Source organism: Arthrobacter sp. StoSoilB13 (genome assembly GCF_019977255.1).
Classification (GTDB): domain Bacteria; phylum Actinomycetota; class Actinomycetes; order Actinomycetales; family Micrococcaceae; genus Arthrobacter.
Genome location: NZ_AP024647.1, coordinates 1,665,605 through 2,588,350 on the forward strand (window position 1 = coordinate 1,665,605; position 922,746 = coordinate 2,588,350).

The following is a 922,746-nucleotide window of genomic DNA, read 5'->3' on the forward strand; positions in this document are numbered from 1 at the left end:
TGAGAGTGTTCTCTTCCAGGGAAACCTCGATCGGGCTGGCTACAGTGTGGCTCAGCTCTCCCTTGGAACCCTTGACGCTGATGACGGAGCCATCGAGCTTGACCTCAACTCCGGCAGGAACGGTGATGGGGAGACGTCCAATACGTGACATTATTCTCTTCCTTTCCCGTTACCAGACGTACGCGAGGACTTCGCCGCCCACGCCCTTCTTGCCGGCCTGCTTGTCAGTCAGGAGGCCGGAAGAGGTGGACAGGATAGCGATACCCAGGCCACCCAGCACGTGAGGCAGGTTGGTGGACTTCGCGTATACGCGGAGGCCGGGCTTGGAGATGCGGCGGACGCCAGCGATGGAACGCTCGCGGTTCGGACCGAACTTCAGGTCGATGGTCAGCTTCTTGCCAACCTCGGCGTCTTCTTCCTTCCAGCCGGCAATGTAGCCTTCTGCCTTCAGGATGTCAGCAACGCGTGCCTTCAGCTTGCTGTACGGCATGGTCACGGTGTCGTGGTATGCCGAGTTTGCATTGCGCAGACGCGTGAGCATGTCTGCGACAGGATCTGTCATAGTCATTTGGGCTATAGCCCTTCCTCATAACGGTTTCCGCAGCGCCCGCTCTTGCGAGCCACGCTGCCGGACCTGTTACGTAGTTAGTTTTCGGTCTTGAACGGGAAACCAAGCGCCTTGAGCAGCGCGCGGCCTTCGTCGTCGGTCTTGGCAGTGGTGACGACCGTGATGTCCATACCGCGAACGCGGTCGATGGAGTCCTGGTCGATTTCGTGGAACATAACCTGCTCGGTCAGACCGAAGGTGTAGTTGCCGTTGCCATCGAACTGCTTGCCGTTGAGGCCGCGGAAGTCACGGATACGCGGCAGAGCCAGCGATACCAGACGGTCCACGAATTCCCACATGCGGTCTCCACGCAGAGTTGCGTGTGCACCGATCGGCATGCCTTCGCGCAGCTTGAACTGTGCGATCGACTTGCGGGCCCTTGGTTACCTGCGGCTTCTGGCCGGTGATCAGGGTGAGGTCGCGGACAGCGCCGTCGATCAGCTTGGAGTCCTTGGCGGCATCTCCAACACCCATGTTCACAACAACCTTCACCAGGCGGGGAACCTGGTTCACGTTCGCGTAGCTGAACTCGTCCTGCAGGGACTTCTTGATGGTCTCTGCATACTTCGTCTTCAGACGAGGAACGATCTTCGTTTCGACGGTGGTCTCAGACAGTGTCTCACTCATCAGATGTCCTTCCCGGTGGCCTTGGACACGCGGATCCGGACGGTCTTGGTAGCGCCATCCTTCTCAACGGTGTCGAGACGGAAACCAACACGGGTCGGCTTCTTGGTCGACGGGTCAACCAGAGCAACGTTGGAAACGTGGATCGGGGCCTCAACAACCTCGATGCCACCGGTCTTGGTGCCGCGCTGCGACTGACCGACCTTGGTGTGCTTGGTGACGCGGTTGATTCCCTCTACCAGCACGCGGTTGGTGTCCGGGAATACGCGCAGGACCTTGCCCTGCTTGCCGCGGTCGCCGCCACGTTCCTGCTTGGCGCCGGTGATGACCTGAACGAGGTCACCCTTTTTGATCTTAGCCATGGACTAAAGCACCTCCGGGGCCAGCGAAACGATCTTCATGAACTTCTTGTCGCGAAGTTCACGACCAACCGGGCCGAAGATACGGGTACCGCGGGGGTCACCGTCGTTCTTCAGGATCACAGCTGCGTTTTCGTCAAACTTGATGTAGGAACCATCCGCACGGCGGCGTTCCTTCTTGGTACGGACGATGACCGCCTTGACGACGTCGCCCTTCTTTACGTTTCCGCCGGGAATAGCGTCCTTGACGGTAGCGACGATGACGTCGCCAATGCCTGCGTAGCGACGACCGGATCCACCGAGAACGCGAATGGTAAGGATTTCCTTAGCACCCGTGTTGTCGGCGACCTTGAGTCGCGACTCCTGCTGAATCAATTTTTACTCCTTGCGTCGCGCCGGTTCTCAGACCGAAATCATGCATACGGAATGAGCCTTGCGGAACGGTTGATCGGGGTGTCTCTTGACCTGCCTGGATTTTGCCAGAACAGGCCTAAACGCCCGTGCCACGAGCATCAGCTTCCCTTGCAGAAAACTCTGCGCGGGGCAGTATGCAGCGGCACGATTGTTTACGAGGTAGTCGATGACGCACAAATGGCGCCATACAAACTCAATATCCTAGCATGTTTCGCTGGTCTTTCCGAAACGTGCCGGGAACGCGGAAGGGCCCCGCGTTCCATGCAGAACGCGGACCCTTCCAGCGAATCCAAACCGGGCAAGCCCGGCGTCGGATTTACTTGGCCTTTTCGAGGATCTCCACCAGGCGCCACCGCTTGGTAGCGGACAGCGGGCGGGTCTCAGAGATGAGAACGAGGTCGCCGATGCCGGCGGTGTTCTCTTCGTCGTGAGCCTTGACCTTCGAAGTGCGGCGAATAACCTTGCCGTACAGAGCGTGCTTCACGCGGTCTTCAACCTGAACAACGATGGTCTTTTCCATCTTGTCAGAGACAACGTAGCCGCGACGCGTCTTACGGTAACCGCGCTGTTCAGCGCTGGCTGCTGCTTCCGTCACAGTTTCCTTCTCGCTCACTTGGCGTCCTCTCCAGCTTCAGCTTCGGCAGTTTCAGCCTTGGCAGCCTTCTTGGACTTCTTTTCTTCCTTGGCTTCCACAACCGGTGCGGCAACCTCGGCACGAATGCCCAGCTCGCGCTCACGCAGAACGGTGTAGATGCGTGCGATGTCCTTCTTTACCGCGCGCAGGCGACCGTGGTTCTCCAGCTGACCGGTGGCGGACTGGAAACGCAGGTTGAACAGCTCTTCCTTGGACTTGCGGAGTTCTTCAACGAGACGCTCGTTGTCGAAACCGTCCAGCTGTGCGGGTGCGAGATCCTTCGACCCTACTGCCATTTCTATTCACCACCTTCGCGACGCACAATGCGTGCCTTCAACGGGAGCTTGTGGATTGCCAGGCGCAGGGCCTCGCGAGCTACCTCTTCATTGACACCGGAGAGTTCAAAGAGAACCCGGCCCGGCTTGACGTTTGCGACCCACCATTCCGGAGAACCCTTACCGGAACCCATACGGGTTTCAGCAGGCTTCTTCGTCAGCGGACGGTCCGGGTAGATGTTGATCCAGACCTTACCGCCACGCTTGATGTGGCGGGTCATCGCGATACGGGCGGACTCGATCTGACGGTTCGTCACGTATGCCGGGCTCAGGGCCTGGATACCGTACTCACCGAAGCTGACCTTGGTGCCACCCGTTGCAGCGCCGGAACGACCCGGGTGGTGCTGCTTACGGTGCTTGACTCGACGTGGGATAAGCATTTAAGCCTCTCCTCCTTCTGCTGCAGGAGCAGCAGCTTCAGCGGCCGGTGCTTCAACGGCAGCGGGTGCTGCCTCAGCTGCCGGACGGTCGTTACGACGACGGCGGTCGCCACCCGGGCGGCCCGGACGGTCTCCTGCGCGGCCACGGGACGGAGCAGCAGCTGCCTGCTGAGCCAGTTCCTTGGCGGTTACGTCACCCTTGTAGATCCAAACCTTCACACCGATGCGGCCGAAGGTGGTCTTGGCTTCGTAGAAGCCGTAGTCGATGTTCGCGCGGAGCGTGTGCAGGGGCACACGGCCTTCGCGGTAGAACTCCGAGCGGGACATTTCTGCGCCACCCAGACGACCCGAGCAAGCAACACGGATACCCTTGGCACCCGCACGCTGTGCGGACTGCATGGCCTTCTTCATCGCACGGCGGAAAGCCACGCGGGAAGTCAGCTGCTCAGCGATGCCCTGGGCAACAAGCTGTGCTTCCATCTCGGGGTTCTTGACCTCGAGGATGTTCAGCTGAACCTGCTTGCCAGTGAGCTTTTCGAGCTCGCCGCGGATGCGGTCTGCCTCGGCGCCACGGCGACCGATGACGATACCCGGGCGTGCCGTGTGGATATCCACGCGGACACGGTCACGGGTGCGCTCGATCTCAACCTTGGCGATGCCGGCGCGCTCCATGCCCGTGGACATGAGCTGACGGATCTTGATGTCCTCGCGGACGAAGTCCTTGTAGCGCTGTCCGGCCTTGTTGCTGTCAGCAAACCAGTGCGAAACGTGGTCGGTGGTGATGCCGAGTCGGAACCCGTGCGGGTTTACTTTCTGTCCCACTTAGCGAGCCTCCTCTTTCTCCGGGGTTGCGACGACCACGGTGATGTGGCTGGTCCGCTTCCTAATGCGGTAGGCGCGGCCTTGGGCACGCGGCTGGAACCGCTTCATGGTCGGGCCTTCATCAACGAATGCTTCGCTGATGAACAGGTCGCTGTCGTCGAATGCAACGCCGTCACGGTCCGCGAGGACACGTGCGTTGGCCATTGCCGACTGAAGTACCTTGAATACCGGCTCCGAAGCTGCCTGGGGGGCAAACTTCAGAATTGCCAGAGCCTCATTCGCTTGCTTACCACGAACAAGGTTGACGACGCGCCGGGCCTTCATAGGCGTTACGCGGATGTGACGCGCAATAGCCTTGGCTTCCATTGCTTTCCTTCTCTCGTCTAAGACGTAAAGTCAGGCGCCTAGCGGCGCTTGCCCTTACGGTCGTCCTTAACATGGCCGCGGAATGTCCGCGTGGGAGCGAATTCGCCGAGCTTGTGCCCGACCATCGACTCAGTGACAAACACCGGGATGTGCTTGCGTCCGTCGTGTACGGCGATCGTGTGCCCGAGCATGTCGGGGATGATCATCGAACGGCGGGACCAGGTCTTGATGACGTTCTTGGTGCCCTTATCGTTTTCCCGTGCGACCTTCACAAAGAGGTGCTGGTCAACGAAAGGACCTTTTTTCAGGCTGCGTGGCATGTGTCCAGGCTCCTATCGCTTGTTCTTGCCAGTACGGCGGCGACGAACAATAAGCTTGTCGCTCTCTTTGTTCGGACGGCGGGTACGGCCCTCGGGCTTGCCGTTCGGGTTAACCGGGTGACGTCCACCGGAAGTCTTACCTTCACCACCACCGTGCGGGTGGTCAACCGGGTTCATGGCTACACCACGGACGGTCGGGCGAACGCCCTTCCAGCGCATACGGCCGGCCTTGCCCCAGTTGATGTTCGACTGCTCGGCGTTGCCGACCTCGCCGACGGTTGCGCGGCAGCGCACGTCAACGTTGCGGATTTCACCGGAGGGCAGACGCAGCTGGGCGAAACGGCCTTCCTTGGCAACGAGCTGTACCGAAGCACCTGCGGAACGTGCCATCTTGGCGCCGCCACCCGGACGCAGTTCAACTGCGTGGATTACGGTACCAACCGGGATGTTGCGCAGCGGCAGGTTGTTGCCCGGCTTGATGTCAGCGTCGGGACCAGCCTCGACGAAGTCACCCTGGGACAGCTTGTTGGGAGCGATGATGTAACGCTTGGTGCCATCAACGTAGTGCAGGAGTGCGATGCGAGCCGTGCGGTTCGGGTCGTACTCGATTTCGGCAACGCGGGCGTTGATGCCGTCCTTGTCGTGACGACGGAAGTCGATTAGACGGTACTGGCGCTTGTGCCCACCACCCTTGTGACGGGTGGTGATCTTACCGGAGTTGTTACGGCCGCCAGTCTTGTGCAGCGGACGCAGCAACGACTTTTCCGGAGTCGATCGCGTGATTTCAGCAAAGTCGGCTACGCTCGAGCCACGACGGCCCGGGGTAGTCGGCTTGTATTTACGGATTCCCATAATTTATTTCCTCGTTAAAGTGGTCTCCGCTACGCGAGCGGACCGCCGAAGATGTCGATTGTGCCTTCTTTGAGGGTGACAATTGCACGCTTGGTGCTCTTGCGCTGTCCCCAGCCGAATTTGGTGCGCTTGCGCTTACCGGCACGGTTGATGGTGTTGATCGAGTCAACTTTGACCGAGAAGATCTTCTCTACGGCCAATTTGATCTCGGTCTTGTTCGAGCGAGGGTCCACCAGGAAGGTGTACTTGCCTTCGTCGATCAGACCGTAGCTCTTTTCCGATACGACGGGTGCAAGCACGACGTCGCGCGGGTCCTTGATGGTGGTTACGCTCACTTGGAGGCCTCCTCGTTCTTGGCCTTGTCAGCGACGAACGCCTCGAAAGCAGCCTTGGTGAAGACCACGTCGTCGGAGATGAGAACGTCGTAGGTGTTCAGCTGGTCTGCGTACAGAACGTGAACATCTGCGAGGTTGCGCACGGAGAGTGCAGCGACGTCGTTGGCGCGCTCGATGACAACGAGCAGGTTCTTGCGCTCGGAGACTGCACGCAGCGAAGCCAGTGCTTCCTTGGCGGACGGCTTGGTGCCGGCAACCAGTTCAGCGATGACGTGGATGCGACCGTTGCGGGCGCGGTCAGACAGGGCGCCGCGGAGAGCAGCAGCCTTCATCTTCTTGGGGGTGCGCTGGCTGTAGTCACGAGGGGTCGGACCGTGGACAACGCCACCGCCGGTCATGTGAGGAGCACGGATGGAACCCTGACGGGCGCGGCCGGTGCCCTTCTGCTTGAACGGCTTGCGACCTGCACCGGAAACCTCGGCGCGGGTCTTCGTCTTGTGGGTACCCTGACGGGCAGCAGCGAGCTGTGCGACGACGACCTGGTGCAGCAGCGGCACGTTGGTCTGGACGTCGAAGATCTCTGCAGGCAGGTCTACCTTGACAGTGCTAGTCATCTAACTAGGCTCCCTTCACGGCGGTGCGTACGAGTACGACCTGGCCGCGGGCACCGGGGACGGCACCCTTGATAAGGAGCAGCGACTTCTCAACGTCAACAGCGTGAACCGTGAGGTTCAGCGTCGTGTGACGCTCGGCGCCCATGCGGCCGGCCATTTTCAGGCCCTTGAAGACGCGGCTCGGGGTGGATGCGCCACCGATGGAGCCAGGCTTACGGTGGTTCTTGTGGGCACCGTGGGAAGCGCCAACGCCGTGGAAGCCGTGACGCTTCATAACACCGGCAAAGCCCTTACCCTTGGAGGTTCCAACGACGTCGATCTTCTGGCCGGCTTCGAAGATCTCGACAGAGAGCTCCTGGCCCAGCTCGTAGGATGCGGCGTCTGCGGTACGCAGTTCGACAACGTGGCGGCGAGGAGTTACGCCTGCCTTTTCAAAGTGACCAGCCAGCGGCTTGGTGACCTTGCGGGGGTCGATCTGGCCGTAGCCGATCTGGACGGCGACGTAGCCATCTACCTCTGCGTTGCGCAGCTGGGTGATGACGTTGGAGTCAGCCTGGACGACAGTTACCGGGATGAGCTTGTTGTTCTCGTCCCAGACCTGGGTCATGCCGAGCTTCGTGCCCAGCAGGCCCTTTACGTTACGGGTTGCGGTCATAGTCTCTCAGCACCTCCCTAGAGCTTGATTTCGATGTTCACGTCTGCAGGCAGGTCGAGACGCATAAGCGAGTCAACAGCCTTCGGCGTGGGGTCGATGATGTCGATCAGACGCTTGTGAGTACGCATTTCGAAGTGCTCACGGCTGTCCTTGTACTTGTGCGGAGAGCGGATAACGCAGTACACGTTCTTCTCCGTCGGAAGCGGCACCGGGCCGACTACCGTTGCGCCTGCGCGCGTGACCGTCTCAACGATCTTCCGCGCTGAAACATCAATGACCTCGTGGTCATATGACTTCAGCCGGATGCGGATTTTTTGTCCCGCCATGTCGCCTGACTCTCTTTCAGCTAGTGCTGCTCTAGTTAGGGCTGCTCTGTTTACTTACCTGTTGGCGTGGCCGCCGAAGCGTTTGAGGTTTTACCACCACACGCCGCACAAGCTGAATCCGGATCATTCCGGGTTCCTCAACCTGCCGGCGCACCGACCCCCGCGGTCGGGCGTGTCGCGATTTTCACGCAAACTCGACCGCATTCCATGGGGTTCAGGGTTATGTTTGGGCTTCAGCCTGGACCCTGACACCCGGCATTATCCGGATCGGGACACGAAGAAGCGCTTGAACAACTCATCCAGTATGCCGGAAATAAAGGCCAAAGGCCAATCGGGGCCCGGGCGGGCATTGCCACAGCAGCCACCCGATAGGGATGATAGTGGAATGACCGCCCAGGATATGGGTTCCGTGGAAGATCTGGCCGCGCGCCTACGTCCCGGGTTCACGCTGGGGGTCGCGGCCGCCGCCTTCCAGATTGAAGGTTCCGTAACCGCTGATGGGCGGGGACCTTCGGGCTGGGATGCGTTCGCGCAGAAGCCGGGAGCAATCGTCGACGCCGACTCGCCCACCATAGCCTGCGATCACTACAACCGCGCCGACGAAGATATCAGCCTGATGCAGGAACTCGGTATCGATTCGTACCGTTTCTCCCTTTCCTGGCCCAGGATCCAACCCGGCGGCACGGGCACAATCAACCAGCGTGGGCTGGACTTCTACGATCGCCTGATCGACAAACTCCTTGCTGCCGGCATTTCCCCCATGGTCACCCTGTTCCACTGGGATACTCCTCTGGAACTTGAACACTCCGGCGGCTGGATCAATCGGGATACAGCGGAACGCTTTGCCGTCTATTGCAGCGCTGCAGCGGATCGCTTCGGGGACCGCGTGGAGCACTGGGTCACTATGAACGAACCAGTTTCCGTCACGCTCCAGGGCTATGCTTTGGGCGTCCACGCGCCCGGCCGCCAGTTGTTGTTCGACGCCTTGCCGGCCGCCCACCATCAACTGCTGGGCCATGGGTTGGCAGTGCGCGCCCTGCGTGACGCCGGAGTGAAGGGGCAGATCGGCATCTCCAACATGCACTCCCCCGTCCGCCCAGCGAGCAACAGCCTCTCGGACCGTTTGATGGCCCAGTCCTTCGATCTGCTCCTCAACCGCATCTATGCTGACGCGGTCCTGCTGGGGCAGTACCCCCGGCCACCCTTGCCCATGAAACCTTGGTTCCGGTCGCTGGGAACCATCAGGGATGGTGACCTTGAACTGATCAGCCAGCCACTGGACTTCTATGGGCTCAACTACTACTACCCGGTCAAGGTTGCTGCGGGGCGGGGGGCCGGCGGAGATCCCCACGGGCACGGCTGTCGAAATGACGAAAGTGCCATTTCACCTGGCCGCCTACCAGGAGTACGAAACGACTGGATTCGGCTGGCCGGTGGCGCCGGAGCATTTGGCAGTACTGCTCCGCGAGATGAAGGACCGCTACGGCGACGCCCTTCCACCGGTCTACATCACCGAAGGAGGGGCCAGTTTCCCCGAGCCTTCGCACGTGGATGGGCCTATACAGGACCATAACCGGATCAGTTACCTGGCGGAGCATCTTGGCCACGCACTGACAGCTACGGGACCCGGCGGGATCGCCGAGGACGTCGAACTCCGCGGTTACTACGTGTGGACGCTACTGGACAATTTTGAGTGGGCGGCAGGGTACTCGCAACGCTTCGGTTTGGTGCACGTGGACTTCGACACCTTGGAGCGCACACCCAAAGACTCGTTTTACTGGTACCGGGCACTGGGCCGTGCACGCCATCGGGAACACTAGCCCACGTGGGTTAACTCCCGATTGGGCTACTTGTTCTTGTTGGCGCGGTTGATGCGCTTGGCCCGCTCAATTTCATTGCGGAAGTACTTGCGACCCCACAGCACTCCGCCGCCGATCACCGCGATGATGGCAAGGAAAATCAGGAATTCCATGGTGCTCCTCTCATTGGGTTCAACGTTAGCGGATTCCATCCCGGCTGGATGCAGGTGAGGGTTCCGGTGTTGGATTGTTTCCGTCGGTTGCAGGCGGTTTTCGGTTCAGCCTCCATACCGCCAGGACGATGAGGGCCAAGGCGACGAGTGCCAGCATGGCGAATGCGTAACTGCGCAGCGCCCACATGATGCTGGCCGCCACACCAGCAGCGCCCCACCACACGAACATTCGCTCAGCCAGGAGGAGTCCGGCCACCAGGAGCACCACATGAGCTACGAGGACGTATATCTGCTGGGACGATGTTCCCACGAAACTTGTCCCCACGGCTGTCAAGGACAGCAGCCCTGCTGTGAGGGCAAGCCGCAATTGTCCCTCTGGGCGCTGGAAGCCCATGTAGCGCACCCCTGCCATAACCGCGCCCGCGACAACGTACCCTTGCGCGGCCCAGAACCAGTCAGGTGAGCCGCCATCCACAAAAAGCAGGGCCCGTTGGAACCCCGCAAGGGTTGCCAGTGCAGTGATTTCTCCGGCCAGCCGCTTGCCGTTCGGGACCTCGATGACCACCAACACTCCGGAAACCAGGATCAGGGCCGCACCCACCAGCGAGGTCTGGTCCCGTGCCAGGCCGGCGGCCGCAGCTGCGCCAAGCCCCGTGATCGAAGTTATCACCAGGGCGTTCCGCCGCCAGGGTTGTGAGGTGATGGAGGGTCCGCCCAGTCGTCGGACCACATACATGGCCGCCCCGGTTCCCATTGCGCCTATCAGCCATGGAAGGAAGGAGTCCCAGGCAGTCGGTTCGCGGCCACCCAGCAAACCGTCGACGGCGGTCACGGCACCAACCAGCGCGGCGGGCGCGGCCGCGGCATAGAGGGAAGGCATGCCCTCAAAGTGCGACGCAGCGAACAGCACCGACGCCAGAACCAGGACGGCAAAACCGCTCAGCGACAGGGACGTGGTCAGAGCCAACAAGCCGCCCGCCGTGGTGAAGGTGAGTGCCGAAATCAACCACAGCAATCGTTCGGCCACAGCGGCGGGTGAACCGTCGCCGGTCCTGACAGTCCCCGCGTTCACGGGCGGGAAAACTGCCCTGGCAACCACGGCAGCCACAGCCAGCGCAAGCAGTACCCAGGGCACTTGATACTTATCCAGCAACGGCTGATACAACCACGTGTCGGATGGGAAGCCCAGGGAGGGTCCAGCGGCAATCACTCCTGCCGTGACTGCAGCGATCCCAAAGTACTGCGCTCCCCGGGCACCAAAGGTGCGCCACGCGATCGCGGCCGTTACCGGAACGAATGCCAACTCCACGAGGAGCACCCAACGGCCACCGCCGTCGTAATCTGCTGAGAGGAAGTAGGCAAGTGGGAGAAATAGCTGTGCACTTGGAACGGCCCAAACCATTGCCCTCTGGAACGGGTCATCGGTGTGTCGCCCCTGGAGGAAGGACTGCAGAAGGAACTGCACCGGCAACTGCAGGATAAGGATCAGCGCGACGGTGACAGATGTAGCCGCAGCCGACTCCGTGAAGTCCGCCACCACCAGTGTGACCAAGGTTCCGGAGAGGATGCGCACAGCCAACAGGTAGCCACCGCGGGCGAGGCGTTGAGTGGTCACAGCAACCATGAAGCCGCTATATGCCGTAAAGATGCCCAGCAGGAGTTCCAGATCCCTGACATTTCCAAGCCGGAGGGCGAGCAGCAGAACCATTGCCGCAGGAGCGAACAACCATCCCGGTTTGTGCGCTCGAAGACCGGTACTCACGGCCACGGCCGCCAGTGCCGTCAGCGTGGCAGCGGCACCTGGTTGCCAGCCCCCGCGACCCCCCGGAACCCCATCCATGGTGAGGAACATACTGCACAGGACCATGGCGACAAGCACCACTCCAGCATCAATAATGGCCGGGCGCGGGAACTTCGCAACATAACCCGCACGCAGAGGCAGCATCAGCTGCAGGGCGAGAACGACTGTGACAGTCAGGCCGACGCCAACCTCTTCACCGGCAATCCGGAATCCGGCATCCTTCGCTGTGTCGTAGTAGGCCGAGGCAGCCAACAGGGTTCCTGCAGCGCGCGCCAACCACCAGTAGCTTTGCCTATGCAAGGAAGCGGGCAGGCGGAGGGCTGTGGCGCAGAAGTAGGTAACAGCCGCCAGGAGAACAACGTTACCCAGAGTCCGCGACACAGCAACCACAGCCACGATGCCTGCCACCGTAGCGGCGGTCGGAGCAAGGAACTCCCCCATGGTCGGACGCCAGGTCAGCACGCCACCATCACCTCCGGGGCCGGAACCACTGCTGCCCCTACCCTGGGGGAACGCGAACCAGCCGGACACCAAACCTGCGGCAACCACCACCCCCACAGCAACCGCCACGGTGGGCCGCCCGGGTGCGGCATCGAAAAGAGGCAAAGCAAGAAGTCCTGCCATCGCTGCACCTCCGAACCCCGCCGTAGACGCCTGCCCTCCCACGGTTCGAACACCGTTACCCTCAAGCAAGGCACTCACCAGCTGCTGTACAGCACACGCCGCCACGAAAACGAATAACGTGTAGGCAGACCTGTCCGGATGGTCGGTGAAGACGCCCGCAGCCGACGCCGTTACAGCCAGCGTCAAGGCGACCCGCCCGGCCAGGACGTAGACATGTCGAAGTGGCCCTGGCCTGATGGCTCCCAGAAGGAACCAATAGAGGCCGGCGACAGCGAGCAGAACGGTCACAGGCCACGCGCCCAGCAATCCAACGAACGGTATTGCAACAACAAGTACGGCGGCCGGTGCCAACTCTGCCCCCTGGCCCAGCTTCCACCCCACCACCATGGAGGTCGATATCGCGATGAAGAGCGGCAGGAAATCCGGCAGCTGGAAGTTTCCCACGCCAAGCATGACCATTAGCACAACCGAGGCAACAATTTGCAGCCCTAGGCACCAGACGGCGTCGTACCACCACGTGCGTGGAACCAGGCGCTTTCCGCCGAATGCGACTCCCACCGATTGGAGTCCCAGGCAGATGATTCCTGCCAGCAGTACGTGGCTTGAGTCCGCAGATACATCCCACACAAGACCCAACACAGCCAAGATGGAGGCGGCGCGGGCGCAATAGAAGTTGAGCAAACGGTGCTGGCCTGACCTCACAAGCAGCATCACCGCAAAGTACAGCGTGCACAGCCCCATGACCATGGGGTACTCCCCCTTGGCCAGGAAGCTGGGCGTCATGGTTACCGCGAGCCCCACGAACGGCACTACAAACGGATGCAGCAGCACCAAAGGACGCATATAAAGCGGAGGGATCCAACGGGGGTGAACCAGTGCAGCCAGCGTGAAGAGAATGGCAACGCCAATCAGCGCCGTAAAGTACCAGACAAGGGCCCCGCCAAGCACTGATACTCCGGACCACGCCGTGGAAACCACGAAGGTAAGTGACAGCAACGCCAGCACCTTGTTATCGAGGCGCAGAGCAGCGTAAACGTAGGCAGCAGTTCCCAGCAATGAAGTGATCAGCCATGCCAACGGGCCGTCATGGAGGGCAAAGTTGTACATGGCCAAACCTGTAACCGGGACCAGGGCCAGCCCTGTCCCCGTAAAGGCCATGGCTGCCGGGCGAAGCCGCGGCACCCTTCGCTGGATGATGAGTCCTGAAGCATAGAACAAGATAGTGATCGCCCAAATAGCCACAAACCGAAACACCCCAGGAAGACTGGTTCCAACAAACAGGGCGCCGGCGGCAACAAGCAACAGACTCGCGACGTACAGGGTGATGTTGATGTTTTGGCGGTCGCGTCTCTCCCTTCTCGCCGCTACCGTTTCCGGGCTCTCACGCGGGGGAAGCGTCGGCTGGAATTGCCGCTGTTGTGGCGTAGGAACAAAACTTCGCTGGGGCACAGGCCCGCGACTGTGGGACGGTTGAATCCCGGGCTGCGCCGCGATTCCCACGCTCTGCTGAACGGCAGGAGGCAGGATCACGGGCTGGAACGGCGTCGGCTGCAGTATTGCAGGCGGTTGCTGTACTCTCCCCGGTGTCTGTATTGTCCCTGGCTGCTGTACTGTCGCCGGTTGCTGCGATGCCGCCGGCTGCTGCCGCACTGCGGGCCGCCGGCTTTGCCCCCGCGCGTCCTCCCAACCTGCCAGATGGCCGGCGAGATACCCCGCACGGTAAGTGGCGGCGTCGTCGGCTCTGACAGTCGGCGTCGAACGGGCGGCCTCCCGTCGGCCCCGCACCAAACCCAGCGCATAACCAATGACACCAATAACGGCCAAAAGCAGCAGTACAAGGCCCGTCGTCAAGAATCCCAGCATGGAAGCTCCTACGGTGAAGCCGGGCGCAAGGCCTGCACGGCATTAATCCAATCGATAGATTAATCATAGCAAAGAAGAACCCCACCGCATAAGCGGTGGGGTTCTTCTTTGGCTAGCTACCGACCAGGCCGGAAGTTTGCCGATCTACAAGTAGAAACTACTTGATGATCTTGGTAACACGTCCCGAACCAACGGTGCGGCCGCCTTCGCGGATAGCGAAGCCGAGGCCCTCTTCCATAGCGATCGGCTGGATGAGCTCAACGGTCATCTCAGTGTTGTCGCCAGGCATAACCATTTCCGTGCCTTCCGGCAGGGTGATAACGCCGGTTACGTCCGTGGTACGGAAGTAGAACTGCGGGCGGTAGTTCGAGTAGAACGGGTTGTGACGTCCGCCTTCGTCCTTGGAAAGGATGTAGACGTTGGCCTCGAAGTCGGTGTGCGGGGTGATGGAACCCGGCTTGACGACAACCTGGCCACGCTCGACGTCGTCGCGCTTGAGACCGCGGAGCAGGAGGCCACAGTTCTCGCCGGCCCATGCTTCGTCGAGCTGCTTGTGGAACATCTCGATACCGGTAACCGTGGTCTTCTGGACCGGGCGGATACCGACGATCTCGACCTCGGAGTTGATGGCGAGGGTTCCACGCTCGGCGCGGCCCGTAACAACGGTGCCACGACCGGTGATGGTGAAGACGTCTTCGATCGGCATCAGGAACGGCTTGTCGCGGTCACGTACGGGGTCCGGAACGGACTCGTCGACAGCTGCCATCAGGTCCTGGACGGACTTGACCCAAACCGGGTCGCCTTCCAGAGCCTTCAGACCGGAAACGCGAACAACCGGAGCTTCATCGCCATCGAAGCCCTGCGAGCTGAGGAGCTCACGAACTTCCATTTCGACGAGGTCGAGGAGTTCTTCGTCATCAACCATGTCCGACTTGTTCAGTGCGACCAGCAGGTAGGGAACACCAACCTGGCGGGCGAGCAGAACGTGCTCACGGGTCTGGGCCATCGGACCATCGGTTGCGGCAACCACGAGGATTGCGCCGTCCATCTGGGCAGCACCGGTGATCATGTTCTTGATGTAGTCAGCGTGACCGGGGGCGTCAACGTGTGCGTAGTGACGCTTCTCGGTCTGGTACTCCACGTGGGAGATGTTGATGGTAATACCGCGCTGGCGCTCTTCCGGAGCAGAGTCGATGGACGCGAAGTCGCGCTGCTCGTTGATGTCCGGGTACTGGTCGTACAGCACCTTGGAAATGGCGGCAGTCAGCGTCGTCTTACCGTGGTCAACGTGACCAATGGTGCCGATGTTGACGTGCGGCTTAGTCCGCTCGAACTTTGCCTTTGCCACAGGTTCCTCCTAGAACGATTTCAAGTGAAGTGCTCCTCGGCCGCGCTTTTCGCGGCAGAAACTTTAGCAAGTCTACTTGGGGGCTTGGTTTTGGTGAAATTGCAGATTCAGGAACCAATACTAGTTCCTAGAGCCTGTTCGCGCAGGGGCCGGGCCACGGCTTCCGCCGCAGCCCCGCCTCACACGCTAAGATGCCCTCCCGGAACCGGAATAGCATCCGTTGCCGGGAGATTACTCTCCGCGGGTTTTCTGGATGATCTCGTCGGCTACAGCCTTCGGGACCTCCGCGTAGCTGTTGAACGTCATGGAGTACACGGCACGACCCTGCGTCTTGGAACGGAGGTCGCCAATGTAACCGAACATGCCGGACAGCGGAACGTGTGCACGGATAACCTTCACACCTGCTGCGTCCTCCATGGACTGCATCTGGCCACGGCGGGCGTTCAGGTCACCAATAACATCACCCATGTATTCCTCAGGTGTGCGGACCTCAACATCCATCAGCGGTTCGAGCAGAACAGGGTTCGCCTTGCGTGCAGCTTCCTTGAAAGCCATACGGCCGGCGATCTTGAACGCCATTTCCGAAGAGTCAACATCGTGGGACGCGCCATCAATCAGCGTGGCCTTGATGCCGACAACCGGGTAGCCGGCCAGGACGCCGTCGTTCAGTGCATCCTGGATACCAGCGTCAACGGACGGGATGTATTCGCGCGGAACGCGGCCACCGGTGACCTTGTTCTCGAACTCGTACAGCTCGCCGGAAGAGGTGTCCATCGGCTCGATCGCGATCTGGATCTTTGCGAACTGACCCGAACCACCGGTCTGCTTCTTGTGCGTGTAGTCGTGACGCTCTACAGCGCGCTTGATGGTTTCGCGGTAAGCAACCTGCGGCTTGCCAACGTTTGCCTCAACCTTGAATTCGCGGCGCATGCGGTCCACCAGGATGTCCAGGTGGAGCTCGCCCATGCCGGCGATGATGGTCTGGCCCGTGTCTTCGTTGAGGGAGACCTGGAAGGTCGGGTCCTCAGCGGAGAGCTTCTGGATGGCCGTGGAGAGCTTCTCCTGGTCACCCTTGGTGTTGGGCTCGATGGCAACCGAGATCACGGGCTCCGGGAAGCTCATGGACTCGAGGACGATCTGCTGGTTGGCATCACACAGGGTATCGCCCGTTGTGGTGTCCTTCAGACCGATGGCTGCGTAGATGTGGCCGGCGGTAGCGCCCTCAACGGGCATTTCCTTGTTGGCGTGCATCTGGAACAGCTTGCCGATGCGTTCCTTCTTGCCCTTGGTGGAGTTGACCACCTGGGCGCCGGCCTCGACGTGACCGGAGTACACGCGGATGAAGGTCAGCTGACCGAAGAACGGGTGCGCCGCAATCTTGAAGGCGAGGGCCGAGAACGGCTCGTCTGCAGAGGGCTTGCGGGTGAGTTCCTTCTCTTCGTCGCGGGGATCGTGACCGATCATCGCGGGGACGTCGAGCGGGTTCGGCAGGAAGTCGACAACAGCGTCAAGCATCGGCTGTACGCCGCGGTTCTTGAAGGCAGAGCCACAGAACACGGGGTAGAGCTCGGAGTTGATGGTCATCTTGCGGATGCCGGCCTTCAGTTCCTCAAGGGTGAGTTCTTCACCTTCGAGGTACTTCTCCATGAGCTCTTCGGATGCTTCCGCAACGGTCTCTACGAGCTGTGCACGGTACTCTTCAGCCTTGGCTTGGAGGTCCGCCGGAATTTCCTGCACTTCGTAGGAAGCGCCCATGGTGACGTCACCCTTTGCGTCGCCAGGCCAAACCAGGGCACGCATTTCGAGGAGGTCAACCACGCCGATGAAGTCGTTCTCAGCGCCGATCGGGAGCTGCATGACCAGCGGCTTGGCACCAAGGCGGGAAATGATGGTGTCAACGGTGAAGTAGAAGTCCGCACCCAGCTTGTCCATCTTGTTGACGAAGCAGATACGCGGAACGTTGTACTTGTCAGCCTGGCGCCAAACAGTCTCGGACTGCGGCTCCACGCCTTCCTTGCCGTCGAACACAGCAACAGCACCGTCGAGGACGCGCAGGGAGCGCTCAACCTCAACCGTGAAGTCCACGTGGCCCGGGGTGTCGATGATGTTGATCTGGTTCTGGTTCCAGAAGCAAGTCACGGCGGCAGACGTGATGGTGATGCCGCGTTCCTTTTCCTGTTCCATCCAGTCGGTCGTCGAGGCGCCGTCGTGCGTCTCGCCGATCTTGTGGTTCACACCCGTGTAGAACAGGATGCGCTCGGTAGTGGTGGTCTTGCCGGCATCGATGTGGGCCATGATGCCGATATTGCGGACCTTGTTAAGGTCGGTAAGCACGTCCTGTGCCACGGGGTCTCCCTTTCGGATGGACTACACGTTCGCCGCCGGCTCGGTTGAGCCGACGGCGCCCGGGAGGATTTACCAGCGGTAGTGTGCGAAGGCCTTGTTGGACTCGGCCATCTTGTGGGTGTCTTCGCGACGCTTGACAGCGGCACCGAGACCGTTCGAGGCATCCAGGATTTCGTTCTGGAGACGCTCGGTCATGGTCTTCTCGCGGCGGGCCTTGGAGTAGCCCACGAGCCAACGCAGGGCGAGGGCGGTGGAGCGACCCGGCTTGACCTCAACCGGAACCTGGTAGGTGGCGCCACCAACACGGCGTGAACGCACCTCGAGGGAAGGCTTGACGTTGTCCATGGCCTTCTTGAGGGCAGCAACGGGGTCGCCGCCGGACTTGGCACGTGCACCTTCGAGGGCGCCGTAAACGATGCGCTCTGCGGTGGACTTCTTGCCGTCAACCAGAACCTTGTTGATCAGCTGAGTGACCAACGGGGAGCCGTAAACGGGATCGGAAACTAGCGGCCGCTTCGGGGCCGGACCCTTGCGAGGCATATTACTTCTTCTCCATCTTTGCGCCGTAACGGCTGCGGGCCTGCTTGCGGTTCTTGACACCCTGGGTGTCGAGTGCGCCGCGGACGATCTTGTAGCGGACACCCGGAAGGTCCTTCACACGACCACCACGGACGAGCACGATGGAGTGCTCCTGGAGGTTGTGGCCAACGCCGGGGATGTAAGCGGTAACTTCAACGCCACCGTTGAGGCGCACACGTGCCACCTTACGAAGAGCCGAGTTCGGCTTCTTGGGGGTGGTGGTGTAGACGCGGGTGCAAACACCGCGGCGCATCGGGCTGCCCTTCAGCGCGGGAGCCTTGGTCTTGGAGACCTTAGGCGTGCGGCCCTTGCGGACCAGCTGGTTAATCGTAGGCACTTTCGTGTTCTCCGTTGTTTGATCTCTGCCCCCACACATAGGCGCCAGCCAGTGTAAACGTGGGAACTTTGGCGTTGCTCATGCGGCCGGCCGAAACATCCGGTAGGCGTGCAAAAGTGCGGCATTCGTTGCGCATGTTGCCCGCAACCCGGAAACAGGCTCCACCCAGCACCATGAGAACAAAACCAAAATGATGCTGCGGCGGCCTTCATCCACTGCCACACAGAACAATTACCAAAATTCTAGCACGGCTTGATCTGAGGCCTTAATCGGGTGTATGGCGTCCCGTTAACGGGATGGGCCCCGCACTCAAGAGTGCGGGGCCCATCCTTCAGCCATTAACTACTGCTGGTTTCAGCGGAAGTCGTTGCCGAGATCGTAGTCATCCAGCGGGATGGCGTGGAACTCGGGAGCACCGTCGCCGCCCAAGGCGTCATAGGAGAAGTCCGTGAAAGCGCTGGGGCCCGTGAACAGGCTTGCCTTGGCTTCCTCGGTCGGCTCAACCGTGACCTCCGTGTAACGGGGCAGGCCCGTACCGGCCGGGATGAGCTTACCGATGATGACGTTCTCCTTGAGGCCGAGCAGAGGATCGCTCTTGCCTTCCATGGCCGCCTGCGTCAGGACGCGGGTGGTTTCCTGGAAGGAAGCGGCCGACAGCCAGGACTCGGTTGCCAGGGACGCCTTGGTGATACCCATGAGTTCCGGACGACCCGAAGCCGGGGACTTGCCCTCGGACACGACGCGGCGGTTCTCGTCTTCGAAGCGGGAGCGCTCGGCAAGCTCACCAGGGAGCAGGTCGGAGTCGCCGGATTCGATGACGGTCACGCGGCGCAGCATCTGGCGGACGATAACCTCGACGTGCTTGTCGTGGATACCAATACCCTGGCTGCGGTAAACGCCCTGGACCTCGTCCACAAGGAACTTCTGTGCGGCACGGGGACCCATGATGCGCAGAACCTGCTTCGGGTCCACAGGACCGTTGATCAGCTTCTGGCCGACGCTGACGTGCTCGCCATCCTCGATGAGGAGACGGGAACGGCGCAGCACCGGGTAGGCAATCTCTTCGGAACCATCGTCCGGAGTGATGACCAGGCGCATCTGGCGCTCGGACTCTTCGATGGTGATGCGGCCGGCTGCTTCAGCAATCGGTGCGACACCCTTCGGAGTACGGGCTTCGAAGAGCTCCTGGATACGGGGCAGACCCTGGGTGATGTCGTCGCCACCACCGGCAGAAACGGCACCACCGGTGTGGAACGTACGCATGGTCAGCTGGGTACCGGGCTCACCGATGGACTGTGCGGCAATGATGCCCACGGCCTCACCGATGTCCACGGTCTTGCCCGTTGCCAGTGAACGGCCGTAGCAGAGTGCACAGGTGCCGACCTTGGACTCACAGGTGAGTACGGAACGGACCTTGACTTCAGTGATGCCTGCAGCCAGCAGCTGGTCGATAACGACGTCGCCGCAGTCGGTTCCACCGGCAGCCAGGACGTTGCCCTGGGCATCGACGACGTCGACGGCCAGCGTACGTGCGTAGGCGCTGTTCTCGACGTTCTCGTCCAGGACGAGCTCACCGTTGGAATCTGGCACGGCGATCGGCGTGAGCAGACCGCGTTCGGTACCGCAGTCCTCTTCGCGGACGATGACGTCCTGCGAAACGTCCACCAGACGACGGGTCAGGTAACCCGAGTTGGCGGTACGGAGAGCGGTATCGGCCAGACCCTTACGTGCACCGTGCGTGGCGATGAAGTATTCCAACACCGACAGGCCCTCGCGGTAGGAGGACTTGATCGGGCGAGGGATGATCTCACCCTTCGGGTTGGCCACAAGACCACGGATACCCGCGATCTGGCGAACCTGCATCCAGTTACCACGTGCACCGGAGGACACCATGCGGTTGATGGTGTTCATCGGGGACAGGCTGTCACGCATCGCCTGGGCGATCTCGTTGGTGGCCTTGTTCCAGATCTCGATCAGTTCCTGGCGACGCTCGTCGTCGTCGATCAGGCCCTTGTCGTACTGGCCCTGGATCTTGGCAGCCATGTTCTCGTAACCAGCCAGGATGGCGGGCTTGGAGGTCGGCACCTCGATGTCGGAGATAGCCACGGTGACGCCCGAGCGGGTTGCCCAGTAGAAACCGGCATCCTTCAGGTTGTCCAGCGTGGCAGCCGTGACAACCTTCGGGTAGCGCTCAGCGAGGTCGTTGACGATCCGGGACAGTTCGCCCTTGTCGGCAACAGCCTCAACCCACGGGTAATCCTCAGGCAGCGTCTGGTTGAAGATGACCTGGCCCAGTGAGGTCTGGACGAGAGCAGGCTGACCCGGCTCCCAACCTTCCGGAGCTTCCCAACCGGCGTAAGGCACGAAGTTGTCCAGACGGATCTTGACCTGGGAGTTCAGGTGCAGATCACGGGCGTCGTACGCCATGATGGCTTCCGAAACCGAGGAGAAGATGCGGCCTTCGCCGGCAGAGCCGACGCGCTTGGTGGTCAGGTGGTACAGGCCGATGATCATATCCTGCGAAGGCAGGGTAACCGGGCGGCCATCGGACGGCTTCAGGATGTTGTTCGAGGACAGCATCAGGATGCGGGCTTCGGCCTGGGCTTCCGGGCTCAGCGGCAGGTGCACTGCCATCTGGTCGCCGTCGAAGTCAGCGTTGAAGGCGCCACAAACCAGCGGGTGAAGCTGGATTGCCTTGCCTTCCACAAGCTGCGGTTCGAAGGCCTGGATGCCGAGGCGGTGAAGGGTAGGTGCACGGTTGAGCAGCACCGGGTGTTCGGTGATGATCTCTTCCAGCACGTCCCAAACCTGCGGGCGGTAACGCTCGACCATGCGCTTTGCCGACTTGATGTTCTGTGCGTGGTTGAGGTCAACCAGGCGCTTCATCACGAACGGCTTGAAGAGCTCCAGCGCCATCTGCTTGGGCAGACCACACTGGTGCAGCTTCAGCTGCGGGCCAACGACGATGACCGAACGGCCGGAGTAGTCGACGCGCTTGCCGAGCAGGTTCTGGCGGAAACGACCCTGCTTGCCCTTGAGCATGTCGCTCAGGGACTTCAGCGGACGGTTGCCCGGACCCGTAACGGGGCGGCCACGACGACCGTTGTCGAAGAGGCTGTCAACAGCTTCCTGAAGCATGCGCTTCTCGTTGTTGACGATGATCTCCGGAGCACCGAGGTCAAGCAGTCGCTTGAGTCGGTTGTTGCGGTTGATCACACGGCGGTAGAGGTCGTTGAGGTCGGAGGTCGCGAAGCGGCCACCATCCAGCTGGACCATCGGGCGCAGTTCCGGCGGGATCACCGGGACGGCGTCCAGAACCATGCCGAGGGGGCTGTTGTTGGTGGTCAGGAATGCGTTGACAACCTTCAGGCGCTTCAGGGCACGCGTCTTGCGCTGGCCCTTGCCGTTCTGGATGGTGTCGCGCAGCGACTCTGCTTCAGCCTGCATGTCAAAGGTCTCAAGGCGCTTCTTGATGGCCTCGGCACCCATGGAGCCTTCGAAGTACATGCCGTAGCGGTCACGCAGTTCGCGGTACAGGCCCCTCGTCACCCTCAAGGTCAGCGACCTTGAGGTTCTTGAAGCGGTCCCAGACCTGCTCAAGGCGCTCGATATCGGCGTCGGCACGCTTGCGGACGTTCGCCATCTGGCGGTCTGCGGAGTCGCGGGCCTTCTTCTTGTCGGCAGCCTTGGCACCTTCACCTTCAAGACGGGCAAGCTCGTCTTCAAGGTCGCGGGCGATCGTGGCGATGTCGCTGTCGCGGTTGTCCACGAGCTGCTTCTTCTCGAGGTCGTGCTCGACCTGGAGGTTCGGCAGTTCAGCGTGGCGGTTTTCCGTGTCAACGCTGGTGATCATGTAGGCAGCGAAGTAGATGACCTTCTCAAGGTCCTTCGGAGCCAGGTCCAACAGGTAGCCCAAGCGCGAGGGAACGCCCTTGAAGTACCAGATGTGGGTTACAGGCGCAGCCAGTTCGATGTGGCCCATGCGCTCACGGCGCACCTTGGCGCGGGTGACTTCAACGCCACAACGCTCACAGATGATGCCCTTGAAGCGGACGCGCTTGTACTTGCCGCAGTAGCATTCCCAGTCGCGGGAAGGACCGAAGATCTTCTCGCAGAAAAGACCGTCCTTCTCAGGCTTGAGGGTGCGGTAGTTGATGGTTTCCGGCTTCTTGACCTCACCGTAAGACCAGCCACGGATGTCTTCCGCGGTGGCGAGGCCGATCTGCATGAGGCCGAAGGAGGATTCGCTGGACATATGGTCCCTGTTCTCTCTTGTTCTCTAAATTCTGAAGTCTTGGTTACGGGAAGAGGGAGCTGTCCCGGTGGGCAGCTAAGTACTGCTGCCCACCGGAACGGCTACTAGACCTCTTCTACGGAACTGGGCTCTGCACGAGACAGATCGATGCCCAGTTCTTCCGCAGCCGTGAAGACTGCGTCATCAGAGTCACGCATTTCGATCGTGGTTCCGTCGGTGGAAAGAACTTCCACGTTCAGGCACAACGACTGCATTTCCTTGATCAAGACCTTGAAGGACTCGGGAACGCCAGGCTCAGGGATGTTCTCGCCCTTGACGATGGCTTCGTAGACCTTCACACGACCATGGATGTCATCGGACTTGATCGTGAGGAGTTCCTGAAGCGTGTAGGCAGCGCCGTAAGCTTCGAGCGCCCACACTTCCATTTCACCGAAGCGCTGGCCACCGAACTGTGCCTTACCACCCAGCGGCTGCTGCGTGATCATGGAGTACGGGCCGGTGGAACGCGCGTGGATCTTGTCGTCCACCAGGTGGTGGAGCTTCAGGATGTACATGTAACCGACGGAGATCGGGTCCGGGAACGGCTCGCCGGAGCGGCCATCGAACAGACGGGTCTTGCCGGAGGAGTCGATCAGGCGGTCGCCGTCGCGGGTCACGTTGGTGGAGTCAAGCAGGCCCGTGATTTCTTCTTCGCGGGCGCCATCGAACACCGGGGTGGCAACGGTGGTCTGGCCGGTTTCACGGGGCAGGTTGGGCAGGTTCTTGACCCACTCCGGCTCGCCTTCGATCTTCCAACCGGTCTTGGCAACCCAACCGAGGTGGGTTTCCAGGACCTGGCCAACGTTCATACGACCCGGAACACCAAGCGGGTTCAGGACGATGTCCACCGGGGTACCGTCTGCAAGGAAGGGCATGTCCTCGATCGGAAGGATCTTGGAGATAACACCCTTGTTGCCGTGACGGCCGGCGAGCTTGTCGCCGTCGGTGATCTTGCGCTTGGCTGCAACATAGACGCGGACCAGCTGGTTCACGCCCGGGGGCAGTTCGTCGTCGTTGTCGCGGTCGAAGACGCGGACGCCGATGACCGTACCGGACTCGCCGTGGGGAACCTTCAGGGAGGTGTCGCGGACTTCGCGGGACTTCTCACCGAAGATGGCGCGGAGAAGACGCTCTTCCGGAGTCAGTTCGGTTTCACCCTTGGGTGTGACCTTTCCGACCAGGATGTCTCCTGCTTCAACCTCTGCACCGATGTGGATGATGCCGCGCTCGTCCAGGCCTGCCAGGACTTCCTCGGACACGTTGGGGATGTCACGGGTGATTTCCTCGGCACCAAGCTTGGTGTCGCGGGCATCGATCTCGTGCTCCTCGATGTGGATGGAGGAAAGAACGTCCTCAGCAACAATGCGCTGGGACAGGATGATGGCATCCTCGAAGTTGTGACCTTCCCATGACATGAATGCCACGAGCAGGTTCTTACCGAGGGCGAGTTCACCCTGGTCCGTTGCGGGACCATCGGCGATGATGCCGCCGACTTCCAGGCGCTGGCCTTCGTTGACCAGGACACGGTGGTTGTAGCAGTTGCCCTGGTTGGAGCGGGCGAACTTGTTGATGCGGTAGTTGGTCTCCGTGCCGTCGTCGTTGATCATGACAACGAGCTCAGCGGAAACCTCGGTGACTACACCGGCCTTCTTCGCGATGACAACGTCACCGGCGTCGACTGCTGCTGCGCGCTCCATGCCGGTACCCACGAAAGGAGCCTCGGAACGGACCAGCGGCACAGCCTGGCGCTGCATGTTGGCACCCATGAGTGCACGGTTGGCATCGTCATGCTCGAGGAACGGGATCAGGGCGGTTGCCACGGACACCATCTGGCGCGGGGAAACGTCCATGAACTGAACTTCGGCAGCGGGAACCAGGACCGGCTCGCCTCCACCACCACGGGCACGGACAAGGACGGTCTCTTCCGAGAACTTCTTGTCAGCGTCCAGCGGAGCGTTGGCCTGTGCGATCAGGACTTCAGCTTCGTCGTCGGCGGTGAGGTACTGGACCTCGTCCGAGACCACGCCGTTGGAAACGAGGCGGTAAGGCGTCTCAATGAAACCGAACGGATTGATGCGGCCGTAGGAAGCCAGCGAACCGATCAGACCAATGTTCGGGCCTTCAGGGGTTTCGATGGGGCACATACGTCCGTAGTGGGACGGGTGAACGTCTCGAACTTCCATGCCTGCGCGGTCACGGGAAAGACCACCCGGGCCAAGAGCCGACAGGCGGCGCTTGTGGGTCAGACCCGAAAGCGGGTTGTTCTGGTCCATGAACTGCGACAGCTGGGAGGTTCCGAAGAACTCCTTGATGGCAGCGACAACCGGGCGGATGTTGATCAGCGTCTGCGGCGTGATGGCCTCGACGTCCTGCGTGGTCATGCGTTCGCGAACAACACGCTCCATGCGGGAAAGGCCGGTGCGGACCTGGTTTTCGATCAGTTCGCCAACGGCGCGGATGCGACGGTTGCCGAAGTGGTCGATGTCATCGATCTCGACGCGGAGCTCGTGGTCTTCGCCATCGCGCTTGCCCATGAGGGTCTTCTCGCCGGCGTGCAGCGCAACGAGGAACTTGATCATGGCGACGATGTCTTCGACGTGCAGTACCGAAGCTTCCTTGTCACCAAGGGAGCGGTCGATGCCGAGCTTGCGGTTGATCTTGTAACGGCCAACCTTGGCGAGGTCATAACGCTTGGCGTTGAAGTACAGGTTGTCCAGCAGGGACTGGGCAGCCTCGACGGTGGGCGGCTCGCCCGGACGCAGCTTGCGGTAGATGTCCAGAAGCGCGTCTTCGCGGGTTTCGGTGGCGTCCTTCTCCAGCGTTGCACGCATGGAGTCGTACTGGCCGAACTCTTCCAGGATCTGGCCTTCGGTCCAACCGAGGGCCTTCAGCAGAACGGTGACCGACTGCTTGCGCTTGCGGTCGAGGCGGACGCCGACCTGGTCGCGCTTGTCGATTTCGAGTTCGAACCATGCACCGCGGGACGGGATGATCTTCGCAGTGAAGATGTCCTTGTCACTGGTCTTGTCCGCAGTGCGCTCGAAGTAGGCGCCCGGCGAGCGGACCAGCTGGGAGACAACGACACGCTCGGTGCCGTTGACGACGAACGTTCCCTTTTCAGTCATGAGGGGGAAGTCGCCCATGAACACGGTCTGCTGCTTGATTTCGCCCGTGTTGTTGTTCATGAACTCGGCCTTGACATACAGCGGTGCCGAGTAAGTGGCGTCACGGTCTTTGCATTCGGCCATGGTGTACTTCGGATCAGCGAACTCCGGCTCGGAGAAGCTCAGGGACATAGTGCCCTGGAAGTCCTCGATGGGGGAGATCTCTTCGAAGATGTCGGCAAGTCCGGAGGTGGTGGCGACGCTGAGGTCGCCCTCCTCGACAGCCTTCGCTACCCGCGCCTGCCAGCGTTCGTTTCCGACGAGCCAGTCAAAGCTGTCCGTCTGCAGGGCGAGAAGATTCGGAACATCAAGGGGTTCGTGAATCTTTGCGAATGAGAGGCGGCGAGTGGCACCATCGGTGCTTGCCGTGTTAGCGGTTTCGTTATTAGAGGTGCTCGAGGCGACCAAGAGGGATCCTTCCACAGACCTTCAGGCGTTTTCAGATCTCCCCCGTTTGCATGATGCAGAGTGCTCCGCAGCATACTTATTCCGGTTCCGCTATATGACCCGGACCCAGTCCGCACATGGCAGTGCACGTTGTGAACGGCACGTCAATGTCGCAGCTGAGAGGTAAAGCCCACCGCTATATGAAGGCTGAAGGTTAACAGGGAAGACGCAAATATCTACGATACGGCAAAGTAGCCTTCCTGTCTACCCCAGATTGTCCGTGAATGCAAGCACTGTTGCCGCAGGCACCTATGCGCGGTCCACGGACCTTGCCCGGACCATCTGGCGGAGCAAGGCACCGGGCCCGTCGTGAAATCTCCCGGCATGGAATCCAGCGACAGGTAAGAGCGTTGAAAAGGATAGGCTGGCGCACGCAGCGCGATAGCCTTGGCTACACCACCACGGATCGGAAGAGAGACCATGAACAACTCCGCTGACGACAATGACGTTGTCATCCTTGCCGCTTCCCGTACCCCACAGGGTCGGCTGAATGGGCAGCTTGCCGGATTCACCGCCGTCGACCTCGGCGCCCACGCCATCAGCGCCGCACTGGCGGCCAGCGGCGTAAAGGCCGAACAAGTGGACGCCGTCATCATGGGACAGGTGCTGCAAGCGGGCGCTGGCCAGAATCCTGCACGGCAGAGCGCTATCGCGGCAGGCGTTGGCTGGAACATCCCTGCCGTCACCATCAACAAGGTTTGCCTCTCCGGCCTCACGGCTGTCATTGATGCCGCCCGGATGATCCGCAGCGGGGACGCCACCGTAGTTGTCGCCGGCGGCCAGGAATCGATGACGCGCGCCCCGCACCTGCTCCCCGGTTCCCGGCAGGGTTGGACCTACGGCGCGATCCAGGCGTTGGACGTTGCCGCCCATGATGGACTCACGGATGCATTCGATGGCCAGTCCATGGGCTTGTCCACAGAAACCAAGAACGTAACGCTGGGCATTGACCGCCGTGCGCAGGACGAAGTTGCGGCGGCTTCCCACCAGCGCGCTGCTGCCGCAATCGCGGAGGGAATTTTCGACGTCGAAATCGCTCCCGTGAGCGTGAAGCAGCGCAAGGGGGATCCGGTAACACTCACCTCGGACGAGGGCGTTCGTCCGAACACGACCCTGGAAACCCTTGCCCCTTTGAAGGCCGCATTCGCTACCGACGGCACCATTACCGCCGGCAACTCCTCTCCCCTGTCCGACGGCGCCTCCGCACTCGTGCTGACAAGTCGCCGCTTCGCCACGGACAACGGGCTGGAATACCTTGCGGTCGTAGGCAAACCCGGCCAAGTGGCCGGCCCGGACAACTCACTGCACTCCCAGCCGTCCAACGCTATTTCGCAAGCATTGAAGCGGGCCGGATGGACTGCCGAGGACCTGGACTTCATCGAGATTAACGAAGCCTTCGGCTCTGTGGCGGTCCAATCATTGAAGGACTTGAGCTACCCGCTGGAGAAGTGCAACATCCACGGCGGCGCAATCGCGCTCGGCCACCCGATCGGTGCTTCCGGGGCCCGGCTGGCCCTGCACGCGGCCCACGAACTCAAGCGCAGGGGAACCGGCAAGGCTGCTGTATCCCTCTGTGGCGGCGGTGGCCAGGGCGAAGCTCTCCTGCTGTACCGCGATTAATGGCACAGGACGTGGTGGAACCTCAAATGAACGGGGCCGAACGGTTCCTGTCCGACGCCGCCGCGCGCGGACTGGACGTGGACGTCGTCGAGCGCCCTGCCGCCAAAAGCCTTGAGGAGGCCGCAGGCATCCTCGGGATCAGTCCCGGGGACATCGTGAAGTCGCTCGTGGTCAAGCATCGCGACGGCACCTTCCTCTTCGCGCTGATCCCCGGCGACCGGCAGATCTCCTGGCCCAAGTTGCGGGCGTTGGTGGGCGTCAACAAGCTCTCGCTGCCGCACGCCGATGTTGCCCTGGCCGCAACCGGCTATGAGCGCGGGACCATCACTCCCCTGGGAAGCACCACGCCCTGGCCGGTGTATGCGGATGCCACCATCACCGGACGCCGCATCTCGATGGGTGCCGGAGCCCATGGCAGGAGTGCATTCGTGGACGCGGACGCCCTCACTTCCGCGCTCAATGCCATCGTTGCGGACATCAGCGAACCCGCTTAGCGCAACGCGGGGTCACTTACGGCCGGTAATTCCCCATGGGATGGGCCGTAAGTGACCCCGCGTTGCTTGTTTAAAGCAGGAAGCCCCGCCCGGCGAACCGGACGGGGCTTCCACAAGCAAGACGAGTTACTTGAGGGTAACCGTTGCGCCAGCTTCTTCGAGCTGAGCCTTTGCCTTCTCTGCGGCTTCCTTGGTGGCGCCTTCGAGAACAGCCTTCGGTGCGCTGTCAACCAGGTCCTTGGCTTCCTTGAGGCCGAGGGAGGTGATGGCGCGAACTTCCTTGATCACTGCGATCTTCTTGTCGCCAGCAGCTTCGAGGATGACGTCGAAGTCAGTCTTCTCTTCAGCAGCTTCAGCAGCACCGCCAGCGGCGGGGCCGGCAACTGCAACAGCAGCAGCCGTAACTTCGAAGGTCTCTTCGAAGAGCTTGACGAACTCGGAGAGCTCGATGATGGTCAGTTCCTTGAAAGCTTCAATGAGCTCTTCGTTGCTGAGCTTCGCCATGGTGGCGTCCTTCCATTAGTTGGTGCAGATCCGGGCAAAGCCGATCCATGCACCTGAGTTTGATTGGGGGGAGAACTTAGTTCTCTTCGGTTGCGGCTTCAGCGGCTTCGGCCGGAGCCGCAACCTCTTCAGCAGCAGCCTCTTCAGCCGGGGCTTCTTCAGCGGCCGGTGCAGGTGCGCCGCCCTCTTCTTCAAGCTTGAGGCGCAGAGCGTCAATGATGCGGGCAGCAGCGGAAGCAGGAGCCTTAAGGACACCAGCAACACGCGCAAGCTGCAGTTCGCGGGACTCGAGGGCTGCCAGTGCGGCAACACCCTGTGCATCCAATGCCTTGCCTTCGAAGTAACCGGTCTTGATAACCAGCTGCTTGTTGGCCTTGGCAAAGTCCGTCAGGCTCTTGGCAGCAGCAACAGCGTCACCCTTGATAAAGGCGATTGCAGTGGGGCCTGCAAGCTGGTCGTTGAATGCTTCAACTCCGGCTTCCTTGGCCGCAATGGCACTCAGGGTGTTCTTGACGACCGAGAACTTGGTGTCCTGGCCGAGTGCAACACGCAGTTCCTTGAGCTGTGCAACAGTGAGCCCGCGGTATTCGGTCAGGACAGCCGCGTTCGATTCCTTGAAATCGTTGGTGATCTCTGCAACTGCGGAGACCTTGCTAGGCGTTGTCATAACCCTCCTTCCGGGGAATAAAGCCGGTCTTCCGGGTCCCCGCTCACGAGAGCTAAAACTAAAAACGCCCCGCGCAGATGCACGGGGCTTGGCTCAACACAGTTTGCACTGCGGAGACTTGCTTCGTTCACCTGCGCCGGCCGCCCTATGTTCAGGGTCCTTCGTCAAGGAATGCACTTTGTTCTCAGGGGCGTCGCTGCAGAATTGAGCTGCGCTCGAAAGAGTGGATTCCCATCAACCGACGGTCTTTGGTACTTCAAGGTTACGGGAGACCGATCAGCAAACCAAATCGACGTCGCGCTCCCCCCGTGGGATGCCTGGCTGGCTACTCCGACGACGTGACCTTCGGTCCCCGATCGGGAAGCTCCTTTTGCCAGAGCCCGGTGACTCCCGCCGTCGTAAATCCCAATTGCTTGTTCACGGTCAGGAGGTACCGGTTTTCCGGTGCGTTCCAGGTGTAAATGACCCGGGCATCAGGAAATTGCTCGCTGAGCCTTTCCATGTTTGCCACCTTGATCAGCAGGCCCAACTTGTTGCCGCGGTGTTCCTGCAGGACCAAAGTATCGTCCTGGAAAACGACGTCCTGACGGTGCGCGAGGACGCTGATGGTGGTCAATCCGGCCAGCCGGCCGCTCTCAATATGCTCGACGGCGGTAACCACCGTGCGCCGGCCCTGCGCCAATGCGGCGTCTTCGGTTTCGCGTAAAACCGCGGCGTCGAAGACCATACCGGTAACCTCGACAGCGGAGTCTTCTTCCTCGCCGTCCTCACCGTGGACAACCTCCCCCGCGGCGTTTTCCAGCTCAGCCACGGCCTCCAACCAAGCCTCGGGGCACCGATCAGTCCAATGGTGCAGCCTGTAGCGGCCAGCGTTCGCTTCCTCGGCCTCTGCCTGAAGATCCGCAACCAGCTTGGAATCCAGCGGCAGCACGCAGGAACTGAATTGCTCGATGTGCTGAAGGGTGTAACCCGCCCGCTGGGCAAAGTCCACTTCCCTGCTGCTGACAGGCACGAAGCCCGGGCCGCTGCCGGGAATCAACTGGTCTTCAGGTATCTCTGTGAGCGAAGTTGCCGGGTGGTTCGTGTCCACCAAAACCATGGTGCGGCCCTCAGAACGTGCCAACTGCTCTGCGGCCTCCAGGAGCTGACGACCCACGCCCTGGCTCTGATACTCCGGGAGAATATCCAGGGTGAACTCCGCAAGGTCCATGTTGTCCGCGAGCGGCAGCGCAATGTCCACTGTTCCCACGATGACCCCGTCCACCTTGGCTACCAGGATGATCTGGCGCTCATAGGGGTCGGAGAACTCAAGCAGCTTCTCCAGGGGTGTGTAAGCCAGGTCATCGCTGCCCCAGGTCTGCATCCGGACCCGTCGCGCCACTTCCACGGCGTCCAGGAAATCCCTTGCCTTGGGGCTGTCCAGATTGTCCGGCACCCATAGCTGCTCGACAACAACGGTCTTCGCCTCGTGTACAGTCATCCCAGCCGTTTCTGCCATTCGCCTTCAAAACCGGAAGGCTTGAATCCAAGGGCGATATTTATGGCCAGCATATGCCGGTTTTCATTGGCGTTCCATGTCATGACGCCTGTGGCGTCCGGCCAAAGACTTTCCGCCCTCCGAAGATTGGCGATTTTGACCAGCATGCCAAGGCCGTGTCCCCGGTGGCCGGGAGCCACCAGCGTGTCTTCCTGGCTGACGACCGCCGGCAGCGCCTCACGGTGGGTCAGGACCGTATAGGCCGCCAGCTCCCCGCTCGGGCGGTGCCGGGCAGCAGCCACAACCGAGTCCATGCCGCTTGCCCGCCACGTGGATTCCTCACGCCGAACCCGCACGGCGTCCCACTCTTCGCCTTCCCACCCCAGACCGGCAATGGGCACCTCCGTGCTCATGAGGCTCTTGAGATTGGCAAAACTGTCCAGGAGTTCGTCCGGGCATTCGTTCATCCAACCGATGATGTCGTACTCCGTTGCCCGGCGCAGCGCCTCGACTTCGAGTTCAATCAGGTGCGCCTCATCAACCGGCAGTGTCAGGATGCTGCTGGTTTCGACCTGTTCCAGGGAATAGCCATGGTGCAGGGCAAAGCGGGTCGATGCCGCGTTCAGGGGCACGCCACCCGTGCCGGACTTTGCCTCCAGCAGCGCCTCGCCCGCAATGACAGGCCCGATTGGCTCGCCGCAGTATCCGTCAAGGGAAGTACGGTTCCGCTCCACAGCCGCCTTTTCGAGAACTTCAAGGATCATCGTCCCAATGCCGCGCCGCCGGAAAGCTGCGTCAACGACGACGTCCACACCCGCCGTCGTCGTGTTCTCGCTTAACGGCAGGGTCAGCGATCCGCTGCCCACCACAATGCCGTCCAAACGGGCCAGGTAGACGTGCCGCTCCTCATATTCGTTGCCCTGCCAGAACATGAACGACTCGGCCAATGTGGCCGAATGGTCCAGGTTTCCCCACAAAGCAAGCTCATGGGCGATGCGTAACGCATGGAAGGCTTTGAAGTCCGTTGAGGCAGTGGCCTCCGGACCGTGCGGAACAGGAAGCCTTTCTATGGTGAGCCCGCCGTTGGCGGAAAAGTTCGACGACGACGCCACGCCCCACAGCCTACGACCGCCTGGGGTGGCAAACAAGTCGCGGCCAGCCTGCACGAACCCATGAAAAAGGGACCGCCCGGCAATGCCGGACGGTCCCTCTCAGAGTTTGAACTCGCGAAGCTTACGCCTCGGTGAGAACCTTGGTGACGTTCGGGTCAACGGTGATGCCCGGACCGAACGTGGTTGCAACCGTAGCCTTCTGGATGTAGCGGCCCTTGGAAGCGGACGGCTTCAAACGAAGCACCTCTTCCAGTGCAGCTGCGTAGTTCTCAGCCAGCTTCTGGGCGTCGAAGGACACCTTGCCGATGATGAAGTGCAGGTTCGAGTGCTTGTCGACGCGGAAGTCGATCTTGCCGCCCTTGATGTCGTTGACAGCCTTGGTGACATCCGGGGTAACCGTACCGGTCTTCGGGTTCGGCATGAGGTTACGCGGGCCCAGGACCTTACCGAGGCGGCCAACCTTACCCATGAGGTCAGGGGTTGCCACGGCGGCGTCGAAGTCGGTCCAGCCGGCTGCGATCTTTTCGATCAGGTCATCGGAACCAACGAAGTCGGCGCCGGCAGCAATTGCTGCCTCAGCCTTGTCGCCGGTTGCGAAAACGAGGACGCGGGCGGTCTTACCGGTGCCGTGCGGCAGGTTGACGGTGCCACGGACCATCTGGTCGGCCTTACGCGGGTCAACGCCCAGACGGAAAGCGACCTCAACGGTTGCGTCGAACTTGGAAGGGTTGGTGTCCTTCGCGAGGGTGATTGCCTCGAACGGGGCGTAGACCTTGTCTGCCTCGATCTTGGCTACGGCTGCCTCATATGCTTTGCTGCGCTTTGCCATGCTGCTTATTTCTCCTTGTGCAGTTGTGGTCTGCGGACCGCGCTGGGCCCTGCCACAAGTCGTGGATCCGGCAAGGATCCTGCGACATTTTAATGTTTCAGATGCCGGTTGCCCGGCGGGTGAAGGCTGAAATTAGCCCTCTGCTGCGTCTATTTGTCGAAAGTCTCCGGGACTCACTTCCGGCGAGTGCTTCGTTCCTCAGCCCGCACCGTCCGTGCATTCCTCGACTATTCGACGGTGATACCCATGGAACGGGCGGTACCAGCGATGATCTTGGCAGCAGCCGCGATGTCGTTGGCGTTCAGGTCTTCCATCTTGGTGGAAGCAATCTCTTCGACCTGGGCCTGGGTCAGCTTGGCAACCTTGACGGTGTGCGGGGTAGCCGAACCCTTGGCAACGCCTGCAGCCTTCTTGATGAGCTCTGCAGCCGGCGGGGTCTTGGTGATGAAGGTGAAGGAACGGTCTTCGTAGACCGTGATTTCAACCGGGATAACGTTTCCGCGCTGGGATTCCGTTGCAGCGTTGTACGCCTTGCAGAATTCCATGATGTTGACACCGTGCTGGCCAAGCGCAGGACCGATCGGCGGAGCCGGGTTAGCGGCACCTGCCTGGATCTGCAGCTTGATGAGGCCGGTGACCTTCTTCTTGGGAGCCAATGTAGGGTCCTTCTCTCAATAGCTTCCTGGGACACAGGAGCGCGTCCCAGGTTTGTGGCCGCCATGGCAAGGCGGCCGGCCGCTTCCGAACCGCAAAGCAGGCGGAACGGGAGCGAAATCTTGGAATCAGCTAGATCTTGGTGACCTGGTTGAATGCGAGCGTAACCGGGGTTTCGCGCTCGAAGATCGAGACCAGGACCACGAGGGTCTGGGACTCGGGCTTGATCTCGGAGATCGTTGCCGGAAGGGTCTCGAACGGGGCCTTCCTTGACGATGACGGACTCGCCGACCTCGAAGTCGACAGCCACGGGAGCCTGGCTCTGCTTGTTGACCGGCTTGCCCTTCTCGGCCTGCTCTTCTTCGAAGACCGGGGCGAGCATGGAGAAGACCTCGTCAAGGCGCAGCGGGACCGGGTTGTGGGCGTTGCCAACGAAGCCAGTGACGCCGGGGGTGTGGCGAACGGCGCCCCAGGAAGCGTCGGTCAGGTCCATGCGGACCAGGACGTAACCGGGGATGCGGACGCGGTTGATTACCTTGCGCTGCGCGTTCTTGATCTCGACGACTTCTTCCATCGGGACCTGGATTTCGAAGATGTAATCTTCCATGTCCAGCGTCTGGATGCGGGTCTCGAGGTTGGCCTTCACGCGGTTTTCGTAACCGGCGTAGGAGTGGATGACGTACCAGTCACCCTCCTGGCGGCGAAGCTTGGCCTTGAATTCCTCAGCCGGATCCGCGGGCGCTGCAGCGGCAGCGGCTTCCAGCGAGACATCCGCAGCGTCGACGTCGGAGTCGTCGTCAGAGTCGGACTCGTCATCAGACTCAGCGTCTACGTCAGACTCGAAATCCTCTTCGGAATCATCGACGTCGGCAGATTCGGGCGCAGCAGAGTCAGCCTCCGACTCTTCCGCGGCCTCAGCCGCGGCGTCGTTTGTGCTTTCAGCGGGCCCATCCAGCTCAGCCTCGTTTACCTCAAGCTCCTGCTCAGACACTTGGTCTCCTGCTTCCTCATTGCCTAACATGCCTATTTAAATGGCTCAATTCCGCAAACCCCACAAAATTCCTGAGTTACCAAGGAATTTCGCGCGGTTTGCGGACAGATCCGCTTAGCGGTCCGTAGCGCCTGACCCACCGAAGACCCAGCTCACTCCCGTGCCGAAGGCAAGGTCCAGCAGGGTGACGATGAGCATCATGATGGCTACGAACACCAGCACCACGACCGTGTAATTGATCAGTTCCTTGCGGGTCGGGGCAACGACCTTCTTCAGTTCGCCGATAACCTGGCGGATGAAGAGTGCAATTCGGGCAAAGAAGCCGGCATCGGCTTTCTTGGCAGGACGGCCCTTTGAGCTGCTAGCAGCCGTTTCGGTCACCTGGTCCTCACTCACCTTGCAAAGTCGTTTGACCCGGCTCTGATCAGAGCCATGGTTGCTGCGCTTGCCCCGGCGTTTCCGCCGGAACAGCTTGCGCAGGGCAGACAGGACTCGAACCTGCAACCTGCGGTTTTGGAGACCGCTGCGCTACCAATTGCGCCACTACCCTATGGATCGAATCCATGTTTCAGGCCGCACTTCAGCCTGTGGTGCTTTTCAACACCGGTGAACCAGTCTACGCAAGAACTTCGCGATAGTCGAACCGGACTAATTCCGGGCCTTCCGGCCGCTTATGAATCAATGTGAGCAGCATTATCAGTCACATTGTCCAGCAGGCGCCCGGGAGCTCCGCAGAACAGCATAAGGTAGTTTACGTCGAATCCCATCATCCAGCCCACGAGCTGCCTGCGAAGAACGGTACATAGATGTCTGCCGGAACACCTGCCGCCCGCATTTCACAACGAATCTCCGCTATTGCCGAGTCCGCCACCCTTGCCGTTGACGCCAAGGCCAAGGCACTGAAGGCCGCGGGGCGCCCCGTGATCGGTTTCGGTGCCGGCGAACCCGATTTCCCCACCCCGGATTACATCGTCAAGGCAGCAATCGAGGCTGCTGCCCAGCCGAAGTACCACCGCTACTCCCCCGCTGCCGGGCTTCCCGAGCTGAAGAAGGCCATCGCCGATAAAACCCTCCGGGACTCCGGCTACAAAGTGGACCCGTCGCAGGTCCTGGTGACCAACGGCGGCAAGCAGGCTGTCTACAACACCTTCGCCACCTTGGTTGATCCGGGCGACGAAGTCATCATCCCCACGCCCTTCTGGACCACTTATCCGGAGGCCATCCGTCTCGCGGGGGGCGTTCCGGTGGAGGTATTCGCCGGACCCGAGCAGGGCTACCTCGTGACCATCGAGCAGCTTGAAGCCGCTGTCACGGACAAAACCAAGATCCTGCTGTTCGTGTCCCCGTCCAACCCGACCGGCGCTGTATACAGCCCGGAGCAGGTTGCGGAGATCGGCAAGTGGGCGGCTTCCAAGGGCCTGTGGGTTGTCACCGACGAAATCTACGAGCACCTGACCTATGACGGCGTGAAGTTCACCTCCATCGCCACCGCAGCACCGGAGCTTGGCGACAAAGTTGTCATCCTCAACGGCGTGGCCAAGACCTACGCCATGACAGGCTGGCGCGTGGGCTGGATGATCGGCCCGGCCGACGTCATCAAGGCTGCCACCAACCTGCAGTCGCACGCGACATCCAACGTTTCGAACATCATGCAGGTCGCGGCCGCCGCTGCCCTCACGGGTCCGTTGACCGCCGTCGACGAAATGAAGGTCGCGTTCGACCGCCGCCGCAAGGCGATCGTGGCCGGCCTGAACGCGATTGACGGCGTGGAATGCCCGACGCCGACCGGCGCCTTCTACGTGTACGCGGACGTCCGCGGTCTGCTGGGTAAGGAATTCGAAACTTCCAACGGCCCGGTCCGCCCTACGACATCCGCGGAACTCGCCACGTTGATCCTCGACGAGGTTGAAGTAGCGATCGTTCCCGGCGAGGCATTCGGCCCGTCCGGCTATGTTCGCCTGTCCTACGCACTTGGCGACGACGATCTCGCCGAGGGCGTCCGCCGGATCCAGGAATTCCTGGGCAAGGCGAAATAGCTTATGGCCCGGTAGCGCTTCGACGTTACCGGTTGAATGCTCCCGCACCAATGTTTGTTGGTGCGGGAGCATTTCCGTTTAAGCGGCGGGATCTGAGAGAGCATCCGTCAAAAGGGCGACGGATGTGAGAGAGCATCCGTCAAAAGGGCGGCGGATGTGGGAGAGGATCAGAGGAGGCGGCGCTCGGCGGCCCACTTGGTGAGTTCGTGGCGGCTGGAGAGCTGCAGTTTCCGGAGCACGGCGGACACGTGCGTCTCCACGGTCTTGATGGAAATGAACAGCTCCTTGGCCACTTCCTTGTAGCTGTATCCGCGCGCGATGAGCCGCATGACTTCCAGCTCACGCGCCGAGAGACGATCCAATTCGTCGTCCGCGATGTCTGCTGGTGCCGTACCGAAGGCGTCCAGGACGAAGCCAGCGAGGCGCGGCGAGAAGACGGCGTCGCCGTCCGCCACGCGGATCACGGCATCGGAAATACCGGCACCGGAAATCGTCTTGGTGACATAGCCGCGGGCACCGGCCCTGATCACTGCCACGACGTCCTCGGCTGCGTCTGAAACACTCAGTGCCAGGAAGCTGGTGGTGCCCAGGAGCGCGGCAGACCCTGCGATGACCTCGCGCCCTCCGCCGCCAAGGCCACCGGGAAGGTGCACGTCCAGCAGGACAACCTCAGGCCGGGTTTCCGCAATGACAGCAATGGCCTCCTCAACCGTGCCCGCCTCGCCCACGACGTCCATGCGGTGATCGAGATCCGCCTTCAGCCCGGAACGGAAGATCGTGTGGTCATCGACGATCACCACCCGTACACTGCGCGGCTCACCGCTTTGGGAGGTGTTGTTCATTACCGTGGTTCTCCATTCCGTACTTCGCCGCTGTGCACATCTCCGAAGCGCGTATCCCCGGATCGCACGTCTCCAGTGCGCACATCTCCAGTGCGCGTATCGCCACCATCGGCGTTTATCGAGGGGAGGGCCAGCCGGACTTCGGTTCCGTCCCTGCTGCTGTTGATCGTGGCCGTGCCTCCGTGACGCTTCATGCGGCCGATGATTGATTCCTTGACCCCCAGCCTGTCATCGGGGACGGACTCAACGTCAAATCCCGGGCCGCGGTCCTTGATGAAGACCTCGGTGTTTCCTGCTGTGCTCTCCATGTAGACGGAAACAGTTCCCCCGCCGTGCCGGGCAGCATTGAGCATGGCTTCCCTGGCTGCCTGGACCAGGGCCTCGTGCCTGTCAGTCATATCGGCGTCGCCCACGGTAACCACCTCCACGGCCTGGCCGTGGGCATCCTCCACTTCGGCGGCTACGGCTTTGATCCGCTCGGCCAGCAGTCCTGCATTCTTGGCGGCATCAGTGAAGAGCCAGGACCGAAGTTCACGTTCCTGGGCCCTCGCCAGCCGGACAACGTCTTGCTCAGAGCTTGCCCTGCGCTGGATCAGGGCAAGGGTCTGCAACACCGAATCGTGGAGGTGGGCCGCGATCTCCGCGCGCTCGGTTTCCCGTACACGCCCCGCCCGTTCAGTCTCGAGGTCCTTCCAGAACTTCAGTCCCCACGGCAGCAGGACCAGTGCAACCCCGCCCAGCACAGCAACGGATGCCAGGAGCGCAAGCCAGGTCTGCTCCCAGGATCCCGATCCGGACACCATAACCAGGACACCGGCAACTACCAATGCAAGGCCGGCGGCCAAGCGGACCCAGCCACCAGCCTGGTCGGCCTTGGTTTTGTCCACCAAACCGGCCCTGCGGGTCTCGTCGAGTTGCATCCATGCGATCGCAGCACCGCCCAGGATGGCAGCTGCCGGAATCAGTGTTCCCAAGGGCACATCGACGCCGAACTGGCGGGCAATCAGGATCACAGCGACCAGAAGCAGGGCCGGCTCCGAGCAGGATCTCCTTGCCATACTGGATTCTTCGAAAGTTGAACCGGGAGACCGGTGATGCGGAGCCTCCGGATTCGGCCCAGCCGCCGGCAGGAGCCGCCGTGCTGCCGCTGGTTGCCCCACCAGACAGTTGTTCACCAAGCGATGCGCTACCAAGCAATGGGCTACCTGGCGGTGGGCTGGCAAACTGTGGACCAAAGGCACCCGCACCATCGGGTGCCGGCAGGTTTCCACCCACCGCAGGAGCACCGATCACCGGCGGTGCGGGTCCGGCGTCGGGCGCTTTTGGTATGGACTCAGTGGCAGGCGGAAGGCTGACTGCGGGAGCAATAGGCGACGCCGGGCGCCGGGCATTGCGGCGCGCGGCCTCATCAGCGGTGGGAACCATGGTCCACAGCCAGGCGTAGAAGGCCAGCCCCGCTCCCCCGGCGAAGCAGGCAAGGATCATGCCCAGCCGGACATACTTCACGGGCCAGCCCAAATGGTCGGCAAGTCCGCTGCAGACGCCGGCGATCATGCGGTCGCTGCTGCGGACCAGCGGCGGGCGTTGTACAGCGGTTGTCATGTACCAATCCAAACACGGATCAGGGTTGCCCGGACCTGAAACCGGCCTGATTCGGGGGTCCCTCAGGGATCATTCAGGGTATCCCCCAGTAGAGGGCAGGGTACCCGGGACGGGAGGATCGAGGTATGAACGCGAACAGCATGAACCCAGAGGAATCCGGAACGCCTGGCAGCGCCGGCACACCCGATCCTGGCGACGCCGGCACATCCGGTCCTGACGCCAACGCTGGCACATCCGCCGGCGCCCCGGGGGAACCGTCCCCCCACGCCTATCCTTCACCCGAGACCGGTCCCGGTGCACCCCGCACTGCACCACAGCCCCGCACCGAACCCCAACCCCGCACTGCACCCCAGCAGAACTTCTTCGACTGGATCCGCAGCCAGGGCGTCCGCCGTGGGCCGGACCGCTGGATCGGTGGCGTCTCCAGCGGAGTGGCGCACCGGTTCGGCATCGACCCCCTGATTGTCCGGGGGATCTTCATCGTCCTGGCACTCTTTGCCGGCATTGGCGTCCTCCTTTACGGCCTGGCGTGGGCCTTGCTGCCTGAACCGGACGGCCGCATCCACGTTCAGGAAGCAGCCGCCGGGCGCTGGTCAGGTGGCATGACAGGAGCGTTAATCACCACGATCATCGGCCTGCCTGGCCTGGGCCGCGGGTTCTGGGGCTGGGGCTGGAACGGCCTTCCCGGCCTGTTGTGGACGCTGTTCTGGGTGGGCGGCGTCATCTACCTCATCTACTACCTGGTGCAGCGCAACAAGGGATCGAAGGTGGGCCAGCCCATGAACCAACAGGACTTTGCAAGCACTTCTTATGGAATGGCTACTGCCTACGGAGCGCCCACGGCATACGGAACGCCAACGGCAACCGGGACAAACACTGATACCGGCATGAACACAGCTGCCGGCACCAACACCGGTGTTCCGGTCTACGGCCAAGGCCAGCCAGGCACCAAACCGCAGGGTTATGGGGCTGGCCCCTACGAGCCATCAGGCCCGCGGCCGCCCTTCGGCCCCACTCCGCCCCAGGGCGGACAGCCTTTTGGCGGCCAGCCGCACAACGGTGAACCCAAGCCGCCCCGCGCCCGGCGCAGGGGTCCCGGGCCAGCGATAGTTGCCGTCACCGCGGGTGTGGCACTGCTGGTTGGGGGCACCTTGAAAGCGCTGGACGCCGGCAACATCATCGAGCTCGGCCACTCAGCCAACGCCGTGGTGTGGGCCGCGGGTGCAGCGGTCCTGGGTTTGGGCATCCTCATTGCGGGGTTGCGGGGACGGACCTCCGGTTTCCTCGGTTTCCTGGCGGTGGTGGCCTTGATCATCGGTGGAATCTTCAACGTCGTCCCAAGGAATGGCGATCGCTTCACGTTCCATGACGTGGACTGGGCACCACTGAGCATCGAGCAGGCCCGGCAGGGGGTCGACGTCACTGGCGGCAAGGGAACAGTGAACCTGGACGACCTGGCCCTGACGGCTCCGCTGACCACCGAAATCGTGGTCCCCGTGGACGCCACCTTCAGCAACGTCACCGTCATCATCCCGGACGACGTACCCGTTGAGGTGAGGGCCGATATGACCTTCGGCAACCTCAACGAACACGGCTCGGACCGCGGGGGCCGCCTCCAGGACGAGCGTTCGGTCTACAACGCCGATAAGCCCGGAGCCAACCTCGTGGTGGAGATCGATGGCACTTTCAGCAACGTGACCATCCAGGAAGGAAACTGACATGAGCACGAACGAGTCAAGCAACGCACGTGAAGCCGCGGAATCGAATGAGCCCGCACCCGCACCGCGGCTCCAGCCAATACCGCTCACGCCACCGCTTGAGCCCAGCTATCGGGTGGAACCGGACATCGACGACGACGAACCGCAGCACGCGCGGATCGGCACCGTGGTGTGGGGATTGATTGTGATTGCCCTGGCCGCTTTATTGGCAATCTCCACCCTTGGTTGGGTGGTGCTGGACGGCACGTATGTGCTGATCGGCCTCATGATCGGCGCAGGCGCAGCCTTGGTCATCGGAGGAGTCCTCGCCGCCCGCAAGAGTGCTGGTAAAACCAAGAGCCCCGCAAGGTAACTGCCAAGCCATCCGGACAGGTACCAACGTGACAGGTACCAACGTGACAGGTACCAACGTGACAAAGCAACCACAACAAGGAAGTCTGTAGCCATGGACAAGTTCTTCAGCATCGTCAGGGGCTTCGGCCTGAAGCGTGGACCCCAGCGCTGGTTGGGTGGTGTCTGCGGTGGGATCGCTGCGAAGCTCAGGGTGGACGTGGCATACGTTCGCGTCGCTTTCCTGCTCTTCTGCCTCTTGCCCGGGCCGGCTGCAGTGTTCTATATCCTCGCTTGGCTCATCCTGCCGGACCAGAAGAACAGGATCGTGCTGGAGTCGTTCATCAGCCAGCGTTCCCGTTAGGGTCACGACGATCAACGACTTCGACGCCAGCGACACAAAGCGCCCCGCCGCTGCGGGGCGCTTTCGTTGTTTTCAGAGAGATTTCCAATACCGCACGGCCGGGGTCGAAAGTAACCATTTGTGTCCCACCCCACATCCACGTCTACAATCGTTGGGAGCTCAGCGTGGCGCTCTACACGTATTCCTCCAAGCCATGAGTGAGCAAACATGAAAATTGGCATTCTTACCAGCGGTGGCGACTGCCCCGGACTCAACGCAGTAATCCGGGGAGCGGTCCTGAAGGGGATCGCAATCCACGGCCAGGAGTTCGTGGGTTTCAAGGACGGCTGGCGCGGCGTTGTGGAAGGTGATGTCATCGACATCCCCCGCACCTTGGTCCGCGGTATCGCCAAGCAGGGTGGCACCATCCTGGGCACCTCCCGCACCAACCCCTTCGAGAACGGCGGCGGACCGGACGTCATCAAGGCCCACATGGAACGCCTGGGCATTGACGCCATCATCGCTATTGGTGGCGAAGGCACGCTGGCGGCGGCAAAACGGCTCACCGACGCCGGACTGAAAATTGTTGGTGTTCCCAAGACCGTGGACAACGACCTCGACGCAACCGACTACACCTTCGGTTTCGATACAGCGGTTGAAATCGCCACCGAAGCAATCGACCGCCTCCGCACCACAGGTGAGTCCCACCACCGCTGCATGATCGCCGAGGTCATGGGCCGCCACGTAGGCTGGATCGCGCTGCACGCCGGAATGGCCGCTGGTGCACACGCCATCCTCATCCCGGAACAGACGGTCAGCATCGAGCAGATTACCGAGTGGGTCCAGGAGGCCCACGACCGCGGTCGCGCGCCCCTGGTGGTGGTAGCTGAGGGCTTCGTTCCGGACCACATGGAATCTCCCCACTCCGAGCGCGGACTGGACACTTTCGGCCGGCCCCGCCTGGGCGGAATCGCGGACCAGCTCGCCCCGGAAATCGAAGCACGCACGGGCATAGAGACCCGCGCCACCATTCTTGGCCACATCCAGCGTGGCGGCGTACCAACGGCCTATGACCGCGTTCTGGCAACCCGCCTGGGCATGGCAGCTATCGATTCGGTGGTGGAGGGACGTTGGGGCACCATGGTCGCCCTGAAGGGGACGGACATCTCCCACGTTGGTTTCGAAGAAGCACTGGGCAAGCTCAAGACCGTTCCGCAGCACCGCTACGACGAAGCGAGTGTGTTGTTCGGCTAGGCTGAATCCATGACTCTTGAGCCCACGTCCGCTGCCATTATCCAGCTGGCGTGGGCTCGGCATTTGGGGTTCGACGACGACGCTTTCGCCGCCGCTGCGGCCCGGGTCACCACTTCGGAGGTGGATCCAAGCGACCCCTCAAACCGCATCACCCTCGCCGACGAATCGGCGCAGGCAGTCGTTTTCCTCCGCCTTTTTGGTGCCTCAGCGCTGGTGGGACCCCAGTGGGTCCTCGACGCAGCCGCTGGAATTCCAGACACTGAGCTTGCCCAGCATGTCACGCTGTTGACCCTCACCCGGTCCCACGGTGGACACGGCCCTGGGGTCCTCCGCCTTGTTCTTTGCCGACGACCTCCCACTCAATCAACCATCCGAAGACCTCACGGTCTCACGGGGCAATCCAGAGGCGATCGCGCTGGAAGGGCTGTGCCCCCCGGATGACGTCAACGAAGTGGGCCTGCAAGCCCTTGAGCACCGCTTCACCATCATGCATCCCGAAGAAGAACAGCCCACCCCCGTGGCGTGCGGGGCCTACTCCGAGTGGGAGGGAATCCTGGCCAACATGGGCGTCCTGGTAGCTCCGCCCTGGCGTCGGCGTGGCCTGGGAACGCTCGCTGCATCGATTGCTGCCCACGAAGCCCTGGCCGCTGGTCTGACGCTCCAGTGGAAGGCCGATGTCAGCAACAGCAGCGCACTCGCGATGGCGCGAAGCTTGGGATTCGCCACTGGCGGACTCCATGCGAGCGTGCTGCTCGGCTGACAAGCGCCGAACCGGGCCAGCCTTGGTCCTGGATGGCACCGGTCTTGCCCCTGCGTCCGGGTCAGGACCAGCCAAAAGTGGGCTGGTCCCCGCCGTTTGCCACGCTACTTCCTGACCGTTTCCTGAGGAGCCCCGCTTGAAGCAGCAGCTCCCCAGCCTTCAACGGACTTCGGTTTGGCAAAGAACACGGCCACCACTGCCCCGACGAGGATCGCACAGGCGGGCAGCACGATCGACTGGCTCATCGCCGTCGAGTATCCTGCATGCAGTGCCTCGGGAAGGGCGCCGTTCATGGACGCTTCGTTCGCCGGAGCTCCCGCTGGCGCCGCGGGCAGCTCGGCCGCAAGCCGCGCCTGGATCAGCGCAGCAATGGCCGCCGATCCAAGGACTGCGCCGATCTGGCGGGTGGTGTTGAACACGCCCGAACCGGCGCCCGCTTGGCGCGGTTCGAGGTTCCGTGTTGTCGCATTGGATACCGGCCCCCAAATGAAGCCATTGGCAACACCCTGCAGGGCACTGGGAAGCAGGAACATCCAAATGGGAGTATCCGGCCGTAGAAGTGAAGCTGTCCAGAAGAGCGCTCCTGCCAGGCAAACCAGGCCAAAGGATGCGAACCAGCGCGGGTTGGCACGGTCGATCAGCTTACCCACGACGGGTGCCAGGCCACCGGAGATCACTGCCATGGGAATCATGAGCAACGCTGATTGGGTGGGGGTCAAGCCCCTCACAACCTGGTAGTAGAAGATGGTGGGCAGCGGGAACGCCGTCACTGTGAAGCCGACCACCATGATGGTGGTGTTGCCCAGCGAGAAATTGCGGTCCTTGAACAAAGCGAGCGGCAGCAGCGGTTCCCCGCCGCGCCGGCCCAGCAGCCACTGCCAGAGAACAAAGAGAACCAGGACCACGAGCCCTGCGATGATCAAGCCCCACACGGTAACGGCACCGGTGACCGTTCCCCACTTATAGGTTTGGCCTTCCTGGAGACCGAAGACCAAAAGAAACATGCCGACGGCGGAAAGCACCACGCCAGCGACGTCGAATGAATGGCTGTGCGTCGTCAGCTTCGGGACGAAACGGGTGACCATGGCGAAGGCGACAATTCCAATCGGGACGTTGACGAAGAAGATCCACTCCCATCCCAGTCCGTCCACCAGGACCCCGCCCAGAATGGGACCCACGAGGACAGCCATGCCGGCTGTCGCTCCCCAAAGCCCCATGGCGGCACCCCGGCGGTCCGGAGGAAAAATACGCGTGATGACAGCCATGGTCTGGGGCGTCATCATGGCCGCGCCGAGCCCTTGGACCGCGCGGGCGGCGATCAGCATGGTGATATCACTGGAGAAGCCGCACCACAGCGAAGCCAGGGTGAAGACCACCAGGCCGATCAAGTACAGATTCTTCGGCCCGAAACGGTCACCCAGCCTGCCCGTGATGAGGAGGGGTACCGCATATGCCAGGAGGTAGGCGCTGGTAACCCAGATGACGGCATTGATATCCGTCTTGAGGCCCTCCATGATTCGCGGATTCGCGACCGACACGATGGTGGTGTCGATAAGGATCATGAAGAAGCCTATGACGAGGGACCACAGCGCGGGCCACGGCTTGGCTACGTTTTCCAAGGGATTCCTTCGGCTGGTATGAAAGTTCTCTGATCCCGCACTCATCAGTACGGTTGTCGCAGCTGCCGGGCTTCCCGGAACCCCTCGCGCCTTAGCCCAGAAGGGCCAATATTTCGGCCCTGGCAAACATCCTGGCCGCTTCGCGCGCGGTGGGAGTTCCGGCGTCGGGGTCTGCTCCTGCGTCCAGCAGCGCCCGGGCGACGCCCGTGTATCCCTTGAATACCGCCCCGGCAAGCGGCGTCTGACCACGGTCATTGGGGGTATTCACATCGGCGCCGTGGTGCAGGATCAACTGCACGGTTTCCTCGTGCCCATGGTAGGCAGCAAGCATCAGCAGCGAATCTCCGGAGGCGTTGGTGAGCGTGGCCGGGGCACCGGCATTCAGGTAGCTCCGAAGCATCTCGGTGTTGCCTTCGCGGGCGGCATCGAAGAGGGTGTGGGCCAAGGCGACTGCTTCGTCGTCGGCGCCCGTATCGGTGGCGGCAGAGTCGGCTTCGGATCCGGTGCTGTGACTAGGTTGGCTCATCGATGGGGTCCCTTCAGGAATCCGGTTTGGCGCCCGACCACCTGGCCGGCGTCGGGGGCGACGATCACTTCCTGGGCTGCGATATAAGGCTCCTCGCCGTCCATGACTGTCAACGTTTCATCCGCCGGAACGGAGCGCTTGATGACAGCCAAAGCCACAGGGCCCATCTCGAAGTGCTGCGCCACAGATGTCAGAGTACCCACCTTGCGCTCCCCCGCAAATACAACACTGCCAACGGCCGGAAGAGTGTGTTGCGAGCCGTCCAGCTGCAGGAAGACGAGGCGCCGCGGCGGATGGCCGAGATTGTGAACGCGTGCGATGGTCTCCTGGCCCTTGTAGCAGCCCTTGCTCAGGTGAACGGAGGTGCGAATGAGGTCCAGCTCGTGCGGGATGGTCCTGTCATCGGTCTCCGCACCGAGACGTGGGCGCCACGCGGCAATCCGGAGGGCGTCGGCCGCCATGGCACCAGCCAGGGGCAGGCCTTCGACCACGGATTCCAGGTCTGCCGCAGGGACGAGGTATTCGAACCATGGGCGTTCGAGGCCAGGGTGCGACTCCTCCGGGACAGTGCTGTAGGAATAGCCGCCCGGGCCTACATGCGGCCACGGATCTTCCCAAACCAAGTAATCGCCAAGCTTCTCCACGGGCTTTGTGGAACCAAGGACAGCCCACTCCCCGGAGACATCCGTGACCTCCACGCGAAGCATGAACTTCATCTTGTTCAACCACTCGGCCAACGGCTCCGCTTCCGCGGCCTCGACGATCAGCCAAGTGGTTTCACCGTCGTCGATAACCCGCGCATCGAACTCGATGCGGCCCTGGACACTGAGCAGCAACAGTTCGCTGCCAACACGGGGCTGGAGGTTGGTCACCTGCTGGGATGAAAGCGTGTTGAGCCAGCTGAGGCGGTCCGGTCCGGACACCGTCACCACACCGCGGTGTGAAAGATCCACGACGGCCGTACCGGTTGCCAGAGCGCGTTGCTCCCGCAGCGGCTCGCCATAATGGGCCGCGACGCCGGCATCCAGACCAGTGTCTTCGACAGCGCCAGGGCGCGACAACAGGGGGCTCTTGTAAGTCATATGTAGTAGAAGTCCTTGCGGCTCAGTGGTATTCCGGAATCAGCGGTATTCCGGGTTCTCGAAATCGAATCGCGTGCCGGCTTTCCATTCTTCCGGAAGGTTGCCATAGGCAGGGATGCCGCCTGCATCCCTGAGCAGGCGGGCCATGTGCATCAGGTTCCAGGACATGAAGGTGGTGTTCCTGTTGGTAAAATCACTCTCCGGACCACCGGACCCTTCATCCAGATAGCTTGGCCCTGGGCCTACAGGGCCAATCCAGCCGGCATCAGCTTGCGGAGGAATAGTGAAGCCTATGTGCTGGAGGCTGTACAGCACGTTCATGGAACAGTGCTTGATGCCATCTTCATTTCCGGTGATGAGGCATCCACCCACTTTCGGGTAGAACGCCCACTGGCCCTTGTCGGTCAGTTCGCCGGAGTGGGCGTACAGACGCTCAATGAGCTTCTTCGTCTGGGAAGAGTTATCGCCCAACCAGATGGGACCGGCCACCACCACGATGTCGGCCTCAGCGACCAACGGATAGATCTCCGGCCATTCATCGGTTTTCCAGCCGTGCTCCCGCATGTCCGGATAGACACCGCTGGCGATATCGTGGTCGACAGTCCGGATGAGGCGGGTGGTGACGCCCTGCTTTTCCATGATGTCGCGGCTGATGCGGATCAGCCCATCGGTGTTGCTGACCTGAGGTGAAGGTTTCAACGTGCCGTTGAAGAACACGGCCTTGAGTCCCTCGTAGCCTCCCGGTTTGAGGTTGTTATTCACTAGCTGCTCCTTTTGCTGGTTGCGTGTGGAACGTTCAGTGACACCTCGCGCCGGGCGTCAGGAAACCCTGTGAAGGAACGCCGAGGCGTGTGGTTCCAATGCCTTGCCGTTGGCGGCAACATCCCAGCGCCAGAGGAGATTGCCATCCACCAGGCCAAAGATCCGTGTTGCGGCGGTGTACTCCTTTGAGTGGCTGCCGCGCATCACCATATCCGTGGTGAGCTGGATCTGTGGTCCCTTGATCTGGCCGTAGTAGAGCTCGGTGATTCCGCCAGGGTGGGCAATTGAAACGGAGATATCGAAGCCGCCTTCTTTGTTCCGGCGTTCTTCGACCTCATCGGCGGTCTTGAGCACGGGCACAATGTCCGCAGGGATCAGCCCGGGACCACCGTCGCCTTCCTGGAGCTTGCGTTCCAAGGCCCAAAAGCCGGTTTCAACGGTCAGTGGGCGCAACTTTGCGCCGGCGTCGTCGCTGATCCAGGTCTCGGCCCTGTACTGCAGGTACGGCAAACCGTTATGGGTGAAGGAAACGTGTTGGACGAAATGTTCCGAATCCTCATCACCACTGCCAAGCCGGCCGCGGCCTTCCCACTCACCAATGAGCCAGGAAAGCGGGACGAGTTCAGGCGTCAGGTCTGTTGGAATCTCAATAGGCACAACGACTACCTCTTTTGGACTGCAGGATCAGAAGGCTTTACTTCTGGCCCTTGAAAAGGCGGTAAACAACGAAACCCGCAAACCACGCCATGGCAATGCTTGCCAGGCCAAGGAGAACGAGGAAGAAGATTTCAAATGCGAGTACAGACATGATGCAATCCTAACCGTTAGTAGATGAGTAGTTTGTCTATGAAGTAGGCCAAGGCTCCTACAGCCCACACCGGTGCGACGCCCATTCCCAATGCTGCCGGAATATTGAGCCGCCCGCGCCTGAGAGTAGTCATCCGCCGGAAGCACACGAGGACCGACCCGACCACGACGCCCACCAAGGCAGCAGGCAGCACGGCGATATCGGAAAAAACAAGTCCGGCCAAGGGGCCCATGAGTCCGGCCATGACGATGCCCAGGGGAGCCACAATCCGGTCCGGCCAACGAATGACGCCTACCAGGAGTGCCACTGCGGCGCTCAACCCGGCCACCAGGACCATTTCCTTGACGCCGTTGAACCGGGCGCCGGCGATCCATCCTGCACCGAGGCAATTCAACAGGACTCCGGCACAACAGCCGAGCGTGGACTCCAGGCGCTGCGCCTGCCCCGTTCCCCGCACGAGCTGGATGATGAACACCGCCATGACGCCCAAGGCAATGAAGGCGGGGGTACCATCCAGGAATCCAGGAGCCGGCATGTAAGCTGCCGTCAATGCCGACCCGGCACCGGCCAGGGCAATGACCGAGGCCAGGGTTTTCTTGGCCGGGACCGCAAGGAAATGCGGCCAACCAAGCCCTACAGCCGCGGACGCCACAATGCCAATGCCCACCATGGCTTCCCGGGAAACGAAGGTGCTGGCCACGATGGCTGCGAGCGCCACGAGTCCGAATACCCCGATGCTCCAAGACTTCACTGTGTGCCCGACCTCAATTCGATGCGCCTTACGACCTCCCGACAATCCTGCCTTATGGCGGGCGAATATGTCGTAATTCCGGTGGCAGCCCGTCACGAATCCCTGACTGGCGGGGCTCGGGTGGGTATACTCGGACTTCAACGGCCCACACTGTTTGCCTTGATTCCGTTACAACGGGCCAAGGCTTGCCAGCTGCCGTGACCGGCCGGTGAAATTCCGGTTTCGACGCCCGATGATGCGCGTACAGCCCATTGGAGGAACTATGTCGCACATCCTGCTCCTGACGAACAGCACCGGCTCTTCGGTGGACATTCTGCCTGCCCTTGAGCTGCTCAACCACCGTGTTCACATCCTCCCGGCAGAACCGACTGCGCTGCTCGAAACCGACCCCACGGACATCGTCTTCCTGGATGCCCGCAAGGACCTGGTGGGGGCACGCTCCCTGACGCAACTCTTGAAGGCCACCGGACTCAGCGCCCCGCTCATGCTGATTCTTACCGAGGGCGGCATGGCAGCCGTTTCCTCTGCATGGTCAGTGGATGACATCGTGCTGGACTCCGCGGGCCCCAGCTGAGGTCGAGGCGAGAATCCGCCTGGCCATGGCCCGTGCTGTACCAGGCGAAGAGGAGACCCAGACGGAGATCCGCGCCGCCGGCGTCGTTATCGATGAAGCGAGCTACACCGCCCGGGTCAGCGGCCAACCCCTGAACCTGACGTTCAAGGAATTCGAGCTCCTCAAGTACCTCGCCCAGCACCCCGGACGCGTGTTTACCCGTCAGCAGCTGCTGACCGAAGTCTGGGGCTACGACTACTACGGTGGCACCCGGACGGTAGACGTGCACATCCGACGCCTCCGCGCCAAGCTCGGTGTTGACCACGAGAATCTCATCAGCACGGTCCGCAACGTCGGTTATCGCCTGACCTTGGTCAGGCTCCCGGATGACGAACTCTCCGAAGCGTAGACCGCCGTCGACTGCGAAACGAAAAGAGGCCAGGATTCACATGAATCCTGGCCTCTTCCCTTTCCGTGGAGGACATACGGGTCGAACGTATCGAGGCCACCCCACTGGTGGATCCCCCCTGTGTTGACTTCACGGTGGGCCACAGAGCCGCCGCAAAGCCGAACGAGATAACGAGCCTACAGCCGTTTCAAGGGGACTTCAAATTACAGTGCTTGCCCCGGACGTATAGCCTTGCATCATGAGTCAAGCGCACCCTGAGAACTGGCCAGTACTGCTCGTCACCGGCGCCCTCGATCCCGAACTCCTCAAGGACTTCAGGACACTCGCAGCGGCCGCCGAGGAATCCGACGGCAACCCTCCCCTGTCTGAACAGACACTGGTCATGTTGCGTGGGGCCGATGCCGGCGATCACTCCGTCCTGTCACTTGCGCTTTATGCCCCGGACGAGGATTCAGATCCGGCGACCGGAGAAGACCTGGCGGGAATCGCCGTCGTCGTTGAAGCGCCCGGCCCATCGGGAACAACGGGTGTCCTCGAATTGGCAGTCCACCCCACCTACCGCAATCAAGGCGTAGCGGGCCGCCTGCTGGAGGCGCTGGAAGGCAAACGCGGTTTTGACGGCTTGAGTGCCTGGTCCCATGGCAATCACGAGGCCGCGGCGGAACTGGCCACCCGTTTTGGCTACGGTCCCGTGCGTGAACTGTGGAAGATGCGGCTGATGTCCTCCACGTCCGCACTGCCCGACGTCGGCCTCCCGGACGGGGTCTCATTACGTCCCTTCGTGCCGGGACAGGACGAGGACGCTTGGCTTGCAGCCAACCGCGCGGCCTTCTCGCACCATCCCGAGCAGGGCTCCATGACGCGGGCCGATCTTGAGGCCCGCAAGGCCGAAGATTGGTTTGATCCCGCCGGCTTCCTCCTGGCCGTTAGTGACGCAGGCGAACTGCTGGGATTCCACTGGACCAAGGTTCACCCGCGGCAGGGACCCCATCCCGCGATCGGCGAGGTGTACGTAGTGGGTGTCACGCCCGGAGCGCAGGGCCTGGGGTTGGGCAAGGCACTCACCGTGGCCGGAATCAGGTACCTGCAGGACAAGGGCCTGCACGCCGTCATGCTTTACGTCGATGCCGACAACCGGGCCGCGGTATCCCTATACCAGAAGCTTGGCTTCATCCGTTGGGACACCGATGTGATGTATGGACCTTTAACCAAGAATTAACCTCAGCATCCCGCTGCAAGGAAAGCCCGGGACTTCTTGGATTCGGGCACCGGAATTGCTTGTAATGTGGGAGGAAACCCAGTCCTGAGCTTAGGAGAACCCCCATGCAGCCGGACCCCGTCGGCACCGCCGGATCCACTTCGAAGGGCGCCACACTGCCCCCACGCTTCGGATCATCGGAAGTGCCGGCTTCACGAGCCACCCAGGACCGCATTGACATCCCGGAATTTGCGCCGAGCCTGGAACCCGAAGGCGACATCACGCCGGACCGTTTCCTGGACCGTGAACTCAGCTGGCTCGCATTCAACTCCCGCGTTTTGGAGCTCGCGGAGGATCCGGACCTCTTTCTCCTGGAACGCGTGAATTTCCTGTCGATCTTTGCCTCCAACCTCGACGAGTTCTTCATGGTCCGCGTTGCCGGTTTGAAGCGGCGCATCGCCACCGGGCTTGCTGTTCCCTCCCCCGCCGGCCTGAGCCCCATCGAGGTGCTGGAGCAGATCGGCCAGGAGGCGCACAAGCTGCAGGAACGCCACGCGCGTGTCTTCGCCGAACAGATCCGTCCTGCCCTGGCTTACGAGCACATCCACATCATGCACTGGAATGAATTGGATGAAGATGCCCGTCACCGGATCAGCATCATGTTCCAGGAGAAGGTCTTCCCGATCCTGACGCCCCTGGCCGTGGATCCCGCACACCCCTTCCCCTACATTTCCGGCCTCTCGCTGAACCTTGCTGTGATTGTCAGCAACCCCATCAGCGACAAGGAACTCTTCGCCCGTGTAAAGGTTCCGGACCAGCTGCCGCGCCTGATCTCCGTGGACGGCCCCCGTGCAGGTGCCATTCCTGGCCGTGTTGCCCGCTTCATTGCGTTGGAAGAAGTCATCGCAGTCCACCTGGACAAGCTCTTCCCCGGCATGGAAGTCCTGGAGCACCACACCTTCCGCGTCACCCGCAACGAGGACCTTGAGGTAGAAGAAGACGACGCCGAGAACCTCCTCCAGGCCTTGGAGAAGGAACTCCTCCGCCGCCGCTTCGGCCCTCCTGTGCGTCTGGAAGTCACCACGGACATCAACCCGAACATCAAGGCTCTGCTCATCCGGGAACTCGGCGTTGAAGAGTCCGAGGTCTACTCGGTTCCGGCGCCCCTGGACCTCCGTGGCCTCTCTGCGATCAGCGCCATTGACCGCCCCGACCTCCACTACCCCAAGCATGTCCCGCACACGTCCCGGTATCTCAATGAATCCGAAACGTCCAAGGCGGCCAACGTGTTTGCCGCCATGCGCCGCCGGGACATCCTGCTCCACCACCCGTACGACTCGTTCTCCACTTCCGTTCAGGCATTCCTTGAACAGGCTGCCGCGGACCCCAAAGTCCAGGCCATCAAACAGACCCTGTACAGGACGTCCGGCGACTCCCCCATCGTTGACGCGTTGATCGATGCCGCAGAAGCCGGCAAACAGGTCCTTGCCCTGGTGGAGATCAAGGCCCGCTTTGACGAGCAGGCAAACATCTCCTGGGCCCGGAAGCTGGAACAGGCGGGCGTACACGTTGTGTACGGCATTGTGGGCCTGAAGACCCACTGCAAGTTGTCTTTGGTGGTCCGGCAGGAAGTGGATGGCCTGCGCCGCTATTGCCACATCGGTACCGGCAACTACCACCCGCGGACCGCCCGCTACTATGAGGACCTCGGCTTGCTCACGGCGAACGAGCAAGTGGGCGAAGACCTGTCCAAGCTGTTCAACCAGCTCTCCGGATACGCACCGAAGTCCACGTTCAAACGGCTGCTCGTGGCGCCGCGTTCCGTGCGTGCCGGCCTCATCGAGAGGATCGAAGCGGAAATCCGCAACGCCCGCGCCGGCGTTCCTGCCCGCGTCCAGATCAAGGTCAATTCCATGGTGGACGAAGCCATCATCGACGCCCTCTACCGCGCCTCGCAGGCCGGTGTGATGGTGGACGTGGTGGTCCGTGGCATCTGCTCCCTCCGGCCAGGCGTACCGGGCCTGAGCGAAAACATCACGGTCCGCTCCATCCTCGGCCGGTTCCTGGAACACTCCCGCGTCTTTGCTTTTGCGAACGGTGGGGACCCTGTGGTTTACATCGGATCCGCAGACATGATGCACCGCAACCTGGACCGGCGTGTTGAGGCACTCGTCCAGTTGGCCAGCAAGGAAGACACCGCCACGGTCGTGGACCTCATGAACCGTTATGTGGACGACGGAACCGCGAGTTGGCACTTGGACAACCAAGGTCATTGGACCAGGCACCACCTTGACGAGGATGGAAAGCCTCTGTTGGACATGCAGTCCTGGCTCCTTGCATCCCGGTCACGCCAGCGTGCAGCGGCCCGGCGGTAAGGGAACCTGTTGAAAAGCGATACCCCCGTGGCGGATCAGACGGACCACCCCGGTGAACGGGTGGCCGTTGTTGCGGCCGGTGCAATTCCTTGGCGGGTTCAGAAGGGCGCCCTTGAGGTGCTCCTGATCCACAGGCCCCGCTACGACGATTGGTCCTGGCCCAAAGGAAAGCTCGACGACGGCGAAACAGTTCCGCAGTGCGCCGTCCGTGAAGTGCATGAAGAGATCGGCCTCAACAGTTCGCTCGGCGTGCCGTTGCCACCCATTCATTACCATGTCAGTGCTGGCCTGAAAGTTGTGCACTACTGGGCTATGCGGGTCAACGGCGAACGGCTGCGGCCCGACGGCAAGGAAGTAGACAGCGTCATGTGGTGCAGCCCGGACAGGGCTGCGTCCTTCCTCAGCAACCCCACCGATGTGGAGCCCCTCGAGTACCTTGAGAAGGCCCACATCCGGGGCGAATTGGATACGTGGCCGCTCGTATTGATCCGCCACGCAAAGGCAAAGCCCAGGTCCTCATGGACCAAGGCTGAGGGGGAGCGTCCGCTGGCCGCCACTGGGCAACGCCAGGCGGCGGCCGTCCAGCGCCTGTTGGAAGTGTGGAAGCCACAACGGATAGTTACCAGCCCGTGGACCCGCTGCGTAGCAACCATTGCCCCCTACGCCAAGGCAAGCGGAGCGAAGGTAAAGCTGGCTGAAGCCCTTACCGAGCACAACCACAACCGGTCACCCAAGAAAACGGCCGCCACAGTGGAGGCCCTGTTCGATAAGCAGGTGCCAATCGCCGTGTGCACCCATCGCCCGGCGTTGCCCACCATCCTGAACCAACTGGGCCAGCACATGTCAGCCGCCTTGCGGGGGTTGCTGCCAACGTCCGATCCGTTCCTTTCTCCGGGCGAGGTCATCGTCTGCCAGGTTGCCCGTGGTTCCGAGCGGAAGATCGTGTCGGTGGAACAGGTCAAGCCTTTCGACGACTAGCCACGCCGCAGCCTGGCGGCAAATCCCGGGGTTGCCGCCGCGCGCGCCTACAAGGGTTTCGGTCTGCGGCGTCGGTGATGAGACACTCATCGATCCACTGAGGGCTGGCATGGTCCAAACCAGTAAGCTGGACTCGTGAGCATCCCCACCCCGTATGAAGACCTCCTGCGCGACGTCATGGCCAATGGCACGCATAAGTCGGACCGCACCGGAACCGGAACGCGCAGCGTCTTCGGGCGTCAATTGCGCTTCGACCTCGCCGAAAGCTTCCCGCTCATCACCACCAAGCGGGTCCACTTCAAATCCGTGGCAGTGGAGCTCCTGTGGTTCCTTCGCGGCGATTCGAACGTGAAGTGGATGCAGGACCAAGGCGTTTCCATTTGGGACGAATGGGCGGACGCCGACGGCGAACTCGGCCCCGTGTACGGTGTGCAGTGGCGCAGCTGGCCCACACCCGACGGTGGGCATATCGACCAAATCTCCGAGCTCATGGCCAACCTGGCTGCCAATCCGGATTCCCGGCGACACATCGTTTCCGCGTGGAACGTCGCCGAGCTCAAGGACATGGCGCTCCCGCCCTGCCATGCGTTCTTCCAGTTCTACGTGGCGGACGGAAAGTTGTCCTGCCAGCTGTACCAACGCTCCGCGGACACGTTCCTGGGCGTTCCCTTCAACATTGCCTCCTACGCCCTGCTGACGTGCATGGTCGCCCAGCAGTTGGGGCCTGGAGCCGGGCGAGTTCGTCTGGACAGGCGGTGACGTCCACATTTACGACAACCACGTGGAACAAGTCACCGAGCAGCTCACCCGTGAACCGTACGAGTATCCACAACTGAAAATCCTCCGCAAGCCGGACTCGATCTTCGACTACACCCTGGACGACTTCGAGGTTGTGGGCTACCGGCACCACCCCACCATCAAGGCGCCGATCGCCGTATGAGCACTCCCCCATCCGAGAATCCTTCCCAGCTTCCGGGCGTCATTTTCACCCAGGAAACCGCAGCCAAAATGACCGGTGTCGGCATGATCTGGGCCCAGACCAAAGCCGGTGTCATTGGCAATGATGGCTCCATGCCGTGGCACCTCCCCGAGGACCTCAAGCACTTTAGCCAGCTGACCACGGGACACCCCGTCATCATGGGCCGCAAGACCTGGGAATCGTTCCCGGACAAGTACCGTCCCCTGCCCGGGCGCACCAACATTGTGGTGACCCGCAACCCGGAGTGGGCTTCCACGCCTGAGGCCGAGGGCGCCGTCGTGGTTTCCTCCCTGGACGCAGCCCTGCTGGAATCCCAGTTCGCACCCGGTGGCCAAAAGGTTTGGATCATCGGCGGCGGCCAGATTTTTGAACAGTCGATGGGAATTGCCAACGTTGCCGTCATCACCATCATCGATGCAGACCTCGACGGCGATACCTTCGCGCCTGAACTCGGCGACGACTGGACTTTTGATACTGCCGCGCCGGACGAAGGCTGGCTGACGGCCAGGAACGGCACACAATACCGGTTCACCACGTGGCGCCGGACGGAAACCTAGAAACCAGGACATGCACCGAATGCTGAAGAAACCCGAAACATTGTTCGTACTGGGATACATGCTGCTGCCGCTTTTCGCGCTGATTTCAGCCATTGTTGGACTGACCATGATTCTTGGCGGCAACCGCATCGTCGGCATCATCGTGTTGATCGTCGTCACACAGGTCTTCACGTTCGGTGCGTTCTTCGCCTTGCGCAAGCGCAAAGACGTGCTGCTGCAAGGGCCCGACGCCGGGAACTAGCCGCGGCGGTCGGCCTGCCTACCGCTTGGGGCGAGTTCCGGCGTCGTGCGTTGCGTGCGTGACGTAACCAACAGCGGCTCTTCGCCGCAAAAGTTTAGACTGGGTAAATGACTACAGCAGCTAATCCGTCCGTTGGACTGGTCGGTTGGCGTGGCATGGTCGGCTCCGTCCTGATGCAGCGCATGCAGGACGAGAACGACTTCGCCAACATCAACCCGGTATTTTTCTCCACCTCGAACGCAGGAGGTGCCGCCCCTTCCTTTGCTGACGGGGCTGGCAAGCTCGAGGACGCGTTCGATATTGAGACGCTTGCCAAGCTGCCGATTATTGTTACCGCCCAGGGTGGCGACTACACCAAGCAGGTTCACGGCGAACTCCGCAGCCGTGGCTGGGATGGCCTCTGGATCGATGCTGCCTCCACCCTGCGCATGAACGACGACTCGATCATCGTGCTGGACCCCATCAACCGCGACGTCATCGACGCCGGCCCTGTCCGGCGGCGTGAAGGACTACATCGGCGGCAACTGTACCGTTTCCTGCATGCTCATGGGCCTTGGCGGGCTGTTCAAGAACAACCTGGTCGAATGGGGCACCTCCATGACGTACCAGGCTGCCTCCGGTGGCGGCGCCCGCCACATGCGCGAGCTCCTGAACCAGTTCGGCACCCTCAACAACGAGGTAAGCAGCGAACTTCAGGATCCGGCCTCGGCCATCCTGGAGATCGACCACAAGGTTCTCGCCGCTCAGCGCACTGGCGTTGACGCCACCCAGTTCGGCGTTCCGCTGGCCGGTTCGCTCATTCCCTGGATCGATGCCGACCTCGGCAACGGCCAGTCCAAGGAAGAGTGGAAAGCCGGGGTCGAGACCAACAAGATCCTCGGAACGGGCAAGGGCACCGCGGGCAAGGACCACATCGCCATGGATGGCCTGTGCATCCGCATCGGCGCCATGCGCTCCCACTCCCAGGCCCTCACGCTCAAGCTGCGCGAAGACCTGTCCGTCACGGAGATCGAGAACCTCCTGGCCAAGGACAACGAGTGGGCCAAGGTTGTTCCGAACACCAAGGAAGCCTCCATGGCGGACCTGACTCCTGTGGCTGCTTCCGGCACCCTGGACATTCCCGTTGGCCGTATCCGCAAGCTCGAAATGGGCCCGGAGTACATCAGCGCCTTTACCGTGGGCGACCAGCTCCTGTGGGGTGCAGCTGAGCCGCTGCGCCGCATGCTGAACATCGTTACGGGCAAGCTCTAGGCCCCGTCCGCGCTTTTTCGTCGTCAACCCGCTGTTCCGTTGCTGCCCAGCAACGGAACAGCGGGTTTTCCGCGTTCTACCCGCGATCCGCCCAACGCCTCCCTGAGCTTGCGGTCGACGTCCCATGGCCTGCTGAGATCGTCCCATTCGATGCGGACCACTTTCCACCCTTGGGCTTGGAGTGCCTTCTCCCGGCGTCGCTCCTGAAAGACCACTTCCTCCGTGGGTGCGTAATCGAAGTATTTGGCACGGCCGTCAAACTCCAGAATCACCTTGTTTTCCGGCCAGCCGAAGTCTCCCCGGTACCGGCCTATGGGTGTATCGACTTCGAGCTGAAGCACCGCTCCGTGGATCCCCAACTTGTCCAGAAGCACTCGTGTGCGGGTCTCCCCCACGGATTCCGAACGTGCATCCATTGCGTCCAGAACCCGACGCAAGCGTCGTGCACCTCTTGTGATTTTGCCAGTGTCCACATAGCCCTGCATCAAAAGCGGATCAGCGCCCCTGCGTACAGCTTGGTCTGCGATCACCAATGCCCGCTCAAAAGCCAGGGTCCGTGCACAGTCCACCACCGTGCGCTCAAGGCTCGTGACTTTGACGGGTCGTCGCCAGGCCGCCTGCAGCTCAACGATCTCCGCGGACTCCAGTGGACCACCGTGCGCCGATACATCTTCCCCGGAGCTCGCCTGTGCTGGCCAGAACGGCGTGGTGACATGCACCAGTGGGCCACCATCCCACGGTGAGCATCCATGAAGTCGCGCGGCACTCAAATGGCTGTAGATGTTGGCGACACGTGATCCGCTCTGATGCGCTTGGATCCTCAGCATGTCCTGCTCCCAAGGACTTCGCCGGCGCCAGTCCACGGCACGGGCGTACACGCCACGTCTTAGCCTGAGCAGCTTTCCCGATCGCACACCCGCCGTAAGCACCCGGTCGCCGAGACCATTCTCGGCGAGGTCCGCTGTCACAGCGATCATGTTATCCGGCCAGTTGCCGGCGATCAGGGCGTCAAGTTTCTGTGGCTTCATGGGGTCCATCGTGCGTCTGCCGTTGGCCTCGCGGACAGCCTTTCAGGGCCGTATGTGGACAACTACGGCCCGTCGGCCATGGATACTCCAATGCCCCACGTCGCTGGACCTCCATGCCCAGTCGCGGACCCGCTAACCCGTTGTTGGCCAACGACGCGGGAGCGGGCAAACCACGGGGAAGCGGGCAACCCACGGGGAAGCGGGCAACCCACGGGCTAGGCAGGTGCAGGGCAGGGCAAGCCCGGCCTCAGCCCGCCATGAACTTCAGGTAAGCCCGCCCCTGCGCCTGGAACGAACGCTCCGCGGCCGGGCCCAGCTGTCCTTCGAAGGGGTCAGGAACAACGCCGGGCGCCTTGCCGTTGCCGGTCCTGGCCCACGTGCCCACCACTTCTCCCCCGGCCACGATGATTCGTTTGAACACTCCGTTCCTGCCCGGCACCACCAATTCAGCATGCTCTGGTGCAAGGACCAGGCTTCGGTCCTGGTAACCGAGCAGGAATTCATCGAAGCCAGGAAGAGCCAGCAACGCGCGCGAGCCGGGGACGCCGTCGTCGAGCAGTGCTGCTGTTTCAGGCGAAAGCCAATAGCTGGTACCGCCAAACGGCAGCTCCACCAATCGATCCTGAACCGAGGCGAGGGCCTTGCGCGCTTCCGTGAGGGGCACTTGGCTCCACCAGGCGAAGTCCTTCACCGTCGCAGGCCCCGTGGCTGCGGATGTAACGGAAGAGAAGCTCGGCTATGCCTTCCTCGCGATCAAGGTCCCTGGAGTCCTTGATCCACTCGTCGAAGGGCACAAACAATTGTTGGACGCCCACTTTGCCGCGTGAACCAGCCATGGGGCCTTGAACAAGCCATGCACGCTGGCACAGGCTTCCAAGCAGATGGATGCCACGCTGGGCCTTGGTGATTTGGCCTGCTTCCTCGAAGGCGTCGAAGAGTTGCTCGCGCGTGGCCCCGCGTCCGCCGTCGGCCGTCCTGAGGGACTCCAACGTCTTCAGTGCGATGTCCCGGCAATGGCTGATGTCCTCGGCGGTGATGCCAAGCTCCCGGTGCCGCCCTGCCACCATGTTCATGAGTCGTGGGCTGGTGATTCGCAGGATCCAGCGGAGATCCTCCGGTGCCAGGAGATGCAGTGTTCCCCGCATTGGCCACGACCGGACTATGGTTCCGGAGTCAAGGGCTGCGCGGACGTCGGAAGCGGCAGATCCCGGGACACGCTGCCCCACCGCCCAGAGCGCGGACCCGAGATCCTGCGCCTGCATGGCTGTCATCCACCGAACCGCTTCCGGTACTGAGGCAAAACCACCATTCAGGAGTCCCTGGCCAGCCAGCCGCAGGCGGCCCATGATTCGCGGAGTGATAGTGGCAGGGCGCGCTTGGGGTGCAGGCATGCTCCATCCTAAAAGCGCCCACCCGGTACAGGGAACCTTGCAGGACCTCCCAGCAGCCTTCCAGCACAGTTTCCTAGGATGGCTGCATGCTCTTTGGTGATCTTGCTCCGCTTGTGCGGCCGCTCAGCCGGTGGTTGGCGGCGGCTGGCTGGTGCTGCACCGTCGTCGGGCTTGGAACGGGCCTCGTTGTGGCCGTTGGTACAGGAGTCAGCCTCACGCCTGCCATGCAGGTCATCCAGATGGCGGGGCTGGTGGCGACTGCCACTGCCGCGCTGCTCATCGGCACCGCAGCCGCCATCCAACCTGTTGCCGACCCCGGGGACGACACTCCGGAGCCCTGGTTCTACCCCGCGGCCGCAGCACAAGTACGCAGCTTCCTGCTGGGTGCCATCGTGATGCTCCTTGGCCTGGTGGGCTTCGCCATGGCAGGGCTCTTCATGCCCAGCGGCCCCTCACCCCAAAGCATTGCCTTCAGCCAGATCTTCTTGCTGGGATCGGTGAGTTGCGGGCTGACCTTCCTGCTGCTCAACAAAGTCCTGCCCATCGCCGCACGACGCACACGCTGAGCCCGCCACAGTCTGCTGTGTCGGGCTAGAGGGAAACGCCAATCAGCAACGGTTCCGGGTGCAGCTCAATGCCGAAGCGATTCACGACGCCGGCACGCACTTCGCGCGCGATAGCCACCATGTCCGACGCCGAGGCCGAGCCGCGGTTGGTGATCGCCAAGGTGTGCTTGGTGGACAGGGATGCCCTGCCACCGGACACACTGGTTGCATCGAGTCCGAAACCCTTGCCGAATCCCGCGTGATCGATGAGCCAGGCAGCGGAAAGTTTTACCAGTCCGTCTTCACCTGCCGGGTACTTCGGCGCGTTTTCCGGCAACCCTGCGGCGCGTTCGGCCGGGATGATCGGGTTGGTGAAGAACGAGCCCGTGGAGTAAGTGTCCCGGTCTGCGGCGTCCAAGACCATGCCTTTGGACGCGCGGAGCCGGAGGACTTCCCGGCGGACATCGTTGGAGTAGGCACGTTTGCCGGCTTCCACGCCCAGCAGACGGGCGAGTTCACCGTACCGGATGGGGGCGCTCATTCGCCCCAGCGGCAATTGGAATTCAACAGTCAGCACCACGTAGCGCGGGGAACCTTCCACGGTGGTCTGCTTCAGGATGGAATCGCGGTAGCCAAACTTGAGTTCTGAGTTGGTGAACGTCTGAACTGCGTTGCATTCCCGGTCCCAGGTCCGCACGGTGGCGATGGTTTGTGAGACATCCGCCCCATACGCGCCAACGTTCTGTACCGGCGTGGCACCTGTGGCCCCCGGGATGCCGGACAGGGCCTCAAGGCCGGACCAAGCATGCAGGACCGAGTACTCCACCAACGCGTCCCAATTATGGCCGGCCTGAACCACCACGGACACACCGCCGCAGCTGTCTTCCGAGTCCACGGTGAAGCCCTCGGACGCTATCTTCAGGACCGTGCCGGGGTAGCCTTCGTCCGAGATCAGGAGGTTGGAACCCCCGCCAATGATGAGGAGTTTCTCCCCCGCAGCGTCAGCCGACCGCACGGCGTCGATGATTTCAGCCTCATTGCGGGCCTCTACATAGTTTCCTGCCGGGCCACCGACGGCAGCCGTGGTCAGGTCGGAAAGCAGCGTCTGGGTCACCTATCAAGCCTAACGGGGAATGAAGTGCTCACATGATTCAAGAGACCTTCACCACTGCTTGGCTCTTCATGAGGACTTTCTGTCCGGCGGCTATAACAGTGAGGTCGATGCGCACGGTGCCTGCCTCGGCGTCGAGGGCTCCCACTACCCCGGTGACATCGATAACTGCACCGGCCTCGTCCGTTCCGGTGGTGTCAGCCACCAGGACCGGCTTGGTGAAGCGCGTCTGGTAATCAACGACGGCGGCGGGGTCCCCGGCCCAGTCGCTGACAAGCTGCACAGCCGAGCCCATGGTGAACATGCCATGGGCGATCACGCCGGGCAGCTCAACGGAGGTCGCAAATGCTTCGTTCCAGTGGATCGGGTTGAAGTCCCCCGACGCGCCGGCGTACTTGACCAGGTCCTGGCGGGTGACCTCAATGCTGCGTGTGCCAATTTCCTGGCCGACCGTCAGTTCTTCGAATTTCGGGCTCATGGTTACTGTCCCTCTCCGCGTACCAGGATGGACGAGGTGGTTGTGGCTACTTTTTCACGGTCATCGTTGCCGTCGAGGGCGAAAATCTCAGAACGCGTTGTGATCATCGCGCCGCCGCCCATGGCCCGCACTCCATCAACATGCAGTTCAGCCACGAGGCGGTCCCCAGCCACAATGGCGCGGTGATGCGTAAAGCGCTGGTCCGCGTGGACCACGCGGGAGAAGTCGATGCCGGACTCGGGGTCCTCCACAAGCTGGGCGTCGGCGCGCTGGGCAACAATGATGGCAAACGTGGGCGGGGCTACAAGATCGCTGTGCCCCATGGCCCGTGCAGTCTCAACGTCAAAGTGCGCAGGATTGCTGGCCTTCACGGCCTTCGCAAATTCGCGGATCTTCTCGCGGCCGACGTCATAAACTTCTGCGGCAGGGTAGCTTCGGCCCTGCAGGTCCGGATTGATACTCATGGTCCAACCCTATCGGGCCGAGGACCCCCGGGTGGTGTTGCGACTACTTCTTGTAGGTCTTGCGGATCTTCTGGCCGCGGACTACGAGCCCTGTGACGTGGAGCAGCAGCCCGACACCGATCACGGGCAGTGATGCAATGGCCAGTCCCTGGTTGCCGGTCGTGTTCCCGGCAATGGAAAGGATGAGTCCGACGGCGATGAGCCCCATGGCGCTGAAAACCAGCGTTTTGTAGGCGGTGGACGAGGTGGCCCAGAATTCGTTCAGCACCGTCCAAGTCTACCGGTGCCCGTTGCGAGGCCCGCTCTGCGCCCCAAAACCCACAAGTAACACGCAGACCAGGCCCACAAGGGGTTAGAACAAAGAATCCTGCAGCGCAGGGATTTCCGTGATGTGGGGGCCGAACTCGATCTTGCGTCCCTTCAGGGCGCCCAGGTCTGCCACGAAACTTCCCTGAACCAGGTTCCCGGAAGCATCAGGCAGACCGGCCAAGGCTATGGCACCGCAAAGTGAGTGGATCCGAAAACCATGCCCGCCGCCGTCGAACGCTGCCGGGTAGGGGTGGCGCGACGAACCGGCGGCACGAACGGTGCAGAGCCGGTCAGCCAATGCCGGCCGATCCCACTCTTCCTCCACAACGGCGAAGCCGGTCATGGCAAGTCCGCCCAGCAAGGCGCGCACCTGCGCGGCATGCCGGCGATTGATGGCAGCAAGCTCGACGTCGGGACGCGGCTCAACAAGCGACGCCGCCTTGGCAGCGGAACGGATCTGCTGGACGAGTCCAAGCTCGCGGGTCACGAGATCCTCAAGCACTCGAACAACCCGGCCGTCCTCGGCAAGGGCAACATAGGCAGCCTGCACGGCACCCTGCTCGGCCAACCGGTTCCACTTGCGCGGAGCCGAGGCAGTCCCGATCTTGGTTGCCCCATTGGCGAACGTTGCAACGTACAGCCAGTGTGGCTGCATGAGGTAAGCGCGAAGACCGGCGGGCACAGAGCTGCCCCGGTGGAAATCATGCATGAGCCGGGAATCGTCCCGGGCAAAGCAGGCCCCGCACTGCTTCCCACGCTCGGCTGGGGAACCGCTGCGGCAAGGAACATGGGTGCGCTTGCCCGGCCCGTGGACTTTCGTATGGCCAAGGCACCACACCCCGGGCATGACGCGCAGGCCCAGGGTTGAACCCGGGGCCAGCGCAACGTCGGTGAACTCCCCGTCGGGCTGCAATAACCTCAAAGCCGGTGAGGAAGAGTCCCAAGCTATGCCGTGGACCAGCATGGCTACAGGGAGGGCTGAACCCCGAAGGCAACTGCGAGCTTCATGATCTTCTCGGCCCGGCCAAGGCGTGGAAGGTCCGAACCGTCCCGGATCACCCTGCCGTTGGCTTCGAAGTCGCTCATGAAGTCGGTGGCCCACGCAACGTCCGACGGCGTGGGGCTGATGACCTCATTGATCACGGTGGTCTGGTCGATTGCCAGGCACAGCTTGCCGGTCATGCCCATGGTTACGGTGATGCCGGTCTGCTCGCGCAGGATGGGGTGGTTGGTGCCGACCGTCGGGCCATCAATGGGGCCGGGCAGGTTGCCGACACGGCTGGCAACGACGAGCTTGGCGCGCGGGTAGGCCATGGCCTCGGGGGTGGCGGCCATGCCGGTGTCGCGGCGGAAGTCACCTGAACCGAACGCCAGGCGGAACGCGCCCTGGGCGCGGGCAATGTGGTTGGCTTCCTCGATGCCGAGGGCGGACTCAACCAGTGCAATCACGGGGGTCTTGCCGTCCATGCGGTGGTAGGACTCCGTAACCTGGTCCGCGGACTCGGTCTTGGCGAGCATCACTCCGAGCAGGCCCGGGGTGCCGCGGAGGCCGGCGAGGTCGTCTGCCCAAAAGGGGCTGGTGGCGTCATTGATGCGAACCCAGGCCTGACCGCCGGACCTCAGCCAGTTCACGACATTCTCGCGGGCCGTGTCCTTCTGGGATGGGTCAACAGCGTCTTCGATGTCCAGGATAATGGCGTCTGCCCGTGAACCCGCGGATTCGTCAAAAAGTTCCGTCTTCATGGCGTTCACAAGGAGCCAGGAGCGGGCGATATCGGCGGGAATATTGCGGGTAGGCCGAATGGATTCGGCGGCGATGCTAGACGTCATGTATCTACCGTATCCGGCAAGCGGCCCGGAGGGCGAAGAAATCTGCCCGGTTGTGAGGATCAATACGAACTAAAGCCCTTATGACTGTGCCCTCCCCCAGTATGACTGTCCGACTGCGGCACGCGGCTTTCGTTTCCAGCGCACCCCGCGCGGTGGGTCATTGAACTCAGCAGTGTCGTCATTGGGCTCAACACAATCTTCATCCGGCTCAACGCTGCGACTTTGTTTCCGTCGATTGCATTTCATGGCTTCGCGTTGCGCCCGGTTGCCCGCTGTTTCAGAGCGTTTCCCGCTGTTTCCCGCGGTTTCCCGCGGTTTCCCGCGGTTTCCCACTATGAACGCTCCGCTTTCCACGGGCCACCCGGATGGGCTTACATCGTTCCCAAGCCCATCGTTCCCAAGCCGGTGAACATACGGCTCCCCAACCGAAACACAATCACTCGAAAGTAGCTCCCATGAAACTGCACTTGCCCCTGCTGAGCGTCGCGGCCGCCGTCGTACTAGCGCTGACGGTGTCCGGCTGCGGCGGTGCAGCCGAAGCCGGACAAGCCAACCAACCCGGCAACGAGGTCAAGGAACTCCGCTACCAAGGCTCGGCCAACAACGTGACCTTCCCTGAGCTTGCTGCGGACCTCGGATACCTGGGCGATCTGAAGCTGAACTGGGTGGGCAACACCACCAGCGGCCCGCAGGACATCCAGTCCGCGGCTACCAACCAGACGGACTTCGGCGGCGCATTCTCCGGAGCCGTGGTGAAGCTCATCGAAGCGGGCGCCCCTGTGAAGGCCGTGGTCAATTACTACGGCTCGGACGAGAAGACCTTCAACGGCTATTACGTGAAGGCGGACAGCTCCATCAAGGGACCCCGTGACCTGATTGGCAAGAAGATCGCAGTCAACACACTGGGCGCACACCACGAGGCGGTCATCAATACGTACCTGACGCAGAACGGTCTCAGCCCGGACGAGATCAAGCAGGTCCAGCTCGTCCCCTTGGCACCGAACGATACGGAGGAAGCCATCCGCCGAGGCCAGGTGGACGCGGGCACCCTTGGCGGAGTGCTGCAGGACAGGGCCGTTGAGGCCGGCGGACTACGTTCACTGTTCAGCGATGTGCAGTTGTTCGGCAACTTTGCAGGCGGCCAGATCGTGCTCCGGAACGACTTCATCGAAAAGAACCCAAACACCACCCGCACGTTCACTACCGGCGTTGCCAAAGCCATCAAATGGGCAGCGGAAACACCGCGCGACGAAGTCATTGCCCGCTTCACCAAGATCATCGAAAACCGCGGACGCAATGAGAGCACGGCCAACCTGAAGTTCTGGAAGAGCCCTGGGGTTCCGGACAGCGGTGTGATCAAGGACGAGGACTTTACCCGCTGGGAGGCGTGGCTGAACTCTGCCGGGATCGTGAAGGACAAGCTCACGCCGTCCAAGTACTACACCAACGAATTCAACGATCTCGCCGGTGCCACGAACGGCACAGCTACTGACGCAGCCAAGACTGACGCAGCCAGGAAGGGATAGCCATGACAGCCAAAATCAGCCTCCGCAACGTGACCAAGCAATTCACGGTCCGGGCTACGAAGTCCACTGCCGCAACGACGCTCACGGCCATCGATTCGCTGAGCCTGGACGTGCGCGACGGCGAGTTCCTCACCTTGGTAGGGCCAAGCGGTTCCGGCAAGACCACCCTGCTTGACTTGCTCGCGGGTCTCTCAACGCCCACGTCCGGGGAGGTTCTCGTTGACGGCAAGCCCGTGACGGGTCCCGGCAAGGACCGCGCCGTGGTGTTCCAGCAGTACGCACTGTTCCCTTGGCGGACAGCTTCGGCCAACGTGTCCATCGGCCTGGAAGGACCAGGGCCGGACGGCAGGAAATTGAACCGGCGCGAACGGGCAGCCAAGGCCAGGGAGTACTTGTCACTCGTCGGGCTGGCCGGGTTCGAGGACCGCTATCCCCATGAGCTCTCCGGGGGCATGAAGCAACGGGTCGCGATTGCCCGCAGCCTGGCTTACGAGCCCGACGTCCTGCTGATGGACGAGCCTTTCGCGGCATTGGACGCCCAAACCCGCGAGCAGTTGCAGGACGAACTGCTGCGCATCTGGAAGGCCACCGGCAAGACCATCGTGTTCATCACCCACGGCATTGACGAGGCCGTCTACCTCGGCGGGCGCGTGGCAGTTCTGAGCGCCCGTCCCGGCCGCCTGAAGGAAATTGTGAACATCAACATCCCCGATCGCGACGGGGAGGACGACATCCGCTCCCACCCGGCGTTCGTCGAGCACCGGCACGAGGTATGGACGCTCCTGCACGATGAGGTCCGTCGCGCGCAGGACGCCGGACACCGGAAGATCCTCCCGGACGGAAGCGCACCGGATGAACCGTCAACCCTGACCAAAGAGGGAACCGCCACCAATGAAAGGACTGCGGCCTGATGAGCACCACATTGACGCAGACAGAAACCGCGGCGGCAGCGCGCAAGGCAAGCATCACCACCGAGCCGGGCAACGCCGTCGGACCTTCCGGTACTGCAGCCGCGCCCACCCGGGACGTTAACGCGCAACGTTCGACGCCGGTCCTCACCACCGTGCGCAGGGTTACGGCAGCAGCCGGTTCAGGCGTGTGGAAGTCCGCCGGCATCCTGGCCTTCCTGGCACTGTGGGAATTCGGCCCGACGTATCTGGCCAGCCCGTCCACCAGGGTATTCCTGCCACCGTTGCACGACGTGCTGTTGGCATGGGGCAAGCTCTTTGAAGCCGGCACCATCCAAGGCCACATCGCGGCCAGCCTCACCAGGTCAGTCACCGGTTTCGGCGCGGCCCTCGTTGCAGGTGTGTTGCTGGGGCTACTGATCGCCTGGTACGGACGGCTCAACGCAGTCCTCAACCCCTTGCTGGAGCTCTTCCGCAACACGGCCGCACTGGCCCTGCTGCCTGTGTTCACTCTGCTGCTGGGAATCGGCGAGGAATCCAAGATCAGCATCGTGGCTTACGCAGCCTTCTTCCCGGTGCTGCTGAACACGATCGCCGGAGTGAAAACCGTGGATCCGCTGCTCATACGGGCTGCGCGCTCGCTGGGACTGAACAGTTTCCGACTCTTCCAGAAAGTCATCCTGCCATCCGCCGTACCCACGATCTTCACTGGTATCCGGATGGCCGGCACTGCGTCAATCCTGGTGCTGATTGCCGCCGAAATGGTCGGCGCCAAGGCCGGACTTGGCTACTTGATCGTGAACGCGCAGAGCAGCTTCCTGATCCCTGATATGTACGCGGGCATCCTGACAGTCTCGCTGCTGGGCCTTGGCGTGAACTTCCTGCTGGTCGCCCTGGAACGCCACTTCTCCCGCTGGCGGACGGCGGTAGGCGCGGACGCCCCCTGAAAACCACCCCCGTGGCACCCGCCACAACCCATCACAAAGTAAGGAAAGAACAATGACCCTCATTACCGAAACCAAGCTTGAATTTGCCAAGCTGGGCTCCCGCATCGGCGCGGAAATCCGGGGACTCGATATCAGTGGAGACCTCAGCGAGGACACGATCGCCCAGATCCGGGGCGCGTTGAACGAGCACAAGGCCCTGGTATTCCGGGAGGCCAACATCCTCACCGACGAAGCCCAGGTGAAGTTCGCCAGCCATTTCGGACCGCTTACCAAGGCACATCCCACGGTTGCGTCCGTGGAAGGTGAAGAGAACGTCTTGCCGGTTGACAGTGAGAACGGCTCCGCGAATAACTGGCATACGGACGTTACTTTCGTGGTCAATCCGCCGCAGGCCTCCACGCTGCGGAGCATCGACCTTCCTGCCTATGGCGGGGAGACGCTCATCGCTTCCTCCGCTGGCGCTTACCAGGACCTGCCGGAGGAACTGCGCAACTTCGCGGACACCCTCTGGGCCATCCACACCAATGATTACGACTACTCCGTGCCCAAGAACCTTGAGCACCAGAATGCCGAGGAGCGCCGAAAGGAGTTCACCCGCCTGAAGTTCGAAACCGCCCACCCCGTGGTGCGGGTCCACCCGTTGACCGGCGAGCGCGGATTGTTCATTGGGGGCTTCGCGCAGCGGCTTCGGATCGTGGGCTTGTCCAACACAGAATCCCGGGACATCATCAGGCTGCTGCAGGCTTATGTGACGCGCCCGGAGAATGTGGTGCGGGTGAATTGGGAGCCCAACCAGGTTGTCTTGTTCGACAACCGGATCACCCAGCACTACGCCCCGGACAACTACGATGGGCAGCCGCGCAAGCTCAATCGCGTCACCATTGCCGGCGACATTCCCGTGAGCATTGACGGCAAGGCAAGCCAGGCCATCCAGGGTGATTCAAGCACCTACTCGGTGGTGGCCCCGGTCGCTCGCGTTTCGTAGGGGCCCGTATGTGTTGCTGTTGTAGCCCATCTGAGTCGCAGTTAAGCGCGTTTTGAGACGTCCTAACGCGCACAACTGCGACTCAGTTGGGTAAAACGGGCTTTAGGGGATGTTGCTTCCCCGCGCCGCCACCCACAGGCCGTACCACTCCTCCCTGGACATGGCGGCAGCCGCGGAGGCGGCATCAGAGCAGGCAGCGATCCGCCCGGGGTTGGTGGTTCCCAGCACGGGAGAGATCCGCGCCGGATGCCGCATCAGCCACCCCAGCAGTACCGATTCAGGCGTGGTGCCTTTCTCCCGCGCGAGCCGCTGAAGCATTTCAGCCGTAGCGGACTCGGCCGGCGACATTTCCCCGGACGGCGCCCCTGTGTAGCGCCCTTGAGCCAAGGAGCCGTAGGCCTGGAGCTCAATCCCCTTGGCCATGCATAGCTCCAGGGTCCCATGCGGAAAGTTGAAGCCCAGCCCGTCCGCATGGTTGACCAGTACGGTGCTTTCCAGCCAGTCCCGCCGCAGCAGGCTCATCTCCAGTTGGTTGGCGATGATGGGCATCTCAAGGGAGTCCTGCAGGAACTCGATCTGCGCGCCGGACATGTTGGACACACCCAGCTGCCGCACCTTGCCTTCCGTAACAAGCTGCCCGACGGCGTCCGCCACCTCGCGGGGATCCATCAAGGGATCCGGGCGGTGCAGGAGAAGGACGTCTACGTAATCCGTTTGAAGGCGCTTCAGGCTTTCATTGACCCGTTCAAGGATGGCTTCCCGGCTGAGGTCGTAGTGCGTGTCCAGCCCGCGCTCCCCCAGCCTGATCCCGCATTTGGTTTGCAGCAGGATCTTCCCGCGCAGGCCCTGCGAACGGGCGAGGACTTCCCCGAAGACGGCTTCAGACTTGCCGCTGCGGTAGATGTCAGCATGATCGAACAATTCGATGCCGATACCTTGTGCTGCCTCGATGACTGCGGCAGCCTGTTCAATCTCCGCGGCACCATAGGACGTTCCGTCCCAAGGACCGCCAAGACCCATGCAGCCGTAGATCAGGCGCCCGCGCCCGTTCGCGTTATTCATCCCTGTATTCAATCAGTTGGCTGCCCGGCGCTTACGCGTCGCGGACCACCCAGGCTGTGGTGTCGGCCGGGAGCAGGCCGCCTTCCAGCGGTCCGCTGCTCACGACGACGGTGCCTGCCGGAAGCGCGAAGGGCTCGCTTCCGAAGTTGGTTACCGTTTCCCAACCGCCCGGACGGCTGAAGTGCAGAACGTCCTGGTTTCCGGTCTCAACCCATTCGAGTTCCTCGTCGGTCTGCAGTTCCCTGCGCAGGCGCAGTGCTTTGCGGTAGAGCTCCAGCGTTGAGCCTTCACGTCCTTCCTGCCCGGACACCGCGTACTTCGCGAACCATTCCGGCTGCGGCAGGTGTGCCTTGCCTTCTCCGAAGCCAAAGGAGGGTCCTTCTGCGGTCCACGGCAGCGGAACGCGGCAACCATCGCGGCCGATTTCCACGCCTGGGTTGCGGTAGAAGGACGGGTCCTGCCGCTCGGAGTCCGGAATTTCGGTTACTTCCTGCAGGCCAAGCTCTTCGCCTTGGTAAAGGTAGGCGGAGCCGGGTAGCGCGAGGAGCAGCAGCGTGGCGGCGCGGGCACGACGCAAGCCCAGTTCGACGTCGAGCTCTTCCGCCGGCGCGCCGGCCAGCAGCCAGCCTTTGCCGTCCTGGCCCTTTGGCTTGCCGGCCGAGACATCCTGGGCGGCGTTGGTTCCCTTGGCAACTGAACCGCCCTTGGGCAGTCCATAGCGGGTGGCGTGCCGAACGACGTCGTGGTTGGAGAACACCCAGGTGGAGGACGCCCCGGTTTCCTTGGCCGCGATCAGGTTTTCCGTGATGATGGTCCGGAAGGAAGGCGCATCGAAGTCGGCCTGCAGGAGGTCGAAGTTGAAGGCTTGGCCCAGTCCCTCAGGGCTGGCATAGCGGGCGCGACGCGATTCGTGGACCCAGGCCTCGGCTACTGCAGTGCGCGGCGGGTTGTACTCGTTGAAGAGCTTGCGCCACTCCGCGTAGACCTCGTGGACTTCGTCACGGTCCCAGAACGGGTGTGACCCGTCTACGAAACCGTCCGTGCCGTGGGCCCGGGCCTCGAGGTCTGCCTTCATCGGCATCGGCTCGGAGAGATCCTTGGCCATGCCGTGCGCGACGTCGATGCGGAAGCCGTCCACGCCGCGGTCGGACCAGAACCGCAGGGTCTTCAGGAAGTCCTCGCGAACCTCGGGGTTGTCCCAATTGAAGTCGGGCTGCTCCTTGGCAAAGATGTGCATGTACCACTGTCCGGGAGTGCCATCGGGCTCGGTGATGCGTTCCCAGACCGGTCCGCCAAACACGGAGTCCCAATCCGAGGGCGGAAGCTCGCCGTTTTTCCCCTTGCCGTCACGGAAGATGTAGCGTTCCCGCGCTGCAGAGCCCTTGGGCGATGCCAGGGCCTCCTTGAACCATTCATGGCGGTCCGAAGAGTGGTTGGGGACGATATCGGCCACCAGCTTAATGCCGGCGGCATGCAGTGCTGCCGCCATCTCATCGAAATCTTCAAGCGTCCCCAGCTTGGGGTCCACGTTGCGGTAGTCATCGACGTCGTAGCCACCGTCCGCAAGCGCCGACGGGTAGAACGGGCTCAGCCAAACGGCGTCGATCCCCAGTTCCTTCAGGTACGGGACCTTGGCGGTGATGCCCTTGAGGTCACCGATGCCGTCGCCGTTGGAATCGGAGAAGCTGCGCGGGTAGATCTGGTAAACAGCCGCCTGGCGCCACCAGTTCGGATCAGCCATTCGCTCTGCGTCGGTACGGTGTGCCTGAGTGGCGGAAGTGCTCACGAAACTCCTTTGATTTAGAATCTAAATTTATATCCCGGACCAGTATGAAACGCTGGGCACGGAAGGTCAACATCCACTAGCCCTTAACGGCGCCTTGTGTCACACCCGCCATGACCCACCTCTGCGTGAAGAGGTACGCGACGATCGCGGGCGCCATCGCCATCAGGTAGGAGGCGAAGGACACGTGGTAGTTGTTGCTGAACTGCGTTTGAAAAAGGTTTTGCCGTACCGGCAGGGTCTGCAGTGCCGGATCGGAAATGATCAACGACGGCATCATGAAGTCATTCCAGGCATAGAGGAAGGCGAAGATACCCACGGTGGCGCTCATCGGCGCCAACAGCGGGAAGATCAGCTTCCAGAACGTCTGCCAAGTCGTAGCGCCATCGATCCGGGCACTCTCTTCCAGTTCCATGGGTATGGAACGCAGGAATGCGGTGAAGAGCAGCACGCTGAAGCTCAGTTGGAACATGGTGGCCAGGAGGATAACGCCGAACGGGTTGTCCAGCCCAAGACGACCGGTGAGCTGGATCTGCGGCAATGCAACCACCGGGAACGGAATGAACATCGCTCCGAGAAGGTAGAAGAACGAGTACCTGAACAACCGGCGTTCCCAGTTGCGCACAATCGCATAGGAGGCGAATGCAGCAAGGACGATGGTGGCAAGGACGGTCCCTGCAGTCACCAGCAATGACATCGCGGCACCGACGGGAAAGTTCGTCAGGTTCCAGGCCTGGATGAAACCGTCGAGACTGAAGGGGGCGGGAAATGAGAAGGCGTTGCCATCCACAGCCTGCCCCTGGGTCTTGAAAGCCATGGACACCGTGACATAGAGGGGAAGCAGCACGGTTACTGCGCACAGGATGAGCACTGTGGTCGCCGGCCAGTTGACCCGCTCGATCGCCGGAGCCGACCGCCGTCGGCTGGTTGGAGCGGTGATGGTTTCAACGTGGGAGGAGTCCTCGATTGCGAGGGTGGTTTGTTTGGTCATCAGAGTGCATTCCGTCCGCGAGTCAGCGAAAGCTGCAGGAGTGAGATAAGGATGGCGACCACGAAGAAGATCGTCGCGTTGGCCATCTGGTAGGCGTAGTCGCCGCCATTGAAGCCGGCAATGACAGTCATCGCAATGCTCCGGGTGGAGGTCCCGGGGCCACCGTTCGTCAGCCCGACGATGATGTCGTAAGCATTCAGGAAGCCCTTGAACCCGAGAATGATGTTGATGACCACGTAACCGGCCACCAACGGAAGGGTGATCTTCAGCAGCTGCTGGAATTTGCCCGCGCCGTCGATTTCCGCGGCCTCATAAACGTCTCCGGGCACTGCAACAAGTCCCGCAATGTAGATGAGCAGTGCCCCGGGTACCGCCTGCCATGCTGTGACAACCACAATCGCAATCCACGCGAGGTCCGGGTTTGCCAGGAGGCTGCTCTCCAACCAGGGGATCCCTGCCGCAGTCCCCGCGGCAGGCAGGGAGTTCGAAAACAGGAAATTGAACACGTAGGCGATGATGATGCCGGAAACCACCATCGGGATGACGAAGATGGTCCGCAGTGCCGACTTCATCCGGATGCGCGCGGTAAGGCCGACGGCAAGGAGGAAGGCGATCACGTTGACGGCGATCACTGTAACGATGGAGAAACCGAAGGTGAACAGGTAACTCTGCAGGATAGCGGGGTCGCTGAAGATCGCTATGTAGTTTGTCAGGCCGATGAACTCCCAATCACCAATTCCGATGGAGTCCGTGAAGCTGAAGAAGATACCGATGATGCCCGGAATCGTGATGGCGAGCGTGAACAGGATGAGGCTGGGCACGAGGAAAAAGTAGAAAATCGGTTCCACGCGCCGCCTGCTGCGCTGCCCTTGGCGGCTCTGCCCGGATGTGGTTGAGGTGCTGATACTGGACATGATTCTGACTTCCTATGTTCTGCACTACTGGCGGAAGGCCAGGCGCGCCCAATCTGCGTCGAGTGTGCGGAGGGTGGATGCAGGGGACGCGCCGAACACGATTGCCTGCGTGTAGTTCATGATCGGTATGGTGCGCGGAACGAGTACCGAGGGGCCCTGGTAAACCTGCGATTTCTCGTAGTACTCCACCATTCCCTCGATACGGGGATCCGGAACATTTGCAGAGTCCTTGGTGGGTGTGAAGCCCAACTGCGACTTGTTGTAGGCATCGATCACCTCTGGACGGTACAGGTACTCGAGGAAGGTGCGCGCAGCGTCCTTGTGCTTGGACGCCTCGGGAATCCAGGCCGCGAGGTCCACGTTGACACGGACGCGCAGGTCCTTGGGGTCCTCGGTCATCGGGAGGGGAAAGGTTCCGAGCTTGAGGTCCGGGGCGGTCTTGGCGATCTCGCTGAATGCCCAGGGCCCCTGCAGATACATGGCCGCCTTGCCCTGCGAGAAAGCAAGATTGCCGTCACCGTAGGCGCGGCTTGCAGCATCCTTATTGACGTAGTTCTTCGCGAGCGTCAGCATCTTCTCAACCGGCTGGTTGAAGTCCTTCTGGAATGACACCGGGGATTCCGGACCAACCTTCGTGCCCTCGGCAGCAAGCTTCCTGAAGAAGTCAATGGTGTCCACCTGCCCGCCTACGGAGTAGTCAAACCACCCCTGGGCAATCGTCCAGTCGTCCTTCCATGTGGCATAGAACGGCGTCACGCCAGCGGCTTTCAGCGCTTCGCACGCCGCGATCATCTCGTTCCAGGTCTTCGGCACGGCGACGTTGTGCGCAGCGAAGATCTCCTTGTTGTAAATCACCGAGGACGCCATGACTGAGTAGGGCAGGGCACTGGTGCGCTCCGGGTAGGAACCGTACTGGTCCATCAGAGGCTGGAGGTCTTCGCGGACGCGGGAGGCGGCCTGGGTGCCTGACAAGTCGCTCAACGCTCCGCGCTGGACGAAGCGGGACGTCTCCATGTTGTAGTTTGCAAGCGCGATGTCCGGTGGATTGCCGCGGACGAAACTCGCGGACACGACGTCGACGCCCGAGGTGTCCAGGACCACCTCGGTTTCGTTCTGGGAAGCGTTGTAGTCGGCAACCAGCTTGGTCATGAATCCGATCGCCTCCCGCTTGCTGAAGGTGAAGCGGATGGTCTCTTTGCCCGGCTCCCCGGTGCAGCCCGAGAGAAGGCCGGCCAGCAGTGCCAGACCCAGGCCCATCGCTGCCATGCGTTTCTTGCGCGTAGCTTTCACAGACTCCATAGTCCTTTCGTCTTGCGGACCCCCAGTGGCCGCTATGCCGTGGGGGAGGTGGTCGTGTTCGACCTCCACCGGAGTTTTGATAGGAGGTAAATTTATGACCTATCGCTAGTATTTAGTGAGGAGCGCCACATGGTCAAGCTTTGGGGGAAATACGTCGTCATCTAAATTTATGTACTAAATTTAGAGAGACCGCTCTATCACTCCGGTAGGCGGCTGAAAAGGTGGGAGCGCCGAATGCTGACCGGGATTGCGCCGTCAACACAGCTGGTTCGCAGGGTCAATGCCAGCGCGATGCTCAAGGCCATGCGTGGTGCCGGTGTGGTAACAGGCACAGAACTCATGGCTTCCACCGGGCTCTCCCGCGCCACCGTCATTTCCATCTGCGACGAACTTGTCCGGCTCGGCTGGCTCCAGGAACTGGAAAACCAGCGGGGGGCCGGAGACTACATCAAGGGCAGGCCGGCACGCCGCTTTGTTTTCGACGACAACGCGGCCAGCGTGCTCGGAATCGACATCGGCGCCAATAAGATCACCGCCATAGTTGCCGACATGGCAGGAACACCTTTATCCCAGGTCACGATGCCCTTCCGCACGTACAACGTCTCTGCCAACGAGCGCGCGGATGTGCTGGACCGGATCGCAGCAGACGTCCTGAAAAAGGCCGGCGTACCTGCAGACTCGATCCTTGCAGTGTCTGTGGGAGTGGCTGCCCCGGTAAGCCGCGACGGCGAGGTCCTCACCGTCCAGGAATTCTGGAAATCCTTCGATGTCCGCGGGATTGTTGCAGAGCGGCATGGCTGGCAGGTACTCGTGGAAAACGACGCCAACCTCGCAGCCCTCGCGGAACGGTGGCAGGGCACCGCGCAGGGAGTCGACAACCTCGTGGTTATGCTGGCAGGCGACCGCCTGGGTTCCGGAATCCTCGAATCCGGCCGTTTGCTCCACGGGCAGCTTGGCGGCTTTGGGGAACTGGGATACCTGGACACCGTTGACGGCGTGGGCGACACGTACGGCATCGCCCACTACGCCGTGCTGTGGGGGCGGGAAGCGCTTGGCGATACCCCGACCACGAAGCTGCGGGAACTTTGCGGGGATGATCCTGCAGCGTTAACAGCGGAGATGGTCTTCAAGGCAGCCGCGGAAGGCGATCACGCCGCCCGTCAGGCCCCTGGACCGTGTGGCGCACCGCATGGCCCGCGTCATCGGCTCGATCAGTACCTTGGTCAACCCTGAGCTGGTGGTTATTGCGGGAGCCGTCGCCGCCTCTGCCCATGCACTGATCCCAGCCATTGAAAAGCAGTTGCCGGACTTCACCTTCACTCCCCCGCGGCTGGCAACCTCCACCCTCGGTGACCGCATTGTGTCCCTCGGCGCGATCCGCCACGCCCTGGACTACGTCGAGGAGCACGCGCTGGACCTGTCCCCCTCGTCATTGCCGAAGCGCGCGGACGCCTCCTGATCGTGTCCGGCGCCCGACTGCAACCCGGGCCTGCACGGTGCTATTCCGGCATTGACATGGTGCGCAAATCCAGCTGCCTCAGGACACGATCTGCCACTTCAGGATCAGTCCCGGGCTCATTACGTGCCTCCACCACTTCCTGACGGGCGGCATCCAGCGCGATCGTCTGCACGGCAATGGCAAGTTCACGGCCCCGCTTGCGTTTCTCCGCCGCTGACTCGTTGCGCAACGTCCCATCCAGCAGCTCTGCGTGGAGCCGGCGCATCTTTTCCTTGACCAGTGCCACTTTGTCCGCCGGGAGTTCCTTCATGAGCTCATGGTCCTTCAGCGCCGAGACCGCTGCCGACTGCGCACGTTTGGCCAGAACGCGTGCCGCGTCCTTTTCATGGGAACCGTCCTCCGTGGCTTTCAGGACCCGCATCAGCCAAGGAAGTGTCAGGCCCGGCAGTACCAACGTGGCCAGAAGCACGGCGCAAGCGATGACCAGGATTTCGTGCCGTGCGGGAAAGTCACTCCCATCAGGCAGGGTCACGGGGAGCGCCAAAGCGAGGGCCAGGGTGGCCAGCCCACGCATTCCACACCATGTCAGGATGAGTACTTCCTTGGGCGAGGTTGGCTGCAGCAGATTCCGCCGCCGGTGGGCCGTGAGCGCAAGCAGCCCGAGCCATAGGTAGCGGACAACGAACACCAGGATGCAAATCACCACGGCAACGCCAAGCATCCCGAAAATCGCCGTCCCCTCGTCACGGATGACGTGACGGATCTCCAAGCCCACCAGGCCGAAGGCCAGTCCGGTGGCCAGCAGCTCCACCACGTCCCAGAAAGCTGTCCGCGTAACGCGCTCAGCAGCGTCCTGCGGCCGCGCGTGGCGTTGCAGCTCCAGGGCAGTCACGACGACGGCAACCACACCTGATGCGTGCAGCTCTTCCGCCAGGATGTACGCAGCAAACGGAACCACAAGCGTGACCGCGCTGCGTGCCACCATGGACGTCACAAGCTTGGTGATGAACTTGGTCAGCCAGCCCATGGCAATGCCAATGACCACTGCCAAGGCAGCACCCACCACAAACTGCAGGATGACATTGGGGCCCACTTCGCTACCGGACACCGTGGCAGCGACTGCTGCCTGAAAGATCACGATTGCGGCGGCGTCATTGAAAAGGCCCTCGCTCTGCAGAACAGTAATGAGCCGCCTGGGCATGTGAACGCGGCCAGCCACTGACTCCACGGCAACCGGATCCGGCGGCGCCACCATGGCTCCCAAAGCAATCGCTGCCGGGATCCCGATACCAGGAATCATGAGCCACGCAGCACCAGCCACCACCGCGGTGGAAACCACCACCAAAGCGACAGCCATGAGTAGCAGCGTGCGCCACCGGACGCGGAAAACGGCCCAGGAACTCTTCTGCGCAGTGGCAAAGAGCAACGGCGGGAGGAAGATTGGCAGGATCAGCTCCGGCGAAATCTCAAACTCAGGAAAGCCGGGAATGAACGTCAGCGCAACAGCCAGGAGCAGCATCAGGACCGGATAAGGAAGCCGAAGCCTGTCCCCCAGGCCGACGGCCAGCACCGTGGCAAGCAGCAATCCGATAATGAGTGCCAGCTGATCCATGTTCCCGCTTCCCCAGAAGTTGTACGAGCTTCCCGCAGGCCTGGCCCACGGAAGCTACCTACCAACCTATCCCGGGGTCCGTAGATCCCTTGCCACGTCAATCCGTGGACCACGTCAATCCGTGGTCAGGGCATCCACCACGTCAACGGTTCCATCCTTGAAAGTGATGGTCCGGTGGATAGTGCCGGGAAGTTCCAGGACGGCAGCGGCCACCAAAGCAACGTTGGCACGGGACGTCCCGGTGCCGTTGCCAGGGTTGGCCGGGTTGACTTCGATCAACCCGGACGCCGGCTCCTCGGTCAAGGTTCCCGGTCCCAGCACCGTCCAGTCCAGGCCGCTACTGCGCAGGTAGTCATCGGCCACTGCTTTGGACTCTGCATAAGGGAAGAAGGGATGGTCCTGGGGAATGCCGTGATCCTTGGCACTGCCGATGTAGGACACCATCACGTAACGCTTAATGCCGGCTTCCTTGGCTGCGTCCATGGATCGGATGGCGGCGTCCCGGTCCACGGCATAGGTCCTGGCCGGGTTACCCCCACCGGCCCCTGCCGACCAGACCACGGCATCGTGGCCCTTGAGCGCCTGGGCGAGTTCCGCCGTCGTCGAGTTTTCCACGTCCAGCACTTGCGCAGTGGCTCCTGTCTCCGTGACATCTGCCACATGATCGGGATTCCGAATGAACGACGTGACATCGTGACCTTCGCCACTAAGAATCCGGGATAGATGAAGGGCCACTTTGCCGTGGCCGCCAATGATTGCGATTCGGCTCATGCACCCATTCTGTCCCAGATGGAAAGGTGGCGCGGTCGGGCAAATGAAAAGACCCCGCAGATGATACCTGCGGGGTCTTGCTCTGTAGCGGTGGGGAGGCTCGATCTCCCGACCTCACGATTATGAGTCGTGCGCTCTAACCAACTGAGCTACACCGCCACGAATGAGAAAAACCTGTGTCAAGCCGGTCAAAACCGCCTTGACACAGGCCCTCATTCAGAGCCCCCCACCGGAATCGATCCGGTGACCTCGTTCTTACCAAGAACGCGCTCTACCACTGAGCTAGGGGGGCAACGAGTAAATACTCTACCGGACGTTTTCAGAAGCTACAAATCGGCGAAAATCCGGGGAAAAACGGCGCCGACACAATTTGCGCAGACGCCGTTTTCCTGATCCAGATAACGCCCAAATCAGGGCAGCCGGAGCACCTGTCCGGGGTAGATGAGATCCGGGTTGGGCACTGTGTCAGCATTCGTTGCGATCAGGGCTCCGAGGTCCACCCCGAACTGCGCAGCGATGCCGCTCATCGTGTCGCCGGGCTCCACCACAACCTCCGTGACGCGCGGGGCGACTGGACCACGTTGTCCCGCCTCGGCAGCGGCCTCAGAGGCCGCCTGGCGGGCCACTGGCTGAACCTCAGGGGCTTCCGGCTCCAAGCCCGCCTGCTCGGCGATCCCAGCGCCTGCAGCGTTGGCCGCCGCCTGCTGTTCGGCGGCCTGGGCTGCGGCAGCTTCCGCGGCCGCCTTGCTCGAAGCAGAAGCATCGACGGCGGCAGCATCCTCTGCCGCCTGGTCCACGGCGGAGGGGTCGGCAGCGGAGCGGTCGGCAGCGGGTTGGTCGGCAGGATCAACTGAGGTGTCCGGCGCGGCGGCCGCACCCTGGTTCCTGTGATCCTTTTCACCGGCATCCACCACGCTGGCATACGGGCTTGGGTGATGTTTCTCACCAAGGCCCAGGTTCTTCTTCAAGTTGTCGAGCAATCCCATCGGAACCCTCCTACATTCAGCTTGCGACCTTCAGGCTCTTCGCAGCTACGCCACTCGTAGCACCTCGATCGTACGGCGGCACTCCGGGCGTTCCAAGGCCTCCAGGACCTCCAAGACCTGCAAGGCCTCCAGGGCCCCAAGGGGCGGTCAAGCACAGCTATGTCATGGGCAGGCCCTGTGCGCGGGTACAGAAACCCCGGTCTTGTTCGACATTCCCACCGTTCAAGGCCCCGTATATCGAACAAGGCCCGGAATTGACGGGTTAAACGCCACAGGGGGCCGGCCCGAAAGCCGACCCCCTGACGGGAACTACTTAGTGTTTACCACTTGACCAGTGTTTACCACTTGCCCTTGCGGTTGAAGTCGCGGTGTCCGCCTTCGCCACCGCTGCGGGGCTTGCGGGCGCCGTCGCCGTGTCCGCCGAAGCGGGAGCCGCTGGCCTGGCCGCGGTCACGATCGCCGAAGCTGCCTGCAGTGCGCTCGGAGCGGTCGCTGTACGTGCGGCCGCCGCGGTCGGCAGAAGAACGCTCGCCACCTTCGGACTTGCGGAAGTCCTTCTTGAACCCACCGCTGCCCTTGAAGTTGCCGCCACCACGGTTTTCGCGGTCGCCGTAGCCACCACGGCCACCGGCGCCACCACCGGCGTAGCTGCCACGGTCGCTGTTGGGCCTGCGTCCGTTGTCCAGCTCAAGGTGGATCAGTTCGCCACCAATGCGGGTGCGGGACAGTGCGCGCAACTGCTCGGGGCTGAGGTCTGCCGGGAGCTCCACCAGGGAGTGGTCCGAGCGGATGTCGATGCCACCGATTTGTGCGGAGGAGATGCCACCTTCGTTGGCAATGGCGCCCACGATGGAGCCCGGCATGACGCGCTGACGGCGTCCGACGGCGATCCGGTAGGTGGCGTTGCCCTCGGTGAGTGCACGGGTCGGGCCACGGGAGCCGAAGCCGTCCTTGGAGCGCTCGCGCTTCTGGTACTCAGGAGCTGCAGGCAGTTCCTTGACCAGCAGCGGCTGTCCGCCCTGTGCCATGACGGCCAGTGCAGCGGCGATCTCCGAGGCCGGTACGTTGTGCTCTTCCTCGTAGGAGGAGATGAGGTCGCGGAATGCTGCAACATCCTCGGACTCGAGGGTCTCGGTGATGCGTTCGGCGAACTTGCCCAGGCGCAGCGTGTTCACGGTCTCGGCCGTGGGCAGGTGCATCTGCTCTACCGGCTGGCGCGTAGCCTTCTCAATGGAACGCAGCAGGTACTTCTCCCGCGGCGTCATGAACAGGATCGCGTCACCGGAACGGCCTGCACGGCCGGTACGGCCGATGCGGTGGACGTAGGACTCGGTGTCGTGGGGGATGTCGTAGTTGATCACGTGGCTGATGCGCTCAACGTCAAGGCCACGGGCTGCGACGTCGGTAGCAACCAGGATGTCGATGCGGCCTTCCTTCAGAGCGTCAACAGTGCGTTCGCGCTGCTGCTGCGGGATGTCGCCGTTGATGGCGGCAGCCTGGAAACCACGGGCCTTCAGCTTGTCGGCGAGGTCCTCGGTTGCCATTTTGGTGCGCACGAAGGCGATGACGCCGTCGAAGTCTTCAACCTCGAGGATGCGGGTCAGGGCGTCCAGCTTGTGCGGGCCCATGACCTGGAGGTAACGCTGCTTGGTGTTGGCACCGGTGGTGGTCTTGGACTTCACCGAGATTTCAGCAGGGTTGTTCAGGTACTGCTTGGACATGCGGCGGATCTGGCCCGGCATGGTGGCAGAGAACAGTGCAACCTGGCGGGTTTCCGGAGTCTGCTGGAAGATCTGCTCCACGTCGTCGGCGAAGCCCATGCGCAGCATCTCGTCAGCTTCATCCAGCACCAGGTACTGGAGTTCGGAGAGGTCCAGGGAGCCCTTGGCAATGTGGTCGATCACACGGCCGGGGGTACCGACAACAACCTGTGCACCGCGGCGAAGGCCCGGCCAGCTGGGGACCGTAAGCGGAACCACCGTAAACCGGAAGCACGGTGAAGTCGTCAATGTGCTTGGCGTAGGAAGTGAACGCTTCAGCAACCTGGAGGGCGAGTTCACGCGTCGGCGCCAGGACCAATGCCTGGGTCTTGCGGGACGGGCCGTTGAGGTCGTGCAGCTCCGCCAGGCGGGACAGGGCAGGGACAGCGAAGGCTGCAGTCTTGCCGGTACCGGTCTGGGCCAGGCCGACGACGTCGCGGCCTTCGAGGAGCAGCGGGATGGTGGCTGCCTGGATGGGGGACGGCTTTTCGTACCCGACATCCTGCAGTGCGGCCAGAACGCGGCCATCGATGCCAAGATCGACGAAGCGGACGCCTTCTTCTTCCTCATCTTCTACCTTGGGGGCAGAAGCTTCGGTGAAGGTGGGGGCTGCAGACTCGGGTGCAGCGTTCTCGACGGGGGCAGCGGCGGCGGCCGGTGCTTCTACTGCGGTGCCTTCAGCGGCGGTCTCTGCTACGTCAGCAGACTCAGCGTTGGGGGCGTCGAAGTTTTCGTTGAGATTTTCGGTCATAGGGGGAAATTCCTCATCCATAGGGCAGTCGGCGCGGCCCGGTTGGGCTTGGCCGCATTACTCGTCGCGAAGAGCCAGGCAAAGGTGCCCTGCTTTCGCAAGAAGTCCGGCGCTATCGCAATCCCATGGCAGGACTTCCCGCTGCATCTCTTGGCTGCTATCCCAGCAGTCTGTACAGCGTTTTCTTTAGCCGGCTCTCCCTATGAAAATGCCCGCACACATTTGCGGGCCCCAACACTTACCAGTCCTGCCTCAAGAATTGGGCAGGATAAAGGGATTTCCGGAGTGGGGGATATTTCAAGTGTAGGGCACAGAGTGCCATCACCGCGAGTTGAGTGCTGATGAAGACCAGGTGAGCTTGAGCACACCCGGACTCCTCGGCTACTCCAGGCAGCCTCCATGCAGCACCCCAACAAGCCCGGCAGCCCGTTCAAGAAGGCTTAGAACCCGTTTCGCCGAAGGACTTTCTCGAACTTCCCGTGGTATTCGTCCTGAAGCCGGATCTCCCCGTCCGCCTCGGCATCGAGCAGGGTTTGCACCATGTCCGGTGTGGGCTCGCTGAACCACTGGCCAACAGTAATGCCGTGCTTCGGTACGAACAGCTGGTGAATGTGGTCTCCCGCGGACACCGTCCCCGTCTTGATCACACGCAGGTAGGTTCCAACCCGCCCGGCCTGCGTGAAGCGCTTCACCCATTGCGGCTCGTCCAGCAAGCGCTGGAAGGTGGCGCACGGGACGCGCGGTGACGTTACCTCCACCTCCACATCCAGCCCGATCTTCCAACGTTCACCAATGACGGCTCCCGTGGTCTCGATTCCCTCCACGCGCAGGTTCTCCCCGAAGACGCCGGCTGGAAGCTCACGATCCAGTGCGGCCGACCAGTAATCGGCATCCGCCTGGGAATAGGCATACAAGGCCTGGTCTTCACCGCCATGATCGAACCTGTTGGCCTGGACGTCGCCGTGTACGCCGAGCTTGTGGATCTTCACGGGGCCTTCCACAGGACGCTTATCTATCGCCGTGACGCCAACGCTTCCTTCCGGGTCCGGCAACAACTGGTGGACACGGCAGACAGCGAGGAGGGATGCGGTGTTCATGGACAACAGTTTACGGACGGGGAACCGGATTAAGGATCAAACCGGTAACCCATTCCCGCTTCAGTGTGCAGGTGCCGCGGCGCGGCCGGGTCCCGCTCCAGCTTTCGCCGCAACTGGGCAATATACACCCGCAGATATTGCGTCTCCTTGGCATAGGGCCTGACCCCAGACCTGGGTCAGGATCTGCTGCTGGCTCACCAGCTTCCCCTTGTTCCGGACCAACAACTCCAGGATGTTCCACTCGGTGGGCGTCAGCCTCACCTCTGACCCGTCCTTCACGATCTTCTTGCCCGCCAGGTCCACCATGAAGTCCGACGTCGCCAAGGTAGGTTCCTCCCGATCGGTAAGGACCCGGCGCGAGGCAACCCGAAGCCGCGCAAGCAGCTCATCCAGTCCGAAGGGCTTGGTAACGTAGTCGTCCGCACCGGCGTCGAGCGCTTCAACTTTGTCCTCCGAGGCATGCCGGGCGGACAGCACGATGATGGGCATGCTGCTCCACCCACGGATGCGGCGGATGATCTCCACCCCGTCCATGTCCGGCAATCCAAGATCCAGCACAACAATGTTCACGCTTTGTCTCGCCACGGCGTTCAAGGCATCGGCGCCGTTTCCAACGGTCATTGCCTGGTACCCATGGGCCTGCAGGGTGACCTGCATGGCCCGCGCGATCTGGGCTTCGTCCTCAACTATCAGCACACGGGTCATGCCCTGCCTCCCCCATGACCGGTCCACAGCGGCAACGTAACCACCATGGTCAAACCGCCACCTGGCGTCGGTTCCGCCATGAGCGTGCCGCCCATGGCCTCCGTGAAGCCTTTGGCCACCGCAAGTCCCAACCCTATTCCGCCGCCCGCGCCGCCTGCAGGGGCCGGCGAATCGCCCAGCCGCTGGAAGGGCTGGAACATCTCAAGCACCTCGTTGTGTCCCACCCCGCTGCCATGGTCCACGATCCTCAGTTCGCTGGCAGGCTTGTCCCCCACCGTTATCCCGGCACCCGCACGCGCTGTCAGGACAACGTCTGAACCGGGTGCGTACTTCACCGCGTTTTCAACGATGTTCGCCACGACGCTCTCCAACATGCCGGCGTCGGCTGTTACGGGCGGCAGGTTGGGTTGCAACTCGCTGCGTATCCGATCCTTCGGGATCCCTCGAAGTGCCTCGGGCAATATTTCGGTCCAGGTGGTGCCCGCGAGCAAAGGGTTCACGGCATCGGCGGTAATCCGGGACATATCCAGCAGGTTGTCCACCAAATGGTCAAGGCGGTCGGCATAATTCTCGATCGTCTCCAACAACTCCTTCTCCACGTCCGGAGGGAACTGGACCTCTTCCTGCCGCAGGCTGCTCACAGCCAGTTTGATTCCGGCCAACGGCGTCCTCAAATCATGGGAAACGGCGCGAAGGATAGACGTCCGCATCTTGTTTCCCTCGGCCAGGCGAAGGTTGTCCCGCCGGCTCTTGACCAGCTGCTGCCGCTCACGCACAGCCACCACAAACGCTCCGAAGGCCGCCAGCAGACGCTGGTGTTGGGAGGACAGCGCACCACCGCGCAACAACAGCGTGTAGTGGGGATCGACGACGGCGGCATGGTCCGCGGCAGCATGGGTCACCGGCGGATTGGGGCCGGCGCTCGCAAGAATCCGCCACTGCGGCGGTGCTCCCGGCACTGTGACGCTGTCCGGTCCCGGCGATCCCAAGAGCGTCACAGCCTCCATGCCGAGATTTCCGCGGACTTTCTCAAGGAAGGATTCAAGGCTGCCGTCGGAACTGAGGATGCGCAGGGCCAACTCGCTCAGGGCAGTGGCCTCGGCCTCGGACCTCGCAGCCTCCTGGGCCCTGCGGCTTGCCAGTCCCACCGCGAGCGCCACGCCGCAAGCCACGGCCAGGAAAACCACCAGGGTAAACAGGGTGGTTGGATCAGCGATGGACAGGGAGCCCACGGGTTCGGCGGAAAAATAGTTCAGCAGGAAACTACCCAGGACCGCCGCGACCACGGCGGGCCACAGGCCTCCGATTGCGGCAACGGCCACGGCCGCCGCCAGCTGAAGGAGCATGATCATGGCGAAGTTTCGGAAGCCCAAAACGGTGACCATGACTTCGACGCCCGGCGGCAACAGCAAGGCAAGGACAAGGCCCGTCACAACGCGTCCACGGCCGATGCCCCGAACAGCGGGAAGGCGCAGCAGAACGGCGTCGGAGTCGCTGCTTTGTGCTTCAGGAGCTGGCATGGCTACATCCTTCCACGGTTGGCAAGATGGGCAGTTCTGCCCACCTTCGGATGACAGCAGTGCCCCCGCCCCGCTCAAGGACTAGGCTTGCTTTCAGCATCTGGTCCGGCATGGCACCGGACAATCCAACGGTCTATCCAGGGGGATATACATGGACCCGAACGAAGGCGCCGCAGGCAGCGGCGCTTCAGGAAACGGCGCGTCAGGAAACGGCGCGTCAGGCAGCGGTGCTGCAGGTGGTGGCCAAGGCCCGGACGCGGGCAAGAATCCGCCCAAGCCACCGCCGTGGCAGGTGCCCAAACCCGAGCTCCATCCCGAGCTGATCCCTCCTGCCAATGACGACACGGACAAAGCTCCCGGCACATCCCAACCCGGCACATCCCAGCCAGGCTCTTCCCAGCCCGGCTCCTCCCAGCCCGGCCGTTCCAAGCCCGCGCCCGGCCATCCGCTCCCGATCCTTGACCCGTTCGCCAAGGAACGTGAACGCGAAGCAGCCCAAGCCGAGGCCCGGAAGAAGCGCTCCCGGCGCCGCACCGTCGTCGTGGGTCTGGGCGTGACGGCCCTTCTGGCCGGAACCATCACGGCCGTGGTCGCCAGCAGCGAACAAGAGGCCGACTACGCGCAGGTCTGTTTCAACGATGAAACCGGCGAGCGCGTGGACGATTCCCAGTGCAACAACAGCAGCTCCGATGGCCGCGGTTCCGCCATCTACGCCTGGTACTTCTACTCGCGGGGAGCCAGTGTGCCCGCTGTGGGACAGAACCGCAGCTCCTACCCGAGCTACACGAAGACAGTTCCACAAGGCGCCAAGACGTCAACGGGCTACAGCACCAAGGGCGGCACAGTCAGCCGTGGCGGCTTTGGCAGCAGCTCCAAAAGCGGCGGAAGCTCGGGAGGCTAGGCGTGCGGCGTTTGCCCTCCGAGCCCAGGCCGGACTGGAAAAAGAAGATCGAAGAACAGGGCCTGGTGTTTTCGACCACCACCATGCCCGATGGCCGCAAAATCGAGTACTGGAACGAGTCGGCGTACTACGAATTCACTATGGACGAGGTGGAGACGCTCGAGAAGACTGCCGAGGACATGCACCTCATGTGCCTGGAAGCGGCAAAGTTCCTCGCCACCGGGGCCATGGGAGATATTGGCATCGGCCAACAGGCGCTGGAGCTTGCCGGTGAGTCGTTGCAGGCCGGGGATATGGATATCTATGGGCGCTTCGACTTCATCTATGACGGCAAGGGTGGGCCGGCGAAGATGCTGGAGTACAACGCCGACACGCCCACAGGCCTTATTGAAGCCTCCGTTGCCCAGTGGTTCTGGCTGCAGGATGTGTTTCCGGAAAAGGACCAGTGGAACGGAATCCATGAGGCGCTGATCCGGCAATGGAAAAAGCTGCAGTTCCGCACCGGGATGAGCACACTGCATGTGGCTCATTCGGAGGCCGAAGAGTCCGGCGAGGACTGGATGACTGCCGCCTACATGCGGGATGTGGCGAGCCAGGGTGGGTGGACGACCATCGGCATCAATATGTCGGATATCGGTTGGGACCCGAACCTGAACCGCTTTGTGGACCTGGACAATTTCATGATCAGCACCATGTTCAAGCTGTACCCGTGGGAACTGATGATGAAGGAACCTTTCGGACACCGTCTGCTGACGCGGGCGCATAACCCCCGGTGGGTAGAGCCGGCGTGGAAGATGCTGCTCTCCAACAAAGCCCTGCTGGCTGCCCTGTGGCACCTCTACCCCGGACACGGGAACCTGCTGCCGGCCTACCTTGGCGATCCTGGCCCGCTCAAGGAATGGGTGGCCAAGCCCCTTCATGGCCGCGAGGGCGACAACATCCGTATCCATGCCCCCGGCATCGAACTGCAGCAGCCCGGCGGCTATGGCCGCGAAGGGTGGTGCTTCCAGGAGTACCACGCTCTCCCCGACTTCGACGGAAACCATCCGGTGCTTGGTCTGTGGGTGGTGGACGGCGAGTCCGTGGGCTGCGGCATCCGTGAATCGGATGGCCCCATCACGGACTATTTCTGCCGCTTCGTTCCCAACACCATTGATGCCCCGGCGCCTGCCGCGCCCACCACTACTTCTTATGGAGCTGCACTTTGAGCACTGAAATTTCGACGCCGGACGGCGGTTCAGCGGGCGGCGACCGTACCGTCGTCGTACCTTCCAAAGGCCTCCATGCAGGGATCCTGGACCTTGGCGACTCCGTCATGCTCGGTTTGGCATCCACGGCACCGGTGTATTCGCTGGCCGCTACGCTGGGACTTATAGTTGCCGTCAACGGCAACTACACGCCCCTGATCCTGGTCCTTGGCTTCATCCCGGTGCTGTTCATCGCCTACGCGTTCCGCGAGTTGAACAGTGCGCTCCCTGACTGTGGCACCACGTTCTTCTGGGCCCGCAAAGCCTTTGGGCCGTGGGCGGCCTGGCTGGGCGGCTGGGGAGTGGCCTTGGCCGGGATCGTGGTCCTCGCCAACCTGGCCCAAATTGCCGGGAAGTACCTGTGGTTGCTGGTCGGCGACGGCTCCCTGGCCGGGAACACGTGGTTGGTCACCGCCACCGGGGTCTTGTTCATCGCCTTCATGACCTACGTGAACCACCGCGGGATACGGCTTGGCGAGCACGTCCAGCGGACCCTGACTTACATCCAGTACATCTCCCTGGGCATCTTTGCGGTGGCCATTATTGTTGGGATCGCCGGTGGCGCGCCTGGAACAGCCGACAGCAGCCCCACCGTCCAGCCTTTCGACCTTGAATGGTTCAACCCCGCGGGTGCGTTCGCCGATCCCAGCGCCGTAGTTCATGGGGTCCTGCTGGCCCTGTTCATCTACTGGGGCTGGGACACCTGCCTGGCCCTGAACGAAGAGACGGAAAACCCTGCGAAGACTCCAGGCCGGGGTGCCGTTATCTCGGCGTTCGTCCTGGTGGCAATCTACGTCTCCGTGGCGCTGCTGGTCATGATGTATGCGAGTGTCGGGACCGAAGGCATTGGCCTGGGCAATGAAGCCAACCAGGATGACGTCTTCCTGGCCATGAAGGACGTAGTGCTGGGTCCCTGGGGTTGGCTGATCGTGGTGGCTGTGCTGGCATCGGTCCTGTCCTCAACGCAGACCACCATCCTCCCCACAGCCCGGGGAACGCTGTCCATGGGCGTGCACGGTGCCCTTCCGGCGCGGTTTGGCAAGGTCCACCCAAGGTTCCAGACACCGGGTTTCTCAACCCAGGTGATGGGTGTGGCTGCCGTGGCGTACTACGTGGCCATGAGCTTCCTCAGCGAGGACCTCCTGGCGGACTCCATCAGTGCCATCAGCCTGTTCATCGCGTTCTACTACGCCCTGACCGGTTTCGCGTGCGTGTGGTTCTTCCGCTCAACGCTTCGGGATTCTGCCCGCAACCTGTGGTTCCGCGGCATCCTGCCCTTCCTGGGAGCGGTGTCGCTGACTGTGGCGTTCTTCATTTCAGCGGTGCAAATGTGGGATCCGGAATACGGTGATACGCAGATCTTTGGGATCGGCGGAGCCTTTGTCAGCGGTGTCCTGCTTCTGCTCCTGGGTGTGGTGCTGGCCATCGTGTGCCGTTTCGCACCTGCCACGCGTGGCTTCTTCACCGGTGAACACACCGAGGTCGGGCTGGTGCGCGGCGAGTAGCCTGCGTTCAGCGCCGTGCCATGGCCCACCGGCGGAGCCGGGCAGGCACGCCATCCGGCAGGACCGCATCCCGCCGCAGCGCCACAAGCCAGCAGGCCAGGATTGCCACGGCGCAGAACACCCCTGCGCTCGATGCCATGATCCACAGCCCCGGCGTCTGGACGTTGAGATCAGCGGCACCCAGAGCCGTGCCAATGGTCTTTGGAGAATAAAAGAAGACCAGCGTGGAAACGGCCAGCACAGCGGTCATCAGAATTCTCTGCGCCCTGTACCGGCCCGGAGTTTCCTTGATGGTCCAGGCGAAGGCCGGCAGAACGATTGCCATCCAGACCCAGTGGTGGGACCACGAGACGGGGCTGATGAGCAGCATGGTCAGTGCCGTCGTCGATATTGCAATGACGCGGGCTCCTTGCAAGCTGGCCGCGCGGATCAGGAAGGCCGCGAGCACCACCGTGCCGAGGCTGAGCGCTAGCCAGGGAACCGTCACTGAATCCTGCGGCACGCCGAAGTGAAGCAACGCGCCCTTTATCGAGAGGTTGTCCACGTAGCCGGCGCCGCCGATCCGGGACGTGTCAGGGAGTATCTCCAGCCAGAACTGCAGCGACTCGGCTGGCCGAACCACCCACGCCACGAGGACGGTACCGGCGAAACCGATGGACATGTTGGCCAGTCCACGCCAGTCCTTACGCATCAGGAAGTACAGGCCAAAGACAAGGGGCGTGAGCTTGATACCCGCCGCTATGCCGACCAGGAAGCCGCTGCCACGGAACCCCCGACGCCCGGAGGCGCCCAGCAAGTCGACAGCCATCAAGCCCATGAGCAGGATGTTGATCTGGCCGAACGCCAGCGTCTCGCGCCACGGACCAAGGAACAGGACAGCCAGGAACAGCGCCCCGGCAATCCAGCGGGCACGGGCGGATGACAATGCAGTTCGCCAGTCGTGCTTGGAGGCCCAGTACTTCACTATGGTGGCGCCAACCCAGCCGGCAATCGCTACGCCGGCCACGTTGAACAGCATCAGCGCGGCGGGTTGCGGCCAGAGTGCCAACAAGCCAAAGATGAGCGCTGCGAACGGCGGATAGGTAAAGGGAAGATCCGGTCCTCCGGCGGCGGCAACACTTGGGCCGTACAAGTCCGAGGGCGAGGCACCGGCCTCGTTGAGGATGCTTCCGCCGAACCAGTAGACACTGAAGTCCAGGCCCTCCTTACTCCAGCCAGCAAGCATCAGCCACACGGGCCAGATCAAGAGCGCCCACGGGAGCCAACGGAGTGTTTGTGATGCGGTGGATGCAGACTTCCCGGCTTCCGCCTTAGCCTGTAAATCGACGCCGGGCAGTGCCATGTCTTTGTCCCCCAATATTTTCTTTGTGCAGTGGGGATCCCAGTGGCTCCCGGAATACATACTACTTAAACGCCCGACGGCGGCCCGACCCGGCTGGTGGCGCGGTGCGTCCGTCCACTGCGTGCATCCAGCCACTTAGGATGCTGGAATGAGCGATTCAACGACGAACACCTCGGATGTGCTGGCCCTTGATTCCCTGTTGACCAGCGAAGAGCTGGCCCTCCGCGAGAAAGTGCGGGATTACACCACGCAGCGGATCCGGCCGAACATCGCGCGCTGGTATGAGGACGCAGTCTTTCCTCGGGAGATCGTGCCGGAGTTGGGCGAGCTTGGCGTCCTGGGAATGCATCTGGAGGGTTACGGCTGCCCCGGACGCACCGCCGTCGAATATGGCCTGGCAGCCATGGAACTGGAGGCCGGTGATTCCGGGATCCGGACCTTTGTCTCAGTGCAGGGCTCACTCGCGATGACGGCCATTCACAAGTGGGGCTCGGAGGAGCAGAAAGAACAGTGGCTGCCGCGGATGGCCGCCGGTGAACTGATCGGCTGCTTTGCGTTGACGGAGCCGACGGCCGGTTCGGATCCATCATCGATGGCCACTTTCGCCCGGGAGACCTCCGACGGCTGGGTCCTCAACGGCGCCAAGCGCTGGATCGGACTCGCCTCAATTGCCGACGTCATGGTGGTGTGGGCCCAAACAGACGACGGCATCCGCGGCTTCCTGGTACCCGCGGGCACGCCGGGCGTAACGGCCACGCCGATCGAACCGAAGCTCTCCATGCGCGCATCAATCCAATGCGACATAAAGTTCGACGGCGTAAGGCTGGGTCCGGAGGCAATCCTCCCGGGTGCAGTCGGACTTCGTGGGCCGTTCTCCTGCCTGAACGAGGCCCGGTACGGCATCGCGTGGGGAGCGATGGGCGCAGCACGCGACTCATATGAGGCCGCCTTGGAGTATGCCGGCAGCCGGCTCCAGTTCGGGCGACCACTCGCTGGATACCAGTTGACGCAGGAGAAGCTGGTGAACATGCTCCTGGAGATCCAAAAGGGAACCATGCTCGCCCTGCACCTTGGCCGCCTGAAAGACGCCGGACACCTTCAGCCCCAGCAGATCTCCGTGGGCAAGCTCAACAACGTCCGCGAGGCCATCAAGATCGCCCGGGAGGCCCGGACTATCCTGGGCGGCAACGGAGTCACCCTGGATTATTCGCCGCTGCGGCATGCCAACAACCTCGAATCAGTGCGCACCTATGAGGGCACTGATGAGGTTCACACCCTCATCCTTGGGCAGCACATCACGGGAATCGGCGCCTTCCGCGGCTGAGCACCCAAGTAGGTAGCAGCTGATGCCGTTTTGGCGCCTCAAAACGGCATCAGCTGCGACCTAGTTGGTTGGGGCTGCAGGCGCGTCGGCGACGGCCACGGGTTGCTTCCGTGCCGCATCCTTGCGGATGGTTGCGCTGATCACTGCAGCCACCGTGCACATTGCGGCCGCGCCCAGCCACGCGTAGTTGTAGTGGCCGGTGGCATCGCGGATGAAACCAGCAGCCAGTGCGGCGGCAGCCGCTCCGAGTTGATGCGCCGCGAACACCCAGCCGAAAACCACTGAGCCATCGGCGCCGAACACCGAGCGGCAGATGGCCGCGGTCGGAGGCACCGTCGCCACCCAGTCCAAGCCGTAGACCACAACGAAGATGATCATGCTCGGTTCCACGGATGAGCCCAGCAGCAGAGGAAGCACCAGAAGCCCGATCCCCCGGAACTGGTAGTACACGGCCAACAGCACCTTGGGGTTGAAACGGTCCGTCAGCCAACCGGATGCGATGGTCCCCACGATGTCGAAGATCCCGACGACGGCCAGCAGACCCGCCGCTGTGGTTTCGGGCATCCCGTGATCGTGAGCTGAGGGAATGAAGTGTGTGCCGATGAGCCCGTTGGTTGTCGCTCCACAAATAGCGAAGCCCGCCGCCAACGCCCAGAACGTGCGGACTTTGCTGGCACGCTTAAGGACCTGCAATGCCCGGACAGCCGCGTTCGCCGAATCCGGCTTGGCTGCTGCGGAAGCCGTCGACGCAACTGCAACACCCGGCGTCGTGGTCTTTGAACCGGCGGGACTGGCGCCAGGTGCTTCCGCACCGTAAGGCAACACCCCGACGTCGGCGGGTGAGTTCCGCAGCCACCTCAGGACCAGTGGCACAACTGCGAGCGCCCCTGCGGCGATGAGCAGCGACGCGCCCCGCCAGCCCGGGTTCTGCGCCAGGGCGGCGAGGAAGGGCAGGAAGACAAGCTGGCCAGCGGCGCTGCCGGCGGTCAGGATGCCGATCACCAAGCCACGGCTCTTGGCGAACCAGGTGTTGGCGATGGTGGCTGCGAAGACGAGGGCCATGGATCCCGTTCCGAGGCCAATCAGCACGCCCCACGTGAGCAGGATCTGCCAGGACTGGTTCACCAACACAGTTAGCGCTGAGCCCAGGCCAATCAGGCAAAGCGCTAGCGCGGTGACTTTGCGTATGCCGAAGCGTTCCATCAAGGCCGCGGCGAAGGGGGCCGTCAGACCGAACAGGACGAGGTTGATGCTTACCGCAAGGGACAACACTGTGGTGGACCAGCCGAATTCCTGCTGCAGCGGGACCATCAGCACTCCGGGCGCGGCCCTGAAGCCGGCCGCACCAACCAGGGCGAGGAATGCTACGGCGGCCACGATCCAGGCAGGGTGCAGCCTGCGGCTGGGTCGACGGCCAGGTTTGGTGCCCGTGGGTCGCTTGCCGGTGGGGACACTTGCAGAGGTTGCCGGAGTTCCGGTGACGTCGGGAGCGGTCATGCGGAGATCTCCGTTTCGGGGGAAGTTGTTGATACGGGTGCTACGGCCAGGGGCAGTGGATGGTCGCTGCGTGTGAAGCTATGCCAGCTCGTGTTGGCAGCTGTCAGATGGACGCCACAGTGGGTGCAGGTGTCGGCCGAGGCTGTGACTTGTCCGCAGTCAGTGTGGACCACCCGCATATGGGACACCTCATTGGGGGCGTCCAGGTGTTTCTCTGCCCAGATGATGATGGCGTTGAGGACGGGAAGAGCGTCCTCGCCCTTGGGTGTCAGCACATATTCCTGACGGGTTCGGGCACCATCCTGGTAGGGGCGTTGCGCCAGCAGCCCCGCCTCGAGCAGCCATCCAAGACGTTTGCTGAGAACGTTGTCTGCGACTTCCAGGCGCTGCTTGATCGCGTCGAAGCGGCCGTTTCCGAAGAAGATCTCCCTCAGGACCAAGCTCCCCCATGGATCACCGAGGACATCCAGGCCGCGGGCCAGGCTGCACGCGCGGGCGGACCAGTCGGATCGTAAGGGCATGTGGACAAAAGTACATGACTTTTCTAAAGAAAGCTACGCTCGGCGCAGTTCTCCGCGGCAAAGAAGGTCAGGAAGCCAGGCGCCCAGCGGGCATCCCGGCTGGAACGAGGCCCGTGCGCGAAGGCCGGTAAGCCAGGGCCCAGTACACCAGCAGCGCGATTCCGCACACCACACCGAGGCTGGACACCATCAATTGCCACTGCGTCTGGGGGTCCTTGCCCCACTCGGCAGCACCGGCCCAGACGGCAAGGTTCTTCGGCGTCATATAGAAAGCAACCGTGGAACAGGCCACGATGATCCACCCTGCCGTCCGCATGCGCCCGCTGCGGGACGGCACCCGATGCATCGCGAAGGCCATGCTCGGCAGGGCTACTGCCACCCAGACCCAGTGGTGGGACCAGGAGACGGGACTGATCAGGAGCATCAGGATGGCCGTGGCCGAGACCGCGATGAAGTTCTCGTCAACATCCACGGCCCACTTAATGACCTTTGCTGCAAGGGCCGCCAGGACCAGGGAAAGAATCATCCACACCACGCTGGTGAGAGTGGAATCCGGCATGCCGAAGTGCAGGAGCAGCCCCTTGACGGACAGGTTGTCCACGTAGGCCGGACCGCCGATGCGCCCGGTATCGGGGAGGATCCGGGTCCAGAATGCCAGGGATGCTTGCGGGAGGATGGCCCACGCGATGGTGATGGACCCGAAGAATCCAGCGGCCATCCATCCAAGGGCCTTGAAGTCCCGGCGGACCAGGAAATACAGTCCGAATGCCAGCGGCGTGAGCTTCACGCCTGCGGCCAGGCCGATCAACAGTCCTGCAGGCCACCGGATCAGGCCCGCCCGCGCCTTACCGTAGAGCGCGAAGTCCGCCAGGATCACGCCCATGAGGATGATGTTGATCTGGCCGAAAACGAACGTGTCCCGCCACGGGCCCAGAAGCAGGATGGCTCCCGTTCCCACCAAAGCCGTGGTCCTGAAGCGATAGTCGGCGAATGCTGAACGCCACGTCTTCAGGCCGAAGTAGTGCCGTGCCAACCAGGCCGCCACCACTGCGGCGCCAGCCAAGGCCGCGATGATGAAGACCATGCTGCTGGCGAAGAAACCCATTGCTGCGAGGCCGGCAAAGAGCAGGGCCGCAAACGGCGGGTAAGTAAACGGAAGGCCATCGCGCACAGCGTAAAGATCCCCGCCTTCGAGAACCTTGCCGCCGCCGTAGAAATAGACCTCGAAGTCGTTCAGGAACGGCTGGTAGTCCGTGTAGAGGAACCAAACGGCGACGGCGAGGGTAAGCACGCCTGCGACGGTCAGGATCCAGCCTCGCTGGGCAGCCGAAACAACCGTGGGTGAAGAAGAAGCCACAGTGTCAGCCGTTGCTGATCTTGGCGAAGGCCTGCTCAAGGTCCGCGATGAGATCCTCGGACTCCTCGATGCCGCAGGAGAGGCGCAAGAGGTTCACGGGGACGGCCAGTTCGGTTCCCTTGACGGATGCGTGCGTCATCTCCGAGGGGTAGTTCATGAGGGATTCGATTCCGCCCAGCGATTCGGCCAGGGTGAAAATCGAGGTGGATTCGGCAACAGTACGCGCTGCCGCCTCACCGCCCTTGAACTGGACAGAGACCATGCCGCCGAACTTCTTCATCTGCTTGGCAGCGAGTTCGTGGCCGGGGTGGTCCGGGAGGCCCGGATAGAGCACCGCCTCAACTTCGGGACGCTGCAGCAGCCATTCGGCTACAGCTTGTCCATTCTCGCTGTGCCGGTCCATGCGCACGCCCAAGGTCTTCAGGCCACGCGTGGTGAGGAAAGCATCCATCGGTCCCGAAACGGCACCAACAGCGAACTGGATGAAACCGATCTTCCCGGCGAGCTCGGCATCGTTGACGACGATCGCGCCGCCCACCACGTCCGAGTGGCCACCGATGTACTTGGTGGTGGAATGGATAACGACGTCGGCACCCAGGTCCAGCGGGGTCTGCAAGTAGGGGGACGCGAAGGTGTTGTCGACCACCAGGAGGGCACCGGCGTCGTGCGCGACGGCGGCGAGCGCGGCAATATCGGTGATCTTCATCAAGGGGTTGGACGGGGTTTCCACCCACACCATGCGCGTCTTGTTCGCTGCGACAGCACGTGCCACAGCATCGAGATCGGACATGTCAACGGGAGTGTTGCCAATGCCCCAGTCGCCGAGCACACGGTCGATGAGGCGGTACGTGCCACCGTAGGCGTCGTTGCCCAGGACGATGTGGTCCCCGGGGCGGGCCGCAGCCCGGATCAGCGAGTCTTCGGCGGCAAGGCCGGAGCTGAACGAGAACGCGGCGGAACCACCCTCGAGTGCCGCCAGCTGTTCCTGCAGGGAGTCGCGGGTGGGGTTGCCGCCGCGGCCATATTCGTAGCCGGACCGCAGGCCGCCGATCCCGTCCTGGGCGTAGGTTGAACTGAAGTGCAGAGGCGGCACCACAGCGCCTGTCCGGGGTTCGAAGGCCTGGCCGGCGTGGACGGCCCTCGTGTTGAACCCGGCGTTGTTGTTGACGGACATGGAAGCTCCTCTTTCAGTGTTCAACAGTTGGAAGTGGGCGCGTGGCGCTCAGTTGCTCAGGTAAGCCAGAAGGTCGTGGCGAGTCAGGATGCCCACTGGCGCCCCAACGAACGTGACCATCACAGTATCGACGTCGGACAAGAGCTCGCGTGCCGCGGAAATGGTCTCCAGGGATCCGATAACGGGCAGGCGCTCCCCCATGTGTTCCGAGATCTTGTCCGTTAGTTTGGCTTCGCCACGGAACAGTTTGGTAGTGAGGCTGCGCTCATCAACGGCGCCCAGGACCTCGCCCATCACTACGGGCGGTTCCTGCGAGAGGACCGGGATGTGTGAGACGCCGAACTCGTTCATGATGTTGATGACGTCCCGAACAGTCTCGTTCGGGTGGATGTGGACCAGGTCCGGCATCTCTCCTGTCTTGGACTTCAGCACCTCGCCCACGGATGACTCTTCGCCGCCGGAAAGGAAGCCGTAGGAGCGCATCCATTGATCGTTGAAGATCTTGGCAAGATAGCCGCGGCCCCGAATCGGGGAGAATCACCACAACCACCGCGGACTCGTCCAGGTCCTTGGCGGCCTCCAGTGCAGCGACCACGGCCATGCCGGAGGAGCCACCCACCAGGAGGCCCTCCTCGCGTGCCAGGCGGCGGGTCATGGCGAACGAATCGGCATCCGAAACGGCGATGACCTGGTCCGGGACGGTTTTGTCGTAGTTGGCTGGCCACATGTCCTCGCCTACGCCTTCAACGAAGTACGGGCGCCCAGTGCCGCCCGAGTACACAGAGCCCTCGGGGTCCGCACCGATGACCTTGACCCGGCCGCCGTCGGACGCGGGACGGTCTGCCGAAACTTCTTTAAGGAAGCGGCCCGTGCCGGTGATGGTGCCGCCCGTTCCAGCGCCGATGACGACGTGCGTCACCCTGCCGTCGGTATCGCGCCAGATCTCCGGTCCTGTTGACTCGAAGTGGCTGTCCGGGGCTGCTGGATTGGAGAACTGGTCCGGCTTGAAGGCACCGGGAATTTCCTTGACCAGGCGGTCTGAGACACCGTAGTAGCTTTGCGGGCTGTCGGGGGCAACAGCTGTGGGCGTCACCACGACTTCCGCGCCGTATGCGGCCAGGACCGCCCGTTTGTCCTCGCCCACCTTGTCAGGCACCACGAAAACGCATTTGTAGCCCTTTTGCTGCGCTACGAGCGCCAAGCCGACTCCGGTGTTCCCCGACGTCGGCTCAACGATGGTTCCGCCCGGCTGCAGCCGCCCGTCCTTTTCCGCTTCTTCGATCATCTTCACGGCGATGCGGTCCTTGATGGATCCGCCGGGATTGACGTACTCGAGCTTGACCAGGACGGTGGCTTTGATCCCGTCCGTTACGTGGTTGAGCTTGATGAGCGGCGTATTGCCGATGAGGTCCAACACAGACTGGGCGTACTTCATAGGTACAAAGTTACCGCCTGCCCGTAGTCCGCCCCGCCGTGCCCCACGTGCGGAGCATCACTTCCCGGCAGAGGAGTCGGTTTGCCAGAGGCCCAGGATGTTGCCCTCGGTGTCTTTGAAGTACGCGTACCAGCCCATGCCGGGGACGGCGTCCTTACCTTGAACGATGGAGCCACCCGCGGATTCCACCTGGCCGAGGGCAGCATCCACATCATCCACGTCTATGGTGAGGATGGGATTTTTCAGGTTGTCCGTTCGGGGGAACAGGGCACCATTGATGGCTCCGGGTTCCTTGGGCCTGCCGGTCTGTTCATCGGACGGAGTAGTGATGGCGATCGTGTAATCCATTTCCTGCATAGGGCTGAGATTCCAGCCGAAAGCACTTTGGTAAAAAGTGTTCGCCCTGTCGTTGTCATCCGTGGGAATCTCGAAATGCACTATTCCGGCCATGGTTTGCGCTCCTGGATTTTGGGGGTCGGACGCGGCCCACCCGCGCCACATCAGGGAGTCTAGACCCGGGAAGCGGCCGCCGTAAGAGGCTTGCAGGAGTGAATTGTCAGCCAGCCGTGGGACCATGAAAACATGACCATTGCAGACGCCCCGCCCCTTGTTGCGGCCGCGGCAGACGCTTCCATACGATGGCACCCCGGCGCCTCCTACAGGCTCGACCAAACCATGTTTCCCCTGATGCGGGGCAATGCCGACCCCTCTTTCGCGGCCCATCCCAAGGGGTTCTGGATGGCCTTCACTACTCCTTCAGGAGCTGTCACCCTGCGGCTTTCCGCAGGCGGCCCGGGACCTGAATCATTTGTCGATGCGCAGGCCTGGGGGCCCGGCGCGGAGCACGCCATTGCCGGCGTACCACGGCTGCTCGGCGCGGACGATGATTGGTGCGCTTTTGACGAACCCGTCTTCCATGCGACTCTCCCGCGCCTGGTCACTGAAGCACGACGCCGGAACCTGGCTCTCCGGCTGCCCTCCACCGGGCGGCTGGTTGACTCGCTGGTGCCCACCATTCTGGAGCAAAAGGTCACCACCTTGGAGGCAAGGCGTGGCTACCGGTACTTGATGTACCGTTTCGGAACCAAAGCCCCCGGCAGTGCGGCTCCTCCCGGGCTCCTCGTACCTCCCACTGCCCGGCAATGGTTGGCCGTTCCGTCCTGGGAGTGGCATAAGGCGGGAGTTGGGCCACAACGCTCGGCGACGGTGATGCGGGCGCTGCAATCCGCCGTCGCGCTTGAACGTTTGGCCGGCCTGGACCCAGCCCGTGCCGGAGCCAAACTGCAGACCATTCCCGGAATCGGTGTTTGGACTGCCGCGGAAGTGGTCCAGCGGACCCACGGCTGCCCGGATTCTATCTCCGTGGGCGACTACCATCTTGCGTCGTTCGTGGGCTATGCGTTGCTGGGACGGAAGATCGACGACGCCGGCATGCTGGAGCTGCTGGAACCTTGGCGCGGACAAAGGCAGCGGCTGGTCCGCATGCTGTACTTGAGCGGCTTCCGGAAGCCCACCTTCGGCCCGCGGATGACCGTCCAGGACCACCGCGGCCACTGACCTTTTAAAGCAACGCGGGGTCACTTAGGGCCCATGTTTGCTCCTCCAAAGGGCCGTAAATGACCCCGCGTTGGGTCATACCCTCTTGATCCTGGAGATCACCCCGGCGAAGCCTTCGGCAAGGTCGTCTGCATTGACTTTGAAGTAGGACCACCCCGCTCTGAGAAATGCCTCGTCGCGCCGGTTGTCCCGGGACTGCTGTTCACGTGTCAGGTGATGGGCGCCGTCGTACTGCACTGCGATTCGAAACCGCCGGTACCCGAGGTCGGCCCTCGGTGACATCGGATCCAGCAGGTCCAACTGCAGCTGGAGTTCAGGTTCCGGAAGGCCGGCATCCCGCATGGCCAAACGAAGGAATGTTTCTGGATACGAGTCCGCACCCACCCTCATTTCGTCCAGCGCAAGGCGGGCTTTCTCCACGCCTTGGAGGTTGGGGTGTTGTCGAATTAACAGCCGCAGACCAGAGGGGTAAGCATAGGGTTCGGACCGTGATTCGAAGGCTGGTCGAGGGCGACGGATCAGCTGATCGCCCATCGCGATCACGTAGTTCAGCGGCAGGTCCTTGGCCAAGTCCAGCCAGGTGCGAGGACGAACTGAAACCGGTACTCCCTCGAAATCCATGACTTCACCGGGGTGGACGCGCACTCTGTGGCCCGTCACCCCGCCACGGCGGACCCTCGGGAGGATGTGCGGTTTGCTCAGGTGGATGGCGTCTCCCCCGCCCATCCAAGGGGGAAGCCCCAAACCCGTGAGAAGTGCGGCAGTTTCGTGGGATACCCAGGCCCCCGGGTGTTGCGGCGGCCAGAACCCGCGCCCGTTCCAGCAGTTCAATCTCACGTCCCGTTGGCAGATGAATCAGCCGTCCGCCGTCGGAAATGTCCTTTGCCCTGAGCCTTTTTGCTGGGATACCGAGCTCGCGGGACTCGTACGTCGTGAAAGCACGGTACTGGAGTTCGTCGGGCAGAGGGTTGATACGGACCATGCATTCCAGTGTGTCGGTTTGGCCCTGCCGGCACGGAGTTATCCACAGCCCGGATACCGATGACAGCAACGCGGGGTCACTTAAGGCCCATGAAGGTCGTCAACATGGGCCGTAAGTGACCCCGCGTTGCATCTAGAGGTGCAGGCGGGACACGGCTTCCTGGCGCATATCTACCTTCCGGACCTTGCCCGAGACGGTCATCGGGAAGCTCTCGCGGACATCCACATACCGGGGGATCTTGTAATGCGCCAGTTTGCCACGGCAGTACTCGGCGATGTCCTCTTCCGTGAGCGTCGAGACTCCGGGTTTGAGGATGATGCAAGCCATCAGTTCCTCCCCGTATTTGGCGTCCGGAACACCGATTACCTGCACGTCCTGAATGGAGGGATGCAGATACAGGAACTCCTCAATCTCCCGGGGATAGATGTTCTCGCCACCACGGATCACCATGTCCTTGATCCGGCCTTCAATCACCAGATACCCGTCCTCGTCCATTCGAGCGAGGTCGCCCGTGTGCATCCAGCCCTCAGCGTCAATGGCTTCGGCCGTCTTGTCCGGCTGGCCCCAGTAGCCCTGCATCACGGCGTAGCCGCGCGTGCACAGTTCTCCGATGACGCCGCGCTCCACCACTTCACCCGTACCCGGATCCACGATCCGGCTCTCAAGGTGCGGCATGGTCGTGCCCACTGTGGTGGTCCGATGCTCCAAAGTGTCCCCCGCCCGGGTCATGGTGGATACCGGCGAAGTCTCAGTCATGCCGTAGCAAATGGCCACGTCCACCATGTGCATTTCATCGATGACCCGGCGCATCACCTCGATGGGACACAGCGACCCCGCCATGACGCCCGTCCTGAGCGTGGAGAGATCGAACGTGGCGAAGTCGGGCAGCGCAAGTTCGGCAATGAACATAGTGGGAACGCCATAAAGCGACGTGCCACCAAAGTCCTGCACGGCTTCCAACGCCGCGGATGGGTTGAACCCCCTGCTTGGGATGATGGTTGCTGCCCCGAAGCTCAGGGCATTCAGGTTCCCGATCACCATTCCGAAGCAGTGGTAGAACGGGACCGGAATCACCACGCGGTCATGTTCCGTATATCCCAGGAGGCGGCCGATCGAGTGGCCGTTGTTGAGGATGTTGTGGTGCGTAAGGGTGGCACCTTTCGGGAAGCCCGTGGTGCCCGATGTGTATTGAAGGTTGATGGGATCGTGCGGATCCAGTTCGGCCATGCGGTCCCGGAGCGCAGAAGGCCCGACGCCGTCCGCCCGGGTCAGGAGTTGAGCGTACGTCAGTTCGTGGCCGGCCTCCGGGACACCGGCTGAGAGGCCAACTTCCGGATCTCCGGGGAGGAAAACGATCTCCCTGAGTTCAGGGCACGTACCCGCGGTCTCCCTGGCCATGCCCACATAATCGCTGTTCTTGTCGGAGGGCGCAGCCACGAGCATCCGCATGCCGTTCTGCTTGACCACGAACTCCAGCTCGTGCCTGCGGTAAGCCGGGTTGACGTTGACGAGCACGGCCCCGATCTTTGCCGTGGCGTACTGCAGGATGGTCCACTCGGCACAGTTCGGACTCCAGATGCCAATGCGCTCACCCTTCTCAAGGCCCAGGGCGAGGAGCGAGCGGGCGAGGTGATCGACGTCGTCGTTAAGCTTTTCGTAGCTCCAGCGACGGGCGTCCCCGCCGGGTGTGGCAGCTGCTTCGATCAGGGCGTCCCTGAGCGGGAACTGTGCTGCGATGCGTTCAAAATTGGCACCGATGGTCTCTTCAAGCAGCGGGACGTCAGTGTCTCCGGCGGTGTAGGACAACATGACCGAACGCTACCAAGACAGTCCGCGCAACAGAACCGTAAAGTGGACAATCGCCTCCGTGTCCTCCCGGTAGGGTTGGATCCATGAGTGCACCCATCGACCTGCAGGCCACGTTCATCCCCAACGACGGCGAGTTCTTCCGCGTGAAGCTCGCCTTGGAAATCGCGATCGACGAGGTCGTCAACGAGCCCGGCTGCATCCGTTATGAACTGACCGAAGCCACCGAGGAGAAGCTGGTGCTCACAGAGCGCTGGGAGTCTGAAGAGGCCTTGGAGAAGCACTCCAAGGGCATTGCCGTCCAGGACTTGAACGAATCCCTCAGTGCGCTGCTTGCCGAGCCGGTCCAGCTCGAACGGCTCTAGGCTCTTCACGTCGCGAAACCGCTGGAAGAACGCGGAAACGCCCGAAACGCATCGAGGTCGCCGGAATTTACCCGGCGACCTCAATGCGTTTCCGGCGATTTCGCCGCGTTTGGTCTAGCTTTCCTGGGCCTCGGCACGTGCCTTGGCCACGTGCGCGTGGACTTCTTCCATGTCCAGGCCCTTCACGGCCTCGATGACCTGCTCCAGCTGCTGGCCGTTGAGGGCACCCGGCTGGGAGAAGACAAGCACTTTCTCGCGGAAGGCCATGAGCGTCGGGATCGACGTAATTCCGGCTTCGGCGGCGAGCTGCTGCTCAGCCTCGGTGTCCACCTTCGCGAAGAACACATCGGGGTGTTTCTCCGAGGCTGCCCCGTAAGTGGGCGCAAACTGGCGGCACGGGCCGCACCAGGCAGCCCAGAAATCCACCAGGACAATGTCATTGCCTTCGATGGTCGATGCGAACTGTTCTCCAGTGATGTCAACTGTAGCCATGTTTCCACCGTACGCGACCCCGCCCGCTAAGTCCCGTGGAGAGGGGCGTTGTTCGCTTCCCGCGTCAACGGGAATAAACGGCTACTTGCCCAAGACGTATTTGAGCGCGGACGCGTAGAACGGGGCCACCTTGTTATGCCCGGTCTGGTTCATGTGCACATCATCCAGGTAGTTCCAGGTAGCCCCGGCGATAGTTGCTGTGCCGGACATCGAGATGCGGGGCCAGCCCCGGAGAGCGGCTTCGCGGGTCAAGAGCCCGTCCACCCATCGACGTTGGAAATGGCTGGCGTCATAGCGGGAAAGAACACCAGTGACAAGGATCGTACTGCGGGGATATTTGCGGCGCAGTTCATCCCACAACCGGTTGGCCTGGGACAGGATTGCGGCATCGGTGGCAAAAATCCGGGCGTCGTTTCCGCCAAGAGTCACCACCACCAGACCTGGGTTCCCTTGGGGCAAAAGGATCCTGTCCAGCACCAGGGCATCCGTCGCTGAGTTGCCACCAACCGCCGGGCTCCCCGAAACGTATCCCATCCCACCGATGCTCCGGACCACCTGGCGGGTATAGCCAGCGGCCCGGGCACCCTGTTCGCCCCATGAATCCAGGTCCAACTGCGAGTCGCCAAGGAACACCACAGTGGAGGCATCGACTGCTTCGGCTGAATACAACTCCTGCGTGGAATCGTTCCAGATGGTTTCCAACTTTTGGAAGGCGACGTGCGAGCCCCTTGCATCTGTCCAGGTGTCACGCAACGGCCAACCGAACTCACCCGGGTTGATGGACCACACTTTGTATGTGGAGTGCCCCACAATCCGCGCTCCAGTGGCCGGCCCCCAGACGAGCCAGCCGTTGACGAACTGCTGCACCAGGCCACCGGCCCGCGGAAGTTTGTCCGTGAGCGGCAAACCCAATTGGCCGGCAGCTCCACCCAGGGCCACATAGCGATTGTGGACATCGCCGTGCGTGGTGGAATGCGCACCCGTTGCCGCCGACCAGTAGACCGTGCCGCCCTGGAAGAGTTGGTAGACGAAGTCGTTTTGCCGGTTTTCCTCGCCGACCGGATATCCCAGGGCACCGTTCTGGCCGCCAGTCGCGGACCAGTAGCTCCTGATGGCTCCCGTCAGAGCCCTCGCGCCGGTCGAGGGCGACCAGATGATGGTTCCGTGCTGGTACTGCTGTGACGAGCCACCATTGCGCAGTCCCGTCGCTTCATCCGTGATGGGGTAGCCAAACTCGCCGCCTTCCAGCCCGGATTGGCGCCAGCGTTCACGGATGGCACCCATGGAGGGATGTGCCCCCGTCGCTGGCGACCACACAACAAAGCCGCGTTCGAAGACCTGGTAGGCACCGCCGTCGGGTAGTCCGGTGCGTTCGTTTCCGGCCGGGTACCCAAGGAAACCAGCCTCAAAACCCGCTCTGCCCCATGCCAAGTGGATGGATCCCGTTGTGCGTTGGGCGCCCGTTGCCGGCGAGAAACTGATCGCTCCGCGTTCGAAGACTTGCTTGGAACCTCCATTGCGCAAGCCGCTTGCAGTGTCTGTTGTGGGATAGCCGTGATAGCCGGCAGGACCGTTGGCCTCCCACCATGCGGTGCGCACTGGTCCATTGACCACTACGCGGGCCCCCGTGCGGGGCGACCACGCGATATCGCCGCCGACAAAGCGTTGCACGCAGCCTGTGCTTGAGCATTCCTCCGCTGCCGTGGGGCGGATCAGCACGCTGCGGGCCCAGGTGCTGGTGCTGTAAAGCTGGCCGATGGCGCCTGTGACGGGAGGCGTGGTGGCCTGAACCTGGATGCTCCCCGATGATGGCGCGGCTTGCACGGGTAGAGCGGTTCCGAGCAGGCCCAGGGTCACCAGCAGCGCCGCACATGACCCGGCAATTTTGCTTTTCTTCGACGATGAAGCCGACCCTGTACAACCCACTTCTCTACCCCTGCATCTTCGGGCGCCCAGGCGCCGTCACTGCTCCCCCACGAAGACAGTCAAGCCAGTATGTTCGACGGCGGCAGTTGAGGCAGCGGCGACGCAGCGTTTGGTGTCACATCGTTATGTTCCAGGCAGCCGCGAGCCTTTCAATCCCAGCCTCTTGATACGGATTGAACAGGTGTTTAGTGTATTAAACATGCGTTTAACCGCAGAAGATGTGACCACCCGGGCACGCATTCGCGATGCCGCCATTGGTCTGTTCGGCCGCGATGGTTTCGGTCCTGCCACCGTCCGGGCGGTGGCCTCTGCGGCGGGTGTCAGCCCCGGCTTGGTGATCCACCACTTCGGCAGCAAGGCCGGCCTGCGCGAAGCCTGCGACCAGCACGTCCTCGCGCAGACCGCCAGCCAGGGCAAGGAGAAAACCGACCCTGCCGCGGCACGTCAATTGATCCAGGACTACCTCAACCACCCGGACCAGTACGCGGATGAGATCGCCTACATTCGGCGCTCCCTGGGCGACGAATCCGAGGCCGGCGACGCATTCTTCGACGCCGTGGTGCGCCAGACGCAGGACATTATCGAGGCCGGCATCGCGGCCGGCACCATCCGCGAATTCGACGACGTCCGGTCCACCGCCGTCGTTATTGCATCCAACAGCCTCGCGATGCTCATGCTCGGCAGGCACCTCTCACGGGCGCTGGGAGCGGACGTAACAGAACCACATGGAATAGGACCGGAACTGCTGCGGCAACTGACCATCCCGGCGCTGGACATCTACACCAACGGCTTCTATGCGGATTCGCGGTTCCTGGAAGCGGCCCGCGACGCCCTGCAGCAAGACGCCAACAACCAAGGAAGGGAGCATGCCCTGTGACCCAGGCAATCGTCGTCGAAGGGTTGCGCAAGAAGTTCGGCCAGCGCGAGGTCCTCCACGGACTCGATTTCGCCGTTGAACCGGGAACGGTCTTCGGCGTTATTGGACCGAATGGAGCGGGCAAGACCACCACCATGCGCTGCCTTCTGGATATCATCCGGCCAAGCGCGGGAACGATTTCAGTGTTGGGGCAGGATCCACGTCGCGCCGGAACCGGGCTGCGCCGCAGGATCGGTTACCTCCCCGGGGAACTCCACTTGGAGAACCGAACCACGGGCCGGCGCATGCTTGAACACTTCGCGGCCATCAGCGGCCCGGTAGAGCCAAAATATGTCAACGAGTTGGCAGAGCGGCTGGATCTGGATTTGGACCGGCAAACCCGCAAGCTCTCCAAAGGGAACAAGCAAAAGCTCGGCCTCCTGCAGGCGTTCATGCACCGCCCCGAACTCCTGGTGCTCGATGAACCAACCAGCGGCCTGGATCCCCTGGTCCAACAGGAGTTCCATGCACTCGTCCGCGAAGTGGTTGACGACGGCGCAACGGTCTTCCTCAGCTCACACGTACTGAGCGAGGTCCAGCAGGCCGCCGACGCCGTAGCTATCCTCCGTGACGGTGGGATCGTGACGATCTCCACTGTTGAGGCGTTGAGGAACGCGGCCGTACGGCAGTTGCGGTTCAACGCCGCCGGCGCAGAAAAGAACGACGTCGGCGCGCTGCTGGCGCGGGTGCCGGGCGTCGCCAATGTTGTGCTGCGGGAGCTTGCTGGTGACGGCGCAGCGGAAGCCGCGATCGAAGCAACGGCGACACTTTCGGGTCAGGTCCAGCCACTGGTGCAGGAACTGGCCCGGCTGAACCTCACAGACCTCGTTTTGGAGGAGCCGGATTTGGAGGAAGCCGTGCTGACTCTCTACACGGGGAACTATGCGGGGACGGGGCATTACGTCGGCAACGGAAACGGACACAAATCCGTGAGCCACACGGAAGGAGCACACCATGCCTAAGTTCCTCCCTCTCTTCACCAAGGCCCTCACTGATTCGTGGCGGTCCACTCTCGCATGGGCCCTGGGACTGACGGCTGCGATCATGCTGTACCTGCCCCTCTATCCGTCCATCGGGGGCAGCGCGCAAATGCAGCAAATGATCGACGCACTCCCCCAGGAGATGACCAAGGCCCTGAACTATGACCAGATAGCCACTGGACCTGGCTACACACAGGCCACCCTGTTCGGTCTGATCGGTTTCCTGCTGATGTCCATGGCTTCCGTTGGCTGGGGCGCGGCTGCGGTGGGCGCGGACGAGGAGTCGGGGCTGCTGGAATTGACCTTGGCCCATAGCGTGACCCGGATCCAGGTGGTCCTTGAACGCGCCCTGGCCCTCGTGGTGCGCGTCGCGATCCTTTCGGCCGTGGTCTTCCTGTTGGTGCTGGTGCTGAACGGGCCCTCGAAACTGGATATCGACGTCGGGCATCTCTTCGGCGCGGTAGTGCTGTTTGCCGCTTTGGCATTGCTGAGCGGAACAGCGGCGCTGTGCGTAGGTGCGCTGACGGGACGGAAGGTTTATGCGATTGCCGCGGGTGCCGCCGTCGCCGTCCTCGGTTATGTCTTCAACGCGGTTGGCAGGCAAAGCCCCGACGTCGACTGGCTGCTGAACCTTTCGCCGTACCACTGGGCGTACGGCAATTCACCCGTGACGAACGGCGCTGATTGGGGAGCCGCAGCAGGCTTGCTTGGCATCTCTGCGGCGCTTATCGTCCTGGGCGCGGTTGCACTCCAGCGGCGGGACGTCGGTGTTTGAGTTCCCCTAGGCCCACACATGCGGAGCTGGCCGGCGCGCCCCTGGGAGCGCATTGTTTTCCCGCCACTCATGGATCCACTCCGGCAATTCCAGATCAGCCGGTGGCGCACCGAACTCAGCAATGATCTCTTCCTGCGTCACCGGCTTCCCTTTGTTTACCAGGCGGGTTGCGATGTGGGCGCGGGCGTAGATCTCTCCGTCCACCACCATGCGCTGCTCAAAGTAGATGGCTTTGGTGTCCAGTCCAATGATGCGCGTTTCGATGGAGTAGCGCTGCCACAGTTGCAATGACTTGCGGAAAGCGATGGTCTCTCCCGCTGCAACGGGACTCCAGCCGCGCCTGCGCATCTTTCTCCAAATACCGCTCCGAACCATGAGGTCGAAACGGCCAAGGTCCATCAAGGAGAAATACATTCCGTTGTTCACGTGCATCGCGATGTCGATGTCCGTCGGCAAAACCCGCAGGGGCAACGAGGACGTTTCCCAAGCACCCAAGGGCGAACGCCTGGATGAAGTGAACAGCAGCATGAGGGTGCGAAGAAGCAAATGCATGCAAGCAATGTTACCCGCGAGTAACTTCTGGGGGAAGGCCGGCCGCATGGTGGACACAGTCCCCATGCAGCGTTAGTACATCCAACGCTTTATGTCCAACGATTGCACAAACGTTTACCGCCAGTTCATCCATCCCGTGCACAATATCTGAAACCCGGAAACACCAACCCACCAGGGAGATCCCTTTGAGCACTCTGACTACCAAGCCGCACGCGGACGTCTGGCCCGACCTCGCACGGCACCAGGACGTGGTACTCCGGGACGCCCGGGGCAACCGCATCGAAGGAACCATCGACGGCATGACCGATGACCGCAGCACACTCTGGGTGCAGCTCAAGGGCGGTTTGGGCCGGCAACTGGTTCACCACATGGACGGATACTGGCTGGAGACTCCCACCGTCTGACCCGTTTCCCAGTGGCGTGCATTGGTGCTGTGGCTAGGATTCCCGTATGACTCAAGCGCGATACCGGGACCTCGTCGAATGGCCCCTCATGGCGACGGCACTGATTTTCCTCGCCGCCTATGCCTGGCAGGTCATAGGACGCGTGGACGGCGCGGCCGGCCTTCCCTTCGAAATAATCCTCTGGATTACCTGGGGGATCTTCGCGCTGGACTACTTCGCCAACCTCTGGCTGGCGGAGGATCGAAGGCGATGGTTCATCTGGAACCTGCATGAACTCCTCATCGTGGTGCTCCCCTTCTTTCGGCCGCTCCGGCTCCTTCGACTGGTCACCCTCCTATCCGTACTGCAACGCACAGTAGGGGAAACCCTGCGCGGACGCGTGGCCACATACGTTGCCGGCTCGGCCGCCATGTTGGTGCTCATCGGCGCCCTGGCAGTGCTTGATGTGGAGCAGAATGCGCCGGACGCCAAGATCCTGACGTTCGGCGACGCTGCATGGTGGGCCATCACCACCATCACCACAGTTGGCTACGGAGACCTCTACCCCGTCACCCCCATCGGCAGGATCGTGGCGGCAGCGCTCATGATGAGCGGGATTGCCGTCCTGGGTATCGTGACGGCCTCCATTGCCTCGTGGCTGGTGCAACGAATCGAGGAAAACGCGGAGGATGTCGCGGCGGCCGCGGAAACCAAAGCGGCAGCCGCCGAAGAACCAGTCCGCGCTGAATTGGCAGACCTTGTCACTGAAATTGCAGCACTAAGGAGTGAGATCGCGGAGCTTCGGAAGAGCACCGAACTTCGGAAGAGCACAGAGCCATAGCGCAAAAAAAATCCCCGGAACCTGATGGTTCCGGGGATTTCCCTTGGGTGGCAGATGAGGGATTCGAACCCCCGTAGGCGTTGCCAGCTGATTTACAGTCAGCCCCCTTTGGCCGCTCGGGTAATCTGCCGAACTTCAAAAGAAGATCACTTCCGGAGACCGTTTCTTTTCGATCCGGTAACCGAAGGCAGAGACAACCTTACAGAACTTCCGGCCAAGAATCTAATCGAGGGCGGACACGCCGGAATGGCCTGTATTTCAGGCTTCTCCGAGGATCCGGCCAGCCAGTTTCGCTTCAAACTTTTCTGCTTGCTCAGCCGTGATTTGGTTGAGCTCCACCGCACGCTGCAAATCCGCATGAACGCCGTCCATCCGCGAGGCCGCATCCGGCACCGGGCTCAGGACGATCGACGCCGCCACGGTCACCGCTGCCACCGCACTCGCCGCGGCTGCCGCTGCCGTACCGATCGAACCGGCTGCCGCCGATGCGGACTTCGTGACGTAGTGGACGGCTTTGTGGCTCATGCTTACCTCCGGGGATGGGCTCTTCCAACTGGTACAACTCTCAAAGATCCACCTCGGTTCCAACCAAGCATGTGCTGTGAGCGAACTGTGAAAGTTATCCACGGCCCCATCCCGCGCCTTCCGTACTAGGCTGGATGGCAGACAAACCGCCCTTACCGGGCCCCCCAACCTAAGGAGAGTCATGGCAGGCGAATCAACATTCGACGTCGTCAGCAAGGTAGACAAGCAAGAGGTCGCCAACGCGCTCAACCAGTCCCAGAAGGAAATCGCGCAGCGCTACGACTTCAAGGGAGTCGGCGCGGAAATTGACTTCAGCGGCGAAAAGATCCTGATGAAAGCCAACTCGGAGGACCGTGTCCTCGCCGTCCTGGACGTCTTCCAGTCCAAGCTCATCAAGCGTGGCATCTCCTTGAAGTCCCTGGACCAGGGCGAGCCCTACCCCTCCGGGAAGGAATTCCGGCTGGAGTGCACCATCAAGGAGGGCATCGCACAGGACATCGCCAAGAAGATCAACAAGATCATCCGCGACGAAGCGCCCAAGTCCGTCAAGTCCCAGATCCAGGGCGACGAGCTTCGCGTCACCTCCAAGTCCCGCGATGACCTGCAGGAGACCATGAACATCCTCAAGAAGTTCGAAGAGGCAGACCTGCAGTTCGTGAACTTCCGCAGCTAGGCTGCGGACGCTGCACCGCCAGCGTCATAAAAGCCGGGGTCCGGCGCCGCTCAGGGCGCTGGATCCCGGTTTTTTGTGGCATGACTACATCGATTGTCGTAATGACAGGGGACATTAGGGCACAAACTTTTTGCGTAATCGTACCGCGGCAGTATTCTTCATCATTAGGCGAGCCTAAGTATGGCTACCCTGAGTGAAAGAAACGCACATGACCGCCAACTTCCTGATAGGCCTGCGTGAAGGCCTCGAGGCCTCGCTCATCGTGGTCCTCCTGATGGCCTACCTCATCAAGAGCGGCAGGCAGTCGCTGCTCCCCCGGCTCTGGGCCGGCGTCGGGCTGGCCATTGCCATCTCCCTCGCTTTCGGCGCTCTTCTCACGTTCGGCCCACGGGGCCTCACCTTCGAGGCCCAGGAAGCGATCGGCGGAGGGCTGTCCATTGTTGCCGTCGGCCTCGTAACCTGGATGGTCTTCTGGATGGCGCGCACCGCCCGCAGCCTCGGAAGCGACCTCAGGTCCCACGTGGATAAAGCAGCCGACGGCGCCGCATGGGGCCTCGTGCTTGTTGCGGCACTGGCCGTTGGCCGCGAAGGACTTGAAACAGCGCTCTTCATTTGGGCCGCAGCGCAAGCCACCGGCGAAACCACCTTCCCCCTCCTCGGCGCCCTGCTTGGACTCCTGACAGCTGCCGGACTCGGATACCTGCTTCACCGCGGCGTCCTCAAAGTCAACCTGGGCCGCTTCTTCACCTGGACTGGAGTGGGACTCATAGTCATTGCCGGGGGCGTCCTTGCTTATGGCATCCACGACCTCCAGGAAGCCGGCATCCTTCCCGGCCTGCATAGCCTGGCCTTCGACCTCTCAGCTGCGGTTCCGCCGTCGTCGTGGTACGGAACCTTGCTGAAGGGCACGCTGAACTTCTCCCCGGCCACCACGTGGCTGGAAGCAGCAGCCTGGCTGCTTTACGTCATCCCGGTCCTGTCCCTGTACATCCGGGCCAACCGTTCCCATCCCCCGGCGGCGGCAGCGAAGACGACGGCCCCGAAGCCCGCAGTCGCCGTCCAGCAATAAGTACCGTTCAGCAGTAACTACGGTTCAGCAGTAAACACGGTTCAGCCGTAAACACTGTTCAGCCGTACGATCCCGCACCCCCCAACCCGCGCGCAGGCCTCGCACCCCGCTCGTTCCCACAACCCAAAGGACCCCCATGCTTGGCACGTTCCTGTCCCCCGCCACTTCCCCGAAGCTTCGCAGGACCCTCACCGTCATCGGTGTGGCTGCGGCCGTCCCCATGGTTCTGGTGGGCTGCACTGACAATGCAAAAACCACGGCGGCCACAGATGGGCCGATCCAGGTCAGCAGCACCGCGAATGAATGCAAGGTCTCCACAGGTACTGCTCCCAGCGGCAACCTGACGTTTGCCGTGAAGAACGAAGGCACCGAGGTCACCGAGTTCTACCTGCTGGCCGAGGACGGTTTGCGGATCATCGGCGAAGTGGAAAACATCGGGCCTGGAATTACCCGGAACCTGGTGGTCACCGCTCCTGCAGGCAAGTACAACACCGCCTGCAAGCCGGGTATGCAGGGCGATGGAATCCGGGCTTCGTTTGAGGTCACAGAGTCCGGAAACAAGCCGAGCGCGGACGCCGATTTCCAAAAACTTCTTGAGACCGGCTCCCAGCAGTATGCCGCCTACGTCAAGGACCAGACGGAGCAACTCGTTACGGGCACCAAGGCCTTTGCAGATGCCTTCGCAGCCGGCGATGCCGCAAAGGCCCGTGAACTGTATGCCGCAACCCGCATGCACTGGGAGCGGATCGAGCCCGTTGCAGAATCGTTTGGGGATCTCGATCCCAAGCTTGATGCACGCGAGGCCGATCTCGAGCCCGGCCAGGAATGGACCGGATGGCACCGCGCAGAGAAGGACTTGTTCCCGCCTGCGGACTACACCGCCATGACCCCGGCCGAACGTAGCGCGATATCGACCCAGCTGGTTGCAGATACTGCAGACCTCGCAACGCGTACCCGCACAGTGGAGTTGACGGCTGACAAGCTGGGCAACGGCGCCAAGGAGCTCCTCGATGAGGTTGCCACGGGTAAGGTGACGGGCGAGGAAGAGATCTGGTCGCACACCGACCTCTGGGATTTCCAGGCCAACGTGGACGGCGCCCGCATCGCTTTCGAGAGCCTGAAGCCGGCCCTGGAGCAAAAAGACGCCGAGCTCGCCAAGTCCTTGGACGAGAAGTTCGCAGCCCTCCAGGCCGAGCTCAAGAAGCACGCCAAGGGCGATGGCTTCTCCTACTACAACGAGCTGAGCCAGGATCAGATCCAGCAGCTCGCCGCCTTGGTCGATTCCTTGGGCGAGCCACTGTCCAAGCTCACCTCGGCTGTCGTGCTGTGACCGGCTGCCCCTACGGGCACACCGGCGAAGCCCCGGAGGCTCCAGGTGCCGGACAGCCACTGAATGTGAATCGTAGTGAGGCTGACGCTTCAGCCCGCGCCGGCGAGGCGACCGGCGTCGTACGCTCCACGGGGACGTCCGACGGCGGTGCGTCGGCAACCGCCGGCACCTCCCGGCTGTCCCGCCGTGGCCTTCTTTCCCTTGCCGGAGTGGGCGGCGCTGGCGCAGTCGCTGGCCTCGCCGCAGGTTTCCTGGGCCACGACCTGGTCACGGCCGGTGCTGCATCGGCTGCGGAATCCGACGCAGGGGATGCTGTTGTTCCCTTTTTCGGCGAGCATCAGGCCGGCATCACCACCCCGGCCCAGGACCGCCTTCACATGGCTGCGTTCGATGTCACCACGGAGGACCGGAAAGAGCTGATCAAGCTCCTGAAGGATTGGACTGCTGCGGCTGAGGCCATGACGGCGGGCCGCACGACGGGTGCGACCGGCGCCGTCGATGGCCCCTACGAGGCCCCGCCGGAAGACACCGGTGAGGCGCTGGACCTGGCCGCCGCGAAATTGACGTTGACCTTCGGTTTCGGCGCAGGGCTGTTCGAGAAGAACGGCAAGGTGCGCTTCGGTTTGGACGGTCGCCGGCCCGAAGCCTTGATCGACCTCCCGCATTTCCCCGGTGATGACCTTCAACCTGGCCGCACCGGAGGCGACATCGTGGTCCAGGCTTGCGCCGACGACCCCCAGGTAGCCGTTCACGCCATCCGCAACCTTGCGCGCATCGGTTTCGGAAAGGTGCGTGTCCGCTGGTCCCAATTGGGCTTTGGCCGCACGTCCTCCACGTCCCGTGCGCAGGTGACGCCCCGCAACCTCTTTGGGTTCAAGGACGGCACCAACAACCTCAAGGTTGAGGACAAAGCCCTCCTCGATGAGCATGTCTGGGTAGGTTCCCCGGCTTCGCCGAGTGAAGAGTGGATGAGGGGCGGCAGCTACCTTGTGGCGCGCAGGATCCAGATGCATATCGAGATCTGGGACCGGACGTCCCTGGGTGAACAGGAAGGCCTGATAGGGCGGACGAAGGGCGTGGGGGCGCCGTTGTCCGGTGGCGAAGAGTTCACGGCGCCCGATTTCAAGCTCGCGGGCCGCAACGGTGACCCGCTCATTCCCTTGGACTCGCACGTCCGCCTGGCCCACCCCGACCAGAACGGGGGTGTGCGGATGCTTCGCCGCGGCTACAACTTCACCGACGGCTCAGACGGACTCGGGCATCTGGACGCGGGGCTGTTTTTCATCGCGTTCGTCAAGGATCCGCGGACCCACTACGTTCCCATGCAGCTGGCTCTGGCCAAGGGCGATACGTTGTCCGTGGAATACCTGAAGCACACGGGCTCCGGCCTTTTTGCCGTGCCTCCGGGGATCCAGCAGGGCGGCTTCATCGGTGAAGGACTTTTCGCCTAGGCTGATTTCTCTATTACGTCGTGAACCCGCTATTCCGTTGTTGGCCGACCACGGAATAGCGGGTTCACGACGTTTTAGCCCTGGGAAAGCCGTGTCCTTAGGAAAGCGGCCGCCCAGCCATCCGCTCAAGCCTGGTGATGCGCTCCTTCATGGGCGGGTGCGTGGAGAACAAGCGCCGCATGCCACCGCCACGGAACGGATTGGCGATCATAAGATGCGAGGCATTCACGAGCCGCTGATCCTGTGGGAGCGGAAGCTGGGAGACGCCCGATTCGATCTTGCGCAGCGCCGAGGCGAGCGCCAGTGGGTCGCCGGTCAGCTCGGCACCGTCCTCGTCGGCGTCGTACTCCCGGGTGCGGGAGATCGCCATCTGAATGAGTGAGGGCCGCGAACGGCGCCAGGAGCGCCATGGCGATCATCGCGAGCGGGTTGGCATTGCGCCGGTCCCCGCCGCCGAAGAACAACAGCATCTGCCCCACGGACGTGATCACGCCCGCCACGGCAGCCGCCACGGACGACGTCAGGATGTCCCGGTTGTACACGTGCATGAGCTCGTGCCCCAGGACACCCCGGAGTTCGCGGGCATCAAGGACATGCAGGATTCCCTCGGTGCAGCAGACAGCGGCGTTCTTGGGACTGCGCCCGGTAGCGAAGGCGTTCGGCGTCATGGTGGGCGAGAGGTAAATCCGCGGCATGGGCTTGTTGGCCCGCACGGAAAGCTCCCGGACGATCTGGTACAGCTGCGGGGCTTGCGCTTCGCTGACCGGATAGGCCGCCATGGAGCGGATGGCGATCTTGTCGCTGTTCCAGTATCCGTAGGCGGTAGTGGCTACCCCGATCAGGGCAAAGATCCAGATGGGGGTGGTGCTGCGCGTACCGGCTCCGATAATGGCGCCCAAACCCAACAGCACCGCCCACAGCACACCGAAAAGCGCCGCGGTCTTGAGTCCATTGTTGTGTTTGTGCACGGTTGTTCTTCCACTCTCGTTGGCTCGCGAACAGTTCTGTACCGATTAACGCCGACGGCGGTCGCCGTGTTCCGCAGCCGGCAGGCCTGGGCTGCCCTGCCCCGCCCTGCCCTGCCCTGCCCTGCCCTGACAGAGGCTGCCGGCTAGGGCACCGGATGCTTCGCATCGTACGCGACGAAGCCCGGCTGCAGGCGCGATGCCAGCCAGGCCAGGAGAATGCAAACGATTCCGCCGATCAGCAGCACCCCGCCTTCGCTGAGGAATTGCGTGACACCGCCGGCCAGCATATCCCCCACTCGAGGCCCTCCTGCGACCACCACGATGAACACTCCCTGCAGGCGTCCGCGCAGGTGGTCTGGCGTGGCGGCCTGGAGGATGCTGGTGCGGAAGACCGCACTGACAGAGTCGGAAATCCCCGCCAGCGCACAACACAGGGCAGCCGGGAGGAGCCAGGGTGTTACGCCCTCGCGGCCCGAATCTCCAGCCAGCAACACCACCAGGCCAAAGCCTGCGATCGAGGCACCCCATCCGACCACCGACCACACCACGGCGCTGCCCTGGCGCCTCACCCTGCCAAGTGGACCGGAAAACAAGCCCGCCAGGAAGGCTCCCACGGCCGTGGATGCCAACAGCAGGCCCACGGTTGTTTCACCGCCGCCAATCATGACTGCACCAATTGCAGGCATCAGGGCACGGGGTTGGGCGCAGATCATGGCGATGAGGTCAATGATGAAGGTCATACGGACATTGGGCCGCGTGCCGAGGAACCGGAAGCCCTCCACCACGGAGCGAAGCCCCGGCCGGACGGCATCCTTGGACGGTGGCAGCGGCGGGAGTTTGGCAAGGCCCCACAGGGCAAAAGTGAAGCTGATGACATCAATCGTGTAAGTCCATCCGAAACCGATCGTGGCCACCAGCACGCCCGCCAGGAGTGGCCCGGCAGTCATGGACAGGCCGAACGTCAGCATGCTCAACGCATTCGCCGCCGGGAGCAGATCCTTGCGGACAAGCAGCGGAATGATGGCGCTGCGGGCTGGACCGTTGATGCCTTGTGCGCCGCTTTGGATGGCAACCAATGCGTAAAGCAACCAGATGTTGCCGATCTCCAGCCAGGCCTGCAGTGCGAGGCCAGCGGTGGTGACCCAAAGGACCAATGATGCGATCAGGGCAACTTTGCGTCGATCGTAGGCATCGGAGATGGAGCCGCCGTAAAGCCCTGCGATGATCAGCGGAACCAACGCGAAGATTCCCAGGAGGCCTACATAGAAACTCTCCTGGGTCAGTCGGTAAACCTCCAAGCTGACGGCCACCAACGTGAGCTGGGTACCGATGGCAGCCACCGAGGCTCCGAGCCAAAGCCGCCGGAATGCCGGGCTCTCCTTGATCGGGGTGATGTCTGCCAGTAGTTTCGCCACCTAGCCACCCTAGCGACCCCAGTGACGTCCTTGTCCGTTTGGCTTCCATGGTGCGTCTCCCACCGTAACGCACTGGTTGGTAGGCTCACCCGGGGGAAGGAGTCCACATGGTCTTGTCGCGACGATTGCTGTTCCGCTCGGGCATCTGGGAAATTGCCAGGCCGCGCCACCCTTTGACGACCGGGCACGTGCTGATCCGCCTCTCGGACCCTTCCACGGAATTTACTGAAACCTCGGCGGCCGACTGGTTGTTCTGCCACAACCTCCTCCGGGCAGCCTTGGACGAGGTCCTGGGAGCGAAGCGTTTCACCGTGATGTTCGCCCACCGGTGGCACCCCTTGGGTGCGGCCGTCGGCGAGCCGGTGGCTGAGTCGTCTACGCCCACGTTCCACCTCTTCGCTCGTTGGGGATCGGAAAGCACGACGCCGGGACGCCAACTCGCGCTGCCGGCCCACCATCGCGTTCCCGTGCCTGAGGACATCCTGGACATCGTGGATGCGCGGATCCGGGATTCTCTCCAGCTCAGTGCCGCCAACGTTGCGAAAGCACCCACCGGTCAGGCGGGGTCCGCGCATTCGGCCACGTCCGGCGTCGTACCCGTCCAAGTGCCGTTCCCGCGGGGGCCGTTACCGCTGGGGCCGTTACCGCCGGCGCCGTTCCCGCGGGTGGCGACAATTGATGCAGCCCGCCATCACAGTGTGATTGAGCCCGCCAGCGGTGCGGCCGCGATTTCCGCTGTCCTTCCAGCGGAGCTCGTTGCCATGGGGAGCGCCCTGGGTGCCCTGCCGCTGACCAGTGGGCTCACCGGCTTCAGCTGCGTAGCAATCGAAGGCGGGGATCCGGGCGAAGGCGGGAGTCCGGGCGAAGGCGGGAATCCGGGTTCAACCCTGCGGATCCATGCGGTGGGTCGATCTGCTGCGGAGGAAGCCAATCCGATGGTGGATTTGTTTAATTTGCCGGAAGTTAGCTTTGCCTTATTGTGAACTGATCAAAATAAGTGCTTCAATGGGTGCATGACCGATCACACAGCCGACCAGGAAGCATGGGCCAGTGCCCTGCATGCCCACGGCAGGCGTGTGACCAAACAGCGGCTGGCAGTGCTGGCCGCGGTCCAGCACCATCCGCACTCCCCGGCAGAAGGCATCCTTGCCGCTGCCCGCAAAGAGCTCCCTGAACTGACGGCGCAGTCCGTTTACGTTGTGCTCAGCGACCTCACGGATCTGCAGATGCTGCGCCGCTTTGAACCCCCGCACTCCCCGGCGCTCTACGAAACCCGGGTTGGCGACAACCACCACCACGCCGTCTGCATCAGTTGCGGCCGCGTGGAAGACGTGGACTGCGCCGTGGGACACGCACCGTGCCTCACACCGCACTGGGATGAAAATTCCAAGCCCATGACCATCCAGATCGCAGACGTCCTGTATCAGGGCATCTGCCAGGATTGCCAGGCTAAACAACAGCTCCCCAAACAAACGTCCGTAACTCAAAAATAAGAACAAGGAGAACAATGACTGCTATTTCAACAACCCAGTCAGGTGCCCCCGTTACTTCCGACGCGCACTCCAAGTCCGTCGGCGCCGACGGTGCCATCATCCTGACCGACCACTACCTGGTGGAGAAGCTTGCACAGTTCAACCGCGAGCGGGTCCCGGAGCGTGTAGTGCACGCCAAGGGTGGCGGCGCTTTCGGTACGTTCAAGACCACCTCTGACGTATCGGCCTACACCAAGGCAGCGTTCCTGCAGCCGGGCGTCGAGACGGACATGCTGATCCGTTTCTCCTCCGTTGCCGGCGAGAATGGCTCTCCTGACACCTGGCGCGACCCCCGCGGTTTCGCCGTGAAGTTCTACACCTCCGAGGGCAACTACGACCTCGTGGGCAACAACACCCCGGTGTTCTTCATCCGCGACGGCATCAAGTTCCCGGACTTCATCCACTCCCAGAAGCGCCTCCCGGGTACCCACCTGCGTGACGCTGACATGCAGTGGGACTTCTGGACCCTCTCCCCTGAATCCGCACACCAGGTCACCTGGCTCATGGGCGACCGTGGCCTCCCGGCTTCCTGGCGTGAAATGCAGGGCTACGGCTCGCACACCTACCAGTGGATCAACGCCGCCGGTGAGCGCTTCTGGGTCAAGTACCACTTCAAGTCCAACCAGGGCGTCAAGACCATCACTGGCGACCAGGCTGAGCAGCTGGCAGGCTCGGATGCAGACTTCTACATCCGCGACCTCTCCGAGAACATCGAAGCCGGCAACTTCCCCTCGTGGGAACTGCACGTCCAGGTCATGCCCTACGAGGACGCCAAGACGTACCGCTTCAACCCGTTCGACCTCACCAAGGTCTGGCCGCACGCGGACTACCCGCTGATCCACGTGGGCACCATGGAGCTGAACAAGAACCCGGAAAACTACTTCGCGCAGATCGAGCAGGCCACCTTCGCGCCGTCGAACTTCGTACCGGGCATCGCTGCCTCGCCGGACAAGATGCTGCAGGCCCGCATCTTCTCCTACGCCGATGCACACCGCTACCGCGTGGGCACCAACCACGCACAGATCCCGGTGAACCAGCCCAAGAACCAGGTCAACAACTACAGCCAGGACGGCGCCGGACGTTACCTGTTCAACGCCCCCTCCACCCCGGTCTACGCACCGAATTCCGTTGGTGGCCCGGCTGCTGTTGAGCCCGCTTCACCGGCAGGTGGCTGGGAGAACGACGGCGAGCTCACCCTCTCCGCCCACACCCTGCACTCCGAGGACAGCGACTTCGGCCAGGCCGGTACCCTGTACCGCGAGGTCTACGACGACGCCGCCAAGGCCCGCCTGCTGGACACCATCACCGGTGCCGTGGGTGGTGTGAAGAGCGCCGACATCAAGGAACGCGCCATCCAGTACTGGACCAACGTTGACGCCGAACTCGGCGCCAAGCTGCGCGCCAACCTCGGTGCAGGCCAGACCGCTTCCGACGCCGAAGCAGCCAACAAGCTCTAAGCATCAGAGCCGGTAAGTACCAGGTCGAACACCCCGTTGCGGATCGCCGCAGCGGGGTGTTCTTCTTTGTTTTTCCACATAGGCGGGCTGGGCTCTGGCTGCTCTGGTGCCGCGGTCCATAGGATCCTTCCATGAGCACATTCGAGGGAATTCCGTCCGCAGCCTTCCGCTTCTATGAAGAACTGGAAGAGAACAACAACCGCGAGTGGTGGTTGGAACACAAAGACACCTACGACGCCGCCGTCAAGGAGCCGCTGGCGGCCCTCCTTTCGGAGCTGGAGCCTGAGTTCGGGCCGGCGAAGATCTTCCGGCCAAACAGGGACATCAGGTTCTCCCAGGACAAGTCGCCCTACAAGACGGCCCAGGGCGCCTTCGCAGCGTCGCAGGAAGGCCTCGGGTTCTACCTCCAGGTAAGTGCCGACGGTCTGTTGATCGGCGGCGGCTGCCATTCATACACTCCCGCGCAATTGGCACGCTTCCGCGCGGCTGTGGACGCTCCCGACAGCGGAGGGGAACTGCAGCAGATTGTGGACTCAGTTGCCGCAGCGGGTTTCGCCATCCAGGGCGAGAAGCTCAAGACCGTTCCGCGGGGCTTCGACAAAGACCATCCACGGGCCGAGCTCCTTAAGCACAAGTCCTTGTCTGCCGGCATCGAGGTTGGTGAGCCGGAATGGCTCTCCAGGGCCGTCGGCAAAAAAGGAGATCGCTGACCGCTGGGAAGTGCTGAGGCCGCTGGTGGAGTGGGTTGGGAAGCACGCTGCACCCTAGGACTTGGTCCTCCCCGGAACAGCGCGCAATCCGCCGTCAGTCAGCGCCCGGGAACACCAAGGCGTCCGGAACACCAAGGCCCGCGGGAACACCAAAAGCGCCCGGGAATTGCAGTTCCCGAGCGCTTTCGATGGTGATTCCAGCCAGCTGTCTGACAAGCGGCTGTGATTGGTTTAGACCTTGGTAAAGGAGTCTTCGTCCTCGTCGCCCTTGACCGCGGGGGTTGCAGAACCGCCCTTAACGGCTGACCTGGCTGAGGCGAACTTCTCGTTGAGCCGCGAGTGGCGCTGCCCGTAGGAGAAGTAGATGAGCATGCCGATGACCAGCCAGATCGCAAAGAAGATCCAGGTTTCGACTGCCAGGTTGGTCATGAGGTAGATGCACAGAATGGCGGAAACCCATGGCAGGACCTTGCCGAACGGGACCCGGAACGCAGGCTTGAGGTCCGGACGCTTCTTGCGCAGCACCAGGATTCCCAGGCTGACCATAACGAACGCGGACAGCGTTCCAATGTTGATCATTTCCTCAAGGAGATCCACGTTGGTCAACCCGGCCACCAGTGCCACTGCTGCACCACAAATGATCTGCAGGCGTGCTGGCGTGGAGCGCTTCGCGCTGGTCTTTGACAGGGACCGCGGCAGCAGCCCGTCGCGGCTCATGGCCAAAACCACCCTGGAAAGGCCCATGAGCAGCACCATGATCACGGTGGTCAGGCCCACCAGGGATCCGAACGCAATGACCTTGGCGGCGTCGTTGTTGCCTACGGCCTCGAAAGCCGTGGTCAATGTGGGGTTCTTTTCCTCTGCCAGCTGGGTGTAGGAGACCATGCCGGTCAAAGCAAGGGAGACCAGGATGTAGAGCAGGGTGACCACAGCCAGGCCCCCGAAGATACCGCGGGGCAGAGTCTTCTGCGGGTTCTTGACCTCTTCCGCGGAGGTTGCAACAACGTCAAAGCCAATGAAGGCGAAGAACACCAGGGCAGCACCTGCGAAAATGCCCAAAGTACCGTACTGGGCAGGAGCAGCACCGGTCAGGAAGCCGAAGAAGGACTGCTTCATGACATCGGCGGCACCCGTTCCGGAAGTTGGCTCGGAAGCGGGAATGAAGGGGGTGTAGTTGGAGAACTTCACGTAGCTGAAGCCCACGACGATCACGAACAGCACTACGGCGATCTTGATCAAAGTGAAGATGTTGCCAACACGGGCGGACAACTTCGTCCCCAGCACCAGCAGCACCGTGAAGATCGCGACAATGAGGAAGGCGCCCCAATAGAGGTCGACGCCGCCCAGGCTGAGCGCCGGCGGGATGTCCAGGCCCATCAGGGCGAAGACTTTGCTGAGGTAGATGCCCCAGTACTTGGCGATCACCGCGGCCGCCGTGAAGAGTTCGAGGATGAGGTTCCATCCAATGATCCACGCGAGCACCTCGCCCATGGTGGCGTAAGTGAACACGTAGGCCGAGCCTGCTACGGGGATAGCCGTGGCGAATTCGGCATAGCACATGATGGCCAAGGCGCACGTGACGGCTGCGATGGCAAAGGAGATGGTGACGGCCGGGCCGGCAAAGTTTGCAGCAGCCTTGGCGCCAACGGAGAAGATACCGGCACCGACAGCGACGGCGACACCCATGATCATCAGGTCCCAGGTACTGAGGCTTCGCTTCAGCTTGCGCCCGGGCTCGTCGGCGTCGGCGATCGACTGCTCGATCGACTTGGTCCTGAAAATGTTCATAAAAATGCCACATTCTGGATGGGGGTGGTATAGGACTCATCAAGAATAGTGTCCGGTCAGTGGACGACCATATTTATCCCAGATAGTGAGACGGTCCCTGAGCCCGCGTTACTGATGTGACTGGTGTGACGGAGGCGAGTAGCCCCCGTCACACCACTAAACACCCTGTACGTCCCAGTCCATGATGGTGGAGCGGATCAGGAACCGCTTCCCCTCCGGGGACTCTACAGAGAAGCCGCTTCCCCGGCCCGGGACCACGTCGACAGTCAGATGGGTGTGGGACCAGTACGCGAACTGTTCCCTGGACATCCAGAACTCGAGGAGCTTGGGATCCTGGTCCGCTCCGGTTCCGAAGCCGGCACTGATATCGAACCGGCCCAGGAGCACATCTGAATCACCAGTGAGGAACTCTCCCGCCGGGTAGCACATGGGAGCGGAGCCGTCGCAGCAGCCACCGGATTGATGGAACATGAGCGGTCCATGCTGCTCCCAGAGCTTCCGCAACAGTTCGACAGAGGCCGCGGTGAGCGCCACCCGGGAGAAATCCTCCCCGGGCAGCGTCACCGCGGCTTCCAACACGGGGTGGTCCATCAGAACTTCAGAACCACTCGGCCATCGATCTTGGCGTGCTTCATCTCGTCAAAGACCGCGTTGACTTCGGAGAGTTCCCGGGTGGAGACCGTTGGCTTGATCTTGCCCTGGGCATAGAACTCCAGCGCTTCCTCAAGATCCTGGCGGGTACCCACAATCGATCCCCGGACGGTGAGTCCCTTGAGGACGATCTCGAAGATCGGCGCCGGGAAGTCGCCCGGCGGCAAACCATTGAACACGATGGTTCCGCCACGACGTGCCATGCCGATCGCTTGCCCGAAAGCAGAAGGGTGGACCGCCGTCACCAGGACACCGTGGCAGCCACCGGTCTCGCGCTGGATGACCTCCGCCGGATCCTCATGGAGTGCATTGACCGTTAGCTCGGCGCCGTGTTCACGAGCAAGCGCCAACTTGTCGTCGGCAATGTCCACTGCCGCGACCCGGAGCCCCATGGCCACCGCATACTGGACCGCGATGTGGCCCAGGCCCCCGATACCGGAGATCGTGACCCATTGACCGGGCCTGGGCCTCCGTCATCTTCAATCCCTTATAGACCGTAACCCCGGCACACAGAACCGGCGCGACTTCCACCGGGTCCGAGCCTTCCGGGATGCGGGCAGCAAAGCGCGTGTCCACCAGCATGTACTCGCCGAACGAGCCGTCCACGCTATAACCACCGTTCTGCTGGGACTCACACAAGGTTTCCCAGCCGGTGCGGCAGTACTGGCAGTCCCCACAGGCGGACCACAGCCAGGCGTTCCCCACGAGGTCGCCAACGGCAACGTCCGTGACACCCTCACCCAGAGCGACGACTTCACCCACGCCTTCATGCCCGGGAATGAACGGTGGGGTCGGCTTGACCGGCCAGTCGCCTTCGGCTGCGTGGAGGTCGGTGTGGCAAACTCCCGAGGCGATGAGGCGGACCAGCGCCTGGCCGGGACCCGGCGTCGGCCTTTCCACTTCCTTGACCGTAAGGTCGGTTCCGAATTCAGTGACTACTGCAGCTTGCATGGTTGCGGACATTGACGATCTCCTTTGATCGATGAACAGGACGGGTTTAGAAGAAGCCGAGTTTGTTCTCGTTGTAGCTGACCAGGAGGTTCTTGGTCTGCTGGTAGTGGTCCAGCATCATGGCGTGGTTTTCACGGCCGATGCCTGAGGACTTGTAGCCACCGAAGGCGGCACCGGCCGGGTAGGCGTGGTAGTTGTTCACCCACACGCGGCCGGCCTGGATTTCCCGGCCCGCGCGGTAGGCGACATTTCCGTTGCGCGACCACACGCCGGCACCAAGGCCATACAGGGTGTCATTGGCGATGCCGATTGCGTCGTTGTAGTCGCTGAACCTGGTCACGGAGACCACAGGGCCGAAGATCTCTTCCTGGAAGATCCTCATCCGGTTGTGGCCTTCGAAAATCGTGGGCTGGACGTAGTAGCCGCCGGCAAGGTCGCCGGACAGCTCGGCCCGCGCGCCGCCCGTGAGGACTTTGGCACCTTCCTGCTTTCCAATGTCGATGTAGGAGAGGATCTTTTCCAGCTGGTCGTTGGAAGCCTGGGCACCGATCTGGGTTTCCGTGTCCAGCGGGTTGCCCTGGATGATCTTGTTGGTGCGGGCTACGGCGTCAGCCATGAAGGAGTCGTATATCCCCTCCTGGACCAAGGCACGTGACGGGCAGGTGCAAACCTCGCCCTGGTTGAAGGCGAAGAGCGTAAAGCCCTCCTGTGCTTTGTCGTAGAACGCGTCATTTTGGGCTGCGACGTCGTCGAAGAAGATGTTGGGGCTCTTGCCGCCAAGTTCCAGGGTGACGGGGATGAGGTTGTTGGACGCGTACTGGCTGATAAGCCGGCCGGTGGTGGTCTCGCCCGTGAAGGCGATCTTGCGGATACGGGGGCTGGAAGCCAGTGGCTTTCCGGCTTCGACGCCGAAACCATTGACGACGTTCACTACGCCTGCGGGCAGTAGGTCAGCGATCAATTCCATCAGTACCAGGATCGACGTTGGCGTCTGCTCCGCTGGCTTAAGCACGACGGCGTTCCCGGCGGCGAGCGCGGGGGCCAGCTTCCACACGGCCATGAGGATGGGGAAGTTCCAGGGGATGATCTGGCCCACCACGCCCAGTGGTTCCTTGAAGTGATAGGCGGTGGTGTCGTCATCCAGTTGCGAAAGGTGGCCCTCTTGGGCGCGGACAGCCGAAGCGAAGTAGCGGAAGTGATCGGCAGCCAGGGGAATGTCCGCGTTGAGGGTCTCGCGGACGGGCTTGCCGTTGTCCCATGTCTCAGCAACGGCGAGCAGCTCCACGTTCTCGTCTATGCGATCTGCGATCTTGTTCAGAATCGCGGCGCGTTCTGTCGCTGACGTCTTGCCCCAGGATGGTGCGACCTTGTGCGCGGCGTCGAGTGCCAGTTCGATGTCCTCGGATGTGCCACGGGCAACTTCGCAGAAAGCCTTGCCTGTGACAGGCGTGATGTTTTCGAAGTAGCCGCCCTTGACGGGGGCAACCCATTCCCCGCCGATCCAGTTCTCGTACCGGTCCTTGAAGGTGACCTTCGAACCCTCGGCACCCGGCTGTGCATAAACGGTCATTGCTAGCTCCTTTGCTGCGAATCACGGTGGCTGTCGCCATTGATTCGAGCCTAGGAGCGGGCAGGTTGCAGCTACGTTGCAACCATGTGAGTCAGCTCACGCTTTGAGTTCCGTGTCGATCCGTTCAAGGTCGGCCACGACGGCGGCCCGCTTGGGTGAGCGCGGCGGCAGCAGCTTCAGGACGGCAAGGCGGAGTTCGACGTCGTACTTCGCCTCGGGCAGCTCAGCGTACTTCAGGAGCGAATCAACGCTGCCGTCGCTGAGGAGCGCTTCCCGCAGCAGATGCGAAACCCGCTCACGCAACTCCACGACGCCGGGCGCCTCCGAGCGCGGCAGGACTGCGCCTTTGTAGATCTCCAAGGCAATACGGTGGGCTCCCCGCTGCAGGCAACTGAGCACCTGGCCTGAATCGGGAAGCAACTCAACGGGCAAGCGGTAGGGTCGCGATTCGGGCACCGCGCCGGGGCTGAGCTCATGGAGAACTTTGCGCAGCCGCACCATTTCCGCCCGTAAAGTCACTCCCGAGCCATCTCCGGGGTAAAGCTGCGCGCAGAGGTCGTCCGCACTGAGGCCGGCCGGTTCGCTGCAGAGGATAGCCAGGATTTCGCTGTGGCGGGCGGACAAGGAAACTGTCCGGCCATCAATGCTGAGAAGGGCCTGGTCACGGCCCAACAACTGCAGGCTGTTGCGGTAAAGAGTGTGGCTGGAAGCAGAAGCTGAGCTCCGGCGTCGCGGTCCTTCCCGTACGGCAGCTGCCAGCTGGAGACGCTCGATGCGCAACTGCGCCTGTGCAGCCGCAACGGTTGCTTCCACCAGGGATACCGTGTGCGGGGCCACCGCGGTCTCGGTTCCAGTGATGTCCACGACGCCCAGCACGGCACCGGAATCGGGATCATGGAAGGGAACAGCAGTACAACTCCATGGGTGAACTGATCTCTTGAAATGCTCGGCCCCGGAGATCTGGATGCTGCGATCCAGGGCGAGCGCCGTCCCGGGAGCACTTGTACCCACTGAGGCTTCAGACCAATCGGCACCCGCAACGAACATCATTCCCTCGGCCCTGCGCTGCATGACTGGATCGCCATCCACCCACAGGAGCCGACCGACGTCGTCCCCCACCGCCACGAGCAACCCACTGTCATGGCTGGGCTGGACCAGCAACTTCCTGATCACCGGCATGATCGCTGCCAGCGGGTGTTGGCGGCGGTAGTCCTCCAGTTCGTCGCGGTCCATCGCAAGTGGCGCTTCAGGGATATCAGGATTGGCCAGCAGAGTGGCCGAACGCTGCCAGGACTCACGCACCAAACGCCGGAGGCCCGAGATTTCCTCGGGAGTCCCGTCCCGCAGCATATCCAATTGTTCATGGCTAGCCAGGGCGCGCTTCTGCAGCAGCCTTCCGGCTTCGGTGCCTGGAACAGGCGGATGGATTGGATTCCTCATCGAACTCCCCGGTAATTCGCAGCGACAGTGCGCTGCGTGCATGTGCTTGGCGGCACAGTACCCGAAAGTCTAGTTCCAGGAATGGAGTTTGTGTACAGCTGACGCCTTTTGCGAGGACGTTCGGTGTACACAAACCCAAGGGCTAGCCACGCGAGATCTGGATCATTTCCTCACGCGGGACTACCTTGATGCGTTCCCGGATCACACCGTTGCCGTTGCCGGATTCGGACTCCGACTTGGACCAGGCGGCACCGAGGGCGGCCTCGTGGGCATCCAGGCGGTTCCACCCCTCCCAGGTGGTGTATTCGATGCCGCGTTCTTCAAGGAGATCGATGATGGCCTGGGGGTCCGGGTTCTCTGCTGGCGGCAACGTGAGCCGGTCCTCGAGGAGACAGCCGATCGTCTCCAGTGCATCGCCCTTGGTATGACCGATCAGGCCTACAGGTCCACGCTTGATCCAGCCAGTGGCGTAGATTCCCGGCACGGGCTTGCCGTCGGCGTCCAGGACGCGACCGCCGTCGTTCGGTATGACACCGCGGCGGGCATCGTACGGAAGCTCCTGAAGCGGCGAGCCGTGGTAGCCGATCGCGCGGTAGACGGACTGCACCGGGTACTCCAGGAATTCACCGGTGCCCTTGACGTTGCCGGTTCCATCCAGTTGCATCCGCTCGAACTTGATGCCGGAAACCTTGCCGGGAGTTTCCGGCGAGTCCAGGATTTCCACCGGGCTGTGCAGGAAGTGCAAGTGCAGACGGCGCGAGGATGGCTGCTCGGATTCCGCGTGTTCTTCCACCAGCCAGTTGGTCATGGTGTTGACCATGGTCTTGATCTGGTTGTTGGTACGGATTGCCTCATCGGAGGCTTCATCAAACTCGAAGTCCTCCGGGTACAGGACAATGTCGACGTCGTTGCAGTGGGACAGCTCCCGCAATTCCAGCGGGGTGAATTTAACCTGCGCAGGACCGCGGCGCCCAAACACGTGGACGTCGGTAACAGGCGACTTCTTCAAGCCCTCGTAGACGTTTTCGGGGATCTCGGTGACCAGCAGCTCATCGGGGTGCTTGACCAGCATGCGAGCCACATCAAGGGCAACGTTGCCGTTGCCGATGACGGCAATCTCCTTGGCGTCCAGCGGCCAATCCCGGGGAACGTCCGGGTGCCCGTCGTACCAGGAAACAAAATCGGCTCCGCCGAAGGACCCTTCCAACCCGATGCCCGGGATGTTTAGGTCCGCGTCCTTGATGGCCCCCGTGGAGAAGATCACGGCGTCATAGAAAGCACGGAAATCGTGAAGCGTCAGATCCCTGCCGTAGGTGACGTTGCCCAGGAAACGAATGTCGCCCCTGTCCAGCACCTTGTGCAGGGCGTTGACGATGCCCTTGATACGGGGGTGGTCCGGCGCCACGCCGTAGCGGATCAGCCCATAAGGCGCAGGATACGCCTCAAAGAGATCGATGCTGACCTCCACGTCCCCGTCCTTGACCTCGTTGGACTTGGTCAGGATGTCGGCGGCATACACGCCGGCGGGACCGGCGCCCACGATGGCGACGCGAAGCGGACGTTTGGGGGTGGTTGCGGCTGAGTTGGACACCGTAAGCCCTTCCGAAGCAGTAAGCCACGCCGTTGTTGGGGCGCGCAGATTCCAATTCTAGATGTCCGCCCCGCACCCGGCCTCCTATATGGCAGGAGTCACAAGAAAACAGGCGATTGATGCCAACATTGCGGAATATTGCGTTCCCATTTGGTGTTGGCGACATTGTGTCGACACCCGAGCAGATCACCGCAAACTCGTCCATTTCCAGCCAACCCGCGACTGTGAGTGCGTCCAGTGAACTTAGCGGCGACACCTCTGGCGGCAGGACCCGCGGAGGAAAGCCGATCTGGAGCGAGTCGACGGCGGGAATCCTCTTTGGCATTGGTGCTTACAGTCTGTGGGGACTGCTTCCGCTGTACTTCCTCGCGCTTCAACCGGCGGGGGCAATCGAAATCGTTGCCAACCGCGTGGTTTGGTCGCTGCTCTTCTGCGCGTTGCTGATCACGGTCACGCGGGCGTGGAGGGTCTTCGGCGCCGCCGTGAAGGACCGCTCCGTCTTTGGCCCACTGGCGGTGGCAGCTGGATTGATAGCCATCAACTGGCTTACCTATACCTTCGGTGTCACCACAGGGCACGCAGTGGAAACATCCCTTGGATACTTCATCAACCCGTTGGTGTCGGTCCTGCTCGGTGTATTCGTGCTCAAGGAGAAGTTGCGGCCACTCCAATGGGCAGCAGTGGGCATCGGCTTTGTTGCCGTGGGCGTCCTGACCTTTTCCTACGGGCAGCTTCCCTGGATTGCTTTGATCCTGGCCTTCAGCTTCGGTCTCTATGGGTTCGTTAAGAAGCGGGTCGGTCCCAGGGTCGATGCGCTCACCAGCCTCTCCGTTGAAACAGTGGTCCTGGCTCCCCTGGCAGCCGCCACCATGGTTGTCCTGGGCGTAAGCGGCGTCGCGACACTCACCGCCCAGGGGCCCGGGCATTTCTGGTTGCTTCTGGCATCGGGCGTCATCACGGCTGTGCCGCTGCTCTTCTTCGGCGCCTCAGCCCGTCGCCTGCCCATGACCACCATCGGTCTGCTCCAATATTTCGCACCGATTCTTCAGTTCATCGTGGCGCTGGCCGTCTTCAACGAGACCATGACCACGGCCCGCTGGATCGGATTCTGCGTGGTGTGGCTCGCCCTGCTGGTGCTCACGGTGGACATGCTGCGCACGGCCAGGAAGAACTCGTCGATGAAGAAAAAGGCCCGGATCGCGGCCGCTGCGGGCGCCTAGCCCCCCGCCGTCGAGCGCTTCCTGCAACGAGGTCGCCGGAACGGTGCGTGAGAGCCCGGAAACCTCGGGCGGTCTCGACGCGTTCCCGCGTACTCGGTGTGTGAGCACTTTTGTTCATTTCTGTTGAGGGGTCCATCAAGCGGACATAAGGTGGCGGAAACTTTCGCCGCCACGTCCACCCCCAACTTGCCAATATCCAGAGGCACACCCAAGTACCTGGCATTCACGGGTCTTCCCAGATCGGGAACAACCACAGATGACAGTCACATGGATATGCCCGGCTTTGCTGGCAACAGTTTTGAACGGAGCCGTTTTGACCCTCAATGGACCCACACTGAGCCGTAGGACCCTCTTCCGCGCTGCTGGTGCCGCCGCACTGGCCGGAGCCCTGCTTTCCAGCTCTGCCCCGGCCTTTGCGGAACCGGCACCCGGGCTACAGGAACTCATAGGACGCCGCCGCATGGTCCTCACAGGCGGACAAAGTGCTGCGGGCATCCCGGAGCTTGCTGCCCAGCTGCAGGGAATGGGGAAAACCGCGGAAAATTGGTGGACTTCCCTGGATAAGACAGCCACCCGGACGTCCTTGTGGAATGACGTTCCCCTGACAGGCATTGGACAGTCGACGGCGGCCACAGGCAACATGGGCCTGCACTTCAACCGCCTCTATGACATGGCCTTGGGTTATGCGGTTCCAGGAAATCCTTATGCCGGCAACCCCCAATTGGCCTCGGATATAGTGGCTGGCCTGAAACTCCTGAATGACACCGCCTACAAATCCGGAATGCGGGCAGCGGGCAACTGGTGGTTCTGGGAGATAGGTGTGCCACGCAAAACGGTGGACATCCTCACATTGATGTACGCAGAGGTCCCCGAAGACCTGCGGACGTCATTGCTGGCAGCCGTCCGCTGGTTCGCGCCGAACCCTAATTGGCGTGGACGCGCCACATCCCTTGCAGAGACCGGGGCAAACCGCGTGGACAAGTCCCTGGCCTGCTGCATGCGGGGCATCCTGGACAACAATGTGGACGATATTGCCCTTGGCAGGGACGCCTTGAGTGACACCGTCCGCGGCGGGACCAACAGCGTTTTCACGTACGTAACCAGCGGCGATGGCTTCTACACAGACGGTTCGTTCGTGCAGCACGGTTATCTGCCCTATGCCGGCACCTACGGTGTGGTGGCTCTGGCTGGCATCGCCGAGATCATAGCGATGCTCGGTGGAAGCACGTGGGCAGTCAACGACCCCAAGCGCACAGTGCTCCTGGATGCAGTGGAGGACACCTATGCACCCTTCGTGTGGGACGGCCGCATCATGGACACCATCCGCGGCCGTGCCGTGTCCCGTCAGCGCGAGCCCGACTACGTCAGTGGCTTTGCCCTCATCTCCGCCGTCTTGCTGCTGGCACCCGGCTGCGATGAGCCCTACCGTTCAAGGTTCCTCGCCTTGGCCAAAGGCTGGCTGGAACGCTCTGCCGACCAGAAACTCGTGGGGCATCCAACACAGAGCCTGGCGAAGTCCTTGTTGTCGCTTGGCGTCCTGTCCGATTCCGCAGTGGTTTCAGCACCGGCACCGGTGTATAGCCGGATGTTCGCTGACCAGGACAGGCTGGTCCACCACCGCCCGCAGTGGGGCTGCACTGTAAACCTCTCATCAAAGAGGATCGGCCGCTACGAATGGGGAAACAGCGAGAACAACCTCGGCTGGTACCAAGGCGATGGCATGACTTTCGTTTATACGCGGCAAGACCCTTCGCAGTTCAGCGCCGACTTCTGGCCCACCGTGGACCCGTATGGCCTTCCCGGAACCACCGTCAACGATCAAGTGCGGGCTAGCGGAGCAGGCACTGCAGGAACCGGCATCCCACGCGCTTTTCAGGCGTTCGCCGGCGGACTCACCGTGGATGCCCGCTGGGGCGTCATCGGCATGGACCACCTGAACCACAACAAGACACTTTCCGGAAGGAAATCGTGGTTCTTCCTGGATGACGCGGTGGTCTGCCTGGGCGCCGGCATCTCGGGCACTGGTGGGGCTGCGGTACGGACCACCATCGAGAACAGGTCCTTTGCTCCGGGTTCAGTGCCTTCCGTGCGGACGGATTCCCGGAACCGTTCCCTGGCTCCCGGGGACGCCGCCGTGACGGTTCAGAGGTCGGTCCACATCGACGGTCATGGCGGCTACGTCTTCCTTGAAGCGCCGGGCGTCTCCGGTTCTCCGGAGGTGGCGGTGATCCACCGGACAGGAAGCTGGTTTGACGTCAACTCCGGAGCAGACACGGGAGGATCCCCTGATCCTGTCACCCGGGACTACGTGACCATCACGCATCACCACGGGGTGGATCCTGTGGGAGCTGGCTACGCATATATGGTGTTGCCTGCCGCAAGCCATGAAGTCACGTTCTCAGAGTCCGCAAACCACGGCGTGAAAGTGCTGGCCAACTCGGCGGACGTCCACATGGTGAAGGTCGCCAAGGACAACCTGGTGCTGGCCAACTTCTTCGCAGGTGGCGGCGTTGGGGATTACTCGGTCTCAGGGCCTTGCACCCTTGCTCTGCGCGAAACCGGGGACAGACTGGCCGTGTCCGTGGCAGATCCATCGCGGACGCAGTCCTCCGTGCGGATCACGCTCACCGGCTCTGCGTGGGGCACCCTTGTGGATTCGGATGCTGGCGTGGCCCTTGTCAGCGCCGATCCCCTGGTCATCGACGTCCAACTCGACGGACACGGCCACCAGAAAAACCTGACGCTGGGCACTTAGGCGGGCTCCGCCGTCGTGCGCTTCCTGCAACGAGGACGCCGAGGACGCGGGAAAGGTGCCAGACCGCCCGGAAACCTCCGGCGAACTCAGGGCTTTCCCGCGAACCCGGCGTTAAACGCACAAGGAGGGCCGGGGAAAACCCCGGCCCTCCTGCGTTACAGCGAGAAAATCTTACGCGTTGGCCTTGATGGCTGCAGCGAGGACCTCGAGGCCGTCGATGAGCAGCTCATCGCTGATGACCAGCGGCGGAAGGAGGCGGATCACGTTGCCGTAGGTGCCACAGGTCAGGATGATGACGCCTTCCTGGAGGCAAGCAGCGGCTACAGCCTTGGTGAGCTCGGCGTTCGGTTCCTTGGAGCCGGGCTGGACAAGTTCGATCGCCAGCATGGCGCCACGGCCGCGGACATCGCCAACCACGGAAACTTCTTCGGCCAGTTCGCGGAGCTTGCCCAGGGCGAGCTCTTCGATGTGGCGGGCGCGGCCGTTGAGGTCGTGCTGTTCCATGGTGTCGATGGCTGCAAGTGCTGCTGCGCAAGCAACCGGGTTGCCACCGTAGGTGCCGCCGAGGCCGCCCGGGTGTACGGCGTCGAGCAGGTCGGCGCGGCCGGTGATCGCGGACAGCGGGAGGCCGCCGGCGATGCCCTTGGCCATCGTGATGATGTCCGGGACAACACCTTCGTGGTCAACGGCGAACCATTCGCCGGTGCGGCAGAAGCCGGACTGGACCTCGTCGGCGATGAAGACGATGCCCTTTTCCTTGGCCCATGCGGACAGTGCCGGGAGGAAGCCTTCGGCCGGAACGATGAAGCCACCCTCGCCCTGGATGGGCTCGATGATGATCGCGGCAACCTGGTCGCCACCGATCTGCTTCTCGATCATGGTGATGGCGCGCTTGGCGGCCTCGGCACCTGTGATCTCCGGGTTCTCTTCACGGAACGGGTAGCTCATGGGCATGCGGTAGACCTCGGGCGCGAACGGGCCGAAGTTGGTCTTGTACGGCATGGCCTTGGCGGTAAGTGCCATGGTCAGGTTGGTGCGGCCGTGGTAGGCGTGGTCGAAGGCAACCACTGCGTCGCGGCCGGTAGCCAGGCGTGCAACCTTGACGGCGTTCTCCACGGCTTCAGCGCCGGAGTTGAACAGCACCGTGCGCTTGGCGTGGTCGCCCGGGGTGAGGCGGTTGAGCTGCTCGGCCACAGCTACGTAACCCTCGTACGGGGTCACCATGAAGCAGGTGTGCGTGAAGTGCGCAGCAGCTTCCTGGACAGCGGCGACGACGGCGGGATCGGACGCGCCGACGCTGGTCACGGCGATGCCGGAGCCGAGGTCGATGAAGGAGTTGCCGTCGACGTCGCGGATGATGCCGCCGTCGGCGTCTTCAACGTAAACGGGGACGCCGGAAGCGACGCCGGCAGCAACGACGGCGGAGCGACGCTCGGCCAGTGCCTGCGACTTGGGGCCGGGGAAGGCGCCGTTGATGTTGCGCTTCTGCTCGATGCGGTACGAGAGTTCGTTCGCGGTAGTGGTCATGGGGTGATTGCCTTTCTGGGAAGCCAGGTGTGGAGGGTTACGCGACTGCGTTATGCAAGTGGGTTATGCATCAAGTGCACTCATCACGTGCTTGATGCGCGTGTAGTCCTCAACGCCGTACATGGAGAGGTCCTTGCCGTAGCCGGACTGCTTGAAGCCGCCGTGGGGCATCTCTGCCGTCAGGAGGATGTGGGTGTTGATCCAGACAGCACCGAAGTCCAGGTCGCGGCTCATGCGCATGGCCGTGCCGTGGTCGGTGGTCCAGACGCTGGACGCCAGGGCGTATTCGACGTCGTTGGCCAACTCGAGCGCTTCGGCTTCCGTGCTGAACTTCTGGACGGTGATGACCGGACCGAAGGTTTCCTTCTGCACGATGTCATCGGTCTGCTTGGCACCGGAGATGATGGTGGGCTCGAAGAAGAAGCCCTTCTCACCTGCGCGGTGGCCACCGATCTCGATCTTGCAGTTTGCCGGGAGGTGCTCCACCACCGAGGTGACGGCGTTGAAGTGATTCACGTTGTTCAGCGGGCCGAAGTAGTTCTCTTCGTCGTTCTGCGAACCGGTGTGCAGGGTCTTGGTGTGCTCCACCATTGCTGCCACAACGTCATCGTGGACGGAGTCTTCCACCAGCACGCGGGTGATGGCAGTGCAGTCCTGGCCCGCGTTGAAGAAGGCGAACTCGGCGATGGCCGCTGCGCTCTTCTTGATGTCGGCGTCCTTGAAGACAATGGCCGGAGCCTTGCCGCCGAGTTCCAGGTGGGCACGCTTGAGGCCCTTGGCTGCGCCGCTGGCGACCGCGATGCCGGCGCGGACGGAACCGGTGATGGACACGAGGCCGGGGACCTTGTGGTCAACCATCATGGCGCCGGTTTCGCCGGTGCCGAGCACAACGTTGAGCACGCCGGCGGGGAAGATCTCTCCTGCGAGGCGAGCCAGGACCAAGGTGGATTCGGGGGTGGTGTCCGAGGGCTTGAGGACAACGGTGTTGCCGGCTGCAAGGGCGGGACCGATCTTCCAGATAGCCATCAGGAACGGGTAGTTCCACGGGGCAACCTGGGCTACGACGCCGATCGGTTCGCGGCGAACGTAGGAAGTGTGGCCCTCAAAGTACTCCCCGGCGGACTTGCCTTCCATGATGCGTGCTGCACCGGCGAAGAAGCGGAGCTGGTCTGCGCCGGCGGCAACTTCCTCGGAAGCGATCAGGGACCGGACCTGGCCGGTGTTGCGGTGCTGGGCGTCAACGAGTTCCTCGCTGTTGGCCTCCACGGCGTCGGCGAGCTTGAGCAGCATGAGCTGGCGCTGGCCCGGCGTAACGTGCTTCCACGTCTTGAAGGCTTCGCTGGCCGCGGTCATGGCGGCGTCAACATCGGCCTGCACCGAAATCGGCGACTTGGCAACGATCTCCCCGTTGGTAGGGTTCACGATGTCCAGGAGACCCGTACCTGCCGGCGTAACGAATTCGCCGTTGATGAAGTTCTGCAAGGTTTGAACCACGGTGTGCAACCCTCTTTCGGTGTCTGGGGCATGGGTTTTAGCTGATCAGAGCCTATGCCAGCGAAGGGGTCCAAGGAATAGTCAGCTGCACACACCGGCATACCCTCCTTAGTGCGCTTGACCAGCGCCGGGTTACGCTTGTAACCATGGCAATGTCCCTCTCTTCGCTCGTCGCTGTCCCATCCTTGAAGCTCCGTAAAACAGGCAGCGCCGAAACAACCTGGAACCAGGACATCAGTTGGGTTGCCGTGACGGAGCTGGAGGATCCACAACGCTTCCTCAGCGGCGGGGAATTGGTTCTCACGACGGGCCTGCGCCTGAAGAGCGCCGCCGACCAACGCCGATTCGTCCGGCAGGTCCAGCGCGCAGGTGCAGTGGGCATCGGCTTCGGCATCGGCCTCACCCACGAAGCCGTTCCGGAGGCGCTCATCGCCGAAGCGAACCGCTGGGGTTTGCCCTTGGTTGAAGTGCCTTACGAGATTCCCTTCATCGCGATCGGAAAGCTCGTGGCCGAGTCGCATTCAGCTGACCACTACTCAAACCTGGAACGGCTCCTGGCCGGACACCAGATCCTGGCCCGGTCGCTCCTCACCGGCGGCGGCCTGGGCGAGCTCCTGAAGCAGTTGGGCAGCATGCTGCGCACTGATGTTGTGCTCACCCAGTTCAGCGCGCAGCTCTACAACAGCGTTCCCGGAAAACCGGCCCCGACGGCGGATGGCTGGGCTTCGTACCCGATTCCCACCGGCCGCAGGGATGCCTGCACATTGTGGTTGCGCCAGCCGTTCGTGGACTCGGGGATTGTGAGCTACGCGCAGAACCTCATCAGTGTCGAGCTGAACAACATGGTCAAGCAGCGCCAGGCCCAGCGCGCCATGGCAGGGCAGGTTCTGGACGACGTCATCCACGGCACCTTGGAAACCATTGAGGCCGCCCGCCGTTTGGCAGGCGTTGGAATCAACAGCACCCGGAAGAACGTGGTGCTCGTGGCGGAGTCCACGGCACACCACAAGCAACTGGTGAGCATCTCGCTGCCCCAGGCGCTGGAAGCGGGCGTTAGCGCCGTCGTCGGGAAGGACCTGGTAACCGTCGTCACCGACGACGGCAGCTCCGCGACAGCCTTGGCCAAGAGCCTGAGCGACCACCTGCAGGAGGCCGGGATCCATGCTGTGATCGGAATCGGCGGCGCCTATACGAAGCCGAACGGCCTGCGCTGGAGCTACTTTGAAGCGCGCGACGCCGTGGCGCACGGCTTGCCCGTCAACGAACCCGAACGGCTGAGCCTGACCTCCCTCCTGCTGGCAAGCGAGGATGTTCCGTTGGCCGACATGGCCAGCGAGTCGCTCACTCCGCTGAGGAAGTTCGACGCCGCCCACGGTGCCGAACTCGTAGCCACGCTGGAAAGCTACCTGAACCACAACGGGTCCGTCGCCGCGGTCGCCGAAGCCCTGACGCTGCACCGCAATACCGTCCGGTACCGCCTGGCCCAGATCACTGAACTGACCGGCTATGACCCGTCGCAAACGCAGGACCGCGTGCAGCTTTGGCTTGCGTTGGCCGTCCAGCGGCTGGGCTCACGGAACCCACGGTAAGCGCCCATAGCCGGACCGCCGGAGAGATTCGCCACAAAAGTGTAGACATTAAACGTCAAACGTCTAACCTTTGGGTATGGCTGCGACGACCCCTCTTACCCCCACGACAGGAAACATCCCTACGATTGCCCCCGCCAACGTGGCAACAGCCCACACGGTCAAGGCAGTCCCCAAGACGCGCGTCGTCGCCGTCGTCGGCATCATTGCCGTGGTGCTCATCGGGCTGAACCTGCGCGCCGGAATCACCAGCGCAGCGGCGCTCTTCCATGAGCTGCAGCAAGTGTTGGGCTACGGCGCTTTGGTGGCCTCAATCCTGCCCTCGATTCCGCTGCTTTGCTTCGCGGTTGCAGGGCTTGGAACCTCGTGGCTGACCCGCCGCGTGGGTGTTGAGAAGGCTATCGCCATCGCCCTGGCCTTGCTGGCAGGGGGCTTGCTGGTTCGCGGCGTGCCGGCCACCGGTGCCCTGCTCGGCGGGACGGTTCTGGCGATGTCCGGACTTGCCGTCTGCAACGTGGCCATGCCGTCGTTCATCCGCGAGCACTACGCCGACCGCACGTCCATGATGACCGGCCTCTACACCTTCACGATGTCCGGCGGCGCCACCTTCGCAGCCGCCGTGAGCGTTCCCTTGGCACAGCAGCTGGGTTCGCCGTCGATGGGTCTTGCCGCCTGGGGAATCCTTGGTGTTGCAGCACTGCTCGGCTTCCTGCCGGTGGTCCTGCACTCGCACCGGAATTCCACCAAGACGGACCGTCCGCGCGTATCCATGTGGCCCCTGCTCCGCACCCGTCTGGGCATCCTGATAACGGCCATCTTCACCTTCCAGGCCTTCCTCGCCTACGCCGTGATGAGCTGGTTCGCCTACATCCTCACGTCCCAGGGCCTCAGTGCCTCCGCAAGCGGTCTGCAGTTCGGCGTCATGCAGCTGGTCTCCGTGGCCGCCGGCATGATCCTGCTTGCCTTCGGTTCCAGGCCCGGAATGCTGCGGCCTGCCCTCTACCTCGCAAGCAGTTCCACGCTGGTTGCCATTGCGGCCATGATCTGGTTGCCCACCTCCCTGGCGGTGGTCTCCGCAGTGCTCTTCGGCTTCGGGTTGGGCATCTTCCCGCTGGTCCTGGTAATCATCAGCCGAAGTGGACGGTCGACGGCGGAAACCACCGCGCTCTCCACGATCGCCCAATCGCTGGGATACTTGATTGCGGCAATTGGCCCCTTTGGCATGGGGCTGCTCCACAGCGCTACGGGCGGCTGGGCGCTGCCCTTGAGCTTGCTGTCCATCGTGGCGGTGGCGCTCATGGTTACCTGCCACATGCTCACGAGCAAGCGCACTGCCACCAAGACCGGACCGAGGACAGCATGACCCTTACCCCTTCGCATCGCCCGGCCCTTGCCGAGGAGATCACCGCCAAGCTGCGGGACATGATCAAATCAGGCGAATGGCCGCTCCAGGAACGCATCCCGGCAGAGCCTGAACTCATGGCAAGCCTGGGCGTTTCGCGGGGAACCCTCCGCGAGGCCATCAAGGCATTGGCGCACTCGGGCATGCTCGAAGTCCGCCGCGGTGACGGCACGTACGTGCGTGCCAACAGTGAAATGTCCGGCGCGGCCCAGCGCATGTACCTGGAGCACACGCAGGAACACATCGTGGAGGTCCGGCTCGGCCTGGACACCCAGGCGGCCCGCCTTGCCACCAAGCACGCAACGGTGGAAGACATCGCCGAGATGCGCCGCCTGCTTGCCCTGCGTCATGACGCCTGGCAGTCAGAGGACTACCCCACGTGGGCCCGCGCAGATTGGGAATTCCATGAACGTGTTGCACTGGCATCCGGTAATCCGCTGCTTCATCAGCTCTATGTCTCCTTTGGCGGGGTCTTCCACAACGACCTCCTCCGGCAGCAACGCAAGGAAGGCTTCAACGGCATTCCTCGCGAAGGCCACGACGAACTGGTCGACGCATTGGAAGCACACGATCCCGACGCCGCTGTCCAGAGCGTCTACCGGAACCTGGATTTCTGCGCAGACAAAACCCCTCATTAGCCCGTTGCCGGCCCGCTTGTCCGTTGTTGCCCAACGACGAAATAGCGGGCTCACAACGTCTATGGCACAGTCTCGATTCCCACCCCGGCAGCGTCCCTGAACCGCGCGTTGATTAGCACCACCTCACGCCCCGCCCGGTCCAGGAGGCTCGCTGCGACACTCGCCCGGTATCCCGTGGCACAGTGCACCCAGATCCTGGCGTCCGGCACCTCAGTAATCCTGCCGATCAACTCGTAAACCGGAATGTTCAGCGCACCCTTGACATGCGACGCCGCGAATTCATCCGGGCGGCGAACATCCAGGACCACGTCCTCCGGTGTCCTGTCCTTTGCGAGACCGGCCCAGTCCGAGTGCGGATACGACGCCCGTGGATGCCCAGGCGCCAGCGCAGCAACGTCCAGGGGCGTGGCGCCAGGCCCGACGGCGGCATCCGGACCATCGATGCCAATTCTCGCCAAATCGCGGATCGCCTTCTCCACCTCATCCAACGGGCCCAGCAAGGTAAGAGGTTGATTCCACGGGATCACCCACCCGAGGTAGCTGGTGAAGTTGTCGCCGCGCCCGTATTCGAAGCTCACGCTCCCTTGGAGATGGCTGTCCGCGAAGGCCACTCTGTGACGCAGATCCACCACCCACTCCCCTGACTCCAGGCGCCGGCCCAGCTCTGCGGCGTCCACGGAATCAGGCACCTGCAAGTTCGCTGCACCGGGGCCTGCGGCGTTGAGGGGGCTCATGTGCGCGTAGTAGGCCGGATAGGCTGTGATGTTCTCCAACAACTCGGCCACAAAATGGTCCTCGTCCGGATCAGTCAGGGCATGGTTGGCGGCGGTTTGTTCGCCAATGGTTGAGGCCTTGACCTTGCTGGAGGGCCCCACGGAGCAAAAGGATCCGAAGCCGTGTGTTGGATACAACGCTGCACCCGGCGAGGCCGAGGAAACAAGGCGCCGGACCGAAGAGTACTGATCGTGGGCCAACTTAGCTGTGTCATCGGGCGAAACGAGGTCCGTCCTCCCGACTGAACCGTAGAGCAAGCTGCCGCCGGAAAACACAGCCTCAGTGCCGCCGTCGTGCGTGTCATCCCTCACCACGTACGAGAGGTGCGTGTGCGTGTGTCCGGGCGTTGCGAGCACGTTTACTAGTAAGCGCCCCACACTGATGACCTGTCCGTCGGTGACCGGGACGCGATCGAACGCAACGTGGTCGGCGGCGTTGACGAGGTACTGGGCGCCATGTTTTTCAGCCAAAACCAGGCCGCCGGTGACGTAGTCGTTGTGCAGATGGGTTTCGGCCACATGCGTGATCCGGACGCCAGCGGCACGCGCGGCTTCTTCAACGCGGTCGGTGTCCCGCTGCGGGTCAATGACCAGAGCAACTTTGCCGTCATGCACCAGGTAACTCCGGTCCCCCAATGCCGTGGTTTCGATGACTACGACGTCCATACCTCAGGTTAAAGCAACGCGGGGTCACTTACAGCCCATCCGAAGACCCGGAATGGGCTGTAAGTGACCCCGCGTTGGTTTAGACCTGGGCGGAGACCCCGTCGCGGGAGATGTTGACCATGTCCTCGCGCGGCACAACCTTGATGCGCTCACGCGTGACCTCAACACCGTGGGAGCCGCCGGCCTCAGTGGCTGCTGCGCCGAGCGCGAGCTCGTGGGCGTCCAGAGCCAGCCAGCCTTCCCAGCTGGTGAACTGCACGCCGCGGGAGTCGAGCAGATCCACGACGGCGTCTGCCGCAGGAACCTCGGCGAACGGCAGGTTTTCGCGGTCCTCCAAGAGGTACGTCACCGTTTCAAGGGCATCACCCTTGGTGTGGCCGATGAGGCCCACCGGACCACGCTTGATCCAACCGGTCGCGTAGAGGCCCGGCACGTGCTGACCGTCGGCGTCAAGGACGCGGCCGCCGTCGTTGGTCACGACGCCCTTCTTGTGGTCGAACTCGACGTCCGGCAGGGCCGAACCGAAGTAGCCGATGGCGCGGTACACGGCCTGGACCGGGTAGTCGACGAACTCGCCGGTGCCGCGGGCGTTGCCCGTGCCGTCCAGCTCGGTGCGCTCGAACTTGATGCCGGCAACCTTGCCCGGGGTTTCCGGGGAGTCAACGATCTCGACCGGGCTGTGCAGGAAGTGCAGGTGCAGACGACGGGAGGCCTTGAGCTCGGAGAGGTCCTCGGGCTGCTCGGCGATCCAGTTGGTGAGCGTGCCAACCATGGTCTTGGTCTGGTTGTTCGTCTGGACCTGGCGGTCGGACTCTTCGTCGAATTCGAAGTCCTCGGCGTAGAGGATGATATCTACGTCCTTGGAGTGCGAGAGTTCGCGGAGTTCCAGCGGGGTGAACTTCACCTGCGCCGGGCCGCGGCGACCGAAGACGTGGACGTCTGTGACCGGGGAATTCTTCAGGCCTGCATAGACGTTATCCGGGATTTCGGTGACGAGCAGGTCGTCAGCGTGCTTGGAGAGGACGCGGGCCACGTCAAGGGCTACGTTGCCGTTGCCGAGGACGGCGATTTCCTTGGCATCCAGCGGCCATTCGCGGGGAACGTCCGGGTGTCCGTCGTACCAGGAGACGAAGTCGGCGCCGCCGAAGGAACCCTCAAGCTCGATGCCCGGTATGTTCAGGTCCGCGTCCTTGATGGCGCCCGTGGCGAAGATGACGGCGTCGTAGTGCTTGCGCAGGTCCTCGATGGAGATGTCCGTGCCGTAGTCAACGTTGCCGAAGAAGCGGATGTCGCCGCGGTCCAGGACCTTGTGCAGGGCGTTGACGATGCCCTTGATGCGGGGGTGGTCCGGAGCGACGCCGTAGCGGATCAGGCCATAGGGTGCCGGGTAGCGGTCAAAGAGGTCGATGCTGACGTTGAGTTCGCCACTCTTGACGGCCTCGCTCTTGGTCAGGATGTCTGCTGCGTACACGCCGGCAGGGCCGGAGCCGATCACGGCGACGCGAAGCGGACGGTCCGCAGAACCTACGGGGGTGCTAATTGACACGGCTGTGTTCCTTCTTCTTCTCAGTTGGTGCGGACGCGGGGTCGGTTGGGAGTAATCGTGCTGTAATCAGCGGTCTTGAAATGCTGTGGGGCGAAGGGGCTGACACGGACAACATCGCCGATCACGATCACCGCGGGATTGGCCACGCCGACGGCCTCAGCCTGGTCCGCGATGGATCCCAACGTGCCGATGGTGACGCGCTGATCCGGCAAATACCCGTTCTCAACGATACCTACTGGAGTGTCCAAAGGCAGACCCGAGCCAGCCAGGGCAGCCGCGGACTCGCGCAATTGGGCAACTCCCATGAGCAAAACCACAGTGTGGTCCGGCCGGGCAGGGACTTCGGAAAGTTCTTCGTGTCCGGTCACGACGCTGAAACCCTTGGCCAAGCCTCGGTGGGTCACGGGGATGCCAGCAGCGGCAGGAACCGAAATCGCCGATGTCACGCCGGACACCACTTCAACCTCGACGCCGTTCTGCCGGCAGAACTCTGCTTCCTCGCCACCGCGACCCAGGACATAGGGGTCGCCACCTTTGAGGCGGACCACGCGGTTGCCCTTGAGGGCTTCGTCCACGAGGATGCGGTTGATCTCAAGCTGCGGCACCGGGTGATGGCCCGGCGTCTTGCCGACCTCGATCACGCGGACGTCCGGAGCCAGTTCCTTGAGCAGCTCACGCGGGCCAAGACGGTCTGCAACCACGACGTCGGCCTGGCCGAGCAAGCGGCGGCCGCGGACTGTGATGAGTCCCGAGTCGCCAGGGCCGCCGCCAACGAGTGCTACAGAACCAGCAGGCGCTTTGCCAGCGGCGTCCGGCTTGCGGTGACGACGCAGCGGCAGGTCGCCGGTTTCCAAGGCAGTGGCAACAGCATCGCGGAGCGCCATGGCGCGGCGTGGGTCTCCCCCGGCATTGATGGCGATCTTGACGTCATCCACCACGGCCACTGCGGGCGTCCAGGCAGCTGATGATTCGTGGTCCGAGGCGTTGACGCACCAGATGCGCTGCGCTTCGGCGTCGGCTGCTACCTGGGTGTCCACAGCGGCAGTGCCCGTGGCGGTCTGAACGAACCAGACGCCTTCGAGGTCCGATGTGCGGTACTCGCGCGGCTCCCAGATGAGGAGTCCAGCGTTGGCGAGGCCGCGGAGGTTTTCGGAGGCAACGGGAGCGACAACGGTAACTTTCGCACCGGCGTCGAGCAGTCCCTTGGCACGGCGCTCCGCGACGGGCCCGCCGCCCACCACCAGCACCGGGCGGCCGAGCAGCCGCAGTGCCGTGGGGTAAATGTCCTGTATCGCCATAAAAAAACTGTAGGGCGGGCCCGTAATATGCTTCAAAGGCTCGGAAACACCCGGTAACGCTGGGTAATCCAGCGTCATATACGCTTCATCCCTTGTTTCCTTGGGCAAACGTCCGGAAACCAGTGCCTCTAGAAAACAGACCAGCCCGTGCGCGTCGTGAATTCGTCCAAGGCTGCAACCCCTGCCACCGAGTTGCCGGACCGCCCCAGGCCCGGGCTCCACACACTGATGGCGCACTTGTTGGGCACCACTGCCACGATTCCGCCCCCGACACCGCTCTTCCCCGGAAGCCCAACACGGTAAGCGAATTCGCCGGCGGCGTCGTACGTCCCGCAGGTGAGCATGACTGCATTGATTCGCTTGGTCTGCGCTGGAGACAGCAATCGTGTGCCGTCTGCTCCAACACCATTGGCGGCCAGGAACCGGGTTGCGAGCGCCAGGTCTTCGCAGGTCATGGCCAGGGCACACTGCTCCACATAGGACTCAAGGACGGCTTCCACGGGGTTCTCCAGGTTGCCGCAGCTGGCAAGGAAGTGGGCCAGTGAGGCGTTGCGGTGGCTGTTGCGGAGTTCCGACGCCGCTACGTAGTGGTCCGCGTCCACGGTGGAGTTGCCGGTTTCGCGGCGCATCAGGTCGCGGACAGCCAGGGCAGCGCTTCCCGTGACGCTGAGGAGCCGGTCACTGACGACGATCGCGCCGGCGTTGATGAAGGGGTTCCGGGGAATCCCTTCCTCGCTCTCCAACTGGATCAACGAGTTGAACGGGTTGCCCGAAGGTTCACGGAAGACGCGCTTCCAGATGCCGTCGCCGTCGAAGGCCAACACCAGGGCGAGGGCGAACACCTTGGAAATGCTTTGGATGGAGAAGGGCACATGCGCGTCCCCTGAAGAGTAGACGTCCCCGTCCCGGGTTGCGATGGAGATGCCGAACTGGTGGGGGTCTACTCCTCCCAGCTGCGGAATGTAGTCGGCAACATTGCCCTGCCCGACATGCGGCTGTACTGCCCCGACGATGTCGTCGAGGAGATTCTGGATGTCCAAGGTTCTAGCTCCTGGCCTCTGCGTAGGTCCAAAGTCGTATCTGGAGATGGGCAAGCAATCGTTCGTCCGCGGACTGCAGGTCCAGGCCAGCCTCTTCGCAGGCGCGTCGGAGCCGGTAGTGGACGGTGTTGCGGTGGATGGCCAGTTCCTCTGCGCAGCGGTTCACATCGCCAAAGAATTCGAGGTATGTGAGCAGTGTCAAAGCGAACTCCGGGTATCGGTCGCAGAGCTTCGCTATGCCTTGGTGCCGCAGCCCCTTCCGGGTTTCCAGCAGATCCAGCAATTCGTTGGTGAGGACCGTGGTTTCCACATCCCGGTAGGAAGCAACACGGATGGACGGGGTGCTCTGCAACACCTTGAGGACACTGCGGACGTGGTCAAGCGTGGCGTACAGGGCGTCCAGCCGCGGAACAATCGGGCCCACGGCGGCCTGGACCTGGAAATGAAGGTGGGTCGTGGCGTCGCGCACAATCGTGTTGACCAGCCGGTTGATGGCGGGCAAAGACTTCACCGGGTCCAGATCCGGCAGGATGATCGCCGTTTCTGTGCCCAAGGCCCCCACCACTGCTCCCGGACGGTACGCGGCCGCGTGGATGGAGGCGAGGTTGGAGAGTTCACCCCTTCTGAGCTGTTGGCCCGGGGCGCTCTGGTCCAGTCCGCCCGCCGAAATCAGCACCAAGGCAGCCGGTTTGGACGGGTCTATTCCTGCCGACTGGGCCTGCGAGTGAACCTGTGCCGTTCCGCTGAGCAGGCTGGACACCCTGTCTTCGCGCATCGACTGGGATTGCTGGTTCCGGTGGCGCACCAGTTCAATCGCGGCATGCCGGGCAGCACCGATCATCAGCCTGTCAGTGTTCGGCGCCAACGGCTCGGCACCTTCCTGCAGCCAGATGTAGCCCATCACCCGGCTCCCCGCATGGATGCCAATGGCCACGCGTTCCCGAAGGCCGGCATCAGGGTTGGCCTCCACATGGACGGGTTCTTCTGTGGCCTGAAGATGCTTGTAGACGCCTGATTCCTTGAGGAGTTTCTGGTACCGCTCCGGTCCGCGCCGCGCAAGGATGGACAGGCGCCGGAGTTCGTCAACATCGTTGGATGCCGGCGAGTAGGCAAGGACCCTGTTTCCCGGATCCTCGATGACTACATGGCCGTTGGTCAGGGTTGCGGTCGTTTGGGCGATGGCGAACAAGTCCCTGTGCACGGTGGTGGGGTTATCCCCGGACACACCGCGTTCCCGGATACGGTCCACAGCGACGCTTTCAAACTTGTCCCAGCGGAGGCCGGGAGCTACGGCTACCAATCCAATGCCGGTGGATTGCAGCAGTTCCGCCACGGCTTCGAGTTCACGTTCGTTTCCCTTAACGGCGACGGCCGTGGGCCTGCCGCTGATGATCCTACGGATTGCCGGCAGCGCCACACGTCCACGGGCACCGATGAGCATCACCAAGGACCCGGGGCGGGTGGCATCCTCGTCTTCTGCATCCACAATGACCGTTTCACGAACTGTCAGGTTGTCCGCGTCCGGGGCAAGCAATAACCGTGCGTTGTCCACGCCCAGGTCTTCAAGTACATCGCTCAGCAAGGTGACGACTCCGTCGTCGTCAATGTCCAGGGCCTTCAACGAAGCTATCGCTTCCTCTCGTATTCAATTCGGGTCAACCGGACATCCTTCGCCATTGAAGAAGTCCTGCCCATGCTCCTGCGCAATCGCGCACAGCCAGAAACATTACCGGGCCTTCAGGACACCAGTGTTGTCCAGCTGGCACAAGAGCCGGGGGCCGAATTTGGTTCGCCAGCCAATTTGCGCGATTCCCCTGAGATCTAGAGTTATTTACTGTCCCCAACGCCACAAACACTGTGTGTTCTGCCAGTGCACCCAGCAGGTTTGTGCCGTTCGGGACTGTTGAGCTGCCGACGGCGGCGCCGGAGTCAAAGGAGACCCCCCAGTGATACCCACGTCAGTTTCAGCGCATTCTGCTGCGCCCGACCGGTCCGACGAGGCCGGCACCCTGCTTGTTGCCCAGGAGCCAGGCCAGGATTTCTCAACCGAAGAATCGGGCTACCGGAAGACCCTCAAGCCCCGCCAGATCCAAATGATTGCCATAGGCGGCGCGATCGGCACGGGGCTTTTCATGGGAGCAGGCGGCCGCCTCAATGGTTCAGGCCCGGCCTTGATCCTGGTGTATGCGGTGTGCGGATTCTTTGCCTTCCTCATCCTGCGCGCCTTGGGCGAGCTGGTTCTCTACCGCCCGGCCTCAGGCTCGTTCGTTTCCTATGCCCGTGAGTTTTACGGCGAGAAAATGGCCTACACGGCTGGTTGGCTGTACTTCCTGAACTGGGCCATGACGTCCATTGTGGATGTGACCGCGGTGGCCCTGTACGTGAAGTTTTGGGGCCAGTTCTGGCAGCCGATCAATGACGTCCCCCAGTGGCTCATCGCCCTCATCGCACTGGTTGTAGTGCTGGCCTTGAACCTCGTGTCGGTAAAGATCTTCGGTGAGATGGAGTTCTGGTTCGCCCTCATCAAGGTTGGTGCGTTGGTAGCCTTCCTCGTCGTCGGAATCTGCTTCATCGTCCTTGGTGGCAGGACGGATGTGGGCGTCCCCGGCCTGTACGTCATTGCGGACAACGGGGGCCTCTTTCCCATGGGCGCGGTGGCGCCACTCCTGGCAATCAGCGGCGTCGTCTTCGCGTACGCAGCTGTTGAGTTGGTGGGAACGGCCGCGGGCGAAACTGCCAACCCGCACAAGGTCATGCCCAAAGCCGTCAACACGGTGGTTCTCCGTATCGGCATTTTCTACGTCGGCTCCGTCCTGTTGCTCTCCCTTCTGCTGCCTTTCACGTTCTACAAGTCCGGTGAGTCGCCGTTCGTGACCTTCTTCTCCCACCTTGGCGATCCCCAGGCCGGCGCGATCTCGGCCTCCGTGATGAACTTCGTGGTTCTGACCGCCGCTCTCTCTAGCCTCAACGCTGGCCTGTACTCCACCGGCCGGATCCTGCGTTCCATGGCAATCAGGGGCTCAGCGCCGCGCTTCACCGCCCGCATCAGCGCTTCCGGCGTCCCTTACGGCGGCATCCTGCTGACTGCTGTCATCACCTTGATGGGCGTGGGCCTGAATGCGATCGTTCCGTCGCAGGTCTTTGAAATCGTGCTCGAGGTCTCTGCGCTGGGCATCATCGGCGGTTGGGCCACCATCATGCTCTGCCACATCAAGCTGCAGGCCTGGGTGCGGAGCGGCAAAGTGATCAGGCCTGCGTTCCGGCTGTTCGGCGCCCCCTTTACCTCCTATCTCACCCTCGGATTCCTGGCCTTTGTCCTGATCACCATGGGCTTCTCGGAAACAGGCCGCTGGGTGCTCGCGTCCCTGCTGGTGCTGGCGCCGCTGCTGGTGGGTGGCTGGTACGCCCACAGGGGCCGAATCCGTAATGAACAGTCCGCTTTGAACCCGCCCTCAGTTTGAAAGAGAACACACTTCACATGAGCACCCTCTCCCCCCTTCCAAAAATTGGCACGCCCAGCCGCGCCTGGCGGTCGCGCGCCGATGCTTGGGAGTTCCTGGGATATGCCATCAAGCAGCTAGCCTTTGATCCTTACGCAGGATCCTCCGACTCAGGTTTGCACTCCCAGATCAGCCGGACCTTTGCGCTCCTGGAAGCCGTGGAGCCCTACTGGGCAGAGCCGGGCGTTGCGGCTGTGGCCCAGTTGCGCCACTTGGTGAACGACGGCGACCCCCACGCCGCGCTGGAACTTCTGGCCGGTTTGGCGCATCTTCCGTTGGCTTCCGGAGCGGAGCACGGTTCATCATCCGGGCTTGTCCAGGAGTCGCTGGAGGACGAGATTGCACCAGCCGAGCAGGCTGAACGACCCCGCTTTGAGGTCCTGCTGGTGGACAACATCACGGCCCAGGAAGCGGAGGCACTGAAGGGCAGCATGGCAGCCCAGCGACGCCCTTCCGATGCTTTCACGTACGAAATCAATGTGGTTCCCAGCTACGAAGACGCGTTGGTCGCCGTCCTGCTTAACCCCGACATCCAGGCAGTGATCCTGCGTCCGGGCTTCTCCGTTCGCAGCTCCCGGCAGCTTGGCACCGACCTCCGCCGGTTCCTGGCCGGGCACACGCCCGAAGGCCTGCAGGCCTTGCGACCCGTCAAACGGATCCTTGGCCTGGCCGAGGAAATATCCGGTCTCAGGCCTGAGCTGGACGTCTACCTCGTTGCAGGCGTCTCCATCGAGTCCCTGGCCGGATCGCTGACCAGGAAGTTCCGAAGGATTTTCCGCAGGCAGGATCACTTGGACCTGCACTTGTCCCTGTTGTCCGGGGTTGCGGAACGATACGAGGCTCCGTTCTTCACAGCTCTCCAGGATTACAGCCGACGCCCTGCAAGCGTCTTCCACGCGCTGCCCATTTCGCGTGGAGGATCCGTAGGGAACTCCCCTTGGATCCGGGACATGGCCGATTTCTACGGGACAAACCTCCTTTTGGCAGAGACTTCGGCAACGTCCGGCGGCCTCGATTCGCTCCTGGACCCGCATGGATCCATCAAGCAGGCGCAGGACCTCGCCGCCCGGGCCCTTCGGAGCGCAGAGAACCTACTTCGTTACCAATGGCACGTCCACGGCCAACAAGATCGTTCATCAGTCTCTGCTGGCTCCTGGCGACGTTGTGCTGGTTGATCGAAACTGCCACAAGTCCCACCACTACGCCTTCGTGCTCGCTGGTGCCCGCGTTTCATATCTGGATGCCTACCCCTTGGACAAGTACGCCTTCTATGGCGCTGTGCCCTTGGCCAGTTTGAAGCGCAGGCTGCTTGAGTACCGGCGGGCCGGACGATTGCATGAAGTCAAAATGGTCACGCTCACCAACTGCACCTTTGACGGAATCGTTTACGACGTCGAGCGTGTCATGGAGGAATGCCTGGCCATCAAACCCGACCTGGTTTTCCTCTGGGACGAGGCATGGTTTGCTTTCGCCCGCTCCCACCCCATCTACCGGCGTCGAACGGCAATGGCTTCAGCAGCCGCGCTGGAAGCCTCCTTCAGCAACCCTGCCTACGCGGCCCGGTACGCCGGCCAGGCAGCGGCCCTGCATGACCCTGTCACCGGTGAACCCGTTGATGATGAGGCCTGGCTGAACACGCGGCTGATTCCCAACCCTGCGAAGGCACGCATCAGGGTCTACGCCACCCAGTCCACGCATAAGACCCTGACGTCCTTGCGCCAGGGTTCGATGATCCACGTGTACGACCAGGACTTCATGGCCTCCAACCAGGAGTCCTTCCGCGAGGCGTACATGACCCACACCTCCACCTCGCCCAACTACCAAATCCTGGCGTCCCTGGACATTGGCCGTCGGCAGGTGGAGCTGGAAGGTTTCGGTTTGGTCCAGAAGCAATCCGACCTCGCCGTTTCCGTCGCGCAAGCCGTTGCACGGCATCCCCTGCTGAAGAAATACTTCCGGGTGTTGACCTCGCGGGATCTTATCGAGCCTCAATACCGGGAAACCAGCGCCGCCATGCCGCTGCGGGAGGGATTGGCGGAACTTGAGGACGCCTGGCAGCGCGATGAGTTCGTCATTGATCCCAGCCGCCTCACGCTGGACATCAGCAGGACAGGCATCGACGGCGACACGTTCCGCCACAGCTACCTCATGGACGATCACGGAATCCAGGTGAACAAGACGTCCCGGAACACTGTGCTGTTCATGACCAACATCGGCACTTCGCGGAGTTCCGTGGCGTACTTGATCGAGGTGCTGGTCAAACTCGCCGAAGGTTTCGAAAGCCCGCATCCCTCAGCGCGACCCCGAACAGTGCCGGTGCCTGTGTCTTCGCAGGCCGGAGCATCAGGGGTGGTTGGGCAGACACCACCGCTCCCGGACTTCAGCACGTTTGCGGCGCGGTTCCGTGTGGACGATGCCTGCGAAGACGGGGATATCCGCGCAGCCTACTTCGAAAGCTACAAGCCAGAATCCACGACATACTTGTCCGCCGACGAGCTGGCCCTTGCAGTCCGTGCCGGGCAGGAAGTCATTTCCGCCGGCTTCGTCACGCCGTACCCGCCCGGCTTTCCCATCCTCGTCCCGGGCCAAGTCATCACGCGGCAGACGTTGGAGTTCATGGCTGCTTTGGACACCCGGGAGATCCACGGCTTCGATCACGAACGCGGTTACCGGGTTTTCGTGGACGGGCCTGCAGTTTCGGGGTCCGGGGTTTCGGAGGCCGGTGTTTCGGACACTGCGGTGGAAGCGGCGGGCATCGGGCGGCTGCCCGCCGCTTCGTAGGCGTAACTCAGGCGTTTTGCCGTAACTCAGGCGTTTTGCCGGGACTCGGGCGTTTGTCGGGACTCGGGCGTTTGTCGGGCCCAGCCAAAAGCAGGTGCGATGTACTTCGCGACGTTCCCCAGGAGCTTCGCGTTGTACTCCACCCCAAGTTGGTTGGGCACCGTCAGCAGGACGGTATCGGCAGCCTGGACGGCTGCATCGGCTGCGAGTTCTTCTGCCAACTCGTCCGGCTCACCGATGTAGCTCTTCCCGAAACGGGACAACGCGCCGTCGAGAATTCCTACCTGGTCCTGCCGGTCCGCTTGGGCGCGAAGGCCGAAGTAGCGGTTGTCCACCTCATCGACGATCGGCAGGATACTGCGGCTGACGGAAACGCGGGGCTCGAAGTCGTGCCCGGCAGCTGCCCAGGCTTCGCGGAACAGGTGGATCTGCTCGGCTTGCAATTGGTCGAACGGGACGCCGGTATCTTCGGTCAGGAGCGTGGAACTCATGAGGTTCATGCCTTGCTCGGCGGCCCAGACTGCCGTCTTGCGGGTTCCGGCACCCCACCAGATCCGCTGTGGAAGTCCTGGAGAGAGTGGCTGGATGGGCAGAAGTCCGGTGGCTCCGCCTGCGTAGTGGGGATCAGCCTGGGCTACCCCGTGCCCGGCTATGGCCCTGCGGAACAGCGCGGTGTGGCGCCGCGCCATGTCGCCCGCGTCCTCGCCCTCGTTCGGAACATAGCCAAAGTTGGCGGCTCCGTTCAGGGCAGGCTCGGGTGAACCACGGCTTACTCCGAGCTGAAGCCGGCCATCGCTGATCAGGTCCGTGGCCGCAGCCTCCTCCGCCATGTACAGCGGGTTTTCATAGCGCATGTCGATCACGCCGGTGCCCATCTCGATCGTGCTGGTCCGTGCTGCGATCGCGGCGAGCAGCGGGAATGGGGACGCTTGCTGCCGGGCAAAGTGGTGCACACGGAAGAACGCTCCGTCGATTCCCAGTTCCTCTGCGGCCACCGCCAGTTCGATGCCCTGCTTGATTGCTTCGCCGGCCGATGGCACCAGTGAACCGGGGACGCGTGCCCAATGGCCGAAGGAAAGGAAGCCGATCCGTTTGTTGTGCATGTCCGGGACAACTCGTGAGGCGGCCCAGGAATTCCTGGCGAAGGAACTTATCCGGCTCGTCGGTAGTGCATGGCGACCGCGCCGTTGCTCAGCGGCTCGGCAGAGATCAGTTCGAGGCGTCGGGTGCTGGGCAGTCCGCCTTGGTACAGGGTTGGGCCGTGCCCGGTGATCATGGGGTGGATGAGGAATCTGTACTCATCGATCAGGTCCAGCCGGTCCAGCTCGGTGGCAAGTTTGCCGCTGCCCACAAGCACGCCGCGGGGAGTCCGGTCCTTGAGTTCCTGCACCGCCGTTCGCAGCTCGCCGACAACGTGGTGGCTGTTGGTCCACGGGAAGTCACTACGGGTCGCCGAGACCACGTATTTGGGCTTGGTCTCCAGTGTGAGGGCCCAATCGCGCAGGGCAGGCGGCGCATCGACGTCGCCACGGGCCACCAGCGGCCAGTAGGCCTCCATCATTTCGTACGTGGTGCGGCCCCAGAGCATCGCGCCGCTCTCCTCCAAAAGCCGGGTGTAATGGGCATGCGTCTCGTCGTCGGCGATGCCCTCACGGTGGTCGACGCAACCATCCAAAGTGACGTTGATGCTGAACGTTAGAAGGCCCATTCGCCGATTCTAGCCAGCCAAAGCAACGCGGGGTCAGTTACGGCCCATGTTTAGCTTCAACATGGGCCGTAACTGACCCCGCGTTGCTTTAAGAACGGGACCCTAGCGGCTGCTGCCCGCCAGCAAGCCACGACGCTGGAGGAGGCGCTTTTCGATCGGGCCGAAGACGAGGAGCTCGATCAGGATGCCCACAGCCAGGATCAACAGGATGGCGGACATGACCACGGCCATGTCGGACAGTGCACGTCCTTGATCAAGCAGCGAGCCCAAACCGAAGCCGATAGTGCCACCGACAGCGATGATTTCCGCGGCCATCAACGAGCGCCAGGAGAAAGCCCAACCCTGCTTCAATCCGCCGATGTACCCGGGCAGTGCTGCGGGAAGGACGATCTGCAGGGCCATCTGCAGCCGGTTCGCACCGAGCACAGTACCCACGCTCCGGTACTGCGGCGGGATCTGGTCCACACCGGAGATGAGGCCGTTGATGATCGACGGGATCGCACCCATGAGGACCACGAAGTAGACGGTGGCATCGGTCAGGCCAAACCAGATGATCGCGGCCGGCACCCAGGCCACTGACGGCAGGACCTGAAGCCCGGAAATCAGCGGCCCAAACGCACGGCGGAGCGGAGCAACCTGAGCCAGCAACAGGCCCACAGGCGTGGCAACTACCACCGAAATCAGGAAGCCGATCAAGCCGCGCTGCAAGGAGGTCCACACCGATTCCTGAACCCTGCCTTCACCCCAGAGCGTCACCAGCTGGTTGAGCACATCAAGGGGTCCGGGAACCTGGTCACGGCGCTTAAGGCCGAGGGAGACGTAGAACTGCCAGGCGAGGACGAGGACTACCAGGGCTGCGATCGGCAGCAGTACGCGCTTCCATTCGATGCCGGCCTTACGTCCGGTATCGGACTGGAGGTTGTCCAAGCCTGCTTCGAGGTCGCGCAGTTCGGAGGGGTTGCCCTTCAAGGACGGCGAAGTAATGTGCTCGCTGGATTCGCTCACGGGCAGGGTCCGCTCCTGGGTAGTGGTGGGATTACTTGGCATGGCGGCGGATCTCCTCGCGTAGCCGGCGGGTAATGACTCCGGTCAGCTCCCCGGCACGACCAGCATCGGTTCGGTGTTCCTCGGTCACATCCCATTCGGCGACAACACGGCCGGGACGCGAGGACAAAAGCAGCACCCGCTGGCCCAAGCGGACAGCCTCACGAACGTTGTGCGTCACGAACACGATGGTGCGGCCGGTTTCCTTCCAGATCCGCTCGAGTTCGTCGTGCAGGAGGTCGCGGGTAATGGCATCAAGGGCCGCGAAGGGCTCGTCCATCAACAACAGTTGCCGGTCCTGGGCCAAGGAACGTGCAAGGGCAACGCGTTGCCGCATGCCTCCGGACAGTTCATGTGGACGCTTGTCGCCAGCGCCACCAAGGTGGACGAGTTCCAGCAATTCGGTCGCCCGTGCGCGGCGGCTGGCCTTGGTGCTGGACTTGTCAGCCAGCTGAAGTGCGAGCTCGACGTTGCCTCGCGCCGTCAGCCACGGGAACAATGCCGAGTCCTGGAACATGAACGCCGCGCCGTCGCTGGGCACCTCAAGAGCGCCCGACGTCGGATGCTCAAGTCCCGCCATGATGTTCAGTAGCGTGGACTTGCCGCAGCCGGACGCACCAAGCAGGGCAACGAACTCGCCCTGCGCGATCGTGGCATTGACGTCGTCCAGCACCGGGGCGCCGTCGCCGAAGCGCTTGCCCAGGTTCTCGAGTACGACTGGCATGGTCCCGTCCTTCGTGTTGATTGGTGGAGCTGATATGGCTGAAGGCCGGCCCGCTCCCCCACCCGTATTCCGGAGGGGAAGCGGACCAGCCGGTTGCTGCTTAGTCCTGGCCGAGCCCTGCAGCGGACGTCTTCTTGCCCTCTACTTCGTTCAATGCCCGGAGGTCGAAGATGCCGTTGATGTCGGCAGCTTTGGTGGTGCCGGCGTCCACACCGTCCTGGAGGAGCTTCTTGTACGTTCCCGCGAGCGGGTCAGTGGTGAAGGTGATGTTCTTCAGTGCGCGGTCGATCACGTTGGCGGGGAGCGGCTTGCCGGCCGTGTCCTTGAGGACCGCGTTGATGGTGCTGGCCTTCTCTTCTGGCGTTGCGGAGTTAAGCCAGTTCACGGATTCAACATGGCCCTTGAGCAGTGCCTTCACGGTTTCCGGGTGCTCAGCGGCGAATTTCTTGTTCACGATCAGGATGGTGGTGGTGAATTCGCCCTTGTCCCACAGGTCCTTCTCGTCTACGAGGACTTTCGCGCCCGCTTCAAGGACCAAACGGGAGGCCCACGGCTCAGGCAACCACGCGCCGTCGAGCTTTCCGTCCTGGAAGAGCTTCAGCGTCTGGGCGTTTTCGGTCGGGTTGATGTTGACGTCGCCGCTGCCGTCCGGGTTGGTCTTGTAACCCTGGTGGCCCAACCATGCGCGGAGGGCTACGTCCTGCGTCCCGCCAAGCTGCGGAGATGCGAGGACTTTGCCCTTGAGGTCAGCCGCGGAGTTGATTTCGGGCTTGACCACCAGCTGGGCTCCGCCTGCTGCTGCGCCGGCGATGATGCTGACGGACTCGCCGTTGCTCTTGACGAACGAGTTGATGGCCGGGTTGGGGCCGATGTAGGTGGCGTCGATGGCGCCAGCGTTCAAGGCTTCGATCGCGGCAGGGCCTGCATTGAAGATCTGGGTGCTGAGTTTGGTATCGCCGAGGTCCTTGGCGATGATGCCTTTGCTGATGCCAACCAGGGCCGGGCCGTGGGTGACGTTGCTGAAGTAGCCCAGCTTGAGCTCGGCAGCCGGGGACGTCGTGGGAGCCGGGGCGGCCTGGTTGTTCTGGGAGACGACGGAGGCCACTGCGGCGCCTGCACCGATCAGCAGGGCCAGGCCGACGGCCAGTCCGATCTCAAGGCCGCGGCGGCGCTTGGGCTTGTTGGTCTCACCAGCGACGATGCGGGTGGTGCCGGAATCGGGCTTCTGTGACTCGGGGGTGTTTGCCATGGGGAGGTCCTAAGGAGATGTGGGATGCGAAAAGGGGCGAAGATCAGGCCCCTTAACATCGCCCGTTCGGGGCAAGGAAGGACCATTCCGGAAAGGTCATAAGTTCACAGTAGGGACTGTCATATTTCCGCTTCAATCCCATGGAAACCAACGTTCACGCAGGGTCACGTGACGTCATATTCGCCGCCAGGCCTTCAATGTGGCGTGGGGTTGTGCGGCACTTGGGTTCACCCAAGGTCACTTGACGTCATGTTTGCTGCCAGCTCTGCGATGTCCTGCGGCGTCGTGCGGCAGCAGCCACCGATCAGCCGGGCTCCACGCTCGCGCCAGTCAGCGGCGTTCCCGGCGAGGGTAGTTGTGCCGTGGCCACCTGCGGAAGGGCCCCACGTCTTGGTGACGGCGTCGTACGTCTCCCCCGAGTTCGGGTACGCGACCAACGGTTTGTCCGATACTTCGTTCAGCGTCCCCAGCGCAGACGTCACCAGTTCCAGCGGCACACAGTTAACCCCGACGGCGGCTACCCGCGGTTCCGTGCGGAGCAGCGCAGCCACGTCCGCCAGCGGCGTTCCATCACTGATGTGCTCCGCATCCCGCAGGGTGAACGTAAACCAAGATTCGACGTCGAACTCCGCCACGAGCGCCAACAGCGCCTCCGCTTCGGCGAACGACGGCAGGGTCTCGCACGCCAGGAAGTCCGCCCCGGCATCCACAAGGGCGGCGATGCGCGGGCGGTGGAAATCCATGAACTCCGCACCGCTCAGGGTGTAGTCGCCCCGGTATTCCGAGCCGTCAGCCAGATAGGCGCCGTAGGGACCTACGGATCCGGCCACCAGAAGAGGGCCGCTGGAAGGGTTCGCCGCAGCGTGCTCGCGGCGGGCCTCGTCGGCCAGTCGGACGCTCCGGGCCACCAACTCCAGCGATTCCTCCACGGATAGCCCGCGACGCGCAAACCCCTGGGGAGTTGCCTGGTAGCTCGCTGTGATCGCCACGGAGGCACCGGCGTCGAAATAGTCCCGGTGGACCTGCTTGATCAGGTGTGGCTGTTCCAGCAGGACCTTGGCCGACCATAGGGCATCCTCAAGATCACAGCCGTGGGCCTCCAATTCGGTGGCAAGGGCCCCATCCAGGACGAGGTCCTGGCCGGCGTCCAACAGGGTGCTGAGTGCTGTGTTCTGTGGCATGTAGTGATCTTCCTGCTTAATCGCTCAATGAAAAAACCGCAGCTTGTTCGAAGTCCCCCGCCGTACAAGGCCGGGATTTTCGAACAAGCTGCGGTCTATCTGACTTTTCGACCTTAGATGACGTAGCGCTCGTCTTCGTGATCGCCAGGGTGGTCCTTGACCAGGCCGGCGGCAAGGGTGTTGCCGTCGATGGGGTCGATCACCAGGAACGCGCCCGTACGGCGGTGGTGCAGGTAGTTCTCCAGCGGCAACGGAGCAGCCAGGCGAAGCTGGGCGTGTCCGATGTCGTTGAGCTCAAGGCTCGAGGCAGGCTCCACGTTGAAGGTGGCCAGGTCCAGCTTGCCGGTGACGTTGCGAACCAGGGCCTGGACCGTGCGCGTACCGTGCTTCACCAGGACCTTCTGGCCCTCGCGCAGGGGCTTGGGCGAGAGCCAGCACAGCGAGGCGTACAGGTCAGCCGTGCTTTCGCGGACCGTGCCTGCGGCAGCGATGGTGTCGCCACGGGCGATGTCGATCTCGTCAGCCAAACGAACGGCAACGGACTGCGGAGCAGCCGCTTCCTGAAGTTCCTTGCCGGCGAAGTCGATGCCGGTAATCCGGGTGATACGAGGCTCGTGGCCCGGGCTCAGAACGGTGACTTCGTCGCCAACCTTGACGGAGCCCTCAGTGATCTGACCTGCGTAGGCACGGTAATCGCGGTATGCCTCCACATCGAGCCCAGCCGCCACGGCATCCGGTGCCAGGGCGCCCTGCGGACGGATGACCAGCTGCACCGGGAAGCGGAAGCTCTCCAGTTCGGCCTCCAGCTCGTCAGCCGCCGGCAGGGTTTCAAGGACCTCAAGCAGTGCGGGACCGGTGTACCAAGGGGTGCGGTCAGAGCGGTCCACGACGTTGTCGCCGTCGAGCGCCGAAACCGGCACCACCAGCAGGTCAGCCACGCCGTCGGAACCAAGTCCCAGCTCGCGGGCGACCTTCTGCACGTCAGTTTCGATGTCGCGGAACACCTGCTCGCTGAAGTCAACGAGGTCGATCTTGTTCACTGCCACAATGACGTGGGCAACGCGGAGCAACTGCAGCACGGACAGGTGGCGGCGGGTCTGCTCAAGGACACCCTTGCGTGCGTCGATCAGCACGACGACGGCATCCGCAGTGGACGCACCGGTCACCGTGTTCTTGGTGTACTGAACGTGGCCAGGGCAGTCCGCCAGGATGAAGCTGCGGCGGTCGGTGGCGAAGTAGCGGTATGCGACGTCGATCGTGATGCCCTGCTCGCGCTCGGCACGGAGGCCGTCGGTCAGGAGGGCGAGGTCGATCCCGCCCTTGTCCCCACCGAAGCCGCGGTCCGCAGAGGTGCGGGCAACGGCGTCGAGCGTGTCAGCAAGAATCGCCTTCGAATCGTGAAGGAGGCGGCCCACCAAAGTGGACTTGCCGTCGTCCACCGACCCGGCAGTAGCGAAGCGGAACAGCGTGGACGGGAGCGGCGCAGACTCAAGCCCGCCATCCAGGAATACGGTATCGGTGCTCATTTAAAAGTAGCCGTCCTTCTTGCGGTCTTCCATGGCTGCCTCGGAGATGCGGTCATCTGCTCGGGTGGCGCCACGTTCGGTCAGGGTGGAGGCAGCGACTTCAACAACGACGTCGGCCACGGTGCGTGCGTCGGATTCGACGGCACCGGTGCAGGACATGTCGCCCACCGTGCGGTAGCGAACCAGCTTGGTGATGACTTCCTCGTGCGGCAACGGCTCGGAAACCTCGCCTACCGCACGCCACATGCCGTCGCGGGCAAACACCTCGCGCTCGTGGGCGTAGTACAGGCTGGGGAGCTCAATGTTCTCGCGCTCGATGTAGCGCCAGATGTCCAGCTCGGTCCAGTTGCTGATGGGGAACGCGCGGACGTGCTGGCCCACGGTGTGGCGGCCGTTGTACAGGTTCCACAGCTCGGGGCGCTGGTTGCGCGGGTCCCACTGGCCGAACTCATCGCGGAGGCTCAGGATGCGCTCCTTGGCGCGGGCCTTGTCCTCATCACGGCGGCCGCCGCCGAACACGGCGTCGAACTTGTTGCGCTGGATGGCATCCAGCAGCGGAACGGTCTGCAACGGGTTGCGGGTACCGTCGGCACGCTCGGCCAGTTCGCCACGGTCAATGAACTCCTGGACCGAACCAACAACCAGCTTCAAGCCAAGACGCTCAACGGTGCGATCACGGAAGTCGATGACCTCCGGGAAGTTGTGGCCGGTGTCCACGTGCAGGACCGGGAAAGGAACCTTGCCCGGCCAGAAAGCCTTGGTGGCCAGGTGCAGCATGACCACGGAATCCTTGCCGCCGGAGAACAGCAGCGCAGGCTTCTCGAACTCAGCAACAACTTCACGGATGATGTGAATGGCCTCGGACTCAAGGGTGTCCAGGCTGGAGAGGCGCGTAGAGACAGCGGCTTCAGTCACCAGGGTGGACTCCTCAGTTGTGTATGTGCTCATGTGTGTAGTCCGCATTCTGTCTTGTCGGATCCTGCCCAGCGGCCGGCGCGGGGATCTTCACCCGGGGCCACCTTGCGGGTGCAGGGCTGGCAGCCGATGGACGGGTAGCCCTGGCTCAGGAGGGGGTTGACGGGAAGGATGTTGTCCTCGGAGTACTCGACCAGCTGGTCGAAGGTCCAGTCGACCATCGGGTTCACCTTGACCAGGCCAAAGCCCTCGTCCCAAGTGATCACCGGCGTGTTGGTGCGGGTGGGTCCTTCGTCGCGTCGCACACCGGTGAACCACACCTCGTAGCCGCCAAGTGAGCGGCGGAGCGGCTCTACCTTGCGCAGCGCGCAGCACTGGGCGGGGTCGCGGGCGAACAGGTCCTTGCCCAGCAAACGGTCCTGCTGTTCCACCGTGTTCTCCGGGAGGACGTCCACCACGTTGACGCGCAGGTTGGCGGCGACTTCGTCGCGGGTTTCGTACGTTTCCTTGAAGTGGTAGCCGGTCTCCAGGAACAAGACGTCGACGCCGGGAAGCTGGTCAGCGACCAAGGCCGGCAGTACGGCGTCGGCCATGGAGCAGGCGACGGTTACTGCGGGCAGCTCGAAGTTCCGGGCAACCCAGGCGATGACATCGCGGGCGGGAGCATTCCAGCCGAGCTCTGCAGCCCCGGCCTCGGCCAGAGCCTTGAGTTCTTCATTGGAACGCTTGGTTGCAACTGTCACTGGAGGTCTCCTTCATCTGCGGAGAGTGCCCACTCCGCGAAGGTCTGGCCCTCGGCGCCAGTGGCGACGAACTTGCGGACCACACGCTCCACGTAGTCAGGCAGGTTTTCGACCGTGACCTTGAGGCCGCGGACGGTACGTCCCAAACCGGCTTCCTCACGCTCGTTGTTGGCCAGCCCGCCACCGAGGTGAACCTGGAAACCCGGGGTGGGGTCGCCGTCGGGCGTTGGCAGCATCATGCCCTTGAGGCCGATGTCCGCGGTCTGGATGCGGGCGCAGGAGTTGGGGCAGCCGTTGATGTGGAGGGACAGTGCCTGGGGCAGCTGCTTGGTCTCCACGAGGTCAGCCAGGCGGCGTTCCAGTTCGGCGATGGCCGTAGCCGCGGTGACCTTGGTTTCCACGATGGCCAGCTTGCAGAACTCGATGCCTGTGCAGGCGATGGTGCCGCGGCGGAACACGGACGGACGGGCGGAAAGGCCCAGGGTGTCCAGTTCAGCGATGAGCGGCTCCACCTGCTCCTTGGCAACGTCCAGGATGACGAGCTTCTGGTGAGGAGTAGTGCGCAGGCGGTAGCTGCCGTGCTGCTCCAGCGTGTCGGCGAGCTTGACCAGCGCCTCGCCGGACGTGCGGCCCACCGTGGGGGTCACACCGATGAAGAACTTGCCGTCCTTCTGCTCGTGGACACCGATGTGGTCGCCGGGAGCCGTCGGCTTGGGAGCGGCGGGGCCGTCCGGAAGCTTAAAGCCAAGGTATTCGTCTTCCAGGATCTGGCGGAACTTGGCCGGACCCCAGTCGTTCATCAGGAACTTCAGGCGGGCCTTGGTGCGCATGCGACGGTAGCCGTAGTCGCGGAAGATGCTGGTGACGCCCAGCCACACTTCGGCGGCGACGTCGGCCGAGACGAACACACCGAGGCGTTCGGCAAGGCGCGGGTTGGTGGACAAACCGCCGCCAACCCAGAGGTCGTAACCTGCGCCGAGCTCGGGGTGGACGACACCCACCAGGGCGAAGTCGTTGATCTCGTGCACTACGTCCTGGGACGGGTGGCCCGTGATGGCGGTCTTGTACTTACGAGGCAGGTTGGCCAGCTCCGGGTCGCCGATGAAACGCTCGGCGAGCTCGTGGATGAGCGGCGTGGGGTCGATGATCTCGTCCTTGGCGATGCCGGCAACCGGGGAGCCGAGGATGACGCGGGGAACGTCGCCGCAGGCTTCGGTGGTGGACAGGCCGATGGATTCGAGGCGGCGCCAGATTTCGGGCACATCCTCCACGCGGATCCAGTGGAGCTGGATGTTCTGGCGGTCCGTGAGGTCGGCCGAGCCGCGGGCGAAGTCCACGGAGATCTGGCCGATAACGCGCAGCTGCTCGGTGGTCAGCGCACCGCCGTCGATGCGCACGCGCAGCATGAAGTACTTGTCTTCGAGCTCGTGCGGCTCAAGGGTTGCGGTCTTGCCGCCGTCGATCCCGGGTTTGCGCTGGGTGTAAAGGCCCCACCAGCGGAAACGGCCGTGAAGGTCGGTGCCGTCGATCGAGTCGAAGCCCTCTTTGGAATAGACAGACTCAATCCGCTCACGGACATTCAGCCCGTTGTCTTCCTGCTTCCAGGTTTCGTTGGCGTTGAGCGGCGCAGTGCCATCAACCTTCCACTGGCCGTGGGGCTTGGCGGCAGGGCGGGTGCGTGCTGGGCGCGAGGGGACTGCGGAGTCCGCGGGCGCACCGGCTACAGCTGTATCTGTCATACGTCGACTTTAGGTCTGGCCACTTTTCGTCAGCAAAGGTCCGGAAACGCTAAGTCACCTAGGGAAACATTTCGTCACGAACACGCCAGCGGCCTTGTCCCGGGAGCCTGTATATGCAGGTCCTTTTTGGGCTCCCTCCGCGCCAATAAAGGTTAGGACGCCCTTGCCAACACTGCGTCGTAACGCTCCAGCGCTATCTCCGCCAGAACCGGCGACGGCAGCAAAGGAGCCGTAACAATGTCCGCCCCAGCCTTAGCCAGTTGGTCGTGGAAGTAGCCCGTTGCCAGCAGGTACGAGGCGACGAAAACCCTGCCGTTTGCCCCGTCTTCGGCGAGTTCGGCGCGCAAGGAGGCGACGCCGTCGGGCACTGTTGGCTGCGCACTGGCACCGTAGGCGACGCGAACCTTGTTCGGCAGCAGCTCAGCGAGTTGGCGCGCCTGCTCCTCCGAGTCCACCGAGCCGTCCGGAAGGGACGATCCTGCGGCAGCCAGCAGCACGCCGTCGTTCTCCTTCAGTCCGGCGGCGCGCAAGTGGGTGGCAAGCAGCTCCGCCAAGCGCGGGTCCGGACCCAGCGGCCTCGCGGCCACTACTTCCGGCCGGCTCTTGATCGCCTTGGGCACGTCCACCTTGATGTGGAAGCCGGTACTCAACAAAAGCGGTACGACGACGGCGGCGGTCCCCTCAGGCAGACCCTCCACCACCCCGGACAACTCGGGTTCCTGCACGTCCACGTACGCCTCAAGGACCTGCAGGCCGGGGCGCAGGGCTTCGATTTCGGCCATGACGCGACGGATGGCGGCCTGGCCTTCGGCGTTGCGGGTTCCGTGGGCACAGGCGATCAAAACGGGGCTGTTCATGGGAGCTAGCGTAACGTTGAGCCAGCACCTACTGAGAGTCGCAGGCAGAAAGAACCCGTCCACTTGATTTCCATCGACATTGTCCTTCTGTGGCTTGACCTGGTCGGCGTGTTCTTCTTCGCGGTCTCGGGTTCGCTGCTGGCAGCCCGCAAACAATTCGACATCGTGGGTTCAGTGCTCCTCGCCTCCATCGTCTCGCTGGGTGGCGGTGCGATCCGCGACGTCGTCATCAACGCCGGACCACCCGTTGCTTTCACAAACCCGGTCTACCTGATTCCGCCACTGCTCGCTGCGCTGCTGGTGTACTTCCTTTTCTCCTCTGTGCAGCGCTTCACCTCCCTGTTAACACTGTTCGACGCCGGCGGGCTGGCCCTTTTCTGCATCACCGGGACGCTGAAGGCGCTCACGTCCGGGATGAATCCGGTGGCTGCAATCCTTTTGGGTGTCACCACGGCAGTGGGCGGCGGCCTGCTCCGCGACATCACCGCCAACGAGGTTCCAACCCTTTTTGATGCACGCGACATCTACGCGCTACCCGCGTTTGTGGGGGCCGGATTGACCACCCTGCTCTGGCACCTTGGCCTGTTCAGCGGGCTCACCGCATGCCTGGTGGCCGGCATTGTTTTCGCCTTCCGCGTCACAGCCTGGAGGCGCAGTTGGTACGTGCCACTGGCCGTGCGCGGATGGCAGCGTGCGGGCACCGGGACGGGCGCAATTTCGGGTGCCCGCGATTAGCTAGGATAAGAGCATGACTGACATGTTCCTCGAGAAGTTCCGCGCGCTGGTCCCAAAGTATCTCGAGGATGAATGGCAGGAAGAAGACGGCCTTACACCAGAGGAACTGGACGAGGCCCTCGCCGATCACTCCTTTACGATCCCCCTGGCTCTGCGCGAGTTCTACCTTGCCCTCGGTGGTTGCGAGGACCTCATGGAGGCGTACCACTACTTCTGGGATCCCGAAGAACTCGAGGTGGATGACGAAGGCTTCCTCATGTTCCTCGAGGACGAAGAGGAACAATTCACCTGGGGCTTCCGCATCGCCGACGTCAGCATCCCGGACCCCATCGTCTGGCGCCGCAACAACGCCCGCGGCCAGTGGAAGAGCGAAGAAGGCACGTTCTCCGAATTCGTCTTCGACATGTTCGAGTGGGCGTTCAACGACGAAGACTAAGTTCTGACTGGCAGCCCCTGCGCTCCCCTTGATGGGCGGTGCGGGGGCTGTTTTTATTTGGGCTGGCGATGGCCCTCCCTTGAGGTCTTGCTGTTAAACGGAATGGCCCCGGTCCGCTGCAACGTTACGAGTCATACGCTGCACCGAACCGGGACCACAATCTCCGTTCGCATCAGACCCACCGGAGGCATTTAGTGGATCCGTGAATAGCTTATGACAACTCTGTCACATACGCAACTTTTTGCGTCAATGATTTTCCAACAACCATGATCTTATTTACGGAACCGTGGAGTTTTCCATATAGCTGAAAACACAGCACATTAAGCAACGCGGGGTCACTTACGGCCCATAAATCCCCCAGGGATGGGCCGTAAGTGACCCCGCGTTGCGTTAAACGGAACGAGGAAGTTAGCTGCTCCGGTCCACCACTGCGTGCGCGAAGTTGGTCAGCGACGTCTTAACAACGCCCTCAGGCAGCGGCGCCAGAGCCGAAATGGCCTCCGAAGACCACTGGCGGGCGATCTTCCAGGATTCGGTGGTCACAGGGTGTTCGCGCAAACCAGCCACAGCATCGGCAAGGGCGGCATCGGACGTCAAGTCGCCGTCCACCAACTCCAGCAGGGCAGCCGCGGTGGAATCCCCCGCTGCAGCATCCCGGCGGAGCAGGAGCACGGGCAAGGTGGGCACGCCTTCGCGGAGGTCGGTGCCCGGGGACTTGCCGGACTTGACCTTCACGCCGGTGACATCGATGACGTCGTCGGCAAGCTGGAAGGCCACGCCCACCTTTTCGCCGTATTCAACCAACACGTCCTCGTATGTGGGATCGGCTCCGGCGAAGATCGCGCCAAGTTGGCCGGAGGCTGCAACCAGGGAGCCAGTCTTGTCGGCGATGACGGAGAGGTAGTGCTCCACGGCGTCTTCGTCCTCGCGCGGGCCCACGGTCTCGTGGAGCTGGCCGAGGCAAAGGCGTTCGAAGGTGCGGGCCTGGATGCCGAGGGCACGGGAGCCGAGCTCGGAAACGAGGATGGAGGCGCGGGCAAAGATGAGGTCGCCGGTGAGGATTGCCACCGAGTTGCCCCACACTTCATGGGCCGTCGGGGCGCCGCGGCGGAAGGGTGCGGAGTCCATGACGTCGTCGTGGTACAGGGTTGCAAGGTGCGTCAGTTCAACAACAACTGCCGCCTGGACCACCTCGGGACGGGATGCGTCTCCCAGGTGTGCGCACAGCAATGTGAGCAGCGGACGGATGCGCTTGCCGCCGGCTTCCACCAGATGGCGCGACGTTGCGTCAGCAAGGGGGTCCGAGTTGGAGATAGCTTCGCGAAGCTTCTTTTCCACGCGGGCCAGGTTGGTGGTGATGGCTGGGCCGAGTTCGGCGTCGCCGGCGATGGCGGCAAAACCGGCGGGCAGCTGGAGCCCTGTGGCGATGGCGGTGGTGTTGGGGGCAGGCTCAACAGTGTCCGGCAGACCGTGCCCGGCATGCGTCCAGCTGTGTTCGGCAGAGTTCGTCACGGCTTAACCCTAACTAGTTGTTGCGGAAACCGCGGTGTCGGAGTCTGCCGCCTTAAAAGGACGGACAGGGGAAGTGTTGGACGTGGCCGGGACGAGCATCTCAAGGACGCGGATTACGCGGTCTTCGAAGCCCTTCGCGGACGGGTCCGTGAGATTGGCGAGCATACGCACCACGAAGCGCATCAGCATCGGAATGGGCATGCCTGTGCGCAGTGCGAGCTTCATGACGGCAGGCTTCCCGATCAAGGAAGCAAACATGCGCCCCAAAGTGAAGTGCGATCCCCACTGGTCCCGCACATAGTCCGCGTACCGCGAAAGGTGGGCGTCGGCGTCGTCGGCGGTCCATCCGGCGGAAGCGGAACGTGAAGCAGAGTCAATAAGGAACTCAGCCGCGAACCGGGCCGACTCCATGGCGTAGGAGATACCCTCGCCGTTGAAGGGGGACACCATGCCACCGGCGTCGCCCAGCAGGAGCAGTCCGGGTGAGTAGTGCGGCGTGCGGTTGAAGCCCATGGGCAGCGCGGCACCGCGGATCTCCCCCACTTGATTCTCGGGCGTGAAGCCCCAATCGGCGGGCATCCCAGCCGTCCACTCGCGCAGGACCTGCTTGTAGTCCAGCTTGCCGAATTCCTTGGACGAGTTCAGGATTCCCAGGCCAACATTGGACGTTCCGTCGCCGACCCCAAACACCCAGCCGTAGCCGGGCAGCGGCTTGCCGGACTTGCCGGGGAGCTCCAGCCAGCCTTCCATCCAGTCGTCTTCGTGCCTGGGAGATGTGAAGTAAGTTCGCACGGCGACGCCCAACGGACGGTCATCACGCTTGTGCATACCCAGCGACACAGCGGTGCGCGTGGAGTTGCCGTCCGCAGCGAGTACGACGTCGGCATGGAAGTCACGCGTTTCGCCCGTCTTGCGTCCGGACTCGTCGAGGATGGACGCCCGTGCGCCGATGACGCGGCCGTCGTCGGACTGCAGGGCGGACGTGACGCTGTGGCGTTCAAGCACGACGGCGCCCGCGGCCTGTGCGTGACGGGCCAACTCTTCGTCGAAGCCCAGCCGGGTCCGAATCAGTCCGTAGGTTGGAAAGTCTGAAACCTCGGGCCAAGGCAGCTCGATGGTACGGCCGCCTGCAATGAGTCGAAGACCCTTGTTTCGGCGCCAGCCCTCGGACTCAGCATGCGGCAATCCGAGCTTCTGGATTTCACGGACCGCGCGCGGAGTGAGACCGTCGCCGCAGACTTTTTCGCGGGGAAAGGAGGTCTTCTCCAGGACTGTGACATCAATGCCGGCCCTGGGCGAGGTAATACGCGGCGGTGGACCCGGCGGGTCCCGCGCCAACAATCAGTACTTTCACGTCGTCCTAAATAAGTGGCACGTCAGGTGGGCTGGCTGCCGGACCGGCGCGGTTTGATCTGGCGGCGAAGCTTGGCCACGGGCACGCTTTCGCGGTGCTCGGCCGGCTTCTGCGCGCGGTGTACGGCAACGATGCCGCCGCTGAGGTTGCGGTAGGTGATGTCCGTCCAGCCAGCGTCGCTGAGCCACTGGGCAAGGTGGTCCTGATCCGGCCAGGCGCGGATCGACTCTGCCAGGTAGACGTAGGCATCCGGGTTGGAGGAGACCTTGGTGGCGATGGCCGGGAGGGCGCGCATCAGGTATTCGGTGTAGAGGTTGCGCCACAGCGGCACCACGGGGTGCGAAAATTCCGCGATGACCAGCCGGCCGCCGGGCTTGGTGACGCGCAGCATTTCCTCGAGGGCTTTGCGCGGTTCAACAACATTCCGCAGGCCGAAGGAAATGGTGGAAGCGTCAAAGCTGTTGTCCGCGAACGGCAGGTTGGTGGCATCTCCGGCGATGAAGTCGATGTCCGGGCGGCGGCGTTTGCCCACTTTGAGCATGCCCAAAGAGAAGTCGCAGGCCACGACATCCACGCCGGCATCGGCATACGGTTCGCTTGAGGTGCCCGTTCCAGCGGCGAGGTCCAGGACCTTCTGGCCCACCTTCACATCCATGGCATCCACTACGATGCGGCGCCACCGACGCGTCTGCCCCATGGAGAGGACGTCATTCACGACGTCGTATTTGGGGGCGACATCGTCAAACATCGTCGCAACTTCGTCCGGACGCTTTTCCAAGGATGCTCGGTTCACCCTGCAATTGTCTCAGACATTCAGCCGACTTTGCTGCGCTGTAGAACTCGGCTCAGGTTCTGGCGGCACGCGGGAGTACTGTTGTTCCATCATGACGAGCACGCTCCGTACCTTGACAGTCCCCCTCGATGTCGAATCATCCTCCGGGGGGCTGCCGTCGTTTCTGGTCCGGGACGACGTCCTCTGCTGGTCACGCCGCGAAGCCGGTCTGGTGGGGTACGGCGAGCTGACACGGTTCAACGCCTCGGGGCCTGAGCGCTTCCTTGAGGCTGATATCTGGTGGCGGCACCTCATTCTTGAGGCCGAAATCATCGATCACGTGGAGATCCCGGGCACTGGCCCGGTTGCGTTCGGCTCGTTCGCTTTTTCCAAGATGTCCCCGCACGTTTCCCGGCTGATCGTCCCTGAGATGGTGGTCGGCATCCGCGATGGCCGCGCTTGGGCCACCCAACTGACTTTCGACGACGCCGAGCTCACCGAGGCGGGCGTCCTCGCCGCCCTGGACCGCTGGCTGACAAGCACCGACCCATATGAAGCCGATGGTGAGGCCACTACGGCAGGGGGGTCCGACGTCGGGCCGTCACCTGACGCTTTTTCGCCCAACGGTGCGGCTGGTTACCTCAGCCGGGGGTCGTTGAGCGAAACGGATTGGATGCAGGCTGTCTCCAACGGCGTGGCGGAAATCCGCACCGGCAAGCTGGAGAAACTTGTCCTGGCGCGCGACGTCGTAGCCAACCTGCCTGCCGGCGTGAACGCTGCGGAGGTGCTTCGCCAGCTGGCGGCACGGTACCGGGAATGCTGGACGTATGGCGTTGACGGCCTGGTGGGTGCGACACCGGAAATGCTGATTCAGGTGGAGGGTCGCACGGCTCAGGCCCGCGTTCTGGCCGGCACGTTGGATCGCCGCGACGCCGAAGGTGTGGACGGATCCCCCATGGCCTACGCCGAGCGGGTTCTGGCCGGATCTGAAAAGCAGCGCCACGAGCATGAGATTGCGATTGATTCGCTGACCCGCCAGCTGGCGCCGTTTTCCGAGGCGATGAACTCCCACAGCGAGCCCTTCATTCTGGAACTGCCCAATGTGTGGCATCTGGCCTCGGACGTCAAAGCTGAGCTTGCTGATATTGAAGGTCATGTGCCCACGTGCTTGGCCCTGATCAATGCGCTGCATCCAACCGCGGCAGTGTGCGGAACACCTACTTTGGTGGCCGGTGCGCTGATCCGGAAACTGGAGCACCTGGACCGTGGCCCCTACGCCGGGCCGGTGGGTTGGCTTGATGCTGCCGGCAATGGCGAATGGGGCATTGCTTTGCGCGGCGCGGTCATCGAGGACGCCAACACAGTGCGCCTTTACGCGGGTTGCGGGATCGTGGAAGGTTCCCAGCCTGAGGCTGAGCTTGCCGAGACATGGGCCAAATTCCGGCCAATGCTCGAGGCCCTGGGGATCCAGCGCTGAATCTGGGATCTCAGACTGGGACTCGCGGGCGGCACTTGCATATTCGCTAAACTAGTTATCTGATAGTGAAACTAAGTTTCCTGTGATGCACATCTCACGTTGGGCGCTACACTAAAACCGACTCAGCTCAGCATCCACTGCAACAAAAGGTAAAAAACATGCAGATCTCCCGTTCGGTTCTGTCCGGCACCAAGATGGCCGCCGTGCTCGCAGCAGGCGCCCTGGCCCTGACCGCCTGCGGTGGCGCCTCCACTCCGGCTGCCTCGAGTGGCTCAGGCCCCAAGCTCATCAACGCCGGCAAGCTCACTGTGTGCTCGGATGTCCCCTACGAGCCCTTCGAGTTCCAGAAGGACGGCAAGATCGTCGGCTTCGATATGGACATCGCCAACGAAGTGGCCAAGGACCTCAAGGCCGAACTCAACGTGGTGGACAGCTCCTTCGAAGCAATCGAGACCGGCACTGCACTGACTGGTTGCGACGTCTCCATCTCCTCAATCTCCATCACCGACGTCCGCAAGAACGTCATGGACTTCTCCAACCCGTACATGGACGACGACCTGACCCTCGTGGCTACCTCGTCCTCGGGCATCAGCAACCTTGACGGTGCCAAGGGCAAGAAGGTGGGCGTCCAGCAGGCCACCACCGGCGCCCAGTACGCCAAGGACAAGGGAATCGACGCCCAGCAGTTCGAGGACTCCGGCCTCCTGGTCCAGGCCCTCAAGGCAGGCACCATCGACGCCGCCGTCGGCAACCAGTCGGTTCTGGGTTACGCCATCATGGACGATTCCAAGCTCAAGCGCGTTGAAGACTACGCAACGGGCGAGAAGCTGGGAATCTCCATCAAGAAGGGCAACACCGCCATGGCTGACGCCGTCAATGCGACCCTGAAGCGCCTCACCGATGACGGCACCCTGAAGAAGTTCGAGACAACCTGGTTCGGCGAAGCAACCAAGAAGTAGTCCGAGCCCCGGCTCCCCAGAATCACGCAGGCGGGCCCCGCAACGATCTGTTAAAGCAGTCCGTTCGGGGCCCCACCTGCGCACTACGAATGTGAGAACACCATGGCAATGACTGCACGTCAACGAGCCAAAGTCAGTCTGTACGTACAGGCCGGGATCTTCGTTGTGGCCCTGGCCGCAGTAATCCTCGCCGTGGATTGGAAGACCGTTGGAAACAGCGTCTTCAACTTCGCCAAAATCGGCCCGATGTTCCCCGACATCTTCCTGATCGGCCTCAAGAACACCCTCATCTACACGGCGCTTGCCTTCGTTGTGGGCCTCTCCGGTGGTCTGCTGCTCGCCCTGATGAAGCTCTCCTCCTTCCCCCTCTACCGCTGGCTCGCCACCGGATACATCGAATTCTTCCGCGGCGTCCCCGCCCTGCTGGTCTTCATCGCCTTTGGCTACGGTGTGCCCCTGGCCTTCGGTGTCCAGTGGGACGTCAACATCGTGGTCATGGTTTCCCTGGGCATGGTGGCCTCCGCCTACATCGCCGAAACCCTGCGCGCCGGCCTCCAGGCCGTGCCCAAGGGACAGATGGAAGCCGCCCGCTCCCTTGGCATGCCGCATTGGCGCGCGATGGTCTCCATCGTCATTCCGCAGGCTTTCAAAATCGTCCTTCCGCCGTTGACCAACGAGATCATCCTGCTCACCAAGGACTCCTCGCTGATCTACGTCCTGGGCCTCACCGCGTCCCAGTATGAGCTGACCAAGTTCGGCCGCGACGGCATCTCCAGCCTCGGAGCCGGCCTCACGCCGTTGCTCGTGGCGGGTGCCTTCTACCTGGTCATCACCATCCCCTTGAGCCTCCTGGCACGGAAGTTCGAAAGCCGCTCCGCGCGGACGAAGCGATAGGCAGGACAGTCATGAATAACTCCACCGGGAGCACCGCAGCCGTTCGCGCCGCAGGCGTGGACATCAAGGACCTCCGCAAGTCCTACGGCAACAATGAGGTTCTCAAAGGCATCTCGCTGACCGTTGAACCGGGCCAGGTCGTGTGCCTGATCGGGCCCTCGGGTTCCGGAAAGTCCACCCTCCTGCGCTGCGTGAACCTGCTTGAACACCCAAATGCGGGCACCATCAACGTGGGCAAGTTCGAGGCCACCGACCCCGACGTCGACCTCAACCGCATGCGTCAGAGCGTTGGCATGGTGTTCCAGCACTTCAACCTGTTCCCGCACCTGAGCGTGCTGGACAACTGCACCATCTCGCAGATGAAGGTCCTCAAGCGGTCCAAGTCCGAGGCCGCCGACGTCGCGCGCCGCAACCTTGAACGCGTTGGCCTTGGACACCTGTCCGATCGTTTTCCGGACCAGCTTTCCGGTGGCCAGCAGCAGCGCGTAGCCATTGCACGCGCGCTGTCCATGGATCCGCAGCTGATGCTCTTCGACGAGCCAACGTCCGCCCTTGACCCGGAGACGGTGGGTGATGTCCTGGCCGTCATGCGCAAACTGGCCCAGGAAGGCATGACCATGCTGGTGGTCACCCACGAGATGGGCTTTGCCCGCGAAGTGGCTGACCGCGTGGTCTTCATGGATGCCGGCGTCGTAGTGGAGGAAGGGCCCGGCGGAACACGTCATCAGCGCCCCGTCCCAGCCGCGAACCAAGGAATTCCTGCGCCGCGTCCTGGACCCGACGCATATCGACGTCGTGGAGGACTGACGCTTCACTGCCGCGCAAATTCGCTGGCGCCGCGCAAACGGGAGGGCGACACCTATATGTGGGTGTCGCCCTCCCGTTTCTGTGTCGCCGTAACTACCGCGAAATCCACCCGGTTCCCCGGCTATGCCCGTCTCGGAATATCAGCGTTTGTGGCATATCGGCTATGAGACACGGGGGTTCCGAGCGTGACTGGATCTGAGCCGAGGAATGGCCGCCTTCTAATGTGCTCCTCGCTCGAGATCTGCTAATTCTGATTCCATCTGCTGGGTCAGGTTCCGCAAGCGCCGGATGTGCTCTTGCGAGACACGTCCAGGCTGGGTTGTGACTTGCGCATCGACGTCGAAGACCGTGTTGGGGCTGTGCCAGACGTTGAACCATTCGAGGCCGTGGCCGAGGGCGTCGCGAGTAACTCCCTGGAGCAGGAGCAGTGGTTCGCGGGTATTGATGTTCAGCCTTCGGGCCAGGTCAGAATCTGATGAGACTGCCTGTACTTGGCGGGGTCCGCCGGCGGGGTGGTATCCGTGGTCGCGCATCAGGCTCAGCAGCGACGCGTCTTCGAGCAGTTCGGCCGTGAAGTGCGGGAAGAAGTCTCGCGGGACCCACGTTCGCATGAATGCTACGGGAAGGTCATCGAGGTAGCGGACCCGCTCGATTTTCCAGGTATTGGTGGTGTTGAGGGCGTCGATGCCCGATTGGGGTGGTTCGGACGGTTCCACGCTGATGACATGGGTGCGGAGGCGCTGGCCGTGCGCCGCGGCTTGTTCGTCCAGGCCGCCTGCGCGCTGCACGTGGCGTCGGAGCACGGGTGTCGATGCTACGACGCTGCCCCGGCCGCGTTGACGCCGGATCAGTCCAAGGTCAGAAAGTCCGGACAAAGCTTGGCGCACCACGCTGCGGGAGACCCCGAACTGCCTTTGCAGCTCTTCTTCTGTGGGCAATGAAGATCCTGGGGACAGTGCCATGTCCACGATCTGACGGTGAAGGATGTCCCGGATTTGAGCGTGGAGAGGACCGCCGCTGTCCCGGCTCAGTGGGCTGATGCGTCCCACCGGCTCCGCCGCTGCTTCTGCCGATTCCAAACTCACATTGACTCCTTTGCCGCTGTCCAATCTTAGCCCTGAAGCCTCGGTCCGCGATGGGGACCATACAACAACCGGCCTTGACGTGATCCACACCACCTATTATTGTACGTATCAAAGGTACGTACAACTTCGATCAACGGAATCACCGAAGATGCCGTGAAAGCGAAGTTCGAGTCACCTGCTTGAGCCCGCACTGGAGCGAGAGCGAAGTGAAAGTACCTGCAGGTGACATCGGATACGTAAGTTTCAAATCCCCCGAATTGGAGAGTCCATGCGCGACCCGCGCTCGGTGCGTTGCACCTACTACCTTGAGTCCGAGATTGACCCGGAGAAGGCCGCTGCCATCATGGCTGGCGAGCAGTCCAGCGGCACCTTCCTCCCGGTGCCGGGCGAGTCCGCCCGGATCCGGGAGCGACACGCAGCGCGGATCTCGGCTGTTCAGGAAATTGGCTTCTGCCGTCCTTCGCTGACATCCCGGGCAAACCCGGAAAAGGTCCGCGCTGCCGTGGTTACCGTTGACTTCCCGATGGAGAATGTCGGCACGGACCTGGCCACTTTGCAGACAGCCATCGCAGGCAACCTCTTCGAGCTGGGCGATCTTTACGCATGCAGGCTTCAGGACATTCGGCTGCCTGAAGATTTCGTTGCCGCCCACCCCGGGCCGGCCTTCGGTATCGAGGGCACGCGCAAGCTCATCAGCGATGTCCAGGGCGTCATGGTTGGCACCATCGTCAAGCCCAATGTAGGACTTTCCGAAGATGAATTCCGGCTCGTGGTCCGTGATCTGGCCATGGCCTCCATCGACCTGATCAAGGACGATGAGCTCATGACTGATCCGGCGTACCTTCCTTTGGAACGCCGGGTCGCCGTCGCCACGGAAGAGATCCGCGCTGCCGAGCAGCTCACAGGCCACGCCACCATGTATGCGTTCAACATCACCGGCGACCTCGCCGGGCTGCAAAAGCGCCACGACCTGGTGGTTGAAGCCGGCGGCCGCTGCGTGATGCTGAACATTCCAGTGATGGGAATGCCTGCACTGGCGCTGTTGCGAAGCTTCGCCGAGGTTCCCATCCATGGCCACCGGGCCGGCCTGGCAGCTTCCATGAGGTCCAAAGCCCTGGGTATGGATTACCGGGTATGGCAGCAGATGGCCCGTCTGGCCGGCGCAGACCACCTTCACGCAAGCGGACTGGGCAGCAAGTTCTATGAGCTCGATGAGGAGGTCGCCTCCAACATCCGCTGCCTGCTCGAACCTCTCGGACAGACCATTGCACCGCTTCCTGTTTTGTCCTCAGGTCAGAACGTCACCACCCCTGGCCCGACATTCGACGCAGTTGGTTCGACAGACCTGATGATGCTCGCCGGCGGCGGCGTCGCAGCGCACCCGGACGGACCCGGAGCCGGAGTGCGGAGTCTCCGCCAGGCATGGGAAGCAGCCGTGGACGGCGTGCCGCTGCAAAACGCAGCGGATCAACTCGCACACACCGGGGACGCCGCTCTCCTGCACGCAGTCCAGACATTCGGGAAAGGTGCCTGAGATGACCGCTTTCGGTTTCGTCGCCGATGACCTCACCGGAGCCGCCGATGTCCTCGCCCAAGCCCACCGCTACGGGCTCGAAGCTGCGCTTGTCATCGGGGACGCACCGCTGCCGACCGACACCGACGTCGTCGGGTTCGCAGGTCCGGCACGCTCGCTGTCCGGCGCAGCGTTCGACAATCTGGTCACCCGTGACCTCGCAGGCATCGCGGCACTGAACTTGGAAGTGCTGCTCTACAAGGTTTGCTCCACTTTCGACAGCTCGCCCACCATCGGCAGCATCGGCCGCGGGATCCAGCTGCTCCATGAACAGTTCCCGCTGCACGGACCCATCGCCGTCGTCCCTGCCCAGCCCGCTTTTGGCCGGTACACCGCATTCAGCAACCACTACGCAACCTACGCAGGGAAGATCTACCGTCTGGATCGTCACCCGGTCATGTCCCGTCATCCCTCAACGCCCATGTCCGAAGCGGACCTCCGTCAGGTCCTGGCCGAACAGCTCGGCGGAACCCAGGTACCCGGAGCGATCCACCTGCCCGCCTACCAGGACGGCACCTTCAAGGACTCCTGGGCCGACCGGCGCCGGGAACCCGGCGCGCAGGCCTTCGTGGTCGATGCCGTGGACGAACACCACATGGACACCGTCGCAGAAGCCCTCACCCGGGAAGAGCACGGTCACGGTCCCTCGATCGTGGTCGGATCCGGCGGGATCATGGCAGCCCTGGCAAGGTCGATCTCAGACCAAGCCCCACGCACCCCCGTCCCGGAAAAACCCTCGGGACCTGTACTGGCGGTCAGCGCCTCGGCCTCCAGCACCACAGCCGAGCAGATCGACGACGCGATCTCGAACGGCTGGGTGGACGTCCCGGTTCCTGGCGAACTCCTCCAACGCGATGACGCCGCCCGGATCCAGGCCCTCGATGAACGCGTTTCAGCCGCCCTACGATCAGGACGAAACGTCGTCGTTCACACCACCCGCGGCGCGGCAGACCCCCGCTACGGTACGAGCACACCATTGGACGCCGGATACGTCGGCACCCTGATAGGTGGCATCGCCGCCAGGATGGCCATAGCAGGGCTCACCCGGGACATCGCCGTCTGCGGTGGCGATACTTCCAGTCACGCACTGATCGCCATGGGCGTCCGCCAACTCCGGGTGTCGGACCAGTTCGTCACAGCAGGCCCAATCCTGAAAGCCGACGACGGCTCCGCCGTCGCAGGGTGCCGGCTCCTGCTCAAAGGCGGACAGGTCGGCCCGACCGACATCCTGCGCCGCTTCGCCGGCCAACTCCCCGGCTGACCCACAAGCAATTCCCTCCACGCATCACCAGAACCAACGAAAGGCGGCCCCCATGCGGGCAGTAGTCAAGAACGCAGCCGAGCGAGGCGTCACCTACGTCACCGACGCCGGCGACCCCAAAGCAACAGAAGGCTCAGTCGTCATCGAAGTCGGCGCAGCCTCCCTGTGCGGCACCGACCGCGAACTCTACGAATGGACCCCCTCAGCCCAGGCATTCAACCTCAACCTCCCCGTCATCCTCGGCCATGAAGGCGCAGGAACCGTCGTCGAGGTTGGCCCCGGCGTCACAGGACTGAAGGTCGGCGACCAGGTCGCCCTGGAAAGCCACCTGACCTGCGGCCAGTGCTTCCCCTGCCGAACCGGCGACGCACACACCTGCGAACGCACCGGCATCCTGGGAATGCATATCGACGGCGTCTTCGCCGAGTACGCGGCCGTCCCCCAGGACATCTGCGTCAAGCTCCCTGCCGGTCTGTCCCTTGAGTCCGGAGCCCTGCTCGAAGCAGCCGGCGTCGCCGTCCACGCGATCCAGCGGGCCAACTACTCCGTCGCAGGCCGGGCCGTGCTCGTCAGCGGTGCAGGTCCGGTCGGCCTCGTCGTCGTGAACCTGGCGCTGCTCATGGGCGCCTCCCACGTCATCGCAGTCGACCCCAACCCCTACCGCCGCGCTCAGGCCGAAAAACTCGGAGCGACCGCACTGCACCCCAACGACGGCATCATTGAACGCTGCCGGGAACTCACCGGCCGCCGCGGCGGATTCGACGTCGCCTTCGAGTGCTCCGGCGCGCCCGGCACCCTGACCACTCTTTTCGAAGCCGTCCGCCGGGAAGCCACCGTCATCACAGTCGGTCACCCCAGCCGCCCGGCTGAGGTCGATATCGCCGCATACATCAACAAGAAGGGCATCACCCTTCGCGGAATCTTCGGCCGCCGGCTCTGGGAAACCTGGGAACAGAGCCTGCTGCTGCTGGACTCCGGCAAGCTCGAACTCGACTGGCTCATCACCCACCGCAAGAAGCTGAGCGAAATCGACGAAGCAGTAGAGCTCCTCACGGGAGACGCCTGCAAAGTCCTGCTCATCCCCGGCCTCGGCTAAACACCCCCACCCGCGCCCCCCTCCAGGAACCCGCGGACCAAGCACACCCCAGCCATTCACAGGAGAAATCAATGTCGATTCCCATCAAGAAAGCCTTGGAAAAGGTCCCCGGCGGCATGATGCTGGTGCCACTCGGCATCGGCGCCGTCATCCACACCCTCGCCCCGGACGCTGGCAAATTCTTTGGATCCTTCACAGGTGCCTTCTTCACCGGCCTGGCACCGCTGCTGGCTGTATTCTTCGTCTGCCTCGGCGCAACACTAGAGGTCAAGTCCACGCCCTACATCCTCAAAAAGGGCGGCGTGCTCCTCGGCTCGAAAATTCTCTTCGCAGTTCTCATCGGCGTCATCGCTGGCCGATTCCTCGGCGAAGCTCCCATCGAACACGGAATCCTCGCCGGCCTGTCAACCCTCGCGCTGGTCGCAGCCCTGAACGACACCAACGGAGGGCTCTACATATCCCTGATGGGACAGTTCGGCCGCAAACGCGACGCCGGAGCCTACTCCATCCTGTCCCTGGAATCAGGGCCCTTCCTGACAATGGTCACCCTGGGAATCGCAGGTCTCGCCGCCTTCCCCTGGCAGGCACTCGTCGGCGCCATCCTCCCCCTCGCCCTGGGCATGCTCCTCGGAAACCTCGACAAGAACATGCGACACCTGCTGGCTCCGCTGGTACCAGCGATGGTGCCGTTCCTGGGCCTCGCCCTCGGCCTGACCATCAACCTCAACGCAGTCGTCGAAGCCGGACTGCTCGGCATCGCCCTCGGCCTGTTCGTGGTCTTCGTCGGAGGAGCGGTACTGCTCCTCGCCGACAAACTCACCGGCGGCGACGGCGTCGCAGGCCTCGCCGCAGCAACGACGGCCGGCAACGCAGCCCTCGTTCCCGCAATCATCGCCACAGCCAACCCTGTCTACGCCCCAGCAGCAGAACACGCCACCGTCCTCGTCGCAGCCTCGGTCGTCGTTTCCGCTGTGCTCTGCCCGATCGTGACCTCAGCATGGGCCAAGCGGGTGCAGAAAAAGGCGGGCCCAGCGGGCAGCGAAGACAACTCTCCCGAGCAGGAGGTACCAGCCCCCAAGCATGTAGGTAGTACCCCGGAACTGACCTAGCAGTACTAAAGGAAACGGGCGGGGCGTGCACAATGCACGCCCCGCTTCCCCGTATCCGTATCCGTCGTCGCCAAGGAATACCGCCGGCAAGGGTGGCAGCCAGGTGCTGAAGCGTCCCAACCGAAGCTCCGCGAAATGCGGACGTGATCCCGCTAGCCCGCGGTCAACACCTTGCCCACGGCACCGGAGACTGCTTCCTTGATGCGGGCATGAAGTGCCCGTAGGCCTGCCCGGTCCACGCGCACCTCCACAATGGTGCGTCCCTTCAGCGGCGACTTGAGTGCCTCCGCAAGTTCCGCCGTCGTACTTATCGTCTGGTGTCCGACGCCGTATGCGGCCGCGAGTGCCGCGATGTCCACTGAGTGTGGCGTGCTGAAGAGGCGTTCGACGGCGGTGCCGTAGGCCCCCGAGTCCTCCACCGCGCCGTGCTCGAGGAGGCTGAAGATGGCGCCGCCGGAGTCGTTAAGGACCACGATCCGAAGATCGGGGATGGGCTCGCCCTGGCCCAAGAGTAGTCCGCCGGCGTCGTGGAGGAACGTGACGTCGCCAAGGAGAAGCGTGGTTTCTCGGCCGCTTCCGAGGGCAATTCCCGTAGCGGTGGCGATGGTGCCGTCAATGCCGGCGAGGCCGCGGTTGGCGTAGACAGTGGCGATGGGGTCGGGGTGCGGTTGGCCTGCGAGGTCGACGTCGCGTATGCCGTTGGAGGAGCCGAGAACCAATTTCCCGCGCGAGTGCTCCCAGACGGCGGCTCCGACGGAAGGACCATTGGCAGTCGACTCCCCAGCCAATATTCCATCCAAGGCATGTTGGGCGGCCGCCCCCGCCAGGAGCCAGGAATCCAGCCACTCTGCAGAGCCCCGGCCGGCGAACGCGGCCAACTCAGGGAGGGTTTCAATGGGTGCTTCGCGGCGTCGGCCAGCCTCGTACCAAGCCACGGGAACCGGCTGGTAAATGGCGGATTCGATACCGGGACGCGCCAAGAGCGCGGCCACTGGCCTGGAAAGGGTGGCCCGGCCGAACAGGACCACGCGCTCGATCGGTGTAGCCGACCCCGGACCAAAATGCTCCAGCAACACCCGGTACGGGCCCACGGCATTCGGACCGAATCGAGCGTTGGACGAAGGTTCGGCAAGGAGGGGAAGGCCGTGTGCGCGTGCGAAGGCCTCGGCCACCGGACCGGCGTCGTGGCCTGCGAGAACCACGGTGCGTCGCTCGGCCAGCTCGCTCGAAGCCGCCGGAAGATCCAACGCCTGGGGGCCGGCGTCGTAATGGAAAACGCTGTGGCCAGCGGCCGTGGGAAGGGCATCGCCCGCGCCTGGAACCAACGGGTCGCGGAACGCGAGGTTCACTTGCACGGGTCCCGGCGGCGTGTCCTCGAGGGCGCCCGTGGCAGCATACAGCGCTGTAGCGACTGCCTTCTGCGGGCTGTCTCCAGCGGCGACGTCGACGGCGAAGCGGACGTGATCGCCGAACAGGTCCAGTTGGATTGTGGTCTGGTTCGCCCCGGTTCCGTGAAGCTCCTCCGGTCTGTCCGCCGAGACGACCACCAGCGGCACGGCCGCGTGGTTGGCCTCCATCACGGCGGGCAGCAGATTCCCGACGGCGGTACCCGAGGTTGTCAGGACAGCGGCGGGCGCTTCGGTTGCGAGGGCGAGTCCAAGCGCTGTGAATCCGGCATCCCGTTCGTCGATCCGGACATGCAGGAGAACTTTGCCCGCCGCTTCTGCCTCCGCAAGGGCGTAGGCCATGGGTGCAGAACGCGAACCCGGCGCCACCACCACGTGCCGCACACCGCCGTCGAGCAGTGCCGTCACGGCGATTCTGGCGGCGGCGATGGATGTCAGAGAGTCCTGGGAAGTCACCATTCCAGTCTATTGGCGCGGGCGGGACCCCAATTGCTCGCTCACATCCACCCGGCTCCCACCCGATGCGCTCTCACATCCACCCGGCTCCCACCCGATGCGCTCTCACATCCACCCGCCTCCCACCCGATGTTCTCTCACATCCACCCGGCTCCCACCCGATGCGCTCTCACATCCACCCGCCTCCCACCCGATGCGCTCTCACATCCACCCGCCTCCCACCCGATGCGCTCTCACATCCACCCGCCTCCCACCCGATGCGCTCTCACATCCAACCGGCGTCCACCCGATGCGCTCTCACATCCAACCGGCTCCCACCCGATGTTCTTTCACACTCTGTGCCATGAAAAGGATCGCCCAGCACCCCGCGGGAAGTGAGAGAACAATCGTCAAAACGACGCAGGAAGTGAGAGAACAACCGTCAAAACGACGCAGGAAGTGATAGAACAACCGTCAAAACGACGCAGGAAGTGAGAGAGCATCGGTGACGCGGAGCGCTCCCCTGCTTGGAGATCCCAGGCAGAGGAGCGTTCCGGGGTTAGTGCTACTTGCGGAACACCTGGACGATCGACGGCCGCGGAGCCCGAACCGCACCGGCGGCGGGCGTGGCTCCAGCGTCTACGTAGTCCGGGAAGAACGAGTGCTGGTCAGCGAACGTGCCTTCCTCGCCCGGGTGCTGAACGGCGACGAAAACGGTTCGCTCTTCATCGTGGATGATGGGACCACAGGTTTCGGCATCGCGCGGGACGGCCAGGAACTGCTCCACCTTTCCGCGTTCGGACCCTTCGAGGGTGACCTTGAACAGCCCATCTGCGTAGCCAATAGTGGACGGTGCACCATCGGTGGAGATCCAGAGATTGCCCACGGAGTCGAAGGCCACGTTGTCCGGGCAGGAGATCGGGGATACCTTGTCCGCCGGGAATCCGGAGAAGTACGTGGACGTGTTCTTGGCGGGGTCACCGGCCACCAACAGCAGGGTCCAGTTGAACTTGGTGCCCGTCTGGTCCGGGCCTTCGGTGATTTCCACGATGTGGCCGTCACGGTTCAGCGCACGGGGGTTGACCTCGGTGGCGCCTTCCTTGCCGGCCTTGCCGCGGTCCGAGTTGTTGGTGCAGGCCACGTACACCTTGCCGGTGAGCAGGTTGGGCTGGACGTCTTCACAGCGGTCCATCTTGGTGGGGCCAACCTTGTCAGCGGCAAGACGCGTGTAGACCAGGACTTCAGCAACGGACATGCCGGGAACTGCCGAGACGCCACCCACCACCAGCGGCAACCACTCGCCGGTGCCGTCAAAGGCGCCGTCGGAAGGAACCTTGCCCGTGCCATCAATTTCTGCAGCCGGGGAGTCTCCCGTGAAACGGGCAACGTAGAGGTCACCTTCGGAGAGGAGGCCCATGTTGTTCTTGCGGGCTTCCGCTGAGTCGCCAGGCTGGTATTTGCCCTTGGACACGAACTTGTAGAGGTAATCAAAGCGTTCGTCGTCACCCATGTACGCCACAACCTGGCCAGAGGGAGCGACAATCACGTTGGCGCCCTCATGCTTGAAGCGGCCCATGGCGGAGTGCTTCTTCGGAGTCGAGGTGGGGTCGAAGGGGTCAACTTCGACGATCCAGCCGAAGCGGTTGGTCTCGTTGGCATAGCCGGCATTGCGCGTGTCGAAGCGCGGCTCGTCGAGTTCCCACTGACGCGTGGTCGGCTTCGCAGATATGCCGTAGCGCTTGTCGCCGTCACTCGTGCCGGGTGCGGCGAAGTAGCCGTTGAAGTTCTCCTCGCCGGAAAGGATAGTTCCCCATGGAGTGGTTCCGCCCGAGCAGTTGCCCAAGGTTCCCTTGATCCAGCGGCCTTCCGGGTCATCGATTGTCTTGACCAGGTTGGTTCCTGCAGCAGCGCCAGTCAGTTCGTAGACGGTGTCCGTGAGGAAGCGGCGGTTCAGGGGTGCTCCCTGAACGTAGTTCCACGGCTTGTTCTTGTTCTTCCGCTCCAACTCCACCACCGTCAGGCCGTGACCGGCCCGGCCAATTGCACGGGCTTCGGCGGCGTCAAAACCTGCCGGCAGCATGATGTTCTCATTGGTGTATTCGTGGTTCGTGAACAATACGGCTCGACGATCCTTGGACCCGGGAACCGGGATGATGTCCGTGTAGTCGTTGTTGTAGCCGAATTGGCGGGCCTGGGCGGCAGCGGTCTGCGCGTTGAGGTTGAAGGCCGGCGAGTCGGCGAAAAGGGGGTCACCCCAACGGATGATCGGCTTCCAGTCGAACCCCTCTGGAACCGTGACGGCGTCGACGGCGGCGTCAACCGGCTTGATTGCCGTGAACTGAAGCTTGGACTTTTCGAAACCCTTCTTGGCTGCGTCCGACAAACCGTTACCAGCATCGGCGACCGCAGGTTCGGCACCAGTCACCGCACTACCAAGAACGACGGCGAGCGCACCGGCGGCGCCAAGCCCCAGGGCGGCGCGGCGGGTCATCGCCGTGGAGGCGATGTCGCGGAAGTAGCCGTTGGAGCTGGTGTTGCAAACATCGCCGGCGCAGGCATTGTCGCACTTGAGAGCGCAGGTGACGGCACTGCGTTTGCCTTTGGTGTGGCCGAACATTGGCAGCAGCGGGAACGTGCGTCCGGTGGTATCAGACATGGGGGACCTTCCAGAGAATGTACGAGGTTCCCGCTGAGCCTTTCAGCGCAATCCGAATCCGAGAGGACTCTCTGGTTAAGTTTCGGTGAACAGGTCTTCTTGGGAGGAAGCGAGTGTCGAGTGTACGCGCCGCAGCCTCTCCAACCACCAGTCGCGACGTTCCCCCGGAGCCGCGTATTGCTCAAGCAGCCCGGGATCGGCGATGGCCTCGCGAAGGCGGATGGCGCCGTCGTCGGGGACCAAGGGATCCAGGGTGATGTCCGACGCAAAGAGCGAAACGGTGCCGAGCCCGCAGGCGTATGGCAGCGAAGGCAGCGCGGCGGCGAGCGCCAGACCGGCGCGGATCCCAATGGAGGTATCGAGGGCGGAACTGACGACGGCGGGAAGGCCGGCTTGGGCGACAATGTCCAGGGCACGTGCCACTCCCCCGAGCGGCGCGACTTTGACGACGATAAGGTCCGCAGCCCCCGCCCTCGCGACGCGGAGGGGGTCGGCCCTCCTTCCGGACGCTCTCATCGGCGGCTATCAGGACGGGCGCTCCCGCGGCGGCAAGGCGACGGCGCACGTCAGCCAAGCCCTCAATGTCCGGCACCGGTTGCTCTGCATATTCAAGTCCGACAACTGAGAGTTTGCCCAATGCCTCTACAGCCTGGTCAACATCCCAGCCCCCGTTCGCATCTACGCGGATGGCGGCGTCGGGAAGGGCGTCGCGCACGGCGGTGACCCTTGCGAGGTCGTCGGCAAGGGATTGACCACGCTCGGCAACCTTGATCTTGACGGCATCCACCCGGCCGAAACGAGCAAGTACTTCCGGCACGCGTTCGGCGGGAACTGCGGGAACGGTGGCGTTCACGGGGATGCTGTCCCTGAGCGGTGGAGGGAAACCAGTCCAGCCCGCTTCCAGGGCGGCAGCGAGCCAGCGCGAGGATTCGTCGTCGTCGTATTCCGGGAAGGGGCAGAATTCGCCCCACCCGAGCGGCCCTTTCAAGAGGAGTGTTTCCCGCTCCATAATTCCGCGGAACTTCACGCGCATGGGCAGTGAAACAACGTGGGCGTTGTCGAGGAGTTCTTCGAGCGGCGGCAAATCGGGAAGGCGAGCAGGCATATTGCCACTGTACCGGCGGCTCCTGGCGCCAGAGGCTGGCCAATTAGGCTATGTGGATAACTCGTCCATTCCAACAATCCGTACACTGGGTTCCATGTCATGCCGTATCAGCGAACTGGTCCTCCACTGTGCCGATCCCGAAGTGCTGGCGCGGTTTTGGAGCGACGTCCTCGGTTACGTCGAACTCGACCGGGAAGATGGCGCGATCGAGATCGGCCCTCCGGACGTCGGGTTCGGCGGCCTGCAGCCCACCATCATCCTGAGTCCCAGCAGCGACCCGCGGACTGGAAGACTTCCCCTGCACATTGACGTCAATCCCGTCGACAGGGACCAGGACGCCGAGCTGGAACGTTTGCTCGCCCTCGGAGCCCGCCCTGCTGACGTCGGGCAGACCGGAAACGAGCAATGGCATGTCCTGGCGGACCCTGAGGGCAATGAGTTCTGCCTCCTGCGTAAGCGGCTGGAGCCCTGATCAGATAGCCGGACCACGTTAGTCGGACCAGTACCTGCGGACCTTCCCGAGTCCCTGACCCAACTGCTCACCGGACAAGGTAAGGGAACTTTCGGGCATTCCGATCGCATCCCACCGAGCAACTACCCGCGTGTCTCCGAGGGGCAGGGGCCACAGCCAGTAGTGGGCCGTTGACTGAACGATTTCATCATTGCCGCTCCCCCCGCCGCCGCCGAGCGTAGTCAGCACTGGACCCGTGACGTCGTCAGCCCCTTCGTGCATCGACGGCCCGGGACCGGCTGCAACCGCCTTGCGCCCATCGGGGAAAGCGACCCCGAGCTGCAGTCCTGACCTGGTATCAAGACTTGAACGGGGACGGTTGAAGGACTGGTCCATGACGTCACGCCACTCCCGGTCCGACTCGTCGCCTCGGCGAACCGACCAGACGAGGTCCAAAGTACATCCCGTGGAATACACCTCAACCAGCTTCAGGGCCATCACCATCTGTCGGCTGTTGTAAACGAACTCGCCGATGTGCATCACGCCAGGCAGCTCGTCCGACGGCGGACCGGACCAACCGGGGCGGAGTGGCTGGGGTTGGCGCGGACGTTGGGGTGGCTCTGGAAGATCGTCGAAGAACGTCATGCTCCATCCTTACACCGCCACGAAAGCTAAAGGGAGGGTTCCATCCGAACGGAGGAAGGGAACCGCGCTATCCTCTGATTCACGACTCATTTCAGGGGAAATATGACGCACGCACCCAACGGTTCCACGACGCCCGCCGGTTGGTACCCGGATCCTTCCTTTCCGCAGCAGATGCGCTGGTGGGACGGGGTCCAGTGGACACCTCATCTTGCCCCTGCCACCGCGCAGTTCATGCCGCTCCAGCGCGTCCTGATCAGCAACCAGACCCCTGTGCTCAACCCCTTCATTTGGGCCGTGGTGCTGCTGCCGCTGGTGCCGCTCCTGCTGATGCTCACCTGGCAGCCGGAATTCCGATACATAACTACCCGGCAGGGCATGACCACTCTGGATCCCATGTCGATCTACACGCCCGGCTATTTCCTGCTCCAAGCGTCAGGGTTCATCGTTTATGGCGTATCTGTCCTGATGGCCTTCTTGGACTATCGGCGGCTGGCCCGTTCCGGCGTCGTCCGTCCCTTCCACTGGGCATGGTGCTTTCTGAGCCCCGCTGTGTACATCATTGGCCGCACGGTGATTGTCCGGAAGGTCGCCCCTGGCCGTGGGATGGGGCCGGTGTGGGCTCTCATTGGCACATTCGTACTGTCCTTGATCGTGGCAGGCATCTGGATGTCGACGATGATGCAGTCGCTGTATAGCCAGATCGGTTATTCGATAAACGCCTAATGTCCTGGGCGCCGTCCTCACACGCGTTAGGTAGACTGCTGACAAATGAAGGATGGAAGGACCTCCCAATGAACCGCAAGGCCACTGCACTGGACGTCGCCAAAAGGGCGGGGGTCTCCAGGAGCGCGGTCTCGCTGGTGCTCAATGGCCGCGGCGACGGCAACGTGGCCAAGGAGAGCCAGAACCGGATCCGTTTGGCCGCCCAGGAACTCAACTATTCCCCCAACGCGATCGCGCTCAGCCTGCGGAACCAGCGCTCCCGGGTGATCGGCATCGTGTCTGACGAAGTTGTGGTCAGCCCCTTCGACGGCAACATCATCGGCGGCGCGGACGACGTCGCCCGTAGCCGCGGCTTCGTCACCGTCGTCATGGACACCGAGCGCGACGCCGCCCGGGATGCGAGCGCTATCGAAACCCTCCTGGACCGCCAGGTGGACGGGCTCATGTACGTGACCGTGGGCTTGAAGCCGCTGGACGTCCCCCACGGCATGCTGCGGGTCCCGTCAGTTCTGGCCAATTGCTACGACAGCAACTCCAAACCTCAACTTCACCACGTGATCCCGGACGAAATCACCGGCGGCAGGGAAGCTACCGAACACCTGCTGCAGTTCGGCCATCGGGACATCGCCTTGCTCGCCGGCGCTGAGGACTCCCCCGCCGCTCCGCTGCGGGTTGAGGGCTATCGGGACGCGTATGCCGCTGCTGGCCTGTCGGTCCGCGCGGACCGGATCACCATGGCGGGTTGGGACATCGACGCCGGTTTCCACGGCGCCATGAAACTGCTCGACGGCGTGTCCCCGGCTGAGCGGCCAACGGCCATCATGTGCGCGAATGACCGCCTGGCAATCGGCGTTGCCTTGGCCGCCGCCCGTTTGGGCCTCAATATCCCCACGGATCTCTCGGTGATGGGTTACGACGACGAAGCACGCATCGCCGACACCATGGTCCCCGCACTCACCACCATGGCCCTGCCGCTGCGTGAGATCGGGCGCGCAGCCATGACGACGCTTCTGGATACCATCGAAGGCCTATCCGCTGGCACAGACGACGCAGCCGAGACGGGCGTGGAAACGATGGTCCCGTGCCGCCTTGTTATCCGGGAATCAACAGGCCCCGCGCCAACTCGCTGAGCACGGGGCCTGAACTGCAGGGCAACGCCGTTGCGGGCCCGCTATCCCGTTGCTGGGCAGCAACGGAACAGCGGGCTTCCGACGTCCTAGCCCCAAAACACCAACAAGCCACGCAAAGCAGGCCCCACAACTCACGACGTCGGCCTGCCGCCTACTCGGGGAGCGTCAACTCCCATACGTCGGCGGTTGCGTCGCCGGGCAAGGTGAGCTGCCATTCCTCCCCAGGAGCCGGGTAGGCGCGGAGCGTCGTGGCAACCGAGCCGGACCGGTAGACCTCCACCAAGGAGGCATCGATGAAGATCCGAAGCTCCTCCCCTGGAGCCAACGAACCCGAGCAGACCACTTGCCTGTCTGCGGAGTCGCCCTCTGAACCCGAAACAAGCACGAGCTCCACATCCCCGGAAGTCACGGCACCAGAGGACACACCCGTACCCGTCACGAGCACCTCGGCAAACGCGGGAACCACCACGGAGCCCACAGCATCCGTAGCTACAGCAGCGCCACGATACGCCACCACTTCCGGCGCCGGGGAAACAGCCAGTGCCCCATCAACCACGGACAGGAGGCGAGGATGCGTCAGCACACCCGACCATCCGGCGTCGTCGATTTCTTCCTGGGTGCGGCCACGGCGACCGTCGCGTCCGGGACCCTCGTTGGCCCACCCCCACAACAAAGCGGCAGGCGAAGAACCGTAAGAGAGCTGGACGATCTGCGGTGCATAAAAGTCTCGCCCAAGATCGGACTTCCCACCGGAAGAAGGCACGAACACCGGCAGCCCGGAGACGGGGTCCACGGAAAGGGAACCGATCAGGTGCCCAACCCCGTTGGCGTGCTCGTGGTCGTCGCCGGACAGCCAGAGCGAGAACATCATCACCCAGGCTGAGCCGCCCGAAGAGTCCGGCACTTGCACCAGTTGCGGGCATTCCCAAATCTCGGCCGGCGTATGGACCGCAGCAACAGGATCAGCAGAGGTCAGCCAAATCCCTTGGTACTTCCAGTCGTCAAGGGACTCCACTGTGTACAGCAGCAATGCGGCGCGCCCATCAGACAGGGCCCGCTCCCTGGATGGCGTAGCGAGCACCGTTGAAGTGGAAGATGAAGGGATCGCGGACGGCGGTGACCAGAGGATCAGACGGCATGGACGCGGCGACGTGGCCGGTCTGCTCCCATGTCACCAGGTCTGCGGAACCGCGGGCAATGACTACTTGCGAATGTCCTCCATGATCGCGAACGCCCGAGTAGGCCGCGGTCGGAATGCCACCATCTGAGGTCACCACGCCTGTCCAGCAGCCAGCGGAATCGGGACCGTCCGGCTGCGGAGACAGCGCGACCGGGTGCTCTTCCCAATGGACTAGATCCGAAGAACTTACGTGTCCCCACTGGATCTGGGAGTGTCGGGCCGATTCCGGGTTGTACTGGAAGAAGACGTGGTAACGGCCGTTGATGTTGCTGATGCCGTTGGGATCGTTGATCCAGCCTTGGGCCGGCCGCGGGTGGAAGCGAGGGAAGGCCGGATCCGGGTGCGTCGAAGCAGACAACAGGGAATCAAAAAGTGCAAGGTCCGTCACTGGAACCCTTTCAATCAGAGAGGTTACTTGCCCGTTCCAGCGGTGAGTCCGTCCTGCAGTGCGCGCTGGCCGAACATGAACACCACCAGCGCGGGAATCATGGAGAGGACAACGCCCGCCAACACTACGGAGATGCTTCCGGTGCCGAGGTTGCCTTGGAGTGAGACCAGGCCCAGGGGCAGCGTGAAGTTCTGCTCGGAGATGGTCATGATGAGTGGCCTGAAGAATTCGTTCCAGTGGAAGTTGAACGCCAGGATGCCCACGATCGCCAGGCCAGGCATTGCCAGTGGCGCATACACGGAGCGGAAGGTCCGCCATGGTGAGGCGCCATCAATAGCGGCGGCCTCAGCGAGCTCACCCGGCAATCCCAGGAAGTACTGGCGCATGAGGAAGGTGCCGAACGCCGTCGGGATGGCCGGAATGATCAAGGCGAGCAGCGTATCCGAGAGCCCGACGCCGCGGATCAGCATGAACACGGGCACGATCGTCACCTGCGCGGGCACCATCATGGTGGCCAGCACTATCGAGAACAACGCGCCCCGTCCCCTAAAACGAAGGTGTGCGAAGGCGTATCCAGCAAGGGCTGCGGTGACCATCTGCCCGACGGCGATCAGTCCGGTCACCAGTGCACTGTTCAGGACCAGTTGCACAATATTGAGCTGCTTGAACACCTGCTGGTAGGACGCGGGATCCGGGTTCAGGGGCAGGAATGCCGGCGGCAATTTGAAGGATTCCGACGGCGGCCGCAGCGAGGTGGATAGCGTCCAGAGGACGGGGCCCAGGACAAAGACGGCCGCGATCAGCAAGGCGGCGACGCGCCCCACGACTGACCAGTCGCGCTTCTTGCGCGTAACCACAGGCGCCGTGGTTTCAACACGTTCTGAAATGAGGGTCATGGCGGGCCTTACTGGTAGAAGACGAATCGTTTGCTGAGCCGGAACTGTGCGGCTGTGATGGCCATGATGATGAGCGTCAGGATCACGCCAATCGCCGAGGCCTGGCCGAATTCGAGGCGTTGGAACGCGGACTCGAAGATCACCATGACGGCGGTGCGCGTTGAGTCGCCGGGCCCGCCGCGTGTGAGCACGTAAGGCTGATCGAATACTTGCAGCGCGTTGATGATGGCCATCACCGAGGCAACCAAGGTTGTGGGGCTCAGCAGGGGCAGCGTCACGTAGAAGTGCTTGCGCCAGCCGGTGGCGCCGTCGATCGAGGCGGCCTCGTACGTCTCCACCGGAATCGAAGCCAGCCCGCCAACAAACAGCAGGAACGAGAAGCCAAAGTTCTGCCACACGTACACAAGAATTACGACGGCGGCTGAACCACCTGGCGTCGTCAGCCACGGTACCGCTGGGACGCCTACGAGCGAGAGCAGCCAGTTCACGACGCCAAATTGTTCGTTGAAGAGGTAGCGCATGAAGATGGACACCGAAGCTGCGGACAGGATCAGTGGGAAGAAGAAGGCGGAGCGGAAGAACACCCTCAGCCAGGCGGGGAGTTTCTCCTGCACCATGATCGCCAGGCCCAGGGCGAGTCCCAGCTGGAGGGCCACGGCCACGATGACGAACACGATGGTATTCAGGAACGAGACGCGGACGGTCGGGTCCTGGACTACCTCGGCGAAGTTATCGAAGCCCACGAACGTCGGCGCGGAGATGATGTCCCAGCGGAAGAAGGCGAGCGCAACTGAAGCGACGATCGGCAGGAGGGTGAAGATGCCCATGCCCACGATCGTCGGGGCAAGGAAGGCCCATGGCAGCCAGCGTTGTTGGACGCGGCCACGCTTGGAGGGCTGGCCGTGTTTGTGGGAGGCCTGACGTCCGCCCGGCTGCTTACCGGTCCCGGTGGGAGTGCTGGTGGCGGTGCTCATGGCTGCCTCCTCAGGGCCAGTTCAAGATCGCGCTGCATTGATTCGAGGGCCTGCTTGAGTTGGCGCTCGTCCCCGCTGACAGCCAGGGATACGTTTTTCATGAGGGCCGTTTCGACGGCGGCCTGCTGGGGTGGTGCCGGAATGGGACCTGTGGTGGGGAACTTGTCCAGGGTCTCGTAGAAGACCTTCCAGTTCCGCGGGCCGGTGCCGGCATAGAGCTGTTCGTTGACCATGGATCGGCGGGCGGGAGTGGTGTTCGGTGTGGGGAACACGATCCTCATGGCCTCAAGGCTGGAGCTGAACTTCACCCATTCCCAGGCGGCGTCCTTGTCCTTGGCGGTCTTCATGATCGCGTAGCCGGCTGTGCCGAACTGGTGCCGCTGGGTCCGCCATTTCGGGAAGAACTGGACGTCGAATCCATCCTCTGTCATACCCGCTTCGTGGAGCCCTTGTACCCAATAGCCGCCCGCCGGCGTCGTACCTATCCTGTTGGAGGCGAAGAGACCGATCAGTGCGCTGCCGCCGCCTTCCTCGGGCCGCACACCCAGTCCGTCCTTGACCAGGCCGCGGAGGTAATCGAAGGATTCAAAGACGCGGGGGTCGTCCGCGTTGGGTTCGAGCCACTGGTAACCGCCGGAGCGGAGGCTGCGCGAGGGGTCTTTGGCGTAGAAACCATCCCAGAGCCATTCGCCGCCGGTGGATTTGGTTTCCTTGAGGAAGCTGGTGTCATTTGCGTAGAGCCATGGCACCACTCCACCGAAGAGACGGTTGGTCCAGTAGTACGGCGTGAAGTCCTGGGGCTTGGCCTTCTTCATCGCAGCGAGGGTGCTGCGGAAGTCCATGTGCGTCCAGTCGTCGGCGGGGCGATCCAAACCGGCTTGGCGGAGTGACGCGGTGTTGTAGTACATGTTGGCGGCGTTCCAGTCGATGGGGAGCTGGAACAGGCTGCCTTTGTACATGAAGGCTTCCACCAGGCTGGGGTGGACGTCCTCGAAGTACTCCTTCATGTGCTCGGCGTCGCGGCGCAGGTACTCATCCAGCGGATGGGCGAGCTTCTCGGCAAAGAGCTGGGCGCCTTCCGTTGCCACGTACACGACGTCCGGTGGCGTGCCTGCTGCCACCATGGTGAGGATCTTGGTGAAGAAGTCCTTCCAGTCCACGGCCTGGATGGCTTGGACCTTGACCTTGATCTCGGGGTGGACCTTGGCGAAAGCGTCGATGACCTTCTGGCGGGCTGCGGCGTCTGCGGCGGTGCCCATGATGGCGATGCTGAGGCTATTGTCTCCCCGGCCTGGAATGTCCGTTCCTGTCAGTCGCGGCCACGACGCCGCTGTTGCTCCGACTATCCCAGCACCGAGGGCTGTGAGGGCGGTTCTGCGTGTGAATTGTCGCAAAGCCCCATTGGTTCCCGGCATGTAGATTTCCTTCCCTAACACGTGTTAGGAAGCCTAAACCCGCCACCTAACACGTGTCAAGCGTCACAGCAATGTTGCGGCAATCTCACGGCGGCAGTGTGCCCAGGGAGTCGCCAATCGCGTCATGATTCTTCGCCAACGCATAATCCAGTTGAGTTAGGTTAGGTTTACCTTGTTACATTGGCCCGTGACTACCCAACCGGACGTGGCTCGAATCTCGTTCGCCACCAACCTCGCGTCTTTCGGCGAGCGCACCGCCATCATCACGGGCGACAGCACCCTCAGCTACCGCGACCTTGCCGCGCGCGTAGAGGACATGGCACGCCAGCTCGGCCCTGCCCGGCGCCTGATCGCCCTTGAAGCCGACAACACCCTGCCGTCCCTGACTGTGTATCTCGCAGCCCTGGCATCGGGCCATCCGCTGCTGATCCTGCCCGCCGGCGGTGGAAAAGCAGCCGACACACTCATTGCGGCCTACGATCCGGACGTCATTGCGCGGTCCTCCAACGGGGAGCCTGTCCTGGACGTGCGCCGCCATGAGACAGCACACCAATTGCACCCGGATCTGGCACTTTTGGTGAGCACTTCAGGCTCCACAGGATCACCGAAGCTCGTTCGCCTTTCCGGGGCTTCCATCCAGGCGAACGCGGCAGCCATCGCGCAGTACCTGCACCTTCGCCCCAGCGATACTGCCGCCACAACTCTCCCCCTTTCCTACTGCTATGGGATGAGCGTGGTGAACAGCCATCTGCTGGTGGGTGCATCCCTGGCGTTGACGGACCTCTCCGTTGTGGACCCATGTTTTTGGGACTTGGTCCGTTCTGAGGGCGTCACTTCGTTCGCTGCCGTCCCCTACACTTTCGAGCTGCTGGACCGTGTTGGATTCGAGCACATGGACCTTCCGAGCCTGCGCTACATCACGCAAGCCGGAGGTCGCCTCGCTCCAGAGCGCGTCCGATCCTATGCGGAGTTGGGCCGGGAGCGCGGTTGGGACCTTTTCGTCATGTACGGGCAGACGGAAGCCACCGCACGCATGGCTTACTTGCCACCGGACCTGGCAGCGGAGCATCCGCATGCCATCGGCGTCGCGATTCCCGGAGGAGAATTCCGGCTCGAACCAGTGCCGGGGCTGGATGACTGGGAACTCGTCTACACCGGACCAAACGTCATGCTGGGATACGCCGAGAAACCCGAAGACCTTGCCCTCGGCCGGGAAATTACCGAGCTCCACACCGGCGACCTCGCCCGGCTCGGCCCTGATGAACTCTATGAGATCGTCGGCAGGCGCAGCCGCTTCGTGAAAATCGTTGGGCTCCGCGTGGACCTGGGACGTGTTGAGCGACTCCTCGCAGATCTTGGCCTGACCGCCGCTGCCGCTGGTTCGGACGACGTCGTGGTTGTAGCCGTGGAGGGACACCATGATCTGGCCTTGGTCGCCAAGAGCCTTGCGCAGGATCTGGGTGTCCCCCGCGCTGCCGTCCAACTGCACCCGGTGCCCGACATTCCACGGCTCGGCAACGGGAAGCCTGACTATCCGGCCATCCTTGCGCTGTCTGCGCAACCGGAACCCGTGTCTGTGCAACCGGAGCCCGCGCCCGGACAACCGGAACCGTCGTCCGCAGAGACGGAGCGCCACCCCGGAACGGAATCCACCCCGGGGACAGAGACTGTGCTCAAGATTTTCGCAGAGGTCCTGGAACAGCCAGACATCACCGAGAACGACAGCTTCGTTTCCCTTGGCGGAGATTCACTTTCCTACGTGGCAGCCTCGGTACGGCTTGAGCGTGCACTTGGCCGCATCCCGCAGGGGTGGCACCTAATGCCCATATGCGAGCTTGTCCCGGCCCCCGAAGCCCCAGGCCATCCAGTCCGCCCAGCCCATGAAGATGCGCGTACCACTGGCAGGAAATTTCTCCACAACTGGCGGGGGAAGCTGTCAGCACGCATGGAAACGGGGATCGTGCTGCGCGCGGTGGCCATCATTTTCATCGTGGCAACGCACATCAAGTTCTTCTCCTGGGAAGGCACGGCCCATGTGCTGATGGCGGTTGCCGGCTACAACTTTGCCCGCTTCCAGCTGACGGGATCCCGGCGCGAACGGCTCCGGAGGCAATTGCGTGCCGTCACGCGGATCGTCGTCCCCAGCGTCCTGGTTATCGGCGTCGCGTTCGCCGTCACTGACGACTACGGCTGGCACAACGTGTTCTTGTTGAACTCAATCGTTGGCCCCCAAGGGTGGACGGACATGTCCCGCTTCTGGTTCGTTGAAGTGCTGGTTCACATCCTGATCGGGTTGGCTCTCCTGCTGGCCATACCCGCGGTGGACCGCGCGGCACGCAGATGGCCATGGGCATTTCCACTCGCCTTGGCCGGCATCGACCTCCTGCAGCGCTTCGACATCATCGAGCTGCCCTACCCTGGCCAAGGGCCTGTCCTGTGGCTGTTCGCCTTCGGATGGGCTGCTGCTGTATCGCGGGAGTGGTGGCAACGCGCCGCCATGACCGCCTTCGCCCTTCTGACGATTCCAGGGTCCTTCAGCAACGAATACCGCAGCGCCACCATCCTGGTAGGTTTCCTCATCCTCCTCTGGATTCCGACCCTGCCCGTGCCGCGCGGCCTTCACCGCATCACGGCTCTACTGGCCAGCTCATCGCTGTACATCTATGTCACGCATTGGCTGGTGTATCCGCTCTTTGAAGGGACTCACCAAGGGCTGGCCCTCGCGGCATCATTGCTGGCGGGCGTGGCCTACTGGGCTGTGGCGACGCGCGCCATGGGCAGCGTTGAGCGGTGGCTTCGCAACCGGCAAAAGCGGCGCCACTTAATTTCCTCCGACCTGCGGCCGGACGACGTTTCACGGCCCGGCCTGCTGCCGGGCGACGTTTCAGTGCCAGACGACGTTTCAGTGCTGGATGCGAGGATGCCGCAGAGATCGGGTACTCGCGGACGAGTGTGAGAAGACGGGTCGTGCACCCGAGAAGACCCTCCTACGGCCCTCACGGCGCCCCTTCCGGTTTGTGGAGGCGCCATCTTCCTCGCGGGAATGCGACGGAGCCAGCAGCACCAGCGGCACAATGGTTATCCCCAGCCAGACAATCACAGCCAGCAACGCCAGCATCAAGCCTGTAGTAGGTTCCATAGATTAAGAATAGGCCGATTCGCCCTTGACCATAAGGCGCCTTATTGATATGTGCGCCACGCCAGAGGCATCCTCACATGAGCCTTCCAGCGAACTGTGGCAGTCTTGATTCAATGAGTTCCCAGCAGTCCCGCCCCATAGCGATGTCCCCTGACCGGTCAGCACAAGCTCGCAAGCCCGGCCTCGCTACAAGGCTGCTTTTCGGCCTGGGTACCCTCGCCAGCATCCTGGGGCTGGTGGTGACGTACTACTTCTTCGTACGGACCACCATGGGTCAATTCATCGACGAGTCTGCTTTGGTTGAAGCCACAGAACTGAGCGGATCCGCAGGCAGGGCGTCCACGAAATTCCTGGATATGCTGCCCATCCTGTCACTGGCGATCGCTATTATCGTGGTGCTCTTTGTGACGGTTGCGCGTCGCCGTTGGACTGCGGCTGGAATTGCCGTCGCAGCCTGCATTGCCGCCAACCTGGCGACCCAAGTATTGAAGCTCTTCATTCCGGATAGGCCCGACCGCGGCGTCCAAACACTTGAACTGAACTCACTCCCCTCCGGCCACACAACATTGGCAGCCTCTGCTGCTGCGGCGGTTTTCCTTATGGTCTCGCCCCGCTGGCGGCCCCTCGCAGGATTCCTCGGCAGCACCTTCGCCGTGGCCACCGGGGTTTCGACCCTCATCAACCAATGGCATCGGCCCTCCGACGTCGTGGCCGCCTTCCTTGTAGTGGGCGCGGTCATGCTGCCCGCTGGCTGGCTGATCCTCCGCGGTGGTAGTGACTGGAATGTTTGGAAGGGGTACGGCGAGCACTGGGCTGCATCGCGGCTATGGGTATGGTTGACCACCGTTGCCTTGCTTCTGGCAGCTATCGTGGCCGGCTACTCGCTGCTCCAAGTCATGCCGGGACTCAGCGCCGACAGCACTGTGGACTACTTCTGGGCCGGGACTGCATTCATTGTGGTCGCTGGATACCTTTCCGCCCTGGGCGGGACGTGGCTGTTCGGCCTGGCCGCCAGGAAGCGCTAAGGCGCCAGTAACAAAGGCTCGACGGCGGCAGCTTACTTTGGCTCGATGCGCCGGGGCCTGGGCGCGGATGAAGTCCCGGTCCTCTTCCGTCAGCAGGGTGCCCCCATGCCCGTCGACAGGGCTATCCTCACCCGTCTCATTGTTGAGGATGGCCGTTTGGGTGCGCGGGATGATGATGCTTCCCGGATTATCGATAAGCCATTGCTGCGTTTCCGGTGAAAGTTGATCCCAGAACTCTTTGATGTGCATAGTAATCAGCGCCGCCCCTTCGATGTTCGACTACATTCCCACACTGGCAGATTCCCTCACTGCGTCAAGCATATTTTTACGAGATTACAAACACCTTTACGGAATATTTCCGTGCTGCAACATCTCCGGTTTCAAACCCGGAAAAACTTGATCCAACCTTGAGCCACCGCCGTATGGAGCCTTGATCTGGGACCGCGAAAGTAATCGCTAGGCACAAGCCATAACAACGCGAAAGAGGGTCTCACGGTGAAAAACATAACAATGCTTAAAGGCGCGGCGGCACTTGCACTTGGTGGAACACTGCTCCTGGGTGGCGGAGGAACACTGGCTTGGTGGAATGCTTCGGATTCCGCAGCAGCAGGCACCATTGTGGCCGGCGACTTGAATGTCCAGGCGGCAACGGGCGTTTGGACCGACCGCGCAGGCAACCCTGTCAACCTCGCCACATACCTGGTGGTCCCCGGCGATCTCCTGACCTACACGCAGGATCTGGACGTCACCCTCACCGGCGACAAGATGGCAGCCAACCTCGTCGCCACGAACACCGGTGCGGGCGCAGGGTTCGATCCCGCCAACGTCACGGTCACCTCGCCCAAGCTGACCGATGCTGATGGGGACGTCATCGCCAACCCGCTCACCACCTCGCAGCACGTCACTGCCAGCATCACCTTCGAGTTCAAGTCCAGCACCTCAACCCGCACGGACGTCAACGCCAGCAGGAACCTGGGCAACGTATCGTTCACCCTGACACAGGTCCAGCAGTCCGGCCTGCAGTAGTCCTTACCCCGCAACAATTCAACAGGAGTGTCAATGGGAATCCCCAGGAGCATCAAGACGGCTGGCCTTATGGTCGCTGCCGTGCTCCTGGGGCTCATGGCCGTTCAGGGTACGTACGCACTCTGGTCTGCTACTGCCATCGCCCAGCCGGGCACGATCAAAGCATCCAGTTTTACGGTCAACCTGACAGGAACCCCTTCCGGTTCCTCGATGCCCATGACCGTCAATGACCAAGCGACCACCTTGGCACTGACCACGGCACAAGCGCCTCTTGGGGACCTGGCCCGCGGCAGCTCCGTCTATTCATCCATAGGAATCGGAAATGCCAGCGACGCCGGAGGGGTCTTTGACATTACCGTCACGGCAACCGCACCTACAGTCAGCAACGTATCCGGCGGCACCTTGGCCGGATATCTCAGTGTGAGTGCCACCAGTGCGGCGTCGAGCACCGCGTGCTCATCGGCCAGCGGCTATCAGCCTTTGACCGGGGCAGGATTTACGACGCCGGCAATCGCCAAAGGTGCCACCGCCACACTCTGCTTCAAGGTAACCCTGGACGCTGCCGCACCTTCCAGCGTTGACGGGAACTCCGTCTCAATCACTCTTCCGCTGCACGCTCGTCAGAAATGTGGGGTTCCCAATGGTTGCGCCCAGTAGCCTGAAAGATCGCAATAGCCTTGATGAGCTAGTGCTGGAAAGAACGATTGACGCCGCATTTGATGAAGCTGGCGCCGACGCGTCCATCGCCGTCGAAACCCATGGGGAACTGCAGGAAGCCGGGCAGCATCCCTCGGAAAGTTCTTCCGGCGCCCGGCTACTTGCCCGCATTGGCCGGGGACTCGGCGTCGTGCTTCTTTCGCTTGCACTCCTCGCGGTCGGGGTGCTCGTCATGCTGCCCAAGGTGACAGGCTCGCAAACGTATTCGGTGCTGACCAACTCCATGGCGCCGAAGTACGCACCGGGAACGTTCATGGTTTCGCAGGCAGCGGACTTTGACGAACTGAAGCTTGGCGACGTGATTACGTACCAGATCGAATCCGGCAAGCCGGGTGTGATTACGCACAGGATCGTTGGTTTCGGGTTCCTCCAAACAGGCGAGAAGACGCTCACCACCAAGGGCGACAACAACGACGTCGCGGATCCCCAGCCCGTGCGCGAGATCCAGGTGCGCGGTAAGTTGCTGTACGCCGTGCCGTTCGTGGGATTCGTCGCGAACGCGTTGGGCAACAGCGACCGCTCACTGTGGCTGGCCGTGGGTGCCGTGGGTTTGATCGGCTACGGTGGGTTCACCATGTTCCGGGAAGTACGGAGCGCGCGAAAGGAAAGGCAGTCTGCGTGAAGCAGGGAACTGGCCCCTCGGCCAAAGCCTGGGCCGTTGGCCTTTTCTGCCTGACTGTATTGGTGGGCATCGGCGGAACGTCCGCATTCGGGTTGTGGGAGCAGAGCTCCACCGCAACCATGACTGTTCGTGCTGCAGTTTCAACGCCAACCCCAACGCCAACCCCCACGCCTACTCCCACGCCAACGCCCACCACGCCTGTCGGATTGACGTTGACGTGCACGCAGATCTCCACGAGCACTGTCCGGATAAGCGTCGCAGGTTTGAGCTCTCCCACGGCGATGACGGTCGGCGGCAAGATGAGCACCAGCAGCGCCTACGTTTCCATCCCGGTGCTGCCTCCGTCAGCAACTTTGGATTTGACGCCCAGCAGTCCCATCTTCCTCACCGGCGTCCTCGATGGCCGCAACCCTGAAGTTGACGTTCAAGTGACGGCTTGGCAAAACACCGGGATCACGGCCACGGGCGAGCTGCGTCGTTTGAAGCTCTCCGGCAACGGAAAATTTGTGACCTGTCCGGTGTAGTCCGGGTGGACCCCGGACCATCGACAGCCATGCGCTAGAAGTACCCATGGCCTTCACGGGACGCTTGATCTACGATTAATCTAATCGATGGAATAAAGCCCAAGCTTCCCAGGAGCCCCATGTCTTCCACCTTCAGGTCCGGCCAGCGCCGCGACACTCCCCCTTCCCTCGCTGGGGTTCCGGCTTCCCGCGACCTCGTGGTCGATCTGATCCGGGTGTCCTGCATGTTTGCTGTGGTGGCCGTCCATTTGCTCATGATGGGCATCAGCGTTGATGGCTCCGGCATCGGCGTCGGCAATCCCCTGACATCACTGGGCTGGTTCGCCCAAGGCACGTGGTTCGGCCAGGTCATGCCACTGTTTTTCATCGTGGGTGGATTCGCTTCGCTGACCTCGTGGCGCAGCCTCCGGCGTAAGGGCGGGGATGCGGGCGACTACCTGCGCAACCGCGTCCTGCGGCTGGTCCGCCCCACAGTTGCGTTGTATGCGTTCCTCACTATCGCTTTGTGGACCGCGACGGCGGCAGGTGTCCCCAGCGGCCTGCTGACAGTTATCGCTGCGGGTGCGGGAGTGCAGTTGTGGTTCCTTGCCGCTTACCTGATTTGTCAGGCAATGGTGCCCACGATGGCGAAATTTCATGAAGCAGCTCCTTACAAGACCGTCGCAGCACTGGCTGCGGGCGCCGTCGTCGTTGATGTTGTGCGACTCGGCCTGGAACGCAACCCGTGGGGTTTCGATTCGAATCCCGTTGGCCTCCTGAACATGGTGTTCGTCTGGGGCTTGTTGCAGCAGCTCGGGTTTTTCTACGCGGACGGCTTCTTTGATCGGTTTGCCCGCTGGAAGCTCGTCGCGGGAGCAATCGGCTGCTATCTCGCCCTGGTGCCGCTCACCCATGGTGGGCCCTACCCCGTTGACATGCTGACCAGCCAGAACCCGCCGATGTTCCCGCTGATCCTTGTAGGTCTGGCGCACACCCTGCTCGTCAAGGCTGCCTATCCCTTGCTGCAGCGGGCCGTTCAGTTGACGTGGGTTCAGAAAGTGATGTTCGTGGTGGGTAGCCGGGCGATGACCATCTACCTTTGGCACCTGCCGCTGATCATCGCCATGTTCGGGGTCGCCTTGGTGCTTCGGCTTCCCTTCCCCGAGCCTGCCAGTACGGAGTGGTGGCTGAGCCGGCCACTGTTTTACGCGGCAGCCTGGGTGCTCGTTCTGCTGGTGTCCACGCCCTTGGTCCGCTTGGAACTCGCGAGCACTGCGCTGGCGCCCGGTGCTGCGAGGCCGGCAATGTGGCACATCGCAGTTGCCACGGCGCTGGCAATCGTTCCGCCGTTCGTCGTGATGCGGACAGCGTTGGATACCGCCAACGCAACATGGGGATTGGTGCTGCTGGTGGTTGCAGTGGCACTCGTGACGGGACGTCGCCCGGACAGGAAGTGGAAGACCCCAGTTGCCCTTGAGCGCGCGGCTCACGAACGCGCGGCTTCCTGACCTACGTTCGCCTTCCGCCGGCCAGCCAGGAATTGGAGCCTAGTAGTTCCGCCGATGCTTCAGCCTGGGGATTGCGACGGCGAACACGGCTGCCGCTGCGAAGCCCAGGACTCCCGTGGCCCAGACGCCAGCGGCGAGGGAAATGGCGGCCGTCAGGGCAGACAAGAGCACCGGCCCACCCGTTGCACCCGAATCGGCAATGAACCGCCAGATGCCAAGGAAGTGGCTCCTTCCGCTGTCGGGCGAGAAGTCGGCACCCAGTGTCATGATGAGCCCGGAACTGATGCCGTTGCCAAAGCCAATCAGCAGGGCAACCAGCAACAGTGGAACGAACCCGCCAGTAAACGGAATGAGGATCAAGGCCACACCCATGATGAGCGTGGAAGGAACCGCCACCCATTGCCGTCCCTTGCGATCCATCAGCTTCCCGGCCGGATAGAACACCAACATGTCGATCGCGCCGGAGAGGCCGTAGATCAGCGATGCTTGCGTGGCATCCATGCCCAAGTGGTCGGCCCACAGCGGGATGACAACCTGGCGCGAAGCACGCAGCGCGCTGAGGAGAAGAATTCCGAAGCCCACGGACAGGAACACACCGGCATGCGAGGTCGCTACGTTTCGGAGGGTGGAGGCGCGAGGAATTGGACCGCCGTCGGACGTAGCGGGAGCCACCAAGTCCGGAATGGTGAGCGACAAAGCAGCGGCTGCCATCATCCCCACAAAGCCAACCCAGTACGCCCCGCTGATTCCGGCGAACTGCATCACCCCCGCACCGATGAACGGACCTATGAAGATTCCGATCCTCGTGACGCCGCCGAGGGTGGACAGCGCCCGGGCGCGGAACATCACGGGAACAGCCTCGGTGAGGTACTTCTGGCGGGCCAGGTTGAAAACGCTCGCAGACATACCCACCAACGTCATAGCCGCGGCCAGCAACCAGATCCCGTGCTCCATTTGTGGAGCGAACGCTGCCGCCCCGAGGGCGAGGGCGCCTACAGCACCTGCCCCAACAATTGCCCAGCGTTCGCCGAACCTCATGGTGATGAGCGATGCCGGGATATTGAAGAGCCAGGACCCCAAACCGATCAGCGTCACGATCAACGCCGAGACTGCCACCGATGCTCCAAGATCACGCGCCGAGAGCGCGATCACCGGAAGAACCGCCCCCTCGCCGATACAGAACAACAACGCAGGCCCGAAGGCCGGTACCGCGATGCTGCGGAGGGTGAAGTTTTGGTCTTCCTGGGTGGTTGTCATCCCTTTCATCCTAGGACTCCAGCCCAGCCGCCTGGCAGTTGTCGCAGTTCCGGCAATCCGGAACCGCAACAACTGCTCGCGGGACCAGGCCTAGCCCAGGCGATTAGCTGCGGCTAGCGGCTGCCTTCCGATGCCCACCTGCCGCGAGTGCCAAGCCCGTGAGGAGAAGGCCGACTGCCCAGAGAGTGAAGCTGCCGTCCAAGCCCGTAGTGGCCAGGGAGTTGGAACTCCCGACGCCGGTCGCAACGCCCGCGGTCAGCACACCCAGGGCGCCACCCAGTTGGGCGCCACTGGTTGCTGCAGTGTTGATCCCGGAAGTGTTGATGCCAGCGACGCCATACGCGGCGCCCCCGATCTCGGTACCCGGGTTGTTGGTGCCAACGTCAGCGCCCAACCCAAGTCCACCACTACCAGCAGGCTCGTTAACTTCCGGCGGATTGACCACTGGAGGGTTCACCACCGGCGGATTCCCTACCGGTGGGGTGACCACCGGAGGATTCACCACTGGAGGATTCTCAGCCGGAGGCGTGACCAGGGGAGGATTCACAGCTGGCGGGGTGATGGCGCCAACTGAAGCGCCACCGATGCCAAGCGATGTGGACCCTACCGTGACGGGGGCGGTGAGTGGGGCAACCAACTGAGTGCCGGAGAGGATCCCGTCGCTTCCAGTCGTGGTGCCACTTGGTGCGGTTCCCGCAGGAGCACTCCCACCGGAGGTACCAGCTGTGCTGGCCGAAGAATCACCCAGCACACCAACCGACGTCGAACCAACAGTCACCGGAGCAGTAACCGGAGCAACCACCTGGGTCCCGGAAGCAACGCCGTCGGAACCGCTCGTGCTGGACCCTGACGTCATACCCGTGCCGGAAGTGCCGGAAGAGGTACCAGCTGTGCTGGCCGAAGAATCACCCAGCACACCAACCGACGTCGAACCAACAGTTACCGGAGCGGTAACCGGAGCAACCACCTGGGTCCCGGAAGCTACGCCATCGGAACCGCTCGTGCTGGACCCTGACGTCGTACCCGTGCCGGAAGCACCGGACGAGGAACCAGCGCCAGTGGCCGACGAATCACCCAGCACACCGGCCGAGGTCGAGCCAACGGTCACCGGAGCAGTAACCGGAGCAACCACCTGGGTCCCGGAAGCAACGCCATCGGAACCGCTCGTCGTAGCAGCGGGAGTAGCGGCAGCAGGTGCGCTGCCTGTATTCGAGGGTGCGCCGGACGTGGCTGATGAATCTCCACCCACACCCGCGGCAGTGGCTCCGATGTTAACAGGGACCAATATCGGAGCCACTACCTGAGCGCCGGATGCGATGCTATCTCCCCCCGACGTTGTTGCCTGCGCTGGCGCTTGGGCCGGTGCAGAACCTGTTGTTGCTGCTGGTGTTGTCGTGGCCGATGAGTCCCCCAGGACACCCGTCGACGTCGATCCCACTGTCACGGGGACCGTCACCGGTGCAACTACTTGGGTACCGGAGGCTGTGCCGCCAGTACCATTGGTGCCAGCCGCCGGCGTCGAACTGCTTGGTGCAGTTGCCGCGGCAGGTTGGGCTGGGCCCGTCGCAGTGGAGCCCCCCAGCAGACCCACTGAAGACGAGCCCAGGTTTATGGGCGCTGTTACAGGCGCGACTACTTGTGTCCCGGAAGCAGCGCCGTTGGAACCGGTGGTGCTGGCAGCTGGCGCCGTCCCTGTGGCCGAAGCGGTGGCCGGCGCCTTTGTGGTTGAGGAAGAATCTCCCACGAGGGCCAATGACGTTGAGCCTGTGCTGACTGGCGCCGTCACCGGTGCCACCACCTGTGTACCGGAAAGGGTTCCGTCCTTTCCGCTGGTCGTATCTGCCGCGTTGGCCGCGGTCCCGCCGAGGGCAATCAAGCCTCCGGCAAAGCATGTGCCGATCAGGCACCTGCGAATTGTCGAGTTCATTGTGATCTTCTCCTGAAGGTCGTGTTCCCAAGGACGTCCGATGACGGATCGTCCTGCTAACTATCGGCCGCTTGTAGAGGCGCGGCTGGGTTGGGGAACTAGTCAGGAGATGAGCCGGGATCGAAAGAAACCGGCTTTGGATGGTGTTCATTGCTGGCCGTTGCTTGACCAGAAAGTGTGTCTGCAGGAACGATCAGCGCACCATGCAGGAAGGCTGCGGCAGGGCTTGGCGGCCCGTTTTGTGAGGTACCCGAGCCCGCGCCGATCACACCAAGGGGTGCCACATCCGGGTCTGCAGGCAGTTCGGCTGGAGCCTCGGGTTCGACCATGACAGAGGCGCCGGCTACGGCACTGGATGAAGCAGGAGCAAAACCTCGCGCCAGAACAAAAGCCACTGAAACGTCGGCAGTGAGCGTGGGCGGGGTCCCGAGGGGCAGGCCAGTGGATTCCGTGGCCAAACCTTCGGCCGACGGAGTCGCTGATGAGGTCCCGACGACGGGAGGCGGCACAGCCCCAGCGCCCGGCGTCGCGGGGAGCATAGCCCCGTCGCCGCCCAAGAGCGGGGGAAGCAGGCTTCCGGGTCCGGAAATTGGAGGCAAGACGTTGCCGACAGCCGGGAGGATCGTGTCGACGACCGAAACGATGGGGACTGCAATCGGGTTGGTCACGTCCGTCACGGGGTCCAGACCAACTGGTTCCAGGACATTGTTTACCGGCGGAACAACGGCCGCGACGGCGTCGTCAATGGTTCCGGTGGCTGGTTTGACTGCCGTATCCACAACCTTGCCGACCGCGCCCTTGGGTAGTACCCGGTTGACCACGGGGACTGTGGCGATGACCTTGTCCGTGGAGTCCCCCACCCGGTTAACCACGGGAGTTACAGCAGGAACGTGCACGGTTATCGGGTGCGCCGGGACAACGGCTTTGGCGGGGGGCCGGCGCGGGTACGTTCGGCACGGGGATGGTGACGGCTGGTGCGGACGGCTTAGGCCCCACGGAAGTAGCAGCGGACGCGGCCGTCTTCTTGACCGCACCCGCTGCAGCATCGAGAGTCTTGTTGGTTTGCTTGCTGACGATGTCGGCTGACGAAACAGTTGAGGACACCGAAGACGTCACTCCGCCTACCAGCGAATGGTTATCGGTGATGCCGGAATCGGCGTTGGCGGCCGTCGCGGACAATGCCATCCAAACTGCGGTGCCGGCGCCAGCGATCATGACGGAGCGGAGAATCTGAGTAGCGCGCGGAATAGCGCGAATGGCCTTCATCTCGACACCCCCCAGGTAGCCGCAAACCGATGGTCGACTTCATCCTAGGACTGGTCTTACCCAATAGTCCATGGGGAGACGGTAATCAAGATGACAAATTTATAAGGAACCTTCATTTATGAAGAAGGATAGAAGCCAGTCTTCCCGGGGCCAACGTCGGGCGTTGCCAGGGATCCGCCAGCAGCCCTTCCGTGCTGGGCATTGGTCTCTTGGAGCCGCTTGATGAACCAGCGCGACTGCTCCGGTCCATAAGGGAGCACCGGGATGGCCTTGGTGGCGTCGTTGGGCATATCGCGGATGGACTGGGTTGCCTGCCGCACTGCAGTGCTCATGGTGTCGGCCATGGTCTTGACGAATTCGTCGCTCGCGGGCTTGCCATGGCCCGGGACCAGGAATTCGTAGCGGTGACGCAAAGCTGAGATGTGCCGGAGGACGTCCGCCCATTCCTCGGGATACGAGTCCTCAAAGGAAGGATGTGCGCCCTGCTCAACGAGGTCGCCGACAAACAGTGTCGAGTTGGTCCCCACCAGGAGGTCACCGTCCGTGTGGGCGCGGCCCAGGTAGAACAGTGTTGCGGTAATTCCGCCAAGGTCCACCAGAACAGGCTGGTCGCCAACGATCGCGTTCGGAACAACGATGTCGACGGCGTCACCCTCCCCCGCGGCCATCTCGGGTTCGTTTGTGGCGACGAAGCGACGCTGGTTGTCGGCGTCCCTCTCGATGGTTGCCGCACAGTTGGCGTGCGCCCAGAACTCTGTCACGCCGTCGTCGGCAAAAACAGCGTTACCGAAGAAGTGGTCGTAGTGGGCGTGGGTGTTGACTACCACCAGCGGAAGCTGGGTCTTTTCGCGGACAGCAGCGAGGATCTCCCGGCCTTGGCGTGGGCCACATCCGGTGTCGATGACCATGGCGAGCTCACTGCCCACCACGAGCCCGGTGTTGAGTAAGGATCCCTCGGTTTCCAAGACGTAGTTGTCCGTGCCAAGTTCGTGCCAAGCTGACAATGAGTTCTCCGTATCCAGTGCAATCCGGCGATGTTCAGGCCTCGATTCTACCCATGCGCAGCTGGGAGAAGCCGGAATGACCCGGTGGCAGGTGAACTCGGACTGGACTAGACGATTGCTGTCATCACATTCCAGCCGGAACCAATCTGGCGGGCAGCAAGCCAACCACCGGAACCGTCACCGGGGTACAGCCACAAAACACCGGATCCGTCGCGGGCAACGACGTCAATCTTGCCGTCGCCGTTGAAATCGCCCGGGCCTTCAATAGCGGTCATGACGTTCCAACCGGAACCAACCTGGCGGGCAGCAAGCCAACCACCGGAGCCGTCACCGGGGTAGAGCCACAAAACACCCGACCCGTTGCGGGCAAGAACATCAACTTTGCCGTCCCCATTGAAATCACCAGGGCCCTCAATGGCGGTCATGACATTCCAGCCGGAACCAATCTGGCGGGCGGCAAGCCAACCACCGGAACCATTGCCCGGATAAAGCCACAAAACACCATTGGCATCCCGGGCGATCACGTCGGCCTTGCCGTCCCCATTGAAGTCACCAGGCGCCTCGATCGCGGCCATCCCATTCCAGCCGGAACCAATCTGACGGGCAGCAAGCCAACCACCGGAACCATTGCCCGGGTACAGCCACAAAACACCGTTCGCATCCCGCGCAATTACGTCCATCTTGCCGTCCCCGTTGAAGTCACCGGGTGACTCAATGGACGTCATGCCATTCCAGCCCGCACCAACCTTGCGGGCGGCAAGCCAGCCACCGGAACCGTTGCCCGGGTACAGCCACAAAACACCGCCGCTGTCCCTGGCAAGGACATCGCTCTTGCCGTCGCCGTCGAAATCAGTGATTTTCTGAGAGGACGTCTTGAAGGTGAACTTCCACTCAGCCACTGATAATGGGACCAACGAATAATCTGCAAGAGCCCTGGCGGTAACGGTCACTGCCCCGCTGCCCGCGTAGGTGCCAGCAGCGAGAACCTTTCCGCCTACCACGTATTCAACGCCGGCCGTGGCGGGAATGGTGTACGTATCGTTCGAGGTGCCGTCCCGGTCTGTGAATACGACTGGCGCGGGCGTTACCGGAAGATGCCCACCAAACGTTGTGAGGGCGGCTGTGGCATCAACCAAACCGGCCCCGCATCCGGCCGGGCAACCAGCAGGAAGTGGTCGGGACGAGTCCTTCAGCTGCTGTTCCAAAAGCGCTGGAGTGACCGCACTGCCCTCTGCCGAGTAGAGGAGAGCCGCAAGGCCTGCCACGTGCGGGGCGGCCATGGAGGTTCCCTGCATGAAGGCATAGCCCGGCGTGCCTTGCGTAGTTGTCCCTGAGTTGTACGTGGACAGGATGCCATTCAGCCCCGAGGAACTCATGTTGCCCCCGGGAGCAGTCACATCCACGACGCTCCCGTAGTTGGAGTACGGCGCCTTTGCTCCTGCCCTGTCGCTGGCGGCAACGGTGATGACATTCTGGCAGTTTGCAGGGCTGGAATCGGCCGCCTGAACATTGGAGTTTCCAGCAGCAACAATAACCGCCGCGCCAGCGTTATGCGCGAAATTGATGGCGTTTTGGTAGGTGGCAGAGCAGGGCCTGATGCCGCCAAGGCTGAGGTTGATAACGCGCGCAGGGTTGGGATTGATTGGCACCCCGGTAACAACGCCGCCTGCCGCCCAAATGATGCCATCTGCAATATCCGATGAATACCCACCGCAGGCACCCAACGCCCGCACCGGAAGGATTTTTGCCTTCGGGGCCACGCCCGTTACACCGATGGTGTTGTTTCCGATAGCTGCAATCGTGCCCGCCACATGGGTTCCGTGCCACGAAGAATTAATCTGCGCGCTGCCCACTTCGCATTGATTTGCCGTAGACCAGTCGCCAGGGTCTGTAGGGTCCGCATCCCTGCCGTTCCCGTCCCGGGCATCGGCGGCATCGGACATCATGTCGTAGCCGGGCAACACATTGGCGTTGAGATCCGGATGGCTCGTGATGCCGGAGTCGACCACTGCGACGACTACGCCTTCACCATGGTTGTATTGCCACGCCCCGGAAGGCCGAATGCCGGCCAAATCCTCCGAGAGATCCCACTGCGTCGAAAAGTAGGCATCGTTCGGATCAGCCGCGACCTGCATGATGTCGTCAGGTTCGGCGTAGGCAACGTTGGGATCCGCACGAAGGGTCTTCAGGAATTGCTCAGCAGCTGTCCCCGAAATTGCCTTGGCAAGTTTGATGACCTGCCCGCCCGCTGCGTTTTGGTGCGCGCTTTCGGCAGCCACTCCGAGCTTGGTGCCCGCGCGATCTGCAGCCTGCTCCGCAGTAGCCGCAGCTGCGGCTGCTTTGACGTTGTCCCGCAGCCCGACAATGAACTGATCCGTGGCCACTTCAGGTGCCGGACGCAGTGATTGCGCTGTGCTCGGGAGGATGTCATTGTCATCCGCTGCTGCCGGCTGAACGGCCAGTCCCGCCGTGATGACGAGCGTGGCCAGCGCGAAACCTACGGTCCTCAGAGAGCGCATGCGGGGATTTTTTACCATGTTTTGGGCATCCTACGACGGCGACAGCGCATAATGTACGGCTGCTCGCGGGCAACTGGAGACCACCAGCTGACCCCCACACAAAATTGTACGCAGAGTTGGTGGCACTCTCCGCCAGTATTTTGTGAGGATTTGTCCAAGATTTGCCCCACAAAGAGCAGGACCCAGCGTCAGGCTTGGGCCTACTAACCGTGAGTCGCCAGGTGTGCACGCTCGAACGCCAATCGAGGCTTCCAAGAAACGTTCAATGCCATACGCTGTTCAATCGCGTTGAACGGGCTAGAAGATTGAACATGGAGCCCGACGTTCTCTTCGAAAACTTTCTCCGCCAATGCCGGGATCAAGGTTGGTTCGCTAGACGCATCGGCGCCATCCGTAACAAACCACTCCCCAGCTACAGGCTCCGCTTGGTGATTGAGGACGTAGAGGCCACACTGAACGCCGTCGAAATCGCTGAGCATCCACTACCGCCAAACTTGGCTCTATCCGTCGCCCGAGCGAGCAACGCGAATTTCGTGCTTGCCCCAAAAATTGGTCCCGTGCTGAGCTCGCAGCTCCGCAGCATGCAAATCAACCACGCTGATCTTGCTGGGCGCACGCACAAGACCAAGGATGCGGAAGACATTGGGACGGCGCTCACCTGGCTTGCCGAGAGCCCATCCGATGAGGACTACATTTACAACAATGAGTTTGACCTATTGGTTTCTAACGACTTCGACCTGACTTTAACGATGAATGAACTCTTTGGCAGGCATATTGCCGGCCTACTCGAGGCGCCTGAACGAGCACGACTTCTGGAAAAAGTTCATGAGCTTGAGCCGGAGAAATTCATTGGCGACCTTCACCGGGGGCCTGTACCGCGGAAGTCCGCCTTACAAACGCAACGAAGCCGCCCAGCAATTCGCAGCACTGACAAAGGGGCTTGGCTCTTAGCGACAATCCCAGAGGGGGTCGGCGCCAATCGGCACCGACCCCATCCGTCTACATATCCGCGAGCGCCCCACCCGGGTTCTCGATGGCGTCCGCGACGTATCGGAGGAAGCCAGCTGCTATCTCGCCGTCGCACACGCGGTGGTCGAAGGCGAGGGTCAACTCGGTAACCTTGCGGACGGCAAGTTCACCGTTGACCACCCAGGGCCGGTCGATAATGCGGCCCACGCCGAGCATCGCAACCTCTGGGTAGTTGATGATCGCGGCCGAACCGTCCACTCCGAACACGCCGTAGTTGTTCAGCGTGAAGGTGCCAGAGCCAAGCTCAGTGGGCGTGGCCTTGCCTTCCCTCGCCACCGAGGTCAGCCGCCGGATCTCGGCGTCCAACTCGCGGGCACTCAACTGGTGCGCGTTCCGGACAGACGGGACCACAAGACCGCGATCCGTCTGTGCTGCGAAACCGAGGTTGATTCCGTCGAAACCGACAATCTCTTGAGAGCCGTCCTCCCGGACTTCAAAGCGCGTGTTCAGGGCCGGGTACTTTTTTAACCCAGCTGTGACAAATCGAGCGATGAAAGCCAGCAGGCCTGGTGTGTCATGCGGAGCGCGCTTTTTCAGTTCAGCCCGCATCTCAAGCAATGCTGTGGCATCTACGTCCACCCAGACCGTCGCCTCCGGGATCTCCGTGCGGCTCTTAGCCATGTTCGCGGCAACTGCCTTGCGGACTCCACGGACCGGTGTCCTGGCCGACACAGCCAGGCCGGTACGGGAGTCCAGATCACCTTCAGCAACCGGCACTGAAACAGGCCCGGCAGGAGCCTCAGGCGTTTCCGGTGTAGAAATCGCGGCTTCCACATCCCGGCGCATGATCAGCCCACTGGCACCAGAGCCCTGGATAGTTTCAAGGGAAACACCGTGGTCCCGGGCCATCTTCCTGACAAGCGGCGAAATGACGGCACTGAGCTTGCCCGGGATGCGTGTTCCGGCGACAGCCGGCTCGGAAGCAACCGGCGTTTCGGCCCGGGCCTCCGTTTCGCGATCGACGACGGCGAGGCTCGCCTTCCGCGGACGGGTCCGGCCTCCAGTCACGCCACCAGGAGTGCCGTATCCGATAAGTACGTTGCCGGAACCGGCTTTCTCCTCGGTGCGATACGTCTCGGCGGCCGCATCAACCTCGGGCGAGGCCACGATCCCGGTGGAGACCGCATCTTCGGCAGAGGATGGAGTCTCCGGCGCAGGAGCAGCGCCGGAACGAGCGATCGAGATCAAGGGCTTGCCGACGTCGAGCGTTTGGCCGGCCTCCCCGTGAAGCTCCGCCACGGTGCCCGCATAAGGCGAGGGCACTTCCACCATGGACTTGGCGGTTTCGACTTCGGCGATCGGCTGATCCACCTTGATTTCGTCCCCGACTGCGACGAGCCAGTTCACGAGTTCGGCTTCGGTAAGGCCCTCCCCCAGGTCCGGCAGGCGGAATACCTGCATATCTGAGCTCACGGTCAGTCCTCCCATTGAAGGTCGTCGACGGCGTCGAGGATGCGGTCGACGCTTGGCAGGTAGTAGTGCTCCAACTTGGGAGACGGAAACGGAACATCGAAGCCCGTCACACGGCGAATTGGTGCAGCGAGGTAGTGGAACGCACGTTCCTGGACGCGGGCCACGATCTCGGAGGACACGGAGGCGAAGCCGTGCGCCTCGGCGATCACGACGGCGCGTCCCGTCTTGCGCACGGACGCACAGACGGTTTCGTCGTCGAAGGGAACGAGAGTCCGGACGTCAATGACCTCGAGCGAACGGCCCTCTTCGGCGGCAGCAGCCGCCGCTGCGAGCGCCGTGGGAACGGAGGGACCGTAAGCAATCAAGGTCGCGTCAGTGCCGGGACGAGCAACAGCCGCGCGACCCTCGGTGGAGGTGCCGGCGTCGTGCTCTGCGCGCAAGGCGTCCAGGTCCACCTGGTCCTTGGACCAGTAGAGCTTCTTGGGCTCCATGAACATCACGGGATCATCCGAGTCGATGGCTTCGCGGAGCATGCGGTAACCGTCCGCAACGGTGGCTGGTGTGTACACCTTCAGGCCGGCGGTGTGGGCGTAGTAGGACTCGGAGGAGTCGCAGTGGTGTTCCACTCCCCCGATGCCGCCGGCATACGGAACGCGGATGACCAGGGGCATCTTGAGCTTGCCCTTGGTTCGGTTGTGCATCTTGGCGACGTGGCTGACGATCTGTTCGAACGCCGGGTAGGCGAACGCATCAAACTGCATCTCGATGACGGGCCGCATGCCGTTGATGGCCATTCCAACAGCCATGCCGACGATGCCGGATTCTGCCAGCGGGGTGTCGAAGCAGCGCTGCTCGCCGAACTCGGCCATGAGGCCGTCGGTGATGCGGAAGACACCGCCCAGCATGCCGACATCCTCGCCGAAGACCAGCACGGAGGAGTCGGCACGCATGGCATCGGCCATCGCTGTGTTGAGCGCCTTGGCCATGGTGATGGACTGAGGGCCGCTCGCTTCAGCGGTAGCTGCAGCGGATGCGGCGGCGCTTGCGGTGGCGGCGCTGACGTTGGCGGTGGTTGTGCCGGTGGCATTGGTGGTGACGGTCATTTTGCGCTCTCCGTTCCGTGTTCGGCGCTTTCAGCGCGGGCGAGTTCGTCAGCCAGCAATTCAGACTGTTCTTTCAGCTGTGGGGTGGGCTTGGAGAACACGTACTTAAAGAGGTCCAGCGGCTGCACGGGGACGTCTTCGCCGAGGCCCTTCGCGCAACTGGGTTGCCACGGCTTCTGCATGTTCGGCAATGCGCTCATTGGCGGCGTCGTCCAGAAGTCCCTTGTGGGTGAGATAGGACTTCATTCGGCTCAGCGGATCCTTCGCTTGCCATTCAGCCACCTCGCTGTCGGGGCGGTAGCGCGTGGCATCGTCGGCGTTGGTGTGCGCCTGCATGCGGTAGGTGTGCGCCTCGATCAGGAGAGGTCCGGAGCCTTCGCGGGCCAGCTTCACTGCCCGGTCCATTACGGCGAGGAGCGCGACGAGGTCGTTGCCGTCCACCCGCTCACCGGCCATTCCGTAGCCGACAGCCTTGTGGGCCAGCGACGGCGCCACCGACTGGTGGCTGAGCGGAACGGAAATCGCGTATTTGTTGTTCTGCACGAAGAAGATGACCGGCAGGTGGAAGACTGCCGCAAAGTTCAGGGCCTCGTGGAAGTCGCCCTCACTCGTGGCACCATCGCCGCACATTGCCATCACCACGGTGTCCTCACCGCGGAGTTTGGCGGCATGCGCGACGCCGACGGCGTGCAGCAGCTGTGTGGTCAGCGGTGTGCACTGGATCCCGACGTGGTGCTTCTTGGGGTCATAGCCACCGTGCCAGTCACCGCGGAAGATCGTCATCGCTTCGACAGGATCCACACCACGGGTCATCACTGCGACGGCGTCGCGATACGTCGGGAAGAGCCAGTCACCTTCGCTGAGGCACATGGCAGCCGCCACCTGGCAGGCTTCCTGTCCATGGCTTGACGGATAGACAGCCATGCGGCCCTGCCGGACGAGCGCAGAGTTCTGATCGTTGACACGACGTCCGACGACGAGCTGCTCGTAGGCAGCCATGAGTTCAGCATCGCTTGGCGTGGGGTACTCGTGGCCGGGTTCGGTGCCCTGCTCTTCGTGGGAGCGGAGGGTTCCATCCGGATTCACCATTTGGATCTGGTGCCGGGCGGGCAGCATGTAGTCCTCTACGCTGATGCCGAATTTTCTCTGGACGTCAGCAGCTTGGTCCTCTACTGCCGTTTCCGGCGCAGTGTGGTCTGCGTGGATCGTCATTGGTCCGTCCTTCTCTAGCCACTATGTGCTTCCAGTATGTTCCGGACGGAGGTTTCGTATCCAGCTTTCGTTCAAATCATGGAAGAGCATGCAGGAAGTGGCTATTCTGAAAGACGAATTGCAAATGTGAGCTGGGTAACGAGCCAGTCCTGTAGACGAATTGGAGACCACGTGAGCGAGACCGAGGCGGAGCAGACTGCCGTGCCCCTGGATGATGTTGACCGGGACATCATCCGTGAGCTCACAACTGACGGCCGGATGTCCATTACGCAAGTGGCCGAGAACGTGCACATCAGCCGGGCACATGCCTACTCCCGCATTGCCCGGCTTACCGGCGAGGGGGTCTTGACCAAGTTCACGGCATTGGTGGACCCGATCAAAGCCGGCCCTACGGTCTTCCGCCTACGTCACCCTCAAGGTCCAGCAGCATTCCTGGCGGGAACTCAAGGAGCTCTTGCGGGCGATCCCCGAGGTTCACCACATTGCGCTGGTGGGCGGCGACTTTGACGTCATCCTGCTGGTCCGCGCCACAGACAACATCCACCTCCGCCGTGTGATCTTCGACCAATTGCAGTCCATGGAGGGAGTGCTGGATACCCAGACTTTCCTGGTGTTCGAGGACGTTGATACGCGGTAACTGCCCGGGTGGCAGGCGCCACGTACGGAACGCACATTTGAGGACCATAGACTGTCCCCGTGCCCCTCAAAACCGCCTCCGTCACGCGCGCCGCGCTCTGGGCTGCAGTGTCGGTCGTGACGATCGCGCTGCTGTGGCTGATTGCCGCTTTTCAGTTCTTTTACAGCCCTCCGAGAGCAGTGCCTCATCGGACCGACGCCATCGTCGTTTTGGGCGGGTTAAGTAAGGAACGACTTCCCGTGGCCCAGGAACTCCAGGAAAGCCTGGACATCCCCATTTTGGTGGTCTCCACGACCGGCCTGTCCGGCAACGTGGAGGGCGACGCTTTGTGCCATGAAGACGACGCACCTGACCTGATTTGTTTCCGGCCCTCACCGCTAAATACGCGAGGCGAAGCCAAGGGCCTTGCGGAGCTGATCGCCCAGAACGGATGGAAGTCCGTCACCGTGGTTACGTCCGACTACCACCTCATGCGGGCAGGTACTTTGATGCGGCAATGCACGTCTGCTGAGATCCAAATGGTCGGTTCCCAACCCGACCTTTCAGCCGGAGCATGGCTGGACCGATTCGTCGTCGAAACAGGTGGGCTCATCGACGTGTGGATGCAGCCGGAGTGTTCTCCTCACTAAGGTAGAGGGAAGAACTGTCAGAAAACACGTCGCCGAGCGACCGTCCATGGAAGGTGCACAAGGTGAGTCCAACACCCGTCGGCCCGCTTCCAGCGGGCCGTCACTACAGGCGCCGCCGCTTGCGCCACAGTCTCCCGTCGGTCCCCGCGCGGACGTCATCTGCGCCCATAACCGACCACCCGCGGCCTTCGTCAGCCCCAATTCCCATAGTCCCCACCAAGAGCTCCGAGCAGCAGCAGTTCAAGCGTCGCGTGGCGCTGGTTCTTGTCGTTCTGGTCGTTGTGGCCGTACCGGCGTTGCTGGCAGTCCTGCTGTTAGCGGGCTAGTTCATCCCGGGGCCGCATAAGCCTCGATTCTTGCTCAGCGGCGAGCTCCGATAGGATGTTGAAGTCTCTGTCTGTCGCAAGATCGCTCTCTTGGGGGAAAAACGTGCCCAGCATCATGCCCATTTTCGGTACCCGACCCGAAGCAATCAAAATGGCGCCTATCGTCCATGCCTTGCACGAATCCGAAGAGTTCGACTGCATCGTCACTGTAACGGGTCAGCACCGGGAAATGCTCGACCAGGTCAACGACCTTTTCGGTATCACTCCCGACCACGATCTCGATATCCTCCAGCCCGGTCAGTCGCTCACCGACATCATGACGCGCACGATGACCGGGCTCGACAAGCTTTTCTCGGCAAACAAGCCAGACGCCGTCATCGTTCAAGGCGACACCACCACGTCGACGGCCGGAGCGATCGCCGCTTTTTACCACGGCATCCCCGTAGTGCATGTTGAGGCAGGCCTCCGTAGCGGCAATCTCCTGTCGCCGTTCCCCGAAGAAGCCAACCGCAAGATCACCAGCCAAATCACGACGCTGCATCTTGCGCCCACTACAACCAGCCGGGCCAACCTCCTTGCCGAAGGCGTATCTGCCGAGGACATCGTCGTTACCGGCAATTCCGTGATCGACGCACTCTTCACCACAGTAGACAAGCAGATTCCCTTCACGGATCCGCAGCTCGAGGAACTGGCAGCAAGTGGTCGCAAGATTCTCCTTGTCACCACACACCGCCGCGAAAACCAGGGTGACGCTATGCGCGGCGTGGGCCGCGCGCTGGCCCGCATCGCGGACGCCGAGCCGGACCTCGTCATCGTCCTGCCCGCCCACAAGAACCCGGTTGTCAGGGAAGCGGTCCTGCCCGCTCTCGAGGGAAAGCCGAACGTGGTAGTCACGGAGCCGTTGGCCTACGGGGAGTTCACCCGAATGCTATCCCTGGCACACATCGTCCTCACCGACTCCGGTGGAGTCCAAGAGGAAGCCCCCAGCCTCGGCAAGCCCGTTCTGGTGATGCGGGAAAACACGGAACGTCCTGAAGCCGTTGAAGCCGGCACTGTTACTCTCATCGGGACCGATGAGGAACGGATCGTCTCCCAGGTTGACCGCCTCTTGAACGACGCCGATCATTTCGATGCCATGGCCAACGCCGTCAACCCGTACGGTGACGGTCGCGCCTCGGAACGTACAGTGGCCGCCATTGCCGAGCTCCTCGGCGTCGGCCAGCGGATCGACGAATTCGGTGTGACTGTTTCTGTTTAGTAAAGACGGTACCTGCAACAGGTCTGTCATGAACCGTTAGCACAAATTACAGTGCTTTTGGCTGCTTGAAAGTTGATGTCAAGTCATTGAGTTTGGCGTGCCCGCACGCCATTCTTTTGGCATAGGTCCAAGGTCTCACCCTACGAGCCCAAGGATCCACCGTGGCAAAGTTCAGGTCCGAGACGTCCCTCCTCCCTACTGCCAACGCCCGTCATCTCGTAGCCAGCATCCTGGCAGCGTTTGTCTTAGTAGTAGGTTTCCTTCACGGTTCCCCTGCCCAAGCCGCAGCGCCGCCCCCTGTCTTCCCTATTAGTGGCTATTTCATATTCGGTAGTTCAAGTGACGCTGTAAACACTCAAAAGCTGACGGATATTAAAGCAGTGGGCGGCGACACGGTTATCACATTTGGCTCCAGACTTAAACCGGCTTCCCTCGACACTGTTCCTGAGGACTGCAAGATCAACGGAGTCAACTGTGCCGCGGCCGCATCCGCTGGTGTAAAGGTAAACCGCTACTTCACGTATTCTGATGCGAGTCTTTGGGGCGCGTCATCTCGCGTTTGCCCAAGGGATGTCGCTCTGACAAGCAACGGAAAACCCTTTACCGTTTTTGTACTTCCCAATCAGGGGAGCAGCTGCACGTCCTCCAATGGCGTCTATGACGTCGTGGTTGTAAGCGGGGCGCCATATGCGGGCACACTGGGGATCAATGTTTCAGTAGCAAAGGCTGCGACATCGCTTGGAATGAAGTACTACGCCGGCATGCCCATTCCAGTCAGTCGGACGGACTTGGCTTGGCTGCCAGATGTATCATACCTCCCGGCCCTCACGCAGTTCACAGACCGCTTCCTTCGCTACCAGAAGGCCGTAATCAACGAGCCCGGCTTAGCCGGTTTCTATCACTCGTTCGAAATGCCGGTGACTGACGGTTCTTCCTTTGACCCGATCTTGAATCTATATCGAATGCAGAACGATGCTATTGCGCGGATTCTCCCAGACCGCGGAGCAGTGGTCAGCCCTTACCTCGATTCGCGTCGTAGTGGTTCGAAGATCACTACGACGCAGGTTCTCAACGGAGCCGAAAAGATTGCCAAGACCGCCGGCAAGGTCCGCTTCTCAATCGCCATTCAGGACAGCATGGGAACAGGCAAAGGGGGTGCATATTTCGGCAATGAAGCAAGCAACTCTGTTGATCAATTCGCCGCATCAATTGTGGGAAGCGGCACTTGGGGCGATAAGTACCTTGCCCCCAACCGCGACTACTTTGCAGCAGCCGCTAATGGAATTGATGGTACCGGGGCGGAACTGTGGGGCAATCTTGAAGGCATGGCCCCTGCTACAAGCCAGAATCCCTGCGACAGCAACTTGCGTGGTCAAACAACCAAAGCGCGGATAGACAAGCAACTGCAGCAGATGGGGAACGCGCCTGTTAAAGTGATCTCGTTCATGTGGGACACCTACTACACCTGCACGGGAACCTGGGCTCCCATGGTCGAACGAATGAAGCTGGGTAGCATGACGCCGGTAATCACCGACTCGATCTTCTACGGGAATGGAGACGTGCTGGTGACTGGACACAACCTCAGCGGTGGGAGCGTCAACATCAAATGGACGGACACGAGTGGCCGGACCTATGAAAAGACAGTCACGGCAACCAATTACAATGCCAATTACGGCACCCAGCATGGTTTGAACCCTAGGTTGGAGTCAGTTACTGCCCAATTGGGCAGCACCTCGCTGGGGATAGGCAAGTACTACATGATCAATGTTGTAAATGGGTCGGGCGCGAAGAACGACGCCTTTTACTCAGATCGAGGGTAACCGTAAGCGCCTCGAGTAAGGCTGGTCCTGCACGCTCTTGAGCGTGCAGGACCAGCCTTCTTTAGGTTTAGCTCTCGGAGGGCGCCGTCTCACGGAGCCGAGCACTTACATCTTGCGGTCTCGTTCCCTGTTGAAATCCACTCGCTAGAAGTGCAGAGGACCAGTCGCCGTGGCAATTCGCCAGCAATTCAAAGGACTGTCGCAAAAGCTCCTTGGGCGGCGGAGTGTGACCATCACCTGTTGCTGGACCCCAGCGGTCCATGAGCATGTACACGTTCTCGGATGCTCCAACCGCCTCAAGGAAAGGCAGCTGGTGGTTTTGGATGTGGAACCAATCACGAGCGTTCTGTACGTAGGCAACCGTGTGACGGAAACCCGCTTGATATGACCTTACGAGGTCGTGGGCTACCGTCCCTGGCAACTCAGTAAGTTCACGATCCGTCATACCCCAACCGTGCGTCATGAATCGGTTGGAAGCCGACTTGTAGTAGCGTCCGAGTGAAGTTTGTGGATTCACGGCCAAGGCGAGCGAGGATGGGAAGAACCTCGATACCGCAAGCGTTGCAAAGCCGCCACCGGAACTGCCGAAGAAGACGAGGTTGTATCCGCCCGTCTCGCGTACGATTCGGCGAATAATATCTGCCAATGCCTCCTGGAGGTCCGGCTGAGCAGCCGATCCCGCATACCAGGAAAGGCGCAGTTCCTCAGCCGTCCTCAGGCTGGGATCAGAGATGAAGATCCGGTTCACGGGTAGTCCTGACGAAATGCCCTTCCCAACGAACCACGGTAACCGCACGTCTTTCTCGGCCGCTCCATGGAAGAACACGAACGTCGTGTCTGAACCCGCCGGCAAATTTAGCAGCTCGATAGGCAGGCTTCGATGGTTGATCTCCAGCTGCCCATCAGGAATCCGGTCAGCTAAAAGGAAAGACCCAAGGTCGGCGAACGAAGATGTTGCCGGAAAGTCTTCAGCGGTGTTCTCTACTCGGACTAATGTCACCACGTGCTCGATTCGCAGAATCGCCGAAGGGTTTCGGAGAGCAGTTCCTTTGGCGGCGGCGTGTGCCCTTCCCTCCAGGCATCCATGAGAACTTCCACGTCATTCACCCCTGATGCTGCGGCCAGAAATGGCTCCATGTGCCGTTTAACGTGGTATTGATCATTACTGTTCTGCATGTAATAGACCTTGTTGGCCAAGGGCTCCCCATAAAGGGGGCATAGATTCGTCACTGGACGGTTGCGGATTGACGACAGCGGATCGTATTCGTCCTCCGGGATACCATAGGCAATTTGGGCGAAGGAACGGACCGCTCTGGAATGGTACTTGGTTATGTCCGTCTGTGGGTTGTAAACCACGGCCGCGGAGCCAGGTGTCTGCGACGAGTAATAGAGGCTGGCAAAACCTCCACCGGAACCACCAAAATAGATTACTCTCTTAGCACCATGCGAACTCACCACATGTGAAATGACCCTCAAAAGCAGAGACTGAAGATCCTGTTTGTGGTTGCCGGCGTACCAAGCAAGCGCCAAATCCGATGAGAGGTATAGGCTGGGATCTGATACGAAAACACGGTTGGCGTTGAGGCCATTAGAGATACCCTGGCCCGTCAACACGGGAACACGATAGTGCGGTTCGATGGCTCCATGGAAGAACACCACGGTCGTATCCGCACCGATGTCACTGTTGAGCAAGTCAATTGGAATACCGGACTCATTAATTGAAATGATACCCTTGGGTGCAATTCCACGCTCCACAAATTCGTCGATAGTGCGGAATCGGGTCACTACATTGGATGCAGTATCGATGTATTGTTCGCGCAAATTTCTTCCATTCTCCAAATACTGTTCCCAAACAATTCAGCTCACGAGTTTCAAACCGAGCCTCTTTGCAAGCTAGCCAGCCGCGGCTTCCATGGCAAGCTGAACCGCAGACAGGTAGGCCGCATCGACTGCTGACTGGGCAGCGCCGCCGCGGATTGATTGCCTTCCTCGCGACATCTTTTCTTGCCAGGACTCGGGGTCGTGCACCAATTGGGTGACGCGATTTGCAATGTCCAAGTTGTCGATCGGAACCGCAGGCTTTTGTCCGCCAAAGTTGCCCCAATATCCCCGTTGCAGAGTCTCGCCTTCCTGCAGGCCCCACTACTCCTTGAGAACCGGCAGCGACTACAGGCGTACCTAACGCAAGAGCCTGTGCAGCCCCGCGGCCAGAAGCGAATGCCAACACGGCACCGCTTAGAATCCTGCTGGTTTCGTGGGAATTGACCCAACCCATCCAGTCGATTGAAATGTTGGACAAGGCGGATAATCTTTTGCTGAGGTGTTCCCGGAAGTCCCCCACAGCACCGCCGGAACCCGCAATCCTCAATCGCCATTGCAGCTCAGGAAATTGTTCTGCGAGCATCTTCGCGGTGGGCACGACGCTTTCGACCAGTGACTGTTTGTCTCGGTCCATACGGGCAAGCACGACTATGTCGACTCGGGCCTCCCCTAACGCGATCAAGAACTGGCCTGATTGGCCTGTCGAAGAGCTCGTCTTCCACCCCATTGCGGATCAGGACGATCTTGTGAGCTGGCACGCCACCATTTGCCACAAGGTTTTCGGCAACAGCTGGCGATACAGCAGCGATCACGGCAGCTCGTTCGTGCCATGTGGACACAGCATCCAGATATGAGCCGTGGAAGGTGGCCATGAATGGAGTCTTCCAGGCAGCAGCCAACTGGAGGCCGATCTCGCGGGAGCGGAACGGGTGCGCATGGATCAGATCGTACCGCCGACTGCTTAGTAGCGGTTCCAACTCCTCGGATGTTGCTGAAGGCAGGAGATCAATAACGCCAGCACCCAGAACAAGAAGGTGATCCTTGAGCCGGGATGGTGGGCAGGCTACATCGACGGAGTGGCCTGCCCGGATCAAAGCGCGGACTGCATAAGCGACATTTTCATGCAACCCGCCCCAGGCTGCCTGGTAGGTCACCAGCGTCAGTACCTTAGCCAACTGGCACCTGCCGGAACGACATAGGCCAAGGACGCGGCAATTCCACGATGTCCGTGAACTTCACAGCCTCGGTGCGCAGAGGATAGTGGCCTCGCCATTCAGAGGTCTCAATCACGCCTTCGAGTACAGCGGCTATGCATTCCTCAAACCCATTCCTGTACTCTCCGGGCGCAGGTTTCCGGAGGTTCCAAAGGTCCGGATAACCTTGCTTACCGAATGGAGCAAGGGTGCCCTTCATGGAGTCGTTGCTGGCGGTTTCCTCTGTAGACTGACTGATCAGTTTATGGCATAGTTCGTGCAGCTCCATTTGCTCGAAATCGGGGATTCCGAGCCGCGATTCCCATAAAAGGTTCGAGTCCCAGCCCACCTTCGAATTTGCTTCCGCCACGGCGCGGATATTGGCATAAGCCGAACTGTCTTGGAACAGAGTCTTCACATGCTCATTCAACGTTCCGTCACGGTCCAGGCACGCTGCAACAAATGCAAGAACGCCGGTGGGGCGTGTCGACCATTTCTCGGACGATGAGATGGCAGCTTCGTAATCAACGGTCCACGCTGGTGCGAGGCGGTTGAGTGCGCGCACAGCTCCGAAGCCGGAGAGCGACCTGCCTGCGTTGGCAAACTGCACGGGATAACTGACTGCCGTGGCAAGGAAGTCGGAGAGCGCTTGGAAGTTCTCCGTGCGTTGTCCGCTATTTCCGACTGAACTTGAGTCAACTGTGTGCTGCCAGAATCGATTGCCTCCAAGGAAAGTGGCAAAGCGCGTGAACCCACCGCCGATCAAACCGGGCACCGCGGCGAGAACATAGGCGCTGAAAGCCCGGGGAGCAGCGCCGAGTGCGATTCGCCGGAGAGTCACACCGAAGTCGGAGCTGATCCTGAGACTGGATGAAAGCCTGGACTGTCCGGGCGCTTCGGTCTCTGCATTCGCAGCGAAGAGTACCTCCAGAGAGCGGAATGAAAGTTCCTTCACGTCCATGAACTGCGTCAATACTTCACGAACCACACCATGAGGCACGCCATCCGGGACGACACAAAGCGTACGCTTTTGGCGATAGGCGTATTCTGGCGTCCCGTCTGTTGCTTCCGGTGAACGGCTGACGAGCCCCTCAAACCGAACGCGCTGAAGTGACATTCCTTTGTTCTTCATCAGCCGTTGAACGAACAGCCAAATATCCTCGGACACCGCAAAGTCGGCCGAGATCTTGATCTTCTGCGCACGGGACTGGAGGAATACTGGAAGCTGCCAAGCCAGGAATACCAACGTAAACATGTCGCTGGAAACATGCGATACATCAATGCCCTGGTAATCGATATACCACCTGTTGCGGGATTGCAGTTCGGGATTGCGTGAAGCGGTAAAAGAGAAGTTAACCCTAGATCCCTTGGCCTTGGGTTTCTGGATCTTTATGTGAAGTGGATCCGTGGCCATGGACATCAGCTGGCCCTCTGCCAGAGCTCAAGGCCAGCCCTGTCGATGGTGCTCTCTCCCGATATCTGAGAGCGGCTGAATCCAGCGTTGGCAAGGACGTCCACCGTTGATCCTCCGTCTCCAATGGGGGCGGAATACAAGTACACGTTCTCAACCAGGTGCAGATCGTTCAGCACTGCCGCGAGCCTGGCAAGCTCGCTTTCATCCAAGTGACGGTTGACCAGCAGGCCAGCTGGCTCAGTGATCAACGCGCCAAGCTCATATCCAAGCTCGTTGGCTGCCAGCGAGCCGGTGGAGATTGTTTTGAGATTTGCGCCCAACGCTTGGGCGGCGATGTCGGCCAAACGATCATCCATTTCCACGGCGACGGTTAGCATGCCGAGGCGGGCACGTTCTTCAGCCAAATGGAACGTCAGACTGTCAATGCCCCAGTCGACCAGAACAGATTCTGTTCCCGCAAGAAAGGCCCCGGCCTTCATGTTTTCAGGCGATGCGAGGAACCCTCTTGGCGCAATCGAGTCTGAGCGTGAATACAGGTCACGCATCCAGATGTGATTCTGCACGGAAGGCCAAAGGGATTCGACCAAGGCGCCCAGGGAGAGAACCTGTGAAGACGATGCTGCGGCTGCTGCCTCGGAAGTCTTGTTTCCTGTGGCAGTGGAAACCCGTGATTCAACTCCCTCATCGACGAGGCGACGCAGTCGCAATTCCAAGGCCTGTTGGCGATCTACGTGATCTTGGTAAAGATCAATGATCTCAGCAAACCGGAAGCGCTGTTGGTCGGAGAGCTCCTGCCCTTGCGATGCAAGCTCCGCCAGTTCCTGGCGAACCGCTTTGAGTTGCTTTCCGTCTGTGACCTTGGCTAGATCTTGCAAGACTGTCTTAAGTTGGCGATCGATCGAATCCGCGTGGCGGACGGTCGTGGATTCGAGTTGTTGAGTGACGGCTACCAGTGCTGCGTGGCGCTTTTGGCCATTGTTTTTCAGTGTCTGAGTCGTATCCACTGAAAACTGCAGCTGGGTTCCAAGCAGGAGTACAGCGCTTGCCACAGCTGCAAAGGGCACGGCAAGCCAGCGTTGATCCGAGCTCAGGACCCAAATAAGTATTCCGAATAGCGCCAGGGCCAACAAAGCCATATGCAGCTGCGTCATCCGTCGGCGAAGGAGCCTTTTAAACGTTCCGAGATTCATTGTGCGCTCCCCTAAACCGAAACGTGGGCAATGGGATCGCCGAAGACCTCGGCGTCGCCCGTAGCAAATAGTTCGTCGTCGGCGACCTGCCAAGTGTGGCTGCTGACGTCTGCTGAGCGGCGCACAAAATAGTTGAAGCGGTCCGCAGCATAGATCCGGGCCACCAGCACCCTTGACGCTCTTGAGAAAGGTTGAATCCTCGGAACGGCCTAGTGCTTCAAAGCGGTGCTCACGAAATACCTCGGCTGGCGCTGTGAGCGTAGCACCGCGAACAAAGTCCGTGTACCTGTGCTCATGGGCACCGTAGGACAGGATTGTGGCGTCCTTGCTCTCGAAGTAGAAGTACGTCGCGGCTTTGCCCACCAGGTCTGCCTGCGAAAAGTTCAGAGCGTGCACAAGGTCAGGGAGATAGTTTTCGCCGTAGAAGTCGTCGTCATCCATCTTGGTAAGAATGTCGCCTTCGGCAGCATCTACCAACAGGTTAAGGCACTCTCCCAAAGTGACCGTCTTGGCGGCGGAGATGATACTGATATTGTCCAAGCCTAAATCGGCGGCCTTCGCTTTCACCTCGGCGGCATTGACGTCAAAGCCGTGAGTCAGAATTACCAGTTCCTTTTCCAGATCTACTTGCCGTGCCGCATTTTCCAGAATCGAGTCGATGGCATGAGGCCGATATGTGGGCGCCATGATGGACACGGACCGATCCCGGGCGGGGACCGGCAGATTGACGCTACCTAGGATCTGATCAACTCGCGAGGCGTACGTGTGGTTCTTCCAGATCTCGCGCTGCGCACGGTGGACGAGCCGCTGTCGATAAGACTCGCTGCGCATCAGAGCCCTCAAATGCGCGTAGGTTTCCTTCTCGTCAGCCGCTGTCAGGATCGACTGGTCGGGGAAGAACCGCTCAATGGCGGGGCTCGGAGGACTGACCACGGAGGCACCGCAGGCAGTAATTTCGAAGATCCGGCGGGCGCACATGCTTGGCGAATCAATCACCGAGTTCACGTTGAGGAACACTTTGTAAGCGTGGTAAGCCGTCACCATTTCCTCGTAAGGAAGGGAGCCCACCACATTCTTTTCAAACGGTTCGGGGAACTGGTAGTTGGCGTCATTACCCAGCTGACGCGAAAAAATATCCAAGCCAAATTGCTGTGCAGCAGGCAGCAGGTAATCCATCTGCTGCCGACGCTCCGGGTATTTGTGCCGGAAGTACATACCGCCGAAAGCTATGGCTCGATCCCGCTTGATCTTGTGTGGCCTGGCGGGGTTGTGCATTCGCGGCTGGGCAGCGAAGGGCAGAACGTGGATGCGCTCATGGCCGAGAGCCTCAACGTACCTTGGTACACAATTGACGTCCGACGTGAAAACAACATCAAAGAGCTTTGCGCTCTTGAGAAAGTCATCAAAGTGGGGAGGATCTTCTTTGTTCCAGAAGACCGTCGGTATGCCCTGCTCCTTGCACCAAGCAACGAGCTCACTGATCTCGGCACGCGGAGCAAGGCTACCTGTCAGCTGGTACAACCATGCACTGTTGTTTCCTTGCCAGGCTGATTCAACGAACAGGAGGTCCGGTCTAGTCTCTTCGAGCTGGGCCTTCCACGTTTTTGGTTCCACCGCGATGTTGTTCCACTCAAAGGAAAATGCGGTTTGTGAAAAGGGGTCCAGAATTGAAGCTACTGTGATGTCGGCGACTCGGTGGTTCGCCGGAAGTGCTTCCATCGGCGGGAACTTGGCGCGATCAAACTCCTCCGCCTTAGCGATGGCTGCAGCCTGCTTCTTGGCGGGAGCTGCTTTCTTCTCCGAAACCACAGCTACACGCTGAGCCGAGGACTCTGTGGTTAGTCGGTTTTGCCATCGAGTCGCGTCTTGAAGCAGCCACTCAACTTCTTGCACTGCAGCTTCAATACTGGCAGCGGCAGCGCCCGAAATTTGCCCTTCAGAAATCCTATGGCGAAGGCGCTTAAGTGCTGCAGGTGTCTGGTCTCCGTGTGTGGATGGTGTCCGCTCAGACAGCATTCACGATCTCCTCGTCAAGGTTCAGCGCGCCGCGCGTGTCAATGACAATCTTGCCGGACAGCAGCTCGGGGGCGACGGCCTTGACGTCGTCGTGATCAACCAGAACGACGACTACATCCGAGCGCTGGATGGAATCTTCGATCGAAACGAGCTCAACGTTGCTGCGGTTAACCAGTTGCTTCGGGAGTTCTTCCACGTGCGGTTCAGCAACGTTGATACGGCGGTCCTGCAGTGCCTCGGCGAGGTGTGCTGCGATCTCGATGGCGGGTGATTCGCGGAGGTCGTCGATGTTGGCCTTGAACGCGAGTCCGAGGACTGAGACCTCTGCCGTGGTGGGCAGGTTCTCCAAAGCGGAGACGACCTTCTGGAAAACCCACTCCGGCTTTGCATCGTTCACTTCACGTGCAGTACGGATCAGGCGGGATTCCTCAGGGGCTGCTGCCACGATGAACCACGGGTCCACAGCGATGCAGTGGCCACCCACGCCGGGGGCCCGGCTGCAGGATGTTAACGCGGGGGTGGTGGTTGGCCAGGCGGATCAGTTCCCAGACGTCAATTCCCAGCTTGTCACTGATGACGGAAAGCTCGTTGGCGAAAGCAATGTTGACATCGCGGTAGGAGTTCTCCACCAGCTTGGCCATCTCGGCCGTAACGGCGTCCGTGGTCAGGATTTCACCCTGGCAGAACACTGCATAGAGGTCCTTCGCCTTCTCGGCGGCCTCGGCAGTCATACCGCCAACAATCCTGTCGTTGGTGACAAGTTCGATCATGACGCGTCCCGGGAGGACACGCTCAGGGCAGTGGGCCACGAGGATGGCAGGCTTTGAGTCGGAACCATCAAGGCTGAGGTCCGGCCGGAGGTTCAAGATGTACTGGGCCATGTGCTCGGTGGCGCCGGGAGGGGACGTGGACTCAAGGATCAGGAGTTCGCCGCCCTGCAGCTGCGGTGCGATCGCCCGGGCCGCAGCTTCGATGTAGCTCAAGTCGGCGGAGCGGTCTTCCCTGAACGGCGTGGGGACGGCAACGATGTAGGCGTCAGCCTGCGGAGTGGAAGTACTCGCGCTCAGGTGGCCCTGGCTCACGGCACCGGAGACGTGGACTCCGAGGTCGGGTTCGACGAACGGAACCTGGCCTGCGTTCACGGCATCCACCGTGCGCTGGTTAACGTCCACGCCGATAACCTCGATGCCATTCGTTGCAAGGATGGCTGCGGTTGGGAGGCCTATGTATCCAAGGCCGATGACTGCTACTCGTTTAATGGTGTTCAAAATGTTCCCCTTTTATTTTCAAATCTTGAGTCTGGGCTAAAGCGTGACGTGCTCGGTGGGATTGCCCCAGAACCGGACTTCTCCTGAGGCGAGGAGCTCGTCGTCGGAGGCGTTCCAGGTGTGTCCCGATCCGCTTCTGAGTTGGTAGTAGTTGTATCGGTCAGAGGAATAGATCTTTCCACCGGCTTGGGTCACTGCGTTCAGGAAGGCAGTGTCTTCGCCGCGGCTTCTGTCCTCGAATGGATGCTCTTCAAAGACGGAGCGTTTCGCCATAATGGTTGGTCCCATGACCAGGTGGCTGAACCTGTGCTCCATGTGTCCAAAACGGTACAGAGCAGCATTCCTGCTTGAAATGAACATAAAGTGAGCGAGCTTGCCCACGACGTCCGCCCCCGAGTACTGAAGTGCGTTGACCTGGTCCCGTAAGTAGTCAGGACCGTAATAGTCGTCGTCATCCATCTTGGTGAGCACCGCACCACTGGACTCGGCAACACACCTGTTCAGGCAGGCTCCCAGACTCAGCGATTCAGGTTCTTCAAGCAACGTCAATCGAGTCACGTTGTACTGCTTGCTAAGCCTGCTGATGGTGGCAGCACTTGGTTTGAATCCGTGCGTCAGCAACACGAGTTCAACGTCCACTCCCCTCTGGGAGCCAATTGTCTTGAAGATGTGCTCCAGTTGGTGTGGGCGAATGGTGGAAACGAGGGCACTGACGGTTTCCGGCTGAACGGGCGTTTGACGGGTGGGCAGCACCAGCCGAACAACTTCCTCAGCCCTGTGCGCGTATGTGTGCTCAGCCCAGATACGCCGCTGGGCCAAGTGGACGGCGCGATCATTGAGTTCGGGGCTGCGTATCAGTGCTTTGATGACGTCCGCAGCCTGTTCCGAACTGGCAACACTGTGGATTTCGTTGTCAGGGAAAAAACGTGGCAGTGCAGGGCTGGGCGTCGTTACGACGGGTGTTCCGGAGGCTGTGATCTCAAAGATCCGGCGCGCACACATGCTCGGCGAATCCACCACGGAGTTGACGTTCAGGAAGACCTTGTACGCCTTGTACGCAGTAAGCATCTGGTCATAGCTGAGCGAACCTACTACATGCGCGTCATAGGGTGCTGGGAACTGATATTCGGGATCTCCACCCAACTGGCGGGAGAAGATCTCAAGACCATTCTTGGACGTGGCGGAACCAGTGATTGCGCCGTCCAAAAGAACCTGAAGTTGTTCCCTGCGTTCTGGATACTTGTGCGCAAAGTACATCCCCGCAAAGGCAACATCCCGGGAATGCCTGCCGTTCGCGGGCCTTACCGGATTATGGATTGCAGGCTGGGCTGCAAACGGAAGGACCCCGATCCGATCGTGGCCGAGGGCCGCACGATAATCCGGAAGCTTGTTCTCATCCGACGTGAAGACGGCGTCGAATTCGCGAGCCGCAGGAAGAAAATCCTCAAAATGCGGAGGGTCTTCCTTGTTCCAGAAGACGGTAGGGACACCGTGCTCGCGGCACCACCGCACCAGATCCAAAAACTCTTGTCGCGGCCCGTTGCTGCCGGTGAGCTGGTACTGCCAGGAGCCGGAGTTGCCGTTCCAGGCGGACTCGACAAACAAGAAGTCAACGCTCTGCTCTTGCAGCTGTTGAAGCCAATTGTCCTTCTCGAGGAAAAGCACGTTCCACTCATAAGAAAACGAACGAGCAGAAAAATCATCGAGGATGACAGCGACAGTCAGATCGCTGCGGCGAGGAGGGACAGCCGGATATTCAAACGCTCCGAAGGCTAAAGAGCGTCCGTCCTTGGTTCGGAGCATGGTGCCCCGGGCGCTGCGAACAGGGCTCGCTCCAGCGGTCCTGTGCCGCCGATACCACTTTTTCAGCTGGGAAAGCCCGCCTTGGCGAAAATGCCAGGCTGCCGTCCGCACATCGGATACGTAGCGCATTAGACGCGGCTCCTGCGCATCTTGCTGCGTGCAAGGACTTCAGTCATCTGCAGATTGGCACGGGCTTCGTCCCGGATTCGTGCAGCGCTGAGGTTGTTTCCCTTGGCCAAATTGCCGGTGAAGTCCTGGTAGGCACGAACAGTTTCTTCGGGGTCGCCATCCATGATCAGGTGTCCCTTGTCCAGCCACAAGACCCGGCTGCACATCTTGGTGATGGTATCCAGGGAGTGGCTGACCAGGAAGACACAGCCAGCCTGTTCGCGGAGTTGGTCCATGCGGCGCTTGCTTCGATCTCCGAACTGGGCGTCACCAGTGTTCAGTGCTTCGTCCACCAGGAGAATCTCGGGGTCGATGCTTGCGGCGATGGCGAAACGGAGCCTGGAGGCCATGCCCGACGAATATGACTTCATGGGCAGGTAAATGGAATCCTCCAGCCCACACAGTTCAACGATGCTGTGGAACTTGGCCTCGACTTCCTGCCGGCTCATGCCCATGGCAAGGCAACCGAGCACGACGTTCTGATGGCCGGACAAGTCAGGCATCAGGGCAGCATTTACACCGAGCATGATCGGGGTACTGGAAGCGAAAATCGCTCCGGAGGTGGGGCGCATCTGGCCGCTGATGAGTTTCATCAGCGTGCTCTTGCCGGAACCGTTGCGGCCGATGATTCCCACCGACTCGCCACGCTCCACCACCAGGGACAGTTCGTAAAGCGCACGTACCGTCACGGTGTTCGGCCGGCGGCCCAGACGGCTCAGGAAACTCGTATCCCGGCGTTCTTGCGCGACGGCTTCAGAGTCGGTTGTGACCACACGGTATTCCATCGCTGCACGATCGACCACCACGCAGGGGTGGCCTTCAACATCCAGGACCTGCTCAGCCGCGACCATAGGACTCCTCCCCTTGCCAGAAGAAGACCATGCCCACCAGAAGGGCACCCAAGGCCCCAAACGGCCAGAGTGGCCCAGGACTGCCAGGTGGGTGATTCAGCGTAGAGGATGCAATCGCGAAGGATGTCGATGACGTTGAACAACGGGTTCATCTTCAGAACGGCAAGCAGGTCCGGGTGTGTCACAAACTTCTCGTAGGAATAGAAGATTGCGGAGCCATACATCCAGGCGCGCATGAAGAACGGCAGCAGGTGGGTGGCATCGTGGACGCGCGAAATGATGCGGGCCAGAATCAGTCCGACGCCTAGATTGAAGACTGACTGAAGCAAAAGTGCCGGGATGATGAGTAGCCACAGCCAGGTGATCTTCTCGACCGGTGGGATCAGGGTGATGATCAAGAGCATCGCGAGGATCAGCGGCACGTTGGACATCATTTCCCGGATGTTCATGCCGATTGGCAAGGTCGCCCGCGGGAAGTTGAACGCCTGGACCACTGACTTATTGCTGTGGATGGACCTGGCGCCGCTCGTTATGGCGCCGGATGTGCCCTGGAAGATGAAGATTCCAATCACCAGGTAACCAACGTAATTCTCAATGCCGCCGCTGGTCTGGAGCAGAATGCCGAAAATAACGTAGTACGTCAGGCCATTGAAGATCGGGTTAAGCAGCAACCATGCACTACCCAAGCGGTCCCGTCGGGTGCCACTCTGCACCCTGGCGCGGGCGTCATAAAAAATGAACTCACGGAAGTCCCAGAGCTGAACCAGATAGTCCAGTAAGCCCGGGCGCGCACCAACGCGCGTCAGGCGGCGCATGTCCACAGCCAGTGGTTGTACCAGTGCTGGCTCGGGCAGTAGTGCTTTCTTCGCCGACATCAGCTGACCCTCCTTACGTTGTTAGACGCCCAAATTTTCATAAGCCCGGATGTATGCCTGGGCATTTGCCTGCCACGTCCTCGTAGCCAATACTTCCTGCCTGCCAGCGGCGCCGAGCCGCTTCCGTAAACCTTCATCATCAAGCAATTCGTACAACACCTCAGCCAGTCCCCCGGGATCTTCAGCGTTCGCCACCCTGCCGTTTACGCCGTCGTGCACTATCTCCCGTAGGGCGTCCAGGTTGCTGGCCACCACAGGCCGGCCCGAGGCCAGGGCCTCCACAGGTTTGAGCGGCGTCACGGCCCGGGTAACAGCCAGGTCCTTGCGTGGAACCACAAAAATGTCCAACGCCAAGTGGTAGAGGCGAGCCTGCTCCGCAGGGACCCGCCCAGTGAAGATGGTCCGTTCCGAAAGTCCCAGTCGCCGGACTTGGTCCTGAAGAGCGGGCGCGGCAGTGCCATCTCCGACCAAAACCAGCTTCAACTGTGGCAGTCGTGGCGCAAGCAGCGCAAATGCTGTGACCAGATCGTCAAGGCCCTCATAGTCGACAAGGCTGCTTACTGTCCCGATATAAAGCCCGTTCGGGTCCAGTCCCAAAGCCAACCGCGCCTCGCCCTGGTCGAGCGGTTCAGACAAGTACGCGCCGCCCACGGCGTTGGGGCAGATCAGGATTTTGCTGTCCGGGACGCCCATGGCGACGATGTTGTCTTTCATGGACTCGCCGAGCGTCACCACAAGGTCCGCGCTCTGCATGACGTCGGCTTCCCGTTCGGTAAAGAGCTTGTACCGTTCGCTCCGGCGGGCTTCCTCGCCACGCGTTGACGCCCACGTGTCAGCCAGTTGTCCTCGAACTTCATATGCCCACGGGACGTCCAAGGCGTTTGCGACTTCCCGGGCCACCAGGCCGTTGACGAAGTGGGTGGTCGTATGAAGGACCGACGGCCGGAAATCACGGGCGAGGGACAAAATGCCTTCGGCCTGCTGCTGTAAGCGACCATCCATGGACGGCTTCATGCGCGCCGGCAGGAGACGTTCGTAACGCACCCCGTCAACAACGTCATGCTGCCGCGCCGTCAACGCGCCGATCTGCACGGGGTAGCCCAGGCGCGTTACGGCCAACGCTTCCCAACCAGCGTCCTGCTGGGCGGTCAGGATCGAGTGGCTGCGCCGGGCATAGCCGCTGCCGGTATGCGGCACGGAGTTCGTCAGCAGGTGCAGGACCCTGCGGGGTTGTGGTTGCACTGCAGATGGCGTCAGCGTTGGACGCCACCCTTGGAAGATGCGGACTTCGGACTCAAGCCGCTGCCGCTGTTTCGCCATGCCGGCCCGGTCGCCAGCGAGGACGACGACGGCGCCGCTCATGTCGCCGTCGTACCACTTGCGTCTGGCGAGGGTGGCCGGAGTCCGGGTCGCCCCTGCGGCGAGGGGAAGGAAGATATCCGCCCACGCTGGCTGTCCGGCAGCAAGGGCAACTTCTGCGGCCTTACGGGCGCGGTCGCCATCAAGACCGGCGCGGACGGCATGTTCAAAGCGACGCGTGAGCCCGGCGGTGTCCCCCGCCGCGTGGCTGGCCAGCAGGAAGAAGGGACGGGCTGAATTGGGCGCAAGCCTGGCGGCGAAACGAGCAAGCGGCCTGACGATCCTGGACGGCAGCCGGCGAAGGACCTGGAGGAACAAGACGAAGGGCGACTCGGTGAGGTGCTCCGATACCGTTCCTGCAGTCAGGGCAAAGTTCTTGAAGAGTTGGATCACGCATTCCCCCGAGCGTCCGCGGGCTCCGGATTCACCAACGAGGTAATTGAGTCCATGTATCGCAGGGCCAACTGCGCATAGTCGGCGTTGTCCCTGACCCAGTCGCGTCCGCTGGTGCCCGAGGCAAGCCGGCTTCGGTCCTCGGAAAGCTCCCGCCACAACTGCGCCACTGCTTCTGCGTTCGCCGCGACGACGTCGCCTCCCCCGGCTTCAATGATGATGCGTTCGGCTTCACCCCGGACCACTGCCGTGACGTGCCTGCCAATGGCCAGAACCTCGTAGGTCTTTGACGGGACAGTGGTCTCGAACGATTTCCAGTCATCCCGGAGGGAGACAATGCACGTATCCGCTTCACGATATTTGTCCATGACGGCCTGACCCTGCAATGACGGGAAGAAGGTCACGGGCGCATTGAGCTCGCGGGCCAATCTCACCAATTGCGGGCGGCTGGTGCCGTGACCCACCAATGTCAGGTGGAATCCTTCGCCCAGCAGCGCGCTTGCCCTGATGAGGATGTCCAGGCGCTGGCTTTTGCCATGATTTCCGAGGTACACGGCGTGGAAGACGTCCCGTTCCAGGGCAGGTGGCTCAAGGAAAGGCATGGAGTCCAGATCAAGGCCGTTGCTCACGGTAATGACGTTCTTGATGCCGCGGTCCCGCAGCGTCTCGGCAAAACCGTCGGTAACGGTGACCACCAGGTCCGCTCGCTGCTGGACGAACTCGACCACACGCTCCACAAGGCTTTTAACGCTGCCTTGCACGATTCGCGCGTCGCGGGCCAGGTCCGGCCAGGCGTCCCGCATCTCGACGATGAAAGGCACCCTGCGCAGCCGGGAAAGTACGTATCCGGTAGCCAGCGTTGGGAGGCTCGGAGCGGTGGCGAGAATCGCGTCGGGTTTCTTGCCACCCAAACCTATCGGCACGGACATGACAGCGGAGAAGAGTTGGTCGACGAAACGTGCCAGCGGCGAGGTGCCAAGATGCCGAAGGTACGGCACGCGCCTGATGGTTTCGCCGTGCGGGGCCCTTCCTGGTGGGCAAAAGCGAATCCGGCCTTTCGCCGGGGCAGATCCCGCTTGCCGTTGGGATAGTGCGCAACGGGAGCGACGACGTCGACGTCCCAGCCCGCCTTCCGGAATTCCCGGGTCAGGGACAGCCAACGGCGCTGCGGCGGGCTGTGCTCCGGCCAGTATGAGTGGGTGAGCAGCATTAGACGCAACGGGAATGCAGGATTTTCGGCAGCCGCGTCCCTGGGCAGGGAGGTATCCATGGACTACTTGCCGTTGAGGCGGGGTCCGCGGATCCCCTTTGAGCGCAGGGCACGGAAGTACGCAAGGCCCAGCAGCAGCAACACCAGGACCGTCAGGCCTTGGACAAGGGGGTTGTTCTCCGCGACGGGAGCCAGGGCCACCTTCAAGGGGCCGGTGATGTCTGCGCTGACAACTGGCGGGGCGGCGGTTTTAGTAGGAGTCGGCGTGGGCGTGGGCGTTGCTTCAGCCGTGGCCGTTTCGGTCTCTGCCGGGACTTCAGGCTCCACAAAGAAGTTCTCAACTGCCACTTCGGTGGGGACAGCAGGAGCGGGCGAGGTAGCAGGAGGAGTCACAGTGGGCACTTCCGCGGACGGAGCGACCGGCTCGACGACGGGCGGCACCACGGGTGCGGGAGCTGGCTCTTCGGATGGCTGGGCAGGAGCCGTTGGCACAGGTTCCAGAGGGGTGGGAGGAGACGACGGCTCAAGGACGGGCGGGATGACGACCGGGAACGTAGGCTCGGGCGCAGGCGATGGGTCCGCCGGCTGTTCCGCGTCCGTGCCGGGGTTGGTTACCGTGGTGGCCATGGCCGGCTGGGTACTAAACAACCCGAGAATAGCCAGCAAGATGACCACTAGTGCGGCTTGAACACGTCTGATTCCGGTGCCCAACTTTCCCCCCGTTGATATGTCGTACAGAACGCCAGCAGCGTCCGTTCCAGCGCGTCCACCCGAATGAGGGTAGGCGCGGCCACCAACAGCAGGAGGGCAGCCCGGTTTAGTCTAGCGTATGGATAACAGTCATTTGATTCCGTAGGATCGTCTGCTGATGCCGACCCCAAGGAATTCATGACGCTCATTCGCGGAAGCCGTCCACGCATCAAAGTCCTCCTCGCGGCACTTGTGCTCACTGCCGGAGTTGGAGGAACCGCGTTGGTTGCGCCGAGCCCCAGCACGGTGGCGGAGCGGCCGTCCCAGGATCAACAGCCTGCCCAGGATCAACAGCCCTCAGCAGCCCCGAAGCAATCTCCGGCTGCCCGAGCGCCGAAAGCGGCAAGCTACCCAATTGGTGGTTACTTCGTTTTCGCCTCCCCCAGCAGTTCCAGGAACACCCAGAAGCTCAGTGAAATCAAAACAGCTGGCGCTGACACTGTCATCACGTTTGGAACGGCCCTCGCGCCAGCTACCTTGGCAACGCTTCCCAAGGAGTGCGTCATCGATGGAGTGAATTGCGCCAAGGCTGCTGCAGGAACCCTGGAGGTCAACCGCTATTTCACCTACTCCGACGGAAGCGTATGGAGCAGCCAAGCCGTGAAGTGCCCCCAGGACCGCAGGATCACCAGCCAAGGCAAGGCATTCCTTGTCCTGGTCCTTCCTGCCCAAGGCACCGGCTGCACGTCCACGAACGGGAAGTACGACGTCGTGGTTGCAGGGGGTGGCGCCGCCGGCGGCATGGATCCAGCAGCCTCCCTGGCCCTGGCGGCCACCAAACTTGGCATGAAGTTCTATGCCGGCTTGCCCCTGCCGGTGAAGAGAACGGATACGGCGTACCTCCCCGACGTTTCCTATCAGGGAACTTTGACGCTCTTCACGGAGCGCTTCCTTCAATATCAGGCTGCGACGAATAACGTGAAGGGCCTGGCTGGCTTCTATCACAGCACAGAAATGCCCGTCACCGATGGCCACACCTTCGATCCCATTCTGGATCTGTACCGGATGCAGAATCAGGCCATCCATCGGATCCTTCCCGCTCGTGGGGCAATCGTAAGTCCCTACCTTGACGCGCGGGTCAGCGCTTTCAGCATCAGCCTTACCGAGGCTCGCAAGGGGATCCGAAGAATCGCCCAGACGGCCAGTGGACTGGTTCTGAACATCGCCATCCAAGATGGCATGGGCACCGGCAAGGGTGGAGCGTTTCAGTCGAACGAGGCGAACTCGGCGGTGGACCGCTATGCGGAGAGCATCGTGGGCAAGGGCTCGTGGAGCAGCAAGTACGTGGCACCCATTCGGGACTATTTCCTGGCAGCTGCTGCGGGCATTTCAGGAACGGGCGCGGTCCTCTGGGCGAATTTGGAGGGCATGGCTCCGGCCACAGCTTCGAATCCTTGCGGTGACAGTCTCCGCGGCCAGAGTTCCAAAGCGAGGATAGACCGCCAGCTGCAGCAGCTTTCCAACGCGCAGAAGATCATTTCCTTCATGTGGGATTCGTATTACACCTGCGTTGGTACGGGCGTTCCCCTCAAGGCACAGGTGGAGTCCGGAATTGCAACGCCGATTATTACCGACGCGACTTTTGACGCGGCCACAGGTCAAGTACGGATAACAGGCTTCAATCTTTCAGGTGGCAACGCCCAGGTGAAGTGGACCACCAAAGGTGGACAACGCCTCGTGAAAACCGTGAAGCCGACAAGCACAAATACCGCGTACGGGGTCCAGAGCGGCATGAACCCGGAACTGGAAATGATCCTCGTGAATGTGGGTAAAACCACCCTGGCCGCCGGCCGCTACTACACCGTCAATGTCACCAACCAATGGGGTGCGGAAAACGACGCTTTCTATTCGCAGAGCATCTACACAGCGCAGTCTTCCCGGGGCTCCAAAGGCTAGCCCCGGACGTGGCGTGTTTGTCCATTTGTTAGAATCGACTCTGCTGCTGCCAACTCTAGGAATACATGACGCACCCCATTGATACCGAAGCCGTTGCGACAGACTCCCGTCCGCGACGTCAAAAGAGCTCCAAAAAGACGGCTCGAAACGTACTTCTCGGCTTTGCGGCAGCAGTGGTTGTCATTGGTCTGGTCTGCGGCGGCTATATCTACAATCTCGCGCAGACGTTCAACAACGGGACCACCAAGATCGAGAATGCTTTCCCGGACGAGGCGACACGACCCACCAAGAACGTCACGGGTGCCATGAACATCCTTGTCATGGGCAAGGACAAGAACGCGGACAAGTCGGTGGACACGGATGACTCCGCCCCGACAGACCAGCGGACCGACACCCTGATTTGGGTGCACATCCCGGCGGACCGCAAGAACGTCTTCGCAGTTTCCATCATGCGCGACACTTGGGTGAACATTCCGGGTCATGGCGAAGCGAAGATCAATGCCGCCATGGCTGACGGTGGCGTTGCCTTGACCGTTCAGACCGTGGAGTCGCTCTTCCAGCAGCGTATTGACCACGTTGCGATGGTGGACTTCGAGGGCTTCAAGGGACTTACCGATGCGCTGGGCGGCGTGGAAGTCAACATCAAGCAGGGATTCACCCCCAGCACTCTGAAGGGCAAGGTCACCTTCCAGGCGGGCAAGAACATGCTCGACGGCGAGAAGGCGCTGGCTTTTGTGCGTGAGCGCAAGTCGTTCCCTGACTCCGATTACACGCGCGTCAAGAACCAGCAGCTCTTCCTCAAGGCCGTCATCAGCAAGACGATCTCCAAGGACACCCTCACCAACCCGGTGAAGGTCAACAACATGGTGGACGCGATCTCTCCGTACATCAGCGTCGATAAGGACTTCGACGCTGCCACCATCGGTGGACTCGCTCTGCAGTTCAAAGATCTCCGCGAGAAGGACACCATCATGTTCACACTGCCCAACCTGGGCGTGGGAACCTCGGCCGACGGGCAGTCGATCGTCGTGGCAGATAATGCGGCCATTTCGGAGATTGCTGCGGCCATTGGACAGGACCAGCTTGCCGCCTATGTGACGGCTAAGGGGCTGGGAAGCTAGGCTCCTCAGCTGCTTCAAGGGTCAAGGTGACGCCTAAATGCTGCTCACCTTGACCCTGGTCAGGTTGGATGCTGATCAGATGAAGAAGCGGTTCTTCCGCTCAGTTCGATCCAACTCACGGCACCACGCAGCGCGCTCCAAACCTGCAGAGGCCCTATCCAAGGCGGCCTCCAGTTTGGGCACATCCAAGACATGCTGATCGCGTGTGTAGATGAAGTCGTCCTGTGCGTTCACCAAGCTTTGTTCGGTCTGTTCAGGCGTGTATGCATGTACCGAGGGGCCCGCGTCCAAAAGATGCCGTTGCCAACTATCCGGGCTGGAACACCAGCTGCCGTTGCGTTTGCCGGCACGCTCTTGGTAACAACAGCCCGGGCCGCCAGAATGCTGCCGGAGCCAACACGTGCCCCCTTGAGCAGCAGGGTGTCTTCGCCCAGCCACACGTGGTCCCCTACCCAGATGGACGCGCTGGGATTGATTCGCTGGTGATTACTCGCCGAAAAGATCAGATGCGGATCCGCCGTCCGGAAGACTACCCGTGATGAAAACATGGCATCGCTACCGATAATGACGTGTTTGCGTTCTGTTGGCAGGAAACGCGCTTCTGCAGTAAATGATGCTCCCGGGCCCAGGTAGAGCACAGACTCTTCAAACACGGTGGCCACCAGACGCAGGAACCTGGGCGACTTGCGCAAATGGATTACCGAATCATTTCCCATGAATCGAAGCCTTGAATTTCGCAACTTGACGCCGTCCTCCACGAACAGCACGTTTCCCTTACCGGCAAACTCCACGGAGGAACTGACAAACTCCGATTCGGATGTCTGATTCAAGTGAACAACGTTGTCCGTAATGGTGGAGACATCGGCGTAAGAGCGAATGATCTGGGTTTGCCCCAGTCTTCCGGAGCCAGCCTCGGAGGCGCTATCCGACATTTACCGGCACCTCATGCGAGGAGGACGCCTCATCCACTATGGCAATAACACTTGAGGCCTTCCAGTCCACTGCTCCAAAGGTATCCACGGCCTTGTCAGCCGAACCGGCAGCATGAACCACGGTCAACAGACGTTCGGCCTTAGCAGCGATGACGAATCTCAAGGCGAGCAGGTCCGCCATCGCCCAGCCGTCCAGAGGCTCGACGACGGCAACATGCGAAGCCTTATGCTCGCCACGGTCAAGGGACTCGCTGGACACATCGATTTCGGCATCGCCCACGAAGTGGACCTCCATTGTGTCGCCCTCGATGTCTGCGCCGTAGCTGCGATACCGAAAACGGGCGAAATGGTCACCGTCCAGGACCACATACGTCTCTGGATGCTTTGCATGGAGGCTCAGAGCAGATGCACTCATTGAGTGCTGCACATCCTGGTTCGAATCCTGCATCAATGAACCGGGCAGAGTGCCAGTCCACTGGGTTCCGTTGGCTTCGATCGCTACAACCGCTGAAAGATGCTGGATCGGATCGTAGGCCGGATAGAGCTGTTGCTTTTCCGAAGTGAACTTCAGGAAGTCGTAGGAATGTTCGGACATCGACTGCAGGAATCTGGTCTGGCCCAGCCAACCTTCAATGAACCAGTTGGCGCGGGCAATCTTGGAGCCGACAGAATCAACCCGAATCTGCACTTGAATGCCGTTCTCTTGGGGAAAAGAACGTACTTCATCGACACCCATCTCCCGGTGCTGCGGACCGCTCAGAAACCCACGGATAATGCCTAGCATGGCTGGCAACGCGGCCCGTGCCACGTCAGAGTGGACACCATCGACGCGGTATTTCGTAAGGTTCGGAACGTCTCGAACAAGCTCGATGAGTGAATGGTTGCTGAGTTCGTCGGAGTTCGTGTAGAAATAGTCGATTCTTCGACCCTCAGCGAAGTATTCGCGCAGGCTGTCCTCGGGCTGCTGCACGTCGTGGAGTGCACGGTTCCGGAAGAGGTTGTCTCGAAAGAACGGTTTGTTGAAGTAATACGGCAAATTCATTTGCGGCACAGCTAGCAGAAGCTGGGCGGCCGGGAAGTCCTTTGCATAGTGGATGGCTATGCTGCCGCCTTTGGAAGCTCCGAAGAACAGCATCTGTGCTGGGTCGATACCGAAGCGGGTCCGTAGATCCTCGATGGCCTGCCAAACCCGGCCGTACAACGGCCTGCCCGCGTTGTCCACCATCATGTACGAGCCTGCGGCAAGGTAGCGGTCCTGAAAGCACACCATAAGGGTGTCCTTCAGGTCTGCATTGGTAATGGCTTTGAGGTAACTGACGGCATAGGAGATACGCGAAGTTGATGGCCCGAATCCCGGGAAAGTTATGAAGAGCTTCTTGGGATTGGTGGTGTTGCCCCTTAGCGAATAGTAGGTGTCCCCGTGCTGCTCCACGCCATACTGGTGATCGTATTTCAACTGCTGCGGAGTAGTGAAAGCACCGCGGCCGATCTTCAGCTCATAAGGTGCGTCGATGTCCAAGCTAAACCGCTTGGGGTCCCTCGAGGTGACGATGATGTTGCGATATTCAAGCGGGAAGCCGCGAGCTGGGGGTTCAATCTTGTTCCCATAGACCAGTTCGCCGTCCTGGAGAAGCCTGAATCCTCTGCCCTTATGCACTTGCCACTTTGCAATAGTCAGCTTTGCAAAGTACGTTCCTTGCGGCAGGTTTTCGGACGCCAACCTGCGAATGCTGCCCTCCAAGCCTTTTGCCTTGATAAATCGCCGTGCTGGTGCGTTGACTGGGGATGCCATCAGTTTGCGGGCGAAACCGGTGCCGGCCTGGGAGTAGGCAGCATCTACGGCGATGCCAGTGATGGTGCGTTTTATGGCTCGGATCTTTCTCATTAGAGACTCAGCATCCTCTCAACGATTTTGGCATTGATTCTTTGGGGGTCCACTCCCTGGAAGAAGCGTTCGCGGCGGGCAGTGAATAGTTCATGAGGCCGGAGGTAGTGCTCTTGGACGATGTGGTTGATCAGGTCTGCATGGTCCTCAAAGACCGGGCCCAAGCCATCATCGCGGTAGTCCACTCGGCCTTCGTAGGGTTGCTCATGGAAGAAGTCGGCCGAGTCCCAGTGGTAATAGGCAATTGGCGTGCCGATAAAGGCAGCATCAAGCACGGCGGAGCTGTAGTCCGTGAAGACCATCTCAGCCGAGGCGATGGCTTCGCGATAGCTCAAATCAGTCCTGACAACGTTCTTGGAGAACCTGAATTGGCTGGCCCTCTTTTCCACGTTCGGATGGAGTTTCACGTGGAGAGTCCGGCCAGTTTCTTCGAGGAACGCCAGCAGCTTTGGATCCGAGAGGACGGCGTCGATTGCACGGAAGTACTCCGACTGGGCGAACTGTTCGGTGGACACTTGATGCAGGTTGAAACGCCACGTTGGCATGAAGAGCAGGTGCTGTGGCTCATGTGCCGTTTTGGTCAAGGCCTCGAAGCGGGGCAGCCCTGAGTTCAAGGTTTCGACCGGGGCAAGCTTGCCAAGATAGTTGGCTTCGAGTTGGCCGGTGGCCACGAACACATCGAAGTATTTGGAGAGGATCCAGTCGGTCATGTCGTTCAACTGGATGCCGTGTTGCAGATACACAAAGCGGGAGTTCGCGAAGGACTTGCCCCGGTATCTGATGTTGTAAATCTGGGACGAAACCACCAGGTCCGATATGAGGAACTTCTCGTAGAACTCGGTGGTGAAGATCGGGATCAGTTTGAAGCCCTTTGCTTGCAGCCGTTCCCAGTCCGGCGATTTCGGATGCAACGCGAAGTACGCCTCCGTGAACTCCCCATGGTTCACCCTGAAATATTCATACAGGTGCTCAGCATTGTCGTCTGCCTGTAGGGGCCGATCAAAGAAGATCATTGTTGAGGAGGGAGTAATCGGTCGGCTGTAGAAGTCGTAGCTGGCAGCCCGTGAATAGCCAGGCCGTAGATCTCGCGGGCGATACGACTTCTCGATGACTACAGTGTCCCCGCCGAACTGCAACTCGTAGAGGGGCGGCTGCGTCCCTTCCGTGGGCTGGCCTTCCCTGAAAGACAAATATGAGTCACTGGCGCTCAGCTGCTTGTAGAGGTGGGTGTCGGATTCCGGGTCAGAGAGCCAGCGAATCCAGGCCGCCTCCACCGGCTGCAGTGGTTCAACGAAGCGGAGCAGCTCCACGAGACGGTACGACGCAACCACATCACGGAGATTGGCCAAGGCAACCTTTGTCACCTTCCCAGCACGCACTCCGCGAAGGAACAGCGCAACATATCGCACCAGATGAAGACGGACCTCCTTCGAAGCCGTTGGAATCACTGGGACCAGCCGCGTGACACCCTCAGCTATTTGCAGGCCAATGGCGGATTTGGTGTCAGATGCAACTGAGAAGCCTGTAGCGAGAGGCTTTACCGTTCCGATGGACCAGTACAGACGGTAACTGAGATACAGAGCCGAGCGGTCGACGTCGCCAATTGCTTCCAACGCGTCAGCCAGCCTGCGAGTGTTGAAAGCAACGCCGAAAACATCGGTGTCCCGGGCGTAACGATAGGCGTCGTCGATCTTGGTTGATGCCACGTTGCTGGCGATGGCACCGTTGTAGACGACCGGTTCCGCGAGGTAGACACTCCGTGTGCCGAGGTATTCGAGCATCGTCGTCATGTAGGACGCTGCAAGCTGGTGCGATGTACCCATGAACACGACGTACTTGCTCTCGATGATCCCGCAGAGCCTGACGATAACTTCCGTTGTGAGCTTTTCCTCAACATGAAGGATGGTGAATTGCGATTCGTAGCGTAAGCGCGCCGCCAGAAGGCGCCGGTACATTGCGGACTCACGGTCCAGGGGGGGCCTGGTTCCCCGAGGACGATTGTGAGCAGGGGTTTTGAGTCGGGCATTTGAGTCCTCAGTGAGTCGCAGCAGTGAGGAACCACAGGAGAGCCGGTCCCCACATACCTACTTGTGGTTCATGAACACAGTGGGCATGTGGGCCAGATCGTGACGCATGAATTCGTGGAGAATGAATACTCTGGTCTCTCCGCCCGTCCTGGCGGTATACATCACCTGGCTAACGCTATGACCACGCCCCATCCTGTGATCACGAGGAGACCTGCCAGCCCCAACAACGCCGCAAGGTCCTTGCGACGCCTCTTGTTTTCGCGTTGAATTTCCCTGTTGTGCCCCGAATATCGTGCAGTCCCCATAACACAAACCCTACTGCCCGTCCGGAATATTCCGAACCTGCGCTAAAGCTAAATTCCAAAGAGTAGGTTAAATGTATGTTTCGATATCTGCACGCTTATATTTGCACTAGTCCCGAACGGGCACAAAGCGGGCATTACCTGGTGTTCACGCAGTCGAAACATTGATTGTCTAGAGTCCCAGGATGATGATAAAACGATTCTCGACTCGTTGCCCCAAGTGCGGAACCATAACGAAACACGTGACAAGATTTACAGAGCAGGTGGTGGATAAGAATAATAAACAACTACAAGCGACAGTTCAGTGCCAGGAACACTCTGACCTGGAGCAACCTGCTTCTGGCGTACGTGTCAGGATCGCTGAGTGAGCCCAGATTAGTTTCCTCAGTCATGAGACAATCGACAGCTCACGTGGTCGCAACAGCTGCTTCGGGTTCCGTGGCAGCAGTGTGACGTCTGAAGAGATAGTGGACCATGTTCGCTCACGCAGGGGCCAGAATCTAAATTCGAAGCTCAGGAACCTCCATTCCAATGAGCACAGGGAGGCTTGTTCCCCTGTAATTCCTACTGTCGGTCAGTGAGTGGCTTCCAGCCTGCAGTGGCCGCTCTCGCCTCGGCAGGCAGAAGCTCGGCCGCAACCGGCAATATCAATCTTCGTATCGCTATGCCCGACAAGCCGCATCGGAACATGAGCATCCCCGTTCTGGAAAGACGGCTGGCAGGGCGTCGACGGGAAACTGTGACATCGCCAGCCTCGCCTCTGTGGGGTTACGGCTCTGGTCGAAGGGCTCTACCGCATGGCCAGCGGCAAGTGCCCTAAGGCGCAGACAGGTTTAGCCTGCCGTCTCCTTGGCGGCGAGCAACACATATTGCGCGTTCCTCTCAACCGATGGTGCAACGACTGCATACGAGGGCCATGAAGGCCGCAGTGCGTACGCTGAAGTTGGTGACGGGCTCACTATATACGTGGGCTGGGTTTCCGGTCCCGTCCTCGCTTGCGCCTGGCACGTCAGGCACTGCCAAGCTGCCTCTCATTCTCCTTCGCGGAGCCTAGGAGCTTAGGTCTTCGTATCAGGCGCCGGCCAGTGCGCTGGGAGCAACGCCAGCAGCTACGTTGCAAGTACTCATGGACGGGAGCACCAGGAACATCCCTTGTTATTGATTGGCGTTAACAGGCAGCCGACCAACGTTCAATGCACGCTTTCCCGCATTCGCAGGTTGCCGGAGAAAAAGCTTGTCCAGCGCCCACCAAATCACGAAACATTGAACAGCGATCCAAACCTGAGCTAGCGAGTTTCCCCGGGCAAACGCGATCGCGAAGCCTGCAGCGAGCATCAGCGCGGCCACGGATGCGCCATTTGAGGCCAAGAGTCGGCGCTCAAACTTCGCTGCAGCAACACCGAGCAACACCATTCCGATGAACAGACCGGGAAGCGCCAGATCCGAAAACAGTATGCCCACGACACTAGGTACTGGGCACACGGCTTTGTACTCGCACCCTGTCCCGAATGACTGGGATAGAAGGTAATCGCTCCAACGCGGAAATGGCGTGAGTGACGCTGGTAAGGGCATCGACACCAGGTCGCCGACTATGCCACGTCCCCACCCGAATGGGATTGAATCGCCCATTGCCTGAGAGAGGTAGGCCACATAGTTGAACATCTCCGTGTCATAGGACAGGAAGAAGTTGTTCAATGTTCCACGGAGCCCTTCGTCTTGGAAGTAAGAAGCCATAGAGCCTACGAGATCCGTTTCGCCACGCGCTGTACGTGATCCGGCACTGCGAACAAATGGGACGATAGCCAACGCCAGGAACCCTACGACACCGAAGGTGACCCATGAGGCTTTGATGCGTTTGTTCCAGTTGTTGACGAGCGCGCCCATGATAGCGATGACAAGGCAAGGGATCAGGTAGCGGCGTGTGCCGAGAGCGGAAGGCGGGACCACGGATGCCAACGCGACCAGCCAGTACCCCAAGTTCTGTGCCTTGGTGTAGCGTTCGTGACGTTCGTACCGGAACCTTACGGCAGCGATGACGAGGCAGCCGATAGCCGGCAGCGCCCCAACAAAGGCGGGTACATTCTCGAGCCTAGAGATAACATCCTGCGATCGACCACCGAATAGTTGGGCGAGGTAACCCACGCCGCCGCCAACGACAATCATGATAACCAACCATGCCGCGCTCAGCGCCCACGCAATTGTCGCGGCACGTTTAGGAGCCCATGAAGGCACCGGCGCGCTGCCGTCTGTTATTGCGTCGCTGAGTTTCCGTTCGCGAACTAGCCGCCAGAAAAGAGCGCCAGCAATGAAACTGGTGGTTCCAACGAACCCGAGAAACGTGGCATCCGCGAAGCCTGTTGAAATGTTGTATCCGTAGAACCCAAACGATTCGGGCTCGTCAGGCATGAGCAGGGGGCGTATTCCGAAGATCGATATCAGAATGAACAGCATGAGTGAGTAGGGGCTGAGGACACTTCCACGCCGCATTCCAGTTCCGCCTACCCATGCCACAGATCCAATGAGCAGAGTCATCGTGGGCCAAAACGAATAGTCGCTGCTCAACAGTCCCCCCAGAAATGATTCGAATGGTGCAGCAGCCAGTCTATCGGCGTGCGGGCTATTGGTCCTTATCGCCAGATCGCTGTTGCGGCATGTCGAGCCACGCCGGGCAACCCAGCGTCACGAAGAGAATGATGGCAATGATGGCCCCGAAGCATGCCGCAAGTTTCGTATGTCGGGATTGTGATCGTCCCCAATAGGCACCCGAGAATCAACCCGATGACGGGTAGGGCGCGTTCCATGTGCTCAAGTGCTACAGGCGTGTTCGCTGGTTTGAGTCGCAAAAGGGCCGAAAAGCATGTACGAGGTGATCAGGTCGTCCCGGTGCAGGGGCCTAGGCGTCGTCCAGGAGGTACCGCTGGACAACACCAGCCCAGATCGTTGAACCTGCCTCGTTTACGTGCAGCAAGTCGACATAAAGGGACTCAAAGTTTGGTGTTTCGGCGATGGCTTCGAAAACGCTGACGCTGGGAAAGCCCCAGTATCGGCACCAAGTCATCAACGTGGTCACGGTCTTTTTCTGACGTTCCCATCGCTCCCCTGTCGCCGGGTTTTGCCCGACGATAAGGACCTGGGTGGCAGGCCACTGCTTTTTGATGGATTGCGTGAACTTGTCCATGTCACGGGAGACGTCGGGCGGGAGTTGGTTGTGCCCAACGGATGCCACAATTAGAGACGGAGGCTCTGGAAAAAGGCCATCAAAATGCTCCGACATCTCATCAGTTGTTGCACCTGGAATACCGACGTTGTAGATCTTGACCGGCGCTGTCTCAGGTCCGTAAACCCTCTTTTCCGCGTATCGGCCGGCTTGAGGGTTGTAGTTGATGAATTCAACCCTGCGGTTCGTCTCGGCCGCCAGCGTTTGAGCCATCTGGCCCACCCACTCATCAGGGCCCGTTCCCTGTCGAGTCGCCAAGGACTCCGATGACAAATGCTTCAGTAGCGTTCTTTAGCGCGGTACTCACCCCGTTGAGCTTGGGCGGGGCGGATGTCGGCGGAGCTGTGATGGGTGCCGGTGTATGTGCTGCTGCTTCGGTGCGGTTCGCCGACAACACCGACTCAGTCTCAGAAGCCTTAAGGAAGATGAACGTCCCAGCGCCGACGAGAACAAAAGCAGCGACCGACGCCACGGCAACGAGCTTCGGCCGTTTGCGCCTACGAGAGCCAAAGCCCATGAGTCCCCCATGATGAAGTTGCTAGTTTAAGCCAATTCTAAAGCCCATTCGGAGGTCAGGCGTTCAGCCTGAGTATTGACTTCCTGATCTGAATAACTTCTGGACGCTCCGATCAAACGCTGCGTCCGGGACGAATTCCTGCAAACGGATACCAAACTGTTGCCGCTTTCAGAGCAGTCTCCAGAACGTTTTCCTTGTTCAGCAGCTCATCCGGGGCCCCAGAGGCTCTAGCCACTGTTGCCTGGCCTGGGCCAGGAGCTGCCGCACCAGCTCTTGCTGATCCACCTGAGTCTGTATGGGATCAATGGTGCCGCTCATGATCAGTCCTTCCTCCGCGGCAGGCTCGGGGACGCTTGCGCACGGGTGGGATGCGGCCTCTGCACGAGTGCTTGCCGTAATACTTGGTTTTTCGATGACTTCGGCGGCGCTCCAGCAAGGGTACTTCTGGCTCCTACTACTCGGTGCTTGGGCACTGATTGACCCAATCCCGAAACAGCAACTTGTGCCAACGCTCAGAATTCCTGACTCGCAATTTCTTGATGCCAATCGTCGGGCTGGAATCGGAAACTCGCCCCTTCATCGATGATCTGGTCGTCTGGCGCCGCCCGTGCACGTCAACGTTGCACTGACTTACCGACCTCATATCCGGTCGCCCTGTTCCAGGCTATGCGAGGCAGTGCATCGCCCTAGGGGTGGGATAACTGAAACTCGGGCCAACACTACGCGCCTTGCTTCCGATTGAACTCAGATCGACTTTGCCGTCACATTCATGTCACTTTCGCGCTTTGCCGCCATGACTCCTAGGCACGTGAATCCACGGTCGCGCGAAACAATTGCGACACTTATGACCGCTACAATGGGCAGGACTCGTACGCTGGATGTTAACCGGGCAGCGCCTGCCGACAGGGAAGCATGACCGCAAGACACAAGGGGAACCCAGACATTGGAAATACGTGACTATCTGAGCATTGCCCGCCGAAATTGGGTTTTAATAGCCGCTCTTACACTGCTGGGATTGCTTTGCGCGGGGCTTGCTTCGGTGCTCATCAAACCCACTTACACGTCTGAAACGCAGCTCTTTGTGGCCATTCAGAATTCGGGTTCCGTTCAAGAACTCCAGCAAGGCAACACGTTCAGCCAGGCCCGTGTGCAGTCCTATGTCAAGACGGCCACAACGCCTGTTGTCCTCCAGCCAGCCATTGACAGCCTCGGGCTGGATCAAAGCCCGGTAGAGCTTGCCAAGCGAATTAAGGCCACTACGGATCTAAACACTGTTTTGATCAACATCTCGGTCACCGACAATTCCCCTGTTCAGGCGGCCGCTATCGCCCAGGCCGTGGGAGACAGTCTGATCCGCACAGTCGAGAACCTTGAGAAGCCCTCATCGGATGGCGCTTCCCCCATCAAACTATCCATCATCACCCCAGCGGTGGCACCTAGCCACCCGTCGGCTCCGGATGTCCGCATCAACCTGATCGTTGGGTTGCTCGTGGGCCTAACCGCCGGCCTCGCCGCTGCGCTGTTGAGATCCACGATGGACAGCCGCATACGGGGTGAATCGGACCTGCGTCGCGTTACCAATGCGCCTCTTCTTGGCGGCATTGCCTTCGACCCTCGGGCTTCCAAATCACCTCTTCTAACGCAAGCCGCTCATCAGTCGAACAGGTCGGAATCCTTCCGGCAGTTGCGCACAAACCTTCAATTTGCCAATGTGGGCGGCAAAGCCAAGACCATACTGCTGACATCCTCGTTGCCAGGCGAAGGCAAGAGCACAACCGCAACTAATCTGGCCATCTCGCTAGCCCAGACTGGCAAAACAATTTGTATCATCGATGCCGATCTAAGACGCCCAATGATCGACACGTACCTGGGGCTCGATCGAAACGCAGGGTTGACTACGGCCCTCGTTGGGAACGCAGATATTACGGATCTCTTGCAACCGTGGGGCGATGACAACCTTTTTGTACTCACTTCGGGCCAGATTCCGCCAAACCCAAGCGAACTCTTGGGATCTGACGAAATGCGGCAGCTCCTGCTTCGCATGGAAGAGTCATTCGATGCAATTATTATCGATGCGCCCCCGTTGCTTCCGGTTACAGACGCTGCAGTCCTCTCTCAATATGTCGATGGCGTTGTCATGGTGGTGGGTGCCCAAACACTCACGCACCACGTCCTCGAAAAGGGCCTTCACGCGCTGGAGATGGTGAGTGCCCGTGTGTTAGGCGTGGTTTTGAACCGCCTTCCGGTCAAAGGACCGGACGCATATGCTTACAGCTACTACACGTATGAGTCTCCTGAAGGCCAAAATCAGGACCGCCAGCCCGCTCGCAGAAGCGCTGACGCCCCGCGCAGAAGTGCTTCCGCTGTCCACCGCCGCAAGGACCAAGACACCGTTCAGAATACGGACCAAGGTGCTTACTCGGGAGAGCAGCCGGGTGATCGTTCACTGTTTGGCACGCACAATCACTAGCGCATCTGCTGGCAAGTCAGTAGATATCGCTCCGAGTGCGCAAATGAACGCTCACCGGCAGAGCTGGTGCAATGAATAAGCGGATTGCAAGCCAGTTCGCTTGGGTATCCGGCGGAAGGGTGCTCGGGGCGCTAATTCAGACAGTCACGTTTGTACTTGTGGCTCGAAACGCTGGACCAATAGATTTTGGATTGCTTGGAGCCGCCTTTGGTATTGCAACGGTGATCCAGACAGGTTTTGACTTTGGTCTCTCGACGCTTGTTGTACGTGAACGAGCATCAGAAAAAAACAATCCCATTGTCACCGATGCACTGAGGCTGGCAGACGCCAACGCAGTCTACTTATCGGCATCAGTTGGGCTATTGCTCGGAGCCGCGGCAATACTACTGAGCCCGACGTTCTTCATGATGCTCCCACTTGCGATCTGGGTTGGAAGCGAGCGTCAGGCAGATACTTGGTTGGGCATCCCTCTAGCGGATGGCGACGCACGGGTAAATACGGTGAACCTTGTCCTTAGACGCGCAGCGGCGCTTGCCGTCTATGGAATTTTGGTTGCCGTGGGCACTGCCCCTGTTTTGGCGTTCTCCATCGCGCTAGCCGCCGCCTCAGTCGCATCTTCTATCGCCGTCCGTAGATACGTATCTAGCCTTGTCGCAGTTCGCAGAGTGGAGTTCGACAGAAAGCATATTTTCAGGGTCGCAAGGCCGTACTGGGTCAACTCGCTCGGCACTCAGGCACGCAACTTGGATGCAGCAATTGTTTCCGCGGTTGCGGGCCCCGCTCCAAGCGGGGTTCTACGGCGTTGCCAGCCGCACAACTGGACCGATGAGGATTCTATCTACGTCGCTCGCGACTGTCATCCTGCCAGCGGCTTCTAGAGCGGACCCTCGCCAAATTCGGCGGCTAGGCCTTATGACGTGCGGCGTTTGTTTGGGCTTGAGTATCTTGTACGCAGCAGTCATATTCATCGCGCCCTGGCTTGTCCTCACCTTCCTTGGCAATGCCTACAGTGGCGCAGTCCAGCCAATACAGGTTGCCATCGGAGGGCTTGTATTTGCGGCTGGGGCTTCTCTATTCGGCTCCATCCTCCAAGGTGTAGGTAAACAGGTGTTCGTGGCGAAGGCTGCGGTTGGTACAACTATTCTTTGCCTCATAGGGACATCCGCCGGCGCTATCCAGTTTGGCGCTACTGGTGCCGCCGTGGGATTGGCCGCATCTTTCATTTTCCAATCCCTGATTCTTGCAGCACGCCTACTCGTGTGGTCAAATAAGAACGCATAATTTGTCATTGAGGAAATAATGAGAAACATCCTGCATATCAGCATTGCGGCACAATCAGATAACCTCGGGGACATCGAAATCCGTCGCCAGATGATCCAGCAGTACGTTCAACGCGGCTACGATTTAATTGTATTTATTGGGACAATGCCTCCCGCATATGTTGATGCATTCCACTTGCCGGCAAGCTCCATTCTGGTCTCCAATCCTCTTTCTTTCCAGATTGCAGTTCTACGTAACTCAGTCCGAGGGTTGGCACACTTGGCATATGCCCCCGGCCCCCATATCCTCATGGACTCGCCGAAAGCCCTGTTCAAGGCTGCAGGTGTCCTCGGACTTTGCGCGGTCGTTCGAATGCGCGGCGGAACTTTAAACGTCATCGGTCGATCGCTTCGCGGCGGCGGCCGCATGGCCATTCAGCTCGAACGAGGGCTCCGATCACTGGCAACAGGCTACGCAATGCGGGACATAGCATCCGGCGTCGTGCTGGGTCGAAAACTGGACGTTATGCCCGACCTTGCATTCCTTCGGTCGAAGTCCGAGGCGACCAGCTCACCATTAGTACCGGAACGTGACATTCTGGCAATGTCGTTCCGGAGCGACCGGGCAATCAATCAGGACCATTTGACCTCGCTGGTGTTCGAAAGTAGAAAACGGGGCCTTCGACCGGTCCTCATCACCCAAGTAAAACGTGATGAAACACAGCACGCCGATCTTGCTCGCCACTTTGGCATAGACTTCGTCGCTTGGGCGGACAGAACTCACTCGGAGCAGGAGCGACTGATCGATAGTTACTACGCCCGCGCCCATGCTGTTGTCAGCAACCGACTCCATTCATTGCTTTTCGGCCTAGCCCATAGCGCTTTCCCCGTCGCTCTCTCCGAATCGAACCAAAACAAGATTGCGACGACACTCACCCCATGGGTGCCCTATGACAGCCTGCTCCTGGACTCACCGGATTTTTCCTTCCTTGACCGGAAAGAAGATGAGCGCCAAGCTTTAAGCGCTGCGGTGGCAGAAGCGGGCGCAGTTCTTGAGGACTACGTATCAACTAAGATTCCAGCCGCATCCTGACTTTCGGTCTTCGGCCGTTTCGTCAGCTCGGCTGCCCCCCTTAATTAGTCGCGAGCGATGGCCGATCGGTGCAATTGCTCTTGTGCAGCGCTGAAACGCTTGCCGATCATTCTGGCAGGGTTGCCTACGACGATCGAGTAGGGTTCTACATCCTTTGTCACGACTGAACCCGCGCCCACTACGGCGCCCTCCCCCACTGTCACGCCGCCCAAAACGATAGCCGAGGCACCGATCCACGCGTCATTTTCAATGTCCACGCGGTCCAGATTGTCTTCATCACGGTCCCCGACCCATGTGGAGTGAATCATTGGCACGCCCACCTCGTTCATAGCGTGATCATTTCGCCCGATGATCTGAACGTGCATTCCAATCATCACAAAATCACCAAACCTGCCGTTGACCTGAACAATCGATCTAGGTCCTATCGCAACGTCGGCACCAATCTCTAGCCAATGGGGAGGAGAAATTATTGCCCCTCGACCAACGCGAAAATTATCACCATGAGTAACATTTCCGCGTGTGGCCAGGGCGATGGTCAAACGGCGAACTGCCCTCGTTAATGGCCGCGGTATCACCGACCTCGTCGATAGCTTGATCATGATGTTCCGTTCAGTTTGGAAGGGACTGAGGCGTGCCCTCGAGGGCCGCCCGGAGGCCGTCAGACATAGCCTCTGCTGAGTACCGATTCTTGGTAAATTCACTGATGGCGAGATTAGGAAGTTCACTGCGTTTACGCCACGCCTCGGCTATTGCTTCTGCCAAAGACTCGGGAGAATCCGAATCAAACCAAGACACGCCACCCGACTCGGCGAGTTCAATTTCAGGAGAATGCCTTTCGTCTCGGGCAACAATCATTGGAACGCCGAAACCTAGGCTTTGAGTCAGGCCGAGGCCAGCAAATCCGGGCGAAGTCGTCGTAAATGCGGCACTGTAATGGGGCATTAGCTGCTCAGGTTCATCGAGCCAGCCAGGAAAATCTACTCTCGAGGACAGGTCAAGCTCGGCGATGAGGGCCTCGATCCTGCCTTGTTCACTTCCCCCACCCACTAATGTGAGCCGAATATCCGGAAGTAACCGGGCCGCAAGAGCGAAGCCACGAACCAGCAAGTCCACCTTCTTTGCTTGCTCGAAGCGTCCTACATACAGAACCGAGTTGCGCTGCGACGCTCGTGCTTCTGCCGGAACCATTCGGTGACGCAGATACAGTGAATTCGGCGCTACCCAAACCGGGGCGTTCGGCAGATCACCCAGTGCCTTGGCGCGGTCCCGATAGGTATAAGAAATGGTGCCATCCGCCAGTCGGCGCATGGCTAGCCTCAATCGAGCGGTCCGAGAGCCTGGGCCCGCCTGAGGATGGATGTGCCCCCAAACCAGGGTGCGTTTCGTAGTGAACGGCTTACGCAGCAACAGCAGGGGCCCCATGCCGAAAGACTTCTCGGATTCAGATCAAGAACCAAGTTCCGCGAGAGTGCGATCGTCGGATTCACGCCGCCTTGGATGAAGAACTTCCGCTTCCAAAGTCGCAGCATTGGCACCGCTTTATAAAATGAGGGTGGTATTCCTGTTTTCACCGTTGAATCCAGGTGGCTCCTGGACACATATATATCTAAATCATCTTTAAGGGCGCCCACAAGGAGTTCGATACACGATTGTCGATACTTTGGTAGGACGGCAAGGAAGAGAACAAAGGGCTTCTGATTTGATGCTGGAGTCAACTTCGGTCACTTTTCATTGGCAAAGCGCACACCCAGAACGGTGGCAGCATTAGCATTTCCGTATACAGCGTTCTGAGGGACGGTAGTCATGGCTGGGACAACTGTGTTCGGAGTGATGATGGCCGAGCGGCCCAATTTGGCACCCCCCAGCAGGATGCACCGCGATGTAACCCAGACTCCATCTTCGATTGTGACGGGGCTGGTGATCAGAGCCATGTCGTGTCGGTGCGCATGGCTGCCGGTTGTAATGAATACATCTTGGGAGATCACTGAATTCTCACCTATTGTTACCATATTCTGATTGTGGAACCATGCACCTTCGCCTATCCAGCAGTTATCTCCGATCTTGAGATTCCATGGGAAGGAAACGCGAGTCCGAGGTCTGAAAATGACGTTCGTACCGATCTCAGCACCAAAATAACGCAGGACGGCGGATCGGAGTCGCGAACTGATCTGCCAGGAATTGGTCACAAACAAACGCTCAGCCACGGCCCACAAATAGATGTACGCTTTGGGTCGGTTCCACGCAGACCGCTCCCCCGGCGCACTCCCCAGATCGATCACGGGTACGTCCACAACGGCCTTCGTATGCCCTGGCTTTGATGGCTCCATAGCGTCTCCCCAACAAATATTTAGACTTGTTTACACACCTGTCACAGACTGAGTCTATTCTTTGACTGTGAACAACTCCAAGCTTCGCGTCACCATCATCGGACTGAACTATTCTCCAGAGCCCACCGGTAACGCACCCTACACGACCAGTTTGGCCGAAGGGCTGTCCGAGTCAGGGCATGAAGTTACAGTGCTGACGGGATTCCCGCACTACCCAAGCTGGCGACGCAATCCGGAATACAGGGGTTGGATACACACCGAGGTTTTAAACGGAGTCCGAGTCAAGCGCCTCCGCCACTATGTACCGCGCAAACCCACTCTTGCAAGCCGCATGCACATGGAGCTGAGTTTCGGTCTGCGGGTGATGTTTGCCCGTTGGGAGAATCCCGACGCCGTTCTTGTTGTCAGCCCTGCACTCTTCTCCAGCGGCATGGCAATTGCCCGAGCCAGATTAAAGCCGAATCGACCAGCCGTCGGACTTTGGGTCCAGGACATCTACAGTCGAGGCATCGTGGAAACACGTTCCGGTGGCGGCCTGCTGGCCAAGGTGATGGGCAAATTCGAATCGACCATCCTGCAGGCGGCCGACGGCGTTGCCGCCATCCATGAACGGTTTCGAACGTTCATCATAGATTCGCTGTCTGTTTCCCCTGAGCAAGTGCAGGTAATTCGTAACTGGACCCATCTGCCAGCCAGGCCAGTAGCTGGTCAGCAAGAAATGCGGGCCCGGCTCAATTGGGCTGCGGACGACGTCGTAGTCCTACATGCCGGCAACATGGGCATGAAACAAGGCCCTGGAGAACGTGGTGGACGCTGCTCGAATCGCAGAAGAGAAGAACAGCCGCTTACGCTTTGTCCTGATGGGCGATGGAAACCAGCGGAAGAAGCTGGAAGTGATGGCCACAGGATTGCGACGAATCGACTTCGTTGATCCTCTTCCAGACCACGAATTTCAAGTCGCGCTATCTGCGGCTGACTTCCTTCTTGTCAACGAGCTTCCAGGCGTCAAGGATATGGCCGTTCCCAGCAAGTTGACATCATATTTCAATGCCGGCGTTCCCGTTGTCGCAGCAACTGACGATGGAAGCGTTACAGCCACCGAAATAGCAACTTCTGGCGGAGGCGTACGTGTCGACGCAGCTTGCCCGGAGAAACTGGTGGAAGAGATCGAAAAACTTTCCAAAGAACCTAACCGTACAACTAGCATGGCCGCTAATGGTCTCAAATTCAGGGAAGTCACATTGTCCGAGAACACTGCAATCGCACACTATGATGAGTTCCTGTCGAGCCTCGTATCGACCAGAAGCCGCTAGGCCGAAACAATCAACACAACATTCCTTAAGTGGGGGGAAAAATGGTAAAGCGCGCGCTCATCACAGGCATTACGGGCCAAGATGGTTCCTACCTGGCGGAACTACTTCTTAAGAAGGGATACGAGGTTCACGGCCTGATTCGCCGGGCTTCGACTTTTAACACCGCAAGGATTGACCACATGTATGTCGATCCCCATGATCCTGCCGCGAAGCTTTTCCTGCATTATGGCGACCTCAGTGATGGCGCACGACTGGTGACCCTAATGGCCGAAATCCAACCGCACGAGGTCTACAACCTTGCAGCGCAATCACACGTTCGAGTTTCGTTTGATGAACCTGAGCACACCGGGAATACGACGGGTGTAGGCTCCATCCGACTTCTTGAGGCTGTCCGCATGGCAGGCATAGAGACAAGGTTCTACCAGGCCTCATCTTCGGAGATGTTCGGGGCAACCCCACCCCCTCAGAACGAAGACACCCCTTTCTATCCGCGTTCCCCCTATGGGGCAGCAAAGGTCTACAGCTACTGGGTCACAAAGAACTACCGCGAGGCTTATGGCATGTTCGCCGTAAATGGAATTCTGTTCAACCATGAGTCGCCCAGACGTGGCGAAACGTTCGTGACACGAAAGATTACGCGCGCAGTAGCCGCCATCAAATCGGGAAAACAAGATCTTCTTTACATGGGCAATCTTGATGCTGTGCGTGACTGGGGCTATGCGGCCGAATACGTCGAAGGTATGTGGCGCATGTTGCAGGTAGACGAACCCGAAGATTTTGTGCTTGCAACTGGCGGAAACTATACCGTTCGAGACTTCCTCCAAATCGCATTTGAACATGCAGGCTTGAACTGGGAAGACCACGTGCGATTTGATGAACGCTATCTTCGTCCCACTGAAGTCGACGCGCTCGTCGGCGATGCATCTAAGGCACACGAGAAGTTGGGGTGGAAAGCGACAGTTCACACGCCCGAACTCGCCCGCATTATGGTTGACGCCGATATTGAAGCGCTCAAACACGTGGGAAATAGCTGGATCGACGCCGTGGACCTTGAGACTTGGAAGAACTAGTGGCTGATTCAACGGGATTCCAAGCCGGTGCGCTGGAACGTGATGCTCGTTTCTATGTTGCCGGCCCACAGGGGTTTGGTTGGGTCGGCAATCTGGCGCAGACTCAAGTCTGAGGGCTTCTCTAACCTGCTAGGACGAACCTCGACGGAACTCGATCTGAAGGACCGGGAAGCAGTTTTTGCATTTTTTGCCGAGGAAAAACCTCGTTATGTCATACTGGCCGCCGCGAAAGTAGGGGGCATCCTAGCCAATAACACATATCCCGTGGACTTCCTGAGCGACAATCTCCGAATTCAAGTCAACGTCCTGGATGCTGCCCGCGAACATGGCACCGAAAGACTGCTCTTCCTGGGTTCTTCCTGCATATACCCGAAGTTTGCCGAACAGCCGATTCGTGAGGATTCGCTGCTGACTGGTCATTTGGAGCCCACAAATGACGCATATGCGATAGCCAAAATTGCCGGAATCATGCATGTGCAGGCCATTCGGCGTCAATACGGTTTGCCCTGGATATCGGCCATGCCGACTAACCTCTATGGGCCAGAGGACAACTTTTCCCCAACAGGCTCACACGTTCTTCCAGCACTGATCCGTCGTTATGACGAGGCAGCAGCGTCCGGCTCCCCTTCAGTCACAAATTGGGGCTCGGGCTCCCCTCGTCGGGAATTCCTCCATGTCGACGACATGGCGGCAGCTTGCCTTCATCTCATGGAAAACTACGATGGCCCGGAGCAAGTTAACGTCGGTACAGGCCAGGACGTGACCATCAAAGATCTCGCCAGCATTGTGGCTGATGCAGTTGGCTATACAGGAGAGATCGAGTGGGACAGTTCAAAACCTGACGGAACGCCCCGAAAGCTATTGGACGTCTCGAAGCTGGCTTCGTCCGGTTGGACCCCAAGCATCGACTTGGTCGCGGGCATTCGGTCAACTGTCGAGTGGTACAGAAACAACGTCGGACGCGTTAGAGCTTGACGAATCAAATTTGATGGGGGAAGAGTGACCAAGCCGGGGACCAAACCTCTCGAACAGGCCACGGGGCGAGTACTCGAGTGGCGTGGCAAGTATGCTCGACGCCTCAGGTTTGTCGACGCCGCTGTAATCTTATGGGCCGTAATCGGTGCCTTTGGCGTTCGTTTTGGATTCAGCGATTTAAACGCACAGGAGAGTGGGAACGCTTCTTATGTAAGAGACGCTGATTACATTCTTCTGTCAGCCGTCTTAGCGGTTGTCTGGTGGCTGATGCTTGAGATCTGGGGAACTCGCGAAGCCAAGGTTCTCGGCTCCGGAAGCGAGGAATACAAACGCGTAATAGCAACCTCAGCCTGGTTATTCGGCTTCGTGGCGATCTTCTCCTATGCGCTCAAGATTGATACGGCCCGCGGCTATGTGGGCCTGGCATTCCCAGCTGGCGCGATTGCCCTACTCGTCGCGCGATGGCTTGTGCGTCAGCACTTGAGTCTGGAGAGGCAGCGGGGCCGGAGCATGTCCAGGGTTTTGATCATAGGAGGGCCGCATTCCGCCCAGCACCTGGTTCGATCCTTACAGAGCGCGCCTCAGGGCCGGATACCTCCCTGTTGCCGCCCACGTTCCCGGGGCCACGGAGGGATCGGAGCAGGTGGCTCACCTGAATGTTCCGCTAACGGGAGTAGACAGCGATTTCGATTCAATACTGTCGGCCATCACTACCAGTGGAGTCGATGCGGTAGCAATCTCTGCTGGAGTTAACATGCACCCCCAAGATCTTCGACGCCTGGGATGGGAACTCTCCGCCCGCGATGTCGGGATGATACTGGCCCCCGCCCTAACTGATGTGGCAGGTCCACGGATCCATACTCAGCCACTTGCCGGGCTCCCACTGATTCACGTTTCTACACCGAAACTCACAGGTGGAAAGCGGGTAGCCAAAAGAACATTCGATCTTGCGCTTGCAGGGTGTCTTCTGGTGTTCTTGTCCCCGCTGCTACTGGCACTTGCCATTTCAGTTCGACTCAGCGGACCGGGTCCCATCTTCTATCGCCAGGAACGAATTGGTCTTCGAGGCACCACGTTCGACATGCTCAAATTCCGATCCATGAAGCCCAACGCGGACGCCGAATTACAGTCGCTACTTGAGGCCCAGGGCACGGCGGACAAGCCTCTTTTCAAGGTGGAGAACGACCCCCCGCGTTACACCTGTCGGCAGAATTCTGCGTAAATACTCTCTTGACGAATTGCCACAATTGCTCAATGTCATCGGGGGCAGCATGAGCCTGGTCGGCCCGAGGCCCCCAGCGACACGGCGAAGTGGCCCTCTATGATGATGCGGCTCAGCGGCGACTGTACGTCAGCCCGGGAATGAGCGGGCTTTGGCAAGTCAGTGGACGCTCCAATCTCACATGGGAGGAAAGCATCAGACTTGATCTCTATTACGTTGAAAACTGGTCGCTCATGGGGGATGTCGTAATCCTCTTCAAAACATTCAAGGCTGTTTTCACAAGCAGCGGCGCAATCTAAAAAATCGTGCGGTGGCCAAAGAGCCGCTCAAAAGTATTGGCATCGGGAAGGCAGTTATATGCGTATTTCAGTCATAGGGTGCGGCTACCTCGGCGCCGTCCATGCGGCCTGCATGGCGAAATTGGGCCATGAGGTTGTAGGGATCGATGTGGACGATCGGAAAGTCGCAGACCTTTCGGCCGCCACAGCCCCGTTCTATGAGCCAGGGCTTGAGGCACTCCTTGAGGATGTTCAGGAAACGGGACGACTGTCGTTCACGACCGACATGGCAGCCGCCGCCGGCAGCGAGGTCCACTTCATCTGCGTGGGCACTCCCCAGAAGAAGGGGGAAAATGGCGCAGATATGACTTACGTAGACGCCGCCGTGCAAGGGCTTCTTCCTTATCTGGCACCCGGAGACATAGTCGTGGGCAAGTCCACCGTTCCGGTTGGGACCGCCGCTCGACTGGCAGAGTTGGTCACCGGATACCAACCGGGCACGGAGGTACTCTGGAACCCGGAGTTCCTTCGGGAAGGGCACGCCGTTGCTGACACCCTTCACCCTGACCGTTTTGTTTATGGTGTTGCCGATGGCTCCGAAGATCACCCTGCGGTTGCGATCCTTGACGCAGTTTACGCGACACCTCGCTCGAGTGGCACGCCAAGACTTGTCACGGACCTTCCTACCGCCGAGCTCGTTAAGACGGCAGCGAACTCTTTTCTGGCAACAAAAATCTCCTTCATCAACGCCATGGCAGAACTCTGTGAAGCGGCTGGGGCAGACGTCACTCGCTTAGCCGACGCTATTGGCATGGATGACAGGATCGGCAGAAAGTTCCTTAATGCCGGAATCGGGTTCGGGGGCGGCTGCCTACCAAAGGACATCCGGGCATTCATGGCGCGCGCAGGTGAACTGGGTGCCGACCAAGCCCTGACCTTCCTAAGGGAAGTAGATGCTATCAATATGCGCCGCAGGACCCGCGTTGTAGAGCTAACCCGCGAGCTGTGCGGGGATACTCTGCTCGGAAAGCGCATCGCTGTGCTGGGCGCAGCATTCAAACCGGAGAGCGATGACGTTCGTGACTCGCCCGCCCTGAGCATCGCCGCGCAGCTCCAACTGCAAGGTGCAGTGGTTACGGTCACTGACCCAAAGGGCCCCTGGCCAATGCAGTCCGGCGATTCCCTGAACTCCAGTACGTGGAGGATACTGAGGCGGCAACTAGCAAAGCGGACGCAGTGCTGCTATTGACGGAGTGGAAGGAATACCGCGAGCTCGACCCTCATCTGTTGAGAAACACCGTCGCCTCCCCTCGGATACTGGACGGCCGCAACGTCCTTGACCCAGAAAAATGGCGGGCAGCAGGCTGGCACTATCGCGGACTAGGACGGCCGTAGTTGGTGAATAACGGAGACGCGAACACAGCCGCCACGGCGGTTGATAAAACCCACAAGCCATCCCGTTCCAGACGGCGGCTCCGTCGACGCCTCGTACTTGTCGGCGTCTGGACGTCGCTTGTTGCGATCGTATTTATCGGGGTCAGCCTCTGGCTCGGATCAAAGGCCACAACAATCAAGACGGAACTCCAAGCTGCCACTGCGCTACTTCCGACGCTCAAAAACCAGATGGCGGCCAACGATGCAGCTAAAGCAGCAGGAACTGTGGACTCACTTGTCCAGCACACTGGCTCCGCGCGCTCCGCTGCCAGTGATCCGGTGTGGAAAGCTGCCTCAGTTTTGCCATGGGTGGGACCTAACCTGCAAGCTGCGAGCGAAGTGGCGATGTCTGCAGATGATGTTGCCCGTCTGGGCGCGGTGCCACTGGTGGATGCATTTCAGTCACTTAATTGGGAAGACTTGGCCCCGGGACCAGAAGGCATGGATCTAGCTCCCATTAGAGCTGCAGCACCTCGCGTTAGCGCAGCAGCCCATGCCATTCGCGAGTCTTCCAGTCGCCTGAACAGTATCGAGACACGAGATCTCCTACCTCAGATCTCTAGTCCCCTGCTTGAAGCCCGGGAAGAATTGGCGGCTCTAAGCAGGGAACTCGACTCCGCTGCGGATGCGACCAAACTAGCCCCCTCGATGTTGGGAGCGGATGCTCCGCGACATTATCTCTTGCTCATGCAGAATAATGCCGAATCCAGGGCCACCGGGGGCATTCCAGGCGCACTGGCCGTTCTACATCTGGCCGGGGGTAAATTGTCTTTGGAGTCACAAACCAGCGCCAGCGCACTGGGTACGTTTACGCCCCCTCTGGCCATCGATGCGGAACAAAAGACGATCTACTCTGCTCGAGTTGGCAAGTTCATGCAAGACGTTAACCTGACTCCGGACTTCGCAACGACTGCACGAACAGCTCACGCCATGTGGGAGAAAAAGACTGGCGAGCGACTGGACGGTGTTCTTTCACTCGATCCCGTTGCCCTGAGCTTCCTCCTGGAAGCGACAGGGCCGGTGAAGATCGCTGACCCTGCCATACAGAAGATCGGCAACAACCTTCCAACGGAGCTAGATGGAAGGAATGTTGTGCGTACTCTGCTCTCCGATGCCTACGCGTCCATTGAAGATCCCAGTTTCCAGGATGCCTACTTTGCGGGTGCGGCAAAGGAGATTTTTTCCGCTATCTCGGCGGGAAAGAGCGATCCAAAAGATCTTATGCAAGCTATCTCCAAGGGCGTGAGCGAACGTCGAATCCTGCTATGGTCCACAAGTTCCGACGAACAATCCACGATCGGCAAATATTCAATCGGGGGACTCGTCTCAGGTTCCAGCGTTTCGCCCGCAGGGTTCGGCGTCTACTTTAACGATGGCACAGGCGCGAAGATGGACTACTGGGTGAAACGCACGGTTCAGGTGGTCAAGGACTGCACACGAGATGGATACCGCGAAGTAAGGATAAAGGTTACGAGCACCAACACCGCCCCCGCTGACGCAGCAACGTCGCTTCCCTCGTATGTGACGGGTGGCGGCTCCTTCGGCATCCCCGCAGGATCGGTACAAACCAACGTTGTGACATATGGACCGGCGCAGTCGAATGTTGACACCGTTGTAAAAGACGGTGAACAGATCAGTTTCGCAGCACAACGCCACGGTCAGCGTCCTGTCGGCACGACTACCATCAAGCTTTCCCCGGGGCAGAGCAGTAGTGTTGAATTCACTTTCGGGCACATAGTCCAGCATGCAGACCCAGAAATAGTTGTCACACCCACCACACAACCAGTCAAGGATGTCATCCTCGCGCCAACATCGTCGTCTTGTGAATAGGACAAGACCAGTTCGTTAATCCTTTGTAACGCGTCTGGATTTTCTTTGCTGCGAGTGGCACTGAAATGGTAAGTTTTATCTGGGCAACACATGAGATTTCGCCATAGGGTCACTCAGGGTCTCGGAAATCTCCAACATCACACGTGGTAACCAAATCGGGTCTCAGGGGGACACATGAAGAAATCTCTTGCAGCGCTTACGCTTGCAGGTTCCATTGCACTTGTCGGCGCAGTTCCTGCCGTCGCAACCAACTACCCAGCACCGAACTCCAGCGTTGCAGTTTCCGACGCATCGGTGGCACCGGGTGAGGCATTTACTTTTAGTGGCACCGGTTTTACTCCGGGTGAAGGCATTACCATCACCGTCACGCCGACAGGCACCCCGGCAGCTAGTGGTGGCAGTGTTTCTGCAGGTAGCCTCTCCGTTTCAGGTCGCATTCCGCTGGCACCCTCGACGTTGGGCGCAGTAGCTGACGCAAACGGTGCTTTCGCAGCTCCAATTGCAATCGACACTCCGGGTGCATACGCACTGACGGCTACGGGCAACACGTCAGGCCACACTGTTGGTCCCGTCACCGTGGTAGTCGGAGGCACCGCCCTTTCCAACACTGGCGGCAACTCCGGCACGGGAACGGGCCTTGCAAACACTGGCGGCGTTCCGCTGGCAAACACTGGCGCTGACTCCAGTCTCATCCTGTGGTCCCTCGTGGGCGCAAGTGCGTTGGCAGCCGGCACTGCATCCGTGGTAGTCGCCCGCCGCCGCGCCAAGAACACTGAGGCTGCTGCCTAAGGCACAACGCTTCAAACTCAGGGTGGCTTGTCGACGAAGATCGCTTCGTCGACAAGCCACCCTTTTTCTCTTTCCGTATTACTGATCCAAGAGCTTCTGTGGTATTCATATGACCATGGGGCGACATTGGCGTAGGCGACGGTGGCATTTCGAGCTACGTTTGCCGGCGTACCGGGTACCGACACTGCCCCAGGAATTTCCCCAATACGTTCTCTTGGCACTGCTGGCAGTTGCCGCCGCTAGCGTCAGCGCTTGGGCACTTATCCGTACTTCCTGAGGTGCAATTGAAAAACACACTCCCCTGGCGGATAGCTTTGGTTGCATATTTGGGGGGCTTGGCTGTTGTTGGTTTTTGGCCTTCTCCAGTGGACCAACCTATCCAAGGTACGCTCGCGACTTTGCTGAATTTTCTGCATCGGCACGGCGTACCGTCTTGGCTTGACTACCACGTGGTGGAATCCTCGGCGAACGTAGTTATGTTCATTCCCCTCGGAATCTTTGCCGCTATGGCCTTCCCAACACGAGCCTGGTGGGTCATCGCTGGGCTTGGAATCATAGTTTCCACATGCATGGAGCTTGGGCAATTACTGTTCATTACAGCCCGCTTTTCAAGCGTGGTTGACGTTGTCATGAACACACTTGGGACTGTCATTGGCATCGCAGCAGTGCTGTTGGTTGCCCGGAGGAGCCGCACAAAATTCGCCTAGTCCCAGCGCAATTCCTAACCGATGAAGCCCTTCATCCAAGTCTTTAGATCCTCACCGAATTCAGGGCGCTCAGAGGCCAGAGTGATTACGGCCTTCAGGTAGCTGAGCTTGTCTCCGGTGTCGTAGCGCCGACCGCGGAAGACTACGCCATAGACACCTGAGCCTTCGCCCTCCCCTGCGGCGAGAGTTTGCAGGGCGTCAGTCAGCTGAATCTCTCCGCCACGGCCGGGCCCAGTGTTCTCCAATACGTCGAAGACAGCCGGGTGAAGGACATAGCGCCCAATAATCGCCAGGTTCGACGGCGCATCTTCCACTTTGGGCTTCTCAACCAAGCTATTGACGCGGACATAGCCTTCCCCGTCAATGGAAGAGATATCGGCGCAGCCATAGGCACTGATCTGTGACGGCTCCACCTCCATCAGAGCCACGACCGAGCCGCCAGTCTTCTGTTGAACTTCCATCATTGTGGTCAGGAGTTCGTCGCGTTCATCAATAAGGTCGTCGCCAAGCAGAACCGCAAATGGTTCATCACCCACATGCTGGCGCGCGCAAAGCACAGCATGACCCAAGCCCTTTGGTTCACCCTGGCGAACGTAGTGGATGGGCCCAAGCGCCGATGCGTGTTGGACGGCATCCAAGCGCGCTTGGTCGCCCTTAAGCTCCAAGGACCGTTCAAGTGCCGGAGTCCTGTCGAAATGGTCTTCCAGCGCCCGCTTGCTTTGGCCCGTGATCATGAGGATGTCGCTGAGCCCCGCATTTACAGCTTCCTCGACCACGTACTGGATGGCCGGCGCGTCCACAACCGGCAGCATCTCCTTCGGCATTGCTTTGGTGGCAGGCAAGAATCGCGTACCCAGTCCAGCCGCCGGAATTACAGCTTTGCGCACAATATTCCCCCGTGTAGTCATGAGCAAACCCTATAAACCCTCGCGTGAATTACGAAATTTGATATACGTATATTAGTTAGTGGCTTTCAGCGTGTCTACCCTTTTTAATTCAGGAACCGTTTCAACTTCGGTCAAGGTAAGGGCAGGTGCTTTCCCGTTACCCGGAAAACACCTGCCCCCCGTGAAGACGTATTTACTTGCTGGAGCCTAAGCCCTGCCCTTGGCGCGGCGGCGAACCACCGCTGCGGATGCGGCGCTGGCAGCCAGGGCGCCTCCGCCAACCAGCGACCATAGGACCAGACTGGAATCGGCGTTGTTGGCCTGGCCCGTTGCGCCAACGGCGGTAACGCTGGAAGCACCAGTGAACCCGGAACTGCCCTTTCCTCCGCCGTTGCCGGCATTAACAGTGATGGCCGCCCAGCGCGTGTTGCCGGACGTGGCGCCGACGGCGCTGATCGTGTACCGACCACTATCCGTGAAGGTAATGGACGTGGAGAAAGCGCCCGTGCCGTCCGCAATAGCGCTGAAGCTAGACGGAGCGGGCCGCTCGCCGGACGAATCCTTCTTGCCGCCGGTCCGCTCGAACGTAACATTGATTGTTTCACCGGGGATGTAGCCAGTGCCGGCGAAAGTGATGGATTCGCCGGCAGCGATGGTGCCGTCGGAAACGGTGCCCTGCTCGTTGCCCGGCGCCGGGTAGGTGGTGGCCACGGCCGGAGCGGTGCCAGTCAGTGCGATTATTCCTGCGAGTGCAAGCGCTGCAATAGACTTCTTCAATTGTCCCCCCTGAGACGAATTACGATATTCATGTGATGTTGCGGATGCAGATCCCCCATGGAATAGCGTTCCGAAATCCCAGCTGTCTATCCAGGGACGACGATATCATTCAGGGCTTGCTCACAGCAGGGCTACTTCACAGTAGTTACAAAGGGTTAACCTACGGTCTATCTGATCGACTCACAGTCATGGGGTCATCGACGGTCCAGTTTATCGACTAGTTTTGACAGCAGACTTGCGGCAAATGACAAGTAAACGAACACATCTGTCAGTAAGGTTGTCCAATCTGATGTGACGGTTCGTGCCCTGCCTGCCCGGCTCTCGTCGGCGGGCAGAGCTCAGTCAGCGGTTGGTGCCCGCCCACCCTTAACCAGATCTACCGTTAGGGGCTCAGTGACTCGGCGCGTTCCATCGCGGCCTGAGCGGCTCCCGCGTCACCCGTGCGCTGGTAAATCGCCGAGAGAATGCGCCAAGGCGTGTCTAGCGTCGGATCGAGTGTCGCTGCCCTTTGAAGGTCTTCAATGCTCTCGGAAGGGCGTCCAAGTCCGAAATTCGCCACACCACGTTGGACAAAGAGATTGGTCGATGAGGGCGCCTCCGCCAGCAACTGGTCGAGCACTTCCTTTGCGTCATCCAGTTCGCCGCTGTAGATGTACCCGATGGCAAGCGCAAGACCGGCCTCTTGGGACTGCGGAGTAGCCTCGCGCGCCAGGCGCGCCCATTCAACGGCGTGCTGGGCTGAGAGCTCGTCCCCAGTTGTTGCGGGCCCGGCAAAAGCCTGGGCCGCGAGGAGTGCCGTGTCGCTGTCCCACGGCCTTAGGCTGTGGCCCAGCTGAAAAGCCTTGTCTGCCCCTTCAGGGTCCCCTGTTCGGGCTGCTTGGGCGCCAGAGCTCATTGACCATTCGGCAAAAGTGGCCGGAATCGCCACCGTCAGGCAGACGCAGGCAAAGACGAGCCCTCCGACACGCGGAAGCAGGGGGCCGAACCTTGTTATCGACGCAATAGCTGGTGGACTGACAACGGTGGAAGTAGTCGGAACGCTGTCTCGCCCCACCAGGCCACCGCACAGCAATGCCACCAGCGCAGTGGTGCCTATGGAAGTGAAATGCGTCAGGAGCGCAATCCAGTAAGCCAATATGGCAACGCCCGTTAGAATCAGGTACCGCTTGAGCTCCGGGTTCTGGGTCTCCACTAGACGCTTTCGGACCAACCAAACAGCGGTCCCCGCGCAGGTCAGAGCGAGTAGAAGCAAGGGAAAGCCGCCCGCGGCCAAAGCCTGCAGGATCCAGTTGTGCGGAGAGTCGGTCGGGAAGGTATCGCCAACTCTTCGGGCCCAGTCATCATTCAGGTAAGCCGGCAAAGCGTCGACGAAGCTACTGGGGCCAACCCCGGATAGCGGATGGTCGGCTATCAAGGCCAGGCTCCTATCCCACAGGAGCAGGCGCCCGTCCACGGTTCCGGCTGAGAGCAGCCGTTCCCTCGTGGCTGGGACGATGAATACAGCAAGGGCAAACCCGGCAGTAACCGCTCCGGCCCCCAACACAGTCCTAAATCCGGACCAGTTTCGGCTTCGCATCCACAGGATGGCGACATACAACGAAACCATCGCCAGCCCGAAAAGAGCTGCTCGTGATCCGGAGAGGATGGCAACCGACGCGCCGGCGGCCAGCCCTGCGCGCCGCAGCCACATTTGCCAACCCTCTTCAGCGGAAGACTGGGAAGATAGAACCCCCGCGATGATCAATCCAACGAGTCCCTGATCCGTTGCGTTGCCCAGGGTTGCTCCCGGCCGGTCATCCAAACCGCCGCCTAAAGGGCGCAGACCAATGGATTCCAAGAGCGAGACCACAAGCAGCGGAAGGGACACGGCCGCCAGCGAAAGGCGCAGGACCTTCCATCGAGGAAGAGACCCGCTCCCGCCCAGCAGTTTGGCACCAACTACGAAAATGGCTAAGTACAACCCGAGTGTCAGAAGGCCCTCATACCGTGGCCAGCGTCCGACGAGACTGGGCCAAGGGTTGCCCGACAGCGACATGGCGAGGAGCACCCACAGCGCAAGGGAGAACACCAGGACCCCCAGCAAGCGCGGGACCCGGGCGCCCGCTGGCGAAAGAACGCCAAAAAGAACGGCGAGAATCATTATCGTGATTTTGATCCAGACGAATCTGAAGAGCCCGCCAGGCTGAAACGCCAGAATGGAAACGGCCGTCAGTAGGATACATAGCCCGGGAAACCGCGACGTGGCTACGGAGAGGTGAGGACGGCGGCTCGGTTTTTTGCTCACAGTCTTCCCCAACATTTCCTTTTCTGTTAAGCAAACTGCACAGTTCTTCAAGAATGTGCCAACTAATTCGGCAACCTCGAAAGCCGAACGGTGATTGGCAGCACCGATTCATGCGTGTTCAGAGTCAAGAATGGAGGAGCTCCGGGGCCCTGCCAAAGATTGCCCAAGCCCCCTTGTCATTATTTGACTTCTTAGCAAGATCGTGGTTTTCGTCGCTACACTAAGCCTAAATTTACAAGCGTTGGGGCTCAGAGACTTCGTTCACCTCTGGGATCCGCTTGTGTATATTGGGGGGGCCTGTGCTGCACTTTGCCACAAATCTGCGTGTCTGGATTTCCGTCTTACTTGCTGCGGCAGCCGGGATGTTTTTCTTAGGCGCCCTCCAAGCAACCGCTGCCGAAACTTCACTTGCCAGCATTAGCGGTAAGGTCACCGCTCCCACGGGAGTCATTCTCAGCGACGTGAGAGTGGAGGTGTATGAAACCAATTCGCCTGACTTCTACGTCGATTCTGTTTGGGTCGCTTCCGATGGCAGCTACAACGTGCCGGGACTTCAACCAGACAGCTACAAACTGAAATTCTCGGCCAACGGCACAGGCGCCCTGGACACGTGGTACAGCAACGCTTCGACGTTCGACACTGCTACCGCAGTCACGCTGAACAGTGGTCAGAACCTCCTTGGGGTAAACGCTACGCTCGTCAAAGGCGCCACCATCAGCGGCAAGATCACCGCACCAGCCGGCGTCGACATAAGTAACGCGAGGGTTGAGGCGTACCCAACCAGCGGGGCCGATTCGTACGCGAAGTCTGTGAACGTTAGTTCTGACGGTAACTACAAGATCATCGGCCTTCCTGCTGGCACCTACAAACTAAAGTTCACTGGGTACAACACTGGGGCCATGGATCAATGGCATAGCAACGCCGCGTCCTTCGAAACCGCTACCGCGGTGTCCCTCAGCACCGGACAAGACCTCACTGGCATCAATGCCACCCTGGTCAAGGGCGCCACAATCGCGGGGAAAGTCACAGCTCCTGCTGGCATAGACATCAGCGGCGCAAGCGTTGAACTTTACAAGTCAGACTCGGAGAACTCCTATGTGGGCTCCGCATACGTCAATTCGGACGGCACCTATAAGTTCATTGGGCTGCAAGCTGGCAACTACAAACTGAAGTTTGCCGGAAGCGACACAGGTGCGCTGGATCAATGGCACAGCAACGCCGAGTCCTTCGCTACCGCCACCGCGGTCACCCTAACCACCGGCCAGGATCTCACCGGCATCAATGCCACGCTGGTCAAGGGCGCCACCATCAGTGGCAAGATCACTGCACCCGCCGGTGTCACCCTGGAAAATACGAGCGTCTACGTCTACAAGACAACCGACCCGAACTCCTATGTCGCCTCCGCCTCTCCTGGCTCCGATGGCAGCTACAAAATCATCGGGCTTGCGGCAGGCACTTACAAAGTGAAGTTCGGGGGATACAACACAGGGGCCCTGGAGCAGTGGCACAGCAACACCGCGTCCTTCGACACTGCCACCGTCATCACAGCCACCACCGGCCAGGACGTCATCGGCATCAACGCAACCCTCATCAAGGGCGCCACTATCAGCGGCAAAATCACAGCACCCGCCGGCGTTGCCCTGAACAGTACCTATGTGGATCTTTACAAAGCAGACGACGCCGACTCGAACTTTAGTTCCGCTTGGGTTGATTCGGATGGCAACTACAAAATAATTGGTCTTACGGCGGGGACCTACAAGCTGAACTTCACTGGATATAACAACGGTGCCTTGGAGCAGTGGCACAGCAACGCGACATCCTTCGACTCCGCCACCGCAATTACTCTCACCACGGGCCAGGACCTCACAGGCATCAACGCAACCCTCATCAAGGGCGCCACTATCAGCGGCAAAATTACAGTGCCCACTGGGGTGACTCTGGGCTACAACACGTACGCGTACGCCTACAGCGCCAGCTTCTCCAGCTCCCCCGTTAAGTCGGTTTCTGTAAGTTCTGATGGCACCTACAAAATCATTGGGCTCCCTGCCGGAAGCTACAAGCTGAAGTTCAGTGGATACAACACTGGCGCCCTGGACCAGTGGCACAGCAACGCGGCATCCTTCGAGACGGCCACGGCAATTACTCTCACCACAGGCCAGGACCTCACGGGGGTCAACGCCACTCTGGTCAAGGGCGCCTCCATCAGCGGCAAGATCGCAGCACCAGCGGGAGTTGACCTGACCAACACGCGGGCGGAGTTGTACAAGACAAGCGATTCGTATTCTCCGGTAGCCTCTGCCTACGCCAACGCGGACGGCACCTACAAATTCAATGGCCTGGCGGCTGGCAGTTACAAACTGAAATTCTCAGGCTATGGCACAGGAACACTCGATCAGTGGCACCTAAGAGCCACCTCGTTCGACACCGCTACTGTCGTCGCTCTCGTCACGGGTCAGGACCTCACCGGCATCAATCCCACCCTCGTCAAGGGCGCCACCGTCAGCGGAAAGATCACTGCGCCCGCTGGCATAGACGTCCGGGACACCCGGGTGGTGATTTACAAATCCGACTCCTCCTACCCCGCCATGGGCTCCGCATACCCTGCTTCCGATGGCAGCTACAAGGTCACCGGGCTTCCGGCCGGTAGCTACAAACTGAAGTTCGACGGCGGTGGCACCGGAGCGCTCGAGCAGTGGCACAGCAACGCCACATCCTTTGAAACCGCGACGGTGGCTACTCTCGCCGCCGGCCAAGACCTCACAGGCATCAACGCCACTCTGGTTAAGGGTGCGACGATCAGCGGCAAGGTCACGCCACCTGCCGGAGTCAGCCTCGGAAATACGCGCGTCTTCATCTACAGTCCGGACAACAAGTACTCGTACATGGAATCCACCTACCTTGCCTCTGATGGGAGCTACAAGTTCACAGGACTTCCGGCCGGCAGCTACAAGGTGAACTTCGGTGGTAACGACGCTAGGACCTTGAGCCAGTGGTACAGCAACACCGCGTCCTTCGAAACGGCCAACCTAGTCACGGTAACCACCGGCCAGGACCTGGTCGGCATCAACGCCACACTCGTGAAGAGCGCGACGATCAGCGGAAAAGTTACCGCGCCCGCCGGCGTCGACCTTGCGAATGCCAGGGTCGATGCATATAAATCCGATGACCCCGGCTGGTCCGTAGCGTACGCAACCGTAGGTTCCGACGGAACCTTTAAGATCACTGGCCTCCCGGCTGGCAGCTACAAATTGAACTTCACTGGATACAACACTGGTGCCTTGGAGCAATGGCACAGTAATGCAGCATCTTTCGCGACCGCCACAGTGGTCACCCTGACCACGGGACAGGACCTCGTCGGCATCAACGCCACCTTGGTCAAGGGCGCCACCATCAGCGGTAAAGTCACCGCGCCCGTCGGCGTCAATCTAACCAACGCCCTGGCCGAGCTGTACAGGACAGACTCCAAGGACTACAGCGTGGGCTGGGCTGACATTGGTCCCGATGGCAGCTACAGATTTAGCGGGCTCACAGCGGGCAGTTACAAAGTGAAATTCACCGGAACCGAGACAGGGGCGCTGGATCAATGGCACAGCAACGCCGCTTCCTTTGAATCTGCCACCGCCCTCGCCCTCACCACAGGGCAGGACCTTACCGGCATCAATGCCACGCTGGTCAAGGGCGCGACGATCAGCGGAAAAATCACCGCACCAGTGGGGGTCAGCCTTTCCACGATTAGGGCCTACGCGTACAAGTCCGACAGCGAGTCCTACTCCGTCGCGAGTTCCTTCCTCAGTTCCAATGGGAGCTACAAGATCATCGGGCTTCCGGCTGGCAGCTACAAACTGAAATTCTCCGGCTCCAACTCCGGAGCGCTGGACTTATGGCACAGCAACGCGTCGTCCTTCGCCACCGCTACGCCCATCACCCTGACTACCAGTCAGGACTTGATCGGTCTCAATGCCACGCTTGTTAAGGGCGCGACGATCAGCGGCAAAATTACGGCACCGGCCGGAGTCAGCCTGGGCGGTGCCAGCGTCGCCGTCTACAAATCCGACAACGCCTATTCTTCTGTCGCGAGCACTTCCGTCGGTTCCGACGGCAGCTACAAGCTCATCGGGCTTCCCGCAGGCAGTTACAAAGTGAATTTCGGTGGATACAACACCGGGGCTTTGGACCAGTGGCACGCAAATGCTGCTTCCTTCGCCACGGGCACCGCAGTCACTCTGACCACGGGCCAAGACCTCAGCGGCATCAACGCCACCCTCGTCAAGGGTGCGACCATCAGCGGGAAAATCACCGCACCGGCCGGTGTCAGTCTGGAGCGTGCTTACGTATACGCCTACAAAGCGGACGACCCCAGCTGGTACGTGCAATACGCAACCATCGGATCAGATGGCAGCTACAAACTCATTGGCCTCCCGGCCGGTAGCTACAAACTGAACTTCGCTGGATACGACACCGGGGCCCTTGATCTCTGGTACAAGAACGGAACTACCTTCGCCACGGGCACGGCCGTGAGCGTCACCACAGGGCAGGACCTCACCGCTGTCAACGCCGCCTACATCAAGGGCGCCACCATTAGCGGCAAGGTCACCGTGCCAGCCGGCATAGCTGTTCAAAACACGAGTGTGGATCTTTACAAGAGTGATTCGGCCAATGCCGTTGTGGAATCCGCAAGGGTCGGTTCGGACGGCAGCTACAAGCTCATCGGGCTTCCTGCAGGCAGCTACAAACTGAAGTTCGCGAGCAACGGGACTGGTGCCCTGGACCAGTGGCACGCCAACGCTGCTTCCTTCGCCACGGCCACCGCCGTCACCCTCACCAATAGCCAAGACCTCGCCGGCGTCAACGCCACCCTGGTTAAGGGTGCGAGCATCAGCGGCAAGCTCTCGGCAGCTGCCGGAATCACTCCGGCCAACGCCTACGTCCACGTCTACTCGGCAACCAACGCCGGCTCGCCGGTGGAGTCGACCAGGGTCAGTGCGGATGGCAGCTATAAGATCATCGGTCTGCCCACAGGCTCCTACAAGGCAAAACTTGAGGGTTCCAGCAGCGGAGCAACCGACCAGTGGTATGGCGGAGCCTCGTTTGAAACGGCATCATCCTTGGCGCTGACCGCAGGGCTGGAGAAGGCATCTGTCAATTTCACGGCCCAACTCGGCGCTTCAATTGCCGGCAAGATCTCCGGGTCCAGGCAAGGCTATTCACCAGTCACGGTCCTTGACGGGACTGGCAAAGCTGTCAAGCAAGGCTATTCCGATCAGGCCGGCAACTTCAGCGTCGTTGGGCTTGCCGCCGGGTCCTACAGGGTGGCGTTCAACCGTTCCAGTGGTTACTCCACCGAGGAAGCCCAGTTCTACCAGAACAAACCCGAGTCGGCGGGCGTAGGACAGGCCTCCACGCTGGCAGTCCAAGCCGGACAACCAGTCCTGAACGTCAACGCGACCCTGACCGCCGGCAGCACACTCAGTGGAACTGTTCTCGACAAAGCTGGAAAGCCAGTGGCCCGTGTTCCCGTGTACGCCTATACAACCAACGGCTCGCTCGTCACACGTAGTTCCTGGACGGACTCCACTGGCAAATACTTAATTCCGGGACTGAGCACGGGCCAGTATGTGGTCAAGGTCAGCACCGGGAACCCGGAACTGGGCGACCTGTATTCAGGGAACGTGACAACCGAAGCTACGGCAAAGCCCGTGGCCATGGTCAGCGGCAACACGACAACGCTCAACCTCGCCTTCCCAGCCCAATCGCTAAGTCCGGCTCCGGTGCCGACCATCACGGGAACGGCCAAGGTCGGATCAACCCTCACCGCGGTACCGGGTGTGTGGGGACCAGCCCCGGTCACCCTGGCCTACCAGTGGAAAGCGAACGGTGTCTCGGTGGTTGGCGGCACGGCGGCCACGTACGTTCCGGTGACCGGTGATGTGGGCAAGACTCTGACGGTTACGGTGACGGGCAGCAAGGTCGGATACACGACGGCCAGTAAAACCTCCGCAGCAACGGCCGCAGTCCTTGCCCTCCCAGCGTTGGCACCGGCTCCGGTGCCAACCATCACGGGAACCGCGAAAGTCGGATCAACCCTCACCGCGGTACCGGGTGTGTGGGGACCAGCCCCGGTCACCCTGGCCTACCAGTGGAAAGCCAACGGTGTCTCGGTGGTTGGCGGCACGGCGGCAACGTACGTTCCGGTGACCGGTGATGTGGGCAAGACTCTGACGGTTACGGTGACCGGCAGCAAGGTCGGATACACGACAGCCAGTAAAACCTCCGCAGCAACGGCCGCAGTCCTTGCCCTCCCAGCGTTGGCACCGGCTCCGGTGCCAACCATCACGGGAACCGCGAAAGTCGGATCAACCCTCACCGCGGTACCCGGAATCTGGGGACCATCCCCCGTCACCCTGACCTACCAATGGAAAGCCAACGGTGTCTCGGTGGTTGGCGGCACGGCGGCAACGTACGTTCCGGTGACCGGTGATGTGGGCAAGACTCTGACGGTTACGGTGACCGGCAGCAAGATCGGATACACGACGGCGAGCAGGACCTCCGTAGCGACAGCCGCAGTCCTTGCCCTCCCGTCATTGGCGCCGGCTCCCGTGCCGACCATTACGGGAACGGCGAAAGTCGGATCGACACTCACCGCGGTACCGGGCGTGTGGGGACCAGCACCAGTCACCCTGGCCTACCAATGGAAAGCCAACGGTGTCTCGGTGGTTGGCGGCACGGCGGCCACATACGTGCCGGTGACCGGTGATGTGGGCAAAACTCTGACGGTTACGGTGACCGGCAGCAAGATCGGATACACGACGGCGAGCAGGACCTCCGTAGCGACAGCCGCAGTCCTTGCCCTCCCAGCGTTGGCACCGGCTCCGGTGCCGACCATTACGGGAACGGCCAAAGTCGGATCGACACTCACCGCGGTACCCGGTGTGTGGGGACCAGCCCCCGTCACCCTGGCCTACCAATGGAAAGCTAACGGCCTGGTGATCACCGGCGCCACCGCCGCTACGTACGTGCCGGTCACCGGTGATGTCGGCAAGACCATCACCGTCACCGTGACCGGCAGCAAGATCGGATACACCACGGCCAGTAAGACCTCCGCAGCAACTGCCGCGGTCATTTGAGAGACGCCCCGTCAGCCCCGGCATGTCCCAGCGAATGGGCAGCCGTCCCTACCCAGCAACACCAGACAGAAAAGTGTCCACATCCTCAGCAACCCGTTCCGGGCACTCCCACAACACCAAGTGACCTGTCTTCTCATAGATCTTCAGCTGAGCTCCCGAGATACGGCTGGCAAGGGTTGCTTGATGGTGCCGCGGGACAATGTGGTCATGCGCGCCCCACAGTATGAGCGTCGGGGCTGAGATGGTTCCGGCTTCCGACGGCGGGACAGCCTCGTAGTAGCCGCGCAAGGAAGCCTTCCAAACGGCAGCCGGCATGGCCAAACCGTCCTGCACCCTGTCCTCGATGTAGGCAGCGGGCACGGTGTGCAGCAGCCGGTACCACGACAAAGATTCCCGAACCCAGTCCTCCGAAATTGGATCAGTGAGCGCCTCTATCTCGCTCGCAAAAAGTGGTTTCCCATTGAGGCTCAACGGAGATCCCACCAGAATCAGAGATGCCACGAGCTCCGGATGCATCGCTGCGAGTTGTTGCGCCACGTATCCGCCGCTGGATGAACCCAAGACGTGAGCCCTCGCTATACCCTGGGCATCAAACACTGCGACTACATCCTCCACAACCGCTGTCAGCGAATACCCGTCTTCGGGCTTGTCGGCCCCACCATGGCCGCGCAGGTCCGGCGCCACCAGAGTAAAAGACGGCAGCGAGGCAATCAGCGGCTCAAAACTCCGCCAGGATTCACCCCACGCATGCAACAAGACCAAGGGCGCGGCGCCGTCGTCGTTCGTTTCACCAAGGTGACCCTGCACAAAACAGGGCACGTTGATGCCGGTGCGCAAAGCGACGGTCCTGACCTCGGACTCCATGCGGCCAGCGTACGCCCGCGCTGGCTACTGCACGACCGTCTTGGCTGAATCCACGGCGAAAAGAACGATGCTTCCTGCCCGGTTCGCTGATAGAAGGCTGAGTCGTGGTCGGCGGGCGGGCCAGTTTCCCCGAAGCCGTATCGATGAAGACCATTAAAACGGTCCTGGCATTCCACGGACGGATCGAGCGCTGGGCACGCGTCTCGCGAACGATCGCTACCGGATAGACCAGCCTCCCTAGTGTCGCTATGAGCATGCGCCCAGGTGCTGTGCGATGATGCCGAAATGGAACTGATGACCTCTGAAGTATTGCGGTATGCCGCCTTTACCAATGCTCCCGACGGGGGAAATCCAGCGGGAGTTGTCCTGGACGCAATGCGGCTGTCTGACGCCAGGATGCAGGCCATCGCAGCCGAGATCGGATACGCGGAAACGGTCTTCGTTACCGAGGCGAGGGTTAATGGGGACTCCCGCCGAAACCGTGTCAGGTACTTCTCCCCGATTGCGGAGGTGCCGTTCTGCGGCCATGCCACAATTGCTTTGGCCGTCGCGCTGTCCGGGCGCGATGGTACAGGGACCTTTGTCTTCGACACGGCCGTGGGACCTGTCGCGATTGAGACTGAAGGTGAGGGCGCCGCGGTGGCAGCATCGTTCACAAGCGTTGAGCCGAGGGTGGCCGATTTCCCTGACGGTGTCCTGGCCACCCTTCTCGGGCTGCTCGGTGTGGGTCAGGCCGACCTGCACCCGGCGTACCCTCCGATGGTTGCTTTTGCCGGAAACTGGCATCCAATCCTCGTCTTCGCGGATCGAAGGACCTTTGACTCGTTTGCTTTCGATCCGAATTCCATGCGTACGCTGATGGATGCCCAGAACTGGGCCGGCACTGTCACGACGCTCTGCGAGATTGGACCGGACGAGTACGACTCCCGAAACCTCTTCCCGGTTGGCACCATAGCTGAAGATCCGGCCACCGGCTCGGCAGCCGCTGCCTTCGGCGGATACCTACGCTTGCTTTCGCTCGCGGAGCCGCCAAGCCGTGTGGTGGTCCGCCAAGGCAGCCACGTCGGCCGCGCGAGCGTGCTGACTGTCGACATTCCTGTGTCAGGCGGGATAGTCGTGAGTGGTGAAGCCGTCGAGCTCTCTTGAGCGGTATGGGCTGATCTTGAAGTGATGTGGCCCTACGGCAATCTGGCTGAATCCGTTGTTGTTTGGCATTCCGGGCAGCATCCCGAGTCCTCCGAGGACTCATTGCTGACGGTCGCAGCGGGCACAGCGCAACAAACGTCGCCCCGCCACGCGTTGATTCCTTCGCGCACGGCGACGGCGGCAATCACCAGAGCCGCACCGGCATCGGCCCACCACCAACCCAGCGCGCTGTTCAGGACCAGGCCTATGAGCAGCACAGCAGAGAGATACGTGCACAACAACGTCTGCTTGGAGTCAGCTACTGCCGTCTTGGAACCGAGCTCACGTCCGGCTCGGCGCTGCGCCCAGGACAAAACGGGCATGATCGCCAGGCTGAGGGCCGCGATCACGATCCCTGGCATCGAGTGCTGTGCCTCTCCCCCACCGGTGAATGACCTGATGGCATCGAACGTGACGAAGGCGGCGAGGGCGAAGAAGGAAATCGCGATGATCCGCAGGGTTAAGTGCTCGCGCCGCTCGGGATCCTTGGCGGAGAACTGCCAGGACAATGCCACCGCGGAAGCCACTTCGATTACCGAGTCCAGCCCGAAACCAATCAAGGCCGACGAATCCGCCGCACCGCCAGCCCACAGTGCCGCTGCCGCCTCGACCACGTTGTAAGTGATGGTGGCGGCAGCGAAAAGTCTGATCCGACGCGTCAGGACGGCTCGGCGTTCCAATGCTTCCGGCAGGGCGATGCTCATGCCACGCATGTCCCGTCAGGAGCACAGCAGTTCGGATCCACCGCCAAGACCACACCGATCAGGTCCTTGATGGCGTGACCCAAGCGTGCGTCGGCCAGTTCATAGCGTGTCCTTCGCCCGTCGGGAACCCCGACAACCAGGCCGCACCCGCGCAGGCAGGTCAGGTGGTTGGACATGCTCTGGCGGGAAACGCCCAGGGAATCTGCAAGCTCCGAGGGGAATGCGGGTGCATCAGCCAGGGCCAGAAGCACGCGCGCCCTGGTGGCGTCCGAGATCGCGTAGCCGAACCGGGCCAGCACCGGAGCGTGGGTGAGGGTTTCCATATCGTTAAAGTACAGCCGTCGCTGTATTCATGCAATCGTGTACTGAACCTCAGCGCGAAACGCCAAAGCCGCACCCTTCCGCCCAACCCGGCGGCAGCAACGCCGTCGTACGCTTTGCCGACATGGCAGAGGCGGAGCCACCCTGTTAGGTGGCCCCGCCTCTGGTGCGTTGGGATTATCCAGTCCTGCGCCCGTCTTTCGGGTTACCTGTTGCGTTGGTATGCAGGGTGGGTCCCACCGCGTACCGACCTGGAATTGCCGGCGGTCATGTGAGAAAGGATCTTCCTGTTTAGAGGATGCCGGTCGGAACCAGGAGGGCCCAAGCCAAGGCGGGCGCCACCAGGACCACTCCACCGGCGTAGATCATCAGCTGCTTGTAGACGCGCTGACGGTCTGATTCCTGGGCGTTGGCCACGATCAGTGCGCCGTCGGTGGAGAAGGGCGAAACGTCCACCACAGTTGCTGCGATGGCAAGGGCTGCCACCGTTCCTGATGCACTCAATGTGCTGGACGCCAGCAGCGGCCCCGGCGAGCGGGATGAACGCAGTCAGCAGCGCTGTGGACGAGGCAAATGCTGAGCCGACGCCGATGACGTAGCAGAGAACCAAAGCGATCAGCAGCGGTGCGCCGAGAGCCAAAGCCATCTCTGCGAGGGTGTCGATAACGCCCACATGCTGCAGCAGGGAGACGTAGGTGATCATCCCGGCCACCAGGAGGACGGTGGACCAGGAAACGCCACCAATGAAGGTCCGGTGTTCCTTGATGTTGATCAGCGCCAGCAGCAGTCCGGCGGAAAGAGCAACAAAGCCAATCGGCATCCGGAAGCCCAACGTGCAGACGAGCATTACACCGATCAGCACGAGCGTCAGGATCTGCTGGCCGTGAGGCCGCGTGGTGCGGGGAGTTTCGAGATCCACGTTCGGGACCCCCGCGCCGTCCTTCAGCTTTCCGAAGACGGCGAACAAAGCCAGGGAGAGTGCCGAGAGAAGCAGGTTGATGGCGAAGCTTGCCGCGAAGAGTCCGCCCTGGGAAATAGGGAAGCCATTGTCGTGTGCGATGTTGTGGACAAGGACGCCGGCAACCGAGAGTGGCGAGAACCCACCGGCGTGTGCGCCATTGATGACGAAGGCGCCCATGAGGACGGGGTGGATGCGCGACTCGTAGGCAAACCCCATGGCGGCAGGGGCCAGAAGTGCGACGGCGGCGGGCGAGAAAGTGCCCAGGGAGGTCAGCGCGGCTGCAATGAGGAAGAAAACCCACGGCAGCAACATCGTCTTGCCCCTGACGAGGCGGACGCAGTTCTGCACGATGATGTCGATGGTTCCATTGCGGTTTGCCATGCTGAAGAAGTAGGTCACGCCGATGATCGTCAGGACGATGCTTGCCGGGAAGTCCGCCAGGATCTCCTTATCGGTCATTCCCAGCATGAAATACCCGACGCCGAACGAGGCAACCAGCCCCATCACACCGATGTTCAGGGGCCACTTGGTAGCGACAACGAACATGACCACGAGGATCACCAAGGGAATGATCTGCGTAGCGGTCAAGGTCGGCTCCGTTCCCGAGGTGGCCGCCGGGTTGAAAATGGCGCCCCCGAACATCAGAGCGGCCAGACCCAGGACAGCAATCACGGCTGCTGTTATCAGCAGGATACGGCGGCTGCGGTTGGGACGTTTGGAACCAGCGTCCTGGACATCATCCACTGATGTGGGGGCGGCTTGGTAATCGGTCTTAGTCATGATCTTTACTCCTCGTTGAGTGGGCTGTCTGGGCAGCCAATGTCAATGGGCGGCTGATACGAAGGAAGGCTCGACGGCGCTGCCGAGGAGTTCCGGAAGATGCAGGGTGGTGGTGGCGATGGTGCGTGCCGTACGGTCCACCCCGACCAACAGGGACCCGTCGCGCTCTTCGCTCCAGGTCTCGATCACGCCCGCAGGAGTCCGAAGCCGCAGGATGGAACGCGGTTCGCTGCCCGTGATGCTGTTGAGGACAGTTCCTGGGGTGCTTGCTGCAAGCGTCAGGGCGATGCTTCCGGTAATGGCCAGGGGCCGGGTGGGGCTTGCCCATGGAGAGCATCATGACGTTGACGTCGCCGGCATCCCCTGTGCCGGTTTCCCTTGCGCCGTTGTCCCCTGTGCCGGGGGCTCCGACGATTGCAAGCTTGGGGATAGCGCGGGCAGCGTCCTTAACTGTTGGGGCCAGGCCCATGCGGACGGCGGCCTGCCGCCGGATCTGGTCCAGGGTGTCCAGCTGCAGCTTCACGCCAGCCTGCCAACTTTCGAAGCGGGCGGTGTCAAGGCCCAGTTCCTCAGCCTTGACGATCACGACGGGAGCTCCGGCGTCGACCATTGAAACTGTCCAGCGCGTGCCGCCGGCACTTATCGTGTCCGTTGGTTCGCCCGTGGGCAGCAACTTTCCGGTCGTCTTGCCGGCGGGATCCTTGAAGCCCAGACCCACCCGGTAGCCGGGAAATACGACGCCGGGCATCTCCGCATCCGGGACGATCGGCAAAGCGCCCGCTGGGGTGGCAACGCGCTGGATGATGATCTGGCCGGTGTTGGTGTTGCGCGTGACGATCCGGGTGTTGTCGCCGCTGGGCGTAACCCAACCCTTCTCGATCGCGTAGAGCCCAACAACCGCGGAGCAGTTTCCGCAGTTACTCCCCCAGTCCACGGCCGCTTCCTCGATACCGACCTGGGCGAAGGTGAACTCGACGTCGACAGCCGGGTCGGCGGGACGGCGCAGAATCATTGCCTTGCTGGTGGTGGAGGTTGACCCTCCAACGCCGTCAATCTGGCGGTGGTCCGGGCTTCCGAAAAGCCGGGGCAGCAAAGAGTCCAGGTCCTTATTGGTTTCGTCCAGGTGTTCACCTTCGAAGACCCAGCACTTGCTGGTGCCTCCACGCATCCACTCCGCTTCAATCTTCATGGCAATCCGTCCATCTCCTCATGCCGCTCTGGGTTTCAGGGGCCTATTAGAAGAATGATCCGGATCACAAATGAAGACAATGTTGGATATTTGATGGGGCATGTAGAGATGCTTCATTCACTGGGACAGGAGCGTTGGAGGGCTGCCTATCCTCTGGGTTTTTGCTCTTTTGCTTGGCAACTGCTGGGGCAAATCACGCTGCATTGCATAGAATGAACCAAAATCAGAGGAGAGTTAACTGATGCTTAATGATCACGGCCAGGAATTATTCGACATTCGGCGGTTGGCTCTGCTGGTTGAAGTGGTGGAGCAGGGATCCATCACTGCTGCGGCCGATCTGATGCTGTACACACCGTCCGCGGTTTCCCAACAATTACGGAAGCTCGAACAGGAAGTAGGCCAACCGCTTCTCACCCGCCGTTCGCGTGGCGTGGTGCCAACAGAAGCGGGCCAGGTGCTCGCCGGGCATGCCCGCAAGATGGTGGGGCAAATGCGCGCGGCCCGTAACGACCTCGACCAGATCGCCGGCCCTCCGCCGCGGCTCCCTGACGGTGGGCACGTTTCCCACCCTCGCAGGATCGTTCCTGCCGCTGGTGATCCGGGCGTTCAAGAAGCGATACCCGGCCATCAGCCTTTCAGTCCGAAGCGCGCGCTTTGAGGAACTGGTGTCAGACCTCGAATCCGGGGAGACCGGCCTTTGTTTGCTCTGGGACTACCCATGGAATCGCTTCCATGACGACGCCATCCGGACAACCGAAGTCTTCCAGGAAAGCACGGTCATCCTCGTGGCCAAAGGACACCACCTCGCCGACCTCGACGAAGTAAAGATGGAGGATCTGAAAAAGGAGTCCTGGATCGTTCGTGCGGATGCCCATCCTGTGGTGGAAGTGCTCCGGCGCTCGGCCAACGAAGCCGGCTTCGAGCCGACCATCGGATTCCTGGCCAACGACTACCAGGAAGCGCAGGCCATGGTCAGCGTGGGAATGGGCGTAGCCATGGTGCCCAAAACCGCCGTAGCACTCCAGCACCCGGATGTCCGGGTGCTGAGCCTCGGCGCTGCTGCCCCGCTGCGCCGGGTACTCCTCGCCCAACGCCAGGACAAGGTCTACGCCCCGGCCGAGGTTGCGTTCCACACAACGCTGTTGGAAATCGCCCGGGATCACGTTGGGGATTACCTCTAAGGCTGGGAGCGGATCCCAGCGAGACCATCCATTGCCCGCTGCAACGGATATCCTTTGTTATGCCCTCACCGGACAGACCGCCGTCGAACGCCCCCGGAGACCCTGGAGATACCTCCGGAGTGCTTCACGATAAGCTCACCATCCCGGAACGATACGTTGCACCGCGGAGTCAGAAGATTCTCTATGTCATCGCGGTTGTCCTCGCGCTGGTCGGCGCCGGATCATTCTTCCTCATCCTCGCCGAAGTAAAGCAAAAAATAGATCTAGCCACGGTGGATGCCACGGTCAGCTCGTGGTTCGTGAGCCAACGCTCACCGACGGCGACAACGGTCATGGCTGTCCTCGCCACCATTTTTGGCCCCATAGTGATGCCCATCATCGTGGCCGCCGTGACCGGGATCTGGATAATCAGGGCGCGAAAGCTCTGGCGGCCTCTCTTGCTTGCCGGGGCAATGCTGACGGGCGTGCTCCTCGCCCAAGTCATTACGCGTTTGGTCGAGCGACCACGACCGCCCATGGATCTCATGGTGCTCGGCGCTGACAGCACCTACTCTTTTCCGTCGGGCCACGTACTCGGCGCCTCCGACTTCCTTCTTGTGGGGGCATTCCTCGTGTTTTCCCGCCGCCGCAGGATAGGTGCGGTCATTGCCGGCTTCAGCGCCGCCGTCGCAGGAATTGTTACCCAAGCCATCAGCAGGCTTTACCTCGGCTACCACTGGCTGACGGATGTCGTCGCTTCCGTCTCTTTGTCACTCATCATTCTGGCCGCGGTCATTGCCTTGGACACGTGGCGCACCACCAAGGCGCTACCCGGGCCCGAAGAGATGGCTGCGAAAAAACGCGGCTGATGTCAGCGTTTATTCGCCGGGTCGAATTCGCGTGAGCTGAGAGACGATGGAGGAGAAGGAGGAGCCATGTCAGCACTCACGCACACCATAGAAATCGACCGACCACCTGATGCGGTTTTTGCGTATGCGAGCGACCCGCTGCGTTTCCCGGAGTGGCAGGCTGACGTCCTGGAGGTGCATTTCGAGGGCCCGGACCGCAGTGAGGTCGGGTCGCGGTTCACCACCACCCGCCGGATCGGACCCAACGAGCGCACAATGACCCAGGAGATCACGGAGGTGGAGCCGCCCCATCGGTTCGCCGCACACGGGGTTGCGGGCCCGATCCGCCCGCACGCGAGCATCGACGTCGAACCGCTCGACGACGGCGCAAGGTCCCGGGTGACATTTGAGCTCGATTTCGAGGGACACGGCTTCGGCAAGGCGCTCGTGCCCGCCGTACGTCAGCTCGCGGCGCGGGGTGCCCCTGCGAGCCACAGGCGGCTTAAAGAGCGGCTCGAGGCGGACGCGTGATTTGCCAGGAGCAGGCGCCCGTGACTTCTTTCGTGGTTCGATACGTGCCGGGGCGATATCCTTCCCAACAATCCATGTTCCGTCTTGGATAGTCCCGTCTCCGTTCCCGTCTTGTGTGGTGCTCGGAACTCGCGGAGCAGCGGCGACGGCCGAATCACGGCTGTAGCCTTCCACCTTTGCCTGTTGTAGGGCCCGTGATAACCGGCACCTGATATGCGGCGACCGTCGAAATTTCGATTTCGACGTCGTTAAAGACAGGAGCACCATGATCTATATCAGTTCCTCCCCGCGGAAAGGACAAAGGTCATGGAAGTTGCGAATCCAACCCCTTGGATCATGCTGATCATCGTTATTCTGGCCGGCACGTTTTTTCTGCGGCGCCGCCACCGGCGTCCCGCCAAAGGTACAAAAATGAGCCTGGCTCTTGCGGCCAGGGTGGCGGAGTGGCTGGGTCTTTCAGCTTCTCCTTCTGATCTCAAGAGCCGAACCGTGAGTGCTTTGATGGGCACGATTGGTGAGAGCTTTTATGAAGGTGCGCCTCTTACCTGCGCTGACCAGGTTCACATCCGCTGCGAAGGCGAGCAGTACTTCCAGCTCCGTCAGCAGTTAGCCCACTTTGCTTCCGTTGTGATTAAGGAAGCGAACGAGCAAGGCAGCGCATACGGCCGCCGGTCAGGCGGGGTGTGGACGGGTTGCCCCCAACTGTCATTTCACCTCCACCGCGGGCCCATGGCAGTCTTCGCCACGCGGGATCCCGATGCCGTCCCGGTTTTCGAGGCTATTGATGACGCCGTAGGCAACATAACACCGACTCCACAAAGCGGACCCAGCCTCATAGAGCACAGTCCCAAGGAGGTCCGCCAGTTTTCGGCCCAAGAAGCTATTCCTTCAACAGAACCTGCCGCTTTCATCCCTCCGACGGAAGGGGTGGCACCTCGATACTCGGTGCATCTAAGTGTTGACGACGCTGTCATCAGCAGCGTTGACGTTCCGGCCCGGACAGCTCCCGTTGGAATCAAAGTTGGACGCGGCCCGGAGTGCGAACTGAAAGTGCCTGCTGAGTCCTCACGCGTATCCCGTATCCACATGGATATGACCTTCGCTGAGAAGGGCATTTACGTGGCAGACAAGTCGACATGGGGCACCTGGCACGGGGTCAACGGCAACTGGCAGCGATTGGACAAGGGAAAGCCAACCTTCGTTGCTGTCGGCGATTCGCTCGCGCTAACCGGCGACCTCGCCATCCAGGTGCGCGTACTCGACGTTCTTGACCAGGACCGTTCATGACCCGGCTTGAAAGTACAATTCGAGGGTACCCGGATCTGCGTGCCAAGGTGCGGGCACTGAGTACGGTGTCGAATCGGGTTCGCGTTGGTCCTTCGATTTTCTGGGGACTCCTTTGTTTGGCGATTTCGGCGGCGACAGTGGCAGGTTCACACCCCCTTTGGCTGTTGGCGGTCATTGGGGTCAGCCTGTCGTCGACTCTAAGCTGCCTTGCAGCTGGATCGGCCCGCACCCAGATCGGAATCCTCTGGTCCATTGCCGCCCTTGGTTCTGCGATACAGGTCCGGCTCGGGGTTGATCCGGTCAAAGTCATGATGCTCCTGGTCGCAGGCGCGGCAGCTTTCATGGCCACGGCAGCAATGGGCAAGCGTCTTTCCAACCGGTTTTGGCCCCTTTCGAGGCTATACAGACTGGGCATAGGCCTCGTTGTGGCTAGCCTGCTGGCTCGTCTGGCCCCCGCGGGCTTGGGAAACATCGACAACGGTCAAGTCAACGTGCCAGGACTGGGCGTTAGCCTGCAAATAGGCGAATTCACCAGGATCTCCTTCATCATCGGGATGGGCCTGGTGCTCCTTGATCTGCTGGAGGCGCGCCGGGCCGGACAATCCGGGACTCTGTGGTGGCGCCACCTGGCAGTGGCTTCTGCCGTAGGACTGCCTTACCTCGCATTTCTCTTTGTGGTCGATCAAGGACCCGCCGGCGTCACGCTGGCAGCCTTGGCGTGGATTGTCATCGCTTCCAGTGCCAACCGTTTCGAACGCCCACGAACGCGCCGTCTCGCTGCACTAGCTGGCTTCGGAGTTGTCCTCGCAGCTCTCGGACTGGCCGCGGCCGGAGTCCTGGAACGCGCGGCCCAGCGCATGGAGGATGTACTTCACCCAGAGGGTCAATTGGATGCAGCGCTTCGGGCCATGAAATTCGGAGGACTCTTCGGCGCGGGAACAGGCTCGTCGGGTTTGATCCCCTGGGTACCCGAAGTTGGCAGCGATTACGTACCCGCGGCCGTTGCAGCAGATTATGGGCTTGCCGTCCTGGCCGTCGTCGGGTCCATACTGATAGTCACCCTTAGCCGGCTGCTGGCCAGCGTGGATACAACCCGAGGCGTCCAGCAATTGCTGGCCTCGGGGCTGGGTTTGGGTCTCTTGGTTCAGTGCACACTTGCCCTCTTCGGCACGCTTGGCGCCATCCCACTGACAGGAATCAGCACCCCGGCGCTTGCCATTACGGGATCAGCGTTCATACCGACGATGATCGTGGCAGGTGTAATAGTCTCCGCAGCAAGCCCGGACCTCCTACAGGGTCAACGGCGACGCCAAATGAACATTGTGCTTCCAGCGCGCTGGTCAGCCTTCCTCTTCATCGTGCTGTCCGTTTCGACATCCTTGATGCCTGTCACGTTGACCCCTCGGGATCTCATGGTTCTCGCACGTGGCAACATTCTTACGGCCGACGGCAAGATCATAGCGACCGATAACAAAGACGGGCTCAGGGTGTATCCGGCGGGAGCCACTTATTCGGAGGTTGGCGCGCACTTTAAGAATGGCTACGCTTATGGCCTGGAAAGCACGGCAGGTTATGACCTGGTCTGCGGTGCCCGGAAGCTGTGGTGGGAATTTCTCTCCGAGCTGCTGAGGCCCGCGCAATGCCGACCGGCAGATGTGGTCACATCCCTGGACTCGGGATTGCAGAGGACTGCCCAAACTGCATTGGGGAGCTCCACCGGCGAGGTTGCGATCGTCGACTCCCACGACGGGTCAGTCCTCGCCTTGTTCGCCAGCAACCAACCGGAGCCTAACAGCGGCGAATCAGCGGCAACTGCCGAGTCGCCATCCCGTCGGCAGGCCTACGCCGTGGGGTCAGTTTTCAAAATCGTGACTGCCGCCGCTGCTCTCATTGAACACGTTGATCCCTCAGGGGTTTCCCTAAGCGAGCTACCGATGAGCAACGGGATACTGAAAAACCACGGTGGCGCGGCCTGCCCGGACTCCACTATCAGAACCATGTTGTCCCGGTCCTGCAACACCACCGCGGGGCACCTCGCAGGTGAACTAGGTCAGCAACGGCTTGCGGAGATCGCGGCCAACTACTTTGGCGCTGATAACGAACTGAACTACGACGGCGGCAATACTGCACCGCTTTCGACCGGGCTTGGCGAATCGATCAGCAAAGATCAATTAATTCGCACTGGCATAGGACAGGAAAGCGTAACGGGCAACGTACTGAACATCGCGGCCATGACCATGAGTATCGCCAAATCCGCTTCAACAGCGTCGGGAAGCCAAACAATTCCTCCACCCCGAATTATCACTGGTTACTGCGATACCAGTGGCTGGCGGCCTCTCACGGAGGCAAAGGCGGGCCACCAGCCGCTCCCTGCGTGGGTGGCAGGTGAGGTTATGGACGGAATGCGGGATGCGGCAAGCAGCGGTACGGCCTCCGCACTGAAAGCCTCACTCGCCGCCGGCACGGACATCGCAGCAAAGACAGGCACTGCGGAGAGCGGTGTTTCAGGGCAGTCGATCGAAGGGTGGGTAAGCGCAATTTTGGACTCGCGATTTGTCGTCACCGTGCACATTCATGGCGCCGACCCTTCAATTAACGAAAAAGCCATAACCGTAGCAGGAAGCGTGCTACGGTCCCTTCAACAAATGCCGCCGACACAACCACGTTGCCCAGATGTGACCAATGGGGAGGTATAACAATGGTTTTTCAGGTCGATGTAGTTTTACTGTCGAAACATGACCCACCCTGGTCCCGTAACGGCAACCTTTCACTGGCGTCGGACTATCAGACGCTCCCAACCGAGATGACGAACGGCGTCCTGCAGCTGGGTGGAAGAGTCAGGGAACTTATCATAGGACGGGCAACAAAGCACGGTGTTGCCCCGGACCAAAGCGACGTTTCAATTCGGGTGGAAGTGCCTGCGGCTTCGGGCTTCGGAGACTTGATGCCGAACAAAGCCATGGTATTCGAGGCAACCCAACCCGGAGAGGGATCCCCGTGGGAGCTTTTCGTCTCATGCCAGGCTTCGCAGCCCGGATGGAGGCTCGTTATCGGCGGTGCAGCGGTTAAGCCCCTTACTCCCCCAGTACGAATCCAGGCTAACCAGCAGGTAAGGCTTCAGCTGGAAAGCTCTCCAAACCAGTGGGAAGACGTCATGGACGCATACATCACGTCCACTGGGGATACGCCGAGCGTGCACGCTTTGGCCCCCACCACCGATCCACTCCCACTGTGGCAGAGGCGCCAAGAGGCAGTGGCGAACATCAAGGTCAAACTGTTCGGCCCCAATCCAAAAGAATGGGGCGAGTGGGCACAGGCCATCGCAGCCATCACCATCTTGTGCCAACGGCCCCGCCTCTTTGAGGCCTACCCGCACCTACGGCTAGAGGCCAGAGCACGAGGTAAATGGCTCCAAGCTGTGATGTCTGAACTCCGGGGACCCATGGCTCAATCCACCCAATACTGGAAGCCTCCCGCGTTCTCGCACGAGCTCACCAAGGCCATGGGCCTAGGGAACTACACCGTCCATGAGGTATTCCCCATGCCTGACCTAGGTATCGTCCCCACGCAGTGGTACGACCGCGCTACCAAGACGCTCATCGGACACAGCGTAGTTACACCGGAGATCATGATGGCGATAGCCGAATGCTTCCCAATGGTGGAAGACCGGCTTAGGAGACGGCAACGATGAACGGGAACGCCCTGAAACACGGCCGTCTGTCCCATGGAGGAGTACACGATGGCTGATGGGGCCTTCGAGTTCGTCGCGGAAGGTACGCAGCTCACGGGACCGCGTGCGGAGCAGAACGATGCTTTCGCATTCGGCCCGTACTCTGCGGTGGTTGCGGACGGAATGGGTGGCGGTGCGGGACCGGGTATGGTCGCCGCCGAGGTCGCAGAGTACTACGGCCAACTTCCGGCCAGTGTTCGAGCAGGAGAACTGGAGGATGCGCTTCGTCGCGCCCCGGACGCATTAGGGCACCAGCTGCTCCGACACGGCCATGAGGACGGCAGTACTGTGTCGGCTGCGGTGCTGGCCCCCGACGGTGAACTTTGGCTCACCAATGCAGGAGACAGCATGAGTGTCCTCATCCGTGGCGAACGCCTGATGTACGTAAACCCCTTGCACAACGTATCCGCAGCTGCTCCTTCCGGCAGCAAAGGCCTTCCCAACCCTTACCAGCTCAACAGATACATTGCTCCGATGCATTCCTTTGCCCCGGAACTCGTGCACTTTCAGGCGGAGGACGGAGACATAGTAATCCTCATGAGCGATGGCGTGCACACGAATCTCGTGGACCGCGATCTCATCGAAATCGTTCACAGCGATGAACGCCCCGCCTCCATCGGCTACGAGATTCTCCGCCGGGCAGCATCCCACTCACTCAAGGACAACGCGACCTGCGTCGTGGCGTCTGTCCGACTCACGAAAGGATAAGCCCGATGAACCTGCCGGCAACGGATCAGCTCCCCAACCAGTCGCCCTTGGCTCAGGCGATCGTAGGCAAGTACGAAGTGAGATACAGCGCCACACCCGAGAACAGGGTGAACAAAAGTCATTCGCGCCCGCCCTACCTCGCTTCGTGGTATCCGCCCCAAAACAGACCCCCAGGGGCACCCCAGTCGGTTGTGGTCAAAGAGTTCGGCCTTAACCCCACGGGAAGGCGCGGAAAAGAAGCCGAGGATGAACGGCACGCCAACGGAGTAAGGCGGGCACGCGAGAAGGGTGCATACGACATCATCACGCCGGTGCAAGCCCGGGGCCACGGTCGCTGGCTGCTCAGGTGCTACGGATGGGATACCAGGGACGACGAGACATGGAAGGCGGTCTTTGAGCAGGCGGGTCCAGACAGCATGTCCTTCGCGCACACATTGAGCGGACGCACACTTCAGGACTTCATTGACGTAGTTCTCCTGTGCTCCTATGATGCCGTCACCGAGCTTAGCCGCCACGGAGTTCACGCGAGGGATGTCCACCCGGGCAACATTCTGCTACCCCTAAAGCACATTTCGACGGATGTCCCGGATCATGTCATACTCGGCGATTTCGACCACGCCTATCTCGCAAATGGACCAATCACGGCGGGGACCAGCACCGGAATGGGAGCTACAACATCCCGGCAGGTTCTCGTTGACCGCCGGCATGAAGGCCTCATAGACGACCTCTTCAGTATCGCAGCGACCTGCCACATTCTGCTCACGGACGGCCAGACGGTCTGGCTAAAGGGACATTTGCGGGCCGGCTACTTCGATAACCACCCAAAAGACTGGTTGGTAGACAACGGTTACCAGATCCGGCCTGACACCCTGGTCCTTAATTCGCTAGATCCGGACCTCTCCCTGGTTCTCAGGGGCCTCCTCCTGGATGATCGGGCAAAACGTCAGCAGGCCATAGATTCCGCGTCCTTTCACAGCGCTTTGGAACGCATCAGGTCCCGGCAAGGGAAACGGCTTCAAGACCGCGCGAATCCGAAGGATCTCCCGGAAAGTATCGTCGTACAGAGCGAGGCGGCGCAGGATCTTTCCGCATGGCACATCCCGGAAAACCCCCAGCCCAGGAAGCGTGCAAAGTCTGCTCTCTGGCGCTATGACCGCTGGGCGGCCTGGAAACTCGCGATGCGTGGCATAAGTGCGTGGACCTTCCTCCCGGCACTACTTATACCTGCGACGGTGTTTTCAATCATTTGGATCATTTGGGGAATTGGGCACAGCGATCAAACAGACTGGTTTAGTAGCTGGTGGTCGATCCCGCAAACAATCATTGCGGCCATGGTGCTCCCCGTGTGCTTGATGATCTATAAAAGAGGAGGTGGAAGGGTCCCAAGCCCACGCTTTGCCGCAAGCGCAGGATTAGGTGGCGGTGTCTTTATCGCGCTTGTACTGATCGGCCCCCGCCTCACGATCCAGGTAGTAGAGGAGTGGTTCTATTCGAATACCGACCTCCCTTGGGCCCTTGACCAATGGCAGCTCTGGCAATGGGGATTTGTTGCCTCCATAACTGTCGCCGTGTGTGCAGTGGGCGCCCTCATTTTCTACCGGCGCAAGCGTGGACCGATGCGCATCGCAACGTTTGCGGTCCTCGGACTGGCGGCGGCTGGCCTGATTGGTGGAGCGCTCACAACCAAGATTCAAAGCGAAAATACCACCACAGCCCTCGGAACGAGCGTGTCATGCCCCAGCCCTGTGGATTTTGGCACAGTGTCCCGCAGAGTCTGCCTCCCCTCCACAAGTGGCTGGACCGTGGTTACGCAATCCGCGTCCTCGGACGCAGCCTGGAAGAGCCTCAAGCTAGGCACACCCTTCGTCAGTTCACTGGACGATCCGGCGGCGACTGTGAGAGTTGCCCTTCGGGACGGAAAGTACGCATGCGTTACTTCATACGTATTGGTCAGTTCGCAATTACCGACTCCGCCACCTCCAGCAGAGCAGCCAGGCATCCCACTCTTGGACAAGGACGACAACACGATCAAAACCGTCACCTTGAGCCGCAAGACAGATGACAACAAGCAGCGTCGAGCCCTGTACGAAGGAAATCATTACTGGCATTACTCCGCCGAGGAAACCGTTGCGAACGGCGATGTGAGCTCCGTTGACAGATACGTCGCGTATGCCGTTAAGAACGGAAAGCCTGACAACGTGGGCCGCTACGGAACAACACGGGCAAGTGTGTACGTGGTGCAGCGAGGCTGCAAAGTTGCGGATCAAACGGAGATAGACATGAGAATCGCTGCGTTGTTAGGAGAATTGAAGTTCGGTGATGATTCTTCCCTCGACAACGTGTACTTCCGGTCCAATCCCAAACAGCTGGCAGCTGCGGGACTCACCCTGGAGAGATTTGTTGTTCCCTTCAGCGAAGCCCTCCAGCCCGCCAAGGAATATACCGCTCCACCTTTGGGAACTCGAGGGGCATTGGCCACCGCTCGGCTCGAACTGCCAAACTCCAAAAAAGGGGTAACTGTCAGCCTCGAGCCACCCCAGCAGCAGTACGCCTGGGGTACACCGGACGCTGAGTATGAGGGCTGGACCTCGCTCCCGGTCAACCCGGATGACCCGGCGATTCCTTCATACACGTTCTATTCGAAGCTGGTTGATGGCCCCAAAGGGCAGCTCCGGATCGTCGTCATAATGGACACAGAACCAGATCCCGGCGATTCCGGCTGGCGAGCACTCAAGACACTTCTGGACGGAGTCCGCCTAGCGCCCCAAGACACTTCCACGCCAGAGCCAACCTCGACCCCCACACCTTCAAAGTAGGAACGATGGCAAGTAACCGATATGTGTGCACGGAATGCCTCAAGCCCGACCTCACGGCAGAGGAATGCATCTGGTCAAACCCAAACACTAAAACCGTAGGACACGCCCCTCCACGCAGGAAGCCGTTCCAAAGCTATTCGGCGGAGCAATTGGAACATAGTCTGTGGCGCAACAACGGCTGGAAACTTCATTGCCCCGAAGGGCATCTTCTTCCGCCCGATTCCCACGAACGGGACATGCTCGTCATCGCGTTGTGGGGCGAGTCCGGCGCCGGGAAAACAGCCTTCGTCAAAGCTTTGATCAACCAATTGGAGCTTGAAAATACGCTTAAACCCCTCGGGATTACGGGCGAACTTGCGCCTGGTTGGCGTCAAACCTATAAGAATGAGTACCTCAACAAGAACGAGCCGACTCACCCCATTCTTTCCGGTCAACCTCTTCGGAAGCCCCTTGTCCTTGAAGTCGAGGTCAACGGTCGAATGTTAAATGTGCTCCTTTACGACACCTCGGGCGAAGAGGGAAAAACCGAAGAGGAGGCCCAAAACCAATATCATTTTGCCCACATCACGGATGTCCTCTTATTCTTTGCTCCTCCAGCGACGCTCGATAAGCTACCAGCCGAGGCTAGGCGGCGCGGTCGGCGGGCTACGCAGAGCAAACTACTGACACGCGAGAAAATCCAGGTCGCCGTCGATGTGGCCAAGGGCAGTCCCCGACAGATGCGCAGACGCCAAAAACTCGTAGTGCCAATCTTCGTGCTCTCCAAGGCGGACCAGCTCAGTGAGGCTACCGGATTCCCTGTGGACGTGCTGAAGCCACGCAAATACGACCGTGGAGTACGGGGGGTAATTTCCGACCTCAATGCTGAAGCAGATGAGCTGGTGCCCTACATCATCGACAAGGGCGGGGAAACGCTGTTGCACAAGGTACAAAGCTTCAACGGAAAAGGCCGCTGTGTTGCCGTCAGCGGCACCGGAAGCGATGATGATGACTCTGGCACTGCGTCCGCATCCGTCGCTGGAGCACCGAACCGCTGCCTTGACCCTCTGATCATCGCCCTGTGGGAACTTGGGTTCATCGAGGCGAAGCCATGACACGCCAATCTGGGGCCCTTGGTACGCGGCCATCCGTGATCCGCATGGAGCAACTGATCTATACATGGGCTGTACACACCCTCACAGGGCCAGGGTTCGGAGTTGTCGGCCAATCGCCGGGATGGCCCGTACGCCCCGAACATCTGCAGGGAGGACTGGGCGGCCAAGTGGCGTACTTGTCGCAAGGGTCAAGCTCGGAGATTTTGCGCGGCATTCCAGCTCCCGAGGGCCGTTGTCTACCGAGTCGACGTCCAGCTCGGAACGATCCTTCTTGTGAAGAGGTACTTGGGACTTGATGCAAATGGACGGAGCGGACGCTACATGGTTCATGCCTTGTGCGACCCCACTAACAGCCTTGACCCCGCGTCGGCACTCACAATTTCGCAGTCCGCGTCGATCGCACGCGATTGGCCCATAGAGGCCCGTCCGCAAACGGATTTGCCACGCATCGACCAGGAACTACCGGTATTCCCTCCCCGGCTGGCACTGAAATCCGATGACGAAAGACTGGCGGACTATGTTACAGGCGTGGCAGGCTGCCTGCTTGAATACATTGAAACGGGGCGGCGAGCGGTCATTGAAGCAGACTACGACCTCCCGATCGCCCGAATCCTGTCGCTAGCCCTGAATTTGATCCCCTCCGGCATGCTCAGAGATGTAACCTTCTCCACCTTCGATGCCCGGCCCGAATCCTGCGACAGTGCCGTCGTCTTTGTATCGCGCGCGTTCAGTGATTGCAGGTCGCTTCATCGTGATCAGGTGATGTGGTCTTTAGATGCCACCGACAAGATGCGCACGACCCGTTTTGGCAAGTTAGGACGGGCACTTCTGCACGCGCAAACCGCCTCGGGTGACCGGTTTCCAGACACCGTCGAGACAATCACGCAATTAGTGAACTATCTCAGAACAGAATCTCTTCTGGTGCGGCGACCTGAAGACCTCGACGATATTGAAGTTTTGACTATTTTGCAGTCAGCTTCCTCCTCCCCATGGTTACAACAACCCCGAACCATGGAAAGGGTTGTTGAGACCATCGCAGAAAATCGTCCCATCGCCCCGCAAATCGCAATCGCTATGAGGGAGGGAAGATTAAGCACAGACCAACGTAGAGACTTCCGGGAACACCTGCTCGGCTCGTTGGCAAATGTCCCAAGCGGCGAAAATAGTCCTGTCTCCAACACCGTAGCGGGTCAGTCTTTTTTGGCCGCAGGCGGCTCCCTTGCAGAAATGTACGATGCCGTATGGACAAGGACGCTCAAACCGCGCATCGATCAGGGAACGCTGGAGGACTCCATGATCACCGATTACGCGTTCATCCTGGACCGGCGTCTCAACGAGCTGGACGGGATCGATCTGGAGAGGGCAGCGGAATGCCGGCCTCTCATCCGATCTACTGGGCAGTGGAACATCGTGCGCCGCCGTGCTGTGACCAGAACATTCGATGACCCTCAGTATGCGCGGGCTTATGCCGATGAAATAAGGGGCCTCTACAACAAATATCCAGAACGTGTCGTAGAAATTCTTAAGTCAGAAATGCTTCATCGCCCCGCAGCATCTGACTGGGGGCAAGTTCTCAGCCGTTTGCCAATTCAGCAGGCCGAGGCGACATTGTCCCACTTAACCGAAGCCTGTGACCTGGAACGTGGTTGGCTACTCGACCTCGCCCGCTCACCTCAACTTTCGCGCTTTTTCGCTGTCTCGATCCTTTCCAATTACTCCTCAAGAATTCAAGATGAAGACGGTATAGCATTCTCTTCCCCGGGTAGGATGCCTATCCCTAAATGGGTGCCCGCCCTGGGCACAGGCCTCTTGGGCCTGGGGACTGGCGCTCTCATCGGAATCGCTATGCCCGTATGGTGGCCGGGCCCCCTTGCCGTCGCAGTCGCTGGAATCTTCCTGTTGTTGGCCACCTTACGTGTCCAGGCAGCCGTCCGGCGGAAGTGGAGCGGCGCAAGCCACGGCATTGCCCTCTTTCGTCGCGCAAGAAATTCGATTCCAACAAGGTTCGCTCCCTTAGCCAAGCCAACCCTGACACGAAGTTCCGGAGTGCATGGCCCTCGGGCAGGCAGAGTCAAGAAGAGCCTGTATTTGGGCATCCCTGCACTGGTTGTCATTGGAGTTTTCGCTCTGTGGTTGCATAACATTTCAGTGGATCCGGATCCTACGGTCCCCGACGAATTACCCGGCGACGGACAGCAGACCCGCCAGCTTGCCACACCCACCGTGACCGGGAACCCAAACACAGGACGCTCTACAGCAACTTCCCGTCCCGGGGACACAGTTACGGAATCTGCAATTCTCCCCGCTCCACCAAATGGTGGTACCGGCGTTTCCGCGCTACAGACGATCCCCCTCCGAGATGTGAGAGCCGTTGATGCCGGACTCGTAGTGGGACCTGGCCGGCACAGCATTGGTGACACTGATTTTCCTGAAAGCTACCTCTCTACGGGTAATGGCGAGAAGGAAAACTACCGGACCTATGAAATTCGCGGCTTATGTACGAGGCTCACGATTTCGTTCGGTCAAGCCTCTCAAACACTTACATCGAGTAAGCCCATCACGTTCAACATCTATCTTGACGACAAAATCTTCGTATCCGTAACAAGTGGTCCGACACAATCAGCAGAACGACAAACCATTCCCCTGGACGGAGTCCAGCGCGTCAAGATAACCGACACCCGCACGGACACAAGCGGCTACGGTGTATGGGGAACTCCAACCCTGACGTGTTCGGTAAACCCAGCACCGAGCTAATAAGACGAATCAGCGGAAGGGCCCGAAAGCGAAGTGAGCGGCAGCATCCTTGGCCGCGAGGGCGGTGGGCGGGCGCGCTCATCATCTGCTGGACCATCGGCCACCTTCAACATCATCGTCGGCAACGAGTGGTTCGCTGTGGCCGGTGGCGCGCTCGAGATCGTCGGGCTCACGCTCGTGGCCGCGGCGGTGTGGCGTTTGACGAACGCGGACTGGGTGGCGCGGGGGGCTGACCCATGATCTTCACAGTCACAGCATTATCTACCCGGAGCATGTCCGGCAAAACCCGTCCGAATGCAAAGCCTGAATCGGCTGCGATCGCCTCGCGCTGCGCCAGCAGGGATCCGCACTCGCCACGTCGTTTTCGGTCGAATCGAGAGACGATGGAGGAGAAGGAGGAGCCATGTCAGCACTCACGCACACCATAGAAATCGAGCGACCACCTGATGAGGTTTTTGCGTATGCGAGCGACATGCTGCGTTTCCCGGAGTGGCAGGCTGACGTCCTGGAGGTGCATTTCGAGGGGCCCGGACCGCAGTGAAGTCGGGTCGCGGTTCACCACCACCCGCCGGATCGGACCCAACGAGCGAACAATGACCCAGGAGATCACGGAGGTGGAGCCGCCCCATCGGTTCGCCGCACACGGGGTTGCGGGCCCGATCCGCCCTCACGCGAGCATCGACGTCGAACCGCTCGACGACGGCGCAAGGTCCCGGATGACATTTGAGCTCGATTTCGAGGGGCACGGCTTCGGCAAGGCCCTCGTGCCCGCCGTACGTCAGCTCGCGGCGCGGGGTGCCCCAGCGAGCCACAGGCGGCTTAAGCAGCGGCTCGAGGCGGACGGATAGCAGCACTGGCGTCGGGCAGTCCGTGGACAGGGCGATTGCTGGGCGGAGCCTATTGCTTCGTCCAGCCTCCGCAGCCTTCCGTTATCAGCCTCTGGCCGCGGACCAGTTTCACCATGGGAAATCCGCTGGTGACAGCTCCTTCAGAGCTATCAGTGCTGCCCGGGCGCGTGATTTGCCAGGAGCACGCGCCTGTGACTTCTTTCATGGTTCGATACGTTCCCGGGGCGATATCCTTCCCAACAATCCATGTTCCGTCTTGGATGATCCCGTCTTGAATAGTCCCGTCTCCGGGCCTGTCTTGGATGGTACTCGGAGCTCGCTGAGCAGCGGCGACTGCCGAATCACGAGCCGCTTCAGTCCCGGCAGCAACCACGCCGAGGAAAAGCGAGGCCGCTCCCACGACGGCAACCACTATTGCGGCCTGTTTGCTGGGTAGCGCAGCCCAAGAGGGCCGCTTGAAAATGAGCGAATAGAGACCAGTAAGCAACGCTGCCAGGCCGACGAAGATCAGGATCGATTCGCCATTCCCTGTAACAGCATTGGCCACGGCAAGTAGGGCAAGCAATGCGCACACGATCCAAAACGAGGGACCGATGCGCTTCTTGGAATCGCTGGACCAATTTTCCCGCGGAGGGTTCTGCGGGAAAGCTGGGGGTCCGAAGCCTGGATGTTGGAAGGGCTGCTGCTGGTAGTAGGGCTGGTACGGAAAAGGCGACTGCTGGAAGGAAGCCTGCTGGAAGGGCGGCTGCTGGTAATGGTGTGGCACTGGAGCAGCAGCGGGTGCTGCAAAAGGCTGCGACGAGCCATACGGAGGCGAGCCCGCAGGCACTCCCGGCGGTGCGAAGGGCTGCGGCTGTTGCAGCGGCACCGCCGGCACTTCCGACTGGCCGTAAGCCGCACCATCCGTGTCGTTTGTCATCAATTCCCCCAATGGAAGTAACCGGCATGGCCCGTTGGTCGGCAGCCGGCCCAACTACGCATCAGACTACGACATCGATTCCAGACATCAGGAATTTCCAGGACATGGAACCGGCATGCCTGAACCCCAATGCCCTACCGGCCGAACGGGCTCACTGCCTAAACTGATGGGGCACGAAGCAATCACGGCTCGCTGGTTTGCCCGTGTTTAGGAATGGAGAGCGCCATGCTCAAGATGCTCTTGTGCAAGCTGAACCTGGGCCACGCCTGGCATGTGGAATCGGCAGAAGATGGCAGCGGCCGCTACAGGCGCTGCACGCGGTGCGGCAAGTACGACCGCGACTGGGATGGCAGCGGCTTTATGCACTGAACGGGCTTATGCCTTCAGTTCTCCTCGGATGGCGTGGCTGGAAGCGAAACCGTAAAGGTGCTGCCTCTCCCGGGTTTGCTGGTGCAGGTGATACTGCCGCCGTGCCGTTCCACGATGGACTTGGTGATGGACAATCCCAGGCCAACGCCCGGAATGGCGGCCTGGCGGGCGGCACCTGTCCGGAAGAAGCGCGTGAAAATCTTCGAGGTCTCCTCCGTGGTCATCCCCATGCCGGTATCTTGAACTTCCAGCTGGATCCACCCGTCGTTCCGGGCAGCCCTCACGGTGACGCGTCCGCCACCCGGGGAGTACTTGATGGCGTTGGACACGAGGTTATCCAGGGCTTGACCCAACCTCAATGGGTCTGCATCTGCCCAGAGGGGTGAAGGTACGTCGGCCACGAGACCCACATTGGCAAAATCAGCCTGCGCATGGGCTGACACCAAGCTGTTCTCAACCAGGCCGGCCACGTCGGTACGCCGTAGGTGGATGCTCTCAACTGCGGCGGCTGACATCAGCAGATCATCCACCAGGACACGGAGCCGCTCGGCGTTGCGCTCAGCGACTTCCAAACGGGTCTGCGCCCTATCCGAGAGCTCTTCATCTCCGCGGAGCACCAAGTCCAGGTTGCCCAGGATGGACGTGAGTGGGGACCCGAATTCGTGGGAAACGTTGGCAACCAATTCATCCTTGGCCGCGAGGGCCTGGACGACGTCGGTCACGTCGCGAAACACGATCACGGCTCCCCCGAACCCTTCATCAACGCCGTATTTCATGCTGCGCGCGGCGGTGGAAATTGCCCGCTGTTCTGCTCCCGTACCGAACCACACAAGGTAATCCGAATACGTTTCTCCCTGGACTGCCCTTTGGGTGGGGCTCTTTTCGGGTGGAAGCGGTGTCAGCCGATCCTGGCCAAAGATCAATAGCTCCTCGCGTGTGGGCGCCGCTCCGGACCGGGATGGAGTCGCCACGCGCTGGAATTCTTTTTGTTGGTTGTTGGTCAAAAGCGTCTCGCCCTTGGAATCGACGGCGACAATTCCGACGTCGATGGTGTCCAGGATCGTCGCAAGCAGCATTTCGCGATCCCTGCTCGCCGCGAGCAATTGCCGCAAAGCTTGGTCACGCTGCCTGACACGCTGTTGCTGAATCCGCGCATTCGAGCCCGAGAGCCGGATGGTAATTGCCACCGCCAACATCACCAGGGGCAGGACGGTAACCGAGAACATGTCGGAGGACGGCGGCTTAGGCAGGTGCGAAATGAATGGCGGGAGGGCAATGACGAGGGGACCCAGAAAACTAATGATGAGGCTGGACCTGGTTCGCAGACCTGAGGCGGACAACCAGATCACGGGAAAAAGTGCCAGAACCACGAGGCCTGGCAGCGAGCCATAGGCACCACTTCGCGTGAATGCGAGGGCAACCAGATCCAGGACCGGAATGACCAGGCTGGCGCCCGGCGCCAGACGCTCCCATGGAACCAGGAAGCAACTCACGAAAAGGATCCCATGCATGAGGATTCCGGTGACAAACAACCCGTTCTGCATGAGGCTTGGCCAAAGGGCTGGGGCAGAGACGAACAATCCTCCGACTACCAGAGTCAAAGGCAATTCACAGACGGCTACCCGGGCTCTGGGCGTCAGTTTTCTAAAGATGCGGGCGGCTGTGCGAAGCAAAGGCTGCTCAGTCAAGGCAGAATCCTTCGTTTGGGGGACACGGACCAAATATCGTTTCGCGCCGATTCCGGGAAGAGCAGGGGGCGGAGCGTAAAACCGGAACGTTGTGACGGCGCATATTGCACATATTAGGTGCTATAAAACTTGAATGCTTGTATCGTACGTATTGGGTGACACTTCCCGCTTTGCGCTGGGCTTGCGGGGATGTGCGCCGACTCGAGGGAATCAATGAGCGAGCCTGGGGTTGCTGTAGTCATTGAGGATGATGAAGACGTCCGGAATTTGGTGGGCGCCATCCTGAGAGAGGCGGGATTTGTAGTCCATTCCGCCGCGACTGGACGCGAAGGCGTCGAGGTTGTCCGACATCATCAAGCCGTGGCGGTGACACTGGACGTCGGACTTCCAGACATGGATGGCCATGAGGTTTTGCGGCGGATCCGGCAATTCAGTGATGCGTATGTTGTCATGCTCACTGCACGCCGTGATGAACCGGATACTCTCACCGCTTTCCTGACGGGTGCCGACGACTATGTAAAGAAACCATTCCTGCCACGCGAGCTAAGGGCAAGGGTCACAGCGATGATGCGGCGCCCCCGCGTAGGCGTTGGGTTGTCCTTGCCCGAGGACGCCAACGAATCCGGCTTGGTCCGTTCGAACGGACGCAATGATCCGGTCCTTGAACACAATGGATTGTCGTTGAATTACAAATCCCGGGCAGTAGCCCTTGATGGTTCTCCCCTGACCTTGACCAGGAGCGAATTCGATCTGCTGCTGGATTTGCTCCGCAACCCGGACGAAGTTCGGACGAGGGCTGACTTGGTTCGGGCTGCCCGTGGCGACTATTACGACGACGATGCATATATCAGCGAAGCCGACGAACGGGCTGTTGAAACCCACATTGGAAATCTTCGCCGAAAGCTGCACGAAGATTCACAGTCTCCCCGGTTTCTGCAGACGATCCGGGGAGTCGGTTATCGACTCGCCCCGAAAAGGCCGGATTAGGAGATGGGATCCGGTTCCGGACTTTCATTCCTCAGTACGTAGCTTTCCCTGAGCTCCTTGACAGTGCGCTGACCACACTCGGCAATCTCATCAAGGAGAGTCTGGGCATTGCTTAATTCACCGTTCAGAATGTGTCCTTCAAGAATGGCTGCGAGCACCGAAAGGCGAATGCCCCCCACCATCGCTGAAGATGTTCTCAGGCTAAGGATCGTGTCCAGGGGCCGCCGCTTCGTCACCACGTTCGACGGCGGCCGCGAGGTTTTCGTACCGTGTTGGCCAGAGCTTCGCGAAGTCGCTTGCAAAGCTGCGCGCTATGCGCGGATCGCCCACCTGATCTTCCAAGAGTTGGAATTCCGCGAGGTCCAGTATCGGCCGTCCGGACGCGTTGGGCATCCATGTGGAGCCTTTCGTCTGTCCGGTACGGTCCGAGTCCCCACGCTCGTCGACCTCACTGAAATCTGAACTGAACATAACTCGATGCTACTTCCTGAACTCAGATTTAAACCGATCTTGTGCTGATCTTGAGCAAATCCTTAGCTCCCCCTGATTTCTTGAGTTTCCTTTTATTACACAAATTCGTTATTCCTGCTCAGCCACCACTGAGGGCTGTTATGGTATTGATCACCGCTGGTCCCAGGATGGCAATAAACAGGACTGGAAAGATGAAGAATAGCAGAGGAAAAAGAATAGTCACCGGAAGCTTCATGGCTTTCTCCTCGGCGCGTTGCCGGCGCTTAACCCTCATGACCTTCGCCTGAACCCTCAACACGCGGCTTATGGCAATTCCATACGTGTCGGCCTGGATAACCGCCTGCACGAAGCTTCGAAGCTCAGGAATATTGGTCCGTTGGGCCAACGCGAGATAGGACTCCCGGCGGCTCCTGCCAACCTGCATGTCCTGGAGTGTCCTGACAAGTTCTTCCGCAAGCGGTCCCTTGCCGTTTTCTCCGGCGCGGGCCATGGCTCCTTCGAAGCCGAGGCCGGCTTCCACGGAGATGAGCATTTGGTCCATGGTGTTGGCGAGTTCCAACTGGATTTTCTTTTGCCGCTCCTGGCCCTTGCTGTAAAGCATCAGGTCCGGAATGAAATATCCCAGCAGGACCACAAAGATCCCCACAAGCTTGATGAGTCCACTCTGGCTGGTGGTAGTGATAAACACACCAAAAATCGCGCCGAGAAGGCCAAGTGCTGGCTTGGCGGCAAGGACACGTCCCAGAGGGAGTGACGTGGGACGGCCAGCCAAAGCCAGCAGTCTGTCCAGTTTCTGGACATAACTTCCAGGGGTAAGCCTGTAGGCCAGGCGCTCCAAAGCCCCGCTCCTGCTCTGCTGCTCCACTTCAATCGCGATTTGACCCCGCGACAGGAGCTCACGGACTGCCCGCGGGGTCCTCCGGTCAGTTGAAAGGAGGGACCACGCGAAATAGGCGCTCGGCAGAGGAACGAGCAACAAGGATAAAAGCAGGAAAGGGTGCAAGGTTCACCTCAAAATTTCAAGTCGATGATCTTGCGCATCCACAGACCACCGATGGTCATCAAGATGACGGAACCTCCGATCATCACCCAGCCCAGCGGATTGGTGAACATCACGTTCATATAGCCGGGGTTGACGATCATGAGCATGAACACGATTCCCACCGGGAGGGCCATCAAAATGTAGGCCGAAAACTTTCCTTCTGCAGCCAGGGATTTAATGTGCCCTTTGATTTCACTGCGTTCGCGAATGGTGTCGTTCACCTGGTCCAGCACATCTGCGAGGTTCCCACCCACCTCACGGTTGATCTGGATTGCTTGGGCTATCCACACGAAATCCTCGTTCCGCATTCTCTCCGCCGTATCGTTCAGGGACGCTTGCAAGTCCCGTCCCAGACTTGTCTCCGTGATGACCCTGCGCATTTCTTCGGATGTGGGGCTGACTGATTCCGTGGCAGCAGCGTCGATGGCGCGCAGGATGCTGTGGCCAGCCCTTAGGCCGCCGGAAAGAAGCTGAAGTGTGTCGCCAAGCTGATCATCGAACTTGTCACGCCTTTTGCCGGCCCTGAACTTCAGAACCAGCCGAGCAACGAAGGGTGCCAAAATGCTGAGGAGAATTGCGAAGAGAATTCCGCCGACAATCAGCCCGATCAAGGCTCCCACCACCGCGCCTGCGATCACCAGGACGACGAAGTCCGCTTGGCTCATTCGCACACCCGCGTCATCGAGTTGTTCGCGGTTGAAAAGCCGAACGTTGCGCTGCGTCAGCACACGATGAAGTGCGTCCGTTGTTGACCCGGTGAATCGCGTCAGATGGGAACCGGGAAGCACCTGGTAGGGCCTCCGCCGGTCCAGCGGAACATCGGGGGTCTTTGGCAAAATAACAGCTACCCCGAACAGCACGATGGCTGACAGCATGAGGGCCAGCCCGACGAAAAGAATCATGGCGCGCTCACGTCCTCGGCGTCGATGTCAGTGGAGCCGCAAAAAGCTCGGGAGAAACATGAATGCCCAAGTCCGTGAAGCGATCGATGAACCGCGGACGGATACCGGTGGAAACTGGTTTGCCGAGGAACCTACCGTGAGCGTCGACGCCGGCCGAATAGTCGAAAACAAAAGCGTCCTGAAGCGTGACGATATCGCCCTCCATCCCTTGGACCTCAGTCACGTGCGTGATTCGTCGCGTGCCATCGCGGAGACGCGAAATTTGGATGATGAGATTCACGGCGGACGCGAGCTGCTCACGGATCGCCCGCAAGGGGAGGTCCATTCCAGCCATAAGAACCAGCGTTTCAAGCCTGGCCACGGCATCACGGGGAGAATTCGAGTGCACCGTCGAGAGGGACCCGTCGTGCCCGGTGTTCATTGCTTGCAGCATGTCCAGCGACTCTCCCCCGCGCACCTCACCCACCACGATCCTGTCCGGCCGCATACGGAGGGAGTTCCGGAGCAGTTCCCGGATAGTGACTTCGCCCTTGCCCTCAGTGTTCGGGGGCCGGCTCTCAAGCCTGACCACGTGCTGCTGCTGGATCTGCAGCTCCACGGCGTCCTCAATGGTCACAATTCGGTTGTCCTCAGGAATGAATGAAGACAGGACATTCAACAGCGTGGTTTTGCCGGTTCCCGTACCGCCGGAAACAATAATGTTCAATTTCGCTTTGACGCAGGCATTCAGGAGTTCGGCGATTTCAGGGGTCAGTGTGCCAAAGTCGATCAAATTCCTGATGGTCAAGGGCACTTTGCTGAATTTTCGGATTGTCAGGGACGAACCCCCAACAGCAAGCGGCGGAATTACAGCGTTGACGCGTGAGCCGTCCTCCAACCGGGCATCGACCAGCGGGGATGACTCATCGATGCGGCGTCCCACCTTGGAGACGATGCGTTCGATGACTCTTCTCAGATGGTCTTCGGAGCTAAATCCCGAATCAGTGAGGATCAGCTTGCCGCGCCGTTCGACGTAAATCTGGTCCATTCTGTTGACCATGATCTCCGTAACTTCCGGGTCATCCAGCAGGCGCTGCAGTGGCCCATAGCCCAGGACATCATCGGCCACATCCGCCACAAGCCGGCTGCGCTCCTCAGGAGAGAGCGGCACCTGCTCGGCGTCGATGATCCTGGTCAGCTCTTCCCGGGCAGCCGTCCGTAACTCCTGCTCACTCAACGTTGAATCGTTGAACCTCGCACCCAGACGCTCAAACAATGCCGTTGCGGCGCGTCGCTTCAGGGCAGCGAAGGCGTCCACCGGCTGCTGGGCCTTTGGCATCGGCGTGTCAGGATGATCAGCCAATTTCACCGAGAGGTGGGGTTTCGACGCGACCGTGGCCTTCGTTTGAAGGTTCGGTTTGGCCTGCTGGGCGGCCTGCGCAAAGGTGGGGTTCGCCGTCGAGAGTGGCTTGGATCCTTGTCCAAGCGCAGTGGCTGGAGCCGCGGATTCTTCCTCGGCGTCACGCAGGCGTTCGGACAGCTTCACTGGACTACCACCCTTCTGTGCAGTTTTCGCTGGGCCGTGGCCCGCCACGCGGGGTTGAACCGTTGAACGAGATGGTTCAAGCCCTTGATTGCTGGATCCTTCGCCCCCTCTTGCAGCACCGGAATTCCACGGTTGGTGGAGAGCGCCACTGCTTTTGACCGGGGGATGCTGATATCAACGGGGGCACCAACGGTCGATTCAACGTCCTGGACGGACAACCCGGACTTGGAATCGGCCATGTTGAGTACCACATGGCGGGTTTCCGGGAGCAGATTCAGCTTGCGAAGGATGTCCAACCCGGAGCGCAGGCCCCGAACACTTGGCACGTCCATGGCTGACACCCACACGGCGTCGGTGCACTGCTCCAACGCCGCGAGGCCGATTTCAGGCAACCCCGGAGCTGTATCAACCACCACGTACTGAAACTCTTCGGCAAGTTGCTCCAGCAGCCGGCCCACCTGTTCGGGAGTAATTTCGTCTGCTTCAACAGGATTTTTGGGCGCGCACAGAGCATAAATGCTAGCGGGATGGACCGTGAGAAATGCCTTGAGTACCAAAGAATCCTGGCTGGCCGACGGCGTGACCGCATCAGTGACAGTATGTTCCGGATTGAGGTAGAGCCCTGAGGCGACATCACCGAACTGCAAATCGAGATCCACGATCACTACGCTCATCGGCGCTATCTTGCCCAACCCCACGGCAATGTTCGTGGCGATGGTCGTCTTTCCCACGCCACCCTTGGGAGAAAAGACGCCGATCACAAGTCCCTTAGGTGCTCCTGCCGGCTTAGGTTCCGAAGTTCGCTGACGTGTGGCGAAGGACTGGCAAGCACGCTCCAGGGTGACCCTGATCTCGGCCGTGTCTGCGGATGGGCTCATGATGTCGCGGATGCCGGACCGCATCGCTTGGAGGATAAAGTCCGGCTGCGGCTCAGCGACGAGAAGTACGCTGAGCTCCGGCACCTGAACGTTAAGGACCGTAGCCAGGCGCATCGCTTCCTCCACTGGCACGTCCGGGCCTAGGATCAGCACCTCGAGTTGTCCCTGGTCCAAGGCGCCGAAGAGCTCGGCGGGGTCAACAGGCAGGACGTTGGTGAAGAAGGTCTGCACGCTTCCGGGGAGGCCGCCGGCAACGGCTTGACGCAGCCGCTGATCAAATTCAGCACTGGGCGTTATCAGGACAAAGCGACTCACTTGTACACCTCGCTCCGTTGGATGATTCTGGGTCCGCTCTCCTGGGCGTCCACCGGCTCCTTGCTCAGCCAGATCTTGGCGAACTCGGCGGCGAAAACGATCTTGGCTGCGTCAGCGTCGCCCACTGCAACGGTCAAGAGGAGAGAACCGGTGGGCAGGGTGCTGTCCTTGGGATCGGGTGCTTGGGTCCCGGGACTCGGGGCAGGGCTGGGCTGGGCCGTGGCTGCTGGCTCGGGGGCACGCTGCACTGCGGTCACAAGCACCTTGTGAATGGACAACTGGGTGGTTTCCTTGTCCGGCTTGGACTCGATTCCACCGTTGGCCATGGAAATGAAAATCCCGACGTGGTCACCAGGAACTATCCGTCCCCCCACGACTCGCACGGGGTCCAGCTGGAACGAAACTTCCTGCATTCCTGGAGGCACCGCAACGTTTCCCGGGGCCTTCAATGCCTCCGGAGCTACAAGACGCTCGGCCACCAATGGTTCGCCCGGTACCAGGTCCACAGCGGCCACCTTGCCCGCCGAATCGCCCAACGTCTTGAGCGCCGATTCGGGGACAGAAGACTCCGGAAGTTGCTGCGCGGCAAGGGAAGCCTTCATGGCCTCTACCGGCGTGCCGGCGGGAATCGGCGCCTTGACCATCAACACGTCGACAGGCGCAAGATTCTGGACAGCGCGTTGATCAGCGCCCTGCGCATAAGCGAACACGAGGATCACCCCTATGACCGCCAGCAGCGCTGCTGCCGATCCTGCCAATAAGCGTGATTTCACTTAACACTCCTGTGCTTAATAGTTGGAAAGGCTAGCTGGTCAGGCGCACTACGGTGACACCATTGGCATCCACAGGTCCCAAGGAATAGCCATCTGCCAGCGATACGTACTTGACGAACCTCCCCACGATCCCCCGGCAATTTCCGGTGCAGGACAGTGAAGAGGAAACATAGGGGCTCTCGTTGTGGAAAGCGTCAGGGAGGCTGCTGCCGCCGCTGAACTTCCATCCCGTCACTTTGAACGCTGCAAACGAGACCAAGTGGTAAATGGCCCCGCTGCCTGTGCCCGTGACGGCATTGAAGACCGGAAGCAGCACGATAACGTCTTTTCCGGCGTTGATGCTGGCTGCCCACTTGTTCAGGGTGGTTGCACAGTTTGGCGGCACGCTGTTCCCGGGAGCGCTGCCACCTTCGCTGAGCGCCAGGTCAATGGTGCCACCGCACACGCCAGTATCCTGGACAGTCCATCCGAACCCGCCCTCGACTGCCGCCCCTGAAGGCCCGTAGTTGCAGCTGGGGTTGGCGCCGGTACCGTGAGCCTGCAGGAGCTGTTGGACACCGCCAACGTACCCTTGCACCTGGCAGATCGAAAACGCCAGGGGAAATGGAGTTGTTCCAGCACGAGGACTGCCCCACTGAACAGTCGACGACGTCACAACGTCTGCCGTGTTCATGCCCAGGACACGGCCGAAGACCAGTGAAACGGCATTTGGAGCGCCGCCCGCTTGCTGGGAGCCGGCGGACACGGTCACCTTCCGGTTAGTCAGATCAAGGTTTACCGAGTTGATGTTTCCAAGGCCGTCTATGGCATTCTTATTGGCCATGTCCTTGGCGATTTGGGACGTAGTGGAGCAATTCGGGTCGCTAAGATTGGCGGCGCATTTCTCTGCCACGGCCAGGGCCGCTGCATCGGATCCGTTCTGCGCCTGCGCCTTTTCCGAGTAGAGCATTCCAGCGTCCACAGCCAGGGCGGCAAAGCCAAGTAACGCAACCAGAATCAGAGCTATGAGGACCGCGACGGCTCCGCGTTCGCCGTCGTCATTGCCTTTTAGCCGCCACATACCATGACCCCTACTCCTTGCATCGGGAACGGTCCTGCGATTCCCGTGAGGGTGCTGAGTGTGTATTTGACGGTTACGGACATCTGCGCGCCGGACGTGCAGCTGGTGGCACTGAAGGTGAAGTTCGCATCTGCCAGCTTGGGATTCAGGGTTACAGCGGCGTTTTTTGCCGCGGTCCTGGCTGCCGACTGATCATTTGCGATGGACATCACGCGCACGCCTTCGCGGGCAGCGTTCGTGAGCGAGACCTGCGCGTTGTAGGCCCGTCCGAATTCCATGATCCCCAGAACCAGGAGTATCAGGATGGGTGCAAGCAGTGCGAACTCGACCGCTACTGCACCTCGTTCTGATGTCCTGTGCATGTGGATCTGCCTTCTCATCGAAAGTGGAAAGGAGGTTCGGGTGGGTGGGGCCACCGACCCACCCACCCGGGTACCCGCTGAGAGCCGGACTACTTCGAGCAGCTGCCAACAACGGCCGGGGTCGAACCCGAAGCTGGTGCAGAGGCCGTCCAGGTGCCGCCCTTGACGGCACAGGCTGAGCTATTGAAGGTCTCGACGAGGTTCCCGCCGAGCAGGGTCACAGCAACGATGATGACAACGGCGATGAGCGCAACCATGATGCCGTATTCGACGGCGGTAGCGCCGTTTTCTTCACGACGGGCACGGGATGCGATGGTGCGGAAGGTAGCAAACATTTTGAAAACTCCTGAGCGAGTTGGGGAGATGTGGGCTGGCCCGATACCAGCTCCCAACCAACGTAGCAACGGAGAGAGGCCCATATCGGAGTCCTTGGGACTTCCTGTGGAAAGCCTCTGGAACCTGCGCATTTCCTGCGCTAAACCTAGGAAATCCCTCGCTTTGCCCACACAAAAATAAGGCCGCGCCACCATCGGCACGGCCTTATCGTTGAGATTTGTCAGCCCATTGCAGGGGCAACCACGGGTGGTGGCGAGAGCTGCTTACGAGCCCACCGGGCCAACTTCTTGCCCTTGCCCTTCCACCAGTTGTCTTCATCCTTGTCGGAGTGCCAGCGGAAGATGATCATCACCAGCACGGCCATGCACATGGCCACCTGAAGCCATGACCAGGTGACCGCTTCAGCGAGCGCGCTGATCCCCATGACCATGATGGAAGGAACCGCCAATGTCCTGAAAATCGTATTCGCCACGTACCGGGGGCGTGAACTGGGTATGGACATCGCACGCACCATATCGAAGCACAGGCACACCACTACCATTATTTGTCCCACGGACATAAGGAGAAGCCCGGGCAGCGACCCCGCGAACATTGCTGCCGATTCCATTCCTGTACTCAACGTAACCCCTCCAACAAACGTCATTTCAGATCCTCTGTGCTCAATTGAATCGGCTGCAGAAGGGCCCCGTCACGAGTAGTGGGTACTCGTTTCCGGCCGGCCCGACTACTTGCTTGCTTGCCGGGTACTTGGTCTTGGCGTGGGAGGACTTTTCACAAATTCCTGTGCTTTCGTACCGCGCGTTGTCTTTGCTGATCTGTGAATCACTATGCTGGGCAGCAGGACTTGGTTTTCAGATCCGGGGGGATGGAAGGTGCTTGGCTATGGGGGATAGCGTTTTCTTGCCGCTGGAGGACTATTTCAGCAGAATCGGTAGGCGCAGGGCGGTTGTGTTGTGTCAGTTGCCCTTGATGGTCATGGTCACGTTGATTGTTTTCCTAGCAATCCTGTTCAACGGCAGCAGCCTCTTCGACCCTGTCTTCATCGTGGTCCTGCTCCTGCACGTCATGATCCTGGCTGCATGCCTCGTTCTTCCATGGAACCGTCTTCCCAGTTGGAGTTTCGTTTTCATCCCCGTACTGGATTGTCTCGTTCTTGGCCTACTCCGCGAGGTCGGCGGTCCGGTTCTCAGCGTGGTGGGGCTTGTCATGGCTTTCCCTGTGATCTGGCTGTCTGTCAGCGTCAGCAAGGTGCGCGTGGCCCTCGCCATCCTGGCACCGCTTTGCGCCACTGTTGCGTCACCGTTCGTATTGGGGCACGAGGTTGAACGGCCAGAGTTGGTCCGGATGATTGTCTTTCCTGTCATCATGACTGGTTTGACGATCACGGGACACGCTGTTGCCCGTGGGCTTATAGAACATGGCGACACACTGGACCGTAAGGATCGCGAACTGGTGCGGCTCCACGGTGCAACCAAAGAACACGCACAACTGCTGGATACCGTCCTGGAAACGGTCAACGTCGGTGTCTGGGCCATGGACACAAACGGTGGCGACATTCTTACCAACCGCCGCCTTCGGGCCGATCGTTCATGGGTTCAGGAGTCGACGGACTCCGTAAACCCCTTCACGGTTGTGACTGGACCGTCCGCCGAAGAGCGGAACGGTCCCGCGGATTCTGCCGTCCGAGGCGCCAGTTTCACCAACAGGCTGGTCCGGGTGGGCGATGGGGAGAAGCAGCGGACCTTTTCTGCGGCCGCACGGCCGCTGCTCGACGAATCGGGCCAGTTGAAGGGTTCCATCATTGCTTTCACGGACGTCACAGCCCTGGTGAAGGCGCAAACAGCGCGTGACAAGTTCGTCGCCACTATCTCCCACGAACTTCGGACTCCGCTAACGTCCATCCTTGGTTACCTGGAAATATTCGCCAACCAGCCGAATCCTGCGTTCATGGGCATCATCGAACGGAACGCGGAACGCCTACTGACCCTTGTCAATGATTTGCTCCTTGTCGCCTCCGAAGACCTCGAACTGCGTCGCCGGCCGACCAACGTCTCCGAGCTGCTCCAGGAGTCGGTCAAGAACGCCAGGCCGGCCGCCGCCGCAAGGGGCATCACCATTGCTCTGCAAATCCATGGAGACGTCGCTGCAGATGTGGACCCCGGTCAATTCTCCAAGGCCATTGACCAGTTGCTGTCCAACGCAATCAAGTTCTCTCCCGAAGGCACACAAGTGGTCATTGGCCTCCAGGGAAAAAACGGCGAGGTAGAGCTCTCCGTCCGCGATCAGGGAATCGGCATGACCGAACAAGAACAAGACGAAGCCTTCACCAAGTTCTTCCGGGCCGATCATGCAATGGAATCAGCAATACCGGGGGCAGGCCTGGGGTTACCACTCAGCAAAGCCATTGTTGAAGCCCATGGCGGAACCATCGGGTTGAACAGCCGGCCGGGTTCCGGCACGACTGTGACGGTCACTGTTCCTCGCTAGGTGCAGATCCAATATCAGGTGCAGATCGAGCCTGCCCGCCAGCCCGCGGCAACCTCCTTCATCGATATCGTGACGATCGTCATAATTTCATTATCTAGCCACGATAGCCCAGGCCCCACATGAGCGCAAGAGGCTGGTTGGTATGCCAAGGTCGCCAGTGATGGGGTGATGATCGCAGAAAGAATTGAACATTCCCCAGCCCTATTGACGCTTCTTTCACGTTTGGTATACCGTCGGCGCTATTCGGCATCCACTTGACTGGATGCCTCGACGATGAGGGAAGACGAATGGCAGAAGTAGAAGTCGTTTCGAACCAGGGCCGGAGCTGGCTGTGCCAACTGCGGAAGCGATGTGGTGCTCGAGGGAGAGACCCGCACAGTCAGGAACCAGGTGGCTCAAACAGGGCTGATGGAGGACAAAGTGCAGCGCGGGTCTGCGCTGGCGAAGATGCGGGGATTCGGAGCTGACGGCTTCCGTGACCAAAGCCGTCCACTGGTTCTGGCCCCGAGTTGGCTCCTGGCGCATATCAATGACGAGATGGTTCTCCTGGCCGATCACGAGGTTGTGGTCAAGAACGGTCGAATTGAGGCAGTCAGGCCCCGCACGGGCAGCACCGACGAGCGCGTGGATATGCCGGGACAATTGCTCCTTCCCGGACTGATCTCCATGCACAGCCATGTAGCCGGAGGCGCAGCCACCCGTGGTTACGTTGAAGGCAACCTGACTCCCATGAGCAAAGGGGCGCCGCTGCGGCAGGGGCGCCAATTCCTCAAAGCCATGGTGCTCCTTGAAGACCTTCCGGCCGAAGATCTGGACACAATGACCGCGTTGAACCTGGCTGAAATTCTTCGCGGTGGGTGTACTACCCAAGTGGAAATGTCCAAGGGCCTGCGCTCAATGCAGTCATACGTCCGGGTTGCCCGCGAGTTTGGCATCCGGGGCTACCCTTCAGGCGCTGTCCCGGGAATGAAGCGGATCCTGCCCATATGGAAGCGGGGTACGGACGATCAAGCGTTGTTCGATTCGGTGCCGGAAACCCTGGCCGAAATCCAGGAAAACCTGGACTACGCCCGCAGCATCAACGGCGTTGACGATGGTCGCATCCTTCCCATGATGGCGCCGGCAACCAACGCTGTGCACACACCGGAAACCTTTGCGGCAATGAAGTCGGCAGCACAAGAGCTGCACGGCCTGCACATTCACCTTCAGGCTGGATATGGCCGCGCGCCTCAGCCAGACAAGGTAGCCATGAACAGGCTCTGGGGCCAGGATGAAATACCGTGGCTGCACAGCATGGGCATCTTCGATGGTTCCGTTCGCGTCTTCGGGGCCCATCTGCTGGGCATCGACTTTGAGCGTGACCTCCCCCTTCTGGCGAACTCCAGCTTCACGTTTGCCAACTGCCCTTCCGGTACGGGAGCGGGAGTAACACCGGCGCAGTGGCCGTGGCCGGAAGTGCTGGGGGCTGGCGTCAATTCCGGCATCGGTTTGGACACCCACTCCAACGACTACATCGAGAACCTGAAAATGGCGGTCATCTATGGGCGCATCCGTGCTGACTTCCTGGGTGATTCCACCCCGGTGCCCATGGTCCGCCCATCGATCTGGACCGCCGTCGAGGCAGCCACGCTGGGCGGAGCTAGGGGACTTGGCCGTGAAGATCTGGGCCGCATCGCCGTGGGAGCGAAAGCAGACCTCACGAGCATCGACGTCAGTGGCATGTTCGTCGGCGTCGGAACCGTGCCGCGCGAACCCCTGAACCACCTCATGTACGCCAATGGCCTCTCTGTCAGGAATGTCATGACAGACGGACAGTGGCAGGTCCGCGACGGCGCCCTGACTATCGTTGACGAGGCCGCCTTGGTCCACAAAGCCGGCAAGGTCGTCCAGAGAATCTGGGACCAGATGGCAGCCGACGGAGTCTTTGTGGACGAGCCCCGCAGCGACCTCATACCCGCCGCTTCCCTCCGCTAACCCCTCCCCCGCACATCCCGCGGTTCACACCCCGGGATATTCCGTGCTGCCCACTTTTGACCATGTAGTTCCCTTCAAGACCAAGTAGTTCCCTTCAAATTATTAGGAGATAGATCAATGAAGAACTTTGCTCCCCAGGTATCTGAATACTGGAAGAAGGTCGCTGTAACGACAGTTCTCGTCGGCATAGTCGCAAGCACCGCCGCCTGTGGTGGCGCCGCACAGCCGGCTACGAAGGTGGAACCGGCAGCAAGCGGTAATGCCTCCTTAAGTGATCTGCTCCCCGCAGACATCAAAGCAAAGGGTTCCATCACTGTCGGAACACAGCCCGACTTTGAACCCGCCAACTACACTCCGATCGGCGAAGACGGCGTCAAGGGATTCAACATTGACCTGATGGACGCGATGGCAGCCAAGCTGGGCCTTAAAGTCACCTACCAGAAGGTCCCTTTCGACCAGCTTCTGGTGGGCGTGCAGAACGGCAAGTTTGACGCCTCCATTGCTGGCATGACGGACCGGCCCGGGCGCCAGGAAAAAGTTGATTTCGTAGACTACCAAGTGGCAGGAACCGTCTTCATGGTGGCCAAAGGCAACCCAAAGAAGATCACCAGCGAGGTCAACGGCGGGTGCGGAATCAAGATCGGCGGAGTCAAGGGCAACGACGACGAACGTCTGGTCAAACTGATGGCCGAGGCCTGCACCGCCGAAGGCAAGCCTGCCCCGGAACTAGTAACCTTCCCCACCGGAAGCGATAAGAACCTGGCGCTAACCTCAGGCCGTGTGGACGCTATGTTCTGGCCCGATATGGCCGTATCCGTAGTGCAGAGGGAGACCGGTGGAAAGCTGGAGTCCGTTCCGGTGAACTTCGAGGAAAAAGTCTTCCTCGGCATGATCTTTAACAAGCAAACCCCTCAATTGCGCGACGCCTTCCTCAAGGCAACCGAGGCCATCCACGCCGACGGCACGTATGACGAGATCCTGAAGAAATGGGATGTTGCTGTCATCGATCTGCCAAAGCCCGGAATCAACCTCGCCAAATGACCACAAATAATGAAGCGCTGACAAAAGTGCATTTGGCGACCGATTCCCCACTGACAACTCCCCGACGTAGTTCGGACCAGTCCCAGGGAGTATCCGGAGAAAAGGCAAGAAGGCGAAAACCATACGGACAATGGGCCTCCGCAGCCCTGATCCTGGCAACCATCGGCGCATTCTGTTGGACGCAGGCCGGCAATGAAAGGCTCGACTGGGCCGGCGTGGGCCAGTTCATGTTTCATCCAGCCATACTGAAAGGCATAGCAGTCACGCTGGAACTCGCGGTTTTCAGCATGCTGATCTCGGTGGTTCTGGCCTTCGGCGTCGCCCTCATGTGCCAAAGCAGAAACCGCGTGGCATCAGCAGTAGGCAAACTGTACGTCTGGTTCTTCAGGGGCGTACCCCTGCTGGTGCAGATCCTCATCTGGTTCAATCTCGCCGTGCTTTACCCCACCATCCTGGGGAGGGACACGAATGAATTGATCTCAGGATTCACCGCGGGCCTCTGTGCCCTGTCTCTGGCCGAATCCGGATATATGGCGGAGATTATTCGAGGCGGCATCATCTCGGTCAATAAAGGCCAAACTGAGGCGGGACTGAGCATCGGCCTTACCCGGGGACAAGCCCTTCGCCGGATCGTCCTGCCCCAAACCATCAGGGTCATCATTCCGCCCACGGGAAATCAATTCATCGGACTGCTCAAGGCAAGCTCGTTGGTCTCAGCGATCGGTGGCAGCGACCTGCTCACCCAAACCCAGTTGATCTATGGACAAAACTTCAAGATCGTTCCCCTGCTCATCGTCGCCACAGTTTGGTACCTGATCCTGGTAAGCGTCGCCAGCGTGGGCCAATACTTCCTGGAGCGGAAGTTCAATCCGGAGGGAGCATCCTCCCGCCTCTCATTTCGGCAACTCTTCCTAGGCCGTGCTGCCGTGCCGGAACAGCAATCCGCACTTATCCGGAAGGCAGGACAGCCATGAGTGCCGTTCAAATGCAGGAACCCTTGATGGAAGCCCGGGATGTCAACAAATGGCTGGGACGTAACCACATTCTTCGCGGAGTGGACATGACGGTGGAGCCAGGCGAAATTGTCTGCGTCCTCGGTCCATCAGGCTCTGGCAAGAGCACGCTGCTCAGGTGCATCAATGGACTTGAGGCAATCGAGTCCGGCACCATCAACGTGGATGGCGACCGCGTGGGATTCAAGACCCACAAGGGACAGCTGTACGAACACACCGAACAAGAAGCTGCACTGATGCGTCGGAGGATTGGGATGGTCTTTCAGCATTTCAATCTTTTCAATCACATGACGGCCCTGCAAAACGTCACATATGGCCCCCGGAAAGTCCTCGGCCTCCCCAAAGCAGAGGCAATCAAACAAGGGCTGGATGCGCTGGACAAGGTTGGCTTGTCCTTGAAACGAGACTCCTATCCAGCGCAACTTTCCGGCGGGCAGCAGCAACGCGTAGCAATCGCCCGCGCGCTGGCCATGAAACCCCAACTGATGTTGTTCGACGAACCAACCAGCGCCCTGGACCCGGAATTGGTGGGCGACGTACTGGCGGTCATGAAGCGGGTGGCTGAGGAAGGGATGACGATGATCATCGTGACCCACGAAATCGGATTCGCCCGGGAAGTCGCGGACAGAGTCGTGTTCATGGATGAAGGCCGGATTGTCGAATCAGGACCGGCAGCACAGGTACTCGACCATCCATCCAACGATCGAACAGCCAATTTCCTTCGCCACGTCAAGTGAAAGCGTGGGGTCCGGCGATCGCCGGACCCCACGACACCAGAACAGGAACACTACCCTATGACAGACCGTGAAGCCCTGGACGATGTTCCAGTTTCAGCATCACGCACAGCCTTGGCTTATTTACACATCAGAGACCGGATTATCAGCGGGGACCTGACGCCCGGGACGTGGCTCAGGGAGCGGGAGCTATCCACTGAGCTCAACGTTTCCCGTGTGCCGGTCCGGGAAGCCCTGCTGCAACTCGAGGCCGACGGCTACACCACCACAGGGCCACGGCACGGTGCCGTTGTTCGACAAATGACCATTCAGGACGTCAATGAAGTATTCGATATCAGGCTCAGCATTGAAGTCTCAGCAGCAAGCATTGCCGCCAGGCAGGTAGCCGATGGTGCCGCTCCCGATCAGCTGCTCACGGTCATGGCACATGCAGAATCGCTCATCGACAGCCAGGATGCCGATCTGAGGGCACGGACAAATATCGCCATTCACGACGAAATCTTCCGGCTGACGGGCAACGAGCTGCTGACCTCCGTCATAAGGCCGGTCGCCAACCGCATGCGCTGGCTTTTCGGAAATGTGGTGGAACAGGACGCCGCGGTGCTGTGCCAGGAACATCGGGCATTGTGCCAAGCGATATGCATGGGGCAAGCAGAACTGGCCTCGGCCTTGGCCGTCGCCCACATTGAGCACAGCAGGGCCCCTGCCATTGCCCAGCTCGAAGGAAGGCTCCCCTCCCGCCGTGCGCAACATGCCAGACCCCCTGGCTCCTTCCACCCCCGGACACAGAGGCACCCATGACACTTGTTCTCACAGCATCCACACTCGAGTCCCTCGCCAGCATGACCGAAACCATTACCGCCGTCGAGCGCGGTTTTGGTGACATCGCCCGCGGCACTGCCCTTCAGCCCGGTCCGCTAGCTCTGCACCTACCGTCGTCGGAGGCGCGCTACCTACTCATGGCCGGGCTGGCAGAAAGCCAAGGGCTGGCGGCAGTGAAGCTTCTTTCCGATATCCCCGCGAACCACCATGAAGGGCTGCCTACCCAGCGCTCCAGTATCCTGTTGGCCGATCGGCGGACAGGTGAAACACTCGCCCTTCTGGACGGGCGGGTGCCCACCCGAATTCGAACCGCAGCCGCGAGCGCCGTTGCCAGCCGGTTCCTTGCCCGCCCTGACAGTTCAACTCTGGGGCTGGTTGGTGCAGGAGCCTTGGCCATCGCCCACGTTGAAGCGTTGATGGCGGTTCTTCCCATCCGGAAGGTAGTGATGTGGTCCCGAAGCGCGTCTACACTTGCGGCGTTCAAGGCCAGGACCGCGCACCACCAGATCGAATTCGTGAGGGCCTCCAGTGTCCAGCACGTTGTGGAGGAAGCCGACGTGCTCTGTACCCTGACGCCGTCCGTGGAGCCTTTGGTTCGTGGCGAGTGGTTCCGTCCCGGACTGCATGTCAATGCTGTCGGCGCCCGGCCGCGTCCTACCCACCGGGAAATCGATTCGGAGGGGATGCGAAGGTCACGAGTGTTCGTGGACAGCATGCCAACTGCTATTGAGAAGTCGGGCGACCTCATGATGGCTGTGGCCGAAGGAGTCATAGCGATAGACGACGTCGAGGGTGAACTCGGCGGGGTCATCGCCGGCGACGTGATGGGACGCGAAAGCGAGGACGATATTACGCTCTTCAATTCGGTGGGAATCGGCATGCTTGACCTGGCAATTGGCCGGCTGCTGTACGACGCTGCGGTCCTTCATGGGTTGGGAACCAGCATCGATATGTCCCGGTGATGAAAGAGCACTCGTCAACCCCTCAGGGACGGTGTGTTGGATAATCAAGGTATGGGCGCGGAGCTGCTGACAATTCCTGAATGCCCCCATGCTGCGGCCGCTCAGCAACTCTTCGAGCGGGCACTGAGGCTGGCCGGGGTTTCCGGAATGGTGCACTTAGTGGTGGACTCCGAGGAGGAAGCAGCCTCGCTCGGTTTCCACGGCTCCCCCACGTTCCAGCTCGACGGACAGGACCTCTTTCCGGTCCTCGGCGAGCCCGCGCTGACCTGCCGGATCTATCCAACCCTCGACGGCCCCCGAGGCCTGCCGCAGCTGGAATCGCTCCGAACGGCGATTCAAGAAAAGCTGAAGGGCATTTAGCTTAGGGCCGGGTCAGGAATGACTCGACTTTTCCAGGGTCCCTCTCGATCACCGGCTCCAGCACTTCATCAATTTTGGCGAGGACTTCCGTGGTGAGCTTTACCCCGGACGCCGTGGCATTGTCCACCAATTGCTCGGGCTTGGAGGCCCCAACGATCGCTGCCGAGACGTTGCTGTTCTGCAAAACCCAGGCCACGGCGAGGGCGGCCATGGACAGTCCTGCTTCCTTGGCAATGGGCTGCAATTCCTGGACCTTCTCCAGCACCTCCGGGCGCATGAACTTGTGCTCGTCTTTCAGAGCCTCGTCCTCCGTGGTGAAGCGCGAATCGGTGGGCGCCCCCTTGCCTGGAATGTACTTGCCTGTAAGGACGCCCTGTGCCAACGGGGACCAGCAGATCTGTCCCAGGCCGAGCTCCTCGCTGGTGGGTACGACTTCTTCCTCGATGACCCGCCACAGCATTGAGTACTGGGGTTGGTTCGATACGAGCCCGATACCAAGGTCTTTGGCGAGTGCGGCACCGGCCCGGATTTCGTCCGGAGTCCATTCGGAAACTCCGATGTAGAGTGCTTTGCCGGCCCGGACGATGTCCGCGAATGCCTGCATCGTCTCCTCAAGCGGCGTTTCGTAGTCGTAGCGGTGGGCTTGGTAAAGGTCAACGTAATCCGTACCGAGCCTGCGCAACGAGCCGTCGATTGACTCCATCATGTGTTTACGCGAGAGCCCACGATCGTTCTTCCCTTCACCAGTGGGAAAGTAGACCTTGGTGAAGATCTCCAAGCCTTCACGCCGGACCCCTTTGAGGGCTTCGCCCAAGGCCGATTCTGCACGGGTTCCCGCGTAAGCGTCGGCTGTATCAAACGTGGTGATCCCAAGATCCAGTGCTTGCCGTACGCAGGATGTTGCCGCCTCCTGGTCGATCTGTTCGCCATGGGTGACCCAGTTGCCGTAGGCCAGTTCGCTGACGTACATTCCAGAGGCGCCGAGCTTGCGATATTCCATGGGTTAAGTCCCTTTCAAAGGTGTGACTGTTGGCTGTGGGGGGTGTGACTCTTAGTCAGGTGGTGTGACAGTGCGCCTGCCCCGCAAGGGAAATGGCGGCGCTGTAGTGCCGCGAACAATCAGTTGGGCGGACAGCACCAAATCCGGCTCCGCACCGGCGTCGTGCGCTATCAAAGCCAGCAACCGACGCGCGGTTTCGGACCCCTGCAGGGCGACCGAATGGTCCATGGTGGTCAGGTCGAGAATCCCGGAGAGTTCGTGGTTATCGAAGCCAATGACCGACATCTGGTTCGGAACATCGATTCCTGCCGCCTTGAGAGTGTGCAGCACGCCGAAAGCCATTTCGTCGGACGCCACGAAGACCGCAGTAGGGGCTACTTCCGCGCACAACAACCTGGCCATCGCTCTCGATCCGCCAGCCGTTGAATTTTCCTCGTGGACCTCAAGGTCCTGGCCGGGCTCCAACCCAGCCTCGGCCAAGGCCGCGCGGTAGCCCTTCAAACGGTTTGCCGGCGGGACGCCACCCAACGTGCTGTCTGCAGCCTCGCGAATTCCGATGAAGGCGATGCGTTCGTGCCCCAAATTGATGAGGTGCCGGGCTGCTGCCCGCCCCGCCGCGTGGTCGTCCACCCGAACACCAGACCTGCCCGGAGTTCCCGAGCCCAAAAACGCTAGCGGCAAGTTCTGGGCTTCAAGGGTGGCCAGTTCCGCCGGAGTCGGCTGCAAGGCAAAGATCAACACGCCATCAGCTCGCCCGGCAAGGCTCGACCCCGCGAAGAAACGCTCCCGCGCGGCAGTATCGGCAAGTTCGTACAACAGGACATCAAAGCCTGCCTGGCGAAGCACCCGCCCCGCCGACGCCAGCACCTGCCCAAAGAACCATTTGGAGAGGTTGGGGGTGACAATCGCAATGGCTCCCGTCCGGCCAGTCGCCAAACGGGAACCAGCAAGCGAGGGAACATAACCTAGTTCCCTCGCGATACTTTGCACGCGCTTGCGCGTCTCTTGCGAAACACCCGGCATATCCCGCAAGGCACGCGAAACCGTCGATACCGAGACCTTCGCACGTTCCGCAACCGCATCCACTGTTGACGACATGGGAATGACGGTAGCGGCAACGCCAGATTAACGCAAGCGCTTGCGGAGTAGATCAAACGGGGATGGGCCCTGAGTCAACTGGGCCCATCCTGAACGGTCTAAGGAGATGTGCTTGGCGACGATGAGGAAGTCATGCTGCCTTCCGAGGTGCTCATGGTTGGTGTCGGTGTCAACGATTTGGACGACGGCGAGCTGCTCATGCTGCTGGGCGAGCTGGTCATGCTTCCGGAAGAACTGCTCATCATTTCACCGGGAGTTTCGCTACCGCCCTCGGCTTTCGCGAGCACCTTGTTGATCAGGTCTTCGAGTTCCTTCTGGTCAGGAGCGCCCAGGTTTGGCCCACTTTTAGTGGCCACCACCAGCAACCTCCCGTCGGCCGCGGAGACCTGCATCAGCTTCTTCTGGCTTTCGTCGGAACGGGTGCTGATTGTTCCGAACGTTTCCTTTGCCTTCGTCTTGGCGTCCAATTCCTCACTGGAGACTTCGTATGTCTGGCCAACAGCTTTCACAGTGAACTTTGCGCACTTATCCATGTTTCCGCTGATGTCCTTGAGAACCTTTTCAGCGTCAGGCCCTTCGCTGCCGGATTGCGCGGACAAGGACCTGGGCTGATCACTGTCAGACAGTGCCACGGCAACATCTCCGTGTTCAACCTTGTCTACCAGCCCAGCCGTGGCGATGTCCTTGCAATCCTCGGGATCCACACTGGCCGTATTCAAAAGCAGATCGGCGATCTTGCCACCTTGGTCTACCTGCTCCTTGGAATAGAGCTTGAGTTCGTTGCCATCTCCATCCCTCATACCGGAGATGAGCTCTCGCAATTCATCCTCGCTGTAGACCTTCTCCTGGGCCGGCGCCGAGGCCGAGGTTGGGGCTGACGACGTGGTGGTAGATGAAGGACTTGCTGCACTGCCCCCACCTCCGCTGCACCCCGCCAAAGCCACTGCCGCAACTGCCAATACTCCAGGCGCTGGAACTCTTCGCATCAGATACTGCTTTCCGAGACGTTCAAAGCGGGTTTTCTAAAGCTGTCCGCCCGGACCGCTGTCCTCCACCTCACCGCGCCAAGCACCTGTTTCTGTTCCCCGGGACTCGATAAAGTCCTTAAATTTCCGCAGATCGGCTTTAACCTGCATCTCGTCGATCTTCAAGGCCGCACCTGCCTTCTCGGTAAAGGTTTCCGGTGCCCACTCGAAATGGACGTTGACTTTGGTGTGGTTATCATCCATCCGGGTGAACCGCACGACGCCGGCATGGGACTTCCCGTCGGTACTGCGCCAGGCGATTCGGTCATCTGGCTCCTGGTCGACGATTTCGGTATCGAATTCGCGCTCCACGCCAGCGATTTTGGTGACCCAATGGTTGGTGGTGTCAGTCAGTTGAGTCACGGACTCTACACCGGACATGAACTGGGGAAAGGACTCAAACTGGGTCCACTGGTTGTAGGCCGTGCGAACCGGGACGGCGACATCGATGGTTTCTTCAACGGTTTCCATTTTTCCTCCTATTGTTGGAGCTGCCCGCAAACAGCGGACAGCGGTAGGCCTCCGAGGCGCGCTGGAGTACGCGTCGGTTCAGAATGGTTGTGATCTCCGGAAAGTGGAGCGCCTGAGGATAGTCCGATGGACTTCGTCCCGGCGATGGAAAACCGCCCGGGAGGTAGGGATCAGAGATGATCGACATCGACTGTTTCCTCAAGAAAGGGAGGCTGCTGCCCACCTCTGGACCATGCTCCCGCTTTTAGGCTAGACCTCGATATGTTGTGGGGCAAGGATCCGACGAGGGCCGCAGCGAGGAGGCAGTTCCGAGGGATGAAAGAGCCCTGTCCCGATGTTGAGAACTTTATAAATCCATTCAAAGTTCCTTTTGAAGGATGTGATCGAAATGGTTAAGATCGCGGTTGTTGTGGGCAGCACCCGTCCCGGGCGGCGAAGCAAGCAGGTGGCCAATTGGGTGCTTGAACGTGCGGTGGCCAAAGGCGGCGCCGAGTACAAACTGCTTGATTTGGCCGATTACAAGCTTCCGTTATTGGATGAGCCAATGCCTCCATCCATGGGGAATTATCAACACGAGCACACCAAGACGTGGGCGCGCGCAGTAGCGGAATTCGATGGCTATATCTTTGTCACGGCCGAATACAACCACTCCGTTCCCGGGGCATTGAAGAACGCACTCGATTTCATCTACGCCGAATGGAACAATAAGGCCGCCGGCTTTGTCTCCTACGGAAGTGCCGGTGGGGTGCGCGCGGTTGAAAACCTTCGTCTGATATCCGGCGAACTCCAAATGGCCGACGTCCGGGCACAAGTGGCGCTGCCCTTCGCTACGGACTTTGAAGGTTTCACGACGTTCACCCCGAGTGCAACGGCGGAAGAAGACCTGGACGTCCTCATTGAGCAAGTCCTTGCGTGGTCGACAGCCCTAAAAACCATCCGGAACTAGCACGTCCGCTTAGGAGGAGCAGTACCAGCTGCGGCCTGTAGCTCCCCCAGACCCGGGTGGGAACCTTCGCTGTCTTGCCTTGCGTCTTGGGCGGGAGCTTAATGGTGCTCGGGGCGCCGCCCGACGCTCCTGTCTTCGGAGGAGAATACTATGAGCCTGACGACTAAATCACTCGCAATTATTGGCATTGCGTTCGCGGGAACTTTAGGACTCGCGCCGGCTGCGTCAGCAACGATCCACCCCATAGTCGAATCGTTTGATTGTGCCAGCCAAACCGCTTTTGAGAACCATCCACTGGGAGACGTTGCTGAGGTTCCGGGCGTGACCCCAGGATATGGCCATCACTCCACCAACAGTGATCTTGCATCCCTGTCAGCCACGACGAACGGATTCACCGAGACGAGCCCAGCTTGGTCTGACTTCAAGCTCAACGGCACGTGCGGGCAGGTAGGTCAATAACAGAGGAAGAATGCGACCCCTGCTGGGAGGGGTCGTGCCGCAAGCCCGGTATGCGGAAACGGCGTGCCCCTGAAACCCTTTGAAATTCAAATATCGTGCACCGACCTAAGTGCCGCAGAACGTCCGGTATGGCCCAAAGCTGTCGGGAGCGGGCGCGGCGTAATGGTCCAGGCCCGGGCGTTCGCTAAATGGGGCCTCAACTGCCTCAAGCAAACGTTCCACTGGTCCGGTATCCCCTTCCGTGGCGGCCGAAAGGGCTTCTTCGACCAAGTGGTTGCGGGGAATGTAGACCGGGTTGATGCGGTCCATGGCATCGGCATTCGGAGACACAGCCCGCCAGCGTTCCAGCCAGGCATCGAACGCTGCCAGGTCAAGGATCATGCCCCGGGAAGGTTCAGCCTCCCCGCGGGCGGCCTTGCCAAGGCTGCGGAAAAACGAGGTGTAATCCGCACGTGACTCCTGAACCAACTCAAGCAGGTCATCCACCAAAGGTGAGGCAACGCCGTCGTCAATTCCCTGAGGTAGCCCAAGCTTGGCCTTCATGCCGTCGAACCAGGTAGCACTGTACTGTTGGCGGAATCCATTAAGTGCCTCGACAGCAAGGGCGACTGCCTGCTCGTCATCCTCATGAATATGGGGAGCGAGTGATTCGGCGAAACGGGCGAGGTTCCACTCGGCAACCAGCGGCTGGTTGCGATAGGCATAGCGTCCGGTTTCATCAATGGAGCTGTAGACCGCTCCCGGATCGAAGCCTTCCATGAAGGCGCACGGACCGTAATCGATGGTTTCGCCGGACACGGTCATGTTGTCGGTATTCATGACACCGTGCACGAAACCGACGAGCATCCACTGGGCCACCAGCTTCGCTTGGACCGCAATGACGCCCTTTAGGAGCCCGAGATAGCGGTTGGTTTCCGCCGCTGCCGACGGGTGGTGGCGTTCGATCGCGTGGTCGGCAAGGCGGCGCAGCAGATCCATATCGTTGGTTGCCCTGGCGTATTGGAAACTGCCCACCCGCAGGTGACTGCTGGCAACACGGGTCAGAACAGCGCCCGGCAGGAGGGTCTCACGCTGAACCGGATGGCCCGTCGCGACTACCGCCAGGGACCTCGTGGTGGGAATGTTCAAAGCATGCATCGCCTCGCTCACGATGTATTCGCGAAGCATGGGACCCACCACCGCCTGGCCGTCACCGTTGCGGGCAAAGGGCGTCCGCCCCGAGCCCTTAAGGTGGACGTCGCGGAGCTTCCCGTCAGTGCCAGCGATCTCCCCCAGCAAAAGGGCCCGGCCATCCCCCAAACGGGGCGAGTACCAACCGAACTGGTGGCCTGAGTACGCCTGGGCCACCGGGGTTGCCTCTTCCGGGAGGGCATTACCTATCAGCAGCCGCAGGCCCTCCGGGCTGCGAAGGAAACCAGGATCAAGACCGAGCTCGACGGCGAGGGGCTCGTTGAGTGCCAAAAGCTGCGGATCAGGCGCTTCTTCCGCCCGCCACGGAATAGCCATCTCCGGGAAGTCCCGGGCGAAATGGCCCTCAAAGGCGATGGTGGAATGCGCAAGTTCGCTCATCATTCAAGGATAGCGATGCGGGAAGGGACCACCGTAGCGCAAGCTTCGGTGAGCGGTTCAGGGCCTAGATCATTCCACCGCGCGCGCCGATGATCAGTTCCAGGGACCGGAGCACAGCGAACGGGACAACGCCGCTGGTTCGCGGGTTTTGCGGCGATACTTTGTTGCAGATTTCAAATCGGTAATTCCCGCTGCCTCCGGAAGCCTCGATCAAGTGCGTCGTCAGCTCGGCCGCCGGGTCGGCCCTGACAGACACAGCCACAGCGTCCCAGTCATCTACTGCAAGGGCGACGGCGGCTGCCACGTTAAGCGACTTGGGGAACAATTGCGTGGCCTGGGCTGCGGGACCGGAAAAGATCTCGATGGGACCGGACGTGTTCCGAATGCGATCGGCCTCCACCTCGTCCATCCACGGCTGAATCAGGGAACCCGGGAGCTTGGTTGTGGTTATCCTGACGGCGTCATAGCCCGTTGCGCGGGCGCCCGACGCCAACAGGTCCAGGCCACCAATGGAACCCGGGGTCAAGAAAAGCCTGCCGGGCCCCGCAGCCGACAACCTCGCTGAGAGGTGTGGGTCCGCAAGCGCGCCCAATGAGGTAGCGAGCAGGTCTACGCCCGCAGAAAGCACCGCCTCGCCATGGTCTATCAAGACCTCCTGCCCTGCGCATTCAACCAGCAGGTCACAGCGCTCCAACGCTTCGTCAATCTCAAGCCGGGGAGCCGGCGCGTTGTCTATGGCGCTGCGAGAAATGATTCCTTCAAGGGTGGCCCCTTTGACTTTTCCAGCGGCAATGTCAGCAGCAACACGGGCCCCAATGGCTCCATGTCCGATTATTCCGATCCTGCGGGCTCCTGGCTTCATTCGATTCCTTGCTTGATGGAGTGGATGGACGAACCGGCGCCGTGATCGTCTAGACGTTCAGGGTAAGTTCGTCCGCGGAGGAAGCCTTCGGGTCATAGGCGACGATGGAGGCTTCAGCTTTTTTCAGTAGCAGCGCCAATTGGTCGATCTCCTTGGCGGTCAGGCCGGCGAGCATATTGCGCTGCGTTTCCAGATGCTTTGAAATGACCTCGTCAATGAGCTTTTTGCCGTGGTCCGTCATCTGGGCGTAGACAACGCGACGATCCTCCTTCGACCGAACCCGCTCAATGAGGTTTTGTTCCTCCATGCGGTCCAGCCGGAAGGTGATGCCACCTGTGGTCAGCATGGATGAACTTGCCAGTTCACCGGCCGTCTTCCGATGCGGCGGGCCGGATCGGCGCAGGTTCGCCAAAACATCAAAGGATGCCAACGTGAGCCCGTACTCCTCATAGTTCACATCCTGAACAGCCCGCTGCCGTGCCACCAGGCTCTGCAGGCGGCCAAAGACGCCGATGGTCCTGGGATCAAGATCGGGGCGCTCGCGGTGCCAGTCCTCAATAATGGCGTCCACGGCGTCCATGTCAGTGTTCCGCGATTCGGTGGTCATGCGCAGTCTCTCCTTCGTCCGGTCTAAGTATCTTAACACTGAGCTTCCCAATGCGTGCGGCAATTTTCGCGCACTTTCCACCGACATCTTGCAGCGTGATCCATTATATCTTAGTCTTGAGATAGTTAGAGTCGAGGGAGATTCACTCCGCGTCTGGCTCTTTCGAAATCTGGCAATAACCATCCGAGAGAGGTCCATCATGAGCGACGTTATCGACAGCAAGTTACCGGAACTTGAGGAGCTGATTGATTCGGCTATCGCCTCGCGTGAGAGCCGGGTTGTTGACTTCAATACCCTGAAATTCCAGACCAAGATGGGTGAGAAATTCCGACGCGGACAGGTCCGCTACATCGGTTCCGGAGCAACCGGAGACCACTCTGACGACAACAACATCCTGCAGGCGGAGCACTTCACGTTTTCCAACATGGTGCTGCCCGCCGGATGTGTAGGTCCCGAGCACACGCACCCGGACGTCGAAGAGGTGTTCTTTGTCCTCGAAGGACAGGTGGAGTTCAGCGTTCACGACGTCGAAGACGGCAACAAAAAGGCAAGCCGCGTGCTGGGCTACCGCGATCTGATCCGGGTGCCGGCAGGCGTTCCCCGGAGCTTGCGCACCGTCAGCGATGAAGACGCGATTATCTGCGTGATCATCGGCGCCAAGAAGCCGGAGATCCCCTTCTATCCCCCTACCTCGGAGATGTATGGCGTGACCCGCTAGATCTTCACGAACCCGGGTACCGGCCAACGCGGCCGGTACCCGGGTTCCGTTTTGCTGGATTGTTTGGGATGGGAAGAACTCCATCAAGGCAACCAGAAAGAGCCTGCAGCTCGAAGATTTTCAAGCTGCAGGCTCTTTGCTGTATCCATCCATTGGCCGGTGGAATCACCAACCTGAAGGACGGGCTAGGCGAGTCCCTCTGAGAGAATGGCCGCCTGCTTCTGGGCATCGGCATCATGGACCCGACGGATCCTGGCTACCCCAAGATCGTGCTGGTACAAGTGCTCGTCCTTATCGGCATCCGCAGCCAGCGCCTCCAACAGTTCCCGGTCCTGCTCCAAGACCACCCAGTGCTTTGCTTCAAGGGTTGTCTTATACATGAATCGCCAGACGTCCCGTTCCCAATCGGAAACTGTCCGGGTCCGCCAATGGAAGACGGCGGAGGTCTGGGCATCGATGGGAGTGGACATCCCTACGATCCCGAAAGAACCCCCGGGGGCCCTGCCGAATCGGCGTACGGGATCTCCAGGTCCACGTAATCCATGGATTCACGGCAGTACTCCACCCAGTCAAAGTTCTTGCCGCGTTGATCGGTCTTCTCGAAGAAGAATCCCCGATCGGTCTCGCGAATGCGGAAGCGGGCACTCGTATCGCCGCCAAACATCGAATGCGAGTCACGGTGGAGGAACGCACCGTGCATTGGGTCCAACACGTTGTCCATGTAGAAACGCCACGGACTATTCCATTCCGCGTAGTTGGAGAACCAGGAAACCTCGGGGTTGTCCAGGCGGTCGGGCAGCTTGAACTCCGTCACCTCCGAGTCCTCGGTCAAGGGCATGAAGGCAAAGATCATGTCAGCGCCTTCCTCCACAGCCAACGACGCCGTCACTGTCTTGCCCTCAAGAGCGCAGCCCGGCATGCCCGGAACCGAAACCACCGTGCCGTGTCCGTCCACTTGAACGCCGTGATACTTACAAGCCACCCGGTCCCCCAAGTGTTGGCCGACGGACAAAGGGGCGCTGCGGTGGGGACAGCGATCCTCCAGCATCCGGATTTGCCCCCTGGCGTCACGGAACAGCAGCCAATCCACGCCCAGCCGCCGGACTTTAACCATGTCGCCTGGACCCACGAATCGCGACGGGTAAATGGGATACCAGCGATCCCTCAATCCCGTTGCAGCCAGCTCTGCGGCATCGAGTTGGCGGCGCGTACCGACAACAGTTTTGATCTTGGCCCTGCCGGCCCTGGCTCCGGCTGCTGCGGTGGCAGTTGCAGTTGCAGTTGTCATGTCCTAATCTCCCAGTCGTCGCATTTCGGAACGGAATCGGGTTTCATCCCAGGGTTCACCGTCCGGGGCGTGGAGGCCCAGATTGTTCAGGCCCGAGACGATTGCCGGCAGTTCATGGCTGCCACTGGCAAAAATCTCAGACAGGGCCCCAGCCAGCTTCAGCTCATAAGGATTGGGTGGGCCCAAGCGGGACTGGTTGGCTTCAAGATATTGTTCAGGCACTGTGTTCCTCCTGTGTTTCGGTGACAGTGTGCAGACCTTCAGCGATATTCATGAATGACCTGCTCCATTCGTTAAATGAGTGGGATCGGCTTTGATGTGCTGGAACGGCGGTGTTGTCGATGATGACGAAAACCCCGTTACTGATGCCGCCGGCAATGCTTTGCGGAATAGAGATATCGGTATCGATGTCAGGCGCAGCGGCGATAACCAACGACGGCGCCCGCACCCGCCGGAGCGTGGCCACAAATCCGTCGACAGACATGTCCACCAGCGGGTCACCGAGGATGAGGCTCTTGACCTGTTCCGGGTGCAGCGCGGCGAGGGTTATGGCCCCATATGCGGCTGTTCCGGTGGCCAGAATGTGCGCAGGACCTTCCGTTGACTCGTGAAGCGCGGACGAGGCGGCTTCAACCCACTCATCCATCTGTCCAGGCGGTCCCGTAACGTCCAAGCTAAAGCCGATTCGGGGTTCCCAGGCACGGGCGCCCAAAGCGTCAAGCTGATGGGCAAACCATTCGCCTGCTCCCCCGCGACCGTGCAAGCACATAACGTCATGCTGTGGCATGACATCGTGGGGTTCCATCGTGTCGCTTGGCGCATGGCCGGGGCGCGGATCTACTTCCGTACTTGATTTCATGTGCTCCCCTTCTCCTCTACTGATGTGGGATTGGAATATGCACCGGCGGCACGAATGCGCCCGGTACGGGGTTCAAGGCGGTGACGTCGATCTCGATCACCGCTGGCCCCCGCACCGCGAGCGCTTCGACCAAGGCCGCGTCAAAGGACCCCGGGCCGCGCACCTGCCAGAATGGCAGGTTCAGTGACTGCGCGAGCAAAGCAAAGTCCGGTGTGTGCAGGTTGACTCCTGCCTCCGCGAAGCCGTTGGCTTTCTGCATATTGCGCAGCACCCCATAGCCGCCGTCGTTGAAGACCAACACCACGCACCAGACCCCTGAACCGGCAAGGGAGGCGAGTTCACCCAGATGAACGGCAAGGCCGCCGTCGCCGGCAATAACTACCGTGGGAACATCCGGGCGGGCGCAGGCTGCTCCAATGCCCATGGCCAAACCTTGGCCGATTCCGCCTCCCAGCGGAAAGATATTGGTCTCGCGGGAGTACATTTCCAGCAGGCGGTTGCCCCACTGGCTGGAGGGTATGGTCACATCACGTGCAATAACGGATTTACGGTCCAGGCGTTCCCTGAGGCTGTGGCAGATTTCCGCATAGCCACCGATGTACTCAGTCAGCTCGGCCCGTACCTCGAGGCGGACGTCGTTCACCTGTTGCGACCAGCCGGGGTCCACGGAATGGCTACCCAGCTGGGTGATCATCGCTTCCAGTATTGCGCGGGAGTCGCCCACCAGACCCACCGTGGCCGGATACACCCGGCCCACGGCTTCAGGGTTGAGATCCAGCTGGATGTGAGTGCCGGGCAGTTTGAGTGAATAGTGCTTCGTCTCGTTGGAACGGAAGTGCGTGCCAACACTCAACAGCAGATCAGATTGTTCGATCAGCCGGACTGCGGCGGGAGTGGTGGCGAAGTTCCCGATGACAAGATGGTTGTCTTCCGGAACCACGCCCCGGCCGGAGTTGCTGGTCAGCAATCCCGCGCCGAGACGGTGCAGCAGAGCTGCAAGTTCCAATTCCGCGCCGGCCGCTCCTCCCCCGGCCCAGATCAGCGGTCGCTTGGCACCGGCCAGGAGCCGAACGGCTTCGGCGACAGCATCGGCGTCGTAATCGGGTAAAGGCTTCACCTGGGCATCAACCGGGCGCTGATCCTCCGGGTGGGCAAGGTACTGCAGATCAGTAGGCCACTCGATGCTGGCCGGTGTGTGAGGAGAGGAGAGCAGGTGTGCGATTGCCTCCTCCAAATCCGCCTCGGCATCCTTGCCGTTAAAAATGGTGCGCGCATAGCCGGAGACCGCGTGGAGCATCTGCAATTGGCGCGGGACCTCATGGATCACGCCACGGTTGCTGCCCATGAATTCGCTGTCGATCTGGCCGGTAATGTGCAGCACACGGCTTCCGGCGGTGAGCGCCTCCACCATGGAACCTGCGGCGTTGCCGGCTCCTGTGCCCGTGCTGGTGAGGGCAATGCCGATTTTGCCCGAGGCACGGGCATAAGCGTCAGCAGCGTTGACTGCAGCGGCCTCGTGGCGGACGGCAACAAAGTTCAGCTCCCTGTCCACAGCCTCGACGAGGGGAAGATTGTGGATGCTGATCACGCCGAAAGCCGTATCGATGCCATGACGGCGCATCACACGGACCAGGACGTCACCGCCCGTTGGCCCCCTTGGGACCGTTGATTCTTGTGTCACTGACATATTTGGATCTCTTTCCTGATGAGGTTCCGCTGGCTAGACATAGCGCCCAACGCCACCGCCGACGTCGATGGTTGCTCCTGTGGTGTATCCGCTGAGGGGCGAAAGCAGGGAGACAATATGGAAAGCCACCTCCTCAGCCGTGCCGAAACGGCCCAGCTTGATGCCGCGGTTACCTGCGATTTCGGCACTCCACGCCTCGTAGTCGAGTTCAGAGCCGGCTTCCTCGAAGCGACGCCGCCACTGCCCGGTGTCCACCAGACCGAGCAGGACCGAATTCACCCGCGTTCCCTCTGCGGCCAGATCTTCGGCAAGGGAATGCGTGAGGTTAAGCAGTGCGGCGCGGGCAGCAGAGGTGGCAGCCAGGCGTAACTCGGGCTGCCGGGCGAGGATCGCATTGACGTTGACCACCGAGCCGTGCGGTGATGCATTCAAGGCAGATCTGGCGGAACGTACCATGTTCAAAACGCCGAAAATCTTCAGGCTGAACTCATCACGCAGCTGCTGGTCCGTGGTTTCCTGGAGCGTTGCCATCAAGGATCGGCCAGCGTTACAGACCAGTCCATCAACGGCACCAAACCGATCCAAAGTGCCCGCGATAAACCTGTTCGTGGCATCTTGGTCGGTGACATCGCACGAAGCAAGGTAGATCGAGTCCTTGTCCGCCCACGAAAACTCCTCGAATGCTGCGGCCAAGCGGCCTGCATCGCGCGCACAGGCAGCAACCTGCGCACCTTCGCTCAGCAAATAGCGGGCAGTGGCAAGGCCGACGCCGGAGCTCGCCCCGGTGACAACCACCGTGCGGTCCTTCAGTTGCAGGTCCATGTTGTGGGACTCCTTGTTAGTGGTTTTCCGCTGCGGGCGGTTCAGTAATGCAGGACTTCAGTGGCCAATGACTTCAATGGCCCATCACGAAGCCGCCGTCCACCACGATGGTCTGGCCGGTGATGAAGCCTGCGGCTTCGGACAGCAGGAACTGGACGACGCCGGATACGTCCTTGGGTTCTTGGTCCCTGGGCAGGACGCGGTTCTCTTCGTAGAGCCGGTAGCGGGAGGCCGGCACTGACTCGGTGGCCTCAACCCGGGTCAGCCCTGGGGCAACGGCATTGACGCGGACTCCGGCTGGTCCCGCGTCGCGGGCCATTGTCCGGGTCATCGCCAGGACAGCCCCCTTTGATCCGACGTAGTGGACCAGCCGTGGGGAGCCGTAAAGCGCTGCGTCCGATGCGATGTTGACAATGGAGCCTGCCTGGCTTTGTGCCAGCTGCGGGTAAAGGTGTTTGCTGACCAGCCAGGTCCCGTAGGCGTTGACGGTCATGACCCTTTGGAAGAAGTCTTCGTCCAGTTCCCAAAAGGTGTCCCCGCCAACGCCGTCGGCCAATGCCGCATTGTTGACCAATGCATCCGCACCGCCCAGCTGCTGGACTGCAGCGGCCAGGTCCGCCACCGAGGTTTTGTCGGCGATGTCGGTGATGACCGCCGTCGCGTCAAAGCCCCGTCCGCGGAGTGTGGCAGCCGCCTGCTCGGCGAGGTCTGTGTTCTTCTCGGCAATGACTATTCGGTCTCCACTGCTTGCCAATCGTTCGGCAATGTCGAACCCGAGCCCACGCCCGGATCCGGTAACTACCACGAGGCGCGTCATTGGATGCCCTCCCAGAAAGCGAGGATGGCAGCGGACATCTCCTCCGGTTTTTCCTGCACGGCGGCGTGCCCTGCACCGGCAATGATGCGCAGTGCAGCACCGGGGATGTTCTCTGCAAGGACCTTGGATTCCGCCACGCCAGTGATCACATCGTCCTGGCCTACCAAGACCAGCGCCGGGATCCGCAGCCGGGGCAGCAGGTCCGTGGTGTCGCACTGCGCCATCATGGCGGCGGCCGACGCAAAGCCGGACATGCGGACGGCGGCCATGTCCGCCCGAACAGCTTCGGCCACCCATGCCGGGGCGGATGGGGAGACCAGCTTTGCCGATCGTCGGGCCGCGAGAATTTCAGGACCGACGGCGGCCAGTTCCGGAACGCGGGCAAGCATGCGCTCCGCCGCTGTCCGCGTAATTCCCGAACCGCGGGTGCTGTCCGCCAGCACAATGGACCTCACTGCCTCCGGAGCTTGGGCCGCAATCCGGGTAGCAATAACGCCACCCCATGACGTGCCAATCAGGTGGGCGGGGCCCAGATTCAAGGTGGCCAGGATGTCCAGCACCAAATCAGGATGATCCAAGCCTTTCGGTGGCGCTGCCGATTCGCCGTAGCCGGGAGCATCCCAGCAAAACGTCTGGTATCCATGGGCGCTCAGCAACTGGGCCAGAGCCCCACAGGAGGACGCGGCTCCCCCGATGCCGTGCATGAGGAAGACCGGGATCCCTTCCCCGCGGATAACAAGGGAGACCCCGTGGACAAATTTCCGGCGTTCGGCAACGGTGTCCATCGGCGCCGCTTCGGCGGCTGGCGGCAAGGAGCTGCTACGCATGGGCTTTTTCTGCGGCAGGAGCTTCCACCGTTGAGAAGTAATCCTCGCGCCCAGGTACTACAAGCGACCTGTACCCGCTATCCGGAATGCCGGCCATGGCGCTTCGGACCGCGGAAGTGGGCGGACCCGCGGTCCCCCATTGGTCGGAGAGTTCCGGCGTCCGCTCCCACGTGCGGCACAGCCAACTGTCCTCATCCACCTGGGCAACTTCGGAAGTGTATTCGCACACCAGGCCAGAGGGGTCCGTGAAATACGAAAAGGTATTGTCGCCGGGACCGTGCCGGCCCGGCCCCCACTGAGGCGCGATGTTGTGTCGCTTCAGGTTACCGATGCCGCGCATGAAGTGATCAATGCTCTGCATCTCGTAAGCCACGTGATTGACCGAGGTCCAGGGAGCCTGGTTGAACGCGATGGCATGGTGCTCGCTGTTGCACCGCAGGAAGGCCATCTGGTGCTCGGACCAGTCTGAAATCCGCATCCCCAGCACCTGCGTATAGAAGGCCGTGGCACGATCAATATCCACGGTATTGAGCACCACATGGGCGATCTTGCGTGGCAGGGCCCGCCGACCGGCCGGCTCCTGGCTGACTACGGCGTGGACATTGGCGGAAAGTTCCACCAGCCTGCCTTCAGGGTCAATCAGCTGAAGACCGTAGCCGCCGGCAGCATCATCCAAAGGACCGGGCTCACGGAACAGGGGAATCCCCAGGGCGTTGAGCTTAGTGGCTGCACGGTCAACGTCCTGTGGCGTGGCCAGAGCGAAGGAGACACCACCCAGGGCGTTCTGCTCGCCCTTTTCCAGCCTCAGGATGTGATGTTCGGAACCCGTTCCGCGGAGCCAAAATTTGTCTGTGTCCTCCTCCACAGTGGAGAGGCCCCAGACTTCATGGTAGAAGTCCTTCGCTGGCCGGGTATCGGGCACTTTCAGGGACACAGAACGCAGCGACCGCAGATTGCAGACAGGCTCTGCTGAGAAATAGTTCATGGGAAATCAACCTTCAGTCGAGTGATGTTCGTGCTAGAGATCCAAAATGAGTTCCCGGGACCGGCAACGTGAGACGCAGACAAACATTGATTTGTTCTCTGCCCGCTCGGCCGGTGAGAGGAGGAAATCACGGTGCTCAACGTCCCCCTCGATGACCCCGGTTTCGCAGGTTCCGCAGATGCCCTCTGCACATGAGCTGGGAACGTTCATGCCGGCGTCGTTCAGTGCATCCAGAACTGAAACATCGGGCCCGACGGCGATCCGCTGGCCAGTGCTTTGGCAGATGACGTCGAAACTTGTCGGGTCGAGTTCCGGTCCGGGCACGATGTCCGGTGCCTTGAACCGCTCAATCCTCAATTTCGAGTCGTCTGCCATGGCACCGGCTACGGCCCTGCATCAAGGATTCAGGGCCGCAGGCATACACCAGGGCTTCAGGCGGGAGCGAGCCGACTGCCTGTGAAAGATCCGCGTAGTTGCCGTTGTCTTCGTCGGCAGCGTGAATACTGATCCGATGCCGGGGCAGGCCTGAAATCTCTGACAGGAAGGCCATGGTGGAACGTGACCGGCCGGTATATAGCAGTGACCAGTCAGCTCCGACCGATTCCAACTGCCGAACCATGGAAATGATGGGGGTGATGCCAATACCGCCTGCTACCAATGCATATCGCCCGGCATGTTCAAGCTCGAAGTTGTTGCGCGGACCCTCAACCTTAATGAGCGTTCCCACCGGCAGCTCATCATGGATCAGTCTGCTGCCACCGCGGGAATCGGGGGTTCGGAGCACAGCAACCGTCCAACTGGTGGAGTCTTCCGGGTCCGAACACAAGGAGTATTCGCGGGTGAGCCCATTGGGCAGGTGCAGGCTCAGGTGGGCACCTGGAAGCCACTGCGGAAGCTCCGCCCCGGCGGGATCAACAAACGTAATCCGGATGACGCCGTCGGCTTCCCAGGTTTTCTGCTGCACCCTGAGGGTCAGCACCTTCGGCTCGGCGCCAACAGGAGTCACCATCCTGCGATTCTGAATTTCCACACTCATTGGTCTTCATTTCCTCCGGTGCGCGATTGCTTCGATTTCCACCGTGGCTCCGTAAGGCAGGGAGGCCACCTCCACAAACGAACGTGCCGGGCGGGGCGACTCGAACAGCAGTTCGTAGTGCTTGTTGGCTTCGTCCCGCAGCGTCACGTCGGTGACGAAGTACGTGGTTTTTACGACGTCCTCCAAGGACATACCGACGGATCCGAGTCGTTCGGCCAGCCTCGCGGCTGCGGCGACCAGCGCTTCGGAGCGTCCGGGTACGGCAATACCACGTTCATCCACCGACAATGCGCCGGAGATAAAGCCGAATCCCCCGGCTACAAAGGCGGGGCTGTAGGGGTGAGCATTCATTGACGTACCTTTCGAACGCAGGATGGTGGTAGCCGGTCCAGCTAGTTGGCGGCCCATGGAATGGAGGCACCCGAGAGGTCGATGTAGATGCTCTTCTGGTGCATATAGGATCGAATGCCGTCCCGGCCCTTTTCGGTGCCCAGACCGCTTTCCTTAAGCCCGCTGAACGGGGTGGCGATACTGAACTGCTTGTAGGTGTTGACCCAGACCGTGCCCGCCGAAACGGCCCGGGCTGTTCTCCAGGCCAGGCGGTAGTCAGCGGTCCAGATGCCGCACGCCAGGCCAAAAACACTGTCGTTGGCTTGAAGGACGAGATCGGCTTCATCATCAAATGGCAGGACGACTGCCACCGGCCCAAAAATTTCCTCCTGGCAAATGACGTCCGAGTTGCTCACGCCGGCAATGATGGTGGGCTCGTAGAACGCGCCGGCCTGCAGCCTGGAGTCATTGGGGGCAGTGCCGCCGCAGAGGATGCGGGCGCCGGCCAGTCTCGCGTCTTCAACCATGCCGGCCACGGCGTCACGGTGGGCGTGGGCGACCAGTGGCCCCACCTGGGTGCTTGGATCCGTACCTGGTCCGATTCGCAGGGCTTCGGCACCTTTGACGAGTCTTTCGACAACGGAGTCGTAGACCGATCGCTGGATGAAGACGCGAGAGCCGGCAATGCAGCTCTGACCGCTCGAGGAGAAGATGCCATAAAGCACGCCGGCCACAGCCTGGTCCAGGTCGGCATCGGCAAAAATAATGGTGGGCGATTTTCCGCCCAGCTCCAAGGTGATGGGCATGATTTTCTCGGCTGCGATATGGCCCAGTTGACGCCCCGTGGAAGTCCCGCCCGTGAAGGAAATCTTGCCCACATCAGGGTGTCGCGCGATCGCGTCGCCCACGACGCGGCCGGGGCCTGGAAGGACAGAGAGCAGACCTGCCGGGAGGCCGGCCCTCCTCACAAATCCGTGCCAACAGCAGCGAAACCCATGGAGCCCAGACCGGCGGCTTCACCACGACGGCGTTCCCCGCCGCGAGTGCCGGCGCCACTTTTTGTGCGTCGCTGGCAATCGGCGAGTTCCAAGGCGTGATAGCCCCGACGACTCCGATCGGTTCATAGGTGGACATGCTGAGGTAGTTCCCGCGAGGGGACGTCAGCGCATTCTCCATGGTTTCCAGTGCAGCCGCGGTGAACCGGAAGGTTGCTGCCGCGCTCATGGCGAGCGCCTTGGTTTCCACGAGTGTCTTACCTGTGTCCAGCGTCTGCAGTTCGGCAATGCGATCTGCGTTGATCTCGATGGCCGAGCTGATGCGGTGCAGGACGGCAGCGCGTTCGTGAGGGAGCATCTTTGCCCATCCCGACTCTTCCACGGCTTTCAGGCCGGCAGCCACAGCGGCGTCCACATCCGTCGTCGTTGCTCCATGGAGGGTGGCGAAAACCTCAGAGGTAGCGGGATTGACCGATTCGATCAGCGCGCCGCCGCCTCGGGTCCAGACGCCGCCCACATAGATTTCATCCCGCGTATCAAGGCTGTCCGTACTCATCTTCAGCTTCCGTTCATCTGTCTGTTATGCCCAGGCCGTGAATTCATGTGAACTACGTCATAGGAAAAGAATATCAGTAGTAAGATACTTTCTGTCAAGATATTTAGGTCTTAAGTTAATTTGGCATCAACCGACTCCGGGGGAAGCCTCAATAACAGAACGACGGCGGCTGGCCGGCCGGGCGCAGCTGATAACCTGCGCGCTCCAGCGCGCCTTTATGGATCGGATCGCTGGTGTGCGCCAGCGGCAGGCCTGAGGTCTGGTTCTTGGCGGCGATGATCTCCGCCATGATGGAAACCGCCGTTTCAGCGGGCGTGGAAGCGGAAAGGTCCAGTCCGATCGGCGAGCGAAGCGGCGCCATCGACTGATCCGTGTGGCCCAAGCCAATCAGCCTCTCCCTGCGGTCTTGGGCAGTTCGGCGTGAACCCATGGCGCCGATGTACGCGAAACCGTGTCTTAGGGCTACATCAAGGACCGGAACATCGAATTTGGCATCATGCGTCAACACACAGATGGCGGCATCAGTGGCCAGCCTTCCCCGGGCAATTTCTTTCTGCAGGTAGCGCACCGGTTGGTCGATCACGATCTCATGGGCTGAAGGAATGCGCTCGGCCGTCGCGAACACAGCACGGGAATCACAAACTGTGACGTGAAAGCCAAGGAAAGCCCCCATGTGGGCCAGCGAGGCGGAGAAATCGATCGCCCCGAAGATCAGCAGCCTACGGGCTGGACGGTAGACATCGATCAACAAGGACAGCGGCTTTTCGGTGCCGGTGGCCGCCGGAAGAAGGACCGACGTCGTAACTCCGGAGGCGATTGCCTCCTGGACTGCGTCCCCGGCGGCGCGGACCGCATCGGGAACAAGGGCGGTACCTTCAAACAGCTCTTCGATGTCCGCATTTTGCGGGACCAATTCGGATCGACCCGCAAAGCCCGGTTCGCCGTCGAAGATGGTGACCATGGCGCAGGGCAGGTTCTCATCCATTGCCCGCTGCAATGAAGCGAAATGCGGGCAGGCGGCCGGATCGTACGTCTGGACGAAAATCTCAACGCTGCCGCCGCACATCAGACCGACGCCGAAACCGTCGTCGTCTGAAATGCCAAAACTGTGGAGCTCCGGGACCCCGCTGGCCAGGACATCGGCTGCCGTCTCGATCACACTTGCCTCTACGCATCCACCCGAAACTGAGCCCACCGGCGATCCGTCTTCGGTGACGAGCATGGACGTTCCGACGGCCCGCGGTGCTGAACCTTCCGTGCGGACCACCGTAGCCAAGGCGAGCCGCTGACCGGTCAGCAGCGCTTCCTCCAGCTTTTCCATCACCTCACGCATTTCGGTGAGCCCGACCTTGGCGCGCACGTGCAGCGCGGATGCCGTTGTAGACCCGTTCAGGCGTCATGGGCAACGACGTGAGCTGTGCCCCGGTGGCGTCAGCGATGGCCTGGGCAATCGCCGGCGCAATGGGAAGCATGCCACCCTCGCCCATCCCTTTGGTCCCAAAAGGTCCGGCCCCATGGCCCTGCTCCTGGGTGATGGAGGAAAAGCGCCGGGGAATGTCCTCGGCCAGCGGTACCCGGTAGAGGAGCGCCTCGCCGTTAAGCAGCTCGCCGTCGTCGTACCGCAGTTCCTCGAAGAGTGCCTGGGCCAATCCGAAGACCGCTGCGCCCTCGTCCTGGCCGCGGCAACCCAGCTTGTTCACCACCTTGCCGGCGTCTCCGCTGACAACCAGCTGCAAAATCTCCACCCGGCCCGTTTCCGGATCAACGTCCACTTCCGCGGCTGCCCAACCGATCTCCCAAAACATGCAGGGTGCTTCCAGGGGTGCGCTGCTGGAAGAACGGACCTTGAAGTAGCCGTCCGCAGTGAACTCGAATCCTGTTCCGCCGAATCTGTCCATAATCAACGGCGGGAGCTCATAGGTGGTGCCGTCAGCGCCAACGATGTGCCAGTTGTCCAGGCGGATCGATTGGCGGTCCAGCAGCAGGTGTTCTGCCGCCATGTCCAACACGGAACTCCTCACCCGCTCAGCAGCCTGAAGCACTGCATGACCCATGACCGCGATGCCGGATGAGGCGTTGGTGCCTTGGTCGAAAGGGGTGTTGTCGGTGTCAATTGCGGCATATTTCACCACCTTCGGATCGCATGCCAGCGTCTCGGCCACAATTTGGCACAGCGCCGAATGGCCGCCCTGGCCCATCTCCACCAAGCCACAATTTAGAAAGACATCGCCATTGGTGGTCACCTTGACCCTGGCTTGGGCAGGCTTGTTGACGCCACCACCATCTTTGATGCCGATAGCAACTCCCATGCCACGGTTGCCTGAGCGCGGGCGGTTGCGATAACCGATAGCGTCGGCCACCAGGTTCAGGCCAAGCTTAAGATCCGAATCGATGGGAGTTTCTCCTGGAACGAACTCCTCACCCAATTCCTTGGCGTTCTTGAGTCGAAGCTCCAGAGGATCGAACCCCAGCCGCTCGGCGATCAGGTCAACTTGGCGTTCACTGGCCCAAGTGGCCTGGGTTGCGCCGAAACCACGGTAGGCGCCGGCAGGGACGGTGTTGGTGATCACCGCCTGGCAGACGGAATCTATCCGTTTCCAGCGGTAGGCTCCGGGCATCCGATACCCGGCTTTCTCTGCCACCAGCGGACTGGCATCCGCATAAGCTCCACCATTGAGCAGCACCCGGGACTTGCGCGCCATGAACTCGCCATCTGCCTTAAGCCCGGACTTAACCGTGAGGATGGCGTCATGCTGGCTCAACGTCAGGAAGACTTCTTCGGTGCTCATGCAGTAGCGAACCGGCCGCCCAGCCGACAACTGCGAAAGCCGGATAGCGATCGCCTCCGTTTTTGGGCCGTTCTTAGCTCCAAATCCGCCGCCCAGGAGCGGGACGTTGACCCGGATGTCGTTTTCAGGAAGCCCAAAAACCCTGGCCAGTTCCTTGCGCATGGGGAAAGGGCTTTGAGTAGAGGTCCACACTTCGATTTCAGTCGCTGTTGCCTCGGCAACGGTGGCAAAGGGCTCGAGGTGCATGTGGTTCATCCGGGAGAAGGTAAAGGTGTCCTCGAAGATGTAGTCGCAATCAGCCCAGATGCTCTCCTCCCCCGTTTCGTAGCGGAATTCGTAGCTCACGTTGTGGGCGGTGTGTGCCGCGCCCGAGGCGCCATCGCCATACTCGGGATAAGCCGCAAAGGGCTGATCGGGAAAAATTGCAGGGGCTGATAAATCCATTGCTGCTGTTGAATCAAAGACCGCCGGCAGTGGCTCATACTCAACCCGAATCAAATCCAAGGCCGCAAAAGCGGTGCGTTCATCCACGGCGGCCACAGCAGCAACGACGTCGCCAACGTAGCGGACCGCGTCTGTGGCAACAATCGGCTGGTCTTTGACGTAAGTACCGTAGGAATGCAATCCATGGATTTCCTCGCGGGTGACCACGGCAGTAACTCCTGCCAGGGAGCGGGCGGCCGAAGCGTCGATGCTGAGAATCCGGGCGTGCGCGTGCGGGCTCCGCAGGACCTTCGCGTGCAGCATCCCGGGCCTCTCGATGTCCACTGTGTAGATGGCGCGCCCGGTGACTTTGGCGGTGCTGTCCAGGCGTGGGCGGTCGCGTCCGACGATCGGCGAATCGTTCGGCGTGAAAGGAATCACGATCCCGTTCATTCGGGCGCCTGATCCTGCTGCTTGGCCCCAGCCAGTTCCGCGGCACGCTCCACGGATTCCAGGACCATCTCGTAACCCGTGCACCGGCAGGTGTTCGAACTTATCCAGTCCCGGATCTCTTCCCGGTCCGGTTGCGGATTTTGCCGCAACAGCGCTGTGGTCACCATCAGCATGCCGGATGTGCAGAAGCCGCATTGGAAGCCGCCGCATTCCCTGAATGCCTGCTGCTGGGCACTCAAAGTGCCGTCTTGGGCAGCCAAACCCTCAACCGTTTCAACACGAGCACCGTCAATGTCGAAGGCGAACGTGGAACACGCAGCCACGGGAAGGTCATCAACCAAAACAGTGCAGGCACCGCAGACACTTCGCTCACACGAAGCACGGACGCCTTGCTTACCGCAGCTGTTGCGCAGCAAATCCAAGACCGTAGTACTCGTGGGAACAGAATGCCTTTCCGGGCTTCCATTCAGCTCAAATTCAACTTTGTGGGTGAATGTTTCCTGGCTTGGTTCCGGTGATTCAAGGCTCATGGCTGACTATCCTTTCCTTTGGTTACCGGTTGCATCGGCAAGAAGACGGCGGCAGAGAACGCCCACAAGGTGTCGCCGGTAGTCGATGGATCCTGAGTAGTCGCCCGCCTCGTCCGGAAGCTGAGCCGCCAGGACCTCGCCCACAAAGGCCGGGTCAAGCTCGGTGATGGCAGTCGCCTCCGCGGTGTGTGACAGCACAAAAGGCTGCCGGTACTCACTGCCGCAGACGGCAGTGACGGTAAGGCCGGCCTGTGGGTTCTTTCGGACCGCGAGGGACACCGTGCTGAGCGGGCGCATTGACCGCTCGTAACCGAACCACAGCAGGGACGGGGTACCGACGGTGACGGCGGTCAGAATACCTACGTTGCCAGGGTCCCGATCCCAGAGCGATGAGACGGGCAGGGCTGCAATGTCTCCGCCTTGAAACTGCATCTGCGCACCCAAGGCCGAGAGAATGACAGGCATTTCGTATCGATAGCGGCGGGCAAGGAGATTTCCTCCGAGGGTGCCGCGATAGCGGATTCGAACTGTGGCAATTGATCCCCACGCTGCTGCCAGCGCGGGCACGGTTGACAGTATTTCCGGGCTTCTGCTGCCTTCAGCGTGGCTCACCAGGGAACCAATGCGCAGCAGCCCGTCCTCATTCGATATTGCCCGCAATTCCTTGATTCGTTGGACGGAAATCAGAACCTCCGGCTCTAATCCCTCGCGGAATTGCGCCACGAGATCCGAACAACCCGCCGCAATCACAGCTTCTGGATGTTGCCGGGTAAGAGCCACTGCCTCTCCCAGCGAAGTAGGCCGATGCAAAACAAATGGTGGAAGGGCGGACTGGCTCTGGGCTATAAGCCCCGCCCCTAATTTTTGGCCTCGCATTGGTCAGCCTTCTTTCGCCTTTACCCGGTAGGGCTCTGTCACGGCACCGTCGCCGGACAAAACCTGTATTCCCTATTAGCCGTGCCGGGCGCCCCACAAGGGGCCGCCCGGCACGGCTCCAACAACCCCTACGCCGGGCGGTCGCCCTTCAGCGTGACCCGGTGCATCAGCCTGTAGTGCGGGTGGTAGTCCCCCACCGCGTAGTGTTGGGTCGACCGGTTGTCCCAGATCACCAGGGAGTTCGGCTCCCAACGGAAACGAACCTGGTATTCCGGGGTTCTGGCGAGGTCGGTGAGCATGTTTCGCAACGAGTCCCCCAGCTGCGAAGAAACACCCGTGAGCCGGGTGGTGAACAACGCGTTGACATAGACGAGCTTGCGGCCGGTTTCCGGATGCTTACGCACTACGGGGTGGGTCATGGGTGGATACTTACGGCGGGTCTCCTCATAGCGAGCCTCACCATCGGGACCCTGGCGGACAACGGCGGTCAGTTCCTTTTCCCAGTCGTGCACTCCTTCAAGCCCGTCAATGACGCTTTTCACGTTCTCCGGCAGAGCGTCATACGCTGCGGTCATGCTTGCCCAGAGCGTGTCGCCGCCGCACGGCGGAATTTCCTGGGCATGGAGGCAAGTAGCCGAATTCGGGGTTGCCTGCCAGGTCAAGTCCGAGTGCCAGACGTCGGTTCCCGCAGCGCGGCCACGCGACTCCAGCACCTCAATGTGCGGATATTCGGGGAGCGAGGGGAAGAACGCGCTTACTTCCTGGGGATCGCCGAACACCTTGGCGAATTCGATCTGATCATCGGGCGTAATCTGCTGATCGCGGAGAAACAGTACTTGGTACTCCAGGAAAGCTTCCCGTAGTTCCGCCCGGCATTCGGGGGTGATCTTTTCCCGTAGATCCAGTCCATGGATATACGCCCCAATGGTGGGTGTTGCCCGTTCCAGCGTGAATGTCTTGAACTCTTGATCGTTGCCGCTCATGGTGGTTCCTTCCTTTGTTGGAAATGCTTGTGTCAAATCACTCGGAATATGTGGGTGTCGGGACCTCGTCAACTCCCGTTGCATTGCTGCGCCTCCGGACCTGCGATGCCTTGTTTCGGATGACCCGTCCGAGCAAAAGAGCGCAGATGATGGACACGGTTCCGGCGACGAAGACGTAAAGCGATGTTGAGACAGACGCTTTTGTCGCAGCGAACAGGGCACCGGCAATAAGAGGAGCAATGGCGCTGCCGAAAAGATTTCCGAGCGTTGTAGCCAGTGACAGCCCGCTGTAGCGGACCTTTGCGTCAAAGGCAGTGGAGAAGTATGCCGGCGTCAGTGCCCATGGGATGTATACGGCTACCGTTGCGGCAACGTAGCACACGGCGATGAAGCCATAAGTACCCCCGTCCAACGCAAAGTACAGCGGGAAGGCAACGATGACGATGAGCGCAAGGCCCCACAGGTACACCCGTTGTCCGCCGAATTTGTCTGAGAGAGCACCGGCGAGCGGGGTAACCACGAAGCCAATGGCAGAGGTTACGATCACCAGGACCAACATCGACGTCGAATCCAGCTCGCCTGACTTCCCCGCGTAGACAAAGTTGTACACGGTGATCAGGTAGAAGAAGATTCCCGGTGCCAGGCTGGCGCCGGCCACAAGGAACACCTGCTTGGGGTGTGTCCGAAGTACCTCGACTACAGGCAGACGCACAACGCCGTGCTCAGCCTTGACTCGATCAAACTCCGGACTTTCCGCGACCTTCATGCGAATAACCAGGGCCGGTGATGACCAGTACCGCACTAAGCAGGAACGGGACCCGCCACCCCCAGGCCATGAACAGGTCCTTTGACATCGATTCCAAGGGGATATACAACGTCATGGCCAGGATCAGCCCCACGGCGACGCCTGCCTGGGGCCAGCTACCGAAATAGCCCCGCCGGCCGTTCGGGGAATGTTCGGTAGCCATCAGCACCGCACCACCCCATTCGCCGCCGAGTGCGAACCCTTGAGTCAGCCGCAGTACCACCAGCAACACAGGGGCGAACACGCCTATCGCGTCATATGTGGGCAACAGTCCGATCGCAACGGTGGCAATGCCCATGATCAGGATGGTGAGGACCATCATCGGCTTTCGGCCTGCCCTGTCCCCGAAGTGACCGAAGACAATCGCGCCAATGGGACGCGCGACGAAGCCGGCCGCGAAAGTAGAGAATGCAAGCAAGGTCCCGGTGGTGGGGTCGAAGCCGGGGAAGAAGAGCTGGTTGAAAACGAGCACCGCCGCGGTGCTGTAGATGAAGAAGTCGTACCATTCGATAGTCGTGCCGATGAGGCTCGCGAATGCGACCTTCCTCGGAGAACTCGCGCCCGATGGTTGTGCAACCACTGCACTCATATTGTGCCTCCAGGTAATTTTGCGAAGAGTCGGCCCCGCAATGCGTGGACCGTGGTAATCAGGGCTGCTTAGGGCACCTGTCTCAGAATGAGCTTTGAAGTGATGCAGATTACTTCAGTGGTCATTATCTTATTGCTGAGATGCTTTGTGCGCAAGATCTCATTTTTGAGGGAACCATTGCGAGTGGAGGGCATCGGAGTAGAGGTGGCCTGGCCCTGGGAACTTTGCCCTGGCTGGTTCAGCGCTTCTTCATGACAAGCCACCCTGCTCGGTTGTGGGTGCTATGAGGCCCCTTACCATGTGTTCGAGAATTTCCTGGATGCCCCGGATGTCCCGCAGGGAGGGAGTACGGACAACGCTGCTGATCACGTGCAGCGCCGCTTTCACCCGGGTTCTGACTACCTCCGGATTGGCACTCGGGTAAATGTCCTCCACCAGCGAGGCCAGGTCGGTGATGTAGTCGCCCTGCGCGTCCATTAGGTTCCGCAAGTCCTCCTCGGGCAGGTGTGGACGTTCGGACACGGCCAGTTGCAGGAATTCCGGGCTGGCCAGCGAGAAAGCAATATACGAGGAAAGGATGCGCTGCAGTGCCTCGGATGCATCAGCGGCTTCAGATAGAGCGCGCCACATGTCCATCCACCGCACTTCTTTGGCGCGATGCAGGGCTGCGGCAAGCATTTCCGCCTTGCTGTCGAAGTGGCGGTAAATGCTGGGACCCGTGACTCCAATCTCGGCGGCGATGTCGTCAAGACTCACGGCTTCAAACCCAAACGCAGCGAACTGTCGGATTGAGGCAGCCAGCAATGCCTCTCGGCGGCTACGCGGCATGGGAACCTGCGTGCGCCGGTGGTTCCCCGACGCTTCAATCGGGGGCAATGGCATGACGAGTACAGTGCGGGCGAGCCTGGCCAGCTGGAACTCTTCCTCCACCCGTGAGAGCCGGTGAGGATTCCACGACACACTGATCATCACAGCAAACATGGCCCAAGCCCGCAGGTCAGCCTCGGAAGCGGGCAACGGATGGCTGCCGGACTGCAGTTTGCCGCTGATCGCGAACTTGACGCCGCTGGCAATATCGAAGCGGGTGGCAGGCGGGAGGTGCCGGGATTCACGCTCCCACAGCACGCCGTTTTCCCGGTGCTCCAAAACCGCCCTGCCCAGCGACGCGATCAACTGTTCCAGGTCGCCGTCCGGAGCTTGGGTGACGCTATCCAAAACGGGCTGGAGGCTGGCCACAACCGCCTCGCGAAGCAGCTCGCCCTTGCTCGGAAAATGCCGGTAAAGGGCAGATGGTTGAACCGCCATGGCCTTGGCCACATCGGTCATGCTGACTTGCGCGTATCCCTTCTGCGCGAAGAGGTCACCTGCCGCAGCAAGAATCAGGGCGCGCCGGTTCCGGGGCCTGGTGCCGCGCTCCGGGGCGATGGAGGACTTAGTCATGTTTCTAAGATTAGTCAGATTCACTTATTGCGCAATAGGCCGCCACGTGCCAAAGTTTAAGAACAACATGCGAAACACTGCCCTTCACTTACGGATAAGCCAGTTGCCGCCAGATAGCAGTGACTCACCCTAGCGGGAAACGTGAAGGTTTCCCCGCAATGCGCGCACCGGCCCGAGCATCCCGGCGGCCGATGCATATTCACTTACGGGACGCCAAGTGGGTGCCAGACCCAGAGAAGCAGTCCCCAGCACGGCCCCCACCCCGAGCACCGCCCCGAGAAACCCAAGCACCCCAAACCCAAGCACCCCAAACCCAAGCACCCCACCCCCCAAGCACCGTCCCGTGACAAAGGAGTCTCACATGAAAAGACGTGCACTAGTCGCAGTTGCTGCCCTTTGCGGCTTCGCGAGCCTGACAGGCTGCAGCACCGGGAGTGACACCCCGAACGCCTACGCGGTCAAGACTGACATTCCGACCGCCGCGGCGATGGATCCGGCAATCCTTGAGGCTGCCGTCAAGGAAGGCTCGCTGTTGGTTTATGGCGAGGCGAATGAGGCGTCCATGAAACCGGTCCTGGCCGCCTTCCAAGACCAGTATCCGGAGATCAAGGCCAGCTACATCAGCCTGGGTGGAACCGAAAGCTTCCAGCGATACCTCAACGAGAAGGCCACGGGCGGAAAGACCGCGGACGTCATCGTCAGCCTCCAGGGCGCGAACTTCCTGGATCTGGTCAAGCGTGGTGACATCCAGGACTTCACACCACCTGCTGCCGCTCCGCTGCCCGACTTCGCGAAACTCGCCCCCGGGGTCTTCGCGATGGAATTGAACCCGGTCATGGCACTGATCAACACCACCCTCCTGCCCGAATCCGAACAACCCGATTCCCTTGCATCGCTCGCCAAGATGTCCAGTGACCCCAAGCTCAAGGACAGGATCGTTACCTATGACGGCACTACGCAGTTTGGCTACACGGTTAATCACGCATACATAGCCAGGGCGGGAGAGGCTGGATGGAAGGTACTTGAGCAACTCGGACCAAACACCAAGGTCGAAGCCAGTGCAGGGCCCATGTACAACAAACTCCTGCAGGGCGAGTACACCTTGTCCTACTTCCAGTCCGGCGCCACCCGGCCACTCATCACCGGCGCGGCCGCGAAGGTACTGAACTACAGGTTCTTCGCAGATGGAACACCCTTCATGCCCCGCGGTGCCGGAGCGACCACCGGGGGCAAGTCGCCCAATGCGGCCAAAGTGTTTGTGAACTTCCTGATTGACAAGGCGGGCCAGACGGCCGGGTGTGCCGGCGGATTCGCACCCTACCTGGACGGAGTGGACTGCCCGGTGAACCTTGCGAAGGTAACGGAGCAATTGGGTGCGGAGAACATCAACATTGCCAAGTGGGACGAGGCCCTGGTCACGGACGCGCCGGCCTTCAAGAACCGTTGGAAAGAAGCATTCGGGCGATGAGCAGCCCCACACTTACAGGCCCAAAGGCTCCGTCACCGCCGCCAGGTGCAGGGAACCTCAAGCGGGCATGGCTGCCGGAGCGAGCCATCCACTACGGTGTCTGGATCCTGGCAGTCCTGCTGATCCTCGGCCCGATCGTGCCGATCGTCTGGTCATCGCTCTGGTCCACCCCGCTCTATGAGAGCGGCGGCAGCGGTACCCTGGACAACTTCCGAAAACTGGCCACTGATCCCCTCTGGTGGTCAGCCGTCGCCAACAGCCTGCAGTTCGCGCTCTTCGCCACCATCGGCTCAGTGGTGGTTGGAACCACGGTGGCCTTGCTGGTAGCCCGGACAGACCTCCCGTTGCGGAGAATCTATTCTGCGCTGATTGTCCTGCCATTGGTCCTGCCTGGACTGGTGCTCATCGTCGGGTGGCAGTCGATGTGGTCCAAGAACGGGTATGCCACCCATCTGCTGGAAGAGTACACACCGTTCACTGTTCCCTTTGACCTCTACAGCGTTGCAGGAATGGTGGTCATGGGTACGGTCCTTGGCTCGCCGGTGGTCTACCTCTTCGCCCGGGGGACGCTGTCCTCAGGCGATTCGACACTCGAGGAAGCCGCCCGTTGCGCTGGAGCGGGTCCCCTCCGCGCCTTGCTCTCGGTGACTCTGCCGTTGCTGCGCCCGGCATTACTCAACTCCGGGCTGCTGGTCTTCGCGCTCGCGTTGGAAACGCTGGGGATCCCCCTCATCCTCGGTACGTCAAAGAACATCAACATGATGTCCACCTACCTGTACAGGCAGTGGACGGGAAGCCCCGACGCCGGTGGAGGAGTTCTGCCCGCAGGAGCCGTCATGTTGTTGCTCGCCGTCACTCTGCTGCTGTTGCTTCGCAACCGCCTGGCCGGCGACCTCGCCCGCTTTACTACGACCGGTGGAAAGTCATCCAGACCGGCGAACGTTGTTAAATTGGGCCCCCTCGGCTGGCTGCTGTCCGCCGTCGTCGGAGTTGTCCTGGGCTGTGCAACCCTGGTGCCGCTCAGCGGGGTGGTCCTCGCCTCTGTGACCGCCCTTTTGACGCCGGCAATCAACCCGTTCAGCGTGCTGACATTGGATAACTTCTCAGCGATCTTAACCAACCCGCTCTATACCGGAGCGATCGGCAACAGTTTGCTGATTGCCACACTTGGCGCTGCCATCGCGACCGCCTGCATCGCCGTCATTGCACTGGTTGCCCACCGTTCCAATTTTCGGTTCCGCGGGTCCCTGGAGCACATCGTGCTGTATCCGCGGGCCGTCCCGGGCCTGATCACAGGCATGGCCTTCTTCTGGACGTTTGCCATCCTCGACCACTCCGGAACCTTCAGAGCAACACTTTGGGCGGTCGGAATAGCCCTCGGGGTCCGCGCGCTCGCCATGGGCTACGCCGCGTTCTATCCATCGCTTGCGGCGCTGGGCGCGGACCTGGACCGCGCCGCGCGCTCGGCCGGGGCGGATTGGTGGACAGCCATGCGAACCATCATTATCCGACTCCTGAGGCCAGCCATGGGTATCTCGTTCGTCCTGCTGTTTGTAGCGATGTTCAACGAAGCCGACGCCGCAGTCTTCCTGGTGACCCCCGAAACACAGGTTCTCGGACTGGCCATGCTTCAAATTGCGGCAAATGGCCTCGGAGGCACCGTCGCCGCCCTCGGAGTCATCCAACTTGTCATCACCGCAGCTGTCCTGGCCGCAGGACGCCTTCTGTTTGGAGTTCGCCCCAATGCCTGATCTGGTCATTTCCAATCTCACCAAGAAGTTTGGCCGTCTGACGGTCCTGGACAACGTGTCGGTGACCGCTTCCGACGGGCAGATCCTGACCTTGCTTGGCCCAAGCGGCTGCGGCAAGTCCACAACGCTCTGGTCCATCGCAGGACTACTCAAGCCCGACGGCGGCAGCATCGTTGTGGGCGACCAAACCTTGTTCAACCATGACTCCTCCGCATTCCTGCCACCGGAACGCCGCGATTGCGGCGTGGTTTTCCAGTCATATGCCGTATGGCCGCACATGAAGGTCCGCGACAACGTCGGCTATCCGCTGCGCCTCCGGCGCTTCAAGTCCGAGGCACTCCGCCGGCGCGTCGACGAAGTGCTTGAGCTGGTTGATCTCTCCGATCAGGCAGACCGCTATCCGCATCAGCTCTCCGGTGGCCAGCAACAACGAGTGGCGCTGGCACGCGCGTTGGCATTTCCTCCGCGCTTGTTGCTCCTGGACGAGCCGTTTTCCAATCTTGATGCCAAGTTGCGCGAACGTACCCGCGATTGGTTGCTTCAGTTACAACGCAAGATTGGCGTCACCACGGTATTCGTGACCCACGATCAAGACGAAGCCCTGGCAATGAGCGACAAGATTGCGGTCATGTCGGCCGGAACAGTGCGCCAAATTGGTACGCCGGAGCAGATCTACAACGATCCCGCGGACCTCTTCGTTGCTGATTTTGTTGGCACCAGCAACCTTCTGGAGGGAACAGTGATCGCCCGCTCAAAGGGGATCCTGACGATCAAGATCGACGGGTTGGACCAAGCGATCCACGTACCGTCCTCGATTGGTTCCGACGGCGTCGTGGTTTCCGTTCGGCCGGAAGCCCTGGCGCTGTTGCCTGACGATGCGTCGTCCGAAGGCTACGAAATGACCGTTAACGGACCCGTCCTTGAGAGGTCGTATCACGGACATCACTTCCGCTACAGGGTGGGCGTCGGCGAGCAAGCCCTGGTGGTAGAAACCCGCGAGCGCACGGACGCGTCCCACGTACGTGTGGGCATTCCACGGGACGGCTACAAGTTGTTCCAACCCCGGACTGCCACGGCACCCAAGGCCGCCCATTGATTCCGGTCGGGTCAAGCTACCCCATCAGGATCGATTTGTTCAGCGACACTATTACCCGGCCGACAGAGGCCATGCGGCAGGCCATGGCAAACGCCGAGGTTGGGGATGAACAAAAGGGTGAAGACCCCTCCACCAACGAACTGGTTGCCCTGGCACGTGACCTCCTGGGCAAAGAGGAGGCGGTTTTCCTGCCATCAGGAACCATGTGCAACCAGATCGCCTACGCCCTGCACTGCCGACCCGGGGATGCGATTCTTGTTGACGAGAGTGCGCACTCTCTGTGCCATGAGGAAACCGGCGCTCCCGCCCTGGCCGGGGCTATGTACAGGCCCATCAAGGCAGATCGTGGCGTGTTCTCTGTTGCCCGGCTTGAAGCGGCGCTTCGCCCGGAGGGCAGGTCATCGGCCAGGAATGCGGTGCTCTCCATTGAGCAGCCATCCAACCTCGGAGGTGGTACGTGCTGGACGCTGGAAGGCATCACATCAGTGACGAAGGTGGCACGGGCTCATCGGATCAAAACCCACATGGATGGTGCCCGCCTGCTCAATGCGGTGGTGTCCACAGGCGTATCTGCCCGCGACTTTTGTGCCCCGTTCGACTCAGTCTGGCTGGACCTCAGCAAAGGGCTGGGCGCCCCAGTAGGCGCGGTGCTGGCCGGCGACACTGATTTCATCAACGAGGCGTGGCGGCTCAAGCAACGGTGGGGTGGCTCCATGCGCCAATCAGGGATTGTGGCGGCAGCCGGTACTTTTGCCCTCCGCAACAACGTGGACAGGCTGGCAGATGACCATGCGAATGCCCGTCTGCTGGCCGAGCTGCTGGCCGTCCATCCCCACATTTCGATCGACCCGCTAAAGGTCCAGACAAATATTGTCCTCTTTGACCTGGTGGACTTCCCCGTCACCGCAGCAGTGCTGGTGGACCGCTTGCTTCAGAAGAGCGGGGTAAGAATGGGCGCTTTTGGCCCGTCCACGATTCGTGCCGTCACCCATCTCGATGTTGATACGGGAGGCGTACGCCTCGCCGCTGAGGCGCTCACCGAATTGCTGGACGAAACCTACTCGATGCACGTAAGCAAAAGGAGCAACTGACATGACCATCACCTTTGACGTGACGGATCGACCCCTACCGTCCAGCGTCAGCCGGGCTGCCCGGATAGGCGACGACGTCACCGTGCTGCTCAATGCGCGTGTTGTTGATCCCGAGTCGGGCACATCTGGTTCCCTCAGCGACGTATGGCTCCAGGCTGGGCAGATCTCCCGCATTACTCCAGCCGGCAGTGAGCCGGACATGGGCAGCGTCCTGGATCTGAAGGGCAGGTTCGTGGCCCCCGGACTGATGGATGCCCATGTCCACCTGGCCTTCGATGGCGGTGATGACCCGAAGGGAACTTATCAGGGCAGCAGCGATGAACAGATCGTTGCGCAGATTGTGGCGAATGCGCGGATTGCGCTTCGTGCCGGGACAACCACTGTGCGGGACTGCGGGACACCCAGGCACCTGCTCGCCCCCATGAGGGCAGCCCTCGGCATGGCGTCCGACGTCGCCACGGTGGTTCACTGTGGTGCGCCGATCTGCCGCGTGGGCGGGCACGGGCACGACCTGGGCGGAGAGGTACGCACCCGTCACGACGTCGAGACCATCATCGCCGAACAGCACGCGGCCGGCGCCACCTGGATCAAGCTCATGGCCAGCGGCGGCGGATTTACTCCCGGAACCAGTCCGGCGGTCTTTGAGTTCGACCCCACGCTGCTCCGTGAAGCAGTGGTCATCGCCGGCTCCTACGGCATGAGGACCGCGGCCCATGCCCATGCCAGTTCCTCGATGGCCGCCTGCATCGAGGCAGGCGTGCACTCGTTGGAACACGCCTCCATGCTGGGGCCGGATGAGCAGTGCGCGCCCGATCGCGATCTGTTGCGCAGGGCGGCCGATGCCGGGATCCACATTGTGCCCACCGTCATCTCAGCGGACATCGTTTCCCGGCAATTGCGGGAGGGTCACCAGGTGCTATCCAACCCGCAGGACCGCAATGCGGTGGCGCGATTGGAATCGCGGTTTACCAACGTGACCCGGTTCCTGCACTCTGGCGTGTCAATCGTGGCTGGGACGGACGCAGGACCTGCACACGTCACGTTTGATCTCATTGCCAGCGAGTTGGAACGCTATGTCGACGCCGGACTGGCAGCACAGCATGCACTGAAGTCTGCGACGTGCGAGGCCGCCGACATGCTCGGCCTCGAGGCGCAAGTGGGTCGCATCCGGCCCGGCCTGTGGGCCGATCTCATCGTCACCGCGGCGGACCCCATGCAGGACATCAGCACTCTGGCAACGCCGCTTGGAGTCCTCAAGCGCGGACTACTGATCGCCCAATAGGTACTCGCAAGAAATACTCACACCCCCATGACCGCCACACACCCTTTAAGGCATGCAATGAACCTGACTCCAGTCACCGATGACCTGGCGCCGAAGACCGCCTCGCGCCTCGAGGATCCCCAGCTGGACGCACTCGCCGCGATAGAACGCCGCATTCTGTGGCTTGCGACATCCATCATCCATCACGCGAACAAGGTCAGACCGAACACATCCGGCATCAAGGTGGGCGGGCATCAGGCCTCGAGCGCCTCCATGGCCTCGATCATGACCTCGCTGTGGTTCGGGCAGCTTCGCGCCGAAGACCGTGTCTCGGTCAAGCCGCACGCTTCGCCGGTACTCCACAGCATCAACTATCTGCTGGGTAGCCTGGATGAAAAATACCTCACAACGCTGCGAGAGTTTGGCGGGCTGCAGAGCTACCCTAGCCGCGCGAAGGACCCGGATCCCGTTGACTACTCCACGGGATCCGTCGGCATCGGGGCCACAGCCCCCATCTGGGGTGCGATTTCGCGGCGGTACGTCGAGACCGTGAGCGGCACACCGAACCGTGGACGCCAGTACTCGCTCGTCGGCGACGCCGAACTGGACGAGGGTGCCGTCTGGGAGGCCGTACTGGACTCGAACGTTGCGGATCTTGGCGAGATCGTCTGGATCGTAGACCTGAACAGGCAGTCCCTTGACCGGGTGGTGCCAAACATTGCCGCGGGCAAGATAGAACGCCTCTTCGAGGCCGCTGGCTGGCAGGTCATCACCGTGCGGTTCGGCCATCTCTTGGAAAACCTCATGGCCAGGGCAGGAGGCGACGCGCTCCGGAAACGCATTGTTGACATGTCCAACCCCGAATACCAACGGCTGCTGCGCTGCTCCGCCGAAGAGCTGCGCCGCAGGCTCCCTAGTGAGGGCGCAGGGGGTGCGGCCATCGCTGAACTTATTGCCGGCGTCGAGGACCAGACCCTGACCCGGGCCATCAGGAACCTGGGCGGGCACGACCTCGCCGCGTTGCGCGAGGCCTACTCCCGGATCGATGACACCCGTCCCACCGTCATCATTGCCTACACCATCAAGGGCAACGGACTGCCAACTGAGGGCCATCCGCAGAACCATTCGTCGCTGCTCACCGTCGATCAATACCGCCAACTGGCAGACACGATGGGCGAGGACCCGGAGACACCGTGGACGCGGTTCGATCCCCTAAGCACCGAGGGACAGCTGGTGCTGACCACAGCCGAAGCCCTTCGTCGCACCGCTGTACCTGCGGTTGCCCCGCCGGCAGTACCCGCAGATTTCGGCAGAACCCCCTCGGGCACAGCCACCACACAGGCGGCCCTGGGCCGAACCCTGTTGGACGTCAACCGTGCCGCGCCCGACGTCGCCCGCCGGTTGGTGACCGTCAGCCCGGACGTAAGTTCCAGCACCAACCTCGCCGGCTGGCTGAACAAGGTGGGCGTATGGTCAGTGGAAGAGCGCCCTGACTGGTTCAGCGACGACTCCGAAACCGTCATGCACTGGCGGGAAAAACCCACGGGGCAGCACATCGAACTCGGCATTGCCGAGGTCAACCTTGTCAGCCTCCTGGGCGAGCTCGGCGCAACCTGGAGCCGCTGGGGCGAGCCGCTGTTCCCGATCGGCGTGCTCTATGACCCGTTCGTCGAGCGGGCCTTGGAACCGTGGTCCTACGGCATCTACGCCGGCGGCCAGTCGATCCTGGTCGGCACGCCATCCGGTGTCACGCTCGCACCCGAAGGCGGTGCGCACCAGTCCATCAAGACGCCGTCCATCGGCCTGGAACAGCCCGGCTGCACCAGCTACGAACCTGCCTTCGCCATCGACGTCGAGTGGACGCTGCTGGCTTCCATGTCCCAACTCGGACGGCCCGACGGCACATCCGCCTACCTGCGCCTCTCCACAAAACCCATCGATCAGCAGCTGGCTGCCGTGCCGGAAGATCCCGCCGCCCGTGAGCGCCGCCGTCGCCAAGTGGTGGCGGGTGGTTACATGCTGCGCACGGCTGCGACACCGGTTGCGACGATCATCGCCATGGGCGCCATGGTCCCGGAAGCGGTTGCGGCCTCCGAGCGACTCGCCGCCCAAGGCACCCCCGTGGACGTCGTGTGCGTCACGAGCCCTGGCCTGCTCTACGACGCCCTGCAGGGCCGCAATGGACAGAATCCGGACGCACCGTCCTGGATCCTGGATCAAATCCTGCCCTCCGGGCGTGCGGTCCCCATGGTCACCGTACTCGACGGCCACCCCCACACACTCGCCTTCCTGGCCAGCGTGCATCAAGTCAAAAGCCGTAACCTCGGCGTAGACTCCTTCGGCCAGGCAGGCGGCCTCGACGACGTCTACCGCTACCACGGGATCGACACCGACAGCATCGTCCGCGCTGTCCTGGATTTGGTTCAGTGACAAGCGCGGGATCGGCGGCAGGGGCTCGGGGTTACCCCTTGAAAACCGGCGCCCGCTTCTCCTGGAACGCCCGGAAGCCTTCGGCGTAGTCGTCGGTCTTGCACAGCCGTGCCTGCTCTGTGTTTTCCTCGGCCATGGACGCCCAGAGTCCCAGGCGCTGATCGCGGATGTGGGCCACGAGTTCCTTGGAGGCAACGAAAGCACCGGTGGCACCTGTGGCTACGCGCTCGACGATTGCGCGGGTCATGGCAAGCAATGCGTCATCCGGCATCGCCCGGCTGAACATTCCGCGCTCTACGGCTTCCGAACCAGTGATCAGGTCGGCCGTATAGATCAGGTCCAGTGTCCGGTGCATGCCCAGTCGCTCGGTGAAGTACCAGTGGCCACCGGAGTCCAGGGTGGCGCCCAGCTTGGCAAAGGGCGAACCGAACTTGGCATTCTCCGCCACGTACACCACGTCCGTGGCCAACAACAGCCCTAAACCAACCCCCAGGCAAGCTCCATGTGCGGCAGCAAAGGTGGGTGCCGGGAACGCGGCCATCTTCTTCAACAGCGGTTCCACCAGCCCACCGAGATACGCCTGCGCGTCGTCGGTTTCGGGGGTAACACCTGCGATGTCGCGGCCGGCACAAAAGGCACGTCCCTCACCGCGAAGCAGCAGGGGCCCGCACCTCACCGCGCGAGGCGGCGGCAGCAGCGTCGTCGTACGCCTTATCCAGTTCGGCGAGCGCGTCCTCGTTGAGCGAGTTCAGCTTTTCGGGGGCATTGAGGACAATTTCGGCAATGCCGTTGGCAATGGAGAGCTCGATCATGGGGACTCCTTAGACGTCGAAGTCGACGGTAACTTCTTCGCTGGTGGGGTGGGACTGGCAGGTGAGGACGTAGCCCTTGTCCAGCTCGTCCTGCTCCAGGGCGTAGTTCTCATCCATGGACACCGTACCGGTCACAAGCTTGGCGCGGCAGGTGCCGCAGACCCCGCCTGCACAGGCGAACGGAACATCGGGGCGGACACGCAGTGCAGCATTGAGGATGGATTCACGGGCGTGGGTGGGACTGGCGACCTCGCCGGTCAAACCATCCAGCTTGAACGTGATCTTGTAGGTTTCCTTCGACTCGTCCTCCACAACGGGACGGCCCGCGTTGCCCTCAGGGCGGTCCGGACTGCCAGTGGTGAACAGCTCGAAACGCACGTGCTCGGGCTTCACGCCGCGGGCAGCGAGGGTGTCGCGGCACAGCTGGACCAGCTCGAAAGGCCCGCAGAGGAACCACTCGTCCACATCCTCGGCATGGATGGCACTGCTCAGCAGGGCCTGCAGCTTCTCCGAATCGATGCGGCCGGTCATCAGCGGGGCGATCCGCTGCTCCCGGGACAAAACGTGGTGCAACGCCAGGCGCGAGGGGTACTTGTCCTTCAGGTCCGCCAGCTCCTCAAGGAACATGACGTCCATGGCAGCCTTGTTGGCATAGATCAGGTCAAACGTGGTCTCCGGATTGGCGGCCAGCAGCGTCCGGGCGATCGCCATCACGGGGGTGATGCCTGAACCCGCAGCGATCGCAACGAAGTTCCCGGGCTCCCCCGCCAGCTCTTCCGGGTGGTTCATGGAATTCATGACGTTGTGCTGGACCGACGAGCCGTCCTTGCCGTGCCGCGAAATGAACGCGCCCTGCGGGCTCATGACGTCAAGGCTGTCGCCGGCCTTCAGCTCGGCATTTGCCCACGTGGAGAAGACACCGCCAAGGTCCTTCTTGACGGCCACCCGGATCTCGCTGCTGCCATCGGCGAAGCTGCGCGGCTCTGCGCAGATTGAGTAGCTGCGGCGGATCTCGTGCGGCTCACCTTGCTCATCCGGCAGCGTGGTGCGTAGCGCGACGTACTGGCCGGGGAGGTAGTCATACTGACCGGCCAGCTCGGTGGGAACAGCGAACGTCACCTCGATGGCGTCGTCCGTAAGGCGCCGGACTTCCGAGACGGTCAGGGTGTGGAAAGACGCACGACGGCGGCTGGCCGTCTGGGTTTCGGTGGTCATGGAATTCCTTAGAGGACTTTGAAGTAGTCGAACGGTTCCTTGCAGTCCTGGCAGACAAACAACGCCTTGCAGGACGTGGAACCAAAGCGGGTGAGCTCCTTGGTGTTCAGCGAAGAACACTGCGGGCATTTCACAGCCAGGTTCAAACGAACGGGACCGGAGTGGCCGCCTGCGGCAGCCCTTCCCGTGGGAGGCGCGATCCCGTATTCCTGCAGCTTGGCCTTGCCGGACTCGGTCATCCAGTCCGTGGTCCAGGCCGGGGAGAGCACCAGGTTGATGTGCACGCTCGCGTAGCCCTCCTTCTCGAAGGCCCTCCGCAGGTCGTCACCAATCGCATCCATGGCCGGGCAACCCGAGTACGTGGGCGTAATGGTGACCTCGACGGCGGTACGTGAAGTGCCGCCGTCGTCCGCTTTGTCCGTGGGCTGCTGGGCGTCCGTGGGCTGCTGTGCGTCCGGGACCTCGACGACGTGTACGCCACGGAGAATGCCGAGGTCCTCGATGGTGAGGACCGGGATCTCCGGGTCGCAGACCGTGGACGCAATGTCCCAGGCCCTCTGCTCTTGGGTGCGTGTTTTTGAACGAGCAAGGGTTGCCATGATGGTCACCAGCTCGCGCCGGGGTGCTCGCGGGCCAGGACCTGCATCTCAGCAAGGATGTAACCCAGGAATTCGGAGTGCTTGCCGCGACGCCCGCCTCCCAGTGCTTGCGGAACGGCAGGGATCTCCAGTTCGGCTTCGGCCATGATCTGGCCAGTGAGGCGATCGAATTCGGCGCGAAGACTTGAGGGCTGCACTGTCACGCCAGCCTCGGCCAGGCGGGTGGTGAGCTCATCGTCTTCGAAGAGTTCGTCCACGTATGGCCACACGAGCTTGAAGCCCTGGATGATGCGCGCGCGGGACTCGTCCGTGCCGCCAGCCAGGCGAAGCACCCACTGGGCACTGTGGTCGCGGTGGTAATCCACTTCCTTCACGGCCTTGGCGGAGATGGCCGCCAGGGTGGCGTCCTTGGATGCGGTGAGGGCCGTGTAGAGCTCGTACTGGTAGTAGCTCACGATGAACTGGCGGGCGATTGTCACCGCGAAGTCCCCATTGGGCTGCTCGAACAGGTGCGCGGAACGGAACTCGTGCTCGCGGCGGAAGTAGGCGAGATCGTCCTCGGACTTGTCCCAGGCCGCACCAGCATAGGTCAGGAAGGAGCGCGCGTGGCCCAACTGGTCCAGCGCGATGTTTCCGAGTGCAATGTCTTCCTCAAGCTCGGGTGCGCGGGAAATCCAGTGGCCAAGGCGCTGTGCGAGGATGAGGCCGTCGTCGCCAATGCGCAGCGCAAACTCGGCTACGTCATCGCTGGGCTTGACCTGTCCACGCCGTACTTCAAGGGCAATGTCTTCCGGGCGGAGGGCGTTGCCCGGGGTGATGCGGGTGGCGCTGGCTGAACCGTCACCGGAAGCTCCCGCTCCGTGAACGCCCACGGAGATGTCGCCGTGGCCTTCAATGGCGAAGTCAGTGTCTTTGTCAGTCATCACAGGTGCTTCACGCCTTCGCTCTTGGTGTAATACGTTGCGTGGCGGTAGTCCTTGCCCTGCGGCGATTCGAAGAAGGCGCCCTTGGAATCGGGATCGCTGGAGGAGATCGCCTCGGCCGGGACAACCCAGATGGATACGCCTTCGTTGCGGCGCGTGTAAAGGTCGCGTGCATTCCTCAGTGCCATGGCGGCATCAGGAGCGTGCAGGGAACCGGCGTGCACGTGGGACAGGCCTCGGCTGGAGCGCACGAAGACCTCCCAGAGGGACCACGGGGTCTCGTGGTGCTGCTGTTCCGCCGGCGTAGTCGCCGCAACCTTGGGGGCCTCGCGCTTGATCTCGCTGGCCGAGCTTGCCGGTTCTTCCGGGTTACCGTGAGGAGCCATTATGCTGCGTTCTCTTTCTGTGCTTGCTTGCGGGCGTAGGCAACGGCGGCTTCGCGAACCCAGGCACCGTTTTCGTGTGCCTCGCGGCGGCGCTCGATGCGCTGCGAGTTGCAGGGGCCGCGGCCGGCCAGGACTTCCTTGAACTCATTCCAGTCCAGGGGTCCGTGCTCCCACTTCTTGGTTTCTTCGTTGAAACGGATGTCCTTATCAGGCAGGGTCAGGCCGAGGACCTTGACCTGCTCCACCATCATTCCCACGAACCGGCTGCGCAGTTCATCGTTGCTGAACCGCTTGATGTTCCAGGCCATGGACTGCTTGGAGTTGGGTGAGTCATCATCCGGCGGGCCAAACATCATCAACGACGGCGCGTACCAGCGGTTCACAGCCTCCTGGGCCATCTGCTTCTGCTCAGGCGTGCCGTTGGAGAGTTCAAGCAGAATCTCGAAACCCTGGCGCTGGTGGAAGGACTCTTCCTTGCAGATGCGCACCATTGCGCGGCCGTAAGGACCATAAGACGCACGGCACAAGGGAACCTGGTTGCAGATCGCTGCGCCATCCACAAGCCAGCCGATGGCTCCCATGTCCGCCCAGGAAATCGCCGGGTAGTTGAAGATCGACGAGTACCGGGCCTTGCCGGCAATGAGGTCTTCCATCATCTTGTCCCGGGTCTGGCCCAGGGTTTCAGCTGCCGAGTAGAGGTACAGGCCATGGCCCGCCTCGTCCTGGACCTTGGCCATGAGGATGGACTTGCGCTTCAGGCTGGGGGCGCGGGTGATCCAGTTGGCTTCCGGCTGCATGCCGATGATTTCCGAGTGCGCGTGCTGCGAGATCTGGCGCAGCAAAGTCTTGCGGTAAGCCTCCGGCATCCAGTCGCGCGGTTCGATGCGCGAGTCTTCCGAAATGATGCGATCAAAGTACGCCTTGCCGGCTGCCTCCCGCTCCTGCTCTTCCGGGGACAGCTCAGCGGGCACTGATTGCAGATTCTGCGATGCCATGGTTGCTCCTAATAAATTACCGACCGTTCGTTCAGAATATGCGGAGCGGACGTTTTCAGTCAAGCGTTCAGTGGGACACCAAGGGCTGATTACAACGCACGGGTGCAGCCGGGCGTTGTGACAAGGCGCGCTTTGCTGCCCGTGTTAACTTGGGATGGGACCCGAGCCGTCCCAAGCCCCCGCAAGAAAAGAGCCTCACGTGGAATCGCCCCAGCCCTTCAGGATCCTCACCGTCTGCACAGGGAACATCTGCCGTTCCCCGGTGGCGGAACGGCTGCTGCAGGCGGGCCTCAACCACGCAAGCCCGGGATCATTCGAGGTTCGCAGCGCCGGAACGCGCGCCATGGTGGGAGAGCCGATTCAACCCCTGTCGGCCAAGATGATCAGCACCTTCCGTGGCAGCCCAGACAACTTCGCGGCCAGGCAGCTGAACCAGAAGATCCTCCGGGAAACCGACCTTGTGCTGGCCATGACGTCCAAGCACCGGGGCGAAGTCCTTCAACTGGATGCCTCCTTGTTGAAGCGAACCTTCACCATCCGTGAATTTGCGAGGATGCTCGCCGTCCTGGAGACGCGTGGCGATGTTGTTCCCGAGGGCGACATCGTGGAATTCTGGCGCGCACTTCCCGCCCGTGCCGCTTCCGTCCGGCATCTGGCACTGCCTGCCGATCCTGCCGACAACGACGTGGTAGACCCCTACCGCCGAGCGGAAGAGGTCTACCACCAGATGGAGGATGAGCTGGCCCCGGCCATCTTGGGCATCCTCCGCTTTGCGCGCCTTACGGCGCCGGCCTGATTGGCTGTCCTTACTAGTTAAGTCCGATCACCAACATCTGGCTCGTGCCGGGGATGCAGGTCTGCAGGACAACCGCGGGGAAGCCGCCGAAGACAGCCGCCACATTGTTGGTGGTTCCGGGGTTGGGCACCTGGCCCCTTCCGGTCACTGTGTACGTGCCGTAGCCCGGGATGTTAACCGTCTGTCCCACACCGATACCGGAGAAGCGTGCCCAGCCTCCACAGAAGTCGTGCTCGGTAATGAACAATGCGTAGGCGTCCGTGGGAGTGAAATGGATCGGCCCTATGCATGCGTCCACCATGCTCTGGCCTCCGGATCCAGCCACGTAGATCGTCCAGCCTGCAGCTACCGGAGCGGCAGCTTGCACCGGAGCGGCCTGCGCAGGGGCGGCCCTGGGCTGGGGCTGCGGCGGGGGCCGGCGCCGGCTCGATGAGTGGAACAGCTGGTCCAGTAAGTTTCAGGACCTGGCCGGGCACGATGACGGAGTAGCCGCTCAAGCCATTGGCAGCCAGCATCTCGTTCATGTTCACCCCGTACCGGGCAGCTATGGAGCCCACGGTATCTCCGGCGACAACCGTATAGAGGTTGGTATCCACCGCCGGCGGTGCGGGCTCGGCCGGTGCAGGTTCTGCAGCCGGCGCCGCGGGTTCGGCCGGTGCAGGTTCTGCAGCCGGCGCCTTGGCTTCGGTTGCAGGTGCAGCTGCTGCTTCACTCGCAGCGGGCGTGGCGGGGCTGGACTCAGAGGCCTGGGGGGTGGCCAGTTGTTCACTGGACACATTCTGGCCCACATCGGCCGCGGGGTTGCCTGCCTGTGAAAGAACCCCAAAAATCAATGGAATTAGCCCTATAACAACGATGATGGCAATTGCGATCAACAGGACTTTATTTTTGCGCGACCCATGCAGCAAGGTGCCGCCGGGCGTGTTCTTTGACAGAGTAGTTTGTAGCTCGTCATTGTAAATGTTCATTAGATGTCCCAGAATCCGTGGCTTTGGTCTGAGCACGCAGAAGTCCCAGGGGAGGGGCGTATGCGATAGCACAGAAGTGTTATGGGGAGCGCCACTCGTCACGTGCGAGGGAGCGAACCACCGCTGAGCCGGCGGAACAGAATTTCAGAAACCCTAGGGAACTTAATGCTAGGAATTGGCCATTGGCACCGCACGAGTAGCAGATACTCGTCTTTTTCATTGATTGCCTGAATTTGCACCAGGTAGTACGCAATTTTCCGGGATGGGCCACTTGTTTAGGCGGGCACCGGTACTCGTTCCGTTTCCTTCACCTCAGGCTCATGCTCCGTTCACTGCTGCCCGGAACAGTGGAACCATGACTGATCTCTCACGCCGAACCCTCGTAAAAACATCCTTAACCGGCCTGGCTTTGGCCGGTCTCGCAACCGGTACCGCCGCGCCCGCCCCCGCCGCCATCCCCCTGGTCCGCAAACGCCTCACACTCCCCACGGGAATTGCCACCGGGGATGTCACCACCGACTCCGCTGTCCTCTGGTCACGTGCTTCGGGTCCGGGCCGTCTGAGCGCCCGGCTGCAGGCAGTGGACAGCGCCGGCGAAATCCTCCGGGGGCGCTACGGATTCAGCCGCACCATCCAAGGCCCTCTCGCTACCGAAGCCAGCGACTTCACCGCCAAGATCCACGTCAAAGGACTTCCTGCCGGGACCCGCTTCGCCCTTGAACTTAACTTCGAGGACGAGAACGGCCTCGGCGAGGCCGTCAAGGGGACGTTCACTACTGCGCCTGACTCATCCGGGAACGGCGGCCCTGAAGACGCCCACCCAGGCGGCAGGCCGTCGTCGTACCCGCAGTCCTTCGTGTGGACCGGCGACACTGCCGGGCAGGGCTGGGGCATCAACGAGGAGATCGGCGGCATGCGTGGGTACAAGGCAATGCACGCAACGCGGCCGGATTTCTTCATCCACTCCGGAGACACCATCTACGCCGACGGCCCCATCGCTGCCACTGTCACGGAGAAGGTCGGCCAGGTGTGGCGGAACCTCGTCACCGAGGAAGTCTCCAAGGTCGCCGAGACACTCGCCGAATACCGGGGCCGGCACCGTTACAACTCGCTGGACGCGAATATGCGCGCCATGTTCGCCGAGGTTCCGGTGATCGCCCAGTGGGACGACCACGAGACACACAACAACTGGTACCCGGGCCAGATCCTGGACGACGCCCGCTACACCGAACGCAACGTGAACGTCCTCGCAGCCCGCGGCCGGCAAGCCTGGCAGGAGAATATGCCGATCGCGGACTCCGCGGCGCTTTGGCGCCCGGGAACGTTCGACGCCGGCCAGTACCAACCTGCCCGCATCTACCGGAAGATTTCGCGCGGCCCCCAGCTGGATGTCTTCTGCCTGGACATGAGGACGTTCAAGTCCCCCAACACCGACGGCAAAGAACCCTATGCCACCAACATCCTGGGCCAGGAGCAGGTGGACTGGCTCATCAAGGAAGTACGCCAATCCAAGGCGACATGGAAGGTGATCGCCGCGGACCTCCCGTTGGGCATCATCGTGCCGGACGGGGCCGTGAACCAGGAGAGCCTCTCCAACCGGGACAACGGGGCTCCTCTCGGGCGTGAACTGGAGATCGCCGGCGTGCTGAGTGCTTTCAAGCGGGACGGTGTCAAGAACACTGTGTGGCTGACGGCGGACGTGCACTACTGCGCCGCCCATCACTACTCCCCCGAACGGGGCCTCGTTCACCGATTTCGATCCCTTCTGGGAGTTCGTGGCCGGTCCCATCAACGCTGGCTCGTTTGGTCCGAATGCCATGGACGGAACGTTCGGACCCGAAGTGGTGTTTGCCAAAGCTGGTCGCTTCCCGGGCGAATCCCCGCGGGATGGCGAGAACCAATATTTCGGGCACGTGGACCTCGCCGCGGACGGCACGTTCACCGCGAGCCTTCGCAACGCCAACGGAGCCGTGCTGTTCTCGAAGACCCTCACCCCGGAGCGCTGACCCAACTGCGTCGCATTAGAGCGCGTTTAGAGCCGTCAAAACGCGCTCAGCTGCTACCTAGATGGAGTTTCCCGGCGTATGCTTCCCTCAGCGCAAAGGCAAGATGCGTTGTTCGCTTTTGGTGGGGCCACTTTCGAAGGCAGGGGTTCAGTGGCAGGAGTGAAGCACGAGGTTCTTCCGGTGCGCTCGTGGGCGAGGCAGGGTATGCCGCTTTTCCTTGTAGCAGTCGGAATGTGCGCGGTCCTCCTGGCCGCCGGGCTCGGCAGCGGGATCGGGACACCCACAGCCCAACTTGCAGGCGACCTGGCGATACTTACCGCCGCACTGACTGCGCTGATGACCCACACCAGTGCCGCTCTGCGGGGCCACGGCAACACAAAGGCCCGATGGTTCGTTGTTGCAGGGTTGGCTCTTTGGTCCTGCGGCCAAGCTCTTTGGACCTTCAACGGCATAGTGCTGGACCACGCCTACCCCTTCCCATCAGCTTCCGACGTCGGATTCGTCGGCTACGCGCTGCCGGTCGCCGTCGGGCTTGTCCTGCTTTCCAAGGGCGGCAGCGTCCGCATGTCAGTTGTCCGCACCGTCCTGGACGTCGGAACGGTGGCCAGCGCGGTTCTCTTCATCGCGTGGGGCGCAGTCCTGGGGCCGTTGATCGCGGCAGGCAACGTTGACCCACTGGCCTTCCTGACCACTCTGGCCTACCCCTTCGTTGACGTGGTAATGGTCTCGCTGGTGATCGTCCTGACCATGCGCGCAGCCCGTGGCCGGCGCCTTCCGTGGCTGTGCCTGGGCCTGGGCTTCCTGGTGCTCGCGTTGACTGACCTGACCTACGTACGGCTTACCGCCGAAGGCGTCACAGGTGTGACCGGATCCCCCTTGGCACTCGGCTGGGTAGCAGCTTTCCTGCTCGTCGGGTTCAGCCCCCTGGCTCCGGAGGCCAGCAGCAGCAAGAAAGATGGACGAACGTACGCTGCGGCCTTGGAACTTCTGCCATACATTCCCGTTTTCGGCGCAGTCCTTTTCAACCGCAGCCGGGCCATCAACCTGGCAGACCCCATCCTGCTGATCACGGGCCTGTCTGTCCTGGCCTTCGTCATCGTGCGGCAAGTGCTGATCGTCGTCGAGAATGTGACGCTGACGCGGGACCTTGAGTCCAAAGTGGCGGCCCGCACGGCCGAACTGGAGGGCTTGGGGGCAATCGTAAACTCCTCCGGCGACGCCATCATCGGCAAGACACGTGAGGGAGAGATCCTCAGTTGGAATCCGGGGGCAGAGAGGATTTTTGGTTATACGGCGGCGGAGGCCATCGGCCGGAACAGCGATTTCTTTGTCCCGGAGGAATTGCAGAACGATGAACACGAGGCCCTCCGAACAACCGCCGAAAGTGGTAACGTCCAGAACTTTGAAACCCTTCGCAAACGCGGGGACGGGACCACCATTCCGGTCTCCGTGACACTCTCCCCCGTCCGCAATGAATCGGGCATCTGGGGCGTGGCCACAATTTCCCGGGACATCACGGAACGCAAAGCTGCGGAATCCGAACTGTTGGCCGCCCGGGAAGCAGCCTTGGAATCGAGCAGGCTCAAGTCGGAGTTCCTGGCCACTATGAGCCACGAGATCCGGACCCCCCTCAATGCTGTAATCGGTCTGACATCACTGATGCTGGACACGCGCCTTAACGAAGTCCAACGGCAATACGCCCAAGGGGTCAAGGGCGCAGGCGAGGTCCTCCTCACGCTGATCAACGACATCCTGGACTTCTCCAAGCTGGAAGCCGGGAAAGTGGACCTGGACATCACGGCATTCGATCCGCGCGCGCTGGTGGAAGAAGTTGCAGGGCTGGTAGCCGAGCAGGCCCAAAGCAAGGAACTTGAGCTGATCTCCTACTGTCACCCCAACGTGCCTGAACGGCTCATGGGCGATTCCGGGCGGATTCGCCAGATCCTGCTGAACCTGTCATCCAACGCGGTCAAGTTCACTCCAGCCGGCGAGGTGGAGATCCAGGTTTCAGTAGTCAGCCAGGATTCGAACCAAGCCTCCCTGCGGTTTGAAGTCCGAGACACCGGAATCGGCATCAGCACTGAGGACCACCACCGACTGTTCGAATCCTTCGCGCAGGCAGACGCTTCCACCACCCGCCGTTACGGCGGCACGGGCCTCGGTCTTGCCATCTCCCGGCGGCTGACCGAAGTGATGGGCGGCGAAATAGGGCTTGACAGTGAAATGGGTGTGGGCAGCAAATTCTGGTTTGTCCTGGACCTGCCCGTCGGCCCTCCGGCTACGGACACCGGAATCCTGCCTGCCTCGCTCGCGGGACGAAAAGTCCTCGTGGTGGACGACAACGCCACCAACCGTTTGGTGCTGGAGACCCAGCTCGCAAGCTGGGGAATGCAGCCGGTGGCAGTCGCAGATGCGCGCACTGCCATGGACGAATACCGTTCGGCCGTTTCGGACCACCACCCCTATGACATCGCCGTGGTGGACATGTGCATGCCCGATACCGATGGCCTGGAATTGGCCCGCCAGATCAAGGAAGAGAGCAACGGCTCGGGCGGCCCGGGGATCATTCTCCTGACCTCCACCATGCAAGTGGACAAGGCCGATCTCACCTCCGCAGGCATCCGCGAGTACCTCACCAAGCCCGTCCGGAGCTCCGAGTTCTACAACCGGCTGCTACGGCTCGTGGCAACGAGAACGATCGGCAATGCAGGCACCGCGCTCCCCTATGCAATGCAGCCCGAGTCGCCATCCGAGAACCCGGAACTCCGGTTGGGCAAGCTTCTGGTGGCCGAAGACAACGAGGTCAACCAGCTGGTGGCCCGCGGGATGGCGAACAGGCTCGGCTACCAAGTGGACATCGTCGACGACGGCGCTCAAGCCGTTGCTGCGACGCTCACCGGAAACTACGCTGCCATTCTCATGGACTGCCACATGCCGGTGATGGACGGTTTTGAGGCCACAAAGACCATTCGCTCCCGTGACTCCAAAACCGTGAGGATTCCCATCATTGCCATGACGGCCGGGGCGCTGAACGAGGACCGCGAGCGGTGTTTCGCGGCTGGCATGGACGATTACATCAGCAAGCCGGTTGACCTGGACAAGCTCCGCGACATCCTGGCAAGGTGGGTCCCGCAGGAGCAGCGGGCGGAAGCACCGCCGTCGAACGTTGTTGTCTCAAATGGTTCAGACGCGGAGGCCGCTGTCCTCGCTGACGTTGCCGACCCTGACGTCACCGTCCTCGATGAGGACCGGCTGCAGATCCTCCGCGAACTTGGACCGGCGGACGGTTTGGGCCTGCTGCCTGACGCCATCCGGGCTTTCCGCGAAGAAGCCCAGCGTGCACAGGAGTCAATTCGTTCAGGCCTGGAGGGCCAGCAGGCCGACGCTGTGGAGGCCGCCGCCCACAAACTCGCGGGTGCGGCCGGCAACATCGGCGCTACGGGTGCCGCAATCCTGGCCAAGGACTTGGAACGACTTGGACGTGAGGCAGTCCCGGGTTTTGAAGCGCACGGAACGCATGTACTCGAAGAACTAAAATCGGAACTCGCTCGAGTGGATGGGGCACTTGAGCGCACACTACTGGGAGCCCCATGAAAGTATTGATCGCCGACGACGACCAGATCTCCCGAATGATCACCAAAGCCGCCGTCGAGCAATCCGGTCATGATTGCATCGTGGCAGTGGACGGCGACTCGGCCTGGGAGCTTTACCAGGAACACGCCCCGGCAGCTGTGGTGACGGACCTGATGATGCCGGGGCTGAACGGCCTGGATCTTTGTAGGGCGATCCGCGCGCATGAGGAGGACACCTACACGTACGTCATCCTGGTGACGTCCCACGGTTCGCGAAAAGATGTCCTGGCAGGCATGGAGGCCGGCGCGGACGATTACGTCACCAAACCGCTTGACCCGTTCAACCTGCACATCCGCCTCCTGGCCGCGCAACGGATCACCTCGCTGCACGCAGACCTCGCCAAGTATCGTTCGGCGCTGACCAAACAGGCCCGCACAGACCCCCTGACCAAGCTGCACAACAGACTCAAGCTGACGGAAGACCTTGGCCAATTGCACAGCAGAAGCGACCGCTACTCGCGGGATTACTGTCTGGCGATGGTGGATGTGGACAACTTCAAGCGCTACAACGATATTTACGGCCACCAGGCAGGAGACGCCGCCCTGGTGGCCATCGCCTCGACCCTCGCCGGCGAGGTCCGCCAGTCCGACGGCGTATACAGGTTTGGGGGCGAGGAGTTCCTTTTGGTCCTTCGTGAGCAGACGGCGGCTGGGGCTGAAGTTGTGATGGAACGGGTCCGGGCGGCCGTGCATGCGCTGCAGATCGAGCACTCCGGCGACCCCGATGGGATCCTCACCATCAGCGCTGGAGTGTCGGCGTTCGCTGATGGACACCGCGCCGGAACCGAGCAACTCCTGCGTGAAGCCGACCTCGCGCTTTACGCAGCCAAGGCCGCGGGCAGGAACCGGGTGTCCCTGGCCAATGCCCTCCGCTTAGAGTGACCAGCAACTTCAGTGTTGGGGGGTGATGCACAGCAGTTGCCCGGCTTCATCCGCGCGTCAGCACACCGCGCTTTGAATGTTGCGGGCATTTACATTCCCGGTGCCGGCCGGAAGGCGGTAATCACCTGAATTGCATGCCGTGTTGTCTGTCATCGTCACGTAAGTCACCGGGCGCTCGAAGTCCACCGCCCCGCCGGTGGACTTGATGTCGTTGTTTTTGAAGGTATTCCCTACGATCTGGATGTGGTGGATTTGCTTCGTACCGTCGTAGTAGGCGTCGTGCAAACCCCGAGGTGAGCCCCAGACGGTGTTGCCAGTGATGTCAATGTTGTAAACGGCCCCGGATCCTCCAGCAAGGTCAATCCCGGCGCCGTGACGGCCTCCACGCACGTTGTTATTGGCAATCCTGATGTCATGAACGTCCTCATCGCCGTAGGTGTGAACGGCGATGCCGTCGTCTCCGTCAGTGCCTTTGCGCTGGTCCACTACGTTTCCAACAATGTCCCCGTTGCTTGTGTTCATCGCATGAATGCCATCCAATTCGACGTACTTTCCGTCGGTTGCCGACTGTGTACTGCTGTCCTTAACACACCACTTCTGACCACCAACAAATGCGATGGAGTACGTAAAAGGGTTCCTCGTATGAACGCTTTGGACGAGTGAATTCATTGAATTGCGGACGTCAATCACGTACTCATTCAGGCGGCCAGACACATTCCCGTTCAATGAGTCACCTGACTGGTCTGCCGTGAAGTTCGAGAGGGTTGTGTTGTCTGCGCCTGCTGTCGTCACGATGGGATATCCGCCAGCGGGGCCGTAGTTACCAGTGAACGAAGGACCAGCTTTCAGGATCGTTTCAGGGCCCACACCTTCAAGCTTTACATTGCTCTCCATCCGCAACTTGCCATTGATAATGAACGTGCCCGCAGGAATTTTTACCACTCCCCCGCCAGCAATTCCGGCCGCGTTAATTCTGCCTTGGATACTTGCAGTATCGTCGAGGGCATCGTTCGGAGTGGCAGTGACGCCATAAATGCTGGTCGAACTGCTACCCGTGGCACCGCTTAACGAACACGACGACGATGTGACCGTCAAGGCTGCGGCACCTTGAAGGGGAGCAGCTGCTGCTGGGACAGCGGTTGACGCGAGGACACAAAGAACAAACACAGGACTGCTAATAGCGGGCGTGCTGCGGGCAACGCGTCCTTTCCGGCGCTCACCGTCTGTTGCATACCCGGCCGCGGCCAATGCGTGACGTGTGACGTCCCGAGAGGGCCAGCCGAAGTTAATAGTGCGTTTGAATTTAGGCACGGGTGTCAATCTCCTCTGTTTTTTGGCCTGGATGCGACGAGGCTGTCCATTCGTTGAGTGAGCGAACCTCGGCGGACGTGACGTGAACTTTGGATCTTCTTTGGTGCCGCGCCCCTATAGCTCCGACCGTTTCGGGGCGTCACTGCTGAGCCGGGGACTGCAACCGCTGGATGACTTCTTTGTAGTCCTCAGTGGTGACACCGCTGCCTTCCTCATCAAAGAGGTTCTCTTCGAAGCCGAACAGGAACGTCGTCATCCCACATTGCACCGCGTACGCCGGAGCAGTGCGCAATTGTTCGGCTAGGCTGTGCGATTGCGGTGAGCCGCCGGTGAAAGGTGCATCCGGAGGACCGGGGTTTTCACCGACCAGTCCCAGCACGGCTCGCCGAGCCAAGGCGCTGATGTACCTGTGGGAGGACCATTGTGAGACATCTTCCATCAGCATGCTCTCGTCGTCAGTGGGGAGGCACTGATCTTGCCGCGGAACGGCAGCGGCTGCACTCACGGCCGATATGTCATCCAAGCCCGTGAAGTCCACATCCACCCCCGGTAAAGCCGCGAGCGCAGCGAATTGAACAGCGTAGTCCAGACCGCGTTCTTGGGCGCCATCCGGATTGGCCCGGCCATCCAAGCGTCCTTTTATGGCTGTTGCTTTGTCATTCGGCAAGACTCCCCGACCCGCTACGGGGACATGCAAGCGCCCTTGATACCCAAGTTTCCTCAGCTCGCGTATCTGCCATACGGCTGCGTCCACCGCAGATCCGGCATACCAGTCCCACCACCGTTGGACCTGCTCATCAGTTACGGACCGCCCGTGCCATGAGCTGGCGCCCGGAATCCACCCCGGCATGGGAGAAGGCGCAACGCCTTCAGCTAAACCGATGCCGTACTGGGGGGCGTCACCAAATGCCCAGTACTCGCGTTCATTTCCACCGTCACCGGGCCCTGGGTACCCTAGCTCCCCGCTGGCATTCGTCCCTACTCGTATTGCTGCTACGCCCTCAAACCCCAAGTCCGACGCAACAAGGGCCAAGTACTTTTGCGCCGCATCCCGCACATCGGCACTGAATATGAGCTCGGAACCCTGGTCCTTTGGCGTTCCTCCTGCGCTTCCCCGCAGCACACCTCCGGGCAGACCTCTTACCCAATCAGGCGCGTAATGCAGACCAGGGGACAGAACCACAGCCATGCCAGCCTCATGGCAGCGGTTCAGTCGTTCACGAACCTCCGCCACGTAGTGATGGTCCACCCCTCCGGCTCCCGGTTGGTACCGATCCCAGGCCAAGGGCAATTCCACTACGGATACGCCGGCCCTCGCGAAGTTCTGCGAGGCGTTCAGGAGTGCACGTGGCACCCAGAACCCCAAAAGACAGGAGCTCTGCCGCCGGCTGGGTCTGCACACTGCAACCGACGATCACAGGTGTTGTCATCATCAACAGCAAGACCACACGAAGCAGGCTTCTCACGGGTAGCCGCCGGTCACGGGAGGGAAGCTCAGCCCTCCCGCCACAGCGGCGTCCAATTTTGCGCGGTCCAATTGCCACACCACGGTGTCACCGGACGTTGGTCCCCTGAAAGTGAAAACCGCTTGGGCGTTGTCCTGAAGCCAGTCCAGGAACTCAGGTGCGGCGAAGCCGTACCCCTCACTCAGTTGCCTCCCCTGTGTGAGGACATACTGCGCCTCGCGGTCATGCAGGGACTGCAAGGATGGCAGGACCTCCCACCCCTCATGCGGCATGAGCGCGAACTCAGCAGTTACTGACGTCAAACCCACCTTGGAGGACAAGGGCAGCTCGGCGTTCATCCAGTCCCGGGCACGGACAAGCCCGTCATCGACGACTGATCTTGCCTGAACACCCAGAAAGAGGCTGAGTATGGTCATGATTGCTGCGGCAGCCACAACGGGCGCCCGCAGGCGGGCGCGCCATTTCACCACCATCACAGCGGCTACGGGCACCGAAACCAGGGCAGACAGCACCACACAGTAGCCAAACTGTTCCTCTGCCGCCCCGAAGAAGACGGAGTAGATACCCACCAAGCCGGTAAAAAGCGAGAACAAGCCAATAGCCCGCCGTTCCACCAGCGGAGACATAGCAGTCACTGCCCCAGCCACCACGGAAAGGCCCAGAAGCAGATAGCTGGTGCCGAAGCGTCCGGCCAGGTCAATGAGCCGGTCTGCAAGGCTCACGCTGTGGACTGAATTGAAGCCTGTCATCTGAACGACGCCCATCATCCTCAGGACGCCCACCGATTTTTGTTCAATGAACTGCGGAATCAGCCCGCTGGCAGCGATCAAACCCAGATAAACCAGATAGGGAACTGTGGAGCAGGCGAGGATTCGCAAGGCTGTTTGGACGGGCACGGTTCTACGCCAGACCACCGAGGCGAGCAACGGAACCACTGTGAACACAGCAGTCATGTCTTTCATGACGATGGCTAGTCCGAAGACCAATCCGGCGCTGATTTCAAGCCACAGGCGGCTTCTCCCCGACTTACGGTCGAGCAGCAACAGGACCAATAGCCATCCCGATAAGACCGCCAGGCCAGCTGGAGTCTCCATCATCAATCGCCCATCCATGCGAAGGACAAACGGGTCGCTGGCCAGAATGACGCCAGCCACGGCAGCAGGTCCAACACCCACAAGACGGCGAACCAACAGGAAACAGACAACAACCGCAACTGCTCCGAGAACACTATTGACCCAGCGCAACTGCAACGCCAAGTCCGTAGAGTTGCCTTGGAGTCCCAGCACGCGGATGACCAGTGCGTTGAGGGCGTAAGAACCCGGAGGATGCAGGAAAAACGGGGTGCCAAGGATTGATGGCATGTGGCCATCAGCTATCTGCATTGCAACGTCCGCGTAGGTTACTTCGTCAATGAAAACGTCATTGGCCCGTTGAACACCGAACACCCGGAAGACCGTGGCCAGCAAGCCTACAACGGCTGCAACCCACAAGTGTCCCCGCAATGCCCGCTGGGAGGCATGTGCAGACCTCCGCGCCCGCCCACCCGAGGCATTGACGTGGAGTTGGTAAAGCGAATTCATAATGACCCTTATGTGAAGCGAAAAAGTACTGAACCAGAAGAAATGTGAGTGTGAACCAGATGGCTAATCGGCATCGAGGTGCCCAGGCACAAAGTACGTTTCCGGTTTCAGTGGGATTACTCCGCTGGGGAACAGGGCATCTGCCTGCGTGGGATACTGCCTGATCCGCCCGGCTTTTGCATCGAGTCCGGTGTCCCAGGTCCACGGCACAAAGCCCAATTTGGACATGTGCGTTTCGTCCGGGGCCGGCAGCCAGATCATAGGGAAAGTCTGAGTACATCACCACGTTGTCCGGGTGTCCTTTGCCTACCTCCCGGGTGATCAGGTGGTCCACATGCTTACCCACCCCTGCCGGGCAAAACAACAGCTGAGCTTTGGTTTGTGCCATGAGTCCGGCGACGTCGGAGCGAAGCCGGCGGATGAGGGCCCGATCACCCTTGGCGATCCTTCCCATCGCGATGTCGAACCGATAGGTGGGGTAGCGGTGAGTGAGCTCCGGGAGCAGCCGCTCCCACTGGCTGCTCCCCAGCAATGGGGGCTTTCGCCGCTTTCGAAACAGGGCGTCCACTTCGCCAAGGTGGATGGATTGAACACCCATGTCCTGCAGCACGGCACGATCCTCCGACTGCCTGGCCTGGAACAATTCCCCAGCGTCCGGAGCGGTGCATTGGCGCATGAAGGATCGGGCTGCCCGCGTGTGGGGTGATGGCATGGCCTCAGTGAACAGCGTGGCCACGATGATCTGCCGCCCTTTGGCCTGGGCTTCAATAAGCGAGCCGCATGACAGGACTGCATCATCCAGATGCGGTGAAAGGAAAAGCCAGGGGGCGTCGCCCACCATGGAGTGTTCGACTCGTGATCGGAGCGGCATTCAAGCCCTTTCGGCGTGGTCGGCTTGTGGCCGCCGGGTTTGAGGGTTCTTCAGCTCAGTAAGAGCAGTGCGATAGGCCTGCGCCTGCTTGTCGGCGAGCGCATCCCAGTTGTAACCGGCGGCAAACTTCCGCCCTTGCTCAGCCACGTGCTCCAGCCCCGTTTGGGAGTAACGGGAGGCAATTTCATCAGCCAGTGCCAGAACATCGAAAGCCTCTACTACCCATCCCGTACCCGGCGGGATGATCTCTTTCAAGCAAGGAATGTCGAAGGCAATAACGGGAGTGCCTGCCGCGAGCGCGTCAATGGCCACCAGCCCGAAGGTTTCGTGCCGCGAGGGCACTACCAGCAGCCGTGCATTGCTGAGAACCTGGAACTTCCTTTCCCCGGACAACCACCCGAGCATCTGCACGCGCCCGGAGAGACCCTTGTCCCGGACGGACATGCGCAACCGTTCCTCGTCCGGACCTGTACCGGCAATCAGCAGCTTGCCTTCTACCCTTTCGCAGGCATGGGCCCAGGCTTCCAGGAGGAGGTCCAAGCCCTTGTGCCCATACTCCAGTCGTCCGATGAAGAGGACATCCTTCCCCAGCCGGGGTTGGTTGTTCCAGGCTCCGGGATCTACGCCGTTGCCGATGACGTCCACATGCAGGTCCGGGTTCAGTTCCTTTAACCGATCACCGATGCCCTGCGAAACCGAGATCAGCCTGCGGTGCTTCAACACGCCCAGTCGCTCTATCCAATGCAGGGGCAGCTTGTACTGCCGTGCTTTGTCCCTGGCGTGCAGCCATTGGACAACACCGATGGTGGGGCGCTTGGTCCAGAGCGGTGCGGCCATGGTCGAAAACGGAGCGAAAAAATCCTCCACCACCAGCTCTGTAGCTGACCGGCGCTTCCAAACCTCAAACGGTAGCTGCGCAATATAGGCCACTAGCCTAGCCAGGCGGTGCTTGCCCGTTCCGAAGCCGATGGGCACATAATGCACGCCGTCTTCGATGCGTTCCTGCCAGCCCGGATAGCGGGTGGTCAGCACTGTGACGTGGAAGCCCTTTGTCGCCAGACGGCGATTGATTTCGTGCGTCCTCACTGATCCCCCGCCTGCCCCGGGCATTCGCGGATCTTCAAAGCCCAAATGCAAAACTTTCAAAGCTGTCTTCCCATCTCTACATTTCTGGAGGGCACCCTGCCCCTTACAACTCCGCTGAATCAGGAGTAGTGGCGTCCTCTTGGAGAAGAACGTCGGTGAAGTGCCCTATTCGACCGGCGGCCGGTAGATTTGCTGCGGCTGCCAGCCTGCCGGCGTCGGGAGATCCTGAAGTCGTTCCTGTGCGGCAGCATGCCGCGCTGGTGGGCAAGAACGGTGACTCCGCTGATGCCGGCGAGAAGCAACCAGAGCAGGGGCTGCAGGTGGGCGGCTCCGGCAAGGACCACGATCAGGGCGAACGCCAGGATGGCGAACCTGCCCGTCCCCTTTCCCTGGTTGGTAGCCGCCAGCACCGGACGCGCCAATAGTGTCAGGACGAGGCCAGCGGTCACCGCACCGACGGCAGATCCCACGGCCATTCCCGGGACGGCGTTCACCTGCCAGCCGATCCACAGCCCGCCGATAACCAGAAGACACGCGCAAGCGAGGCCGATTTGGCAGCGGCGGTAGGCACGCATGGCCAAAAGGATGGTGGCGAGCACCATCAGGACGGCATAGCCGAGACCGGAAGCCGCCAGCCATGGCAGGAGTCCAAGGGAGCCGTGATACTTCGGCGGAACTATGAGGCCGGACATCAGTGGCGGTGCCGTGGCGATGATGGCGAAGGCCACCACCACAAGCTGCCCGAACGAGGCGAATGAAGCTCCCAGCACCTCGCTGACCTTGACGCCAGGGGTGCGAAGCAAGGGAAATGCCACTAGCGCTGTCCCCGCAGCCACGTAAACAGGCCCCTTTGCAATGGTGGCGAGCGCTTGGAAGCCTGCTGCTTCTACCGAGCCGTTGTCCAGGAAGCCGACAAGTACGACGTCGGTCCCCACCAGCACGGACACGACGCATAGGACCGATGCAATATCGCTCGTTTCGGCCCACCGCCACTTCTGAAGCAGCACCCCCGGACGCCAACGGAGATCCCGATAAAACGACCAGGGCACTACCAGAGGTGCCAGGCACCCCGCGACAAAACCGATGACCGCTCCCCCGGCACCCCACGCCATAAGGATCACCAGTAGGCTGAAGATCAACCGCAAGACAACCTCGCCGATGGTGGACATTGCGTACCAAGTGAAGCGGAGTTCGCCTTGGAGCCACCCGGCGGGCGCATTCACGACAAAAATGACAAAGGCTGCCAGAGCCACCGCTGCTGCCAGGTCCGGGGTGGCAAGCGCGAGAGTCACGCCACCGGTGATGGCCGCCGCGGCAACTCCCGCCAGACAAGACACGAAGACCGAGAAGGCCACGCCGTTCCGCCGTTCTTCGGACCCTTCCGGATGCACGGCGACCACGTGGGACAGAGGAAGCGGAACCATTGCATTGGCCACGATCCCCACCACGCCCAGGATCATCGCGGCGGCGGCGAATTGTGTGTAATCCGCTGTCCCCAGCATGTTGGCCATGAGCAAGGTGCAGGCGTAGCTCACCACACCCACCAGCCCCGCCGACACAGCCAGGAAGCCACTGTTTTGAGCTATGTTGGGGTCGCGGTTCGGTGTCCTTTCCCGGCTTCCAGCTCTGGGCCGCAAACTCACTGCGGTGGTTATGGCATGTTCGGATAAATCCACTGATTAGCTACCGCTACTGGCCATCGTCGCGGAAGGGGGGCTCTTCTCCGTCAGTACAGCCCACGGGCAGCTCAACAATCAGTGCCCCGTCGTGTTGAAGGCAGAGAAGGAGCTCAACATCGAAGGCAAAATCCGTGGTTCGGCCTTGCACATGAAGCAAACCCATCTGACCCTCCAAGAATCGGAACGGCACCAAGCGGTGCTCGCCTCCTAAGCAGTGCGAAGACACCCCAAGTCATGACGCGAGTCTGACGTGAAGGTTCAAGTTGTTCCCGTCCGGGGCCTTAGTGAGCTTGTCCGGGCGCTCTGAGCGAAATCAGTGGTTCCGTGTCAGAGGCCATCTATAGAGTTGCCATATGAGCCACACTTCCTCCGCGCCTGCCGCTGCCCCTGTCAACGGTTCAGCACCCCGGCCTCCTGTTGCCAAACGCGTCCCCAGCCGCCGCGAACACCACGGCGACGTCTTCGTGGACAACTACGAGTGGCTCCGGGACAAGGAATCCGCAGAGGTAGTGGAGCACCTGAAAGCGGAGAACGCCTATCAGGAGGCTGTGACCGCCCATCAGGAACCGCTCCGCGAAGCAATCTTCCAGGAGATCAAGGGCCGCACGCAGGAGACTGACCTGTCCGTGCCCAGCCGGAAGGATGGCTGGTGGTATTACAGCCGTTCGGTGGAGGGCAAGGAATACAGCATCCATTGCCGCGTAGTTGCCCGGAACACGGGTGACCCCGTGGCCGACTGGACTCCGCCATCCGTTGAGCCGGGCGTGGAGATCCCGGGCGAACAGGTACTCCTTGACGGAAACGTGGAAGCCGAGGGCCAGCCGTTCTTCAGCATCGGTGGCGCTGCCGTGACAATCGACGGCAACCTTTACGCGTACGCCGTGGACAATTCCGGCGATGAACGCTTCACGTTGCGGATCAAGGACCTCCGGACGGGCGAACTCCTGCCGGACGTCATCGAGAACATCTTCTATGGCGTAGCCTTCTCCCCTGACGGCACCCGCATCTTTTACACCGTGGTGGACGATTCCTGGCGCCCCTACCAGGTCAAGGCCCACGTATTAGGCACGCCGGTTGCCGAGGATGAGGTTCTTTACCAGGAGGACGACGTCGCCATGTGGCTGGGCTTCGATCTCGCCTCCGATCGGCGGCACCTTGTGCTCAGCATCGGTTGCTCCGAGTTCAGCGAGACCCGGCTGCTCCGCTTTGACGATTACGACGCCGGACTCAGCACGGTCATTCCACGTGAGGAGCACATTCTTTACGAGGCCGAGCCCTTCCTCCTGGATGGCCAGGAAACCCTTCTCCTGACCCACAACAAGGACGCCATCAATTCGATGGTGAGCCTGGTTGACCCGTCCGAACTCACCAAGCCGCTGGCAGAGCAACAGTGGCGGACCGTCGTCGGGCATTCCGACGACGTCCGCGTCAACGGTGCGGGCGTCACCTCCACGCACCTGGTGCTGTCCATCCGGAAGGACACCATTGAGCGTGTCCAGGTGCTGCCGCTCGCAGGCCTGGGAACGCCGCAGCAGGCCGCGCCAGTGGAGCCGGCCTTCGACGAAGAGCTCTACAGTGCCGGCGTTTCCAGTTCCGACTACGAGGCCCCTGTGATTCGTATGGGCTACACCTCCTACTTCACACCGTCCCGCGTCTACGACTTTGTTCTGCCCACGTCGGAGCTGCCCTCAGGCCAGCTGCTGCTGCGCAAGGAAAGCCCGGTACTGGGCGGCTACTCCAGGCAGGATTACGTGGCCACGCGTGAGTGGGCAACGGCCGACGACGGCACCCGGATTCCGCTGTCAGTGCTGCGTCACGCTTCGGTACAGCAGGACGGCACGGCCGCTGGCTTGGTGTACGGCTATGGCTCGTACGAGATGAGCATGGACCCGGGCTTTGGCGTTGCGCGATTGTCGCTGCTGGACCGCGGGATCGTCATGGTTATTGCCCACATACGCGGTGGCGGGGAGTTGGGCCGTCACTGGTACGAGGATGGAAAGAAGCTCACCAAGAAGAACACCTTCACGGACTTCATCGCTGCCACCGACTGGCTTGCTGCTTCCGGCTGGGTGGATCCTTCCCGGATTGCGGCCATGGGTGGTTCCGCTGGCGGCCTGCTCATGGGTGCCATCGCCAATATGGCTCCGGAAAAATACGCTGCAGTAGTGGCGCAGGTGCCGTTCGTGGACCCGCTGACCAGCATCCTGGACCCCGAGCTCCCCCTGTCGGCTTTGGAATGGGAGGAATGGGGCAACCCGATCACCGATCCCGAAGCCTACGCGTACATGAAGTCCTACACTCCGTATGAGAACGTGCGGAGCGTGCCCTACCCCAAGATCGCCGCCGTGACGTCCTTCAACGACACCCGCGTGCTGTACGTGGAACCGGCCAAATGGGTGCAGGCGCTGCGCTCTGTATCCACTGGCTCGGAGCCGATCGTCATGAAGATCGAGATGGACGGCGGCCACGGCGGAGCGTCCGGCCGGTACGTTCAGTGGCGGGAGCGGGCTTGGGACTACGCGTTCGTTGCCGACTCGCTGGGCGCCACGGAACTTCTTCCTGGAGCGGGGCTCAAGTAGCGGCGCGTAGCTACTCCCGGACGAGCATACTGATCCACATCGCGCCAAGCCAGTCCGAGAACCGTTCATCGCTCCAGCCGCGCTGCTCTACGAACCGGGTCCAGAGCGTGCCGTCCATGGTCGCAAACAACACGTCGCGGCATTCCTCCTCGGTGACGCCGAGCTGACCGGTGGCAGCCGCAGCGTGTGCGTAGCGCGTCGCCACATCCAAGCGGCGGTCGGCCCATTCGCCGAGCATGGCGACGGCGTCGGGCTCGCTCGCTGCTGCTCCCGTGAGGGCCTCAAGGAGTGGGGCAATCCTCCGATTGCTCGCTGTGACGAATACGGCGTGGCGTCGGATCCTTGTGGGCAGGTCCGGTTCGGCCAGGATGGCCTGCATCTCCGCCCTGTCGTACAGGGTCACGTCTGCCTCGTCGCCGCGGAAATCGACGTACCAAACGTGCCGGAGCAGCGCAGCTTTCGTGCCAAACGCCGCGTATACGGTTTCGACGGCGACGCCCGCCCGCTCAGCCACCTGCTTGACCGTGGTCTGCCCGTATCCCTGCGAAATAAACAGCTCGTTGGCAGCCGTGATGATGCTTCGCCGTGTCTCTGCAGCCTGCTGCTGCCGGCGGGTGGAGTCGTACGGCCTCTTGATTTTTGCGCCCATTGGATGCATTCTAACAGTATTCAAAACAGTCTCACTGTAATGGAGTTGGCGATGTCTACCGAGACCGATAATTTCCTCGCCGAAATGGTTCCAAAGCAGCTGGCCGCGGACGGTGCAATCCACGACGGCGACGCCGGACCGCGCCTCGCGCTGTGGTCGGAGAACGAGCCGCTGACGCTCTTCGGCGCGAGCCTCAGCGGCAGCGGCCGGGCAGAGCTTGAGCCCGTGTTCCGGAACGTCGCCTCGTGGTTCTCGCACTCGGATTCGTTCGATCTTGAGATCATCGCGGCCGGCGTCAGCGGGGACCTTGCCTACACTGTCGGCTACGAGCACACCACCACCACCGTTGAGGGCACTCCGAGGAAGTACAGCTTGCGGGTGACCCACGCCTACCGCCGTGAAAACGATGCCTGGCGGATCGTGCATCGTCACGCGGATTTCCCAGCGGGAGAGGCCAGCGTTCCGTTGCCCGCTGGCCGGACGGGCCCCATGACCGGCGAGAGACAGGCTATAGGAAGGGAGACCGAGGCCTTCCTGACCGAGATCCTTCCCAAGCAGCGCGATATGACGGTGGCCCTCCACAAGGGCGATGTGGCACCGCGCATCGCTTTGTGGTCCCACACTGACCCCATCACACTGTTCGGTGCGCACATTTCCGGAGCGGGCTGGACTGACCTGGAGCCCAAGTTTCGCCAGGAAGCCCACCGGTTCGACGGCGCCACCGGGTTCGAGTTCGAGGTTGTCGCCGCCGGTGCCAGCGGCAGCCTCGCCTACACGGTTGGGTTGGAACACAGCCAGGCCATTGTTGATGGCGCCCCGGACGACTACACCATGCGAACGACGCAGGTCTACCGCCGCGAGGACGACGCCTGGCGGATTGTTCACCGGCACTCGGACCTTATTCCAATTCAACGGCCCCAGTGAATCCTGTGCCACTCCTCGTGGTGAGCGGCGCGGCGTCACCCCGCGCGGGCGTTAGCCGGCGCGGCGCTAGCGTGCGCGGAGCAGGGCGAAGTATCCCGGAATGAGGTCAGGGTCCGAGGGGTTGCTCAGCGGCCGGGTCTCGATACTGGTCGCGCCCTCCTCAAGGAGGTTCCAGTCCGCCGTCGGGAACGCCTTGGCCCGCTGGGCGGCGCCGAAGCGGCCAGGCATCGGCAAGCCCTTGATGGCCCACTCCAACGGGGCAGGAATGGAGTGACGGGTGGCGCCGAGGTGGCTGACGTAATCAACGGGGGTGCCGGGGAAGTTGGTTTCGGCCAGGAACACGCTGCCGCGGGATCCGACGACGGGCAACAGGTTTGCGGCCAGGGCGGCCCTTCCTTTGGAGTCCAGGACGTGCAATACACCTCGGATGAACACGTTGGCATCGCCTGTCCAGCCCGCAGCTTCAAGGGCCGTCACGACAGTCCGCGCAGCGTCAGGTGCCGTCATATCGCACACGGCGAATGACGCCGTCATGATGTCCCCCGCCTCTTGCCGTGCGCGGTTCACGGCGTTAGCGGAGTAATCGAGCCCAAGCGCGTGCGGGAAATGCTGGGCCAGCAAGCGCGTGAAGCTGCCGTTGCCGCACCCCACGTCCACCACCGGGAGGGACTGATCCATGCGGGCGAATTTGGGCACGTAACCCTCAAGTTCATGAGAGCTGCCGGAATCCCACAACACATCGCCGGCAGCCCCGGTGGATCGGACGTTTCCCCAGTAGCGGTCCCATGCCGTGAGCGGGTCCTTGGGCGCGGCCGAGGAAAGCCGGATCAGGCGGGGAACCAGCAGATATTTCCGAAGCGCGGACAGCATGCTCCAAATATAAGTGGCGCTAATGCTCTTTCAGCCATTGCAGGGCTTCTGTTTCGGAGGTGAAGAACCTTGTGGGGCACGGCGGTTTCATGATGCCAATGAAGAAGTTGGCGATGACCCTGTCCACGGGGGACGAACCCCAGAGGGCGATCCGTGAGGCCTGGCAGGGCTTGGCGAAGACGGAGCGGGCGCCCCTTGTGACGTCTGCTGTGGTGGCCATGTCCACGATCATCGGGTGGCGCGCTTCACCACAGAGCTCGTTGACCCGGTCCATCGCCCGCTGGGCATCCGCCTGCTGGATCCTGGAGCCGCGTGGCCACGTCAGCCGCAGGATTCCAGACTCTTCCAGTTCCAACTCGAACGCCACCTCTTGGTGGTCTTGCGGTGCGGCTGGTTGGTTCACTGGTCTCCTTGTCGTTTCCTCGCGGGCGGCAGGGGGACAAGGCCTCCCCCGGCTCTTATTCTCTAGGCTGTCGAATCCGGCTCCGAATGTAAAGCTCTCCTCCCCCGACTCAATGCCCTGCAGGGCGACGCAAATGAGGATCAAATGCCCCTGCGGGTCCGAAGCCCGCGGTGGCGCTGATAGTGTGTTGCCAAATCTGGAATTACGGTGAACGAACGTTGTAACGGAGGGGGCTCAGTGGGTAAGAACGGGGCCGATGTGCAGCACTCTTCCCGCTCCGCCGTCGTGGCGGATTCAGACACTGATCGTTTGGCCTTAACAAAGGCTGCGCTCAAAGCCGCTGGGTTCGAAGTTTTCGCCGCCGCAGACACCGCTTCCATGGCGTCGCGGCTGGAAACCGAAAGTCCGTCCGTGGTGGTTGTGGAGAACTCCCTGGCGCATGGTCTTCGGAATCCGGGCGTTCCCGTGCTGCTGCTTCTGAACGCCGGCGAATCCGTAGACCTTGAAGAAGCCCAGGCCTGGGGCGTTGTGGACTATGTGATGAACCCCGTGCGTGCCGATGAACTTGTCTACCGTGCCGAAACCCTGATTGGCAGGGCCAGGGAGCGTGCACGGTCCCGGGGAGAAATTGAAGCCTTACGCGAAAGCCTACGAAACGTCTCGTCCGCCATCCGGCAAACCAACGATCCCCAGCTGATTGCCGAGCACGTGGTCCGGGGTTTTGGCGAAGCCCTTGGAATGGACCATGTTTGGTTTGCAACTTTCCGGGACGAACGTGTCCCCTCCATTCGCTCCCAATGGAACCGGCCGGGCACGCCTATGCTGCCAGCCAGATTGGGCGACAGCGAGAACCTGATCGTCGAGACAGCCAACAGGCTATGGGCCGAAGCTGACGTTCTGGCGGTTACAGACCACCGCACGCAGCCGGAATCCAGGATCACCCAGGCGCTGAAAGAGTGGTCGTGCGAGCTCAACCCCGTGTCATCGGTGTTGCTGCCTGTGGGCGAAGGTGGGTCAGCGTTGGGCATCATCCTTCTCACAACGGTGGGGGAACAGCACGATTGGACCCGGCCTGAGATCGCATTGATGCAGCACGTCGCCGGCAATGTGGCGCACGGACTCATTCAGGGCCACCTGATCAGTGCCCAGCAACGCGTACTGCACCAGCTCAGGCAGTTGGACAAGGCCAAGACGGACTTCCTGGCAACGGTGAATCATGAACTCCGGACTCCCCTGACTTCGATCACGGCCTACCTGGACATGATCAGGGACGGTTCGGGCGGCCCTGTTCCTGAAGGCATCAGCAAGATGCTGGACGTGATCGCCAGGAACTCCGACAGGCTCCGCCGGCTCATCGAGGACATGTTGACCGTATCCATGCAGGACGGAAGCAACCTGGACCTCAAACCGGTGGATATTGCCAAGCTCCTCCAGGTGGTGGTGGCCACCCTGCGGCCACTGGCAGAGTCCCGGCAGGTGGCTGTGTCCTTCACCGAGGGAACCGAGGACGTGGAGGTTACCGCCGATGAAGCCAAGCTGGAACAGGTCTTCACCAACATCGTGGCCAATGCCATCAAGTTCACCCCGGCAGGTGGACGGGTGGGCATCACGAGTTCAATGTTTGCATCGGCAGACGGTGGCCGTGCAGCACTGGTGAAGGTGGCGGACACAGGCTTGGGGATCCCCGAACACGATCTTCCCCACATCTTCACGCGGTTCTACCGGGCCTCAAACGCCACGGCAGCCGCCGTTCCCGGAAGCGGCCTCGGGCTTGCGATCGCCCAGGACATCATCAGCCGCCATATGGGGCGGATGGTCTTCGACTCTACGCTGGGCTCAGGGACTACGGTTTCCGTCGAGTTGCCGGTTGGTGGTCCCTAAGGGCCGCTTGACACCCCCAAATTGCCAGTTGACCACCCGTTCCTTCTCGCTTGACGCCCTCATGGCGTCTTGTGCCCGTCCTTGACAGCTCCGTCAACGGCTGGCCTGAAACCTGACCGCAAAGTCACTAATCCGCGACACACTCCGCAACAAAACCGATGCCCCGAGCAAAAGCCCGGGGCATCAGTTTGAGTCATCTGGCCTTGAGAGGCGCTCCCCCAATTTAGTTCGGCCACCAACCTATGGTGGTGGTATTCGTTTTGGTGGTTGTGCTGTTCGGCCACCAGCCGATTGCCGTGCTGTTGCTGTCCTGCGAAGGCTCGGCGTTAGCCGGAGCAGCCAGCCCCGTTACTGCCAGAACTGCTGCCATGAGCAGTGTTGCCGCAAATTTCTTCATCCGCTGCGCCCTTTCATACTGATGCGAATTACCGGTGTGACTTGAAAAAGGTCACGTGGCAAACTATACGAGCTTTTCTTCGCTATGGACATGGATAATGGGCACATGCAGAGTCCACAATTAACGCCCCATCTTGTAGCCGGACTCAATGCGCGCGCCAAATGGAAAGAACGTAACTTTGATGAGGCCTTTCGCTTGGCCGGTGAAGCCGCACATCTTGCCGCTGATGCCGGGGATGAAGTGTCCTGGTGGAACATGCGTTACCTGCAGGCGGAATGCCTCCGGGACCAAGGGCCGGATCGATGAATACCTGGCATTGGCACTGGAACTGAACGGGCACCAGCTCACGGCGTCCTCGCCTGAGCTTGGAGCCAAAGCCGGAACCATGGTCGCCGTTGCCCTGCAGGGTCTGGGACGTCTGGCCGAGGCCGCTGCCATGGCAGCGGACGCCGCCAAACTGGCTGCCCGGGACGCGGACCTGGTGTATGTGCAGATCCTGGCACAGCGTGCACTCATTGCTTCCCTTGCCGAAAGCCGCCTGCTGGACGATGCCTGGCGAGAGTGCTTGGAGCTGGAATCCCTGCTGACCGAAGACATCGACGAAGACACCGCGGGCAAGGGCTATTGGGTGATCGGCAACGTCGCTTTCCTGGCAAACCGGGTTGAAGATGGCAGCCGGTACCACGATCTTGCTTCCGAACGGCTGTCACCATCCAAGGACGTGGACTTGTGGGCCCGCTTCAACCGCGCCTCGGCCGAAATGCGGCTTCAGGCCCGGCTGAGTGATGCCGCCACCCTCCGCTGCATCGAGAGGGCGGAGCTCGCTACAGACATCGTGGGCGGTTCCGAGCGGGACCATTTGGAAATGTCCCTGGTCCGCGCTCACTGGAACTACCTCAACGGTGACATGCAGGAAGCCTTGACCATCCTTGAGCCCTTGTGTGCCCGGTCTTCGATCCTCGCCACCCAAACCTCCGCGGAGTCGCACTTCCTCCTGGCCAGGACTTTGCTTGCCCAGGGCCGCCGGGAAGAAGCCGTGGCAACTTTTAGCGAAACCGCGAGCCTTTTCGATCAGGCAGCGCTGCCTGATCGAAGCTCGGCCGTTCGCGAATACCTCCGGGATATGGTTGAGCAGCGAGGCGAACCGCACGGGGAGTAACCATGTCCGAGGAAAACTCGAATGCCGCATCAGATCCACGTCTGGGATTGCTGCTTGATGGCATCGTCAGGCTCGCTGCGGGAGACCTGCACACCAGGATTGAAATCTCCGATGCCCGCGACGAGATCGACGCCGTGATCATGGGTACCAATCTCCTGGCCGAGGACCTCCAGATTGTCTATGAAGAGCTGGAGCAGCGGGTAGCGGCCCGCACCCGGCAGCTGCACGAGGCCCACCGCGAAATGCAGCACATGGCCATGACCGATCCCCTCACGGGCCTTCACAACCGCTCCGCTTTCTCCGCCGCGCTGGCCGAATCCCAGGGCAGGGAACCCAATGGCAACCAACGGCCGGCCATCCTGCTGATGGACATGAACGGCTTCAAGGGCGTCAATGACTCCCTGGGCCACACCTTCGGAGACAAGGTGCTGGTAACGGTGGCAGCCCGCATCAGCTCCGCCGTCCGCGAGGAGGACATGGTTGCCCGCATGGGCGGCGACGAATTCGCGATCCTGCTGCAGGACGTTACCGCCGCGAAGGCGGCTTCGATCGGCAACCGGATCCTGGCCGCCATGGACGGTCCAATGGAGATCGAAGGCCAGTATGTACGGTGTGGCGCCAGCATGGGCCTTCGTATGGCAGATCCCGGCAAGACCGCCGAGGAGCTGATGATGGAAGCGGACATCGCCATGTATGAGTCCAAGGCGGATGGGCGCGGCAAGTTGAAGGTTTTTGACTCGGACATGCTCCTTGCCCGGCAACTGCGCAACCAACTCGTGGGTGAGCTCAAGGAAGCAATCGCCGGTTCGCAGCTGGTGCTCCACTACCAGCCCATCATCCGCTTGGACACCCGCGGAATTGAAGGCGTCGAGGCCCTGGTCCGTTGGAATCACCCCACCCGCGGCATGATCATGCCGGACGAATTCATCCCCATCGCCGAGGAAACGGGGATGATTTCCGATCTGGGCGGCTGGGTGCTGCGCACCGCCGTCGAGCAGTTGCAGCGGTGGCGCAGCGACCCCCTGACGGGACGCCACGACTTCAACATGCGCATCAACGTGTCCGCCGCAGACCTCCAGCGGCTTGAGTTCGTGGAGGACGTACGCGAAGCGTTGACCTCGGCCGGGCTGGACCCTTCGCTACTGGTTCTGGAGCTGACCGAAAGCGCTGTCATTCAAGGCAACGACCTCGACCGATACACGCTGAACAGCCTCCGGCGGCTGGGCGTCGAGATGGAGATCGACGACTTCGGCACCGGCTACTCCTCCATTGACTACCTCCGCCGCTTGCCCGTGCACGCCGTCAAGGTGGACCGAACGCTCCTCTCGGCACTCGGTAGCGACCCCGCGCAGCCCGCCCTCCTCGCGGCAGTCCTGCAACTCATTCGTGCGTGCGGCCTCGGTGCTGTGTGGGAGGGAATCGAAACCGCAGAGCAGGCAGACTTCCTGCTCAGCATTGGGTGCACCAGCGGGCAGGGCTACTACTTCAGCCGGCCTTTGCCGGAGGCACAACTCACCGAACAGCTTAAGCACCACAAGACCTGGCCGATCCAGGATTAAAGGCACGACGGCGGTGGGCTGGCTTTAGGGTGCGGCGCCCTTTTCGCTTGGCTGGCGGTTGGCTGGCTGGTGGGCGGCGGCTGACGCGTTGGGGCTTTGACGCCGTCAAGCCCCCTCTTGGCGCGCCCGCCATTCGGAGTCGAGGATCGCATAAATGTTCTCGGTGGCCCACTGGCCTTTGTAGTGCCAGTTGTCCACGAGGGTGGCCTCAAGCCGCATCCCCAGGCGTTTGCAGATACCGGCGGAGCCGGTGTTCAGGGCATCGAGTTTCGCGTCTATGCGGTGGAAGTTCAACTGGCCGAACGCCAGCTTCATGACAGCCTCCGCCGCCTCCGTCGCGATTCCCTGCCCCCTGCCCTCGGGGTGGAGGATCCAGCCAAGCTCAGCCTGGCCTGTTCCCTCCAGCCATTTCAGGACGATCTCGCCCATGAGTCCCGGACGGTCCTGGAGCTCGATGGCGAGGCAGGCCCAATCGCCTTCATGCCTGAACTGCGCATTCGCGTAGCGGCCCAGGACTTCCATGGATTGCGTCTTGGTCAGTTCGTTTCGGAGCAGGTACCGGGCGGTTTCGGGCAGCGACTGATAGGCGTGGAACCGCTCAAGGTCCTCGGCCTCGAAACGCCGCAGAATGAGTCGTTCGGTCATGATCGGAAGCTCAATTTCGGGCATGTCTTCGAGGCTACTAGGCGCGTCCAAATCCCGGCCCTGAGCTTGTCCAGTCTTGACAGTTGGGCCGATCTGGGATTACCTAATGAACATTCGGTAAATAAAGCTGGAGGCAATGACGCATGGTTGAAACAACCCTCTCCGGTGCAACGCACCACATCCTGACGAACGACTACGCGTCTGAATGGATGGGCATTGAGGTCCTCAAGATCGACGACGGCCATGCCACCATCCGCATGCACCTCCGCCAGGAAATGCTCAATGGATTCGGAATGGCCCATGGCGGAATGATCTTCGCCTTCGCGGACACCGCCTTCGCACTGGCCTGCAACCCGGCCAACCCAACGCCAAAGCAAGCTGCCAACATCACGGTGGCGTCCGGCGTCGACATCAACTTTATCAAGCCGGCGTTCGAAGGCCAGGTGATTACCGCCGTCGCAAACCGTCGCGCGAGTACTGGCCGCAGCGGCCTCTACGACATCCAGATCTACGCGGCTTCACCCGGCGCCGCGGGCGCCACCCCCGATCCAGATCCCGGAGAACTCATTGCAGAGTTCCGGGGCCGCAGCCGCACCATCTCCAAGAAGTAGGAACTCCAGATGACCCAGAACACCGTCGCCGCGCCCACATCGCCCGCCTCCACGGCAACCGCCCCCATCCTGGACCGCGAAGAAACGATGTCCCGCGACGAGCTTGAAGCACTCCAGCTCAGCCGCCTGCAGCACACGGTGGCCTACGCCTACGATCGCGTGCCGCTGTACAAGCGCAAGTTCGACGAAGCCGGCGTGCACCCGACCGACCTCCGCGAATTGAGCGACCTCGGCAAGTTCCCTTACACCACCAAGGAAGACCTCCGGCTGGAGTACCCGTTTGGCATGTTCGCGGTGCCCCAGAATGAGGTTGCCCGAATCCACGCGAGCTCCGGCACCACCGGGCGCCCTACAGTGGTGGGCTACACCAAGAACGACCTCGCCAACTGGGCAACCCTGGTGGCCCGTTCCCTGCGCGCCTCCGGCGTCCGACCCGGCATGAAGGTCCACAACGCCTACGGCTACGGCCTCTTCACCGGCGGGCTCGGGGCACATGCAGGCGCTGAAGCGCTCGGTTGCACGGTCATCCCGATGTCCGGCGGCCAGACCGAACGCCAGATCCAGCTCATCCAGGACTTCAAGCCGGACGCCATCCTGGCAACCCCCACGTACCTGCTGACCATCGCCGACGCCATGGCACACCAGGGCATCGACCCCACCTCCACATCGCTGAAGTACGCGGTGCTCGGCGCCGAGCCGTGGACCGAAGAAATGCGCCACGAGCTCGAAACCACCATGAACATCAAGGCCTCGGACATCTACGGACTCTCTGAAGTCATGGGCCCGGGCGTGGCTGGCGAAGCTGTTGAAACGCAGGACGGCTGCCACATCTGGGAAGACCACTTCCGCCCCGAAATCATCGATCCCTTCGATCACTCCACGGTCCTGGGCGACGGCGAACCCGGCGAGCTGGTCTTCACGTCCCTCACCAAGGAAGCGCTGCCGATCATCCGCTACCGCACCAAGGACCTCACCCGCCTGCTCCCCGGCACCGCCCGCCCCGCACACCGCCGGATGGGCCGCATCACCGGTCGCAGCGACGACATGATCATCCTGCGCGGCGTGAACCTCTTCCCCTCCCAGATCGAGGAAATCGCCCTCCGCATCCCCGAGCTCAGCCCGCACTTCCAGCTCGAAATCACCCGCCCCGAAGGCAAGCGAATGGATTCGCTGACCGTGAAAATCGAGCGGCGCGAAAACGTCCCCGCAGAGTCAAGCACGACGGCGGCCCGCACCTTACGCGAGCAGATCAAGATTCATGTGGGGTCTTCTTGCGTAGTTGAAGTTGTAGAGCCCGGTTCCCTTGAGCGTTCCAACGGCAAGCTCCGCCGGATCTACGACCTGCGGCCAAAGGGCTGACATGCGGCGTCGCTGACCGGCAGCCCGTCTAGAGATCGTGAGAAAATGCCACCATGCCTACTGAGACAACCACCAAGCGCGGACGGCCCGGTTACGACCAGCAGTCGGTGCTCCGCATCGCCGTCGACGTCTTCAACCGCCACGGATACGACGCAACGTCCATGGGCATCCTGGCTGAGAACCTCGGGATCTCCAAGTCAGCCATCTACCACCACGTGCCGTCCAAGGGCGATCTGCTAAAGCTCGCCCTGGACCACGCCCTGGGCGGCTTGGAGGCCATCCTGGATGAGCCTTCAGCCACCTCCGGGCCGGCCGATGCCCGGCTTGAGTTCGTGCTCCGGCAGACCATTGCGGTGCTGGTAGACAGGCTGCCGTTCGTCACCCTGCTGCTGCGGCTGCGGGGAAACACCGAGATTGAACGTGATGCCCTGGAACGCCGGCGTGCCTTCGACCACAAGGTGGCTGCCCTGATAGCCGCTGCCCGTGAAGACGGCTCGCTGCGCCAGGACATCGACCCCCGGACGGTCACGCGGCTCCTGTTCGGCACCATCAACTCGATCGTGGAGTGGTACAAGCCGGGCGGCTCGTTGTCCCCCGAGAAGCTGGCCGACGACGTCATCACCATGGCCTTCGACGGCCTCCACGCCGCCGCCTGACCCTTCCCGGTTCCTCTCTCACATCCTGCGGGTTTTTTACGGTTCCTCTCTCACATCCCGCGGGTTTTTTACGCTTCCTCTCTCACATCCCGCGGGTTTTTTACGGTTCCCCTCTCACATCCCGCGGGTTTTTTGCGCTTCCTCTCTCACCCTTTGTCGCCGTGCCGTGGCCAGGTCCCCGACGCTGTCGCCAGCCAACTCGTTGCGTCCGTTATCGGACTAAGCGTCTTGGTCAAAACAGGTGGGCCAGCCGAGAGGTTCAGCAACATTATCGACGGGCTCATTGACGGACTGTGAAGGCCACCGGTTGGTCCGACCAAGGTAGCTATTCCGGGCCAGGAAACGGTTCGATGCCAGCCGCGACGGCGACTTCACGGTAGGCAGCGGCGAGATCAGCAAGACTCGCGTGCCTGTTCAAGCCGCTCGGGTTTGGGAGTACCCAAACCGGGGAACGCCCAAGGGAATCCGGCTGTCGTCCCCACGTCGCCCTAGGCCGGGCGAAAGCGGTCCGATAGGCTCCGATTCCCAGTACTGCAACCATTGCCGGCGCCATAAGTTCGACGCGCGCAGATAGTGCTTTGGCTCCGGCAAGGAGTTGCTCCGGGGTGAGTTCATCCGCTCGCGCCGAAGCTTCCGCAACTATGGACGTAATCCCAACGCCACGTTCCAGCAGATGATTGAGGTCCCCGGGGCGGAACCCTGCAGAGGCATCGATCCGACGATCGACGATGCCGGCCCGAAATAACGCTGGATAGAAGCGATTGCTGCCGCCACCGAAGTGCGCCTGCACTGCAGCAGCACGCAGGCCAGGATTGATGCCGACGAACAGGAGCCTCGTCTGGTCCGAGACTAAATCGGGCAGGGTTAGGCCTCGGAACGCATCTAGCGCAACCCGGCCAAGTCCCATCGTTCAACCTTATGACATGATTCGTAAGATCCTTCCGGGGGCCTCAAGCGTAAAATTTTCAGCGTAGGAGGTGGCCAAATGCATCTAGCCCTTAACACAGCCACAACTGTCCTGCCTGTCGATGACCTGAGCCGCGCAAGAAAGTTCTACGCGGAAAAGCTCGGCCTTCCGCATCGCGGCAGGACATGGGACGGAAATGATCTATTTGGCAACGACGGCGGCCCTATGCTGCAGTTGTTGCCGGTCACGGACGGTAAGCACTCCGGTCATACCGCCATGAGCTTTGAGGTCGAGGACATCGAGCGGACTGTTGCGGAGATGGAAGCCCAAGGCGTCAAATTCCAGGATTACGACGAGCCTGAGCTCAAGACCGATAACCATATTTGCACCACCGACGCAGAGAAGTGCGCTTGGTTCATGGATACCGAGAACAACGTTCTGTGCATCCATGAGACGCTCGGCCAACAAGCCGAATACCAGCTTTAACCAACCCCTCAAGACAAAGCGCGTCCCCCTGCATGGGGGACGCGCTTCGTCGTTATCTGAAGGAACAACCGCTAAAACAGGTCGGGATGTGAGAGAGGAACCGAAAGAAGCGCGCGGGATGTGAGCGTGGAACCGGGAAAAAGCAGTGGGATGTGAGAGAGGACCGGTTTTGAACCTCACGGCGCACACCCCTTGACACGCGTGACGGACATCACCTAACGTGATGGGATCGATCTCATCACAAACAAGGTGTCCATTGGGGAAGAGGATGAGATCGATCCCATGGCTACAGTTAAGCGACGAGGATTAACATGAACCCCCCACATACAACCCATGCGTCAAAGGCCCCCACGAAGACTTCACCGTGGACTGCCGCCAGTGCCAGCACCATCGGTTCGGTGCTGGAGTACTACGACTTTTTCGTCTACGGCCCCATGGCTGCACTCGTTTTCGGGGCTGTCTTCTTCCCCAGCGGCGACCCCGGCCTGGCTGCCGTCCTCTCACTGAGTACGTTCGCCGTCGGATTCGTTGCGAGGCCCCTTGGCGGCATCGTCATCGGGCACCTCGGTGATCGCGTTGGCCGTAAGAAGATGCTGCTCTTCACGTTCTTCCTAACGGGATTCGTCACCGTGGGCATCGGCCTGTTACCCACCTACTCACAAGTTGGGGTCTGGGCACCGATCATGCTGGTTTCACTTCGTTTCCTCCAGGGCATAGGCCTCGGCGGCGAATGGGGCGGCGCTGCACTGCTCGCCGTCGAGCATGCACCGGAAGCCAAGCGCGGCTTCTTCGGCAGCCTTGTCCAGGCCGGCGCTCCCATCGGCGTTATTCTCTCCAGCGGCGTCGTAGCAATTCTCACGGGCACACTGTCCCGGGCAGACCTGCTCGCTTGGGGATGGCGTATCCCGTTCCTGCTGAGCACAGTCCTGGTGATCTTTGGATTGATCCTGCGTCTGAAAATCACGGAAACGCCGGACTTCGAGAAGACCGTGGCCACGCCTGCGGCCAAGGAAAAGCTGCCCCTGGTCGTTGCGCTGCGCCGCTACCCGAAGCAGATACTAGCGATGATTGGCGTGCATGTCAGCGACACCACGCTGGGCTTCATGCAGGGCGTCTTCATCATCGGCTTCGCTACAACCACGCTGGGCATCAGCCCCACGGTAGCCTTGATGGCCAACATTGCCTCTTCCATCACCAACCTCATCATCACGCCCGTTTCCGGCATCATCTCTGACCGCTTCGGCCCACGACGGGTTCTGGTTACCGCCACCGTGGCGTTGGCACTGTGGGCCTTTCCCATGTTCTGGCTCATGGAGACCAAAAGCGTCCTGGCATTGTTCGTTGTGATGTCCGCGAATGGACTCATCGTGGGAATGCTGTTCAGCCAGCAGGCCACGCTCTTCGCAGCAGTCCTGGACCCGAAGGTCCGATACACCGGAATGTCCATTGGGTTCCAGGTGGCCACGGTAATCGGAGGCGGATTCGGCCCGCTGATCGCCCAGGCCCTCCAAAACAACGCCGGCGGCGCCACGTGGAGCATCTCCGGATATCTCATGCTGGTTGCGCTTGTCGCCCTCGGCTGCGCGCTATACCTGACGTCCCGCAAGACCCAGGTGGTCCATGCTTCCCAGGCATCGCCCGCGTCCGTGGCTGCTTCCCAGCTCTAAAGCAAACAAACACGTCCCGAAACAGAACGGAACCGCAGCAATGCAGCAGGAATTTCCCGGCCGCATCGGCACCACAGTTGCCGAATCCGAGGCTTGGTGGCCCGAGCAGCAAGCAGCCAACGGCTCACAACCCAACATTCTCATGGTCATACTTGATGACACCGGATGGTCGGACTTCGGCTGCTTTGGCTCCGAAATCAACACGCCTGCCATCGATGGACTGGCCGAAGAAGGGCTCAGGTACACCAACTTCCACGTCACCCCCCTGTGCTCCCCAACCAGGGCGAGCCTGCTCACGGGCCGCAACCACCACTCTGTGGGCATGCGGTTCCTGGCCGATGCAGACACTGGCTTCCCCAACTCGCGCGGCTGCGTCCGTCCGGACGTGCCCATGCTCCCGGAGATACTGCGCAGGAACGGCTACGGAACCTATCTGGCCGGTAAGTGGCACCTTGCGCCACTGAACGAACTCACGCCGGCCGGGCCGTTCCACAACTGGCCGCTGAACCGTGGCTTCGACCGCTTCTACGGTTTCCTGGATGGCTGCACGGACCAGTACTCCCCCGAGCTGGTGGCCGACAACCACAGCATTGAACCACCCGCCCGGGAGGGCTACCACCTCAGCGAGGACCTGGCCCAACAGTCAATCCGTTTCCTCAAGGACCACACCACGTACCGTCCGCACGCTCCGTTCTTCCTCCAGTTGGCTTTGGGGGCCACCCATGCCCCCTTCCAAGCGCCGAGGGAGTACATCGAAAAGTACATCGATGTCTTCACCAAGGGCTGGGACAAAACCCGCAGCGACAGGCTGAAGCGGCAGGTGGAACTATGCGTCGTGCCGGACGGCACGGCACTCACGGAACGGCTGGCAGACGTCCGCGCGTGGGAGGAGTTGAGCAGTACCGAACAGGATGTCTTCACCCACCTGCAAGCTGCCTTCGCCGGTTTCCTTGAGCACGCGGATGCCCAAATTGGCCGTGTTGTTCAAGCGTTGAGGGCGATGGACCTTTACGAGAACACCATCGTCCTGGTCATGTCGGACAATGGTGCATCCCGCGAGGGCGGGCCCCACGGGCGATGTCGATTGCAACGCGCCGTATTCGGGCGTCCGCAGGCCCGCCGTCGAGCAGGTCAGCTTGCTGCCTCAGCTCGGCGGCCCCCTGGGTGGCGCCCACTATCCGGAGGGTTGGGCCATGGCGGGCAACACGCCGTTCCGCCGTTACAAGCAGTTCGTTGACCTTGGCGGCGTACGTTCGCCGCTGGTCGTTTCCTGGCCGGCGGGGATCTCCAAAGCGGGAGAGGTCAGGAACCAGTTCCTGCACGCCATCGACATCACGCCCACCCTCCTGGATGCAGCCAACATAGAGACTGATACAACGTTCGACGGCGGGTCGGCAGTTGCGACGTTCGTCGATGCAGCCGTGAAGGAGCCCCGCGAAACGCAATTCTGGGAGATGCTGGGCCACCGTGCAATCCGCCATGGTGAGTGGAAAGCCGTGACGGCACATCTTCACGGACAGGACTACGAGCAGGACGATTGGCGCCTGTACAACACCCGGGAAGACTTCGCGGAGGCGCACGACCTCGCCGCGGCCGAGCCGGAAAAACTTCGGACCCTACAAAAACTCTGGTGGGAGCAGGCGGAGCAAATAGGCGCTTTTCCCCTGGACGACCGCACCCTGGTAGAGCTGCTCACTGCCCGGGGTCCGGCTGGCTTGGTCAATCGCAAGGAGATCGTTTTCAGGGCGGGCCAGAGCCACGTCCCGTTTGCCAGCGCCATCACGGGCAGCGACCGCGCCCTTCAGTTCACTGCCCACCTCCGGGAATTCAACCCGGGAATGGAAGGGGTCCTAATATCCAGCGGCAACCAACAAGGCGGCTACGTGCTCTACGTTCGCAACGATGTCCTGATCTTCGAACACCATGCCTTGGGCGCCCGCGATGTGCTGAAGTCTGACACTGCCTTGTCCGGCGGACCGCAGGCAGTGGGCCTGCGCCTGACTCCCCTGGACGACAGGGCAGCGCTGGCAGAACTGCTCCATGGGGATCAGGTGGTTGCTGCAGCGACAATCAGCGGCACGTCCAGCCACCTGTCGTTCTGGGGCATGGACATCGGCTCGGACCCGGTCAGTACAGTTTCCGCAGAGTACGAGGCACCGTTTGCCTTCCCTGAGGCAGCGATGGATCGCGTAGTGTTGCGGTTCAGGGACACCCCGGACCTCGAGGATCTCGCCGAGCTCATTGAATCCACGGAGTAGAACCATGGGACAACTGATTCTTGATGTGGACACAGGGGTGGACGACGCTCTCGCCCTCATGTTCGCTGCCCGCCACCCTGACTGGAACCTGCGCGCCGTCACCTGCGTTGCTGGTAACACCAGTCTGGAAGGAGTAGTCCGAAACACGTTGACGGTCCTGGACGCTGTCGGCGCCACGGGTGTCCCGGTGGCCGCCGGCGCTGCCCGGCCCCTGCTCGAGGAACCCCGGGACGCCGGCCACGTCCATGGCGGGGACGGGCTGGCCGATCTTGGCTGGGAACCGTCAGCCAGAAAGCCCGAGGCGATTCACGCCGTCGAACTTTTGCGGCGCGAGATCCTCTCCAGTCCTGAGCCTGTCACTTTGGTGCCCCTCGCCCCGATGACGAACATCGCCCTGCTGCTGCGGGCCTACCCGGAAGTTGCGGCGAACATCGGGAAGATCGTTTTCATGGGTGGATCGGCGTCAGTGGGCAACGCGTCGCCCGTGGCCGAGTTCAACGTGTGGCACGATCCCGAGGCAGCCCAGATCGTCATCAGCAGTGGCTTGCCAATCACCATGTACGGACTGGACGTGTTCTATTCCGTGGCGATCGAGGCACCCGACATTGAGCTGCTGAGGGAATCCGACGACGCCGGATGCCGGCTCAGCGGTCATCTTCTGACTCATCTGGCGAAGGTTAATGCGGATGACTTCCGGCTGACGTCGCCCGGTTCGGCAGGCATTGGTGACGCCGGGGCCGTCTGTGCCGTGATCGATCCGGAAGGCCTTGTGACCCATCGCCATCGGGTTGAAGTCAGCCTCTCAAACCCCTTGACCCGGGGGCAGACCGTCGTCGACCGCCGGACAAAGGCCTCCGAGACCACGCTGCCACACGGCTACCTAAGCCGCGACAGCATCGACGTCGCCCTCGGTGTCGACGGACGTCGCTACGCGGCGCTGTTTCTCGATACCATCAGATCCCATGACGGTAAGTAGCGCGGCACCAGCAACCATGCTCGATGTGGCGCGGGCGGCCGGCGTCTCCCGCGCCACAGTTTCGCGTGTTTTTACCGCCCCATCGACTGTTGCGGAGGAGACGCGCACCAAGGTGATGGACGCCGTCGCCCAGCTGAACTATGTGCTGAACAGCGCGGCCCGCAGCCTGCGCAGTGGACGTTCCAACACCATCGCACTGCTGGTGGGCGATATCGCCCAGCCCTTCCACAGCCAGCTGGCAAAGGCCGTTGCCCATGCCGCAGAAGGACGCGGTTACAGCGTCCTTCTCTGCGACCTTGACCACAGCATCACCCGCCTTGAGCGGCTCCTGGAATCCCTGCCTTTGCAGGGTGTTGACGGTGTCATTTTGGCAACAGGTGACGACATCGATACGGCCGCTGTACGTGCCGCCATTGAGGAGGCCGAGGACCGTGGTACGAAGGTTCTGCTTGGCACTCCGCAGCTTGCCGGGACGGGTGCGCTGGTCCTGACCACGGATTACGAATCCGTTGCCTACCAAGCCACCAAGCATTTGCTGGACCAAGGGCGTTGGCCCGTGGCGCTGCTCGGCGGGAGCGAATCGTCCGTGCTGTCGCCGTTCCTGACCCTTGGCTTTCTCCGTGCCTGCACCGAGGCGGGGCATGAAGATGCAGAGGACTTCATTGTCCGCACCGAGTACAGCACCGACGCGGCCCGCGGCGCCACGCAGCGCTTACTTTCCGGCCCCGACAACCCGGAAGGCATCGTGGCGTCCAGTGTTTCCGTGGCTTTGGGGGCAATGTCCGCATTGGCCGACGCTGGATTGGCCACGCCCGGGCGAATCGGCCTTGTTGCGTGCGAGGAAGTCCAGTTGGCCGAGCAATTGCGGCCAAGGCTCACGACGGTCGGCACCAAGCTCAACCTTCAGGGCGCTGCCATGGCTGACGCCTTGATCGATGCAATTCAAGGCCTGCCCCCGAAAGAACACGACTTCGCGCCCGGGTTGACTCTCCGGGAATCAAGCGCCGGTTAAACTGCAACGCGGGGTCACTTAGGGCCCATGTTGGCTGTCAACATGGGCCCTAAGTGACCCCGCGTTGCTTTTAAAGGTGGGGTTACTTCTCCACGAGGGTCAGGACGTCGTACGTGGCTACGATCTCGTCGTTCTGGTTGGTCAGCACGGCATCCCAGGCAACCTCGCCATATTCGTCGGTCTCGCGTGGCGTGATCTTCTTGGCGGTCAACGTGACGCGGATGGAGTCGCCAGCTGCAACCGGCGTGATGAAGCGCAGATTCTCCAAGCCGTAGTTGGCCAGCACAGGACCCGGCGCGGGCTCAACGAACAGACCGGCAGCCCAGCTCAGGAGCAGGTACCCGTGGGCAACAATTCCGGGGAAGAAGGGATTGGCCTCGGCTGCTTCCTGGTTGGTGTGCGCGTAGAACGTATCGCCCGTGGAGTTGGCGAAGGCCGTGATGTCCTCGAGGGTCACCTGGCGCAGATCGGAGCGAACGGCGTCGCCGATCCTCAGCGTCGAGAGGTGCTTCCGGAAAGGGTGCTCGCCTTCGGTTTCCACGGTGAAGTTGCGGTCAGCGCCGGTGTGCCACTGGCCGGTGACGGCGGTGAGCATGTTCGGCGAGCCCTGGATGGCGGTGCGCTGCATGTGGTGCAGGACCGAGCGGATACCGCCCAATTCCTCGCCACCACCTGCGCGGCCGGGACCACCGTGAACCAGGTGCGGGACCGGGGAACCGTGACCGGTGGACGAGCGCGCGTCTTCACGGTTGAGCATGTGAACGCGGCCGTGGTGCGCTGCGATGCCGAGCACCAGCTCCTGCGCCACGGAAGGATCGTTGGTGCACACGGAAGCCACCAGTGAACCCGAACCGCGGGCTGCCAGGCGGATGGCATCAGCAAGATCCGAGTATCCGATTACCGAGGACACAGGGCCAAACGCTTCAAGGGAGTGGACTTCTTCGGCTTCCGCGTCTGCCCAGTTAAGGAGTACAGGAGACATGAACGCGCCGTCTTCCACGACGCCCACCTTGCCGCCGACGGAGGTGACCGACGGCGAATCGAGCGTTCCGTACGCAAGCTCACCACCGGCGTCGAGCATTGACTGAACGGCCGCGCGGACGTCGGCGAGCTGCTCCAGCGAAGCCAGGGCGCCCATGGTGACGCCCTCGGCGCGGGGGTCGCCAACGACGACACGCTCGTTGATGCGTGCACCAATGGCGGCGGAGACGTCGGAAATCAGCTCCTTCGGAACGATCACGCGGCGGATGGCGGTGCACTTCTGGCCGGCTTTGACGGTCATTTCGGTGACGACAGCCCGGACAAATGCCTCGAATTCCGGTGTGCCTGGAACGGCGTCGGGGCCGAGGATGGCGGCGTTGAGCGAGTCCGTCTCGGAGGTGAAGCGGACACCACCCTGGACCACGTTATGGTGCGATTTCAGTGAGTTGGCCGTGGACGCCGAGCCCGTAAAGGAGACGAGGTCGCGGTAATCCAGTTCGTCCAGGATGGTCCGGGCGGAGCCGGAAATCAGCTGAAGGGATCCCGCGGGCAGGATGCCGGACTCGACGATCGCCTTGACGGCAGCGGCTGCAACGTAGCCCGTGGGCGTGGCCGGCTTGACGATGGTGGGAACACCGGCCAGGAAGGCGGGCGCGAACTTCTCCAGCATGCCCCAGACCGGGAAATTGAAGGCGTTGATCTGCACCGCGACACCAGGAATACGGGTGTAAATGTGCTCACCGGCGAATGAACCGTCCTTGGACAGCACCTCCATCGGCCCATCCACCACAACCTGCGAATTGGGCAGTTCGCGGCGACCCTTGGACCCAAAAGTGAAGAGAACGCCGATGCCGCCGTCAATGTCGATCATGTTGTCGATCTTTGTGGCGCCGGACTGGGACGAGGACTCGTACAGCTCTTCGCGCCGGCCGTTGAGGTACATGGCAAGTTCTTTGAGCTTGAGCGCACGCTGGTGGAAGGTCAGCTTTCCAAGTTCGGCCTGGCCGGTGGTGCGGCCGTGATGTACGACGGCGGCAAAGTCCAGTCCATCGGTACTGACGTTGGCCAGGACTTCTCCGGTGCTGGCATCACGGACCGGGACGGTTTTTGCGTCGGGAGCGGGAGTCCACCAAGCATCCTGGACATAGCTGGGGACGGTTGCAACGGCTGTGGTTTCCGGGGCGACTGCGGTAGTGGTCATCGTCGACGGGTCCTTCCAAGGCACGTGAAATCGGCTCGGTCATTGGGTCTGCGGGAGCGCGAACATTACTGACCGGCCGTTCGGTAATATATACAGGGTACATGAATGCCCGGAGGAGTACAGCAGGAATTTCATCGTTCTCTCACACACCGCACGTTTTGGGCCATCGTTCTCTCACATACCGCACGATTCGGGCCATCGTTCTCCCACATCACTGCAGCTTGACGCGGATCGCCGCCAGTTCTGCATCGGTGACCCCATTCCCCCTCAGAAACGATTCGACTTCCAGCGAACCCAAGAAGGCCCTCACGCCAGCCCGCTTCTGCTCCAACCAGGCCTCAAACTCCTCGTCTGAAAGGTAGGGATCGTGCGCATGCGGTGCCCCGTGGGTTCGGTGCCGCTCATTGATCCCCCGCGCCGCAAGTTCATAGCCGCGCAGGATTTCGTCATCACCAATACCGGCCAAACGTTGCAGCATGAGTGCGATCACCCCGCTGCGGTCCCTGCCCGCCGAGCAGTGAATCACGACCTTGCCAGGCGCGGCCGCGATGGCTTTGAAGACGGCCGCAATCTTCCCGGCAAACAGCCCCACATACTCGCCGTACTGCGCCGGGTCCTTCAGGTACGGGCCGAAGAGCTCGCCAAAATCGCTATGGTCCGGGTCCTCCGTGGGGCAATGCACGACGTCGATTCGAGCCTTCACGTCGTACGGCACCTCGGGATCGGTGTCGCGTTGCCGCCGCTCGCCCGAGGCGCGCAAATCGATGACAGTGCGGATGCCGTCGTCGTACATTTGGCGCCATCCAGCTTCCGTAACCCACTCGTGGCGACCCATCCTGTACACGTCCCCCGCGATCCGCCAGGCGTTCACGGCGCCATCCCAGTGGACGCCTAACTGCGGTGCTGTCCCGTCCATAGGAGCCAGCTAAGCACATTCGTCCGCGGCGATGTGACAGAACATCCGCCGAAAGGCGTGAGGAAATGAGAGAACATCCGGTGAAAGGGCGGTGGATGTGAGAGAGGGACGGAATGTGGGTATTGCGCGGGGCGAGTGACTCATGTCATACTCGTTCTCGATGCGCATCGACGATACGTATCGACGACACGAACAACAAAGCACGCACACGAACAACAGAGCGCGCAACACCAGCAACACAGAGCACCACAGAGCAGCACAGAACCACACGCAGACCGTTCAGCAGAGAGCGCAAGGAGGCCGGGACATGCCCACCAGCAAGGACGTTGCCCAGGCCGCCGGCGTTGCACAGAGCACGGTTTCCTATGTTCTTAGCGGCAAGCGGCCCATCTCCGAGAAAACGCGGAAAAAGGTGGAGGACGCCATCCAGCAGCTGACCTACCAGCCAAATGCAGGAGCCCGCGCACTTGCCAGCCGCAGGACCCGCGTAATCGGCCTCGTTATCCCTTTCATCCCCGAGTTGCACATGGCATCGATCATGGAGTTCGTCTCCGTGATCGCCAACACCGCCCGCCTCTTTGACCACGACATCCTGCTGGTCACTGAGGATGAGGGCGCACCCGGGCTGCAGCGTGTGGTGGGCCAGCAGATCTGCGACGGCCTGATCCTGATGCAGGTGGAAGGCGACGACGAACGTCTCCCGGTGGTCCGCAGCCTCCACGTTCCCGTGGTGCTGATCGGCATCCCGCATGATCCCTCCGGTTTGGTTTGCATTGATGCCGACTTTGAAATGGCCGGAGAACAGTGCGTCCAGGACCTCGCTGCGGCAGGCCATGAAGTCATCTCCGTCCTTGACTGGCAGCCGGAAGTAGTCGACCGCCACGTGAACTACGTTGAGAGGTTCATGTCCGGCACCGACAAAGCCGCCCAAAGCCTGGGCGTCAAAGTGCTTCACCTCCCTGGCGGAACTGATCGCGAAGCGATCGCAGAATCCGTGGACAAAGCCTTGGCGGAGACCACCGGAGTACCTGCGTTTATCGCTCCGGACGGCACCGTTCAGGACGTTCTTCGACGGGTCCTGACCAGCCGCGGCCTGACTCCTGGCACGGATGTGTCCGTCATCGGCAGCGCTTCCCCCACCTTGGCTGAGCTTCAGCCCGTCCCCCTTTCCACCATTGACCTCCGCCCGGCCGAAGTATCCCGCCGTGCGGTGAAGATTATTTGCGATCTCCTCGAAACCGAAAACCAGGGACCAACCGAATCCCTGGAATTGGTACCCACGGTCATTACGCACCGTGCCAGCACGCTGCGTCCACCCCACGGCAGCTAAACCCTCTCAAAGCACCCTGTACTACAGTTTCCGAATTCATCGATACGCATCGTCGATACGCATCGATAACTCAACCCCCAGAAAAAGGAACAGACAATGAAGTCAGCACAAAGGACAGCCCGTCGTCCTCTTGCCCTCGCCGTCGCTGCATTGGTCGGCCTCCCCTTGGCCCTCTCAGCCTGCGGGACCTCCACTGCAGCTTCGTCGTCGGAGGCCGTCACCGAAATTTCCGTGATGGACTACTACAACAACGAGCCCGACAAGTCCTTCATCGGTGACGCCCTTACCAAGTGCGGCACCCAGGCAGGTGTCACCATCAAGCGGGAGACCGTTCCGGGCAAGTCCCTGATCTCCAAGGTGCTCCAGCAGTCCTCCTCCAAGACGCTGCCGGACGTGCTCATGCTGGATAATCCGGATCTCCAGCAGATTGCCGCCACCGGCGCCTTGGCTCCCTTGGCAGACTTCAAGATCAGCACTGACAACTTCGCCGAGGGTGTCCTGAGTGCAGGTACCTACAAGGACAAGGTGTACGGGCTGGCTCCCACCGTGAACACCATTGCCTTGTTCTACAACAAGGACATCCTGGACAAGGCCGGCGTCACCCCGCCCACCACCTGGGATGAGCTGAAGGCAGCAAGCGCGAAGCTCACTGCGGGCGACCAGTACGGGCTCGCGTTCAATGCCAACCCCACGTATGAAGGCACCTGGCAGTTCCTCCCGGTCATGTGGTCCAACGGCGGCGACGAAAAGAAGATCGACACCAAGGAGACCGAGCAAGCACTGCAGCTCTGGACCGACCTGGTCAAGAGCGGCTCCGTCTCTTCCTCCGCCCTCAACTGGACCCAGGCCGATGTCAAGGACCAGTTCATGGCCGGCAAAGCAGCCATGATGGTCAACGGCCCATGGCAGATTCCGGCCCTGGATAAGCAGCCCACTCTGCAGTACGGCGTGGTCAAGATCCCCGTCCGTGAAGCCGGCCAGACGTCCGTTGCCCCGCTGGGTGGCGAGGTGTGGACGGTCCCCCAGACCGGTAACAAGGCACGCCAGGCCAAGGCTGCGGAAGTGGTTGCCTGCCTGAACAGCGACGAGAACCAGATGGCCATGGCCAAGGTCCGCAACACCATTCCTTCCAAGACCACGCTGGCGGATAAGTTCGCCACCGAAAACCCGAAGCTTGCTACGTTCACGGAGCTGATCAAGACGGCCCGGGCCCGCACCGGCGAGCTCGGTACAGAATGGCCCGCCCAGGCAACCAAGATCTACACCGCAATCCAGACTGCCCTGACCGGTAACGCCTCCCCGGCTGATGCCCTCAAGCAAGCGCAAGGCCAGTAAGCGGCGAGCCATGTCATTGACAACAGATTTGTCGCAAACAGCGGCACGTTCCACCGGAAAGGCCAAGGCAAAGAGCGGCCGCCCGGCAGGCTCGCCTACAGAAGCGCAGAAACCACGACGCCGGACCCGCCAACGTCGCGAGCGCATCTTCCAGTGGCTCTTCCTGGTCCCTGCCGTGGTCTACATGGCGCTGTTCTTTGGCTACCCGGTGGTCAAGAACGTCGTCATGAGTTTCCAGGACTACACCACGGCGACCTTCTTCACCGGAGAAGCCCCATGGGTAGGGTTGGCCAACTACGTAACTGTGTTGTCGTCGTCGTTGTTTTCCACCTCGCTGCTGAACACCGCACTGTTCACGATAGGTTCCATCCTGGGGCAGTTCGTGATCGGGCTGGCGTTGGCGATCTTCTTCCAACGTAAGTTCCCGCTCAACGGCATCCTGCGGTCGCTGCTTCTGCTGCCGTGGCTCCTTCCCTTGATCGTTTCCAGTGCCGTGTGGCGTTGGATCCTGGACAAGGACAGCGGCGCACTCAACCGTTTCCTGGGCGATCTGGGCATCGTCGATACCGGCGTTCCGTGGCTGACCAGTACCTCGTTGGCTTTGATCGCTGTGGTGGGGGTGAACATCTGGATTGGCATCCCGTTCAACCTGACCATCCTCTACGGCGGCCTGCAGGAGATCCCGAACGAGCTGTACGAGGCCGGGTCACTTGATGGCGCCACGGGTTGGAAGGCGTTCCGGCATATCACGTGGCCAATGCTCCGGCCGGTAGTGAGTGTGGTGCTGGTTCTCGGCGTCGTGTACACCCTCAAGGTGCTGGACATCATCCTGGGCCTGACCAACGGTGGCCCGGCGAACTCGACCCAGACCATCGCCACCCAGTCCTACGATCTCTCCTTCCACGAATTCAAATTCGGCGAAGGCGCGGCCCTGGGCAACGTGCTGGTCATCATTTCCCTGGTCTTCGCGGTCCTGTACCTGCGGGCAAGCCGACGCGCTGTGGATGAGTGAGGAAACCATGACAACCGTACTGAAGGCACCCACGCTCCGGCCCACCAGATCAAAAGCAACAGGACGCAAGAACTGGGGCTACACGGCGCTTGCTATCTTCTTCCTGGCCATCATGCTGTTCCCGGTCTACTGGATGGTCAACGCCTCCCTGCAGCCCAACGGCACCACCTTGGAAACCTCGTGGTTGCCCTTGAAGCCCGACTTCACCGGCTACGCCACAGCCATCAATGAGCAAGCCGGGAACCTCGGCACGAGCCTGGTCATCTCTCTGGGCAGCGTGGCATTGAGCCTGGCAATCGCAGCCCCGGCAGCCTACGCACTGGCCTACTTCAAGGTGCGCGGCGCAGGCGTTGTCCTCTTCGCCATCCTGATCAGCCAGATGATCCCGGGCATCGTAGTGGCCAACGCCCTTTACACGGCGTACAACGACCTCGGACTGCTCAACTCCATTCCGGGCCTGATCCTCGCGGACTCGGCACACGGAATCCCGTTCGCCATCCTCATCATCCGGGCGTTCATGAACGGCATGCCGGCATCCGTGATTGAGGCCGCGCGGGTGGACGGGGCGGGGCACGTCCGGGCGTTCTGGTCGATCGTGATTCCGCTGAGCCGGAACTCGCTGATCACCGCAGGACTCTTTACGTTCCTGTTCGCTTGGAGCGACTTCCTCTTCGCATTGACCCTCACCACCACGGAAGCGGTCCGTCCGGTCACCCTGGGCATCTTCCAGTACATCGGCGCCTACGTGAACGACTGGAGTTCAGTGATGGCGACGGCGGTACTCGCCTCCATCCCGGCCATCGTCCTGTTGGTCGCGGCCCAAAAATACATCGCCGCAGGCACCACCGGCGGCGCGGTCAAGTAGACCGTCACTCATCAGAAGGAAAGAACCATGCCTGAAACAAGCAAGCCCATCCGCGTCACCGTCTGGAGCGAAAACCGGCACGAGAAGCGGGACGAACTCGTGGCACGCCTCTATCCCGAGGGAATGCACGGCGCAGTCAAGGCGGGCATCGAGGAGAACCTGGGTTCCGCCGTCGAGGTCCGGACCGCCACTCTGGACGAACCCGAGCACGGCCTCACCGAGGAAGTCCTCGCCAATACCGACGTCCTCACCTGGTGGGGCCACATGTCCCATGCAGACGTTGACGACGAGATCGTGGAACGCGTCCACCGCCAGGTCCTCGCGGGCATGGGCCTGATTGTGCTCCATTCGGGGCACTGGTCAAAGATCTTCACCAAGCTCATGGGCACCACCTGCACCCTGCGCTGGCGCTCGGAACATGATCGCGAGCTCGTGTGGACAGTGGACCCGACCCACCCCATCGCCAAGGGCGTGCCGCACCCCATCGTCATCCCTGAGCAGGAAATGTACGGCGAATTCTTCGATATCCCTACGCCCGAGGAGCTGGTGTTCATCAGCTCCTTCAGCGGAGGCGAAGTCTTCCGTTCCGGCTGCACGTTCCGGCGTGGACACGGCAAGATCTTCTTCTTCAGCCCCGGCGACCAGGACTACCCCGTATACCACCACAAAGACATCCGCCGCGTCATCGCCAACGCCGTGGAATGGGCCGTCACCGACCGTCCCGAGCGCGCCGTCCCGGAGCTGCTCAGGTATGAAACCAACGACTTCTTCAACGGCAAGAGCTACCAAGGAGCCAACGCGTGAGCACGCCTTTCGCCACAATCCCCGACGACGGCACTCCCCTTCGCGTCGTCGTGGTCGGTGCCGGAGGCATGGGCCGCGCCTGGCTTCGAACCGTTGAGGCGTCACCGTTGGTGGAGCTCGTGGGCATCGTGGATCTGGACCTTGCCACGGCCTCAGAAGCGGCAGCCTCTCTGGGCCGTCCCGACCTTCCGGTAGGTGCCGGCACGGCGGCGCTGGCGTCCGACGTCGGAGCCCAAGCGGTCATCAACGTCACCGTTCCAGTCGCGCATCATCCGGTCACGACCGAGGCACTCGCTGCGGGCCTGCCGGTCCTTGGCGAAAAGCCCGTGGCCTCGACGGTGGCCCAAGGGCTGTCGTTGGCAGCAGCTGCTGAACTTCACGGCCAGCTGTTCATGGTCAGCCAGTCACGGCGCTACAACCGGCAGCTGTTTGAAGCCAAGCGGCTGTCCGGGTCTCTCGGCCCTGTTGGCATTGTTTCTGCCGAATTCTTCAAGGCGCCGCATTTTGGCGGCTTCCGCGATGCCATGGACCACCCACTGTTGCTGGACATGGCCATCCACCAGTTCGACATGGCCCGGTTCCTGCTCGACGCCGATCCCGTCTCTGTTTTCTGCGAGGAGTACAACCCCTCCTGGAGTTGGTACCGCGGTGATGCCGGGGCCACGGCCCGTCTTCGAAATGACCGGCGGGGAGCGCTTCGTGTTCAACGGAAGCTGGTGCAGCCCCGGTCAGGAAACCTCGTGGAACGCCTCATGGCGGATCAGCGGCGAGCACGGCACGGTCTTGTGGGACGGAGACAACGAACCTGTTTCCTCGACGCCTGTTCCTCCGGGGCCCGGTGCTTCCGATCCGGGCCAGGAAATCGCTGGCTCGCTGCGCGACTTCGTATCTGCAGTCCGCACTGGAAGCACTCCAATGGGCCAGGTGCACCAGAACATCATGAGCCTGGCCATGGTGGAGGCTGCCATTCTGAGTGCCTCGTCCGGGGCCCGGGTTTCCGTGGATGCGCTGCTTGAGAACTCGTACCAGCAGGCCCTCCTTGCCGAACGGGACCCCGCCGTGTTGGAGGTCTTGAAGTCCTGGACATCGGTTCGCAGTGCTCTTGCGGGAGGCAGTTCGCTTGCCGGAGACAGCGCACTTGCGGGGGAAGGCGTTCGACTGTGACGCGGAAGCTGCGGGTAGGCATGGTGGGCTACTCCTTCATGGGCGCGGCCCACTCGCATGCGTGGCGAACCGCGCCCCGCTTCTTCGATCTCCCACTTGCGCCCGAGCTGACGGCGCTGGCTGGCAGGAATGCTGCCGGTGTTCAGGCAGCCGCGGACAAGTTCGGTTGGGATTCCGTAGAGACCGATTGGCGTCGCCTGATTGAGCGCGATGACATCGACCTGATCGATATCTGTTCCCCCGGAAACACGCACGCCGAGATTGCGATTGCTGCCTTGGAAGCGGGCAAACACGTGCTGTGCGAGAAGCCCTTGGCCAACAGTGTTGTGGAGGCCGAAAAGATGACCGCTGTCGCATCCTCGGCCGCCGAGCGGGGCGTGTACTCGATGTGCGGTTTCACGTATCGGCGAACTCCTGCACTGGCCCTGGCAAAGCGGATGGTGGACGACGGCCGGCTGGGCGAGCTCCGGCACGTCAGGGCCCAGTATCTCCAGGACTGGTTGTCGGACGCAGACGCCCCTCTAACGTGGCGCCTGGACAAGTCAAAGTCCGGCTCCGGTTCACTGGGTGATATCGGTGCGCACAGTATCGACGCTGCCCAGTGGATCACCGGGTCCAGCATCACCGGGGTTTCGGCCCTCATGGAGACGTTCGTGAAGGAACGGCCGATCGGCGGGGACCTCGTAGGGCTCGGTGGGCATGGCGGTACCGACGGTCCGCGCGGGCCAGTAACTGTGGACGACGCAACGATCTTCACCGCCCGTTTCCAGGCAAAGACATCCGGGGCCGGAAAGACATCCGACGCCGGCCCGATCGGCGTGTTCGAGGCGACGCGGTTTGCCCTGGGACGGAAGAACGCCATGCGGCTGGAACTCAATGGCACGCTCGGCTCGTTGGCTTTCGACTTCGAGGACATGAACTCGCTGTCCTTCTACGATGCCTCCGAGGAGGACGCCGGTTTCCGGCGGATCATCGTGACGGAACCATCCCACCCCTACGTCGGAAACTGGTGGCCCACAGGGCACGGCCTGGGCTACGAGCACGGATTCACGCATCAGGTGGTGGACCTCGTGAATGCCATCGGCGCTGGCGAGCACCCCTCGCCGTCGTTCTCTGATGCCTTGCAGGTACAGAAAGTGCTGGCAGCGGTTGAGGCCAGCGCCGGGGCTGGGAGCCGTTGGCACAAGGTTTGAGCGTGCGGGCTTCCTGCCTGCCTGAACGCTGCCTGCCTGAACGCTGCGAACCCGCTGTTTCGTTATTGGGCAACAACGAAACAGCGGGTTCGCAACGTGTTAGTGGTTTAGCGTTTGGCGAGCTGAGTTAGCTTCACCGCGGAGAGCAGTGCTGATGCGTAAGCCTGATATCCGGCGTCGTTCGGATGGAAGTTTGCATCCAAAAACGGCTGCGTGAGATCCAGGACGATCCAGGGATTGTCTGAGTTGACCGCGTGCCCGATGAATCGCTTTGTCACATCGATGAACACGGCGTTGGTTCCGCTGTCTTCCACAGCCGCTGCAATGGTCGCGTTGAGGGCATCAATAGCTTGATTCACGAGTATTTGGTTCTGGACGGGAACAATTGTGATCCCATTGATCACAATGTCGCCCTGCGACGGATCAAACAGGCGAGGGTAGCCCAGAACAGCGATGACAGCGTCCGGTGCCGCCAGCTGGATGGCCTGGTATGTTGCCTCGAGCTGGGCCTGAAGGATACCAAGCTGCAGGTTTTGAATGATGCCTTGAACTGTGGCTGCGCAAAGCTGTGTATCCGGTGTAGAGCAGGCCTGCAAGGCAAGCAAACTGCCGGCATCCACGGCACCAGCTGTGATGCTGACCAGATCAGCGCCCGCCAAGGCCTGCTGCCCGGCAAGGATCTGTTCCCCAACAGTCGGTGTAAAGAAGTCGTAGAACGGGCTGCTCTGGCTCAGGACAGCGCCATGACACGCAAGATTGGCCACCAAGGTGACCTTTGGCGAGGCGTCCACAAGGTCGGCGTAACCACCGGGGCTTTGCCAACAAGCAACGGGCGGCCTGCTCAAGTCCCCCGCTCCCGTCCCCGCCGTGTACGAATCGCCGAGTGCCACATACGTGATGGGTGCCGGCGGTGCGGCGGTCGCCGGACTGGCCGTGAATCCTAACGTGAGTGCAAGGGCGGCCAATCCGCCTGCAAAAGCCAAGTGCCGGCGTCGTGCTCGATGAGTTGCCATGGTGTTTCCCCTTCATGCTGCTCTTTGGGGCTCCGGTGGTCCGTCAAAAGGGATCACTTCGCGGCTCGCCCACCCGTCGGCCGCGTACGGGGCAATGTGTTGGCCAGATTACGCCCGCCAGGCAATGCGGTACAGACCCATCGCCAAGCTATTTTTGGGCTTTCACTTTCCGGCGGTAAAGGATGTTTCCAACCAGGGAGATTGTGCCGCCGATAAGCAGCGCGACCCCTATCAAGGGCAAAAGCGCTACAGCCTTCTTGGATGGTCCTTCCAAAGGAATCTCAAGCGTTCCGGTGATGTCATCAGGGTGGTAGGTGACATCGATGGATTCGCCGATCCCGTAGGCGCAGGGCTCGGCGCTGGTTCCTGGAGGAGTCCGGTACGTGGCGCCATCGATCACGACGTCGGCTATAGGCTCGCAGAGGCCTTTTGTACTGATCTTTTGGTCAACCACGATTCCGTGCCCGGCCACCGTGCCCTCGCGCGGCGGTGCGTTATGGAAGAGGAGCAGCCATAGAATTCCAAGAACGATTGCAATAACAGCCGCGCGAAGACTGAACCGTGGCTTGCGGGGCATGTCCTGATCTGCCGGTAAGAGCGTCATATCGCTGGCCAACTACGCGCTGTACCTGGCCAGCCTGAACTCCAAGCCGTTCCGCACGGCGGGCCATTCGTGTTCCAGGATGGAGAACACCACGGTGTCGCGAAGCACCCCGTCCTTGGTGCGCGAGTGGTTCCGCAACACACCGTCCTGCTTGGCGCCGAGGCGGGCGATCGCGTCGCGGGATTGGTGGTTGAGCCAGTGCGTCCGGAATTCGACGGCGGGGCAGCCCAGGGTTTCAAAGGCATGCTGAAGAAGCAGCAGCTTGGAGTCGGGGTTGGTGCCTGTTCCGTGGACGGACGCTGCGTTCCAGGTGGAGCCGATCTCGACGCGCGGAGTGGCGGCATCGATGTTCATGAACGTCGTCATTCCGATGACCTTGCCCGTCCTGTTGAGCCTGGTGGCGAAGGGCACCATGGAACCTTGGGTTTGCAGGCCCAGCCTCCGCTCAATCTCCGCAGCCATATCGTCCGGCGTGGGTACGGAGGTGTACCAGAGCTTCCAGAGTTCGCCGTCCTTGGCTGCCTCCACAAGGTCGTCGTGGTGATCTGGCCGCAAGGGTTCCAGGGTCACGAATTTGCCGGCCAAGGTGATGGGTTCAATCGAGGTCACCCGGCTAGCCTAACCGGTACGCGATGGTCAGTCGTTCCAGTCGAAGAAGCCCTTGCCTGTTTTGCGGCCAAGCTCCCCACGGGCGACTTTGTCCCGCAGGATCTGCGGCGGAGCGAAGCGGTCACCCAGCGTGGAATACAGGTACTCCGCGATGCCCAGACGAACATCGAGACCCACGATGTCGGTGGTCTTGAGCGGCCCGGTGGGGTGTTTGTACCCCAGGACCATCGCGGCGTCGATGTCCTCCGCGGATGCCACACCCTCCTCAACCATGCGCATAGCCTCCAAGGCAATAGCGACGCCCAGCCTTGAGGAGGCAAAGCCGGGCGCGTCATTAACGACGACGGCGGTCTTGCCGAGTGCCTCGGTCCAGTTTTTCGCCGCTTGGGCGAGTTCGGGCGAGGTCTCTTTGGCCAGCACCACTTCGATGAGGGTGGAGGCAGGCACCGGGTTAAAGAAGTGCAGCCCGATGAAGTTGGCTGGCCTGCGGAGTTCATTCGCCAAGTCCGTCACGGACAACGACGACGTGTTTGAGGCAAGGAATGCATCTGCGGAAAGGCGGTCCTCCACCGCTTTCAACGCGGCGACCTTGAGATCGTAATCCTCGGGCACGGCTTCTACCACCAGGCCGCAGTGGATGAAGGATTCGTAGTCCGTCGACGTGCTGAACCTGGCCAAGGCTTCTTCCGGGGTTTCGCCCAGGGTGCCACGGGCCGCGGACTTGGCCACTGCGTCTGCTACCCGGCCTTGCGCTCCGGCGGCTGCCTCATGATCCCTCTCCACGACGATCACGGTGGCCCCCTTGGTCAGGAACGCATGCGCGATTCCCGCACCCATCCGGCCACCGCCAAGGACTCCAACAACGTGGGGAATCGCGGGTACTGCTGTCATTTCTGGATCCTGTCGTCGTTGGCAGCGGAGTTGGCAGAGTTGCTTCTGTCCTTCTTGTCCAGGAAAGCCTGCATCCTGTCGAATTTGGCCTGGGATTCGAAGAGAATCCCCTGGGCAAGGGTGTCGATCAGAGGGTGCGCTTCCGCAGGAGCGTGGAATACCGACTTGGTAATGCGGACCGCAAGAGGATCCTGGCGGCCGATCCTGTCAGCCAGATTGTGCGCGGCCTCCATGAGCTCAGGGGCCTCGTGAATCTCAGTGATCAAACTGATGCGCAGGGCTTCCTCGGCCCTCAACACGGCGCCGGCGAGGAGGATTTCCTTGGCTTTCGGCTCGCCCACGAGCTCCTTGAGCCGCCAACTGGCGCCGGCTGCGGCAAGGATTCCCAGTCCTGTTTCGGGGTTGCCTATCCGCACACTTGGGGTTCCGATGCGGAAATCTGCCGCATAGGCAAGCTCCGCACCCCCGCCCAGGCAATAGCCGTCCAAAGCTGCGATGACGGGCATGGGCAGCTTGGCGATGCGCATGAAGATGGTTGAGTTGATCCCCCGCAGTGCGTCATCCCGCCGGCGTTCCCGGAGTTGTCCAATGTCCGCGCCCGAGGCGAAGACGCCGTCCGTGCCCGCGATGATCAGGACCTTGGGGTTGCGCTCCAGTTCGGCACAGACGAGGTGAAGCTCGTCCACCATGGTCTGGTCTATCGCATTGCGTACTTCGGGACGGTTGAGAAGGACAGTGAGCCTGTCGTCACGTTCCTCGAGAAGAAGGGTGCTGAAGTCTTCCTGGTTCAGTGCCATTTACACGCCTTCCAGCAGCATTGCCGTGCCCTGGCCCACGCCGATGCACATCGTGGCAAGGCCAAGCTTCGGTCCATTGTTGCTGGCAAGCTCCCGCTCCATGCGGCCCAGAAGGGTAATGGCCAGACGTGACCCGCTGGAACCCAGCGGGTGCCCCAAACTGATGGCACCGCCGTCGTTATTGACGATTTCCGGGTCCAGCCCCAGGCGCCGCATGCTGGCAAGGGACTGGGTGGCAAAAGCTTCGTTGAGTTCCACTGCGCCGAGCTGGTCCACGGTGAGGCCGGTGCGGGCAAGGACCTTCTGCGTTGCCGGGACAGGACCGATGCCCATGATTTCCGGTTCGCAGCCCGCCGAAGCGCCATCGATGATGCGGGCGCGGGGCGTCAAGCCGAACTTCTTGATGGCTGCCTCGGAGGCGACGATGATCGCAGAGGCGCCGTCATTGAGGCTGGACGAGTTGCCCGCAGTGACGACGGAGCCACCGGGGACTACTGGCCGAAGCCCGGCCAGGACATCCATGGTGGTGCCTTCGCGAGGACCCTCATCAGTGTCCACCACGGTCTCGGACTTGCGGGTCTTGACGGTGACCGGAACGATCTCTTCCTTGAACCGGCCGCCTGCAATGGCCGCCAAAGCGAGTTCGTGCGAGCGGACAGCGAAAGCGTCTGCGTCCTCGCGGGAGATGTTGTCCACACGGCCCACTTCCTCAGCTGTTTCAGGCATGGAGTAGGTCATCTTGCCGTCACGGGAGAGCTCGCCCTTGGTGAAAAGCGGGTTGACGAACCGCCAACCGATGGACGTATCGAAGATCTGGCCGGGCTTGGCGAATGCAGTGGTGGGCTTCTCCTGGACCCAGGGTGCCCGACTCATGGATTCGACGCCACCGGCCACCACGATGTCCGCGGCGCCGGACTTGATCATCTGGCTCGCCATGATGATGGCGCTCAGGCCGGAGGCACAGAGACGGTTCACGGTGATGCCCGGAATGTGGAGGGGAAGTCCGGCCAGGAGGGTTGCCATGCGGGCCACGTTGCGGTTTTCCTCGCCAGCGCCGTTGGCGTTGCCGAGGATTACCTCATCAATGGAGTCAGGATCGACGCCGGCACGCGCCACTGCCTCACGGACCACCAGCGCGGCGAGGTCGTCAGGACGGACGGAGGACAATGCCCCGCCGTAACGACCAACCGGCGTCCGTGCGCCGCCAACAAGAAAAGCCTCGACCATGAGAACATCCTTCGCGAAGTGAAAGGGACCGGCCCGGGAATAATATACCGACCGTTCGTTCTATAAAGATTACACGGCCTGCCGTCCGGGTCAACAGATGAAGCCACTTCCCCTAACCGGAACGGCATCGCCTCAGACCACCCGGATGCCCAAATGGCCGGCCAGCAACGGGGCCATGAGACTCAACTGGTAATCGTCAATAACAACGCCGGCAAGCCCGGCCAACCCGTTGATACCCCGGAACTCCGAACTCCGCAGGTCCACGTCCTTGAGCTTGGCGCCGGTTACATCCAGGGTGCCGATGGTGCAATTCTTCAGCGATAGCCGTGTACCCGTGCAGCCGCCCAGATCGAGCTCGTTGATGATGCAATCTGAAATCTGGACGTCCATCAGCTTGGAGCCGCGCAGGTTCACGTAGTCCAGCTTGCCGCCCTCGATCCGTACCGAACGCCACGTGCCTTCGTACAGCTCGGCTGATCCCCACCTCGGATTGCTGATCTCCACGTCCTGCCACGAAGACCGCGCCGCGGTGAAGACTGGCGCATACGGCTCGGCAAGGATGCATTCCCGGAACGTGGCGCCGCGCAACTGGGCCTCGTTGAACGAGACTCCTGTGAACTCACACTCAATGAAGTCGGCACCGCTCAGTTCCTCCCCATCGGCGGACACCCGGGTAAACCTGATGCCGTCATACCGTTCGCCACGCTGGAAGTCCGGGGCGTCGTCGTCGCGCAGTTCTTCCAGGCGCACCGGGGAGATCTTGGGGGCTGCCACTTTTGCAGCCGCCATTAGAGGGATTCCGCCTTTGCAGCGATCTCGGCAAGGTCCTTGCTGAGGGCCTTTCGCGTAATGCTCATGCCGATCTTCCCGAACAAGGCCATGGCGACCTTGCTCCCGAGCGTGGGTTTGAGGACCTCGGCGCCGAATGTCAGCGTAAGGTCAGTTCCGCCGTCGCGCTCCGCCAGATTGAAGCGGGTGGTGTAGTCGGCGCCGCCCTGGAGTGCTTTGACTGTGGTGCTGCGGGGTGGGTCAGCCCGGGACACCCACATCTCCACGGTTTCCTGCCTGCCCATCATGGTCCGCGTTTCCTTCCAGCGGGTGCCCTCCCCATAAGGACCCTCACTGAGCATCTGGATTGCGTTGATGCCCGAAAGGGTGCCGGCCGAGCCCGGAATGTCCGAGAGGACCGCCCAAACTTTCTCCGGGGTGGCGTTTATGTGCTGCGTCAGGGTGGTGGTGTGATCCATACATCGAGCCTAGACCCGGGCACTGACAGTCCCAACTGGCGGGGGAACAAGGGCGGGATTAGCCTTAAAAAGCATCCATAGAGCCCGGTGATGAAGGGGACTCTTCAATGAACCATCGGCCAGCTTCAGCCAAGCGCACTGCGTCCCGTCCCGTCGAACTCCTCGCGGCAGCAGCTGTCCTAGCCTCCGTGGTTTCAGGCTGCACAGCTTCTGGGCCGAGCCCGCAGGGACCGTCGACTTCACAGTTCCCTGGCGCGACCGGCAGCCCACCCGGCGGACAAACCGCCGGGCAATCCGCAGGAGAATCCGCCGGACAATCCGCCGGACAATCCGGTCAAGGGGACAGCAACCCGGCCCCTCAGCAGGGTGCCGCGGACATCCCTGACATCATCAGCAATGTCCAGCCGTCGGTGGCTACCATCTTCACGGACGGCGGTTTGGGCAGTGGAGTCGTATATTCGCAGGATGGCCTGATCCTGACCAATGAACATGTGGTGCGCGGCAACCGCGATGTTGAGGTTGGCTTTGCTGACGGCCAGCGGGTGGCTGGCACCGTGCGGGCCACCGACGCCATCACTGATCTTGCCCTCGTGGAAGCAAAACGGACAGGTTTGCCGGCCGCGAAATTCCAAACCTCCCTGCCCCGGATCGGCGAGCTGGCGATCGTCATAGGCTCGCCGCTGGGATTCGAAAATACGGCGACGGCGGGCATCATCTCCGGCCTCCACCGCCAGATCCCGGGTTCGGCGTCCAGCAGCCAGTCCCTGGTGGACCTCATCCAGACCGACGCCGCGATCAGCCCCGGCAACTCAGGCGGAGCCGTAGTGAACAGCCGGGGCGAAGTGACCGGCATCAGCGAAGCCTACATTCCGCCGCAGTCAGGTGCGGTCGCCCTGGGCTTTGCCATCCCCGCTGCCACCGCCGTGAAAGTGGCTGACCAGCTGAAGGAGGATGGCACAGCCGATCACGCCTTCATTGGTTTGGGACCGGGGGATATCACTCAACAGATCGCCGACCGGCTGGGCCTGCCTGACACCCACGGGGCGCTGGCCCTTTCGGTGCAGGATGGCGGGCCGGCCGCCAAAGCCGGCATCCAGCCAGGGGACGTACTCGTCAAGCTCGATGGCAAGGACCTGGCAACCCCCGAGGATCTCCTCGCAGCCTTGAGAACCAAAAGTCCCGGGCAGAACGTGACGGTGGAATTCCGCAGGGGATCAGAAACGCAGGAAGTAAAGGTCCAACTGGCCGAACGCCCGTCCTCGTAGCCGAGACGCGGCGGGGCCTGCCCTGCGCCCCTACTCGTCACATAGAACGCAGACCATGCCCCACAACGCGAACGGCGGGTGCCCCCGGAAAGGAGGCACCCGCCGTCGAGCGTTTATGAGCCAAGCGTTAACTGAACAGTTCGCTCTTGGGCTCGTTGTTCTTGACCTTCTGCCAGCCAAGCCACAGGACGAGGGCGAAGAACGGGATGGTCGCCAAGGTCCACAGACCCAGGAGGAAGACCTCGCCGGTTGCCTTATCGGTCATGGTGTCGAAGCCGATCAGTACGGTGATGGCCAGCAACGCAACGAGGCCCAGCCAGCTGGTCCACGGCGAACCGGGCATCGGCAGGCTGGAGACGTTGCCGCGCTTCTTCCGCAGGGCAATCTGGCTCGCGAAGATGGAACCCCAGGTGAAGATCACACCGATGGAGGCCGTGTTCAGCGCGAGGTCGAACGCGTGCGAGCCACCCAGCCAGATGTTGAGCAGGATACCCACCAGGTACACACCGCCGATGGCCAGGATGGCCGCGTACGGCACGTGGCGGGATGACATTTTGGTGAGCCACTGGGGTGCGTGGCCGTTGTTGGCCATGGTCCGGAAGATGCGGCCGATCGAGTACAGGCCCGAGTTGCAGGAGGACAGCGCGGCGGTGATGACGATCATGTTCATGACGTCGCCCATCCAGCCAAGGCCCATCTGGCCGAACACGGTGACGAACGGCGAGGTGCCGGCCTTGTACTGGTCCGACGGCAGCAGCATCGCAAGCAGCATCACGGAACCGACGTAGAAGACAATAATGCGGATCACGACGGCGCGGATCGCCTTGGGAACTTCGCGTTCCGGGTTCTCCATCTCACCAGCGGTAATACCAACGAGTTCGATTGCGTTGTAGGCGAAGATCACGGCGTTGAGGACCAGGATCATGACCAGGCCGCCCTTGGGGAACATGCCACCGTCTTCGTGGAACAGGTTGCCCACCGAGGCATGGCCGTTGCCCACCTGGGCGTTGGTGACAACCATGAAGGTGCCAACGGCCAGGAAGATCAGGATGGCTGCGACCTTGAGGCACGAGGCCCAGAATTCGAACTCGCCGAAGGCCTTGACGCTGAACAGGTTCACGGCCACCAGCAGCACCAGCGCTGCAATGGCGGACAGTTCAACGGGAACGTTGGGGAAGAAGAACTGGAAGTACAGCCCGATTGCGATGAGCTCGGCAATGCCTGTCATGGCCCAGTTGATGAAGTACATCCAACCTGAAAGGAAGGCGCCCTTCTTGCCGAACATTTCACCGGCGTAGCTCACGAACGAGCCGGACGTCTGGCGGTACATGATGAGTTCGCCAAGGGCACGCATCAGCAGGTAAGCGATGACGCCGGCAATGGCGTAGGAGAAAATCAGGGCCGGGCCGGTGGAGGCCAGGCGGCCACCGGCGCCCATGAACAGGCCGACGCCGATTGCGCCGCCCATGGCGATCATGGTGACGTGGCGCCGGCTCAGGGTCTTCTGGTAACCCTCGGCGCTGAGGGTGGAGCCGACGGCGGTGGATGGGGCCGTGGGGTTCTGGAGATCTGTGGGGGTACTTTGCGGCACAGCTGTTCCTTGTGGGTTGGGGTATTGCTGTAGGTGTTTACGCCTATGCCGGAACATGGGCGTCTTGGCCACACAAAATTCGAGCTTTCCCCGTTGGAGGACGTCGAAGTGTGACAAAGAACGCAGAACGCCGAAGGTTCGCGCAACCCGTCTATCTTACGGGATTAATGGGAATGCCCGTGACGCAGGCAACAGCACCCGTCCTGGACACAGCAACGCGGGGTCACTTACGGCCCATGTTTCCCCCCGGAATGGGCCGTAAGTGACCCCGCGTTGCTTTAGGAGATCAGCACGATATTCCGGCTCTCATCTGCGAAGACTTCGTACGTCCGCAGGGGCTTGGCTCCCGTGGTGGAACACCCGGTTTCCAGCTCAAACGAGTGCTGGTGGAGCGGGCACATCACCACGCGCTGGTCGATGGTTCCGTCGGCAAGGGGGCCGCCCTTATGTGGGCACACTGCCGACACAGCCCGCAAGGTCCCGTCCCGTAGCCGGAAGACCGCAACCTGCTCGCCGTCGATCCCGAACGCCCGGCCTTCGCCGAACGGAATTTGGTCCACCGGCCCTACGACGTGTGGAATCTTCATCGGACCGGCACCTGCGGCAGGACTGTGAGCGGCAACGAGGTCCGGAATTGGCCAGGCGTGAGTGGATCATCGCGCTCACTCCACGGATCCACGTAGTTCTCCACGGACTCCTGCATCGCCTCATCCAGGCGGGAAGCGATGCCCTCGGAGTCGTCCAGGATGACGCTGCGGATGCGGTCGATCCCCACCCGGGGAACAAACGCATACGTCCGTTCCAGCCAGTTCGCGTTCTCCCGGTAGTACTGCATGAACCGACCCGCCAGCAGTGTGACTTCCTCCGGAGTATCCACCGTGACCAACAGATCGCCCTTGCGGATGTGGGCGCCGGCCGCTCCCCCAACATAGATTTCCCAGCGGCCTCCTTCCACCGCAACGACGCCTACGTCCTTGACCAAGGACTCCGCGCAGTTCCGCGGACATCCGGAGACTGCGAGTTTCAGTTTTGCCGGCGACTCAATTCCCTGGAAGCGGGATTCCAGCGAGATGCCCAAACCTGTGGAATCACCCGTGCCAAAGCGGCAATAATCCTTCCCCACACAGGTCTTCACGGTGCGGAAACTCTTGCCGTAGGCGTAGCCGGAGGGCATGTCCAGATCGGCCCAAACCTGCGGAAGGTCTTCCTTGGGAACGCCCAGAAGGTCGATCCTTTGCCCACCGGTCAGCTTGATCATGGGAATGTTGTGCTTCTCCGCGACGTCGGCAATCGTGCGGAGCTGTTGCACGGACGTCACGCCTCCCTTCATCTGCGGAACCACGGAGAACGTGCCGTCGCGCTGGATATTCGCATGCACGCGGTCGTTGATGAAGCGGGCGTCGCGCTCGTCGATGTATTGCTCTGGCAGCATCATCTTCAGGAGCGAGGCAAGGCCCACTTTGGATTTGGCATCTTCAGCGCTTCCGGGAGCCAGCGCAGCAAACACCTGGGAAACCGAGCGCAGACCAAGCTCCCGGATCCGGGACATCAACGCGGCTTTGTCCAGGGGAATGCCGGGAACGTAGTAGCTCGCAGCCGGGTCATCTTCTACGGCACCGTCGGCCGCCCACTCCACCACCTGTGTGACCAGCAGCTTGCAGGAACCACAGCCCTTGCCGGCCCGGGTAGCGTCCATGGCTGCCGGTACCGAACGGCAACCACCCTGCACCGCGGCAACAAGCGTTCCTTTGGAAACCCCATTGCAGTTGCAGACCTGTGCCGAATCCGCCAGCTCGGAAACGCCTTCCTCTTCACCCGGCGAGCCGAGATCGAACATCAGCGAAAGCCGTTCCTCGGGCAGCGGCAGGCCCTGGTCAAAAGCCTGGGTCAAGTAGGCAACCTTGCGGCTGTCCCCAAGGAGGGTAGCGCCCACCATCTTGTTGTCCCGGATCACGATCGACTTGAACACGCCCCGGCTCGGTTCCGAAAAAACAATGTGCTCATCCGTGTCCCGTTCCGGGCCCGCCAGGCCCATGGAAGCGACGTCGACGCCGGCCACCTTCAGTTTGGTGGCGGTCCTGGAACCCAGATAGACCGAGGAACGATCCACACCGGTGACCTGGTCCGCCAGAACAGCGGCCTGCTCCCACAAGGGCGCTACGAGCCCATAAACCTCGCCCCGGTGTTGAACGCACTCCCCCACGGCATAGATGTCCTCTTCGTCCATGACGCGCAGGTGGTCATCCACCACGATGGCCCGTTCCACGGCCAAACCACTCACGACCGCGACATCCACGTTGGGCCGGATGCCGGCAGTCACAACCACCATGTCGCAGTCCAGCTCAGTGTCATCACGCAGCCGCACGCCGGTGATCCGGTCCTTGCCCAGTACCGCGGTGGTCCGGCTTCCTGTATGGACCTCGATGCCCAGCGCCTGGACGCTTCGCCGCAGTATTGCGCCGCCGTCGGGCCCTAATTGCGCGTTCATGAGGTGGCCACCGGAGTGGACCACCGCCACGTCAAGGCCGTACGCCTGCAATCCCCGGGCAGCCTCAAGCCCCAGCAATCCCCCGCCAATCACCACAGCCCGGCGGTGATGCTCGTGCTGGGCAAACTGGACCATCTTGCGGGTGTCGTCCATGGTCCGGAACGTGAAGACCCCGTGGCGCACCGATCCGCTGGGCGTGTAGAGGCCATCCATCGGGGGAAGGAACGAGTGGCTTCCGGTGGCAATGATCAGGACATCGTAGGGAACCACCCTGCCATCGGCCGCAAAGACGTGTTTGCTGTACTTATCTATGCGCTCCACCCGGACCCCTGCGTGCAAGGTGATGTTGTTTTCCTGGTACCACGGCAGGGCGTTGAGGAAAATGTCGGCATCGCTTTCCTCGCCGGACAGCACGTGGCTGAGCATGATGCGGTTGTAGTTTCCGTACGGTTCGTCGCCGAAAATGGTGATGTCGAACGCGTCCCCGCCGCCGCGCGCCAGGATCTCCTCCACCGCACGTGCACCGGCCATGCCGTTGCCGATGACCACCAGCTGCCTGGTCATCAGTGCTCCACCATGCCCAGGTCCACCACCACGGAACCGCGGACGCCGGCCGGCGCGGCGATGTACAACTCGATCATCGAGCCGCCCTCGATATCTTCCACGACCCGCAACGGGACGTGCACATCGCCTTTGGCCCCGATGGGGAAATACCGCATCGGCACGCCGTCGCGCATAAGGACAACCGCGATGAGTTCGGAGCTGGTGTTGCCGCCGCGGAAGTAGAGCGTCTGGTTCACGACGCCGTCCGGGACAAAGTGCGCGAGCTCGCTGTGGAGGGGAACCGGCTTTTCCATACCGATGCCGTCAAACGGGAATATGCCTTGGAGGAAGAGGTTCTTGGAAATCACGGAAAGATCCTTTCGGCCGGCTTCCTTCCATGGTGCTCCGCCGTTGTTTCAGGACGCTCGATGCCGTGTTTCCATATGCAGGACAGGGCGTAACGATCCCTTTGCGAACAACTCACCCCGGCGGCAGCGTCGGCCACGTCGGCCACGACGAACTAGAGCAACTCGCCATCCTGCATCCCGTACCGGACCCAGCTACCCACTGAACCGGCCGCCGCACACCGATCGAACCACTCCCCCAGCGCGCGGTCGTGGCTCACGATGACCAGTGTCCCGGCGAAGCCTGCGAGCGCAGCTTCCAACTGTTCCACGAGCACCGGCGCAAGGTGGTTGGTGGGTTCGTCCACGATCATGGTTTCGTAGCTGCCCAGGAGCAGCCTGGCCAGGGCGAGCCTGCGTTGCTGTCCGGCCGAGAGGCTGCCCACGGGAACGAGGAACTCCGCAGGCCGGAACAAGCCCAGGCGAAGCAGGGCCTCGGCGTGTTCGTCGATGTTTCCGCCCAGTCCTGCGGCAAACGCCGGAAGGAGCCGGAGCCCGGGACGCGGGGGCACGTCGAGTTCCTGCTGCAGATACCCCACCGTGCCCTGAACGGCCAAGGTCCCGCTGGTTGGCTCGAGCGTCCCGGCGAGCACGGAGACCAGCGTTGATTTTCCTGCGCCGTTTGGCCCGGTGATGAGGACCTTCTCCCCGGTTTCGATGCGAAGATCAGTCGGTTTGAGGCGACCGGGCACGCTGACGCCGCGCGCTTCGATGGCCGGTCCTGCAGCTTCCTCGAGCTGAACGTCAAGTTGCGCGGCGAGCTTGAGCGGCACGGGTGGCCGGTCAATGGGGTTCTCTTCGAGCCGCCGCAGGCGTTCCTGGGCGTTGCGAACTTTGCTGGTGGCTGCGCGTTGCCAGGTGCCCTTTTTGAAGCCGGTCGCAAATTTGTCGTTGTCGCGCACCCGGCCGTAGCCCATGCCGCCGGAAACCGTGGCGGCCTGGAACCGTTCGGCGGCCATGGCGTCGAGCCATTCCTCGTACTGCTGCACCCAACGGGCCCGCTGGGCTGCTTTCTCCCGCAGGTATCCTTCGTAGCCGTTGCCGTATCTATTGACGGAACGGCGCTCGGCGTCGACTTCGATTACTGTGCTGGCTACCTTCCGCAACAGGACGCGGTCGTGCGAAACCACCACCACGGTGCCTCGGTGCGCAGCCAACCTCGATTCCAGCCAGGCTGTGCCGTTGGCGTCCAGGTGGTTGGTGGGCTCGTCCAGGAGCAGGGCTTCGGCAGGATCTGCCAGCAGGCAGGCGAGGGCAACGCGCTCCTGCTCCCCGCCGGACAAAGACCCAAGCGTTCGACGCCGGTCCAGGCCTCCCAGCCCCAGCCTGTCCAGCGCTGCTTCCACCCGGGACTCGGCAGCGTACCCCTCGCGGAGTTGGTACTGGGTCTGCAGGCTTCCGTAGAGTTCCAGGGTTTCGGGGTCCGCGTCCGCCAGGTCCTGTTCGAGTTCGGTGATGCGGGCCTCAAGCGAACGGAGTGCCTTCAGGGACTCGTCGATCGCGTCGCCGACAGTAATCGAGGCAGGAAGCCCGTGCGTCTGGGCGAGGTAGCCCACGCGGTAGCCGGCGTTCCCTGCCAACCCGGCCGTGCCGTCGTCGGGCGTTTCCACGCCGGCCAGCAGGCGGAGAAGGGTGGATTTCCCCGCCCCGTTTTCCCCGACAATGGCAACGTGCTCGCCGTGATCGATGGTGAGTTCAACGCCCTGGAAAAGTTCGCGGTCCCCGTAGCCGTGGGAAACGCCGGAAAGGTGAAGGTGGTCAGTCAAGAGAGGTCCTCGCAAAGTCCGCAGTGAATGGCAGGAAACCCTTGGGGTACTGCCTCAGTGGTCTACTGGGGATGCAGCCGGATGGACGGGCTGCTCTCAAGACTTCATCGCTCCAGACTGCCCGGCGAATCGGGGCACGTCAAGTTTCAGGCCGCCGCGACCGCGCGCTTCCGCCGGGCCTTTGCCACGCGCGTACCAATCAGCCCTTGCCGCGGACTGAACAGATAGACGACGGCGAACACCGCACCCTGGGTGACCACCACCATCGCCCCGGATGCCGTGTCCAGGTAGTAGCTCAGGTAGATGCCGGTCATGGAGCACGCCACCGAGATGACCGGGGCGATCACCAGCATCCGGGAGAACCGGTCCGTCAGCAGGTAAGCGGTGGCACCAGGAATGATGAGCATGGCCACCACCAGCACCACGCCCACGGTTTGCAAAGCCACCACCGATGTCAGCGCCAGCAGGCCGAGCAGCAGGGCTCCAAGCCGCCGGGGCGACAGTCCGATGGCGTGGGCATGCGTGGGGTCGAACGCGTACAGCGTGAGGTCCCGGCGCTTGAGGATCAGGATCGCGAAGGCCACCACGCCAAGGACCACAACCTGGATGAGGTCAGGGACGCTGACGCCCAGAAGGTTGCCGAAGATGATGTGGTTCAGGTCAGTCTGGCTGGGTGTCACGGAGATCAGCACCAGGCCCAGCGCGAAGAGCGACGTGAACACGATGCCGATTGCCGCATCTTCCTTCACGCGGCTGGTGTTCCGCACCACCCCGATCAACGTCACGGCGATCAGCGCGAACACCAACGCACCAAGCGCGAACGGCGCACCCACAATGTAGGCGAGCACGACGCCGGGAAGCACCGCGTGCGATACGGCGTCGCCCATGAGGGACCAACCGATCAGAACGAGCCAGCAGCTAAGGACCGCACAAACCACCGCTGCAATTGCCGTGGTGGCGAGGGCGCGGACCATGAAGTCGTAGCTCAAAGGTTCAAGCAGGAATTCCACGGCTTAGCCCCTGTTCATGACGTCAAGGCCAAATGCCATGGCTAGATTTTCAGGTTGCAGCACCACGTCCGGGCTGCCATGCATCAGCACCTTACGCATCAGGAGCACTGCTTCGTCGCAGAGCTGAGGGAGCGCGTGGAGGTCGTGGGTGGAGATGAGAATGGTGGCGCCGTCAGCCGCAAGTTCGCGTAGGAGCCTGGTGATAGTGGCTTCGGATCGCTTGTCCACTCCGGCGAAGGGTTCATCCAGCAGCATCATGGTGGCGCCTTGTGCGATGCCCCGGGCTACAAAGGCACGCTTTTTCTGCCCGCCGGACAGCTGGCCGATTTGGCGGTCGGCAAACTCGCCAAGCTCCACGCGGTCCAGGGCCTGTTCGACGGCGTCCCGGTCTGCTTTCCGGGGACGGCGGGTGAAACCGAGGTGCCCATAGCGGCCCATCATCACTACGTCCCGGACGGACAAGGGGAAGGCCCAGTCCACATCCTCGCTTTGCGGGACGTAGCCGATCCCGGCCTCCTTGCGGGTCTTCATGGGCGGGTGACCGTTGATGAGGACCCGGCCGGAATCGGGCTTCACCATGCCCATGATGGTCTTGAACAGGGTGGACTTGCCCGAGCCGTTCATGCCGACCAAACCGCAGATTCTGGAGTGGTCCAGGGTGAGGGATGCGGAGTCCAGCGCCAGCACCTCGCCGTAGTGGACCGTGACGTTCTCAACGACGATCGCAGGGCTGGTCATGACGCTCCTCCTGTCAGGGCTGTGGTGATGGTCTTCGCATCGTGGCGGATGAGGTCCAAATACGTGGGAACAGGACCGTCTGCTTCTGATAACGAGTCCACGTAGAGTACGCCACCGAATCTGGCGCCGGTAGCACCGACGACTTGCCGCATGGGGGCGTCGGAGACGGTGGATTCGCAGAACACGGCCGGCACCTGGTTGTCCTTGACGAATTCGATGGCCCGCGCGATCTGCTGGGGCGTGGCCTGCTGCTCAGCGTTCACGGCCCAGATGTAGACCTCTTTGAGTCCGGCATCCCGGGCCAGGTAGGAGAACGCACCTTCGCACGTCACCAGCGCCCGGTGTGCTTCGGGCAGAACGGAGAGCTTGGAGACCATCTCGTCCTGGACGGTCTGCAGTTTGGCGTTGTAGGCCTTGGCATTGGCTTCAAACTCGCCGGCATGGGCGGGGTCGAGCTTGGCGAAAGCCTTGGCCATGTTGTTGGCGTAGATCTGGACGTTGCTGGGGGACATCCATGCGTGCGGGTTTGGTTTGCCCTGGTAGGAGTCTTCTGCGATGGGCATGACCTTCACGCCGTCGCTCACCACAGCGTGGGGTACATCCAGTCCCTCCACGAATTGGGAGAACCATGCTTCAAGGTTCAGGCCGTTATCCAGGATGAGGTCGGCCTGGGCAGCCTTGCGGATGTCCCCGGGAGTCGGCTCATATCCGTGGATTTCGGCCCCGGCCTTGGTGATGGATTCCACGCGGAGCTTGTCACCGGCGACGTTTTTGGCGACGTCGGCCAAAACGGTAAACGTGGTCAGGACAACGGGTTTGTCGTCACCACCGGCAGTGGAATTCCCTCCGCAGGCGGACACCCCGAGCACCACAGCGGATGCGGTCATTAAGGCGGCGAATCGGCGGACAACTTTGGCGCGCCGAAACGGAAAGTTAGGCATACCGAAAAGTGTAGCGAAGCAGGGGCCACCCAGCAAAGATAGTCTGGTCATATGGGCACCATTTCGATGCGGGCGAGGCTTTACCGGTTCAATGCCCTGGACGCAGTCGCCGTGGCCGCCTACGTGGGGTTCACGGTCTACTTCACTTTTGCGGGCGAATCCGTGGAGCGAATGATGCTCCGGCTTTTTTCCGACCCCGCCACGGCTTCCTACGCCGTCAACGCGGTCTTCTATGCTGCCGTCGGGGTCTTTGCCTTGGCGTCAGCCTGGCGCATTGTTGGCCGCGACATCAAGATCCTGGGCACCCGCCCCTGGTTCACCCTTGGCATGGTTCCCCTTGCGGTGGTGGTCATGCTGATCGTCACGGCAATTCTGGTTGCGGTGCTCGGTACGGCGCAGACCTCCGAAAACCAGTTGGGCATCCAAGGCCTCCTTCAGCGTGTGCCGGCCTGGCTCATGGTGCCGCTGCTGGTGGTCCTGGGGCCGTTCGTCGAGGAGTACCTGTTCCGGCACCTGCTGATCGGCAAGTTGTCGCAGTATGTGAACATTTGGATCTGCTGCGCGATTTCGGTAGGCGTTTTCGCGTCGATCCATGTTGTGGGCAGGGAAGGGCTGGCGTTGTCGGCCCTTGCGCCTTATCTCGGCATGGCCCTTGTGCTGGTGGCGGTCTACGTGTGGACGGGAAAGAACCTGATGTTCTCCTACTTCGTCCATGCGGCCAAGAACCTCCTGGCCGTGTTTCTCATTTATGCGATCCCGCCGGACTTCCTCCCCACCGGGTAACAGAGGCATGCCAGGACCTGCAGCCAAGGCCGCGAGTTCTGCATCAGCCGAGGCCATTACTAGACTCGGACTGTGAACAACCAACTCCCTGCCAAGGTTTCCGACATCTTTGACCCCTCACGCTGGCGCACAGTTTCCGGCTTCGACGACTTCAAGGACATGACGTACCACCGGCAAGTTGAGCGTTCCAGCGATGGCACGATCAAGGACCTCCCCACTGTACGTATCGCATTCAACCGCCCCGAGGTCCGCAACGCCTTCCGTCCGGGCACTGTGGACGAGCTTTACCGGGCCATGGACCACGCCCGCATGTCTCCTGACGTCGCCACCGTGCTGCTCACGGGTAACGGACCGTCGGAAAAGGACGGCGGGCACTCGTTCTGTTCCGGCGGCGACCAGCGGATCCGTGGCCGGGACGGCTACCGCTACGCCCAAGGAGACACCCAGGAAACCATCGATCCCGCACGCGCCGGACGCCTCCACATCCTGGAAGTCCAGCGGCTCATGCGGACCATGCCCAAGGTGGTCATCGCCGTCGTCAACGGTTGGGCAGCCGGCGGCGGTCATTCCCTCCACGTGGTCAGCGATCTCACCATCGCCTCCCGCGAACACGGCAAGTTCAAGCAGACTGACGCCACCGTGGGAAGTTTCGACGCCGGATACGGCTCTGCGCTGCTGGCCCGCCAGATAGGGCAGAAAGCCGCGCGGGAGATCTTCTTCCTGGCCCGCGAATACTCCGCCGAGGACATGGTGCGGATGGGAGCCGTGAACGAGGCCGTGGACCACGCGCGGCTGGAGGAAGTCGCACTGGAGTACGCGGCTGATATCGCCCGCCAATCCCCCCAGGCCATCCGCATGCTGAAGTTCGCCTTCAACCTGGCCGATGACGGCCTGGCCGGGCAGCAGGTCTTCGCCGGTGAAGCCACACGGCTGGCCTACATGACGGACGAGGCCGTGGAGGGCAAGGAAGCCTTCCTCCAGAAACGCGACCCCGACTGGTCCAACTTCCCCTACTACTTCTAGGACTCCCCTGTGGACATCGATCCCGTACTCAAAGCACTGGCAGCTGCCCTGCATGGCGAGGGTCCCGCCGTCGAAATCGTGGTTCACGAGGACGGGCGGCCGGAAGCCGTTCCGGTAGAGACCGGCGTGGAAGAGGCCGCGGTGGTGGTACGGACCTCCGGCTCCACCGGGACACCGAAGGCCACCGTCCTTACTGTGGATGCCCTGGCGGCCTCCTCTGTGGCAACGGCCATGGCATTGCGCGGCGAAGGCCAATGGCTGCTGGCACTGCCCTTGCAGTATGTGGCCGGCGTCCAGGTCCTGGTCCGCTCGCTCTACGCAGGGACGCGGCCCTGGGTGATGGACCAGTCGAACGGCTTCACGCCCGAGGCATTCACCGCTGCGGCGGGGGAACTGACGGACAAGATCCGCTTCACGTCGCTGGTCCCCACCCAGCTGCAGCGGCTCCTGGACTCCCCCGCACCGGAAACTCTTGCCGCGCTGCGCCGCTTCAATGCCATCCTGCTGGGCGGCGCGCCAGCGTCGGCTGAACTCCTTGCCGCCGCCCATGCCGAGGGCCTCAAGGTGGTGACCACCTACGGATCAGCCGAGACGTGCGGCGGGTGCGTGTACGACGGCGAGCCGCTGGACGGCGTCGAGGTCCGCATCGGCGAGGGCGAACTGGAAGGCCGCATCCTGCTGGGCGGCGACACCGTGGCGGCGGGCTACCTTGACGCCCCGCGGGCCACAAAGGCCGCGTTCCTCGAGGAAGACGGCGTGCGTTGGTTCGTCACGGGCGACCTCGGCGAAATTGCCGGTGACGGCAAGCTCACTGTCCTGGGCCGCGCCGACGACGTCATCATCAGCGGCGGCGTCAAGGCCTCTGCCGGGTATATCCAAAGCAAACTGGAAGAGCTCGACGGCGTCACTGCGGCTTTCGTCGCGGGCGTACCGTCGCGAGAATGGGGCCAGGCCGTGGCAGCCTACGTGGCCATGTCCGACCCCTCGCCGGAAGGGCTTAAGGGCTTCACGGCCCGCCGCGAAGCAGCATTGGGAGTTCTGGCCCCCAAGACCGTGGTCGCCAGGAAGGAATTGCTGATGCTGCCCAACGGAAAACCGGACCGGCTCGCCATGATCGAACAGCTTTCCGCCGAGCATCAGGGACAATAGACACGTTCTGCCCTCATGACTCCGACCAAAGATCAACGCGAAATACACGAGGTACTACACGTGGCGACAGCTGCACAATGGATTCAAGGAGCCCGGCTCCGCACACTGCCCGCGGCAATCGCGCCCGTACTGATCGGTTCGGCAGCGGCGTACGAGCTCCATGCTTTCCGGCTGCCGAATGCGATCCTGGCGGCGCTCGTGGCGCTCCTCCTCCAAGTGGGCGTCAACTACGCCAATGACTACTCGGACGGCATCCGCGGGACGGACGAGGACCGGGTAGGGCCGCTGCGCCTGGTTGGTTCCAGGCTCGCCAAGCCCGAGCAAGTGAAGTGGGCGGCCTTTGGACTGTTCGGCGCGGCCATGGTGTGCGGGCTGATCCTGGTCATCATCACCCAGACCTGGTGGCTGATCCTGGTGGGCCTCGGTTGCGTCCTGGCGGCCTGGGGCTACACGGGCGGCAAAAACCCCTACGGCTACCTTGGCTTGGGCGACGTCTTCGTCTTCGTGTTCTTCGGACTGGTAGCAACGCTCGGCACAACCTACACCCAGGCCGGACAGGTCAGCCTTGCAGCAGTCATCGGCGCGATCGGTACTGGACTCATCGCCTGCGCCCTGCTTATGGCCAACAACGTCCGGGATATTCCCACGGACACAGCGGCAGGCAAACGCACCCTGGCCGTGCGTCTTGGAGACAGGCATGCCCGCGAGAGCTACGTGTTGATGCTGGCCGTCGCCATCCTGCTGGTGATTGTGCTGGCACCCACCAAGCCGTGGATGCTGATCGTTCTCCTGCTGATCCCCGCCTGCCTGATGCCCGCCTGGCTCATGGTCAACGGCAAGAAGCGCAAGAGCCTCATTCCCGTGCTCAAGCAGACCGGACTGATCAATCTCGGCTACAGCCTGCTGTTCTCGCTGGGGCTGATCCTGAGCCGGGGCTTCTGAGTTTCTGAGCTTCTGTAACGAAAGCTACTTGGAACCCGGGCGTTTGTCGTTGTTGACGGCAATGTCCGGGTTCTGCTCCACCAGGCCATCCTCCGCCTCGGCGTCCTCAACTTCACCAGCGGTCCGAATGGGCTTGGCCCGGCCGGAAACACGGTCCCGGATGGCCGCAGTGGCGGCGTCGCGCTGTTTCTGGAAGAAGAGGTAACTGATGGCGAACGCGATCAGCCCCGCGAAGACCACCGCCAGGATCCAGCCCACCTGCAAAAGGGCGAACAGGATGAACAGCGGCACGAACAGCGCCAAACGGATGAGGGAATACTTCAGGAAAGCCACTATCCAAGTTTAGCCGCCCGGATGGTTGCACTCTGATCACAGCCGGAGCCGGGCGTCCAGTGAATGCCTTCCGGCGACTAGACTTGGTGCATGCTCCGGGTTGTTGGCGTCGTCGTCGTCCTTGTTATCTTCGTCTACGCCCTCGTGGACGTGATACGTACCGATGGCAGATACACACGCGGCATCTCCAAGCCCGCCTGGATCGTGGTCATGATCGTCCTGCCCCTTCTGGGTGCAGTCCTCTGGTTCATCTTCGGCAGGCCCTACGGCAAGCCCTCGGCGCAGCCCATCCGCCGCCACCCCACCGCCCCGGATGACGATCCCGAGTTCCTCCGCAACCTCGAAACCCGCCGCCGGAACACCGCCGAAGAAGAGCGCCTCAAGAAGCTCAAGGCAGAGCTGGAAGCCAAAGAGCGAAAACTCAATGGTACTGATGGCCAGGAGGGCAGCCAGGGCAATAATGCCCCCGGGTACAAGTCCGGCGATGCCAAACGCGGCGAGCCGGATACCCATGGCACCGACGAACTGAAGTAGGGAACATGGCCCGGCAAGCTGATGGATCACGGCAGTCTTCTGCTACCGCGTCACCCATCGACGGGCCACCACCGTCCAAGCCGCAGTCCAGCTCCGGCGTTTCCCTGTCTCCTCCCCCACCCGGCTCTCCTACCCCGCCCGGCTCGCCTACGCCGCCCGCCGAAACCGCACCCGGCGACGCCGTCGTGCGGCCACCAGGCCCGGCGCTGCTGTCCAGGTGGTTGTGGGTAGCCAGCTTTGCCGCAGGAACCGCAGTAGTCGTCACCAGTTTCCTTGCCCGCGATTCGCACCTGGATCGTCTCCAGGACGTTATCGCGGGAAAACTCCCCGACGGCGACGCCCAGGCAATCGAGGGAGCGACCGCCGTCGTGTTCCTGGGAAGCCTGGCCATGCTTGCGCTGGTGGTCGCTATGGAAGCCGTCCTGCTGGCTGTGGCCTTCAAGCGCCGCAGCTGGGCACGCTGGCTGCTGGCACCGGTGGCGCTCCTGCACGCCGTGGTCACAGTGATCACGGCCGATTTCGTCGTCGCGACGGGAGGCGAAGGCATCCTGTCCACTGTGCTGCTTGCCGTGCAGTACGTCCTGGCTGCAGCTGGCCTGATCCTGTTGTTCCTGCCCTCCACCACGGCGTGGCTGATAAGTGGACGCCGGCGCGCGACGGAAATCTAAGGCGCTACTGAAATCTAAGGCGTTCCGGAAATCTAAGGCGTTCCCGCGGCTTAGAGCCCGAGCACGGCTTAGAGCCCGGAGTACGAGTGGAGGCCGTTGAAGACGGTGTTCACGAGTGTGAAGTTGATGATCACGCAGGCGTAGCCAACGATCGACAACCACGCTGCGCGGGTTCCCGTCCAACCACGGGTAGCCCGGGCGTGAAGGTAGCCGGCGTAGACCACCCAAATGACAAACGTCCACACTTCCTTGGGGTCCCAGCCCCAGAACCTGCCCCAGGCCTTCTCAGCCCAGATGGCACCGAACATGAGGGTGAACGTCCAGCCGATGAAGGCGATCGCGTTGATGCGGTAGGACAGGTTTTCCAGGCTCAGCGCGTTCGGGACCACCCGCATGAAGCCAAGATTGTCCGTCCGGCCCGCGGCCAGGTTCTTCTGCCGGTACGACTGAACCAACTGCAGCGCGGACATGGCGAAGGTCAAAGTAAACAGGGCCGAGGACAGGACCGCGATGGAGACGTGGATGATCAGCCAGTAACTCTGCAGGGCCGGGACCAGGTGGCCCACCGGCGTCCAGAACGATACCGAAGCAGCCACCAGCATGATGATGGCCAGGCCGATGACGAACGTACCGAGGAACCGCAGGTCACGGCGGATGAGCACGATCAGGAAGACTGCCACGGCGACGAATGCACCGGTGGTGAGGAACTCGTACATGTTGCCCCACGGCACCCGGCCTGCGCCCAGTGCACGGGTCACAACGCCCGCACCATGAATGAGTACGCCCAGTACTGTAAGTGCCACAGCCACCCGGGCAGGCACACGCCGTTCGGCTGAGTACTTCATGTCACCAGCCGCTGTGCCACCCTCGATGGTGAGGCCCGACGTCGGACGCTCGGCACGGCCAGCCGGCCCACCGGCGTCGGCCCCTCCCAAGCGTCCGCTGGCGCGACCAGCGGCCACCGCCACCTTCTCTGAAGGAGAGCTGGCGGCAGCCTTCAAGTCGATTGCACGCAGCGCCTTGCTGCTCTTGGCCAGGTCCCAGGCAAACGCGATAAACGCCACGGTGTACGTGCCGGCGGCCAGCAGCATGAACAGCTCGCTGTACTGGCCCAGGGTTTCGTTGATGACGGGCATTACTGGTCCTTCGAGGTTGGGGAAGAGACTGTGGGGGTTGCTGCCGGGTTGCCGGAGTCAGAGGAGATCTGCCATTCCCCGGTAAAGAGTTCACGGAGGGCTGCTGCTTCGCCCGCGAGCCGGTGGTCTTCGCCTCGCGCCAGCAGGCCATACTCCACCATGGTGCGGCCGTCCTGGTGGGTTCCCGTGCGGACCCAGACACGGCGGCGGTTGACGTAGAGCGAAGTCACCAGGCCGGCAACGGCGAGTAGGCCGAAGATCAACGCGTACAGCTGCCCGGGGTTGTGGTGGACGTCCACGCCGATGTACTTCTTGACGCCGTCGAAGCTGATGCTGCCTTTGCCGTCCGGCAGTGTTTTCGTCATCCCTGGGGCAAGCGTGATTCCGCCGGCTTCAAGTTTCCGGCCGTTGAGCTGCGTGAGGTCCCTGACGTCCAGCTCGAACACGTTCTGGGGCACGCCCTTGTCCAGGCCGAGGTCGCCGTAGTAGGAGTCAAGGCTCAACTGTGGGTTGAAGAGTTCAGGACTTGCGCTGAAGGAGATGCCCTCATCGGATTTGAAGGCCGTGGGCAGGAAGAAGCCTTGGAACGCCAGCTGGTCCGGTTTGCCGTCCGGCACCTTGATGACCACGGATGAGTAGTAGTTGTCGCCTTGCACCTTGGCCGTGACCGGTCCCTGGAAAGCGATGTTGCCCTCGCCGTCGCGGACGGTCACTACGGGGGCGTAGCCGTTTCCGGTGAGGTACAGGCTGGTGCCGCCCAGTGTAATGGGGTCGTTGACCTTGAGGATTTCCTTCTTCGCCGGCGAATCCGGATTTTCCTTGGTGGTGACCTCAGCGGTGTAGTCGATGGGCTGGCCGATCTTCTTCGGCGATTCGCGATCGAAGGTGGCCTCGAACTTGTCCAGCTGAATGGAGTAGGGCTGGAGCCAACTGCTCTGGAAGTTGGTGCCCGGCGTGAATTGGTCGTAACCCACCAAAGTATTGACGAACGTCTCGCCCTCCACGAGGATCCGCTGGCCGCTGTAGCCGAACAGGCCGCCGATAGCCACGGAAACCAACACGCCGATCAGGGAAGTGTGGAAGACCAGGTTGCCGACTTCCTTCAGGAAGCCGCGCTCGGCACCCAAGGACGGGAGGTCGCCGTCGACATTCCTGACTTCCACGCGGTAGCCGCGCCTTTTGAGCAGTCCGGCGGCATCGTTGATAGCCTTCGACGCCGGGATCCCGGCGTCGGCGGGCAGCGCCAAGGTGCCGTACTCCGGCAGTCGCGAAAGGCGCTTGGGCGTGCGCGGCGGCTGCGACTTCATCGCCTTGTAGTGGGCGATGGCCCGCGGGGTGACGCAACCGATCAGGGAGATGAACAGCAGGATGTAAATGGCCGAGAACCAGGCCGACGAGTACACGTCATAAAGCTGCAGGGCGTCGAGCAGCTGCCCGTAGGACGGGTTGTCCTTGATGTACTGGGTGACAACCGCAGGGTTCGCAGGGCGTTGCGGGAACAGGGACCCCGGCACCGCGCCCACAGCCAACAGGAGCAGCAGGAACAATGCCGTCCGCATGCTCGTCAGCTGGGTCCAAGCCCACCGAAGCATGCCCAGGATACCCAGGGAGGGCAGCGCGGCCTCGGACTTGGCCTGCTGGAGTTTTCCTTCCGCTGTCTTCGTGTTCGTGCTTTCAGCGGGTGGTGACTTCTTCTTGGCTTTCACGGACTCGCTCATCAGATTGGCAACTTCACATCGGTTTGGAACCAGTACTGCAACTCGGTCACCCAGGTTCCCCACACACCGGTGGCCATCAGGATGCCGAGCAAAATCAGGATGCCTCCGCCAAACCGCTGGATCGCCAGGCGGTGCGTCCGGAAGAAGGACATGACGCCCATGCCCCGCCGGACGGCAAGGGCGATCAGGAGGAACGGGATACCCAGGCCAAGGCTGTAAACGAAGGCCAGGAGCGCACCCTTTGCCGCCGACGATCCGCCGGACAAGCTCAGCAACTGTACCGCGGAGTATGTGGGCCCGATGCATGGGGCCCACCCCAGGCCGAACGTCAGCCCCAGGAGCGGCGCGCCCCACAGGCCGGCCGGAGGCTTCGCATGGATTTTGGCATCGCGCTGCAACCAACCAAAGCCACCCATAAAGACAACGCCCATGAGAATGACCAGAATGCCCAGCACTTGGGTGATCCAGGCGTTCTGCGGGCCCGTCAAGAGGGTCCCGAGCTGCCCAAACGCACCGCCCAGGAGGACAAAGATCACCGAGAAGCCCAGCACAAACAGCCCAATACCTGCCAGCATGCGGCCCCGCCGCTGCTTTTGGAGGTCGACGCCGGTCAGTCCCGTGACGTAGCCAAGGTAGCCGGGGACGAGTGGCAGCACGCACGGCGAAAGGAACGAGACGAGTCCGGCCAGCAGCGCAACCGGCACGGCAAGCAGCAGTGATCCGTTCAGGATCGTCTCGGCGAAAGGACTGTTCATTGGTACTACTCAGCCACTGCGGACGTAATGAGGGCCTTCAACGTGCTCTTCTCAATTTCGCCGAGGACGCGGGAGGCAACTTTGCCCTCCTTGTCCAGGACCAATGTGGTGGGCACCGCGCCCGGAGGCACGATTCCGGACACAGACAGGAGCACGGCCCCGTCTTTGTCGTTGAAGCTCGGGTAGGTGAGGTTGAAGGTCTTGTCGAAGGGCCTCTGCGGTGGCTTTCTCGTCACGCAGGTTAACGCCGAAGAATTGAACGCCTTGGTCCTTGAAGTCCTGGTGCAGGGCTTCAAGCTGGGGAGCTTCGACGCGACACGGGGCACAGGCCGCGAACCAGAAGTTCAAGACCGTGACTTTACCCTTGAGGTCTTCGGGCTTGACCGTCTCCCCATTGAAGAGTGTCCCCTTGAGCGCCACCGGTGCAGCGCGGTCCGCTTTGGCGAACTCGGTGACGGAACCATCCCCGGCCACGTAGTTCTTGTTGTCGCCTTTTCGGGCCTGCTCTGCGAGGGAGTCCTTCTGGGCGCAGGCCGACAGGCCCATGATAAGTCCTGCCAACAGGACACCACCGGCTGTGAGCACGCCGCGACGCGAAACGTTGTTGTCCATGTGCCTACGCCCCCGGAGTGCTTGCTGCACCGGGAAGGAGCACGGCAGCAGGTTCGCTGTATTCGACCCGCACAATCCTGCCGTCCTCGTCCAGGACCAGGGATGTCAGGGAGGTCAAGGTGCACTCACGCTTACGGGGGTCGTGCGCCAGCCGGCGGCCCTCGGCGGACAGGCGGGTGGACCAGATGGGAAGCTGATGGCTGACGAGGATCGCTTCCGCGCCGTCGCCACCCAATTCGATCGCCTTGACACGCGCATCTTCAACGGCAGCCATGACGCGTGCGGCCTGCTCTTTGTAGGGCTCGCCCCAGGACGGGCGCAGGGGGTTCCGGAAATAGAGCCAGTGCTTGGGCTTCAGGAATTCGCTGCGCGTGGGGTGGAGTCCCTCGAAGTGGTTCTCTGCTTCGATGATCCTGGGGTCTGTATGGATATCGAGATGGAGCGCCTCGGCAGTGGGCATTGCCGTTTCCTGGGCGCGCGTGAGCGGCGAGGCGACCAAGTGGACAATCCTGGCACCCTCGTTTGCGCGGACGGTGAAGTGCTCGGCCAGCATGCGGGCCATCTCCCGGCCCCGCTCGGAGAGATGGAATTCAGGCAGCCGGCCATAGAGGACGCCATCGGGATTATGGACCTCGCCATGGCGAAGCAGATGGACAGTTGCTTGGGGCATGTTTACCAGTTTCTCAAAGAAGCGGGGCGATCCGAAATCTTCTACCGTCAGTAGAACTCAAAGTTTTCTCAAAATGTTCCGTGGAGTTGGAATAAAAGATGCATATGCATGTTTATACTAGACACGAAGCTCGGTTGACGTTTCAAGTAAATGCATCAACCAGTCCGCCGGGTAAGCAAGCGGTACCTTCCACTACATACAGGAGAAACATCATGATGACCCTTCCCGCCAACGTCACCACCGGCATCTGGACCCTCGACGCTTCCCACAGCGAGATCGGCTTCACCGTCCGCCACGCAGGTATCAGCAAGGTCCGCGGCGTCTTCAAGGATGCCGAAGCAACCCTCGAAGTCGGCGAGACGCTGACGGACTCCAAGGTCAACGCAACCATCCGGACCGCCAGCTTTGACTCCGGCGACGTCAACCGCGACGGCCACGTCAAGGGCGAAGACTTCTTCGATGTGGAGAAGTACCCGGAGATCACCTTCGTCTCCCGCCACGTCAAGGCAAACGGCGACGGCTTCGATCTTGTGGGCGATCTCACCATCAAGGGAGTCACCAAGGAAGTTTCCATCGAAACCGAATTCAACGGCGTCGCAGTGGATCCCTTCGGCAACACCCGTGCAGGCGTCTCCGGCGAAACCACCATCAGCCGCAAGGACTTCGGCCTGACCTGGAACGCCGTGCTTGAGGCCGGTGGCGTCCTGGTCAGCGACAAGGTTGTCATCAACCTGGAACTCGCGTTCATCGCACCGGCAGCTGCCTAGATCCACAGCAGCTTGCACGGGAACTCGTACAGCAGTCCCGAGTAAACGGCGCCCCGTCACAGTTCCGCTGTGGGGGCGCCGTTTCGCATACTCATTGGTCACCCTGCGATTATTCGGCAAACACCCTGTAGTTCACTGCGAGGCAGCTCCGAATTTCCTATGCATCCCTCAACCTGCGGTCTAAAGTGATGCCATGAGTAACCCAGATGAAGCACCACAGCCTCAGCAGCCCGGCTCCCAGCCTCCGCAGCCCGGCAATGTTCCTCCTGCGGGTTACCAACCACCGCAGGGTTACCAACCACCCCAGGGCTACCAGCCGCCGTCGCAACCAGGTCAGTATTCGCAGCCTGGCCAATACTCGCAGCCCGGGCCAGGCCAGCCGGGACAGGCGGGCGGTTTCCACTTCGAAATGCCCACCGACGGCCCCCGCAACTTCAATGACGTCCTTCCGCAAGGTGGTTTCTCGGGCCTCTTCAAGACCATGGGCCTACCCACCGAACTCAAAGTGTCGTACTTCATTTGGGTCATCTCGGGGCTCCTTGGGCTCCTGTTTGGCCTCATTGGGCTCTTCGCCATCATCGCGGCGTTCGCTTTCATGCCGGGCGTCGCCGCACTCCTCCTGGTTCTCCTGATCATCAGCCTGGCTGTCGCGGCCGCCCAGATAGTCCTCGCCATGAAAATGAAGGAAGGCAAGGAATGGGCACGGCTGGCTCTTACCATCCTTGCCGCAGTTTCGCTCTTGCTCGCTATCTTTGGCTCCATCAACGCCGGCGGACCCGGTGCAGGGCCTGGGTGGCAACTGGTTTGGTTTCCTGGTCAGCGCAGTGGCCGTTGTGCTGATGTGGCTGCCGAACTCGCAGCTGTGGTTCAAGGCAGTAAAGGGCGCCGTCTAACCTGCCTGAAGTACCGCCGTCGGGCTCTCATCCAAGCCGCCCTGACAGGTGCACAAGGCCGTGGTGGTCCATTGGACCACCGCGGCCTTCATCATGAAGGCGTACGCCATCGTGATGATTTCATCTGAAGCAGGAAATTCCTGCGTGTGATCATCCGCAGCACCGGACCCCGGAGGTACGGTGGAAGCAGAACCAGGCTGGGGGCAGGGTCTTTTTGCTGATCCCGGCAGCCGTACCAGCAGTCGAACAAGCAAAGGAATGCCATGAGCAACGCTCCATACCCGCCGTCCAACGCCGGGGACGCCAAACCGGCCGATCCCAACACCGGTGATAACAAGGGCGACGCCAACAAGCCTGAGCAGCCGGGCCAGCCATCCATGCCGCAGTACGGTCAGCCGTCGGCACCGCAGTATGGCCAGCAGACTCCCCAATATGGTCAGCAGCCAAGCGCTCCGCAGTACGGTCAGCAGTCCCCGGCTGCTCCCCAATATGGCCAGCCCCCGGCTCCACAATATGGTCAGCAAGCTCCCCAGTTTGGCCAACAGTCGCCGCAGTTTGGCCAGCAGTCGCCGTACGGCCAGCAGCCGTCTCCCTACGGTCAGCAGGCCCCGCAATACGGGCAGGACACCAACTGGCCCAGCCAGCAGCCAGGGCCTGCTACGGTTCCCCCGCTGGTCAACATCTCCTTCTGGATGATCATCGCAGCGGGCATCCTGTCCGCCATCAGCTCGCTGATCCTGGCCACCACCGGCTCGGATGCCTTCATCAACTCGATGATCCAGCAGGCTGCACAGCAGGGCACTGAATTCCCGGAAGGCTCCCTGGAAGGCATGCGTGGCGGTATCGTCGTTGCCGCCATCATTGGGGCCATCGTGTCCCTGGGCCTCTACGCCTTGGTTGCATTCCCGGTCCGCAAGGGCAAGAACTGGGCCAGGATCCTGGGCACCGTCTTCGCGGCGATCTCCGTCCTCGGCCTCGCCGGACTGTTCCAGTTCGGTGCTACGTACGGCATCCTGCAGCTCTTGGTGATCCTGCTGGGAGTTGCCGCAATCGTCCTGCTGTACCTGCCGGCGTCGGCTCCCTATTTCCGTAAGCCGCAGCCTTTCGCCAACCCTTACCAGAACCCGTACGGCCGCTAAACCACGGCAGTTCGTTCCACAGCGGGCGCGGACCCGGAAAGGCTAGACAGCCTGACCCGGTGTCTGCGCCCGTTGTGCGTGGTACGCCAGGATCTGCAGCTCGGTGGCCATATCCACCTTGCGGAGGTTCACGTGCGGCGGAACCTGCAGGAGAACCGGAGCAAAGCTCAGGATGCTCCGGATTCCGGCAGCGATGACGCGATCACAGACTTCCTGGGCCACTGTGGCGGGCAACGCCAGCACCACCATGTTGGTGTGGGTGCGTTCCAGGACACGTTCAAGTTCCGCTGAATCGCTGACCCGCAACCAACCCACCTCGTTGCCGATCACCATGGGGTCTGCGTCGAAAATAGCTACGACGTCGAATCCCCGGGACTCGAAGCCGCCGTACCGCGCCAGGGCCTTGCCGAGGTTACCGGCGCCGACGATTGCGACCTTCCAGTCGTGCGTCAGGCCAAGGGCTGCAGCAATGTGACGGCTCAGGTACTGGACTTCGTAGCCCACCCCGCGGGTCCCGTACGAGCCCACGTAGGAAAGGTCCTTGCGGAGCGTGGAGGAGCTGACGCCTGAAGCCTCGGCCAACGCGTCCGATGACACACGTTCCACGCCTTCTGCCAGGAGCGAGTTGAGCGCGCGCAAATAGAGAGTCATCCGGGCCACAGCCGCGGGCGGGATCTGCTTGGCGGCAGGTTCGTTGTCCCCGCTTGTTGCCCCCGGGGACGGTTCCAGCGCAGTCACGGTTTTCTCCATTGCGTCGCTTGTTGTTCCACTCTATGGCCCTTGGGGCGGACTCAACAAAAGCCGGTACTTCCGGGTAACAGAGTCCCGTGGTCCTCAGCCTTCGAGAACTTTTTTCAATGTACGGGTCAAGCGCTGCTCGTCGATCTTCCAAAAGTCGCGCTGGACCCCGTCCACCAGCACCACTGGAATTTCCTCCGCGTAACGCTCCTGCAGTTCTGCCTTTCCGTCGATTGCCTGCTCGGTCCACTGGATGCCCAGTGCCGAGGTAACGCGCTCGACGGCGGCACGTGCCTCCGTGCACAGGTGGCAGTCAGCTTTGGTGAGGAGGACGACGTCGGGAATAGCCATGACACAACGGTAACCGCCCCAACGCTCTCTCACATCCCACCCCCTTCCCGGCCATCCCTCTCTCACATCCACCCCCTTCCCGGCCATCCCTCTCTCACATCCACCCCCAACCCCCCCAACGCTCTCTCACATCCCACCCCCTTCCCGGCCATCCCTCTCTCACATCCCACCCCCTTCCCGGCCATCCCTCTCTCACATCCCACCCCCAAACCACCAACGCTCTCTCACATCCCACCCCCTTCCCGGCCATCCCTCTCTCACATCCACCCCGGCGGTCGCCCACCGTGCGCCCTCAACGCCGGGGCCGGGCGATTGACTAGACTCAAGGCATGCCCGACGAGAAGAACGCCGCCGTGGTCGCCGACGCCAAGGTGCCACAGCACACCGGCGAAGCCGCTTTCTTCGACGTCGACAACACGTTGATGAAGGGCGCGAGCCTCTTCCACGTGGCCCGCAAGATGTACGAACGCAAGGCATTCACCCTGTCCCAGGCGGCTGGCTTCGCGTGGAAGCAGTTCAAATTTGTCATGCGTGGCGAGAATATGGACGACGTCCATGCCGTGCGCGACTCGGCCCTGACCTTGGCTGCCGGGATAACCGTGGAGGACATCAAAGCCCTCGGCGAAGAAGTTTATGACGAAATGATCGAGTCACGGATCTGGCCCGGAACCAAGGCACTCGCGGAGCAGCACCTTCGTGTAGGCCGACGGGTGTGGTTAGTGACGGCCACACCCATTGAGGTTGCCACAGTCATCTCAACAAGGCTCGGACTGACGGGCGCGCTGGGGACCGTGGGCGAGGTCCATGACGGAATGTATACCGGCAAGCTTGTGGGTGACATCCTGCACGGGCCGGCCAAGGCCATCGCCGTCCAACTCATAGCTGATCAAGAAGGCTTGGACTTGGAACACTGCTGGGCTTACAGCGACTCTGCCAATGACATCCCGCTGCTGACTATGGTGGGTCACCCCGTGGTGATCAACCCCGACTCCAAGCTGCGCCGGCATGCCCGCGACAACAACTGGCCTGTATACGACTTCCGCTCCGGACGCCGTGCAGCAACCCTAGGACTTAAGGCCGCAACCGTCGGCGGAGCCATTTACGGATTGTGGCGTGGGTTCTCAAAGTTCCGTGGTCCCCGCTAGCTGTTCCGCTCTCACATCCCAACGCGTTTCCACCGTTCCGCTCTCACATCCCAACGCGTTTCCACCGTTCCGCTCTCACATCCTCCATTAGCACTGGTCTGCCTGTGGATAACTTCTGCACGCTTTGCCGCTTCCAAGAAACAATGCGGGTATGCAGAATTCGCTACTCAACCCGTCCGGCCCGATCTTGCGGCCTTTCAGCCTGAACGAAGCCAAAGCAGCGGGCATCAACCCCGCAGCCATTTGGCGCAGCAGCAACATTCTTCCCGTTAGCCGTGGTTTGTACCGGCCAAGCGATTGGGATTTCGACCTTCCGGCAGCCGCACGTTCCCTTTCCTCAGCCAGCCCTGGCGCTTGGATCTCCCACACAACTGCCGCCAGGCTCTATGGTTTTGTCTTGCCAGCTTGGCTTTCGGATTCCAATGAACTGCATTTGAGCAAACCCCGACATCTGCCATCGGTTCGGCGCAAGGGCATCATCGGGCACACGGAAAAGCACTTCGAGGGGGAGATTGAGCAAGTGCAAGGGATTTGGATGAGCACTCGAGCCCGAACATGGCTGGATTTGGCGCGTCGTCTCCCCCTTCATGACCTCGTATGCGTGGCAGATCAGTTGATCCGCATTCCGCGGCCCGAGTTTGAGGGGCGCGATGCACCGTTTGCTACTGCCGAGCAGCTCCGGAACATGGTCGAACGACACAAAAACCGCCAAGGCGTAGTCCGTGCACGGCAAGCCCTGGACCTTATGCGCGTCGGGGGCCGACTCGGCTCCAGAGACTTTGCTACGTATGGCCATGCTTGATGCCAATTTGCCGGAACCTCAGCTTCAGGTGATGCTGCGCGCGAACGACCCCTTCTCGCCCTCAGCGGACTTGGGTTTCAAGGCCCGTCGCCTCGCGATCCAGTACGACGGCGGCCATCACCTTGAGGAGGAGCAGATGCATAGCGATCGGCGCAGGGATAAAGCCTTTAGAGCAGCCGGTTGGACAGTCCTTGTCTTTGGAAAAGAAGACCAGGCGGACAACTTTGGCAATGCCGTTCGGCAGATCAAGAGGGCCCTACGGACTGCATGGATGGATCCATCCGTTGCGTCGGGGTTTGCCAGGAACGCGATGTGAGAGAGCATTCGGCGAAACGCGTCAGGATGTGAGAGAACATCCGGCCAAACAGGCCAGGAAGTGAGAGAACATCACGCCAAACAGGCCAGGAAGTGAGAGAACATCCGGCGAAACGGGGCAGGATGTGAGAGAGCAAAAATGCCCGCCGCCTTGGAGGCAACGGGCATTCACGCTTGGTGAAGTATCTCTACTTCTTATTGCGGCGCTGATGGCGAGTCTTGCGAAGCAGCTTGCGGTGCTTCTTCTTGGCCATACGCTTGCGGCGCTTCTTAATAACTGAACCCACGAAAGTTCCTTACAAACTAGATGAAGGTCCTGTCTGTTGGAACGGATCCGCGGACTAGCAGCAGACAGTACAACTGACAGATTCTTACATTGACGTAAAACGTTCCTTAACAGAGTACCGCTTCAAAGGGGCACCCCGTGACCACGGTCCGCGGGACGGACTCCGGCGCCCTCAGGCGGTCTCCGATTGTCCGTCGACCACAGCACCCTTGAGGTACTGGGCCACGGCTTCTTCAGGCACCCGGAAGGAGCGGCCAAACCTGACGGCAGGCATTTCCCCTGAGTGGACCAGGCGATACACAGTCATTTTGGAAACACGCAGGACGTCGGCTACTTCAGCCACAGTCATGAAACGCGCATTCGAGAAGTTAGTCTCCGCGGACATTTCCCATATTCCTTTGCTCTCAGCTGGACAGGACACCCCCAGTAGAACGGTGTGCCGATGCTGAGCCATCAAACAACCATGTGCTAGATACTCTAGAGGCTGAAGTGACCAATGTGAAAGCATTTCCGGTAAGTGGGACTCTACTCCCCGGCTACTCCGGCTACTCCCCCGGAACCAGCCGGCGCTTCCGGGCCGACGCAGCGAGCTGCTCCAGCACTGAAGCAGTGACGTCCCATTCCATGCAGGCATCCGTCACGCTCTGGCCGTAGACCAGTTCCTGCTCACCAGCCAACTGCTTGGCGACGTCGAGGTTCTGCGCCCCGCCCACCAGGAAGCTCTCCAGCATCACGCCGGCAACAGGAGAAGAAGAACCGGTTTCAAGCTGCGCACCGATTTCCAAGGCAACCTCGGCCTGGCGGTGGTGGCTCTTGCCGCTGTTGGCGTGGCTGGCGTCCACGATCAGGCGTGGGTTCAGTCCCTTGGCGGCGAGCTTGGCGGAGGCAGCGGCAACGTCTTCCTGCGAGTAGTTGGGGCCCTTGCGGCCGCCGCGCAGGATCACGTGTGTGTCCGGGTTGCCGGACGTGGCCACGAGAGCCGCCCGGCCGTCGTCGTCGATTCCGAGGAAAGCCTGCTCAGCCGCTGACGCGCCGCAGGCATCGATGGCCACCTGGAGGTCGCCGTCGGTTCCGTTCTTGAAGCCGATGGGCATGGACAGCCCGGAGGCGAGCTGGCGGTGGATCTGGCTTTCCGTGGTGCGGGCGCCGATTGCACCCCAGGAGACGAGGTCCGCCATGTACTGGGGGCTGATGGGTTCCAGGAACTCCGTGGCGGTGGGCAGTCCCAGCGCGGTGACCTGCTTGAGGAAGCCGCGGGCTGCCCGCAGGGCCGGCGGCAATATCGTGGCTGCCGTCCAGGTGGGGATCGTTGATGAGGCCCTTCCAACCGACTGTGGTGCGGGGCTTCTCGAAGTAGGTCCGCATGACGATCAGCAGGTCTTCCTTGTGCTTCTCCGCCTGGCTGACCAGTCGGCGCGCGTATTCCAGGCCGGCCTTGGGATCGTGGATGGAGCAAGGCCCGACGATGACCAGCAGGCGGTCGTCGACGCCGTCCATGATGGCCCGGACTTCATCCCTGCCACGGTCGACGACGGCAGCTGAGCGGGCGTCCAGCGGCAACTCGGCGATGAGGTCCTGAGGGGCTGGAAGCGGCTCGAAGCGGGCCACCCGCAAGTTGGAGGTGGCGGGCTGGGAAGCTTTCCCGGCAGCGGGGAGTGCCTCGTTATCGAGTGTCTCGGTGGATTCTGCAGCGATGCTGGTCATTTCTGGGTCCTGTTCCGGATGCGGAGCGGGCCCCTTTTCAGAACCCGCCGGATATGGCGAAGGGCAGAGAATAATCTCTGCCCTGCTGGCTCTGAAGGAAAGTTGGATGCGTGTCAGTTAGACGCGGGCCCCTCCAGAGCCAACGAAAAATATGCATACCAACGCTTAGTCATAGCCACACCATAACCGCGGTTCGTCAAACCGGGCAAATTGGGTCCGTCATGATGACAAAAGTTTGCGGAGGAACTGGAGCTGCTTGATCCAGTGGTGCTCCTGGCCGCCCTCGTGGTTATTGAAGCGGTAGACCTCGATGTCCTTGGCGGGCGCATTTCCGCCCGAAGCCGGGTTTCCAGCTCCGTAGTTGTTGAAGCTTGCAAACACGGTTGACGGAGGGCAAATATCGTCCATCTGGGCTGCTGAGAAGAGGGCAGGCACCGTGGCTGCCCGGCCGAGATGCACGCCGTCAAAGTAATTCAGCACGGCAAGCATGGGCTCATACTTGTCGCGATGCCTCCCCAGGAAGCCTGCAATTTCCGGGTATGGCCCACGAGGCGCGATGTCGATCGCACGGGGAAAGTCCTGCAGGAAGGGGACGTCGGGCAGCGCGGCGATCACGCCGTCGAGCCTTCCGGCCACCAGTCCGGCGGCCGCCACTGTAATGCCACCTCCTTGGCTGATACCGGCCAGCACCACTTTGGAAGGGTCGACGGCGGGATGGCTCTGCGCCGCTTCTACGGCACGGAAGGCGTCCACGTAGACCCGGCGGAAGTAGTAATCGTCCTGGTGGCCGGCTCCCCGGGTCATCAGGCCTGCATAGTTGATGCCGCCGGCCGACGGATGTGGATCCGGGGTGTCACCGGATACGCCCCCGTAGCCCTGGCCGCGGGTGTCCATGATGAAGTGGGCGTATCCAGCCTGCGCCCACCGGGTGTTCTGGTTGACCAGTCCGCGTCCGCCGGAGTAGCCGATGTACTCCACGACGACGGGAAGCTGCTGCCCTGGTTCAAGGTGCGATGGAACGTGGAGCCAGCCCTTGAGGCGGTCTCCCCCGAAGCCGGAGTACGTGACGTCGAATGTGTCCAGGACGCTGAGGTAGTTGTCCACGGGCTCGAACGCAGCATTCAGGGGCAAGGCCCTGGCCTCGGCGAGGGTGCGCTCCCAGAAAGCGTCGAAATCAGTAGGCGGAACGGCGCTGGAGGTGTAGTTACGGAGCTGCTCAAGGGGCAGGTCAAAGAGAGGCATGAGGACATCCTACGTCATAGGGTTGTGTCGCCGGTCACCAGGACGGGGACTTACAAGGGAGTGATCAAGAGGTTTCGGTAAGCCGCCCGCAGAGGGGCCATTTGGCGGATTCCAAAGTAGCCGCTGCCCAGGAGTTCCTGGCTGGTGTCCACCCAGTCGAAGAGGGGCAAATCATTAATCGAAAAGGCCACACGGGGACCAGCTTTGATGACTTCCATCCGATAAAAGCCGCCTGCATCTTCAGCTGGAGGAAGCGGGTCCGCTCCCTGCGCTACAAGTTCGAAGCCGGCACTTTTGCGCAGGTTGCACGTCCTGAAGGCACGCTCCGCGGCGTATTTGTGGCGGAAGTAGGAGATGTGGAGCGCATCAATATCCCCCGAGTGGTACTGCGGATAGTACCCGGTCCGCGGTGCCAGCGAAGCGGAGAACAGATCCTTGCCATCGTGCCCCCGCGCGGAGAAGAACACCATGGCCAGGCCTGGTTCCTCAAGCGGAAGGAACTCCCATCCGATCCGGACATGGTCCGGGATTTCCTCAGGGCACCAGAGGGTCCAGTGGGCATGGTCTCCGTGTTCCTCTGGGTCAAGGGAGCCCGACAGAACCAGCGCGCTGGTTCCGTCGCCACCCAAATCCGGGCCGCCGTCGTACACTCCGAACTGGACCGGCCCTTCGGCGACCCAACCAGCGATATCCGAAGGACCCCGCAAGGGGTTGGAGTAGATCAAGCGCCCACTCCAGCTTTGAGGGTGGCGGCCAACCCATAGCCGAGCGCTTCGAGCTGCTCCGCGACGTACACCGCAATCCGGCGCGCACCCGTCTCATGGAAGTGCGTGTTGTCCTCAAGGCCGCCAGCCCAGTGCGCATGCTGGCCGGGAGCGAAGTGGAAGAACAACTCCTTGGACCCCTCCTCCCCCAGTTCCTGGTACAGCGCGCAGGTCCACTGGTTGAGGTCGATGACGTCCAGCCCCAGCTCCATTCCAAGTTCACGCACGACGGCGGGATAGTCACCCAGCGTCTGCTGCAGCGTTCCATCCAGGAAGTTCCGGCGCTCGACCGGTGTACACAGAATGGGAATGCCGCCCTTGGAACGGACATCGGCCACCATCCGCTTCAGGTTCTCCGTGTAGCCCGTTCGGGCAGCGAGGTGCCCGCGCTTTTGGTCGTTGTGCCCGAACTGGATCAGCACGAGGTCGCCCTTAACGGTCTGGTCCAGCAGCTGATACCAGAGGCCTTCATCGCGGAACGACTCCGTGGTGGCACCGCCCTTGGCATAGTTGTGCACCGCAGCCCACCAATAGGTTTCGGGCGCGAGGTGGGCTCCCCAACCGCTCATCGGGTATTCGTAGCTGGGGCAGGCTGCCACAGTGGAGTCGCCCGCGAGGAGGATTTTCATGATTTTCCTTTCATCAAGGAGCTGCTACCCCTTAACCGAACCGATCAGCATTCCCTTGGCAAAGTGCTTCTGCAGGAACGGGTAGAAGATAAGGATGGGCAGGGTTGCCACCACGATCACGGCAAACTTGATGCCTTGCTCGGGCGGAATGTATGACGGATCCACATTGCCGGTGCCAAGGAGATCCGAGGCGGCGGTGACCTGGCGCAGGTACATCTGAAGCGTCCACATGTTGTTGTCGCTGAGGTACAAAAGCGGGGACATGAAGTCGTTCCAAATACCCACCGCGTAAAACAGCGCAAACGTGGCCAACACCGGCTTGGACAGCGGCAGCAGGATCCGCCAGAGGATTCCGATCTCCGTCGCGCCGTCCATCTTGGCCGATTCCTCGAGCTCCGCGGGGAGTTCCTGGAAGAAGTTCTTGATGATGATCAGGCTGAACGGGTTGATGGCCGCAGGCAGGATGAGCGCCCAGTAGCTGTTCAGCAGGCCCAGGTCCTTCACCAGCAGGAACGTTGGAATCATGCCGCCTGAGAAGACCATGGCAAAAACCACCAGGGACAGGATCAGTTTCCGGCCCCGAAGTCCACGTTTGGCCAGCGGGTAGGCCATGGTGACCGTGAGGACCAGTTGCACCAGCGTCCCAACCAGCGTGACCAGCACGGTGGTTATCAGGGCTTTGGTAAATGCCGGCGTGGAGAAGATGTACTCATACGCCCCCAGCGTGAATTGCTCCGGCCAGACGAAGAACGCCCGTCGGGTGATCTCTGCTTCGTTGGCGAAGGATCCTGCCAGGACGTAGACGAAAGGCAACAGCGTGATGATGCCGATCAGGGACAGGAAGACGTAGTTGGCGGCATCGAAAATCCGCCCGCCGCGCGTGTTGTGAATCTTCATTAGAAAAGTCCGCTCTGGTTGAACCGCTTGGACAGCCAGTTGGTGCCGAAGATCAGTACGATGCCCACCAAAGACTTGAAAAGCCCGACGGCGGTGCTGTAGCTGTAGGCGCCTTGGGTGATGCCTACGAAGTACACGTAGGTATCGAAGACGTCGGCCACGCTGCGGTTGAGTGCGTTGGTCATGAGGTAGATCTGCTCGAAGCCGGTGTTGAGCATCTGCCCTATGGCCAGGATCAACATCACGATGATGGTGGACCGAATGCCGGGCAAGGTGATGTGCCAGACGCGCCGGAACCTGCCGGCGCCGTCGATAATCGCGGCCTCGTACTGGTCCTGGTCCACGGTAGCCAGTGCCGCCAGGAAGATGATTGTTCCCCAACCGGTGTTCTTCCAGATTTCCTGGAGCACGATCAGCGGCCGGAACCAGTTCGGATCGGACAGGATGTCCACGTTGGTGCCGAACAACCCGTTGACGAACTGGAACAACGGCCCGATGTCCAGTGCGAAGAGCAGGAAGCTCAGGGACGCCACGATGGTCCAGGACAGAAAGTGCGGGATGTAGACGAGTGTCTGGACGGTTCGCTTCAGCACCGAGAGCCGGACCTCGTTAAGCAGCAATGCCAGGACGATGGTCAGCGGGAAGGCGATCCCCAGGTTCAGGAAAGCCAGGATCAGTGTGTTGCCCAGCAACCGCGGAAAGTCCGGGTTGGCGAAGAAATCGGTGAAGTTCGTCAATCCCACCCATGGACTGCCGTTGACGCCCAGGAACGGAACGTAGTCCTTGAAGGCGATGGACACCCCGTACATGGGACCGTACCGGAACACTGCGAAGTACAGGACGCCGGGCAGGAGGAGAAGATACAACCATTTGTAATGTGCAAAGTGGACTGCAAAGCTGCGTCGCCGCGCCGGGGCGGGCGGCACGCTGGCCGCCCGCTCCGGGGCCTTGGCTTCGACGACCGGGGCGGTCACTTCCTGGTGTCCTGCCACAGCTTGTTTATTTCTTCTTTGACCTTGTGACCGCCGCTGGTGTTCCACAGCTTGATGGCATCCTTTAAGCCCTGCTCGTCCAACTGCCCGGCCAGGTACTTGATGCGGGCATCGGCCACAATGTTGTCCAGTTGCGCGCCCTTGGCTACATACGTGGGGGAAACGAAGGCCGCGGCCGGGTTGTATACGGCACTCTTGAGGTCGTTTGCCATCACTGCAACGCGATCGTCAAAGACTTTCTGCTCGTACTCGGACGCCTGCTTCACCGGGTAGAAGTTGTTCCCCGTGACGTTGGTTCCAAGTTGCGCGTAGCTCTTGATGTCGGTGTTGACTACCTTGCCCTCCGGCGTTTCCGGCTTGATGGTGGCGGCGAGGCCGTCCTCAACCGTGAAGTTGACCCCCTCGATGCCGTTGTTGAGAAGCACTGCAACTTCTTTGCTGTTGAGTTTGTCCAGGAATGTCAGGACGTTCTTCAGGTCGGCTTCGGTTTTGACGCTGGACTTGGGGATGGCCAGGAAGCCGGAGTAGCCGTCGGTCGGGTGGGCGTGCAGTTCACCGTCCGGGCCCTTAAGGCTGCCCACGAAGCCCACTTTGTTCTGGAAGTCACTCGGGTTGGCCTGCTTGAAAAGGTTGATCAGTACGCTGACCCGGGAGTCGACGTCGACAATAATGCCGCCCTTGCCGTTGAAGAAGGGTTCATTCCATTTGGTGGGATCGAAGGTGGCGAAGTCGGGGTTGATGAGCTTCTCGTCCACCATCTTCTTGATGAAGCGATCAGCCTGCAGGAATTCCTCGGTTTCGAAGCTCGGCACCAGCTTGCCGTCCCGCTCGGTCCAGCGGTTTCCGGCGCCGAACCAGGTCTCGATCATGTCGTAGGGGCTGTTGGTGCCCAGGGCGCCCCATTTGGGAATCGTGATGCCGTAGGTGTCGTTCTGGCCGTTGCCATCCGGATCCTGCTCGGTGAATGCCTTGGCCACTTTGTAGAGGTCTTCGGTGGTCTCCGGCACCTTCAGGCCCAGTTTGTCCAGCCAGTCCTGGCGGAACATCACGGCGGCGCGGATCGGATTACGAGCCCGGAAAACCCCGTAAACCTTGCCGTTGACGCTGGCGTTTTGCTGGACTTCGGGGAACGTGGTCTTCAGGTTCGGGTAGTCCTTCAGTTTTTCGGTGAGGTCCCAGAACGCCCCGGCTTCTGCGTTCTTCACGAAGCCCGGCGACTTGCCCTGGACCACCAGGACGTTCGGGATCTCGGAGGAGGCCAAGGTGATGTTCATCTTGTCCTCGTAGGAGGCGTTGGGCGCCCACGAGATGTTGATGTCCTTGCCCGTGAGCTCTTCAAGCTTCTTCTGCACGGCGCCGTCCGGCGTCGGCGGTTGCGCCTCCAGGAAGGGCGCCATGATCTTCACGGATGAGAGGTCCGACGCCGGCGCTTCGCCACCGCAGGCGGTCAGGGCCAAGGCGGCAGCGACGACGACGGCGGCCGCCAGCGTTGGCTTCTTACGGGACAGGACGTTGTTGGTCATTGCTGTTCCTTTTCCACTTCTTCGGGGTTGGTTGAGATCGAGGGTGTATCTGCGGAGTTGGCAGGAAAGCTCTTGAAACTCCACAGTGATGTTTCGTTTTGATACGTTTCATTCATGCCGGCGACCGGGGTGTCCAAGGAGCGGTGAAGGAGCATCCTGGTATCAACGGAAGGGCGGTTGCGTGGAGCCTCAGACAAGGTTGCCCTCCCGCCTGACGGCTGGGGCGGCAGTTGCCGGGCTTGCCGCTGCCGGGGTTGCCGCTGCCGGGGTTACGAGGACCTCGGCCCCGGGCCGCTTCGCCGGCGGCCATGGCATGGTCATTCGCAGCAAAGAAGCGATCGCACAGCCACCCGGTGACATAGAGCCACGCCCCGACCCCAAAGAACGGAATCAATCCGGGCACCGAACGGCAAACAAACACGGCGGCCGCAGTCACAAAAAGGAGAATGGCAGTACCGGCGAGGTGCCTCATGGCAAAGCGTGAGGACATCAGGAAGTACTGGGGCAACGGCAAGGTGTAGCGGGCAAACATCGGGAAGAGGTAGCAGCACGCCCCGGCAGCAACCAGGGCAGCGACGAAGATCGCGGCCGACGCTACTTGCGAGCCAAAGTCCCAGCCCGCCGAGAAATACCCCCAGTTCAGGACGAGCGCTACGCCGACCATGAGCACAGGCAAGCCAAGAGCATTCCCCTTGCCGAAGTTCTTGAAGTACTCGCGGGCGAAGCGGCGCACAAGCGGCGCGGCATCGCCGCGCACCTTCTCGCGAACCAGGATGTGAGCTGCCACAGTGCTGGGGCCACACCCAAGGACAACGCCACCCAGTACCATGAAAATGATCCACAGGATATTCAGGCATGCAATCCACAAGAGCGTGTCAAAGAGCGTGTAGGCCTTAAAGCCGAAGGCGGCAGACGCCATGGCATCCCCTCTCCATCGTTGCAGAAGAAGCCCGATCGGCTGGCAAGAAAAGTTGTTGCGAAGTGGCAGAACAACGAGTCATGCGAGCCGATCAGGGTAGCCCGGGTGGGCCGCGTCACAGTCAGTAAACGCTTTCCCGAAAATCTAGACGCATCCCCTCGCGAGAGTCAAGACAATTCTTGAATCGTTACATTCCAGCCAAATCCGCGCTACACTGGGCTCAGTCGGGTCTGGGAAAGCGCTTGCTAGGTGTAGCCTGAACCCGCTGGGACACTTCACGAATTACCTTGACGACGGCGTCATTGCCTCGTTGCAGCGCCAGCAGAGGAGAACCATGGACAAGCCGTCCGACGCGTCAGCCCTGAGCACCAAGACGCCCGGGAGCGCCCCGGCGAGAATAGCCCTGGTTGGTGTTCACGGCTTCGGAGCACACCATCTGGGCAACCTTGAGCGTCTTGGCCATTCGGGAATGGTGGACCTCGTCGCTGTGGCGGATCCCAACCCTCCGGCACCCGGCGCGTTGCCGGAGAACACCGCCATTCACGCCGACCTGGATGCCCTGTTGGCCAGTGGACACCAGCCAGACGTCATCATCGTGGCAACTCCCATCCAGACCCATGCGCCGCTGGCACTCGCAGTGCTAGCCTCCGCCGCGGACCTCTATCTGGAGAAACCCCCGGTCGCGTCCATGCAGGATTTCCGTCGACTTCAGGAAGCCGCCACCGCTGCCGGCCGCAGCGTCCAAATCGGTTTCCAAAGCCTCGGTTCACACGCCATCAAGGCACTTGAACGCCTGGCCAGCGGCGAAGCCACGGACGAACTCCCCGGTATTGGAACCCTCAAAGGAATCTCGGCTACCGGCCGATGGGTTCGGGACCGCGCCTACTACAAGCGGTCGCGATGGGCTGGAAAGCGCAGCCTGGACGGGGTGGACGTCGTGGACGGTGTGGCCACGAACCCGCTTGCCCACGCCATTGCCACGGCCTTGCGCATCGCCGGCGCCCGCACCGCAAACGACCTCGCTTCGGTGGACACCGACCTCTACCGCGCCAACGACATCGAAGCCGATGACACCTCGGTGATCCGGATGCGGACCGTGGACGGGTTGCCCATCACCTGCGCCCTGACGCTTTGCGCCGCCGAGTCCGTGGAACCTTACGTCACCCTCCACGGAACGGAAGGAACTGCCGTGTTCCACTACACGGAGGACCGTGTCACAGTACGCAACGGCGACGGCGAATCGACCCGCACCTTCGGCCGCGACGACCTCACCGAAAACCTGCTCCAGCACTTGTCGTCCGGATCGCCGCTCCTGAGCCCCTTGGATCACAGCGGCGCCTTCATGCGTGTCCTCGAGGCCATCCGCACCGCCGAGGCTCCCGCGCTCATTCCCCACACCAGTGTCGACTGGGTTGGCCAGGGCGATCAGGCCCACGCCGTCATCCCAGGCATCGAGGAAATCCTGGATCGTGCCACGCGCGCCCACGCCACCTTCAGCGAATTGGGCCTCCCTTGGGCCCGTCCGACCACCACGGGTGCGGAGCCTCTCTTCTCTTCAGGGAACAACCCTGCGGCCACCCTTCGCAGCGGAGCGGACCTCGAAACCGAGCTCTCGCCCCGGCCGTATCTCCACCCGGTCTCCACGTTGTCCGGCACAGTGGTGACCGATCACTTGCCGGCGGATCACGTTTGGCATCTCGGCGCGGGATTCGCCCTGCAGGACGTCAATGGCAGCAACTTCTGGGGCGGCCGAAGCTACCGCCGATCGGCTGGGAAGTATGTGGACCTCTTGGACCACGGCCGCATTGAAGCAGCGAAGATCACCCGTGAAGGCGACCGGACGACCCTTGAACTCGACTGGCTGGCCTCCGACGGCAGCTTGGTCCTCGAGGAGCGACGATCGTACCGGCGGACCGATGTTGACTCGCGCACTTGGCGCCTCGACATTGAGACGGAACTGCTCGCCGTCGTCGATGTTTCACTCGGCAGCCCCGGTTCGCATGGTGCCCCGGGCAGCGGCTACGGCGGCTTCTTCTGGCGTCTTCCTGTCAATGGCTCGCCCCGCGTCTTCTCCTCAACAGGTGACGGGGAGCCTGCCGTGCATGGTTCCGTTGCGCCGTGGCTGGCGTGGACGGGAGAGTTCGACGGCGGCCCTGCCACCCTGGTTTTTGCCGCGCCACCGGAATCGCCGGACCCATGGTTCGTCCGGTTGTCCGAATACCCGGCCGTCGGCTCGGCCCTCGCTTGGGACAAGGCCGTTGAGCTCCCAGCCGGATCCACCGTCAAGCGCACCAACTCCGTCTGGATCAGTGACGGAAGGCTGGGCGTGAAGGATATCGAAGACTTGGTTCGCCGAGATGCCATTTGATGGCAATGTTTTGCGTCTCAACTGTCATCTAATGCCGTCTCGCGAGCTAGCGCGCTTGCGCCACAGCAACAACCCGATCACCACAGCGGATATCATCCCCAGCGCACCGGTGACCAGCAATGCGGTACGCACGCCGAAATCTTCCGTGAGCCAGCCAGCGAGCAAGCCTCCCAAGGCATGCCCGCCCAGGAGAAGTGGAAAGTAGAGGGCCAAGACCCTGCCCCGCACGCTTGGGCCGGCTTCGAGTTGGACGCTGGTGGCCGCACTTGTGAGGAACATGAGCGTCATGAAGCCAACCACCACGAGCATGGCTGCGAACAATTCCTGAGTAGGCATGAGCGCGGCAAGGAACTGCGTGAACCCGAACAGTGCGGCACTACCCACGATCCCCTTGCGGCCCAAGTGCTTGATCCGGGGAGCCAGAAGAGCACCAGCCAAGGCTCCCAAGGCGCTGACCATATTGAAGAGCCCAAATCCGGCAGGACCGCTGTGCCACACACGGTCAGCGAACGCTGCAAGGACCACCGGACCGTTCATGCCGAACGCTCCCAGGAGCCCCGCCAACAGCATGATGAGCAAAAGCTGGGGCCTCGCCCTCACATACCTGAAGCCAGCCAGGATTTGTCCACGCCTGTCCCGCGGGAGAGCGTCGGGGTCGTGTGCGTGATGAAGCTCAGATGGCCGGATAATGGCGATCATCACCAAAACGGCCACCCCGATCCCCGCGTTCGTCGCAAACGCGGCGGCTGGGCCAGCCTGGGCAATGACGATGCCGGCCAGGGCGGGACCGAGCATGGCACCTAGTTGACCTATGGCACTGTTCAGGCCGATAGCCGCCGGCAGGCCGGCATCACCAACTACCTCGTTGACGAAGACTTGCCGGGCGGGCCCATCAATGGAGCTTGTAATTCCCAAAGCAACGCAGGAGCCATAGACAACCCACACATCCGTGCCGCCCATGGCATTCCAAACAGCTAGTCCAGCGGCCAGCAGTGCAGCCACAGACTGGCACACCATGAGGATTCGGCGCTTCGGAAAGAGGTCTACCAGCACGCCGCTGACAGGACCAACCACCAGCATGGGCAGGAATTGAAGTGCCACGGCCAACCCCACCGCGGCCGGGCTTCCAGTGAGCTGCAGGACAAGCCAATCCTGGGCGAGTCGTTGCATCCACACTCCGCCGCTGCCGACGAGCGAAAGCGTCACGAAGATCCGGTAATTGTGGTGGCGGAGTGGGTAGTGCCACGATTCGGTGGAGCGGGGCCTTGGGGGTATGGCGTCTTTGCCGGCGGAGTTCGAGGTCTGGTCAGAGGGACGGGGCGGTGGCAACGGACGCGGTGACACGGGGGTTGTCAGCTCGATTCAGCAGGTTGTCGGATGCACTCTCAGATTTAGGTGCGGTTGGCGGTCCTGATCCTGATGGCGGCGGCGGCCAGAATCAGCATGCCGGGCACGATCACGAAGAGCGCCTGAAGCATCCACACAAACAGCACCGCCATGAACACTGCTGCCAGCAGGAGGAGCGATCCACTCCAGTCGCGGACGGCATCAATCTTGGCTTCGGCGTAGGCCGCCTGCCAGCGCTGCGGCCCCGGGAGTTCGGCGGCATCGCCACTCCAGTTCACGCCCCCGCTCCAATTGGCAGCGATCCGCAGGAACAGCACCGCGCCCGCTGCGGCCAAAATCAACGTCGCCGGAAGGATGACTGCCCGGCCGGGCAGTTGACCAACCCAAGCGAGCAGCAGGTTCAGGACAATCACGACGGCGGCTGCCGCCGTCGTGATTCCCGTCCTCCAACTGCCGGGCAGCGCCCGGCGGAAATTGCTCCAAAGGCTGCGGAGGGAATCGTCCCTGCCGCTGAGATGCCGTTCCAGGTGGGCGACGCCGGCAGCATAGGCGGCCGGCGCCGTCACCATGGGAATCGACAGGAGAAGGACGATGACGCCCGCAAGGATGGTCTCGGAGAAGAGGGCAAAGCGGTTGACCGGAATGCCGGGCTTCTCCGCGTGGGAATTTCCTGTGGTGTCCATGACGCTCATTTGTTCTTCAGCCTTTCCGCGTCCGCTAGCCCTTGAGGCCCTGGGTTGAAACGCCTTCTACGATGTAGCGCTGGAAGACCAGGAAGAAGACCAGCACGGGCAGGAGCGCAAGAACGGACATGGCGATCATGGCACCGTAGTCCGAGCTCTGGGTCTGGTCCACGAAGAGGCGCAGCGCCAGGGGAAGCGGGTATTTTTCGGGGGTGTTCAGGTAGAGCAGCGGACCCAGGAAGTCGTTCCAGCTCCAGATAAAGGAGAAGATGGACGTCGAGATCAGTGCCGGCTTCATGAGCGGGAGCATGATCGAGCCGAAGATTCGGACGTGTCCGGCGCCGTCGATGCGGGCGGCCTCGTCCAGTTCGGCCGGGAGGCCACGCATGAACTGGACCATGAGGAAGACGAAGAACGCGTCCGCGGCGAGGAACTTGCCGATCAGCAGGGGCACGTAAGTGTCCACCAGGCCGAGCTGCTGGAACACGATGTACTGCGGGATGATCACCACGTGGAACGGGAGCAGCAAGGTGGCAATCATCATGCCGAAGAACAATCCACGGCCTGGGAAATTGATCCTGGCGAAGGCGTAGGCGGAGATGGACGCCGACAGGACAGTGCCCACCACGGCGCCGACGGCCAGAATCAGGGAGTTGGTGAAGAACGTCAGGGTGGACACCCCACCGATGCCGTCCATGGCCGTGACGAAGTTGTCGAAGCTGAAGTTGTTGGACCATAGCTGGGTGGTGGAACCACCGATTTCGGAGTTCGGTTTGAAGGACGAGGCCACCATCCAGAGCGCCGGGTAGAGGACCACCCCCACAAGCGCCAGCGCAACGATGTGGAAGATGATGCTTTTGATGCGCTTGGCGGTGCCCGACTCGGACTTCGGGTTGTAGGCCGGGGCCGCCGTGGAGGGCGTGGATTGGGTGGGCGTTGCCATGGTTGTCATTTTGAATCACCGCTGTAGTGGACCCAGGACTTGGAGGTCTTGAAGAAGATCAGCGTGATGATGCCGACCACGATCACCAGGAGCCAGGCCATAGCCGAGGCGTAGCCCATCCGGAAGTCGCTGAAACCGCGCAAGTACAGGTAGAGGGTGTAGAAGAGGGTGGAGCCTGCCGGGCCGCCTTCACCGTTGGAGATGATGTACGCCGAGGCGAAGATCTGGAACGCGTGGATGGTTTCCATGAGCAGGTTGAAGAAGATCACCGGGGAAAGCATCGGCCAGGTGATGTTGAAAAACTTACGGACCGGACCGGCGCCGTCCATCGAAGCCGCCTCGTAGAGGTCGGCAGGAATCTGCTTGAGCCCGGCCAGGAAAATCACCATCGGGGCGCCGAACTGCCACACCGTCAAGAGGATCATCATGGGCATCGTCATGGATGGATTGCCCACCCAGCCGCCGAGGTTGATCCCGAAGAAGGACAGGCCTTCATCCACAGGACCGGAATCGCCGAACATCGCCTTCCAGACAATAGCGATGGACACGGACGCGCCGATCAAGGACGGGGCATAGAACGCGGAGCGGTAGAAGCCCTGGCCCTTGCGCTTGCTGTTGAGAAGCATCGCGATCGCCAACGCCGCCGCCAGCTTCAAAGGGGTACCGAACACTACGTAGCTAAGAGTCACTCCCACTGACTGCAGGAAACGTTCGTCCTGGAAGAGCGTGGCGTAGTTGTCCAGGCCTATCCATTTGGGGGGATCGAAGAGGTTGTAGTTGGTAAAGGAAAGGTACAGCGAGGAAATCATCGGGCCCACGGTCAGGGCAATGAATCCGAGCAGCCAAGGAAGCAGGAAGGTGTAGCCGGCGCGGGCGTCCGCCCCTCGTCTCCGCGATGTACGCGGCTGCGAGGGAGCGGACGACTGGGAGCGCCTGCTCAGGGTTGGGGTTTGAGTCACGGGATCAGTCCGTCAGTTGGGAAGCCTGGATCAGACACAAAAGTCTGCTCAGGCATTCTGCTTGATAAGGTCTTCGGCTTCCTTGAACCACGCATCTGCAGCGGCGTCGATGGTGAGTTTGCCGTAATTGAGCTCGGAGCTGACGCGCTTGAAAGAGGATTCAAGCGTGCCGAAACCGACGATGGGCGGCTGCGGAGCGTCCTTGAGGTACTTTTCGATGGACTTTTCGTAGTCCACAACCAGCTTGTCTGTGCCTTCGAAGGTGGTTCCGTCGCGCTGGGTCTTGGACGCCGGAACACCGCGGGAGGTCTTGAAGATCTGGCCTACCTCAGGGTCGTTGACCATGAAGTCGATGAAACGGGCAGCAGCATCCTTGTATTTGGTCTTGGCGCTGGCCACCATCAGCATTGACGGCTTGAGGAAGAGTCCCAGGTTGTCGGGGTTGTCCGACGGAACCGGCACCAGCTTCAGTTCCTTGGCGCCGCTATCGCCGAGGTAACCGGCCATGAAGTTGTCCCACGTGGCTTCCGTGGCAGTGACGTTTGAGCCGAACGGGGACTTCGGCAGCAGCTGCGTCGTTTTGTCTTCGCCCACTAACGCCGGGGTTCCGCGAAGCTGGGCGGTAGTGTTCCACCACTTCTTGAGGTCGTCCTTGGAGAACCCGAGCTTGCCTTCATCCGTAAAGGCCTGAATGTTGTTTTGGCGCAGCCAGATGTTGAACATCCACCAAACACCGGTGTAGTCGGTGCCGCCGAACAATGTTCCGTTGCCCTTCTGCCCCACCTCGGCAAGGAAAGAGTTGAACTCCTTGTAGTTCCACGTTCCATCAGGCTCAGCGATGCCCATGGCCTTGAGCTTGGCGGGGTCGTAGTAGACCGCGAAGGCGTTGGTGCTGGTGGGGATACCGTACGTCTTGCCACGGATCTGGCCCGAGGGCAGTAGTGACCTGTCGAAGGCGTCCGTGTTAATCTTCACGGTGCCCAGGTCCAGTAGCTGGTTGCGCTGGCCGTAGTCGCGCAGGTAGGACAAATCCCACTGCATGACGTCCGGCAAGCCACCACCGGCAGCTTCAGTGGCGCGCTTCTGCCAGTATCCGGCGAAGTCGGTGAAATTGCCGTTGACCTTGATGTCAGGGTTCTTGGATTCGAACAGTGCGATGGCCTTGCGGGTGCGCTCAGCACGGTCGTCGTTGCCCCACCAGGTGTACGTGATGGTCACGGGGTTCTCGGCAGAACCCGCTTTGCTGGACGACGAAGACTGGCCGCAGGCGGACAGGAATGCCGCGGATGCAGTGCCAAGGGCCACCGTGGTGAGGAAATTCCTTCTGTTGATCATGAGAGCCTCCTTGCTCAGTTGGTGCAAGCCTTTTCGGTTCCCCACCAAGGAGAGTGACCTCGCTTACACTCGTTCTGAATCGATACAATATCCCCAATCGCGAATCTGGGCAAGCGTTTTCCAAGATCCTCGCCTAACCTGATAGCAGCCAAGCCCCACAGTTATCCCGCACAGCCGAACCTGACCAAGGAGTCCCCTTGTCCTCCCCTGAACTCTCCCGAGGCACATCCGAAAGCCCGTCCGGAGCATCGTCCATATGGAACAGCATCAATGGCCTGGCCTACGGCGGCGACTACAACCCTGAGCAATGGCCAGAAGACGTCCGCCGTGAAGATATCGAGCTCATGAAGGAGGCGGGGGTCAATTTCCTGAGCGTCGCCATCTTCTCCTGGGGCCTGCTGGAACCGGTAGAAGGCCAGTACGATTTCGGCTGGCTGGACGACGTCCTGGACAACCTCCACGAAGCCGGCATCAAGGTGGCATTGGCTACGGCTACCGCGTCACCGCCAGCCTGGCTGGCCAGGAAACACCCCGAAATCCTTCCCGTGACAGCGGAAGGAACAAGGCTGGAACGCGGCTCGCGACGTCACTACACGCCGTCGTCCTCGGTGTACCGCAGGTACGCAACCACGATGACGAGGGTCATCGCCGAACGCTACAAGAACCACCCTGCGCTGGCATTGTGGCATGTGGACAATGAGCTCGGCTGCCATGTTGGCGAGTTCTACGGCGAAGAAGACGCTGCCGCATTCCGGGTCTGGCTGGAACGCCGGTACGGATCCATCGAGGCCCTCAACGAGGCATGGGGAACCGCGTTCTGGTCCCAGCACTACGCCTCATTCGAGGAAATCATCCCGCCCGGCGCCGCACCCACCACGCTCAACCCGGGACAGCAACTGGACTTTGCACGCTTCAACTCGTGGGCGTTCATCGATTACTACCGCGCCCTGCTGGCAGTAATCCGCGAATTTACACCGAACGTCCCGGCCACCACCAACTTCATGGTTTCCAGTGCCACCAAAACCTTGGACTACTTCGATTGGTCCAAGGACATGGATGTGATCGCGAACGACCATTACCTGGTGGCTGCCGATCCTGAACGGGAAATCGAACTTGCCTTCAGCGCTGACCTCACGCGCGCCGTGGCCGGGGGCGAACCGTGGATCCTGATGGAACACTCCACATCGGCGGTCAACTGGCAGCCCCATAACCAGCCAAAGATGCCCGGGGAAATGCTCCGCAACTCCCTGGCCCATGTGGCCCGCGGCGCCGACGCCGTCATGTTCTTCCAATGGCGCCAGAGCAAGGCTGGATCTGAAAAATTCCACTCAGCCATGGTTCCGCACGGCGGTCGCGACACACAGGTCTGGCGCGATGTGGTGGAGCTCGGCCAAGCCCTCTCCAAGGTGGAATCCGTGAAGGGTTCCCGCGTGGAATCGCGCGTTGCCTTCGTCTTTGACTACGAAGCATGGTGGGCCTCCGAGCTGGACTCGCACCCAAGCCAGGACCTGAAGTACCTGGAAACCATGCGTGCTTTCCACCGCTCGCTGTACCTGCGTGGTGTCAGTACAGACTTCGCCCACCCCTCTGCCGACCTCTCCGGCTACGATCTCATTCTGGTCTGCACCCTCTACGCCGTGACGGATGCCGCGGCCGCCTCTATCGCTGCCGCAGCGGAGGGCGGCGCAACGGTCCTCATCAGCTACTTCAGCGGCATCGTGGACGAGCAGGACCACGTTCGGCTGGGTGGCTACCCTGGCGCTTTCCGCGAATTACTGGGTATCCGAACCGAGGAATTCCATCCGCTCTTCCCCGGCAGCACAGTCACCCTCAGCGATGGAACACTTGGTTCCTTGTGGAGCGAACACGTTCACGTGGCTGAATCTGACGGCCGGCCAGCCGAGGTCCTGGCTACCTTTACGGACTACCCGCTCGACGGCGTTCCCGCCCTCACGCGCAGACCCACCGGGGCGGGGGCGGCTTGGTACCTTGCGACACTACCCGACGCCGACGGCATCGATTCGCTGACTGCCCGCCTGCTGGAGGAAGCTGGGGTGACGGCCGTTGCCGAGGCTTCTGCCGGCGTCGAACTCACACGGCGGCGATCCGCGGATGGCAGCAGTTTCCTCTTCGCCATCAACCACAGCCGGGAGGAAGTGACTGTGAAGGCCGACGGCGACGAGCTGCTGAGCGGAGCGCGCTTCACCGGCGTGGTCCCCGCCGGAGCTGTGGCAGTTATCGCGGAAGACTAGCCCAACCAAGTAGCAGCAGTGCGCGTTTTGAGCCTTCTAAACGCGCACAAATGCGACTCAGTTGGGTGCGCGCGCGCAAAAACCGCGCCCCGGACGGATCACGAATGATTCGCCCGGGACGCGGTTCTCTTGGTGCGGTGGTTCTCTTGGTCCGGTGCCGCCGGAAGCTAGGCTCCGATGGCGGACTTCATTTCGTCCACGGCCTTCTTGCCGGCTTCCTCGGTGGAGAGCCTATTGAACAGGACTTCCGAGGAGTAGCGCTTGATGATTTCCTGGATGGCACCTGCACCCTTGGGCGGCGCAGCCGGAGCTTCACCGAGCTCGGGCTGGATGTCACTGATGAAGTTGACCACCTTGGTGTCCGCCGGGGCCAGCTTGGGAGCGATTGCTTCGCGGACGTCCGAGTTGGGGTAGACGCCCCGGTCAGCCAGCAGTATTTCGCCGGCCCTTGACGTTGTTCGTCAGGAAGTCGATGAACTTGGCCGTCTCTTCAGGGTGCTTGGTCCTGGAGGATGCAGACCAGAACTGGGAGGCCTTGTACCAAAGCTGGGTATCAGCGGCTTTGCCCGTCTTGGACGGGAAACGGAGGATTTGCAGCTCCCCGCCCGCAGCTTTCTCGAGCGCCGGCAACTGGTTGGACCACCAGAAGGCCATGCCGTTCTTGCCCGTTGCCAGGCCGCTCTGGTCCAGCGGCGCAGCTTCGGCTTCAACTATCTCCGATGCCGACGGAACGGCCTTCTTCTCGCTCATATCCTTCAGGAAGTCCCAGTAACCTGCGATGTCCGAGGGTTCGAAGCCAAGCTTGCCGTCCTGCGTGTACAGCGACTTGCCATTCTGGCGTAGCCACACACCCAGGGACGCCTCGTCGGTACCGTATGCAGCAGCCCCGTAGGTTCCCTTCGGCGACTTGCTGGTGACCTCAGCAGCGATGCGCTCGAAGTCTTCCCACGTCCAGGTCTTGTCATCCGGGAGTGCAACGCCGGCAGCCTTGAAGACCGCCGGATTGGCCAGGATCGTGGCAGCGTTGATGCCTGCCGCAATACCGGTGAGCCCCTTTGCGCCCTTGCCTGCGTTCAGTGCCGCTTCGTCCAGCTTGGAGGTGTCGATGTCGTACTTGGAGAGGTCCAGCAGCGCGCCGCGGGTGGAGTACTCGGTGATGTACTTTTCGTCCATCTGGATGATGTCCGGAGCATCGTTGGCAGCAACTTGCGTTGCCAGCTTGTCCCAGTAGCCGCTCCAGTCTCCATACTCGGCCTTGACCTTGATGTTGGGGTTCTCGGCTTCAAAAGCTGCAATGGCTGCCTGCGTCAATTGCGCACGCTTGTCGCCACCCCACCAGGAAAAGCGGAGCTCCACCTTGCCGTCGGCACTCTTTTGTTCTGCGCCACCGCCGCAAGCGCTAAGCGCCAGAACGGCAGCAGCTGTGGCAGCGATAATGGCGGAGGCGCGAAGCCGCCGCCTGGACCGCTTGCCCTTCGGTTCCGATGCCCGGGCCTTGGAAGCACCTTCGGGGGCGACTGCTTCACCCTTTGGAAATACCGGCACTGTTGTCTCCGATCCTCGTTGATCTTGATGCGAACTGAGAAAGCGTTTTCTTGCGTGGTTTTTATGGTACAAGTCACAATCTTGTATGACAAGATCCCAGCTTGTATTACTTGTCGGGGCGAAAGCCCCGGACTTCCATTGAGTACGGCAAGGTCCTACTTGATGCCGGTAGTTGCGATGCCCTTGATCAGGAACCGCTGGCCGAACAGGAAGACAAGGAACACCGGGAACAAGGACACGATGGACATCGCGAAGAGTGAGCCCCAGCTTGTAGCGGACTGCGAGTCAACGAAAGCGCGAAGCGCTACGGGGACAGTGAACATGTCCGGATCCGTGAGGTAGATGAGAGCACCGAAGAAGTCGTTCCAGGTCCAGATGAAGGTGAAGATCGTGGTGGTGGCGAGGGCCGGAACCATGAGGGGAAGTATGACGCGGAGGAAAATCCTCGGGTGGCCGGCGCCGTCAATGCGGGCAGCCTCATCCAGTTCCTTCGGAATGCCACGAATGAACTGCACCATGAGGAACACAAAGAACGCGTCCGTGGCCAGGAGCTTCGGCACAATCAGCGGCCAGAACGTGTTCACCCAACCGATCTGCGAAAACAGGATGTACTGCGGCACGATCACGACGTGGAACGGCAGCATGATGGTCAGCAGCATGATTCCGAAGAACAGCTTTTTGCCACTGAACTGAAGCCGGGCGAAGGCATAGGCGGCCATGGAGCACGAGATCAGGTTTCCGACGATCGAGCCGAGTACGACGATCGCAGAGTTGATCATGTAATGCCCGAACGGGTGCGTCAGCGCAGACCAGCCATCGGTGTAGTTGCTCATTTCCAGGTTGTTCAGCCAAAGGCCCGGCTCGCGGAAAATGAGGTCGTTGGGCCGCAGCGAGGAAACAACCATCCACAGCAGCGGATAGATCATGATCCCGCCAACGAGGATCAGGATGGCGTGCTTGATGAGTCCCTTGATGCGGGCGTTCCGGCTGAAGGCCAGGTTTCCTGGCGATTCGCGGCGGCGCGGGCTTTTACTGGGCTTGCTGCTTTGGTCCTCAGCTGCGGCCGGGAGGGTCTGGATTTTAGTCATCGTAGAACACCCAATACTTTGAAGCGATGAAGTTGATGGCAGTGAAGACGCCGATAATGACCAGAAGGAACCAGGCCATCGCCGAGGCGTAGCCCATATCGAACTGGCCGAAGCCCTTCTGGTACAGATACAGCGTGAAGAACATGGTGGAGTCGGACGGTCCGCCGTTTCCGCCGGAGACGATAAATGCCTGCGTGAACGACTGGAACGAACCAATGATTTGCAGCACCAGGTTGAAGAAGATGATGGGGCTCAGCATGGGCAGCGTGATGCGCCAGAACTTCTGCAAGGTGGTGGCGCCGTCAACTTCGGCGGCCTCGTAGTACATGTTCGGGATCTGGCGCAGGCCCGCCAGGAAGATGATCATCGGGCTGCCGAACGTCCAGACATGCAGCAGGATGATGGAGCCGAGCGCCGTGTTTGGATCCGAGATCCATCCAGGCCCCTGGATGCCGATCATGGCAAGGACCTGGTTCACAAGGCCGGTGGTGCCGAAGATCTGCTTCCAAAGAATCGCAACAGCCACAGATCCGCCCAGGAGGGACGGCAAATAGAAGATGGAACGGTAGAACGGAAGGCCGCGAAGCCCTTTGTCCAGGACCAGGGCGATGACAAGGGCCACAGCCAGTTGGAGCGGCACGCCTACCAACACGTAGGTGAAAGTAACCCGCAAGGAGTTATGGAGGCGGGCATCGCCGAACATGCGGACGAAGTTGTCGATTCCCACCCACTGCGGTGGTTGCAGAAGGTTGTAGTCCGTGAAGGACAGGTACAACGACATCAGCATCGGACCCACGGTGATGACCACGAGGCCGATCAGCCACGGAAGCAGGAAAACATAGGCGGCCTTGTTGTCGCGGCCGTTCGCCTTCTTCTCTTCCTTGGTCATGGGCCCCTTGCGGCGTGTCATGGTGGAGAGTTCGCCGATGGCGCTCATCGCTTCCCTCCAGCCTGACCGCGAACGCCTTTCGGCGTCCCCGTGTGTTCATATGCGGCCATGTGGTCTCCTTTGGTCATCGTGGCCATCCACGGAGTACGAGTGTGGTTGATGCTTGCCTTCCGGGACGCCGCCATTCTCCTGGCGGTACCCCTTGACTCGCCGGGATGTGCATCCTGGTGATCAGCGGCTCCGTACCAAAGTAAACGCTTTCTTGACCCATGTACAGCCTTTTGCTAATTTTTGAGAAAGCGTTTTCTGAGGAAGTCGCCCATACCTGGTTTACACACGCCGAAGAAGCCCGGCGTGTGCTTTCGCACATCATCCGCACCAAAAAGGCAGGACACCATTGTTCCCCAAGCACGGCGACTGCCATGACCACTGCTGACATGGCAGGAATGCCCATCCGCCCCAGTGCTCTTGGCCGCTACGAGGATTGGCCCGCTTACGCCGCCCGGAAGCACTTCGCGGCAGGCTCTCCAAGTGCGCAGCAGCTGGTTGACACCCTCGGCGTCCCTCCCACTGCACCGGTTCCGAAATACAGGGTAGACACCGAAACAAAGCACGACGGCGTCATCACCACCGGCCTGTCCTGGCAGCTTGGTTTCGGGCCAAGGACCTCGGCTTGGTTCGTGCGGCCAACCGGCATCACGGACCCACTACCCGGGATACTGGCCCTTCATTGCCATGGCGGGATCAAATCCCATGGCGCGGAACGGCTTGTCCTGCTTCCAGGAGATGAAGGGAACGACGCCGGGGCCACCACTCCGGTTGGCTTCGGTCCCGTGCCGGCCCAGTTACGGGAAGAGCTCTACGGTGGGCGGCCCATGGCTACATGGCTTGCCCAGCAGGGTTTCGCTGTCCTGGCACACGACGCCTTCATGTGGGGCAGCCGCGGCTTTGGCCTGGAAGACCAGCCTTGGCGGACGGCCCGGGCCATCAACGGCCAGCAGGCACTGTGGCGGGAGGCCGGCGTCGAACCATCCTCGGCGGATCTTTACAACCCAGCAGCGGCCGATCACGAAGAAACCGTGGCAAAAGCCGCAACGCTCCTTGGCACCAGCATCGCCGGCACGGTCGCGCATGACGACCTCGCGGCGTTGGCCGTCCTGGCGTCCCTCCCCGGAGTCGATCCGGAACGCCTTGGTTGCACCGGATTTTCAGGTGGAGGCGGCCGGGCCATGGTGCTCGCCGCCCTTAGTCCACTGATCCGCAGCTACGTGGTCACCTGCATGATGACCACCTTCGCGTCCCTCCTTCCCGCCTACCTCGATGCGCATTCCTGGTTGCTCCACTCCCCTGGCCTGTCAAAGCTTGGGGATTGGCCCGATCTTGTGGTGCGTTCAACTGCCGGCGCTGTCCTGGTCCAATACGCACTGGCCGACCAGCTGTTTCCGGAAGCGGGAATGCGCGACGCCGATGCCCACCTTTCGCAGCGGATGCCGGCTGGGCGGTACACAGGCAGCTTTTGGCCCGGGCCCCATGTTTTTTCCACCGCCATGCAGGAAGAGGCGGCAACTTTTCTCTCCTCCACCCTCCAGGCCAATGAAGCCCCGGGTTTCCCCTCAACTGATCCCGCTAGGACAGCACTATGACTTTGCCCGCAACGGCGCCCCACACAAGCTCGGCCACCCACAACCAACTGCCCCGGGTAGCACTGGTTGGCGTTCACGGATTCGGCGAACGACACCTTGAAAACCTCCATCGGCTCAATTCCGCCGGAGTGCTTGAACTAGTGGCTGTTGCCGATCCACAGCCACCGGCCCAAGGCCAGTTGCCTCCCGATGTGGGCGTCTACAGTTCCTTGGATGAGCTCCTGGCTGCGGGAAATGCCCCCGACGTCGTCATCATTTCCACTCCTATCCAAACCCACGCCACCCTCGCCCTCGCCGCTTTGAGGGCCGGTGCCAACCTCTACCTCGAAAAGCCTCCCGTGGCTTCCATGGCGCAGTACGAAAGCGTCCTCGCAGCGTCGGCGAGCGCCGGGCGGATGGTTCAAGTCGGTTTCCAAAGCCTTGGTTCGCACGCCCTTCCCGCCATTGAAAAGCTTGTGGCATCGGGAGAAATCGGCGAGGTCCGCGGCATCAGCGCGACCGGCCAATGGCTTCGGACAAAGCGGTACTTCACGCGCTCCCGCTGGGCCGGCAAGCGAAGCCTGAATGGTACGGATGTTGTGGACGGCGTAGCGACGAACGCCTTGGCACACGCCGTGGCCACCGGGCTGCGACTCGCTGGTGCCAGGACCCTTGCGGACGTCGACTTGGTTGAAACCGACCTTTACCGGGCGAATGACACCGAAAGCGATGACACCTCAGTGATCAGGGTCCGGACCGCAACGGGCACAGTGCTGACCTGCGCACTGACATTATGCGCGCCCGTGCAGTCAGCGCCATCGGTGACCGTCTACGGCACGCTCGGGCAGATCCGGCTTTCCTACACCGAAGACAAAGTGGAGATCACTACTCCCGACGGGATCCGGAATGAGGCCTTCGGGCGGACGGACTTGCTGGAAAACCTCCTTTCAGCACGGACCGAACAGGATCTGCTCAGCCCATTGAGTGAAACGGGCGCCTATATGTCCGTGTTGGAAGCGGTCCGGACCTCGGACGCACCCCGGCTCATCCATCCGGACCACGTGACGTGGCTGGGCGAAGGCGACGACGCCCATGCCGTGGTGCAGGCCGTGGAATCGTGGATCCGCCGGGCCGCCCTTGGGCAAGCAACGTTTGCGGAACTCGGGACGCCGTGGGTTTCGAAGACGGAGGCCGGACAGACGGGGGCTACAGCAGTCAAGCCAGAGCTGAAAGTCAACGGAATATCCGTGGCTACGATGCACGACGGTTCGCGCATCCGGCCAACCTCCTCGCCGCGTCCATATCTCCACCCCGTTCGAACCCTTGCCGGCACGGTTGTATGTGACCACATTCCGGAGGACCATGTGTGGCACCTTGGAGCAGGGGTCGCCATCCAGGATGTCGACGGCGTCAATTTCTGGGGTGGCCGGACCTACACCCGCGACGCCGGAGCGTACGTCTGGCGCAAGGACCACGGCCGCGTGCTCGTTGAGTCCGCGGAGCACAGGGATGGTCAGAGGGACGAGCTGCTGAGCTGGGTGGGCCCCGACGGCAAGCCCCTCCTCCGCGAACAGCGCGAGTGGCGCTGGGCCGCCGTCGGGAATTCCGCCTGGCAGCTGACGCTGGACTTCACGCTCGAATCCGCCACGGGACGCTCGGTGCTGCTGGGCAGCCCCGGTTCCAACGGAAGGCCGCAGGGCGGTTACGGTGGCTTCTTCTGGCGCCTGCCGAGGGTCAGTGATGCGACCATCTGGACCCCTGTGGCGCGTGGTGAAGATGCCGTCCATGGCAGCGTCGCGCCCTGGCTGGCTTGGTCAGGAACTTTCGACGCCGGAACGGCCGGGGGCCGCAGTGCGGGCGACCCGGGCCTGGGCCATCCTGCAACGCTCGTTTTCCTGGCATCCCCCCAAGCCCCGGACCCCTGGTTCGTTCGGCACTCGGGCTATCCGGGTGTGGGGCTGTCCTTGGCCTGGGACTCTCCAGTGGCCGCAGAACCCGGCCGCCCTGTGCATCGCACCGTCAGGGTGCTCATCGCTGACGGCTTCCTGGCCACTCAGGACATTGAACAGCTCATCTCAACCCAGGGGGACCCAGCATGAACGCTCCGACTCGATCTGCAGTGACACCCGACGCCGCGCCAACATCCGGCACCGCGTCCCCGGCTCCCGGCAATGCCGCCGACCGCGTGGTGAAGCGCCGCCGCATGCTGGACATCCTGGACCATTCGGGTCGCGACTCACTTCTGCTCACCAGCAACACGGCACTCACGTGGTACCTGGACGGCAGCCGGGTCCATATCAGCCTGGCAGGGGATCCCATCGCGGCCCTCCTGGTGGATCGAGCCGGGGATCACTTGGTGACGTTCAACAATGAAGCCGGCCGCATCGAGGCCGAGGAACTTCCGGAGGGCGTCAACCTGCACAGTGTTCCGTGGCACGGCCAGTTGCACGCATCTGCGGCCGCGCTGGCCGATGACGGAAACCCGCTGATGGAAGCCGCCGTCGCAGGGGAACTACGGGCAGCGCGACAACAGCTGCTGCCTGCAGAAACAGCCCGCTATGCCCGGCTGTCCGCCGACGCAGCAACCGCGATGACGGACGTCCTCACGGCAGCAACGCCCGCGACAACCGAATTTGAGCTTGTCTCGGACCTGGCTGCCCGGATTGTGGCAGTGGGCGCCGAGCCCCTTGTGCTGCTGTGCAACGGGGCGGCGAGAAGCGGTTTCCGCCACCCGCTGGCAACGCACGCCCCCATCGGGCGCAGGGCCATGGTTGTGGTTTGCGCACGTCGTCATGGCTTGGTGGCCAACGTGACCCGTTGGGTAGCGTTCGACGCCGGTAGCGCGCAGGAGCTCGACGCCGAAGCCCGCATCGCGGCAGTTGAAGCAGACATCTTCCGGGCCACCGTGCCGGGTGCCAAGCTCAGTGAGGTCTTCGCCGAGATTCAGGATGCCTATGTGCGCCACCTTTTTGGTCCCGATCAATGGACCCTGCATCACCAAGGTGGTCCTGCAGGTTATGCGGGCCGTGATCCGCGGGTCACCGCGGACGTGACGGACAGGATCGTCCTCCACCAGCCGTTCACGTGGAACCCCTCAGGACCTGGTGTGAAAATCGAAGACACCGTGCTGCTCACGGACTCGGGGCTGCGCGTGCTGACCGTGGACCACCGCTGGCCGACGACGGAAGTGGACGGTCGCCGTCGTCCGATCACCCTGCGGCAGTAGCGCCTTCGTCAAGCTCGAGTCAACGCGAAAGAGGCGGGGTCACCGCGATTGTGACCCCGCCTCTTTCATCTGCTCTTACCCAAGTAAGTCGCAGTTAAGCGCGTTTTGACGGCTCAAAACGCGCTTAACTGCTACTTAGTTGGGTTCGCTGTAGGTGAGTTAGCCGAGCGTCAGCACGCCGTCCACACGGCGCGGGATGCCCAACGGGTTCGCCTCGCGCAGGGCCGGGTGCAGGATGCTTTCCGGAGCGTCCTGGTAAGCCACGGGACGCTGGAAGCGGCGAACCGCGGTAGCGCCCACTGAGGTAAACAGCGATGTGGTGGCGGGGTACGGTCCTCCGTGCTGCTGCGACCAGTTCACGGCAACGCCAGTGGGCCAACCGTCAAACAGGACCCTGCCGGCGAGCTCACTCAGCTGCTCCACAAGCGCTGAAATGTCCTCACCTGGCTGCGCGTGTACGGTGCCGGTGAGGCTGCCTGGAACCTTGGCGAGCGCCTGTGACAGTTCGTCGTTGTTGGCGTACTCAATGAGGAGAGTTGTGGGGCCGAAGCACTCCTCCAGCAGCTCATCCGGACGTTCCAGCACATTGGCCGCGCTCGTTGAGAACACCACCGGAGCCGCGCCATCGGCCAGGCTGTCCTGATCCACAACGCCGCTCACCACCGCAACACCCGGCTGCTCCGCGACGCTGCGCAAGCCGTAAGGGTAGGCCTCCGCGATCCGCTCGGTCAGCATGGCCGCTGTCGGCTTGTCCTTGCTCGCCTCAGCCACCTGGGCAGCGAAGTCCGTGCCCGCAGGGATGAAAACGAGTCCGGGCTTGGTGCAGAACTGCCCCGCTCCCTGGGTGAACGAACCAGCCAGGCCAGCAGCAAGTTCTTTAGCACGATCGGCCAAGGCACCATCCGTGATGACCACCGGGTTCAGGCTGCCCAGTTCGCCGTAGAAGGGGATCGGTTCCGGGCGGGACGTTGCGAGGTCGAAGAGTGCGCGGCCGCCGGGAATGGACCCGGTGAAGCCCACCGCCTTGATGGCGGGATCCTGCACCAATGCGGTACCGGCCTCGCGTCCGCTCACGAGGGCGAAGATGCCCTCCGGGGCCCCCGCCTTCGCCAAGGCTTCGGTCACGATCCCGGCAGTCCGCTCGGACAGTCGTAGATGGCCGGAATGTGCTTTGACGATCACCGGGCAGCCGACAGCCAGCGCCGATGCAGTGTCGCCGCCGGCCACTGAGAACGCGAACGGGAAGTTCGACGCCGAGAACACTGCCACCGGTCCAATCGGACGCAGGATGCGGCGCAGGTCAGGCCCTGGGCGGGGTGGCGGCAGGATCCGCGTGATCGATGACGGCCTCCAAGTACGAGCCCTCCGTGATCACCCTCGCGAACAACCGGAGTTGGCCGCTCGTCCGCGCCACCTCACCGGTGAGCCGAACCGTGCCAAGGCTGGTTTCGGAGTCAGCTATGGCCACCAGTTCCGTCACGTTGGCGTCCAGCGCGTCGGCGACGGCGGTCAGCCAGGCTGCGCGCTCGGCGTCGGACGCTGCGGCGGTCACCTTGAAGGCTGCGGCGGCAGCGGCTGTAACCTCGGTCAGGTCAAGAGTTGCTGTACTCAATGTGGTTTCCTTTACTCTCAGGGGCGGAGCTCTGACGTGCGGCCGGCGTTGCGGCAAAGTCGAAGCCAAGACCTGGACTGCCTACGGAGCTGAGCCTGCTGTTGCGGATTCGGATGGGAGAGGGCCCGGCGAGGATGCCGAGTTGCTCGAAGGAAGCGTCTTCCACTTCTTCCACGCTCACGGCCTCAGCCAAGGTGAGCGCCAATTGTCCGGAGAGCTCCGGCAGAAGGTGCGGAGCCACCCTGATGCTGTTCGCACGGGCCAACTCAACGATCCTGCGGAACGGCGTGATGCCGCCCACGCGGACAATGTTGGGTTGGATAATGTCCACAGCTTCGGCTTCGATGAAGTCACGGAAACGGTAGATAGTGTGGACGTTCTCGCCAAGCGCGATAGGCACCGGAGAATGTTTACGCAGGCGCCGGTAGGCCCACAGATCGTCAGCACGGATTGGCTCTTCAAGCCATTCCAATCCGTACTCCCCCAAAACATCCAAGGCACGGAAAGTGTGCGCCAGGTCCCAGCGTTGGTTGGCATCAATCATGAGCAGGCGGTCGGGGCCAATGACCTGCCGGACTGCGGCAACCCGTTCAGCGTCTTCGCGTAGCTCAGGCTTTCCCACCTTGATCTTCACAGCCTTATGACCAGCGGCAACCCAGCGCTGTGCCTGCTCCACGAGCTGTTCCAGGGAGTAGTGCAGATTCACACCCGAGCCATAGACCTCCACCGATTCCTGGCGTTGGCCCAGAAGCCGGGTGACGGACGTGCCCGCCTGCCGCGCTTTAAGGTCCCACAGCGCAAGGTCCACGCCGGCCATGGCGATGGTGGTCAGGCCTCCCCCACCAGCTTCGTGCAGCCGCTTCCACAGCTGGTCCCAGACGATCTCCGGGTTGGCCTCGAGACCAAGGACGAAGGGGGCGATGTCGTGGTCCAGGAGCGCTTTGACCGCTTGGGGACCGATTGTGGGTGTCCACGAGAAACCGTGGCCCACGCCGCCGTCGTCAGTGGTTAGTTCGGTGACGATCACATGGTTCTCGGGGGCTTCAGCACCCCAGCTGCGCAGCAACGGAACCGTGATCAACCGTGTGCTGAGTCCGGTAATGCGCGCTGTCATCAGCTGACGGCCAACTCATGGCCCTTGGCCAGGATCGACTTGAGCTCCAACAGCTGTTCCTCCGTGGGGTCAACCAGCGGTGGTCGGACGGAGCCAACCGGGAGCCCTGCCAGGCGAAGGCCTGCCTTAATCAGCGAGACGCCGAAGCCGGGCGTCTGGTCGCGAAGCCTCACAAGGGGCGAATAGAACCCCTCGAGCAGGGCGTTGCGCCGTTCCTCGTCGCCTGACATGTAGGCGTCGTAATAGGCCTTTGCAATTTCCGGAGCCATGGCAAATGCCGCCGAGGAGTAGAGCGGGATGCCCAAGCCACGGTAAGCGCCCTGGGTCAGCTCTGCCGTGAGGAGCCCATTGAAAAGTGCGAAGTCGGTTCGGCCGCTGGCGTTGATGGCCGATACGATTTCCTGCGCGAGGCCGACGTCCCCGATCCCGTCTTTGAAGCCGATGACCTTGGGATTGGCAGTAAGGCGGGTCATGGCCGCGGCAGTGAACTTCGCCGTGCCACGGTGATAGACGATCACGGGCAGGCTACTGGCAGCGGCGATGGCCTCGACGTAAGCAACCACGCCGTCTGTTGGCCCCGTAACGAGGTACGGCGGGAGAACCAGCAGGGCATCGGCGCCTGCCTCCTCGGCAACCTTGGCGGCAGCAAGTGCGTGGCCGAGCGGGCCGCCGGCGCCTGCGACTACCGGAACAGCACCGTCAACAGCTTCGACGGCGGCAGCCACTACAGTGCGGATCTCATCCAGGGAGAGGGCGTGGAATTCACCCGTGCCACACGCTGGGAAAACACCTCCGGGGCCGTAAGGAAGGCGCGAGGTGATGTGCTCCTTCAGAAGGGCTACATCCACCGAGCCGTCTTCGGCAAAGGGTGTGACGGGGAAAAACAGTACGCCGTCGAAGTTCATGGTGTCTCCTTGGTTGCTCCCGCCGGGACCAGGCCGGCGTGATTCTCGTCGTTGAGTAGTGCTTGCTCTGATGCTGCTGAGTCTTCGCGTTCGAAGGGCGGCGTAAGTTCGGTTCGCCAACTGCGCGTGGGCTCCCAGCCAAGAAGCTCATGCGCTTTCCCGATGGAGAACGCGGGGCTGGTGCCGGTCAGGTGTTCGGTAAGCGGGCCGCTGCCCGGCAGGAAACGCGGGAACAGCTCAGCGAGCGGAGCAGTGGCCAAGGCATCCTTCGCTCCAACGAAGAAGACCTGCCCGTTGGGGATGGCGTCCATCTTCTCCAGCAGCACGTCCAGGAAGTCTGCCACGTCCCTTGCATCGACATAGTTGAACAGTGCCGGCGCGGACAGGGCGGGATCCTGCAACCGCTCGCGAACCGTGTGGCCCTGCTGCGTGGGCGCGCCCTGCCACTCCTCGGGGGAAATGACGTAGCAAGGCCGGAACGCCGCGTACCGGATCTTGTCCCCCTGCGCCGCGGCAAACATCTGCACTGTCTGCTCGGCGATCAGCTTGGACAACGCGTAAGCATTCCAGGGCTTGGGCGGCGTCTGCTCGTCCAGCGGGAACGACGGCGGCAGCCACCCGGCCGGTGAGCCGTAGCCCAGGGCAGTGGGGCTGCTTGCCGTAATAATCTTCGGAATACCCGCGTCGGTGGCTGCACTGATGACCCCGTAGGCGAGCCGGGTGTTCGTACTGAAGATGACTTCCTCAGGGGCGCTGAAAGGTACCGCGATAGCAGCGAGGTGAATGACGGCGTCGGGGTTTGTTTCCCGGAGGAGCCGCTCCGCTTCTCCCGGGGCCAAAAGGTCCGCCGCGTACTGCACGGTGCCGGCCGGCAACTGCTCCGCCGGGATGGCGTCGCGGTCAACCGAGACCACCTCGTGTCCGGCCTGGGCGAGGCCGGCCACGACGCTGCGGCCAAGCCGGCCGGAACCGCCGGTGACGAAAATCCTGCTCATGGTGTTTGTCCTCGTATGGTGTTGGGCCGTTAGGCCTGGCCGCGGCTGAGATCGATGCCCAGGCCAAGTTCGCTGATGCGGACGGGGAGTTCGGTGTCCAGGGACTGGTTGCCGGCGATGCCGACTGAGACGGAACGGAGGCCATCGATGTACCCCGACGGACGGCCCAGGGGGTCTACGCCGGGTCCATTGAAGAGGTCGGAGAGCAGCAGGTTGTCGCCGCCTCCGTGGCCTCCTTCCCCGTTGACGATCGGGACCTCGTAGGCCGCCTCCCAGTGACGCTGGACCACCAGGCGCTCACCGTTTCGTCGAACGGCGTCTTCTTCCTCAACAGGCGTGGCGCTGGGGTCCACCACAGTCTTCTTGTCTGTGCTGAATTGGACCGCTGCGCGCTCAACCACTTCGAGCTCGGCGCGGCCCTCCGTGCCGTTGACGCTGACCCTGTAGCCTTCCCACGGGCTGTGGGCGTTCAGCGAGTAACTCAACGTGGGCCCGCCCTGATAATCAACTACGAGGGCCAGGTTGTCCTCGATGGTGATGCCTTCCGTGAAGACGTCCTGGTCCCTCAGGTAGCCGTCGAACTTTTCATTGTCGTAGTACAGGGCCTTCAAGCGTTCGTCCTCCCGCATGTCCAGGCGGAACGGATCACGCGCCAGGCCATCAACCGTGCCGCGCTCCGGGCGGGCACCCAGACCGCGCTCGGCAGCATTCTTGTCGCCATAGAACCGGAGCCCCCCGGAGGCGAAAACGCGCTCGGGGACGTCATTGATCCACCAGTTGACGAGGTCGAAGTGGTGCGAGGCCTTGTGGATGAGGAGGCCCCCGGAGTTCTTCTTCTCACGGTGCCAGCGGCGGAAGTAGTCCGCGCCGTGCACAGTGTCCAACACCCAGGTGAAGTCGATGGACGTGACCTTGCCGATCACGCCGTTCTGGATGATCTCCTTAAGGGCGGTGTTGCGCGGCGAGTAACGGTAGTTGAAGGTGACTACGACGTTCCGCCCGGTTTCTGCCACGGCAGTGGTGATGCGGCGGCAGCCCTCGACATCGATCGTCAGCGGCTTTTCAACCACGACGTCGGCACCCGCCTCGAGCGCCTCCACGATGTAGTCCGCGTGGGTGTAGTCCGGCGTCGTGACAATGACGCGTTCGATGCCGTTGGCCTGGATGAACCCGGTCAGCTTTGCCGGCTCGAAGAACGCCACCGGCTCCGTTCCGCCGAGTTCCTTGATGAGTTCCTGGTAGAAATCCACGCGGCCCTGGTTCACGTCTGAGAGGGCGACGAGGTCAGCTACGTCTGCGTGCTGTCCATAGATCGCGCGAATGTACATTTCGGAGCGGCCCCCGGTCCCGATAAGGGCAATGCGGGTCCGATGGCGGGCAGTGCTTCCGGCGGAGAACCCGGAAGTGCCCGGTGCGGGCGACTGGGTCTCGGCGGTGTCGACGTTGACCATGGGAAGGCCCCTTTCAAAAGGCAGGAGTGAACCGCTTGACGGCCCGGCGTGATCTGGGAAGAATCATGAGAAAGCGTTTTCTCAGAGCGTTATAAGCTTTGTATCAAGACTCTGGCGGTTCCGTCAACCATTGCCCCAACGCAGGGGCAGCACGCGGACAGCCAACCGGAAGGGGCAACATGGCACGGAGGAACACCAATCGGCGGATTGGCATTGCCGATGTCGCGGAGAAGGCAGGCGTCTCGCACGCCACAGTGTCCCGCGTCATGAACGGTAACGCCGCCGTTGATCCGGGCATTGCCGAGCGCGTCCGTGCGGCGGCAGCCGAATTGAAGTACCAACCCAACCCGGTGGGCCGAAGCCTGGCCTTGGGCAAAACCGACACCATCGGCATAGTTGTCCCGGACCTGGCAAACCCCACGTTCCAGGCCATCCTCCGCGGACTTAGCATTGCCGCCTCCCAGGACGGGTATCGCGTCCTGATCGCGGATTCATCCGAAGTAACCAGCGAGGAAGCAATCCTGGCCGGAGAAGCCCGTCGCCGCTGCGATGGCGTGGTGCTCTGCGCACCCCGAATGGGCGATGCCGAACTTGAAGAGCTGGCACCTACCCTGCATCCGCTGGTACTCATCAACCGCACCACGGTGGCCACCAACACTCCAAGCCTCAGCGTGGACTACGGCCAAGGTATCCAGGAACTCGCCCAGCACCTGGTTGGCCTGGGCCACCGGCGGCTGGCGTACCTCTCCGGCCCGGAGCACAGCGCATCCAACCGCCAGCGCTTGGTGGGCCTGGAAAAATTCCGGAAAGAGCACCCGGAGATTGAACTCCAAATGCTCCACGGCGGGTCCAACTTCGACTCCGGACATGAATCCACCGAGGCCATAATCGCCAGTGGCGCCACCGGCATCCTGGCCTTCAACGACCTCGTCGCCATGGGTTTGCTCAGTGGCCTGCACGAGCGTGGCATGCGGGTTCCGGAGGACATCTCGGTGACGGGGTTCGACGACATCCCGTTCGCCAAGTACACCACTCCCCCACTGACCACCGCCGCCGTGCCCATCAATGAGCTGGGGAGCCTGGCGTGGCGCAGGATGCGGGAGCAGATCCAGCAGGCAGGCGAATCCACCACCCAAGCCCAGGATGAGTTCTCGCCGAGGATGGAAATCCGCAAGAGCACTGCAGCCCCGGCCTTCAAGCCCGCCTAGAAATGCAACGCGGGGTCACTTAGGGCCCATCCGGAAGCCCACCATGGGCCCTAAGTGACCCCGCGTTGCTCTATTCTCCGGAAGGCTGCGAGCCCACTCCGGCCTCTTTGTAGAAGCCTTCGATGTGGGCCGCCACGAGCTCTGCCGCCCGGCCGCCGTCGTTCGCGTTGACGGCAGCGAGGATGGCGCGATGCTCGGCCCTGAGCCGTTCGGAAGTCGCCTTCCAATCCGGAAGGTTCCCCGTCAACTCGCCGGCGTAGTTTTCAATTGCGCCCCGCAATGACGCCATCATTGCACTGACCACTGTATTTCCGGCAGCCTGTGCCAGTGCCACATGGAACCGGGCATCAAGGGCCAGGAACGCCTCGATGTCCGGACTGTTGTCCATTTGCTCGAGCAGCGCCGCCGCCTCATCAAGGGCAGGGGCGCCAACTTTGGCCCGGGCAGCTGCCCAGGATTCGAGCAGCACACGGGTCTCCACGATGTCGGCCACGGGAAGGTGTCGGGTTGCCACGTGGAGGCGGAGCGTGGAGCCCAGTGCAGAGCCGGGCTCGGCGATCACTACAGTTCCCGCGTCCTTGCCCGAGCCAACGCCCGCGCGCACAACACCCATTGCTTCAAGGATCCGCACGGCCTCCCGTACAGATGTCCTGGATACCTGCAGCTGCTCGGCCATTGCCCGCTCTCCGGGGAGCCGTCCGCCGAGGGCGAGGTCGCCGTCGGATAGCTGCTTTTCTATCCACTGCAGGACTAGTTCGTGGGTACGCATACGGGAATACTAGTTGATGTGGTCCAACCACATGGCTTACAGTGTGGTTAGACCACAGTGGTAGGACCACAGAATTTCAAGGGAGAACCGCATGACCGACACCCTCGATCCGAAGATCACAGCAGCCCCGGCCAATGCCGGGAGCGACGAAACCGTCAGCCGGCCGCCCCAGCCGACGCCCGCCGTCGTGCAACCTCCGGCACTGAAGCGGCGCATCCCCAAGGTGTCGGACCTGGCGCCGCTCATGCAGTTCAAGAAGCCCGAATTCAGCAAGGCCGCCCGCCTCAAGCGCGCCAGCACCATCTGGGACCTGCGCGACATCGCCAAGCGCCGCACGCCGCAGGCCCCCTTCGACTACACCGACGGCGCCGCGGAAGCCGAGATCACGCTGCGCCGGGCGCGCCAGGCGTTCCAGGACATCGAATTCCGCCCCGGGATCCTTCGCGATGTTTCCAGGATCGACCTCCGCACGGACATTCTGGGGAAGGAATCGCGCCTCCCCTTCGGCATTGCGCCCACCGGATTCACCCGAATGATGCAGTCCGAGGGCGAATACGCCGGCTCGCAGGCCGCAGAAGCTGCCGGCATTCCCTACACGCTGTCCACGATGGGCACGGCCTCGATCGAGGACGTTGCTACGGCGGCTCCGAACGGCCGCAACTGGTTCCAGCTGTACCTCTGGACCGATCGTGACCGCTCCCTGGAGTTGATCGAGCGCGCCGCCAAAGCAGGCAACGATACCCTCATGGTGACCGTGGATACTGCTGTAGCCGGGGCTCGCCTGAGGGATGTCCGTAACGGCATGACCATCCCGCCGGCGCTGACACTCAAGACAGTCCTGGATGCGTCCTACCGACCCGCGTGGTGGTTCAACTTCCTGACACATGAGCCACTGACCTTCGCGTCGCTCTCGCGGTATACGGGAACGGTGGCGGACCTCATCAACTCAATGTTCGACCCCACGCTGACGTATGAAGACCTTGATTGGCTGCGTGAAACCTGGAAGGGCAAGCTTGTGGTCAAGGGCATCCAGACGGTAGAAGACGCCCGCAAGGTGGTGGACCACGGCGCCGACGGCATCGTCCTGTCCAACCATGGTGGCCGCCAACTGGACCGGGCGCCTATCCCGTTCCATTTGTTGCCTGAAGTTTCGGCGGCCCCTGCAGGCGGACAAGAGCAAGGCCGCGATCATGCTGGATACGGGCATCATGAGCGGCGCCGATATCGTGGCAGCCCTCGCTTTGGGGGCAGACTTTGCCTTGATCGGCCGCGCATACCTCTATGGACTCATGGCCGGTGGACGCGAAGGCGTGGACCGCACGATCCAGATCCTCGAGAAGGACATGACCCGCACCATGGCGCTCCTGGGCGTCAGCAAGGTATCGGACCTGAACCCGGACCACGTGCGGCTGCTGCAGAGCTAGCCCACCCAACTAGGTCGCAGTTAAGCACGTTTTGAGCCCGCTAAACGCGCTTAATTGCGACCCAATTGGGGGCGCGGGCGCTAGATCAGGCCCTGGGCCAGCATCGCGTCGGCTACCTTGACGAATCCGCCGATGTTGGCGCCCACCACATAGTTTCCGGGCGAACCATATTCTTCGGCGGTTTCTGCGCAGCGGTCATGGATGCCCACCATGATCTCGGTAAGCCGCTGTTCCGTGTGCTCGAATGACCACGAATCACGGCTGGCGTTCTGCTGCATTTCCAGCGCGGACGTAGCAACACCACCAGCATTGGCGGCTTTACCCGGGCCGAACAGAACGCCCGCCTCCTGGAACACTGACACTGCCGAACGCGTGGAGGGCATGTTGGCGCCTTCAGCTACGGCAATCAGGCCGTTGCTGACCAACTTGGCGGCAGCTTCGCCGTCGAGCTCGTTCTGCGTGGCGCATGGCAGCGCGACCGTGCCGTTCACGTCCCACACGGAACCGCCGGCAACGTGGCTGACTCCGGAACGGCGCGCAGCGTATTCGGTGAGGCGCCCGCGTTCCACTTCCTTGATCTGGCTGAGAAGCCCGACGTCGATTCCCGCCTCATCCACGACGTAACCGGCGGAATCGGAACAGGCCACCACGGTTGCACCGAGGGATTGTGCCTTGGCAATCGCGTTGATGGCCACGTTTCCGGAACCGGACACCACAACGCGCTGGCCATCAAAGGAAGCACCACGGGTCTTGAGCATCTCCTGGGCGAAGATCACGGTGCCGTAGCCGGTAGCCTCCGGCCGGACCAACGAGCCACCCCAGGAAATCCCCTTGCCGGTGAGGACGCCGGATTCATAGCGGTTGGTGATGCGCTTGTACTGGCCAAAGAGGTAGCCGATCTCGCGCCCGCCAACCCCAATATCGCCGGCCGGGACATCGGTGTATTCACCGATATGCCGGTACAACTCAGTCATGAACGACTGGCAGAACCGCATGATCTCGGCGTCGGAGCGTCCGCGGGGATCGAAGTCGGAGCCGCCCTTGCCACCGCCGATCGGCATGCCTGTAAGGGCATTCTTGAAGATCTGCTCAAAGCCGAGGAACTTCACGATGCCCAGGTACACCGACGGGTGGAACCGGAGCCCGCCTTTGTACGGCCCAAGCGCCGAGTTGAACTCCACCCGAAAACCGCGGTTTACGTGGACGCGGCCTGAGTCGTCGGTCCACGGCACGCGGAAGATGATCTGCCGTTCGGGTTCGCACAGACGCTCCAGCACGGCACCCTCAAGGAATTCGGGGTGCCGATCGTGAACAGGCCCCAGGCTTTCGAAGACCTCGGTGACCGCCTGGTGGAACTCCTTCTCGCCAGGGTTCCGCGCCAATACGGTGTTCCGGACAGCTTCGAGCCTCGAATCCATGCGTCTTCCTATCCATCCATGCGCCGACTGGCGACGAGACGATTCAGTCCCGTCATCGTTGCATCATTGGACGTAGGATCTCCATCCAGCGAGAATGTGACCCACGGGAAGAGTTAACACAACCGTAGAAAAACCCCGCAAACGCAAGGAAACCTGACGCTAACGAAACCTCACAAGGTGTTCAAGATCACGCTGGATTGAGTGGGTAAGCGAACTAGCGCTTGCGACCGAATTTCGGAAGGTTGGGAAGATTCGGAAGGTTGGCCAGCAGATCCGCCGCTTTAGTGGCAGCGCGGCCAACAGTCCGGCCAATCTGCTGCGGAACGGTATCGTCCGATGCCGGATCCAGCGAGACGGGCATCCCATCTGAGTGGACTTTCACGGCCTTGCTGACGGCCTCGGCACGAGTTGCAACGAGATCCGGCACAGTGGGTTCCACATTCGACGCGGCAGGCACAGCCTCAGCGGAAGCCACCGTTTGCGGCGCTGCTTCCTCGGATGGTCCGACGGCGGCACCAGCCGAGGGTCCGACGTCGAACGTTTCCAGCCAGGTAGCCACACCTGCCAGCGGCTTCGGGTTCAGCGCGTAGTAGCGCTTCTGCCCCTGGGCGCGCATGCTGACGAGGTCAGCCTCGCGGAGCACCTTCAGATGCTTGGAGATAGTGGGCTGGCTTGCAGCCAGTTCTTCCACCAGTTCGCCTACAGCTTTATCCCCAGAGCGGAGTGAAACCAGGATGTCGCGCCTGGTTGCCTCAGCTATGACGGCAAATACGTCGTCAGTCACCATGCCTCCCACCCTAGCGACATATACGCCAAATGGCATCCCTGTTTCGTGCCGCGACGGTGGTGGATCGTTGACCCTATCCAAGGCCAATGCTAAAACGGATTCACGGTCCGTCCGGGCTGCCAGGCCCCCGGCCGCCAAGAGCACGGGGTGCAAGGCCATGACTGACTATTTCCGGCGTCAAATGTTCAACATCATCGCCGCGGTATTTCTGGCACTTTTCGTGTTCGTTTGGGCTGCCGTCCTGTTGCGCGTCGGAACCTGGGTGCCCACCGGCGGTGCGGTTGCACCTGAACTCAATGGTGCCCTTGTAACAGCTGCAGGCGTACTCGCCACATCCCTGAGTTCCCTGACGGCATCCGCACTTGGCTTCACGATTTCCGAGGTCAAGAGGGACCAAGCCGAGGCTGGCCAGAGCAGCACTCTTGTCAGCCCCACCGAGGTGGCCAACAGGCTCTCCGGCCGTGTGATCTTCGCGATTATGGTCTATATGACCATGGGCATGCTCGTGTTGGTGCTGTGGCTGTTCAAAGGGCAAGCGTCCACGGACCTCATCGGCGCATTTGCCTTGTCCTTGCTGGGATGGCTCGTGGGTGCAGCGGGCGTGGTGTTCCAAACAGAGAACACCGGGCCGTAGGTGGCGAGACCGTCTAATCGAACCAGGGATCGAGCCCGTACAAAGGAAAGATCTCCTTGCGCGTGGCAATGACCGTCCGGTCCACCTCGTCCGCGGGGTCGTATCCAACTTCCCAGGAACGCCACCAGACATCCACGTCATCGCTCATCGACTCGGGCGCCCAAACCCCGTAAGTTTCCCTGACGTAGGTCCGCCAGGCCTCGGGAACGGGCGTGCTTAGCGGGACCGGCCGCTGCGTCACCATCCCGATCAGGTGGCTCCACGCACGTGGCACAACACCCGTGATGTCATAGCCACCTCCACCAGTGGCTATCCACCGGTTATCGCAGTACCTGGCGGCAAGGCTGGCGACGGCGCTGGCCGCCTCCCGCTGCCCGTCCACGCTGAGGTTGAGGTGCGTCAATGGATCCAGGCGGTGCGAATCACAGCCGTGCTGGCTGACAATCACCTCGGGATTGAAAGCTCCAACCAGCTGCGGTACCACCGCGTGAAAGGCGCGAAGCCATGCGGCGTCTCCCGTGAACGCCGGCAACGCAACATTGACAACCGTGCCTTGCGCATCCGGGCCGCCGGTTTCATTTGCGAAACCCGTTCCCGGAAAGAGGGTAAGCCCGGATTCGTGCAGGGAAATTGTCATGACGCGGGGGTCATTCCAAAAAATGCTTTGTGTTCCGTCGCCATGGTGGGCATCGACGTCGATGCTCACCACGCGCCGCACACCGCCGTCCAGAAGCCGCTGGATGGCGATTGCGACGTCGTTATAGACGCAGAATCCGCTGGCCCGCTCGCGCGCGGCATGATGCAATCCACCACTGAAATTCACGGCGCGCACGGCCTTCCCGGAGAGGATGGACTCAGCAGCCAACAGGGAACCACCGGCGAGTCGGGCACTGGCCTCGTGCATGCCGGCAAATGCGGGATCATCCTCGGTTCCGAGCCCCCGGTCTTCCTCGGGCATGGACGGATCCTGGCTAACGCGGCGCACCGCCGCGACGTACTCCGCGCTGTGCACCGAGCAAAGTTCGACGTCGGTGGCCAGCTCCGGCTTCTCCACCGCCACATGGCTGTGGTTGAAAAGACCAAGGGATTCCGCGAGCCTCGCAGTTAACTCCAGCCGCTGCGGGGCCATAGGATGGCTGGGACCAAAGTTGTAAGCAGTCATGGCCGGATCCCACACAACCGTCGTTGGCAGTGCGGATCGCGTAATGCTGGAAGCAGTTGTTCCAAGCCTGGAGTTCATCCAGAACAGGCTACCTGAGGCCGCGGAGCTCTACCGCCCGGTTACGCTGCAGGAATAGTGGTTTACTACTCAGGAAAGCATGTTCAACCGAGGAAGAACCCATGTCTCAAAGCCAGTCGCGCTCTGCGAGCCCGGCCAACTGGCAACCCGGCCAGCAGGAACGTGAAGGTCTGTGGATTTTCACGCGTGCGCGCGACTTCATTGACAACATCGCCAACACGTCCCCGGCCCGCCTGGCCCTGGTCGCTTTCGCCTCGGTGATCCTGCTCTTCACAGGCTTGTTGTCCTTGCCGTTCTCCTCGGCTTCGGGCGAACCTACTCCTCTGCACCAGGCCATGTTCACGGCGGTTTCCAGTGTCTGCGTGACCGGCCTGACCGTGGTTTCCACCGCCACCCACTGGTCCTTCCTTGGCCAGCTCATTATTTTGGTGGGCATCTTCGTGGGCGGCCTTGGCACTTTGACCCTCGCTTCACTGTTGGCCCTCATGGTCAGCAAGCGGCTAGGTGTACGCGGCAAGCTCATCGCCCAGGAGGCCATGAACAACGCCGGCAGGCTTGGTGAAGTGGGTACGCTGCTGCGCATCGTCATCGTGACCTCCGTGGTGATCGAAGGCGCCCTTGCCTTGGCCCTGATCCCCCGCTTCATGCTTCTCGGCGAGCCATTCTGGCAGTCGGTGTGGCACGGGGTCTTCTACTCGATCTCGTCCTTCAACAATGCCGGATTTACGCCGCACTCGGACGGAATCGTGCCCTACGAGACCGACCTCTGGATCCTGGTTCCACTCATGTTGGGCGTGTTCCTTGGCAGCCTCGGCTTCCCGGTAGTGATGGTTCTGCAACAGAACGGCCTGAACTGGAAGAAGTGGAACCTCCACACCAAGCTCACCATCCAGGTGTCCTTCATCCTGCTGCTCGCCGGCACGGTCCTGTGGGCGCTCATGGAATGGGACAACGTGCGGACCATCGCGCACATGGATCTTGGCGACAAGCTCATCCATTCCCTCTTTGCATCAGTGATGACGCGCTCAGGCGGGTTCAACCTGGTTGACCAGAACCACATGGAATCCACCACGATGCTCCTCACGGATGCCCTCATGTTTGCCGGCGGCGGCTCGGCGTCCACCGCGGGTGGCATCAAGGTGACCACTATCGCGGTCATGTTCCTCGCCATTGTTGCCGAGGCCCGTGGAGATGCCGATGTGAAGGTCTACGGACGCACGATTCCCCAAGGCACCATGCGGGTGGCCATCTCGGTGATTGTTGCCGGCGCCACACTTGTATCGGTCGCGGCATTCCTGCTGCTCTCCATCAGCGGCGCAACACTGGACAGGGTGCTCTTTGAAACCATCTCCGCCTTTGCCACAGTGGGACTGAGCACCAACCTCAGCGCCGAGCTGCCGCCGTCGGGCGTTTACGTCCTGACCGCACTCATGTTCGCAGGCCGTGTGGGCACCGTAACCCTCGCTGCCGGCCTGGCCCTGCGCCAGCGCAGCCAGCTGTACCACTACCCGGAAGAGAGGCCAATCATTGGCTAGTACCACAGGGGCGGCCAACCGCCCCGCCCACAACGCACCAGTGCTGGTCATTGGCCTTGGCCGGTTCGGGTCGGCCACAGCCGAGCAATTGGTCAAGCAAGGCCGGGAAGTCCTGGCGATTGAACGCGACCGGACGCTCGTCCAGAAATGGGCGCCCGTGCTCACCCACGTGGTTGAGGCGGACGCCACCAACATCGATGCCTTGCGCCAGCTGGGGGCCCAGGAGTTCAGCTCCGCCGTGGTGGGCGTGGGCACGTCCATCGAGTCCTCGGTGCTCATCACGGTGAACCTGGTGGACCTGGGCATCCAACACCTCTGGGTCAAGGCGATCACCCCATCCCACGGCAAGATCCTCAGCCGGATCGGCGCAAACCACGTGATCTACCCGGAAGCCGACGCCGGCGTCCGTGCCGCGCACCTGGTGTCAGGGCGCATGCTGGACTTCATCGAGTTCGACGACGACTACGCGATCGTCAAGATGTATCCGCCCAAGGAAACTGTTGGCTTCACGTTGGAGGAATCCAAGGTGCGTTCCAAATACGGCGTGACGATCGTCGGCGTGAAGACCCCCGGTGAGGACTTCACGTATGCGCGGCCGGAAACCAAGGTGTCAGGACACGACATGCTGATCGTGTCCGGACACGTCGATCTCCTGGAGCGCTTCGCAGCACGGCCCTAGGGCGCGGTTAGCCCAGCTGTTTTGTGATCTCGGCTGCGCGGTTGGCAGCCGCACGGGCTCCCTCCGCGATGATCCTGGGGATCCCGCCGTCGTCGAATGCTGCGATAGCTCGCTCGGTGGTGCCGTTGGGACTGGTTACGGCAACGCGAAGTGCAGTGGGGTCCGCACCTGGTTCCGCCAGCATGAAACCGGCGCCCGCCACCGTTTCGCGGGCCAGCATGACGGACAGTTCGGCGTCCAGCCCCAATTCAACACCCGCAGCGGCCATGGCCTCAGCCAAATAGAACGCGTAGGCGGGGCCGGATCCACTGATGGCGGACAAGGCGTCCACTTGCTCCTCGGGCACCTCCACAACCTTGCCGGCTCCTGCCAGCGCTGCCTTCACCTTCTCCAGCTGTTCCGGGGTGCAGTGCGTCCCGGGCGAAACGGATACGACGCCGCGACCCAGCTTTGCGGGTGTGTTCGGCATGGTGCGGATCACCGGCTGCCCCTCCGGGAGGGCGGCCTCAAGCTGCGCGATGGAAACCGCAGCAGCCACGCTCACAACAACGGTGTCCTTGGCGAGTGCCGGGCTGATTTCCCGGGCAAGGTCTGTAATGCCAACTGGCTTGACGCCAAGGATGACTATGCCGGAACCCTTGGCGGCGAGCTTGTTGTTGTCCGGCTCTTCCTCGCCGGCGATCGCCATAACGCCGTACCGCTGCGCAAGCTCTTCTGCGCGCTCGGCACGTCGGACAGTGGCGACGACATCGGATGGGTCAGCCCCGGCGGCAAGGAGACCGGCCAGAATTGCCTCGTTCATGGATCCACAGCCAAGGAATGCGATTCGGTTGCTCATTGCACCATCATGGCAGTTTGCCTATGGAGGGGTCGAACGCTGTCCGGATTCACAGCTTGTTCCCAAGAATATTGCAGGCAGCACCCAACCTTGGTCCGTAACTTAGTAGTTACCTCATTGAGGGTGCGAGTGATGAGGCGGGCATGGGGATGCCCGCCAACAGCACCGGTGGCCGGGGCGGGTTTTCCCCCATTTCCCGATTCGGCCGCCGGTGCTTTCGCTTTTAATGGCGTTGGCTTCCAATTACCGAGTTGGCTTCCAATTAGCGAGTTGGCTTCTAATTATCGTGCGACCGCACCAGCGGGATGCTGAGGTGCTGACGCGCGAAACGAAGCGTTTCAGCCAACATTTCTTCACGCTCACCAGCCACCTTGGCCTTGCGGGTTGAAATCTCCGCCACCACAACACCACTGAAACCGTTGGAAGCAAGGTGTTGGAGGGCGTCGGCGCACTGCTGCGTCCCCGTACCCGGCACCAGGTGCTCGTCCTTCCCGGAACCTGAACCATCCGTGAGGTGAACGTGGCGGAGTTTGCTGCCTAGTGCCTGGATGGCTTCCAAACTGTTTGCCCCCGCAGTTGCCGCATGCGAGAAGTCCCAAGTGACGTCGTCGTAATCCTGTCCCAAGGGATCCCAGTGCGGTAGGTAGGCAACAGCCTCCCGTCCGCGGACGCGCCACGGGTACATGTTCTCCACCGCGATGTGCACTTGATACATCGCAGCGATTTCCCGAACGCCCGCAGCGAAGTTCTCGGCATAATTCGACTGCCAGCGGAACGGTGGATGGACCACCACGGTGTCGCAGCCGACCTCCCTGGCCATCTGGCAGGACTTCTCGATCTTGTTCCATGCGGCTCCCCAGACCTGCTGGGTGAGCAGCAGCGTGGGCGCGTGAATAGAGACGATCTGCTGGTGGTAACGATGGCTCAGCTGGATGAGGGCGTCCGGATTCTGGCTCACGGCGTTGTTGGTGACCATGACCTCAACACCTTCATAACCAAGGTCCTGGGCAACCGCGAAAGCATCATGGACGCTCAGCGGATAGACGGAGGCACTGGACAGCGCCACCGGGATGTGGCGGTTATTTGCAACGGGCTCGACGTCGGTGCTCATCTCAGGAAGCCAGCCCGCCTGCCACGGGGGCCGGAATTGGTGCAGGAGCAGGGTTGTTCACGGGCACAGGGAACTCCTCAAACGTGTGCTGGGGCTCGTCGTTGTCCGTCGTCTTGTCGCCTTCCTTGGCTGCTTTTTTCTTGGACTTGTCCTTCTTGCGCTTCCCGACGTGAGGCGCGGGATCCACGGCATCATCGAAGACCAACTGGTCCAGGCGTCGAAGGATCAGCCCTTCCCGCAAAGCCCACGGACAGATTTCCATCTTAGGGAATTCAAAGAGCTCCAACGCGGCCTCCGCCACCAAAGCCCCGGCCAGCAATTGTCGGGCGCGCGCATCTGAAACGCCCGGGAGATACAACCGGTCCTCAACTTTCATGGCGGATATGCGCTGGGCCCACAAGCCAAGATCGGCAGCGTGGAGTTCCCGTTTCACATACGGACCGGCCGCACTGGGGGCAGCACCAGCGATCCGCGCAAGGGAGCGGAACGTCTTGGAGGTACCCGCCACCAGGTTGGCCCGGCCAAGCTCGTGGAAATTGCGGACAACAGGCTTGAGGGTAGAGCGAATGTACCGCCTCAGCTCCTTGACGCTCTTGGCGCTGGGTGGATCATCATGGAGCCAATCCCGCGTCAGCCTGCTGGCTCCCAACGGAACGGAGGTAGCGAATTCCGGGAGTTCGTCCGTGCCGTAGGCCATTTCGAAGGATCCCCCGCCAATGTCCAGATCCAGGATCGGACCGGCGCCCCAGCCGTACCAACGACGAACGGCAAAGAAAGTCATGGACGCTTCTTCGCTGCCCGTGAGCTCCTGGAGAGTCACCGTAGTCTCGTGTTTGACGCGGGCCAGGACCTCGGCGCCGTTGGTTGCCTCACGGATTGCCGAGGTACAAAACGCGAGCAAATCCTCGGCCTTGTGGCGTGCTGCGAATTCCCACGCCTCCAGGACGAACTCAATCAGCTCAGTCTGGCCGGCATCGTTGATGTTGCCATCGCCGTCGAGGTATTGCACCAGGGAGAGTGGCCGTTTGTGGGAGGCAAAAGCCACTGGGCGGGCACCGGGATGGGCGTCCACGAGCAGCAGGTGGACGGTGTTTGAACCGATATCGAGAACGCCAAGACGCATTCTGCCATTATTCACTGATTCGAAGCCGGGGAAGCAACTTGGCGTCCACGTTTCGCTGACAGGCAGACCTCCCGTGCCCAGGATGCCAGCTATTCCGTTGGCTCCCCTGCCTCGTCTGCCCGTTTGAAGTCGCGGCGGATATTGGCGATCCCCTCAGGATCGATTTCGAAGCCATATTCGCTTCCGGGGTTGATGACCATGCCCAGTTCGTCGCCGATGTTACCGAGGATCGCCGAACCCATGGTGCCCAGAATGTGCGGGGGGCCGCTTCCAGAAAGCGCTCATCCACTCGGCTTGGGTGGCTGAACACCGCAAGAACAGGCTGTCCGTCAGCGTTCGAAAGGACCAATGGCTCTACGGCAGAGTCCGGTCCATCCACTGCTTCGGAACTGATGAGGTAGACCTCGTTGTTCAGGAAAGCAAGGATGACGTCTACCGGGTTGGCGTCCGGCTGTTCAGCCAAGGCGAGCTTCGCTTCGAGGTCGTTCAAGGGTCCGTTGTCCGGTGAAGAAGTCTGTTCAGTCATGGTTCTACTCGACCACGCTGCCGTCCGGGACGCAATTCGATGGCTTCCCGGACCGCACCCTGTCTTGTTGAGGCGTCACCTTGTAGCCGGCCGCTCGTGGCCCGGCTGCTGTTGGCCCGGCTGCTTGTTGGCCCGCCTGCTTTTGGCCGGGCTACTTTTGGCTGGCTACTTTTTGGCGGCGGCTTTCCTGGCTGGCGCCTTGCGCGTAGTCGTCCGTTTGACGGGGCCCTTGGCCCGCTTCTCGGCAAGAAGTTCGACGGCGCGTTCCCGGGTCAGTTCCTCAAGGGACGTTGATCGCGGAACCGTGATGTTCGTGACGCCATCGGTGATGTATGGACCGAATCGGCCCTCCTTCACGACAATGTTCTTCTCCGACACGGGGTCCGGTCCGAACTCGGCCAGCGGCGGCACGGCGGCCCGGGCACCACGCTGCTTGGGCTGGGAGTAGATCTCCAAGGCCTGTTCCAGTGTGATGGTGAAGATTTCTTCTTCGGAGCCGATTGAACGGGAGTCCGTACCCTTCTTCAGGTAAGGTCCGAACCGGCCGTTCTGGACGGTGATGACATTTCCTTCAGCGTCCTCGCCCAGCACCCGGGGCAGGCTCATGAGCTGCAGGGGCCTCATCCAGGGTGACGCTGTCCACGGTCATGGACTTGAACAGCGAACCTGTGCGTGGTTTGGCTTTCACCGGCTTCTTTGGAGGCTTGGGCTTGCCGTTCTTGTAGTACTCAACGGGCTGGTTTGCCAGCTGTTCCTCGGTCATCTCGGGAATGATCTCGGTGACGTAGGCGCCGTAACGGCCGTTCTTGGCAACCACGGTATGGCCCGTGTGTGGATCGGTTCCCAGGACACGTTCCTCAGGAGCTGCAGTTTCCATGAGCTCGATTGCCTTGGCGGCTGTCAACTCATCCGGTGCGAGTTCCTCCGGGACGTTGGCCCGTGCGGACTCCACCACTTCACCGGTCTTCTCGTCAACGGTGGGAATGCTGCTTTCCAGGTACGGGCCGAACTTACCCACACGCAAGGTGATGCCCTCCGCTATGGGCACGGAGTTGATCTCGCGGGCGTCAATCTCGCCGAGGTTGTTCACGATGCTCAACAGCCCGGGATCAGCGTCTTCACCATAGTAGAAGTGCTTCAGCCACGCTGCGCCTACGGCTTGGCCGTTGGCGATTTTGTCCAGATCGCCTTCCATGTCAGCGGTGAACTCGTAGTCGACGTAATCCGTGAAGTGCTGCTCAAGCAAGCGAATCACCGAGAAAGCGATCCAGCTGGGGACCAGGGCAGAACCTTGTTTGCGGACATAACCACGGTCCTGGATGGTGGAAATCGTGGAGGCATAGGTCGACGGACGGCCGATGCCCCTCTTTTCCAGCTCAGCAGTCAGCGACGCTTCGGTGTAGCGCGGAGGCGGTGAGGTTTCGTGCCCCACAGCGACGATGTCCGAGGCCTGCAGGGAGTCATCCTTGGCCACGTTGGGCAGCCGGCGCGCTTCATCGGAGTCTTCATCTCCGCGGCTCTCGTCCTTGCCTTCCTCATAGGCGGCGAGGAAGCCGGGAAAGGTGATGACGGTACCGGAGGCCGAGAATTCAGCGTCGCGCCCGTCAGCTGCTACGGCACCCAGCCGGATGGTGGCCGTGGAGCCCTTGGCATCGGCCATCTGGGACGCGACCGTGCGCTTCCAAATGAGCTCGTACAAACGGAATTCGTCTCCGCTGAGCTGCTTGGCCACCTGGGCGGGAGTGCGGAACGAGTCACCGGCGGGGCGGATGGCCTCGTGGGCCTCCTGGGCATTTGCAGCTTTGTTGGCGTAGACGCGGGGGCTTTGGGGCACGTACTCGGGGCCGTAGAGCTCCGCGGCCTGGCGCCGGGCTGCTGTGACAGCTTCATCGCTCAAAGCGGAGGAGTCCGTACGCATATAAGTGATGTAGCCGTTTTCGTACAGGCGCTGGGCGACCTGCATGGTGCTCTTCGAGGAGAACCTGAGCTTTCGGCCGGCTTCCTGCTGCAGCGTGGAGGTGGTGAACGGTGCGGCAGGACGGCGTGTGTACGGCTTGGTGTCTACCGAACGAACGCGGAAATCGGCGTTCTGCAGGGCCTGCGGCCAAGGACGTGGCAAGTTCCTCGTTCAGGTGCACCACGTTGGAGGATGTGAGCTGGCCATTGTCATTAAAGTCACGACCACTGGCGACCTTGGAACCGTCCACCGCAGCAAGCTTCGCCTTGAAGGATCCCGAGTCGGCTCCGAACTGGCCGGTGAGGTCCCAGTAGGAAGCGGCCCGGAAAGCCATACGTTCGCGTTCGCGGTCAACCACCATGCGGGTAACCACGGACTGCACACGTCCTGCGGAGAGCCCCCTGGCGACCTTGCGCCACAGAACCGGCGAGATTTCGTAGCCATAGAGCCTGTCCAGAATACGCCGGGTCTCCTGGGCATCAACCAGTGCGGTATCGACGTCCCGAAGGTTATCCATGGCACGGTGAATAGCTTCCTTGGTGATTTCGCCAAAAGTCATGCGATACACGGGAACTTTGGGTTTAAGGACCTCAAGGAGGTGCCACGCGATGGCTTCGCCCTCGCGGTCCCCATCGGTTGCGAGATAGAGCGCGTCAGCGTCTTTCAGCTGCGCCTTGAGCTCGGCGACCTTTTTCTTCTTGTCCGGGGATACGACGTAGTACGGCTTGAAGTCGTTTTCGATGTCGACGGCGAACTTGCCCAGCGAGGTCTTCTTCAGTTCTGCAGGGAGGTCTGATGGCTGCGGGAGATCCCGGATATGGCCGATGGAAGCCTCGACGATGAAGCCCTCGCCAAGATACTTGGCGATGGTCTTGCTCTTGGCCGGAGACTCCACGATCACGAGTTTCTTGCCGGTTTTTGCCTTGCTGGGCACGGTGCTCCTACAGAAAAAATGTGTAATTGGGCTGGTGCCCATATTGGCCTAGTTCACCATAGATTGCAGAATCCTGCGTTCCGGTGTGGAAATCCGAGGGGCTGGCCGGACCCCTAGTGCCCAGGTGCCATGCGGTCATCCGGGATCATTGACCACAGAGTAGCAACACGCTCGGCACCTTGTGGAATCCGGGTGGGGTCGTCCAGTTCGTACTCCCGCAGGACCTCCCTGATCCGTTCGGAAAGCTCTTTGCGCTGCTGGTTGGTCAAGTACAGCAAATTGCTCGCCAGCACCACCGACGCCGGCTCGTCCGCCGCTTCGCCACGTTGCCGGCGTTCTCCGCGGGCCTTGGCAAAAGCCGAAGCTCTGCGCCGGAAGGCATCCAGCTCAAGATCGACCACTGCGATCTCCGGGCTGGCCACGCTGCCGCCTGAAATCCTGAAGTCAGTTCCAGCAGCCTTCCAACGGCGTTCCCTTGCGTCGCCGGCATTTTCCGCGGGGGCAACGATGCCCCACTTCTGGAGCGCGCGGAGGTGGTAGCTCATGGCACTGGGCGTCAGGCCGGTGCGGGCAGCGAGCTCAGTGGCTGTGTGGCTTACCTGTGTTGCGTAGAGCTCGGAGATGACCTCCAGGCGGGCGGCGTGCGCCAATGCACGGATAGCCTTGGGATCGGTTATCTCAACCGTTTTCTCGGCCCTCTTTCGCCGAGGGGCATCGCCCGACGCCTGGGATGTCTGGTTGTTCGCAATCACTTCATCAGTGTAAGCAGGGTCACTAACTGAGGACTTGCTACCGAGCGGGCGCGGCGGCCGTGCACTGTTCATACGGACGCCTCTTGCGTATCCGGGAGGAGGAACCCGTCCAGGACGAGATTCCGTACTTCGGCAAGAAGCCCTTCTTGGAAGGACCCTGAATCGAAGTCGTCCGCGCCGCCCAGGAGTGCTTCCAAGGCTCCGGCAATCTGCCTTACGGATAATTGGCCATCACAAGCAGAGACAAAGCCCGCCAGCTCCGTGCTGAGCAGGTTTGTTCGACGAAGGCCGGCCCCTTGCCTAAGGAGGATCACGCCTGGATGCACCGCCCCGGGACGCTGATGGCGTTCTTCGGTGACGTCCTCGGCCACCACAAGGTGTATTTCCGGCAAAGTACTGCCAGCGAGCCAGTCCGCGCGTTTCACGGCCGCGCCCAGATGGGGACCGATAGGTTGCTCAATGGGGTAAGTAATCTCCTCAAACCGGCTGATGCGTGCTTCGTTTGAAGTTTGTGGGCGGCGTAGCCAGATCATGCCAAAGCCGATTCCTTCAACATCCCTCGACGCGAAGTCCTCGAGGTACGCGGCGTATGACTGCTGATAGTGGCTGCGGTCCCGGTTCTCCGAAGCGTCCTGCAGCCAGGTCTCTGCGTACTGCTCCGGGCTCAGCTGCTCACGTTGAATGAACCAAACGTCCAGGCCTGAACCTTTCAGCCATGAGGAAGGCCTGTCATGCCATGGTGTCCCTGTGCGGATCTCCCAGTTGCCGAGCATTTGGGCTGTGCCGCCGGGTTCAAGGACGCCTGCCAGGGTCCGCGCCAACGAGGCGACGATCTCATCGCCGGGCAGGCCGCCGTCGCGGTATGTAAATTGATCAGCCAAGGATTCACCGGCGCTGCGCGGGGTAATGACGAAGGGCGGGTTGGAGACGACGAGCCCGAAACGTTCCCCCGCCACGGGTTCCAGGAGCGAGCCCAGGCGCAGGCTGACGCGGGCTTCGAGGTTGTTCGGATCCAGGTCCAGTTCCTGAGCGTTAAGGAGCAGATTGAAACGGGTGAAGGCGAGCGCCCTCCCGGAGATGTCCGTTGCCGTGACATGTTCGCAGTGATGCAACAAATGGAACGTCTGGATGCCGCAGCCTGTCCCGAGGTCCAGCGCACGGTGCGTGTGCTGCCTGATGGTTGTCTGGACAAGGGTTGTTGATGCCCGTCCTATCCCCAGCACGTGGTCGTTCCTTAGGACCCCGGCTTGTTGGTGGGCAGCGAGATCACTGGCTACCCAAAGCTCCGCTCCCCCGCTGCCGTCCGCATTGGCCTCCCAGCCATAGGGACGTAGATCCACCTTGGCCGTGGCAACACCGGCGTCCAGGGTGATAAGTCCAAGCCGGGCGAGTCCTTGGGCGCCCACGCCGGGGAGTGCAAGGTCAATATCGGACTGCGGCTGTGGGACAGCAAGCAACCACAGCCGCACTATGACGGACAGCGCCCGGGTGCTTTCCACGCCGCTCTTGGACATGCGTTCACTCACCAACAACGCTGGAATGATTTGGTCCCTGTTCAATGCGGCATAGGCGGATTCCCCCAGTAGTTCCGCAACGCCGTCGACCGTGTATGAGATGGCGCGAAGGTCTGAGGCCAGCGACGCAAGGAGCTCAGGGTGGTCGCTGCGCGGGGCGTCGTCAGTATTGCCAGCGGTAAATATTTCGGGGGTTTGAGTCACATTGCAAGTCTATGGGCGCCGCTTCATGGGAGACGTTTCCGGTTTGGGCTATGTGGACAAAACCTTGTTGGGGGACCCGGTAGCGTGGAAGCATGCTCAACCATTCCTCCACAAGGCGCCGCGCAGGCCTTGTTGTCATTGCTGCTGGGACGCTCCTGGCGGCCTCAGCCTGCCAGGGTCCGGTCAGCGTCGAACATGCCGATGTGCCGGCGTGGAAAGATAAAGTCCTGCCCACCGCCAGCACCGTGACGTTGGAGGATTCCGGCAAGATCCTGAACCGGGACCCGCTGGTCAAGGAGTCACCGGGCGTTGCCGCCGGGAATTACACACTGACGATGGCTTGTGATGGAGGAGGAAAGGTGTTCTTCGCCGTATCTTCCGGTGGAAAGCAAATCGCCGATGCGGGAGCCGCCTGCAACGGCAGCCTTGAAGTGGTGAAGATCAAAGTCCCCGCCACCGCCGCCCTCACTATCTCCACGAGTAGTGTGGATGCCCCGCTGATTTTTGCTTACCAGCTGGTGCCCGCCGCTAATTAGCCCCTTGCGCCAGCACTATGGTGCGCTTCCAGGCCAGCGTAAAGTCAACGTATGGGCAGCAAGGTGGCTGGCTCGGTTGTGTCCAGACGGCTGGCAAGTGCCGCCGTCGGGCTCTTGCTCGTGCTGGGTGGCGCGCTGACGGCGTGCGAGTACACCTATGACGACGGCGGGCGTGCGGATTCCAGCCCCACAGACACTACCGGCAGCAATGTCGTGCTTCCTCCCGACCCAGCCCTGGAGCAAACCGTTACAGGTGAGGCCCTGAAAGAGTGGGCCAAAGCGGCTTTGCCGGAATCGCAGGGGCAGTCGTTCTATTCGAGCAGCGGCTTCCTGAATTCCGGTGAGTCCAGAACTGAGCAGACCGTGCAGTTGCCCGGCGGAACGTACGCGGTGACGCTGGCGTGCCGCGGCACCCGCCGCGTTTCATTCGCAGTCAGCGTAGGCGAGACGGACTTGGTTGACCTGACCTTGGGATGCGCCAATGCCCGGGTGAGCGTGGTGCAGTTGGAAAAGGACGCCATCCTGGCCATCACTGTGGGCGCCCGATCCGACGCGAACTTTGCGTATCGGGTCAGCAGGCTCTGAAGGGGGTTGGAGCTCAGGCGGCTTCGCAGCCTCCGGGGCAGCGAAGGGTTTCAGGACTTGAGGCACATTCTGCACAGTAGAGAGTCAGCGTCCGGCAGCTCAGGTTGGAGCAGTTCTCGAACTTGTTGGTGGGCGCGGCGCAGCGAACGCACTCGCCGATGGTCTTGGCTTCGTCGCTGAACTCCACATGCATGCGTTTGTCGAATACGTAGAGCGACCCCTCCCAGAGGCCCTTGTCCTTGAAGGTTTCGCCATAGCGGACAATGCCGCCATCGAGCTGGTACACCTCTTTGAAACCGCGGTTGACCATCAAGCTTGAGAGCACCTCGCAGCGGATGCCGCCCGTGCAGTAAGTGACAACGGGCTTGTCCTTGAGGGCGTCATACTTGCCGGATTCGAGTTCCTTGATGAAGTCGTGCGTAGTGGCGACGTCCGGAACGATGGCGTCCTTGAATTTGCCGATCTGCGCCTCGAAGGCGTTGCGGGCCGTCGAAGAACACCACCTCTTCCCCGTCCGCTTTCTTTGCGTCCACCAGGGAGTGAAGTTCTTCAGGCTGGAGATGCTTGCCTCCGTCCACCACGCCGTTTTCGTCGACCTTCAGCTCACCGGGAGCCCCGAAGGAAACTATTTCGTCGCGGACCTTAACGCTGAGGCGTGGGAAATCGGCAGCCCCGCCCTCGGACCACTTGAAGTCGATGTCATGGAAGCCCTTGTATTCGCGCGTGGTTTTCACGTACTGCTTCATGTTGTTGAGCTCGCCACCAACGGTGGCGTTAATACCGTCCTTGGAGATCAGGATCCGGCCGGTGAGCCCCAGTTTCTCGCAGAGGGCACGCTGCCACAGACGCACGGCGTCGGGGTCGGCGATCGGGGTAAAGCCATAGAAAAGCACAATTCGGTTCAAAGCCACTATTAAAGGGTACTGGGTGTACTAAAATCTGCTGCGCTACGCTTACGGATGCACTGAGGGCCCGGAGAAACCTGACACGCTCCCAGCGCCGAAGTCACAATTTCATAAGCACGGATTCTTCCCCTGACCGGCCTCTGTTGCTTCCCCGGGCGCTGGCATAGTCTCTCTACATGAGTCCAGACGCCTTGGTTGAAGACATCGCGCACCTCTTGGAAGTCTGGGTGGCCGGCTGGTCCGGCTGCCGGGGCTACGAGTCACGTCAAGAGGGACGCTTCCCTGCCGCGCTGCGCGCCGATAAAACCGGTGACTGGGAGTACTTCGCCCATGATCCGTCCGACGAAGAGTTTGCCGCCCTCGCAGCGAAGACCGCGGAAGCCGAGACACGGATTCTGACGATACTCACCAATGACGTCCAGCGTTATAAGTACTTGGCCGAACAGCATGGGTTGAACGTCAACTCGGCCTCCCAGACCATGATGATCGTGGACATGGAAACCCAGGACGCCGAGGATCCCTGGCTGCCGGATGACGACCTGGAACTTGCCACTTCAGAATCCAACGGAGTCCACCACGCGGTGGTCCACTCGGGAGAGCAAGTTGCTGCCAGCGGCCGGGTGTTCGTGGTGAACGGCACTGCAGTCTTCGACAAGATCGTTACTGAGCCTGCCTTTCAGCGGCGTGGCCTGGGTAGCTTCATCATGAAGGCCCTTGCCGCCCAGGGCCTTCGAGCACGACGTCCAAAACGGCCTCCTCCTCGCCTCCTTGGACGGCCAGAAGCTCTACTCCCATCTGGGGTGGGACGTTGTGTGCCACGTTCTGATGATGTCAGTGAGCACCGGTGAGGGTTCGGACCTTTCCGTAGCGTGAAAACGCTTGTTTAACGGCCCTCGTCGACGCCGGTCCCTTCGGGTGCCGCCGTAGGCGCCGCCGCAGAGTGACAGAATGATTTGGTGGCTGCACCAAATTCGCTGATCTCCCTGCTGGGCCGGACCCCGGACCCGGAGCAGCTGCGCCATGTCCACACCATCCCTGCCCGCAAAGCCGTCAACGAACCGTGGCCCGAATGGGTGCACCCGGACATCGTCCAGGCCTACGGCTCCCTTGGCATCCACGAACCGTACCGACACCAGGTCCAGGCCGCCAACCTCGCCCAGGCGGGACAGCATGTGGTGATCGCAACGGGAACCGCCTCAGGGAAATCGCTCGCCTACCAACTACCCGCACTGGACGCGATCCACCGCTCGGAGCTGCGGGTATTGTCCGAGCCCGGAAAGATCCACGACGACGGTGCCGTGACACTTTATTTGTCCCCCACGAAGGCACTGGCGGCCGACCAATTGGCGGCCATCCGTGCCCTGAAGCTCCCTACGGTTCGAGCAGATACATACGACGGCGACACCGATGTCGCGTCTCGCCGTTGGATCCGCGACCATGCCAATTTCATCCTGGCAAACCCGGACATGCTGCACTTTGGCATTCTGCCCAACCACGCGTGGTGGGCACGGTTCTTCCGCAGGCTGCGCTATGTGATCGTGGATGAGGCGCACAGTTACCGGGGTGTTTTCGGCTCACACGTAGCCAACCTCATGAGGCGCCTTCGCCGGATCTGCGCCTACTACGGCGCCGGGAGCTCCTTCCCTGAGCCCGTATTCATCGCCGCCTCTGCCACTGCTTCCGAGCCCGCTGTCTCCTTCGGACGGCTCATCGGTGCTCCAGTGAGGGAAGTTTCCGAAGACTGTTCTCCACATGGCTCTACAACCGTGGCGTTCTGGGAGCCAGCCTTGACAGACGTCAAGGGCGAAAACGGAGCGAAGCAACGGCGGACTGCCGTGGCCGAAACAGCCGATATCCTGGCAAACCTTGTTTCCTCGCGGGTACGGACCATTGCCTTTATCAAGTCCCGGCGCGGTGCTGAATCGATTTCGTCCATCACCAAGCGGCTCCTGGACGAGGTGGATCCCAGCTTGCCCAGCCGCGTGGCGGCCTACCGTTCCGGGTACCTGCCTGAAGAACGGCGTGCCTTGGAAAAGGCGTTGCGGTCCGGACAGCTGCTGGGGGTTTCCAGTACCTCTGCCTTGGAACTCGGCATCGATATCTCCGGGCTTGACGCGGTTTTGGTCGCTGGCTGGCCCGGGACCAGGGCCTCGCTCTTCCAACAGATTGGACGCGCAGGAAGAGCTGGCCAGGATGCCATAGCGGCGTTCGTGGCAAGCGACGACCCCTTGGATACATACCTTGTGAACCATCCGGAAGCCATCTTCGATGTGTCGGTCGAGGCCACAGTCTTTGATCCGGGAAACCCGTACGTCCTGGGACCTCACCTGTGCGCCGCAGCAGCGGAGTTGCCCGTAGGTCCGTCTGAGCTCGAACTCTTCGGGCCCACAGCGGAAAGCCTCCTTGACCGGCTCGTCGTGCAGGGGTATCTCCGCAAACGCCCGGCCGGATGGTTCTGGACCCATCCGGAGAGTGCAGCCGGAATGGTAAATCTGCGGGCCGACGGTGGCGGACCCGTGAGCATCGTCGACGCCGGGACTGGTTCCCTTTTGGGCACGATGGACTCGCCGCAAACGCACTATCAGGCCCACACCGGAGCGATCTATGTCCATCAGGGGGACAGTTACCTGGTGGAGGAACTCAACGAGGCCGACCACTGCGTCATAGTGAGGCGCGTGAACCCCGATTTCTACACCACAGCCCGGGACGTAACGCAGATCGAAGTCCTGGAAACCTTGCGTTCGGTTCAGTGGGGCGACATCACGGCGCACTTTGGGGACGTCAAGGTCACAACCCAAGTGGTTTCCTTCCAGCGCAAGGCATTGATATCGAACGAGATCCTGGGCGAGGAGCCGCTCGATCTCGGGGCAAGGGACCTGTTTACCAAAGCGGTGTGGTTCGTTGTGGACAACAGGTCGTTGCATGGTGCCGGTCTGGTGGAAGCGCAGTTCCCCGGCGCTTTGCATGCGGCGGAACACGCGGCGATCGGCCTCCTTCCGCTGGTGGCGTCCAGCGACCGTTGGGACATTGGCGGTGTCTCCACCGCCCTGCATGCTGACACTGGGGTACCAACGATCTTCGTCTACGACGGGCACCCCGGTGGCGCCGGTTTTGCCGAGCGCGGCTTTGAGAAGGCCAAGGTGTGGCTTACAGCCACGCGGGAGGCCATCAAGGCGTGCGAATGCGAAGCCGGCTGCCCGTCCTGTGTGCAGTCGCCAAAATGCGGCAACAAGAACAACCCACTGGACAAGGCAGCCGCCATCACACTTCTGGATGTCCTCTTGAAAGATGCGGTCTAGCCTGGGGCAGTCCCAACCAACACGACGTCCCAGCCCGCTCGGTTAAGGAGGGGGCCCAGCCCGCGCCCTGCCTGTAGCCCTGCCGAAGAGGAACGGTTGTTCCAGTTCGGTGGCGACCTCCACCACTTCGCCCCGGACGACGTCGCAGGCTGTCACTGTGGCACCCTGCTGGCCTGCCACGCCGGCCGCCACGGCACAAGGATCACCCGAGGCTATTCCACGCGCGGCATCGGCCGCAGCGAGAGCTGCCAGGTCTGCTGCCGACGCAGCCCGTGACGCCATGACCCCCGCTTGGGCAAGAAGCAGCAGCCCGGCAAGCAACGCCAAGACTACAAACCCCAGTGTTAGAGCCAGAATTGTGCCGGATCCTTGCTCGGGGTTTGACGCTACAGGACGCCCCTTGAGGGTTCGCAGCAGTGGTAGGCAGCGCACGCTCACAACGGAATCCAAGGGTTCGCCGCAACCCGTGAGGCAGTATCCCCCGGTGGCATGTTCCGCGGTGATGCCCGTGGCGGTGATCCTAGTTGGGGTGAAGCCAGTTGGGGTGAAGCCAGTTGCGGTGCACCGACCGACGAGGCTCCCGGCATGTCGCTAGAGTCCCTCCGAACAGATGCCCCAGCTGCTTCACCGCGGGCAGACGCCGAAGCCGTCAACGTCCAAGGGATCAGTGAGCCCAGCGAACCTCCTGCCGCTGCGGAGGCTGTCACAGTCACCCAGTCGCCGTCGCTTGCCACCCCCACAGCGGCTCCCTCGCCCGCCAAGCGCCTGACGATGCCCTGCACTTCGCCGGAACTCTCACCCCGCGCAAGGCTTCGAGCACCGGCCCTGGCCGCCTCCTCCAACCGCAGTTGCGTTATCCCTGCTGCACCGGCAGCCAACAAGAAGGCGAACAGCAAAATCACCGCCGGCAGAGCGACTGCGAACTCAGCTGTTACGGCACCACGTTGCTTCTGCCTTGCGGGCGTTTTGATTGAGAGAGGCGCCAGCTTGATAGGGAGACGCGACAGCTTGATTGGGATAGGCACCAGCTTGATTGGGAAAGGCGCCAACGAGGTCATGGCAAGGACAGCGCGGTGCGAACCAGGTTGAGCAGGAAGCCCCGCACTTCCTCGCTCCGAAGGATAACCACCAGCAAACCAGCGAGCCCCACGGCCGCTAGCGTTGCTATGGCGTATTCCGCCGTCGCCATTCCGCCTTCGGACCCCATGAGCGGGGTTCGCCTGAAGGTCGTCTGCCTGAGGGTCGTCTGCCTGAAAGGGGTCCGCATAGGGATGGTTTGGCTTAGAGTGTTCTGCCTTGTCTGGCTGAAAGTGGTCTGCTTGGGGCTGTTCGGCTTCGAGCTGGCCTGTCGGCGGATTCCGCTGGGTGTACGCCAGCGCAGGTAGTTGGTCCGATTGCTGGTCCAAGCTGTCCCAACCCGTTGGTTGTCCAACCGCGGGATTGCGGTCTGGCCGTGAGGTTCTACTGGGTTGAACAGCTCGATCCCCAACTGCTCCATCCCACGCCGGTCAATTCCACGCCGGTCAATCCCATTCTGTTCAATCCCGAACTGCACACCCGCGCGGTTGCCACTCTTGTTTTGTGGCGCCTCATCCTGACCGCTGCCATTTCCCACTGATGCAACACCCGCCGGAGTTGGCGTCAGCGCACGCGAACCGTTCCGTCGCCCGGAGCGCCGGGCGGGGAGGGTGCTCGAGGGAGTTTCCATAGTGTGTTCCTTTCAAATGATCCGGCAGGTCTGCCGGGTGACATCGACTCTTCCCTGACTCGGGCCGCCCCTGAAGCCCCTGGTTCATCCAAGTGGATAAAGACCCGCTGGGACTGGTTGTGGAGGAAGAGAGAGGCCTGTCGAGGAAGAGACGCGCATGCGCTGATGCCCTTCCCTTATCCAGCCGGGAGCATGGCAATGAGGACGGGCACGATTCCCAGGCAAATGAAGGCCGGCAAGGAACAAAGGCCCAGGGGAACCACAAGCTTCACTCCCAGGGCGGCAGCTCGCTTCTCAGCGGCCCGGAATTGCTCGCGGCGTTCCCTAGCTGCTTGGGCGTAAAGAATGGAAGCCGAGGGCGCACCGGTCAATGCGGCGAAAGACAGAGCATCCTTCAAGCGCGCTACCTCGGGCTGACGCCGCGTAGGGTTTCGCCAGGCAGCCTCCCAGTCGGCCCCAATGGCCAGCGCAGCGACGACGGGACGGAGATCCTGGCTGATTTTCGGTGCGGCACAAAGGGAAATCAGTTCCAGTGCCCGCCCGATTCCGGCACCTGCATCCAGCATGGAAGCTACGAGTTCCAGCATCATCGCCGTGTCGCGAAGCCCGTCCCCGGCAGTGGCGGCCTCCGGTTGAAGGCTGGGGTCGTCCTTGGAGTTGGGGTCCTCGGCCAAACTTGCGTACATCCGGTTTCGAAGACCTGCCGGCCTGGCGAATCCCACAAACGCTGCCAGAGCCAGTACAGCCACGAGCGCAGACAGCATCATGTGGCCCCTACCGCTGAAGCGACGAGTCGGGAGGACCACACACGCCCTGCCACGGTCAGCAGAAGGCCACTGACCAGAGTGGCCACTCCGAGGATATTACCCAGCAGGATTCCCAACGGGTCCACTCCGAGGGCCATCCCCAGTACCAAGCCAAGGACCGGGAGCCAGGACAACAGCCTCACAGTGGCTTTGGGTCCAGCGAGGGCAGTTTGACGCGCTGCTTCAGAATCCTCCTCAGCCTCGAGCTGTGCTGCGAACCGGGTGAGGAGCTCTGCGAGTGGACAGCCGCTGGTTTCGGCTACATCGAGGCATGCAGCCAATTCCATCCAGATGCGGCGTTCTGTGCTTCCCCGGCCGGGATAGACCTTCGCGGAGGTGTTGCGAATGGCCTCTGCTGGGGAGTTTCCAATGGTTGAGGCTGCCCGCGCTGAAGCCAGCACCCTGGCCGATTCCACTGAGATTCCCGGGGTCGGACGGTGGGTTGTAGTCCTCGCCTGGGCCTCCAAACCCTGTCCCGAGCCGTGGACGAGCCATAATTCTTCCCAAAGCTGCGATTGTCCGCGTCCTCCTCGCAGGAGTGCAGCGAGCTGCTGCACCAGCACCACCAGGGAGAGGGGTTCTACCTTAGTCCGCCAGAGCCGGCGCCACGGCCTTTTGCCCGCTCCTGGTGTTGCGTGCTCTTTCCGAACACCGGTCCCGCTCAGGGGTGGGGGCTTGGCCAGTCTCGCCCGCATTCGGCGACTGCCTGCCTGGGGCGGCTTGAGCTGGAGCAATGCCGCCAACGCCAGTGCTAGAACCAGGGTGGGGATCACAAGTCCAGGCCCGTCACTGCGGGCACGTCCGAGCCGACGGTCAGGCCCTGTAAAGATAAGTCCGCCTCCCCGGATAGTCCAGGAGCAAGCCGTAAACTCAGCTCCGCCCACGCTGGTCCATGCACCAGGCCTTCGGGGCTCCATTGCAGTGCAGTCACTACTCGTTGGCCATGCAAGGAGTCACTCAGCAGACCGATCGAGCCTACTTTCCGGCCCGAAGGCGTCCGTTCCACATGAATCACAACGTCCAATGCACTTGAGACCTGCAGCCTTACGGCCTCGGCGTTCAACCCTGCGAGCGCGCCGAGGGCTGTCAGTCGTGCCGGAACTGCTTCCGCCGTGTTGGCGTGGATCGTTCCTCCACCGCCTGTATGACCGGTATTGAGCGCGGTGAGCAACTCGCGGACTTCGGCGCCGCGGCACTCCCCCACAATGAGCCGGTCCGGACGCATACGAAGGGCTTGACGTACCAACTCGCCAAGATCCATCGCTCCACCTCCCTCAAGGTTTCCATGGCGCGATTCGAGCGTGAGTACGTGCGGGTGGACTGGGTTGAGTTCGGCGGCATCCTCGATCAATACCAATCGTTCGGACGGGTGGCACAGCCCAAGCATGGTGGACAGGAGTGTGGTCTTCCCTGATCCCGTGGCACCGCTGACCAGGAAGCTGAGGCGCCGTTCCACAATCGCGCGGAGTAGAGCCTCGATGTGGTGATCGAACATGCCACCTTCGCGCAGTTCAGCCATTGTGAAGGTTTCTTCGCGTCGAATTCGAATCGATAACAGAGTCCCGGCGGTTGATATCGGCGCCAGAACTGCATGCACGCGATAGCCGCCTTTGAGCCTGACATCTACGCAGGGAGAGCCGTCGTCCAGCCGTCGACCACCTGCAGAGACCAGCCTTGCGGCCAGCGCCCTGACTTGCTGTTCAGAATCGAAATGCACCGGGGACCGTTCCAGGCCGCGTCCCCGGTCGAGCCAGACGGACTGGGGGCCATTGACGAAGATGTCTGTGACCGAGGGATCGTGCGCAAGCTGCTGCAGGGGCCCCAGGCCATTCAATTCAGCATTGATGGATTCTGCGGCTTCCAGCGCTCCGGCGGTACCCAACAGTTTGCCGCTGGCCTGTACGGCGGCCGCAACAGTGGAGGGTGTTACTGGCCCGTTTCCCGAGAGGACAGACTCCCGTACGGTTTCAAGAAGGACTGAGTCCAACCGACGGCTGTGACTCCGGCGGCCCGCGGTGAAGGGTGCCCGGGTGAAGGTTTGCGCGCTTCTGTCCTGACGGGTCATTCAACCATGCCGTTCAATTCCAGCACGCCCCGGGCAAACCGGTTCACGGACTTGCGACGCCCCAGATCAAGGAGCCGACCGAGTTCGGTCCCTGCGGCTGCTCCTCGAATCTCCGGAAGAATCCCCAACAGCGGCAGTCCCAACGATTCGGCAATGAGTTGCGCATCAACGGCAGAAGGGCCACCACCCCGAACCACCAATCCCGTATCCAGGGGTGGCAACTCATTGAGGATGCGTGCTGCGGCAACAGCCGGTTTCAGGTGGGCTGTGGTCATCAACAGGATCCTCTCGCAGTCCCACGCAAAGGTTCGCAGGCAGTCCTCACTTCGGCCAATGTCCACCACCACGAGTTCGAAACTACGTCGCGCGGCATCCAGGACAGCGGCCACAGAACCGGCATCCGGTGTTGTGAACGCTTCACGTGTGCCCGGCCAGGACAGGAACGCGAAGCCGCCGGCCACCGGCAGGGAGTCCCTGAATTGGATAGGATCAATGCTTCCCCGCGTTTCGGCGAAGTCCGGCCAGCGCAGGCCAGCCAACTCTTGAACGGTGATTGCCAGTTCCAGGCCGCCGCCCCGGGGATCTCCGTCCATCAGGATGGTGCTGACGCCGTGGCCCGCCGCTGCCTGGGCAAGCCAAATTGCTGTGGTGGAGGCTCCAGCCCCGCCGCAGCCGCCCACAATCCCGACAACAAACCCGACAGGTTCCGGCGAAGCGGACACACTCAAGTACTCGGCCAACCAGTTTGCGGCCTCGGGCAGGACAGCTACGCGCTCTGCGCCCAGGGCAGCAGCCAGCCGCCACAAACCATCGCCCTCAACAGACCTGCCCAGTAACACAGTGGGCGCCTGTCTTCGAGGCGGCAACTCGCGGATGTCGCTGCCCACCAGGACGACGTCGGCCCCATCCCAGCCATGCATTGCGGCTCCGACGTCGGCAGCCAACTGGAGGCTGCCACCTGCGGCAGCGACGATTCTTCGCGCCTCCTCCTGAAGATAGGCGTCGCCGGTGACGAGGAGGATATCGGCAGCTTCCCCCGGCATCCAGGAATCGTCCGCAGCCTGCCCCGGGAGTTCGTTGCCGGACCGTCTGTGCCCAAGATGTCGCTTGCTCATGAAGCCACTTTCCCGGCGTCGAACCCTGGAACATAAGCTCTCAAACGCCCCATGTGGACAAACCGGCCCAAACAAGGGGTGTGGAGGAACAGTTGGTGTATTCCCACAGGGCAGAATGGAAACCATGTATTTGCTGCTCGCCGCCCATCCGGACGGCGCAGCCATACAAAGAGTCTCTCCCACGGGGAAGGCCACCACCGACCCCCGCGTCGTCACGCGAGGTGAGTTGCCCGGCGTCGTTAGTGAACTGGAAAGCCAGCGGCCCCGCTGGGTGTGGCATCGCGCGCAGGACTTCTACCCGGAGCTCCTGAGGAACGGCGTGAAGCTGGAACGCTGCCACGACCTCGTTCTCTGCGGAGCTATCCTGGCGCACTCCTCTTTCACGGCGCACACAGACTACGCAAAGAACGCAGAAAAGCTGACGCAGGACGACGATTCAACGCCGCCCCGGGCACTGCAGCCCCCACCCCCGCCCGCCGATCAAGGTGCACTCTTTGACGACTTCACCCCGACGTCCAAAAGTCCGGGGCTGGCTGAACTGCGGGAACAGTTTGCTGCGCAACAGCACGCGATCGCCCAGGTCCCCGCAGACGACCAACGAAAGCAACGCCTGCAATTGCTGCTCGCGGCCGAGTCCGCCTGTGCAATCGTTGCGGTGGAAATGCAGCACGCCGGTGTTCCATGGCGGGAAGAGGTGCACGAGCAAATCCTTGCCGACGTCCTGGGGCCTCGTCCGCCACTTGGCCACAGGCCCCCGGCACTTGAGATGCTGTGCAACGAGCTACGGGAGATCCTCACATCACCAGGGCTGAACCCGGACTCCCCTCAGGACCTTATGCGGGCCCTTCATCGGAACGGAATCGAAGTCAAAAGCACCCGGCAATGGGAGCTTCAGGAGTCCAAACATCCTGCGATCCAGCCTCTGCTTGCGTACAAGAAGCTCTCCCGCCTGCACACCGCGAATGGTTGGGCCTGGCTGGATGCCTGGGTCCAGGATGGCCGGTTCCATCCCGAGTACGTGGTGGGAGGCGTGGTGTCCGGAAGATGGGCCTCACGCGGCGGAGGTGCCTTGCAGATTCCCCGAAATATCCGGGCCGCAGTCCGTGCGGACCCTGGCCACAAGCTCATCGTCGCCGATGCCTCCCAACTGGAACCCCGCGTCCTTGTAGCGCTCGCCCAGGACACAAAAATGGCCGAGGCCGCACGCGACAAGGACCTTTACGCAGGCATAGCAGCACAAGGGTTCGGCGGGGATCGGTCCAAGGCGAAGGTTGCGCTCCTCGGCGCCATTTACGGCGCCACCACCGGTGAATCGGGCAGGCTCATGCCGCAACTGGCACGGACGTATCCGCGAGCGGTGGGCTTTGTGGAGCAAGCAGCCAGGGAAGGCGAGGCAGGCAGGACCGTCACCACTCGTTTGGGACGAAGCAGCCCACCCCCGTCCCAGGGCTGGTTGCGGAGCCAACAGTCCACCACGGCCGAGGAGCAGCGGCGGGGCCGACAACCTGGCGCGCTCTCGTGGCCGCTTCACGCGAAACTTCGTGGTCCAGGGTTCGGCCGCGGAATGGGCTTCCTGCTGGTTGGCGGAATTACGACGACGGCTGCGGGCCTTGGATGCCGAAGGCTTACCCTCAGGGGAACTCGTCTTCTTCCTCCACGACGAAGTAATGGTCCATGCCCAGGAAGAAGCCGTAGAAGCCTGTATCCAGGCGATCGAGGAGTCCGCAAACGCAGCGAAAGAGCTGATGTTCGGCCGGATTCCGGTCGAATTCCCGGTGAGTGTCGCCGTCGTCGATTCTTACGACAAAGCGAAGTAGGCGCCCGCTTGTCCGCCCCGGCTGTCCGGGGGAAACTGGCCACGTGGGTTCGGACGTGCGTGATTCCGTGGATTCGTACATCGCTTTACAACTTGCTGAGCTGGAGGGCTGCTTGCCGTTGGTTGGCGCTGCTGACCAGGAGGCGGTCCACGGTGCCCGGCTGGCCCTTCGGCGGCTCCGTTCTGTCCTTTCCTGCTACAAATCCGTTCTCCCTGACGTCCCTGAGGCCACGGGCCGGGACGTCCGGTGGCTGGCTCGCTCGCTCGGCGAAGCCCGCGACGCATACGTTCTGTCCCAGCGTACGGCGCTATGGCTGGACGCGTCAGAAGCCTGGTTGTCGCCGGAAGCACTCCATGAAGCCGTGAATCAGCTCCTGGCCGGCAGCAACGAAATGGCTACCCGCATCGGGACCGGAAAGCGTTGGCAGGGAATCGTCCGGGCCACCCGGCAAGCCCTGCTTCCTGGAACGGCCCACTCGGCGGCACGGGAGATTGACAACCATCCCAGTCTCCTCGAGGTTGCAGAACTCCTGCAGCCGCGTTGGGAGACGGTCCAAAAGAGCTTGGACAGTACGAAACGAAGCCTGGAAGCGGAAAACGGGCATCCTGATGAAGCGGAACGCAACGAAGTGCTCCACGGCGCGCGAAAGGACATCAAAGTATTGCGGTATTCCGTGGAGGCTGTGGCCCAGGTCCTGGGTGCGGGCGCCACGGCGATCATCCAACCATCGATGGTCCTGCAGCGTCTCCTCGGGGAACAACACGACAGCGTGGCTGGCCAGGCGTGGATTAAAAGCCTCGCAGAAATGCCCGGTGTAGAGCCCCTGGATGTCGAGGCCCTTCAAAGCATGGAACTGCGTCGGCTCGTCGAGACCGAGGCCAGCCTCCATGCAGCGTTGCACAGCTCTCCTATCCCCGAGCCTCGCCGAATGCTGCCAAGTTGATCATTTCGCCCGTTCGCCGTCGACGGAGTAGAGAGCGGCCCAGATTAGCTGCCACCCTCAGAACAAGCCAGTCACATTCCGCAGTGTGATGGTGCATGACAATTCCATGACCAGTACCGCCAAGTAACTTCCTTTCCCGCCGGCTTCTGGATACGTTCTCTAGGTGGGACCGGCACACCGGCCCACGACTGTTGCAAGGAAGCATCAAGGGGGACAGCACAAAATGGCTGGCAGGTTCGAAATTCTCAAAGACAGCGACGGCTCGTACCGGTTTCGCCTTACAGCGGCGGACGGAACGGTTGTAGCGGAGTCACCAACGTTCAAACATCTCAAAGGCGTGGTGGACGGCATTAATGCAGTGCGTGAAAACGCCGCAACAGGGCTGATCGTAGACCGCTCGACGGCGAACCGACGGGCAGCCTGAACGGCGCCTGCGGTGGAGCTGCTAAAGCTCGATCTCGTACAGCTTCTCCTGGTCCCAGGGGACCGTCCATCCCAGTTCGTCGAACAAACCGCTGAGTACCATCCCGGTAAAGCCCCAGACCACGACGCCGTTGACCGTAAAACCCGGACTCCTGAAAGTCCGGCCGAAGCGGGAAAGAGTGGCGGTTACCCGGTTGACGGGGTCCAGGAGATCCCGGACCGGTACCCGGAACACCTGGGCGGACTCAGCGTAATCGACCACGCGAACGGGTGATGGCGAGTCCCACCAGGCAAGTACGGGTGTCACCCGGAAATTGCTGCGGATCAGCCCGAGCTCGGGGATGACGCCCAGCACCTTCACCCCACTGACGTCCAGCCCGGTCTCTTCCACAGCCTCACGCAAGGCGGCGGACACGACGGAATCATCCTCCGGATCCACACTCCCGCCCGGAAACGCTACCTGGCCTGGATGGTCGTCCAGGGTGTGCGCCCGTTCAAGCAGGAGGACGTCGAGGTCCGCTGGCGCAAAGGGGCGTCCGGATTCTGCCGGGATGTTGTCCAGCACACCAAAGAGCATCAGCACGGCTGCGGCGCGATTGGTTTCCGGCGTGACGGGCAACTGCGACCAATGGGAAGAATGCTGCTGCTCGCCGGCTTCAAAGCGCGCCACTAACGTGGCAAGGTCCTCAAACGCGGTCACCCGGGCCTCCTCTGTGATTCCATCCGGATCTCCGCCGCCCTGTGCGTCTCGGCGAGCAACTTCTCCAACAGGGCCTCGTTGCCGGGCGCGAGCTCGTACTTCAACAACTTTGCAGCCTTAACAGGGTCCGTCTCGCCGTCGCCATAGCTGGGACAGAGGCTGGCGACCGGACACGCTCCACAGGCCGGTTTCTTAGCGTGGCATATCCTCCGGCCGTGGAAGACCACGCGATGCGAAAGCATGGTCCAGTCGCGTGGCTCAAAGAGCTCAGCGACGTCGAATTCGATCTTCACGGGATCATCGGATACCGTCCACCCGAAACGGCGTGCGAGCCTCCCGAAGTGCGTATCAACAGTAATTCCGGGGACACCAAAGGCGTTCCCGAGGACCACGTTGGCTGTTTTCCGCCCGACGCCCGGAAGCGTCACCAGATCCTCAAGGCGACCCGGAACCTCGCCGTCGTACTCGTCCACTAACCGGGTACTAAGAGCCAGGACGTTCCTGGCTTTTGCCCTAAAGAAACCAGTGGGCTGCAGGATCGATTCCAGCTCAGCAGGGTCCGCCTCCGCCAAGGCACGGGCGTCAGGGTAGCGGGCAAACAGGATCTTGGTGACCTGGTTGACCAGCACGTCCGTAGTCTGGGCTGAGAGGACCGTAGCCACCACAAGCTCAAACGGGTTCCGGAAATCCAGCTCGGCGTGAGCATAAGGGTATTTGTCTGCCAGGATCCTGTTGATCTTCCGTGCCCGCCGTTTCAGGGCGAGCAGGGAACCAGCTTCAGCGATGGCCACAGCGTCGGTCTCAGCCGCGTTCGATATTGCTGAGCTCCCGCAGGACCCCAACTTTGCCATCGGTGTCCTGAACCAGGAATTCGTCGCCACGGTCCTCGAGCGCGAGAACCCAACCGCCCGGCTCAATGGTGAAGGCCGGAGCACCTGTCCGTTCGTCATAGGCAGTTCGGGGCTGGGCTACGGCAAACCAGAAGGCTTCATATGCAGGAGAGGACCCGGAGTCATCAGGTCGGCTGGACGGATCCACGGTGGCACCAATGGAGTCGCTCACGGAACGGGTATTCGAGGACACGATAGGCGTGGCCATGGTGGCAGCCCATCCGCGGTCATTGCCGGGCGTCTGGGAGGCCGGTTGCTGGGCAGCGGGCTGCTGGGCAGCCGGTTGCTGGGCGTGCTGGGTAGTGGCCGGTGCCTGTGTCGGCGACTGCGGTTCTCCCGAGTTTCCTACGACCGGGTTTTCCACGACCGGGTTTTCCACGACCGGGTTTTCCACGACCGGGTTTTCCACGACGACGTCGGGCTCGGCCGGTGAAGGCTCTGCCGGTGACGCCTGGGCGGCCGACCCGGATCCAGCCGGGGCTGCGGCGGTTGGGGCGGCAGCTTGAGCTTCCGTAGCGGGCGCAGCATCAGCCGAATGCACGACGGCGGGCCCACCAGTTGGGGCCGGAGCAGCGGGGCCGGAGATGGCTGGCGGAGCGTAGGGGCTCGCACCGGCTGGGGGAGCATACGGATGGGAACCGGCAGAACCTGCACTCTGTGCCTGATACCCCGTTGCTTGGGAGCCCGGCGTCGAGAGACCGCTGGCCTGCTTCGGCGCTTTGGGTTCCTTGGGAGGCTTCGGGGCAGCGGGTTTACGGGTGGGAATCGCTGCCTGGCGGGCAACAATGTGGGCCGGCGTTTCAGCGCGGCCCTTGAAATCAGCGGACAGCAATGGCAGATGCGGGGCCAGAACGGTGGCCGCCAGCAGCCCCAGGGAACCCACGAGGCCCAGCAGGACACTGCCGTTGAAGGATTGGGCGATCGTTAGGAAGAACAGCGCAACGGCGAATGCAGCGGTCACGGAAGCGAACTGGTCAATCGACAGCGAACCGACGCGGACAATGGTCCCGGGCTGCAGCCGACGCGCAACGAAAAGCGCCACAACCACTACCGGCAGGATGATTCCCAGGAGCAGGAAGAAAAGGTTGTCCAGGTTCCACAGGTTGAAGCGGCCACCGAACATGGGCAGCAGCGAGGCGATGAACATCAGGAGTACAGAACCGAAAACCGTGAGGTCACGAATGGTGAAAGGGCCGGCAACCGCCTCGTATTTGGTGGGTGCGCCTGAGGCGGACTTCGCAGCAGTGGTGGTACCGGCGTCGTTCGCCTTTCCAGCCGCGGTGTCCGGTCCCGTTGGGTGTGAGTCGTGCGGGCCTGGGCTCAGCTGGTTCATCTATTTCTCCTTCGTACGGCGGCGCCTTGGACAGTCCGGACCGGTATTTTCCGCAGGGTTTCCGCGGAAAACCGGGCACACCTGACGATGCGTCCCAAGACTTATTCAGCCTATGCCACGCCACTGACAGTCTTCTAGCTGAAATCGGCCACGCTGCGCCGTCCACAGGAAACTCCAAGGTTCCTTACAAACAAGCGTTGCCAATCGTCGTCATGTAAACGTTTCCTGACAGCCAAAACAGCCATTCGTCGCCGAATCCGTACCGCTCGCTGACCCATTTGTGACCACGCACACGTAGGACCTCCCGAAGCGATAATGTTGAAGACGGACAGCACTCTGCGGATCCTCCGCGGGACGCACTACAACGGCTCACGGCTGGAGTGCGGACTTAGCCGGCGGCGTCCGCGCAGCAAAGATCGATGAATGATGAGGTTCACCATGTCCCAGGACACCACCGGATCCACGACCACCGCTGCAGCGTCGACGCCGCAGAACGGTCGGGCACCGCACGTCGAGGCTCTCGAGAATTTGCTCCACGAGAACCGTAAGTTCCCGCCATCACCTGAGTTTGCCGCGAACGCCGTGGCTACTGCCGATGAGTATAAAGAGGCCGAAGCGGACCGTCCCGCGTTTTGGGCCAAGCAGGCCCGTGAGCTGTTGAGCTGGGACAAAGACTTCGGCGAGCCTTTGGATTGGTCGGATCCGCCGTTCGCCAAGTGGTTCGTTGGCGGTGAGGTTAACGCTGCCTACAACGCGCTGGACCGCCATGTGGAGAACGGCTTGGGAGACCGCGTTGCCATCTACTTCGAAGGCGAGCCCGGCGATACGCGCACGTACACCTATGCGGAGCTGACCGAAGAGGTCAAGAAGGCAGCGAACGCGTTCGAATCCCTCGGCGTGGCCAAGGGCGACCGCGTGGCCGTCTATTTGCCGATGATCCCCGAGGCCGTCATCACGCTCCTGGCCTGCGCCCGGATCGGTGCCGTGCACTCCGTGGTGTTCGGCGGCTTCTCCGCTGACGCGCTCCGGTCCCGGATCGAGGACGCCGAAGCCAAGCTCGTGGTCACCGCGGACGGCACCTACCGCCGCGGCAAGCCCAGCCCCTTGAAGCCAGCCGTGGACGAAGCACTCAGCTCCATGGAAAACACCGGCGGGCACTCTGTGAACAACGTCGTCGTGGTCAAGCGCAATGGCGAGGACGTCAACTGGGTGGAAGGCCGCGACCTCTGGTGGAGCGACACCGTTGACAAGGCCGCGACCGAGCACACCGCCGTCGGGCATGACTCCGAACATCCGCTGTTCATCCTGTACACCTCCGGTACCACCGGCAAGCCCAAGGGCATCCTGCACACCACCGGCGGTTACCTCACGCAGACCGCGTACACGCACAAGGCTGTGTTCGATCTCCACCCTGAAACGGATGTGTACTGGTGCACCGCCGACGTCGGATGGGTCACCGGCCACTCGTACGTCGCCTACGCGCCGCTGATCAACGGCGCCACCCAGGTCATGTATGAAGGCACCCCGGACTCCCCGCACCAGGGCCGCTGGTGGGAAATCGTGGAGAAGTACAAAGTCTCCATCCTGTACACCGCCCCTACGGCCATCCGCACGTTCATGAAGTGGGGACGGGAGATCCCGGGCAAGTACGATCTGTCCTCCATCCGCGTCCTGGGCTCCGTGGGCGAACCCATCAACCCCGAAGCGTGGATGTGGTACCGCGAAGTCATCGGCGGAAACGCCGGCAAGAACGGCGAAAAGAAGGAACACCCCGCCCCGATCGTGGACACCTGGTGGCAGACCGAAACCGGCGCGCAGATGATCGCCCCGCTGCCCGGCGTCACCGCCACAAAGCCCGGCTCCGCACAGGTTCCGCTGCCCGGCATCGCCGTGGACGTGGTGGACGAAACCGGCGAGTCCGTGGCCAACGGCGAAGGCGGCTACCTCGTGGTCCGCGAACCCTGGCCCTCAATGCTTCGCGGCATCTGGGGCGATCCGGAGCGCTTCAAAGACACCTACTGGTCCCGTTTCGACACCATGTACTTCGCCGGCGATGGCGCCAAGAAGGACGAAGACGGCGACGTCTGGCTCCTGGGTCGCGTGGACGATGTCATGAACGTCTCCGGCCACCGCCTCTCCACCACGGAGATCGAGTCCGCCCTCGTCTCGCACCCCTCCGTCGCTGAAGCCGCCGTGGTTGGTGCCGCCGATGAGACCACCGGGCAGGCGATCGTCGCGTTCGTCATCCTCCGCGGTGACGCCGTCAACAACGGTGAAGAGACCATCCTGGAACTCCGCAACCACGTGGGCAAGGAAATCGGCCCGATCGCCAAACCCAAGCAGTTGCTGATCGTGCCGGAACTGCCGAAAACCCGCTCGGGCAAGATCGTCCGCCGCCTCCTGAAGGACATCGCAGAAGGCCGCGACACCGGCGACGCCACCACTCTGGCAGACCCGGGCATCATGACCCAGATCGCGGAATCGCTGCGTAAGTAGCGTCCCTGGGTCCCACTCGTCGACGGCGCCGCTCCCCTCCCACGGTGAGCGGCGCCGTCGTGCGTTCAAAAGGATCGTGACGGCGCCGCGACGGCATTTGCCACCCCGCAGCAGCGTCGCGTCCTAGACTGGAGCCAGAATCAGCCTCATGTTTGATGAGGCTCTCCAGAAAGGCCCTGATGCTTCAGGCAGCACGCCACTCCGCCATCATCGATGCCGTCCAGCGCGAGCGCGTTGTGCGGGTATCGGACCTCGCCCAGCTGTTGGGGGTCTCTCCCATGACCGTGAGGCGCGATATCGAAGCCCTCGAGGAAACCGGCCGGGTGGAACGCATCCACGGCGGCGCCAAACTTCCCGGCGATGCCAGCACCCACGAGCCCGGCTTTGAGCTCAAGTCCACACAGCTGACCGCGGAAAAGCATGCCATTGCGGTCGAGGCCGCCTCGCTGGTCCACGAAGGCATGGCGATCGGGCTCAGCGCAGGAACCACCACATGGGCGTTGGCGCAGGAGCTCGTCCATGGTCCCCGGATCACAGTTGTCACCAACTCCGTGCGGATTGCCGATCTCTTCCATCATGGGTCTTCATCAGGGCCGGCCCGGTTCGGCTCCACCGTCATCCTGATTGGCGGCGAGCGCACGCCGTCGGACGCGTTGGTGGGGCCGATTGCGACGTCCTCGCTCAAGCAGCTTCATCTGGATGTCCTGTTCCTTGGTGTCCATGGCATGGACGCACAAGCCGGTTTCACCACCCCCAACCTGCTCGAGGCCGAAACGGACCGGGCGTTCATGGCATCAGCCCGCAGCACTGTGGTCCTGGCCGACTACAGCAAGTGGGGCGTAGTGGGCATAGCCTCCATAGCCCAGTTGGAAGAAGCCGACGAGCTCATCACCGATTCGAACCTGGGTGAGGATGCCCGCCGCGTACTCGCCGAGAATGTTGCAAAGCTGAGAATCGCGGACGTCCAGGCCAAGTAGGCTCTCATACCGCGGGTGGAGGCCTGCCCGGGGAGTTCAACCAGTGGGCTGACGCCGAGGGATGGGGCCTTTGGGGATGCTGGATTCATGAACGCCATCCTCCACGCCCAGCAACTCACCAAGCACTACCCCGGCAACATCGCCCTCGACCACGTGGACTTCGCCGCAATCGCGGGTGAATCCATTGCAATCGTTGGGCCGTCGGGTTCCGGTAAGACCACCCTTCTGCACTGCCTGGCCGGGATTTTGAAGCCCGACGCCGGTACGGTCACCTTGAGCTCGGCGGCCGGACCGATCCGGTTGGATTCCCTCGGAGATGGGGCGCTTTCGCGTCTCCGCCGGGAGGAATTCGGTTTCGTCTTCCAGCAGGGCATGCTGCTCCAGGAACTGACCGCCCTTGAGAACGTGGCTTTGGCGCTGATGCTGAACGGCACCGATCGGACTACCTCCGAGGCCCGTGCCGCGGAGTGGCTGGCGGCCCTTGGCCTGGCCGGCATGGAACAGCGCAGGCTCGGTGAATTGTCCGGCGGGCAGGTCCAGCGGGTGGCCATCGCCCGGGCCCAGGTCACAGGGGCACGCATCGTCTTCGCCGACGAACCCACAGGTGCCCTGGACTCCGCTACCTCAAGTGAAGTTCTGGACGTGTTGCTTCAATCCGTCGCATCCAATGCCCGAACACTGCTGGTGGTCACGCACGATCCCAACGTGGCAGCACGCTGCCAGCGCGTCGTTGAGCTGCGTGACGGCCGAATCGTAGCGGACACTGGCTGTGCTGTTGCCGCTCCCAGCCAGCCGGTTCCTGCCGCTACTGACTTCAAGGGTGCGTTCAATGTCTAGCCTTGCCCTTGCCCTTCGCCTCGCCCCGTACCTTTCCCGGGGCAGCAGCCTTCGTCAAACCGGGCTGCACCAAACCAAACTGCGCGACGCCGGGTTGCCTGTTCTCGCGTTCGGCACCGTCACGGCACTTCTCTTAACGGTGGCCGGCGGTTCCCAAGTTTTTTGGTCCTGGTCTGATGACATCGCGGGCACCTACCAGGCGCTGGCCGTCGTCGCCATGGTTTTGCTCGTTATTCCGCTGCTGACGCTCGGTGCCTCTGCAGCGCGACTCGCCGCCCGTCGTCGTGATGACCGCTTGGCCTCCCTTCGCCTCTTGGGCGCCAGCAGTGCCACGGTCATGTGGATGACGATCATGGAGTCAACAATCCTGGCGGCAATCGGGGCCGTGGCGGGCGCGGGACTGTACGCCTGCGCGGCGCCGTTCCTCGGGCTGATCCAGTTCCGTGGACAGGCGATCGGCAGCCATGCCTGGTTGTCCGTGCCGTCCATCCTGGCCTGTATCCTGGCGGTTTGCGTGCTTGCCGGAGCGAGCGCTGCGCTTGGCCTGCGGAAGGTGGTACTGACGCCGCTGGGCGTGCGGACCAGGCAAACGGCCGACGGCGCCCACTGGGTCCGCGGTGTCATCGCGGCTGTGGTGGTGGTGTTCGGAGTTGTGGCCATGGGCATGCTCAGCAGCTTGGGCGCGTTTCTGGTGATCATCGCCGTCATGGGCAGCTGCTTCGGACTGGCGCTGCTTGCACTGAATCTGATGGGGCCGTGGGTGTTACGGCTGCAGGCGTCGTCGCAGCTCAAGAGGGCAAGGCGTCCCGAACAACTGCTCGCTGCCCGCACGGTCCTGGAAAGTCCCAAGGAATCGTGGCGACAAGTTGGGGGCGTCGCGATGACCAGTTTTGTGGGAGTGTTCGTGGGCGTCGGCATGGCGGTCGCGGACACGATGGGCGGCAGCACGTCGGATGAAACCACGCTGCTGGTGCGTGATATCAACACCGGCGTGATGATCACCCTGCTGGGCTCATTCCTGATGGTGGCCTGTTCCTCGGGCGTGAACCAGGCCGCTGCCGTGCTCGACCGCGCCTCCACCCTCGTCGCCCTGGACCGGGTTGGGATGCCGCAGAAACTTATGGTGGCTGCACGCGTCAGGGCAGTGATGTCGCCGTTGCTCCTGGTGGCGGGCATCTCTGCGGCCGCAGCAGCAGCGTTGGTTCTCCCACTGGCGGGTCCTGCCTTGTTGACCCGGCCTGTGGTGTTCCTGACCGTCGGTGGAGTTTTTGCGGCCGGTTTCCTGTTGGTCCGGCTCGCGCTGGCCGCGGGCACGGCGCAGATCAGCCAAGTACTCGCCCGGCCCGAACGCTACGCCAACATGGACTCGTAACCCCCGGATGCTCTCTCACATCGGAGGTCTTTCTGACGGACGCTCTCTCACATCGGGACGCTTTTTGACCGACGCTCTCTCACATCGACCGGCAGGAAGTGAGAGAACATCCGCCCTCCAGACGGCAGGAAGTGAGAGAACATCCGCACCAACACGGCAGGATGTGAGAGAACGTTGGAAGCTTACTTGCAGCCGCAGGACTGGCGCACGATCAATTCGGTGGGCAGGATGCTGTGCTGCAGTGCCTCTCCCCGGCCCTCCCCAACGAGCGCCTGAACAGCGGCTTCAGCCATGGCTTCAACGGGCTGCGCCACAGTGGTCAACGCCGGCCAACTGTATTCGGAATCAAGGGAACCGTCGAAGGACACCAAGGCAATGTCATCAGGCACCCGAACGCCCGCCTCATGGAGGGCGCGGAGGATTCCGATGGCTTGCATGTCGTTGCTGGCGAAAATTGCCGTGGGTCGGTTGGCCATGGCGAGGAAGCGCTTGCCTACTTCGTAGCCTCCCGGCCTGCTGAACTCGCCATGAAGCATGGGGCCATCCGGCAGTCCAGCGTCGCGCAAAGTTCGTAGCCAGCCCACTTCACGCCCGTCGAGCTGGTTACCTGTGTTGGTTCCTATGGCCAGGCCAATGTTTGTGTGGCCGTGGCCTATGAGGTGCTCGACGGCGGCCCGGGCGCCTGCTTCGAGGTCCACACCTACACTGGTGAACCCTGGCGGCGAACCGGCATTGTTCAGCAACACCGACGGGATTTCCGAGGCTTCAAGGTCGGTCAGGTCGGGATCGAACACACAGCTGGCCAGGAACACTCCGTCCACTTGCCGTGCGGCAAGGTTGCGGATGTTTTGGCGCTCTTTGGCCAGGCTGCCGCCGGAGTTGGTGAGGACCATGCCGTAGCCAAGTTCTGCCGCAGCATCTTCAACAGCGTGGGCGAGCTGCGAGAAAAAGGGGTTGGTGTTGTCGGGAACAATCACGCCCACGGTTTCGCTTGAGCCGAGCTTCAGAGCCCGCGCTGCAGCGTTGGGACGGTAGCCGAGGATACGGATGGCATCGCGCACTTTGGCTTCCGTCGCCGGGGCCACGTTCTTGGGCCCGCCGTTTACAACATAGCTCACGACGGCGGTACTCACCCCGGCGTACCGGGCCACGTCCTTGCGTGTAACCGGTCCGCGCGGGGTTTGTACTGCCGAAGTTGTCATGAGGTAAATGCTAGCTACAAGGAGGGAGCGTCGCCGAAGTCGCGGATAGGAAGGCGTTCGCCACCGCGGAGGGCGGATTCGTGGGCGACGATGCCGGGCAAGGTGAACCGGGCCGCAACCCAGGCGTTCACGGGCGGCAAGGTCCGGTTGTTGACCGCAGTGACAAAATCGTCCACCAGGAATTGGTGGCTGCCTTCGTGTCCGTTGGGCGCTCCGAGGAATTCTTCCGGAAGCCGTGATTGGTCGTGCACGGGTGCCAGGCCTGAGATGAAGGCATCCCGCAGTTCGGGTGCGACGTCAGCCAGGGACGGGTCATCCGCGGACATGGTCGGTTTCGTCTCCACCTGCTCAGACACGTCTTGCACAGAAGATTTGTCCTGCCACACCGTGGTGGTTGCGAGCTGCTCGAAACTGGCTTCCGTGCCAAAAAAGCGGAAACGGGATTCGCGTAGATGCGAGGGATAGCCGACCCTTCGCATCTCGTTGGTGCGCATCGCACCGCCGTCGTTCATTTCGAACAAGGCCGTAGCATTCGAGAAGTCGTTGGCGAACATGCTGATGTCCTTATCAAAGACGCCATCGCCGCGATCGTCCTTGACCCCAATACAACTGACGCTGACGGCGTGGGCTGGCACTGCGCCGAGGACGCCGCCGATGGCGTGGGTCGGGTACAGCATGGGCGGGTAGCTCGCCGTTTCCTTCCACCGTTCGCCACCGCTGTACTGGTAGGCCTCGTAGAAACCCAGGTCCATGTCGTGGACGTAGTCGCCTTCGGTGTAGAAGATCCGGCCAAACTTCCCTGCGGCATGCTGTTGGCGGGCGAAGACTGTTGCAGGGTTGTAGTAGCTGGTCTCCCCCATGGCGTAAACAAGCTTGGTGTCGCGCACGGCTTGGATGATCCGTTCGATTTCGGCTTCGGAGATCGCCATCGGCACGGCGGAGTACACGTGCTTGCCGGCGCGCAGCGCCCGCTCGACGAGGGGTCCGTGAGTCCACCGTTGCGTGAAGATGGCGACAGCATCGACGTCGGACTCCAGGAGTTCTTCAAAACTTCCCAACACGCCATCAAGGCCCCAGCGTTCCTGAGCCGCCGTAGCTCGCTCCGGTAGTTCATCCACCACGTAGACGGCACTGACGCCGGGGTGGAGCTTGAAGAGGTGCGCGAACTGGCTGCCGAATTGCCCGACACCTAGAACACCGATCGAAAACGTCATCGTTTGCCTTCCCTGAAGCTGACTCGGCAGCAGTTTGTTGTGACCTTTAGTGGGTTCGCTTGAGTCTTCCATTGCGATCTACTCGAGTCAACAGATTGGACATAAACGAACAAAAAATCCCAAAAAGGGTTGCACAAGCTAAATCTACTCGTGTAGATTCTATCCCAGTTGTTATTCACATCACAGCTAGGAAAGGGTCGACGATGACCACGCTAACCAAGCAACCCGATCCGGGGCTCTCCGTCCCCAGCGGGCCCCGAAAGTCACGGAAACGGGGAAAACCGTCCGACGGCTTCCGCGGCATCGGGGACCTGAAGGTCGCTCTCTTCTTCATCGCTCCCGCGATGGTCGGATTGATCCTCTTCTACCTCGTGCCGACCATCCGGGGCATCTACCTGAGCTTCACCGAGTACAGCATCCTGGGTGACCCGGAATGGATTGGTGCCAGGAATTACGAACGCATAGCCAAGGATCCGCTGTTCTGGAACGCCCTGGGCGTCACCTCTGAATACGTCGTGATCAACATTGTCCTTCAGACGGCGTTGGCCCTGGGCCTGGCAATCCTGATGCACCGGGTGGCAAAGTCCACACTTATCCGCGGTGCACTCCTGATGCCCTATCTGATGGCCAACGTCATCGCGGCCCTGCTGTGGTTCTGGATGCTTGACTACCAGATCGGAATCATCAATCAGGTCATCGAATGGACCGGGCTGCCTCGGGTGGCCTTCTTCGGCAGCGAGCAATGGGCCATCCCCACCCAGGCACTCATCAATACCTGGCGGCACATGGGCTACACAGCACTACTGATCTTCGCCGGCCTGCAGGCCATCCCCAACAGCGTCTACGAGGCTGCAAGCATCGACGGTTCCAAGGCCGTGAGCACTTTCTGGCGGATCACTCTGCCGCTGCTGCGCCCGGTCTTGGTGCTTGTCCTCGTTGTGACCGTGATCGGTTCCTTCCAGGTCTTCGACACCGTTGCCGTCACCACCGCTGGCGGACCTGTCAACGCGACCCGCGTGCTGCAGTTCTACATCTACCAGCGCGCGTTCAACGAACAGGACTTCGGCTACGGATCCGCCCTGGCCGTCATCCTCTTCCTCATCCTCGCCATCGTTGCCTTCATCCAAATGAAGTTCCTCCGCGGCAACCAGTCTGACCTGGACTAAGGACACGCCATGACCACTCTTGCCTCCCACAAGAACGGCGCCCGCCGTCGTCCTTCCAGCCGCCCCTTCAACTGGCGCCGCGCCATCGCCTTGACCCTTCTCGCCGTTGCCATCGCCGTGAGCATCCTGCCCTTCTACTGGGTGCTTCGCACGGCCCTGTCCTCCAATGGATCCCTCGCAGCGAACTCCGGCAACTTGTTGCCGGCCGACTTCAACCTAGGCGCGTTCAAGCGGGTCTTCGGCCTCCAAAGTGCCTCCGAAGCCATCGCAGAAGGCGGCTCCGGTGCCTCGATCAACTTCTGGCAGTACCTGTGGAATTCGTTGCTCTTCTCCGGCATCACCACAGCCTGCGCCGTGTTCTTCAGCTCGATGGCCGCCTATGCCTTCTCCCGGCTGCGATGGAAGGGCCGCGACGCCGTCTTCTCCCTGTTCCTTGCGACCATGCTCGTCCCGCCGATCTTTACCGCCCTGCCCAACTTCCTGCTCATCAAGAACCTGGGCCTGTTGAATTCCATGCTCGGGCTCGTGCTGCCTTACCTGTTCATGACCCCGTTCGCGATCTTCTTCATGCGCCAGTTCTTCCTGAACATGTCCCGGGAAGTCGAAGAGGCGGCCATGCTCGACGGCGCCAAGCACTGGCGGATCTTCTTCCAGATCATCATGCCCAACGCGGCCGCACCGATCGCGACCCTGGCACTGCTGACCTTCATGGGCCAGTGGAATGAATACTTCTGGCCCCTGCTCGTGGGCACCTCCGAAGAATCCCGGGTGCTCACCGTGGGTCTGGGAGTCTTCAAATCCCAGTCCCCGCAAGGCGCACCGGACTGGTCCGGGCTCATGGCCGCAACGCTCGTGTCCGCCACGCCCGTGCTGATCCTCTTCGCCATCTTCGGCAAACGGATTGTCAACTCCATCGGCTTCAACGGCACCAAATAGCTTTCTCCACCGCACTCCCGCGGCACCGGCATGGGCCGGACCGCACCCCATCCCGTCCTGAAAGGACACACCATGATGAACAAGAAGGCATTCGGCGCTGTCGCCGTAGCAGCAGCCGCCGCTCTCGCCCTGTCCGCCTGTTCGGGCGGAAGCGCCGGAGGAGATGCTGCCAAGGGCGAAATCAGCTACTGGCTCTGGGACGCCAACCAGCTCCCCGCCTACCAACAGTGCGCCGCGGACTTCACCAAGGCCAACCCGGACATCACCGTCAAGATCACCCAGACCGGCTGGGATGACTACTGGTCCAAGATCACCAACGGCATGGCCTCCGGCACCGCGCCGGACGTCTTTACCGACCACCTGTCCAAGTACCCGGACTTCCTCAAGACCAAGCAGCTCGTGGCACTTGACGACGCCGTCACCAAGGACAAGGTAGAGCTTTCGCAGTACAACGAGGGCCTCGCCGACCTCTGGGTGGGCCAGGACGGCAAGCGCTACGGCCTGCCCAAGGACTGGGACACCATCGCACTGTTCTACAACCAGAAGATGGCCACGGACGCCGGCATCACCCCGGAACAGATGGGCTCCCTGAACTGGAACCCGCAGGACGGCGGAACGTACGAGAAGGCGATCGCCCGCCTCACCGTGGACAAGAACGGCAAGCGCGGCGACGAAGCAGGCTTCGACAAGAACAACGTTGCCGTCTACGGATTGGGGCTGCCAGGTTCCGACGCCGAGAACGCCGGCCAGACGCAGTGGAGCTATCTGTCCGCCACCACGGGCTGGACCACCACGGACAAGAACCCCTGGGGCACCCACTTCAACTACGACGACGAGAAACTCCAGGACACCATTGACTGGTGGGCCTCACTCGCTGCGAAGGGCTACATGCCCAAGCTTGAAACCACCGTGGGCGCCAACGCTGCCGATAGCTTCGGCGCGGGGAAGGCTGCCATCAACAGCAATGGTTCCTGGATGATCGGCCAATACACCGGCTACAAGGGCATCGACGTCGGCATCGCCCCCACCCCTCAGGGCCCCGACGGCAAGCGCGCCTCCATGTTCAACGGCCTGGCCGATTCCATCTGGGCCGGCACGAAGAAAAAGGATGCTTCCATCAAGTGGGTCGAGTACCTCGGCTCTGCCGCGTGCCAGGACGTCGTCGCTTCCAAGGCCGTCGTGTTCCCGGCCATCACCACCTCTTCCGAGAAGGCCGCTGACGCCTTCAAGGCCAAGAACGTGGACGTCAGCGCCTTCACCCAGCATGTGAAGGACAAGACCACCTTCATGCTCCCCATCACGGACAACGCCGCCAAGGTTGCGGGAATCATGAAGCCGGCCATGGACGCGGTGATCGCCGGCAAGTCCCCGGCCAGTTCCCTTACGGCCGCCAACGAACAGGTCAACGCCCTCTTCAAGTAAAACCTCCCGTTGTGAGGCCTGCTCTGCGCTCTTTGACGCCCCGTTGGGACGCAGAGCAGGCCTCACAAGTCCAGCACCATCTTTTGAAAGCGACTCATACCCATGCACCCGCTCCATCTCCGTTCCGCAGGTACCAGCCTGGTGATCAGCACTCACCGAGGAGAGGCCGAAATATCCCACTGGGGAGCAGACCTGGGCGACGCCCTTCCGGACCTTTCCATCCTCAGTGAGCCCATCCCTCCTTCCTCGATCGACGCCAACGTGCCGGCCGGGCTCCTTCCCCAGGCTTCCTCCTCGTGGCAGGGCCGGACGGGATTGCGCGGACACCGGTTCACGGATGGAGTTCCCGGGCACGACTTCTCCGTACGCCTGCGGGCGGTGAGCGCCACCGGGGACGGGGGGTCGGCGGTGATCGTTCAATCAGATCCCGACGCCGGCATCACCGTCACGAGCAACCTCACCTTGCACCCGGGTGGGCTTTTGGAACTGCGGCACACCGTCACCAACGATGGCACGTCGCCTTTCCAGGTGGACGAATTGGCAACGATGCTCCCGGTGGCACCGGACGCCGTCGAGCTTTTGGACCTTACCGGCCGTTGGTGCCGCGAACGGCACCCACAGCGCAGGGCCATCCAGCAAGGAACCTGGGTCCGCACTGGCCGTCACGGCCGCACTGGGCACGATTCCTCGCTGCTGCTCGCGGCAGGAACCGCAGGCTTCGGCAACCGGCACGGCAAAGTCTGGGCCACGCATTTGGCGTGGAGCGGAAATCACGAGCAATTTGCTGACAGCGTAGCCGATGGCCGCACCATGATCGGCGGTTCCGAGCTCCTTGGTCCCGCAGAAGTAGTGCTGCAACCCGGTGAAAGCTACACGACGCCGGCGTTGTTTGCCGCCTACTCCGACCACGGTTTGGACGGCATCAGTGAAGCCTTCTACAGCTGGTTCCGGTCACGCCCGCACCACGTGGACGTCGCTGCAAAACCAAGGCCAGTGGTCCTCAACACCTGGGAAGCGGTGTACTTCGACCACAAACTGGACACCCTGATCGAGCTGGCGGAATCGGCTGCAGACCTTGGCGTTGAGCGTTTCGTGCTCGACGACGGGTGGTTCCGCGGACGCCGGGACGACCACGCCGGGCTGGGTGACTGGTACGTCGACGAGACCCTTTGGCCAAGCGGCCTGACGCCATTGATTGATGCAGTGACTTCGCGCGGGATGGAGTTTGGCCTCTGGGTTGAACCGGAGATGGTGAACCTTGACTCCGACATCGCCCGCGCCCACCCCGAGTGGATCGTTGGACCTTCTGCCCTGTCCTTCAAGGACGGTGGCCGGCTGCCTCTCGAATGGCGACACCAGCACATCATTGACCTCGTGAACCCCGAGGCGTGGCATTACGTTTTTGATCGGATTGACAGCCTGCTGCGGGAAAACAACATCAGTTACCTCAAGTGGGACCAAAACCGGGACCTCGTGGAGCACGGCCATGCGGGCCGTTCCTCCGTCCATGAACAGACCCTCGCCGCTTACCGGCTGTTCGATGCCCTCCGTGCAGCACATCCGGGTGTCGAGATCGAAAGTTGCTCCTCCGGTGGCGCCCGCGTGGACCTTGGGATCCTGGAACGCACCGACCGGATCTGGGCTTCGGATTGCAATGACGCGTTGGAGCGGCAAACCATCCAGCGCTGGACCGGTTTGGTGGTTCCCCCGGAGCTGGTGGGCGGACACATCGGACCGACCACCTCACACACCACGGCCCGGACGCATGACTTGTCGTTCCGGGCCATCACGGCGCTTTTTGGCCATTTCGGCATGGAATGGGACATCCGGGAAGTCCAGGGGGCTGAGCGTGAGGAACTCAAGCGGTTCATCACCCTGTACAAAGAGCACCGCGGATTGATCCACAGTGGACGGATGGTGCGGGCCGATGTGCCGGACGAGTCCATGATGCTGCACGGCGTGGTGGCTGACGCTCCGACGTCCGGTGCCACGGCTGCTCTGTTCGCCGTGGTCAAGACCCGGACAGGCTTTAGCGAACTGCCCGGACGGGTGACCATTCCAGGGTTGGATCCTGCCCGCTCATACCGGGTAGAAGCGATCTTCCCAGCACCCGGGGATGCCGACTACGGGCACACGTTCACTGAGGCAAAGCCGGCGCCGTGGGTGGCGTCCGGGGCTGAAGCTTCGGGACGCTTCCTGGGCGAGGTGGGCCTTCCGATGCCCGTCTTGAACCCGGAGCACGCGCTTTTGCTGCGGTTCACTGCCCTGTAGCCCTCTCTCACGTCCTGACGGCTCCCCGGGAACCCTCTCACATCCGCCCGGCTATACCGTTTCAGCCAGGTAATCAATGGCCAGCTTGTACCCGAGCACGCCCGCGCCCACGATGATCGCGTTACACACGCCGGATAAGTAGGAGTGGTGCCGGAACTCTTCGCGCTGATGAACGTTGGTGATGTGTACTTCAACGGCGGGCAGCTGAACTGCGGCCAGGGCGTCACGAAGTGCCACTGACGTGTGGGTGAAGGCACCGGCATTGATGACGATTCCCGACGCCGTTCCGCGTGCTGCATGGATGGCGTCGAGGAGGTCCCCTTCGTGGTTGGACTGAACGCAGTCCACCGTGAAGCCATGTGCAGCCGCCGCTGACATTGCCAGCTGCTCGACGTCGGCGAGCGTGGAAGTGCCGTACTTCTCGGGCTCCCTGGTGCCCAAAAGGTTAAGGTTCGGTCCGTTGATCACAAGAATGGTGGCGCGACCAGCTTCGGTGGCGGGGGTGGCTTCAGTCATGACTCCCAATCTATTAGGCGACGGGAGAATGTCCGGGAATTGCCCTCAAAGTTACTTGCGTGTGCACTGCCCGGGCGAAACCGGCGCACTAAGACCTGGAGCTTGGGCAGCCACCGGCTGGATGTCCTCCATGGTGAGTGCGAAGCCAACCGCAGCATCAGTAGTGGTCTTGGCAAAGATCAAGCCGGCTACCTGCCCCTGCATGGTGAGCAGCGGCCCTCCGGAGTTACCGGGTTGAACGTCGCCCGCAAGCTTGTAGACCAACTCCGGAGAGGGATTGCTGCCATAAATATCAGGAACAAGAATGGTCGAAATTCCTTGGACGGTTGCCGGTTTGGACTGGAAGGGACCTCCATGCGGGTAGCCGGCAAAAGCTGCAGGGCTGCCGGCGGCCAGGTCTGGACTCAGCTGAAGTGGATCCGATGAAAGTCCGTCCACGGCCAAAACCGCGATATCCCGCTGGGAGTCGAAGTAGACCACCCGACCCGGCAACGCGCCGCCGTCGGGAATCTCGACCACCGGCTGCGACACGCCCGCCACAACGTGTGCATTGGTCACGACGCGCCCGGGCGCCACCACAAATCCGGATCCAGTCTGGTTCTGGCCGCATTCAAAGGCCGTGCCCGCAATCTTCAGGACGGACTCGGCGGCCCGGTTCAGGGCTGGGGTGTCAGTGGACTCGTTGGGAACCGGAACCGGCGTCGCTGGGCCGAAGCCCTCAATCAGCTTGGGAATACCGTCGCCGATCACCGTTGATCGCAGTTGTGCCATCGTGGTTTTCACCGGCGTCGGCGTCAACGAATCGATGTATCGGATGACGCGCGACTGGGCCAACTGCTGTGAGACGAACGGCACACCAAGCGAACTGATGCTGAACGCCAGCATGGACATCACCAGAGCGGCAACCACCACGCTGACAACGCCACCAATCAACCGGTCAGCGGCGTGCAACGGCTTGATCCGCACAGCATGGCGGACTTTTCGCCCGATCATGGTCCCCAGCCCATGGCCCAAAGCAATAAGCACGACGGCGGCACCCACCGTTGCGGTCAGCCTCCAACCGCTGTCGCTCACCCAGCCGCTCACCAGTGGAACAGCCATGAATGCCGCAATCGCGCCGACCACAAAACCGGCAATTCCGCCCAGTGTCACCAGGAAGCCATTTCGCAGGCCATAGATCAGGTAGGACAGCAGCATCAAGATCAATGCCAAATCCAAAATCGTCAAGCCAAACACCAATGCTCCTCGTAACCGGGTAGCGCCAATTGTAGATGGGCACCCTGACAGGGAACCGTTAGTCCCATCACGATAAGGGGTCGCTCCGAGCCTTCAAAGGCACGGCAAACAAGGTCCGATAGGGGCAAAAACCGCGCCGTTTCAGCGTTTCGCCTGCCAAGTACGTCACAGAAGCTTAAAAATTCTGAAACAATGGCTGGAGCGCCACGACCGAAACTTATATTCAGGAGATTTCATGGACATCGAGGTATTGCGCCGCGCACCCCTCTTCGCCACCCTTGACGACGACGCATTCCGCTTGCTGACGGACGAACTCACCGAGGTGGACCTCTCACGCGGGGCTTCGGTATTCCGCGAAGGCGACCAGGGTGACCAGCTGTACTTCATCGTTTCCGGCAAGGTAAAGCTCGGCCGCACCTCCCCCGATGGCCGCGAGTCCCTGTTGGCCATCCTCGGCCCGGGAGAACTCTTCGGCGAAATGGCGTTGTTCGACCCCAGCCCCCGCACCGCCACGGCAACCGCCGTCTCCGAAACGCGCCTGGCAGGATTGAAGAACGAAAGCCTCAACGCGCTGCTCCGCACACGTCCCGAGGTTTCCGCGCAGCTGTTGCAGGCCCTCGCCCGCAGGCTCCGCCGCACCAACGATTCCCTGTCCGACCTCGTCTTCTCGGACGTCCCGGGCCGCGTCGCCAAGGCGCTCCTGGATCTGGCTGACCGCTTCGGCCGTCCGGCCACCGACGGCGTCCTGGTTGCCCATGAACTGACGCAGGAAGAACTCGCCCAGCTGGTGGGCGCTTCCCGCGAAACCGTCAACAAGGCACTGGCCGAGTTCGTCCAGCGCGGTTGGCTGCGACTGGAAGCGCGCGCCGTCGTCATTCTGGACATGCAGCGACTCCGCCAGCGTTCGCGCTAGTCCTTACAAAAGAGCCGCTCCGGTGATGAACCGGGGCGGCTTTTTTCGTCGGGATGTGAGAGAGCGTCTGTCAAAACCCGTCGGGATGTGAGAGAAGATCCGCCAAAACCCGTCGGGATGTGAGAGAGAATCCGCCAAAACCCGTCGGGAAGTGAGAGAAGATCCGTTAGCGCTCCCGCTGCGGCTCTCCGGCTACAGTCCTGGCGGCTTCGACCTCGAGCATGAGAATCCCGCCCTCGTCCACCAGTTTGGGTTGGTACACGTGGGCTTTGCGCTTGTAGCTCAGGTAGGCGATGCAGCCGTTGGCGTGGGCCATTTTTTCGAGCATGATTTCGGACCCCGGGACCAGGAGCTGGCCGAGGGTGAGTCCGACCGTGTTTTCCTGGGCTATTTCGTCACCGAGGGCCGTGGTGTCGCGGAGGGCGATGGCTTCCGCGGCGCACACCCAACGGCCCCAGACTCCCTTGCTGCCCAGGATGCTCGGCTGCTGGTTCACGGGGACCGTGGCGGCAAAATAGCGCGTGTTGAAACGGGTATGCGCGAAGTCGGGGCTGAGCCAGTTGACCAGGGGCTTCAGCAGGTCCGTGCGCAGTGAAAGGCCACGCTTGGCCAGCACTTCGCTGAAGGACTTCTCCTGGCTGGATACGGCTTCCCTGGCTTTCATCCATTCCACGGTGGAGTTGGCCTCCACGGTGGAGGAAGCGTCGGGGGCCGGCAAGGAGAACGCCGGTTTCCTCGAAGAGTTCGCGGATTGCGCCCACCACGTGGCGGCGGGCGAGTCCGACGTCGTCCGTTCCCATATGCTCAGCCCAGGACTGGGGTGAGGGACCCAACCAATCGATGGGGTCGTCGTCGGACGGGTCCAGGGATCCGCCCGGGAACGCGACGACACCCAGCGGCGAGGAGCCTGGCCTGTAACCAAGCCAGGTCTCCAGACCGGTGGGTGAGTCCCGCAAGAGGACGACGGATGATGCGTAGCGGGCGGCCCTGGGGGTCCGCTCGCCGAGCTCAAGCCAGTTTCGTGCCGCCCCTTCGAGTGCCGGGGGGAGTGCGAACAGGCGGCGGGCAAGCTGCGGCAATTGGGTGAACCGGTTCCTTAGCTGAATTCAGCGATGAGCTCGACTTCGACGGGAGAGTCGAGCGGCAGGACGGAAACACCGACGGCGGAGCGTGCGTGCTTGCCGGCGTCGCCCAATACCTGGCCGAGAAGTTCGGAGGCGCCGTTGATGACTCCGGGCTGGCCGGTAAACGTGGGTTCGGATGCAACAAAGCCAACTACTTTGACGATGCGGGTGATGCGGTCGAGGTCGCCGATGACGCTCTTGACGGCAGCGAGGGCGTTGATGGCACAAACAGCGGCGTAGCGCTTGGCATCCTCAGGATCGACTGTTGGTTCATCAGAGGTACCCAACTCGCCGAGCGAGACCTTGCCCGTAGCTTCGAGTTTGCCATTAATAAAGGGCAGCTGGCCGGACGTGTAAACGTAGTTGCCGGAGACGACCGCCGGCACGTAGTCGGCAACCGGCGTGGCGACCTCGGGAAGGGTCAAGCCGAGCTCGGCGAGACGCTGCTCAACAGCCGACGTCGGAGCGCCGGATTCCGCGGCAGACGTGGTTTCTGCGGGGGTTGTCATGATTACTGCTTCTCCCTCTTCAGGTATGCAACAAGGCCTTTGCCATCGGGTCCACCGACGACCTGGACAAGCTCCCAGCCGTCCTCGCCCCATTGGTCCAGAATCTGCTTCGTGGCGTGGATAATGAGCGGAATCGTGGCGTACTCCCATTTGGTCATGACAGAAAGCCTAGCCCTTGCCGGTAAAGTGGAAAACATGGTGACTCGCAAGAACCCCATATTCGACACTGCCACCACCCTCGGAAAGATTCTAGGTTTCCTTGGCGTGAGCGCGATTTGTGGCGTCCTGGTGGCGGGCCTGTTGGTCCCCGCAGCCGCCGTTTCGGGCAGTGCCGCAAGTGGTTCCATCCAGTTCTTTGACACTCTGCCGGCGGAGCTGCAGGTGGATCCGCCCAGCCAGAACACGACGATTCTGGCGAAGGACGGTACGCCGATCGCCTCCATCTACGCGGAGAACCGTACCAAGGTTCCGCTGGACCAAATGAGCCCGTTCATCAAGGACGCTGTCATCGCCATCGAGGACAGCCGTTTTTATGAGCACGGCGGCATCGATACCACCGGCATCATGCGAGCCATCGTGAGCACCGCCCGCGGCAACAAGCAGGGCGCGTCCACCATTACGCAGCAATACGTTAACAACGTCATCAATGAGTCGCTTGTGGCCTCCGGCAAGGACGAAGACGTCAAGCTGAACGGCCTGAACAAGGGCGTCGGCGATAAGCTCCGCGAGATGAAGCTGGCCATCGCCCTGGAGAAGAAGTTCTCCAAGGAGCAGATCCTTGAGGGCTACCTCAACATCGTCTTCTTCAACCGTGACGCGTATGGCATTGAAGCTGCCTCCAAGTTCTTCTTCAGCACTACTGCGAAGGATCTGACACTTCCGCAGGCAGCCTTGCTCGCTGGTTTGGTGAACAGCCCGTCCGCCTTCGATCCGATCACCAACCCGGATAACTCCAAGAAGCGGCGCGACCTCGTGCTGGCTGCCATGGTGAACCAGGGCAAGATCTCCCAGGCTGAGTACGACGAAGCGGTAGCCACCCCTGTCACCACCAAGGTCACTCCCGCACGCCAGGGTTGCGCGTACGCCACCATGGCTCCGTATTTCTGCGACTACGTGCTCCACTTGCTTTTGAACAACCCGGCGTACGGCGAGACCTCGGACGAGCGCGAAAAGCGGGTGATGCGCGGTGGCCTGACCATCCGGACCACCCTTGATCCCACTGCGCAGACCGTTGCCCAGCAGCAGGTTGATGGGACAGCCGGTGCCAACCCGGACAAGTGGGGTGCCTCGATCGTCTCGGTCCAACCGGGTACCGGCCAGATCGTCAGCATGGCCCAGAACACTGTCTGGCTGCCCCAAGAGGGCAAGTTCGATCAGACCCAGAACTTCAATGTGGACGTCCTCGATGCCGAAGGCAACGACCTCAATGGCATCGGCGGTTTCCAGCCCGGTTCTACGATGAAGCCGTTTACGTTCGCTGAATGGCTGAACGAGGGCAAGTCGATGAATACGACGATTAATGCTTCGGTCCGCAGGTACCCCCAAAACTTCCGGTGGCGGAATACCTGTCCTGCACCCACTGTTGGCTGGTACGACGCCACGAACGGCACTTTCGACCTGCAGAACTCGGATGAGGGTTACTACAGAAACATGACGGTCCTCTACGGCCTCATGAACTCGATTAACACCGCCACCTTTGCTTCTGCTGCCCAGCTGGACCTGTGTGGCATCCAGGGCATTGTCGATGCCACGGGCATCCATGGAGGCCTGCCTGCACGGGATGACACCGGTAAGATCACGGATCCCAACCCCAAGGTGCCCATGACCACTCTGGGTAACCTCATTGGTTCCACCCAGACTGCACCTCTCACCATGGCAACGGCGTTCGCCACGTTCGCTGCCGACGGTAAATACTGTGCGCCAATCGCGATTACTTCGGTGAAGGACCAGTCCGGCGCCGATCTCCCGGCGCAGTCCTCCAACTGCAAGGATGCCGTCAAACCTGAAGTTGCCCGGGGCGTGGCGTATGCCATGCAGGAAGTCTTGAACGCCGGTTCGGGTTCGCTGATCCGCCCTGCCCTTTCCACGCGTAACAACTTCCCCGTAGCCGCCAAGACCGGTACCAACGACACCAACGGTTCCACCTGGGTTGTCGGCTACACCACCGGGTTGGCAACGGCTTCCTGGTTCGGTGACCCTTTGGGTGACCAGAAGCGACCGGGCCGGAACCTGACCGTCAACGGCAAGTTCTACCAGTCGATCGACGGTTACATGATTGCTGGTCCGCAGTTCACCAACTACATGCTGGCCGTTGCCCCTGCATATGGCACCAACCCGTTCCAGGCGCCCCCGTCCAACCTCCTCGGAGGCCCCGCTCCACAGCGCAGTACCGCCCCGGCACCTACGCAAAACAATCCCGCCCCGCCGGCACCCCCTACCAACACTGGCGGCAATAGCGGCAATGGCGGCAACGGCAACGGCCCTGGCAAGGACTAACCGTGCAGTTCCCTGATTCCCTGGCAAACCGCGTCCGCACTATCGGGCGCGGTTTCGCCGTCACCACTGCCCTCGGTGCCACTGCCGGCGCGGCAGCTGCTGCCTACGGTTGGTGGGAAAAGGACCAGTTCGGGGTCCGTCATGAGACTCTCCCCATCCTCCCCGAAGGGTCGGAACCGTTCCGCGTACTGCACCTGAGCGATATCCATTTCGTTCCCGGACAGGACAAGAAAACCCAGTGGCTGCAGTCTTTGGTGGATTTGAAGCCCGATCTTGTAGTCAACACCGGAGACAACCTCAGCCACGAACAGGCCGTCGATCCACTGATCAGCGCGCTCCGGCCTCTCATGGAATTTCCCGGCGTCTTCGTCCCGGGCTCCAACGACTACTACGCACCCAGGATCAAGAACCCTGCGGGCTACTTCCGCGGACCGTCGAAGCTCAGGACCGATCCCATCAAGCTCGACTGGCCCAGATTGCGGTCTGCTTTCGGCATGGGAGGCTGGATCGACCTCACCAACCGTGCGCAGTCGGTGGTGTTGAACGGCCTGCGTTTCGATTTCTCGGGCGTAGACGATCCCCACTTGAAGCGCGAACGCTATGCCGGTTGGCCCCGCGGCACCGTGAACCAGGATGCCCGCCCTCATTTGAGGGTCGCCGTCATCCATGCGCCGTACCAGCGCGTCCTGGACCACTTCACCGAAGCCGAGGCAGACCTGATCCTCGCCGGACATACTCACGGTGGCCAGATCTGCCTCCCGGGTTACGGCGCTCTCGTCTCCAACTGCGACCTGCCGACATGGCGGGCCAAGGGCCTCCACGACTGGGAAAGCGACGGGTTCACGACGCCGGTGAACGTCTCAGGCGGCATTGGCACCTCGCGCTACGCCCCGGTCCGGATCGCGTGCCGCCCGGAAGCGGTCCTGCTGACACTCACGGCCCGCAGCTAATCGCCGCGCGCAGCTAAAACGCCGCGCGCATCTCAACGCATGGACCATTACGAATCCCAATAACTGGGGAACTTTCCACATACCAAAGTGTGGTCCTGTGAAACGAATCACGGCATGGCATAGGGTAGTTGCTACGGGAAACTACCTCCGCACCATCTGAAGATCCAGCTGTTGAGAAGCGGGCATGTCCAAACAAACGTCATTCTTCACATCCGTCGGCCGCCTGTACCCTCATGTGCGGCCCATCCTCCCCCGGCTTTTTATGGGCCTCCTCTGTGCACTGCTCGCCAGCATCGTCGCGCTGACCATCCCCCAGGTGCTGCGTGTATTGGTCAACACGTCGCTTCAACCCGGGGGTGACCCAGGCGCTGTCTGGATTGCCGCCGTCGTGATTCTTGCGCTTGGTGCGGCCGAAGCCGGACTGGTGGCCTTGCGCAGGCAGTTCGTGATCAACCCGGCCACGACGGTTGAGACGAGGATGCGAGTATCGCTGTACGGTCACCTCCAGCAGCTCACAGTGTCTTTCCATGATCGCTGGGGCTCCGGCCAGTTGCTGTCCCGCGCCATGACGGACTTGAGTTTTCTGCGCCGCTGGATGGCGTTCGGCGCGATCATGCTGGTGGTCACCACGTTGACAGTGATTATTGGCGTCGGAGTCATGTTCTCCATGAGTTGGCAACTGGCGTTGATCTTCCTCGGCGCGGCTGTGCCGATCATGGTCAATTCGTTCCGCTTCCGCCGTCGCTTCAGCCGGGTCACACGCCTCAGCCAGGATCAGGCGGGCGATCTTGCTACCACCGTGGAAGAGTCCGTCCACGGCATCCGCGTCCTGAAGGCTTTCGGCCGCAGCCGCGAAGCGCTGGAGAATTTCAACGGTCAGGCGGAAGAGCTGCGGCAGACGGAGATTGCCAAGGCGAAGCAGCAAGCCGGCTTCACGCTGGTGGTCACGTTGCTGCCTGAGTTGGCACTGGGCGTCGGACTGGTGGTGGGCATCATGCTCGCAGCAAGCGGACAGTTGAGTATCGGCTCGCTGGTTGCGTTCTTCGCCACCGCCGCCGTGGTGGCCACTCCCGTGGAATTTTCCGGCATGCTCCTGGCCATGGCACTGACTGCCAAGACTGCACTGGACCGCCACTTCGAAGTCATGGATACCGAGAACACCATCACTTCGCCGGATCATGCCGAGGTGCCGGCAACGGTGAGGGGAGCCTTGCGCTTTGAGCACGCGGGCTTCGGATTCGACGACGGCGGGATGCTCCTGCACGACATCACCCTGGACATTCGTCCGGGCGAAACCATGGCACTGGTGGGCATCACCGGCAGTGGCAAGAGCGCCCTGCTGCAACTGGTCCCCCGCCTGTACGACGTCAAGGAAGGCTCCGTGACGATTGACGGCGTGGACGTCCGCGACTACGACATCGAGGAACTCCGGCGGATCGTGGCGGTGGCTTTCGAGGACACCACATTGTTCTCAAGCTCGGTACGGGACAACGTCCTGCTCGGCGCCGCTGAGCCCAGCGAGGCCGCCCTTGACGAAGCTTTGGACGTCGCGCAAGCCCACTTCGCGTACTCTTTGCCGGACGGTGTCGACACCCTGATTGGTGAGGAAGGATTGAGCCTTTCAGGTGGCCAGCGGCAGCGCATTGCCCTCGCCAGGGCCATCGCTGCGAAGCCAAAAGTCCTGGTCCTGGACGATCCTCTTTCGGCCTTGGACGTCAACACTGAGGAACGCGTGGAAGCAAGGCTGCGCGAGGTACTTCACGAGACAACCACGCTGATCGTCGCACACCGGCCTTCGACCGTGGCATTGGCGGACCGCGTGGCATTGCTTGAGAACGGAACCATCACCGCAGTCGGAACCCACACGGAACTGTTGGCCGAAAACGCCCACTACCGCTACGTCATCGCAAGCCTGGATACCGGACCGAGAGACCTGGACAGCGAACTGGACGAGCTCGAAGACGCCGAGGAGGCCCGCCGGTGAGCGCCACAACCTTTGGAACCGCCAACGAGGACAACACGCTCCTGAGCAAAGCAGACAGCAAAGCAGTACGACGCCGGTCACTCGCCTTGCTGGGCTCGCTGATCCGCCCGGTGCGGTTGCGTTTCTGGATGACGATCGTGATGGTGGTGGTTTCGCAGCTCACCCGCGTTGCTGGGCCGGCCCTGATCGCCTTTGGGATCGACACCGCCTTGCCCGCATTGCAAGCCGGTGACAATGGCCCGTTGGTGCTCGCCGGTGCGTTGTACCTGGCTGCGGCCGTTGCCACGGCTGCCATGACGGCCCTGTATGTAACGTCCACAGCCCAATTGAGCCAGGCCATGCTGCTGGACCTCCGGGTCCGCGTCTTCAGGCACACCCAGCGGTTGAGCCTTGAATTCCATGAGAAGTACACGTCCGGCCGCATCATCGCCCGTCAAACCTCGGACCTCGAAGCGCTGCGGGAATTGCTGGACTCCGGCGTAAGCTCCCTCGCGTCGGGCATGCTGTTCATGCTCTTCACGGCCTTCACGGTATTTGCCTTGGACTGGCGCAGTGGATTGATCATGCTTGCGGCGGGTGTGCCCATGTTCTTCCTCGCGCGCTGGTACCAAAAGCATTCACAGATTGCCTTCCGGGAATCCCGCGTGGTTTCGGCGCGGTTGATCGTGCACTTCGTAGAAACCATGACCGGTATCCGTGCAGTGAAGGCGTTCCGCAAGGAGCGTGAGAACGCTGACCGCTATGGCGCACTGGCTGAGGACTACCGCAAGAACACCGTCCGCTCCATCAACCTGAACGGCATCTTCCAGCCGGGACTGGTGCTGATCGGCAACGTGTGTGTGGCTGCAGTCCTGTTGTTCGGCGGGTTCAGGGTGCTCAGCGGAGACCTCGCCGTGGGCGTCCTCCTGGCCCTCATCCTGTCCACCAAGCGCTTCTTCCAGCCGGTGGACCAGATGGCCATGTTCTACAACTCTTTCCAGAGCGCACAGGCGGCATTGGAAAAAGTATCCGGGCTCCTGGAGGAAGTGCCTACCGTCCGGCCTCCGAAGAACCCTGTGCCGCTGAACAGTTCACGCGGAGAGATCGACTTCAAGGGTGTGCAGTTCGGGTACAGCGATGGCAAGGTGGTTGTGCCCAAGCTGGACCTGCACATTCCCGCTGGCCAAACCGTTGCCCTGGTCGGGCAGACAGGCGCCGGTAAGTCCACCTTGGCCAAACTCGTTGCGCGCTTCTACGACGTCACGTCCGGTGCCATCACTTTGGACGGAGTTGACCTTCGCGACCTCGCTACCGCCGACCTACGCCGCGCAGTGGTCATGGTGACCCAGGAAGCCTTCCTTTTCAGTGGCTCCGTGGCGGAGAACATCGCATTGGGACGACCTGAAGCTTCCCGAGCCGAAATAGAGGCTGCGGCTAAAGCAGTGGGCGCCCATGAATTCATCCTGAGCTTGCCCGAAGGATATGACACGGATGTCAATAAGCGTGGTGGGCGCGTCTCATCGGGCCAGCGCCAACTTATCGGCTTCGCCAGGGCCTTCCTCGCCGCGCCGGCCGTCCTGATTCTGGACGAAGCAACGTCGTCGCTGGATATTCCTTCGGAGCGGATGGTCCAGGCAGGGCTTGCGCATCTTCTGGAGGGTGTCGCCGGCCAGAATGCTGCCCGCACTGCCATCATCATCGCCCACCGTCTCTCCACTGTGGAGACAGCAGACAGGGTGCTGGTGGTCCACGACGGCAGGATTGTCGAGGACGGAACACCGGCCGAGCTGATCACCGGTGGCGGCCGGTTTGCGCGGCTTCATGGTGCATGGAGGGACTCGCTCGTGTGAGGAGCGACACCGTCTTCTCGATTTCGCATCCCGCAGCGATTCAGCTATCCTTGAACAGTTGCTTTCGCAGCGGATCGGGATGTAGCGCAGCTTGGTAGCGCGCTTCGTTCGGGACGAAGAGGTCGCAGGTTCAAATCCTGTCATCCCGACCAAATACGAAAATGGCGTCGAGAAATCGGCGCCATTTTCGTTTACCCGGATCCCCCGGATCCCCCGGATTCCCTGGATCCCCCGGAGCAGCCACCCACGACGCGCTTCCACCACGTTGCGCATCTTCACCCGCGCCACGCGTCCCCGACAGCGACTCCCAAATCCGGGTGTCGTCTGCCCGTTGCCGGCTCCTGGGCGAATGTGGGTGTCGCCGGAGCGCTCCCGGGCAAAAGAAAACCCCGGAGCATCGCTCGTCACGCTCCGGGGTTTTCCTCAGTAGTTACTGATTTACATAGGATCCGGCCAGTTGCCGATGGACGACGTCGTGTACGTCGTGTCACCGGACTTGGTAGGTGCCGTGGTGGTGGACCTCATAGGATCGGGCCAGTTACCAATAGCACTTACCGAGCCGGAATCTGCCGCTGCAGCAGCAGAGACGACTGCGGGAGCCGCAACCGTAAAAGCGAGAGCGCCTGCCAAGGCCACAGAAGCAGCCATTTTCTTGAACATATTGTTCCCCAATGCGAGTCGGATTCGTTACGGAAATTGCACGGTCCCTGTTGACATACATTGTAAAATGTTTTCCACAGAGACTGTCAAGGTTTAGGTCAAAAGACACCTGTAGGAGGGCCCCGTGGGAAACGGATTCGGCGAGAAGCTACGTGCCGAACGGCTCGAACGCGGGTTGACGCAGGCAGAACTGGGCAAAAACCTGTATTCCCCGAGCTACATTTCGCTGCTAGAAACAGGTCGACGCGAGCCGACTGCCGAGGTCATCGAGGAGCTGGCACGCAGGCTTGAGTTGGCGCCCAAGGCGTTGGAAGCCTGGAGCCAGCCCGTTTCGGTGAGCGATGCAGAGTACGTGCTCGCCGGCTTGTATGCCCGGCAAGCATGGGACCTGCGCGACTACCAACTCGCAGCAAGCCACGCAGCCACTGCGGCGCAGATCGCCCTCGAGGCGAAGAACAACAGCGCCTGGTGGAACATGACCTACATGCAGGCCGAATGCGTGATGAAGCAAGGCCAGCTCAAAGAATGCCAACAAATTGTTGAGCACTTGCTGGAACATCCCATGGCCACGGAATCAGCGGGCCTTGGCGTGCGGGCATGGCAGATGCTTGCCGCAGTCTGTCACGGACAGGGTCAGCTGGCCACCGCCGTCGAGCATGCAAAGAAGGCCGTGCAACTGTCCGAACAGCTGCCCAAGGGATCCACGCTGATCATCGGCGCGCACCGCGCGCTGATCGGCGCCCTCGCGGAGAGCGGCAAGCTGGATGAAGCATGGCAGTACTGCCTGACCATGGTCGAGCACATGGACGAGCACTCCATGTCCCAACTGGCCGGCGAGGTAGCGTGGGTAGTGGGCAACGTTGCTTTCATGCGGCACGACTACGTGGAGGGCATCAAGCACCACGAACGCGCGGCGAAGCTGCTCTCCCCGGCCAACGACATCGAACTGTGGGCCCGTTTCAACAAGGCATCGGCGGCCGTCAGGTTGTCCTCCGGCATTGTTGAGCCCGAAACCCTGTCCGCGATTGAACGTGCTGAGCTGGCGTTGTCCATTGTCGGGGGAAACAAGACGGACCAGCTTGAAGTAGCGTTCATCCGTGCCCGCTGGCTCTACCTGACGGGCGATATTCCGGCCGCGGTGGACAAGCTTCGCGAGATCTACAAGGACCGCAAGGTGTTGGCCCGCCACACGGCTGGAGAGGTCTCCCTGTTGCTGGGAAAGTCCTTGAAGGCAGCAGGTGAAACCACGGAGGCCCCTGCACTACCTGGAAGAGGCCCAGCACGACTTCAGTGCAGCCGGCGCCTCGGACCGGGTCCAGCAAGCCATGGATGCTGTCCTGGAGATCCGCCTGGCGGAACGCCGCGCCGCTGCATCACACCCGGAAGCGCACTCCGAAGCCAGCTAACCCAAGTAAGTAGCAGATAAGGCCGTTTTGAGAGCTCAAAACGGCCTTATCTGCTACCCAGTTGGGGAAAGGTTCAGGCGAACGTGCGCCCTGTGAGTTTCTCGTAGGCTTCCACGTAGCGGGCGCGAGTGCGCTCCACGACTTCAGCGGGCAAGGCCGGCGGTGGCGTGTCCGAGGACTTGTCCCAGCCCGACTCGGCCGAGGTTAGCCAGTCGCGGACGTACTGCTTGTCATACGAGGGCTGCGACTTGCCCGGCGCATAAGTGGATGCGTCCCAGAAACGGGAGGAGTCCGGGGTAAGGACTTCATCGCCCAACGTGATGATGCCCGTGTACGTGTCGAGGCCGAACTCCACCTTGGTGTCGGCCAGGATGATGCCCCGCTCGCGGGCGATCTCCTCAGCACGGGTGTAGATCTTCAGCGTGAGTTCGCTGAGGCGGGCGGCGATGTCGTCACCGACCATGGCGACGACGTCGTCATAGGTGATGTTGACGTCGTGCTCGCCGACGTCCGCCTTGGCAGATGGCGTAAACAGCGCCTTCTCCAGGCGCGAACCGTCAACAAGCCCCTCGGGAAGCGGGATGTTGCAGACCGTGCGGGACTGCTTGTACTCCTCCAGCCCGGAACCGGTGAGGTAGCCACGGGCGATGCACTCCACCGGGAACATCTCCAGCTTCTTGCAGATCATGGCCCGGCCTTCGACCGCGGCCGGAACGCCACCCTCAACCGTGGAGGCCAGCACGTGGTGCTCAACGTCCAACTGATCGAACCACCACAGGCTGAGCTGCGTCAGGATGCGGCCCTTGTCAGGGATTTCGCTGCTCAGGACATGGTCATAGGCACTGATGCGGTCGCTGGCAACCACCAGTACGCATTCCTGCCCTACCTTTTCCGTGATGGATTCATCGGTTGGGACGTAGAGGTCACGAACCTTGCCGGAATAGACGTGCCTCCAGCCCGGAAGCTGCAGGGTCTCGGTCTTAAAGCCGCCCGTGGGGAGCGAATCAGTCATGCTCAGGCCTGTACTTTCGGGATGGTTCCGGTTGCTGCGTAGGGCACTCGGATTTCGCCGCGGGCGGCCTTGCCTCCGATATCCGTACGGAACTGTGAGCCTTCAAGCTGAACCAGCTCAACGCCGTCGTACGCTTTTTCGCGGGCCTCCACAAGATCCGAACCGAGCGCGACCACGGCGAGGACGCGGCCGCCGGCCGAAACCACTTTGCCTTCCGCGTCCAGCTTGGTGCCGGCGTGGACAACGTGGACGCCATCGAGCTCGTCCACCTTCTTCAGGCCGCGGATGCGATCCCCTGTGCGGGGAGCATCCGGATAGTTTTCGGCGGCCACGACGACGGCGACTGCCGTGTCCTTGGACCAGCGCAGCTCCTCGGCGGTGTCCAGTTCGCCCTTGGCAGCTGCCAGAAGCAACGCACCGAGCGGGGTCTTGAGCCGGGCGAGGACTGCCTGAGTCTCGGGGTCGCCGAAGCGCACGTTGAACTCGATGACGCGCGTGCCGCGCGAGGTGAGTGCAAGGCCGCAGTACAGCACACCGATAAAGGGTGTGCCGCGGCGGGCCATCTCATCCACGGTGGGCTGGGCGACGCGGTCGATAACTTCCTGGACCAAGCCCTCGGGAGCCCACTCGAGGGGGGTGTAGGCGCCCATGCCACCGGTGTTGGGGCCTTCGTCGTTGTCGAAGATGCGCTTGAAGTCCTGCGCCGGAGACAGGGGAACGGTGGTGCGTCCATCGCAGAGGACGAACAAGGAAACTTCGGGTCCGTCGAGGAACTCTTCAATGACAACTGTTCCACCGGCGTCGAAACAAGCCTGCGCGTGCGCGAGTGCTTCCTCGCGATCGTTGGTGACTACAACGCCCTTGCCTGCGGCGAGGCCATCGTCCTTCACAACGTGCGGAGCGCCAAACGTAGCAAGGGCATCGGCTGCTTCCTCGGCGTTGGTGGCAACGCGGGCCATGGCCGTGGGAACGCCGGCCTCAGCCATGATCTGCTTGGCGAACGCCTTGGACGCTTCGAGCTGGGCGGCTTCCTTGCTGGGTCCGAAGACCGGGATCCCGGCGGCACGGACGGCGTCCGACACTCCGGCGGCCAAGGGAGCCTCCGGGCCGACGACAACCAAGTCCACTGCCAGCTTGGTGGCGAGCGCGGACACGGCTTCCGGGTTGTTCCCGTCAATTGCGTGCGTGGGAACGAGTTTGCTGATGCCCGCGTTGCCCGGAGCCGCGTGGACCTCGGAAACGTTGGGATCTTCAAGCAGAGAGCGGACAATGGCGTGTTCGCGGCCGCCTGGGCCAATGACGAGTACCTTCACAGTCTTCAAGGGTACTTTGTGTAGGGCGCGGGGCCTAAGCTGTGTCATTCCCCCGGCAGCGGATGACTGGATCCGGAACCGCGCCCGGACCTCGCGTGTGACCGGGGAACACCGCCGTCGCGCCCTAGACTGGCCTCATGCCCATGAGTTCGCATGAAACGTTCAACGTTGAGTCCGCCGTCGAACTGGCAGTCATCGAACGCAGTGGCTTCATCGAGTCCCGGCACATCGGTGCTGCCGTGGTCCTTGCCGGTGACGGAAGCGTGGTCACCCGGCTGGGTGACATCGATGCTCCCATCCTGGCGCGCTCCACCCTGAAACCATTCCAGGCCCTCGCCGCCATGCAGTCCGGCGTCCCGCTGCGGGGCGCGCAGGTGGCTGTGGCGTGCGGAAGCCACACCGGTTCACTGGACCACATGGATGTGGTGGAGGGAATGCTCAAAGCGGCAGGTGTCCGCGAGGACCAGCTTCAGTGCCCCACAGCGTGGCCGCAGGACGAAACCGCCCGCAATTGGCTGGTCCGCTCCGAGCGCGGCCAGACCAGGCTCGCCTTCAATTGCTCCGGGAAGCACGCGGCTTTCCTTTGGGCGTGCACGGAAAACGGTTGGGACCTCCGCAGTTACCTTGAGCCGAATCATCCGTTGCAGCAGCGCGTCCGGTCCGTGATCGAGGAATACAGCGGCGAAACGATCTCCCACCTGGGCATCGATGGCTGCGGGGCACCAGTTGCGGCGATCTCGCTGACCGGACTGGCCCGGGCGTATTCCCGGTTGGCGAAGTCACCGGGAGATTCCTCCTCGAACGCACGCGCCGCAACCATCGCCACCTCCATGCTGGACTACCCATGGGCGGTCCAGGGCAAGGGCGAGTCGAACACGATCGTCATGGAAGAGCTCGACATCCTGGCCAAGATTGGCGCCGAAGGGATCCTGGTCCTTGCCACTTCCACCGGCGCTACGGTGGCCGTCAAGATGCTGGACGGGAATCTCCGCGCTACGTCCCTGGTGGGGTTGACCCTTCTTGCCGTTAGTGGGGCGGTGGACATTCCCGCAGTTTCCAACGTCCTGGAACGGGTGGTTGAACCCGTGCTGGGCGGTGGGCGGCCCGTGGGCAAAATCCGCCTTGGCCACGCCGTATCCGCGATGCTCGACTGAGCCGGCCAGTTACTGACCCACCTAGTTATATAAGGAAAGAAACCATGGCAGTTGCACGACGCCGCATTGACGTCGACGAGGGCCGCGCTGCGCTGGCAGCCTGGCGATCCGCCGTCGAACCGGCCGGTGAGCCTGGCACGGAATCCCGGACCCCGCCGTCGCGCTCTTTAATCGCGACGGCGGTCCGCTACTCGCTCGAGGAAGTCACCGCCCGTGCGCCCGGCAATTCGGTGGAGGTCCGCGTCCCGCCCTACGGCGTCACCCAGTGCGTGGAGGGGCCCCGCCACACCCGCGGCACTCCCCCGAACGTCATAGAGTGCGACGCCGCCACCTGGCTTGAGTTGGTTACCGGCCGGATCTCGTGGGGAGACGCCGTTTCGGCTGGCCGCGTTGCCGCGTCCGGACTGCGCGCGGACCTCTCGGAACTGCTTCCCCTCTGACGGGTCTTGTGTACGGCCAATGCCCTCAAGACCGTGTCTTAAGGGCATTGGCCATACACAAACCATGGAGTTAGTCGGGGCAAACCGGGGTGGTTGGTTGGCCTGGCTTGCTCATCTCGAATTGCGGGATTTCGTCCGCTGTGGGACCTCCACGGAATTTCGGTGAGGGGTGGTGGCCCTCGCTGAGGCGCTCAAGCTCCTGCTCCTCGAACACTTCCTCCTGGCCCAGCATGATGGCTGAATCCTCGTTGGTAATCTCGCCGTTGAAGGCACGGACCATGACGCTGCGGTCGAACTGGCCTTCCCACTTGGCTACAACGAAGGTGGCTACGCAGTTGCCCAGCAGGTTGACGACGACGCGCATGGAGTCCATGAGGCGGTCGGCTCCGAGGAGGAGTGCTACGCCGGCAACCGGGAAGATGCCAAGGGCGGCAGCCGTGGCCGAGAGGGCCAGGAACGATGAGCCCGGGACGCCCGCCATGCCTTTGGAGGTCAAGAGCAGCACACCCAGCGCAGCCAGCTGCTGACCGAGGTCCAGTTGATGGCCGAACGCCTGGGCCAGGAACAGCAGGGAGATGGAAAGGTAGATCGCTGCGCCGTCAAGGTTGAAGGAGTAGCCGGTGGGAACCACCAGGCCGGTGGTTGCCCGGGAGCAGCCGGCGTTGGTCAACTTGGTCATGATGCGCGGCATGACCGCTTCAGTGGAGGCCGTGCCGAGTGCAAGCAGGAATTCCTCGCGGGTGTATTTCAGGAAGTGCCACAGCGGAACACGGGCGAAGCCCCAGGCCACCAGGAACAGCAGGCCGATAAAGACGATCGCGGCTCCGTAGCAGGATGCGATCAGCAGCGCATACGTGCCGAGAGTGCCAAGCCCGTACTGGCCGATGATGAAGGCCATGGCGCCGAAGGCACCGATCGGAGCGACCTTCATGATCCAGGACATGATCTTGAAGATCAGCTCCAGGACGGTCTCCATGAGGCTGATCACGGGCAGGCAGCGCTGGCGGCCAATGACCACGATCGCGGCGCCGAAGAAGACGGAGAAGAAAAGCACCTGGAGCAGGCTGTTGTTGGCGAAGGCGCCGATCACACTGGTGGGGATGACGTCCAGCAGGAAGGCAGCGGCGTCCTTGGGAACGGCGTGGCCGGTCTTTGCGTCCACGGCTTCCTGGGAAAGCGTGGAGGGATCGATGTTCAGGCCGGCGCCGGGCTGAACGATGTTGCCCACGATGAGTCCGAAGACCAGGGCGAAGAGGGTGGCGCAGGTGAAGTAGAGGAGTGCTTTGACCCCGACCCTTCCGACCGCCTTGACGTCGCCGACTGCGGAGATGCCCGTGACGATCACGAGGAAAATCAGCGGGGCGATGATCATCTTGATGAGTTGAATGAATCCATCACCCAGCGGCCGGAGGGTGGACCCGAGGTTCGGCCAGAAATGACCGATGAGCACACCTGCGACGACGGCGATCAGGATTTGAAAAAAGAGCGACTTGTACAGTGGCTTCTTCTTCAGCGGGGCCGAACTCGCCTTCAGCGCCGCAGAGTCTGGGATCTTCATTGATCTGAACCAATCAGTTGGGAACAGCCCCACACTTGGGGGTTGTTTTCAAATGTAAGCCTGCTCACATCATTCCGCAAGGGGAAATTGAATTTCCATATTGCGGAAAGTCACAATTGGTTGCCAAGCCGCGGCGTCGTGGCTTCCTGACCTCTATTGACAAGGAAAAACCCACGGCACGCCCCGGGAAATGGGCGTGCCGTGGGCACGGTTGAAGCAAAAGGGTCAGCACAACACACTCAGGCGTGGCCGGTACTTAGCCCCGGCCTATGAACGGCATGCCAGCGGCTGTCACCACCAGGGAACCAACGCTGGCCGATGCAGGCATGTTGGCCATCATGAGCACCGCACGCGCGGCATCCTCCACGGGGAACATCGGCTCCACGCGCCGGCTGCCATCGGCTTGCAACGCACCTGAGCCCACACCGATGGTGTCCATGATTTCGGTACGGGTATTTCCAATATCGATCTGCCCGCACGTGATGCCAAAGTCCCGGCCATCCAGCTCAATGCTCTTGGTCAGGCCCGTCATCGCATGCTTCGTCACCGTGTACGCAACAGACCTGGGCCTGGGCGAATGCGCAGAAATGGAGCCGTTGTTAATGATGCGGCCACCCTGCGGTTCCTGGGCCTTCATGGTCCTCACGGCTTCCGCGGCGCACAGCATGGAACCCGTGACATTAACGCGCAACGTGGCCTCCCACCCATCGACGTCGATCTCGCCAACATCGCCGGCTGGCCCGAAGATGCCTGCGTTATTGAACAGCACGTCAACGCGGCCCCAGCGCTGGCGAACCTCAGCGAAAAGGCGGGCGACGGCGTCGGGCTCTGTCACATCGCACGGCACCACCAGGGCATCCGGATGGTTGTCCGCGGTTTCCAGCAGCTGCGCTTCGCGACGCCCCGCCAACGCCACGCGGTAACCCTCCGCAAGCATGAGCCGCGCAACGGCCCCCCCCAATGCCGGAACCGGCACCGGTCACGACGGCGACCCTCGGGTCTGCGGGCGGGCGTGGGTCAGTCATGTGGTGGCCTTTCGGGGAATCGCCTTCAAAACAGCTGCTGCAAGCAGCGTCAGAGCGCTGCTTCTACGGGCTGCCCCGCAGCCGTCTGGGCTGCTGTTATCGGCCAGCCTATGACAGTCTTCGGACGCGGCGTGGCATAGGTACGGACTTTGGAGGTGGTGAGGCCGAGCCTAACCAAGGACTCAGCGATGGTGACGGCGGCCGCCACTCCATCAACAACGGGCACGCCGGTCCGCTGTCGGACCTGCTCGTCGAGGCCGGCCATGCCGCCGCAGCCCAGGACAATCACCTCGGCCTTGTCCTGGAGGACAGCTTGCTCGGCCTGGCCCACAATCGCTTCGACCGCGCGGTCCGGATGTTCCTCAAGTTCCAGTACAGCCATACCGCTGGCGCGGACGGAAGCGCATCGTGCCTCCAACCCGGCAAGTTTGAGGCGGTCCTCAATCAAGGGGACGGCACGGTCCAACGTGGTAACCACGGAGTACTTGTGGCCAAGGAACATTGCAGTACTGGCAGCGGGCCTCGGTGATATCCACCACCGGGACATCGAGGAGCTCCTGCAACCCCTCGCGGCCGTGCTCGCCGTAGCCTGCCTGGATAACGGCGTCGAACGGTTCGGGATAGTTGACCACTGCATCCATGACGGCGATCGCGGCAAGGTAGCTCTCGAAGTTGCCCTCGCAGGAGTCGGCGCCAAAGCGCGGAGTGATGCCAACGATCTCAGTGCCGGGGGCCGCAACAGCCCTGGCCTGGGCGGCGATGGAATCGGTCATGGACTGCGTAGTGTTCACGTTTGCGACAAGGATGCGCATGGTTTCCTCTATATCAGTGGGTGCTGGCGACGGCGATCGGTTCGCCGGAGACGTCGTCGTGGGCCTGCTTCTTGTCAGCCACGGCAAAGTACGTAAGCGCGGCTACACCGGCTCCGATGAACCAGGCGAACGGCGCCGCTGCAGCCAATCCCGGGATGAAGGCGATTGCAATAGCCAGGGCGGCCGCGGGGAGCATGGCAACAATGGCCTTGGGGTTCACGCCCCGCTTGTAGAAGTACGCGCCCTTGGGATCGTCGGTGTAGAGCTCCGGGACGTTGACCTTGCCACGGCGGACGAGCCAGTAGTCAGCCATGACCACTCCGAACAGCGGGCCGAGCAGTGCGCCCAGGCCACCGAGGAAGTAAACGATGACGATCGGGTTGTTGTAGAGGTTCCACGGCAGGATGATGAGGCCGATGATGCCGCTGACCCATGCTGCCTTGCGGAAATTCAGATGCCGCGGGAAAAGGTTGGTCAGTGCGTAGACGGGTGCCACGAAGTTGGCCATCAGGTTCACGGCGATGGTCAGGATCAGCAAGGCAAGGCAAGCCAGGACCAGCAAAAGAGTATTAGGGATGCTCTGGACGATGTCCGACGGGCTCTCGATGACTGTGCCATTGATCTTGTACTGTCCACCGGCCATCACCACCACGATTGCACCGAATACCAGCATGTTGATGGGGATGCCCCAGAAGTTGCCCTTGACGATGGACTTCCTGGACACAGAGGATCTGGTGAAATCGCAGAAGTTCAGGACAAACGTTCCGTAGATGGAAACCCACAATGCCCCGCCGGCGAAGATGGTGAGCCACATGTCGGCGCCCTCGAGTCCCTTGATGCCGCTCCACTGGATGGCGCCCCCGGCCTCAATGAAGACCCAGACGGCAATCGCAGCCATTGTCACCAGGATGATGGGACCCGCGAAGGCCTCGTATTTCCGGATCATTTCCATGCCGAAGCTGACGATGACCAGCTGGACGATCCAGAGCGCCACGAAGGAGAGCCAGCCCAGCGTCGAAAGGCCAAGGATGGAGTTGCTGTCCAGGTCCTTCAGGCCAGGGGCCATGGCGACGAGCATCACGCGAAGTACCACCGATGCCAAGTAGGTCTGGATACCGAACCAGGCGACAGCCACGGCGCCACGGACCAGGCTGGCGATTTGGGCGCCCCGAATGCCGAAGCTGATCCGGCTCATGACGGGGAAGGGGACGCCGGTCTTCTGGCCCATGAATCCCGAGAAGTTCAAGAGGGCGAAGAGCAGGGTAGCCCCGATTCCCAGTGCCACCAGGATCTGCCAGCCACCCAGTCCGAGGGAGAACAAACCAATGGCAAACGCGTAGTTACCCAGGCTGTGGACGTCATTGGCCCAGAGGGTAAAGATGCTGTAACTCGTCCACTTGCGGCCGGCTGCCTTGGTGGGGGCGAGGTCGATGTTGTAAAGACTGGGGCTGATGGTACGGCCTGCGGCTTCGGAAGCAATAGCGCAAAGGTCCGTGTTGCCCACGGCCGGGTGGTTGGGCCCACCTGCTGTTTTGTCTTCCGGAGTCTCAGTGACGCCGACTGATGAAGTCGTCTGCATCGTGGATCTCCACTTCGTACTGTTTCCACAAAGCGGAAACAAGTTATTGAATAGTGAAAGTACTCTATGACCCAGGTCACGTCACGTCAAGGCGTCACAAGCGTATGGAGGGTCACATTTGGTTGAATGACCCGGCCTTTCCCAGTTGACTGTTGCGGTTACGTAATCCGTGTTGACGCTGCCCATCGGCAGACGTAATCTCGAATTGCAGAATTTTATTCTCACAATACGAAATTCCTTGAGCGCCCCCACAGAGCAAGCGCCCAGACATTCAATGAAGAGAGGTTGGACGTGGCTGCAGGAGAAGAGACCTCACACATCCTCAGCGGGTTGACTGCCCAGCTGCCTGATCGTGATCCGGAAGAGACCGCGGAGTGGATTGAGTCCCTTGATGCGTTGATCGCGGAGCAGGGCACGGAGCGTGCCCAGTACATTATGCGTTCGTTGTTGCAGCGTGCCGGTGCCCGGTCGGTGGGTGTGCCGATGGTAACGACCACTGATTATGTGAACACGATCCCGGTGGACCAGGAAGCAGAATTCCCGGGGAACGAGGAGTTCGAGCGCCGGTACCGTGCGTACATGCGGTGGAACGCCGCGGTCATGGTCCATCGTGCGCAGCGGGCCGATATCGGGGTGGGCGGGCATATTTCCACCTATGCCGGCGCGGCGACCCTGTACGAGGTCGGGTTCAACCATTTCTTCCGCGGCAAGGACCATCCCTCGGGCGGGGACCAGGTGTTCTTCCAGGGACACGCGTCCCCGGGCATGTACGCCAGGGCGTTCATGGAAGGCCGCCTCTCGGAGGAGGACCTGGACGGGTTCCGCCAGGAGAAGTCCCGTGAGGGCCATGCCCTGTCCTCGTACCCGCACCCGCGCCTGATGCCGGACTTCTGGGAATTCCCGACCGTGTCGATGGGTATCGGGCCGATGAACGCGATCTACCAGGCCCAGTCCAACCGGTACCTGCACAACCGCGGCATCAAGGACACTTCCGACCAGCAGGTCTGGGCGTTCCTGGGCGACGGGGAAATGGACGAGCCCGAATCCCGCGGCCTGCTCCAGCTCGCGGCGAACGAGAACCTGGACAACCTGAACTTCGTGATCAACTGCAACCTCCAGCGCCTGGACGGGCCCGTCCGCGGCAACGGGAAGATCATGCAGGAGTTGGAGGCGTTCTTCCGCGGTGCGGGCTGGAACGTGATCAAGGTCGTCTGGGGCCGGGAATGGGACTCCCTGCTGGAAGCGGACCAGGACGGGGCGTTGGTGAAAATCATGAACGAAACCCCCGATGGTGACTACCAGACCTACAAGGCCGAGTCCGGCGGGTTCGTCCGGGACCACTTCTTCGGCAAGTCCCCGCAGACCAAGGACCTGGTCGCTGACCTGACCGATGACCAGATCTGGGGCCTCAAACGCGGCGGGCACGATTACCGCAAGGTCTACGCCGCGTACAAGGCAGCGACCGAGTTCAAGGGCAAACCCACCGTGATCCTGGCCAAAACCGTCAAGGGCTACGGCCTGGGCCCGCACTTCGAGGGCCGCAACGCGACCCACCAGATGAAGAAGCTGACCATGGAGGACCTGAAGGCCTTCCGTGACCACCTGCGCATCCCCATCAGCGATGACCAGCTCGACGCGGACCTCTACCGGCCCCCGTACTACCACCCCGGCATGGACGCCCCGGAAATCAAATACCTCATGGAACGCCGGGCAGAACTGGGCGGCTTCGTCCCCGAACGCCGCCGCACCCACACCCCCGTGACCCTGCCCGAAGCCAAGTCCTACGAGGTCGCCAAACGCGGCTCCGGCAAACAACAAGCCGCGACCACCATGGCCTTCGTCCGGCTCCTGAAAGACCTCATGCGGGACAAAAACTTCGGGGCCCGGTTCGTGCCCGTCGTCCCGGACGAATCACGCACCTTCGGCATGGACGCGTTCTTCCCGACCGCGAAAATCTACAACCCCAAGGGCCAGAACTACCTCTCCGTGGACCGGGACCTCGTCCTGGCCTACAAGGAATCCCCCGCCGGGCAACTGATCCACCCCGGCATCAACGAAGCCGGCGCCGTCGCAGCATTCACCGCCGCCGGCACCGCGTACGCCACCCACGGCGAACCCCTGGTCCCGATCTACGTCTTCTACTCCATGTTCGGCTTCCAACGCACCGGAGATTCCTTCTGGGCCGCCGCGGACCAAATGACCCGCGGCTTCATCATCGGCGCCACCGCAGGACGAACCACCCTCACCGGCGAAGGACTCCAACACGCCGACGGGCACTCCCCCCTCCTGGCCTCCACCAACCCCGCCGTGAAAACCTACGACCCCGCCTACGGCTACGAAATCGGCCACATCATCCGCCACGGCCTCGAAGAAATGTACGGCCCCGACAACGACGGCACCGGCACCGCATCCGACAAAAACGTGATGTACTACCTCACCGTCTACAACGAACCCATCACCCAACCCGCCGAACCGGAAAACCTGGACATCAACGGCCTGATCAAGGGCATCTACCGCCTCGCCCCCGCCCCGGAAAACACCAATGGCGCCGCCAACACAGGTACCAACCGGCCCACCGCGAACATCCTCGCCTCCGGCGTCTCCGTACCCTGGGCCCTGGAAGCCGCCCGGATCCTCGCCCAGGACTGGGGCGTCGCCGCCGAAGTCTGGTCCGTGACGTCCTGGAACGAACTCCGACGCGACGGACTCGCCGCCGAAGAACACGCCTTCCTCAACCCCGGCCAACCCGCCCGCACCCCGTTCATCACCGAACAACTCGCCGGCACCACCGGACCCGTCATCGCCGTGTCCGACTACATGAAAGCCGTCCCCGACCAAATCCGCCAATTCATCCCCAACGACTTCGCCTCCCTCGGAGCAGACGGCTTCGGCTTCTCCGACACCCGCCAAGCCGCCCGCCGCTACTTCAAAAACGACACCCACTCCATCGTCGCCAAAACCCTCCAGTTGCTGGCGGCGAGGGGCGAAGTCGAGGAGGGTGCGCCGTCGTACGCCATTGACCGTTACAAACTGCTCGATGTGAACGCCGGCACCACCGGCGGAGCGGGCGGCGATGCCTAACAACCGACGCATGACAAGGCAATAAGACAGTTGGCGGCAGTGTTCATGAAGAACACTGCCGCCAACTGTGTTTTTGGTGTACTGCGGGGGAGGCTCAGGTGCCCAGGTTCCTCCGGTCTACGACGAATCCGGTTGCCGCGTTTTCGCGGACCGCGTTGATACCCGCCACGACGGCCTTCAAATTGGGAAACTGTGGCGACACTGCCACAACTGTGCCGTCATCGGCTGTGAGTCGGAACCTGAACGTGTTCGTCCCGGCCTTGAGTATTTCGAAACTGCCCGCCATCTTCCCCTTTTCCTCCACGCATCATTGCATTAGAGCGATTTGAACAATTCCCTACAGACAATAATGGCCGTCGGAACCTACCAACAGACCTACTGAGGAGTAGTTTGCAACCGATTTTGGTAGATGTCGTGGAAAGCCCCAAAGGAGCTACAGACCTCACGGATGCCCGCGCGTATCGTGAGGATATGACTGAATCCGGCGTGGCGCCCACTACGGGCGTCTTGCTTGCTGCGGGGGCCGGTACGCGCTTGGGCCGCGGACCCAAGGCGCTGCTCCCCTACCGCGGCCGAACGCTGGTTGAGGTGCTCGCCGATACCCTGTTCGACGGCGGCTGCCGGGAGGTCGTGGTGGTTGTTGGGGCCGAGGCGGACCGCGTTCGAAGCACCACCGATCTACGGACGTACACGGTGGTGGAGAACAAGAACTGGGCCAAAGGCATGGCGGGCTCTTTCCGCGCAGGAATCGAGGCCGCCTCACCCGGACACAGCATCATGGTGGCGTTGGTGGACCAGCCCGGATTGACCCCGACGGCGGTCAGCCGATTGCTGGGCAGCCACCGTCCTGGTCGGGTCACGGCAGCAGCCTATCCTGACGAGTCAGGCCGCCTTAAGCGTCGGCACCCGGTGATTATCGACGTCGGGCTCAGATCCCAAGCGGCGGAAGCGGCGAATGGTGACACGGGGGCGCGATCCTTCCTCAAGGCGCATCCGGGTCTGGTGGACCTGGTGGATTGCAGCGATCTCTGCTCGGGAGAGGACCTGGATACGAAGGACCAGTTGCACTTGCTGGAGGACTGACTGCGGAGTTGAGCGTAGGGCCGACCCATCCAGAGCCGGTAAATTTGAATCCATGATCCAGATTGCACCTGACGATCCCACGCGCCCGGATGTTCATCAGCTCCTCAGCGAGCATCTGGCGGATATGTTTGCGACGTCGCCGGCAGAAAGCGTGCACGCGTTGGACCATTCGGCCTTGTCGCATGAAACGATCACGTTCTGGACAGCCCGGGAAAACGGCCTGTTGATGGGATGCGGGGCACTGAAGGAACTGGCCGCGGGGCATGCTGAGATCAAGTCGATGCGCACCACCACCGCTGCCCGTGGGCGGGGAGTGGCCACCCGCATGCTCGAACATATCGTGGCCGAAGCCGGCCGGCGGGGATACGAACGTGTGAGCTTGGAAACGGGAACTGAAGAGTACTTTGCGCCCGCGCGTCGCTTGTATGCCAGGCATGGATTCACCGAATGCCCGCCCTTCGCCGACTACACTCTGGACCCGAACAGCGTGTTCATGGAGCTCACCCTCTCGCCCAAGTAGGTAGCATTTGTGCGCGTTTAGACGGCTCTAAACGCGCACAAATGCGACTCAGTTGGGGATCAGGGTGCGGTCACGGAGGGCCAGGTAGATTTTGTCCCGGGCGATGGGCAGTTCGCCGAAACGGACCCCGGTGGCGTTGCGGATCGCATTGGCCAGCGCGGGTGCCACGGGGTTGAACGGGCTCTCGCTCATGGACTTGGCGCCGAGGGGCCCGGTGGTGTCGTTGGTTGTTGCGAAATAGACCTCGCTCCGCGGCACGTCCGCGAATGAGGGAATGTGATATTGCCGGAGGATATCGGTGGTGACGTGTCCGGCGTCGTCCACTTTCACTTCCTCATAGAGCACCGCACCAAGAGCCTGCGCGATGCCGCCTTCGATCTGCCCACGGCACTGACGAGGGTTCACCACAACGCCGGCATCTGCGGCCTGCACGCTCTGCAGGATCCGCAGCTCACCCGTTCCCGTATTAACGGCAACCCGGAAACCGTGGACATTGAAGGCCACTGACCGCGGCGTTCCTCCCCAGTTGCCATCCGTGGCGAGGCGAACGCCTTGGAGACGGGCGGCGTCGAAAATTTCCGTGAGCGGAACAACACGATCACCGCACTCGACAGCCCCGTCCACCAAACGGCAATCCGCTAATGCAGACCCCGTCAATGAAGCCGCCACGGTCTGGATCCTGGTGGCGAGCTCAAGGGCTGCGCCGAGCGTCGCCTTGCCGGCGACCACCGTCCCGGCCGAACCGAATGCGCCGGTATCGTGCTCCACGAGGTCAGTATCGGACTGACGGACGGTAATTTTTGAGGCGGCCGTTGCCAGCGCAGTCGCAGCCAGTTGCGCATGGACGGTTGTGGTGCCGTTCCCGAACTCCGCAGTACCGACGTCGACGGCGAACCTTCCGTCCGCTTCCAGGCTCACCCTCGTGTGGGCGAAGTGGCCGCGCGGCGGGACGGTATCGATCATGGACAGGGCCGCACCCTCGCCGGTGACCCAGTCCGGACCGAGGTCGTCGAGTCCGGCGGCCCGGTAACGCTCCTTGCCACGGTCCAGGGCATCCCGGACCAAGGCCACGCACTGGTCCAGACCGTAACTACCGTAGTGGACGTCTTCCTCGGGCTCGGGCGTGGTGGACAACATGTGATCGCCAGGCCGGACCATGTTCTTAAGCCGGAACTCCAAGGGGTCCATGCCGATTCCGATCGCAAGCTCATCAATTGCCGACTCGATCGCGAAAATCATCTGGCTCAACCCATACCCCCGGAAGGCACCGGCCGGAACGGTGTTGGTGTAGACGGCCTGCGCATCCACTTTCTTGTTCACGCACTTGTAGACCGCCAGCGATTCGCCACAACCGTGGAACATCACGCCGGGCGCATGATTTCCGTAAGCGCCGGTGTTGGTGATGACGTCCAGTTGAAGGGCGGTCAGGTACCCGTCCCGGCTGGCTCCAGCTTTGAGATTAATGGTGAAGGGGTGCCTTGTCGTGGCGGCCATGAACTGCTCAGTCCGGGTGAACTCCACCTGGACCGGCCTACGCAAAGCCAGTGCCGCGAGGGCCACAAGGTCCTCGGTGAGGACCTCCTGTTTCCCGCCAAAACCACCCCCGACGCGACCGGCCATCACGCGGACCGTCTCCTCCGGCAAGTTGAACAAGCGCATCAAGGTGCGCTTCACCAGGAAGGGAACCTGCGTGGAGGAACGGACAACCAGTCTGCCTTCGTCATCCAGCCAGGCAATGGACGCGTGCGTTTCCATCGCAACGTGCTGAACCCTTTGCGTCTTGTACGTGTGCTCATGGATGAAGTCGGCTGCTGCGAAGCCATCGTCCACGCTGCCCAGCTCGGCATGGACTTCGGCCACCACGTTCTCCAGTGGCCGCGAGATTCTGGACAGAACGCCGTCCTTATCGCCATGGATTGCGGGAGCGCCGGGAAGAATTGCCTCCTGGGGCGTGAAGACTGGTTCCAGAAGCTCGTACTCCACAACCAGCGCCCGGGTTCCGGCCTCGGCAGCAGCAACGGACTCGGCCACGACAGCGGCAACGCGCTGCCCGATGAACCTCACTACGTTGTCCAGCACGCGGGTGTCATCGGGATCGTCAGTGAAGTGTTCGTGCTGTGCAGTGGAGAACAACTGCTCTGGCGCGTCTTCGTGTGTGAACACGGCGACGACGCCAGGAACGGCCAGTGCCGCGGTCTTGTCAATGGATACGATCCGGGCATGTGGATGCGGCGAACGGAGAAGCTTGAGGTGCAGTAGTCCAGGCAGCTGCTCGGCCGGGACATCCAGGGTGTACCGGGCAGTTCCGGTCACCACAGCTTGACCGGCGGGTGCTGGCACATTGTCCCCGAGCTGGCCGGGCGTGGCTTCCACAGCGGCAGGATGACCAGCGCCAGGCGATTGTGCCCCGGAAACGTCAGCTCCGGCGTCGTGCGCGTGCCCGCCGCCATGACCGCACACAGCGTCAGCGATGGAACGGTAGCCGGTGCAGCGGCACAGATTGCCCTTGAGGTTGCGGGGCAGGTTGGCACGTTGCTCGTCGTCGAAAGTGGCTGCCGTCATGACCATGCCAGCGGTGCAGAAACCGCATTGGAAACCTTGCGCTTCAAGGAACTGTTCCTGCACCGGGTGAAGGTTTTGGCCGGTGGAGAGGCCCTCGATCGTGGTGACCGCTTTGCCATCGGCGCGAACAGCCGGATAGATGCAGCTGTGCACGGGGGTGCCATCGACGTGCACAGTGCAAGCGCCGCAGTCACCGCCGTCGCAGCCCTTCTTAACGCCGAAGTTTCCCTGCTCCCGTAGGAAAGTGCGCAGGCATTGGCCGGGGCGAGGTGTGGCCTGGGAGGCAGCGCCGTTGATCTCAATTGCCATGGGAGGCCTCCTTCTGCGGGTTGTTGTTTGCGGGTTGCGTGGATGGTTGCGGTGATGTGGCGTGCGGCGGCCAGAAATCGCCTGACACGACCATCGACTCGCCCAGTAGCTCGGCCCGGATTTCCTCGGCCAGTTTGAACGTCATATCGCGGCGCCATGCGGGAAGCCCATGGATGTCATCGTGGTACAGCGGCCAGGGAATGGAATCCCCGACGGCGTCAGCCAGCATCCCGGTGTCGGGAACCTGCCCGGCGGGGAACCGTAGTTGTACCGGCCTTTTCGTCGAGGCGGTGACGGTGATGACCATGCCGCCGTCGGCGTCGAGGCGTCCGATGACCAGCACGCCGGAGCGTCCCAGATTGCTGAGCGACAGACGCCGGAAGGCGACCCGGGCCGAGAGTGCCGCGGCCGGAAGCTGGATGCTGCGGAGCAACTCCCCCGGGAACAGGACATTCTGCATATCCCCGGTGACGAAATCAGTGACAGGCACGCTGCGGCTGCTGCCATCCGGGCTCTGGATGGATGCAATGCCGTCGAGTCCGGCGCACAACGAAATCATGGGGCCAGCCGGCAAAGACGTGCAGAGGTTGCCGCCTACCGTGGACATGTTCCAGATCTTGAACGATGCCACGAAAGAGTCGCAGCACGGACGGATCAGGGCCAGCCCCGGCCACTCACGGTTGGCTATTTCTGCGGATGCCGGCAGGGCGTAAAGCTCAGCGACGGTGCAGGTGGCGGCAAGTTCGATGCCTTGGTCTGTGACAGTGATCGCTCGCCAATCTGCTTGGCCGAGGTCAAGGAGCCGCTTGAGGACGGTGCTGCCATAGGAGAAAAGGACAGTGCCCCCGGCGAGCCAGGCATCGCCGTCGCGCCATTGCGAAGGATCCGTGGTGGGGACCACGGCCTCGATGGTGTTCATGTCCATGGGTCCTCCTGAGTGAGGTGTTGAGGTGCTGGGTGAATCGGGCCGGTGCTGTCCTTGAGCGAGGGGAAGCCCGTGGCTGTATGGCTGGGGGTTCCCCGCTCGGCGATGATTTCTGCCGTGATGGAGACGGCGACTTCGGCTGGTGTCACTGCACCAAGGTTCAATCCGATCGGGGAATGCAGGCGTTCGAGCGCTTCGGCAGGCGTGCCCGCTTCGAGCAGGGCGTCAATCCGTTGCCGGTGGCTGCGCCTCGAGCCCATTGCGCCGACGTAAGCCAGGTTCAAGCGAAGCGCTGTTTCAAGCAAAGGGATGTCGAATTTTGGATCGTGGGTCAGCACGCACACCACGGTCCGGGCGTCGACCTGCCCGGCCGCTGCTTCGGCTTCCAGATAGCGGTGAGGCCAGTCGGTGACTACTTGGTCCGCTCCCGCGAAACGGGTCTGCTGGGCAAACGCAGGGCGGGCATCACACAGGGTGACGTTGTAACCAAGCATCTGTCCCGCGGGAAGCAATGCAGCTCCGAAGTCGTTGGCACCGAAAATGAGCATCCGCGCTGCCGGCAACCGGCTTTCCACGAACAAGGTGATCGGTTCGGGCTGGGTTGCTTCTTGTGGGGGCAATGCCAACCTCTCAGTGGTCACCCAGCCATCGATGCAGCCCTCGGGCGCTGCCAGCCGGACCAACCCCGTGCGTCCGCCTTGGAGCAGAGGCTCCACCTGAGCGGCCGCAGCCATCAAGGTGGCAGGATGATCGCCCACCAACCGGGCGAGTTGCATTGATTCCATGGCGCGGAAGCGCACGGGATCATCAACGACGACAACGCCCCCTCCGCCGCCGAGCCTGCGGATGAGCGCGAGGGCAGTAGGTTCGTTTGAGACAGCAATATCGAACAGGGCCATTTCGCCGGAATCGCTACCCAGCGGCTGGATATGGACTTCCAGCTCCCCTCCACAGGTGAGTCCTGCGGCGAACGCGTCCTCGGCACTGTAGCCATAAGATTCAAGGCGTGGGCCGCCGTCGCGCATTGCTTCCAAGGCTGCCTCAACGACCGCCCCTTCTACGCAACCGCCGGACAGGCTGCCCAGGATTTCTCCATGTTCGGAGACCATCATGGAAGTACCCATGGGGCGCGGCACTGAGCCGCCAGTCCCTACAATCGTGGCCACAGCGCATCGTTGGCCAGAGACCGCAGGCCGCCAGCTGCCCAGGGAAGGCATCAGATCCAGCATGGCAACACGTCCTTTTTCCAGGTGTCCCGGCCAGGTGGCCCGGCCGGTGAAGTGCGCGATCTTGCCCTCATAATCTCATTTCCAGAAGGTGTTGAGGGGTAGTCGCGGTTATTGAATAAGAGTTCATAGGAACGGGGGCAAGGGCTTCATCTCCCTGCCCCCGTTCCCTGACGGAGCATCAACACCCGTTCCTGAATCAACAGGGCCGCCGCCCGCCGTCGTGCCTGTTCCCAAAGGACCACGACGACGGACGCCTATTCGTGCGGGGGGTGCGGACGGACCGCCGTTCGAAGTGCCGGGTGTGGACCCGCCGGCGCGGGGGTGGCTCCGGGGTTAGACGCCCATCAAGGCGTTGATCGGGCCACGGGCGAAGTAGATGATGAAGCCCGCCGTGACCACCCACATGAGCGGATGGACCTTCTTGGCCTTGCCCGATGCCGCGCTGATCACCGCGAAGGAGATGAACCCGACGCCGATGCCGTTGGCAATGGAGTAGGTCAGCGGCATGGTCACTATGGTGAGGAACGCCGGCAACGCGATGGCGAACTTGGTGAACTTGATCTCGCGGATCTGGGCCATCATCATCGCGCCCACCACCACGAGCGCTGCGGCAGCCACTTCCAACGGGACAACCGAAGTAAGCGGGGTGAAGAACATCGAACCAAGGAACAGCAAGCCGGTGACCACCGAGGCAAGGCCGGTCCGCGCGCCTTCGCCGATGCCCGCAGCCGAGTCGATGTACACGGTGTTTGATGAGCCGGACGTTGCGCCGCCCACCACTGCACCCATGCCTTCAACGATGAAGGCGGACTTCAATTTGGGGAACGTTCCGTCCTTGTGTGCCACGCCTGCGCTCTTGGCCAGGCCCGTCATGGTGCCCATGGCGTCGAAGAAGTTGGTGAACACCAAGGTGAAGACCAGCATGGTCGCAGCCAGTCCGCCGATCCTGGCGAACGAACCGAAGAGATCGAACTGGCCTACCAGGCTGAGGTCCGGGACGGACATCAACTGGCTGGACAGGATCGGCACGTTGAGGTGCCAGCCGCCGGGGTTGTCCGCGGTGCCGGGACCAATGTGGAACACGGCCTCGGCTACAGCGGCGAGGACTGTTGTGGCGACGATGCCGATCAACAGGCCGCCTTGGATCTTACGTGCCACGAGGATACCCATGACCAGCAATCCGATGATGAAGACGAGGGTTGGGATGGAGGTGATGGAACCATCCGTGCCGAGCTGGACCGGGGGGCCGCCCTTGGTGGGGCGGACAAAGCCGGAGTCGACGAAGCCGATAAAGGCGATGAACAGACCGATGCCAACGGTGATGGCGGCTTTGAGTTCCTTCGGGACTGCCTTGAAGATCGCCGTCCGCGCACCGGTGGCACCGAAAAGGACGATCAGGATGCCGTTGATGACCACCAGGCCCATGGCTTCTGGCCATGTGACTTCCTGGATGACAGCCACGGCGAGGAAGGAATTGATACCCAGGCCTGCTGCGAGGCCGAAAGGAAGGTTGGCGACCAGTCCGAAGACGATGGTCATGACACCGGCTGTCAGGCCGGTCACTGCGCCCACCTGTGCTGCCGAGAGCCAGCCGCCGGCCACATCCACCGGTGCGTTGTCCGCCGAGAAGCCACCCAGGATGAGCGGGTTGAGGATGACGATGTACGCCATGGTGAAGAACGTGACCAAGCCGCCGCGGAATTCACGGGCCAACGTGGAACCACGCTCGGAGATCTGGAAAAACTTATCCAGGAAGGAGTTCGACACCGGCGGCTTGCTGTTGCCGGTTGCCGTGTGCTTTGCGTTTGCCGCTGTGGGCTCTGCGCTTTTGCCTCCGTTGGGGAGGAGCGCAGCCTGCTTTTCGGCTGCGGTCTGCATTTCTGCGGGATCCAGGATTGTCATGTCAGCCACCGGGCCCTAGTAGTCGATCCTGGAATCAAGCGTGTTCCATGTGGTGAACGGCTGGAGGGCCGCCGGAGCCTGGGGGTCGCCCAGTTCCAGCTTGGCTACCGGCATCAGCGCGTCCCGGTTGTCGTTCTCGAAGTACTCGTAGAACACGGCATCATCGAAGCCGACGGATGCGGCATCGTGACGGTCCGCGGCAAAGAACACGCGGTCAACGCGTGCCCACAGTGCGGAGGCCAGGCACATGGGGCATGGCTCGCAGCTGGTGTAGAGGGTTGCTCCGCTCAGGTCGAAGGTCCCCAGTTCGCGGCAGGCGTTACGGATGGCCGTGACTTCTGCGTGTGCGGTGGGATCGTTCGTGGCGGTGACGCGGTTGACGCCCTGGAAGGCTTGTCCATCCGCGGTAACAATGACGGCGCCGAAGGGGCCACCACTGTTGAGGACATTGGCTGTTGCCAGCTCAATGGATGTGGCCAGGAATTGCTCGGCCGTGACGGTTGTACTCATGTTGCGACTTCCTTAGTGCTGAGGAAGCCAGGTGACCTGTTGGGGGCGCTACGGAACGGAGCTCCAGTTAGCTTGGTTACCAGGCTTCAGCATGTGCGATGAAGGTTAAGTTGCGCCTGGTAGATAGCTTCCCGAAGTCCGGGTGCCCGCCTTTGGCAGTTAGAGCGTAGCACCAGGTTTGTGAGCCGCGCCATAGATTTTTGAAAATTTAATTTCGTCATACGAGATTTCTATTATCAGCCGTATGTGACCGGGGGACTCCTGCGCACGTTGACGGCCGCCGTCGTGCATCTTACGCTTTTCGCACCGGACGCACTCGTTGGCTTCCGGCTCCTGGATCAGCAGACAGGGCCTAACTGAGCTGGAACGCGTAAACGCCGACCAGACAAGGAACCTGACATGACCCCACTTTGGATCAAGAACCCGCTGGGTATCTTCACCGCAAACGACCTCGACGCCGGCGGCGGCCTGGTTGTTTCCGACGGGAAGATTGTGGAGCTCGTACCTACGGGCGGGCAGCCTTCGTTGCCTTGTTCTGTCTTTGATGCCTCTGCCCACGTGGTTCTGCCCGGGCTCATCAACACCCACCACCACTTCTACCAAACGCTGACCCGCGCGTGGGGTCCGGTGGCCAACGCGCCGCTGTTCCCCTGGTTGCAAAACCTGTACCCGGTGTGGGCACGGCTGACCCCGCGCAGCCTGGAGCTCGCCGTGCAGGTTGCCCTCGCCGAGCTTTTGTTGTCCGGTTGCACCACCGCCGCCGACCACCACTACCTCTTCCCCGACGGCATGGAAGATGCCATTGATATCGAGGTCGCGGCGGTCCGGTCCATGGGGATGCGGGCAACACTGACCCGCGGATCCATGACGTTGGGAGAGGACGACGGCGGGCTCCCGCCCCGGACGACGGTCCAGTCACCCGGGACGATCCTTGCGGACAGCGAACGGCTGATTCGTGAGTACCACGAGACCGGCGATGGAGCTTCTGTTCAGATAGCCCTTGCCCCCTGCTCTCCCTTCTCGGTGACCAAAGAAATCATGGCTGAGAGCGCAGCCATGGCCGAGCGCTACGATGTCCGGCTGCACACGCACCTTGCCGAGACCATCGACGAGGAAGACTTCTGCCGCTCCATGTTTGGGCTGCGGACCGTGGATTATCTGGAATCAGTTGGCTGGTTGGGATCCCGCACCTGGCTTGGACACGGCATCCACTTCAACGACGACGAGATCGCCAGGCTGGGAGCCGCCGGCACCGCCGTCGCGCACTGCCCAACCTCCAACATGAGGCTCGCATCCGGTATCGCCCGCGTTCTGGAACTCGAGGCGGTGGGCGTGCCCGTGGGGCTGGGTGTGGACGGATCGGCGTCGAACGATGCTTCCAACATGATCCTCGAAGCCCGCCAAGCGCTGTATTTGCAGCGGCTCCGATACGGGGCTTCGGTCCCTGTGGAGAGGGCCCTTGGCTGGGCAACACGCGGGTCCGCTGCCGTCCTGGGCCGCTCCGACATCGGGCAGTTGGCTCCTGGCCTTCAAGCCGACCTTGCCCTGTTCAAGCTTGACTCGTTGAGGTTTTCCGGAAGCCACGACCCCGTCGCCGCGTTGTTGCTGTGCGGGGCGGACCGTGCGGACCGGGTGATGGTGGGTGGCCACTGGCGCGTGGTGGATGGTGCAATTCCCGGGCTGGACGTTGCCGGGCTCATCGCTGAGCACTCTGCGGCGGCGCGGAAGTTGGTGGCGGGGTAGGTCTGCTCTTCCGGGCCGGCCGGGCCGCCCGTTTCGATGGTTCGCTGCGCATTAGACGGGAGGAGTCGTCTAATGCGCAGCAACCCGTCTATCCGGCTGCATGGAGAGCCCGAAGCACCCGAATCTTGAAGTCCTGTTCTTGGAAGAGATCCCGCCATTGGATGCGAACAAAGGTCCAACCGAGCTCCATTAGGGCCTTCTCACGTAATCGTTCCTGAAAGATGACCTCGTCAGTGGGCGCATAGTCGAAGTACTTCATTCGCCCGTCGAATTCGAGGGCAACTTTCTTACTGCGCCACGCAAAATCGAGGCGATGACGCCCCTCGGACCTTTGAACCTCCACTTGCAGCTCGGGTAGACCAATCCCGAGCCGCAAAAGAAGTTCGCGGGTCAGGGTTTCACCGGGCGACTCCGACTTCGGATCTGCGTTCGCCAGCGCCGTCCGCAACGAAAGGACACCGTTCCGCCCCGCCAGGGCCTGCACACATAACCTTCAGCTTGCCCACGTCCGCGCCACGGCGGAGTGCGTGGTCCATCAAAATGAGCGCTTGCCGGACGTTGAACAACATGCAGCAGTCCACAACCGTCTGCTCCAGGGATGTGCACGGCAGACCGTCCACAAGAACCACATCGTCCTTGGTGAGAATCCTGGAATGGGCCACTACGTCGCGGCCATGCGAGATAGGCGACGGCGTCTTCTCCTGGGTGACATGTATCCGGTCATCTACGTCCCAGAGGAACAGCCGGTGGAGCCGCGCCGCGGAGGTATGGCTGTAGACCAAGCCGCCACCCGACGTCGTGAGCGTCCCATGAGCGTGTGCTGCGATCAGTTGTCGGCTTCGCACCCAAGGCTTCTGCGCGGTCCAGGTGCTCCCGCGGATGTAGCAACCTCGGCGGAGCCGTACCAGCACACCCCCTCGCACGAGGGTGGCTATGGCGCGGGCATTGAATCCCGCCGCATTGAGCTCGCTCGTCCGCCACAGATTCATGCCGGGAGGGAGCTCCCCGAGGGCTGTCTTAGTCATGAACCAAGCTTGGCCAGACCCTGTGATCCTGGGACAGGAGGGTTTGATCCTATGTGGAAAAGTCCGCCTAGACGGCTTGCTGCGGGTTAGACGACTCCTACCGTCTAACCCGCAGCAAGACGTCGAAACGGGGTGCGGCGTGGAAGGCGGCCCGTCGATGCAGGAAAGATCCTAGGGGCGTTGCCGGCCGAACACCGGGAGCGCGCGGAGCCAGCGCGAGAATCCGCCGGCATTGCGGTCGCAGTCGGCCGGAATGTAAAAGTCCGGATCTGTTGCACCGAAAGGCAGGTACAGCTCCTGACCCGGTGCCGGGAATTCCACGACCTTGTTCGTATCCTTCGAGTCCATCTGTTCCTCCTCTTTCTCATGCAGGCAGTTTTCCGTATTTCGGAAATTATTTATTGCTATGTGAAAGTGTAGGCAGCTCCCAAACGAAGCGTCAAGACCCGTCCAGAAGGGAGGAAGAGTTGCTCCGGTCACATTTCGCTGCTTCATAACGATCTCCGGAAACCCGTATACACAAGCCGAAATCATGCGCTACTCTCGAATGAGTTCGTGGCGTACGTCACGTAACCTGAGAGCAGCAGGCAGGGTCGTAATGAGCTGGCATCAATGGATGTCGGCTCTTTTTTGTTGGGTCGGCTCCACCAGAAACGCGGTGGAAACACGCGCTTAATTTCATTGATGGAACGTAGGTTCCACCTCACAGAAGTTGGGATATGACCATGAGCAACAACATCGTCCTCGGCGAAAACCAGTACGGCAAAGCGGAAGTCCGCGTCGTCAAGGTCACTCGGGATACTGACCGCCACCACATCGAAGATCTGAATGTCACCTCGCAGCTGCGCGGCGATTTCCAGGCTGCACACCTCGAAGGCGACAACGGCCATGTGGTTGCCACCGATACCCAGAAGAACACTGTCTACGCTTTTGCCCGTGACGGCATCGGCTCACCGGAGTCCTTCCTGCTGCGTCTCGCCGATCACTTCACCGGTGAGTTCGAATGGGTAACCGGTGGCCGCTGGGAAGCCGAGGCCTACAGCTGGGATCGCATCCAGGCACACGGCGCAGGACACGACCACAGCTTCGTCCGCAACGGACAAGAGGTGCGTACCGCCGTCGTCGTCCGTGATGGCGCAACCACCCACGTGATTTCCGGCCTCAAGGACCTTACCGTCCTCAAGACCACCCAGTCGGGCTTCGTCGGCTACCCGCGCGACAAGTACACCACCCTGCCGGAAACCACGGACCGCATCCTTGCCACTGATGTGTCCGCCCGCTGGCGCTACAACACCAACGTGGACCTGGCAGGCACGGACTTCAACAAGAGCTACGAGGACATCAAGGCCCTTCTGCTGGAAGGCTTCACCGAGAACTACTCGCACGCCCTGCAGCAGACCCTGTTCGACATGGGCAAGAAGGTCCTGGAAGCGCACAGCGAAGTGGATGAGATCAAGTTCTCCATGCCCAACAAGCACCACTTCCTGGTTGACCTGAGCCCGTTCGGCCTGGACAACCCGAACGAGGTTTTCTTCGCCGCGGACCGCCCGTACGGCCTCATCGAAGCAACCGTCCAGCGCGACAACACCACAGCCGCGCCCGTTGCATGGAGCGGCATCGCCGGCTTCTGCTAAGCACCACCCCTAACAACGCACCATCCCGGAGTTTGTGTGCAGGTCCCCCATCGCGTCCCAAGGCCGGACCTGCACACAAACTCCAACCCCCAAAACCCCAAGATTTTGTTAGCCAGACACAGTTAGCCAGACGAAGACGTCTGCCATGAACCCAGAAAGTCTGCCATGAACATCAAGAAGAAATCCCGCCCTGCGAATACCACCTCTTCGCAGCCGCACAAGCCGGAACGTCCTGAGGACAAGCGGCTCTCCATCGGAAGCACGTTCGCCTACGGCTTCCAGCACGTCCTCACTATGTATGGCGGAATCATTGCCCCACCGCTGATCATCGGCGCCGCCGCAGGCATGTCCTCGCAGGATATCGGCCTCCTCATCGCAGCCTGCCTGTTCGTCGGCGGCCTGGCCACCATCCTCCAGACGGTGGGCATCCCGTTCTTCGGCTCACAGCTACCCCTTGTTCAGGGCGTCTCCTTCGCCGGCGTCTCGACGATGGTTGCGATCGTCCAAGGCGGCGGGGGCATCCAGGCCGTCTTCGGTTCGGTCATCGTGGCTTCCCTGATCGGCCTGGCCATCACTCCCCTGTTCTCCAAGATCATCAAGTTCTTCCCGCCCGTGGTGACGGGCACAGTCATCACCACCATTGGCCTGACGCTGATGCCGGTTGCAGCCAACTGGGCCATGGGTGGAAACGCCAAGGCCGACAACTACGGCAGCATGGCCAACATTGGCCTCGCCGCAGCAACCATGGGCGTCGTTCTGCTCCTGAGCAAGGTGGGCAACGCCGCCATCTCCCGGCTCTCCATCCTGCTGGCCATGGTCATCGGCACCATCATCGCGTTCGTCGCAGGAATGGCAGACTTCTCCAAGGTTGGCCAGGGCGACGTCGTCGCTTTCCCCACGCCCTTCGCCTTCGGCGCTCCAACCTTCGAAATCGCAGCAATCATTTCGATGCTCATCGTCATCCTGGTAACACTTACGGAGACCTCCGCAGACATCATTGCAGTGGGCGAGATCGTCGATACGAAGGTTGACTCCCGCCGGATCGGCGACGGCCTCCGCGCGGACATGCTCTCCAGCGCCATCTCACCGCTGTTCAACTCCTTCACACAGAGCGCCTTCGCCCAGAACGTTGGGCTCGTGGCCATCACAGGCATCAAGAGCCGGTTCGTGGTCAGCGCCGGCGGCCTCATCCTGGTGGTCCTGGGCCTCCTGCCGATCCTCGGCCGAGTGGTCGCAGCGGTTCCGACGCCCGTCCTGGGCGGTGCCGGCGTCGTGCTTTTCGGCACGGTGGCAGCCAGCGGTATCCGTACCCTGGCCAAGGTTGAGTACAAGAACAACATGAACCTGATCATCGTTGCGGCTTCGATCGGCTTCGGCATGATCCCCATTGCCGCCCCGAAGTTCTACGACCAGTTCCCGTCCTGGTTCTCCACGATCTTCCACTCCGGCATCAGCTCCGCCGCGGTCATGGCGATCCTGCTGAACATCCTGTTCAACCACTTCAAGGCAGGCAACACAGACAATCAGTCAGTGTTCGTCGCTGGTACGGACCGGATCGTCAGCGAAGAGGACATCAAGTGCCTCAGCGAAGGCGACCGCTTCGAGAACGGCAAGCTCATCGACGCTGACGGCAAGGAAGTCCCGCTCAAGACCTCCAGCGCCTCCGAGCACTAGGTCCCGGTCGCAGAGACAGCAACAGGCGGCAGTGTTTCCTTGGGGGACACTGCCGCCTTTGTCGGCTAGCGGGGTCTGATCGCCTACGGGAATGTACGACGCCGGCACTCACTTTCGCAGGCAGCCCACCGTTGGGTTGCCGCCGCGATGGGTTTGCGTCAGGCATTGGTCCCCTTGATCGGCATTCCCAAGGCCGCGCAGGACACGTTCAAGGTGACGGACCAGCCGGGCGAAGAAGCCCTGATCTACGTCCGGGACAGGCACTTGAACTTCGCGGCCGCCGTCGGGGTGGATCCGGTGATGAGGAAAGCTACCCGCTCAAAACCCACGCCGAGATGACAAAAGATGGCAATGTTTCCAGGAAACATTGCCATCAAATGCCAACTCGGCGGGAGGCGGGTTAGTTCTGGTTGAGCTCCGCGGAGATCGCCAGGGCGGCTTCGCGCAGCATCGGCACAGCGCGGTCGGCAAAGCTCTGGTCCACACGGGTGATGGGCCCGGAAACGGAGATCGCGGTAGGAGTGGGAGCATTGGGCACTGCCATCGCGAAGCAGCGTACGCCGAGCTCCTGCTCTTCCTCGTCAATGGAGTAGCCGCGCTCACGGATCAGCTTGAGGTCCGCGAGCAGGGAGTCGATGTCGCCGATGCTCTTGGCCGTGGGCGTGGGCATGCCGGTGCGGGCAACAATGCCACGGACCTGTTCGTCGTCGAGCTGCGCCAGGATCGCTTTACCAACGCCGGTGTCATGCGTGTGGGCGCGGCGGCCAACCTCGGTGAACATGCGCATGGAGTGCATGGACGGAACCTGGGCCACGTAGATGACCATGTCCGAATCCAGGACCGCCATGTTGGAAGTTTCGCCGAGGCGTTCGACGAGGGTCTTCAGTTGCGGACGTGCAACGGCGCCGAGCTGCTTGCTGGCACCCTCGCCGAGCCGGATGAGCCTCGGGCCCAGGGCGTAGCGGCGGTTTGGCAGCTGGCGGATGTAGCCAAGGGAGACCAAAGTGCGCAGCAGGCGGTGGATAGTGGGCAAGGGCAGGTCAGTGGACGACGACAGCTCGCTCAGAGTGACGTCGCCACCCGCATCCGTGATCAGTTCCAGCAGTTCAAAGACGCGCTCAACGGACTGCACGCCTCCGGAGGCTTTTTCAGCCATTCCCTTGTCTCCAATGACTCAGATTCCGACAACTCTTATCCGCATCGTGAAAAGAATTGCTTAGAACACCCAAGATACAGCACGCCGGCCCCATGCGCGATGACACCGAAGATGACCGAGCAGGGGGTTGTATTTCCACTTTGTAGATAATAATATCCATAATACGAAAACATTTAGTTTGGAACGGCGGCCCGGGAACGGGCCTAACAGGAGGAATTTCAATGGCGAATCCGAGCCCCGGAAACTCGATCACCCTGCGCGTCGCCGCACCGTCCAGCTTCACAGCTACGAGCGAACTGGCAGCAGCCGTCGGCGCAGCCGGTGCAGCAATCACCGCGCTGGACGTCACGGAATCCCACCACGAGACGATCGTTGTTGACGTCACCTGCAACACCACGGACGACGCCCACGCAGCCCGTGTGAAGGATGCCCTTAACGCCCTCGACGGCGTGACCGTCCAGCACGTCTCGGACCGCACCTTCCTCATGCACCTGGGCGGGAAGCTCGAGGTGGTCCCCAAGGTAGCCCTCCGCAACCGTGACGATCTGTCCCGCGCCTACACGCCCGGCGTCGCACGCGTCTGCTTGGCGATCGCCGAAGACCCCGCCGCCGCCCGCAACCTGACGGTCAAGCGCAACACCATCGCAGTCCTCACCGACGGTTCGGCCGTTCTAGGCCTGGGCAACATCGGCCCCGCCGCGGCCCTCCCGGTCATGGAAGGAAAGGCCGCACTGTTCAAGCAGTTCGCCAACGTTGACGCCTGGCCGGTCTGCCTGGACACGCAGGACACCGAAGAAATCATCATGATCGCCAAGGCCATGGCCCCCGTCTACGGCGGCATCAACCTCGAAGATATTGCCGCCCCGCGCTGCTTCGAGATCGAAAACCGCCTCCGCGAAGAACTCGACATCCCGGTGTTCCACGACGACCAGCACGGCACCGCAATCGTCACCCTGGCCGCATTGGTTAACGCCCTGCGCGTGGTGGACAAGAAGCTCTCCGAGGTCAAGATCGTTGTCTCGGGCGTCGGCGCTGCCGGCTCTGCCATCATCCAGCTCCTCAAGGCCCAGGGCGCGCAGCACATCATCGCCGCCGGCCGCTCGGGCGCCATCCACTCGGGCGAGAAGTACGACGACGAGCACCGCTCCTGGATCGCCGCGAACACCAACGAAGAAGGCTTCGCCGGAACCCTGCATGACGCCCTCAAGGGAGCGGACGTGTTCATCGGTGTCAGCGCTCCGCACGTGATCGGCGAGGAGCAGGTTGCTTCCATGGCCGAGAACGCTATCGTGTTCGCCATGGCGAACCCGACGCCGGAAATCGACCCCGTCATCGCGTCCAAGCACGCAGCCGTGGTTGCCACGGGTCGCAGCGACTTCCCCAACCAGATCAACAACGTGCTGGCCTTCCCCGGCTTCTTCCGCGGACTGCTGGATGCTGGAGCATCTGACATCACTCCGGACATGCTGGTTGCCGCCGCCGAGGCAATTGCCAACCGGGTGGCTGACGATGAGCTGAACGCGAGTTACATTATCCCCAGCGTCTTCGATCCCCATGTTGCCGCCGATGTGGCCAGTGCCGTAGCAGCAGCTGCGCACGCCAACGCCGCCAGCGCACTCTAGAAAAGGACACCGCCAAATGGCTATCACAGTCACTGATCCCCGGCCGATCGATCGCGCCGAGGAGATCCTCACCCCCAAGGCATTGGCCTTCATCGAGGAACTGCACAAGCGCTTCGCCGGCACCCGTGCCGAGCTGCTGGAGGCCCGCAAGGCCAAGCGCCAGAAGGTTGCGGACACCAGCCGCCTGGACTTCCTCCCGGAGACCCAGGAAATCCGCGACGGCGACTGGAAGGTCGCGGAGGCACCGGCGGCCCTGCAGGACCGCCGCGTGGAGATGACCGGTCCGGCGACCCCTGCCAAGATGGCCATCAACGCGCTCAACTCCGGTGCCAAGGTGTGGCTCGCGGACCTCGAAGACGCCAGCACTCCCACGTGGCCCAACGTCATTGACGCGATCCTCAACCTCCGCGACGCCGCCCAGGGAACCCTGAGCTACACGTCGCCGGAAGGCAAGGAGTACCGTCTGCGCACGGACGCTCCTTTGGCTGTTGTTGTTGCCCGTCCGCGCGGCTGGCACATGGAAGAGAACCATCTGCTCATCGACGGCGAACCTGCAGTGGGCGCGCTGGTGGACTTTGGTCTGCACTTCTTCCACATCGCCAAGCAGCTGCTCCTCAACGGCCACGGCCCTTACTACTACCTGCCCAAGATGGAAAGCCATCTGGAGGCCCGCCTCTGGAACGACGTTTTCGTCTTTGCCCAAGACTTCCTCGGCATCCCGCAGGGCAGCATCCGCGCCACCGTCCTCATTGAGACCATCCCGGCCGCGTTTGAAATGGACGAGATCCTCTACGAGCTGCGCGACCACGCATCGGGCCTGAACGCCGGCCGCTGGGACTACCTGTTCAGCATCATCAAGTACTTCCGTGATGCCGGCGAAGAGTTCGTCCTCCCGGACCGCGCCACCGTTGCCATGACCGCACCGTTCATGCGCGCCTACACCGAGCTCCTGGTCAAGACCTGCCACAAGCGCGGCGCCTTCGCCATGGGTGGCATGGCTGCTGTCATCCCGAACCGCAAGCAGCCGGACGTCACCGCTGCGGCCTTCGACAAGGTCCGTGCCGACAAGACCCGCGAGGCGAACGACGGCTTCGACGGTTCCTGGGTCGCGCACCCGGACCTCGTTTCCACGTGCCGCGAAGTGTTCGATTCGGTACTGGGCGACCGCCCCAACCAGTTGGACAAACAGCGCCCCGAGGTGAACGTCACGGCTGAGCAGCTGATCGACGTCGCCTCCGCCGGCGGCACCGTGACAGAGGCAGGCCTGCGGCTGAACCTCTACGTCGCCGTCGCGTACACGGGCGTTTGGATCTCCGGCAGCGGTGCTGTCGCCATCCACAACCTCATGGAAGATGCCGCGACCGCGGAAATCTCCCGCTCGCAGGTGTGGCAGCAGATCCGCAACAAGTCCGTCCTCGCGGACACGGGCAACACGGTGACCCGCGAACTCGTCACCCGCATCCTCGGCGAAGAAACCGAGCGCTTGCGCATCGAATTCGGTGACGAGAACTTCACCAAGTACTACGAGCCGGCGTCCAAGCTGATCGAAGACATCTGCCTGTCGGACGACTACACCGACTTCCTCACAACACCCGCCTATGAGCTGGTGGGCTGAGATGGGTTCATTCTCTTCCTCTGATCTGGCTCACATCGAGTCCCGGCTTGAGGCGACGGACCAACTCCTGGACCGCAACTACCCCGGCGACGACGGCTCACGCCAGCCCATCCACACCGTCTACATCCCGGCGGACCGCTTCACGCCGTCATTTGCGGCGGAGTGGGGCGCCCAGGCGCTCGCGACGGCGGAAGCCCACGGAGGCCTGGAAAAGCTCGGCCAGTTGTTGGGTCAGGAGCCTCATTTGGCTGCCGCTGTTGCCTCCCGTGTGGCGGCGAAACTCTCCTCCGAACCGATCGAGGACCTCCGCCTGGACTTCGAGGACGGCTACGGGGACCGCGGCGATGAGGCAGAAGACGCCGACGCCGTTGCTGCCGCCAACGCTGTTGCTGCTGCGGTTGCAGCGGGAACCGCTCCGCCGTTCATCGGCATCCGCTTCAAGTGCTTCGAGGCAGCCACCCGTGCCCGCGGCCTGCGGACCCTGGATCTGTTCGTCTCCACACTTGCTGAGGCCGGCGAACTCCCGGCAGGACTGATCCTCACCCTGCCCAAGGTCACCACGGTGGCCCAGGTTCAGGCCATGGACTTCGCAGTCTCGCGTCTCGAGGAAGTCCACGGGCTTCCCGCGGGGAGGCTCCGGTTCGAGGTGCAGGTGGAAACGCCGCAGCTCATTCTGGGCGCCGATGGAACGTCTCCCGTGGCACAGCTCCCCCACGTTGTTCCGGGCCGTATCAGCGCCCTGCACTACGGGACCTACGATTACAGCGCTTCGCTGGGAATCTCAGCGGAATACCAATCCATGGAGCATCCCGTGGCCGACTTCGCCAAGGAAGTCATGCAGCTCGCTGTCGCCGGAACGGGTATCCGCCTCTCTGACGGTTCCACCAACATCATTCCCGTGGGCGACGCCGTTGAAGACGCCTGGAAGCTCCACGGCCGGCTGGTCCGCCGCTCCCTTGAAAACGGCTATTACCAAGGATGGGACCTCCACGCCGCCCAGCTCCCCAGCCGCTTCTCGGCGTCGTACGCTTTCTACCGCGAAGGCCTGCCCGCCGCGGCACTGCGCCTCCGCAACTATGTAGAACGCACCGAAGGCGGCGTCATGGACGAGCCCGCCACCGCCCGAGCCCTTGCCGGCTTCGTCCTCCGTGGCGTCCAGTGCGGCGCAGTGGGGACCGACGAGGTCAAGGCGCTTGCCGGCGTCGAACTTTCACAGCTGACCGCATTGGCGCACCCGCGGCTCGCGCAACCGACTTCCCACTGATAAGGAGCATTCCCATGGGTAAGTACTACTACCCCCAGGGCGGCCTGCCGCCGCAGACCCACCTCACCACGGAACGGGCGATCGTCACCGAGGCCTACACCGTGATCCCGAAGGGCGTGATGACGGACATCGTCACCAGCAACCTGCCGGGTTTCTCCAACACGCGTTCGTGGATCATCGCGCGGCCGATCTCAGGCTTCGCCACCACGTTCTCCCAGCTGATCGTGGAGATCGCACCGGGCGGCGGGGCTCCCAAGGCCGAGTTTGAGGCAGGCGTTGAAGGCGTCATCTTCGTCACCAAGGGCCAGGTCAACCTGACCCTCGACGGCGAACTGCACCACCTCGAAGAGGGTGGCTACGCCTACCTCGCTGCCGGCGCGGAGTGGGGCCTGGAAAACGTCTCCGACGACATCGTCTCCTTCCACTGGATCCGCAAGGCCTACGAACGCCTTGAGGGATTCGAGGCCAAGTCCTTCGTCACCAACGAGAAGGACGTGGAGCCCACCTCCATGCCGGATACCAACGACGTCTGGAAAACCACGCGCTTCACGGACTCCAGCGACCTCGCCCACGACATGCAGGTCAACATCGTCACCTTCCAGCCCGGCGGCGTGATCCCCTTCCCGGAAACCCACGTCATGGAGCACGGCCTGTACGTCCTGGAGGGCAAGGCCATGTACCTGCTCAACAACGACTGGGTGGAAGTGGAAGCCGGCGACTTCATGTGGCTGCGTGCCTTCTGCCCGCAGGCCTGCTACGCGGGTGGTCCGGGCGAGTTCCGTTACCTGCTGTACAAGGACATGAACCGCCAGGTGAAGCTCACCTAGTCCTTGCCTGCTTGTGCCGAGATCGCCGGAAAGCTGCCAGTTCGCTGGGAGCCCGGCGATTTCGTGCGTTTCCCGCGAACTCGTGTCGGCCCCGCTTGGGTAGAGTGCTCCCCATGGACGACAAAGCGACGTTGCACGGTTATTTGCGCCTGCGCCGGGCGGACCTGCTCGGCAAACTGGATGGCCTCAGCGAATATGATGCCCGCAGGCCCATGACCCCCACGGGTACCAATCTCCTGGGCCTCGTGAAGCATGTTGCGAGCGTGGAGTTGGGCTATTTCGGAGAGACGTTTGGGCGTCCGAGCGGCCGTGAGTTGCCTTGGTTCGCGGAGGACGCTGAGCCGGATGCTGATCTGTGGGTGCCCGCTTCGGAAAGCCGCGCGGAAATTCTGGAGTTGCACCACTTCTCGGCCAACCACAGCGATGCCACTATCGAAGCCCTCTCCTTGGATGCTCCCGGCGTTGTGCCCTGGTGGTCCGAAGAGAAGCGAAATGTGACGCTCCATCAGATCCTTGTCCACATGTGCGTGGAAACCGCGCGGCATGCAGGACACGCGGACATCATCCGTGAACTCATCGACGCCACCGCGGGCCAAAGACCAGGCGATCCCAACATCCCGTCCCGCAACTCCGAAGAATGGGCAGCACACAGGTTCCGCATTGAAGAAGCAGCCTTGGAGGCAGATTTCCACCGCTAGAAACCTTCACAGCCCACACATAAGTGGAGCAAACCTCCGGCGTAGGCCCGGTCCGTAGAAATGAGGCATGACTCCTCAACAGACCGAAAACCGTAAGGGCAGCCGGACCCGGCGCGCCGTCGTCTCCGCCGTCCTGGCGGTCACTCTCTCTGCCGGGGGTGCCACGGCCTGGGCATTGGACCGTTTCGTCATTCCCCACGCCCAAATCACCAACGTCTCGGAATACGAAGCGAGCCAGGCGGGCACAACAGATACAGGCACGACGCCGGACTCCGCCTCCGCTGAAACGTCCGCGAGCGCGGTGGTCACCGATACCTCGTACACGTCCGGCGACACCGGCGTCACCATCTCGACTGTGACCACGGGCAGCGGCGACGCCACCGTGACTTACTATGTTGCCGACGTCGTGCTTGATGACGCGACGACGCTGAGGTCTGCCTTTGCGGAAGACACCTATGGCGAGAACATCACGGAGACCACGTCCGCGATCGCGCAGGACCACAACGCCATTTTCGCCATCAACGGCGACTACTACGGTTTCCGGGATACGGGCATCGTGATCCGCAACGGCGTGGTGTACCGGGACGAGGGCGCACGCCAGGGTCTGGCGTTCTACAAGGACGGCACCGTCAAGGTATACGACGAGACCACCACGTCGGCTGATCAGCTCCTTGCGGATGGTGTGTGGAACACGCTCTCGTTTGGGCCTTCCTTGCTGGACAATGGCGAGATCGCCTCGGGCATCGAGGATGTTGAGGTCGATACGAATTTCGGCAACCACTCCATCCAGGGCGAGCAACCGCGCACGGCCGTGGGAGTCATCGACGGGAACCATCTCGTGTTTGTGGTGGTGGATGGCCGCAGCCCGGGCTATTCCGCAGGCGTCACCATGACCGGCCTCGCACAGATCATGAAGGACCTTGGCGCAACCACCGCATACAACATCGACGGCGGCGGCTCATCAACCATGTAATTCAACGGTGCGCTGGTGAACAATCCGCTCGGCGACAACAAAGAGCGCGGTACCTCCGACATCCTCTACATCGCCCAGTCGTCATGATTGTCCTGATCCCGGCCTACGAGCCGGACCACCAGCTCATCAACCTCGTCCGCACCATCCAGGAAGCCGATCCGTGGCTGAGGATCGTGGTGGTGGACGACGGTTCCGGACCCGACTTCAAAGACGTGTTCGACGACGCCGCCCGGCTTGGGTGCCACGTGCTCAGCTACGCAGTCAACGGCGGCAAAGGGCATGCCCTCAAGAGTGGTTTCGCCTTCATTGCGGCCGAATTCCCTGGCAACGACGTGGTGTGTGCCGACAGCGATGGCCAACATGGCGTCGCGGATATCCTTGCGGTTGCGGACAGGGTGGGCCGAGTTACGGCCACCATGGTTCTGGGCTGCCGGAACTTTTCAGGCGACGTTCCTGCACGCAGTAAGTTCGGCAATACAGTGACGCGCTGGCTGTTCCGGCTCGCTACCGGCCAACGGGTCGCCGACACGCAAACGGGCCTTCGTGGCTACCGGGCGGACATGCTCCCTTGGTTGCTGACTGTCCGCGGCCAACGGTACGAGTACGAGCTGAACCTGTTGTTGGAGGCGAAGCAGGCCGGCTACGCCATTGACTCCGTGGACATCGCAACGGTGTACCTGGATAACAACTCGGGCTCGCATTTCAGGCCTGTGGCCGATTCCATCAGAATCTACGCACCGCTGTTGAAGTTCCTGGGTTCGTCCTTCTCGGCATTCCTGGTGGATACGGTGGCCTTCCTGATACTCAGCGCGCTCACGGATTCGCTCCTTCTGGCAGTGGTCGGAGCCAGGGTGATCAGCTCGGCTGTGAACTTCCTGGTCAACCGACAGCTGGTCTTCGATCACGGCACGGAAAAATCACTGCGTTCCACCGCCGCAGGATATATGGCGCTCGTTGTCATCTTGCTATCCGCCAACTACTCGATCATGTGGGCCCTCACCTCCGTTGCTGTTCCGGATTTGCTGGCCAAGCTCGTCACGGAGATGGCTTTGCTGGGCGTGAGCTTCGCCGTGCAGCAGCGATTCCTCTTCGCCCGCAAGGGCCGGCACACCCTTGGCTGGCACACCGGAACCAGCGGACGTCGAAACGCATATCCCAGCCTTGGTCCCGGCACAGTTTCAGCACAGCAGGAACGGGAATCGTGGAAACCAGCCAACCAACAGATTCCGGAGAATCCGATGAACACCATCATCCTTATAGCAGCGGACCTCGCCGCCATAACTGTCCTCACGTTCGCCCTCTACCTCCGCCGGCACCGGCGTCGTGACCTTGTAGTTTCCTACCTGGGCATGAACGTTGGGGTCCTGGCAGTTGCGACGGCCTTGTCCGGCTCAGCAGCCGGGATCGGGCTCGGTTTGGGGCTGTTCGGTGTTCTGTCAATCATCCGCCTGCGATCCACGGAACTCGCGCAGCACGAGGTGGCCTACTACTTCTCAGCGCTGGCGCTGGGGCTGATCGCAGGCATCGGCGTAGAACCACTTTGGCTGACGTTGTCCCTCATGGGCATGGTCCTCCTGGTCATGTTCGTCGGTGACAACCCCGGGGTCCTCCCCGCTTACAGGCACCAGACCGTGGTCCTGGACCGGGCCATCAACAACGAACACGAACTCCAAACCCGGCTTGAGGAAGTCCTCGATGGCACAGTCCACTCGGCCACCATCCAGGAGCTGGACCTGGTGAACGACAAAACGATCGTGGATGTCCGGTATGCCGTACGGTCCTCCCGCGTGAGTCAAACCCACGCTGTTCCACAGGACCATGCTGTTCCACAAGGCCACGCTGTTTCCCAGGACCACGCTGCTTCGCAGGGCCCGCTCGGCTTCGACCAGCCTGCAGGCGCACTCACGCCGGCACCCGAGGAACTGCCCGCCACCCAGCCGTCGGCAAGTCAGCCACAGCATCCCGTGCCCACTTCGGCGGGTGTCGCATGAAGCACTTCGACGCCGAAGCGGTCATTCCGCAGCTCAGCCAGCTACCCGCCGTCGGGCTTGAAGAACTCACCACCGAAGCGGCGCTGCTGACGCGGGTGGACCGCAAGTATCTGGTGCCGTCCGCAACCGCCCGGCGGATCCTGTCGACCTTAACCACGGAGGCCCGGGTCCTCGAAATGGACGGAAATCGGACGTTCGCCTACGTCTCCGTCTACTTCGATACCCCGGACCTGGACAGCTACATGCTTGCCGCGCATGGTCGTCGCCGCCGCTTCAAGATCCGCACCCGGACCTATCTGGACACCGCGCTGAGCTTCCTGGAGGTCAAGACCGAAGGTGCCCGCGAGGCCACCGTCAAGGAGCGCATCCCCTATGAGCTGTGCAACCGTGACCGGCTCACGCGGGAAGGCCGGGCCTACGTGAACGAGGCTCTTGCAGCCACCCTTGGTGGGGTGAATTTCGGCCCGCTGGAACCTGTTCTCTCCACCCGCTACCGCCGCACCACGCTTTTCCTTCCGGACTCCGGGAGCCGCGCGACGATCGATTCAGAGGTCACCTGGCAACGCCCGGACGGGCAGCCCTGGGTCCTGGACGACGCCGTCGTGGTTGAGACAAAGTCCGGATCCGCCCCCGGCCCGCTGGACAAGCACCTGTGGAGGAACGGTGTTCGCCCCTGCCGCATCTCTAAGTTTGCCACCGGCATGGCTGCGCTCCACCCCGGGCTGCCCGCCAACCGCTGGAATCAAACCCTCCGACGCCGGATGCCCCTGCGTCCCGCCACCATCAGCTAACCCACAGACTTCCCTAAGGAATCCACCATGCGCTCCTTCCGCACTTACCTTTCCGTTGCCGCCGTCGCCTTGGCGGTATCACTGGCCGGCTGCTCAAACGCCGCCACCAGTTCCACTTCTTCCAGCACCTCGTCATCCAGCACAGCCGGGTCCACCTCCGACTCCGCCCAGACCGTCACCGCTGCCACAATCGAAGCCGATACCCATTTCGACAGCGATGACCTCACCTGGGACCCTGCGTCTGAAGTGGCCGTCAGCCTGGCCGACGGCGGCAGCAAAGTGACGTCGTCGGCCTCCACTGGAGTGGCGGTGGACGGCAATACCGTCACCATCAGCGCGGCCGGAACCTACCGCCTGAGCGGCTCGCTGAGCGACGGCCAGATCGTGGTGGCCGCAGGCGATTCCGACACCGTCCGGATCATCCTGGATGGTGTGGAACTGGGAAATTCGACCGGTTCGCCGTTCTCCGTCAAGAGCGCGGACGAAGCGATCGTCTACTTGGAAGACGGCAGTTCGAACACGTTGACCGACGCCACGAGCTATGCCGAGCAGGGCGAGGACGCACCCAATGCGGCACTTTTCTCAATGGCGGATCTGACCATCGCCGGGCCGGGTTCGTTGACCGTCAACGGAAACTACAACGACGGCATCGTCTCCAAGGACGGCCTGGTCATGGCCTCCGGCAAAGTCACGGTGGACGCCAAGGACGATGGCATCCGCGGCAAGGACTACACCGTGCTGCTGGACGGCGCCTACCAAGTGACAGCCGGCGGAGATGGCGTGAAAGCAGACAACGAAACAGACGCAAACCGAGGCTGGCTGCTGGTCAGCGGAGGCTCCTTGACGGTCACCGCGGGTGACGACGGCGTCAAGGCCTTCAACACCCTCTCCATCACGGGAGGAACAGTCACTGTGGCCGAGTCGGAGGAAGGGCTTGAGGCCCAGCACATCGCCGTCTCCGGTGGCGATGTCACCGTCACATCCAACGACGACGGCGTGAACGCCTCGGGCGGGTCCTCCAACTCTGCGGATTCCGGGGCGGGCACCGGCCCAGGCGATATGGGAGGCGGCGGGGGCGGCATGGGCGGCGGCGAGACCGTCGGCGACTACACCGTTGACGTGTCCGGTGGCACCTTGACCATCAACTCCCAGGGAGACGGCTTGGACTCCAACGGGAACGCGACGATTTCCGGGGGAACGGTGGTGGTCAACGGCCCCACGAACGATGGCAACGGCGCGCTTGACGTCAACGGTGAATTGACCGTCACGGGTGGGACTGTGGCTGCAGCCGGCAGTGCCGGGATGGCAGTGACTCCGGGGACCTCATCCAGTCAGTCCGGCGTGCAGGTAACCTTCAACTCCTCTGTGGCTGCCGGCACGCCTGTGCACATCGTTGACCCGTCGGGGACTGTGGTGGCATCCTTCGTGACAACCAAGACCATTGCCTCCCTGGTGTTCTCCTCGTCCGCAATCAGCGAGGGCCAGACGTACACGGTTTACACGGGAGGCAAGGCGGATGCGAAGGCTGGTCTGACGACAGGGTCCATTGACGGAGCCAACAAGCAGGGAACTGTGACGGCAGGCCAGTACACCCAGGCACAGGGTCCCGGTGGTGGGGGCGGGCGCCGCTAGGTTTCACCTGACGCAGACCTCCAAGACACAGCTACGCACGCCCCGATGGCATATTACGTTGCCGCCGGGGCGTGCTTTGTCTTTTCCGTGTTGGTGAGGTTAACCGGTGTCTGCCCTTGGCTTCCTGACCCTTTTTGCGATGGAAATCGCCGGAAAACAACCTTATTCAGTTGCATCGATGGCCAAGGATGGCCAAGAGGGTCACGAAGCCACCCGCGCCCCGTCCATCCATGAGCATCCGGTCACATTTTGTTTACGCGCCAACCATGGCGTTTTGGTATCCCAAAGCGTAATCTACATCACATTCCTTCATGTGATATTCGCATTCCGCATGATGGAACCATTCACGTGGCAATGAATGAACCTTCAGAGCTCAGTAAGGAGCGCACTGTGGAAAAAGACCTTGCCCAGGAGGCTGCAACACCGCGGACCGGATCCCTGGCGAAACAAATTGAAGGCGCGTACCAGCGGATCGGAGTGACTGGGGCACACCGCCAGATCGTCTTCATGATCCTGCTGGGGGTATTCTTCGATGCCCTCGAGCAAAACGCCGTGGGCATCACCGGCCCCATCCTGCGCCAGTCGTGGGGTCTTGGGGCCACCGAGATCGGCTTGCTGAACACAATGACTTTTACGGCAACCGCACTCGGACGGCTGGCGACGGGCCTGATCGTCGATAAATATGGCCGTCGGCACATGCTGGTCATCAACCTCATCATCTTCGCTGGTGGTTCGTTGCTCTGTGCCGTTGCCCCCAACTACCCCATCCTCGCCGCTGGCCGTTTCGTGGTGGGCTTTGGGCTGGGCGGCGAAATCGCAGTGGCCGTGATCATGATGGCGGAGTTCTTCGCAGCGAAACACCGCGGGACCGCCGTCGGACTCATCAACGTCACCGCGGCCGGCTTGGGCAACATGCTTGCACCTGCCTTTGGCATCCTTGTCTTCACGCTCTTCGATGGTCCGGACAAGTGGCGCTGGGTGTTCGGCTTGCTGTTCATCCCCGCCCTTTTGGTGATGTTCTTCCGACGCTTTGTCCCCGAAACGCCCCGTTTCCTTGCATCCCAGGGCAAGATCGACGAAGCAAACATGGTCATCACCCGTCTGGCCCGCAACAAGCTCTCCGGACGCATAGCCGATCCGGAAACTTACATCACCGCAGTGCCAGACCCCGTGGTGGTCACGGCGTCAGGACATTGGAAGGACGCGCTGCGCGGTAAGCTCCTCAAGCGCACTGTCCTGCTCTGCATCGCCGTCTGCATGTCATACGCCGCCCAGATTTCGATGCTGACGCTGATGCCCACCATTCTGGTTTCCCGCGGATATGCCGTGAACACCAGCCTCTGGTTCACCCTCATCATGCAGTCGGGCTCTTTGCTGGGCGCGGCCACCGCTGCCTATTTGGCCAGCCGATTGCCACGCAAAAAGGTTCTCACGGCTGCCGCCATCCTTGGGTGCCTCTCAGGACTGTCCATGGCCTTCCTCGCCAACGACATCGTGCTGGTAGTGATCTTCGGTGTCCTCTTCAACTTCTCCGTCATCATCCTGAACACCACCATCTGGCTGTTCGCCCCGGAGCTCTACCCCACCCGCACCCGAGGCTTCGGAACGTCGATTATCCTCGCAGCAGGCTCGTTGTCCGGCGGTCTCTTCCCGCTCATCTCCGGAGCTGTCTTTGACTCAGCGGGTCTGCCCGGCATGTTCACCACCCTGGCCGTGCTCTTCTGTGTCCTGGCAATCGTGGTTCAATTCCCGCCGGAAACCTTCGGGAAGCCACTGGAAGAAGACTCGGAACCCGGCAACGACGAGGAGGCGGCAATTTATGGACACTGATACTCCCCGGCCGTCAGCCCGGATCGTCCTCCTGGTAAATCCGAACACCAACAGCAGCACAACAGCGATGATGGTGGACCTCGCCAAGGAGACCCTGGAACCCCACGGTCTCCAGGTAGTCGGTATCACCGCGTCGTCTGGACCTTCCATGATTGTGGATCCCGTCTCGCTGGCTGAGTCGGCCCGGCATGTCAACGAAGCAGTGCAAAACTACCTTTCAGGGCCCGACGGCGGCAGGGTCGCCGGCGTGATCGTCGCCGCCATCGGTGATCCCGGGCGCGCGCAACTGGACGGGGAACTGGACATCCCGGTGATGGGCATCGGTCAAGGCTCTGTGCACGCCGCAGCCCACGCTCGGGATGGCAAGCTGCGTCGTTTTGGGATGGCGACCAGCACTCCGTTGCTGGTGGACGCCTTGGGCAAGCTGGTTGCGGCCCATGGACTTTCGGAGCACTTTGCTGGTGTTCGTTTGACGAAGTCCGAGCCGCTGGCCCTCGCTGCCGATCCTGAAAGACAATTCCACGAGTTGGCCGAAGCAGTCAGCGCTGCGACGGAAAACGACGGCTCCCAGGCGGTCATCATTGCCGGCGGGCCACTGAGCGCCACCGCCCGGCGCCTTGCCGAAACGACCGCCGTCGAGATCATCCAACCGATCCCCAGCGCCTGCCGGCTGCTGCTCGCGGCGCTTCCACAGGAAGGTTAGACCCCACAAACAGGGCCCGACGGCGGGACGCACGTGCCGCCGTCGGGCGCCCCCGCATGAAGAGTGCCACATCCGCAAGCCCGCCCCGCAAACTTGATGGGAAATTGAGCCAAACAAACAGAGTCCTTGATTTTGGCGCGCCACGCTGGAAGCAGACGAAGCCCTCGTTCCATCAATCCATCAGGGTTTCGGCAACGAACAACCAGCAAGAATCACAATGATGTGGGGGAACCAATGGAACAGTCAGCAGCGCTAACCGAGGTGATCGCCGTCAAGGGCATCATCCAGGACCAGCACCCCGTGGATTTCCACGCACTTGGTGTCGCAGGATGCATCGACAGGCTTGCTGCGCCGCTTCGACGCTCCGGAGTGACCGTCCATTGGCACACACCCCACCACGGCATCGAGATCTCGTCCGCATCCGCCGCGCTGCTGTACCACGTAGCCCAGGAGACTTTCAGCAACACGCTGAACTACGCCGACGCCAGCGAACTGACCATCCGCCTCAACGCCGTCTACCACGGAATCCAACTGACGATCATGGACAACGGCAAAGGCTTCGAAATCCACGCCGCCCCCAGCGGCCGCCGCCACGGCTTCGGCCTGCTGCTCATGTCCATTGCCGTACACGACGCCGGAGGGTCAGTCGAGATCGACTCCGGGGTTGGGCGGGGCACCACCGTGAGGGTCACACTGCCACTGGATTGAGTCCAATTTGGGACCTTTTTGTGGCCCCGGAGCCATGGATTGACGGCGTCCGCAGACGTATTCTGTAGCTACTTTTCAGCCTGACATCTCGACGGAATGGCACGAAATGGCGCGGAACAAGGGTCCACGGTTAGGTCTTGGCAAGGTCCTTCTGAGGATCTTCGGGTTTTTCTTCGTGAGCGCCCTCTGCGGGGTGCTGATCTGCGGCTTCATGGTGCCGGTGGTTCAGTTCACGAGTACCACCATGGGCGGTTCCATCGGCTTTTACGAAAGCCTTCCCAGCCAACTGGACGTTGATTCGCCGTCCCTTTCCAGCACCGTGCTTAGTGCGGATGGCCAGCACATCGCCACGTTTTATGCCGAGAACCGGGTGAAGGTACCTCTGGATCAGATGTCACCCTTCATCCGCCAAGCAATCGTGGCCATCGAAGACAGCCGTTTTTACGAACATCCCGGAGTAGATGCGCAAGGGATCATCCGCGCCCTGACATCCAACGTGACCAAGGGAACCCGGCAGGGCGCGTCCACCCTGACCCAGCAATACGTCACCAACGTGCTGAACGAGTCCCGCCTCTCGCAGGGGCCGGCCCGAGGACGTGGTGCTCAGCGGGGACAAGACCATGGGTGACAAGCTGCGCGAGATCAAGCTGGCGTTGGAGCTTGAGAAACGCTTCAGCAAAGACCAAATCCTTGAGGGGTACCTGAACATCGTGTTCTTCAACCGGAACGCGTATGGCATCGAAGCTGCTTCACGCTACTTCTTCAGCACATCAGCAAAAGACCTCACATTGCCACAGGCCGCGCTCTTGGCCGGCCTGGTGAACGGACCCAGCGTCTATGACCCAACAACCGCCCCGGAATCAGCGTTCGCCCGCCGAAACCTGGTGCTGGACAGGATGTTGGAACAAGGCAAGATCACGCAAGTAGATCATGACGCGGCAGTCGCCGGCCCCGTTGAGCTGAAAATCACTCCTTCCCTCCAGGGCTGCGCGGGCGCCACCATTGCCATCTACTTCTGCGATTACGTGTCCCACCTGATCCTCAACAATGAGGCCTACGGCGCAACCGTGGAGGACCGCGAACGACTCCTCTACCGGGGCGGGCTCACCATCACCACCACGTTGGACAGCCGGTTGCAGGCGGCGGCACAAGTACAAGTGGACGCCTCTGCAGGCGCGAACCCGGACAAGTGGGGCGCTTCGATGACCACCGTGCAACCAGGCACGGGAAAGATACTGTCCATGGCACAAAACACGGTGTTCGTTCCGCAGGACGGGAAATTCGATACCCAGTTGAACTTCAACGTGGACGCGAAGGACGAAAACGGTAACGACCTCAACGGTGCCGGTGGCTTCCAACCCGGCTCCACCATGAAGCCGTTCATTTTCGCGGAGTGGCTCAACGAGGGCAAGTCGCCCACTGCCGTGGTGGATGCTTCCCGCCGGGTCTACCCGGTTGGCTTCCCCTGGCGGTCCAGTTGCGGCAAGGTGCTGGGTGGATACAGCACTGCGCAGAAGGCCCAAAACCTCGGCGCGGATGATGACCTGCAGAACAACGACGAGGGCTACTACCGCCCCATGCCCATCAACTACGGCCTGTACAACTCCATTAACACCGCCACGTTCGCCACGGCGGCCCAGTTGGATTTCTGCGGCATCCAAAAAATGGTGGACGCGGTTGGTTTGCACAGCGGCTTGGACAACGCACAGATCAACATGCACCAGATCGGCAACCTCCTCGGCTCCATCGGCGTCGCTCCCGTTGTCCTGGCGAGCGCCTACGCAACATTCGCCAACGACGGCACCTACTGCAAACCAATCGCCATCACCGACATCAGCGACACACAAGGCAGGAAATACCCGGCGCAAACCCCTGAATGCAAGGAGACGGTGAAACCTGCTGTGGCCCGGGGAGTTACAGCGGTGCTGCAGGACGTGCTCAAGCTCGGTTCCGGCGTCTACATCGAACCCAAAGTCCAGAACCAGGTCCCCGTCGCGGCCAAGACCGGTACCTCCAACAACAACGGCGCAACCTGGGTGGCTGGCTTCACCACACGGCTCGCCACGGCCTCATTCTTTGGGGATACGACGGCGGGACAACAGCGCGCGGGACAGAACGTCACCATCAACGGCAAGTTCTACAAGTCATTGGACGGCTACATGATCGCCGGCCCGCAGTGGGCCAACTACATGATGCAGGCCACAGCCCTCTACCCGAGCGGTGCGTTCAACCCTCCGGCTCCCCCGCCTTCCCCTGGTCCGGGCACGTCACCGGCCGCACCTCGCTGAGTGGGTCTGCGTTACGGGGCCCGGTCTGCGCGCCATTTCCGCGGCCCAGCCGGCAGAAAGACTTTGAAAGCCAGTCGTTCCTCCCGCAGACTTGGCCTGTGAAGCCCTTCCTTTTGTTGGCCACGCGCGCCGAAGACGCGGCAGCGGATGACGAGTACCAGGCTTACCTCCGGTACTGCGGGCTCCAGACTGAGGAATTGGTCCGCATCAGGCTCGAGTCAGGACCATTGCCGGCCATTGACTTGGCCGATTACTCCGGTGTGATTGTGGGCGGCAGCCCCTACACCTCCAGCGACCCTGTGGAGGAGAAGAGCCCGGCCCAGCTTCGCGTCGAAGCTGAACTCTCAGCCCTCCTTGATCGCATCGTGGCCGAGGACTTCCCCTTCTTGGGTGCCTGCTACGGAGTTGGAACCCTGGGTGTTCATCAGGGAGCCATCATTGATCGTCGCTACGGTGAACCGGTGGGTGCCACGGAGATTAAATTGACCGCGGACGGGGAGCGCGATCCCCTGCTCAAAGGCCTGCCCCACACCTTCGAAGCATTCGTCGGGCATAAGGAAGCCTGCAGCAAGCTGCCGGGAAACGCCGTGTTGCTCGCTAGTTCCGCAGCCTGCCCGGTGCACATGTTCCGCATCAAGAAGAATCTCTATGCCACGCAATTCCACCCCGAACTGGATGTCGACGGCCTGATCACCAGGATCAACATCTACAAGAACGCGGGCTATTTCCCGCCGGACGCTGCCGATGAACTCATCGAAACCGCCAAGCAAGCCTCGGTGACGGAACCGATGCGGGTCTTGAGGAATTTCACGGAACTCTACGCTCGCTAGGGATCTTGCGGGGCCTGCTCTGCACCCCAAGAAAGGGGTTTCTGTCAGAGCCTCCCTCACGCGCCGCTGGCTGGGTAGCGTTGGGGATACTCACGCACATGCCCACAAACGTGATTCATCCATGAGGAGCAATCTTTGAAGCAGGACCCTTTGGCGGTCGAAACCCAGATGCACGCGACACCCGATGAAGGAAAGTCCAAGCCAAGCCCAGCGAAAACCCGGGCAGCGGGCAAGATCCCTTGGGGCGGCCTTTTGGTGCTTGCTGCCGCGGGCTTTACGGCTGTCACAACAGAGCTGCTTCCGTCCGGGCTGCTTCCCCAGATCAGCCGGGATCTGGGTGTGGAGGAATCGGCTGTAGGTTCCCTGACCGCAGCATATGCAGCAATCATCGTCTTCACCGCCCTTCCCTTGTCCCGACTCCTGGGCGGGCGGGTCCCACGAAAGACCCTGTTGATCGGGACCGTACTTGCCTTTGCACTTAGCAACGTCTTGCTGGCATTGAGCCCAAATCTTGAAGTGGCCATCGTTGCAAGGCTGTTGGGCGGTATTGCCCATGGCATGTTGTGGTCGAGCATGGCGCCGTACGTGGCGCGCATCGTTCCTGCCCACTCGGTGGGCAAGTCCATGGCCGTCGTCTTCAGCGGAACCAGCATCGCGTTGGCAGTCGGGGCTCCGATAGGCACACTGATGGGCACGCTCATGACATGGCGGGTTTCCTTCGTGGTCCTGGCCGGGGTTGGCGTCCTGTTGGCAGTTTTGGCGTTCTGGCTCCTGCCTGCTGCGCATGATCCGGGTACCCACAAGACGCCGTCGATCCGGGCGGCGCTCAAGCTACCGGGCGTGATCGCCGTGGCCACCGCTTGGCCACTCTTGCTGCTGGCACACTTCACACTCTTTACATATGTTGCCCCTTTCCTGCTCGCCTCCGGATTGCCCGAAGCCCTCACTGGCATTTCCCTGTCCGTGGTGGGAATCTCGGGCTTGGTCGGGATCTGGATTGCCGGCCTGACCGCCGATTCCCGTCCCCGGCGTTCGGTGATTACCGCCGTCGGGCTTCTTTTGCTTGCCTTCGCGCTGCTTCCGGTTCTGGGCGGCACATGGGTGGGGGTTTTCGCGCTGATGGTCGCCTGGGGTGTTTCCTTCGGAGCGATCGGCATCTACAACCAGGCGGCGATCCTTCGCGCCGGCGGGGAGCACAAGGATGCGGCCAACGGCCTCACAGTAGTGACCATCCAGCTGGGGATTGCCGTCGGTGCCGGTTACGGTGCTTTGGCGCTGACCACTGTTGGGGCTCAGCTGGTGCCGCTGGCCGCGGCGCTGCCCACGGCGATTGCCTTGGGGATCATCATCTTCAGCAGGCGTGGCGGATACCCGGCAGGGCCGCGCGAAACAACGCCGCGCGAAACAGGGCCTCGCGAAAAATGACCGCGCGGGAAGCGCCGGTAACATCCCTGAAACATGCCAGTCACCTGATCTTCACGAACGTGGGGTTTCTGTAACTTCCCTGCAACTTAGCTCTTCTGAGTCGGAAACATAGCTCACCGAATATTGATCGGGGGGTAGTGAGGGCCGTGCAACAACGGGCCCGTTCAGGCTTGATCAGAAGGGAACGCAGTGGAGATCTCTGCGCAACACGTCTGGCTGATGTTGTCATCGGCAATGGTGCTTTTCATGACTCCGGGCCTTGGCCTTTTCTACGGCGGCATGACCCGCGCCAAAGCAGCGCTCAACATGATCATGATGAGCTTCATCTCTGCGGGCATTGTTGGCGTGGTGTGGGTCCTGTGGGGATACTCGATGACCACCGGCGACGGCTTCCTGGGCCTGTTCGGCAACCCCTTTGCACACTTCGGCCTCCAGGACCTCATGGGTTCGCCTGACCTCCTCAAGGTAGTCTTCGCGGCTACGTTCGCCATCATCACTGTGGCGCTCATCAGCGGCGCAATCGCCGACCGCGCCAAGTTCGGCGCATGGGCGCTCTTCGTCCCCATCTGGGTCACCGTGGTCTACTGCCCGCTGGCTTACATGGTCTGGGGCGGTGGCTTGATGAGCGCCGGCGGAGCCGTCACGCAGATCTTCGGCCAGGTGATCGACTTCGCCGGCGGTGCCGTAGTTGAGGTCAGTTCAGGTACGGCCGCTTTCGTCCTCGCATTGATCGTGGGAAAGCGTCACGGATTCGCCAAGGACCCCAACCACCGCCCACACAACGTCCCGTTCATCATGATCGGCGCAGCAATCCTCTGGTTCGGGTGGTTTGGCTTCAATGGCGGAGCTGCAACCACGGTTGAGCAGGCAGGTCTGATCTGGGTCAACACCCTGGTGGCCCCTGCCGCTGCGATGCTGAGCTGGTTGGTCACGGAGAAGATCCGCCACGGACACCCGACATCGTTGGGTGCAGCCTCCGGCGTTGTCGCCGGCCTGGTGGCCATCACCCCTTCCTGCGCCAACATCACCCCGCTCGCGGCCCTTGGCCTGGGACTCGTTGCCGGTGCTGCCTGTGCAGTGTTCGTAGACCTGAAGTACAAGTTCGGTTTCGACGATTCCCTTGACGTCGTGGGCGTGCACTTCGGCGCCGGCGTGATCGGCACGCTTTCCCTTGGATTCGTTGCCTTCCCCACGGAGGGCGTGGCCGGTGGCCTCCTTTACGGCGGCGGCGTTCAGCAGCTCGTGGCACAAACAGTTGCCGTGCTGCTCACTATCGCCCTCTCTGGCCTGGGCACCCTCCTGATCGGCCGCGCTATTGACAAGACAATCGGCTTCCGCGTGGCCCACGAACATGAAGTAACCGGCGTGGACCTCACCCAGCATGCAGAGTCTGCCTACGAGTTTGGCCTCACGGCCCACGGCCATTTCCGCCAGCAGCAGGCGCACTTGTCGTCGCTGATCAAGGGTGGACGCAAGGAGTCGGAGCAGGCAAAGGAAGACAGCTTCGCCTAGCCGCATCCCCGTCGCTGGGTCCGGATTTCGTATCAGCCGAAGCCGTTCCAGAGCCGCTGCCACCAAGTACGTTTGATTGGTTCCACGGGCTCCGGCTCGGGCGGCGCCGCCGCGGCACGTCGTCCGCGCCAGCGTTCCAGCTCGGCGTCAACATCCCTCAGCCTGGTGATCACTGGCGGCCCACCCTGGAGCTGTCGACGAGCTTCAATGACCCGCTTGTTGAAGTCCTCAAGAATGTCGCGGACCTGTTTCTCCGTGTACTGCTGATCCAGCTTCGCGTCGAGTTCAGCGTCCTCGAGCCGTAGGAGAATGGCTGGCGGGCCGATCCCGCTGAGTTGCTCGCGCTGGATCAGACCTTTGACCCACCAGTCCGGGTCATAGTGCTCCCCCAGGCCCGGGATCGGCTTGCCGGCGTATTTGAGGTTGTCGAATTTGCCCTGGTTCATTGCATCCCGGATCAAATATTCGACCCGCGCGGCGTCGTCCACCTTGCGGCGTTTCTCCCGCTCTTCCGCCTCTGCCGCCTCAAGCTCTGCATCTTCCTCGGCATTGCCGCCCCACGATCGGACGGCCCGCAGTTCCGCGCCCCGTTCGAGCTTCCGTCTGAAGGCGTTGTTCCCGGCGCTCACGTTTCGCCACCTCCTCGCACGGCAGTTCTCTCCTGCCGGAAATCGTGGTTCCGGCTCCAGTATTCCGCACTTTGTTGGGCCACGGGGAGGGCTGGGGGCTACTCTCAATCCAAATGTCCCCACAGGAAGGGCCGCGCGTGACTACTGTTTCCAATGCATTCATTCCCGTCTCGGATCCGGGCCGGGCAGCCAGGTGGTATTCGGAACACCTGTTGCTTCGGGTTGTCACCGTTTCGGAGTGGTCGGCAGTTCTAACGGGCGACGGCGGTGCCACAGTTACGCTGATGGGTCCCCTCAGCGGGATCGCGGCTGAGCCCGGGCTGGCTTGGGCGACGTGCGGTTTCCTGGTGGGGGACCTCACGGGCATGCGGGATCGTTTGCTCAGGAACGGACATGGCGTGTCGGTGGTGGAGGGCGATCCGGACGTGTGCTTGTTCTTCACCGTCCGGGACCTCGACGGGAACGTCCTGCTGCTCACGGACCGCTAGGCTTCCTGGTTCCACGAACGCCGCAGCCTGTTGCTTCACGAAGCCCTTTGACAGCCTGGCGGCCCCGACACGCCGCAGTTAACGGCGTGTCGGGGCCAGCGTCAGCTCAAAGCAGGTCGTGAAGCAACGCAAGCCGCTGGCAGGCTAGTGAACGGCCATGCTCGGATCCAGTTGCTCGATGCCCTGGGGAGTCACAAGGACCACGCGGGCCGTGCAAATGTCGTAGAACAAACCCGTGGCCTGCACTCGTCCAGATGCCAGGGCTGGCCCAGTGACCTGGTGCTCTTCGAGCTTCTGGAGCTGGACAGCTACGTTCACCATGCTGAGCTGGTCCAGGCGGCTGTAGCCCTCAGCTTCGGCAGCAAGGGCCACAGGATGACCGTCCAACAGCGCGCGGTAGCTCGGCCGGGCGTGCTCCAGCCAGGCATCGAAGCCCCCACCCAAAGCTGCGGCCGCACCCTCGGCGTCGGCGATAACGGCCTTCATCGCGCCGCAATTGGAGTGGCCGCAGATCACGATCGAGTCCACGGACAAGCCCTTGACCGCGAATGCCAGGGCAGAATCGATCGAGGCATCCCGGCCATCACGGCACACTACGTTGCCGATGTTCCGCAGTGTCAGAAGGTCGCCGGGGCCGCTGCTGGTGATCAGGTTCGGATTGACGCGGGAGTCGACGCAGGCAACAAACAAGGTGTCCGGGTTCTGCCCCTCGGTCAGGTCCTGCACCAGCGGGCGAACCTTGTCTGCGTAGCGTCGATGGTATTTGTCGATGCCAAGGAGGATCGACCGCAACGGAAGCTGCCCGCCGTCGTCGTGCGCTTCCTGGTGGGTACCATCCAGCGGCGACGACTGCCAGGAAGTCCTGGGTGGCAGCGGGAATTCGCGTGGATCCTGACGCTGGGGAGTGCTGTCCGCGGCGTCGGTAAAAGCGGTGGTTCCGTGTTCCTCCAGCATCACCGAGGCGCCGCTGGAGCGGTGCTGCGTCTGCCAGGCGACCAGAGCCTCGCGGAAGGCGTGATCAAGGTAATCGGCGTTGAGTTCAACCACTGCGTCCTGTCCTTCGGGCACGGAGTGAAGCACGCGGTTCAGTCGGGGCAGGGCGAAGAAGCTGCAGGACCCGGCGACCGTGACCCGCCACGGCAGCTGCTCCCCGGCGGGAGCATGGGCATGGATCTGGGCACGGAGTACCCGCCACAACACGCAGAGGGCCGCGAGTGCCAGGCCGATAATGACGCCCTCGAGCAAGTTCAGGACAACAACGCATGCCAGCGTGACCACGTAGACCAGGAGGTCGCCGGTGCGCAGGCTGGTTTTGATGTCGGCAACCTTGATGAGCTTGGCGCCGATGACGAGCAACAGGCCTGCGAGCACGGACAACGGAATCAGCTGGATGAGACCGGCGAACAGTGCAGAGAACACCAGGACCCACACGCCGTGCAGGATGGCGGACGCGCGGCTCGCGGCGCCGGCTTCAACGTTGGTGGCGCTGCGGACGATCACGCCCGTCACCGGGAGGCCGCCGAGCATACCGGAGACCATGTTTGCCGAGCCTTGTCCGACGAGTTCCCGGTTGAGGTTGGTGCGCGTGCCTGCATGCATCTTGTCCACCGCCACCGCGGAAAGCAGCGATTCGATGCTTGCGATCAGGGCTACCGTGATGACCGCCATGACCGCACCACGCCAGTTACCGTCCGGCAAACTGGGAAGGGCGACGGCGTCGAACAGGGAACCGCTGAAGCTGATGCGCTCGACGCTGGGCGCAACTGCTGCAGACAAAGCGGTAACAGCGACGACGGCGGCAAGCGGCCCGGGAATCTTCCGCACCGCAGTGGGCAGGTATTTCCACGCCAGAAGAATCGCGACGACGGCCAGTCCCAGCAGCGCCGAATGCAACTCGACATTGGTGATGGCCGCTGGAAGTGCGGTCAGGTTTTCGACGGCGGACCCAGCGGCCTGGCCGCCGAGCAGCACATGCAACTGCTGCAGGATGATCGTGATGCCGATGCCAGCGAGCATGGCTTTGACCACCACCGGCGACACTGCCAGTGCGGCCCGGCCTACGCGGCTGACACCCAGCAGCAACTGCACGACGCCGGCGGCAGCCGTAATCGCACACGTCACCTGCCAGCCGAACTCGTCAACCAGGCCGGCAACGACGACGGTCAGGCCCGCGGCGGGACCGCTCACCTGGAGTGGAGAGCCGCCCAGGCTGCCCGCGACGATTCCTCCGATGGCAGCTGCGATGAGCCCGGCCATGACAGGTGCTCCGGAGGCCGCCGCGATGCCGAGGGACAGCGGAAGGGCAACGAGGAAAACCACCAAGGACGCGGGGAGGTCGGCGCCGAGGTTGCTGAGGAAACTTTGGGCTTTGCGCGGGCTGCCGGACGGGTTCTTGCCGGGCGGATTCTTGCCGGGCGGACTGTGGGAGTCGGTTGATATGGAAGCGGAGTCGTTCGGCTGTGGCACTGGAATTCCTAAGGCTCGGGAACATTGACTCCTCCAGCGTAGGAATCCTGTCATGTTAAATGACAAGATGATGTGATTCTTGTGACAAAACTTGTGAAAAGGCTGCGTCATGTGGCGACAAAGGGGAACTTTTCCGCGGGCGGAACTCGTTGGAAACCCAGCGCAATGCTCACCTCCGTCCCACCTCGGCGCGATGCAATAAATGGCTCGACACCTGGGAAGTCGGCAGTGATGCCCCTCCGCCGTCGTTCTTGCTTCTCGCAGCCCATAAACTAAGGCTCCTTAGTTTAGGCTTGAGTCCATGAGCGACCCCGAAGCCCAACCCGTACGCATCAGTTCCGAGTCCGTTCAACTTCAAGCCCTCGAACCCGTACTCGAACAAATCCGGGCGGCCGTGGGTAACATCCCTGAACTGTTGGCCATTGCCGGGGAGATAGGACACACTGTTCCGAAGCCTGGCGAGGGCAACACAGCCAAGCTCTGGGAACTCCTGGCGTCCGTCACGGCCGTGGACGTGGCCGCCGGACGCGTCCTTGAACCCCACCTGGACGCCCTCGCGATCCTGGCCCAGTCCGGTTCCGAAGCAATCGCGACTGGCCCGTGGGGAGTCTTCGCGGCCGAAGTTCCCGGCATGAAACTCGAGGCCAAGACCGACCCTGCCGGAAACTACGTACTCAACGGCGCCAAACCATGGTGCTCGCTGGCCGCCCAGCTGGACAATGCCATCATCACAGCCCACACGGAGGGCAACGGCAGGACGGCCTTCGCCGTCAGCCTGAAGGACCCTGGAGTATCGTGCGAAACCCCGAAGTGGACCAGCCGGGGCCTGCAGGAAATCCCCAGCGGTACCGTCCACTTAGAGCATGTGAAGGCAGCACCGGTGGGCGACGAGGACTGGTATTTCAAACGTCCCGGCTTCGCGTGGGGTGGCATGGGAGTGGCCTCGTGCTGGTTCGGCGGAGCCGTGGCAATGGCCCGTGACTTCAGGGCAGCCCTGGCTGCGGGCGTAGGAAACGGCCGGAACCCGGACCAGATCGCCCTCGCTTCCCTGGGCGAGGTGGACCGGATCCTCACCTCCGTCGGCGGATACCTGGCCGCAACAGCCGAACGGATCGACGCCGGCGGTCTGGCCGATTCAGGTGGAGACGGCTCCAGCGCCTGGAGCGAAGCCTTGCGCGTCCGCGGGACTGTTGCCGCCGCCGTCGAACGTGTCCAAACGGTTGTGAGCCAGAACCTCGGACCGGGCCCGCTGGCTTTCAACGAGGCGTACGGAAAACGAATGGCGGACCTGTCCTTATACATTCGCCAGCACCACGCCCTGAGAGACGACGCGCAGTTGGGCGCCCTGACTCTGGATGGGGACGCCGGATGGTGAGCTTCTCGCACGCAGACACGGGAACAACCGAGGCGGAATGGGCGGCCAGCGGCGTCGCTGCCTTGCCGGAGTTGCCGCTGGACGCAAGCGAACTCACAAGCATGGCCTTTGTGGTGCTCGCCGCGCACCCGGACGACGAAACACTCGGCGCGGGCGGCCTCCTGGCCAAGCTCCACCACAGCGGGGCCACCGTGAAGCTCCTGCTCTGCACTGCCGGCGAAGCGTCGCACCCGGAGTCGCAAACCACGACGTCGGAACAGCTTGCCGCTATCAGGCTCATTGAGTTCGACACGGCTGTGTCCGGGCTGGCTCCCAGCGCGGCGTGGCAATTCCTGGAGCTGCCGGACGGGCGGCTGGCAGCCCATGAAGATCGAATCGAAGAGGCGGTTCGCGGAGCAGCGTCAGGCCATCCGGCGGACAACGTGGTGATCGTGGCGCCGTACCGGTCGGACGGGCACACAGACCACGACACCTTGGGCTCGATCGCAGCCAGGGTTGCCGCCGCCGGAGGCCATGGCCTGCTGGAGTACCCCATTTGGTATTGGCTCTGGGCAGGACCCGGCGATGCCGCTTGGCAGTCATGGGTACGGGTCCCGTTAACAGCGGCGGAGCGGGACGCCAAGAACGACGCGATGGGCGCCCATGCCTCGCAAGTGGAACCATTGTCCGAGCAGCCGGGTGATGAGACGCTGCTGTCCGGGACTTTCCTGGAGCACTTTTCCCGCCACTTCGAGACCTTCGCCTGGCACCCATTCACGGCGGGGAGCAACACAGCAGCAGACGCCGAGCGGATCTTCGACGAGGTCCACTCCCGTGAAAAGGACCCGTGGGACTACTCCTCCAGCTGGTACGAACGCCGCAAGCGTGCCCTGACGTTGGCGGCCTTGCCCAAGGAGTCGTATGATTCCGGCCTGGAAGTGGGCTGTTCCATCGGCACGCTCAGCGAGGAACTCGCCCGGCGCTGCCGGCAATTCCTTGGAGTGGACGCCAGCAGCACGGCATTGCTCCAGGCAACACAGCGGCTCTCCGGATACCCGTCGGCCGAAGCCCGCCGCCTCACTGTGCCGGATGAGTGGCCGGAAGGGACCTTCGACCTGGTGGTGTTGTCCGAGACGGGCTATTACCTTTCGCCGGAAGAACTGAGCGAACTACTGGACCGGATTCGAGCTTCCACCCGACCCGGCGGCACCCTGCTTCTTTGCCATTGGCGGCACCCGATCTCGGGCTGGCAACTGGACGCAGAGGCAGTTCATGCAATGGCCCGCAGCCATCTTGCGTGGCCCGCGCATGGGATCTACCGGGAAAGGGACTTCATGCTGGAGATCCTTATTGCCCCGAGTGAAACGCTGTGACCACTGCGGACCGGCAAAAAATCCGGAGCGTCGCGGTGGTCATGCCGGCCCACAACGAGGAACGGCACATCGGCTCAGCATTGGCGGCGTTGCAGACCGCGGCGGATGCCCTGCAGCGCGAGCACCCCGGAATCGGGGTTTCAATCGCTGTGGTCCTGGACGCCTGCACGGACCGATCCTCCAGCATCACGGCTGCGTACACTTCGGCTGATCTCCGTTTCCTCCCGGTCGAGGTCGGATTTCGCAGCACGGGCGACAGCCGCGACGCCGGCATCCGTGCCGCCCTGGAACGCCTGCCCTTCGCCGCAGGCGCAGGCGCAGGTACGTGGTTGGCCACCACCGACGCCGACTCCACCGTCCCGGGGCACTGGCTGGTGCGACAGGTGGAACTTGCCAACGCCGGTGCCGACGCCATCTTGGGATCCGTGGAGCCGGACTCCCGGGACATGGACGAGGCGGTCCTCGAACGCTGGCGGGAACTGCACCCCTCCCGGGAAGACCATCCCCATATTTACGGGGCAAACCTTGGCGTCCGTGCTTCTGCGTACCTGGCCGCGGGCGGCTTTCCGAGGCTAAGGTCCCACGAGGACCGGGCCCTGGTCGAACGCCTTCGGCGGCTCGGGCTGGCGGTCATCGCCACGGACACCACCAAGGTGACAACCTCCGGGCGGCTGCATGCCCGGGCACCCGAAGGATTCGCGGCCTATCTCCGGGCCCTTGGCTCCGGGCTTTCGTCCGTGGCGCGCTAAACCGCCAGTGCCTTCTCCACCGCAGCAATGGCCTTCGCCGTAATCGACTCCCGATCGCCGGAGCCGTCCACCATCAACAGGATTCCGCGTTGCGTGTACGCAGTCACCACAGGCTGCGTCTCATCCCGGTACAGCTCCAGCCGGCGCTGAATCACGGGTTCAGTATCGTCGCTGCGGCCCTGTTCCTGAGCCCGTTGAAGCATGCGGGCAACGAGTTCGGCATCCCCCACATTCAGCACAAGAACCACTTCGAGCGCCTGATGCCTCGCGGCCAATATCTCATCAAGGGCACCAATTTGGATGACAGTGCGCGGGTAGCCGTCAAGGAGGAACCCGTTCCCCGTGTCACCTTCCTCCAGGCGCTGGCGGAGCATGGCCGTGGTGACGTGGTCGGGAACAAATTCGCCCCGGTCCATGTACTCACCCGCTTCTGCGCCGAGTTCAGTCTTGTCCCGAACATGTGCACGGAAGAGGTCTCCAGTAGAGATCGCGGGGATCGAGAAATGCCGGGCGATCACTTCCGCCTGCGTGCCTTTGCCGGAACCTGGAGGGCCCATGATGATCAATCGCGCCATGACACAAGTCCGTTCCAAGAGGCGGCCGGGACTTAAACGATACGCCGACGACGGCGCGACGCTCCCGCCGTCGCCGGTTTTTCTTGGCGGCCGCTACTGGCGTCAGGCGTTGGCTGGCTCGGCGAGCAGTGCGTCGACCTGGCCGATGGCCTCCCGCAGGCCTTCCTCCATGCCCATGTCCGACATCTTCTGCAGCTGTTCTTCAGAGTCAAAGCGCGTGGACATGGTCATGCGGGTGCGGTCGCCAATGGGCTCGAGCTTGACGGTGGCGTGCGCGGCTCCATGCTCGCCCATGGGGGTGCCCTGATCGTCGGCAAATCCGTAGTCGAATTCGAGGTGGTCCGGGGCGTTGATGGTGGTGAACTGCCACCAGCCGTGGGCCTTTGTTCCGTCGGGCACCGTCATGTAATAGGCGGCCTTGCCTCCGGGCGTGAAATCGTGGGTTTCGAACGTGGCTGGGACGGTAGGCGGCCCCCACCATCGTTCAAGTTGGCGTGGGTCCTCCCAGATTTTCCAAACGCGCTGGACGCCGGCATCGAACTCGGCAACGACTGTGAGGCTTAGGGCCTCCGTATTCTTGTCCACGCTGACCACGGTCATGGCAGATCCCTTCCTAGTCTTCACCGAGAATTTCGGCGATCCGGTCGGCACGTCGCCGCCAGATCATTTCGTATTGGTCCAGCAGACGCCGGGCTTTTTGCAGTCCATCACGGTTCCCCCGCACGATCTGCTCCCTCCCACGCTTCTCCTTGGTCACCAGGGAGGCCCGTTCCAGGACCGCGACATGCTTCTGCACGGCCGCGAAACTCATGGTGTAGAGCCCAGCCAATCCGGACACCGAGTACTCTCTGGATGTCACCCTGGCCACAATGTCCCGCCGAGTGCCATCTGCCAACGCGTGGAACAACTGGTCAAGGTCCACATCGCTGGAGGGTACGGAATTAAGCTCATCTACAACCATTTGGTTGTACGATATCGCCGCCATGCAGGCCTGTCAACGGATCATTGGAATCATCCAGCGGTCACCCCTTGCGGCTGACGACACCCGGAGGTAAGTTTTTGAAACGTAACAAAGAAAGCGCTTTCCGAAACTTTAGGTGGACTCGAACATGACCCAACACGCTCCCATCACGTGGCTCGATGGCGCACCGCCCGCTGCCCTGAGCGGTGGCACAACATGGGGGATGCCCTTTGCCCGCGGCACCGTCACGCAGGTTTCGGAGCTGTCCGTTGTGGATGCCCGCGGATGCCACGTCGACGCCCAAACCTGGCCGCTCGCTACTTGGCCCGATGGTTCCCTCAAGTGGGCGGGCATCGCCCTGGGCGCGACGGGCAACCCGGCGAGCGCATACTCCGTCACCTCCAGCGACAAGCAAGCGCACGACGGGGGCCCCGGCAGCCGGCGTCGAACGATCGCCTGAAGTGACGGTCACCGAAAGGGAAGAGTCCGTGACCGTCTCCACCGGGACCTTGGAAATGGTCCTGCCGTGGTCTGGAGCGAGCCTGTTCAGTACGCTGACCCGCGGTGGTTCAGTGGTGGCGAAGGACGGACGGCTCGTGAGCCTGCTGCAGAACGACGTTGCCGAGGGAGCTGGCAGCACAACGCGCGAAAGCTTCACTGGCGAAGTCACGTCCCTGACGGTCGAGCAGCGCGGTCCCGTTCGCGCCGTCGTGCGTCTGGAAGGCCGCCATCGGGCGGACCTGGGCGAAAGGGAGTGGCTTCCATTCACCGTCCGCTTCTACTTCTATGCTGGCGCGCGGAGCATCCGGATGATGCATTCGTTCATCTGGGACGGCGAGGCTGACAAGGACTTCCTCGCCGGACTTGGTGTTCGGTTCACCGTCCCGCTCGAGAGCGACTTGCACGATCGCCACGTCCGGATCGCCGGAGCGGACGGCGGATTCCTTGTGGAGGCGGTCCGCGGACTCACCGGCCTGAGAAGGGATCCGGGTGAGAAAGTCCGCCAAGCCCAGGTCGCCGGGGAACCCACTCCGCCGCTGAACGAATGGAGTCCCCTGGTTTCCGAACGGCTCCATCTCATCCCCACATGGAACGACTACACGCTCACGCAGCTGAGCGCGGACGGCTTCGAGCTACGCAAACGCACGGCCCCGGGCCACGGTTGGGTGGGCATCTCCGGCGGGACGCGATCGGCAGGATTCTGCTCCCTGAGCGACCTCCGAGGCGGCTTCGGCGTTGGCGTTCGGGACTTCTGGCAGTCGCACCCGGGCCAGCTGGACATCCGCGGAGCAGCCACCCGGGAGGCAACGCTGACCGCTTGGCTCTACTCCCCCGAAGCCCAGCCGATGGACCTGCGCTTCTATCACGACGGCCTCGGCCAGGACACCTTCGAGGAACAACTCGAGGGGCTCGAGATTACGTACGAGGATTACGAGCCTGGATTCGGAAATCCCACGGGAATTGCACGGACCCACGAGCTCACACTGTTCGCGTACGACGCCACGCCCAGCGCCGAATCCCTCGCCATGGACGCCCGGGCAGCGTCCACTCCCCCGCTATTGCAGCCATCGCCTGAGTACCTGCACTCCGCGGGCGTCTTCGGCGACTGGGCGCCGGTGGACCGCAGCACTCCGGCGCGGGCGGCACTCGAAGACAAGCTCGATTTCCTGTTCGACTTCTACCAGGGCCAAAGAGAGCAGCGCCGCTGGTACGGATTCTGGAACTACGGCGACGTCATGCACACCTACGACTCCGACCGGCACGTCTGGCGCTACGACGTCGGCGGCTACGCGTGGGACAACTCGGAACTCTCACCGGATCTCTGGCTCTGGTACATGTACCTGCGCTCGGGCCGGGCCGACGTCTTCCGCTTTGCCGAGGCAATGACGCGCCACACCGGCGAAGTGGATGCGTACCACCTTGGCCCCTGGCGCGGGCTGGGATCGCGGCACAACGTGCAGCACTGGGGTTGCAGCGCCAAGCAGCTTCGAATCAGCACCCCGGCCTACCGACGCTTCTACTATTACCTGACTGCCGATGAGCGCACCGGCGATCTCCTCACCGAACTGGTGGACAGCGACCAGAACTTCCTAGGGTTGGACCCCGTCCGCAAAGTACGTCCCGACGCCGAGACCTACCGCCCGGACCGCGGCGCCTTGGGCGTCGGGCTGGGTACAGACTGGGGCTCGCTCGCCGCCACGTGGCTCACCGACTGGGAACGCACCGGCAACCCCCGTTCACGCGACCGCCTCCTGGGAACCATGGCCGATATCGGCGGCCTCAAGTACGGATTCCTCACCGGCGAGGCGCTCTACGACCTGGACAAAGGAAGGTTCGACGCCGGACGCGAGGTCATCAGCGTCTCGCACCTGAGCGCCGTGTTCGGTTTAGTGGAAATCTGCAGCGAACTGATCAGCCTCGTGCCGGATTCGTCCTTCGAGAAAGCATGGATGCAGTATTGCCGGCTATTCCTGGCATCGCCGGAGGAGCAGACCACCGAAGTAGGACAGCCCCTCGCAGGCATCTACCTGACTCAGGCGCACAGCCGGCTAACGGCCTACGCGGCAGCCCGACTAGGGTCCCCGGACCTGGCCGGGCTGGCGTGGGAGAGCTTTGCCCAGGGCGGGGAGAACTTGAACCATGCCGAGGCGTTCGCGCTGAAAAAGATCCTGCCGCCGCATGTCCTCCAGCCCGTGGACGAGGCTCCGACCGTTTCCACCAATGACACCGCCCAGTTCGGACTGGCCGTCATCCAAAACCTGGCCCTTGTTGGAGGCGCGCTGCCGGGTGAGGAGGACCCGGCGTCGTAAGTCCTGTTGGTTCCCGCCCCTCTTTGCCGCCGCGGCCCTTAGGAGCTCGACCGCGGATGCATGATCCGCATCTGGTCCCAGGTGCGCTCCGAAGCCGCGATGTTCTGGTTGGAGCGTTCGCGGTCCAGGGAGGCAAGTTCGACGGCGATCGCCTGGACCGCGGCCACCGCACCTGTAAGGGACGGGAAGAAACCGGCGCCTTCGGTGGGCACGACGATCCGATGCTGGGCGTGCACGGCCACAGGTGACCCTGCGCTGTCAGTGATGGAAACAACCGGCGCACCGATGTTGTGGGCAATATCGACGGCGCGAATGGTGCTGTCATAAACCCGCCAAAGGCTGATGGCGATGACCAGGTCCTCGGCGCCGAGCCGCGCGATGGCATTTGTCAGTGCAGCGACGTCGGCATCGAGGAGCCTGACGTTGTAGCCGGCGATGATTGCGTTGTGCTCCAAGGCCTTGCCGGGGATGGCGTAGCTTCCTGCCGCCACGATGAAAGTTTGTCGGGCACCGGCGATGGCCTTGGCAATCAGGTGGATGGTGTCGGCGTCCAAGGTTCGTTCAAAATGGGCCAAATTCGCGCGATCGGTTGAGACGGCAGCCTGTGCAGGACTACTGATATGGCCATTATGCTCCGCAGCAACTTCCACTGCGCTCAGCGACGCCAGGAACCGTGACCTGAGCTCGAATTGGAAGTCTGCCCAGCCCTTGAACCCCAGTGTTTGAGCGGTCCTGGTCACCGTGGAGGCGTTCGAAGCGGCTGCTGCAGCAATGTCACTCACAGACCCGTAGGAGGCAAGACGCGGCTGCGAGCGCAGGATTCCAACCACCTGCATTTGGCGTGCTGCAAGCTTCCGGCCCTGGACACGACTGTCGAGCCACTCAGTCAACGTTGACGAGTCGAAATCTTCTTCCACCTATTGACCTACCTCACACTTCGCCGTACCTTCGATACATCGCATCTGCACAGACTTGTGCATATTCCTAAAAATGTACAACTTGGCCCACTTTGGCAGGAATCACCATGTCTCTCACCGCACGCTTGGATCGTCTGGCTCTCAGTCGACCACACTACAAGCTTCTCCTCATCGGAGGCCTCGGCTACTCATTCGACGGCATGGACGGCGCAGTGGTCGCGTTCCTGCTCCCTCGAATCCAGGAATTGTGGGGCCTCAGCAATGCCAGCCTCGGCCTGGTAGGTTCAGCTGCCCCGCTGGGCTTCTTCTTCGGCGCGATCCTCTCCGGATGGATGGGCGACCGATTTGGCCGGAAAAAGGTCATGCTGTGGGCCCTCGCCTTCTACTGCGTTATGTCAGTGGTTGCGGCCATGGCTCCCACCTTCGAAGTGTTCCTGATTGCACGGATCTTTGCAGGATTGGGGGCGGGCGCAGAAAGCGTCATCATCGCGCCGTTCCTGTCAGAGTTCATTCCCCCAAAGCGTCGCGGCTGGTTCATTGGGACCCTTGCCGGCTTCTTCTCCTTCGGCTTCGTAGGCGCTGCATTGATTGGCCGGTTCATCGTGCCTATGGGTGAGGACGGCTGGCGCTGGGCCCAAGTGGTTACGGCAATACCCATCCTTCTCCTGCTCTGGTGGCGCCGTAGCCTGCCTGAATCCCCGCGGTTCCTGATCAGCCGTGGCCGCGTGGCCGAAGCAACAGAGGTGGTGGAGCGCTTTGAACAGAGCGTCGTCAAAGCCACCGGCAAAGACCTCGCTTCGCTGCCTCCAGCCCAAGAGGAGATCGCCAAGCATGAGCAGAAGATCAGCATCTGGAACGCCCTGAAGTTCATGTGGTCAAAGGCCATGCGTCGTCGGACGGCCGTTATCTGGCTGATCTGGTTCGTGATCACCTTCTCCTACTACGGCTTCTTCTCATGGATTCCCACGCTGTTGGTTGGCCGGGGTATCACCGTAACCAAGAGCTTTGAATACTCGATCATCATTTACCTGGCACAGATTCCGGGCTACTTCTCGGCAGCATGGCTGTGCGACCGGATCGACCGCAAGAACACCATTGCCTTGTACCTTGCGGGATCGGCGCTCAGCGCGTTCTGGCTGAGCCAATCCAATGATTCCGGCATGATCCTGGTAGCCGCCGCAACTTTGTCCTTCTTCCTGAACGGTACGTATGCCGGTGTTTACGCCTACACTCCGGAGCTCTTCCCCACGTGGATGCGCGCCACCGGTGTTGGCCTGGCCAGCGCAGTTGGTCGTATCGGCAGCATCCTCGCACCATCCATCATAGGCATCTTCTCAGCGGCCCTCGGTTTCGGTGGGGTGTTCACGATGACCACGGTGGTGTTGACCATTGGCGTTCTTGGCGTGGTGATCTTCGGCGCCTCCACGGCGGGCAAGTCCTTGGAGGACATCAACGCCCGTGCTGAACATGATCCGGCTCCAGCAGGAAAGGCGTAGCAATGAGCGGAAACTTCACGAAATCCGACACTACGTTCCAACACGCTTTCGACGCCCTGCAGCAGGACCCCGGCGTCATCCTCTTCACCGCCCTCCAGTGGATCCCCCAACGTTCCAGCCTCAGGCGGCTGTTCACCAGCCACCCGGCCGAGTACCCCGTGGGCGGCGAGAAGACGGTCGAAATCTCACCGGGCTGGCTTGGGACAGTCATTGAGCACAAGAAGCCGTTCCTGGCCCCCGATCTGACAGCACTGAGGGACGTCTTCGCGGACTCTGCGCTCATTCAGCAACTCGGCTGCGGCGCCGTCATCAATGTGCCTGTCCTCGACCCGCAACGCAACGTTGTAGGTGTCCTGGCGCTACTGGACGCAGAAGGCAAGTACACGCAGCACAGCGTGGAAGCCGCCGTCGAGCTGGTCAACGCGAATCTGGCCGAACTCGTCCAAGCCTTTGAAGCCCATCCCACCGAAGTCCCCGCACCCACCGAAGTCACTGCAGATACCGAAGTCCCCGGGAAGGACACTGTTTAGCATGAGCACCACCCCCAAAGCCGCCCCGCTCGTCATCCGCAACGCAAGCGTCCTGGACGTCAAGGCAGGCACGTACTCCACTGCCGACGTCGTGAGTGTTGATGGAAAGATCAGCAGCGTCGGAGCCGATGCCGAGGCGCCTTCCGGAGCACGCGTGATTGATGGCACCGGCAAGTTCGTCATCCCGGGACTCATTGATGCGCACGTCCATGTGGTCGCGTCCAGTGCTGACTTCCGCTCGCTGACCTGGACTCCGGCGTCGTATGTGTACGCACAGACTGCCCGGATCATGGGAGAGATGCTGCGCCGCGGTTTCACCACCGTCCGAGACCTGTCCGGCGCTGACTTCGGCCTGGCGATGGCCCAGCAGGAAGGGTTGCTTGAGGGTCCCAAGATCCATTTCTGCGGCCACGCCCTGAGCCAGACCGGCGGCCATGGCGACATGCGCCTTCCCGGTGAAGACCACGACCCCAATGGGCGCGGGTGCTGCGGAATCGGTCGCGTAGCCGACGGCGTCGATGCAGTACGGGCTGCAGCCCGCGACGAGATCCGCAAGGGCGCCCACCACATCAAGATCATGGCATCCGGTGGAGTCTCCTCCCCCACGGACCGCATCGACTCCACCCAATACTCGATGGAAGAAATGCGGGCCGCGGTGGAAGAAGCCGAAGCCGCCAACCGCTACGTCGCAGCGCACGCCTATACGGCCCGCGCCATCAACCGCGCACTCGAAGCCGGCGTCCGCTCGATCGAACACGGAAACCTCCTCGACGACGAAAGCCTCAAGCTCTTCATCGAGAAGGACGCCTTCCTGGTTCCCACGCTCGTCACGTACTGGGCGCTGAAGGAAGAGGGCAAGGAATTCGGGCTTACCGAGGAGATGTGGGCCAAGGTGGACTCCGTACTAACCAGCGGGCTGGAGGCCATCTCCCGGGCACACGAAGCCGGCGTAAAAATGGCTTTCGGCTCCGATCTCCTGGGCGGCATGCACCGCCATCAGAACGAACAGTTCAGACTGCTCGGCAAGGTCCAGCCAGCAATCGACGCCATCCGCTCAGCAACCACGACGGCGGCCCAGCTGCTTGAGCGCGAAGGTGAACTTGGCGTGATCGCACCTGGCGCGGACGCGGACATCCTGGTGCTCGGCGCCGACCCCGTGGCGGACATTTCCGTGCTGGCAGATATGTCGGAGCATCTCGAATTCCTGATCCAGGACGGCAGGGTGATCTCCTAGCCAGGGCGGGGATCCGCATGTTGATTCCCGACCCTCTTTGCCTCGAGCAGGCCCGGAAAGTGAGCCAAATGGGTTGATTTTGCGCGCTCAAAAAACCAAAAAGGGTCAGGAAGTCCCACGGTAAGTAAGCTTATTAATGGATGGCGCATGACGTCGTCTCGGGCAAAACCGAACCGAGTCAGAGGAGGACATTGTGACCACGAAGGTAGACAAGACAATCCTGGTCAACGTTCCGGTGAGTACGGCCTACAGTCAATGGACGCATTTCGAGGAGTTTCCCCGTTTCATGGGCGGAGTGGAACGCGTGACGCGCCTGGGCGAGGACCGTCTGGAATGGGTAGCCGAGATCGCTGGCGTCCATCGCCGCTGGGAAGCAAAGATCGTCCAGCAGGACATGGACCGGGCCGTGGCCTGGGCCGCGGTGGAAGGTGCCAAGAATGCAGGCTGGGTGGACTTCAAGGAAGCCGGACCGAGCCAAACGTCCTTGCATCTGTCGCTGGAATACGAACCGCACGGCGTCCTTGAATTCCTGGGCGACAAATTACATGTGGTTGAAAGGCAGGCGGAGTCGGACTTGAAGAAGTTCAAGGAATTCGTCGAGCACAAGGCACCCGAACGGGCTGCTGACACGAGCACCATGGCTACACCTGCCGACACAACAACCGGCACAAGCGCGACAACCAGCACGAGCGCAGCAGCCGGTGCCGCAACAGCGGCCAGCACCAGCGCAGCAGCAGGGGCTTCAACAGGGGCCGACAAGGATGCACCCACCGACGTCCCGATCGTAGATCCCATCACGCACGCCTTCGATCAGACCAACGGCCTGGCAGATCTGGACGGCGATTCCGACGAGACAGCGGACAGCGATACGCGCAGTGCCGCGGAACGGAAGGACGACGAGGGCTTCGGCCCGGGTTACATCCCACCTATGGGCGGGCTGCCCGGCCAGCGGTAGCGGGCACCCCCCCACAGAAGAAACAACCAGTGCCGCCCGGATCACCAAGATCCGGGCGGCACTCCTGTAAATAACCTCTGGTTGCAAGGGCGTTGTTAAGGGCCGCTAGTTCTGACCGGCATAGGCGACGGCGGGCATCGCCGGCGCCTGCATGCCCTCGCCGATGTAGAAGCTCGGGTGCGGCGGCTGGTTGTAGGCCACGTTCTCCCGGGCGACGGATGTACGGTACACCGTGTCGTGCATCAGCGTCCGCAGGCGAACATCGGTGGGAGCCGTGGTGGTGTAGACGCGCAGCTCGGTGCTGTCCGTGGACGGCCAGGCGATCTCTTCACGCCAGTCTCCCAGGATGTCTGCCTGGATGGACGGGTTTCCCTTGGTGGTGTTGTTACTGCGGGCGCCGTCGGCCGTCAGGAGACGGTTGCTCTGTTCGGTTTCCCAATTCCACTTGGAGATGGTCGGAACGCCACGGGACACCGTGGCATCGTAATCGTGGTCCACAATCTCGCGGAGGAGATCGCCATCCCACCAGGCCAGGAAGTTCGCTGCGGGAATCTTCTCCGCGATCAGCTCTCCCTTGGCAGACATCAGCTGGCCTACGGGTGAATCCCACGCAGCGGAACCGCCTACCGCCCAACCTTCAGCCCCGGCATATCGGGGATCGATGTCCCCTGCTGCTCCGCGGCCGGTGTCCTTGATGGCCGGGATGCTCCAGAGAACCTCACCCGTGGCAGCGTCACGGAAGGTGGCTCCCCTGTTGCCGCTCTGGCTCATGCTTTCGTGGACAGCGAAGGTTTCAAGGCCGGGCCTGGACGGATCAAGGTCGCTGGTGTGGATCGCGTCGCCATGGCCCAACTTGGTGTTGTAAAGCGGCTGGCCGTTGTCATCGATGGTCATGGAGCCAAAGACGAACTCGTCCTTGCCGTCCTGGTCCACGTCCACTACGGAGAGGTTGTGGTTGCCTTGCCCCTTGTACTCGTCACCGGCCAGGTTGGAATCGAACGTCCACCGCTTCACGAGCTTGCCGTTCACGAGGTCGTACGTCACCAGGACGGTGCGGGTGTAGTAGCCACGGCTGAACATCATGGACGGGTGTTCGCCGTCGAGGTACGCCACGCCCGCAAGGAACCGGTCCACGCGGTTGCCGTAGGTGTCGCCCCAGCTGGAAACGGTGCCGCGCTCGGGTGCGTAAGCCACCGTATCCATGATGGTTCCGGTCTCGCCCTTGAAGACCGTCAGGAATTCCGGGCCGGACAGGACATAACCGGAACTGTTGCGGAAGTCGGCGTCGGCGTTTCCGATCACCGTGCCCGCCGCGTCACGGGTGCCGTCCGCTGTCTTGAAGGAAACCTCGGCCTTGCCGTCGCCGTCGAAGTCGTAGGCCAGAACCTGGGTGTAGTGTGCGCCGGCGCGGATGTTGCGTCCCAGATCGATGCGCCACAGCTTGGTGCCGTCCAGCTTGTACGCATCGACGTAAACGTTGCCCGTGTAGCCGGACTGCGAGTTGTCCTTGGCGTTGGACGGCGCCCACGTCTGAATGACCTCATACTTGCCGTCGCCGTCGAGGTCGGCCACGGTGGCATCGTTGGCCGAGTACGTGTAGGCCTTGCCGGCAGGGGTCACGCCATCGGCAGGCTTATCGAGCTTGATGGCCAGGTAGTTCTGCGCCAGCGGCGTGACTGCTTCGGTCAATTTGTCCTGGCCTTGGCCATTTCCAACGGTCTTGATGACGTAGCTGGACTCCGGGGTTCCGTCAGGGTCCACGAACATTGTGGCGTTGCGGATGGGCTCCTCGGTGATGTTGACGCCGTCACGCAACACCTGGAAACCCACGGTGTCCTCATCCAGGCCGAGCATTCGCCAGCTCACGGTAACGCCTTGGTCGGTCAAGACGGCGATGGGTGCCCGGTCCAGATATTCCACCTGTCGCTTGAGCGTCGGGCCAGCCTTTTCGGCAGGCACGACGCCGGGAAGACCGGCTTGCGTTGACGGGCCGACCGGGGCCGGAGCTGCTTGGGCGACCGGGAGTCCTGTCAGGGCTATGGCTGCGGCGGCCAGGGAAGCTGACGCTGCCAACGGCAGGCCCCTGAACGCACGGCCGTTGGTACTGCGGGAGGAACACTTCATGGGGTAAGCCAAAGAACATCTCCTTTGATGCTGGGCGGCAGTGGGCCTGCCGAACGCTGTTTGGAACGTTTCAATACATGGCAAAGCGCATCCCTCGCAATGGTTCAAGGGGGGGTGAGAAAACGCTTTCCGCCTCAATGTTTACCAGTGGCAAAACACGGCAGTCAAGAGTTTGACCGAAGTGAACAGAACGGGACTCGCTTCCTCCTGACCTTCTTTGCAGCCGAAGGGCCCGCAAATCCAACTGATTGGAGTTGTTTTGACGCGGTCGAAGATTCAAAGAAAGTCAGGAGCCCACGCCCATTCCTCTAAGGGGTAGCGTTCCAAGGGAGTGGTCCACCCTTGAAAGGAACATCATGACTACCTGGCTCATCACTGGCTGCTCCACCGGACTCGGCCGCGCGCTGGCCCAAGCCGTGCTCGCGCGGGGCGATAACGCCGTCGTCACCGCCCGCGACGTCTCCAAGCTGCAGGACCTGGCCACAGAATTTCCGACGACGGCCCTCGCCGTCGCACTCGATGTCACCGAGCAGTCGCAGATTGAAGCCGCCATGAAGGAGGCCGAAGAACGCTTTGGCGCGGTGGACGTCCTGGTCAACAACGCCGGTTATGGTTACCGCGCAGCCATTGAAGAGGGCGACGACGGCGACGTCCGGGCGCTGTTCGATACCAACGTTTTTGGTCCGGTGGCCATGATCAAGGCCGTCCTGCCTGCGATGCGCTCCCGCCGATCCGGTGCGATCGTGAACATTTCCTCCATTGGCGCCCGGATCTGCCCGCCCGGTTCCGGCTATTACTCAGCAACGAAGACGGCGCTGGAAGGCCCTGTCCGGCTCGTTGCAGAAGGAACTGAAGCCTCTGGGAATCTCCGTGACAGTGGTGGAGCCCGGTGCATTCCGGACGGATTTTGCGGGGCGTTCGCTGACGCAATCTGCCCAGGCGATCCAGGACTACGCAGAGACGGCCGGGAAGCGTCGCAAGGAAAATGACACCGTCCACGGCACCCAGCCCGGCGACCCGGACAAAGCCGCAGAGGTGATTATCGCCGCGGTCCAAGCAGCTGAGACGCCCGCCTTCCTTCTGCTGGGTGCCGACGCCGTCTACGCCTACGGAGCGGTGGAGGAAGCCCAGCGCGCCGAGGTGGATCGTTGGCGCGAGCAGAGCATCAGCACGGGTTACACGGAGTAACGTCCAACGTGTAATCGGTCACACTTGGCCGGATCAGCTTGTCAATCGCGGTAGGCAGCATGAACCATGAATGAGGGAATTCGTTCCCATACAAGCTGAATCAGCAATCCTCACCGACGAGGATGCGGCCCCTGCGAAGAAGCTTGGGGCTGTTAACGGCCTGAGTGAAAGTACTGACAATGACGACACATACTGACTCCATCACGCTGAAAATCTGGGACAAGTCGGCAATCGACCACACCATCGACGCCGCCATCCGGGATCTTTCCCCCCGCGCCGCTGCAGAAAACTGCGGCATTGCAGTAACGCTCAGCGGACCGAAAACCTTCACCGTTAGCCTGAGCCGCTAAGCAGCTCAAACGCACCACAAGAGGACGACGCCGGGACCTCCCGGCGTCGTCCTCTTGCGTTTTCTGCATATTGACGCCGTCCGGGTACTCCTGATCAAACCTTGAGACTTCCTTGATGCTTTGCGGGCAGCTTTCTTGCGTTCGCGTTGGAACCCTAAGTGAAACACCACTTCAAGGTTCGAACGGAGGTATCCCACATGTATCGGGGCGTCAATTCAGAGACAACTCCCGCACCACGAGGATCCCATCGTGCCCCTGGCGGTGTGGTTACGGTTCTGGTCCCGGCACACAACGAATCCGCTGGCATTACCCAAACCCTTATCTCGCTGAACAACCAGACCCGCCGCCCTGATCGCGTGATCGTGGTGGCCGATAACTGCACTGACGATACTGAAGAACTGGCCTTGGCCCAGGGCGTCGAAGTCTTCCACACGGTCGGCAACAAGGATAAGAAAGCCGGTGCCCTGAACTTCGCCCTGGGGCAATTTCTTCCCGGAGCTGATCCCGACGACCTGGTTCTGGTGCAGGACGCCGATTCGCAGCTCGCCCCGGACTTCATCGAGAATGCCACCAACAACCTCCTCAACGACGAACTGCTGGGCGCCGTGGGCGGAGTGTTCAGCGGTGGACCCGGAGGCGGATTTGTAGGACACCTGCAACGAAATGAGTACGCCCGCTACGCCAGGGATATAAAGCGTCTCCACGGCAGATGCCTGGTAGTCACGGGGACTGCGGCGTTATTCCGCATTCGAACCCTTCGGGACGTCGTCGCAGCACGATTGAACGGAACGCTTCCTCCCGGAAATGGCGAGGGCGGCGTCTACGATACCTCGGTGCTGACCGAAGACAACGAATTGTCCTTCGCACTCCTCACCCTCGGATACCGCATAGCTTCACCATCAAACTGCACGCTGGTTACCGAAGTCATGCCCACGTGGCGGGAACTATGGTCGCAGCGGCTTCGCTGGAAGCGCGGAGCCGTGGAGAACTGTGTGCAGTACGGGTGGACCAAAGTCACCAGGGCCTACTGGGGACGGCAGTTCCTCTCCATGCTCGGCCTCCTGGTGACCTTGGCCTATCTCGGATCCATCGTCTTTGCCCTGACCACCGGAATGGGACTGAATGTCCACCCATTCTGGCTCGCCGTCACCTGCATCTTCGTCCTGGAACGCATAGTGACCCTGCGTTTCCGGGGTTGGAGGTACATGTTGCTTGCCGCAACCATGTACGAAACCGTCATCGACGTTTTCCTCCAGGCAGTCCACGCCAAGGCCTACCTGGACGCCGCACTCAACAGAAAGAAAGTTTGGTAAACGACTCATGTACAACAACCCGGCAGGATCCGTAGGCGCAGCAATTGCAGGAGGGGCCGGCTCCGGCACTCTTGCCATGACCGGCGCCGGGGACCTCTTCTGGTTCGCACTGGCCGCCTTCGCCATGCTGGCTCTTGGCCTGGCCATCAAGAGGATGGTCCCGGTCCGCGCGCAGAAAAACTAGCGCGCACAGAGAAACCATCAAGCCCAGCAAACCCGCAGTTGTGTCGGATCACGCCCCCAGCGCGACACAACTGCGGGTTTGTTGCCTTAACCCGACGTTCCTTAACTTACGAGTGCCGTATTGGCGGAGTACTTGGATACCGAGGTGTACCCGGCCTTCGTTCCTGTAACCCGCACCCGCATGGTGTCTCCTTGATCCGCGCCCACTAGAACGTAGGTCCTGGCAGTTGCCCCAGTGATCGCAACACCGGAGCGATACCACTGATAGGTCAAGGTGGTTCCCGAGGTCCACGTCCCCGGGTTGGCAGTCAGTGTGGAACCAACAGTGAGCGTCCCTGTGACCGTGGGAGTAGGGGCAAGCAGCGTACCGGCCACCACGGCAGCCGTGGGTGCCGATTCCTTCGTGGCGGTGGCGTAGCCGGCTTTGGTGCCTGTAACCCGGACGGTCAACGTGGCACCTTGATCCGCTGCTGCAAGGACACGCGTGGGGGCCGTTGCACCGGCGATGGCCGTGCCGTTCTTGAACCACTGATAAGTCAACGCGGTTCCGGTGGTCCACGCGCCTGGGTTGGCAGTCAATGTTGATCCCACTGCCGCCGTTCCGGAGATAGTGGGTGTTGGGGCCGTCAACGGGATGCCTGGTACGAATGAGAAATCACGGATCGTCACGGATTCAGGTGCCACATGGGCAGCATCACCGCCGCCACCTCCGGTAACCCAGAGATTGAAATGGATCTGTTCGTTGGCCGGAAGTGGAACCGTGGAGCCCTGCAGGATCGTCCTCTTCAACAGCGTTCCGCTGTATCCTTCACCGGCAAACGTCTCAAAGGTGAGCTTGCCCGGTTCCCAAACCATCCTGTGGGTAAGGATCGGGGCGTTCGTGACATCGAACGTGACAGTGTTGTTGCCCTGTCCAGGAGGCAGTGTGGCGTCAAACCAATAGCCATGGCCTTGGGTGACAGGCCAGTTCTGGCCATAGGCAGCTCCGCCTCCCCAAGCGGACGCCTCGCAGAGGTCGATCTCCGTGTAGCCAAGTTCCGCCGCGGGGTCATAGGTGAACAGGCAGCCCCAGACCACTTCCTTCTGGAGCGCGCTCACGTCCTTTTCCACTGTGGTGCTGTACGTTCCGTAGCCGAATCCCTCACGCGTGGACTGGAACTCTGCACCCTTGGGAGCCGAACCGGTTGGGTTGGTGATGGACAGTTTGACGTACCGATTGGCGTCCGGGTTGCTTACGTTGTTGGCGTCCCAGCTCGCGTTGTACATCGGGGCCCCGCCCCAGAAGCGTTTCTGCCAGTTGAAACCCTTCCAGGCAAAGCTGCCCACAGGGCCGGGATCCTCAGCCATGGGGGTTGTATCGGCCGCCCGGGATGGGCCCGCTCCAGCGAGCATTGATAAGCCCACCGCCAGTACAACGGCCAAACCTGCTGCTTTTATTCGCCCATGCGGAATGAGCCCTACTGACCATGCCATAGCCGTGTCCTCCATTGATGCGCCCAGACTCGTCGTCGGCAAAAACCGGCGACCGCAAAGACGTTCCACCCCCACGAGGAACGTGCAGTTCCTCGATTATCAAGTAGACGTGAGCCCGTAGGAAGGGAATTGACGAACCAAAACGGGCGATATGCCATCAATTGGATAACGGCAGCGTGGCCGGGAGTAATCTTGGCTTTGTCTATTCATTTCGCGTTCACATCATGACGCCGGGAGGTCGCATCACGATTCGCAGCGCTGGGATCCTGCTGTACCGGCAAGGTTCCACTGGAGAGTTGGAACTCTGGATTGCCCACATGGGTGGGCCTTTTTGGGCGCACAAGGACGAGCATGCATGGTCAATTCCCAAGGGTGAGTACTTTGAGGATGAAGACCCGCTGATTGCTGCCCGACGCGAATTCACCGAGGAAATTGGTACTCCACCGCCACCCGGCGACTACATGTTATTAGGGGTTTTCAAACAGCCCTCCGGCAAACTCATCACGACTTTCACTGCAGAGGCAGACTCCTTCCAGCCCGATGAAATCGTCAGCAATACCTTTCCCATGGAATGGCCCAAGGGGTCCGGCTCCATCAAGGAATTCCCTGAGATAGACGATGCCCGATGGTTTGGGGACGCCACGGCCCGGACAAAGCTCGTCAAAGGGCAGCTGCCGATTGTGGACGCTTTGGTCCGGCACCTTGGCGGGAAAGCCCCTTAGGGGCCCTCGCCAGCGGGAATCAGGCGCCCTTCTTGGCAACGAATTGTCGAATCCAGTCAATGGTCTCCGGGTGGTCCAAGTGCAGGCCATGTCCTGCTCCGGGAACCCTGACAAGCACCGAACGGCAAATGTGCTCGCGGAGCAGGACGGCGTTCGGTAACGGCGTAAGGGCATCCCTGGTGCCATGAATAATCAGAGTCGGGGCCTTGATATCGCCTAGCCGGCTCCAGGCATCGTGCTCACGACTGGCCTTGAAATGCCGCGCCTTGGCCCAGGCCGAAGCGTGGGAAGTGAAGAACGTGTGCGTGGCCTCCGGGTTGTTGCGCACCCAGTCTTCATCAAAGAAGAGCGGTACCAAGCGGTCCATATCCCCGCTGACGAGGGCTTGCAAGGCAGCCTTGGCCGGGTCCGTACCCTCCCCCGGCCACTGGCCTCCACTGGTGGCGGCCAGGACCAGCGTCCGTACTTTCTCCGGATAGTCGATGGCCAACCACTGCGCTACGCGTCCGCCCATGGAGTGGCCGTACACGTGTGCTACATCAACGCCCGCAGCTTTGAGGACCTCGGCTGCATCCCCCGCCATCAGCTTTGTGGTGTAACGCGCGGCGTCACCCTTGCTGCTGCGGCCAATGCCCCGGTGATCGAAGCGGATGACGCGGTAGGAGCGGGAGAGAAGCTTCGCCGTCGGACCCCAACCGTCCATGGCGGTCGCTTGGCCGGCAATCAACAGCATTGGTTCGCCGTCGCCTTCGGACGTCCAGGCGAGTTCAGCGCCATCGGGGGCCACGGCAAAGTTCACCGTGCCACTGTATCTTCCGGACGACGCCGGCGCTGTGGTGCACGACATAAGGAGCTGCCGTTCGAAGCGTCGAAGCATTAGCGTTGAATAATGACCGCTGAGTACAGGTACGACGTCGAGGTTCTGCATCTTTTGGTGTCGCCGGCGCACGCCTATTTTGGCCGTGCCCGCGAAGGTGCCGCGGACGTTCCGACGACGGACGCTGGGCAGGCCGAGCTTGTGGCCGGCAAGGGCATCGTCGGGGACAGGTTCTTCGGCAAGGCCGCCCACATGGACGCCGCCGTGACGGTATTCGCGGTGGAAGCACTCGAGTCCATTGCCGCTGAACTGGATGCCGGACCTTTCGATCCGTTGGTAACCCGGCGAAACGTGGTGCTTCGCGGGGCCGAGCTGGCTCCGTTGCTGGGGCATGAGTTCACTCTGGAGTCCTGCGGCGACTCCGTGCGGCTAAAGGCAGGCAGGCCAGCACATCCTTGCGCCTGGATGGACCAGATGCTGGCACCGGGGGCACACAAGGCGATGCGCGGCAGGGGCGGGGTTCGCTGCCAGGTGATTTCCGGGGGTCTCCTGCACCGCGGACCTGCTGTCTTGGTAAGCCCCGTGCCATTGGACCCATCCCGGGCGGGCGAGGCCACGGTCCTCCGGCCATCCCGGCTTCCTTGATTACAGCAGGCTCACACCTCTTCAGCCGCCGGCGCTGCAAACTGCGCCTCATACAGCCTCGAATATGCCCCACCAGCAGCGAGCAGCTCAGCGTGTGTCCCCTGTTCCACGATCTGCCCGGATTCCATGACCAGGATGAGATCGGCGTCGCGGATGGTGGAAAGCCGGTGCGCGATGACGAAGCTGGTCCGGTCAGAGCGGAGTGCGTTCATGGCTTTCTGCACCAAGACCTCGGTACGGGTATCCACCGAGCTGGTGGCTTCATCAAGGATCAGCACCGACGGACGGGACAAGAAGGCGCGGGCGATGGTGAGCAGCTGCTTCTCGCCGGCGGAGACATTGCCGCCTTCGTCGTCGAGCACTGTGTCGTAGCCCTCGGGAAGGGAACGGACGAACCGATCCACGTAGGTGGCCTGGGCAGCTTCAAGGATCTCGGGTTCGGAAGCGGTGGGCCGGCCATAGGCGATGTTGTCGCGGATGGTCCCGCCGAACAGCCACGTATCCTGCAGGACCATGCCCATCCGCGAGCGCAGTTCCTGCCGTGACATGGTGGCGATGTCCACGCCGTCGAGGGTTATGCGTCCTGCGTCCAGTTCGTAGAAGCGCATCATGAGGTTCACCAGGGTGGTCTTGCCCGCACCTGTTGGCCCAACGATGGCAATGCTTTGACCGGGCTCGGCCACCAGGCTGAGGTACGTGATGAGTGGCTTGTCGGGCAGGTACCGGAAGGACACATTCTCGAAGACGAGCCGCCCGCGCGCTGGGCCCCTGGACTGGCCGGAAACAGGTTCCGGGGATTCTTCCTCCTCATCCAGAAGGTCGAACACGCGTTCCGCCGAGGCAACGCCGGATTGGAGCATGTTGGCCATGGATCCCAGTTGCGCCAAGGGCATGGTGAATTGCCGTGAGTATTGGATGAAGGCCTGCACGTCACCCAATTGCATCGCTCCAGAGGCCACTTGCAGGCCGCCCACCACAGCGATGCCCACGTACACCAGGTTCCCGATGAAGGTCATGGCCGGCATGATCAGGCCGCTCACGAATTGTGCCCCGAAGCTCGCCTGGTACAGCTCGCTGTTCTTGGCGCGGAACTTCGCTTGGACTTCGTTTTGCCGGCCGAAGACCTTCACGAGTGCGTGGCCGGTGTACGTTTCCTCGATCTGCCCGTTGAGCTCGCCGGTGTTTTTCCATTGCGCGACGAACAGTTTCTGTGAACGCTTGGCAATCACCACCGTGGTCCCCAGGGTGAGCGGGATGGTCACCAACGCAATCAGGGCCAGCAGGGGCGAGAGCAGGAACATCATCACCAGCACGCCAAGCACGGTCAGCAGCGAGGACACTACCTGGCTGATGGATTGCTGCAGGCTTTGGGAGATGTTGTCGACGTCGTTGGTCACCCGGCTGAGCAGCTCACCACGTTGGATGGAATCGAAATACCGCAGGGGAAGCCGATGGATTTTCGCTTCGATCCGCTCACGGAGGCGGTACACGGTCCGCTGGACGACGCCGTTGAGCACGTAGGCCCTGCATCCAACCGAACGCTGAGGCCAGGACATACAGCGCCAGCACCCAGAGCAGCACGGAGGACAGCGCGCCGAAATCAATGCCGACGCCGGGTGTCAGGTTCATGGCGCTCAGCATGTCGGCTTTGTTGTTCTCGCCGGAGGCGCGCAGGCCAGCAATTACTTGGGCTTTGGAAACCCCTGGGGGCAGTTGTTTGGACACGACGCCGGCGAAGATGAGGTTGGTTCCTTCGCCAAGCAGCCTGGGTCCGATCACGGACAAAGTAACGCTGACCACTGCGAAGACCACCACAAGTGTCAGCCAGAACCGCTCAGGCCGCAACGTGCCCAGGAGCCGCCTGGCCGAGGCACCAAAGTTGGCGGCCTTCTCGGCCGGGATGCTCATTCCAGCGAACGGACCACCACGTCCAGGCCCCATGGGTGGCCGCTGTGGCCCGCGTTGACCAGTTGTCATGGCGCTCATGCCGCCTCCTCCGCAGCTAGCTGGGAGGACACGATTTCCCTGTACGTTTCGGAAGTCTCCAACAGCTCATCGTGCGTTCCCTGCCCAACGATCCTGCCGTCGTCGAGCACTAGTATCTGGTCCGCGTCCGCGATGCTGGAGACGCGCTGGGCGATGATCACCAGCGTGGCACCGTTGGTGTGATGTTTGAGGGCCAGCCGGAGGCGGGCGTCGGTAGCCGTGTCCAGCGAGGAAAACGAATCGTCGAAAATGTACAGTTCCGGCTGTTTCACCAGTGCCCGGGCAATGGCCAGGCGTTGCCTTTGCCCTCCGGAAACGTTGGTGCCGCCTTGGGAGATAGGTGCATCCAGTCCACCTTCCATCTCTTCAACAAAGTCCCGAGCCTGGGCCACTGAAAGGGCCTGCCACAGCTCGTCGTCGCTGGCGTCGGGTTTGCCGTACTGAAGGTTGCTGCGAACAGTGCCTGAGAACAGATAGGGCCGTTGGGGCACCAGGCCGATATGCCCCCACAGCAGGTCCGGATGGAGCTCGCGGATGTCCACGCCGTCCATTCGAACCGCGCCTGCAGTGGCGTCGAACAGCCGCGGCATGAGGTTCACCAACGTGGTTTTGCCGGCGCCGGTGCTGCCAATAATCGCCGTGGTCTGGCCGGCCAGGGCGGTAAAGCTGACGCCGCTGAGCACCGGCTGCTCGGCGCCCGGGTAGGCGAATCCGACGTCGCGCATCTCCAGTTCGCCCCGGCGGATACCGCCGGTAACAGGATTCGACGGCGGCTGGACACTTGATTCGGTCTCCAGCACCTCACCGATCCGGTCGGCGGAAACGGACGCGCGCGGGATCATCACGGCCATGAAAGTGGCCATCATGACGGACATCAGGATCTGCATGAGGTAGCTGAGGAAAGCGATGAGCGTGCCTACCTGCATGGAACCGTCCTCGATCCGGAACGAGCCGAACCAAATCACCGCCACACTGGAAATGTTCATGACCAGCATGACCACCGGGAACATGAGCGCCATCAAACGGCCTGCACGCAGCGCGACGTCAGTGACGTCGTCGTTCGCCTTTCCGAACCGGGAGGTCTCCATGTCTTCACGCACGAACGCCCGGACCACGCGGATGCCGGTGAGTTGTTCGCGCAGGACACGGTTGACGGCGTCGATCCGAACCTGCATTTTGCGGAACAACGGAACCATCCGGGTAACGATCAGCCCGACGGCCACCAGCAATACCGGCACGCAGACCGCGATCAACCAGGACAGTTGGGCGTCCTGCCGAACTGCCATGATGACGCCGCCAATGCTGAGCATGGGGGCCGCAACCATAAGCGTGCAGGACATGAGGACCAATTGCTGAACCTGCTGGACATCGTTGGTGGACCGCGTGATCAAGGACGGCGCCCCGAACTTGGTGACTTCCTGCTCGGAGAACTCCCCCACCCTGGCAAAGATGGCGTCCCGCAGGTCGCGGCCCATTCCCATGGCTGCTTTCGCGCCGAAGTACACGGCAACCACGGCACAGGCGATCTGCAGCAGGGTGATCAGCAGCATGAGGCCGCCCATGCGCAGGATGTAATCGGTGTCTCCGGTAGCGACACCGTTATCGATGATGTCGGCGTTGAGCGTAGGCAGGTAAAGGGACGCGATGGATTGCGCCAATTGAAATACGACGACGGCAACCAGCAACCGCTGGTGCGGCTTCAGGAACCGAACGAGAACCTTCCAAAGCATGGGGACTCCGAACCAACGTAGTGAACCGAAGGCCAGTTTACGTCTGGTTGCTGTGGGCAACTAGAGGAAAAATCAGCCCACTGCTTTCCTGTTCAAACCTTGCATGGCAGTCTGCGTTCCGGTGCCGCTTTTGGGCAGGTACGTGAAAAGACGGAGGGCAGGGAACTGCGGGACACCCAGCACCATGGGAGCGAAGCTAAGGCGGCCCACAGCCGGGTGGTCGTACACAACATCCACATGGTACGAATCGCCAACCACTTGCCGCTCCCATAATTCGCGGAAAGCTTCCGAGACCTGGCACAGGCCCCGGGCCATGGCGTCGAAACGGTGATCGTCAGGGAAGTTGGCTGATTGCGCACGGAACTGCGCCACCATGGAGCGGGCCATCATCTCCTTGTGCACGTGCGGCCGGGCAAGCTCGGGATCCGTAAAGAACCGTTGGAGGCAGCTTTCGCCCACACGCGTATCGAAGGTTTCCGCGGCCGTCGAATTCATGACCACGACGGTCCAAAAAGGGTCCGCGACGTAGCTGGGATTCGCCATGGCATCCACGAGTTGCTGCAGCAGAGCGAGCTGGGCGTCGCCTACGTCGAAGTTGTGGCCGGCAGCCTGTCCCAAAGCCGGCCCACCGGCCGCGCTGTCCTTGTTGCCGGTCAGACCTGAACGACGCGCGGACGCGAGCCGCCGGACGTACGTCCGGTCCTCCGGGCTCAGCCGCAGTGCGTTCGAAATGGCATCGAGGATTTCCTCCGAGGCCCCAATCGCCCGCCCCTGCTCCAGCCATGTGTACCAGGAGACGCCGACATTGGCCAGGACGGCCACCTCTTCGCGCCTGAGTCCGGGAGTCCGGCGTCGTGGGCTGACTGGTAACCCGACATCCTGGGGACGGGTCTGCTCGCGGCGCGTGCGAAAGAACTCGCCAAGGCGGGCGTGGTTGGAGCGGGCTTGATGGGAAAGAGGCTGGTCGGCAGGCAATGGGTCTCCAGTAAAAAGACGAGCGTCCGGCCGACCTTCGCGGTGACGCGGGGGCCGGCCGGACGAACCGGTGAGCAGGATCCAAACGGATGTTCCGTGTTCCTGCAGGATCTGGTTACTGCAAGACCCGCTCCCGTTCGGAGCGCACGTCCAACTGCGCGTATTCCTCGGCTGCCAGGCGTGTGGCGTCCTGGGGACTCATGCGCGGCTCCAGGTTGAAGAGCGAAGCAATCTTCTGGAGGCGTTCCTCCACGGAACCTGACACAACGTGGAAGGGGATGCCCAACTCGTCCATGGTGTTCTGCAGGATCTCATCCGACATGTTCCGGAATTGATCATTGACCGGGCGGTGTCCGTCAGCAGAGAGCGGAAGCTCGTTCTTCAGGTGCACGAACACATCGAAGGAGTTCTTGACGTGCCTCTTGAAGCTGTTGCCCAGACTGGTCATCACCTCTTCGAAGAACGCCAGTTCCGGAGTCTTCTCCACACTCTCCCCCGCCGCCAGGTGCGCTGAGGCACTGGGGTTCAGCCCGAGGGAAACCCGCACGGACCCGTAGATCCATTCCTGCAGCGATGAACCGTCGGAGATGAAACCGTCCGAGAGCTTGTCTTCATACACTGCACGCTCCACATGTCGGGTCACGATCATCTGGATGAGCTCCGCGGCGGTGCATTCCTCAAGGGTCTTGCCAGGGGCGGCCTCGGGCAGGATTTCCCGCATGGTCCTGGCCCTGGTGCGGGGCAACCCGGTGTAGTGGGAAAGTGCCATGGACGTGAACGTCTTGCCCGAGGAATAGGTGCCCGAAATGCCAATGCGCACAAGGAACCCCTAGTCGTTGACGAGCTGGAGGGTGCCCGCGGCGCTGAGCTTGCCGGCGAATTCGATTGCAGCGTCGCTCAGGTCCGCTTCTGCAACCTGGCGGGTGCCATCGACGTCGCCATTGAGGACCGTGGGAGCGAAGCGAACGTGGGTTGCGTCCTGGATGCCCACAAAGTTCAGCCAGTCAGCGAAGAAGGTGCTGCTGAAGTCGGAGCCGAAAGCGGCCGGAACACCCGGAGCGTAAACCCCGCTCGTGTGGATCGCCAGAGCCTGCTTGCCCTCCATGAGGCCGCGGTAGCCCTGCTCCGGGTCAAATCCGAAGCTCCAGCCGGGCTGGGTGATGATGTCGATCCACTGCTTCAGCACGTAGGGGACGCCCGAGTTCCACATGGGGATGTTGAAGACATACGCGTCGGCTGCAGCGAACTGATCAAACACAGCGCGTGCGGATTCCCAGGCGGCAACCTGCTCCGGCGTCTGGTCCTGTCCGGTGAAGACAGCCATCTTGGCGGCGGCCGCGATCCGACCGAAAACAGGCAACGCACCGTCGTCGAACAAGTTCAGGGTCTCCAGCTCAAAGCTCTCCGGACCGGCAGCCTGGACGGAGTCGATAAAGTGCCGGGCCAACCGCAGGGAGTCGCTGTTGGCGTAGCGGGGAGAAGCGTTGATGTGGAGGATGGTAGGCATTGGCTTCCTTTCGAGGCTTTGCTGCGGGGACGCTTTGTGCCCCGTATTCGATCCTCACCCGGCTGCCGGGTGCAGCGTAAGAACGCACTTTTTTGTGCCTAGGGCACCTCAAAGTGCCCTCACCTGGAAGGCTTCACATTGCCGGAGCGGTCCCTAGGATTCTTCCTGTGGAAGAATCCGGAAGCCCCATCACGGGCCAAAGCAGCGGCACGTCCCAGGCCGCCTACACAGACATCGACGGCACCGTCACCGCCTACAACACCATTTTCGAGTTCCTCCGCTTCGACGCCGGCTACTCCCGCCAAGCCGAAGCGGAGGACTTCCTTGAGGGCCTGCGGGCCGCAGCCAGGAATGGCGTACCGCGCTCCGTGACAAACGCCCGATACTTCAGCTGGTGGCGGGGCCGCAGCGTGAGCGAAGTCCAGGAACTCGGCGAGCGCTGGGCAGATTTCCAGGCCTCGTCACCGGATAGCTGGGCCTTCCTGGAACCCGTGGCTTCCCTCCTGGACAAACACATCGCGGAGGGACGGCGCATCGTGGCCGTCACGGCGTCGTTCGAGCCGGCTTTGGTACGTGTTCGACGGCGGTGGCCCCACCTTGAGCTGCTGTGCACGTTCCCGACTACCGCCAATGGCATCTATACCGGCGACATCGTGGAGGCCCTGGTAGCCGACGCCAAAGCGCGGGCCGTGGCAGCACACGCTGCAGCGTTCTCGGTGGACCTGTCAGGCAGTTTCGCCTACGGGGACCACAGTTCGGACCTTCCTTTCATGGCCTTGGCCGGAGAATCGCTGCTGGTCACCCCGGTTAAGGTTTGAGTCACCGGTTCCCCACCTGCAACAACCCCCAAGTATGCTGTGGCAAGCAGTCCACTTGATGAGGAAAGTATTGGGGATATGACTCTCACGGCTGAACAGAAACGCATGAAGGCCCGGAAGCACTACAACGCTTCCCTGGATCTTTGCCCGGCACGACAGCTGCTTGAGGCCATCAGCAGCAAGTGGGTCACCTTGGTGATGCTCGCGCTGGAGGACGGGCAGCAGCGCCACAGCGACCTCCGCAAACGGATACCCGGCGCTAGCCAGAAAATGTTGACCTCCACCCTCCGCTCGCTTGAACGGGATGGACTGGTCTTACGGCATGTGACCGTCTCCGTCCCCGTGCGAACTGACTACGAACTCACTCCGCGCGGACATTCGCTGCTGCGGATCATCTTCGAGATGAAGGAGTGGGCCGAGGAACACATGGACGACGTCGCCGCCTCCCGCATGGAACACGACCGCCACCGGCTCGCTTTCAACTAGCGCCGGGACACCGGAAATGCACCTGTTTTGCCTGCACCACGCGGGCGGAACCACGGCCAGTTTTGCGGGCTGGCGTTTTGACGGCGTGCACGTCACCAAGCTCGGATACCGCGGCAGGGATTTCCGTTCCGTTGGTGCCGCCGCGGCCGCCATGGCCGATCGAATCGCAAGCTCGCAGTCGGGGCAGTTGGCGCTCTATGGCCACAGCATGGGCGCCGTGCTCGCCTTCGAGGCCGCCCTTCGGCTTCAGGACACCGGGCGGGTGCTGCACGTGTTCCTGGCAGCCGCGCGGCCGCCGTCGGGAATGTACGACGCCGGCGCTGCCGCGGCAGCCGCTGCCGGCGCCCACTCCGAGCGGGCCCGGGAAGTACTGCTTGAGGACCTGGAATTGTTGGACAGCTATCCCGAGAGGCTGCCCGCCCGCCAGTTGAAGGTGCCGGCCACGGTCCTCTACAGCCCTGATGATCCTGTGGTTACGGCTTCGGAGTCACGGCGCTGGGCGGATTGGTGCGCGCAGAAGCCACGATTGATCGAGGTAGTCGGTGGGGGCCATCTGTTCCATATAGGAAACCCGAAGGTCAGGGCGATTGTGGCAGCCACCCTGTCGGACGCCAGCGTTCACACCGAAACACTTTAGCGCCACGGAAAACGCCCGGCGACGCCCGGATATGGGCAGCGTCAGGCGTTTTCCGTGGCAGTGAACGAGAAAGCCCTAGGCTCCCGCGCTCACGAGTTCGCGGTCAAGGGCGGTCTTGCCGGCAGCGAATATCGCGGCCATTTGCGCAACGCGCCGCCCCAGGTGCTCTGCGGTAGCGATGTCTGCGGGATGAACGCCTTCGACACCGACGTCCGAGAATGTCTGGGCGGCGGCACCGTTGAAGTAGCCAAAGCGGTTGAGATCGTTTTCCGTGCCCTTGGTGCTCTTCCATCCCGGGAGAAGGCCCAGGTTGATCCAGTTCATGCCGTGCTGGGCTGCGAAAGTGGAGAAGTAGTCCAGGGTGGAATTCTTGTCGCCGGCCTTGCAGGCGGCATTGGTGAAGCCAGCCCCCAGCTTGTTGTGCCATTTCTGCACGGCCCAGCGGCCTGCGGTCTTCTCGGCGAAAGCATGGAATGCCGATGGCGCGGTGCCCATGTAGGTAGGGGCGCCGAAAATGATCGCATCTGCCTGGTCGATGAAATCCCAGGATTCCTGGGTCAGGTCATCCACGCGAAGGAGAGCCGTTGTGGCTCCGGTGGCGGCGGCAGCGGAAACCACTGCGTCTGCCAGGACCTTGGTGTGGCCCGAGCCTGAATAATAAACAACTGCAATCGCCGGAGTGGCCATCAGTGTCCTTCCTGTTTGTTCTCTGTGGTCGTGCGTCTACGTGTGATGGTGTGACTAGATGGCGGGCTGCAGGGCCAGCTTTTCCGTGACCATGCTTGCTGCGGCGCGGGCGCTGCCTGCCTCGGCGAGCTCGAATTCATCCACGCGAACACCGAATTTGTTGCTAAGGATCACGGCGGCTTCAACGAGTGACAATGAATCGATGTCAAGGTCGGCGAACGAGTCGTCTGGTCCCATGTGGCCGAGCTCGTCCATGGTGGACCCAATCGCCCCTACGACGTCCATTGCTGTAATTTCCATTTGCTTCCCCCTTTTACAGGTGGCCCGGGTTGGCCGGCGCCACAGTGGTCCTGCAGGCACCCCGGCCGGCAGGAATCGGTGTCCGGCCCTAGTGCGGGTCGACAACCGAGATCGATGGCCAGGTCATGGCAACGGCTCCCCAGGTAGTCCCTCCGCCAAAGGCAGTCAGGACCACCTTGTCTCCGGGGCTCCTGTGGCCTTTGGTTCCTGCGTCGGTCATGGCCAACGGGATGGATGCGGCTGAGGTATTGCCTACCCTGTCCAGATGGACCTCAGCCTTGGATGCCGGAATGCCGGTCACCGAAGCAACGGTGTTCAGGATCCGGAGGTTCGCCTGGTGCGCAATCAAGGAATCCACATCGCCGGCAGCCCAACCAGCGCTTGCGAGCACTGTTTCCACAGAACCGGACATCGCTGCGACTGCCTGCGCGAACACTTCTTTGCCCTGCATTTCAAAGAATGAACCAGGGCCTTCCGGCACGTGGATGAGCGTTTCGCCCTCGCCATCGGAGTGCAGCGTTGACGCCTTGATGGCCCCGGGTTCGTCTGCTGTTCCAGCGGACAAGTAAGCCGCGCCCGCTCCGTCCCCGAAGATCACCGAGGTGGTCCGGTCCCCCGGATCGAGCAAGCGGGTAAAGGTGTCCGCCCCGATCACCAGTGCCGAGTCCACGGATCCCGAACGGATAGCCCAGGTGGCCGTGGTCAAGGCATAGACAAATCCAGAGCAAACTGCGGACACATCGAAGGCAGCAATGCCCTTCAACCCCAGGTTCGCCGCCACCTTGGGTGCCGTGGCCGGGCAGACCTTGTCCGGCGTCGAGGTCGCCACCAACAAAAGCTGCGCAGATTCGACGCCGGCACTGGCCAACGCCCGCCGACCCGCCGTCGTTGCCAGCACGCTGGTGCTTTCCGTTTCGTCAGAGTGGCGGCGCTCGGCGATGCCTGTCCTGCGCCTGATCCATTCGTCCGAAGTATCCATGACAGCAGACAGGTGCTCGTTGGTGACCACCTTCCGTGGCAGTGCTCCGCCCAGGCCCGCGGACAACGGCGGATGCCGCACTCATTTCCTATCCCCTACGGCAGCGCTTACTGCCGCAACCTGGGACGGCAGTTGGTGGGCAACGCTGCAAACTACTTCGCCGCCGTCGAACGTTCCTACGACATCAGCGCAGCGCCACCATCCGCCGTCCTTTTCGATCAACCGGCTCTTGTGCAGCCGCACTGCCAGACCGGTCCCCTGCCCGCCCCCATTCCTCGGGCAGGAGCCGTTGAGAGTGATGCGGGTTTTGCGCATCCACAAGGTGTTGCTGTCCGCGCGGTCCATGGAATCGAGCCGGTACAGGAGTACCTGTCCCAGCTGCAGCGAGGCAACAAAGTACTCGACGGCGGACAGCGTCTGCGGGTAGGCGGCCTCCAGCCCGCGGCGGTCATCCAGGCTTCGGCCCAGTGAGGGCTGCTGGGAGGGCTGCTGGCGGAATGAGAGCTGCGCACTGGCCGTTCCTTCACCGGGATCCAGGACCACGTCCAGCAGCGAGACCTGCCGTTCTGCCCACAGCCCACCGTAGAGGCGCGTGCCGGCGTCACCCACCAAAGCTTCCTCCGACGGAGACTGGACTGACGCCAGCCCGAGCTCGGCGTGCTCATGGGCCACTTCCAGTAAGGCGGTCATGGACGCAACAGAGCAGCGAAGGACCGAAGCGTGTCCCAGGTCCTGCAGCGTCGCCCGGCATTCGAGATCGCCCAGCGCACCTTCAACAGGCTCACTGCCACCCGAAATGGTCACCGACGCCAGGTAGGCGGCAGGCAACAGCCCGGGAGAATACCGGCTGGCCAACAAAGCCTCCGCCATCCTGGCAGCCAAAACAAGGACATCCGTGGTGCCAAGGTGCGGGGTTTGCTCCGAGTTCCCCTTCATGGACCACGTACCTTCAACGCCAAGGGCTGCGCGGGCAGTGAGCGTGGATTCGGAGACCGTGTGGTTTACGCGGAGTTCCCGCAGCCTGGGGTTGGTGGTCTTGTAGCCGTGGCTGAAGAACCGACCGCGACCATCGCCCAGGAGTTCGTCGATGGAGGTGTAACTCCGGGTGCTGGAGTGCAGGGCAAGTGGCATGGGTATTCCTAGGATCGTCATCGGCGGTGATCCTAGAATCCATCGCGCAGCCGACCGCAACCAGTGTCCGTGGATGGTGGTGGTGGGAACACCACCCTCACCGCTGTGGGCGTGTCTCTCCCAGCCCGGACAGTAGGCTGGGAACGTTCGTGTAGAACCGCATCGAAGGGACTTGAGTTTTGGCTTACATCACCGTCGGAAACGAAAACAGCACCGGGATCGAGCTTTATTACGAGGACCATGGGACGGGCCAGCCAGTGGTCCTTATCCACGGCTACCCGCTGGATGGTTCATCGTGGGAGAAGCAAACTGCTGCCCTGCTGGATGCCGGCTACCGCGTTATCACCTATGACCGCCGGGGTTTCGGTAAGTCGAGCAAGCCCACGGTGGGCTACGACTATGACACCTTTGCCGCGGACCTCAAGACCCTCCTGGAAACCCTGGACCTGAACGATGCCGTGTTGGTTGGTTTCTCCATGGGCACCGGCGAGGTTGCACGCTACATCAGCACCTACGGCTCCGCCCGGGTGGCAAAGGCTGTATTCCTCGCATCGTTGGAACCATTCCTCCTGAAGACCGATGACAACCCGGACGGTGTTCCCCAGGATGTCTTCGATGGCCTGTCCCAGGCCGTGAAGGCCGACCGGTACGCCTTCTTCACCGACTTCTTCAAGAACTTCTACAACAGCGATGCCTTCCTGGGGACAGAGCGGCTCAGCCAGGAATCCGTGGACGCCAGCTGGAACCTTGCCAGCCAGTCGGGCGCGTTTGCTTCCGCAGCCGCCCAGCCCACGTGGCTGACTGACTTCCGCGCGGACATCCCCAAGATCGATGTTCCAGCGCTGATCGTCCACGGCACCGCGGACAACATCCTTCCCATCGACGTCACCGGGCGGCGCTTCAAGAAGGCGCTGCCCAGCGCCGATTACCAGGAGATCGAGGGTGCTCCCCACGGTCTGTTGTGGACGCACGGCGCCGAGATCAACGAGGCCTTGCTGGCGTTCCTGAAGAAGTAGCAACTCCTACTTTTTGAGGCGGAGCTTCCTGGCTTTCCTGCCGCTACGCAGGTACTCCTGCTGCGCGGCGTCGGCCTTTGCGCGTTCTGCGGCATGGAGCAGACCGTAGGTGAAAGCGCTGTTACTGGCACCGGAGGCAGACCCCAGCTTCAAAAGCTCGGCACGGGCCATGGCGCTGTCCTGATGTTCACCCAAAATGGTCTGGACATCATGGGCAGCGTCCGCGAGCTTTGCGGCGCGCTTCCCGTGGACACTTTCAGCGGTGGCCGCGGCAAAGCGCAGCTTCTTGGCAGTCTTGCGGACGTTGTGAAACGCAGAGTCACGTGAAGGCCCGACGGCGGCACCCACCGCTGCATCGTGGCGTTTGGCGAGGCGTTTGCCCGCTTTGTTAACGAGCTTGGCTGTGGTCTTGCGTGCCGGCCCGGTTCCTTGCGGTGCAATTGCGGGAGAGTCCAGGAACGCTTCGAGCCCATCCAGGAGCCGGAAATAGCGGGGGCTGTTGAGCCGGGTCCTGATTGCTGCCATCGCCGTGTCCCTCCGAACGTTCATCCGTTCATCCAGTTCAGCGTGGAGAGGACCCAAGACCATCTTCATTGGCAGTTCGTCCACATCCTTTCGGAGCCGCTCATGAAGGACCTCTACATCCCGGTAGCGTCCAAGAGTCCGAGCCAACGATTTCAGCTCAAGCTCAAGTTCCCGAACCGGGGAACCCTTGAAAAGCTTGCGGTAACTATGGAGCACCGAACGGATCCGGCGGGTCAGTGAGCGCATCTGATGGACGGAATCGTCACGGTTCATCCGCACATGCGCGTCCTGCAAGAGCAACTTGGCCAGTTGGGCGTCGAGGTAGTTCAGGACAGGTACCACGGCCGGTCCCTTGCCGCTGGCGACCTCGCGGCCGGACCCCTTTGCACGCGGCCAGGAATCTCCCAGGGCTGTTGCCAGTTTGGACGACCGCCCGCTGGGGCTTGCCCCGGCGCCAGTGAGCTGGCTTGCCACGGCATCCAAAATGTCGTCGCCGTTGTCCGCGGGCCCGCTGCCGTTAAGTTCCACTTCCCATTCGCGCCATTGTTGTTCATGGGCGTTCCCCAGCGACACACGTGCCCGCACGTGGTCATCCACGAACTCCGCAACCCGGCCGCCGTCGTCCTTGTAGAGGGGGTAGCTGGTGCGTTCGGTGTTGAGTGTGGCGATTGCCATGACTGCGTGTCCGCGCGTGTAGGCAAGGATCCGGTCCATGAGTTCCACCGGCACTGTATCGGCCTGGCCCAAGGGTGCATGGATTTCGGTGCGACGTCCCGGGCTGTGGGGAAGCTTGAGGTGCCAACCGGCGTCGGGGCCTCCTGTCCTGCGCCGCAACGTGATTCCACGGGCCGCAAGCGCGAGGTCATTCGTGTCGAAATAGACCGCCTCCAGGCTATGGGTGACTGGCTCTCCCACGCGGGCAACGCCGTCGATCCTGTCAAGCGTGGGAAGCGGCGTGGAAGGATCGACGTCGAACTTCCGCTCTGCCTCTACGTTGCTGGACGTAGCCATCACTTCTCCTCACTGGAGCCTGTTCTTCGTAGCACCCATGGAGGCCGGCCCGTTCGCTGGCCGACCTCCACCGGTATGGGGCTTACACGAACCCTTTAAACCAATGCTCCTCCGCCTTCGTCCACATCACCACCGGATACTGTGCCACGCCAGGCTCCGGTCTCATGGCCTTGGGCCTCGATGAACTTCTTGAACTTGTCCAGGTCCGCGCCCACGCGCAAACTGTCAGCTCCCACTGCCGAGCCGGCCTTTTCCGCGAGGGTGTCCGGCTCCCATTCGATCTCTACATTGACGCGTGTGTGCCCCGCGTCCAACGGTTCAAACGTCACGGTTCCCGCATTGCGCGGGCCGTCCACGCTCGCCCAGCTGACTAATGCATCAGGCACCTGCTCGATGATCTGGGCGTTGTATTCGCGCTTCACGCCGCCCACGTTCGTTGCGAAGTGGAGGGCTGTGTCGTCGATCTGCTGCACGGACTCCACGCCATTCATGAACTCAGGAAAAGTCTCGAACTGCGTCCACTGGTTGTAGGCAACGGACACGGGTACATCTACTTCAACTGACTTATTGACGGTAGCCATAAGGTGTCGCTCCTTCGATGTGTCTTCTTGTAGTGCGTTGTATGTACTGCGCTCTAAAGTGCCGGACTCTTTTGAGCCGGGCAGTGCCGGCGGCGCGCCAGCCGGCTGGCTGCATAACCGGTGGCGCGCCTGTCTTATGGGCGCGCCGGGGTTACGGCCTAACCTGCGTCGAAGTTCTCTTCGTCGTCGTCCTTGGGTGACTGGTCCCGGGGCAGATCATTGCCGCTGCCATCGGCCAGGGAGTCTGTAGGCTGGTCCAGATTCTGCTCGGCATGGGACTGTTCGTCGATGCCACCGAAGCGGCCGGCGCCAGGTTCGCCTGCGCTGTCCGAGTCCTCAGGATCCAAATGGCTGAGGTTTGGTGCGCCGGTTGCGTATGTTTCGCCATCAGGGCTGTCCTCGCTCAGGCCGGCTTCGCTGAGGTCCTCTTCCACGCGGGGCTGTGCCTGCGATCCGCCCGCTTCCTGCTCTGCTGTGGGGGTGCCGTAGCCCCCCGCTTCCTCTTCTGGCGTGGCGTTCTGCTTGTCCATGTGACCTGTCCTTTCCGTGCGGTGGAACGTGTTAATGGAACACTTCGAACCTATAAGGACGGTTGGCGACGTGTCCATGCTTTGAAGAAATTAGTCAGCAAACTTAGCAATTTCATGCTTGAGGCGCTATCGTGGCAGCCCCGATTCATAAGCCACGAAGTCCGGACGAAGCACCACCTCCCGTGAACCCATCATTGCGATGTCCTCCCACAGCACCAGGAACGATCCCCGATGCCACCAACGCAGGAGCTGCGCCACTGGCCACGGCTGCGTCATACCTTGCCGTTCATAGCCAAGGAAAGACGACGCCGTCCGTGGACTCACAATGATGCCCACCACGCGGGCTTGGCTCAGGAGCTGGGTAGGCGCCGAATCCAGGGCGAAGCGGACGTCTGAAACCTCTCCCAGCCGGTCACCACTGCTATCCACCACCTCGCTGCCCAGCATGTCAGTCAGGATCATGGCTACCTCCCGGGATCCGCCCGATCACATGGGTCCGAAGCCACCGCTCCACCCACGACGCGTCGAGTGAGTCCGAACGCACCCCAACCGAGATGACGGTGTCGACGCCGGACACGACGTCCCATGGAATACGGATCAACCTGTTCGACGGCGGCCTGCCGCCGAAGATCCGCGTGCCCAGTACCGGACCTGTCAGCAGTGCCGTAATGCTCGGCGGTGAAGCACCTTCGGGAATGGGCTCGTCAGGTGCGGGGCCACTCAACTCGAGGTCGTCGACAGTGGTGACGGGTACGCCGTCGACGTCCAACACCTGCCGGTCCAGCAAGTGCAGCTGCGCGTCCAGGACCAACCCTGCCGGACGCGGCGCAGGCCTGATTTCATGCGGCTGGATCTTCCTGCGTTTAGCGGTACTCATGCGCCTGCTCCGGTAATGATCATGAGTGGAATGGCAGCCAAGGACGCGGCCAGGATAATCACCAAATAGACCAACCCGGCGATGTTCACGGCCCTGTTGTTGACGTGCTCACCCATGTATTGGGGATCGTTCGCGACAATCAGGATCGGTAAATAGGTCAGAGGCAGCGCGATCGCGGAGAACACCACGGAGTACTCAGTGACCAGGATGGGGTCTACGCCAGTGGCGAGGACAGCGGCACCCGCCAGAAGGACCACGATCATAGACATATGGAACCTGGCAGCCTGCGCCGGGCGCCGGAACTTTCCCCAAGACCATCCAAAGAACTGCGCCAACGTGTAGCCGCTGGACAGCGTAGTCTCCAGCGCCGCACCGAAGGTGGCGGCCACAAGGCCCACAATCAGCACGGCCAAGGCAAGTTGGCCTCCGGCCAGGGCAACGGGCAAAGCCACTTGCGAAAGCGTGGTGACGCTGATTCCCGCAGGCAGGAGAACGACGGCGGCGCACGCGGCGATTGCCACGGAAAGGAACCCGCCCAGCGGGAAACCGAGCAGAACGTTCATTCGGGCCTGGAGCAGATCCTTGACCTTCCACCGTTCCTCCACAGCGCCCGAGGAAAAGAAGAAGACCTCGTAGGGGGTCATGGCAGCACCGAAGAGAGCGATGGCAAAGTACCAATACACGCCAGCGCCTTCCTCCTGAGGCACCGACGGCGTGAACGCTTGGGTGGCCAGGACACCCCAATCGGGCTTGAGCAGGAAAAGCGCCACTGCAAAGACCACCAAGGAGAGTCCCAGGAGACCAGTGACGTTCTCCATGATTTTGAACTTCACGCGCCAAATCACCAGCCACACGGCCAGCAGCGCGACGGGGACCCAGAGCAGGTAGGCCACGCCGCTGGCCAACTGCAGGGCCAGAGCGATGCCGCCGATCTCGGCGGTGACCGTCATCAGGTTGATCAGGAAGGAAGCGCCAAGGTTGGCCAGTCCGGCGCGCGGTCCCATGCGTTCGCGAATCACCTCGAACGTAGCCCGGCCGGATACCGCTGCCACCCGTCCTGACATGTTGGCAAAAAGGCAGATTCCGACGACGCCGACCACCACCACCCACGCCAAGGAAAGTCCAAAGCGGGAGCCTACTACGGCGTTGGTCACCAAATCCCCGATGTCTACGAAGCCCCCGATTGCAGTCAGGATGCCCAGTGCAACGCCGAGGAGCCGCTTCACTGGATGCCGGCCTTGGTCATGAGGGCTTTGAGCTGGTCCGTTGCACTGCGCAGTTCGGCCAGGACTTGGGGCAGGCCATTCTCGCCTGAACCCGATTGCCCCTGTTCGGGGCCGCTGGGTTGCGGGCTACCGGCAGGAGCCGTCAACGCGTCGCGTGCATGCAGCAAGGCGCGCGAGACTGTGGCGAAGGATGCCAACATGTCATCACGGAGCGACTTTTCCTCCTCCGTGGGAGCGCTGAAACCTTCAACTTCATCGGTTGCGGACTCGACCTCGCCCAACATGTCATCTGCAGCAGTAGAGCCGGCAGCCGCCGTCGTGCTGTTCTTGATCCTGATTTCCACCGCCAGGGTAGTGGCCTGGACGGCAGAGAAGACGTCCTTGGCTGGTCCCTTAAGCGCCTCCGGGGAAGGACGTTGTGAGCATGCCGTCAGCGCTCCGGCGAGTACCGCCAGAGCCAGAAGAATCGTCGTCAGGCGCTTGCCGTACCGGCTCACGATGGCTGCGGAACCTGGCAACCGGCTTGTGGATCCATGCCTGTGTAATTAAGGGGCCCGGCCACAATATTCAGGGCGATGGTCGCAAACTGCGAACACTGCGCGGGTGGGGCGTTGTAATAGCCGCGTTGGCCGGCCGCTATTGCTCCAATGACGAGCCACACAACTACGAACAGCCCAATAATTGAACCGATTCGCATTTCTTCCCCAATCGATAAACGGAATTACTGCCCAGCTATTAGTACTGGCTGGGTGACCAAAGGGCGCGGTCGGGCCCGGGATCCCTTCCCTGGCCGCGACCGCAAAACCCATGTCAATCCGAAGGATTGGTTTCGGTAGTCAAACCGCGATCGTCTGCGGTCCGCTCATCTTTTTCTTCTGCCGGCCCGGGTGGATTCGCTGATTCATTTCCCTCGGCATCGGCGGCATCTTCCGAACCTTCCCCGGATGCGTCGCCAACAGGTACCTGATCGCTGGAGTCGGGCGCCCCAAGATCGCGCGGGATCGGATGACCTGGCGTCGTGATCCCATCGTGCACCTGACTGAAGCCGGCAACTTCGGTTGGATCAGTTGTCATACGCGCGACCGGCCCCGGCCCAGAACCCAGCCAATGAGCGCCAGGACCAGCAAGATAATTCCTACCCACAGCAGGAAACTCAGGGCCTGGTTAAAACCGCCAACAAGCAGCAGCACGATCGCAATGACGCCGGCAATCACCAATAGTGTGTTCATCTAAGCTACGCATCCCTTCAAACAAATTTGTCCAGTTAGGAAGGCGTCCGCTGGGACTCCAATTGGAGCTCCACCCCAAAGCAACGGGCACCGAACGGAGAAATGTTCTCTCCTTATTCCGTACTTACCCCAAATGACAACAGTTCAAACAGAACCGCCGCCCTCGAAGCACGTGCACAGCATCATGATAGGCGCGCATTGTGTTCCGGCGAAGTATTTCAACAGGAAACTTAGTACCTCTTCGCCGAAAAAGCTCCAAGTGCCTGGCTGATCTCCCGCGCAGTACCCGCGGCGGCCTCTCCGTATTCCTGATACTTGGCAGGCACGATCCTGCTTGACGGCCCGGAAATGGAGATTGATCCTGCCGCCACACCGCCTGGCCCCAACAAGGGAACCCCGATTGAGGTGATTCCCGTACTGAGGCCCTGCTCATTGATGGAGTATCCGCGTGCACGGGTTTCCGCGATCATGGCCCGGAGCTGCGCCGGGTCCACCACCGTTTGCGGCGTTAAGGCTTCAAGGGGCGTGGCCAGATAATCATCCACGATTTCGTCCTCAGCAGCGGACAAATAGGCAATTCCGGTGGAGGACGCGTGCATCGGCAAGCGGGATCCCAGCGGCAGGAAAGCCCGCAGGACATGGGGCGTGTCGAGGCGTTCGATGATGAGCATGTACCCGCGGTCCGGAACCGCGAGGTGGACAGTCTCCGTGGTGTCCAGCTGCAATGCATTCAGGGGGCCCATGGCGGCGTCGCGGATAACCGAGCCGCTGCTGCCCCGGCTGGCCACGGCGAAAGCATGGTTGGTCAGCACCCACTTTCCGGCCTGCGCTTCAGACTGCGCCACCCATCCCAGTTCCGCCAGGGTCCTGAGCATGCGAAGGACCGTAGCCTTGGGGACGTCCACCTCACGGCTCAGCTCCGACAGGCCTGCCGGCTGGTTGTCCGATACGGCTTCAAGAACCCGGATAGCCGTGACCACACTCTGCGTACTCATTCACACTCCCCCTTGACCGCTCACTTTCTTATGACCTACGGTACAGGCGATTTCCCAAAATGAACCATTGGTTCATCCAGTGAACCGACGATGTTTGATTGGAGAACGGGTCTTGGAACAACAAATAGCTGCCCTCGCCATCTTTGTAGGCGTCTTTGTCCTGGCAACCCTGCGCAAAGTGCACATTGGCGTGCTCATGTTCGCAGCGGCTGCGGGCGTTGGCATTTGGATGGCTGGAATGACCATCGACAAAGTGGTGGCGGGGTTCCCCATCGGGATCCTCGTCCTGCTGGTAGGAGTCACGTATTTCTTCTCGATCGCCCAGGCCAACGGAACGATCGACCGCATCATCGAGCTGGCCATCACCAAAGTGGGTGACCGGGCGTTCTTTCTTCCCATCGCCTTTTTCGCGCTCACCATCGGCATATCGGCCATGGGCTCCCCCTTGGCAGGCCTGGTCATGGCACCCATTGGCATGCCGCTTGCCAAACGCTATGGCATCGACCGCATGCTGATGGGGATCGCCATTGGATCCGGTTTGAGCGCAGGCGGCTTCGCCCCCACCAGCTTGTTCGGCATTGTCACCTACGGCACAGCCCGTGCGGCAGGGATTGACCTTGATCCCCTGGTCCTCTTCAGCGTCGCACTGGGAACCAATCTCCTTCTGCTGGCCGCCGCTTACGTCATGTTCGGTGGGTTCAGGCTTCTCAACACGCGTACCGCTGACGGTTTCGGCACCCAGCTGCCATCCTTCAGGGCAAGCCGCCCGACGCCGTCGCACCCCTTTGAGCGCGAAGGCAACATCGCCCGAGGGAAGCAAGCAGCCGTCCAGGTCCTTGACGCGGCCGCGGCGTCGGAGGTACCGGCGTCGGAAGTACCGGCGTCGGCCTCAAAGCTCAACCGCAACCAAATCATCACAGTGCTGTGCATGGCAGGGCTGGTTGTCACGGTCATCCTCATGTCGGTCCTGGGCTCAAATCCGGACATCGGCGTTCTCTGCTTCGCATTCGCCTCGGTCCTCACCCTTTGCGATCCGCAATCCGGCAAATCGGCAGTGGCCAAGATCGACTGGTCCACGGTGTTGCTGGTTGGTGGGATCATCACGTTCGTCGGAGTCCTTCAGACCATGGGAGCCGTCGCGATGCTCGGCGAAGCAGCGGGCGCCGTCGGGACTCCCCTGCTGGCCGCACTGGTGATCTGCGGGATCGGCGGACTCATCTCCGCGTTCGCCTCCACCACCGGGATGCTGGCGGCGCTGGTTCCCTTGGCCCTTCCGCTTGTGGCTTCCGGAGACATTGCCGGGTGGGCCGTCATCGCCGCACTGGGCGTGTGTTCTTCGATCGTGGACGTCTCACCGTTCTCGACCGTCGGCGCCACCTTCGTGGCCACCGTCGATGCAGACGAGCGGCCCCGTGTCACCAGGCTCCTTACCCGTTGGGGCCTGTCCATGGTGGTGGTCGGGCCACTCCTGCTGGTCGGCGCCTTGGTGATTCCTTCCAGCCTCTAGCCTTCCCGCCCACTCAGGCTTCTCCAGATTTCCTACGCACGAAAGGTGCCCACAATGCTCAAACCACTCCGCGGAATCACCGTGGTCGATCTCAGCCGAGCCCTCGCGGGACCCTACTGCACCGCACTCCTGGCCGACATGGGCGCCAGGATCATCAAGGTCGAAAGCATCAACGGCGGCGATACCGCCCGTCAATGGCCGCCCTTCCAGGATGGCCACAGCCTGTACTTCGATTCCGTGAACCGGAACAAGACCTCGGTTTGCGTTGATTTCTACTCAGCAGAGGGACGCGACATCCTCTCCACGCTGATAGCCGGAGCCGACGTCCTGGTGGAGAACTTCAAGCCCGGCACCTTGGCGAAAATGGGGTTCGCCCCTTCGCGGTTGGAAGAACTCAATCCCGGGCTTGTAGTGGGATCCGTCACCGGGTTCGGCAACACCGGGCCCCTCAAAGACGACGCCGGCCTGGATCAGGTCATCCAAGGGATGTCCGGGCTGATGTCGGTCACTGGGCCGGGCCACGGTGAAACCTACCGCGTGGGGATACCGATCGTGGACGTCACCTCCGGAATGGTGTGCGCGTTTGGGATCCTCGCAGCGCTGCTCGGAGTCCGCAATGGTGAGCGCGTTGGCAAAGTGTCCACCTCCCTTCTGGAGACGGCACTGAACCTGTCCGCCTTCCAGGGACAGCAGGCGCTCAGCCTTAAGGAAGCGCCCACAGCGCAGGGCAACAACCATCCCGTCATCGCCCCCTACGGCAAGTTTTCCACCGCCACCGAATCCATCAACATCGCTGTGGGCAGCGACAAACAGTGGAAGGCATTCTGTAGCCTGCTGGATATTCCCAAGGCTGTGGAGGATCCCCGCTTCATCACCGGGGCGGACCGCTCGGCGAACAGGCAGCAGCTTAGCGAACTCATCGAAGCTTCCTTGGTGGTCAAACCGGCAGACGAATGGGTGCCGCTGATCAGCCAGGCGGGAATCCCCTGCGGCCCCATCTACGACTACACGCAAGCCCTGGCCTCCGAACAGGTCGCCGCGCTGGGCCTTGTCCAACACGGCCAGCGGCGGGACGGCTCTGAGCTGCCCCTCCTACGCGGACCGCTGAGCCTGGACGGCGAGGCCAGCGAGATCGTGTCGCCCCCGCCGCTGCTTGGCGAACACACCACCGAAGTACTCATGGAGCTGGGAATGACCTACGACGACGTCACGCGGCTTGAGCGCGAGGGCCGCGTTCTGTGCGGGGCCTGCCTCGGCTCCGGCCAAGATTGGAGCACGGCGATGAGCACAGTTTCCCAAGCTTCCCGTGTTTCCGCGGGCCGTGTTTCCCATGCCAGCCGTGTGGGCCGCATAGCGGTTTCCGTGGCTGATGGCATCGCTACCGTGGAAATCTGCAACCCTGCCCAGCGCAATGCCCTAACAAAGGCAATGTGCTTGGAAGTACAGGAGCTGATGCCCCGGCTCGACGCCGATCCCGATGTTGCCGTGGTAGCTCTGCGCGGTGCGGGCGACACTTTCTGCGCAGGGGCTTCCATCAAGGAACTCTCCTCAGTGCTGTTGGACCCCCAGCCGGACGGGTCCGTTGTTGACCATCTCAGCCTGGCCGATCACGCCATTGCATCGCTTTCCAAGCCCACTGTCGCCTTGGTGGATGGCGCCTGCATGGGCGGAGCATGGCAGATCGCCTCAGCGTGCGACTTCATCATCGCCAACCAGCGCGCAGTCTTCGGGCTGACTCCGGCCAAGATCGGCATCATCTACCCGCGCCCGGGCATTGAACGGTTGGTCCGGCTGGTGGGGCACGCCAACGCCAAATACATCCTCCTTACTGGGCAAACATTCACTGCGGACCAAGCCCAAGCGCTGGGTTTGGTGGCCGACGTCGTTCCTTCCGTTTCCTTTGAGCAACAGTGCGAGGCGCTTCTCGGGTCGCTGCGGAACCGTTCGCGCTTCTCGATGCATTCCATGAAGCGGTTGGTGGACCTGGATGCCTCGGACGGGCAAACGGACATCGATCAGGAGTGGGCCGCCGCCTGGTCCGCTATGCCTGACAGCCCTGACATGGAGATCGGCATCAGCGCGTTCCTGAATCGGGAGCAACCCCGGTTTACTTGGCGGCCCTTTGGGTGAACGGGCATTGCCCGGGAAGTGATCTATGCCTCAATCAGGGCACACCACCGGCCTCCCCTCCGTTGGAAGAGAGACGACGGGAGGCCCCATGCTCATTGTTCTGACAGGAATAGACGGCTCAGGAAAGACGACGGCGGCCCGCGCCTTGGTGGACTCGGCTCGCGCTGAGGGGCACAACGCGCTGCTGCTTAGCAACCATGCTGCACGCAGACGGATGTCGCTCGTTGCGGAGCGATTTGGGTGGAAGTTGCCGCCACGCGGTGCCGATTTTGTAGAGACCTGCATCCGCGTGGTCAACGTCCTTGTTTCGCATACCCGAGCCCTGCGGTTCGACGGCTTGGTGGTCATGGACAGGCACCTGCACTGCCAACTGGCCCTGCGCCTCGCGGCTGGATTGAGGCGGGGCTGGTTCCTCCCGTGGCTGCAGGAAAAGCTCCCGGCCCCGGACCTCGTAGTCCACTTCGAGGTTGACCCGCGGTGTGCCCAACGACGGATCATGGCGCGCGGTACCGATCATGAAGAGTTGGCAGACCTGGAAGCGTTCCGAACTGCTTACGGCTCCCTGCCCGAGTTCGACGACTTCATGCGGGTTGACGCCAACGGAACGCCAGAGGACACGCTCGCCCAGCTGAACCAGGTGATCTCCGCGAAGGAAACCGTCCGGGTTTGAACCCAACTGAGTCGCATTAGAGCGCGTTTAGAGCCGTCAAAACGCGCTCAGCTGCGACTCAGTTGGGTTCTCCTGGAAGGAATGCCGTGGGCGGCCTACGGCGTTTCGACGTCGTGCAGCAGCCTGCCCGCCTTGACGATTCTGGTGCTGATTTCGTTCGCGACTGCTTGCGCGTCGATGGTGGTGACGCAGCGAACCCTGCCCTCGGGATCAGGGGTGAACGTGCTCAAGCCCGCCGAATCGCCGTCGCACGTGATCGCGACAGTACCGGGTGCGGACACTTCGAAGAGCTCCGGGCGAAGCAACGTCAGGACTGTGATGGGGTCGTGCGGGACATTCCATTCCTCGTTCCAGAACGCCCACCATTGCCGGATATCGGCGTCAAGCGCTTCTCCCAGCGGGCCGGCCCGCAGCGATCAGTTCGAGCTGGTCCCGGCGCATCTCCACTTGGCGGGTCACTTCAAGGCCGGTGACGGTGATGTTGAGGGAGGATGCGAAAACGGTCCGAGCTGCTTGGTCATCACTGCGGAAATTGTGCTCGGTCTCGCCCGTGCCGAACGCTCCGCCCATGATCCACAGATGCCGCACATTGCGCTCGAATGCTGGATCAGCTTCAAGGGCCGCTGCGATGTTCGTTAGGGGTCCGATTGCCATCACATCGATCTCGCCGGGATGGTTGGCGACTTCCCGCACGAGATACGCGACAGCGTCCTCGGACTCGATGATTTCCTGCGGAAGTCCTTCATGCAGGGAACCCTCGTGGCCGGGCCACCACACTTCGCGGCCTGACTTCGGACTGGCAATTCCTTGATATACGGCGATATCCCGGCCTGACAGTTTGCCGAACCGCTTTGCGAGACGCGCCCGCAGCAGTGTGTCGCCATACACGGTAGTGACGCCAAGGAGTTCAGCCTCGGGCGAGCCAAAGATCAGGGCCAAAGCCAGTGCGTCGTCGACGTCGGATCCAATGTCAGTGTCAAGAATGATGCGGTGCTGAGCACCCATGGTTGTTCCTTCTGTAGATTAATTCGGGCAGGGCTGTGCCATGCCGAGGTGGTTGATAGGGAGTTACTTGAGCCCGGTGGTGGTGACGGACTGGATGAAGAAGCGCTGGAACCCAATGATGATGGCGAGTGGAATCACTGTCAGGACTATCGATCCAGCGAACATGACGCCGTAGTCCACGTTGAACTGGCCTTGGAGATTGGACAGGGCGATAGGACCCAGGATGTGCTGCTCGTCCGTGCCATTGAGCAACGGCCAAACGTAGGACTGCCATTGGAAGAGGAAGAGCGTCAGACCAGCACCAATGAGGGACGGAACCGATAGCGGCAGATAGATCCGCCGGAAGATGCCCCACCACCCCAACCCGTCCAACCGGCCTGCCTCCACGAGATCCTTGGGGATGGCAAGGAAGAACGTGCGCAACAGGAAGATCGCCATGCCGTTGCCCAGACCGGGAAGGATGAGCCCGGCATAGGTGTTCTGCAGGTTCCAGTCACGGAAGAGATCCGCCAAGGGAATTGCGATGGCGTCGAACGGGATCAGGAAGCTCACGACAACCACCACAAAGACGGCGCCGCTTCCACGGAACGGAATGGCAGCCAGGGCGAACGCTGCCATGGAACAAATCACGAGGCCGATCACCACCGTGGCCGCACTGACGAAAACCGAGTTCAGCATGGCCAACCCCAGGTTGCTGCGCAGCAGCTCGGCATAGTTGTCCAGGTTCGGCGTCAGGGTGAAGAACGTCTCCCATTGCAAGGGGTTGAGGTAACGGAACGTATCGCCGCCGGGCCGGAGCGAATTAACGAACGTCCACCAGAGCGGGATCAGGAACAACAGCCCAACGCAGGCGCCCAGGACACTCAGCGCGATGTAGCCAACGGTCCGGCGGCCCGGAGCTTTGGTTGCGGCTGCCGCGCTCATGCCGCATCAGAGCTCCGAAGCAGCCGGAATTGCACAGCAACGACGGCGAGGGTCAGTAACACGAGAATGATCACTTCCGCTTGGGCTTTACTAAGATCCCCGAGGGTGTAGGCCCGGGTGTAGATGTCATACATGAGCAGGTTGCTCGAACCTGACGGACCGCCCTTGGTGAGTATTTGGACGGGCGCGAAAATCAGGAAGTTGGAAACGGTGTCGGCAACCAGGACGAAGGCAAGAGGTCGGCGGACCAAGGGGAACGTGACGGACCAGAGCTTCCGCCAGGCCGAAGCTCCATCAATGGATGCGGCCTCGTAGAGTTCGTTGGGAACATCGTTGATACCGGCGATCAGGAACAGCATCCAATAGCCGACCCCGATCCAGCTCAAGAGCACCATGATGGAAGCCAGCGACTGCTGCGGCGAGGTCAGGAACGGCTGCGCCGGAAGTCCCAGAAGGTCCAGGAATGAATTGCCCAGGCCGTCCGGCCGGTAGATTACGCTCCACACAACCGCAGAAACTGCAGGAGGGACTGCTATGGGAAGGACAACCAGGGAGCGCCAGACCTTCGCGCCGGCAGCCTTGCGGGTGTAGAGAACAGCAAGCAAGAACGACACAGCAATCTGGAGAGGGTTCACGATTGCCGAAAAGACGAGCGTCACTAAGAGGGCGTTGTTGAAGTCTGCATTGCCAAAGAGATCTGCATAGTTCTCAAAGCCCACAAAGACTGTTCCGCCGCGCAGAAAGCTTTCCCGGAACAGGCTCTCCCACAGGGCCACGCCCGCGGGTGCAAGACGAAGCACTATCAGGCTGATCAAAGCCGGGGCCAGGAAGGCGCCCGCTACTGCCACCAACGATGCACGCCTCCTGCGACGGGACGGACGCATAGCCACGGCTCGATGCTGCGTTGCAGGTGGACGCTTGATTGTTTGCGACGGGGACATGGCTAGAGCCGCTTCCAAGCATCAGAGATCTGTTGAGCTGCCTGCTTCAGCCGTTCATTGACCGGACTTCCATTTCGGATATCCGCGAAGGCCTTGCCCATGATTTCTTCAAACTGGATGTAGCCCACACTGACAGGGCGCGGCTTGGCCGTTTGACTGTTTTCGTGTGCGATCAGCTCGGCCAACCCCTTGCTCTTGTCGCCACCCAGCGCCTCCAGCTTGGGCAGATACTGGGCCGTTGCAGCGCTGTTGGCCGGGATGATGGTGGTCGCTTCGGTGGTGGCGAGGTTTCCCGCCGGGTCCAGGGACGCAAACTCCAGGAACTTCTTTGCGGCAGCCTTGTTCTTGGATGCGGGATTGATGCCCCACGACCACGAACCTGTTGGCGTTACCTGGCTTCCGCCCTCGAAGTACGGCATGGGCGCCACGCCCCAATCGATGTTCGACTTAGCGAATCCGCCAACATCCCAGGGACCTCCAACGAAGTACGCCACATTGCCGGATGTGAAGACCGGACTGGTCTGGAAGCCGCCAACACCCCGCGGAGAAAGCCCTGAGGAGAACGTGTCCGCGTACCACTGCATGGCCTTTTCCCAGCCGGCATTGTTGATGTCGGTGGTCAGCATCTTGTCACCCGTGATGCCTGAACCTCCACCGGCGGACTCGGCGAGCGGCTGCAGCTGGTAGTACGCCTCTACCTGTTCCAGCAGCAGGCCGTATTGCGTCCCCGCGGCCTGGACCTTCCTGGCGTCGGCAACCACCTGTTCCCACGTCATACGGTGGGCCGGATCGACCGAGGGGTGCTTTACGCCTGCAGAATCCAAGGCCTTCTTGTTGAAGAACAGCATCTGGGTGGAGTTCCAGATGGGCAAAGCCCAGAGCTTGCCTTCGGAGACGTTCACACTGAACTGCGCATCAGGAACGGCGGCCTTGGTCTGCTCTTTCAGGTCGCTCAGGTCCTCAAGGAATCCTTGGGCAGCCAACTGGGAGAGCCTCGGCTGATCGACGGTGTAGACATCGATCGTGTCGTCCTTGGCGCCAAGCCGTTGTTGAAGTGTTGGGTTGAGTTGGTCAAAAGGCACCTGCGAGTACTTGACGCTGATGTCGGGGTTCTTAGCCTTGAAAGCGGCAATGACTGGTGCAAACGTCGCCGGGTCTTCAGGACCAAGCAGGTTGACGGTTCCTGTACCTGGACCCTCGCTTCCCATTGCCTGACCTGGATTCTGGGAGCTCGTGGAGCAGCCGGCTAGGAAGATCGCACCGGCGGCAAACAGCGACGTCGCTGCTAAGAGTTTGCGCTTCACGGGAAGCCTTTCTGGAGATTGAGTCGAATGCGAGAGGAGCATCTAACCGGTTAGACTACTCGGCCAAGATAGCTTTGACAAGGGATTCCCAAGAGTTCAAATGGCAAGCGGCCAGCCTGTATGATCAACTCATCTACCCGGTTAGACCCCCGACATCAGGAGAAGCCAATGCCGACAGCCAGAGACGTGGCAAAACTGGCTGGAACGTCCAACGCTGTTGTGAGCTATGTGTTCAACAACGGGCCCAGGGCGGTTTCCGCAGATGCGCGGGAACGCGTACTCAGGGCTGCCAAAGAACTGGACTACAAACCAAACGCGTTGGCTCGTGCACTAAGTGCGGGCAAAACCATGTCCATCGGCCTCATCGTCCCGGACATCGCCAATCCATTCTTTGCCGAACTTGCCCGAGCGCTGGAGGTTGCCGCTGCGGATCGCGGCCACCTTCTTTTGATTGGCGACTCCGCAACTATGGAGGAGCAGGAACGCCGCCTGATGGAGTCATTCATTGAAAGGAAAGTCGACTCCATCATCCTTGTCTCGCTCTTGGACGAACCGGACCTGAAACCGATCAATGTTGCCGGCCTGCCTGTCGTGGCACTCCACCCACTGTCCGCCGGGCAACGTGCGTCGTCGTTGAGCATCGACTACGAGCAAGCCGCCTACGTGGCTACGCGTCATCTGCTGGACGAGGGCTATCAGAGCATCGGCCTGCTCAATGGACCGGTGGACTCTGTGGGCACCCGGCAACACACCTCGGGTTTCGAGCGCGCCGTTGCTGGCACGTCCGTAGCTGTCTCCCGGCGGGCTTCACCTATCTCCCGGGCTGGAGCAGCCGAGGTTGCAATGGACTGGCTCCGCGCTTCCGATGCCCCGAGGTCCATCTACGCAACAACCGACGAGCAAGCGCATGGTGTCCTCTTCGCCGCGTACACCCTGGGACTTGCCGTTCCGGATCAGTTAGCGGTGATAGGGGTCGACGGCACCGCAGCCTCCGCGTTTTCCGTGCCTCCCCTGTCTTCCATCCGGCAACCGACACAACTCATTGCGAACCGTGCGGTGCAAATCCTCATCGACGGGACCAGTGACGGAACCACCGTGACCGAACTCTTTGACTTCGAGCTGATCGTTCGAAAATCGTCCCGCGCCTGACAAACCGGACCGTTCAGAGGCTGAGCCCCATGGCAGCTTTTGGCGGCGAAAACAACCGTTGAATCTCCCCAAAGCCCCGGAGTAGGGTGGCCGGACCGTCCAACCACATCATCGTCTGGGAAAAATCTGGGAGAACCATGACACATGTGAGACGCCAACTGGCTGCGGTCACCGCAGCCCTGGCCCTGAGCGTGACTAGCGGAGCGGTGGCGGGTCCTGCCTTCGCCGATCCTCGCGAAACTGACAAAAACCCCACTGCCACCGGGTACGGCGGCGCGGTAAGCACGGTGGATCCGGAGGCTTCAGCGGCCGCCATCGAAGTCCTCCGCAAGGGCGGTAACGCTGCGGACGCGGCTGTGGCCGCAGCTGCCACGCTGGGCGTCACGGAACCGTATAGCGCAGGCATCGGAGGCGGCGGCTACTTCGTGTTCTACGACGCCAAGTCCAAGAAAGTCAGCACCATTGATGGCCGCGAAACGGCACCGGCAACTATGCCGAACGATGCTTTCATCGATCCCGCCACCGGCAAGCCCTATCTCTTTACGACCAAGAGGCCCGAACTGCCAACCAGCGGCGTCTCTGTCGGCGTCCCCGGCACCCCTGCCACGTGGGAACGCGCACTTGAGCGTTGGGGAACTTTGGACTTGGGCGAGGCACTAAAGCCGGCAATCAAGGTAGCCAACCGAGGGTTCGTGGTAGACGAGACGTTCCGGAACCAGACGCTGGACAACAAGTTCCGTTTCAACACCTTCACCTCCACCCAGGACCTTTTCCTCCCCGGTGGCGACGCTCCCGCCGTCGGGAGTATCTTCAAGAACCCCGAACTGGCCGAGACGTACCGCCTGCTGGCGAAGCAAGGCACCAGCGCTTTCTACACGGGTCCGCTCGCAGAAGAAATTGTTTCCGCAGTAAAAGCACCGCCGAAATCCGGCGAGACTGACCTGCCCGTACCGGTCGGGTTCATGACAACCGACGATCTCGCCGGGTACAAAGCCATCGACCAGGATCCGACGCACGTGAACTACCGAGGCTATGACGTCTACGGAATGGCGCCGTCCAGCAGCGGTGGAACCACTGTTGGCGAGTCGCTGAACATCCTGGAAAACTTCGAGCTCAAGGACATGCAGCCGGTGGACGCGCTGCACCACTATTTCGAGGCCAGCTCGTTGGCGTTCGCCGACCGTGGCGCTTATGTGGGCGATCCGGCCCTTCGTTGATGTTCCCACTGATGTCCTCACAGACCCGGTTTTCGGGAAGGAACGCGCCTGCAAGATTGATCCGACTGCTGCAGCTCCCAAGCCGGTTACCCCGGGAGACATAACAACGTACGACGGCGCGTGCCCGGCCGCGGCTGCACCGCTCGCCGACGAGACGGACACAGAGAACATTTCCACCACCAACCTGACGGTCGCCGACAAATGGGGAAACGTGGTGGAGTACACCCTGACCGTTGAGCAAACAGGTGGATCCGGAATCGTCGTCCCGGGCCGCGGATTCCTCTTAAACAACGAGTTGACTGACTTCAGCGCCGAATACAAGGCGACTGATCCCAACAGGATCCAGCCAGGCAAACGTCCCCGTTCTTCGATGTCGCCCACCATCATCCTGCAAGACGGCAACCCGTTCCTGGCCCTCGGTTCGCCGGGCGGATCCACCATCATAACCACCGTGCTGCAGACCATCCTGAACCGCATTGACCTGGGGATGGATATCTCCGAGGCTATCGCCGCTCCGCGGGCTGCTCCTCGAAACGGTCTCACCGTGAGTTCCGAGCCGGCGTTCATTGATGCTTACGGCCCCGCGCTGGAATCGTTGGGCCATGATCTGGTCCCGGCCGGTGATGCTTTCACCTCGGCGGCCGAAATAGGCGCAGCTACGGCGATTGAGTTCGGCGAAGGCGGAAAGCTCACGGCTGCAGCTGAGCCGACGCGTCGTGGAGGTGGATCGGCGATGGTTTTGAAGCCAAGCAGCGGGCCGTGATTGACGTAGGTATTAGCCAGGAAACAGGCCTCGGACTGTCGCCTGAAGCTTGTCCAATGCAGGGCTCCGTTGGTTGCCGGCAGGTTGGGTGTCGGCAGCGAACTTCATGAGTCCGCGGCAGGCAAGTCCCGCGTCTGTCAGTTCACCGCTCAACAGGAAGTCCATCAGCTCGTCACTTGGCAATAGCCGAACGAAGCCCGCCTCGGACGCGTCCCACAAGGGGTCGTTGCCGGGGCGGGCTTCTGCTGCGATGACGAGGTGTTTGCGCCTGCTTGAGTTGGCGGACCACCACTCGGATCCTGCGTAGTAGATGGCCGACGAACCATAGCCCGTTTCCTCCGCCAACTCGCGTTGGGCCGCATCTACCGGAGTTTCATTCTCGTTCAAGTAGCCCCCGGGCAGTTCAAGCAAGGTCTTCCCTGGCCCGACGCGGAACTGCTCAAACAGCACCACCTCGGTTCCGCCCTCCGTGAAGGCGAGAACCGCGGCGGAGTCCGGGCTGGCAATCACGTCCCAGGTTGAAACTGAGCCGTCAGCTTCCAGGTACGTGTCCTGGTTGATGGTGACAAAACCTTTGTACGCCCGCGTAGTCCAGAGTTTTCGCCACAATTCGTCCAAATTGCTCACTCTTGGCGGTTGGTCTTGAGTTCCCGGCAGAATCTCCACAACATCACCAACGAAGCCGCCGCGATGATGATTCCGGACACAAGGGACCAAACAGATTCGCTGCTGCTTGAGAGGAGAATATAGACGGCGTAAGAGGCCATGGTGAGGGCGAGAAGAAGCCATACCAGCGGTTTACGATTCACAATGAGTTCCTTGATTTCTTGATGGTTATCAGGCCAAGTCACGCTTGGAGAACACGTCGCAGGCTGCCCCCAAGACGATTAACAGCCATGCAAGAGCCCCGGAGAAAGACCCCGACGGCGGTATGTGGACTGCCGCTTGATTCGCCCAGTCGGCAGCTTGGAACGGAAAGAGGTACGCCCCGGCATTGCCCAGGGGCAGGACCTGCGGAACCACCAGACTCAGCGGAACTGCGAAGAGGCTCACAAGATGGCTGCGAATGAGGGACCCGATCGCGAATCCCCAAACGGATCCCATCGCCGCCATTCCAGCGAAGGCCAGCACCACCTGTGGGCTGACCTGCCATCCTTCTGGAAATAGTGCTCCGGACAAGCCGAAGGCGGCGCCGACGATCACACCGCTCAGGAGTGCTGCAAGAACTGTTGTCAGTGCTCGGGCAATAAATGCCGGGATCCTTTGGAACAACAGGACCCTGCGGGTAAGGCACCCTGCCCGGAAGTCGGCCGTGAACGAGCAGGAGCCCATCACGCCCGCACCCGTGAGCATGAGCGACAGGCCTGCCTCTCGGAGAGGTCCTTCGGGAGAAGGACCACCCGTGGTGGGTTCCAGATTGGCTGCCACCAGGAGCGTGCCCAGTAGACCGAGAACCAGCACGGACGCAGTCCCGGAGCCTTTCCACAGCCACGGACGGCGAAGATCGGCAAGAAGCACGGGCATCATCTAGAACTCCTTTCTCTGGAGCACCGCGACGAGGCAGGCGCCGGCTGCGAGTAGCCACGCCAGCGACACCAGGAACGCGGAGCCTGGTGGAAGAAGGCCCTCAAAAGGCAGGGAGGCAATGCCCGCCAACGCGCCGGAGGGCAGCCATCGCCCTATTTCGGGCTCGTTTGCCACGACGGGCAGTTCGACGGCGAGCGGTATCAACATGGTGACGATCGTCGTCGCGTAGTAATGCCGAATAATCCAGCCCAGCGAGCAACCCCACAGGGAAGCAACAGCTGACGCGGCCACGACGCCGGGCAAGGACCGCCAGGACTCTGGGGAGAAGAGTTCTGCGCGCAATTCCGGCGTCAGGGTGAAAACGACGCTGGCTCCCCAAGCCAGAATTCCCGCCGCCAGGGTGCCAAGGCCAACCACGAGCGCAGCAGCGTACTTGACCGCCACAAGCTGCACTGACCCGGACATCACTAGGCTGTGTCGGAGCGTCCCGTAGTAGGACTCGCGTGTCACCAGGTAGCTCCCGGCAAACGTGGTCACGATCGCAATGCTGGTGGCCAGAGCCCAAAACGCTTGAATATTTTCCGTCGCGGACAGCTGATCGGCACTATCCGGCCAGCCCAGGAAGTTGGCCACGAACCAGGGCACCAAGGCGCTGAAGGCCAGGATGCCCAGAATCGAATATCCGCTGAAGTACCTGAGTAGCTCTGCGCGTAGTCCACAGGCCCAGTTGGAGTGGGGACGCCCCGTCACCGGGCACCCTCCAGGATCTTGAAATACGCCGATTCGAGGCTGCCGCCACCAAGATCCTTCGCTTCCTCAAGGGTCCCGTGGAACAACGTCCGCTGCTTCAGGAAGACGACGTCGTGGACCACTTGTTCGAGCTCCAATAGCTGGTGGCTTGAAACCAAGGCACTCCCGCCGGATTCGGCGAACCCGTGGAGAAAGCCGCGCAGCCACTGGATGCCTTCCGGGTCCAGACCGTTGGCAGGCTCGTCGAGGACAAGCAGCCGGGGGTTTCCGATGATCGCGGATGCAATCCCGAGGCGTTGTTTCATGCCCAGCGAGTAGTCCCGGACCTTCCTGTCCGCGTGGGCTGCAAGATCCACCTGGTCCAGGACCCGCTCAACGTTTTCCCTGCCCACCCCTGCTGCCAACCGGCAGATCTGCAGATGGCGGCGCCCCGTTAATCCGGGCTCCACTTCCATCCCGTCCAAGTTCACTCCAACCTTGGTGGCCGGCCTCTTGAGCGAGCGATAGTCCATTCCGAAGACCGTTGCACGACCCGACGTGGCCTTCACCAGGCCTGTCAGCCCGGCGAGCGCCGTACTCTTTCCCGCACCGTTGGGGCCGATCAATCCCACAACCCGCCCGGCCGGCACATTGAACGTCAGATCGTCGACGGCAAGCCGTTGGCCCCTTCGCTTGCTGAATCCCTCGAAGCTGGCGTGGATTGTCATGAGTGCCCTTTCGTTGATTCGTCGGGTTCGGCTTGTCCGGGCCATAACGGCGAATGTGAAATGGCTTGCCAGAGCCACTCCGCCACATTCGTTTGGCGCCCGCTGATTACCTCCGCCCGCCCCGATGCGGGGAGGGTGGTGTTTCCTTCCAACTGGCCGACGTACGCCAACACGGGCAGGGTGGTGTCTGCGAGCGCTATCGGGACGACGGTGTCCACCGGTGCCATGGTTGACGACGGCGGGAGGTCGCCAATGGTGGCCCGGCCCAGGTTTTGATGGATGATCATTCCCTGCGACTGCAAGGTGACGCTGTCGCCCGGTTCCAGCGATTGATCGGCAGCTTGGTTGGATGTCACGATGAGCAGCTGACCATTCACATAGGTGTAGCCCGCAATGGTCACAGGACGTACAGGGATTACGACGAGAAGCGCCCCGATGGCAAGAGTTCCCAAGAGCATGATGAGGGCACGCCTCCACACTGGGCTGCCGTTCTGCGCGGCCACGCGGAAAAACTGAATCAAGCTTCTGCAAGCCACCACGACGAGCAGGCAAAGGACGGCAAAGACCACAATGTGCCCGGCGTAGCCGAGCTGCAGGAAAATCGGCACGACGCGTTGGAAGCCAATGACCATGAAGCCGACGCCTGCAATGGAGCTCGCCAACCCGAACCAGGGAAGCAAACCATTACCGCGAAAGGTGGCGCGCGCTCCAAGAAACCTTGAGCAAAGGACGTCGGCCAATGCCTTTATGGATTTCCGGCGAAGGTGGGGAATGTCCACAGCGGCCATCAAGGCAACGTAGCCGTCCAGCTTGATGAACGGGAAGAGATTCAAAATGGCGACGGCCCAACAAATGACCCCATACAGCAGCGCCGCATCTTTCACCGAGGATGCCGGTAGGAAAGCCTGCGCCGCCAGCGCAATGCTCCCTAAGCCAAGATGCACCAGGGGCCCTGCCAGGGCAGTCACAACCCGCTGCTTCCGGGAGCTCAACCGCCAGCCATCGGTTACGTCGCAGAAGAATGCCGGAGATAGGTAGAACAACATGATGCCAATGCGTCGAGGTGTACCGCCAAAGTAGCTGAGGGCCACTCCATGGCCGAGTTCATGCAGCAACGTGGAGGCCAACATCGCACCTGCAACATTGACGTATACATCCAGGGCCAGTGGGCGTGCCAAGACCCGCCAAATGTCCGGCCCAGCTGCCAGGGCGCCGAGGATGCCGCCTACGAGGAGCAAGGCAACGGGAAACGCAGCTATTGGCCGCGCCACGGCAGCAACAACAGGCCGGAATATCGTCAGGATCGGCGCCGGATTGAACAAGGTGAACTGCACCGTTAACGGTGCCCGGAACTTGACCCTGCGTTCCCTCGGCAGGTGCGCACCGCCGTCGAAGATGCCGGTGTGCGTCAGCTGGCGAACGATTCCCATGACGTCGGCGGCAGTCCAAGGAGGCCCCAAGGCGTTGGGCAACCTGGGCAGGATTTTTCTGGCCGTCAATTGTCCTGAGCACAGCAGCTACATCTGCTGAAACGCGAGCTTTGGGCACACTGTTCATGGCAACAATCCAAGGACCGCCATCGCGTAACGGTTGATCAATGGAGGCCGATGCGGCCAGCTGCACCGGCCACTGAGCTGGTACCGGAACCTTGGGTGGTCCGGACAGATATGGCCTTCTCATATCAGTGGGTGCGGTGTTGTGGACGAGCCCGATGGGTCACCGACAGATCCTGGGGGCATACGAACCAGTCCTTTGGTTTCATCCATCGTCAGGGGAACCGCGCCTGGGCAAATCGCCTTGCCGGCTACCCAGCCGAGCTCCTGAATGGCCGCTGGGAGGCGGTGGGTGAGGCTGACCCAGTGCGACTGAATGTCACGCCTCGCCAAGTACTTCACCAGGGCATCGACGTTCGGTACGTGTTTGACCGGCGGAAAGTGGGCGGGCCTGAAGGTTCGAACCCACAAATGCAATCCAGCCAGGGCTTGACCGGTGGTCCAGAAGTCAGCACGGGATTCGTCGTCTGTCACCTGCGATGATGAAACTGTTGAGGGCGTGCGCGCCAGGAAGAGTTCGCGGATCTGCAGGCCTTCCTGGAGGGCTCCCGCCAGTGCGACGACGGGATCGGCTGCTGCCTTGAGGCCAACGGCACCGAAGTGCCCGGGCTCCCGGGGGCCGGTGATGACGCAGACCGCTACATGCAAGGGACTTTCATCGTGCGGGACAAACGCGAGGGTGGGCTCAATGCCTTCAGCGCGTGCAGCCGCCACGAGCCGCAGGAAACTCCGTGTCCCGGGCGCGTCGAGAACGTCTGCCGGCATCGCCCCAGACACAAACTTGTTGAGCGGAATCCTCTGGCGCCATGCGGAAAGGAAGGCATCCCGCTCAATGACTTCGCCGATGCCGGATACTTGCGCAAAGCGTTCTGACGGCCCGGAAGCTGCGCCGTTCGGCGAAGGGTCAAAGAAGCGGCTCCAAGGTTCGGGAGACGTGGAGCCGCCGGCGCTGTAGTCCACCACGGCAGCTGGCACATGCGATTCCTGGCCCGTCAGCAAATCCGTTGCCCGATACCACGGGAAGTCGAAGGCGAGGGCAGATGCGCGGCCCAACCCTGCGGTGACGAAATCGATGCGCTTGTCCGTTCCGACGCTCCCGGCAAGAAGATGTTCGACGTCAGCCGCCCCGGGCACCAAAGCGAAACGCTCAACGGCCTCGCCAGCGCCCCGCGTCATGGAGGACCGCTTCTTCACGTCAAAAGCTCCGACGGCGGTTGTGAACCCTTTCCCATCCGGGCACACATTTGCCAGCGAAGCTACGGTACGCCAGAGCCCAACATCGTTGGGCAGGTAGACCGTCGCCTCGGAAACCAGCCCGAACGAAGGATCAAGGGTACGTACAGGATCGATGCTCACCTGCCACACACCCACAACTCGATGTCGTTCAGGCCCGGCACCGGGGTGGCGATACGGACCAGCCGCCGTTCGAGGATGGTGAGACCCTCTGCCAGCACTTCCTCCTCGATGAGGCTGTTACTGACGAAAGCGATGTCGCTCGAATACGCGGACGATCGGTACGTACCCTCTTCATTGAAGCCAACATGGATCATGGTCACGTGTCGGGCCCCGTTCATCGGATCACGACTTTCCACGGTGATGAGGAATGCGTCCTCGCCCAGCGCCGAAACTGTCGTGCCGCCGTCGTGTCCTTCCGAGGCCTGGTGACTGTCCGCGTTGAGTACGGTCAAGAGGAAGCGGCCGTCGGGCGTCAAGCAGTCACGGACGCGGCCGAACAACTCCCTCCTGCCATGAGAATCCATGAGCGTGATGGAACTTGCGCCGAGAACGACGCAACCGTAGCCGCCGTCGACCTCAAATCGGGACATATCCGCTTCGACCAACTGCACCGCCACCCCGCGAGGATTGAATGCCGTGGTTGCGATCCTTTCCGCGAGTATCGCGAGCATTTCCGGCGAAGAATCGACGGCGGTCAGCGAACGTCCGAGGGCAAGGAGGGGGCGGGTGATCCGGCCCGATCCCGCAGCCAGTTCAAGAATGGGGCCGGTGGTTTTACGTGCTGCAGCCAGGATCTCGGGAAGTTCGGTCAAATCGTCAGCGGTGATCTGATCGTAAAGGCGTGACCCTGAAACGCTGTACAAATCCTCGGGTGGATCCATGTGGCCAAGGACGCGCAGGATGGCATCGGCGGACTTGTCGGGTGGGGTATTCATCAGCTCGTGTTCTCCGGGAGTTGGTTGGTGTCCGGGTTACACGCGGGCGGCAGCGAAAGGTCGCGCCGCCCGCGTGCACCAGTTAGGTGGCGGCGATTCCGACAAAGATGCCGGCGATGATGATGACGTCACCAACGCGCATGTACCACGGCGTATCGTCCGGGGTGTCGAGGTTCTCCAGTTCTTCGATGGTCAGCTGCAAGTTCGGGTTTGCGATCATTCCGTTCTCCTTTCTTTGTTGTTGCTCTTTTGTTGTTGGCCCGTTCCGTTTCCGGGACGGTTAGGTAATGCTGACGGCGATAATGCCGATGGCAACTCCCTGGGACACTCCGATGAACCAGTTGTTGAAGTCCGGGGTTTCCAGCGACTCGATCTCCTGGATGGAGATGTTGAGCTGTTTCTGCATTTGCGTTCACCTCCCTTCGCTGCGGGTTGAAGGACTGCGCGTATTCGTCAGGTAATGCTGACGGCGATCCCGATCAATGCGAGGCCCACGGTGATGCCGTGGATGCGTTCGCTCCAGTCGTCAGGGACGTCGATGCTTTCCAGTTCCTCGACGTTGAGGTCCAAGGTCCTGGGTGCAAGAGTGCTGCTCATGGTGCTCACCCCCTTTCCCTTACCGCTCGTAGCTCGCCCACTGGGCCTGGCAAGATTTGTTGTTCCAGCCCTGCTTTGGAGAGGACATGCTGGACCTGCACGGCATCAATGCCCCGCAGCATCGGCAGCCCACCGCCCCAGTTCCGGAGGGCGGCCTCGGAAGTCTTCATCAACGCCTGCTCCCCGATGACGTCCAGACCCGCAATGCCCCAGCGCCACATCAATTGGTTGATGCCTTTGGCGGGGTTGGGATCCAATGAAGGATCCGCATCTACAACCACGGACCAGAGCTTCAGGAGTCTTTGTTGGTCTCCCCAGGCTGCGTTTCCCTTGGCTATCTCAGCCCAGATGGGACCCATCACCGAGGCGGTGGCGGTCATCTTTCGGGCCCCGGTGACGTGGGCGAGTTCGTTGGCGACATACCAGTGCTTCGCTCCGTACGGATCACGGCCGATCAGGGCCCCAGCCGGTGTGGGTCTCCATGCTGAGGTGGGCTGCCGTCAGTCTCAGCTCGGGCGCATCCTCACGTGTCACTCGATTCCCGAGCCGGACGATCCGCGCCAAAAGTGAGTGACCGTCGTCGTCGAACACGCTTGGGCTGCTGCCAATCATGGTCCCTGCCACCCGGAGGAACGCCTCAAGCAACCCTTCGAAAAGCAGCTGCGTGGGCAGGGTGGCGAGATTGTCGGCGTCGAGCACGGCCACGTCACCTGTGAGGTGACGTGAGGAGATCAAACGGCGTCCGACGGCGGTGTCCAGGCACGCTACTGCGCTGACTTCAGCGCCGGTCCCCACGGTTGACGGCATGAGGATGGTGCGGGAGCGCTCGTTTGGATAAGCGACCGGAGGCAGGACTATCAGACCCGAACGTTTGGCATGGCGTTCGACGAAGACCGTGAGGCTCGGGTCCGCAGTGAACAATGCCGCGAGTTTCACTGCATCCATCACGGAACCGCCGCCAAGTCCCACAACTGTCCGAAGTCCGTGTTTGCGGACAAAGCTGCCCACAACCCGCAGGGTTTCGACTGTGACCGGGGCAGCGTTCAGCTCCAGTGTTGGCGCTCCCTTTAGGTCGCGCGCCAACAACGCATCCCTCTGACCCGTGAGTGCCTTGTCCACCACGAGTCCGGTCCGGCCACGGGTGAGTCCGCCGATATATTTGGGTGCCATCCCTGGGTCGAGGACGATGCATCGCGTGTTCCATATGCGATCGGCGATCATGCGAAAACACCGTCGCGTTCCGCCTTTGCCAGCCCATCGACCATGGCCGCATGCAGTTCCCCGAAGTTCTCCCGTGTATAGATCAGTGCTGGCAGCAGCTGGATCCGGCCTGGCCCAGGCTGCACGATTGCCCCGGCTTGATGGATCCGCCGGACGACCGCCAGGACACCGTTCGGAGAAAGGGGTGATCCACTGTCGGTTCGCAGCAGGACGCCCCGCAAGCACCCCCGTCCAGAGGACCCGGCAACCCCTGGACTTGCCTGGAGTTTGGCAATGAGCTGGTCGAGGCCTTCTGACACCCGGTGAGTCAGAGTGTTGTGATCCAGCCTTTTCATCTCGGAGATCGTGGCGAGAACCGCGGCACAGGTAGCTGGGGTTCCGGCTTGGGTTTCGCCGTGGACAAAGACGGCCTCGTTCTTATCGAAGAGCTGGCTTATGCGCTGGCCGATGAGGAGGGCGGCACATGCGCTGGTGCCGTTGGTAAGTCCCTTGGAAGTGACAACGACGTCCGGGGCTTCCCGCCACTCATCTGAAGCGAACCACCCTCCGATACGGCCGAACCCGGTGGCGACTTCGTCAGCTACGACGAGGAAGCCATGCTCATCCCGGTGTTTGAGGAGTGCAGCCAGGAAGGCGTCCGGTACAACTTCCGCACCCGAACCAAGGACGGGCTCAACGACCACCGCTGCTACGCGGTGCCCCTCCCGTTGCATGAGTTGGGCCAACTCCACGCCTCCGTCGTCGAACCGGATATGCCGGACGTTCCGCCTGTCCACCCCATATACGGCTTGGCCGAGGTCGTCGCCGCTGAGTGCCTGGCTGGCGTAGGTGAGCCCGTGGTAGCTGCCGCTTAGCCCGATGACGAGTTTGCGTTCGGGTTGTTTGTCCAGGACGAAGTAGTGGCGCGCGAGTTTCATCACGGCGTCGTTGGCGGCACCTCCGGACGTCGAGAAGAGAATGCGCTCGAAGTGATGCTTCGGCAATTCAAGGAGTGCCGTGGCTGCCTCAATGGCCTTGCGGTGCGCAGTCCGGAAAAGCGGCAGGTAGGAGGCTGTTTCCAGTTCATTGGCTACTGACTCTGCAATCTGTGCATTGCCATAGCCAAGGTTCGTGTTCCACAGGCCGCTCTTTGCGCAGAGTCGTCGCTGCCCGTCCTCGAAATTTACATGGACCCCCCTGGGCCCTGACCGCTGTGTAGCTTGCTGCCTCGAAATCGTGCTGTCTTACAAGTGGAACCCAGAGCGGGACCTGTGCCTGGTGTTTTAGAGGTACGGTCATCTCTTAGTGCCGATGAGGTCAATGCCGAGCTGCTCGAACTGATTCAGGATTGCCGTGACGGATCCTGTTGCTACGGCCTCTGGGACGTTGAGGGCCGACGCTACGACCGCGACGGCAGCGCTGACGTCCCGCAAGTTGGAGATGGCCTCGATGATGGTAGCTGCGTCAATCCCGACCTTGAAGACGCGTCCGGACTGGGTGTCCAAAAGACTGTGCTCGCCACCATGTCGAATGATGAACGGCGCACCGGGCGATGGCAGCTCGCCATTTGTGGATGCTCCGTAGAGGCTTAGGCCGAAGCCAACAAATTGAGTGCTGGCACGGTCCTCCCTGGAGATGAACTTCCAGGCATCCAACGCTGCCAGGTAGCGGGGAATCCATGGTCTGGCGGCCAGCGATTCGCGAACACTTCGGGGGTCGCGAATGGAAGCAATCGAAGACTCCGGCTGCAGCGCGAGCGATCTTCTTTGGAGATCGGAAAAGGGATCGCCGATTCGGCCGATCTTCGCGCCGTACGGACCACTGAGGACTGTTCCGTCGGCCGCAATGTGCAGCCTCGCAAGATCCTGGCAGCTTTGTCCGGTCAACAATCCACGTTCGGCCAAGACTGCGTTGACCTCGATGAGCTGACGAATAAAGTGGCCCGAACGGCGCGCTTCCTCGGCATCGTCGAAGAATGCCAGCCAGTCATCGTCGGAGGTGATGCGGACGAGCGTGACCCCCACAAGATTCACGAAGGGAATGGCTACGTAATCCTGTATCTCCAGGCTGAGCGTGCCGTTCACCAGAAGCTCTTCCCCGGCGGCATCGAAAGTCCCCTGGACTGGAACAAGGCGTTCGTCGTCCGCGTCACCGTTCAGGACAAGAACAACGCATTCCTCACCGGCAAGCTTCTTCGCGTACGGCACATGCTCGGAATTCTCAACAAAAATTGTGCGTCCGGGAATTCGCCCGGATATCCCGGTGATCCACTGATCTACCGCCGCGGCAATGGTCTGTTGTTCATTCAGCGTCAATTACCCAACCCCCAATAGTTTCCCTGTTTCTTGGAACGAAGCTATGGGCTGGAGAAGGTGCCACAGAGGAGGAAATCGAAACTAGGTGGTGGAATGCCCCAAAGATAAGTGCCGCGTGGGGCTATCTAGGTGGAGGGGAATGGTGGTCTAGGTGGTGGAATCAATGCCCGATCATGTCGAGGCAGCCGCCATCCATGACGCCTCCACCTGGGGCGATGTCCACCTCGCCATCCAGCGACACGTATCCATAGACGCAACCGGCAGTGAAGAATCTTTGGGGGAACCTACGATGAACGCGAACTCAGCCAAGCGGATCCGAAGCTACTGGCTAGGTTTAGCCATCTCTTATGGGCTGGCCCTCACTGTTGCGGCCGTGACCGATCGGGAGACCGCCTCAGATGCACCAGCAATTAGCCTCCTCGCGTCTGCCTTCACGGCCGTGGCGATCCTCATTCATGGAACGTCCATAGCGATCTGGGCCGGACCCCTCCTGGGTGGGGTCACCGCCGTCGTCATGTATTTTGGTGCTGGCCAAGTATGGACGGTTCTAAAGTTCGTCTTCTGCGGGCACGGATCGGCCTTCCGAATAGGCAATTCATGACGCGTAGTCGTGACTGCCACAGACCCCGACGGAGTTAAGGTCACCTTCTATTTGTCGCGGGGACAGCATGCCAAGGGCAGCACTTTCTAATGAATTGACTGGAAATGAAACGGTGATTCGTCTATAGTGCCTAATCTATTTTTGGGTGTGCTCATATGACTTGCTGTTCGCCACGACGTCCTATACTGTGATCCATGCATTAATTCAGCAACAGAAATATTTGGGGGGAAAATGGGGAAATTACGTAAGCAAATGGCCGTTATCGCAAGCGCGGCCTTGCTTATCGGACTTGCGGCCACGCCGGCGAGTGCCGAAGTCGGAAAGAAGCTCTCCAATGCTGAAATTGAAGCGCAAATTGATCAGTTTGTTGCAAACAACCCTCAGGACATTGTTGGGCTCAACAAACTTTCAAAGAAGTTGACGGGACAGAGCACCCGAATCTCGCTGAACAATGAGGGTGAGGTCAGCGCGGAGCATGCCCAAGCTGTCCTGAATGGCGAGAGCACGGGGCTTCAGACGATGGCTTTCCCGCAGGACGCCTTCAATGTCTTCGTCACGTACGTGCCGCTGGCACAGGGAAGCCGCCAGTTGAAGGTCTATGGCCAGTGGAACTGGCGGGATGACTTCGTCGGCCAAGGCGCCCCCGAGGACTTGGCTTCCTTGCAGTTCACTTATCCTGACTGTGTTCGGCACGGAAATCTCCTGGCCAATACCGGCAAGTATGATGGAACGGTCACCAATCGTGCCACCCTGCGGGACGCCGGTGTGGGCTCAAAGTCCCCCATTTGGAATATTGCAGATGGTACTTCCGGTTTCGCAAACCTGACCGACAATGGGTACGTCACATCGACGCTGAACGCGGCCAATTGCACAGTTGGTGGTCCGGCGCAGGTGGGAATTGCATTCTCGTACGAGGCAAACCGTGGTGGGAGTGTCGCCAGCGTGTCTGTTGGTTGGGGATTCCTGAACATTGGATATAACAGCCAGGGTGACGTCCTGCGCAAGTCTTCCCAGCCGATCTATGGAGCCCTCTAACTTGGATCTCACTCTCACGCTTTTTGTACCGCTGATCTTTGCGGCAATATTCCTGTATGTCCTTTACGGTGTCATTTATCGTGCCGTAAAGAATGCAATCAAGGATGCTCGTCGTGAACTTGAAAACGATGCGTTGACCAGCCAGGATTCCGGCGGTGCTGAGTCGTAGATTTTGATCTCATGCAGCGAGCCCCGAGATAGCCCTCGGGGCTCGCTGTTGTACGGCAAAGACTCATGGATACTTGATTCCTGCTTTCGAAGCAAGCATCAGTGACAAATTCCTACAGAACCGTCGTCCGCGAAAGCGACAGATCCTTCGTCTCACGGAAGAACAACACCACAACCACCGCGGACACCAAGGCCATCCCCATCAGGTAGAACGCCGGCGCCAACGGAGTCCCGAAGCCAGCCACCAATCCGGTCGCCACGAACGGAGCCGTCCCACCGAACAGGACGTAGGCCAAGGTGTAACCGATCGCAGACCCGGAAGCACGGACCGATGAAGGGAACATCTCCACCAGGGCCGGAACGTTGGACGTACCAATCACCGCAACCAAAGCACCCAGGACACTGGTGCCCAAGATCGCGAAACCGAGTCCCAAAGGCATGATGGAGAATGCCGGAATGGTCATCACCACAAAGCCAACACACGCCACCAGCAGCATCCGCTTGCGGCCGTAACGGTCGCTGGCACGCGCAGCCAAAGGGCACACTGCTGTGTACACCAGCATCGTGACTACGCTCGTAATCATCGATTCAGTGCTTGAGTAGTGAAGGCTCGAGGTCATGTACGCGATCATGTAGCTGCTCATCAGGTAGTAAGCGATCGCGTTGGTGATGCTGTAGCCAAACAGTGTGAAGATCTGCCGCGCGCAAAGCCGGATGGCATCACCCAAGGGCTTCTTCGCCACGTTGCCCCGTTTCTCCAGGCCACGGAACACCGGAGTGTCGTCCACCCTAGACCGGATGTAGAGGCCAATGAGGCCGAGCGGGGCTGCGAGCAGGAAGGGGATTCGCCAGCCCCAAGCCTGAAGGTCGGCCGGGCTCAGAGTCGCAGTAATGGCCGCGCCGAGCAACGCACCGGCAACCGAAGCCAGGCCGACAGTGGCCGGGATGATGCTGGCGTAGGTGGCGCGCTTACCTTCCGGCGCATACTCCACGATGAACGCCGAGGATCCTGTGTACTCACCACCTGTCGTAAAGCCCTGAACCGCACGGAACACGAAAAGCAGAATCGGAGCCCAAATACCGATCACAGCAAAAGTCGGCAGGATACCGATGCAGAACGTCGCAGCGCTCATGATCAGCACGCACAGCCCAAGCATCTTGTTCCTGCCAATCCGGTCACCGTAACGTCCAAAGAAGGCCGCGCCGAGCGGCCTGGCGATGAAGCCGCCGGCGAAGATCGCCCACACGGCCAGGAGTGACGCCGTCGTTGAATAGTCCGGGAAGAAGAGCTTCGCGATGGTCACGGACATGACCGCATAAGCCGCGGAGTCGAACCACTCGACAAAATTTCCGACGGCGGCTGCCGCAGCGACGCGCTTGAGGCTGCGTCGGGGGGAAGACTCAGTTTCAGCGACTTTCTCGGTCATCGTATTCATGATTGTTGTCCTTCGAGGCGGGGAGAGGCTACAACGTGCGGGAGGTCGCGGAGCTGGGCCCGCTGGACTTTTCCGGTGGCCGACTTAGGCAGCGCGGAGACGTATTCAATGAATCGCGGATAAGCGAAGCGGGAGAAGTTCTCCTTCACATGCGCCACGATGGTTTCGCTCAGGTCCGCTCCCCCCGCGTGACCGGGCATCAGTTCGATCCAGGCCTTGATGGACTGGCCGCGGAGCTCATCGGGCACGCCGGTCACCGACACGTCCCGCACGGGATCGAGTTCGCGAATGACTGCCTCCAGCTCATACGGCCCCCACACGGTAGCCGGACGTTTTGATGACGTCATCGGTCCTCCCCAGGAACCAGAAGTAGCCGTCGTCGTCCGCGTAGGCTTGGTCCTTCGTGTGGTACCAATCGCCACCGAACGCGGCGGCTGACGCCTCCGGCATATTCCAGTATCCCAAGGGAAACTGCGGGTTGGATCGCGCACGCAAGCAGATCTCACCCGTCTCGCCGGCCGCCACTTCCTGCCCATTCTCGTCCAGCAACCGGACCTCCCAACCGGGCAGCGGCTTGCCCATCGAGCCCGGCTTCACCGGGACCTCGGGGTAGTTCCCCAGCAGCGGATAAGACTCCGTCGAGCCGTAGTAGTCCAGCAGGGTCACCCCGTACTGCGACTGGAACCAAGCGATCAAGTCCGGCGTCAGCGGCTCGTTGGACGAGCAAACCGTCCGCAGGGACAGCGGGAAGCGAGCACCGGCGTCGGGCACGTCCTCGCGCATCTTTCGCAGGAACGTCGGATTGACCAGGGCGCTGGTGACACCGTGGTGGCTCATGGCGTCCAGCAGCGCTGCGGGGTCAAAGCCACCTTCCGGCCGAAACACGAGGTGCGTGGCGCCGAGCCGAAGCGGGCCCATGAGTTTGGCGAGCGACCACGCCCAGTCCCCCGCGCCGTAGAACACATCGCCGTCGCCGAGTTGGTGGCAGTACTCGAACTCGTTGTGGCCCAGCAAGGTCCGGTGCGCGTGGACGATTCCCTTGGCCCGGCCGGTGGTTCCCGAAGTGTAGAAGATGAGGGCGGGGTCGTCGGCTTTGGTTTCGACGTTCTGGAATTCAGTGGTTTCGGTGGCGATTTCCGGGCTGTCGACGTCGATAAAGGTGCCGTCGTAGTCCTCGAACAGGTGCTTGGCAGACTCCTCGGCGATGATCACCGACGCACCGCTGTCCTCAAGCCTGAATCGGATGGGTTCCGCGGCCCAGAGCAGCGACATCGTGACCAGGATGGCGCCGGTCCGCAGCACGCCCAGATACGCAGCCGGGGTATCGGAGCGCTGCGGCAGCAGGACGGCGACGCGGTCGCCCTTCTTGATGCCGGCTCGTTGGAGGGTTGCTGCGATTTGCCGTGAGCGGTCCTGGATTTCGCCCCAACTCACCTCTCGTTGACCTTCGACGGCGGACTCCAGGATGAGAGCCCGCTTGTCCCTTGGGTGGTGGTCGGCGACGTCGACGGCCATGTTGTAGAGCTCGGGAACCTCCCAGCGGTGGGAGTTTCGTAGTTCGGTGTAGCGGTCTTGGGTTGCTGTGGTTGTCATCGTTTTGCCTCCTGCTTCTGTTGCATCGCGGCTTAGCGGCGGCCAGCGAGGAAGCGGGCCATCTCGCGCTGGGGTTCGCCCGTGCCGTAGGCCTCGCGGTGGACTCGCTTGGCTTCTGCCATGGCGTCCGCCAGGTCGTCATCTTCCAAGCTGCGCAAACGGTTCTTCGTCAGTCGGACCGCACCCGGAGGAAGGAGGCTCAAGCGCGAGGCGAGGTCCTTCGCGTAAGCCAGCACGCGGCCGTCGTCCGCCAAGTAGTTAAGGAGGCCGAGACGCTGGGCCTCGGCAGCGTCCACCAGTTCGCCGGTGAGGACGAACTGGGAGGTCTTGGACTTGCCGAGGATGCTCCACATGGCCCAGATCCCGGTGATGCTTGGGATGCCGGAGAGGACTTCGGGCTGGCCCATGCGTACTTTGGAGTCGCCGACGCGGAGATCCGCTAGTAGTGAGTACTGGAAACCAGAGCCTGCGGCGACGCCGTTGACTGCGGCAATGGTGATCTGATCGAGGTCGCGTACGGCGCGGTAAAGACGGTCAAAACCGTCAATCCAAGCCTCGGCGGATTCGTGGTCCTCCGGGTTCATGGACGCAGTCTCGGCCAGATCCTGTCCGGCGCAGAAGGCGCGGCCGGTTCCCGTGAGGATGACGGTGCGGATTTCGTCGTTGCCTTTGAGGCCTTCCAGGTGGCCGATGAGTTCGTTGCGCATGGCTTCGGTCCACGCGTTGAGCTTGTCCGGGCGGTTGAGGGTGATGATGGCGGTAGGGCCGGTCTGTTCGAAGAGGACATCTTGGGACATTGGGGCGTTTCCTTTGGTTCGTTGGGCTTCTTGGTTCCCATCTGACCATCGGCGAATGTGACCCGTCTAACATCAATATCTACTCGCCTTGATACCAAACTGATATGGTGCGCAGATGGACCTCCACCATCTCAAGTACTTTGTGGTGCTCTCCGAGGAGCTCCATTTCGGCCGCGCGGCACAGCGTCTGCATATGGCCCAGCCGCCACTTTCGCAGCGGATCAAGGACCTGGAGAAAGAACTCGGGGTGCAGTTGTTCCATCGGCGACGCACCGGCGTCGAGCTTTCCGAGGCCGGGGCCTTGCTGCTGGAACACGCGCGCGGAGTCCTGGATCACGTGGCCATGGCGCAGGAATCGATGCGGCGGATCCGGCCTGGCGCTTCGGGCATCCTGCAGGTGGCAGTGCCGCCGGATACGAACCCTGTGGCGCTGTCCACGATGGTTTCTTCGTTTAGCTCGCTTGCCCCTGACGTCCTGTTGAACTTGCACGAGCTCACCACCGTGGAGCAGGTTGAGCGATTGCGCGACGGCGAACTGGACGTTGCGGTGGTCCGTCACCCTTTGAGCAGCGTGGGTTTCGAGTCGGGGCCGGTGTTCTCGCGGGCACTGGGTGTGGTGCTGAATGCCTCGCACCCGTTGGCTTCTGCGTCTTCTGTGCGCTTGGGCGACTTGGCCGGGAGCTCGCTGATCATCTTCCCACGGCACATGGCACCCACCCTGTACGACTCGTTCCTGCACACCTGCCGGGACGCTGGGTACTTGCCAGCGGCAATTGTTCATGCCAGGAACCAGCACTTCACACACGGACTGATCCTGGCCGGCCGGGGTGTGCACTTCAATGAGGAGCCGTGGACGCCTCTTCCCGCTGGAATTGTGTGGCGGCCGCTGGTTGGTGACCCGTTGGCTTGGCGGACGTCGGCGCTGTGGTTGAAGAGCCGGAGGTCAGCGGAAACGGATGCGTTTGTTGCGGCTGTTGGGGCGGGGCTCAGTGCTGGCGGGCATGGGTAGCGGACCACGTTTGCCACCACCCTTGAAGGTCTTCGCGCCTGAAGCGTAACCTGCACGCAGAGAAGCGGAAATTGCAGGATTCGCTAGGAGCACGGCATGAATCTGCTGAGCCAGATACTCGCGGGATCTACCGGCCTCGCGCTGATCAGCGTTGGCATCCTGGAGATCTTCTTCCATGGCGATCAACGTTTCCACCGGATCTTTCTCATCCGACCTGACGACGTGCAGGCGGTGCGGATGCGGGCGATGAACGTTGGCGCCTACAACATCACTTTTGGGCTTGGAATCGCTGTGGGTCTGTGGCTGGTGAACTTCTCGGGCACTCCCGCCAGTGGGTTGGCCATAATTATCTTCTGCTGCGCCTGCCACGTCTTCCTTGGTTTCTGGCTGTGGGTAACGGAGAAGCGCCTTCTGGTCAGCGCCATCGGCCAGGCGCTCTTTCCCGGACTAGCGATCGTTTTCTACATTCTCTTTCGGTAGAAGGGGTGCCGACCGGATCCTTGTAGCGGTATTTTTCGTTACTTTGCGTCAACAGCGGCGCCCGTAAGAGGATCCTCTATCGGACGCTCTGGTGCTTACCTCTGAGAGCCTGGGCGTTAGGTCAGCCGCAGCCTGAGGGCATCCCTCACCGGACATCGCTCACTCGTCCTTCTCAGCCTCCGCATGACTCTTAAATGAGGGGGCCGGCCCGCCCGTCTGCTCCGGCACGTCGCTTCGGGCTTGATCGTCCTGAACGAAAGTAATCCTAATTTGGCTACCCCGCTCAAGGACCGACCCAGCGGACGGATCTTGGGAGGTTACCCAGAACAGCCCTGGCCACGTACGCGAACGGAGTCCAGGCCCGTCAGGGTCCCCGGCGGCGAGACCAAACCCAATGTTCGCCGCCATCTCTTGGGCAATGTGCACAGGCTGCCCAACGAGATCAGGAACAGTCAGCTTCGGACGTTCATCCATCTCTTCTCCTTTGAGCCTGACCAGCTAGAACGGTGAAACCAACCTTCTTCCGTCGCCAAAAATACCGCCGGTGGGTCAGCCGGGCCTGGTCAACCCGGCTTCTCGGTTCCAAAAGCGCGCTGAGTTTGGCCAGCTGGGTGCCCGCTGAAGGATCCTTTTTAGAGAAGTGCGGCGATCTTCTCCGCGGTCACCTTTGCGGAAGCCGGGTTCTGCCCCGTAACGAGTTTGCCGTCAGCGATGGCGTAGGGCACGAACGGGAGCAGGGCCTTTTCATACAACGCCCCGCGCCTTTTCATCTCCTCCTCCACGTTATACGGCACGAGCTTATCCACCCGGGCAAGGACTTCTTCCTGCCACGCGAAGCCGGTTACTTTCCGGCCCTCCACAAGGAGACTGCCGTCGGAAAGCCTGGTGTTGAGCAGGCCGCAGTATCCATGGCAGACCGAGGATACGATGCCTCCTTGTTCCCAGATGTCACGGGTGATCTTCTGCAATCCTTCGCTGTCAGGAAAGTCGTACATGACCGCGTGGCCCCCGGTGAAGTAAATGGCGTCGAAATCGGCCGGGTTAATGCTCTCAGGACTGGCGGTCTTTTCGAGAAGTGCCATTCGGGACGGGTTGGTATGCCACGACTTGGCTGCCTTGTCGTAGCTGGGGAATTTCAGTGAGCGTGGTTCCAAAGGTGCAAAGCCTCCCTGCGGACTGACAATGGTCTGCTCAAAACCGCGTTCCTCGAACACGTCCCAGGCGTGAACCAGTTCGGACAGCCATAAACCGGTAGAGTGCGACGGGTCGTCATAGTGGCTGACATTGGTGACCACGTGGAGGATGCGTTTTGTCATGCTCGTTCTCCTGAAGGTGTAAGCGGATCGGGACTAGCTGGCGGACTTCTTGTTATTGAGCGCAAAGATCGCCGCAACCGCCGACTTGACGCGATCGGCAACGTCTGCGCTGGCTTGAGGCTGCAGCTTGCCGTCGAGATGAAGGAACGCCAGGCCATGCGCCATGCTCCACAGCGCGAGGGACAGGTGAGAGTTGTTCGCCCCGGGTAAGAGCCGCTCAATTGATTGGCTCAACATTTCGTGGAGCTGGTCCGAAGCCTGCACGCGTTCGCTGTCCTTCTCGTCGCATTCGTTGCCAAACATCAAACGGAACACGGCGGGCCGTTTAAGCGCGAATTCAACGTAGGCGACTCCCAGCGCTGCAATCACCATTTCCGGAGCAGCCTGCTCGGCCACGTCAGTCAACGCAGCCTCGAGGTCCGCTCGGAGATCCCCGAACCCTTCGATCGCCACCGCGCTGTCAAGCGCGTCCCTGTCCGCAAAATGCCGGTATGGCGCCGTGGGCGACACTCCTGCGCGACGGGCGACGGCCCTCAAAGAGAACGTCTCCCCCGCCTCCAGGCTCTCAATAGCGGCAGCGAGCAGGGCTGCACGGAGGTCGCCGTGGTGATAAGGCTTTACCGATGTTGACACTGCTAACTTTGCCTCCTACCCTGATGTAAGCAGTGTAAACATATCGCATTAAGAATGCGATGTCACCTAATCAGCGGAGCTCGAAAATGCAGACAATACTGGGCGCAAACGGCCAGATAGCGATGGAACTCGCTCGGGAGCTTCACCGCAACCACACCCAGGACCTGCGGCTGGTGAGTCGCAATCCCCGCAAGGTCAACGAGTCAGATGCACCGGTGAAAGCGGACCTGCTCGATCTTTCCCAGACCACCGCGGCAGTTGAGGGCAGCGACGTCGTGTATTTCACGGCTGGACTTCCGGCGAACACACAACTATGGGAGCAGCAATTTCCTACCATGCTCCGCAATGCGTTGGACGCATCCCGGGCTACTGGCGCCAAGTTCGTCTATTTCGACAACACCTACATGTACCCCCAGGACGACCGCATCCAGACCGAGGAAACCCCATTCGTTCCCAACGGGCGCAAGGGCAAGGTCCGCGCGGCAATGGCGTCCATGGTGCTTGAGGAGATGGCCCGGGGCGACATTCCCATTCTCATCGGCCGGGCGCCCGAGTTCTATGGGCCGGGCCGGACGCAGAGCTTCACAAATGCCCTGATCATCGACCCCTTGAAGGCCGGCAAGAAACCCCGCATCCCGGTGCGGGATGACCGGGAGCGGACGCTGATCTGGACTCCCGACGCGAGCCGGGCGCTTGCCCTCCTGGGCAACAGGCCAGCCGCTTTCGGCCAGACCTGGCATCTCCCTGTCCCACAGGAGCGCCTCAAGTACCGGGAGTTCGCCACCTTGGCGTCGGAAGCCTTCGGCCAGAACCCCGGCTACACCGTCGTGCCGCGGTGGGCCCTGAACGCGGCCGGCCTTTTCGCTCCACAGGTTCGCGAAGTAAGGGAACTCCTGCCGCGCTACGCCCACCACAACCGCTTCGACTCCACTAAGTTCACCCCGCATTTCCCTGAGTTCGCCGTGACGCCTTATCGAGATGGGCTCGCCATCATCCATGCGGAAGCCAACGTAGTCCGGGCTAGCTGACGCCAACCCGTTCCCGAACGGCCGTCACCGTGCTCCTGTTCCTCGCCGACTCTTCGACGGCAGCCAGCACCCGCTGGATTTGGAGCCCGTCAGCGAACGACGGCGACGGCGGCTCGCCCGCGCTGATGGTGGTGAGAAAATCACGGATCTGGTGCGTGAAAGTGTGTTCCCAGCCGATGATGTGCCCCTGCGGCCACCACGCGCCAACGTACGGATGCTCGGGCTCGTTGACCAGAATTCGCCGGGATCCCTGCTCCCGCACGGGAAGCGTGGCGTCCAGGAAACCGAGCTCATTCAGATTCTCCAGATCAAACGTCAACGAGCCTAGCGAACCGTAAATTTCGATCTTGAGCGAGTTCTTTTGGCCCGTGGCAACCCGGGATGCCTCCACCGACGCGCTGATGTTTCCCGTCATGCCAAGGGTGGCCCACGCGGCGTCGTCGACCGTCACTTTTTCCAGACCGTCAGGACCGGGACGCTCGGTGACAAAAGTCCTCAGCGTTCCGGTCACCTCAGTAACGGTTTGGCCCGTGAGGTGCTGGACCTGGTCGATGGCGTGCGAGGCGATATCGCCCAGCGCCCCGGAGCCAGCGGTTTCCTTGCGTAGCCGCCAACTCATGGGGGTTTCGACGTCGGAAAGCCAGTCTTGGAGGTATGCGGCACGGACGTGCCGAATGGTTCCGAGACGACCTTCTGCGATCAGCTCCCGAGCCAATGCCAGCGCCGGAACGCGACGATAGTTGAACCCGATCATGGAGTGCACTCCGTGTGCCTGAGCCGAGGCAGCCGCGTCAGCCATCAACTCAGCCTCACCCAAAGTGTTGGCGAGCGGCTTTTCCACCAGGACGTGCTTGCCCGCTTCCAAGGGCCGCGATGGCGATCTCGGCGTGCATCCAGCCCGGGGCGCAGATGTCAACAACGTCTATGTCATCCCGCGAGATCGCCGAACGCCAGTCAGTGGCGGATTCGGCCCAGCCGTACTTGGCGGCGGCCTCCGCTACAAGGGTGGCGTCCCGGCCAACGAGGACTTTCTGCTCAAAGGCCGGGACGTCGAAGAAGCTGGCCACGTTCCGCCATGCGTTCGAATGGGCCTTCCCCATGAAGGCGTAACCGATCGCAGCCACGCCCAGCGGACGGCCAGCGGACAAAGGGAAAGTGGTCATCGTTCTAGCCCTCCTCGAACCATTTCCGCGCAGGATTGGAAACCTCGGGCGCCTCCCGGAAAACGCCCGGCTGAGCCACCCAGCCAACCCCGTTCGCGATGACCTTCTGGATCTGCGGCTGGTGATACACCGGGTATTCCTGGTCGCCGGGGCTGAAGTAGAAGATCCGGCCCTTGCCCCGGCAGAATGTCACGCCTGAGCGGAATACCTCTCCCCCGGTGAACGAGCTGATGAAGATCAGGTCATCGGGTTCCGGAATGTCGAACAGTTCGCCGTACATTTCCTGCTGAGGAATGACGATCGGGCTTTCAATGCCGGCCGCGATCGGGTGCGAGGGCTTGACCGTCCACACCAGCTCCCGTTCACCTTCGTTGCGCCACTTCAGCGAGCAAGTAGTACCCAGCAGCCTGGTGAAGATCTTGGCGAAGTGCCCGGAGTGGAGAACCACCAAGCCCATGCCACCGAGTACGTGGCGCTGCACGCGCTCCACCACCTCATCAGCGACTTCCCCATGCGCGATGTGCCCCCACCACAGCAGCACGTCCGTTTGCTTCAGGACTTCCTCGGACAGCCCATGCTCGGGATCTGCCAAGGTGGCTGTGGAAATTTCAGAGTCAGGGTAGTAGGCACGAAGCCCGGCAGCGATGGCGCCATGGATGCCTTCCGGATACATCTCGGCCATCATTGAAGGATCGTTGCGGGCCTCGTGCACGGCCTCATTCCACACAACAATCTTGAGTTTTGAATCAGACATTTCAGAGCACCACTTCACGTTGTTCGAGGGCGGATTTGTAGCAAGCATCCAGGACCAGGGCACGGCTCAGAGCAAGCGACCCGTCGTGGCTTCCCCACACCGTCTCGCCACCGCGCACGGCCGCAATGAAATCGTCGACGACGGCCTGGTGGGCTCGCCCGGGTTCGGCCACCACCTCGAAGTCGGCGTTCTCGCCGTTCTTCTCAGTGAAGACGTGGACGTCCGCTACCGGGTTCTCGGAGGCGCCGACCGAGCGCAAGTCCGCTCCGCCGTCGGTCCCGTAAACAGTGAAGTCCATCAAGTCCCGCTCGTCGCGGTAAGTGGCCCAACCCGCTTCCAGGATCAAGGTTCCACCCCCTTCCAGCCGGATGAAGGCCGATGCGAAGTCTTCCACTTCAAACTTATGGCTGGAGTTCGACGCCGTATAGCGGGCGTTGCCGCCGAGGCCGCGCGGGCCGAGTTCGGAATGGGTCGACGCCGAGACGGCCAGAACTTTGGGCTCACCGAGCAGGTGAAGCGAGTAGTCCAGGACGTGCACGCCGATGTCAGCCAGCGGACCACCGCCGGCGAGCTCCGGGTTGGTGAACCAGCTACCCAGCATGGGAATGCCTTGGCGCCGGAGCCAGGATGCCTTGGCGTAGTACGGACGGCCCAGCGTACCGGCGTCGATCACTTCCTTGAGCGCCTGGATGTCGCCGCGGCGGCGGTGGTTGAACGCGACGTCCAGGACGCGGCCAGCCTTGCGGGCGGCGTCCACCATCTGTTGACCCTCGACGGCGTTGCGCGCCAACGGCTTTTCGCTCAGCACATGCAATCCTCGCTCAAGCGAAGCAATGGCGATCGGCGCATGGAGGAACGTCGGCACGGCGACGCTGACGGCGTCGAGACCTTCAAGCTCGATCATGTCTTCCCAGCGGGCGAAGGCGTGGGGAATGCTGTACTCCCCCTTCAACTGGGCAAGAAGGTCGGCTTCCATCCCCGCGACGGCGACAATTTCGACGCCGTCGATATTGCTGTACGCCTTGAGGTGCTGCTGGCCGGCCCAACCGATGCCCACAACTCCCACCTTGAGGGTTGCGGACGGGGCCCTGCTGCTGAATGCTCACGTTGTTCCTTTTCTTTCTGGGGTTACTCGGTTTGGGGTTAGCCTTTGACGGCACCGGCGGTCATGCCGGAAACGATGCGCTTCTGGCACACGAGTACCAGGATCACGAGCGGGACGGTGATGATCACCGATGCGGCGCTGATGGTGCCCAGGGGTTGGTCGAACTCGCTGGTGCCGCTGAAGAATGCAATCGCCACTGGGACTGGGCGGGCCTCCGGCGAGGTGGTCAGCGTGACGGCCAGGAGGAATTCGTTCCAGACCGAGATGAAGACAAGGATCGCCGTGGTGGCGAGGCCCGGAACCGCCAACGGCAGGATCACTTTGCGGAAGGCGACAAACGGTGTGGCGCCATCCATGTACGCGGATTCCTCGAGCTCACGCGGGATCTCTTTGAAGAACGACGTCAGCGTGTAGATCGCCAGCGGCAACGCGAACGTCAGCTTCGGAATAATGAGGCCGAGCAGGGTGTCGTAGAGGCCGATCTCGCGCCAGATGGAGAACATCGGAGCCGCAATGGCAATGGCCGGGAACGTGGTCACCGAAAGGATCAGCGTCAGGATCATCGCCTTGCGGCGCATCTTCAGCCGGGCCAGCGCATACGCGGCGAAGGACGCGAAGACCAGCGCCACCGTTGTAGTCACGACGGCGATAATCACCGAATTGCGCAAGGCCAAGAGGAACTCGGGGTTCTGGAAGACCACCAGATAGTTCTCGAGTGTCGGCTGGCTCGGGAAGAGCTCGCCTTGGGACAGGCTCGCGCCCTTCTTAAGGGAGGTGTTCACCAGCCAATAAAAAGGGATGAGCGAGAAAGCCATCACGGCAATGACGAACACCCATACCAGGGGGTGCAGTTTCGATTCCCCACGCAAGCGACGCTTCGGCGCCTTCGGGCGCGTGGCGGGTGCCGCCGTCGGGCGTTCTGCAGTCAGTATGCTCATTGTTCCTCCTTCGCGACATCGCGGATGTTGCCCCCGGCGAAGCGGACGTAGATGACCGAGACCACCATGACGGTGAGGAAGGTCAGGATGGACAGCGCCGATCCTTCGCCCACCAGCCGGTTTTCGCGCAGTTGGGTGTAGGCGAGCATGGACATCGACTCGGTGCCGTTGGCGCCGCGGGTGAGAACGAACGGCAGGTCAAAGACGCGGAGGGCGTCCATGGTGCGGAAGATCGCCGCGAGGACGATTGCCGGACGCAGGAGTGGCAGGGTGATGTTGACGAAGGTCTGCCACTTGCTGGCGCCGTCGAGTTCCGCGGCCTCGTACGTTTCGGCGGAGATCACCTGCAGGCCGGCCAGGATGATGAGCGCCGCGAACGGCGTGGTCTTCCAGACGTCGGCCATGACGATCACGGCCATCGCGTAGCCGTGCTCACCCAGCCAGACGACGTCGCCGCCTGGCAGTCCCAGCGTGGAGAGGACGTTGGTGACCAGGCCCATGTTGGGCTGGAACATCGTCTGCCAGGTGATGGCGCTAATCACGGTGATGATCGCGTACGGCAGCAGAACCACCGTGCGCAGGACCGCGCGGCCCTTGAACGCGAGGTTGAGCAGCAAGGCCATTGCCGTACCGAGGATGAGTTCCAGGCTGACCGAGAGGCCTGCGAAGAGGAACGTCTGGCCAAACGCCGCCCACCACTCTTGGCTTGCCAGGGCGTTGACGTAGTTTTCCAGTCCGACAAAGCGGGACAGACCGGCGGTGCGGACGCTGTACTGGTTCAGCGAGAGCCAGATCGCGTAGCCGATAGGGACTGCTGCAACCAGCGCCATGATGACCAGCGACGGGGCCGTCATGCGGAGGGCTAGCCTCCGCTCGGCGCGGTCGCGGGCGCTTGTCTTCGCTGGGCCGCGGCTTGGCGAGATTGTTCTGGTGGCCATGATTAGAAGCTCGCCTTTGCCGCCGTGATTTCCTCGGCCATCTTCTGCACGGCTTCCTCAGTGGAGGCGGTACCGGAGAGGACGGCGTAGACGTTCTTGTAGATCGCCTGCGAGATCTGCTGGTAGACCGGGGAGATCGGGCGCGGCTTGGCACCCTTCACGGAGGCGAGGAGTTCCGTGGCGAACGGCATCTTCTCCAGTACCGCCGGGTCAGAGTAGGCAGCTTCGTTGACCGGGGCCTGGGAGTAGTCCATGGCCACGTGCTTCTGCCAGTCCGGGGTGGTGGCGAAGTCGATGAACGCGACAGCTCCGGCATGGTTGGTGGAGTGCGCGGAGATCGCCAGGTTCCAGCCGCCCAGAACGCCGGAGGCCTTGCCGCCTTCCCATGCCGGAAGCGGTGCGACACCGAAGCTGGACGCCAGCGGTGTCGCGTTGAGCAGGCGGTACACGTGCGGCCAGTTGCGCTGGTATCCGAAGTCGCCGGACTCGTAGGCGAGGCGGGCGGGGTCTTCGTTGTAGGTGAGGACGGCGCGGTCGGCTGAGCCGTTCTTGAGGCCGTCGCTCATGAAATTGAGGACGTCGCGGGTTTCCTTGGAGTCGATTTTGACGTCGCCCTGGTCGTTGAGGACTTCGCCGCCTGCGCTGTAGAGCATCTCAAGGAAGTTCACGGTGAGGCCCTCGTACTGCTTGCCTTGGTAGACGTATCCGTTGCCGGGAGCCTTGGCGGCTTCCGCGTAGAGCTGCTGCCACGACTCGGGCTTGGCTACCTTGTCCTTCTGGTAGTAGATCAACCCGGCGTTTGTGAAGAACGGCGAGGCCCAGTACTTGTCCTGGTACTTGGTGGTTTCCACAGTGGAGGGAATGAGCCGGTCCTTGTTGGCTTCGACCAGCTTGGTCTGGTCCAGCAACCAGCCCTGCGAGGCGAACTCGGAGGTCCAGATGACGTCCGTAAGGAAGAGGTCGCACTCGGTGGACTTGCCCTCCAGCCGCTGCACGATCTGCGTGCGGGCTTCATCCGTGGTGGCGCCGATCTCCGTGTACTTGGCCGTGACCTTGCCGTTCGCCTTGGTGAACGCCTCCGCTGTGCCCTTGTAGATCCCGCTCGCGTCCTTGACGCCGCAGATGTTCACGGCACCGCTGGCATTAGCGCCCGACGCCGGATCGGCAGCTGCCGCCTTCTCCGCAGCTTGGGGTGCTGCTCCCCCGCCGCACGCGCTGAGCAGGAGGGCTGCTGCTATTGCGGTGGCCGCGAGGGTTTTGCGGTTTCGTGCTTTGTTCTGGAGCGGGAGAGCAGGTCGGTTCAAGTCCACAAGTGGCTCCTTTGGGGTCTGTGGCGGCGGTGTTCAGTGCGCGTTTTGGCTGTCCCGCGTGCTGAGGGTGGCTTCTTCGCCGGCGGTTCTCTTGATCTTTGGAATCGATTCCAAATATTGTCCGGAAAAACGGCCTTGCGGCTCGTGGAATCGATTCCAAAGTAGTGTGACAGCGACCACTGAGGGCTGTCAACCCTCTTTGGTGGAGTCCCTGATGACGAGTTCGTGCGGGAGGAAGGTTCTTCCCTTGCGATGTGCGCCCTCGACGGTCATTCGTTCAAGGAGCTCAGCGAAGGCTACGAGGCCCATTTCGTAGGCTGGTTGCCTCACGGTGGTTAGCTCTGGAACGCACATTTCCGCCTGTGCCGAGTCATCAAAGCCGGCTACGGCGATGTCGTCTGGAACTCGTATTCCGGCGTCCGTGAGTTCCCGGACGCACCCTGCGGCGACTACGTCAGTGCCGCAGAAGACGGCGTCGGGGAGGTTCTTTGTTTCCAGGAGTTTCTTCGTGAGATCGCGGCCGGCGTGGAATCCGAAGTTGCCTTCGCCCAGCAGGATCTGGTCCGATTCCAAGCCCGACTCAGTGAGTGCCTGGCGGAAACCTTCCTCGCGTAGCCGGCCCGATCGGGCTCCCCTGTGGGCGATCATTGCCAGCTTCTTGGCGCCTGTGTCGATCAGATGTTTGGTGATGTCGTAGGCTGCTTGGCGGTCATCGATGGACACTCCGAATGCTGCTTCTGCGTCGACGATCTCACAGACCTGGATCACGCTTAGTTGCTCAGCGACAGTGTTGACGTCCTCGTCCGGCATCGTTGGGGAAAAGATGACCAGTCCGTCGACGGAGCCGTTCCGCAGCATGTCCACGAGCTGCTGCTCGCGATCCAGGTCCCCGTCGGTTGCAGCGATAAGGCTGACGTAACCCGAGTCGGCCGCTGCGTCGCCGACACCTCGGAAGACTTCGCTGATCACCAGGGAATCCAGGTTCTTTGCCAGGGCGAGGACGCGCATGGTTCGGTCTCTTCTTAGGTCTCGCGCCGAGGCGAGGGGGCGGTAGCTGAGCTCCTTGATCGCTGCGGTGACTTTTTCTCTGGCCGACGCGCTGACTGCCGAACTCCCGTTCAGAACACGCGACACCGTCCCCACGGACACACCGGCAGTCCTGGCGACGTCCTGAACTGTCGCTCGAGCCATTTCAATTCGCCCTCCTGAGAGCAATGAAGCCTGTCATTGCCGCCACTCCTCTGCCGTAGTCAACGGCATTCTCAGCTTAGCTGGCCACCTGCTCGCAAAGCTGAAGGACTCTGCGCTCAGATCAGGCGGACGACAAGAAGCGCCTTTCGGGGATTCATAACTGACACTCAAAGAGCAGCACCTTTACCACCATCGCGCCGTGGGCTCAAACGGTCCACGCAAAGATCAATTGTTGCAATTTGTGGCAAACGGTATAGTCTCGCTCTGGGTTCCAAGAGGAACTAGGCTCCCTTCCGTTCGTAGTCAGATTTTGGTTGATCACCACTGACCTACCTGAGGCGGGGCACGCAAGTGCACTGCCTGCGTGAAGCTCATTTTCTGCACGTGTTGGTGGCCGGTGAGAGGGCCCGTAGTGACGGGCCCTCTCATTTCTTGGAGGTATGATGTGGCGTGACCTTGAAGTAAGTGTTCGTGGTGCCGCCGTTCGACAGATACGCGAGTTTGAAACCTATTCGCGAGCGGTCTTGGATGAAAATAGACGTCGTGATCGTCGAGCCGTAAACGCCCCGCCACTCCTTGAAGTCCAACGGCCCCGAACGCTGGACGGATCCCGCATTCAATCCCTATCTTGTTCGAAAGCGCAGTTCGTCCATAGCTCACGCGCTCACGATGAGGCTCAAAAATGGATCGTACATGCCACATCGTCCCGCTAATTTCGCTGTTCCCAAGGGCGACGGCGGAACCCGTTTGGTGAACACGTACGCTATCGCCGATGAAGTTATATCGAAGCGTCTCTATAGCTCACTAATGCGAAAAAATGCCTCGCGGCTCAGCGGACACACATATGCTTATAGACACGACCGGACACCGCACGATGCGATCTCACGGATCCGCTCTGAGTTCGCTAGGGAGCAAAGGCTTTTCGTTGCTGAATATGACTTCAGCAGCTTTTTTGACATGATTTCTCATGAGTTTCTATGGAGCGCCGTCGCTGAGTTAGGGGTGATCATTACCCCGCTCGAGAGAGAACTGACAGAGGCCCTTCCTGCGAAGCAGGCCTCCTGTATCTAACGCTCAATACGACATGGGACATCAAGGGGGATCTCGCGGACTTCCCCAAGGGACTTCAATCAGTCTGTTCCTTGCCAATGTTGTCGCTTCCCAACTTGATAGGTCACTAGAACGTCTTGGCGTCGGGTTCGCGAGGTACGCCGACGACACGCTCATCTGGAGCCCCAGCTACGATAAGGTATGTGAAGCCGCAGGAGTTCTGCATGCCTCAGCAGACGCCATTGGCTCGCCGATAAACGTAGGGAAAAGCCCTGGAGTGCGGCTACTTGTGCCAGCGGATGCGCGCACACATGAGATGTCCGGGACAAAGGCTGTGGATTACCTGGGCCATACACTGGGCCTCCGGTCCACCCGGATGAAAGCAACGGCCGTGGATCGAATAAAGAGCCGCATTCAGACTCTTCTGTTCACAAACCTTCTGATGGAGCCTCTGAGGAACAATCAGAATCTTGCTCGTATAACGACCACCGACAGAGACTATGCCACTTACATATGGCAACTCCGCCGTTATCTCTATGGTCCCCTAAGTGAGAATCAGGTGAGGCGATTCCTGCGAGGAACAGTTCCCGACATGACCTTTGAGGGCGCCATGGCCTTCTTCCCTTTGGTGGATCATGATTCGGAGCTCGAGGCGTTGGACATCTGGATCGCAACTCAGACTTGGCTTGCACTCAAAAAAAGGCAGAAGATACTGGGTCCAAAAGTCACAAAACAGCCAGCAATGTGGAGACTGGAACGCGACCAACTTATTCAATTACAGGTTGAATCCGAGACATCCAAGCAGAACGTCGACCTGCGCCTGCCCAGCGTCCGGCGCATCTCCGGGATTATTAGAACCGCAGTCGATACTTATGGCTTCGGCGCAGCGTCAGATGGAGCTGAGCTCTACCTATACGACTAGGGCTTTTCGCTCTCATGCCTCTATCTACAACGCCAGCGTGCATGAGTACGCGACCACAGGCACGATGCGCCGATCGAACATGTGTTCTATGGACTAAGCTTTTCATGTGTCAGATAGAAGCTCGATCGAATGGACGGAAGCAACCTGGAACCCCACCACTGGTTGTGATCGCGTGTCTCCGGGTTGTGACAACTGCTACGCACTGTCGTTGTCCAAGAGGCTCAAGGCCATGGGGGCAGCGAAGTACCAATTGGATGGCGATCCGCGGACAAGTGGACCAGGTTTCGGCATTGCAGTGCACCCCGACGCTCTCACCACACCGTACAAATGGAAGCGGCCACGCCTGGTTTTCGTCAACTCGATGAGCGACCTATTCCATGCACGAGTTCCCATTTCGTTCATTCGCGACGTCTTCGCAGTCATTGAGGACACACCGCATCACACCTACCAAGTCCTCACAAAGCGCGCACGTCGGCTTCAGAGAGTCGCCGACAAACTGTCTTGGCCCAAGAATCTGTGGATGGGTGTGAGCATCGAGTCCTCCAGTCAGTACAACAGGGTTGCGGACTTAGCCGAGGTACCCGCCGCCGTTCGGTTCCTATCCTGCGAACCGTTACTGGGTCCTGTTCCTGACCTACCGCTAAACAACATCGATTGGGTGATTGCTGGTGGCGAAAGTGGGCCACAGGCGAGAGCCATTGATCCGGAATGGGTAAGAGGCGTGAGAGAGAGATGCGTTTCCACGAATACGCCATTTTTCTTTAAGCAGTGGGGAGGACCTCGCGCCAAGTCGGGAGGCCGAGAACTGGACGGTCGCACTTGGGAGGAAATGCCACTACTAGCCTCTTAGCTGATATAGGCGCGCTGAAGCCCTCCCTTCGGCACCGAGCTAATGACCCCACTAGTCTGCAATAGCCTCAAGGCCTTTCTAACATGCATTTCCCGGGCAAGACCCAGCGTTCGACCGAATACCCGATCGAGCTTGTCATTGAGCCTGAAGGGTCCAGCGTCAATGAGTATGCTTTCAATATTGACTGCTATTTCATCAATCCAGGCAGCCTCGTTATCCCTGAAATCCAACCCTGGCAATTGCGGCTGCAATGGGCGTCGCCTCTCCGCTTGATCAACGAGCCATTGCCTCCAGTCGCGTCGCGCATATGACATGGCCTGCGCCATTTCCCACAATCCATCATCGTGTCGCGTGAAAAGGATTAGTTCATAGACTGGTTTTGCGTCCAATGAATCAGCGACATCTGCGGTGATGTAGCCGTATCCGGCAGCCTGCCCAACGCGGTCAGCGAATCCGATAAGAATCTTTTGGACCCATTCATCGTCCCCACTGAGGGCGACGTCTTGCCACCAATCACCGCCGAGCGCGTTATCGAGAGCAGCGACCTGCGCCTCTTTGGCTGCATAGGATTTTCCGGAGCGAAGAGCTCCAGCGATTCGCCTGACCGCTTCATAGGAAAAGTTCATAAGTAACTCTGTTTTGGGCTGATCAGCGTAAGGAAGTCTATCTATATCCCTGGCCGACAGTGCGTGCACAATACGATCGAAAGATACTGTGAGGCCGAACGGGTCGAGAAAAATAAAGAGCGGTAGATCGCGACTCAATTTCAGGACTTCGTCAAGGTGTGCATCAACGGGCCCGAGCCTGACTTGATAGGACGATGGAGGGACGCCTTTGCCGGACAACAATTCTTCGAGTTCGCCGCAAAGGTTCCTCGACTTCTCACTGAAAACGGTGAAGACATTTCTCAGGTCAGCCATACTCTGCGCCGTGTCCACCAACAGTTCCGGGGAACCTGGATGGTTACTGCCATATCGGCCGGGGCCAGCGTATGCGTCGTAGACCACGACCTTCTTCCCCTCAGCCGTCGACCCAACCTTCCCAGCCCAAGCGGGGATGTATGACTTAAGCAACCGATGCTTGTAGACAGCTGCGGCCTGCGGAGACTCAAAAAAGTTACCAGTACTGCTCACGATGACACGCCTTCCCCTCGACCACGAGCGTAATGCACTCGCCCCAGCCGCTCCGGATGACGCGCCAAGCTTGTACCCGGCCAACGAAGCTTGGAGTTCACGTCGCCTACCCACCCCCTTGACTCCCACCCCCACCTTCCCTAAACTTTTCATAAAGCAGAATCTAAATTCCACAAAGCGGAAATGAAGCCAAGCGCCAAGGCAGCAGCCAAGCACAGAGGAAGATAGATCAAAGCCCCTCCTCGGAAGGACCTACGATGACGTACACAGTGAACTGCTCCATCCTCCTGACGGAGCTGCCCTTGCTCGAGCGCCCCGCCGCCGCGAAGGCAGCCGGTTTTGACGCCGTCGAGTTCTGGTGGCCCTTCGAAACCTCAGTCCCCACCGACGCGCAGGTAACCGAGTTCGAGAACGCCATCAAGGACGCCGGCGTTCAGCTCACGGGCCTGAACTTCAATGCAGGCAACATGCCCGGCGGCGATCGCGGCCTGGTTTCCTGGAAGGGACGTTGCTCCGAGTTCAAGGACAACATCGACGTCGTAGCAGGCATCGGTGAGCGCCTCGGCTGCAAGGCCTTCAACGCGCTCTACGGCAACCGCCAGGACGAGTTCACCCCTGAAGAGCAGGACGAACTCGCCGCCAAGAACCTCGCCGCGGCAGCTGCCGGCGTCGCACGTATTGGCGGAACTGTCCTCCTCGAGCCGGTGAGCGGAGCACGCAAGTACCCGCTCCTCACCGCGGAAGACGCACTCAAGGTCATCGCCCGCGTCAAGGCAGAATCCGGCGCACAGAACATCAAGCTCCTCGCCGACTTCTACCACCTGGCAGTCAACGGCGACGACGTTGAATCCGTCATCGAGAACCACGCCAAGGACTTCGGTCACATCCAGATCGCCGACAACCCCGGCCGTGGCGCTCCCGGAACCGGCACGCTCCCCCTCGGCGAATGGATCGCCCGCAGCCGCGAACTCGGCTACGGCGGCTACATCGGCCTCGAGTACAAGGAACCGCAGGAAACGGCTTTCAGCTGGGCCATCCGCCAGCGCGCCAACGCCAACTAAGCACCGCACGACTAACTAAGTAGCAGCAGAGCGCGTTTAGAACGCTCAAAACGCGCACTAATGCGACCTAGTTGGGTAAGCACACCTGAGTTAAAACATACAGACTTCAGACACACACAGACTTCCCCGGAAAGAGAACCACAATGAGCAACGTTGCAGTCATCGGACTCGGAATCATGGGCCTTCCCATGGCCATCAACCTCGTCAAGGCCGGCCACACGGTCACCGGTTTCAACCGCAGCCAGGACAAGATCGACAAGCTCGTCTCTGAGGGCGGCCAGGGTGCCACGAGCATCGCGGACGCAGTCAAGGACGCCGACGTCGTCATCACCATGGTCCCGGACTCCCCCGATGTTGAGGGCGTAGTCAGCGGCAAGGACGGCGTCTTCGCCAACGCGAAGAAGGGCGCACTCTGGATCGACGCTTCCAGCATCCGCCCGGACGTCGCAGCCCGGCTCGCAGCAGACGCCAAAGAAGCAGGCATCCGCCCCCTCGACGCACCGGTCTCCGGTGGCGAACAGGGCGCCATCGACGCCGTCCTGTCCATCATGGTCGGCGGCGAGGCAGCTGACTTCGAGGCAGCACAGGATGTCCTCAACGCAGTGGGCAAGACCATCGTCCACGTCGGCCCGTCCGGCTCCGGCCAGACCGTCAAGGCAGCAAACCAGCTGATCGTGGCCGTCAACATCCAGGTCCTCGGCGAGGCCATCGCCTTCCTTGAGGCCTACGGCGTAGACACCGACGCAGCACTGAAGGTCCTCGGCGGCGGCTTGGCCGGTTCCAAGGTCCTGGACCAGAAGGGTCAGAAGATGCTCGACCGCAACTTCGACCCCGGCTTCCGCCTGGCCCTCCACCACAAGGACCTCGGCATCGTCACCTCCGCAGCCCGCGAAGCCAACGTCACTGTCCCGCTCGGTGCAGCCGTCGCCCAGCTCGTCGCCGCAACCGTCAACCAGGGCGACGGCGGCCTCGACCACTCGGGCCTCTTCAAGCAGGTCCTCCAGCTCAGCGGCCGGAAATAAAGCACCCGCCCCAAAGGCACCAAGAAACGAAAAGCAGGGAACCCGCCGTCGTACTTAAACGACGGCGGCTCCCTCACCACACCCAAAAACACCCCAGACTTCGCCCGAAAAGGGCAAAAACAAGGAGTACACCATGGCTAAGATGCGCACCGTTGATGCGGCAGTCGCCATCCTGGAAAAGGAAGGCGCCACCGAGGTTTTCGGCCTGCCAGGCGCAGCGATCAACCCCTTCTACTCAGCAATGCGTGCCCACGGCGGCATCCGCCACACGCTGGCCCGCCACGTTGAAGGCGCCAGCCACATGGCTGACGGCTACAGCCGCGCAGCTGATGGCAACATCGGCATCTGCATCGGCACGTCGGGCCCCGCAGGCACGGACATGATCACCGGCCTGTACGCAGCATGGGCAGATTCCATCCCCATGCTCTGCATCACCGGCCAGGCACCTGTTGCCAAGCTGCACAAGGAAGACTTCCAGGCTGTGGACATCGAGTCCATCGCCAAGCCGGTTACCAAGATGGCCATGACCATTCTGGAACCGGGCCAGGTTCCCGGCGCCTTCCAGAAGGCGTTCCAGCTGATGCGCTCGGGTCGTCCGGGCCCGGTCCTGCTGGACCTGCCCATCGACGTGCAGATGGCCGAGATCGAGTTCGACATCGAGACCTACGAGCCCCTGCCGATCGAGAAGCCCAAGGCTTCCCGCAAGCAGCTGGAAAAGGCCCTGGACATGCTGACGTCGGCCAAGCACCCGCTGATCGTTGCCGGTGGCGGCATCATCAACGCCGGCGCTTCGGCCCAGTTGGTTGAGTTGGCCGAAATCCTGAACGTTCCGGTTATCCCCACGCTGATGGGTTGGGGCGCCATCCCGGACGACCACCAGCTGATGGCCGGCATGGTTGGCCTGCAGACCTCGCACCGCTACGGCAACGAGACGTTCCTGCAGAGCGACTTCGTGATCGGGATCGGCAACCGTTGGGCCAACCGCCACACCGGCGGCCTGGACACCTACACGGCCGGCCGCAAGTTCGTTCACATCGACATCGAGCCGACGCAGATCGGTCGCGTTTTCTCGCCGGACTTGGGCATCGCGTCCGACGCCGGTGCGGCGCTGGCTGGCCTGATCGAGCTGGCACGCGAGCGCCAGGCAGCAAAGTCCCTGCCGGACTACTCGGGTTGGGTTGCCGAGTGCCAGGAGCGCAAGGGTTCCCTGCACCGCAAGACCAACTTCGACAACGTGCCCATCAAGCCGCAGCGCGTGTACCAGGAGATGAACAAGGCCTTCGGCCGCGACACCACCTACGTGTCCACCATTGGCCTGTCGCAGATCGCCGGCGCACAGATGCTGCACGTATTCGGTGCCCGCAAGTGGATCAACGCCGGCCAGGCTGGCCCGCTGGGTTGGACCGCTCCGGCAGCACTGGGTGTTGTAAGGGGAACCCCGGACGCCACCGTTGTTGCCCTGTCCGGTGACTACGACTTCCAGTTCATGATCGAGGAACTGGCCGTGGGCGCGCAGTTCAACCTGCCGTACATCCACGTTGTGGTGAACAACAGCTACCTGGGCCTGATCCGTCAGAGCCAGCGCGGCTTCAACATGGAACAGAACGTTTCCTTGGCCTTCGAGAACATCAACAGCCCTGAGACCAACGGCTACGGCGTGGACCACATCAAGGTTGCCGAGGGCTTGGGCTGCAAGGCTATCCGCGTTGAGAACCCGAACGACATGCCTGCCGCCTTCGACAAGGCCAAGGCACTGATGGGCGAGTTCAAGGTTCCCGTGGTTGTTGAAGTGATCCTGGAAAAGATCACCAACATCTCCATGGGCGTTGAGATCAACGGCGTGAACGAGTTCGAAGAGCTGGCAGAGACCGCGGCGGACGCACCCACCGCGATCCTCGCCAAGGCTTAAAGGAAAAGGAGGCACCGGAATGCGTGTTGTCATCGCCCCGGACAAATTCAAGGGCTCACTGTCCGCGCCCGACGTCGCCAGGCATCTCGCAACAGGATTGCTGGCAGGCTTCGGCCAAACAGGCCTTGAGGCAACACGCATTCCGGTAGCCGACGGCGGCGAAGGAACCATCGACGCCGCCATCGGTTCCGGCTTCACCCGCCGGACCACCACCGTCACCGGCCCGCTGGGCGAACCCGTACAGGCTGATTTTGCAATCAAAAACACGGAAGCTGTCATCGAAATGGCGGCCGCTTCCGGTCTCGCCCTCCTCCCGGACGGCCCCACGAGTGAAACGGCCAAAACGGCGACCAGCATCGGCACCGGCGAACTCATCCGCGCCGCGCTGGACCTCGGCTGCCGCAAGATCATTCTGGGTGTGGGCGGCAGCGCCAACACCGACGCTGGCGCGGGAGTCCTGCAGGGCCTCGGCGCCGTGTTTCTGGACAAGAATGGCAACGAGCTCCCCGGCGGCGGTGCGGCCCTCGCGAATATAGACAGCATCGACTTCTCCAACTTCGACGTCCGCGTCGAGGCAACAGAGTTCGTGCTGGCGTCCGACGTCGACAATCCCCTTTTGGGGGCCAGCGGAGCCCCGGCCATCTTCGGTCCGCAGAAGGGCGCGACGCCGGACGACGTCGCCTCGCTGGATCAAGCCCTGAGCCACTTCGTCGACGTCCTCGCAGCTACAACCGGCCAGCAGGCCAAGTACGCAGCCAAGGCAGAAGGCGCCGGAGCAGCAGGCGGCGTTGGCTACATTGCCATCGCGGCGCTGAAGGCAGAGCGGCGGCCGGGTATCGACGTCGTGCTTGAATTCACTAACCTCGAACAAAGACTGAAGGGCGCCGACCTGGTGATCACCGGAGAAGGCAGCCTGGACGAACAAAGCCTGCTCGGCAAGACCCCCATGGGCGTTTCCAGAGCAGCCCAGAAAGCCGGGGTTCCCGTGATCGCCGTGTGCGGCCGGAGTACCCTGAGCCGGGAACAACTCACGGATGCCGGCTTCCACACGGTCCACGCACTGACCGATCTGGAAAAAGATGTCCAAAAATGTATCGCTGAAGCAGGTCCGTTGCTTGAACAATTGGGTAAGCACATAGGCGTGTACCTGGCGGAGCGGACCGGCAACCCCGACAACAAGGAGTACCTCAATGTCTGAAGCAATCGGCGCCTATGACCTCGTTATCCGGGGCCAGCGCATCCTGACCACCGCCGGCCTCGCAGCACGCGAAGTTGGCATCCGCGACGGCATCATCGTCGCCATCGAACCCCTGGGCAACGGCCTGACGGGCAACGAGGTCATCGAACTCGCAGACGACGAAACCCTCATCCCCGGCCTCGTGGACACCCACGTCCACGTCAACGAGCCCGGCCGCACCGAATGGGAAGGCTTCGCCTCCGCCACCCGCGCCGCAGCTGCCGGCGGTGTCACCACCATCATCGACATGCCGCTGAACTCCATCCCGCCCACCACCAGCGTTGACGGCCTGGAGCAGAAGCGCGTGGTCGCCAAGGACCAGGCATTCGTGGACGTCGGATTCTGGGGCGGTGCCATCCCGGGCAACAAGAAGGACCTCCGCCCGCTGCATGACGAAGGCGTGTTCGGCTTCAAGTGCTTCCTCCTGCACTCGGGCGTGGACGAGTTCCCGCACCTGGACGCGGATGAGATGGAAGAGGACATGGCGGAGCTCAAGTCCTTCGACTCCCTCATGATCGTGCACGCCGAGGACTCCCACGCGATCGACCGCGCCCCGCACCCCGGTGGCGACCACTACGAAACCTTCCTCGCCTCCCGCCCTCGCGGCGCCGAGAACAAGGCCATCGCCGAGGTCATCGAGCGCGCCCGCTGGACCGGCGCCCGCGCCCACATCCTGCACCTCTCCTCCTCGGACGCCCTGCCGATGATCGCGTCGGCAAAGCGCGACGGCGTCAACCTCACCGTTGAGACATGCCCGCACTACCTGACGCTCATGGCCGAAGAAATCCCCGACGGCGCCACGGCCTACAAGTGCTGCCCGCCAATCCGCGAGGCCTCCAACCGCGAGCTCCTCTGGAAGGGCCTGCAGGACGGCACCATCGACTGCATCGTCTCGGACCACTCCCCCTCCACACTGGACTTGAAAGACCTGGAAAACGGCGACTTCGCAGTGGCCTGGGGCGGCGTTTCCTCGCTCCAGCTGGGCCTGTCCCTGATTTGGACCGAAGCCCGCCACCGCGGCATCCCGCTGGAGCAGGTCGTGTCCTGGATGGCCGAGAAGCCTGCCGCCCTGGCCCGCCTGCACAACAAGGGCCAGCTCGCCCTGGGCTACGACGCCGACTTCTCGATCTTCGCTCCGGACGAGGCCTTCGTTGTGGACGTCACCAAGCTCAAGCACAAGAACCCGATCACGCCGTACGACGGCCGTCCCCTTGCCGGCGTCGTCCGCAAAACTTACCTGCGCGGCACCCCGATCGACGGCCAGAACCCCGGCGGCAAGCTGCTCCGCCGCGGCAACGTTTAGGTTCCACCGTCATGGCAGTCAATGCCTACGGGCCACCGCCGTTCCGTGACCCCGCAGCGCGGGCCATGGGTCGGCGGCCGGGACTCAAGACACAGCCCGGCCTGAGCGCGCGTGGCCTTGCTCTTTGGGTCAACCCGGCCGAGGGCGACGAGATTGATCCTGCAGTCTGGGAACGGGCAGCACGCCTTGTGCTGGCCCGGGCCATGAAACTTGCCCCGGAGGCGGAAGTCCGCATCTGGCCCGCCATCGGGGCAGAACACTCCGGCGTCGGCGATACTTCCTGGGGCGGCACTCCGCAGGAAGCCGCCGACGCCGGTACCCACCCTTTCGGGACGGACGCGATGTCCCTCGCGGACGCACTGGCTGACGGAAACTCCCCGTCGAACGGACGAATTACCTCCGCACGCGAGGGTGATGGGTCCGTTGGCCGGGGTCGGATCGGAAGCGGCAGTACCGCCGTCGAGCCCGTCATGTTGGCCGGGCGCCGTAGTCAACTTGCAATCGACCTCGCGGCTGAAGTAGTACTGCTCGACGGCGAGCCGGTTGCCTTTACTGGCATGGAATACAAGCTGTTGCGCTACCTCGTAGTGAACTGCTCCAGGGCCATCAGTCGTGAAGAATTGCAACGTTTCCTGGAGTCATTTGACCTCCCCGGCGCGGCATTTCGCTCCATTGACGTTTATGTTGGAAGGGTGAGGCGGAAGCTCGGAAGCGCCCGCCACACTGTCGCCACCGTCCGTGGTGGTGGCTACCAGTTCGTGCCAGGGCCTTATGCCACAGTGCGCGGACCTGCGGAATACAGCATCTAGGTTCGCTGTTGTAGATGATCAACGCCCCGCAAGTTGTATGACCGCTGTTGTTTGAAATGAACGCCGGTGCACACCGGTTGAATGTAAAGGATCGCCATGACCCAGAAACTCCTCGTCGGAACGCAAGCACCTGACTTCGCGCTGCTCGACGCCGACGGCACCAAGGTCTCGCTGTCCGATTACCGCGGACGCAACGTCATTGTGTACTTCTACCCCAAGGCAGCCACCCCCGGCTGCACCACCGAGGCCTGCGATTTCCGCGACAACCTCGCAAGCCTGCAGGGCAATGGCTACGACGTCATCGGGATCTCCCCGGACGGCCCCGAGGCCCTCGCAAAGTTCACTGGCGAATTTGCGCTCACCTTCCCGCTGCTCTCCGATGAGGACCACTCCGTGGCCCTTGCTTACGGCGCGTGGGGCGAGAAGCTGGTTGACGGCGAGATCGTCGAAGGCCTGGTCCGCTCCACCGTTGTGCTCGACGGCGAAGGAACCGTCAAGCTCACCCAGTACCAGGTCAGCGCCCAGGGCCACGTCCAGGCCCTCAAGGAAGAGCTGGGCGTCTAACCCTCTCGCACATCCCGCGGCTTTAGGGCAATCCCTCTCGCACATCCTGCGGCTTTAGGGCAATCCCTCTCGCACATCCTGCGGCTTTAGGGCAATCCCTCTCGCACATAACTGCACAAATTTTGTAACGCCCGCCCACTATTGTGAGCGGGCGTTACACGTACCTTTACTAAACGTGACAAAAGCTCCGCGGCAGTAGTTAATGGAGCCATGGTCTCAACCGCGTCCCCACGCCATGCTGTAGTCATCGAAGATGACGCCGACATCCGTGGCCTCCTCGTTCTGGTCCTTGAGCAGCTCGATTTCGTGGTGACAGAAGCGCCCGACGGTCTTTCCGGCGTCGAGGCTGTCCGTAACACCAACGCCGAACTGGTGACGCTGGACATCAACCTCCCGGACATCGATGGCATGGAAGTTTGCAGGCGCCTCCGGGAATTCTCGGACGCTTACATCATGATGCTCACGGCCCGTGCCGACGAGATTGACCGGCTCACCGGTTTGGACACCGGCGCGGACGATTACATCAACAAACCGTTCAGTCCCAAGGAACTGCAGGCCCGCATCCGGGCGCTGTTCCGCAGGGCACGGACGCCCGCCGAGGACACCCGCCAGACTGATGAACTCGCCCGCGCTGCGGTTGTGCAGACGAGCCTCCTCCCGCAGGAAACAGTGCGGCTGAACGATTACGACGTCGCTGGCGCCTTCCGCCCGTCGCGCAGCGTGGGTGGTGACTTCTACGACTGGTACCAGACCAGCGACGGCATGCACCTGACGTTCGCCGACGCCATGGGCAAAGGCATGGGCGCGGCCTTGATAGCGGCCACCGTCCGCGCCGTCATGAGGTCCGTGGCGGATACCCCGGCAATTGCTGACGCCTTCGGCTCCGCCAGCGCCACGCTGACCTCCGACCTGGACCAGTCAGGGTCCTTCGTGACCATGTTCCATGCGCGCCTGGACAGTGCCTCGGGCAAGCTCAGCTATGTCGACGCCGGTCATGGACTTGGGCTGCACGTCCCGGCCGAGGGGGCGGCACGGAGGTTGGTTTCCGCGGGGCCACCCGTCGGGATTATGGACGGACAGCAATGGCCGGCCGCGGAACTGCAACTGGAGCCCGGCGATTCGCTGGTGATTGTCAGCGATGGCGTTCTCGACGCGCACGATTCCCTTGAAGAGTTTGTGAGGAACGTAGAGAAGGCGGCGCGGAGCGGGGGCACCTCGGAAGACGTCTGCGCTGCCCTGCTTGAACTGGCACCGGCGGACACAGCGGAAGATGACGTGACCGCCGTCGTGGTTCACCGACGGCGTGGGGTTCACCCAACACTCGATGCCGGGCTGGAACGCAACCACAGCGGAGTTGCTTAGATCATCCGGTACTAGCCACGAAAAAAGGGGGGGAACGTGACGCGATTCTGGACTCGGCTTTGTGTTGTCCTAACGGTCATTCTGGGCGTGAACTACGTGGCGTGGCGCTGGCTGGCTTCGCTGAACTGGGAAGCGTGGTGGATCGCTGTTCCGTTGGTGATTGCCGAGACCTACAGCCTCATTGACGTCATGCTCTTCGGCATGACGGTGTGGAACCTGAAGATCCGCAAGCCACCGCCCGCGGCGCCGGACACCGCTACGGTGGACGTTTTCATCACCACGTACAACGAACCCCTGGACCTGGTGATGACCACGGCCCTCGCCGCCAAGGACATCCGCTGGCCGCACAGTACCTGGATCCTGGACGACGGCGACCGCCCTGGGATGCGCGAGCTCGCCGAGTCGAACGGAATCGGCTACGTGACCCGCGGTGCCGATTGGACACCGGACATGCCCCGGCACGCCAAGGCCGGCAACCTGAACAACGCGCTCATGATTACATCGGGCGAGTACCTGTTGATTCTCGACGCCGACCAGATCCCCGAGCCTGACATCCTGGACAAGACGCTGGGCTACTTCAACGATGACCGTGTGGCGTTGGTCCAAACGCCCCAGTACTTCGTCAACGTTCCCGCCGACGATCCCCTGGGCAGCCAGGCTCCCCTCTTCTATGGGCCAATCCAGCAAGGCAAGGACGGCTGGAACGCGGCGTTCTTCTGCGGCTCCAACGCCATCCTGCGTAGGGAAGCCCTCATGCAGCTTGGTTTGGTGGGCTACGTCAAGGCCACCGAGAAGAGTGTGCGCCGTGCTCTGGCTGCGTCGCGCACCGCTATTAAGAAGGCCCGGCGATCGCCCGAGGCTGAAAACCCGCTGGTCGAGCAAATGTTGAACGAGGTGGAAGCCGCAACCGAAAACGCCCAGCAGGAACTCGAAGCCGGGGCTTCCCTGAGCGAGATCACGTACCGTGTGCGCCGCAAAGTGGACGACGCCGTGCGCACGCTCGTGGCCGCCGACTTCTCAGCGCTCCAATCCGACCTCGAAGAAATCGCCGCCATGGAACTGGCCCACGTCGGCGAGTCTGGTGTCACAACAGTGGCGAGTGACGCCGTCGACCGGATGTCCGGGCGCGACTGGTCACCGCTGGGCGCCCTCGAATCGGTCCACGCAGTCCTGGATGCCATTTCCGTGGAACGAACCGGCGAAGCCCAGCCGATCATGCCCTTGGCCACCATCTCCGTCACCGAAGACATGGCTACCGCGATGCGCCTGCACGCCCTCGGCTGGAAGAGCGTCTACCACCACGAAGTCCTCGCGAACGGGCTGGCTCCCGAGGACATCAAGACCATGCTGACCCAACGCCTTCGCTGGGCCCAAGGCACTATGCAGGTCCTCCTGCGCGAGAACCCTCTCGTCCAACGCCGCCTCACATGGGGCCAGCGGCTCATGTACTTCTCCACCATGTGGAGCTACCTGAGCGGCTTCGCGGCCGTCGTCTACTTTGCGGCCCCGATCATCTATCTGACGCTCGGCATCCTTCCCGTGACCAGCCTGAGCTTCGACTTCTTCATCCGTTTCATCCCGTTCATGGTGGTAAACCAGATGCTGTTCGTCATCGCCGGGCACGGGATCCCCACCTGGCGCGGACAGCAGTACAGCCTCGCTCTGTTCCCCACCTGGATCAAGGCCTGCACGACGGCGGCACGCAACGTGTGGTTCGGACGTCCCCTCGGATTCGCCGTCACCCCCAAGGCCAGGCAGAGTGGCGGCCCCAGTTGGAGCCTGATTCGTCCACAGATCATCGTTGCTGCGTTGCTTGCCCTTGCACTGGTTGTTGGGCTTGCCCGGCTTCTTTCTGGCCTGTCGGAGCCCCTCGGAACCCTGGTGAATGTAGCGTGGGTAGCCTTCGACCTTGTGGTCCTGAGCGTCCTGGTCAAGGCAGTTTTGTACAAGGGCTTTGTCCCTGAGGAATTGGCGGGTCCGGAAGGTCCTGGACGCCCCGAAGAGAGGAATGCTGATGCAGTTTAGCTACGAGGTCAAAGACTCCTACGCGGAGGTGAAGAGCGTCGGCCGGTTGAACATGGTGGCCGCTCCGAAGCTGCGGGAACTAGTGGCAGAGGTTGTGGCTGGTGGATCCAGCCGCGTTGTAGTGAACCTTGCAGAAACGGACTTCATGGATTCCTCCGGCCTCGGAGCCCTCATCGGTTGCCTCAAAGCGGCCCGACAGGCAGGCGGCGATTTACGGATCTCCGGCGTGCAGCCCCAGGTCAAAATGGTCCTGGAACTTACCAACATGGACCGCGTTCTGACCGCGTATTCCTCAGCCGAGGAGGCGTTCGGAAATGACTGAAGTCATCGCACGCAGGGGCTACCACGGGCCGTCCAACGAGGAAGCAATCGAAGCCATCCACGGCGAGCTTGACGCATTGTGGGACGACGCCTCCTTCGTCCCTGACATGGACCGGATGACCTTCACCACCGCAGTCATTGAAGCCGCCGCCAACATCGTGCAACACGCCCTTCCCGTGGGCGAGAAGCCCGTGGAGATCGGTGTGGACATCAGCGTCCGGCCCACCCGCCTGGTGGCCAGGGTCAGTGCGTTCAACGCCCGCGAGCCCTTCGCTGAAGACATGCAGCCCGACATGCCGGACGAGGACGCAGAATCCGGGCGGGGGCCTTGCGCTCATCGAGGCCTTGGTGACAACCGTGACCTTCGAACGCCAGGACGGCACCAACACGTGGATCCTGACCCGCAACACCTGATCCTCGCTCACATCCAGCGCCTTTTCGGGCGATCCTCGCTCACATCCCACCGGTTTTCGGGCGATCCTCACGCACATCCCACCGGTTTCCGGGCGATCCTCGCTCACATCCCACCGGTTTCCGGGCGATCCTCGCTCACATCCCGCAACCCTGGGACGCGGCGTGGGGTGTTCTGCCCATCGCCAGACATGACGCAACTGTGAAAGCATTCCGTGAGGCCCGACGTCGAGGGCTTGATGAAACTGGGGGATGACATGGACCGCGGAAAGGGCCGCACTGCACGGAAAGTACTGGCAGCTGCTCTGATACTTGGGGCGGCAATCATGGTGGGCTGCTCCGCTCCCGACGGCCCCCATACCGAACCCAGCAGTCCCCCTCCGGTGACTGCCGAGCCTGCCCCGGTTGCAGAGAGCTTCACAAAGTACGACGCCCTGCGCAGGGATCTGATCGCGGCATTGGAGAAGACGATGCCGGCAATCACCTGGGCTGTGGACAAGCCTGCCACCATGGCTCTGGCGAGCGACGGCCGGTGCATATTTCACCCGGCGAGCATGAAGAGCAGTGCAGATATTGTGGAGCCATCCAAGAATTTTGAAGCCGTCTTCGCTACGGCCGATCCCATCCTTAAGCAGCACGAATTCCCCGCCTTCGATGGAATTGATGCAGTTCCCGGCGGCTGGACAGTAACCCGCAGCACGGACGGAACCGGTGCCACAGTAATCCTTGAGTCCAAAAGCCCGGCATATCTGCGCATAAACGTTCCCGTGGATTCCAAGACCTGCGACCCCACGGAGCTTCCGGCGAGCTAAGGGGAAGTTCTACCCATCGCCATGAGCAGCTCCCACAGGTAACTTGGCTTAGGCTTCAGCTTTAAACATAGGGGGACAGACAGATGCCGGGATTCTACGGTGCTGACGTTGATCAACTTCGGGCGCTCGCCAAGACAATGTCCCGGCATTCGGACAAAATGAGCATGCTTTCGCTGGAATTGGGCCAGCTCATATCCAGCGCGCCGTGGGACGGCCGCGACGCAGTGATGTTCCGGGCGGCTTGGGAGTCGGAGCACCGCCCCATGCTGAAGCTGATTTCCGGCGAGTTGCAAAGCCAGGCCAACGAGCTAAGCCGCAATGCAGATGAGCAGGACAAGACCAGTTCGGAAGGCAGCCGTAGCGGTGACGCAGGCAAACAGGATTCAAATCCTCCCGGCGATCCGGGGCCGTTGGATCCTGATACCTCGGATGTGGATGTTCCAGGCGACGTCCGTAAAGATCCCGATGCGGGCGATCCGAGCGATATTCACCAAGGGCAAATCGGCGACTGCTGGCTCTTGGCGGGCATAGGCTCTGTGGCACAGACGTTGGAGCGCGAAGGCAAACTCGACGAGTTCCTTGCCTCCCACATGCGTCCCGTGGGAGACCCTCCAACGCATTGGGTGGTGACTCTGTACGAAGACGGCGAACCCGTCGAAGTGTCGGTGGAGGCCAAGTCCACTGAAGGTGGAGTCCGGGGCGCCGACGGCCAGCCGAACTGGCTTTCCATTTATGAACGTGCTGCGGCCGAGCACCGTGGCGGTTCATACGATGACATTGATGGCGGGTTCAGCAACGATGCAATGGAGCTCATGACGGGACAGTCCGCGGATAAGGACGGCGAACTGGACCTCGACGAGATCGAAGACAAACTAGCTGACGGTCAGGCGGTCTCGGTTGGCACCCAAGACGTCAAGGACGACGACTTTGACTGGTTCTGGGAGCCGGACGAGGTCAGCCGCACGGATGTCGTCCCCAACCACGCCTACATAGTGGTGGACGTAAAGACCAACGACGACGGCGAGAAAGTTGTGGTTCTGGCCAACCCGTGGGGCCCGGCCGGAGGCAAGCTGGACGGCGAGCAGAAGGCCGGCACCCTGGAACTGACCGAGGATGAGTACAAGGAAAACTTTGACTCCGTGTACTCCGTGGGCGTGAAGTGAGGATGACCGTGGAACAGCTGGTTACAGTCAAGCAAGGCATGCAACCCACTTTTGACGGCGTCAGGGTGGGGGTTGTGAAGATCGGAATTGCCGACGGTGCTCCCGCCATCCAGTTCTGGATCCGCACCGCCGAACAGGAACGAAAGCAGGCCTTCCGCGCAGGTCAGTCGGTCGCCCTTCCGGGGGCTGGCCTCCTGACGATCGCTTCGATCCAGCCCGCCGATGGCACCACCCCGGCTTCCGCGACTCTGGCGTACGACGACGGTCACGTCACCGAATGATCGTCGGCGCCGGCATGATGTGAGAGAACATCCGGCGAAACCGGTCAGGATGTGAGAGAACATCCGGCGAAACCGGTCAGGAAGTGAGAGAACATCCGGCGAAAACGGTCAGGATGTGAGAGAACATCGGAAGTACGGATGCTCGCTCACATCCAACGGGTTTTCGGGGGATGCTCGCTCACTTACGCCTTGTCGATGGCCTCTTTCAGTGCGCCCAGAACCAAGGTCACCGAGGCGATGTTTGCGTTGGGCCCCATCATTCCGATGCGCCAGACAGTATCCGCGAACTCGCCCACGCCCGAACCGATCTCCATACTGAAGTTCTCGAGGAGGTAGGCACGGACGGCGGCCGAGTTGACGCCGTCGGGGACTTTCACGGTGGTGAGGCTCGGCAGCCGTGCGCCTTCAGCGGCAAACAGCTCAAGTCCCATCTCCTGCAGTCCGCTCTGCAGTGCAGCGCCGGCAGCGCGGTGGCGGGCTTGTACGACGTCGAGCCCCTCGGCGAGGATGCGGTCCAGGGCGGCTTCGAGGCCGGCGATCATGGTGACCGGCGCGGTGTGGTGGTACGTGCGGGCACCACTCGCCGCCCCTACGTAGCCACCGAGCAAGCCGATATCCAGGTACCACGAGCGCGGATCCTTGATCCGCCGTTCAAAGGCCCTGTCCGAGACCGTGAACGGCGAAAGCCCGGGTGGCACGCCCAGGCACTTTTGCGTTCCGGCATATCCGACGTCGATCCCCCAGTCGTCTGCCCGAAGTTCCAGTCCGCCGATGGACGTCACGGCGTCGGTGATCAACAGGGCGTCGCCCTTGCCTGCGCCCAGCGCGGCGATGTCAGAGAGAACGCCGACGGAAGTCTCGGCGTGAACAGCGGCGATCACCTTGGGATGAGGGTGTGCGGCGAGCACCCGGTCAGCATCAACGGGCTGGCCCCACTCGTGGTCAACGCGGACGACAGTTGCGCCGCACCGCCGGGCGACTTCACACATGCGTGCTCCGAAGAGTCCGTTGACAGCGATCACTGCCACGTCGCCGTCGGAGACGGTGTTCACGAATGCTGCCTCCATGCCGCCTGAACCTGTGGCACTCAGCGGGAGCGTGCGCGCATTCGAAGTACCCCAGACGGCCCGCAGCCCCTCGCACGTCCGGTCCAGGCGTTCGATGAAGACGGGATCCAAATGCCCGAGCACCGGGTAGGCCAGCGCGGCCATGGCCTCGGGGTAGCAGTTGCTCGGTCCGGGACCGAACAGGAACCTGGACGTCAATATGTCTGGCATGTGCGAACTCCTTCAGCTGGTTCTCGTCATTCTGCCCCAGCGTGCGGTGCGGGGCGAGCAACACCGGCTGCCCCAAGCCCAAACTGCTAAGGTTACTCACCACTACGGAGGCCGCCACGGTAAGGGGACAAGGGTGACGACTGAAGGAAAAGAGCAACCGGAGCAGGGCGTCCGCGGCGAGGTCAGCCAGGACCGGTTCGTCGCAGGGCAGGACCTCACACGGTGGAAATCCCCGGTAGGCCGCGTCCTGGCGGGAGCTGCACAGTGGATCACCACACTGCTGGGCCCGTATGCGGCGCTGATCATCACGTTGGCCGTGGGACTTGTCATTGCCGTGTCCCTCGCTGTGGCTTTTGGGGAGGTTTACGAGTCGGTCACTGAAGCCGACGGGGTTGCGGGCCTTGACCATCCGGTCCTCGCCGCCGCCAGGTCCGTTCGCTCCCCCGCGCTGGATCTCGCCGTCACCGCCTACACGAATGTTGGCGGCACGGTTGGCATGCCCATTATCGCGGTGGGGATCATGATCGCCTTGGCCACGAAGCGTCGCTCCTGGACTCCTGTCATCCTGATGTTGACGGCGGGCTTGGGCTCACTCCTCATGACTGTCCTGGGCAAGCCTCTGTTTGGCCGCACCCGCCCTGACCTCGCGGACGCAATTCCGCCGTACGAGCACTCGCCGTCGTTTCCCAGCGGCCACTCCCTGAATTCAATCGTGATCGCGGGAATCGTGGCTTACTTGATCATTCTTCGCCTCAAAACGGCCAAGGCCAGAATCATCACGGTGGTGGTGGCATCGGCGTTTGCCGCAACCATGGGCTTGAGTCGTGTCTACCTCGGGCACCACTGGCTCACTGATGTCCTGGCCGCTTGGATTCTCGGGATAGCCTGGCTTGCTTTGGTCATTACGGCGCACCGCCTCTACCTGACTGTGAGAACGCGGCGCTCCGGCGCGGTACTCTCTTGACACCAGCCTAAGTGCTCGGCTTAACTATTTACGTATGCTGAAATAACAGTTCCATGATGCGGAATCAATAGAAGCAAGCTTCCTCCTGCCGGAAAGCAGGAGTTCCGCATAGCCCACACCATGGATGCCAGCATTTGCACGAGGATGACACAAGCATGGAGCTTGCAGTATTCAACAGTGTTGACCGGGACGAGGCCATCAGGACCCTGACCCCTTGCCTGGACATCAGCCGCTGGGTTGAGGACGTCGCCGACGCCCGACCCTTCACGAGCGTCGACGAACTGCTGGGGCAGGCCCGCCAAGCTGCCGAGCCGTTCACGCCGGAAGAGGTGGAGTCCGCACTGGCCCACCACCCCCGGATCGGCGAGCGGCCCAAGGCGCAAACCACCGAAGCGGCCATGTCCCGTTCGGAACAGTCCGGAGTGGACCCCAGCGACGACGGCACGGCCGCCGCCCTCGCCGAGGGAAACCGCGCCTACGAAGAGAAGTTCGGCAGGGTCTTCCTGATCCGCGCGGCAGGACGCAGCGCCCAGGAGATCCTCGGCTCCCTTCAGGAGCGGCTCAACCACACGCCCGAAGAAGAAGACGTAATCGTGGCTGGCCAGCTGCGGGAGATCGCCTTGCTGCGACTCGCAGGCGTGATCAGCGAAGGAGAAAATTCATGACCGTTTCACAGGTAACTACGCACATCCTGGACACCGGTTCCGGACGCCCGGCGGCGGGGGTCGCCGTCGTACTTTACGTCCGCGAAGGCGATAGCTGGACCCTGGTCGCAAAGGGCGAGACCGACGCCGACGGCCGCATCAAGGATCTCGGTCCGGAGCGGATTCCCGGCGGCGCCTACCGTCTGAACTTCGCCACTGGCGATTACTACGAGGGCCTTGGCACGGAAACGTTCTTCCCGGAAGTGGACCTGAACTTCACGGTTTCGGACGCCGGTGAGCACTATCACGTGCCGCTGCTGCTGAGCCCGTTCGCGTTTTCGACGTACCGCGGCAGCTGACTCCACCGAACTTGTTTGCAGCCAATGCCCCTCCAGAGCAATCCGAGGGGCATTATCTGTACACAAACAGGGAACGGTAGGCTGGAAGGCATGGCTTCTGAGGACACCAACGCCCCTTCCGGAAATGGCACTGCCCGCCGCGAAATTACTGTTCGCCGGGCACCCAGGTTCGTTCCGTTCATGATCCTCGGTGCGATTGTGGGTGCAATCGCCGCAGCCTTCATCGCGTACGGCCGCCCTGCGGACCCCGCCTTCGACGCCAGCACCGTCTTCGGTTTCTTCCTGGTGGCCTGCGTTTCCGGCGGCGTCATCCTGTTCTCGATCCTCGCCCTGGTTCTGGACCGGATCAGCGTCAAGCGGACCAAGCGGGCAGTAGTGGAGGCCGTTCCGGATTCGGTTCCGGATGAGGGTCCAGAGCACGACGGCGGCCGCTAGGCAGCCAGCCCAGCGCACCTCTTTCAGGGGTGCCACTGTGAGACACGCCGCATTTTGGCCGAATCGGGCCTGTTCATGGGGTCACAAAGCCGGAGCGGGAACTTACCACGGCCACAACATGAGACAATCGACCAGTGGCACGTGGCGACGGAAAACTTTCTCATGATCTTCTCCCCGGCGAAAAAGGCCCTCAGGACGCTTGTGGCGTCTTTGGGGTCTGGGCTCCCGGTGAAGAAGTAGCAAAACTCACCTATTACGGGCTGTATGCGCTGCAGCACCGCGGACAAGAGTCGGCTGGTATTGCTACCAGTGACGGCAAGCGCATCAATGTCTATAAAGACATGGGCCTTGTGTCCCAGGTCTTCGATGAGACGACCCTGAACACCCTCACCGGACACTTGGCCGTTGGCCACTGCCGGTACTCCACCACTGGCGCAAGCCACTGGGCCAATGCGCAGCCCACCTTGGGCGCAACCGCGACCGGCACGGTTGCCTTGGCCCACAACGGCAACCTGACCAACACTGCTGAGCTCCGGGAAATGATCCTCGAGCGCAACGATGGCCAATTGACCGGTGAAATGAAGCAGGGCAACACCTCCGACACCGCCCTCGTGACAGCCCTCCTTGAGGGTGAAGAGGGCAAGACCCTGGAGCAGACCGCATTGGAGCTGCTGCCCAAGATCAAGGGTGGCTTCTGCTTCGTCTTCATGGATGAAGGAACCCTCTACGCTGCCCGCGATACGTACGGCATCCGCCCGCTGTGTCTGGGACGGCTGGACCGCGGTTGGGTTGTCGCTTCCGAGCAGGCCGGCCTGGCTACCGTTGGTGCGAGCTTCATCCGTGAGATCGAGCCCGGCGAGTTCATCGCCATCGACGAGGACGGCGTCCGCTCCCAGCGCTTCGCCGAGGCAACGCCCGCCGGCTGTGTCTTCGAGTACGTCTACCTCGCCCGTCCGGACGCGGCCATCGCGGGCCGCTCCGTGTACGAAGCCCGTGTTGAGATGGGCCGCCAGTTGGCCCGGGAAAACACCCACGAGGCCGACATCGTCATTCCGGTCCCCGAATCCGGTACCCCGGCAGCAGTCGGTTACGCCGAGCAGTCGGGCATCCCTTTCGCGCACGGCTTCGTCAAGAACGCCTACGTTGGCCGCACGTTCATCCAGCCGTCGCAGACCCTGCGCCAGCTCGGCATCCGCCTCAAGCTCAACGCCCTCGAATCCGTGATCCGCGGCAAGCGTGTTGTTGTGGTGGATGACTCGATCGTCCGCGGCAACACGCAGCGGGCCATTGTGCGGATGCTCCGCGAAGCAGGTGCCGCGGCTGTCCACGTGAAGATTTCTTCTCCGCCGGTCCAGTGGCCCTGCTTCTACGGCATCGACTTCGCTTCCCGCGCGGAGCTGATTGCCAACGGCGCCACGATCGAGGAAATCTCCCAGGCAATCGGCGCCGACTCGCTGGCCTACATCTCCGAAGACGGCATGATCGGTGCAACCCAGCAGCCGCGCGAACGCCTCTGCACCGCGTGCTTCACTGGCCAGTACCCGATTGAGCTGCCGCATGCTGACAAGCTGGGCAAGAATCTGCTGGAGCGCACGGACCTCGGCGGATTGCCACCTGTTGCTGAGTCCCCCGCCGACTCCGAGGATCCGGCCGAGAAGCCCGGAGCTACGGGCTGCGATCCGGGCCCGGATGCTGAATTCGAGAACCTGCTGACCGACGCTGATCGTTTGACCGACGCCGACAAGAAAGAGTCTGTATGACCTCCGCAACCCCCGCCGCTGGAAGCACCCCGAATTCAACGGGCATCACCTACGCCTCCGCGGGTGTCGACGTCGAAGCGGGAGACCGCGCAGTCGAGCTCATGAAGGACGCCGTGAAGGCGACGCACAACACCTCGGTGATTGGCGGCGTCGGCGGCTTCGCAGGCCTGTACGACGTCTCGAAGCTGCTCACCTACAAGAAGCCGTTGCTGGCCACGTCCACTGACGGCGTGGGGACCAAGGTTGCTATTGCGCAGGCCATGGACATCCATGACACCATCGGTTTCGACCTTGTGGGCATGGTCGTGGACGACATCGTGGTGGTCGGCGCTGAGCCCCTCTACATGACCGACTACATTGCCTGCGGCAAGGTCGTCCCGGAGCGTATCGCAGACATCGTCCGCGGTATCGCAGCTGCTTGCTCTGTTGCAGGCACCGCCCTGGTTGGCGGCGAGACCGCTGAGCACCCGGGCCTGCTGGGTGAGCACGAATACGACGTCGCCGGTGCCGCTACCGGTGTTGTCGAAGCTGATGCCTTGCTCGGCCCGGACCGCGTCCGCGCCGGCGACGTCGTGATCGGCATGGCATCTTCCGGCCTCCACTCCAACGGCTACTCCCTGGTCCGCCGCGTCATCAACCACGCCGGCTGGGCCCTGGACCGCCAGGTTTCCGAACTCGGCCGCACCCTTGGCGAGGAGCTGCTGGAGCCGACGCGCGTCTACGCAGCCGACTGCCTGGACCTCGCCCGCACGTTCCCCGTCTCAGCCGGCGCCGCCGTCCACGGCTTCAGCCACGTCACCGGTGGTGGCCTCGCTGCCAACCTGGCGCGTGTCCTCCCGCAGGGCCTGGTGGCCACGGTTGACCGCAACACCTGGGAGCTGCCCGCTATCTTCAAGCTGGTTTCCGAGCTTGGCAACGTGCCCCTGGCCGACCTTGAGCGCACGCTGAACCTCGGCGTGGGCATGGTGGCCATCGTGTCCCCGGAAGCCGCTGACGCTGCCGTGGCACGCCTCAACGAGCGCGGCCTGCCGTCCTGGATCATGGGTACGGTTACTGCGGATTCCGACTCGATCGACAAGACCGGCCCGGACTACGTCCAGGGTGCCAAGGGTGTCGACGGCGGTGCCGTACGTTTGGTGAACGCCTACGCCTAAGCGCGTTTCCTCTTAGTCAAAGAGCGGCCGGGCAGTTGATCTCTCAACTGCCCGGCCGCTCTTTGTTTTTGCTGCTTGTAGGTTCCTGACCTGTCTTGATCGTTCCGGAGTTTGCCCTCCGACGCCAGGATGGTCAGATCTGGATCAAGCTGAGAACGCCGCCTTGGGGATCCTGGATGGTCGCCAGAGATCCTGTTTCCGGCCTGTCTTCCGGTTCCACGAGCACCACCCCACCCGCGGCTAGCGCTGCTTCGGCGGCTTTACGAATATCCGCAACGCCGAAATAGATCTGCCAACCGGCTTCCTCGCCCTCTTCGGCAGGGACAACCCCTGCCACCTCATCGCCTTTGACTATCAGCGTGCTGTAGCTGCCGCCGTCGTCCTGGGGGTATTCGGTGACTTCATGCCCGAAAAGCTGCTGGAAAAACGCGATGGCTGCCTGCGGTTCCGGAGTCAGCAGTTCAGCCCATGCCAAGGCGCCAGCCTCATTGAACAGGTGGCTTCCAATGTGGGTACCCGCTTGCCAGATCCCTGTGGTTCCGCCGCCGGGCGCCTCGATGAAGGCCAGGACGCCGGTATCGGCCACCTGCTCCGGGCCGAACGCGAGCTTCCCACCAGCATGGACGGCGTCTTCCGCTATCTCCTCAGCGTCCGTTGCGGCGAGATAGATGTTCCATTGGCCATGCTTGCCTGCGGCCTCCTGCATGGGATTCTGCGGAGCGATAACCGCCACCAGGTCCTTGCCCACAAAGGCCTGAGCGTAGCTGCGGCCGTCAGGTGTAGGCAGGTCCGTGAACGTCCAGTCGAACAGCTTGCCGTAGAAGGCCTTGGCTGCGGAAACATCCGGGGTCTGCAGATCGGCCCAGCAGGGTTCACCACTTGAATAATGGGTCCGGGAAGTCATGCTGCGAGCCCTGTCATGATGCTGAATGCTGCGCCGGCAGGGTCCATGAGCACAGCCATCCGCCCGATTCCTGGAACATCGAAAGCCGGAGCGATCACGTGAGCTCCAAGCTCAACAGCCTGCGCCACAGCCGCATCCACGTCCTCGACGCCGAAGTACGTCATCCAGAAAGGCGAGAGTCCTTCAATCGGCAGCTTGAGGGCACCGGCAATCCTCTTTCCGTCCACCAGCAGGCTGGTGTACTCCTGAAGATCACCTGCGGGTGCAGTTTCGCTGCTGCATCCCGTCACGGCCTCGTAGAATTTCACGGCCTTGGGGACGTCGTCAGTCTGTAGTTCATTCCATATCATGGTGCCCGGCTCATTGACCAAGCCGGACCCGGGGTGGGTTCCAGCTTCCCAGAAGCCGATCTGCGCGCCCGTGGGATCAATGGCGAAGAACATCCGTCCGCTGCCGTTCGGCACGTCGTCAGGCTCGAACAGGATGGAGCCCCCAGCCGCCACAGCCCGCTGGGCCGCGTCATCCGCGGAGTCCACGGCAATGTAGTTGGCCCAATAGGACGGCATTCCCTCTGGAGCATCCGGCATTTGCTGCATCATGCCCGCGACTTTGCGGCCATGGAGAGAGGCCATGTAGTAGGTCATGCCGTTACCGGCGTCCATGGGATCCAGCTCCCAGCCAAAGAGCCCGCTGTAAAACTTCTTGGAAACCTCAACGTCGGTGGAGGACAGGTCCACCCAACATGGTGTCCCCTGCTTGTACCTCTCGACCACCGGCATGCCGTTCCCTTTCCTAGCAACGCGGGGTCACTTACGGCCCATGTTGAGGCCTGGATTGGGCCCTAAGTGACCCCGCGTCGGAGTCCATGGGGACTACGCTATGGCGCTTCCGCTCCTTTCGCCAGACGTGCGCCTGGTTACCCGGGCAGCCGAACGGGTTCGGCTGCCCGATGGGAGCCACGGCAAGATCCAAATTCCCACACAAAAAAGAGGCCCGCAGGGTACGCCAATGAATGGCGTGGCCTGCGGGCCTCTTTCAGAGATATTCGTCATCCGGAGATGCGCGACGACCTTACTGTACGACGGCGGTACGCAAGTCAGTGCCACAGGCACCGATTATTTGCGACAGCTATCCGATACGGCGGGTGTCTACCTCGTCGTCATCGTCTTCCGCGTACTTGTCCTCATATGCCGAGTAGTCCGGCTCCGGGGGATCTTCGGGGAAGTGGCTTTTTACACGACTGGATGGGCCCGTGAGCTCACGCTCAAGTGCCGAATAGTCAGTGTTCGGGGAGTAGTACTTGATGTCCCGAGCCTGCTTGGTAGCTTTTGCCTTTTGACGGCCGCGCCCCATGGCGTGACCCCCTTTTGTACTTGGACCGGAGGTGGTCACCTTGGCTATCGGTGAGGCCCCGGAATGTTTGGTCAATTTGTCGTATGTCTAGATTACATGCTTTCAGGGGTGCCTGCGTGCCACCCTGGACCTGCGTCGGGTACAACTGCAGCCCAAACCGCTCCCCACCACCTCCAATACACCCAAAAATTGGGTAGAGTCTGCCTCAATGCGGCTCCAGAGCAGGAAGGCAGACTCCGGGATATGAGCGAGGACACCACCCCACCACGTGATGATTCAACGCGCGATAAAGGCGAGGCCGGGGTCCCACCTGCGCCCAAGGTACCGCCTACGCCGCCGCAGGCCCCGGGACAGCAGCCGAAGCAACCTTCGGGAACACAGCCCGAAGCTTCAGGCCTGCAGCCGGACCCTGCGCCGGATCTGGACCCGGACTTCGTGCCTAATCCCAGCGACCAGCCCGATCCTGCGCTGCCGCCCGACTCCGGCCAGCCCGAGCACTCAGGCCAGGCAGAATATCCTGGCCAGCCACAGTACCCGGGCCAGCCAGCAGGCCCGTACCAGCCGGGTGATCCCTACCAGCCAGCGGGCCCCTACCAACCCGGGGATCCCGCGCAGGATCCTACAAACGCTCCGCACGGGGACCCTGTAAAACGCCAGCGGTTTGTCATCGGCGCGATTGTGGTGGGCGTCCTGGTGCTCATCGGCGTCGTGATCTGGGTGCTGTTGAATCTGCTGGGGACGCGCCCGGAAGCTGTTGTCACCACACCGAGCCCGACCGCAAGCCTTGGCCCGCTACCGCGGGATACCGAAGCCAAGGATTTCCAGGTGGGTGATTGCTTTGCCGACTTCGATCCCAATGCCCCCAAGGCCAGGGCCGTTCCCTGTGACACGGAGCATTCAGCCCAACTAGGCGCCGTCCACATATATCCAGCGGATGATTCCTTCCCCGGCACCAATGCGCTGAAGGACAAGGGTCGCGAAGTCTGCGGCAACATCAAGCTGAATCACGAGGTGGCCGATAAGTACGTGCTGCTTCAGCAGAACGTCTACCCGAGCACCACGAGTTGGGATCGGGGCGACCGCCGCGTTGATTGCTTCATCGTTGTGGATTCGGGCAACACCATCAAGGAAGACCTCCTCAGCAGATAGCGCCCGGCCTACTTCTTGCGAACCAGTAGTCCAGTGCCTACCGTCGGGCCGCCGTCGGGACCTGTCAGCGCCTCGAATCCCTCAATGGTGAGTTCGTCGAGGTCGGCTGCGGTATCCACCAGGACAGTATCGCCGTCGCTGATCTCGCCGGCCAGGATCTCCTTGGCCAGGCGGTCTCCGATTTCGCGCTGGACGAGGCGTCGCAGGGGTCGCGCACCGTACGCGGAGTCATATCCGGACATCGCGAGCCAGGCACGGGCCCCATCGGTCACTTCGAGTGTCAAGCGGCGGTCCCGCAGTCGCTTGGTGAGTTCGGCAACGTGGAGCTCCACGATCCGGGCAAGCTCCTCCACTGACAGTGGATCGAACAGAACGATCTCGTCCAGACGATTCAGGAACTCCGGCTTGAACGAGGCCTGTACCACCGCCATGACGGCATCGCGCTTGGCTTTGGCATCCAGGGACGGGTCCACCAGGAACTGGCTTCCGGAGTTGGACGTCAGCACCAGGATCGTATTGCGGAAGTCCACCGTCCGTCCTTGACCGTCTGTGAGCCGGCCATCATCAAGAACCTGCAGCAGGATGTCGAACACCTCTGGATGGGCCTTTTCCACCTCGTCGAGCAGCACAACAGAGTATGGGCGACGACGAACGGCTTCCGTTAGCTGTCCGCCTTCTTCGTAGCCAACGTATCCCGGAGGGGCACCGACCAGGCGCGCTACAGAGTGCTTCTCTCCATACTCGGACATATCGATCCGGATCATGGCGCGCTCATCGTCAAAGAGGAAGTCGGCCAAGGCCTTTGCCAGCTCGGTCTTGCCAACGCCGGTTGGGCCGAGGAACAGGAACGAGCCCGTGGGGCGGTTGGGATCGCTAATGCCGGCCCGCGCACGGCGGACGGCGTCCGAAACTGCCTGCACAGCCTTGGTTTGACCGATCAGGCGCTTGCCGAGTTCCTCCTCCATGTGCAGCAGCTTTTGGGATTCACCCTGCAGCATGCGCCCAGCCGGAATGCCGGTCCAGGCGGAGATGACCTCGGCGATGTCGTCCGCAGTCACTTCCTCTGCGACCATGAGCTCGGGCTTTGCATCGCCCCGGGCAGACTCCTCCTCGGCAGCCGCATTGAGCTCACGTTCAAGGGCAGGAAGCTCGCCATAAAGTATCCGCGACGCCGACTCAAGGTCGCCTTCGCGCTGGTACTTTTCGGCGGCAGATCGCAGCTCGTCGATCTTCGCCTTAAGGTCACCCACCCTGTTGAGTCCGGCCTTCTCAGCTTCCCAACGGGCGTTGAGGGCCCTGAGTGCTTCCTTCTTGTCCGCCATGTCGGCGCGGAGTGCCGCCAGGCGCTCGACCGATGCAGGATCAGTCTCACCCTGAAGCGCCAGTTCTTCCATGGTCAGGCGGTCGACGGAACGGCGGAGCTGGTCGATCTCCTCCGGCGCAGAGTCAATCTCCATCCGAAGCCGTGACGCGGCCTCGTCCACAAGGTCGATCGCTTTATCCGGAAGCTGACGGCCCGAGATGTAACGGTTGGAGAGGGTTGCTGCTGCGACCAAGGCGGAGTCGGCGATTGCCACCTTGTGGTGGGCCTCGTACCGCTCCTTGAGGCCGCGAAGAATGCCAATGGTGTCCTCGACGCTCGGCTCGCCCACGTAGACCTGCTGGAAGCGGCGTTCCAAGGCAGGGTCCTTCTCGATGTTTTCGCGATACTCATCCAAGGTGGTGGCACCAATGAGGCGCAGCTCGCCGCGGGCCAGCATCGGCTTGAGCATGTTGCCCGCGTCCATGGCACTCTCACCCGTGGCACCGGCTCCAACAACGGTGTGGATTTCATCGATGAACGTGACGATCTGGCCGTTGGAGTTCTTAATCTCCTCCAGAACCGCCTTGAGCCGCTCCTCGAACTCACCGCGGTACTTGGCGCCCGCCACCATGGAGGCCATGTCCAAGGCAATGAGGGTCTTGCCGCGGAGGCTCTCCGGAACATCGCCGGCAACCATACGCTGGGCCAGGCCTTCAACGACGGCAGTCTTACCCACGCCAGGCTCACCAATGAGGACAGGATTGTTCTTGGTGCGGCGGCTCAGGACCTGAACCACGCGACGGATCTCGCTGTCGCGCCCGATGACCGGATCCAGCTTCCCTGAACGGGCGATGGCAGTAAGGTCCGTGCCGAACTTCTCCAGGGCCTGGAACGTATTTTCGGGATCCGGCGAGTTGACCTTTCGATCGCCCCGGACACCCGGCAGGGCGGCAAGCAGCGCTTCGTGGGAGGCCCCGGCGTCGCGCATTAATTTGCCCACGGCGTCACTGCCGGCCGAAAGCCCCAACAGCAGGTGCTCCGTAGAGACAAAGGAGTCGCCGAGTTTGTCGGCCTCGTTCTGGGCAGCCTGGATGGCCTGCATCGACTGGCGGGACAGCTGGGCTTGCTGGACCGAGCTGCCCGAAGAGGACGGCAGCGACTTGATAGCCGAACTGGCCTGAACGCTCACGGCATCCGGATCAGCACCCGTGGCGCGCAGGAGAGCGACAGCAACGCCCTCGCGCTGGTCCATGAGGGCCTTGAGCAGGTGCGCCGGCTCCAGCTGCGGGTTGCCCGCAGTGGAGGCATTCATGGCGGCCGCAGAAAGGGCCTCCTGGCTTTTGGTGGTGAATTTGACGTCCAAAGAGAGCTCCCTTTCTGGAGTGTGACCAATACTTTCAAAGTTGAGTCTACTACGCTCAACTTTGCTTTTCGGCCCTCTGGGTTCCATGTTTGCCCACGGCGAAACAGGTGTCCAGACCAAACGACGGCTATGTGAATAACAGGAGGCCAGAAGCCATCACCCGTAGGCTGAGGCCATGGAATCAATCTCCACTGTGGAACAACTGGAACAATTGATCGGCCTACCCCTGGACCGGGTGCGCCGAAAAGTGCGCACCTCACTGAGCGATTTCGACCGGCAGTGGCTGGCCGCCAGTCCCTTCTGCGTTATCTCGACGGCGGATGCCCAAGGCCGGGTGGACGCGTCACCAAAGGGCGACCCTGCCGGATTCATCGAGGTCCTGGATGACTCCACGATTGCAATCCCGGAACGCCCCGGAAACAAGCTCGCCTTCGGCTTTCGCAACATACTGGAAAACCCGAACGTCGGGATTCTGTCCGTGGTTCCGGGACGCACTGACACGCTGCGAATCAACGGAACGGCACGCATCGTCAGCGACGCCGACTTCTTCGGGAAGATGACGGTCAAAGGCCACCGGCCGCGCGCCGCAGTCGTGGTCTCCGTAGAGGAAGTTTTCACGCACTGCGGCAAGGCGTTCATGCGCAGCGGCTTGTGGGAACCGGCAACCTGGGACGCGGAGGGCTTACCGAGCATCGCGATGCTCTCCAAAACCTATGTCCAGCCCGAGGCTCCGCTGGAGGACCTTGAAACCTACTACGGGTCCGCTTACGCTGAGCGTCTTTACCGGGAGTAGGCCTCAGGCAGGATAGATCGAAACCAGTGCGGATTTCACGACGAACCGCACGTCCAGGCCCGGTGCCAGTCCAAGATCGGCAGAGGCCGCAGGAGTGATATCGGCGGATAAGGTGCTGCGCTCCCCCCAGCCCGGTCCGGCCGCCCTGACACGGATCTGGTCGCCATGTGGCTCAAGGTCGGTGATGGTGACGGGAAACGAGTTGCGGGGACTACCGTGCACATCGCCCAGGAAGACGGAGACGGCCGACGGCGGGAACGCCGCGACGCCTGCCTGGCCGGGCGTGGGTGACCACACGGGATCGTGCTGTCCTGCGAAAAGCCGGCCATCCGGCGTCGTGATTCCCTGTTCTGTGATGATTCCGCTGACGAGGTTGAGCCCCGCAAGTCCGGCGGCGAAGTGGCTGCGGGGGCGTTCCAGGACTTGCCGGGTTGGGCCTTCCTCCGCAATCCGCCCATTTTCAACGACGATGACACGGTCGGCGAGCATGTAAGCATCCAGGACATCGTGCGTGACGATGATGGCCTGCCGCCCCGAAAGGACCCGCTTGAGCACCCTGCGCAGCAACGGAGCTGCGTGAATGTCCAGGGCTGCCATGGGTTCGTCGAGCAACAGGAGTGCTGGATCGGCCGCGAGTGCGCGCGCCACGGCCACGCGCTGGGCCTGCCCGCCGGACAGCTGGGCGGGCTTCCGTGACGCGAGCGGCAGCGCGTCGACTTCGGCCAGCCAATGGCGTGCCGTTTCCCGCGCCACAACCTTCGATGCACCAGTGCTGCGCGGGCCGAAAGCCACATTGTCCAAGGCATTAAGGTGCGGAAACAACAGGGCTTCCTGGGCCAACAGCGCCGTGCCGCGAAGGTGCGGCGCCCTCCAGAGCCGAGCGCCGCCGTCGAGCTCGAACAACTGCGAGTCACCGATCCGGGCAGTGCCGGAATCCGGCCGCAGCAGCCCGGCAATCACACCAAGCAACGTCGACTTGCCCGCACCATTTGGCCCCAGAACCGCCACGGTTTCCGAAGGACCAAGGCTCAGGGACATGTCGAAATCCCTGGCAGCAAGGCGTGCCCGCAGCTCAAAACTCACGGTTGAACCTCCACCCGGGCGCCAGCATTGCGACGACCATAGCTGAGTCCTACAACCGCCACGGCGACTGCCACGAGGACCAGCGACAATGCAACGGCGGCATCGGCGTCGGTCTCGCGTTGCAGGTAAATTTCCAGCGGAAGGGTTCGGGTTACGCCTTCCAAACTGCCGGCGAACGTGAGCGTGGCGCCAAACTCGCCCAGGCTCCGGGCGAACGACAACACCGCTCCGGAAGCCAATCCCGGCAAGACGAGCGGCACGGTCACGCGGCGCAGGATGGTTGTGGGACGCGCGCCCAACGTTGCGGCGACCAACTCGTAACGGTTCCCCGCTGTTCGCAGCGCCCCTTCGAGGCTGACCACCAGAAACGGCAAAGCCACGAAGGTTTGGGCGAGGACCACGGCGGTGGTGGAGAAGGCGATCTGGATACCGGCCACTTCGAGCGACTTCCCCAGCAGGCCCTTGGCGGCCGAACGTGTACAAGAGAGCAATACCTCCGACGACGGGCGGCAGCACCAGCGGCAACAGGACGAACGCCCTGAGCAACCGTTGGCCCGGGAAGGGGCTGCGCGCAAGAACCAACGCCAGCGGAATGCCCAGGATGATGCACACCGCCGTGCTCGCCGCAGACGTGCGGAGGCTCAGCCCGAGCGCAGTGACTGAGGATTCCGACGTGATCAGTGGAATAAACTGCGGCCAGTTGACCTTGGCCACCATCGCCACCATCGGCAGCAGGACAAAAAGTGCCCCGGCTGCTGCGATGACGTAAATCCATGGTGGAACGCCGGTATAGCCGGTGCCACTGCGACGGTTCATGAAGTCCTTACCGGGATCCTTACGGGGTGCCGAATCCGGCGCCGTTCAGCACCTTCTTGCCCTCGCTGCTGGTGACCATGCCGATGAATGCCTGGGCGAGTTCCTTGTTCTTGCTCGCGCCCACTGTAGCAATCGGGTAGGTGTTCACGGCTTTGTCCGACTCCGGGAAAGGGATGCCCTTGACCCTGTCACCTGCGTTTCTGATGTCTGTGACGTAGACAAGGCCGGCATCGGCCTCCTGCGAGGTGACCTTGCCGAGCACGTCGGTTACGGACGACTCCTCGCTGACCGGTTTCAGCGTGGTTCCGGTCGCCGTCTCAATGGTTTCGGCGGCAGACCCACACGGAACCTGCGGCGCGCAGACCACTACTTTTACACCCGGTTTGCCGAGGTCGGCAAAGGAAGCGATCGACGCCGGGTTGCTGGGCGGGACGGCGATCTCCAGGACGTTGGTGGCAAAGTTGGTTGCAGTGCCGTCGACCAATTTTGCGTCCGAAAGCCTGGTCATGTTCTTGGTGTCGGCGGATGCGAAGACGTCAGCCGGCGCACCCTGCGTAATCTGCGTGACCAGGTCAGAGGAACCGGCGAAGTTCAGTGTGACTTTGGTGCCGGGGTTCTTCGCCTCAAAGTCGCTGGCCAGCTTGGTGAACGTTGCCTTCAGGGAGGCCGCAGCAAAGACGGTGATCGTGCCACTGGGCTGATTCCCGGTTGCCGCTGGGCCCGTGGTGTTGGAAGCACAGCCGGCCATGGTTGCCGCCAAGGCTACCGTGGCAAAGAGCGCGCTTGTCGTTCGTGTGCGCTTCATACGATGCTCTTTCCTTGGGGTGTTTCGATGATGACGGTGGTGGCCTTGACCACGGCAGTAGCGACTGAGCCGAGTTCGAGCCCGAGTTCACGGACGGCTTCGCTGCTCATCAGGGAAACGACGCGGAACGGTCCGCATTGAAGCTCTACCTGGGCCATGACTTTGTCCGCCGTAATACCCGTAACCAGTCCGACAAAACGATTGCGGGCCGAACTTCCAGACCGCGCAGGGTCATCAGGGAGGTGCGACTGGTCGCGTGCAAGCTTGGCGAGTTCCAGCCCATCCACAGCCAGCCTGCCCGATGCGTCCTTTTGGGCGGTCAGGGTCCCGTTCTCCGTCCAGCGCCTCACTGTGTCATCGCTGACTCCCAAAAACCGGGCTGCGTCGGAAATTCGTATTTGCGGCATGAGACGAGTCTAGATCCGTAGATGCGGATTAAGAGTCATGATTTCACCGCAAACGAAATATGACTTCGTGGTCGCCGTCGAACGCAGTGGGCGAACCGCGTGAGGCGAAGCGAAAGCCTTCCGTAAGCATTACCCATAGCCCGCCGGGGGCCGCAGCCGTACTCTGTTCTAGGGAGAGAGTCTCAGGCGCGAAGGAGCGTCCCATGGAATGGATTCGTCCGGACAACCCGGATTATGACGAAGCCCGTAAGCTCTTCAACGCGATGATCGACCGCAGGCCGGCCGTCATTGCAAAGTGTTCAGATCCCGCCGAAGTGGCCGAAGCGCTCAGCTACGCACGGACCCACAATCTGGATGTCGCTGTGCGTTCCGGCGGGCATTCAGTGGCTGGCATGTCTACGAATGACGACGGATTGGTAGTGGACGTCCGTCCCATGAAATCCATCAGCGTTGACCCCGAGGCGAAAACTGCCAAGGTGGGCGCCGGAGTGACGTGGAGCGAGTTCGACCGCGCCACGCAGCAGCATGGGCTCGCAGTCACGGGCGGCCGGGCATCCACCACGGGCGTTTCCGGTTTCACCTTGGGCGGCGGCTCAGGCTGGCTGGAACGCTCCTACGGTTTCGCGTGCGACAACCTGCTCTCCGTCGACCTGGTGACTGCGTCCGGCGAACATGTCACTGCCAACGCGGGCGAGAATTCGGAATTGTTCTGGGCACTCCACGGCGGGGGTGGAAATTTCGGCGTGGCGACCTCGCTCACCTTCCAACTCCACGATCTCGGCCCTACGGTCATGGCCGGGCTCATGCTGTTCCCCGGCGAGGAAGCCACAGGCCTGTCCCGCGCCTTCCGGGGATTGGCACTTGAGGTTCCCGACGCCGTCGGGACAGCCCTCGTGTACCTCACCGCCCCGCCGGAAGAGTTCGTGCCGGAAGACATGGTGGGCAAACTCGCCGTCGGAATGGCCTACCTGTATGCAGGCGACCTTGAGGCCGGAGAAGAGCATGCGAAACCATTCCGGGAACTCGGGCCAACAGTAGACCTCGTCTCGCCCATGCAGTACGCCGATTTCCAGTGCATGATCGATGACCCTCCGGACCACTACAACTATTGGAGCGCCGACTATCACAACGAACTCAACGACGATGCCCTGGATCTCTTCGTGGCCTCCGCCAACCGGCTGCCAGGTGCGCACTCACAGCAGCTCATTGCACGCTGGGGAGGAGCAGTGAGCGGACCGGCGGCTGCGAACACCCCACTGCAACACCGTGGCGCCGCTTGGGTCAGCCACCCGTTTGGCTTGTCCGAGACCCGTGAGGGCGGTCAGGAAGCCAAGGCCTGGGTCAAGCAGTTCCGCCAGGAAATCGCCCCGCACACCACGGGCGGAGTGTGGCTGAATTTCATCGGCGACGAAGGCCAGGACCGGATCATGGCGGCCTATGGAGAGCAGAACTATCGGCGGCTCTCCAAGGTCAAAGCCGCGTTCGATCCTGACAACGTGTTCCGCGGCAACCAGAACATCCTGCCGGCGGAGCGCTGAGTTCCCCACGCTCCTTCCCAGTTGCTGTGAATCACACGGGCAGTGAAGCCTGTGTTTCCGGGGCGGACGCTCGGCGGTAGCCGCTCCGATGGCCGGTAACTGGGAAGGATCGTTTGGCTTACACTTTGGCCATGGCCGTATACGTCGATCCTCCCCTGTGGCCTGCTCACGGGACGGTGTTTTCGCACCTCGTGTCCGACAAGTCCCTTGACGAGTTGCACGCGTTCGCGGCAGCCGCCGGAGTTCCGGAGAGGGCCTTTGACGGTGACCACTATGACGTACCTGAACGGCGCTACGATGACCTCATTGCTGCGGGGGCAATCCCTGTGGAAGCCCGGATCCTGGTCCGCAAACTTATCGCCAGCGGCCTTCGAATTCCTGCCCGGGAACGGAGCAAGGCTTTGACAGTGCCTCTGATGGAGCGTTGGAACAGCATCTACCCTGGGCACGAAGAACTGGGCCTGGAACTGCTGGAGCGTTGGGGCGAAGACGGCCGGAAATACCACAGCCGGACGCACTTGCTGGCTGTACTTGAAGCCTTGGATACGTTGACCGAACCCGCGCTGCCCGCCAGGACAGTGTCTTTGGCGGCCTGGTTCCACGACGCCGTGTATGAAGGCGTTGCGGGCCAGGATGAGGAGGACTCGGCACGTTTGGCCGAGGACCGGCTCTCTGCTGCCGGCTTGGCGCCCGACGATGTTGCTGAGGTGGCGCGCCTTGTCCGGCTGACCGCCACGCATAGCCCCGAACCCGGTGACCACGCCGGCGCACTCCTCTGCGACGCCGACCTCTCCGTCCTAGGTGGCGACGAACAGTCCTACGCACGGTATCTGGCCGCCGTCCGCGAAGACTACGCCCACGTCAGCGACGCCGATTTCGCCCAAGGGCGCGCCGCCGTCGTACGCCATTTGCTGTCCTTGGAACCGCTCTTCCACGGTGACCGTGCCAAAGCGCTGTGGGCCGACGCCGCCCATCGGAACCTGGTCTCCGAACTCGCATGAGCGAAGCCGGAGCGCCGCAGCGGCAACTTCCGTACTCAGTGCGGTTTGAATGGGGGCTCGACGGCGCCCGTGCAGTGGTGCCGCATGCTGACCTTGCGGTGGTTGTGGACGTCCTCTCGTTCACCACGTGCGTCAGCGTTGCGGTTGATCGTGGGGCGGCCGTTTTCCCCTACCCGATGAGGGACGCTGCTGCGAGCGAGTTCGCCGCACATCATCACGCTGCGTTGGCGGGGCCACGTGGTGGAGAGGGGTTGAGTTTGTCTCCGGCGAGCTTGCGTCATGCGCCGCACCTGGAGCGCGTGGTCCTGCCATCGCCCAACGGCTCGACGCTCAGCCATGAGCTCGCCAACTCAGCCCGGCAAGTAGTGGCTGTGTGCCTACGCAACGCGGCCGCGACCGCCGACTGGGTTCATGCGAACCTGCCGGATGACGCCGTAATAGCTGTCATCGCCGCAGGTGAGAAGTGGACCAATGGTTCGTTGCGGCCCGCTTTGGAGGACGAGCTAGGAGCAGGAGCCTTCATCGCCGGACTAGCAGGATCGGGGCGCCGTAACTTCTCACCGGAAGCCGGATCTGCGGCCGCGGCCTTCGACCCCGCCGAGCCCAACCTGGCCTCCGTGATGCGGGGCTGCTCAAGTGGTCGTGAACTGATCGATGGGGGCTTCATTGAGGACGTGGCAATCGCGGCCGAGTTGGATGGCAGCACGATGGTTGCCCTGCTGACGGATGGGTCTTTTCAGGGCATCCGTCCCACCGATTAGACGACTCGCTGCAGGCCAGACGGTAGGAATCGTCTGCCGCACTGCGAGTCGTCTAAATGGAGCGATCACCTCAGCGATAGGTACTGACGAACGGCTGGTTGGTCGGCACAATCTGCTTGCCGAGAGGCATGAGCGACACCGGGATCAGCTTCAGGTTGGCGATTGCCAGCGGTATCCCGATGATGGTGATGGCCATGGCGAAAGCAGTGACCACGTGGCCAATCGCTATCCAGATGCCCGCGACCAACAACCAAATCACGTTGCCCAAAAGCGCGAAGACACCCGTTCCGCCGGGCTTCTCCACCACCATCCGGCCAAACGGCCACAAGCAATAAGCGCCGATCCGGAACGAAGCGATGCCCCAAGGAATGGTCACAATGAGCACGCAACAGATAATGCCTGCCGCGAAATAGCCCAATGCCAACCAGAAACCACCGAAGACCAGCCAAATGATGTTGAGCAGCGTTTTCATAGTCTCAATTCTCCCTTGCCGGACCGACATTAAGCCTAGGGGTGTGCCCTGAATTGGCCCTGACTTTGCTAAGCCAGGAGCCCGTCCAGCTTGTCGAAGGACGTTCCCCAGCCCTCGCGGGTCATGTCAACCCATTCTTCGGATTCGAACGGTCCCTGCGTCATTACCAGGCGGGTCCGTCCGTCCAGGTCCTCGAACTCGAGGCGCATCTCGAGCTCATCGCTGCTGGATTCCTCGCCCGATTTCGCTGAGGCCACGAGAAGCGCCGGCGGGTTGAGCTCCGTGATGACAGCATCGATAGGACCTTCTTTGGTTTCATCGCCCTCCGTCCAGGTCATCACCACTTGCCACACGCCGCCAACGCGAGGGTCAATGACGATCTTCTCGCGCGGAGAATCAACCCCGGCCGGCCCGAACCACTTGGTCAGCTGATCTGGGTCCATCCAGGCGTCGAAGACGCGCTCACGGGGAGCATCGAACTCGCGGGTCATGGTCAGGGTGTGTTGTTCTGTGCTCATTGTGTGACTCCTGGTTTTCGTGTGGTCCGTTAGCTTGGTTCCCTGTTCCGTGCGGGTCCGTGTGTGGTTCCGTGTGTGGTTCCGTGTGTAAAGTCCAGTGGCGTGTTCCAGTGAATCGTGTCGTCGGGAGCGAGTCCAGGGTGTGCCAGTGCTAATTCGGATGCTCTCTCACATCATCACCCGATTTGTCCAACGTTCTCTCACATCATCACCCGAATTGCCCAACGTTCTCTCACATCATGAATCGTCGGAGACGTCGTGTCAGCCGCAGGACGTGAGAGAGGAACACACCAAAAACCGCAGGACGTGAGAGAAGAACACACCAAAAACCGCAGGACGTGAGAGAAGAACGCACCAAAACCCGCAGGACGTGAGAGAAGAACACACCAAAAACGGCAGGATGTGAGAGAAGAACGCACCAAAAACCGCAGGACGTGAGAGAACGTCAGGCTTTTGCAGCTTCCACGAATGCGCGGATCTTCGCCAGGTCCTTCACTCCCCGGGACGACTCCACACCCGAGGAAACGTCCACGCCCCACGCACCCGCCGCTGCGGCAGCGAAGGCCACGTTTCCGGGTTCGAGTCCGCCTGCGAGCAGCCACTCGCGGCCGCCGAGTCCCTTCGCCCGCACTGAGGCATAGTCCCAGGATTCTCCCGAACCCGGCACGGCCGCATCGATCAAGAGCAGATCCTCGCCCAGATCACTGAACTCGTCCGGAGCGGCACCCATGGTGACGGCCCGGATGAGCCGCATCCCGGCGTCGTGCACTGTTTTGACGTCCTCGGCAGTCCGGGTGCCGTGCAGCTGAACCCAGGTGAGTCCTGCGGCCCGGGCAACAGAAACGGCATCGGCGGCAGGCTCGTGCCGGAAAACAGCCACGGCCTTAACGTTTGCGGGGACCAGTGGCAGCAGGATACGCACCTGGTCCGGGGTGACTTCACGTGGGCTCGAAGTCAGCACGAAGCCGACGGCGTCCGCACCCGCGTCCACGGCAGTGCGCACGGATTCGGGCGTGCTCAAGCCGCACACTTTGACGAACATTCCGTGCCTCCAACCGTATTCCCACGTTTTCCACATATGACGTTAGCAAGCCATGCTGACAACGCAGAAGCTGTGTCCACCACTAGGCTGGTCGGATGGAGATCATCCGCTTTGCCGACATCCACCCCGAACCGTGGCGCAACGGAGGCGGGGTGACGCGCGAACTAGCCAGCCACCCGAAGGTCGCCTCGGCCCAGGACGGGGCTTGGGATTGGCGCGTGAGCATCGCCGATGTTTCCAAGGCCGGCGACTTCTCCAATTTTCCGGGCATGGAACGGGTCATCACCATCATTGACGGTGAGTTGCTCCTGCTGACCGTCGACGGCGAAGAGCACCCGCTGGAGAAGTATCGTCCGTTCCGTTTCTCCGGAGAGGCGGCATCGTCGGCCACGCTGCCCACCGGCGACATCCGGGACCTCAACGTCATCGCCCGCGCAAGTGCCTTCAAGGGGTACACGTCCATCGTCGAGATCTCCAAGAAACGCGCCCACCCTGTGTTCGAGGGACAGTTGGCCGTCCTCCTGGAAGGCAAGGCGACGGTCGCTCCTGGCACGGATCCGGAGGAAGGCGCCTCTGTGGAGGACGAGTCCGACGGCGCCAGCCCGGCGACCAGCGCGGCCGAACCGGTTGAGCTGAACCGCTACGACGCCGTGGTGGGCTCGGATACGCGCAGCCCTGAGATCTCGGGCCGGGGTTTTGTTGCCGTGATCTCCATCGACAAAGTGGACCCCGCGAACGTCTAGGCTGGTGACTTTCGCCACCCAAAGTGGCCAGGGCCTGCAGGAGTTGCTAGCCTGAAATGAAGGTTCCGCTCTGGAACCTCCGGACGACGGTTCAGTACCCGGCACGCGACAAGACTGGCCAAAGGATCTGTCATGTCGTGGTTAATTCTCATTCTCTCCGGAGCGCTCGAGACCGTTTGGGCTGCAGCCCTTCACCGCTCAAAGGGCTTCCGCAAGCCAGTCCCCACTGTCATTTTCCTGGTAAGTGTCATCGCCAGCACCGGCGGCCTCGCGATCGCCATGCAATCCATTCCCACGGGTACGGCGTATGCGGTGTGGGTGGGTGTCGGCGTCCTCCTGACGTCGGCTTACGCCATGGTCACCAAGGTGGAACGCGCGACGACGGCCCGGCTGCTGCTGCTCGCAGGTATCGGCGCGTGCGTGGTTGGCCTGAAGGTGGTGGCGTAGGCATGGCTGCAACAACGACCACCCGGAATTCTGCGAAGAACGGCCTCTTCTGGCTGGTTCTCCTTGCCTCCGCCGTCCTCGAAGCCGTGTGGGCCACAGCTCTGGGACTCTCCAACGGCTTCACCCAGCTCGCACCGACGATGGTCTTCGCTGTCACCGCGCTGCTGAGCATGTTCGGTTTGGGCATAGCCGTGAAGCGCATCCCCCTCGGCACGGCCTACGCGGTATGGGTGGGCATCGGTGCGGCGCTCACTGTTGGCTGGGCCATGCTCAGCGGCGTCGAACCCGCCAGCCCGTTGAAGCTGTTCTTCATCGCCGGAATCGTGGGTTGTGCTGCCGGTTTGAAGGCGCTGCCGTCCGACAAACCCCAGGCGTCCGCCGAGTAGCCAGCACTCCTCCACGCTCCTTCCCAGTTGCCTCCCCCGGCACCCCTGGTCCAGCAGCAGAAACCCCGCAATCACGGGGGCGGGCAAGCAGGCGGGCCGGGTGCTACTCGGACCAACTGGGAAGGAGCGTCGGCCACACCCGGAGAACCAGCAGGAATACCCAAGCCCGCGGCGGGGTTCACGCCAACAAAGGGCAGTTCGAATACCAACACGCATGGGAGAAGTTCATGACTGCAGTTCAACTCGGCGATGGCCTTACTGTCAGCCCCCTTGGCTTTGGCGGCATGGCCCTGACACCGGTCTACGGGGGGAATCGACCCCGCTGAAGCCCTGCAAACCCTGAGGCATGCGGTGGATGCGGGAATCACCTTCATCGATACCGCAGATGTTTACGGCGCCGGAAGCAACGAGGAGTTGGTGGGCCAGCTCCTGAAAGGCCGGCGTGACGAGGTCCAATTGGCCACGAAGTTCGGGATAGAGGGCAACGCCGCGAACGGGTACACGGGAGTTCGCGGCGATGCGCCCTACGTCAGGCAGGCAGCAGAAGCGAGCCTGCGCCGCCTGGACACTGACGTCATTGACCTCTATTACCTGCACCGCCGTGACCTCCGCGTTCCGATAGTGGAAACCGTGGAGGCCATGGCGGAGCTGGTCCGTGAGGGCAAAGTTCGCCACCTCGGCCTGTCTGAGGTGACAGCCGAGGAGCTTCGGCAGGCCAACGCCGTCCATCCCATTGCCGCGGTCCAGAGTGAATGGTCAATCTGGAGCAGGGATGTTGAGCAAAACGTTGTTCCTGCAGCGAAGGAACTCGGTGTTGGCTTTGTGCCCTATTCGCCGCTCGGCCGCGGGTTCCTCACGGGAACCATTAGCGCGAGCGACTTGGGCGAAAACGACTTCCGCCACAAGATTCCCCGCTTTGGTGACGAGGCACTCGATGCGAACCAGGCCGTCGTGGCCGCGGTTCGTGAAGTAGCCGATGACCTGGGTGCAACTCCTGCCCAGGTAGCACTGGCCTGGCTGTTCACCCAGGGCAAGCGCCTTGGGCTGCCGGTGGTCCCCATCCCCGGTACGCGCAAAACGCACCGCATCGACGAGAACCTTGGCGCGCTGTCCCTGCAACTGGGAACAGCGCAACTTGATGTGCTCGACCAAGCCGCGGACGCCGTCGTGGGTTCACGTTCTGCGGACCCCAACTGGGTGTCGCAAGGCCGCGAAGCCAACACGACCACTGCATAGACTAAGCCGATGGATTCGCTTATTCACTCATCGCGTGACGTCACCATACGGAGCATCTCCGTCAGCGAGATGAACAACAACGTGTATCTGCTGACCTCGAAGTCCACAGGCGTGCAGCTGTTGATCGACGCCGCCGATGACCTTCCAGCCATTCAGGTACTCCTGAAGGACAGCGAAGCGGATACTTCCGAAGTGCCGAAGCTGGTCCGAATCGCCACTACCCACCAGCATTGGGACCACATCCGCGCCTTGGGTGAGTTGGTGTCCGCGACCGGCGCCAGCACTTCTGCAGGAGCGGACGACGCCGATGCGCTGCCCGTTCCGGTGGATGTCCGGCTTGGTCACGGCGACGTCGAGCGGTTCGGCGACTTCGAGATCACGACGGTCCACCTCCGCGGACACACCCCTGGTTCCATCGCTTTCGTTTACCAGGATCCGGACGGGCCGGCCCACATTTTCAGTGGAGACTCGTTGTTTCCGGGAGGCGTCGGCAACACACAGGGCGATCCTTCACGTTTCACTTCACTGTTGAACGACGTGAAAGAGCGGCTGTTCGACGTTTATCCGGACGAGACCGTGGTGCACCCGGGCCATGGATTGCCCACGACCCTGGGCGCCGAGCGGCCACACCTTGAGGAGTGGCGCGCCCGAGGCTGGTGAGCCATGCGTTGCGGGGACTTAGCGGCCGCGACGCTCGTTCGACGCGGGAGCCGAGGCGCGACGCGGGCCACTGCGTGCCGGACGACCCGCGCCGGAGCCCCCACGAGCGGAGTTGCCGGAGGCACCCGAACCGTAGGATCCACCGGACGTAGCTCCCGTAGCGGAAGACCATACGGCCTTGTTTCCGCTGGTACGGGTGCTCGTGGTGGAAGCCGTGCGCGGAGCCGAGGCAGAGCGCTGGCCACCGGCAGCAGCACGCTGCCCGGAAGCGGGACGACCACTGCGGCCCGCCCTGACCCTGGGAGCCGGGAACGTCGTTGCGGTGAGTTGCGCCAGCCTTGCCGCGACCACGTGAGCTGCGGGCGACGTCGTCGTTCATTGCTGCGCGACGATCGGCGCGGTTGACGTCCGTGCGAACCGGCTCAGCTGCCACCTTGCCGCGTCCGCCGCGGCCGCCACGGCCACCCGCGGTGGGAGCCGCCTGGCCGCCGGTCCGGCGTGCGCGCTTGCGCTGGGCGTTGGCGCCAGTGGACGTGCCGCCACCCTGCGGGGCTTTCGCTGCGAGAAGGGCCGCACGGGTGCGGGGGTCGACCTTGTCCGCGATGTCGCCCACGAGCTCGGCGACAAGCGGGGAGTTGGCCGTGACGCGCTCGAACGATACGTCCACGCCGGCAGCCTTCATGAGCTTCTTGACGTCGCTCTGCTGCTCCGGGAGTGTCAGCGTTACAACGGTGCCATCGGAACCAGCACGGGCCGTGCGGCCTGAGCGGTGGAGGTATGCCTTGTGCTCTGTGGGCGGGTCAACGTGGATGACGAGTTCGACATCGTCAACGTGCACGCCGCGGGCTGCGACGTCGGTGGCCACCAGTACGCGAACGTCACCGTTGGAGAACTCGGCCAGGTTGCGGTCGCGGGCGTTCTGCGACAGGTTGCCGTGAAGATCGACGGCGGGGATGCCGGCGTCGGTGAGGGTCTTGGCAAGCTTGCGGGCGTGGTGCTTGGTCCGCATGAACAGGACGCGGCGTCCGGCGCCGGAGGCCAGTTCGACGATGAGTTGCTTCTTGACGGTCTGGTCGTTGACTACCAGGACGTGGTGTTCCATGGTGGTGACGGCAGCCTGCGGGTCATCCACGGAGTGGGTGAGCGGGTTGGAGAGGTAACGGTTGACCAGCTTGTCAACACCGTTGTCCAACGTCGCGGAGAAGAGCAGGCGCTGACCCTGGGTGGGGGTCATGTCCATGAGCTTCTTGACCACCGGAAGGAAGCCGAGGTCGGCCATGTGGTCTGCCTCGTCCAGCACGGTGACCTCGACGGCCTCAAGGGTCAGGATGCGCTGGCGGATCAGGTCTTCGAGACGGCCCGGGCAGGCAATGACGATGTCGACGCCGGCGCGCAGCGCCTTTTCCTGGCGTGCCTGGGAGATGCCGCCGTAGATCACCGTGGTGTTCAGGCCCATGGCCTTGGCCAGCGGCTCGATGGTGGCGTTGATCTGTGTTGCGAGTTCACGCGTCGGAGCAAGGACGAGGCCCATCGGGCGGCCCGGCTTGCGGAAGTGCTTGGCTTCACGCTCGGCCAGGCGGGCCACAAGCGGGATGGCGAAAGCGATGGTCTTGCCGGAGCCGGTGCGGCCACGGCCCAGGACGTCGCGGCCTGCGAGCGTATCCGGGAGGGTCTTCACCTGGATGGGGAATGCCTCTTCGATGCCGTCTGCGGCGAGGGATTCAGCAATGGCCTTGGGCGTGCCAAGGGCAGCAAAAGTAGTCATTTACTAATGTCTTTCGGGCGGTGTCCAGTTGCGGACATCGGCCCCCGACGCCGGTTGGGCCAGGGGTTCGCCGAGGAAAAGTCAGGTGGTCTACCGGTTCGCTGCTGGAGCGTTGGCCGGGACCAAATGGAACGCGTTCATCGACGCAGGATGTGCCTCTCACATGAAAAATGCCCCGTCACGTAGCCTTTTGGGCCACCTGCTTCAGGGCGTCACCGCACATCAAGTGTCCCCAGTCTAGCAGTGTTCGGCGTCGAGCCCCGCATCGGGCTAGTTATGCGTACGTCCGGCTACTTATGCAGCGAGGGCTCAGGTTGGGCTTCCCGCGTTGTGGAGGCGTCCGCCCGGGTGGCGACCCGTGGCGCCATGACGAGCCCGACGACGGCGATCACCGCCGTCAGTGCGAAGACCCCCGCAAACGGGTTCGTCGTCGTAAATGCTGCGAAGACGAGTCCCGTGGCAGCGAGGGCCAGGGCGCCTCCCAGGGAATCGGAGATGGACATCGCTGCGCTGTTGAAGCCCTGGTTATCGGGAGTCGAGAGAGCCAACGTCATGACGCTCAGGCGTGGGTACATGAGCCCCATGCCCCCGCCGGCAAGGATCCAGCCTCCAATGGCAATGGCCGCCGGCAGCGCCAATGCCGCAGTCACCAGGGCCAGCACGATTGCCACCAGCACCAGCGCGGCACCAATTTTCACCGCAAGGGCATCGGGCAGCTTGGAACCCAACCGGGCCTTGGAGGGCAGACGCCCCTGCCCATGCGAGCGCAGCGCCGGTCAGTGTGAGCCCGGCAAACGTCGGCGTGAAAGCGTACTGTTCGGTCAGCAGGTACGGCAGGTAGACCTCGGCACCGAAAAACGCTGCCGACGCCAAACCGCGGGTGAGGATCACGCTGGGAAGGCCGCGGCGGGCGACCAGCGTTCCGCGCGGGACCAAGGGCCGTACCGCCACCACGGCAAGGACAAGCGCGACGACGGCAATCACCCCGCCCACGCCCGGCACCTCTGCTGACAGGTTCAGCGCGAGGACGGTCAGGGCGGCCAGCGCCGCCCAGCCCATGCGTCCGAAAGCCCACGGCACAGTTTCGGTGACGGGCTCCGAGGTCATTCCCCGCACAGCGGGCACCACCATCAGCAGTGCCGGAACAACAAGCCCCACCACGCCCAGGAATACCCAGTGCCAGCTGCTGAGCTGTGCAACGATGCCAGCGGCGAACGGGCCCACGAGTGAAGGGATCACCCAGGATGCGGCAAACGCGGCGAAGATTTTGGGATGCAGAGTCGGCGGGTAGACGCGGGCCACCAACACATACAGGGCAACGGTCATGGCACCGCCACCGAGTCCCTGCACGAGGCGCCCCAGCACCAGGACCTCCATGCTTCCGGCTGTTCCTGCGATCAACAGGCCGGCGACGAACAGTGCCACCGACGCGTACAACGGTGCCGCCGGACCCCGGCGATCCGACCAATTACCTGCTCCGACCATGCCCATCACACCGGTCGCCAAGGGGCCGGCGAAGGCCAGCGCGTAAAGGGTGGCTCCGTCCAGGTCGCGGCTGACGAGCGGCATGATGGTGGTTACCGCCAGGGACTCGAAGGCGCTGAGGAAAACGAGCGCACAAGCACCAACGGTAGCCAGCAGGTATGGACGGCGGAGTATCCCGGCCGTTGAGGTATCAGAGGTCATGGACGCTACCCTAGAACCTCAACTAATGTTGAGGTCAATCCACCACGACCACCACCGGAGGACCAGCCATGCCACAAGTTCCCGGCAGCGCCCACCGGCCCCTGAGCATTGGCGAGCTTTCCGAGCGGAGTGGAGTATCGCCGTCGGCCCTTCACTTCTACGAACGAAATGGGCTCATCACGGCTGAACGCACGGCCGGAAACCAGCGGCGGTACCGGCGTGAAACGCTGCGGCGGGTGGCTTTCATCAAAACATCGCAAAGAGTTGGCCTTCCTCTGAAGGACATCCGGGAGGCGCTGGACTCCCTGCCGGACGGACGGACGCCCACCAAGCGGGACTGGACACGGTTGTCGTCGCGGTGGCGCAAGGAACTCGACGAACGGATTGCTGCGCTGCAACACCTGCGGAACGATCTGGATGGCTGCATCGGTTGCGGTTGCCTGAGCCTGAAATCGTGCACGCTTCAGAATCCAGCCGACGAGCTGGGGGCGACCGGGGCAGGAGCGCAACGCTGGAACCTGTCCGGCCAGCAGCATTAGATGATCGCCGTCATGACATTCCATCCCACTCCCACCTGCACGCGCGGCGAATATCCCCCGAAGCCCTGCCCTGGGTAGAGCCACAGGGTCCCGCTGGCGTCGCGGGCCAGGATGTCCGGCACGTCGTCGCTGTCGAAGTCGCCCGGCGTGACGATTGCAGACATGACGTTCCACTCAATGCCAACCAGCAGCGGCTGATGCCAGCCGCCCGTGCCGTCCGGTTCGTAAAGGAACAGAGTTCCCCACGTATCCCGGGCAAGGACATCGCGCCCTGGCGAACGCAGGTTTCCCGGCCCCATGATGGCTGTCATCACGTTCCAGCCGGTTCCCACCTTCGATCTGGGAAGCCAACTGCCTGAGCCGTTCCCCGGATACAGCCAGAGGTCACCAGCACTGTCCCGGGCAAGGACATCGGCTTTTCCATCGTCATCGAAATCGCCTGGGGCCACGACGGCGGTCATCGCGTTCCAGCCAACGCCGACTTTGGAGCGGGGCAGCCAATCAGCATTGCCGTCGCCCGGATACAGCCACAAATCACCGGCCTCGTCGCGTGCCAGGACGTCCGGTTTGCCGTCACCGTCAAAGTCGCCTGAGGCCATCAACAGGTTCATGATGTTCCAACCGGAGCCAACCTGTGAACGGGGCAGCCAGCCTTTATTGCCGTTTCCGGGGTACAGCCACAGGCCGCCGGCGGAGTCCCTCGCCAGAACATCCGTGGCGCCGTCAGAGTTGTAGTCTTTCCACACATTCTCCGGCTGTCCCGTACTAACAGCCACGACGTAATCGCCCTGGTTGCCAGGAACGACGTACCCCATGGAGCCGTCCGGAACGATGACAAGTTGACGTGGAAGCAACCCGTCATCCAGGTTGATGACGCCCGCAGGCTTGAGCGTCGGCAAGCTGAGGACATTGATGCTGTGGCCAAGCACATAGAGTCGTCGGCCATCCGGGCTGGCCTGGACCGTGAGGGGCCCCATGTTCATGACCGGGCCTTCAGAGAGGCTGACCGGCGTCAGTGAATTCCCTTGAAGATCGACTTCAGCCACGTAATAGTCATTGGGGCGCTGGTCCACCACGAAGGCCCGTGAACCATCGGGGGTGAAACTTGGTGCGGTGGCCACGGACTGGGTCACCACTTCCCCGATCACAGTATTCGTGGTGACGCCTGCGATGGCGATCCCGCCTTCGAGCTTGGGATAGTACAGCTTGGATCCGTCCGGAGACATGGATCCTCCGGTTGACGTCCCGCCGAGCGGAATGGTGCTGGTCACGGTGTTCGTCGACGTCTCGATGGCGGAAACCGACTGGTCCAGCAGATTCAGTGCGAAGACCTTGGCCCCATCCGGCGTCACAAGTACCTGGGTTGGCTCGCGACCAACGGGAATCGAGGAAGCCACGGACGCCGTAGCCATATCGATGACCGCAACCGATCCCGGCGTCGAGCCCGTGTCCGCCGGCGTCCCATACACAGCCGCGTAAACGCTGGACGCGTCGGGAGTAAATGCGAGGCTGAAGACCGGGCCGTCCACCGGTATGTCCACGACCGTTATGGCGGCGGTGTCCACGACAGTCAGGAAGTGCTCCTGGGACTCGCTTGTTGCCAGGTAAACCTTGGCGCCGTCCGGGCTGACCTTCATGGCAGTAACATCCCGGACATCGATGCTGGCAGTCACGGTGCTGGTGGCAACGTCGATAGTGGCGAACGCCCCGGAGCCGGACACTGTGAACAGCTTGCGGCCGTCCGGACTCGCCTCAGCAAAGTTGGGGCTGGGAACCTCGATCCTGTAAGGCGTCCCGAAAGTCGCCATGGGTGCGACGGTTGGCACGGTGGCTGCCGCGACGGCGTCGGGCTTTAGCGGATTGGCCTGGGCCGGTAACCCTGAAGCCATAAGCGTTAAGGCCGCCGCCAAAGCCACAAAGGCAGCACGCGCAGTGAATGTAGGCGTCCCGAACATCATGAATCCCCCGTTTCATGCGCCACTGACTTGTGTCCGGCGCTTGGCTCAAACGCTAGTCACCATCAAATGGAAAAACCAGATCATTTTGTTCGTATGTGTGTTTTGCCGAAGCAGCAACGGGCGTTGCCTTTCGTAGCCTGCTCACGGCACGCTTGGCTTATGGCTGAACACACTCACGACGGCGGCACTCCCCACCCCACGGACGGCACCTCCGGCAGCACCCTTGGCAGCACACACGAGAACGCCCATCAGGACACTGACCACAGTGGACCGCGGCATGGCGGGCTCAACCTCCACGAGGACGCCGACAACGCCGCTGACATGTGGGACGGCATGTACAAGGAGCGTCCAAAGGTCTGGAGCGGAAATCCGAATCCCCAGTTGGTCGCCGAAGTGGCCGGCCTCCGCGCCGGAACGGCCCTGGACCTTGGCTGCGGCGAAGGTGCAGACGCCATCTGGCTCGCCGGGCAAGGCTGGACGGTCACCGGAATGGATGTATCGGCCGTCGCGCTTGAACGGGCCGCAGCCCACGCATCGGAGTCGGGTTACGCCGACCGGATTACCTGGCAGCAGCAGGACCTTGCCGAATGGAAGCCGGAACCCATTTTTGACCTCGTATCAGCACAATTCCTCCACAGCCCCCTCCTGCCGTGGCGCGACTCCGTGGCTTCCGCGGCAGCGGCTGTGGCTCCGGGCGGGACGTTGCTGGTGGTCGGACATCACCCTCATGGGCTCGCTCCGTGGAGCCACCACCGTGAAACAGGCATGTTCTTCTCGCCGGAACAGTTGGCTGGAGCGCTTCGCCTGGACCGCGAGCCGTGGTTCGTCAACGTCCTTACTTCGCGGGAACGCACCATCACCGGCCCAGAAGGCGGGACGGCTACTGTTTTGGACACCGTCCTGCGGGCCACGAAGCACCCCTGATACTGGCGGAACCGGCACCCCAGGCCGGCCACGCCGTCGTCGTGGGCTGGGGTTTGGGCGTGAACTCGACCAACAAACTTACGCCGTTTCCGGCAGCAGTTCCCCGTACGGTGCCACCACTGTCCCTGTGGCGGTCGAGTCCGGGTTCAGCATCCAGCCAACCCGTTTGGCCGTATTCAACATGACCACACTCTCCACGAGTTCGATGCCCGGGATCCGCTGCTGGATGGCGAGTTCCATCTCCATGATCTCGGCCAGCGACCGAAGCCACATGATCATGGTGAAGTTGGTGCGTCCGGTGGTGGACGCCGAGAACCTGACATTCCGGACCGAACGCAGTTCCGTCGCGGCGGCTTCGTGTTGGCCCGCCGGAACGTTTGCAAACCACTGAACGGTGATGGGGAAACCGGAGAATTTTTGGGCGATCTCACAGCGGAAGGAGAGCATCCTGCTGCTCAGCACCCGCCCCAACTGGCGTTGCACCGTGGCGGGATGGCGCCCCAGAGCCCGCGCAATCTCAGCAGCGGAAGCACGTCCGTCACGGGAAAGGAACGGGATGAGGGCCAGATGGCTCTCCGGTAGCGGCACGACGATGACGTCGGGAGCCGACGGGTTGGCTGATTCAGGCCCCGCCAGTGCCCGGAGCGCCTGCTGTTCCCCCTTCGTGAGCACATTCAGCCGCCACGCATAGCCACTGGTGTGGATGCGTGTACACAGCGACGTGTGGTACTTGGTGAGCCCCCGGACTTCCTTGAGCCGCGGCAGCAGGCTGGTGCTGAACTGATCGAGGTCCTGGGTGATGACCGTGAGTGTGAGGTCGCGGTTGCTGGCCGCTTCTTCGACGGTGATGACCTCGGGGAGCTCTGCCAGGGCTGCCGTGACCTGCGGCCGGAGATCCATTTCGCAGTCGATGTCCACCATGGCAAGGCACATGTTCTTCGGATCGCCCATGAGATGCGCAGTGGTCCATGCCGCACCGGCAGCCTTCAGGCGGTCCCACCGCGCGGCCAAGGTTGTGGCGTGGACGCCCAGGACTTCGCCGGCGTCGGACCAGCTGATGCGGGGCGAAATCTGCAGGGCATTGACGAGGCGTAAATCCTCTTCACTGAGTTCCATGAGTTCATTCTCGCAAACAGTGCATGAATCCTGCGTTTCTGGGCCTTTCGTGCATTTTTATAGATGTTTTCAGAATTGTGAGTTCAGTCACCACAGAATTGCAGGAAGAACCTATACCCCCAGCACGAGCAGGAGAACACATGACCATCGCCGCCGACGCCAAGGAACTCCAGGACGACATCGTCCGCCTCCGCCACGACCTCCACCGCGAACCGGAGATCGGCCTGCAACTCCCCCGTACCCAGGAAAAAGTACTGAAGGCACTCGACGGACTCCCGTACGAGATCACCTTGGGCAAGGACACGACGTCGGTCACCGCGGTCCTGCGCGGTGGCGCTGCTTACGCGTCAGCCGAGAAGCCCGTGGTGTTGTTGCGCGCAGACATGGACGGCCTTCCGGTCCAGGAAACCACCGGCGTTGACTACACCTCCCGTGTCGATGGCGCGATGCACGCCTGTGGCCACGACCTCCACACGTCCATGCTCGCCGGAGCAGCTACCCTCCTGGCTGAACGTCGTGATCAGCTGGCCGGCGACGTCGTCCTCATGTTCCAGCCCGGCGAAGAAGGCTTTGACGGCGCCAGCTACATGATCAACGAAGGTGTCCTGGACGCTGCCGGCCGACGCGCTGATACGGCCTACGGCATGCACGTCTTCTCCTCACTGGAACCGCACGGCCAGTTCGTCACCAAGAACGGTGTGATGCTCAGTTCCTCGGACGGACTCGTGGTGACTGTGCTTGGCGCCGGCGGGCATGGCTCCGCACCCCATTCAGCCAAGGACCCCGTGACCGCAGCAGCGGAAATGGTCACCGCCCTCCAGGTCATGGTGACCCGCCAGTTCAACATGTTCGATCCCGTTGTCCTCACCGTCGGCGTGCTTCACGCCGGAACCAAGCGGAACGTGATCCCGGAGACCGCCCGCATCGAAGCCACCATCAGGACCTTCTCCGAAGAGTCCCGGCAGAAGATGATGGAGGTAGTACCCAAGCTGCTCCAAGGCATCGCTGCAGCCCACGGTTTGGAGGTTGATGTGGATTACCAACAGGAATACCCCCTCACCATCAACGACGAGGACGAAACGAACACCGCGGAGAAGGTCATCGCCGGCATGTTCGGCGAGTCCCGGCTGACCCGGATGGCAACTCCCCTGGGTGGTTCCGAGGACTTCTCCCGCGTCCTGGCCGAGGTTCCGGGAACCTTCGTCGGACTCAGTGCCGTTACCCCCGGCGCCGACCACGCGACGTCGCCCTTCAACCACTCGCCGTACGCGACGTTCGACGACGGCGTCCTCACCGACGGCGCTGCCCTCTACGCCGAACTCGCCGTATCCCGCATCGCGACCCTCGCCGCCAACTAACTCCCAGCCCTACCCCACCTTGGAGAAACACATGACCGCCACCGTTGGAACGTCCACCGAAGTCAAGGTCCACAAATCCCACCTGCGAACGCTCGTAGGAACAGGCATTGGCAACGCCGTTGAATGGTACGACTGGGCCATCTACGCCACGTTCTCGCCGTTCATCGCGAGCGCACTGTTCAGCCAGGCAGACCCAACATCAGCTGTGCTGTCCACCTTGGCGATCTTCGCCGTCGGGTTCGTTGCCCGGCCGTTCGGCGGTTTCCTGTTCGGCTGGATCGGCGACCGCATCGGCCGCAAGACGTCCATGACGGTAGCTGTTGCCCTCGGCGCTCTCGGCAGCCTCCTCATCGGCATCGCTCCGACGTTCCAGGCTGTGGGCGCGTTCGCATCCGTGATGCTCCTGCTCGCCAGGCTCATCCAGGGCCTTGCCCACGGTGGTGAGCTGCCGTCGTCGCAAACGTACCTGTCCGAGATGGCACCCAAGGAAAAGCGCGGCTTCTGGGCGACGCTCATCTACACGTCCGGCACCGCCGGCATTCTGGCCGGAACTCTGCTCGGCGCGATCCTCACGGCTGTCCTGACCAAGGACGACATGAGCGCATGGGGTTGGCGCATTCCGTTCCTCATCGGTGGTGCACTGGGCGTCTACGCGCTGTTCATGCGGGCCAAGATGAAGGAAACCCACGCATTCGAGGCCGAGACGCCCAAGGAAAAGCGCCTGCCGATGTGGCCGCAGATCGTCAAGTACCGCAAGCAGGCACTGCAGGTCATCGGCCTGACGGTTGGCCTCACGGTGGTCTACTACATCTGGGGTGTCGTGGCACCGAGCTACGCAGCCACCACGTTGAAGATGGACCGCGGTGCAGCGCTCTGGGCCGGCGTGATCGCCAATGTCGTCTTCATCGCCGCACTCCCGTTCTGGGGCAAGTTGTCGGACCGCATTGGCCGCAAGCCTGTGCTGATCGGCTCGTCCATCGGTGCCATGCTCATGCACTTCCCCATGACGTGGCTGCTCAAGGATTCCCCGTGGCAGCTGACCGTGTCCATGTCCGTGATGCTGTTCTTCATTGCTGGTAGCGCGTCGATTGTCCCGGCCGTCTACGCCGAACTGTTCCCGACGCACATCCGCACTGTTGGCGTCGGCGTCCCGTACTCCATCTGCGTGGCTGCCTTCGGTGGCACTGCTCCGTACCTCCAGACCTGGCTGGCCAGCATTGGCCAGGGTTACCTGTTCAACGTGTACGCAGTGATCCTGCTGGTGATCGGCATCGCGTTCGCCTTCTCGATCCCCGAGACCAAGGGCAAGGACCTAACCCACTAGGTTCTCCCAACTATGTCGCAGCAGATGCCGTTTTGAGCGCTCAAAACGGCATCTGCTGCGACTTACTTGGGTTAAACGAACTTGTCGCGGCCTGCCCGGTAGCCGAAGAAGGCAGCCAGCGCTCCGACCACAAGGAACAGGATTCCGGCGGCCGCGAATCCGCCCGTGGCTTGGTGGAGCTGCCCCACCAGCAGCGTTCCCACCGATCCCACTCCGTAGCCGACCCCCTGCATCATCCCGGACAGGTGCGCGGCAGTATGCGCATCGCGGGTGCGGACCATGATCATCGTGAGGGCAACAGCCGTGAGCGAGCCCTGGCCGAGGCCCAGCAGTCCGGTCCAGATCCAGATCAGCCCAGTCGGTCCGAAGATGCTGAGGGCGAAGCCACCGCCGGTCATCAGTGCCACCACGGTGTTGATCACCCTCTGATCCTTGAACCGCGTGGCCAGGGCAGGGGCGAAAAGTGAACCGAGCATCTGAAGCACGATCGACACCGACACAATCAGCCCGGCCGTTCCGCCATCGACGCCCCGGTCCCTCAGGATCGGCGCCAGCCACGCGAACACGCTGAACGACATCATGGCCTGCAGCACCATGAACAGCGTGACCTGCCAGGCCACGCCCGACCGCCACACGTTCACGCCGCCGCGGACCGCCTGGTGCCGAACGGCGTGCTGCCGGACGGCCAGCGGAAGGAAGAGCAACAGCACGACGCCGGCAGGCACCGCCCAGGACCACAGCGCCGAAGTCCACTGGCCGGTTGCCGTAAAAACCGGATACGTGAACCCGGCACCAAGAGCCGCGGACGCGCAGATCGCCGTGGTGTACAGGCCGCCCATGAGCCCGAGCCGGCGCGGGAAGTCTCTCTTGACCACGCCCGGTAGGAGTACGTTGCAGATGGCGATGGCGGCTCCGCAGGCAGCCGTTCCGGCGAGGAGTGCTGGAAGGTGCCCGGCTCCCGGGACCTCCATTGGCCTGAGCAAGAGTCCCGCCGTGAGAACAGCCATCGCACCGAGCAGTACCCGTTCTGCCCCGAACCGCCTCGCCAGTACAGGGGCCAGGGGTGCGAAAACGCCCAACAATGTCACGGGAACGGTGGTAAGGACCACCACCGCCCAGCCCGGCAGTCCGGCGTCGGACGTTATTTCCGGGAGGACAGCCGAGAAACTCGAGAAGACCGTCCGCAGGTTCAGGCCGATCAGGACCAGACAGATGCCGAGGTAGATCAGGCCCCTCTTGGAGCGGAGCTGCGTAGGTGGGGCGGGCGGGACGTCGTCGATCTCGGCATCCACGGCGATTTCGGGGCGAAGGGCCTGGTAGCGGATCGGTTCTGCCTGGCCGCTTGTATCTGCGACGCCTGGCCTGTTCGAGGAGGTCACACGTCCTATTCTGTCAGCCGTGTCCGATCTGCTGCCCAAGAGCGTGATGTGACCGCGACGGCCTCGTCTGGGCCAGCCATCCGCCCACCGGAACCCAAGTATTCTGGAATGGATGAGTGAAACCCCAGATTCCCCGCGCCCAGTCACGCCCGGCAGCCAGGCGTCCTTCGGAACCTACGGCGGCCGGCCGGTCAGTTTCGTGCGCCGCGGCACCCGTTTGCAGGGCCGCAGGCAGGCCGCGTGGGAGGAGCACGCCGAGCGTTGGGCCGTCCAGGTTCCGCGTCACGTCGCCAACACTTCAGTCCACCCCGATTACACGTTCGACGCCGAGGCAGTGTTTGGGCGCAAAGCTCCCCTGATCGTCGAGATCGGTTCGGGTTTGGGTGACGCCGTGGTCCATGCCGCCGAACAGAATCCGGACAAGGACTTCCTGGCTGTCGAGGTTTACACGCCGGGCCTGGCCAACACCATCATCAAGATCAACAGCCGTGGCCTGACCAATGTGCGCGTGGTGGAAGCCAATGCGCCCGAAGTCTTGGAGTCGATGCTTCCTGCCGGTTCGGTCAGCGAGCTCTGGGTATTCTTCCCCGATCCATGGCACAAGGCACGCCACCATAAGCGCCGCCTCATCCAGCCGGCTTTCGCTTCCGTGGCCGCCAAGGCGCTGGAAAAAGGTGGCTACTGGCGCATTGCGACCGACTGGTCCAACTACGCCGTACACGTCCGTGAGGTTCTTGCAGACTCAACGGAATTTGAGAACATGCACGAAGGCGAGCGCAGGGGCGAGGAGAGCCCTCTGACGCAAGTGTGGCAGTCCGGCGTCGAGTCTGTTGTGGGAGGGGCGCCGGTCCGGGAAGGCCGGGCACCTGTCAGCACTGAGCATACGGGGCCGAACGAGGGCGTGGACGAGGAAGGCGGCTGGGCCCCCAGGTTCGAGGGCCGTATCCGCACAAGCTTTGAAAACAAAGCCCACGAGGCCGGGCGTATGATTTTCGACCTCACGTATCGCAAGATCTAGCGCACGGACTTTGGGGGAAATATGAGCTATCAGCCACCGGTTGAGTACTACCAGCAGCAACGGTCCAGGACACCGGGGTTGGGTGCGGGCATCACAAGCATCGTCTCCGCGATCCTCTCGCCGATTGCCGCAGTGGTCAGCATTCCATTGGGCGTCGCCGCCGTCGCTTCGGCGATGAGCCGCTACAACCCGGGCAACGACGTCTGGGTCTGGTGGTTCAGTGCGCTCATTCTGGGGCTGGTTGCCGTGATCCTTGCCATTGTGTCCGTCGTCAGTGGCCTGATCGCCGTGTTTCGGGCCGGGCGCATGAATGCCGGCCGCATCACGGGGATCATCGGACTGGCGATCATGGCGGTCAATGTTTTTGGCGTTGCCTTCATGGTGCTCCTGGTGCTTGGTTCAGGGCAGGGGTCCTGAATGCCACAGGTCCGCGCCGAGCGGTTCGTCCGTTTGGATCCCGAAACAGCCTTCGCACTCTCGCAGACCACTGGTGAATTCAGGCTCAGATGGGATCCGTTCATTTCGGCCCAAAGCTTCGTGGACGGAGCCAAGGCAGCAGGCAAGGGAGTCCGCACACGAACCGTGTCCCGTATGGGACTGAAAATGGTCAGCGAGTACGTCTCCTACGTCCCTCCCCGAAACGTAGGAATGACCATGGTGTCCGGGCCTTGGTTCTTCGAGAACTTCGGCGGCGGCTGGCGGTTTACCCCCGACGACGGCGGCACCCGGGCGATCTGGAAGTACACCTTTTCCTGCCGCCCGGCTTGGGTGAAGCCCGTGGCCGAGAGAATCGGGAGCTGGTTGTTGGGCCGCGAAATCGAGCGCCGGATCGAAGCATTTGCACGGGCATGCGAAGACCCAGCCCTCGTCACCGAGCTGCGGGCAAACCTGCTGCACTGAGACCTACCGCACTGAGATCTACGGCACCGATATTGAGGCCACTGTCTTTTCGGCCTCATCCCGAAGTTCCACTCCGGCTATACCGCCAAGCTGCACGGGCGTAGCGCCAGTGATCTTGATGCGGCCACTCGGCGTTGCCGTCCAGCCGCAGGTGCGCTCTTCCGCCCCGTCCCGGCCCTTCACCCAGAGGTAGAGCGTTCCTTCGAGCGGCATGCTCTTGCCTTCGACCTCAAGCTGGGTGCCCCAGGTCTTCTTGACCATGCCCACTGTCAGCTGCAGCCCTGTTTCGGACTGGACCGAGTAGCTGGCATCGGGTTTTGGTGGTTGGTTCAGCAGCGGGCCCGCAAGGAAGCCAAGTGCCAGGCATGCAGCGGCGACCGCCCCCACGAAAGCCGCCCACCGCCGTCGTGATTTCTTCCTGCGTGCCGCAAGGTCAACCAGGATCTTCTGCGGCAATGCTTCCCGGCCCGGCTCCAAGGGTGAGAGGGCACCGGCGGTACCCGCCACGGTGAGTGCGACGGCGTCGGAGGCAGGAACGGCGTCGAGCAGGGCGGGGAGGCTTTCCAACTCCTCGAGTTCGCGCCGGCAGGCAGCACATCCGGCGAGGTGCTCTTCAAAAGAGCGGGCCTCGTCGGGGTCGAGCCCTCCCAGCAGGTAGGCGCCCAGCAATTGGTGGACGGGGTTGCCGTTCATCGTTCCACCCCCATTTCATCAAGGATCGTTCGGAGGGCTTTCACAGCATAGAAAGCCCTGGATTTCACAGTTCCGGCAGGTATGTTCAGCTGCAGCGCTGCCTCAGTGACGGTGAACCGCTGGTAGTGCAGGGCCACAAGGACCTCGCGGTGTTCGTGGCTGAGCCTCAGGAGCGCCTCTTCCATGAGGACTCGGTTCAGGAGCTCATCAACGCGTTCCGTCGCAACATGGTCTGGAAAGTCGTGCTCGCCTGCCTCAACAGGGCGCCTCTGGGCCTTCCTGTAGTTGTCGATGATGACGTTGCGGGCAGTCCGGAAGAGGTAGCTGCGCAGACTGCCCGTGATCTCCGGCGCGTGCTGCCACACCTTGAGGATGGTTTCCTGCACGACGTCGTCTGCTTGGTGCGTGTCCGAGGTGCAGCTAAGCACAAAGCGTTTCAGGGCCGTGCCGTGATCGCGGTAGATTGCCGCCACCACGTCCTCGTCCAACGGCATAGCCACCTCCTCCGCCTTGTTTCCTGCTGCCCTACCCCCATACGACGCCACGTGCAGCGAAAAGGTTCAGTTCCTTGAACCATTCTTCCCCCGCCTGCGTCGTAGGGGTTAGCGCCGACCCATTCCGGCCGGCCCGTCAAAGGAGCTAAAGATGAGAAATAGACTCAGCGTTGGACTCGGCGCAGTGGTTTTCGCCGTGGCTCTTGCCGGTTGCGCCGGAAGCCCCGGGACAAGCACCACGTCTACTACCGCGCCGACGGCCGCCACTTCCTCGACGGCACCTACCTCCATGTCCCCAAGTACGGACGCAATGTCCAGCCCGGCCGCGGCAGGCGCAGAGATGAAAGTTGCATCATCCAGCGCCGGGCAGATCGTGGTGGACAGCAAGGGCATGAGCCTGTACTTCTTCACCAAGGACGTCAAGGATTCAGGAACCAGTGCATGCACGGGCGCCTGCCTGGCCGCTTGGCCGGTGTTCACGACGACGTCGGACAAGCCGGCCGTTGAAGGCGTCAGTGGCACCGTGGGAACCATAGCTACCCCTGACGGGAAGAAGCAGGTCACACTCAATGGCATGCCGCTGTACTACTACGCCAAGGACAAGGCTCCGGGCGACGTCAACGGCCAGGGCGTGATGAACGTCTGGTACCTGGTAAGCCCCAGCGGCGAGATGATCAAGGGCGCCGCCTCGGGATACTGAGGCGTGACACCGAGATCGTGGGAAGCCTGCCGTGTCGCCGAAGGGTTACGTGCGTACAGGCAGGGTTCCCACGCACTCGCGCTCAGGCCGCATCACCTGAGTGCCCGAAGGATGCGTTCCTTGAAGGCGCGCTCTTGAAACAGGTCCTTCCACTCGATCCGGATAAACCGCCATCCCTCCTCGACGAGTGCCTTTTCCCGCCGTCGTTCTTGAAAGATGACCTCCTCTGTCGGATTGAAGTCGAAGTATTTAGTGCGACCGTCAAACTCCAGAGCCAGTTTTTGCTCTTCCCAAGCGAAATCCATGCGATGGCGACCCAATCGGGACTGCACCTCGAATTGTGGCTGTGGGGGCCTGATGCTGAGCCTTTGCATCAACTCACGGGTAAGCGTCTCGCCAGCAGACTCGGAGCGGGGGTCTGCGTTGTCCAAAGCTTTGCGCAGCGTGCGGATACCCCGCTTCCCGGAGGAGACCGTGGCCAAGGAGGTCAGCCTGCTTCTATCAGCGCCGACACGTAGTCCATGATCCATAATCACCAGTGCTTTGGGATAGCTAAGCATCCTTGCACTGTCAAAGATGGTGCGTTCGAGTGTGGTCGCCCGCAAACCCTGAACCTGCACGACGTCGTCCTCAGTGAAGCTTTCTGTGTGTCCCCGAACGTCCTTGCCCCATCTGTCGGAGGAAGGCCTGGTCGTGTGCAGAACATGAACCTTGTCATCCACGCCCCACACAAACAGGGCCCGTGGAGTCGTGCCGCCGACAAATGGCTGTAGACGAAACCGCCTGTTGACGTTGTCAGCGTCCCGTGCGCATGTGCCAGGATCCGCTCCTTGGCCTGTCTCCTCGGACCCAGTGCATTCCACTTGCTGCCCCTGATGTAGCAGCCGTACCTCAAGCGGTGCAGCTCACCGGAGTCCACCAGGGCCTTGACCTTTCGACTGTTTAGGCCGAAGCGGAGTAACTCGTCGGTTCTCCACATGTACCCGCGCACAGGAAGCAGGTGGACTAACGGGGCGGTGCTTTCAGGCGATGATGTTGGATCCATGGCCTCAGCATGCCGACGAAGCATCCAGTCCTTAAAGGGGTGCGCGACGCTATGTGGACATCCGAGTGCCGAGGCTCCGGGAACGATGCGAATACGCCGGAAGTTCGCCCATGAACGCGCACGTTTCCAGCGAAGTGAGGAGACGCCAGGCCTACCATCACCGCAGGGGTGACAGCCAAATCGCCCGAAAAGCGCGGGATCGCCGGAACGCTACGGCGATTGCGGAGCGTTCCGGCGATCTCGGCGGGTCTCCTGCAACGCTGCGGCCTACGCGTCCGCGAGTTCGTCGGACTCTTCGAACTCCACCGCCGCGATGATTTCCTTGGTCTCAGGGTGGATCATGAAGGCTTCCTCGTCGTCCTCCACCATGATGTAGTCGCCGTGGTCGGTGGAGAAGTGCCAGGCGAGGGTCTTCACGCCGTCGTGCTCGTAGTTGGGGTCTCCCATGGTGATCTTCTGCAGCGCGTAGCCGGCTACGTCGCACAGTTCCCGGATGATGACCTCAAACTCGGGTGCGTTGGCGAGGGCTTCTTCGTCTGCTTCGGCTTGGCGCTCGGCAAGGTCCGGAATCAGGGCAACGCGCTTGGCAATGTGTGCTTCCAACTCCTCGTCAGAGAGAACCAGCAGCCCGGGCTGGTTCCGAAGGTAAGCGGCGTTGAGGTCGATGATGTCCTCTTCCTCCAGCAAGGCTTCGAACTCGCCGTCGAGCTCGTCCAGGACAACGACGGCCTCGAGGGGCGCTTCGGAATCGTCCAGCTCGCCGTCGAGGTAGGCCTCGGCGTCGTCCTCACTCAACGCATCAAAGGCTGCAGCGGTGCGGTTGAACAGGTCCAGGTGCCGGGTGGCACCCATGCCTTCCAAACCGGCACGCACGTAGGCGTCCAACTCTTCACGCTCCGGGGCGGTGAACACGTACTGGGCGAATCCACCGGCCAACGCCTGGGTCAGGTAAAAATCAACAAAGTAGCTGTTGAGCGCGGGGGACGCGATTTCGTCGCTGTTGAGGAGTTCCGCATACATCTGGTTCACGACGTTGACGTTGGAATCCACTACGTCTGCATTGCCTGCTTCGAAGCTGGCCTTGTTCAGGACGACGGGGTACTCGTTGGTAGTCATGGGAAATCCTCACTGCTGAAAGCTGTTGGTGCTCCGGACCCTTTCAACGTACGCATGAGAGCGGTTCGGCAATCGAGGTTGAGGTTAACGGAGGGCGAAGTTTGGGAGCCGTTTTCTGCTGACTAAGATTGAGCAGATAACCTCCTGCCGAAAGTAGCCCGACGCATGCCGTCCCACACAGACGAAACCTGGGAACTGGCCATTCAGACTCCTGCCATTAACGACCGCTCCCTGGCGGCCGGATTGGCCTATGCCATGGGCAGCCGCGTGAGCGGAATTTCTTTCGATTCGGCCACCGGCCTCCTGCTTGGCAAGGTCCGCGGCACCGGTCCGCAACCATATTCGACGTCGGCCAAGCTGGTTCGCAAGCCCAGCGGCTGGAGCTGCACCGTAGGTATTTGCAGCTGCCCTGTCCGCAAGGACTGCAAACATGTGGCTGCCCTGCTTTTCACGGCTGAAGACCACCCCACTATCCGTGCCCAGCTCCTGTCCCAGGCACCCGGGATCCAGACCTCGCGCCTTGGTTCCTCCGAGCAAGGCGGTGCCGGGCGGCCGGCTTGGGAGCAAGCCCTCAACAGGCTGATCGCGAAGCCGGGCACTGCGCCGAGCACTGCCGGCATTCCGCTCGCCCTGCAGTTCGAGGTTGAGGAACCGGCCGCCCACTTCTCCTACACAGGCCGCCGCGATCCCATGCGCAGTGTCCGGCAGCTCAAGGCCCGGCCCGTGATGATGGGCGCCAAGGGAAAATGGATCCGCGGCGACGTCTCCTGGAACAACCTGAGCTACATCAGTTTCCGCCGCGAATTCAATGAGGCACACGTCGAGTGGCTTCAGACTTTCCTCGCTGCCCATGGTTCCAGCAATGGTCGCCAGCAACCGTCGGGCGCCATGTGGTTGAGCCTGAATGATTTCGCCGCCAAGAACCTTTGGACCCTTCTCGCCGATGCAACTAAAGCCGGCATTCCGCTGATTCACGCGGCTGGTAGCGAGCCTGTCCACGTCGAGACCCAACCCGCCGTCGTCGGACTCAGTTTGGCGCGCCTTGAAGCGCTGGGCGGTAAAGACGGGAAGCAAACGCCCGACGGCGGCCTGCAGCTTGCGCCGTCGGTGACGGTAGGCGGTGAGCAGATTGATGCCGGGACTGTGGGCTTCCTCGGCAAGCCCGCGTATGGGATTTTCTTCACGCATTCCGGCGCCGAAGCCTTGCCCGGGGTGCCGCAGCAGAACAACCTGATCACGCTCGCCCCGATTGAGGGCGGTATCACTGACGAACTGCTCGAGTTTGTCACCGAGGGCGAGACGCTTCTGATTCCGGCCGAAGATGAGAGCCGGTTCCTGACGTCCTTCTACCCGAAGCTGCGGCAGTCGACGCCCGTCAAGGCAGCGGATGAATCCGTGGAACTGCCAACCCTGGCGGTCCCCACGCTTTCCCTGCTCGCCAACTACGGCACCGACCACAAAGTCCGGCTGCACTGGGAATGGCACTACAAGTCCGGCACGTTGGTCACCGCGCAGCCCTTGTGGCGGCACCCGGATGACCGTGGCTACCGGGATGACCTTGAGGAAGCCCGGATCCTGGATTCGATCGGTCGGCCGTGGGACGTAGTTCCCGCGTTGGCGGAATCGGCTACCGGCGGCTGGGGCGCTCCGCGGCTCGCGGCGTCGGCTGAGCTTTCCGGCCTGGACACGCTGGCTTTCACCGAGGAGATCCTGCCCGCGCTCAAGGACCTGCCCGACGTCGTCGTAGAGACCTCCGGTGACATCGCTGATTACCGCGAAGCCGCCGAAGCTCCCGTTGTCTCCATCTCCACGAAGGAAACGGCGAGCGGCGACTGGTTCGATCTCGGCATCGTCATCACCCTCGAAGGCGAACCGGTCTCGTTCGCCGCCGTGTTCTCTGCACTGGCCGCCGGGATGAGCCGCATGCTGCTCCCCAGCGGCGCCTATTTCTCCCTCGACTTGCCTGAGCTGCACCAGCTCCGAGCGTTGATCGACGAAGCCCGCTCCCTTCAGGACAACCCGGACAACAAAGACGGCGCCCTGCAGATCAGCCGCTTCCAGGCCGGGCTCTGGGACGAACTCGCGCAACTCGGCATCGTTGACGAACAGGCCGCCGCGTGGCGCGAAGCTGTTGGCGGATTGCTCGACGACGGCGTGACCGGGCTGCCGCTGCCGGCAGGCCTTAACGCCGAGCTGCGTCCGTATCAGCTTGAAGGTTTCAACTGGCTCAGCTTCCTCTTCAAGCACAGCCTGGGCGGCGTGTTGGCCGATGACATGGGCTTGGGCAAGACCGTGCAGGCGATCGCGCTGATCTGTGCGGCCAAGGAGTTGGCTGCGGCTGTTGATACGGCCGTGGGCGGTGTGGCCGACAGCCCGCCCCGCGCTCCGTTCCTGGTGGTGGCCCCAACCAGCGTGGTGAGCAACTGGGGCCGCCGAAGCGCAACGGTTCGCTCCCGGGCTCATTGTGCGGACCGTCGGTGAAACTTTCGCCAAGAGCGGGCTGTCACCTGTCGACGCGCTGGCGGGTGCCGACGTCGTTATTACGTCCTATGCGCTGTTCCGCATTGATTACGATGCCTACGCGTCGTTCCAGTGGGCGGGGCTCATGCTGGACGAGGCGCAGTTCGTGAAGAACCACCAATCCAAGGCCTACCAGTGCGCGCGGAAGCTTCCGGCCCGGTTCAAACTGGCCATCACAGGCACGCCGCTGGAGAACAACCTCATGGAGTTCTGGGCACTGACGTCGATCGTGGCGCCTGGCCTGTTCCCGAGTCCCAAGCGGTTCGCGGAAAACTACCAGAAGCCGGTGGAGAAGAACGGTGACTCGGCGCAGTTGGCCAAGCTCCGGCGTCGTGTCCGTCCACTGATGATGCGCCGCACCAAAGAACAGGTCATCAAGGATCTGCCGCCGAAGCAGGAGCAGGTCCTTGAGGTCGTGCTGAACCCGCGGCACCAGAAGGTTTACCAGACGCACCTCCAGCGCGAGCGGCAGAAGATCCTTGGACTGATCGACGACGTCAACAAGAACCGTTTCACGATCTTCCAGTCCTTGACGTTGCTGCGTCAGCTGAGCTTGGATGCGTCGTTGGTGGATTCTTCCTTGTCAGGGGTGCGGTCGTCCAAGCTGGATGTGCTGTTCGAACAGTTGGAGGATTTGATCTCCGAGGGCCACCGCGCCCTGATTTTCAGCCAGTTCACGGGCTTCCTGGGCAAGGTTCGGGAGCGTTTGGATGCCGAGGGGGTGGAGTATTGCTACCTTGATGGCAGCACCCGAAACCGTGGCGATGTGGTGAGCGAGTTCAAGAACGGCGCCGCTCCGGTGTTCCTGATTTCGCTGAAGGCCGGTGGCTTCGGGCTCAACCTCACTGAGGCGGATTACGTGTTCCTGCTGGATCCGTGGTGGAACCCGGCGTCCGAGGCACAGGCTGTGGACCGTACGCACCGCATCGGGCAGGCCCGGAACGTCATGGTCTACCGGTTGGTTGCGAAGGACACCATCGAAGAAAAGGTCATGGCGCTGAAGGCCAAGAAGTCGCAGCTGTTCGCGGATGTGATGGAAGGCGACGCCCTGGCTGGTGGCTCGTTGACGGCGGAGGACCTGGCGGCGCTGTTCGCGGAATAGTCGCTGCTTGGCTCTAGACTCTCCCCGGCCCAAGAATGTGGTCGCTGGCACATCAATAGGGGGAGCTGCAGTGACCACTCTGCTGTTTTCGACGCAAGAACATTTGAGGGCCCGTTCGAAGGGACTCCTGCGGACTCTTTCCGCTACGCTGCTTGCCGTGAGCCTGACGGCCGCCGCTCTGTTCGGAATGGCGTCGCCGGCACAGGCGGACGTGCGCGTCGCAGACATCGTGACAGGCAGCGGGCCCGACACCACCGTAGTGAACCCAGTGACGAACAAAATCTACGTCTCGCATCTGGGCAGCCCCTACATCTTGGTGGTTGATGGGGCCACCAATGTTGCTACAAGCATCCCGCTCCCCGGTCTGTCTACAGGCCCTGGCCATCAATACTGTCACCAACAAGATCTATGCATCCGTGAACGGGACAATCCTTGCCATCGACGGCGCAAGCAACGCTGTCGCCGTTGTGTACTCGGGCCCTGGCGTTGGGAAATTGTTGGTCAACGAGACGACCAACCAGATCTTCGCCCGAGGCGGCGGACCCGACAGTGTTCTCATTTTCGACGCCGCCACTAAGACAACCGCGACGGTGGCGGTGGGAACCTACTCGTCCGACATGGCCCTGAATCCTGTCACTAACAAGGCGTATGTAACGGATGCGGACAGCAACACAGTTTTCGTCATCGACGGGACCCGTAAGACGTCGACTCCAGTGGCGGTAGGGGAGCGACCCTTTCACGTTGCCGTGAACTCCGCGACCAACAAGATCTATGTGAGCAATGAGCAAAACAGCCTCAGTAGCGGATACATCGTTAACGTCATTGACGGCGTCACCAACGCCGTTACTGATATTGGCATCACTGACGCACCTGGCGCCCTTGCAGTAAACGAGAAGACAAACAAGGTTTACGTTTCAACGGGCGCCTATTACCTGTCCGAATTGGACGGAGCAACGAACAAAGTCAGGAAATTCGAATACGGCGACTTCCTGGACTCCCCCGTCAGCCTGGTTGTCAACGAAACCACCAACAAGGTCTACGGTGTCATTCCAAACCGGGGCAAACTGATCGTACTTCGCGCCAGCACTGGCGTCTTTGAAATCATCCAGGTGGGCAACTGGCCTCAAGTGGCGGCCGTCAACGAGGTAACAAATAGAACCTACGTCGCAAACCAGACGGGCGGCGCACTTTCAGTCATCGACGGCGCTGACGCTCCTCCTGCGTTTACGGCAAGCCAGCCGCCCGTAGCGGCAACGGTAGGCTCGGCCTACAAATACACCTTCCAAGCGAAGGGCTCTCCAGCACCCAAATTCTCTGTCTACGCGGGCACTTTGCCTCCAGGGCTGACCCTGGACAAGCAGACCGGCGTTCTTTCCGGCATCGCAACCAAGGCGGGGACCTACAAAGTCCAGGTGGCTGCGTCCAATGGTGTCAGCCCCTCAGCCTTCAGCAAGTGGTTCGCGATCACGGTCAACGCTGCCAAGAACGATTTCACCTCCGATGGCAAAGCCGACACCCTAGCCCGGGACTCGGCAGGCACTCTATGGCTATACGCGGGCGACACAGGCGGTCACTTCCTGCCCCGTACTCAAGTTGGTTCCGGCTGGAACGCCATGACATCGCTCGTGGCTCCAGGCGACCTCAACGGTGACGCCAAGCCGGACGTCCTTGCACGTGACGCAGCCGGAGTCCTGTGGCTTTACCCAAGCAACGGATACGGCGAATGGTACCCCCGGATCCAGGTCGGTGCCGGTTGGAATGTCATGACCTCAATCGTGGGCCCTGGCGACTTCAACGGCGACGGCAAGCACGATGTCTTAGCCAGGGACTCTTCAGGGACATTGTGGCTGTATCCGGGTAACGGTGCTGCCGGGTGGCTCCCTCGGGTCGCGGTCGGCTCAGGCTGGAATGCGATGGACAAGATCGTGGGCCCCGGAGACTTCAATGGAGACGGCAAGCACGATGTCTTCGCCATCGATACCGGGGGCACGTTGTGGCTCTACCCCGGCAACGGCACAAGCGGCTGGCTCCCCCGCGTCCAGGTGGGTTCGGGCTGGAACTCCATGACCGCCGTCGTTGGTCCCGGCGACTTCAACAGCAACTTCCTACCGGACGGCACAGCCGACCTCCTGGCCCGCGATATTGAAGGCGTCCTCTGGCACTACCCCGGCGACGGCAAGGGTGGCTGGATGCCGCGCTTCGCTGTTGGTTGGGGATGGGGCGTCATGACGGCTGTTCTCTAGGACTATCGACGGCGGCCTTCCGCGGGGAGGCCGCCGTACACCCTCGCGCTTCGATACTGAGTCCGGATCCATCATTTTGAACGCGCTTCTTTGCCTCCGGCAACTGGTCCCCTCACATCCGTATAGCTATCAGTGGACGTGACCCACAAAACGTGACGGATGGAGCCAGTGGCGGCCGCTCAAAACAAAGTCAGTCGTCCAACCGCACCCCGCGCAGCAACAGCATCGTTCCGCTCACGGCCACAGCGGACGCCAGGAACACACCCGCAGCACCGAGACCTACCGCCACAACACCGATGGCGCTCGGCAGGACAACTTGCCCCACCCTGTTCCCGGCGAGCCTCAAGGCCAGCGCACGTCCGCGTTGGCCTTCGGGCGCTTGGGCCGACAACCAGGACATGGTCAGCGGCTGTCCGATTCCCAGCCCGAGGCCCAGGAAAGCCATGACGACGAACAGCAACCACATCGGCATCGGAATGGCAGCTACTGCCAGCGAGACCGTGGAAACCGCAAGGCTCAGGACCAGCAACCTCATCCGCCCCAACTTCCGGGACATGCTGCCAAGCCCAATCCGGGAGACCATCGAGAACGCGGCGCGAACAGTCAGCATGAGACCGACTGTGGCCGCGGTAAGACCCCGCTCAGCGCCAAGCGCAGGCAGGTAGACCACCGTAAGATCCACCACTGCCAGGACGGTTGCACTCGTTGCCAATGCCCGGACCACGCCCGGCGTTCTCAACAAGGAGATGGCACCGCCTTTGGGGCTGTCCGCTGTTTTGGCCTTGTCCCTCCGGCCACTGACTTGGCCAGAGATAACGAACGTGGTCAGGAACAGCACCAGGCCCATGGCCGTCGCGAGAAGGAAGATCGCGTTCGTATCCGGGCGGACAGAGGCGCCGCCCACCAAGGAAATCGCCAACGGCCCCAAGTGCCTGGCCCAGCGACGCGGCGAACGTCAGGTACCCGAAGGCTGAATCGAGCCGGGTGGAGTTGGCATTGTTCGCAACCACCGCCTGCTGCCCCACCACGCAAGCCAACTGGCCGGCGCCAAGAAGCGCAGTTCCGGCCACCAACGCAGGAACCGACGTTCCGAACAACAGCAGAAAAGCGGAACAACCCAGCACGACGGCGGAGCCGATCGCCATGAGGCGACGCTCACCGAGGCGGTCCACCAGTCCGCCGATCGGCAGCGCGAGGAGTAGCGGGAAGACTGCATAACTGGCAGCGAGAAGACCGAGTGCAAACCCGGGGACATCGAGTTCCAGTGCCCGGTAGCTGGTGGCTGGCCGCACCAGGAACGTGACTGCCTGGATGAGTGCGGAGTGGATCAGAAGTGCAAGGGACGAGCGTCGCCCGAGTTCGCCAATCATTCGACCACAAGGCCCGCGCCTGAAATGGCACGCAACGTCTCGTCACGGGCGGCGATGACGTGGTCGAACGCGATCTTCGCTGCCTTGTCTGGCTTCTTTGAGGCTATGGCTTCCACCAGTACGCGGTGGTCGGCAAGGGCCTGTTCCCGGCGCTCACCGGAATTGTTGGTGAAATGCCGGTATCGCTCAACCTGGCTGGAGATCTGGTCATGGAAGCGTTGTGCCCAGGAATTTCCGGCGATCCCAGCGATGGTGGCGTGCAATGTCACGCCGTATTTCATGGCTTCATCAGCGAATTCCACCATGGCCGCATTTCGTTCAAGAATGCCCTGCAGCTTTTCGATATCTTCACTAGTTGCCTTGGCGCACGCTTCCCGTGCCATCAACGATTCCAGTGCTGCCCGAACGTCGTACAGTTCGGCAATCACCGTCTCATCCAGCGCTGGAACCACCACTCCCCCGGTTGCCTGTTGCTCCAGGAGGCTCTCCGAAATCAGACGCCGGATAGCTTCCCTCAGCGGGGTTCGGCTGACTTGCAGCGCAGTAGCCATGGCCGGCTCGTAAACACGCTCACCTGGCTTGAGCTCCAAGCTGAGGATCCGGCGTTTGAGCTCGCTGTAGACCAGGTGTGCCCCTGTGTTCCGTGGTTGTTGATGGGCCATACGGCTTCCTTGGCTTGGGTGTGTGTACTTGTATACATCTATACATTGCGCGCGAAGCCAACGCAACGCGGGGTCACTTACGGCCCATGTTCTCGGCGATAACCGGCCGTAAGTGACCCCGCGTTGCGTAATCCGCTGATTCGCTGGTCCGCCAAGGGTGCCGAAGCCGGGCGCTCAAGGTAAGTTTCGACGTCGGGCCTTACCTGGGCACACCGCCGACGCCGTCCGGGACTTCTCTTCGATCATGTGAGAGAGCATCCCGGATTATGGGCGGTCATCTGAGAGAGCATCCCGGATTATGGGCGGTCATCTGAGAGAGCATCCCGGATTAAGGGCGGTGATGTGAGAGAGCATCCAGGGTTGCCTGACCCGAATCGGTTTCTGTCGCACATCCCAACGTCTTTTCCGGTTCCAGACGCAAGAAGGGGACCAGCTCAGCTGGTCCCCTTCTTCGCGTTCATTGGCCGTTAGGCAGCGGGCGTCATTAGCCGCGGCAGAGTTCACCGTACTTGGTGCCGGCTTCCTGGTAGGCGGCGGAGAGCTCGCCCATCTTTTTCTCGTCCGGGGATTCCTTCACGAGCTCATCCGAGTATTCAAGGATGGCCGTGACCACGGGCTTCATTTCGTTGGAGGCAACGGGTTCAATGGGGCGGATGGCGTTTGCGACGCGAATGGTCGCGGTCTTGCTGGCGTTGCTCGGGAGGCTGGCAACGGCGACACCCACCCGGTCACACGTTTCTGCGGTGGTCAGCTGCGGCGAGGAGCAGGCTGATGCCGTGGCAAGCAGCCCGGCAGCGATCAGGACAGTGGTGAGTTTCTTCATGATTCCCTCAATAGTCGGCGCGTCCCTTCGATTGTAAACAGTGCAGGGGCGAGGCCGCGCATTGGGACCCCTACCGAACAGCACGCCTCCCTGGCCTAGGCTGGAGAACATGGCGATCATTCACAAGGCAACCCTGTCCCCGTCCAAGCTCGAACTCATCGCTGGATACCTGCCGACGCAGCCCTGGTTCAGCCACGAAGGGGCCCCGGAGCTCATTGGGGCCTACCGTTTTGACGACCCCGCCGGCGAGGTGGGGCTCGAGACGCATGTGGTCGCCGCTGGCGAGCGCATCTACCAGGTACCCCTGAGCTACAGGGGCTACGAACTGGCCGGCGCCCAGGAATGGCTCATCGGCACCATGGACCACTCCGTCCTTGGCAAGCGGTGGGTCTATGACGCCTGCGCAGATCCCGTTTACGTCAAAGCCCTGGCCACGGCTATCCTCACGGGCCAGGAAGAGGCCGCGCTGATCGTCGACGGCGAGCCTGAGCCCCGGCCCAGCTCCGTCAATGTGAAGGGAAGCGGAACGCTCGACGCCGGTGTCCCCGCCTTGAGTGCCTCGGCCCCCGTGTCGGGCAGTGGCGTGACCATCATTGACGCAGGTGAGCTTCGCTTGAAGGTTGCCAGGGTGGTGGATGTCGCGGCTGAGCTCCACAACGAGTTGACCCTCAGCGGCAAGTGGGCCGGACTGGAGAACCCCGTGGAGCTGGCAGCCATAATCCCGGCCTGAAAAGAGCGCTGCGTTCAGGCACCTTTTGGTCCTGCAGCCCGCGGCGTAGTCTGGCAACGGGGCCATCTACTCCGTGAGGGGTTCATATGTACAAAGCACAAAACATCATTCCCGCAGTGCAGGACCTCGCAGCCGAGTGGGTGAAGCACGCAGCGGAGGGCACGTCGTCGCAAGCCGACGCAGTAGTGGGGTGGGCGTTATCCCGGATCAATCACGCCGATGTCCCGTCGGTGGTGCACGGCGTAATGCTCACGCTGACCGGGAACCGTAAAGCCGCAAAGAGGGCTCGGCGCACCGCAGCCAGAGCGGTCAAAAGGGCGACGCAAACTTTGAGTCGTCGAACCAGTCAGCGGAATTCCCCGCGTGCCGGGTGGTTGGTTGCTTTGGCAGTTGGTGGCGTCGGCGCGGGCCTGGTGCTGGCGTGGCGAATGATGGTGCCTCCCGGCGAGCCGTCCCCTGCCAAGCCGGCCACGCCAACGGCGAATCCGTCCACGTCCAATGACCCCGCTGGTACGTCTGCGGACGTGCCGCCGGAGACGTACTAAGAGCCGGCAGATTTCTACCGGCTGGCGGGACGCCTAGCTCGGAGGCTGGACGCCTAGCTCGGAGCTGGGCTAGACCCGTGCTGGGCTAGCCTGGCCTGCCCTCATCGTGTCGCCGAGTCCTTCTCCTAAGGACCATCCTGCTGAACAGTAAGTAGGCGCCTGTTCCAGCGAGCAGGAACCCGACCACACCCACAAGGACGAGTTGTGTGATGATCCCGGCAATGACCATTGCAAAACCGGCCAAAACTGCCAGGACACCAAAAACTGAGCGCGCCACCGCACCGCGCGGCCGCCCCGACTTCAGCTGAAGGTCCAGGTCAGGATCCGATGAAGCGAGATCCCGCTCAAGCTCTTCCAAACTCCTGCGCTCTTCATCCGACAACGACATCGGAATCTTCCCTCACTACACGAGCATGGGACGCTTTCCAGCGCCTACACGCCAACCACCAGCACGTGCACTTCTTGCCGTGCCATGACATTATTATCGTCCTTTTCCGGCCACTATCCACAGCATAAGGAAGCCCTACCTGGCGTTGGGTGCCGGCACGGTCTCGTTGAGTACGCGCAGGGCGTTGAGCGTACGTGGATACCCGATGTACGGCAGCAACTGCGTGATGACGTCAAGCATCAACCCGCGGCTGTTACCCACGTTCAGATTGGCCAGAATGTGCCCCTTGACCTGTGGCTCGCAGCCGCCAAGGGAAACGAGCATGGACAAGGTGAGGAGTTCACGCCTTGGAACATCAATGCCGGTGCGCGTCAGAAAATCGCCGAAGCAGTTCGCGGCGAGGTACTCCTGAAAGTGCATTTCATCAGCTGAGGCAGCTGCGCGCATGTCGTCGATGCGTTCTGCCCCTATGATCTCCTTCTGGATAGCCAGCCCTTTTTCCGCCCGGTCCTTGGGCGTCGTGGTGGACTGGCCCGGAACAGGAAGCTCCACGCCGAATTCTTTGAGGATTTCATTGGTGGCGTGCAGGAAATCGGAAACTTTGCCCATGCCGACATACGGGACGGCTTGGTAGACAAGTTCCTTCACCTCCACCGGAGTTACCCCAACGGTAAGGGGCCGCGCCGAGCAACGTCCGGTATTCCCGCATTCCTTGTGACGCGATAAGGGAGGCGAGCTGAACCATGAGCCGCGTCCTGGTATCCAGTGTTCCGTAGCTTAAAACCTCGTCGAATGCGAAGTTGTTGAAAATCTCCACGAGCTCGGGGTCTGTAACCGCCAGGGCCGGAAGCTGACCTGGGAACAGTTCGTCGTGATTTCGTCGTGCCGTTTCGCTGGGTGCCATCGTAGGCCTCTCTTTCGTGGGAGCTCTCCCATCAATGCGTGGCTCCTGTGGATGCCCCACCGCGGGGTCCAGCCACGAACCGCGGCGTTGCTACTCAGGCCGCGGCCTCCACACCACGACGGCTTGCGACCGTGCACGGGGACGTTGACCGCGGGCCAGACTGACGACGTCGCCGGCTGCTCCCGCTGCGAAAATACGGGTGTCCAAGGGGCTGCGGCGTCGGGTCAGTTCCTCCGTCAGCTCGGCCACGCGGTACTGCAGTGCAGCGACTTGGTTTTCCAGGTCCAAAATGCGCTTGATGCCTTCGAGCGAGACGCCGGACTGCGAGAGGCGCTGGACCTCCCGCAGCTTTTCGACGTCGTTCTGGGAGTACCTGCGCGACTTCCCGGGGGCGCGGCTGGGCGAGACGATGCCCAGGCGGTCGTATTGGCGCAACGTCTGCGGATGCATGTCGGCAAGCTCCGCGGCGACGGAGATGACAAAGATCGGCTGGTTGACGTCGATTGCCATGACCGTCTCCTTACAACCGGGCCTTCGCGGCCAGGTCGTGACGCGGGTTGGCATCGGTGGTCGCGGCAGCAAATGCCTTCACGGCCTCCTCCGCTTCCTTGTTCAGGTTCTGTGGGACGGCGACGTCGATAGTCACCAGGAGGTCTCCGGTCGCCTTGGACGTTTTCACACCCCGGCCCTTGACCCGGAGGGTACGACCCGACGGTGTTCCGGCCGGGACACGCACCTTGACGGTGTCGCCGTCGAGCGTTGGAACCTCAATGGTCGCGCCAAGCGCAGCTTCCGCGAACGTAACGGGCACGTGGATGCGGATGTTGTCGCCGTCGCGCTGGAAAAACTCGTGCGGCTTCACGTTCACCGTGATGATGAGATCGCCGTTGCCGGCAGGACCAACGTTGCCCTTGCCGCGCTGGCGGACTTTCTGCCCGTCTTTGATGCCGGCGGGGATTTTGACGTCGATCACGTGTCCGTTGCTTTCGCGCAGGCTTACCGTAGTGCCCTTGATGGATCCAGCAAAGGAGATGGACGTCGTCGCAGTGCGGTCCGAACCCTTCTGCGGTGCCCGCTGGAACCCGGTCTGGCCACCACCAAAGCCGCCACCAAACAGGTCAGCAAACTCCGGAGGAATGCCACCGGCACCCGAGGGCTGACGCGCGCCGCCACCGAACAAACCACCGAACAGGTCCTCAAACCCACCATTGGCACCAGCACCACCACGCCCGGCGCCCGCACCGGGAGCGAACCGGGCACCACCCATGGCACGGATCGCGTCATACTGCTGCCTGTCCTCAGGACTCGACAAGACAGAATAAGCCTCGGAAATGTCCTTAAACTTCTTCTCCGCAGCAGCATTCCCGGAATTGGTATCCGGGTGATACTGCCGCGCAAGCTTGCGGTAAGCCTTCTTAATATCCGCGTCGGACGCGTCCTTGGCGATACCAAGGATCGCGTAAAAATCCTTTTCAACCCAGTCCTGGCTGGCCAAGAGCGTTTCCTTTCAAATCAATAAACAAGCACCTGCGTCCACCCACCTTAGGTGACCCGACAGCGGGAGCGGAGCGAGACAAGGGGCCCGGGAGTGGCTTCGGGCCTACCGGAGCCGGGTGGCTTTGGATCGAAGATCCCAAGCCACCCGGCGTAGGGGCGGGGCCCCTTGTCTCGCTTCGCGGTGGAACTTACGCCGGTACAGCCACGATCACCTGGGCCGCACGCAGGACCCGCTCACCTGAGCGGTATCCCGAGCGCAGCACCTGGCTGACCGTGTCCACGTCGATGTCCTCGCCGGGCTGCTGGATGAGTGCCTCGTGGATGGTGGGATCGAATTCGACACCCGTTTCCGCGATGCGTTCCAGCCCGTACGTCTTCAGCGCGTTTTCCAGTTTGGTGGCGATGGCGGCGAAGGGGCCGTCTTCAAGGTCACCGTGCTGGCGTGCGGCGTCGACGTCGTCCAGCACCGGGAGCAGGGAGTTCAGGACGCCAATGACGGCCATTTCTCCTGCTACGGCGCGGTCGCGTTCGACGCGCTTGCGGTAGTTGACGTATTCAGCCTGAAGGCGAAGGAGGTCGTTGCGGAGCTCCGCTGCCTGGGCTTCAGCCGCGGCGCCGGAGGCTACCGACTCCTCGGCAGGGACCTCTACCCCGTTGAGGATTTCCTCAGCCTGGGACAGAGCGTCACCTTCCGTGGAAGTGGCGTTGCCTTCGGTGGGAGCAGCAGCTTCGCCTTCGGGGTGGCGGGCAGCCCCGGTCTCCGGGTCAACCTTGCGGTTGTCCCGAATCACCGGTTTCTGCTGACGGGCGCCTTCGCGCTCGTCGCCGTTTCCTTCAGAGTGCTCTGCTTCGTTGCCGTGGTGGGGCATGGCTACTTCTTCGCTTCGTCTTCGTCGATGATTTCAGCGTCGACGATGTCTTCGTCGGCTGCAGTCTTCTCGCCGGCCGGAGCGCCTTCAGCGCCGGCGCCCGGAGCGTCAGCTGCGGCTGCCTGCGAGTAGATGGCTTCGCCGAGCTTGGTCTGGGAAGCCTGCAGCTTCTCGAACGCAGTCTTGACGGCGGCGTCGTCGGTGCCTTCCAGCGCGGACTTGAGGGCGTCGACGTCGGCCTTGACCTCGGTCTTGACCTCTTCGGGCAGCTTGTCGTCGTTGTCGGCGATCAGCTTGTCCACGGAGTAGGCGAGCTGCTCGGCGGAGTTACGGGTGTCCGTAGCTTCGCGGCGGGCCTTGTCCTCTGCGGCGTGCTCCTCGGCTTCACGGACCATGCGGTCGATGTCTTCCTTGGACAGTGCAGTGCCACCGGTGATGGTCATGGACTGTTCCTTGCCGGTGCCCTTGTCCTTGGCGGACACGTGGACGATGCCGTTGGCGTCGATGTCGAAGGTGACCTCGACCTGCGGGACGCCACGCGGTGCCGGAGCGATGCCGGTCAGTTCGAAGGTGCCCAGCGGCTTGTTGTCGCGGGTGAATTCACGCTCACCCTGGAAGACCTGGATGGCCACGGACGGCTGGTTGTCGTCTGCGGTGGTGAAGGTCTCGGAACGCTTGGTGGGGATAGCCGTGTTGCGCTCGATGAGGTGCGTCATGACGCCACCCTTGGTTTCGATGCCGAGGGACAGCGGCGTGACGTCGATGAGGAGGACGTCTTTGCGCTCACCCTTCAGGACACCGGCCTGCAGTGCTGCACCGACGGCCACAACTTCGTCCGGGTTGACGCCCTTGTTGGGCTCCTTGCCGCCAGCGAGTTCCTTGACGAGCTCGGAGACAGCGGGCATACGGGTGGAACCACCCACGAGGACGATGTGGTCGATGTCCGAGACCTTGATGCCGGCTTCGGCGATGACGTCGTGGAACGGCTTCTTGGTGCGGTCCAGCAGGTCCTTGGTGAGGTCCTGGAACTTGGCACGGGTCAGCTGCTCGTCCAGGTGGACCGGGCCGTCGGGGGTGACGGACAGGTACTGGAGGGAGATGTTGGTGCTGGTGGAGGAGGACAGTTCTTTCTTGGCCTGCTCTGCAGCTTCGCGGAGACGCTGGAGGGCGATCTTGTCTTTGGAGAGATCGATGCCCTTGATCTTGAGCTGGTTCAGCAGCCACTCGACGACGCGGTTGTCCCAGTCGTCGCCACCGAGGCGGTTGTCGCCTGCGGTTGCGCGGACCTGGATGGTGGAGAAGTTGTCTTCGTCCTTGCCAACCTCGAGGAGGGAGACGTCGAAGGTACCGCCACCGAGGTCGAAGACCAGGATGAGTTCGTCTTCCTTGCCCTTGTCCAGACCGTAGGCCAGTGCAGCCGCGGTGGGCTCGTTGACGATGCGGAGGACGTTGAGGCCTGCGATTTCGCCGGCTTCCTTGGTGGACTGGCGCTCGGCGTCGTTGAAGTATGCCGGAACGGTGATCACGGCGTCGGTGACCTTTTCGCCCAGGTAGCTCTCGGCGTCGTTCTTGAGCTTCATAAGGATGCGCGCGGAGATTTCCTGCGGCGTGTACTTCTTGTCATCGATTGCGACGGACCAGTCGGTGCCCATGTGGCGCTTGACGGAAGTGATGGTGCGATCGATGTTGTTGACGGCCTGGCGCTTTGCGATTTCGCCAACCAGGACCTCGCCGGACTTCGAGAACGCAACGACCGACGGCGTGGTGCGGCCGCCTTCTGCGTTGGCGATGACGGTGGGCTCGCCACCTTCAAGGACAGAGACCACGGAGTTAGTGGTTCCGAGGTCGATACCTACTGCACGTGACATATCTTGTTTCCTTTCAATGGCCGATGTTGGAGATTGCCCCCGGCACCGGTCCGTTGGGCGGTTGGGTTATCGGGAGCCCACTCAACAATCGGCTAGTTGAGCGTTCTGCACTCAACTGTACTCAGCCTCGTTTCAATGTCAATCCAAAGTTGAGTGAGGTACGCTCAACTTTGTCTTTCGGGCCTAAATTTGCCCCGGAATCACGCGGTTCTGAGGGCTGGTTTCGCCCAGCGTGAACTGGCAGACTTACGCGATGGACTTCGCTGGATTCATGCCGCCGGATGCGTTCTGGGCTATGAACGACGAGCTGGAGGAGAGGGTCCGGCATGCTGCCGAGCGCCTCCCCCTGTTCCGGCTTGAGGATTGGGGCGGACCCTTGATGCTGGGTTCATGGCAGATGGACGCCAGTGAGGGTGGCGTAGTGCACGGGAACGCGTTTCCTGCGAATCCAGCCACTGACCCGCTACTGGAAGTGATCACAACTACGCGTGATCCCTTGGAGGTGGTGCGAAACCGGTGGCAGGCCATCGCCGGGCCGCCGAAGTCGCTGGAGGAGTTGCAGAGTCAATCCGCGACGTTCGCGGCACACACTACCGAGCACCTGAGCGCCATGGTGGACGGTGTTCCTGCGGATTTCACCCTCTGGAACGGAACCGACTACTGGTTCGCGGCGGGAGCTGCAGGCAGCTATGGAATCGTCATCGATGCGCGGGGCAACCGTAGCGATACGCAAGCCATGGACCTCAGGCGGATTCCCGACGTCGAGCCTTTACTCCAAGCCAGGCGCGCGGCGCTCAAGGCCGCCCGCGGCGAAGCGTGATGCCACGCAAACGGCCCGGCGTCACTCCGGCGGGCGGGCGACACGGATATCCGGGTGTCCCCCGCGAATTTGGGTGTCGGCAGGGGCTTGGGTGTCGGCAGGGTACCGGCCCAAGGGCGGCGGCTCCTGTTTGTACACCCACGCCACGAGCACCACGGAAATGATCATCAGCAGGAACCAGGCGAGGAGCTTATCGATCGAGACCGCCTGCCAGCCATTCAGCTGGTTGGGGTAGAGCCACGCGTGGGACCACGTGCCGATGTTCTCGGCGAACCAAATGAACAGCGCCACCAAAAGGAAGGACACCAGGATCGGCATCCGGAAGCGCTTACGGAACACGCGGAAATGCATCACACACCGCCCGTAGACAAGCACGACGGCGGCAAGCAGAACCCAGCGTGCGTCGAAGATGTAGTGGTGCGAGAAGAAATTGACGTAAATCCCGGCAGCCACAAGAGCCGTGATCCACCGCCATGGGTAGTGGTCGAAGTGGAGGTCAAAGAGCCGGAACACACGAACCATGTACGAGCCCACAGCCGCATACATGAACCCGCTGAACAATGGAACAGCACCGATCCGGAGGAAGCCCTCGGCCTCGTAAGACCACGAGCCCACGTCTGTCTTGAACAGCTCCATGACTGTTCCCACCGCATGGAACAGCAGGATCACCCGCAACTCGCGAAGCGTTTCAAGCTTGAAACTGATCATCAGGATCTGAATGACGACGGCAGCCATGGTCAGGAAGTCATTCCGCGCCAGGCCGGCGTCGTCCGGGTACCAGAGACGCGCCGCGATGATCACCGCGAGCAGGGCTGCACCGAAGACGCAGGCCCATGCCTGTTTCAGTCCGAACACCACGAACTCGGTAAGGCGCATGCGGAGTCGGCCACCGTGGGCGTGCTGCATGTCTGCATGCGTACGCTGCAGATAGCGGTGCGCGAGGTCGTCGATGGCTTGCTCCACCGAGGTCGAATTACGCATTCCCTGCCCTGCCCCTCGACTTGGACGGGGTGGTTTCCAGGTGGCTGAGGTAGTAGTCCTTGGGCCAGTGCCGGATCCGCCGCGGGATCCGGGGATAGACGCGTCCGAGCCACCGCATGGTCCGCTCGAAGCGGCGGTCATCGCGGGGAGTCCACTCCAAGCCGAAGCCCTCGCGCAGGTGGTCCGGAAGCAGGCCGGCGGTCAGGAAGCGGGCAAGTGGCATGGCCAGGCGCATGAGTGCAGGACCACCTGCCGGATACAGCAAGTCCCTGGCTATCTTGCGGGCTTTATCATCAGGCCTAAGCATGTCCACGTGCGAAGACCAATACCCTGCGAAGGCTGCACGGTCCGGCGGCCACATGTTAGCGGGAAGCTGTAATGCCGTCCCAATGCGTGCATAGTCGCGGTACATGCGCTCGGCGGTATCGTCGTCGAGCGGTCCATGCACTTGTTCGTAAACGGTGACGGCGGTGTCGTACAGGGTGGCGACAACCCAAAGCTGTGAACCGGGGTCGAAAGCGTTGTAGCCCTTTGTCGCATCGTCCGGGTTCCGGCGCACCGGTGCGTGGGCGCGGTTGACGGCGCGGCGAACCGCAGCAACTTGCTCGTCTGAACCGTAAACGATCGCATAAACGTATGTCAGGGTGGCCCGCAAACGATCCTGCGGCCGCTGGGCAAAGTCGCTATGGTCCGCGACGCCGTGCCCCACCCTCGGGTCAGCGATCTGAAGGAGGATGGCGCGCCCGGCACCGGCGAGCAAAATGCCCTCCGCGCCGATGTCAGCAAGCCCTCGAACCATCTTGATACTTTACCGTCTGCTCCTGGTCGCTGGTCCGATGGTCACAGGCCCGCCATGCCCTGGAGGACCAGCAGTTGGTGCTCGAAAAGTTCGTCGCGCGCGGCGAACGTATCCGGCCCATACTGGCCGAACACTTCAAAGCTCACAGCCCCGAAGACGGACGTCCACGCCAGCACGCCCCGAGCGAGCGCAGACTCGGGCACCGTGACCCCAAGTTCAGTCCGGATGTTCCGCATGTCTTCTGCCAGGGCCTGGTGGGATGACGACGGCGGGATTCACTTCCGCCTCCAGGGCGCCTGCGCGATGAGCTGCCTCAAAGATGCCCACGAGGCGATAGATGACACGTGTTCCGGGAACCGTGGTTCGCTCACCTGGTGCCTGATAGCCGGGAACCGGGCTGCCGAAAAGCAGGGCATAGCTGGCTGGTTCCTTGAGCGCCCACGCACGAACAGCCTTGCCCAAGGCGCGGAACCGGCCTGCGAAATCATCCTCGGGAACAGCCGCTACGGCTGCATCCACTTCGTCGCCGAGCTCGTTGTAGCCGTCGATGAGCAAGAGCGTGAGGAGTTCGTCCCGGCTTTCCACGTAGCGATAAACGGCCGAAGAAACGACGCCAAGGTCCCGGGCAACAGCCCGCAGCGACAGCCCCGCCGCACCGTGGACCGCGAGGTGCTCCCGGCCGAGGCGGACAATATCGGCGATTGTTTGAGCACGTGCACGCTCGCGGGGAGTCGGGGGCTTGGCTTTCGGCTGGGTTTTAGGGGCAGCTTCGGCGCCGGGCGCTATGGAGGACATGGAACCAGCTTGCCACAAGGGAGAGCACCATCAACAAATGAGAGCACTGCTCTTGACTTTGACGTTGCCGAGGTTCATTCTGAACTCAGAGAGCAGCGCTCTCTCATTCGATTGGACTTCGAGGAAAGAGATCAGCATGTACATCGTCACCGGAGCAGGACCCGTTGGTTGGACCGTCGCCGAACAACTCGCTGAGCAGGGGGAAGACGTTCGCATTCTGACCCGCTCCGGCAGCGGCCCGGACCATCCCCTCATTGAACGGATGCGCGTCGACGCCTCCGATCCCAAGCAAATAGGCCAAGCACTCAACGGTGCGGCCGCGGTCTTCCATTGCATCCACGGATCGGCATACCGGGCCGCAGCGTGGGCGGCCGAGCTACCGCAAGCCGAACAAGTGGTGATGGATGCAGCGGCAGACGCGGGCGCCGTCGTCGTATTTCCAGAGAGCCTCTATTCCTATAGCGAGCCGGACAGCGTGATGACTGAAGCGGGTCCTCGGGAAGCCTCAGGCGGCAAGCGCGGGGTCCGTACGCAACTGCTTAGGGCCCGCACTGCGCACAAAGCCAACACAGTCAGCGTCGTAGCCGGTGACTTCTTCGGCCCACTCGTGCGGACAGCGCATGCAGGCGAGCGGATGGTTCCGCTGGTCACGGAGGGAAAATCCGTCCAGGTGATTGGCAGCGCTCGGCAACCGCACTCGTTCACGTACGTCCCGGACCTCGCGGCGTCCATGATCGCGGCGGCCCGGAATCCGAGGCTCTGGAACACCGTGCTCCATGCTCCGACCGGCCCAGCCCTGACCCAAGGCGAACTTGCTGCGGCGTTCGCTGAGGCCGCCGGCGTTTCTGTTCCGAAGGTGAGTGCCGTTCCCGGGTGGGTGTTGAGGACGGCGGGTCTCTTTTCGACCGATATGCGGGAGCTTGCCGAGATGCTGTACCAATTCGAGCGGCCGTTCGTGATGGATTCCTCCCAAAGCCAGCGTCTCCTGGGCCTCGAACCGACGCCCCTCCCGGAAGCTGCCGCAGCAACAGTGGCGTGTTGGCGGGACGCTGTCCGGGAATTGAAGTAGGCAGCAGGTGACACAATGGTTTGAGACATCATCCGCAAGGAGTCACTTATGAAAAAGGTCAGCTACTCACCCGCGATTACCGCCGCCATGACGAAGAAGCGAGCAGCCATCCGTGTTCCTGCCGACGTTCTCGTCGAACAGGTGAGTGCCTCCATGGCCATTGAGGGACGGACGATTACCGCAAGACCTACCCTTAAGCACACGCGGGCATCCGCCGAAGCGGTTGCAAACATAGCCGCCAGATCCTTCGAGCGTAGAGAATCGCGCGGCGGCTCGAAGGAATGACCCCGAACTACGATCAAACACCGGTAGATCCCGAGGACGCCGTTGCATTCGTTGATGGCGTTTCATTTGCGACAAAACAAGAGGTCTACCAGGCCGAAGCCGAGGGAATTCTTGCCATCGAATCCGAGATGATGGAAGCCATCGCGGATGGCCGGATCACAGCGCTCGATCTATGTGACTATCAGACTCTGTTCGACCTGCATCGTGCTTGTTATTCAGATGTTTGGGCGTGGGCAGGAAAGATCCGCGACAAGGAAGTATCCATAGGTGTGCCCCCGGAGATGATCCGGCAGAGACTTCCTGAAGAATTGGGTACGATCGCCTATTGGGTCGAGAATGATATTGACCCGTTCTGGGCGGCAATGGCCGCTCATCATCGTTTGGTCATGATCCACCCTTTTGTGGACGGCAACGGTCGGGTCACGCGACTCTTCGCTGATCTCCTCTTATATAGCCTGACGTCGCAGTACACCTTTGACTGGGGACCAGCCATCGGCTTGCCGGACTATTTCAGCGCTTTGAGGGAGGCCGACCAAACGATGAATCCTGCGGGTCTCCTCAAAGTTGTCGGACTGGTCGATTTGGGAAACTAAAGCCGATCCAACACACACGAGCGTTCTGTTCGGAGCGGGCAACAAGGAATGGCCCGTAAATAACTCCGGCCAATCACCGGTCCTTCCATGCCGAAAGACGGCGGAGCATCCAGGAAGGTTATAACGACGTCCTGCAGCAGCGCGGTCCTCGCCAACCCAAAGAGATGCGCGATGCCGGGAGACGCCGCCAGCTGCGATGCGGGCACACCATAGAAGTCGCCGTTCACGTCTCCTCCCAGCAGCTGGAGGAACCGCACCGCATGCTCGAGCTTGACCATGTCGCAGTCACGCCCGCCGTGATCAACCTTGGGGCAGAGATTCCGCGGATTTCGTCCTCACTCCATCCGCTGGAGCCGCCGACTTTGTCCAACAGAACCTGCGGGTGCTCGAGGTCCGGATGCGGCGAAACAGCCAGATAGCGCTGCTCCATCGGGGTGCCGGCGATATGTCCACGGTCATTGAGGCCATAGCTTCGGCGTTTCCGCCGCGATCGCCGTCGGGCCGGAACGACACCGAGGAGACGACGAGTTTGCGGACAAGGTCCGGGGGCTGCAGCGATGTTGCTCCTAGAGCCGTGAATCAGGTAACCCCTCGGGCTGCCTGACGTCCGGGGTAGACCAGGAAGCCCTTGCGTGGAACGGGCGCAATGGCCACGCTCTTGGCGGCGTGTCCTATTTATTGATCCTGTTACTTACCGGTAGCGTTCGAGCAACTGCTGTGGAGGGGAAAAGTGGATATTACCGAACAAATTGCTGCTGCTTGGGACGCCGTGGAAAAATCAGGAGTCCCAGAGCATCTTCATGAAATAGCCTTCAAGGCCGCATTGAGCCTGCAAGGGGTTGCCCTGTCTTCCACCACGACAGCGCTACCTGCAGCCCCACCCCAAACCAACACTGCCCGCGGCCCTGAACCGGAAACCTCCGGCCGCCTGCCTGTCGTTCAAGAATCCAGCGATGACTTTTTCGGTAGATTTTCTCGGGAAACAGGCATTGATCGAGACTCACTTGAAGAGGTGTTCTATCTGCACGAGGGTCTGCCCGGACTGAACGTTCCAGCTAGGAAGCTTGGTCCCTCACGGTCAGTCCAGACAAGAGCTGTGACACTTGCTTTGACTGCGGCCTATCACTTTGGCCTAGATGAATCAGGCGACAGAGTAGCGGCGGTCCGAAAGGAGTGTGAGCGATTGAAGTGCTACGACCTTGCCAACTTTACACGCCATTTGGCATCGGCTAAAGGAGTGAACTTTGCCGGCCCGCCTAAGGCGAAGGTGCTCAAAACAAAACCAGACGCGATTAGCGAGTTGAAGGAATTGGTCGCGTCGATCCGCGGCACCCACGACTAGCGGGGGTCTACTTGAGGCTTGATTACGCCAAGGTAGAGAGCGGCTTTTCTGCATCGGGGATGCCCGAAGAGCTTGTGCGGGAGCTTTTGGACGCTTTCGTAGAGGCTAAACGACGCTTTCACCTCGGAGATTACATGCCGAACGCCGTGGCGGGTGGCCGCTTCTCAGAAGCTGTACTTCGGATTTTGGAATGGGAAACGACGAAAGGGTACATTGCACTTTCAGATCCAAAGTTCAAAGCTGAAACCATAATCAACAGACTGGCGGTCCTGCCGTCGGGTTCCGTTGCTGAGAGCGTCCGACTGCATATTCCTCGCGCCCTTCGAGTTATCTACGACATTCGAAACAAGCGCAACACGGCGCATCTATCGGACGGTATCGATCCGAATACACAAGATGCCTCGTTGGTCGTTTCAACAATGGGATGGGTACTTGCGGAACTAGTACGTCTCTATCATGCGATGAGCGCCGAGGAGGCTCAGGAAACGATTGAGGCGCTTGTTACACGTGAAGTTCCCATGATTCAGATTTTTGATGGTAAGCCACGCTTACTTAAGACGATCGGAACGAGCGATCACGTTCTCGTTCTGCTTTATTGGGCGGCTCCTGACACTGTCGCAAAGACAACCCTAGCCGACTGGCTCCCGCATTCTATGAGGGCAAATCTTGGCCGTACGTTGGCCGGCCTGCACCGCAAACATTTGGTCCATTACACTCCTTCCGGATCGCAGATAACGATGCTCGGGCAGCGGGAAGTGGAACTCAGGAACCTGATCGCGCCCCTTTAGCCACCTTGCCCTGCAGTCGTCGTGTGGTTCCCGGGTAGAGCGAAACGACTCACCGTTGGAGCTACTTTCAGACACTGTCTGCTCCAGCGGCATTTGCTGGCAACGTGGCGCTCGAAGGGGCGGGGAAGCACTGTTAAACTCATAACCGGGCAGAAACACCGCATCCTGCGAGAAAATGACTGATGGCGGGGGCAAACTGCAGAGCTGCATCGTCGAGTGTCCTGTCGATTATCCATCGCCAAACATGCCGAACTGGCGTTTAACTCCTTCCATACAATAGGTCCGGCGTCTATGCCTAGGCCCATCCCGGCGAGAACTCATTTGGCATTTCGTCCACGACAGGCACATCGGGACCAACCAGGGCAATTGAAGCTCGCTTTCGGTCACCACGCCGCGGCACGACTCGTCCCGCTCAAAGCCCGACTGGCCCACTCCTGCACAGATTGCAATCAAGGATCTCGCCTTCACAACGTGACTCGCATCCACGCGCCCACTTGCAGATTCAATCGAATGGAGTTACTCCTGATTCCCCAGTGACTACACGCAACAGCGGGAGTAACCTAGTCCCAGTTGCAATTCTGGTCACCTTTCGAGTTCTGGGTTCTGCCGTGGGCTATGTGCGTTCGTCGTTGACCGACCTCCTGGGGGTACTTTCCGACGCCGTCACTCCGCAGCGCGTAAGGTTCGACGACGGTTCCCCCGACGCCGTCGTTCCCACCCCTGACGCTCCCGTCACCGTCCATGCAGTCACGCTCAACCGCGTGGGAAGGTCCCGTCGCGATGGCCCGGTCCTGGACCTCGAACTCCGGGTGGCAGTGGAATGCCACGGCCCCCGAACAACTGGACAACATGGAGCAACTGCTCCTGGCCGTGGAACGCCACAGCCAATACTCGGTAGTATCCACCGGCGAATTCCGTCCCGAAGAGTACTCAGGCGCCATCCGGCAAGGGCTCGGGTTCCTGGTCCGAATCCCCGTGGCGCTGCGTTTCGAAGAGCCTTCCGGACCGCCCGTCCTTGAACCGCTCATTGCCAAGACCGGCGTTGCCCGCCGAATCCACGGACGGCTCGTTGACGTCCACAACAAAGGCATCCCCGACGCCTACATCCATGCCCATTCTTCCGCCACGGCAGTCGTCAGCGATGCGACCGGCCACTTCGAGGTCCTGGCCTCGGCGGATGAACTCCAGCACTTTGCCGTGGCAGTAAGCGGCACCGAAAAGGAAGTCTCGGCCAGCACCAGCAGCCTGCCGGTCATCATCCGGTGGGAGTAAATCCGCGGACACCCGCGGGCAGGAAAGGGAGCGCACCATGGCGAACTACCAGGCGCCAGGCGTCTATGTTCAGGAAGTGCCCAGCGGCGCACGCGCAATCGGGCAGGTCAACACCAGTATCGCAGCGTTCGTAGGCGTAGCCCCGGACCAGGACGCCTTGGTGGATGAACTCCGTGTGCTGGACAACTGGACCCAGTTCGTTGACCAATATGTCGGCAACGCGACAGCGGGCACACCGCTCTCCAACGCTGTTTACGGCTTCTTCTCAAACGGAGGAAGCCGTTGTTATGTGGTGAACATTGGGGCCAACGGCAGCCTCACGGGCACAGCCACCAAGCCCACAGGCCTCACGCTTTTCGAGGCCGTGGACGACATCTCCATGGTGGCTGCGCCGGGCTTCGCGGACGCTGAATCCTATGCGGCACTGGCGGCGCATGTGGAGCACCCGCTCCGCCAGGACCGCATGGCCATCATGGACACAGTGGAAAAAGTTGACGACGTCGGGGCGCTCACCAGGGCCGCGACGTCCGGCGTTCCGGTAGGTGCGCGGGATTCGGGCACGGCAGACGAGCGGTCGACGACGGATGAGGGGCCGGGTGGCGACGCCGGCTCAGGTGGTGGCAGCTCGGGTGGTGGCGGCTCGGGCGACGCCGACGAAGCTGAAGCCAGCGAAGCCGAAGACACGTCTGAACAACCTGCAGGCACAGAAGCCAGCGAAAGCACGCCGTCGTCTTCCTCCTCGGTTTCCTCAGATTCCCCCGACTGGCCCGACTCACCGCGACCCGCCGACGCAGGCAGCCGGGAGGGGGCAGCCATCGAAGCCAACGGCCAGCAGGACCTCGGCGCCCCGCAATCCCCCGGCGGCTATACGGCCCTGTATTTCCCGTGGATCGTGATGATCGATCCCGTGTCCGGGAAAAAGGTGACGCAGCCGCCGTCGGGCCATATTGCAGGCGTTTGGGCGCGCGTCGACGCGACCCGTGGCGTCCACAAGGCGCCAGCCAACGAGCCCATCCAAGGCGCGATCGATCTTGTGCGGCGCGTGAGCCGCGGGGAGCAGGAGGTCCTGAACCCCGCGGGCGTGAACTGTATCCGGTACTTCCCGGGCGAGGGCATCCGGATTTGGGGTGCCAGGACCAAGGCTCCGGAGGCGAGCGAATACCGGTATGTGAATGTGCGTCGCCTGACCAACATGATCAAGGAATCGGTGGCCGACGGGACTCGCTGGGTGGTGTTTGAGCCCAATGATCACACGCTGTGGAAGTCGATCCGGCGCGATATCGGGGCGTTTCTGACCAACGTGTGGCGGGACGGCGCCCTGCTCGGGACTACTCCTCAACAGGCATTTTTCGTGAAGTGCGACGAAGAAACCAACCCTCCAGAGGTCCGCGACGCCGGGCAAGTGGTCACGCTGATCGGGATCGCGCCCGTGAAACCGGCCGAGTTTGTGATCTTCAAGCTCATGCAGTCGGCGGACAACACCAGCGAGACAGAGAGCGCAGGAGCCTGACATGACAACAACACCTGCCGCCCAACCGGGCAACGTGGTGGATCCGTACCGGGCCTACAACTTCAAGCTCGTGATCCAAGGCGTAGTTCAGGGCCACTTCACCAAAGTGGAGGGCCTCGGCCTGAAAATCGACCGGATCCTCTACCGCTCAGGCGGCGAAAACAGCACAGTCCGCGTCATCCCCGGGCAAGTGGAGTACACCCCGGTGACTTTGAAGTACGGGCTCACGGACTCCACCGAGATGCTGCAGTGGCTCTTCAAAGCCGTGGACGGAAAGGTGGAACGCCGGAACGTCTCGATCGCCATGCTCAACGATGCCGGCTCCGTGGAAGTCCGCCGCTGGAACCTCCTGGGGGCCTGGCCATGCGACTGGTTCGGCGCACCCCTTGACGCACTGGGCAAGGACCTCGCCATCGAATCCCTCAGCATCGCATACGACCGCCTGGAGCTCGACGATGCCCGCGCTCCCGTCGCCTGAGCCTGGGTTTTCCTGGCGGCGGGTGGCTGCGAACCGGTTGCGGGCTGTGGCTGCGTGGCTGGATCGTGGGTCGGGCCGGGACCCGGGTTCTCCGGGTGTGGGTTCTCCGGCTGCGGGTGTTTCTGGAGGTGGCGTTTTGAGTGTGGGCGCGTTGGGGCCTTCGGCCGAGGACGCGGGCGTTTCGGAGCCTTCTTCGTGGGAAAGTTCGACGTCGGTGCGCGGCCTGAACGTGGAAGGCGCACCGGAGCATTGGGTCCAGTTACTGCGCGACGCCGGGTTGGTCCCTCCCTCCCCGCCGACCAACACCCCTTCGGTTGGGAGGCCCACACTGCGTGCCTGGGGACGCTCTTGGCGCGCAAAGCAGGCCCCACACCACACCCCCACGCTGCGACTTCGCCCTCATCGCTCGGAGACGCCGCCCGTTGCGGGGCCCGACATGCGCCCTTCAAACCAAGAACGGGACGCAGAGCAGGCCCCACAACACACCCCCACCCTGCACCTACACACGAATCACTCGGACGCACCCCCCGTCGTGGGGCCCCACCTGCGTGCTTCAAACCAAGAATCGAACGCAACGCAGGCCCCACAACACACACCCACGCTGCCCCTGCACACTAATCCATCGAAGACACCCCCCGGCGCGGGGCCCGACATGCGCCCTTCAAACCAAGAATCGAACGCAAAGCGGGCCCCACAACACACCCCCGCCCTGCACCTGCACACCGATCCATCGAAGACACCCCTCGTTGCAGGGCAAGATATGCACGAGTCAAACCAAGAACGGGACGCACAACAGGCCCCACAACACACCCCCACGCGGCGCCAACACACTAATCCATCGAAGACACCCCCCGTCGCCAGGCCCGACATACCTGCTTCAAACCAAGAATGGAACGCAGAGCAGGCCCCACAACACACCCCCACGCTGCCCCTGCACACGAGCCCATCGAAAACACCCCCCGTCGCCAGGCCCGACATACCTGCTTCAAACCAAGAATGGAACGCAGAGCAGGCCCCACAAAACACCCATACCCCGGCACCGGCCCTCAAGGGCAATTGGCCGGACCTTGCCTCGCGGCCCATTACAAGCGCCAACGAATCAAGCCCGGCAACCGCTCCGCTAACCCAGGCAATCGCCCGCCAAGCCCGCCTCACTGACGAACACTTGGCGGTCTGACATGGAACGTGTCGCCTTCCTGATCGAGGACACCGGGGAACACCTTGGCTGCCTCCTCAACCCGGAAACGGTGGTGATGCAGCGCTCGGCCGGAGTGGAGCCCCGGAGAAGTGCGGGCGGCAAACTCAGCGGCAGCGGACTGGCCGATGACCCCCTGCTTTTTACGGGAGGCGGCCACACCGAGTTGAGGCTGGACCTGCTCTTCGACGTCGACCTCGCGCCGGCGTCGCTCCATGTGCAGGACGTGCGGCAAATGACCAGGCCCATCTGGGCCCTCGCGGAGAACAGCGCGGAGGTTCAGCGCCAGCGGAGACCGCCGTCGGTCCGGTTTGTCTGGGGCCGCGCGTGGAATGTGCCGGGGATCGTGACCGAAGTGGCGGAGCGCTTTGACCGCTTCGCCCCGGACGGTTCACCGCTCAGATCCTGGATGCGGATGGTCTTCGTGCGCGTGGGCCAGTCTGCCGACGAAGAAGGCGGGGAGAACTACGAGCTCGCCCAGCGACTCCCTGCCGTGGATCTGACGGCCCCGCCCGTGGACACGCTGGCTGTCACGGGCGACGGCAGCACGGACAGGGACGCAGCAATGCCCGACGGCGGCGAGCTCCTTCCCGAGGTGCCGCCGGCTGAGTTGGGGCGACTTTCGGTTGAAGCATTCGGGACGCCCCTGCTCTGGAAGCTGCTCCTGGAGTACAACGACATTGACGACCCCGCTCACTTCAGCGGGCCGCTCGCCGTTCCGCCGGTTGGTGAAGCACCATGAGGCGTGAAGCATTATGAGGCAGGTCCAGGGCCTTCCCGAACTCATCGTCAGCCTGGGTAGACGACGACTGACAACCGCAGAAACAGCTGCAATCGTTTCGGTCCAGGTGCTGGGTTCTCTGGCGAGGCCAGCCCAGTGCCTCATCAGTTGGCGACCCGGCCCGGGGAGGACTGCCGCGGCCAGGGGTGGCGTGGATCCGGCCCCCGGTGATGCCCTGAGGGTTGAGCTCGGCGGCCATCGGACTCCGCTCTTCGTGGGTGAGGTGACCGTGGTGGAGTACAGCTACGAGGCCAACCTCGGACAAGAAATCCGCATCCGTGCCTACGATGCCCTCCATCGTCTGAGGAAGCGCCAATTCACCAGGCTGCACGAGGACGTGGATCTCGCAGGCCTGGCACGGAAACTTTGCGAGGGCACCGGACTGGACGTAGTGGGAGGCGGGGCAAAGCTGGGCCAGGTGTACCAGTGCGCCCGCACGGACCTGAGCCTCCTGGTGGAACAAAGTGCCCGGGTGGGCGCCTACCCTGTGGTCCACGACGGCGCCCTGAGGCTCACAGGACTCGACGGCGAAGGCGAACCCTTGGAGCTCACCCTCGGGGAGTCCCTGCATTCGGCAGAGATCGAGGTCAGCCAGGAACCCGCGTACGCGTCCGCAATGATCAACGGCTGGCGTGCGGAGGACGCCACAGTCCACCAGGCCGAAACGAGCAGCAGCGACGCGAAGGCCCGCGTCACAGCTGACCCGACGTTGGCCAGTGTGGGCGCGGGCGGCGAACTCCGGCGGGACAACGAGGTACTGGAATCCACCCAGGAGGCGGACGGATTGGCGCAGTCCGAGCTGGACGTCAGGATGGCCGGCCAGGTCACGGCGGTGTTCGTGGCCGAGGGCAATCCGCGGCTTAGGGCGGGTGGGCGCGTCAGGATCAAGGGGGTGGCGCCATCCATCGAGGGAACGTACCTGATCGCGAGCGCCTCCCACCGTTTGGACGGCACTGGCTACGAAACCACCCTGACCACCCGCCCGCCCAGCCCCGTCCCTGAACGACGACCGGACGTCTTTACGCTCGGGATCATCACTGACGTGGACGATCCCGAAGCCCGGGGGCGTGCCCGTGTGCAACTGCCGGCATACCCGGATCTCCAGACCGCGTGGGCTCCTGTGCTTACTGCGGCCGCCGGTTCCGGGAAGGGAATTGTCACCCCGCCAGCTCCGGGCGACCACGTCCTGGTGCTTCTTCCGGCCACGGATCCGGCCCAGGCCATCATCCTCGGCGGCCTGTACGGCAGCGAACAAACGCCCGACAACAACGTCAGCACACCACGGGAGAGCCGTTATACGTTCCGCAGTGCGGACGGCCAACAAATAGTGCTCGACGGCGGTGCGCGCACCGTGAGTTTCACGGACGGACATGGCTCGTCGGTGGAGCTGGGGCCGGACAAGCTTCGAATCACCGCTGCCACGGACCTGGTCCTGGAAGCTCCGGGTAAAGCCATGAGAATTCGCGCGAAATCAGTCGACTTTGAGGAGGCCTAAGCCATGAGGATCCTGGTCAAGGAGGCCATCCTGCGCTGTGGGCACGACGGCAAAGTGGAGAACGTATCGTCGCAGGAGTGGGTCCGCATCAAAAAGTCACCCATCCTGGTGGCGACGGATCCCCAAGACCGGGATATCAGCATGTGCCCGCATATTGGCATCAACATCAAACCGTGCAATAAAACCCTGCCGGTCACCAAGGGCTACTCAACCTTCATCAGAATCGGGGGCAAAGCCATCTGCCTGGACACTGTGGAGGGCTTCACCGACGGCACACCTCCGGGCGCAGTTAAATACAACGTGCGCCGGCCCCGGCCAAACGTTCGTGGGGTCGGGTTCATGAGAGAGGCACTGGCATGAGCGCCCCACGCTACACTTCGATTGCTTTCATCCATCCGGACTTCGACGCCGCGGCCGGTGTCCCGGGCCTGCGCATCACCCCGTCAGGCAGGCTGGCGACTGTGACGGATGCAGCCTCCATCCGCCAAGCCCTCCTCCTCCTGCTGAGCACCAGGCCCGGCGAGCGAGTTAACCGTCCGACGTACGGTTGCCACTTGTTCCGATTGGCGTTTGCTCCGGCCGACGACACCACGGCAGGCCTGGCTATCCACTACGTAGCCCGGGCCGTGGAGCAGTGGGAGCGGCGCATCACGGTCCTTTCCCTGGATGCGTCACGCTCGCCGGAGGATCCTGAAGTCCTCGAGGTACGGCTGAAATACCGTGTCCGCACCACCCAGCTTGAGGACGAGATCGCCATCGCCCTGCCCGTGGAATCCGGCGGTGCAGCATGAGTCTTCCCGTGCCCAACCTGGATGACCGCAGCTTCGCGGACCTCGTGGCCGGTGCCCGGGAACGCATCCAGCAAATCGCCCCTGAGTGGACGGACCTCTCCGTCCACGATCCCGGCATCACCATCGTCGAGGCCTTTGCCTACCTCACGGACACGCTCATGTACCGGCTCAACCGCGTGCCGGACAAGCTCTACGCCGTCTACTTGAATCTCCTCGGCACGTCCCTGTACCCGCCGAGCACTGCCGAAACGATGCTGGAATTCAGCCGCTCATCCGCGTCAGGTACAGGCACCGATCAGGAAATCCGCATCCCCAGAGGTACACAGGTCAGCTGCCCGCCAGGGGTTCCTGGTTCACCCCAGCCGGTATTTACGACGACGGCGGCAGCCACTTTGGCTCCCGGCGAGACCAGCGTGCTGGTTCCCGCAGCCGATGTCACCATGTATGACGCGGTACCGATTGGTACCGGGACCGGCAGGCCGGGCCAGAGCTTCGTGATCCCGAACGCGCCGATCGTCTCGGGCGCTGGGCTGGCGGTCGCCGTCGAAGTTCCAGCGGGGACGCGGCTGAGCAGTGGCGAGGCTGTCCTGGTGGACGGAAAGCCGTTCCGGTATTGCAAGGAAGTGGAGGCGTTTGCTGACGCAAGGCCGGGTGAGATGCCGGTGCGGATTGATCGAAGTGCCGGCGTCGCGATGTTCGCGTGGTGGGACGACGAGTCCAAGGGGCGGACGGAATCCGGGCAGGGCCCGTTGGTACCAGGGCCGGGCGCCGAGGTTCGCGCCTGGTACCGCAGCGGTGGCGGTTCGGGCGGCAACGTGGGAGCGGGTCAGCTCACAGTGTTGCGTTCCCCTGTTCCAGGTGCCAAGGTCACTAATCCTGAACCAGCCACCGGGGGCCGCGATGGCGAGTCCTTGGAGAACGCCCTGAGGCGCGCACCCCAGGATTTTCAAGCCCGCGACCGCGCAGTCACCGTCAGGGACTACGAGGTCCTGGCACGTCGCCACGGCGGGGTGGGCCGGGCGAGGGCGTTCACGAGGAAGGATCTGTGGGCGTTTGCCAGGCCCGGCGAAGTGGAAATTGTGTTGGTGCCATTCGTTCCCGGCGGCAGGGCGGGGGCGGCCCAACCATTACGCGCAGCGGACCTTGCGTCACATGCACGCGACGAAGTGCGGACTGAAGTGGAACAATATCTCCGCAGGCGGTCCACGGTTGGCGCCGAGCCTGTAGTGCGCTGGGGCCTCTACAAACAGGTGCTGGTGGATGCGCGGATCGTTGTTCGTCCCGATGAGGACGCCGAGGCCGTGAAATCCAGGATCGTGGGCCGCCTGTCTGAAGGGATCAGTCCGCTGAGCCCGGATTCGTCCAGTTACGGATTCGGCTTTGGGAAGCCACTGCGTGTCTCCAATCTGTACCGCGCCATGGAGGAGGCCGAGCCTGGCGTTCAGTACGTGGACCGGGTCAGGCTGGAAGTGGACAAAGTTCCGGACAGTGATGCCGTGTCCTTGGTCCAGGCTGAAGGCCAGGACAAGACGTGGTTCGTGGCCCAAGGCGGCACCCTGTTCCGCACTACCAACGCCGCAGACGGCTGGGAAGCCTGTGCGGATTTTGGCGACGACGGCGACCAGGCGGAAGAAACCGTCCGCGCTATCGCTCCCTTCCGTTCCCCCGCACCTGGCCGGGTGGGTCCGGAGCGGCATCCGGGCATGGTGGCCGTCAGCACGGTGACCGGCACAGGTTCCCGCATTTACATCAGCGAGGACCTCGGCGAATCCTGGCGCAAAGCAGCCGAGCTGGGGTTCGTCGTCGCCGATTTGTGTTGGGTGGACCGTCAAGGTGAGCCGTTGCTGTTGCTTGCCGGCGAACGCGGACTGTACGAACTTTCCATGAGCCAAGGGGCAATCCCCGTGCAGAACGTGGTGGATACGTCCCAGCCGGATCGTGGCTTTTACGCAGTGGACGCCTTGGTGGACGTCCGCGGGCGAACAGGTGTTGTGGTGGCTGCGGAGGCCTCGGAAGGCGTCTGGCTCTCCCCCGACGCCGGTACCGCGGACAGCTTCAAGCAGGTCAAGGCCGCCGGCGAGGACATCCGCTGCATGACCATCCAGTACGACGGCGGTGCGAGCTATGTGTGGCTCGGCCGCGCAGTGCCGGAAGGGACCGGGACGGGATGCCTGCGGCTGAAGATCGATGAGCTGGGCCGTACCGATTTCGATGAGGCGTTCATGAATTCATGGGAGCAGTTCAGCACTGGCTGGACCGGGGGAAGTTGCTGGGGTGTCCACGTGATGGGCGACGCTGCCTATGCCGCTACCCAGAGCGGCGGTGTGTTGCGACTGCAACTGGGCCAGGCGTCGGCGCAGTGGAGCGTGCCGGACGTCAACTGCAATCTGCCGTTGAGGGACCGCACCCGCTTCGAGCCGGTCAAATCCGTGTCCGGGGCAATCCTTGACGGCAAACCCTTGGTCCTCGCTGCCGGTCCCAAAGGCGTGTACCGCAGCACTGACAACACCGTGAAATGGGAGAGTTGCACACGGCGCGTGGTGGACGACGTCGTGACGCTGCCCGACACCTGGCTGTTCTGCTCGGGTGACCACAGGATCGAGGTGGTCCATGGCAATGGCTGAGCCCGTGCGGCCATCCGGGTCCAAGCTGCTGAAGGTCCTGCCGGAAGTTTTCCAGGTGGCCGCCGATACCAGCTCTCCCCTGCAGGCCCTGCTTGCCGTGGCCGAGGACATGCATGAGCCCGTCCGGCAGCTTCTGGACCGCATCCATACCGTTCCCGATCCCGGCCGCGCGCCGTCGTCGTTGATTCCTTTTCTCTCGCGCTGGGTAGATCTGGACTGGCTGACGCTGCCCGGTCCGGAGGCCGGCGCTGGATCCGGGAGCATTCCGGCGACCAGCGCAATTCCCATATCGCGGCAACGGGACCTCATCGCAGCTGCGGCGCAGCTCTCTGCCCGCCGCGGCACTGTGGACGGGCTCACCCGCTTCCTGCACCTGGCCACCGGGGTGCCCGGGTTCGACGTCGAATCCGTGCCCGGCGCCTTCCATATAAGGGTGCTGGTGCCTGCGGAAGCGGGTGGGCAGCTGGAGTTGATCCGCAGAATCGTCAAAGGCATGAAGCCCGCGCACGTGACGGATGAGGTTCAGGTGCGGGGGATGAACGGTGACGACGCATGAATAAGGAGAACCGCACGCCGATTCTTGTGGTGGTCGCTTGTGGAGTGATCGCGCTGTTGGTGCTGGTGTTCGGCGTCAGCTGCGGTGGCGGAAACAACGATGCTGCACGGGACTGGCAGGGCGGATTCTCCGACGCGGCCGCGGGCGCGCAACTCACCTCGGCAGACCTGTCTGCCCAAGGCGGTTCGTGTTCGGCGTCCGATACCCAGCTGGTGGTTACGGGTGCGTGCGTGTTCGATGTGAAGGAATTCGGTGGAGGCCCTGTTCTATTTCGGACCTCCCACCAAGCGGGCAAGGCTCGCCCCGCAGCAGGCGGTCACCGTCTCGCTGTTGGTGCAGGGCACGCGCGCTGAGCAGAATTCAGGCCCAGGGAAAACCGTGGACCTGACCTTCGGGACCTCCGGCGGACAGCTGGGAATCGTCTGTCCCCTGGGGACTTGTGTGTTGCTGATCCAGAAAGCCGGAGGCTGAGATGAGCTGCTCTGTGCCGAAACTACAAACCGCGATCCCAGGAGTTGTTGTGCCATGACTGCCATCACCATGACGTTGAGCTCCCCGGATGTCGTCCTTAAAGATGGGAAGGGTTCGCTGACAGCGTCCGTCACCAACGGCTCCACCACTTCCGAGCGTGTGGTGCTCGGCGCCTTCCCCGGGCAGGTGACCAATCCGCCGTCGAAAACGTACACCACGATCCCCAACCCGTTGCGGACCATCGCCGCGGGGGCCACCGAACAATACGTGGTCAATTTCGACACCGCGGGGGCATCCGAGGGGAGCTACCCGGTGAAGCTGATCGCCTACTCCGCCGACGACGCACCCGAGGACTACGCGGACCAGGCGCATGTGGTCACACTGACTGTCCCGGCCGCCGAGAAACCGAAGCCGGCGCCGGGATTCCCCTGGTTGTGGTTGATCATCGGGGGTGTGGTGCTGCTGGCCGTTATCGGCGTGATCCTGTACTTCATGTTCAAGGACGCCAACGTTCCGGACGTAAAAGCCAAGCCGCAAGCTGAGGCGGTCAAGATCGTGACGGACGCCGGCTTCAAAGCAGCCACGAGCGAGATCGAAAGCGCCTCGCCCGAAGGTACGGTAGTCAACCAGAGCCCCGCCGGCGGCGAGAAAGTGGGCCGCGGGAGCACGGTCAACCTGGAAATTGCGGTGCCCGTGAAGGCCACCGTGCCCAGTGTCCTGGGATCACGGATCGAAACAGCCCGCAACGCCTTCCAGGCAGCACAACTGCAATTGGACTTCACCCAGGGTTCCGCCTGCCAAAGCTCGCCTCCCCTCTCCCTGACGCGGTGCGTAGTGGTGGGGGTCAATCCCGACGTCGGCACTAAAGTCAACGTCAACGCACTCGTTTTGGTGCGGACTGAATTGAGGTCCAGCATCATCCTTGATCCCGTAAACATTTGTCTCAGCAACCCCCAACTTTGCGAGGTAAGGCTGAACCCGTGACTATTTCGGGACGGGTTTGCCTTGCCCGGGAGCTGACATGAAAAGATCAACCATGCGTCCGATGCAGCACTCCAGCAAACTCCAGAATGTCCGCTACGAACTCCGTGGTCCCATCCTCCAGGCCGCCAAGGCCATGGAAGCCGAGGGACACCGCATCCTCAAAATGAACCTTGGGGACACGGCACCGTTCGGGTTGGAGGCGCCGGAGTCAGTGGTGGTGGACATGATCCACCACATCCGCGGGGCCCAGGGCTACAGCGATTCCAAGGGCATCTTCTCCGCCCGGACCGCGATCTCGCAGTACTACCAGACGCGCGGACTGATGACGATCGGCGTCGAGGATGTCTTCATCGGCAACGGCGTCAGCGAACTCATTTCCATGACCCTGCAGGCGTTCATGGAAAACGGCGACGAGATCCTCATCCCGGCACCCGACTACCCGCTCTGGACCGCGGCCGTGACACTCACGGGCGGCAAAGCCGTGCACTACCTTTGCGATGAGGACGAGAACTGGTGGCCGGACATGGCCGACGTCGAATCAAAGATCACGGCGCGCACACGGGGCATCGTGATCATCAACCCGAACAATCCCACAGGGGCCGTGTACCCCAGGCACATCCTTGAGCAATTCGCGGCGCTCGCAAGGAAGCATGATCTCGTCCTCTTTTCCGATGAGATCTACGAGAAGATCCGCTACGTCGACGCCCCGCACATTCATACCGCCGCGGTAGCGGACGACATCCCGGTTCTGACGTTCAGCGGACTTTCCAAGGCCTACCGCATGCCCGGATACCGTGCAGGTTGGGTTGCCGTGACGGGACCATTGACCGCAACGGCTGCCTATCGCGAATCCCTGGAATTGCTCGCCTCGCTGAGGTTGTGCTCCAACGTTCCCGCCCAGCACGCCATCCAAACCTGCCTGGGTGGATACCAAAGCATCGAGGCACTCATTCGTCCCGGCGGCCGCCTGCGTGAGCAACGGGACCTGGCGTGGAAGTTGTTGACCGCGATCCCGGGCGTTTCGTGCGTCCCCGCCGCGGGCGCAATGTACCTGTTCCCCCGGCTGGACCCGGAGATCTACCCGATCGAGAGCGACGAGAAGTTCGTCCTCCAACTCCTGCAGGAACAGAAGATCCTCGTCTCGCACGGAACGGCCTTCAACTGGCCAACCCCGGACCACTTCCGCTTCGTGATCCTGCCGACCGTGGAGGACATCGAGGAAGCCGTGCGCAGGATCGAGCACTTCCTGGCGGCGTACCGGAACCGCCCGGCAGATTAACCCAACTAGGTCGCATTTGTGCGCGTTTTGACGCCTCAAAACGCGCACAAATGCGACCCAGTTGGGGTGCCAGGCGGTTAGCGCGCCGGGTCCACCATCGTCATGCCTGCGGGGCTGGCCTTATCGAAGCCGGGCAATAGGAGCGCTGCTTCTTCCAAGAATGTGCCGCAGTGTTCCTGGCGATAAAGCTTAGGGCGCGGAATCCACCACGGAGGTCCTCAGCGAGGTCCACGTCGTGACCGTCCCTGCCGGATATCCGGGATAGTCCTTGAGCAGTACGGATTGTTCCCCGATGACCACACCCGAGGCGGGATCAATGACGATGTTCGACCCCGTCACTCCATCTGATGATGCGATACCGATGGCGATGCCTGTGCGGCCGTCGATCATTGCGTGCCTGTCAGTCACCGTGACGCCGGGGATAAGAGCAGCTGCTTGATAGAGCGCGGCACGCAGGTCGGCCGGAACGACTCCGGTCCGCAGACCATCCGCGATCGTCACGAAGGCTTCGCTGTCGGCGGACTTGCCGGCGCCTTTGGTTCGTTCGTAGATGAGGTCCAGCAGAGCACGGGGATCCCTAGGCAGACTCGCGGCCTCTTTCAACGGCGTACCGATGATGACCGTTGGCTCGTTTCCGTAGAAGGCACCTCCCGGAGCGCGCAGAATCCCGACGAGCGCAGGTTGGCCTTCGGGCCGGGTTTCCTGGGCCTTCCGGAGTTCGGCTGCCAGAGCCTTGGCCTCTTCACTCGCTGAGTCCAGGATCATGCGCGGTAGCCGGTTCCAGACCCATTCGCCGGCCCTGTCGGCTGGCACGTACATCTGGCTGTTTGTGGTTTCCTGCCAGTTCACCTCGCTTCCATCTGAAGCCTGGCCGCCCGATCCAACGAGCGACTTCATGTCGATTTTTAGGTATTGGCCGGGTCCCACTACGGGGTCTGACGTTCGGATAGTTGCAGCGGCAGCGTTATTCAGCACCTCGGCCGCCTCCGCCGTGGCTCCCGGACCTCCGGGTCTGACGACATCGGCAACGACGATGCCACCTACCAGCAAGGCGGCCGCTGCAGAGGCAAACAGGACGCGTCGCCGAAACCGGATGGGCGTAACGGTGGGTTTCGGTTGAGTTGCCGGCTTGGGGGAAGCTTGTACTTTTGCCATGACTTTTTCCCTGCCGCGGGCCAACGTGGCAGGTGGTGCTGAGCCGACGTCGCTACGCATTTCGCGGAGCAGCTTCAGGTCGTCCATGGTGGTTCTCCGTTTCGGTAGGTCTTTCGAGGCTGAACTGGGTTCGAAGTGTTTGCCGCGCACGGTTCAATCGGGACCGAACAGTTCCCAGCGGAACACCCATGGCCTGGGCTATACCTTCGTACGTCAGATCAGCCCATGCGTAAAGCAACAGCGTTTCCCTGTCGATCGCAGCCATGTCCCTGAGGGCTACAGCAATTCGTCCCGTCGCGACCTTGGCATCGACCTCAGCAGCGATCCGGTCGGAGTCATCGGCTATGGCCTCACGTGAAGCAGTTTTTGCCGCTGTCCTGAGGACACTGGCTTCCGCACGGTGATGCTGTCGAAGCAAATTGGTAGCGATTCCGAACAGCCATGGCCGGGCATCGTCCCGGCTCGTGTCGTAGCTTTCCAGACGCTCCCAAGCGACCAGGAACGTTTCCGAGGTGACGTCGTCCGCAGCGAATTCCCCGGCCCTTCTGGCCGCATACCTGTAAATGGCTGAGGCATGCCGATCGTACAGCTCCCCGAAAACTGCGGGGCTGTCCCGGGACCGCCTGATGATGTCGCTGTCTGTGCTCACACTATGTATTGACCGCTGGGCGGGAAAGAGTTCACGCAGCTGCCCTTCTTCCTCCCTTGGACCTCGACCACAGACTATCCGTGACTTTCTGATCTCATCCGGACCAAAGCTGTCACACTTCCGTCGCCCCTTACGACATCCCTGATGTAAGGCACCACCACGGAAGGGAAACAGCATGACCCGCATCAATATCGGCCACAGCAACAAACTCGGCTACGCCGCTGTCATCGGGCTGGAGGGCTACGCCCGGAAGTCGGTTGATCCCGACTTGTACGAACTCATCAAGCTCCGCGCCTCCATCCTCAACGGCTGCGGTTTCTGCGTGGACATGCATTCCACTGACGGTCGGAAGCGCGGGATTCCTGCCCGCAAGTTGCATGCCGTGGCGGCGTGGCAGCATTCGAAGGTGTTCTTCGACGCCCGGGAACAGGCCGTGCTGGCCTTGACCGACGCCGTCACGCAGCTGGGTCCGGATACCGTCACCGACGAGATCTGGAATGCAGCAGCAACCCATTTCGACGACAGCCAGATGGGCGGTTTGATCCTGGCCATCTCCACGATCAATGTGTGGAACAGGATTGCCGTGAGCACGCAAATGGAGCCGCCGGTAGATGAGAAGAACCCGATCGTCTGAGGGGTAGCGTGGAGGGCATGAGTCTTGCGGTGTCGGCCACGGCCGCGTGGCAGAGCGAACGGAATCGTTTGCTGGGAATCGCCTACCGGATGTTGGGTGATTTCGGCCATGCGGAGGACGTCGTCTCCGAGGTTGCCATCGATGCCGTTCGGCAGGAACGCAAGGCCGATGGCCACCGCGTGGAATCCTGGCCCGCGTGGCTGACAACGGTGTGCGTGCGGCGCTCCGTTGACCGGGTCCGCCAACTCGCCGCTGCGCGCGAGGATTACACCGGGCCTTGGTTGCCGGAGCCGGTGGACACCTCCAGGCTTCCGGAGGAAACCGTGGCCAACCGCGAGCTCCTGTCCTTGACCTTGCTTCACCTGGCTGAGCAGCTGGCGCCGGAGGCGAGAGCCGCACTGGTGCTCCACCGCGCTTTTGGGATGTCCGCGCCGGAAATCGCGGACATCCTGGAAAAGACTCCCACTGCCGTCCGCCAAATGATCTCCAGGGCCGAGCGCCGCTTGGACATCGACCCGGATGCTCCCGCTCCGAGGACCAAGGATCGCGCAGCCTTGGAGAAACTTGTACGAGCCATCGAGCAGGGTGAGATTGACACGGTAGTGGCGATGCTCGACCGGGATGCAGTGCTCTGGGCCGACGGCGGCGGCAAGGTCAAGAGCGCAATGAACCCGGTGTTCGGGGCGGAGCGGATCGGGCGGTTCTTCGCGGGCATCCTCAGCAAAGCGGTGGTTTTCGATCCCGTACAGCCCGTCACTGCCGAGCTCATCGCTGTGAACGGGGAACCAGCGCTGGTACTCCGGCACTCGGGCCGCGCCGACGTCTTGGTGCTCGACGGCGGCCCTGACGGCACCATCCGCGGGTTGCGGCAGATCTCGAATCCGGACAAGCTGACGCGGGTTTCGCTGTGAGTTGGCTCGAAGTGGCAGGATTCCCGCGAAGTCACCGGACTGGTGGCAAGGCTAGTCCCCCGCCGAACCGCTCACGCGCAGGGCGTTGATGATGGCGGGAATCGAGGCAATCAGCATGATCAGCGCCCACACCAGCGCCACCACCACAGTGATCAGCGCCCAGAACTGATCTCCAATGGACACGAGCGGACCGGGCAGGAACCCATGGATCAGCCCCAGGATCAGCTGTAGCAGCACGGACACCACCAGCAGCACCACGAGTCCCGTGACCTTGAGGAAGTTGGGCTGGCTGAGAATCAGCAACACTGCGAACACGATTTTCAGGACCAGCAATAGCCCCAGAATCGCCGCTGCCTGCCCGGTAGGAAAGCTCCCCCACAGGGCAAGGTAGGCAATGGTTCCAAACGGGGTGGCCACGAACAACCCGATCATCAGGAACAGCTTCGCCAAAGCCAACATTGCGGTGAGGAACGCCGCGATAACCCAAAGCAGCGTCACGATGAACGTCGTGAGCCCCTGGATCCGGCCATAGGTTCGAAGATCGATGATCAGGCTAAGCCCCAGCATCACCACTGTGAACAGCAGCAAGCCATCCAGGAATGCGAGGAATCCAATGCCCGCGCCTGGCGGTTCGGCATCGGCCCGCTGCGTCTTGAGGAAGACATCCAGCGGAACGCCCAGGTTGTTGGCGTCGCTTGCCGAGACGGGATCGACGGCGGTCTGCCCCAGCAGGAGCGACATCCCCACCTCGGCCAGGACTACCAGGGCAAAGACAACAACGGCGGCAATGAAGAAGGGGCGGCGCAGGGCATCAGGGTCAGGCCCGCTGCGGAACCCCTCACGAATTGACCACGCTGCGGCCATGGCTCAATTGTGGCACCGGGGGTTTCAAATACAAGCGCCCCACCAACAATGCCGCGGCACCCAGCACGGCGGGTACCAGCAGCGCCCAGCCGCTGAAGAGCAGGACCACAAGCATCACGACGGCGGCCACGATCACGCCGTACCAGGCCGCGGTTCCACGGGGCAACAGGAGCACGCCTGCAGCCAGCCCGAACGCGGTGACGGCCGTGAAGCACGCCGACGCGGCGCCGATCTGGAACTCCATGCTGAGGAGCCGCACAGCGGCCATGGCAAAGGAAAGCGACGTCATAACAGCCAGCACGCCGAGGCTCACAGAGGGCACCTCGCCGGCAGCCACGCCACGTGCCAAAGGCCGCGGCAGCACGCCGTCGGACGCCAACCTGGCGCCCAGCTTGCTGGCCCCGGCGACGAACGTATTAAGTGGTCCGAACGTCAACACGGCAGCGGCAACAGCCGTCACCGGAGCCGCCGCCGGTCCCAGTCCTTTCGCGAGCAGTTCGGCCACCGGCACGCTGCTGCCAGCGAGTCCGGGACCGAGGACGGCGACACAGGCTGCCACCAAACCGATGTAGACAACACCCACGACGACGAGCGTCAGCCAGGTGGCCCGCTTCAAGTCGCGCTCGGGGTTGCGGAATTCGCCGGCCAGATGCGTCACGGCTTCCCACCCGGCGAAGCAGAAGAACAGCAGGCTCGCTGCGCCGCCCACGGCCCAGTAGCCGTTCGGGGCGAAGGGAACGAAGTTCTCTGCCTTGGCGTAGGGCGCGGCCACGGCGACGGCGAGCGCGAGCAACGCCACGAGCAAGACCATGAAGAAGAGTTGCAGTTTGCTGGAGACCCGGATCCCCACCGCGTTGCTCAGGAAACCTGCCGCCAGGATGAACCCGGCCGCGATCAGGGCCGTCTCCCGCCCGCCGCCCATGGCATGCGCGATGTATTCCCCGCCGATCACCGCGGTGGCGGGCGCCCCGAACGGGATGGCGAAGTAGAAGAGGTAGCCGGCCACAACTGAGGCCCGCTGCCCGAAAGCGCGGGTCACGAACGTGGCGATCCCACCGGCGTCGGGCTGTTGCCTGGACATTTCCGCGAAGCTGAACGCCACGGGTGTGCAGAACACCAGCAGCAACGCCCACGCCAATAACGACGCCGGTCCTGCAACCTGGGCGGCGATAGCTGGCAGAACCAGCACACCGGACCCCAGAATGGCACCTACATAGATCCCCGTCGCCCTGAACAAGCCAAGGCCTGGATTACCCGAATTACTGACAGCTCTACTCACCTCTCTACTGAACAGCGTTCGGGCAGGGTGCAACAAGCGGGAAAACTGCCTGCTCGAGGCAATATCCTGCCGAATTCCTGCTGGGCTGCTGCCGAACGCCAAACAGGGTCAGGAAGCAGCGGCCATTTGTACCCGACGCCGGAGCCGCGCTACCAGCGTGGCCGCGAGCAGCGCCGTCGTGATTTCCAGTCCGATCACCAGCAACAGTCCGGTCGCACCGGAAGTATCAAAAGCGTTCGACGTCGGTCCCCCACCATGCGAGTGGCCGGCACCGCCCGCTCCCGACAGGCTGCCCGCTCCCAGCAGCAAGACGGCATGAAGGGCAATCATTGCCACAGCGGAAACCGTCACCTGGTGAAGAGCTCCGACGCGGCTGTGGCGCCAGATGTGAAAGGTGCACGGCACGCACACCGCCGCCAAGGCAATCATGAGGATGCCAAGCCACGCGCCGTGGTGTCCCGAGGCGGCGAGCCACAGGTGGACGGCGCATGACACAGCAGTGAGGGCCGCGCAGATCCTTGGATGGAGGACGGGCCCGGTTGACCGGACCCGTCCCGTCGTCGTGGTCATGTGTCCGAGGATCCGTTTAGTGGCAGTGGCCGTGCTGACCCGAGCCGGACGCATCGCCATGTTCATCCCCAGCGGCGGCGGCAGAGCTGTGGCAGCTCGAACCTGAGGAGTTTGCCGGCACATCCAGCACAGGGCTCCGATCGAAGAAGCCTTCGGGACGCAGTTTGAAGCCAACGGTGTCCACGGGCATGATCGGCCAGTCCTCCACGCGGGGGAAGTGTGTGAGGCCAAAGGTGTGCCATACGACGATGTCCTGGCCGTCTATCTCGCGGTCCTGAGCGACGTAAGCCGGCAAACCTGCTCCGCCGGAGTGCTGGTTCACGAAGTCACCAGTGGGGTATCGTTCGTCGTCGGCATAGCGGGTGACCCAGAGGTCCTTCGTGGCGAATGCGGCGCGCTTGGCGATAGAGGAACCTGGGTCGGCGAGCAGCGTGGGCTGGTTTTCGGCGTGGAGCTTGTAGCCGACGGGTTCGCCCAAACGGTTTCGGGACTCGGGGTTGGAAATGATCCAGGTCCGGCCGCTGCGGGCGTCGGCCTCCCGGACGCCTTCCGACTCGCGGGTGAGCAGCGTCCGCTTGCGGGAGAAGGCGTTGCCGCGCTCATTGCCTTCGCCCATTGACTGGCGGACCACGTCTTCTTCTTCCACGCGGTTGGTGAAGCCGTCAATGGCCATGTCCAGGCGGGCGCTGAAGAGGTGCTGGTGGAACGGGGCACCGAGGCCCGGCGCCAGCTGGGAAATGTTGTCCGAACCGCCTTCCGGGAATGCGCTGGTGAACACGATGCCGGTGGCCTTGGCTTCGAACTCGATGGTTCCATCCAGGTAGAGGTACCAGTAGAAGCCGTAATCGTAGTTGCCGATGGTGGTGAAGAAGGAGATCACCAGCCGACGGTTGCGGCGGGTGTAGTTGATGCCGGTCCAGAGGTCCGAGTGCTTGGAGAGGATGCCCCAGTCTTCTTCGTGCATGCAGATCCCGTTGCGGATTTCGAGGGGGTTGCCGAAGGCATCGCTGATGATGGGGCTGAGGTAGGTGATGTCGCCAAGGCAATCGCAACCTAGTTCCAAGGAGTTGGCGTACTGGCCAACGAGGTATTCGCCGGTGTCGAAGTAGTTTTGCCAGGACCGGATGGGCGAGGGATCGCCGTACGGAACCACCATTTCGGCGATCGAGGCACGGTTGATGATGGGCCTGAGGCGGTCGCCGTCCCGGAAAGCGAGGTTGTGGAGGACAACTCCTTCCCGGACGTCGAAGCCGACGTCCACGCTCCACTTTTCCCACTCCACGTGATTGCCACCTGTGACAGTGAAGCTCGGACCTTCCGGCTGCGTGATGCTGATGGGCTTCTGGGAGGTCCGCAGGGGTCCGGTCAGTTCAGGATCCGTGTAGTTTCCATGCTCGGCCGGGATCGGCATGACGCCGAGATCGATCACCTGGGTGACTTCCTTGTTGACCACGTCCACGTACGCCACCAGCCCGTCCACAGGGTGGGCCCACGCACTGTCCTCCGGGAAGTCCTGCACAAAGGCCAGGCCACGAAGGATGCGGCGGCCGCGTTCCTCGTCGTATTCGAAGACGCCCGCGGACAACGGAGCCACGCGAACCTTTTCCACGTCCAGATCTCGTGCCGCAAGGGCGGCGAGCCAGCGCTCGTCCGTGGCGAGGAGCGTCTCCACGACCTCGAACTCTTCCTCCAGCACGGGGAGTTCGCCGGAGACTTTGGTGTCCAGTTCTGTCGCGGACAGGATCTCACCACGTGTCACCGACACCAGGACGTCGGTAGGAGCCCCGCCGGCGATGTCGTGGATGAACACACGGAAGCGGCGGCCTTCCTTTGCCTGGCTGCGGGACGGATCCACAAGGCCCAGGTAGGCAATCCGCTGCTCGGCGCCGAGGTGTCCGGCGGCCTGCAGGAGGCGCTGCACCTCAGAGATTTCGGCACCTGTGGCCAGGCGGTACTGGGTTTCCTTAACGGCTGCGTCAGTGGCTGTCTGGGTTGCTGTGGGCGTCATGGCTGCCTCTTGTCCGGGACCTATGATGGGTCAGGATTTATTTTCTATAGGTGTAGAGAATAACCAAAACGTAAGATGAGTCACAAGACCTTTCCGCCAAAAAGTTTTCAGGGAGCCCGCTCAGTGCCAAAGATTGTGGACCACGATCAACGACGCCTCGAACTGGTGGACGCAACCTGGCGGATCATTGCAAGGCTGGGCATTGAAGGCGCCACCATGCGCGAAATTGCCGAAGAAGCCGGCTTTGCCAATGGCGCGCTCAAGCCCTACTTTCCGACCAAGGATCTGCTGCTGACGTCAGCTTTCGGGCACGTTTTCAACCGCACCAACCAGCGCATAGCGGCCGTGACCTCGGGTTTGGCCGGCATCGCTGCCCTCCGCGCCTTCTGCGCCGAAGTCCTGCCGCTGGACGAGGAGCGCGTCAACGAAGCCCGCATCGTGATCCCGTTTTGGCAGAAGGCCCTCAACGACGCAGAGATGGCGGCCCTGCACAGCGAGTCCATGAACCAGTGGCACAACACCATCACGGCGCACACGGCAGCAGCCCGCGCGGCCGGCGAGATTGCCGCCCTCATTGGGGACGCCGCCGTCGCCGATCATCTGCTCAACATGATGCTGGGCGCCCAGATCGTGGCAGCCCTCTCCCCCGGCGAGCACTTTGCCCAGGACCTTGAAGGGCAGCTGGACAACTATCTAAGGTTGCTGGCGGGCTAGCTAACTGCTGGTTGCCTAGCTGCTGGCGCCCGACGCCACCACGCCGACGCCCAGTCCCGCGATCACACCGCTGCTGACACGCTCGACGGCGGTACTCACCTTGGGGCGCTTGAGCCAACGCATCGCCTTGAACGCCACCACCGCGATCATCGACAGGTACGCGAAGGCAATGACGGCAACCACGATGCCCAGAATGAGTGAGGTACCCATGGTGTCTCCGCCGTGCGGGATGAACTGCGGCACCACGGCGAGATAGAACAGGCCTACCTTCGGGTTCAGGAGTGTGGAGAGAGCTCCTGCGCCCAGCGCCGCGAGCCGGCTGTACGGGAGGGGCGCGTTGGAACCCTCTCCCTCTGGGCCTGCTTTGGCCGCCCTGGCCGCTTTCCTGGACTTGATGAACGACGAAACGCCCAGATACAGCAAGTACAAGCCGCCCGCGATCTTGACCCAGCGGAACAGTTCCGCCGACTGCTCAAGGATGGCCGCGAGGCCAACGCCCACCAGTGCAGCCCAAACAATCGCCCCCATGGCCGACCCCGCCGCCGCAGCAATTCCAGCACTGGGACGGTTCAACGCAATGCGAAGGACCAGAAAGGTGTCCGGACCCGGAGTTACAGACAAGACCAGGCAGAGACCGGCGAAGGCAGCGAGGGATGCAAGAGTCACCCGCCAAATTATCCGGTACGAAAGGCGCTGCTGGAAAGCGTTCGCTTCCCGTCAAGGGCTGTTCGTGCATAGACAAGGCGACTCCGCGTGACGCCAACCACACTGGAATCATCGCCGCGCGCCTCACTGGCCGCCAAGACTTACTACCCGAGCGGAGTACCAATGGAGACTTACGACGCCTTGCTGGCCTCGATTACCGCAGCCCCCGGCCAGAACAGCCGCACGATTCTTGACCCTGCAACGGGCCAGGCGGTCGGCGATGCCCCCGTCCACACCGTTGAAGATCTTGACGCCGCAGTTGCAGCTGCCGCAGCTGCACAGCCAGCTTGGGCTGCCTTGGGCCACGACGCGCGGTCCGCTGCGCTCATGAAGGCGGGCCGACGCCGTCGAACGCTCCGCAGAAGAGCTCGCCCAACTGCTCTCCCGCGAGCAGGGCAAGCCGCTGAACGGCCCGAACGCCCGCTTCGAAGTCGGCGCGTGCGCCGCGTGGCTGCGCGCAACCGCCGCCACACCGCTGGACCCTGAGACTGTAGTGGACGACGGCGAAACCCGCGCCGAACTGCACTACCGGCCCATCGGCGTCGTGGGAGCGATCGGCCCCTGGAACTGGCCGATGATGATCACTGTCTGGCAAATCGCCCCTGCCCTCCGGATGGGCAACGCCGTGGTGGTCAAACCATCCGAATACACCCCGCTGTCCGTGCTCGCGTTGGCCTCGATCATCAACCAGGAACTGCCCGAAGGCCTGCTCACCGTGGTCTCCGGAGGACGCGACGTCGGCGAAGCGCTGGCCGCGCACGAGGCGATCGGCAAGGTCATGTTCACCGGTTCCACCGCTACAGGCAAGGCGATCATCCGTTCGTCGGCTGACACCGTCAAGCGCCTCACCCTGGAACTCGGCGGCAACGACGCAGGCATCGTCCTGCCCGACGCGGACCCCAAAGCCATCGCTGAGGGGCTGTTCTGGGGCGCTTTCATCAACACCGGCCAGACCTGCGCCGCCCTGAAGCGCCTGTACGTCCACGACTCGCTGTACGAGGCAGTGTGCACTGAACTGGCCGCAGTTGCCGCCGCGATGCCGATGGGCAACGGGCTCGATGAGAACAACGTCCTCGGCCCGCTGCAGAACCGCCAGCAGTACGACATCGTGGCCAGGCTGGTGGAGGCTGCCCGCGACTCCGGTGCACGTATCCTGCTCGGCGGCAACCCCGACGCCGATCAGCCCGGCAACTTCTACCCCACCACGCTGGTTGCCGACATCGACAACGACAACCCGCTCGTCGCCGAGGAACAGTTCGGCCCGGCCCTGCCGATCATCCGGTACAGCACCGTTGACGAGGCAGTCGCCAAAGCCAACGCCCTCGACGTCGGCCTCGGCGCCTCCGTGTGGTCCTCCGACGTGGCTGCGGCCCGCGAGGTCGCCTCCCGCATCCAGGCCGGCACCGTGTGGATCAACAAGCACGGCGCAGTGGACCCACGCATCCCCTTCGGTGGCGCCAAGCAGTCCGGCTACGGCCTGGAGTTCGGCGCTGAAGGCCTCAAGGCACTGGGCGTACCGCAGATCATCAACGGCTGAGTTCCCGCTTCCCTGACCCAACTGAGTCGCAGTTGAGCGCGTTTTGACCCCTCAAAACGCGCACTGCTGCGACTCAGTTGGGTTGCCGGTCACAGGGTGGACCCGGTTGGGTTGCTGGGGGATCCGCGTGAAACCATGAGCACCATGTCCCAGAAGATTGCGTATCAAGGTGAGCCGGGAGCCAACTCGGATCTCGCGTGCAAGGAAATGTTCCCCGACCTCGAAAGCGTGCCCTGCGCAAGCTTTGAAGACGCCTTTGAACTGGTGTCCACCGGTGAAGTGGACCTCGCCATGATCCCGATCGAGAACTCCATCGCCGGACGTGTGGCTGACATTCACGCACTGCTCCCCCAGTCCAAGCTGCAAATCGTGGGCGAGTATTTCCTGCCCATCCGGTTTGACCTCTTGGGCATTCCGGGCAGCACCATTGAAGGCGCAACAGAGGTTCACAGCCATATCCATGCTTTGGGCCAATGCCGCAAGATCATCCGGGAAGCCGGCCTCAAGCCGGTTATCGCCGGAGACACGGCAGGATCAGCGAGGGAAGTGCGCGATTGGAACGATCCCCGCAAGCTTTCCCTCGCTCCTCCACTGGCCGCGGGCTTGTATGGTCTGGAGGTGCTGGCCTCAGGCGTCGAGGATGACCCCACCAACACCACGCGCTTTGTGGTTCTGGCCCGGGAACGCGAAATCCCCACCAAGGAGGAGCTTCCGGGTCCCGCGATCACGAGCTTCGTGTTCCGTGTTCGCAACGTCCCCTCAGCGCTCTACAAAGCGCTGGGTGGTTTTGCGACCAACGGCCTGAACATGACCAGGCTCGAGAGTTACATGGTCGGTAACGAGTTCGCGGCCACCATGTTCCTCTCCGACGTCGAAGGGCACCCTGCGGACGCGCGTCTCCGCCGGGCGTTGGAGGAGCTGGAATTCTTCACCACGGAGGTGCGGATCCTGGGCGTCTATGCCGCCGATGGCTATCGGCAACGGAACACCGTCAACGCCTAGCGGCTAAACCCCCGAACGGCCGTGCGCGAGCCCGGTCGGGAAGCCGACGAAAGCTGGTTCCGGTGAAGCGCAGCAGCCCGACTCCGCTTTTTCGTTGATGACCGTCGAGGGAACATCGCAGCTGGTCCCGGCGTCCGTAGAGCAGACTCCCGTTTCCGGCAATTCCAGCTGCACCAAATCCGCTGCCTCGTGGTCACCGGCCAGTGCAGCAGCGACTGAGCGGACCTGCTCATAGCCCGTGGCCAGCAGGAAGGTCGGAGCACGGCCATAGGACTTCATTCCCACGATGTAGAAGTCTTTCTCTGGATGTGCCAGCAGCTTGGCACCATGTGGAGGGACAGTGCCGCAGGAGTGGAATTCGGGGTCAATCAGTGGACCGAGCTCCGTGGGTGCCTCAACGGCAGGATCGAGGTTGAGACGGAGTTCGCGCAGGATCTCCAGGTCCGGGCGGAAGCCGGTGCACGGAACGATGACATCGACATCCAGCGTGCGTCCGTCAACGGATTCAACGCTCAGCCCGGAATCGAGCGATTTCAGGCCAGCTATGCCGAAACGTGTGTGCAGTTCTATGCTTCCCGCTTCGACGAGCCGACGAAGCCTGGCGCCGAGCTGGCCCCGCGCGGGCAATCCGTCCGCGGCTCCGCCACCGTAGACCTTCTCCGCAGAGCCGCCTCGCACGGCCCACAGGATCCGCGTGTTGGGTTCGTCCTTGGAGAGGTCGGCCAAATTGATCAGGGTGTTCGCAGCCGAGTGTCCAGCGCCCACGACGAGGACGCGACGGCCGGCAAAGCTGGTCCGGTCCCGCCCTGTGACATCAGGAAGGGGCGAGGATATGCGGTCCGCCGCTGTCTCTTCGCCAACGGCGGGCAAGCCTGAGGTGCCCAGTGGGTTGCGGGTTGACCACGTTCCCGAGGCATCGATGACGGCAGCCACAACATGATCACGGGTTTCGCCGTCCGCGTGCTCCACCCTGACCAGGAAAGGGGTGGTGTCCCGGTCACGGACGTGGGTCTTGTCCAGTCCCAGACGGGTAACGGCGACAACGCGGGCGCCCGTCTGCAAGCGGGACGCCATGACCGGCATGGCTGCCAGCGGAGTGAGGTAGTTGTCGATGAGCTCCCCGCCGTAAGGCAGGGCCGTGGGGCGGGGAGATTCCCAGCCTGATTGTTCCAGGAGGCGGACGGCGGCGGCATCGATGTTGAAACGCCAGGGCGAGAAGAGCCGGATGTGGCGCCATTGTTCGATGGCCGCACCGGCGGAGGGTCCAGCTTCAAAGATGACCGGTTCGAGGCCACGTTCGATCAAGTGCGCTGCTGCGGCCAATCCGACCGGGCCGGCACCGATTATCGCGACGGGAAGGTTCTTCGCTGTCTCCATGGTGTCCTCTTTCATCCTTGGGATCCTCAGGCGTGGGTGGGTTCTTCCACCAGTGCCGTGGCTATGCTGTCTGCGTCCTCAAGTGCCGCCAGAAATCGTTCAGCATCCAGCGCTGCAGCGCACCCCGTGCCGGCGGCGGTGATCGCCTGGCGGTACCGGTGATCCACGGCATCGCCACATGCGAAGACCCCGGAGAGATTGGTGCAGGTGGTGGGCGAATCGACTTTGATGTAACCCTCGGCGTCGAGGTCCACCTGCCCGGCGACAAGCTCGGTGCGGGGCAAATGACCAATGGCAACGAAGATCCCTGTTGCAGCCTGTTCGCGGGTTTCTCCAGTGCGGGTATCCGTCAGAGTCACTCCGGTAACTTTGGTATCGCCGTGGATCCTGGTGACGGCGGAGTTCCAGGCGAAGCTGATCTTGGGATTGTCCTTGGCCCGCTGGGCCATGATGCGCGAGGCACGGAGTTCACCCTTGCGGACCACAACAGTCACGGACTTGCCGAAGCGTGTCAGGAAGGTTGCTTCTTCCATGGCAGAGTCTCCACCGCCAACCACAATGATGTCCTGTTCCCGAAAGAAGAAACCATCGCATGTGGCGCACCAGGACACGCCGTGTCCGCTGAGCTTTTTCTCTTCCGGCAGTCCGAGTTCCTTATAGGGCCGAACCAGTAGCGAGGATGACGGCGGGCGCTTCATGCGTCTCCCCCGCGCCGGTGACCACTCGTTTGAGGTGAGCTTTCAGATCGACTTCCGTGACGTCGTCGAACACTATGCGGGCGCCGAACTTCTCGGCCTGTTCCTGGAGTCCGTCCATCAACTCGGGGCCCTGGATACCGCCCGGGAAGCCGGGGAAGTTTTCGACCTCGGTGGTGTTCATCAAAGCGCCACCCGCAGTAACCGAGCCTGCCAGGACGAGGGGCTTAAGCCCTGCCCGGGCCGCATAGATGGCCGCGGTGTAGCCCGCCGGGCCCGAGCCGATGATAATCAGTTGTTCGGCGCTGATGTCATTACTCACGGGAATCTCTCCTATGCCGGAAGCCGGATTACTTGGACGCAGGGATGAGGGAATCGATCAGGCCCTCGATGCGGGTCTTAATTTCATCCCGAATAGGACGTACCGCGTCAACACCCTGGCCAGCTGGATCTTCCAGGACCCAGTCTTCATACCGCTTGCCGGGGAAGTATGGGCATTCGTCACCACAGCCCATGGTGATGACGACGTCGGATTCCTTGACGGCGTCGGTGGTGAGTACCTTCGGGATTTCGGCGGACATGTCGATGCCCAGTTCGGCCATGGCCTCGACGGCGGCGGGGTTGACCTTGTCGGCCGGCTGGGAACCGGCGGAGCGGACCTCGATCTCCCCCTTGGCGAGAGTGCTTAGGAACGCGGCCGCCATCTGGGATCGGCCGGCATTGTGGACGCAGACAAAGAGGACGGAGGGCTTCTTGGCGGTTTCGGTGCTCACGGGTTTTCTCCTGGAAGTGTTGTGCGAACGAGTGTGTGGTGTGGAGACATGCGCCCTAACCGTAAAGCTCTGAAAAACCGTATCGATCCATGGATATTGATGAAGATCGATACATAGAAGTATCGGGCGGTATATCGATGATTGTCAATATTTGATTTTGAGCCCCACGTTTCTAAGCGGCAACGACGCGCGCAGCGAGCTCAGTGACGCGGTGGGCAATATCCTCGAAGGCTGCATCGAAGGCCGCCGGAGTATCCAGCCGCAAGGGATCGGCAACAGACCAGTGGATCCCACCGAGGCCGACCAACTCCTCATGGGCGTTGTCGCAGACGGTCACGATGAAGTCGGCTTCATCCGCTACTTCGTCAAGAGCGCGGGGAGCGACGTCGGGCAGATCCAGGCCATGTCGCCGGGCCGCCTCGACAGCCCCCACGGCGATACTGTCCGCGGGGTGCGTTCCAGCCGAGACCGAAGGTATCGCGCTGGCCTGCCGCCAAAGGGCAGAGGCCAGTTGGGAGCGGGCACTGTTGCGCGTGCAGACGAACAAGACGCGACGTGCGTCGTGGGCGATGCCGGGCACAAGACCCTCGAAAGCGTCGCTGGCAAGACGGAAGTAGCTGCGGCGCCTGTCCGCCTCCGAGCGGTGGCGCTTTGCCAAGCCTGCTTCCTCGAGGGTGCGCAGGTGGTGGGAGAGCAGGTTGGACGGCATGCCCAATTCAGCCTGCAATTCTGTTGGCGAAAAGTCCCCGAGGGTTAGCAGGTCAACTATGCGCAGGCGCGCTGGATCAGCGAGGGCGGCATGCCTTGCGACCCTTGCCTGAAAGACCCCAACTGCTTCAATATTCATTGGTTCAATTTTGACTGAGATAATTCTTTGCGTCAAGCTGTTCCCATGACTTCACCCCAGCCACCCCTATGGCGCCGCGCCATCGCCGAACTGCTAGGCACCTGCCTGCTGGTTGCGGTCGTTGTCGGGTCCGGGATTGCCGCTCAACATCTATCCCCCGCCGACACCGGCCTGCAGCTGCTGCAAAACAGCACGGCAACAGTTCTCGGACTGACAGTGCTGATCCTGGTGTTCGGGCCGATCAGTGGCGCCCATTTCAACCCCGTAGTGTCCTTGGCGGACTGGTTCCTGGGGCGGCGCAATGGGTCCGGACTGAGCCTTCGGGACCTCGGGGCGTATATACCCACGCAGATCGTGGGAGCGATCTGTGGGAGTGCCCTGGCGAACGCCATGTTTGAGATCGGGACGGACATTTCCAGGAAGGAACGCGCGACACCCGGGCACCTACTGGCCGAGATCGTTGCCACCGCAGTGCTGATCCTCCTGATTTTCGCTCTCGCCGCCACGAATAGGGGCGTCCTGGCAGCCCCAGCCGTGGGCGCTTACATCGGCGCCGCGTACTGGTTCACATCCTCAACTTCATTTGCCAACCCAGCCGTAACCCTCGGCCGGATTTTCAGCGGCACGTTTGCCGGCATCGCACCAGCATCCGCGCCTCCATTCATCGCCGCGCAGCTGATCGGCGCAGCCTTGGGCCTTGCACTTCTGCTCCTGCTCTTTCCAGGCGCCGGGCGCTCCGCCAGTGAGGTGGTCATCCCACATGCGGGGGAAGGCGCAGACCGTTAATGGAGAAGGCCCAGCAGCTCGCCGGCGAAGGGCCGCAGCTTAACGGCAAAGGGCGCCACGACCATACATTGATGAATGTCAATGTTGCGGCATAATGGATAGATGACCTCGCTGCCACTCCTCGAACCGGCTACGGACAAGGACTGTTGTCCACCATCAACAGGCTCCCTTGACGCCTATGAGGCCCAGGTCCGCGCCTCCGTGTTTAAGGCGCTGGCCGATCCCAACCGGCTTCGCCTGTTGTCCATCGTCAAAAGCGCCGACGGCGGTGAAGCATGCGTCTGCGATCTCACCGAGCCCTTGGACCTCGGCCAGCCGACAGTCTCACACCACCTGAAGATCCTGGTGGATGCCGGCCTTCTGCACCGCGAAAAGCGGGGCACATGGGCGTACTACTCCTTGGTCCCGGGTGCCATTGAGCGGACTTCCGGCCTGCTGGAGACCTTGTGACAAGCGGGACTTCAGGGACAAGCGGGACTACAGGGACGAGCAGGACTACAGGAACGAGCGAGACTCCAACGGAGACTAAAGGGACTACGGCGCCATTGCCCAACAGCGGCGTCCGGATCCGCAAAATGACCCGTTCCGATTGGCCGGTGGTCAGGGAGATCTTCACCGAAGGTATCGAGTCCGGGAACGCCACGTTCGAGCCCTCCGCTCCTGCGTGGGAGCAATTCGACGCTACAAGACTCAAGGATCACCGGCTGGTCGCGGAAGCAGAAGGCCGGATCCTCGGTTGGGCCGCCGTGTCCGCCACCTCCTCGCGTGCAGCGTATGCCGGTGTCGTGGAGCATTCCATTTACGTGGCCGGGGAAGCCCGCGGTTTGGGTGTGGGTAAGGCCCTTCTCCGCGCGCTGATCACGTCCACTGAAGAAGCAGGAATCTGGACGATCCAAGCCAGTGTCTTTCCCGAGAATGAAGCGAGCCTCCGGCTACATGTTGCGGAGGGCTTTACGGTTGTCGGCCGGCGGAATCGAATCGCCAGGATGCCTCTTGGCCCACTCGCGGGGCAGTGGCGCGACACCCTCATGATCGAAAGACGCTCCGCGACTGTCTGAAACCGGAAGTGTCTGCGAAGAGGGAGAGCCTTGGCTATGAACGAGTTTCCGCAGCTTGGCTCTGCGAGCGCGGACCAGACCGTGTTGGGCAGTAAAGCAGCCACTCTTTCCGAGCTCAGGGCAGAGGGTTTCAACGTGCCAGCGGGGTTCGTCGTCACGTCGGAGGTGGTGGGGCAACTCGGAAACAACCTCGCGGGCGCTCTGACAGCTGCTGCCGGCAGGATAGGCCCGGGACCCTACGCTGTCAGGTCCTCTTCCACCGCAGAGGACCTCGCAGGCGCTTCCTATGCTGGTCTCTACGAAAGCTTGCTGAACGTTGAGCGGGATGACCTTGAGCATGCTGTCAGGCAGTGTTTGGCCTCCGCTGCGGAGCACAGAGTTGCAGCGTATGAGGCTGCTCTCGGAGCAGCGGCCCGCGGCGATGCGGCAGGCCTTTCCATGGCGGTACTCGTTCAACAGATGGTCCAGCCCCGTGCCGCAGGCGTTGCGTTCACTGCCAACCCGCTGACCGGGGACCACGACGAAACCATTGTCACGGCCGTCGCCGGTCTTGGGGAGCCGCTGGTGTCCGGCGAAGCAGTCGGAGAGCAATGGACAGTCCGCGCCAGCGACGCCACGCGCACCAGGGATGGCAGCATCCTCACCCTGGACCAAGCAAGGCAAGTAGCGGCGTTGGCCCGTCGGCTCGACCACCGGGCCGGGGTCCCGCAGGACATCGAGTGGGCTCTGGACCATGACGACGCACTGTTCCTCCTTCAGGGCCCGCCCGATGACGGCGCTTCCCACGCCAGCAGTTTGGACAGCTCCGGGCGAAGGCCTGTGGGCGCGGAATTTCAGGCTGGGTGAATGGCTTCCGGATCCCATGACGCCGTTGTTCGAGGACTGGCTTCTTCACCGGATCGAGACCGGGTATCTCGACGGCATGGAGGACGATATTCAGGTGCGGGTGTCGTTTCGTTATGGCGCCGTCAATGGCTGGTATTACAACGCCCCGCCGATTCCGTCCCCACGGATTGTGGCGCCGTTGATAGTTCGAAGCCGTGGTCGTTTGCCATGGTTCCTTTTCAACGTCCTTTTCCGCGTCTCCAGCAATCCGACTGCGGCACACCGTGCTGTTCTGAAGGGTCTGGAGCTGAAATGGCGACACCAGCTGCTGCCCGACTATCGGGAACTCGTGCGCAATGCAGAGCAAGAGGTGGACACGGCTTCCCCGGCAAGGCACATCGAGCTTGTGGATGCCATTGTCAGGCAGGCGGGAATCTACCTGTGGTCATTGGCCGTCGTGGGCGGATCTGCCTGGAAAATGGAAGCGGCCCTGGCCAGGCTCTGGCAAAAGCACCTAGCCGCTTCTCTGACCGACACGCCGGCAGGACGCCTCGGCCATCAGGCCCTGCTCCGCGGTCTCACAAGCACAGGCCTCACCCGCAGCAGTGCGCCACCATCGGAATCGGCCGTTTACTCCCTCGACTGGTACCACCCGACATTCGGCGAGGCAGGCATCCGAAGCCCTGAAACGGCTTCAACCACGGCCGGCAAGGAGGCTCTTGACGCACAGCGAAAGGCAGCCGAAGCCGCAGCGAGGGAAGTGCTGCTTGATAGTCCAAGGGTCCTCACCCGCTTTGATTCACTCGTCACGATGGCCCAGTACTACGCCGCCCTACGGGAAGAACAGTCCCTTTACCTCACTCTGGGATGGCCGGTCTTGCGCCGTTGCGCCAAACGCCTGGGAGAAAACCTCGCTGCGGCAGGTGCCATCGAGGACCCGCAGGACATCCATTTCCTCCACCTGGGTGAAGTGATGAACCCTTCGGCGGACTACAGGGAGCTGGTAGGAAGCCGCCGGGCAACCTGGGAGATGCAACGGCGTCTGGACGCACCTCTCATCATTGGCGAACCCGGCAGGTTTGGAGCTGATCCCGTGGCGGGCGCAGTTGACGTGGCAAGGACAACCCACGAGGTTCCCGCGGGTGCAATTGTCGGCCACCCGGCCAGCACTGGACGCGCGACGGGCAGGGTGCGGGTGATGTCAGGTCTGGAGGAATTCGACAGCTTCCTCGATGGCGAGATACTCGTAGCGCGATCCACCGCACCAGCCTGGACGCCCCTTTTCGCTCGAGCCGCCGCCGTGGTCACCGACGGCGGAACCCTTGCCGCCCACGCGTCTCTGGTTGCCCGGGAGTACGGGATACCCGCCGTCGTTGGAACCGGCAACGCGACCCGGCTACTCAAGACGGGCCAGCGAGTCACCGTGGACGGAGGTGCGGGCTACGTCGTCGCGGCCGAATGACGAGCTACCGTCCCACCGCCGCCCGTTCCTCCTCACGGGGACGCGCCACTGCCTCAGCCTGCCGGCCGGGCTTAGCTGGCCACCAAATCCGGTGTCCGATGTCGTATGCGAGCGCGGGCACCAGCAGTGAGCGGACCACAATGGTATCCAGCAGCACCCCGAAGGCCACGATGAAGGCCAGTTGCACGAGGAACATGATGGGAATAACTCCGAGGGCGGCGAACGTAGCAGCCAACACAACACCGGCTGACGTAATCACCCCACCCGTAACGCCCAGGCCACGGAGGATTCCAGGCCGGGTTCCGTGCGTCAACGATTCCTCGCGCACCCTGCTCATGAGGAAGATGTTGTAGTCCACGCCCAATGCCACCAGGAAGACGAACCCGAAGAGTGGAACCGTGGCATCTGCACCTGGGAAACCGAAAATCCCGTTGAACACCAGGGCCGAGACGCCCATGGCTGCCGCATAGGACAGGACCACGGACAGCACCAGCAGCACAGGCGCCACAACGGAGCGCAGCAGGAGCATCAGGATGAAGAGGATGACCACCAGGACGATGGGGATGATGACCACCAGGTCGCGCTGCGCGGTGATGTTGGTGTCCAGCGCCGTGGCAGTGACCCCGCCAACCAAAGCGCCGGCGTCGACCTCTTTCACGGCCGCACGGAGCGACTTCACAGCTTCTTCGGCCTCGATCGAGTCTGCGGCAGCGTCGAGCGTCGCATTGATCAGCACCTTGCCCTCGCGGACGACGGGATCGGTCGGAGTTCCCGGAGCACCGGTGATGGGCACATTTCCGTCGGCCAGGAGGTAGGCGTCACCCACGCCGTCGGCCGCTTTGACCTTGTCCAGCACTTCCTGCGCGGAATCTTCGGAGGCGACCACGACGGCGGGGCTGCCGCTGCCGGCGTCGAAATGCCGCGCCAGCGCGTCCTGGCCGTCCACGGCGTCGGAGGCCGCGAGGATGACGTCCGTTTGGGGGACGCCGTTGGCCTTCAATTGCAGGACGCCTGCCGAAGCCACCAGGAGCAGCAGGACCGAAGCCACCCATACGGCGCGCGGCCGCCGGGAAACCAGCGAAGCAGTTGCCCGCCACAGACCCTTTTGCCCTTCAAGTCCAGTAACCAGCTCGGGTTCGCGTTCGTCGTCGGGCAGGAGCTTGGGGCGGAAGGGCCAGAACGCGGCGCGGCCCAGCAGGGCCATGAGCGCTGGCAGGAGGGTAAGCGCGGCGAAGAGCGAGCAAAGGATTCCGGCAGCTGCCACAGGACCCAGCGCCTTGTTGGAGTTCAGGTCGGAGAAGAGCAGGCAAAGCAGCGCGATGATGACGGTCGCGCCGGACGCAAGGATCGGTTCGAAGGAGGCTTTCCATGCCGTGAGCACTGCCCTCGTACGGTTGGTGGTGTGGGTCAGGGCCTCGCGGAATCGAGCCACATACAGCAGCGCATAGTCGGTGGCCGCACCAATCACCAGGATGGACAGGATTCCCTGACTCTGGCCATTGAGCTGGATCCAGCCCAGTTTGGCCATGGCGAACACCAGGAGAATGGCCGCGCAGAGCGCAAAGACCGATGTCAGGAGGACTGCCAGAGGCAGGACAAGTGAGCGGTACACGAGCAGCAAAATGACAAACACGGCGCCAAGGGCCACCAGCAGAAGGATGCCGTCAATGCCGCCGAACGCGTTCACCAGATCGGCGGTCAGCCCGGCGGGACCGGTAACGAAGGCTCGGGTCCCGTCCGGAGCGCCCGGTTGAACAACGTCGCGCAGTTCCTGGATTTTGTCGCGCAGCTCATCCGAGGACGCTATTGGCACGATGAACTGGACAGCTTTGCCGTCCTCCGAGGGAAGAGGCCCCGACGACGGCGTCACCCAGCTTGAGCGCCTCGATGTCGGCTTTCAGCTGGGCTGCTTCGCCCAGCTGGGCCGGGGTGAGGGCCGTCCCGTTCTCAACGATGACCACGGCAGGGATCTCCTTGGAATCACGGAACTTCGCCTGCCAGTTACCGGCTTCCGTCGCTTCGGCGCCTGCTGGGAGAAACGAGGCCTGGTCATTGGAGGAGACTTCGTCCAGGCGCCCGAACGTTGGGCCGCCAACGCCGGCAATGCCAAGCCAGATGATGACAAGCACCACGGGCACCAACCATCGAAGCCAGAACGGTACCTTCTGCGCGTTCATGGGTCCTTCTTCCGGAAGCTTGAGAGTCTCTTTATTCCACCACAGAATATCTTTATGATGGAAGTATTCCAAGAGTGAACCATTTGCTGATGCCGGATTCCTGTTTGGCGGGGAGTAATATCCGACAGGGCAGTAATCAAGGTTGAACGTAGGCGGGAGGGCAGGATGTCTGAGGCTTCAGGCCCGCACCCCGGCGGCGAACGCCCGGAAATCGCGGCACCCCAGGATTTGGTGCGGCTACTTCAGGACTTCACCCTGGAAGCCAACCACTATGTTGACGCCGCCGGTGGCCGGAACGACATGCACCGGACGGATCTCAACGCCCTGGCAGTGATCATGCGCCATTCTGCCGCCGGCCGCGTTGTCACACCGGGCGTCCTCCGAAGTGAACTGCGCCTTAGCTCCCCTGCCACCACGGCGTTGGTTGACCGGCTGCACGCCTCCGGCCACCTCACCCGTGACCGTCTCGGCACCGATCGCCGGCAGGTCCAACTGCACATGACCCCCAAGGCCTACCGGGATGGAAGTGCCATGTTCATGCCGTTGGCCCTCCGCATGGGCAAGGCCATGGGCGCCTACAGCGCTGAAGAACTGGACGTTGTCCGACGCTTCATGACCGATATGATCCAGGCCACCGTAGCGGCCCGCACGGAAACCGCGGAGAAGAGCCCCTCACCGCCCTCCGCCTAAATCCACCGCCGAAGTTGTAGCGTTTCCCTATGAACGCGCACCAGCCTGAAGATGTCTACACCCACGGGCACCACGAGTCGGTTGTCCGGGCCCACGCCTCGCGGACGGCCGAGAATTCGGCCGCGTTTGTCATTCCGCATCTCACCCCGGGGACGTCGGTCCTCGACGTCGGGTGCGGACCGGGCAGCATCACGTGCGACTTCGCGGGGCTGGTTGCGCCCGCACAGGTCATCGGCCTGGACCGCTCGGCGGAGATCGTCGCCCAGGCAACCGAGCTGGCCAAGGACCGCGGCGTGGACAACGTAGAGTTCCGCACCGGCAATATCTACGATCTCGAGTTTGAGGACGAGTCCTTCGACCTCGTCCACGCCCATCAAGTCCTCCAGCACCTGACTGACCCCGTCGCCGCCCTGCGTGAAATGCGCCGCGTGGCCAAGCCGGGCGCGATCGTGGCCGTACGCGACGCCGATTTCCACGGCATGAGCTGGTACCCGGAGGTCCCCGAGCTCGATGACTGGATGGAGCTCTACCAGAAGATCGCCCGACGCAACGGTGCCGAACCGGATGCCGGCCGCCGGCTGGTCTCTTGGGCGCAGCAGGCAGGCTTTGCCCAAGTGGCACCCAGCAGCAGCAACTGGCTCTACGCGACAGCCCAACAGCGGGCATGGCAGTCCCGCGTGTGGAGCGAACGCGTCCTCCACTCCGCCTTTGCCGAGCAAGCCCTCGAATACGGGTTCGCCAACGAGGCCGATCTCGCCAGGATCGCCGCAGGCTGGCACCGTTGGGGAGCCACCGACGATGGCTACTTCCTCATTCCCAACGGCGAGGTGATCGCCCGGGCCTAGGTTGCGCGTGGCTTCCTGGCCCAAAAAAACTTTGCCGAACCATGTAGAAAAGCGCCCCGCAGTTCCGACCCATGAGTGAAAGCACCCAAACAGGGCGCCACTTCATAAGGAGTTTGAGATGAAATACATGATCATGATGTTCGGATCCGCCGAGGGCATGATGGAAACTGCCGACCCTGAGTGGGTCAAGGAAATGATCGGGTTCATGATCCAGATCGACAAGGACCTGACTCAGTCCGGCGAACTCGTCTTCAACGCCGGACTGGCCGATCCCGGTACAGCCAAGCTGGTCAAGCAGACCCCGGACGGCATCATCACCACCGATGGGCCGTACGCCGAGTCGAAGGAATCGCTGATCGGGTACTGGGTGGTGGATGTGGCCAGCGAGGAACGCGCCGTGGAAATCTGCTCGAGCATCGTCAAGTACTCGCAGGTAGTGGAACTCCGCGCTATCCCGGACGGTCCCCCGGAGGTCTAGTTTGGCCGTTCCCCCACGCGACATCGAGGACCTGCTGCGCACGTTGGCGCCGCAGGTCCTCGGCGTGCTGGCACGCAAGCACGGCCAGTTCGATGCCTGCGAGGATGCCGTCCAGGAGGCCCTCATTGAGGCAGCGGTGCAGTGGCCATCCGGGCTGCCAACAAATCCCAAAGGATGGCTGCTGGCTGTCGCATCCCGCCGGCTGGTTGATGTATGGCGCAGTGAAAGCGCGCGCCGTGCCCGGGAGGAACGCGTCGCCGCCATGGAGGTCAGCTTCCAGGACAGCACGGCGTCTGAAGCCGACGACACCCTGACCCTGATGTTCCTGTGCTGCCACCCCTCAATAAGTGCGCCATCGCAGCTCGCCTTGACGCTCCGGGCCGTAGGGGGACTCACGACGGCGGAAATCGCCTCTGCTTTCCTCGTCCCCGAGGCGACCATGGGCCAGCGCATCAGCCGTGCGAAACAGGGGATCCAGAAGGCAGGCGCCCGTTTCGACATGCCGCCGGAGTCCGAGCGGAAGGCGAGGCTCGGCGTCGTACTTCACGTCCTGTACCTGATTTTCAACGAAGGCTACGCCACAAGCTCGGGCGACTCACTGCGGCGCGAAGACCTCACTACCGAAGCGATCCGCTTGGCACGCCTGCTGGTGGGCGTGGCGCCGGACGAGTTCGAGGCCACCGGTTTGCTCGCTCTGATGCTGCTGACGGACTCCCGTCGTGCCGCGCGCACCCTGGCTGACGGAATGCCCGTGCCGCTGTCCGAACAGGACCGGAGTTTATGGAACCGCGGGCAGATAGAGGAAGGCATCGCGCTCCTTTCTTCCGTGCTCGGTCGCGGCGCGGCTGGACCGTACCAACTCCAGGCCGCGATCGCGGCCGTTCATGCCGAGGCGCCCTCTGATGCCGAAACGGACTGGCTCCAGATCCTCGCCTTGTACAGAGTCCTTGAAGCCGTGGCGCCAAGTCCCGTGGTGACGCTGAACCGTGCTGTGGCTGTGGCCATGGTGGAGGGGCCAACCGCTGGGCTTGAGCTGCTCGCAGGGCTGGATTCGGCGATCGGTCGCTCACACCGCCTGGATGCTGTGCGGGGCCACCTGCATGAAATGGCAGGCTCTTATGTGGACGCGCGCGCCGCCTACCTCGTGGCCGCCAAAAAGACAGGCAGCCTCCAGGAGCGGCGGTACTTGATGGGCAAAGTGGCGCGAATGGACGAGTCTTGACCCCATATAGTCGAATCCATGGAACAACGCATACTTGGTAAGATCGGCCGGTCGGTGTCCACCGTTGGACTAGGCACGTGGCAACTCGGAGCGGACTGGGGTGACGTCACAGAGGAAAACGCACTTGCCGTCCTGGAGGGCCTCGGTCGACGGCGGGGTTACGTTCTTCGACACGGCCGACGTCTACGGCGATGGCCGAAGCGAGCAACTGATCGGACGCTTCCTGCGCGCCAATCCCGGGCTGGACCTGCTGGTTGCCACCAAGATGGGCCGGCGCGTGGACCAGGTGCCCGAAAACTACACGCTCGCCAACTTCCGCGCGTGGACTGACCGTTCCCGGCGGAATTTGCAGCAGGACACCCTGGACCTCGTCCAATTGCATTGCCCGCCCACCGCCGTCTACACGCGGGATGAGGTGTACGACGCCTTGGACACGCTCGTCAGCGAAGGCGTCATCCGCAACTACGGCGTCAGTGTCGAGCGGACCGACGAAGCCCTTGAAGCCATCAACCGCGGGAATACCGCGTCCGTCCAGATCATCCTGAACGCCTTCCGGCTGAAGCCGCTCGATGAAGTTCTCCCGGCAGCAAAGCAGGCCGGAGTCGGCATCATCGCCAGAGTGCCGCTGGCGTCCGGACTGTTGTCCGGAAAGTACACGCCGGAAACCGAGTTCGCGGAGAACGACCACCGCAACTACAACCGCGACGGCTCCTCATTCGACGTCGGAGAGACCTTCTCGGGCGTCGATTTCGCCACCGGCGTTAAGGCCGCACAAGAGTTCAGTGCATTAGTGCCCGACGGCGTCAGCACCGCCCAAGCGGCCCTCGCCTGGGTGATCGCCCAGGACGGTGTCAGCACGGTCATCCCCGGTGCCCGTTCTTCAGCGCAGGCACATGCAAACGCTGAGGCGGGAGCGATGCAGGACGTCGGTTCAGGACTCACCGCTGGGGTCCAGGACATCTATGACCGCTATTTCCGCGAAGCGATCCACCCACGTTGGTAGCCGGCCGACCGCCGTCGTGCATGTCACCATCCGCTACGCGTCGGGGTGTGTCCCTTTCGTGCGTCGTCGGGCATCGACATTTCGGCGCGTAGTCCCAGAAGCCGGATGGGACGGTCCGGCTCGATCCGCGCCGTGACGTCCAGGGCTTGCGCGAGGACTTCGTCCCGGTCGAAGGTCTCCGGGATCTTCCTTGCGTAGGTCTTGGTGAAGAACGGGGCGTACCGGACCTTGAGGGTCAGCCCCACCACCGGCCGCCCCTCAGCTGCCACGTCTTCGAGGACGCGCGCTGTCAGCTCCTTGATGGCGTCGCTGATCTGTGAGGGTTCCGTGAGATCCTGCTGGAACGTGGTCTCGCGGCCGTGTGCGCGGGCAACCCACGGGGTGTCGTCCACTTCGTTGGAGCCTTCACCCCGACCTAGCTGCGCATACCAAGGGCCCATCTTGGGGCCGAACTCCGGGACCAGGTCCTGGGGATCGGACGCGGCAAGCTCGGCGACTGTGGTGATCCCATGTTTGGCCAGCCGGGCAGACACCTTGGGTCCAACGCCCCACAGTTCCTTGGTGGGTTTGCTGCCCATGACCGTGAGCCAGTTCTCTTTGGTCAGCCGAAAGATTCCGGCAGGTTTGCCAAAATCCGTCGCATTCTTCGCGCGGACCAAGGTGTCCCCGATTCCCACGCTGCAATGCAGCCGGGTTTGCTCCAGGATGGCAGCTTGGATCTGTCGGGCGTATGCCTCAGGATCTTCGGTTTCAACGCCCACAAAGGCTTCATCCCAGCCCAGCACCTGAACCGTGGCGCCCGGCTGTGCGCGCAGGGTGGACATCACCACGTGCGAGGCCGCCAGGTAAGCCTCCTGGTCGACGGGAAGGATCACGGCATCGGGCACTTTCCGGGCAGCTATGCGCAGTGGCATTCCGGAACCCACGCCGAACGCCCTGGCTTCATACGATGCCGTGGACACCACAGCGCGTTCCGTAGGATCCCCCCGGCCGCCAACGATGATCGGCTTGCCGGCAAGCTCAGGCCGCCGGAGGACCTCGACCGCGGCAATGAACTGGTCGAGGTCAACGTGCAGCACCCACGGGATTCCGCTCACGGCACCAGTTTGCCCTAAGCCGTAGCTTCCTGACCCTCATCGGACGCCAGGCCTGCGGAAATCAACCCATTTGGGCTTCAACCCACTATCTGGATGGCCGAACAAGGTCAGGACCCAGCGCGTCCCGGGCACCCGTCTCACCGGCATAAGCTGAGACGGTGCAGTTTTCACTTTGGCTGGCCCTGGTTGGCGCCGGCACCCTGATCAGTTTCACTCCCGGCGCCGGTGCCATTTTCACCATGAGCAATTCGCTCAATTCAGGCTTCCGACGCTCCATCTGGGGCATCCTCGGCCAACAATTGGCCTTGGTCATCCACATCGTCATCGTGGCCTTGGGCGTGGGTGTGCTGGTCTCCAATTCGCCCGTGATATTCAACGTCGTCCGCTACGCAGGCGCCGCGTATCTGGTGTACCTGGGGATCCGGCAGTTCCTGCACAAGCCGGACCTGGACGAGGAAAAGGTGGACAGCCGCAAGAACGAGTCGGCGATGTCCATGTTCCAGCGCGGTATCTGGGTGAACCTGCTGAACCCCAAGGCGATCGTGTTCTTCCTTGCCTTCATGCCGCAATTCATCAGGCCAGAGCAGCCGCTGCTCCAGCAATATGCAGTGCTGACCGCCACGATCCTGGCCATCGACATCATGGTGATGTGGCTCTTCTTCGCTCTGGCAGCACGTTCATTCCAGCGCTTCACCCATGACGAGCGCGGCCAGAGGGTCCTCAACCGCATCTTCGGATGCCTTTTCGTCCTGGTTGGCATCCTGCTCGCTACCATCCACTAAGCGGGCCAGAAGCCGCGCTAGACCAGCGATGTAGAACCGCGAACCACCAGGGAGCTCTCCAGCGTCACGTGGGGCTCCTCCAAATCCCGGCCCTCCATGAGCCCGCGCAGCTGCTCCCCCGCCTTGAGTCCAAGCGGGGTCGCGGGCAGGTGCACGCTCGTGAGGCTGGGATTGCTGGTGGCTGAATACGGGAGGTCATCGAAGCCCGCCACAGCCAGTTCGGCAGGAATCCGCACGCCCGCCACACGCGCTTCCTGCAGCACGCCATACGCGTGGGTATCGGTACCGCAGACGACGGCGGTCACCCCCTCACGCTGCCACGCGGGCCAGGCGTCGGCGAACGCGGCGGCGGCAGCACCGACGTCGATCGCGGTACTGATGACATGCTCGTCGGCAACCAGGAGCCCGCACGCGGCGGCCTCCTCAAGGAAGGCTTCCCTGCGCAAGTGAAAAGTGGTGGTGCCGGTAATGCCGTCCACGTAGGCGGCCCGGGTATGTCCGGAGGCTGCCAGGTGCCGCGCCAACTCACGTGCGCCTTGCGCGACGTCGAGGTTAACGGACGGGGCGTAGGACTCCAGCCCCGGGGCATCCAGGAGCACCAGCGGTCCGGCCGCGGCCAGGTCCTGAAGAAACCCGGCACTGGGGGCACCCACCAGCAAGCCGGCCGGACGGAGCGCCAACAGCTTGCGGACATCCTCAGCTTGCGGCGACTCCCCTGCATCGGTCACCGAGAGCAGCAGTTGGTATTCCGGGCCCAGCGATTCCCGGACGCCTGCGATGACGTTGGCGAAGAACGGGTTGGAGACGTCGGGCGTCACGAGGATGACGATGGAGCTGACTCCGCGTGCCAGCGAACTCCCAATGCTGTCAACCACATATCCGAGTTCGGCGATCGCTGAGCGGACCCGCGAGATGTTGTCCTCGGATACGCGCCCTTGCGTCTTGCCGTTGGCCACCAAGGAGACCGTGGCGGTGGAAACCCCGGCCCGGGCAGCCACCATCGCAGCCGTTACACGGGGTGCGCGGGCGTTCCGCCGATCCAGGGTATCCATGCATCGATCGTAGCGTTGTTGCGGCACGCACTACTCCCCTCAAGGCATCAAGCGTTTAACGCAATTAACGTTAAGCGCTTGACGTGAGACCGGAAGCAGTGCCAGAATTCCCAATGAATGCTTACCGCCCTGCTTCAGGCAAGACCCTGGCAGGCCCCAATGACGTGGAGACGAAACGTGGACCCCAACCCCATGACAGCACCCAAGAAGATCATTCTTGACTGCGACCCCCGGCCATGACGACGCAGTGGCATTGCTTCTGGCCCACGGCAACCCGGACATCGAGCTCCTCGCAGTGACAACCGTCGTGGGCAACCAGACCCTCGAAAAAGTCACGCGCAACGCCCTCTCGGTAGCCACGATCGCTGGCATCACCGGCGTTCCCTTCGCAGCCGGCTGCGACCGTCCCCTTGTGCGCACCATCGAGACTGCCCCCACTATCCACGGAGACTCCGGCATGGACGGCCCGGAGCAGCCCGAGTCCGCCATCGAACTGGACCCGCGCCACGCCGTCGACCTCATCATTGAAACCGTCATGGCGCATGAGCCGGGCACCGTCACCCTGGTCCCCACCGCAGGGCTGACCAACATCGCCATGGCTGCCCGCAAGGAGCCACGCATCGTGGAGCGCGTCAAGGAAGTTGTCCTCATGGGCGGCGGCTACCACGTAGGCAACTGGAGCGCCGTGGCAGAGTTCAACATCATCATCGATCCCGAAGCTGCGCACATAGTGTTCAACGAAAAGTGGCCCGTGGTGATGGTCGGCCTGGACCTCACGCATCAGGCGCTGGCCACCGACGAAGTAGTGGAACGCATCGCAAAAATCGGCACCAACCCGGCCAAATTCGTGCTTGAACTGATGGAATTCTTCAAGAAGACCTACAAGGATGCGCAGGGCTTCGACTTCCCGCCGGTCCACGATCCGTGCGCCGTCGCCTACGTCATCGACCCCACCGTGATGACCACCCGCAAGGTCCCCGTCGACATCGAGCTGCAGGGCAAGCTCACCCTGGGCATGACCGTTGCGGACTTCCGCGCGCCCGCCCCGGAGGACTGCCACACGGCCGTGGCTGTTGACCTGGACCACAAGAAGTTCTGGGATTTGGTCACGGACGCGATCGAACGGATTGGCGAACCAACGCTCGACGACGGAGCTAACGCCACGGCTGCGGCGGACGTCACCGACGCTGCAGCGGCAGTGGCAGCAGAAGAGGCCAAGTAATGTCCATCCCCGCAGAAACCAAGTCCACGCGCGGCAATGTCACTGCCCTCATGGTCGCCCTGCTGGCAGCTTGCGTAGCCTTCCAGCTCAACGCCTCCATGCTCAGTCCCGCCTTGGTCACCATGGGCAATGAGCTCCAGACCGACCAAGCAACCATCGGCCTCTCCCAGACCTGGTTCTTCACGGCCCGCCGCACTGTTCTCCCTCTTCCTCCCCCGCCTCAGCGACATCGTGGGCCGCAAGAAGATCCTTGTGGGCATGATGCTCCTGATGGCAGTTGGTTCAGTCATCGCCGCACTCGCACCCGATGTCACGTGGCTCTTCGTAGGCCGCATCATCCAGGGTGTCAGCGGTCCCACCGTCCCGCTCTGCCTCATCATGCTCCGTTCCGCAGTGAGCAGCCCCCGCAAATACGGCACGCTCATGGGCCTCATCACCGCGGTGAACGGTGGGGTGGCCGGCGTCGACTCGTTCGTGGGCGGCTACTTCGCCGAGAACTTCGGATTCCGCAGCATCTTCTGGCTCATGGTGGCCCTGGCACTCGTGGCTACGGTTCTGATCGCTGTCCTGGCCGGTGAAAGCAAACCTGCTGCCGGAACCACCATGGACTGGCTGGGCGTCTTCTTCATCGTGATCGCCGTGGGCGCACTGTTGACGGCACTGAACGAAGGCTCCAAGCTGGCAGCGGCCTTCGACGCCGGCACCTTGACCCTCGCAGTCGCCCTCATCCTGGTTGCCGCCGTCGCGTTCTTCGCCTTCTGGACTGTTGAAAAGCGCGCCAAGCAGCCCATGGTCGAAACCGTGCACCTGCGGCAGCGTTCCACGTGGGCTCCGCTTTTGACCACCACACTGACCATGACCGGTATCTTCGCCGTCATTAATGGGATCGTCCCTGCCTTCGTTCAGGCGGCCGAACCCGGCTTCGGCGTCGGTCCCACCGAGATGTCACTCATGATCCTCACGCCGTACGCACTGCTGGGTTGGCTCTTCGGCCCGATCAGCGGCAGGCTCGCCCCGGTCCTCGGCTACACGAAGGTCCTTCGCATCGGCCTGGTGGGCAGCCTCGTAGCCTTGGCGATCATCGCGCTCTTCGGCCTGAACAACCTGCCGATGATGATCGTGGGCACGGCCTTGCTGGGCATCATGTACGCCGGTACCGTCAACATCATGCTGAACGGACTCGGTGTGGTCCTCTCGCCCCTAGGCAATCCGGGCTTCCTTCCCGGAATGAACGCGGGCGCCTTCAACCTCGGCGCCGGCCTGAGCTTCCTGGTCCTGCCCGCGGTCCTCGTTGCAACGTCGGCACTGGGCGACGCAAAGGCGTCGTACCTCACCGTTGTGGTGGTGGGTCTCGCCATCACCCTCGCCGCCTTCGGAGCCTCACTGCTGATCCCCAAACCGGTTGATGCCGAAGTCACCGAAGGTGCGGACAACGAGACATCCGAGAAAGAGGTCACCGCATGAGCACAGAAGCCAAAGCACCCACGGCGGGGATCGTCGTCGTCGGCTCCCTGAACGCCGATTTGACGATCTACTGCGACCGCCTCCCGAAGCCCGGCGAGACGGTCCACGGCAATGGTTTCGCCGTAAATCCCGGTGGCAAGAGTGCCAACCAGGCGGTGGCGGCCAGCAAGCTCGGTGCCCAGGTCAGCCTGGTGGGCGCAGTGGGCGATGACGCCAACGGCACCATGCTCCTGGAGTCGACCGCCAACGCCGGCGTGGACGTTACCCGCGTCCGACGTTCAGATGCCGCGACGGGCGTCGCGGTCATCTCGGTGGATGCCGGCGGCGAGAACAGCATCATCATCTCGGCCGGGGCAAACGGGACTCTAACCCCGGCGGACGTGCGCGCGGCAGCGGACACCTTCAACAATGCTGCGGTGGTCTGCCTCTGCCTTGAAGTCGCGATCGATACTGTGATCGCCGCTGCACAAGCAGGGCACGACGCCGGCGCTACCGTCTTGTTGAACCTCTCGCCTTACGCGGAGGTGCCGGAGGTCCTGGCCGAGTTGAGCGACGTACTGCTGGTCAATGCGCACGAGGCCTCACTGTTCCTTGGTGGCGAAGCCGACGTTCCTGCCGCCGACGCGGAGGCCGAAGCGTGGGAGCCGGTACGTAGCCAGTTTGCTGACCGGGGTTTGCAGCGCGTGCTGGTAACGCTGGGCGCCCACGGGTCTGTTGTGCTGGATTCTTTGGCCCGGGGTACCCAGGACCAGATCACGCGCATTCCCCCTACCCGCGTTTCGGCCGTCGACACCACGGGTGCCGGTGATGCTTTTACGGGGGCGGTCGCTGCACGCCTGGCTGCCGGAGACTCCCTCGCCGACGCCGCCGGGTTCGCCTCAGTGGCTGCCGCGTTGGCCGCCACGAAGAAGGGCACCCAGGCCGCCTATCCCAGCATCGCGGATGTGGAGCGCTTGCGGAGCGTTTAGTCCAAGCGTCCCAGGTGGGTTAGCGGGACTTGCGGGCTGCGCGTTGGGCCGAGCGCTCCACTGCCTTGCGGGTGAGGGCGCCGTGGCCAGCCATGAGCTTGGGGACCACAACGTAGACCGCGGCCGGGACCACAAGCGCCGTCAGCAGGAGTGCCCGAAGGATAGGGTGCCACGGCTCCATGATTGGCCCGAGCAACAGCATGCCGATGGATACCAAGGGGAAGATCGCGAGCCAGGTGATCAGTGCCCTCACGTGGACGGAGGGAACTTTCGGGCGAGCCGGGACTGCGGGTGACGAGGACTGAACGGCGTTTACCGGCGTTGTTTGAGTGGTCATGGCATTCTCCAACCAGATAGTTGCATTTAGCTTGGTCCCACCATAACCGCACTCGGGAGCAAATACAACTAGTTAGTTGGGAAATGGTAATCTGTAGTTATGGCATGGGACACAGAACGCACCAAGTCACTCCTGCTCGAGGCGGCGACGTCCGAGTTTTGCGCGCGCGGACTTGCCGGGGCCCGGATTGACCGCATCGCGGCTGAGGCGGGTGTCAACAAGGAACGTATCTACCAGTACTTCGGCAACAAGAACGGCCTTTTTGACGCGGTTATCGTCGCGGCGCTCAGCTCCCTCATGGACGAAGTACCCATTCATGGAAAGGGTCCGGAGGCCATGGCTGACTACGCTGGCCGGCTCTTTGACCACCACCAAAAAGATGCGACCGCGCCGCGCCTCCTCTTCTGGGAAGGCCTGGAACGCGGCGCTGAAGTTGTGGGCCTGCCCAAACGGATGGCCAACTGTGCGTCCAAGGTCAACAGCACCATTGCAGCCCTTCCTGGAATCTCAAGGGAAGACGCCGGCGATCTCCTCATCACCATCGTGAGTCTTTGCGATGCCGCGCCCGTGCTGCCTGCACTCGATGGGCTCATGGCCGGGAACGACCCCGGCCGCCTCGAAAGGCGACGCGCCGCCGTCGTGCGTACCGTCTACCTGACTGCCTCCGCGCTGGCTGCGGAAGCGGCACCTGCCGGGTCGTCGGCCACAGAAATTGCGCCAGCCTCAGTGGCCCAGTAGCCGCCCCTCATACACCCTGTGACAGCTTTGACAGGAAAAGTGACTTCGTTGTGAAGTGGCCCCTAGCCAAGAAGGGGTGCCATCAACCATGCTTGCTGCATGTACTCAACGACGAGCCCATACCGCATCATCACGGTCTGCACTGGAAACATCTGCCGCTCGCCCATGGCAGCGCTCATGCTTACCGAAGCCTTCGAAGCGGAAGGGCTCGGCAAGCTGGTCGTAGTGGACTCAGCAGGCACCACCGGGTACGAGGTGGGGCACCCGATCGATCCCCGGGCGGCCCGCAAACTGACCGCCCACCACATCGCTTCCGAGGATCACGTCGCACGCCAGTGGCGGCAGGAGTGGTTCGCTGAGCGGGATCTCATCCTGGCGCTGGACGTCGATCATTTCGGCTGGCTCCAGGAGGGCGCGCCGGATCGCGAATCGCTGGCCAAAGTCCGGATGCTGCGCAGCTTCGATCCCATGATGGCTGGGCGCAGTTCCCTGGATTTGGGCATCGAGGATCCCTGGTACGGCGGCCACACCGACTTCGACAACACCTGGACCCTCATCAAAGCCGCCATTCCAGGCATTGTGCGCCACGTGGGCGCTGCCCTTGCGGAAGACCCAAGGAGTAGCGCCAGCGACGTCCGGGACGGAGCCACCGAGCACCAGCAGGTAACCTCTATGTCATGACCCCTGCACCCGTGATCATCGCCGTCGACGGGCGGTCCGGCGCGGGCAAGACCACGCTGGCCGTCGAGCTGGCGGCCCGCCTTCGGGAGCACCACAAGGTTTCCCTTTTCCATCTGGAAGACATCTATCCCGGCTGGAACGGCCTTGCCACAGGCATCGAACGATACATCGCAACGGTCCTGACGCCCTTGAGCCAAGGCGAGGCAGCAGAGTGGGTCAGCTGGGATTGGGAAAAGCATTACGACGGCGCGCTGCACGTAACACTGCCAGCCGAAATCGTGATCGTCGAGGGTGTCGGGGCTGCAGCAATCGCCGCGCGCCCCATGCTGGACGCGATCGTCTGGGTCGAATCCCCCGGTGACGACCGCCGTCGCCGGGCTTTGGCCCGTGACGGAGATACCTACGAACCCTACTGGGACACCTGGGCCGCGCAGGAAGACCTTTGGCTCGAAGCTGACCCTGTCATCGGCGCAGCAGACATCCGTGTGCAAAACCTCGCGGATGGCAACGCCCCGGACGACGTCCTGCAGGCCATGCGGTACCTGCCGTCGCTGGCAGCGATCCTCTCGCCGGAACTCAGCGCGCGCCGCGGCCTGCAGCTCCGGTCCGAAAAGATCAGCGCCGCTCCTCACGCCGAGGCGCTCTTCCAGAACCTCTACGGTTCCTCGGCCAACGCTGTCTGGTTGGATTCCTCCAACGCATCCGCGGTTTCAGGGACGTCCCAGGCCGCTGCCCGAAGCCGCTTCAGCATTCTGGCGGACGACGGCGGCACGTTCGGACAGTCCGTCCAGCACCGTCAGGGAACCACCCAGGTAACGGCCGGAACAGCCACCGTGGAAACCGCCGGACCCTTCTTCCGCTGGCTCGATTCCGTATGGGGACGCCGGGCCGTGCGCGCACCCCGCGGCTACGATGGCCAGTTCACGCTCGGCTGGTTGGGTTATCTGGGCTACGAGCTCAAGCGGGAAACCGGGGGGAACGACGTCCAGGCCGGGACTCCCGACGCCGCCCTGCTCTTCGCTGGACGGGCGGTGGTGCTGGATCATCGCGAGCACACTGTGTGGCTGCTCGCCTTGGACGCGCCCGACGCCGATGACTGGTTCCGCGAGGCTCGAACCGCCGTCGGGGCTGCTTCAGCCGCCCCTGTTTCCGCCGTCGGGCCGGCTTCCGAGGTGGCTCCGGAATTCACTTGCCGTGACAGCGCGACGGACTACAAGCGCAAAATCGCCGACGCCCAGCATGAAATAAGCGAAGGCAACTCATACGAGGTCTGCCTGACCACCATGCTTGAAGCCCCTGCCGGCGGGCTTGATCCGTGGGAGAGCTACCGGGCATTGCGTCGCCGCAATCCGGCACCCTTCGCCAGTTACCTTCGGTTCGGCGAGCTGGTTGTCGCGAGCACTTCGCCCGAACGCTTCCTGCGGATTCTCTCCGACGGCGGCATGCGGGCCGAGCCGATCAAAGGCACGCGTGGGCGTTCCGCCGACCCCACGGAGGACGCCGAACTGCGCCGCGACCTGGAGACGTCGCTGAAGGACCGCGCCGAAAACATCATGATCGTGGACCTGCTGCGAAATGACCTGAGCCATTTCGCCATTCCGGGCTCGGTGACGGTCAGCCGCTTGTGCGCGATCGAAAGCTACGCCACGGTGCATCAAATGGTGAGCACCGTGGACGCGCACCTCCGCCCTGGCGCTCCGCGGGCAGAGGCGGTGGCTGCGGCCTTCCCTGCCGGTTCAATGACCGGGGCGCCGAAAATCAGCACCATGGACATTCTTGACCAGCTTGAGGCGGGCCCCCGCGGTATCTATTCGGGAGCAATCGGCTACTTCTCGCTGAATGCTGCCACGGACCTCGCCGTCGTGATCCGAACCCTGGTTGTTAACCCTGACGACGACGGCGGGCGCGCGCTGAGCCTGGGCGTTGGCGGGGCAATCACCGCCGATTCGGTGGCCGACGACGAGTACGAAGAGATCCGGACCAAGGCGTTTGGCGTGTTGTCGACGCTCGGGGCCGACTTCCCCGGCTGAGGACTATTGGAGCGTCGCGGTCAATCTCGCGACGTTATCCACATACTTGGCCAAGGGGGGTCTGTCCATCCAGTCGTCCAACGTAAGCTCACGGGATACCTCGCGATACGTGGACTCCACGGCCCGCATGAGGTTCACGGTTTCGGCGCCCAGCAGCATCACCGAAACTTCCATGTTCAGGGAGAAGGAGCGCATGTCCATATTGCTGGAACCGAGAACCGCAACTTCGTCGTCGATCGTGAAGTGCTTGGCGTGGAGTACGTACGGCGCCCGGTACAGGTAGATGCGGACACCCGCTTCCAACAGTGCTTCGTAGTAGGAGCGTTGGGCGTGGTGGACCAGGAATTGGTCACCCTTTTCCGAGACAAAGAGCTCCACATCCACGCCGCGCTGGGCAGCTGTAGTGATCGCATAGAGCAGGGAGTCATCAGGCACGAAGTATGGGCTGCAGATGGAGATCCTGTGCTGCGCCGAGTAGATCAGCGTATTGAACAGGCGCAGGTTGTTCTCGGTGGCGAACCCTGGACCACTGGGGACCACCTGGGCCGTGACCTGTCCCGGGGAGGGCTGGGCGGGAAGGCGAAGCTGGCTCTCGAGTGATTCGTCGGTTTCGCTGAGCCAGTCGGTCGCGAAAACTACGTTGAGGGTGGCCACAATCGGCCCTTCAAGCCGGGCCATGAGTTCAACCCATTGACGGCCCGCACGGCGATGCTTGGGATTGTTATAGGAGGGCTCGATCAGGTTCTGGGAGCCGGTGAAGGCCAGCGTCCCGTCAATGACCAGGATCTTGCGGTGGTTCCTGAGATCAGGGCGGCGCCACTGGCCGTGGATGGGCAGCAGTGGCAACATCCGCTTCCACTGGATCTTGCCTGCCTTGAGCCGGCGGACCAAGCGGCGGTAGCCCTTGATGCGCAGCGTTCCGATGTGGTCAAAGAGCAGCCTGACGGTGACACCCCGCTCGGCGGCCTTCTCCAGTTCAGTGAGCAATTCATCCGTTACGAAGTCGCTGCTCATGATGTAGAACTCTGCGTTGACGTAGTCCGTAGCACCCCGCACTGCTTCGGCCATGGCTTTAATGGACTCCTGGTAGCCAGGAATGAGCTCCACCTTGTTGCCATCAACCATGGGCAGCGAGCCAAGGCGATGGTTCAACTCACCCGCCGACTTCACCCACTCCGGGCCAGGATAGGTGCTGACGGGGTCGGCCAGGTCGGAGGTTACAGCGCGAACACGATGGTTCACTTGTTCCTGCTGCTCACGCCGGCGCTTGGACAAACGGAAATTGCCAAAAAGCAGGAAGAGCACGAACCCAACGGTGGGGACGAGGAAAACAGCCAGAAGCCAGGCCATGGCCGTTGTGGGGCGACGGTTTCCGGGAATGATGCCCAGCAGCACGATGCGCATGATGACTTCCGCAATGGCCCAAGCACCTAAAAGCCAGGTCCATTCCGGGCCAATCGGAAAAGGAAAAAGCACTCCACAACCCCCACGGTCCAAGAACTAACGGTGACCACAGCCTATCCGCCCGCCGTGCAGGAGGGCCGCACCGGGGTGCCGCACTAAGCTGGGAACATGACTTCTCCTGCCCCCACGGTTCTCGTTTTCCTGGACCCGGCCCTTCGAAAACGGCCGCATTGCCGATTCCAGCCAGCCCCAGCTCATGGCCACGGACCTGGGCGCTACCCGTGGCGACGGCGTGTTCGAGTCCCTTCTGGCCGTGCAGGGCAGGGCGCGCAAAGTGCAGGCACACCTGAACCGGCTGGGCACTTCCGCAGCTGCCTTGGACTTGTTTATTCCGGAGCAGGACGTCTGGCGAAGGGCGATTGACACCGCGATCACGGAGTTCCGCACGGTGCACCCCGCGCCGACACCCGAAGAGGACGAAGTCGTCATCAAACTGATCGTGACCCGTGGCGTTGAAGGTGCGGCGAGCCCCACATGCTGGGTACAGGCCTCGCCCTCACCCGCAGGCAGCCGCCGGCAGCGCGAGACGGGCATCGACGTCGTCCTCCTGGACCGCGGCTTCGACACCGAAGCCGGCGAGCGCGCGCCGTGGCTGCTGCTGGGCGCCAAGACGCTCTCCTACGCCGTGAACATGGCTGCGCTGCGTTACGCCCACAAGCAGGGTGCCGATGACGCTATCTTCACCTCCACGGATGGCCGCGTCCTTGAGGGGCCGACGTCCACTGTGTTGCTCGCCCACCTCGAGACAGTGGACGACGGCGAGGGTTCCGTCAGGACTGTTCGTCGCCTCATCACGCCGCAACTGGATAGCGGCATTCTCCCCGGTACATCGCAGGGCGCGCTGTTCGCCGCCGCGAAGGCTGCCGGCTGGGAGCTCGGGTATGGGCCGCTGGTGCCGCAGGACCTGTTCGAGGCGGACGCCGTTTGGCTCATTTCGAGCATCCGCTTGATCGCGCCCGTGAATCACATCAACGGCCACGAGATCGGTACTCCCGCTGTCCGGAAGCAGCTCACTGCCGAACTGAATGAGCTGTTTGCCGGGATCGAGTAATTCCGGCCGGCCAGACTGAGGCCTACTCTGCTCCGCTTGGAACCTAGCAGATGACAAGTAGAGTAATTGCTCGCATGACTTATTGATAAGGAACTCTTGGTCTCAGCAGTGACCTTCACGGGGGTTCAATCGCGTTCCTTATCCTCCTTGAAATGGGCGTCCGTCATGTGATGAATCTTGTTCTCGTGTTAGTTGGATCACGTCCTCCCAACACCATTTGAGACTTTGCTGGCTAACTTCCCGGAGGGAATATGGGACACAGCTCCCCCACAACAGCCGAGGCATCGGCACCCGAGGCGCAGTCGGAGACTGGCGCCTCACAGGCAGGGCTTCGCCGATCCATGGAGGCCCGGCACCTGGTGATGATTGCCATGGGTGGCGTCATCGGCTCAGGCCTTTTCGTCAGCTCGGGTTACACCATTGCCACCGCGGGCCCTTTGGGCGCCGTTCTCGCGTTCCTTATCGGAGCCGTGGTGGTCTACCTGGTGATGGCATGCCTCGGGGAACTCGCCGTTGCGTTCCCCGTTTCAGGTGCCTTCCACATTTACGCTGCCAGGACCATCGGACCTGCCACCGGTTTCGCCACGGCCTGGCTCTACTGGCTTTGCTGGGCGGTGGCGTTGGGTTCCGAATTCACTGCCGCCGGCCTGCTCATGCAGCGCTGGTTCCCTGGCGTCGACGTCTGGATCTGGTGCTTCATATTCGCCAGCGTCCTGTTCACCCTCAATGCCATCTCATCGCGCGTCTTCGGTGAATCAGAGTTCTGGTTCGCGCTCATCAAGGTTGCCGCCGTCGTCGGCCTGATTGTCTTGGGCGGCGCCGCTTTGATGGGCTTCCACCCGCTCGCCGCAGGCGACTACCCGTCGCTCACGAGCAACTTCAGCACACCCGAGGGGCTGTTCCCCAACGGCTTCACGGGCGTCTTCGTCACCTGCCTGGCAGTCTTCTACGCCTTCTCAGGCTCCGAATTGATCGGTGTGGCCGCCGGCGAAACATCCAATCCCGGCGCCAACATCCCCAAGGCCATGCGGACCACCGTCATCCGTCTCATGATCTTCTTTGTCGGGGCGATCACCGTCATCGCAGCGACCATCCCCTACGAGAAGGTCAGCGTGGACGAAAGCCCGTTCGTCACCGTTTTCTCGATGCTCGGCATTCCGTTCGCTGCGGACATCATGAATTTCGTGATCATCACCGCCCTGTTGTCTGCTGGAAACTGCGGACTGTACTCCTGTGCCCGCATGCTCTTCTCGCTGGCCGACGAAGGACACGCCCCCAAGGCGTTCAGGAAGCTGACCAAGCGTGGCATCCCGATGATTGCCCTGTGCGTCAGCATGCTCGGTGGCCTTGCCTCGCTGATCAGCAGCATTGTGGCGCCGGCCACCGTGTACCTGGTTCTCGTCTCGATCGCCGGCTTTGCAACTGTGGGCGTGTGGATGTCCATCGTGGCCTCGCACTTCGTGTACCGGCGCACGTTTATCAGAAACGGCGGCGACCTCAGCACGCTCCCTTACAAGGCACCGTTCTTCCCTCTGGTTCCGATCCTTGCGTTCGCGCTGTGCGTTGTGTCCCTGATCGGCATTGCCTTTGACCCCAACCAGGTAGCGGCCCTGCTGTTCGGCATCCCGTTCGTAGGGGCTTGCTACGCGTTCTTCTACTTCAAATACGGACGACGCGCCAAGATTGCCGTGGGTTCCTGACCTTCTTTGGCGGCAGATCAGCCCCTGTGCAACCCATTCCGGCTGCGCAGGGGCTGATGTTGTTTGAAAGCAGGTCAGGACGCCAAACGGCCTCCCAAGTTCAGGACTTCGGCTTGGCCGTCCTGACGGGGTGCTCGCTCAGGATGGACAGGCGGTTGAAGGCGTTGATCCCAATCGCGGCCATGCAGAGAACACTGATTTGCTCGTCGTTGTAGTGTTCCCGGGGCCCGCTCGAAGAGTTCAGGGCTCGGCCGTGACGTGCTCATCCGGGTGATCTGCTCAGTGATTTCCATGGCCACCCGCTCAGCCGGTTCAAACAGCGCCACTTCCTTGTAGACAGCCACCAAGGACAAACGCTGTTCTGTTTCGCCGTACCCCAAGGCCCGGCGATGGTGCAGGTCCAGACAGAATGCGCAGCCGTTGATCTGCGACGCAAGGTAGTTCAGAAGTTCGATGGTCCGGCGTGGGACACCCGTGCGGTCGGCTTCTCCAACCACCTGTTGGGCATAGTGGCTCAGCGTTGCGTACAGCTCGGGCTGTTGCTTATCCAGATAGCCGGCGAGACGTGCTTTTGTTTCCTGTTCAGGCATGCTTGGAGCCTAGCGCAACTGGTATGGAGTGCCGGAGTGAGAGGCATCCACCCTCGGAGTAGCACCGGCTCGAAATCAAATAGAGATGGGCGGTGGAAGCCGCATTATCGACATTTTATGACCACTTCATCACAAGCTGGAAATGAGACTTGACTACTAATCGATGCAAATGGAGCACCCACCCAAGGACGCAAATAAATACGCTTCCACTTTCTATTGCGCCCTCATTCCAACAGTGGTTCACTGAGGCGCAGTGATCCCTGCTGGGGCGGGAGAACTCCCTCTCTGTCCGGCAGGACACACTGTTTTCACTACGCCGTGGGAACAGAATGTTGATGGAGGGCATCATTGTGAGTGCAGTTTCTTCGTCCCAAAATTTCAACCACGGGTTTCCTACGCCCGGCCCCCAGGATCCTTCCCCGCAGAAGGTCATGGACCACGTATTTTTCCTCAACCAGGAAGAATGGAAAGACGTCCGCGAAACGGAACAATTCGATCATATTGTCATCGGCAGCGGGTTCTGCGGGTACGCGTTCGCGGAGAGGACCCTGACCGTTAACCCCCAAGCCAGGATCCTGGTTATTGAGCGGGGTCCGTTCTTCCTGCCCCAGCATTTTCAGAACCTTCCGTTGCCCTATCGCGAGACCCTGGGCGGCCTTTCTGAAACATTCCCATGGACGCTGGCTGCCGCCACGGCCAACCAACCCGCCGGCAAGATCTCCTGGCAGCACGGAATGGTTCCGTTCTATGGTGGCCGCTCCATTATGTGGAGCGCTTGGTGTCCGCGACCTGAAGAGGACGAGATGCGCGGGTGGCCACGCGCAGTCATGGATGCCGCAAAAGCGCACTTCACCACCGCAGAGGATCTGCTGAATGTGGTCAGCGTCGACCAAATCGACGCCGGGGCGTCTGCCGACGTCGTGGATCTCATCAACAACACCCGGCCCGTCTACGGGATCATGCAGAAGGCACTTCAGGACCGGCTGGCGGCCGGCTTGCACAAGATTGACTCCGCCACCCGCTCCATGCCGGCACCATTGGCAGCAGCTTCGGGCGCGACCTCAGGCATTGACTTCGCCAAATTCTCAACGCCATCGGTGCTGCTTGAACTATCGGACAGGCAGCAACGGCTGGCGGCCGCAGGCAAGGGATCTCCACTCCGCATCGTTACGGACTGCACTGTCAACAGCATCATCCAGCAGGACGGCCGGGCCACAGCGCTCGATACCAGCCGCGGTGTGGTGAACATCGGAGACGCAAACCTGGTGCTTGCCATGGGCACGTTGCCACCTGCCACCCTGGTCCTCAATTCCTTCCCCGAAGTGCCTGGAGTTGGTGAGCAGTTCAGCGCCCACTTCATTACGTCCGTCGTTGCCAGGGTCCCCCGCAAGGACTTCGAGTTCTGCGAGGCCCTGGGCGAGTTGGAACTGGCCGCCATCTACATGGCAGGCATGAGTCCCGCGGGCATGCAGTACCACGTGCAGCTCTCAGTGCTCTCGGATCGGAGCCCGGACAAGAACGCCCAGAAGTCCGAGCGTTACGCACCTGACGTCGTTGCCACCGCCTCGCTGGCCCAATTGCAGTCCTCAGAGGACTACCTGGTGTTCGTGTGCGCGGTACTGGGCGAGCTGGACATCGATAACCCGGAAAACCACCTGCGCTATTCCGGTGGAGCGGACCCCACCAACAACGTGACTCTTCAGGTGCTGGCCAACTCCACGGACGATGCCACATGGGACACCATGGACGAGGGCACTTTCCAGATGTTGGAACGCGTCCTGTCACCTGACGGCGCGGATCATGTTGAGTATTGGCACGGCGATCCGGACACCGGAACCTGGGGATCGGACCGGCCCGGCATTCCCGAGCGCCGCGTCCCGGGACTCGTGCACGAGAGCTCCAGCCTTCCCATCGGCGAGGACGAGGACTCCACCGTCGGCACCGACTACCGCCTCAACGGCGTCGAAAATGTCTATGTCGCGGGCGGTTCGCTGTGGCCGACCGGCGGGTCCTGGAACCCAACCATGACCATGGTTGCGTTGACGCAGGACCTCGCCGAACGGTTGGAGGCCGACGGCGGCACGGGAGTTGCGCTGTGACCGCGGTTCCGGCCCTGGACCCGGCAGTCCTGCCCACCTTGCCGCCGATGACAGTTGCCGACGTCCTGGACAGGCAGGATGGCGTCTATTGGGTGGTCAAGGACGCGAATTCCGTTTTCCTGTGGGTGAACCAAAACTTCGCCGACCTCGTGGGGATGACCAAGAACCAGTTGATTGGGCATCAGGACTCGCGGGCAGCCCATGTTGCCCATGACAAGGAGGTGATGGCCAGCGGAAAACCCCTGCTCAATTTCCACGAAGTCATCGAGGTTCCGTTGAAGGATGGCGGGACGGTGAACGTGGACATCGTGACCCAGAAGGGGCTCCTCCGGTCGCTGGACACCGGGGCCATCATCGGGATCACTGTCTGTTTCTCACTCGCGGATCCCCCAAATGACTGACGTGGATCTGGCAGGCGGGAGCCCAGGCATCCACTTCGCCAGCCCGGACGCGGCCAGCCCCGACGCGAAGGAGTGGATCAAGCGGTTGGACATGACGCCGTCGGGCGTTGGCGGCTGGTTCGCGCCGGCAATGGTGAGCGACGAGCTAATCGCCGGGCGGGCATTGCCACCTCGCTTTGGCAGTGACCATCCGCTGTACAGCTCCAACTGGTATTTGTTGCAGGCGGGCGAAGTCCTCCAGCTGCACACTTTGAAGCAGGACGAGCTGTGGTTCTTCCATCTGGGCACACCCATCCGGCTGCACGTTTTTTCGCAGACAGAGGGGTACTCATCAACGGTCTTCGGTCCGGATCCGGAGGCTGGTGAGATTCTGCATGGCGCGGCGCCGCATTCCACGTGGTTCGGGGCTGAGTTGGCTGGGGACGGGTTTGTCCTGGTGAGCTGCAGCCTGTCCCCCGGCTATGAACCGAGCGATTCCGCGAAGCCCACGAGCGAAGATGTGGAGGCACTCGTGGCGCAGTTCCCTGGTCAGTCGGAGTTGATCAGGAGGCTCGCGGCCGGCTAACCGCCGCTGAAGGGTGCGCCCGTAAGAGGCGGGTGCACCCTCCAGCGGGGCGTGAAGTGAGAGAACATCCGCCCAAAAGCCGCTGGAAGTGAGAGAAGAACCGCCCAAAGACCGCTGGAAGTGAGAGAACATCCGCCCAAAAGCCGCTGGAAGTGAGAGAAGATCCGCCCAAAAGCCGTTGGAAGTGAGAGAGCAAGCTATTCGGTGGCGTCGCGGGCCAGGTGGATGCCGTTCTCTGCCAGCCACACCGGGTTGAAGGCCTTGCTGAGGTAGTTCGTTCCGGCGTCGGGCGCTATGGCAACAACCACCGAGCCGTGGGGTGCGGCGCGGGCCACGCGCAGGGCAGCAGCCACCGCGAGTCCGGACGATGGACCCAGCGCCAGCCCTTCTTCGTCAAGGAGGCGATGCACCGTGGAGTAGACCTCGTCGTTGGGGATGCGCAGGAAACGGTCAACAATGGAGCGGTCAAAGGCCTTGGGCCATTCAGCCTGTGGCCAGGAGTTACCCACGCCGTCCACCAGGATCTCCCCGGGATGGCCACCACTGTAGGCGGAGCCGTAGGGGTCTGCGCCTATCACTTCAACATGCCCGCCCGGCCGCGATGCTGCAACCTTCTCTTTCAGGAACCGGCCGTTGCCGCTAATGGTCCCGCCGGTTCCGATGCCGGCCACGAAATGCGTCACCAGGCCGTGGGTCTGCTCCCAAATCTCGGGCCCGGTAGTTTGGTAGTGCGCGGCAGGATTGGCAGGGTTGTCGAATTGCATGGGCCGCCACGCACCGGGCGTTTCGGCCGTGATCCGCGCTGCCACAGCGCGGGCGTTCTCCGGCGATTCGGAGGGCGCGCCCCAGTCTGTCAGCACCACGCGCGCACCATAGCTGTGGAGCGCGGCCAGCTTCTCCTGGGAGATGGTGTCGCCCGTAACCACCACCACGGGGTGCCCAGTCAGGCGCCCAATGAGCGCCAGCCCGATCCCGGTATTACCGGACGTGCTCTCCACAATGGTTGCGCCCGGCTGTAAGTCTCCTGAGCGCTCGGCCGCCCGGACCATGCTCAGCGCTGTACGGTCCTTTATGGATCCGCCCGGGTTCTCGGACTCAAGCTTGATGTGGATGGTGCTGCCCAATCCACGGCCCAGGGCTTCCAATTTGACCAGCGGAGTGTTGCCCACTTTATCCAGGACGGAGGCATCCAGGCCATCCGGCAGCCCTTCCGCCGCATGTGCGCCCTGTTTCCTGATTGCGGTACTCACGTGGTCCCCTCCCTTTGAGCCATAGGCGGCAATTCCAGCGCCACCACGTCACGCAATTCACGTCGGGCGCGCTCCACCAGGTCCGGAGCGGACGGCCGATCTGCCAGCACATCAGCCAGCCGGCCCGCGACGGCGCCGGCCCCCTTCCCAAGCGGTTGGGCGGCCCCCGCTTCGAACAACAGATACGACGCCGTCAGAGCCTCAATAGCAAGCAATTTCTCCAAGGGCCTCCAAGGACCTTTCAAGTTGCTGCAACGCCAGCGGCGCCAAAGTGGAGTGGTCCTCGACGTCGGCCGAGAGTGTGGGTGCCCCGAGCGTCGCCGGCGCTGCCAGGAACTTCAGTTCGGACAGCAGTCCTGCTGCGGAGTACCAGAGCAGCCCGGGCAACTCCTCCTGCACAAGCCCTGCGGCCGGTCCGGACCCGGAAACCGCATTCGACGACGACCCCTCCAGGTGCCTGGCGGCAGCCTCCAGATGCCTGGCCCGGATCACCCGTTGTGGCGGATACAGTTTGGCGATGCGCCGCTCGCTGGAGATCCCCACGTGCGCCAACGCAAGCCGCAGGCCCTCAAAGGAAAGAGCCAGCTGCATCGGTTGGAAGTTCCCTCCGGACACCATTTGCCCGCTTTCAATATCAACCAGGGGGTTGTCGCCACGCCCGTTGAGCTCCACGCTCAACGCAGCGCCGAGTTGTGAAACCAGGGAGCGAAAAGCGCCATGCGTCTGGGGCGCAGATCGGAATGACAAAGCGTCCTGGACCGAGACTTCGGGACGAACGTCCTCCAACCATCCGCCGCGCAAAAGGTAACGGACGGCGGCCGCCGAGTCCTTCTGTCCGTCCACCGCCTTGCCCGCTTGGATAGCCGGCGAAAACGGGCTGAGGTTCCCGCCGCCGTCGTACCTTGCAATGGCTTCAAGCGAGAGGGAAAGCGCGACGTCGGCGAGTTCCGCCAGCTGTTGCAGGCGCACCAAGGCGAGGGTGCCGGCCCCCACCGAGTAGGCGTTTGCGCTGACCAGGGCCAGGGCCTCACCGGGCGCGAGCCGCAGCGGCTGAAGACCGGCGTCGGCGAGCGCTTTCGCCCCGGGTACCAGGGTGCCGTTCGCGTCGATCGCTTCACCTTCACCGATGGCGACGGCGGCGACGGCGGCCAGCTGGGTGAGGTCCGAGGAGCCGACTGAGCCTTCGCGCGGGATGGCGGGAAGAACCCCACGGTTGAGCAGTTCCGCATAGAACCGGGCTGTCTCCGGCCGCACGCCGGAGCCGCCGCGGCTGAAGCCGATGAGCCGGGCGAGGATCACAGCGCGGGCGGAGGGCCGGTCCAGATGCGCGCCCACGCCGCTGTTGTGGTATCTGACTACTTGGATTTGATAGGCAAGAACCGATTTCTCCTCCACGGCCGTATCCCGTCCGGATCCGAGGAGGGTGTTCAGGCCGTAGATTCTCTGCCCTGAGGTCGCAGCGCGCTCCAGCACTTCGCGTGAGCGGCCGATCAAAGACAACGCATCATGGTTGAGTTTCACGTGAAACGCCGGATCCAAGGCAGCCTGCGCTACGCGCTCAGGGTCCACCGGCGATGTGCCGATCAAGAGGGTCCGGGGCTCGGAGGACATCGTCAGAAGTCCAGAAGATTCTGGCGGAAGCCACCGTCGCCGTAACTCTTCCTCAACAGGCCACGGCGGCGCAGTTCGGGAGTGAGCTTGTCCAAGACGCCGTGTACGGTGACGGGGTCCACGAAGCCGGAGAAGAGGAAGCCGTCGCCACCCACAGCCTCGCCGGTCCCCTCGAGATAGTCCGCGATTTCACCAACCGTGCCGATGATCGAATCGCCGGCGCCACCGCTGCGTGCCTGAAGGATCTGGCGCAGGGTAGACCCCGGAGGCGCCGCCTTGGCGAAGTGCTCCAAGGTGCCTTGGTTGCTGTTGGTGCTCAATTCGGGCAACGGCGCATCAAGGTCGAATTGCTTGAAGTCGATCACGGACAGGTAGGAGATCGAATTGAGCTGGCTGTCGATATCACGCTGGGTAAGCTCCCGGCGCTGGGCACGCAACTCCCCGGCCTCGGCCGATGAACCTACGACGGTGGGCTTCAGCACGAAAAGTACCTTGACGTCGTCGGGGTTCCTGCCCGCCTTGGCAGCCTCGGCACGGATGGAATCCCGGTAGGCCTTCATGCCGTCAACGCCACGGGCCAAGGCGATCGCCACGTCTGCATGCCCACCCGCGAACGCTTTGCCGCGGGGAGAAGCGCCGGGCCTGCACCAGTACGGGCTCCTCCGGCAGAGGTGCGGTGTTGAGGGGACCGCGGACCTTGAAGAAGTCACCCTGGTGGTTAATGGGGTGCACTTTGGTGTGGTCGGCGAATACGCCGGCCTCAACGTCCTCAAGGATGGCGTCCGGTTCCCAGCTCCGCCAAAGCCTCCGGACGACGTCGACGAATTCCTCCGCCTTCTCATACCGAAGGTCGTGTTCAATCTGCTGGTCCAAACCGTAATTCTGCGCGGCGAGGTCACTGCCGGAGGTTACGACGTTCCATCCCAACTGCCCCTCGGAGAAGTGCTGCAGCGTGGCCAGGAGGCGGGCCGCAGTGAAAGGCGGATAGAACGATGCGCTGACCGTCGGGACGATTCCAAGGTGCTCGGTTGCGGACAGGAGGTACGGCACCAGGGCCAAGGGATCATGTTTGGGCGCAAAGGAGGCGTGTGCCAGCGAGACCTCGGCAGTGCCGCCATAGGTATCGGGAACAGTAAGGGAGTCCTCGATGATGAAGAGGTCAAGGCCGGATTGCTCAAACGCGCGGACGGCGTCTTGATACAGGGCAGGCTTCTTCCAGTCGTAGCCCAGGCTGTAGCCGGGAGTTCCCCATCCCTGGACACCAAAACCGTGCCCCACGAACCATCCAAAATGCAGCATGGGCTTGAGTGTAGAGCTGCCTTGTCCGTTCACCGCGACCTGATTTCTTGCGAAGTTACAGGGGGTCGTACTGCGTCAATTATGCTCCCGGGGCGTCACATTTGGGCTGCTACTCCAGCACCGGCCGGTTACGCAACATGACGACCGCGTAACCGCTTGCAAGTGCGGGCCGCCGCCGCGGGATGTTACGTTTTTCTTGAGTAATGAGCACCAGCGCCAAGCCCTGACTTGCTGGTCGGCAACCCTCTCTCCGGCGGGGTGCCTCAGGTGACTACTCGGCGTATCGACACTTCGAACTGCAAGCGTGACTGAGGAGCACCAGCCAATGCCTGAACCCACTGAAGAAAAACTCTCCTACCGCCTGATTACAGGTCCGGATACCCGTGAATTCTGCGAGCGGATCACCACGGCCCTCGCCGACGGCTACGTGCTCCACGGCAGCCCGGCAGCCACGTTCAATGGCACGGATGTCATCGTGGCGCAGGCGGTCGTCCTGCCCGCTGCCATCGCCAACGCAGACGCCGCCGTCGCGAATGCTGTTGACCAGTTGGAGAACGACGACGACGAAGAAGCATTCGAGGGACACGCATGAGTTACGCAGGTGACCTGACCCCGCAGGACGCGTGGGCCAAGCTTGAAGAAGGCGCAATCCTGGTAGACGTCCGCACCGAGGCCGAGTGGGCCCACATCGGCATCCCGGACACCAAAGCCACAGAGAATGATCCCTTGTTCATTCAGTGGAACCTCGCCGGTGGCATTCCCAACTCCCGCTTCATCGAGGACCTGCAGCAGCAGGCACCCGAGGGTGAGGGCGTGGAACTCGTTTTCATCTGCCGCTCAGGCCAGCGCTCCATCTCGGCCGCCATCGCCGCGACGCAGGCCGGGTTCACCGCCTACAACGTGCTTGAGGGCTTCGAAGGTGACCCTGACCGTTACGGCGAACGGACCATCAACGGCTGGAAGAACCGCGGCCTGCCAACCAACCTGGGGAACGACTAAGTGACTTTCAATCCCGATGCCGCCAGCTGGAGCCCTGACACCCAGGCAGTACGCGGCGGCCTTGACCGTACCAACTTCCAGGAGACGTCCGAACCCGTTTTCCTGAACTCCGGCTTCGTCTACGAATCCGCTGCCGCCGCCGAACGCGCCTTCACCGGCGAGGACGAACGCTTCGTTTACTCCCGCTACGGCAACCCGTCCGTGGCCACGTTCCAGGAACGGTTGCGGTTGCTCGAAGGAACCGAGGCATGCTTCGCGACGGCGTCCGGCATGTCCGCGGTGTTCACCGCCTTGGGTGCCCTCCTGGCTGCCGGTGATCGCGTGGTTGCCGCCCGTTCCCTGTTCGGCTCGTGCTTCGTGATCCTCAACGAGATCCTGCCGCGCTGGGGCGTAGAGACCGTGTTTGTCGACGGTCCCGACCTCGACCAGTGGCGGGCTGCCCTCTCCGAACCGACCACTGCCGTGTTCTTCGAGTCGCCCTCGAACCCCATGCAGGAAATCGTGGACGTCGCCGCCGTCAGCGAGCTGGCGCATGCTGCGGGAGCGACCGTCGTCGTCGACAACGTCTTTGCCACTCCCTTGCTCCAGCGTTGCGGTGACCTGGGCGCGGACGTCATTGTGTACTCCGGAACCAAGCACATCGATGGCCAAGGGCGTGTCCTCGGCGGCGCAATCCTGGGCACCAAGGAATTCATCGACGGCCCGGTCAAGCAGTTGATGCGGCACACCGGACCTTCACTCTCCGCCTTCAATGCCTGGGTGTTGACCAAGGGCCTGGAGACGATCGGCCTGAGGGTGAACCACAGCTCGGCTTCTGCTTTGAAAATCGCGGAATGGCTCGAGCAGCAGCCTGCCATCAGCTGGGTCAAGTACCCCTTGCTGAAATCGCACCCTCAGTACGAGCTGGCGGCCAAGCAAATGAAGGCCGGCGGTACCGTGCTGACCTTCGAGTTGCTGCCCTCCTCCGGGCGTTCGGCCAAGGATGCCGCGTTTGCATTGCTGGACGGTCTGCGCGTCATCGACATCTCCAACAACCTGGGCGACTCCAAGTCCCTCATCACGCACCCGGCCACCACCACCCACCGGGCCATGGGGCCCGAAGGGCGTGCGGCCATTGGGCTGAGCGACGGCGTGGTCCGTTTGTCCGTTGGCCTGGAAGACGTGGACGATCTCATTTTGGATCTGGAGAAGGCCCTCAAACAGGTCTAACCTTGCTGCCATGAGCGGGAACCACCCCCGTCGCCGTGCCGGAGCAGTCATCGTTGCCGGTACGGCGGTGTGGTTTGCAGGGATCTCGCCTGTATCGCGTGTCTACATCACCCCTGATGCCGCTGAACGTCTTCGTATGCTTGAGGCCGGCCAGCGTGGCTGGGTGATCGGTCAGCACCTCGCTGCTGCTGGAACAGTCGCGGTGCCGGTGGGATACGCAGCCTTTGCCCGTCGTCTTCCGCGCGGACAGGCGAAGCGTTGGGCTGTTGCAGCCGCGGCAGCTTTACTGGCAGGTGCTCCGCTCTTTGTCTCCAGTTTGTCCCGCCGGGCCGCGGATCTGGAACGCTTTGCCTACGGCCGTGGATCGAATGCGCCCTTCCTTGCCTATTCCGGGCTCCACGTCCTTGCCCTGGCTGCGCTCGGTGGAAGCCTTCTTTCCTTGCCCACCAAACGGTGGATCGGAGTCACGGCCGCAGCCAGCGCGCCCATCTACGGCGCCATCCTTGTGGCGAAGAAGGACATCCCGCCGTTCGTGTTCTACCTCGTCGAGGGCTTGGCGGGGGCTTACCTGATGACGTGGGACGGGACTGACTCCGCAGTAGCCTAAGGCCTGCGGACCCTCGTCAGGATGGGCGCCGTCAGGTTGGGGGCCGGGTCCTTACGTGCATCTGCGGCAGCACCACGAATCGTCGCCTTCACCGCATGCCCAACCACCGCCCCCAAGGCCTCCCTGCTCGGCGGACTCCCTGGCGGATTCCGGGCGTCATGCTGCCGGTTGTTGAAACGCTCTGCTGCTTCGCGTTGCTCCCGGGCCCCGTTCCCGCGCTCAAGAACGTCCGCGATTCCGGCCTTCACCAACTCCAGTTCACCTTGGTCATCCAGGACCGGGCTCAGGTAATCCACCAAAGCCCAGACCACGTCCGCTGCCGGCTGGGGACGGAAGTCGCCAAAGTCCAGGAGGTCTCCCCGAAGTCCGGAATTGCTCGCTTGCCAACTCGCCATCCGGAGCAGGGCAGTCGGAACCGAGGCGGGCTCAACGCCGTCGAGCATTTCCAGGGAAGCAGTCTCAACCAATGCCCTCACAAGCACCGCAATCAAGGCTGCGTCCTCCGAACGGAGGCAGACGTCAGCCACCCTGACTTCCACAGTGGGATGGTTGCGGGAGATGCGGGCGTCGAAGTAGATCATGCCCTCATCAAGGAGAACCCCCGTGTCCAGGAGGCGTTGAACCATGCGCCGGTAGGCAGTCAACGAGCCAAAAACGGCAGAAGGCCCGGACGTTGGCCATCGGTTCCAGGCCTGGATCCGATAGCTCTCGAAACCCGTGGGCAACCCACGCCAGTACGGGGAATTGGCACTGATGGCCGTCAACACGGCAAGTTTGTCGCGGATGTGGTCGAGGACCACCACGCCCTCTTCAGGGGACTCCACTGCGGTGTGCACATGGAAACCGCAGGTCAGTTGCTCGTGGGCCGTCAACCCGAAGCGCTCAAGCATCACGGCGAAGCGGGGATCCGGGGTGGTATGGGTGTTCTTGGCCAGGGGCGAGGTAGCAATCGCGGCCACCCGGGCGTTGTGCTTCCTGGCGGCGTCATCGGCCATGGCACGTCCACGCCGGATCTGCTGGAGGAGCTCGGTGTAGGTATGGCACGGCCGGGTCTGGGTTTCGATCTGCTCCAGCTTCAGTTCGTGGCTGAGCCCCATCCCGGTTTCAGGCGCCGCTTCCGGCCCTGCGAGCAGAGCATCCGCGAGGGCCAGGGGCTCGCCCGTCACAGGATCGACGATGAGTAGCTCTTCCTCCACCCCGAAAGTCCGCATGGCACCAGTGTGCATCATGCGGCATCCGGGTTACAGCAACGCGGGGTCGCTTACGGCCCATGTCAGGGCCCTAAATGGGCTCTAAGTGACCCCGCGTTGCAGGAGGGCCTAGTCCTGGAAGTACTCCACCTTGGCGCCAATGGTGTTCAGTCGCTCGGCCAGGTCCTCGTAGCCGCGTTCAATCACGTAAATGTTGCGAAGCTCGGACGTTCCACGGGCAGCCAACATGGCCAGGAGCAGGCACGCTGCCGGACGCAGGGCCGGCGGGCAGCCGATCTCCGCAGCGCGCCACTTGGTGGGTCCGTTGACGTAGATCCGGTGCGGGTCCAGGAGCTGCACCTGGGCGCCCAGCTTGTTGAGCTCCGTCAGATAGATGGCGCGGTTCTCGTAGACCCAGTCGTGGATCATCGTCTGGCCCTCGGCATTGCCTGCAATCACTGCGAAGAAGGGCAGGTTGTCGATGTTGAGCCCCGGGAACGGCATGGGGTGGATCTTGTCCTGTGGCGCGTGGAGCTCAGAGGGCTTGGTGGTGACATCCACCAAACGCGTCCGGCCGTTGCGGGCCGTGTATTCACCTGAGATTTCCAGCTTCTGGCCCATTTGTTCCAGGGTGGCGAGCTCGATTTCCATGAACTCGATGGGAACCCGGCGGATGGTGACCTCGGAGTTCGTGACGATGCCCGCGGTGATGAGGCTCATGGCTTCGATGGGATCCTCGGACGGGAAGTATTCGATCTCCACGTCTATGGCTGACCGGCCCGTGATCTTCAAAGTCGTGGTCCCGACGCCCTCGATGGTCACGCCCAAGCCCTGCAGGTAGAAGCATAGATCCTGGACCATATAGTTAGGGCTCGCGTTACGGATCACGGTGGTGCCCTCGCGGTGCGCAGCAGCCATGATCGCGTTCTCGGTGACGGTGTCGCCACGTTCGGAGAGGACGAAGGAACGGTCGTGCCCATCGGCAGGGGGTGCCACCACGGAGTAGAAGCCGGACTTTGCCCCCACCGTCAGCCCGAACTGGCGCAATGCCTGCATGTGCGGTTCAACCGTGCGCGTGCCGAGGTCGCATCCACCGGCATAGGGAAGCAGGTACTCGGCGGTCTCGTCCAGGAGGGGCCCGAGCAGCATGATGACGCTGCGTGTGCGCCGGGGCCGCTTCCACATCCATCGACTCAAGGTCAAGCACTTCGGGCCTGCGGATACGGAGGTCGCTGCCGTTGAGCCAGGTGCATTCGACGCCGATGGACGTCAGCACCTCAACGATCCGGTTGACTTCCTCAATGCGGGCCAAGCGACGCAGCGTGGTGGTGCCACGGTTGATCAGGCTTGCACAAAGCAGCGCCACCCCGGCATTCTTGCTGCTGTTGACATCCACTTCGCCGGACAGCGTGTGGCCGCCCTCCACCCGGAGGTGGGTCATCTGCGGCTTGCCTACCTTGACGATGGAACGGCCGAAGATGGCCTCCAGCCGCTCGATCATTCTGAGGCTGAGATTCTGTTTGCCCTGCTCCATTCGGGCGATAGCGCTCTGGCTGGTTCCCAGCTCGGAAGCCAACTGCCCCTGCGTCCAGCCCTTTTCGCTTCGCGCGTCGCGTAGCAGGAGGCCTACATTTTCGGCGGTAGGTTGCGTCATACTCAAGAAATATCACAAGTGAGTTAGAACTGCTGAACAAATCGCCGATTCAGCGGCAGACATCACACGGTACCCGCATAGTGCGATAACTGAGCCTCAAAATCAGCTTCTTCATGAAAAGCCCCACGATTTGAGAACCGGTCCAAAGCAACCTATCTTGAACTTAAGAAAGCCTAACCTAAGCTGGAAAGCGGTCCGAGAGAATGACGCCCCCGACGCAAAACCCCGCCCCGCCGAACGGCTCCGGGGTTTACCGCGATCACTGGGGAATCCCCCATCTGTGGGCCGGGTCCGCGGACGAACTCGCCTTCCTGCAGGGCATGAACGCAGCAACGGATCGATCATGGCAGATTGAGCTGGAGCGCTGGCGCTCGGAGGGCCGTATGGCTGAAGTTCTGGGCCCCGATGTGGTGGTATGGGATCGTTTTGCCCGGCAGTCCCGGCTGAACGAGACTGCCCGCCGTGGTTTCAACGGGCTGGATCCCGCAACCCAACGATGGGTTGGCCAGTATGTTGCAGGCGTCAACCACGCGCTGGCCAACAATCTGCGCGGCGGGCCCGAATTTGACGGTTCCGGCAGCGCACCCGAACCGTGGAACCCTTGGACGCCGCTAGGGGTGTTCCTGGTGCAGCACATTCTGTTCTCCACGTTCCCCAACAAACTTTTCCGCGCCCACGTGGGCAGGACGCTGGGCCACGATGCCATCAGCTTGTTCAGCATCGAAGCCCCGGTCTGGTCCGGCAGCAACGCGTGGGCGGTCCACGGCTCAATGACCGCGAGCGGACTCCCCCTGATCGCCGGCGACCCACACCGCCTCATGGAACTGCCCGGGGTGTACCAGCAGGTTCGGCTTGCGTGCCCGGAGTTCGACGCAGTCGGGTTCGCGTTTCCCGGCGTTCCCGGGCTGCCGCATTTTGGCCACACCGGAAAGACCGCCTGGGCCGTCACCAACGCCATGGCCGACTACCAGGACCTCTTCGAAGAGCAGTTGCGCCGCGTCCCCGCCCCGGAGGCGGGCGGCGAGCGCATCGAGGCGCACGGCCCGCGAGGCTGGGAACCCGCCGTCGTAAGTAGCGAAACCATCCATATCCGTCATGGCGACTCTGTAGGCACAGAGACAGTGGAGATCATCGAGACCGCCCGCGGTCCAGTGATCTCGGAAACGCCCGACGGCGCCGCGTTGAGTTTGCGTTTCCCGGCGCAGGTTGAGGGGCGGCTCGGTTTCGAAGCCCTCCTGCCGCTGCTGAGAAGCGGGAGTGTGGGCGACGTCGAAGCAGCTTTCGATTCATGGGTGGAACCGGTCAACAGCGTCGTGACTGCTGATGCTGCCGGAGCGGTACGGCATTTCGTGGCTGGATTGGTTCCCCAACGAAATCCGGCCAACCGCCGGTTGCCTGCTCCGGCGTTGTCGGCACGGCATGCCTGGGACGGCGATTACATTGTCCTGCCCCGCACGGAGGTCCAACGGTTTGCAGTCAGCGCGAACGATCGTGCTGCAGGCGGCGGCGATGCCGTAGCGATGGAGTTCGCCCCCGCCCATAGGGCTCTGCGGATCCGGGAGCTTCTGGAGGAGGTGCATGGTGAACTGACCGTGGACCACATGCAATCCATCCATATGGATTCCTTGCTCGGTCCATGGCCCATGTTCCGGGAGGTGCTGGGCAACCTCGACCCGGCAGATATGTCCAGGGAGGCCAAGTCACTGCGAACGCTGCTGCTCGAATGGGACGGGACAATGGCGGCCGGCAGCCACAGTGCGGCCGTTTTCGCGTCATGGCGGGGCGCCTTGGTTCAGCGCATAGCCCGTCATCCCGCGCTGGCGGCTCTGGCTGAACCTACCGGGTACTCCCCTCTGTTCGGGCCCTGGCTGTCGGTCGCTTCACGCATAGGTTTCGCCCTTGAAACGCTTTTGGTCAGAGCCTCGCAGCTTGGTATCGATATGGCTGTGGAGGCCGCGGCCGCACTCGAGGATGCAGCCTTGGAAGACTCCTTGCTGGACGGTGCCGTATGGGGCGATCGGCATAAGCTCCTGGCGGTCCACGTTCTCCCAGGCGACCTCGCAGCTTCGGCACCAACCGGAGAGCTAAGCGGAGATACCGGATGCGTACTCTGCACCGAAAGCCTCCCTGGTGTGGACGACCGCAGTTTCCGCGGACCCGTGGCCCGCTATGTCTGGGACCTGTCCCATCGCAGCAACAGCCGTTGGATTGTGCCATTCGGCGCTGCCGGACGGCCGGAGCACCCACATTTTACAGACCAGATGCCGCTCTGGGCCTCAGGAAAGATGATCCCTGTGGTCACGGACTGGAGCGAGCTCAGTCACGACCACCCCTAAGACGCCCCCTAATACGCACGAACCAAGCCCAGCAAGCCCTCCCCAGCCCAGCCCACCCCAGCCCAGCCCAGCCCAGCCCAAAGGAAATCATGACCACAAGCACCCGGGACTTCGCTGTCCGGACCACGATCTACACCGAAGAACTCCACGGATGGGGCGTACTGCGGATCGTCCCTTTGGTTCCCGCCGAAGACCTTGACCTCATTCATGGTTGGGTCAGCCAGCCTCGTGCCAGGTTCTGGGGCATGCTGGAGCATTCGCGCGAGGACGTCCTGGAGATTTACGGGTTCCTTGATTCCTTGGACACTCACCATGCCTTTTTGGTGGTGGTCGATGGCGAGCCGTTGGCGCTCTTCCAGACTTATGAACCGTTACACGATCCGGTAGGCGAGGCATACCCGGCGCGGGAGGAGGACATCGGAATGCATTTGCTGCTGGCGCCTGCAAGGCGTCCGATTCCCAACTTCACACCACGTCTCGTCACGTCCCTCATCCGATACATGTTTTCCCTGCCCGGCAAGGACCGGATCATTGTTGAGCCGGACGCCCGCAACGCAAAGGCAGTTCGCCGCCTCGAGACCACGTGTTTCGAGCTTGGCCCCGTCATCCAGCTGGCTGAAAAGGAAGCCCAGTTGGGGTTCCTCACCCGGGCAAGGTTCGAGAAGATCCAACGGAAGAGCTAACGCCAGACAAAACTCCACGTTCCAGCGCCGACGGCCGCCAGTACAGCAGCGGCAGCGATGACGAGGCCGCCCAGGAGGACCCAGACATCCAGGAGGGAGTAGGTGGATTCCCGGGCCCACGTTCTCTGCCCGCCACCGAAACCACGCGCCTCCATGGTGACGGCCAGCCGGGAAGCCCGACGCACTGCCTGGACCAGCAGCCCGAAGCTCTGTCCAAGCGTTGCCTTTAGCCGTTGCAGCGGGCTGCCCTGCGAACCCACTCCGCGGGCCCGCCTGGCCATGCCGATGGTCTGCCATTCCTCAGCCATCAATCCCACCAGGCGCATCGCGGCCAGCGAGCCGAGGACAAAGCGGTGTGGCAGTCTTGCCTTTTGTGCCAGCGCATCGGCCAGGTCGGTGGGGTCGGTGCAGGTCATCAGCAGGATCGCCGGCAGCGCAATCGCCAAGCCGCGCAGCATGAAACCCAGCCCCAGCTGGAGGGAACCTTCGCTGATGGACCAGAGTCCGACGTCGAGCAGTACGGCCCCGCTGTCAGCCGCCACGATTGCGGTGCTCCAGCCACCTATCGCTGCAGCGATGATGAGCGGCCAGGCCCCGCTGCCATAGAAGCCCCAGCGTGAGGCCAGCCAACGGGAACAGGGCCAGCTCGGCGACGAGGGCCGTTGAAGCGGACACCCAGTCGATCGACAATGCGAGCACCAGCGAAATGAGGAACACGGACACGAACTTAACCAAGGGGTTGGCGCGCGTAAGGAGGGCGTGGTTGCCGCGCAGGTTCAGGGCGTCCCTCATGCAGCACCGGCTTCCTGGCGGGCTGCTTCGCTGTGCGGGTCCGGAACTTGCGGCGTAGCTGGATCCAGCCGGAGCTCGGTGCCGCCCAGGACCGCGCTGAATTCTTCGTCGTGCGTCACGGACACAACGGCTGTTCCAGCATCGAGCAGTTCAGAGAGGAAGGATGCCAGTTCGGCCCAGGTGTTGGCGTCCTGGCCGAACGTGGGCTCGTCCAGGACCAGCACCTTAGGGTGGGCCGCAAGGACCGTGGCCACGGACAACCTGCGTTTCTCGCCGCCGGACAACGTGTAAGGATTCGCGTCCACCAAATGCGTGAGCCGCAAACGCTCCAGCAATTCATCCACGCGTTCTTCGCCGTGTCCCAGATGCTTTGGTCCAAACATCAACTCGTCCAGGACCTTGCCCGTCACGAACTGGTGCTCCGGTTCCTGGAACACGGTGCCAATGCGGGAAATCAGCTGATCCGCCTTCCACTTGAACGGGTCGATTCCAGCTCCCTCGGAAAGCTCGACGGCGGCACTCACCTTGCCGTCAACCGGCGCCAGAAGGCCGGCCAATGTGAGCGCAAAAGTAGATTTGCCTGCACCGTTCGGACCCGTGATGGTCAGTGCCTGGCCAGCCCGTACTTGTGCACTGATATCCGATTGCACGGGGACGGGCGGGATGGTCTTGAAACGGCGGCGGCGGGACTTCCCACGGGAAACAGCCAGGTCCTGTGCGACGAGGAGGAGCTGGGCGGTGGCTTCAGGGCCGGCAGGACCCGATGCCGCGGACTTGGCCCTGCGGGCGCGGGTAGCCGGAACGTACCCCGGCACCCACACTCCCGCTGCCATCAGCATGGTGCGGGCCTCTGTGAGCACCTGATCCGGGGGGCCGTCCAGGAGCACACCGCCCCCGGCCGAGGGTGGCTGGAGGACCACGATCCTGTCCACCAGGTCCTTCCACACGGACACACGGTGTTCAACGACAACCAAAGTGGCGCCGGTCTTGTCCAGGCAGCGCTGCACGGCGTCCCGAACCTCAAGCACGCCCACCGGATCAAGGTTGGCCGTAGGTTCGTCCAGGAGGATCAGCCCGGGCCGCATCGCGAGGATGCCAGCCAACGCAAGGCGCTGCTTCTGCCCGCCGGACAGGGCCGCCGTCGGGTGATCCAGTGCCAAGCCGCCGCCTGCAGCGGTGCGCAACCCGACGTCGTCGAGCGCTTCATGGACGCGCGCCCAAATTTCTTCCCGGGGAACGGCCAGGTTTTCGGCGCCAAACGCGACATCGTCACCCACCCGGGAGAGCACTACCTGGGTTTCCGGATCCTGCTGCATCAGACCTGCGCGTCCGCGCTGTTCGCGGGGAGCAACGCCGTCGATCAGCAGCGAGCCGGTCTCGTCGGAATCATCCTCCTCATCACCCAGCACACCGGCGAGGGCGTGGAGCAGTGTCGATTTTCCTGCGCCCGATGGACCCAGCAAGAGCACACGCTCGCCGGGCCCGATCCGGAGATCGAGGTCCTGGATGGCGGGTGTGGAACGCCCGGCATGCCGCCATCCCCACCCTTGGGCGGTAATGGCGGCAGGCCGCACCTGGCCGCTGCTTTGCGTGGCAGGCATTAGTTGAAGACGGGCTCCGAAGCAGCCTTCCGCGACGCGAAGGAGCTCAGTACACCGGTCTTAGCCAGCCCGCGGGTGGCAACCCAGGACAGCGCGCCCGCGATGATCGCACCGGAGAGCGTGGTGAAGGCGATGTAAGCCAGCTTGTCGATTGCTTCGTAGGCGATGTTCCAGCCCCAAGGCAGGAAGGAATCGTTGAGACCGCAGAAGAGGCCCGAGCCGGCACCTGCGAGGAGTGCAGCGGAGAGGTCGAACTTCTTGTACCGGAACGCAGCGAAGACGAGTTCCGCGCCCAGTCCCTGGAGGACGCCGGAGATGAGGACGGTGGTGCCGTACTGGGAACCCATGATGAGTTCGCCGGTGGCGGCGACGGCTTCGCAGAACAGGGCTGCGCCCGGCTTGCGGATGATGAGCATGCCCAGGACGGCCGGGATCATCCAGCCACCGGCGATCAAACCGGTGAGCGGCGGATACGTGGCGTTCATGGGAATGGATACGATTGCGGCGCCCTGGGACCAGGCCCAAAAAATCACGCCGCCGGCGATGGCAATCAAAGCTGCCACCACGATGTCTACAACACGCCAGTTATAACTGGTTTTCTTCACGCTTGCCGTGGTCATTTTTTCTGCCTCCTGAGGTACAGGAGGGGAAAGTGCTCCCCGGAAACCCCCGGCCGGCCTGCGCCGCCCGGATCCGGACACTCTGAGAAGCTCGACTCCCTTGCGCCGGTACTAACCGGATCAGGTTCGAGGGTCTGCGGCTGTCCGCACTCTCAGCGCCCTCGCGTCACCTGCATCTCTGCAAGGTCCGACGGCGGCGCTCCCCTGTCGTTATTAATCTGCCCTTATGGGCGTGGTTCAGTTTACACCTGTGGGTGTTCGTGGGCTCCTCGGACTAGTCACAAAGCGGTTGGCTCCCCTTCTCCTGCGTTGCGGGGCCGGCTCTGCGCCCCATTCTCCGGTCTTAGCACGCGCACCGGGCCCCGCAACAGGACCTGAGACAATGATGCAGCAGGAATCGACGCGGCAAAGGGGTAATTCATGACGGACCTTCCCATTACGGACATGCCAGTTCCCCAACCCCGCCTTGCCGCGAGCGTCATCCTGCTCCGCGACGCCCCGGGCGGGCTTGAGGCCTTCGTCCAGCACAGGGTTGCCACCATGGACTTCGCCGCCGGCATGGTGGTCTTTCCGGGCGGCCGGGTTGATGCCGCTGACCAGGATGGATGGGATTACCCTGTCCGGCTGCTGGAACAGCACGCTGCAGACTGGCATCTGAGTTCCATCGCCGTCGATCCTGTACAGGCCCCGGCAAAGTCAGGCATGCTGCTCACCGCTGCCCTGCGGGAAGTTTGGGAGGAGGCCGGACTTCGCCTTGACGCCTCAGACCTTCGCCCTTGGGCAAACTGGGTCACGCCCACGGACATGCCCAAGCGCTTCGACACGTACTTCTATGTAGCCAAGCCTGCTCCGGAAGCAGCACCCCAGCACCAAACTACTGAAGCGTGGCAATCACTCTGGATGCCGGTGGACGGGATCCTGGCGGCCGAGGCGGCCGGTAAATTGCAGCTGATGCCGCCCACGTATTACCTGCTCAAGGAAATTTCCGGGCTCGGAACCGTGGATGCCGTTTGGGAAGCCGATCACGATGTTGTTCCTGTCCTGGCACCACGCGGTTCCATGGCGGCTTTCCTCAAGGAACGCGAAAACCGCCGCTAGTCCCAACCCGCCTGCATGTGAGGCTAGGCTGGGGGCATGAACCTCTTTTTCAAGCTGCTGGGTGCCGGAGTAAGCCTTGCAGCCGGATTCGTCGGCACCAAGTTGGTCAACAAGGGCTGGGAAAAGGCCACCGGCAACAAGCCGCCCACGGGCCACGACGATATGGAAACGAGCCTCCGGTCAGCCTTGTCCTTCGCGCTGATTTCGGCCTTCGTCAGCACGCTCATCCAGGTTTTCGCGAGCCGTGGCACCCAGCGTGCCATCGCCCGCTTCGCAAAGACGCACGACATCGTCTAGGCCGGGCACAGCCATCCCGTTGTCTTAAGTCCGGGGTGGAACCCTAAGGATCCGCAGTGGAACCCTAAGGATCCGGGGTGGAACCGTTGCCGGCTGCCCTTTGGACAACCGCTTCAAGCTCATCCTTGGTGAGCAGTTCGCGGTGCCCATGTTTGGTTCGGTAGGCGGAGCGGCCCACCATGTGTGCGGAGACCGGTGTGGTCAGCAATTGGAATATCCAGGCCACCACGAGAACCGGCCAAACCCACCATGTGCGCATTTGCAGACCCATGGCTGCAAGCATCAGGAAAAGACCCAGGACTTGCGGCTTCGTTGCCGCGTGCATTCGGCTCATGAGGTCGGGGAACCGCAGGAGGCCAATTGCTGCGCCAAGCGACATCAGGGCACCCACCACAAGAAACATGGCCGTCACCGCGTCGATTACGGCATCCACGCCAGTAGGTTCAGGAGTCATTGCTCTGATCCCTCCGATCCGCGACAAACCGGGCAAACGTTACGGAGCCTACAAAGCCGATCACGGCGAGAGCCACGAGCAACACCAGGTTGTTCAGGTGCCGGTTCATCGCCATATCGATCGCCAGCGCGGCTCCAAGAATGGCCAGCAGGACATCCGATGCCAAAACGCGGTCCAGCAAGGAGGGGCCAATGGCGATGCGGATGATCGCTCCCACCGCAGCCAGGCTCAGGATGACAGCAGTCACCAGCAGAACGAGTTCTTTCACAGAGCTGCCCCTTCCATGCCGGGGGTTGCTTCATCCTGGAGAGCGTCGAGTTCCTCACGCGTCCCCATGATCCGGATCAATGTGGCCTCGATCTTCTGGACTTCCTGACGGATCCTGGCGATTCCGGCTTCCTCATAAATATTGAGTGCATGAAGGTACAGGGTGGACGTCGAGCGGTCCACTTCCACCACCAGCGAGCCCGGGATCAGCGAAATAACATGCCCGGTTGCCGTCACTATGAGGTCCGAATGGCTGCGCAACGGAACAGCGACGACGGCGCTACGCACCTTTGGCCCCTTCACTACGGCCAGGTAGAGGACCAGGAAGCTCGCTGCCACCACTTTGCCCAGGAATACCAGGGCGAACGAAAGGGCGCGGAGAACATTGAACCTGCCACTGAGCTCCACCGGCGGAAGGTAGAAGAACTTGGCCACGAGCACGGCGATGAGCGCACCGAACAGCAGGTTGCCCGGGCTGAAATCCCGCCACAAGGCGCCCCAGACGATGACCAGCCATACCAGCAGCGGGAGTTCAGTGCGAAAGGAGATTGGTTTTCGGCTCATTTGGCAGCCCCTGGCTGACCCACGGCTGGCACCTGTGCGGAGTCCCCCAGGACTGAATGGATGTAGGCAGTGCGGTCCAACATTATTTCCGCCGAGCCGTCGGCGAGGTGGAAGAGTGGGCCCGCAAAGACTGTGAGGGCAACACCGAAGGCCACAAGGCCCGCAGTGGACCCCACCATTGTCCGGGGAAGTACCCCTACCTTGCCTGGGGTCTGAAGGACGGGGTCCGGGTACTCGGCGTCCTCGGGCTTTCGCCAAAATGCCCTGTTCCAAACACGGGCAATTGCCAACAAGGTGAGGAGGCTGGTGACGACGCCGCCTACTACCAAAACGATGGCCAGCGGCGTACCCAGTTGCACGCCCGCTTGGAGGAGCCCGAGCTTGCCCAGGAAACCCGAGAATGGCGGGATGCCCGCAAGGTTCATTGCCGGGACGAAGAACAACAGGGCAAGGAGTGGCGAGAGCTTGGCCAGGCCACCCAAGCGGTCAATGGAGGACGATCCGCCCCGCCGCTCAATCAAGCCAGTGACAAGGAACAGGCTGGTCTGCACGGTGATGTGGTGCGCCACGTAGAACACGGCCGCGCCAAGGCCCGTGACGGAGGACATCGCCAGGCCGAACACCATGTAGCCGATATGGCTGACCAGCGTGAAGGACAGGAGACGTTTGATGTCGCTCTGCGCCAAGGCGCCCAGGATGCCCACCACCATTGTCAGCAGCGCCACCACCATTAGGGGCACGTTGAGGGTATCGCCGGGGAAGAGGAGTGTCTCGGTGCGGACCATGGCATAAACACCCACCTTGGTCAGCAAACCGGCAAACACGGCTGTCACAGGGGCCGGAGCGGTTGGATAGGAGTCGGGAAGCCAGAACGACAGCGGGAACACGGCCGCCTTGATCCCGAACGCCACCAGCAGCATCACGTGCAGCAGGTTCTGGGTTCCTTGATCCAGCTCCGCCAGCTTGATGGCAAGGTCCGCCATGGTGATGGTCCCGGTAGCTCCGTAAATCATGGCGATGGCGATGAGGAACAGGACCGAGGAAACCACGGACACCACCACGTACGTGACACCGGCACGGATTCGCGGTCCGGTCCCGCCAAGGGTCATGAGCACATAACTTGCCGTCAGCAGGATTTCGAAACCCACGTAGAGGTTGAAAAGGTCACCTGTCAGGAAGGCATTGGATACGCCCGCCACCAGGATCAGGTAGGTGGGGTGGAAGATCGAGACGGGCGCTTCCTGGTCACCGTCGGCCATACCCTGGCCGGTGGCGTAGATCAGGACGGCGAGGCTTACCACGGTGGAAACCACCAGCATGAGCGAGGAGAACTGATCCACCACCAACACCACGCCCCATGGCGGCAGCCAACCACCCAGCGTGACGGATGTGGTGCCTCCCTCCCACACGGACGCCAGGAGCAGGCATTCTAGCAGGAGTGTCGCGCTGAGGATCACAATGCTGACTACCCGCTGCGCAGCCGTGTGCCGGATCAGCACGAACGCGAGGGCAGCGCCGAGGATCGGAAGGAGGACAGCCAGTGGCGACAGGTTTGCGAGATTCACGCGCTGCCTCCTTCCCGGGCGGATGCCGTTTTGGGTGTTTCCGTCGCCTCTGGATGCAGCCGTTCCTCGGCCGTGGACGCTGTCACTACGAACTCTGATGTTTCCAACGGGACAATGGCGTCGTCTTCCGCGTCGAAGCTCGGAGTCCGGGCCACGCGGCGGTCTTCGATGTCATCCTGGATTTCGTCTTGCCGTGCCAGGGCCCACGTGCGGTAGATGATGCCAAGCATGAAGGCAGTAACGGCAAATGATATGACGATTGATGTGAGGATCAACGCCTGTGGCAGGGGGTCGTTGTACTCACTGGAGGCTGTTTCCTTATCGAACAAAGGAGCCAGGCCCGCGTACCCTCCTGTACTGAGGATCAGCAGGTTGGTGGCGTTCGCAAGCAGCATCAAGCCAAGCAGGACGCGCGTCAGGCTCCGCTCCAAAATGAGGTAAATGCCGCAGGCATACAGCACACCCATGACGATCAGGAGGGTCAGGTTGATGCTCATGGGTTGCCCTTCCCGGAAGCGGCAGTTTCAGCAGGCGCAGGCTCGGCGACCTTGGTCTTTCCCGCCTTCGCCCCCTTCTCTTCAAAATGTTCGTCGATCTCGGCGCCCAGGCTGCGCAGAACGTCGAGCGCCAAGCCCACCACTACGATGTAGACGCCGATGTCGAAGATCGTGGACGTGACGAACTTGACGTCTCCGAACACGGGCAGCCAAAACTCGATGATCGCGCTCTGGAACACCTGTCCGCCGAGGAGGAGAGGCACGAAACCGGACGCTGCCGCCGTCGCAAGTCCCGTCCCCAACAGCGTGCCGGCACTCACTGTCGCCGCCTCGCTCAACTCGAAGCGTCCCCCGGCAAGGTAGCGGATGGTGAGGGCGAGGCCTGCGGTTAAGCCGCCTGCGAAGCCACCCCCGGGCAGGTTGTGGCCCGCAAGGAGAAGATAGATGGAGAAGACGATCATCGAGTGGAAAATCAGCCTGGTGACCACTTCGAAGATGATGGACCTCCGCTCAGGGGCAAGCGTCCTGCCTGCAACGAGCCAGGCATCCCGCGTCACGTCCGTGAACTTCCTCGCCACAGCCAGCCGGGCGCCGTCGCGGGAGTCACGGTCGACGCCGGTGCGCCGCCCCACGCTGCCTTCCGGCACGGCCTCCGAGGTTTTGATGCGATCGCCGCGGCTGCGCACGAAGATCAGGCTTGCAACGCCCGTAGCGGCCACGGCCAGGACCGAAATTTCGCCGAAGGTGTCCCATGCGCGGATGTCCACCAGGGTTACGTTGACCACGTTCAGGCCACCGCCGCCTTCGTAGGCCAGGCGCGGGAATTCAAGGGAGACAGGCGTGGCAACACGGGCACCCATGGCGTAGATGGCAACGAAAATCATGGTGATGCCGAAGGCGGCACCTACGATCACGCGGATCACCCGGAGGCGGCCACCCGTCCGGTCCCGCAGTTCGGCGGGCAGGCTGCGCATTGCCAAAACGAAGGCCACTAACACGATGGTCTCCACCAGCATCTGGGTCAGCGCAAGATCAGGCGCACCTTGCAGGGCAAACATGAGCGCGATGCCGTAACCAGTAACCGAGACCATGAGCACTGCCAGGAAGCGCTTGTTGGCGCGGACAGCAGCCAGGGCGCCCACCACGATGCCCACTCCCGCGATCAACTGCAGCGGAGAGTTCGGATCGATGAGATAGACGCCGTCGGGCAACGGTTTGTTGTTCAGGAGCAGAGCCGCGAGTGGCACTGCGAAGGCAACCGTTAGGATGACCGTCAGATAGAAATACAGTGAACCACGCTGGGTGCGGCCCGTGACCCACACTGCGATGTCGTCCAAGGCGCCAATGGTGTGTTGGTAGGCGCGGTCGCCATCCACCCAATCGGGAACCAGGCTTTGCACCCGTGAAACGATGTTACGGCCATAGAACATTGCGGCACCGGCCACAAAGGTGATCGCGGTGAGGCCCAAAGCGGGAGTGAGCCCATGCCACAAAGCCAGATGTCCGGCGTCGACGGCTTCCTCTCCGCCGGCGAACAGCGCTGCGTAAGGCTGGATCCAACTATCGACCGGTGCGGGCCACAGGCCATACACAATCGTGAGGAAACTCAGCAGCGCCGGCGCGGCCAGGAAGGCGGGCTTGATGGCTTTAAAGGGCGTGCGCTCTATGCCCGGCTTGGTGGCAAAGGCACCCCACATGAAGCGGGCGCTGTAGGCGAAAGTGAGGATCGAACCGATCACGAGCCCAACGAGGATCCAGATGCCCCAGGCGGGCGCGTCCTGGCCATTTCCATAGTGCACGAAGGCTTCAAAGACGGACTCCTTGGCCACGAAACCCGCCAGCGGCGGCACCCCCGCCATGGAGGCGGCCGCGATCGCGGCAACAACCCCGAGGGCACGCGAGGAGCGGAAGACACCGGAGAGTTTCCGGATATCGCGTGTCCCGGACTGGTGGTCGATGATGCCGACCACCAGGAACAGCGCGGCCTTGAACAGGCCATGCGCCAGCAGAAGCCCAAGCCCGGCAAGGGCGGCGTCAGGTCTGCCCAGGCCCACCACCATGGTGAGGAAGCCCAGTTGGCTCACCGTGCCGTAGGCCAGGATGAGCTTGATATCGGTCTGGCGCAGGGCCCTGTAGCCGCCAATCAACATAGTGGCCAGCCCGAGGCCCAGGACCATCGGGAGCCAGAACTGCGATTCCGCGAAACCCGGCGCCAGTCTCGCCACGATGTAAATACCGGCCTTCACCATGGCTGCGGCATGCAGGTAGGCGCTCACTGGCGTTGGAGCCGCCATGGCACCGGGAAGCCAGAAGTGGAAGGGCACCAGCGCCGATTTGGTCACGGCACCCACGAGGATGAGAACGACGGCGGCCCCCACCATGCCATTTGTGGTGCCGTTAACGAGCGTCCCGGCCCTGGCCAAGGATGGTGGAGATCCGGTAGGTTCCTGCGGCCTGGCCCAGAATGATGAGCCCCACCAGCATCGCCAGCCCGCCCGCCGTAGTAACCATCAGGGCCTGCAGGGCAGAACGCCGTGCAGCCAGGCGGGTGCGGGCATAACCGATGAGCAGGTAGGACAAGACAGTGGTGAGCTCCCAGAAGATGAACATCATCAGGAGGTCGTCGGACGTCACCAAGCCGAACATGGCACCGGCAAAAGCCAGGAGCTGGGCGCCGAACCCACCGAGCCCAGGGTCCTTGTTCTTGAAGTACCGGGCGCAATAGACCAGCACCAGGGAGCCAACACCGAGGATGAGCAGTGACATGACCCAGGCGAGCGCATCCATCCTGAACGCGAACTCGAGCTTGAGGTTGGGAATCCAAGGGAATACTTCTTCTATGCCCGCGCCGGAATATACGGGAGCGTGCTGGAGGACCAGCCAGATGAAGGCCACCCCGGGAACCGCTGCCAGGACATAGAAGGCGTTCCGACCAAGTTTACTGAAGATCAAGGGCGCCACAGTTGCCGCTACAAAGGTGATGGCGAGAACTGTGATCACTGTTTTCTCCGCAAAGTCAGAAACGAATTGTCAAAAGTTGGAGCAGGCGGTCATACGTTGGGTTCGGTTGGACCAGTTTATCAAGGGGCCCGGATAGTTTTTGGCCGGAGCCGATGGGCCCTGCGGATGAATTTTTCTGCGATATCCACATAGCGGTATCCACATAGCGGTCTGTCATCTGCCCGTCGCTGTCAGAGTCCCGATAGCATTCAGGCTATGAACGCGGCCGCAGTTCCCGAAGCCTCCCACCCAGCATCCGAGCTTGCCTCCGGACCTGCTTCCTCCAAGAAGGGCCAAATCCTTGCCTGGGCTTCCTGGGACTGGGGCTCCGCTGCCTTTAACGCCATCATGACCACGTTCGTCTTCACGGTGTACCTGACCTCGTCTGCCTTCGGCGGCGAGGACTCTGCCTCTGCCGCACTTGGTGCTGCTTTGGCCGTCGCGGGCCTGGCCATCGCGTTGCTGGCACCCGTGACGGGCCAACGTTCGGATGCCGGTGGCCGGCGCAAGCTCTGGCTCGGAGTCAACACTGCGGCCACAGCCGTCCTCACGGCCCTGTGCTTCTTTGTATTCCCGCAGCCAGGATTCCTCCTGCTGGGTGTGTGCCTGATTGCGCTTGCCAACATTTTCTTTGAGTTCGCCGGTGTGAACTACAACGCCATGCTGGCCCAGATCTCCACCCCCAAAAACATCGGCAAGGTCAGCGGCTTTGGTTGGGGCATGGGATACCTCGGTGGGATCGTCGCGTTGTTGCTGGTCCTGCAACTCTTCGTCCAGCCGTCTTTCGAATGGTTCGGCGCATCCACTGAAGAATCCCTGAACATCCGGCTTGTGGCCATTTTCTCGGCCCTGTGGTTCTTCATTTTCGCCCTGCCCGTGCTGTTTGCCGTTCCTGAAGTTTCCGTGAAGAAGGACACTGCGTCGTTGGGCTTCGTAGCGTCCTACAGGCTGCTGCTCCGGCGCATCGTGGCCATCTACCGCACCAGTCCCCACACCATCTATTTCCTGCTGTCCAGCGCCATCTTCCGCGACGGCCCTTGCTGCAGTCTTCACGTTCGGCGGGGTGATCGCGGCCGGGACCTTTGGTTTCGAGCTTAAGGAAGTTATCTTCTTCGCGATTTTCGGCAACGTCGTGGCAGCGGTAGGCGCCATCATCGGCGGCTTCCTTGACGACAAGATCGGACCCAAGGCAGTCATCGTGCTTTCCCTGGTGGGTCTGCTGATCGCGGGCACGTTCATCCTGGTGCTTGGCAACGGAAACTACGTGTTCTTTGGAAACAGCTGGCCTGCCGCCAATACGTTCTGGATCTTCGGCCTGCTGCTGTGCCTTTTTGTTGGGCCAGCCCAGTCTTCGTCAAGGGCGTTCCTGGCCAGGCTTGCCCCCGATGGCGAGTCAGGAGAACTGTTCGGGCTCTACGCCACCACGGGCCGGGCTGTCAGCTTCCTGGCTCCCACCCTCTTCACCCTGTGCATCACAATTGCCGCTCCGATTGTTGAAGAAGGTGGAGCCCAGCGATGGGGCATCCTCGGCATTATGGTTGTCCTGCTTGCCGGCCTCCTGGTGATCCTGCCAGTGAAGCCGCCCGGCAAGACGCAAATCGCCGTGGTACCGGATCACTGACTTCACTGCAACAGCTGAGCGCGAACGCCGTACCAGTGCAGATCCAACAGAGTTAGGGTGGAGATATGAACGTGGATGAGACTGAACTCCCGGGCCTTGGGGTCCGTAAGGATTTCGTCACGGCCTCGGGCCGTCGCATCGGTGTCGTGGAGCTTCGAGAAGGCGAGACCGAGCTCTTCGTGTCCACATGGGATGACCCGGATACGTGCCAGGCTTCCATTCCCCTCACGGCCGATGAAGCCGCAACCCTGGGCAATCTCCTCGGCGGGCAGCACATTGCCATGCGCCTGGCAGAGGCCCACCGTGAGATACCTGGCATCGTGACCCGCCAGTTCTCCATCACGCCTGACTCCCCGTTCGTGAACCAGCCCATGGGCAAGGCCCAGGTCCGAACCCGCAGTGGTGTTTCGATCGTCGCGATCATGCGTGAAGGGGAAGTCGTCCCCTCGCCTGCACCCGACGTCGTACTTCACACGGGTGATTTGCTCGTTGCGGTTGGCACCCAGGAAGGCCTCGACTCGGCGGCCGATATCCTCCGCAACGGCTGACCCGCCATGGATCCGCTCGCACTAGCCCTCGTTGAACTGGGGGCCGTCGTCTTCTGCCTCGGTCTCCTTGCTCGGCTAGCGGGCCGGATTGGCATGTCTCCCATTCCGCTTTACCTGGTGGGTGGCTTGGCCTTCGGTGCGGGCGGCTTCGTCAAATTGGATGGCATGCATGAATTCGCCCATCTTTCAGGCGAAATCGGAGTCATCCTGCTGCTGTTGATGCTCGGATTGGAATACACCGCATCTGAACTCGTCACCGGACTCAGACGTTCGTGGCAGGCCGGTGTACTGGACTTTGTCCTGAATTTCCTCCCCGGCGCCGGGATTGCCCTTCTTCTGGGCTGGGGTCTCGTGGGCGCCATCGTGATGGGTGGCGTTACCTATATATCGTCCTCAGGAATCGCGGCGAAGGTCATCACGGACCTCGGCCGCATCGGTAACCGCGAAACTCCCGTAGTGCTTTCCATCCTCGTTTTCGAGGACCTCGCGATGGCCATCTACCTACCCATTCTCACTGCCATCCTGGCCGGTGTCGGGTTCCTGGGTGGGCTGCAGACGGTGGGAATCGCGCTGGCTGTCGTCACGGTGGTCCTGATGATCGCGCTCAAACACGGGCACCGCGTCTCCCAAGCCGTTCACAGCGAGAATTCGGAAGTGTTCCTCCTGAACGTGCTCGGCCTGGCGCTCCTGGTGGCCGGTGTCGCCTCCGCCCTCCAGGTCTCAGCTGCCGTGGGTGCCTTCATGCTCGGCATCGCCATCTCCGGCGCCACGGCCCACAATGCGACCCGCATCCTTGAACCACTCCGGGACTTGTTTGCGGCAATCTTCTTCGTTGCCTTCGGCCTCAACACGGACCCTACATCCATCCCACCGGTCCTGGGCTGGGCGTTGCTGCTCGCCCTGCTGACAACGGCCACCAAAATGTTCACCGGATTCTGGGCCGCCAAACGGGCGGGCATTGCAATGCCGGGCCGCTTCCGTGCGGGAGCGGCCCTGATTGCGCGTGGTGAATTCTCCATCGTCATTGCTGGCCTGGCCGTGGCCTCGGGAGCCGTGCCGGACGAGGTCGCAGCCCTGGCCACGGCTTATGTCCTCATCATGGCCATCACGGGTCCGCTGGCCGCTCGCTTCGTGGAGCCTGTCGTCAAGGCACTGCGCAGGAGCCCCCGCACACCGCCGCGGGCTGCCGAGCGCGCCGCTGCCTGACCGTCAGGGCTTGACGGTCAGCGCCTGACGGTCAGCGCCTGAAGCCCGTCCGGTTCCGGCTAGATGGCCGTCCGGTGGAAATTCTGGTGGCTGCGGCTGGCGGTGGGTCCGCGCTGGCCTTGGTAGCGGTTACCGTACTCACCGGAACCGTAGGGGTGTTCCGCTGAGGACGTCAGGCGGAAGAAGCACAACTGGCCGATCTTCATGCCTGGCCACAGCTTGATTGGCAGCGTCGCCACGTTGGAAAGTTCCAGCGTGACGTGCCCGGAGAAGCCCGGATCGATGAAGCCTGCGGTGGAGTGCGTCAACAAACCGAGCCGGCCGAGAGACGACTTGCCCTCAAGGCGCGCAGCGATGTCGTCGGGCAGGCTCACTGTCTCGTACGTTGAGCCCAGTACGAATTCACCCGGGTGCAGGATGAAAGGCTCATTGCCTTCCACCTCCACCAGCCGGGTCAGCTCAGGCTGCTCCTCGGCGGGGTCGATGTGGGCATATTTGTGGTTGTCGAAGAGCCGGAAAAACCGGTCAATCCGTACGTCCACGGAAGACGGCTGAACCATCGCGGGATCGTACGGTTCAAGGACAATCCGTTGGGAGTCTATTTCGGCACGAATATCGCGGTCAGAGATCAGCACAGCATCAAAAATACCCCATGCATTGTCCGGGCCGCCCCATGGGACTATAGTTCCCGGACATGTAAAGCCGCGCCCGTACTTGGGGGCAACGAGCATTCGCGGGGTAATTGTGGGGAAATTGTCAGCGCCTGCGGCTATCGTGCTGGCTGGCGCGCTAGCCATATTGGTAGCCGCGTCCAGCCAAATCCTGCCAGCTACAGAGGCCCTACCAAGCGGCGGCACTACTTCTTCGGGCAGCGTACCGTCCGGTCTCACGGCCCCTGAAACGAGTACGACGCCGGACCCCGCACCTTTGGGGGCGACCCCCGACGCCAGCGAAGCGGCTGGCGACCCTACGCCGGGCCCCGGTTCGGGGACGGGTTCCGGTTCCGAAAGTGCAGCGCCGACCAGGCCGGTCGCAGTAGATCCGATGGTTGAGACACCTCCTCCGGTGCCGAACATCGGTCCCTCATGGGGTCCGGACGATCCTTCCTCGGAAGGCACTCCCTCCGGGAGGCCAGAAGCCAACGAGCCAGCCGTCCCCGGTCCTCCCGGCGCGTCGGCTTCCCCCACCTCCGTTCCAACGCCAACAGCGCCTGCCGCAGGGCCTGGTCCGTCGGAGTCGCCGTCGCCAACACCCTCACCGACTCAAACAACGACGCCAACACCCTCACCAACCCAAACATCTACGCCGTCACAAACGGCTTCCGCGCCGTCACCAACGCCGTCCACGCCCACACCCACACCCACGCCCGCACCCACACCCACGCCCGCACCCACACCCACGCCATCCCCCTCACCCACCCCTTTCCCCGGCAAGACCCCCAGCAGCGATGCGGACCCGGACAACGGTGCCCTCGCGCTACTCCCGGACGACAACACCGCGGCCATCTTGACCGTGTTCAACGCCATCAACAGCTATCGCGCTTCTTTGGGGCCTTGCCCCGGTGAAGTATCACGCAACGGTGGCGAGCATGGCGCAGGAATGGTCGGACAGCATCGCCAGCCGCGAAGTGATCCAGCACAGGCCAAACTTCTGGACGGACCCACGTGCGCTCAACCCGAACAACGGTGCCGGTGAGGTCATTGCTGTCAGGTGGGATCGTGACGCTGCCCAATTGGTGGAGTGGTGGAAGGGGTCCCCCGGTCACGACGCCCTGCTGCGCGATCCGCGCTTCAATGTGATGGGCATCGGGATCACCTACACGGACGGCAATTGGCAAACGACCCCCAACCGCTACACACTGTGGGGCGTGGTGAACTTCTTCGGTTACACCACGCTGCCCGCCGGAACCACTACGCGCCCGGGTGGGACGGTCACGCCGCCGACGGATCCCGTGGGTGTGTGTGAACCCGGCGGCAAGTACCAGCCGCCTACAGTGAATCTCAGCGCGGCGGCCATCCGCAGCGCTGCAGACCTTGTATCCATCAGCCCGGACGGAACGGTTTATTCCTACCCCTCCCTAGGTGACGCCAAGTACGGCGCGGCCCGCAAGATCGGAATCGGTTTCACCGGTTTGAAGGAGCTATTCGTATCGGATTGGGACCGCGACGGCGTTTTTGACCTCATCGCCCAACGCCTGGATGGAGCGCTCCTTGTGTACCCGGGCAGGCAGTCTGGCGGCTTCGGATCGCCCGGAGTCCTGGGCCAGGGTTGGGAATCCCTCAACATAGCCGTGGGTACTTGGTGTGCGAACAACCGCCTCCCGCAAATTGTGGCCATGGATGCCTCCGGCGGGCTCTGGTTCTACAAGAATTCCGGAATGACGTACATACGAACCCAGGCGGCGATCGGAACAGGCAACAAGGCCGTCCGGCTCAGCATGGTGGACTACAACGCCGATGGTTTCCAGGATCTCCTCGCCGTTGAGCCCAATGGGTATCTGAGGTTGTATCGCGGCAGCGGACTGGCCATTCCGAAGCAGGAGGCCAGGCCAGTGGTGGGTGCGGCATGGACCGACTACACCGGTTTGCGGTCACTTCAAGGAGTTACCGGCGCAAACACCACGGGCATCGCGGGCCTGGGCACCAACGGTGTATTGGAGTATTGGGACCTCACCTCGGGAGGACTGACGACGCCGGTCAGCGTCGGTGGCGGCTGGAGTGGTTTCAAGCTCGCCCAGTAGGGAACCGCCCGGTAATCAAACCGCCTGGGCGGACTCAATAACGGTCTTGAGCTGCTCCAACTGGGCAACTTCACTTTCCATGGTTTTCTGGATCATGCTGTTCATGAGTTTCTGCAGGCCCTTGGGGTGGTACTCCAGGGCGAACCTGAGCCGCGTCGTCTTGCCTTCGGTGCTGAGGTAGTAGCCGCCCGTGGGCCGGGCGGGTCCGGCCACCACGGCGAAGCGCACTTCTGCGCCCGGCCGGGCCTCCGTGATCTCGAAGTCTGCAGCGATCGGCCGTCCTCCCGGGCCAGTGAGCGTCTGCTGATAGACCGCGCCCTTCTGGCCACGGACACCGGATCGGAGCGAGATGCTGCGCACGCCCGAGCGCCAGAGGGAGTTGTTCATACCATCCATCAGGAATCCATAGACGGTCATGGCATCCCTGCTGATCACCACTTCATAGTCTGCAAATGCCACGGAAACCTCTTTCGGCGTACGGTTCGAATGTCGTAGCCCGGTTCCCCATACACTGCAGCTAACACCTTCAGAATAGTCAGCCGCGCTTGCCTGCGACACACGACAAACGAGCCTTGACCGAATGGTTACCTGCCGGCGTATCTGAGACACAGCTGACACATAGTCCCGGGCCGGGTAGAGTTCGTGCCGCTGGCAAAACCAAATTGGGGGCGTAATGCGAGTACTGAAACATCCGTTTGTTCGTGGGAACTTTGTCCGTGGGAACGCACGACGGCGGCTGTCTGCTTGCGCTGCTTTCCTCGCCATGGCGGTGGCTGGTGGAGTCATGGCCGCTGCGCCTGCGTCGGCCCTATCAGCAACAACCCCTGCGGCAGCGGCATCCACAGTTGCGAATAAAGTGGCCGCGCCTACAACGGTGAATCCCCTGCCCAGCGTGGATCCCATCGGGAACCCTGCAAGCTTTTCTGTCCTGGTCAATAAATCCAGGCCACTGAATCCCGTCAGTTACGCCCCCAGCGACCTCATCAATGCCCGCGGCTCCGGCCAGTACATGCGGGCCGAAGCCGCTGCCTGGCTCAATGGCCTCTTCCAGGGCGCGGCGGACGCTGGGACCGGCGGCCTGTCGATCGTGAGCGGCTACCGGTCCTATGCCCAGCAGCAGCAGGTTTACTCCTACTACGTCAGCATCTACGGCCAGGGCCTATGCGGACACCATCTCGGCACGTCCCGGGTACAGCGAACACCAGACCGGCCTTGCCATGGACATCGGCAATGCTGCCGGTTCCTGTGGCCTGAGCACCTGCTTCGGCGACACAGCGGCTGGCAAATGGGTGGCAGCGAACGCCCACAAGTACGGCTTCATCGTCCGGTACCCCAACGGCTACACGGGCACCACCGGGTACAGCTACGAGCCCTGGCACTTGCGCTATGTTGGCGTTGCGTTGGCCACTGATATGAACCGGCGCGGATTCCCGACGCTGGAGCACTATTTCGCCGGAAATCCGGCGGCCGCCGCGAGCATCAAGTCCGGCGCCGACCTCGTAGCTGCCGACTCTTCCGGGCGGATGCTGCGTTACCCCGCGACGGCGGCAGGCGGGTATGGGGCGCCCGTCCAGATCGGTTCGGGCTGGACCGGCTTGAAGCAGGGCTTCGTAGTGGACTGGGACATTGATGGCATTTACGACATCCTTGCGCAGTGGAACAACGGCGTCCTGGGCGTTTACCGCGGCCTCCTGGGCGGCGGCTTCGCCGGCCAGGTTGTCGTGGGGAACGGCGGCTGGGATCGCATGACCATCACCGTGGGCAAGTGGACGCACGCGCACCCGCGGCCCGGCGTCGTCGGGTATTTTCCGGATGGTGTGCTGCGCTACTACCCCAACACTTTCGGCGGCGCCCTGAGCGCTCCGCAGGTCATCGGCAAGGGCTGGAACGGCATGGAACTGACCATGGCGGACTGGGAGGGCGACGGCGCGAACGACATCCTGGCAAGGACAGCTTCCGGATCCCTGATCAATTACCGGGGAGACGGCTGGGCTGGTTTCTTTGGCCCGGCCACCACTGTGGGCACAAGTTGGCAGTACATGCGCATGCTGCTTCCGGGCTTCGGGCTCACCGGCGCAGGCACGCGCGGCATCACTGCACAAACTGCGGACGGCAACCTGTACAACTACGGCCTCGGCAGGGGTTCCTGGACTACCTACGCGCAGGTTGGATCCGGATGGAACGGCCTGAAGCTCTTCAAGTAGACATGGTTGCGCGCCTGTCATGAGGACCCCCGCAACTGCGCTAAGCTAGGACTCGCTCCGGCGAATAACCGGAGCGACGCGGGCGTAGCTCAATGGTAGAGCGCTAGCTTCCCAAGCTCGATACGCGGGTTCGATTCCCGTCGCCCGCTCCATCATGACCCCTTGCCTCCGGGCAGGGGGTCATCTTGTTGGGAACCATGTGTGGTCCTGGCCCTCTTTGCGCGTGAAACCCGGCACTCACCAGATAAGGCCCCGCACCCGTCGACCCCGACGGCCACCAAGCCTAAACTCGTAGATACATCCACCTATCCGGGAGGTCCTCCAATGACTCTCACCGACGATGCTGAGGCGGGTCCACTCGCCGTCATCCACCGCCTGCTGGAAGCCACGAACAAGCATGATCTGGAAGCCTTGGCCGAATGCTTCGCGCCTGGCTACGTCAATGAGACGCCTGCCCACCCCACCAGGGGCTTCACGGGCAGGGACGCTATCCGCAGCAACTGGGAGCAGCTCTTCACAGGAGTGCCGAACATCAGAGTTCGTATGGTCTCCCATAGCGTGTCCCACAACCAGGCCTGGACCGAGCTGCACATGCAGGGCTCGTGGCGGGATGGCACGCCGCATGAGCTCACCGGCGTCATCATTTTCGGCGTGGAAGAGGGCGTCATCAACAGTGCCCGGTTCTACATGGAGCCTGTGGAGCACTTCGTTCGGGTTGACGACACCGCGGATCGCGTCAGCCACCGCGTAACGCATGGCCGGCCCGCCGTCGAGCCTGCACAGTGAGTCAGCCCGATACCAAGCTGCTCAGGCGCGGGGTGTATCGTCAGGAGTCAGGAGCCATTTCGGCTCCGCTCTAGGGAGCCATCATGGGCGACAAATCACCGCGCCAAGCTGCATCGAAGAAATCCAGTAAATCCATCAAGGAAAAGCGCGCGGACAAACGGGCCGCCGAGACACCCGACACTGCGGCCGCGAAACCCGCAACCGGCCATAAAAAGTGATTGGGGCGCAAGGTCCGCTAAGCATTGGCGTCCTGGGTTCTTCGCTGAAGCCCAACGAGCAACGGCTACCGATCCACCCTCAACATCTTGAGCGCATTGCTCCGGAACTGCGCCAACGGCTCCACCTTGAATATGGTTACGGCGAACGCTTTGGTGTTCCGGACAGCACACTCGCCGGGCTTGTGGGTGGGCTGGGGACCCGGCAGGAGCTCATCGCCGGGAACGACGTCATTCTGCTGCCCAAGCCGCAGGTCGAGGATCTTGCGGAACTTCGGGACGGGCAGACCCTTTGGGGTTGGCCGCACTGCGTCCAGGACGAGGCCATCACCCAACTCGCGATAGATAAAAAGCTAACTCTCATCGCTTTCGAAGCCATGAACCACTGGGCTGCCGACGGCGGCTTCGGACTTCACGTCTTCCACAAAAACAACGAGCTTGCCGGATACTGCTCCGTGCTGCATGCCCTGGCTTTGACCGGCTCAACGGGTGATTACGGTCGTCGCCTGACAGCAGTGGTCATCGGTTTTGGCGCCACTGCCCGCGGAGCCGTGACAGCGTTGAATGCGCACGGCGTCCATGATGTCCAGGTCCTGACGAACAGGGGTGTCGCCGCGGTGGGATCTCCGATCCACTCAGTGCGGATCGTGCAGTTCGACCACGACAACAATGCACCCTTCCTGAGCGAAGTCATCACAGACGGTGGTCGCAAGCCGTTGGCCCCGTTCCTTGCTGCCGCGGACATTGTGGTCAACTGCACCTTGCAGGATCCGAATTCCCCGCTGACGTATCTGCGGACAGAGGACCTGGCCGATTTCCGGCCGGACAGCCTGATCGTGGATGTGTCCTGCGATCCCGGGATGGGATTCAGCTGGGCAAGGTCCACAACGTTCGATGAACCCATGTTCCGGGTGGGCGGGCACGTGAACTACTACGCCGTTGACCATAGCCCTTCTTACCTGTGGAACTCGGCCAGCTGGGAGATCAGCGAGGCTTTGTTGCCATTCCTGGAGACTGTGGCCGCAGGTCCGGAGGCGTGGGACACCAATGAGACGATCTCCCGTGCGATCGAGATTCGCGACGGCGTGATCCGCAACACGGATGTGCTCGAGTTCCAGGGACGCTCCGCGGAGTACCCACACTTGCCGGCTGCGGCGGAAGCGTCCGTAAGCTAAAGGCTCCACAGCAAGAAGGCAGTGCCTGCGGCTCCCCGCAGGCACTGCCTTTCTGTTTGGTTTCGGTTTTTACCGCTATGCAGTCTGTGTCCGGTCCACGATCCGGAGCACTCGACGCCGGTCACGCAGGTCCACTTTGATGTGCAGGGAAGCCTTCCGGGCAAGCACGACGGCGACAACAGCCGCCGCCGCTGCCGGCACACCGCCAGCCACAAGGATGGCCAGGTGCGGCCCCAGGTGCTCGGCCAGCCACCCCATGACGGGGCCGCCAATTGCCTGGCCGCCGATGAGCACCACTAAGTACAGGCTCATCACCCGGCCTCGAATGCTCATGTTGGAACTGGTCTGCACCATCTGGTTTGCCGCCGTGAGGAACATGAGGCACCAGAATCCAGCCAGGACCATCGAGACGCTGAACCAGACCATGGACGGCATCACGGACGATAGGCAGAGCATCAAGCCGTACAAGCCCGCCGAGAGCACCACCGACCGCAACCGGAGCTGACGGCGCCGCGTGGACGTGACCGCGCCTATCAGTGCACCGAGCGCAACCATCGCGTTCAGCAGGCCGTAGCCTCCGGCCCCGGCGTCGTACACGTGGTCCGCGAAGGCGGCCAGCAGCACCGGGAGGCTCATTGCGAAAACAGCCACGAACCCGGCCATCAACCATGGCCAGTAGATAGTGGGTTTGCTGAGCGCGTACTGGAGGCCTTCGCGGAGCATGCCCTTCTTGCGGGGCGTCGGCCGGCTAAGATGCAGCTGGTCTTTGCGGAGGATCAAGAGCATGGCCACGGTGGAGCAGCATGCGACTGCATTGGCCGCGAATGCCCATCCAGCGCCCACGGCGGTGAGCAGCCATCCCGCGAGTGCCGGGCCGATCAGGCCACCGAGCTGGAAGGTTGTTGAGTTGACGCTGATGGCGTTGCGCAGGTACTTGGGACCGACGAGTTCGTTGACGAATACCTGCCGCGCCGGCTGGTCCAGGACGGTCACAAAGCCCAGGACCAGGGCGATTGCGTAGACGTGCCAGACTTCTACGCGCTGGCTGAGGGAAAGCGCCGCCAACGTCGCAGCCAGAACGGCTGCCGCGGACTGGCAGATGATGAGGATCTTTCGCTTGGCGAAGCGGTCTGCCATCATGCCGCCCCACGGGCCAAGGAACAACGACGGCATGAATTGCAGCGCCACGGTAATTCCGACCGCGGTGACGGAACCAGAGAGCTGGAGCACCATCCAGTCCTGGGCAATGCGCTGCATCCAGATCGCAATCACGGCGATGAAGTGGCCAATTGCGAAGATCCTGAAGTTAGGTACTTTCAAGGAGATGAAGGTGTGCCGCCAGGGCAGCTTTTCGCTTACGACGGCGAGCGGCTGGGTGACGGTGTCCGGCGTCTGCGGCGCGGACAGGGAATCGATGACGGGCTGGCTGACGTTTGCCGCTGAAGGCGGTGGGGGTGCCAAAGGTAGTCCTCGGATCGAGAGTTTCGGTGGGATGCCTTTAACGCTATGGTTGCCAGCAGCAATTATGGAAGCGTATTACGCCTATAACTAGCATTGCGGATTGCAATGACGCTCCCGCGCTTTCGCAGTTTTTCCACCCTCCCGAGGAGTTCCGTGTGTTTGAACCTGTCCAGCTCCGCTCCTTCCTGGCCGTCGCAGAGACGCTGAGTTTCACCAAGGCGGCCGAGCGGTTGGGGTTGGCCCAGCCAACGGTGAGCCAGCACGTCCGCAAGCTTGAAGCCGCCGCCAAGCGGGTCCTGGTGGCCCGTGACACCCGGGAAGTCCGGCTGACGGACAACGGTGACGCCATGGCGGGTTTTGCCCGCAGCATCCTTGCCGCCCACGACTCCGCAGCACGATACTTTTCCGGTTCCGCAATGCGGGGCCGCCTGCGGTTTGGCACGGCGGATGACCTCGCCATCACAGGGCTCCCGCGGATCCTGCGCGAATTCCGGCAACTGTATCCGCAGATCAACCTGGAACTGACCGTCAGCCAAAGCGACCAACTCTACAAACGCCTCAACGCCGGCCAGCTGGACCTCGTGTTCGTGAAGTGGGTGGCTGGCGCCAAGGAAGGCACCGTGGTCCGGCATGACAACTTCGCGTGGGTTGGCGTTGAGCAAACCGTCCTGGAGCCGGGCGCGCCCGTGCCGCTGATCGCATACCCCGCGCCAAGCCTGAGCCGGAAGTTGGCCATCGACGCCTTGGAAGCCGCCGGGCGCACGTGGCGCATCACATGCAGCACCAAGCAGATCAGCGGCGTACTGGCCGCAGTCCGGGCGGGTATTGGCGTGGCCGTGATGCCGGCGTCCCTGGTTCCCGAAGACCTCAAAGTCATCACCCAACGATTCGACCTCCCGCCCGTGGGAGACGTCGACTTCACGCTGATCCGCAATCCCCTGGCCAACGCCGAAGTCATTGATGCGCTGACCCAGGCGATCATGGGCCGGGCGCTGAGTAAATCGAACTAACGGCTGGGCCGGCTCGCCTGGTGACGGCCCAGAGGATCATTCTCAGCTTTGTCGAGCTCGGGGTCATGACACACTCGCACGGTAAGCGCATTCCGACTAACCTGAACAAATGATCGATCTCACGACGTTGGCGGACCTGACGCCCGGCATTTGTTCCGTCACCCTGCGGGAGTTGGGGATTGACGACATCGTGCGCATTTCTGCCGACGCGGGCTTGGCAGGCATCGAGTGGGGCACTGATGTCCATGTCAGTGACACCACATCCGCTGCCCATGCCAAGGAGGCCACCGAGGCCGCAGGCCTCAGCGTCATGTCGCTCGGTTCCTATTACCGATCTGGAGCTTTCGGCGATTTCGAGCCCGTCCTCAGCCTCGCGGCCGCGCTCGGCGCGCGTCGGATCCGGGTCTGGGCCGGGGAGCTTGGTTCAGCAGACGCCAGCCAAGAGCACTGGGACGCCGTGGTTAAGGACACGCAACGCATCGCCGATCTGGCCGCGGCCCGAGGGACCGCAATCGCCTTCGAGTACCACGGCAATACACTCACGGACTCCCCCGAAACAACGCTTGAGCTCCTGCGGCGTGTGAACCACGCCAACGTCGGCACTTACTGGCAGCCCGCCGTCGGGCTTTCCGACCAGCAGGCGCTGGAATCGCTGCACGAAGTCCTCCCCCATCTGGTGGGCGTCCACTGCTTTTCCTGGGGACCTGAGGCTGAACGCCATCCACTGAGGTCGCGCAAGCTCCTATGGCAGACTGTCTCCGATGTCCTTCGCGGCAACGGCAAGGACATGGACATCATGTTGGAGTTCGTTGAGGATGACCTCCCGGACAACGTGCTCAACGACGCCGCTTTCCTGCACACTATTACGCTCGGGGAAGACTAACGCCACTTCGACGGCCTCGGAGCGGTCGAAAGCTTACTGGCATCACTTGCGCCGATTACATATTCCTAGCGGTATCGCTACAAATGTGTAATCCCAGCACGACGCCGAGAAAACCAGATCCACGCTTCCGCCCGGCCGGGCCGGCCAAGGGGCCCGCGATGCTCACGAAAACTGCAAGCAACTAGGCTGTTTGACTCTCCACCGGCAGCTCGGTGCTTCGGCGGAGTTTGACGGAGCCAACCACAGAGCCGCCATCCGGGTCGCCGGCCGCAAGCCTTCCAATGTCCTCAAGCGGCAGGTACACCGTGGACAGGGCGGGACGGAAGTCCCGCAGCGTTTCAATGTCGTCAAAACCAGCGATGTTTGCGTCACGGGGAATCCACACGCCCTCTGACCGCAATGCGGCGGTCACGCCTATGGCCATGACGTCGTTCACCGCGAAGATGCAGAGGCGTTCGCCGGAGGCCTTGATTCGTTCGGCCAGCGCCAGCCCGGCGTCGTATCCTCCCGCGCGGTTGAAGCCTGTACGGATAACCTCGGCGGGGTGCCGGCCGGTGTCGGCGAGTCCGCGCTGGAAGCCGCGGATCCGGTCATCGGAGGTCAGGAGCCCTTCAGGGCCGCCAACAACGACGAAGGCGCCCTCATGCACGGCAGCCAACTGGTCAGCGAGCTCCGCGGCGAGGTCCTCGTTGGGCACCTCAACCACGTGGTAGCCCTCGTCGGTAGTGGAGCCCACGATCGGGTGACACACGACGCCGACATGCCCGCCATTACGGCAATAGCGATCCAACTCGGCAGCGAGCTCCAGATTGCCCTGCTCATCCTCGGGCCGTGCCGAGCGGGAACCGGCGATGACGATTGAATCTGCGCGACGGGCAGCGAAGGCTGCCACAGCTTCCCGCTCATCCGAAGGAGCGCCGGAGGTACTGGCCAACAAAACCATGCGGTTCTGTTGGCGAGCCGCCTCCTGGACGCCGCGGGCAATGGCCGAAAAGTAGGGGTCGGCGATGTCGTGGACAATCAGTCCGATGAGTCCCGAGCTGGACTTTGCAAGCGCCTGGGCCTGGGCATTGGGGACGTAGCCGAGCTTTTCCGCGGCCTCACGGACGCGCTCCGCGATATCCTCTGCGGGCTTACGGGTGGAACCGTTGAGGACACGGGACGCCGTGGCAAGGGACACCCCTGCCAAACGGGCAACTTCACTCAATGTGCTGGCGGCCACGAGGCCCTCCTTTTCTGCAAGCCTTTGAGACTGGCGCTAAAGAAATTATGGCAGTCTTCACCCATTTTTGGGAAAGCGCTTGCCAACCCAGCTCGGCATAGTGCATGATCGATGCAACGGGAATGCGCTTTCCCAACCTCTCGAATTGCAAACACCGGCAACGCACAGCGGCCGGCACACAAGGACCTGGAGAAAACATGGGCTACGAAACAAAGACGATCCGCATCGCCATGAACGGCATCACCGGCCGTATGGGTTACCGCCAGCACTTGCTGCGATCCATCCTCCCCATCCGCGAAGCCGGTGGCTTCACGCTCGAAGACGGCACCAAGGTTCAGGTGGAACCGATCCTGGTAGGCCGCAACGAAGCCAAGATCCGTGAGCTCGCCGAACTCCACAAGGTCTCCGAATGGTCCACGGACCTGGACGCCGTCATCGCCGACCCCACTGTGGACATCGTCTTTGACGCCTCAATGACCAGCCTTCGCGCCGCCACCTTGAAGAAGGCCATGCGCGCCGGCAAGCACATCTTTACCGAGAAGCCCACGGCTGAGACCCTCGAGGAAGCAATCGAGCTGGCGCAAATCGGTAAGGAGTCCGGCGTCACCGCTGGCGTCGTGCACGACAAGCTGTACCTCCCCGGCCTGGTCAAGCTCCGCCGCCTCGTGGACGAGGGATTCTTCGGCCGCATCCTCTCCATCCGCGGCGAATTCGGCTACTGGGTCTTCGAAGGCGACGTCCAGGCAGCCCAGCGCCCGTCCTGGAACTACCGGAAGGAAGACGGCGGCGGAATGACCACGGACATGTTCTGCCACTGGAACTACGTGCTCGAAGGCATCATCGGCAAGGTCAAGAGCGTCAACGCCAAGACCGCCACCCACATCCCCGCGCGTTGGGATGAAGCCGGCAAGGAATACAAGGCCACCGCTGACGATGCTTCCTACGGCATCTTCGAACTCGAAACCCCGGCCGGCGACGAGGTCATCGGGCAGATCAACTCCTCCTGGGCCGTCCGCGTCTACCGCGACGAACTGGTCGAGTTCCAGATCGACGGTACGCACGGTTCCGCCGTCGCCGGTTTGAACAAGTGCGTTGCGCAGCAGCGCGCCCACACCCCCAAGCCCGTCTGGAACCCGGACCTGCCCGTCACCGAATCCTTCCGCAGCCAGTGGCAGGAAGTCCCCGCCAACGCTGAACTGGACAACGGCTTCAAGCTGCAGTGGGAAGAATTCCTGCGCGACGTGGTGGCCGGCCGCGAACACCGCTTCGGCCTGCTCTCCGCAGCACGCGGCGTACAGCTTGCCGAGCTCGGCCTCCAGTCCTCGGCGGAGCGCCGCACCATCGACATCCCGGAGATCACCCTCTAATGACGTCACTCATTCTTCCCACCAACGACGGCGGCACCCGCGAGTACCGCCTCCAGCCCGCCACTGCGTGGGTCAAGCCGAGCGCCCCGCTGACGGCCCGCCGCGCGTACGCCGCAGCCCACGTCATCCCTGAGGTCGCTGCTGACAACACCCCCGGCGCTCCGGCGCAGCTTGATTGGGATGCCACGCTGGCATACCGCCATGAGCTTTGGTCCTACGGACTTGGGGTGGCTGATGCCATGGATACCGCGCAGCGCGGCATGGGCCTGGACTGGGCAGCTACCCAGCAGCTCATCAAGCGCACCGGTGCCGAGGCAGCTTCCGTTGTGGCAGCGGGCAACTCAGCAACGGCCGGCGAGTCCGTCCGGGACCTTGTCTCCTGCGGCGCAGGTACGGACCAGTTGGATATCAGTGCACTCCCTGAAGGCGCGGCCGGCATCCAGGCCGTCATCGATGCCTACCGCGAGCAGATCGCCGTCGTCAGCGAAGCAGGCCCCAAAGTTATCCTCATGGCCTCCCGCGCATTGGCCAAGGTGGCCAGCGGCGCCGACGACTACCTGCACGTCTACTCGACGCTCCTGCAGGAAGTTGACCAACCGGTCATCCTGCACTGGCTGGGCACCATGTTCGATCCCGCGCTGGCCGGATACTGGGGCTCGGATGATGTTTCCGTGGCCACTGAGACGTTCCTCAGCCTGATCCGCGAGCACGCGGACAAGGTGGATGGCGTGAAAGTCTCGCTTCTGGACGCTTCCCATGAGGTCGCCCTCCGCGCCAACCTTCCGGAAGGAGTCCGTCTCTACACGGGCGACGACTTCAACTATCCGGAGCTGATCGACGGCGACCAGAGGCACCACTCCGATGCCTTGCTGGGCATCTTCGCTGCCATCTACCCCGCTGCTTCGGTTGCCTTGCAGAAGTACGACGCCGGCCAAAGTGCAGAGGGTCGGGCCATCCTGGACTCTACGCGTGAGCTCGGAAAGCACATCTTCAGCGCACCGACGTTCTACTACAAGACTGGCATCGCGTTCATGTCCTGGCTCAACGGCAAGCAGCCCGGGTTCCAGATGGTTGGAGGACTGCACTCGGGACGATCTGTGCTGCACCTGGCCAAGACCTTCGAACTTGCCGATCAGGCCGGCTTGTTGAAGGACCCGTCACTGGCAGCATTCCGGATGTCCGATTACCTCAGGATCAACGGAGTGGGCGCATGAGCGATTTTTCCAGACTCTCGCTGAACAGCGCGACTACCAAGAAGTGGACTCTTGCCGAAGCCGTTGACGGTTGTGCACGCGCCGGCATTCCCGCGATCGGACCGTGGCGTGACCGTGTTGCCGAGGCTGGGCTGGATAAAGCAGCGAAGCTCATCAAGGACGCCGGGCTCCGGGTTTCGTCCCTGTGCCGGGGAGGATTCCTCACGGCGGCTGATGCTGAAGGTCAGGCTGCGGCGCTGGCGGACAATTTCGAAGCCGTCCGCGAAGCAGTCGCGCTGGACACCCAAGAGCTGTTCCTGGTGGTTGGCGGGCTTGCTCCAGGCGAGAAGGACGTGGTTGCTGCCCGCCAGCGCGTTGCCGACCGCCTCGAAGAATTGGTCCCGTTCGCTTCGGAGAACGGCGTACGGCTGGTGCTGGAACCCCTGCATCCGATGTATGCCGCCGACCGCGCGCTCATCTCCACCCTTGGCCAGGCCCTGGATCTCGCCGCGCCGTACGACGCCAGGACTGTGGGCGTCGCAGTCGATACGTTCCACGTCTGGTGGGATCCGGAACTGAAGGCGCAGATCGAACGCGCCGGGCGCGAAGACCGCATTGCCTCCTACCAGGTATGTGATTTCAACCTGCCGATCGCTTCAGACGCGCTGCTATCCCGCGGCATGATGGGCGACGGCGTCATTGACTTCGCGACGATCGGCACCTGGGTCCGCGACGCCGGATACACGGGCGACATCGAGGTTGAGATCTTCAACCAGGAGATCTGGGACGCCGATGGAGATACCGTCCTGGAAACCATGAAGCAGCGTTACGCGGAGCTTGTCCTCCCGTACGCCTAACAACCCTAAGACCCCACGAACCCCAACAACCCCAAGAACGTGGTCCTCCCGCGGATGCCCTAAGCTCCGCGGGAGGACCGCCCCCAAAGCAAGCGAGCCCCTGCCCGGTCACGGCAGGGGCTCGCTTTTTCGTAACGTTTTGTTTCAGCGGGGAGGCGCGGAATGCCCATGTTAGATAAGTGGTACATAGCTGAAACATTGCGTCGATGAGAGGAAACAATGGCCACCTACGCTGGTTTCACCTGGACAAAGAGGTCCAAGAAACCACTGAAAGGACACCACCATGATGCTCTTGAAGACTCTCAACTTTTTCCTGGACGCCAGCAGCAGCCACAGCGGCTCCTCAGGCGATTCCCCTGAAGAAAACTCGCCTGCTGCCACCTTCGCCTCGGAGCGCCTGTCGTCCAGCGCCTGGGAGGGCTGGTGGGACGACGCCGACCAGGGCTTCCCTGCAGGGGCGTAATCCGCGCGGAGCCCCAGCCCGGCTAAAGATTGGCGGGCACGTGGACCTGCGCGCGCGGAACACCGATCAAGGTGAGAGTGCCGCCGTCGTTGGCTTGCAACTCCACCCGGATATTCCGGGTTCCCTCTTCGGGCTGGACGGAGCTGACACGGAAAACCTCACCATGGATCTCCACTCTGTCACCGTCGCGAACAGCCTTGAGCTTCCTGCGGGTGGTACCGGCCCCCGTTGACGCGCTGCGCTTCACTTCTTGTCTTTGGCATCTGCGTTTCGTTCCCGGGCTTCGTTGGCGCGTGTTTCGTCTTCGTAGTTCTCACGAAGTTCCTGCCCGCGGCGGATAAATTCGTCTTCCTGCTTCTGCTGCTTATCGCTGCGCTTGGTATCCTTCGGCGGGAGTTGGATGCTTTCTTCAGCTTCAATACCTCCCTGCAATTGCCGCCCGCGTTCCATTTCGGCGTCAAATTCCGCGCCGAAAAGCAGCGACATGTTCAGGATCCACAGCCAGAGCAGCATGATGATGACGCCTGCCAGCGTTCCGTAGGTCTTGTTGTAATTGCTGAAATTCGCAACGTAGAAGCCAAAACCGAGCGATGCCAGTGCAAAAATAACCAGGGCAATGAGGGATCCCGGGCTCATCCAACGGAACTTGGGCTGCTTGACGTTGGGGGTGTAGTAGTAGAGCACCGCAATGACGATGACCACCAGCACGATCAGGACAGGCCACTTGGCGATATTCCACACTGTGAGGATCGTGTCGGACATTCCGATTGCCTTACCTATAGCCTCTGCCACTGGTCCGCTCAGGACGAGCATCGCGGCGGCCAGTGCCGCGCCCACAAGCGCGACGACGGTCACGGCGAGCATCGTCCCGCGCAGTTTGATGAAGCCGCGGCCTTCATCCACTTCGTACACGCGGTTCATCGCCCTGCTGAAGGCCGTGGTGTACCCGGAGGCCGACCACAACGCCACCAGGATGCCCAGGGCCAGTGCAAAGCCCGCCGCGTTGGAGCGAGTCAATTCCTCAATGGGCTGCCGCATGGCGTCAACACCGGGCCCTGGAGCGAACTGCTGCACGATATCCAGCAACGCCGTGGTGGTTTTCCCGGCGTCGCCAAAGATCCCGATGAGGGAAACCAACGCCAAAAGCGCGGGGAAAAGGGAAAGCACTGCATAGTAGGTGAGGCCGGCAGCGGCATCGGGACACTGATCCTTGTTGAACTCCCGCAGCGTCCTCTTGGCTATATACATCCACGTGGGCTTCACCAGGTCGTTGAGACTATCCGGCTTGCGCTCGTCTTCAGGGGCGGGAGCGCTGCCCGCCTTCGCCGTGCTGGTGTGTGCTGAATTTTGAGTACTCATGGGACACCTGTTCGTGGGTTGAGCATGCGCGAACAAACTGACCACTTAATAGTAAGCATGCTGATGAATTGCATGGAAGAACCAGGCGCAGAGATCCTGCGGATCCCGGAAACCGCCCCGTGGAAAGGTGCCCTACGCGGGTTTGCCCAGAAGGAATTCGGACGGCGATTCAATGACAGCGCGGATCACTTGACCCGCCGCGCCCAGCAGCGTCCCGGAGTGCTCCAAACGCGAAACTGTGAGGCTTTCCGGCTTCAGCAGCCCCGGTGCGTATCTTTCCAAACTCGACAGCACTGCCGGTTTCAGCCACTCGGCGAGGACGGCAAAGTGCCCCCCGAGCACCACGGCTTCGACGTCCATCAGACGCGCAGAAGAGGCGAGCGCGATGCCCAGGTACCGTCCGGCGTCCCGAACTGCACGCTTGGCATGCGGCTCATCGGCGGCCAAGGCGGCGAGCAGAAGTTCGGTTCGCCTGCCAAGAGACCCCTCCGGGATGCGGGCAGCTTCGAAAATGGCTTCCTGGCCGGCGAATGTTTCCAAGCAGCCGGCCCCTCCACAGGAACATGAAGGCCCCTCGGGATGCACCACGATGTGGCCCAGTTCTCCGGCGGAACCGCCAGGTCCCGTGTAGAGCTCAGAACCGATGATGACCCCACCGCCAACGCCCACTTCGCCGGAAACGTAGAGGAAGTCCGAGGGGGCCTTCGCCGTACCAAAGCTCACCAAGCGCAGCACTGTTTGCCTCGTTGGACAGCCTGACACCGAGCGGCGCGTCCTCCAGCAACGCCCGCGGATTCAATTGCTCGTGCTCCCAATGGAGGTTTGGAGCGGACAGGACGATGTCGTGTTGCTCATCAACCAGGCCGGGAACCGCAAGACCACCACCGAGGATCGTGATGCCGGCAGAGGCGGCTGCGGCTTTCGCCTGACCGGCCAGCACGCCCAGTTCGTCCATGACGGCACCCGGCTTGAGCCCGCGGTTGCGGGACTCCACCGTGGAACTGAATCGCAGGTTCCCGCCGAGGTCCACCAAGCCCACGGCCAGATAGTCGACGTTGATTTCCATTCCGACAACGCCCCGGCGGGAGCTGAGCTCAAGGCCCTGGCCTGGCCGCCCCCGCTCCCCATCGCGATACAGGCCCACCTCGGAGACGAGGCCTGACTCCACGAGATCAGCGACCAAACTCGATACCGCCGCCTTGGTCAGCCCTGTTCCAGCCGCCACTTGCGCGCGGCTGGGCTTGGCGTCGCCGTTGCGGGCGATCGAATCCAGGACAAGCGAAAGATTACGACGGCGGACGTCACCTACGCGCCCCGGGGCAGCTTGCTCATTCACTCGGGCAGCCTCCTCAAGGGCTTGAAAGATTTTTGCTGGCTTCCATTGACCATGATCCATCATCCCCCATATAGTTCAGATTGAAAACTAATTGGAGTGCTTTTTATCCATGGCCTCCCCACCGCCTTGCAAAGGAGCAACAATGACCCCGCAGCCAACTCCCCAGGACCGCTTCACGTTTGGCCTTTGGACCGTGGGATGGACGGGCGCCGATCCCTTCGGCGTTGCAACCCGGGCACCCCTGGACCCCATTGAAGCCGTTCATAAGCTCAGTGAACTCGGCGCTTACGGCATCACTTTCCACGACAACGACCTCGTCCCCTTTGACGCCAGCGCCTCCGAGCGCGACCTCATCCTGAAGAACTTCAAGGGCGCATTGGCCGAAACGGGCCTCAAGGTTCCGATGGTTACCACCAACCTGTTTAGCCACCCCGTCTTCAAGGACGGCGGATTTACCTCAAACGACCGCTCCGTCCGACGCTTTGCCCTCAGCAAGATCCTGCGCAACATCGACCTCGCCGCTGAACTGGGCGCCGAGACGTTCGTGATGTGGGGCGGCCGCGAAGGCAGCGAATACGACGGCTCCAAGGATCTCTCCGCCGCGTTGGATCGCATGAAGGAAGGCGTGGACACCGCCGCCGGCTACATCAAGGAGAAGGGCTACGGTCTTCGGATTGCCCTGGAACCCAAGCCCAACGAGCCCCGCGGCGATATCTTCCTGCCGACTGTTGGCCACGGCCTAGCGTTCATCGCCCAGCTGGAACACGGCGACATTGTGGGCCTCAACCCCGAGACCGGCCACGAGCAAATGGCGGGCCTGAACTTCACCCACGGTATTGCCCAAGCCCTCTGGGCCGGCAAGCTCTTCCACATCGACCTCAACGGCCAGCGCGGGATCAAGTACGACCAAGACCTCGTCTTCGGCCATGGCGACCTCACCAGCGCCTTCTTTACGGTGGACCTCCTGGAGAATGGCTTCCCCAACGGCGGGCCCAAGTACGACGGTCCCCGCCACTTCGACTACAAGCCCTCCCGCACGGACGGCTACGACGGCGTATGGGAATCGGCCAAGTCCAACATGTCCATGTACCTGCTCCTGAAGGAACGCGCCCTCGCTTTCCGCGCAGATCCGGAGGTTCAGGAAGCGCTGGCCACCTCGGGCGTCTTCGAACTCGGCGAGCCCACCTTGAACGCCGGCGAAACCACCGCCGACCTCCTGGCTGACGCCGGCGCCTTCGAAACGTTCGACGCCGACAAGGCCGCCCAGCGCTCGTTCGCGTTCGTCCGCCTCAACCAGCTCGCCATCGAGCACCTTCTGGGCGCGCGCTAAAGACCAGCCATTCGCAATTCCGTCGCCGGGGCCACAAGGTTCCTTGTTTTTCCGGGCTGCCAGTCCCGGCGACGGTCCCCCAAAAGAACAGTCCGCAAAGGAACAAACGCATGCCTCTCGTAGCCGGGATCGACAGCTCCACCCAGTCCTGCAAGGTGGTCATCAGGGACTCTGACACAGGAGCCCTGGTGCGGCAGGGGCGCGCGTCACATCCTGAGGGCACCGAGGTCCATCCAGATCATTGGTGGAGTGCCCTCCAGGAAGCCATCAGCCAGGCCGGCGGCTTGGACGACGTCGATGCTGTCTCGGTCGGGGGCCAGCAGCACGGCATGGTCTGCCTGGATGAATCAGGAAACGTGGTTCGCCCGGCGCTGCTGTGGAATGACACCCGGTCCGCGCTGGACGCCGAAGAGTTGATCCTTGAAGCCGGCCAAGGCGATGCCGCGGCCGGAGCTTCGTATTGGGCAGCCAGCACGGGGACGGTGCCCGTGGCATCCCTGACGGCCAGCAAACTTCGGTGGTTGGCTCGAAACGAATCGGAAAATGCCCGGCGCACTTCTGCCGTTTGCCTTCCGCATGACTGGTTGTCGTGGCGTTTGGCCGGTCATGGGCCTGGCACAGGACCGTCCTCTTTGGAGCTGCTCCGCACAGATCGCTCCGATGCTTCCGGCACGGGGTACTTCTCGTCCAGAACGGGCGAATACTTCCCGGAAGTCCTCAAAGGCACCCTCGGCCATGTCCCGGTGCTGCCGGCCGTCGTCGGGCCTTTGGAAGCATCCGGCAAGACGCCGGGCGGTGCCCTGATCGGACCCGGTGCAGGCGATAACGCCGCAGCAGGGCTGGGCGTCAGCGCCGCAGTGGGAGATGTTGTTATTTCGATCGGCACATCAGGGACCGTGTTCGCTGTGTCGGCGGTCCCGTCCCAGGATGCGAGCGGGCTGGTGGCAGGGTTCGCCGATGCCACAGAGAACTTCCTGCCTCTTGCCTGTACGCTCAACGCCACCCGGATCTTCGATGCCACCGCTGCGTTGCTTGGCGTGGACTTACAGGAATTCGGCAAGCTGGCGCTATCCGCCGCTGAAGGTGCAGGCGGCCTAACGCTTGTGCCGTATTTTGAAGGCGAACGGACGCCCAACCTTCCGGATGCCACAGGTTCCCTCCATGGGCTCACGGTTTCCAACTACACCCCCGCGAATCTGGCCAGGGCCGCCGTCGAAGGCGTCCTGTGCTCCTTGGCCGATGGCCTCGCCGCCCTGCAGGCGCAGGGCGTGGCGGCCAGCCGCATCATCCTGGTGGGCGGCGGCGCCCAGTCCGAGGCTGTGCAGCAGGTTGCCGCTGAAGTCTTCAGATTGCCGGTGTTCGTGCCCGCTCCCGGGGAATACGTGGCAAACGGTGCTGCACGGCAAGCGGCCGGCGTCCTCACGGGAAAGCTGCCCGATTGGCCGCTTGAAGGAATCGAGGTTGCTGCGTCAAAGACTTCCGGGACGCCGGCGTTCCTGACGAGGTACCGCCGTTACGCCGCCAAGGCCGCCTTGGGCTGATCGCCGCGTATGTGCTCTATCGTGACAGGGTGAGCACTGAACAATCCGCAGCAAACAGGCCTCCTGTCATGGAGGACGTCGCCCGCGTTGCCGGCGTTTCCCACCAAACTGTGTCCCGTGTTCTGAACAACCACCCCAACGTGAGCTCAAAGACCCGGGAGCGCGTTGAGCAGGCAATCACTGAACTTGGGTACCGCCGCAACACCGCTGCACGCAGCCTGGTGACCCGGCGCTCCCAGACCATCGGTGTGCTGGGAAGCGAGTTGGCGCAGTACGGCCCGTCCCACACCCTTCTCGGAGTGCAGCAGGCAGCCAGGGACGCAGGCTATTTTGTCAGCGTCGCGGGCTTGCGGGAAGTCACGCCTGAAACCATCAAGGACGCCATGGCCCACTTCATGGACCAAGGCGTGGACGGCATCGTCGTGACAGTGCCGCACCCCGGAACCTTTGACGTCCTCAAGGACATCACCGCTCAAGTGCCGCTGGTGGCAGTGGGCTCTGTCGGCGACGAGCACCTCAGCGGCGCCACCGTGGACCAGCGCGAGGGAGCGCGCCTGGCCGTACAGCACCTCCTCGGGTTGGGTCACAAGCACATCGGGCATCTTTCCGGGCCTGCTGACTGGATTGACGCGGTTGCCCGCACCGAGGGTTGGCGGGATGCCCTGCGGGAGGCCGGCCTGGAACCAGCCGCCCTGATCGAAGGCGACTGGAGCGCTGAATGCGGCTACCTCGAGGGCCTGAAAATCGCCGCTGAGCGTTCCATGACGGCCCTGTTCGTCGCCAACGACCAAATGGCCCTCGGGGTGCTCCGGGCGTTCCATGAAGCGGGCGTCCGGGTCCCCGCGGATATCAGTGTTGTGGGCTTCGACGACCAACCCGAAGCCGCCTACTTCATCCCGCCGCTGACCACCGTGGCCCAGGACTTTGAGGAGCTTGGGCAACGCTGCATCGGCCTGCTGCTTGATCGCCTGGAGACCGGCACTACGGGTACTCCGGTGACCGTGAAGCCCCGGCTCGTTGTCCGGTCCACCACGGCGCCCCTCTCGAACTAACCGAAGCACGCAGTTCTCCGGCCCTCTCTTGACATCAAAGTTGTGAGCGCTAACAATTGCATCAGACCTTCTTCATTTCTTCCACCCCGACCCCCGGCAATGAGGCCTTGGCCAGCCGGATGGAGACCCCATGAATACCACTGAAAATCTCCCGCTCGACGAACAGTTCGTCATCGGCGTGGACTACGGCACCCTGTCTGGCCGCGCCGTCGTCGTGCGCGTCTCGGACGGTGCCGAACTCGGCAGCGGCGTGTTCGAATACCCGCACGCCGTTGTGTCCGACCGGCTGCCCACAACCGGCCAGCGGCTGCCCGCCGACTGGGCGCTCCAAGTGCCCAATGACTACCGCGACGTCCTGCGCAACGCGGTACCGGCCGCCGTCGCCGATGCCGGGATCAACCCGGCCAACGTGGTGGGTATCGCAACAGACTTCACCGCCTGCACCATGGTCCCGACGACGGCGGACGGCACTCCGCTGAATGAACTGGAACGCTTCGCGGACCGTCCCCACGCTTACGTCAAGCTGTGGCGTCACCACGCTGCGCAGCCGCAGGCCGACCGCATTAACAAGCTCGCCGAGGAACGCGGGGAGTCATGGCTTCCCCGGTATGGGGGCCTGATCTCCTCGGAATGGGAGTTTGCCAAGGGCTTGCAGCTGCTTGAGGAAGATCCCGAAGTTTACGGCGCCATGGATCACTGGGTTGAGGCGGCCGACTGGATCGTCTGGCAGCTGTGCGGCAGCTACGTACGCAACGCTTGCACTGCCGGCTACAAGGGCATCTTCCAGGACGGCAAGTACCCGTCCGAGGACTTCCTGGCGGCGCTGAACCCTGCGTTCAAGGACTTCGTGGCCGAAAAACTGGAGCACACCATCGGCCGCTTGGGCGACGCCGCCGGGTACCTCACGGAAGAGGCTGCGGCCTGGACCGGCCTGCCCGCGGGAATTGCCGTAGCCGTGGGCAACGTGGACGCCCACGTCACCGCACCCGCTGCCAATGCTGTCGAGCCGGGGCAGCTCGTAGCCATCATGGGCACCAGCACCTGCCACGTCATGAACGGTGACGTCCTGCGTGAAGTGCCGGGCATGTGCGGCGTTGTGGACGGTGGCATCGTGGACGGATTGTGGGGCTATGAAGCCGGACAGTCCGGAGTTGGAGACATCTTCGGCTGGTTCACCAAGAACGGCGTCCCCCCTCACTACCACCAAGCCGCGGCCGCCAAAGGCCTGGGCATCCACGAATACCTCACCGAACTCGCAGAAAAGCAAGCCATCGGCGAGCACGGCCTCATTGCCCTGGACTGGCACTCAGGCAACCGCTCAGTGCTTGTGGACCACGAACTCTCCGGCGTCGTAGTGGGCCAGACACTTGCTACGAAGCCAGAGGACACTTACCGCGCGCTGCTGGAGGCCACGGCCTTCGGCACCCGGACCATTGTGGACGCATTCCGTGATTCCGGAGTACCGGTCAAGGAGTTCATCGTGGCTGGCGGACTCCTGAAGAACAAGTTCCTGATGCAGGTCTACGCAGATATCACCGGCCTCCAGCTGTCCACCATCGGCTCGGAGCAGGGACCCGCACTCGGCTCGGCAATCCACGCCGCTGTAGCCGCCGGGAAGTACAAGGACATCCGCGAAGCGGCAGCATCCATGGCAGCTGCCCCGGGCGCGGTCTACACGCCCATCCCTGAAAATGTCAGGGCTTACGAGGCACTTTTCCAGGAATACCGCACCCTGCACGACTACTTCGGCCGCGGCACCAACAGCGTCATGCACCGCCTGAAGGCAATTCAGCGCGCTGCCCACACCGCCATCACAGAAGGGGTCAACGCATGAGCACGCTCCTTGAAACCATTGCGAAAGTCCGGCGCGAAGTCTGCGACCTCCACGCCGAGCTGACCCGCTACAAGCTGGTTGTCTGGACGGCGGGCAACGTCTCCGGCCGGATCCCTGGCTACGACCTCATGGTCATCAAACCCTCCGGTGTCTCCTATGACGAGCTGACGCCCGAGCAAATGGTGGTCACGGACCTCTATGGGACTCCCGTCCGGGGCATCAATATCGGAAGCGGCGGAACCGTTGACTGGGGCAACCCGGACCTCTCGCCGTCCTCTGACACTGCAGCGCATGCGTACGTCTACCGGCACATGCCCGAAGTCGGCGGTGTGGTGCACACCCACTCCACGTATGCCACGGCCTGGGCCGCCCGCGGCGAGGAGATCCCCTGCGTGCTGACCATGATGGGCGATGAATTCGGCGGCCCGATCCCGGTGGGCCCGTTCGCGCTGATCGGAGACGATTCGATCGGACAGGGAATCGTGGAGACCCTCAAGAATTCCCACTCCCCCGCAGTGCTCATGCAGAACCACGGACCCTTCACCATCGGCAAGGATGCCAGGTCCGCGGTGAAAGCAGCCGTGATGTGCGAGGAAGTGGCAAAGACGGTCCACGTCTCCCGGCAACTCGGCGAACCCCTCCCCATTGACCAGGCCAAGATCGACTCGCTCTACAACCGCTACCAAAACGTCTACGGCCGCTAAAGCGGACGTCCACCACACTTTCAGGAGCAATGAAAATGCCCAGCGCCAACAACACGTCCCTTGATCAGTACGAGGTCTGGTTCCTCACCGGAAGCCAGCACCTCTACGGCGAGGATGTCCTCAAGCAGGTCGCCTCGCAATCACAGGAGATTGCCAACGCCCTCAACGATTCCTCGGACGTGCCGGTCAAACTCGTGTGGAAGCCCGTCCTCACTGATTCCGACGCCATCCGTCGCACTGCGCTGGAAGCAAACTCGAACGATTCCGTGATCGGCGTGACCGCCTGGATGCACACGTTCAGCCCGGCCAAGATGTGGATCCAGGGCCTGGACGCCCTGCGTAAACCGCTCCTGCACCTGCACACGCAGGCCAACCGGGACCTCCCCTGGGCGGACATCGACTTCGACTTCATGAACCTGAACCAGGCAGCCCATGGCGACCGCGAATTCGGGTACATCCAGTCCCGTCTCGGCGTGCCGCGGAAGACCGTCGTCGGGCATGTCAGCAATCCTGAGATCGCCCGCCAAGTGGGCGCGTGGCAGCGGGCTTCGGCCGGTTGGGCCGCCGTCCGCACACTGAAACTGACACGCTTTGGCGACAACATGCGCAACGTCGCCGTCACGGAGGGTGATAAGACCGAAGCCGAGCTGCGCTTCGGCGTCTCGGTCAACACCTGGTCCGTCAACGAGCTCGCCGACGCCGTCCACGGCGCCGCGGAGTCCGACGTCGATGCCTTGGTTGCGGAGTATGAGCGCCTTTACGAGGTGGTTCCGGAACTGCAGGCGGGCGGCGCCCGTCACGAGTCGCTGCGGTACAGCGCGAGGATCGAACTCGGTCTCCGCAGCTTCCTGGAGGCGAACGGCTCGGCCGCGTTTACGACGTCGTTCGAGGACCTGGGCGAACTCCGCCAGCTTCCCGGCATGGCAGTCCAGCGCCTCATGGCCGACGGCTACGGCTTTGGCGCCGAGGGCGACTGGAAGACTGCCATCCTGGTCCGCGCTGCCAAGGTCATGGGCGCGGGGCTGCCCGGCGGCGCCTCGCTCATGGAGGACTACACGTACCACCTTGAGCCCGGCTCGGAGAAGATCCTGGGCGCGCACATGCTGGAGGTTTGCCCGTCCCTGACCGCGAAGAAGCCGCGTGTGGAGATCCACCCGCTCGGCATCGGAGGCAAGGAAGATCCCGTCCGCATGGTCTTCGATACGGACGCCGGCCCCGGCATTGTGGTGGCACTGTCCGATATGCGCGATCGGTTTCGCTTGGTAGCCAACGTGGTGGACGTCGTCGATCTCGACCAGCCCCTGCCCAACCTCCCGGTGGCCCGCGCGCTCTGGGAGCCAAAGCCCAATTTCGCTACGTCGGCCGCAGCCTGGCTGACTGCCGGCGCCGCCCACCACACCGTGCTGTCCACGCAGGTGGGCCTGGAGGTGTTCGAGGACTTCGCCGAAATCGCCAAGACTGAACTCCTGACCATCGACGAAGACACCACCATCAAGCAGTTCAAGAAGGAACTGAACTGGAACGCCGCCTACTACAAGCTGGCCGGCGGCCTGTGAGCACCGAATTCACGCTGCAGTCCGGCGGCTACCGGGCTGTCATCACAGCCCGGGGCCGCGGCACTGCGTTCTTTGCAGTTCCAGGGCCGCGACCTCGTGGTTCCCTTTGCGGCCGGCGAACCCATCCCGGATTACCGGGGAATCATCGCGGCGCCGTGGCCCAACCGCATTGCGGATGGCACCTACCGTTTCGATGGCAAGGTGCATCACTTGCCCGTCAACGAACCGGACCGGCGCACATCCTTGCACGGCCTCGCCTTCCCGCTGGATTGGGTGCTGAAAGAGTCCGACGCCGGTTCACTCACGTTGACCTGCACCGTTGGGCCCACGCCGGGATATCCGTTCGTGCTGGAGCTTTCGGCCCGGTACGTGCTGGACGATGCCGGGCTGCATACGCAGGTAACTGCCCGTAACGCAGGTGACACTCCAGCGCCCTACGGCGTGTGCCCGCACCCTTATCTTGTGGCCGGTTCCTTGCCGTTGGATCAATGGGTCCTCGATTTTGCTGCGGATAGCTTCCTTGAGGTCACCCCTGACAGGCTGCTGCCCGTTGGTGTTGTGGGAGTTGAGGGCCACGCTTTCGATTTCCGGACCCCGCGCGCCATTGGCACCACTGAGATCGACCATGCGTTCACAGGAATAGCGTTCGACGGCGGCTTGGCGCGGCTTTCGCTGCGCGACCCGGCGGGCACCGGCGTCGGGATGTCCTGGGACGAAAGCTGCTCGTGGCTGCAGATCCATACGGCAGACAAGCCTATGCCGCTGCCCAACCGGCTCGGCCTGGCGGTGGAGCCCATGACGTGCCCGCCCGACGCCTTCAACAGCGCCACGGACCTGATCCGTCTGGAACCCGGCGCATCGCATAGCGCGTCCTGGACCATCTACGCCCTGTAACTACCCAACTGAGTCGCAGTAGTGCGCGTTATCAACGGTCAAAACGCGCACTACTGCGACTTACTTGGGTGCGCCGCGCGCTAACTGTCGGCGCCGGCTGTGCTTTGGCGGACCACGAGCTCGGGCGTGAACACGACCGCCCGATGCTTGGTGCCGCCGCTCTCCTGTTCCTCCGCAAGCAGCTCGATCGCCGTGCGGCCAAGCGCCTCGGTGGGCTGGCGGATGGAGGACAAAGGCACGACGGCGGAAATCGCGAAGTCGATGTCGTCGTACCCGATGAGGGCAATATCCTCAGGGATTTTCACAGTGCGCAACATGGTCAACGACTGCATGACGCCCAAGGCCAGAAGATCGTTGGAGCAGAAGACGGCTTCCGGCCTTTCGGCTGGCGCCCGCTCCACCAAACCATTGCCCACTTGGCGCCCGGCAAGGACGGTCTGCCCGGCGGAATCGAGGATCTCGATCGTTGCCCCGGCTACTTCTTCGACAGCACGCTGCGCACCGGTGAGCCGGTTGGCTACCTGACGGATGGATGGGCTCCCGACAAAAGCCAGACGACGGCGGGCCCGTGTCCAGCAGGTGCCGGGCGGCAAGATATCCGCCTTCCACGTCATCCACGGAGACTGAGCTGCAGCGGTCGGTGTCAGCAAGTTGGTCCACCAGGACAGTTGGCACGCCACGTTCGCGTAGCGTATCGATCCGGTCGCCAACATCCCCAACGGGCGAAATAAGCAGGCCCTGGACCCGCTGTTCCTGGAAAAGGTCCATGTAATGCGCTTCGCGGGAAGCATCCTGGCCGCTGTCCCCTACCAATACCACGCTGCCCAGAGCTGTGGCTGCGTCCTCGGCCGCTCGGGCCACGGAGGAGAAGAACGGGTTGCCCACATCCAGCACGATCAACCCGATGGTGCGGCTCTGTCCTGCCCGCAGTTGACGGGCGGCGTCGTTGCGGACGAAACCGAGTTCGGCGATGGATTTGAGGACGCGCTCCTTGGTCCTTTGCGATACGCGGTCCGGATAATTCAGCACGTTGGAAACAGTTCCCACTGCTACTTGGGCGTGGGTGGCAACGTCTTTGATGCTCGCTGTTTGGGACATGCTTTCCAATCTCCGCTGGTTGTCATCGATTTGCAGGAAACGCCTTGACACCCCCGTTCTTGCGAGGGTAATTTGAATCGTAACAAATGAAACGATTCAAAGACGAGTGACCTGGAGAACCGCACATGAGGGTCTGTTTCCGATCTTCCGTCCAGCCGGAGCTGTTGGACGAATACAAGCGCCGGCATGCAGCCGTTTGGCCGGAAATGCTGCACGCCCTCAAGCACGCGGGATGGAACAACTACTCCCTCTTCCTGGCTTCCGATGGCCAGTTGATCGGATACCTGGAATGCGATGACTACCAAGCCGTCCAAGCCCGCATGGCCGTAACGGACGTCAACGCCCGCTGGCAGGCCGAGATGGCCTCCCTGTTCGCGAACAGCGAGCTGCCTCCGGACCAGGGATTCGAAATCGTCGAAGAAGTTTTCAATCTTGAGGATCAGCTGGCCAAGGGCCGGCACCGTCGCAACCCAGCAGAAGGAACAAGCATGAACACCACAGAGTCGGCCGCCACAGAGTCGGCACTTGGCCGCTTGGGAGAACTGGCCATTGAAGTGCCATCCTGGGCCTACGGAAATTCGGGCACCCGGTTCAAGGTCTTCGGCACCCCGGGAACTCCGCGCACCGTCCAGGAAAAGATCGCCGACGCCGCCAAGGTCCACGAGCTCACCGGCCTGGCACCCACTGTGGCCCTGCACATTCCGTGGGACAAGGTAGATGACTACTCGGAGCTGCGCGAGTACGCCGCGGGCTTGGGTGTTGGACTGGGCACCATCAACTCCAACACTTTCCAGGATGACGAGTACAAATTCGGTTCCCTGACTTCGTCCAACGAGTCCGTGCGCCGCCGCGCGATCGACCACCACCTTGAGTGCATCCAGATCATGAACGCCACCGGATCCAAGGACCTGAAGATCTGGTTGGCCGATGGCACCAACTACCCCGGCCAGGACGATATGCGCGGCCGGCAGGACCGCCTCGCGGAAAGCCTCCAGGAGATCTACGCGGCCCTCGGCGACGAGCACCGGCTGGTCCTGGAATACAAGTTCTTTGAGCCCGCTTTCTACCACACCGATGTTCCGGACTGGGGCACCTCCTACGCCCAGACCCTGGCCCTCGGCGAGAAGGCGTTCGTCTGCCTGGACACCGGCCACCATGCCCCGGGAACCAACATCGAGTTCATCGTCATGCAGCTGCTGCGCCTGGGCAAGCTGGGTTCCTTCGACTTCAACTCCCGCTTCTACGCGGACGACGATCTCATCGTGGGTGCGGCTGATCCGTTCCAGCTGTTCCGCATCATTCACGAGGTCATCCGCGGTGGAGGCTTTGGGAAGGATTCCGGCGTCGCCCTGATGCTGGACCAGTGCCACAACCTGGAAGAGAAGATTCCGGGCCAGATCCGCTCGGTGCTGAACGTGCAGGAAATGACTGCCCGGGCCCTGCTCGTGGACACCGCAGCCTTGGCTGAAGCGCAGCGTGCCGGGGATGTCCTGGCCGCCAACGGCATATTCAATGATGCCTTTTACACCGACGTCCGCCCGGTCCTGGCCGAGTGGCGTGAATCCCGCGGCCTGCCCGCCGACCCGATCGCTGCCTACAAGGCCAGCGGCTACCAAAAGAAGATCAACGAGGACCGCGCAGGCGGCCAGCAAGCCGGATGGGGCGCATAAGAGCATGAACCTGCAAGACACCAACAAGACTGTTGAAGACCTGATTTCCCGTTCCAACCGCCTCGGCGCGGACAAGCGGAACACCAACTTCGCCGGCGGCAACACCTCCGCCAAGGGCATCGAGAAGGACCCGGTCACCGGCCAGGACGTCGAGCTCCTCTGGGTCAAGGGCTCCGGCGGCGACCTCGGCACGCTGAAGGCCGGGAACCTCGCTGTACTCCGCCTGGACCGGCTGCAGGCACTCAAGGATGTTTACCCCGGCGTCGAGCGTGAAGACGAAATGGTGGCCGCGTTCGATTACTGCCTGCACGGCAAGGGCGGCGCTGCACCATCGATCGATACCGCCATGCACGGCCTTGTGGATGCCGCACACGTGGACCACCTCCACCCCGACTCGGGCATCGCAATCGCCACCGCCGTGGACGGCGAAGCCCTCACCAACAAGATCTTCGGTGACAAGGTGGTGTGGGTTCCCTGGCGTCGCCCCGGCTTCCAGCTCGGCTTGGACATCGCCGCGATCAAGGAAGCCAACCCGCAGGCCATCGGCACCATCCTGGGCGGCCACGGCATCACCGCTTGGGGCGCCACCAGCGAAGAGGCCGAGGCCAACTCTCTCTGGATCATCGACCAGGCAGAGAAGTTCATCGCGGAGAACGGCAAGGCCGAGCCCTTCGGTGCCAAACTCCCGGGCTACGGCGCCCTCCCGGAAGCTGAGCGCAAAGCCAAGGCAGCCGCCCTCGCACCCGTGATCCGCGGCTTGGCCTCCACGGACAAGCCGCAGCTGGGGCACTTCAGCGATGACGCCGTCGTTCTTGAATTCCTCGAGTCCGCGGAACACCCGCGCCTCGGCGCGCTGGGCACCTCCTGCCCGGACCACTTCCTGCGCACCAAAGTCAAGCCGCTGGTCCTGGACCTGCCTGCCGATGCCCCTCTGGAACAAGCCGTCGACCGGCTTAAGGAGTTGCACGCGGACTACCGCGAGGATTACCAGGCGTACTACGACCGGCACGCCGACGCCGATTCACCAGCTTTGCGCGGCGCCGATCCGGCGATCGTGCTGGTCCCGGGCGTGGGCATGTTCTCCTTTGGCAAGGATAAGCAGACCGCCCGCGTGGCCGGCGAGTTCTATATCAACGCCATCAATGTGATGCGCGGCGCTGAGGCCATCTCCACCTATGCCCCGATCGAGGAATCCGAGAAATTCCGCATCGAGTACTGGGCACTGGAGGAAGCCAAGCTCGCCCGCATGCCAAAGCCCAAGTCCCACGCCACCCGCATCGCGCTGGTGACCGGTGCGGCGTCGGGCATCGGCAAGGCGATCGCCACCCGCTTGGCGTCCGACGGCGCGTGCGTCGTGATTGCCGACCTGAACCTTGAGAACGCGCAGAAGGTCGCCGAGGAACTGGGCGGATCCGACGTCGCGATCGGCGTCCAGGCTGACGTGACCGACGAAGCCCAGATCGCCGCCGCAATCCAGGACGCCGTGCTCGCGTTCGGCGGCCTGGACCTGGTGGTCAACAACGCCGGGCTGTCCATCTCCAAGCCGCTGCTGGAAACCACGGAGAAGGACTGGGACCTGCAGCACAACGTCATGGCCAAGGGCTCGTTCCTGGTGTCCAAGGCCGCGGCCAAGGTCATGATCGAGCAGGGCATGGGCGGGGATATCATCTACATCTCCTCCAAGAACTCCGTGTTCGCCGGCCCGAACAACATCGCCTACTCCGCCACGAAGGCAGACCAAGCCCACCAGGTCCGCCTGCTCGCTGCTGAACTTGGCGAGTTCGGCGTGCGCGTCAACGGCATCAACCCCGACGGCGTGGTCCGCGGCTCCGGCATTTTCGCTGGCGGCTGGGGCGCCAAGCGTGCAGCTGTCTATGGCGTGGACGAGCAGGAACTGGGCAAGTACTACGCCCAGCGCACGCTCCTCAAGCGCGAAGTCCTGCCGGAACACGTTGCCAACGCAGTCTCTGTGCTCACCAGCAACGAACTGTCCCACACCACCGGCCTGCACATCCCCGTGGACGCGGGCGTTGCTGCTGCCTTCCTGCGCTAAGGCCGTCATGAGCAACAGTTCAGCCGCAGACACCGCCCCGGCACGCGCCGGGGCGGTGTCCTCGCAGCACGCAAAGCACGTTTTCGCCGCCATCGACATCGGCGCCTCCTCCGGTCGCGTCATGCTGGGCCGCGTCTCGCCCACTTCGGGTGTGGCCCTGGAGACCATCCACCGCTTCCCCAACGGAGTTGTAGAGCTCGACGGCGGCCTCCGCTGGGATTTCGACGCCCTGTTCGCTGAGGTGCTCAAGGGGCTGGCCGCGGCCGCTGCGGTGGCGCAGGAAAACGGCGAGCGCATCGCCAGCATCGGCATCGACACGTGGGCCGTCGATTACGGCCTGGTGAACGAGGCCGGGGAACTCGTCTCTGTGCCTTACAGCTATCGAGACGAACGCAGCCGCGGCACCGTGCAACGAGTGCATTCGGTCATTGACCCTGCCAGGCTCTACGCCACAACAGGTTTGCAGTACCTGCAGTTCAACACGCTGTACCAGCTGGCGGCGGAACCAAAGCTGGACGGGCTGCAGGCACTGCTCATTCCGGACTTGATCGCCTTCCTGCTCACGGGAGAGCGTCGCACCGAGGCCACCAACGCTTCCACCACAGGCCTCTTTGACGCTGTTGCGGGAGAGTGGGCCACAGAGTTCCTGGACGCACTGGGCCTGCCCGGAGACATCTTCCCTCCGCTCATCCAGCCCGGCGAAACAGTGGGCACGCTGCTGCCGGCGATCCTGGAACGGACCGGACTGCCCGCGGACACCACTGTGGTTGCCGTGGGTTCGCATGACACCGCTTCGGCCGTCGCGGCTGTCCCGGCCCAAGCAGAGAACTTTGCTTACATCTCCTCCGGGACCTGGTCCCTGGTGGGCGTGGAGCTGGACGCTCCCGTGCTCAGCGAGGCAAGCCGCAAGGCCAACTTCACCAACGAACGCGGCGTGGACGGCACTATCCGGTATCTGCGGAATGTCGGCGGGCTCTGGCTGCTCAGCGAGTGCCAACGCTCGTGGGCGGCCCAAGGTTTCAGCCAATCGCTGACTTCGTTGCTCGACGCCGCGGCAGCACTCCCCGCCGGCGGCCCGCAGATCAACGCCGACGATCCCGTCTTCACCGCACCGGATAACATGCCGGATCGTATCCGCTCAGCCGTGCGTAACACTGGTGCGCTGCTCCCGGACCGGCCCGCCGCCGTCGTGCGTTGCATCATGGACAGCCTCGCGGCGGGTTATGCCCGTACGCTCGCGGACGCTGAACGGCTCGCGGGCCGGGGCGTGGACGTGGTGCACATTGTGGGCGGTGGTTCGCAGAACCGTCTTTTGTGCCAGCTCACGGCAGACGCGACAGCCAAACCCGTAGTCGCCGGTCCTGTCGAGGCTACTGCACTGGGCAACGTACTGGTTCAGGCGCGTGCGGCGGGCGTCGTGACCGGTGGGCTGGCTGAGCTGCGCGAACTCGTGGCAGCGGGAACCAACCTCGAACGCTACGAGCCGGCCCTGCAGACCAGCCGTTCCTGACCTGAGGCCGAACGTCTGGTACGTCACAGCGCCGGATGAGGGTGCCACGCTAAACTGATCGCATTATGATCCGCACAATGTTCAAGTCCAAGATCCACCGCGCAACGGTGACCCATGCCGATCTTCACTACGTCGGTTCGGTCACTGTCGACCTTGACCTCCTGGACGCGGCTGACATCCTTCCGGGCGAACTCGTCTCGATCGTTGACGTGACCAATGGCGCCCGGCTGGAGACCTACACCATCGCCGGCGAGCGCGGTTCCGGCGTCATCGGGATCAACGGAGCGGCTGCCCACCAAGTCCATGTGGGCGACCTCGTCATCCTCATCACGTATGCCGAGATGACGACGGAAGAAGCCCGCGCTTACGAGCCCCGGGTTGTCCATGTCGGCAAGGACAACAAGATCCTGCAGCTCGGCAACGACCCCGCGGAGGGCCACACACCCGGGCTCATGCGCCCGCCCCACGCGCTGAGCAACGCGGCCCACCTCAGCAGCTGAACCGGCCAAAGCTAAATGCCCGACGTCGGCACTCAAGAAGTGAGTGCCGACGTCGGGCGCGTTTCGGGTCGGTTTAGCCGCTGACGGCGGCAGGGTCCTGACACTCGAGCGCGAGCGCCCCCGATACTTCCCGTGCGGCGTCGAGGCCGCTTTCGATGGCCCCATCGATGAATCCTCCCCAACCGTTGGCAAAGTCTGATCCCGCGAGACGGATTCTGCCCTCGGGTCGCTGAAGTTCCGCCAAGTACTGGGTGAGATAGCCCGTGTAGTGCATGGGCCAGGTGGACCTTGCGTGCTCATCGGCAACCCAGTCACGCCCGGCGACGTCGAGCACTTTCAGCCCCGGAACTATGCTGTCCAGGTGTCGTTGCGCGGCGGCGATGTCGTCCACATCCACGGCGCCGGCGTCGGGTCCGAAGCAGACAAGCGTGGTGCTGTCGTGGTCGATGTACTCCGCCTGGACGAAGTTCAGTGCACCTGCCTCAGGGCCAAGAGCGACGAACCGTTCCTGCCGGCCCTTGGACCTTGACCCACAGTTTCGCGCCGCGGCCGGCCTGCCCCTTGGCCGCCGCCTCCCTTTTTCCGGGCGAAAGAGCAGGCCGGATTTCGAGGTCGTTCAGCACGCTGAGCGGGAGGGCGAGAATGAGCTGCCGGGCTGTGTATTGCTTGCCTCCTTCGGTTGTCACGACCACCCCGGCTTCGTCCTGCTCGATGGACGCCACATGTTGGTTCAGGCGCAACTGCGCTGCTGCATCGGCCAGGATCGCCTCAGCGAGACGACGTGTTCCGCCGTCGATCTTGAAGCTCGCGCATGCCTCAAACATGAGCTGCCAGTCACCGCTGGCCACGGCGCACCATCGGAGCGCCTGTGTGTAGGCGGCTTGATCGAGCCTGCCGTTAAAGTTCAATGTCCAGAATGATCTCAGGAGCTGGCACTGCTCCTCGGGCAGTTCCAAGCGATCGATGGCTTCCGAGAGCGTGAGCCCGTCAATGTCCGCCACGTCCGGGTTGTCCAAAGGAGACCACGGCATGGGGAAGTAGCGCCGTGAGTCGGCCAGGAGCCGGCGATTTGGCGCGTCCAGCAATTCCAGCAAACTCACGGCGTCGCCCTCGTGTTGGTGGCCGCCCGCCGTCCAATAGGCCTTGGTGAACTCCGGACCAGGAACGGCCTTGATCCCGTAACGCCCCATCTCTGCCCAAACGTACGGCTGGGTCCAGTGCACCCAGGTGCCGCCGAGTTCCAGGTTTCGTCCAAGGCGCTCGTCGAGATGCGTCCGTCCAGCAATCCGGTCCCTCGCCTCCAGCAGGATAGTGGTGTGGCCGCCTTTGGACAGCTCACGGGCGGCCGTGAGCCCGGCAAAGCCAGCTCCAATAATGATGACGTCGGAGGTTTCCACTTGGCTCCCCACTCAGCTGTAAACGAAGAATTCGATGGTCGGCTCGAGGACAGTCCAGCGGGTCATCGCCCCCTTGGAGAGGGAAGCCATGGAACCCTCCGTGAGCTCAAGGCGCTCTCCTCCCTTAACCTCGATGAGCAGGTGGCCGGAAACGACATAAATGGTTTCATCCTGGTCAATCGGTAGGTCGAATGGTTCCGGTGCCTCCTCCGGGGTGACTTTCCAGATGCCTCCGCTCAACGACTCATTCCCGTTGTCGCCCGGGCGGCGAAGCCATTGGACGCTGCCGAGCGCAAAGGGTTCAAACGCTGTGGGGTCAATATGGGCATGGAAGATCCGGGACATGGTGTTGCTCCTGATTCGTAGGTTGTTCTGCGTTGTTGCGCGACTAGTGCTTGTGGGTGTCCTGCGGGTAACCCGTGGTGTTCAGGACGCTGAGCCGTGAGTTGAACGGCAGGATCACCGGTTCCGCGGCGGGATCATCCCAACCGAACATCCGGCCGATGGAGCGCTGTTCTCGAAGGTCAATCAGGAGTACGGCGTCAACCGTCATGACTTTTTCCGTCCAGAAGAAGAGATAAAGGTCCTCTGCAACGGCCCAGGTCATGCAACGGTCAGTATCAGCCAGTCCTGCTTCCCCTCCGCGCACGCAATGCCACGTGAAGGTTCCTTGGTTTAGATAGATGTGCTCGTAGGTTTCGACGTCGCTGTAACGGTAGAAGATGCGTTTTCCGATAAGTCCGGGGGAACGTTGGTGGATTGCGTCCGCGGGACCGTTGACGTTGGAGTGCACGAATTCGGTGGTGCAGCGGACTTTGCTATCCCGGGTAACGAATCCGGACACGGCGGTGGTGACGGCACCGATGTTCCTGTCGAAGACTATGGTGACGTTTTCGGCGTCGGATTTTTCTTCCTTGTGCTGTCCGCGGACGAAATCGATGATGAAGATGCCGGGACGGGCCTCGATGGCCTTGTAGGTGGCGCTCCCCCTTGAAGTGGGCTCGGACCATTCCAGGGTCGTGGCGTCCTGGAAGCGGTACTCGCTGACTTCAGAGTGGTTCGTCGCGAGCCGGAGGGTGGTGCCGGACAACGCGTCCGAGGCCGGCAGGGTCTGGTCCCCAAAGCCGTCGAGCATTGTTGATACCGGCGGCCATTCTTCTTCTGGAATGTAGTCCTGGAGTTCGGTTGTAATCACGTAAGTGGCCCTTTCCTGGGTTTCAGACGATTGAGATGTTCAGACGATTTCGGCGGCATAGTTGATGGTGGGCTTTTGCGTTCCACGAACCAGGCCGGCCACAAAGAAAAGCGGTATGCCAAGGAGGAGCCAGCGTGCTACGTCTCCCGCGCCTCCGAGCAGGACGTCATAGTTGTCCAAGGTCAGGTAGGCGACCACGATGAACGCCAGGAGGGATAGCGCTGGGGCGATGACGGTAACCCAGAGGTTGTCCCGAATCCGGTTTTTGGCGAAGTAGGCGAGGATGGCGGCGGAAGTCAGCAGCAGGATGGAGATGAAGCCCGCCGTTCCCAGGGCCACGAACCACGCGAAGACAGTGGCCAGGGGATCAGCACCGGCCAGCAGGAACGCACTGATCACGGCCAGGACAACCAGGGAGTTGACCAGACCCGCGAGGGATGGTGCCCCGGAATTCGAAACAGAGGACAGTTTGGCCGGGAGCGCGCCGGATCGACCGAGCGCAAACAGGTATCGGGAAAACATGTTGGATAGGCCAAGAAGCATCGCTATGAAGCTGGTGACAACCAGCACCTGCATGGCGACACTCAGCCAGGCACCGGCGCTGGCTTCGGCGAGGTCGAAGATCATGCCGGAGGGATTTTCCGTGGCCACCGCCTGGATGCCGTCGATCCCGATGGCACCTCCAATGGCCCACGTGGAAACAGCGTAGAAAACGCCAACAAAGGCGATGACAAGGTAGGCAGCCCGCGGGATGGTGCGCCGTGGATTCTTTGCCTCCTCGGCGAAGACTACGGTCGCCTCGAAGCTGGTGAAGCAGGCAAAGGCGAACAACAGGGAGATCCCAAGGCCCGGCCCAAAAATGTTCTCTCCCGTGAACCCTGCGAAGGTGAAGATTCCAAGCCCTTTCTGGGCTATCAGGGACCCGACCAGCACGGCAACCACCAGCGTTTCGCCGAGGATGAGCACTCCGAGCACCCTCAGGCTGGCGTCCACGCCTTTCATGGTCAGCCCAGTGGTGAGCGCCAGCACCGCGACAACCCAGAAGTAGACCGGCAACCCAATGCCAGTGAGGCTCTCCACCAGTTGCCCGGCAAAGACGCCGAACTGCGACCACAGGCCGATTTGGAGGCTGAGATAGGTGAGAATTGCGATTCCAGCGCCGCCTGTAGCCCACTTGGTGCCCAGCCCCTTGGCTATGTACGCAACGAAGCCTCCGGCATTGGTGATGTGTTGGCTCATTCTGAGGTAGCCCACTGAAAAGAGCGCTACCAACAGGGCGGCTATGACATAGATGACCGGGGTTGCCGGCCCGCTGGCAGAGAAGATCACGGGACTGGCTCCGACCACGGCTGCCATCGGCGCTGCCGCCGCAATGGCGAAGAAGGCGACGGCTACGACGCCAAGCTTGTCCGCCCTGAGCCGGACGGGGCCCGCGGCTGGAGCGGAATGTTTGACGCCGTCTACGGCGGCGATCTGGCTGGGTTTGTTCATGAGGCTGTTCTTTCCTAAGTGCATTGGCGCCATCGCCACTGCGGAGGGATAGGGAGCCCTGCGGCTGGGGACGAATGCCCGGGGCGGCGAGGCTGAAGCTGCTCTTGGTGCGGGAGGTGATGCCCGCCACACTCAGAACTATACGTTTGTATAGTTCTGAGTGTCAATGGGTTCCCCTCACTGATTTCCACACCGCTAAACTCGCTGTATGAGTCAGGAAGCACGTAAGTTGCCCTACGGAGATGGCAGGGACGCATTGCTTTCTGCCGTGGTGGACGTTGTTGGGGAGAAAGGGCCCTGCGCGGCGTTACCTACCGATCAGTTGCTGCCCGCGCCGGCGTCAACCACGCCTTGGTCACCCACCACTTCGGTTCCATTGAGGGACTCCTCGCCGCCACCATGGAGTGGTCAGTTCAACGGTCCATCGAGGAAACCGGGCTGGCAGGGATCGCGGACTTTGATGAGGCTTTTGCCGACTCACTCATAGCCACGGTCTCCGCGGAGCCGGAGCTGCAGCTGTTCCAGTTCGAAATGATCCTTGAGTCCAGGCGCAATCCTCAGATTCGCGCCATGGTTGAACGGCTGTACGCGAATTATGTGGGCACGGTGGAAGAAGCACTGAGCCAACGGGGGCTCGATACCAGCGGCGAAGCGTCGCTTGCCATCTTCGCCGCCCTGGACGGCCTCATGCTTCAATTCCTCACCATCAGCGATGCCACCAAAATCCGCTCGGCTGTTACCCAGGTCGGTCGGCTTATATCCGCACTCGAGGCCACGAACGGACCAGCGGCCAGCAAATAGCGCGCGACGTCGGCGCTCAAGTGAGTGCCGACGTCGCGCGTTGAGTGTCCGTATGACGGAACTCTCGCCAGAAAGCGCTTACTCGCCGCGGTGATGTGGCTAGGCTGTTGTTCGTGACCCAACGCTTCCCCGCCCGCACGCCCTCATGATCGGCGTCCTGTCCGGGTTTTTCGTGGTGTGGGCCATCATCCTGGTGGGCATGTTCGTGGGACGCCGTGGGATCCTGGGCGAGAATGCCCGCTCCGTGCTGAGCTCGTTGACGTTCTTCGTCGCAAGCCCGGCCCTGCTGTTTGAAACCCTGAGCAAGGCGAAGCTGCACGAGGTGTTTGCCGCTCCCTTGCTGGTCACCGCGGTGGGGGCCATCATCACGGGGCTGCTGTTTTTCCTGATCGTAAAGTTCTGGCTGAAGCGCTCTATGCCCGAGGCCCTGATGTCGTCTATGAGTTCTTCATTGGCGAACTCCGCGAACCTTGGCATCCCCATTGCGGTGTTTGTCCTGGGTGATGCGAGCTACGTTGCGCCGCTGCTGATCTTCCAGCTCGCGTTCTTTACTCCCCTGTACTTGATGGCCTTGGACGCGAGCACGAGTACGCACCGCACCACTCCCCTGCGTTTCCTGCTCATGATCGTGAAAAACCCGATGATCGTGGGCTCGGGGCTTGGACTTCTGGTGGCAGGAACGGGTTTCCAGGTACCGACGCTCATTCTGGAGCCGATCCACCTGATTGGCGGCGCTGCGATTCCGGCCATGTTGATGGCGTTCGGTATGAGCCTGAATGGGTCAAGGCCCTTGCAGAAGGATGCCGGCCGCCGCCTGGACACTTTGCTGGCCAGCGGGTTCAAGCTGTTCGTGCACCCGTCAATCGCTTACGTTTTTGCCCGTTTTGCCTTGGGGATGGACGGCCACGCGCTGTTCGCCGTGGTGGTGACGGCAGCACTCCCCACGGCCCAGAACGTGTTCGTCGCCGCCACCCGCTACCGCGCCGGCGTCACCGTTGCCAAGGACACGGTGCTGATCACAACGATCGTCGCCGTGCCCGCGATGATCGCCGTGGCACTGCTCCTCACCTGATTGCCCCGCCTCCCCCAACTAGGTCGCAATTGAGCGCGTTTTGGGCGCTCAAAACGCGCTCAACTGCGACTCAGTTGGGCTACTCCACGTCTGCGCTGGCCAGGTAATGGTCCAGGAGCTGTGCACACCGGATGAAGCCCAGGTGCGAGTATGCCTGCGGGTGGTTCCCCAGGTGCGTTTCCGAGGCAGGATCGTACTCCTCCGGCAGCAGGCCAGTAGGACCAAACAAAGCCACCAGCTGGTTGAACAGCTCCAGGGCATCGTCCAAGCGGCCAACAGCAAGGTACGCCTCGATCAGCCAGGTAGTACAGATGTGGAAGCCGCCCTCCAAACCGGGCAGGCCGTCGTCGTACCTGTACCTAAAGACGGTGGGACCCACGCGCAATTCGCGCTCAACAGCCGTTACGGTATCCAGGAACCGCTGGTCCTGGACATCCAGCAGGCCGGACAAGCCGATATGCAGCACCGCGGCATCCAGGTCGGGGCTGTCGTACGCCACGGTGTAGGACCGTGCGGACTCGTCCCAGCCCTTCCGCAGGACTTCCTTCCGGATTCTGGTGGCTGTCGGCGCCCAGTCCTCGTGTGGCACACGACCATGCAAAGCAGCAGCCCGCAAGGCCCTGTCCAGCGTTACCCAACACATGACCTTGGTGTAAACGTGGTGCCGTGGCGGTCGGCGCGCTTCCCAGATTCCGTGATCCGGCTCGTGCCAGCGGGCAATGACGGCGTGGGCCATCTGCTCCATCAGGAACCAATGCTCATCCGGCAGGTACCCGCGCCGCTCGCCAAGATCATGAATCAGCTCAGCAATCGGCCCGAAGACGTCCAGCTGCACCTGGTGGTCCGCAGCGTTCCCGATCCTCACCGGACGCGAACCGGCATAGCCTGGAAGACTCTCGACGATCGCTTCCGTGGACAGCGGGGCACCGGTCACCGAGTACAGCGGGTGGAGCCACTCCGGCCCGGGCGCAGTTTCCAGGATGCGGCCAAGCCAACGAAGGAACCCGTCGGCTTCCTCCGTGGAACCCAAGCTCACCAAGGAATTAACGGTCATGGACCCGTCGCGCAGCCAGCAATACCGGTAGTCCCAGTTGCGCGTCCCGCCAATTCCCTCCGGCAAGGAGGTAGTTGGTGCCGCAAGGACAGCACCCGTGGGCTCATGCACCAGCGACCTCAGAACCAGAGCCGACCGCCGTACCAACGCGGTCTTGATAGTGGGCAGCTGAAGCGTCCTGACCCACTCCCGGGCGGACTGCCCGACGGCGGCACGCCGCACCGGCTCTCCAACCGGGTCCGCGGGTGGCGGCTCTGTGTCACCGCAGCGCAGGTTCAGCACAACGGGACCATATTGCAGCGGCACTTCCGCGGTTGCGGTGGCATACCTGCCGTCGCTGGTGAGCTGGAAGGCAACCCCGGGCGCCGAGAGGATGATGGGATCCGAGGTGCCCATGATGTGGACTTCCTCGCCACGGATCTCCATGCTGAACGGGGCAGTGGCGTAGTCCGGCCGGGGCGCGAACACTATCCGGGCCGTGCCCGTGCCGGACAGAACACGGACCAGGCTGGTGATGCCTTCAGGCGCGGGCTCAAGATAGTCCGTCACCGTGACGTCGGCCCAACGGGTCTCCACGATCATGGTGTTGTCCACATAGCGCTGGGCGAGTACCTGCGAGGGTTTGACTGGCTCGATGCTGAAGTGGCCTGCCGGCTCTCCGCCCAGGATATGGGCAAACAGGGACCCGGAATCCGGCAGGGGGTGGGTCATCCAGCAAACCTTGGCGTCAGGGGTGAGCAACGCCGTCGACGTGCCATTCCCGATCATCGAATGCCGCTCCAGCCCCACGGCGTCCTCGCCGAACAGCCACGCCCGCCGCAGTTCGAACAACAAAGCCAGCACACGTGCAAAGGCTTCCGGGTCCGGAATGGTGTGTGCCGCCGTCGTACTCCCGGGCCCGACGTGAAGGCCAAGGTCAGGGCCGCGCAAAGTGGCGAGCGCCTTTTCGTCGCTTTCGGCGTCGCCCGCGTAAAGGGCAGCGCTCACACCCAGGCGCGAGCGAAGCTGCTCCAAGGCCTGGCCCTTGGCCGGTTCCTCAACGGTAAGGTCCAGTACGGAGCCGTCGATGATGAAGTAGAGCCCGTACTCAATGGCAATCTGCTGGGAACGGAAGATGACGCGTTCCACCACTTCCGGCGTCGCTGGCCGGGTGTGGACAGCAACGCCCACCGGCTTGCGGACGATGCTGATGCCTTTCTCGAAGGCGACCGCTTCAGTCAACGCCGTGGCCACCTGCTGGAGCAGGGTTTCCGTGGCCAGGGACAGGGTGTACGCATAGCCCATGTCGAACTCCACGCCGTGGGAGCCCACCAAATGAACTTCGGCCGGCAGCCTGGACACTGCAGCAAGGTCGCGCAATGACCGGCCGGAAATGATGGCGGTATGCGTATTGGGAAGTGCTGCGAGCGCACGGAGAGCCACAGCCGCACTGTCCAGCGGCAGGGTCTCGGTGGAGGTCCCTTCAGCTGAGCAAAGAGTGCCGCCATAGTTGCACGCCACCAGCAGGCCCGGGACGCGCGCAATGGCCCTAAGCTCCGCCATCAACTGCGGTGTGATGCCCTGCTGCGCGTCCGTCCGGAGCAAGGTCCGGAGCAGGCCAAGCGGCAGCGAGTTCATCAGCAGCGCGGAGTCAGCGGCTGATTGGTTTAAGGGCGTAGGCATAGCGGATCCTTCCACTGCAGATAGCTATAGTCTCCGCCTGTGGAGTTTCCGCGTCATGCCTGAATCATTGCAAATGCGTAAAGCTTTCGAATTTATTTTCGACGCCGTGCCCTACGCGCTGACAAGCCCCGCAACCTCGGCAACCAGTTCCACCGACCGCAGGCGTTCCTGCGTGCCAATGCTCTGGTGGGCAACGATGAGTTCGTCCGCATCGGCGTGCTTCGCGAACTCGTCAAGGTAGTCGCGCACAACGTCCGGCGTGCCGACTGCGGAGTACTTCATCATTTGGGAAATGTGCTGGCCTTGCGGGGAATCCAGAACCATATCCGCTTCGTCATCCGTGAACTGCCGGCCGCCGCCAAAGAACAACGAGACACGGGCACGCTTCACGGCGAGGTGGATCGCCTGGGCCTCGGCATTGCTGTCCGCTGCAGTGACGTTAACCCCTGCGATCACGTGCGGTTCGGACAACTGTTCCGAGGGCTTGAAGTCCCTGCGGTAAATGGCCACGGCATCCTGCAAGGCGGCAGGCGCGAAGTGCGAAGCGAAGGCGTAGGGCAGACCAAGCTGCGCAGCCAGCTGTGCTCCAAAGAGCGAGGAACCCAGGATGTACAGCGGCACGTTGGTGCCCTTGCCCGGCGTCGCTTCGACTCCTTGGATGCGGGTGGGTCCGGTGAGGTAGCCCTGCAGTTCCAGGACATCCTGCGGGAAGGCATCCGAGGACGTATGATCGCGGCGAAGTGCACGCATGGTGTTCTGGTCACTGCCCGGGGCGCGGCCAAGGCCCAGATCGATGCGTCCCGGGTGCAGCGTCTCCAGGGTGCCGAACTGCTCGGCAATGGTCAACGGCGAGTGGTTCGGAAGCATGACGCCACCTGCACCAAGCCGGATGGTGTTGGTGTGGGCGGCGACGTGAGCGATCAGCACGCTCGTTGCCGAGGAAGCGATGGCTGACATGTTGTGGTGCTCGGCGTACCAGACCCGGCGGTAGCCCAGCTCCTCGGCCTTCTGCGCCATGGCCACGCTGCCGGCGAGACTTTCCGCCACGGTCTGGCCCTTTCCGATGGTTGCCAGGTCCAGGATGGAAAGAGGAACAGTCACGGGGATGCCTTTCGGTACGTTTCGCGGCACCCGCACTGTTGGTTGGCGGGCACTCTAGCGACAACGACGGCGGTCCCCGGCTTATTTCTGTGAGTTGCGTCGCGCAGGGGCTTCTTCCCGTTTCCCCGGAGCGTTTATGACCTCGTTCGACTCCCGATTAACCGCAATTACCCCCTGTATCCCAGCGTTTCAGACTGCTTTGACCGCGTTCCCGCCCTGCTGGATAGTTGCAGCCACAAGTACGCATCTGACGTCCCAGTGAGGGATAAATAAGGGGAAACCATGGCACGTTTTGCAGCCAAGACCGGCCTGGCCGCGGCGCTGGCCGCTACGGCTCTACTGGGGCTCGCCGCCTGCTCGGATCCGGGCGCGACGGCGGCGACAGCACCGTCGTCGGGCTCTTCTTCAAGCGCCGCCGCCAAAGACTTCAACCTGTCGCCCGAACAGGACCGCATCAAGGTGACCGTGGACCCCGCAGCCGCGGCCCTGGTTCCGGAGGCCATCAAGGCCGATGGCAAACTGACGGTGGCCTCAACCGGTGGAACCCCACCGCTGAGCCTGTTCGCTACGGACAACAAGACGCTGATCGGCAGCGAGGTTGACCTCGCGTACGCCATCGGCGAGAGCCTTGGCCTGCAGGTTGAAGTGCTGCCGGTGGCATGGGCCGACTGGCCCCTCGGCGTCGAGTCGGGCAAGTATGAGGCCGTCCTCTCCAACGTCACGGTCACCGAAGCACGCAAGGAAAAGTTCGATTTCGCGACCTACCGCAATGACCTCCTGGGCTTCTATGCCAAGGCCGATTCGGATATCTCAGAGGTCAAGGAAGCCAAGGACGTCGCCGGCAAGCGCGTGATCGTCGGTTCAGGCACCAACCAGGAAGCGATCCTGGTGCGCTGGGACGAGGAGAACAAGAAGAACGGCTTGAAGCCGGTTGAGTTCCAGTATTACGACGACGACTCCGCCTCCCAGCTCGCCCTCCAGTCGGGCCGCGCGGACCTGACGTTCGGGCCCAACGCCTCCGCAGCCTACAAGGCAGCGAAGGATGGCAAGACCAAGGAAGTGGGCACGCTCAACGGCGGCTGGCCACTGAAGGCTGAGATTGCGTTCACTACCAAGAAGGACAACGGCCTTGCTGCGGCTGCGCAGGCGGCGATCAACCACCTCATCAAGGACGGCAGTTACGCCAAGATCCTGGACCGGTGGGGCCTGTCCTCCGAGGCCATCCCTGCGTCCGAACTGAACCCGGCAGGCCTGCCCAAAAAGTAGGAACCGCTGTGGCAGGGCAGACCTGCCGACGTCGAATCCCCGCCGGACACCAACCGGCGGGGATTCTTGCGCCGTATGCCCTGTACGGTCCTAGAAGTGCGCGGGATCCGTATTGGCGCCGCAGAGAATGACGGCGACAGTCTCGCCGTCCTTGGGAACGTAGGCTCCTGAGAGCAGCGCCGCGTAGGCTGCCGCCGCTCCATGTTCCACCACCATTCGGTACTCCCCCCACAGCTTGCGGCGGGCCTGGACAACGTCTTCGTCGCTGACCAGCACGCTCTGCACGCCCGTGCGACGGGCAACGCCGAATCCGATCTCGCCAATTCGCCGTGCGCCCAGGGAGTCCGCGGCGATCCCGGAGACCGCCACATCCACAGGCTCTCCCTTGGCCAAGGCGGTGTGCAGGGTGGGAACCGTCTCAGGCTCGACGCCCACCACATGGGCCCGGCCTTCAACCGCCGCGGCAATGCCGCCCATCAACCCGCCGCCACCTACGGCAACCAGGATGGTATCGACGTCGGGCAGTTCGTCCAGCAGTTCCAGGCCAACGCCACCTGCGCCGGCCACGATCTCGGGCTGGTCGTAGGCATGGCAATAGATCGCCCCGGATTCCTCGGCGAACTTCACGGCTGCAGCGTAGGCCTCGGCGTACTCAGAACCTCCTTGGACTACCCGGGCCCCGCTGGCGAACAACTTGTGGACCTTGGCGGCTGGCGCGGCCTCGGGGACGAACACCGTGGCGGGGACTCCGAGCTTGGACGCCGCGTAGGCGTTGGCCAAGCCCGCATTGCCGCCGGACGCCACCACAATGCCAACCTCCGGGTTCAGTTCGCCGTTCTCCCCCGCCGTGAGCAAGCGGTTGAACGCGCCCCGGGCCTTGAACGTTCCCGTGTGCTGCATGTACTCGCACTTGAACCACAGGTGATACGGCTCCTGGTTGCCGCTCTCAACCACCGGTGTGTGCCGTACCCAGCCTGCCGTCCGTGAGTATGCTGCTTCTACTTCTTCACGTGTGACCATCGTGTGCTGCACCTTTCGTCCGTCTCATCCTATGGTCCGGGCGGACGCCTGCCCTGCGACGCCGCCGCAGGATGGTCAGCACTGTTGACGGGTTCATTTCTTCTCGTTAACTGCCGCTTCCGTAGTTTCGCGTTGGGTCGCTACCCAGCTGGCGAGGACTTTCAGGGCGTCCTCTGAGGTGGTGTTGGGGTCGGCGGTATAGACGTTGATCCTCAGCCCCGGGTCTGCGGGCAGCTCAAGGGCTTCAAAGGTGAGATCCAGGTCCCCCACCACAGGGTGGTGCAGCCGTTTGCGCCCAGTGCGGTGATACTTCACATCGTGCCGGGCCCAGCGGATGCGGAATTCTTCGCTGCGGGTGGAGAGTTCACCAATCAGGTCCGTGAGGTCCTTGTCGTAGGGATTTTTCCCTGCTGTGGAGCGCAGAACCGCGACTATGTCATCAGCTGCCCGTTCCCAGTCGGCGAAGAACTCCCGGGCTTTTGGATTCAGGAACGTGAAGCGTGCACTGTTGGGCGGCTTGGTTTCTTCGGCCATCAAATCCATGTACAGGGCGTTGCCCAGCTCATTGGCGGCCAGGACGTCCCCGCGGTCGTTGCGTACCCAGGCCGGCGCAGCGGTGATGGCGTCAATGACGCGCTGGACACTGGGCCTCACTGTTTGTGGGCTGCGCTTGCGCCGCACCCGGGGAGCTGCGGTGGCAGCGCGGGCCAAGTCGTAAAGGTGGGCGGTCTCCGCGTCGTCGAGCTTCAATGCCCGGCCAAGTGCTTCAAGGACACTGTCCGAGGCGCCGGAAAGGTTTCCCCGCTCAAGGCGGATGTAGTAGTCGATACTCATGCCGGCGAGCATCGCGACCTCCTCGCGGCGCAGCCCCGCTACCCGCCGGTTGCCACCGTACGCGGGAAGCCCGGCCTCCTCAGGGGTGATCCTTGCGCGACGGGAGGTCAGGAATTTCCGCACATCATCGCTGTGTGTCATGCCCTCCACGCTACGCCGCGGCTCCCAGGCGAGGGAGGCTCTGGCGTTACCCTGAAGCTTCCAGGCCCCACTTCAAGGGGGTAATGGCATGCACTCCCACGGAGTCTCCGCCCGGTGTTGACTGGAAATACGCCCACCGGGGAAGCGCAGAACGTGCCCGTCCACACCTAACAAACCCGTCCACACGCAACGCCCCGTCCACACGCAACGACAGGAACAGGCAACATGAACATCACACTCAATAACGGCGTCGCTATGCCCGCACTTGGCCTGGGCGTCTTCCAAAGCGCCCCCGAAGAAACGACGGCGGCAGTGGAGGCCGCGCTTGCCACCGGCTACCGGCACATCGACACTGCCGCAGCCTACGGTAATGAGCGCGAGGTAGGCGAAGGCATCCGCAAATCGGGCCTGGACAGGTCGGAGGTCTTCATCGAGACAAAGGTCTGGGTCAGCGACTACGGCTACGAGCAGACCCTGCACGCATGGGACAAAGCTGTGGGAAAGCTCGGCGTCGAGTCCTTGGACCTGCTCATTCTGCACCAGCCGGCTCCAGACAGGTTCGAGAAAACCATCGCAGCCTACAAAGCCTTGGAGACATTGCTTTCTGATGGCCGCGTCCGGGCGATCGGTGTCAGCAACTTCATGCCGCACCACCTGAAGGAGCTCCTCGCGGCCACGGACGTTGTTCCTGCGGTGAACCAGATTGAACTGCATCCGTACTTCACCCAGCCGGACGTTCAGGCTGCGGATGCCGAACATGGCATCCTGACCCAGGCGTGGTCACCGATCGGCGGGATCACGTTCTACCCGGGGTGGGGCGAGGAACGCAGGAACGTCATGGACGATCCCACGCTTGCCGGCATTGCGCAGGCACACAGCAAGAGCCCGGCTCAGGTCATGCTGCGCTGGCACCTGCAACAGGGCCGCTCCGCCATTCCGAAGTCGACCAACCCGTCACGCATCGCCGGGAACTTCGATGTGTTCAACTTTGAACTCAGCGGTGAAGAACTCGCAGCCATCGACGCCCTCGACACGGGCAACCGCAACGGCCCGGACCCGGACATAGCCCGGGAAGAGCGCTTTGCCATGGTCATCCCCGAAGCCTGATCGCCCCATAGGCTTGTTCGCATGGCTGACTTCGTCCTCCGTCCCTGTGTAGCTTCCGACGCCGCGTGGATCGCCGAGCTCCGCGCGGTGGTGATGCGTCCGGATTTGGAACGCCTCGGGCGATTCGATCCCGTCCGTGTCCGCGAGCGCTTCCTCAACAGCTTCCAGCCGGAGCACACCTACGTGATCCATACGGGCGGTGTGGATGCCGGGGTTATTGCGGTTCGCCCGGAGCCAGATGCGCGGTGGATTGAACACTTCTACGTGGCCCCGGCACATCAGGGTAAAGGGCTCGGGGGTGCCGTGCTCCGGCATGTCATGGCAGCGTCCGTGGACGAGAGGCCTTTCCGCCTGGACGTACTGCAAGGAAGCCCCGCCCGGCGACTTTATGAACGCCATGGCTTCGTGCTGGAATCCGAGGATCCCGTCGACGTCTTCATGATGGCCACAGCCAGCCCCTGATTGAACCCACGCAATGCGGTAGCCTCAGCACAAACCTATGCACGATTGCTGCTGTCTTCCGGGGGAACAATGGGGATAAATCTAGCGCGGGCTTGGACGCTTGCAAGCGCTGCTGCGATAGCTCTGACAGCCACGGTGGCCGGGACAGGGCCCGCTACGGCGGACTACCAGCCAACACCCGTCATCGACGGCGTCCCTTACGTAGGTGCGGAGCTCCGCCGACAGTACGACTACAGCTATTGGGGTTGCCGGAATCCGGACGGAACGTCTGATGCCATCACTTTGGAATGGCTCCGCGACGGCGAGCCACTCCCGGAGGAACGGCAAGGAGACACTCTGCGGATCCTGCCGGAAGACCTGGGCAGCCGCATCTCCATGCGTGTTCATCCCCTCACGCCAGGGAACCAGGGTTGCCCGACAGGCACGCAGCTGAGCAGCGAAACGCAGCCTATCAAGGCCTCCAGCAGGGCCATGGGGTGGACCGGGCGCGGCAACTTTGAACCCCTTGCCCGCACCTACGACGGCAGGCTCATCCTTTACCCGCGGACGTACACCTATTACAAGGGCGCCTGCGAGGGCCCGTGCCCGTCGTACTGGGGTTCCTGGGACGAACCCCGGCAGGTAGGCCAAGGGTGGAACGTCTTTGACATTGTCTTCTCCCCAGGCGACTTTGACGGCGACGGGTACAACGACCTCCTGGGCAGGGACTCTGCCGGAAAGCTCTTCCTTTACCCCGGCGACGGTGAAGGTGGCTGGCTTGCCCGGGAACAGGTTGGCCAAGGATGGGGCATCTTCGACGCCATCGTAGGCCCGGGCGACTTCAATGGCGACGGTACCAACGATGTGCTGGCACGCGATGCCGCAGGCGGTCTGTTCCTCTACCCGGGGGACGGCGAAGGCGGCTGGCTTCCCCGGGAACAGGTCGGGTGGGGCTGGCAGGTCATGAACAAAATCATCACCGGCGGCGATATGAACGCGGACGGGGGCGTAGATATATTCGGCCGCGACCAATATGGCTATCTGCGCCAATACCCCACTGACGGCGAAGGCAGCTGGGAGGAACCTGTCTGGCTTGGCACTGGTTGGCAGACGTTCTCCGAGGTGGCCGGACTTGGAAGTTCCGGCCACACGAAGTACAACGAACTCGTCGCCGTTGACGCGAATGGCGACCTCATCACCTATGCCACTGGCGCCTCAACCACAGGCATGTATGGCCCCTACGGCCCCATCGGCACGGGGTGGGACGTGTTCAAGGCGCTTCTCTGAACACAAGTGGCGGCTAGAGCGGATGCCCCCACACAGCCAACTGCAAACTGACGTTCCCGCGCGAGACGTCGACGACGGCGGCACCTGCCTCGCCGCCGTCGGGCGCTGTTTCACGTTCGCCCGGCTGGAACCCGAGCCACCGCACCAGCTTCTTCATCGGCCATCCTGCCATCATCAGACCTGGACCGGCTCGTCCGAACGCACCGGCGTCTCCAGCCCCAGGTTTTCGCGAAGCGTGGTGCCGCGGTATTCCGTGGGGTAGACGCCGCGTTCCTGAAGTTCGGGCACCAGGTGGTTCACGATGTCGTCCAAGCCGGTGGGGATGAGCCACGGCGAGATGTTGAACCCGTCCACCGCGCCGACGCGGGCGAACTGGGCGAGGTGATCGGCTACGGCGGTGTAGGAACCGGTGAAGGTAGCGTCCACCCGTGCCGTGCGGGAGGTGACGAACTGGCGGATTGAGAGGCCCTTGTCCTTGGCCTCGGCACGCCATTGGTCTGCAAGCTGCCGGGCCTTCGCACCGTGGAAGCCACTGCCGCGGGTCTCCGAGGTCTCCTCGACTACAGGATCAATCTCCGGGAGGGGACCATCGGGATCGTACTCAGTGAGCTCGCGGCCCCAGAACTGCTCCAGGTAGGCGATCGCTTGCTGCGGACCAATCTGGAGGCTGCGAACCCAGGCCTTTTTCTCCTGCGCTTCCCGGTCAGTGGCGGCCAGGATGAACTCGCTGGCCGGCATGATCTGCACGGCGTTGGCCCCACGGCCCGCATCGACCGAGCGCGCCACGATGTCGCGCCGGAATTCCACGGCGTCGTCGAATTTGGGGTGGGCCGAGAAAATCACATCTGCCTGGCGGGCTGCAAAGTTCCGGCCTTCCGGGGAGTCTCCGGCTTGGAACAGCACGGGCCGGTACTGGGCGCTCCGCGGCAATCGTGGGCTGACGTCCACCGTGTAGTGCCGGCCTTCGTGAAGCACCCGGCGAGCCGGTCCGGCAGAAGTCTCCCACGAGTCCCAAATACGCTTGGCCGTTTCAACGAACGCTTCGGCATGCTTGTAGCGGTCGGCGTGGTCGAGGTATCCCCCTCGACGGAAATTGGCTCCGGTCCACGCGTTGTCCGTGGTGACCACGTTCCACGCGGCACGGCCGCCGGAGATCAGGTCCAGCGAGGACAATCGATGCGCGAGGTCCGCGGGATCGTTGTACGTGGTGTTTTGCGTGGCAACCAGCCCGATGTTCGTGGTCACCGCGGCCAGGGCGGCGAGCATGGTTTGAGCATCAGGACGGCCCACTACGTCCAGGGCGTGCGGCCGTCCGAGGTGTTCGCGCAGGCGCAGACCTTCGCCGAGGAAGAACGCCGCGAACTTTCCGCGCTCGGCGGTCTGGACGATGCGGCGGAAGGATTCGAAGTCGGTTTGCGAACCCGATTCGGGGGCCTTCCAGATAGTGCCGGAGTTGACGCCCTGGAAGAAGATCCCGAACTGGATCTGCCCACTCGGCTGGAAAATAGCACGGTTGTGCTGTGTCATGGTGGTCCCTTACTTTCCGGCGGCAGCAGCGGCCGCGGCAGACGTCGAGTAGCGGTTCTCTGCGCGTCCAAGGCCCAGCAGCCCACGGAACGTTCCGTCCTGGATCGGCGCACGCAAAGACCCCCGGCGCCTCAGTTCGGGCAGGACCAGTCGCGCGAGTTCGTCCAACTCGACGGCGAGCGACGCCGGGTGGAGACGGACGCCGTCGGCCTCCTTCAGGAGCGAATCGAGGTAGTCGGTGAGACCGGCCGCCGAGCCGACGAAACGCGCCCTGCCGTCGTCCTGCGAGGTGTCCGACCGCGACGCCGCAGCCTGCCCCTGCGAGTCGAGGACGACGTCGAGCTCCGCGACAATCGCGACGGAAGCACCAAGCCGGGCCCGCACATGGCGAACCTCGGCGGCGAGCAGTTCGGGCGTCGGAGCAGACACCAGCACAGCGTCCACGGCATCCACCGGAACCTGACCGTCGCCCACCAGGGACGCAGCGGCAAGCACCGGCAACTGACCCTGCAGCGGCCTGGGGATGATGGACGGGCCCTTTACGGAATAGCCGGGACCCGCGAAATCGGCGGGCGTTTCGAAGTCCACGTAGTGAAGCTTGTCGACGTCGATGTATCGTCCGGTGGCGACGTCGCGGATGACGGCGTCGTCCTCCCAGGAATCCCACAAACGGCGGCCAACCTCAATGGACGCGGCAGCTTCCTGCGCGAGCGCATCACCTTCAACGAAGGAACGCCCGACGGCGGCAGCAGCCTCGGGTGCCTCCGCTGCGGTGGCGATCCAGCCGGCCCGGCCCCCGGACACGTAGTCCAGGCTCGCGAGCTGCGTGGAAATGTGGAAGGGCTCCGTATAGACGGTGTCCACTTCCGGAACCAGGGCGATATTCCTGGTGACGGGCCCGGCGTAGGCTGCACGCTGGAGAGCATTGACCCTCCCCGGGACCGGCGCATCCGCGAAGGTGGCAACGTGGAAGCCAGCTGATTCTGCGGCCAGGACAGCCCGGGCGAGGTCCTCATACCCGGCGCCGTCGAGTTCGATGGCCAGGAACCCGGCCGGGTGTTCTTCGAAGGTACTCACTTCTGGTCCTGCCGTTCGTAAGGGGTCTTCTCGCCGGCTTCGATGGCTACGGGCAGTCGGTTTTCCGCGGGCGGAAGCGGGCACGTGGCGAGATCGGTGTAAGCGCACGGCAGGTTGACGGCGCGGTTGAAGTCGAGCTGCACGGTACCATCGGCTGCAGGAACCACGGACAGCGAGCGGTTGGCCGCATACGTGGTTTTGCCCGAAGTCTGGTCTGTGAACAGCACGGACAGCGAGCCCGGCGCGTGGCCGTTGAATGCCGTCAGAGCCAATTCCTGTCCGGCGAGTTTGAACCGGATCTCACCCGGTGCCTCGTAGACGTGCTGGATACCCTCGACGGCGGCACCCACGGTTGTGGGGCGCGGGGCCTCGAACGGCACGAACGTACCGGCCACGGCGAACGCCGCATCGGGTGCATAAGCGGGTGTACCTTGGTACTCCCGCAAGAGGGCATTCGACGGGTTCCGCGGCCGCACGATGTACTCGCCGCCCCTCTTGGCTACCTCGATCACGGTATCGCCGGAAACCAGGTTGATGCCGCCGCGTTCCTCGATCGGGCCGAACTCCAGCGATTTACGTGCGTCGGGCTTCAGTTCAAAACTGTTCAGTTCAACACCGTTCAGTTCAACACCGTCCTGCTGCAGGCTTTCGCCGGGCTCCAGGACAACCCGTACGACGTCGGCTTCCGCGCTCCACGTGCCGGGGAGGCCTTCCAACCGGGTTGGGTTGCTGTCCAGCCAGTGCAGGTGGGTCACGGCGAGAAAGCCGTGCGGGTGGGCACGGTGGCGTTCATGGGCGGAATGCCACTCCTGCCACTCCTCGGCAAAGGCCTCGAGTGCTGTTTCAGTGTGCGTAGGCATGTTGGAGTCGCTCCTGTTCAAGGCGTGGTCTGCGGTGATGGTTGCTGATATCCAGGACCTGGAATGTCACTTGCCGGTCCCAAAGGTTGTTTCAGTGACGGTCTTGGACTCCGGCAAGGCTTCTTCAGAAAGGCCCCAACGTTCCAGGACCTTGGCGTAGGAGCCGTCCTTGATGGTGGAGTTGAGGGCGTCCGTGATGGCCGGGGCCAGCCCGTTGCCCTTGAGCGTGGTGGCAGCTACCAGGGTCTCGGAAGGCCAGCCGGCGTTGACCTTGCCCACCACCTTGAGGTCGTCGCGGGTGTTCTCCCGGTAGGTCACGGACGGGTAGGGCGCCAGGTTCAGGTCCGTGCGGCCGGAGGACAACGCCAGGATGGTGTCGGCGTCGGACGAGTAGTACTGCAACGTGGCAGGCGCCTTGGCTTTGGCTTCCAGCTCCTTGTTCCAGGCGAGCAGGATTTTCTCCTGGTTGGTGCCCGAGCCCACGGAGATTTTCAGCCCGGAAATATCGTCCGAGCCCTTGATGTCGTAGCTGGAGCTCTTCTTTGCTTCAAAGCCCATGTAGGCGGGCCCGGTAGGTGGAGAAGTCGAACAGCTTCACGCGGGCGGCGTTGATGCCCACGTTGGAAAACACGGCCTCGAAATCGCCGGACTGGGTCTTGAGCGGCCAGTTCTCCCACGATGTCACCTGCAGGTCCAGGTCCAGGCCCAGTTTGTCTGCCACGAGTTGGGCGATGTCCACTTCCACGCCGATCGGCGTCTTGTCATCCGTGGCGTGGAAGGACAGCGGTATTGAACCCGCCGTGGTGGCCACCGTCAGCTTGCCGTCTTTGGCGATGGACGCCGGAACATTTGCGGCAGCGGCAGTATCTTTCTCCGCGCGGATACGGTTCTGGTCCACAGAAGTGTTGTAAACGATGCCGTTCTTTGCGGCTTCAGATTCCGGTTTGGCTGCCGACGCCCCAGGATCGGAGCACCCTGCAAGCGCGGGAAGTACGACGGCGGGAAGTACAGCGAGTGCCAGGAGCTTGCTTTTGTTGGTGGCGAGGGTCGTGCGAAGCATGGGGTGTCCTAGATGTTGAAAGCTGGTTCGATGACTTTGGAGAAGAAGCTGCGCGTGCGCTCTTCGCGGGGGTTGCCGAAGATTTCCTGCGGCGTTCCGGACTCGACGATCTGCCCCTGGTCCATGAAGACCACGGTGTCTGCGACATCCCGCGCAAAGCCCATCTCGTGGGTCACGATGATCAGCGTGGTCCCGGACTTGGCCAGCTCACGGATCACGTCCAGGACTTCGTTGACGAGTTCGGGGTCCAACGCCGAGGTTGGCTCGTCGAAGAGGAGGATCCCGGGGTCGAGCGCGAGTGCCCGGGCAATGGCAACGCGCTGCTGCTGGCCACCCGAGAGCTGCCTGGGATAAGCGTCGGCGCGGTCTTTCAGACCCACCCGGTCCAACAGCTCCAACGCGCGCTTCCTGGCTTCCACCTTGGAACGCTTTTGGGCCACCACAGGTGCTTCGGCGACGTTCTCCAGCGCGGTGAGATGCGGGAACAGGTTGAAGTTCTGGAACACCATGCCGATGTTGGTGCGCTGCTTCAGGATGTCCTTCTCGCGCAGTTCGTGAAGTTTGTTGCCACGGAGCTGGTAACCCACCAGCTCGCCGTCGATGGTGATGTAGCCGCCGTCCACCTTTTCCAGGTGGTTGATGGTTCGCAGCAGGGTGGACTTGCCTGAACCCGACGGGCCAACGATCACGGCTACGCCTCCAGGCGGAACAGACAATGAAACACCTTTGAGGACCTCGGTGGTGCCGAACGACTTACGGACATTGGTGATGTGCACCTGGCCGCGGGTGGCCTTCTTGTCCGCCGAGGCGGGCCGGGCCGTCGTCGTGCTTGCAGGAGCGCCGGCGGGAGCTGCCTTTCCCGTCGTCGTGGATTCTTTGCGTGCGGCGATGATGCTCATCGGGCGTCCTTTGTGGGTGAAACAGCTACGTGGGTGGCGAAGAACTTCCGGGCCTTCTGCAACGGGGTGAGCGGGAGGTTGCGTACCGCGCCCTTGGAGAAGTGGCGTTCGATGTAGTACTGGAAGACGCTCAGCACAGAGGTGATCACCACGTACCAGAGTGTGGCGACGAGGAGCAGTGGCAGCACCTGCTGGGTCCGGTTGTAGATGACCTGGACCGTGTAGAAGAGCTCGGAGTAGGCCAGTACGTAGACAATCGAGGTGCCCTTGACCAGGCCGATGATCTCGTTGAAGGCGTTGGGCAGGATGGCCCGCATGGCCTGGGGAAGAACGATCCGGGTGTTGCGCTGCCACGCCGGGATGCCCAAGGCCGCCGCAGCCTCGAGCTGGCCCTGGTCCACTGACAGGATGCCGCCTCGAATGATCTCCGCGGAGTAAGCCGCCTGGTTCAGGGTGAGGCCCAGGACCGCGGCTGCGAACTGGCTGATGAGCGTGGTGGTCTGGGCCTCGAAGAAGCGGACGTCCGTGAAGGGGATGCCCAGGCTGATCTTCTCGTAGAGGTAGCCGAGGTTGTACCAAAGCAGGAGCTGGACCAGCAGCGGCGTGGAGCGGAAGATCCACGAGAACGTCCAGGACACCGAGACCAGCAGCGGCGAAGCGGACAGGCGCATGAGGGCAAGGATGAAACCCAGGACGAAACCCAATACCCCTGAGATCGCCGTGAGCTTCAAGGTCTCCAGCAGCCCGTTGACCACGGACTGGGCGGTGAACCATTCGGCCACCACTCCCCATTCCCAGCGCGGGTTGGTGACCAGGGACCAAATAATGGCGGCGACGCCGGCGGCCACCAGGACAGTGCCCACCCATCGCCATGGATGCCGGGCCGGGACCAGCTTGTAGTGGGAGTAGTCCGCGGTGGGCGGTGCGGTTTCCGCCGTGGCAGGCGGTGCTGCTGCACTCATGCGCCACCTCGTTTCAGATCGGTTGTTGACTATCGGATGGCTGCCAATCTAGGGGCGCCCGGGAGGCCCGGCAAGGCAGAAATTTGTACTTCTTCACTGGACTTAGTGCAGGTTCACGGGACTTCACGCAGCGCCATATGAGACCGGACTTTGCGCTACTTAACGTCTGATGACGCGGGGTGAACGGCCGTTACCCGCTCCTCGACCGCAGCGGCACCGCCTCCCTAGATTGGGCTGCACCACCCGCTGTTCTTCAGGAGATCCCATGCCGTCACGAGTTCCCGCTATCGCCTTCATCGGCGGCGGCCCGCGCACGGCCGGCGTCCTGGAAAGACTGGCCGCGAGCCGGCCAAGGTTATTCCAAGGCCCCTTGCACATCCACGTCGTGGAGCCGTATGAGCCAGGCTCCGGGAGGATCTGGCGCTATGACCAGAGCCCGGGCCTGCTGTTGAACTCCACCGCGGCGGACGTCACCATGTTCACCGACGCATCCGTGGCGTGCGATGGTCCTCCCGTCGATGGCCCCGGCCTCGCCACGTGGGCGGCAGGTGTGCTGGACGGCAGCATCCGCGACGTCCCTGCGCTGGAGCCCCACTTGCTGGCACAACTCCGTTCGCTCACACCTTCTTCATTTCCGACGCGGCAGCTCCAAAGCAAGTACCTTGAGTGGTTCTTCCGTCGGTCAGTCACCGCTCTGGGACCCGAGGTATCGGTAACGGTCCACCGGGACACGGCTACCGCCGTCGAGCGTTCTTCCGACGCCGGCGGTGGGACCGACGCCGGTGCGCACCACGTGCGGTTGGCTTCCGGCGCCGAGGTGCTGGCCGACGTCGTGGTTTACGCCCTGGGCCATACCGACTCGTTGCCGGACGACGAGTCCGCCCGCCTCAGCGATTTCGCTGCCCGCCACGGTGGGTTCCATGCGCCGCCGTCGTACACAACGGACGTGGACTACTCAGGGATTGAAGCCGGGCAGGACGTGATCGTGTCCGGAATGGGGCTCGCGTTCGTCGACCTGTTGGTGCTGTTGTTCGAAGGCCGCGGCGGCCGCTTCGAGGAAGAGCCCGACGGCGAACTCGAGTATGTGCCATCCGGCGCCGAACCACGGCTCTGGGTAGGTTCACGACGCGGCGTGCCGTACCACTCCAAAATTTCCTCCGTTGTGCGTGGCGAGCCGATCGCACGTCCGCGGTACTTCACTGCCGAGGCTGTTGATGCGTTGTTGGCTGGCCATCAGGAACTCGACTTCCGCTCACAACTGTGGCCCTTGATCGCGAAGGACGCCGGTTATGCCTACTATCGCGAGCTCTTCACGGGCTACCCGTCGCGGTTTTTGGGGACGTGGGCCAGCTTCGAGAAGAGGTTCGATGCCTTGGACTGGTACAGCCCTGCCCGGGAAGAGCTGGTTGCCTCCTCCGTCCCTGATCCCGCGCTGCGGCTGGACCTGGACGCCTTGGACCACCCACTGAGCGGTTGCGCGTTTGCGGACCATGAGGCCGTGCAGCGCTCGGTGGCCGCGTACATCCAACACGATCTCGACCTCCGAACCAGCCCCGACCATTCCGAAACACTCGCACTCTTCACCGCGTTGTTGTTCGTCTACATGGACCTTGGCCGGTTGGTCCCGCAGGATCGGCTCAATGCACGCTCCCAACAGGCGATCCACGGCTGGTGGCACGGCTTCTTCAGCTTCGTGGATTCCGGGCCGCCGTCACACCGTCTCCGTGAAATGCTCGCGCTGCACCGGGCCGGGTTCCTGAAGTTCCTGGGGCCGGGCATGTGGGTGCGCACCGACGAATCAACGGGCCGGTTTGTGGCGGGCTCATTCCAGTCGCCCGTGGTGGTGGATGCTTCGGCGTACATCGAGGCACGGTTGCCGTCAGCGTCCGTGGAACGTTCGGCGAATCCCGCCCTGGCAGACCTGCACGACGCCGGATGGGGCACCGAGCAGAGGCTGCTTACCTCCGAAGGTGCGCACTCCACGGGCAAACTTCTGGTTTCCGGGAATCACCAGGTCCTGTCACCTGTTGGCACAGCACAGGACACTTTGTTTGCGGTGGGACCGTGGACGTCGGGCTGGGGCGCGGGAGCATTTGCGCGCCCCAACACCAACGCGGCACCCTTCCGGGAAAACGACGCGTTGGCCCGAAGGATCCTGGGCACCCTCGCGGCGACTACCCACCCAACTGAGTCGCAGTTAAGCGCGTTTTGACCGCCCAAAACGAGCTCAGCTGCTACCTACTTGGGGTGAACCTACGAAAGGCATGACATGACCACAACGCCAACCCTTTCCGTCCTCAGCCTGCCCATGCGCGATCCCCGCGTCCGTCCCCTCCTGGACGAACTCGCCGTCGAATATGACACGCGCTACGGGACACTCTTCGGCACCGGGGGCGCTGCAGAGGAACTGAACAGGTACCCGGCCGAGGAATTCGCCGCACCCCACGGAGCACTGATCATCATCCAGGAGAACGGCGAATCCGTGGCTGGCGGCGCATTCAGGCGCTTCGACGAGCACACCGCAGAACTCAAGAGAATCTGGACCCACTCTGCGCATCGTCGTCGCGGGCTGGCACGGCGCGTGCTCACGGAGTTGGAAAATGAAGCACGACGCCGGGGCTACAGGAAGCTCTACCTCACCACCGGCCCACGCCAGCCGGAGGCCAGGAATCTGTACCTCGCCACGGGCTATAAAGCGCTCTTCGATCTCGCCGCAGACCCTGAAGACATCAAGCATCTGGCCTTCAGCAAGGATCTTGTGCTGCCCAGCTAAGCTATGCGCATGGCCAATAAAACCACTGCTGAAAAACTTGCCACCATCCAGCAGGGGTACGCCCTGGAAGGTGCCACCATCGAGCTGGGCGCGGCGATCGTCGATGGTGAAATCCACAAAGAGGCCCAGGTCAGGCTTCCCCTGGCCATGATGAACCGCCACGGCCTCGTGGCCGGCGCCACCGGTACCGGCAAAACGGTCACGCTGCACATGATCGCCGAACAGCTCTCGACGGCGGGTGTGCCGGTTTTCCTCGCGGACATCAAGGGTGATCTGTCGGGACTGGCAACGGCGGCAACCGGCAGTGAAAAGTTGAGCGCACGCACCGAGGCCCTCGGCCAGCAGTGGCAGGGAAAGAACTTCCCCGTTGAATTCCTGAGCCTGGGCGGGGACGGCAACGGAATCCCGATCCGCGCCACCATCACCTCCTTCGGGCCCATCCTGCTCTCACGCATCATGGACCTCAACGACACCCAGGAGTCCAGCCTCCAACTGATCTTCCACTTTGCGGACAAGAACAAGCTGGAACTGATCGACCTCAAAGACCTCCGTGCCGTAATCCAGTTCCTTACTTCGGACGAGGGCAAGGAACAGCTGGAGGATCTTGGCGGTCTTTCCAAAGCCACTGCCGGAGTCATCCTGCGGGAACTCGTCACCCTTGAGGCGCAGGGCATGGAAAGGTTTTTCGGCGAACCGGAATTCGATACGGCAGAGCTACTCCGCACGGCGCCCGATGGCCGGGGCGTGATCAGCTGCCTTGAACTCCCCACGCTGCAGACCAAGCCCCTGCTGTTCTCCACCTTCCTCATGTGGCTCCTGGCCGACCTTTTCGAAGACCTCCCCGAAGCCGGCGACCTCGACAAACCCAAACTGGTGTTCTTCCTGGACGAAGCACACCTGCTCTTCAGCGACGCCTCCAAGGCCTTCCTCGAGGCCATCACCACCACGGTCCGGCTCATCCGTTCCAAGGGCGTCGGCATCTTCTTCGTCACCCAAACACCAAAGGACGTCCCCGCCGATGTCCTGGGCCAGCTCGCCAACCGGGTGCAGCACGCCCTTCGCGCGTTCACCCCGGAAGATGCCAAGGCCCTCAAAGCCACGGTCTCCACATTCCCCGTCAGCGACTACGACCTCGAAGAGACACTCACCTCCGCAGGCATTGGTGAGGCCGTCATCACCGTGATGAACGAAAAAGGCGCGCCCACACCTGTTGCACTCACCCGGCTGCGTGCCCCCGAATCCGTGATGGGCCCCAGCGCCGACGACCTCATCCGCAGCACCGTGGCCTCGTCCTCCCTTCTGGTCAAGTACGGGACGGCCGTAGACAACGTGTCCGCCTACGAGAAGCTCACCAGCAACGCCGTACCCTCCACCGGCCACGCCGCACCGGGATTGCCGCCGGTCCCGGCCAGCTCTTCTGGTCCGGGGGCTCCTGGGGGTACGCCCTACGACATCGACGCCGAAGCGCGGCGCATCGAGGAAGAGATCCTCGGCCGCCCGAGTTCCCGTCCGGCCCCTGCGCCCTCCTCCTTTCCTGGACCCTCCTCGCCGCCCGCGCCGACCCCTGCACCGCAGCGGGCGTCGCAGCAGGACGGCGGCATGTTGGGCGACCTTGCCGGTGCACTCGGCGGAGCCCTGGGCGGCGGCCTGAAGAGCATGGTCCGTTCCATGGGGACACAGCTTGGCCGCGACCTCATGCGCGGCGTTTTCGGTACCTCCTCGCGGCGCCGCCGCTAGCCCTTTTTGGCTGGTAAAAGCCCGACCTCGGGTGGCGGCCCCGGGGTGCTGCCACCCGCCGTCGGGCATTTTACGAGCAGTCTTCGCAGGTCACGCTGACGCCCTCATGCACAGCTATCGCTGCCACGGCAGGTAACGTAAAGGGCGTGCAGTTGAGTCAAGCGATAGTCAGGACCGCAGCCGGATGGCTGCTCGGTCTGATGCTTGCTGTCGCCGGAGCCATCGTCTGCATCAACCTGGTGAGTTCCTCCGTGGCCAGTCCGCAACAGCCCGTCCGGGAGTATCTGGAGGCCTTGCAGAAGGGCGAAGGCGAGCAAGCCCTGGGACTGTTGCGAGCCAAAGTTCCCAATGCGAATGCCGCCATGCTCGACGGCACGGCCCTGCAAACTGCTGCGTCCAAACTGTCGGACATCAAACTCGGAAATGCAGAGTCCAGGGGCAGCAACCGTGTTGCCGTTCCCATGGACTACACCTTGGACGGCAACCGTCTCCACACTGAATTCCTGATGGAGCGCACCGGCACGCAGTGGTTGTTCTTCGGCAAATGGGCTTTCGTTCCCACCACGCTGCCCACCATCGAAGTGACGGTGGTCAACTCCAGTGAAGCAGCGCTCAACGGCGTCCCCGTGAACATGCCCAACGGTCGCAACACCTTTGCCGTGTTCTACCCCGGCAAATACGAAGCCAGCCTGAATGGCACCTACTTCGAGGCTCCTCCTGCCTCAGCCCTCGTTTCAAGCCGCGACGGCGGCCAGGCCCCCTTGAACCTGCAGACCAGGTCAACCAAGGCCATGAATGAAGCCGTTGCCGGTAAAGTGCGGGAATTCCTGGATACCTGTGCCGCCCAGGCCACCGAACAGCAGCGCCTCCAACCTGATTGCCCGTTCTACCACGCCAGCAACGCGCGCGTCGTAGACGGAACCATCAAGTGGGAAATTACCCAGTACCCCAAGATCACCATCGAGCCCTTCGGCGGAAAATGGGTCGTAGCCCCGCTCAACGGCAAGGCAAGGGTTTCCGCCCAAGAGATCAACTTGTTCACCGGCTTGGTCAACGACCTCAACGTGGAGCACGATTTCAGCTTCACCACCCAGCTGGACACAAACAACAACACCGTGACTGTCACCCCGCTGCTGACTTTCTAGGCGGCGACGCATCGCATCCGGCGTGTGGACCACATCGCCGTAGAAGAACCTCAGGACCAGCAAGCCCTGACGGATCGCCCCGTTGTCCCTCCGACGATCCTTCTTGAACTGGCGAGGATTCAGATGAAATGCCAGCCCGTCGATTTCGACAATGACTGGCCCACTTCCGAAAAAGCCGAAGGTATGAAAAAGGCCCGGGTCCTCCCTCTCAAGGGTCAAACCCGGGCCAGTTCAGCAGGTTTAGTCCATGCCGCGCAGATCCAACACCAGCTCGGATTCGCCGTCGGCCTGCAGGATGACTGGAATGCCCCAATCCTGCTGGTACAGGTGGCAGGCTGCGTGGTCCGGAATCTCGCCGTCCTCGGTTTCAGGTCCGTCACAGGCGGCCGCACGGGCAGTGATGTGAAGGATGCCCTCGGGCACGTCGGACGACAATTCGATGGTTCGCAACAAGCCCACCGATGTCCCGCCCCCGGAGACCAACAGTTCCGGCGGAGTGGAAGAAACCTTCATTTGCGTGGGGTCGCCCCAGCGGTCATCGAGTTTCTGCCCGGTGGGGGCCTTGAAGCGAACGGCCAGCTCCAGGATTCCGGGTGTCACAGGGCTCTTGGGGCGGTGCGTCTGGGATGCCCCCTCATCCACCTGCTGGGCTTCCTTGGGGATCGGCACCAAAACCAGCTGATGCTTGTTTGACTCGACCACCACCAGTAGCGGCTCACTGTTGCTGTGGTTAACCACGACGACGTCACTCGGCTCAGCCAGGCCACGCGCCAATGTTGACACTGTCTTCGAGGCGGGATCGTACCGGCGAACGGCACCGTTGTATGTATCGGCGATCGCTACGGAACCATCCGGGAGTACCGTTACCCCCAAGGGGTGCTGCAGGCGTGCCTCGCTGGCGTCACCGTCACGGAACCCGAAGTCGAACAGTCCTTGGCCGACGGCTGTCTCCACCGTCACGCCGGTTTCGTCAAGCACCAAACGCCGCAATGAGGAAGTCTCCGAGTCGGCCACCCAGATGTTGTCATCGGCATCAATGGCCAAGCCGGACGACTGGGCGAACCAGGCGTCCTCCGCCACGCCGTCCAACAGCCCCTCCAGGCCCGAGCCCGCCAGGATGGAAACCTGGTTGGTCACGGGATCGAACGCAAAGATCTGGTGCGTCCCGGCCATAGCGATCACAACACGCTGCAGTTTCGCACTCCACACAACGTCCCAAGGCGAGGACAGAGAAACCCCGGTACCAAGGCCAAGCACCCCGACGTCGATTGCGTCGGCAGCAAAGTCAGCCGGACCGCCGTCGTGGTGTTCGGACCAGGCGCCCGCGCCCGTCTCGGTGACACGGGCAGGACCGGCATCGAGCAAGCGCTGCACACCGTTGCCGGCAACAGTCCGGACATGCCCTGAACTCAACGTCACCCCGCGAAGGCGGTGGTTCACGGTGTCTGCGACCACGGCGTCGTAACCGAGCGTAGAAGCGAGCTCCGCCGGAAGAACAGCTATACCTTGCGGCTCGTTGAACTGGGCCGTGTCCGTGTCGCCGTCCGCGTACCCCTTAATGCCGGAGCCTATAACCCGCTCAACGGTTTTCAGGTCCGGGTGGAGCTCTACCAGGCGGTGGTGCCCGGAGTCGACGACGAGGTAATTGCCATTGGCCAACTGTGTCGTTTTGCCCGGGAAGCGCAAAGTGCCCGACGTCGGAACGGGAGCGACGTACGGACCGTTGCCCCGGTGGAGGGTCCCCTTTGCTTCGTGCTCAGCAACAAGTTCCTCAAGCAGCACGGCGAGACCATCTGCGTGTCCTTCACCGGAAAGATGCGCCACGATGTAACCCTCCGGATCCACGACCACCAGCGTGGGCCAAGCACGGGCTGTGTACGCCTTCCACGTGGCCAGCTCAGGGTCGTCCAGAACCGGATGATGGATCTCGTAACGCTCCACGGCAGCAGCAAGGGCAACGGGATCGGCTTCGTGCTCGAACTTGGGCGAATGCACGCCGACTGTCACCAGGACATCAGAGTACTTTTCCTCGAGGGGCCGGAGTTCGTCGAGAACATGCAGGCAGTTGATGCAGCAGAACGTCCAGAAGTCCAACAGCACGATTTTGCCGCGAAGGGATTCCAAGTCAAGGGACTTGCCGCCCGTATTGAGCCAGCCGCGGCCCTCCAGTTCGGAGGCCCGGACCCGGAGTTGGGTGCGTACGGTTTCGCTCATCAGCGTCCTTCCAGCTTCGTGTTTCGTTCGGTCTTGCTGCTTGCTTGGTCAACGCTTCCCCTGGCGTGGCCTGTTGAAGCGTTGTCCCCAGGGGCTGCGCCGTCAGTTGGAACGGTGCTGTCGGTTGGGACGGTGCTGTCGCTTCGGATGGTGCTGTCCTCTGGTGTGCTACCCGGTATGGCTTCGGTCGGTCGGGTCGCTTCAGTCGTTTCAGTAGTCAGGGCCGTCTGCCTGGTTGAGGCCGGGCGGCCGGCCAATTTGGCATCGCGGTCAGCGAGCCGGGCAAACATATCGTTATAAGCACTGAGATCGGCGTCGTTATTCCTGTCGGCCGCACGGTCCACGCGTCGGGTCTCCCGCTCGTCCGAGCGTGACCACATGACCGCTACGCCGATTGCCACGAGCAGGGTGGGAACTTCGCCAATGCCCCAGGCCACAGCACCGCCCATTTGCTGGTCTGCGATGGCCGAGGCACCCCAGGTCCTGCCCAGGTTGCCGAAGTAGTCAGCAGCCAGCAGGCCTGTACCGCCCATGATGGCCACGCCAAAGAATGCGTGGAATCCCATGGTTGCGAGCAGGAGCAGCAGGCGCATGGGGTACGGCGCACGTCGCGGCAGTGGATCACTGCCGATCATGCTGAGTACAAAAATGTAGCCCGTCAGCAGGAAGTGCAGATTCATCAGCTCATGGCCTACGTGCTCCCGCATGGCAAGGCCGAAAAGGTCCGAGTAGTAGAACAGCACGATGGAGCCTGCGAAGTTCGCAGCGGCGAACAGGGGATGAGTCACCACCTGCGAGAACCGGGAGTGGACGAACAAGAGCAACCACTCCCGAAGACCCCGCGAACCGTGGGCGCCTTCACCCCGGGAAGGTAGTGCACGCAGCGCAAGGGTCACGGGTGAACCCAACACCAGGAAGATCGGTGCCACCATGGTCAGGGCCATATGATCCACCATGTGGGCAGAAAACAGTACACGGCCATAGACAGCTGGCGGACCCGACGTGATGTACGTGAGAATCACCAGTCCAATCATCCAGTTCGCGGTCTTGAACCAGGACCAGCTATCCCCACGCTTGCGGACCTTGATGATCCCGAGGATGTAGGACACGGCGCCGAATAAGGCGACTCCAACCCACAGCCAGTCAAAACGCCATTCCGTAAGCCAGCGTGCTGGCGTAAGTTCAGGCGGAACCTCATAGCCGGACAGGATGAAGGCCGGCGAGGCGTCCGGTGCGTACGTCGTGGGCTGCGGCGGGGCCGAGCGCCCGAGCGCCACGGCGAGGCCCGACGTCGCGCCCATCACCAGCAGCTCAACCAGAACCAGCTGCCACAGCACCCGCCGGGCAGACATCGAACCGCTCTTCCCCAGCTGGGGTATGACCCACTGACGATGCATGAAACCAATGCCACCCAGCACCAGGGTGGCAAGTGCCTTGGCAAGGATGAGCTGGCCATAGGCAGAGCCAAACAGATCGCCGGGGTTCGTCACGCGGATGGCTGCGTTTATCACACCGGACGCAAACACCAACACGAAAGCAAAACCTGCCAGGGCCGAGAACCTTCGGAGGGTCGGTTCCGTGATGTCGCTCGTCCCGGACCTCCTGGAGCCAGCGAGCAATCCGGAAAGGACCGCGAGCATGATGATGCCTCCCACCCACACAGAGACACCAACCAAGTGAAGGCCCAGCGAGTTGATGGCGCCTTCATGATCACTGGAGCTGGAGGAGTGACCGATCAGCGCGGTCGGAATCAGCCCGATCAAGGCAAGCAGCAGCGTAAAAGCGAGGCCGGTCAGCGATCGGACGCCGAAGAGCGCGGTGGTGACTACCGCAGCAATGATAGTGATGGCCAGCCAGGGCCTTGCCCGTTTCTATGTCCGTCATGAAGTAGACAAGCGAGCGGGTGAATTCTGCGTCGCCGGAGAGCCCCTGACCCGCCACGTCCGCGTAGGTCAATACCAGGACCGCTACGGCAGACAGTGTCCAGGCGGCACCTGCCGCGGCGGCAACGGCAAGGGCGCGTGCAAAGGCTGGATGCTCCAGAGCCTCCAGATCCTTTTCACGGGATCGCGACGCCCTAAGGTTCTTGGGCAGGATTCCGACCGCGAAGATCAGTCCACCAATAACTGTGGCTATGGAAACGTTGTGGACGGCTTTCGCCACCGGCAGGCCCCACCGAACCAGCGCACCGGGGTCCGAGACCTGTCGGGCAGCAGAAGCACCGGAAAAGATGAGGGCTGCAGCCAAAGTCAGGAAGAGCACCGCGAGTCCAGCAAGCTGCCACGTGAGGGAAATGCCCGTGACGGCATCGCCTCCCCGCGCTCCCGGCTTGGGAACAGGCGATGGGGCGGTTGCGGAGCTTCTTGCTGATGGCACCTATCCATTGTCCGTTACCTATGGCTGGGCTGCGAATCGGGAACCATTTGGGGAGGAGTAGTGGGCAGGGCTTAACAGCAAAAGGGGCGGCAACCAGTTGGTTGCCGCCCCTTTTAGGCGTTCGCCGAAGTTGGAATTACTTCTTCTTGGCGACAGCAGCCTTCAGCTTGGAGCCTGCGGTCAGCTTAACGCTGTGGCCAGCGGCGATCTGGATGGTTTCGCCCGTCTGCGGGTTACGGCCGGTGCGTGCTGCACGGTCGGTGCGCTCAACTGCGAGCCAGCCCGGGATGGTGATCTTCTCGCCAGCGGCAACAGAAGTCTCGAAAACTTCGAACAGTGCATCGAGCACGGAGTTGACGGCTGCCTGGCTGGTGCCAGCCTTGCCTGCTACCTCTGCAACGAGTTCACTACGGTTCTTAGCCATTTACGTCCTCCTGGACTAATACGTTTTTTGAGCTTTCAAGCGGAATGCGAGCAAGCCACTGCTCGAAAACTTACCAGCTTGCACCGGCTTGGCCAGCAAATTCCGCGTGTTTCCGCGCTTTTTTGACCAAAATCACCGGTTTTTCAAGGTTTTTTGGGGGTGTGGACCGCACATGGCGTACCCTACGGCGTTGAAGAGGCCCCCAACCAGCGCAGGAAATCACGACGCCGGCAGCGCATCCAACCGCCGTGGATCAGAAGAGAATGCGCTGATACAGGACGTGGTCCTGCCATTCGCCTGCTATGTGGAGATAGGAGGGCGCCAACCCGATCCGCTCGAAGCCGCATCGTTTGAGGACGGCCTGCGAGGCTACGTTATGCATCAAGGTTGCGGCTTGGACACGGTGGAGTCCCAAATCGTCACTCGCGATGGAGAGAACCGCCTCCACCGAAGAAGTGGCAATGCCCTTGCCGGTGAACGCTTGGTCGACCCAATAGCCCAGGTTGGCGTTCATGAAGGGTCCACGGACTATGCCCGTCAAGGTAATCTGGCCGACGATATCCCCGTCGTGGAGAACTACCCACGGCACCTCGGTGCCTGCGGCATATTGGTTCAGTTTGCCCCGAACAACGGCGTCCTGCCCTGCCCTGGTATAGAACGCTTCGCTGCGCCGTGGTTCCCAAGGGGCAAGGTACTCTGCGTTCCGGGTGTAGGCGGCCGCCAAGGGCCCGACGTCGGACAAGGACAAAGTGCGAAGGTGGACTTTTCCCTTCACGGCATTCCCGGATGACACATCCAAAGTTCGGTTAAGGGGCATCCTGTGACTCTAGCGTCCTTGGTTGTGTGGTTAAAGTGGGGAAGCCCCGACCGTGGTGGTCGGGGCTTCCCGTTAATGTTTGTCCGGCGGTGTCCTACTCTCCCACACCCTCCCGGGTGCAGTACCATCGGCGCTGTGGGTCTTAGCTTCCGGGTTCGGAATGGGACCGGGCGTTTCCCCCACGCTATGACCGCCGTAACCTTGTTACCCGTCCCGCGCACCGGTTTCGGGTGTGGGGTGGGAAGACTGTGTGGTTACAACTGTGGTGTTGTGTATTCAGTTGTTGGTTCCTGGAACGGTTGTTGTTCGGGAACCACATAGTGGACGCGTGCAGTGTGTTGTGTGGTGTAAGTTGTTGGCCTATTAGTACCGGTCAGCTTCACGAGTCTTTGGTCCTCGCTTCCACATCCGGCCTATCAACCCAGTGGTCTGGCTGGGGGCCTCTCACACGTATTGTGTATGGAAATCTCATCTTGAAGCGAGCTTCCCGCTTAGATGCTTTCAGCGGTTATCCCATCCGAACGTAGCTAATCAGCGGTGCACTTGGCAGTACAACTGACACACCAGAGGTTCGTCCGTCCCGGTCCTCTCGTACTAAGGACAGCCCTTCTCAAATTTCCTGCGCGCGCAGCGGATAGGGACCGAACTGTCTCACGACGTTCTAAACCCAGCTCGCGTACCGCTTTAATGGGCGAACAGCCCAACCCTTGGGACCTACTCCAGCCCCAGGATGCGACGAGCCGACATCGAGGTGCCAAACCATGCCGTCGATATGGACTCTTGGGCAAGATCAGCCTGTTATCCCCGAGGTACCTTTTATCCGTTGAGCGACGGCCATTCCACAATGTACCGCCGGATCACTAGTCCCGACTTTCGTCCCTGCTTGAGATGTCTCTCTCACAGTCAAGCTCCCTTGTGCACTTACACTCGACACCTGATTGCCAACCAGGCTGAGGGAACCTTTGGGCGCCTCCGTTACTTTTTAGGAGGCAACCGCCCCAGTTAAACTACCCATCAGGCACTGTCCCTGACCCGGATCACGGGCCGAAGTTAGATGTCCAAAGTGACCAGAGTGGTATTTCAACGATGACTCCACCCGAACTGGCGTCCGGGCTTCAACGTCTCCCACCTATCCTACACAAGCCACTCCGAACACCAATACCAAACTATAGTAAAGGTCTCGGGGTCTTTCCGTCCTGCTGCGCGTAACGAGCATCTTTACTCGTACTGCAATTTCGCCGAGTTTATGGTTGAGACAGCGGGGAAGTCGTTACTCCATTCGTGCAGGTCGGAACTTACCCGACAAGGAATTTCGCTACCTTAGGATGGTTATAGTTACCACCGCCGTTTACTGGGGCTTAAATTCTCAGCTTCGCCCACAAGGGGCTAACCGGTCCTCTTAACCTTCCAGCACCGGGCAGGAGTCAGTCCGTATACATCGTCTTGCGACTTCGCACGGACCTGTGTTTTTAGTAAACAGTCGCTTCCCCCTGGTCTCTGCGGCCCACACCCGCTCACGGAGAGCAAGTCTCCATCACGGGGCAGGCCCCCCCTTCTCCCGAAGTTACGGGGGCATTTTGCCGAGTTCCTTAACCATAATTCTCTCGATCGCCTTGGTATTCTCTACCTGATCACCTGTGTCGGTTTGGGGTACGGGCGGCTAAAACCTCGCGTCGATGCTTTTCTAGGCAGCATAGGATCACCGGATCCCCCCGAACGGGAGTCCCATCAGATCTCAGGATCGTGCTCGAAACACACAGGAACGGATTTGCCTATCCCTGACCCTACATCCTTGGACCGGGGCAACCATCGCCCGGCCCGGCTACCTTCCTGCGTCACACCTGTTAATACGCTTACCTCCCGGGATCAGGTCCCGCGCTCGGCCAAAACCCACACACCACAAGGGCGGGCGGGCAGGCTCCGGGCGGTTAGTATCCCCCGCTTGGCATGGGCGGTTTTTCGCCGGTACGGGAATATCAACCCGTTGTCCATCGACTACGCCTGTCGGCCTCGCCTTAGGTCCCGACTTACCCAGGGCAGATTAGCTTGACCCTGGAACCCTTGATCATTCGGCGGACGGGTTTCTCACCCGTCTTTCGCTACTCATGCCTGCATTCTCACTCGTGTAGGCTCCACCGCTGGTTTCCACCGCGACTTCACTGCCCACACGACGCTCCCCTACCACTCCACACCCCTGAACCACGAAGGCTAGGGTACCGTGTGAAATCCACAACTTCGGCGGTGTACTTGAGCCCCGCTACATTGTCGGCGCGGAATCACTTGACCAGTGAGCTATTACGCACTCTTTCAAGGATGGCTGCTTCTAAGCCAACCTCCTGGTTGTCTTCGCAACTCCACATCCTTTCCCACTTAGCACACGCTTAGGGGCCTTAGTTGGTGGTCTGGGCTGTTTCCCTCTCGACTATGAAGCTTATCCCCCACAGTCTCACTGCTGCGCTCTCACTTACCGGCATTCGGAGTTTGGCTGACGTCAGTAACCTTGTAGGGCCCATCGGCCATCCAGTAGCTCTACCTCCGGCAAGAAACACGCAACGCTGCACCTAAATGCATTTCGGGGAGAACCAGCTATCACGGAGTTTGATTGGCCTTTCACCCCTACCCACAGCTCATCCCCTCCATTTTCAACTGAAGTGGGTTCGGTCCTCCACGACGTCTTACCGTCGCTTCAACCTGGCCATGGGTAGATCACTCCGCTTCGGGTCTAGATCACGCCACTACACTCGCCCTGTTCAGACTCGCTTTCGCTACGGCTACCCCACACGGGTTAACCTCGCGACGTAACACTAACTCGCAGGCTCATTCTTCAAAAGGCACGCCGTCACAGTTACTAGTGATTACTCACGACTGCTCCGACGGATTGTAAGCACACGGTTTCAGGTACTGTTTCACTCCCCTCCCGGGGTACTTTTCACCTTTCCCTCACGGTACTGGTCCGCTATCGGTCATTAGGAAGTATTTAGGCTTATCAGGTGGTCCTGACAGATTCGCACGGGATTTCTCGGGCCCCGTGCTACTTGGGATCCTCTCCAGGCGGTACACAACATTACGGTTACGGGGCTCACACCCTCTCTGGCCGGCCTTTCAAGACCGTTCACCTATGCCTGCACTACACACCCCACCGGTCCGGCAGAACCAGTACGGAAAGTCCCACAACCCCGCCCATGCAACGCCCGCCGGCTATCACACATGGAAACGGTTTAGCCTGATCCGCGTTCGCTCGCCACTACTAACGGAATCACTCTTGTTTTCTCTTCCTGCGGGTACTGAGATGTTTCACTTCCCCGCGTTCCCCCCACGCACCCTATGTGTTCAGATGCGGGTCACACAATCACCCAAAAGCGTTGTGCGGGGTTTCCCCATTCGGACATCCTGGGATCAACGCTCGGTTATCAACTCCCCCAGGCTTATCGCAGATTCCTACGTCCTTCTTCGGCTCCTAATGCCAAGGCATCCACCGTGTGCCCTTAAAAACTTGACCACACAAGATCAAAAACTTACTCGAGAGAACCACGACCACAAAAGGCCAGGTTCATTCATAAGAAATTGCTGTAAGAACACACACAAAACATGTGCGTGTCCTAGATGCTCGCGTCCACTATGTAGTTCTCAAACAACAACCCCGTCAACCAGACCCCCAACACCCACACAGGGTGCCGGTACGAACCGGAAGCAGGAACAAAAGAAACACCAGAACTGTGTCCCCCTGCATTGCTGCAAAAAGGTCCTGTTGCCTCAGGACCCAACAGTGCGCCAAACACAACCCACACAAACCACGCCCCGGCACGTTCCCAACACCACACACCCCCAAAAAAGGGGCACGCACTGCCGTACTAACACCAGGACACAACCGGTCAGGCCATGCCAAACAAACGTTTGATTCGTTGATATTCCACCCATGAGCACCCACCGCAGAACATACGCCTGCGCAATGGGCAACACTGACAACCACCAGCCCCCGCATGCACGGGAACCGACAACGGTTGTTAGCAGCTCCTTAGAAAGGAGGTGATCCAGCCGCACCTTCCGGTACGGCTACCTTGTTACGACTTAGTCCCAATCGCCGGTCCCACCTTCGACGGCTCCCCCCACAAGGGTTAGGCCACCGGCTTCGGGTGTTACCAACTTTCGTGACTTGACGGGCGGTGTGTACAAGGCCCGGGAACGTATTCACCGCAGCGTTGCTGATCTGCGATTACTAGCGACTCCGACTTCATGGGGTCGAGTTGCAGACCCCAATCCGAACTGAGACCGGCTTTTTGGGATTAGCTCCACCTCACAGTATCGCAACCCTTTGTACCGGCCATTGTAGCATGCGTGAAGCCCAAGACATAAGGGGCATGATGATTTGACGTCGTCCCCACCTTCCTCCGAGTTGACCCCGGCAGTCTCCTATGAGTCCCCGCCATAACGCGCTGGCAACATAGAACGAGGGTTGCGCTCGTTGCGGGACTTAACCCAACATCTCACGACACGAGCTGACGACAACCATGCACCACCTGTAAACCGACCGCAAGCGGGGCACCTGTTTCCAGGTCTTTCCGGTTCATGTCAAGCCTTGGTAAGGTTCTTCGCGTTGCATCGAATTAATCCGCATGCTCCGCCGCTTGTGCGGGGCCCCCGTCAATTCCTTTGAGTTTTAGCCTTGCGGCCGTACTCCCCAGGCGGGGCACTTAATGCGTTAGCTACGGCGCGGAAAACGTGGAATGTCCCCCACACCTAGTGCCCAACGTTTACGGCATGGACTACCAGGGTATCTAATCCTGTTCGCTCCCCATGCTTTCGCTCCTCAGCGTCAGTTACAGCCCAGAGACCTGCCTTCGCCATCGGTGTTCCTCCTGATATCTGCGCATTTCACCGCTACACCAGGAATTCCAGTCTCCCCTACTGCACTCTAGTCTGCCCGTACCCACTGCAGAACCGGAGTTGAGCCCCGGTCTTTCACAGCAGACGCGACAAACCGCCTACGAGCTCTTTACGCCCAATAATTCCGGATAACGCTTGCGCCCTACGTATTACCGCGGCTGCTGGCACGTAGTTAGCCGGCGCTTCTTCTGCAGGTACCGTCACTTTCGCTTCTTCCCTACTGAAAGAGGTTTACAACCCGAAGGCCGTCATCCCTCACGCGGCGTCGCTGCATCAGGCTTTCGCCCATTGTGCAATATTCCCCACTGCTGCCTCCCGTAGGAGTCTGGGCCGTGTCTCAGTCCCAGTGTGGCCGGTCACCCTCTCAGGCCGGCTACCCGTCGTCGCCTTGGTAGGCCATTACCCCACCAACAAGCTGATAGGCCGCGAGTCCATCCAAAACCACAAAAGCTTTCCACCACCATGACATGCGCCAGATGGTCATATCCGGTATTAGACCCAGTTTCCCAGGCTTATCCCAGAGTCAAGGGCAGGTTACTCACGTGTTACTCACCCGTTCGCCACTAATCCCCCCAGCAAGCCAGGGATCATCGTTCGACTTGCATGTGTTAAGCACGCCGCCAGCGTTCATCCTGAGCCAGGATCAAACTCTCCGTTGAAAACAAAAAATCAAACAGACACAACCACACCCACCGGAAATAACGGCGAACACGGCTGCACAAAATTCGAAACCAGCTGAAAACCAAACCACCACACACGGGGGTGCGCAGCAGCCTGGCCATAATTTCAACCAATCAAAAAACAATCGGCATCAACAAACTTGGCACACTATTGAGTTCTCAAACAACAGACCCTCCAAAACATCACCCCGGACAGCGCACCACAAAAGCAGCACACCCAACAGGGCCATTGGAAAAGAAGAGTTATTTTTGGCCGCCTACCGAACCGTACACACCTTCCGGCTTTCCGTTTCGCACCCGGCGACTCAGAAAACAATACACGCCCCACACCACCAACGCAAATCCACCCCAACACACCAAAACACACCCCCAAAAACCCGCGCCAGCACCGCCGTCGAGCACTACCCCGCACGCGTCAATGAGCCAGTTGCGCTTCAACTTCAGGCAAGAATGTCAGGCATTCCGAAGTGCCGATGCAGACCATCGTCGAGGAATCGCATGATCGATGCGATCCTTTCGCCAGACTGGGTTGGCTCGATCACCAACAGTCCACGGGCCCGGCCTTGCAGATAGCAAACGAACGCCGGCCTACCACCGGCAGTGACAGCGGTCAGCGCGTAGTTGCCGCCAGGCCGGCCAGCCGCACTGGCACGGAGGAAAACCCCGACGGCGTGCCGGCCCACGTAAAGTTCGCTGGCCGGGGGCATGGCTAGCCAGCATTGATCTGTGAGGAGCTCAAGGACGGAATCGACGTCGTCCCGCGAGAAGGCATCCGCAAACTTACGGGCTAATTCGTGGTGGCGTTGTCCGGTGGTGATTGACCTTGAAGAAGGCCCGGCGGAGCGGGCGCGCTGAAGAAGGCCCTTAGCCGCCGTCGGGGCCTATCGCGAGCAGCTCAGCAGCTTCGGTAACGGTGAAGTCCAAGACATCACAGAGGATCAACGTTGCAGCCTGGCGCGGCGGCATCCGTTGAAGCGCAACAACAAACGCGAGCTCGACACTTTCGCGGGCAACCGCCTGCGCAGCAGGATCAAGCTCGTCGACCAAGGCATCGGGGTAAGGCTGCAAATGCGGTAGATCGAATCGGTCGTTCGGGTTTGGTGGCTCGAAGGGAGGTACAGGGACCGGGCGAGGTCTTCGACGTTGTTCCCTCAGAGCATTAAGCGAACGTGTAGTGGCAATCCGATAGAGCCACGTACGCAAGGACGATCGGCCGGCAAATCCAGGCAGCCCTTTCCATGCCGCAAGCAAAACCTCCTGCAGCAGATCATCTGCATCATCAACAGATCCTGTAATTCTGTAGCAATGCAGATGAAGCTCCCGGCGAAAGGGGGCTACGAGCGAGGCAAAAGCCTCCTCATCACCGGACCGGGCAGCCTCCAACTCGGCTGAAGTCACGGTTCAATATTGGCACGGACCTACCAGGGCGTTCCGATCTGCTGCGAGGTGGTGTCTAAACAGGAGTATCCGCCTACGAAAGGAATCAGACCATGTCTGAAAAACAGGCCAGAGCCGTTGACATCGCAATCGCGTACCACCGGGCATGGACGTCCGGGAACCTGGACTCAGCAATCAAGCACTTAGCCGAGGATGTCGTCTGCCATGCACCGTCCGGCACCATGAGCGGTAGTGCCGCTGTCCGGGCATTCATGGAGCCCTTCGCTGCTACCCTCACAAAATCCGCGCTTCTTGCGGCTTACGGGTCCGACGACCAAGCAATACTCATGTACGACACAGCCAATCGGGCAGTTCCAAGCGCTCCAGGCGCAGAACTGTATCGCATTCACAAGGATCAGATCGCCGAGATCCACATCATCTTCGATCGTCTGCCTTTCGCCTTGGCACGTGGCGACGTCGTTAGGACCTGAGCGCCTGGTTCGGTTGTTAGGTGTGGTTAAAGTGGGGAAGCCCCGACCGTGGTGGTCGGGGCTTCCCGTTAATGTGTGTCCGGCGGTGTCCTACTCTCCCACACCCTCCCGGGTGCAGTACCATCGGCGCTGTGGGTCTTAGCTTCCGGGTTCGGAATGGGACCGGGCGTTTCCCCCACGCTATGACCGCCGTAACCTTGTTACCCGTCCCGCGCACCGGTTTTGTGGTGTGGGGTGGGAAGACTGTGTGTGGTTACAACTGTGGTGTTGTGTATTTAGTTGTTGGTTCCTGGAACGGTTGTTGTTCGGGAACCACATAGTGGACGCGTGCAGTGTGTTGTGTGTGGTGTAAGTTGTTGGCCTATTAGTACCGGTCAGCTTCACGAGTCTTTGGTCCTCGCTTCCACATCCGGCCTATCAACCCAGTGGTCTGGCTGGGGGCCTCTCACACGTATTGTGTATGGAAATCTCATCTTGAAGCGAGCTTCCCGCTTAGATGCTTTCAGCGGTTATCCCATCCGAACGTAGCTAATCAGCGGTGCACTTGGCAGTACAACTGACACACCAGAGGTTCGTCCGTCCCGGTCCTCTCGTACTAAGGACAGCCCTTCTCAAATTTCCTGCGCGCGCAGCGGATAGGGACCGAACTGTCTCACGACGTTCTAAACCCAGCTCGCGTACCGCTTTAATGGGCGAACAGCCCAACCCTTGGGACCTACTCCAGCCCCAGGATGCGACGAGCCGACATCGAGGTGCCAAACCATGCCGTCGATATGGACTCTTGGGCAAGATCAGCCTGTTATCCCCGAGGTACCTTTTATCCGTTGAGCGACGGCCATTCCACAATGTACCGCCGGATCACTAGTCCCGACTTTCGTCCCTGCTTGAGATGTCTCTCTCACAGTCAAGCTCCCTTGTGCACTTACACTCGACACCTGATTGCCAACCAGGCTGAGGGAACCTTTGGGCGCCTCCGTTACTTTTTAGGAGGCAACCGCCCCAGTTAAACTACCCATCAGGCACTGTCCCTGACCCGGATCACGGGCCGAAGTTAGATGTCCAAAGTGACCAGAGTGGTATTTCAACGATGACTCCACCCGAACTGGCGTCCGGGCTTCAACGTCTCCCACCTATCCTACACAAGCCACTCCGAACACCAATACCAAACTATAGTAAAGGTCTCGGGGTCTTTCCGTCCTGCTGCGCGTAACGAGCATCTTTACTCGTACTGCAATTTCGCCGAGTTTATGGTTGAGACAGCGGGGAAGTCGTTACTCCATTCGTGCAGGTCGGAACTTACCCGACAAGGAATTTCGCTACCTTAGGATGGTTATAGTTACCACCGCCGTTTACTGGGGCTTAAATTCTCAGCTTCGCCCACAAGGGGCTAACCGGTCCTCTTAACCTTCCAGCACCGGGCAGGAGTCAGTCCGTATACATCGTCTTGCGACTTCGCACGGACCTGTGTTTTTAGTAAACAGTCGCTTCCCCCTGGTCTCTGCGGCCCACACCCGCTCACGGAGAGCAAGTCTCCATCACGGGGCAGGCCCCCCTTCTCCCGAAGTTACGGGGGCATTTTGCCGAGTTCCTTAACCATAATTCTCTCGATCGCCTTGGTATTCTCTACCTGATCACCTGTGTCGGTTTGGGGTACGGGCGGCTAAAACCTCGCGTCGATGCTTTTCTAGGCAGCATAGGATCACCGGATCCCCCCGAACGGGAGTCCCATCAGATCTCAGGATCGTGCTCGAAACACACAGGAACGGATTTGCCTATCCCTGACCCTACATCCTTGGACCGGGGCAACCATCGCCCGGCCCGGCTACCTTCCTGCGTCACACCTGTTAATACGCTTACCTCCCGGGATCAGGTCCCGCGCTCGGCCAAAACCCACACACCACAAGGGCGGGCGGGCAGGCTCCGGGCGGTTAGTATCCCCCGCTTGGCATGGGCGGTTTTTCGCCGGTACGGGAATATCAACCCGTTGTCCATCGACTACGCCTGTCGGCCTCGCCTTAGGTCCCGACTTACCCAGGGCAGATTAGCTTGACCCTGGAACCCTTGATCATTCGGCGGACGGGTTTCTCACCCGTCTTTCGCTACTCATGCCTGCATTCTCACTCGTGTAGGCTCCACCGCTGGTTTCCACCGCGACTTCACTGCCCACACGACGCTCCCCTACCACTCCACACCCCTGAACCACGAAGGCTAGGGTACCGTGTGAAATCCACAACTTCGGCGGTGTACTTGAGCCCCGCTACATTGTCGGCGCGGAATCACTTGACCAGTGAGCTATTACGCACTCTTTCAAGGATGGCTGCTTCTAAGCCAACCTCCTGGTTGTCTTCGCAACTCCACATCCTTTCCCACTTAGCACACGCTTAGGGGCCTTAGTTGGTGGTCTGGGCTGTTTCCCTCTCGACTATGAAGCTTATCCCCCACAGTCTCACTGCTGCGCTCTCACTTACCGGCATTCGGAGTTTGGCTGACGTCAGTAACCTTGTAGGGCCCATCGGCCATCCAGTAGCTCTACCTCCGGCAAGAAACACGCAACGCTGCACCTAAATGCATTTCGGGGAGAACCAGCTATCACGGAGTTTGATTGGCCTTTCACCCCTACCCACAGCTCATCCCCTCCATTTTCAACTGAAGTGGGTTCGGTCCTCCACGACGTCTTACCGTCGCTTCAACCTGGCCATGGGTAGATCACTCCGCTTCGGGTCTAGATCACGCCACTACACTCGCCCTGTTCAGACTCGCTTTCGCTACGGCTACCCCACACGGGTTAACCTCGCGACGTAACACTAACTCGCAGGCTCATTCTTCAAAAGGCACGCCGTCACAGTTACTAGTGATTACTCACGACTGCTCCGACGGATTGTAAGCACACGGTTTCAGGTACTGTTTCACTCCCCTCCCGGGGTACTTTTCACCTTTCCCTCACGGTACTGGTCCGCTATCGGTCATTAGGAAGTATTTAGGCTTATCAGGTGGTCCTGACAGATTCGCACGGGATTTCTCGGGCCCCGTGCTACTTGGGATCCTCTCCAGGCGGTACACAACATTACGGTTACGGGGCTCACACCCTCTCTGGCCGGCCTTTCAAGACCGTTCACCTATGCCTGCACTACACACCCCACCGGTCCGGCAGAACCAGTACGGAAAGTCCCACAACCCCGCCCATGCAACGCCCGCCGGCTATCACACATGGAAACGGTTTAGCCTGATCCGCGTTCGCTCGCCACTACTAACGGAATCACTCTTGTTTTCTCTTCCTGCGGGTACTGAGATGTTTCACTTCCCCGCGTTCCCCCCACGCACCCTATGTGTTCAGATGCGGGTCACACAATCACCCAAAAGCGTTGTGCGGGGTTTCCCCATTCGGACATCCTGGGATCAACGCTCGGTTATCAACTCCCCCAGGCTTATCGCAGATTCCTACGTCCTTCTTCGGCTCCTAATGCCAAGGCATCCACCGTGTGCCCTTAAAAACTTGACCACACAAGATCAAAAACTTACTCGAGAGAACCACGACCACAAAAGGCCAGGTTCATTCATAAGAAATTGCTGTAAGAACACACACAAAACATGTGCGTGTCCTAGATGCTCGCGTCCACTATGTAGTTCTCAAACAACAACCCCGTCAACCAGACCCCCAACACCCACACAGGGTGCCGGTACGAACCGGAAGCAGGAACAAAAGAAACACCAGAACTGTGTCCCCCTGCATTGCTGCAAAAAGGTCCTGTTGCCTCAGGACCCAACAGTGCGCCAAACACAACCCACACAAACCACGCCCCGGCACGTTCCCAAACACCACACACCCCCAAAAAAGGGGCACGCACTGCCGTACTAACACCAGGACACAACCGGTCAGGCCATGCCAAACAAACGTTTGATTCGTTGATATTCCACCCATGAGCACCCACCGCAGAACATACGCCTGCGCAATGGGCAACACTGACAACCACCAGCCCCCGCATGCACGGGAACCGACAACGGTTGTTAGCAGCTCCTTAGAAAGGAGGTGATCCAGCCGCACCTTCCGGTACGGCTACCTTGTTACGACTTAGTCCCAATCGCCGGTCCCACCTTCGACGGCTCCCCCCACAAGGGTTAGGCCACCGGCTTCGGGTGTTACCAACTTTCGTGACTTGACGGGCGGTGTGTACAAGGCCCGGGAACGTATTCACCGCAGCGTTGCTGATCTGCGATTACTAGCGACTCCGACTTCATGGGGTCGAGTTGCAGACCCCAATCCGAACTGAGACCGGCTTTTTGGGATTAGCTCCACCTCACAGTATCGCAACCCTTTGTACCGGCCATTGTAGCATGCGTGAAGCCCAAGACATAAGGGGCATGATGATTTGACGTCGTCCCCACCTTCCTCCGAGTTGACCCCGGCAGTCTCCTATGAGTCCCCGCCCATAACGCGCTGGCAACATAGAACGAGGGTTGCGCTCGTTGCGGGACTTAACAACCCAACATCTCACGACACGAGCTGACGACAACCATGCACCACCTGTAAACCGACCGCAAGCGGGGCACCTGTTTCCAGGTCTTTCCGGTTCATGTCAAGCCTTGGTAAGGTTCTTCGCGTTGCATCGAATTAATCCGCATGCTCCGCCGCTTGTGCGGCCCCCGTCAATTCCTTTGAGTTTTAGCCTTGCGGCCGTACTCCCCAGGCGGGGCACTTAATGCGTTAGCTACGGCGCGGAAAACGTGGAATGTCCCCCACACCTAGTGCCCAACGTTTACGGCATGGACTACCAGGGTATCTAATCCTGTTCGCTCCCCATGCTTTCGCTCCTCAGCGTCAGTTACAGCCCAGAGACCTGCCTTCGCCATCGGTGTTCCTCCTGATATCTGCGCATTTCACCGCTACACCAGGAATTCCAGTCTCCCCTACTACTGCACTCTAGTCTGCCCGTACCCACTGCAGAACCGGAGTTGAGCCCCGGTCTTTCACAGCAGACGCGACAAACCGCCTACGAGCTCTTTACGCCCAATAATTCCGGATAACGCTTGCGCCCTACGTATTACCGCGGCTGCTGGCACGACGTAGTTAGCCGGCGCTTCTTCTGCAGGTACCGTCACTTTCGCTTCTTCCCTACTGAAAGAGGTTTTACAACCCGAAGGCCGTCATCCCTCACGCGGCGTCGCTGCATCAGGCTTTCGCCCATTGTGCAATATTCCCCACTGCTGCCTCCCGTAGGAGTCTGGGCCGTGTCTCAGTCCCAGTGTGGCCGGTCACCCTCTCAGCCGGCTACCCGTCGTCGCCTTGGTAGGCCATTACCCCACCAACAAGCTGATAGGCCGCGAGTCATCCAAAACCACAAAAGCTTTCCACCACCAACATGCGCCAGATGGTCATATCCGGTATTTAGACCCAGTTTCCCAGGCTTATCCCAGAGTCAAGGGCAGGTTACTCACGTGTTACTCCACCCGTTCGCCACTAATCCCCCCAGCAAGCCGGGATCATCGTTCGACTTGCATGTGTTAAGCACGCCGCCAGCGTTCATCCCTGAGCCAGGATCAAACTCTCCGTTGAAAACAAAAAATCAAACAGACACAACCACACCCACCGGAAATAACGGCGAACGCGCTGCACAAAATTCGAAACCAGCTGAAAACCAAACCACCACACACGGGGGTGCGCAGCAGCCTGGCCATAATTTCAACCAATCAAAAAAACAATCGGCATCAACAAACTTGGCACACTATTGAGTTCTCAAACAACAGGTCACTATTCCAAAGCAGTACCACCAGCCTTCGCTGGATCGCTCCGGAGCAACTTTTCAAACTTACCCGATCAACCCGATCTTGGCAAATCAACGTTTCCGCGATTCCCGATCCAGGTCCCGGCCCCACCCGGCAACCAGCACGCCCAAAAGCGCACCATATTCCAGGCTGTTATCAAAGGGGGTCGGCCCCGCAGTTCCCAGCACCAGGCTGTCTCACTCGCGGCGACTCAGAAGACATTACACGCCCACCAGCCCCCACACAAATCCACCCCAACACCACCCAAAAACCGGCCAAAACCGCCCAAACACAGGCCAAACAACCCCACAGACCCGCCAAAACCACCCCAAAACCCCAAAAACCAACCCCAGTGAAGCCCGTCACACCAACCACACCCCACCACCCCGCCGCCAAACACCCAAGCCAACCACCGCCGTCGAAACACCACCCCCCAACCCACCAAAACCCCGCACGATCTGAGAGAACGATCCGCCAAAGACGTCGCGATGTGAGAGAACGATCCCCCAAACCCCGCACGATCTGAGAGAACGATCCCCCAAACCCCGCACGATCTGAGAGAACATCCGAAGAAGGCGGCGCTCATCCGGCAACGCGCGTCCAAGGGAGGAACGACCGAGCGCGCAGAGGAAGACCGCCACCTTCGCGCCCACCCACGCACAAACACCCTTAAACGCAGAAAAGACCGGCAACCACAACGGTTGCCGGCCCTTTCAGGTATTGCGATGTACGGCGAACTAGGCCGAAACCTCAATCGTCGCCAGGTTCTTCTTGCCCCGGCGAAGGAGCAGGTACCGGCCATGAAGCAGTTCATCCTGCGCGATAACGGCATCGGGATCGGACACCTTGGTGTTGTTCACGTAAGCTCCGCCCTCCCCGATGGTCCGGCGGGCTGCCGACTTGCTGTCGGACAAACCGGCGGCCACCAACAAGTCGATAATTCCAAGACCGTCGGCGCTGATCTTCGCGGAGGGAAGTTCCGCGGTCGCTGCTTCCAGGGTGCGCTCGTCCAGGACGGTGAGGTCGCCGTTGCCGAAGAGTGCTGCCGAAGCGGCGATGACCTTTTCAGTCGCATCGATGCCATGCACCAAGGACGTGACTTCGAACGCAAGCTTCTTCTGGCCTTCCCGTGCAAAGGGACGCTCCGCAACAGCCTGGCCAAGCTCTTCAATTTCCGCACGTGAAAGGAACGTGAAGACTTTGAGCCGGTCCACCACGTCAGCGTCGGCCGTGTTCAGCCAGAACTGGTAGAACGCGTACGGGCTGCACATTTCGGGGTCCAGCCAGATGGCGTTGCCCTCGCTCTTGCCGAACTTGGTACCGTCCGAGTTGGTGATGAGCGGCGTACCCAGGGCGTGGACGCTCTTGCCTTCCACCTTGCGGATGAGTTCGGTACCGCTGGTGAGGTTGCCCCACTGGTCCGAGCCACCGGTCTGCAGTGCACAGCCGTAGTCGCGGAACAGTTGGAGGTAGTCCATGCCCTGCAGGATCTGGTAACTGAACTCGGTGTAGCTAATGCCCTCTTCGGAACTCAAACGGGAGGCGACAGCATCCTTGCGAAGCATGGTGCCCACCCGGTAGTGCTTTCCGATCTCACGGAGGAAGTCGATGGCACTCAGCGGCGCCGTCCAGTCCAGGTTGTTGACCATGCGTGCCGCGTTATCGCCCTCGAAACTGAGGAAACGGCGCACCTGCCCCTGGAGGTAGCCGACCCACTCCGCAACCGTGTCCTTGGTGTTCAAGGTGCGCTCCGCCGTCGGACGCGGATCACCGATAAGGCCCGTGGATCCGCCAACCAGGCCGAGCGGCTTGTGGCCAGCCAACTGCAGGCGCCGCATCAGCAGGAGCTGCACCAAGTTACCCAGGTGAAGGGACGGAGCGGTGGGGTCAAAGCCACAGTAATACGTGATCGGGTCCCCGGCGAGCAGCTTTTCCAGTTCCGTTTCGTCGGTGGAAACGTGGATCAGGCCGCGCCATTTGAGCTCCTGCCAGATGTTGGCAAAGGCGGGATCGTTGTGCTGGTACTCGATGTTGTTTACGTGTGACACGAGTTCTAAGTTAGCAGGATTGTTGGGTTCACTTTTCCTAGCGTTCGATGCCGGCGGGCAGCGGTGCCGCGGCGATGAGCCTGAGCCGCTGCGTGGGTCGGGTCATAGCGACGTAGAGGTCGCCCACCTTGCCATGCTCGTGATTGAGCATGGCAGCCGGCTCCAGGACAATGACGCCATCAAATTCCAGGCCCTTCGCCTCCTTGGGGCTGATGACCACGATGTCCTGCTCATAGCTTCCGGCTCCCGAGCCGATGCGGCGGCCGTAGATCCCGCGCAGCGCGGCAGCCGCCTGCGGCAGCAGTGGGCCGTCGGCGATGACAGCCAGCAGGGCCGCCGTCGATTGCTTCCACTTCCTCAGGCAGGACCTCGACCAGGCGGGAGACAATTCCGTCCGCTTCGACGCGGTCCACGATGGGCGACCATTTGCCTTCGCGCACGGCCTTCGGAGCCGAGACCACGAGGCCTGCGCGGTTGGCCATCCG

777 protein-coding genes, 6 tRNA genes, 6 rRNA genes, 85 pseudogenes and 3 riboswitches (2 of these 877 only partly in view) are annotated in these 922,746 nt (G+C 61.9%); of the genes and pseudogenes, 394 read left to right on the forward strand and 480 right to left on the reverse strand.

Annotation, left to right across the window (positions count from 1 at the left end):
• The 16 genes and pseudogenes from rplF to rpsJ all read right to left on the reverse strand — a co-directional run.
• Positions 1 to 151, reverse strand: the beginning of a protein-coding gene (gene rplF / locus LDP01_RS07830; RefSeq protein ID WP_144659422.1) for a 50S ribosomal protein L6. 386 nt of this gene lie to the left of the window's left edge; 151 of the gene's 537 nt are visible here — the first part of the coding sequence; the start codon lies at positions 149 to 151; its stop codon lies beyond the left edge, outside the window.
• Positions 152 to 169: 18 nt separating this feature from the next.
• Complete coding sequence (gene rpsH / locus LDP01_RS07835; RefSeq protein WP_216925090.1) at positions 170 to 568, reverse strand: 30S ribosomal protein S8; 399 nt, start codon at positions 566 to 568, stop codon at positions 170 to 172.
• A 77-nt stretch (positions 569 to 645) separates the two neighbouring features.
• A pseudogene (gene rplE, locus LDP01_RS07840) lies at positions 646 to 1,234 on the reverse strand (50S ribosomal protein L5).
• Positions 1,234 to 1,593 carry a 50S ribosomal protein L24 gene (gene rplX / locus LDP01_RS07845; RefSeq protein WP_062073171.1) on the reverse strand — a complete coding sequence of 120 codons (360 nt, stop codon included), beginning with the start codon at positions 1,591 to 1,593 and terminating at the stop codon, positions 1,234 to 1,236. Before rplX ends, rplE begins: the two are co-directional and overlap by 1 nt.
• Positions 1,594 to 1,596: 3 nt before the next feature.
• Positions 1,597 to 1,965: a 50S ribosomal protein L14 gene (gene rplN, locus LDP01_RS07850; protein WP_003803789.1), complete on the reverse strand. Its 369-nt coding sequence runs from the start codon at positions 1,963 to 1,965 to the stop codon at positions 1,597 to 1,599.
• A gap of 355 nt (positions 1,966 to 2,320) precedes the next feature.
• A complete protein-coding gene (rpsQ, locus tag LDP01_RS07855) occupies positions 2,321 to 2,617 on the reverse strand; it encodes a 30S ribosomal protein S17 (RefSeq protein WP_142938371.1) in 297 nt (98 codons plus the stop codon).
• Positions 2,614 to 2,934: a 50S ribosomal protein L29 gene (gene rpmC / locus LDP01_RS07860; RefSeq protein WP_275959788.1), complete on the reverse strand. Its 321-nt coding sequence runs from the start codon at positions 2,932 to 2,934 to the stop codon at positions 2,614 to 2,616. The genes rpsQ and rpmC overlap by 4 nt, the downstream gene beginning before the upstream one ends.
• A gap of 2 nt (positions 2,935 to 2,936) precedes the next feature.
• The gene (gene rplP, locus LDP01_RS07865; protein ID WP_003803795.1) at positions 2,937 to 3,353 is read right to left on the reverse strand and encodes a 50S ribosomal protein L16; all 417 of its coding nucleotides are present in this window, start codon (positions 3,351 to 3,353) and stop codon (positions 2,937 to 2,939) included.
• Entirely contained in the window at positions 3,354 to 4,175 is an 822-nt protein-coding gene (gene rpsC, locus LDP01_RS07870; protein ID WP_224088313.1) for a 30S ribosomal protein S3, read from the reverse strand. It lies immediately after the preceding gene.
• Positions 4,176 to 4,541, reverse strand: coding sequence for a 50S ribosomal protein L22 (gene rplV, locus LDP01_RS07875; RefSeq protein ID WP_090817766.1), 366 nt, complete (start codon positions 4,539 to 4,541; stop codon positions 4,176 to 4,178).
• A 38-nt stretch (positions 4,542 to 4,579) separates the two neighbouring features.
• The gene (gene rpsS / locus LDP01_RS07880) at positions 4,580 to 4,861 is read right to left on the reverse strand and encodes a 30S ribosomal protein S19 (RefSeq protein ID WP_011775591.1); all 282 of its coding nucleotides are present in this window, start codon (positions 4,859 to 4,861) and stop codon (positions 4,580 to 4,582) included.
• A 12-nt stretch (positions 4,862 to 4,873) separates the two neighbouring features.
• Entirely contained in the window at positions 4,874 to 5,713 is an 840-nt protein-coding gene (rplB, locus tag LDP01_RS07885; RefSeq protein ID WP_011775592.1) for a 50S ribosomal protein L2, read from the reverse strand.
• A gap of 29 nt (positions 5,714 to 5,742) precedes the next feature.
• Positions 5,743 to 6,048, reverse strand: a complete 306-nt coding sequence (gene rplW / locus LDP01_RS07890; protein ID WP_011775593.1) for a 50S ribosomal protein L23 — start codon at positions 6,046 to 6,048, stop codon at positions 5,743 to 5,745.
• Positions 6,045 to 6,662 (reverse strand): 50S ribosomal protein L4, encoded by a 618-nt coding sequence (rplD, locus tag LDP01_RS07895; protein ID WP_223933977.1) that lies wholly within the window; start codon positions 6,660 to 6,662, stop codon positions 6,045 to 6,047. The genes rplW and rplD overlap by 4 nt, the downstream gene beginning before the upstream one ends.
• 4 nt (positions 6,663 to 6,666) lie before the next feature.
• Positions 6,667 to 7,317 (reverse strand): 50S ribosomal protein L3, encoded by a 651-nt coding sequence (rplC, locus tag LDP01_RS07900; RefSeq protein ID WP_026539807.1) that lies wholly within the window; start codon positions 7,315 to 7,317, stop codon positions 6,667 to 6,669.
• A 17-nt stretch (positions 7,318 to 7,334) separates the two neighbouring features.
• Positions 7,335 to 7,643, reverse strand: a complete 309-nt coding sequence (rpsJ, locus tag LDP01_RS07905; RefSeq protein WP_003803825.1) for a 30S ribosomal protein S10 — start codon at positions 7,641 to 7,643, stop codon at positions 7,335 to 7,337.
• A gap of 385 nt (positions 7,644 to 8,028) precedes the next feature.
• Between rpsJ and LDP01_RS07910 the strand changes: the two are divergent.
• A pseudogene (locus LDP01_RS07910) lies at positions 8,029 to 9,463 on the forward strand (GH1 family beta-glucosidase).
• 26 nt (positions 9,464 to 9,489) lie between these two features.
• On the opposite strand, the gene LDP01_RS23365 reads toward LDP01_RS07910, so the two are convergent.
• The 8 genes and pseudogenes from LDP01_RS23365 to rpoB all read right to left on the reverse strand — a co-directional run bounded on the left by LDP01_RS23365 (position 9,490) and on the right by rpoB (position 26,379).
• Positions 9,490 to 9,615, reverse strand: a complete 126-nt coding sequence (locus tag LDP01_RS23365; protein WP_263422265.1) for a hypothetical protein — start codon at positions 9,613 to 9,615, stop codon at positions 9,490 to 9,492.
• 25 nt (positions 9,616 to 9,640) lie between these two features.
• Positions 9,641 to 13,903, reverse strand: coding sequence for a hypothetical protein (locus LDP01_RS07915; protein WP_224088316.1), 4,263 nt, complete (start codon positions 13,901 to 13,903; stop codon positions 9,641 to 9,643).
• Positions 13,904 to 14,060: 157 nt separating this feature from the next.
• The gene (gene tuf, locus LDP01_RS07920) at positions 14,061 to 15,251 is read right to left on the reverse strand and encodes an elongation factor Tu (RefSeq protein WP_224088318.1); all 1,191 of its coding nucleotides are present in this window, start codon (positions 15,249 to 15,251) and stop codon (positions 14,061 to 14,063) included.
• A 231-nt stretch (positions 15,252 to 15,482) separates the two neighbouring features.
• Positions 15,483 to 17,597 carry an elongation factor G gene (gene fusA, locus LDP01_RS07925; protein ID WP_224088320.1) on the reverse strand — a complete coding sequence of 705 codons (2,115 nt, stop codon included), beginning with the start codon at positions 17,595 to 17,597 and terminating at the stop codon, positions 15,483 to 15,485.
• A 69-nt stretch (positions 17,598 to 17,666) separates the two neighbouring features.
• Positions 17,667 to 18,137, reverse strand: a complete 471-nt coding sequence (rpsG, locus tag LDP01_RS07930) for a 30S ribosomal protein S7 (protein WP_003803829.1) — start codon at positions 18,135 to 18,137, stop codon at positions 17,667 to 17,669.
• Position 18,138: 1 nt separating this feature from the next.
• Positions 18,139 to 18,513, reverse strand: coding sequence for a 30S ribosomal protein S12 (rpsL, locus tag LDP01_RS07935; RefSeq protein ID WP_009358312.1), 375 nt, complete (start codon positions 18,511 to 18,513; stop codon positions 18,139 to 18,141).
• Positions 18,514 to 18,867: 354 nt separating this feature from the next.
• A pseudogene (locus LDP01_RS07940) lies at positions 18,868 to 22,768 on the reverse strand (DNA-directed RNA polymerase subunit beta').
• A gap of 104 nt (positions 22,769 to 22,872) precedes the next feature.
• Positions 22,873 to 26,379 (reverse strand): DNA-directed RNA polymerase subunit beta, encoded by a 3,507-nt coding sequence (gene rpoB, locus LDP01_RS07945; protein ID WP_223933989.1) that lies wholly within the window; start codon positions 26,377 to 26,379, stop codon positions 22,873 to 22,875.
• Between the two features lie 459 nt (positions 26,380 to 26,838).
• Here rpoB and LDP01_RS07950 point away from each other — a divergent pair, with 459 nt between their 5' ends.
• Entirely contained in the window at positions 26,839 to 28,038 is a 1,200-nt protein-coding gene (locus tag LDP01_RS07950) for an acetyl-CoA C-acetyltransferase (RefSeq protein ID WP_224088322.1), read from the forward strand.
• A gap of 26 nt (positions 28,039 to 28,064) precedes the next feature.
• Positions 28,065 to 28,532, forward strand: a complete 468-nt coding sequence (locus LDP01_RS07955; protein ID WP_396133427.1) for an aminoacyl-tRNA deacylase — start codon at positions 28,065 to 28,067, stop codon at positions 28,530 to 28,532.
• Between the two features lie 126 nt (positions 28,533 to 28,658).
• Here LDP01_RS07955 and rplL read toward each other — a convergent pair whose 3' ends face one another.
• From rplL to LDP01_RS08000, 9 genes and pseudogenes are all read right to left on the reverse strand, one after another.
• Positions 28,659 to 29,036 carry a 50S ribosomal protein L7/L12 gene (gene rplL, locus LDP01_RS07960; protein ID WP_223933995.1) on the reverse strand — a complete coding sequence of 126 codons (378 nt, stop codon included), beginning with the start codon at positions 29,034 to 29,036 and terminating at the stop codon, positions 28,659 to 28,661.
• Positions 29,037 to 29,112: 76 nt separating this feature from the next.
• Positions 29,113 to 29,703: a 50S ribosomal protein L10 gene (gene rplJ, locus LDP01_RS07965; RefSeq protein WP_223933997.1), complete on the reverse strand. Its 591-nt coding sequence runs from the start codon at positions 29,701 to 29,703 to the stop codon at positions 29,113 to 29,115.
• A 325-nt stretch (positions 29,704 to 30,028) separates the two neighbouring features.
• Entirely contained in the window at positions 30,029 to 31,201 is a 1,173-nt protein-coding gene (locus LDP01_RS07970) for a GNAT family N-acetyltransferase (protein ID WP_224088326.1), read from the reverse strand.
• The gene (locus LDP01_RS07975; protein ID WP_224088328.1) at positions 31,180 to 32,292 is read right to left on the reverse strand and encodes a GNAT family N-acetyltransferase; all 1,113 of its coding nucleotides are present in this window, start codon (positions 32,290 to 32,292) and stop codon (positions 31,180 to 31,182) included. Before LDP01_RS07975 ends, LDP01_RS07970 begins: the two co-directional genes overlap by 22 nt.
• 121 nt (positions 32,293 to 32,413) lie before the next feature.
• Positions 32,414 to 33,121: a 50S ribosomal protein L1 gene (gene rplA, locus LDP01_RS07980; protein WP_216925076.1), complete on the reverse strand. Its 708-nt coding sequence runs from the start codon at positions 33,119 to 33,121 to the stop codon at positions 32,414 to 32,416.
• Between the two features lie 227 nt (positions 33,122 to 33,348).
• A complete protein-coding gene (gene rplK, locus LDP01_RS07985; protein ID WP_021474784.1) occupies positions 33,349 to 33,777 on the reverse strand; it encodes a 50S ribosomal protein L11 in 429 nt (142 codons plus the stop codon).
• A 130-nt stretch (positions 33,778 to 33,907) separates the two neighbouring features.
• Positions 33,908 to 34,766 (reverse strand): annotated as a pseudogene (gene nusG / locus LDP01_RS07990) (transcription termination/antitermination protein NusG).
• Positions 34,767 to 34,880: 114 nt separating this feature from the next.
• The gene (secE, locus tag LDP01_RS07995) at positions 34,881 to 35,162 is read right to left on the reverse strand and encodes a preprotein translocase subunit SecE (RefSeq protein WP_216925074.1); all 282 of its coding nucleotides are present in this window, start codon (positions 35,160 to 35,162) and stop codon (positions 34,881 to 34,883) included.
• Positions 35,163 to 35,243: 81 nt separating this feature from the next.
• Positions 35,244 to 35,316, reverse strand: a tRNA-Trp gene (locus LDP01_RS08000).
• 256 nt (positions 35,317 to 35,572) lie between these two features.
• Between LDP01_RS08000 and LDP01_RS08005 the strand changes: the two genes are divergently transcribed.
• The gene (locus LDP01_RS08005; RefSeq protein WP_224088330.1) at positions 35,573 to 36,802 is read left to right on the forward strand and encodes a pyridoxal phosphate-dependent aminotransferase; all 1,230 of its coding nucleotides are present in this window, start codon (positions 35,573 to 35,575) and stop codon (positions 36,800 to 36,802) included.
• 167 nt (positions 36,803 to 36,969) lie between these two features.
• On the opposite strand, the gene LDP01_RS08010 is transcribed toward LDP01_RS08005, so the two are convergent.
• Both LDP01_RS08010 and LDP01_RS08015 read right to left on the reverse strand, forming a co-directional pair.
• Complete coding sequence (locus LDP01_RS08010) at positions 36,970 to 37,644, reverse strand: LuxR C-terminal-related transcriptional regulator (RefSeq protein WP_224088332.1); 675 nt, start codon at positions 37,642 to 37,644, stop codon at positions 36,970 to 36,972.
• A pseudogene (locus tag LDP01_RS08015) lies at positions 37,644 to 39,246 on the reverse strand (ATP-binding protein). The gene LDP01_RS08010 and the pseudogene LDP01_RS08015 overlap by 1 nt, the downstream one beginning before the upstream one ends.
• A 125-nt stretch (positions 39,247 to 39,371) precedes the next feature.
• Here LDP01_RS08015 and LDP01_RS08020 point away from each other — a divergent pair.
• The 5 genes and pseudogenes from LDP01_RS08020 (at position 39,372) to LDP01_RS08040 (ending at position 43,651) form a co-directional block, all read left to right on the forward strand.
• The gene (locus LDP01_RS08020; protein WP_224088334.1) at positions 39,372 to 40,964 is read left to right on the forward strand and encodes a PspC domain-containing protein; all 1,593 of its coding nucleotides are present in this window, start codon (positions 39,372 to 39,374) and stop codon (positions 40,962 to 40,964) included.
• Position 40,965: 1 nt separating this feature from the next.
• Positions 40,966 to 41,316 (forward strand): hypothetical protein, encoded by a 351-nt coding sequence (locus LDP01_RS08025; RefSeq protein WP_224088336.1) that lies wholly within the window; start codon positions 40,966 to 40,968, stop codon positions 41,314 to 41,316.
• Between the two features lie 93 nt (positions 41,317 to 41,409).
• Positions 41,410 to 41,658, forward strand: coding sequence for a PspC domain-containing protein (locus tag LDP01_RS08030; protein ID WP_224088338.1), 249 nt, complete (start codon positions 41,410 to 41,412; stop codon positions 41,656 to 41,658).
• A gap of 207 nt (positions 41,659 to 41,865) precedes the next feature.
• Positions 41,866 to 42,891 (forward strand): ATP-dependent 6-phosphofructokinase, encoded by a 1,026-nt coding sequence (locus LDP01_RS08035; RefSeq protein ID WP_223934019.1) that lies wholly within the window; start codon positions 41,866 to 41,868, stop codon positions 42,889 to 42,891.
• A gap of 9 nt (positions 42,892 to 42,900) precedes the next feature.
• Positions 42,901 to 43,651, forward strand: a pseudogene (locus LDP01_RS08040) (GNAT family N-acetyltransferase).
• Between the two features lie 104 nt (positions 43,652 to 43,755).
• Here the strand turns inward: LDP01_RS08040 and LDP01_RS08045 are convergent.
• The 6 genes from LDP01_RS08045 to LDP01_RS08070 all read right to left on the reverse strand — a co-directional run bounded on the left by LDP01_RS08045 (position 43,756) and on the right by LDP01_RS08070 (position 49,199).
• Positions 43,756 to 45,270, reverse strand: a complete 1,515-nt coding sequence (locus tag LDP01_RS08045; protein ID WP_224088340.1) for a DHA2 family efflux MFS transporter permease subunit — start codon at positions 45,268 to 45,270, stop codon at positions 43,756 to 43,758.
• A 91-nt stretch (positions 45,271 to 45,361) separates the two neighbouring features.
• Positions 45,362 to 45,796 carry an ankyrin repeat domain-containing protein gene (locus LDP01_RS08050; protein ID WP_224088342.1) on the reverse strand — a complete coding sequence of 145 codons (435 nt, stop codon included), beginning with the start codon at positions 45,794 to 45,796 and terminating at the stop codon, positions 45,362 to 45,364.
• Positions 45,793 to 46,878, reverse strand: coding sequence for a CAF17-like 4Fe-4S cluster assembly/insertion protein YgfZ (ygfZ, locus tag LDP01_RS08055; protein WP_224088344.1), 1,086 nt, complete (start codon positions 46,876 to 46,878; stop codon positions 45,793 to 45,795). Before ygfZ ends, LDP01_RS08050 begins: the two co-directional genes overlap by 4 nt.
• Positions 46,879 to 46,917: 39 nt before the next feature.
• Positions 46,918 to 47,640, reverse strand: coding sequence for a flavodoxin family protein (locus tag LDP01_RS08060; protein ID WP_224088346.1), 723 nt, complete (start codon positions 47,638 to 47,640; stop codon positions 46,918 to 46,920).
• Between the two features lie 57 nt (positions 47,641 to 47,697).
• A complete protein-coding gene (locus LDP01_RS08065; RefSeq protein WP_224088348.1) occupies positions 47,698 to 48,297 on the reverse strand; it encodes a nitrobindin family protein in 600 nt (199 codons plus the stop codon).
• Between the two features lie 167 nt (positions 48,298 to 48,464).
• Positions 48,465 to 49,199, reverse strand: a complete 735-nt coding sequence (locus LDP01_RS08070; protein WP_224088350.1) for a permease — start codon at positions 49,197 to 49,199, stop codon at positions 48,465 to 48,467.
• 262 nt (positions 49,200 to 49,461) lie between these two features.
• Here LDP01_RS08070 and LDP01_RS08075 point away from each other — a divergent pair.
• The 8 genes and pseudogenes from LDP01_RS08075 (at position 49,462) to asd (ending at position 57,740) form a co-directional block, all read left to right on the forward strand.
• Positions 49,462 to 50,161: pseudogene (locus LDP01_RS08075) on the forward strand (winged helix-turn-helix transcriptional regulator).
• A 238-nt stretch (positions 50,162 to 50,399) separates the two neighbouring features.
• Positions 50,400 to 51,380 (forward strand): mycothiol synthase, encoded by a 981-nt coding sequence (gene mshD, locus LDP01_RS08080; protein ID WP_224088352.1) that lies wholly within the window; start codon positions 50,400 to 50,402, stop codon positions 51,378 to 51,380.
• 104 nt (positions 51,381 to 51,484) lie between these two features.
• A complete protein-coding gene (locus LDP01_RS08085; protein WP_224088354.1) occupies positions 51,485 to 53,734 on the forward strand; it encodes an RNA degradosome polyphosphate kinase in 2,250 nt (749 codons plus the stop codon).
• A 9-nt stretch (positions 53,735 to 53,743) separates the two neighbouring features.
• Positions 53,744 to 54,712: an NUDIX hydrolase gene (locus LDP01_RS08090; RefSeq protein ID WP_224088355.1), complete on the forward strand. Its 969-nt coding sequence runs from the start codon at positions 53,744 to 53,746 to the stop codon at positions 54,710 to 54,712.
• Positions 54,713 to 54,847: 135 nt separating this feature from the next.
• A pseudogene (locus LDP01_RS08095) lies at positions 54,848 to 55,652 on the forward strand (thymidylate synthase).
• Entirely contained in the window at positions 55,649 to 56,248 is a 600-nt protein-coding gene (locus LDP01_RS08100) for a dihydrofolate reductase (RefSeq protein ID WP_224088356.1), read from the forward strand. Before LDP01_RS08095 ends, LDP01_RS08100 begins: the two are co-directional and overlap by 4 nt.
• Positions 56,249 to 56,267: 19 nt before the next feature.
• Positions 56,268 to 56,489 carry an NF038396 family protein gene (locus tag LDP01_RS08105; RefSeq protein WP_224088357.1) on the forward strand — a complete coding sequence of 74 codons (222 nt, stop codon included), beginning with the start codon at positions 56,268 to 56,270 and terminating at the stop codon, positions 56,487 to 56,489.
• Between the two features lie 107 nt (positions 56,490 to 56,596).
• Positions 56,597 to 57,740, forward strand: a pseudogene (gene asd, locus LDP01_RS08110) (aspartate-semialdehyde dehydrogenase).
• A gap of 23 nt (positions 57,741 to 57,763) precedes the next feature.
• Here asd and LDP01_RS08115 read toward each other — a convergent pair.
• Both LDP01_RS08115 and LDP01_RS08120 read right to left on the reverse strand, forming a co-directional pair.
• On the reverse strand, positions 57,764 to 58,768 hold the full coding sequence (locus LDP01_RS08115; RefSeq protein WP_224088358.1) for a DUF559 domain-containing protein: 1,005 nt from the start codon (positions 58,766 to 58,768) through the stop codon (positions 57,764 to 57,766).
• A 247-nt stretch (positions 58,769 to 59,015) separates the two neighbouring features.
• Positions 59,016 to 60,159 (reverse strand): annotated as a pseudogene (locus tag LDP01_RS08120) (DNA glycosylase AlkZ-like family protein).
• 86 nt (positions 60,160 to 60,245) lie between these two features.
• Between LDP01_RS08120 and LDP01_RS08125 the strand changes: the two are divergent.
• Entirely contained in the window at positions 60,246 to 60,725 is a 480-nt protein-coding gene (locus LDP01_RS08125; RefSeq protein ID WP_224088359.1) for a hypothetical protein, read from the forward strand.
• 25 nt (positions 60,726 to 60,750) lie between these two features.
• Here the strand turns inward: LDP01_RS08125 and LDP01_RS08130 are convergent, their stop codons facing one another.
• The 6 genes from LDP01_RS08130 to LDP01_RS08160 form a co-directional block, all read right to left on the reverse strand.
• Entirely contained in the window at positions 60,751 to 61,818 is a 1,068-nt protein-coding gene (locus tag LDP01_RS08130; protein WP_224088360.1) for a UDP-N-acetylmuramate dehydrogenase, read from the reverse strand.
• A 37-nt stretch (positions 61,819 to 61,855) separates the two neighbouring features.
• Complete coding sequence (locus LDP01_RS08135) at positions 61,856 to 62,293, reverse strand: MaoC family dehydratase (protein WP_224088361.1); 438 nt, start codon at positions 62,291 to 62,293, stop codon at positions 61,856 to 61,858.
• Between the two features lie 2 nt (positions 62,294 to 62,295).
• On the reverse strand, positions 62,296 to 62,757 hold the full coding sequence (locus LDP01_RS08140) for an FAS1-like dehydratase domain-containing protein (protein ID WP_224088363.1): 462 nt from the start codon (positions 62,755 to 62,757) through the stop codon (positions 62,296 to 62,298).
• 43 nt (positions 62,758 to 62,800) lie between these two features.
• Positions 62,801 to 63,025 carry a DUF3188 domain-containing protein gene (locus LDP01_RS08145; protein WP_224088365.1) on the reverse strand — a complete coding sequence of 75 codons (225 nt, stop codon included), beginning with the start codon at positions 63,023 to 63,025 and terminating at the stop codon, positions 62,801 to 62,803.
• 84 nt (positions 63,026 to 63,109) lie between these two features.
• Positions 63,110 to 64,030, reverse strand: coding sequence for a DUF2797 domain-containing protein (locus LDP01_RS08150; RefSeq protein ID WP_527249041.1), 921 nt, complete (start codon positions 64,028 to 64,030; stop codon positions 63,110 to 63,112).
• 2 nt (positions 64,031 to 64,032) lie between these two features.
• Complete coding sequence (locus LDP01_RS08160; protein ID WP_224088372.1) at positions 64,033 to 64,896, reverse strand: HpcH/HpaI aldolase/citrate lyase family protein; 864 nt, start codon at positions 64,894 to 64,896, stop codon at positions 64,033 to 64,035.
• Positions 64,897 to 65,351: 455 nt separating this feature from the next.
• Between LDP01_RS08160 and LDP01_RS08165 the strand changes: the two genes are divergently transcribed.
• The 4 genes from LDP01_RS08165 to LDP01_RS08180 are packed head-to-tail and all read left to right on the forward strand — an operon-like array spanning position 65,352 to position 69,262.
• A complete protein-coding gene (locus LDP01_RS08165; RefSeq protein ID WP_224088374.1) occupies positions 65,352 to 66,422 on the forward strand; it encodes an ABC transporter substrate-binding protein in 1,071 nt (356 codons plus the stop codon).
• A gap of 2 nt (positions 66,423 to 66,424) precedes the next feature.
• On the forward strand, positions 66,425 to 67,333 hold the full coding sequence (locus LDP01_RS08170; protein WP_224088376.1) for an ABC transporter ATP-binding protein: 909 nt from the start codon (positions 66,425 to 66,427) through the stop codon (positions 67,331 to 67,333).
• Entirely contained in the window at positions 67,333 to 68,277 is a 945-nt protein-coding gene (locus LDP01_RS08175; RefSeq protein ID WP_224088378.1) for an ABC transporter permease, read from the forward strand. The genes LDP01_RS08170 and LDP01_RS08175 overlap by 1 nt, the downstream gene beginning before the upstream one ends.
• 52 nt (positions 68,278 to 68,329) lie before the next feature.
• Positions 68,330 to 69,262: a TauD/TfdA dioxygenase family protein gene (locus tag LDP01_RS08180; protein WP_224088380.1), complete on the forward strand. Its 933-nt coding sequence runs from the start codon at positions 68,330 to 68,332 to the stop codon at positions 69,260 to 69,262.
• Positions 69,263 to 69,364: 102 nt separating this feature from the next.
• On the opposite strand, the gene LDP01_RS08185 is transcribed toward LDP01_RS08180, so the two are convergent.
• The 5 genes from LDP01_RS08185 to LDP01_RS08205 form a co-directional block, all read right to left on the reverse strand.
• A complete protein-coding gene (locus LDP01_RS08185) occupies positions 69,365 to 70,324 on the reverse strand; it encodes an aldo/keto reductase (RefSeq protein WP_224088382.1) in 960 nt (319 codons plus the stop codon).
• Positions 70,325 to 70,355: 31 nt separating this feature from the next.
• Positions 70,356 to 72,110 carry a glycoside hydrolase family 13 protein gene (locus LDP01_RS08190; RefSeq protein ID WP_224088384.1) on the reverse strand — a complete coding sequence of 585 codons (1,755 nt, stop codon included), beginning with the start codon at positions 72,108 to 72,110 and terminating at the stop codon, positions 70,356 to 70,358.
• Positions 72,111 to 72,186: 76 nt separating this feature from the next.
• Complete coding sequence (locus LDP01_RS08195) at positions 72,187 to 73,098, reverse strand: carbohydrate ABC transporter permease (protein ID WP_224088386.1); 912 nt, start codon at positions 73,096 to 73,098, stop codon at positions 72,187 to 72,189.
• Entirely contained in the window at positions 73,098 to 74,012 is a 915-nt protein-coding gene (locus LDP01_RS08200; RefSeq protein ID WP_224088387.1) for a carbohydrate ABC transporter permease, read from the reverse strand. The genes LDP01_RS08195 and LDP01_RS08200 overlap by 1 nt, the downstream gene beginning before the upstream one ends.
• A 24-nt stretch (positions 74,013 to 74,036) precedes the next feature.
• A complete protein-coding gene (locus LDP01_RS08205; protein WP_224088388.1) occupies positions 74,037 to 75,311 on the reverse strand; it encodes an extracellular solute-binding protein in 1,275 nt (424 codons plus the stop codon).
• Positions 75,312 to 75,545: 234 nt separating this feature from the next.
• On the opposite strand from LDP01_RS08205, the pseudogene LDP01_RS08210 reads away from it, so the two are divergent.
• Positions 75,546 to 76,770: pseudogene (locus LDP01_RS08210) on the forward strand (ROK family protein).
• A 40-nt stretch (positions 76,771 to 76,810) separates the two neighbouring features.
• On the opposite strand, the gene LDP01_RS08215 reads toward LDP01_RS08210, so the two are convergent.
• From LDP01_RS08215 to LDP01_RS08255, 9 genes and pseudogenes are all read right to left on the reverse strand, one after another.
• On the reverse strand, positions 76,811 to 78,382 hold the full coding sequence (locus tag LDP01_RS08215) for a Na+/H+ antiporter (RefSeq protein ID WP_224088389.1): 1,572 nt from the start codon (positions 78,380 to 78,382) through the stop codon (positions 76,811 to 76,813).
• Between the two features lie 114 nt (positions 78,383 to 78,496).
• Positions 78,497 to 79,153: an SDR family oxidoreductase gene (locus LDP01_RS08220; RefSeq protein WP_224088390.1), complete on the reverse strand. Its 657-nt coding sequence runs from the start codon at positions 79,151 to 79,153 to the stop codon at positions 78,497 to 78,499.
• An 85-nt stretch (positions 79,154 to 79,238) separates the two neighbouring features.
• Positions 79,239 to 79,312, reverse strand: a tRNA-Met gene (locus LDP01_RS08225).
• A 61-nt stretch (positions 79,313 to 79,373) separates the two neighbouring features.
• Positions 79,374 to 79,445 (reverse strand) — tRNA-Thr (locus LDP01_RS08230).
• A gap of 118 nt (positions 79,446 to 79,563) precedes the next feature.
• The gene (locus LDP01_RS08235; protein ID WP_224088391.1) at positions 79,564 to 80,139 is read right to left on the reverse strand and encodes a LysM peptidoglycan-binding domain-containing protein; all 576 of its coding nucleotides are present in this window, start codon (positions 80,137 to 80,139) and stop codon (positions 79,564 to 79,566) included.
• Between the two features lie 338 nt (positions 80,140 to 80,477).
• Positions 80,478 to 82,650 (reverse strand): annotated as a pseudogene (locus tag LDP01_RS08240) (DEAD/DEAH box helicase).
• Positions 82,651 to 83,090: 440 nt separating this feature from the next.
• On the reverse strand, positions 83,091 to 83,747 hold the full coding sequence (locus tag LDP01_RS08245; RefSeq protein ID WP_224088392.1) for an MOSC domain-containing protein: 657 nt from the start codon (positions 83,745 to 83,747) through the stop codon (positions 83,091 to 83,093).
• Positions 83,748 to 83,776: 29 nt separating this feature from the next.
• A pseudogene (locus LDP01_RS08250) lies at positions 83,777 to 84,452 on the reverse strand (response regulator transcription factor).
• The gene (locus LDP01_RS08255; RefSeq protein WP_224088393.1) at positions 84,449 to 85,972 is read right to left on the reverse strand and encodes a sensor histidine kinase; all 1,524 of its coding nucleotides are present in this window, start codon (positions 85,970 to 85,972) and stop codon (positions 84,449 to 84,451) included. The pseudogene LDP01_RS08250 and the gene LDP01_RS08255 overlap by 4 nt, the downstream one beginning before the upstream one ends.
• 151 nt (positions 85,973 to 86,123) lie before the next feature.
• Between LDP01_RS08255 and LDP01_RS08260 the strand changes: the two genes are divergently transcribed.
• Genes LDP01_RS08260 through LDP01_RS08270 form a run of 3 tightly spaced genes read left to right on the forward strand, consistent with a single transcriptional unit; the run spans position 86,124 to position 89,625 of the window.
• Entirely contained in the window at positions 86,124 to 86,873 is a 750-nt protein-coding gene (locus LDP01_RS08260; protein WP_224088395.1) for a Tat pathway signal protein, read from the forward strand.
• A gap of 2 nt (positions 86,874 to 86,875) precedes the next feature.
• On the forward strand, positions 86,876 to 88,081 hold the full coding sequence (locus tag LDP01_RS08265) for a glutathionylspermidine synthase family protein (RefSeq protein ID WP_224088396.1): 1,206 nt from the start codon (positions 86,876 to 86,878) through the stop codon (positions 88,079 to 88,081).
• A complete protein-coding gene (locus LDP01_RS08270) occupies positions 88,078 to 89,625 on the forward strand; it encodes an APC family permease (RefSeq protein WP_224088397.1) in 1,548 nt (515 codons plus the stop codon). The genes LDP01_RS08265 and LDP01_RS08270 overlap by 4 nt, the downstream gene beginning before the upstream one ends.
• A gap of 7 nt (positions 89,626 to 89,632) precedes the next feature.
• On the opposite strand, the gene LDP01_RS08275 is transcribed toward LDP01_RS08270, so the two are convergent.
• Positions 89,633 to 90,967: a glycosyltransferase 87 family protein gene (locus tag LDP01_RS08275; protein ID WP_224088398.1), complete on the reverse strand. Its 1,335-nt coding sequence runs from the start codon at positions 90,965 to 90,967 to the stop codon at positions 89,633 to 89,635.
• Between the two features lie 148 nt (positions 90,968 to 91,115).
• Here LDP01_RS08275 and LDP01_RS08280 point away from each other — a divergent pair, with 148 nt between their 5' ends.
• Complete coding sequence (locus LDP01_RS08280) at positions 91,116 to 92,291, forward strand: acyl-CoA dehydrogenase family protein (protein ID WP_224088399.1); 1,176 nt, start codon at positions 91,116 to 91,118, stop codon at positions 92,289 to 92,291.
• Between the two features lie 60 nt (positions 92,292 to 92,351).
• Here the strand turns inward: LDP01_RS08280 and LDP01_RS08285 are convergent, their stop codons facing one another.
• From LDP01_RS08285 to LDP01_RS08310, 6 genes and pseudogenes are all read right to left on the reverse strand, one after another.
• A complete protein-coding gene (locus tag LDP01_RS08285; RefSeq protein ID WP_224088400.1) occupies positions 92,352 to 93,788 on the reverse strand; it encodes an MFS transporter in 1,437 nt (478 codons plus the stop codon).
• The gene (locus LDP01_RS08290; protein ID WP_224088401.1) at positions 93,785 to 94,309 is read right to left on the reverse strand and encodes a winged helix-turn-helix transcriptional regulator; all 525 of its coding nucleotides are present in this window, start codon (positions 94,307 to 94,309) and stop codon (positions 93,785 to 93,787) included. The genes LDP01_RS08285 and LDP01_RS08290 overlap by 4 nt, the downstream gene beginning before the upstream one ends.
• Positions 94,310 to 94,376: 67 nt before the next feature.
• Positions 94,377 to 95,666: a glycosyltransferase 87 family protein gene (locus tag LDP01_RS08295; protein ID WP_224088402.1), complete on the reverse strand. Its 1,290-nt coding sequence runs from the start codon at positions 95,664 to 95,666 to the stop codon at positions 94,377 to 94,379.
• A gap of 4 nt (positions 95,667 to 95,670) precedes the next feature.
• Positions 95,671 to 96,840 (reverse strand): cystathionine gamma-synthase, encoded by a 1,170-nt coding sequence (locus tag LDP01_RS08300; protein ID WP_224088404.1) that lies wholly within the window; start codon positions 96,838 to 96,840, stop codon positions 95,671 to 95,673.
• 48 nt (positions 96,841 to 96,888) lie between these two features.
• A pseudogene (locus LDP01_RS08305) lies at positions 96,889 to 98,275 on the reverse strand (cystathionine beta-synthase).
• 57 nt (positions 98,276 to 98,332) lie between these two features.
• Positions 98,333 to 98,725 (reverse strand): VOC family protein, encoded by a 393-nt coding sequence (locus LDP01_RS08310; RefSeq protein ID WP_224088406.1) that lies wholly within the window; start codon positions 98,723 to 98,725, stop codon positions 98,333 to 98,335.
• 132 nt (positions 98,726 to 98,857) lie between these two features.
• Between LDP01_RS08310 and LDP01_RS08315 the strand changes: the two genes are divergently transcribed.
• Complete coding sequence (locus LDP01_RS08315) at positions 98,858 to 99,832, forward strand: DNA-3-methyladenine glycosylase family protein (protein ID WP_224088408.1); 975 nt, start codon at positions 98,858 to 98,860, stop codon at positions 99,830 to 99,832.
• A gap of 75 nt (positions 99,833 to 99,907) precedes the next feature.
• On the opposite strand, the gene LDP01_RS08320 is transcribed toward LDP01_RS08315, so the two are convergent.
• Positions 99,908 to 100,558, reverse strand: a complete 651-nt coding sequence (locus LDP01_RS08320) for a putative endonuclease domain-containing protein (protein WP_224088409.1) — start codon at positions 100,556 to 100,558, stop codon at positions 99,908 to 99,910.
• A 388-nt stretch (positions 100,559 to 100,946) separates the two neighbouring features.
• Positions 100,947 to 102,623 carry an AMP-binding protein gene (locus LDP01_RS08325; protein ID WP_224088411.1) on the reverse strand — a complete coding sequence of 559 codons (1,677 nt, stop codon included), beginning with the start codon at positions 102,621 to 102,623 and terminating at the stop codon, positions 100,947 to 100,949.
• An 83-nt stretch (positions 102,624 to 102,706) separates the two neighbouring features.
• Between LDP01_RS08325 and LDP01_RS08330 the strand changes: the two genes are divergently transcribed.
• Positions 102,707 to 102,985: a putative quinol monooxygenase gene (locus LDP01_RS08330; RefSeq protein ID WP_224088414.1), complete on the forward strand. Its 279-nt coding sequence runs from the start codon at positions 102,707 to 102,709 to the stop codon at positions 102,983 to 102,985.
• A 114-nt stretch (positions 102,986 to 103,099) separates the two neighbouring features.
• On the opposite strand, the gene LDP01_RS08335 is transcribed toward LDP01_RS08330, so the two are convergent.
• Entirely contained in the window at positions 103,100 to 103,477 is a 378-nt protein-coding gene (locus LDP01_RS08335) for a thioredoxin family protein (protein ID WP_224088415.1), read from the reverse strand.
• 81 nt (positions 103,478 to 103,558) lie between these two features.
• Complete coding sequence (locus tag LDP01_RS08340) at positions 103,559 to 105,334, reverse strand: SGNH/GDSL hydrolase family protein (RefSeq protein WP_224088417.1); 1,776 nt, start codon at positions 105,332 to 105,334, stop codon at positions 103,559 to 103,561.
• Positions 105,335 to 105,602: 268 nt separating this feature from the next.
• Here LDP01_RS08340 and LDP01_RS08345 point away from each other — a divergent pair, with 268 nt between their 5' ends.
• From LDP01_RS08345 to LDP01_RS08355, 3 genes are read left to right on the forward strand one after another with little or no spacing between them, the layout of a single operon-like run.
• Positions 105,603 to 106,280 (forward strand): TetR/AcrR family transcriptional regulator, encoded by a 678-nt coding sequence (locus tag LDP01_RS08345; protein WP_224088418.1) that lies wholly within the window; start codon positions 105,603 to 105,605, stop codon positions 106,278 to 106,280.
• A complete protein-coding gene (locus tag LDP01_RS08350; RefSeq protein ID WP_224088419.1) occupies positions 106,277 to 107,281 on the forward strand; it encodes an ABC transporter ATP-binding protein in 1,005 nt (334 codons plus the stop codon). The genes LDP01_RS08345 and LDP01_RS08350 overlap by 4 nt, the downstream gene beginning before the upstream one ends.
• Entirely contained in the window at positions 107,274 to 108,074 is an 801-nt protein-coding gene (locus LDP01_RS08355) for an ABC transporter permease subunit (RefSeq protein ID WP_224088420.1), read from the forward strand. Before LDP01_RS08350 ends, LDP01_RS08355 begins: the two co-directional genes overlap by 8 nt.
• 6 nt (positions 108,075 to 108,080) lie before the next feature.
• On the opposite strand, the gene LDP01_RS08360 is transcribed toward LDP01_RS08355, so the two are convergent.
• Positions 108,081 to 108,626 carry an acyl-CoA thioesterase gene (locus LDP01_RS08360; protein ID WP_224088421.1) on the reverse strand — a complete coding sequence of 182 codons (546 nt, stop codon included), beginning with the start codon at positions 108,624 to 108,626 and terminating at the stop codon, positions 108,081 to 108,083.
• A 185-nt stretch (positions 108,627 to 108,811) separates the two neighbouring features.
• Between LDP01_RS08360 and LDP01_RS08365 the strand changes: the two genes are divergently transcribed.
• Together LDP01_RS08365 and LDP01_RS08370 are read left to right on the forward strand one after the other, a co-directional pair.
• A complete protein-coding gene (locus LDP01_RS08365; RefSeq protein ID WP_224088422.1) occupies positions 108,812 to 109,030 on the forward strand; it encodes a hypothetical protein in 219 nt (72 codons plus the stop codon).
• A gap of 46 nt (positions 109,031 to 109,076) precedes the next feature.
• Complete coding sequence (locus LDP01_RS08370) at positions 109,077 to 109,850, forward strand: potassium channel family protein (protein ID WP_224088423.1); 774 nt, start codon at positions 109,077 to 109,079, stop codon at positions 109,848 to 109,850.
• Positions 109,851 to 109,898: 48 nt separating this feature from the next.
• Here the strand turns inward: LDP01_RS08370 and LDP01_RS08375 are convergent.
• Both LDP01_RS08375 and LDP01_RS08380 read right to left on the reverse strand, forming a co-directional pair.
• A tRNA-Tyr gene (locus tag LDP01_RS08375) sits at positions 109,899 to 109,980 on the reverse strand.
• Between the two features lie 128 nt (positions 109,981 to 110,108).
• Positions 110,109 to 110,375 (reverse strand): hypothetical protein, encoded by a 267-nt coding sequence (locus LDP01_RS08380; RefSeq protein WP_216925007.1) that lies wholly within the window; start codon positions 110,373 to 110,375, stop codon positions 110,109 to 110,111.
• 181 nt (positions 110,376 to 110,556) lie between these two features.
• On the opposite strand from LDP01_RS08380, the gene LDP01_RS08385 reads away from it, so the two are divergent.
• The 4 genes from LDP01_RS08385 to efeB all read left to right on the forward strand — a co-directional run bounded on the left by LDP01_RS08385 (position 110,557) and on the right by efeB (position 114,898).
• Complete coding sequence (locus LDP01_RS08385; RefSeq protein ID WP_018776783.1) at positions 110,557 to 111,048, forward strand: YajQ family cyclic di-GMP-binding protein; 492 nt, start codon at positions 110,557 to 110,559, stop codon at positions 111,046 to 111,048.
• 208 nt (positions 111,049 to 111,256) lie between these two features.
• Positions 111,257 to 112,117: an iron uptake transporter permease EfeU gene (efeU, locus tag LDP01_RS08390; protein ID WP_224088424.1), complete on the forward strand. Its 861-nt coding sequence runs from the start codon at positions 111,257 to 111,259 to the stop codon at positions 112,115 to 112,117.
• Between the two features lie 136 nt (positions 112,118 to 112,253).
• The gene (efeO, locus tag LDP01_RS08395) at positions 112,254 to 113,447 is read left to right on the forward strand and encodes an iron uptake system protein EfeO (RefSeq protein ID WP_224088425.1); all 1,194 of its coding nucleotides are present in this window, start codon (positions 112,254 to 112,256) and stop codon (positions 113,445 to 113,447) included.
• On the forward strand, positions 113,444 to 114,898 hold the full coding sequence (gene efeB, locus LDP01_RS08400) for an iron uptake transporter deferrochelatase/peroxidase subunit (protein WP_497961293.1): 1,455 nt from the start codon (positions 113,444 to 113,446) through the stop codon (positions 114,896 to 114,898). Before efeO ends, efeB begins: the two co-directional genes overlap by 4 nt.
• Positions 114,899 to 114,995: 97 nt before the next feature.
• Here efeB and htpX read toward each other — a convergent pair.
• Together htpX and LDP01_RS08410 are read right to left on the reverse strand one after the other, a co-directional pair.
• Positions 114,996 to 115,866: pseudogene (gene htpX, locus LDP01_RS08405) on the reverse strand (zinc metalloprotease HtpX).
• A gap of 143 nt (positions 115,867 to 116,009) precedes the next feature.
• Positions 116,010 to 117,281, reverse strand: a complete 1,272-nt coding sequence (locus LDP01_RS08410; RefSeq protein ID WP_224088429.1) for an MFS transporter — start codon at positions 117,279 to 117,281, stop codon at positions 116,010 to 116,012.
• A 107-nt stretch (positions 117,282 to 117,388) separates the two neighbouring features.
• Here LDP01_RS08410 and LDP01_RS08415 point away from each other — a divergent pair, with 107 nt between their 5' ends.
• The 4 genes and pseudogenes from LDP01_RS08415 (at position 117,389) to LDP01_RS08430 (ending at position 121,038) form a co-directional block, all read left to right on the forward strand.
• Positions 117,389 to 118,264: a hypothetical protein gene (locus LDP01_RS08415; protein WP_224088430.1), complete on the forward strand. Its 876-nt coding sequence runs from the start codon at positions 117,389 to 117,391 to the stop codon at positions 118,262 to 118,264.
• A gap of 30 nt (positions 118,265 to 118,294) precedes the next feature.
• Entirely contained in the window at positions 118,295 to 118,774 is a 480-nt protein-coding gene (locus LDP01_RS08420; RefSeq protein WP_224088431.1) for a Fur family transcriptional regulator, read from the forward strand.
• Between the two features lie 14 nt (positions 118,775 to 118,788).
• A complete protein-coding gene (locus tag LDP01_RS08425) occupies positions 118,789 to 120,270 on the forward strand; it encodes a catalase (protein ID WP_224088432.1) in 1,482 nt (493 codons plus the stop codon).
• A gap of 131 nt (positions 120,271 to 120,401) precedes the next feature.
• A pseudogene (locus LDP01_RS08430) lies at positions 120,402 to 121,038 on the forward strand (DUF2461 domain-containing protein).
• Positions 121,039 to 121,211: 173 nt separating this feature from the next.
• On the opposite strand, the gene LDP01_RS08435 reads toward LDP01_RS08430, so the two are convergent.
• From LDP01_RS08435 to LDP01_RS08460, 6 genes and pseudogenes are all read right to left on the reverse strand, one after another.
• Positions 121,212 to 122,768, reverse strand: coding sequence for an amino acid permease (locus tag LDP01_RS08435; RefSeq protein WP_224088433.1), 1,557 nt, complete (start codon positions 122,766 to 122,768; stop codon positions 121,212 to 121,214).
• Positions 122,769 to 122,924: 156 nt separating this feature from the next.
• Entirely contained in the window at positions 122,925 to 123,359 is a 435-nt protein-coding gene (locus LDP01_RS08440) for a DUF779 domain-containing protein (RefSeq protein WP_224088434.1), read from the reverse strand.
• Positions 123,359 to 124,382, reverse strand: a pseudogene (adhP, locus tag LDP01_RS08445) (alcohol dehydrogenase AdhP). The gene LDP01_RS08440 and the pseudogene adhP overlap by 1 nt, the downstream one beginning before the upstream one ends.
• 34 nt (positions 124,383 to 124,416) lie before the next feature.
• Positions 124,417 to 125,940: an acetaldehyde dehydrogenase ExaC gene (gene exaC / locus LDP01_RS08450; protein ID WP_224088435.1), complete on the reverse strand. Its 1,524-nt coding sequence runs from the start codon at positions 125,938 to 125,940 to the stop codon at positions 124,417 to 124,419.
• A gap of 96 nt (positions 125,941 to 126,036) precedes the next feature.
• Complete coding sequence (locus tag LDP01_RS08455) at positions 126,037 to 127,380, reverse strand: GAF domain-containing protein (protein ID WP_224088436.1); 1,344 nt, start codon at positions 127,378 to 127,380, stop codon at positions 126,037 to 126,039.
• Positions 127,381 to 127,522: 142 nt separating this feature from the next.
• A complete protein-coding gene (locus tag LDP01_RS08460) occupies positions 127,523 to 128,971 on the reverse strand; it encodes an FAD-dependent oxidoreductase (protein ID WP_224088438.1) in 1,449 nt (482 codons plus the stop codon).
• Positions 128,972 to 129,099: 128 nt separating this feature from the next.
• On the opposite strand from LDP01_RS08460, the gene rarD reads away from it, so the two are divergent.
• Entirely contained in the window at positions 129,100 to 130,191 is a 1,092-nt protein-coding gene (rarD, locus tag LDP01_RS08465) for an EamA family transporter RarD (RefSeq protein WP_224091123.1), read from the forward strand.
• Between the two features lie 313 nt (positions 130,192 to 130,504).
• On the forward strand, positions 130,505 to 132,946 hold the full coding sequence (locus LDP01_RS08470) for a polysaccharide lyase 8 family protein (RefSeq protein WP_224088440.1): 2,442 nt from the start codon (positions 130,505 to 130,507) through the stop codon (positions 132,944 to 132,946).
• A gap of 171 nt (positions 132,947 to 133,117) precedes the next feature.
• Here the strand turns inward: LDP01_RS08470 and gabT are convergent, their stop codons facing one another.
• Together gabT and LDP01_RS08480 are read right to left on the reverse strand one after the other, a co-directional pair.
• Entirely contained in the window at positions 133,118 to 134,473 is a 1,356-nt protein-coding gene (gabT, locus tag LDP01_RS08475; RefSeq protein WP_224088442.1) for a 4-aminobutyrate--2-oxoglutarate transaminase, read from the reverse strand.
• A 63-nt stretch (positions 134,474 to 134,536) separates the two neighbouring features.
• A complete protein-coding gene (locus tag LDP01_RS08480) occupies positions 134,537 to 135,967 on the reverse strand; it encodes a gamma-aminobutyraldehyde dehydrogenase (protein ID WP_224088443.1) in 1,431 nt (476 codons plus the stop codon).
• A 146-nt stretch (positions 135,968 to 136,113) separates the two neighbouring features.
• Between LDP01_RS08480 and LDP01_RS08485 the strand changes: the two genes are divergently transcribed.
• The 3 genes from LDP01_RS08485 to LDP01_RS08495 all read left to right on the forward strand — a co-directional run bounded on the left by LDP01_RS08485 (position 136,114) and on the right by LDP01_RS08495 (position 139,593).
• Positions 136,114 to 137,556 carry a PucR family transcriptional regulator gene (locus LDP01_RS08485; RefSeq protein WP_224088444.1) on the forward strand — a complete coding sequence of 481 codons (1,443 nt, stop codon included), beginning with the start codon at positions 136,114 to 136,116 and terminating at the stop codon, positions 137,554 to 137,556.
• Positions 137,557 to 137,632: 76 nt separating this feature from the next.
• Positions 137,633 to 138,916 (forward strand): MFS transporter, encoded by a 1,284-nt coding sequence (locus LDP01_RS08490; protein ID WP_224088445.1) that lies wholly within the window; start codon positions 137,633 to 137,635, stop codon positions 138,914 to 138,916.
• Entirely contained in the window at positions 138,913 to 139,593 is a 681-nt protein-coding gene (locus LDP01_RS08495; protein WP_224088446.1) for a FadR/GntR family transcriptional regulator, read from the forward strand. The genes LDP01_RS08490 and LDP01_RS08495 overlap by 4 nt, the downstream gene beginning before the upstream one ends.
• A gap of 59 nt (positions 139,594 to 139,652) precedes the next feature.
• Here LDP01_RS08495 and LDP01_RS08500 read toward each other — a convergent pair whose 3' ends face one another.
• From LDP01_RS08500 to LDP01_RS08520, 5 genes are all read right to left on the reverse strand, one after another.
• On the reverse strand, positions 139,653 to 141,032 hold the full coding sequence (locus LDP01_RS08500; protein WP_224088447.1) for an MBL fold metallo-hydrolase: 1,380 nt from the start codon (positions 141,030 to 141,032) through the stop codon (positions 139,653 to 139,655).
• Between the two features lie 79 nt (positions 141,033 to 141,111).
• A complete protein-coding gene (locus LDP01_RS08505; protein WP_224088448.1) occupies positions 141,112 to 142,578 on the reverse strand; it encodes an FAD-dependent oxidoreductase in 1,467 nt (488 codons plus the stop codon).
• A gap of 20 nt (positions 142,579 to 142,598) precedes the next feature.
• Positions 142,599 to 143,876 (reverse strand): uroporphyrinogen-III C-methyltransferase, encoded by a 1,278-nt coding sequence (gene cobA / locus LDP01_RS08510; RefSeq protein ID WP_224088449.1) that lies wholly within the window; start codon positions 143,874 to 143,876, stop codon positions 142,599 to 142,601.
• 128 nt (positions 143,877 to 144,004) lie between these two features.
• Positions 144,005 to 144,916 carry a glutaminase gene (locus LDP01_RS08515; RefSeq protein WP_224088450.1) on the reverse strand — a complete coding sequence of 304 codons (912 nt, stop codon included), beginning with the start codon at positions 144,914 to 144,916 and terminating at the stop codon, positions 144,005 to 144,007.
• Between the two features lie 4 nt (positions 144,917 to 144,920).
• On the reverse strand, positions 144,921 to 146,537 hold the full coding sequence (locus LDP01_RS08520; protein ID WP_224088451.1) for a PucR family transcriptional regulator: 1,617 nt from the start codon (positions 146,535 to 146,537) through the stop codon (positions 144,921 to 144,923).
• 388 nt (positions 146,538 to 146,925) lie between these two features.
• Between LDP01_RS08520 and LDP01_RS08525 the strand changes: the two genes are divergently transcribed.
• Genes LDP01_RS08525 through LDP01_RS23685 form a run of 3 tightly spaced genes read left to right on the forward strand, consistent with a single transcriptional unit; the run spans position 146,926 to position 151,197 of the window.
• Positions 146,926 to 148,377 carry an amino acid permease gene (locus tag LDP01_RS08525; RefSeq protein ID WP_224091125.1) on the forward strand — a complete coding sequence of 484 codons (1,452 nt, stop codon included), beginning with the start codon at positions 146,926 to 146,928 and terminating at the stop codon, positions 148,375 to 148,377.
• A 17-nt stretch (positions 148,378 to 148,394) separates the two neighbouring features.
• The gene (locus LDP01_RS23680) at positions 148,395 to 149,591 is read left to right on the forward strand and encodes a PLP-dependent aminotransferase family protein (RefSeq protein ID WP_346658872.1); all 1,197 of its coding nucleotides are present in this window, start codon (positions 148,395 to 148,397) and stop codon (positions 149,589 to 149,591) included.
• Positions 149,545 to 151,197, forward strand: coding sequence for an Orn/Lys/Arg family decarboxylase (locus LDP01_RS23685; RefSeq protein ID WP_346658922.1), 1,653 nt, complete (start codon positions 149,545 to 149,547; stop codon positions 151,195 to 151,197). Before LDP01_RS23680 ends, LDP01_RS23685 begins: the two co-directional genes overlap by 47 nt.
• Before the next feature lie 26 nt (positions 151,198 to 151,223).
• On the opposite strand, the gene LDP01_RS08535 is transcribed toward LDP01_RS23685, so the two are convergent.
• The 11 genes from LDP01_RS08535 to LDP01_RS08585 form a co-directional block, all read right to left on the reverse strand.
• Positions 151,224 to 152,300, reverse strand: a complete 1,077-nt coding sequence (locus tag LDP01_RS08535; protein WP_224088452.1) for an LLM class flavin-dependent oxidoreductase — start codon at positions 152,298 to 152,300, stop codon at positions 151,224 to 151,226.
• A gap of 47 nt (positions 152,301 to 152,347) precedes the next feature.
• A complete protein-coding gene (locus tag LDP01_RS08540; RefSeq protein WP_224088453.1) occupies positions 152,348 to 152,905 on the reverse strand; it encodes a dihydrofolate reductase family protein in 558 nt (185 codons plus the stop codon).
• A 102-nt stretch (positions 152,906 to 153,007) separates the two neighbouring features.
• The gene (locus LDP01_RS08545) at positions 153,008 to 153,952 is read right to left on the reverse strand and encodes an ABC transporter permease (RefSeq protein ID WP_224088454.1); all 945 of its coding nucleotides are present in this window, start codon (positions 153,950 to 153,952) and stop codon (positions 153,008 to 153,010) included.
• Positions 153,942 to 154,673, reverse strand: a complete 732-nt coding sequence (locus tag LDP01_RS08550; protein WP_224088455.1) for an ABC transporter ATP-binding protein — start codon at positions 154,671 to 154,673, stop codon at positions 153,942 to 153,944. The genes LDP01_RS08545 and LDP01_RS08550 overlap by 11 nt, the downstream gene beginning before the upstream one ends.
• A 100-nt stretch (positions 154,674 to 154,773) precedes the next feature.
• Positions 154,774 to 155,922 (reverse strand): ABC transporter substrate-binding protein, encoded by a 1,149-nt coding sequence (locus LDP01_RS08555; protein ID WP_224088456.1) that lies wholly within the window; start codon positions 155,920 to 155,922, stop codon positions 154,774 to 154,776.
• A 227-nt stretch (positions 155,923 to 156,149) separates the two neighbouring features.
• Entirely contained in the window at positions 156,150 to 157,103 is a 954-nt protein-coding gene (mmuM, locus tag LDP01_RS08560) for a homocysteine S-methyltransferase (protein ID WP_224088458.1), read from the reverse strand.
• A 113-nt stretch (positions 157,104 to 157,216) separates the two neighbouring features.
• A complete protein-coding gene (cysN, locus tag LDP01_RS08565; RefSeq protein WP_224088460.1) occupies positions 157,217 to 158,629 on the reverse strand; it encodes a sulfate adenylyltransferase subunit CysN in 1,413 nt (470 codons plus the stop codon).
• Complete coding sequence (gene cysD / locus LDP01_RS08570) at positions 158,630 to 159,577, reverse strand: sulfate adenylyltransferase subunit CysD (protein ID WP_224088462.1); 948 nt, start codon at positions 159,575 to 159,577, stop codon at positions 158,630 to 158,632.
• Positions 159,574 to 160,287, reverse strand: coding sequence for a phosphoadenylyl-sulfate reductase (locus LDP01_RS08575; RefSeq protein WP_224088465.1), 714 nt, complete (start codon positions 160,285 to 160,287; stop codon positions 159,574 to 159,576). The genes cysD and LDP01_RS08575 overlap by 4 nt, the downstream gene beginning before the upstream one ends.
• A complete protein-coding gene (locus LDP01_RS08580) occupies positions 160,284 to 162,026 on the reverse strand; it encodes a nitrite/sulfite reductase (protein ID WP_224088467.1) in 1,743 nt (580 codons plus the stop codon). Before LDP01_RS08580 ends, LDP01_RS08575 begins: the two co-directional genes overlap by 4 nt.
• Positions 162,027 to 162,178: 152 nt before the next feature.
• Complete coding sequence (locus LDP01_RS08585) at positions 162,179 to 162,946, reverse strand: sirohydrochlorin chelatase (protein ID WP_224088469.1); 768 nt, start codon at positions 162,944 to 162,946, stop codon at positions 162,179 to 162,181.
• Here LDP01_RS08585 and LDP01_RS08590 point away from each other — a divergent pair, their 5' ends adjacent.
• A complete protein-coding gene (locus LDP01_RS08590) occupies positions 162,947 to 163,618 on the forward strand; it encodes a trimeric intracellular cation channel family protein (protein WP_224088471.1) in 672 nt (223 codons plus the stop codon).
• 13 nt (positions 163,619 to 163,631) lie between these two features.
• On the forward strand, positions 163,632 to 164,054 hold the full coding sequence (locus LDP01_RS08595; RefSeq protein ID WP_224088473.1) for an SMI1/KNR4 family protein: 423 nt from the start codon (positions 163,632 to 163,634) through the stop codon (positions 164,052 to 164,054).
• Positions 164,055 to 164,462: 408 nt separating this feature from the next.
• Here LDP01_RS08595 and LDP01_RS08600 read toward each other — a convergent pair whose 3' ends face one another.
• The 3 genes and pseudogenes from LDP01_RS08600 to LDP01_RS08610 all read right to left on the reverse strand — a co-directional run bounded on the left by LDP01_RS08600 (position 164,463) and on the right by LDP01_RS08610 (position 167,713).
• A complete protein-coding gene (locus LDP01_RS08600) occupies positions 164,463 to 165,566 on the reverse strand; it encodes a polyprenyl synthetase family protein (protein WP_224088475.1) in 1,104 nt (367 codons plus the stop codon).
• Between the two features lie 9 nt (positions 165,567 to 165,575).
• A pseudogene (locus LDP01_RS08605) lies at positions 165,576 to 166,920 on the reverse strand (geranylgeranyl reductase family protein).
• 22 nt (positions 166,921 to 166,942) lie between these two features.
• Entirely contained in the window at positions 166,943 to 167,713 is a 771-nt protein-coding gene (locus tag LDP01_RS08610) for a demethylmenaquinone methyltransferase (protein WP_224088477.1), read from the reverse strand.
• Between the two features lie 91 nt (positions 167,714 to 167,804).
• Between LDP01_RS08610 and LDP01_RS08615 the strand changes: the two genes are divergently transcribed.
• The 4 genes and pseudogenes from LDP01_RS08615 (at position 167,805) to LDP01_RS08630 (ending at position 171,829) form a co-directional block, all read left to right on the forward strand.
• The gene (locus tag LDP01_RS08615; protein ID WP_224088478.1) at positions 167,805 to 169,169 is read left to right on the forward strand and encodes an isochorismate synthase; all 1,365 of its coding nucleotides are present in this window, start codon (positions 167,805 to 167,807) and stop codon (positions 169,167 to 169,169) included.
• Between the two features lie 158 nt (positions 169,170 to 169,327).
• Entirely contained in the window at positions 169,328 to 170,128 is an 801-nt protein-coding gene (locus LDP01_RS08620) for an ABC transporter substrate-binding protein (protein WP_224088480.1), read from the forward strand.
• A gap of 102 nt (positions 170,129 to 170,230) precedes the next feature.
• Positions 170,231 to 171,022, forward strand: a complete 792-nt coding sequence (locus LDP01_RS08625; protein ID WP_224088482.1) for an amino acid ABC transporter permease — start codon at positions 170,231 to 170,233, stop codon at positions 171,020 to 171,022.
• Between the two features lie 11 nt (positions 171,023 to 171,033).
• Positions 171,034 to 171,829 (forward strand): annotated as a pseudogene (locus LDP01_RS08630) (amino acid ABC transporter ATP-binding protein).
• A gap of 218 nt (positions 171,830 to 172,047) precedes the next feature.
• On the opposite strand, the gene LDP01_RS08635 reads toward LDP01_RS08630, so the two are convergent.
• Complete coding sequence (locus LDP01_RS08635) at positions 172,048 to 172,914, reverse strand: GntR family transcriptional regulator (RefSeq protein WP_224088484.1); 867 nt, start codon at positions 172,912 to 172,914, stop codon at positions 172,048 to 172,050.
• 268 nt (positions 172,915 to 173,182) lie between these two features.
• On the opposite strand from LDP01_RS08635, the gene LDP01_RS08640 reads away from it, so the two are divergent.
• The 4 genes from LDP01_RS08640 (at position 173,183) to LDP01_RS08655 (ending at position 177,953) form a co-directional block, all read left to right on the forward strand.
• A complete protein-coding gene (locus tag LDP01_RS08640; protein WP_224088486.1) occupies positions 173,183 to 174,448 on the forward strand; it encodes a RuBisCO large subunit C-terminal-like domain-containing protein in 1,266 nt (421 codons plus the stop codon).
• Between the two features lies 1 nt (position 174,449).
• Positions 174,450 to 175,748 (forward strand): four-carbon acid sugar kinase family protein, encoded by a 1,299-nt coding sequence (locus LDP01_RS08645; RefSeq protein WP_224088488.1) that lies wholly within the window; start codon positions 174,450 to 174,452, stop codon positions 175,746 to 175,748.
• A 52-nt stretch (positions 175,749 to 175,800) separates the two neighbouring features.
• On the forward strand, positions 175,801 to 176,844 hold the full coding sequence (locus LDP01_RS08650) for a zinc-dependent alcohol dehydrogenase (RefSeq protein ID WP_224088490.1): 1,044 nt from the start codon (positions 175,801 to 175,803) through the stop codon (positions 176,842 to 176,844).
• A gap of 71 nt (positions 176,845 to 176,915) precedes the next feature.
• Positions 176,916 to 177,953, forward strand: coding sequence for a 2-keto-3-deoxygluconate permease (locus LDP01_RS08655; RefSeq protein WP_224088492.1), 1,038 nt, complete (start codon positions 176,916 to 176,918; stop codon positions 177,951 to 177,953).
• Positions 177,954 to 178,105: 152 nt separating this feature from the next.
• On the opposite strand, the gene menD is transcribed toward LDP01_RS08655, so the two are convergent.
• From menD to LDP01_RS08670, 3 genes and pseudogenes are all read right to left on the reverse strand, one after another.
• Entirely contained in the window at positions 178,106 to 179,818 is a 1,713-nt protein-coding gene (menD, locus tag LDP01_RS08660; protein ID WP_224088494.1) for a 2-succinyl-5-enolpyruvyl-6-hydroxy-3-cyclohexene-1-carboxylic-acid synthase, read from the reverse strand.
• Between the two features lie 541 nt (positions 179,819 to 180,359).
• Positions 180,360 to 182,450, reverse strand: coding sequence for a PhoX family protein (locus LDP01_RS08665; protein ID WP_224088496.1), 2,091 nt, complete (start codon positions 182,448 to 182,450; stop codon positions 180,360 to 180,362).
• A 75-nt stretch (positions 182,451 to 182,525) separates the two neighbouring features.
• Positions 182,526 to 183,555 (reverse strand): annotated as a pseudogene (locus tag LDP01_RS08670) (o-succinylbenzoate synthase).
• A 94-nt stretch (positions 183,556 to 183,649) separates the two neighbouring features.
• Here LDP01_RS08670 and LDP01_RS08675 point away from each other — a divergent pair.
• Entirely contained in the window at positions 183,650 to 184,027 is a 378-nt protein-coding gene (locus LDP01_RS08675) for a VOC family protein (RefSeq protein WP_224088498.1), read from the forward strand.
• 18 nt (positions 184,028 to 184,045) lie between these two features.
• Here LDP01_RS08675 and LDP01_RS08680 read toward each other — a convergent pair whose 3' ends face one another.
• Positions 184,046 to 184,651, reverse strand: a complete 606-nt coding sequence (locus LDP01_RS08680) for a hypothetical protein (RefSeq protein ID WP_224088499.1) — start codon at positions 184,649 to 184,651, stop codon at positions 184,046 to 184,048.
• 102 nt (positions 184,652 to 184,753) lie between these two features.
• On the opposite strand from LDP01_RS08680, the gene LDP01_RS08685 reads away from it, so the two are divergent.
• Complete coding sequence (locus LDP01_RS08685) at positions 184,754 to 185,374, forward strand: DUF2510 domain-containing protein (protein ID WP_224088501.1); 621 nt, start codon at positions 184,754 to 184,756, stop codon at positions 185,372 to 185,374.
• A 68-nt stretch (positions 185,375 to 185,442) separates the two neighbouring features.
• Positions 185,443 to 186,504: a LacI family DNA-binding transcriptional regulator gene (locus LDP01_RS08690; RefSeq protein ID WP_224088503.1), complete on the forward strand. Its 1,062-nt coding sequence runs from the start codon at positions 185,443 to 185,445 to the stop codon at positions 186,502 to 186,504.
• 151 nt (positions 186,505 to 186,655) lie between these two features.
• Here LDP01_RS08690 and LDP01_RS08695 read toward each other — a convergent pair.
• The 4 genes and pseudogenes from LDP01_RS08695 to LDP01_RS08710 all read right to left on the reverse strand — a co-directional run bounded on the left by LDP01_RS08695 (position 186,656) and on the right by LDP01_RS08710 (position 191,357).
• A pseudogene (locus tag LDP01_RS08695) lies at positions 186,656 to 188,072 on the reverse strand (glycoside hydrolase family 32 protein).
• 23 nt (positions 188,073 to 188,095) lie between these two features.
• Positions 188,096 to 188,968 carry a carbohydrate ABC transporter permease gene (locus LDP01_RS08700; RefSeq protein WP_224088505.1) on the reverse strand — a complete coding sequence of 291 codons (873 nt, stop codon included), beginning with the start codon at positions 188,966 to 188,968 and terminating at the stop codon, positions 188,096 to 188,098.
• An 8-nt stretch (positions 188,969 to 188,976) separates the two neighbouring features.
• Positions 188,977 to 189,942: a carbohydrate ABC transporter permease gene (locus LDP01_RS08705; protein WP_224088507.1), complete on the reverse strand. Its 966-nt coding sequence runs from the start codon at positions 189,940 to 189,942 to the stop codon at positions 188,977 to 188,979.
• The gene (locus LDP01_RS08710) at positions 189,939 to 191,357 is read right to left on the reverse strand and encodes an extracellular solute-binding protein (protein WP_224088509.1); all 1,419 of its coding nucleotides are present in this window, start codon (positions 191,355 to 191,357) and stop codon (positions 189,939 to 189,941) included. Before LDP01_RS08710 ends, LDP01_RS08705 begins: the two co-directional genes overlap by 4 nt.
• Before the next feature lie 187 nt (positions 191,358 to 191,544).
• Here LDP01_RS08710 and LDP01_RS08715 point away from each other — a divergent pair, with 187 nt between their 5' ends.
• The 8 genes from LDP01_RS08715 (at position 191,545) to LDP01_RS08750 (ending at position 199,897) form a co-directional block, all read left to right on the forward strand.
• A complete protein-coding gene (locus tag LDP01_RS08715) occupies positions 191,545 to 194,313 on the forward strand; it encodes an AMP-binding protein (RefSeq protein WP_224088511.1) in 2,769 nt (922 codons plus the stop codon).
• A gap of 296 nt (positions 194,314 to 194,609) precedes the next feature.
• Entirely contained in the window at positions 194,610 to 195,521 is a 912-nt protein-coding gene (locus LDP01_RS08720; protein WP_224088512.1) for a phosphatase PAP2 family protein, read from the forward strand.
• A 45-nt stretch (positions 195,522 to 195,566) separates the two neighbouring features.
• Positions 195,567 to 195,740: a hypothetical protein gene (locus LDP01_RS23690; RefSeq protein WP_346658873.1), complete on the forward strand. Its 174-nt coding sequence runs from the start codon at positions 195,567 to 195,569 to the stop codon at positions 195,738 to 195,740.
• A gap of 276 nt (positions 195,741 to 196,016) precedes the next feature.
• Positions 196,017 to 196,547 (forward strand): alternate-type signal peptide domain-containing protein, encoded by a 531-nt coding sequence (locus LDP01_RS08730; protein WP_224088513.1) that lies wholly within the window; start codon positions 196,017 to 196,019, stop codon positions 196,545 to 196,547.
• Positions 196,548 to 196,580: 33 nt separating this feature from the next.
• Positions 196,581 to 197,204 carry a hypothetical protein gene (locus tag LDP01_RS08735; protein ID WP_224088514.1) on the forward strand — a complete coding sequence of 208 codons (624 nt, stop codon included), beginning with the start codon at positions 196,581 to 196,583 and terminating at the stop codon, positions 197,202 to 197,204.
• A 31-nt stretch (positions 197,205 to 197,235) separates the two neighbouring features.
• Positions 197,236 to 197,886 carry a signal peptidase I gene (locus tag LDP01_RS08740; protein WP_346658874.1) on the forward strand — a complete coding sequence of 217 codons (651 nt, stop codon included), beginning with the start codon at positions 197,236 to 197,238 and terminating at the stop codon, positions 197,884 to 197,886.
• A complete protein-coding gene (locus LDP01_RS08745) occupies positions 197,883 to 198,410 on the forward strand; it encodes a hypothetical protein (RefSeq protein ID WP_224088515.1) in 528 nt (175 codons plus the stop codon). Before LDP01_RS08740 ends, LDP01_RS08745 begins: the two co-directional genes overlap by 4 nt.
• Before the next feature lie 119 nt (positions 198,411 to 198,529).
• Positions 198,530 to 199,897, forward strand: coding sequence for an acyltransferase family protein (locus LDP01_RS08750; protein ID WP_224088516.1), 1,368 nt, complete (start codon positions 198,530 to 198,532; stop codon positions 199,895 to 199,897).
• 39 nt (positions 199,898 to 199,936) lie between these two features.
• Here the strand turns inward: LDP01_RS08750 and LDP01_RS08755 are convergent, their stop codons facing one another.
• Both LDP01_RS08755 and LDP01_RS08760 read right to left on the reverse strand, forming a co-directional pair.
• Complete coding sequence (locus LDP01_RS08755; protein ID WP_224088517.1) at positions 199,937 to 201,154, reverse strand: MFS transporter; 1,218 nt, start codon at positions 201,152 to 201,154, stop codon at positions 199,937 to 199,939.
• Between the two features lie 103 nt (positions 201,155 to 201,257).
• Positions 201,258 to 201,659: a hypothetical protein gene (locus LDP01_RS08760; protein ID WP_224088518.1), complete on the reverse strand. Its 402-nt coding sequence runs from the start codon at positions 201,657 to 201,659 to the stop codon at positions 201,258 to 201,260.
• A 220-nt stretch (positions 201,660 to 201,879) separates the two neighbouring features.
• Here LDP01_RS08760 and LDP01_RS08765 point away from each other — a divergent pair, with 220 nt between their 5' ends.
• Both LDP01_RS08765 and LDP01_RS08770 read left to right on the forward strand, forming a co-directional pair.
• Positions 201,880 to 202,458: a hypothetical protein gene (locus tag LDP01_RS08765; RefSeq protein ID WP_224088519.1), complete on the forward strand. Its 579-nt coding sequence runs from the start codon at positions 201,880 to 201,882 to the stop codon at positions 202,456 to 202,458.
• Between the two features lie 12 nt (positions 202,459 to 202,470).
• Positions 202,471 to 203,097 (forward strand): hypothetical protein, encoded by a 627-nt coding sequence (locus LDP01_RS08770; RefSeq protein ID WP_224088520.1) that lies wholly within the window; start codon positions 202,471 to 202,473, stop codon positions 203,095 to 203,097.
• A gap of 82 nt (positions 203,098 to 203,179) precedes the next feature.
• Here LDP01_RS08770 and LDP01_RS08775 read toward each other — a convergent pair whose 3' ends face one another.
• From LDP01_RS08775 to pdhA, 7 genes and pseudogenes are all read right to left on the reverse strand, one after another.
• Positions 203,180 to 203,977 carry a hypothetical protein gene (locus LDP01_RS08775; protein WP_224088521.1) on the reverse strand — a complete coding sequence of 266 codons (798 nt, stop codon included), beginning with the start codon at positions 203,975 to 203,977 and terminating at the stop codon, positions 203,180 to 203,182.
• Positions 203,946 to 204,347 (reverse strand): hypothetical protein, encoded by a 402-nt coding sequence (locus LDP01_RS08780; protein ID WP_224088523.1) that lies wholly within the window; start codon positions 204,345 to 204,347, stop codon positions 203,946 to 203,948. The genes LDP01_RS08775 and LDP01_RS08780 overlap by 32 nt, the downstream gene beginning before the upstream one ends.
• Before the next feature lie 116 nt (positions 204,348 to 204,463).
• Positions 204,464 to 205,351 (reverse strand): MBL fold metallo-hydrolase, encoded by an 888-nt coding sequence (locus LDP01_RS08785; protein WP_223946688.1) that lies wholly within the window; start codon positions 205,349 to 205,351, stop codon positions 204,464 to 204,466.
• Positions 205,352 to 205,458: 107 nt separating this feature from the next.
• Positions 205,459 to 207,870: a S8 family serine peptidase gene (locus LDP01_RS08790; RefSeq protein WP_224088525.1), complete on the reverse strand. Its 2,412-nt coding sequence runs from the start codon at positions 207,868 to 207,870 to the stop codon at positions 205,459 to 205,461.
• A 999-nt stretch (positions 207,871 to 208,869) separates the two neighbouring features.
• Entirely contained in the window at positions 208,870 to 210,327 is a 1,458-nt protein-coding gene (locus tag LDP01_RS08795; protein ID WP_224088527.1) for a dihydrolipoamide acetyltransferase family protein, read from the reverse strand.
• Positions 210,315 to 211,415, reverse strand: coding sequence for an alpha-ketoacid dehydrogenase subunit beta (locus tag LDP01_RS08800; protein ID WP_224088528.1), 1,101 nt, complete (start codon positions 211,413 to 211,415; stop codon positions 210,315 to 210,317). Before LDP01_RS08800 ends, LDP01_RS08795 begins: the two co-directional genes overlap by 13 nt.
• Positions 211,412 to 212,627, reverse strand: a pseudogene (gene pdhA / locus LDP01_RS08805) (pyruvate dehydrogenase (acetyl-transferring) E1 component subunit alpha). The gene LDP01_RS08800 and the pseudogene pdhA overlap by 4 nt, the downstream one beginning before the upstream one ends.
• A 171-nt stretch (positions 212,628 to 212,798) precedes the next feature.
• Here pdhA and LDP01_RS08810 point away from each other — a divergent pair.
• The 4 genes and pseudogenes from LDP01_RS08810 (at position 212,799) to LDP01_RS08825 (ending at position 217,297) form a co-directional block, all read left to right on the forward strand.
• Positions 212,799 to 213,264 (forward strand): annotated as a pseudogene (locus tag LDP01_RS08810) (Lrp/AsnC family transcriptional regulator).
• A 59-nt stretch (positions 213,265 to 213,323) separates the two neighbouring features.
• Positions 213,324 to 213,893 (forward strand): YdcF family protein, encoded by a 570-nt coding sequence (locus tag LDP01_RS08815; RefSeq protein ID WP_224088529.1) that lies wholly within the window; start codon positions 213,324 to 213,326, stop codon positions 213,891 to 213,893.
• A 429-nt stretch (positions 213,894 to 214,322) separates the two neighbouring features.
• Positions 214,323 to 215,477 carry a non-hydrolyzing UDP-N-acetylglucosamine 2-epimerase gene (gene wecB / locus LDP01_RS08820; RefSeq protein ID WP_224088530.1) on the forward strand — a complete coding sequence of 385 codons (1,155 nt, stop codon included), beginning with the start codon at positions 214,323 to 214,325 and terminating at the stop codon, positions 215,475 to 215,477.
• 161 nt (positions 215,478 to 215,638) lie between these two features.
• Positions 215,639 to 217,297 (forward strand): hypothetical protein, encoded by a 1,659-nt coding sequence (locus LDP01_RS08825; RefSeq protein WP_224088531.1) that lies wholly within the window; start codon positions 215,639 to 215,641, stop codon positions 217,295 to 217,297.
• Between the two features lie 67 nt (positions 217,298 to 217,364).
• Here the strand turns inward: LDP01_RS08825 and LDP01_RS08830 are convergent, their stop codons facing one another.
• From LDP01_RS08830 to LDP01_RS08890, 13 genes and pseudogenes are all read right to left on the reverse strand, one after another.
• Complete coding sequence (locus LDP01_RS08830; protein WP_224088532.1) at positions 217,365 to 218,297, reverse strand: hypothetical protein; 933 nt, start codon at positions 218,295 to 218,297, stop codon at positions 217,365 to 217,367.
• A complete protein-coding gene (locus LDP01_RS08835; protein WP_224088533.1) occupies positions 218,294 to 219,118 on the reverse strand; it encodes a hypothetical protein in 825 nt (274 codons plus the stop codon). The genes LDP01_RS08830 and LDP01_RS08835 overlap by 4 nt, the downstream gene beginning before the upstream one ends.
• A 72-nt stretch (positions 219,119 to 219,190) precedes the next feature.
• Positions 219,191 to 219,355 carry a hypothetical protein gene (locus LDP01_RS08840; RefSeq protein ID WP_224088534.1) on the reverse strand — a complete coding sequence of 55 codons (165 nt, stop codon included), beginning with the start codon at positions 219,353 to 219,355 and terminating at the stop codon, positions 219,191 to 219,193.
• Positions 219,356 to 219,678: 323 nt separating this feature from the next.
• Positions 219,679 to 220,293, reverse strand: a complete 615-nt coding sequence (locus LDP01_RS08845; RefSeq protein WP_224088535.1) for a glycosyltransferase — start codon at positions 220,291 to 220,293, stop codon at positions 219,679 to 219,681.
• Positions 220,286 to 221,725: a hypothetical protein gene (locus tag LDP01_RS08850; protein WP_224088536.1), complete on the reverse strand. Its 1,440-nt coding sequence runs from the start codon at positions 221,723 to 221,725 to the stop codon at positions 220,286 to 220,288. Before LDP01_RS08850 ends, LDP01_RS08845 begins: the two co-directional genes overlap by 8 nt.
• 5 nt (positions 221,726 to 221,730) lie before the next feature.
• Positions 221,731 to 224,724 (reverse strand): glycosyltransferase family protein, encoded by a 2,994-nt coding sequence (locus LDP01_RS08855; RefSeq protein ID WP_224088538.1) that lies wholly within the window; start codon positions 224,722 to 224,724, stop codon positions 221,731 to 221,733.
• Positions 224,725 to 224,920: 196 nt separating this feature from the next.
• A pseudogene (gene wecC / locus LDP01_RS08860) lies at positions 224,921 to 226,199 on the reverse strand (UDP-N-acetyl-D-mannosamine dehydrogenase).
• A 36-nt stretch (positions 226,200 to 226,235) separates the two neighbouring features.
• Complete coding sequence (locus tag LDP01_RS08865; RefSeq protein WP_224088540.1) at positions 226,236 to 228,131, reverse strand: glycosyltransferase family protein; 1,896 nt, start codon at positions 228,129 to 228,131, stop codon at positions 226,236 to 226,238.
• Complete coding sequence (locus LDP01_RS08870) at positions 228,131 to 228,943, reverse strand: ABC transporter ATP-binding protein (protein ID WP_224088542.1); 813 nt, start codon at positions 228,941 to 228,943, stop codon at positions 228,131 to 228,133. The genes LDP01_RS08865 and LDP01_RS08870 overlap by 1 nt, the downstream gene beginning before the upstream one ends.
• Entirely contained in the window at positions 228,886 to 229,896 is a 1,011-nt protein-coding gene (locus tag LDP01_RS08875; protein ID WP_224088544.1) for an ABC transporter permease, read from the reverse strand. The genes LDP01_RS08870 and LDP01_RS08875 overlap by 58 nt, the downstream gene beginning before the upstream one ends.
• A 21-nt stretch (positions 229,897 to 229,917) precedes the next feature.
• Positions 229,918 to 231,648: a glycosyltransferase family 4 protein gene (locus LDP01_RS08880; protein WP_224088546.1), complete on the reverse strand. Its 1,731-nt coding sequence runs from the start codon at positions 231,646 to 231,648 to the stop codon at positions 229,918 to 229,920.
• A complete protein-coding gene (locus LDP01_RS08885) occupies positions 231,645 to 232,646 on the reverse strand; it encodes a glycosyltransferase family 4 protein (protein ID WP_263433686.1) in 1,002 nt (333 codons plus the stop codon). The genes LDP01_RS08880 and LDP01_RS08885 overlap by 4 nt, the downstream gene beginning before the upstream one ends.
• Positions 232,647 to 232,921: 275 nt before the next feature.
• Entirely contained in the window at positions 232,922 to 233,485 is a 564-nt protein-coding gene (locus LDP01_RS08890; protein WP_224088549.1) for a hypothetical protein, read from the reverse strand.
• 261 nt (positions 233,486 to 233,746) lie between these two features.
• Here LDP01_RS08890 and LDP01_RS08895 point away from each other — a divergent pair, with 261 nt between their 5' ends.
• Positions 233,747 to 235,504 carry a DUF4434 domain-containing protein gene (locus LDP01_RS08895; protein ID WP_224088550.1) on the forward strand — a complete coding sequence of 586 codons (1,758 nt, stop codon included), beginning with the start codon at positions 233,747 to 233,749 and terminating at the stop codon, positions 235,502 to 235,504.
• Between the two features lie 65 nt (positions 235,505 to 235,569).
• On the forward strand, positions 235,570 to 236,625 hold the full coding sequence (locus LDP01_RS08900; protein WP_224088551.1) for an LCP family protein: 1,056 nt from the start codon (positions 235,570 to 235,572) through the stop codon (positions 236,623 to 236,625).
• Between the two features lie 75 nt (positions 236,626 to 236,700).
• Here LDP01_RS08900 and LDP01_RS08905 read toward each other — a convergent pair whose 3' ends face one another.
• The 7 genes from LDP01_RS08905 to LDP01_RS08935 all read right to left on the reverse strand — a co-directional run bounded on the left by LDP01_RS08905 (position 236,701) and on the right by LDP01_RS08935 (position 245,460).
• Positions 236,701 to 236,859 (reverse strand): hypothetical protein, encoded by a 159-nt coding sequence (locus LDP01_RS08905; RefSeq protein ID WP_224088552.1) that lies wholly within the window; start codon positions 236,857 to 236,859, stop codon positions 236,701 to 236,703.
• Positions 236,856 to 237,557, reverse strand: coding sequence for an acyltransferase (locus tag LDP01_RS08910; RefSeq protein ID WP_224088553.1), 702 nt, complete (start codon positions 237,555 to 237,557; stop codon positions 236,856 to 236,858). Before LDP01_RS08910 ends, LDP01_RS08905 begins: the two co-directional genes overlap by 4 nt.
• Positions 237,547 to 239,442: a hypothetical protein gene (locus LDP01_RS08915; RefSeq protein ID WP_224088554.1), complete on the reverse strand. Its 1,896-nt coding sequence runs from the start codon at positions 239,440 to 239,442 to the stop codon at positions 237,547 to 237,549. The genes LDP01_RS08910 and LDP01_RS08915 overlap by 11 nt, the downstream gene beginning before the upstream one ends.
• On the reverse strand, positions 239,442 to 241,397 hold the full coding sequence (locus LDP01_RS08920) for a CDP-glycerol glycerophosphotransferase family protein (RefSeq protein WP_224088555.1): 1,956 nt from the start codon (positions 241,395 to 241,397) through the stop codon (positions 239,442 to 239,444). The genes LDP01_RS08915 and LDP01_RS08920 overlap by 1 nt, the downstream gene beginning before the upstream one ends.
• A gap of 1,529 nt (positions 241,398 to 242,926) precedes the next feature.
• Positions 242,927 to 244,222 carry a hypothetical protein gene (locus LDP01_RS08925; RefSeq protein ID WP_224088556.1) on the reverse strand — a complete coding sequence of 432 codons (1,296 nt, stop codon included), beginning with the start codon at positions 244,220 to 244,222 and terminating at the stop codon, positions 242,927 to 242,929.
• 442 nt (positions 244,223 to 244,664) lie between these two features.
• Positions 244,665 to 245,201, reverse strand: coding sequence for an SGNH/GDSL hydrolase family protein (locus LDP01_RS08930; RefSeq protein ID WP_224088557.1), 537 nt, complete (start codon positions 245,199 to 245,201; stop codon positions 244,665 to 244,667).
• 16 nt (positions 245,202 to 245,217) lie between these two features.
• Positions 245,218 to 245,460 carry a hypothetical protein gene (locus LDP01_RS08935; protein ID WP_224088558.1) on the reverse strand — a complete coding sequence of 81 codons (243 nt, stop codon included), beginning with the start codon at positions 245,458 to 245,460 and terminating at the stop codon, positions 245,218 to 245,220.
• 988 nt (positions 245,461 to 246,448) lie between these two features.
• Between LDP01_RS08935 and LDP01_RS08940 the strand changes: the two genes are divergently transcribed.
• The 3 genes from LDP01_RS08940 to LDP01_RS08950 all read left to right on the forward strand — a co-directional run bounded on the left by LDP01_RS08940 (position 246,449) and on the right by LDP01_RS08950 (position 250,327).
• On the forward strand, positions 246,449 to 247,975 hold the full coding sequence (locus LDP01_RS08940) for a tyrosine-protein kinase domain-containing protein (protein ID WP_224088559.1): 1,527 nt from the start codon (positions 246,449 to 246,451) through the stop codon (positions 247,973 to 247,975).
• A 71-nt stretch (positions 247,976 to 248,046) separates the two neighbouring features.
• The gene (locus LDP01_RS08945) at positions 248,047 to 248,853 is read left to right on the forward strand and encodes a lipopolysaccharide biosynthesis protein (protein WP_224088560.1); all 807 of its coding nucleotides are present in this window, start codon (positions 248,047 to 248,049) and stop codon (positions 248,851 to 248,853) included.
• A 421-nt stretch (positions 248,854 to 249,274) separates the two neighbouring features.
• Positions 249,275 to 250,327 carry a polysaccharide pyruvyl transferase family protein gene (locus tag LDP01_RS08950; RefSeq protein WP_224088561.1) on the forward strand — a complete coding sequence of 351 codons (1,053 nt, stop codon included), beginning with the start codon at positions 249,275 to 249,277 and terminating at the stop codon, positions 250,325 to 250,327.
• A gap of 44 nt (positions 250,328 to 250,371) precedes the next feature.
• On the opposite strand, the pseudogene LDP01_RS08955 reads toward LDP01_RS08950, so the two are convergent.
• From LDP01_RS08955 to LDP01_RS08965, 3 genes and pseudogenes are all read right to left on the reverse strand, one after another.
• Positions 250,372 to 250,578: pseudogene (locus tag LDP01_RS08955) on the reverse strand (DapH/DapD/GlmU-related protein); the annotation flags it as partial.
• Positions 250,579 to 250,936: 358 nt separating this feature from the next.
• Complete coding sequence (locus tag LDP01_RS08960) at positions 250,937 to 251,635, reverse strand: glycosyltransferase family 4 protein (RefSeq protein ID WP_224088562.1); 699 nt, start codon at positions 251,633 to 251,635, stop codon at positions 250,937 to 250,939.
• Between the two features lie 413 nt (positions 251,636 to 252,048).
• Positions 252,049 to 252,513 carry a DapH/DapD/GlmU-related protein gene (locus LDP01_RS08965; RefSeq protein WP_224088563.1) on the reverse strand — a complete coding sequence of 155 codons (465 nt, stop codon included), beginning with the start codon at positions 252,511 to 252,513 and terminating at the stop codon, positions 252,049 to 252,051.
• Positions 252,514 to 252,721: 208 nt separating this feature from the next.
• On the opposite strand from LDP01_RS08965, the gene LDP01_RS08970 reads away from it, so the two are divergent.
• The 12 genes and pseudogenes from LDP01_RS08970 (at position 252,722) to LDP01_RS09010 (ending at position 262,272) form a co-directional block, all read left to right on the forward strand.
• Complete coding sequence (locus tag LDP01_RS08970) at positions 252,722 to 253,585, forward strand: glycosyltransferase family 4 protein (RefSeq protein ID WP_224088564.1); 864 nt, start codon at positions 252,722 to 252,724, stop codon at positions 253,583 to 253,585.
• Positions 253,476 to 253,967 (forward strand): glycosyltransferase, encoded by a 492-nt coding sequence (locus LDP01_RS08975; RefSeq protein WP_224091134.1) that lies wholly within the window; start codon positions 253,476 to 253,478, stop codon positions 253,965 to 253,967. The genes LDP01_RS08970 and LDP01_RS08975 overlap by 110 nt, the downstream gene beginning before the upstream one ends.
• 41 nt (positions 253,968 to 254,008) lie before the next feature.
• Positions 254,009 to 255,037, forward strand: a complete 1,029-nt coding sequence (gmd, locus tag LDP01_RS08980; protein ID WP_224091137.1) for a GDP-mannose 4,6-dehydratase — start codon at positions 254,009 to 254,011, stop codon at positions 255,035 to 255,037.
• Positions 255,037 to 256,012: pseudogene (locus LDP01_RS08985) on the forward strand (GDP-L-fucose synthase family protein). The gene gmd and the pseudogene LDP01_RS08985 overlap by 1 nt, the downstream one beginning before the upstream one ends.
• Positions 256,013 to 256,279: 267 nt before the next feature.
• Complete coding sequence (locus LDP01_RS23695; RefSeq protein ID WP_346658923.1) at positions 256,280 to 256,765, forward strand: Rossmann-fold NAD(P)-binding domain-containing protein; 486 nt, start codon at positions 256,280 to 256,282, stop codon at positions 256,763 to 256,765.
• Between the two features lie 58 nt (positions 256,766 to 256,823).
• Positions 256,824 to 257,234: a sugar transferase gene (locus LDP01_RS23700; RefSeq protein WP_346658924.1), complete on the forward strand. Its 411-nt coding sequence runs from the start codon at positions 256,824 to 256,826 to the stop codon at positions 257,232 to 257,234.
• Positions 257,149 to 257,337, forward strand: a complete 189-nt coding sequence (locus tag LDP01_RS23705) for a sugar transferase (RefSeq protein ID WP_346658875.1) — start codon at positions 257,149 to 257,151, stop codon at positions 257,335 to 257,337. Before LDP01_RS23700 ends, LDP01_RS23705 begins: the two co-directional genes overlap by 86 nt.
• Before the next feature lie 37 nt (positions 257,338 to 257,374).
• Entirely contained in the window at positions 257,375 to 257,533 is a 159-nt protein-coding gene (locus LDP01_RS23710) for a sugar transferase (RefSeq protein WP_346658925.1), read from the forward strand.
• 58 nt (positions 257,534 to 257,591) lie between these two features.
• Positions 257,592 to 258,907: pseudogene (locus tag LDP01_RS08995) on the forward strand (UDP-glucose dehydrogenase family protein).
• Positions 258,908 to 258,910: 3 nt separating this feature from the next.
• Positions 258,911 to 260,776 (forward strand): DUF4012 domain-containing protein, encoded by a 1,866-nt coding sequence (locus LDP01_RS09000; RefSeq protein WP_224088567.1) that lies wholly within the window; start codon positions 258,911 to 258,913, stop codon positions 260,774 to 260,776.
• 174 nt (positions 260,777 to 260,950) lie between these two features.
• Positions 260,951 to 261,565 carry an LPXTG cell wall anchor domain-containing protein gene (locus tag LDP01_RS09005; protein ID WP_224088569.1) on the forward strand — a complete coding sequence of 205 codons (615 nt, stop codon included), beginning with the start codon at positions 260,951 to 260,953 and terminating at the stop codon, positions 261,563 to 261,565.
• A gap of 278 nt (positions 261,566 to 261,843) precedes the next feature.
• Positions 261,844 to 262,272 (forward strand): VanZ family protein, encoded by a 429-nt coding sequence (locus LDP01_RS09010; RefSeq protein ID WP_224088571.1) that lies wholly within the window; start codon positions 261,844 to 261,846, stop codon positions 262,270 to 262,272.
• A gap of 14 nt (positions 262,273 to 262,286) precedes the next feature.
• Here the strand turns inward: LDP01_RS09010 and galU are convergent, their stop codons facing one another.
• The 3 genes from galU to LDP01_RS09025 form a co-directional block, all read right to left on the reverse strand.
• Positions 262,287 to 263,180 carry a UTP--glucose-1-phosphate uridylyltransferase GalU gene (galU, locus tag LDP01_RS09015; protein WP_224088573.1) on the reverse strand — a complete coding sequence of 298 codons (894 nt, stop codon included), beginning with the start codon at positions 263,178 to 263,180 and terminating at the stop codon, positions 262,287 to 262,289.
• Between the two features lie 186 nt (positions 263,181 to 263,366).
• Positions 263,367 to 263,936: a hypothetical protein gene (locus LDP01_RS09020; RefSeq protein WP_224088575.1), complete on the reverse strand. Its 570-nt coding sequence runs from the start codon at positions 263,934 to 263,936 to the stop codon at positions 263,367 to 263,369.
• Between the two features lie 382 nt (positions 263,937 to 264,318).
• Positions 264,319 to 266,076 (reverse strand): O-antigen ligase family protein, encoded by a 1,758-nt coding sequence (locus LDP01_RS09025; protein WP_224088577.1) that lies wholly within the window; start codon positions 266,074 to 266,076, stop codon positions 264,319 to 264,321.
• Positions 266,077 to 266,582: 506 nt separating this feature from the next.
• Here LDP01_RS09025 and LDP01_RS09030 point away from each other — a divergent pair.
• The gene (locus LDP01_RS09030; RefSeq protein ID WP_224088580.1) at positions 266,583 to 273,344 is read left to right on the forward strand and encodes a carboxypeptidase regulatory-like domain-containing protein; all 6,762 of its coding nucleotides are present in this window, start codon (positions 266,583 to 266,585) and stop codon (positions 273,342 to 273,344) included.
• Between the two features lie 48 nt (positions 273,345 to 273,392).
• Here LDP01_RS09030 and LDP01_RS09035 read toward each other — a convergent pair whose 3' ends face one another.
• Positions 273,393 to 274,208 carry an alpha/beta fold hydrolase gene (locus tag LDP01_RS09035; protein ID WP_224088582.1) on the reverse strand — a complete coding sequence of 272 codons (816 nt, stop codon included), beginning with the start codon at positions 274,206 to 274,208 and terminating at the stop codon, positions 273,393 to 273,395.
• A 285-nt stretch (positions 274,209 to 274,493) separates the two neighbouring features.
• On the opposite strand from LDP01_RS09035, the gene LDP01_RS09040 reads away from it, so the two are divergent.
• Positions 274,494 to 275,354: a PhzF family protein gene (locus LDP01_RS09040; protein WP_224088584.1), complete on the forward strand. Its 861-nt coding sequence runs from the start codon at positions 274,494 to 274,496 to the stop codon at positions 275,352 to 275,354.
• A gap of 32 nt (positions 275,355 to 275,386) precedes the next feature.
• Here LDP01_RS09040 and LDP01_RS09045 read toward each other — a convergent pair whose 3' ends face one another.
• From LDP01_RS09045 to LDP01_RS09060, 4 genes and pseudogenes are all read right to left on the reverse strand, one after another.
• Positions 275,387 to 276,097, reverse strand: coding sequence for a cation efflux transmembrane domain-containing protein (locus LDP01_RS09045; protein ID WP_224088586.1), 711 nt, complete (start codon positions 276,095 to 276,097; stop codon positions 275,387 to 275,389).
• Entirely contained in the window at positions 276,094 to 276,420 is a 327-nt protein-coding gene (locus LDP01_RS09050; protein ID WP_224088588.1) for an ArsR/SmtB family transcription factor, read from the reverse strand. Before LDP01_RS09050 ends, LDP01_RS09045 begins: the two co-directional genes overlap by 4 nt.
• Positions 276,421 to 276,709: 289 nt before the next feature.
• Positions 276,710 to 278,159: pseudogene (locus LDP01_RS09055) on the reverse strand (SLC13 family permease).
• Between the two features lie 42 nt (positions 278,160 to 278,201).
• Positions 278,202 to 279,348 (reverse strand): annotated as a pseudogene (locus LDP01_RS09060) (PrpF domain-containing protein).
• A gap of 241 nt (positions 279,349 to 279,589) precedes the next feature.
• Between LDP01_RS09060 and LDP01_RS09065 the strand changes: the two are divergent.
• From LDP01_RS09065 to LDP01_RS09120, 13 genes and pseudogenes are all read left to right on the forward strand, one after another.
• Positions 279,590 to 280,529 (forward strand): annotated as a pseudogene (locus LDP01_RS09065) (LysR substrate-binding domain-containing protein).
• 119 nt (positions 280,530 to 280,648) lie between these two features.
• Positions 280,649 to 281,377 carry a phosphatase PAP2 family protein gene (locus tag LDP01_RS09070; protein ID WP_224088590.1) on the forward strand — a complete coding sequence of 243 codons (729 nt, stop codon included), beginning with the start codon at positions 280,649 to 280,651 and terminating at the stop codon, positions 281,375 to 281,377.
• A 66-nt stretch (positions 281,378 to 281,443) separates the two neighbouring features.
• Positions 281,444 to 281,887: an SRPBCC family protein gene (locus LDP01_RS09075; protein ID WP_224088591.1), complete on the forward strand. Its 444-nt coding sequence runs from the start codon at positions 281,444 to 281,446 to the stop codon at positions 281,885 to 281,887.
• 411 nt (positions 281,888 to 282,298) lie between these two features.
• Positions 282,299 to 283,174: an FHA domain-containing protein gene (locus LDP01_RS09080; protein WP_224088592.1), complete on the forward strand. Its 876-nt coding sequence runs from the start codon at positions 282,299 to 282,301 to the stop codon at positions 283,172 to 283,174.
• Positions 283,171 to 285,870 carry a penicillin-binding transpeptidase domain-containing protein gene (locus LDP01_RS09085; RefSeq protein ID WP_224088593.1) on the forward strand — a complete coding sequence of 900 codons (2,700 nt, stop codon included), beginning with the start codon at positions 283,171 to 283,173 and terminating at the stop codon, positions 285,868 to 285,870. The genes LDP01_RS09080 and LDP01_RS09085 overlap by 4 nt, the downstream gene beginning before the upstream one ends.
• Positions 285,871 to 286,328: 458 nt before the next feature.
• Complete coding sequence (locus tag LDP01_RS09090; protein WP_224088594.1) at positions 286,329 to 286,865, forward strand: hypothetical protein; 537 nt, start codon at positions 286,329 to 286,331, stop codon at positions 286,863 to 286,865.
• A gap of 48 nt (positions 286,866 to 286,913) precedes the next feature.
• Positions 286,914 to 287,612 carry a SpoIIE family protein phosphatase gene (locus LDP01_RS09095; protein WP_224088595.1) on the forward strand — a complete coding sequence of 233 codons (699 nt, stop codon included), beginning with the start codon at positions 286,914 to 286,916 and terminating at the stop codon, positions 287,610 to 287,612.
• A gap of 5 nt (positions 287,613 to 287,617) precedes the next feature.
• The gene (locus tag LDP01_RS09100) at positions 287,618 to 290,428 is read left to right on the forward strand and encodes a hypothetical protein (protein WP_224088596.1); all 2,811 of its coding nucleotides are present in this window, start codon (positions 287,618 to 287,620) and stop codon (positions 290,426 to 290,428) included.
• A 236-nt stretch (positions 290,429 to 290,664) separates the two neighbouring features.
• Complete coding sequence (locus LDP01_RS09105) at positions 290,665 to 291,522, forward strand: hypothetical protein (protein WP_224088597.1); 858 nt, start codon at positions 290,665 to 290,667, stop codon at positions 291,520 to 291,522.
• Positions 291,523 to 291,843: 321 nt separating this feature from the next.
• On the forward strand, positions 291,844 to 294,276 hold the full coding sequence (locus LDP01_RS09110) for a GAP1-M domain-containing protein (RefSeq protein ID WP_224088599.1): 2,433 nt from the start codon (positions 291,844 to 291,846) through the stop codon (positions 294,274 to 294,276).
• A gap of 33 nt (positions 294,277 to 294,309) precedes the next feature.
• A complete protein-coding gene (locus LDP01_RS09115; protein ID WP_224088601.1) occupies positions 294,310 to 294,516 on the forward strand; it encodes a hypothetical protein in 207 nt (68 codons plus the stop codon).
• A 163-nt stretch (positions 294,517 to 294,679) separates the two neighbouring features.
• On the forward strand, positions 294,680 to 294,817 hold the full coding sequence (locus tag LDP01_RS23375) for an SRPBCC family protein (protein ID WP_263433688.1): 138 nt from the start codon (positions 294,680 to 294,682) through the stop codon (positions 294,815 to 294,817).
• A gap of 52 nt (positions 294,818 to 294,869) precedes the next feature.
• Positions 294,870 to 295,124 carry an SRPBCC family protein gene (locus LDP01_RS09120; protein WP_346658876.1) on the forward strand — a complete coding sequence of 85 codons (255 nt, stop codon included), beginning with the start codon at positions 294,870 to 294,872 and terminating at the stop codon, positions 295,122 to 295,124.
• Between the two features lie 49 nt (positions 295,125 to 295,173).
• On the opposite strand, the gene LDP01_RS09125 is transcribed toward LDP01_RS09120, so the two are convergent.
• A complete protein-coding gene (locus tag LDP01_RS09125; RefSeq protein WP_224088603.1) occupies positions 295,174 to 296,043 on the reverse strand; it encodes an Rv1352/Rv1906c domain-containing protein in 870 nt (289 codons plus the stop codon).
• Between the two features lie 225 nt (positions 296,044 to 296,268).
• Between LDP01_RS09125 and LDP01_RS09130 the strand changes: the two genes are divergently transcribed.
• Positions 296,269 to 296,412 carry a hypothetical protein gene (locus tag LDP01_RS09130; protein WP_224088605.1) on the forward strand — a complete coding sequence of 48 codons (144 nt, stop codon included), beginning with the start codon at positions 296,269 to 296,271 and terminating at the stop codon, positions 296,410 to 296,412.
• A gap of 14 nt (positions 296,413 to 296,426) precedes the next feature.
• Here the strand turns inward: LDP01_RS09130 and LDP01_RS09135 are convergent, their stop codons facing one another.
• Positions 296,427 to 298,100 carry a sensor histidine kinase gene (locus LDP01_RS09135; protein ID WP_224088607.1) on the reverse strand — a complete coding sequence of 558 codons (1,674 nt, stop codon included), beginning with the start codon at positions 298,098 to 298,100 and terminating at the stop codon, positions 296,427 to 296,429.
• 213 nt (positions 298,101 to 298,313) lie between these two features.
• Here LDP01_RS09135 and LDP01_RS09140 point away from each other — a divergent pair, with 213 nt between their 5' ends.
• A complete protein-coding gene (locus tag LDP01_RS09140) occupies positions 298,314 to 299,087 on the forward strand; it encodes a response regulator transcription factor (RefSeq protein WP_224088610.1) in 774 nt (257 codons plus the stop codon).
• A gap of 201 nt (positions 299,088 to 299,288) precedes the next feature.
• Here LDP01_RS09140 and LDP01_RS09145 read toward each other — a convergent pair whose 3' ends face one another.
• The 10 genes from LDP01_RS09145 to LDP01_RS09190 all read right to left on the reverse strand — a co-directional run bounded on the left by LDP01_RS09145 (position 299,289) and on the right by LDP01_RS09190 (position 307,394).
• Positions 299,289 to 299,558 (reverse strand): hypothetical protein, encoded by a 270-nt coding sequence (locus LDP01_RS09145; protein WP_224088612.1) that lies wholly within the window; start codon positions 299,556 to 299,558, stop codon positions 299,289 to 299,291.
• Positions 299,559 to 299,676: 118 nt separating this feature from the next.
• Positions 299,677 to 300,561 carry a type II secretion system F family protein gene (locus LDP01_RS09150; protein WP_224088614.1) on the reverse strand — a complete coding sequence of 295 codons (885 nt, stop codon included), beginning with the start codon at positions 300,559 to 300,561 and terminating at the stop codon, positions 299,677 to 299,679.
• Between the two features lie 8 nt (positions 300,562 to 300,569).
• Positions 300,570 to 301,502: a type II secretion system F family protein gene (locus tag LDP01_RS09155; RefSeq protein WP_224088615.1), complete on the reverse strand. Its 933-nt coding sequence runs from the start codon at positions 301,500 to 301,502 to the stop codon at positions 300,570 to 300,572.
• A 7-nt stretch (positions 301,503 to 301,509) separates the two neighbouring features.
• Positions 301,510 to 302,820, reverse strand: a complete 1,311-nt coding sequence (locus LDP01_RS09160) for a TadA family conjugal transfer-associated ATPase (protein WP_224091139.1) — start codon at positions 302,818 to 302,820, stop codon at positions 301,510 to 301,512.
• 203 nt (positions 302,821 to 303,023) lie between these two features.
• The gene (locus tag LDP01_RS09165) at positions 303,024 to 304,220 is read right to left on the reverse strand and encodes a CpaE/TadZ family protein (RefSeq protein WP_224088616.1); all 1,197 of its coding nucleotides are present in this window, start codon (positions 304,218 to 304,220) and stop codon (positions 303,024 to 303,026) included.
• Positions 304,217 to 304,993 carry a Flp pilus assembly protein CpaB gene (cpaB, locus tag LDP01_RS09170; protein WP_224088617.1) on the reverse strand — a complete coding sequence of 259 codons (777 nt, stop codon included), beginning with the start codon at positions 304,991 to 304,993 and terminating at the stop codon, positions 304,217 to 304,219. Before cpaB ends, LDP01_RS09165 begins: the two co-directional genes overlap by 4 nt.
• Positions 304,994 to 305,024: 31 nt before the next feature.
• Positions 305,025 to 306,053 carry a Tad domain-containing protein gene (locus tag LDP01_RS09175; protein WP_224088618.1) on the reverse strand — a complete coding sequence of 343 codons (1,029 nt, stop codon included), beginning with the start codon at positions 306,051 to 306,053 and terminating at the stop codon, positions 305,025 to 305,027.
• Entirely contained in the window at positions 306,041 to 306,415 is a 375-nt protein-coding gene (locus LDP01_RS09180) for a TadE/TadG family type IV pilus assembly protein (protein WP_224088619.1), read from the reverse strand. The genes LDP01_RS09175 and LDP01_RS09180 overlap by 13 nt, the downstream gene beginning before the upstream one ends.
• 89 nt (positions 306,416 to 306,504) lie before the next feature.
• On the reverse strand, positions 306,505 to 306,750 hold the full coding sequence (locus LDP01_RS09185; protein WP_216926391.1) for a Flp family type IVb pilin: 246 nt from the start codon (positions 306,748 to 306,750) through the stop codon (positions 306,505 to 306,507).
• A 221-nt stretch (positions 306,751 to 306,971) separates the two neighbouring features.
• On the reverse strand, positions 306,972 to 307,394 hold the full coding sequence (locus tag LDP01_RS09190; RefSeq protein WP_224088621.1) for a hypothetical protein: 423 nt from the start codon (positions 307,392 to 307,394) through the stop codon (positions 306,972 to 306,974).
• A 332-nt stretch (positions 307,395 to 307,726) separates the two neighbouring features.
• Here LDP01_RS09190 and LDP01_RS09195 point away from each other — a divergent pair, with 332 nt between their 5' ends.
• From LDP01_RS09195 to LDP01_RS09230, 8 genes are all read left to right on the forward strand, one after another.
• Complete coding sequence (locus LDP01_RS09195) at positions 307,727 to 309,238, forward strand: sensor histidine kinase (protein WP_224088623.1); 1,512 nt, start codon at positions 307,727 to 307,729, stop codon at positions 309,236 to 309,238.
• Between the two features lie 408 nt (positions 309,239 to 309,646).
• On the forward strand, positions 309,647 to 311,212 hold the full coding sequence (locus LDP01_RS09200) for an amidohydrolase family protein (protein ID WP_224088625.1): 1,566 nt from the start codon (positions 309,647 to 309,649) through the stop codon (positions 311,210 to 311,212).
• A 117-nt stretch (positions 311,213 to 311,329) separates the two neighbouring features.
• Positions 311,330 to 312,253, forward strand: a complete 924-nt coding sequence (locus LDP01_RS09205) for an ABC transporter substrate-binding protein (RefSeq protein ID WP_224088627.1) — start codon at positions 311,330 to 311,332, stop codon at positions 312,251 to 312,253.
• Positions 312,250 to 313,227 (forward strand): amino acid ABC transporter permease, encoded by a 978-nt coding sequence (locus LDP01_RS09210; RefSeq protein WP_224088629.1) that lies wholly within the window; start codon positions 312,250 to 312,252, stop codon positions 313,225 to 313,227. Before LDP01_RS09205 ends, LDP01_RS09210 begins: the two co-directional genes overlap by 4 nt.
• Positions 313,224 to 314,003, forward strand: a complete 780-nt coding sequence (locus LDP01_RS09215; protein WP_275964648.1) for an amino acid ABC transporter ATP-binding protein — start codon at positions 313,224 to 313,226, stop codon at positions 314,001 to 314,003. The genes LDP01_RS09210 and LDP01_RS09215 overlap by 4 nt, the downstream gene beginning before the upstream one ends.
• Positions 314,004 to 314,060: 57 nt before the next feature.
• On the forward strand, positions 314,061 to 314,801 hold the full coding sequence (locus LDP01_RS09220; RefSeq protein WP_224088630.1) for a GntR family transcriptional regulator: 741 nt from the start codon (positions 314,061 to 314,063) through the stop codon (positions 314,799 to 314,801).
• Positions 314,798 to 315,784, forward strand: coding sequence for an ornithine cyclodeaminase family protein (locus LDP01_RS09225; protein ID WP_224088632.1), 987 nt, complete (start codon positions 314,798 to 314,800; stop codon positions 315,782 to 315,784). The genes LDP01_RS09220 and LDP01_RS09225 overlap by 4 nt, the downstream gene beginning before the upstream one ends.
• A gap of 51 nt (positions 315,785 to 315,835) precedes the next feature.
• A complete protein-coding gene (locus LDP01_RS09230; protein WP_224088633.1) occupies positions 315,836 to 316,144 on the forward strand; it encodes a hypothetical protein in 309 nt (102 codons plus the stop codon).
• A gap of 1 nt (position 316,145) precedes the next feature.
• Here LDP01_RS09230 and LDP01_RS09235 read toward each other — a convergent pair whose 3' ends face one another.
• The 4 genes from LDP01_RS09235 to LDP01_RS09250 form a co-directional block, all read right to left on the reverse strand.
• A complete protein-coding gene (locus LDP01_RS09235; RefSeq protein WP_224088634.1) occupies positions 316,146 to 317,144 on the reverse strand; it encodes an aldo/keto reductase family protein in 999 nt (332 codons plus the stop codon).
• Between the two features lie 51 nt (positions 317,145 to 317,195).
• Positions 317,196 to 318,242, reverse strand: coding sequence for a LacI family DNA-binding transcriptional regulator (locus LDP01_RS09240; RefSeq protein WP_224088635.1), 1,047 nt, complete (start codon positions 318,240 to 318,242; stop codon positions 317,196 to 317,198).
• Positions 318,243 to 318,340: 98 nt separating this feature from the next.
• The gene (locus LDP01_RS09245; protein ID WP_224088636.1) at positions 318,341 to 319,228 is read right to left on the reverse strand and encodes a hypothetical protein; all 888 of its coding nucleotides are present in this window, start codon (positions 319,226 to 319,228) and stop codon (positions 318,341 to 318,343) included.
• Positions 319,229 to 319,264: 36 nt separating this feature from the next.
• Entirely contained in the window at positions 319,265 to 319,738 is a 474-nt protein-coding gene (locus tag LDP01_RS09250) for an SRPBCC family protein (RefSeq protein ID WP_224088637.1), read from the reverse strand.
• A gap of 388 nt (positions 319,739 to 320,126) precedes the next feature.
• On the opposite strand from LDP01_RS09250, the gene LDP01_RS09255 reads away from it, so the two are divergent.
• Together LDP01_RS09255 and LDP01_RS09260 are read left to right on the forward strand one after the other, a co-directional pair.
• Entirely contained in the window at positions 320,127 to 320,684 is a 558-nt protein-coding gene (locus LDP01_RS09255) for an NADPH-dependent FMN reductase (protein WP_224088638.1), read from the forward strand.
• Positions 320,685 to 320,834: 150 nt separating this feature from the next.
• Positions 320,835 to 321,143: a hypothetical protein gene (locus LDP01_RS09260; RefSeq protein ID WP_224088639.1), complete on the forward strand. Its 309-nt coding sequence runs from the start codon at positions 320,835 to 320,837 to the stop codon at positions 321,141 to 321,143.
• A gap of 105 nt (positions 321,144 to 321,248) precedes the next feature.
• Here the strand turns inward: LDP01_RS09260 and LDP01_RS09265 are convergent, their stop codons facing one another.
• The 3 genes from LDP01_RS09265 to LDP01_RS09275 all read right to left on the reverse strand — a co-directional run bounded on the left by LDP01_RS09265 (position 321,249) and on the right by LDP01_RS09275 (position 324,181).
• Entirely contained in the window at positions 321,249 to 322,712 is a 1,464-nt protein-coding gene (locus tag LDP01_RS09265) for a protein adenylyltransferase SelO (RefSeq protein WP_224088641.1), read from the reverse strand.
• Positions 322,713 to 322,776: 64 nt separating this feature from the next.
• Positions 322,777 to 323,574 (reverse strand): aspartate dehydrogenase domain-containing protein, encoded by a 798-nt coding sequence (locus tag LDP01_RS09270; protein ID WP_224088643.1) that lies wholly within the window; start codon positions 323,572 to 323,574, stop codon positions 322,777 to 322,779.
• Between the two features lie 49 nt (positions 323,575 to 323,623).
• Positions 323,624 to 324,181 carry a MarR family winged helix-turn-helix transcriptional regulator gene (locus tag LDP01_RS09275; RefSeq protein WP_224088645.1) on the reverse strand — a complete coding sequence of 186 codons (558 nt, stop codon included), beginning with the start codon at positions 324,179 to 324,181 and terminating at the stop codon, positions 323,624 to 323,626.
• A gap of 199 nt (positions 324,182 to 324,380) precedes the next feature.
• On the opposite strand from LDP01_RS09275, the gene LDP01_RS09280 reads away from it, so the two are divergent.
• Complete coding sequence (locus tag LDP01_RS09280) at positions 324,381 to 324,899, forward strand: cupin domain-containing protein (RefSeq protein ID WP_224088646.1); 519 nt, start codon at positions 324,381 to 324,383, stop codon at positions 324,897 to 324,899.
• Positions 324,900 to 325,084: 185 nt separating this feature from the next.
• Here LDP01_RS09280 and LDP01_RS09285 read toward each other — a convergent pair whose 3' ends face one another.
• From LDP01_RS09285 to LDP01_RS09385, 22 genes are all read right to left on the reverse strand, one after another.
• Positions 325,085 to 325,369, reverse strand: coding sequence for a hypothetical protein (locus tag LDP01_RS09285; protein WP_224088647.1), 285 nt, complete (start codon positions 325,367 to 325,369; stop codon positions 325,085 to 325,087).
• A 2-nt stretch (positions 325,370 to 325,371) separates the two neighbouring features.
• On the reverse strand, positions 325,372 to 326,187 hold the full coding sequence (locus tag LDP01_RS09290) for a Rieske 2Fe-2S domain-containing protein (protein ID WP_224088648.1): 816 nt from the start codon (positions 326,185 to 326,187) through the stop codon (positions 325,372 to 325,374).
• 3 nt (positions 326,188 to 326,190) lie between these two features.
• Positions 326,191 to 326,409: a recombinase-like helix-turn-helix domain-containing protein gene (locus LDP01_RS09295; RefSeq protein WP_224088649.1), complete on the reverse strand. Its 219-nt coding sequence runs from the start codon at positions 326,407 to 326,409 to the stop codon at positions 326,191 to 326,193.
• Positions 326,402 to 327,046, reverse strand: coding sequence for an alpha/beta fold hydrolase (locus tag LDP01_RS09300; RefSeq protein ID WP_224088650.1), 645 nt, complete (start codon positions 327,044 to 327,046; stop codon positions 326,402 to 326,404). The genes LDP01_RS09295 and LDP01_RS09300 overlap by 8 nt, the downstream gene beginning before the upstream one ends.
• Positions 327,047 to 327,062: 16 nt before the next feature.
• Positions 327,063 to 328,733 carry a thiamine pyrophosphate-binding protein gene (locus LDP01_RS09305; RefSeq protein ID WP_224088651.1) on the reverse strand — a complete coding sequence of 557 codons (1,671 nt, stop codon included), beginning with the start codon at positions 328,731 to 328,733 and terminating at the stop codon, positions 327,063 to 327,065.
• 33 nt (positions 328,734 to 328,766) lie between these two features.
• Positions 328,767 to 329,555 (reverse strand): SDR family oxidoreductase, encoded by a 789-nt coding sequence (locus LDP01_RS09310; protein WP_224088652.1) that lies wholly within the window; start codon positions 329,553 to 329,555, stop codon positions 328,767 to 328,769.
• 73 nt (positions 329,556 to 329,628) lie between these two features.
• On the reverse strand, positions 329,629 to 330,372 hold the full coding sequence (locus tag LDP01_RS09315) for a 3-oxoacyl-ACP reductase family protein (protein ID WP_224088653.1): 744 nt from the start codon (positions 330,370 to 330,372) through the stop codon (positions 329,629 to 329,631).
• The gene (locus LDP01_RS09320) at positions 330,369 to 331,199 is read right to left on the reverse strand and encodes an alpha/beta fold hydrolase (RefSeq protein WP_224088654.1); all 831 of its coding nucleotides are present in this window, start codon (positions 331,197 to 331,199) and stop codon (positions 330,369 to 330,371) included. Before LDP01_RS09320 ends, LDP01_RS09315 begins: the two co-directional genes overlap by 4 nt.
• Positions 331,192 to 332,184 carry a VOC family protein gene (locus tag LDP01_RS09325; RefSeq protein WP_224088655.1) on the reverse strand — a complete coding sequence of 331 codons (993 nt, stop codon included), beginning with the start codon at positions 332,182 to 332,184 and terminating at the stop codon, positions 331,192 to 331,194. Before LDP01_RS09325 ends, LDP01_RS09320 begins: the two co-directional genes overlap by 8 nt.
• A gap of 33 nt (positions 332,185 to 332,217) precedes the next feature.
• Entirely contained in the window at positions 332,218 to 332,559 is a 342-nt protein-coding gene (locus LDP01_RS09330; protein ID WP_224088656.1) for a 2Fe-2S iron-sulfur cluster-binding protein, read from the reverse strand.
• Positions 332,531 to 333,193 (reverse strand): ferredoxin reductase, encoded by a 663-nt coding sequence (locus LDP01_RS09335; protein WP_224088657.1) that lies wholly within the window; start codon positions 333,191 to 333,193, stop codon positions 332,531 to 332,533. The genes LDP01_RS09330 and LDP01_RS09335 overlap by 29 nt, the downstream gene beginning before the upstream one ends.
• Before the next feature lie 33 nt (positions 333,194 to 333,226).
• Positions 333,227 to 333,571 carry a RidA family protein gene (locus LDP01_RS09340; protein ID WP_224088658.1) on the reverse strand — a complete coding sequence of 115 codons (345 nt, stop codon included), beginning with the start codon at positions 333,569 to 333,571 and terminating at the stop codon, positions 333,227 to 333,229.
• A gap of 41 nt (positions 333,572 to 333,612) precedes the next feature.
• Complete coding sequence (locus tag LDP01_RS23380; protein ID WP_527249042.1) at positions 333,613 to 334,428, reverse strand: aldehyde dehydrogenase family protein; 816 nt, start codon at positions 334,426 to 334,428, stop codon at positions 333,613 to 333,615.
• A 1-nt stretch (position 334,429) separates the two neighbouring features.
• On the reverse strand, positions 334,430 to 335,101 hold the full coding sequence (locus LDP01_RS23385) for an aldehyde dehydrogenase family protein (protein WP_263433690.1): 672 nt from the start codon (positions 335,099 to 335,101) through the stop codon (positions 334,430 to 334,432).
• Positions 335,102 to 335,249: 148 nt separating this feature from the next.
• Positions 335,250 to 336,461, reverse strand: a complete 1,212-nt coding sequence (locus LDP01_RS09350) for an XdhC family protein (RefSeq protein ID WP_224088659.1) — start codon at positions 336,459 to 336,461, stop codon at positions 335,250 to 335,252.
• Positions 336,427 to 338,766 carry a xanthine dehydrogenase family protein molybdopterin-binding subunit gene (locus tag LDP01_RS09355; protein WP_224088660.1) on the reverse strand — a complete coding sequence of 780 codons (2,340 nt, stop codon included), beginning with the start codon at positions 338,764 to 338,766 and terminating at the stop codon, positions 336,427 to 336,429. The genes LDP01_RS09350 and LDP01_RS09355 overlap by 35 nt, the downstream gene beginning before the upstream one ends.
• Entirely contained in the window at positions 338,763 to 339,296 is a 534-nt protein-coding gene (locus LDP01_RS09360) for a (2Fe-2S)-binding protein (RefSeq protein WP_224088661.1), read from the reverse strand. Before LDP01_RS09360 ends, LDP01_RS09355 begins: the two co-directional genes overlap by 4 nt.
• A gap of 6 nt (positions 339,297 to 339,302) precedes the next feature.
• Positions 339,303 to 340,172 carry an FAD binding domain-containing protein gene (locus LDP01_RS09365; RefSeq protein WP_224088662.1) on the reverse strand — a complete coding sequence of 290 codons (870 nt, stop codon included), beginning with the start codon at positions 340,170 to 340,172 and terminating at the stop codon, positions 339,303 to 339,305.
• A gap of 128 nt (positions 340,173 to 340,300) precedes the next feature.
• On the reverse strand, positions 340,301 to 341,155 hold the full coding sequence (locus LDP01_RS09370; protein ID WP_224088663.1) for a TauD/TfdA dioxygenase family protein: 855 nt from the start codon (positions 341,153 to 341,155) through the stop codon (positions 340,301 to 340,303).
• 37 nt (positions 341,156 to 341,192) lie between these two features.
• Positions 341,193 to 341,921 carry an MFS transporter gene (locus LDP01_RS09375; RefSeq protein WP_224088664.1) on the reverse strand — a complete coding sequence of 243 codons (729 nt, stop codon included), beginning with the start codon at positions 341,919 to 341,921 and terminating at the stop codon, positions 341,193 to 341,195.
• Entirely contained in the window at positions 341,893 to 342,549 is a 657-nt protein-coding gene (locus LDP01_RS09380; RefSeq protein ID WP_224088665.1) for an MFS transporter, read from the reverse strand. Before LDP01_RS09380 ends, LDP01_RS09375 begins: the two co-directional genes overlap by 29 nt.
• A gap of 249 nt (positions 342,550 to 342,798) precedes the next feature.
• Positions 342,799 to 343,989, reverse strand: a complete 1,191-nt coding sequence (locus LDP01_RS09385) for a TetR/AcrR family transcriptional regulator (RefSeq protein ID WP_224088666.1) — start codon at positions 343,987 to 343,989, stop codon at positions 342,799 to 342,801.
• Positions 343,990 to 344,350: 361 nt separating this feature from the next.
• Between LDP01_RS09385 and LDP01_RS09390 the strand changes: the two genes are divergently transcribed.
• Genes LDP01_RS09390 through LDP01_RS09415 form a run of 6 tightly spaced genes read left to right on the forward strand, consistent with a single transcriptional unit; the run spans position 344,351 to position 353,086 of the window.
• Positions 344,351 to 345,457, forward strand: coding sequence for an ABC transporter substrate-binding protein (locus LDP01_RS09390; protein WP_224088667.1), 1,107 nt, complete (start codon positions 344,351 to 344,353; stop codon positions 345,455 to 345,457).
• Positions 345,454 to 347,208, forward strand: a complete 1,755-nt coding sequence (locus LDP01_RS09395) for an ABC transporter permease (protein WP_224088668.1) — start codon at positions 345,454 to 345,456, stop codon at positions 347,206 to 347,208. Before LDP01_RS09390 ends, LDP01_RS09395 begins: the two co-directional genes overlap by 4 nt.
• Entirely contained in the window at positions 347,201 to 348,304 is a 1,104-nt protein-coding gene (locus LDP01_RS09400) for an ABC transporter ATP-binding protein (protein WP_224088670.1), read from the forward strand. The genes LDP01_RS09395 and LDP01_RS09400 overlap by 8 nt, the downstream gene beginning before the upstream one ends.
• Before the next feature lie 35 nt (positions 348,305 to 348,339).
• Positions 348,340 to 349,395, forward strand: coding sequence for a threonine aldolase family protein (locus LDP01_RS09405; RefSeq protein ID WP_224088671.1), 1,056 nt, complete (start codon positions 348,340 to 348,342; stop codon positions 349,393 to 349,395).
• A 1-nt stretch (position 349,396) separates the two neighbouring features.
• Positions 349,397 to 350,677 (forward strand): amidohydrolase family protein, encoded by a 1,281-nt coding sequence (locus LDP01_RS09410; protein WP_224088673.1) that lies wholly within the window; start codon positions 349,397 to 349,399, stop codon positions 350,675 to 350,677.
• Between the two features lie 57 nt (positions 350,678 to 350,734).
• Entirely contained in the window at positions 350,735 to 353,086 is a 2,352-nt protein-coding gene (locus LDP01_RS09415) for a thiamine pyrophosphate-binding protein (protein ID WP_224088676.1), read from the forward strand.
• Positions 353,087 to 353,117: 31 nt separating this feature from the next.
• Here LDP01_RS09415 and LDP01_RS09420 read toward each other — a convergent pair.
• The 6 genes and pseudogenes from LDP01_RS09420 to paaA form a co-directional block, all read right to left on the reverse strand.
• Positions 353,118 to 353,898, reverse strand: a pseudogene (locus LDP01_RS09420) (enoyl-CoA hydratase/isomerase family protein).
• Positions 353,899 to 353,907: 9 nt separating this feature from the next.
• Positions 353,908 to 355,113: a 1,2-phenylacetyl-CoA epoxidase subunit PaaE gene (paaE, locus tag LDP01_RS09425; protein ID WP_224088677.1), complete on the reverse strand. Its 1,206-nt coding sequence runs from the start codon at positions 355,111 to 355,113 to the stop codon at positions 353,908 to 353,910.
• An 8-nt stretch (positions 355,114 to 355,121) separates the two neighbouring features.
• Positions 355,122 to 355,712: a 1,2-phenylacetyl-CoA epoxidase subunit PaaD gene (gene paaD, locus LDP01_RS09430; protein WP_224088679.1), complete on the reverse strand. Its 591-nt coding sequence runs from the start codon at positions 355,710 to 355,712 to the stop codon at positions 355,122 to 355,124.
• Between the two features lie 5 nt (positions 355,713 to 355,717).
• A complete protein-coding gene (gene paaC, locus LDP01_RS09435) occupies positions 355,718 to 356,635 on the reverse strand; it encodes a 1,2-phenylacetyl-CoA epoxidase subunit PaaC (RefSeq protein ID WP_224088681.1) in 918 nt (305 codons plus the stop codon).
• Positions 356,635 to 357,021, reverse strand: coding sequence for a 1,2-phenylacetyl-CoA epoxidase subunit PaaB (gene paaB, locus LDP01_RS09440; protein WP_224088683.1), 387 nt, complete (start codon positions 357,019 to 357,021; stop codon positions 356,635 to 356,637). The genes paaC and paaB overlap by 1 nt, the downstream gene beginning before the upstream one ends.
• Complete coding sequence (gene paaA, locus LDP01_RS09445; protein WP_224088685.1) at positions 357,021 to 358,016, reverse strand: 1,2-phenylacetyl-CoA epoxidase subunit PaaA; 996 nt, start codon at positions 358,014 to 358,016, stop codon at positions 357,021 to 357,023. The genes paaB and paaA overlap by 1 nt, the downstream gene beginning before the upstream one ends.
• Before the next feature lie 199 nt (positions 358,017 to 358,215).
• Here paaA and LDP01_RS09450 point away from each other — a divergent pair, with 199 nt between their 5' ends.
• Positions 358,216 to 358,812 carry an arsenate reductase/protein-tyrosine-phosphatase family protein gene (locus LDP01_RS09450; RefSeq protein ID WP_224088687.1) on the forward strand — a complete coding sequence of 199 codons (597 nt, stop codon included), beginning with the start codon at positions 358,216 to 358,218 and terminating at the stop codon, positions 358,810 to 358,812.
• 13 nt (positions 358,813 to 358,825) lie between these two features.
• Here LDP01_RS09450 and LDP01_RS09455 read toward each other — a convergent pair.
• Positions 358,826 to 359,780: pseudogene (locus LDP01_RS09455) on the reverse strand (LysM peptidoglycan-binding domain-containing protein).
• Between the two features lie 355 nt (positions 359,781 to 360,135).
• Here LDP01_RS09455 and LDP01_RS09460 point away from each other — a divergent pair.
• From LDP01_RS09460 to LDP01_RS09470, 3 genes and pseudogenes are all read left to right on the forward strand, one after another.
• Positions 360,136 to 361,786 (forward strand): annotated as a pseudogene (locus LDP01_RS09460) (alkaline phosphatase D family protein).
• 150 nt (positions 361,787 to 361,936) lie between these two features.
• Entirely contained in the window at positions 361,937 to 365,380 is a 3,444-nt protein-coding gene (locus tag LDP01_RS09465; protein WP_224088689.1) for a response regulator, read from the forward strand.
• Positions 365,377 to 366,300 carry a GGDEF domain-containing protein gene (locus LDP01_RS09470; RefSeq protein WP_224088691.1) on the forward strand — a complete coding sequence of 308 codons (924 nt, stop codon included), beginning with the start codon at positions 365,377 to 365,379 and terminating at the stop codon, positions 366,298 to 366,300. The genes LDP01_RS09465 and LDP01_RS09470 overlap by 4 nt, the downstream gene beginning before the upstream one ends.
• A 57-nt stretch (positions 366,301 to 366,357) precedes the next feature.
• On the opposite strand, the gene LDP01_RS09475 is transcribed toward LDP01_RS09470, so the two are convergent.
• The 7 genes and pseudogenes from LDP01_RS09475 to LDP01_RS09505 all read right to left on the reverse strand — a co-directional run bounded on the left by LDP01_RS09475 (position 366,358) and on the right by LDP01_RS09505 (position 374,290).
• Complete coding sequence (locus tag LDP01_RS09475; RefSeq protein ID WP_224088693.1) at positions 366,358 to 367,395, reverse strand: right-handed parallel beta-helix repeat-containing protein; 1,038 nt, start codon at positions 367,393 to 367,395, stop codon at positions 366,358 to 366,360.
• A gap of 355 nt (positions 367,396 to 367,750) precedes the next feature.
• On the reverse strand, positions 367,751 to 368,965 hold the full coding sequence (locus tag LDP01_RS09480; protein ID WP_224088695.1) for a hypothetical protein: 1,215 nt from the start codon (positions 368,963 to 368,965) through the stop codon (positions 367,751 to 367,753).
• Positions 368,966 to 369,073: 108 nt separating this feature from the next.
• Positions 369,074 to 370,657: an ArnT family glycosyltransferase gene (locus tag LDP01_RS09485; RefSeq protein ID WP_224088697.1), complete on the reverse strand. Its 1,584-nt coding sequence runs from the start codon at positions 370,655 to 370,657 to the stop codon at positions 369,074 to 369,076.
• A gap of 63 nt (positions 370,658 to 370,720) precedes the next feature.
• Positions 370,721 to 370,918, reverse strand: a complete 198-nt coding sequence (locus LDP01_RS09490) for a hypothetical protein (protein WP_224091190.1) — start codon at positions 370,916 to 370,918, stop codon at positions 370,721 to 370,723.
• 106 nt (positions 370,919 to 371,024) lie between these two features.
• Positions 371,025 to 371,528: pseudogene (locus LDP01_RS09495) on the reverse strand (PIG-L family deacetylase); the annotation flags it as partial.
• Positions 371,529 to 372,614 (reverse strand): glycosyltransferase family 4 protein, encoded by a 1,086-nt coding sequence (locus LDP01_RS09500; protein WP_346658877.1) that lies wholly within the window; start codon positions 372,612 to 372,614, stop codon positions 371,529 to 371,531.
• Between the two features lie 119 nt (positions 372,615 to 372,733).
• Positions 372,734 to 374,290, reverse strand: a complete 1,557-nt coding sequence (locus LDP01_RS09505) for a lipopolysaccharide biosynthesis protein (RefSeq protein WP_346658878.1) — start codon at positions 374,288 to 374,290, stop codon at positions 372,734 to 372,736.
• Between the two features lie 356 nt (positions 374,291 to 374,646).
• Here LDP01_RS09505 and LDP01_RS09510 point away from each other — a divergent pair, with 356 nt between their 5' ends.
• On the forward strand, positions 374,647 to 376,872 hold the full coding sequence (locus tag LDP01_RS09510) for a S9 family peptidase (protein ID WP_224088702.1): 2,226 nt from the start codon (positions 374,647 to 374,649) through the stop codon (positions 376,870 to 376,872).
• A gap of 10 nt (positions 376,873 to 376,882) precedes the next feature.
• Here the strand turns inward: LDP01_RS09510 and LDP01_RS09515 are convergent, their stop codons facing one another.
• Positions 376,883 to 377,521: a TetR/AcrR family transcriptional regulator gene (locus LDP01_RS09515; RefSeq protein ID WP_224088703.1), complete on the reverse strand. Its 639-nt coding sequence runs from the start codon at positions 377,519 to 377,521 to the stop codon at positions 376,883 to 376,885.
• Positions 377,522 to 377,572: 51 nt separating this feature from the next.
• Here LDP01_RS09515 and LDP01_RS09520 point away from each other — a divergent pair, with 51 nt between their 5' ends.
• On the forward strand, positions 377,573 to 378,445 hold the full coding sequence (locus LDP01_RS09520; RefSeq protein ID WP_224088704.1) for a nuclear transport factor 2 family protein: 873 nt from the start codon (positions 377,573 to 377,575) through the stop codon (positions 378,443 to 378,445).
• Positions 378,446 to 378,511: 66 nt separating this feature from the next.
• On the opposite strand, the gene LDP01_RS09525 is transcribed toward LDP01_RS09520, so the two are convergent.
• Together LDP01_RS09525 and LDP01_RS09530 are read right to left on the reverse strand one after the other, a co-directional pair.
• A complete protein-coding gene (locus LDP01_RS09525) occupies positions 378,512 to 379,315 on the reverse strand; it encodes a class I SAM-dependent methyltransferase (RefSeq protein ID WP_224088705.1) in 804 nt (267 codons plus the stop codon).
• A 19-nt stretch (positions 379,316 to 379,334) separates the two neighbouring features.
• Entirely contained in the window at positions 379,335 to 379,718 is a 384-nt protein-coding gene (locus LDP01_RS09530) for a DUF7793 family protein (protein ID WP_224088706.1), read from the reverse strand.
• Positions 379,719 to 379,955: 237 nt separating this feature from the next.
• Here LDP01_RS09530 and LDP01_RS09535 point away from each other — a divergent pair, with 237 nt between their 5' ends.
• Positions 379,956 to 381,599 (forward strand): ATP-binding protein, encoded by a 1,644-nt coding sequence (locus tag LDP01_RS09535; RefSeq protein WP_224088707.1) that lies wholly within the window; start codon positions 379,956 to 379,958, stop codon positions 381,597 to 381,599.
• 223 nt (positions 381,600 to 381,822) lie between these two features.
• Here the strand turns inward: LDP01_RS09535 and LDP01_RS09540 are convergent, their stop codons facing one another.
• Positions 381,823 to 381,996: a hypothetical protein gene (locus LDP01_RS09540; RefSeq protein WP_224088709.1), complete on the reverse strand. Its 174-nt coding sequence runs from the start codon at positions 381,994 to 381,996 to the stop codon at positions 381,823 to 381,825.
• Positions 381,997 to 382,231: 235 nt separating this feature from the next.
• Here LDP01_RS09540 and LDP01_RS09545 point away from each other — a divergent pair, with 235 nt between their 5' ends.
• Both LDP01_RS09545 and LDP01_RS09550 read left to right on the forward strand, forming a co-directional pair.
• Positions 382,232 to 383,155: a hypothetical protein gene (locus LDP01_RS09545; RefSeq protein ID WP_224088711.1), complete on the forward strand. Its 924-nt coding sequence runs from the start codon at positions 382,232 to 382,234 to the stop codon at positions 383,153 to 383,155.
• Between the two features lie 2 nt (positions 383,156 to 383,157).
• On the forward strand, positions 383,158 to 384,714 hold the full coding sequence (locus LDP01_RS09550; RefSeq protein WP_224088713.1) for a putative bifunctional diguanylate cyclase/phosphodiesterase: 1,557 nt from the start codon (positions 383,158 to 383,160) through the stop codon (positions 384,712 to 384,714).
• Positions 384,715 to 384,819: 105 nt separating this feature from the next.
• Here LDP01_RS09550 and LDP01_RS09555 read toward each other — a convergent pair whose 3' ends face one another.
• Positions 384,820 to 385,383: a GNAT family N-acetyltransferase gene (locus LDP01_RS09555; protein ID WP_224088715.1), complete on the reverse strand. Its 564-nt coding sequence runs from the start codon at positions 385,381 to 385,383 to the stop codon at positions 384,820 to 384,822.
• A gap of 119 nt (positions 385,384 to 385,502) precedes the next feature.
• Between LDP01_RS09555 and LDP01_RS09560 the strand changes: the two genes are divergently transcribed.
• From LDP01_RS09560 to LDP01_RS09570, 3 genes are read left to right on the forward strand one after another with little or no spacing between them, the layout of a single operon-like run.
• Positions 385,503 to 385,970 (forward strand): hotdog fold thioesterase, encoded by a 468-nt coding sequence (locus LDP01_RS09560; RefSeq protein ID WP_224088717.1) that lies wholly within the window; start codon positions 385,503 to 385,505, stop codon positions 385,968 to 385,970.
• 9 nt (positions 385,971 to 385,979) lie between these two features.
• On the forward strand, positions 385,980 to 387,329 hold the full coding sequence (gene paaK, locus LDP01_RS09565) for a phenylacetate--CoA ligase PaaK (protein WP_224088719.1): 1,350 nt from the start codon (positions 385,980 to 385,982) through the stop codon (positions 387,327 to 387,329).
• Between the two features lie 53 nt (positions 387,330 to 387,382).
• Positions 387,383 to 387,985, forward strand: coding sequence for a TetR/AcrR family transcriptional regulator (locus LDP01_RS09570; RefSeq protein ID WP_224088720.1), 603 nt, complete (start codon positions 387,383 to 387,385; stop codon positions 387,983 to 387,985).
• 325 nt (positions 387,986 to 388,310) lie between these two features.
• Here LDP01_RS09570 and LDP01_RS09575 read toward each other — a convergent pair whose 3' ends face one another.
• Positions 388,311 to 388,892: a mismatch-specific DNA-glycosylase gene (locus LDP01_RS09575; protein WP_224088721.1), complete on the reverse strand. Its 582-nt coding sequence runs from the start codon at positions 388,890 to 388,892 to the stop codon at positions 388,311 to 388,313.
• 78 nt (positions 388,893 to 388,970) lie between these two features.
• Here LDP01_RS09575 and LDP01_RS09580 point away from each other — a divergent pair, with 78 nt between their 5' ends.
• The 6 genes from LDP01_RS09580 to LDP01_RS09600 all read left to right on the forward strand — a co-directional run bounded on the left by LDP01_RS09580 (position 388,971) and on the right by LDP01_RS09600 (position 395,291).
• Positions 388,971 to 389,378 carry a VOC family protein gene (locus tag LDP01_RS09580; protein WP_224088722.1) on the forward strand — a complete coding sequence of 136 codons (408 nt, stop codon included), beginning with the start codon at positions 388,971 to 388,973 and terminating at the stop codon, positions 389,376 to 389,378.
• A 311-nt stretch (positions 389,379 to 389,689) separates the two neighbouring features.
• Positions 389,690 to 391,045 (forward strand): MFS transporter, encoded by a 1,356-nt coding sequence (locus tag LDP01_RS09585; RefSeq protein WP_224088723.1) that lies wholly within the window; start codon positions 389,690 to 389,692, stop codon positions 391,043 to 391,045.
• A gap of 40 nt (positions 391,046 to 391,085) precedes the next feature.
• Complete coding sequence (locus tag LDP01_RS23390; protein WP_263433691.1) at positions 391,086 to 392,282, forward strand: sulfatase-like hydrolase/transferase; 1,197 nt, start codon at positions 391,086 to 391,088, stop codon at positions 392,280 to 392,282.
• The gene (locus LDP01_RS23395; protein ID WP_263433692.1) at positions 392,239 to 393,303 is read left to right on the forward strand and encodes a sulfatase/phosphatase domain-containing protein; all 1,065 of its coding nucleotides are present in this window, start codon (positions 392,239 to 392,241) and stop codon (positions 393,301 to 393,303) included. The genes LDP01_RS23390 and LDP01_RS23395 overlap by 44 nt, the downstream gene beginning before the upstream one ends.
• A 4-nt stretch (positions 393,304 to 393,307) precedes the next feature.
• The gene (locus LDP01_RS09595; protein ID WP_224088724.1) at positions 393,308 to 394,279 is read left to right on the forward strand and encodes a nucleoside hydrolase; all 972 of its coding nucleotides are present in this window, start codon (positions 393,308 to 393,310) and stop codon (positions 394,277 to 394,279) included.
• Positions 394,266 to 395,291, forward strand: coding sequence for a LacI family DNA-binding transcriptional regulator (locus LDP01_RS09600; protein WP_224088725.1), 1,026 nt, complete (start codon positions 394,266 to 394,268; stop codon positions 395,289 to 395,291). Before LDP01_RS09595 ends, LDP01_RS09600 begins: the two co-directional genes overlap by 14 nt.
• Positions 395,292 to 395,373: 82 nt before the next feature.
• Here LDP01_RS09600 and paaZ read toward each other — a convergent pair whose 3' ends face one another.
• Both paaZ and LDP01_RS09610 read right to left on the reverse strand, forming a co-directional pair.
• Positions 395,374 to 397,473 carry a phenylacetic acid degradation bifunctional protein PaaZ gene (gene paaZ, locus LDP01_RS09605; protein WP_224088726.1) on the reverse strand — a complete coding sequence of 700 codons (2,100 nt, stop codon included), beginning with the start codon at positions 397,471 to 397,473 and terminating at the stop codon, positions 395,374 to 395,376.
• 211 nt (positions 397,474 to 397,684) lie between these two features.
• Entirely contained in the window at positions 397,685 to 398,389 is a 705-nt protein-coding gene (locus LDP01_RS09610; protein ID WP_224088727.1) for a tyrosine-protein phosphatase, read from the reverse strand.
• A gap of 307 nt (positions 398,390 to 398,696) precedes the next feature.
• Between LDP01_RS09610 and LDP01_RS09615 the strand changes: the two genes are divergently transcribed.
• The 7 genes and pseudogenes from LDP01_RS09615 (at position 398,697) to LDP01_RS09645 (ending at position 406,092) form a co-directional block, all read left to right on the forward strand.
• On the forward strand, positions 398,697 to 399,719 hold the full coding sequence (locus tag LDP01_RS09615; protein ID WP_224088729.1) for a LacI family DNA-binding transcriptional regulator: 1,023 nt from the start codon (positions 398,697 to 398,699) through the stop codon (positions 399,717 to 399,719).
• A 96-nt stretch (positions 399,720 to 399,815) separates the two neighbouring features.
• Positions 399,816 to 401,054, forward strand: a complete 1,239-nt coding sequence (locus LDP01_RS09620; RefSeq protein ID WP_224088731.1) for a sugar ABC transporter substrate-binding protein — start codon at positions 399,816 to 399,818, stop codon at positions 401,052 to 401,054.
• Between the two features lie 10 nt (positions 401,055 to 401,064).
• Entirely contained in the window at positions 401,065 to 402,066 is a 1,002-nt protein-coding gene (locus LDP01_RS09625; protein WP_224088733.1) for a carbohydrate ABC transporter permease, read from the forward strand.
• Between the two features lie 7 nt (positions 402,067 to 402,073).
• Positions 402,074 to 402,931 (forward strand): carbohydrate ABC transporter permease, encoded by an 858-nt coding sequence (locus tag LDP01_RS09630; protein ID WP_224088735.1) that lies wholly within the window; start codon positions 402,074 to 402,076, stop codon positions 402,929 to 402,931.
• Positions 402,932 to 402,958: 27 nt separating this feature from the next.
• Positions 402,959 to 403,735, forward strand: coding sequence for a ThuA domain-containing protein (locus LDP01_RS09635; RefSeq protein WP_224088737.1), 777 nt, complete (start codon positions 402,959 to 402,961; stop codon positions 403,733 to 403,735).
• Positions 403,732 to 404,899: pseudogene (locus tag LDP01_RS09640) on the forward strand (Gfo/Idh/MocA family protein). Before LDP01_RS09635 ends, LDP01_RS09640 begins: the two are co-directional and overlap by 4 nt.
• 20 nt (positions 404,900 to 404,919) lie before the next feature.
• Entirely contained in the window at positions 404,920 to 406,092 is a 1,173-nt protein-coding gene (locus LDP01_RS09645; RefSeq protein ID WP_224091144.1) for a Gfo/Idh/MocA family protein, read from the forward strand.
• A gap of 107 nt (positions 406,093 to 406,199) precedes the next feature.
• Here the strand turns inward: LDP01_RS09645 and LDP01_RS09650 are convergent, their stop codons facing one another.
• The 8 genes from LDP01_RS09650 to LDP01_RS09685 form a co-directional block, all read right to left on the reverse strand.
• On the reverse strand, positions 406,200 to 407,105 hold the full coding sequence (locus LDP01_RS09650) for an SGNH/GDSL hydrolase family protein (RefSeq protein WP_224088738.1): 906 nt from the start codon (positions 407,103 to 407,105) through the stop codon (positions 406,200 to 406,202).
• Positions 407,106 to 407,253: 148 nt separating this feature from the next.
• Positions 407,254 to 407,682, reverse strand: coding sequence for a hypothetical protein (locus LDP01_RS09655; protein WP_224088739.1), 429 nt, complete (start codon positions 407,680 to 407,682; stop codon positions 407,254 to 407,256).
• Positions 407,683 to 407,721: 39 nt separating this feature from the next.
• Positions 407,722 to 408,318, reverse strand: coding sequence for a GNAT family N-acetyltransferase (locus tag LDP01_RS09660; RefSeq protein ID WP_224088740.1), 597 nt, complete (start codon positions 408,316 to 408,318; stop codon positions 407,722 to 407,724).
• A 27-nt stretch (positions 408,319 to 408,345) separates the two neighbouring features.
• Positions 408,346 to 409,209, reverse strand: a complete 864-nt coding sequence (locus LDP01_RS09665; RefSeq protein WP_224088741.1) for a 3-hydroxyacyl-CoA dehydrogenase family protein — start codon at positions 409,207 to 409,209, stop codon at positions 408,346 to 408,348.
• The gene (locus LDP01_RS09670) at positions 409,206 to 410,006 is read right to left on the reverse strand and encodes an enoyl-CoA hydratase/isomerase family protein (protein ID WP_224088742.1); all 801 of its coding nucleotides are present in this window, start codon (positions 410,004 to 410,006) and stop codon (positions 409,206 to 409,208) included. The genes LDP01_RS09665 and LDP01_RS09670 overlap by 4 nt, the downstream gene beginning before the upstream one ends.
• Positions 410,007 to 411,233 (reverse strand): thiolase family protein, encoded by a 1,227-nt coding sequence (locus LDP01_RS09675; protein WP_224088743.1) that lies wholly within the window; start codon positions 411,231 to 411,233, stop codon positions 410,007 to 410,009.
• A gap of 132 nt (positions 411,234 to 411,365) precedes the next feature.
• A complete protein-coding gene (locus LDP01_RS09680) occupies positions 411,366 to 412,022 on the reverse strand; it encodes a pentapeptide repeat-containing protein (protein ID WP_224088744.1) in 657 nt (218 codons plus the stop codon).
• Positions 412,022 to 412,480, reverse strand: coding sequence for an SRPBCC family protein (locus LDP01_RS09685; RefSeq protein WP_224088746.1), 459 nt, complete (start codon positions 412,478 to 412,480; stop codon positions 412,022 to 412,024). Before LDP01_RS09685 ends, LDP01_RS09680 begins: the two co-directional genes overlap by 1 nt.
• A gap of 107 nt (positions 412,481 to 412,587) precedes the next feature.
• Between LDP01_RS09685 and LDP01_RS09690 the strand changes: the two genes are divergently transcribed.
• Entirely contained in the window at positions 412,588 to 413,745 is a 1,158-nt protein-coding gene (locus tag LDP01_RS09690) for a S1C family serine protease (RefSeq protein WP_224088748.1), read from the forward strand.
• 127 nt (positions 413,746 to 413,872) lie between these two features.
• On the opposite strand, the gene LDP01_RS09695 is transcribed toward LDP01_RS09690, so the two are convergent.
• From LDP01_RS09695 to LDP01_RS09730, 8 genes are all read right to left on the reverse strand, one after another.
• A complete protein-coding gene (locus LDP01_RS09695) occupies positions 413,873 to 415,336 on the reverse strand; it encodes an amino acid permease (RefSeq protein WP_224088750.1) in 1,464 nt (487 codons plus the stop codon).
• Positions 415,337 to 415,614: 278 nt separating this feature from the next.
• A complete protein-coding gene (locus LDP01_RS09700; RefSeq protein ID WP_224088752.1) occupies positions 415,615 to 415,923 on the reverse strand; it encodes a Rieske (2Fe-2S) protein in 309 nt (102 codons plus the stop codon).
• Complete coding sequence (gene nirB / locus LDP01_RS09705; protein ID WP_224088754.1) at positions 415,920 to 418,388, reverse strand: nitrite reductase large subunit NirB; 2,469 nt, start codon at positions 418,386 to 418,388, stop codon at positions 415,920 to 415,922. The genes LDP01_RS09700 and nirB overlap by 4 nt, the downstream gene beginning before the upstream one ends.
• Positions 418,388 to 418,735: a molybdopterin oxidoreductase gene (locus tag LDP01_RS09710; RefSeq protein WP_224088755.1), complete on the reverse strand. Its 348-nt coding sequence runs from the start codon at positions 418,733 to 418,735 to the stop codon at positions 418,388 to 418,390. The genes nirB and LDP01_RS09710 overlap by 1 nt, the downstream gene beginning before the upstream one ends.
• A gap of 152 nt (positions 418,736 to 418,887) precedes the next feature.
• Positions 418,888 to 420,537: an ABC-F family ATP-binding cassette domain-containing protein gene (locus LDP01_RS09715; protein WP_224088756.1), complete on the reverse strand. Its 1,650-nt coding sequence runs from the start codon at positions 420,535 to 420,537 to the stop codon at positions 418,888 to 418,890.
• A 146-nt stretch (positions 420,538 to 420,683) separates the two neighbouring features.
• Positions 420,684 to 421,547 carry a metal ABC transporter permease gene (locus tag LDP01_RS09720; RefSeq protein WP_224088757.1) on the reverse strand — a complete coding sequence of 288 codons (864 nt, stop codon included), beginning with the start codon at positions 421,545 to 421,547 and terminating at the stop codon, positions 420,684 to 420,686.
• 3 nt (positions 421,548 to 421,550) lie between these two features.
• Complete coding sequence (locus LDP01_RS09725) at positions 421,551 to 422,285, reverse strand: metal ABC transporter ATP-binding protein (protein ID WP_224088758.1); 735 nt, start codon at positions 422,283 to 422,285, stop codon at positions 421,551 to 421,553.
• Positions 422,282 to 423,226: a metal ABC transporter substrate-binding protein gene (locus LDP01_RS09730; RefSeq protein ID WP_224088759.1), complete on the reverse strand. Its 945-nt coding sequence runs from the start codon at positions 423,224 to 423,226 to the stop codon at positions 422,282 to 422,284. The genes LDP01_RS09725 and LDP01_RS09730 overlap by 4 nt, the downstream gene beginning before the upstream one ends.
• Before the next feature lie 51 nt (positions 423,227 to 423,277).
• Here LDP01_RS09730 and LDP01_RS09735 point away from each other — a divergent pair, with 51 nt between their 5' ends.
• The 4 genes from LDP01_RS09735 to LDP01_RS09750 all read left to right on the forward strand — a co-directional run bounded on the left by LDP01_RS09735 (position 423,278) and on the right by LDP01_RS09750 (position 427,123).
• Positions 423,278 to 424,009, forward strand: coding sequence for a CPBP family intramembrane glutamic endopeptidase (locus LDP01_RS09735; protein ID WP_224088760.1), 732 nt, complete (start codon positions 423,278 to 423,280; stop codon positions 424,007 to 424,009).
• Positions 424,010 to 424,081: 72 nt separating this feature from the next.
• On the forward strand, positions 424,082 to 425,032 hold the full coding sequence (locus LDP01_RS09740) for a 1,4-dihydroxy-2-naphthoyl-CoA synthase (protein ID WP_224088761.1): 951 nt from the start codon (positions 424,082 to 424,084) through the stop codon (positions 425,030 to 425,032).
• Between the two features lie 9 nt (positions 425,033 to 425,041).
• Positions 425,042 to 426,181, forward strand: a complete 1,140-nt coding sequence (locus LDP01_RS09745; protein ID WP_224088763.1) for an AMP-binding protein — start codon at positions 425,042 to 425,044, stop codon at positions 426,179 to 426,181.
• 60 nt (positions 426,182 to 426,241) lie between these two features.
• Positions 426,242 to 427,123 (forward strand): 1,4-dihydroxy-2-naphthoate polyprenyltransferase, encoded by an 882-nt coding sequence (locus LDP01_RS09750; RefSeq protein WP_224088765.1) that lies wholly within the window; start codon positions 426,242 to 426,244, stop codon positions 427,121 to 427,123.
• A gap of 24 nt (positions 427,124 to 427,147) precedes the next feature.
• Here the strand turns inward: LDP01_RS09750 and LDP01_RS09755 are convergent, their stop codons facing one another.
• On the reverse strand, positions 427,148 to 427,459 hold the full coding sequence (locus tag LDP01_RS09755) for a DUF4229 domain-containing protein (protein ID WP_224091145.1): 312 nt from the start codon (positions 427,457 to 427,459) through the stop codon (positions 427,148 to 427,150).
• Positions 427,460 to 427,546: 87 nt separating this feature from the next.
• Here LDP01_RS09755 and LDP01_RS09760 point away from each other — a divergent pair, with 87 nt between their 5' ends.
• The gene (locus tag LDP01_RS09760; protein ID WP_224088767.1) at positions 427,547 to 427,990 is read left to right on the forward strand and encodes a PLD nuclease N-terminal domain-containing protein; all 444 of its coding nucleotides are present in this window, start codon (positions 427,547 to 427,549) and stop codon (positions 427,988 to 427,990) included.
• A gap of 5 nt (positions 427,991 to 427,995) precedes the next feature.
• Positions 427,996 to 428,658: a hypothetical protein gene (locus LDP01_RS09765; protein WP_224088769.1), complete on the forward strand. Its 663-nt coding sequence runs from the start codon at positions 427,996 to 427,998 to the stop codon at positions 428,656 to 428,658.
• 68 nt (positions 428,659 to 428,726) lie between these two features.
• Here the strand turns inward: LDP01_RS09765 and ccsB are convergent, their stop codons facing one another.
• From ccsB to LDP01_RS09790, 5 genes and pseudogenes are all read right to left on the reverse strand, one after another.
• Positions 428,727 to 429,794, reverse strand: coding sequence for a c-type cytochrome biogenesis protein CcsB (gene ccsB, locus LDP01_RS09770; protein ID WP_224088771.1), 1,068 nt, complete (start codon positions 429,792 to 429,794; stop codon positions 428,727 to 428,729).
• Positions 429,794 to 431,512 (reverse strand): cytochrome c biogenesis protein ResB, encoded by a 1,719-nt coding sequence (gene resB / locus LDP01_RS09775; protein WP_224088773.1) that lies wholly within the window; start codon positions 431,510 to 431,512, stop codon positions 429,794 to 429,796. The genes ccsB and resB overlap by 1 nt, the downstream gene beginning before the upstream one ends.
• Positions 431,512 to 432,267 carry a cytochrome c biogenesis CcdA family protein gene (locus LDP01_RS09780; RefSeq protein ID WP_224088774.1) on the reverse strand — a complete coding sequence of 252 codons (756 nt, stop codon included), beginning with the start codon at positions 432,265 to 432,267 and terminating at the stop codon, positions 431,512 to 431,514. Before LDP01_RS09780 ends, resB begins: the two co-directional genes overlap by 1 nt.
• Before the next feature lie 5 nt (positions 432,268 to 432,272).
• A pseudogene (locus tag LDP01_RS09785) lies at positions 432,273 to 432,879 on the reverse strand (TlpA family protein disulfide reductase).
• 4 nt (positions 432,880 to 432,883) lie between these two features.
• The gene (locus tag LDP01_RS09790; RefSeq protein ID WP_224088776.1) at positions 432,884 to 433,549 is read right to left on the reverse strand and encodes a histidine phosphatase family protein; all 666 of its coding nucleotides are present in this window, start codon (positions 433,547 to 433,549) and stop codon (positions 432,884 to 432,886) included.
• Between the two features lie 215 nt (positions 433,550 to 433,764).
• On the opposite strand from LDP01_RS09790, the gene LDP01_RS09795 reads away from it, so the two are divergent.
• From LDP01_RS09795 to LDP01_RS09805, 3 genes are all read left to right on the forward strand, one after another.
• Complete coding sequence (locus LDP01_RS09795; RefSeq protein ID WP_224091146.1) at positions 433,765 to 434,316, forward strand: YceI family protein; 552 nt, start codon at positions 433,765 to 433,767, stop codon at positions 434,314 to 434,316.
• A gap of 193 nt (positions 434,317 to 434,509) precedes the next feature.
• The gene (locus LDP01_RS09800; protein ID WP_224088778.1) at positions 434,510 to 435,337 is read left to right on the forward strand and encodes a hypothetical protein; all 828 of its coding nucleotides are present in this window, start codon (positions 434,510 to 434,512) and stop codon (positions 435,335 to 435,337) included.
• Positions 435,338 to 435,472: 135 nt separating this feature from the next.
• On the forward strand, positions 435,473 to 436,348 hold the full coding sequence (locus LDP01_RS09805; RefSeq protein WP_527249069.1) for a hypothetical protein: 876 nt from the start codon (positions 435,473 to 435,475) through the stop codon (positions 436,346 to 436,348).
• 42 nt (positions 436,349 to 436,390) lie between these two features.
• Here the strand turns inward: LDP01_RS09805 and LDP01_RS09810 are convergent, their stop codons facing one another.
• Positions 436,391 to 437,098 (reverse strand): redox-sensing transcriptional repressor Rex, encoded by a 708-nt coding sequence (locus LDP01_RS09810; protein ID WP_224088779.1) that lies wholly within the window; start codon positions 437,096 to 437,098, stop codon positions 436,391 to 436,393.
• An 84-nt stretch (positions 437,099 to 437,182) separates the two neighbouring features.
• Positions 437,183 to 437,437: a glutaredoxin family protein gene (locus LDP01_RS09815; protein WP_224088780.1), complete on the reverse strand. Its 255-nt coding sequence runs from the start codon at positions 437,435 to 437,437 to the stop codon at positions 437,183 to 437,185.
• 329 nt (positions 437,438 to 437,766) lie between these two features.
• Here LDP01_RS09815 and LDP01_RS09820 point away from each other — a divergent pair, with 329 nt between their 5' ends.
• The 3 genes from LDP01_RS09820 (at position 437,767) to LDP01_RS23715 (ending at position 439,700) form a co-directional block, all read left to right on the forward strand.
• Positions 437,767 to 438,582 (forward strand): HAD family hydrolase, encoded by an 816-nt coding sequence (locus tag LDP01_RS09820; RefSeq protein ID WP_224088781.1) that lies wholly within the window; start codon positions 437,767 to 437,769, stop codon positions 438,580 to 438,582.
• A 151-nt stretch (positions 438,583 to 438,733) separates the two neighbouring features.
• On the forward strand, positions 438,734 to 439,384 hold the full coding sequence (locus LDP01_RS09825) for a hypothetical protein (protein WP_346658879.1): 651 nt from the start codon (positions 438,734 to 438,736) through the stop codon (positions 439,382 to 439,384).
• Positions 439,377 to 439,700: an endonuclease domain-containing protein gene (locus LDP01_RS23715; protein ID WP_346658880.1), complete on the forward strand. Its 324-nt coding sequence runs from the start codon at positions 439,377 to 439,379 to the stop codon at positions 439,698 to 439,700. The genes LDP01_RS09825 and LDP01_RS23715 overlap by 8 nt, the downstream gene beginning before the upstream one ends.
• A 187-nt stretch (positions 439,701 to 439,887) precedes the next feature.
• Here LDP01_RS23715 and LDP01_RS09830 read toward each other — a convergent pair whose 3' ends face one another.
• The 10 genes and pseudogenes from LDP01_RS09830 to LDP01_RS09875 form a co-directional block, all read right to left on the reverse strand.
• Positions 439,888 to 439,986 carry a 30S ribosomal protein bS22 gene (locus LDP01_RS09830; protein WP_003792170.1) on the reverse strand — a complete coding sequence of 33 codons (99 nt, stop codon included), beginning with the start codon at positions 439,984 to 439,986 and terminating at the stop codon, positions 439,888 to 439,890.
• Positions 439,987 to 440,157: 171 nt separating this feature from the next.
• Entirely contained in the window at positions 440,158 to 440,370 is a 213-nt protein-coding gene (locus LDP01_RS09835) for a helix-turn-helix domain-containing protein (protein ID WP_017199160.1), read from the reverse strand.
• Between the two features lie 160 nt (positions 440,371 to 440,530).
• Positions 440,531 to 441,689 (reverse strand): annotated as a pseudogene (locus tag LDP01_RS09840) (3-deoxy-7-phosphoheptulonate synthase).
• A 219-nt stretch (positions 441,690 to 441,908) separates the two neighbouring features.
• A complete protein-coding gene (locus LDP01_RS09845) occupies positions 441,909 to 442,931 on the reverse strand; it encodes an acetylxylan esterase (protein ID WP_224088782.1) in 1,023 nt (340 codons plus the stop codon).
• Between the two features lie 50 nt (positions 442,932 to 442,981).
• Positions 442,982 to 443,656, reverse strand: coding sequence for a DUF1961 family protein (locus LDP01_RS09850; protein ID WP_224088783.1), 675 nt, complete (start codon positions 443,654 to 443,656; stop codon positions 442,982 to 442,984).
• A complete protein-coding gene (locus LDP01_RS09855; RefSeq protein ID WP_224088784.1) occupies positions 443,653 to 444,324 on the reverse strand; it encodes a rhamnogalacturonan acetylesterase in 672 nt (223 codons plus the stop codon). Before LDP01_RS09855 ends, LDP01_RS09850 begins: the two co-directional genes overlap by 4 nt.
• 24 nt (positions 444,325 to 444,348) lie before the next feature.
• Positions 444,349 to 445,221: a carbohydrate ABC transporter permease gene (locus LDP01_RS09860; RefSeq protein ID WP_224088785.1), complete on the reverse strand. Its 873-nt coding sequence runs from the start codon at positions 445,219 to 445,221 to the stop codon at positions 444,349 to 444,351.
• A complete protein-coding gene (locus LDP01_RS09865) occupies positions 445,221 to 446,195 on the reverse strand; it encodes an ABC transporter permease (protein ID WP_224088786.1) in 975 nt (324 codons plus the stop codon). Before LDP01_RS09865 ends, LDP01_RS09860 begins: the two co-directional genes overlap by 1 nt.
• Positions 446,192 to 447,736 carry an extracellular solute-binding protein gene (locus LDP01_RS09870; protein WP_224088788.1) on the reverse strand — a complete coding sequence of 515 codons (1,545 nt, stop codon included), beginning with the start codon at positions 447,734 to 447,736 and terminating at the stop codon, positions 446,192 to 446,194. Before LDP01_RS09870 ends, LDP01_RS09865 begins: the two co-directional genes overlap by 4 nt.
• Positions 447,737 to 447,848: 112 nt before the next feature.
• Positions 447,849 to 448,655 (reverse strand): YesL family protein, encoded by an 807-nt coding sequence (locus LDP01_RS09875; RefSeq protein WP_224088789.1) that lies wholly within the window; start codon positions 448,653 to 448,655, stop codon positions 447,849 to 447,851.
• A gap of 334 nt (positions 448,656 to 448,989) precedes the next feature.
• Between LDP01_RS09875 and LDP01_RS09880 the strand changes: the two genes are divergently transcribed.
• Positions 448,990 to 451,023 carry a DUF6807 family protein gene (locus LDP01_RS09880; RefSeq protein ID WP_224088791.1) on the forward strand — a complete coding sequence of 678 codons (2,034 nt, stop codon included), beginning with the start codon at positions 448,990 to 448,992 and terminating at the stop codon, positions 451,021 to 451,023.
• A gap of 24 nt (positions 451,024 to 451,047) precedes the next feature.
• Here the strand turns inward: LDP01_RS09880 and LDP01_RS09885 are convergent, their stop codons facing one another.
• From LDP01_RS09885 to LDP01_RS09905, 5 genes are read right to left on the reverse strand one after another with little or no spacing between them, the layout of a single operon-like run.
• The gene (locus LDP01_RS09885) at positions 451,048 to 452,367 is read right to left on the reverse strand and encodes an MFS transporter (RefSeq protein WP_527249043.1); all 1,320 of its coding nucleotides are present in this window, start codon (positions 452,365 to 452,367) and stop codon (positions 451,048 to 451,050) included.
• 47 nt (positions 452,368 to 452,414) lie between these two features.
• A complete protein-coding gene (locus tag LDP01_RS09890) occupies positions 452,415 to 453,062 on the reverse strand; it encodes a Poxvirus protein I5 (protein ID WP_224088793.1) in 648 nt (215 codons plus the stop codon).
• Positions 453,063 to 453,087: 25 nt separating this feature from the next.
• Entirely contained in the window at positions 453,088 to 454,005 is a 918-nt protein-coding gene (locus LDP01_RS09895) for a carbohydrate ABC transporter permease (RefSeq protein ID WP_224088795.1), read from the reverse strand.
• A complete protein-coding gene (locus LDP01_RS09900) occupies positions 454,002 to 454,955 on the reverse strand; it encodes a carbohydrate ABC transporter permease (RefSeq protein ID WP_224088797.1) in 954 nt (317 codons plus the stop codon). Before LDP01_RS09900 ends, LDP01_RS09895 begins: the two co-directional genes overlap by 4 nt.
• A 48-nt stretch (positions 454,956 to 455,003) precedes the next feature.
• The gene (locus tag LDP01_RS09905) at positions 455,004 to 456,290 is read right to left on the reverse strand and encodes an ABC transporter substrate-binding protein (protein WP_224088799.1); all 1,287 of its coding nucleotides are present in this window, start codon (positions 456,288 to 456,290) and stop codon (positions 455,004 to 455,006) included.
• Between the two features lie 197 nt (positions 456,291 to 456,487).
• Between LDP01_RS09905 and LDP01_RS09910 the strand changes: the two genes are divergently transcribed.
• Entirely contained in the window at positions 456,488 to 458,542 is a 2,055-nt protein-coding gene (locus LDP01_RS09910) for a beta-galactosidase (RefSeq protein WP_224088801.1), read from the forward strand.
• Between the two features lie 167 nt (positions 458,543 to 458,709).
• On the opposite strand, the pseudogene LDP01_RS09915 reads toward LDP01_RS09910, so the two are convergent.
• The 3 genes and pseudogenes from LDP01_RS09915 to LDP01_RS09925 all read right to left on the reverse strand — a co-directional run bounded on the left by LDP01_RS09915 (position 458,710) and on the right by LDP01_RS09925 (position 462,112).
• Positions 458,710 to 460,087 (reverse strand): annotated as a pseudogene (locus LDP01_RS09915) (ABC transporter substrate-binding protein).
• 155 nt (positions 460,088 to 460,242) lie between these two features.
• On the reverse strand, positions 460,243 to 461,175 hold the full coding sequence (locus LDP01_RS09920; RefSeq protein WP_224088802.1) for a carbohydrate ABC transporter permease: 933 nt from the start codon (positions 461,173 to 461,175) through the stop codon (positions 460,243 to 460,245).
• Positions 461,168 to 462,112: a carbohydrate ABC transporter permease gene (locus LDP01_RS09925; RefSeq protein WP_223934407.1), complete on the reverse strand. Its 945-nt coding sequence runs from the start codon at positions 462,110 to 462,112 to the stop codon at positions 461,168 to 461,170. The genes LDP01_RS09920 and LDP01_RS09925 overlap by 8 nt, the downstream gene beginning before the upstream one ends.
• Positions 462,113 to 462,486: 374 nt before the next feature.
• On the opposite strand from LDP01_RS09925, the gene LDP01_RS09930 reads away from it, so the two are divergent.
• The 3 genes from LDP01_RS09930 to LDP01_RS09940 are packed head-to-tail and all read left to right on the forward strand — an operon-like array spanning position 462,487 to position 466,912.
• A complete protein-coding gene (locus LDP01_RS09930; protein ID WP_224088804.1) occupies positions 462,487 to 463,707 on the forward strand; it encodes an acetylxylan esterase in 1,221 nt (406 codons plus the stop codon).
• Positions 463,704 to 465,785 carry a DUF6807 family protein gene (locus LDP01_RS09935; protein ID WP_224088806.1) on the forward strand — a complete coding sequence of 694 codons (2,082 nt, stop codon included), beginning with the start codon at positions 463,704 to 463,706 and terminating at the stop codon, positions 465,783 to 465,785. The genes LDP01_RS09930 and LDP01_RS09935 overlap by 4 nt, the downstream gene beginning before the upstream one ends.
• Positions 465,782 to 466,912, forward strand: coding sequence for a M24 family metallopeptidase (locus LDP01_RS09940; protein ID WP_527249044.1), 1,131 nt, complete (start codon positions 465,782 to 465,784; stop codon positions 466,910 to 466,912). The genes LDP01_RS09935 and LDP01_RS09940 overlap by 4 nt, the downstream gene beginning before the upstream one ends.
• Before the next feature lie 159 nt (positions 466,913 to 467,071).
• Here LDP01_RS09940 and LDP01_RS09945 read toward each other — a convergent pair.
• The 5 genes and pseudogenes from LDP01_RS09945 to LDP01_RS09965 all read right to left on the reverse strand — a co-directional run bounded on the left by LDP01_RS09945 (position 467,072) and on the right by LDP01_RS09965 (position 472,989).
• A pseudogene (locus LDP01_RS09945) lies at positions 467,072 to 468,524 on the reverse strand (aldehyde dehydrogenase (NADP(+))).
• Positions 468,505 to 469,638, reverse strand: coding sequence for a mandelate racemase/muconate lactonizing enzyme family protein (locus LDP01_RS09950; protein ID WP_224088808.1), 1,134 nt, complete (start codon positions 469,636 to 469,638; stop codon positions 468,505 to 468,507). Before LDP01_RS09950 ends, LDP01_RS09945 begins: the two are co-directional and overlap by 20 nt.
• A complete protein-coding gene (locus LDP01_RS09955) occupies positions 469,638 to 470,543 on the reverse strand; it encodes a 5-dehydro-4-deoxyglucarate dehydratase (protein ID WP_224088810.1) in 906 nt (301 codons plus the stop codon). The genes LDP01_RS09950 and LDP01_RS09955 overlap by 1 nt, the downstream gene beginning before the upstream one ends.
• A complete protein-coding gene (locus LDP01_RS09960; RefSeq protein WP_224088812.1) occupies positions 470,540 to 471,538 on the reverse strand; it encodes an NAD-dependent epimerase/dehydratase family protein in 999 nt (332 codons plus the stop codon). The genes LDP01_RS09955 and LDP01_RS09960 overlap by 4 nt, the downstream gene beginning before the upstream one ends.
• Positions 471,539 to 471,567: 29 nt before the next feature.
• Complete coding sequence (locus LDP01_RS09965; RefSeq protein ID WP_224088813.1) at positions 471,568 to 472,989, reverse strand: Gfo/Idh/MocA family protein; 1,422 nt, start codon at positions 472,987 to 472,989, stop codon at positions 471,568 to 471,570.
• Between the two features lie 179 nt (positions 472,990 to 473,168).
• On the opposite strand from LDP01_RS09965, the gene LDP01_RS09970 reads away from it, so the two are divergent.
• Positions 473,169 to 474,197, forward strand: a complete 1,029-nt coding sequence (locus LDP01_RS09970; RefSeq protein ID WP_224088814.1) for a LacI family DNA-binding transcriptional regulator — start codon at positions 473,169 to 473,171, stop codon at positions 474,195 to 474,197.
• Between the two features lie 70 nt (positions 474,198 to 474,267).
• Here LDP01_RS09970 and LDP01_RS09975 read toward each other — a convergent pair whose 3' ends face one another.
• Positions 474,268 to 474,966 (reverse strand): FadR/GntR family transcriptional regulator, encoded by a 699-nt coding sequence (locus LDP01_RS09975; RefSeq protein ID WP_224088815.1) that lies wholly within the window; start codon positions 474,964 to 474,966, stop codon positions 474,268 to 474,270.
• A 91-nt stretch (positions 474,967 to 475,057) separates the two neighbouring features.
• Between LDP01_RS09975 and LDP01_RS09980 the strand changes: the two are divergent.
• Positions 475,058 to 476,390: pseudogene (locus LDP01_RS09980) on the forward strand (alpha-hydroxy acid oxidase).
• 80 nt (positions 476,391 to 476,470) lie between these two features.
• Here LDP01_RS09980 and gdhA read toward each other — a convergent pair.
• Together gdhA and LDP01_RS09990 are read right to left on the reverse strand one after the other, a co-directional pair.
• On the reverse strand, positions 476,471 to 477,808 hold the full coding sequence (gene gdhA / locus LDP01_RS09985) for an NADP-specific glutamate dehydrogenase (RefSeq protein ID WP_224088816.1): 1,338 nt from the start codon (positions 477,806 to 477,808) through the stop codon (positions 476,471 to 476,473).
• Between the two features lie 214 nt (positions 477,809 to 478,022).
• Positions 478,023 to 478,595, reverse strand: coding sequence for an ArsR/SmtB family transcription factor (locus LDP01_RS09990; RefSeq protein ID WP_224088817.1), 573 nt, complete (start codon positions 478,593 to 478,595; stop codon positions 478,023 to 478,025).
• A gap of 157 nt (positions 478,596 to 478,752) precedes the next feature.
• Here LDP01_RS09990 and LDP01_RS09995 point away from each other — a divergent pair, with 157 nt between their 5' ends.
• Complete coding sequence (locus LDP01_RS09995; RefSeq protein ID WP_224088818.1) at positions 478,753 to 479,229, forward strand: hypothetical protein; 477 nt, start codon at positions 478,753 to 478,755, stop codon at positions 479,227 to 479,229.
• 13 nt (positions 479,230 to 479,242) lie between these two features.
• Here the strand turns inward: LDP01_RS09995 and LDP01_RS10000 are convergent, their stop codons facing one another.
• Positions 479,243 to 480,391 carry an acetoin utilization protein AcuC gene (locus tag LDP01_RS10000; RefSeq protein ID WP_224088819.1) on the reverse strand — a complete coding sequence of 383 codons (1,149 nt, stop codon included), beginning with the start codon at positions 480,389 to 480,391 and terminating at the stop codon, positions 479,243 to 479,245.
• On the opposite strand from LDP01_RS10000, the gene LDP01_RS10005 reads away from it, so the two are divergent.
• From LDP01_RS10005 to LDP01_RS10015, 3 genes are read left to right on the forward strand one after another with little or no spacing between them, the layout of a single operon-like run.
• On the forward strand, positions 480,390 to 480,527 hold the full coding sequence (locus tag LDP01_RS10005; RefSeq protein ID WP_224088820.1) for a hypothetical protein: 138 nt from the start codon (positions 480,390 to 480,392) through the stop codon (positions 480,525 to 480,527). The two genes, LDP01_RS10000 and LDP01_RS10005, sit on opposite strands and share 2 nt — an antisense overlap.
• A 43-nt stretch (positions 480,528 to 480,570) precedes the next feature.
• Positions 480,571 to 482,004, forward strand: a complete 1,434-nt coding sequence (locus LDP01_RS10010; protein WP_224088821.1) for a TrkH family potassium uptake protein — start codon at positions 480,571 to 480,573, stop codon at positions 482,002 to 482,004.
• 40 nt (positions 482,005 to 482,044) lie between these two features.
• Positions 482,045 to 482,683, forward strand: coding sequence for a potassium channel family protein (locus LDP01_RS10015; RefSeq protein WP_377652913.1), 639 nt, complete (start codon positions 482,045 to 482,047; stop codon positions 482,681 to 482,683).
• A 7-nt stretch (positions 482,684 to 482,690) separates the two neighbouring features.
• On the opposite strand, the gene proC is transcribed toward LDP01_RS10015, so the two are convergent.
• From proC to LDP01_RS10050, 7 genes and pseudogenes are all read right to left on the reverse strand, one after another.
• Positions 482,691 to 483,521, reverse strand: a complete 831-nt coding sequence (proC, locus tag LDP01_RS10020; protein ID WP_224088823.1) for a pyrroline-5-carboxylate reductase — start codon at positions 483,519 to 483,521, stop codon at positions 482,691 to 482,693.
• A 277-nt stretch (positions 483,522 to 483,798) separates the two neighbouring features.
• Positions 483,799 to 484,632 carry a sugar phosphate isomerase/epimerase family protein gene (locus LDP01_RS10025; protein WP_216927041.1) on the reverse strand — a complete coding sequence of 278 codons (834 nt, stop codon included), beginning with the start codon at positions 484,630 to 484,632 and terminating at the stop codon, positions 483,799 to 483,801.
• Position 484,633: 1 nt separating this feature from the next.
• Positions 484,634 to 485,755 (reverse strand): Ppx/GppA phosphatase family protein, encoded by a 1,122-nt coding sequence (locus LDP01_RS10030; RefSeq protein ID WP_224088825.1) that lies wholly within the window; start codon positions 485,753 to 485,755, stop codon positions 484,634 to 484,636.
• Between the two features lie 89 nt (positions 485,756 to 485,844).
• Positions 485,845 to 486,281 (reverse strand): annotated as a pseudogene (locus LDP01_RS23720) (SseB family protein).
• A gap of 165 nt (positions 486,282 to 486,446) precedes the next feature.
• A pseudogene (gene topA / locus LDP01_RS10040) lies at positions 486,447 to 489,172 on the reverse strand (type I DNA topoisomerase).
• A 113-nt stretch (positions 489,173 to 489,285) separates the two neighbouring features.
• Positions 489,286 to 489,996, reverse strand: coding sequence for an ArsR/SmtB family transcription factor (locus tag LDP01_RS10045; protein WP_224165300.1), 711 nt, complete (start codon positions 489,994 to 489,996; stop codon positions 489,286 to 489,288).
• Positions 489,993 to 491,642, reverse strand: a complete 1,650-nt coding sequence (locus LDP01_RS10050) for a DUF7059 domain-containing protein (protein WP_224088830.1) — start codon at positions 491,640 to 491,642, stop codon at positions 489,993 to 489,995. Before LDP01_RS10050 ends, LDP01_RS10045 begins: the two co-directional genes overlap by 4 nt.
• Positions 491,643 to 491,734: 92 nt before the next feature.
• On the opposite strand from LDP01_RS10050, the gene LDP01_RS10055 reads away from it, so the two are divergent.
• Both LDP01_RS10055 and LDP01_RS10060 read left to right on the forward strand, forming a co-directional pair.
• A complete protein-coding gene (locus LDP01_RS10055) occupies positions 491,735 to 492,178 on the forward strand; it encodes a DUF6023 family protein (protein ID WP_224088832.1) in 444 nt (147 codons plus the stop codon).
• Between the two features lie 51 nt (positions 492,179 to 492,229).
• Entirely contained in the window at positions 492,230 to 492,763 is a 534-nt protein-coding gene (locus LDP01_RS10060) for a DUF6023 family protein (RefSeq protein ID WP_224088834.1), read from the forward strand.
• Positions 492,764 to 492,776: 13 nt separating this feature from the next.
• Here the strand turns inward: LDP01_RS10060 and trhO are convergent.
• Positions 492,777 to 493,674 (reverse strand): annotated as a pseudogene (gene trhO / locus LDP01_RS10065) (oxygen-dependent tRNA uridine(34) hydroxylase TrhO).
• 170 nt (positions 493,675 to 493,844) lie between these two features.
• On the opposite strand from trhO, the pseudogene LDP01_RS10070 reads away from it, so the two are divergent.
• Together LDP01_RS10070 and sftH are read left to right on the forward strand one after the other, a co-directional pair.
• Positions 493,845 to 494,541: pseudogene (locus tag LDP01_RS10070) on the forward strand (GNAT family N-acetyltransferase).
• Between the two features lie 83 nt (positions 494,542 to 494,624).
• Positions 494,625 to 496,967, forward strand: coding sequence for a DNA 3'-5' helicase SftH (gene sftH, locus LDP01_RS10075; protein WP_224088835.1), 2,343 nt, complete (start codon positions 494,625 to 494,627; stop codon positions 496,965 to 496,967).
• Positions 496,968 to 497,009: 42 nt separating this feature from the next.
• On the opposite strand, the gene LDP01_RS10080 is transcribed toward sftH, so the two are convergent.
• The 3 genes and pseudogenes from LDP01_RS10080 to LDP01_RS23950 form a co-directional block, all read right to left on the reverse strand.
• Positions 497,010 to 497,399, reverse strand: coding sequence for an Rv3654c family TadE-like protein (locus LDP01_RS10080; RefSeq protein WP_497946958.1), 390 nt, complete (start codon positions 497,397 to 497,399; stop codon positions 497,010 to 497,012).
• Positions 497,400 to 497,401: 2 nt separating this feature from the next.
• Complete coding sequence (locus LDP01_RS23725; protein ID WP_346658882.1) at positions 497,402 to 498,025, reverse strand: TadE family type IV pilus minor pilin; 624 nt, start codon at positions 498,023 to 498,025, stop codon at positions 497,402 to 497,404.
• Positions 498,022 to 498,186 (reverse strand): annotated as a pseudogene (locus LDP01_RS23950) (DUF4244 domain-containing protein); the annotation flags it as partial. The pseudogene LDP01_RS23950 and the gene LDP01_RS23725, both read right to left, overlap by 4 nt.
• Positions 498,187 to 498,420: 234 nt before the next feature.
• Between LDP01_RS23950 and LDP01_RS10095 the strand changes: the two are divergent.
• Positions 498,421 to 498,585 carry a hypothetical protein gene (locus LDP01_RS10095; RefSeq protein WP_224091194.1) on the forward strand — a complete coding sequence of 55 codons (165 nt, stop codon included), beginning with the start codon at positions 498,421 to 498,423 and terminating at the stop codon, positions 498,583 to 498,585.
• A gap of 266 nt (positions 498,586 to 498,851) precedes the next feature.
• Here the strand turns inward: LDP01_RS10095 and LDP01_RS10100 are convergent, their stop codons facing one another.
• The 4 genes from LDP01_RS10100 to ssd are packed head-to-tail and all read right to left on the reverse strand — an operon-like array spanning position 498,852 to position 502,661.
• Entirely contained in the window at positions 498,852 to 499,442 is a 591-nt protein-coding gene (locus LDP01_RS10100) for a type II secretion system F family protein (protein WP_224088838.1), read from the reverse strand.
• The gene (locus LDP01_RS10105) at positions 499,439 to 500,254 is read right to left on the reverse strand and encodes a type II secretion system F family protein (RefSeq protein ID WP_224088840.1); all 816 of its coding nucleotides are present in this window, start codon (positions 500,252 to 500,254) and stop codon (positions 499,439 to 499,441) included. Before LDP01_RS10105 ends, LDP01_RS10100 begins: the two co-directional genes overlap by 4 nt.
• Entirely contained in the window at positions 500,251 to 501,546 is a 1,296-nt protein-coding gene (locus LDP01_RS10110; protein WP_224088842.1) for a TadA family conjugal transfer-associated ATPase, read from the reverse strand. The genes LDP01_RS10105 and LDP01_RS10110 overlap by 4 nt, the downstream gene beginning before the upstream one ends.
• The gene (gene ssd, locus LDP01_RS10115) at positions 501,543 to 502,661 is read right to left on the reverse strand and encodes a septum site-determining protein Ssd (RefSeq protein WP_224088844.1); all 1,119 of its coding nucleotides are present in this window, start codon (positions 502,659 to 502,661) and stop codon (positions 501,543 to 501,545) included. Before ssd ends, LDP01_RS10110 begins: the two co-directional genes overlap by 4 nt.
• Positions 502,662 to 502,785: 124 nt before the next feature.
• Here ssd and LDP01_RS10120 point away from each other — a divergent pair.
• From LDP01_RS10120 to LDP01_RS10130, 3 genes and pseudogenes are all read left to right on the forward strand, one after another.
• Positions 502,786 to 504,478 (forward strand): annotated as a pseudogene (locus LDP01_RS10120) (bifunctional 3'-5' exonuclease/DNA polymerase).
• 43 nt (positions 504,479 to 504,521) lie between these two features.
• Entirely contained in the window at positions 504,522 to 505,421 is a 900-nt protein-coding gene (locus LDP01_RS10125; protein ID WP_224088846.1) for a CHAD domain-containing protein, read from the forward strand.
• A gap of 223 nt (positions 505,422 to 505,644) precedes the next feature.
• Positions 505,645 to 505,845 carry a YegP family protein gene (locus LDP01_RS10130; protein ID WP_223934443.1) on the forward strand — a complete coding sequence of 67 codons (201 nt, stop codon included), beginning with the start codon at positions 505,645 to 505,647 and terminating at the stop codon, positions 505,843 to 505,845.
• 21 nt (positions 505,846 to 505,866) lie between these two features.
• Here the strand turns inward: LDP01_RS10130 and LDP01_RS10135 are convergent, their stop codons facing one another.
• From LDP01_RS10135 to LDP01_RS10145, 3 genes are read right to left on the reverse strand one after another with little or no spacing between them, the layout of a single operon-like run.
• Positions 505,867 to 506,544 (reverse strand): NUDIX hydrolase, encoded by a 678-nt coding sequence (locus LDP01_RS10135; RefSeq protein WP_224088848.1) that lies wholly within the window; start codon positions 506,542 to 506,544, stop codon positions 505,867 to 505,869.
• On the reverse strand, positions 506,541 to 507,335 hold the full coding sequence (gene nth / locus LDP01_RS10140) for an endonuclease III (RefSeq protein ID WP_224088849.1): 795 nt from the start codon (positions 507,333 to 507,335) through the stop codon (positions 506,541 to 506,543). The genes LDP01_RS10135 and nth overlap by 4 nt, the downstream gene beginning before the upstream one ends.
• 10 nt (positions 507,336 to 507,345) lie before the next feature.
• Positions 507,346 to 508,767, reverse strand: coding sequence for a hypothetical protein (locus tag LDP01_RS10145; protein ID WP_224088850.1), 1,422 nt, complete (start codon positions 508,765 to 508,767; stop codon positions 507,346 to 507,348).
• Positions 508,768 to 509,205: 438 nt separating this feature from the next.
• On the opposite strand from LDP01_RS10145, the gene acs reads away from it, so the two are divergent.
• The 4 genes from acs to LDP01_RS10165 all read left to right on the forward strand — a co-directional run bounded on the left by acs (position 509,206) and on the right by LDP01_RS10165 (position 514,449).
• The gene (gene acs / locus LDP01_RS10150) at positions 509,206 to 511,263 is read left to right on the forward strand and encodes an acetate--CoA ligase (RefSeq protein ID WP_224091157.1); all 2,058 of its coding nucleotides are present in this window, start codon (positions 509,206 to 509,208) and stop codon (positions 511,261 to 511,263) included.
• A gap of 179 nt (positions 511,264 to 511,442) precedes the next feature.
• The gene (locus LDP01_RS10155; protein ID WP_216927051.1) at positions 511,443 to 512,240 is read left to right on the forward strand and encodes a DeoR/GlpR family DNA-binding transcription regulator; all 798 of its coding nucleotides are present in this window, start codon (positions 511,443 to 511,445) and stop codon (positions 512,238 to 512,240) included.
• 87 nt (positions 512,241 to 512,327) lie between these two features.
• A complete protein-coding gene (locus tag LDP01_RS10160; RefSeq protein ID WP_224088851.1) occupies positions 512,328 to 513,077 on the forward strand; it encodes an ABC transporter ATP-binding protein in 750 nt (249 codons plus the stop codon).
• On the forward strand, positions 513,070 to 514,449 hold the full coding sequence (locus tag LDP01_RS10165; RefSeq protein ID WP_224088852.1) for an FtsX-like permease family protein: 1,380 nt from the start codon (positions 513,070 to 513,072) through the stop codon (positions 514,447 to 514,449). The genes LDP01_RS10160 and LDP01_RS10165 overlap by 8 nt, the downstream gene beginning before the upstream one ends.
• A 182-nt stretch (positions 514,450 to 514,631) precedes the next feature.
• On the opposite strand, the gene LDP01_RS10170 is transcribed toward LDP01_RS10165, so the two are convergent.
• Positions 514,632 to 515,651, reverse strand: coding sequence for a LacI family DNA-binding transcriptional regulator (locus tag LDP01_RS10170; RefSeq protein ID WP_224088853.1), 1,020 nt, complete (start codon positions 515,649 to 515,651; stop codon positions 514,632 to 514,634).
• 14 nt (positions 515,652 to 515,665) lie between these two features.
• The gene (locus LDP01_RS10175; RefSeq protein WP_224088854.1) at positions 515,666 to 516,865 is read right to left on the reverse strand and encodes a Gfo/Idh/MocA family protein; all 1,200 of its coding nucleotides are present in this window, start codon (positions 516,863 to 516,865) and stop codon (positions 515,666 to 515,668) included.
• A gap of 203 nt (positions 516,866 to 517,068) precedes the next feature.
• Between LDP01_RS10175 and LDP01_RS10180 the strand changes: the two genes are divergently transcribed.
• From LDP01_RS10180 to LDP01_RS10195, 4 genes are all read left to right on the forward strand, one after another.
• Entirely contained in the window at positions 517,069 to 518,031 is a 963-nt protein-coding gene (locus LDP01_RS10180) for a carbohydrate ABC transporter permease (protein WP_224088855.1), read from the forward strand.
• A gap of 9 nt (positions 518,032 to 518,040) precedes the next feature.
• The gene (locus LDP01_RS10185) at positions 518,041 to 518,967 is read left to right on the forward strand and encodes a carbohydrate ABC transporter permease (RefSeq protein WP_224088856.1); all 927 of its coding nucleotides are present in this window, start codon (positions 518,041 to 518,043) and stop codon (positions 518,965 to 518,967) included.
• Positions 518,968 to 519,039: 72 nt separating this feature from the next.
• The gene (locus LDP01_RS10190; RefSeq protein ID WP_224088857.1) at positions 519,040 to 520,389 is read left to right on the forward strand and encodes an ABC transporter substrate-binding protein; all 1,350 of its coding nucleotides are present in this window, start codon (positions 519,040 to 519,042) and stop codon (positions 520,387 to 520,389) included.
• Positions 520,390 to 520,491: 102 nt separating this feature from the next.
• The gene (locus LDP01_RS10195) at positions 520,492 to 522,660 is read left to right on the forward strand and encodes an alpha-galactosidase (RefSeq protein WP_224088858.1); all 2,169 of its coding nucleotides are present in this window, start codon (positions 520,492 to 520,494) and stop codon (positions 522,658 to 522,660) included.
• A gap of 51 nt (positions 522,661 to 522,711) precedes the next feature.
• Here the strand turns inward: LDP01_RS10195 and aroQ are convergent, their stop codons facing one another.
• Both aroQ and LDP01_RS10205 read right to left on the reverse strand, forming a co-directional pair.
• Positions 522,712 to 523,176 (reverse strand): type II 3-dehydroquinate dehydratase, encoded by a 465-nt coding sequence (aroQ, locus tag LDP01_RS10200; protein ID WP_224088859.1) that lies wholly within the window; start codon positions 523,174 to 523,176, stop codon positions 522,712 to 522,714.
• Positions 523,177 to 523,227: 51 nt separating this feature from the next.
• A complete protein-coding gene (locus LDP01_RS10205) occupies positions 523,228 to 524,412 on the reverse strand; it encodes a MarP family serine protease (RefSeq protein ID WP_224088860.1) in 1,185 nt (394 codons plus the stop codon).
• A 235-nt stretch (positions 524,413 to 524,647) separates the two neighbouring features.
• On the opposite strand from LDP01_RS10205, the gene LDP01_RS10210 reads away from it, so the two are divergent.
• Entirely contained in the window at positions 524,648 to 525,325 is a 678-nt protein-coding gene (locus tag LDP01_RS10210) for a Crp/Fnr family transcriptional regulator (RefSeq protein ID WP_011775987.1), read from the forward strand.
• A 166-nt stretch (positions 525,326 to 525,491) separates the two neighbouring features.
• On the opposite strand, the pseudogene LDP01_RS10215 reads toward LDP01_RS10210, so the two are convergent.
• The 3 genes and pseudogenes from LDP01_RS10215 to sp36 all read right to left on the reverse strand — a co-directional run bounded on the left by LDP01_RS10215 (position 525,492) and on the right by sp36 (position 527,116).
• A pseudogene (locus LDP01_RS10215) lies at positions 525,492 to 526,404 on the reverse strand (NUDIX hydrolase).
• A 17-nt stretch (positions 526,405 to 526,421) separates the two neighbouring features.
• Positions 526,422 to 526,958, reverse strand: coding sequence for a RidA family protein (locus tag LDP01_RS10220; RefSeq protein ID WP_224088861.1), 537 nt, complete (start codon positions 526,956 to 526,958; stop codon positions 526,422 to 526,424).
• Positions 526,959 to 526,960: 2 nt separating this feature from the next.
• The gene (sp36, locus tag LDP01_RS10225) at positions 526,961 to 527,116 is read right to left on the reverse strand and encodes a Sp36 family protein (protein ID WP_011775990.1); all 156 of its coding nucleotides are present in this window, start codon (positions 527,114 to 527,116) and stop codon (positions 526,961 to 526,963) included.
• Here sp36 and LDP01_RS10230 point away from each other — a divergent pair.
• From LDP01_RS10230 to LDP01_RS10250, 5 genes are all read left to right on the forward strand, one after another.
• Positions 527,115 to 529,454 (forward strand): transglycosylase domain-containing protein, encoded by a 2,340-nt coding sequence (locus tag LDP01_RS10230; protein WP_224088862.1) that lies wholly within the window; start codon positions 527,115 to 527,117, stop codon positions 529,452 to 529,454. The two genes, sp36 and LDP01_RS10230, sit on opposite strands and share 2 nt — an antisense overlap.
• 2 nt (positions 529,455 to 529,456) lie before the next feature.
• Complete coding sequence (locus LDP01_RS10235) at positions 529,457 to 530,404, forward strand: metallophosphoesterase (RefSeq protein WP_224088863.1); 948 nt, start codon at positions 529,457 to 529,459, stop codon at positions 530,402 to 530,404.
• A 184-nt stretch (positions 530,405 to 530,588) separates the two neighbouring features.
• A complete protein-coding gene (locus tag LDP01_RS10240) occupies positions 530,589 to 532,388 on the forward strand; it encodes an ABC transporter ATP-binding protein (protein ID WP_224088864.1) in 1,800 nt (599 codons plus the stop codon).
• Positions 532,385 to 534,217, forward strand: coding sequence for an ABC transporter ATP-binding protein (locus LDP01_RS10245; RefSeq protein WP_224088865.1), 1,833 nt, complete (start codon positions 532,385 to 532,387; stop codon positions 534,215 to 534,217). Before LDP01_RS10240 ends, LDP01_RS10245 begins: the two co-directional genes overlap by 4 nt.
• Positions 534,218 to 534,292: 75 nt before the next feature.
• Positions 534,293 to 534,369: transfer RNA gene (locus LDP01_RS10250), tRNA-Pro, on the forward strand.
• A gap of 286 nt (positions 534,370 to 534,655) precedes the next feature.
• Here LDP01_RS10250 and LDP01_RS10255 read toward each other — a convergent pair.
• On the reverse strand, positions 534,656 to 534,877 hold the full coding sequence (locus tag LDP01_RS10255; RefSeq protein WP_224088866.1) for a hypothetical protein: 222 nt from the start codon (positions 534,875 to 534,877) through the stop codon (positions 534,656 to 534,658).
• Between the two features lie 124 nt (positions 534,878 to 535,001).
• On the opposite strand from LDP01_RS10255, the pseudogene LDP01_RS10260 reads away from it, so the two are divergent.
• A pseudogene (locus LDP01_RS10260) lies at positions 535,002 to 536,283 on the forward strand (helix-turn-helix domain-containing protein).
• A 73-nt stretch (positions 536,284 to 536,356) separates the two neighbouring features.
• On the opposite strand, the gene LDP01_RS10265 reads toward LDP01_RS10260, so the two are convergent.
• Together LDP01_RS10265 and purD are read right to left on the reverse strand one after the other, a co-directional pair.
• The gene (locus LDP01_RS10265; RefSeq protein WP_224088867.1) at positions 536,357 to 537,295 is read right to left on the reverse strand and encodes a phosphoribosylaminoimidazolesuccinocarboxamide synthase; all 939 of its coding nucleotides are present in this window, start codon (positions 537,293 to 537,295) and stop codon (positions 536,357 to 536,359) included.
• A gap of 2 nt (positions 537,296 to 537,297) precedes the next feature.
• Positions 537,298 to 538,656, reverse strand: a complete 1,359-nt coding sequence (gene purD, locus LDP01_RS10270; protein ID WP_224088868.1) for a phosphoribosylamine--glycine ligase — start codon at positions 538,654 to 538,656, stop codon at positions 537,298 to 537,300.
• Between the two features lie 89 nt (positions 538,657 to 538,745).
• Here purD and LDP01_RS10275 point away from each other — a divergent pair, with 89 nt between their 5' ends.
• On the forward strand, positions 538,746 to 539,762 hold the full coding sequence (locus LDP01_RS10275) for an asparaginase (protein ID WP_224088869.1): 1,017 nt from the start codon (positions 538,746 to 538,748) through the stop codon (positions 539,760 to 539,762).
• Between the two features lie 44 nt (positions 539,763 to 539,806).
• Positions 539,807 to 540,202, forward strand: coding sequence for a sterol carrier family protein (locus tag LDP01_RS10280; RefSeq protein ID WP_224088870.1), 396 nt, complete (start codon positions 539,807 to 539,809; stop codon positions 540,200 to 540,202).
• Between the two features lie 70 nt (positions 540,203 to 540,272).
• On the opposite strand, the gene LDP01_RS10285 is transcribed toward LDP01_RS10280, so the two are convergent.
• The 4 genes and pseudogenes from LDP01_RS10285 to LDP01_RS10300 form a co-directional block, all read right to left on the reverse strand.
• On the reverse strand, positions 540,273 to 541,760 hold the full coding sequence (locus tag LDP01_RS10285; protein ID WP_224088871.1) for a cation:dicarboxylate symporter family transporter: 1,488 nt from the start codon (positions 541,758 to 541,760) through the stop codon (positions 540,273 to 540,275).
• Positions 541,761 to 542,016: 256 nt separating this feature from the next.
• A pseudogene (locus LDP01_RS10290) lies at positions 542,017 to 542,785 on the reverse strand (SDR family oxidoreductase).
• A 49-nt stretch (positions 542,786 to 542,834) separates the two neighbouring features.
• Positions 542,835 to 543,597, reverse strand: a pseudogene (locus tag LDP01_RS10295) (aspartate/glutamate racemase family protein).
• Positions 543,598 to 543,610: 13 nt separating this feature from the next.
• On the reverse strand, positions 543,611 to 545,176 hold the full coding sequence (locus LDP01_RS10300) for an NCS1 family nucleobase:cation symporter-1 (protein ID WP_224088874.1): 1,566 nt from the start codon (positions 545,174 to 545,176) through the stop codon (positions 543,611 to 543,613).
• Between the two features lie 291 nt (positions 545,177 to 545,467).
• Here LDP01_RS10300 and aceE point away from each other — a divergent pair, with 291 nt between their 5' ends.
• Positions 545,468 to 548,257 (forward strand): pyruvate dehydrogenase (acetyl-transferring), homodimeric type, encoded by a 2,790-nt coding sequence (gene aceE, locus LDP01_RS10305; protein WP_224088876.1) that lies wholly within the window; start codon positions 545,468 to 545,470, stop codon positions 548,255 to 548,257.
• Positions 548,258 to 548,351: 94 nt separating this feature from the next.
• Here aceE and LDP01_RS10310 read toward each other — a convergent pair whose 3' ends face one another.
• Positions 548,352 to 548,543 carry a YegP family protein gene (locus LDP01_RS10310; protein ID WP_223934473.1) on the reverse strand — a complete coding sequence of 64 codons (192 nt, stop codon included), beginning with the start codon at positions 548,541 to 548,543 and terminating at the stop codon, positions 548,352 to 548,354.
• A gap of 185 nt (positions 548,544 to 548,728) precedes the next feature.
• On the opposite strand from LDP01_RS10310, the gene nboR reads away from it, so the two are divergent.
• Together nboR and LDP01_RS10320 are read left to right on the forward strand one after the other, a co-directional pair.
• The gene (gene nboR / locus LDP01_RS10315) at positions 548,729 to 549,340 is read left to right on the forward strand and encodes a nicotine blue oxidoreductase (RefSeq protein ID WP_224088878.1); all 612 of its coding nucleotides are present in this window, start codon (positions 548,729 to 548,731) and stop codon (positions 549,338 to 549,340) included.
• A 52-nt stretch (positions 549,341 to 549,392) separates the two neighbouring features.
• The gene (locus LDP01_RS10320; protein WP_224088880.1) at positions 549,393 to 549,860 is read left to right on the forward strand and encodes a GNAT family N-acetyltransferase; all 468 of its coding nucleotides are present in this window, start codon (positions 549,393 to 549,395) and stop codon (positions 549,858 to 549,860) included.
• A 48-nt stretch (positions 549,861 to 549,908) separates the two neighbouring features.
• Here the strand turns inward: LDP01_RS10320 and LDP01_RS10325 are convergent, their stop codons facing one another.
• The 5 genes from LDP01_RS10325 to LDP01_RS10345 all read right to left on the reverse strand — a co-directional run bounded on the left by LDP01_RS10325 (position 549,909) and on the right by LDP01_RS10345 (position 557,297).
• On the reverse strand, positions 549,909 to 552,731 hold the full coding sequence (locus LDP01_RS10325) for a molybdopterin-dependent oxidoreductase (protein WP_224088882.1): 2,823 nt from the start codon (positions 552,729 to 552,731) through the stop codon (positions 549,909 to 549,911).
• Complete coding sequence (locus tag LDP01_RS10330) at positions 552,721 to 553,656, reverse strand: FAD binding domain-containing protein (RefSeq protein ID WP_224088884.1); 936 nt, start codon at positions 553,654 to 553,656, stop codon at positions 552,721 to 552,723. The genes LDP01_RS10325 and LDP01_RS10330 overlap by 11 nt, the downstream gene beginning before the upstream one ends.
• Positions 553,647 to 554,885: an XdhC family protein gene (locus tag LDP01_RS10335; protein WP_224088885.1), complete on the reverse strand. Its 1,239-nt coding sequence runs from the start codon at positions 554,883 to 554,885 to the stop codon at positions 553,647 to 553,649. Before LDP01_RS10335 ends, LDP01_RS10330 begins: the two co-directional genes overlap by 10 nt.
• 333 nt (positions 554,886 to 555,218) lie before the next feature.
• Entirely contained in the window at positions 555,219 to 556,796 is a 1,578-nt protein-coding gene (locus tag LDP01_RS10340; protein WP_224088886.1) for an NCS2 family permease, read from the reverse strand.
• A gap of 6 nt (positions 556,797 to 556,802) precedes the next feature.
• Entirely contained in the window at positions 556,803 to 557,297 is a 495-nt protein-coding gene (locus LDP01_RS10345; protein ID WP_224088887.1) for a nucleoside deaminase, read from the reverse strand.
• A 399-nt stretch (positions 557,298 to 557,696) separates the two neighbouring features.
• Between LDP01_RS10345 and LDP01_RS10350 the strand changes: the two genes are divergently transcribed.
• Positions 557,697 to 559,040 carry an 8-oxoguanine deaminase gene (locus LDP01_RS10350; protein ID WP_224088888.1) on the forward strand — a complete coding sequence of 448 codons (1,344 nt, stop codon included), beginning with the start codon at positions 557,697 to 557,699 and terminating at the stop codon, positions 559,038 to 559,040.
• Positions 559,041 to 559,128: 88 nt separating this feature from the next.
• Here LDP01_RS10350 and LDP01_RS10355 read toward each other — a convergent pair.
• Together LDP01_RS10355 and LDP01_RS10360 are read right to left on the reverse strand one after the other, a co-directional pair.
• Positions 559,129 to 560,065: pseudogene (locus LDP01_RS10355) on the reverse strand (type IV toxin-antitoxin system AbiEi family antitoxin domain-containing protein).
• A gap of 171 nt (positions 560,066 to 560,236) precedes the next feature.
• The gene (locus LDP01_RS10360) at positions 560,237 to 560,413 is read right to left on the reverse strand and encodes a hypothetical protein (RefSeq protein ID WP_224088889.1); all 177 of its coding nucleotides are present in this window, start codon (positions 560,411 to 560,413) and stop codon (positions 560,237 to 560,239) included.
• A gap of 371 nt (positions 560,414 to 560,784) precedes the next feature.
• On the opposite strand from LDP01_RS10360, the gene pucL reads away from it, so the two are divergent.
• The 3 genes from pucL to LDP01_RS10375 all read left to right on the forward strand — a co-directional run bounded on the left by pucL (position 560,785) and on the right by LDP01_RS10375 (position 563,712).
• A complete protein-coding gene (gene pucL, locus LDP01_RS10365) occupies positions 560,785 to 561,699 on the forward strand; it encodes a factor-independent urate hydroxylase (protein ID WP_224088890.1) in 915 nt (304 codons plus the stop codon).
• Between the two features lie 165 nt (positions 561,700 to 561,864).
• The gene (locus tag LDP01_RS10370) at positions 561,865 to 563,373 is read left to right on the forward strand and encodes a nucleobase:cation symporter-2 family protein (protein WP_224088891.1); all 1,509 of its coding nucleotides are present in this window, start codon (positions 561,865 to 561,867) and stop codon (positions 563,371 to 563,373) included.
• Between the two features lie 147 nt (positions 563,374 to 563,520).
• Entirely contained in the window at positions 563,521 to 563,712 is a 192-nt protein-coding gene (locus LDP01_RS10375; RefSeq protein ID WP_224088893.1) for a hypothetical protein, read from the forward strand.
• Between the two features lie 61 nt (positions 563,713 to 563,773).
• Here the strand turns inward: LDP01_RS10375 and LDP01_RS10380 are convergent, their stop codons facing one another.
• Positions 563,774 to 564,529 (reverse strand): IclR family transcriptional regulator, encoded by a 756-nt coding sequence (locus LDP01_RS10380; protein WP_224088895.1) that lies wholly within the window; start codon positions 564,527 to 564,529, stop codon positions 563,774 to 563,776.
• A 221-nt stretch (positions 564,530 to 564,750) separates the two neighbouring features.
• Between LDP01_RS10380 and LDP01_RS10385 the strand changes: the two genes are divergently transcribed.
• The 17 genes and pseudogenes from LDP01_RS10385 to LDP01_RS10465 all read left to right on the forward strand — a co-directional run bounded on the left by LDP01_RS10385 (position 564,751) and on the right by LDP01_RS10465 (position 585,238).
• Positions 564,751 to 566,151: an NAD-dependent malic enzyme gene (locus tag LDP01_RS10385; RefSeq protein ID WP_224088897.1), complete on the forward strand. Its 1,401-nt coding sequence runs from the start codon at positions 564,751 to 564,753 to the stop codon at positions 566,149 to 566,151.
• A 16-nt stretch (positions 566,152 to 566,167) separates the two neighbouring features.
• A complete protein-coding gene (aceB, locus tag LDP01_RS10390; protein WP_224088898.1) occupies positions 566,168 to 567,766 on the forward strand; it encodes a malate synthase A in 1,599 nt (532 codons plus the stop codon).
• A gap of 1 nt (position 567,767) precedes the next feature.
• A complete protein-coding gene (locus tag LDP01_RS10395; protein ID WP_224091159.1) occupies positions 567,768 to 569,030 on the forward strand; it encodes a DUF6986 family protein in 1,263 nt (420 codons plus the stop codon).
• A gap of 14 nt (positions 569,031 to 569,044) precedes the next feature.
• Positions 569,045 to 569,857, forward strand: coding sequence for a bifunctional allantoicase/(S)-ureidoglycine aminohydrolase (locus tag LDP01_RS10400; RefSeq protein ID WP_224088899.1), 813 nt, complete (start codon positions 569,045 to 569,047; stop codon positions 569,855 to 569,857).
• A gap of 113 nt (positions 569,858 to 569,970) precedes the next feature.
• Entirely contained in the window at positions 569,971 to 570,555 is a 585-nt protein-coding gene (locus LDP01_RS10405; RefSeq protein ID WP_224088900.1) for a DinB family protein, read from the forward strand.
• A 67-nt stretch (positions 570,556 to 570,622) separates the two neighbouring features.
• Positions 570,623 to 571,615, forward strand: a pseudogene (locus tag LDP01_RS10410) (phosphodiester glycosidase family protein).
• Positions 571,612 to 573,519 carry a DUF4956 domain-containing protein gene (locus tag LDP01_RS10415; protein WP_224088901.1) on the forward strand — a complete coding sequence of 636 codons (1,908 nt, stop codon included), beginning with the start codon at positions 571,612 to 571,614 and terminating at the stop codon, positions 573,517 to 573,519. Before LDP01_RS10410 ends, LDP01_RS10415 begins: the two are co-directional and overlap by 4 nt.
• Positions 573,516 to 574,310, forward strand: a complete 795-nt coding sequence (locus LDP01_RS10420; protein ID WP_224088902.1) for a polyphosphate polymerase domain-containing protein — start codon at positions 573,516 to 573,518, stop codon at positions 574,308 to 574,310. The genes LDP01_RS10415 and LDP01_RS10420 overlap by 4 nt, the downstream gene beginning before the upstream one ends.
• A 27-nt stretch (positions 574,311 to 574,337) precedes the next feature.
• Positions 574,338 to 575,942 (forward strand): carbohydrate-binding domain-containing protein, encoded by a 1,605-nt coding sequence (locus LDP01_RS10425; RefSeq protein ID WP_224088903.1) that lies wholly within the window; start codon positions 574,338 to 574,340, stop codon positions 575,940 to 575,942.
• 106 nt (positions 575,943 to 576,048) lie between these two features.
• On the forward strand, positions 576,049 to 576,300 hold the full coding sequence (locus tag LDP01_RS10430) for a hypothetical protein (RefSeq protein ID WP_224088904.1): 252 nt from the start codon (positions 576,049 to 576,051) through the stop codon (positions 576,298 to 576,300).
• Positions 576,297 to 577,772 carry an MFS transporter gene (locus tag LDP01_RS10435; RefSeq protein WP_224088905.1) on the forward strand — a complete coding sequence of 492 codons (1,476 nt, stop codon included), beginning with the start codon at positions 576,297 to 576,299 and terminating at the stop codon, positions 577,770 to 577,772. The genes LDP01_RS10430 and LDP01_RS10435 overlap by 4 nt, the downstream gene beginning before the upstream one ends.
• Positions 577,762 to 578,475, forward strand: a complete 714-nt coding sequence (locus tag LDP01_RS10440; RefSeq protein ID WP_224088907.1) for an aspartate/glutamate racemase family protein — start codon at positions 577,762 to 577,764, stop codon at positions 578,473 to 578,475. The genes LDP01_RS10435 and LDP01_RS10440 overlap by 11 nt, the downstream gene beginning before the upstream one ends.
• Positions 578,476 to 578,709: 234 nt before the next feature.
• Positions 578,710 to 579,183, forward strand: coding sequence for a sensor histidine kinase (locus LDP01_RS10445; RefSeq protein WP_224088909.1), 474 nt, complete (start codon positions 578,710 to 578,712; stop codon positions 579,181 to 579,183).
• 106 nt (positions 579,184 to 579,289) lie between these two features.
• Positions 579,290 to 581,471, forward strand: a pseudogene (locus tag LDP01_RS10450) (transglycosylase domain-containing protein).
• Positions 581,472 to 581,569: 98 nt separating this feature from the next.
• Positions 581,570 to 582,301, forward strand: coding sequence for a glutamine amidotransferase (locus LDP01_RS10455; RefSeq protein ID WP_224088911.1), 732 nt, complete (start codon positions 581,570 to 581,572; stop codon positions 582,299 to 582,301).
• Positions 582,302 to 582,469: 168 nt separating this feature from the next.
• Complete coding sequence (locus tag LDP01_RS10460; protein ID WP_527249067.1) at positions 582,470 to 583,726, forward strand: MFS transporter; 1,257 nt, start codon at positions 582,470 to 582,472, stop codon at positions 583,724 to 583,726.
• A gap of 189 nt (positions 583,727 to 583,915) precedes the next feature.
• On the forward strand, positions 583,916 to 585,238 hold the full coding sequence (locus LDP01_RS10465; RefSeq protein ID WP_224088915.1) for an ammonium transporter: 1,323 nt from the start codon (positions 583,916 to 583,918) through the stop codon (positions 585,236 to 585,238).
• Positions 585,239 to 585,270: 32 nt separating this feature from the next.
• Here LDP01_RS10465 and LDP01_RS10470 read toward each other — a convergent pair whose 3' ends face one another.
• Entirely contained in the window at positions 585,271 to 585,867 is a 597-nt protein-coding gene (locus tag LDP01_RS10470; RefSeq protein WP_224088916.1) for a DnaJ family domain-containing protein, read from the reverse strand.
• 137 nt (positions 585,868 to 586,004) lie between these two features.
• Here LDP01_RS10470 and LDP01_RS10475 point away from each other — a divergent pair, with 137 nt between their 5' ends.
• On the forward strand, positions 586,005 to 586,355 hold the full coding sequence (locus tag LDP01_RS10475; protein ID WP_224088917.1) for a VOC family protein: 351 nt from the start codon (positions 586,005 to 586,007) through the stop codon (positions 586,353 to 586,355).
• Between the two features lie 144 nt (positions 586,356 to 586,499).
• Here LDP01_RS10475 and LDP01_RS10480 read toward each other — a convergent pair whose 3' ends face one another.
• Complete coding sequence (locus LDP01_RS10480) at positions 586,500 to 588,821, reverse strand: SulP family inorganic anion transporter (RefSeq protein ID WP_224088918.1); 2,322 nt, start codon at positions 588,819 to 588,821, stop codon at positions 586,500 to 586,502.
• A gap of 301 nt (positions 588,822 to 589,122) precedes the next feature.
• Here LDP01_RS10480 and LDP01_RS10485 point away from each other — a divergent pair, with 301 nt between their 5' ends.
• From LDP01_RS10485 to LDP01_RS10495, 3 genes are read left to right on the forward strand one after another with little or no spacing between them, the layout of a single operon-like run.
• Positions 589,123 to 590,196, forward strand: coding sequence for an acyl-CoA dehydrogenase family protein (locus LDP01_RS10485; RefSeq protein ID WP_224088919.1), 1,074 nt, complete (start codon positions 589,123 to 589,125; stop codon positions 590,194 to 590,196).
• Entirely contained in the window at positions 590,190 to 591,548 is a 1,359-nt protein-coding gene (locus LDP01_RS10490) for a PIG-L family deacetylase (RefSeq protein WP_224088920.1), read from the forward strand. Before LDP01_RS10485 ends, LDP01_RS10490 begins: the two co-directional genes overlap by 7 nt.
• 41 nt (positions 591,549 to 591,589) lie before the next feature.
• Complete coding sequence (locus LDP01_RS10495; protein ID WP_224091161.1) at positions 591,590 to 592,297, forward strand: glycosyltransferase family 2 protein; 708 nt, start codon at positions 591,590 to 591,592, stop codon at positions 592,295 to 592,297.
• Here LDP01_RS10495 and LDP01_RS10500 read toward each other — a convergent pair.
• From LDP01_RS10500 to LDP01_RS10510, 3 genes are all read right to left on the reverse strand, one after another.
• Complete coding sequence (locus LDP01_RS10500) at positions 592,294 to 592,872, reverse strand: adenylate kinase (protein ID WP_224088921.1); 579 nt, start codon at positions 592,870 to 592,872, stop codon at positions 592,294 to 592,296. The genes LDP01_RS10495 and LDP01_RS10500 overlap by 4 nt on opposite strands.
• Positions 592,873 to 592,974: 102 nt before the next feature.
• Positions 592,975 to 593,472, reverse strand: a complete 498-nt coding sequence (locus tag LDP01_RS10505; protein WP_224088922.1) for an SRPBCC family protein — start codon at positions 593,470 to 593,472, stop codon at positions 592,975 to 592,977.
• Between the two features lie 13 nt (positions 593,473 to 593,485).
• The gene (locus LDP01_RS10510; RefSeq protein WP_224091163.1) at positions 593,486 to 593,833 is read right to left on the reverse strand and encodes an ArsR/SmtB family transcription factor; all 348 of its coding nucleotides are present in this window, start codon (positions 593,831 to 593,833) and stop codon (positions 593,486 to 593,488) included.
• A 148-nt stretch (positions 593,834 to 593,981) separates the two neighbouring features.
• Between LDP01_RS10510 and LDP01_RS23410 the strand changes: the two genes are divergently transcribed.
• On the forward strand, positions 593,982 to 594,293 hold the full coding sequence (locus LDP01_RS23410; protein WP_263433695.1) for an RIFT barrel domain-containing protein: 312 nt from the start codon (positions 593,982 to 593,984) through the stop codon (positions 594,291 to 594,293).
• Positions 594,294 to 594,321: 28 nt separating this feature from the next.
• A complete protein-coding gene (locus LDP01_RS10515) occupies positions 594,322 to 596,643 on the forward strand; it encodes an exo-rhamnogalacturonan lyase family protein (protein ID WP_263433696.1) in 2,322 nt (773 codons plus the stop codon).
• Positions 596,644 to 596,681: 38 nt separating this feature from the next.
• On the opposite strand, the gene LDP01_RS10520 is transcribed toward LDP01_RS10515, so the two are convergent.
• Positions 596,682 to 597,560 carry a MurR/RpiR family transcriptional regulator gene (locus LDP01_RS10520; protein ID WP_224088923.1) on the reverse strand — a complete coding sequence of 293 codons (879 nt, stop codon included), beginning with the start codon at positions 597,558 to 597,560 and terminating at the stop codon, positions 596,682 to 596,684.
• 107 nt (positions 597,561 to 597,667) lie between these two features.
• Between LDP01_RS10520 and LDP01_RS10525 the strand changes: the two genes are divergently transcribed.
• From LDP01_RS10525 to LDP01_RS10540, 4 genes are all read left to right on the forward strand, one after another.
• Positions 597,668 to 599,056, forward strand: coding sequence for an MFS transporter (locus LDP01_RS10525; RefSeq protein ID WP_224088924.1), 1,389 nt, complete (start codon positions 597,668 to 597,670; stop codon positions 599,054 to 599,056).
• A gap of 2 nt (positions 599,057 to 599,058) precedes the next feature.
• Positions 599,059 to 599,586: a GAF domain-containing protein gene (locus tag LDP01_RS10530; RefSeq protein ID WP_224088926.1), complete on the forward strand. Its 528-nt coding sequence runs from the start codon at positions 599,059 to 599,061 to the stop codon at positions 599,584 to 599,586.
• Between the two features lies 1 nt (position 599,587).
• Positions 599,588 to 600,820 (forward strand): metal-dependent hydrolase family protein, encoded by a 1,233-nt coding sequence (locus LDP01_RS10535; RefSeq protein ID WP_224088928.1) that lies wholly within the window; start codon positions 599,588 to 599,590, stop codon positions 600,818 to 600,820.
• Positions 600,821 to 601,013: 193 nt separating this feature from the next.
• A complete protein-coding gene (locus tag LDP01_RS10540) occupies positions 601,014 to 601,775 on the forward strand; it encodes an SRPBCC family protein (RefSeq protein WP_224088930.1) in 762 nt (253 codons plus the stop codon).
• A gap of 105 nt (positions 601,776 to 601,880) precedes the next feature.
• Here LDP01_RS10540 and LDP01_RS10545 read toward each other — a convergent pair whose 3' ends face one another.
• A complete protein-coding gene (locus LDP01_RS10545) occupies positions 601,881 to 603,899 on the reverse strand; it encodes a rhamnogalacturonan lyase (protein ID WP_224088932.1) in 2,019 nt (672 codons plus the stop codon).
• Between the two features lie 356 nt (positions 603,900 to 604,255).
• On the opposite strand from LDP01_RS10545, the gene LDP01_RS10550 reads away from it, so the two are divergent.
• The 5 genes from LDP01_RS10550 to LDP01_RS10565 all read left to right on the forward strand — a co-directional run bounded on the left by LDP01_RS10550 (position 604,256) and on the right by LDP01_RS10565 (position 606,934).
• Positions 604,256 to 604,888 (forward strand): SDR family NAD(P)-dependent oxidoreductase, encoded by a 633-nt coding sequence (locus LDP01_RS10550; protein WP_346658884.1) that lies wholly within the window; start codon positions 604,256 to 604,258, stop codon positions 604,886 to 604,888.
• A 46-nt stretch (positions 604,889 to 604,934) separates the two neighbouring features.
• A complete protein-coding gene (locus tag LDP01_RS23730) occupies positions 604,935 to 605,087 on the forward strand; it encodes a hypothetical protein (RefSeq protein ID WP_346658885.1) in 153 nt (50 codons plus the stop codon).
• 179 nt (positions 605,088 to 605,266) lie between these two features.
• Positions 605,267 to 605,437 carry a hypothetical protein gene (locus LDP01_RS10555; RefSeq protein ID WP_216926503.1) on the forward strand — a complete coding sequence of 57 codons (171 nt, stop codon included), beginning with the start codon at positions 605,267 to 605,269 and terminating at the stop codon, positions 605,435 to 605,437.
• Between the two features lie 158 nt (positions 605,438 to 605,595).
• On the forward strand, positions 605,596 to 606,750 hold the full coding sequence (locus LDP01_RS10560; RefSeq protein ID WP_224088934.1) for a glycosyltransferase family 2 protein: 1,155 nt from the start codon (positions 605,596 to 605,598) through the stop codon (positions 606,748 to 606,750).
• 7 nt (positions 606,751 to 606,757) lie between these two features.
• Entirely contained in the window at positions 606,758 to 606,934 is a 177-nt protein-coding gene (locus LDP01_RS10565; protein ID WP_224088936.1) for a hypothetical protein, read from the forward strand.
• Between the two features lie 101 nt (positions 606,935 to 607,035).
• Here the strand turns inward: LDP01_RS10565 and LDP01_RS10570 are convergent, their stop codons facing one another.
• Positions 607,036 to 608,280, reverse strand: coding sequence for a hypothetical protein (locus tag LDP01_RS10570; protein ID WP_224088937.1), 1,245 nt, complete (start codon positions 608,278 to 608,280; stop codon positions 607,036 to 607,038).
• Between the two features lie 368 nt (positions 608,281 to 608,648).
• On the opposite strand from LDP01_RS10570, the gene LDP01_RS10575 reads away from it, so the two are divergent.
• Entirely contained in the window at positions 608,649 to 609,128 is a 480-nt protein-coding gene (locus LDP01_RS10575) for an NUDIX hydrolase (RefSeq protein ID WP_224091166.1), read from the forward strand.
• A 19-nt stretch (positions 609,129 to 609,147) separates the two neighbouring features.
• Here the strand turns inward: LDP01_RS10575 and LDP01_RS10580 are convergent, their stop codons facing one another.
• Positions 609,148 to 609,927 (reverse strand): alpha/beta fold hydrolase, encoded by a 780-nt coding sequence (locus LDP01_RS10580; RefSeq protein ID WP_224088938.1) that lies wholly within the window; start codon positions 609,925 to 609,927, stop codon positions 609,148 to 609,150.
• 90 nt (positions 609,928 to 610,017) lie between these two features.
• Here LDP01_RS10580 and LDP01_RS10585 point away from each other — a divergent pair, with 90 nt between their 5' ends.
• On the forward strand, positions 610,018 to 610,590 hold the full coding sequence (locus tag LDP01_RS10585; protein WP_224088939.1) for an MOSC domain-containing protein: 573 nt from the start codon (positions 610,018 to 610,020) through the stop codon (positions 610,588 to 610,590).
• Positions 610,591 to 610,601: 11 nt separating this feature from the next.
• On the opposite strand, the pseudogene LDP01_RS10590 reads toward LDP01_RS10585, so the two are convergent.
• The 5 genes and pseudogenes from LDP01_RS10590 to LDP01_RS10610 all read right to left on the reverse strand — a co-directional run bounded on the left by LDP01_RS10590 (position 610,602) and on the right by LDP01_RS10610 (position 616,788).
• Positions 610,602 to 612,576 (reverse strand): annotated as a pseudogene (locus LDP01_RS10590) (ABC transporter ATP-binding protein).
• Complete coding sequence (locus tag LDP01_RS10595; RefSeq protein ID WP_224088940.1) at positions 612,573 to 614,306, reverse strand: ABC transporter ATP-binding protein; 1,734 nt, start codon at positions 614,304 to 614,306, stop codon at positions 612,573 to 612,575. The pseudogene LDP01_RS10590 and the gene LDP01_RS10595 overlap by 4 nt, the downstream one beginning before the upstream one ends.
• Positions 614,307 to 614,378: 72 nt before the next feature.
• Positions 614,379 to 615,281: a helix-turn-helix transcriptional regulator gene (locus tag LDP01_RS10600; RefSeq protein WP_224088941.1), complete on the reverse strand. Its 903-nt coding sequence runs from the start codon at positions 615,279 to 615,281 to the stop codon at positions 614,379 to 614,381.
• A gap of 115 nt (positions 615,282 to 615,396) precedes the next feature.
• Positions 615,397 to 616,101, reverse strand: a complete 705-nt coding sequence (locus LDP01_RS10605) for an AAA family ATPase (RefSeq protein WP_224088942.1) — start codon at positions 616,099 to 616,101, stop codon at positions 615,397 to 615,399.
• A 9-nt stretch (positions 616,102 to 616,110) separates the two neighbouring features.
• On the reverse strand, positions 616,111 to 616,788 hold the full coding sequence (locus tag LDP01_RS10610) for an FMN-dependent NADH-azoreductase (RefSeq protein ID WP_224088943.1): 678 nt from the start codon (positions 616,786 to 616,788) through the stop codon (positions 616,111 to 616,113).
• A 167-nt stretch (positions 616,789 to 616,955) separates the two neighbouring features.
• Between LDP01_RS10610 and LDP01_RS10615 the strand changes: the two genes are divergently transcribed.
• The 3 genes from LDP01_RS10615 (at position 616,956) to LDP01_RS10625 (ending at position 618,729) form a co-directional block, all read left to right on the forward strand.
• Positions 616,956 to 617,606: an HAD family hydrolase gene (locus LDP01_RS10615; RefSeq protein ID WP_224088945.1), complete on the forward strand. Its 651-nt coding sequence runs from the start codon at positions 616,956 to 616,958 to the stop codon at positions 617,604 to 617,606.
• A gap of 78 nt (positions 617,607 to 617,684) precedes the next feature.
• Positions 617,685 to 618,092: a winged helix-turn-helix transcriptional regulator gene (locus LDP01_RS10620; RefSeq protein ID WP_223934520.1), complete on the forward strand. Its 408-nt coding sequence runs from the start codon at positions 617,685 to 617,687 to the stop codon at positions 618,090 to 618,092.
• A 16-nt stretch (positions 618,093 to 618,108) separates the two neighbouring features.
• Complete coding sequence (locus tag LDP01_RS10625) at positions 618,109 to 618,729, forward strand: thioesterase II family protein (RefSeq protein ID WP_224088946.1); 621 nt, start codon at positions 618,109 to 618,111, stop codon at positions 618,727 to 618,729.
• A gap of 75 nt (positions 618,730 to 618,804) precedes the next feature.
• On the opposite strand, the gene LDP01_RS10630 is transcribed toward LDP01_RS10625, so the two are convergent.
• The 4 genes from LDP01_RS10630 to LDP01_RS10645 form a co-directional block, all read right to left on the reverse strand.
• Positions 618,805 to 619,416, reverse strand: a complete 612-nt coding sequence (locus tag LDP01_RS10630) for a flavodoxin family protein (RefSeq protein ID WP_224088947.1) — start codon at positions 619,414 to 619,416, stop codon at positions 618,805 to 618,807.
• Positions 619,417 to 619,470: 54 nt separating this feature from the next.
• On the reverse strand, positions 619,471 to 619,716 hold the full coding sequence (locus LDP01_RS10635) for an acyl carrier protein (RefSeq protein WP_224088948.1): 246 nt from the start codon (positions 619,714 to 619,716) through the stop codon (positions 619,471 to 619,473).
• 88 nt (positions 619,717 to 619,804) lie between these two features.
• A complete protein-coding gene (locus tag LDP01_RS10640; RefSeq protein ID WP_224088949.1) occupies positions 619,805 to 620,776 on the reverse strand; it encodes a beta-ketoacyl-ACP synthase III in 972 nt (323 codons plus the stop codon).
• A complete protein-coding gene (locus LDP01_RS10645) occupies positions 620,777 to 621,826 on the reverse strand; it encodes an AvrD family protein (RefSeq protein ID WP_224088950.1) in 1,050 nt (349 codons plus the stop codon).
• 179 nt (positions 621,827 to 622,005) lie between these two features.
• Here LDP01_RS10645 and LDP01_RS10650 point away from each other — a divergent pair, with 179 nt between their 5' ends.
• Positions 622,006 to 622,842, forward strand: a complete 837-nt coding sequence (locus LDP01_RS10650; RefSeq protein WP_224088951.1) for an alpha/beta fold hydrolase — start codon at positions 622,006 to 622,008, stop codon at positions 622,840 to 622,842.
• Positions 622,843 to 622,848: 6 nt separating this feature from the next.
• Here LDP01_RS10650 and LDP01_RS10655 read toward each other — a convergent pair whose 3' ends face one another.
• The 11 genes from LDP01_RS10655 to LDP01_RS10705 form a co-directional block, all read right to left on the reverse strand.
• Positions 622,849 to 624,378, reverse strand: coding sequence for a CYTH and CHAD domain-containing protein (locus LDP01_RS10655; protein WP_224088952.1), 1,530 nt, complete (start codon positions 624,376 to 624,378; stop codon positions 622,849 to 622,851).
• Between the two features lie 95 nt (positions 624,379 to 624,473).
• Positions 624,474 to 624,959, reverse strand: coding sequence for an SRPBCC family protein (locus LDP01_RS10660; protein WP_224088953.1), 486 nt, complete (start codon positions 624,957 to 624,959; stop codon positions 624,474 to 624,476).
• 158 nt (positions 624,960 to 625,117) lie between these two features.
• A complete protein-coding gene (locus LDP01_RS10665) occupies positions 625,118 to 625,489 on the reverse strand; it encodes a hypothetical protein (protein WP_224088955.1) in 372 nt (123 codons plus the stop codon).
• A 126-nt stretch (positions 625,490 to 625,615) separates the two neighbouring features.
• A complete protein-coding gene (locus LDP01_RS10670) occupies positions 625,616 to 625,951 on the reverse strand; it encodes a PRC-barrel domain-containing protein (RefSeq protein ID WP_224088957.1) in 336 nt (111 codons plus the stop codon).
• Positions 625,938 to 626,366: a hypothetical protein gene (locus LDP01_RS10675; RefSeq protein WP_224088959.1), complete on the reverse strand. Its 429-nt coding sequence runs from the start codon at positions 626,364 to 626,366 to the stop codon at positions 625,938 to 625,940. Before LDP01_RS10675 ends, LDP01_RS10670 begins: the two co-directional genes overlap by 14 nt.
• On the reverse strand, positions 626,363 to 627,592 hold the full coding sequence (locus LDP01_RS10680; protein ID WP_224088961.1) for an Nramp family divalent metal transporter: 1,230 nt from the start codon (positions 627,590 to 627,592) through the stop codon (positions 626,363 to 626,365). The genes LDP01_RS10675 and LDP01_RS10680 overlap by 4 nt, the downstream gene beginning before the upstream one ends.
• Entirely contained in the window at positions 627,589 to 628,089 is a 501-nt protein-coding gene (locus LDP01_RS10685) for a hypothetical protein (RefSeq protein ID WP_224088964.1), read from the reverse strand. Before LDP01_RS10685 ends, LDP01_RS10680 begins: the two co-directional genes overlap by 4 nt.
• Entirely contained in the window at positions 628,086 to 628,289 is a 204-nt protein-coding gene (locus tag LDP01_RS10690; RefSeq protein ID WP_224088966.1) for a hypothetical protein, read from the reverse strand. Before LDP01_RS10690 ends, LDP01_RS10685 begins: the two co-directional genes overlap by 4 nt.
• Before the next feature lie 113 nt (positions 628,290 to 628,402).
• Positions 628,403 to 628,666, reverse strand: a complete 264-nt coding sequence (locus LDP01_RS10695; RefSeq protein WP_224088967.1) for a hypothetical protein — start codon at positions 628,664 to 628,666, stop codon at positions 628,403 to 628,405.
• Positions 628,663 to 628,821 carry a hypothetical protein gene (locus tag LDP01_RS10700; protein WP_216926527.1) on the reverse strand — a complete coding sequence of 53 codons (159 nt, stop codon included), beginning with the start codon at positions 628,819 to 628,821 and terminating at the stop codon, positions 628,663 to 628,665. Before LDP01_RS10700 ends, LDP01_RS10695 begins: the two co-directional genes overlap by 4 nt.
• 230 nt (positions 628,822 to 629,051) lie before the next feature.
• Positions 629,052 to 629,816: an IclR family transcriptional regulator gene (locus tag LDP01_RS10705; RefSeq protein ID WP_224088968.1), complete on the reverse strand. Its 765-nt coding sequence runs from the start codon at positions 629,814 to 629,816 to the stop codon at positions 629,052 to 629,054.
• 112 nt (positions 629,817 to 629,928) lie between these two features.
• Here LDP01_RS10705 and LDP01_RS10710 point away from each other — a divergent pair, with 112 nt between their 5' ends.
• From LDP01_RS10710 to LDP01_RS10720, 3 genes are all read left to right on the forward strand, one after another.
• Positions 629,929 to 631,323, forward strand: coding sequence for an SLC13 family permease (locus LDP01_RS10710; protein WP_224088969.1), 1,395 nt, complete (start codon positions 629,929 to 629,931; stop codon positions 631,321 to 631,323).
• A 54-nt stretch (positions 631,324 to 631,377) separates the two neighbouring features.
• Positions 631,378 to 633,453, forward strand: coding sequence for a CoA transferase (locus LDP01_RS10715; RefSeq protein ID WP_224088970.1), 2,076 nt, complete (start codon positions 631,378 to 631,380; stop codon positions 633,451 to 633,453).
• Between the two features lie 88 nt (positions 633,454 to 633,541).
• A complete protein-coding gene (locus LDP01_RS10720; protein ID WP_224088971.1) occupies positions 633,542 to 634,123 on the forward strand; it encodes a nucleoside/nucleotide kinase family protein in 582 nt (193 codons plus the stop codon).
• A gap of 95 nt (positions 634,124 to 634,218) precedes the next feature.
• On the opposite strand, the gene LDP01_RS10725 is transcribed toward LDP01_RS10720, so the two are convergent.
• The 5 genes from LDP01_RS10725 to LDP01_RS10745 all read right to left on the reverse strand — a co-directional run bounded on the left by LDP01_RS10725 (position 634,219) and on the right by LDP01_RS10745 (position 638,297).
• Positions 634,219 to 634,404, reverse strand: a complete 186-nt coding sequence (locus LDP01_RS10725) for a hypothetical protein (RefSeq protein WP_224088972.1) — start codon at positions 634,402 to 634,404, stop codon at positions 634,219 to 634,221.
• A gap of 100 nt (positions 634,405 to 634,504) precedes the next feature.
• A complete protein-coding gene (locus tag LDP01_RS10730) occupies positions 634,505 to 635,128 on the reverse strand; it encodes a nucleoside hydrolase (protein ID WP_224088973.1) in 624 nt (207 codons plus the stop codon).
• Positions 635,129 to 635,191: 63 nt separating this feature from the next.
• Positions 635,192 to 636,052, reverse strand: a complete 861-nt coding sequence (locus tag LDP01_RS10735; RefSeq protein WP_224088974.1) for a carbohydrate ABC transporter permease — start codon at positions 636,050 to 636,052, stop codon at positions 635,192 to 635,194.
• Positions 636,049 to 636,936: a carbohydrate ABC transporter permease gene (locus LDP01_RS10740; protein WP_224091168.1), complete on the reverse strand. Its 888-nt coding sequence runs from the start codon at positions 636,934 to 636,936 to the stop codon at positions 636,049 to 636,051. The genes LDP01_RS10735 and LDP01_RS10740 overlap by 4 nt, the downstream gene beginning before the upstream one ends.
• A 59-nt stretch (positions 636,937 to 636,995) precedes the next feature.
• Complete coding sequence (locus tag LDP01_RS10745) at positions 636,996 to 638,297, reverse strand: sugar ABC transporter substrate-binding protein (RefSeq protein ID WP_224088975.1); 1,302 nt, start codon at positions 638,295 to 638,297, stop codon at positions 636,996 to 636,998.
• Between the two features lie 168 nt (positions 638,298 to 638,465).
• On the opposite strand from LDP01_RS10745, the gene LDP01_RS10750 reads away from it, so the two are divergent.
• Together LDP01_RS10750 and ggt are read left to right on the forward strand one after the other, a co-directional pair.
• Positions 638,466 to 639,446, forward strand: coding sequence for a LacI family DNA-binding transcriptional regulator (locus tag LDP01_RS10750; RefSeq protein WP_224088976.1), 981 nt, complete (start codon positions 638,466 to 638,468; stop codon positions 639,444 to 639,446).
• Positions 639,447 to 639,583: 137 nt separating this feature from the next.
• Positions 639,584 to 641,426 (forward strand): annotated as a pseudogene (ggt, locus tag LDP01_RS10755) (gamma-glutamyltransferase).
• Positions 641,427 to 641,438: 12 nt separating this feature from the next.
• Here ggt and LDP01_RS10760 read toward each other — a convergent pair.
• The 15 genes from LDP01_RS10760 to mpaB form a co-directional block, all read right to left on the reverse strand.
• The gene (locus LDP01_RS10760) at positions 641,439 to 642,053 is read right to left on the reverse strand and encodes an NUDIX hydrolase (protein WP_224088977.1); all 615 of its coding nucleotides are present in this window, start codon (positions 642,051 to 642,053) and stop codon (positions 641,439 to 641,441) included.
• Positions 642,050 to 642,235 carry a hypothetical protein gene (locus tag LDP01_RS10765; RefSeq protein ID WP_224088978.1) on the reverse strand — a complete coding sequence of 62 codons (186 nt, stop codon included), beginning with the start codon at positions 642,233 to 642,235 and terminating at the stop codon, positions 642,050 to 642,052. Before LDP01_RS10765 ends, LDP01_RS10760 begins: the two co-directional genes overlap by 4 nt.
• A 28-nt stretch (positions 642,236 to 642,263) precedes the next feature.
• Positions 642,264 to 642,953, reverse strand: coding sequence for a hypothetical protein (locus LDP01_RS10770; RefSeq protein WP_224088979.1), 690 nt, complete (start codon positions 642,951 to 642,953; stop codon positions 642,264 to 642,266).
• A complete protein-coding gene (locus LDP01_RS10775; RefSeq protein WP_224088980.1) occupies positions 642,954 to 643,703 on the reverse strand; it encodes a hypothetical protein in 750 nt (249 codons plus the stop codon).
• A complete protein-coding gene (locus LDP01_RS10780) occupies positions 643,700 to 644,410 on the reverse strand; it encodes an ABC transporter ATP-binding protein (RefSeq protein WP_224088981.1) in 711 nt (236 codons plus the stop codon). The genes LDP01_RS10775 and LDP01_RS10780 overlap by 4 nt, the downstream gene beginning before the upstream one ends.
• The gene (mpaP, locus tag LDP01_RS10785; protein WP_224088982.1) at positions 644,407 to 645,909 is read right to left on the reverse strand and encodes a daptide biosynthesis intramembrane metalloprotease; all 1,503 of its coding nucleotides are present in this window, start codon (positions 645,907 to 645,909) and stop codon (positions 644,407 to 644,409) included. The genes LDP01_RS10780 and mpaP overlap by 4 nt, the downstream gene beginning before the upstream one ends.
• 177 nt (positions 645,910 to 646,086) lie before the next feature.
• Entirely contained in the window at positions 646,087 to 647,319 is a 1,233-nt protein-coding gene (locus tag LDP01_RS10790; RefSeq protein ID WP_224088983.1) for a YcaO-like family protein, read from the reverse strand.
• Entirely contained in the window at positions 647,316 to 648,134 is an 819-nt protein-coding gene (gene mpaM, locus LDP01_RS10795; RefSeq protein ID WP_224088984.1) for a daptide-type RiPP biosynthesis methyltransferase, read from the reverse strand. The genes LDP01_RS10790 and mpaM overlap by 4 nt, the downstream gene beginning before the upstream one ends.
• A gap of 82 nt (positions 648,135 to 648,216) precedes the next feature.
• On the reverse strand, positions 648,217 to 648,354 hold the full coding sequence (locus LDP01_RS10800) for a daptide-type RiPP (protein WP_224088985.1): 138 nt from the start codon (positions 648,352 to 648,354) through the stop codon (positions 648,217 to 648,219).
• Positions 648,355 to 648,414: 60 nt separating this feature from the next.
• Positions 648,415 to 648,540, reverse strand: a complete 126-nt coding sequence (locus LDP01_RS23415) for a daptide-type RiPP (protein WP_263422270.1) — start codon at positions 648,538 to 648,540, stop codon at positions 648,415 to 648,417.
• Between the two features lie 47 nt (positions 648,541 to 648,587).
• Positions 648,588 to 648,731, reverse strand: coding sequence for a daptide-type RiPP (locus tag LDP01_RS10805; RefSeq protein WP_224088986.1), 144 nt, complete (start codon positions 648,729 to 648,731; stop codon positions 648,588 to 648,590).
• A gap of 5 nt (positions 648,732 to 648,736) precedes the next feature.
• Positions 648,737 to 649,111 carry a hypothetical protein gene (locus LDP01_RS10810; protein WP_224088987.1) on the reverse strand — a complete coding sequence of 125 codons (375 nt, stop codon included), beginning with the start codon at positions 649,109 to 649,111 and terminating at the stop codon, positions 648,737 to 648,739.
• A gap of 64 nt (positions 649,112 to 649,175) precedes the next feature.
• The gene (locus LDP01_RS10815) at positions 649,176 to 649,952 is read right to left on the reverse strand and encodes an iron-containing alcohol dehydrogenase (RefSeq protein ID WP_224088988.1); all 777 of its coding nucleotides are present in this window, start codon (positions 649,950 to 649,952) and stop codon (positions 649,176 to 649,178) included.
• Positions 649,949 to 651,166, reverse strand: coding sequence for a daptide-type RiPP biosynthesis aminotransferase (gene mpaD, locus LDP01_RS10820; RefSeq protein WP_224091169.1), 1,218 nt, complete (start codon positions 651,164 to 651,166; stop codon positions 649,949 to 649,951). The genes LDP01_RS10815 and mpaD overlap by 4 nt, the downstream gene beginning before the upstream one ends.
• A 60-nt stretch (positions 651,167 to 651,226) precedes the next feature.
• Positions 651,227 to 652,246: a daptide biosynthesis RiPP recognition protein gene (gene mpaB / locus LDP01_RS10825; RefSeq protein ID WP_224088989.1), complete on the reverse strand. Its 1,020-nt coding sequence runs from the start codon at positions 652,244 to 652,246 to the stop codon at positions 651,227 to 651,229.
• Between the two features lie 163 nt (positions 652,247 to 652,409).
• On the opposite strand from mpaB, the gene LDP01_RS10830 reads away from it, so the two are divergent.
• From LDP01_RS10830 to LDP01_RS10840, 3 genes are all read left to right on the forward strand, one after another.
• The gene (locus LDP01_RS10830) at positions 652,410 to 652,847 is read left to right on the forward strand and encodes a hypothetical protein (RefSeq protein ID WP_224088990.1); all 438 of its coding nucleotides are present in this window, start codon (positions 652,410 to 652,412) and stop codon (positions 652,845 to 652,847) included.
• Between the two features lie 252 nt (positions 652,848 to 653,099).
• Positions 653,100 to 653,882: a hypothetical protein gene (locus LDP01_RS10835; protein ID WP_224088991.1), complete on the forward strand. Its 783-nt coding sequence runs from the start codon at positions 653,100 to 653,102 to the stop codon at positions 653,880 to 653,882.
• A gap of 1 nt (position 653,883) precedes the next feature.
• Positions 653,884 to 654,051, forward strand: coding sequence for a hypothetical protein (locus LDP01_RS10840; RefSeq protein ID WP_224088992.1), 168 nt, complete (start codon positions 653,884 to 653,886; stop codon positions 654,049 to 654,051).
• Between the two features lie 112 nt (positions 654,052 to 654,163).
• Here the strand turns inward: LDP01_RS10840 and LDP01_RS10845 are convergent, their stop codons facing one another.
• Genes LDP01_RS10845 through LDP01_RS10860 form a run of 4 tightly spaced genes read right to left on the reverse strand, consistent with a single transcriptional unit; the run spans position 654,164 to position 657,876 of the window.
• The gene (locus tag LDP01_RS10845; RefSeq protein WP_224088993.1) at positions 654,164 to 655,486 is read right to left on the reverse strand and encodes an MFS transporter; all 1,323 of its coding nucleotides are present in this window, start codon (positions 655,484 to 655,486) and stop codon (positions 654,164 to 654,166) included.
• A complete protein-coding gene (locus LDP01_RS10850; RefSeq protein WP_224088994.1) occupies positions 655,483 to 655,833 on the reverse strand; it encodes an AMP-binding enzyme in 351 nt (116 codons plus the stop codon). Before LDP01_RS10850 ends, LDP01_RS10845 begins: the two co-directional genes overlap by 4 nt.
• Positions 655,790 to 657,079, reverse strand: coding sequence for an acetate--CoA ligase (locus LDP01_RS10855; RefSeq protein WP_224088995.1), 1,290 nt, complete (start codon positions 657,077 to 657,079; stop codon positions 655,790 to 655,792). Before LDP01_RS10855 ends, LDP01_RS10850 begins: the two co-directional genes overlap by 44 nt.
• A gap of 32 nt (positions 657,080 to 657,111) precedes the next feature.
• Positions 657,112 to 657,876 (reverse strand): enoyl-CoA hydratase/isomerase family protein, encoded by a 765-nt coding sequence (locus LDP01_RS10860; protein ID WP_224088997.1) that lies wholly within the window; start codon positions 657,874 to 657,876, stop codon positions 657,112 to 657,114.
• A 115-nt stretch (positions 657,877 to 657,991) separates the two neighbouring features.
• On the opposite strand from LDP01_RS10860, the gene LDP01_RS10865 reads away from it, so the two are divergent.
• Together LDP01_RS10865 and LDP01_RS10870 are read left to right on the forward strand one after the other, a co-directional pair.
• On the forward strand, positions 657,992 to 658,885 hold the full coding sequence (locus LDP01_RS10865) for a LysR family transcriptional regulator (protein WP_224088999.1): 894 nt from the start codon (positions 657,992 to 657,994) through the stop codon (positions 658,883 to 658,885).
• Between the two features lie 96 nt (positions 658,886 to 658,981).
• Positions 658,982 to 659,365 carry a DUF1304 family protein gene (locus LDP01_RS10870; protein WP_224089001.1) on the forward strand — a complete coding sequence of 128 codons (384 nt, stop codon included), beginning with the start codon at positions 658,982 to 658,984 and terminating at the stop codon, positions 659,363 to 659,365.
• A 159-nt stretch (positions 659,366 to 659,524) separates the two neighbouring features.
• On the opposite strand, the gene LDP01_RS23955 is transcribed toward LDP01_RS10870, so the two are convergent.
• The 3 genes from LDP01_RS23955 to LDP01_RS10885 all read right to left on the reverse strand — a co-directional run bounded on the left by LDP01_RS23955 (position 659,525) and on the right by LDP01_RS10885 (position 661,314).
• On the reverse strand, positions 659,525 to 659,839 hold the full coding sequence (locus LDP01_RS23955) for a PASTA domain-containing protein (protein WP_224089002.1): 315 nt from the start codon (positions 659,837 to 659,839) through the stop codon (positions 659,525 to 659,527).
• Between the two features lie 158 nt (positions 659,840 to 659,997).
• Entirely contained in the window at positions 659,998 to 660,681 is a 684-nt protein-coding gene (locus LDP01_RS10880) for a type 1 glutamine amidotransferase domain-containing protein (RefSeq protein ID WP_224089004.1), read from the reverse strand.
• Positions 660,682 to 660,714: 33 nt separating this feature from the next.
• A complete protein-coding gene (locus tag LDP01_RS10885) occupies positions 660,715 to 661,314 on the reverse strand; it encodes a TetR/AcrR family transcriptional regulator (RefSeq protein WP_224089006.1) in 600 nt (199 codons plus the stop codon).
• 86 nt (positions 661,315 to 661,400) lie between these two features.
• Here LDP01_RS10885 and LDP01_RS10890 point away from each other — a divergent pair, with 86 nt between their 5' ends.
• Entirely contained in the window at positions 661,401 to 662,342 is a 942-nt protein-coding gene (locus tag LDP01_RS10890; protein ID WP_224089008.1) for an NAD-dependent epimerase/dehydratase family protein, read from the forward strand.
• Here LDP01_RS10890 and LDP01_RS10895 read toward each other — a convergent pair.
• The 7 genes and pseudogenes from LDP01_RS10895 to LDP01_RS10925 form a co-directional block, all read right to left on the reverse strand.
• Positions 662,335 to 663,505 (reverse strand): annotated as a pseudogene (locus LDP01_RS10895) (Gfo/Idh/MocA family protein). The gene LDP01_RS10890 and the pseudogene LDP01_RS10895 sit on opposite strands and share 8 nt — an antisense overlap.
• A 4-nt stretch (positions 663,506 to 663,509) precedes the next feature.
• Entirely contained in the window at positions 663,510 to 664,259 is a 750-nt protein-coding gene (locus LDP01_RS10900; RefSeq protein WP_224089023.1) for a ThuA domain-containing protein, read from the reverse strand.
• Position 664,260: 1 nt separating this feature from the next.
• Entirely contained in the window at positions 664,261 to 665,325 is a 1,065-nt protein-coding gene (locus tag LDP01_RS10905) for a Gfo/Idh/MocA family protein (RefSeq protein ID WP_224089026.1), read from the reverse strand.
• 77 nt (positions 665,326 to 665,402) lie between these two features.
• Positions 665,403 to 666,302 (reverse strand): carbohydrate ABC transporter permease, encoded by a 900-nt coding sequence (locus tag LDP01_RS10910; protein WP_224089030.1) that lies wholly within the window; start codon positions 666,300 to 666,302, stop codon positions 665,403 to 665,405.
• The gene (locus LDP01_RS10915; RefSeq protein ID WP_224089034.1) at positions 666,299 to 667,240 is read right to left on the reverse strand and encodes a carbohydrate ABC transporter permease; all 942 of its coding nucleotides are present in this window, start codon (positions 667,238 to 667,240) and stop codon (positions 666,299 to 666,301) included. The genes LDP01_RS10910 and LDP01_RS10915 overlap by 4 nt, the downstream gene beginning before the upstream one ends.
• Before the next feature lie 2 nt (positions 667,241 to 667,242).
• Entirely contained in the window at positions 667,243 to 668,550 is a 1,308-nt protein-coding gene (locus LDP01_RS10920; protein ID WP_224089036.1) for an ABC transporter substrate-binding protein, read from the reverse strand.
• A 189-nt stretch (positions 668,551 to 668,739) separates the two neighbouring features.
• Entirely contained in the window at positions 668,740 to 669,741 is a 1,002-nt protein-coding gene (locus tag LDP01_RS10925) for a LacI family DNA-binding transcriptional regulator (protein ID WP_224089038.1), read from the reverse strand.
• Positions 669,742 to 670,825: 1,084 nt separating this feature from the next.
• On the opposite strand from LDP01_RS10925, the gene LDP01_RS23960 reads away from it, so the two are divergent.
• Both LDP01_RS23960 and LDP01_RS10940 read left to right on the forward strand, forming a co-directional pair.
• Positions 670,826 to 671,713 carry a reverse transcriptase domain-containing protein gene (locus LDP01_RS23960; protein WP_527249045.1) on the forward strand — a complete coding sequence of 296 codons (888 nt, stop codon included), beginning with the start codon at positions 670,826 to 670,828 and terminating at the stop codon, positions 671,711 to 671,713.
• A gap of 106 nt (positions 671,714 to 671,819) precedes the next feature.
• Entirely contained in the window at positions 671,820 to 672,563 is a 744-nt protein-coding gene (locus LDP01_RS10940) for a DUF5131 family protein (protein WP_224089040.1), read from the forward strand.
• Here LDP01_RS10940 and tcmP read toward each other — a convergent pair.
• Positions 672,560 to 673,696 (reverse strand): three-Cys-motif partner protein TcmP, encoded by a 1,137-nt coding sequence (gene tcmP, locus LDP01_RS10945; RefSeq protein ID WP_224089042.1) that lies wholly within the window; start codon positions 673,694 to 673,696, stop codon positions 672,560 to 672,562. The genes LDP01_RS10940 and tcmP overlap by 4 nt on opposite strands.
• 257 nt (positions 673,697 to 673,953) lie before the next feature.
• Here tcmP and LDP01_RS10950 point away from each other — a divergent pair, with 257 nt between their 5' ends.
• From LDP01_RS10950 to LDP01_RS11015, 14 genes and pseudogenes are all read left to right on the forward strand, one after another.
• Positions 673,954 to 674,757, forward strand: coding sequence for a hydroxypyruvate isomerase family protein (locus LDP01_RS10950; protein ID WP_224089044.1), 804 nt, complete (start codon positions 673,954 to 673,956; stop codon positions 674,755 to 674,757).
• A 119-nt stretch (positions 674,758 to 674,876) separates the two neighbouring features.
• Positions 674,877 to 675,779 (forward strand): annotated as a pseudogene (locus LDP01_RS10955) (2-hydroxy-3-oxopropionate reductase); the annotation flags it as partial.
• Positions 675,780 to 675,912: 133 nt separating this feature from the next.
• Positions 675,913 to 677,688 (forward strand): glyoxylate carboligase, encoded by a 1,776-nt coding sequence (gene gcl / locus LDP01_RS10960; protein ID WP_224089049.1) that lies wholly within the window; start codon positions 675,913 to 675,915, stop codon positions 677,686 to 677,688.
• Between the two features lie 19 nt (positions 677,689 to 677,707).
• The gene (locus tag LDP01_RS10965; protein ID WP_224089052.1) at positions 677,708 to 678,886 is read left to right on the forward strand and encodes a glycerate kinase; all 1,179 of its coding nucleotides are present in this window, start codon (positions 677,708 to 677,710) and stop codon (positions 678,884 to 678,886) included.
• Positions 678,879 to 680,228, forward strand: coding sequence for an allantoinase AllB (allB, locus tag LDP01_RS10970; RefSeq protein WP_223946961.1), 1,350 nt, complete (start codon positions 678,879 to 678,881; stop codon positions 680,226 to 680,228). The genes LDP01_RS10965 and allB overlap by 8 nt, the downstream gene beginning before the upstream one ends.
• 11 nt (positions 680,229 to 680,239) lie before the next feature.
• Positions 680,240 to 681,037 (forward strand): winged helix-turn-helix domain-containing protein, encoded by a 798-nt coding sequence (locus LDP01_RS10975; protein ID WP_224089055.1) that lies wholly within the window; start codon positions 680,240 to 680,242, stop codon positions 681,035 to 681,037.
• Positions 681,038 to 681,133: 96 nt separating this feature from the next.
• Positions 681,134 to 681,601 (forward strand): thioredoxin-dependent thiol peroxidase, encoded by a 468-nt coding sequence (gene bcp / locus LDP01_RS10980; RefSeq protein WP_224089058.1) that lies wholly within the window; start codon positions 681,134 to 681,136, stop codon positions 681,599 to 681,601.
• A gap of 210 nt (positions 681,602 to 681,811) precedes the next feature.
• Positions 681,812 to 682,963, forward strand: coding sequence for a PP2C family protein-serine/threonine phosphatase (locus LDP01_RS10985; protein WP_224089061.1), 1,152 nt, complete (start codon positions 681,812 to 681,814; stop codon positions 682,961 to 682,963).
• A gap of 36 nt (positions 682,964 to 682,999) precedes the next feature.
• On the forward strand, positions 683,000 to 684,988 hold the full coding sequence (locus tag LDP01_RS10990; protein WP_224089063.1) for a glycosyltransferase family 2 protein: 1,989 nt from the start codon (positions 683,000 to 683,002) through the stop codon (positions 684,986 to 684,988).
• On the forward strand, positions 684,978 to 685,310 hold the full coding sequence (locus LDP01_RS10995; protein ID WP_224089065.1) for an STAS domain-containing protein: 333 nt from the start codon (positions 684,978 to 684,980) through the stop codon (positions 685,308 to 685,310). The genes LDP01_RS10990 and LDP01_RS10995 overlap by 11 nt, the downstream gene beginning before the upstream one ends.
• Positions 685,303 to 685,723 (forward strand): annotated as a pseudogene (locus LDP01_RS11000) (ATP-binding protein). Before LDP01_RS10995 ends, LDP01_RS11000 begins: the two are co-directional and overlap by 8 nt.
• 212 nt (positions 685,724 to 685,935) lie before the next feature.
• On the forward strand, positions 685,936 to 686,532 hold the full coding sequence (locus LDP01_RS11005) for a hypothetical protein (protein WP_224089069.1): 597 nt from the start codon (positions 685,936 to 685,938) through the stop codon (positions 686,530 to 686,532).
• Positions 686,533 to 686,615: 83 nt separating this feature from the next.
• Positions 686,616 to 687,695 carry a C2 family cysteine protease gene (locus LDP01_RS11010; RefSeq protein WP_224089071.1) on the forward strand — a complete coding sequence of 360 codons (1,080 nt, stop codon included), beginning with the start codon at positions 686,616 to 686,618 and terminating at the stop codon, positions 687,693 to 687,695.
• Positions 687,696 to 687,703: 8 nt separating this feature from the next.
• Positions 687,704 to 687,976 carry a hypothetical protein gene (locus LDP01_RS11015; protein ID WP_224089073.1) on the forward strand — a complete coding sequence of 91 codons (273 nt, stop codon included), beginning with the start codon at positions 687,704 to 687,706 and terminating at the stop codon, positions 687,974 to 687,976.
• Between the two features lie 182 nt (positions 687,977 to 688,158).
• On the opposite strand, the gene LDP01_RS11020 is transcribed toward LDP01_RS11015, so the two are convergent.
• A complete protein-coding gene (locus LDP01_RS11020; RefSeq protein WP_224089076.1) occupies positions 688,159 to 689,253 on the reverse strand; it encodes a pyridoxal-phosphate-dependent aminotransferase family protein in 1,095 nt (364 codons plus the stop codon).
• Positions 689,254 to 689,386: 133 nt separating this feature from the next.
• Here LDP01_RS11020 and LDP01_RS11025 point away from each other — a divergent pair, with 133 nt between their 5' ends.
• From LDP01_RS11025 to purM, 6 genes are all read left to right on the forward strand, one after another.
• Positions 689,387 to 690,217, forward strand: a complete 831-nt coding sequence (locus LDP01_RS11025) for a phosphatase PAP2 family protein (protein ID WP_224089078.1) — start codon at positions 689,387 to 689,389, stop codon at positions 690,215 to 690,217.
• A gap of 155 nt (positions 690,218 to 690,372) precedes the next feature.
• The gene (gene uraD / locus LDP01_RS11030) at positions 690,373 to 690,882 is read left to right on the forward strand and encodes a 2-oxo-4-hydroxy-4-carboxy-5-ureidoimidazoline decarboxylase (protein WP_224089081.1); all 510 of its coding nucleotides are present in this window, start codon (positions 690,373 to 690,375) and stop codon (positions 690,880 to 690,882) included.
• Positions 690,879 to 691,220, forward strand: a complete 342-nt coding sequence (gene uraH, locus LDP01_RS11035) for a hydroxyisourate hydrolase (protein WP_224089084.1) — start codon at positions 690,879 to 690,881, stop codon at positions 691,218 to 691,220. The genes uraD and uraH overlap by 4 nt, the downstream gene beginning before the upstream one ends.
• Positions 691,221 to 691,310: 90 nt before the next feature.
• A complete protein-coding gene (locus LDP01_RS11040) occupies positions 691,311 to 691,655 on the forward strand; it encodes a hypothetical protein (RefSeq protein WP_224089086.1) in 345 nt (114 codons plus the stop codon).
• A gap of 134 nt (positions 691,656 to 691,789) precedes the next feature.
• Positions 691,790 to 693,415: an amidophosphoribosyltransferase gene (gene purF, locus LDP01_RS11045; RefSeq protein WP_224089088.1), complete on the forward strand. Its 1,626-nt coding sequence runs from the start codon at positions 691,790 to 691,792 to the stop codon at positions 693,413 to 693,415.
• Positions 693,412 to 694,569, forward strand: coding sequence for a phosphoribosylformylglycinamidine cyclo-ligase (purM, locus tag LDP01_RS11050; protein ID WP_224089090.1), 1,158 nt, complete (start codon positions 693,412 to 693,414; stop codon positions 694,567 to 694,569). Before purF ends, purM begins: the two co-directional genes overlap by 4 nt.
• Positions 694,570 to 694,702: 133 nt before the next feature.
• Here purM and LDP01_RS11055 read toward each other — a convergent pair whose 3' ends face one another.
• The 3 genes from LDP01_RS11055 to LDP01_RS11065 form a co-directional block, all read right to left on the reverse strand.
• A complete protein-coding gene (locus tag LDP01_RS11055; RefSeq protein WP_224089091.1) occupies positions 694,703 to 695,473 on the reverse strand; it encodes a VOC family protein in 771 nt (256 codons plus the stop codon).
• The gene (locus LDP01_RS11060) at positions 695,470 to 696,252 is read right to left on the reverse strand and encodes a VOC family protein (RefSeq protein WP_224089092.1); all 783 of its coding nucleotides are present in this window, start codon (positions 696,250 to 696,252) and stop codon (positions 695,470 to 695,472) included. Before LDP01_RS11060 ends, LDP01_RS11055 begins: the two co-directional genes overlap by 4 nt.
• A 349-nt stretch (positions 696,253 to 696,601) precedes the next feature.
• A complete protein-coding gene (locus LDP01_RS11065; RefSeq protein WP_024818182.1) occupies positions 696,602 to 696,826 on the reverse strand; it encodes a DUF3073 domain-containing protein in 225 nt (74 codons plus the stop codon).
• A gap of 243 nt (positions 696,827 to 697,069) precedes the next feature.
• On the opposite strand from LDP01_RS11065, the gene LDP01_RS11070 reads away from it, so the two are divergent.
• The gene (locus tag LDP01_RS11070) at positions 697,070 to 697,975 is read left to right on the forward strand and encodes a septum formation family protein (RefSeq protein ID WP_224089093.1); all 906 of its coding nucleotides are present in this window, start codon (positions 697,070 to 697,072) and stop codon (positions 697,973 to 697,975) included.
• An 8-nt stretch (positions 697,976 to 697,983) separates the two neighbouring features.
• Here the strand turns inward: LDP01_RS11070 and clpB are convergent, their stop codons facing one another.
• Positions 697,984 to 700,641: an ATP-dependent chaperone ClpB gene (gene clpB / locus LDP01_RS11075; RefSeq protein ID WP_224089095.1), complete on the reverse strand. Its 2,658-nt coding sequence runs from the start codon at positions 700,639 to 700,641 to the stop codon at positions 697,984 to 697,986.
• Between the two features lie 175 nt (positions 700,642 to 700,816).
• Here clpB and LDP01_RS11080 point away from each other — a divergent pair, with 175 nt between their 5' ends.
• Positions 700,817 to 701,434 carry an MSMEG_1061 family FMN-dependent PPOX-type flavoprotein gene (locus tag LDP01_RS11080; RefSeq protein WP_224089097.1) on the forward strand — a complete coding sequence of 206 codons (618 nt, stop codon included), beginning with the start codon at positions 700,817 to 700,819 and terminating at the stop codon, positions 701,432 to 701,434.
• Between the two features lie 3 nt (positions 701,435 to 701,437).
• On the opposite strand, the gene LDP01_RS11085 is transcribed toward LDP01_RS11080, so the two are convergent.
• The 4 genes and pseudogenes from LDP01_RS11085 to LDP01_RS11100 form a co-directional block, all read right to left on the reverse strand.
• Complete coding sequence (locus tag LDP01_RS11085; RefSeq protein ID WP_224089099.1) at positions 701,438 to 702,517, reverse strand: sulfate/molybdate ABC transporter ATP-binding protein; 1,080 nt, start codon at positions 702,515 to 702,517, stop codon at positions 701,438 to 701,440.
• A pseudogene (locus tag LDP01_RS11090) lies at positions 702,514 to 703,333 on the reverse strand (ABC transporter permease). The gene LDP01_RS11085 and the pseudogene LDP01_RS11090 overlap by 4 nt, the downstream one beginning before the upstream one ends.
• 19 nt (positions 703,334 to 703,352) lie before the next feature.
• Entirely contained in the window at positions 703,353 to 704,138 is a 786-nt protein-coding gene (gene modA / locus LDP01_RS11095) for a molybdate ABC transporter substrate-binding protein (RefSeq protein WP_224089101.1), read from the reverse strand.
• Positions 704,135 to 704,545, reverse strand: a complete 411-nt coding sequence (locus LDP01_RS11100; protein ID WP_224089103.1) for a TOBE domain-containing protein — start codon at positions 704,543 to 704,545, stop codon at positions 704,135 to 704,137. The genes modA and LDP01_RS11100 overlap by 4 nt, the downstream gene beginning before the upstream one ends.
• 203 nt (positions 704,546 to 704,748) lie before the next feature.
• Here LDP01_RS11100 and LDP01_RS11105 point away from each other — a divergent pair, with 203 nt between their 5' ends.
• From LDP01_RS11105 to LDP01_RS11115, 3 genes are all read left to right on the forward strand, one after another.
• A complete protein-coding gene (locus tag LDP01_RS11105) occupies positions 704,749 to 706,083 on the forward strand; it encodes an FAD-binding oxidoreductase (protein ID WP_224089105.1) in 1,335 nt (444 codons plus the stop codon).
• A gap of 131 nt (positions 706,084 to 706,214) precedes the next feature.
• A complete protein-coding gene (locus tag LDP01_RS11110) occupies positions 706,215 to 707,084 on the forward strand; it encodes a DUF4031 domain-containing protein (protein WP_224089107.1) in 870 nt (289 codons plus the stop codon).
• Complete coding sequence (locus LDP01_RS11115; RefSeq protein ID WP_224089109.1) at positions 707,081 to 707,845, forward strand: 2-phosphosulfolactate phosphatase; 765 nt, start codon at positions 707,081 to 707,083, stop codon at positions 707,843 to 707,845. Before LDP01_RS11110 ends, LDP01_RS11115 begins: the two co-directional genes overlap by 4 nt.
• 70 nt (positions 707,846 to 707,915) lie before the next feature.
• On the opposite strand, the gene LDP01_RS11120 is transcribed toward LDP01_RS11115, so the two are convergent.
• From LDP01_RS11120 to LDP01_RS11130, 3 genes are all read right to left on the reverse strand, one after another.
• Positions 707,916 to 708,317, reverse strand: coding sequence for a YccF domain-containing protein (locus LDP01_RS11120; protein WP_216926600.1), 402 nt, complete (start codon positions 708,315 to 708,317; stop codon positions 707,916 to 707,918).
• 68 nt (positions 708,318 to 708,385) lie between these two features.
• On the reverse strand, positions 708,386 to 708,835 hold the full coding sequence (locus LDP01_RS11125; RefSeq protein ID WP_224089111.1) for an SRPBCC family protein: 450 nt from the start codon (positions 708,833 to 708,835) through the stop codon (positions 708,386 to 708,388).
• Positions 708,836 to 709,280: 445 nt separating this feature from the next.
• Positions 709,281 to 709,877, reverse strand: a complete 597-nt coding sequence (locus LDP01_RS11130; protein WP_224089113.1) for a phosphoribosylanthranilate isomerase — start codon at positions 709,875 to 709,877, stop codon at positions 709,281 to 709,283.
• Between the two features lie 95 nt (positions 709,878 to 709,972).
• On the opposite strand from LDP01_RS11130, the gene LDP01_RS11135 reads away from it, so the two are divergent.
• The 5 genes and pseudogenes from LDP01_RS11135 to LDP01_RS11155 all read left to right on the forward strand — a co-directional run bounded on the left by LDP01_RS11135 (position 709,973) and on the right by LDP01_RS11155 (position 713,349).
• Complete coding sequence (locus LDP01_RS11135; RefSeq protein ID WP_224089115.1) at positions 709,973 to 710,620, forward strand: HutD/Ves family protein; 648 nt, start codon at positions 709,973 to 709,975, stop codon at positions 710,618 to 710,620.
• A gap of 57 nt (positions 710,621 to 710,677) precedes the next feature.
• Positions 710,678 to 710,743: riboswitch (guanidine-III (ykkC-III) riboswitch) on the forward strand.
• A 9-nt stretch (positions 710,744 to 710,752) separates the two neighbouring features.
• Entirely contained in the window at positions 710,753 to 711,067 is a 315-nt protein-coding gene (locus LDP01_RS11140) for a DMT family transporter (protein ID WP_224089117.1), read from the forward strand.
• A 2-nt stretch (positions 711,068 to 711,069) separates the two neighbouring features.
• Positions 711,070 to 711,453: a DMT family transporter gene (locus LDP01_RS11145; protein WP_224089120.1), complete on the forward strand. Its 384-nt coding sequence runs from the start codon at positions 711,070 to 711,072 to the stop codon at positions 711,451 to 711,453.
• Positions 711,454 to 711,680: 227 nt separating this feature from the next.
• Positions 711,681 to 712,689, forward strand: a pseudogene (locus LDP01_RS11150) (aldo/keto reductase).
• Positions 712,690 to 712,698: 9 nt separating this feature from the next.
• Positions 712,699 to 713,349 (forward strand): MBL fold metallo-hydrolase, encoded by a 651-nt coding sequence (locus tag LDP01_RS11155; RefSeq protein WP_224089123.1) that lies wholly within the window; start codon positions 712,699 to 712,701, stop codon positions 713,347 to 713,349.
• Positions 713,350 to 713,367: 18 nt separating this feature from the next.
• Here LDP01_RS11155 and LDP01_RS11160 read toward each other — a convergent pair.
• Together LDP01_RS11160 and LDP01_RS11165 are read right to left on the reverse strand one after the other, a co-directional pair.
• A pseudogene (locus LDP01_RS11160) lies at positions 713,368 to 715,114 on the reverse strand (DEAD/DEAH box helicase).
• A gap of 290 nt (positions 715,115 to 715,404) precedes the next feature.
• Positions 715,405 to 716,800, reverse strand: a pseudogene (locus tag LDP01_RS11165) (MFS transporter).
• Positions 716,801 to 716,868: 68 nt separating this feature from the next.
• Between LDP01_RS11165 and soxR the strand changes: the two are divergent.
• Complete coding sequence (soxR, locus tag LDP01_RS11170; RefSeq protein WP_224089125.1) at positions 716,869 to 717,339, forward strand: redox-sensitive transcriptional activator SoxR; 471 nt, start codon at positions 716,869 to 716,871, stop codon at positions 717,337 to 717,339.
• Here soxR and LDP01_RS11175 read toward each other — a convergent pair.
• Complete coding sequence (locus tag LDP01_RS11175) at positions 717,336 to 719,297, reverse strand: FG-GAP-like repeat-containing protein (protein WP_224089127.1); 1,962 nt, start codon at positions 719,295 to 719,297, stop codon at positions 717,336 to 717,338. The genes soxR and LDP01_RS11175 overlap by 4 nt on opposite strands.
• Positions 719,298 to 719,618: 321 nt before the next feature.
• Here LDP01_RS11175 and LDP01_RS11180 point away from each other — a divergent pair, with 321 nt between their 5' ends.
• Positions 719,619 to 720,221: an SAM-dependent methyltransferase gene (locus LDP01_RS11180; protein WP_527249068.1), complete on the forward strand. Its 603-nt coding sequence runs from the start codon at positions 719,619 to 719,621 to the stop codon at positions 720,219 to 720,221.
• Between the two features lie 78 nt (positions 720,222 to 720,299).
• Here the strand turns inward: LDP01_RS11180 and LDP01_RS11185 are convergent, their stop codons facing one another.
• The gene (locus LDP01_RS11185) at positions 720,300 to 721,337 is read right to left on the reverse strand and encodes an Lrp/AsnC family transcriptional regulator (RefSeq protein WP_224089131.1); all 1,038 of its coding nucleotides are present in this window, start codon (positions 721,335 to 721,337) and stop codon (positions 720,300 to 720,302) included.
• A gap of 140 nt (positions 721,338 to 721,477) precedes the next feature.
• Between LDP01_RS11185 and LDP01_RS11190 the strand changes: the two genes are divergently transcribed.
• Entirely contained in the window at positions 721,478 to 722,695 is a 1,218-nt protein-coding gene (locus LDP01_RS11190; RefSeq protein WP_224089133.1) for a M20 metallopeptidase family protein, read from the forward strand.
• A 31-nt stretch (positions 722,696 to 722,726) separates the two neighbouring features.
• Complete coding sequence (locus tag LDP01_RS11195) at positions 722,727 to 724,019, forward strand: MFS transporter (RefSeq protein ID WP_224089135.1); 1,293 nt, start codon at positions 722,727 to 722,729, stop codon at positions 724,017 to 724,019.
• Positions 724,020 to 724,090: 71 nt separating this feature from the next.
• On the opposite strand, the gene LDP01_RS11200 is transcribed toward LDP01_RS11195, so the two are convergent.
• Positions 724,091 to 725,344 carry an MFS transporter gene (locus tag LDP01_RS11200; protein ID WP_224091170.1) on the reverse strand — a complete coding sequence of 418 codons (1,254 nt, stop codon included), beginning with the start codon at positions 725,342 to 725,344 and terminating at the stop codon, positions 724,091 to 724,093.
• 166 nt (positions 725,345 to 725,510) lie between these two features.
• Between LDP01_RS11200 and trmB the strand changes: the two genes are divergently transcribed.
• From trmB to LDP01_RS11215, 3 genes are read left to right on the forward strand one after another with little or no spacing between them, the layout of a single operon-like run.
• On the forward strand, positions 725,511 to 726,416 hold the full coding sequence (gene trmB, locus LDP01_RS11205) for a tRNA (guanosine(46)-N7)-methyltransferase TrmB (protein ID WP_224089137.1): 906 nt from the start codon (positions 725,511 to 725,513) through the stop codon (positions 726,414 to 726,416).
• A gap of 21 nt (positions 726,417 to 726,437) precedes the next feature.
• Positions 726,438 to 726,833 (forward strand): hypothetical protein, encoded by a 396-nt coding sequence (locus LDP01_RS11210; protein WP_224089139.1) that lies wholly within the window; start codon positions 726,438 to 726,440, stop codon positions 726,831 to 726,833.
• A complete protein-coding gene (locus LDP01_RS11215; protein ID WP_224089141.1) occupies positions 726,834 to 727,316 on the forward strand; it encodes a type II toxin-antitoxin system RatA family toxin in 483 nt (160 codons plus the stop codon).
• Between the two features lie 18 nt (positions 727,317 to 727,334).
• On the opposite strand, the gene LDP01_RS11220 is transcribed toward LDP01_RS11215, so the two are convergent.
• Positions 727,335 to 728,009, reverse strand: coding sequence for an anti-sigma factor family protein (locus tag LDP01_RS11220; RefSeq protein WP_224089144.1), 675 nt, complete (start codon positions 728,007 to 728,009; stop codon positions 727,335 to 727,337).
• Positions 728,006 to 728,503, reverse strand: coding sequence for a sigma-70 family RNA polymerase sigma factor (locus LDP01_RS11225; RefSeq protein WP_224089146.1), 498 nt, complete (start codon positions 728,501 to 728,503; stop codon positions 728,006 to 728,008). The genes LDP01_RS11220 and LDP01_RS11225 overlap by 4 nt, the downstream gene beginning before the upstream one ends.
• A gap of 151 nt (positions 728,504 to 728,654) precedes the next feature.
• On the opposite strand from LDP01_RS11225, the gene LDP01_RS11230 reads away from it, so the two are divergent.
• Positions 728,655 to 729,203: a COG4315 family predicted lipoprotein gene (locus LDP01_RS11230; protein ID WP_224089148.1), complete on the forward strand. Its 549-nt coding sequence runs from the start codon at positions 728,655 to 728,657 to the stop codon at positions 729,201 to 729,203.
• 92 nt (positions 729,204 to 729,295) lie between these two features.
• On the opposite strand, the pseudogene LDP01_RS11235 reads toward LDP01_RS11230, so the two are convergent.
• Both LDP01_RS11235 and LDP01_RS11240 read right to left on the reverse strand, forming a co-directional pair.
• Positions 729,296 to 730,248, reverse strand: a pseudogene (locus tag LDP01_RS11235) (type IV toxin-antitoxin system AbiEi family antitoxin domain-containing protein).
• A gap of 267 nt (positions 730,249 to 730,515) precedes the next feature.
• Positions 730,516 to 731,364, reverse strand: a complete 849-nt coding sequence (locus LDP01_RS11240; protein ID WP_224089151.1) for a DMP19 family protein — start codon at positions 731,362 to 731,364, stop codon at positions 730,516 to 730,518.
• A gap of 165 nt (positions 731,365 to 731,529) precedes the next feature.
• Here LDP01_RS11240 and LDP01_RS11245 point away from each other — a divergent pair.
• Together LDP01_RS11245 and LDP01_RS11250 are read left to right on the forward strand one after the other, a co-directional pair.
• A pseudogene (locus LDP01_RS11245) lies at positions 731,530 to 734,986 on the forward strand (DEAD/DEAH box helicase).
• A gap of 335 nt (positions 734,987 to 735,321) precedes the next feature.
• Positions 735,322 to 737,229, forward strand: coding sequence for an FG-GAP-like repeat-containing protein (locus LDP01_RS11250; RefSeq protein ID WP_224089154.1), 1,908 nt, complete (start codon positions 735,322 to 735,324; stop codon positions 737,227 to 737,229).
• A gap of 190 nt (positions 737,230 to 737,419) precedes the next feature.
• On the opposite strand, the pseudogene LDP01_RS23735 reads toward LDP01_RS11250, so the two are convergent.
• The 3 genes and pseudogenes from LDP01_RS23735 to LDP01_RS11270 form a co-directional block, all read right to left on the reverse strand.
• Positions 737,420 to 738,599: pseudogene (locus LDP01_RS23735) on the reverse strand (MFS transporter).
• On the reverse strand, positions 738,596 to 739,261 hold the full coding sequence (locus tag LDP01_RS11265; protein WP_224089162.1) for a GntR family transcriptional regulator: 666 nt from the start codon (positions 739,259 to 739,261) through the stop codon (positions 738,596 to 738,598). Before LDP01_RS11265 ends, LDP01_RS23735 begins: the two are co-directional and overlap by 4 nt.
• Before the next feature lie 484 nt (positions 739,262 to 739,745).
• The gene (locus tag LDP01_RS11270) at positions 739,746 to 740,084 is read right to left on the reverse strand and encodes a hypothetical protein (protein WP_224089164.1); all 339 of its coding nucleotides are present in this window, start codon (positions 740,082 to 740,084) and stop codon (positions 739,746 to 739,748) included.
• A gap of 109 nt (positions 740,085 to 740,193) precedes the next feature.
• Between LDP01_RS11270 and LDP01_RS11275 the strand changes: the two genes are divergently transcribed.
• Together LDP01_RS11275 and LDP01_RS11280 are read left to right on the forward strand one after the other, a co-directional pair.
• Entirely contained in the window at positions 740,194 to 740,814 is a 621-nt protein-coding gene (locus tag LDP01_RS11275; protein WP_224089166.1) for a CG0192-related protein, read from the forward strand.
• Between the two features lie 86 nt (positions 740,815 to 740,900).
• The gene (locus tag LDP01_RS11280; RefSeq protein ID WP_224089167.1) at positions 740,901 to 741,359 is read left to right on the forward strand and encodes a hypothetical protein; all 459 of its coding nucleotides are present in this window, start codon (positions 740,901 to 740,903) and stop codon (positions 741,357 to 741,359) included.
• 85 nt (positions 741,360 to 741,444) lie between these two features.
• Here LDP01_RS11280 and LDP01_RS11285 read toward each other — a convergent pair whose 3' ends face one another.
• From LDP01_RS11285 to dnaK, 6 genes are all read right to left on the reverse strand, one after another.
• Positions 741,445 to 741,747: a DUF3040 domain-containing protein gene (locus LDP01_RS11285; RefSeq protein ID WP_224089170.1), complete on the reverse strand. Its 303-nt coding sequence runs from the start codon at positions 741,745 to 741,747 to the stop codon at positions 741,445 to 741,447.
• Between the two features lie 135 nt (positions 741,748 to 741,882).
• On the reverse strand, positions 741,883 to 742,395 hold the full coding sequence (locus tag LDP01_RS11290; RefSeq protein ID WP_224089171.1) for a carboxymuconolactone decarboxylase family protein: 513 nt from the start codon (positions 742,393 to 742,395) through the stop codon (positions 741,883 to 741,885).
• A gap of 346 nt (positions 742,396 to 742,741) precedes the next feature.
• Positions 742,742 to 743,161 (reverse strand): heat shock protein transcriptional repressor HspR, encoded by a 420-nt coding sequence (locus tag LDP01_RS11295; RefSeq protein WP_224089172.1) that lies wholly within the window; start codon positions 743,159 to 743,161, stop codon positions 742,742 to 742,744.
• 10 nt (positions 743,162 to 743,171) lie between these two features.
• A complete protein-coding gene (locus LDP01_RS11300) occupies positions 743,172 to 744,146 on the reverse strand; it encodes a DnaJ C-terminal domain-containing protein (protein WP_223934638.1) in 975 nt (324 codons plus the stop codon).
• A gap of 190 nt (positions 744,147 to 744,336) precedes the next feature.
• The gene (locus LDP01_RS11305; RefSeq protein WP_224089173.1) at positions 744,337 to 745,017 is read right to left on the reverse strand and encodes a nucleotide exchange factor GrpE; all 681 of its coding nucleotides are present in this window, start codon (positions 745,015 to 745,017) and stop codon (positions 744,337 to 744,339) included.
• Between the two features lie 2 nt (positions 745,018 to 745,019).
• Positions 745,020 to 746,885, reverse strand: coding sequence for a molecular chaperone DnaK (gene dnaK, locus LDP01_RS11310; protein WP_224089174.1), 1,866 nt, complete (start codon positions 746,883 to 746,885; stop codon positions 745,020 to 745,022).
• 253 nt (positions 746,886 to 747,138) lie between these two features.
• Here dnaK and LDP01_RS11315 point away from each other — a divergent pair, with 253 nt between their 5' ends.
• Positions 747,139 to 747,705, forward strand: a complete 567-nt coding sequence (locus LDP01_RS11315; protein WP_224089175.1) for a hypothetical protein — start codon at positions 747,139 to 747,141, stop codon at positions 747,703 to 747,705.
• A 21-nt stretch (positions 747,706 to 747,726) separates the two neighbouring features.
• Here the strand turns inward: LDP01_RS11315 and LDP01_RS11320 are convergent, their stop codons facing one another.
• From LDP01_RS11320 to LDP01_RS11330, 3 genes and pseudogenes are all read right to left on the reverse strand, one after another.
• Positions 747,727 to 748,686: a DUF817 domain-containing protein gene (locus LDP01_RS11320; RefSeq protein WP_224089176.1), complete on the reverse strand. Its 960-nt coding sequence runs from the start codon at positions 748,684 to 748,686 to the stop codon at positions 747,727 to 747,729.
• A complete protein-coding gene (locus LDP01_RS11325) occupies positions 748,679 to 749,485 on the reverse strand; it encodes an oxygenase MpaB family protein (RefSeq protein ID WP_224089180.1) in 807 nt (268 codons plus the stop codon). Before LDP01_RS11325 ends, LDP01_RS11320 begins: the two co-directional genes overlap by 8 nt.
• Before the next feature lie 41 nt (positions 749,486 to 749,526).
• Positions 749,527 to 750,280 (reverse strand): annotated as a pseudogene (locus tag LDP01_RS11330) (TetR/AcrR family transcriptional regulator).
• A gap of 136 nt (positions 750,281 to 750,416) precedes the next feature.
• Here LDP01_RS11330 and LDP01_RS11335 point away from each other — a divergent pair.
• From LDP01_RS11335 to LDP01_RS11345, 3 genes are read left to right on the forward strand one after another with little or no spacing between them, the layout of a single operon-like run.
• A complete protein-coding gene (locus LDP01_RS11335; RefSeq protein WP_224089183.1) occupies positions 750,417 to 751,349 on the forward strand; it encodes an NAD-dependent epimerase/dehydratase family protein in 933 nt (310 codons plus the stop codon).
• A 48-nt stretch (positions 751,350 to 751,397) separates the two neighbouring features.
• Entirely contained in the window at positions 751,398 to 751,634 is a 237-nt protein-coding gene (locus LDP01_RS11340; protein ID WP_224089186.1) for a hypothetical protein, read from the forward strand.
• Positions 751,631 to 752,227 (forward strand): Fic family protein, encoded by a 597-nt coding sequence (locus LDP01_RS11345; RefSeq protein ID WP_224089191.1) that lies wholly within the window; start codon positions 751,631 to 751,633, stop codon positions 752,225 to 752,227. Before LDP01_RS11340 ends, LDP01_RS11345 begins: the two co-directional genes overlap by 4 nt.
• Here LDP01_RS11345 and LDP01_RS11350 read toward each other — a convergent pair.
• A complete protein-coding gene (locus tag LDP01_RS11350; protein ID WP_224089193.1) occupies positions 752,224 to 752,505 on the reverse strand; it encodes a hypothetical protein in 282 nt (93 codons plus the stop codon). The genes LDP01_RS11345 and LDP01_RS11350 overlap by 4 nt on opposite strands.
• A gap of 452 nt (positions 752,506 to 752,957) precedes the next feature.
• Between LDP01_RS11350 and LDP01_RS11355 the strand changes: the two genes are divergently transcribed.
• The 14 genes from LDP01_RS11355 (at position 752,958) to LDP01_RS11420 (ending at position 767,793) form a co-directional block, all read left to right on the forward strand.
• Entirely contained in the window at positions 752,958 to 753,569 is a 612-nt protein-coding gene (locus LDP01_RS11355; protein WP_224089195.1) for a hypothetical protein, read from the forward strand.
• An 11-nt stretch (positions 753,570 to 753,580) separates the two neighbouring features.
• The gene (locus tag LDP01_RS11360) at positions 753,581 to 754,357 is read left to right on the forward strand and encodes a hypothetical protein (RefSeq protein ID WP_224089197.1); all 777 of its coding nucleotides are present in this window, start codon (positions 753,581 to 753,583) and stop codon (positions 754,355 to 754,357) included.
• A gap of 741 nt (positions 754,358 to 755,098) precedes the next feature.
• On the forward strand, positions 755,099 to 755,629 hold the full coding sequence (locus tag LDP01_RS11365) for a hypothetical protein (RefSeq protein WP_224089199.1): 531 nt from the start codon (positions 755,099 to 755,101) through the stop codon (positions 755,627 to 755,629).
• Positions 755,630 to 755,666: 37 nt separating this feature from the next.
• Positions 755,667 to 757,139 (forward strand): phage tail sheath family protein, encoded by a 1,473-nt coding sequence (locus LDP01_RS11370; RefSeq protein ID WP_224089200.1) that lies wholly within the window; start codon positions 755,667 to 755,669, stop codon positions 757,137 to 757,139.
• A gap of 1 nt (position 757,140) precedes the next feature.
• Entirely contained in the window at positions 757,141 to 757,617 is a 477-nt protein-coding gene (locus LDP01_RS11375; RefSeq protein ID WP_224089202.1) for a phage tail protein, read from the forward strand.
• A 1,178-nt stretch (positions 757,618 to 758,795) separates the two neighbouring features.
• On the forward strand, positions 758,796 to 759,554 hold the full coding sequence (locus LDP01_RS11380; RefSeq protein WP_224089204.1) for a CIS tube protein: 759 nt from the start codon (positions 758,796 to 758,798) through the stop codon (positions 759,552 to 759,554).
• Positions 759,555 to 759,567: 13 nt separating this feature from the next.
• A complete protein-coding gene (locus LDP01_RS11385) occupies positions 759,568 to 761,088 on the forward strand; it encodes a phage baseplate assembly protein V (protein WP_224089206.1) in 1,521 nt (506 codons plus the stop codon).
• Between the two features lie 3 nt (positions 761,089 to 761,091).
• Positions 761,092 to 761,448, forward strand: coding sequence for a hypothetical protein (locus LDP01_RS11390; protein ID WP_224089209.1), 357 nt, complete (start codon positions 761,092 to 761,094; stop codon positions 761,446 to 761,448).
• Complete coding sequence (locus LDP01_RS11395) at positions 761,445 to 761,879, forward strand: GPW/gp25 family protein (RefSeq protein WP_224089213.1); 435 nt, start codon at positions 761,445 to 761,447, stop codon at positions 761,877 to 761,879. The genes LDP01_RS11390 and LDP01_RS11395 overlap by 4 nt, the downstream gene beginning before the upstream one ends.
• Positions 761,876 to 764,503 carry a baseplate J/gp47 family protein gene (locus LDP01_RS11400; protein WP_224089215.1) on the forward strand — a complete coding sequence of 876 codons (2,628 nt, stop codon included), beginning with the start codon at positions 761,876 to 761,878 and terminating at the stop codon, positions 764,501 to 764,503. The genes LDP01_RS11395 and LDP01_RS11400 overlap by 4 nt, the downstream gene beginning before the upstream one ends.
• Positions 764,496 to 765,059: a phage tail protein gene (locus LDP01_RS11405; protein ID WP_224089217.1), complete on the forward strand. Its 564-nt coding sequence runs from the start codon at positions 764,496 to 764,498 to the stop codon at positions 765,057 to 765,059. Before LDP01_RS11400 ends, LDP01_RS11405 begins: the two co-directional genes overlap by 8 nt.
• The gene (locus LDP01_RS11410) at positions 765,056 to 765,412 is read left to right on the forward strand and encodes a hypothetical protein (protein ID WP_224089219.1); all 357 of its coding nucleotides are present in this window, start codon (positions 765,056 to 765,058) and stop codon (positions 765,410 to 765,412) included. Before LDP01_RS11405 ends, LDP01_RS11410 begins: the two co-directional genes overlap by 4 nt.
• 172 nt (positions 765,413 to 765,584) lie before the next feature.
• Positions 765,585 to 766,514: a PASTA domain-containing protein gene (locus tag LDP01_RS11415; protein ID WP_224089220.1), complete on the forward strand. Its 930-nt coding sequence runs from the start codon at positions 765,585 to 765,587 to the stop codon at positions 766,512 to 766,514.
• A 52-nt stretch (positions 766,515 to 766,566) separates the two neighbouring features.
• Positions 766,567 to 767,793, forward strand: coding sequence for a pyridoxal phosphate-dependent aminotransferase (locus LDP01_RS11420; protein WP_224091171.1), 1,227 nt, complete (start codon positions 766,567 to 766,569; stop codon positions 767,791 to 767,793).
• Positions 767,794 to 767,982: 189 nt separating this feature from the next.
• Here the strand turns inward: LDP01_RS11420 and LDP01_RS11425 are convergent, their stop codons facing one another.
• Together LDP01_RS11425 and LDP01_RS11430 are read right to left on the reverse strand one after the other, a co-directional pair.
• The gene (locus LDP01_RS11425; protein ID WP_224089221.1) at positions 767,983 to 769,035 is read right to left on the reverse strand and encodes a CU044_5270 family protein; all 1,053 of its coding nucleotides are present in this window, start codon (positions 769,033 to 769,035) and stop codon (positions 767,983 to 767,985) included.
• The gene (locus tag LDP01_RS11430; protein ID WP_224089222.1) at positions 769,001 to 769,597 is read right to left on the reverse strand and encodes an RNA polymerase sigma factor; all 597 of its coding nucleotides are present in this window, start codon (positions 769,595 to 769,597) and stop codon (positions 769,001 to 769,003) included. The genes LDP01_RS11425 and LDP01_RS11430 overlap by 35 nt, the downstream gene beginning before the upstream one ends.
• A 175-nt stretch (positions 769,598 to 769,772) precedes the next feature.
• On the opposite strand from LDP01_RS11430, the gene LDP01_RS11435 reads away from it, so the two are divergent.
• Together LDP01_RS11435 and LDP01_RS11440 are read left to right on the forward strand one after the other, a co-directional pair.
• Positions 769,773 to 770,231 carry a carboxymuconolactone decarboxylase family protein gene (locus LDP01_RS11435; protein ID WP_224089223.1) on the forward strand — a complete coding sequence of 153 codons (459 nt, stop codon included), beginning with the start codon at positions 769,773 to 769,775 and terminating at the stop codon, positions 770,229 to 770,231.
• A 17-nt stretch (positions 770,232 to 770,248) separates the two neighbouring features.
• Entirely contained in the window at positions 770,249 to 771,142 is an 894-nt protein-coding gene (locus LDP01_RS11440) for a sigma-70 family RNA polymerase sigma factor (RefSeq protein WP_224089225.1), read from the forward strand.
• Positions 771,143 to 771,193: 51 nt separating this feature from the next.
• Here LDP01_RS11440 and LDP01_RS11445 read toward each other — a convergent pair whose 3' ends face one another.
• The 4 genes from LDP01_RS11445 to LDP01_RS11460 form a co-directional block, all read right to left on the reverse strand.
• On the reverse strand, positions 771,194 to 772,006 hold the full coding sequence (locus tag LDP01_RS11445; protein WP_224089228.1) for a hypothetical protein: 813 nt from the start codon (positions 772,004 to 772,006) through the stop codon (positions 771,194 to 771,196).
• Positions 771,981 to 773,285: an APC family permease gene (locus LDP01_RS11450; protein ID WP_224089231.1), complete on the reverse strand. Its 1,305-nt coding sequence runs from the start codon at positions 773,283 to 773,285 to the stop codon at positions 771,981 to 771,983. The genes LDP01_RS11445 and LDP01_RS11450 overlap by 26 nt, the downstream gene beginning before the upstream one ends.
• A 108-nt stretch (positions 773,286 to 773,393) precedes the next feature.
• Positions 773,394 to 773,855: a hypothetical protein gene (locus LDP01_RS11455; RefSeq protein WP_224089235.1), complete on the reverse strand. Its 462-nt coding sequence runs from the start codon at positions 773,853 to 773,855 to the stop codon at positions 773,394 to 773,396.
• Between the two features lie 16 nt (positions 773,856 to 773,871).
• On the reverse strand, positions 773,872 to 775,863 hold the full coding sequence (locus LDP01_RS11460) for a primary-amine oxidase (protein WP_224089238.1): 1,992 nt from the start codon (positions 775,861 to 775,863) through the stop codon (positions 773,872 to 773,874).
• 123 nt (positions 775,864 to 775,986) lie between these two features.
• Here LDP01_RS11460 and LDP01_RS11465 point away from each other — a divergent pair, with 123 nt between their 5' ends.
• Positions 775,987 to 776,577: a TetR/AcrR family transcriptional regulator gene (locus tag LDP01_RS11465; protein ID WP_224089241.1), complete on the forward strand. Its 591-nt coding sequence runs from the start codon at positions 775,987 to 775,989 to the stop codon at positions 776,575 to 776,577.
• A gap of 15 nt (positions 776,578 to 776,592) precedes the next feature.
• Here LDP01_RS11465 and LDP01_RS11470 read toward each other — a convergent pair whose 3' ends face one another.
• Positions 776,593 to 777,243 carry a LysE family translocator gene (locus tag LDP01_RS11470; protein WP_224089244.1) on the reverse strand — a complete coding sequence of 217 codons (651 nt, stop codon included), beginning with the start codon at positions 777,241 to 777,243 and terminating at the stop codon, positions 776,593 to 776,595.
• 162 nt (positions 777,244 to 777,405) lie between these two features.
• Here LDP01_RS11470 and LDP01_RS11475 point away from each other — a divergent pair.
• Together LDP01_RS11475 and LDP01_RS11480 are read left to right on the forward strand one after the other, a co-directional pair.
• Positions 777,406 to 778,819, forward strand: a pseudogene (locus LDP01_RS11475) (aldehyde dehydrogenase family protein).
• A 144-nt stretch (positions 778,820 to 778,963) separates the two neighbouring features.
• Positions 778,964 to 779,821 carry a prephenate dehydratase gene (locus LDP01_RS11480; RefSeq protein WP_224089247.1) on the forward strand — a complete coding sequence of 286 codons (858 nt, stop codon included), beginning with the start codon at positions 778,964 to 778,966 and terminating at the stop codon, positions 779,819 to 779,821.
• Positions 779,822 to 779,824: 3 nt separating this feature from the next.
• On the opposite strand, the gene LDP01_RS11485 is transcribed toward LDP01_RS11480, so the two are convergent.
• The 4 genes and pseudogenes from LDP01_RS11485 to LDP01_RS11500 form a co-directional block, all read right to left on the reverse strand.
• On the reverse strand, positions 779,825 to 781,198 hold the full coding sequence (locus tag LDP01_RS11485; RefSeq protein WP_224091172.1) for an FAD-dependent oxidoreductase: 1,374 nt from the start codon (positions 781,196 to 781,198) through the stop codon (positions 779,825 to 779,827).
• 26 nt (positions 781,199 to 781,224) lie between these two features.
• A pseudogene (gene trxB, locus LDP01_RS11490) lies at positions 781,225 to 782,203 on the reverse strand (thioredoxin-disulfide reductase).
• 40 nt (positions 782,204 to 782,243) lie between these two features.
• Positions 782,244 to 782,666, reverse strand: coding sequence for an arsenate reductase ArsC (locus LDP01_RS11495; protein ID WP_224089250.1), 423 nt, complete (start codon positions 782,664 to 782,666; stop codon positions 782,244 to 782,246).
• 172 nt (positions 782,667 to 782,838) lie between these two features.
• Positions 782,839 to 783,513 carry a metalloregulator ArsR/SmtB family transcription factor gene (locus LDP01_RS11500; protein WP_224089252.1) on the reverse strand — a complete coding sequence of 225 codons (675 nt, stop codon included), beginning with the start codon at positions 783,511 to 783,513 and terminating at the stop codon, positions 782,839 to 782,841.
• 45 nt (positions 783,514 to 783,558) lie between these two features.
• On the opposite strand from LDP01_RS11500, the gene LDP01_RS11505 reads away from it, so the two are divergent.
• The 5 genes from LDP01_RS11505 to LDP01_RS11525 all read left to right on the forward strand — a co-directional run bounded on the left by LDP01_RS11505 (position 783,559) and on the right by LDP01_RS11525 (position 787,644).
• A complete protein-coding gene (locus tag LDP01_RS11505; RefSeq protein ID WP_224089255.1) occupies positions 783,559 to 784,299 on the forward strand; it encodes an aquaporin in 741 nt (246 codons plus the stop codon).
• Positions 784,300 to 784,401: 102 nt separating this feature from the next.
• The gene (locus tag LDP01_RS11510; RefSeq protein WP_224089258.1) at positions 784,402 to 784,749 is read left to right on the forward strand and encodes an ArsR/SmtB family transcription factor; all 348 of its coding nucleotides are present in this window, start codon (positions 784,402 to 784,404) and stop codon (positions 784,747 to 784,749) included.
• 125 nt (positions 784,750 to 784,874) lie between these two features.
• On the forward strand, positions 784,875 to 785,357 hold the full coding sequence (locus LDP01_RS11515) for a GNAT family N-acetyltransferase (protein ID WP_224089261.1): 483 nt from the start codon (positions 784,875 to 784,877) through the stop codon (positions 785,355 to 785,357).
• Positions 785,358 to 785,393: 36 nt separating this feature from the next.
• Positions 785,394 to 786,203, forward strand: a complete 810-nt coding sequence (locus LDP01_RS11520; protein WP_224089263.1) for a PEP/pyruvate-binding domain-containing protein — start codon at positions 785,394 to 785,396, stop codon at positions 786,201 to 786,203.
• Positions 786,127 to 787,644 carry a PEP-utilizing enzyme gene (locus LDP01_RS11525; RefSeq protein WP_224089266.1) on the forward strand — a complete coding sequence of 506 codons (1,518 nt, stop codon included), beginning with the start codon at positions 786,127 to 786,129 and terminating at the stop codon, positions 787,642 to 787,644. Before LDP01_RS11520 ends, LDP01_RS11525 begins: the two co-directional genes overlap by 77 nt.
• Positions 787,645 to 787,648: 4 nt before the next feature.
• Here LDP01_RS11525 and LDP01_RS11530 read toward each other — a convergent pair.
• Positions 787,649 to 789,821 (reverse strand): annotated as a pseudogene (locus LDP01_RS11530) (MMPL family transporter).
• A gap of 165 nt (positions 789,822 to 789,986) precedes the next feature.
• Here LDP01_RS11530 and LDP01_RS11535 point away from each other — a divergent pair.
• The 5 genes and pseudogenes from LDP01_RS11535 to LDP01_RS11555 all read left to right on the forward strand — a co-directional run bounded on the left by LDP01_RS11535 (position 789,987) and on the right by LDP01_RS11555 (position 794,059).
• A complete protein-coding gene (locus tag LDP01_RS11535) occupies positions 789,987 to 790,511 on the forward strand; it encodes a MarR family winged helix-turn-helix transcriptional regulator (RefSeq protein ID WP_224089269.1) in 525 nt (174 codons plus the stop codon).
• Positions 790,512 to 790,540: 29 nt separating this feature from the next.
• A complete protein-coding gene (locus LDP01_RS11540; RefSeq protein WP_224089272.1) occupies positions 790,541 to 791,356 on the forward strand; it encodes a class I SAM-dependent methyltransferase in 816 nt (271 codons plus the stop codon).
• 118 nt (positions 791,357 to 791,474) lie between these two features.
• Entirely contained in the window at positions 791,475 to 791,834 is a 360-nt protein-coding gene (locus LDP01_RS11545; RefSeq protein WP_224089275.1) for a YciI family protein, read from the forward strand.
• 1 nt (position 791,835) lies between these two features.
• Positions 791,836 to 793,056, forward strand: a complete 1,221-nt coding sequence (locus LDP01_RS11550; RefSeq protein WP_224089277.1) for an RNA polymerase sigma factor — start codon at positions 791,836 to 791,838, stop codon at positions 793,054 to 793,056.
• An 18-nt stretch (positions 793,057 to 793,074) separates the two neighbouring features.
• Positions 793,075 to 794,059: pseudogene (locus LDP01_RS11555) on the forward strand (aldo/keto reductase).
• A 23-nt stretch (positions 794,060 to 794,082) separates the two neighbouring features.
• Here the strand turns inward: LDP01_RS11555 and LDP01_RS11560 are convergent.
• Entirely contained in the window at positions 794,083 to 795,156 is a 1,074-nt protein-coding gene (locus tag LDP01_RS11560; protein WP_497944276.1) for a DNA polymerase IV, read from the reverse strand.
• 158 nt (positions 795,157 to 795,314) lie between these two features.
• Between LDP01_RS11560 and LDP01_RS11565 the strand changes: the two genes are divergently transcribed.
• Positions 795,315 to 795,938, forward strand: coding sequence for a LysE family transporter (locus LDP01_RS11565; protein ID WP_224089278.1), 624 nt, complete (start codon positions 795,315 to 795,317; stop codon positions 795,936 to 795,938).
• Positions 795,939 to 795,955: 17 nt separating this feature from the next.
• On the opposite strand, the gene LDP01_RS11570 is transcribed toward LDP01_RS11565, so the two are convergent.
• The gene (locus LDP01_RS11570) at positions 795,956 to 796,990 is read right to left on the reverse strand and encodes a LacI family DNA-binding transcriptional regulator (protein WP_224089279.1); all 1,035 of its coding nucleotides are present in this window, start codon (positions 796,988 to 796,990) and stop codon (positions 795,956 to 795,958) included.
• A gap of 159 nt (positions 796,991 to 797,149) precedes the next feature.
• Between LDP01_RS11570 and uriH the strand changes: the two are divergent.
• The 3 genes and pseudogenes from uriH to LDP01_RS11585 all read left to right on the forward strand — a co-directional run bounded on the left by uriH (position 797,150) and on the right by LDP01_RS11585 (position 800,644).
• Positions 797,150 to 798,212 (forward strand): annotated as a pseudogene (uriH, locus tag LDP01_RS11575) (uridine-preferring nucleoside hydrolase UriH).
• Positions 798,212 to 799,676: pseudogene (gene uriT, locus LDP01_RS11580) on the forward strand (uridine transporter UriT). Before uriH ends, uriT begins: the two co-directional pseudogenes overlap by 1 nt.
• The gene (locus LDP01_RS11585) at positions 799,673 to 800,644 is read left to right on the forward strand and encodes a ribokinase (protein ID WP_224089280.1); all 972 of its coding nucleotides are present in this window, start codon (positions 799,673 to 799,675) and stop codon (positions 800,642 to 800,644) included. Before uriT ends, LDP01_RS11585 begins: the two are co-directional and overlap by 4 nt.
• 19 nt (positions 800,645 to 800,663) lie before the next feature.
• Here the strand turns inward: LDP01_RS11585 and LDP01_RS11590 are convergent, their stop codons facing one another.
• Positions 800,664 to 800,981 carry a putative antibiotic biosynthesis monooxygenase gene (locus tag LDP01_RS11590; protein ID WP_224089282.1) on the reverse strand — a complete coding sequence of 106 codons (318 nt, stop codon included), beginning with the start codon at positions 800,979 to 800,981 and terminating at the stop codon, positions 800,664 to 800,666.
• Between the two features lie 99 nt (positions 800,982 to 801,080).
• On the opposite strand from LDP01_RS11590, the gene LDP01_RS11595 reads away from it, so the two are divergent.
• The 3 genes from LDP01_RS11595 to pabB all read left to right on the forward strand — a co-directional run bounded on the left by LDP01_RS11595 (position 801,081) and on the right by pabB (position 804,430).
• A complete protein-coding gene (locus LDP01_RS11595; RefSeq protein ID WP_224089284.1) occupies positions 801,081 to 801,719 on the forward strand; it encodes a TetR/AcrR family transcriptional regulator in 639 nt (212 codons plus the stop codon).
• A 99-nt stretch (positions 801,720 to 801,818) separates the two neighbouring features.
• Complete coding sequence (locus tag LDP01_RS11600; protein WP_224089286.1) at positions 801,819 to 802,400, forward strand: low molecular weight protein-tyrosine-phosphatase; 582 nt, start codon at positions 801,819 to 801,821, stop codon at positions 802,398 to 802,400.
• On the forward strand, positions 802,397 to 804,430 hold the full coding sequence (gene pabB / locus LDP01_RS11605; RefSeq protein WP_224089289.1) for an aminodeoxychorismate synthase component I: 2,034 nt from the start codon (positions 802,397 to 802,399) through the stop codon (positions 804,428 to 804,430). The genes LDP01_RS11600 and pabB overlap by 4 nt, the downstream gene beginning before the upstream one ends.
• A 3-nt stretch (positions 804,431 to 804,433) precedes the next feature.
• Here pabB and cls read toward each other — a convergent pair whose 3' ends face one another.
• On the reverse strand, positions 804,434 to 805,906 hold the full coding sequence (cls, locus tag LDP01_RS11610) for a cardiolipin synthase (RefSeq protein ID WP_224089291.1): 1,473 nt from the start codon (positions 805,904 to 805,906) through the stop codon (positions 804,434 to 804,436).
• Positions 805,907 to 806,002: 96 nt separating this feature from the next.
• Here cls and LDP01_RS11615 point away from each other — a divergent pair.
• A pseudogene (locus LDP01_RS11615) lies at positions 806,003 to 806,945 on the forward strand (aminodeoxychorismate lyase).
• 251 nt (positions 806,946 to 807,196) lie between these two features.
• Positions 807,197 to 808,645 carry an amino acid permease gene (locus LDP01_RS11620; RefSeq protein ID WP_224089293.1) on the forward strand — a complete coding sequence of 483 codons (1,449 nt, stop codon included), beginning with the start codon at positions 807,197 to 807,199 and terminating at the stop codon, positions 808,643 to 808,645.
• A 74-nt stretch (positions 808,646 to 808,719) separates the two neighbouring features.
• On the opposite strand, the gene LDP01_RS11625 is transcribed toward LDP01_RS11620, so the two are convergent.
• Positions 808,720 to 809,235 carry a carboxymuconolactone decarboxylase family protein gene (locus tag LDP01_RS11625; RefSeq protein WP_224089295.1) on the reverse strand — a complete coding sequence of 172 codons (516 nt, stop codon included), beginning with the start codon at positions 809,233 to 809,235 and terminating at the stop codon, positions 808,720 to 808,722.
• Positions 809,236 to 809,666: 431 nt separating this feature from the next.
• Here LDP01_RS11625 and LDP01_RS11630 point away from each other — a divergent pair, with 431 nt between their 5' ends.
• Genes LDP01_RS11630 through LDP01_RS11640 form a run of 3 tightly spaced genes read left to right on the forward strand, consistent with a single transcriptional unit; the run spans position 809,667 to position 812,300 of the window.
• Complete coding sequence (locus LDP01_RS11630; RefSeq protein WP_224089297.1) at positions 809,667 to 811,334, forward strand: GMC oxidoreductase; 1,668 nt, start codon at positions 809,667 to 809,669, stop codon at positions 811,332 to 811,334.
• Positions 811,331 to 811,735, forward strand: coding sequence for a PAS domain-containing protein (locus tag LDP01_RS11635; protein ID WP_224089299.1), 405 nt, complete (start codon positions 811,331 to 811,333; stop codon positions 811,733 to 811,735). Before LDP01_RS11630 ends, LDP01_RS11635 begins: the two co-directional genes overlap by 4 nt.
• Entirely contained in the window at positions 811,728 to 812,300 is a 573-nt protein-coding gene (locus LDP01_RS11640; RefSeq protein WP_224089301.1) for a cupin domain-containing protein, read from the forward strand. The genes LDP01_RS11635 and LDP01_RS11640 overlap by 8 nt, the downstream gene beginning before the upstream one ends.
• A gap of 197 nt (positions 812,301 to 812,497) precedes the next feature.
• Here the strand turns inward: LDP01_RS11640 and LDP01_RS11645 are convergent, their stop codons facing one another.
• Genes LDP01_RS11645 through LDP01_RS23430 form a run of 5 tightly spaced genes read right to left on the reverse strand, consistent with a single transcriptional unit; the run spans position 812,498 to position 816,460 of the window.
• Positions 812,498 to 813,550, reverse strand: coding sequence for a PLP-dependent cysteine synthase family protein (locus LDP01_RS11645; RefSeq protein WP_224089303.1), 1,053 nt, complete (start codon positions 813,548 to 813,550; stop codon positions 812,498 to 812,500).
• Positions 813,547 to 813,774, reverse strand: a complete 228-nt coding sequence (locus tag LDP01_RS11650) for a hypothetical protein (protein ID WP_224089306.1) — start codon at positions 813,772 to 813,774, stop codon at positions 813,547 to 813,549. Before LDP01_RS11650 ends, LDP01_RS11645 begins: the two co-directional genes overlap by 4 nt.
• Complete coding sequence (locus LDP01_RS11655) at positions 813,752 to 815,161, reverse strand: aromatic amino acid ammonia-lyase (protein WP_224089309.1); 1,410 nt, start codon at positions 815,159 to 815,161, stop codon at positions 813,752 to 813,754. Before LDP01_RS11655 ends, LDP01_RS11650 begins: the two co-directional genes overlap by 23 nt.
• Positions 815,162 to 815,163: 2 nt before the next feature.
• On the reverse strand, positions 815,164 to 815,754 hold the full coding sequence (locus tag LDP01_RS23425) for an LLM class oxidoreductase (RefSeq protein ID WP_263433711.1): 591 nt from the start codon (positions 815,752 to 815,754) through the stop codon (positions 815,164 to 815,166).
• Positions 815,726 to 816,460 carry an LLM class flavin-dependent oxidoreductase gene (locus LDP01_RS23430; RefSeq protein ID WP_263433712.1) on the reverse strand — a complete coding sequence of 245 codons (735 nt, stop codon included), beginning with the start codon at positions 816,458 to 816,460 and terminating at the stop codon, positions 815,726 to 815,728. The genes LDP01_RS23425 and LDP01_RS23430 overlap by 29 nt, the downstream gene beginning before the upstream one ends.
• Before the next feature lie 199 nt (positions 816,461 to 816,659).
• A riboswitch (SAM riboswitch) is annotated at positions 816,660 to 816,771 on the forward strand.
• A gap of 14 nt (positions 816,772 to 816,785) precedes the next feature.
• Between LDP01_RS23430 and LDP01_RS11665 the strand changes: the two genes are divergently transcribed.
• From LDP01_RS11665 to LDP01_RS11680, 4 genes are read left to right on the forward strand one after another with little or no spacing between them, the layout of a single operon-like run.
• Complete coding sequence (locus LDP01_RS11665; RefSeq protein WP_216926788.1) at positions 816,786 to 817,052, forward strand: DUF1737 domain-containing protein; 267 nt, start codon at positions 816,786 to 816,788, stop codon at positions 817,050 to 817,052.
• The gene (locus tag LDP01_RS11670) at positions 817,049 to 817,459 is read left to right on the forward strand and encodes a rhodanese-like domain-containing protein (RefSeq protein WP_216926789.1); all 411 of its coding nucleotides are present in this window, start codon (positions 817,049 to 817,051) and stop codon (positions 817,457 to 817,459) included. Before LDP01_RS11665 ends, LDP01_RS11670 begins: the two co-directional genes overlap by 4 nt.
• Entirely contained in the window at positions 817,460 to 818,668 is a 1,209-nt protein-coding gene (locus LDP01_RS11675) for an O-succinylhomoserine sulfhydrylase (RefSeq protein ID WP_224089312.1), read from the forward strand.
• Positions 818,669 to 818,678: 10 nt separating this feature from the next.
• Positions 818,679 to 819,275 (forward strand): hypothetical protein, encoded by a 597-nt coding sequence (locus tag LDP01_RS11680; protein ID WP_224089315.1) that lies wholly within the window; start codon positions 818,679 to 818,681, stop codon positions 819,273 to 819,275.
• Here LDP01_RS11680 and LDP01_RS11685 read toward each other — a convergent pair.
• Complete coding sequence (locus LDP01_RS11685; protein WP_224089317.1) at positions 819,272 to 820,486, reverse strand: glutamate--cysteine ligase 2; 1,215 nt, start codon at positions 820,484 to 820,486, stop codon at positions 819,272 to 819,274. The two genes, LDP01_RS11680 and LDP01_RS11685, sit on opposite strands and share 4 nt — an antisense overlap.
• A 108-nt stretch (positions 820,487 to 820,594) precedes the next feature.
• Positions 820,595 to 822,119, reverse strand: a pseudogene (gene relB / locus LDP01_RS11690) (type II toxin-antitoxin system RelB family anti-toxin).
• A gap of 203 nt (positions 822,120 to 822,322) precedes the next feature.
• Here relB and LDP01_RS11695 point away from each other — a divergent pair.
• Both LDP01_RS11695 and LDP01_RS11700 read left to right on the forward strand, forming a co-directional pair.
• Positions 822,323 to 824,455, forward strand: coding sequence for a penicillin acylase family protein (locus LDP01_RS11695; RefSeq protein WP_224089319.1), 2,133 nt, complete (start codon positions 822,323 to 822,325; stop codon positions 824,453 to 824,455).
• 89 nt (positions 824,456 to 824,544) lie between these two features.
• Positions 824,545 to 825,138, forward strand: a complete 594-nt coding sequence (locus LDP01_RS11700; protein WP_224089321.1) for a GNAT family N-acetyltransferase — start codon at positions 824,545 to 824,547, stop codon at positions 825,136 to 825,138.
• Here LDP01_RS11700 and LDP01_RS11705 read toward each other — a convergent pair.
• From LDP01_RS11705 to LDP01_RS11715, 3 genes and pseudogenes are all read right to left on the reverse strand, one after another.
• Positions 825,135 to 825,930: pseudogene (locus LDP01_RS11705) on the reverse strand (energy-coupling factor transporter transmembrane component T family protein). The gene LDP01_RS11700 and the pseudogene LDP01_RS11705 sit on opposite strands and share 4 nt — an antisense overlap.
• Positions 825,927 to 827,531 (reverse strand): ABC transporter ATP-binding protein, encoded by a 1,605-nt coding sequence (locus LDP01_RS11710; protein WP_224089323.1) that lies wholly within the window; start codon positions 827,529 to 827,531, stop codon positions 825,927 to 825,929. Before LDP01_RS11710 ends, LDP01_RS11705 begins: the two are co-directional and overlap by 4 nt.
• Positions 827,531 to 828,151 carry an ECF transporter S component gene (locus tag LDP01_RS11715; RefSeq protein WP_224089324.1) on the reverse strand — a complete coding sequence of 207 codons (621 nt, stop codon included), beginning with the start codon at positions 828,149 to 828,151 and terminating at the stop codon, positions 827,531 to 827,533. The genes LDP01_RS11710 and LDP01_RS11715 overlap by 1 nt, the downstream gene beginning before the upstream one ends.
• Before the next feature lie 79 nt (positions 828,152 to 828,230).
• Positions 828,231 to 828,367: riboswitch (TPP riboswitch) on the reverse strand.
• Between the two features lie 204 nt (positions 828,368 to 828,571).
• On the opposite strand from LDP01_RS11715, the gene LDP01_RS11720 reads away from it, so the two are divergent.
• Complete coding sequence (locus LDP01_RS11720) at positions 828,572 to 829,249, forward strand: NUDIX hydrolase (RefSeq protein ID WP_224089325.1); 678 nt, start codon at positions 828,572 to 828,574, stop codon at positions 829,247 to 829,249.
• Positions 829,250 to 829,285: 36 nt separating this feature from the next.
• Positions 829,286 to 829,546, forward strand: coding sequence for a DUF4235 domain-containing protein (locus LDP01_RS11725; RefSeq protein ID WP_224089327.1), 261 nt, complete (start codon positions 829,286 to 829,288; stop codon positions 829,544 to 829,546).
• 64 nt (positions 829,547 to 829,610) lie between these two features.
• On the opposite strand, the gene mnhG is transcribed toward LDP01_RS11725, so the two are convergent.
• The 6 genes and pseudogenes from mnhG to LDP01_RS11755 all read right to left on the reverse strand — a co-directional run bounded on the left by mnhG (position 829,611) and on the right by LDP01_RS11755 (position 835,893).
• Positions 829,611 to 830,000 (reverse strand): monovalent cation/H(+) antiporter subunit G, encoded by a 390-nt coding sequence (mnhG, locus tag LDP01_RS11730; protein WP_224089330.1) that lies wholly within the window; start codon positions 829,998 to 830,000, stop codon positions 829,611 to 829,613.
• On the reverse strand, positions 829,990 to 830,268 hold the full coding sequence (locus LDP01_RS11735; protein WP_224089332.1) for an MrpF/PhaF family protein: 279 nt from the start codon (positions 830,266 to 830,268) through the stop codon (positions 829,990 to 829,992). Before LDP01_RS11735 ends, mnhG begins: the two co-directional genes overlap by 11 nt.
• A complete protein-coding gene (locus tag LDP01_RS11740) occupies positions 830,265 to 830,831 on the reverse strand; it encodes a Na+/H+ antiporter subunit E (RefSeq protein ID WP_224089333.1) in 567 nt (188 codons plus the stop codon). The genes LDP01_RS11735 and LDP01_RS11740 overlap by 4 nt, the downstream gene beginning before the upstream one ends.
• Positions 830,828 to 832,396: a Na+/H+ antiporter subunit D gene (locus LDP01_RS11745; RefSeq protein ID WP_224089335.1), complete on the reverse strand. Its 1,569-nt coding sequence runs from the start codon at positions 832,394 to 832,396 to the stop codon at positions 830,828 to 830,830. Before LDP01_RS11745 ends, LDP01_RS11740 begins: the two co-directional genes overlap by 4 nt.
• On the reverse strand, positions 832,393 to 832,893 hold the full coding sequence (locus tag LDP01_RS11750; protein WP_224089337.1) for a Na(+)/H(+) antiporter subunit C: 501 nt from the start codon (positions 832,891 to 832,893) through the stop codon (positions 832,393 to 832,395). The genes LDP01_RS11745 and LDP01_RS11750 overlap by 4 nt, the downstream gene beginning before the upstream one ends.
• Positions 832,890 to 835,893: pseudogene (locus tag LDP01_RS11755) on the reverse strand (Na+/H+ antiporter subunit A). Before LDP01_RS11755 ends, LDP01_RS11750 begins: the two are co-directional and overlap by 4 nt.
• A 216-nt stretch (positions 835,894 to 836,109) precedes the next feature.
• On the opposite strand from LDP01_RS11755, the pseudogene LDP01_RS11760 reads away from it, so the two are divergent.
• From LDP01_RS11760 to LDP01_RS11770, 3 genes and pseudogenes are all read left to right on the forward strand, one after another.
• Positions 836,110 to 837,514 (forward strand): annotated as a pseudogene (locus LDP01_RS11760) (MFS transporter).
• 65 nt (positions 837,515 to 837,579) lie between these two features.
• A complete protein-coding gene (locus tag LDP01_RS11765) occupies positions 837,580 to 838,062 on the forward strand; it encodes a cation:proton antiporter regulatory subunit (protein WP_216927152.1) in 483 nt (160 codons plus the stop codon).
• Between the two features lie 6 nt (positions 838,063 to 838,068).
• On the forward strand, positions 838,069 to 839,268 hold the full coding sequence (locus tag LDP01_RS11770) for a cation:proton antiporter (protein WP_224089339.1): 1,200 nt from the start codon (positions 838,069 to 838,071) through the stop codon (positions 839,266 to 839,268).
• Between the two features lie 59 nt (positions 839,269 to 839,327).
• On the opposite strand, the gene dcd is transcribed toward LDP01_RS11770, so the two are convergent.
• Both dcd and LDP01_RS11780 read right to left on the reverse strand, forming a co-directional pair.
• Positions 839,328 to 839,903 carry a dCTP deaminase gene (gene dcd, locus LDP01_RS11775; RefSeq protein WP_216927188.1) on the reverse strand — a complete coding sequence of 192 codons (576 nt, stop codon included), beginning with the start codon at positions 839,901 to 839,903 and terminating at the stop codon, positions 839,328 to 839,330.
• Positions 839,904 to 840,530: 627 nt separating this feature from the next.
• Positions 840,531 to 840,794 (reverse strand): hypothetical protein, encoded by a 264-nt coding sequence (locus LDP01_RS11780; RefSeq protein ID WP_224089341.1) that lies wholly within the window; start codon positions 840,792 to 840,794, stop codon positions 840,531 to 840,533.
• Between the two features lie 62 nt (positions 840,795 to 840,856).
• On the opposite strand from LDP01_RS11780, the gene LDP01_RS11785 reads away from it, so the two are divergent.
• Positions 840,857 to 842,008: a CAP domain-containing protein gene (locus tag LDP01_RS11785; protein WP_263433713.1), complete on the forward strand. Its 1,152-nt coding sequence runs from the start codon at positions 840,857 to 840,859 to the stop codon at positions 842,006 to 842,008.
• 15 nt (positions 842,009 to 842,023) lie between these two features.
• On the opposite strand, the gene LDP01_RS11790 is transcribed toward LDP01_RS11785, so the two are convergent.
• A complete protein-coding gene (locus tag LDP01_RS11790; protein ID WP_224089345.1) occupies positions 842,024 to 842,467 on the reverse strand; it encodes an SRPBCC family protein in 444 nt (147 codons plus the stop codon).
• Between the two features lie 550 nt (positions 842,468 to 843,017).
• Here LDP01_RS11790 and LDP01_RS23435 point away from each other — a divergent pair.
• The 6 genes and pseudogenes from LDP01_RS23435 to LDP01_RS11810 form a co-directional block, all read left to right on the forward strand.
• Positions 843,018 to 843,092: pseudogene (locus LDP01_RS23435) on the forward strand (hypothetical protein); the annotation flags it as partial.
• A gap of 22 nt (positions 843,093 to 843,114) precedes the next feature.
• Positions 843,115 to 844,212: a M15 family metallopeptidase gene (locus LDP01_RS11795; RefSeq protein WP_263433715.1), complete on the forward strand. Its 1,098-nt coding sequence runs from the start codon at positions 843,115 to 843,117 to the stop codon at positions 844,210 to 844,212.
• A 78-nt stretch (positions 844,213 to 844,290) separates the two neighbouring features.
• Positions 844,291 to 844,364 (forward strand) — tRNA-Gly (locus LDP01_RS11800).
• Positions 844,365 to 844,536: 172 nt separating this feature from the next.
• Positions 844,537 to 844,998: a nuclear transport factor 2 family protein gene (locus LDP01_RS11805; protein WP_224089348.1), complete on the forward strand. Its 462-nt coding sequence runs from the start codon at positions 844,537 to 844,539 to the stop codon at positions 844,996 to 844,998.
• An 83-nt stretch (positions 844,999 to 845,081) separates the two neighbouring features.
• Positions 845,082 to 845,216 (forward strand): hypothetical protein, encoded by a 135-nt coding sequence (locus LDP01_RS23440; RefSeq protein WP_263422272.1) that lies wholly within the window; start codon positions 845,082 to 845,084, stop codon positions 845,214 to 845,216.
• Complete coding sequence (locus LDP01_RS11810; protein WP_224089351.1) at positions 845,213 to 846,388, forward strand: N(5)-(carboxyethyl)ornithine synthase; 1,176 nt, start codon at positions 845,213 to 845,215, stop codon at positions 846,386 to 846,388. Before LDP01_RS23440 ends, LDP01_RS11810 begins: the two co-directional genes overlap by 4 nt.
• A gap of 75 nt (positions 846,389 to 846,463) precedes the next feature.
• Here the strand turns inward: LDP01_RS11810 and LDP01_RS11815 are convergent, their stop codons facing one another.
• The gene (locus LDP01_RS11815; RefSeq protein ID WP_224089353.1) at positions 846,464 to 847,849 is read right to left on the reverse strand and encodes an MFS transporter; all 1,386 of its coding nucleotides are present in this window, start codon (positions 847,847 to 847,849) and stop codon (positions 846,464 to 846,466) included.
• Positions 847,850 to 848,004: 155 nt separating this feature from the next.
• On the opposite strand from LDP01_RS11815, the gene LDP01_RS11820 reads away from it, so the two are divergent.
• Positions 848,005 to 848,859, forward strand: a complete 855-nt coding sequence (locus LDP01_RS11820) for a LysR substrate-binding domain-containing protein (RefSeq protein WP_223934726.1) — start codon at positions 848,005 to 848,007, stop codon at positions 848,857 to 848,859.
• Between the two features lie 109 nt (positions 848,860 to 848,968).
• Positions 848,969 to 849,742 carry a sugar phosphate isomerase/epimerase family protein gene (locus tag LDP01_RS11825; RefSeq protein WP_224089354.1) on the forward strand — a complete coding sequence of 258 codons (774 nt, stop codon included), beginning with the start codon at positions 848,969 to 848,971 and terminating at the stop codon, positions 849,740 to 849,742.
• Positions 849,743 to 849,923: 181 nt separating this feature from the next.
• On the opposite strand, the gene LDP01_RS11830 is transcribed toward LDP01_RS11825, so the two are convergent.
• A complete protein-coding gene (locus LDP01_RS11830) occupies positions 849,924 to 850,964 on the reverse strand; it encodes a LacI family DNA-binding transcriptional regulator (protein WP_224089357.1) in 1,041 nt (346 codons plus the stop codon).
• A 197-nt stretch (positions 850,965 to 851,161) separates the two neighbouring features.
• Here LDP01_RS11830 and LDP01_RS11835 point away from each other — a divergent pair, with 197 nt between their 5' ends.
• The 4 genes from LDP01_RS11835 to LDP01_RS11850 all read left to right on the forward strand — a co-directional run bounded on the left by LDP01_RS11835 (position 851,162) and on the right by LDP01_RS11850 (position 854,844).
• Positions 851,162 to 852,331, forward strand: a complete 1,170-nt coding sequence (locus LDP01_RS11835; RefSeq protein ID WP_224089359.1) for a Gfo/Idh/MocA family protein — start codon at positions 851,162 to 851,164, stop codon at positions 852,329 to 852,331.
• A complete protein-coding gene (locus tag LDP01_RS11840) occupies positions 852,331 to 853,545 on the forward strand; it encodes a dihydrodipicolinate synthase family protein (RefSeq protein ID WP_224089360.1) in 1,215 nt (404 codons plus the stop codon). The genes LDP01_RS11835 and LDP01_RS11840 overlap by 1 nt, the downstream gene beginning before the upstream one ends.
• Positions 853,542 to 854,381: a sugar phosphate isomerase/epimerase family protein gene (locus tag LDP01_RS11845; protein ID WP_224089361.1), complete on the forward strand. Its 840-nt coding sequence runs from the start codon at positions 853,542 to 853,544 to the stop codon at positions 854,379 to 854,381. Before LDP01_RS11840 ends, LDP01_RS11845 begins: the two co-directional genes overlap by 4 nt.
• Before the next feature lie 283 nt (positions 854,382 to 854,664).
• Positions 854,665 to 854,844, forward strand: coding sequence for a hypothetical protein (locus tag LDP01_RS11850; RefSeq protein ID WP_224089363.1), 180 nt, complete (start codon positions 854,665 to 854,667; stop codon positions 854,842 to 854,844).
• 22 nt (positions 854,845 to 854,866) lie between these two features.
• Here LDP01_RS11850 and LDP01_RS11855 read toward each other — a convergent pair whose 3' ends face one another.
• The 3 genes and pseudogenes from LDP01_RS11855 to LDP01_RS11865 form a co-directional block, all read right to left on the reverse strand.
• The gene (locus LDP01_RS11855) at positions 854,867 to 855,091 is read right to left on the reverse strand and encodes a hypothetical protein (RefSeq protein WP_224089365.1); all 225 of its coding nucleotides are present in this window, start codon (positions 855,089 to 855,091) and stop codon (positions 854,867 to 854,869) included.
• On the reverse strand, positions 855,088 to 856,203 hold the full coding sequence (locus tag LDP01_RS11860; RefSeq protein ID WP_224089369.1) for a YihY/virulence factor BrkB family protein: 1,116 nt from the start codon (positions 856,201 to 856,203) through the stop codon (positions 855,088 to 855,090). The genes LDP01_RS11855 and LDP01_RS11860 overlap by 4 nt, the downstream gene beginning before the upstream one ends.
• 132 nt (positions 856,204 to 856,335) lie before the next feature.
• Positions 856,336 to 857,599 (reverse strand): annotated as a pseudogene (locus tag LDP01_RS11865) (ROK family protein).
• Positions 857,600 to 857,681: 82 nt separating this feature from the next.
• Here LDP01_RS11865 and xylA point away from each other — a divergent pair.
• From xylA to LDP01_RS11900, 7 genes and pseudogenes are all read left to right on the forward strand, one after another.
• A complete protein-coding gene (xylA, locus tag LDP01_RS11870; RefSeq protein ID WP_224089372.1) occupies positions 857,682 to 858,869 on the forward strand; it encodes a xylose isomerase in 1,188 nt (395 codons plus the stop codon).
• 110 nt (positions 858,870 to 858,979) lie between these two features.
• Positions 858,980 to 860,410, forward strand: coding sequence for a xylulokinase (locus tag LDP01_RS11875; RefSeq protein ID WP_224089375.1), 1,431 nt, complete (start codon positions 858,980 to 858,982; stop codon positions 860,408 to 860,410).
• Positions 860,411 to 860,478: 68 nt separating this feature from the next.
• Positions 860,479 to 861,462 carry a LacI family DNA-binding transcriptional regulator gene (locus tag LDP01_RS11880; RefSeq protein ID WP_224091174.1) on the forward strand — a complete coding sequence of 328 codons (984 nt, stop codon included), beginning with the start codon at positions 860,479 to 860,481 and terminating at the stop codon, positions 861,460 to 861,462.
• Positions 861,463 to 861,592: 130 nt separating this feature from the next.
• A complete protein-coding gene (gene araB / locus LDP01_RS11885; RefSeq protein WP_224089377.1) occupies positions 861,593 to 863,296 on the forward strand; it encodes a ribulokinase in 1,704 nt (567 codons plus the stop codon).
• A complete protein-coding gene (locus tag LDP01_RS11890) occupies positions 863,293 to 864,000 on the forward strand; it encodes an L-ribulose-5-phosphate 4-epimerase (protein WP_224089380.1) in 708 nt (235 codons plus the stop codon). Before araB ends, LDP01_RS11890 begins: the two co-directional genes overlap by 4 nt.
• 35 nt (positions 864,001 to 864,035) lie before the next feature.
• A complete protein-coding gene (araA, locus tag LDP01_RS11895) occupies positions 864,036 to 865,556 on the forward strand; it encodes an L-arabinose isomerase (protein WP_224089383.1) in 1,521 nt (506 codons plus the stop codon).
• A pseudogene (locus LDP01_RS11900) lies at positions 865,553 to 866,450 on the forward strand (aldose 1-epimerase family protein). The gene araA and the pseudogene LDP01_RS11900 overlap by 4 nt, the downstream one beginning before the upstream one ends.
• Before the next feature lie 80 nt (positions 866,451 to 866,530).
• Here LDP01_RS11900 and LDP01_RS11905 read toward each other — a convergent pair.
• A pseudogene (locus LDP01_RS11905) lies at positions 866,531 to 867,548 on the reverse strand (LacI family DNA-binding transcriptional regulator).
• 125 nt (positions 867,549 to 867,673) lie between these two features.
• On the opposite strand from LDP01_RS11905, the pseudogene LDP01_RS11910 reads away from it, so the two are divergent.
• The 5 genes and pseudogenes from LDP01_RS11910 to panD all read left to right on the forward strand — a co-directional run.
• Positions 867,674 to 867,997: pseudogene (locus LDP01_RS11910) on the forward strand (L-rhamnose mutarotase); the annotation flags it as partial.
• 39 nt (positions 867,998 to 868,036) lie between these two features.
• Positions 868,037 to 869,218 (forward strand): L-rhamnose isomerase, encoded by a 1,182-nt coding sequence (gene rhaI / locus LDP01_RS11915; protein WP_224091175.1) that lies wholly within the window; start codon positions 868,037 to 868,039, stop codon positions 869,216 to 869,218.
• Between the two features lie 4 nt (positions 869,219 to 869,222).
• Positions 869,223 to 871,271, forward strand: coding sequence for a bifunctional aldolase/short-chain dehydrogenase (locus tag LDP01_RS11920; protein WP_224089386.1), 2,049 nt, complete (start codon positions 869,223 to 869,225; stop codon positions 871,269 to 871,271).
• Between the two features lie 7 nt (positions 871,272 to 871,278).
• Entirely contained in the window at positions 871,279 to 872,781 is a 1,503-nt protein-coding gene (locus LDP01_RS11925; protein ID WP_224089389.1) for a rhamnulokinase, read from the forward strand.
• A gap of 65 nt (positions 872,782 to 872,846) precedes the next feature.
• Positions 872,847 to 873,281, forward strand: coding sequence for an aspartate 1-decarboxylase (gene panD / locus LDP01_RS11930; RefSeq protein WP_224089392.1), 435 nt, complete (start codon positions 872,847 to 872,849; stop codon positions 873,279 to 873,281).
• A gap of 73 nt (positions 873,282 to 873,354) precedes the next feature.
• On the opposite strand, the gene LDP01_RS11935 is transcribed toward panD, so the two are convergent.
• From LDP01_RS11935 to LDP01_RS11955, 5 genes are all read right to left on the reverse strand, one after another.
• Entirely contained in the window at positions 873,355 to 873,678 is a 324-nt protein-coding gene (locus LDP01_RS11935) for an FAD-dependent oxidoreductase (protein ID WP_224089395.1), read from the reverse strand.
• Positions 873,679 to 873,763: 85 nt separating this feature from the next.
• Positions 873,764 to 874,678 (reverse strand): flavin monoamine oxidase family protein, encoded by a 915-nt coding sequence (locus LDP01_RS11940; RefSeq protein WP_224089398.1) that lies wholly within the window; start codon positions 874,676 to 874,678, stop codon positions 873,764 to 873,766.
• Positions 874,679 to 874,690: 12 nt separating this feature from the next.
• Positions 874,691 to 875,023 carry a cupin domain-containing protein gene (locus tag LDP01_RS11945; protein ID WP_224089401.1) on the reverse strand — a complete coding sequence of 111 codons (333 nt, stop codon included), beginning with the start codon at positions 875,021 to 875,023 and terminating at the stop codon, positions 874,691 to 874,693.
• Positions 875,024 to 875,066: 43 nt separating this feature from the next.
• Positions 875,067 to 875,873, reverse strand: a complete 807-nt coding sequence (locus tag LDP01_RS11950; protein WP_224089403.1) for a MoaF C-terminal domain-containing protein — start codon at positions 875,871 to 875,873, stop codon at positions 875,067 to 875,069.
• Positions 875,874 to 875,912: 39 nt separating this feature from the next.
• Positions 875,913 to 877,364: an APC family permease gene (locus tag LDP01_RS11955; protein WP_224089406.1), complete on the reverse strand. Its 1,452-nt coding sequence runs from the start codon at positions 877,362 to 877,364 to the stop codon at positions 875,913 to 875,915.
• Positions 877,365 to 877,661: 297 nt separating this feature from the next.
• Here LDP01_RS11955 and LDP01_RS11960 point away from each other — a divergent pair, with 297 nt between their 5' ends.
• On the forward strand, positions 877,662 to 878,165 hold the full coding sequence (locus LDP01_RS11960) for a TetR/AcrR family transcriptional regulator (RefSeq protein WP_263433773.1): 504 nt from the start codon (positions 877,662 to 877,664) through the stop codon (positions 878,163 to 878,165).
• Positions 878,166 to 878,310: 145 nt separating this feature from the next.
• Positions 878,311 to 879,237 (forward strand): AEC family transporter, encoded by a 927-nt coding sequence (locus tag LDP01_RS11965; RefSeq protein WP_224089409.1) that lies wholly within the window; start codon positions 878,311 to 878,313, stop codon positions 879,235 to 879,237.
• A gap of 79 nt (positions 879,238 to 879,316) precedes the next feature.
• Here the strand turns inward: LDP01_RS11965 and LDP01_RS11970 are convergent, their stop codons facing one another.
• Both LDP01_RS11970 and LDP01_RS11975 read right to left on the reverse strand, forming a co-directional pair.
• A complete protein-coding gene (locus tag LDP01_RS11970) occupies positions 879,317 to 881,953 on the reverse strand; it encodes a trehalase-like domain-containing protein (protein WP_224089411.1) in 2,637 nt (878 codons plus the stop codon).
• A 111-nt stretch (positions 881,954 to 882,064) separates the two neighbouring features.
• A complete protein-coding gene (locus LDP01_RS11975; protein ID WP_224089414.1) occupies positions 882,065 to 883,054 on the reverse strand; it encodes an LLM class flavin-dependent oxidoreductase in 990 nt (329 codons plus the stop codon).
• A 282-nt stretch (positions 883,055 to 883,336) separates the two neighbouring features.
• On the opposite strand from LDP01_RS11975, the gene LDP01_RS11980 reads away from it, so the two are divergent.
• Positions 883,337 to 884,320, forward strand: a complete 984-nt coding sequence (locus tag LDP01_RS11980; RefSeq protein ID WP_224089417.1) for an ABC transporter substrate-binding protein — start codon at positions 883,337 to 883,339, stop codon at positions 884,318 to 884,320.
• Positions 884,321 to 884,410: 90 nt separating this feature from the next.
• Here the strand turns inward: LDP01_RS11980 and LDP01_RS11985 are convergent, their stop codons facing one another.
• Positions 884,411 to 885,340 (reverse strand): threonine/serine dehydratase, encoded by a 930-nt coding sequence (locus tag LDP01_RS11985; RefSeq protein ID WP_224089418.1) that lies wholly within the window; start codon positions 885,338 to 885,340, stop codon positions 884,411 to 884,413.
• Between the two features lie 93 nt (positions 885,341 to 885,433).
• Positions 885,434 to 886,315, reverse strand: coding sequence for a helix-turn-helix transcriptional regulator (locus LDP01_RS11990; RefSeq protein ID WP_224089420.1), 882 nt, complete (start codon positions 886,313 to 886,315; stop codon positions 885,434 to 885,436).
• Positions 886,316 to 886,540: 225 nt separating this feature from the next.
• On the opposite strand from LDP01_RS11990, the gene LDP01_RS11995 reads away from it, so the two are divergent.
• From LDP01_RS11995 to LDP01_RS12005, 3 genes are all read left to right on the forward strand, one after another.
• Positions 886,541 to 887,422 (forward strand): aldo/keto reductase, encoded by an 882-nt coding sequence (locus tag LDP01_RS11995; RefSeq protein WP_224089421.1) that lies wholly within the window; start codon positions 886,541 to 886,543, stop codon positions 887,420 to 887,422.
• 21 nt (positions 887,423 to 887,443) lie between these two features.
• Positions 887,444 to 887,884, forward strand: coding sequence for a GNAT family N-acetyltransferase (locus LDP01_RS12000; protein WP_224089423.1), 441 nt, complete (start codon positions 887,444 to 887,446; stop codon positions 887,882 to 887,884).
• Positions 887,885 to 887,953: 69 nt separating this feature from the next.
• Complete coding sequence (locus LDP01_RS12005) at positions 887,954 to 889,150, forward strand: FG-GAP repeat domain-containing protein (RefSeq protein ID WP_224089425.1); 1,197 nt, start codon at positions 887,954 to 887,956, stop codon at positions 889,148 to 889,150.
• 13 nt (positions 889,151 to 889,163) lie between these two features.
• On the opposite strand, the gene LDP01_RS12010 is transcribed toward LDP01_RS12005, so the two are convergent.
• From LDP01_RS12010 to LDP01_RS12040, 7 genes and pseudogenes are all read right to left on the reverse strand, one after another.
• Entirely contained in the window at positions 889,164 to 889,307 is a 144-nt protein-coding gene (locus LDP01_RS12010; protein ID WP_224089427.1) for a hypothetical protein, read from the reverse strand.
• Between the two features lie 17 nt (positions 889,308 to 889,324).
• Positions 889,325 to 890,677: an NtaA/DmoA family FMN-dependent monooxygenase gene (locus tag LDP01_RS12015; protein ID WP_224089429.1), complete on the reverse strand. Its 1,353-nt coding sequence runs from the start codon at positions 890,675 to 890,677 to the stop codon at positions 889,325 to 889,327.
• A 9-nt stretch (positions 890,678 to 890,686) separates the two neighbouring features.
• Entirely contained in the window at positions 890,687 to 891,754 is a 1,068-nt protein-coding gene (locus LDP01_RS12020; RefSeq protein ID WP_224089431.1) for an LLM class flavin-dependent oxidoreductase, read from the reverse strand.
• Positions 891,751 to 892,614, reverse strand: coding sequence for a DUF1684 domain-containing protein (locus LDP01_RS12025; RefSeq protein ID WP_224089434.1), 864 nt, complete (start codon positions 892,612 to 892,614; stop codon positions 891,751 to 891,753). The genes LDP01_RS12020 and LDP01_RS12025 overlap by 4 nt, the downstream gene beginning before the upstream one ends.
• Before the next feature lie 66 nt (positions 892,615 to 892,680).
• A pseudogene (locus LDP01_RS12030) lies at positions 892,681 to 893,674 on the reverse strand (ABC transporter substrate-binding protein).
• 8 nt (positions 893,675 to 893,682) lie between these two features.
• Entirely contained in the window at positions 893,683 to 894,573 is an 891-nt protein-coding gene (locus LDP01_RS12035; protein WP_224089436.1) for an amino acid ABC transporter ATP-binding protein, read from the reverse strand.
• Complete coding sequence (locus LDP01_RS12040; RefSeq protein WP_224089437.1) at positions 894,570 to 895,535, reverse strand: amino acid ABC transporter permease; 966 nt, start codon at positions 895,533 to 895,535, stop codon at positions 894,570 to 894,572. Before LDP01_RS12040 ends, LDP01_RS12035 begins: the two co-directional genes overlap by 4 nt.
• A gap of 265 nt (positions 895,536 to 895,800) precedes the next feature.
• Here LDP01_RS12040 and LDP01_RS12045 point away from each other — a divergent pair, with 265 nt between their 5' ends.
• The 4 genes from LDP01_RS12045 to LDP01_RS12060 all read left to right on the forward strand — a co-directional run bounded on the left by LDP01_RS12045 (position 895,801) and on the right by LDP01_RS12060 (position 901,190).
• Positions 895,801 to 897,747, forward strand: coding sequence for an FAD/NAD(P)-binding protein (locus tag LDP01_RS12045; RefSeq protein WP_224089438.1), 1,947 nt, complete (start codon positions 895,801 to 895,803; stop codon positions 897,745 to 897,747).
• A gap of 57 nt (positions 897,748 to 897,804) precedes the next feature.
• Entirely contained in the window at positions 897,805 to 898,308 is a 504-nt protein-coding gene (locus LDP01_RS12050) for a GNAT family N-acetyltransferase (RefSeq protein ID WP_224089439.1), read from the forward strand.
• A gap of 9 nt (positions 898,309 to 898,317) precedes the next feature.
• Positions 898,318 to 900,045 carry a helicase HerA-like domain-containing protein gene (locus tag LDP01_RS12055; protein WP_224089441.1) on the forward strand — a complete coding sequence of 576 codons (1,728 nt, stop codon included), beginning with the start codon at positions 898,318 to 898,320 and terminating at the stop codon, positions 900,043 to 900,045.
• A 116-nt stretch (positions 900,046 to 900,161) separates the two neighbouring features.
• Complete coding sequence (locus LDP01_RS12060; RefSeq protein ID WP_224091181.1) at positions 900,162 to 901,190, forward strand: hypothetical protein; 1,029 nt, start codon at positions 900,162 to 900,164, stop codon at positions 901,188 to 901,190.
• A 240-nt stretch (positions 901,191 to 901,430) separates the two neighbouring features.
• On the opposite strand, the gene LDP01_RS12065 is transcribed toward LDP01_RS12060, so the two are convergent.
• The 9 genes and pseudogenes from LDP01_RS12065 to LDP01_RS12105 form a co-directional block, all read right to left on the reverse strand.
• Complete coding sequence (locus tag LDP01_RS12065; protein WP_224089442.1) at positions 901,431 to 903,404, reverse strand: NHL domain-containing thioredoxin family protein; 1,974 nt, start codon at positions 903,402 to 903,404, stop codon at positions 901,431 to 901,433.
• A pseudogene (locus LDP01_RS12070) lies at positions 903,404 to 905,780 on the reverse strand (bifunctional copper resistance protein CopD/cytochrome c oxidase assembly protein). The gene LDP01_RS12065 and the pseudogene LDP01_RS12070 overlap by 1 nt, the downstream one beginning before the upstream one ends.
• Before the next feature lie 136 nt (positions 905,781 to 905,916).
• Positions 905,917 to 906,204: an HU family DNA-binding protein gene (locus LDP01_RS12075; RefSeq protein ID WP_011776355.1), complete on the reverse strand. Its 288-nt coding sequence runs from the start codon at positions 906,202 to 906,204 to the stop codon at positions 905,917 to 905,919.
• A 253-nt stretch (positions 906,205 to 906,457) separates the two neighbouring features.
• Positions 906,458 to 907,021, reverse strand: a complete 564-nt coding sequence (locus LDP01_RS12080; RefSeq protein ID WP_224089444.1) for a GNAT family N-acetyltransferase — start codon at positions 907,019 to 907,021, stop codon at positions 906,458 to 906,460.
• A gap of 81 nt (positions 907,022 to 907,102) precedes the next feature.
• Positions 907,103 to 907,219, reverse strand: a 5S ribosomal RNA gene (gene rrf / locus LDP01_RS12085).
• A gap of 144 nt (positions 907,220 to 907,363) precedes the next feature.
• Positions 907,364 to 910,520 (reverse strand): 23S ribosomal RNA (locus tag LDP01_RS12090).
• A 520-nt stretch (positions 910,521 to 911,040) separates the two neighbouring features.
• Positions 911,041 to 912,564 (reverse strand): 16S ribosomal RNA (locus LDP01_RS12095).
• A gap of 461 nt (positions 912,565 to 913,025) precedes the next feature.
• Positions 913,026 to 913,403 carry a nuclear transport factor 2 family protein gene (locus LDP01_RS12100; RefSeq protein ID WP_224091186.1) on the reverse strand — a complete coding sequence of 126 codons (378 nt, stop codon included), beginning with the start codon at positions 913,401 to 913,403 and terminating at the stop codon, positions 913,026 to 913,028.
• A 46-nt stretch (positions 913,404 to 913,449) separates the two neighbouring features.
• On the reverse strand, positions 913,450 to 913,983 hold the full coding sequence (locus tag LDP01_RS12105) for a sigma-70 family RNA polymerase sigma factor (RefSeq protein ID WP_224089447.1): 534 nt from the start codon (positions 913,981 to 913,983) through the stop codon (positions 913,450 to 913,452).
• Positions 913,984 to 914,075: 92 nt separating this feature from the next.
• Between LDP01_RS12105 and LDP01_RS12110 the strand changes: the two genes are divergently transcribed.
• Entirely contained in the window at positions 914,076 to 914,453 is a 378-nt protein-coding gene (locus tag LDP01_RS12110) for a nuclear transport factor 2 family protein (protein ID WP_224089450.1), read from the forward strand.
• Between the two features lie 77 nt (positions 914,454 to 914,530).
• Here LDP01_RS12110 and rrf (LDP01_RS12115) read toward each other — a convergent pair.
• From rrf (LDP01_RS12115) to LDP01_RS12135, 5 genes and pseudogenes are all read right to left on the reverse strand, one after another.
• Positions 914,531 to 914,647, reverse strand: a 5S ribosomal RNA gene (gene rrf / locus LDP01_RS12115).
• A gap of 149 nt (positions 914,648 to 914,796) precedes the next feature.
• Positions 914,797 to 917,952: ribosomal RNA gene (locus LDP01_RS12120) — 23S ribosomal RNA — on the reverse strand.
• Positions 917,953 to 918,473: 521 nt separating this feature from the next.
• A 16S ribosomal RNA gene (locus tag LDP01_RS12125) occupies positions 918,474 to 920,004 on the reverse strand.
• The 16S, 23S and 5S rRNA genes sit together here, the layout of an rRNA operon.
• A gap of 946 nt (positions 920,005 to 920,950) precedes the next feature.
• On the reverse strand, positions 920,951 to 922,261 hold the full coding sequence (tyrS, locus tag LDP01_RS12130) for a tyrosine--tRNA ligase (RefSeq protein ID WP_224089452.1): 1,311 nt from the start codon (positions 922,259 to 922,261) through the stop codon (positions 920,951 to 920,953).
• A 37-nt stretch (positions 922,262 to 922,298) separates the two neighbouring features.
• Positions 922,299 to 922,746: pseudogene (locus LDP01_RS12135) on the reverse strand (HelD family protein); it runs 1,781 nt beyond the window's last position.

Bases quoted from the DNA above. Each gene is read 5' to 3' on its own strand.
- LDP01_RS08005 (WP_224088330.1), top strand. From the start codon at position 35,573: ATGTCTGCCGGAACACCTGCCGCCCGCATTTCACAACGAATCTCCGCT.
- LDP01_RS09780 (WP_224088774.1), bottom strand. From the start codon at position 432,267: ATGAACAGTCCTTTCGCCGAGACGATCCTGAACGGATCACTGCTGCTT.
- LDP01_RS10330 (WP_224088884.1), bottom strand. From the start codon at position 553,656: ATGGACATGAACACCATCGAGGCCGTGGTCCCCACCACGGATCCTTCG.
- LDP01_RS10655 (WP_224088952.1), bottom strand. From the start codon at position 624,378: ATGGCTACGTCCAGCAACGTAGAGGCAGAGCGGAAGTTCGACGTCGAT.
- LDP01_RS09485 (WP_224088697.1), bottom strand. From the start codon at position 370,657: ATGAATTCGCTTTACCAACTCCACGTCAATGCCTCGGGTGGGCGGGCG.
- LDP01_RS10900 (WP_224089023.1), bottom strand. From the start codon at position 664,259: ATGTCTGATTCAAAACTCAAGATTGTTGTGTGGAATGAGGCCGTGCAC.
- LDP01_RS11750 (WP_224089337.1), bottom strand. From the start codon at position 832,893: ATGAGCATCAACCTGACCCTCCTGATCGTCATGGGTGTGCTGTATGCC.
- LDP01_RS09625 (WP_224088733.1), top strand. From the start codon at position 401,065: ATGTCATTGACAACAGATTTGTCGCAAACAGCGGCACGTTCCACCGGA.
- LDP01_RS11155 (WP_224089123.1), top strand. From the start codon at position 712,699: ATGGATTCGCTTATTCACTCATCGCGTGACGTCACCATACGGAGCATC.
- aroQ (WP_224088859.1), bottom strand. From the start codon at position 523,176: ATGACTGAAGCCACCCCCGCCACCGAAGCTGGTCGCGCCACCATTCTT.
- LDP01_RS09940 (WP_527249044.1), top strand. From the start codon at position 465,782: ATGAACGCTCCGACTCGATCTGCAGTGACACCCGACGCCGCGCCAACA.
- LDP01_RS09870 (WP_224088788.1), bottom strand. From the start codon at position 447,736: ATGACCAACAACGTCCTGTCCCGTAAGAAGCCAACGCTGGCGGCCGCC.
- LDP01_RS11585 (WP_224089280.1), top strand. From the start codon at position 799,673: ATGAGCACAGAAGCCAAAGCACCCACGGCGGGGATCGTCGTCGTCGGC.
- LDP01_RS08325 (WP_224088411.1), bottom strand. From the start codon at position 102,623: ATGTTGTCCTACACCGCCGGAGACACTGACGTCCCGCTGCTTGAAGAG.
- LDP01_RS08125 (WP_224088359.1), top strand. From the start codon at position 60,246: ATGCTCTTTGGTGATCTTGCTCCGCTTGTGCGGCCGCTCAGCCGGTGG.
- LDP01_RS09685 (WP_224088746.1), bottom strand. From the start codon at position 412,480: ATGGATCACACCACCACCCTGACGCAGCACATAAACGCCACCCCGGAG.
- LDP01_RS09930 (WP_224088804.1), top strand. From the start codon at position 462,487: ATGACCACTGCTGACATGGCAGGAATGCCCATCCGCCCCAGTGCTCTT.
- LDP01_RS08115 (WP_224088358.1), bottom strand. From the start codon at position 58,768: ATGAAGCCACAGAAACTTGACGCCCTGATCGCCGGCAACTGGCCGGAT.
- LDP01_RS09515 (WP_224088703.1), bottom strand. From the start codon at position 377,521: ATGGGCGCAAAAATCAAGAGGCCGTACGACTCCACCCGCCGGCAGCAG.
- LDP01_RS23430 (WP_263433712.1), bottom strand. From the start codon at position 816,460: ATGCTGCATTTTGGATGGTTCGTGGGGCACGGTTTTGGTGTCCAGGGA.
- LDP01_RS08050 (WP_224088342.1), bottom strand. From the start codon at position 45,796: ATGAGCCAACCTAGTCACAGCACCGGATCCGAAGCCGACTCTGCCGCC.
- LDP01_RS10445 (WP_224088909.1), top strand. From the start codon at position 578,710: ATGGAACAGTCAGCAGCGCTAACCGAGGTGATCGCCGTCAAGGGCATC.
- LDP01_RS23415 (WP_263422270.1), bottom strand. From the start codon at position 648,540: ATGCAGAAACAGCTCAACATCTCCATCCAGGAGATCGAGTCGCTGGAA.
- LDP01_RS10845 (WP_224088993.1), bottom strand. From the start codon at position 655,486: ATGAATACGATGACCGAGAAAGTCGCTGAAACTGAGTCTTCCCCCCGA.
- LDP01_RS09820 (WP_224088781.1), top strand. From the start codon at position 437,767: ATGCCCGACGAGAAGAACGCCGCCGTGGTCGCCGACGCCAAGGTGCCA.
- LDP01_RS11055 (WP_224089091.1), bottom strand. From the start codon at position 695,473: ATGACTTCCCGGACCCATTATTCAAGTGGTGAACCCTGCTGGGCCGAT.
- LDP01_RS08540 (WP_224088453.1), bottom strand. From the start codon at position 152,905: ATGGGCCTTCTAACGTTCAGCATCAACGTCACTTTGGATGGTTGCGTC.
- LDP01_RS08105 (WP_224088357.1), top strand. From the start codon at position 56,268: ATGCTGAAGAAACCCGAAACATTGTTCGTACTGGGATACATGCTGCTG.
- LDP01_RS11945 (WP_224089401.1), bottom strand. From the start codon at position 875,023: ATGTCCCGGATCTTCCATGCCCATATTGACCCCACAGCGTTTGAACCC.
- LDP01_RS11700 (WP_224089321.1), top strand. From the start codon at position 824,545: ATGACCACAAGCACCCGGGACTTCGCTGTCCGGACCACGATCTACACC.
- LDP01_RS08655 (WP_224088492.1), top strand. From the start codon at position 176,916: ATGTCGATTCCCATCAAGAAAGCCTTGGAAAAGGTCCCCGGCGGCATG.
- LDP01_RS11220 (WP_224089144.1), bottom strand. From the start codon at position 728,009: ATGAACGGCAACCCCGTCCACCAATTGCTGGGCGCCTACCTGCTGGGA.
- LDP01_RS10855 (WP_224088995.1), bottom strand. From the start codon at position 657,079: ATGACAACCACAGCAACCCAAGACCGCTACACCGAACTACGAAACTCC.
- LDP01_RS07970 (WP_224088326.1), bottom strand. From the start codon at position 31,201: ATGGCAGAAACGGCTGGGATGACTGTACACGAGGCGAAGACCGTTGTT.
- LDP01_RS09965 (WP_224088813.1), bottom strand. From the start codon at position 472,989: ATGGTCAACGTCGACACCGCCGAGACCCAGTCGCCCGCACCGGGCACT.
- LDP01_RS11135 (WP_224089115.1), top strand. From the start codon at position 709,973: ATGGAGATCATCCGCTTTGCCGACATCCACCCCGAACCGTGGCGCAAC.
- LDP01_RS08435 (WP_224088433.1), bottom strand. From the start codon at position 122,768: ATGAACATTTTCAGGACCAAGTCGATCGAGCAGTCGATCGCCGACGCC.
- LDP01_RS09700 (WP_224088752.1), bottom strand. From the start codon at position 415,923: ATGAAGATTCCACACGTCGTAGGGCCGGTGGACCAAATTCCGTTCGGC.
- LDP01_RS08550 (WP_224088455.1), bottom strand. From the start codon at position 154,673: ATGCCAGTCGTACTCGAGAACCTGGGCAAGCGCTTCGGCGACGGCGCC.
- LDP01_RS11285 (WP_224089170.1), bottom strand. From the start codon at position 741,747: ATGTCGTTGTCGGATGAAGAGCGCAGGAGTTTGGAAGAGCTTGAGCGG.
- LDP01_RS10395 (WP_224091159.1), top strand. From the start codon at position 567,768: ATGGGTTCATTCTCTTCCTCTGATCTGGCTCACATCGAGTCCCGGCTT.
- LDP01_RS10025 (WP_216927041.1), bottom strand. From the start codon at position 484,632: ATGAGCACCGACGTCGAGCCCGTTGCAAATAACCGCCACATCCCGGTG.
- LDP01_RS09795 (WP_224091146.1), top strand. From the start codon at position 433,765: ATGACCCTTCCCGCCAACGTCACCACCGGCATCTGGACCCTCGACGCT.
- LDP01_RS08260 (WP_224088395.1), top strand. From the start codon at position 86,124: ATGGACCCGAACGAAGGCGCCGCAGGCAGCGGCGCTTCAGGAAACGGC.
- rplD (WP_223933977.1), bottom strand. From the start codon at position 6,662: ATGACTAGCACTGTCAAGGTAGACCTGCCTGCAGAGATCTTCGACGTC.
- LDP01_RS10525 (WP_224088924.1), top strand. From the start codon at position 597,668: ATGTCTCTCACCGCACGCTTGGATCGTCTGGCTCTCAGTCGACCACAC.
- LDP01_RS10155 (WP_216927051.1), top strand. From the start codon at position 511,443: ATGCTTCAGGCAGCACGCCACTCCGCCATCATCGATGCCGTCCAGCGC.
- LDP01_RS10285 (WP_224088871.1), bottom strand. From the start codon at position 541,760: ATGAAGATCCCAGACTCTGCGGCGCTGAAGGCGAGTTCGGCCCCGCTG.
- LDP01_RS09635 (WP_224088737.1), top strand. From the start codon at position 402,959: ATGCCTGAAACAAGCAAGCCCATCCGCGTCACCGTCTGGAGCGAAAAC.
- LDP01_RS08485 (WP_224088444.1), top strand. From the start codon at position 136,114: ATGGCAATGTCCCTCTCTTCGCTCGTCGCTGTCCCATCCTTGAAGCTC.
- LDP01_RS09805 (WP_527249069.1), top strand. From the start codon at position 435,473: ATGAGCAACGCTCCATACCCGCCGTCCAACGCCGGGGACGCCAAACCG.
- LDP01_RS08625 (WP_224088482.1), top strand. From the start codon at position 170,231: ATGGCAATGACTGCACGTCAACGAGCCAAAGTCAGTCTGTACGTACAG.
- LDP01_RS10880 (WP_224089004.1), bottom strand. From the start codon at position 660,681: ATGACAAAACGCATCCTCCACGTGGTCACCAATGTCAGCCACTATGAC.
- LDP01_RS11020 (WP_224089076.1), bottom strand. From the start codon at position 689,253: ATGCCAGACATATTGACGTCCAGGTTCCTGTTCGGTCCCGGACCGAGC.
- LDP01_RS11380 (WP_224089204.1), top strand. From the start codon at position 758,796: ATGGAACGTGTCGCCTTCCTGATCGAGGACACCGGGGAACACCTTGGC.
- soxR (WP_224089125.1), top strand. From the start codon at position 716,869: ATGCCACAAGTTCCCGGCAGCGCCCACCGGCCCCTGAGCATTGGCGAG.
- LDP01_RS10495 (WP_224091161.1), top strand. From the start codon at position 591,590: ATGCCGGCCCACAACGAGGAACGGCACATCGGCTCAGCATTGGCGGCG.
- LDP01_RS10185 (WP_224088856.1), top strand. From the start codon at position 518,041: ATGACCACTCTTGCCTCCCACAAGAACGGCGCCCGCCGTCGTCCTTCC.
- LDP01_RS10510 (WP_224091163.1), bottom strand. From the start codon at position 593,833: ATGGTTGTAGATGAGCTTAATTCCGTACCCTCCAGCGATGTGGACCTT.
- LDP01_RS11840 (WP_224089360.1), top strand. From the start codon at position 852,331: ATGACGTCACTCATTCTTCCCACCAACGACGGCGGCACCCGCGAGTAC.
- paaK (WP_224088719.1), top strand. From the start codon at position 385,980: ATGACCCAGAACACCGTCGCCGCGCCCACATCGCCCGCCTCCACGGCA.
- cysD (WP_224088462.1), bottom strand. From the start codon at position 159,577: ATGAGCACATACACAACTGAGGAGTCCACCCTGGTGACTGAAGCCGCT.
- LDP01_RS10005 (WP_224088820.1), top strand. From the start codon at position 480,390: ATGGCCGGATCCCACACAACCGTCGTTGGCAGTGCGGATCGCGTAATG.
- LDP01_RS11320 (WP_224089176.1), bottom strand. From the start codon at position 748,686: ATGCGTAATTCGACCTCGGTGGAGCAAGCCATCGACGACCTCGCGCAC.
- LDP01_RS09030 (WP_224088580.1), top strand. From the start codon at position 266,583: ATGTTTTTCTTAGGCGCCCTCCAAGCAACCGCTGCCGAAACTTCACTT.
- LDP01_RS09905 (WP_224088799.1), bottom strand. From the start codon at position 456,290: ATGATCAACAGAAGGAATTTCCTCACCACGGTGGCCCTTGGCACTGCA.
- LDP01_RS09320 (WP_224088654.1), bottom strand. From the start codon at position 331,199: ATGCGTAGCAGCTCCTTGCCGCCAGCCGCCGAAGCGGCGCCGATGGAC.
- LDP01_RS23365 (WP_263422265.1), bottom strand. From the start codon at position 9,615: ATGGAATTCCTGATTTTCCTTGCCATCATCGCGGTGATCGGCGGCGGA.
- LDP01_RS08025 (WP_224088336.1), top strand. From the start codon at position 40,966: ATGAGCACGAACGAGTCAAGCAACGCACGTGAAGCCGCGGAATCGAAT.
- LDP01_RS11655 (WP_224089309.1), bottom strand. From the start codon at position 815,161: ATGTCCTCCGAGCCCCGGACCCTCTTGATCGGCACATCGCCGGTGGAC.
- LDP01_RS12050 (WP_224089439.1), top strand. From the start codon at position 897,805: ATGACCACAACGCCAACCCTTTCCGTCCTCAGCCTGCCCATGCGCGAT.
- LDP01_RS11825 (WP_224089354.1), top strand. From the start codon at position 848,969: ATGATCGATCTCACGACGTTGGCGGACCTGACGCCCGGCATTTGTTCC.
- LDP01_RS23715 (WP_346658880.1), top strand. From the start codon at position 439,377: ATGCTTGATGCCAATTTGCCGGAACCTCAGCTTCAGGTGATGCTGCGC.
- LDP01_RS09670 (WP_224088742.1), bottom strand. From the start codon at position 410,006: ATGGCACTGAACCAGGAAGACTTCAGCACCCTTCTTCTCGAGGAACGT.
- LDP01_RS11105 (WP_224089105.1), top strand. From the start codon at position 704,749: ATGGAATGGATTCGTCCGGACAACCCGGATTATGACGAAGCCCGTAAG.
- LDP01_RS10385 (WP_224088897.1), top strand. From the start codon at position 564,751: ATGGCGAATCCGAGCCCCGGAAACTCGATCACCCTGCGCGTCGCCGCA.
- efeO (WP_224088425.1), top strand. From the start codon at position 112,254: ATGCTTGGCACGTTCCTGTCCCCCGCCACTTCCCCGAAGCTTCGCAGG.
- LDP01_RS11325 (WP_224089180.1), bottom strand. From the start codon at position 749,485: ATGGTTCGAGGGCTTGCTGACATCGGCGCGGAGGGCATTTTGCTCGCC.
- LDP01_RS08555 (WP_224088456.1), bottom strand. From the start codon at position 155,922: ATGGCAAACACCCCCGAGTCACAGAAGCCCGATTCCGGCACCACCCGC.
- LDP01_RS09650 (WP_224088738.1), bottom strand. From the start codon at position 407,105: ATGGCAACTCATCGAGCACGACGCCGGCACTTGGCTTTTGCAGGCGGA.
- LDP01_RS09725 (WP_224088758.1), bottom strand. From the start codon at position 422,285: ATGACCAGCCCTGCGATCGTCGTTGAGAACGTCACGGTCCACTACGGC.
- LDP01_RS09240 (WP_224088635.1), bottom strand. From the start codon at position 318,242: ATGTCGTCAACAGTGGATGCGGTTGCGGAACGTGCGAAGGTCTCGGTA.
- LDP01_RS11115 (WP_224089109.1), top strand. From the start codon at position 707,081: ATGAGCGAAGCCGGAGCGCCGCAGCGGCAACTTCCGTACTCAGTGCGG.
- LDP01_RS10160 (WP_224088851.1), top strand. From the start codon at position 512,328: ATGAACGCCATCCTCCACGCCCAGCAACTCACCAAGCACTACCCCGGC.
- LDP01_RS10965 (WP_224089052.1), top strand. From the start codon at position 677,708: ATGCGTGTTGTCATCGCCCCGGACAAATTCAAGGGCTCACTGTCCGCG.
- LDP01_RS11395 (WP_224089213.1), top strand. From the start codon at position 761,445: ATGAGCGCCCCACGCTACACTTCGATTGCTTTCATCCATCCGGACTTC.
- LDP01_RS11920 (WP_224089386.1), top strand. From the start codon at position 869,223: ATGAACCTGCAAGACACCAACAAGACTGTTGAAGACCTGATTTCCCGT.
- LDP01_RS09195 (WP_224088623.1), top strand. From the start codon at position 307,727: ATGGTCACGTTGATTGTTTTCCTAGCAATCCTGTTCAACGGCAGCAGC.
- LDP01_RS09615 (WP_224088729.1), top strand. From the start codon at position 398,697: ATGCCCACCAGCAAGGACGTTGCCCAGGCCGCCGGCGTTGCACAGAGC.
- LDP01_RS08910 (WP_224088553.1), bottom strand. From the start codon at position 237,557: ATGTCGGATAGCGCCTCCGAGGCTGGCTCCGGAAGACTGGGGCAAACC.
- LDP01_RS11125 (WP_224089111.1), bottom strand. From the start codon at position 708,835: ATGAGCACAGAACAACACACCCTGACCATGACCCGCGAGTTCGATGCT.
- LDP01_RS08580 (WP_224088467.1), bottom strand. From the start codon at position 162,026: ATGACAGATACAGCTGTAGCCGGTGCGCCCGCGGACTCCGCAGTCCCC.
- LDP01_RS10910 (WP_224089030.1), bottom strand. From the start codon at position 666,302: ATGAGCATACTGACTGCAGAACGCCCGACGGCGGCACCCGCCACGCGC.
- LDP01_RS09230 (WP_224088633.1), top strand. From the start codon at position 315,836: ATGGGCGCGGAGCTGCTGACAATTCCTGAATGCCCCCATGCTGCGGCC.
- LDP01_RS09040 (WP_224088584.1), top strand. From the start codon at position 274,494: ATGGAACTGATGACCTCTGAAGTATTGCGGTATGCCGCCTTTACCAAT.
- LDP01_RS08455 (WP_224088436.1), bottom strand. From the start codon at position 127,380: ATGAGGAATCCAATCCATCCGCCTGTTCCAGGCACCGAAGCCGGAAGG.
- LDP01_RS09765 (WP_224088769.1), top strand. From the start codon at position 427,996: ATGGCCCGGCAAGCTGATGGATCACGGCAGTCTTCTGCTACCGCGTCA.
- LDP01_RS09050 (WP_224088588.1), bottom strand. From the start codon at position 276,420: ATGGAAACCCTCACCCACGCTCCGGTGCTGGCCCGGTTCGGCTACGCG.
- LDP01_RS08710 (WP_224088509.1), bottom strand. From the start codon at position 191,357: ATGCCGGGAACCAATGGGGCTTTGCGACAATTCACACGCAGAACCGCC.
- LDP01_RS08545 (WP_224088454.1), bottom strand. From the start codon at position 153,952: ATGCCAAGTAATCCCACCACTACCCAGGAGCGGACCCTGCCCGTGAGC.
- LDP01_RS10705 (WP_224088968.1), bottom strand. From the start codon at position 629,816: ATGAGTACGCAGAGTGTGGTCACGGCTATCCGGGTTCTTGAAGCCGTA.
- LDP01_RS10815 (WP_224088988.1), bottom strand. From the start codon at position 649,952: ATGATCGCCGATCGCATATGGAACACGCGATGCATCGTCCTCGACCCA.
- mpaM (WP_224088984.1), bottom strand. From the start codon at position 648,134: ATGAATACCCCACCCGACAAGTCCGCCGATGCCATCCTGCGCGTCCTT.
- LDP01_RS08650 (WP_224088490.1), top strand. From the start codon at position 175,801: ATGCGGGCAGTAGTCAAGAACGCAGCCGAGCGAGGCGTCACCTACGTC.
- rpmC (WP_275959788.1), bottom strand. From the start codon at position 2,934: ATGGCAGTAGGGTCGAAGGATCTCGCACCCGCACAGCTGGACGGTTTC.
- LDP01_RS08220 (WP_224088390.1), bottom strand. From the start codon at position 79,153: ATGAGCCGAATCGCAATCATTGGCGGCCACGGCAAAGTGGCCCTTCAT.
- LDP01_RS10950 (WP_224089044.1), top strand. From the start codon at position 673,954: ATGACGTACACAGTGAACTGCTCCATCCTCCTGACGGAGCTGCCCTTG.
- LDP01_RS10220 (WP_224088861.1), bottom strand. From the start codon at position 526,958: ATGACAACCCCCGCAGAAACCACGTCTGCCGCGGAATCCGGCGCTCCG.
- LDP01_RS08865 (WP_224088540.1), bottom strand. From the start codon at position 228,131: ATGCGCTACGTATCCGATGTGCGGACGGCAGCCTGGCATTTTCGCCAA.
- LDP01_RS10535 (WP_224088928.1), top strand. From the start codon at position 599,588: ATGAGCACCACCCCCAAAGCCGCCCCGCTCGTCATCCGCAACGCAAGC.
- araA (WP_224089383.1), top strand. From the start codon at position 864,036: ATGCCCAGCGCCAACAACACGTCCCTTGATCAGTACGAGGTCTGGTTC.
- LDP01_RS08495 (WP_224088446.1), top strand. From the start codon at position 138,913: ATGACCCTTACCCCTTCGCATCGCCCGGCCCTTGCCGAGGAGATCACC.
- LDP01_RS11145 (WP_224089120.1), top strand. From the start codon at position 711,070: ATGGCTGCAACAACGACCACCCGGAATTCTGCGAAGAACGGCCTCTTC.
- trmB (WP_224089137.1), top strand. From the start codon at position 725,511: ATGAGTGAAACCCCAGATTCCCCGCGCCCAGTCACGCCCGGCAGCCAG.
- LDP01_RS11365 (WP_224089199.1), top strand. From the start codon at position 755,099: ATGCAGTCACGCTCAACCGCGTGGGAAGGTCCCGTCGCGATGGCCCGG.
- LDP01_RS12005 (WP_224089425.1), top strand. From the start codon at position 887,954: ATGGGGATAAATCTAGCGCGGGCTTGGACGCTTGCAAGCGCTGCTGCG.
- LDP01_RS08280 (WP_224088399.1), top strand. From the start codon at position 91,116: ATGAGCGATTCAACGACGAACACCTCGGATGTGCTGGCCCTTGATTCC.
- LDP01_RS08800 (WP_224088528.1), bottom strand. From the start codon at position 211,415: ATGACCGTCACCACCAATGCCACCGGCACAACCACCGCCAACGTCAGC.
- LDP01_RS10995 (WP_224089065.1), top strand. From the start codon at position 684,978: ATGCAGTTTAGCTACGAGGTCAAAGACTCCTACGCGGAGGTGAAGAGC.
- LDP01_RS09415 (WP_224088676.1), top strand. From the start codon at position 350,735: ATGAACCTGACTCCAGTCACCGATGACCTGGCGCCGAAGACCGCCTCG.
- LDP01_RS11535 (WP_224089269.1), top strand. From the start codon at position 789,987: ATGTCTGAGGCTTCAGGCCCGCACCCCGGCGGCGAACGCCCGGAAATC.
- LDP01_RS08960 (WP_224088562.1), bottom strand. From the start codon at position 251,635: ATGCGCCGACTGGCGGATGGCACCATTTCTTATACCTATCGGGACCGC.
- LDP01_RS11350 (WP_224089193.1), bottom strand. From the start codon at position 752,505: ATGGTCAAGCTCGAGCATGCGGTGCGGTTCCTCCAGCTGCTGGGAGGA.
- LDP01_RS23395 (WP_263433692.1), top strand. From the start codon at position 392,239: ATGGCGGGCAACACGCCGTTCCGCCGTTACAAGCAGTTCGTTGACCTT.
- LDP01_RS10175 (WP_224088854.1), bottom strand. From the start codon at position 516,865: ATGACGTTTTCGATCGGTGTTCTAGGTGTCGGGCAATTCGGCAGCCAG.
- LDP01_RS08595 (WP_224088473.1), top strand. From the start codon at position 163,632: ATGACTGACATGTTCCTCGAGAAGTTCCGCGCGCTGGTCCCAAAGTAT.
- LDP01_RS08620 (WP_224088480.1), top strand. From the start codon at position 169,328: ATGCAGATCTCCCGTTCGGTTCTGTCCGGCACCAAGATGGCCGCCGTG.
- LDP01_RS10740 (WP_224091168.1), bottom strand. From the start codon at position 636,936: ATGCGTCCGTCCCGTCGCAGGAGGCGTGCATCGTTGGTGGCAGTAGCG.
- LDP01_RS09190 (WP_224088621.1), bottom strand. From the start codon at position 307,394: ATGACGTTTGTTGGAGGGGTTACGTTGAGTACAGGAATGGAATCGGCA.
- LDP01_RS11040 (WP_224089086.1), top strand. From the start codon at position 691,311: ATGGCTTCTGAGGACACCAACGCCCCTTCCGGAAATGGCACTGCCCGC.
- LDP01_RS11500 (WP_224089252.1), bottom strand. From the start codon at position 783,513: ATGAATATTGAAGCAGTTGGGGTCTTTCAGGCAAGGGTCGCAAGGCAT.
- LDP01_RS10345 (WP_224088887.1), bottom strand. From the start codon at position 557,297: ATGAGTACAACCGTCACGGCCGAGCAATTCCTGGCCACATCCATTGAG.
- LDP01_RS09935 (WP_224088806.1), top strand. From the start codon at position 463,704: ATGACTTTGCCCGCAACGGCGCCCCACACAAGCTCGGCCACCCACAAC.
- LDP01_RS09290 (WP_224088648.1), bottom strand. From the start codon at position 326,187: ATGACAACTGCAACTGCAACTGCCACCGCAGCAGCCGGAGCCAGGGCC.
- LDP01_RS08665 (WP_224088496.1), bottom strand. From the start codon at position 182,450: ATGTCTGATACCACCGGACGCACGTTCCCGCTGCTGCCAATGTTCGGC.
- purD (WP_224088868.1), bottom strand. From the start codon at position 538,656: ATGACACAGCTTAGGCCCCGCGCCCTACACAAAGTACCCTTGAAGACT.
- LDP01_RS09990 (WP_224088817.1), bottom strand. From the start codon at position 478,595: ATGGTGACTGACGACGTATTTGCCGTCATAGCTGAGGCAACCAGGCGC.
- LDP01_RS08385 (WP_018776783.1), top strand. From the start codon at position 110,557: ATGGCAGGCGAATCAACATTCGACGTCGTCAGCAAGGTAGACAAGCAA.
- bcp (WP_224089058.1), top strand. From the start codon at position 681,134: ATGACCCAGAAACTCCTCGTCGGAACGCAAGCACCTGACTTCGCGCTG.
- LDP01_RS11680 (WP_224089315.1), top strand. From the start codon at position 818,679: ATGAGCGGGAACCACCCCCGTCGCCGTGCCGGAGCAGTCATCGTTGCC.
- LDP01_RS07950 (WP_224088322.1), top strand. From the start codon at position 26,839: ATGAACAACTCCGCTGACGACAATGACGTTGTCATCCTTGCCGCTTCC.
- LDP01_RS09175 (WP_224088618.1), bottom strand. From the start codon at position 306,053: ATGTGGCGGCTAAAAGGCAATGACGACGGCGAACGCGGAGCCGTCGCG.
- LDP01_RS09075 (WP_224088591.1), top strand. From the start codon at position 281,444: ATGTCAGCACTCACGCACACCATAGAAATCGACCGACCACCTGATGCG.
- LDP01_RS11850 (WP_224089363.1), top strand. From the start codon at position 854,665: ATGATGCTCTTGAAGACTCTCAACTTTTTCCTGGACGCCAGCAGCAGC.
- LDP01_RS11335 (WP_224089183.1), top strand. From the start codon at position 750,417: ATGTACATCGTCACCGGAGCAGGACCCGTTGGTTGGACCGTCGCCGAA.
- LDP01_RS12035 (WP_224089436.1), bottom strand. From the start codon at position 894,573: ATGAGCATCATCGCCGCACGCAAAGAATCCACGACGACGGGAAAGGCA.
- LDP01_RS11305 (WP_224089173.1), bottom strand. From the start codon at position 745,017: ATGCCCCACCACGGCAACGAAGCAGAGCACTCTGAAGGAAACGGCGAC.
- LDP01_RS08680 (WP_224088499.1), bottom strand. From the start codon at position 184,651: ATGACGTTCTTCGACGATCTTCCAGAGCCACCCCAACGTCCGCGCCAA.
- LDP01_RS08925 (WP_224088556.1), bottom strand. From the start codon at position 244,222: ATGCTGTTCATTCTGATATCGATCTTCGGAATACGCCCCCTGCTCATG.
- LDP01_RS09120 (WP_346658876.1), top strand. From the start codon at position 294,870: ATGACCCAGGAGATCACGGAGGTGGAGCCGCCCCATCGGTTCGCCGCA.
- LDP01_RS11890 (WP_224089380.1), top strand. From the start codon at position 863,293: ATGAGCACGCTCCTTGAAACCATTGCGAAAGTCCGGCGCGAAGTCTGC.
- LDP01_RS11215 (WP_224089141.1), top strand. From the start codon at position 726,834: ATGCCACAGGTCCGCGCCGAGCGGTTCGTCCGTTTGGATCCCGAAACA.
- LDP01_RS10720 (WP_224088971.1), top strand. From the start codon at position 633,542: ATGCTCATTGTTCTGACAGGAATAGACGGCTCAGGAAAGACGACGGCG.
- LDP01_RS11990 (WP_224089420.1), bottom strand. From the start codon at position 886,315: ATGACACACAGCGATGATGTGCGGAAATTCCTGACCTCCCGTCGCGCA.
- LDP01_RS09225 (WP_224088632.1), top strand. From the start codon at position 314,798: ATGACACTTGTTCTCACAGCATCCACACTCGAGTCCCTCGCCAGCATG.
- LDP01_RS11375 (WP_224089202.1), top strand. From the start codon at position 757,141: ATGACAACAACACCTGCCGCCCAACCGGGCAACGTGGTGGATCCGTAC.
- LDP01_RS11510 (WP_224089258.1), top strand. From the start codon at position 784,402: ATGACCTCGCTGCCACTCCTCGAACCGGCTACGGACAAGGACTGTTGT.
- LDP01_RS09470 (WP_224088691.1), top strand. From the start codon at position 365,377: ATGAAAGTATTGATCGCCGACGACGACCAGATCTCCCGAATGATCACC.
- LDP01_RS09255 (WP_224088638.1), top strand. From the start codon at position 320,127: ATGGTTAAGATCGCGGTTGTTGTGGGCAGCACCCGTCCCGGGCGGCGA.
- exaC (WP_224088435.1), bottom strand. From the start codon at position 125,940: ATGACCGTTTATGCACAGCCGGGTGCCGAGGGTTCGAAGGTCACCTTC.
- LDP01_RS23960 (WP_527249045.1), top strand. From the start codon at position 670,826: ATGGGACATCAAGGGGGATCTCGCGGACTTCCCCAAGGGACTTCAATC.
- LDP01_RS08310 (WP_224088406.1), bottom strand. From the start codon at position 98,725: ATGGCCGGAATAGTGCATTTCGAGATTCCCACGGATGACAACGACAGG.
- LDP01_RS08950 (WP_224088561.1), top strand. From the start codon at position 249,275: ATGAGAAACATCCTGCATATCAGCATTGCGGCACAATCAGATAACCTC.
- LDP01_RS08320 (WP_224088409.1), bottom strand. From the start codon at position 100,558: ATGGGCGGGGGAGACGCCATCCACCTGAGCAAACCGCACATCCTCCCG.
- LDP01_RS09210 (WP_224088629.1), top strand. From the start codon at position 312,250: ATGACCACAAATAATGAAGCGCTGACAAAAGTGCATTTGGCGACCGAT.
- LDP01_RS10435 (WP_224088905.1), top strand. From the start codon at position 576,297: ATGAATGAACCTTCAGAGCTCAGTAAGGAGCGCACTGTGGAAAAAGAC.
- LDP01_RS08875 (WP_224088544.1), bottom strand. From the start codon at position 229,896: ATGTCGGCGAAGAAAGCACTACTGCCCGAGCCAGCACTGGTACAACCA.
- LDP01_RS12045 (WP_224089438.1), top strand. From the start codon at position 895,801: ATGCCGTCACGAGTTCCCGCTATCGCCTTCATCGGCGGCGGCCCGCGC.
- LDP01_RS10060 (WP_224088834.1), top strand. From the start codon at position 492,230: ATGGGCAGCAAGGTGGCTGGCTCGGTTGTGTCCAGACGGCTGGCAAGT.
- LDP01_RS09920 (WP_224088802.1), bottom strand. From the start codon at position 461,175: ATGACTAAAATCCAGACCCTCCCGGCCGCAGCTGAGGACCAAAGCAGC.
- LDP01_RS09895 (WP_224088795.1), bottom strand. From the start codon at position 454,005: ATGACAACCATGGCAACGCCCACCCAATCCACGCCCTCCACGGCGGCC.
- LDP01_RS11780 (WP_224089341.1), bottom strand. From the start codon at position 840,794: ATGGCGTTGAACACGGTCAAGATGGCCGCGGTGTTGTCGTCCGGGAGT.
- LDP01_RS08915 (WP_224088554.1), bottom strand. From the start codon at position 239,442: ATGAGAAAGATCCGAGCCATAAAACGCACCATCACTGGCATCGCCGTA.
- LDP01_RS11225 (WP_224089146.1), bottom strand. From the start codon at position 728,503: ATGCCGTTGGACGAGGACGTGGTGGCGGCAATCTACCGCGATCACGGC.
- LDP01_RS11520 (WP_224089263.1), top strand. From the start codon at position 785,394: ATGAACGAGTTTCCGCAGCTTGGCTCTGCGAGCGCGGACCAGACCGTG.
- LDP01_RS09095 (WP_224088595.1), top strand. From the start codon at position 286,914: ATGGCTGATGGGGCCTTCGAGTTCGTCGCGGAAGGTACGCAGCTCACG.
- LDP01_RS23385 (WP_263433690.1), bottom strand. From the start codon at position 335,101: ATGAGTACGGACAGCCTTGATACGCGGGATGAAATCTATGTGGGCGGC.
- LDP01_RS10370 (WP_224088891.1), top strand. From the start codon at position 561,865: ATGAACATCAAGAAGAAATCCCGCCCTGCGAATACCACCTCTTCGCAG.
- LDP01_RS10440 (WP_224088907.1), top strand. From the start codon at position 577,762: ATGGACACTGATACTCCCCGGCCGTCAGCCCGGATCGTCCTCCTGGTA.
- LDP01_RS12025 (WP_224089434.1), bottom strand. From the start codon at position 892,614: ATGCCTACGCACACTGAAACAGCACTCGAGGCCTTTGCCGAGGAGTGG.
- LDP01_RS11275 (WP_224089166.1), top strand. From the start codon at position 740,194: ATGGCGATCATTCACAAGGCAACCCTGTCCCCGTCCAAGCTCGAACTC.
- LDP01_RS11385 (WP_224089206.1), top strand. From the start codon at position 759,568: ATGAGGCAGGTCCAGGGCCTTCCCGAACTCATCGTCAGCCTGGGTAGA.
- LDP01_RS09995 (WP_224088818.1), top strand. From the start codon at position 478,753: ATGACTGACTATTTCCGGCGTCAAATGTTCAACATCATCGCCGCGGTA.
- LDP01_RS10170 (WP_224088853.1), bottom strand. From the start codon at position 515,651: ATGACAACTTCGGCAGTACAAACCCCGCGCGGACCGGTTACACGCAAG.
- LDP01_RS11570 (WP_224089279.1), bottom strand. From the start codon at position 796,990: ATGGATACCCTGGATCGGCGGAACGCCCGCGCACCCCGTGTAACGGCT.
- LDP01_RS10565 (WP_224088936.1), top strand. From the start codon at position 606,758: ATGTACAACAACCCGGCAGGATCCGTAGGCGCAGCAATTGCAGGAGGG.
- LDP01_RS08345 (WP_224088418.1), top strand. From the start codon at position 105,603: ATGCGTTTAACCGCAGAAGATGTGACCACCCGGGCACGCATTCGCGAT.
- LDP01_RS12015 (WP_224089429.1), bottom strand. From the start codon at position 890,677: ATGACACAGCACAACCGTGCTATTTTCCAGCCGAGTGGGCAGATCCAG.
- LDP01_RS11525 (WP_224089266.1), top strand. From the start codon at position 786,127: ATGACGGCGCTTCCCACGCCAGCAGTTTGGACAGCTCCGGGCGAAGGC.
- nboR (WP_224088878.1), top strand. From the start codon at position 548,729: ATGACTGAATCCGGCGTGGCGCCCACTACGGGCGTCTTGCTTGCTGCG.
- uraH (WP_224089084.1), top strand. From the start codon at position 690,879: ATGACCGTTTCACAGGTAACTACGCACATCCTGGACACCGGTTCCGGA.
- LDP01_RS11440 (WP_224089225.1), top strand. From the start codon at position 770,249: ATGAGTCTTGCGGTGTCGGCCACGGCCGCGTGGCAGAGCGAACGGAAT.
- LDP01_RS11250 (WP_224089154.1), top strand. From the start codon at position 735,322: ATGTTGCTACAAGCATCCCGCTCCCCGGTCTGTCTACAGGCCCTGGCC.
- LDP01_RS08180 (WP_224088380.1), top strand. From the start codon at position 68,330: ATGACCCTCATTACCGAAACCAAGCTTGAATTTGCCAAGCTGGGCTCC.
- LDP01_RS11480 (WP_224089247.1), top strand. From the start codon at position 778,964: ATGTCCCAGAAGATTGCGTATCAAGGTGAGCCGGGAGCCAACTCGGAT.
- LDP01_RS09365 (WP_224088662.1), bottom strand. From the start codon at position 340,172: ATGCGAGGCCAAAAATTAGGGGCGGGGCTTATAGCCCAGAGCCAGTCC.
- nirB (WP_224088754.1), bottom strand. From the start codon at position 418,388: ATGACCAGGCAGCTGGTGGTCATCGGCAACGGCATGGCCGGTGCACGT.
- LDP01_RS10230 (WP_224088862.1), top strand. From the start codon at position 527,115: ATGACAGAAAGCCTAGCCCTTGCCGGTAAAGTGGAAAACATGGTGACT.
- LDP01_RS10715 (WP_224088970.1), top strand. From the start codon at position 631,378: ATGCTCAAACCACTCCGCGGAATCACCGTGGTCGATCTCAGCCGAGCC.
- LDP01_RS08705 (WP_224088507.1), bottom strand. From the start codon at position 189,942: ATGAGCACCGCCACCAGCACTCCCACCGGGACCGGTAAGCAGCCGGGC.
- LDP01_RS12075 (WP_011776355.1), bottom strand. From the start codon at position 906,204: ATGGCTAAGAACCGTAGTGAACTCGTTGCAGAGGTAGCAGGCAAGGCT.
- LDP01_RS12010 (WP_224089427.1), bottom strand. From the start codon at position 889,307: ATGAAGAAGCTGGTGCGGTGGCTCGGGTTCCAGCCGGGCGAACGTGAA.
- LDP01_RS10405 (WP_224088900.1), top strand. From the start codon at position 569,971: ATGGACGACAAAGCGACGTTGCACGGTTATTTGCGCCTGCGCCGGGCG.
- LDP01_RS09125 (WP_224088603.1), bottom strand. From the start codon at position 296,043: ATGACAAACGACACGGATGGTGCGGCTTACGGCCAGTCGGAAGTGCCG.
- LDP01_RS09410 (WP_224088673.1), top strand. From the start codon at position 349,397: ATGACCATCACCTTTGACGTGACGGATCGACCCCTACCGTCCAGCGTC.
- LDP01_RS09555 (WP_224088715.1), bottom strand. From the start codon at position 385,383: ATGCCCGAAATTGAGCTTCCGATCATGACCGAACGACTCATTCTGCGG.
- rpsS (WP_011775591.1), bottom strand. From the start codon at position 4,861: ATGCCACGCAGCCTGAAAAAAGGTCCTTTCGTTGACCAGCACCTCTTT.
- LDP01_RS11485 (WP_224091172.1), bottom strand. From the start codon at position 781,198: ATGGAGACAGCGAAGAACCTTCCCGTCGCGATAATCGGTGCCGGCCCG.
- LDP01_RS09375 (WP_224088664.1), bottom strand. From the start codon at position 341,921: ATGAAGGTCGCGGAAAGTCCGGAGTTTGATCGAGTCAAGGCTGAGCAC.
- LDP01_RS09155 (WP_224088615.1), bottom strand. From the start codon at position 301,502: ATGATTCTTTTCGTCGGGCTGGCCCTCATGCTGTCAGCCATCGTGCTG.
- LDP01_RS11345 (WP_224089191.1), top strand. From the start codon at position 751,631: ATGACCCCGAACTACGATCAAACACCGGTAGATCCCGAGGACGCCGTT.
- LDP01_RS10915 (WP_224089034.1), bottom strand. From the start codon at position 667,240: ATGGCCACCAGAACAATCTCGCCAAGCCGCGGCCCAGCGAAGACAAGC.
- LDP01_RS10420 (WP_224088902.1), top strand. From the start codon at position 573,516: ATGAAGCACTTCGACGCCGAAGCGGTCATTCCGCAGCTCAGCCAGCTA.
- LDP01_RS08690 (WP_224088503.1), top strand. From the start codon at position 185,443: ATGAACCGCAAGGCCACTGCACTGGACGTCGCCAAAAGGGCGGGGGTC.
- LDP01_RS09845 (WP_224088782.1), bottom strand. From the start codon at position 442,931: ATGCCTCTCTTTGACCTGCCCCTTGAGCAGCTCCGTAACTACACCTCC.
- rplP (WP_003803795.1), bottom strand. From the start codon at position 3,353: ATGCTTATCCCACGTCGAGTCAAGCACCGTAAGCAGCACCACCCGGGT.
- LDP01_RS11845 (WP_224089361.1), top strand. From the start codon at position 853,542: ATGAGCGATTTTTCCAGACTCTCGCTGAACAGCGCGACTACCAAGAAG.
- LDP01_RS10300 (WP_224088874.1), bottom strand. From the start codon at position 545,176: ATGCAGACGACTTCATCAGTCGGCGTCACTGAGACTCCGGAAGACAAA.
- LDP01_RS10055 (WP_224088832.1), top strand. From the start codon at position 491,735: ATGCTCAACCATTCCTCCACAAGGCGCCGCGCAGGCCTTGTTGTCATT.
- LDP01_RS09575 (WP_224088721.1), bottom strand. From the start codon at position 388,892: ATGGGACTTGGCCGGGTTGCGCTAGATGCGTTCCGAGGCCTAACCCTG.
- LDP01_RS11985 (WP_224089418.1), bottom strand. From the start codon at position 885,340: ATGGTCACACGTGAAGAAGTAGAAGCAGCATACTCACGGACGGCAGGC.
- pabB (WP_224089289.1), top strand. From the start codon at position 802,397: ATGACCCCTGCACCCGTGATCATCGCCGTCGACGGGCGGTCCGGCGCG.
- LDP01_RS23440 (WP_263422272.1), top strand. From the start codon at position 845,082: ATGGGCGACAAATCACCGCGCCAAGCTGCATCGAAGAAATCCAGTAAA.
- rplJ (WP_223933997.1), bottom strand. From the start codon at position 29,703: ATGACAACGCCTAGCAAGGTCTCCGCAGTTGCAGAGATCACCAACGAT.
- modA (WP_224089101.1), bottom strand. From the start codon at position 704,138: ATGAAGCGCACACGAACGACAAGCGCGCTCTTTGCCACGGTAGCCTTG.
- LDP01_RS08500 (WP_224088447.1), bottom strand. From the start codon at position 141,032: ATGGACGTCGTAGTCATCGAAACCACGGCATTGGGGGACCGGAGTTAC.
- LDP01_RS11695 (WP_224089319.1), top strand. From the start codon at position 822,323: ATGACGCCCCCGACGCAAAACCCCGCCCCGCCGAACGGCTCCGGGGTT.
- LDP01_RS10240 (WP_224088864.1), top strand. From the start codon at position 530,589: ATGTCCAAACAAACGTCATTCTTCACATCCGTCGGCCGCCTGTACCCT.
- LDP01_RS09970 (WP_224088814.1), top strand. From the start codon at position 473,169: ATGGCACGGAGGAACACCAATCGGCGGATTGGCATTGCCGATGTCGCG.
- LDP01_RS11195 (WP_224089135.1), top strand. From the start codon at position 722,727: ATGACCGCCACCGTTGGAACGTCCACCGAAGTCAAGGTCCACAAATCC.
- LDP01_RS10595 (WP_224088940.1), bottom strand. From the start codon at position 614,306: ATGCTTTGGAAGGTTCTCGTTCGGTTCCTGAAGCCGCACCAGCGGTTG.
- LDP01_RS11970 (WP_224089411.1), bottom strand. From the start codon at position 881,953: ATGCCTACGCCCTTAAACCAATCAGCCGCTGACTCCGCGCTGCTGATG.
- LDP01_RS11060 (WP_224089092.1), bottom strand. From the start codon at position 696,252: ATGCCGGTGGTCGAGAGGTACAAGCAGGGGACACCATGTTGGGTGGAC.
- paaZ (WP_224088726.1), bottom strand. From the start codon at position 397,473: ATGACCACTACCGCAGTCGCCCCGGAAACCACAGCCGTTGCAACCGTC.
- LDP01_RS09550 (WP_224088713.1), top strand. From the start codon at position 383,158: ATGTCCGAGGAAAACTCGAATGCCGCATCAGATCCACGTCTGGGATTG.
- LDP01_RS23680 (WP_346658872.1), top strand. From the start codon at position 148,395: ATGAGCACCCTCTCCCCCCTTCCAAAAATTGGCACGCCCAGCCGCGCC.
- LDP01_RS08020 (WP_224088334.1), top strand. From the start codon at position 39,372: ATGAACGCGAACAGCATGAACCCAGAGGAATCCGGAACGCCTGGCAGC.
- LDP01_RS09140 (WP_224088610.1), top strand. From the start codon at position 298,314: ATGAGCGAGCCTGGGGTTGCTGTAGTCATTGAGGATGATGAAGACGTC.
- LDP01_RS09275 (WP_224088645.1), bottom strand. From the start codon at position 324,181: ATGACCACCGAATCGCGGAACACTGACATGGACGCCGTGGACGCCATT.
- LDP01_RS08235 (WP_224088391.1), bottom strand. From the start codon at position 80,139: ATGGGATTGCTCGACAACTTGAAGAAGAACCTGGGCCTTGGTGAGAAA.
- LDP01_RS11805 (WP_224089348.1), top strand. From the start codon at position 844,537: ATGACTCTCACCGACGATGCTGAGGCGGGTCCACTCGCCGTCATCCAC.
- LDP01_RS11270 (WP_224089164.1), bottom strand. From the start codon at position 740,084: ATGAAGAAACTCACCACTGTCCTGATCGCTGCCGGGCTGCTTGCCACG.
- LDP01_RS09675 (WP_224088743.1), bottom strand. From the start codon at position 411,233: ATGGTCGAGGCTTTTCTTGTTGGCGGCGCACGGACGCCGGTTGGTCGT.
- LDP01_RS09600 (WP_224088725.1), top strand. From the start codon at position 394,266: ATGACGGTAAGTAGCGCGGCACCAGCAACCATGCTCGATGTGGCGCGG.
- LDP01_RS23725 (WP_346658882.1), bottom strand. From the start codon at position 498,025: ATGACCTCGTTGGCGCCTTTCCCAATCAAGCTGGTGCCTATCCCAATC.
- LDP01_RS10400 (WP_224088899.1), top strand. From the start codon at position 569,045: ATGGGTAAGTACTACTACCCCCAGGGCGGCCTGCCGCCGCAGACCCAC.
- LDP01_RS11590 (WP_224089282.1), bottom strand. From the start codon at position 800,981: ATGACCACTCAAACAACGCCGGTAAACGCCGTTCAGTCCTCGTCACCC.
- mnhG (WP_224089330.1), bottom strand. From the start codon at position 830,000: ATGACTCCTGAACCTACTGGCGTGGATGCCGTAATCGACGCGGTGACG.
- LDP01_RS10000 (WP_224088819.1), bottom strand. From the start codon at position 480,391: ATGACTGCTTACAACTTTGGTCCCAGCCATCCTATGGCCCCGCAGCGG.
- LDP01_RS10180 (WP_224088855.1), top strand. From the start codon at position 517,069: ATGACCACGCTAACCAAGCAACCCGATCCGGGGCTCTCCGTCCCCAGC.
- LDP01_RS09790 (WP_224088776.1), bottom strand. From the start codon at position 433,549: ATGCCCCAAGCAACTGTCCATCTGCTTCGCCATGGCGAGGTCCATAAT.
- LDP01_RS10010 (WP_224088821.1), top strand. From the start codon at position 480,571: ATGTCTCAAAGCCAGTCGCGCTCTGCGAGCCCGGCCAACTGGCAACCC.
- LDP01_RS09955 (WP_224088810.1), bottom strand. From the start codon at position 470,543: ATGAACTTCGACGGCGTACTGTTTTTCCCCGTCACACCCTTTGCCGAA.
- LDP01_RS08215 (WP_224088389.1), bottom strand. From the start codon at position 78,382: ATGGATCAGCTGGCACTCATTATCGGATTGCTGCTTGCCACGGTGCTG.
- LDP01_RS11600 (WP_224089286.1), top strand. From the start codon at position 801,819: ATGTACTCAACGACGAGCCCATACCGCATCATCACGGTCTGCACTGGA.
- LDP01_RS10350 (WP_224088888.1), top strand. From the start codon at position 557,697: ATGACCCCACTTTGGATCAAGAACCCGCTGGGTATCTTCACCGCAAAC.
- LDP01_RS08165 (WP_224088374.1), top strand. From the start codon at position 65,352: ATGAAACTGCACTTGCCCCTGCTGAGCGTCGCGGCCGCCGTCGTACTA.
- LDP01_RS10735 (WP_224088974.1), bottom strand. From the start codon at position 636,052: ATGAGCGCGGCAGCCGCAACCAAAGCTCCGGGCCGCCGGACCGTTGGC.
- LDP01_RS10660 (WP_224088953.1), bottom strand. From the start codon at position 624,959: ATGGCTACCGTCAATAAGTCAGTTGAAGTAGATGTACCCGTGTCCGTT.
- LDP01_RS09245 (WP_224088636.1), bottom strand. From the start codon at position 319,228: ATGCGAAGAGTTCCAGCGCCTGGAGTATTGGCAGTTGCGGCAGTGGCT.
- LDP01_RS09760 (WP_224088767.1), top strand. From the start codon at position 427,547: ATGCTCCGGGTTGTTGGCGTCGTCGTCGTCCTTGTTATCTTCGTCTAC.
- LDP01_RS10500 (WP_224088921.1), bottom strand. From the start codon at position 592,872: ATGGCGCGATTGATCATCATGGGCCCTCCAGGTTCCGGCAAAGGCACG.
- LDP01_RS08490 (WP_224088445.1), top strand. From the start codon at position 137,633: ATGGCTGCGACGACCCCTCTTACCCCCACGACAGGAAACATCCCTACG.
- LDP01_RS11405 (WP_224089217.1), top strand. From the start codon at position 764,496: ATGGCTGAGCCCGTGCGGCCATCCGGGTCCAAGCTGCTGAAGGTCCTG.
- LDP01_RS09925 (WP_223934407.1), bottom strand. From the start codon at position 462,112: ATGAGCGCCATCGGCGAACTCTCCACCATGACACGCCGCAAGGGGCCC.
- LDP01_RS09315 (WP_224088653.1), bottom strand. From the start codon at position 330,372: ATGACGCGCCTCGTGGTAGTTACCGGATCCGGGCGTGGGCTCGGGTTC.
- LDP01_RS10045 (WP_224165300.1), bottom strand. From the start codon at position 489,996: ATGAACAGTGCACGGCCGCCGCGCCCGCTCGGTAGCAAGTCCTCAGTT.
- LDP01_RS09580 (WP_224088722.1), top strand. From the start codon at position 388,971: ATGCATCTAGCCCTTAACACAGCCACAACTGTCCTGCCTGTCGATGAC.
- LDP01_RS08370 (WP_224088423.1), top strand. From the start codon at position 109,077: ATGACTCAAGCGCGATACCGGGACCTCGTCGAATGGCCCCTCATGGCG.
- LDP01_RS09395 (WP_224088668.1), top strand. From the start codon at position 345,454: ATGAGCAGCCCCACACTTACAGGCCCAAAGGCTCCGTCACCGCCGCCA.
- LDP01_RS11770 (WP_224089339.1), top strand. From the start codon at position 838,069: ATGGATCCGCTCGCACTAGCCCTCGTTGAACTGGGGGCCGTCGTCTTC.
- LDP01_RS11140 (WP_224089117.1), top strand. From the start codon at position 710,753: ATGTCGTGGTTAATTCTCATTCTCTCCGGAGCGCTCGAGACCGTTTGG.
- LDP01_RS09355 (WP_224088660.1), bottom strand. From the start codon at position 338,766: ATGAACGGGATCGTGATTCCTTTCACGCCGAACGATTCGCCGATCGTC.
- pucL (WP_224088890.1), top strand. From the start codon at position 560,785: ATGACCATGAGCAACAACATCGTCCTCGGCGAAAACCAGTACGGCAAA.
- LDP01_RS08780 (WP_224088523.1), bottom strand. From the start codon at position 204,347: ATGAAGGCCATTCGCGCTATTCCGCGCGCTACTCAGATTCTCCGCTCC.
- LDP01_RS10975 (WP_224089055.1), top strand. From the start codon at position 680,240: ATGGCAGTCAATGCCTACGGGCCACCGCCGTTCCGTGACCCCGCAGCG.
- LDP01_RS09265 (WP_224088641.1), bottom strand. From the start codon at position 322,712: ATGAGCGAACTTGCGCATTCCACCATCGCCTTTGAGGGCCATTTCGCC.
- LDP01_RS09130 (WP_224088605.1), top strand. From the start codon at position 296,269: ATGCTCAAGATGCTCTTGTGCAAGCTGAACCTGGGCCACGCCTGGCAT.
- paaC (WP_224088681.1), bottom strand. From the start codon at position 356,635: ATGACTGACAAAGACACTGACTTCGCCATTGAAGGCCACGGCGACATC.
- LDP01_RS10770 (WP_224088979.1), bottom strand. From the start codon at position 642,953: ATGATGCCCGTGCTTCTTGCCGATCTTCGCCGTCCGTGGCTGTGGAAA.
- LDP01_RS11455 (WP_224089235.1), bottom strand. From the start codon at position 773,855: ATGACCACGACGACGGGACGGGTCCGGTCAACCGGGCCCGTCCTCCAT.
- LDP01_RS10145 (WP_224088850.1), bottom strand. From the start codon at position 508,767: ATGAACCAGCTGAGCCCAGGCCCGCACGACTCACACCCAACGGGACCG.
- LDP01_RS10360 (WP_224088889.1), bottom strand. From the start codon at position 560,413: ATGGACTCGAAGGATACGAACAAGGTCGTGGAATTCCCGGCACCGGGT.
- LDP01_RS10690 (WP_224088966.1), bottom strand. From the start codon at position 628,289: ATGCGAATCGGTTCAATTATTGGGCTGTTCGTAGTTGTGTGGCTCGTC.
- LDP01_RS09950 (WP_224088808.1), bottom strand. From the start codon at position 469,638: ATGACAGCGCGCATTACCGGACTCAGCACACGGTTGATCACGGTTCCG.
- LDP01_RS10585 (WP_224088939.1), top strand. From the start codon at position 610,018: ATGACCGCTGAGTACAGGTACGACGTCGAGGTTCTGCATCTTTTGGTG.
- mshD (WP_224088352.1), top strand. From the start codon at position 50,400: ATGAGTCAAGCGCACCCTGAGAACTGGCCAGTACTGCTCGTCACCGGC.
- paaD (WP_224088679.1), bottom strand. From the start codon at position 355,712: ATGGCAACCCTTGCTCGTTCAAAAACACGCACCCAAGAGCAGAGGGCC.
- LDP01_RS08245 (WP_224088392.1), bottom strand. From the start codon at position 83,747: ATGAACACCGCATCCCTCCTCGCTGTCTGCCGTGTCCACCAGTTGTTG.
- LDP01_RS08945 (WP_224088560.1), top strand. From the start codon at position 248,047: ATGAATAAGCGGATTGCAAGCCAGTTCGCTTGGGTATCCGGCGGAAGG.
- LDP01_RS08440 (WP_224088434.1), bottom strand. From the start codon at position 123,359: ATGGACCACCCCGTGTTGGAAGCCGCGGTGACGCTGCCCGGGGAGGAT.
- LDP01_RS09690 (WP_224088748.1), top strand. From the start codon at position 412,588: ATGAACCATCGGCCAGCTTCAGCCAAGCGCACTGCGTCCCGTCCCGTC.
- LDP01_RS11280 (WP_224089167.1), top strand. From the start codon at position 740,901: ATGTACAAAGCACAAAACATCATTCCCGCAGTGCAGGACCTCGCAGCC.
- LDP01_RS09370 (WP_224088663.1), bottom strand. From the start codon at position 341,155: ATGAGCGGCAACGATCAAGAGTTCAAGACATTCACGCTGGAACGGGCA.
- LDP01_RS09400 (WP_224088670.1), top strand. From the start codon at position 347,201: ATGCCTGATCTGGTCATTTCCAATCTCACCAAGAAGTTTGGCCGTCTG.
- LDP01_RS11860 (WP_224089369.1), bottom strand. From the start codon at position 856,203: ATGAGTACTCAAAATTCAGCACACACCAGCACGGCGAAGGCGGGCAGC.
- LDP01_RS10800 (WP_224088985.1), bottom strand. From the start codon at position 648,354: ATGATCGCAAACCCGAACTTGCAGCTGACCATCGAAGAACTGGAGAAC.
- LDP01_RS11425 (WP_224089221.1), bottom strand. From the start codon at position 769,035: ATGGACGACCTGAAGCTGCTCCGCGAAATGCGTAGCGACGTCGGCTCA.
- LDP01_RS23710 (WP_346658925.1), top strand. From the start codon at position 257,375: ATGAGCGGGCTTTGGCAAGTCAGTGGACGCTCCAATCTCACATGGGAG.
- LDP01_RS09080 (WP_224088592.1), top strand. From the start codon at position 282,299: ATGAGCCTGGCTCTTGCGGCCAGGGTGGCGGAGTGGCTGGGTCTTTCA.
- LDP01_RS10320 (WP_224088880.1), top strand. From the start codon at position 549,393: ATGATCCAGATTGCACCTGACGATCCCACGCGCCCGGATGTTCATCAG.
- dnaK (WP_224089174.1), bottom strand. From the start codon at position 746,885: ATGTCACGTGCAGTAGGTATCGACCTCGGAACCACTAACTCCGTGGTC.
- LDP01_RS10530 (WP_224088926.1), top strand. From the start codon at position 599,059: ATGAGCGGAAACTTCACGAAATCCGACACTACGTTCCAACACGCTTTC.
- LDP01_RS08200 (WP_224088387.1), bottom strand. From the start codon at position 74,012: ATGTCCAGTATCAGCACCTCAACCACATCCGGGCAGAGCCGCCAAGGG.
- LDP01_RS11420 (WP_224091171.1), top strand. From the start codon at position 766,567: ATGCGTCCGATGCAGCACTCCAGCAAACTCCAGAATGTCCGCTACGAA.
- LDP01_RS11120 (WP_216926600.1), bottom strand. From the start codon at position 708,317: ATGAAAACGCTGCTCAACATCATTTGGCTGGTCTTCGGTGGTTTCTGG.
- LDP01_RS09595 (WP_224088724.1), top strand. From the start codon at position 393,308: ATGGGACAACTGATTCTTGATGTGGACACAGGGGTGGACGACGCTCTC.
- mmuM (WP_224088458.1), bottom strand. From the start codon at position 157,103: ATGCCACAGAACACAGCACTCAGCACCCTGTTGGACGCCGGCCAGGAC.
- LDP01_RS10695 (WP_224088967.1), bottom strand. From the start codon at position 628,666: ATGACAACTGATCCAACCGAAGTTGCCGGCTTCAGTCAGGTGCACGAT.
- LDP01_RS11080 (WP_224089097.1), top strand. From the start codon at position 700,817: ATGGAATCAATCTCCACTGTGGAACAACTGGAACAATTGATCGGCCTA.
- LDP01_RS08685 (WP_224088501.1), top strand. From the start codon at position 184,754: ATGACGCACGCACCCAACGGTTCCACGACGCCCGCCGGTTGGTACCCG.
- paaA (WP_224088685.1), bottom strand. From the start codon at position 358,016: ATGGCATCGCAGAATCTGCAATCAGTGCCCGCTGAGCTGTCCCCGGAA.
- LDP01_RS09835 (WP_017199160.1), bottom strand. From the start codon at position 440,370: ATGTCCGCGGAGACTAACTTCTCGAATGCGCGTTTCATGACTGTGGCT.
- LDP01_RS08415 (WP_224088430.1), top strand. From the start codon at position 117,389: ATGGTCTTGTCGCGACGATTGCTGTTCCGCTCGGGCATCTGGGAAATT.
- LDP01_RS07955 (WP_396133427.1), top strand. From the start codon at position 28,065: ATGAACGGGGCCGAACGGTTCCTGTCCGACGCCGCCGCGCGCGGACTG.
- LDP01_RS11435 (WP_224089223.1), top strand. From the start codon at position 769,773: ATGACCCGCATCAATATCGGCCACAGCAACAAACTCGGCTACGCCGCT.
- LDP01_RS08355 (WP_224088420.1), top strand. From the start codon at position 107,274: ATGCCTAAGTTCCTCCCTCTCTTCACCAAGGCCCTCACTGATTCGTGG.
- gdhA (WP_224088816.1), bottom strand. From the start codon at position 477,808: ATGGATTCGAGGCTCGAAGCTGTCCGGAACACCGTATTGGCGCGGAAC.
- LDP01_RS11230 (WP_224089148.1), top strand. From the start codon at position 728,655: ATGAGAAATAGACTCAGCGTTGGACTCGGCGCAGTGGTTTTCGCCGTG.
- rplB (WP_011775592.1), bottom strand. From the start codon at position 5,713: ATGGGAATCCGTAAATACAAGCCGACTACCCCGGGCCGTCGTGGCTCG.
- LDP01_RS09525 (WP_224088705.1), bottom strand. From the start codon at position 379,315: ATGCTGTCCGCGCTTCGGAAATATCTGCTGGTTCCCCGCCTGATCCGG.
- LDP01_RS09310 (WP_224088652.1), bottom strand. From the start codon at position 329,555: ATGGACCTGCAACTGAAGGACCGCACGGTGGTTGTCACCGGGGCGAGC.
- LDP01_RS09300 (WP_224088650.1), bottom strand. From the start codon at position 327,046: ATGAAATCAAGTACGGAAGTAGATCCGCGCCCCGGCCATGCGCCAAGC.
- LDP01_RS09185 (WP_216926391.1), bottom strand. From the start codon at position 306,750: ATGTTTGCTACCTTCCGCACCATCGCATCCCGTGCCCGTCGTGAAGAA.
- LDP01_RS09630 (WP_224088735.1), top strand. From the start codon at position 402,074: ATGACAACCGTACTGAAGGCACCCACGCTCCGGCCCACCAGATCAAAA.
- LDP01_RS08140 (WP_224088363.1), bottom strand. From the start codon at position 62,757: ATGAGTATCAATCCGGACCTGCAGGGCCGAAGCTACCCTGCCGCAGAA.
- LDP01_RS09340 (WP_224088658.1), bottom strand. From the start codon at position 333,571: ATGAATGCTCACCCCTACAGCCCCGCCTTTGTAGCCGGGGGATTCGGC.
- LDP01_RS10325 (WP_224088882.1), bottom strand. From the start codon at position 552,731: ATGGCAATTGAGATCAACGGCGCTGCCTCCCAGGCCACACCTCGCCCC.
- LDP01_RS09235 (WP_224088634.1), bottom strand. From the start codon at position 317,144: ATGGAATATCGCAAGCTCGGCGCCTCTGGAATGTACGTCAGCGAACTG.
- LDP01_RS09100 (WP_224088596.1), top strand. From the start codon at position 287,618: ATGAACCTGCCGGCAACGGATCAGCTCCCCAACCAGTCGCCCTTGGCT.
- galU (WP_224088573.1), bottom strand. From the start codon at position 263,180: ATGACTACACGGGGGAATATTGTGCGCAAAGCTGTAATTCCGGCGGCT.
- LDP01_RS08010 (WP_224088332.1), bottom strand. From the start codon at position 37,644: ATGAACAACACCTCCCAAAGCGGTGAGCCGCGCAGTGTACGGGTGGTG.
- LDP01_RS09325 (WP_224088655.1), bottom strand. From the start codon at position 332,184: ATGAACTATTTCTCAGCAGAGCCTGTCTGCAATCTGCGGTCGCTGCGT.
- LDP01_RS11180 (WP_527249068.1), top strand. From the start codon at position 719,619: ATGTGGGACGGCATGTACAAGGAGCGTCCAAAGGTCTGGAGCGGAAAT.
- LDP01_RS09250 (WP_224088637.1), bottom strand. From the start codon at position 319,738: ATGGAAACCGTTGAAGAAACCATCGATGTCGCCGTCCCGGTTCGCACG.
- LDP01_RS10505 (WP_224088922.1), bottom strand. From the start codon at position 593,472: ATGACCGTGGTCAGCGTGGACAAGAATACGGAGGCCCTAAGCCTCACA.
- LDP01_RS11100 (WP_224089103.1), bottom strand. From the start codon at position 704,545: ATGCCGCAAATACGAATTTCCGACGCAGCCCGGTTTTTGGGAGTCAGC.
- LDP01_RS23390 (WP_263433691.1), top strand. From the start codon at position 391,086: ATGCAGCAGGAATTTCCCGGCCGCATCGGCACCACAGTTGCCGAATCC.
- rhaI (WP_224091175.1), top strand. From the start codon at position 868,037: ATGAACACCACAGAGTCGGCCGCCACAGAGTCGGCACTTGGCCGCTTG.
- LDP01_RS08035 (WP_223934019.1), top strand. From the start codon at position 41,866: ATGAAAATTGGCATTCTTACCAGCGGTGGCGACTGCCCCGGACTCAAC.
- LDP01_RS10780 (WP_224088981.1), bottom strand. From the start codon at position 644,410: ATGACAATCCACGCCAGCTTCGAGGGATTCAGCAAGCGAAGGGGCCAA.
- LDP01_RS09280 (WP_224088646.1), top strand. From the start codon at position 324,381: ATGAGCGACGTTATCGACAGCAAGTTACCGGAACTTGAGGAGCTGATT.
- LDP01_RS10645 (WP_224088950.1), bottom strand. From the start codon at position 621,826: ATGCCACTTGCCCTGCACTCCAGCACCCGGAGTTACACCTCCATCGAC.
- LDP01_RS09285 (WP_224088647.1), bottom strand. From the start codon at position 325,369: ATGTCCACTCCCATCGATGCCCAGACCTCCGCCGTCTTCCATTGGCGG.
- LDP01_RS09270 (WP_224088643.1), bottom strand. From the start codon at position 323,574: ATGAAGCCAGGAGCCCGCAGGATCGGAATAATCGGACATGGAGCCATT.
- LDP01_RS09560 (WP_224088717.1), top strand. From the start codon at position 385,503: ATGGTTGAAACAACCCTCTCCGGTGCAACGCACCACATCCTGACGAAC.
- LDP01_RS08030 (WP_224088338.1), top strand. From the start codon at position 41,410: ATGGACAAGTTCTTCAGCATCGTCAGGGGCTTCGGCCTGAAGCGTGGA.
- LDP01_RS09730 (WP_224088759.1), bottom strand. From the start codon at position 423,226: ATGCCTAACTTTCCGTTTCGGCGCGCCAAAGTTGTCCGCCGATTCGCC.
- LDP01_RS10675 (WP_224088959.1), bottom strand. From the start codon at position 626,366: ATGAGTACCGCTAAACGCAGGAAGATCCAGCCGCATGAAATCAGGCCT.
- LDP01_RS08890 (WP_224088549.1), bottom strand. From the start codon at position 233,485: ATGGCCACCACGGTAACCAACCCCGGCACGGACGCGGAACAGCCGGCG.
- LDP01_RS23375 (WP_263433688.1), top strand. From the start codon at position 294,680: ATGTCAGCACTCACGCACACCATAGAAATCGAGCGACCACCTGATGAG.
- LDP01_RS11965 (WP_224089409.1), top strand. From the start codon at position 878,311: ATGATCGGCGTCCTGTCCGGGTTTTTCGTGGTGTGGGCCATCATCCTG.
- LDP01_RS08160 (WP_224088372.1), bottom strand. From the start codon at position 64,896: ATGACGTCTAGCATCGCCGCCGAATCCATTCGGCCTACCCGCAATATT.
- LDP01_RS09215 (WP_275964648.1), top strand. From the start codon at position 313,224: ATGAGTGCCGTTCAAATGCAGGAACCCTTGATGGAAGCCCGGGATGTC.
- gcl (WP_224089049.1), top strand. From the start codon at position 675,913: ATGGCTAAGATGCGCACCGTTGATGCGGCAGTCGCCATCCTGGAAAAG.
- LDP01_RS10570 (WP_224088937.1), bottom strand. From the start codon at position 608,280: ATGGCTGAGGATCCCGGCCCTGTGGGCAGCTTTGCCTGGAAGGGTTTC.
- LDP01_RS09335 (WP_224088657.1), bottom strand. From the start codon at position 333,193: ATGGTGACTCCTGTTGGCGCCGAGCCGAAGGTGCTGACCCTCAGGGTG.
- LDP01_RS08335 (WP_224088415.1), bottom strand. From the start codon at position 103,477: ATGGCTACAGTTGACATCACTGGAGAACAGTTCGCATCGACCATCGAA.
- LDP01_RS09860 (WP_224088785.1), bottom strand. From the start codon at position 445,221: ATGAAGATTCACAACACGCGCGGCGGGCGGATTTTCGATGCCGCCAAC.
- LDP01_RS10485 (WP_224088919.1), top strand. From the start codon at position 589,123: ATGAGCGACCCCGAAGCCCAACCCGTACGCATCAGTTCCGAGTCCGTT.
- LDP01_RS08755 (WP_224088517.1), bottom strand. From the start codon at position 201,154: ATGACAACCACCCAGGAAGACCAAAACTTCACCCTCCGCAGCATCGCG.
- rpsJ (WP_003803825.1), bottom strand. From the start codon at position 7,643: ATGGCGGGACAAAAAATCCGCATCCGGCTGAAGTCATATGACCACGAG.
- LDP01_RS10670 (WP_224088957.1), bottom strand. From the start codon at position 625,951: ATGATCCTGACTGACATGCTGGGCAGCGAGGTGGTGGATAGCAGTGGT.
- LDP01_RS09160 (WP_224091139.1), bottom strand. From the start codon at position 302,820: ATGCCAAAGGCCCAGCAGCCGGTGGACGCCTTCGCTGCCCTGAAGCGA.
- LDP01_RS11665 (WP_216926788.1), top strand. From the start codon at position 816,786: ATGCCTGAACCCACTGAAGAAAAACTCTCCTACCGCCTGATTACAGGT.
- LDP01_RS10865 (WP_224088999.1), top strand. From the start codon at position 657,992: ATGGACCTCCACCATCTCAAGTACTTTGTGGTGCTCTCCGAGGAGCTC.
- cysN (WP_224088460.1), bottom strand. From the start codon at position 158,629: ATGAGCACCGATACCGTATTCCTGGATGGCGGGCTTGAGTCTGCGCCG.
- ssd (WP_224088844.1), bottom strand. From the start codon at position 502,661: ATGAGCAAGCGACATCTTGGGCACAGACGGTCCGGCAACGAACTCCCG.
- LDP01_RS09200 (WP_224088625.1), top strand. From the start codon at position 309,647: ATGGAGGACAAAGTGCAGCGCGGGTCTGCGCTGGCGAAGATGCGGGGA.
- LDP01_RS23700 (WP_346658924.1), top strand. From the start codon at position 256,824: ATGATACTGGCCCCCGCCCTAACTGATGTGGCAGGTCCACGGATCCAT.
- LDP01_RS09180 (WP_224088619.1), bottom strand. From the start codon at position 306,415: ATGCACAGGACATCAGAACGAGGTGCAGTAGCGGTCGAGTTCGCACTG.
- LDP01_RS11955 (WP_224089406.1), bottom strand. From the start codon at position 877,364: ATGAACAAACCCAGCCAGATCGCCGCCGTAGACGGCGTCAAACATTCC.
- LDP01_RS08100 (WP_224088356.1), top strand. From the start codon at position 55,649: ATGAGCACTCCCCCATCCGAGAATCCTTCCCAGCTTCCGGGCGTCATT.
- LDP01_RS08300 (WP_224088404.1), bottom strand. From the start codon at position 96,840: ATGTCCGTCAACAACAACGCCGGGTTCAACACGAGGGCCGTCCACGCC.
- xylA (WP_224089372.1), top strand. From the start codon at position 857,682: ATGACCCCGCAGCCAACTCCCCAGGACCGCTTCACGTTTGGCCTTTGG.
- LDP01_RS11295 (WP_224089172.1), bottom strand. From the start codon at position 743,161: ATGGCAATCGACGTCAACCAGCCGATCTTTGTCATCTCCGTCGCCGCG.
- LDP01_RS11175 (WP_224089127.1), bottom strand. From the start codon at position 719,297: ATGATGTTCGGGACGCCTACATTCACTGCGCGTGCTGCCTTTGTGGCT.
- LDP01_RS09035 (WP_224088582.1), bottom strand. From the start codon at position 274,208: ATGGAGTCCGAGGTCAGGACCGTCGCTTTGCGCACCGGCATCAACGTG.
- LDP01_RS10810 (WP_224088987.1), bottom strand. From the start codon at position 649,111: ATGACCGCCACCGCCTCGGTGATGGGTCCCATCTGGGCTGAGATAGCC.
- LDP01_RS10130 (WP_223934443.1), top strand. From the start codon at position 505,645: ATGGCTGGCAGGTTCGAAATTCTCAAAGACAGCGACGGCTCGTACCGG.
- LDP01_RS10490 (WP_224088920.1), top strand. From the start codon at position 590,190: ATGGTGAGCTTCTCGCACGCAGACACGGGAACAACCGAGGCGGAATGG.
- LDP01_RS07915 (WP_224088316.1), bottom strand. From the start codon at position 13,903: ATGCTGGGATTCTTGACGACGGGCCTTGTACTGCTGCTTTTGGCCGTT.
- LDP01_RS09490 (WP_224091190.1), bottom strand. From the start codon at position 370,918: ATGATCTGGCTGCCGGCCCCGGACGAAACGCACATGTCCAAATTGGGC.
- LDP01_RS10030 (WP_224088825.1), bottom strand. From the start codon at position 485,755: ATGCGTCTTGGCGTTCTCGATATCGGTTCAAACACCGTCCACCTGCTG.
- LDP01_RS09880 (WP_224088791.1), top strand. From the start codon at position 448,990: ATGGACAAGCCGTCCGACGCGTCAGCCCTGAGCACCAAGACGCCCGGG.
- purM (WP_224089090.1), top strand. From the start codon at position 693,412: ATGACCTCCGCAACCCCCGCCGCTGGAAGCACCCCGAATTCAACGGGC.
- aceB (WP_224088898.1), top strand. From the start codon at position 566,168: ATGGCTATCACAGTCACTGATCCCCGGCCGATCGATCGCGCCGAGGAG.
- LDP01_RS11185 (WP_224089131.1), bottom strand. From the start codon at position 721,337: ATGGAACTCAGTGAAGAGGATTTACGCCTCGTCAATGCCCTGCAGATT.
- LDP01_RS10890 (WP_224089008.1), top strand. From the start codon at position 661,401: ATGCAGACAATACTGGGCGCAAACGGCCAGATAGCGATGGAACTCGCT.
- LDP01_RS10860 (WP_224088997.1), bottom strand. From the start codon at position 657,876: ATGTCCCAAGATGTCCTCTTCGAACAGACCGGCCCTACCGCCATCATC.
- ygfZ (WP_224088344.1), bottom strand. From the start codon at position 46,878: ATGACTTACAAGAGCCCCCTGTTGTCGCGCCCTGGCGCTGTCGAAGAC.
- LDP01_RS11460 (WP_224089238.1), bottom strand. From the start codon at position 775,863: ATGACGCCCACAGCAACCCAGACAGCCACTGACGCAGCCGTTAAGGAA.
- rplL (WP_223933995.1), bottom strand. From the start codon at position 29,036: ATGGCGAAGCTCAGCAACGAAGAGCTCATTGAAGCTTTCAAGGAACTG.
- LDP01_RS08205 (WP_224088388.1), bottom strand. From the start codon at position 75,311: ATGGAGTCTGTGAAAGCTACGCGCAAGAAACGCATGGCAGCGATGGGC.
- LDP01_RS11110 (WP_224089107.1), top strand. From the start codon at position 706,215: ATGGCCGTATACGTCGATCCTCCCCTGTGGCCTGCTCACGGGACGGTG.
- LDP01_RS12055 (WP_224089441.1), top strand. From the start codon at position 898,318: ATGGCCAATAAAACCACTGCTGAAAAACTTGCCACCATCCAGCAGGGG.
- LDP01_RS09510 (WP_224088702.1), top strand. From the start codon at position 374,647: ATGAGCCACACTTCCTCCGCGCCTGCCGCTGCCCCTGTCAACGGTTCA.
- LDP01_RS10335 (WP_224088885.1), bottom strand. From the start codon at position 554,885: ATGCTGGATCTGATGCCTTCCCTGGGCAGCTGGCGGCCTGCGGTCTCT.
- LDP01_RS08380 (WP_216925007.1), bottom strand. From the start codon at position 110,375: ATGAGCCACAAAGCCGTCCACTACGTCACGAAGTCCGCATCGGCGGCA.
- LDP01_RS11315 (WP_224089175.1), top strand. From the start codon at position 747,139: ATGGACTTCGCTGGATTCATGCCGCCGGATGCGTTCTGGGCTATGAAC.
- rpsG (WP_003803829.1), bottom strand. From the start codon at position 18,137: ATGCCTCGCAAGGGTCCGGCCCCGAAGCGGCCGCTAGTTTCCGATCCC.
- LDP01_RS08720 (WP_224088512.1), top strand. From the start codon at position 194,610: ATGAGTTCCCAGCAGTCCCGCCCCATAGCGATGTCCCCTGACCGGTCA.
- LDP01_RS10380 (WP_224088895.1), bottom strand. From the start codon at position 564,529: ATGGCTGAAAAAGCCTCCGGAGGCGTGCAGTCCGTTGAGCGCGTCTTT.
- LDP01_RS09090 (WP_224088594.1), top strand. From the start codon at position 286,329: ATGGACGCATACATCACGTCCACTGGGGATACGCCGAGCGTGCACGCT.
- LDP01_RS11875 (WP_224089375.1), top strand. From the start codon at position 858,980: ATGCCTCTCGTAGCCGGGATCGACAGCTCCACCCAGTCCTGCAAGGTG.
- LDP01_RS11980 (WP_224089417.1), top strand. From the start codon at position 883,337: ATGGCACGTTTTGCAGCCAAGACCGGCCTGGCCGCGGCGCTGGCCGCT.
- gabT (WP_224088442.1), bottom strand. From the start codon at position 134,473: ATGACCACTACCGCGAACGAACTCTCGTACCGCATCGAGCAGAAGCGC.
- rplA (WP_216925076.1), bottom strand. From the start codon at position 33,121: ATGGCAAAGCGCAGCAAAGCATATGAGGCAGCCGTAGCCAAGATCGAG.
- LDP01_RS11505 (WP_224089255.1), top strand. From the start codon at position 783,559: ATGACTTCACCCCAGCCACCCCTATGGCGCCGCGCCATCGCCGAACTG.
- LDP01_RS08175 (WP_224088378.1), top strand. From the start codon at position 67,333: ATGAGCACCACATTGACGCAGACAGAAACCGCGGCGGCAGCGCGCAAG.
- LDP01_RS09735 (WP_224088760.1), top strand. From the start codon at position 423,278: ATGGGCACCATTTCGATGCGGGCGAGGCTTTACCGGTTCAATGCCCTG.
- resB (WP_224088773.1), bottom strand. From the start codon at position 431,512: ATGAGCGAGTCCGTGAAAGCCAAGAAGAAGTCACCACCCGCTGAAAGC.
- LDP01_RS08170 (WP_224088376.1), top strand. From the start codon at position 66,425: ATGACAGCCAAAATCAGCCTCCGCAACGTGACCAAGCAATTCACGGTC.
- LDP01_RS08315 (WP_224088408.1), top strand. From the start codon at position 98,858: ATGACCATTGCAGACGCCCCGCCCCTTGTTGCGGCCGCGGCAGACGCT.
- LDP01_RS08425 (WP_224088432.1), top strand. From the start codon at position 118,789: ATGACTGCTATTTCAACAACCCAGTCAGGTGCCCCCGTTACTTCCGAC.
- LDP01_RS08770 (WP_224088520.1), top strand. From the start codon at position 202,471: ATGCTATCTCCCCCCGACGTTGTTGCCTGCGCTGGCGCTTGGGCCGGT.
- LDP01_RS10925 (WP_224089038.1), bottom strand. From the start codon at position 669,741: ATGGCTCGAGCGACAGTTCAGGACGTCGCCAGGACTGCCGGTGTGTCC.
- LDP01_RS09815 (WP_224088780.1), bottom strand. From the start codon at position 437,437: ATGGCTATTCCCGACGTCGTCCTCCTCACCAAAGCTGACTGCCACCTG.
- LDP01_RS08900 (WP_224088551.1), top strand. From the start codon at position 235,570: ATGACGCACCCCATTGATACCGAAGCCGTTGCGACAGACTCCCGTCCG.
- sp36 (WP_011775990.1), bottom strand. From the start codon at position 527,116: ATGACCAAATGGGAGTACGCCACGATTCCGCTCATTATCCACGCCACG.
- LDP01_RS11130 (WP_224089113.1), bottom strand. From the start codon at position 709,877: ATGTTCGTCAAAGTGTGCGGCTTGAGCACGCCCGAATCCGTGCGCACT.
- LDP01_RS11445 (WP_224089228.1), bottom strand. From the start codon at position 772,006: ATGGCCGCAGCGTGGTCAATTCGTGAGGGGTTCCGCAGCGGGCCTGAC.
- LDP01_RS10985 (WP_224089061.1), top strand. From the start codon at position 681,812: ATGGTCTCAACCGCGTCCCCACGCCATGCTGTAGTCATCGAAGATGAC.
- LDP01_RS11995 (WP_224089421.1), top strand. From the start codon at position 886,541: ATGAACATCACACTCAATAACGGCGTCGCTATGCCCGCACTTGGCCTG.
- LDP01_RS09540 (WP_224088709.1), bottom strand. From the start codon at position 381,996: ATGAAGAAATTTGCGGCAACACTGCTCATGGCAGCAGTTCTGGCAGTA.
- LDP01_RS11765 (WP_216927152.1), top strand. From the start codon at position 837,580: ATGAACGTGGATGAGACTGAACTCCCGGGCCTTGGGGTCCGTAAGGAT.
- LDP01_RS08285 (WP_224088400.1), bottom strand. From the start codon at position 93,788: ATGACCGCTCCCGACGTCACCGGAACTCCGGCAACCTCTGCAAGTGTC.
- LDP01_RS08850 (WP_224088536.1), bottom strand. From the start codon at position 221,725: ATGGCCACGGATCCACTTCACATAAAGATCCAGAAACCCAAGGCCAAG.
- panD (WP_224089392.1), top strand. From the start codon at position 872,847: ATGATCCGCACAATGTTCAAGTCCAAGATCCACCGCGCAACGGTGACC.
- LDP01_RS23695 (WP_346658923.1), top strand. From the start codon at position 256,280: ATGCTTGAGATCTGGGGAACTCGCGAAGCCAAGGTTCTCGGCTCCGGA.
- gmd (WP_224091137.1), top strand. From the start codon at position 254,009: ATGGTAAAGCGCGCGCTCATCACAGGCATTACGGGCCAAGATGGTTCC.
- LDP01_RS10625 (WP_224088946.1), top strand. From the start codon at position 618,109: ATGCACCTGTTTTGCCTGCACCACGCGGGCGGAACCACGGCCAGTTTT.
- LDP01_RS09975 (WP_224088815.1), bottom strand. From the start codon at position 474,966: ATGCGTACCCACGAACTAGTCCTGCAGTGGATAGAAAAGCAGCTATCC.
- LDP01_RS11340 (WP_224089186.1), top strand. From the start codon at position 751,398: ATGAAAAAGGTCAGCTACTCACCCGCGATTACCGCCGCCATGACGAAG.
- LDP01_RS11545 (WP_224089275.1), top strand. From the start codon at position 791,475: ATGAAATACATGATCATGATGTTCGGATCCGCCGAGGGCATGATGGAA.
- LDP01_RS11740 (WP_224089333.1), bottom strand. From the start codon at position 830,831: ATGAGCCGAAAACCAATCTCCTTTCGCACTGAACTCCCGCTGCTGGTA.
- cobA (WP_224088449.1), bottom strand. From the start codon at position 143,876: ATGGCGATACAGGACATTTACCCCACGGCACTGCGGCTGCTCGGCCGC.
- LDP01_RS11725 (WP_224089327.1), top strand. From the start codon at position 829,286: ATGAACCTCTTTTTCAAGCTGCTGGGTGCCGGAGTAAGCCTTGCAGCC.
- LDP01_RS08275 (WP_224088398.1), bottom strand. From the start codon at position 90,967: ATGGCACTGCCCGGCGTCGATTTACAGGCTAAGGCGGAAGCCGGGAAG.
- LDP01_RS10545 (WP_224088932.1), bottom strand. From the start codon at position 603,899: ATGAAGTGTTCCTCCCGCAGTACCAACGGCCGTGCGTTCAGGGGCCTG.
- LDP01_RS09680 (WP_224088744.1), bottom strand. From the start codon at position 412,022: ATGGCGGCTGCAAAAGTGGCAGCCCCCAAGATCTCCCCGGTGCGCCTG.
- LDP01_RS11685 (WP_224089317.1), bottom strand. From the start codon at position 820,486: ATGCGGACTTTCGGGGTGGAGGAAGAGCTACTCATCGTCGATCCTGTG.
- LDP01_RS09570 (WP_224088720.1), top strand. From the start codon at position 387,383: ATGCCTACTGAGACAACCACCAAGCGCGGACGGCCCGGTTACGACCAG.
- LDP01_RS10555 (WP_216926503.1), top strand. From the start codon at position 605,267: ATGACGACACATACTGACTCCATCACGCTGAAAATCTGGGACAAGTCG.
- LDP01_RS09620 (WP_224088731.1), top strand. From the start codon at position 399,816: ATGAAGTCAGCACAAAGGACAGCCCGTCGTCCTCTTGCCCTCGCCGTC.
- LDP01_RS10210 (WP_011775987.1), top strand. From the start codon at position 524,648: ATGGACATCGAGGTATTGCGCCGCGCACCCCTCTTCGCCACCCTTGAC.
- LDP01_RS09330 (WP_224088656.1), bottom strand. From the start codon at position 332,559: ATGGCAGACGACTCGAAATTGAGGATTGAGCGGTTCAAGGCACCGGAC.
- acs (WP_224091157.1), top strand. From the start codon at position 509,206: ATGTCCCAGGACACCACCGGATCCACGACCACCGCTGCAGCGTCGACG.
- LDP01_RS08675 (WP_224088498.1), top strand. From the start codon at position 183,650: ATGTCATGCCGTATCAGCGAACTGGTCCTCCACTGTGCCGATCCCGAA.
- LDP01_RS08615 (WP_224088478.1), top strand. From the start codon at position 167,805: ATGACGAGCACGCTCCGTACCTTGACAGTCCCCCTCGATGTCGAATCA.
- LDP01_RS08645 (WP_224088488.1), top strand. From the start codon at position 174,450: ATGACCGCTTTCGGTTTCGTCGCCGATGACCTCACCGGAGCCGCCGAT.
- LDP01_RS10665 (WP_224088955.1), bottom strand. From the start codon at position 625,489: ATGGACAAGCAGAACGCCACGCCAGAAGAGGAAGCGGGGGGCTACGGC.
- LDP01_RS11065 (WP_024818182.1), bottom strand. From the start codon at position 696,826: ATGGGGCGCGGCCGTCAAAAGGCAAAAGCTACCAAGCAGGCTCGGGAC.
- LDP01_RS11190 (WP_224089133.1), top strand. From the start codon at position 721,478: ATGACCATCGCCGCCGACGCCAAGGAACTCCAGGACGACATCGTCCGC.
- LDP01_RS08195 (WP_224088386.1), bottom strand. From the start codon at position 73,098: ATGACCAAACAAACCACCCTCGCAATCGAGGACTCCTCCCACGTTGAA.
- LDP01_RS08255 (WP_224088393.1), bottom strand. From the start codon at position 85,972: ATGCCAGCTCCTGAAGCACAAAGCAGCGACTCCGACGCCGTTCTGCTG.
- LDP01_RS23410 (WP_263433695.1), top strand. From the start codon at position 593,982: ATGACCCAACACGCTCCCATCACGTGGCTCGATGGCGCACCGCCCGCT.
- rplX (WP_062073171.1), bottom strand. From the start codon at position 1,593: ATGGCTAAGATCAAAAAGGGTGACCTCGTTCAGGTCATCACCGGCGCC.
- LDP01_RS08420 (WP_224088431.1), top strand. From the start codon at position 118,295: ATGACCGATCACACAGCCGACCAGGAAGCATGGGCCAGTGCCCTGCAT.
- LDP01_RS10460 (WP_527249067.1), top strand. From the start codon at position 582,470: ATGCACGCGACACCCGATGAAGGAAAGTCCAAGCCAAGCCCAGCGAAA.
- LDP01_RS11795 (WP_263433715.1), top strand. From the start codon at position 843,115: ATGCCCAGCAGCAGCAGGTTTACTCCTACTACGTCAGCATCTACGGCC.
- LDP01_RS08795 (WP_224088527.1), bottom strand. From the start codon at position 210,327: ATGGGAGGACTGACCGTGAGCTCAGATATGCAGGTATTCCGCCTGCCG.
- LDP01_RS10375 (WP_224088893.1), top strand. From the start codon at position 563,521: ATGGGTTTGCGTCAGGCATTGGTCCCCTTGATCGGCATTCCCAAGGCC.
- LDP01_RS09105 (WP_224088597.1), top strand. From the start codon at position 290,665: ATGCTCGTCATCGCGTTGTGGGGCGAGTCCGGCGCCGGGAAAACAGCC.
- LDP01_RS11835 (WP_224089359.1), top strand. From the start codon at position 851,162: ATGGGCTACGAAACAAAGACGATCCGCATCGCCATGAACGGCATCACC.
- paaE (WP_224088677.1), bottom strand. From the start codon at position 355,113: ATGACCACCGAAACCCAGACGGCCAGCCGCCGTCGTGCGTCTTTCCAC.
- LDP01_RS11515 (WP_224089261.1), top strand. From the start codon at position 784,875: ATGACCCGTTCCGATTGGCCGGTGGTCAGGGAGATCTTCACCGAAGGT.
- LDP01_RS08750 (WP_224088516.1), top strand. From the start codon at position 198,530: ATGTCTTCCACCTTCAGGTCCGGCCAGCGCCGCGACACTCCCCCTTCC.
- LDP01_RS10265 (WP_224088867.1), bottom strand. From the start codon at position 537,295: ATGACTGATTCGCTCCCCACGGGCGGCTTTAAGACCGAGACCCTGCAG.
- LDP01_RS09825 (WP_346658879.1), top strand. From the start codon at position 438,734: ATGCAGAATTCGCTACTCAACCCGTCCGGCCCGATCTTGCGGCCTTTC.
- LDP01_RS09960 (WP_224088812.1), bottom strand. From the start codon at position 471,538: ATGAGCAGGATTTTCGTCACCGGCGGTTCCGGCCGGCTTGGCCGCAGC.
- LDP01_RS12065 (WP_224089442.1), bottom strand. From the start codon at position 903,404: ATGAGCGAAACCGTACGCACCCAACTCCGGGTCCGGGCCTCCGAACTG.
- LDP01_RS09005 (WP_224088569.1), top strand. From the start codon at position 260,951: ATGAAGAAATCTCTTGCAGCGCTTACGCTTGCAGGTTCCATTGCACTT.
- LDP01_RS10280 (WP_224088870.1), top strand. From the start codon at position 539,807: ATGGCAGTTGCACGACGCCGCATTGACGTCGACGAGGGCCGCGCTGCG.
- LDP01_RS11715 (WP_224089324.1), bottom strand. From the start codon at position 828,151: ATGACCACGGCAAGCGTGAAGAAAACCAGTTATAACTGGCGTGTTGTA.
- ccsB (WP_224088771.1), bottom strand. From the start codon at position 429,794: ATGCCCGTCATCAACGAAACCCTGGGCCAGTACAGCGAGCTGTTCATG.
- LDP01_RS08735 (WP_224088514.1), top strand. From the start codon at position 196,581: ATGGGAATCCCCAGGAGCATCAAGACGGCTGGCCTTATGGTCGCTGCC.
- LDP01_RS10100 (WP_224088838.1), bottom strand. From the start codon at position 499,442: ATGATGCTGTCTGCGCTCGTGGCTGTACTGGCTCTGGCAGCGTTTGTG.
- LDP01_RS09855 (WP_224088784.1), bottom strand. From the start codon at position 444,324: ATGAAAATCCTCCTCGCGGGCGACTCCACTGTGGCAGCCTGCCCCAGC.
- LDP01_RS09390 (WP_224088667.1), top strand. From the start codon at position 344,351: ATGAAAAGACGTGCACTAGTCGCAGTTGCTGCCCTTTGCGGCTTCGCG.
- LDP01_RS08135 (WP_224088361.1), bottom strand. From the start codon at position 62,293: ATGAGCCCGAAATTCGAAGAACTGACGGTCGGCCAGGAAATTGGCACA.
- LDP01_RS09655 (WP_224088739.1), bottom strand. From the start codon at position 407,682: ATGCCCCGCAAGCCACGGTTCAGTCTTCGCGCGGCTGTTATTGCAATC.
- LDP01_RS12080 (WP_224089444.1), bottom strand. From the start codon at position 907,021: ATGCCCCTTAACCGAACTTTGGATGTGTCATCCGGGAATGCCGTGAAG.
- LDP01_RS10550 (WP_346658884.1), top strand. From the start codon at position 604,256: ATGACTACCTGGCTCATCACTGGCTGCTCCACCGGACTCGGCCGCGCG.
- LDP01_RS11415 (WP_224089220.1), top strand. From the start codon at position 765,585: ATGACTGCCATCACCATGACGTTGAGCTCCCCGGATGTCGTCCTTAAA.
- LDP01_RS23690 (WP_346658873.1), top strand. From the start codon at position 195,567: ATGCGCCGGGGCCTGGGCGCGGATGAAGTCCCGGTCCTCTTCCGTCAG.
- LDP01_RS11265 (WP_224089162.1), bottom strand. From the start codon at position 739,261: ATGGCCCATCAACAACCACGGAACACAGGGGCACACCTGGTCTACAGC.
- LDP01_RS11070 (WP_224089093.1), top strand. From the start codon at position 697,070: ATGAGCGAGGACACCACCCCACCACGTGATGATTCAACGCGCGATAAA.
- LDP01_RS10750 (WP_224088976.1), top strand. From the start codon at position 638,466: ATGCCGACAGCCAGAGACGTGGCAAAACTGGCTGGAACGTCCAACGCT.
- LDP01_RS10310 (WP_223934473.1), bottom strand. From the start codon at position 548,543: ATGGCGGGCAGTTTCGAAATACTCAAGGCCGGGACGAACACGTTCAGG.
- LDP01_RS11625 (WP_224089295.1), bottom strand. From the start codon at position 809,235: ATGCCTGAACAGGAAACAAAAGCACGTCTCGCCGGCTATCTGGATAAG.
- LDP01_RS11370 (WP_224089200.1), top strand. From the start codon at position 755,667: ATGGCGAACTACCAGGCGCCAGGCGTCTATGTTCAGGAAGTGCCCAGC.
- LDP01_RS10700 (WP_216926527.1), bottom strand. From the start codon at position 628,821: ATGAACACACTATTGGTGATTGCCGGCGTCATTGCGATCGTGCTGCTG.
- LDP01_RS11785 (WP_263433713.1), top strand. From the start codon at position 840,857: ATGGCGCAGGAATGGTCGGACAGCATCGCCAGCCGCGAAGTGATCCAG.
- LDP01_RS23955 (WP_224089002.1), bottom strand. From the start codon at position 659,839: ATGGATGAACGTCCGAAGCTGACTGTTCCTGATCTCGTTGGGCAGCCT.
- LDP01_RS11720 (WP_224089325.1), top strand. From the start codon at position 828,572: ATGACGGACCTTCCCATTACGGACATGCCAGTTCCCCAACCCCGCCTT.
- efeU (WP_224088424.1), top strand. From the start codon at position 111,257: ATGACCGCCAACTTCCTGATAGGCCTGCGTGAAGGCCTCGAGGCCTCG.
- LDP01_RS08790 (WP_224088525.1), bottom strand. From the start codon at position 207,870: ATGCGCTCTCTGAGGACCGTAGGTTTCGCGCTGGCCACGCTCGTCATC.
- LDP01_RS10415 (WP_224088901.1), top strand. From the start codon at position 571,612: ATGATTGTCCTGATCCCGGCCTACGAGCCGGACCACCAGCTCATCAAC.
- LDP01_RS09145 (WP_224088612.1), bottom strand. From the start codon at position 299,558: ATGTTCAGTTCAGATTTCAGTGAGGTCGACGAGCGTGGGGACTCGGAC.
- LDP01_RS10610 (WP_224088943.1), bottom strand. From the start codon at position 616,788: ATGCCTACCATCCTCCACATCAACGCTTCTCCCCGCTACGCCAACAGC.
- LDP01_RS09610 (WP_224088727.1), bottom strand. From the start codon at position 398,389: ATGGACGGGACAGCACCGCAGTTAGGCGTCCACTGGGATGGCGCCGTG.
- LDP01_RS08700 (WP_224088505.1), bottom strand. From the start codon at position 188,968: ATGACCCTCATTTCAGAACGTGTTGAAACCACGGCGCCTGTGGTTACG.
- uraD (WP_224089081.1), top strand. From the start codon at position 690,373: ATGGAGCTTGCAGTATTCAACAGTGTTGACCGGGACGAGGCCATCAGG.
- LDP01_RS10805 (WP_224088986.1), bottom strand. From the start codon at position 648,731: ATGAGCAGCACTCTTGCACCCAGGACCTTGGACCTCAACGTCGAGGAA.
- araB (WP_224089377.1), top strand. From the start codon at position 861,593: ATGAATACCACTGAAAATCTCCCGCTCGACGAACAGTTCGTCATCGGC.
- LDP01_RS10850 (WP_224088994.1), bottom strand. From the start codon at position 655,833: ATGACGTCATCAAAACGTCCGGCTACCGTGTGGGGGCCGTATGAGCTG.
- LDP01_RS09205 (WP_224088627.1), top strand. From the start codon at position 311,330: ATGAAGAACTTTGCTCCCCAGGTATCTGAATACTGGAAGAAGGTCGCT.
- LDP01_RS09220 (WP_224088630.1), top strand. From the start codon at position 314,061: ATGACAGACCGTGAAGCCCTGGACGATGTTCCAGTTTCAGCATCACGC.
- rplV (WP_090817766.1), bottom strand. From the start codon at position 4,541: ATGGAAGCCAAGGCTATTGCGCGTCACATCCGCGTAACGCCTATGAAG.
- LDP01_RS11410 (WP_224089219.1), top strand. From the start codon at position 765,056: ATGAATAAGGAGAACCGCACGCCGATTCTTGTGGTGGTCGCTTGTGGA.
- LDP01_RS11240 (WP_224089151.1), bottom strand. From the start codon at position 731,364: ATGACTACCAACGAGTACCCCGTCGTCCTGAACAAGGCCAGCTTCGAA.
- LDP01_RS09305 (WP_224088651.1), bottom strand. From the start codon at position 328,733: ATGTCAGTGACACAAGAATCAACGGTCCCAAGGGGGCCAACGGGCGGT.
- LDP01_RS11640 (WP_224089301.1), top strand. From the start codon at position 811,728: ATGACTGACGTGGATCTGGCAGGCGGGAGCCCAGGCATCCACTTCGCC.
- LDP01_RS10830 (WP_224088990.1), top strand. From the start codon at position 652,410: ATGCCCGATCATGTCGAGGCAGCCGCCATCCATGACGCCTCCACCTGG.
- LDP01_RS11595 (WP_224089284.1), top strand. From the start codon at position 801,081: ATGGCATGGGACACAGAACGCACCAAGTCACTCCTGCTCGAGGCGGCG.
- LDP01_RS09545 (WP_224088711.1), top strand. From the start codon at position 382,232: ATGAAGTGTCCTGGTGGAACATGCGTTACCTGCAGGCGGAATGCCTCC.
- LDP01_RS11710 (WP_224089323.1), bottom strand. From the start codon at position 827,531: ATGCCTGCCACGCAAAGCAGCGGCCAGGTGCGGCCTGCCGCCATTACC.
- allB (WP_223946961.1), top strand. From the start codon at position 678,879: ATGTCTGAAGCAATCGGCGCCTATGACCTCGTTATCCGGGGCCAGCGC.
- LDP01_RS10425 (WP_224088903.1), top strand. From the start codon at position 574,338: ATGCGCTCCTTCCGCACTTACCTTTCCGTTGCCGCCGTCGCCTTGGCG.
- rplC (WP_026539807.1), bottom strand. From the start codon at position 7,317: ATGACCGCAACCCGTAACGTAAAGGGCCTGCTGGGCACGAAGCTCGGC.
- LDP01_RS08085 (WP_224088354.1), top strand. From the start codon at position 51,485: ATGCAGCCGGACCCCGTCGGCACCGCCGGATCCACTTCGAAGGGCGCC.
- LDP01_RS08895 (WP_224088550.1), top strand. From the start codon at position 233,747: ATGACGCTCATTCGCGGAAGCCGTCCACGCATCAAAGTCCTCCTCGCG.
- LDP01_RS08535 (WP_224088452.1), bottom strand. From the start codon at position 152,300: ATGCACAACAAACGGATCGGCTTCCTTTCCTTCGGCCATTGGGCACGC.
- LDP01_RS11210 (WP_224089139.1), top strand. From the start codon at position 726,438: ATGAGCTATCAGCCACCGGTTGAGTACTACCAGCAGCAACGGTCCAGG.
- LDP01_RS10730 (WP_224088973.1), bottom strand. From the start codon at position 635,128: ATGGGTGCTCAGCACCGCATCATTCTTGACACTGACATTGGATCCGAC.
- LDP01_RS09085 (WP_224088593.1), top strand. From the start codon at position 283,171: ATGACCCGGCTTGAAAGTACAATTCGAGGGTACCCGGATCTGCGTGCC.
- LDP01_RS09665 (WP_224088741.1), bottom strand. From the start codon at position 409,209: ATGACAGCAGTACCCGCGATTCCCCACGTTGTTGGAGTCCTTGGCGGT.
- LDP01_RS10835 (WP_224088991.1), top strand. From the start codon at position 653,100: ATGGCCGTTATCGCAAGCGCGGCCTTGCTTATCGGACTTGCGGCCACG.
- rpsH (WP_216925090.1), bottom strand. From the start codon at position 568: ATGACTATGACAGATCCTGTCGCAGACATGCTCACGCGTCTGCGCAAT.
- LDP01_RS12110 (WP_224089450.1), top strand. From the start codon at position 914,076: ATGTCTGAAAAACAGGCCAGAGCCGTTGACATCGCAATCGCGTACCAC.
- LDP01_RS10190 (WP_224088857.1), top strand. From the start codon at position 519,040: ATGATGAACAAGAAGGCATTCGGCGCTGTCGCCGTAGCAGCAGCCGCC.
- LDP01_RS10635 (WP_224088948.1), bottom strand. From the start codon at position 619,716: ATGGAAATTACAGCAATGGACGTCGTAGGGGCGATTGGGTCCACCATG.
- LDP01_RS10165 (WP_224088852.1), top strand. From the start codon at position 513,070: ATGTCTAGCCTTGCCCTTGCCCTTCGCCTCGCCCCGTACCTTTCCCGG.
- LDP01_RS12000 (WP_224089423.1), top strand. From the start codon at position 887,444: ATGGCTGACTTCGTCCTCCGTCCCTGTGTAGCTTCCGACGCCGCGTGG.
- LDP01_RS11620 (WP_224089293.1), top strand. From the start codon at position 807,197: ATGGGACACAGCTCCCCCACAACAGCCGAGGCATCGGCACCCGAGGCG.
- LDP01_RS11390 (WP_224089209.1), top strand. From the start codon at position 761,092: ATGAGGATCCTGGTCAAGGAGGCCATCCTGCGCTGTGGGCACGACGGC.
- LDP01_RS10195 (WP_224088858.1), top strand. From the start codon at position 520,492: ATGCACCCGCTCCATCTCCGTTCCGCAGGTACCAGCCTGGTGATCAGC.
- LDP01_RS11400 (WP_224089215.1), top strand. From the start codon at position 761,876: ATGAGTCTTCCCGTGCCCAACCTGGATGACCGCAGCTTCGCGGACCTC.
- LDP01_RS08290 (WP_224088401.1), bottom strand. From the start codon at position 94,309: ATGCCCTTACGATCCGACTGGTCCGCCCGCGCGTGCAGCCTGGCCCGC.
- LDP01_RS11880 (WP_224091174.1), top strand. From the start codon at position 860,479: ATGGAGGACGTCGCCCGCGTTGCCGGCGTTTCCCACCAAACTGTGTCC.
- LDP01_RS08930 (WP_224088557.1), bottom strand. From the start codon at position 245,201: ATGGCTCAAACGCTGGCGGCCGAGACGAACCGCAGGGTTGAATTCATC.
- proC (WP_224088823.1), bottom strand. From the start codon at position 483,521: ATGAGCAACCGAATCGCATTCCTTGGCTGTGGATCCATGAACGAGGCA.
- LDP01_RS09360 (WP_224088661.1), bottom strand. From the start codon at position 339,296: ATGAGCCTTGAATCACCGGAACCAAGCCAGGAAACATTCACCCACAAA.
- LDP01_RS09520 (WP_224088704.1), top strand. From the start codon at position 377,573: ATGTCTACCGAGACCGATAATTTCCTCGCCGAAATGGTTCCAAAGCAG.
- LDP01_RS08330 (WP_224088414.1), top strand. From the start codon at position 102,707: ATGAGTGCACCCATCGACCTGCAGGCCACGTTCATCCCCAACGACGGC.
- LDP01_RS12040 (WP_224089437.1), bottom strand. From the start codon at position 895,535: ATGAGTGCAGCAGCACCGCCTGCCACGGCGGAAACCGCACCGCCCACC.
- LDP01_RS09260 (WP_224088639.1), top strand. From the start codon at position 320,835: ATGAGCCTGACGACTAAATCACTCGCAATTATTGGCATTGCGTTCGCG.
- LDP01_RS10275 (WP_224088869.1), top strand. From the start codon at position 538,746: ATGCCCATGAGTTCGCATGAAACGTTCAACGTTGAGTCCGCCGTCGAA.
- LDP01_RS09585 (WP_224088723.1), top strand. From the start codon at position 389,690: ATGAACCCCCCACATACAACCCATGCGTCAAAGGCCCCCACGAAGACT.
- LDP01_RS11670 (WP_216926789.1), top strand. From the start codon at position 817,049: ATGAGTTACGCAGGTGACCTGACCCCGCAGGACGCGTGGGCCAAGCTT.
- LDP01_RS09045 (WP_224088586.1), bottom strand. From the start codon at position 276,097: ATGAGCATCGCCCTGCCGGAAGCATTGGAACGCCGAGCCGTCCTGACG.
- LDP01_RS11010 (WP_224089071.1), top strand. From the start codon at position 686,616: ATGCCGGGATTCTACGGTGCTGACGTTGATCAACTTCGGGCGCTCGCC.
- LDP01_RS09380 (WP_224088665.1), bottom strand. From the start codon at position 342,549: ATGAGTGCAGTGGTTGCACAACCATCGGGCGCGAGTTCTCCGAGGAAG.
- LDP01_RS10255 (WP_224088866.1), bottom strand. From the start codon at position 534,877: ATGTTCAAGAAAATGGCTGCTTCTGTGGCCTTGGCAGGCGCTCTCGCT.
- menD (WP_224088494.1), bottom strand. From the start codon at position 179,818: ATGGTGACTTCCCAGGACTCTCTGACATCCATCGCCGCCGCCAGAATC.
- LDP01_RS09810 (WP_224088779.1), bottom strand. From the start codon at position 437,098: ATGGAGAAAACCGTGACTGCGCTGGAACCGTCCCCGGGGGCAACAAGC.
- LDP01_RS08640 (WP_224088486.1), top strand. From the start codon at position 173,183: ATGCGCGACCCGCGCTCGGTGCGTTGCACCTACTACCTTGAGTCCGAG.
- LDP01_RS11540 (WP_224089272.1), top strand. From the start codon at position 790,541: ATGAACGCGCACCAGCCTGAAGATGTCTACACCCACGGGCACCACGAG.
- LDP01_RS09385 (WP_224088666.1), bottom strand. From the start codon at position 343,989: ATGACTAAGTCCTCCATCGCCCCGGAGCGCGGCACCAGGCCCCGGAAC.
- paaB (WP_224088683.1), bottom strand. From the start codon at position 357,021: ATGGCTCCTCACGGTAACCCGGAAGAACCGGCAAGCTCGGCCAGCGAG.
- LDP01_RS09800 (WP_224088778.1), top strand. From the start codon at position 434,510: ATGAGTAACCCAGATGAAGCACCACAGCCTCAGCAGCCCGGCTCCCAG.
- LDP01_RS08150 (WP_527249041.1), bottom strand. From the start codon at position 64,030: ATGCTGGTCCACGGCATAGCTTGGGACTCTTCCTCACCGGCTTTGAGG.
- LDP01_RS09110 (WP_224088599.1), top strand. From the start codon at position 291,844: ATGGTTCATGCCTTGTGCGACCCCACTAACAGCCTTGACCCCGCGTCG.
- LDP01_RS10870 (WP_224089001.1), top strand. From the start codon at position 658,982: ATGAATCTGCTGAGCCAGATACTCGCGGGATCTACCGGCCTCGCGCTG.
- LDP01_RS09025 (WP_224088577.1), bottom strand. From the start codon at position 266,076: ATGATTCTCGCCGTTCTTTTTGGCGTTCTTTCGCCAGCGGGCGCCCGG.
- LDP01_RS10630 (WP_224088947.1), bottom strand. From the start codon at position 619,416: ATGGCCACTCCGGCGATTGCAGTTGTTTATTATTCAGGCTCGGGCCAC.
- LDP01_RS11925 (WP_224089389.1), top strand. From the start codon at position 871,279: ATGAGCAACAGTTCAGCCGCAGACACCGCCCCGGCACGCGCCGGGGCG.
- LDP01_RS10110 (WP_224088842.1), bottom strand. From the start codon at position 501,546: ATGACCCGTCAGGACAGAAGCGCGCAAACCTTCACCCGGGCACCCTTC.
- LDP01_RS08360 (WP_224088421.1), bottom strand. From the start codon at position 108,626: ATGCATTTGCTTCTTCGCACCCTCATGCTGCTGTTCACTTCATCCAGG.
- LDP01_RS09890 (WP_224088793.1), bottom strand. From the start codon at position 453,062: ATGAGCGTCATGGACACCACAGGAAATTCCCACGCGGAGAAGCCCGGC.
- LDP01_RS11630 (WP_224089297.1), top strand. From the start codon at position 809,667: ATGGACCACGTATTTTTCCTCAACCAGGAAGAATGGAAAGACGTCCGC.
- LDP01_RS08185 (WP_224088382.1), bottom strand. From the start codon at position 70,324: ATGAATAACGCGAACGGGCGCGGGCGCCTGATCTACGGCTGCATGGGT.
- LDP01_RS10620 (WP_223934520.1), top strand. From the start codon at position 617,685: ATGACTCTCACGGCTGAACAGAAACGCATGAAGGCCCGGAAGCACTAC.
- LDP01_RS08920 (WP_224088555.1), bottom strand. From the start codon at position 241,397: ATGTACCGGCGCCTTCTGGCGGCGCGCTTACGCTACGAATCGCAATTC.
- LDP01_RS09875 (WP_224088789.1), bottom strand. From the start codon at position 448,655: ATGGCGTCTGCCGCCTTCGGCTTTAAGGCCTACACGCTCTTTGACACG.
- LDP01_RS09645 (WP_224091144.1), top strand. From the start codon at position 404,920: ATGGTGGGCTACTCCTTCATGGGCGCGGCCCACTCGCATGCGTGGCGA.